870 protein-coding genes, 14 tRNA genes, 11 pseudogenes and 3 riboswitches (1 of these 898 cut by a window edge) are annotated in these 901,891 nt (G+C 69.2%); of the genes and pseudogenes, 414 read left to right on the top strand and 481 right to left on the bottom strand.

What is annotated here, in order from left to right; all coding sequences use genetic code 11:
• Positions 1–27: the final stretch of an NADP-dependent oxidoreductase gene (locus ACQP1V_RS04475; RefSeq protein WP_433419020.1), read on the top strand. It extends 1,017 nt beyond the left edge of the window; 27 of the gene's 1,044 nt are visible here — the last part of the coding sequence; its start codon lies beyond the left edge, outside the window; it ends in the stop codon at positions 25–27.
• Between the two features lie 567 nt (positions 28–594).
• Here ACQP1V_RS04475 and ACQP1V_RS04470 read toward each other — a convergent pair.
• On the bottom strand, positions 595–843 hold the full coding sequence (locus tag ACQP1V_RS04470; RefSeq protein WP_433419018.1) for a hypothetical protein: 249 nt from the start codon (positions 841–843) through the stop codon (positions 595–597).
• 303 nt (positions 844–1,146) lie between these two features.
• Here ACQP1V_RS04470 and ACQP1V_RS04465 point away from each other — a divergent pair, with 303 nt between their 5' ends.
• Positions 1,147–1,455, top strand: a complete 309-nt coding sequence (locus tag ACQP1V_RS04465; RefSeq protein ID WP_433419015.1) for a hypothetical protein — start codon at positions 1,147–1,149, stop codon at positions 1,453–1,455.
• A 1,155-nt stretch (positions 1,456–2,610) separates the two neighbouring features.
• Here ACQP1V_RS04465 and ACQP1V_RS04460 read toward each other — a convergent pair.
• Positions 2,611–2,709 (bottom strand): annotated as a pseudogene (locus tag ACQP1V_RS04460) (peptide-methionine (S)-S-oxide reductase MsrA); the annotation flags it as partial.
• Between the two features lie 149 nt (positions 2,710–2,858).
• Between ACQP1V_RS04460 and ACQP1V_RS04455 the strand changes: the two are divergent.
• A complete protein-coding gene (locus tag ACQP1V_RS04455) occupies positions 2,859–3,521 on the top strand; it encodes a DUF6461 domain-containing protein (protein WP_433419013.1) in 663 nt (220 codons plus the stop codon).
• 163 nt (positions 3,522–3,684) lie between these two features.
• Here the strand turns inward: ACQP1V_RS04455 and ACQP1V_RS04450 are convergent, their stop codons facing one another.
• The 3 genes from ACQP1V_RS04450 to msrA form a co-directional block, all read right to left on the bottom strand.
• Positions 3,685–3,960, bottom strand: a complete 276-nt coding sequence (locus ACQP1V_RS04450) for a hypothetical protein (protein ID WP_433419011.1) — start codon at positions 3,958–3,960, stop codon at positions 3,685–3,687.
• 77 nt (positions 3,961–4,037) lie between these two features.
• A complete protein-coding gene (locus ACQP1V_RS04445; RefSeq protein WP_433419008.1) occupies positions 4,038–4,508 on the bottom strand; it encodes a hypothetical protein in 471 nt (156 codons plus the stop codon).
• Between the two features lie 188 nt (positions 4,509–4,696).
• Positions 4,697–5,359 carry a peptide-methionine (S)-S-oxide reductase MsrA gene (gene msrA / locus ACQP1V_RS04440; RefSeq protein WP_433419006.1) on the bottom strand — a complete coding sequence of 221 codons (663 nt, stop codon included), beginning with the start codon at positions 5,357–5,359 and terminating at the stop codon, positions 4,697–4,699.
• 124 nt (positions 5,360–5,483) lie between these two features.
• On the opposite strand from msrA, the gene rarD reads away from it, so the two are divergent.
• Positions 5,484–6,395 carry an EamA family transporter RarD gene (gene rarD / locus ACQP1V_RS04435; RefSeq protein ID WP_433419004.1) on the top strand — a complete coding sequence of 304 codons (912 nt, stop codon included), beginning with the start codon at positions 5,484–5,486 and terminating at the stop codon, positions 6,393–6,395.
• A gap of 85 nt (positions 6,396–6,480) precedes the next feature.
• Here the strand turns inward: rarD and ACQP1V_RS04430 are convergent, their stop codons facing one another.
• The 17 genes from ACQP1V_RS04430 to ACQP1V_RS04350 all read right to left on the bottom strand — a co-directional run bounded on the left by ACQP1V_RS04430 (position 6,481) and on the right by ACQP1V_RS04350 (position 25,108).
• The gene (locus tag ACQP1V_RS04430; protein WP_067136734.1) at positions 6,481–7,476 is read right to left on the bottom strand and encodes a polyprenyl synthetase family protein; all 996 of its coding nucleotides are present in this window, start codon (positions 7,474–7,476) and stop codon (positions 6,481–6,483) included.
• Between the two features lie 12 nt (positions 7,477–7,488).
• Entirely contained in the window at positions 7,489–9,039 is a 1,551-nt protein-coding gene (gene nuoN / locus ACQP1V_RS04425) for an NADH-quinone oxidoreductase subunit NuoN (protein ID WP_433419001.1), read from the bottom strand.
• Entirely contained in the window at positions 9,036–10,544 is a 1,509-nt protein-coding gene (locus ACQP1V_RS04420) for an NADH-quinone oxidoreductase subunit M (RefSeq protein WP_433418998.1), read from the bottom strand. The genes nuoN and ACQP1V_RS04420 overlap by 4 nt, the downstream gene beginning before the upstream one ends.
• On the bottom strand, positions 10,544–12,445 hold the full coding sequence (nuoL, locus tag ACQP1V_RS04415) for an NADH-quinone oxidoreductase subunit L (protein WP_433418995.1): 1,902 nt from the start codon (positions 12,443–12,445) through the stop codon (positions 10,544–10,546). The genes ACQP1V_RS04420 and nuoL overlap by 1 nt, the downstream gene beginning before the upstream one ends.
• A gap of 9 nt (positions 12,446–12,454) precedes the next feature.
• Complete coding sequence (gene nuoK / locus ACQP1V_RS04410) at positions 12,455–12,751, bottom strand: NADH-quinone oxidoreductase subunit NuoK (RefSeq protein ID WP_067136728.1); 297 nt, start codon at positions 12,749–12,751, stop codon at positions 12,455–12,457.
• Positions 12,748–13,671, bottom strand: a complete 924-nt coding sequence (locus ACQP1V_RS04405) for an NADH-quinone oxidoreductase subunit J (protein WP_433418993.1) — start codon at positions 13,669–13,671, stop codon at positions 12,748–12,750. Before ACQP1V_RS04405 ends, nuoK begins: the two co-directional genes overlap by 4 nt.
• Entirely contained in the window at positions 13,664–14,179 is a 516-nt protein-coding gene (gene nuoI, locus ACQP1V_RS04400) for an NADH-quinone oxidoreductase subunit NuoI (protein WP_084259192.1), read from the bottom strand. The genes ACQP1V_RS04405 and nuoI overlap by 8 nt, the downstream gene beginning before the upstream one ends.
• Positions 14,166–15,527 (bottom strand): NADH-quinone oxidoreductase subunit NuoH, encoded by a 1,362-nt coding sequence (gene nuoH, locus ACQP1V_RS04395; RefSeq protein WP_387412274.1) that lies wholly within the window; start codon positions 15,525–15,527, stop codon positions 14,166–14,168. Before nuoH ends, nuoI begins: the two co-directional genes overlap by 14 nt.
• On the bottom strand, positions 15,524–17,971 hold the full coding sequence (locus ACQP1V_RS04390; protein WP_433418990.1) for an NADH-quinone oxidoreductase subunit G: 2,448 nt from the start codon (positions 17,969–17,971) through the stop codon (positions 15,524–15,526). The genes nuoH and ACQP1V_RS04390 overlap by 4 nt, the downstream gene beginning before the upstream one ends.
• A complete protein-coding gene (gene nuoF, locus ACQP1V_RS04385; protein WP_067136724.1) occupies positions 17,968–19,254 on the bottom strand; it encodes an NADH-quinone oxidoreductase subunit NuoF in 1,287 nt (428 codons plus the stop codon). The genes ACQP1V_RS04390 and nuoF overlap by 4 nt, the downstream gene beginning before the upstream one ends.
• Complete coding sequence (gene nuoE, locus ACQP1V_RS04380) at positions 19,251–19,922, bottom strand: NADH-quinone oxidoreductase subunit NuoE (protein ID WP_433418987.1); 672 nt, start codon at positions 19,920–19,922, stop codon at positions 19,251–19,253. The genes nuoF and nuoE overlap by 4 nt, the downstream gene beginning before the upstream one ends.
• Positions 19,919–21,235 carry an NADH-quinone oxidoreductase subunit D gene (locus ACQP1V_RS04375; RefSeq protein WP_433418984.1) on the bottom strand — a complete coding sequence of 439 codons (1,317 nt, stop codon included), beginning with the start codon at positions 21,233–21,235 and terminating at the stop codon, positions 19,919–19,921. Before ACQP1V_RS04375 ends, nuoE begins: the two co-directional genes overlap by 4 nt.
• Positions 21,232–21,921, bottom strand: coding sequence for an NADH-quinone oxidoreductase subunit C (locus ACQP1V_RS04370; RefSeq protein ID WP_067136719.1), 690 nt, complete (start codon positions 21,919–21,921; stop codon positions 21,232–21,234). Before ACQP1V_RS04370 ends, ACQP1V_RS04375 begins: the two co-directional genes overlap by 4 nt.
• 55 nt (positions 21,922–21,976) lie before the next feature.
• The gene (locus ACQP1V_RS04365; RefSeq protein ID WP_067136717.1) at positions 21,977–22,528 is read right to left on the bottom strand and encodes a NuoB/complex I 20 kDa subunit family protein; all 552 of its coding nucleotides are present in this window, start codon (positions 22,526–22,528) and stop codon (positions 21,977–21,979) included.
• Between the two features lie 2 nt (positions 22,529–22,530).
• Positions 22,531–22,890 carry an NADH-quinone oxidoreductase subunit A gene (locus ACQP1V_RS04360; protein WP_067136715.1) on the bottom strand — a complete coding sequence of 120 codons (360 nt, stop codon included), beginning with the start codon at positions 22,888–22,890 and terminating at the stop codon, positions 22,531–22,533.
• Positions 22,891–22,933: 43 nt separating this feature from the next.
• Positions 22,934–24,241, bottom strand: coding sequence for a geranylgeranyl reductase family protein (locus ACQP1V_RS04355; RefSeq protein WP_433418980.1), 1,308 nt, complete (start codon positions 24,239–24,241; stop codon positions 22,934–22,936).
• 129 nt (positions 24,242–24,370) lie between these two features.
• Positions 24,371–25,108: a demethylmenaquinone methyltransferase gene (locus ACQP1V_RS04350; RefSeq protein ID WP_387412283.1), complete on the bottom strand. Its 738-nt coding sequence runs from the start codon at positions 25,106–25,108 to the stop codon at positions 24,371–24,373.
• A gap of 101 nt (positions 25,109–25,209) precedes the next feature.
• On the opposite strand from ACQP1V_RS04350, the gene ACQP1V_RS04345 reads away from it, so the two are divergent.
• A complete protein-coding gene (locus ACQP1V_RS04345; protein ID WP_433418977.1) occupies positions 25,210–26,457 on the top strand; it encodes a delta-60 repeat domain-containing protein in 1,248 nt (415 codons plus the stop codon).
• Here the strand turns inward: ACQP1V_RS04345 and ACQP1V_RS04340 are convergent.
• Positions 26,454–26,663 (bottom strand): DUF4229 domain-containing protein, encoded by a 210-nt coding sequence (locus tag ACQP1V_RS04340; protein ID WP_067136709.1) that lies wholly within the window; start codon positions 26,661–26,663, stop codon positions 26,454–26,456. The two genes, ACQP1V_RS04345 and ACQP1V_RS04340, sit on opposite strands and share 4 nt — an antisense overlap.
• Positions 26,664–26,899: 236 nt before the next feature.
• Here ACQP1V_RS04340 and ACQP1V_RS04335 point away from each other — a divergent pair, with 236 nt between their 5' ends.
• The gene (locus ACQP1V_RS04335) at positions 26,900–27,139 is read left to right on the top strand and encodes a BldC family transcriptional regulator (protein ID WP_084259189.1); all 240 of its coding nucleotides are present in this window, start codon (positions 26,900–26,902) and stop codon (positions 27,137–27,139) included.
• A 174-nt stretch (positions 27,140–27,313) separates the two neighbouring features.
• Here the strand turns inward: ACQP1V_RS04335 and ACQP1V_RS04330 are convergent, their stop codons facing one another.
• Positions 27,314–27,655, bottom strand: coding sequence for a hypothetical protein (locus ACQP1V_RS04330; RefSeq protein ID WP_433418974.1), 342 nt, complete (start codon positions 27,653–27,655; stop codon positions 27,314–27,316).
• Between the two features lie 10 nt (positions 27,656–27,665).
• Positions 27,666–28,571: a hypothetical protein gene (locus ACQP1V_RS04325; protein WP_433418971.1), complete on the bottom strand. Its 906-nt coding sequence runs from the start codon at positions 28,569–28,571 to the stop codon at positions 27,666–27,668.
• Positions 28,572–28,864: 293 nt separating this feature from the next.
• Here ACQP1V_RS04325 and ACQP1V_RS04320 point away from each other — a divergent pair, with 293 nt between their 5' ends.
• Positions 28,865–29,191, top strand: coding sequence for a PLD nuclease N-terminal domain-containing protein (locus tag ACQP1V_RS04320; protein ID WP_067136870.1), 327 nt, complete (start codon positions 28,865–28,867; stop codon positions 29,189–29,191).
• 69 nt (positions 29,192–29,260) lie between these two features.
• Here the strand turns inward: ACQP1V_RS04320 and ccsB are convergent, their stop codons facing one another.
• From ccsB to ACQP1V_RS04255, 13 genes are all read right to left on the bottom strand, one after another.
• Positions 29,261–30,238: a c-type cytochrome biogenesis protein CcsB gene (ccsB, locus tag ACQP1V_RS04315; RefSeq protein WP_433418968.1), complete on the bottom strand. Its 978-nt coding sequence runs from the start codon at positions 30,236–30,238 to the stop codon at positions 29,261–29,263.
• Between the two features lie 3 nt (positions 30,239–30,241).
• Entirely contained in the window at positions 30,242–31,903 is a 1,662-nt protein-coding gene (gene resB, locus ACQP1V_RS04310) for a cytochrome c biogenesis protein ResB (protein ID WP_433418965.1), read from the bottom strand.
• Position 31,904: 1 nt separating this feature from the next.
• Complete coding sequence (locus ACQP1V_RS04305) at positions 31,905–32,642, bottom strand: cytochrome c biogenesis CcdA family protein (RefSeq protein ID WP_433418962.1); 738 nt, start codon at positions 32,640–32,642, stop codon at positions 31,905–31,907.
• A complete protein-coding gene (locus tag ACQP1V_RS04300) occupies positions 32,629–33,210 on the bottom strand; it encodes a TlpA family protein disulfide reductase (RefSeq protein WP_433418959.1) in 582 nt (193 codons plus the stop codon). The genes ACQP1V_RS04305 and ACQP1V_RS04300 overlap by 14 nt, the downstream gene beginning before the upstream one ends.
• Positions 33,211–33,286: 76 nt before the next feature.
• Positions 33,287–33,925, bottom strand: a complete 639-nt coding sequence (locus ACQP1V_RS04295) for a histidine phosphatase family protein (RefSeq protein ID WP_067136699.1) — start codon at positions 33,923–33,925, stop codon at positions 33,287–33,289.
• A 22-nt stretch (positions 33,926–33,947) separates the two neighbouring features.
• Positions 33,948–34,847, bottom strand: coding sequence for a LysR family transcriptional regulator (locus ACQP1V_RS04290; protein ID WP_067136697.1), 900 nt, complete (start codon positions 34,845–34,847; stop codon positions 33,948–33,950).
• A 56-nt stretch (positions 34,848–34,903) separates the two neighbouring features.
• Positions 34,904–36,193 carry a glutamate-1-semialdehyde 2,1-aminomutase gene (gene hemL / locus ACQP1V_RS04285; protein ID WP_433418955.1) on the bottom strand — a complete coding sequence of 430 codons (1,290 nt, stop codon included), beginning with the start codon at positions 36,191–36,193 and terminating at the stop codon, positions 34,904–34,906.
• Positions 36,194–36,227: 34 nt separating this feature from the next.
• Entirely contained in the window at positions 36,228–36,872 is a 645-nt protein-coding gene (locus ACQP1V_RS04280) for a bifunctional DNA primase/polymerase (protein WP_387412297.1), read from the bottom strand.
• Positions 36,873–36,963: 91 nt separating this feature from the next.
• Positions 36,964–37,953: a porphobilinogen synthase gene (gene hemB, locus ACQP1V_RS04275; protein WP_433418953.1), complete on the bottom strand. Its 990-nt coding sequence runs from the start codon at positions 37,951–37,953 to the stop codon at positions 36,964–36,966.
• Between the two features lie 67 nt (positions 37,954–38,020).
• On the bottom strand, positions 38,021–39,607 hold the full coding sequence (locus ACQP1V_RS04270) for a uroporphyrinogen-III synthase (protein ID WP_433418950.1): 1,587 nt from the start codon (positions 39,605–39,607) through the stop codon (positions 38,021–38,023).
• Positions 39,604–40,515 carry a hydroxymethylbilane synthase gene (gene hemC, locus ACQP1V_RS04265; RefSeq protein ID WP_433418947.1) on the bottom strand — a complete coding sequence of 304 codons (912 nt, stop codon included), beginning with the start codon at positions 40,513–40,515 and terminating at the stop codon, positions 39,604–39,606. The genes ACQP1V_RS04270 and hemC overlap by 4 nt, the downstream gene beginning before the upstream one ends.
• Positions 40,512–41,819, bottom strand: a complete 1,308-nt coding sequence (locus ACQP1V_RS04260) for a glutamyl-tRNA reductase (RefSeq protein WP_433418944.1) — start codon at positions 41,817–41,819, stop codon at positions 40,512–40,514. The genes hemC and ACQP1V_RS04260 overlap by 4 nt, the downstream gene beginning before the upstream one ends.
• Entirely contained in the window at positions 41,816–42,553 is a 738-nt protein-coding gene (locus ACQP1V_RS04255; RefSeq protein WP_433418941.1) for a redox-sensing transcriptional repressor Rex, read from the bottom strand. Before ACQP1V_RS04255 ends, ACQP1V_RS04260 begins: the two co-directional genes overlap by 4 nt.
• Before the next feature lie 292 nt (positions 42,554–42,845).
• Here ACQP1V_RS04255 and ACQP1V_RS04250 point away from each other — a divergent pair, with 292 nt between their 5' ends.
• Entirely contained in the window at positions 42,846–43,094 is a 249-nt protein-coding gene (locus tag ACQP1V_RS04250; protein ID WP_433418939.1) for a glutaredoxin family protein, read from the top strand.
• Positions 43,095–43,162: 68 nt separating this feature from the next.
• On the opposite strand, the gene ACQP1V_RS04245 is transcribed toward ACQP1V_RS04250, so the two are convergent.
• On the bottom strand, positions 43,163–44,671 hold the full coding sequence (locus ACQP1V_RS04245) for an antibiotic biosynthesis monooxygenase (RefSeq protein ID WP_433418936.1): 1,509 nt from the start codon (positions 44,669–44,671) through the stop codon (positions 43,163–43,165).
• Between the two features lie 157 nt (positions 44,672–44,828).
• On the opposite strand from ACQP1V_RS04245, the gene ACQP1V_RS04240 reads away from it, so the two are divergent.
• From ACQP1V_RS04240 to ACQP1V_RS04230, 3 genes are all read left to right on the top strand, one after another.
• Entirely contained in the window at positions 44,829–45,473 is a 645-nt protein-coding gene (locus tag ACQP1V_RS04240) for a sigma-70 family RNA polymerase sigma factor (protein WP_387412304.1), read from the top strand.
• Positions 45,474–45,556: 83 nt separating this feature from the next.
• The gene (locus tag ACQP1V_RS04235) at positions 45,557–46,249 is read left to right on the top strand and encodes a DUF5667 domain-containing protein (RefSeq protein ID WP_433418933.1); all 693 of its coding nucleotides are present in this window, start codon (positions 45,557–45,559) and stop codon (positions 46,247–46,249) included.
• 94 nt (positions 46,250–46,343) lie between these two features.
• Complete coding sequence (locus ACQP1V_RS04230) at positions 46,344–47,210, top strand: HAD family hydrolase (protein ID WP_387412307.1); 867 nt, start codon at positions 46,344–46,346, stop codon at positions 47,208–47,210.
• A 21-nt stretch (positions 47,211–47,231) separates the two neighbouring features.
• Here ACQP1V_RS04230 and ACQP1V_RS04225 read toward each other — a convergent pair whose 3' ends face one another.
• The 12 genes from ACQP1V_RS04225 to ACQP1V_RS04170 all read right to left on the bottom strand — a co-directional run bounded on the left by ACQP1V_RS04225 (position 47,232) and on the right by ACQP1V_RS04170 (position 58,582).
• On the bottom strand, positions 47,232–48,269 hold the full coding sequence (locus tag ACQP1V_RS04225) for an alpha/beta fold hydrolase (protein ID WP_433418930.1): 1,038 nt from the start codon (positions 48,267–48,269) through the stop codon (positions 47,232–47,234).
• A gap of 107 nt (positions 48,270–48,376) precedes the next feature.
• On the bottom strand, positions 48,377–49,807 hold the full coding sequence (locus ACQP1V_RS04220) for a serine/threonine-protein kinase (RefSeq protein WP_433418927.1): 1,431 nt from the start codon (positions 49,805–49,807) through the stop codon (positions 48,377–48,379).
• A 101-nt stretch (positions 49,808–49,908) separates the two neighbouring features.
• On the bottom strand, positions 49,909–50,805 hold the full coding sequence (locus ACQP1V_RS04215) for a lysophospholipid acyltransferase family protein (RefSeq protein WP_433418924.1): 897 nt from the start codon (positions 50,803–50,805) through the stop codon (positions 49,909–49,911).
• A gap of 12 nt (positions 50,806–50,817) precedes the next feature.
• Complete coding sequence (locus ACQP1V_RS04210; protein WP_433418921.1) at positions 50,818–51,864, bottom strand: NAD-dependent epimerase/dehydratase family protein; 1,047 nt, start codon at positions 51,862–51,864, stop codon at positions 50,818–50,820.
• Between the two features lie 84 nt (positions 51,865–51,948).
• A complete protein-coding gene (locus ACQP1V_RS04205; protein WP_018654693.1) occupies positions 51,949–52,047 on the bottom strand; it encodes a 30S ribosomal protein bS22 in 99 nt (32 codons plus the stop codon).
• Between the two features lie 161 nt (positions 52,048–52,208).
• Entirely contained in the window at positions 52,209–52,412 is a 204-nt protein-coding gene (locus tag ACQP1V_RS04200) for a helix-turn-helix domain-containing protein (RefSeq protein ID WP_067136656.1), read from the bottom strand.
• Positions 52,413–52,724: 312 nt separating this feature from the next.
• Positions 52,725–53,504, bottom strand: coding sequence for a phosphatase (locus ACQP1V_RS04195; RefSeq protein WP_433425755.1), 780 nt, complete (start codon positions 53,502–53,504; stop codon positions 52,725–52,727).
• A 37-nt stretch (positions 53,505–53,541) separates the two neighbouring features.
• Entirely contained in the window at positions 53,542–54,729 is a 1,188-nt protein-coding gene (locus ACQP1V_RS04190; protein ID WP_433418919.1) for an acetoin utilization protein AcuC, read from the bottom strand.
• 152 nt (positions 54,730–54,881) lie between these two features.
• Entirely contained in the window at positions 54,882–56,150 is a 1,269-nt protein-coding gene (locus tag ACQP1V_RS04185; RefSeq protein ID WP_433418916.1) for an MFS transporter, read from the bottom strand.
• Positions 56,151–56,250: 100 nt separating this feature from the next.
• Positions 56,251–57,045, bottom strand: a complete 795-nt coding sequence (gene proC / locus ACQP1V_RS04180; protein WP_084259187.1) for a pyrroline-5-carboxylate reductase — start codon at positions 57,043–57,045, stop codon at positions 56,251–56,253.
• A gap of 71 nt (positions 57,046–57,116) precedes the next feature.
• The gene (locus ACQP1V_RS04175; RefSeq protein WP_387412318.1) at positions 57,117–57,851 is read right to left on the bottom strand and encodes an ABC transporter permease; all 735 of its coding nucleotides are present in this window, start codon (positions 57,849–57,851) and stop codon (positions 57,117–57,119) included.
• Positions 57,848–58,582: an ABC transporter ATP-binding protein gene (locus ACQP1V_RS04170; protein WP_433418913.1), complete on the bottom strand. Its 735-nt coding sequence runs from the start codon at positions 58,580–58,582 to the stop codon at positions 57,848–57,850. The genes ACQP1V_RS04175 and ACQP1V_RS04170 overlap by 4 nt, the downstream gene beginning before the upstream one ends.
• A gap of 253 nt (positions 58,583–58,835) precedes the next feature.
• On the opposite strand from ACQP1V_RS04170, the gene ACQP1V_RS04165 reads away from it, so the two are divergent.
• The 8 genes from ACQP1V_RS04165 (at position 58,836) to ACQP1V_RS04130 (ending at position 67,444) form a co-directional block, all read left to right on the top strand.
• Positions 58,836–59,120: a hypothetical protein gene (locus tag ACQP1V_RS04165; RefSeq protein ID WP_387412321.1), complete on the top strand. Its 285-nt coding sequence runs from the start codon at positions 58,836–58,838 to the stop codon at positions 59,118–59,120.
• A gap of 35 nt (positions 59,121–59,155) precedes the next feature.
• The gene (locus ACQP1V_RS04160) at positions 59,156–59,581 is read left to right on the top strand and encodes a hypothetical protein (RefSeq protein WP_433418912.1); all 426 of its coding nucleotides are present in this window, start codon (positions 59,156–59,158) and stop codon (positions 59,579–59,581) included.
• Positions 59,582–59,738: 157 nt separating this feature from the next.
• A complete protein-coding gene (dnaK, locus tag ACQP1V_RS04155; protein WP_387412324.1) occupies positions 59,739–61,607 on the top strand; it encodes a molecular chaperone DnaK in 1,869 nt (622 codons plus the stop codon).
• Positions 61,604–62,275, top strand: a complete 672-nt coding sequence (gene grpE, locus ACQP1V_RS04150) for a nucleotide exchange factor GrpE (RefSeq protein ID WP_433418909.1) — start codon at positions 61,604–61,606, stop codon at positions 62,273–62,275. Before dnaK ends, grpE begins: the two co-directional genes overlap by 4 nt.
• 79 nt (positions 62,276–62,354) lie before the next feature.
• Positions 62,355–63,533: a molecular chaperone DnaJ gene (gene dnaJ, locus ACQP1V_RS04145; RefSeq protein ID WP_067136642.1), complete on the top strand. Its 1,179-nt coding sequence runs from the start codon at positions 62,355–62,357 to the stop codon at positions 63,531–63,533.
• Positions 63,534–63,537: 4 nt separating this feature from the next.
• Complete coding sequence (locus ACQP1V_RS04140; RefSeq protein ID WP_066942203.1) at positions 63,538–63,885, top strand: heat shock protein transcriptional repressor HspR; 348 nt, start codon at positions 63,538–63,540, stop codon at positions 63,883–63,885.
• Between the two features lie 148 nt (positions 63,886–64,033).
• Entirely contained in the window at positions 64,034–66,628 is a 2,595-nt protein-coding gene (clpB, locus tag ACQP1V_RS04135) for an ATP-dependent chaperone ClpB (RefSeq protein ID WP_433418908.1), read from the top strand.
• A 96-nt stretch (positions 66,629–66,724) separates the two neighbouring features.
• Positions 66,725–67,444, top strand: a complete 720-nt coding sequence (locus ACQP1V_RS04130; protein ID WP_433418906.1) for a hypothetical protein — start codon at positions 66,725–66,727, stop codon at positions 67,442–67,444.
• An 85-nt stretch (positions 67,445–67,529) separates the two neighbouring features.
• Here the strand turns inward: ACQP1V_RS04130 and ACQP1V_RS04125 are convergent, their stop codons facing one another.
• On the bottom strand, positions 67,530–68,057 hold the full coding sequence (locus tag ACQP1V_RS04125; protein ID WP_433418904.1) for a hypothetical protein: 528 nt from the start codon (positions 68,055–68,057) through the stop codon (positions 67,530–67,532).
• A gap of 181 nt (positions 68,058–68,238) precedes the next feature.
• On the opposite strand from ACQP1V_RS04125, the gene ACQP1V_RS04120 reads away from it, so the two are divergent.
• Entirely contained in the window at positions 68,239–68,526 is a 288-nt protein-coding gene (locus tag ACQP1V_RS04120; protein WP_433418903.1) for a hypothetical protein, read from the top strand.
• An 8-nt stretch (positions 68,527–68,534) separates the two neighbouring features.
• On the opposite strand, the gene ACQP1V_RS04115 is transcribed toward ACQP1V_RS04120, so the two are convergent.
• Positions 68,535–69,185, bottom strand: a complete 651-nt coding sequence (locus ACQP1V_RS04115; protein ID WP_433418901.1) for a TetR family transcriptional regulator — start codon at positions 69,183–69,185, stop codon at positions 68,535–68,537.
• 99 nt (positions 69,186–69,284) lie between these two features.
• On the bottom strand, positions 69,285–70,391 hold the full coding sequence (locus tag ACQP1V_RS04110) for a CapA family protein (RefSeq protein ID WP_433418899.1): 1,107 nt from the start codon (positions 70,389–70,391) through the stop codon (positions 69,285–69,287).
• Between the two features lie 448 nt (positions 70,392–70,839).
• On the opposite strand from ACQP1V_RS04110, the gene ACQP1V_RS04105 reads away from it, so the two are divergent.
• Positions 70,840–71,580, top strand: coding sequence for a DUF6082 family protein (locus tag ACQP1V_RS04105; RefSeq protein WP_433418897.1), 741 nt, complete (start codon positions 70,840–70,842; stop codon positions 71,578–71,580).
• A 41-nt stretch (positions 71,581–71,621) separates the two neighbouring features.
• Here ACQP1V_RS04105 and ACQP1V_RS04100 read toward each other — a convergent pair whose 3' ends face one another.
• Together ACQP1V_RS04100 and ACQP1V_RS04095 are read right to left on the bottom strand one after the other, a co-directional pair.
• Positions 71,622–71,828 (bottom strand): DUF397 domain-containing protein, encoded by a 207-nt coding sequence (locus tag ACQP1V_RS04100; protein WP_433418895.1) that lies wholly within the window; start codon positions 71,826–71,828, stop codon positions 71,622–71,624.
• Positions 71,829–71,892: 64 nt separating this feature from the next.
• Positions 71,893–72,750 carry a helix-turn-helix domain-containing protein gene (locus ACQP1V_RS04095; protein ID WP_433418893.1) on the bottom strand — a complete coding sequence of 286 codons (858 nt, stop codon included), beginning with the start codon at positions 72,748–72,750 and terminating at the stop codon, positions 71,893–71,895.
• A 187-nt stretch (positions 72,751–72,937) separates the two neighbouring features.
• Here ACQP1V_RS04095 and ACQP1V_RS04090 point away from each other — a divergent pair, with 187 nt between their 5' ends.
• The 3 genes from ACQP1V_RS04090 (at position 72,938) to ACQP1V_RS04080 (ending at position 75,081) form a co-directional block, all read left to right on the top strand.
• On the top strand, positions 72,938–73,249 hold the full coding sequence (locus ACQP1V_RS04090) for a hypothetical protein (protein WP_433418891.1): 312 nt from the start codon (positions 72,938–72,940) through the stop codon (positions 73,247–73,249).
• A 288-nt stretch (positions 73,250–73,537) separates the two neighbouring features.
• The gene (locus ACQP1V_RS04085; RefSeq protein ID WP_433425753.1) at positions 73,538–74,110 is read left to right on the top strand and encodes an HD domain-containing protein; all 573 of its coding nucleotides are present in this window, start codon (positions 73,538–73,540) and stop codon (positions 74,108–74,110) included.
• 59 nt (positions 74,111–74,169) lie between these two features.
• Positions 74,170–75,081: a Rieske 2Fe-2S domain-containing protein gene (locus tag ACQP1V_RS04080; RefSeq protein WP_387412343.1), complete on the top strand. Its 912-nt coding sequence runs from the start codon at positions 74,170–74,172 to the stop codon at positions 75,079–75,081.
• A gap of 13 nt (positions 75,082–75,094) precedes the next feature.
• Here the strand turns inward: ACQP1V_RS04080 and ACQP1V_RS04075 are convergent, their stop codons facing one another.
• On the bottom strand, positions 75,095–75,337 hold the full coding sequence (locus ACQP1V_RS04075) for a hypothetical protein (RefSeq protein WP_218001928.1): 243 nt from the start codon (positions 75,335–75,337) through the stop codon (positions 75,095–75,097).
• Between the two features lie 139 nt (positions 75,338–75,476).
• Here ACQP1V_RS04075 and ACQP1V_RS04070 point away from each other — a divergent pair, with 139 nt between their 5' ends.
• Entirely contained in the window at positions 75,477–76,256 is a 780-nt protein-coding gene (locus ACQP1V_RS04070; protein ID WP_433418889.1) for an IclR family transcriptional regulator, read from the top strand.
• Positions 76,257–76,304: 48 nt separating this feature from the next.
• On the opposite strand, the gene ACQP1V_RS04065 is transcribed toward ACQP1V_RS04070, so the two are convergent.
• Together ACQP1V_RS04065 and ACQP1V_RS04060 are read right to left on the bottom strand one after the other, a co-directional pair.
• Positions 76,305–77,051, bottom strand: a complete 747-nt coding sequence (locus ACQP1V_RS04065; protein ID WP_433418887.1) for a sulfite exporter TauE/SafE family protein — start codon at positions 77,049–77,051, stop codon at positions 76,305–76,307.
• A 220-nt stretch (positions 77,052–77,271) separates the two neighbouring features.
• On the bottom strand, positions 77,272–78,060 hold the full coding sequence (locus ACQP1V_RS04060) for an ABC transporter ATP-binding protein (RefSeq protein WP_067136602.1): 789 nt from the start codon (positions 78,058–78,060) through the stop codon (positions 77,272–77,274).
• A gap of 69 nt (positions 78,061–78,129) precedes the next feature.
• Between ACQP1V_RS04060 and ACQP1V_RS04055 the strand changes: the two genes are divergently transcribed.
• Positions 78,130–78,852 (top strand): hypothetical protein, encoded by a 723-nt coding sequence (locus tag ACQP1V_RS04055; protein WP_433418886.1) that lies wholly within the window; start codon positions 78,130–78,132, stop codon positions 78,850–78,852.
• Positions 78,853–78,856: 4 nt separating this feature from the next.
• Here the strand turns inward: ACQP1V_RS04055 and ACQP1V_RS04050 are convergent, their stop codons facing one another.
• Both ACQP1V_RS04050 and ACQP1V_RS04045 read right to left on the bottom strand, forming a co-directional pair.
• Entirely contained in the window at positions 78,857–79,486 is a 630-nt protein-coding gene (locus ACQP1V_RS04050) for a response regulator (RefSeq protein ID WP_067136598.1), read from the bottom strand.
• A complete protein-coding gene (locus tag ACQP1V_RS04045; protein WP_433418885.1) occupies positions 79,483–80,655 on the bottom strand; it encodes a GAF domain-containing sensor histidine kinase in 1,173 nt (390 codons plus the stop codon). Before ACQP1V_RS04045 ends, ACQP1V_RS04050 begins: the two co-directional genes overlap by 4 nt.
• 168 nt (positions 80,656–80,823) lie before the next feature.
• On the opposite strand from ACQP1V_RS04045, the gene ACQP1V_RS04040 reads away from it, so the two are divergent.
• The 3 genes from ACQP1V_RS04040 to ACQP1V_RS04030 all read left to right on the top strand — a co-directional run bounded on the left by ACQP1V_RS04040 (position 80,824) and on the right by ACQP1V_RS04030 (position 83,235).
• Entirely contained in the window at positions 80,824–81,498 is a 675-nt protein-coding gene (locus tag ACQP1V_RS04040; RefSeq protein WP_433221684.1) for an SDR family NAD(P)-dependent oxidoreductase, read from the top strand.
• The gene (locus ACQP1V_RS04035) at positions 81,495–82,499 is read left to right on the top strand and encodes an S-adenosylmethionine:tRNA ribosyltransferase-isomerase (RefSeq protein WP_433418883.1); all 1,005 of its coding nucleotides are present in this window, start codon (positions 81,495–81,497) and stop codon (positions 82,497–82,499) included. Before ACQP1V_RS04040 ends, ACQP1V_RS04035 begins: the two co-directional genes overlap by 4 nt.
• A gap of 169 nt (positions 82,500–82,668) precedes the next feature.
• A complete protein-coding gene (locus ACQP1V_RS04030) occupies positions 82,669–83,235 on the top strand; it encodes a hypothetical protein (RefSeq protein WP_387412352.1) in 567 nt (188 codons plus the stop codon).
• Positions 83,236–83,491: 256 nt separating this feature from the next.
• Here the strand turns inward: ACQP1V_RS04030 and ACQP1V_RS04025 are convergent, their stop codons facing one another.
• Both ACQP1V_RS04025 and ACQP1V_RS04020 read right to left on the bottom strand, forming a co-directional pair.
• Positions 83,492–84,571 (bottom strand): lysophospholipid acyltransferase family protein, encoded by a 1,080-nt coding sequence (locus tag ACQP1V_RS04025; RefSeq protein ID WP_433418881.1) that lies wholly within the window; start codon positions 84,569–84,571, stop codon positions 83,492–83,494.
• Positions 84,568–85,299, bottom strand: a complete 732-nt coding sequence (locus ACQP1V_RS04020; protein WP_433418880.1) for a GNAT family N-acetyltransferase — start codon at positions 85,297–85,299, stop codon at positions 84,568–84,570. Before ACQP1V_RS04020 ends, ACQP1V_RS04025 begins: the two co-directional genes overlap by 4 nt.
• A 144-nt stretch (positions 85,300–85,443) precedes the next feature.
• Between ACQP1V_RS04020 and serB the strand changes: the two genes are divergently transcribed.
• Positions 85,444–86,667, top strand: coding sequence for a phosphoserine phosphatase SerB (gene serB, locus ACQP1V_RS04015; protein WP_387412357.1), 1,224 nt, complete (start codon positions 85,444–85,446; stop codon positions 86,665–86,667).
• Here serB and ACQP1V_RS04010 read toward each other — a convergent pair.
• The 5 genes from ACQP1V_RS04010 to ACQP1V_RS03990 all read right to left on the bottom strand — a co-directional run bounded on the left by ACQP1V_RS04010 (position 86,651) and on the right by ACQP1V_RS03990 (position 93,054).
• On the bottom strand, positions 86,651–88,858 hold the full coding sequence (locus ACQP1V_RS04010) for an FUSC family protein (protein WP_433418878.1): 2,208 nt from the start codon (positions 88,856–88,858) through the stop codon (positions 86,651–86,653). The two genes, serB and ACQP1V_RS04010, sit on opposite strands and share 17 nt — an antisense overlap.
• Positions 88,836–89,306, bottom strand: coding sequence for a SixA phosphatase family protein (locus ACQP1V_RS04005; RefSeq protein WP_387412361.1), 471 nt, complete (start codon positions 89,304–89,306; stop codon positions 88,836–88,838). Before ACQP1V_RS04005 ends, ACQP1V_RS04010 begins: the two co-directional genes overlap by 23 nt.
• Positions 89,307–89,480: 174 nt before the next feature.
• The gene (locus ACQP1V_RS04000; RefSeq protein ID WP_433418876.1) at positions 89,481–91,832 is read right to left on the bottom strand and encodes a sodium-translocating pyrophosphatase; all 2,352 of its coding nucleotides are present in this window, start codon (positions 91,830–91,832) and stop codon (positions 89,481–89,483) included.
• Between the two features lie 426 nt (positions 91,833–92,258).
• Positions 92,259–92,687 (bottom strand): ATP-binding protein, encoded by a 429-nt coding sequence (locus ACQP1V_RS03995; protein ID WP_067136572.1) that lies wholly within the window; start codon positions 92,685–92,687, stop codon positions 92,259–92,261.
• A 16-nt stretch (positions 92,688–92,703) separates the two neighbouring features.
• The gene (locus ACQP1V_RS03990; RefSeq protein WP_061253913.1) at positions 92,704–93,054 is read right to left on the bottom strand and encodes an STAS domain-containing protein; all 351 of its coding nucleotides are present in this window, start codon (positions 93,052–93,054) and stop codon (positions 92,704–92,706) included.
• A 175-nt stretch (positions 93,055–93,229) separates the two neighbouring features.
• Here ACQP1V_RS03990 and ACQP1V_RS03985 point away from each other — a divergent pair, with 175 nt between their 5' ends.
• Positions 93,230–95,542 (top strand): DEAD/DEAH box helicase, encoded by a 2,313-nt coding sequence (locus ACQP1V_RS03985; RefSeq protein WP_433418874.1) that lies wholly within the window; start codon positions 93,230–93,232, stop codon positions 95,540–95,542.
• A gap of 156 nt (positions 95,543–95,698) precedes the next feature.
• On the opposite strand, the gene ACQP1V_RS03980 is transcribed toward ACQP1V_RS03985, so the two are convergent.
• The 8 genes from ACQP1V_RS03980 to ACQP1V_RS03945 all read right to left on the bottom strand — a co-directional run bounded on the left by ACQP1V_RS03980 (position 95,699) and on the right by ACQP1V_RS03945 (position 103,424).
• Positions 95,699–96,067 (bottom strand): Rv3654c family TadE-like protein, encoded by a 369-nt coding sequence (locus ACQP1V_RS03980; protein ID WP_433425751.1) that lies wholly within the window; start codon positions 96,065–96,067, stop codon positions 95,699–95,701.
• Between the two features lie 203 nt (positions 96,068–96,270).
• Complete coding sequence (locus ACQP1V_RS03975) at positions 96,271–96,651, bottom strand: TadE family type IV pilus minor pilin (RefSeq protein WP_067136570.1); 381 nt, start codon at positions 96,649–96,651, stop codon at positions 96,271–96,273.
• Between the two features lie 117 nt (positions 96,652–96,768).
• The gene (locus tag ACQP1V_RS03970) at positions 96,769–96,987 is read right to left on the bottom strand and encodes a DUF4244 domain-containing protein (RefSeq protein WP_433418873.1); all 219 of its coding nucleotides are present in this window, start codon (positions 96,985–96,987) and stop codon (positions 96,769–96,771) included.
• Positions 96,988–97,872: 885 nt separating this feature from the next.
• Positions 97,873–98,679 carry a type II secretion system F family protein gene (locus ACQP1V_RS03965; RefSeq protein WP_433418871.1) on the bottom strand — a complete coding sequence of 269 codons (807 nt, stop codon included), beginning with the start codon at positions 98,677–98,679 and terminating at the stop codon, positions 97,873–97,875.
• 106 nt (positions 98,680–98,785) lie between these two features.
• Positions 98,786–99,493 (bottom strand): type II secretion system F family protein, encoded by a 708-nt coding sequence (locus ACQP1V_RS03960; RefSeq protein ID WP_433418869.1) that lies wholly within the window; start codon positions 99,491–99,493, stop codon positions 98,786–98,788.
• A complete protein-coding gene (locus tag ACQP1V_RS03955; RefSeq protein ID WP_433425749.1) occupies positions 99,481–100,632 on the bottom strand; it encodes a TadA family conjugal transfer-associated ATPase in 1,152 nt (383 codons plus the stop codon). The genes ACQP1V_RS03960 and ACQP1V_RS03955 overlap by 13 nt, the downstream gene beginning before the upstream one ends.
• Positions 100,633–100,730: 98 nt before the next feature.
• On the bottom strand, positions 100,731–101,771 hold the full coding sequence (ssd, locus tag ACQP1V_RS03950) for a septum site-determining protein Ssd (RefSeq protein ID WP_433418867.1): 1,041 nt from the start codon (positions 101,769–101,771) through the stop codon (positions 100,731–100,733).
• Positions 101,772–102,647: 876 nt separating this feature from the next.
• A complete protein-coding gene (locus tag ACQP1V_RS03945) occupies positions 102,648–103,424 on the bottom strand; it encodes an oxidoreductase (protein ID WP_387412370.1) in 777 nt (258 codons plus the stop codon).
• Between the two features lie 244 nt (positions 103,425–103,668).
• Here ACQP1V_RS03945 and acs point away from each other — a divergent pair, with 244 nt between their 5' ends.
• The 6 genes from acs to ACQP1V_RS03915 all read left to right on the top strand — a co-directional run bounded on the left by acs (position 103,669) and on the right by ACQP1V_RS03915 (position 109,384).
• The gene (acs, locus tag ACQP1V_RS03940) at positions 103,669–105,645 is read left to right on the top strand and encodes an acetate--CoA ligase (protein WP_433418865.1); all 1,977 of its coding nucleotides are present in this window, start codon (positions 103,669–103,671) and stop codon (positions 105,643–105,645) included.
• 192 nt (positions 105,646–105,837) lie between these two features.
• Positions 105,838–106,998, top strand: coding sequence for a Na+/H+ antiporter NhaA (gene nhaA / locus ACQP1V_RS03935; RefSeq protein WP_433418864.1), 1,161 nt, complete (start codon positions 105,838–105,840; stop codon positions 106,996–106,998).
• Between the two features lie 25 nt (positions 106,999–107,023).
• Positions 107,024–107,539 carry a phage holin family protein gene (locus tag ACQP1V_RS03930; RefSeq protein ID WP_433418862.1) on the top strand — a complete coding sequence of 172 codons (516 nt, stop codon included), beginning with the start codon at positions 107,024–107,026 and terminating at the stop codon, positions 107,537–107,539.
• Positions 107,529–108,449, top strand: coding sequence for an alpha/beta fold hydrolase (locus tag ACQP1V_RS03925; RefSeq protein WP_433418860.1), 921 nt, complete (start codon positions 107,529–107,531; stop codon positions 108,447–108,449). The genes ACQP1V_RS03930 and ACQP1V_RS03925 overlap by 11 nt, the downstream gene beginning before the upstream one ends.
• 46 nt (positions 108,450–108,495) lie before the next feature.
• Entirely contained in the window at positions 108,496–109,041 is a 546-nt protein-coding gene (locus ACQP1V_RS03920; protein ID WP_433418858.1) for a DUF309 domain-containing protein, read from the top strand.
• A gap of 202 nt (positions 109,042–109,243) precedes the next feature.
• On the top strand, positions 109,244–109,384 hold the full coding sequence (locus ACQP1V_RS03915; RefSeq protein WP_433418856.1) for a hypothetical protein: 141 nt from the start codon (positions 109,244–109,246) through the stop codon (positions 109,382–109,384).
• A gap of 21 nt (positions 109,385–109,405) precedes the next feature.
• Here the strand turns inward: ACQP1V_RS03915 and ACQP1V_RS03910 are convergent, their stop codons facing one another.
• Positions 109,406–110,590: a MarP family serine protease gene (locus tag ACQP1V_RS03910; RefSeq protein ID WP_433418854.1), complete on the bottom strand. Its 1,185-nt coding sequence runs from the start codon at positions 110,588–110,590 to the stop codon at positions 109,406–109,408.
• Between the two features lie 72 nt (positions 110,591–110,662).
• Here ACQP1V_RS03910 and ACQP1V_RS03905 point away from each other — a divergent pair, with 72 nt between their 5' ends.
• Positions 110,663–111,214, top strand: a complete 552-nt coding sequence (locus ACQP1V_RS03905) for a HEAT repeat domain-containing protein (RefSeq protein WP_433418852.1) — start codon at positions 110,663–110,665, stop codon at positions 111,212–111,214.
• Positions 111,215–111,244: 30 nt separating this feature from the next.
• On the opposite strand, the gene ACQP1V_RS03900 is transcribed toward ACQP1V_RS03905, so the two are convergent.
• Positions 111,245–111,937: an NUDIX hydrolase gene (locus ACQP1V_RS03900; RefSeq protein ID WP_433418850.1), complete on the bottom strand. Its 693-nt coding sequence runs from the start codon at positions 111,935–111,937 to the stop codon at positions 111,245–111,247.
• A gap of 91 nt (positions 111,938–112,028) precedes the next feature.
• Positions 112,029–112,748, bottom strand: a complete 720-nt coding sequence (nth, locus tag ACQP1V_RS03895; protein ID WP_067136547.1) for an endonuclease III — start codon at positions 112,746–112,748, stop codon at positions 112,029–112,031.
• Positions 112,749–112,830: 82 nt separating this feature from the next.
• Between nth and ACQP1V_RS03890 the strand changes: the two genes are divergently transcribed.
• On the top strand, positions 112,831–113,511 hold the full coding sequence (locus ACQP1V_RS03890; RefSeq protein WP_066950431.1) for a Crp/Fnr family transcriptional regulator: 681 nt from the start codon (positions 112,831–112,833) through the stop codon (positions 113,509–113,511).
• Here ACQP1V_RS03890 and ACQP1V_RS03885 read toward each other — a convergent pair.
• The 5 genes from ACQP1V_RS03885 to ACQP1V_RS03865 form a co-directional block, all read right to left on the bottom strand.
• Positions 113,508–114,335: an MBL fold metallo-hydrolase gene (locus tag ACQP1V_RS03885; RefSeq protein WP_433418848.1), complete on the bottom strand. Its 828-nt coding sequence runs from the start codon at positions 114,333–114,335 to the stop codon at positions 113,508–113,510. The two genes, ACQP1V_RS03890 and ACQP1V_RS03885, sit on opposite strands and share 4 nt — an antisense overlap.
• Positions 114,332–115,180 (bottom strand): NUDIX hydrolase, encoded by an 849-nt coding sequence (locus tag ACQP1V_RS03880; RefSeq protein ID WP_433418847.1) that lies wholly within the window; start codon positions 115,178–115,180, stop codon positions 114,332–114,334. The genes ACQP1V_RS03885 and ACQP1V_RS03880 overlap by 4 nt, the downstream gene beginning before the upstream one ends.
• 187 nt (positions 115,181–115,367) lie before the next feature.
• Positions 115,368–115,829 carry a RidA family protein gene (locus ACQP1V_RS03875; protein ID WP_433418845.1) on the bottom strand — a complete coding sequence of 154 codons (462 nt, stop codon included), beginning with the start codon at positions 115,827–115,829 and terminating at the stop codon, positions 115,368–115,370.
• Entirely contained in the window at positions 115,829–115,981 is a 153-nt protein-coding gene (locus ACQP1V_RS03870; RefSeq protein ID WP_157529890.1) for a DUF4177 domain-containing protein, read from the bottom strand. Before ACQP1V_RS03870 ends, ACQP1V_RS03875 begins: the two co-directional genes overlap by 1 nt.
• A gap of 56 nt (positions 115,982–116,037) precedes the next feature.
• Positions 116,038–116,970, bottom strand: coding sequence for a slipin family protein (locus tag ACQP1V_RS03865; protein WP_433418843.1), 933 nt, complete (start codon positions 116,968–116,970; stop codon positions 116,038–116,040).
• Between the two features lie 233 nt (positions 116,971–117,203).
• Here ACQP1V_RS03865 and ACQP1V_RS03860 point away from each other — a divergent pair, with 233 nt between their 5' ends.
• Together ACQP1V_RS03860 and ACQP1V_RS03855 are read left to right on the top strand one after the other, a co-directional pair.
• Complete coding sequence (locus ACQP1V_RS03860) at positions 117,204–118,208, top strand: ArsA-related P-loop ATPase (RefSeq protein ID WP_067136535.1); 1,005 nt, start codon at positions 117,204–117,206, stop codon at positions 118,206–118,208.
• 73 nt (positions 118,209–118,281) lie between these two features.
• Positions 118,282–119,484 (top strand): ArsA family ATPase, encoded by a 1,203-nt coding sequence (locus ACQP1V_RS03855; protein WP_433418841.1) that lies wholly within the window; start codon positions 118,282–118,284, stop codon positions 119,482–119,484.
• A gap of 32 nt (positions 119,485–119,516) precedes the next feature.
• Here the strand turns inward: ACQP1V_RS03855 and ACQP1V_RS03850 are convergent, their stop codons facing one another.
• A complete protein-coding gene (locus ACQP1V_RS03850; RefSeq protein WP_061253934.1) occupies positions 119,517–119,813 on the bottom strand; it encodes a WhiB family transcriptional regulator in 297 nt (98 codons plus the stop codon).
• 258 nt (positions 119,814–120,071) lie between these two features.
• On the opposite strand from ACQP1V_RS03850, the gene ACQP1V_RS03845 reads away from it, so the two are divergent.
• On the top strand, positions 120,072–122,315 hold the full coding sequence (locus ACQP1V_RS03845) for a transglycosylase domain-containing protein (RefSeq protein ID WP_433418839.1): 2,244 nt from the start codon (positions 120,072–120,074) through the stop codon (positions 122,313–122,315).
• A gap of 181 nt (positions 122,316–122,496) precedes the next feature.
• Here ACQP1V_RS03845 and ACQP1V_RS03840 read toward each other — a convergent pair whose 3' ends face one another.
• On the bottom strand, positions 122,497–122,952 hold the full coding sequence (locus ACQP1V_RS03840) for a GatB/YqeY domain-containing protein (RefSeq protein WP_433418837.1): 456 nt from the start codon (positions 122,950–122,952) through the stop codon (positions 122,497–122,499).
• Positions 122,953–123,033: 81 nt separating this feature from the next.
• Here ACQP1V_RS03840 and ACQP1V_RS03835 point away from each other — a divergent pair, with 81 nt between their 5' ends.
• A complete protein-coding gene (locus ACQP1V_RS03835) occupies positions 123,034–123,936 on the top strand; it encodes a metallophosphoesterase (protein ID WP_433418836.1) in 903 nt (300 codons plus the stop codon).
• An 82-nt stretch (positions 123,937–124,018) separates the two neighbouring features.
• Positions 124,019–124,092: transfer RNA gene (locus ACQP1V_RS03830), tRNA-Pro, on the top strand.
• Positions 124,093–124,475: 383 nt separating this feature from the next.
• On the opposite strand, the gene ACQP1V_RS03825 is transcribed toward ACQP1V_RS03830, so the two are convergent.
• From ACQP1V_RS03825 to ACQP1V_RS03805, 5 genes and pseudogenes are all read right to left on the bottom strand, one after another.
• Complete coding sequence (locus ACQP1V_RS03825; RefSeq protein WP_433418835.1) at positions 124,476–125,837, bottom strand: hypothetical protein; 1,362 nt, start codon at positions 125,835–125,837, stop codon at positions 124,476–124,478.
• 102 nt (positions 125,838–125,939) lie between these two features.
• Positions 125,940–126,169: pseudogene (locus ACQP1V_RS03820) on the bottom strand (IS630 family transposase); the annotation flags it as partial.
• 62 nt (positions 126,170–126,231) lie between these two features.
• Complete coding sequence (locus ACQP1V_RS03815; RefSeq protein ID WP_433418834.1) at positions 126,232–126,468, bottom strand: helix-turn-helix domain-containing protein; 237 nt, start codon at positions 126,466–126,468, stop codon at positions 126,232–126,234.
• The gene (locus tag ACQP1V_RS03810; protein ID WP_433418832.1) at positions 126,465–127,100 is read right to left on the bottom strand and encodes a hypothetical protein; all 636 of its coding nucleotides are present in this window, start codon (positions 127,098–127,100) and stop codon (positions 126,465–126,467) included. The genes ACQP1V_RS03815 and ACQP1V_RS03810 overlap by 4 nt, the downstream gene beginning before the upstream one ends.
• 83 nt (positions 127,101–127,183) lie before the next feature.
• Positions 127,184–127,657: an XF1762 family protein gene (locus ACQP1V_RS03805; RefSeq protein ID WP_433418831.1), complete on the bottom strand. Its 474-nt coding sequence runs from the start codon at positions 127,655–127,657 to the stop codon at positions 127,184–127,186.
• A 340-nt stretch (positions 127,658–127,997) separates the two neighbouring features.
• Here ACQP1V_RS03805 and ACQP1V_RS03800 point away from each other — a divergent pair, with 340 nt between their 5' ends.
• From ACQP1V_RS03800 to ACQP1V_RS03765, 8 genes are all read left to right on the top strand, one after another.
• Entirely contained in the window at positions 127,998–129,452 is a 1,455-nt protein-coding gene (locus tag ACQP1V_RS03800) for a hypothetical protein (protein ID WP_433418829.1), read from the top strand.
• A 419-nt stretch (positions 129,453–129,871) separates the two neighbouring features.
• Positions 129,872–131,275, top strand: coding sequence for a conjugal transfer protein TrbL family protein (locus ACQP1V_RS03795; RefSeq protein WP_433418827.1), 1,404 nt, complete (start codon positions 129,872–129,874; stop codon positions 131,273–131,275).
• A complete protein-coding gene (locus ACQP1V_RS03790; RefSeq protein WP_433418825.1) occupies positions 131,272–132,204 on the top strand; it encodes a PrgI family protein in 933 nt (310 codons plus the stop codon). The genes ACQP1V_RS03795 and ACQP1V_RS03790 overlap by 4 nt, the downstream gene beginning before the upstream one ends.
• Positions 132,201–133,949 carry a VirB4 family type IV secretion system protein gene (locus ACQP1V_RS03785; protein WP_433418823.1) on the top strand — a complete coding sequence of 583 codons (1,749 nt, stop codon included), beginning with the start codon at positions 132,201–132,203 and terminating at the stop codon, positions 133,947–133,949. The genes ACQP1V_RS03790 and ACQP1V_RS03785 overlap by 4 nt, the downstream gene beginning before the upstream one ends.
• A gap of 40 nt (positions 133,950–133,989) precedes the next feature.
• Positions 133,990–136,374, top strand: coding sequence for a type IV secretory system conjugative DNA transfer family protein (locus tag ACQP1V_RS03780; protein ID WP_433418821.1), 2,385 nt, complete (start codon positions 133,990–133,992; stop codon positions 136,372–136,374).
• Entirely contained in the window at positions 136,371–137,258 is an 888-nt protein-coding gene (locus tag ACQP1V_RS03775) for a replication-relaxation family protein (RefSeq protein ID WP_433418819.1), read from the top strand. Before ACQP1V_RS03780 ends, ACQP1V_RS03775 begins: the two co-directional genes overlap by 4 nt.
• A complete protein-coding gene (locus ACQP1V_RS03770; protein ID WP_433418818.1) occupies positions 137,255–138,496 on the top strand; it encodes an NlpC/P60 family protein in 1,242 nt (413 codons plus the stop codon). The genes ACQP1V_RS03775 and ACQP1V_RS03770 overlap by 4 nt, the downstream gene beginning before the upstream one ends.
• Positions 138,497–138,684: 188 nt before the next feature.
• Positions 138,685–139,032 carry a hypothetical protein gene (locus ACQP1V_RS03765; protein WP_433418817.1) on the top strand — a complete coding sequence of 116 codons (348 nt, stop codon included), beginning with the start codon at positions 138,685–138,687 and terminating at the stop codon, positions 139,030–139,032.
• 109 nt (positions 139,033–139,141) lie between these two features.
• Here the strand turns inward: ACQP1V_RS03765 and ACQP1V_RS03760 are convergent, their stop codons facing one another.
• The gene (locus tag ACQP1V_RS03760) at positions 139,142–139,654 is read right to left on the bottom strand and encodes a hypothetical protein (protein ID WP_433418815.1); all 513 of its coding nucleotides are present in this window, start codon (positions 139,652–139,654) and stop codon (positions 139,142–139,144) included.
• Between the two features lie 412 nt (positions 139,655–140,066).
• Between ACQP1V_RS03760 and ACQP1V_RS03755 the strand changes: the two genes are divergently transcribed.
• Positions 140,067–140,810: a nuclease-related domain-containing protein gene (locus ACQP1V_RS03755; protein WP_433418814.1), complete on the top strand. Its 744-nt coding sequence runs from the start codon at positions 140,067–140,069 to the stop codon at positions 140,808–140,810.
• A gap of 125 nt (positions 140,811–140,935) precedes the next feature.
• Here the strand turns inward: ACQP1V_RS03755 and ACQP1V_RS03750 are convergent, their stop codons facing one another.
• Entirely contained in the window at positions 140,936–141,205 is a 270-nt protein-coding gene (locus tag ACQP1V_RS03750) for a GntR family transcriptional regulator (protein ID WP_433418812.1), read from the bottom strand.
• A gap of 99 nt (positions 141,206–141,304) precedes the next feature.
• Between ACQP1V_RS03750 and ACQP1V_RS03745 the strand changes: the two genes are divergently transcribed.
• Positions 141,305–141,547, top strand: a complete 243-nt coding sequence (locus tag ACQP1V_RS03745) for a hypothetical protein (protein ID WP_433418810.1) — start codon at positions 141,305–141,307, stop codon at positions 141,545–141,547.
• Between the two features lie 98 nt (positions 141,548–141,645).
• On the opposite strand, the gene ACQP1V_RS03740 is transcribed toward ACQP1V_RS03745, so the two are convergent.
• Both ACQP1V_RS03740 and ACQP1V_RS03735 read right to left on the bottom strand, forming a co-directional pair.
• Positions 141,646–142,785, bottom strand: coding sequence for a pentapeptide repeat-containing protein (locus tag ACQP1V_RS03740; RefSeq protein ID WP_433418808.1), 1,140 nt, complete (start codon positions 142,783–142,785; stop codon positions 141,646–141,648).
• Positions 142,786–143,104: 319 nt separating this feature from the next.
• Positions 143,105–143,677 (bottom strand): hypothetical protein, encoded by a 573-nt coding sequence (locus tag ACQP1V_RS03735; RefSeq protein ID WP_433418807.1) that lies wholly within the window; start codon positions 143,675–143,677, stop codon positions 143,105–143,107.
• A 485-nt stretch (positions 143,678–144,162) separates the two neighbouring features.
• On the opposite strand from ACQP1V_RS03735, the gene ACQP1V_RS03730 reads away from it, so the two are divergent.
• Positions 144,163–146,232 carry a DUF6571 family protein gene (locus ACQP1V_RS03730; RefSeq protein WP_433418805.1) on the top strand — a complete coding sequence of 690 codons (2,070 nt, stop codon included), beginning with the start codon at positions 144,163–144,165 and terminating at the stop codon, positions 146,230–146,232.
• Positions 146,233–146,243: 11 nt separating this feature from the next.
• Here ACQP1V_RS03730 and ACQP1V_RS03725 read toward each other — a convergent pair whose 3' ends face one another.
• From ACQP1V_RS03725 to ACQP1V_RS03685, 9 genes are all read right to left on the bottom strand, one after another.
• Entirely contained in the window at positions 146,244–146,726 is a 483-nt protein-coding gene (locus ACQP1V_RS03725) for a hypothetical protein (protein ID WP_433418803.1), read from the bottom strand.
• A gap of 231 nt (positions 146,727–146,957) precedes the next feature.
• Complete coding sequence (locus ACQP1V_RS03720) at positions 146,958–147,512, bottom strand: hypothetical protein (protein WP_433418802.1); 555 nt, start codon at positions 147,510–147,512, stop codon at positions 146,958–146,960.
• Between the two features lie 209 nt (positions 147,513–147,721).
• On the bottom strand, positions 147,722–148,285 hold the full coding sequence (locus tag ACQP1V_RS03715; protein WP_433418800.1) for a hypothetical protein: 564 nt from the start codon (positions 148,283–148,285) through the stop codon (positions 147,722–147,724).
• 479 nt (positions 148,286–148,764) lie between these two features.
• Positions 148,765–149,817, bottom strand: coding sequence for a DUF4192 domain-containing protein (locus ACQP1V_RS03710; RefSeq protein ID WP_433418798.1), 1,053 nt, complete (start codon positions 149,815–149,817; stop codon positions 148,765–148,767).
• 72 nt (positions 149,818–149,889) lie between these two features.
• Positions 149,890–150,189, bottom strand: coding sequence for a hypothetical protein (locus ACQP1V_RS03705; RefSeq protein ID WP_433418797.1), 300 nt, complete (start codon positions 150,187–150,189; stop codon positions 149,890–149,892).
• A 100-nt stretch (positions 150,190–150,289) separates the two neighbouring features.
• On the bottom strand, positions 150,290–150,718 hold the full coding sequence (locus ACQP1V_RS03700; protein ID WP_433418795.1) for a hypothetical protein: 429 nt from the start codon (positions 150,716–150,718) through the stop codon (positions 150,290–150,292).
• Positions 150,719–150,757: 39 nt separating this feature from the next.
• Entirely contained in the window at positions 150,758–151,153 is a 396-nt protein-coding gene (locus ACQP1V_RS03695; protein ID WP_433418793.1) for a hypothetical protein, read from the bottom strand.
• A gap of 106 nt (positions 151,154–151,259) precedes the next feature.
• Positions 151,260–151,430, bottom strand: a complete 171-nt coding sequence (locus ACQP1V_RS03690) for a hypothetical protein (RefSeq protein WP_433418791.1) — start codon at positions 151,428–151,430, stop codon at positions 151,260–151,262.
• 347 nt (positions 151,431–151,777) lie between these two features.
• A complete protein-coding gene (locus ACQP1V_RS03685; RefSeq protein ID WP_433418789.1) occupies positions 151,778–152,590 on the bottom strand; it encodes a hypothetical protein in 813 nt (270 codons plus the stop codon).
• A gap of 898 nt (positions 152,591–153,488) precedes the next feature.
• Here ACQP1V_RS03685 and ACQP1V_RS03680 point away from each other — a divergent pair.
• The gene (locus ACQP1V_RS03680) at positions 153,489–155,309 is read left to right on the top strand and encodes a hypothetical protein (protein WP_433418787.1); all 1,821 of its coding nucleotides are present in this window, start codon (positions 153,489–153,491) and stop codon (positions 155,307–155,309) included.
• Positions 155,310–155,366: 57 nt separating this feature from the next.
• Here ACQP1V_RS03680 and ACQP1V_RS03675 read toward each other — a convergent pair whose 3' ends face one another.
• Positions 155,367–156,683, bottom strand: a complete 1,317-nt coding sequence (locus ACQP1V_RS03675) for a hypothetical protein (protein WP_433418786.1) — start codon at positions 156,681–156,683, stop codon at positions 155,367–155,369.
• Entirely contained in the window at positions 156,664–157,551 is an 888-nt protein-coding gene (locus ACQP1V_RS03670) for a phosphotransferase enzyme family protein (RefSeq protein WP_433418785.1), read from the bottom strand. The genes ACQP1V_RS03675 and ACQP1V_RS03670 overlap by 20 nt, the downstream gene beginning before the upstream one ends.
• 345 nt (positions 157,552–157,896) lie before the next feature.
• On the opposite strand from ACQP1V_RS03670, the gene ACQP1V_RS03665 reads away from it, so the two are divergent.
• Positions 157,897–158,886 carry an STM4015 family protein gene (locus ACQP1V_RS03665; protein WP_433418783.1) on the top strand — a complete coding sequence of 330 codons (990 nt, stop codon included), beginning with the start codon at positions 157,897–157,899 and terminating at the stop codon, positions 158,884–158,886.
• 70 nt (positions 158,887–158,956) lie between these two features.
• Here ACQP1V_RS03665 and ACQP1V_RS03660 read toward each other — a convergent pair whose 3' ends face one another.
• Genes ACQP1V_RS03660 through ACQP1V_RS03650 form a run of 3 tightly spaced genes read right to left on the bottom strand, consistent with a single transcriptional unit; the run spans position 158,957 to position 162,314 of the window.
• The gene (locus ACQP1V_RS03660; RefSeq protein WP_433418782.1) at positions 158,957–161,431 is read right to left on the bottom strand and encodes a BTAD domain-containing putative transcriptional regulator; all 2,475 of its coding nucleotides are present in this window, start codon (positions 161,429–161,431) and stop codon (positions 158,957–158,959) included.
• A complete protein-coding gene (locus tag ACQP1V_RS03655; RefSeq protein WP_433418780.1) occupies positions 161,428–161,817 on the bottom strand; it encodes a pilus assembly protein TadG-related protein in 390 nt (129 codons plus the stop codon). Before ACQP1V_RS03655 ends, ACQP1V_RS03660 begins: the two co-directional genes overlap by 4 nt.
• A complete protein-coding gene (locus ACQP1V_RS03650; RefSeq protein WP_433418778.1) occupies positions 161,814–162,314 on the bottom strand; it encodes a TadE/TadG family type IV pilus assembly protein in 501 nt (166 codons plus the stop codon). Before ACQP1V_RS03650 ends, ACQP1V_RS03655 begins: the two co-directional genes overlap by 4 nt.
• Between ACQP1V_RS03650 and ACQP1V_RS03645 the strand changes: the two genes are divergently transcribed.
• Positions 162,234–162,836, top strand: a complete 603-nt coding sequence (locus ACQP1V_RS03645) for a nucleotidyltransferase family protein (protein WP_433418776.1) — start codon at positions 162,234–162,236, stop codon at positions 162,834–162,836. The two genes, ACQP1V_RS03650 and ACQP1V_RS03645, sit on opposite strands and share 81 nt — an antisense overlap.
• An 80-nt stretch (positions 162,837–162,916) precedes the next feature.
• Here ACQP1V_RS03645 and ACQP1V_RS03640 read toward each other — a convergent pair whose 3' ends face one another.
• The 10 genes from ACQP1V_RS03640 to ACQP1V_RS03595 all read right to left on the bottom strand — a co-directional run bounded on the left by ACQP1V_RS03640 (position 162,917) and on the right by ACQP1V_RS03595 (position 169,892).
• Entirely contained in the window at positions 162,917–163,300 is a 384-nt protein-coding gene (locus tag ACQP1V_RS03640; RefSeq protein ID WP_433418775.1) for a TadE family protein, read from the bottom strand.
• Positions 163,297–163,488, bottom strand: a complete 192-nt coding sequence (locus tag ACQP1V_RS03635; protein ID WP_433418773.1) for a hypothetical protein — start codon at positions 163,486–163,488, stop codon at positions 163,297–163,299. Before ACQP1V_RS03635 ends, ACQP1V_RS03640 begins: the two co-directional genes overlap by 4 nt.
• Positions 163,489–163,516: 28 nt before the next feature.
• Positions 163,517–164,401 (bottom strand): type II secretion system F family protein, encoded by an 885-nt coding sequence (locus ACQP1V_RS03630; protein ID WP_433418771.1) that lies wholly within the window; start codon positions 164,399–164,401, stop codon positions 163,517–163,519.
• On the bottom strand, positions 164,401–165,240 hold the full coding sequence (locus ACQP1V_RS03625; protein ID WP_433418770.1) for a type II secretion system F family protein: 840 nt from the start codon (positions 165,238–165,240) through the stop codon (positions 164,401–164,403). Before ACQP1V_RS03625 ends, ACQP1V_RS03630 begins: the two co-directional genes overlap by 1 nt.
• A complete protein-coding gene (locus ACQP1V_RS03620; protein WP_433418768.1) occupies positions 165,237–166,526 on the bottom strand; it encodes a CpaF family protein in 1,290 nt (429 codons plus the stop codon). The genes ACQP1V_RS03625 and ACQP1V_RS03620 overlap by 4 nt, the downstream gene beginning before the upstream one ends.
• Positions 166,523–167,218, bottom strand: coding sequence for a hypothetical protein (locus tag ACQP1V_RS03615; RefSeq protein ID WP_433418766.1), 696 nt, complete (start codon positions 167,216–167,218; stop codon positions 166,523–166,525). Before ACQP1V_RS03615 ends, ACQP1V_RS03620 begins: the two co-directional genes overlap by 4 nt.
• A complete protein-coding gene (locus ACQP1V_RS03610) occupies positions 167,215–167,784 on the bottom strand; it encodes a hypothetical protein (protein ID WP_433418764.1) in 570 nt (189 codons plus the stop codon). Before ACQP1V_RS03610 ends, ACQP1V_RS03615 begins: the two co-directional genes overlap by 4 nt.
• A 98-nt stretch (positions 167,785–167,882) precedes the next feature.
• Positions 167,883–168,419 carry a hypothetical protein gene (locus ACQP1V_RS03605; RefSeq protein ID WP_433418762.1) on the bottom strand — a complete coding sequence of 179 codons (537 nt, stop codon included), beginning with the start codon at positions 168,417–168,419 and terminating at the stop codon, positions 167,883–167,885.
• A 296-nt stretch (positions 168,420–168,715) separates the two neighbouring features.
• Complete coding sequence (locus tag ACQP1V_RS03600; protein WP_433418760.1) at positions 168,716–169,150, bottom strand: hypothetical protein; 435 nt, start codon at positions 169,148–169,150, stop codon at positions 168,716–168,718.
• 454 nt (positions 169,151–169,604) lie between these two features.
• Positions 169,605–169,892, bottom strand: coding sequence for a hypothetical protein (locus tag ACQP1V_RS03595; protein WP_387416127.1), 288 nt, complete (start codon positions 169,890–169,892; stop codon positions 169,605–169,607).
• 363 nt (positions 169,893–170,255) lie between these two features.
• Here ACQP1V_RS03595 and ACQP1V_RS03590 point away from each other — a divergent pair, with 363 nt between their 5' ends.
• Together ACQP1V_RS03590 and ACQP1V_RS03585 are read left to right on the top strand one after the other, a co-directional pair.
• Positions 170,256–171,497, top strand: a complete 1,242-nt coding sequence (locus ACQP1V_RS03590) for a hypothetical protein (RefSeq protein ID WP_433418758.1) — start codon at positions 170,256–170,258, stop codon at positions 171,495–171,497.
• Complete coding sequence (locus tag ACQP1V_RS03585) at positions 171,472–171,987, top strand: NUDIX domain-containing protein (protein ID WP_433418757.1); 516 nt, start codon at positions 171,472–171,474, stop codon at positions 171,985–171,987. The genes ACQP1V_RS03590 and ACQP1V_RS03585 overlap by 26 nt, the downstream gene beginning before the upstream one ends.
• Positions 171,988–172,020: 33 nt before the next feature.
• On the opposite strand, the gene ACQP1V_RS03580 is transcribed toward ACQP1V_RS03585, so the two are convergent.
• Both ACQP1V_RS03580 and ACQP1V_RS03575 read right to left on the bottom strand, forming a co-directional pair.
• Entirely contained in the window at positions 172,021–172,818 is a 798-nt protein-coding gene (locus ACQP1V_RS03580; RefSeq protein WP_433418755.1) for a hypothetical protein, read from the bottom strand.
• 71 nt (positions 172,819–172,889) lie between these two features.
• On the bottom strand, positions 172,890–173,312 hold the full coding sequence (locus ACQP1V_RS03575; protein ID WP_433425747.1) for a very short patch repair endonuclease: 423 nt from the start codon (positions 173,310–173,312) through the stop codon (positions 172,890–172,892).
• A 224-nt stretch (positions 173,313–173,536) separates the two neighbouring features.
• On the opposite strand from ACQP1V_RS03575, the gene ACQP1V_RS03570 reads away from it, so the two are divergent.
• Both ACQP1V_RS03570 and ACQP1V_RS03565 read left to right on the top strand, forming a co-directional pair.
• Positions 173,537–174,613 (top strand): DNA cytosine methyltransferase, encoded by a 1,077-nt coding sequence (locus ACQP1V_RS03570; RefSeq protein WP_433418753.1) that lies wholly within the window; start codon positions 173,537–173,539, stop codon positions 174,611–174,613.
• A 57-nt stretch (positions 174,614–174,670) separates the two neighbouring features.
• Positions 174,671–175,210 (top strand): NaeI family type II restriction endonuclease, encoded by a 540-nt coding sequence (locus ACQP1V_RS03565; RefSeq protein ID WP_433418751.1) that lies wholly within the window; start codon positions 174,671–174,673, stop codon positions 175,208–175,210.
• A gap of 187 nt (positions 175,211–175,397) precedes the next feature.
• Here ACQP1V_RS03565 and ACQP1V_RS03560 read toward each other — a convergent pair whose 3' ends face one another.
• Complete coding sequence (locus ACQP1V_RS03560) at positions 175,398–176,276, bottom strand: HARBI1 family protein (RefSeq protein WP_433425745.1); 879 nt, start codon at positions 176,274–176,276, stop codon at positions 175,398–175,400.
• A gap of 164 nt (positions 176,277–176,440) precedes the next feature.
• Between ACQP1V_RS03560 and ACQP1V_RS03555 the strand changes: the two genes are divergently transcribed.
• The 7 genes from ACQP1V_RS03555 (at position 176,441) to ACQP1V_RS03525 (ending at position 191,450) form a co-directional block, all read left to right on the top strand.
• Complete coding sequence (locus ACQP1V_RS03555) at positions 176,441–176,878, top strand: NaeI family type II restriction endonuclease (protein ID WP_433425743.1); 438 nt, start codon at positions 176,441–176,443, stop codon at positions 176,876–176,878.
• Positions 176,879–178,215: 1,337 nt separating this feature from the next.
• The gene (locus tag ACQP1V_RS03550; protein WP_433418749.1) at positions 178,216–178,875 is read left to right on the top strand and encodes a hypothetical protein; all 660 of its coding nucleotides are present in this window, start codon (positions 178,216–178,218) and stop codon (positions 178,873–178,875) included.
• 98 nt (positions 178,876–178,973) lie between these two features.
• Positions 178,974–183,695, top strand: a complete 4,722-nt coding sequence (locus ACQP1V_RS03545; RefSeq protein ID WP_433418747.1) for a DEAD/DEAH box helicase — start codon at positions 178,974–178,976, stop codon at positions 183,693–183,695.
• Positions 183,692–185,506, top strand: coding sequence for a UvrD-helicase domain-containing protein (locus ACQP1V_RS03540; RefSeq protein WP_433418745.1), 1,815 nt, complete (start codon positions 183,692–183,694; stop codon positions 185,504–185,506). The genes ACQP1V_RS03545 and ACQP1V_RS03540 overlap by 4 nt, the downstream gene beginning before the upstream one ends.
• A complete protein-coding gene (locus ACQP1V_RS03535) occupies positions 185,503–188,658 on the top strand; it encodes a helicase-related protein (RefSeq protein WP_433418743.1) in 3,156 nt (1,051 codons plus the stop codon). The genes ACQP1V_RS03540 and ACQP1V_RS03535 overlap by 4 nt, the downstream gene beginning before the upstream one ends.
• The gene (gene drmB / locus ACQP1V_RS03530; RefSeq protein ID WP_433418741.1) at positions 188,655–190,397 is read left to right on the top strand and encodes a DrmB family protein; all 1,743 of its coding nucleotides are present in this window, start codon (positions 188,655–188,657) and stop codon (positions 190,395–190,397) included. Before ACQP1V_RS03535 ends, drmB begins: the two co-directional genes overlap by 4 nt.
• Before the next feature lie 582 nt (positions 190,398–190,979).
• Positions 190,980–191,450, top strand: a complete 471-nt coding sequence (locus ACQP1V_RS03525) for a hypothetical protein (protein WP_433418739.1) — start codon at positions 190,980–190,982, stop codon at positions 191,448–191,450.
• Positions 191,451–192,103: 653 nt separating this feature from the next.
• On the opposite strand, the gene ACQP1V_RS03520 is transcribed toward ACQP1V_RS03525, so the two are convergent.
• The gene (locus ACQP1V_RS03520; protein WP_433418737.1) at positions 192,104–192,238 is read right to left on the bottom strand and encodes a hypothetical protein; all 135 of its coding nucleotides are present in this window, start codon (positions 192,236–192,238) and stop codon (positions 192,104–192,106) included.
• A 532-nt stretch (positions 192,239–192,770) separates the two neighbouring features.
• On the opposite strand from ACQP1V_RS03520, the gene ACQP1V_RS03515 reads away from it, so the two are divergent.
• Together ACQP1V_RS03515 and ACQP1V_RS03510 are read left to right on the top strand one after the other, a co-directional pair.
• Positions 192,771–198,386, top strand: a complete 5,616-nt coding sequence (locus tag ACQP1V_RS03515; protein ID WP_433418735.1) for a LamG-like jellyroll fold domain-containing protein — start codon at positions 192,771–192,773, stop codon at positions 198,384–198,386.
• Between the two features lie 106 nt (positions 198,387–198,492).
• Positions 198,493–199,152: a DUF6461 domain-containing protein gene (locus ACQP1V_RS03510; protein ID WP_433418733.1), complete on the top strand. Its 660-nt coding sequence runs from the start codon at positions 198,493–198,495 to the stop codon at positions 199,150–199,152.
• A gap of 535 nt (positions 199,153–199,687) precedes the next feature.
• Here the strand turns inward: ACQP1V_RS03510 and ACQP1V_RS03505 are convergent.
• From ACQP1V_RS03505 to ACQP1V_RS03470, 8 genes are all read right to left on the bottom strand, one after another.
• Positions 199,688–201,028 carry a tyrosine-type recombinase/integrase gene (locus ACQP1V_RS03505; RefSeq protein WP_433418732.1) on the bottom strand — a complete coding sequence of 447 codons (1,341 nt, stop codon included), beginning with the start codon at positions 201,026–201,028 and terminating at the stop codon, positions 199,688–199,690.
• A 441-nt stretch (positions 201,029–201,469) separates the two neighbouring features.
• A complete protein-coding gene (locus ACQP1V_RS03500; RefSeq protein WP_433418730.1) occupies positions 201,470–202,744 on the bottom strand; it encodes an MFS transporter in 1,275 nt (424 codons plus the stop codon).
• A gap of 84 nt (positions 202,745–202,828) precedes the next feature.
• Complete coding sequence (locus ACQP1V_RS03495) at positions 202,829–203,224, bottom strand: carboxymuconolactone decarboxylase family protein (protein WP_433418728.1); 396 nt, start codon at positions 203,222–203,224, stop codon at positions 202,829–202,831.
• Between the two features lie 48 nt (positions 203,225–203,272).
• Complete coding sequence (locus ACQP1V_RS03490) at positions 203,273–204,127, bottom strand: hypothetical protein (RefSeq protein WP_433418727.1); 855 nt, start codon at positions 204,125–204,127, stop codon at positions 203,273–203,275.
• Between the two features lie 514 nt (positions 204,128–204,641).
• Positions 204,642–204,887 carry a hypothetical protein gene (locus ACQP1V_RS03485; RefSeq protein ID WP_433418725.1) on the bottom strand — a complete coding sequence of 82 codons (246 nt, stop codon included), beginning with the start codon at positions 204,885–204,887 and terminating at the stop codon, positions 204,642–204,644.
• Positions 204,888–205,687: 800 nt separating this feature from the next.
• Positions 205,688–205,975: a hypothetical protein gene (locus tag ACQP1V_RS03480; protein WP_433418724.1), complete on the bottom strand. Its 288-nt coding sequence runs from the start codon at positions 205,973–205,975 to the stop codon at positions 205,688–205,690.
• 383 nt (positions 205,976–206,358) lie between these two features.
• A complete protein-coding gene (locus ACQP1V_RS03475; RefSeq protein WP_433418723.1) occupies positions 206,359–207,588 on the bottom strand; it encodes a serine hydrolase domain-containing protein in 1,230 nt (409 codons plus the stop codon).
• A gap of 329 nt (positions 207,589–207,917) precedes the next feature.
• Complete coding sequence (locus ACQP1V_RS03470) at positions 207,918–208,580, bottom strand: DUF4097 family beta strand repeat-containing protein (protein WP_433418721.1); 663 nt, start codon at positions 208,578–208,580, stop codon at positions 207,918–207,920.
• 251 nt (positions 208,581–208,831) lie between these two features.
• Between ACQP1V_RS03470 and ACQP1V_RS03465 the strand changes: the two genes are divergently transcribed.
• Entirely contained in the window at positions 208,832–209,614 is a 783-nt protein-coding gene (locus ACQP1V_RS03465) for a GbsR/MarR family transcriptional regulator (protein ID WP_387416108.1), read from the top strand.
• Positions 209,615–209,638: 24 nt separating this feature from the next.
• Positions 209,639–210,232, top strand: coding sequence for a triose-phosphate isomerase family protein (locus ACQP1V_RS03460; protein WP_433425741.1), 594 nt, complete (start codon positions 209,639–209,641; stop codon positions 210,230–210,232).
• 170 nt (positions 210,233–210,402) lie between these two features.
• Here ACQP1V_RS03460 and ACQP1V_RS03455 read toward each other — a convergent pair whose 3' ends face one another.
• On the bottom strand, positions 210,403–211,296 hold the full coding sequence (locus tag ACQP1V_RS03455) for an oxidoreductase (RefSeq protein ID WP_433418719.1): 894 nt from the start codon (positions 211,294–211,296) through the stop codon (positions 210,403–210,405).
• Between the two features lie 85 nt (positions 211,297–211,381).
• On the opposite strand from ACQP1V_RS03455, the gene ACQP1V_RS03450 reads away from it, so the two are divergent.
• Positions 211,382–212,047: a DNA-binding response regulator gene (locus ACQP1V_RS03450; protein ID WP_433418717.1), complete on the top strand. Its 666-nt coding sequence runs from the start codon at positions 211,382–211,384 to the stop codon at positions 212,045–212,047.
• A 10-nt stretch (positions 212,048–212,057) separates the two neighbouring features.
• Here the strand turns inward: ACQP1V_RS03450 and ACQP1V_RS03445 are convergent, their stop codons facing one another.
• Entirely contained in the window at positions 212,058–212,309 is a 252-nt protein-coding gene (locus tag ACQP1V_RS03445) for a hypothetical protein (protein ID WP_433418715.1), read from the bottom strand.
• Between the two features lie 637 nt (positions 212,310–212,946).
• Here ACQP1V_RS03445 and ACQP1V_RS03440 point away from each other — a divergent pair.
• Together ACQP1V_RS03440 and ACQP1V_RS03435 are read left to right on the top strand one after the other, a co-directional pair.
• Positions 212,947–214,371, top strand: a complete 1,425-nt coding sequence (locus tag ACQP1V_RS03440; protein ID WP_433418713.1) for a serine hydrolase domain-containing protein — start codon at positions 212,947–212,949, stop codon at positions 214,369–214,371.
• A 33-nt stretch (positions 214,372–214,404) separates the two neighbouring features.
• Positions 214,405–215,133, top strand: a complete 729-nt coding sequence (locus tag ACQP1V_RS03435; protein WP_433418711.1) for a MerR family transcriptional regulator — start codon at positions 214,405–214,407, stop codon at positions 215,131–215,133.
• Positions 215,134–215,206: 73 nt separating this feature from the next.
• Here the strand turns inward: ACQP1V_RS03435 and ACQP1V_RS03430 are convergent, their stop codons facing one another.
• Complete coding sequence (locus ACQP1V_RS03430) at positions 215,207–215,824, bottom strand: TetR/AcrR family transcriptional regulator (protein WP_433418709.1); 618 nt, start codon at positions 215,822–215,824, stop codon at positions 215,207–215,209.
• 35 nt (positions 215,825–215,859) lie between these two features.
• Between ACQP1V_RS03430 and ACQP1V_RS03425 the strand changes: the two genes are divergently transcribed.
• Positions 215,860–216,186: a rhodanese-like domain-containing protein gene (locus tag ACQP1V_RS03425; RefSeq protein ID WP_433418708.1), complete on the top strand. Its 327-nt coding sequence runs from the start codon at positions 215,860–215,862 to the stop codon at positions 216,184–216,186.
• Here ACQP1V_RS03425 and ACQP1V_RS03420 read toward each other — a convergent pair.
• Positions 216,183–216,767 carry a TetR/AcrR family transcriptional regulator gene (locus tag ACQP1V_RS03420; protein WP_433418706.1) on the bottom strand — a complete coding sequence of 195 codons (585 nt, stop codon included), beginning with the start codon at positions 216,765–216,767 and terminating at the stop codon, positions 216,183–216,185. The two genes, ACQP1V_RS03425 and ACQP1V_RS03420, sit on opposite strands and share 4 nt — an antisense overlap.
• Before the next feature lie 88 nt (positions 216,768–216,855).
• Between ACQP1V_RS03420 and ACQP1V_RS03415 the strand changes: the two genes are divergently transcribed.
• Both ACQP1V_RS03415 and ACQP1V_RS03410 read left to right on the top strand, forming a co-directional pair.
• Positions 216,856–217,218 carry a DUF4267 domain-containing protein gene (locus ACQP1V_RS03415; RefSeq protein WP_433418704.1) on the top strand — a complete coding sequence of 121 codons (363 nt, stop codon included), beginning with the start codon at positions 216,856–216,858 and terminating at the stop codon, positions 217,216–217,218.
• A 447-nt stretch (positions 217,219–217,665) separates the two neighbouring features.
• Positions 217,666–219,021, top strand: coding sequence for an LCP family protein (locus ACQP1V_RS03410; protein WP_433418702.1), 1,356 nt, complete (start codon positions 217,666–217,668; stop codon positions 219,019–219,021).
• A 35-nt stretch (positions 219,022–219,056) separates the two neighbouring features.
• Here ACQP1V_RS03410 and ACQP1V_RS03405 read toward each other — a convergent pair whose 3' ends face one another.
• The 3 genes from ACQP1V_RS03405 to ACQP1V_RS03395 form a co-directional block, all read right to left on the bottom strand.
• Positions 219,057–219,404, bottom strand: a complete 348-nt coding sequence (locus ACQP1V_RS03405; RefSeq protein WP_433418701.1) for an ArsR/SmtB family transcription factor — start codon at positions 219,402–219,404, stop codon at positions 219,057–219,059.
• Between the two features lie 123 nt (positions 219,405–219,527).
• Entirely contained in the window at positions 219,528–219,818 is a 291-nt protein-coding gene (tatA, locus tag ACQP1V_RS03400) for a Sec-independent protein translocase subunit TatA (protein ID WP_433418700.1), read from the bottom strand.
• 47 nt (positions 219,819–219,865) lie between these two features.
• Positions 219,866–220,183, bottom strand: a complete 318-nt coding sequence (locus tag ACQP1V_RS03395) for a sec-independent translocase (RefSeq protein WP_433418698.1) — start codon at positions 220,181–220,183, stop codon at positions 219,866–219,868.
• A 402-nt stretch (positions 220,184–220,585) separates the two neighbouring features.
• Between ACQP1V_RS03395 and ACQP1V_RS03390 the strand changes: the two genes are divergently transcribed.
• Positions 220,586–221,983 (top strand): LCP family protein, encoded by a 1,398-nt coding sequence (locus ACQP1V_RS03390; RefSeq protein WP_433418696.1) that lies wholly within the window; start codon positions 220,586–220,588, stop codon positions 221,981–221,983.
• Positions 221,984–222,098: 115 nt separating this feature from the next.
• Here the strand turns inward: ACQP1V_RS03390 and aspS are convergent, their stop codons facing one another.
• Positions 222,099–223,421 (bottom strand): aspartate--tRNA(Asn) ligase, encoded by a 1,323-nt coding sequence (aspS, locus tag ACQP1V_RS03385; RefSeq protein WP_433418695.1) that lies wholly within the window; start codon positions 223,419–223,421, stop codon positions 222,099–222,101.
• A gap of 349 nt (positions 223,422–223,770) precedes the next feature.
• On the opposite strand from aspS, the gene ACQP1V_RS03380 reads away from it, so the two are divergent.
• The 4 genes from ACQP1V_RS03380 to ACQP1V_RS03365 all read left to right on the top strand — a co-directional run bounded on the left by ACQP1V_RS03380 (position 223,771) and on the right by ACQP1V_RS03365 (position 227,868).
• Positions 223,771–225,084, top strand: a complete 1,314-nt coding sequence (locus ACQP1V_RS03380; protein ID WP_433418693.1) for a sensor histidine kinase — start codon at positions 223,771–223,773, stop codon at positions 225,082–225,084.
• A complete protein-coding gene (locus tag ACQP1V_RS03375) occupies positions 225,068–226,210 on the top strand; it encodes a hypothetical protein (protein ID WP_433418691.1) in 1,143 nt (380 codons plus the stop codon). The genes ACQP1V_RS03380 and ACQP1V_RS03375 overlap by 17 nt, the downstream gene beginning before the upstream one ends.
• Positions 226,183–226,839, top strand: coding sequence for a DNA-binding response regulator (locus tag ACQP1V_RS03370; protein WP_433418689.1), 657 nt, complete (start codon positions 226,183–226,185; stop codon positions 226,837–226,839). The genes ACQP1V_RS03375 and ACQP1V_RS03370 overlap by 28 nt, the downstream gene beginning before the upstream one ends.
• Before the next feature lie 240 nt (positions 226,840–227,079).
• Entirely contained in the window at positions 227,080–227,868 is a 789-nt protein-coding gene (locus tag ACQP1V_RS03365) for a hypothetical protein (protein ID WP_433418687.1), read from the top strand.
• A 77-nt stretch (positions 227,869–227,945) separates the two neighbouring features.
• Here the strand turns inward: ACQP1V_RS03365 and ACQP1V_RS03360 are convergent, their stop codons facing one another.
• On the bottom strand, positions 227,946–229,931 hold the full coding sequence (locus tag ACQP1V_RS03360) for an ABC1 kinase family protein (protein WP_433418685.1): 1,986 nt from the start codon (positions 229,929–229,931) through the stop codon (positions 227,946–227,948).
• A gap of 314 nt (positions 229,932–230,245) precedes the next feature.
• Here ACQP1V_RS03360 and ACQP1V_RS03355 point away from each other — a divergent pair, with 314 nt between their 5' ends.
• From ACQP1V_RS03355 to ACQP1V_RS03340, 4 genes are all read left to right on the top strand, one after another.
• Positions 230,246–231,103 carry a hypothetical protein gene (locus ACQP1V_RS03355; protein ID WP_433418683.1) on the top strand — a complete coding sequence of 286 codons (858 nt, stop codon included), beginning with the start codon at positions 230,246–230,248 and terminating at the stop codon, positions 231,101–231,103.
• A complete protein-coding gene (locus ACQP1V_RS03350; protein ID WP_433418681.1) occupies positions 231,100–231,897 on the top strand; it encodes a hypothetical protein in 798 nt (265 codons plus the stop codon). Before ACQP1V_RS03355 ends, ACQP1V_RS03350 begins: the two co-directional genes overlap by 4 nt.
• 276 nt (positions 231,898–232,173) lie before the next feature.
• Positions 232,174–232,752: an RNA polymerase sigma factor gene (locus ACQP1V_RS03345; protein WP_433418680.1), complete on the top strand. Its 579-nt coding sequence runs from the start codon at positions 232,174–232,176 to the stop codon at positions 232,750–232,752.
• Entirely contained in the window at positions 232,749–233,702 is a 954-nt protein-coding gene (locus tag ACQP1V_RS03340; protein WP_433418678.1) for a CU044_5270 family protein, read from the top strand. Before ACQP1V_RS03345 ends, ACQP1V_RS03340 begins: the two co-directional genes overlap by 4 nt.
• A 163-nt stretch (positions 233,703–233,865) precedes the next feature.
• Here ACQP1V_RS03340 and ACQP1V_RS03335 read toward each other — a convergent pair whose 3' ends face one another.
• On the bottom strand, positions 233,866–234,309 hold the full coding sequence (locus tag ACQP1V_RS03335) for a GNAT family N-acetyltransferase (RefSeq protein WP_433418676.1): 444 nt from the start codon (positions 234,307–234,309) through the stop codon (positions 233,866–233,868).
• A 138-nt stretch (positions 234,310–234,447) separates the two neighbouring features.
• Here ACQP1V_RS03335 and murJ point away from each other — a divergent pair, with 138 nt between their 5' ends.
• Positions 234,448–236,037, top strand: a complete 1,590-nt coding sequence (gene murJ / locus ACQP1V_RS03330; protein WP_433418675.1) for a murein biosynthesis integral membrane protein MurJ — start codon at positions 234,448–234,450, stop codon at positions 236,035–236,037.
• Between the two features lie 71 nt (positions 236,038–236,108).
• Entirely contained in the window at positions 236,109–236,438 is a 330-nt protein-coding gene (locus tag ACQP1V_RS03325; protein WP_433418673.1) for a DUF427 domain-containing protein, read from the top strand.
• A gap of 6 nt (positions 236,439–236,444) precedes the next feature.
• Here ACQP1V_RS03325 and ACQP1V_RS03320 read toward each other — a convergent pair whose 3' ends face one another.
• The 4 genes from ACQP1V_RS03320 to ACQP1V_RS03305 form a co-directional block, all read right to left on the bottom strand.
• Positions 236,445–237,197 carry an SRPBCC family protein gene (locus tag ACQP1V_RS03320; RefSeq protein ID WP_433418671.1) on the bottom strand — a complete coding sequence of 251 codons (753 nt, stop codon included), beginning with the start codon at positions 237,195–237,197 and terminating at the stop codon, positions 236,445–236,447.
• Position 237,198: 1 nt separating this feature from the next.
• The gene (locus ACQP1V_RS03315) at positions 237,199–237,813 is read right to left on the bottom strand and encodes an ArsR/SmtB family transcription factor (protein WP_387416063.1); all 615 of its coding nucleotides are present in this window, start codon (positions 237,811–237,813) and stop codon (positions 237,199–237,201) included.
• 73 nt (positions 237,814–237,886) lie between these two features.
• Positions 237,887–239,629 carry a pyruvate dehydrogenase gene (locus ACQP1V_RS03310; RefSeq protein WP_433418669.1) on the bottom strand — a complete coding sequence of 581 codons (1,743 nt, stop codon included), beginning with the start codon at positions 239,627–239,629 and terminating at the stop codon, positions 237,887–237,889.
• A 101-nt stretch (positions 239,630–239,730) separates the two neighbouring features.
• On the bottom strand, positions 239,731–240,363 hold the full coding sequence (locus tag ACQP1V_RS03305; RefSeq protein WP_067136467.1) for a hypothetical protein: 633 nt from the start codon (positions 240,361–240,363) through the stop codon (positions 239,731–239,733).
• A gap of 195 nt (positions 240,364–240,558) precedes the next feature.
• On the opposite strand from ACQP1V_RS03305, the gene ACQP1V_RS03300 reads away from it, so the two are divergent.
• On the top strand, positions 240,559–241,482 hold the full coding sequence (locus tag ACQP1V_RS03300) for a GNAT family N-acetyltransferase (RefSeq protein WP_433418667.1): 924 nt from the start codon (positions 240,559–240,561) through the stop codon (positions 241,480–241,482).
• A 6-nt stretch (positions 241,483–241,488) separates the two neighbouring features.
• On the opposite strand, the gene ACQP1V_RS03295 is transcribed toward ACQP1V_RS03300, so the two are convergent.
• Entirely contained in the window at positions 241,489–242,112 is a 624-nt protein-coding gene (locus ACQP1V_RS03295) for a TetR/AcrR family transcriptional regulator (RefSeq protein ID WP_433418665.1), read from the bottom strand.
• Positions 242,113–242,201: 89 nt separating this feature from the next.
• On the opposite strand from ACQP1V_RS03295, the gene ACQP1V_RS03290 reads away from it, so the two are divergent.
• Complete coding sequence (locus ACQP1V_RS03290) at positions 242,202–243,158, top strand: alpha/beta fold hydrolase (RefSeq protein ID WP_433418663.1); 957 nt, start codon at positions 242,202–242,204, stop codon at positions 243,156–243,158.
• A 25-nt stretch (positions 243,159–243,183) separates the two neighbouring features.
• On the opposite strand, the gene ACQP1V_RS03285 is transcribed toward ACQP1V_RS03290, so the two are convergent.
• Complete coding sequence (locus ACQP1V_RS03285; RefSeq protein ID WP_433418661.1) at positions 243,184–245,040, bottom strand: asparagine synthase-related protein; 1,857 nt, start codon at positions 245,038–245,040, stop codon at positions 243,184–243,186.
• A 285-nt stretch (positions 245,041–245,325) separates the two neighbouring features.
• On the opposite strand from ACQP1V_RS03285, the gene ACQP1V_RS03280 reads away from it, so the two are divergent.
• Together ACQP1V_RS03280 and ACQP1V_RS03275 are read left to right on the top strand one after the other, a co-directional pair.
• Positions 245,326–246,591, top strand: a complete 1,266-nt coding sequence (locus ACQP1V_RS03280) for an acyltransferase family protein (RefSeq protein WP_433418659.1) — start codon at positions 245,326–245,328, stop codon at positions 246,589–246,591.
• Positions 246,592–246,662: 71 nt separating this feature from the next.
• The gene (locus ACQP1V_RS03275; RefSeq protein ID WP_433418657.1) at positions 246,663–247,286 is read left to right on the top strand and encodes a hypothetical protein; all 624 of its coding nucleotides are present in this window, start codon (positions 246,663–246,665) and stop codon (positions 247,284–247,286) included.
• Between the two features lie 82 nt (positions 247,287–247,368).
• Here the strand turns inward: ACQP1V_RS03275 and ACQP1V_RS03270 are convergent, their stop codons facing one another.
• Positions 247,369–248,133 carry an NAD(P)H-binding protein gene (locus ACQP1V_RS03270; protein WP_433418655.1) on the bottom strand — a complete coding sequence of 255 codons (765 nt, stop codon included), beginning with the start codon at positions 248,131–248,133 and terminating at the stop codon, positions 247,369–247,371.
• Between the two features lie 169 nt (positions 248,134–248,302).
• Here ACQP1V_RS03270 and ACQP1V_RS03265 point away from each other — a divergent pair, with 169 nt between their 5' ends.
• The 3 genes from ACQP1V_RS03265 (at position 248,303) to ACQP1V_RS03255 (ending at position 252,192) form a co-directional block, all read left to right on the top strand.
• Positions 248,303–249,625, top strand: coding sequence for a serine hydrolase domain-containing protein (locus tag ACQP1V_RS03265; RefSeq protein WP_433418653.1), 1,323 nt, complete (start codon positions 248,303–248,305; stop codon positions 249,623–249,625).
• 107 nt (positions 249,626–249,732) lie between these two features.
• Positions 249,733–250,377: a TetR/AcrR family transcriptional regulator gene (locus ACQP1V_RS03260; RefSeq protein ID WP_433418651.1), complete on the top strand. Its 645-nt coding sequence runs from the start codon at positions 249,733–249,735 to the stop codon at positions 250,375–250,377.
• Positions 250,378–250,611: 234 nt separating this feature from the next.
• Positions 250,612–252,192, top strand: coding sequence for a serine/threonine protein kinase (locus ACQP1V_RS03255; RefSeq protein WP_433418649.1), 1,581 nt, complete (start codon positions 250,612–250,614; stop codon positions 252,190–252,192).
• 35 nt (positions 252,193–252,227) lie between these two features.
• On the opposite strand, the gene ACQP1V_RS03250 is transcribed toward ACQP1V_RS03255, so the two are convergent.
• Positions 252,228–252,899, bottom strand: a complete 672-nt coding sequence (locus tag ACQP1V_RS03250) for a hypothetical protein (protein ID WP_433418647.1) — start codon at positions 252,897–252,899, stop codon at positions 252,228–252,230.
• Positions 252,900–253,073: 174 nt separating this feature from the next.
• Between ACQP1V_RS03250 and ACQP1V_RS03245 the strand changes: the two genes are divergently transcribed.
• From ACQP1V_RS03245 to ACQP1V_RS03235, 3 genes are all read left to right on the top strand, one after another.
• The gene (locus ACQP1V_RS03245; protein WP_433418645.1) at positions 253,074–254,285 is read left to right on the top strand and encodes a HupE/UreJ family protein; all 1,212 of its coding nucleotides are present in this window, start codon (positions 253,074–253,076) and stop codon (positions 254,283–254,285) included.
• 116 nt (positions 254,286–254,401) lie between these two features.
• A complete protein-coding gene (locus ACQP1V_RS03240; RefSeq protein ID WP_433418643.1) occupies positions 254,402–255,931 on the top strand; it encodes a fibronectin type III domain-containing protein in 1,530 nt (509 codons plus the stop codon).
• A 163-nt stretch (positions 255,932–256,094) separates the two neighbouring features.
• A complete protein-coding gene (locus tag ACQP1V_RS03235; protein ID WP_433418641.1) occupies positions 256,095–257,156 on the top strand; it encodes a WxL protein peptidoglycan domain-containing protein in 1,062 nt (353 codons plus the stop codon).
• Between the two features lie 38 nt (positions 257,157–257,194).
• Here the strand turns inward: ACQP1V_RS03235 and ACQP1V_RS03230 are convergent, their stop codons facing one another.
• The 9 genes from ACQP1V_RS03230 to ACQP1V_RS03190 all read right to left on the bottom strand — a co-directional run bounded on the left by ACQP1V_RS03230 (position 257,195) and on the right by ACQP1V_RS03190 (position 266,269).
• A complete protein-coding gene (locus ACQP1V_RS03230; RefSeq protein WP_433418639.1) occupies positions 257,195–258,898 on the bottom strand; it encodes a tetratricopeptide repeat protein in 1,704 nt (567 codons plus the stop codon).
• A gap of 289 nt (positions 258,899–259,187) precedes the next feature.
• Positions 259,188–259,829, bottom strand: a complete 642-nt coding sequence (locus tag ACQP1V_RS03225; RefSeq protein WP_433418637.1) for a response regulator — start codon at positions 259,827–259,829, stop codon at positions 259,188–259,190.
• Positions 259,822–260,985, bottom strand: coding sequence for a sensor histidine kinase (locus tag ACQP1V_RS03220; protein ID WP_433418635.1), 1,164 nt, complete (start codon positions 260,983–260,985; stop codon positions 259,822–259,824). The genes ACQP1V_RS03225 and ACQP1V_RS03220 overlap by 8 nt, the downstream gene beginning before the upstream one ends.
• Before the next feature lie 7 nt (positions 260,986–260,992).
• Entirely contained in the window at positions 260,993–261,688 is a 696-nt protein-coding gene (locus ACQP1V_RS03215; RefSeq protein ID WP_433418633.1) for an ABC transporter permease, read from the bottom strand.
• Between the two features lie 12 nt (positions 261,689–261,700).
• A complete protein-coding gene (locus tag ACQP1V_RS03210) occupies positions 261,701–262,612 on the bottom strand; it encodes an ABC transporter ATP-binding protein (protein WP_433418631.1) in 912 nt (303 codons plus the stop codon).
• 300 nt (positions 262,613–262,912) lie between these two features.
• Complete coding sequence (locus ACQP1V_RS03205) at positions 262,913–263,770, bottom strand: hypothetical protein (protein ID WP_433418630.1); 858 nt, start codon at positions 263,768–263,770, stop codon at positions 262,913–262,915.
• On the bottom strand, positions 263,767–264,318 hold the full coding sequence (locus tag ACQP1V_RS03200) for an RNA polymerase sigma factor (protein WP_387416039.1): 552 nt from the start codon (positions 264,316–264,318) through the stop codon (positions 263,767–263,769). The genes ACQP1V_RS03205 and ACQP1V_RS03200 overlap by 4 nt, the downstream gene beginning before the upstream one ends.
• 179 nt (positions 264,319–264,497) lie before the next feature.
• Positions 264,498–265,151, bottom strand: coding sequence for a response regulator (locus tag ACQP1V_RS03195; RefSeq protein WP_433418628.1), 654 nt, complete (start codon positions 265,149–265,151; stop codon positions 264,498–264,500).
• On the bottom strand, positions 265,139–266,269 hold the full coding sequence (locus ACQP1V_RS03190; protein WP_433418626.1) for a sensor histidine kinase: 1,131 nt from the start codon (positions 266,267–266,269) through the stop codon (positions 265,139–265,141). Before ACQP1V_RS03190 ends, ACQP1V_RS03195 begins: the two co-directional genes overlap by 13 nt.
• A gap of 131 nt (positions 266,270–266,400) precedes the next feature.
• Between ACQP1V_RS03190 and ACQP1V_RS03185 the strand changes: the two genes are divergently transcribed.
• The 7 genes from ACQP1V_RS03185 to ACQP1V_RS03155 all read left to right on the top strand — a co-directional run bounded on the left by ACQP1V_RS03185 (position 266,401) and on the right by ACQP1V_RS03155 (position 272,468).
• Positions 266,401–266,778: a DUF6069 family protein gene (locus ACQP1V_RS03185; protein WP_433418625.1), complete on the top strand. Its 378-nt coding sequence runs from the start codon at positions 266,401–266,403 to the stop codon at positions 266,776–266,778.
• A 174-nt stretch (positions 266,779–266,952) separates the two neighbouring features.
• Positions 266,953–267,834, top strand: coding sequence for an ABC transporter ATP-binding protein (locus tag ACQP1V_RS03180; protein WP_433418623.1), 882 nt, complete (start codon positions 266,953–266,955; stop codon positions 267,832–267,834).
• A complete protein-coding gene (locus ACQP1V_RS03175; protein ID WP_433418621.1) occupies positions 267,827–268,567 on the top strand; it encodes an ABC transporter permease in 741 nt (246 codons plus the stop codon). Before ACQP1V_RS03180 ends, ACQP1V_RS03175 begins: the two co-directional genes overlap by 8 nt.
• Before the next feature lie 411 nt (positions 268,568–268,978).
• Positions 268,979–269,182, top strand: coding sequence for a cold-shock protein (locus ACQP1V_RS03170; RefSeq protein ID WP_066939726.1), 204 nt, complete (start codon positions 268,979–268,981; stop codon positions 269,180–269,182).
• 337 nt (positions 269,183–269,519) lie between these two features.
• Positions 269,520–270,464, top strand: a complete 945-nt coding sequence (locus tag ACQP1V_RS03165) for an acyl-ACP desaturase (RefSeq protein WP_433418619.1) — start codon at positions 269,520–269,522, stop codon at positions 270,462–270,464.
• 403 nt (positions 270,465–270,867) lie between these two features.
• Positions 270,868–271,374, top strand: coding sequence for a SigE family RNA polymerase sigma factor (locus ACQP1V_RS03160; protein ID WP_067136403.1), 507 nt, complete (start codon positions 270,868–270,870; stop codon positions 271,372–271,374).
• Positions 271,371–272,468, top strand: a complete 1,098-nt coding sequence (locus ACQP1V_RS03155; RefSeq protein ID WP_433418617.1) for a hypothetical protein — start codon at positions 271,371–271,373, stop codon at positions 272,466–272,468. Before ACQP1V_RS03160 ends, ACQP1V_RS03155 begins: the two co-directional genes overlap by 4 nt.
• Positions 272,469–272,493: 25 nt before the next feature.
• Here ACQP1V_RS03155 and ACQP1V_RS03150 read toward each other — a convergent pair whose 3' ends face one another.
• A complete protein-coding gene (locus ACQP1V_RS03150; RefSeq protein ID WP_433418615.1) occupies positions 272,494–273,330 on the bottom strand; it encodes a hypothetical protein in 837 nt (278 codons plus the stop codon).
• Positions 273,331–273,508: 178 nt separating this feature from the next.
• Positions 273,509–273,979 (bottom strand): GNAT family N-acetyltransferase, encoded by a 471-nt coding sequence (locus ACQP1V_RS03145; RefSeq protein WP_433418613.1) that lies wholly within the window; start codon positions 273,977–273,979, stop codon positions 273,509–273,511.
• 93 nt (positions 273,980–274,072) lie between these two features.
• Here ACQP1V_RS03145 and ACQP1V_RS03140 point away from each other — a divergent pair, with 93 nt between their 5' ends.
• From ACQP1V_RS03140 to ACQP1V_RS03130, 3 genes are read left to right on the top strand one after another with little or no spacing between them, the layout of a single operon-like run.
• Positions 274,073–274,444, top strand: coding sequence for a helix-turn-helix domain-containing protein (locus ACQP1V_RS03140; protein WP_433418612.1), 372 nt, complete (start codon positions 274,073–274,075; stop codon positions 274,442–274,444).
• On the top strand, positions 274,422–274,649 hold the full coding sequence (locus ACQP1V_RS03135; protein ID WP_433418610.1) for a hypothetical protein: 228 nt from the start codon (positions 274,422–274,424) through the stop codon (positions 274,647–274,649). Before ACQP1V_RS03140 ends, ACQP1V_RS03135 begins: the two co-directional genes overlap by 23 nt.
• 43 nt (positions 274,650–274,692) lie before the next feature.
• On the top strand, positions 274,693–275,043 hold the full coding sequence (locus tag ACQP1V_RS03130) for a VOC family protein (RefSeq protein ID WP_433418608.1): 351 nt from the start codon (positions 274,693–274,695) through the stop codon (positions 275,041–275,043).
• A 273-nt stretch (positions 275,044–275,316) separates the two neighbouring features.
• Here the strand turns inward: ACQP1V_RS03130 and ACQP1V_RS03125 are convergent, their stop codons facing one another.
• A complete protein-coding gene (locus ACQP1V_RS03125) occupies positions 275,317–275,631 on the bottom strand; it encodes a DUF1330 domain-containing protein (protein WP_387416027.1) in 315 nt (104 codons plus the stop codon).
• Positions 275,632–275,707: 76 nt separating this feature from the next.
• Between ACQP1V_RS03125 and ACQP1V_RS03120 the strand changes: the two genes are divergently transcribed.
• Complete coding sequence (locus tag ACQP1V_RS03120) at positions 275,708–276,430, top strand: TetR/AcrR family transcriptional regulator (protein WP_433418606.1); 723 nt, start codon at positions 275,708–275,710, stop codon at positions 276,428–276,430.
• 49 nt (positions 276,431–276,479) lie between these two features.
• On the opposite strand, the gene ACQP1V_RS03115 is transcribed toward ACQP1V_RS03120, so the two are convergent.
• The 5 genes from ACQP1V_RS03115 to ACQP1V_RS03095 all read right to left on the bottom strand — a co-directional run bounded on the left by ACQP1V_RS03115 (position 276,480) and on the right by ACQP1V_RS03095 (position 280,358).
• Positions 276,480–276,914, bottom strand: coding sequence for an SRPBCC family protein (locus ACQP1V_RS03115; protein ID WP_433418604.1), 435 nt, complete (start codon positions 276,912–276,914; stop codon positions 276,480–276,482).
• Positions 276,915–276,962: 48 nt separating this feature from the next.
• On the bottom strand, positions 276,963–277,505 hold the full coding sequence (locus ACQP1V_RS03110) for an SMI1/KNR4 family protein (protein WP_433418603.1): 543 nt from the start codon (positions 277,503–277,505) through the stop codon (positions 276,963–276,965).
• A gap of 269 nt (positions 277,506–277,774) precedes the next feature.
• Positions 277,775–278,476: a hypothetical protein gene (locus tag ACQP1V_RS03105; protein ID WP_433418601.1), complete on the bottom strand. Its 702-nt coding sequence runs from the start codon at positions 278,474–278,476 to the stop codon at positions 277,775–277,777.
• A gap of 71 nt (positions 278,477–278,547) precedes the next feature.
• The gene (locus ACQP1V_RS03100) at positions 278,548–279,198 is read right to left on the bottom strand and encodes a response regulator (RefSeq protein ID WP_157570496.1); all 651 of its coding nucleotides are present in this window, start codon (positions 279,196–279,198) and stop codon (positions 278,548–278,550) included.
• Entirely contained in the window at positions 279,189–280,358 is a 1,170-nt protein-coding gene (locus tag ACQP1V_RS03095; protein ID WP_433418599.1) for a sensor histidine kinase, read from the bottom strand. Before ACQP1V_RS03095 ends, ACQP1V_RS03100 begins: the two co-directional genes overlap by 10 nt.
• Positions 280,359–280,599: 241 nt before the next feature.
• Here ACQP1V_RS03095 and ACQP1V_RS03090 point away from each other — a divergent pair, with 241 nt between their 5' ends.
• Positions 280,600–280,824: a type II toxin-antitoxin system VapB family antitoxin gene (locus ACQP1V_RS03090; RefSeq protein ID WP_433418597.1), complete on the top strand. Its 225-nt coding sequence runs from the start codon at positions 280,600–280,602 to the stop codon at positions 280,822–280,824.
• On the top strand, positions 280,821–281,213 hold the full coding sequence (locus tag ACQP1V_RS03085) for a PIN domain nuclease (RefSeq protein WP_433418596.1): 393 nt from the start codon (positions 280,821–280,823) through the stop codon (positions 281,211–281,213). Before ACQP1V_RS03090 ends, ACQP1V_RS03085 begins: the two co-directional genes overlap by 4 nt.
• Before the next feature lie 605 nt (positions 281,214–281,818).
• On the opposite strand, the gene ACQP1V_RS03080 is transcribed toward ACQP1V_RS03085, so the two are convergent.
• From ACQP1V_RS03080 to ACQP1V_RS03040, 9 genes are all read right to left on the bottom strand, one after another.
• Positions 281,819–281,888: transfer RNA gene (locus tag ACQP1V_RS03080), tRNA-Phe, on the bottom strand.
• Positions 281,889–282,165: 277 nt separating this feature from the next.
• Positions 282,166–284,499 carry a hypothetical protein gene (locus ACQP1V_RS03075; RefSeq protein WP_433418594.1) on the bottom strand — a complete coding sequence of 778 codons (2,334 nt, stop codon included), beginning with the start codon at positions 284,497–284,499 and terminating at the stop codon, positions 282,166–282,168.
• A 553-nt stretch (positions 284,500–285,052) separates the two neighbouring features.
• Positions 285,053–286,081, bottom strand: a complete 1,029-nt coding sequence (locus ACQP1V_RS03070; RefSeq protein WP_433418593.1) for a CU044_5270 family protein — start codon at positions 286,079–286,081, stop codon at positions 285,053–285,055.
• Complete coding sequence (locus ACQP1V_RS03065) at positions 286,074–286,673, bottom strand: RNA polymerase sigma factor (protein WP_433418591.1); 600 nt, start codon at positions 286,671–286,673, stop codon at positions 286,074–286,076. The genes ACQP1V_RS03070 and ACQP1V_RS03065 overlap by 8 nt, the downstream gene beginning before the upstream one ends.
• 499 nt (positions 286,674–287,172) lie before the next feature.
• On the bottom strand, positions 287,173–288,039 hold the full coding sequence (locus tag ACQP1V_RS03060; RefSeq protein ID WP_433418589.1) for a TIGR04222 domain-containing membrane protein: 867 nt from the start codon (positions 288,037–288,039) through the stop codon (positions 287,173–287,175).
• A gap of 445 nt (positions 288,040–288,484) precedes the next feature.
• On the bottom strand, positions 288,485–288,820 hold the full coding sequence (locus ACQP1V_RS03055) for a hypothetical protein (protein WP_433425739.1): 336 nt from the start codon (positions 288,818–288,820) through the stop codon (positions 288,485–288,487).
• A gap of 324 nt (positions 288,821–289,144) precedes the next feature.
• Entirely contained in the window at positions 289,145–289,588 is a 444-nt protein-coding gene (locus tag ACQP1V_RS03050) for a hypothetical protein (RefSeq protein WP_433418588.1), read from the bottom strand.
• Positions 289,589–290,075: 487 nt separating this feature from the next.
• A complete protein-coding gene (locus ACQP1V_RS03045; protein WP_433418586.1) occupies positions 290,076–291,284 on the bottom strand; it encodes a sensor histidine kinase in 1,209 nt (402 codons plus the stop codon).
• The gene (locus ACQP1V_RS03040; protein WP_433418584.1) at positions 291,281–291,925 is read right to left on the bottom strand and encodes a response regulator transcription factor; all 645 of its coding nucleotides are present in this window, start codon (positions 291,923–291,925) and stop codon (positions 291,281–291,283) included. Before ACQP1V_RS03040 ends, ACQP1V_RS03045 begins: the two co-directional genes overlap by 4 nt.
• Before the next feature lie 87 nt (positions 291,926–292,012).
• On the opposite strand from ACQP1V_RS03040, the gene ACQP1V_RS03035 reads away from it, so the two are divergent.
• The 4 genes from ACQP1V_RS03035 to ACQP1V_RS03020 are packed head-to-tail and all read left to right on the top strand — an operon-like array spanning position 292,013 to position 295,429.
• Positions 292,013–292,540: a hypothetical protein gene (locus ACQP1V_RS03035; RefSeq protein WP_387416010.1), complete on the top strand. Its 528-nt coding sequence runs from the start codon at positions 292,013–292,015 to the stop codon at positions 292,538–292,540.
• Positions 292,537–293,589, top strand: coding sequence for a peptidoglycan-binding protein (locus ACQP1V_RS03030; RefSeq protein WP_387416009.1), 1,053 nt, complete (start codon positions 292,537–292,539; stop codon positions 293,587–293,589). The genes ACQP1V_RS03035 and ACQP1V_RS03030 overlap by 4 nt, the downstream gene beginning before the upstream one ends.
• Positions 293,586–294,239, top strand: coding sequence for an ABC transporter ATP-binding protein (locus ACQP1V_RS03025; protein ID WP_387416008.1), 654 nt, complete (start codon positions 293,586–293,588; stop codon positions 294,237–294,239). The genes ACQP1V_RS03030 and ACQP1V_RS03025 overlap by 4 nt, the downstream gene beginning before the upstream one ends.
• Positions 294,236–295,429 carry an ABC transporter permease gene (locus ACQP1V_RS03020; protein ID WP_387416007.1) on the top strand — a complete coding sequence of 398 codons (1,194 nt, stop codon included), beginning with the start codon at positions 294,236–294,238 and terminating at the stop codon, positions 295,427–295,429. Before ACQP1V_RS03025 ends, ACQP1V_RS03020 begins: the two co-directional genes overlap by 4 nt.
• A 359-nt stretch (positions 295,430–295,788) precedes the next feature.
• Here ACQP1V_RS03020 and ACQP1V_RS03015 read toward each other — a convergent pair whose 3' ends face one another.
• The 5 genes from ACQP1V_RS03015 to ACQP1V_RS02995 form a co-directional block, all read right to left on the bottom strand.
• Positions 295,789–302,220 (bottom strand): metallophosphoesterase, encoded by a 6,432-nt coding sequence (locus ACQP1V_RS03015; protein ID WP_433418581.1) that lies wholly within the window; start codon positions 302,218–302,220, stop codon positions 295,789–295,791.
• A gap of 532 nt (positions 302,221–302,752) precedes the next feature.
• Positions 302,753–302,826, bottom strand: a tRNA-Phe gene (locus tag ACQP1V_RS03010).
• Between the two features lie 19 nt (positions 302,827–302,845).
• Positions 302,846–302,920 (bottom strand) — tRNA-Asp (locus tag ACQP1V_RS03005).
• Between the two features lie 104 nt (positions 302,921–303,024).
• A tRNA-Glu gene (locus ACQP1V_RS03000) sits at positions 303,025–303,097 on the bottom strand.
• Entirely contained in the window at positions 303,083–304,714 is a 1,632-nt protein-coding gene (locus tag ACQP1V_RS02995) for a metallophosphoesterase family protein (RefSeq protein ID WP_433418579.1), read from the bottom strand. Before ACQP1V_RS02995 ends, ACQP1V_RS03000 begins: the two co-directional genes overlap by 15 nt.
• Before the next feature lie 218 nt (positions 304,715–304,932).
• On the opposite strand from ACQP1V_RS02995, the gene ACQP1V_RS02990 reads away from it, so the two are divergent.
• Positions 304,933–305,274, top strand: coding sequence for a metallopeptidase family protein (locus ACQP1V_RS02990; RefSeq protein ID WP_067136378.1), 342 nt, complete (start codon positions 304,933–304,935; stop codon positions 305,272–305,274).
• Positions 305,275–305,362: 88 nt separating this feature from the next.
• Complete coding sequence (locus ACQP1V_RS02985) at positions 305,363–306,646, top strand: MFS transporter (RefSeq protein ID WP_433418577.1); 1,284 nt, start codon at positions 305,363–305,365, stop codon at positions 306,644–306,646.
• 1 nt (position 306,647) lies between these two features.
• Here the strand turns inward: ACQP1V_RS02985 and ACQP1V_RS02980 are convergent, their stop codons facing one another.
• Positions 306,648–307,070 carry a PspC domain-containing protein gene (locus ACQP1V_RS02980; RefSeq protein WP_433418575.1) on the bottom strand — a complete coding sequence of 141 codons (423 nt, stop codon included), beginning with the start codon at positions 307,068–307,070 and terminating at the stop codon, positions 306,648–306,650.
• A gap of 86 nt (positions 307,071–307,156) precedes the next feature.
• Between ACQP1V_RS02980 and ACQP1V_RS02975 the strand changes: the two genes are divergently transcribed.
• From ACQP1V_RS02975 to ACQP1V_RS02920, 12 genes are all read left to right on the top strand, one after another.
• The gene (locus tag ACQP1V_RS02975; RefSeq protein WP_433418574.1) at positions 307,157–308,314 is read left to right on the top strand and encodes an acyl-CoA dehydrogenase family protein; all 1,158 of its coding nucleotides are present in this window, start codon (positions 307,157–307,159) and stop codon (positions 308,312–308,314) included.
• A gap of 69 nt (positions 308,315–308,383) precedes the next feature.
• Positions 308,384–308,458: transfer RNA gene (locus ACQP1V_RS02970), tRNA-Lys, on the top strand.
• 651 nt (positions 308,459–309,109) lie between these two features.
• Positions 309,110–309,631 (top strand): N-acetyltransferase family protein, encoded by a 522-nt coding sequence (locus tag ACQP1V_RS02965; RefSeq protein WP_433418572.1) that lies wholly within the window; start codon positions 309,110–309,112, stop codon positions 309,629–309,631.
• A gap of 116 nt (positions 309,632–309,747) precedes the next feature.
• Positions 309,748–311,037, top strand: coding sequence for an IS256 family transposase (locus ACQP1V_RS02960; protein ID WP_433412960.1), 1,290 nt, complete (start codon positions 309,748–309,750; stop codon positions 311,035–311,037).
• Positions 311,038–311,345: 308 nt separating this feature from the next.
• Positions 311,346–312,173, top strand: a complete 828-nt coding sequence (locus ACQP1V_RS02955; protein WP_433418570.1) for a sulfite exporter TauE/SafE family protein — start codon at positions 311,346–311,348, stop codon at positions 312,171–312,173.
• A gap of 378 nt (positions 312,174–312,551) precedes the next feature.
• Positions 312,552–313,202, top strand: a complete 651-nt coding sequence (locus ACQP1V_RS02950) for an arsenate reductase ArsC (RefSeq protein ID WP_433418569.1) — start codon at positions 312,552–312,554, stop codon at positions 313,200–313,202.
• 86 nt (positions 313,203–313,288) lie between these two features.
• Positions 313,289–313,630, top strand: a complete 342-nt coding sequence (locus ACQP1V_RS02945; protein ID WP_433418567.1) for an ArsR/SmtB family transcription factor — start codon at positions 313,289–313,291, stop codon at positions 313,628–313,630.
• Positions 313,631–313,677: 47 nt separating this feature from the next.
• Positions 313,678–314,775: an ACR3 family arsenite efflux transporter gene (gene arsB / locus ACQP1V_RS02940; RefSeq protein WP_433418566.1), complete on the top strand. Its 1,098-nt coding sequence runs from the start codon at positions 313,678–313,680 to the stop codon at positions 314,773–314,775.
• Positions 314,768–315,184, top strand: coding sequence for an arsenate reductase ArsC (locus ACQP1V_RS02935; protein ID WP_433418564.1), 417 nt, complete (start codon positions 314,768–314,770; stop codon positions 315,182–315,184). Before arsB ends, ACQP1V_RS02935 begins: the two co-directional genes overlap by 8 nt.
• A 210-nt stretch (positions 315,185–315,394) precedes the next feature.
• Positions 315,395–316,033 carry a class I SAM-dependent methyltransferase gene (locus ACQP1V_RS02930; protein ID WP_433418562.1) on the top strand — a complete coding sequence of 213 codons (639 nt, stop codon included), beginning with the start codon at positions 315,395–315,397 and terminating at the stop codon, positions 316,031–316,033.
• Positions 316,034–316,179: 146 nt separating this feature from the next.
• A complete protein-coding gene (locus tag ACQP1V_RS02925; RefSeq protein WP_433418560.1) occupies positions 316,180–316,551 on the top strand; it encodes an ArsR/SmtB family transcription factor in 372 nt (123 codons plus the stop codon).
• A 116-nt stretch (positions 316,552–316,667) separates the two neighbouring features.
• Positions 316,668–318,518 (top strand): heavy metal translocating P-type ATPase, encoded by a 1,851-nt coding sequence (locus tag ACQP1V_RS02920; RefSeq protein WP_433418558.1) that lies wholly within the window; start codon positions 316,668–316,670, stop codon positions 318,516–318,518.
• Positions 318,519–318,753: 235 nt separating this feature from the next.
• Here ACQP1V_RS02920 and ACQP1V_RS02915 read toward each other — a convergent pair whose 3' ends face one another.
• The 6 genes from ACQP1V_RS02915 to ACQP1V_RS02890 form a co-directional block, all read right to left on the bottom strand.
• Positions 318,754–319,806, bottom strand: coding sequence for an ArsO family NAD(P)H-dependent flavin-containing monooxygenase (locus ACQP1V_RS02915; RefSeq protein WP_433418556.1), 1,053 nt, complete (start codon positions 319,804–319,806; stop codon positions 318,754–318,756).
• A complete protein-coding gene (locus tag ACQP1V_RS02910) occupies positions 319,803–320,150 on the bottom strand; it encodes a metalloregulator ArsR/SmtB family transcription factor (protein ID WP_433418554.1) in 348 nt (115 codons plus the stop codon). The genes ACQP1V_RS02915 and ACQP1V_RS02910 overlap by 4 nt, the downstream gene beginning before the upstream one ends.
• Positions 320,147–321,403 carry an MFS transporter gene (locus ACQP1V_RS02905; protein WP_433418553.1) on the bottom strand — a complete coding sequence of 419 codons (1,257 nt, stop codon included), beginning with the start codon at positions 321,401–321,403 and terminating at the stop codon, positions 320,147–320,149. The genes ACQP1V_RS02910 and ACQP1V_RS02905 overlap by 4 nt, the downstream gene beginning before the upstream one ends.
• Positions 321,400–321,672 (bottom strand): hypothetical protein, encoded by a 273-nt coding sequence (locus tag ACQP1V_RS02900; protein WP_433418551.1) that lies wholly within the window; start codon positions 321,670–321,672, stop codon positions 321,400–321,402. Before ACQP1V_RS02900 ends, ACQP1V_RS02905 begins: the two co-directional genes overlap by 4 nt.
• A 12-nt stretch (positions 321,673–321,684) precedes the next feature.
• Positions 321,685–323,070: an FAD-dependent oxidoreductase gene (locus tag ACQP1V_RS02895; protein WP_433418550.1), complete on the bottom strand. Its 1,386-nt coding sequence runs from the start codon at positions 323,068–323,070 to the stop codon at positions 321,685–321,687.
• Positions 323,071–323,273: 203 nt separating this feature from the next.
• On the bottom strand, positions 323,274–323,594 hold the full coding sequence (locus ACQP1V_RS02890) for an ArsR/SmtB family transcription factor (protein ID WP_433418549.1): 321 nt from the start codon (positions 323,592–323,594) through the stop codon (positions 323,274–323,276).
• A 64-nt stretch (positions 323,595–323,658) separates the two neighbouring features.
• Between ACQP1V_RS02890 and ACQP1V_RS02885 the strand changes: the two genes are divergently transcribed.
• Positions 323,659–324,726, top strand: a complete 1,068-nt coding sequence (locus tag ACQP1V_RS02885; RefSeq protein ID WP_433418547.1) for a flavin-containing monooxygenase — start codon at positions 323,659–323,661, stop codon at positions 324,724–324,726.
• A gap of 12 nt (positions 324,727–324,738) precedes the next feature.
• Complete coding sequence (locus ACQP1V_RS02880; RefSeq protein ID WP_433418545.1) at positions 324,739–326,169, top strand: FAD-dependent oxidoreductase; 1,431 nt, start codon at positions 324,739–324,741, stop codon at positions 326,167–326,169.
• Between the two features lie 66 nt (positions 326,170–326,235).
• Here the strand turns inward: ACQP1V_RS02880 and ACQP1V_RS02875 are convergent, their stop codons facing one another.
• The 7 genes from ACQP1V_RS02875 to ACQP1V_RS02845 all read right to left on the bottom strand — a co-directional run bounded on the left by ACQP1V_RS02875 (position 326,236) and on the right by ACQP1V_RS02845 (position 332,279).
• Positions 326,236–327,840 (bottom strand): tyrosine-type recombinase/integrase, encoded by a 1,605-nt coding sequence (locus ACQP1V_RS02875; RefSeq protein ID WP_433418543.1) that lies wholly within the window; start codon positions 327,838–327,840, stop codon positions 326,236–326,238.
• A 6-nt stretch (positions 327,841–327,846) separates the two neighbouring features.
• On the bottom strand, positions 327,847–328,086 hold the full coding sequence (locus ACQP1V_RS02870) for a helix-turn-helix domain-containing protein (protein WP_433418542.1): 240 nt from the start codon (positions 328,084–328,086) through the stop codon (positions 327,847–327,849).
• A 226-nt stretch (positions 328,087–328,312) separates the two neighbouring features.
• Positions 328,313–329,200 carry a TRM11 family SAM-dependent methyltransferase gene (locus ACQP1V_RS02865; RefSeq protein WP_433418540.1) on the bottom strand — a complete coding sequence of 296 codons (888 nt, stop codon included), beginning with the start codon at positions 329,198–329,200 and terminating at the stop codon, positions 328,313–328,315.
• Positions 329,193–329,810 carry a hypothetical protein gene (locus ACQP1V_RS02860; protein WP_433418538.1) on the bottom strand — a complete coding sequence of 206 codons (618 nt, stop codon included), beginning with the start codon at positions 329,808–329,810 and terminating at the stop codon, positions 329,193–329,195. The genes ACQP1V_RS02865 and ACQP1V_RS02860 overlap by 8 nt, the downstream gene beginning before the upstream one ends.
• Positions 329,811–330,011: 201 nt before the next feature.
• Complete coding sequence (locus ACQP1V_RS02855) at positions 330,012–330,278, bottom strand: tyrosine-type recombinase/integrase (RefSeq protein ID WP_433418536.1); 267 nt, start codon at positions 330,276–330,278, stop codon at positions 330,012–330,014.
• Positions 330,279–330,576: 298 nt separating this feature from the next.
• Positions 330,577–331,734 (bottom strand): hypothetical protein, encoded by a 1,158-nt coding sequence (locus ACQP1V_RS02850; protein WP_433418534.1) that lies wholly within the window; start codon positions 331,732–331,734, stop codon positions 330,577–330,579.
• Positions 331,731–332,279: a SigE family RNA polymerase sigma factor gene (locus ACQP1V_RS02845; RefSeq protein WP_433418533.1), complete on the bottom strand. Its 549-nt coding sequence runs from the start codon at positions 332,277–332,279 to the stop codon at positions 331,731–331,733. The genes ACQP1V_RS02850 and ACQP1V_RS02845 overlap by 4 nt, the downstream gene beginning before the upstream one ends.
• A 420-nt stretch (positions 332,280–332,699) precedes the next feature.
• Between ACQP1V_RS02845 and ACQP1V_RS02840 the strand changes: the two genes are divergently transcribed.
• The gene (locus ACQP1V_RS02840; RefSeq protein ID WP_433418531.1) at positions 332,700–333,824 is read left to right on the top strand and encodes an alpha/beta hydrolase family protein; all 1,125 of its coding nucleotides are present in this window, start codon (positions 332,700–332,702) and stop codon (positions 333,822–333,824) included.
• On the opposite strand, the gene ACQP1V_RS02835 is transcribed toward ACQP1V_RS02840, so the two are convergent.
• The 3 genes from ACQP1V_RS02835 to ACQP1V_RS02825 all read right to left on the bottom strand — a co-directional run bounded on the left by ACQP1V_RS02835 (position 333,789) and on the right by ACQP1V_RS02825 (position 336,587).
• The gene (locus ACQP1V_RS02835) at positions 333,789–334,505 is read right to left on the bottom strand and encodes a response regulator (RefSeq protein WP_387415760.1); all 717 of its coding nucleotides are present in this window, start codon (positions 334,503–334,505) and stop codon (positions 333,789–333,791) included. The two genes, ACQP1V_RS02840 and ACQP1V_RS02835, sit on opposite strands and share 36 nt — an antisense overlap.
• Positions 334,502–335,650: a sensor histidine kinase gene (locus ACQP1V_RS02830; RefSeq protein ID WP_433418530.1), complete on the bottom strand. Its 1,149-nt coding sequence runs from the start codon at positions 335,648–335,650 to the stop codon at positions 334,502–334,504. Before ACQP1V_RS02830 ends, ACQP1V_RS02835 begins: the two co-directional genes overlap by 4 nt.
• 217 nt (positions 335,651–335,867) lie before the next feature.
• Complete coding sequence (locus ACQP1V_RS02825; protein WP_387415756.1) at positions 335,868–336,587, bottom strand: DUF2306 domain-containing protein; 720 nt, start codon at positions 336,585–336,587, stop codon at positions 335,868–335,870.
• A 269-nt stretch (positions 336,588–336,856) separates the two neighbouring features.
• On the opposite strand from ACQP1V_RS02825, the gene ACQP1V_RS02820 reads away from it, so the two are divergent.
• The 3 genes from ACQP1V_RS02820 (at position 336,857) to ACQP1V_RS02810 (ending at position 339,531) form a co-directional block, all read left to right on the top strand.
• Positions 336,857–338,044, top strand: coding sequence for a sensor histidine kinase (locus tag ACQP1V_RS02820; protein ID WP_433418527.1), 1,188 nt, complete (start codon positions 336,857–336,859; stop codon positions 338,042–338,044).
• Positions 338,041–338,730, top strand: a complete 690-nt coding sequence (locus tag ACQP1V_RS02815) for a response regulator (protein WP_387415752.1) — start codon at positions 338,041–338,043, stop codon at positions 338,728–338,730. Before ACQP1V_RS02820 ends, ACQP1V_RS02815 begins: the two co-directional genes overlap by 4 nt.
• A gap of 360 nt (positions 338,731–339,090) precedes the next feature.
• Positions 339,091–339,531, top strand: a complete 441-nt coding sequence (locus ACQP1V_RS02810) for a hypothetical protein (RefSeq protein ID WP_433418525.1) — start codon at positions 339,091–339,093, stop codon at positions 339,529–339,531.
• Positions 339,532–339,644: 113 nt separating this feature from the next.
• Here ACQP1V_RS02810 and ACQP1V_RS02805 read toward each other — a convergent pair whose 3' ends face one another.
• The 4 genes and pseudogenes from ACQP1V_RS02805 to ACQP1V_RS02790 form a co-directional block, all read right to left on the bottom strand.
• Positions 339,645–340,301 carry a hypothetical protein gene (locus ACQP1V_RS02805; RefSeq protein ID WP_433426155.1) on the bottom strand — a complete coding sequence of 219 codons (657 nt, stop codon included), beginning with the start codon at positions 340,299–340,301 and terminating at the stop codon, positions 339,645–339,647.
• A gap of 44 nt (positions 340,302–340,345) precedes the next feature.
• Positions 340,346–340,843 (bottom strand): annotated as a pseudogene (locus ACQP1V_RS02800) (RNA polymerase sigma factor); the annotation flags it as partial.
• A 120-nt stretch (positions 340,844–340,963) separates the two neighbouring features.
• Positions 340,964–341,320 carry a DUF6529 family protein gene (locus ACQP1V_RS02795; RefSeq protein ID WP_433418523.1) on the bottom strand — a complete coding sequence of 119 codons (357 nt, stop codon included), beginning with the start codon at positions 341,318–341,320 and terminating at the stop codon, positions 340,964–340,966.
• Positions 341,235–342,998 (bottom strand): phosphatase PAP2 family protein, encoded by a 1,764-nt coding sequence (locus tag ACQP1V_RS02790; protein ID WP_433418522.1) that lies wholly within the window; start codon positions 342,996–342,998, stop codon positions 341,235–341,237. Before ACQP1V_RS02790 ends, ACQP1V_RS02795 begins: the two co-directional genes overlap by 86 nt.
• Before the next feature lie 931 nt (positions 342,999–343,929).
• On the opposite strand from ACQP1V_RS02790, the gene ACQP1V_RS02785 reads away from it, so the two are divergent.
• Complete coding sequence (locus ACQP1V_RS02785; RefSeq protein ID WP_433418520.1) at positions 343,930–344,124, top strand: hypothetical protein; 195 nt, start codon at positions 343,930–343,932, stop codon at positions 344,122–344,124.
• On the opposite strand, the gene ACQP1V_RS02780 is transcribed toward ACQP1V_RS02785, so the two are convergent.
• A complete protein-coding gene (locus tag ACQP1V_RS02780; protein ID WP_433418518.1) occupies positions 344,113–344,778 on the bottom strand; it encodes a TetR/AcrR family transcriptional regulator in 666 nt (221 codons plus the stop codon). The genes ACQP1V_RS02785 and ACQP1V_RS02780 overlap by 12 nt on opposite strands.
• A gap of 115 nt (positions 344,779–344,893) precedes the next feature.
• On the opposite strand from ACQP1V_RS02780, the gene ACQP1V_RS02775 reads away from it, so the two are divergent.
• Together ACQP1V_RS02775 and ACQP1V_RS02770 are read left to right on the top strand one after the other, a co-directional pair.
• Positions 344,894–345,091: a hypothetical protein gene (locus ACQP1V_RS02775; RefSeq protein ID WP_387415730.1), complete on the top strand. Its 198-nt coding sequence runs from the start codon at positions 344,894–344,896 to the stop codon at positions 345,089–345,091.
• A gap of 43 nt (positions 345,092–345,134) precedes the next feature.
• Positions 345,135–345,524 carry a VOC family protein gene (locus ACQP1V_RS02770; RefSeq protein ID WP_067136241.1) on the top strand — a complete coding sequence of 130 codons (390 nt, stop codon included), beginning with the start codon at positions 345,135–345,137 and terminating at the stop codon, positions 345,522–345,524.
• A gap of 99 nt (positions 345,525–345,623) precedes the next feature.
• On the opposite strand, the gene ACQP1V_RS02765 is transcribed toward ACQP1V_RS02770, so the two are convergent.
• Positions 345,624–346,508 (bottom strand): SDR family NAD(P)-dependent oxidoreductase, encoded by an 885-nt coding sequence (locus tag ACQP1V_RS02765; RefSeq protein ID WP_433418517.1) that lies wholly within the window; start codon positions 346,506–346,508, stop codon positions 345,624–345,626.
• A gap of 60 nt (positions 346,509–346,568) precedes the next feature.
• On the opposite strand from ACQP1V_RS02765, the gene ACQP1V_RS02760 reads away from it, so the two are divergent.
• Entirely contained in the window at positions 346,569–347,291 is a 723-nt protein-coding gene (locus ACQP1V_RS02760) for a TetR/AcrR family transcriptional regulator (RefSeq protein ID WP_433418515.1), read from the top strand.
• Positions 347,292–347,300: 9 nt separating this feature from the next.
• On the opposite strand, the gene ACQP1V_RS02755 is transcribed toward ACQP1V_RS02760, so the two are convergent.
• Positions 347,301–347,921 carry an AAA family ATPase gene (locus tag ACQP1V_RS02755; RefSeq protein WP_433418513.1) on the bottom strand — a complete coding sequence of 207 codons (621 nt, stop codon included), beginning with the start codon at positions 347,919–347,921 and terminating at the stop codon, positions 347,301–347,303.
• A gap of 569 nt (positions 347,922–348,490) precedes the next feature.
• Positions 348,491–348,889, bottom strand: a complete 399-nt coding sequence (locus ACQP1V_RS02750; protein ID WP_433418511.1) for a hypothetical protein — start codon at positions 348,887–348,889, stop codon at positions 348,491–348,493.
• Positions 348,890–349,131: 242 nt separating this feature from the next.
• On the opposite strand from ACQP1V_RS02750, the gene ACQP1V_RS02745 reads away from it, so the two are divergent.
• Together ACQP1V_RS02745 and ACQP1V_RS02740 are read left to right on the top strand one after the other, a co-directional pair.
• On the top strand, positions 349,132–349,329 hold the full coding sequence (locus tag ACQP1V_RS02745; RefSeq protein WP_387415713.1) for a hypothetical protein: 198 nt from the start codon (positions 349,132–349,134) through the stop codon (positions 349,327–349,329).
• Between the two features lie 304 nt (positions 349,330–349,633).
• The gene (locus ACQP1V_RS02740; RefSeq protein WP_433418509.1) at positions 349,634–350,854 is read left to right on the top strand and encodes a hypothetical protein; all 1,221 of its coding nucleotides are present in this window, start codon (positions 349,634–349,636) and stop codon (positions 350,852–350,854) included.
• A gap of 122 nt (positions 350,855–350,976) precedes the next feature.
• Here ACQP1V_RS02740 and ACQP1V_RS02735 read toward each other — a convergent pair whose 3' ends face one another.
• The 3 genes from ACQP1V_RS02735 to ACQP1V_RS02725 form a co-directional block, all read right to left on the bottom strand.
• Positions 350,977–353,301, bottom strand: coding sequence for a replication-relaxation family protein (locus tag ACQP1V_RS02735; RefSeq protein ID WP_433418507.1), 2,325 nt, complete (start codon positions 353,299–353,301; stop codon positions 350,977–350,979).
• Positions 353,302–353,691: 390 nt separating this feature from the next.
• Positions 353,692–354,180, bottom strand: coding sequence for a pyridoxamine 5'-phosphate oxidase family protein (locus tag ACQP1V_RS02730; protein WP_067136227.1), 489 nt, complete (start codon positions 354,178–354,180; stop codon positions 353,692–353,694).
• Between the two features lie 28 nt (positions 354,181–354,208).
• A complete protein-coding gene (locus tag ACQP1V_RS02725; protein ID WP_433418504.1) occupies positions 354,209–355,609 on the bottom strand; it encodes an MFS transporter in 1,401 nt (466 codons plus the stop codon).
• Positions 355,610–355,763: 154 nt separating this feature from the next.
• Between ACQP1V_RS02725 and ACQP1V_RS02720 the strand changes: the two genes are divergently transcribed.
• A complete protein-coding gene (locus tag ACQP1V_RS02720; RefSeq protein ID WP_433418502.1) occupies positions 355,764–356,264 on the top strand; it encodes a winged helix-turn-helix transcriptional regulator in 501 nt (166 codons plus the stop codon).
• 87 nt (positions 356,265–356,351) lie between these two features.
• Here ACQP1V_RS02720 and ACQP1V_RS02715 read toward each other — a convergent pair whose 3' ends face one another.
• Both ACQP1V_RS02715 and ACQP1V_RS02710 read right to left on the bottom strand, forming a co-directional pair.
• A complete protein-coding gene (locus ACQP1V_RS02715) occupies positions 356,352–356,747 on the bottom strand; it encodes a hypothetical protein (protein WP_433418501.1) in 396 nt (131 codons plus the stop codon).
• A 116-nt stretch (positions 356,748–356,863) separates the two neighbouring features.
• Positions 356,864–357,061 carry a hypothetical protein gene (locus ACQP1V_RS02710; protein WP_433418499.1) on the bottom strand — a complete coding sequence of 66 codons (198 nt, stop codon included), beginning with the start codon at positions 357,059–357,061 and terminating at the stop codon, positions 356,864–356,866.
• Positions 357,062–357,329: 268 nt separating this feature from the next.
• Here ACQP1V_RS02710 and tnpA point away from each other — a divergent pair, with 268 nt between their 5' ends.
• A complete protein-coding gene (gene tnpA, locus ACQP1V_RS02705; RefSeq protein WP_433418497.1) occupies positions 357,330–357,758 on the top strand; it encodes an IS200/IS605 family transposase in 429 nt (142 codons plus the stop codon).
• A gap of 121 nt (positions 357,759–357,879) precedes the next feature.
• Here tnpA and ACQP1V_RS02700 read toward each other — a convergent pair whose 3' ends face one another.
• A complete protein-coding gene (locus ACQP1V_RS02700; protein WP_433418495.1) occupies positions 357,880–359,142 on the bottom strand; it encodes a sensor histidine kinase in 1,263 nt (420 codons plus the stop codon).
• Positions 359,139–359,795 carry a response regulator transcription factor gene (locus tag ACQP1V_RS02695; protein WP_433418493.1) on the bottom strand — a complete coding sequence of 219 codons (657 nt, stop codon included), beginning with the start codon at positions 359,793–359,795 and terminating at the stop codon, positions 359,139–359,141. The genes ACQP1V_RS02700 and ACQP1V_RS02695 overlap by 4 nt, the downstream gene beginning before the upstream one ends.
• Positions 359,796–360,001: 206 nt before the next feature.
• On the opposite strand from ACQP1V_RS02695, the gene ACQP1V_RS02690 reads away from it, so the two are divergent.
• From ACQP1V_RS02690 to ACQP1V_RS02670, 5 genes are all read left to right on the top strand, one after another.
• The gene (locus tag ACQP1V_RS02690) at positions 360,002–360,517 is read left to right on the top strand and encodes a hypothetical protein (RefSeq protein ID WP_433418491.1); all 516 of its coding nucleotides are present in this window, start codon (positions 360,002–360,004) and stop codon (positions 360,515–360,517) included.
• Positions 360,518–360,556: 39 nt separating this feature from the next.
• Positions 360,557–361,564 (top strand): efflux RND transporter periplasmic adaptor subunit, encoded by a 1,008-nt coding sequence (locus tag ACQP1V_RS02685; protein ID WP_433418489.1) that lies wholly within the window; start codon positions 360,557–360,559, stop codon positions 361,562–361,564.
• Positions 361,565–361,795: 231 nt separating this feature from the next.
• Positions 361,796–362,353 (top strand): ABC transporter ATP-binding protein, encoded by a 558-nt coding sequence (locus ACQP1V_RS02680; RefSeq protein ID WP_433418488.1) that lies wholly within the window; start codon positions 361,796–361,798, stop codon positions 362,351–362,353.
• On the top strand, positions 362,350–363,549 hold the full coding sequence (locus tag ACQP1V_RS02675) for an ABC transporter permease (protein WP_433418486.1): 1,200 nt from the start codon (positions 362,350–362,352) through the stop codon (positions 363,547–363,549). The genes ACQP1V_RS02680 and ACQP1V_RS02675 overlap by 4 nt, the downstream gene beginning before the upstream one ends.
• 55 nt (positions 363,550–363,604) lie before the next feature.
• Positions 363,605–364,168: an N-acetyltransferase family protein gene (locus tag ACQP1V_RS02670; protein WP_433418484.1), complete on the top strand. Its 564-nt coding sequence runs from the start codon at positions 363,605–363,607 to the stop codon at positions 364,166–364,168.
• A 169-nt stretch (positions 364,169–364,337) separates the two neighbouring features.
• Here the strand turns inward: ACQP1V_RS02670 and ACQP1V_RS02665 are convergent, their stop codons facing one another.
• The 4 genes from ACQP1V_RS02665 to ACQP1V_RS02650 form a co-directional block, all read right to left on the bottom strand.
• Entirely contained in the window at positions 364,338–365,273 is a 936-nt protein-coding gene (locus ACQP1V_RS02665; protein WP_433418482.1) for a DUF2332 domain-containing protein, read from the bottom strand.
• A 100-nt stretch (positions 365,274–365,373) separates the two neighbouring features.
• Positions 365,374–366,942, bottom strand: a complete 1,569-nt coding sequence (locus ACQP1V_RS02660; RefSeq protein ID WP_433418480.1) for a PH domain-containing protein — start codon at positions 366,940–366,942, stop codon at positions 365,374–365,376.
• On the bottom strand, positions 366,939–367,418 hold the full coding sequence (locus ACQP1V_RS02655; RefSeq protein ID WP_433418478.1) for a PH domain-containing protein: 480 nt from the start codon (positions 367,416–367,418) through the stop codon (positions 366,939–366,941). Before ACQP1V_RS02655 ends, ACQP1V_RS02660 begins: the two co-directional genes overlap by 4 nt.
• Before the next feature lie 48 nt (positions 367,419–367,466).
• Positions 367,467–368,015 (bottom strand): hypothetical protein, encoded by a 549-nt coding sequence (locus tag ACQP1V_RS02650; protein ID WP_433418476.1) that lies wholly within the window; start codon positions 368,013–368,015, stop codon positions 367,467–367,469.
• 174 nt (positions 368,016–368,189) lie between these two features.
• Between ACQP1V_RS02650 and ACQP1V_RS02645 the strand changes: the two genes are divergently transcribed.
• On the top strand, positions 368,190–369,434 hold the full coding sequence (locus ACQP1V_RS02645) for a sensor histidine kinase (protein WP_433418474.1): 1,245 nt from the start codon (positions 368,190–368,192) through the stop codon (positions 369,432–369,434).
• Positions 369,427–370,059: a response regulator gene (locus ACQP1V_RS02640; protein WP_387415689.1), complete on the top strand. Its 633-nt coding sequence runs from the start codon at positions 369,427–369,429 to the stop codon at positions 370,057–370,059. Before ACQP1V_RS02645 ends, ACQP1V_RS02640 begins: the two co-directional genes overlap by 8 nt.
• A gap of 84 nt (positions 370,060–370,143) precedes the next feature.
• On the opposite strand, the gene ACQP1V_RS02635 is transcribed toward ACQP1V_RS02640, so the two are convergent.
• The 4 genes from ACQP1V_RS02635 to ACQP1V_RS02620 all read right to left on the bottom strand — a co-directional run bounded on the left by ACQP1V_RS02635 (position 370,144) and on the right by ACQP1V_RS02620 (position 374,890).
• The gene (locus ACQP1V_RS02635; RefSeq protein ID WP_433418472.1) at positions 370,144–372,264 is read right to left on the bottom strand and encodes a transglycosylase domain-containing protein; all 2,121 of its coding nucleotides are present in this window, start codon (positions 372,262–372,264) and stop codon (positions 370,144–370,146) included.
• A 238-nt stretch (positions 372,265–372,502) separates the two neighbouring features.
• Positions 372,503–373,660 (bottom strand): FAD-dependent oxidoreductase, encoded by a 1,158-nt coding sequence (locus ACQP1V_RS02630; RefSeq protein WP_433418470.1) that lies wholly within the window; start codon positions 373,658–373,660, stop codon positions 372,503–372,505.
• On the bottom strand, positions 373,648–374,154 hold the full coding sequence (locus ACQP1V_RS02625; protein ID WP_387415676.1) for a TetR/AcrR family transcriptional regulator: 507 nt from the start codon (positions 374,152–374,154) through the stop codon (positions 373,648–373,650). Before ACQP1V_RS02625 ends, ACQP1V_RS02630 begins: the two co-directional genes overlap by 13 nt.
• A 166-nt stretch (positions 374,155–374,320) precedes the next feature.
• Complete coding sequence (locus ACQP1V_RS02620; protein WP_433418468.1) at positions 374,321–374,890, bottom strand: MarR family winged helix-turn-helix transcriptional regulator; 570 nt, start codon at positions 374,888–374,890, stop codon at positions 374,321–374,323.
• An 80-nt stretch (positions 374,891–374,970) separates the two neighbouring features.
• Here ACQP1V_RS02620 and ACQP1V_RS02615 point away from each other — a divergent pair, with 80 nt between their 5' ends.
• A complete protein-coding gene (locus ACQP1V_RS02615; RefSeq protein WP_433418466.1) occupies positions 374,971–375,690 on the top strand; it encodes an SDR family NAD(P)-dependent oxidoreductase in 720 nt (239 codons plus the stop codon).
• A gap of 132 nt (positions 375,691–375,822) precedes the next feature.
• Positions 375,823–376,443 carry a DJ-1/PfpI family protein gene (locus ACQP1V_RS02610; protein WP_433418464.1) on the top strand — a complete coding sequence of 207 codons (621 nt, stop codon included), beginning with the start codon at positions 375,823–375,825 and terminating at the stop codon, positions 376,441–376,443.
• A 44-nt stretch (positions 376,444–376,487) separates the two neighbouring features.
• On the opposite strand, the gene ACQP1V_RS02605 is transcribed toward ACQP1V_RS02610, so the two are convergent.
• Together ACQP1V_RS02605 and ACQP1V_RS02600 are read right to left on the bottom strand one after the other, a co-directional pair.
• Positions 376,488–378,236, bottom strand: a complete 1,749-nt coding sequence (locus ACQP1V_RS02605) for a hypothetical protein (RefSeq protein WP_433418462.1) — start codon at positions 378,234–378,236, stop codon at positions 376,488–376,490.
• The gene (locus tag ACQP1V_RS02600) at positions 378,218–378,991 is read right to left on the bottom strand and encodes an ABC transporter ATP-binding protein (protein ID WP_387415671.1); all 774 of its coding nucleotides are present in this window, start codon (positions 378,989–378,991) and stop codon (positions 378,218–378,220) included. The genes ACQP1V_RS02605 and ACQP1V_RS02600 overlap by 19 nt, the downstream gene beginning before the upstream one ends.
• A 485-nt stretch (positions 378,992–379,476) precedes the next feature.
• Between ACQP1V_RS02600 and ACQP1V_RS02595 the strand changes: the two genes are divergently transcribed.
• A complete protein-coding gene (locus ACQP1V_RS02595; protein WP_387415669.1) occupies positions 379,477–379,839 on the top strand; it encodes a YybH family protein in 363 nt (120 codons plus the stop codon).
• A 67-nt stretch (positions 379,840–379,906) separates the two neighbouring features.
• On the opposite strand, the gene ACQP1V_RS02590 is transcribed toward ACQP1V_RS02595, so the two are convergent.
• A complete protein-coding gene (locus tag ACQP1V_RS02590) occupies positions 379,907–380,950 on the bottom strand; it encodes an FAD-dependent oxidoreductase (protein ID WP_387415667.1) in 1,044 nt (347 codons plus the stop codon).
• 105 nt (positions 380,951–381,055) lie between these two features.
• Between ACQP1V_RS02590 and ACQP1V_RS02585 the strand changes: the two genes are divergently transcribed.
• Positions 381,056–381,622, top strand: coding sequence for a TetR/AcrR family transcriptional regulator (locus tag ACQP1V_RS02585; protein ID WP_433418460.1), 567 nt, complete (start codon positions 381,056–381,058; stop codon positions 381,620–381,622).
• Between the two features lie 21 nt (positions 381,623–381,643).
• Here ACQP1V_RS02585 and ACQP1V_RS02580 read toward each other — a convergent pair whose 3' ends face one another.
• Entirely contained in the window at positions 381,644–382,387 is a 744-nt protein-coding gene (locus tag ACQP1V_RS02580; RefSeq protein WP_433418458.1) for an SDR family NAD(P)-dependent oxidoreductase, read from the bottom strand.
• A 107-nt stretch (positions 382,388–382,494) separates the two neighbouring features.
• Here ACQP1V_RS02580 and ACQP1V_RS02575 point away from each other — a divergent pair, with 107 nt between their 5' ends.
• The gene (locus tag ACQP1V_RS02575) at positions 382,495–383,418 is read left to right on the top strand and encodes an RNA polymerase sigma-70 factor (protein WP_433418456.1); all 924 of its coding nucleotides are present in this window, start codon (positions 382,495–382,497) and stop codon (positions 383,416–383,418) included.
• A 54-nt stretch (positions 383,419–383,472) separates the two neighbouring features.
• On the opposite strand, the gene ACQP1V_RS02570 is transcribed toward ACQP1V_RS02575, so the two are convergent.
• Positions 383,473–383,940 carry an SgcJ/EcaC family oxidoreductase gene (locus ACQP1V_RS02570; RefSeq protein WP_433418454.1) on the bottom strand — a complete coding sequence of 156 codons (468 nt, stop codon included), beginning with the start codon at positions 383,938–383,940 and terminating at the stop codon, positions 383,473–383,475.
• A gap of 92 nt (positions 383,941–384,032) precedes the next feature.
• On the opposite strand from ACQP1V_RS02570, the gene ACQP1V_RS02565 reads away from it, so the two are divergent.
• Positions 384,033–384,485 carry a MarR family winged helix-turn-helix transcriptional regulator gene (locus tag ACQP1V_RS02565; RefSeq protein WP_067136184.1) on the top strand — a complete coding sequence of 151 codons (453 nt, stop codon included), beginning with the start codon at positions 384,033–384,035 and terminating at the stop codon, positions 384,483–384,485.
• 565 nt (positions 384,486–385,050) lie between these two features.
• Here the strand turns inward: ACQP1V_RS02565 and ACQP1V_RS02560 are convergent.
• Positions 385,051–385,371: a hypothetical protein gene (locus ACQP1V_RS02560; RefSeq protein WP_433418452.1), complete on the bottom strand. Its 321-nt coding sequence runs from the start codon at positions 385,369–385,371 to the stop codon at positions 385,051–385,053.
• A gap of 554 nt (positions 385,372–385,925) precedes the next feature.
• The gene (locus tag ACQP1V_RS02555) at positions 385,926–386,492 is read right to left on the bottom strand and encodes a TetR family transcriptional regulator (RefSeq protein WP_433221248.1); all 567 of its coding nucleotides are present in this window, start codon (positions 386,490–386,492) and stop codon (positions 385,926–385,928) included.
• Positions 386,493–386,585: 93 nt separating this feature from the next.
• On the opposite strand from ACQP1V_RS02555, the gene ACQP1V_RS02550 reads away from it, so the two are divergent.
• From ACQP1V_RS02550 to ACQP1V_RS02530, 5 genes are all read left to right on the top strand, one after another.
• Positions 386,586–388,517 (top strand): fumarylacetoacetate hydrolase family protein, encoded by a 1,932-nt coding sequence (locus ACQP1V_RS02550; RefSeq protein ID WP_433418450.1) that lies wholly within the window; start codon positions 386,586–386,588, stop codon positions 388,515–388,517.
• Positions 388,514–389,137, top strand: a complete 624-nt coding sequence (locus tag ACQP1V_RS02545) for a DUF2867 domain-containing protein (protein WP_433418448.1) — start codon at positions 388,514–388,516, stop codon at positions 389,135–389,137. Before ACQP1V_RS02550 ends, ACQP1V_RS02545 begins: the two co-directional genes overlap by 4 nt.
• Complete coding sequence (locus tag ACQP1V_RS02540; protein ID WP_433418446.1) at positions 389,134–389,586, top strand: DUF6463 family protein; 453 nt, start codon at positions 389,134–389,136, stop codon at positions 389,584–389,586. The genes ACQP1V_RS02545 and ACQP1V_RS02540 overlap by 4 nt, the downstream gene beginning before the upstream one ends.
• A gap of 292 nt (positions 389,587–389,878) precedes the next feature.
• The gene (locus ACQP1V_RS02535; protein WP_433418444.1) at positions 389,879–390,586 is read left to right on the top strand and encodes a ubiquinone/menaquinone biosynthesis methyltransferase; all 708 of its coding nucleotides are present in this window, start codon (positions 389,879–389,881) and stop codon (positions 390,584–390,586) included.
• A gap of 150 nt (positions 390,587–390,736) precedes the next feature.
• Entirely contained in the window at positions 390,737–391,267 is a 531-nt protein-coding gene (locus tag ACQP1V_RS02530) for a DUF6463 family protein (protein ID WP_433418442.1), read from the top strand.
• Here ACQP1V_RS02530 and ACQP1V_RS02525 read toward each other — a convergent pair.
• Positions 391,248–392,189 carry a quinone oxidoreductase family protein gene (locus tag ACQP1V_RS02525; protein WP_433418441.1) on the bottom strand — a complete coding sequence of 314 codons (942 nt, stop codon included), beginning with the start codon at positions 392,187–392,189 and terminating at the stop codon, positions 391,248–391,250. The genes ACQP1V_RS02530 and ACQP1V_RS02525 overlap by 20 nt on opposite strands.
• Before the next feature lie 96 nt (positions 392,190–392,285).
• Between ACQP1V_RS02525 and ACQP1V_RS02520 the strand changes: the two genes are divergently transcribed.
• The gene (locus tag ACQP1V_RS02520) at positions 392,286–393,158 is read left to right on the top strand and encodes a LysR family transcriptional regulator (protein WP_433418439.1); all 873 of its coding nucleotides are present in this window, start codon (positions 392,286–392,288) and stop codon (positions 393,156–393,158) included.
• Between the two features lie 56 nt (positions 393,159–393,214).
• On the opposite strand, the gene ACQP1V_RS02515 is transcribed toward ACQP1V_RS02520, so the two are convergent.
• Complete coding sequence (locus ACQP1V_RS02515) at positions 393,215–393,775, bottom strand: copper chaperone PCu(A)C (protein ID WP_433418437.1); 561 nt, start codon at positions 393,773–393,775, stop codon at positions 393,215–393,217.
• Between the two features lie 638 nt (positions 393,776–394,413).
• On the opposite strand from ACQP1V_RS02515, the gene ACQP1V_RS02510 reads away from it, so the two are divergent.
• From ACQP1V_RS02510 to ACQP1V_RS02485, 6 genes and pseudogenes are all read left to right on the top strand, one after another.
• Positions 394,414–395,826 carry a sigma-70 family RNA polymerase sigma factor gene (locus ACQP1V_RS02510; RefSeq protein ID WP_433418435.1) on the top strand — a complete coding sequence of 471 codons (1,413 nt, stop codon included), beginning with the start codon at positions 394,414–394,416 and terminating at the stop codon, positions 395,824–395,826.
• A 125-nt stretch (positions 395,827–395,951) separates the two neighbouring features.
• Entirely contained in the window at positions 395,952–396,542 is a 591-nt protein-coding gene (locus tag ACQP1V_RS02505; RefSeq protein WP_067136162.1) for a dihydrofolate reductase family protein, read from the top strand.
• A 101-nt stretch (positions 396,543–396,643) separates the two neighbouring features.
• The gene (locus tag ACQP1V_RS02500) at positions 396,644–397,429 is read left to right on the top strand and encodes an SDR family NAD(P)-dependent oxidoreductase (RefSeq protein ID WP_433418433.1); all 786 of its coding nucleotides are present in this window, start codon (positions 396,644–396,646) and stop codon (positions 397,427–397,429) included.
• Positions 397,430–397,606: 177 nt separating this feature from the next.
• Entirely contained in the window at positions 397,607–398,677 is a 1,071-nt protein-coding gene (locus ACQP1V_RS02495; protein WP_433418431.1) for a lysylphosphatidylglycerol synthase transmembrane domain-containing protein, read from the top strand.
• A gap of 109 nt (positions 398,678–398,786) precedes the next feature.
• The gene (locus ACQP1V_RS02490) at positions 398,787–399,293 is read left to right on the top strand and encodes a hypothetical protein (RefSeq protein ID WP_433418429.1); all 507 of its coding nucleotides are present in this window, start codon (positions 398,787–398,789) and stop codon (positions 399,291–399,293) included.
• Positions 399,281–400,048: pseudogene (locus tag ACQP1V_RS02485) on the top strand (HTTM domain-containing protein); the annotation flags it as partial. The gene ACQP1V_RS02490 and the pseudogene ACQP1V_RS02485, both read left to right, overlap by 13 nt.
• Before the next feature lie 69 nt (positions 400,049–400,117).
• Here the strand turns inward: ACQP1V_RS02485 and ACQP1V_RS02480 are convergent.
• Entirely contained in the window at positions 400,118–400,513 is a 396-nt protein-coding gene (locus ACQP1V_RS02480) for a thiol-disulfide oxidoreductase DCC family protein (protein ID WP_387415820.1), read from the bottom strand.
• A 23-nt stretch (positions 400,514–400,536) separates the two neighbouring features.
• Positions 400,537–401,538 (bottom strand): ArsR/SmtB family transcription factor, encoded by a 1,002-nt coding sequence (locus ACQP1V_RS02475; protein WP_387415636.1) that lies wholly within the window; start codon positions 401,536–401,538, stop codon positions 400,537–400,539.
• Positions 401,539–401,603: 65 nt separating this feature from the next.
• Between ACQP1V_RS02475 and ACQP1V_RS02470 the strand changes: the two genes are divergently transcribed.
• Complete coding sequence (locus tag ACQP1V_RS02470) at positions 401,604–402,887, top strand: MFS transporter (protein WP_433418427.1); 1,284 nt, start codon at positions 401,604–401,606, stop codon at positions 402,885–402,887.
• 45 nt (positions 402,888–402,932) lie between these two features.
• Here ACQP1V_RS02470 and ACQP1V_RS02465 read toward each other — a convergent pair whose 3' ends face one another.
• The 3 genes from ACQP1V_RS02465 to ACQP1V_RS02455 all read right to left on the bottom strand — a co-directional run bounded on the left by ACQP1V_RS02465 (position 402,933) and on the right by ACQP1V_RS02455 (position 405,789).
• Positions 402,933–403,766 carry an isocitrate lyase/PEP mutase family protein gene (locus ACQP1V_RS02465; protein ID WP_433418425.1) on the bottom strand — a complete coding sequence of 278 codons (834 nt, stop codon included), beginning with the start codon at positions 403,764–403,766 and terminating at the stop codon, positions 402,933–402,935.
• 137 nt (positions 403,767–403,903) lie between these two features.
• Positions 403,904–405,136, bottom strand: coding sequence for a sensor histidine kinase (locus ACQP1V_RS02460; protein WP_433418423.1), 1,233 nt, complete (start codon positions 405,134–405,136; stop codon positions 403,904–403,906).
• Positions 405,136–405,789: a response regulator transcription factor gene (locus ACQP1V_RS02455; RefSeq protein WP_433418421.1), complete on the bottom strand. Its 654-nt coding sequence runs from the start codon at positions 405,787–405,789 to the stop codon at positions 405,136–405,138. Before ACQP1V_RS02455 ends, ACQP1V_RS02460 begins: the two co-directional genes overlap by 1 nt.
• Before the next feature lie 251 nt (positions 405,790–406,040).
• On the opposite strand from ACQP1V_RS02455, the gene ACQP1V_RS02450 reads away from it, so the two are divergent.
• The 5 genes from ACQP1V_RS02450 (at position 406,041) to ACQP1V_RS02430 (ending at position 411,515) form a co-directional block, all read left to right on the top strand.
• The gene (locus tag ACQP1V_RS02450) at positions 406,041–406,607 is read left to right on the top strand and encodes a hypothetical protein (protein ID WP_433418419.1); all 567 of its coding nucleotides are present in this window, start codon (positions 406,041–406,043) and stop codon (positions 406,605–406,607) included.
• Positions 406,604–407,740 (top strand): peptidoglycan-binding protein, encoded by a 1,137-nt coding sequence (locus ACQP1V_RS02445; RefSeq protein WP_433418417.1) that lies wholly within the window; start codon positions 406,604–406,606, stop codon positions 407,738–407,740. Before ACQP1V_RS02450 ends, ACQP1V_RS02445 begins: the two co-directional genes overlap by 4 nt.
• On the top strand, positions 407,737–408,474 hold the full coding sequence (locus ACQP1V_RS02440; protein ID WP_433418415.1) for an ABC transporter ATP-binding protein: 738 nt from the start codon (positions 407,737–407,739) through the stop codon (positions 408,472–408,474). The genes ACQP1V_RS02445 and ACQP1V_RS02440 overlap by 4 nt, the downstream gene beginning before the upstream one ends.
• A complete protein-coding gene (locus tag ACQP1V_RS02435; protein WP_433418414.1) occupies positions 408,471–409,682 on the top strand; it encodes an ABC transporter permease in 1,212 nt (403 codons plus the stop codon). Before ACQP1V_RS02440 ends, ACQP1V_RS02435 begins: the two co-directional genes overlap by 4 nt.
• Positions 409,683–410,024: 342 nt before the next feature.
• On the top strand, positions 410,025–411,515 hold the full coding sequence (locus ACQP1V_RS02430) for an alpha/beta hydrolase (protein WP_433418412.1): 1,491 nt from the start codon (positions 410,025–410,027) through the stop codon (positions 411,513–411,515).
• A gap of 88 nt (positions 411,516–411,603) precedes the next feature.
• Here the strand turns inward: ACQP1V_RS02430 and ACQP1V_RS02425 are convergent, their stop codons facing one another.
• From ACQP1V_RS02425 to ACQP1V_RS02415, 3 genes are all read right to left on the bottom strand, one after another.
• Positions 411,604–412,677, bottom strand: a complete 1,074-nt coding sequence (locus tag ACQP1V_RS02425) for an AAA family ATPase (RefSeq protein WP_433418410.1) — start codon at positions 412,675–412,677, stop codon at positions 411,604–411,606.
• Between the two features lie 331 nt (positions 412,678–413,008).
• Positions 413,009–413,299, bottom strand: coding sequence for a hypothetical protein (locus ACQP1V_RS02420; RefSeq protein ID WP_433418408.1), 291 nt, complete (start codon positions 413,297–413,299; stop codon positions 413,009–413,011).
• A 34-nt stretch (positions 413,300–413,333) separates the two neighbouring features.
• On the bottom strand, positions 413,334–413,774 hold the full coding sequence (locus ACQP1V_RS02415; RefSeq protein WP_387415629.1) for a carboxymuconolactone decarboxylase family protein: 441 nt from the start codon (positions 413,772–413,774) through the stop codon (positions 413,334–413,336).
• A gap of 108 nt (positions 413,775–413,882) precedes the next feature.
• Between ACQP1V_RS02415 and ACQP1V_RS02410 the strand changes: the two genes are divergently transcribed.
• A complete protein-coding gene (locus tag ACQP1V_RS02410) occupies positions 413,883–416,648 on the top strand; it encodes a BTAD domain-containing putative transcriptional regulator (protein WP_433418407.1) in 2,766 nt (921 codons plus the stop codon).
• A gap of 88 nt (positions 416,649–416,736) precedes the next feature.
• Here the strand turns inward: ACQP1V_RS02410 and ACQP1V_RS02405 are convergent, their stop codons facing one another.
• Genes ACQP1V_RS02405 through ACQP1V_RS02395 form a run of 3 tightly spaced genes read right to left on the bottom strand, consistent with a single transcriptional unit; the run spans position 416,737 to position 419,076 of the window.
• Complete coding sequence (locus tag ACQP1V_RS02405) at positions 416,737–417,381, bottom strand: response regulator transcription factor (RefSeq protein ID WP_433418405.1); 645 nt, start codon at positions 417,379–417,381, stop codon at positions 416,737–416,739.
• Positions 417,372–418,475 (bottom strand): sensor histidine kinase, encoded by a 1,104-nt coding sequence (locus ACQP1V_RS02400; protein ID WP_433418404.1) that lies wholly within the window; start codon positions 418,473–418,475, stop codon positions 417,372–417,374. The genes ACQP1V_RS02405 and ACQP1V_RS02400 overlap by 10 nt, the downstream gene beginning before the upstream one ends.
• Positions 418,459–419,076, bottom strand: a complete 618-nt coding sequence (locus tag ACQP1V_RS02395; RefSeq protein ID WP_433418402.1) for a DedA family protein — start codon at positions 419,074–419,076, stop codon at positions 418,459–418,461. The genes ACQP1V_RS02400 and ACQP1V_RS02395 overlap by 17 nt, the downstream gene beginning before the upstream one ends.
• 134 nt (positions 419,077–419,210) lie before the next feature.
• Between ACQP1V_RS02395 and ACQP1V_RS02390 the strand changes: the two genes are divergently transcribed.
• Both ACQP1V_RS02390 and ACQP1V_RS02385 read left to right on the top strand, forming a co-directional pair.
• Positions 419,211–421,550: a M20/M25/M40 family metallo-hydrolase gene (locus ACQP1V_RS02390; RefSeq protein ID WP_433418400.1), complete on the top strand. Its 2,340-nt coding sequence runs from the start codon at positions 419,211–419,213 to the stop codon at positions 421,548–421,550.
• Positions 421,551–421,706: 156 nt separating this feature from the next.
• Positions 421,707–421,928: a hypothetical protein gene (locus ACQP1V_RS02385; protein ID WP_433418398.1), complete on the top strand. Its 222-nt coding sequence runs from the start codon at positions 421,707–421,709 to the stop codon at positions 421,926–421,928.
• Positions 421,929–422,030: 102 nt separating this feature from the next.
• Here ACQP1V_RS02385 and ACQP1V_RS02380 read toward each other — a convergent pair whose 3' ends face one another.
• Complete coding sequence (locus ACQP1V_RS02380) at positions 422,031–423,002, bottom strand: quinone oxidoreductase family protein (RefSeq protein ID WP_433418396.1); 972 nt, start codon at positions 423,000–423,002, stop codon at positions 422,031–422,033.
• A 113-nt stretch (positions 423,003–423,115) separates the two neighbouring features.
• On the opposite strand from ACQP1V_RS02380, the gene ACQP1V_RS02375 reads away from it, so the two are divergent.
• Both ACQP1V_RS02375 and ACQP1V_RS02370 read left to right on the top strand, forming a co-directional pair.
• Positions 423,116–423,742 carry a TetR/AcrR family transcriptional regulator gene (locus ACQP1V_RS02375; RefSeq protein WP_433418394.1) on the top strand — a complete coding sequence of 209 codons (627 nt, stop codon included), beginning with the start codon at positions 423,116–423,118 and terminating at the stop codon, positions 423,740–423,742.
• A 113-nt stretch (positions 423,743–423,855) separates the two neighbouring features.
• The gene (locus ACQP1V_RS02370) at positions 423,856–424,869 is read left to right on the top strand and encodes a P1 family peptidase (protein WP_433418392.1); all 1,014 of its coding nucleotides are present in this window, start codon (positions 423,856–423,858) and stop codon (positions 424,867–424,869) included.
• A gap of 238 nt (positions 424,870–425,107) precedes the next feature.
• Here the strand turns inward: ACQP1V_RS02370 and mltG are convergent, their stop codons facing one another.
• On the bottom strand, positions 425,108–426,058 hold the full coding sequence (mltG, locus tag ACQP1V_RS02365) for an endolytic transglycosylase MltG (protein WP_433418390.1): 951 nt from the start codon (positions 426,056–426,058) through the stop codon (positions 425,108–425,110).
• Positions 426,055–426,567, bottom strand: a complete 513-nt coding sequence (locus ACQP1V_RS02360; protein ID WP_433418388.1) for a SigE family RNA polymerase sigma factor — start codon at positions 426,565–426,567, stop codon at positions 426,055–426,057. The genes mltG and ACQP1V_RS02360 overlap by 4 nt, the downstream gene beginning before the upstream one ends.
• Before the next feature lie 200 nt (positions 426,568–426,767).
• Between ACQP1V_RS02360 and ACQP1V_RS02355 the strand changes: the two genes are divergently transcribed.
• The 3 genes from ACQP1V_RS02355 to ACQP1V_RS02345 are packed head-to-tail and all read left to right on the top strand — an operon-like array spanning position 426,768 to position 428,720.
• On the top strand, positions 426,768–427,190 hold the full coding sequence (locus ACQP1V_RS02355) for a hypothetical protein (RefSeq protein ID WP_433418387.1): 423 nt from the start codon (positions 426,768–426,770) through the stop codon (positions 427,188–427,190).
• Positions 427,187–427,483 carry a winged helix-turn-helix domain-containing protein gene (locus tag ACQP1V_RS02350; RefSeq protein ID WP_067136128.1) on the top strand — a complete coding sequence of 99 codons (297 nt, stop codon included), beginning with the start codon at positions 427,187–427,189 and terminating at the stop codon, positions 427,481–427,483. The genes ACQP1V_RS02355 and ACQP1V_RS02350 overlap by 4 nt, the downstream gene beginning before the upstream one ends.
• On the top strand, positions 427,476–428,720 hold the full coding sequence (locus ACQP1V_RS02345) for a serine hydrolase domain-containing protein (RefSeq protein ID WP_433418385.1): 1,245 nt from the start codon (positions 427,476–427,478) through the stop codon (positions 428,718–428,720). The genes ACQP1V_RS02350 and ACQP1V_RS02345 overlap by 8 nt, the downstream gene beginning before the upstream one ends.
• Positions 428,721–428,880: 160 nt before the next feature.
• Here the strand turns inward: ACQP1V_RS02345 and ACQP1V_RS02340 are convergent, their stop codons facing one another.
• A complete protein-coding gene (locus ACQP1V_RS02340) occupies positions 428,881–430,218 on the bottom strand; it encodes an erythromycin esterase family protein (RefSeq protein WP_433418383.1) in 1,338 nt (445 codons plus the stop codon).
• Between the two features lie 64 nt (positions 430,219–430,282).
• Between ACQP1V_RS02340 and ACQP1V_RS02335 the strand changes: the two genes are divergently transcribed.
• The 5 genes from ACQP1V_RS02335 to ACQP1V_RS02315 all read left to right on the top strand — a co-directional run bounded on the left by ACQP1V_RS02335 (position 430,283) and on the right by ACQP1V_RS02315 (position 434,230).
• Positions 430,283–430,846 carry a helix-turn-helix domain-containing protein gene (locus tag ACQP1V_RS02335; protein ID WP_433418381.1) on the top strand — a complete coding sequence of 188 codons (564 nt, stop codon included), beginning with the start codon at positions 430,283–430,285 and terminating at the stop codon, positions 430,844–430,846.
• A 99-nt stretch (positions 430,847–430,945) separates the two neighbouring features.
• Positions 430,946–431,479, top strand: coding sequence for an RNA polymerase sigma factor (locus ACQP1V_RS02330; protein WP_433418379.1), 534 nt, complete (start codon positions 430,946–430,948; stop codon positions 431,477–431,479).
• Positions 431,479–432,474, top strand: coding sequence for a CU044_5270 family protein (locus ACQP1V_RS02325; RefSeq protein WP_433418377.1), 996 nt, complete (start codon positions 431,479–431,481; stop codon positions 432,472–432,474). Before ACQP1V_RS02330 ends, ACQP1V_RS02325 begins: the two co-directional genes overlap by 1 nt.
• A gap of 131 nt (positions 432,475–432,605) precedes the next feature.
• Positions 432,606–433,145: an RNA polymerase sigma factor gene (locus ACQP1V_RS02320; protein ID WP_433418375.1), complete on the top strand. Its 540-nt coding sequence runs from the start codon at positions 432,606–432,608 to the stop codon at positions 433,143–433,145.
• Positions 433,142–434,230, top strand: coding sequence for a CU044_5270 family protein (locus ACQP1V_RS02315; protein ID WP_433418373.1), 1,089 nt, complete (start codon positions 433,142–433,144; stop codon positions 434,228–434,230). Before ACQP1V_RS02320 ends, ACQP1V_RS02315 begins: the two co-directional genes overlap by 4 nt.
• Positions 434,231–434,310: 80 nt before the next feature.
• Here the strand turns inward: ACQP1V_RS02315 and ACQP1V_RS02310 are convergent, their stop codons facing one another.
• From ACQP1V_RS02310 to ACQP1V_RS02295, 4 genes are all read right to left on the bottom strand, one after another.
• On the bottom strand, positions 434,311–435,204 hold the full coding sequence (locus ACQP1V_RS02310) for an SAM-dependent methyltransferase (protein WP_433418371.1): 894 nt from the start codon (positions 435,202–435,204) through the stop codon (positions 434,311–434,313).
• A gap of 67 nt (positions 435,205–435,271) precedes the next feature.
• The gene (locus ACQP1V_RS02305; RefSeq protein WP_433418370.1) at positions 435,272–436,342 is read right to left on the bottom strand and encodes an isocitrate/isopropylmalate family dehydrogenase; all 1,071 of its coding nucleotides are present in this window, start codon (positions 436,340–436,342) and stop codon (positions 435,272–435,274) included.
• Positions 436,343–436,389: 47 nt separating this feature from the next.
• A complete protein-coding gene (locus tag ACQP1V_RS02300) occupies positions 436,390–436,920 on the bottom strand; it encodes an EF-hand domain-containing protein (protein ID WP_433418368.1) in 531 nt (176 codons plus the stop codon).
• 368 nt (positions 436,921–437,288) lie between these two features.
• The gene (locus tag ACQP1V_RS02295) at positions 437,289–437,954 is read right to left on the bottom strand and encodes a hypothetical protein (protein ID WP_433418366.1); all 666 of its coding nucleotides are present in this window, start codon (positions 437,952–437,954) and stop codon (positions 437,289–437,291) included.
• 95 nt (positions 437,955–438,049) lie between these two features.
• On the opposite strand from ACQP1V_RS02295, the gene ACQP1V_RS02290 reads away from it, so the two are divergent.
• From ACQP1V_RS02290 to ACQP1V_RS02280, 3 genes are all read left to right on the top strand, one after another.
• The gene (locus tag ACQP1V_RS02290; RefSeq protein WP_433418365.1) at positions 438,050–440,404 is read left to right on the top strand and encodes a GH1 family beta-glucosidase; all 2,355 of its coding nucleotides are present in this window, start codon (positions 438,050–438,052) and stop codon (positions 440,402–440,404) included.
• Positions 440,405–440,566: 162 nt separating this feature from the next.
• A complete protein-coding gene (locus tag ACQP1V_RS02285) occupies positions 440,567–441,109 on the top strand; it encodes a TetR/AcrR family transcriptional regulator (protein WP_433418363.1) in 543 nt (180 codons plus the stop codon).
• The gene (locus tag ACQP1V_RS02280; protein ID WP_433418361.1) at positions 441,109–441,864 is read left to right on the top strand and encodes a maleylpyruvate isomerase family mycothiol-dependent enzyme; all 756 of its coding nucleotides are present in this window, start codon (positions 441,109–441,111) and stop codon (positions 441,862–441,864) included. Before ACQP1V_RS02285 ends, ACQP1V_RS02280 begins: the two co-directional genes overlap by 1 nt.
• Before the next feature lie 3 nt (positions 441,865–441,867).
• Here ACQP1V_RS02280 and ACQP1V_RS02275 read toward each other — a convergent pair whose 3' ends face one another.
• Together ACQP1V_RS02275 and ACQP1V_RS02270 are read right to left on the bottom strand one after the other, a co-directional pair.
• The gene (locus ACQP1V_RS02275) at positions 441,868–443,832 is read right to left on the bottom strand and encodes an FHA domain-containing protein (RefSeq protein WP_433418359.1); all 1,965 of its coding nucleotides are present in this window, start codon (positions 443,830–443,832) and stop codon (positions 441,868–441,870) included.
• A gap of 179 nt (positions 443,833–444,011) precedes the next feature.
• On the bottom strand, positions 444,012–444,584 hold the full coding sequence (locus tag ACQP1V_RS02270; protein ID WP_433418357.1) for a TetR/AcrR family transcriptional regulator: 573 nt from the start codon (positions 444,582–444,584) through the stop codon (positions 444,012–444,014).
• 78 nt (positions 444,585–444,662) lie between these two features.
• Here ACQP1V_RS02270 and ACQP1V_RS02265 point away from each other — a divergent pair, with 78 nt between their 5' ends.
• Together ACQP1V_RS02265 and ACQP1V_RS02260 are read left to right on the top strand one after the other, a co-directional pair.
• Positions 444,663–445,121, top strand: coding sequence for a nuclear transport factor 2 family protein (locus tag ACQP1V_RS02265; protein ID WP_433418355.1), 459 nt, complete (start codon positions 444,663–444,665; stop codon positions 445,119–445,121).
• A 186-nt stretch (positions 445,122–445,307) separates the two neighbouring features.
• Positions 445,308–445,622, top strand: a complete 315-nt coding sequence (locus ACQP1V_RS02260) for a hypothetical protein (protein ID WP_433418353.1) — start codon at positions 445,308–445,310, stop codon at positions 445,620–445,622.
• A gap of 153 nt (positions 445,623–445,775) precedes the next feature.
• Here the strand turns inward: ACQP1V_RS02260 and ACQP1V_RS02255 are convergent, their stop codons facing one another.
• The 3 genes from ACQP1V_RS02255 to ACQP1V_RS02245 form a co-directional block, all read right to left on the bottom strand.
• Positions 445,776–446,858, bottom strand: a complete 1,083-nt coding sequence (locus ACQP1V_RS02255; RefSeq protein WP_433418352.1) for a DUF222 domain-containing protein — start codon at positions 446,856–446,858, stop codon at positions 445,776–445,778.
• 212 nt (positions 446,859–447,070) lie between these two features.
• Positions 447,071–447,331 carry a hypothetical protein gene (locus ACQP1V_RS02250; protein WP_433418350.1) on the bottom strand — a complete coding sequence of 87 codons (261 nt, stop codon included), beginning with the start codon at positions 447,329–447,331 and terminating at the stop codon, positions 447,071–447,073.
• A gap of 1,318 nt (positions 447,332–448,649) precedes the next feature.
• Entirely contained in the window at positions 448,650–449,399 is a 750-nt protein-coding gene (locus tag ACQP1V_RS02245) for an alpha/beta fold hydrolase (protein ID WP_433418348.1), read from the bottom strand.
• A gap of 49 nt (positions 449,400–449,448) precedes the next feature.
• Between ACQP1V_RS02245 and ACQP1V_RS02240 the strand changes: the two genes are divergently transcribed.
• The 4 genes and pseudogenes from ACQP1V_RS02240 to ACQP1V_RS02225 all read left to right on the top strand — a co-directional run bounded on the left by ACQP1V_RS02240 (position 449,449) and on the right by ACQP1V_RS02225 (position 453,728).
• Entirely contained in the window at positions 449,449–450,156 is a 708-nt protein-coding gene (locus tag ACQP1V_RS02240) for a helix-turn-helix transcriptional regulator (protein ID WP_433418347.1), read from the top strand.
• Positions 450,157–450,327: 171 nt separating this feature from the next.
• Positions 450,328–451,154: pseudogene (locus tag ACQP1V_RS02235) on the top strand (transposase family protein).
• A 196-nt stretch (positions 451,155–451,350) separates the two neighbouring features.
• Positions 451,351–452,484, top strand: a complete 1,134-nt coding sequence (locus tag ACQP1V_RS02230) for an IS630 family transposase (protein WP_433418346.1) — start codon at positions 451,351–451,353, stop codon at positions 452,482–452,484.
• Positions 452,485–452,651: 167 nt separating this feature from the next.
• Positions 452,652–453,728 (top strand): DUF5685 family protein, encoded by a 1,077-nt coding sequence (locus ACQP1V_RS02225; protein ID WP_433418344.1) that lies wholly within the window; start codon positions 452,652–452,654, stop codon positions 453,726–453,728.
• A gap of 82 nt (positions 453,729–453,810) precedes the next feature.
• On the opposite strand, the gene ACQP1V_RS02220 is transcribed toward ACQP1V_RS02225, so the two are convergent.
• From ACQP1V_RS02220 to ACQP1V_RS02205, 4 genes are all read right to left on the bottom strand, one after another.
• Positions 453,811–454,095 carry a hypothetical protein gene (locus ACQP1V_RS02220; protein WP_433418342.1) on the bottom strand — a complete coding sequence of 95 codons (285 nt, stop codon included), beginning with the start codon at positions 454,093–454,095 and terminating at the stop codon, positions 453,811–453,813.
• 73 nt (positions 454,096–454,168) lie between these two features.
• Positions 454,169–454,708, bottom strand: coding sequence for a hypothetical protein (locus ACQP1V_RS02215; protein WP_387416790.1), 540 nt, complete (start codon positions 454,706–454,708; stop codon positions 454,169–454,171).
• Positions 454,705–456,192, bottom strand: a complete 1,488-nt coding sequence (locus tag ACQP1V_RS02210; RefSeq protein ID WP_433418340.1) for an ATP-binding protein — start codon at positions 456,190–456,192, stop codon at positions 454,705–454,707. Before ACQP1V_RS02210 ends, ACQP1V_RS02215 begins: the two co-directional genes overlap by 4 nt.
• Positions 456,189–456,881, bottom strand: a complete 693-nt coding sequence (locus ACQP1V_RS02205) for a response regulator (RefSeq protein ID WP_387416792.1) — start codon at positions 456,879–456,881, stop codon at positions 456,189–456,191. Before ACQP1V_RS02205 ends, ACQP1V_RS02210 begins: the two co-directional genes overlap by 4 nt.
• 180 nt (positions 456,882–457,061) lie before the next feature.
• Here ACQP1V_RS02205 and ACQP1V_RS02200 point away from each other — a divergent pair, with 180 nt between their 5' ends.
• The 5 genes from ACQP1V_RS02200 to ACQP1V_RS02180 all read left to right on the top strand — a co-directional run bounded on the left by ACQP1V_RS02200 (position 457,062) and on the right by ACQP1V_RS02180 (position 461,066).
• Positions 457,062–457,385: a hypothetical protein gene (locus ACQP1V_RS02200; protein ID WP_433418338.1), complete on the top strand. Its 324-nt coding sequence runs from the start codon at positions 457,062–457,064 to the stop codon at positions 457,383–457,385.
• On the top strand, positions 457,378–458,055 hold the full coding sequence (locus tag ACQP1V_RS02195; protein WP_433418337.1) for a class F sortase: 678 nt from the start codon (positions 457,378–457,380) through the stop codon (positions 458,053–458,055). Before ACQP1V_RS02200 ends, ACQP1V_RS02195 begins: the two co-directional genes overlap by 8 nt.
• A 152-nt stretch (positions 458,056–458,207) precedes the next feature.
• Positions 458,208–458,690 (top strand): MarR family winged helix-turn-helix transcriptional regulator, encoded by a 483-nt coding sequence (locus ACQP1V_RS02190; protein ID WP_433418335.1) that lies wholly within the window; start codon positions 458,208–458,210, stop codon positions 458,688–458,690.
• A 117-nt stretch (positions 458,691–458,807) separates the two neighbouring features.
• Positions 458,808–459,902: an NAD(P)/FAD-dependent oxidoreductase gene (locus ACQP1V_RS02185; RefSeq protein WP_433418333.1), complete on the top strand. Its 1,095-nt coding sequence runs from the start codon at positions 458,808–458,810 to the stop codon at positions 459,900–459,902.
• 249 nt (positions 459,903–460,151) lie between these two features.
• Positions 460,152–461,066 carry an LLM class flavin-dependent oxidoreductase gene (locus ACQP1V_RS02180; protein ID WP_433418330.1) on the top strand — a complete coding sequence of 305 codons (915 nt, stop codon included), beginning with the start codon at positions 460,152–460,154 and terminating at the stop codon, positions 461,064–461,066.
• Positions 461,067–461,224: 158 nt separating this feature from the next.
• Here ACQP1V_RS02180 and ACQP1V_RS02175 read toward each other — a convergent pair whose 3' ends face one another.
• The gene (locus tag ACQP1V_RS02175) at positions 461,225–461,929 is read right to left on the bottom strand and encodes a class I SAM-dependent methyltransferase (RefSeq protein WP_433418327.1); all 705 of its coding nucleotides are present in this window, start codon (positions 461,927–461,929) and stop codon (positions 461,225–461,227) included.
• 126 nt (positions 461,930–462,055) lie between these two features.
• Here ACQP1V_RS02175 and ACQP1V_RS02170 point away from each other — a divergent pair, with 126 nt between their 5' ends.
• Entirely contained in the window at positions 462,056–463,066 is a 1,011-nt protein-coding gene (locus ACQP1V_RS02170; RefSeq protein WP_433418325.1) for a DNA polymerase IV, read from the top strand.
• Between the two features lie 274 nt (positions 463,067–463,340).
• Positions 463,341–465,611, top strand: coding sequence for a polyprenyl synthetase family protein (locus tag ACQP1V_RS02165; protein WP_433418322.1), 2,271 nt, complete (start codon positions 463,341–463,343; stop codon positions 465,609–465,611).
• Between the two features lie 21 nt (positions 465,612–465,632).
• Here ACQP1V_RS02165 and ACQP1V_RS02160 read toward each other — a convergent pair whose 3' ends face one another.
• The gene (locus ACQP1V_RS02160; protein ID WP_433418320.1) at positions 465,633–467,918 is read right to left on the bottom strand and encodes an MMPL family transporter; all 2,286 of its coding nucleotides are present in this window, start codon (positions 467,916–467,918) and stop codon (positions 465,633–465,635) included.
• Positions 467,919–468,194: 276 nt separating this feature from the next.
• Between ACQP1V_RS02160 and ACQP1V_RS02155 the strand changes: the two genes are divergently transcribed.
• Positions 468,195–469,034 carry a nucleotidyltransferase domain-containing protein gene (locus ACQP1V_RS02155; RefSeq protein ID WP_433418318.1) on the top strand — a complete coding sequence of 280 codons (840 nt, stop codon included), beginning with the start codon at positions 468,195–468,197 and terminating at the stop codon, positions 469,032–469,034.
• On the opposite strand, the gene ACQP1V_RS02150 is transcribed toward ACQP1V_RS02155, so the two are convergent.
• The 4 genes from ACQP1V_RS02150 to ACQP1V_RS02135 all read right to left on the bottom strand — a co-directional run bounded on the left by ACQP1V_RS02150 (position 468,953) and on the right by ACQP1V_RS02135 (position 473,845).
• Entirely contained in the window at positions 468,953–470,212 is a 1,260-nt protein-coding gene (locus ACQP1V_RS02150; RefSeq protein WP_433418316.1) for an alpha/beta hydrolase, read from the bottom strand. The two genes, ACQP1V_RS02155 and ACQP1V_RS02150, sit on opposite strands and share 82 nt — an antisense overlap.
• A gap of 103 nt (positions 470,213–470,315) precedes the next feature.
• Positions 470,316–470,969: a response regulator gene (locus ACQP1V_RS02145; protein ID WP_433418313.1), complete on the bottom strand. Its 654-nt coding sequence runs from the start codon at positions 470,967–470,969 to the stop codon at positions 470,316–470,318.
• Complete coding sequence (locus ACQP1V_RS02140; RefSeq protein ID WP_433418310.1) at positions 470,966–472,957, bottom strand: histidine kinase; 1,992 nt, start codon at positions 472,955–472,957, stop codon at positions 470,966–470,968. Before ACQP1V_RS02140 ends, ACQP1V_RS02145 begins: the two co-directional genes overlap by 4 nt.
• Before the next feature lie 3 nt (positions 472,958–472,960).
• Positions 472,961–473,845, bottom strand: coding sequence for a helix-turn-helix domain-containing protein (locus tag ACQP1V_RS02135; protein ID WP_433418307.1), 885 nt, complete (start codon positions 473,843–473,845; stop codon positions 472,961–472,963).
• A 201-nt stretch (positions 473,846–474,046) separates the two neighbouring features.
• Between ACQP1V_RS02135 and ACQP1V_RS02130 the strand changes: the two genes are divergently transcribed.
• Both ACQP1V_RS02130 and ACQP1V_RS02125 read left to right on the top strand, forming a co-directional pair.
• A complete protein-coding gene (locus ACQP1V_RS02130; protein ID WP_433418304.1) occupies positions 474,047–475,219 on the top strand; it encodes an MFS transporter in 1,173 nt (390 codons plus the stop codon).
• A 439-nt stretch (positions 475,220–475,658) separates the two neighbouring features.
• Entirely contained in the window at positions 475,659–477,233 is a 1,575-nt protein-coding gene (locus ACQP1V_RS02125; protein ID WP_433418301.1) for a glycosyl hydrolase family 18 protein, read from the top strand.
• Between the two features lie 354 nt (positions 477,234–477,587).
• On the opposite strand, the gene ACQP1V_RS02120 is transcribed toward ACQP1V_RS02125, so the two are convergent.
• Positions 477,588–478,466 (bottom strand): polysaccharide deacetylase family protein, encoded by an 879-nt coding sequence (locus tag ACQP1V_RS02120; protein WP_433418299.1) that lies wholly within the window; start codon positions 478,464–478,466, stop codon positions 477,588–477,590.
• Positions 478,467–478,655: 189 nt separating this feature from the next.
• Positions 478,656–479,842: pseudogene (locus tag ACQP1V_RS02115) on the bottom strand (RNA-guided endonuclease InsQ/TnpB family protein).
• A gap of 137 nt (positions 479,843–479,979) precedes the next feature.
• Between ACQP1V_RS02115 and ACQP1V_RS02110 the strand changes: the two are divergent.
• The 4 genes from ACQP1V_RS02110 (at position 479,980) to ACQP1V_RS02095 (ending at position 484,631) form a co-directional block, all read left to right on the top strand.
• Positions 479,980–480,438, top strand: a complete 459-nt coding sequence (locus ACQP1V_RS02110; RefSeq protein ID WP_433418296.1) for a GNAT family N-acetyltransferase — start codon at positions 479,980–479,982, stop codon at positions 480,436–480,438.
• A gap of 146 nt (positions 480,439–480,584) precedes the next feature.
• The gene (locus ACQP1V_RS02105; RefSeq protein ID WP_433418293.1) at positions 480,585–481,715 is read left to right on the top strand and encodes a hypothetical protein; all 1,131 of its coding nucleotides are present in this window, start codon (positions 480,585–480,587) and stop codon (positions 481,713–481,715) included.
• 106 nt (positions 481,716–481,821) lie between these two features.
• Complete coding sequence (locus ACQP1V_RS02100; protein WP_433418291.1) at positions 481,822–483,267, top strand: hypothetical protein; 1,446 nt, start codon at positions 481,822–481,824, stop codon at positions 483,265–483,267.
• A complete protein-coding gene (locus tag ACQP1V_RS02095) occupies positions 483,264–484,631 on the top strand; it encodes an AAA family ATPase (RefSeq protein WP_433418288.1) in 1,368 nt (455 codons plus the stop codon). The genes ACQP1V_RS02100 and ACQP1V_RS02095 overlap by 4 nt, the downstream gene beginning before the upstream one ends.
• 15 nt (positions 484,632–484,646) lie before the next feature.
• On the opposite strand, the gene ACQP1V_RS02090 is transcribed toward ACQP1V_RS02095, so the two are convergent.
• From ACQP1V_RS02090 to ACQP1V_RS02075, 4 genes are all read right to left on the bottom strand, one after another.
• Positions 484,647–485,990: a hypothetical protein gene (locus tag ACQP1V_RS02090; RefSeq protein ID WP_433418285.1), complete on the bottom strand. Its 1,344-nt coding sequence runs from the start codon at positions 485,988–485,990 to the stop codon at positions 484,647–484,649.
• Complete coding sequence (locus ACQP1V_RS02085; protein WP_433418282.1) at positions 485,987–486,469, bottom strand: SigE family RNA polymerase sigma factor; 483 nt, start codon at positions 486,467–486,469, stop codon at positions 485,987–485,989. Before ACQP1V_RS02085 ends, ACQP1V_RS02090 begins: the two co-directional genes overlap by 4 nt.
• A 42-nt stretch (positions 486,470–486,511) precedes the next feature.
• A complete protein-coding gene (locus ACQP1V_RS02080) occupies positions 486,512–486,943 on the bottom strand; it encodes a hypothetical protein (protein ID WP_433418280.1) in 432 nt (143 codons plus the stop codon).
• A gap of 162 nt (positions 486,944–487,105) precedes the next feature.
• On the bottom strand, positions 487,106–488,662 hold the full coding sequence (locus ACQP1V_RS02075) for a trypsin-like serine peptidase (RefSeq protein WP_433418277.1): 1,557 nt from the start codon (positions 488,660–488,662) through the stop codon (positions 487,106–487,108).
• 528 nt (positions 488,663–489,190) lie between these two features.
• Here ACQP1V_RS02075 and ACQP1V_RS02070 point away from each other — a divergent pair.
• From ACQP1V_RS02070 to ACQP1V_RS02050, 5 genes are read left to right on the top strand one after another with little or no spacing between them, the layout of a single operon-like run.
• The gene (locus ACQP1V_RS02070; RefSeq protein ID WP_433418274.1) at positions 489,191–489,700 is read left to right on the top strand and encodes a hypothetical protein; all 510 of its coding nucleotides are present in this window, start codon (positions 489,191–489,193) and stop codon (positions 489,698–489,700) included.
• Positions 489,700–491,109: a hypothetical protein gene (locus ACQP1V_RS02065; RefSeq protein WP_433418271.1), complete on the top strand. Its 1,410-nt coding sequence runs from the start codon at positions 489,700–489,702 to the stop codon at positions 491,107–491,109. The genes ACQP1V_RS02070 and ACQP1V_RS02065 overlap by 1 nt, the downstream gene beginning before the upstream one ends.
• The gene (locus ACQP1V_RS02060; protein WP_433418268.1) at positions 491,106–492,473 is read left to right on the top strand and encodes a VWA domain-containing protein; all 1,368 of its coding nucleotides are present in this window, start codon (positions 491,106–491,108) and stop codon (positions 492,471–492,473) included. Before ACQP1V_RS02065 ends, ACQP1V_RS02060 begins: the two co-directional genes overlap by 4 nt.
• 9 nt (positions 492,474–492,482) lie before the next feature.
• Positions 492,483–493,598 carry an ATP-binding protein gene (locus tag ACQP1V_RS02055; RefSeq protein WP_387416823.1) on the top strand — a complete coding sequence of 372 codons (1,116 nt, stop codon included), beginning with the start codon at positions 492,483–492,485 and terminating at the stop codon, positions 493,596–493,598.
• Between the two features lie 49 nt (positions 493,599–493,647).
• Positions 493,648–496,506: a DUF5682 family protein gene (locus ACQP1V_RS02050; protein WP_433418265.1), complete on the top strand. Its 2,859-nt coding sequence runs from the start codon at positions 493,648–493,650 to the stop codon at positions 496,504–496,506.
• A gap of 36 nt (positions 496,507–496,542) precedes the next feature.
• Here ACQP1V_RS02050 and ACQP1V_RS02045 read toward each other — a convergent pair whose 3' ends face one another.
• Entirely contained in the window at positions 496,543–496,908 is a 366-nt protein-coding gene (locus ACQP1V_RS02045; RefSeq protein ID WP_433418262.1) for a YbaB/EbfC family nucleoid-associated protein, read from the bottom strand.
• 227 nt (positions 496,909–497,135) lie between these two features.
• Between ACQP1V_RS02045 and ACQP1V_RS02040 the strand changes: the two genes are divergently transcribed.
• Together ACQP1V_RS02040 and ACQP1V_RS02035 are read left to right on the top strand one after the other, a co-directional pair.
• Entirely contained in the window at positions 497,136–497,435 is a 300-nt protein-coding gene (locus ACQP1V_RS02040) for a hypothetical protein (protein ID WP_433418260.1), read from the top strand.
• Between the two features lie 22 nt (positions 497,436–497,457).
• Positions 497,458–498,210 (top strand): hypothetical protein, encoded by a 753-nt coding sequence (locus tag ACQP1V_RS02035; protein WP_433418258.1) that lies wholly within the window; start codon positions 497,458–497,460, stop codon positions 498,208–498,210.
• Positions 498,211–498,349: 139 nt separating this feature from the next.
• On the opposite strand, the gene ACQP1V_RS02030 is transcribed toward ACQP1V_RS02035, so the two are convergent.
• Genes ACQP1V_RS02030 through ACQP1V_RS02015 form a run of 4 tightly spaced genes read right to left on the bottom strand, consistent with a single transcriptional unit; the run spans position 498,350 to position 503,510 of the window.
• The gene (locus ACQP1V_RS02030; RefSeq protein ID WP_433418255.1) at positions 498,350–500,752 is read right to left on the bottom strand and encodes a glycoside hydrolase family 65 protein; all 2,403 of its coding nucleotides are present in this window, start codon (positions 500,750–500,752) and stop codon (positions 498,350–498,352) included.
• Complete coding sequence (locus ACQP1V_RS02025) at positions 500,749–501,510, bottom strand: HAD family hydrolase (protein WP_433418253.1); 762 nt, start codon at positions 501,508–501,510, stop codon at positions 500,749–500,751. The genes ACQP1V_RS02030 and ACQP1V_RS02025 overlap by 4 nt, the downstream gene beginning before the upstream one ends.
• Positions 501,511–501,555: 45 nt before the next feature.
• On the bottom strand, positions 501,556–502,860 hold the full coding sequence (locus ACQP1V_RS02020) for a sensor histidine kinase (RefSeq protein ID WP_433418250.1): 1,305 nt from the start codon (positions 502,858–502,860) through the stop codon (positions 501,556–501,558).
• Entirely contained in the window at positions 502,857–503,510 is a 654-nt protein-coding gene (locus tag ACQP1V_RS02015; RefSeq protein WP_433418247.1) for a response regulator transcription factor, read from the bottom strand. The genes ACQP1V_RS02020 and ACQP1V_RS02015 overlap by 4 nt, the downstream gene beginning before the upstream one ends.
• Positions 503,511–503,664: 154 nt before the next feature.
• Here ACQP1V_RS02015 and ACQP1V_RS02010 point away from each other — a divergent pair, with 154 nt between their 5' ends.
• The 4 genes from ACQP1V_RS02010 to ACQP1V_RS01995 all read left to right on the top strand — a co-directional run bounded on the left by ACQP1V_RS02010 (position 503,665) and on the right by ACQP1V_RS01995 (position 507,204).
• Positions 503,665–504,186 carry a hypothetical protein gene (locus ACQP1V_RS02010; protein WP_387416832.1) on the top strand — a complete coding sequence of 174 codons (522 nt, stop codon included), beginning with the start codon at positions 503,665–503,667 and terminating at the stop codon, positions 504,184–504,186.
• Positions 504,183–505,244, top strand: a complete 1,062-nt coding sequence (locus ACQP1V_RS02005; RefSeq protein ID WP_433418244.1) for an efflux RND transporter periplasmic adaptor subunit — start codon at positions 504,183–504,185, stop codon at positions 505,242–505,244. The genes ACQP1V_RS02010 and ACQP1V_RS02005 overlap by 4 nt, the downstream gene beginning before the upstream one ends.
• 92 nt (positions 505,245–505,336) lie before the next feature.
• On the top strand, positions 505,337–506,017 hold the full coding sequence (locus tag ACQP1V_RS02000; RefSeq protein ID WP_084259196.1) for an ABC transporter ATP-binding protein: 681 nt from the start codon (positions 505,337–505,339) through the stop codon (positions 506,015–506,017).
• Positions 506,014–507,204: an ABC transporter permease gene (locus ACQP1V_RS01995; protein WP_433418242.1), complete on the top strand. Its 1,191-nt coding sequence runs from the start codon at positions 506,014–506,016 to the stop codon at positions 507,202–507,204. The genes ACQP1V_RS02000 and ACQP1V_RS01995 overlap by 4 nt, the downstream gene beginning before the upstream one ends.
• Positions 507,205–507,259: 55 nt before the next feature.
• Here the strand turns inward: ACQP1V_RS01995 and ACQP1V_RS01990 are convergent, their stop codons facing one another.
• The 3 genes from ACQP1V_RS01990 to ACQP1V_RS01980 all read right to left on the bottom strand — a co-directional run bounded on the left by ACQP1V_RS01990 (position 507,260) and on the right by ACQP1V_RS01980 (position 509,047).
• Positions 507,260–507,874: a hypothetical protein gene (locus ACQP1V_RS01990; RefSeq protein ID WP_433418239.1), complete on the bottom strand. Its 615-nt coding sequence runs from the start codon at positions 507,872–507,874 to the stop codon at positions 507,260–507,262.
• A gap of 78 nt (positions 507,875–507,952) precedes the next feature.
• The gene (locus ACQP1V_RS01985; protein ID WP_387416836.1) at positions 507,953–508,324 is read right to left on the bottom strand and encodes a hypothetical protein; all 372 of its coding nucleotides are present in this window, start codon (positions 508,322–508,324) and stop codon (positions 507,953–507,955) included.
• Between the two features lie 303 nt (positions 508,325–508,627).
• On the bottom strand, positions 508,628–509,047 hold the full coding sequence (locus ACQP1V_RS01980; RefSeq protein WP_387416837.1) for a hypothetical protein: 420 nt from the start codon (positions 509,045–509,047) through the stop codon (positions 508,628–508,630).
• A gap of 292 nt (positions 509,048–509,339) precedes the next feature.
• Here ACQP1V_RS01980 and ACQP1V_RS01975 point away from each other — a divergent pair, with 292 nt between their 5' ends.
• A complete protein-coding gene (locus ACQP1V_RS01975) occupies positions 509,340–509,630 on the top strand; it encodes a metalloregulator ArsR/SmtB family transcription factor (RefSeq protein WP_387416838.1) in 291 nt (96 codons plus the stop codon).
• Positions 509,631–509,677: 47 nt separating this feature from the next.
• Complete coding sequence (locus ACQP1V_RS01970) at positions 509,678–510,364, top strand: SdpI family protein (RefSeq protein WP_433418236.1); 687 nt, start codon at positions 509,678–509,680, stop codon at positions 510,362–510,364.
• Positions 510,365–510,428: 64 nt separating this feature from the next.
• Here ACQP1V_RS01970 and ACQP1V_RS01965 read toward each other — a convergent pair whose 3' ends face one another.
• Positions 510,429–511,625 (bottom strand): hypothetical protein, encoded by a 1,197-nt coding sequence (locus ACQP1V_RS01965; RefSeq protein ID WP_433418233.1) that lies wholly within the window; start codon positions 511,623–511,625, stop codon positions 510,429–510,431.
• Positions 511,622–512,152 (bottom strand): SigE family RNA polymerase sigma factor, encoded by a 531-nt coding sequence (locus tag ACQP1V_RS01960; protein WP_387416841.1) that lies wholly within the window; start codon positions 512,150–512,152, stop codon positions 511,622–511,624. Before ACQP1V_RS01960 ends, ACQP1V_RS01965 begins: the two co-directional genes overlap by 4 nt.
• Before the next feature lie 174 nt (positions 512,153–512,326).
• On the opposite strand from ACQP1V_RS01960, the gene ACQP1V_RS01955 reads away from it, so the two are divergent.
• The 6 genes from ACQP1V_RS01955 to ACQP1V_RS01930 all read left to right on the top strand — a co-directional run bounded on the left by ACQP1V_RS01955 (position 512,327) and on the right by ACQP1V_RS01930 (position 519,966).
• Positions 512,327–512,521 carry a hypothetical protein gene (locus ACQP1V_RS01955; protein ID WP_433418230.1) on the top strand — a complete coding sequence of 65 codons (195 nt, stop codon included), beginning with the start codon at positions 512,327–512,329 and terminating at the stop codon, positions 512,519–512,521.
• A gap of 140 nt (positions 512,522–512,661) precedes the next feature.
• The gene (locus ACQP1V_RS01950) at positions 512,662–513,732 is read left to right on the top strand and encodes an endonuclease domain-containing protein (RefSeq protein ID WP_433418227.1); all 1,071 of its coding nucleotides are present in this window, start codon (positions 512,662–512,664) and stop codon (positions 513,730–513,732) included.
• A gap of 3 nt (positions 513,733–513,735) precedes the next feature.
• Positions 513,736–514,443: a hypothetical protein gene (locus ACQP1V_RS01945; RefSeq protein ID WP_433418224.1), complete on the top strand. Its 708-nt coding sequence runs from the start codon at positions 513,736–513,738 to the stop codon at positions 514,441–514,443.
• Positions 514,443–517,658, top strand: a complete 3,216-nt coding sequence (locus ACQP1V_RS01940) for an ATP-binding protein (RefSeq protein WP_433418221.1) — start codon at positions 514,443–514,445, stop codon at positions 517,656–517,658. Before ACQP1V_RS01945 ends, ACQP1V_RS01940 begins: the two co-directional genes overlap by 1 nt.
• A gap of 36 nt (positions 517,659–517,694) precedes the next feature.
• Positions 517,695–519,449: a protein kinase domain-containing protein gene (locus ACQP1V_RS01935; RefSeq protein WP_433418218.1), complete on the top strand. Its 1,755-nt coding sequence runs from the start codon at positions 517,695–517,697 to the stop codon at positions 519,447–519,449.
• A gap of 112 nt (positions 519,450–519,561) precedes the next feature.
• Entirely contained in the window at positions 519,562–519,966 is a 405-nt protein-coding gene (locus ACQP1V_RS01930; RefSeq protein ID WP_387416846.1) for a ClpX C4-type zinc finger protein, read from the top strand.
• Positions 519,967–520,042: 76 nt separating this feature from the next.
• Here ACQP1V_RS01930 and kynU read toward each other — a convergent pair whose 3' ends face one another.
• Positions 520,043–521,269, bottom strand: a complete 1,227-nt coding sequence (gene kynU / locus ACQP1V_RS01925; RefSeq protein ID WP_433425736.1) for a kynureninase — start codon at positions 521,267–521,269, stop codon at positions 520,043–520,045.
• A 124-nt stretch (positions 521,270–521,393) separates the two neighbouring features.
• On the opposite strand from kynU, the gene ACQP1V_RS01920 reads away from it, so the two are divergent.
• Both ACQP1V_RS01920 and ACQP1V_RS01915 read left to right on the top strand, forming a co-directional pair.
• Positions 521,394–521,942, top strand: coding sequence for a VanZ family protein (locus tag ACQP1V_RS01920; RefSeq protein WP_433418215.1), 549 nt, complete (start codon positions 521,394–521,396; stop codon positions 521,940–521,942).
• Between the two features lie 144 nt (positions 521,943–522,086).
• Positions 522,087–522,839 (top strand): GntR family transcriptional regulator, encoded by a 753-nt coding sequence (locus ACQP1V_RS01915; RefSeq protein WP_433418213.1) that lies wholly within the window; start codon positions 522,087–522,089, stop codon positions 522,837–522,839.
• Positions 522,840–523,122: 283 nt separating this feature from the next.
• Here the strand turns inward: ACQP1V_RS01915 and ACQP1V_RS01910 are convergent, their stop codons facing one another.
• Complete coding sequence (locus ACQP1V_RS01910; RefSeq protein ID WP_433418210.1) at positions 523,123–524,202, bottom strand: hypothetical protein; 1,080 nt, start codon at positions 524,200–524,202, stop codon at positions 523,123–523,125.
• Between the two features lie 173 nt (positions 524,203–524,375).
• On the opposite strand from ACQP1V_RS01910, the gene ACQP1V_RS01905 reads away from it, so the two are divergent.
• Positions 524,376–524,909: a gamma carbonic anhydrase family protein gene (locus tag ACQP1V_RS01905; protein WP_433418207.1), complete on the top strand. Its 534-nt coding sequence runs from the start codon at positions 524,376–524,378 to the stop codon at positions 524,907–524,909.
• Positions 524,910–524,946: 37 nt separating this feature from the next.
• Here ACQP1V_RS01905 and ACQP1V_RS01900 read toward each other — a convergent pair whose 3' ends face one another.
• Complete coding sequence (locus ACQP1V_RS01900; protein WP_433418204.1) at positions 524,947–525,942, bottom strand: endonuclease/exonuclease/phosphatase family protein; 996 nt, start codon at positions 525,940–525,942, stop codon at positions 524,947–524,949.
• 89 nt (positions 525,943–526,031) lie between these two features.
• Positions 526,032–527,210 (bottom strand): mannosyltransferase family protein, encoded by a 1,179-nt coding sequence (locus ACQP1V_RS01895; protein WP_433418201.1) that lies wholly within the window; start codon positions 527,208–527,210, stop codon positions 526,032–526,034.
• 158 nt (positions 527,211–527,368) lie between these two features.
• On the opposite strand from ACQP1V_RS01895, the gene ACQP1V_RS01890 reads away from it, so the two are divergent.
• Both ACQP1V_RS01890 and ACQP1V_RS01885 read left to right on the top strand, forming a co-directional pair.
• On the top strand, positions 527,369–528,757 hold the full coding sequence (locus ACQP1V_RS01890) for a hypothetical protein (RefSeq protein WP_433418199.1): 1,389 nt from the start codon (positions 527,369–527,371) through the stop codon (positions 528,755–528,757).
• Positions 528,758–528,980: 223 nt separating this feature from the next.
• A complete protein-coding gene (locus ACQP1V_RS01885) occupies positions 528,981–529,142 on the top strand; it encodes a hypothetical protein (protein WP_169806599.1) in 162 nt (53 codons plus the stop codon).
• 122 nt (positions 529,143–529,264) lie between these two features.
• Here ACQP1V_RS01885 and ACQP1V_RS01880 read toward each other — a convergent pair whose 3' ends face one another.
• From ACQP1V_RS01880 to ACQP1V_RS01855, 6 genes are all read right to left on the bottom strand, one after another.
• Positions 529,265–529,546, bottom strand: coding sequence for a metal-sensitive transcriptional regulator (locus tag ACQP1V_RS01880; protein WP_067136016.1), 282 nt, complete (start codon positions 529,544–529,546; stop codon positions 529,265–529,267).
• A 35-nt stretch (positions 529,547–529,581) separates the two neighbouring features.
• Entirely contained in the window at positions 529,582–530,658 is a 1,077-nt protein-coding gene (locus ACQP1V_RS01875; protein ID WP_387416854.1) for a glycosyltransferase, read from the bottom strand.
• Positions 530,655–531,476, bottom strand: coding sequence for a hypothetical protein (locus ACQP1V_RS01870; protein WP_433418196.1), 822 nt, complete (start codon positions 531,474–531,476; stop codon positions 530,655–530,657). The genes ACQP1V_RS01875 and ACQP1V_RS01870 overlap by 4 nt, the downstream gene beginning before the upstream one ends.
• A 222-nt stretch (positions 531,477–531,698) precedes the next feature.
• Complete coding sequence (locus tag ACQP1V_RS01865) at positions 531,699–533,813, bottom strand: (Fe-S)-binding protein (RefSeq protein ID WP_433418194.1); 2,115 nt, start codon at positions 533,811–533,813, stop codon at positions 531,699–531,701.
• A gap of 162 nt (positions 533,814–533,975) precedes the next feature.
• Positions 533,976–534,569, bottom strand: a complete 594-nt coding sequence (locus tag ACQP1V_RS01860) for a TetR family transcriptional regulator (RefSeq protein WP_433418191.1) — start codon at positions 534,567–534,569, stop codon at positions 533,976–533,978.
• Positions 534,566–535,378: a sugar phosphate isomerase/epimerase family protein gene (locus ACQP1V_RS01855; RefSeq protein ID WP_067138509.1), complete on the bottom strand. Its 813-nt coding sequence runs from the start codon at positions 535,376–535,378 to the stop codon at positions 534,566–534,568. Before ACQP1V_RS01855 ends, ACQP1V_RS01860 begins: the two co-directional genes overlap by 4 nt.
• An 80-nt stretch (positions 535,379–535,458) precedes the next feature.
• Between ACQP1V_RS01855 and ACQP1V_RS01850 the strand changes: the two genes are divergently transcribed.
• From ACQP1V_RS01850 to disA, 5 genes are all read left to right on the top strand, one after another.
• Positions 535,459–536,157: a class I SAM-dependent methyltransferase gene (locus ACQP1V_RS01850; protein WP_433418188.1), complete on the top strand. Its 699-nt coding sequence runs from the start codon at positions 535,459–535,461 to the stop codon at positions 536,155–536,157.
• Positions 536,158–536,221: 64 nt separating this feature from the next.
• Positions 536,222–536,602 (top strand): MerR family transcriptional regulator, encoded by a 381-nt coding sequence (locus tag ACQP1V_RS01845; protein WP_387417228.1) that lies wholly within the window; start codon positions 536,222–536,224, stop codon positions 536,600–536,602.
• Complete coding sequence (trxA, locus tag ACQP1V_RS01840) at positions 536,599–536,913, top strand: thioredoxin (protein ID WP_387417230.1); 315 nt, start codon at positions 536,599–536,601, stop codon at positions 536,911–536,913. Before ACQP1V_RS01845 ends, trxA begins: the two co-directional genes overlap by 4 nt.
• A 59-nt stretch (positions 536,914–536,972) precedes the next feature.
• Positions 536,973–538,400: a DNA repair protein RadA gene (radA, locus tag ACQP1V_RS01835; RefSeq protein WP_433418185.1), complete on the top strand. Its 1,428-nt coding sequence runs from the start codon at positions 536,973–536,975 to the stop codon at positions 538,398–538,400.
• 56 nt (positions 538,401–538,456) lie between these two features.
• Positions 538,457–539,545, top strand: a complete 1,089-nt coding sequence (gene disA / locus ACQP1V_RS01830; RefSeq protein ID WP_067138519.1) for a DNA integrity scanning diadenylate cyclase DisA — start codon at positions 538,457–538,459, stop codon at positions 539,543–539,545.
• Between the two features lie 43 nt (positions 539,546–539,588).
• On the opposite strand, the gene ACQP1V_RS01825 is transcribed toward disA, so the two are convergent.
• The gene (locus ACQP1V_RS01825) at positions 539,589–540,344 is read right to left on the bottom strand and encodes a hypothetical protein (protein WP_433418182.1); all 756 of its coding nucleotides are present in this window, start codon (positions 540,342–540,344) and stop codon (positions 539,589–539,591) included.
• An 82-nt stretch (positions 540,345–540,426) separates the two neighbouring features.
• Between ACQP1V_RS01825 and ACQP1V_RS01820 the strand changes: the two genes are divergently transcribed.
• Positions 540,427–541,293, top strand: a complete 867-nt coding sequence (locus ACQP1V_RS01820) for an A/G-specific adenine glycosylase (RefSeq protein WP_067138523.1) — start codon at positions 540,427–540,429, stop codon at positions 541,291–541,293.
• On the opposite strand, the gene ACQP1V_RS01815 is transcribed toward ACQP1V_RS01820, so the two are convergent.
• From ACQP1V_RS01815 to ACQP1V_RS01790, 6 genes are all read right to left on the bottom strand, one after another.
• Positions 541,294–542,229 carry a sugar phosphate isomerase/epimerase family protein gene (locus tag ACQP1V_RS01815; protein WP_433220979.1) on the bottom strand — a complete coding sequence of 312 codons (936 nt, stop codon included), beginning with the start codon at positions 542,227–542,229 and terminating at the stop codon, positions 541,294–541,296.
• 325 nt (positions 542,230–542,554) lie between these two features.
• The gene (locus tag ACQP1V_RS01810; RefSeq protein WP_433418180.1) at positions 542,555–545,059 is read right to left on the bottom strand and encodes an ATP-dependent Clp protease ATP-binding subunit; all 2,505 of its coding nucleotides are present in this window, start codon (positions 545,057–545,059) and stop codon (positions 542,555–542,557) included.
• 269 nt (positions 545,060–545,328) lie between these two features.
• Positions 545,329–545,673 (bottom strand): histone-like nucleoid-structuring protein Lsr2, encoded by a 345-nt coding sequence (locus ACQP1V_RS01805; RefSeq protein WP_067138528.1) that lies wholly within the window; start codon positions 545,671–545,673, stop codon positions 545,329–545,331.
• Positions 545,674–546,188: 515 nt separating this feature from the next.
• On the bottom strand, positions 546,189–546,785 hold the full coding sequence (locus tag ACQP1V_RS01800; protein WP_433418177.1) for an RDD family protein: 597 nt from the start codon (positions 546,783–546,785) through the stop codon (positions 546,189–546,191).
• Positions 546,786–546,962: 177 nt separating this feature from the next.
• A complete protein-coding gene (locus tag ACQP1V_RS01795; RefSeq protein ID WP_433418174.1) occupies positions 546,963–548,351 on the bottom strand; it encodes an RDD family protein in 1,389 nt (462 codons plus the stop codon).
• A 110-nt stretch (positions 548,352–548,461) separates the two neighbouring features.
• Positions 548,462–549,028 (bottom strand): amino-acid N-acetyltransferase, encoded by a 567-nt coding sequence (locus ACQP1V_RS01790; RefSeq protein ID WP_433418171.1) that lies wholly within the window; start codon positions 549,026–549,028, stop codon positions 548,462–548,464.
• A 397-nt stretch (positions 549,029–549,425) separates the two neighbouring features.
• Positions 549,426–549,573, top strand: a riboswitch (cyclic di-AMP (ydaO/yuaA leader).
• 195 nt (positions 549,574–549,768) lie between these two features.
• On the opposite strand from ACQP1V_RS01790, the gene ACQP1V_RS01785 reads away from it, so the two are divergent.
• Positions 549,769–550,698: an NlpC/P60 family protein gene (locus ACQP1V_RS01785; RefSeq protein ID WP_433418168.1), complete on the top strand. Its 930-nt coding sequence runs from the start codon at positions 549,769–549,771 to the stop codon at positions 550,696–550,698.
• A gap of 101 nt (positions 550,699–550,799) precedes the next feature.
• On the opposite strand, the gene ACQP1V_RS01780 is transcribed toward ACQP1V_RS01785, so the two are convergent.
• Positions 550,800–551,048 (bottom strand): LuxR C-terminal-related transcriptional regulator, encoded by a 249-nt coding sequence (locus tag ACQP1V_RS01780; protein WP_067138536.1) that lies wholly within the window; start codon positions 551,046–551,048, stop codon positions 550,800–550,802.
• A 203-nt stretch (positions 551,049–551,251) separates the two neighbouring features.
• Positions 551,252–551,650: a winged helix-turn-helix transcriptional regulator gene (locus tag ACQP1V_RS01775; RefSeq protein ID WP_433418166.1), complete on the bottom strand. Its 399-nt coding sequence runs from the start codon at positions 551,648–551,650 to the stop codon at positions 551,252–551,254.
• 103 nt (positions 551,651–551,753) lie between these two features.
• Between ACQP1V_RS01775 and ACQP1V_RS01770 the strand changes: the two genes are divergently transcribed.
• Positions 551,754–552,233, top strand: a complete 480-nt coding sequence (locus ACQP1V_RS01770) for an alcohol dehydrogenase catalytic domain-containing protein (RefSeq protein ID WP_433418163.1) — start codon at positions 551,754–551,756, stop codon at positions 552,231–552,233.
• A 14-nt stretch (positions 552,234–552,247) separates the two neighbouring features.
• Here the strand turns inward: ACQP1V_RS01770 and lysX are convergent, their stop codons facing one another.
• Positions 552,248–553,738 (bottom strand): bifunctional lysylphosphatidylglycerol synthetase/lysine--tRNA ligase LysX, encoded by a 1,491-nt coding sequence (lysX, locus tag ACQP1V_RS01765; protein ID WP_433418161.1) that lies wholly within the window; start codon positions 553,736–553,738, stop codon positions 552,248–552,250.
• Between the two features lie 108 nt (positions 553,739–553,846).
• On the opposite strand from lysX, the gene ACQP1V_RS01760 reads away from it, so the two are divergent.
• Positions 553,847–553,987: a type II toxin-antitoxin system VapB family antitoxin gene (locus ACQP1V_RS01760; RefSeq protein WP_387417245.1), complete on the top strand. Its 141-nt coding sequence runs from the start codon at positions 553,847–553,849 to the stop codon at positions 553,985–553,987.
• Here the strand turns inward: ACQP1V_RS01760 and ACQP1V_RS01755 are convergent.
• The 4 genes from ACQP1V_RS01755 to ACQP1V_RS01740 form a co-directional block, all read right to left on the bottom strand.
• On the bottom strand, positions 553,966–554,748 hold the full coding sequence (locus ACQP1V_RS01755; RefSeq protein ID WP_387417246.1) for a type III pantothenate kinase: 783 nt from the start codon (positions 554,746–554,748) through the stop codon (positions 553,966–553,968). The two genes, ACQP1V_RS01760 and ACQP1V_RS01755, sit on opposite strands and share 22 nt — an antisense overlap.
• A 46-nt stretch (positions 554,749–554,794) precedes the next feature.
• Positions 554,795–557,350, bottom strand: coding sequence for an L-aspartate oxidase (locus ACQP1V_RS01750; RefSeq protein ID WP_433418157.1), 2,556 nt, complete (start codon positions 557,348–557,350; stop codon positions 554,795–554,797).
• A gap of 96 nt (positions 557,351–557,446) precedes the next feature.
• On the bottom strand, positions 557,447–558,295 hold the full coding sequence (gene panC, locus ACQP1V_RS01745; RefSeq protein ID WP_387417248.1) for a pantoate--beta-alanine ligase: 849 nt from the start codon (positions 558,293–558,295) through the stop codon (positions 557,447–557,449).
• Positions 558,286–559,176, bottom strand: coding sequence for a Rossmann-like and DUF2520 domain-containing protein (locus ACQP1V_RS01740; protein ID WP_067138548.1), 891 nt, complete (start codon positions 559,174–559,176; stop codon positions 558,286–558,288). Before ACQP1V_RS01740 ends, panC begins: the two co-directional genes overlap by 10 nt.
• Before the next feature lie 289 nt (positions 559,177–559,465).
• Between ACQP1V_RS01740 and ACQP1V_RS01735 the strand changes: the two genes are divergently transcribed.
• Complete coding sequence (locus tag ACQP1V_RS01735; protein WP_433418154.1) at positions 559,466–560,428, top strand: SAM-dependent methyltransferase; 963 nt, start codon at positions 559,466–559,468, stop codon at positions 560,426–560,428.
• Here ACQP1V_RS01735 and ACQP1V_RS01730 read toward each other — a convergent pair.
• Positions 560,412–561,617 carry a cytochrome P450 gene (locus ACQP1V_RS01730; RefSeq protein WP_433418151.1) on the bottom strand — a complete coding sequence of 402 codons (1,206 nt, stop codon included), beginning with the start codon at positions 561,615–561,617 and terminating at the stop codon, positions 560,412–560,414. The genes ACQP1V_RS01735 and ACQP1V_RS01730 overlap by 17 nt on opposite strands.
• A gap of 120 nt (positions 561,618–561,737) precedes the next feature.
• A riboswitch (SAM riboswitch) is annotated at positions 561,738–561,853 on the top strand.
• Between the two features lie 47 nt (positions 561,854–561,900).
• Between ACQP1V_RS01730 and ACQP1V_RS01725 the strand changes: the two genes are divergently transcribed.
• The gene (locus tag ACQP1V_RS01725) at positions 561,901–563,172 is read left to right on the top strand and encodes an aminotransferase class V-fold PLP-dependent enzyme (protein ID WP_387417253.1); all 1,272 of its coding nucleotides are present in this window, start codon (positions 561,901–561,903) and stop codon (positions 563,170–563,172) included.
• Positions 563,173–563,234: 62 nt separating this feature from the next.
• Positions 563,235–564,425, top strand: coding sequence for an NADH-quinone oxidoreductase subunit D (locus ACQP1V_RS01720; protein ID WP_433418148.1), 1,191 nt, complete (start codon positions 563,235–563,237; stop codon positions 564,423–564,425).
• 3 nt (positions 564,426–564,428) lie between these two features.
• Here ACQP1V_RS01720 and ACQP1V_RS01715 read toward each other — a convergent pair whose 3' ends face one another.
• The 11 genes from ACQP1V_RS01715 to dacB form a co-directional block, all read right to left on the bottom strand.
• Positions 564,429–564,878, bottom strand: coding sequence for a DUF3180 domain-containing protein (locus ACQP1V_RS01715; protein ID WP_067138558.1), 450 nt, complete (start codon positions 564,876–564,878; stop codon positions 564,429–564,431).
• Positions 564,879–564,897: 19 nt separating this feature from the next.
• Positions 564,898–565,398: a 2-amino-4-hydroxy-6-hydroxymethyldihydropteridine diphosphokinase gene (gene folK / locus ACQP1V_RS01710; RefSeq protein ID WP_433418145.1), complete on the bottom strand. Its 501-nt coding sequence runs from the start codon at positions 565,396–565,398 to the stop codon at positions 564,898–564,900.
• Positions 565,395–565,766 carry a dihydroneopterin aldolase gene (folB, locus tag ACQP1V_RS01705; RefSeq protein ID WP_067138563.1) on the bottom strand — a complete coding sequence of 124 codons (372 nt, stop codon included), beginning with the start codon at positions 565,764–565,766 and terminating at the stop codon, positions 565,395–565,397. Before folB ends, folK begins: the two co-directional genes overlap by 4 nt.
• The gene (locus ACQP1V_RS01700) at positions 565,763–566,182 is read right to left on the bottom strand and encodes a nuclear transport factor 2 family protein (RefSeq protein WP_067138565.1); all 420 of its coding nucleotides are present in this window, start codon (positions 566,180–566,182) and stop codon (positions 565,763–565,765) included. The genes folB and ACQP1V_RS01700 overlap by 4 nt, the downstream gene beginning before the upstream one ends.
• On the bottom strand, positions 566,169–567,026 hold the full coding sequence (folP, locus tag ACQP1V_RS01695; protein ID WP_433418142.1) for a dihydropteroate synthase: 858 nt from the start codon (positions 567,024–567,026) through the stop codon (positions 566,169–566,171). Before folP ends, ACQP1V_RS01700 begins: the two co-directional genes overlap by 14 nt.
• 43 nt (positions 567,027–567,069) lie before the next feature.
• On the bottom strand, positions 567,070–567,657 hold the full coding sequence (folE, locus tag ACQP1V_RS01690) for a GTP cyclohydrolase I FolE (protein WP_067138568.1): 588 nt from the start codon (positions 567,655–567,657) through the stop codon (positions 567,070–567,072).
• 2 nt (positions 567,658–567,659) lie between these two features.
• Positions 567,660–569,660: an ATP-dependent zinc metalloprotease FtsH gene (ftsH, locus tag ACQP1V_RS01685; protein ID WP_067138570.1), complete on the bottom strand. Its 2,001-nt coding sequence runs from the start codon at positions 569,658–569,660 to the stop codon at positions 567,660–567,662.
• A 264-nt stretch (positions 569,661–569,924) separates the two neighbouring features.
• Positions 569,925–570,482 (bottom strand): hypoxanthine phosphoribosyltransferase, encoded by a 558-nt coding sequence (hpt, locus tag ACQP1V_RS01680; protein WP_218001999.1) that lies wholly within the window; start codon positions 570,480–570,482, stop codon positions 569,925–569,927.
• A gap of 11 nt (positions 570,483–570,493) precedes the next feature.
• Complete coding sequence (tilS, locus tag ACQP1V_RS01675; RefSeq protein WP_433418139.1) at positions 570,494–571,480, bottom strand: tRNA lysidine(34) synthetase TilS; 987 nt, start codon at positions 571,478–571,480, stop codon at positions 570,494–570,496.
• Between the two features lie 56 nt (positions 571,481–571,536).
• Complete coding sequence (locus ACQP1V_RS01670) at positions 571,537–572,661, bottom strand: zinc-dependent metalloprotease (protein ID WP_433418137.1); 1,125 nt, start codon at positions 572,659–572,661, stop codon at positions 571,537–571,539.
• Between the two features lie 116 nt (positions 572,662–572,777).
• Positions 572,778–574,157, bottom strand: coding sequence for a D-alanyl-D-alanine carboxypeptidase/D-alanyl-D-alanine endopeptidase (gene dacB / locus ACQP1V_RS01665; RefSeq protein WP_433418135.1), 1,380 nt, complete (start codon positions 574,155–574,157; stop codon positions 572,778–572,780).
• Positions 574,158–574,246: 89 nt separating this feature from the next.
• Here dacB and ACQP1V_RS01660 point away from each other — a divergent pair, with 89 nt between their 5' ends.
• On the top strand, positions 574,247–574,744 hold the full coding sequence (locus ACQP1V_RS01660; RefSeq protein WP_433418132.1) for an inorganic diphosphatase: 498 nt from the start codon (positions 574,247–574,249) through the stop codon (positions 574,742–574,744).
• Here the strand turns inward: ACQP1V_RS01660 and ACQP1V_RS01655 are convergent, their stop codons facing one another.
• From ACQP1V_RS01655 to ACQP1V_RS01635, 5 genes are all read right to left on the bottom strand, one after another.
• Positions 574,745–575,851, bottom strand: coding sequence for an NlpC/P60 family protein (locus ACQP1V_RS01655; RefSeq protein ID WP_433418129.1), 1,107 nt, complete (start codon positions 575,849–575,851; stop codon positions 574,745–574,747). It abuts the gene before it with no gap.
• Positions 575,852–576,100: 249 nt separating this feature from the next.
• Positions 576,101–577,741: a hypothetical protein gene (locus ACQP1V_RS01650; protein WP_433418126.1), complete on the bottom strand. Its 1,641-nt coding sequence runs from the start codon at positions 577,739–577,741 to the stop codon at positions 576,101–576,103.
• 180 nt (positions 577,742–577,921) lie between these two features.
• The gene (locus tag ACQP1V_RS01645) at positions 577,922–579,022 is read right to left on the bottom strand and encodes a saccharopine dehydrogenase NADP-binding domain-containing protein (RefSeq protein ID WP_433418123.1); all 1,101 of its coding nucleotides are present in this window, start codon (positions 579,020–579,022) and stop codon (positions 577,922–577,924) included.
• 83 nt (positions 579,023–579,105) lie between these two features.
• Complete coding sequence (locus ACQP1V_RS01640) at positions 579,106–579,903, bottom strand: hypothetical protein (protein ID WP_433418120.1); 798 nt, start codon at positions 579,901–579,903, stop codon at positions 579,106–579,108.
• A gap of 77 nt (positions 579,904–579,980) precedes the next feature.
• A complete protein-coding gene (locus ACQP1V_RS01635) occupies positions 579,981–581,591 on the bottom strand; it encodes an ABC-F family ATP-binding cassette domain-containing protein (RefSeq protein WP_433418117.1) in 1,611 nt (536 codons plus the stop codon).
• A gap of 183 nt (positions 581,592–581,774) precedes the next feature.
• Between ACQP1V_RS01635 and ACQP1V_RS01630 the strand changes: the two genes are divergently transcribed.
• Positions 581,775–582,155 carry a PPOX class F420-dependent oxidoreductase gene (locus ACQP1V_RS01630; protein ID WP_433418114.1) on the top strand — a complete coding sequence of 127 codons (381 nt, stop codon included), beginning with the start codon at positions 581,775–581,777 and terminating at the stop codon, positions 582,153–582,155.
• A gap of 17 nt (positions 582,156–582,172) precedes the next feature.
• Here the strand turns inward: ACQP1V_RS01630 and ACQP1V_RS01625 are convergent, their stop codons facing one another.
• On the bottom strand, positions 582,173–582,877 hold the full coding sequence (locus ACQP1V_RS01625; RefSeq protein WP_433418111.1) for a GNAT family N-acetyltransferase: 705 nt from the start codon (positions 582,875–582,877) through the stop codon (positions 582,173–582,175).
• A gap of 61 nt (positions 582,878–582,938) precedes the next feature.
• Positions 582,939–583,565: a DedA family protein gene (locus tag ACQP1V_RS01620; protein ID WP_387417267.1), complete on the bottom strand. Its 627-nt coding sequence runs from the start codon at positions 583,563–583,565 to the stop codon at positions 582,939–582,941.
• A gap of 84 nt (positions 583,566–583,649) precedes the next feature.
• On the opposite strand from ACQP1V_RS01620, the gene ACQP1V_RS01615 reads away from it, so the two are divergent.
• Entirely contained in the window at positions 583,650–583,982 is a 333-nt protein-coding gene (locus ACQP1V_RS01615) for a cupin domain-containing protein (RefSeq protein WP_433220915.1), read from the top strand.
• A gap of 422 nt (positions 583,983–584,404) precedes the next feature.
• Here the strand turns inward: ACQP1V_RS01615 and ACQP1V_RS01610 are convergent, their stop codons facing one another.
• The 3 genes from ACQP1V_RS01610 to ACQP1V_RS01600 form a co-directional block, all read right to left on the bottom strand.
• Positions 584,405–584,986 (bottom strand): CHAP domain-containing protein, encoded by a 582-nt coding sequence (locus ACQP1V_RS01610; RefSeq protein ID WP_433418108.1) that lies wholly within the window; start codon positions 584,984–584,986, stop codon positions 584,405–584,407.
• A 261-nt stretch (positions 584,987–585,247) separates the two neighbouring features.
• Positions 585,248–586,453 carry a hypothetical protein gene (locus tag ACQP1V_RS01605; RefSeq protein WP_433418106.1) on the bottom strand — a complete coding sequence of 402 codons (1,206 nt, stop codon included), beginning with the start codon at positions 586,451–586,453 and terminating at the stop codon, positions 585,248–585,250.
• Positions 586,450–586,950 (bottom strand): SigE family RNA polymerase sigma factor, encoded by a 501-nt coding sequence (locus ACQP1V_RS01600; RefSeq protein ID WP_387417271.1) that lies wholly within the window; start codon positions 586,948–586,950, stop codon positions 586,450–586,452. The genes ACQP1V_RS01605 and ACQP1V_RS01600 overlap by 4 nt, the downstream gene beginning before the upstream one ends.
• A 252-nt stretch (positions 586,951–587,202) precedes the next feature.
• Between ACQP1V_RS01600 and ACQP1V_RS01595 the strand changes: the two genes are divergently transcribed.
• The 4 genes from ACQP1V_RS01595 (at position 587,203) to ACQP1V_RS01580 (ending at position 589,514) form a co-directional block, all read left to right on the top strand.
• A complete protein-coding gene (locus ACQP1V_RS01595) occupies positions 587,203–587,589 on the top strand; it encodes a winged helix-turn-helix transcriptional regulator (RefSeq protein ID WP_433418103.1) in 387 nt (128 codons plus the stop codon).
• Positions 587,590–588,020: 431 nt separating this feature from the next.
• Positions 588,021–588,524: an RNA polymerase sigma factor gene (locus ACQP1V_RS01590; protein WP_433418100.1), complete on the top strand. Its 504-nt coding sequence runs from the start codon at positions 588,021–588,023 to the stop codon at positions 588,522–588,524.
• The gene (locus ACQP1V_RS01585; protein ID WP_433418098.1) at positions 588,499–588,597 is read left to right on the top strand and encodes a hypothetical protein; all 99 of its coding nucleotides are present in this window, start codon (positions 588,499–588,501) and stop codon (positions 588,595–588,597) included. The genes ACQP1V_RS01590 and ACQP1V_RS01585 overlap by 26 nt, the downstream gene beginning before the upstream one ends.
• Entirely contained in the window at positions 588,594–589,514 is a 921-nt protein-coding gene (locus tag ACQP1V_RS01580) for a CU044_5270 family protein (protein ID WP_433418095.1), read from the top strand. The genes ACQP1V_RS01585 and ACQP1V_RS01580 overlap by 4 nt, the downstream gene beginning before the upstream one ends.
• Before the next feature lie 129 nt (positions 589,515–589,643).
• Here ACQP1V_RS01580 and ACQP1V_RS01575 read toward each other — a convergent pair whose 3' ends face one another.
• The 6 genes from ACQP1V_RS01575 to ACQP1V_RS01550 form a co-directional block, all read right to left on the bottom strand.
• Positions 589,644–590,564 carry a hypothetical protein gene (locus tag ACQP1V_RS01575; RefSeq protein WP_433418093.1) on the bottom strand — a complete coding sequence of 307 codons (921 nt, stop codon included), beginning with the start codon at positions 590,562–590,564 and terminating at the stop codon, positions 589,644–589,646.
• Positions 590,565–590,836: 272 nt separating this feature from the next.
• On the bottom strand, positions 590,837–591,247 hold the full coding sequence (locus ACQP1V_RS01570) for a tail fiber domain-containing protein (protein WP_433418090.1): 411 nt from the start codon (positions 591,245–591,247) through the stop codon (positions 590,837–590,839).
• Positions 591,244–591,432 (bottom strand): hypothetical protein, encoded by a 189-nt coding sequence (locus ACQP1V_RS01565; RefSeq protein WP_387417277.1) that lies wholly within the window; start codon positions 591,430–591,432, stop codon positions 591,244–591,246. The genes ACQP1V_RS01570 and ACQP1V_RS01565 overlap by 4 nt, the downstream gene beginning before the upstream one ends.
• 312 nt (positions 591,433–591,744) lie before the next feature.
• A tRNA-Thr gene (locus ACQP1V_RS01560) sits at positions 591,745–591,821 on the bottom strand.
• A 65-nt stretch (positions 591,822–591,886) separates the two neighbouring features.
• Positions 591,887–593,431 carry an alpha/beta hydrolase gene (locus ACQP1V_RS01555; RefSeq protein ID WP_433418088.1) on the bottom strand — a complete coding sequence of 515 codons (1,545 nt, stop codon included), beginning with the start codon at positions 593,429–593,431 and terminating at the stop codon, positions 591,887–591,889.
• Complete coding sequence (locus ACQP1V_RS01550; protein WP_433425734.1) at positions 593,428–594,246, bottom strand: PSP1 domain-containing protein; 819 nt, start codon at positions 594,244–594,246, stop codon at positions 593,428–593,430. Before ACQP1V_RS01550 ends, ACQP1V_RS01555 begins: the two co-directional genes overlap by 4 nt.
• 115 nt (positions 594,247–594,361) lie before the next feature.
• Between ACQP1V_RS01550 and ACQP1V_RS01545 the strand changes: the two genes are divergently transcribed.
• On the top strand, positions 594,362–595,021 hold the full coding sequence (locus ACQP1V_RS01545; RefSeq protein WP_387417300.1) for a trimeric intracellular cation channel family protein: 660 nt from the start codon (positions 594,362–594,364) through the stop codon (positions 595,019–595,021).
• A 1-nt stretch (position 595,022) separates the two neighbouring features.
• Here the strand turns inward: ACQP1V_RS01545 and ACQP1V_RS01540 are convergent, their stop codons facing one another.
• The 9 genes from ACQP1V_RS01540 to topA all read right to left on the bottom strand — a co-directional run bounded on the left by ACQP1V_RS01540 (position 595,023) and on the right by topA (position 607,299).
• Positions 595,023–596,285: an amidohydrolase gene (locus ACQP1V_RS01540; protein WP_433418085.1), complete on the bottom strand. Its 1,263-nt coding sequence runs from the start codon at positions 596,283–596,285 to the stop codon at positions 595,023–595,025.
• Positions 596,286–596,375: 90 nt separating this feature from the next.
• Positions 596,376–596,984, bottom strand: coding sequence for a permease-like cell division protein FtsX (locus ACQP1V_RS01535; protein WP_433418083.1), 609 nt, complete (start codon positions 596,982–596,984; stop codon positions 596,376–596,378).
• On the bottom strand, positions 596,981–597,475 hold the full coding sequence (locus ACQP1V_RS01530) for a SigE family RNA polymerase sigma factor (RefSeq protein ID WP_433418080.1): 495 nt from the start codon (positions 597,473–597,475) through the stop codon (positions 596,981–596,983). Before ACQP1V_RS01530 ends, ACQP1V_RS01535 begins: the two co-directional genes overlap by 4 nt.
• A gap of 165 nt (positions 597,476–597,640) precedes the next feature.
• Positions 597,641–599,182: a hypothetical protein gene (locus tag ACQP1V_RS01525; protein ID WP_433418078.1), complete on the bottom strand. Its 1,542-nt coding sequence runs from the start codon at positions 599,180–599,182 to the stop codon at positions 597,641–597,643.
• A complete protein-coding gene (locus ACQP1V_RS01520) occupies positions 599,179–599,682 on the bottom strand; it encodes a SigE family RNA polymerase sigma factor (RefSeq protein WP_433418075.1) in 504 nt (167 codons plus the stop codon). The genes ACQP1V_RS01525 and ACQP1V_RS01520 overlap by 4 nt, the downstream gene beginning before the upstream one ends.
• Before the next feature lie 95 nt (positions 599,683–599,777).
• Positions 599,778–600,965: a DNA polymerase III subunit delta' gene (locus tag ACQP1V_RS01515; RefSeq protein ID WP_433418073.1), complete on the bottom strand. Its 1,188-nt coding sequence runs from the start codon at positions 600,963–600,965 to the stop codon at positions 599,778–599,780.
• Between the two features lie 41 nt (positions 600,966–601,006).
• A complete protein-coding gene (gene tmk, locus ACQP1V_RS01510) occupies positions 601,007–603,064 on the bottom strand; it encodes a dTMP kinase (protein ID WP_433418070.1) in 2,058 nt (685 codons plus the stop codon).
• A 156-nt stretch (positions 603,065–603,220) separates the two neighbouring features.
• Positions 603,221–604,519, bottom strand: a complete 1,299-nt coding sequence (locus ACQP1V_RS01505; RefSeq protein WP_433418067.1) for a metallophosphoesterase — start codon at positions 604,517–604,519, stop codon at positions 603,221–603,223.
• A gap of 89 nt (positions 604,520–604,608) precedes the next feature.
• Complete coding sequence (gene topA, locus ACQP1V_RS01500) at positions 604,609–607,299, bottom strand: type I DNA topoisomerase (RefSeq protein ID WP_433418065.1); 2,691 nt, start codon at positions 607,297–607,299, stop codon at positions 604,609–604,611.
• 252 nt (positions 607,300–607,551) lie between these two features.
• Between topA and ACQP1V_RS01495 the strand changes: the two genes are divergently transcribed.
• The gene (locus tag ACQP1V_RS01495; RefSeq protein WP_067138634.1) at positions 607,552–607,737 is read left to right on the top strand and encodes a DUF5703 family protein; all 186 of its coding nucleotides are present in this window, start codon (positions 607,552–607,554) and stop codon (positions 607,735–607,737) included.
• Between the two features lie 191 nt (positions 607,738–607,928).
• Here the strand turns inward: ACQP1V_RS01495 and ACQP1V_RS01490 are convergent, their stop codons facing one another.
• From ACQP1V_RS01490 to ACQP1V_RS01480, 3 genes are all read right to left on the bottom strand, one after another.
• Positions 607,929–609,641 (bottom strand): chaplin family protein, encoded by a 1,713-nt coding sequence (locus ACQP1V_RS01490; protein WP_433418062.1) that lies wholly within the window; start codon positions 609,639–609,641, stop codon positions 607,929–607,931.
• 224 nt (positions 609,642–609,865) lie between these two features.
• Entirely contained in the window at positions 609,866–610,438 is a 573-nt protein-coding gene (locus tag ACQP1V_RS01485; RefSeq protein WP_084259404.1) for a hypothetical protein, read from the bottom strand.
• A 95-nt stretch (positions 610,439–610,533) separates the two neighbouring features.
• Positions 610,534–611,832 (bottom strand): M20/M25/M40 family metallo-hydrolase, encoded by a 1,299-nt coding sequence (locus ACQP1V_RS01480; RefSeq protein WP_433418059.1) that lies wholly within the window; start codon positions 611,830–611,832, stop codon positions 610,534–610,536.
• A gap of 193 nt (positions 611,833–612,025) precedes the next feature.
• On the opposite strand from ACQP1V_RS01480, the gene ACQP1V_RS01475 reads away from it, so the two are divergent.
• Positions 612,026–612,114: transfer RNA gene (locus ACQP1V_RS01475), tRNA-Leu, on the top strand.
• A 274-nt stretch (positions 612,115–612,388) separates the two neighbouring features.
• On the opposite strand, the gene ACQP1V_RS01470 is transcribed toward ACQP1V_RS01475, so the two are convergent.
• From ACQP1V_RS01470 to ACQP1V_RS01460, 3 genes are all read right to left on the bottom strand, one after another.
• Positions 612,389–613,123: a hypothetical protein gene (locus tag ACQP1V_RS01470; protein WP_433418057.1), complete on the bottom strand. Its 735-nt coding sequence runs from the start codon at positions 613,121–613,123 to the stop codon at positions 612,389–612,391.
• Between the two features lie 329 nt (positions 613,124–613,452).
• Positions 613,453–614,424, bottom strand: coding sequence for a cation diffusion facilitator family transporter (locus ACQP1V_RS01465; RefSeq protein WP_433418054.1), 972 nt, complete (start codon positions 614,422–614,424; stop codon positions 613,453–613,455).
• 198 nt (positions 614,425–614,622) lie between these two features.
• Entirely contained in the window at positions 614,623–615,003 is a 381-nt protein-coding gene (locus tag ACQP1V_RS01460; RefSeq protein WP_067138650.1) for an ArsR/SmtB family transcription factor, read from the bottom strand.
• Between the two features lie 426 nt (positions 615,004–615,429).
• On the opposite strand from ACQP1V_RS01460, the gene ACQP1V_RS01455 reads away from it, so the two are divergent.
• Genes ACQP1V_RS01455 through ACQP1V_RS01440 form a run of 4 tightly spaced genes read left to right on the top strand, consistent with a single transcriptional unit; the run spans position 615,430 to position 618,738 of the window.
• A complete protein-coding gene (locus tag ACQP1V_RS01455) occupies positions 615,430–616,206 on the top strand; it encodes a transporter substrate-binding domain-containing protein (protein WP_433418050.1) in 777 nt (258 codons plus the stop codon).
• Positions 616,206–616,853 carry an amino acid ABC transporter permease gene (locus tag ACQP1V_RS01450; RefSeq protein WP_433418047.1) on the top strand — a complete coding sequence of 216 codons (648 nt, stop codon included), beginning with the start codon at positions 616,206–616,208 and terminating at the stop codon, positions 616,851–616,853. Before ACQP1V_RS01455 ends, ACQP1V_RS01450 begins: the two co-directional genes overlap by 1 nt.
• The gene (locus ACQP1V_RS01445; protein WP_433418044.1) at positions 616,850–617,572 is read left to right on the top strand and encodes an amino acid ABC transporter ATP-binding protein; all 723 of its coding nucleotides are present in this window, start codon (positions 616,850–616,852) and stop codon (positions 617,570–617,572) included. Before ACQP1V_RS01450 ends, ACQP1V_RS01445 begins: the two co-directional genes overlap by 4 nt.
• The gene (locus ACQP1V_RS01440; protein WP_433418042.1) at positions 617,569–618,738 is read left to right on the top strand and encodes an aminotransferase class V-fold PLP-dependent enzyme; all 1,170 of its coding nucleotides are present in this window, start codon (positions 617,569–617,571) and stop codon (positions 618,736–618,738) included. The genes ACQP1V_RS01445 and ACQP1V_RS01440 overlap by 4 nt, the downstream gene beginning before the upstream one ends.
• Positions 618,739–618,741: 3 nt before the next feature.
• On the opposite strand, the gene ACQP1V_RS01435 is transcribed toward ACQP1V_RS01440, so the two are convergent.
• From ACQP1V_RS01435 to ACQP1V_RS01415, 5 genes and pseudogenes are all read right to left on the bottom strand, one after another.
• Positions 618,742–619,329, bottom strand: coding sequence for a vitamin K epoxide reductase family protein (locus ACQP1V_RS01435; protein WP_433418039.1), 588 nt, complete (start codon positions 619,327–619,329; stop codon positions 618,742–618,744).
• The gene (locus tag ACQP1V_RS01430) at positions 619,310–620,032 is read right to left on the bottom strand and encodes a DsbA family protein (protein ID WP_433418037.1); all 723 of its coding nucleotides are present in this window, start codon (positions 620,030–620,032) and stop codon (positions 619,310–619,312) included. The genes ACQP1V_RS01435 and ACQP1V_RS01430 overlap by 20 nt, the downstream gene beginning before the upstream one ends.
• A gap of 93 nt (positions 620,033–620,125) precedes the next feature.
• The gene (locus ACQP1V_RS01425) at positions 620,126–621,055 is read right to left on the bottom strand and encodes a M56 family metallopeptidase (protein ID WP_433418035.1); all 930 of its coding nucleotides are present in this window, start codon (positions 621,053–621,055) and stop codon (positions 620,126–620,128) included.
• A complete protein-coding gene (locus ACQP1V_RS01420) occupies positions 621,055–621,450 on the bottom strand; it encodes a BlaI/MecI/CopY family transcriptional regulator (RefSeq protein ID WP_433418032.1) in 396 nt (131 codons plus the stop codon). Before ACQP1V_RS01420 ends, ACQP1V_RS01425 begins: the two co-directional genes overlap by 1 nt.
• Positions 621,451–621,517: 67 nt before the next feature.
• Positions 621,518–621,922, bottom strand: a pseudogene (locus ACQP1V_RS01415) (DUF4232 domain-containing protein); the annotation flags it as partial.
• Positions 621,923–621,969: 47 nt separating this feature from the next.
• Here ACQP1V_RS01415 and ACQP1V_RS01410 point away from each other — a divergent pair.
• The gene (locus ACQP1V_RS01410) at positions 621,970–622,491 is read left to right on the top strand and encodes a hypothetical protein (protein WP_433418030.1); all 522 of its coding nucleotides are present in this window, start codon (positions 621,970–621,972) and stop codon (positions 622,489–622,491) included.
• Between the two features lie 36 nt (positions 622,492–622,527).
• On the opposite strand, the gene ACQP1V_RS01405 is transcribed toward ACQP1V_RS01410, so the two are convergent.
• Positions 622,528–623,085, bottom strand: coding sequence for a TetR/AcrR family transcriptional regulator (locus ACQP1V_RS01405; RefSeq protein WP_433418028.1), 558 nt, complete (start codon positions 623,083–623,085; stop codon positions 622,528–622,530).
• Between the two features lie 183 nt (positions 623,086–623,268).
• Here ACQP1V_RS01405 and ACQP1V_RS01400 point away from each other — a divergent pair, with 183 nt between their 5' ends.
• From ACQP1V_RS01400 to ACQP1V_RS01380, 5 genes are all read left to right on the top strand, one after another.
• Positions 623,269–624,357 (top strand): FAD-dependent monooxygenase, encoded by a 1,089-nt coding sequence (locus ACQP1V_RS01400; RefSeq protein WP_433418025.1) that lies wholly within the window; start codon positions 623,269–623,271, stop codon positions 624,355–624,357.
• Between the two features lie 144 nt (positions 624,358–624,501).
• On the top strand, positions 624,502–625,374 hold the full coding sequence (gene sigJ, locus ACQP1V_RS01395; RefSeq protein WP_433418022.1) for an RNA polymerase sigma factor SigJ: 873 nt from the start codon (positions 624,502–624,504) through the stop codon (positions 625,372–625,374).
• Positions 625,375–625,439: 65 nt separating this feature from the next.
• A complete protein-coding gene (locus tag ACQP1V_RS01390; protein WP_433418019.1) occupies positions 625,440–626,594 on the top strand; it encodes an NAD(P)/FAD-dependent oxidoreductase in 1,155 nt (384 codons plus the stop codon).
• Between the two features lie 163 nt (positions 626,595–626,757).
• Positions 626,758–627,213: a hypothetical protein gene (locus tag ACQP1V_RS01385; protein WP_433418017.1), complete on the top strand. Its 456-nt coding sequence runs from the start codon at positions 626,758–626,760 to the stop codon at positions 627,211–627,213.
• Positions 627,206–628,825, top strand: coding sequence for a multicopper oxidase family protein (locus ACQP1V_RS01380; RefSeq protein WP_433418014.1), 1,620 nt, complete (start codon positions 627,206–627,208; stop codon positions 628,823–628,825). The genes ACQP1V_RS01385 and ACQP1V_RS01380 overlap by 8 nt, the downstream gene beginning before the upstream one ends.
• A gap of 264 nt (positions 628,826–629,089) precedes the next feature.
• Here ACQP1V_RS01380 and ACQP1V_RS01375 read toward each other — a convergent pair whose 3' ends face one another.
• The 4 genes from ACQP1V_RS01375 to ACQP1V_RS01360 all read right to left on the bottom strand — a co-directional run bounded on the left by ACQP1V_RS01375 (position 629,090) and on the right by ACQP1V_RS01360 (position 633,154).
• Positions 629,090–629,377 (bottom strand): helix-turn-helix domain-containing protein, encoded by a 288-nt coding sequence (locus tag ACQP1V_RS01375; protein ID WP_433418012.1) that lies wholly within the window; start codon positions 629,375–629,377, stop codon positions 629,090–629,092.
• 21 nt (positions 629,378–629,398) lie between these two features.
• On the bottom strand, positions 629,399–630,586 hold the full coding sequence (locus ACQP1V_RS01370) for an NAD(P)/FAD-dependent oxidoreductase (RefSeq protein ID WP_433418009.1): 1,188 nt from the start codon (positions 630,584–630,586) through the stop codon (positions 629,399–629,401).
• Between the two features lie 159 nt (positions 630,587–630,745).
• Positions 630,746–631,585 carry a hypothetical protein gene (locus ACQP1V_RS01365; protein ID WP_433418006.1) on the bottom strand — a complete coding sequence of 280 codons (840 nt, stop codon included), beginning with the start codon at positions 631,583–631,585 and terminating at the stop codon, positions 630,746–630,748.
• A gap of 51 nt (positions 631,586–631,636) precedes the next feature.
• The gene (locus ACQP1V_RS01360) at positions 631,637–633,154 is read right to left on the bottom strand and encodes a DUF7405 family protein (protein ID WP_433418003.1); all 1,518 of its coding nucleotides are present in this window, start codon (positions 633,152–633,154) and stop codon (positions 631,637–631,639) included.
• A 216-nt stretch (positions 633,155–633,370) separates the two neighbouring features.
• Between ACQP1V_RS01360 and ACQP1V_RS01355 the strand changes: the two genes are divergently transcribed.
• The gene (locus tag ACQP1V_RS01355) at positions 633,371–634,180 is read left to right on the top strand and encodes an AAA family ATPase (RefSeq protein WP_433418000.1); all 810 of its coding nucleotides are present in this window, start codon (positions 633,371–633,373) and stop codon (positions 634,178–634,180) included.
• On the opposite strand, the gene ACQP1V_RS01350 is transcribed toward ACQP1V_RS01355, so the two are convergent.
• Positions 634,177–634,521: a winged helix-turn-helix transcriptional regulator gene (locus ACQP1V_RS01350; RefSeq protein ID WP_387417325.1), complete on the bottom strand. Its 345-nt coding sequence runs from the start codon at positions 634,519–634,521 to the stop codon at positions 634,177–634,179. The genes ACQP1V_RS01355 and ACQP1V_RS01350 overlap by 4 nt on opposite strands.
• A 95-nt stretch (positions 634,522–634,616) precedes the next feature.
• Here ACQP1V_RS01350 and ACQP1V_RS01345 point away from each other — a divergent pair, with 95 nt between their 5' ends.
• Positions 634,617–635,498, top strand: a complete 882-nt coding sequence (locus ACQP1V_RS01345; protein WP_433417997.1) for an NAD(P)-dependent oxidoreductase — start codon at positions 634,617–634,619, stop codon at positions 635,496–635,498.
• A 33-nt stretch (positions 635,499–635,531) separates the two neighbouring features.
• Here ACQP1V_RS01345 and ACQP1V_RS01340 read toward each other — a convergent pair whose 3' ends face one another.
• Together ACQP1V_RS01340 and ACQP1V_RS01335 are read right to left on the bottom strand one after the other, a co-directional pair.
• The gene (locus ACQP1V_RS01340; protein WP_387417327.1) at positions 635,532–636,176 is read right to left on the bottom strand and encodes a hypothetical protein; all 645 of its coding nucleotides are present in this window, start codon (positions 636,174–636,176) and stop codon (positions 635,532–635,534) included.
• A gap of 72 nt (positions 636,177–636,248) precedes the next feature.
• A complete protein-coding gene (locus tag ACQP1V_RS01335) occupies positions 636,249–638,525 on the bottom strand; it encodes a polysaccharide lyase 8 family protein (protein WP_433417995.1) in 2,277 nt (758 codons plus the stop codon).
• Positions 638,526–638,667: 142 nt separating this feature from the next.
• Between ACQP1V_RS01335 and ACQP1V_RS01330 the strand changes: the two genes are divergently transcribed.
• Entirely contained in the window at positions 638,668–639,399 is a 732-nt protein-coding gene (locus ACQP1V_RS01330; RefSeq protein WP_433417992.1) for an ABC transporter ATP-binding protein, read from the top strand.
• Positions 639,393–641,777, top strand: a complete 2,385-nt coding sequence (locus ACQP1V_RS01325; protein ID WP_433417989.1) for an FtsX-like permease family protein — start codon at positions 639,393–639,395, stop codon at positions 641,775–641,777. Before ACQP1V_RS01330 ends, ACQP1V_RS01325 begins: the two co-directional genes overlap by 7 nt.
• Here the strand turns inward: ACQP1V_RS01325 and ACQP1V_RS01320 are convergent.
• Positions 641,763–644,432 (bottom strand): helix-turn-helix transcriptional regulator, encoded by a 2,670-nt coding sequence (locus ACQP1V_RS01320; RefSeq protein WP_433417987.1) that lies wholly within the window; start codon positions 644,430–644,432, stop codon positions 641,763–641,765. The two genes, ACQP1V_RS01325 and ACQP1V_RS01320, sit on opposite strands and share 15 nt — an antisense overlap.
• 98 nt (positions 644,433–644,530) lie before the next feature.
• Positions 644,531–645,100, bottom strand: a complete 570-nt coding sequence (locus ACQP1V_RS01315) for a TetR/AcrR family transcriptional regulator (protein ID WP_433417984.1) — start codon at positions 645,098–645,100, stop codon at positions 644,531–644,533.
• Positions 645,101–645,206: 106 nt separating this feature from the next.
• Between ACQP1V_RS01315 and ACQP1V_RS01310 the strand changes: the two genes are divergently transcribed.
• Together ACQP1V_RS01310 and ACQP1V_RS01305 are read left to right on the top strand one after the other, a co-directional pair.
• Positions 645,207–646,400 carry an FAD-dependent monooxygenase gene (locus tag ACQP1V_RS01310; protein ID WP_433417981.1) on the top strand — a complete coding sequence of 398 codons (1,194 nt, stop codon included), beginning with the start codon at positions 645,207–645,209 and terminating at the stop codon, positions 646,398–646,400.
• 68 nt (positions 646,401–646,468) lie between these two features.
• Positions 646,469–646,711: a hypothetical protein gene (locus ACQP1V_RS01305; protein ID WP_387417334.1), complete on the top strand. Its 243-nt coding sequence runs from the start codon at positions 646,469–646,471 to the stop codon at positions 646,709–646,711.
• 31 nt (positions 646,712–646,742) lie between these two features.
• On the opposite strand, the gene ACQP1V_RS01300 is transcribed toward ACQP1V_RS01305, so the two are convergent.
• Complete coding sequence (locus ACQP1V_RS01300) at positions 646,743–648,614, bottom strand: CASTOR/POLLUX-related putative ion channel (protein ID WP_433417979.1); 1,872 nt, start codon at positions 648,612–648,614, stop codon at positions 646,743–646,745.
• A gap of 88 nt (positions 648,615–648,702) precedes the next feature.
• A complete protein-coding gene (locus ACQP1V_RS01295) occupies positions 648,703–649,611 on the bottom strand; it encodes a siderophore-interacting protein (RefSeq protein ID WP_433417976.1) in 909 nt (302 codons plus the stop codon).
• A gap of 214 nt (positions 649,612–649,825) precedes the next feature.
• Here ACQP1V_RS01295 and ACQP1V_RS01290 point away from each other — a divergent pair, with 214 nt between their 5' ends.
• A complete protein-coding gene (locus tag ACQP1V_RS01290) occupies positions 649,826–650,689 on the top strand; it encodes a DMT family transporter (RefSeq protein ID WP_433417973.1) in 864 nt (287 codons plus the stop codon).
• On the opposite strand, the gene ACQP1V_RS01285 is transcribed toward ACQP1V_RS01290, so the two are convergent.
• The gene (locus ACQP1V_RS01285; RefSeq protein WP_433417970.1) at positions 650,631–651,749 is read right to left on the bottom strand and encodes an MGDG synthase family glycosyltransferase; all 1,119 of its coding nucleotides are present in this window, start codon (positions 651,747–651,749) and stop codon (positions 650,631–650,633) included. The two genes, ACQP1V_RS01290 and ACQP1V_RS01285, sit on opposite strands and share 59 nt — an antisense overlap.
• A 21-nt stretch (positions 651,750–651,770) precedes the next feature.
• On the opposite strand from ACQP1V_RS01285, the gene ACQP1V_RS01280 reads away from it, so the two are divergent.
• The 8 genes from ACQP1V_RS01280 (at position 651,771) to hpnH (ending at position 661,111) form a co-directional block, all read left to right on the top strand.
• A complete protein-coding gene (locus ACQP1V_RS01280) occupies positions 651,771–652,550 on the top strand; it encodes a polysaccharide deacetylase family protein (RefSeq protein ID WP_387417339.1) in 780 nt (259 codons plus the stop codon).
• A 118-nt stretch (positions 652,551–652,668) separates the two neighbouring features.
• Positions 652,669–653,529, top strand: coding sequence for a squalene synthase HpnC (gene hpnC, locus ACQP1V_RS01275; RefSeq protein WP_433417968.1), 861 nt, complete (start codon positions 652,669–652,671; stop codon positions 653,527–653,529).
• Positions 653,516–654,385, top strand: a complete 870-nt coding sequence (locus tag ACQP1V_RS01270) for a phytoene/squalene synthase family protein (protein WP_387417341.1) — start codon at positions 653,516–653,518, stop codon at positions 654,383–654,385. The genes hpnC and ACQP1V_RS01270 overlap by 14 nt, the downstream gene beginning before the upstream one ends.
• Complete coding sequence (gene hpnE / locus ACQP1V_RS01265; RefSeq protein WP_433417964.1) at positions 654,382–655,725, top strand: hydroxysqualene dehydroxylase HpnE; 1,344 nt, start codon at positions 654,382–654,384, stop codon at positions 655,723–655,725. The genes ACQP1V_RS01270 and hpnE overlap by 4 nt, the downstream gene beginning before the upstream one ends.
• On the top strand, positions 655,722–656,729 hold the full coding sequence (locus ACQP1V_RS01260; protein ID WP_433417961.1) for a polyprenyl synthetase family protein: 1,008 nt from the start codon (positions 655,722–655,724) through the stop codon (positions 656,727–656,729). Before hpnE ends, ACQP1V_RS01260 begins: the two co-directional genes overlap by 4 nt.
• Before the next feature lies 1 nt (position 656,730).
• Entirely contained in the window at positions 656,731–658,605 is a 1,875-nt protein-coding gene (gene shc / locus ACQP1V_RS01255; RefSeq protein WP_433417958.1) for a squalene--hopene cyclase, read from the top strand.
• Entirely contained in the window at positions 658,602–660,110 is a 1,509-nt protein-coding gene (gene ispH, locus ACQP1V_RS01250) for a 4-hydroxy-3-methylbut-2-enyl diphosphate reductase (protein ID WP_433417955.1), read from the top strand. Before shc ends, ispH begins: the two co-directional genes overlap by 4 nt.
• Entirely contained in the window at positions 660,107–661,111 is a 1,005-nt protein-coding gene (hpnH, locus tag ACQP1V_RS01245) for an adenosyl-hopene transferase HpnH (protein WP_433417952.1), read from the top strand. The genes ispH and hpnH overlap by 4 nt, the downstream gene beginning before the upstream one ends.
• Here hpnH and ACQP1V_RS01240 read toward each other — a convergent pair.
• The gene (locus tag ACQP1V_RS01240; protein ID WP_433417949.1) at positions 661,077–661,844 is read right to left on the bottom strand and encodes an SDR family NAD(P)-dependent oxidoreductase; all 768 of its coding nucleotides are present in this window, start codon (positions 661,842–661,844) and stop codon (positions 661,077–661,079) included. The two genes, hpnH and ACQP1V_RS01240, sit on opposite strands and share 35 nt — an antisense overlap.
• 144 nt (positions 661,845–661,988) lie before the next feature.
• Between ACQP1V_RS01240 and ACQP1V_RS01235 the strand changes: the two genes are divergently transcribed.
• The 3 genes from ACQP1V_RS01235 (at position 661,989) to mads6 (ending at position 664,989) form a co-directional block, all read left to right on the top strand.
• Positions 661,989–662,786, top strand: coding sequence for a polysaccharide deacetylase family protein (locus tag ACQP1V_RS01235; protein WP_084259409.1), 798 nt, complete (start codon positions 661,989–661,991; stop codon positions 662,784–662,786).
• Between the two features lie 42 nt (positions 662,787–662,828).
• On the top strand, positions 662,829–663,464 hold the full coding sequence (locus ACQP1V_RS01230) for a uridine kinase (RefSeq protein WP_433417945.1): 636 nt from the start codon (positions 662,829–662,831) through the stop codon (positions 663,462–663,464).
• A 97-nt stretch (positions 663,465–663,561) separates the two neighbouring features.
• On the top strand, positions 663,562–664,989 hold the full coding sequence (mads6, locus tag ACQP1V_RS01225; protein ID WP_067138716.1) for a methylation-associated defense system protein kinase MAD6: 1,428 nt from the start codon (positions 663,562–663,564) through the stop codon (positions 664,987–664,989).
• Between the two features lie 63 nt (positions 664,990–665,052).
• On the opposite strand, the gene ACQP1V_RS01220 is transcribed toward mads6, so the two are convergent.
• A complete protein-coding gene (locus ACQP1V_RS01220; RefSeq protein WP_433417942.1) occupies positions 665,053–667,437 on the bottom strand; it encodes a DUF222 domain-containing protein in 2,385 nt (794 codons plus the stop codon).
• An 849-nt stretch (positions 667,438–668,286) separates the two neighbouring features.
• Positions 668,287–669,126: a universal stress protein gene (locus tag ACQP1V_RS01215; RefSeq protein WP_067138505.1), complete on the bottom strand. Its 840-nt coding sequence runs from the start codon at positions 669,124–669,126 to the stop codon at positions 668,287–668,289.
• A 270-nt stretch (positions 669,127–669,396) separates the two neighbouring features.
• On the opposite strand from ACQP1V_RS01215, the gene ACQP1V_RS01210 reads away from it, so the two are divergent.
• Positions 669,397–670,599, top strand: a complete 1,203-nt coding sequence (locus tag ACQP1V_RS01210; RefSeq protein ID WP_433417939.1) for an acetate/propionate family kinase — start codon at positions 669,397–669,399, stop codon at positions 670,597–670,599.
• Between the two features lie 10 nt (positions 670,600–670,609).
• On the opposite strand, the gene ACQP1V_RS01205 is transcribed toward ACQP1V_RS01210, so the two are convergent.
• Positions 670,610–673,051 carry a phosphoketolase family protein gene (locus ACQP1V_RS01205; protein WP_433425732.1) on the bottom strand — a complete coding sequence of 814 codons (2,442 nt, stop codon included), beginning with the start codon at positions 673,049–673,051 and terminating at the stop codon, positions 670,610–670,612.
• On the opposite strand from ACQP1V_RS01205, the gene ACQP1V_RS01200 reads away from it, so the two are divergent.
• A complete protein-coding gene (locus ACQP1V_RS01200) occupies positions 673,050–673,454 on the top strand; it encodes a pyridoxamine 5'-phosphate oxidase family protein (protein WP_433417936.1) in 405 nt (134 codons plus the stop codon). The genes ACQP1V_RS01205 and ACQP1V_RS01200 overlap by 2 nt on opposite strands.
• Positions 673,455–673,463: 9 nt before the next feature.
• Here ACQP1V_RS01200 and ACQP1V_RS01195 read toward each other — a convergent pair whose 3' ends face one another.
• Together ACQP1V_RS01195 and ACQP1V_RS01190 are read right to left on the bottom strand one after the other, a co-directional pair.
• A complete protein-coding gene (locus ACQP1V_RS01195; RefSeq protein WP_433417933.1) occupies positions 673,464–675,113 on the bottom strand; it encodes a GAF domain-containing protein in 1,650 nt (549 codons plus the stop codon).
• A gap of 127 nt (positions 675,114–675,240) precedes the next feature.
• Complete coding sequence (locus ACQP1V_RS01190; protein WP_433417930.1) at positions 675,241–675,801, bottom strand: hypothetical protein; 561 nt, start codon at positions 675,799–675,801, stop codon at positions 675,241–675,243.
• A gap of 229 nt (positions 675,802–676,030) precedes the next feature.
• Between ACQP1V_RS01190 and ACQP1V_RS01185 the strand changes: the two genes are divergently transcribed.
• Positions 676,031–676,468, top strand: coding sequence for a pyridoxamine 5'-phosphate oxidase family protein (locus tag ACQP1V_RS01185; protein ID WP_387417711.1), 438 nt, complete (start codon positions 676,031–676,033; stop codon positions 676,466–676,468).
• Positions 676,469–676,552: 84 nt separating this feature from the next.
• Positions 676,553–677,734, top strand: coding sequence for a zinc-dependent alcohol dehydrogenase (locus tag ACQP1V_RS01180; RefSeq protein ID WP_433417927.1), 1,182 nt, complete (start codon positions 676,553–676,555; stop codon positions 677,732–677,734).
• On the opposite strand, the gene ACQP1V_RS01175 is transcribed toward ACQP1V_RS01180, so the two are convergent.
• Positions 677,712–678,524, bottom strand: a complete 813-nt coding sequence (locus ACQP1V_RS01175) for a glycerophosphodiester phosphodiesterase (RefSeq protein WP_433417924.1) — start codon at positions 678,522–678,524, stop codon at positions 677,712–677,714. The two genes, ACQP1V_RS01180 and ACQP1V_RS01175, sit on opposite strands and share 23 nt — an antisense overlap.
• 119 nt (positions 678,525–678,643) lie before the next feature.
• Between ACQP1V_RS01175 and ACQP1V_RS01170 the strand changes: the two genes are divergently transcribed.
• Both ACQP1V_RS01170 and ACQP1V_RS01165 read left to right on the top strand, forming a co-directional pair.
• The gene (locus ACQP1V_RS01170; protein ID WP_433417921.1) at positions 678,644–679,705 is read left to right on the top strand and encodes a cation diffusion facilitator family transporter; all 1,062 of its coding nucleotides are present in this window, start codon (positions 678,644–678,646) and stop codon (positions 679,703–679,705) included.
• Between the two features lie 303 nt (positions 679,706–680,008).
• On the top strand, positions 680,009–680,641 hold the full coding sequence (locus ACQP1V_RS01165) for a hypothetical protein (RefSeq protein WP_433417918.1): 633 nt from the start codon (positions 680,009–680,011) through the stop codon (positions 680,639–680,641).
• A gap of 9 nt (positions 680,642–680,650) precedes the next feature.
• On the opposite strand, the gene ACQP1V_RS01160 is transcribed toward ACQP1V_RS01165, so the two are convergent.
• Positions 680,651–681,658 carry a polysaccharide deacetylase family protein gene (locus tag ACQP1V_RS01160; RefSeq protein ID WP_433417915.1) on the bottom strand — a complete coding sequence of 336 codons (1,008 nt, stop codon included), beginning with the start codon at positions 681,656–681,658 and terminating at the stop codon, positions 680,651–680,653.
• Positions 681,659–681,962: 304 nt separating this feature from the next.
• On the opposite strand from ACQP1V_RS01160, the gene ACQP1V_RS01155 reads away from it, so the two are divergent.
• Together ACQP1V_RS01155 and ACQP1V_RS01150 are read left to right on the top strand one after the other, a co-directional pair.
• The gene (locus tag ACQP1V_RS01155; protein ID WP_433417913.1) at positions 681,963–682,775 is read left to right on the top strand and encodes an SAM-dependent methyltransferase; all 813 of its coding nucleotides are present in this window, start codon (positions 681,963–681,965) and stop codon (positions 682,773–682,775) included.
• A 122-nt stretch (positions 682,776–682,897) separates the two neighbouring features.
• Positions 682,898–683,581, top strand: coding sequence for a hypothetical protein (locus ACQP1V_RS01150; protein ID WP_433417911.1), 684 nt, complete (start codon positions 682,898–682,900; stop codon positions 683,579–683,581).
• Positions 683,582–683,617: 36 nt separating this feature from the next.
• Here ACQP1V_RS01150 and ACQP1V_RS01145 read toward each other — a convergent pair whose 3' ends face one another.
• Together ACQP1V_RS01145 and ACQP1V_RS01140 are read right to left on the bottom strand one after the other, a co-directional pair.
• Positions 683,618–684,154 carry an NUDIX hydrolase family protein gene (locus ACQP1V_RS01145; RefSeq protein WP_387417719.1) on the bottom strand — a complete coding sequence of 179 codons (537 nt, stop codon included), beginning with the start codon at positions 684,152–684,154 and terminating at the stop codon, positions 683,618–683,620.
• 137 nt (positions 684,155–684,291) lie between these two features.
• Positions 684,292–684,969, bottom strand: coding sequence for a macro domain-containing protein (locus tag ACQP1V_RS01140; RefSeq protein WP_433417907.1), 678 nt, complete (start codon positions 684,967–684,969; stop codon positions 684,292–684,294).
• Positions 684,970–685,150: 181 nt separating this feature from the next.
• Here ACQP1V_RS01140 and ACQP1V_RS01135 point away from each other — a divergent pair, with 181 nt between their 5' ends.
• On the top strand, positions 685,151–686,767 hold the full coding sequence (locus ACQP1V_RS01135) for an ADP-ribosyltransferase domain-containing protein (protein ID WP_433417904.1): 1,617 nt from the start codon (positions 685,151–685,153) through the stop codon (positions 686,765–686,767).
• Positions 686,768–686,878: 111 nt separating this feature from the next.
• Here ACQP1V_RS01135 and ACQP1V_RS01130 read toward each other — a convergent pair whose 3' ends face one another.
• Positions 686,879–687,235, bottom strand: a complete 357-nt coding sequence (locus tag ACQP1V_RS01130; RefSeq protein ID WP_433220747.1) for a VOC family protein — start codon at positions 687,233–687,235, stop codon at positions 686,879–686,881.
• A 116-nt stretch (positions 687,236–687,351) separates the two neighbouring features.
• On the opposite strand from ACQP1V_RS01130, the gene ACQP1V_RS01125 reads away from it, so the two are divergent.
• The gene (locus ACQP1V_RS01125; protein WP_433417902.1) at positions 687,352–688,149 is read left to right on the top strand and encodes a helix-turn-helix domain-containing protein; all 798 of its coding nucleotides are present in this window, start codon (positions 687,352–687,354) and stop codon (positions 688,147–688,149) included.
• Positions 688,150–688,404: 255 nt separating this feature from the next.
• On the opposite strand, the gene ACQP1V_RS01120 is transcribed toward ACQP1V_RS01125, so the two are convergent.
• Positions 688,405–689,382: a VOC family protein gene (locus tag ACQP1V_RS01120; RefSeq protein ID WP_433417899.1), complete on the bottom strand. Its 978-nt coding sequence runs from the start codon at positions 689,380–689,382 to the stop codon at positions 688,405–688,407.
• A 22-nt stretch (positions 689,383–689,404) separates the two neighbouring features.
• Between ACQP1V_RS01120 and ACQP1V_RS01115 the strand changes: the two genes are divergently transcribed.
• From ACQP1V_RS01115 to ACQP1V_RS01095, 5 genes are all read left to right on the top strand, one after another.
• Complete coding sequence (locus ACQP1V_RS01115; RefSeq protein ID WP_433417896.1) at positions 689,405–690,025, top strand: CGNR zinc finger domain-containing protein; 621 nt, start codon at positions 689,405–689,407, stop codon at positions 690,023–690,025.
• A gap of 7 nt (positions 690,026–690,032) precedes the next feature.
• Entirely contained in the window at positions 690,033–690,620 is a 588-nt protein-coding gene (locus tag ACQP1V_RS01110; RefSeq protein WP_433417893.1) for a DUF5753 domain-containing protein, read from the top strand.
• Positions 690,621–690,675: 55 nt separating this feature from the next.
• Positions 690,676–691,221 (top strand): DUF302 domain-containing protein, encoded by a 546-nt coding sequence (locus ACQP1V_RS01105; protein WP_433417890.1) that lies wholly within the window; start codon positions 690,676–690,678, stop codon positions 691,219–691,221.
• 415 nt (positions 691,222–691,636) lie between these two features.
• Positions 691,637–692,626, top strand: coding sequence for a hypothetical protein (locus tag ACQP1V_RS01100; protein ID WP_433417887.1), 990 nt, complete (start codon positions 691,637–691,639; stop codon positions 692,624–692,626).
• A 124-nt stretch (positions 692,627–692,750) separates the two neighbouring features.
• Entirely contained in the window at positions 692,751–693,308 is a 558-nt protein-coding gene (locus tag ACQP1V_RS01095) for a tyrosine-type recombinase/integrase (RefSeq protein ID WP_433417884.1), read from the top strand.
• A 58-nt stretch (positions 693,309–693,366) separates the two neighbouring features.
• On the opposite strand, the gene ACQP1V_RS01090 is transcribed toward ACQP1V_RS01095, so the two are convergent.
• Positions 693,367–693,456: transfer RNA gene (locus ACQP1V_RS01090), tRNA-Ser, on the bottom strand.
• Positions 693,457–693,746: 290 nt separating this feature from the next.
• Entirely contained in the window at positions 693,747–694,310 is a 564-nt protein-coding gene (locus ACQP1V_RS01085) for a YceI family protein (RefSeq protein WP_432869563.1), read from the bottom strand.
• Positions 694,311–694,410: 100 nt separating this feature from the next.
• Between ACQP1V_RS01085 and ACQP1V_RS01080 the strand changes: the two genes are divergently transcribed.
• Complete coding sequence (locus tag ACQP1V_RS01080; RefSeq protein ID WP_433220729.1) at positions 694,411–694,893, top strand: MarR family winged helix-turn-helix transcriptional regulator; 483 nt, start codon at positions 694,411–694,413, stop codon at positions 694,891–694,893.
• Between the two features lie 12 nt (positions 694,894–694,905).
• Here ACQP1V_RS01080 and ACQP1V_RS01075 read toward each other — a convergent pair whose 3' ends face one another.
• A complete protein-coding gene (locus ACQP1V_RS01075; RefSeq protein WP_067138417.1) occupies positions 694,906–695,394 on the bottom strand; it encodes a SigE family RNA polymerase sigma factor in 489 nt (162 codons plus the stop codon).
• A 281-nt stretch (positions 695,395–695,675) separates the two neighbouring features.
• On the opposite strand from ACQP1V_RS01075, the gene ACQP1V_RS01070 reads away from it, so the two are divergent.
• Together ACQP1V_RS01070 and ACQP1V_RS01065 are read left to right on the top strand one after the other, a co-directional pair.
• Positions 695,676–696,626, top strand: a complete 951-nt coding sequence (locus tag ACQP1V_RS01070; protein WP_433417881.1) for a hypothetical protein — start codon at positions 695,676–695,678, stop codon at positions 696,624–696,626.
• Positions 696,627–696,629: 3 nt separating this feature from the next.
• Positions 696,630–697,451, top strand: coding sequence for a MauE/DoxX family redox-associated membrane protein (locus ACQP1V_RS01065; protein ID WP_433417878.1), 822 nt, complete (start codon positions 696,630–696,632; stop codon positions 697,449–697,451).
• A 99-nt stretch (positions 697,452–697,550) separates the two neighbouring features.
• On the opposite strand, the gene ACQP1V_RS01060 is transcribed toward ACQP1V_RS01065, so the two are convergent.
• The 5 genes from ACQP1V_RS01060 to ACQP1V_RS01040 all read right to left on the bottom strand — a co-directional run bounded on the left by ACQP1V_RS01060 (position 697,551) and on the right by ACQP1V_RS01040 (position 702,324).
• Complete coding sequence (locus tag ACQP1V_RS01060; protein ID WP_067138413.1) at positions 697,551–698,732, bottom strand: ATP-binding protein; 1,182 nt, start codon at positions 698,730–698,732, stop codon at positions 697,551–697,553.
• A gap of 283 nt (positions 698,733–699,015) precedes the next feature.
• Entirely contained in the window at positions 699,016–699,444 is a 429-nt protein-coding gene (locus tag ACQP1V_RS01055) for a hypothetical protein (RefSeq protein ID WP_433417875.1), read from the bottom strand.
• A complete protein-coding gene (locus tag ACQP1V_RS01050; RefSeq protein ID WP_387417749.1) occupies positions 699,441–700,997 on the bottom strand; it encodes a radical SAM protein in 1,557 nt (518 codons plus the stop codon). Before ACQP1V_RS01050 ends, ACQP1V_RS01055 begins: the two co-directional genes overlap by 4 nt.
• Before the next feature lie 5 nt (positions 700,998–701,002).
• Positions 701,003–701,497: a hypothetical protein gene (locus ACQP1V_RS01045; protein WP_433417872.1), complete on the bottom strand. Its 495-nt coding sequence runs from the start codon at positions 701,495–701,497 to the stop codon at positions 701,003–701,005.
• A gap of 5 nt (positions 701,498–701,502) precedes the next feature.
• Complete coding sequence (locus ACQP1V_RS01040; RefSeq protein WP_433417870.1) at positions 701,503–702,324, bottom strand: prolipoprotein diacylglyceryl transferase; 822 nt, start codon at positions 702,322–702,324, stop codon at positions 701,503–701,505.
• Between the two features lie 296 nt (positions 702,325–702,620).
• On the opposite strand from ACQP1V_RS01040, the gene ACQP1V_RS01035 reads away from it, so the two are divergent.
• The 3 genes from ACQP1V_RS01035 to ACQP1V_RS01025 all read left to right on the top strand — a co-directional run bounded on the left by ACQP1V_RS01035 (position 702,621) and on the right by ACQP1V_RS01025 (position 704,893).
• Positions 702,621–703,160 (top strand): M15 family metallopeptidase, encoded by a 540-nt coding sequence (locus ACQP1V_RS01035; RefSeq protein ID WP_387417739.1) that lies wholly within the window; start codon positions 702,621–702,623, stop codon positions 703,158–703,160.
• A 649-nt stretch (positions 703,161–703,809) separates the two neighbouring features.
• Positions 703,810–703,992: a hypothetical protein gene (locus ACQP1V_RS01030; RefSeq protein ID WP_067138404.1), complete on the top strand. Its 183-nt coding sequence runs from the start codon at positions 703,810–703,812 to the stop codon at positions 703,990–703,992.
• Positions 703,993–704,020: 28 nt separating this feature from the next.
• Positions 704,021–704,893, top strand: a complete 873-nt coding sequence (locus ACQP1V_RS01025; protein ID WP_433417867.1) for an NUDIX domain-containing protein — start codon at positions 704,021–704,023, stop codon at positions 704,891–704,893.
• Between the two features lie 25 nt (positions 704,894–704,918).
• Here ACQP1V_RS01025 and ACQP1V_RS01020 read toward each other — a convergent pair whose 3' ends face one another.
• A complete protein-coding gene (locus ACQP1V_RS01020; RefSeq protein WP_433417864.1) occupies positions 704,919–705,098 on the bottom strand; it encodes a hypothetical protein in 180 nt (59 codons plus the stop codon).
• Between the two features lie 156 nt (positions 705,099–705,254).
• Here ACQP1V_RS01020 and ACQP1V_RS01015 point away from each other — a divergent pair, with 156 nt between their 5' ends.
• The 7 genes from ACQP1V_RS01015 to ACQP1V_RS00985 all read left to right on the top strand — a co-directional run bounded on the left by ACQP1V_RS01015 (position 705,255) and on the right by ACQP1V_RS00985 (position 712,514).
• A complete protein-coding gene (locus ACQP1V_RS01015) occupies positions 705,255–705,935 on the top strand; it encodes a PRC-barrel domain-containing protein (RefSeq protein ID WP_433417862.1) in 681 nt (226 codons plus the stop codon).
• Between the two features lie 291 nt (positions 705,936–706,226).
• Complete coding sequence (locus tag ACQP1V_RS01010) at positions 706,227–706,352, top strand: hypothetical protein (RefSeq protein ID WP_281196276.1); 126 nt, start codon at positions 706,227–706,229, stop codon at positions 706,350–706,352.
• A gap of 296 nt (positions 706,353–706,648) precedes the next feature.
• Positions 706,649–707,995: a PAS domain-containing protein gene (locus ACQP1V_RS01005; RefSeq protein WP_433417859.1), complete on the top strand. Its 1,347-nt coding sequence runs from the start codon at positions 706,649–706,651 to the stop codon at positions 707,993–707,995.
• A gap of 36 nt (positions 707,996–708,031) precedes the next feature.
• Entirely contained in the window at positions 708,032–708,424 is a 393-nt protein-coding gene (locus ACQP1V_RS01000; protein WP_433417856.1) for a VOC family protein, read from the top strand.
• Between the two features lie 40 nt (positions 708,425–708,464).
• The gene (locus ACQP1V_RS00995) at positions 708,465–709,700 is read left to right on the top strand and encodes a HEAT repeat domain-containing protein (protein WP_433417853.1); all 1,236 of its coding nucleotides are present in this window, start codon (positions 708,465–708,467) and stop codon (positions 709,698–709,700) included.
• Between the two features lie 300 nt (positions 709,701–710,000).
• Positions 710,001–711,224 carry an MFS transporter gene (locus ACQP1V_RS00990; RefSeq protein ID WP_433417851.1) on the top strand — a complete coding sequence of 408 codons (1,224 nt, stop codon included), beginning with the start codon at positions 710,001–710,003 and terminating at the stop codon, positions 711,222–711,224.
• Between the two features lie 177 nt (positions 711,225–711,401).
• Positions 711,402–712,514 (top strand): quinone oxidoreductase family protein, encoded by a 1,113-nt coding sequence (locus ACQP1V_RS00985; protein WP_433417848.1) that lies wholly within the window; start codon positions 711,402–711,404, stop codon positions 712,512–712,514.
• 36 nt (positions 712,515–712,550) lie between these two features.
• On the opposite strand, the gene ACQP1V_RS00980 is transcribed toward ACQP1V_RS00985, so the two are convergent.
• Positions 712,551–713,240 (bottom strand): alpha/beta fold hydrolase, encoded by a 690-nt coding sequence (locus ACQP1V_RS00980; RefSeq protein WP_433417845.1) that lies wholly within the window; start codon positions 713,238–713,240, stop codon positions 712,551–712,553.
• 668 nt (positions 713,241–713,908) lie between these two features.
• On the opposite strand from ACQP1V_RS00980, the gene ACQP1V_RS00975 reads away from it, so the two are divergent.
• Entirely contained in the window at positions 713,909–714,565 is a 657-nt protein-coding gene (locus ACQP1V_RS00975; RefSeq protein ID WP_433417843.1) for a DsbA family oxidoreductase, read from the top strand.
• Positions 714,566–714,649: 84 nt separating this feature from the next.
• On the opposite strand, the gene ACQP1V_RS00970 is transcribed toward ACQP1V_RS00975, so the two are convergent.
• Entirely contained in the window at positions 714,650–715,255 is a 606-nt protein-coding gene (locus ACQP1V_RS00970) for a cadmium resistance transporter (RefSeq protein WP_387417082.1), read from the bottom strand.
• A 223-nt stretch (positions 715,256–715,478) separates the two neighbouring features.
• Entirely contained in the window at positions 715,479–716,060 is a 582-nt protein-coding gene (locus ACQP1V_RS00965) for a TetR/AcrR family transcriptional regulator (RefSeq protein WP_433417839.1), read from the bottom strand.
• A gap of 118 nt (positions 716,061–716,178) precedes the next feature.
• On the opposite strand from ACQP1V_RS00965, the gene ACQP1V_RS00960 reads away from it, so the two are divergent.
• Together ACQP1V_RS00960 and ACQP1V_RS00955 are read left to right on the top strand one after the other, a co-directional pair.
• On the top strand, positions 716,179–716,958 hold the full coding sequence (locus ACQP1V_RS00960) for an alpha/beta fold hydrolase (protein ID WP_433417836.1): 780 nt from the start codon (positions 716,179–716,181) through the stop codon (positions 716,956–716,958).
• A gap of 228 nt (positions 716,959–717,186) precedes the next feature.
• On the top strand, positions 717,187–718,341 hold the full coding sequence (locus tag ACQP1V_RS00955) for an epoxide hydrolase family protein (protein WP_433417833.1): 1,155 nt from the start codon (positions 717,187–717,189) through the stop codon (positions 718,339–718,341).
• Positions 718,342–718,490: 149 nt separating this feature from the next.
• Here the strand turns inward: ACQP1V_RS00955 and ACQP1V_RS00950 are convergent, their stop codons facing one another.
• Positions 718,491–719,084, bottom strand: coding sequence for a TetR/AcrR family transcriptional regulator (locus ACQP1V_RS00950; protein ID WP_433417830.1), 594 nt, complete (start codon positions 719,082–719,084; stop codon positions 718,491–718,493).
• A 103-nt stretch (positions 719,085–719,187) separates the two neighbouring features.
• Here ACQP1V_RS00950 and ACQP1V_RS00945 point away from each other — a divergent pair, with 103 nt between their 5' ends.
• Positions 719,188–719,565 (top strand): DUF4267 domain-containing protein, encoded by a 378-nt coding sequence (locus ACQP1V_RS00945; RefSeq protein WP_433417828.1) that lies wholly within the window; start codon positions 719,188–719,190, stop codon positions 719,563–719,565.
• A gap of 456 nt (positions 719,566–720,021) precedes the next feature.
• Here the strand turns inward: ACQP1V_RS00945 and ACQP1V_RS00940 are convergent, their stop codons facing one another.
• Positions 720,022–722,088, bottom strand: a complete 2,067-nt coding sequence (locus ACQP1V_RS00940) for an NACHT domain-containing protein (RefSeq protein ID WP_433417825.1) — start codon at positions 722,086–722,088, stop codon at positions 720,022–720,024.
• 4 nt (positions 722,089–722,092) lie between these two features.
• Positions 722,093–722,413 carry a hypothetical protein gene (locus ACQP1V_RS00935; protein WP_433417822.1) on the bottom strand — a complete coding sequence of 107 codons (321 nt, stop codon included), beginning with the start codon at positions 722,411–722,413 and terminating at the stop codon, positions 722,093–722,095.
• A 17-nt stretch (positions 722,414–722,430) separates the two neighbouring features.
• Between ACQP1V_RS00935 and ACQP1V_RS00930 the strand changes: the two genes are divergently transcribed.
• The 4 genes from ACQP1V_RS00930 (at position 722,431) to ACQP1V_RS00915 (ending at position 725,868) form a co-directional block, all read left to right on the top strand.
• The gene (locus ACQP1V_RS00930) at positions 722,431–723,207 is read left to right on the top strand and encodes an SAM-dependent methyltransferase (protein WP_433425730.1); all 777 of its coding nucleotides are present in this window, start codon (positions 722,431–722,433) and stop codon (positions 723,205–723,207) included.
• Between the two features lie 440 nt (positions 723,208–723,647).
• On the top strand, positions 723,648–723,878 hold the full coding sequence (locus tag ACQP1V_RS00925; protein WP_433417819.1) for a hypothetical protein: 231 nt from the start codon (positions 723,648–723,650) through the stop codon (positions 723,876–723,878).
• A 2-nt stretch (positions 723,879–723,880) separates the two neighbouring features.
• Positions 723,881–724,360: a Clp protease N-terminal domain-containing protein gene (locus tag ACQP1V_RS00920; protein WP_433417818.1), complete on the top strand. Its 480-nt coding sequence runs from the start codon at positions 723,881–723,883 to the stop codon at positions 724,358–724,360.
• 335 nt (positions 724,361–724,695) lie between these two features.
• Positions 724,696–725,868: a serine hydrolase domain-containing protein gene (locus tag ACQP1V_RS00915; RefSeq protein ID WP_433417815.1), complete on the top strand. Its 1,173-nt coding sequence runs from the start codon at positions 724,696–724,698 to the stop codon at positions 725,866–725,868.
• Positions 725,869–725,882: 14 nt separating this feature from the next.
• On the opposite strand, the gene ACQP1V_RS00910 is transcribed toward ACQP1V_RS00915, so the two are convergent.
• Together ACQP1V_RS00910 and ACQP1V_RS00905 are read right to left on the bottom strand one after the other, a co-directional pair.
• Positions 725,883–726,233 carry a GNAT family N-acetyltransferase gene (locus ACQP1V_RS00910; protein WP_433417813.1) on the bottom strand — a complete coding sequence of 117 codons (351 nt, stop codon included), beginning with the start codon at positions 726,231–726,233 and terminating at the stop codon, positions 725,883–725,885.
• Entirely contained in the window at positions 726,188–727,360 is a 1,173-nt protein-coding gene (locus tag ACQP1V_RS00905) for a helix-turn-helix domain-containing protein (RefSeq protein WP_433417810.1), read from the bottom strand. Before ACQP1V_RS00905 ends, ACQP1V_RS00910 begins: the two co-directional genes overlap by 46 nt.
• A gap of 263 nt (positions 727,361–727,623) precedes the next feature.
• Between ACQP1V_RS00905 and ACQP1V_RS00900 the strand changes: the two genes are divergently transcribed.
• The gene (locus ACQP1V_RS00900; protein ID WP_433417807.1) at positions 727,624–728,250 is read left to right on the top strand and encodes a TetR/AcrR family transcriptional regulator; all 627 of its coding nucleotides are present in this window, start codon (positions 727,624–727,626) and stop codon (positions 728,248–728,250) included.
• Positions 728,251–728,278: 28 nt separating this feature from the next.
• Positions 728,279–729,649, top strand: coding sequence for a hypothetical protein (locus tag ACQP1V_RS00895; RefSeq protein WP_433417804.1), 1,371 nt, complete (start codon positions 728,279–728,281; stop codon positions 729,647–729,649).
• A 75-nt stretch (positions 729,650–729,724) separates the two neighbouring features.
• On the opposite strand, the gene ACQP1V_RS00890 is transcribed toward ACQP1V_RS00895, so the two are convergent.
• The 4 genes from ACQP1V_RS00890 to ACQP1V_RS00875 all read right to left on the bottom strand — a co-directional run bounded on the left by ACQP1V_RS00890 (position 729,725) and on the right by ACQP1V_RS00875 (position 732,419).
• Positions 729,725–730,468 (bottom strand): DUF998 domain-containing protein, encoded by a 744-nt coding sequence (locus ACQP1V_RS00890; RefSeq protein WP_433417801.1) that lies wholly within the window; start codon positions 730,466–730,468, stop codon positions 729,725–729,727.
• Positions 730,469–731,126: 658 nt separating this feature from the next.
• A tRNA-OTHER gene (locus ACQP1V_RS00885) sits at positions 731,127–731,208 on the bottom strand.
• A gap of 86 nt (positions 731,209–731,294) precedes the next feature.
• Positions 731,295–731,771 (bottom strand): NUDIX hydrolase, encoded by a 477-nt coding sequence (locus ACQP1V_RS00880; protein ID WP_433417798.1) that lies wholly within the window; start codon positions 731,769–731,771, stop codon positions 731,295–731,297.
• A 105-nt stretch (positions 731,772–731,876) separates the two neighbouring features.
• On the bottom strand, positions 731,877–732,419 hold the full coding sequence (locus tag ACQP1V_RS00875; protein ID WP_433417795.1) for an SMI1/KNR4 family protein: 543 nt from the start codon (positions 732,417–732,419) through the stop codon (positions 731,877–731,879).
• A 531-nt stretch (positions 732,420–732,950) separates the two neighbouring features.
• Between ACQP1V_RS00875 and ACQP1V_RS00870 the strand changes: the two genes are divergently transcribed.
• The 3 genes from ACQP1V_RS00870 to ACQP1V_RS00860 are packed head-to-tail and all read left to right on the top strand — an operon-like array spanning position 732,951 to position 736,319.
• The gene (locus tag ACQP1V_RS00870) at positions 732,951–733,988 is read left to right on the top strand and encodes an ABC-three component system protein (RefSeq protein ID WP_433417792.1); all 1,038 of its coding nucleotides are present in this window, start codon (positions 732,951–732,953) and stop codon (positions 733,986–733,988) included.
• Positions 733,985–734,479, top strand: coding sequence for an ABC-three component system middle component 2 (locus tag ACQP1V_RS00865; RefSeq protein WP_433417789.1), 495 nt, complete (start codon positions 733,985–733,987; stop codon positions 734,477–734,479). The genes ACQP1V_RS00870 and ACQP1V_RS00865 overlap by 4 nt, the downstream gene beginning before the upstream one ends.
• The gene (locus ACQP1V_RS00860; protein WP_433417786.1) at positions 734,472–736,319 is read left to right on the top strand and encodes an AAA family ATPase; all 1,848 of its coding nucleotides are present in this window, start codon (positions 734,472–734,474) and stop codon (positions 736,317–736,319) included. Before ACQP1V_RS00865 ends, ACQP1V_RS00860 begins: the two co-directional genes overlap by 8 nt.
• Before the next feature lie 278 nt (positions 736,320–736,597).
• Here ACQP1V_RS00860 and ACQP1V_RS00855 read toward each other — a convergent pair whose 3' ends face one another.
• Both ACQP1V_RS00855 and ACQP1V_RS00850 read right to left on the bottom strand, forming a co-directional pair.
• Positions 736,598–736,843 carry a CPCC family cysteine-rich protein gene (locus tag ACQP1V_RS00855; RefSeq protein WP_433417783.1) on the bottom strand — a complete coding sequence of 82 codons (246 nt, stop codon included), beginning with the start codon at positions 736,841–736,843 and terminating at the stop codon, positions 736,598–736,600.
• Between the two features lie 51 nt (positions 736,844–736,894).
• On the bottom strand, positions 736,895–737,545 hold the full coding sequence (locus tag ACQP1V_RS00850) for an HAD family hydrolase (RefSeq protein WP_433417780.1): 651 nt from the start codon (positions 737,543–737,545) through the stop codon (positions 736,895–736,897).
• A gap of 113 nt (positions 737,546–737,658) precedes the next feature.
• On the opposite strand from ACQP1V_RS00850, the gene ACQP1V_RS00845 reads away from it, so the two are divergent.
• Together ACQP1V_RS00845 and ACQP1V_RS00840 are read left to right on the top strand one after the other, a co-directional pair.
• Positions 737,659–742,269, top strand: coding sequence for a tetratricopeptide repeat protein (locus ACQP1V_RS00845; RefSeq protein ID WP_433417777.1), 4,611 nt, complete (start codon positions 737,659–737,661; stop codon positions 742,267–742,269).
• A gap of 339 nt (positions 742,270–742,608) precedes the next feature.
• Entirely contained in the window at positions 742,609–742,752 is a 144-nt protein-coding gene (locus tag ACQP1V_RS00840; protein WP_433417774.1) for a hypothetical protein, read from the top strand.
• A 1,110-nt stretch (positions 742,753–743,862) separates the two neighbouring features.
• Here ACQP1V_RS00840 and ACQP1V_RS00835 read toward each other — a convergent pair.
• Positions 743,863–744,150 (bottom strand): GntR family transcriptional regulator, encoded by a 288-nt coding sequence (locus ACQP1V_RS00835; protein WP_433417771.1) that lies wholly within the window; start codon positions 744,148–744,150, stop codon positions 743,863–743,865.
• Between the two features lie 110 nt (positions 744,151–744,260).
• On the opposite strand from ACQP1V_RS00835, the gene ACQP1V_RS00830 reads away from it, so the two are divergent.
• Entirely contained in the window at positions 744,261–745,076 is an 816-nt protein-coding gene (locus ACQP1V_RS00830) for an SAM-dependent methyltransferase (protein WP_433417768.1), read from the top strand.
• Positions 745,077–745,230: 154 nt separating this feature from the next.
• Positions 745,231–745,527: a hypothetical protein gene (locus ACQP1V_RS00825; RefSeq protein WP_433417766.1), complete on the top strand. Its 297-nt coding sequence runs from the start codon at positions 745,231–745,233 to the stop codon at positions 745,525–745,527.
• On the opposite strand, the gene ACQP1V_RS00820 is transcribed toward ACQP1V_RS00825, so the two are convergent.
• The 3 genes from ACQP1V_RS00820 to ACQP1V_RS00810 form a co-directional block, all read right to left on the bottom strand.
• Complete coding sequence (locus ACQP1V_RS00820) at positions 745,515–746,105, bottom strand: phosphotransferase-like protein (RefSeq protein ID WP_433417763.1); 591 nt, start codon at positions 746,103–746,105, stop codon at positions 745,515–745,517. The two genes, ACQP1V_RS00825 and ACQP1V_RS00820, sit on opposite strands and share 13 nt — an antisense overlap.
• On the bottom strand, positions 746,102–747,139 hold the full coding sequence (locus ACQP1V_RS00815; RefSeq protein WP_433417760.1) for an AAA family ATPase: 1,038 nt from the start codon (positions 747,137–747,139) through the stop codon (positions 746,102–746,104). The genes ACQP1V_RS00820 and ACQP1V_RS00815 overlap by 4 nt, the downstream gene beginning before the upstream one ends.
• Positions 747,140–747,424: 285 nt before the next feature.
• Positions 747,425–747,790 carry a winged helix-turn-helix domain-containing protein gene (locus ACQP1V_RS00810; protein WP_433417757.1) on the bottom strand — a complete coding sequence of 122 codons (366 nt, stop codon included), beginning with the start codon at positions 747,788–747,790 and terminating at the stop codon, positions 747,425–747,427.
• Positions 747,791–747,934: 144 nt separating this feature from the next.
• On the opposite strand from ACQP1V_RS00810, the gene ACQP1V_RS00805 reads away from it, so the two are divergent.
• From ACQP1V_RS00805 to ACQP1V_RS00755, 11 genes are all read left to right on the top strand, one after another.
• A complete protein-coding gene (locus ACQP1V_RS00805; RefSeq protein ID WP_433417754.1) occupies positions 747,935–748,267 on the top strand; it encodes a hypothetical protein in 333 nt (110 codons plus the stop codon).
• Positions 748,267–749,640 carry an FtsK/SpoIIIE domain-containing protein gene (locus ACQP1V_RS00800; RefSeq protein ID WP_433417751.1) on the top strand — a complete coding sequence of 458 codons (1,374 nt, stop codon included), beginning with the start codon at positions 748,267–748,269 and terminating at the stop codon, positions 749,638–749,640. Before ACQP1V_RS00805 ends, ACQP1V_RS00800 begins: the two co-directional genes overlap by 1 nt.
• A 33-nt stretch (positions 749,641–749,673) precedes the next feature.
• A complete protein-coding gene (locus ACQP1V_RS00795) occupies positions 749,674–750,417 on the top strand; it encodes a DUF2637 domain-containing protein (RefSeq protein WP_433417748.1) in 744 nt (247 codons plus the stop codon).
• Positions 750,418–750,431: 14 nt separating this feature from the next.
• On the top strand, positions 750,432–750,797 hold the full coding sequence (locus tag ACQP1V_RS00790) for a hypothetical protein (protein WP_433417745.1): 366 nt from the start codon (positions 750,432–750,434) through the stop codon (positions 750,795–750,797).
• 21 nt (positions 750,798–750,818) lie between these two features.
• Positions 750,819–750,983 (top strand): hypothetical protein, encoded by a 165-nt coding sequence (locus tag ACQP1V_RS00785; protein WP_433417742.1) that lies wholly within the window; start codon positions 750,819–750,821, stop codon positions 750,981–750,983.
• Between the two features lie 5 nt (positions 750,984–750,988).
• Complete coding sequence (locus ACQP1V_RS00780) at positions 750,989–751,123, top strand: hypothetical protein (protein ID WP_433417739.1); 135 nt, start codon at positions 750,989–750,991, stop codon at positions 751,121–751,123.
• Positions 751,124–751,225: 102 nt separating this feature from the next.
• Positions 751,226–752,608 (top strand): replication initiator, encoded by a 1,383-nt coding sequence (locus ACQP1V_RS00775; RefSeq protein WP_433417736.1) that lies wholly within the window; start codon positions 751,226–751,228, stop codon positions 752,606–752,608.
• Positions 752,605–752,796 (top strand): helix-turn-helix transcriptional regulator, encoded by a 192-nt coding sequence (locus tag ACQP1V_RS00770; protein ID WP_433417733.1) that lies wholly within the window; start codon positions 752,605–752,607, stop codon positions 752,794–752,796. The genes ACQP1V_RS00775 and ACQP1V_RS00770 overlap by 4 nt, the downstream gene beginning before the upstream one ends.
• On the top strand, positions 752,793–754,163 hold the full coding sequence (locus ACQP1V_RS00765) for a tyrosine-type recombinase/integrase (RefSeq protein WP_433417730.1): 1,371 nt from the start codon (positions 752,793–752,795) through the stop codon (positions 754,161–754,163). Before ACQP1V_RS00770 ends, ACQP1V_RS00765 begins: the two co-directional genes overlap by 4 nt.
• Before the next feature lie 275 nt (positions 754,164–754,438).
• Positions 754,439–754,798, top strand: coding sequence for a hypothetical protein (locus tag ACQP1V_RS00760; protein WP_433417727.1), 360 nt, complete (start codon positions 754,439–754,441; stop codon positions 754,796–754,798).
• 108 nt (positions 754,799–754,906) lie between these two features.
• The gene (locus ACQP1V_RS00755; RefSeq protein WP_433417724.1) at positions 754,907–756,154 is read left to right on the top strand and encodes a hypothetical protein; all 1,248 of its coding nucleotides are present in this window, start codon (positions 754,907–754,909) and stop codon (positions 756,152–756,154) included.
• Positions 756,155–756,494: 340 nt separating this feature from the next.
• Here the strand turns inward: ACQP1V_RS00755 and ACQP1V_RS00750 are convergent.
• Together ACQP1V_RS00750 and ACQP1V_RS00745 are read right to left on the bottom strand one after the other, a co-directional pair.
• Positions 756,495–756,582 (bottom strand) — tRNA-Ser (locus ACQP1V_RS00750).
• Between the two features lie 105 nt (positions 756,583–756,687).
• On the bottom strand, positions 756,688–758,997 hold the full coding sequence (locus ACQP1V_RS00745) for an AAA family ATPase (RefSeq protein WP_433417722.1): 2,310 nt from the start codon (positions 758,995–758,997) through the stop codon (positions 756,688–756,690).
• A gap of 113 nt (positions 758,998–759,110) precedes the next feature.
• Between ACQP1V_RS00745 and ACQP1V_RS00740 the strand changes: the two genes are divergently transcribed.
• Positions 759,111–760,064, top strand: a complete 954-nt coding sequence (locus ACQP1V_RS00740; RefSeq protein ID WP_433220643.1) for an NAD(P)H-quinone oxidoreductase — start codon at positions 759,111–759,113, stop codon at positions 760,062–760,064.
• Between the two features lie 62 nt (positions 760,065–760,126).
• Positions 760,127–760,648 (top strand): bacterial proteasome activator family protein, encoded by a 522-nt coding sequence (locus ACQP1V_RS00735; protein ID WP_066935333.1) that lies wholly within the window; start codon positions 760,127–760,129, stop codon positions 760,646–760,648.
• A 43-nt stretch (positions 760,649–760,691) separates the two neighbouring features.
• Here ACQP1V_RS00735 and ACQP1V_RS00730 read toward each other — a convergent pair whose 3' ends face one another.
• Positions 760,692–761,486, bottom strand: coding sequence for an HAD family hydrolase (locus ACQP1V_RS00730; RefSeq protein WP_433417719.1), 795 nt, complete (start codon positions 761,484–761,486; stop codon positions 760,692–760,694).
• A 239-nt stretch (positions 761,487–761,725) separates the two neighbouring features.
• On the opposite strand from ACQP1V_RS00730, the gene ACQP1V_RS00725 reads away from it, so the two are divergent.
• The 3 genes from ACQP1V_RS00725 to ACQP1V_RS00715 all read left to right on the top strand — a co-directional run bounded on the left by ACQP1V_RS00725 (position 761,726) and on the right by ACQP1V_RS00715 (position 764,183).
• Positions 761,726–761,929: a cold-shock protein gene (locus ACQP1V_RS00725; protein WP_067138340.1), complete on the top strand. Its 204-nt coding sequence runs from the start codon at positions 761,726–761,728 to the stop codon at positions 761,927–761,929.
• A gap of 175 nt (positions 761,930–762,104) precedes the next feature.
• Positions 762,105–762,647, top strand: a complete 543-nt coding sequence (locus ACQP1V_RS00720; protein ID WP_433417716.1) for a hypothetical protein — start codon at positions 762,105–762,107, stop codon at positions 762,645–762,647.
• 93 nt (positions 762,648–762,740) lie between these two features.
• On the top strand, positions 762,741–764,183 hold the full coding sequence (locus ACQP1V_RS00715) for a hypothetical protein (protein ID WP_433417714.1): 1,443 nt from the start codon (positions 762,741–762,743) through the stop codon (positions 764,181–764,183).
• 57 nt (positions 764,184–764,240) lie between these two features.
• Here ACQP1V_RS00715 and serS read toward each other — a convergent pair whose 3' ends face one another.
• The 3 genes from serS to ACQP1V_RS00700 form a co-directional block, all read right to left on the bottom strand.
• Complete coding sequence (gene serS / locus ACQP1V_RS00710) at positions 764,241–765,503, bottom strand: serine--tRNA ligase (RefSeq protein WP_387417093.1); 1,263 nt, start codon at positions 765,501–765,503, stop codon at positions 764,241–764,243.
• Positions 765,504–765,637: 134 nt separating this feature from the next.
• The gene (pheA, locus tag ACQP1V_RS00705) at positions 765,638–766,558 is read right to left on the bottom strand and encodes a prephenate dehydratase (RefSeq protein ID WP_433417711.1); all 921 of its coding nucleotides are present in this window, start codon (positions 766,556–766,558) and stop codon (positions 765,638–765,640) included.
• Positions 766,559–766,605: 47 nt separating this feature from the next.
• The gene (locus ACQP1V_RS00700; RefSeq protein ID WP_433417708.1) at positions 766,606–767,913 is read right to left on the bottom strand and encodes a glycosyltransferase 87 family protein; all 1,308 of its coding nucleotides are present in this window, start codon (positions 767,911–767,913) and stop codon (positions 766,606–766,608) included.
• A 188-nt stretch (positions 767,914–768,101) separates the two neighbouring features.
• Between ACQP1V_RS00700 and ACQP1V_RS00695 the strand changes: the two genes are divergently transcribed.
• Positions 768,102–770,504 (top strand): hypothetical protein, encoded by a 2,403-nt coding sequence (locus ACQP1V_RS00695; RefSeq protein WP_433417705.1) that lies wholly within the window; start codon positions 768,102–768,104, stop codon positions 770,502–770,504.
• Here ACQP1V_RS00695 and mptB read toward each other — a convergent pair.
• The 3 genes from mptB to ACQP1V_RS00680 form a co-directional block, all read right to left on the bottom strand.
• The gene (gene mptB, locus ACQP1V_RS00690) at positions 770,404–771,861 is read right to left on the bottom strand and encodes a polyprenol phosphomannose-dependent alpha 1,6 mannosyltransferase MptB (RefSeq protein WP_433417703.1); all 1,458 of its coding nucleotides are present in this window, start codon (positions 771,859–771,861) and stop codon (positions 770,404–770,406) included. The two genes, ACQP1V_RS00695 and mptB, sit on opposite strands and share 101 nt — an antisense overlap.
• A gap of 138 nt (positions 771,862–771,999) precedes the next feature.
• A complete protein-coding gene (locus ACQP1V_RS00685) occupies positions 772,000–772,749 on the bottom strand; it encodes a glycosyltransferase family 2 protein (RefSeq protein WP_433220622.1) in 750 nt (249 codons plus the stop codon).
• Positions 772,746–773,087, bottom strand: coding sequence for an STAS domain-containing protein (locus ACQP1V_RS00680; protein ID WP_387417099.1), 342 nt, complete (start codon positions 773,085–773,087; stop codon positions 772,746–772,748). Before ACQP1V_RS00680 ends, ACQP1V_RS00685 begins: the two co-directional genes overlap by 4 nt.
• A 173-nt stretch (positions 773,088–773,260) precedes the next feature.
• On the opposite strand from ACQP1V_RS00680, the gene ACQP1V_RS00675 reads away from it, so the two are divergent.
• Positions 773,261–773,623 (top strand): hypothetical protein, encoded by a 363-nt coding sequence (locus tag ACQP1V_RS00675; RefSeq protein ID WP_387417100.1) that lies wholly within the window; start codon positions 773,261–773,263, stop codon positions 773,621–773,623.
• A 46-nt stretch (positions 773,624–773,669) separates the two neighbouring features.
• Here ACQP1V_RS00675 and ACQP1V_RS00670 read toward each other — a convergent pair whose 3' ends face one another.
• Positions 773,670–774,383 (bottom strand): response regulator transcription factor, encoded by a 714-nt coding sequence (locus ACQP1V_RS00670; protein ID WP_387417101.1) that lies wholly within the window; start codon positions 774,381–774,383, stop codon positions 773,670–773,672.
• A gap of 97 nt (positions 774,384–774,480) precedes the next feature.
• On the opposite strand from ACQP1V_RS00670, the gene ACQP1V_RS00665 reads away from it, so the two are divergent.
• Positions 774,481–774,648 carry a hypothetical protein gene (locus tag ACQP1V_RS00665; RefSeq protein WP_169806647.1) on the top strand — a complete coding sequence of 56 codons (168 nt, stop codon included), beginning with the start codon at positions 774,481–774,483 and terminating at the stop codon, positions 774,646–774,648.
• A 1-nt stretch (position 774,649) separates the two neighbouring features.
• Here ACQP1V_RS00665 and ACQP1V_RS00660 read toward each other — a convergent pair whose 3' ends face one another.
• Together ACQP1V_RS00660 and ACQP1V_RS00655 are read right to left on the bottom strand one after the other, a co-directional pair.
• Positions 774,650–775,096: an ATP-binding protein gene (locus tag ACQP1V_RS00660; protein WP_245658515.1), complete on the bottom strand. Its 447-nt coding sequence runs from the start codon at positions 775,094–775,096 to the stop codon at positions 774,650–774,652.
• 97 nt (positions 775,097–775,193) lie between these two features.
• Positions 775,194–777,068: a PAS domain S-box protein gene (locus ACQP1V_RS00655; RefSeq protein ID WP_433417699.1), complete on the bottom strand. Its 1,875-nt coding sequence runs from the start codon at positions 777,066–777,068 to the stop codon at positions 775,194–775,196.
• An 86-nt stretch (positions 777,069–777,154) separates the two neighbouring features.
• Between ACQP1V_RS00655 and ACQP1V_RS00650 the strand changes: the two genes are divergently transcribed.
• Positions 777,155–777,718, top strand: a complete 564-nt coding sequence (locus ACQP1V_RS00650) for a methylated-DNA--[protein]-cysteine S-methyltransferase (RefSeq protein WP_387417103.1) — start codon at positions 777,155–777,157, stop codon at positions 777,716–777,718.
• 181 nt (positions 777,719–777,899) lie between these two features.
• Entirely contained in the window at positions 777,900–779,198 is a 1,299-nt protein-coding gene (locus ACQP1V_RS00645; RefSeq protein WP_433417696.1) for a lipase family protein, read from the top strand.
• A 52-nt stretch (positions 779,199–779,250) separates the two neighbouring features.
• Here the strand turns inward: ACQP1V_RS00645 and ACQP1V_RS00640 are convergent, their stop codons facing one another.
• From ACQP1V_RS00640 to ACQP1V_RS00625, 4 genes are all read right to left on the bottom strand, one after another.
• Positions 779,251–780,600, bottom strand: coding sequence for a purine-cytosine permease family protein (locus tag ACQP1V_RS00640; protein ID WP_433417693.1), 1,350 nt, complete (start codon positions 780,598–780,600; stop codon positions 779,251–779,253).
• Positions 780,591–780,712, bottom strand: a riboswitch (TPP riboswitch). (Overlaps the previous gene by 10 nt.)
• A gap of 345 nt (positions 780,713–781,057) precedes the next feature.
• Positions 781,058–781,387, bottom strand: coding sequence for a rhodanese-like domain-containing protein (locus ACQP1V_RS00635; protein ID WP_387417106.1), 330 nt, complete (start codon positions 781,385–781,387; stop codon positions 781,058–781,060).
• 107 nt (positions 781,388–781,494) lie between these two features.
• A complete protein-coding gene (locus tag ACQP1V_RS00630) occupies positions 781,495–782,253 on the bottom strand; it encodes a cytochrome d ubiquinol oxidase subunit II (RefSeq protein WP_433220606.1) in 759 nt (252 codons plus the stop codon).
• A gap of 36 nt (positions 782,254–782,289) precedes the next feature.
• The gene (locus ACQP1V_RS00625; RefSeq protein WP_433417690.1) at positions 782,290–783,480 is read right to left on the bottom strand and encodes a cytochrome ubiquinol oxidase subunit I; all 1,191 of its coding nucleotides are present in this window, start codon (positions 783,478–783,480) and stop codon (positions 782,290–782,292) included.
• A gap of 85 nt (positions 783,481–783,565) precedes the next feature.
• Between ACQP1V_RS00625 and ACQP1V_RS00620 the strand changes: the two genes are divergently transcribed.
• Positions 783,566–783,892: a helix-turn-helix transcriptional regulator gene (locus tag ACQP1V_RS00620; RefSeq protein WP_433417687.1), complete on the top strand. Its 327-nt coding sequence runs from the start codon at positions 783,566–783,568 to the stop codon at positions 783,890–783,892.
• Positions 783,893–783,907: 15 nt separating this feature from the next.
• On the opposite strand, the gene ACQP1V_RS00615 is transcribed toward ACQP1V_RS00620, so the two are convergent.
• From ACQP1V_RS00615 to ACQP1V_RS00605, 3 genes are all read right to left on the bottom strand, one after another.
• Positions 783,908–784,585, bottom strand: a complete 678-nt coding sequence (locus ACQP1V_RS00615; protein WP_433417684.1) for a permease prefix domain 1-containing protein — start codon at positions 784,583–784,585, stop codon at positions 783,908–783,910.
• Positions 784,586–784,747: 162 nt separating this feature from the next.
• A complete protein-coding gene (locus ACQP1V_RS00610) occupies positions 784,748–785,626 on the bottom strand; it encodes an Fpg/Nei family DNA glycosylase (protein ID WP_433417682.1) in 879 nt (292 codons plus the stop codon).
• A gap of 64 nt (positions 785,627–785,690) precedes the next feature.
• A complete protein-coding gene (locus tag ACQP1V_RS00605; protein ID WP_067138299.1) occupies positions 785,691–786,290 on the bottom strand; it encodes a TenA family protein in 600 nt (199 codons plus the stop codon).
• A gap of 117 nt (positions 786,291–786,407) precedes the next feature.
• On the opposite strand from ACQP1V_RS00605, the gene ACQP1V_RS00600 reads away from it, so the two are divergent.
• Positions 786,408–787,046 (top strand): GOLPH3/VPS74 family protein, encoded by a 639-nt coding sequence (locus ACQP1V_RS00600; protein WP_433426139.1) that lies wholly within the window; start codon positions 786,408–786,410, stop codon positions 787,044–787,046.
• Between the two features lie 58 nt (positions 787,047–787,104).
• Here ACQP1V_RS00600 and ACQP1V_RS00595 read toward each other — a convergent pair whose 3' ends face one another.
• The gene (locus ACQP1V_RS00595; RefSeq protein WP_433417679.1) at positions 787,105–788,337 is read right to left on the bottom strand and encodes an LCP family protein; all 1,233 of its coding nucleotides are present in this window, start codon (positions 788,335–788,337) and stop codon (positions 787,105–787,107) included.
• Positions 788,338–788,600: 263 nt separating this feature from the next.
• Between ACQP1V_RS00595 and ACQP1V_RS00590 the strand changes: the two genes are divergently transcribed.
• Positions 788,601–790,040, top strand: a complete 1,440-nt coding sequence (locus tag ACQP1V_RS00590) for a hemolysin family protein (RefSeq protein ID WP_433417677.1) — start codon at positions 788,601–788,603, stop codon at positions 790,038–790,040.
• Complete coding sequence (locus tag ACQP1V_RS00585; protein WP_433417674.1) at positions 790,037–791,041, top strand: hemolysin family protein; 1,005 nt, start codon at positions 790,037–790,039, stop codon at positions 791,039–791,041. Before ACQP1V_RS00590 ends, ACQP1V_RS00585 begins: the two co-directional genes overlap by 4 nt.
• A 14-nt stretch (positions 791,042–791,055) precedes the next feature.
• Here ACQP1V_RS00585 and ACQP1V_RS00580 read toward each other — a convergent pair whose 3' ends face one another.
• Entirely contained in the window at positions 791,056–792,198 is a 1,143-nt protein-coding gene (locus tag ACQP1V_RS00580; protein ID WP_433417671.1) for an MFS transporter, read from the bottom strand.
• Between the two features lie 491 nt (positions 792,199–792,689).
• Between ACQP1V_RS00580 and ACQP1V_RS00575 the strand changes: the two are divergent.
• Positions 792,690–793,484: pseudogene (locus tag ACQP1V_RS00575) on the top strand (IS5 family transposase); the annotation flags it as partial.
• Positions 793,485–793,858: 374 nt separating this feature from the next.
• Here ACQP1V_RS00575 and ACQP1V_RS00570 read toward each other — a convergent pair.
• Positions 793,859–793,944, bottom strand: a tRNA-Leu gene (locus ACQP1V_RS00570).
• Between the two features lie 105 nt (positions 793,945–794,049).
• On the opposite strand from ACQP1V_RS00570, the gene ACQP1V_RS00565 reads away from it, so the two are divergent.
• From ACQP1V_RS00565 to pknB, 7 genes are all read left to right on the top strand, one after another.
• Complete coding sequence (locus ACQP1V_RS00565) at positions 794,050–794,790, top strand: FhaA domain-containing protein (protein WP_433417668.1); 741 nt, start codon at positions 794,050–794,052, stop codon at positions 794,788–794,790.
• A gap of 17 nt (positions 794,791–794,807) precedes the next feature.
• On the top strand, positions 794,808–795,272 hold the full coding sequence (locus ACQP1V_RS00560) for an FHA domain-containing protein FhaB/FipA (RefSeq protein ID WP_067138291.1): 465 nt from the start codon (positions 794,808–794,810) through the stop codon (positions 795,270–795,272).
• Positions 795,269–796,552, top strand: a complete 1,284-nt coding sequence (locus ACQP1V_RS00555; protein ID WP_433417665.1) for a PP2C family protein-serine/threonine phosphatase — start codon at positions 795,269–795,271, stop codon at positions 796,550–796,552. Before ACQP1V_RS00560 ends, ACQP1V_RS00555 begins: the two co-directional genes overlap by 4 nt.
• Positions 796,553–796,578: 26 nt before the next feature.
• A complete protein-coding gene (locus ACQP1V_RS00550) occupies positions 796,579–797,928 on the top strand; it encodes an FtsW/RodA/SpoVE family cell cycle protein (protein ID WP_433426137.1) in 1,350 nt (449 codons plus the stop codon).
• Positions 797,925–799,385: a peptidoglycan D,D-transpeptidase FtsI family protein gene (locus tag ACQP1V_RS00545; RefSeq protein ID WP_433417664.1), complete on the top strand. Its 1,461-nt coding sequence runs from the start codon at positions 797,925–797,927 to the stop codon at positions 799,383–799,385. The genes ACQP1V_RS00550 and ACQP1V_RS00545 overlap by 4 nt, the downstream gene beginning before the upstream one ends.
• Entirely contained in the window at positions 799,382–800,824 is a 1,443-nt protein-coding gene (locus tag ACQP1V_RS00540; RefSeq protein WP_433417661.1) for a protein kinase domain-containing protein, read from the top strand. The genes ACQP1V_RS00545 and ACQP1V_RS00540 overlap by 4 nt, the downstream gene beginning before the upstream one ends.
• 67 nt (positions 800,825–800,891) lie before the next feature.
• Entirely contained in the window at positions 800,892–802,757 is a 1,866-nt protein-coding gene (gene pknB / locus ACQP1V_RS00535) for a Stk1 family PASTA domain-containing Ser/Thr kinase (protein ID WP_433417660.1), read from the top strand.
• A 188-nt stretch (positions 802,758–802,945) separates the two neighbouring features.
• Here pknB and ACQP1V_RS00530 read toward each other — a convergent pair whose 3' ends face one another.
• Entirely contained in the window at positions 802,946–803,533 is a 588-nt protein-coding gene (locus ACQP1V_RS00530; RefSeq protein ID WP_387417124.1) for an anthranilate synthase component II, read from the bottom strand.
• A 47-nt stretch (positions 803,534–803,580) separates the two neighbouring features.
• Here ACQP1V_RS00530 and ACQP1V_RS00525 point away from each other — a divergent pair, with 47 nt between their 5' ends.
• Positions 803,581–803,826 carry a cell division protein CrgA gene (locus ACQP1V_RS00525; protein WP_433220576.1) on the top strand — a complete coding sequence of 82 codons (246 nt, stop codon included), beginning with the start codon at positions 803,581–803,583 and terminating at the stop codon, positions 803,824–803,826.
• A 43-nt stretch (positions 803,827–803,869) separates the two neighbouring features.
• On the opposite strand, the gene ACQP1V_RS00520 is transcribed toward ACQP1V_RS00525, so the two are convergent.
• A complete protein-coding gene (locus ACQP1V_RS00520; protein WP_387417126.1) occupies positions 803,870–804,727 on the bottom strand; it encodes a rhomboid family intramembrane serine protease in 858 nt (285 codons plus the stop codon).
• A 51-nt stretch (positions 804,728–804,778) separates the two neighbouring features.
• The gene (locus ACQP1V_RS00515) at positions 804,779–805,309 is read right to left on the bottom strand and encodes a peptidylprolyl isomerase (RefSeq protein WP_433417656.1); all 531 of its coding nucleotides are present in this window, start codon (positions 805,307–805,309) and stop codon (positions 804,779–804,781) included.
• 226 nt (positions 805,310–805,535) lie between these two features.
• Here ACQP1V_RS00515 and ACQP1V_RS00510 point away from each other — a divergent pair, with 226 nt between their 5' ends.
• The gene (locus ACQP1V_RS00510) at positions 805,536–806,054 is read left to right on the top strand and encodes a YtxH domain-containing protein (RefSeq protein ID WP_433417653.1); all 519 of its coding nucleotides are present in this window, start codon (positions 805,536–805,538) and stop codon (positions 806,052–806,054) included.
• A 115-nt stretch (positions 806,055–806,169) separates the two neighbouring features.
• On the opposite strand, the gene ACQP1V_RS00505 is transcribed toward ACQP1V_RS00510, so the two are convergent.
• The 3 genes from ACQP1V_RS00505 to ACQP1V_RS00495 all read right to left on the bottom strand — a co-directional run bounded on the left by ACQP1V_RS00505 (position 806,170) and on the right by ACQP1V_RS00495 (position 810,283).
• Entirely contained in the window at positions 806,170–808,446 is a 2,277-nt protein-coding gene (locus tag ACQP1V_RS00505) for a HelD family protein (RefSeq protein ID WP_433417650.1), read from the bottom strand.
• Positions 808,447–808,575: 129 nt separating this feature from the next.
• The gene (locus ACQP1V_RS00500) at positions 808,576–809,232 is read right to left on the bottom strand and encodes a response regulator (RefSeq protein ID WP_387417130.1); all 657 of its coding nucleotides are present in this window, start codon (positions 809,230–809,232) and stop codon (positions 808,576–808,578) included.
• Positions 809,233–809,236: 4 nt separating this feature from the next.
• Entirely contained in the window at positions 809,237–810,283 is a 1,047-nt protein-coding gene (locus ACQP1V_RS00495; protein ID WP_387417131.1) for a sensor histidine kinase, read from the bottom strand.
• A 298-nt stretch (positions 810,284–810,581) separates the two neighbouring features.
• Here ACQP1V_RS00495 and ACQP1V_RS00490 point away from each other — a divergent pair, with 298 nt between their 5' ends.
• The 3 genes from ACQP1V_RS00490 (at position 810,582) to ACQP1V_RS00480 (ending at position 813,044) form a co-directional block, all read left to right on the top strand.
• Positions 810,582–810,854: a hypothetical protein gene (locus ACQP1V_RS00490; protein ID WP_387417132.1), complete on the top strand. Its 273-nt coding sequence runs from the start codon at positions 810,582–810,584 to the stop codon at positions 810,852–810,854.
• Positions 810,855–810,906: 52 nt separating this feature from the next.
• Entirely contained in the window at positions 810,907–811,365 is a 459-nt protein-coding gene (locus ACQP1V_RS00485; protein WP_433417646.1) for a CBS domain-containing protein, read from the top strand.
• A 392-nt stretch (positions 811,366–811,757) separates the two neighbouring features.
• Positions 811,758–813,044 (top strand): SLC13 family permease, encoded by a 1,287-nt coding sequence (locus tag ACQP1V_RS00480; RefSeq protein ID WP_067138264.1) that lies wholly within the window; start codon positions 811,758–811,760, stop codon positions 813,042–813,044.
• A gap of 81 nt (positions 813,045–813,125) precedes the next feature.
• Here the strand turns inward: ACQP1V_RS00480 and ACQP1V_RS00475 are convergent, their stop codons facing one another.
• A complete protein-coding gene (locus ACQP1V_RS00475; RefSeq protein ID WP_387417134.1) occupies positions 813,126–813,728 on the bottom strand; it encodes a TetR/AcrR family transcriptional regulator in 603 nt (200 codons plus the stop codon).
• Between the two features lie 150 nt (positions 813,729–813,878).
• Here ACQP1V_RS00475 and ACQP1V_RS00470 point away from each other — a divergent pair, with 150 nt between their 5' ends.
• On the top strand, positions 813,879–815,411 hold the full coding sequence (locus tag ACQP1V_RS00470) for an MDR family MFS transporter (protein ID WP_387417149.1): 1,533 nt from the start codon (positions 813,879–813,881) through the stop codon (positions 815,409–815,411).
• A gap of 163 nt (positions 815,412–815,574) precedes the next feature.
• On the opposite strand, the gene ACQP1V_RS00465 is transcribed toward ACQP1V_RS00470, so the two are convergent.
• From ACQP1V_RS00465 to ACQP1V_RS00455, 3 genes are all read right to left on the bottom strand, one after another.
• On the bottom strand, positions 815,575–815,790 hold the full coding sequence (locus ACQP1V_RS00465) for a hypothetical protein (protein WP_387417135.1): 216 nt from the start codon (positions 815,788–815,790) through the stop codon (positions 815,575–815,577).
• Between the two features lie 61 nt (positions 815,791–815,851).
• A complete protein-coding gene (locus ACQP1V_RS00460; RefSeq protein WP_433417643.1) occupies positions 815,852–816,460 on the bottom strand; it encodes a hypothetical protein in 609 nt (202 codons plus the stop codon).
• A 69-nt stretch (positions 816,461–816,529) separates the two neighbouring features.
• Positions 816,530–817,357, bottom strand: a complete 828-nt coding sequence (locus ACQP1V_RS00455) for a DUF72 domain-containing protein (RefSeq protein WP_433417640.1) — start codon at positions 817,355–817,357, stop codon at positions 816,530–816,532.
• Between the two features lie 179 nt (positions 817,358–817,536).
• Here ACQP1V_RS00455 and kstD point away from each other — a divergent pair, with 179 nt between their 5' ends.
• From kstD to ACQP1V_RS00435, 4 genes are all read left to right on the top strand, one after another.
• A complete protein-coding gene (gene kstD / locus ACQP1V_RS00450; RefSeq protein WP_433417638.1) occupies positions 817,537–819,309 on the top strand; it encodes a 3-oxosteroid 1-dehydrogenase in 1,773 nt (590 codons plus the stop codon).
• A gap of 216 nt (positions 819,310–819,525) precedes the next feature.
• Complete coding sequence (locus ACQP1V_RS00445; RefSeq protein WP_433417635.1) at positions 819,526–820,143, top strand: maleylpyruvate isomerase N-terminal domain-containing protein; 618 nt, start codon at positions 819,526–819,528, stop codon at positions 820,141–820,143.
• Between the two features lie 92 nt (positions 820,144–820,235).
• On the top strand, positions 820,236–820,970 hold the full coding sequence (locus ACQP1V_RS00440) for a class I SAM-dependent methyltransferase (RefSeq protein WP_433417632.1): 735 nt from the start codon (positions 820,236–820,238) through the stop codon (positions 820,968–820,970).
• 44 nt (positions 820,971–821,014) lie between these two features.
• Positions 821,015–821,404, top strand: coding sequence for a pyrophosphatase (locus ACQP1V_RS00435; protein ID WP_433417629.1), 390 nt, complete (start codon positions 821,015–821,017; stop codon positions 821,402–821,404).
• A gap of 10 nt (positions 821,405–821,414) precedes the next feature.
• Here ACQP1V_RS00435 and ACQP1V_RS00430 read toward each other — a convergent pair whose 3' ends face one another.
• The 4 genes from ACQP1V_RS00430 to ACQP1V_RS00415 form a co-directional block, all read right to left on the bottom strand.
• A complete protein-coding gene (locus ACQP1V_RS00430; protein ID WP_433417626.1) occupies positions 821,415–822,206 on the bottom strand; it encodes an NUDIX hydrolase in 792 nt (263 codons plus the stop codon).
• Between the two features lie 64 nt (positions 822,207–822,270).
• The gene (locus ACQP1V_RS00425) at positions 822,271–822,999 is read right to left on the bottom strand and encodes an NIPSNAP family protein (protein WP_433417624.1); all 729 of its coding nucleotides are present in this window, start codon (positions 822,997–822,999) and stop codon (positions 822,271–822,273) included.
• A 79-nt stretch (positions 823,000–823,078) separates the two neighbouring features.
• Positions 823,079–823,507 carry an Rrf2 family transcriptional regulator gene (locus tag ACQP1V_RS00420; protein ID WP_433417621.1) on the bottom strand — a complete coding sequence of 143 codons (429 nt, stop codon included), beginning with the start codon at positions 823,505–823,507 and terminating at the stop codon, positions 823,079–823,081.
• A gap of 202 nt (positions 823,508–823,709) precedes the next feature.
• Positions 823,710–824,576, bottom strand: coding sequence for an aminoglycoside phosphotransferase family protein (locus tag ACQP1V_RS00415; RefSeq protein WP_433417618.1), 867 nt, complete (start codon positions 824,574–824,576; stop codon positions 823,710–823,712).
• 322 nt (positions 824,577–824,898) lie between these two features.
• On the opposite strand from ACQP1V_RS00415, the gene ACQP1V_RS00410 reads away from it, so the two are divergent.
• Positions 824,899–825,447: a dihydrofolate reductase family protein gene (locus ACQP1V_RS00410; protein ID WP_067138246.1), complete on the top strand. Its 549-nt coding sequence runs from the start codon at positions 824,899–824,901 to the stop codon at positions 825,445–825,447.
• 160 nt (positions 825,448–825,607) lie between these two features.
• Here the strand turns inward: ACQP1V_RS00410 and ACQP1V_RS00405 are convergent, their stop codons facing one another.
• Complete coding sequence (locus tag ACQP1V_RS00405; protein ID WP_433417615.1) at positions 825,608–826,540, bottom strand: 5'-nucleotidase C-terminal domain-containing protein; 933 nt, start codon at positions 826,538–826,540, stop codon at positions 825,608–825,610.
• A gap of 438 nt (positions 826,541–826,978) precedes the next feature.
• Complete coding sequence (locus ACQP1V_RS00400) at positions 826,979–827,752, bottom strand: MerR family transcriptional regulator (RefSeq protein WP_433417613.1); 774 nt, start codon at positions 827,750–827,752, stop codon at positions 826,979–826,981.
• A 161-nt stretch (positions 827,753–827,913) separates the two neighbouring features.
• Here ACQP1V_RS00400 and ACQP1V_RS00395 point away from each other — a divergent pair, with 161 nt between their 5' ends.
• From ACQP1V_RS00395 to ACQP1V_RS00385, 3 genes are all read left to right on the top strand, one after another.
• On the top strand, positions 827,914–828,393 hold the full coding sequence (locus ACQP1V_RS00395) for a SigE family RNA polymerase sigma factor (RefSeq protein ID WP_433417610.1): 480 nt from the start codon (positions 827,914–827,916) through the stop codon (positions 828,391–828,393).
• Positions 828,390–829,595: a hypothetical protein gene (locus ACQP1V_RS00390; protein ID WP_433417607.1), complete on the top strand. Its 1,206-nt coding sequence runs from the start codon at positions 828,390–828,392 to the stop codon at positions 829,593–829,595. Before ACQP1V_RS00395 ends, ACQP1V_RS00390 begins: the two co-directional genes overlap by 4 nt.
• Positions 829,596–830,096: 501 nt before the next feature.
• Entirely contained in the window at positions 830,097–830,672 is a 576-nt protein-coding gene (locus ACQP1V_RS00385; protein ID WP_067138236.1) for an RNA polymerase sigma factor, read from the top strand.
• Between the two features lie 23 nt (positions 830,673–830,695).
• Here the strand turns inward: ACQP1V_RS00385 and ACQP1V_RS00380 are convergent, their stop codons facing one another.
• Positions 830,696–831,925: an IS110 family transposase gene (locus ACQP1V_RS00380; protein WP_433417604.1), complete on the bottom strand. Its 1,230-nt coding sequence runs from the start codon at positions 831,923–831,925 to the stop codon at positions 830,696–830,698.
• Positions 831,926–832,185: 260 nt separating this feature from the next.
• On the opposite strand from ACQP1V_RS00380, the gene ACQP1V_RS00375 reads away from it, so the two are divergent.
• The 4 genes from ACQP1V_RS00375 to ACQP1V_RS00360 all read left to right on the top strand — a co-directional run bounded on the left by ACQP1V_RS00375 (position 832,186) and on the right by ACQP1V_RS00360 (position 834,785).
• Positions 832,186–833,391, top strand: coding sequence for a CU044_5270 family protein (locus ACQP1V_RS00375; protein ID WP_433417601.1), 1,206 nt, complete (start codon positions 832,186–832,188; stop codon positions 833,389–833,391).
• A gap of 225 nt (positions 833,392–833,616) precedes the next feature.
• Complete coding sequence (locus ACQP1V_RS00370) at positions 833,617–833,937, top strand: prevent-host-death protein (RefSeq protein WP_433417599.1); 321 nt, start codon at positions 833,617–833,619, stop codon at positions 833,935–833,937.
• Positions 833,934–834,362: a type II toxin-antitoxin system VapC family toxin gene (locus ACQP1V_RS00365; protein WP_433417596.1), complete on the top strand. Its 429-nt coding sequence runs from the start codon at positions 833,934–833,936 to the stop codon at positions 834,360–834,362. The genes ACQP1V_RS00370 and ACQP1V_RS00365 overlap by 4 nt, the downstream gene beginning before the upstream one ends.
• A 234-nt stretch (positions 834,363–834,596) precedes the next feature.
• Positions 834,597–834,785, top strand: coding sequence for a hypothetical protein (locus ACQP1V_RS00360; RefSeq protein ID WP_433417595.1), 189 nt, complete (start codon positions 834,597–834,599; stop codon positions 834,783–834,785).
• Positions 834,786–834,842: 57 nt separating this feature from the next.
• On the opposite strand, the gene ACQP1V_RS00355 is transcribed toward ACQP1V_RS00360, so the two are convergent.
• Both ACQP1V_RS00355 and ACQP1V_RS00350 read right to left on the bottom strand, forming a co-directional pair.
• A complete protein-coding gene (locus tag ACQP1V_RS00355; protein WP_433417592.1) occupies positions 834,843–835,223 on the bottom strand; it encodes a hypothetical protein in 381 nt (126 codons plus the stop codon).
• A complete protein-coding gene (locus ACQP1V_RS00350) occupies positions 835,220–835,603 on the bottom strand; it encodes an Imm21 family immunity protein (RefSeq protein WP_433417589.1) in 384 nt (127 codons plus the stop codon). Before ACQP1V_RS00350 ends, ACQP1V_RS00355 begins: the two co-directional genes overlap by 4 nt.
• Before the next feature lie 152 nt (positions 835,604–835,755).
• Between ACQP1V_RS00350 and ACQP1V_RS00345 the strand changes: the two are divergent.
• A pseudogene (locus tag ACQP1V_RS00345) lies at positions 835,756–836,112 on the top strand (hypothetical protein); the annotation flags it as partial.
• A 53-nt stretch (positions 836,113–836,165) separates the two neighbouring features.
• Here the strand turns inward: ACQP1V_RS00345 and pip are convergent.
• The 8 genes and pseudogenes from pip to ACQP1V_RS00305 form a co-directional block, all read right to left on the bottom strand.
• Positions 836,166–837,122 (bottom strand): prolyl aminopeptidase, encoded by a 957-nt coding sequence (gene pip / locus ACQP1V_RS00340; protein WP_433417586.1) that lies wholly within the window; start codon positions 837,120–837,122, stop codon positions 836,166–836,168.
• Positions 837,123–837,164: 42 nt separating this feature from the next.
• Complete coding sequence (locus ACQP1V_RS00335) at positions 837,165–837,428, bottom strand: AfsR/SARP family transcriptional regulator (protein ID WP_433417584.1); 264 nt, start codon at positions 837,426–837,428, stop codon at positions 837,165–837,167.
• A gap of 33 nt (positions 837,429–837,461) precedes the next feature.
• Positions 837,462–837,857 carry a type II toxin-antitoxin system VapC family toxin gene (locus ACQP1V_RS00330; protein WP_433417581.1) on the bottom strand — a complete coding sequence of 132 codons (396 nt, stop codon included), beginning with the start codon at positions 837,855–837,857 and terminating at the stop codon, positions 837,462–837,464.
• Between the two features lie 559 nt (positions 837,858–838,416).
• A complete protein-coding gene (lgt, locus tag ACQP1V_RS00325; protein ID WP_433417578.1) occupies positions 838,417–839,313 on the bottom strand; it encodes a prolipoprotein diacylglyceryl transferase in 897 nt (298 codons plus the stop codon).
• 525 nt (positions 839,314–839,838) lie between these two features.
• Complete coding sequence (locus ACQP1V_RS00320; RefSeq protein ID WP_433417576.1) at positions 839,839–840,627, bottom strand: hypothetical protein; 789 nt, start codon at positions 840,625–840,627, stop codon at positions 839,839–839,841.
• A gap of 196 nt (positions 840,628–840,823) precedes the next feature.
• Positions 840,824–841,282 (bottom strand): annotated as a pseudogene (locus ACQP1V_RS00315) (transposase family protein); the annotation flags it as partial.
• A gap of 114 nt (positions 841,283–841,396) precedes the next feature.
• Positions 841,397–842,788, bottom strand: coding sequence for a group II intron reverse transcriptase/maturase (gene ltrA / locus ACQP1V_RS00310; protein ID WP_433417573.1), 1,392 nt, complete (start codon positions 842,786–842,788; stop codon positions 841,397–841,399).
• Between the two features lie 672 nt (positions 842,789–843,460).
• Positions 843,461–843,718: pseudogene (locus ACQP1V_RS00305) on the bottom strand (IS5/IS1182 family transposase); the annotation flags it as partial.
• A 245-nt stretch (positions 843,719–843,963) separates the two neighbouring features.
• On the opposite strand from ACQP1V_RS00305, the gene ACQP1V_RS00300 reads away from it, so the two are divergent.
• On the top strand, positions 843,964–844,338 hold the full coding sequence (locus ACQP1V_RS00300) for a hypothetical protein (RefSeq protein ID WP_433417571.1): 375 nt from the start codon (positions 843,964–843,966) through the stop codon (positions 844,336–844,338).
• A 606-nt stretch (positions 844,339–844,944) separates the two neighbouring features.
• Complete coding sequence (locus ACQP1V_RS00295; RefSeq protein ID WP_433417568.1) at positions 844,945–845,526, top strand: N-acetyltransferase family protein; 582 nt, start codon at positions 844,945–844,947, stop codon at positions 845,524–845,526.
• A gap of 368 nt (positions 845,527–845,894) precedes the next feature.
• On the opposite strand, the gene ACQP1V_RS00290 is transcribed toward ACQP1V_RS00295, so the two are convergent.
• Positions 845,895–846,764 (bottom strand): alpha/beta fold hydrolase, encoded by an 870-nt coding sequence (locus ACQP1V_RS00290; RefSeq protein ID WP_433417566.1) that lies wholly within the window; start codon positions 846,762–846,764, stop codon positions 845,895–845,897.
• A gap of 62 nt (positions 846,765–846,826) precedes the next feature.
• Here ACQP1V_RS00290 and ACQP1V_RS00285 point away from each other — a divergent pair, with 62 nt between their 5' ends.
• Together ACQP1V_RS00285 and ACQP1V_RS00280 are read left to right on the top strand one after the other, a co-directional pair.
• Complete coding sequence (locus tag ACQP1V_RS00285) at positions 846,827–847,117, top strand: hypothetical protein (RefSeq protein WP_433417563.1); 291 nt, start codon at positions 846,827–846,829, stop codon at positions 847,115–847,117.
• Positions 847,118–847,248: 131 nt separating this feature from the next.
• Entirely contained in the window at positions 847,249–847,788 is a 540-nt protein-coding gene (locus tag ACQP1V_RS00280; protein ID WP_433426135.1) for a tyrosine-type recombinase/integrase, read from the top strand.
• 1,013 nt (positions 847,789–848,801) lie between these two features.
• Here the strand turns inward: ACQP1V_RS00280 and ACQP1V_RS00275 are convergent.
• Positions 848,802–850,028 (bottom strand): sigma-70 family RNA polymerase sigma factor, encoded by a 1,227-nt coding sequence (locus tag ACQP1V_RS00275; RefSeq protein ID WP_433417560.1) that lies wholly within the window; start codon positions 850,026–850,028, stop codon positions 848,802–848,804.
• A 262-nt stretch (positions 850,029–850,290) separates the two neighbouring features.
• Between ACQP1V_RS00275 and ACQP1V_RS00270 the strand changes: the two genes are divergently transcribed.
• From ACQP1V_RS00270 to ACQP1V_RS00245, 6 genes are all read left to right on the top strand, one after another.
• Complete coding sequence (locus ACQP1V_RS00270; protein ID WP_433417557.1) at positions 850,291–851,133, top strand: helix-turn-helix domain-containing protein; 843 nt, start codon at positions 850,291–850,293, stop codon at positions 851,131–851,133.
• 93 nt (positions 851,134–851,226) lie between these two features.
• Entirely contained in the window at positions 851,227–851,634 is a 408-nt protein-coding gene (locus ACQP1V_RS00265) for an ATP-binding protein (RefSeq protein WP_433417554.1), read from the top strand.
• The gene (locus ACQP1V_RS00260) at positions 851,631–851,903 is read left to right on the top strand and encodes a hypothetical protein (protein WP_433417551.1); all 273 of its coding nucleotides are present in this window, start codon (positions 851,631–851,633) and stop codon (positions 851,901–851,903) included. The genes ACQP1V_RS00265 and ACQP1V_RS00260 overlap by 4 nt, the downstream gene beginning before the upstream one ends.
• A gap of 137 nt (positions 851,904–852,040) precedes the next feature.
• Positions 852,041–852,880 carry a sigma-70 family RNA polymerase sigma factor gene (locus ACQP1V_RS00255; protein ID WP_433417548.1) on the top strand — a complete coding sequence of 280 codons (840 nt, stop codon included), beginning with the start codon at positions 852,041–852,043 and terminating at the stop codon, positions 852,878–852,880.
• Positions 852,880–853,716 carry a protein phosphatase 2C domain-containing protein gene (locus ACQP1V_RS00250; RefSeq protein ID WP_433417545.1) on the top strand — a complete coding sequence of 279 codons (837 nt, stop codon included), beginning with the start codon at positions 852,880–852,882 and terminating at the stop codon, positions 853,714–853,716. The genes ACQP1V_RS00255 and ACQP1V_RS00250 overlap by 1 nt, the downstream gene beginning before the upstream one ends.
• Before the next feature lie 146 nt (positions 853,717–853,862).
• Positions 853,863–854,627 (top strand): DUF5131 family protein, encoded by a 765-nt coding sequence (locus ACQP1V_RS00245; RefSeq protein WP_433417542.1) that lies wholly within the window; start codon positions 853,863–853,865, stop codon positions 854,625–854,627.
• A 28-nt stretch (positions 854,628–854,655) separates the two neighbouring features.
• Here the strand turns inward: ACQP1V_RS00245 and ACQP1V_RS00240 are convergent, their stop codons facing one another.
• Complete coding sequence (locus ACQP1V_RS00240; RefSeq protein ID WP_433417539.1) at positions 854,656–855,762, bottom strand: three-Cys-motif partner protein TcmP; 1,107 nt, start codon at positions 855,760–855,762, stop codon at positions 854,656–854,658.
• 447 nt (positions 855,763–856,209) lie between these two features.
• Between ACQP1V_RS00240 and ACQP1V_RS00235 the strand changes: the two genes are divergently transcribed.
• From ACQP1V_RS00235 to ACQP1V_RS00205, 7 genes are all read left to right on the top strand, one after another.
• Positions 856,210–856,620: a plasmid replication, integration and excision activator gene (locus ACQP1V_RS00235; protein WP_433417536.1), complete on the top strand. Its 411-nt coding sequence runs from the start codon at positions 856,210–856,212 to the stop codon at positions 856,618–856,620.
• Positions 856,621–856,643: 23 nt separating this feature from the next.
• Positions 856,644–856,892 (top strand): hypothetical protein, encoded by a 249-nt coding sequence (locus tag ACQP1V_RS00230; protein WP_433417534.1) that lies wholly within the window; start codon positions 856,644–856,646, stop codon positions 856,890–856,892.
• Positions 856,892–857,206, top strand: a complete 315-nt coding sequence (locus tag ACQP1V_RS00225; protein WP_433417531.1) for a hypothetical protein — start codon at positions 856,892–856,894, stop codon at positions 857,204–857,206. The genes ACQP1V_RS00230 and ACQP1V_RS00225 overlap by 1 nt, the downstream gene beginning before the upstream one ends.
• Before the next feature lie 91 nt (positions 857,207–857,297).
• Entirely contained in the window at positions 857,298–858,872 is a 1,575-nt protein-coding gene (locus tag ACQP1V_RS00220) for an FtsK/SpoIIIE domain-containing protein (RefSeq protein ID WP_433417528.1), read from the top strand.
• A 213-nt stretch (positions 858,873–859,085) separates the two neighbouring features.
• Positions 859,086–860,663, top strand: coding sequence for a replication initiator (locus ACQP1V_RS00215; protein ID WP_433426133.1), 1,578 nt, complete (start codon positions 859,086–859,088; stop codon positions 860,661–860,663).
• Complete coding sequence (locus ACQP1V_RS00210; RefSeq protein ID WP_433417525.1) at positions 860,660–860,908, top strand: excisionase family DNA-binding protein; 249 nt, start codon at positions 860,660–860,662, stop codon at positions 860,906–860,908. The genes ACQP1V_RS00215 and ACQP1V_RS00210 overlap by 4 nt, the downstream gene beginning before the upstream one ends.
• Positions 860,908–862,056 (top strand): tyrosine-type recombinase/integrase, encoded by a 1,149-nt coding sequence (locus ACQP1V_RS00205; protein WP_433417522.1) that lies wholly within the window; start codon positions 860,908–860,910, stop codon positions 862,054–862,056. The genes ACQP1V_RS00210 and ACQP1V_RS00205 overlap by 1 nt, the downstream gene beginning before the upstream one ends.
• A 52-nt stretch (positions 862,057–862,108) precedes the next feature.
• Here ACQP1V_RS00205 and ACQP1V_RS00200 read toward each other — a convergent pair.
• The 7 genes from ACQP1V_RS00200 to ACQP1V_RS00170 form a co-directional block, all read right to left on the bottom strand.
• Positions 862,109–862,181 (bottom strand) — tRNA-Ala (locus ACQP1V_RS00200).
• Between the two features lie 16 nt (positions 862,182–862,197).
• Positions 862,198–862,920 carry an HAD family hydrolase gene (locus tag ACQP1V_RS00195; protein ID WP_433417519.1) on the bottom strand — a complete coding sequence of 241 codons (723 nt, stop codon included), beginning with the start codon at positions 862,918–862,920 and terminating at the stop codon, positions 862,198–862,200.
• A 39-nt stretch (positions 862,921–862,959) separates the two neighbouring features.
• Positions 862,960–863,079, bottom strand: coding sequence for a DLW-39 family protein (locus ACQP1V_RS00190; RefSeq protein ID WP_211264163.1), 120 nt, complete (start codon positions 863,077–863,079; stop codon positions 862,960–862,962).
• Between the two features lie 288 nt (positions 863,080–863,367).
• Positions 863,368–863,760, bottom strand: coding sequence for an ATP-binding protein (locus tag ACQP1V_RS00185; RefSeq protein WP_067137504.1), 393 nt, complete (start codon positions 863,758–863,760; stop codon positions 863,368–863,370).
• Positions 863,761–863,859: 99 nt separating this feature from the next.
• Positions 863,860–864,099, bottom strand: coding sequence for a DUF397 domain-containing protein (locus tag ACQP1V_RS00180; protein WP_067137506.1), 240 nt, complete (start codon positions 864,097–864,099; stop codon positions 863,860–863,862).
• 119 nt (positions 864,100–864,218) lie between these two features.
• Complete coding sequence (locus ACQP1V_RS00175; protein ID WP_433417515.1) at positions 864,219–864,938, bottom strand: hypothetical protein; 720 nt, start codon at positions 864,936–864,938, stop codon at positions 864,219–864,221.
• Positions 864,935–865,192, bottom strand: a complete 258-nt coding sequence (locus ACQP1V_RS00170; protein WP_433417512.1) for an isochorismatase family protein — start codon at positions 865,190–865,192, stop codon at positions 864,935–864,937. The genes ACQP1V_RS00175 and ACQP1V_RS00170 overlap by 4 nt, the downstream gene beginning before the upstream one ends.
• Positions 865,193–865,257: 65 nt before the next feature.
• On the opposite strand from ACQP1V_RS00170, the gene ACQP1V_RS00165 reads away from it, so the two are divergent.
• The 4 genes from ACQP1V_RS00165 to ACQP1V_RS00150 are packed head-to-tail and all read left to right on the top strand — an operon-like array spanning position 865,258 to position 869,950.
• The gene (locus ACQP1V_RS00165; protein ID WP_433417509.1) at positions 865,258–865,680 is read left to right on the top strand and encodes a helix-turn-helix domain-containing protein; all 423 of its coding nucleotides are present in this window, start codon (positions 865,258–865,260) and stop codon (positions 865,678–865,680) included.
• A gap of 41 nt (positions 865,681–865,721) precedes the next feature.
• Entirely contained in the window at positions 865,722–865,916 is a 195-nt protein-coding gene (locus ACQP1V_RS00160; RefSeq protein ID WP_433417506.1) for a hypothetical protein, read from the top strand.
• Positions 865,917–865,919: 3 nt separating this feature from the next.
• Positions 865,920–868,841 carry an FAD-binding and (Fe-S)-binding domain-containing protein gene (locus ACQP1V_RS00155; RefSeq protein ID WP_433417503.1) on the top strand — a complete coding sequence of 974 codons (2,922 nt, stop codon included), beginning with the start codon at positions 865,920–865,922 and terminating at the stop codon, positions 868,839–868,841.
• On the top strand, positions 868,838–869,950 hold the full coding sequence (locus ACQP1V_RS00150) for an enolase C-terminal domain-like protein (RefSeq protein WP_433417500.1): 1,113 nt from the start codon (positions 868,838–868,840) through the stop codon (positions 869,948–869,950). Before ACQP1V_RS00155 ends, ACQP1V_RS00150 begins: the two co-directional genes overlap by 4 nt.
• Before the next feature lie 127 nt (positions 869,951–870,077).
• Here the strand turns inward: ACQP1V_RS00150 and ACQP1V_RS00145 are convergent, their stop codons facing one another.
• Together ACQP1V_RS00145 and ACQP1V_RS00140 are read right to left on the bottom strand one after the other, a co-directional pair.
• Positions 870,078–871,631, bottom strand: a complete 1,554-nt coding sequence (locus ACQP1V_RS00145; RefSeq protein ID WP_433417497.1) for a trypsin-like serine peptidase — start codon at positions 871,629–871,631, stop codon at positions 870,078–870,080.
• A gap of 556 nt (positions 871,632–872,187) precedes the next feature.
• Positions 872,188–873,468: an MFS transporter gene (locus tag ACQP1V_RS00140; RefSeq protein ID WP_433417494.1), complete on the bottom strand. Its 1,281-nt coding sequence runs from the start codon at positions 873,466–873,468 to the stop codon at positions 872,188–872,190.
• A 369-nt stretch (positions 873,469–873,837) separates the two neighbouring features.
• Between ACQP1V_RS00140 and ACQP1V_RS00135 the strand changes: the two genes are divergently transcribed.
• The 5 genes from ACQP1V_RS00135 to ACQP1V_RS00115 all read left to right on the top strand — a co-directional run bounded on the left by ACQP1V_RS00135 (position 873,838) and on the right by ACQP1V_RS00115 (position 880,349).
• Positions 873,838–877,122, top strand: a complete 3,285-nt coding sequence (locus ACQP1V_RS00135) for a M28 family peptidase (RefSeq protein ID WP_433417491.1) — start codon at positions 873,838–873,840, stop codon at positions 877,120–877,122.
• Between the two features lie 143 nt (positions 877,123–877,265).
• Complete coding sequence (locus ACQP1V_RS00130) at positions 877,266–878,225, top strand: LysR family transcriptional regulator (RefSeq protein WP_433417488.1); 960 nt, start codon at positions 877,266–877,268, stop codon at positions 878,223–878,225.
• A gap of 87 nt (positions 878,226–878,312) precedes the next feature.
• On the top strand, positions 878,313–879,665 hold the full coding sequence (locus ACQP1V_RS00125; protein WP_433417485.1) for an alpha-lytic protease prodomain-containing protein: 1,353 nt from the start codon (positions 878,313–878,315) through the stop codon (positions 879,663–879,665).
• Positions 879,666–879,756: 91 nt separating this feature from the next.
• The gene (locus ACQP1V_RS00120) at positions 879,757–880,053 is read left to right on the top strand and encodes a hypothetical protein (protein ID WP_245658456.1); all 297 of its coding nucleotides are present in this window, start codon (positions 879,757–879,759) and stop codon (positions 880,051–880,053) included.
• Between the two features lie 86 nt (positions 880,054–880,139).
• A complete protein-coding gene (locus tag ACQP1V_RS00115) occupies positions 880,140–880,349 on the top strand; it encodes a DUF2795 domain-containing protein (RefSeq protein ID WP_433417482.1) in 210 nt (69 codons plus the stop codon).
• Between the two features lie 48 nt (positions 880,350–880,397).
• Here the strand turns inward: ACQP1V_RS00115 and ACQP1V_RS00110 are convergent, their stop codons facing one another.
• A complete protein-coding gene (locus tag ACQP1V_RS00110) occupies positions 880,398–880,721 on the bottom strand; it encodes a DUF6343 family protein (protein WP_433417479.1) in 324 nt (107 codons plus the stop codon).
• A 31-nt stretch (positions 880,722–880,752) separates the two neighbouring features.
• A complete protein-coding gene (locus ACQP1V_RS00105) occupies positions 880,753–881,109 on the bottom strand; it encodes a DUF3140 domain-containing protein (RefSeq protein ID WP_433417476.1) in 357 nt (118 codons plus the stop codon).
• Positions 881,110–881,445: 336 nt separating this feature from the next.
• On the opposite strand from ACQP1V_RS00105, the gene ACQP1V_RS00100 reads away from it, so the two are divergent.
• Positions 881,446–882,138, top strand: coding sequence for a rhodanese-like domain-containing protein (locus ACQP1V_RS00100; protein WP_433417473.1), 693 nt, complete (start codon positions 881,446–881,448; stop codon positions 882,136–882,138).
• 16 nt (positions 882,139–882,154) lie between these two features.
• Here the strand turns inward: ACQP1V_RS00100 and ACQP1V_RS00095 are convergent, their stop codons facing one another.
• The 4 genes from ACQP1V_RS00095 to ACQP1V_RS00080 all read right to left on the bottom strand — a co-directional run bounded on the left by ACQP1V_RS00095 (position 882,155) and on the right by ACQP1V_RS00080 (position 884,997).
• The gene (locus tag ACQP1V_RS00095) at positions 882,155–883,264 is read right to left on the bottom strand and encodes a serine hydrolase domain-containing protein (RefSeq protein WP_433417470.1); all 1,110 of its coding nucleotides are present in this window, start codon (positions 883,262–883,264) and stop codon (positions 882,155–882,157) included.
• 71 nt (positions 883,265–883,335) lie between these two features.
• Complete coding sequence (locus ACQP1V_RS00090) at positions 883,336–884,295, bottom strand: RNA polymerase subunit sigma-70 (RefSeq protein WP_433417467.1); 960 nt, start codon at positions 884,293–884,295, stop codon at positions 883,336–883,338.
• 79 nt (positions 884,296–884,374) lie between these two features.
• On the bottom strand, positions 884,375–884,521 hold the full coding sequence (locus ACQP1V_RS00085; protein WP_433417464.1) for a hypothetical protein: 147 nt from the start codon (positions 884,519–884,521) through the stop codon (positions 884,375–884,377).
• A 2-nt stretch (positions 884,522–884,523) separates the two neighbouring features.
• Positions 884,524–884,997, bottom strand: coding sequence for a hypothetical protein (locus tag ACQP1V_RS00080; protein WP_433417463.1), 474 nt, complete (start codon positions 884,995–884,997; stop codon positions 884,524–884,526).
• A 283-nt stretch (positions 884,998–885,280) separates the two neighbouring features.
• On the opposite strand from ACQP1V_RS00080, the gene ACQP1V_RS00075 reads away from it, so the two are divergent.
• Positions 885,281–885,922, top strand: a complete 642-nt coding sequence (locus ACQP1V_RS00075; protein WP_433417460.1) for a hypothetical protein — start codon at positions 885,281–885,283, stop codon at positions 885,920–885,922.
• Here the strand turns inward: ACQP1V_RS00075 and ACQP1V_RS00070 are convergent.
• Entirely contained in the window at positions 885,846–886,376 is a 531-nt protein-coding gene (locus ACQP1V_RS00070; protein WP_433417457.1) for an SRPBCC domain-containing protein, read from the bottom strand. The genes ACQP1V_RS00075 and ACQP1V_RS00070 overlap by 77 nt on opposite strands.
• 92 nt (positions 886,377–886,468) lie before the next feature.
• Positions 886,469–887,191, bottom strand: coding sequence for an aspartate/glutamate racemase family protein (locus ACQP1V_RS00065; RefSeq protein WP_433417454.1), 723 nt, complete (start codon positions 887,189–887,191; stop codon positions 886,469–886,471).
• Positions 887,192–887,300: 109 nt separating this feature from the next.
• On the opposite strand from ACQP1V_RS00065, the gene ACQP1V_RS00060 reads away from it, so the two are divergent.
• From ACQP1V_RS00060 to ACQP1V_RS00050, 3 genes are all read left to right on the top strand, one after another.
• Positions 887,301–888,188: a LysR family transcriptional regulator gene (locus ACQP1V_RS00060; protein ID WP_433417451.1), complete on the top strand. Its 888-nt coding sequence runs from the start codon at positions 887,301–887,303 to the stop codon at positions 888,186–888,188.
• Positions 888,188–888,787, top strand: coding sequence for a DUF3885 domain-containing protein (locus ACQP1V_RS00055; RefSeq protein WP_433417448.1), 600 nt, complete (start codon positions 888,188–888,190; stop codon positions 888,785–888,787). The genes ACQP1V_RS00060 and ACQP1V_RS00055 overlap by 1 nt, the downstream gene beginning before the upstream one ends.
• Before the next feature lie 103 nt (positions 888,788–888,890).
• Complete coding sequence (locus ACQP1V_RS00050; RefSeq protein ID WP_433417446.1) at positions 888,891–889,850, top strand: NAD(P)H-dependent flavin oxidoreductase; 960 nt, start codon at positions 888,891–888,893, stop codon at positions 889,848–889,850.
• Between the two features lie 131 nt (positions 889,851–889,981).
• Here the strand turns inward: ACQP1V_RS00050 and ACQP1V_RS00045 are convergent.
• From ACQP1V_RS00045 to dnaA, 9 genes are all read right to left on the bottom strand, one after another.
• Positions 889,982–890,055 (bottom strand) — tRNA-Ile (locus ACQP1V_RS00045).
• 149 nt (positions 890,056–890,204) lie between these two features.
• The gene (locus ACQP1V_RS00040; protein WP_433417443.1) at positions 890,205–890,981 is read right to left on the bottom strand and encodes a DUF3566 domain-containing protein; all 777 of its coding nucleotides are present in this window, start codon (positions 890,979–890,981) and stop codon (positions 890,205–890,207) included.
• 125 nt (positions 890,982–891,106) lie between these two features.
• A complete protein-coding gene (gene gyrA / locus ACQP1V_RS00035; protein ID WP_433417440.1) occupies positions 891,107–893,608 on the bottom strand; it encodes a DNA gyrase subunit A in 2,502 nt (833 codons plus the stop codon).
• 13 nt (positions 893,609–893,621) lie between these two features.
• Positions 893,622–895,565 (bottom strand): DNA topoisomerase (ATP-hydrolyzing) subunit B, encoded by a 1,944-nt coding sequence (gene gyrB, locus ACQP1V_RS00030; protein ID WP_387413883.1) that lies wholly within the window; start codon positions 895,563–895,565, stop codon positions 893,622–893,624.
• Positions 895,566–895,854: 289 nt separating this feature from the next.
• Positions 895,855–896,409 (bottom strand): DUF721 domain-containing protein, encoded by a 555-nt coding sequence (locus tag ACQP1V_RS00025; RefSeq protein WP_433417437.1) that lies wholly within the window; start codon positions 896,407–896,409, stop codon positions 895,855–895,857.
• The gene (gene recF / locus ACQP1V_RS00020) at positions 896,399–897,577 is read right to left on the bottom strand and encodes a DNA replication/repair protein RecF (protein WP_433417434.1); all 1,179 of its coding nucleotides are present in this window, start codon (positions 897,575–897,577) and stop codon (positions 896,399–896,401) included. Before recF ends, ACQP1V_RS00025 begins: the two co-directional genes overlap by 11 nt.
• Positions 897,578–897,671: 94 nt before the next feature.
• Positions 897,672–898,616 carry a phosphogluconate dehydrogenase (NAD(+)-dependent, decarboxylating) gene (gene gnd / locus ACQP1V_RS00015; RefSeq protein ID WP_387413888.1) on the bottom strand — a complete coding sequence of 315 codons (945 nt, stop codon included), beginning with the start codon at positions 898,614–898,616 and terminating at the stop codon, positions 897,672–897,674.
• Positions 898,617–898,703: 87 nt separating this feature from the next.
• A complete protein-coding gene (gene dnaN, locus ACQP1V_RS00010) occupies positions 898,704–899,843 on the bottom strand; it encodes a DNA polymerase III subunit beta (protein WP_433417430.1) in 1,140 nt (379 codons plus the stop codon).
• Between the two features lie 518 nt (positions 899,844–900,361).
• Positions 900,362–901,891, bottom strand: coding sequence for a chromosomal replication initiator protein DnaA (dnaA, locus tag ACQP1V_RS00005; RefSeq protein WP_433417428.1), 1,530 nt, complete (start codon positions 901,889–901,891; stop codon positions 900,362–900,364).

Raw genomic sequence — 901,891 nt, 5'->3', positions numbered from 1 at the left:
AAGCTACTTGTGCGGGTAGCAGATTGAGACGTCGCTTGGGAGGCCTCTTTAAAGGGCTATGAAGTGCTCCGCTTCGGTGGGTAGGAGATAGTCGAGGCGTGGTCCGCTATCGAGAATATCAACCTCGGTAGCGGGTCGTACAGCTGTCCGCACCTTGGTGGGTCAAGGGCGCCTACGACGTCGCTACGCGATCCAATGCCGCGTAGTGAGGTGGAGGCCGGTCAGTAGCGTGGTGTCTATATGAGACACACTCATAAGGACTGACCCGGCGGCCAACTACGGGACAGGTACGGGATGATCTTGCAAGCGATGCTGCCTGTGCTAAGCATTCGTGCAGGTCAACCGGAATAAGCCGACCACACAGTTACCGCTCTCCTAAAGCGGGTGCTTCAGGCCGCCGCGCGGCTTCCGGTCCTCGGGCCTGGCGGCCCGGGTCCACTTGGCACCGGATAACGAGGGCGGGCCATCGGACGGAGTGCTGTACAGCAACACCGACTCACGCGATCACACCCCACCGGTCCGCATCTACCGCCTCATGAGCAAGGGGTGCCGCTCACGAAGGCCATGCGCCTGGCGTCGTGTTCCTGGATTAGGTCAAGCGTCATCGCCAGACGAGTCCTGCGGTGTGTCAAGGCCCCTTTGGAGGCTTCGCTTAATCCTTCTGGCCAGCCACACTATTGGGATTCCCGTGACAAGCAGGACGGTCATCCCGATCAGGAAATAGACAATCTCGGGCAGGTCTGGCACGGACCAGCGAAACAACGTAGCCAATCCGAAGATTACAGCGAACCCAACGAGCCCCACGGCTATGTTGCCGACGAGTTCGACAACGAATTCCTTCATGCGCCCGGCCATATTCGGTACCTTCCGTGGGACAGGTACTGCCTCGACTCATCAACGGTGGTGGCGTGAGCATGGTTCCCGGTGTGCGTTCCGCTTGGCGCTGATCGACTACTCTGATCATTTGGATTCCGACCGTGCAGTCAGCGCGGGATATACACGGGATGATCTCCGTTCCCCAGCCTCTGATCCACAGTTGCGCTGAGTCGCCCCGGCTTCGGTGGAGACCAGGCCCTGGGTCAGTACTTCCGCATCTGAGGGCCGAGATGGAATGATCCTTCTCATCGATGATTAGAAGGATCACGTATGTCCAGCAGAGCGATCGCGTTCATCGCCTTCCTGTTTATTGGTGCCGGTGTGCTTGCCGGTGTGATGCCCCTCACCGAAGGTGGCTCGGAGTGCGGTTCAGCCTTCGTCTCGCCGTCACTTGCCGCCGGCCAGGCCCATGTGAACGAGTGCGAGGATGTTCGCAATCTGGTTCAGATCCCAACGACGATTTTGCTGGCCGTCGGCGGTGTGTTGCTACTCGCGGCCTTCTTCTTGGATGTTCGTCTGACTGTGGAGAGACATCGAAGAGAAGAGCAGCAGCAAAGCGCAGCACCCGGGGATTCGTGAACCGCTCCGGGTTCGCTGGGGGTGGTGGACCGCTTCCTTGTCAGGCAACGGCAACAGGTGTTCGAACTAGGCCGATGCGGCGTCTACCAGCTCCGGAGCGTCCATCGTCGTCCGCCAGTGTCCACCGTCGTCCAAAGTCGTTGTCACGCAGTGATGCGCCTCGTGCCTGCGGATTTCGCCGATCGTCGTGCGGTGCCGCACACTCGGCCCCTGCCCTGATCTTCCCGTCTGCCTTCGACCCGCCCCGGAGGGGCAGCGGGCCGGCGACGGAGGGGCAAGCCTGGCTTCGCGTGTACCTGCTCCCGGTGACCTTCCTCGTCCGCTGGTCGTCCTGCCTGCACAGCCGGGCTTGACCTGGGGGAGTCGGGCTGCTGGGCTTGCCCGGGTCGATGGCGGGCGGGACGATCAGGGTTCCACCTCAACTCCGTGCGGTCCCTGCGCGTGTCGCGATCATCCCGGAGCCTGAGCGCCCCGGGGTTTGGGGCAGCGCCCCCAAGGTCTTCCCCTGCATCTATGGGAGAGATCTTCATCAGTGCCGCCGTCTGCCACCCTCTCGCCGACGTTGCGCCGCTTACCGGCAGGGGTGCGCGCCCGCCGAGGCGGGTCGGCCGAAGAGCCGCACGCCCGCCGACGGCGGGGCGCGCGGCCCCGTGGCCGGCTGATGCTCGTGCTCGCGTGGTCTCCGGGTGTGGGCCGTCGTGGCTTGGGTCCTCGGTGCGCTCTCTGCTCTCTCCCCTTGCCTGCTCTTGGGTCGGGCTCCTCCCCTGCTCCCCGCGGCACCCCCGCCGAAGGCGGCTTGACCTTGTAGAGAAGATTCTCGCCGCTACTACTCTGCGTGGCGGGTCGCCCGGGGCGCATCGCTAAGGATCAGGTCGGCGATTCGGATCAGGCGCGCAACATAGCTACGCCCTTCGCGTCGGCGCAGACGTGGCAGAAGAGTCTGCAGATCGCGGGCGCACTCCCTCACGATGCGGAGTTGATCTGCCTTCAGGACTCCGCGCTGGCTTCCTACGTAGCTGGTCAGAGGGCCTGCCATGCAGGAGTCGAGGTACGCGACCGGCTGGTCGTAGACCTCAACCCCACGCAGATCATCAGGGAAGGGCAGCCCCATGTGCTCAGCCCACAGGACCGAGACCTCGTCGAAGACCGCCCTGTTCACTCGCCAGCGGGCGCGATGCCCACCGGGCAGGAGAGGCCCGTGCCTCCGATGCCGCAGTAGCCGCCCGGGTTCTTGTACAGGTACTGCTGGTGGTAGCGGTTCACTTCACGCAATAGATCAGCTCAGGGTTCCGGTCAGCGGCAATCGCCGATAGGACCGGCAACACCTGCAGGAGGTGTCGGCCTGCGTCGGAGTGGCAGTCGATCTCGGCTGATTGTCGGTACGGCTTGCCACCATGGACCGCATGACGACAACCGACCCTCTAGCCCCGTTCCAGTGGCTCAACGTGTCCGAGAACGAGGGCGGCGGCCCACTGGGCGCGATCTTCAGCGTGGCCTTCTTCCGCGGGCTCGACCCGGCGGAGGTGGTGCGCCGCTTCAGCCGCGGCGAGGACTCCGGTCAGGAGTCGGACTTCGGCGGACTCGACGAAAGGGCCCACGAGTTCATCGAGGAGACGGACGGCGGGGATCGCGGCGGCTACGTGGGCGTCTTCCAGGCCGGCGAGTGGTGCGTGGCCATCGAGCCCTACGGCTGGATGGTCACGCTCCACGAGGTGGTGACCAAGCTGTCGCGGGGCTGCGAAGTGCTGGCGGTCACCCGGCACGACTACGCCGCCGAGCACAGCTTCGAGTACGCGATCGACGGCACAATCGTCACCGGCTACCGGCTGCGGCACCCGTTCGAGCGTTACGGCTCCGACCCTGACCGGCTCAACGGCTTCATGCGGGAGCTGGGCATGGGGCTGGACAAGCCAGAGGACGAGGCCGCGTGGGACGCCGCCTGGGAGGACAATTACTACACCGCCGTACCAAGGGGCTTCGCCCTGGCGGCGAAGGTCACCGGGGTGCCGTTCACACCGGGCATGCTCGACCGCCCGATGCTTGTGGGGCCCATCGTGGAAAGGTGATCGTCTTATGACCGTCCAGAACTGAACGGCGTGATACGACGATGACCGATGGCAAGCAGACCTGGACCGCAGAGCCGCTAGAGAACTAGAACCAGCTGACACCTGTTCCTGGCCTCGGCCTCGGCAGCGGCTGTGCCACAGATTCTCGGCGGGCCAGCCGACCTCAGATGTCGGTATCTTTCGGATGACGAGGCGAGGCGTAAACGACCCACACCCTACGAGCGGCATCGTCGATGACGTAGCGCACGCGTCCGCCGCTGGTGACCTCGAACTCCCATTGCTCAAGGTCCTGTCCGTTGTGACGATGAGTCGCGAGGTCGCCACGTAGGCAATGTTGGCGATCATGGTCGGTGCGTGAGCGTGGATTGGCACGCAGTGTCTCCAAGCATCGGCGCGTGTTGGCCAGGGCATGACGGCAAAGCTCCTCCCAGCCCTTCACCGCATCGCTCGTACCGAAACGGACGTCCCATTCGTCGTCACGAGGCGGGACTGTAACCCGGTCTCCGCGCTTCGGACTCATACCGAAACCTCAACCGGTCCGAAGTCTCCGCTCGTCATCTCACGCGCATGGGCATAGTGCGCGGGGTCAGCCTTGATTCGGGCAGTGGCCCGCCAGCCAGCGATAACTTCCTGAGCAGTGGCGTCGACATCGAGCTCGGCCGCGTCAGAGAGCGCCTCGACCAATTCAAGGGTGAAGGATCGCACCTCATCGGAGGTGAGGTGACGAACCCAGGGAAAGACCTCGGGCATGGCAATGACGAGTGCGCGAGCAGTCGGATCATGCCTCATGAGAGCGAGGAACAGGCGGGAAGCTGTGGCCAGCGTCTGATCGCGTCGTTCCTCACGGTCAGCCGCTGTCAGGTAGAAGTCCTGGGCATCCCGGTGAGTCACACGTACGCGGCCGAGCCGCGCGGCGCGTTCGGCGACGGCCCGGGGATTTCTAGACAGGTCCGAGAAGGTTACGGCGTCGGCGTTGCTGATGCTCACGCCACCCAGTCTAATTCAGAACACATTCTGATTGTGGTGGAACGTCGTCAGCCTCGCATGTCGCGTTGCACAACATCTGCGCCGCCCAGGCCCACACCTCGAACCCAGCGAACGCAACGGTCTGCCCCCGGCCGGCATCGGGCTAAGCCTGGACGGCCAAGGGTCAGGATCAGTCAGTTACCGCAGGTCTACGCCTCGCCGGACGTGAGCCCGACCGGGCAGGATACGCCGGTTCCTCCGATGCCGCAGTAGCCGCCTGGGTTCTTGTACAGGTACTGCTGGTGGTAGTCCTCGGCGAAGTAGAACGGGCCGGCAGGGGCGATCTCGGTGGTGATGCGGCCGTAGCCGGCCTCGTTCAACACCCGCTGGTACGCGTCACGAGAGGTGAGGGCGGCCTTCTCCTGCTCGGCGCCGTGCGTGTAGATGGCCGAGCGATACTGCGTGCCGGCGTCGTTGCCCTGGCGCATGCCCTGGGTCGGGTCGTGGGCCTCCCAGAAGACCTTCAGCAGTTCCTCGTACGACACCCGCTTGGGGTCGAAGACCACCCGGACGAGCTCGGTGTGGCCGGTCAGCCCGGTGCACACTTCCTCGTATGTCGGGTTCGGCGTGTATCCGCCCGCGTAGCCGACGGCGGTGGAGACGACACCGGGCGTCTGCCAGAACTTGCGTTCGGCGCCCCAGAAGCACCCCAGCCCGAAGTCGGCGATTTCCAGCCCCTGTCCGTATGGCGGAGCCAGCGGCGCGTCGAGCACCAGGTGCCGGGATGCCACCGGCATCGACTCGGATCGGCCGGGCAGCGCCTCCGCGGGAGCCACCATCGATGTCTTGTTGTGTCCGAACAGCCAGCCCATGTCCCACCTCCATCGCCCCAAACCGGGGCGCCATGCCGTTTGTTCCCTCCCATAAGCATCGCTAAATATGAAGACAACCATTGCTTATTTGTATTAAATCCCGTAAGGAGTCACACTGGGTGTCATGCCTGAATCACGCCGAGGAGTCCTGTACGGCATAGCCGCGTACATGATGTGGGGCCTGTTCCCCCTGTACTGGCCGCTCCTGAAGCCCGCCGGAGCCGTCGAGATCCTCGCGCATCGCATGGTCTGGTCTCTCGTCGCGGTCCTGGCCATCCTGGGCGTCCGCCGCCACTGGTCGTGGATCCGCTCGATCACCCGCCGCCAGCTCCTCCTGCTCACCCTCGCCGCCGTCGTCATCTCCACCAACTGGGGCATGTACATCTACGCGGTCAACACCGGCCACGTCGTGGAGAGCGCACTCGGCTACTTCATCAACCCGCTGGTCAGCGTTCTGCTCGGCGTCGTCGTCTTCCGCGAGCGGCTACGTCCCTGGCAGTGGGCGGCGGTCGGCCTCGGTGCCCTCGCGGTGCTCGTTCTGGCGTTCGACTACGGCCGGTTGCCCTGGATCGCGCTGGTCCTGGCCGCGTCCTTCGGCACGTACGGGCTGGTCAAGAAGGCCGCGCAGGTGGACGCGACGGAGAGCCTCACCATCGAGACGTTGGTGCTCCTGGTGCCCGCGCTCGGCTACCTCGTCGTCCTGCAGACGAACGGCAGCGGCACGTTCGTCGACCACGGGACCGCCCACATCGCGCTGCTCGTGGGCGCCGGGCTGATCACCGCGATCCCCCTGCTGTGCTTCTCCGCCGCCGCGATCCGGGTGCCGCTGACCGTCATCGGCCTGCTCCAGTACATCGCCCCGGTGCTGCAGTTCATGTGCGGCGTCCTCATCGCGCACGAGACGATGCCGGGCAGCAGGTGGGTCGGTTTCGCCATCGTCTGGCTCGCGCTCTGCGTCTTCACCTGGGACGGCCTGCGCACCGCCCATGCGGCCCGGCGCGAGGCCCGCACAGCACCCACGCTCGAAACGGTCTGACCCTCTGGGCCCCTTGGGGGAAGAAAGCCACTCCAGGGGGCCTGAGCGGCTCGCTCGGCCCCGGCGACCGCCGGGGCCGTCTAACTCAGCCGGAACGCTCGACCACGTAGTCGCAGAGGCCGATCAGGGCCTCGCGGGCGGGGATCTCGGGCAGGCCGGCGAGCGCCTTCTTGGCCTTGTCCGCCCACCGCAGCAGCTCGTCGCGGGCCTCGGCCATCGCCCGGTTGGCCCGCAGCAGCTCCAGCGCCTCGTCGACGTCCTTCTCGGCTACCGGCCCGGAGAGCAGGGCCCGCAGCCGCGCGTCCTCCGGCCGGTCGGACGCCAGCGCGTACAGCACGGGCAGGGTCTGGACGCCCTCGCGGAGGTCGGTGCCCGGGGTCTTGCCCGAGTCGACCGTCGGGGCCGCCACGTCGATGAGGTCGTCGCCGAGCTGCCAGGCCACGCCGATCGCCTCGCACGCGTCGGTCAGCCGGGTGGTCACCTCGGCGGGCGCGCCCGCCAGCAGGGCGCCGAAGCGGCCCGAGGTGGCGATGAGGGAGCCGGTCTTGTCGGCGAGCACCTGGATGTAGTGCGTGATCGGGTCGACGCCCTCGGCCGGCCCGATCGTCTCGCGGATCTGCCCCCGGACCAGGCGGGAGAACGTCTGCGCCTGGATGCGGATGAGCTCGGGCCCGAGATCGGCGAGGATCTCGGACGCCTGGGCGAACAGGTAGTCGCCCGTCAGGATGGCCACCGTGTTGTCCCAGCGGGCGTTCGCCGAGGGCGAGCCGCGCCGCACGGGCGCCTCGTCCATGACGTCGTCGTGGTACAGCGTGGCCAGGTGGGTCAGCTCGATCACGACGGCCCCGGGCACCACGCCCGGGGCGTCGGGGTTGCCGAACTGGGCGGCGAGCAGGACGAGCATCGCCCGGAAACGCTTGCCGCCGGCCTCGATGAGGTGCCGGGACGCCTCCGTGACGAAGGAGTCCTCACTTTCCACCGAGGCGCGGAGCTGCTTCTCCACGGCCGCGAGCCCGTTCGCCAGATCCGCGGCCAGCCGCTCATCGACGAGAGGCAGGTCTACAACGGGCGGCGCGGCCATAGAGGGAAGCTCCTATCGGACGAACAACGACTGGGCAGCCGTGTGCGCCAGGTCGAGCACGGGCTGCGGGAAGACCCCGAGGACTACGGTAGCCAATACCGCCACGGCTCCGACCGCCCAGGTACCTCCAGGAATCACCACAGAGGGTCCGTCGGCCGCCGGATCGCTGAAGAACATCAGCACGATGACCCGGACGTAGAAGAACGCGGCGATCGCCGAGGACACCACGCCGACCACCACGAGCGGAGTCGCGCCGGCCGCCACGGCGGCCTGGAAGACCGCGTACTTACCGAAGAAACCGCTGGTCAGCGGGATTCCGGCGAAGGCGAGCAGGAAGAGGGAGAACACCACGGCGACCAGCGGGCGACGCTTGCCGAGCCCGGCCCACCGGGACAGGTGCCACGCCTCGCCGCCCGCGTCCCGGACCGTCGTGACGATCGCGAACGCGCCCACCGTGGTGAACCCGTAGGCCACCAGGTAGAACAGCAGCGCGGACAGCGCCGAGACGTTGTGCTGCTGGTCGTTGCCGAGCGCGACAACGCCGATGAGCAGGAAACCTCCGTGCGCGATCGACGAGTAGGCGAGCATGCGCTTGATGTCCGTCTGGGTGATCGCGAGGATCGCGCCGACGACCATCGTGAGAATCGCCACACCCCACATGATCGGGGTCCAGCTCCACTGCAGGCCGCCCAGCGCCACCCAGAACACCCGCAGCAGCGCGCCGAACGCGGCGACGAGCGTGCCCGAGGCCATCAGCGCGGTGATCGGGGTCGGCGAGCCCTGGTAGACGTCCGGCTTCCACGCCTGGAACGGCGCGGCGCCAATCTTGAAGAGCAGGCCGACGCCGAGCATCGCGACGCCGATGTAGAGCAGGGTGTCCTGCCCGCCGACCGAGCCCAGCGCGGTGCCGATCTTCGCCAGGTCGACCGAGCCCGCGTAGCCGTACAGCAGGGCCGTGCCGTACAGGAAGAACGCGGAGGAGAAGGCGCCGAGCAGGAAGTACTTGACCGCGGCCTCCTGCGAGAGCAGGCGGCGACGGCGGGCCAGCCCGCACAGCAGGTAGAGCGGCAGCGACATGACCTCAAGGGCCACGAACATGGCCAGCAGGTCGTTGGCCGCCGGGAAGAACAGCATGCCGCCGACCGCGAAGAGCACCAGCGGGTAGACCTCGGTGTGCGTGGCGCCCTCGGTGAGCGCCCGCTCCTCCTCGGCCGAGCCCGGCACGGCCGCGGCCGAGGCGACGAAGTGACCCTCGTCATTGATGAGCAGCACGCTCACGAACGCGAGCACGAGGATCGTGCCCCAGATGAACAGCGCCGGGCCGTCGACCGCCACCGCGCCCATCGCCGAAGGCGTGGTCGGGATGCCGGTACGCGCCTGCCAGATCGTGATCACGAAGGCGCCGGCCAGCGTCAGCAGCGTCAGCGGCTTGTGGATCGCCGAACGCAGATAGCGGGGTGCGAACGCCTCCACGAGCACGCCGATGATCGCCGCGCCGAACACGACCAGCATCGGCGCCAGCAGGGCGTATTCGATGGTCGGCGCTGGGATGGTGCCGTTCACTGGCCCTCCTGTGCAACGGACGCCTTACTGGCCTCCTGGACGTGCTGGACCTGGGAAATCGAGTCCTTGACGGCAGGATTGATGACGTCGAGCAGCGGCTTCGGGAAGAAGCCGAGCGCGATGATCACCGCGATCAGCGGGGCGAGAACCCACTTCTCGCGGCCGTTCAGATCCTTCATCTCGCGGACGGAGTCCGCGGTCGGACCGTTCATGGTGCGCTGGTACATCCACAGGATGTAGATGGCGGCCAGCACCACACCGCTGGTGGCGATGATCGCGTAGACGGGCTGCGTCTCGTAGCTGCCGATCAGCACCATGAACTCGCTGACGAACGAGTTGAGGCCCGGCAGCGCCAGCCCGGACAGGCCGGCGACCAGGAACGTCCCGGCCAGGATCGGGGCCACCTTCTGCACGCCGCCATAGTCCGAGATGTACTGCGAGCCGCGGCGGTGGATCAGGAAGCCGGCGATCAGGAACAGCGCGCCGGTCGAGAACCCGTGGTTGACCATGTACAGCGTGGCCCCGGACGCCCCGTTCACGGTGATCGCGAACACGCCCAGGGTGATGAAGCCGAAGTGCGAGATCGACGTGTACGCGATGAGGCGCTTCATGTCGGTCTGCCCGATGGCGACGATCGCGCCGTAGACAATGCCGACGACCGAGAGCACCAGCACCAGCGGGGTGAAGTAGTCCGCCGCCGCCGGGAACAGCTCCAGGCAGAAGCGCAGCATGCCGTACGTGCCGACCTTGTCCAGCACGCCGACGAGCAGCACCGCGGCACCGGCGGGGGCCTGCGCCGCCGCGTCGGGCAGCCAGGTGTGGAACGGCCACAGCGGCGCCTTGATCGCGAACGCGATGAAGAAGCCGAGGAACAGCCACTTCTGGGTGCCGGCGTCCTGGATGCTCCCGACGAGGTCGGAGAACATGAACGAGCCCTTGTCGGCGATCGTGTAGAGCGCGATCACCGCGACGAGCATCAGCAACCCGCCGAAGAGCGAGTAGAGCAGGAACTTGACGGCCGCGTAGGACCGCTGCGCCCCGCCGTACGACCCGATCATGAAGTACATCGGGATCAGCATGGCTTCGAAGAAGACGTAGAAGAGGAAGACGTCGGTCGCCGCGAAGACGCCGATCATCATCGCTTCCAGCACCAGGAGCAGCGCGAAGTAGGTCCGCGCCGACCGCTTGCCACCCTCCGCCTCATGCCAGGAGGCGAGCACCACGATCGGTACGAGCACGACCGACAGCAGAATGAGGACCAGCGCGATGCCGTCCACGCCGAGGCCGAAGTGGACGCCGAACGAGGGCACCCAGTCGTACGTCTCGGTGAACTGGAACTTGTCGCCGTTGGGGCTGAACTGGACCGCCATGGCGACGGCCAGCACGAGCACCAGCAGGGAGATCCCGAGGGTCGCCTGCTTGGCGCGCAGCTCGTTCTTCACGGCCGCGACGCCGATGGCGCCCACCACGGGCACACCTATCAGGGTTGAGAGCCAGTAGTGCATCACAGGTTCCCTACGACGAACCAGGCACCGACCAGGATGGCGGCGCCGACGAATATCGACAGCGCGTACGAGCGGACGAAGCCCGTCTGGACTCGCCGCAGCCGGCCCGACGTGCCACCGATGCCCGCGGCGATCCCGTTGACGAGGCCGTCGATCCCGCGGTTGTCGAAGAACACCGCGAGGCGGGTCAGCCACTGGCCGGGCCGCATGAACAGCGCCTCGTTCAGCGCGTCGCCGTAAAGGTCACGCCGGGCGAACGTGGTGAGGAACGAGCCGCGCGGAGCGGTGACCGGCACCTCGGCCGCGCCGTACTTGAACCAGGCGAGGGCCGCGCCGGCCGCCACGAGCGCCAGGGTGACCAGTCCGGGCACGCTGAACGGGTGGAACGAGGGCAGGTGCTCCGGCTGGCCAACGGCCGGACCCAGGAACGTCATGAACCGGTTGCCCACGATCAGGAAGCCGCCGAGGAAGATCGAGCCGACGGACAGGATGATCAGCGGCCACGTCATGACGGCGGGCGACTCGTGCGGGTGGGCGTCCGCCTCCCAGCGCTTCTTGCCGAAGAACGTCATGAACACCAGGCGGGACATGTAGAAGCCGGTGATGCCGGCGCCGAGCACCGCGAGCCAGCCCAGGGTGCTGCTGTACTCCATCGCGCTCTCGATGATGCCGTCCTTGGTGAAGTAACCGGACAGCAGCGGGAACCCGATGATCGCCAGGTAGCCGACGAGGAAGGTCGCGAAAGTGATCGGCATGACCTTGCGCAGGCCGCCGTACTTGCGCATGTCGACCTCGTCGTTCATGCCGTGCATGACCGAGCCGGCGCCGAGGAACATGTCGGCCTTGAAGAAGCCGTGCGTGATCAGGTGCGCGATCGCGAAGGCGTACCCGGCGGGGCCGATGCCCGCGGCCAGCATCATGTAGCCGATCTGGGACATCGTCGAGCCGGCGAGCGCCTTCTTGATGTCGTCCTTGGCGGTACCGATGATCGCACCGGCGAGCAGCGTGGCGACACCGACGATCGTGACCGCGATCGCCGCGGTCGAGCCCTCCGGGAAGAACATCGCGCCCGAGCGGGTGACCAGGTAGACGCCGGCGGTGACCATGGTCGCGGCGTGGATGAGGGCCGAGACCGGGGTCGGGCCCTCCATCGCGTCCAGGAGCCAGGACTGCAGCGGCAGCTGCGCCGACTTGCCGCACGCCCCGAGGAGGAGCAGCAGGCCGATCGCGGTGAGCGTCCCCTGGCTGGGGTCCGCTCCGGACTCCATGACTCCGGCGAACGAGACCGTGTTGAACGCCGTGAAGATGGTGAAGATGGCGATCGCCAGGCCGAAGTCGCCGACCCGGTTGACGATGAACGCCTTCTTCGCCGCGGTGGCCGCCGACGGCTTGTGCTGCCAGAACCCGATCAGCAGGTACGACGCGAGACCCACGCCCTCCCAGCCGACGTACAGGCCGATGTAGTTGTCGGCGAGCACCAGCAGCAGCATCGCCGCCACGAACAGGTTCAGGTAGGCGAAGAACCGCCGCCGGTTCGGGTCGTGCGCCATGTAGCCGATCGAGTAGATGTGGATCAGCGAGCCCACACCGGTGATCAGCAGGACGAACGAGATCGACAGCGGGTCGACCAGCAGCCCCATCTTCGTGAGACCGGGGATGAAGTCGTACAGCGGGACCGCCCGGCGGCGCTCCGCCGGGTCGAATCCGAGGAGCTGGAGGAAGACCAGCACGCCCACCACGAAGGAGGCGACGGCGGTGGCGACACCCAGCAGGTGACCGAACTTGTCGGTCTTACGCCCGCCCAGCAGGAGGAAGGCGGCGCCGAGCAGTGGCAGAGCGATCAGCAGCCAGGAGGCGCCGATCACTCCCCCGGAGTGCTCGATGATCTTTGCGGGTTCCACGGCCACCTCTTAGTACTTCAGCAGGTTCACGTCGTCGACGGACGCGGACCTGCGGGTTCGGAAGATCGTCACGATGATGGCCAGGCCGATGACGACCTCGGCGGCGGCCACGATCATCACGAAGAAGGCGATGACCTGGCCGTCGAGGTTGCCGTTCTGCCGGGCGAAGGTGACGAACGCCAGGTTGCAGGCGTTGAGCATGAGCTCGACGCACATGAAGACCACGATGGCGTTGCGCCGTACCAGCACCCCGACGCCGCCGATCACGAAGAGCAGCGCGGAGAGCACCAGGTAGTGCGTTGTCATTTCGCCTCCTCGCCCGTCTCCGGGCCCGTCACGGGCGACTCGTCAGCCGGGGCGGCCGAAGCGGTCGGCCCGGCTCCGTTGGACGCGGCGCCGTTCGGCCCCGATCCGTTGACGCCGCTCGCGTGGTGGACCAGCTCCTCGTGCCGGTCGGCCCTACGCTCGGCGGCCTCGCGCTCCTCGGCCTCCAGCGCCGCGGCGATCTCGGGGGCCAGGGTGCCCTCGGCGGCCTCGCGACGGGCGAGTACGCGGTTGACCGACAGCGGCGCGACCGAGCCGTCCGGCAGCAGCGCCGGCATGTCGATGGCGTTGTGCCGGGCGTAGGTGCCGGGGCCGGGCAGCGGCGCCGGGTTGCGGCCGTGCTCGCCGTACTCGACGAAGCGGGCCCGGGACAGGTCCTTCTGCGTCGGCTTCGGCGCGATGCGCTCGCGGTGCGCCAGCACCATCGCGCCGAGCGCCGCGGTGATCAGCAGCGCCGACGTGACCTCGAACGCGAAGACGTACCGCGTGAAGATCAGCTCGGCCAGCGAGGGCACGTTGCCCTTCGCGGTCACCGCCTCCAGCCCCTTCGGGGCCGACAGTACGGCGTTGCCGACGCCGAGCCCGAGCAGCGCGGCGAACGCGAGCCCGGCCACGACCGCCCAGAACCGCTGACCCTTGATCGTCTCCACCAGCGAGTCGGAGGAGTCCACGCCCACGAGCATGAGCACGAACAGGAACAGCATCATGACCGCGCCCGTGTAGACGATGATCTGCACGGCGGCCAGGAACGGAGCGTCCTGGACGGCGTACAGCACCGCCAGCGACAGCATGACGGTGCCCAGCATCAACGCCGAGTAGACCGCCTTGCGGCTGAATACGAGCCCGAGCGCGGCGGACACGGACACGACCGCCAGCACCCAGAACGTGATGGTCTCACCCATTGCTACGACCCAACCGGTAGTAGTCCTCTTCGGTCTCGCCGAGACGCATCGGGTGGGGCGGCTGCTCCATGCCCGGAGCCAGCGGCGCGAGGAGCATCTCCTTGGTGTAGATCAAGGATTCGCGGCTGGCGTCGGCGAGCTCGTACTCGTTGGTCATCGTCAGCGCCCGCGTCGGACACGCCTCGATACAGAGACCGCACAGGATGCACCGCAGATAGTTGATCTGGTAGGTGCGCCCGTACCGCTCTCCCGGGGAGAAGCGATCGGTCTCGGTGTTGTCGGCGCCCTCTACGAAGATCGCGTCCGCCGGGCAGGCCCAGGCGCACAGCTCGCAGCCGACGCACTTCTCCAGGCCGTCGGGCCACCGGTTGAGCTGGTGCCGTCCGTGGAAGCGCGGCGCCGTAGGCCGCTTCTCCTCCGGATAGTTGACCGTCACCGGCTTCTTGAACATGTGGTGGAAGGTGACGCCGAATCCCTTGATCGGATTCAGCCAATCAGTTGCTCCCACTGGTCACCTCCTTGACCGCGGTGCTTGCTTGGCCTGCCGGCAGAACGCCGTGGTAGTGCGGGAGGTCCAGCGGCGGCACCGGGAACCCGCCCGCCTCCGGCTCCTCGCGGAGCTGCTCGAACTCTTCCTCGATCTGGGCGGCCTTGGCCTCCCGGCGCCGCTGCAGCAGCGTGTCGAACCGGAACCAGATCGCCAGCCCGCCCACGACGATGATCGCGCCGAGGGTGAGAATGAACGCCTTGTTGCTCTCGGGCACGCGCAGCGCCTTGAGCGTGGCGTAAAGCAGGATCCAGGCCAGGTTGAGGGGGATGAGGACCTTCCACCCGAAGGCCATCAGCTGGTCGTACCGGACACGCGGCAACGAGGCGCGGACCCAGACGAAGAACGCGAACACCAGGACGAGCTTGATGAAGAACCAGAGCATCGGCCACCAGCCGGTGTTCGCCCCCTCCCATATCGAGATCGGCCAGGGGGCTCGCCAGCCGCCGAGGAACAGCGTGATCGCGACGCCGGAGACCGTGAACACGTTCACGTACTCGGCCAGCATGAACATCGCGAACTTCAGCGACGAGGAGTACTCGGTGTGGAAGCCTCCGACCAATTCGCCCTCGCCTTCAGGGAGGTCGAACGGCACGCGGTTCGTCTCGCCCAGCATCGTGATCGCGTAGATCAGGAACGAGGGCAGGAGCGAGATCGCGTACCAGGACGGCTGCGGGATCTCCAGTCCGAAGACGTCCCAGGTGCCGCCGCCGGCCTGCTTGGCCACGATCTCCGAGGTGGAGAGCGTGCCGGCGGCCAGGAAGACCGCCACGAAGGACAGGCCCATCGCGATCTCGTACGAGACCACCTGGGCGCTGGAACGCAGACCGCCCAGGATGGCGTACGGCGAGCGGGAGCCCCATCCGGCGAGCACGATGCCGTACACGCCGATCGAGGCCATCGCCAGGACCAGCAGCACCGCGACCGGCAGGTCGGTGAGCTGCAGCGGCGTCTCCACGCCGAAGATCGACACCATCGGGCCGAACGGCATGACCGAGAAGGCCAGGAACGCGGGCACGGCGATGATCACGGGCGCCAGCAGGTAGACGACCTTGTCCACCGTGCGGGGCATGATGTCTTCCTTGAGCCCCATCTTCAGACCGTCGGCCACCGACTGGAGCAGGCCGAACTTGCCCGCCCGGTTCGGGCCGTAGCGGTGCTGCATGCGGGAGATGAGCTTGCGCTCGAACCACACGCCGAACAGCACGCCCAGCATCAGGACCGCGAAGATGAACACGGCCTTGATGATGGACAGCCACAACGGATCGTGGCCGAAGTCGACCAGCGTGGGACCAGTGGTCGGGTTCATCGGTCGGTCTCCACTTCCTCGTTCACGGTCTCGAGGACGACCTGGTCGCCGGAGATCGTCACGACGTCGCCGGCCACGGCGCGCAGGTCGCGGGTGACCGAGACGCCGGCGGAGTTGGCCGGCAGCCAGACGACGCGGTCGGGCAGGTCGGCGATCCGCACCGGCAGAGTCACCGAGCCGCCGACGGTGACCTTGTCGCCGTCGGCCACACCGATCTCCGCGGCGGTGGCCTCGGACACCAGCGCGACCGCCTCGCGGGCGGTGCCCGCGAGGTACGGCTCGCCGTCCTGCAGGCTGCCGTCGTCGAGCAGCCGGTGCCAGGTGGCCAGCACGGCCTCGCCGGCTTCCGGCTCCCGGGCCAGCCGCCCGCCGCTCACGTTCGGCGCGGCCGCGCGCGGTCCGCGCCACGAGCCCAGGGCGCCGAGCTCGCGCCGCGCGGCGGCGGCGTCCGGCAGCGCCAGGTGGACGTCCATCCGGTCGGCGACGGCCGAGACGACGGCGAGATCGCTCATCACGCCGGGAACGCCGGTCGCGACCTCGAAGGAGCGGCCACGGCCCTCCCAGTCGACGAACGTGCCGGACTTCTCGGCCACCACGGCGACCGGGAGCACGACGTCGGCCCGGTCGGTCACCGCGCTGGCGCGGACCTCCAGGCTGACGATGAACGGCGTGTTCTCCAGCGCGGCCAGCGCCCGGCCCGGGTCGGCAAGGTCGTACGGATCGACACCGGCGACGACCAGCGCGTCGAGCTCGCCCTCAAGGGCGGCGGTGAGGATGCCGCCGGTGTCGCGGCCCTCGGCCTCGGGCAGAGCCGAGACGTTCCACGCCCTGGCCACCTCGGCCCGGGCCGCCTCGTCGGCGACCGGGCGGCCGATCGGCAGCAGGTTCGGCAGCGCGCCCGCCTCGATCGCGCCCCGCTCACCGGCTCGGCGCGGCACCCAGGCGAGCTTCGCGCCGGTGGTCTGCGCCAGCCGCAGGACGGCGGACAGCGCGCCCTGGGCGGTGGCGAGCCGCTCACCGGCCAAGATGACCGAGCCTGCGGGGAGCAGGTCGGCGCCGGAGTTGATCAGGTCGCCGATGGCCTCGGCCTCGCCGCCGGGCACGGTCCGCAGCAGCGTCCCGCGCATCTTGGTCAGGCCCGGAGTGGCGAACGGCGCCAGGGAGTAGACCTTGAGGCCCTTCTTCCGCGCGGCCTTGCGCAGCCGCAGGAAGACGATCGGCGACTCCTCATCGGGCTCGAACCCGGCGAGGAGCACGGCCGGGGCCTGCTCCAGGTCGGCGTAGGAGACCTCGATGCCCTTGCCCGCGACGGCGTGGGCGAGGAAGCGGGCCTCCTCGTCCGACAGCGGGCGGGAGCGGAAGTCGATGTCGTTGGTGCCGAGCGCGACCCGGGCGAACTTGCCGTACGCGTAGGCGTCCTCGACGGTGACGCGGCCACCGACGAGCACGCCCGCCTTGCCGCGCGCCGCCGCGAGACCCTTGGCCGCGACTTCGAGGGCCTCCGGCCACGACGCGGGCACGAGCTTGCCGTCCTCGTCACGGACCAGCGGCGTCTTGAGCCGGTCGGGCTGGGTCGCGTACTGGAACGCCCAGCGGCCCTTGTCGCAGTTCCACTCCTCGTTGACCTGCGGGTCGTCCCCGGCCAGGCGGCGGGTGACCCGGCCGCGGCGGTGGTCCGTACGCAGAGAGCAGCCGGAGGCGCAGTGCTCACAGGCGCTCGGCGTGGACACCAGGTCGAACGGGCGGGAGCGGAACCGGTACGCGGCGCCGGTCAGCGCGCCCACCGGGCAGATCTGGATGGTGTTGCCCGAGAAGTAGGACTCGAACGGCTCGCCGTCGGCGACGCCCACCTGCTCCTTGGCCCCGCGCTCGAAGAAGTCGATGAGCGGGTCACCGGCGATCTGGTCGGAGAAGCGGATGCACCGCGCGCACTGGATGCAGCGCTCGCGGTCGAGCAGCACCTCGGTGGACAGCGCGATCGGCTTCTCGAAGGTCCGCTTCTGCTCCACGAACCGGCTCTCGCCCTGGCCGTTCGACATGGCCTGGTTCTGCAGGGGGCACTCGCCGCCCTTGTCGCAGACCGGGCAGTCGAGCGGGTGGTTCAGGAGCAGCATCTCCATCACACCGCGCTGGGCCTTCTCGGCCACCGGCGAGGTTAGCTGCGTCTGAATCACCATGCCCTCGGCCACCTCGATGGCGCAGGACGGCTGCGGCTTGGGGAAGCCGCGGCCGTTGCCGGCGTCGGGGATGTCCACCAGGCACTGGCGGCAGTTCGCCGCGGGATCGAGCAGCGGGTGGTCGCAGAACCGGGGGATCTGGATCCCGAGCAGCTCAGCGGCCCGGATGATCAGGGTGCCCTTCGGCACGCTGATCTGGAAGCCGTCGATGGTCAAGGTCACCATGGTCACGACGGGCTGTTCCGGCTGCGTTGTCTGAACCGTCACTTGGACCCCCACACCGTGGAAGCAGCGGGATCGAACGGGCAGCCGCCGATCTCGAAGTGCTTGAGATATTCGTCGCGGAAGAGCTTCACCGACGAGTGGATGCAACTCGTGGCGCCGTCGCCCAGGGCGCAGAACGAGCGGCCCAGGATGTTGTCGGCGATGTCGGTGATCGTGGTGAGGTCCTCCTCGGACCCCTGGCCCTTCTCCAGCCGCTTGAGCACCTGCTTGAGCCAGAAGGTGCCCTCACGGCAGGGGGTGCACTTGCCGCAGGACTCGTGCGCGTAGAACTCCGTCCACCGGAGCACGGCGCGGACCACACAGGTGGTCTCGTCGAAGATCTGCAGCGCGCGGGTGCCGAGCATCGAACCCTTGGCGCCGACCGACTCGAAGTCGAGCGGCACGTCCAGGTGCTCGGCGGTGAAGATCGGCGTCGAGGAGCCTCCCGGCGTCCAGAACTTCAGCTCGTGGCCGGCCCGGATGCCGCCCGCCATGTCGAGCAGCTCACGCAGGGTGATCCCCAGCGGAGCCTCGTACTGGCCGGGCCGGGTGACGTGGCCGCTCAGCGAGAAGATGCCGAAGCCCTTGGACTTCTCAGTGCCCATGCCGGCGAACCAGTCGGCGCCGTTGGCCACGATGCTCGGCACGCTGGCCACCGACTCGACGTTGTTGATGACCGTCGGGCAGGCGTACAGGCCGGCGACCGCGGGGAACGGCGGCTTGAGCCGCGGCTGGCCCCGGTGGCCCTCCAGCGAGTCGAGCAGCGCGGTCTCCTCGCCGCAGATGTACGCCCCGGCGCCGCTGTGGACGACCAGTTCGAGGTCGTACCCGGAGCCGAAGATGTCCTTGCCGAGGTAGCCCTTCTCGTACGCCTCACGGACCGCGGCCTGGACCCGGCGGATGACGTGGAGCACCTCGCCGCGGACGTAGATGAAGGCCTGGTTGGCCCGGATCGCGTACGAGGTGATGATGACGCCCTCGACCAGCGAGTGCGGGTTCGCCATCATCAGCGGGATGTCCTTGCAGGTCCCCGGCTCGGACTCGTCGGCGTTCACCACGAGGTAGTGCGCCTTGCCGTCGCCCTGCGGGATGAATCCCCACTTCATGCCGGTGGGGAAGCCGGCGCCGCCGCGCCCGCGCAGACCGGAGTCCTTGACCATCTGGATGATGGAGTCCGGCTCCTGGCTCAGGGCCTTCCGCGCCGCGGCGTAGTCGCCGTACCCCTCCAGGGTGAAGGAGTCCGGCTGGTCCCAGTTCCGGGTGAGGACAGGGGTAAGGGTCGTCATCGGTCGCTCACCGCTCCTCCGGGCGCCTCCCAGCCGTTGGCCTTGGCGACCTTCAAACCTTCCAGGGACGGCCCGGCGGCCGAGGGGCCTTCACCGGCCAGCCCGTCCGGCAGTCCGGCGAGGACCCGCGCGGACTCCTTGAACGTGCACAGCTTCTTGGGGCCGCGGGTCGGCGTGATCTCCTTGCCGGCGCGCAGGTCGTCCACGAGCTGCTTGGCCGACTCCGGAGTCTGGTTGTCGAAGAACTCCCAGTTGACCATCATCACCGGGGCGAAGTCGCAAGCGGCGTTGCACTCCAGCCGCTCCAGCGTGACCTTGCCGTCCGACGTGGTCTCGTCGTGGCCGACGCCGACGTGCTCGGAGAGCTCCTCCCAGATCTGGTCGCCGCCCATGACCGCGCACAGCGTGTTGATGCAGACGCCCACGTTGTAGTCGCCCGCGGGCTTGCGCTTGTACATGGTGTAGAAGGTCGCGACGCCCACGACTTCGGCCTTGCTCAGGCCGAGCATCTCGGCGCAGAACTCGTAACCGTCGTCGGAGACGTGGCCGTCCTCCGACTGCACCAGGTGCAACAGCGGCAGCAGGGCCGACCTGGCCTTGGGGTAGCGGCCGATGATCTCCTTGGCGTCCGTCTCCAGACGCTCGCGGACCTCAGGTGAGTAAGTCACCGGTCCACACCTCCCATGACCGGGTCGATCGAGGCGACAGCCGAGATGACGTCGGCGATCATGCCACCTTCGCAGGTCGCCGGCACGGCCTGCAGGTTCGTGAAGGACGGGTCGCGGAAGTGGACGCGGAAGGGCCGCGTCCCGCCGTCGCTGACCACGTGCGCGCCCAGCTCGCCGCGCGGCGACTCCACCGCCGAGTACACCTGGCCGGCCGGCACCCGGAAGCCCTCGGTCACCAGCTTGAAGTGGTGGATCAAGGCTTCCATCGAGCTGCCCATAATGTGCGCGATGTGGTCGGGCGAGTTGCCGAGACCGTCAGGGCCGAGCGCGAGCTGCGACGGCCAGCCGATCTTCTTGTCGTCGATCATCACCGAGCCGCCCTTGAGCGGGCCGGTCAGGCGGTCGAGCGCCTGCTCGACGATCTTCAGCGACTCCTCCATCTCGGCCACGCGGACGAGGTAACGGCCGTACACGTCGCAGGTCTTCTCGGTCGGGACGTCGAACTCGTACGTCTCATAACCGCAGTAGGGCTGCGACTTGCGCAGGTCCCAGGGGAGGCCCGCCGCGCGGAGCATCGGCCCGGTGATGCCGAGGGCCATGCAGCCGGTCAGGTCGAGGTAGGCGACATCCTTGGTCCTGCGGGTGTAGACCGGGTTCTCGTCGAGCAGCTTGCGCATGTCCTTGATGCGCTTCGGCATGATCTTGAGGAACTCGCCGATCTTGTCGACGGCCCCCGCCGGCAGGTCGACGCTCACGCCTCCCGGCCGCACGTACGCCATGTTCATGCGCAGGCCGGTGATGTACTCGAACAGGTCGAGGATCATCTCGCGCTCGCGGAAGCCGAAGATCATCGGCGTGGTGGCGCCCAGCTCCAGGCCGTAGGTGGCGAGCGCCACCAGGTGCGAGGAGATCCGGTTGAGCTCCATCATCATCACGCGGATCGCCTGGGCCCGCTCGGGGACCCGATCGGTGATGCCGAGAAGCTTCTCGACGCCCATGCAGTACGCCGTCTCATTGAAGATCGGCGCGAGGTAGTCCATGCGGGTGACGAACGTGACCCCCTGGGTCCACGTCCGGAACTCCATGTTCTTCTCGATGCCGGTGTGGAGGTACCCGATCACCGTCCGGGCCTCGGTCACCGTCTCGCCGTCGAGCGTCAGGACCAGCCGGAGCACGCCGTGCGTGGACGGGTGCTGCGGGCCCATGTTGATGACCAGGCGCTCTTCGGCGGTCTCGGTGACCGTCTCGACCAGTTCGTCCCAGTCCTGACCGGCGACGTCGTAGACCTTGCCCTCGGTCGTCGTTGTACTCATGCGTACGACCTCCTCTGGTCCGGCGCGGGGGTCTCGGCGCCGCGGTACTCCACCGGGATGCCGCCGAGGGGGTAGTCCTTGCGCTGGGGGTGACCCTCCCAGTCGTCGGGCATCTCGATGCGAGTCAGTGCCGGGTGCCCGTCGAAGATGATCCCGAAAAAGTCGTACGTCTCCCGCTCGTGCCAGTCGTGCGTCGGGTAGACAGAAACGGTGGACGGGATGTGCCGATCGGAGTCGGGGCAGGAGACCTCGACGCGGACCCGCCGGTTGTGCGTGATCGAGCACAGGTGGTAGACGGCGCGCAGCTCGGCGCCCGTCTCGTCCGGGTAGTGGACGCCGGAGACGCCGAGCGAGAGCTCGAACCGCAGCGCCGGGTCGTCGCGCAGGTGGCGCATCGCCTCGACGAGACGCTCACGCGCGATGTGGAAGGTGATCTCGTCGCGATCCACGACCACGCGCTCGATCGCGTCGCCGGCGACGGGCTCCAGCGCGTCGGCCACCTCGTCGAAGTAGGACCCGTACGGCCGCTCGCTGGCCAGCTGGGGCGCGTGCCGGACGACCAGGCGGCCGTAACCGGAGGTGTCGCCGGTGCCCTTGGCGCCGAACATGCCCGTGCGGGCGACGCGCTCGGCGGCCTGTTCCGTCGCCTCGCCCTGCGGCACGCCGGGGAGGTTGTCGCTGCTCATCTGGTGGCTCCGCTCCACGAATTCCGCACGAAGCGCTCGTTCCTCGCGTTCGCGCTCATCTGTCCGCTCCCTGATCGATCAACGGCAGCGTCCGCAGTGCCTGAAGCTCGAGCTCGTCGATCTGCTTGGCGCGGTGGGCGCCGAACTTCATGTTCTGGATCTTGTCGTGCAGCTTCACGATGGCGTCGATCAGCATCTCGGGCCGGGGCGGGCAGCCCGGCAGGTAGATGTCGACCGGCACGACGTGGTCCACGCCCTGCACGATGGCGTAGTTGTTGAACATGCCGCCACTGGACGCGCAGACGCCCATCGCGATGACCCACTTGGGCTCGGCCATCTGGTCGTAGATCTGACGCAGCACGGGCGCCATCTTCTGCGACAGGCGGCCTGCCACGATCATCAGGTCGGCCTGACGCGGCGAGGCGGAGGCCCGCTCCATGCCGAACCGCGCGAGGTCGTGCTTGGCGGCGCCGGTCGCCATCAGCTCGATCGCGCAGCACGCGAGACCGAACGTCGCGGGCCAGACCGAACTCTTCCGCGCCCAGCCGGCCACCTGCTCGACCGTCGTCAGGATGAAGCCGCTCGGCAGTTTCTCTTCAAGACCCATGGCTAATCCCAATCAAGACCGCGGCGGCGCCACACATAGGCGTACGCCACGAGGACGGTGACGATGAACAGCACCATCTCGACCAGCCCGAACAGGCCGAGACTGTCGAACGCGACCGCCCACGGATAGAGGAAGATGATCTCGATGTCGAACACGATGAACAGCATCGCTGTGATCATGTACTTCAGCGGGAAGCGTCCACCGCCGACGGGCTGCGGGGTCGGCTCGATGCCGCACTCGTAGGCGTCCAGCTTGGCGCGGTTCCAGCGCTTCGGCCCGGTGAAGGGGGCGATGCTGACGGAGAACGCGGCGAATCCCGCCGCGAGGACCGCGAGCACCAGGATGGGCACATACAGCTCCATGGCTACATGTCCTCGTTTGCTCGGTGGAAAAGGGTGATCGATCTCATGCGGACGGAGCCACCTTGGAGAGTGCGTTGATGATCCGGTCGGACGCGTCACCCCGCGGGTCGGTGAGATTGCCCAGGAGCTTCAGGGCGAACCTCATCAACCGCGGGTGCGGCATGGCATGCCGTGTGGCGAAGTTCATCACGCCGGGCCTGCCGATGGCCTCGACAAAATACCTGCCAAGCGTGAAATAGCCACCATAGGCGTCCTTCAGGATCTGCGGGTAGGCCCGCAGCACCCGTTCCCGGCGGGCGGGCGTGGGCTGGGAAAGCGCGGTGACCACGGCGTCCGCCGCGGTCCGGCCGGTCTCCATGGCGTACGCGATGCCCTCGCCGTTGAACGGGTTGATCATGCCGCCGGCGTCGCCGACCAAGACCAGGCCCCGAGTGTAGTGCGGCTGCCGGTTGAAGCCCATCGGCAGGGCCGCCCCCCGGATGGGGCCGATCATGTTCTCCTCGCTGTACCCCCACTCCGCGGGCATGTTCTTCACCCAGCGCCTGAGCAGGTCGCGGTAATCGATGTTCTTGAACGCGTCGCTGGTGTTCAGCAGCCCGAGACCGACGTTCGAGGTGCCGTCGCCGACGCCGAAGATCCAGCCGTAGCCGGGGAGGAGCGTGTCACCGTCCCACAGCTCCAGCCATGTCTCCAGGTAGTCGTCGTCGTGCCGGGGGCTGGTGAAGTAGGTCCGTACGGCGACGCCCATCGGGCGGTCCTGCCGCTTGTGCAGCCCCATGGCCAGGGAGAGCCGGGTGGAGTTGCCGTCGGCCGCGACGACCAGGCGCGAGCGGAAGGCGACCTCCTCGCCGTCCTGCTTGGCGGTGACGCCCACGACGTGGCCGCTGCGCTCGTCGAGGATCGGGCCGGTGACGTTGACGCCCTGCAGCAGCGTGACGCCGGCGCGCACGGCGTTGTCGGCCACGATCTGGTCGAAGTCCTTGCGGGTGCGGACCAGGCCGAAGTCAGGGAAGCTGGACAGCTCGGGCCAGTCGAGCTCGAAGCGCAGGCCGCCGCCGACGACCCGCAGGCCCCGGTTCCTGATCCAGCCCGGGGCGTCGATGTCGACGCCCATGTCGATGAGCTGCTTGACCGCCCTCGGCGTGAGCCCGTCGCCGCACACCTTCTCGCGCGGGAAGCGGGTCTTCTCCAGGAGGAGGACGGTCAGACCGGCCTGGGCGAGGTAAAAGGCGGTCGTCGATCCCGCGGGGCCGGCGCCGACGACGATGACGTCGGCGTCTCGTCCGCTTTCAGAGGCCGACGTCCGGTGGAACGGCGCCGATCTCGGCCGCGCAGGGGCTGACTCGCTCACGGGGGACCTGATTCCTGTCCTCGGGCGAAGATCTCACTGGTACGGGACCTTCGTGCCTTTGTGAACAACTTCACAAACTGTCGGCCGAAGTCTAACCCCTCTTGTGCGTTCCATGTCAGAGGGGTCTGACTACCGGTCGGTAACTTGTGGCTTCACGGCGCGGTGAAGCGCCACGATACCGAGCGAGAGGTTACGCCAGGCCACCTTCCCCCAGCCCGACTCCTGGATGATGCGCGCGAGCGCCGCCTGGTCCGGCCACTCCTGGATCGACTCCGCGAGGTACTCGTACGAGTCAGGGTTGGAGCTGACCATACGCGCGACCGGCGGGAGCAGCTTCATGAGGTACTGCGAGTAGACCAGCTCGAAGGGCTTGACCTGCGGCCTGGAGAACTCGCAGATAACAAGGCGGCCGCCCGGCCTGGTCACCCGCAGCAGCTCACGGAGCGCCTCGTGGGTGTCGGCCATGTTGCGCAGCCCGAACGAGATCGTGACCGCGTCGAACGCCCCGTCGGCGAAGGGCAGCCGCAGCCCGTCGCCCGCGACGAATGTGACACCGCGCACTCCGCCGCCGGAGAGCCCGGAACCGCCGCGCCGCTCCACACCGGTGCGCAGCATGCCGAGAGAGAAGTCACAGGCGATCGCGCGCGCCCCCAGGAGGGTGAAGGCGTCCGTCGAGGTCCCGGTGCCGGCGGCCAGATCCAGCACCAGTTCGCCCGGACCCGCGTCGATCGCGGCGGATGTGGCCTTGCGCCACAACCGGTCCTGCCCAAGTGAGAGGACGTCGTTGACCAGGTCGTAGCGCCGGGCCGTGCGATCGAACATCGCCGCGACCTCGTGCGGCTGCTTGTCCAGGGAAGCGCGCGTCATGGAGGCAAGCCTAGGCGGCACCCGGGACACCATCTTCACACCCGCACCGAATGCACGGAACGTGGCTCATTGATTACGAAGAGTGTGCTAATACTTCGGGAATGCTTGCCAGACACTCCACCGCGCTGCTGATCGCGGCGCTCGCCGTAGTCCCCGCGCTCCCCGCCGGCACAGCACAGGCCGGTGTCCGGCAACCTGCCGTCGTCTCACAGAAGCCGGTCGCCAACACCCCCCACGTGCTGGACGGCATCGTGAACGCGATCGCCCTCGTCGGCGGCACGGTGGTCATCGGCGGCGACTTCACCGCCGTCAGCGACGCCGGCAGCAACACGCGACTCTCCCGGAAGAACCTCTTCGCCTACGACCTGCGGACCGGTCGGGTCCTGCGCGGCTTCGCCCCCGAGATGAGCGGCCCCGTCTACGCCCTGGCCGCCGGGGACGACGCCACCGTCTACGCCGGCGGCTCGTTCGACTTCCCCGCAAGCGCGCTGGCGCGGATCAGCCTGGCCGACGGCTCGGCCGTCGCCTCCTTCGACGCGCCCGCGTACGGCGGCGGCGTCTCCGCCCTCGTCCGCCAGGGCGGCCGGCTCTATGTCGGCGGCGACTTCGCCATGATCGGCGGCACACCCCGCACCGCGCTGGCCCGCCTCGACGCCGCCACGGGGGCCGTGGACCCGACGTTCACCATCGAACCCGGCAATCCGCGCGGGGCGACCGTCAAGGTCTACGCCATGGCCGCCACCGGTGACCGGCTCGCCATCGACGGCTCGTTCACCACGGTGAACGGGCTGCGCCGGCCACAGATCGCGCTGATCGACCTGACCCGCGGCCGGGTGGCCGACTGGCGCACCGAGGCGTACGCGCCGTCCTGCATGGCGGTGTTCCCCTGGTACGTGCGCGGCCTCGACTTCTCACCGGACGGCAAGTTCTTCGTCGTCGTCACGACGGGCGGCCCGGCCCCGGACACCGGGAAGCTGTGCGACTCCGCCGCCAGGTTCGAGACGTACACCAAGGGAAACGACGTGCGGCCGACCTGGGTCAATCTGACCGGCGGCGACTCGCTCTACTCGGTCGCGGTGACCGGCGCGGCGGTCTACGTGGGCGGCCACCAGCGCTGGCTCGACAACCCCAAGGGCGCTGACAGCGCCGGTTCTGGAGCGGTCCAAAGGCCGGGCATCGGCGCGATCCACCCGACCACCGGCAAGGCCCTCGCCTGGAACCCCACACGCACCCGGGGAATCGGAGTAAAGGCGTTCCTGACGACAAAGAGTGGTCTTTTGGTGGGAAGTGACACGACGAAGCTCGGGCATGAGTACCATGCCCGGGTCGGCATGTTCCCGATGCCCTAGTTTCCGGATGGCGGGTGACGTTTCTGCGCCATCTGGGCGCTGACAGCGTCGCGCTGCTTGGACAGGAGCACGTAGCTGGCCAGGCCACTCACGACGAAGGCCGCAATCAGCAGCCAGAACGTGCGCAGCCCGAGCAGATACAGGACCGCGAGGGCCACGGCGAACAGGCCGAGGCGGGAGAGCGTGTAAACGACAACCGGACGCACACCGTCGAGGTTACGCCACGGAGGCGAGTGACTCTCTTCGCATCCCGTGCGACCGCTGCTAGTGTGCCCAAGAGGGGCCTTTTGTAAAGAAACACCCATGAGCACCCCAAAGAGGCTCTATCATATAACAATCGGGCACTGAGCCGATAACAACCCGTGATCTTCTACGAAAACCACGGATAAATCAGGCTTCGCTCGGCACACTGGTTACCTGTCCGCCCGCTGCAGGACGCGGGATGCGAGGGGGAGAGATTGTGGAGAGTAGCAGCGAGCGACTGCTGACCCCTGGAGAGGTTGCCGCCCTCTTCCGGGTTGATCCGAAGACCGTGACACGTTGGGCCGCGGCGGGACGAATCAGCAGCATCCGTACCCCCGGGGGGCATCGGCGGTTCCGAGAGTCGGAAGTGCACGCCCTCCTCCGTGGAGAGGACGTTCTGACGGCCGAACGGCCGAACGGCGACTCACCTCGGGTCTGATACACCGACCAGGTGATCCTGCGTGCCACCCGGATGCCGCAGGGTCACCCGAGTCAGACGGCACCGTTCCCCTGGGCCGCTCTCCCGGGCCCGCAGGCTGGTGCCTGTCCTCCCGGCGCCGTTCTCATGGCGTCATGCCTCGCCTTCGTACGCCACGCGGCGCCATCGCGCCTCTCAGCGCACGTCCTGCCCATCCGCGTGGCCTCGGCGCGTGTTCTCCCGACGCGCGGGTCCGGTCCCCTCGGGGTCGGCGGTCTCCTGCTCATCGCCGCCGGTTGACGCCTCGGCATCGGCCTTGAAGGCGAGGAACTCCCGCTCCAGGTCGTCGTTCTCCTCGCGCCACCGGCGCCGCCGTTCGGCGTCCTCCTCCTCGGTGACCGACTCGGCGAGCCACCGTTCGTAGTCCGGCTCCCCCGGGACGACGTCGACGTACGCGTTGCCGATCAGGCGGCCGTCGTCGCTCGTCAGTGATTGCGGCACGCGCAGTGTCCCGTCAGTGAGCCGGATCACGTACATCCACGATCACCTAGATTCCATAGCGCCGGTTGAAGAACAGCATCACGTTCAGCGCCGCACGCGTGTCACCGCCCAGCATGTCGACCAGGGCCGGACGCTGCCGGGATGCGATCGCCGCGAACGCGTCGGCGAAGAACTCCTTGCGCCCCAGCCCACCGGGCTGCCGGTGGAACGCCGAGGCGAACAGCGGGAAGCATTCCTCGTACAGCGCGGCGAACTCGGGTGAGTCGGAGACCCACTCTCCCGGATGCGCGCCCACGTCGTCCAGAGCATGGCCGACTTCGTGCATCATCACGTCCGGTGTCGGGGACGGGCGATCGCCCACCACGATCTTGCGATCGCCGTACGCGCCGGCGCAGGCGTCCCAGGTAGCCCGGCCGGACGGCAGCGGGGCCCCACGCAGGTAGCCCATGTCGTCGAGGTCGGGGACGCCGCCGCGACCCACGTAGATGCCGTCCAGTGTCGTGGCGAGCATCAGCTTGAGGTTCTCCGGCAGCCTGGCGAGGCTCTCCACCGCCCGTACGGCGTCCGCCGAGGGCGGGCCGTCGGCGGCGTCCCACTCACGGTGGAGCACGCGTTCGAGCGGCCCGCAGTGCCGTCGGCCGTCTCGCAGGTCCGGGGCGTCCGGCCGGTGCGGTCGCGCCGTGGCCGCGTCGTCCAGCTCGAAGTCGCCCCACGTGTACTGAGGCCGGTCCACGACCGGAGCGGTGACCGCGTGGACGCGCTCCGCCAGCCGCTCGGGGGAGCGTTCCTGCACCCGCTCCCATCCGTCCTGGAAGCGCTCCTGGAGGCGTTCGCGCACGCGCTCGGGGGAACGCTCCGGCGCGTCCGCGCCCCGCCCTTGCTGCGTGTACCCGCCGCGCTGCCACCATCGCGGGCCGCGCCGGTGGCGGCCCCTATCTCCCGACTGCGCCATGGCCCCCGCCCGTCGCCTCGTCGGGAGCGGCCGTGTGCGGCGCCCTCTCCGTCTCGCGCCCCGGCGGGATCAGTCCGCCTACGGTGCTCATGTGCTCACCCGTCCCTCGCTCTGGGCGGTGCCCACCGCCGCGCCGGGCCCGGGTGTGATCCGGGGGGCGCGGTACCGGTCCACCGTACGTTGCGGGTCCGGGCCTCGTCATCCCCCCGGTAAGGCCGTCCGTCGCGCGTGGAAACCCCTACCGCTACGGCGACGCGGCCCGATCAAGCGGCGGCATGGCTTACCGTGTGGGCATGCCTAGCGTGATTCTCGGTTTGGCGCTGTTGGCCTTCTGGCTCTACTGCCTGTTCGACGTGATCACGACACCGGATGACGCGGCGCGCAACCTCCCCAAACTTCTGTGGGTGCTGATCGTGCTGTTCCTGGCCGCGCTCGGTGGCGTGTTCTGGCTGGCCCTCGGACGTCCCAGGAGCGGCGACGCCGTGCTGGGCGGGGCGGTGCCGTCCGGAGGGCGGGACGAGACATGGCAGCGGCCCCCGCGCGCCGAGGCGCCACGGGGGCCGGACGACGACCCGGAGTTCCTGCGCGCGCTGGAGCGCCGGCTGCGGAACGAGGACTGACCCGAGACCGGGTGAGCTGCGCGGGAGCCGGGCCGGGCGGCCCGGCCCCGCGTGCGGCGGGGCCGCCGCCTACTTGGGGACGTCCGCGTAGGAGTGCAGCCCGCTGAAGAAGATGTTGACGCCGACCAGGTTGAACAGCAGGCAGCCGAACGCCACCAGCGACACGATCATGGCCGCCTTGCCGCGCCATCCGGCGGTCGCCCGGGCGTGCAGGTACGCCGCGTAGGCGATCCAGGTGATGAAGGACCAGACCTCCTTGGGGTCCCAGCCCCAGTAACGGCCCCAGGCGCGGTCGGCCCACAGCGCCCCCGCGATGACGGCGAACGTCCAGATGGGGAACGCGATCACGATCGCACGGTGCGCGATGCGGTCGAGCTGCTCCTTCGACGGCAGCACCGACAGCCGCCCGTCGTTGCGCACCAGGTAGAGGACGGCGCTCACCCCGGAGACCAGGAACAGCCCGCCCGCGATGACGGCGGCGGTCACGTGGATCGCGATCCAGTACGAGTTCAGCGCGGGCATCACCGGGCCCGCCTGGACGTGCAGGAAGAGGACGGCGAAGCCGAGGCCGAGCGCCGCCGCCACCGTCACGAACGCGCCGAGGAACCGGATCGGCTGCCTGGCGAGCAGGACGAGGAACACGGTCACCGAGGCGAAGCACAGCGCCACGACGAACTCGTACATGTTGCCCCAGGGCCAGCGGTCCACCGCGATGCCGCGGGTGAGGATGCCGCCCAGGTTGGTCGCCCAGCCGAGCCAGGAGATGGCGACCGCGACCGCGCCGGACTTGATCGCCCAGCCCGCGGGCGGGACCGTCGTGGCGGGGCCGGCGTCCTCGTCCGCCGGCTCTGCGGGGGCGGAGGAGTCCGCTCCCGCGCCGACGGCGACGAGCCGGCGGCTCTTTGCCGGGGCGACGGCCGTGCGGGCCCTGCCGAAGGCCAGCTCCAGCGCGTAGGCGATCATGGCGGCGAGGTAGAGCAGGACGGTCACCAGGATGAGCTGGTCGCTCAGCGTGGCGAGGCCCTCGTTGACCTGGGCGGGCGGCATCTTCTACTCCTCGGACGAGCGAGTGCTCGGCGAAACGGGTTCGCGGTCGGGCGCGGAGACGTCCTCGGACCGGTCCTCCGGTTCAGGGTGCTCGGAGGGCTCGGAGGGGGTGGCACCGCGAAGCTTCGTGACGATCTCGGCGAACTCCTCCGCGAAGCTCGCTCCACCGCCCTCGGTGCGGGTCAATCCTCCCACCGTGACCTGTCGGCCCTTCATCCGCACCCACACGCGGCGGCGCTGCACGGTCAGCGACAGCACCAGGCCGATCACGGCCAGGGCGGCGGCGATCAGGGCGGGCAGCCGGCCCGGGTCGTAGGCCATCTGCAGGCTGATCCACTCCTTGACGCCGGTGAACTGGATCGTCCCGGCGCCGTCGGCGAGTTCCTTGGTGTCCCCGACCTTGAGCGGGGTGGGCTGGGCGGACATCTTGCCCAGCGGCTTCAGGCTCTTGGTGTCGAGCTGGTAGACCGACTGGGGCTGCCCGGACTTCAATCCGAGATCACCCGAGAACGGGAAGATCTGGACGGTCGGGTTGGCCGCGCCGGGGAAGACCGACACCCACGCCTTGCCGTTGGGCACGGTGGTCGGCAGGAAGCGAACCAGGAAGCCGAGCTGGTCGGACTGGGCGTCCGGGACCTTGATGACGCACTCGGAGGTGTAGGTCATCTGGTCGCCCGCCAGGCAGGGGACCGGCCCCTCGAATGCCGTGTTGCCCTTGCCGTCGACGACCTTGAACGTGGGCGCGTAGCCGTGGCCGATGAGGTAGGTCAGCGTGCCGTTCACGTCGAGCGGCTCGTTGACCTTCAGCTCGACGTCACGCGGGCCCGAGGTGGGCGTGTCCTGCACCGACAGCGTGGCCGAGTAGTCGAGCGGCTGGCCCCGCTTCTCCCCCGACGCGATGTACGTCGCCTGGAAGTCCTTCACCGTGAACGAGAACGGCTCGAGCGACTCGGCCGACACCTGCTGTCCCGGGATGAAGCGGTCGTAGGCGGCCACCGTGTTCGAGAAGCCCTCGCCCTCCACGACCAGGACGTTGCCCCGGTAGCCGAACAGCGCACCCGCGCCGACCGCGAACAGCAACGCGAGCAGCGAGACGTGGAAGAGCAGGTTGCCCGTCTCACGCAGGTAGCCCTTCTCGGCCGCGACCCAGTCGGGCCCGGTGACCACGCGGAACCGGTCGCGCCGCAGCCGCGCCGCCGCCTCCTCGACGGTCAGGTCGCCGTCGAAGGCCGCGTTCTGCGGGAGCCGGCGCAGGTTGCGCGGCGCGGCCGGCGGCTTCTTGCGCAGCTCCTTGAAGTGGACGACCACCCGCGGGAAGACGCATCCGGCGAGCGAGAGGAACAGCAGCAGGTAGATCGCGGCGAACCAGGGCGACGTGAAGACGTCGAACATCCAGAACCGGTCCAGCCACTCGGCCTCGGTCGGGCTGTTCTGGAAGTACCGCGCGACCCGGCCGGGATCGACGCTCCGCTGCGGGTAGATCGACCCGGGCACCGAACCGAGCGCGAACAGGAACAGCAGGATCAGGGCGGTGCGCATGGACGTGAGCGTCCGCCAGCCCCACCGCAGCCAGCCGACCACGCCGAGCCCGACGGGCCGCGTCTCCCGCTCCTCGGTGGCCCCGGGCGCCTCGCTCGGCTCGGTCGTCTCGTTCTTCTTGGTCATCTCAGATCACCGGCTTGAATCCGCCCACCCACACCTGCAGGCCGGCGATGAGGTCACCCCAGAGCCCGGTCACCAGGAGGATCCCGACGGCCACGAGCATCGCGCCGCCGATCCTGGTGATCAGCCGTGAGTGGCGGCGGACCGCCTTGAACGCGTGCAGCGCCCGGCGGTAGGCGAGCCCGGCGAGCACGAAGGGCAGCCCCAGCCCCAGCGCGTACGCGAAAGCGAGCGCGGCGCCGCGGGCCGCGCTGCCCTGGTCGACCGAGAGCGCGAGGACCACGGCGAGCGTGGGCCCGATGCACGGGGTCCAGCCGAGGCCGAAGACGACGCCGAGCAGCGGCGCTCCGGCGAGCCCGGCGGAGGGCACCTTGTGGATGCGGACGTCGCGCTGGAGCCCGGGCACCAGCCCGATGAAGGCCAGCCCGAGAACGATCGTGACCACGCCGAGCACCCGCGTGATCAGCTCCATGTTGCCGAACAGGACGCCGCCGAGGCTGCCGAAGAGCGCTCCCCCGAGCACGAACACCGCGGCGAACCCGAGGACGAACAGGGCGCTGCCCAGCACCATCCGCCCGCGCCTGGGGTCGCTGCTCATGCCCGTGACGTACGACAGGTAGCCCGGCACCAGCGGCAGCACGCACGGCGACAGGAAGGACACCACGCCGGCCGCGACCGCGATCGGCACCGCGACCAGCATCGAGCCGGACGCGACGGTGGAGGCCAGGTCAGCCGCGCTCATCGCTGACCTTGTCGATCGCGGCGAGCAGGTCGTTGTACTTCACCGCGCCGAGGGCCCGGGCGGCGATCCGCCCCTGCCCGTCGATGATCAGCGTGGACGGGATGGCGGCGGGCGGGACCGTGCCCTGGAAGGAGAGCAGCACCCGGCCCGCCTGATCGAAGATGCTGGGATATCCGGGCTGCAGCGAGCGGTCGTACGCCTGCGCGGCCGCCTTCTGGTCCTTGAAGTTGACGCCGAGGAACTGGACGCCCTTGTCCTTGGTCTTGGCCGCGATGTCCTTGAGCACCGGCCCCTCGGCGCGGCACGGCCCGCACCAGGACGCCCAGAAGTTCAGGACGTAGACCTTGCCGCTGCCGAGCTTCTCCGTCGCGCCGTCGAGGGTCGTGCCCTCGATGGCCGGCGCCGTGGTGCGGCTCGCGGCGTCGAAGACCTGGACCTTGCCGTCACCGGGGACGAAGCGGGTGTCACCGGACTGCGGCTGCGCCTCCTGGTTCCCGGCACAACCCGCGAGGGCTGTCACGGCCAGAGCGATGCTCGCCGCGATCAGAGACAAACTCTTGGCAGACACGCGGGAGTATCTCCTAAAACTACAACCGGTAGAGCTGTAACTCTACCCAGCGGATCCGGTGCTCCCGTCGCGGGGCTCACGCTCCGGGAACAGGATTGTCGTGCAGCAGGGCCCCGGCGGGCTCGCTGTAGCCGATGCTGGCCAGCCGGTCGCCCTCGAACGTGAAACTGGTGAGGCTGGCGAGGGAGCACTGGCGGCGGCGCGGGTCGTGCCACAGCCGCCGCCGCTCGGCCGCCAGACGGATGATCCAGATGGGCAGCTGGTGGCTGACCAGCAGCGCCTCGTGCCCTCGGGCCGCCGCCCTGGCGTCGTCGATGGCCACCTTCATCCGCCGGACCACCTCGTCGTACGGCTCGCCCCAGGACGGGCGGAACGGGTTCACGAAGTGGCGGTAGGCGCGCACATCGCGGAAGACGCCGTTGCCGCCGGCCACCCGCATCCCCTCGAAGACGTTGGCCGCCTCGATCAGCCGCTCGTCGAGGACGACCTCCAGGTCGAGGACGGCCGCCAGGGGCGCCGCGGTCTCCTGGGCCCGTTCCATCGGGGAGCTGCGCAGGACGACGATGTCGCGCCCGCCGATCGCCTTGGCGACGGTCTCGGCCATCAGGCGGCCGTTCTCAGACAGGTGGTAGCCGGGCAGCCTGCCGTACAGGATGCCTTCGGGGTTGTGAACCTCGCCGTGACGGAGCAGGTGGACGACGGTGGTCTCGGTCATGGCAGGTGAGCCTACCCGCCGGTCATGCGGCGCACGCGGCGCGCATCAGCGCGTCCACGGCGGCCCTGATGGCGGGGCGGCGGGCGGCGTCGGTGCGCCACAGGGCGTAGATGCGGCGCTGGAGCCGGGGCACGACGGGGATGGCGCGCACGCCCTCGGGCAGCCGGCCGCGTCCGAGACGGGGGATGAGGGCGCATCCGTGGCCCGCGGCGACGAGCGCGAGCTGCGTCGGGTACTCGTCGGCCATGCAGACGATCTTCGGCTCTTTCTCGGCGGACCTGAGCAGGAACATCAGGAAGTCGTGGCAGACGGTGCCGGACGAGCTGCTGATCCAGCCCTCGCCTGGGAGGTCGGCCAGCTCGATCTCCCGCTTGTCCGCCAGCGGGTGGCCGGCGGGCACCGCCACGTCCGCGATGTCGTCGAGCAACGGGGCGCGGGACAGCCCGTCCGGGATGGCCATCGGCCGGTTCATCCAGTCCTGGACCACGGCGAGGTCGATCTCGCCCCGGGTCACCTCGCGCATCTGCCGCTCGGGCTCGCGCTCGTACATGACCACGTCGAGGTCGGGATGCTGTTGCTTGATCGTCGCCAGCGCCTGGGGCATGATCCCCCGGGCCGCGGTCGGGAACGCGGCCAGGACGAGCCGCCCCACCACGGCGCCGCGTAGCGCCTCGAAGTCGGCCTCGGCCGTCTCGACCAGGGCGAGGATCTTCTCCGCGTGGTCGGCGAGCAGCCCGGCCGCGTCGGTGAGCTTGACGCCGCGCCCGTTGCGCTCGACCAGGACCGCCCCGGTCTCGCGTTCGAGCTTGGCGAGCTGCTGCGAGATCGCCGACGGGGTCACCATCAGCGCCTCGGCGGCGGCCGCCACGGAACCGTAGACGGCCACCGCGTGCAGCGCCTTCAACCGGTTCAAGTCCAACATGTAAGTCAGTCTAAACGGTTGAGGCGGTTTGAGCCCGGTGTCGCTGAACTGTCGCTTTACAGCGTGGCGGCGGCGGCCTTGGCGGCGAGCGGCAGCGCCTCGACGACCTGGGTCAGCGCCTCCTCGTCGTGGGCGGCGGACAGGAACCACGCCTCGAACGCCGACGGCGGGAGGTACACGCCCTGGTCGAGCATCCCGTGGAAGAACGCCCGGTACGCCTCCGCGCTCTGCACCTTCGCCGCGGCGAAGTCGTGCACCGGCCTGTCGGTGAAGAAGATCGAGAACAGGTTGCCGGCCCGCTGCAGGCTGTGCGGCACGCCCTCGGCCGCCAGCGCGTCGGACGCGGCCTGACCGACGGCCAACGCGGCGGCGTCCACCCGCTCGTACACGCTCGCGTCGCAGGCCCGCAGCGTCGCCAAGCCGGCGGCGGAGGCCAGCGGGTTCCCGGCGAGCGTCCCTGCCTGGTAGACCGGCCCCTCCGGCGCGAGCAGCGCCATCACCTCGGCCCGGCCGCCGAAGGCCGCGGCCGGCATCCCGCCGCCCATGACCTTGCCGAACGTCATGAGATCGGCCTCGACCGGGTCGAGGCCGTACCAACCGGCGGCGGAGACGCGGAAACCGGTCAGCACCTCATCGATGATCAGCAGCGCGCCGTGCTCGGTGCACAGCTCGCGCAGCCGCTGGTTGAAGCCGGGCAGCGGCGGGACCACGCCCATGTTGGCCGGGCACGCCTCGGTGATGACGCACGCGATCTCGAACGTGCGGAACGCCTCCTCGACCGCCTCGACCGAGTTGTACGGCAGGACGATCGTGTCGGCGGCCGACGCGCCGGTCACGCCGGGCGTGTCCGGGAGGCCGAACGTCACCAGCCCCGAGCCCGCCGACGCCAGCAGGGCGTCCACGTGCCCGTGGTAGCAGCCGGCGAACTTGACGATCTTCGCTCGGCCGGTGAAGCCACGGGCGAGCCGCACCGCCGACATGGTGGCCTCAGTGCCGGAGCTGACCAGCCGGACCTTCTCCACGGGGGCGACCCGGGAGGCGATCTCCTCGGCGAGCAGGACCTCGCCCTCGGTCGCCGTACCGAACGACAACCCCCGCGCCAGCGCGCCCTCGACGGCCTCCATCACGGCCGGATGGCGATGGCCGAGGATCATCGGCCCCCAGGAGCACACCAGATCGACGTAGCGGTTGCCGTCCACGTCGGTGATGTAGGGCCCCTGGCCCGAGGCCATGAACCTCGGCACTCCCCCGACCGCGCCGAATGCGCGCACCGGGGAGTTGACACCACCGGGCACGATCCGCCGCGCCCGCTCGAACAGTTCCGCTGACTTCTCCGTACGGCTCACGCCTCCCAGCCTACGGGCGGCGCATGACGACCTCTCACTCGCAGGCGTCGACGAGCAGGTCCAGGACGCGGAGCGGGTCGGGGAGGGGACGCCCGTCCGGCGGCCGCAGCCAGCTCGCCGTCGCGCCGCTCAGCAGCGTCGAGGGCGGGGCGAGCACATAGCTGTCACGGCAGTGCCAGCGCAGTCCCGGGGAGGCCTCGATCGTCGCCGGGTCGCAGTCGAGGTGGCAGGACCACCACTCGTCCTCGTCCTCGGGGGCGCCCCTGGTGGCCACATAGAAAAGGGCCCGGTCGCCGTTCTCGGCGACCGGGCCCGTGGCCTGTCCGGTGGCGTCCATGGCGGCCAGTGCCGCCATTCCGGCCGTGGACGGTACGTCGAACACGTCGAACACCCGGCCCGTGGGCAGGATCACGTTCGCGTCGGGGTTGTGCTCCCACCAGCGCGTAAGGCGGGCGGAGTCCACCGTCGCCTCCATCTGCCACGCCGGGGACAGCGGGTGCGCGCCCGGGTCGGGACAGCCGACCCGGTCGCAGGAACAGGCGCGCCCACCCTCACTGAGCGGGTGGGCGCCAAGACAGCTCGCCCAGCCGAGCTGGGCGTATTCAAGTACAGATGTGATCTTCCGTGGCTTTCGATGCGCACGTCGTTTCGTACGGCGGACCAGCGGTGCCCCCACCATCGTGCTCCTCCCCCACGGATGCTCTTTTGCTGTACCTGATAATGCCCTTGACGGATCAGTGCGCGCAGCGCCACCCCCCGTGGAACGCGCGCTATGCCCGGAGCCGCCGCGCGACCTCGGTGGCCCAGTAGGTCAGGATCATGTCGGCGCCGGCCCTGCGGATCGCGACGAGCGACTCCATGATGGTCCGCTCGCGGTCGATCCAGCCGTTCGCCGCCGCCGCCTCGATCATCGCGTACTCGCCGCTCACCTGGTAGGCCGCCACGGGCACCTCGACCATGTCGCGCACCTGGCGGAGGATGTCCAGGTACGGCAGCGCGGGCTTGACCATCACCGCGTCCGCGCCCTCAGCGAGGTCGAGCCGCACCTCCCGCAGCGCCTCGCCGACCGGCCCGGCCGGGTCCTGCTGGTACGCGCTGCGATCGCCGAACTGCGGCGCGCACTCGGCGGCGTCGCGGAACGGCCCGTAGAACGCGGAGGCGTACTTCGCCGAGTAGGCGAGGATCGGCACGTCGGCGAAGCCCTCGGCGTCGAGCGCCCGCCTGATCGCGCCGACCTGACCGTCCATCATGCCGCTCGGCGCGATCACCCGTGACCCCGCCCGCGCCTGGGCGACGGCCGCGGAGGCGTACCGCTCCAGCGTGGCGTCGTTGTCCACCTCGCCGGAGTCGGTCAGCAGGCCGCAGTGGCCGTGGTCGGTGTACTCATCGAGGCAGGTGTCGGTCATCAGGACCAGCGCGTCGCCGATCTCGGAGGCGAGATCGGCGAGCGCGAGCTGGACGACCCCCTGCGGGTCGTCGGCCGCCGAGCCGCGCGCGTCCTTGTGCAGGGGGATGCCGAACAGGATGACCCCGCCGACGCCCGCCTCCGCCGCCTCGTGAACGGCCTTGCGCAGCGAGTCGCGGGTGTGCTGGACGACCCCCGGCATGGACGCCACCGGCTGGGGGTCGGCGACGCCCTCCTTGACGAACACGGGCAGGATCAGGTCGGCCGGGTGCAGACGCGTCCCGGCGACCAGGCGGCGCATCGAGGCGGTACGGCGCAGCCGACGCGGCCGGGCCGCCGGAAATTCAGCGTTCACGATCGTCTTCTCCACTCGGACTGGACGGACCCGGACCGGCGCCGGCGCGGTCACCGGCGAGGTGACATCACTTGAAGCGCCGGCGCGCCCCTCTGCGGTTCTGTGAGGGCCTGCGCGGCATCTCACCGGCCGAGATGGCCGCGTGCCGCTGCTTGGCACCGTACTCCGCCAGGGCCGCCGCGAGCGCGGAGGCGGACGGCCTGTCGGCCATCACGTCGACCCGCAGCCCGAACTCCTCGGCGGTCTTGGCCGTCTGCGGCCCGATCACGGCGATCACGGTCACGTTGTGCGGCTTGCCGGCGATGCCGACCAGGTTCCGCACCGTGGACGACGAGGTGAACAGCACCGCGTCGAAGCCGCCGCCCTTGATCGCCTCCCGGATCGGGGCCGGCGGCGGCGCCGCGCGCACCGTGCGGTACGCGGTCACGTCGTCGCACTCCCAGCCCAGCTCGGTGAGGCCCGCGACCAGGGTCTCGGTCGCGATGTCCGCCCGGGGCAGCAGGACGCGGTTGATCGGGTCGAGCATCGAGTCGTACGGCGGCCACTCCAGGAGCAGGCCCTCGGACGACTGCTCGCCGGTCGGGACCAGGTCGGGCTTCACGCCGAACTCGACGAGGGCCCGGGACGTCGCGCCGCCGACGGCGGCGACCTTCAGCCCGGCGAACGCCCGCGCGTCCAAGCCGTACTCCTCGAACTTCTCCCGCACCGCCTTGACCGCGTTGGCGCTGGTGAAGGCGACCCACTCGTAGCGGCCGGTGACCAGGCCCTTGATGGCGCGGTCCATCTGCTGCGGCGTCCGGGGCGGCTCGACGGAGATCGTCGGCACCTCCTCCGGCACCGCGCCGTACGAACGGAGTTGCTCGGCCAGGCCCTCGGCCTGCTCCTTGGTGCGCGGCACCAGGACCCGCCAGCCGAACAGCGGCTTGGTCTCGAACCACGACAGGCGGTCGCGCATGCCGACCGCGTCGCCGACGACGATGAGCGCCGGCTCGGTCATGCCCGCGTGCTTGAGGTCGGGGCCGAGGCGGCCGAGCGACGACACGACGGTGAACTGCTCGGTGGTGGTGCCCTCGCTGGTCACCGCGACCGGCGTGGTGTCCGGCTTGCCCGCGGCGATCAGCGCCTTGGCGATCGGCACGGCCTCGGCGACGCCGTTGTAGATCACCAGAGTGCCCTCGCACCCGGCGTGCCGCGCCCAGTCGTCCACCTGGGCGGCGTCGACGATGCGGAACTCGGGGACGGCCACCGCCGGCGGGATGCCCGCGTAGGTAAGCACGGCCGTCGCCGGCGGGACCCCGGGAACGATCTCGAAGTCCACGTCGGCCTTGGCGCAGGCCGCGACCTCCTCCACCACGGAGGAGAAGAACGACGGGTCGCCCGGACACACCCGCACGACCGTCCGTCCGGACTTGGCGTCCTGCAGCGTCTTCAGCGATATCGAGTTCTCCGCGGCGTCCGCGGAGATGTCCACCACTTCGACGCCCTCGCGGCAGTGCCGCAGCAGCGGGGCGTGCGCCTGCTGGTCGAGCACGACAACGTCCGCCCTGCCCAGCAGGTCGGCGCCACGCAATGTGAGCAGGTTCTCGTCACCGGGGCCGGCGCCGACGAAGGCGACGAAACCCGATCGGGGCTCTGAAACGGTATTGGGGCTCAATGGGCCTGCTCCCCCATCAATGTGCCGGCCCCCTCGGCGATCATGGCGGCCGCGAGATCACGGCCGAGGTCCATGGCCGCCAGACGGGGTCCGGAGGTGGACTTGCACACTGACCGCACGCCGTCGATGGCGACGACGGTCGCGGTCAGGTTGAGAATGTGCCCGTCATCCGAGGCGAAAGCACCTACTGGTGCCGCGCAACCGGCTTCGAGGGCGGAAAGCACGGCGCGCTCCGCGGTAACCGCCGTGCGGGTTCGCGGGTCGTCGAGGACGCCCAGCAACTCGATCAGGTCGGCGCGATCGGACGAGCACTCGACCGCGAGCGCCCCCTGGCCGGGCGCCGGCAGCACCTCGTCGACCTCGAAGATCTGCGAGATCTCGCCGTCGCGCCCCAGACGGCGCAGGCCGGCGGTGGCCAGCACGACGGCGTCCAGCTCACCGGCGGCGATCTTGCCGATCCGTGTGGGCGCGTTTCCCCTGATCGGGACGTAGTGGAGATCCGGCCGCAGGGCACGGAGCTGCGCGACACGGCGCGGCGACCCGGTGCCCACCCTGGCGCCGGGCGCCAGGTCGGCCAGCTTGGCGGAACTCACCAGCGCGTCGCGCGGATCCTCGCGCAGCGCCGTGGCGACGAGCGTGATCCGGGGATCGTCGGCCGTCGGGAGGTCCTTGAGCGAGTGGACGGCGAAGTCGATCTCACCGTCGATCAGCTTGTTGCGCAGCTCGCTGACGAACACGCCGGTGCCGCCGAGCTGGGTGAGGTTCGCCCGGGAGACGTCACCGAACGTGGTGATGCCGACGAGTTCCACCGCGCGCCCGGTCAGCTCGGTGAGCCGCTTGGCCACCAGGCCCGACTGGGTCGTGGCCAACTCGCTCTTGCGGGTACCCATCCTCAAAGGAGCGGTCATGACTCGACCTCCATCCGTGACACGGCCTCGGGCTTCAACGGGTCCAGATTGAACAGCTCACGGAGCGCGTCCGCGTACTGGTCGCCGCCGGGCGAGGACGCCAGCCGCTTCACGCGTACGGTCGGCTCGTGGAGCAGCTTGTCCACGACCCGGTTGACGGTCTGCGTGACCTCGTCGCGCAGACGTCCCTCCAGTTCGGGAACGCGGGAGATCAGCCGGCCCATCTCGGCCTCGACCACCTCGGCGGCCTTGCTGCGCAGCGCCACCACCGTGGGCGTCACCCGGGCCGCGCGCGCGGCCTCCAGGTAGGCGGCCACCTCCTCGGTGACGATCGCCTGAACCGCCGCGATGGCCTCGGCCCGGCCGCCGTCGCCGATGTCGTCGGCGACCCCGGCCTGCTGCATGGACTCCAGGTCCACCAGCGTCACGCCGGGCAGCGCCCGTACGTCGGGGTCGACGTCGTGCGGCAGGGCCAGGTCGAGGAGGAACAGGTCGCGGCCGCGGCCCACCACGCCGGCGACCGTGTCCGGGGTGATCAGGCACGTCCCGGCGCCGGTGCAGGAGATGACGAGGTCAGCCTCCGCGATCTCGGCGGCGACGTCGTCCAGGCGCACCGCGCGCCCGGCGACGGACTCGGCCAGCCGTACGGCGCGCTCGTAGGTGCGGTTGGCGATGACGATGTCGGTCACGCCGGAGCGGACCAGGGTGGCCGCCGCCAGCGCGCTCATCGAGCCCGCGCCGACGACCAGTGCCCGCATCCCGGCGATCGGGCCGAGCTCGCGCTCGGCGAGGGTCAGGCCGACGCCGACGAGCGACGCGCCCGCCCGGTCGATGGCGGTGTCGGCGTGCGCGCGCTTGCCGACGCGCAGGGCCTGCTGGAAGAGCTCGTTGAGAATCGAGCCCACGGTGTCCTGGTCCTGGGCCAGCTTGAACGCCACGCGGATCTGGCCGAGGATCTGCCCCTCGCCGACGACCATCGAGTCGAGGCCGCAGGCCACCGAGAACAGGTGGTGCACGGCGCGATCCTCGTACTGCACGTAGAGGTGCGGGGTGAGCTGCTCCTGCGGGATGCCGCAGTGGTTGGCGAGCAGGTCGGTGACGGCCGTCACCGCTCCGTGGAAGCGGTCCACGTCGGCGTAGATCTCGACCCGGTTGCAGGTCGAGACGACCATCACCTCGGACACGGTGGCCTCGTCGCGCACGTCGAGGAGCAGCTTGACGAGGGCGTCCCCGCTCACGGAGACGCGTTCGAGGAGGGCCACCGGAGCCGTGCGGTGGCTGAGGCCGACGACGAGGATGCTCATTGGCTCACCTCGCCCAGCGCCGCCCCGCGCTCACTCACTACGACCACCTCATCGGGCCACTCATCGCCCATCATGGGCCCTCCACTCGCCTTACGCTGCTCGTGGAACGCAAGAATCTGCAGTTCAATGGACAAATCGACTTTACGGACATCAACGTCATCCGGCACCGTCAGCACCACGGGGGCGAAGTTCAAAATACTGGTGACCCCTGCGGCGATGACGCGGTCACAGACCTGCTGCGCCGCCGTCGCCGGCGTCGCGATCACCACGATGGACACCCCGCGCTTCCTGATCACTGACTCCAGGCCGTCGGCATGTTCCACCACGAGCCCGGCGATGCGCTCACCTACCACCGCGGGGTCGGCGTCGAAGAGGCCCGCGACCCGGAAGCCGCGGGACACGAACCCCCCATAGTTCGCGAGCGCTCGCCCGAGGTTACCCACCCCCACGATGGCGACGGCCCAATCCTGGGTGAGACCTAGCTCACGGGAGATCTGGTAGATCAGGTACTGGACGTCGTATCCGACCCCGCGCGTGCCGTACGAGCCGAGGTGGGAGAGGTCCTTGCGGAGCTTCGCCGAGTTCACCCCGGCCGCGACCGCCAGGTCCTCCGAGCTCACCGTGGCGGTGCCGCGCTCGGCGAGCCCGTTCAACGCACGCAGATAGAGCGGCAGTCTCGCGACCGTCGCATCGGGAATGCCACGCTCACGCGCTTGAGGGATACGGCGGGTCACTTGCCGGTGCTCCAGGGGGACGGACTGCCGGAGGACGCCCCCCGGCCGTACGAGCGGATGTAACCGATTTCGCGTTCCTACAGGTTAGTGCCTTTGTGAAGAGATGCACAAAGTCGGTGTCCCGTTCACTGTCCCAAAGCAGGTGTGCGGTCTCCAACTCGCCCTGAGGTCGCCTCTGCCCCGCGCACGCACCGCGCCGTCGCCGGGCGCGGCACGGCGGCGGCACGGCATGGGCTCGGCGTGGGCACAGCATCGCGAAAGGACCGCGGGGAGCGCCCAATAGGCTGGCCGCATGGCACCCCGCGAGCATCGGATCACTCTCCTCGGCAAACCCGGCTGTCACCTCTGCGACGACGCGCGCACCGTCATCGAGCGCGTGGCCGCGGAACTCGGCGTGCCGTGGGAGGAGCGGGACATCACCGCCTCCGAGGAGGATTACGCCAAGTACTGGGAGATGATCCCGGTCACCCTGGTCGACGGGGTCCAGCACGACTTCTGGCGGGTGGACGAGGCCCGCCTGCGCGCGGCGCTGACCGCCTGACGTCGCGCCTTCGGGACGAGGGGATCCGGGCGCGTCCCGAAGGTGAGTACCGACAGCCGCTCCCCCGCCTACCTGAACGCGGTCGGGAGAGGAACCACCTTGGCGGCGTTCACGCTCAGCTCGATGACGTTGGCGGCCAGGACCAGCGCGGTGCGCTCGGTGGCGAACCGCTCCATGTGCGGCTGGCGCTGGTGCTCGGTGTATCCCACCTCGTCACGGTAGAGCTCGTACACGATGCGCTGGAGCGGCGCCGACTTCACGTTGTGGCAGACGAAGACGAGCGTGTCCGGCTCGTTGCGCAGCACGGCCTCGACCGTCTCCTCGGCGAGCTTGTCGAACGCGTCACCCGCCCCGTCCATGAGCGTGAACACGGTGAGCAGGCCGTAGATGTTGGGCGACGGCCGGACCGAGCCGCCCTGTCCCCGGGAGGTGGCGGCCGCGCCGGCGAAGCCGGCCGCCATGCCGGCCGCCGGGTCCGCGCCGGGGAGCATCGTGCCGGTGGCGGGCATGGTGTACTCGGGGCGGCCACCCTGCGGCCGGCCGTGCTCCGAGGGGCCCGGCGGCATGGTGTACTCCGGCCCGCCCTGGGGCGCCGGGCGGTCGGCCTCCGCCGCCTGGGGAGGCATCGTGTACTCCCGTCCGCGCGCGCCGCCGTACGCGTCCTGCCCGGCCGGAGGGCCGGCGGGCCGGGCGGCGAACCCGTCCGACGGCTGCATGCGCGCCGCGTAGTCGACGTCGCCCTGCTCGCCCGCGCGATACTCGGCGACGAGATCCCCGAGCCCGGAGCGTCGCGGAGGAGCCGACGCCGACGGCTCGGCCCGGTTTTCGGCCCGGCTTTCGGCCCCGCGCGCGCCCCGCCGCGACCAGCCGTCCTCCGGCTGCTCGGCCCCGGCGTCTTCTTCCTCGTCCTCGTACGGCGCGAGCGGCCGGGCGAGAGCGAACCAGACGCCTCCGACGGTGGCGGCCATCGCGGCGACCACGACGATCCCGGGGAGCGTGAACTCCAGCGCGGCGGAGACGGCGATGCCGCCCGGCGCGAGCGCGACCGTCGCGTTCATGTTGTCGAGGTCGTAGTCGTCGCCGTTGCGCCCGCGCAGCACCGCGATCACGAGCCAGATCACCAGCATCCCGAGGACGCCGATGTGGACGGCGCGCAGAAGCCACTCAGGCCAGATGTCCCAGAAGACATCGGCCGCCGGGAACTCCTTCGTGAACGTCTGGGTGACCGGGTCGATCACCATGATGACCGCGCCCAGGCCCGTCAACGCGCCGCCGAAGAGCCATGCGGCGAAACGGGGGAACGGCTTCCTGGCGATGAGCTGGGCGATGCCGACGGCGAGCCAGAGCGGGGCGACGAGCGATCCGGTGATCTGGAACAACCGGAAGATCACGACCCCGTACCCGAGCAACTGGCCTACGGCGATCAATCCCAGCGAGAGGCACATCGCCCCCGTGGTGACACCCCACGCGACCAGCCATCCCGACGGCTTCTCGCGGATACGACCGACGACGACGCCGGTGGTGATGGCGGCGAGAACGGCGCCGGCGAACGCGATGACAGCGACAAGGACTTCCATGGTGGACCATATGCTGCCGGACTTCGCGCGCCGACTGGTAGCCGATGGATCGCCCCGTTACGCGAAGTGATTACGGTTAGCGGCGGATTGTGTTATCTCGCGATGATTTCTAGAGTGTTCGAGCACGCCGACTCCCCTCCCCCAATGGGATAACCGGATGCCGACATCGTGGCCGTTCGCCGGGCTCTCCCCTCCAGCCGCTGGAGTGGTGCGGCAGGCGCCCCCCGCCGCCCCCGCGGCGGCGCAGCTCGAACACGACGAGATGCGCACGCTGGTCCTGCGCGCCAAGACCGGCGACACCGAGGCGTTCGGTGTGCTCTACGACCGTTACGTCGACCTCGTCTACCGCTACGTCTTCTTCCGGGTGGGCTCGCACGCGCTCGCCGAGGACCTGACGAGCGACACCTTCCTGCGCGCCCTGCGCGGCATCGCCGACTTCACCTGGCAGGGGCGCGACTTCGGCGCCTGGCTGGTCACCATCGCCAGGAACCTGGTCACCGACCACTTCAAGTCCGGACGGAGCCGGCTCGAAGTCTGTACGGCCGAAATCCTGGACACCCCCCTCGACGGCCAGCACATCCCGGAGAACGCCGTCGTCGCCAGCATGGTGAACGAGCACGTGCTCCGGGCGATCAAACGACTCAATCCCGAGCAGCAGGAGTGCGTCGTGCTGCGCTTCCTGCACGGCATGTCACTTGCGGAGACCGCCATGATCATGGGCAAGCAGAGCGGCGCGATCAAGGCGCTCCAGTTCCGCGCGATCAAGGCGCTGGCCCGCGCGCTCCCCAAAGATCTCGGTTAGCTCACGTGCCGTAACCCTGGCCCGGTCACCTCGTTGGGCAGGGCACAGGCGTGGATCGGCAACGGGGGACCTCGGGAGCGTTCATGGGCTGGTGGCGGCCGGGGCGCCGGCGACGGGCCAGGCGGACGGGGCGTGCCGCCGACCGGGTCGCCGCGCGGATCGCCGACGCCGGCTCACGGGCCGGCGACGGCCCCCGCCCCGACTTCCGCGCCCGCCTCCGCGCGGACCTGATGAAGGCGCACGCCGCCGAGCGCGGGCCCGTCGCCGAGCCCCCCGCCGAGCGGCCCGAGCCGCGCCGCCGCCCCTCCCTCCTCGTACGGCTCCGCCCGCTCGCGGTGTTCGCCGTGCTCCTGGGCGTGATGTTCGCCACCGGCGCCCGCGCGTACGACTCGGTGCCCGGGGACCTGCTCTACCCGCTGAAGCGGGCGGCGGAGGCGACCGTGCTGCGGCTGGCGGTGAGCGACGCCGAGCTGGCCAGGCGGGAGATGACGGCCGCGCGGCAGCGGGCGGCGGAGGCGGCGACACTGGCCGGCGCGGAGGGACCCGACCGGGACCGGCTCATCACCCAGGCCCTCGACGACATGGCGCGTACGACCCGGTCCGCGCTCGGCCGGGTCAAGCCGCGCGGCGACAAGCCCGACAAGGAGGTGGGGCGGTTCGCCCGCGAGCAGCGGACGATGGTGGAGCCGCTGCTCCCGAAGCTCGATCAGCAGAACCGCGACAAGGCGACCAAATACCTCACCTATATCGACACCTTCAGCACTCCCGTCCAGTGATACCGGTCGTGTGGAATCACCATGGAATACGGTCACTCGGTGCTAACACCGCGTACACCGTCATCCGGCATCCGGCCGGTTAAGCTGAGGCCCTATGAGGCGGCTAATGCGACGACGGGAAGCGGCGGAGATCGCGGGCGAGGTGGCGGCCGCGGCGGTGGTCCCCCCTCCGAGCGTTGAGCCGGACCCGACGGCGGCGGCGTTCTTCGACGTGGACAACACGATGATGCGCGGCGCCTCGATCTACCACTTCGCGCGCGGCCTGGCCGCGCGCGGTCTGTTCACCACGAACGACCTGGTGCGGTTCGCCCTCGGCCAGGCCTGGTTCCGGGTGCGGGGCAACGAGAACCCCGACCACATCGCCAAGGCGAAGGAGACGGCGCTGGCCTTCGTCGCCGGTCTCAAGGTCGACGAGGTGGTACACCTCGGCGAGGAGATCTACGACGAGGTCATGTCCGACCGCATCTGGGCCGGGACCCGCGCGCTGGCGCAGGCCCACCTGGATCTGGGCCAGCGGGTGTGGCTGGTCACCGCGACCCCGGTCGAGCTGGCCCGGGTGATCGCCCAGCGGCTCGGCCTGACCGGCGCGCTCGGCACGGTGGCCGAGACGGCGGACGGCGTCTACACCGGCAGGCTCGTCGGCGACCTGCTGCACGGCCCGGCCAAGGCGGAGGCGATTCGGGCGCTGGCCCGCAGGGAGGGCCTCGACCTGTCCCACTGCTCGGCCTACAGCGACTCGGCCAACGACCTGCCCATGCTGTCGCTGGTCGGCAGCCCCTGCGCGGTCAACCCCGACAGCGAACTGCGCGAGCACGCGAAGGAGAACGGCTGGCGGATCCGCGACTTCCGCACCGGGCGGAAGGCGACGCTGATCGGCCTGCCGATCGCCGCGACGGCGGGCGCGGTGGCGGGGGGCATCGCGGCCGGCATCGCGCTGCGCAAGCACTACCGCTCGTCCTGACCGTCGTTCAGGGGCGAAGAGTCACCAGGACGCGAGCCGGGCGGTCCGGTCGAGGAAGTCGTCCAGCACCTCGTTGACGACGTCCGGCCGCTCGAACCCGATCATGTGACCGGCGCCGGGGACGATCGTCAGCCGCGCGCCGGGCAGCGACTCGGCGATCCTGCGGCTGTGCGAGGGAGGGGTGACGCGGTCGTCCTCCCCGACCATGACGAGCGTCTCGATCGGACGGAGCGCCGCGAGCGCGGCCAGCTTGTCGTGGACGCGGAGGCCGCGGAAGAAGCCGACCATCACCTCGGTCGGCGTCGCCACCGCGATGTCGGTGACGAACCGCACGTGGTCGGGGCGCGCGCCGCCGCCGAACGCCATGAACCGCGCGACCGGCGTGTGGGCGCGGGACTTCAGCGCCACGCTGCGGTCGATCCAGTCCGCGCGGGCGAGCATGCCGTCGAACACGATCGGGGTGATCAGCCCGGCGATCCGTCCCACCGGCCAGGGAAGGCCGAACGCGTGCCGGGACAGGCCCCCGGACGACGTGCTCAGCAGGGCGACACCCTTCACCCGGGAGGCGAGCAGCTCCGGATGCCGGGCGGCGAACGCCATGATGCTCATGCCGCCCATCGAGTGGCCGACCAGCACCACCGGCACCCCTTCGGGTACGGCCTGCTCGATGACCGCCGCCAGGTCGTCGCCCAGCCGGTCGATCGTGCAGTCGTCGATCGGCCCGGCGGAGGAGGCGCCGTGCCCGCGCTGGTCGTAGAAGACGAGCGTGGCCGGACGGCCGGCCACGGCCTCGCGCTGGAGGTGCCAGCAGTGGCGGTTCATCATCCAGCCGTGCGCGAACACCACGGCCACCTCGGGGTCTGGATGCTCGTCGACGTCGACGGCGAGGTGCACACCATCATCGGTGATCACGGTCATCGGCTTACCCACGAGGCAGCCGAGCCGGGAGTCGTCCACCACGTCCGGTACGATCTCCGCCCGCCGCCGGACGACTCCGGCGGCGTACCCCAGTGCCATACCGGCGAGCAGTACTTTCCGTTTTATCCCGCTTTGGTGCATGATGTGCTCCTCTTGGTGAGGAACACCATAGCGACCGGTAGCTGGCATTGTTAGCCCCATAGACCCATAAGCCCGGGTAAAAATCGCCAGATCAGAGGCCCGAGGCGTCAGCCGGAGCCATCTGCCGGGAGGCCGGAGGCGCGGAACAAAGTGACGTTCGCGGTGTAGGTGGTGTCGCGGTCCCCTTGCGGAATGTACGTCAGCGCGAGGGCCTGGCGGCTCGCCCTCATCGTGAAGTCGCCCTCCTGGCTGCACCTGGCGCCTTCGGTGATGGTCTCGTGCAGGGTGAACTGCCCGTCCGGGGCGCGGCCGGTCAGTGCGAGATCCCCGCTGCACCCCAGGTCCGGATATCTGACGGCCGCCGTGCGGAAACCGGTCCGGATGGTCACGATCATGGGCCTGGTCTTGCCGTTGCTCTGCGCCAGCGCCCCCTTCCACACGCCCTCGAAGGCACGGGAGAAGCGGTACGTCGCCGGGTCCGCGGCCACGGATGCCTTCGCTGCCGCGGGAGTGGGGGGGACAGGGCCGCCGGTGACGCTCGCGGCCTGCCCGGTCCCGGCGGGCCCCCTCGTGAACCAGAAGGCGGCTCCCGCCGCGAGCGCGAGAACGGCGGCGCCGCCGGCGAGGGCGTATCCCCGGTTGACCCGACCCGCCCGTTGCCTTCGCCTGGCAGGACGCTCGGCGGAGCGTGACGCGTCCCGCGGCGCGGAGGCGGAGGCAGCCGTAGACTCGGCCGACCCGAGCAGCCGCATCAGCACTTCCTGCATGGCCGGACGCTCCGCCGGCTCCTTGGCCAGGCACCGGCGCACCAGGGAGCGCAACGGCTCCGGCACCCCGTCGATCTCGGGCTCGGCGTTGATCACCCGGTAGAGGGCCGCGGGAGCCGAGTCGGCCGCGAAGGGCGAGCGCCCCGTGGCGGCGAACGCGACCACCGCTCCCCAGGCGAAGACATCGGCCGAGGGACCGATCGGTGCCCCGGAGATCTGCTCGGGCGCCATGTACGCCGGAGTTCCGATGACCTGGCTGCTGACCGTGGCCGTCGCGTCGAGGGCTCGGGCGATCCCGAAGTCGATCACTCGTGGGCCGTCCTGGCTGAGCAGCACGTTTCCGGGCTTGAAGTCCCGATGCACCAACCCCGTCTCGTGGATGGCCGTGAGAGCGGTGGCGGTCCCGACGGCGAGCCGGTGCAGGGCCGCCCCGCTTCGCGGGCCGTTCCGGTTCACGTCGTCCTGGAGGGACGGGCCGTCCACGAACTCGGTGACGATGTACGGCGGGTTCGACCAGAGGTCCGCGGTGAGGAACTGGGCGGTACAGAAGGAGGCCACCCGCTGCGCGACGGTCACCTCCCGGGCGAAGCGCTCGCGGGTCGTGTCATCGTGGGCGATCTCCGGCCGGAGGATCTTGACCGCCACGGCGGCCCCTCCGCCGTCCGTCCCGAGATAGACGATGCCCTGCCCTCCGGCCCCGAGGCGCCGGATCAGCCGGTAGGGACCGATGGACGGGGGATCGCCTGGCTGCAGACCACCTGATGCCGTCATCCGTACGCCCCCGTCGAATGGCGGTGCTGGAATGGGGAAAACCTCGCGAAGCGCCGACGCTTCCCGATCCACACTAGGGCAGCGCGTGATCCGCTGTCATGTCAGAAGAGCGACGGGAAGGCGGGGCCACGGCGCAGCCGCAGCGCGTCGACCCGGCTCTGGATCGCCTCGCGCACCTGGTCGGTGAGGTTGAAGACCAGCATGGGGTCATCGGCGTCGATGGGGTCGTAGTCGTCCGTCATGATCGGCTCGCCGAACTCGATCAGCCACTTGGACGGCAGCGGCACCAGCCCGAGCGGCCCGAGCCACGGGAAGAACGGCGTGATCGGCAGGTACGGCAGGCCGAGCAGCCGGGCCAGCGCGGGAACATCGCCGATCTTGGGATAGATCTCCTCGGCGCCGACGATCGCGCACGGGATGATCGGCACGCCGGCCCGGATCGCCGACGCGGCGAAGCCGCCCCTGCCGAACCGCTGCAGCTTGTACCGATCGGAGAACGGCTTGCCGACGCCCTTGAACCCCTCGGGGAAGACGCCGACCAGCTCGCCCTTGCGCAGCAGACGGTCGGCGTCCTCGGGGCAGGCGAGCGTGTGACCGTTCTTGCGGGCCAGATGGGCGAGGACGGGGAGCTGGTAGACGAGGTCGGCCCCGAGCAGCCGGACCGGCCGGTGCGCCTCATCGTGCAGCGCGACCTGCAGCATCAGCGCGTCGACCGGCAGCGTCCCCGAGTGGTTCGCGACGACCAGCGCCCCTGACTCGGCGGGAACGTTCTGGAGGCCGCTGGTCTCGACCCGGAACCAGTGCCGGTAGAACGGCCGGAGCAGTTCGAGCAGGACCTTGTCATTGAGCTCGGGGTCGAACCCGAACTCGTCCACCTCGTACTCGCCGGTGAGGCGGCGGCGCAGGAAGGCCAGCAGCTCGGCGAGCCGCTCCTCTCCGGGCCGTTCCCGTGCGTCCCCGGGAACGCCGGGTGAGCCCTCCTCGGAGGTACGCGTCACGTCACACACGCCTTACTGGTCGTCCTTGTACGGAGCCGGCCGCCCCGGCGCGAAATCGGACAGCCGGTCGGCCAGCGCGGCGGTGAGCCCGCCGGAGCCGCCGCGCGAACGGAGGAAGTCCTCGAAGGCCGCGGCCGTGCCGAACTTGGGCTGCCATCCGAGCTCTCGGACGAGCCGCCCGCAGTCCACGACCCGGCCGTGGCACATCAGCGCGAGCTGCTCGGGTGAGAAGTCCACCCGGCCCGCGGCTCGCGCCGCCTCTCCCAGGAGGCGGAAGAGCGGCGACGGAACGGGCAGCGAGAACCGCCCCGCCCGCCGCAGGCACTGCGACAGCAGGAGCACGCCGTCGCCGGCCACGTTGAATGTGCCGGGGTGGTCCTCAAGGGCCATCCGGCGCAGCACCTCGACCCCGTCGTCCTCATGGATGAACTGCAACCGGGGGTCGAAGCCGAGCACGGTCGGCGGGACCGGCTGCGTGAAGTACCGGGTGAGGGGCGTGTCCACCCCGGGTCCCATGAAGTCGGCGAAACGCAGCGTCGAGGTGACCACGTCGGGACGCCGCCTGGCGAGGCCCCGGACGTAGCCCTCGACGTCGCCGGCGTCCTTGGCGTACCCCGAGGGCGGCGCCTCGACGGGCTCGCCGTCCTCGGTGAAGACGGCGGGGTCGTTCGGCGCCGAGCCGTAGACGGCGGTCGTGGACCGCACCACCACCCTGCGCACAGTCGTCGAGCGCTGACACGCGCCGAGCAGCTGCATCGTGCCGATGACGTTGTGCTCTTTCGCGGCGGAACGGCCCCGCGAGGAGTCGCTCATCAGGCTCACGTGCACGACGACGTCGACGTCCGCCGCCGCGATGACCTGCGCGATATCGGGACTGCGCAGATCGACGCGGACGAACTCGGTGCGACCGGCATGGCAGCCGCCGTCTCGGGCCGCCGACGGAGGTGGAACCGTGTCCACCCCGATGACCCGACCGACGCCCGGTTCGGCGGCGAGCGCGCTCGCCACCCGTGCTCCGATGTGGCGCGAGACCCCGGTGACCAGCACGGTGTGGGTCATCGTCGCCTCACTGGGGGACTGGTGGGGGAATAACGGTTCACGGTCGCCCGGCCCCGCGGGACCGGTGCGCGCTCCGTACTTCTACTACTTCTTGTTACGCCGCTGGATGCGGGTCTTCTTGAGCAGCTTGCGGTGCTTCTTCTTGGCCATGCGCTTGCGGCGCTTCTTGATCACAGAGCCCACGGGACCCCCAGGTGAAGGTAGAGAATGCCAGACCGGTGCGCGAGCGCACACCGGCACAACAGACTACCGGCGATCCACGGTCGATCGCCCCCTGGGGGATACCGCGTGGCCGATGCCGGATCCCGCGCCTGGTCAGCGCGGGTCCGCACCGCCTCGGCGTGTCATCCAGCCTCGATGAACGCCTCTCTGAGATAGTCGTGTACCGCCTGTTCGGGCACCCTGAAGGATCGGCCGACACGGATGGCCGGCAGCTCACCTGAGTGGACGAGCCGGTACACCGTCATCTTGGACACTCGCATGACCGTGGCGACTTCCGCCACCGTCAGGAACTTCACCTCGCTGAGAGGTCTTTCGCCTGCACCCATCGGACGCCTCTTCCGCACGTGTTTCCGGGTTATCCCCACTGGTGCCATCGCTCACGCACGTGTACTTCCGTCAGCGTAAGTCGGGACTGCGAGAAGGCAAACCCCCCATTTCATCAGTCACCGCGACCCTATGCCGCCAATATGGAGAAAGTGGCTGGTAGCGGACGGCGAAATGCCCCTGGCCCCGACCGCGGAACGAGCCAACTTCTCTCCCACAAGAGTCGCCCCGGCACACGAAAGAGTCGGCAAAGGTGGGGCAGAGCGCGACAAAGGGGGGTGCGAAATACGCGAAACGGACGGTCCGCAGCGCGATCAGAGGTGAGACGCGATCCTGGCCACGAGGTAGTCCGTCAGCGGACCGTAATATCTCGGCAACACATTGTCGTCGAGCGGCACCGCGACGGCGATCTTCCCCTCCGCCTGGCCGATGAAGAGGGCGGGGTCGTTGCTGTCCGCGAAGCCCACCGTCTCGACGCCCGCCTCGCCCGCGGCGCCCGCCCAGCCGTGATCGGCGATCACGAAGTCGGGCCGCGCCTCGGCCAGGATGGCGCGCATCGGGTCGGGGTCGTGCGTGTGCACCAGGGCGGCGCCGTCGTCCAGCATCGCGACGTCGTCGAGATAGCGGATCCGCCGTACGCGTCCGAGCCCGTTCCCCATGTAGCTCCACCTCTCGGCCGGAGTGAGGAGGGTGGCGCCGTGGGAGCGGGCGAACCGGGCGAGGGCGAGATGGATCGTGAGCAGGCCCGTGGGGTGGCCGGTGGCGATGACGATACGGGGGTTCCCCCTGGCCAGCACCTGGCCGACGCGGTCGCCCATCGCCTCGATCGCGTCGATGGTGAGGTCGGGGTCGATGGTGTCCTGGCCCTCCCGGTGCTCCGGGTCGGCCGCGACGCCCACCGACTTGGCCATCTGCTCCAGCACGTCCCGGAAGGTCCACTCGCCGGAGAACGAGAGGCCGAACGTGTAGCGGGGGTCGCGGTTGGCCAGGGAGCGGTAGTTGTCGAGGTTGTTCTCGCGCGGCGTGGCGACGTCGCCCGCGATACGCGTCCTGATCAGGTGGTCACGGAGATCGGTGCGGGAGGGAGCGTTCACAGCTGCCACAGCGCTCCTGGCGCGGCCGAGATTCCCGTCATGGCAGAGGATCCAGTCCGTGGAGAGGGAAGACGGCCTTCCTTGTGGCCACAATGGCCCGGTCGATCGCATCGGCCGGATCGTAGCCGTCGCGGAAGTCGGAGTATGCCGGGTGGCGGCCGTCCGTCATCGACAGCGGGGGCACCTCGCCGGTCCGCTCGGTGACCAGGGTCCGCCAGCTCGCGGGTGTCGGCGTGGACGGCTCGACAGGGTGCCCGGACGCCTCCGCGATCAGGTGGGTCCACGCGCGCGGCACCACCTGGACCAGCTCGTATCCCCCGCCGCCGGTGACGACCCACCGGCCGCCCGCCGTCTCGTGCGCGAGCCGGTGCAGCGCGGCGTAGGCCGTGCGCTGGCCGTCCAGGCTGAGCATGAGGTTGGCCAGCGGGTCGAGGGCGTGGCTGTCGCATCCGTGCTGGGTGACGAGGATCTCGGGGCCGAACTCGCGCAGCAGCGGCGGCACGACCGCGTGGAAGGCGCGCAGCCAGCCGGCGTCCCCGCACCCCGCCGGCAGCGCCACGTTGACCGCGCTGCCGTCCGCCCCGGTCTCGCCCGGGAAGCCGGTGCCGGGGAAGAGTGTGCGCGGGCTCTCGTGCAGGCTGATCGTGAGCACCCGGGGGTCGTCGTAGAACGCGGCCTGCACGCCGTCGCCGTGGTGGACGTCCACGTCCACGTACGCCACCCGCTCCGCTCCCTGGGAGAGCAGCCAGGCGATCGCGACGGCGGGGTCGTTGTAGACGCAGAACCCGCTGGCCATGCCCGCCATCGCGTGGTGCAGGCCGCCGGCGACGTTGACGGCGTGTGCCGACTCTCCCGCCCACACCGACCTCGCGGCCTCGATCGACGCCCCCGTGATCAGTGCGGACGCCTCGTGAACCCCGGTGAACGCGGGATTGTCGGCCGTGCCGAGTCCGCAGCCGAGATCGGGTCGGCCGGTCTTCGACACCGCCTTGACCGCCTCGATGTAGTCGCGGCGGTGGACCAGCGCGATCTCGTCGTCGCTCGCCGGGGCGCATCCGGCCACCTCGACGCGGTCGAGCACACCGAGGTCGCGGGCGAGCGCCATGGTCAGCTCCACCCGTACGGGGGCGAGCGGATGGCCGGGGCCGAAGTCGTACGACGTCAGCGCGTCGTCCCAGAGCACGCGGACGGAGCCGCATCCTTGCCCGCCAGTACTCTCGATCATGCCGCCGCCTCCTCGCCGCACGATCGTGACGCTACCGTACGGGCCCGGCCGTGACTCCGCCCCCTCGTGACATACGCCACTCATACCGAGCTGTCCGGAAATATAGGCAAAAAGCGGCGGCGCCGCGGAAGGCCGGCCTCCTCCCCCAGCGCCTATGAGCGGACGGTCTCCCCGACCGGAGCGGCGCGACGGAGGCCCCGGATCGCGGGGATGCCGAGCAGGAAGGCGATGCCGACCAGCCCGACCACGAAGCCGGCCGCCAGCACGTTCTCCGTGCCGAGCCGTTCCGCCGCCGGACCCGCCAGCGCCTGACCCAGCGGAAGGCTCAGCACCGACCCCGCCACCTCGTACGCCGTCACCCGGTTCAGCACGTCCTGGCTGACCTGGGTCTGCACGCTGGTCGCCCACATCACCGACCAGAACCCCCACACCGATCCGGTGACCGCGAACGCCGCCGCGAGCACCGGCAGTGGCATGTGCAGGGCGAGGGAGAGCGGCTCGAAGAAGTACAGCGTCATCGCGATCGCCCCGGCCATCAGCGGACGCGACGGCCGGAACCAGACGGCGACGAGGCCGCCGACGACCGTTCCCGCCCCGGCCGCCGACATGATCCAGCCGTACGCGCCGCGACCGTGACCCTCCGTGATCAGCGCCGCGCCCAGGGGGATGAGCGGGCCGAAGACGAGCACGCCGTAGACCGACCAGATGATGATGACGCTCCACATCCAGGTGCGGGAGCGGAACTCGTCCCACCCCTCGCGCAGGTTGCGCAGCATCGACGAGCCCGGCTCCGTGCTGGGCAGCGGCCGTACGCGCATGAGCAGCAGGCAGGCGGCGCTCACCGCGAACGTCGCCGCGTCCACGACGAAGACCAGCCCGGCGCCGCCGAGGCCGACGAGGACGCCCGCCAGCGCGGGGCCGAGCAACTGGGCGATCGCGTCGGCCACACGCAGCGTGGCGTTGGCACGTTGCAGGTCCGACGCCACGTGCGGGACCATGCTGCTCACGCCCGGCTGGAACATCGCGGCGGCGGCGCCGCTGATCGCCGACAGGGCCACGATCTGCCACAGCCGCGGCGTCCCGGCCGCGAAGGCCGCGGCCATCACCGACTGGCTGACCAGCCGCACCAGGTCGGCGGCGATCATCATCCGCCGGGCGGTGAACCGGTCGGCGAAGACGCCGCCGAAGAGGATCAGCGCGGCGAACGGCGCCATCCACGACGCGAGCACGAACCCGACGCCGGACGGGCCGTACCCCGCGCCGAGCACGGCCAGCGAGATCGCGACGGGCAGCATGGTGTCGCCGAGCATCGACACCGCGCGCCCAGTGAAGTAGAACCCGAAATCAGGTGTCCAGAGCGGTCGCCGCCCCACCTCCGCCACCGCCGGTACGGCTCCCGCCACGTCGACCTCACCGCTCACGCCCCGATGCCAGCAGCGGAATCATGCCGCCCAGACCGGAAGGTTTCCTAATGGTTTTCGCGGCGTGTTGCCGATGGGGGCCGTCACGACCTGTGCGGGATCAGCCGGAGGCGAGCTGACGACTGCGGTCCCTGGCCGCCTCGATGGCGTCGAGGAAGGCGGCCCGGACCTTGTGGCGTTCGAGCTCGGCGATGGCGGCGATGGTCGTCCCGCCCGGCGACGTGACCGCCTCGCGCAGAATCACCGGGTGCTCCCCCGAGTCGCGCAGCATGATCGCGGCGCCGACGATCGACTGGGTGACCATGTCGAGGGCGGCGGCGCGCGGCATGCCGAGCAGGATCCCGGCGTCCACCATGGCCTCGACCAGATAGAAGAAGTAGGCCGGGCCGCTGCCCGACAGCGCGGTCGCGGCGTCCTGCTGCGACTCGGGGATGCGCAGGACCTTGCCGACCGGCTTGAGCAGTGCCTCCGTGCGCTCCAGGTGGCGCTCGCCGGCGTGCGCTCCGGGCGAGATGACGCTCATCGCCTCGTCGACCAGGACCGGCGTGTTGGACATGACGCGGACCACCGGCACCGCCTCGCCCAGCCTGGACTCCACGAAGGCCGTGGTGATCCCCGCCGCCACCGTGATCACCAGTCGGTCGGCGGGGACGTACGGGGCGATCTCGGCGAGCAGGGTCCCCATGTCCTGCGGCTTGACCGCGAGGATGATCGTCTCAGCGGCCTTGGCCGCCTCGGCGTTGGAGACGACGCGCACGCCGTAACTCTCGCGCAGCGCCGCCGCCCGGTCCTCGCGCCGCGCGGTCGCCATGATCTCGTTCGGCGGCAGCCCGGCCCGAACCAGCCCGGAGAGCAGCGCCTCGCCCATCTTGCCGGTGCCGAGAATCGCGATCATGACCATTCCTCGCTGGTAGGGACATCCGCCCGCAGCTTACCGACGACGACGGCGCGCCCGGCGCGCGCAGGTCACGGCGTACGGCGGCGCAGCGTGGCCGCGCCGAGGACGAGCGCCAGGACCGCGCACCCGGCCACGATCAGGATGTCGCGGACCAGCACGCCGGTGACATCGCCGGTCCGCGCGACCTCCTGCATCGCCTCCACCGCGTACGAGAGCGGCATGACGTCAGAGAGCCGCTCCAGCCAGGACGCCATGGCGTCGCGGGGGACGACGAGCCCGCACAGCAGCGCCTGCGGCAGCACGACCGCGGGCATGAACTGCACCGCCTGGAACTCGGTGCGGGCGAAGGCGCTGAAGAACAGGCCGAGCGCCATGCCCAGCAATGAGTCGAGCACGGCCACCAGGACCAGCAGCCACACGGAGCCGGCGACCTCCAGGCCGAGCCAGGTCAGGGAGATGGCGAGCACCACCGCGACCTGGGCCGCGGCCACCGCCCCGAACGCGAGGGCGTAGCCGAGCAGTAGGTCGAAGCGGCCGAGCGGCCCCGCCATCAGCCGTTCGAGCGTGCCGGTCGCCCTCTCACGCTGGGTCGTGATCGAGGTGACCATGAACATCACGATGAACGGGAAGATGCCGAGCAGCGTCGGCCCCAGCCGGTCGAACGACGCCGGGTCGTCGATGACGTACCTGAGCAGGATCATCAGCACGCTCGGCACGCCGACCAGCAGCGCGAGCGTGCGGCGGTCGTGGCGGAGCTGGGCGAGGATCCGGCCCGCCGTGGCGAGGGTGATCGTCAAGCTCATCGGACGCGCTCCGCCTTCTCCTTGACGAGACGCAGGAACGCCTCTTCCAAATCCGTGGTCCCGGCGCGCTCGCGCAGCCCGTCGGGGCTTCCGTCGGCGAGGATCTCGCCCTCCCGCATGATGATCAGCCGCTGGCATCGGGCCGCTTCGTCCATGACGTGACTGGAGACGACCAGGGTCACACCGCGCTCCGCGAGGCTCTGGAAGAGCCGCCAGAGGTCCTGGCGCAGCACGGGGTCGAGGCCGACGGTCGGCTCGTCGAGCACCAGCAGCTCGGGCGATCCGAGCAGCGCGACGGCCAGGCTGGCCCGGCCGAGCTGGCCGCCGGAGAGCGAGCCGGCGAGCTGCCTGCCCGCGCCGGCGAGGCCGACCTCCTCCAGCACGCGCTCGGCGTCGTCCTTGCCCGCCCCGAGGACCGCCGCGAAGTAGCGCAGGTTCTCCAGCACCGTCAGATCCCGATATATGGCGGCACTCTGCGTCGAGTAACCGATCTTTCGGCGGAGAGCGGGGCTGCCTGCCGGCTCGCCGAGCACCGTCACCTCGCCGCTCGTGACGATCTGCACGCCGACGATCGAGCGGATCAGCGTCGTCTTCCCGCATCCGCTGGGCCCGAGCAGGCCGGTCACCTGCCCGCGCGGCACCTCGAAGGTGAGGCCGTGCAGGACCTCGGCCCCGCCCCGTGCGACCCGTAGGTCCCGTACGGCGATCGCCGGTCCAGATAAATTCATCATGCGTTGAAATTAGACCTCTGTCGCGGGGACCGTCAACAGGGGTTCGAACCGACCGGACGGCCACCTCGTTTAATGAGATATGCGAAGGTTCTTGGCGATAACGCTCCTGCTCATGGCGGCGGCGTGCGGGCAACCGCCGTCCACATCGTCTTCACCGTCCGCACCGCCGCCCGGGGGGAACGACGCAGGTCAGCCGACCAGCGCGCCGGCGGGCACAGAACCCGGGCACGGGAGCCCCGCGCCGCAGACACCCGTGGGGCACACGCTCAACCCCCGGAAGATCGCGTGGACCAGCGTGACGCCGTCCGCGGATGGCCGGTCGCTCGCGGTCGTCTGGTGGTCGGGCGTCGCCCCGTGCACCGTGCTCGACCGGGTCGAGGTGGAGGAGAGCGCCACGCGGGTCACGGTCACCCTCTACGAGGGCCGCGACCCGCGCCACCCCGACACCGCCTGCATCGCCATCGCGCTGGAGAAGACGACCACGGTGCGGCTCGCCGCCCCGCTCGACGGCCGCGAGGTGGTCGACGGCGCCAAATGATGAACCGGCCGGAAGACCGCTCCGTCAATACGGTCATGCGTACGATTCGACGAACCGCGGCGATGGCCGCGACCCTCCTGATCGCGATCGGCGGAACGGCCTCGACCTCTGTGGCGTCCGCGTCCATCGGCCCCGCCTCCGGCACACCCTCGGCCGACGCCCCGGCCCCGGTGAAGCCCAAGGGCGGCACCGTCGACCCGCGCAAGGTCAGATGGACGTCCGCCAAGCCGATCCGGAACGGCAGATATCTGCGGGTCACCTGGTGGTCCGGCGTCGAGCCCTGCACGGTGCTCGACCGGGTGCGCGTCAAGGAGACCAGGAAGAAGGTCACGGTCACCCTCTACGAGGGCCGGGGCAAGGACGCGCAGATGTGCGTGATGATCGCCGTCCGGAAGAGCACGATCGTGAAGCTCAGGGCCCCGCTCGGCGACCGCAAGGTGGTCGACGGCGCGGTGCGCTGACCGCACGGCCCACGCCCTCGACGGATCGGAGCGGATTCGGGCGTTCCGCCCGCGCACCATGGGGTTGAGTCCACTAGGCTCAAGTCGTTTGACAAAGCTTGTTGGGCGACCCAATATTGAGTCGTACCGACTCAACTTTGACCACAAGGACGAACTCATGGCACGTGCGGTAGGTATCGACCTTGGGACGACCAACTCCGTCGTCTCGATCCTTGAGGGCGGTGAGCCCACCGTCATCGCGAACGCGCAGGGCTCTCGGACCACCCCGTCCGTGGTCGCCTTCGCGAAGAACGGCGAAGTGCTGGTCGGCGAGGTCGCCAAGCGTCAGGCCGTGACCAACGTCGACCGGACGATCCGCTCGGTCAAGCGAGAGATGGGCACCGACTGGTCCGTCGAGATCGACGGCAAGAAGTTCACTCCCCAGCAGATCAGCGCCTTCGTCCTGCAGAAGCTCAAGCAGGACGCCGAGGCCTACCTGGGTGAGAAGATCACCGACGCGGTGATCACCGTCCCCGCGTACTTCAACGACGCCCAGCGGCAGGCCACCAAGGAGGCCGGCACCATCGCGGGCCTCAATGTGCTGCGCATCATCAACGAGCCGACCTCGGCCGCCCTGGCCTACGGCCTCGACAAGGAGAAGGACCAGACCATCCTGGTCTTCGACCTCGGCGGCGGCACCTTCGACGTGTCCCTGCTCGACGTCGGCCAGGAGGACGGCCACGGCTTCGTCGAGGTCCGCGCCACCAGCGGTGACAACCACCTCGGCGGCGACGACTGGGACCAGCGCGTCGTCGACGAGCTGGTGACCCGCTTCAAGAACGCGCACGGCGTCGACCTGTCCAAGGACAAGATGGCCCTCCAGCGTCTGCGTGAGGCCGCGGAGAAGGCCAAGATCGAGCTGTCCAGCCAGACTGAGACGACGATCAACCTGCCCTACATCACCGCTTCGGCCGAGGGTCCGCTGCACCTCGAGGAGAAGCTGACCCGCGCCGAGTTCCAGCGGGTCACCGCCGACCTGCTCGAGCGCTGCAAGCACCCGTTCCACCAGGTCATCAAGGACGCCGGCATCAAGGTCTCCGACATCGCCCACGTGGTGCTCGTCGGCGGCTCGACCCGCATGCCCGCCGTGACCGACCTGGTCAAGGAGCTGACCGGCGGCCAGGAGCCGAACAAGGGCGTCAACCCGGACGAGGTCGTGGCGATCGGCGCCGCGCTCCAGGCCGGCGTGCTCAAGGGCGAGGTCAAGGACGTCCTACTGCTCGACGTGACCCCGCTGAGCCTGGGCATCGAGACCAAGGGCGGCATCTTCACCAAGATCATCGAGCGGAACACCACGATCCCGACCAAGCGGTCGGAGGTGTTCACCACCGCCGAGGACAACCAGCCGTCGGTGCAGATCCAGGTCTACCAGGGCGAGCGCGAAATCGCGGCGTACAACAAGAAGCTGGCCACGTTCGAGCTGACCGGCATCGCCCCGGCCCCGCGCGGCGTCCCGCAGATCGAGGTCACCTTCGACATCGACGCGAACGGCATCGTCAACGTCGGCGCCAAGGACCTCGGCACCGGCAAGGAGCAGTCGATGACGATCACCGGCGGCTCCGCGCTCGGCAAGGACGACATCGAGCGCATGATGCGCGAGGCGGACTCGTACGCCGAAGAGGACAAGAAGCGCCGTGAGGAGGCCGAGGTCCGCAACAACGCGGACGCCCTGGTCTACCAGACGGAGAAGTTCCTGCACGACAACGACGACAAGGTCCCGGCCGACGTCAAGACCGAGGTCAACGACGCGCTCGCCGAGCTGAAGAAGACCCTTGAGGGCACCGACTCGGCCGCGATCCGCGCCGCAGCCGAGAAGCTCGCGACCGTCAGCCAGAAGATGGGGTCGGCGATCTACGCCCAGTCCCAGGCCACGCCCGGCGCCGACGGCGCGGCGGCCTCCGGTGACGGCCAGGCGAAGGCCGACGAGGACGTCGTCGAGGCCGAGATCGTGGACGACGAGCCGAAGCGGGAGGGCGGCAACAAGTGACCGCGCGCGAGAACGGTTCCGAGCAGGAGCCGGTGATCCGCGACCACCGCAAGATCGACCCGGAGACGGGGACGGCGCGCGCCGGAGAGCCCTCCGGCGCGGCCGCCCCGGACGGGGCGGGGCAGGACGGAGCTCCCATGGCGGAGGAGGCGCCGGCCGCGGCGGGCGGCGACAACGGTGCGGACCTGCTCGCGGAGCGCACCGCCGACCTGCAGCGGCTGCACGCCGAGTACGCCAATTACCGCAGGCGGGTGGACCGGGACCGGTCCGCCGTCCGAGAGCAGGCCGTGGGCGGTGCCCTCACCGAGCTGCTGCCCGTGCTCGACGACATCGGCCGGGCCCGCGACCACGGCGAGCTCACCGGCGGGTTCGCCAAGGTGAGCGAGTTGCTGGAGGCGACCCTCGGCAAGCTCGGCCTGGTGCGGTACGGCGCGAAGGGCGACCCGTTCGACCCGAACGTGCACGAGGCGCTCCTGCACAGCTACTCCGCCGACGTCTCCGAGCCGACATGCGTGGAGATCCTGCAGCCCGGCTATCGCATGGGCGAGCAGATCCTGCGCCCGGCCCGGGTCGCCGTCGCGGAGCCGGACGAGACCGCCGCGGCCGAAGCGGCGGGCGCCGCCGACTCTGGCGACTCCGCGGATTCCGGTGAATCCAACCAAAACTGAAACCCATGGTTTCTCTCCCGATCCGGCAGGATCGGGAGAGAAACCGAGACACACCCCCTTGCGCGGAGGAAAGCGATAGATGAGCACCAAGGACTACCTGGAGAAGGACTATTACGCCGTCCTTGGTGTGCCCAAGTCCGCCACCGCCGCCGAGATCAAGACGGCGTACCGGAAGCTGGCCAGGCAGTACCACCCGGACGCCAACAAGGGCAACACCGAGACCGAGGAGAAGTTCAAGGAGGTCTCCGAGGCCTACGACGTGCTCTCCGACGTCAAGCGCCGTAAGGAGTACGACGAGGCGCGCACCCTCTTCGGGTCCGGGCTCGGCGGATACGCCGGCACGGGCGCGTCGCGGGGCGGCGGCTTCAACTTCGACTTCGGCGACCTGTTCTCCGGCACCGGGCAGAGCGGCAATGCGGGGGACCGCATCGGCGACCTGTTCGGCGGCCTGTTCAACCGGGGCGGTCGCTCCACGGCGACCGGCGCCACCCGGCCGCGCCGCGGACAGGACATCGAGTCCGAGGTCACGATGTCGTTCGGCGAGGCCGTCGAAGGCACCACGGTCTCGCTGCGGCTGACCAGCTCGTCCGCCTGCGGGGCGTGCAGCGGCACTGGCGCCAAGGCCGGCACCACGCCGCGCGTCTGCCCGACCTGCGAGGGCACCGGCGCGGCCAGCCGCAACCTGGGGAACTTCGCCTTCTCCGAGCCGTGCCGCGACTGCCGCGGCCGGGGTCTCATCGTGGACGACCCGTGCCCGGTCTGCGAGGGCAGCGGCCGGGGCAAGAGCACCCGCACGATCCAGGCCCGCATCCCGGCGGGGGTCGCCGACGGCCAGCGCATCCGGCTCAAGGCCAAGGGCGCGCCCGGCGAGAACGGCGGTCCCGCCGGCGACCTCTACGTCCAGGTCCACGTCAAGCCGCACCCGGTGTTCGGCCGTACGGGGGAGAACCTCACCGTGATCGTGCCGGTCACGTTCCCCGAGGCGGCGCTCGGCGCCGAGATCAAGGTGCCCACGCTGAAGGGCATGCCGGTCACCCTGCGCATCCCGGAGGGCACGCCCAACGGGCGCACGTTCCGCGTGCGCGGCCGGGGAGCACCCCGCAAGGACGGCACCAAGGGCGACCTGCTCGTCACTGTGCAGGTGACGGTGCCGCCGCACCTCGATGACAAGGCGCGGGCAGCTTTGGAGGAGTTCCGCGACGCCACCGAGGGCATCGACCTGAGAGAAGAGCTGATCAAGCAGGCCAGAAGCGAGTGAGCGTATGGATGCCAACTTCTTCGATCTGTCCGACGACACACCGGTCTACGTCATCTCGGTTGCCGCCCAGCTCTCCGGTCTCCATCCGCAGACACTCCGACAGTACGACCGGCTCGGCCTGGTCAGCCCGGGACGCACGGCCGGTCGCGGGCGGCTCTACTCGACGCGAGACATCGTGCTGCTGCGCGAGGTGCAACGGCTCTCCCAGGAGGACGGCATCAACCTCGCGGGGATCAAACGCATCCTCGAACTCGAAACCGAGACCCTGCGCCTGCGCGACGAGGTGGTACGGCTCCGCAGCGAGCTGACCATGATCCGCGCGCTGGTCAGATACGAACTTCCACCAGCCTGATCCGGGAATTCACGGGCCCGCGTGACGCGCGGCGGTGATCGCGCCGAGCGGTTCGGGGAGCGCAGCGCCCCTTGACCGCCCGGCGTCGAGGAACAGCCGCCGCGCCGGTCTCGCGTGCCCGCTGAGCGAAGCGAGGCCACGAACCACCATGGACTACAAGCTGACGCAGAAGAGCCAGGAGGCCCTGGCAGGGGCGGTCCGGCGGGCGGCCGCGGAGGGCAACCCCGAGGTGGCCCCCGTGCACCTCCTCACCACGCTGCTCGCCCAGACGGGCGGCACCGCCGTTCCCCTCCTGGAGGCGGTGGGCGCGGACTGGAAGCAGCTCCGGACCAAGTCCGAGGAGCTGCTCGCCGCGCTGCCCAAGGCGCAGGGCGCCACGGTGAGCGCCCCGTCGAGCTCGCGGCAACTCCTCACCGTGCTGAACACCGCCGCCCAGCGTGCCAAGCAGCTTGAGGACGAGTACGTCTCGACCGAGCACCTGCTGGTGAGCCTCGCGGCCGACGGCGGCCAGGTCGCCGACCTGCTCAAGGCGCAGGGCGCGACGCCGAGCGCGCTGCTCGACGCGTTCGAGAAGGTGCGCGGGCACGCCCGGGTCACCAGCGAGACCCCCGAGGACACCTACCGCGCCCTGGAGAAGTTCGGCGTCGATCTCACCGAGCGGGCCAGGGCGGGCAAGCTCGACCCGGTCATCGGCCGGGACACGGAGATCCGCCGGGTCATCCAGGTGCTCTCCCGCCGGACCAAGAACAACCCGGTGCTGATCGGCGAGCCCGGCGTCGGCAAGACCGCCGTGGTCGAGGGCCTGGCGCAGCGGATGATCGCCGGTGACGTGCCGGAGAGCCTCAGGAACAAGCGGCTCGTCGCGCTGGACCTCGGCTCGATGGTCGCCGGCGCGAAGTACCGCGGCGAGTTCGAGGAGCGCCTCAAGGCCGTGCTCAACGAGATCAAGGAGAGCAACGGCCAGATCGTCACCTTCATCGACGAGCTGCACACCATGGTGGGCGCGGGCGCGGCCGAGGGCGCGATGGACGCCGGCAACATGCTCAAGCCCATGCTGGCGCGCGGCGAACTCCGCATGATCGGCGCGACAACGCTCGACGAGTACCGCGAGCGCATCGAGAAGGACCCCGCGCTGGAGCGCCGATTCCAGCAGGTCTACGTGGGCGAGCCGACCGTCGAGGACACGATCGCGATTCTGCGCGGTCTGAAGGGCCGCTACGAGGCCCACCACCAGGTGCAGATCTCCGACAGCGCGCTGGTGGCCGCGGCGACGCTCTCCGACCGCTACATCACCGCGCGGTTCCTCCCGGACAAGGCCATCGACCTGGTCGACGAGTCCATGTCGCGGCTGCGCATGGAGATCGACTCCCGGCCGGTGGAGATCGACGAGCTCCAGCGCATCGTGGACCGGCTCAAGATGGAGGAGCTCGCCCTCGTCAAGGAGACCGACGAGGGAAGCCGCCAGCGACTGGAGAAGCTCCGCGAGGAGCTGGCGAACCGCCAGGAGGAGCTCAACGGCCTCGTCGGCCGCTGGGAGCGCGAGAAGGCCGGGCTGAACAAGGTCGGCGAGCTGAAGAAGCAGCTCGACGAGGCGCGCGGCGCGGCCGAGCGGGCCCAGCGCGACGGCAAGTTCGAAGAGGCGTCCCGCCTGATGTACGGCGAGGTCCCCCGGCTGGAGAAGGAGCTGGCCGAGGCGACCAGGGCCGCGGAGGAGGCCGAGGAGGCCGACGAGCCGCCGATGGTGAAGGAGGAGGTCGGCCCGGACGACATCGCCGACGTCATCTCGTCCTGGACCGGCATCCCGGCCGGCCGGCTTCTCGAAGGGGAGACCGCCAAGCTGCTGCGGATGGAGGACGAGCTCGGCGGGCGTCTGATCGGCCAGCGCGCGGCCGTGCAGGCCGTGTCCGACGCGGTACGGCGGGCCCGGGCGGGCATCGCCGACCCGGACCGCCCGACCGGCTCCTTCCTCTTCCTCGGCCCGACCGGCGTCGGCAAGACCGAGTTGGCCAAGGCGCTGGCCGAGTTCCTGTTCGACGACGAGCGGGCGATGACCCGCATCGACATGAGCGAGTACGGCGAGAAGCACAGCGTGGCGCGGCTCGTCGGCGCCCCTCCGGGATACGTGGGATACGAGGAGGGCGGCCAGCTCACCGAGGCCGTCCGCCGCCGGCCGTACACGGTGGTGCTGCTCGACGAGGTCGAGAAGGCGCACCCCGAGGTCTTCGACGTGCTGCTGCAGGTGCTGGACGACGGCCGGCTCACCGACGGCCAGGGCCGTACGGTGGACTTCCGGAACACCATCCTGATCCTCACGTCCAACATCGGGTCGCAGTTCCTCGTCGACCCCAAGATGGAGAACGGCGCCAAGCGCGAGGCCGTGATGACCGCGGTCAGGGGCGCCTTCAAGCCCGAGTTCCTCAACCGGCTCGACGACGTCATCGTGTTCGACGCGCTCGGCACCGAGGAGCTGTCGCAGATCGCCGACCTGCAGGTGTCGCGTCTGGCGGCGCGGCTCGCCGACCGCCGGCTCACGCTGAGCGTCACACCGGGTGCCCGCGAGTGGCTGGCGATGACCGGCTACGACCCCGTGTACGGCGCACGCCCGCTCCGGCGGCTGATCCAGTCGGCGATCGGCGACACGCTGGCCAAATCGTTGCTCTCCGGGGAGATCCGCGACGGCGACGACGTGGTCGTGGAGCTCGACGAGGCCGGCGACACGCTCGCCGTTCGGGCCGTTCGGTAAGGAATCCCTCACCATTGCGGCAAGCGCGCCCCTAGGAATGCCCCCGCCGGTACGTTCGGTGTTCGTAGCGACACGCAACGTAATCAGGGGGACTCGATGTCAGGAACATCGCGAAGCGTCCGAGCGCGCCATGCCGCGCTCGCCACCGTGACCGCCGGCGTGAGCTGGTTCGCCGGCGGTCAGGCGGTCGCGGCGGCGGAGCCGTGCACGGGCACGACAGCGGGTGCGACGCGCGCCGCCTGCGAGGCCGTCACCGCGAACGGCCCGGCCCGGGCCGCGCACCTCATCACGATCGACAGAGTCGCCCGCGCGGCCGGACTGCCCGGCCTCTCCTCCGCGGCCGGGGTGCTGAGCATCGCCGACGCGGGCGGCGCGGCCGCGGGCCAGGGCTTCCCCGGCCTGCCCGGCTTCCCGTCGGTCTCCGCCGTGACGTCCGGCCTGCCGAGCCCGCTCGCTATACCGGTGCGGATCCCGGAGCTGCCGGACGTTCCGGCGCTGCCCGCGATCCCCACGCGGCCCGACGCCGCCGCCGGTGAGTCCGCCCGGCCGGCCACACAGCCGGCCACACAGCCCGCCGCTCAGCCGGTCCCGGGCGCCACGCAGCCCGCCGCTCAGCCGGTCCCGGGCGCCACGCAGCCGGCCCACCAGAAGCCGGGCAAGGCGGCGAAGCGGGCCGCGCGGACGAAGGCCAAGCCGGCGGCCCTGCTGACGAAGGCGCAGAACGCGCCGAAGGCCCCGGAGACACGGCCCGCCAAGAAGGACGGAGCGGTCGCCAAGATCGCCAAGCGCCTGATCGACACCACGGTCCTGCCGTAGGCGGGCCGTACGCGTCCGCCCACCGGGGGGCGGGGACGACGAAACGAGAAGGGGCCGCGGTCGCGGCCCCTTCGTCATGTTCCGGTCAGCGGGCGATGTCGAGCGAGGCGTCCAGGTCGTCCTCGGGCAGCCCGAGATCGACCCTGATGCGGTACCTGGTGCGCAACAGGGCCTCCCGCATCGTGGTGCCGAGCGGGCAGGCCGCGGCCCCCTCGGTCGCCCACTCGTGCGCGCCCTCCAGGTCCCCGTACGCGACCAGCGTCTCGGCGACGGTGAGCGCGGTGGCGGGGTTCCAGACGCCGTGGCGGATCTCGGCGATGATCTCTCGCGCCTCGTCGAGGCGGTCGAGTTCGAAGAGCGTGTCGGCGATGCCGGAGCGCGGGTCCACGAGGACCTCTCCGCCGTCTCGCGCCGCCTCGCGGAAACGATCGAGGGCCACCTCGGGTTGGCCCGCTTGCCGCCACTCCTCCGCCGCCATGACGAGTATCGCCGCCCGTGACATCTCTCCGGACTCGTAGAGCCGGGCCAGCGTGTCGAGCCGGCGTGCCAGAGCACCGTGGTCGTCGAGCAGCAGTGCTTGGTCGAGCAGTCGATCCAGCTGTTCATGTGTCACATGCGCCACAAGGCGAGGCTATCGAGGCGGCCCACCTGTTCGCCGGACATCCGCCCGCATTCCTCATATCACGAATTGCGTTCGATTAACTACGAAGTGTGTTTGGAGGGGGGTAATCGGGCATATTGCCATGGCGCATGGCGAGCGGGGGACGGTGATCCGGATGTTCAGGCAGGTGAGTATGACCTTCGCTTCGGCGGTCGCGCTCTCCGCCGTGATCCCCGGCCTCGTCGGTTATGCCACGGCGAGGTCCGAAGCCCTGGAGCGGGCGAGCGCCGAGCTGACGCGGTTGCAGTCCGAGATGTACTCCACCGGAGCCTCGATGCGGTCGGTCGCCGCCTCCTGCCTGATCGCCCGGCCGCTGAAGCGCAAGCACGCCGTCCCCGTCCAGGTGCGCTATCGCCTGATGCCACTCTCCGACCCCCTGTCCGACGAGGGGGACCGGCTCCTCCCGCGCCAGGACGACTGACGCCCGGATCAGCCCGCGCGGAGCTGGCGGGAGAGGTAGCCGCGCACCAGTTGCTTCGCTTCGGCGACGATGTCGGGAGCGCCGTGGGGATCGCGCCGGAAGGCCAGCTTCAGCACCGCGTCACCCGCCTCGACCGCGACGAGCATGGCGCGGTCCAGCTCCTCGCTGTCGGCGAGGCCGAACTCCTTGAGCAGCAGCGCCCGGAGCCGTCCGGCGATCACCGTGTTGTTGTCCGCGACCGAGTCGATGAGGTTGAGATCCACGATGTCGCCGAAATGCAGCGACCGGAACCCCGGAACGGCCCGATGCATCTCGACGTACTCCTCGATGATGGCGTCCACGGCATCCCACCACCCGGTGTAGTCATCCGTGATGAACCGGCGGCCCACGCGGGCGACGAAGAGCTCGACATGGCGCCGGGTCAGCGCCTGGGTGATCGCCCGCTTGTCCGGGAAGAACTGGTAGACCGAGCCGATCGCGACACCGGCGCGCTCGGCGATGCGGGTCGTGGTGAGCGCCTCGTAGCCGATCTCGTCCAGCAGCTCGGCGCACGCGTCGAGCATCCGTTCGACGCGCCGGGCGCTGCGGCGCTGGGACGGGCGACGGCGGAGCGGGTCGGGATCGGCGGGGTTGACGTCCTCTTCAAGCTGAGTGGACATCCCTCCATATTGCCCGTTCAGCGCCTTCCGGTCAGTCCCCTCCCGGACAGTCACTCGATTTCCTCGGCCGCGCCTCGACCCGGAGCGCCGGCGGCCGTCTCACTGCTCGCCGGACGGGCGGGCGGTCAGCCCCGTGCACTGGCGCAGCGACGCGTACTCGGCCAGGGCCTGCTTGCCGGCCTCGCCGGTCACCGGGATGGGCACGCCGCCGTTGATGCGGGCCGGGGTCCACCGGTCCTTGAGCACCTTCCTGCCGTTGATCGTGAGGGTGAGCACGCCGGTCTTCCCGGTCTCGGGGCCCCAGTTGTAGAAGACGAAGTTGCCCAGGCCGTAGTGAACGTAGCTCCGGCCCGAGTAGCCGCCGCCGAGCAGGATGTGCGCGTGGCTGCCCACGATCACGTCGGCGCCCGCCTCCGACAGCTTGGTGGCGAGGTCGCGCTGGACATCGGTCGGGCACTTGACCAGCTCAGCGCCCCAGTGCAGGAACACGATCACCGTGTCGGAGTTCTTGCGGGCCTGGCGTACGGCCTGCAGGAGGCGCGGCTCGTTCTTGGCGGAGGCGAGGCCCGCCTTGTCGTCGGTGGCCGTCCAGGCCTGGATGAACTCGGAGTCGAGCACCTGTGTCGCGCCGATGACCGCCACCCGGTTGCCCTTCACGGTGGCCCGGAACGGCCGGTACGCCTCGGCGGCGTTCTTCCCGATGCCGATGGCGGGGAACTTGGTGCGCTTGATCGCGGCGAGCGAGTCCTGCAGCCCGCTCTCCATGTAGTCCATGCCGTGGTTGTTCGCCATGGTCACGGCGTCCACGCCGGCGGCCTTGAGCGCGCTGAAGGCGGTGGGGGGCGCGCGGAAGGTGAACTGCTTGCCCGGCGCGGGCGTGCCACCCGTGGTGATCGCGGTCTCCAGGTTGAGCACGGTCAGGTCGGACCGGCGCAGCACATTCGCGATCGGGCCGAGCGCGGTGCGCGGGTCGTTGTTCAGCCGGGTCCGCAGCACGCCCTCGAAGTGCACGTCGCCGGCGAACGAGATCGTGTACGGCTCAGGGGTCGGCTCCGGCTCCGCCTGCGTGGGCGAGGCTTTTGTGGCGCCGGTCTTCTTGGACGCCTCCGGGATGGGCTCACCTTCCGCCGCCGTACAGGCGGCGACCAGGAGGGTAAGGGCGACCAAAGCGGCGACGCGAATCTTCACGGAATCTGAGCATGCCATCTCTTGGCGATATCTGGGGAATAGGCCATCTTCTCGCCATCAAACTTGCAGACCTCAAAGACCTGATCTCTTCAACTCTGCGGGGATGCGGCGTCCGGAATGGGGACACGCCGGGGAGGAAGGCAGCGCACCCGAAAACCGAGGTCCCCGGCGGATCTGCGCCGGGGACCTCGGTTGCGTCTGGCGGGACCCGCCCCGCGCGCCGCGGGAGAGCGCGCCCTCGGAGGCCGACCGCGAGCACCTGGAGAGCAACGTCGTGACCACACCCCGGACCCCGAGGTCACCTCGGACATGAACTACTGGACCAACGTCAACAAGGACCTGGGCCGAGGCGTCGCCCAGAGCCTCGGCATATGCCCCATCAGATACGGCTCACATCTCAGCAGTGAGGCGCAATCCGTATTTTGGAGCAAACATTTCTTTTTACATGTACACGTGACATATTGGCGTGGTGCAGCCGAAGCACCGCGACCGGATAAGCCGTGCAGTACTTCCGACAGTTGCCGTCCTTACGGTCACGGGGAGCACTCTGATCACCCTGGGCAGCCCCTTCCTGCTCAAACGCCTAGGGTCTGCACCCGGCCTCGATTGGGTGACCCTCAGCAACATCGGGCAGACCTACGGAGCCGCCTCCGCCCTGCTCTCCGCTCTTGCCCTCATCGGAGTGTCTTGGTCTCTATATCTCCAATCACGAGAATCCCTGGCGCTGCGAAAAGATTCTGAGCGGAACCAACACTTCCATCTACTTCAACTCGCCATCGAAAACCCCGCACTGTTGAAAGGCGAGGGATTTCCAACAAAAAGGGAGCTGGGATACGATCCGCGCGTCCACCTCTACTTCAATCTCGTGATCTCTTTCTGGGAAATGATGTACGAAGTAGGAGAAATGCCGGAGCAAATTCTACGCGAATACGTCAAAGCGGACTTGCTTTGGGCGACACCCGGCCGACGCTTCTGGGAGAGAACGCGAAACCAGCGATTAAAGTCCGCAAAGAACAAGAGGCAAAGCGAATTCTGGGCCATCGTGGACAGCGAATGGAAGGAAGCTCACGAAAGATGGGGTTCCCCTGGTTCGACAGCAAAGCGGGGCGACAACCAAAAACTTCTTCCCGCCATTTTGATCAGCTGTTCGTTGGGTGTCGGAATGACGACAGGCTGGCTGGCAGCAAGGAAGAGAAAGCGTCAATGAGTACCGGCCCTACACCGAGACAGCGAGGGCCGGACTGCCGGCTAAAGGTCGAACTCTCCGTCCTTGACGCCACCTACAAAAGCGTTCCACTCCCCCGGAGTGAAGACGAGAACTGGGCCATTCTGGTTCTTACTGTCTCGGACACCAATGTGCCCGCCGGGCAGCGAAGCGACCTCCACGCACTGCCCGTTACCACCACTCCGATCGCTCTTTTTCCACACTACCCGAGACGGGTCTATCGGAAACATAGAATTTATCTCTCCCCCGAAAGGAGGACCGCACTCTCCCTCCGGGCACTTGAATGGAAGTAGCTCACTTCCATTGCCGGATTGCCTGTTCAATTATTCGACGAGAATCCTCGACATCGAGCGCTTCGGCCCTCAGATAGTCGAATGCAATCTCGTAGCCATACGCCGTATCCTCGTCCTCCACGAAGTTGGCACCATAAAGCGTTTCAAGATATACAACATCATGAAATTCCGGCATTTTCAGGTGTAGGAAAGATCCGGACTGGCCCGGATGCGCAGCCCTCAATGCCAGAATCTGAACGCCGACGTTCGGCTTATACGACATCTCAATCAGGCGTTCGAGTTGACGCTGCATTACCGCGGCGGATCCAAACTGCCGGAGGAGGACGGACTCGTCCATAACCACCCACAGGGTGAGTGGCTCCTCCTCGCGCAGGATGATCTGCTGCCGCGCTATTCGCGCCTCGACTCGGCTGCGCACACCCCCTTGTGCGAACCGCGTGAACGGCTGAACCGACTTCACGACCTCGAGAGCGTACTCTTCGGTCTGGAGGAGGCCGGGCACCACCTGGGGTTCCCAGTTGCGCGCTAAGGTGGCCTCCACCTCCAGCCCCAGCAGAGTGGTGTACTCATGGGGCAGAGAGCTCTGGTAGTCCTCCCACCAGCCCTTTCGCGCGGCGTCCCGATGCAGGTCGAGCAGCTCTTGGCGCCGACCCGAATCTACCTCGTACGCCTCCAGGAGCGCCTCGACGTCCGCCTTTCTTGGCGACGTCTTGGCGGTCTCGATGCGGCTGACCTTCGCCGCCGACCAACCGAGTTGCGCGGCGACCTGGTCTCCGGTGAGCTCGGCACGCTCCCTGAGGCGGCGAAGCTCTTGTCCGAGCCTGCGCCGACGGACGGCAGGACTCCCGCGTTCGGACAACTCGGTCGACCTCCTCACCCGCAGTGGAAGGCATACGGGGGCGGACGCCCCTACTCGGGCATCGTAATGCAATTTGCACCGTTACATGCGGCGCATCTTCGGAAGTTCGTTGCAAGTTTCCTTACGTTGAGTATTGCAAGGAAATCGCTCCGGCGTCACGATCGAACCAACAGGGGTACTCAGGGGAGTGATCGAGACACAGAAGTGCCGGGCCGGAAGGCTGCCACCGCCCGACCCGGCGGACAAACGAGAGCTCCTCATCGAAGCGGCGAAAGGGGAGTCTCCTATGCATTTCCACGGTACCAATCGGCTCTTACGAATCAAGGCCCAGCTTGGCGGCCTCGCCGGCCAGGCCGACCGGGATCTCTGCGTCGATCAGGATTGGTGGGCTCACCGCCTCGGCTGGACGGTCACCCGCACCGGCTTCGGCGCCCGCCGTTACCGCGACCCCCGATTCGACCTCGTGCTCGAACTTGAGAGGGCCGCGCCGCGCGCGTAACCGCGCGACAGGGCCGGACAAGCCAGCCCCGAAGCTTGGGGGGCCTCGCTTCGGGGCTTTCCCGTGTCCACACCCACACCGCGCCGCACGACGCCACGCCCGGGCGCCGCACGACAGTCGGATCGTCATCCCACGTCATCACACCAATGGATGCACAGGGTCACCATACGACCGCGATATGTAAACAAGCGCTTGAGGGCCGGGCGTACGTTGATCACGAAGGTTAGGCTTGCCAAGGTGACCATCGCAACCCAAGAGGATCGCCTGCACGCACAGATCAGCTTCGCCATGGAGATCGACAAGCTCAAGCGCGTCATCCGGCGCAACACGCTGATCGACGGGTCGCGACGGGAGAACGGCGCCGAGCACTCCTGGCACGTCGGCATGCTGGCGATGACCATGGGTGAACACGCCCCTCCCGGAACGGATCTGGAGCGGGTGGTCGCCCTGCTGCTCGTCCACGACCTGGTGGAGATAGACACAGGAGACTGTTTCCGTCACGACGTGCCCGGCGAGACGCGGCCCGGCCTCCAGCAGGACGGCCCCGGCCCGGACACGCTCGCCGCGGCGACCCGCATCTTCGGCCTGCTCCCCCACGACCAGCGCGTACGGCTCCGCGCGCTGTGGGACGAGTTCGAGGAGCGGCGGACGCAGGAGGCCCGGTTCGCCAAGGCGCTCGACCGGCTCGCCCCCATCCTGGCCAACCACCACAACGAGGGAGGGACCTGGGCCCTCTACAAGGTCACCGCCCGCCACCTGGCCGACAGCGTACGGATCATCCACGAGGGCTCGGCCACGCTGGGCGCCTACGTGGCCCGGATGATCGAGTCGTCCGTCGCCCGGGGGCACCTCGCCCCCTGAGCGTCCACCGGTGTTCGCCTCTCCAGGCCGGGGGTAAGTGCTGGTACAAGGGGGCGAAAATGGACAAAACGACCAGATCGCGGCGGGCGATCCGGCTGGCGCGCAAGATCCCGCCGGGGAACATCCTCGACGGACTTGAGCACGCCACGGCCCTCGACCGGCCGATCCGGGTCATCGCGAAGGCCGTACGCCGCAAGCTGGGCCCGGGGCCGGTGCGCGACCTGCTGCACGGCGTCCCCATCGGGCACCCCCTCCACCCCTCGCTGGCCACGATCACCATCGGCTGCTGGGTGGGGGCGGCGGTGGTCGACTGGGCCGACGCGGACGAGCGGGCGTCCCAGGTGCTGGTGGCCGCGGGGCTGGGCACCGCGCTGCCGGCGGTGGCCGCCGGCCTGACCGACTGGTCCACCCTCCACCGCGAGCAGCAGCGCGTCGGCTTCGTCCACGCGCTGACGAACGCGACCGCGACCGGCCTCTACACCGCGTCGCTGCTCCTGCGGATGGCCGGCAAGGATCGGGCGGGCCGACTCCTCTCGTTCGCCGGGCTCGGCGCCGCGTTCGGAGGCGCCTATCTGGGCGGGCATCTCGCGTATCGGCAGGCCGCCGGCGCCAACCACGCCGAGTCGCTCAGCCACCTCGTACCGCTCGGCTGGCACGACCTGTGCGCGCTCAAGGACCTGCCCAACGGCCGGCCGGTGACCCGGCGGCTCGGCTACATCGACCTGTTCGTGCTCCGGCTCGGCGACGGCGTGAGCGTGCTGGCCGACCGCTGCGCCCACCTCGCCGGGCCGCTGCATCAGGGGCGCCTCGTCATGGAGGAGGGCGAGGCGTGCGTGGTGTGCCCCTGGCACGGCAGCGTCTTCCGCGTCTCCGACGGCACCGTGGCGCACGGCCCGGCCACCGCGCGACAGCCCGCATTCCAGACTCGCCTCCGCCGGGACGGCATCGTGCAGGTCCGCCCCGCGCCGTGACGGCCGGGCCCTCTCAGTCGTCGGGACGGCGTTCGTCCACGGGATGCTCGACCAGCGCGAGGATGCGGCTGGACATGAAACGCGCGGTGCGGACGGGGGTGCCGGTCCGCGTGACCTCGCTGACCTCGACGATGCCGCGGCCCGTGGTGATCTCGACCCGCCTGCCCGCCCTGGTCGCGACCACTTCGTAGGTGCGGGGGGTGCCGCCCGCATCGATGACTATTTCTACCCGGTCGCCCTTCACAAAGAAGTACATACCCGGCGAACAACCATCGATCACCTGTGCGATCCGGCGGATCGGACCGACGACCGTCGACAGGAAATATTCTGGATGACAGGATGCTGTCTCGCAGAACGCAACGAACGACGAACCGCACCGACCGGGGTGAACTGACATGGGTGATGCCGCCAGGCCCGTTCATGAGGACTCCGCCGACGCGAAGGCGGCTCCGGCCATCCAGACCGTCCAGCGCGCCGCACTGATCCTCAGCGCGTTCACGGTCAGCCGCCCCCAGCTCAGCCTGAACGAGATCACCAGCAGCCTGGGCACCAGCAAGGCGACCGCGCATCGGTACACGAAGGCGCTGCGCGAGAGCAACCTGCTGCGCTACGACGACCGTGAGGCGCTGTACTCCCTCGGCCCGCAGATCCTGACGCTGTCAGCCGCCGCGCGGGCCGGGATGCCGGTGGTCGGCATCGCCGGGCCGTACATGCAGCGGCTGGTGCGCGAGATCGACGAGACCGTGGTGCTGAGCGTCTGGGACGGCGACACGGCGGTCGTGGTGCGGGTGGACGACAACACCGACCGGATCATCCGGGTCAGCGTGCGCACCGGCTCTCGGCTGTCGCGCACCGAGTCGGCCCAGGGCCGGGTCTTCTGCGCGTTCCTGCCGGAGGAGGAGGTGCCGGGGCTCGCGGAGGACGTGCAGGCGAACGCCGAGCTGCGCCGCGAGCTGGAGAAGATCCGGCGGAACAACATCTCGGCCAACACCCCGTCGGTCAACGGGGTACGCAGCATCGCGGCGCCGCTGTTCCGCGGCGACACGCTCGTCGCCGCCATGGCGATCGTCGGGACGACCGCCTCCGTTCCCGAGGGCACCCGCTCACCGCTCGCGGAGGCGCTCAAGCGGACCGCCGCCGAGGTCAGCGCCGAGCTGGGCCGCGAGGCGCGCTGACCCCTCGCCGGCGCGACCGCGCCCCGCGATACGACGAGCGCCCGCCGATCAGGCGAGCAGCTTGGCGATCGCCACGACACCGATGCAGACGATCACGGCGCGCAGCACCGGGGCGGGCAGTCTGCGGCCCAGCCGGGCGCCCACGAACCCGCCGACCCCGGTGCCCAGCGCGACCAGGAGCGCCGCGAGCCAGTCCACCTGCGTGACCAGGGAGAACAGGATCGCGGCCGTCAGGTTGACCAGCAGCGACAGGAAGTTCTTCGCCGCGTTGATCCGTTGCAGCTCCTCGTCGAGGAAGATCCCGAGCAGGCCGATCAGCACGACGCCCTGGGCGGCGCCGAAATATCCGCCGTAGATGCCGGCGCCGAGCACGGTCAGCCACAGCCAGGGGCCGCCGTGCGGGTGCGTACGCCGTCCGGCCAGCCAGCCGTTGAGCTTCGGCTGCACGACCACCAGCACGCAGGCCGCCCCGATCAGAACGGGGACGATGAACTTGAAGACCGTCTCGGGCAGCCGAAGCAGCAGCACCGCGCCGATGAGCGAGCCGATTACGGACGCCGCGCCGAGCCGCAGCAGCCGGGAACGCTGACCGGTGAGCTCGGGCCGGTAGCCCAGCACGCCGGTCACGCCGCCGGGGACCATCCCGATGTTGTTGGAGACGTTCGCCACGACGGGAGGCAGGCCGACCGCCAGCAACGTGGGAAACGTGATGAGCGAGCCCGATCCGACGACCACGTTGATGCCACCGGCCCCGACCCCGGCCGCGAAGACCGCGACCGCCTCCAACGGCGTCAAGTCCTGCTCCCTCGAACGGCTATCGCCCCGAGCCCGATGGTAGATGGAGGTCCGCCGCGATTGTCCAGCCGGGGTACGGCGAGGCCGACCGCCGGCCGGGAGGCGCGCCCTCCGTCCGTTGACCGGCCGCGCGGGAACGCGGCCGGGTCGGCGACGACGTCGGTCAGCCCGGCCCTGGCGACCGGCCGTGACGGTCAGAACGGACGGTCGGTCGTGCCGGTCAGAACGGGCGGGCGTACCAGCGGTCGCCGGACCCGCGCTCGAGCCGCAGCGGCACGCCGAACGTGCGGGACAGGTTGTCCCCGGTCATCACCGACTCCACCGGCCCCTGGGCGACCACGGAACCGTGGCGCAGCAGCATCACGTGGGTGAATCCGCTCGGGATCTCCTCGACGTGATGGGTGACCAGGACCATCGTCGGCGCCTTGGGGTCGCGGGCCAGCCCGCCGAGACGGCGGACGAGGTCCTCGCGCCCGGCCACGTCGAGCCCGGCGGCGGGCTCGTCGAGCAGCAGCAGCTCGGGGTCCGGCATCAGGGCGCGGGCGATCTGCACCCGCTTGCGTTCTCCCTCGGAGAGGGTGCCGAAGCGCCGCCTGATCAGGTGGGCGCAGCCGAGCTGGTCGATGAGCTCGACCGCGCGGGTGACGTCGTGGGAGTCGTACTCCTCGTTCCACCGGCCGAGGATGGCGTAGGACGCGGTCAGTACCAGGTCGATGACCTTCTCGTCCGGCGGCACCCGCTCGGCCAGCGCCGAGCTGGCGAGGCCGATCCGGGGGCGCAGGTCGAAGACGTCGGCCTGGCCGAGCCGCTCGCCGAGGATCTCGACCGCTCCCTCGGCGGGGAAGAGCAGCGCCGCGGCCACCTGCAGCAACGTGGTCTTGCCCGCTCCGTTGGGGCCGATGACGACCCAGCGCTCGTCCTCGCGGACGGACCAGTCGATGGCGCGCAACAGCGCGGCGCCGTCCCTGCGAACCGTGACATCCCGCAGCCGCAGCACCTGACCGCCCATGTGGCCCCCTCCTGTGGTTACTCAGATAAAACTATTGCAGCCGGTCGGCATATCGTGGATCGGGTGCGCATGGATTCACCGATCTCAGCCGTCCTCGTCTCGTGGGGGAACGCCTGGCTGGGCGGGCACGTCGGGCTGGACGAGGCCGTGGACCACGTCGAGCGGGCCGGCGGCCCCCAGGTCGTGGCCGACGGGCCGAGGGAGTCGACGCTCCGCGCCTTCCTCGCCGAGCTCCGCTCCGAAGGGCTCGGTTCGTTCCGATTGGCCCTGCCGGTGCCCGGCGACCCGCTCGGGCTGGCCGGGCCGCCCGCGTTCAACATGAGCGCCATCGACGCCGGCCAGGCCGTGATCGCCGTGCTGCGCGGCCGTCGCCTCGGCCTGGTGCCCGCACCGGACCGGCGCGGCTCCTCGTATGCCGGGGTGCGCTGGACGGCCGTCGAGTCGACGGACAGCGAGCCCTACGTGCCGTCGCTGGCGGAGGCCGAGCAGGCGCTCACCGGCGCGATGCGCGCCGCCACCGACGCCTTGCGTGGCGTGGCGGGGCCCGCCCCCGGCGCGCCAAGCCTGCGGGACGCCCACGAGACGCTCGCCCCGGGCTATCCGGGACGGGCCCACCGGGTGGGCGCGCTCGCCGCGCGGCTGTCCGAGGCGCTCCGCCTCGCCGGGGAGCGCGGCCTGACCTCCGGCCAGCTCGCCGCACGCGGCGAGGCCCTGCGCGAGCTGGACCGGGCCGTACGGCGGGCACGGGTCGCCGCCCACCATGCCATCGTGGAGGGGCAGCCGCAGGGCTGACCCCTCAGCCGAGGCCATGCCGTACCGCGTAGAGGGCGGCCTGGGTGCGGTCTTGCACGCCGAGCTTCATCAGGACGTTGGAGACGTGGGTCTTCACGGTCTTCTCCGCGACGAGCAGCTCTCTGGCGATCTCGCGATTGGACCGGCCTCCGGCGATCAGCCGCAGCACCTCGCGCTCCCGCTCCGTCAGGGCCGCGCCGGCGTCGGCCGCGGGGCGGTCGTCGCCGGAGATCATGGCCTCGGCCGCCTCGGGCGCGAGCAGCACCTGCCCCCCGTGGACCGCCCGGATGGCCTGGACGAGGGCGGTGGGATCGACGTCCTTGTACAGGAATCCGGCCGCGCCGGCCCGCATCGCGGGCGCGACGTCCGCGCGGTCGCTGACCGAGGTCAACACGATCACCCTGGTGCCGAGGGCGCCGGCGGAGCCGAGCCGGGTCAGCGCGCCCAGGCCGTCGAGCACGGGCATCTTGAGGTCGAGGAGCAGGATGTCCGGCCGCAGCGACTCGGTCAGCGCGACCGCCTCCGCGCCGTCGGCGGCCTCGCCCACCACGGCCAGGTCCTCCTGGATCTCCAGGAAGGTGCGCAGACCCTGGCGGACGACGGGATGGTCGTCGGCGATCAGGACATGGATCATGCGGGCACCACCAGCCGTACCGTGGTGCCCGCCCCGGGCGCGGACACCACCTCCAGCGATCCCCGGGCGTTCTCCGCGCGGTCGCGCATCGAGGCCAGACCGAGCCCCTTGACCGGGTCGGCGTCCGGTTCGAATCCCTTCCCGTCGTCGCCGACCTCCAGGACCAGCGCGCCGTCGCGGCGTGAGAGCCGTACGTCGACGTGGGCGGCCTCGGCGTGCCGTACCGCGTTGTGCAGGGCTTCCTGCGCCACCCGCAACACCGTCACCTCGGCCATGACGTCGGCTCTGGCGACGGACGGATCGCCCTCGAAGGTGAACCGGGCCGACACCGGATGCAGCCGGTCGAGCAGGTGGACGTGCTTGCGCAGGGTCTCGACCAGGCCGTGCCGGTCCAGCTCGGCCGGGCGCAGCTCGACGATCACCGCGCGCAGCTCGGCCAGGGCCTCGCCCGCCAGGCGCTGGACCTGGTCGATCTCCCGGACGGCCCGGCCGGGATCGGTCTCCAGCAGCGACGCGGCCGCCTGCGCGGTCAGCCGCAGCGAGAAGAGCTTCTGCGACACCGCGTCGTGGAGCTCGTGCGCCATGCGGGTGCGCTCCTCGATCACGGTCAGCTCGCGCCCCCGCTCGTACAGCCGGGCGTTGGTGATGGCGATGGCGGCGTGTGCCGCGAACATGGTGAGCAGGCCCTCGTCGGCGGCGGTGAACCCGCCCGGCGTCCGCTTGTTGGAGAGGAAGATGATGCCGAGGACCTGGTCGCCGTCCCGGATGGGCACGCCGAGGAAGTCCTTGAGCACGGGATGCGCCCGCGGCCACCACTCGAACCGGGGATCCCTGCGGATGTCGGCCAGCCGGACCGGATCGCCGTCGCGCAGCATCGCGCCGAGCATCCCGTGCTGGCGCGGGGTGGGGCCGATGGCCTCCCACTCCTCCTCGGAGATGCCCTCGGCGACGAACTCGGCGAACGCGCCCTGGTCATCGGGGACGCCGAGCGCGGCGTAGCGCGCGTCGAGCAGCTGGCTCGCCGACCGAACGATGACCTGCAGCACCTCGCGCACCGACAGGTGACGGGTGACCGCGAGCACGGCCGAGCTGACCGCGTGCAGGACGGCGTCGCGCGCGGGGGCGTCGCACTCGCCGACCGGGGGCGGTTGAGGTGTTCGCTCGGGCACGCCCCCACCATATGGGGGGCGTGCGACATCGCCGCGCCCGCCCGCTCACGTGACGGCCCGCCCGCGCGTCCTGGGCGGGTTGGACAACGGTCCTAGGGCCAACTGCCGAGGCGGAGCGGGGCCTCTCGCCCGATGCGCGACGACCGCCCGGTTTCTAGCGTCAGCGGCATGAAGCACGCACTCATCACCGGCGCCTCCCGCGGCCTCGGGCTGGCGCTCGCCCGGGCGCTCGCCGCGGAAGGCTGGGCCCTCACCCTCACCGCCCGGAGCGAGGAGGACCTCCACTCCGCCGCCTTCGACCTCGACGCCTCCGCCGGCGTGGCGGCCATCGCGGGCGACGTGGCCGACCCCGCCCACCGGGCCCGCCTCGCGGAAGCCGCACCCCGGCTCGATCTCCTGGTGAACAACGCGAGCGGGCTGGGGCCGACGCCGCTTCCCGCACTGGCCGGATATCCGCTCGACGGGCTGCGCGACCTGTTCGAGACCAACGTGATCGCGCCGCTCGCGCTGATCCAGGCCACGCTGCCCGCTCTCCGCGAATCGGGTGGAGCGGTGCTGAACATCTCCTCCGACGCGGCCGTCGAGCCGTACGAGGGCTGGGGCGGCTACGGCGCGACGAAGGCCGCGCTCGACCAGGTCTCGAACGTGCTGGCCGTCGAGGAGCCGGACGTCGCGGTCTGGTGGGTCGATCCCGGTGAGATGCGTACGCGGATGCTCGCCGACGCGGTCGGCGCCGAGGAGGCGGCCGCCGCCCCCGAGCCGGAGACCGTCGCCCCCGCGCTGCTGCGCCTCGTCGCCGCCCGCCCGGCCAGCGGCCGGTTCACGAGGGACGCGCTGGAATGAGCCCGGCCGTCGACTTCACGCTGCCCGCCGTACTGGAGGCGCACGAGCCGCCGGAGGCGCGCGGCCTCGGACGGGACGGCGTGCGGATGCTCGTCTCGCGCAAGGACACCGGGGAGATCGCGCATCGGGCCTTCCGGGATCTGCCGGGGATTCTCGCGCCGGGCGACCTCCTCGTGGTGAACAACTCGGCAACCATGGCGGCGGCGGTGCGGCTCGACCGCCTGGCGGTGCACTTCTCCGGCGAGCTGCCCGGCGGGGAGTGGCTGGTCGAGCTGCGCAGTCGCACGGAGCGCGGGACCGTGCCCTACACGGGCGGGTCGCCGGGAGAGTGGCTTCCCCTGCCCGGGCAGGCCACGCTGCGGCTGCTGCGCCGGGAGACGCCCCGTCTGTGGCGGGCGGAACTGGACCGCGACGTTCCGGGCTACCTGCGCAAACACGGCGTGCCGATCCGCTACTCGTACGTGGAGCGGGACTGGCCGCTGGACCACTATCAGACGGTGTTCGGCGTCACGCCGGGCAGCGCCGAGATGCCGAGCGCGGGCCGTCCCTTCACCGCCGAACTGGTAACCGCCCTGGTCGCGCGTGGCGTCGTGGTCGCGCCGATCACGCTGCACACCGGCGTGGCGTCGCCGGAGAAGGACGAGCCTCCCTATCCCGAGCGCTTCCGGGTGACCGAGTCCACCGCCCGGCTGGTGAACCTGACCCGCGAGGGCGGCGGGCGGGTCGTCGCCGTGGGCACCACGGTGGTGCGCGCCCTGGAGAGCGCGGCGCGGACCGGTGTGGTGGAGGCGGCGGAGGGGTGGACGTCGCACATCGTGACGCCCTCCGAAGGCGTACAAGCGGTGGACGGGCTGATCACCGGACTGCACGAGCCGCGCTCCAGCCATCTGATGATGCTGTCCGCCGTCGCCGGGCGCGAGCTACTGTCGCGCTCCTATCAGGCGGCGCTGGACGGCGGCTACCTCTGGCACGAGTTCGGCGACACGCACCTCATCCTTTAGCCGGTCAAAGAATCCGACAGATCACGACATTTCCCCGCTAAACCGGAGAAGCAGTAAAACTTTCATAAAAAAGATCTTTACCGGTGATCTCCCGGGTGATACAACCTGAGCGTTTACTGGGGGGCCTTTTCCTCCTTCCCCCCTTAGTCCTCTCTGGGAGACAAAACACATGCGTCAGCCGATCGCCAAGATCGCCATGCTCGCGCTGGTCGCCCCGCTCGCGGGCACCACGCTGCTCGCCACGGCGCCGGCCGGGGCCACGGCGGCGACGACCGCCGCCACCACCACGGCCAGCGACCCGTTCAGCGTCTTCAAGATCTCGAACGTCAAGTACACCAAGAAGGCCAAGCCCGGCGGCCTGGTCAAGTACACCTTCACCGCGACCAACACCGGTCCGTACGACGCGGACTACTACTGGATCGGCGGCACCCTGCCCAAGGGTGTGGACACCAAGAAGAAGCTCTACTGGAACGGTCCCAAGGGCACCGAGTGCGACTGGGAGGGCAGCGAGTTCTGGTGCTGGACCCCGCACGTCCTTGAGGTGGACGAGAGCGACTGGCTCTCCATCCAGTTCCGCCTCAAGAAGACCGCGCGCGGCGCCCAGGTGGGCGCGGTCGGCGCGATCAACTTCGACGTTCCGCACGGCGCCGAGGACCTCGACAAGAAGCGCCTGAAGGAGCTCGGCATCAAGGGCTGGATCTACACCAAGAAGGTCAAGACCGCGGTCGTCCGCTAGCGCGCTGTCCATAACCGTTCACCGGGATCGAAGGAACCGACCCGGCCAAGGTTCGTGGACACCCTCGCTAGGTTTTTCCGCAGGTCTTTCTCGCGGGCCGTCCCGGCCCGCGGGTGCTTTCCCGGACGACGCCTCGCGGCGTCGTCCTCCGCCCGGGTGGTTCCCGGAACGCCGGTCGGAGGCTCCGCCGCCCCAGCCGCCCTCCCCGACGCGACGCCTCCGTCCGGCCGGCCCCCGCCCTGATCTTCCGCCGCCGTCAGGCGCGTCCCGGATGCGCCGATCCGAACACCGCGGGGGCCTCCTCGCCGGCCGCCCTCGGACGCCGCTCCAGGACGGGCCGGGAGCCCGTTTCACGTCGCGCCACGGCATGGCGCTCCGGCGCGTCCGCCATCCCGGTCCGCACGTACGCCTCGGCGAGCCTGGCGAGGGCCAGACGCTGCGCGCGCCGTCTCCCGGCCCCCGCGAGCCGTACCTCGGGGAACCGCGTCACCTCGACCACCAGGCGGCGCGTGGCCACCACACGGAGCACGGACGCGAGGAGGGAGTCCTCCCCCACGTAGCAGGCCCGGGTGGACGTCGCGTCGCCCTCCCGGTAGCGCAGCGTCACCGGCCGCACCGCCGCGTCCGCGTCGAGCGCCGCCTGGAACACCGCCGGACGGAACTCGCCCATGCCGCGCCCGCACCAGGTCGTCCCCTCGGGGAACGCGACGACGGTGTCGCCCGCGCGCAGCGCCCCCGCGACGCTTCCCAGCGCCTCCGGCAGCGCCGAGAGCCGCTCCCTGTCGATGAACAGCGCGCCCGCCCCCGCCGCGAGCGTGCGGATCATCGGCCACGCGCCGATCTCGCGCTTGGCCAGGGGGCGTGCGCGCACCGTCGCCGCCACGACAAGCGGGTCCAGCCACGAGACGTGGTTGGCCACGACCAGCGTCCCGCGGCCGTCCCGGGCTCCGGATGCCCGCCCGGCCTCCTCGCCGCCTCCAGCGCTCTCCAGCGCCGGATACGGAGGCGACCCGGCCACGAACGCGAACCCGGTCCGCACATCCAGCCGTACGCCGAGGGCGCGGAGCAGGGTGCGCGTCCACATCGCCACGATGCGGCCCCTGCGCGCCGCACCCACCGCGCGGGCGACGACGGAGAGCGGGAGCCCGGCGAGCACCACCAGCGCCGCGGCGGCGAGGCGCAGGACGCGGCGGACCGGACCCGCGACGGCGACCGGGGGCTCCACACACGCGTCGGGGAGGCACGGGCTCGGCCGCAACCACGGGACGCCCCCGGTATCCGCCGCCGGAGCCTCCGCCGTACGCGGCGGCAGCGGGATCATCGCGGTCGCGGTCACCGCCCGCCCCCGAGGAAGTGACGGAGGTAGCGTCCGTCCATCCGGTCCATGGACAGGAGCACGAAGAAGTCCGCGGCGCCGAAGTCCGGGTCGTACGCCGGCGCGCCGCACACCCACGCGCCCAGGCGGAGATATCCGCGCAGCAGCGTGGGCGGCACGAAGCGCCCGGACGGCTCCGCCTGCGCCCCGGCGCGCCGGGCCGGACGCCACGCGTGGCGCGGCCGGACCCGGTACTCCTCCGGGCCGAGAGGCACACACGCGGCGACCCGCGCCGCCGTCACGCCCCCGTCATCGAGAGGGATCGAGCAGCAACCGCCGAGCCACCGGAAACCGCCCTCGACCATGTACCGCGCGATCCCCGCCCAGAGCAGTCCGACGACCGTGCCCTCGCGGTGATCCGGGTGGACGCAGGTGCGCCCGACCTCGACCAGCTCGCGCCTGATCCCGGCGAGCGCGCCGAGATCGAACTCCGAGTCCGAGTACAGCCGGTCCGCCCGGCCCGGCGGCAGCAGCCGGTACGTCCCGACCACCTCGCGCCCGTCACGGACGACCAGGTGGTCGCAGTAGGCGTCGAAGCCGTCCACGTCGAGGCCGGAGACCGGCGTGTCCAGCCTGGCCCCCATCTCCTCGGCGAACACGCGGTACCGCAGCCGCTGCGCGGCCTGCAGGTCTGCGGGGGTCATGGCCATGCCGACCGTGTAGCGACCGGTGTCGAGAGAGATCGTCATGGGCGCGCGTCCTTCCCTCAAAGCGTCTCACCACCATCACGACATGCCGAAATGACCGCCGCGCCTCCCAATGGAGGCAGTCAGGCGTCCGCATGGTGAACCCCATGCGCGACCACGCGCCGGGGCCAAGTAGCGTTGGCGGCGATGAACCAGCGCACGCTCCTGATCACACTCACCGGTCCGGATCGGCCGGGAGTCACCTCGCGTCTGTTCACCGTGCTGGCCGGGTTTCCCGTGACCGTCGCGGACGTCGAGCAGGTCGTCATCCGCGGCCGGCTCACCCTCGGAGTGCTCGTCGCCTATGCGGGCGGGCCGCCGACCGGCACCGGTGGCACGCTGGGCGGGCTGTGGACCGCCGTCGAGCAGGTCGCCTCCGACCTCGACATGGAGCTGGAGATCGCCACCGGCACCGTCTCCAAGGAGAAGCGGCGCCGCGGCCGCCTGCACGTCACCGTCCTCGGCGCCCCGCTCACCCCGGCCGCCATGGCCGGGATCAGCGGCAGGATCGCCGCATGCGGGGCCAACATCGACCGCATCGAGCGGCTGTCGAGCTACCCCGTCACGTGCATCGAACTCGCGGTGTCCGGGGCCGACCCGATGGCGATGCGGGCCGAGCTGGCCGCCGAGGCCGCGCTCCAGCAGGTGGACGTGGCCGTCCAGCGCTCCGGTCTGCATCGGCGGGCCAAGCGGCTCATCGTGATGGACGTCGACTCGACGCTCATCCAGGCCGAGGTGATCGAGCTGCTGGCCAGGCACGCGGGATGCCTCGACGAGGTCGCCCGGGTGACCGAGGAGGCCATGCGCGGCGAGCTCGACTTCGCCGAGTCGCTGACCCGGCGGGTGGCCCTGCTTGAGGGGCTGCCCGAGGAGATCTTCGAGCAGGTCGCGAAGGAGGTCGTCTACACGCCCGGCGCGCGCACGCTCGTCCGTACGCTGAAGCGCCTCGACTACCGCTTCGCGATCGTCAGCGGCGGGTTCACGCAGATCACCGACAGCCTGGTCAAGGAGCTCGGCATCGACTACTCCGCGGCCAACACGCTGGAGGTGGTCGACGGCAGGCTGACCGGCCGGGTGGTGGGCGAGATCGTGGACCGCCCCGGCAAGGCCCGCGCCCTGGAGCGGTTCGCCGCGCAGGCGGGCATCCCGATCAGCCAGACCGTCGCGATCGGCGACGGCGCCAACGACCTCGACATGATCGCCGCGGCGGGCATCGGCATCGCCTTCAACGCCAAGCCGGTCGTGCGACAGGCGGCCGACACCGCCGTCAACGTGCCCTACCTGGACTCGATCCTCTACCTGCTCGGCATCTCACGCGAGGAGGTAGAGGCCGCGGACGCTGAGGACGGGGTCGTCACTCCTTATCGGTGACCGGCGAGCGGCCGCGTCCGGCTGCCTCGGCGCCGTCCGCGGCGAACGCGACGGCGGCGCGTTCACACAGCCGCGCCGACTCCGCGTTGAGCGAGCGCATCGCGTGGCGGACCGCCGCCGCCTGCAGCAGCGTCCGCCGCACCTTGGTCGCCTTGTCGGCCGGCGCCGCGTCCAGCTCCTCCAGGCGGCGCTCGGCCAGCGTGCCCAGCCAGCCGCCGAAGTCGGCCAGCGCGCCCTCCACCTCACTGCCCGGTTCGTACGGCTCGCGGGCCTCCACGGCCGTGGCGGCGTCCTCCAGCCGGTCGGCGACGGCGTCCAGGATCTCGGGGGCGGGCCCGGCGTCGGCCCGCTCTCCCCGCAGCACCGAGGTGACCGCGATCAGGTCGTCGCGGACCCGCTGCGCGAGCGCCACCGCCTCCGCGACCTCCTCCGGCGCCGTGACGCCCGGCTCATGCGCGATGTAGTCGAGAGCCCGCGACACCGCGTCCGCGGCGCGTGACGCCTTCCTGATGGCCTCCTCGGCCTTCTCCTGCGGCAGCTCGCCCCGGCTCACCTGGGCCAGCGTCCGCGAGACGGCGCCGTGCGTCCGCAGCAACCGCGCCACGCGGTCGGCCAGCCGGGCCGTCTCGCCGCGCGGCCACAGCAGGCGGGTGCAGGCCAGCGCGATGACGCCGCCGAGGAAGGTCAGCCCCACGCGTGCTCCCGCGAGCTGCGGCCGCTGCGGCACCTGGAAGTCGATGAGCAGGAGCACGAACATGTTGAGGAACATGATCCAGTACGCGAACCGGGCGCCCGCCATGCTGAACGCCAGGAACGCCGCGACCGCGATCAGGATCGCCAGCGGCCAGCGGTGCGGCGCGACCAGCAGGATCATGGCCGCGACGCTGCCGCCGATCGCCGTCCCGAGCGTGCGCCCGCCCGCCTTCGCGATCGTCTCCCCGTACGTCGGCTGGATCGTCACCAGCACGGTGATCGCGAGCCAGTGCGGGTAGGCCGGTTTGACGAACACGATGATCAACATCGCGATCAGCGTGCCGAGCGCGACCCGCAGCGCGTGCCGGAACCCCGGGTCGTCAAGGGCCAGCCGGTAGCGCACCTCGGGCGTGACCCGCGCGCCGAGCTGCGGCAGGGCCAGCCGCGGCGACGACAGTTCGAGCGCGGGCCCGGCCGCCTTCTCCACCGCCGCCGTCAGCCGTTCGGCGCAGTTCTCCACCTGGCGGAGCATCACGAGGACCAGCAGCTCGCGCTCGCCCTTCGGCCGCTCGCCCCGCAGCGCGTCCACCCGCTCCTTGAACGAGTCGATCCCGACCGGGAGCTCCAGGCCGGTCTCGGGGCGGGCGAGCGCCTGCGACATCGAGCGCAGCGACCGGGCGAGGATCGCGGTGAGCGACGAGACGCCCACGTGCTCGTCCACGTCCGGGAGTTGGCGGTAGAGCGTGGTGCACAGGCCCCGCAGCGTCACCGCCTCGTACAGCACCCGCCGGAACGCGGCCACCACCGCCTCCGCCTGTGGGGAGCGCCGCTGCCAGCGCCGCCGTGCGCAGGCCTTTCTGGCCTTCTCCAGGGCCGCCGTAGCCGCGCGCCGCCGCTCGTCCCAGGCGTCCCGGTCGAGGCTCATGTCGGCGGCCGCGTCCACCAGTTCGGCCAGGCACGCGGCGGTCCCCGACAGGACGATCGGCAGGGGGCGGGTGGCCCGCCACGGCCACGGCAGGGGCAGCAGCACCGTGGCCAGCAGTCCCCCGAGGAGCATCAGCCCCAGGTGCGGGATCGGATCGACGGGCAGCGGGTTGGCCGTGGTCAGCAGCAGCGCGAGCGCCGCCGTCGGGCCCACCATCGGCACCACGATGCCCAGCGCGGCGAGGGCCGGGGTGACCAGGACGAGCAACCACTCGTTCCTGCCGACCAGCACGAGGCCGAGCAGGGTGCCGACCGCCAGCGCGAAGGTGGCGCCGAGGAGCCGGGCCATCCGGATGCCTCCGGGATCGCGCGCGCCCCTGACCGCGACCAGCCACGCGCCGGTGCTGATCACCGCGCCTCCGCCGGGATGGCCCACGAGGAGCCCGACGACCAGCGGGACGGCCACGCAGGCGCCGCCGACCATGCCGATCCCGAGCGCCAGGCGGGGGTCCTCGACCCTCAGCGCCCGGGCGGCCCGGCCTGCCCAGCGTCTAAGGGCGGTGCGCCCGGACAAGAACGCCGGTCCCCGGGTCGAGATCCTGCCAGCCGCCGTGCAGCCCGATCACGGCGTACGCCCCGGGAGGAAAACCCGCGTCCCCGTCCCCGGTGAGCATGAGCACGAGCTCGTGGACGCCCGGGTTGTGACCGACGAGCACCAGCGTCTCGACCTCGGGTCCGGTACGGCGCAGCAGGTCGAGCAACTCGTCGGCGTACGCCTCGTAGATGTCGTGCTCGATCTCGATCGGCGCGTCGACCCCGAGCAGGTCCGCGGTCTGCCTGGTGCGGACCGAGGGCGAGCAGAGGACGAGCTCGGGTCGCAGCGGCCGGATGAGATCGCCCGCCTGACGGGCGTCGTGCTTCCCCTGGTCGGTGAGCGGACGCTCGCGGTCGGCCAGGCCGGGCACCTGCGCGGCCGTCGCGTGCCGTACGACGATCAGCGTCTTCGCCGGCGCGCCGTTCATCTGGACGCCCAGACGGCGAGCGCGATGATCACCGCGAACATCGCGAGCATTCCGAGCAGGATCAGCAGGAGGGTACGCCCGCCGGATGGCTTGTCCATGACTCCTGAGTCTAGATGCGCCGGAAAAAGGCCGAGGGCCCCCCGCGCTCGCGGAAGGCCCTCGGGGACGGTTGTCTCAGCTCGCCACGACTTCCGGGGCGCGCTCCTCGTTGTTGTTGGAGGTGATGCTGCCCGAGCGGCGCTTGGACACCACAATCGCGGACACGACCACCGCGAGGGCGATGACCGTGACGCCGACCCGCAGCGCGACGTTGTCGGCGTAGGCCACGACCGCCGGAGCGATCAGCAGCGCCACCAGGTTCATCACCTTGATCAGCGGGTTGATCGCGGGGCCCGCGGTGTCCTTGAACGGGTCGCCGACGGTGTCGCCGATGACGGTCGCCGCGTGGGCCTCCGAGCCCTTGCCGCCGTGGTGGCCGTCCTCGACCAGCTTCTTGGCGTTGTCCCAGGCGCCACCGGAGTTCGCCAGGAACACCGCCATCAGGGTGCCGGCCGCGATCGCGCCCGCCAGGTAGGCCCCGAGTGGCGCGTACCCGAAGGCGAAGCCGACGGCGATGGGCGTCATGACGGCGAGCAGGCCGGGCGTGGCCAGCTCGCGCAGGGAGTCGCGGGTGCAGATGTCCACCACGCGGCCGTAGTCGGGCTGCTCGGTGCCGTCCATGATCCCGGGCTTGGTGCGGAACTGCTCGCGCACCTCGAAGACGACGCGTCCGGCCGCCCGGCCGACCGCCATGATCGCCAGGCCGGAGAACAGGAACACGACCGCGGCGCCGATGATCAGGCCGACCAGTGTGTTCGGCGAGTCGACCGAGAGGCTGAAGTTCGCGAACGACCCCAGCGCCTCCTTGACGCCCTGGCTGGCCTTGGCGAGCTGGTCCTCGACGGCCGTACGGAAAGACCCGAACAGCGCCGTCGCGGCCAGTACGGCGGTCGCGATGGCGATTCCCTTGGTGATCGCCTTGGTGGTGTTGCCGACCGCGTCGAGAGAGGTGAGCACGCGGGCGCCCTCGCCCTCCACGTCGCCGGACATCTCCGCGATGCCCTGGGCGTTGTCGGAGACCGGACCGAACGTGTCCATGGAGACGATCACGCCGACCGTGGTCAGCAGGCCGGTGCCGGCGAGCGCGACCGCGAACAGCGCCACGGTCACGTTCCCGAAGCCGAGCAGGAACGCGCCGTAGACGGCGCCGCCGATGAGGAGCGCGGAATAGACGGCGGACTCCAGGCCGACCGAGATGCCGGACAGGATGACGGTCGCCGCGCCGGTCAACGAGCTCTCCCCGATCTCCTTCACCGGACGCCGGTTGGTCTCGGTGAAGTAGCCGGTGAGAATCTGGATCGCGCTGGCGAGCACCAGACCGATCAGCACGGCGCCGATGGCGATCAGGCGCGGGTCGGAGCCGAGAGCCGCGATCTCCTTGCTCACGCCGTTCAGCTCGGAGAAGCTCGCGGGCAGATACACGAAGGCGGCAACCGCCACCAGCACCGCGGAGATGCCCGCGGAGATGAAGAAGCCGCGGTTGATCGCGGCCATCCCGTTGCGGTCGCCCGAGCGCGGCGCGGTGGTGAAGATGCCGACGATCGCCGTGATGACGCCGATCATCGGGACGATCAGCGGGAACACCAGGCCCTCGGTGCCGAAGGCGGCCTTGCCCAGGATCAGGCTGGCGACCAACATGACCGCGTACGACTCGAACAGGTCGGCCGCCATGCCGGCGCAGTCGCCGACGTTGTCGCCCACGTTGTCGGCGATGGTGGCCGCGTTGCGGGGGTCGTCCTCCGGGATGCCCTGCTCCACCTTGCCGACCAGGTCGGCGCCGACGTCGGCGGCCTTGGTGAAGATGCCCCCGCCGACACGCATGAACATGGCGAGCAGCGCGGCGCCGAAGCCGAAGCCCTCAAGGACGCTGGGCGCGTCGTTCTTGTAGATGAGCACGACGATCGCCGCGCCGAGAAGGCCGAGGCCCACCGTGAACATGCCCGCCACGCCGCCGGTGCGGAAGGCGATCCGCATCGCGGCCTTCTCGCCCGGCGTGATGCCCTCGCCGCCCGCCTGCGCGCCCCGGGCGGCTGCGGCGACGCGGACGTTGCCGCGTACGGCGAGCCACATGCCGGTGAAACCGGTCAGCGCGGAGAACACCGCGCCCACCACGAAGAACACGGACCGCCCCACGGCCACGCCGGTCGAGGAAGACGGCAACAGGAACAACAGGAAAGGAATGATGACGACGAAGAGGGCCAGCGTACGGAACTGCCGCGTGAGATACGCGGCGGCGCCTTGCTGCACGGCCCGAGAGATGTTTTGCATTCGCTCGGTGCCCTGCCCCGCTGAGAGCACCTCGCGGACGAGACCGCCCGCGACAGCGAGAGCGATCAGGGCCACCGCGGCGACCACGACGACAAGAGTGAGATGGGATCCGTTCAGGGATACCGCTGCGCCTTCGTCAGCGGCAAGATAGGCAGACATCCGTCCTCCTCGGCCAGACGGGTTCTGGAGTCCGCGCGAACAACAAAGAAATGCGCTGCTATCCACGCCGACTCGTATGTCCCGGGCGGCGCTGCTGTAAAGGTTTCGGCGGGCCGAGCGGCGCCTTCCGGGTGGTTGGCAGTGCCGCTTCCGGTTGCATCCGCAATACCTTGGCCGGTGCCGGGAGTCTACGCAGCGAGGCGTCGGATATGAAGGCCCTTTCGACCGTCAATCGCGATGACGTTTCGCACCAGCGTGATCTTTGCCTGCTTAAGCCGCTTGCTTGACCCTATGCGGTCAATGTAACGGCGGGCCCGAATCGAGCGTTTCGGATGACCGCATATCGGGGATGGTGAGCAATACAAAAGATCGAGCGCCGCCCCCTGCAGGGAGGCACTCGATCTCGAATCAGACTGTGGCTACGAATCAGACTGCGGCTACGCCGTTGGGCGACGCGGGCCAGCTCATGCGGATGCGCATGCCCTTGGCTCCGGATGACACCTCGACGTCGTCTGCCAGGCCCGCGATGACCGCGATCCCGAGGCCGGGCATCTCGGGCACGAGAGCGCCGTCCGCGGGGATCACGGGTTGCTGGAGGTCCTCGCTCGGGGCGACGTCGGTGACGGTCACCTCGAAGCGTCCCGAGTCGTCGCGCAACTCGATGACGATCGGCTCTCCCGGGCAATGGACGCGATGCGCCTCCACTGCCCGCGAGCACGCCTCTCCGACAGCGAGCCGCACCTCGTCCAGCAGCGCCTCCGACACGCCGGTGCGCCGGGCGATGGCCGTCGCGACCAGCCGCGCCGTACGCACATGGGCCGGGAGAGCGCTGAACGTCAGCTCGACGGTGGCCATGCTGGCTCCTCGGCCGTCACTTGTCTCGGCCGTGGGCTTCCTTGGCCTCGTCCACCGAGGCGTAGATCCCGAAGACCTTGGTGAGGCCGGTGATCCGGAAGATCTTCAGGATGCGCTCCTGCGTGCAGACGAGCTCCAGAGAGCCGTCGTGCGCCCGCACCCGCTTGAGGCCGCCGACCAGCACGCCGAGGCCGGTCGAGTCGAGGAAGTCCACCTTCTCCATGTTCACAAGCAGGTGGAAGTTGCCCTTGTTGACCAGGTCGATCAGCAGCTCACGCAGCCTGGGCGCGGTGTAGACGTCGATCTCACCTTCGACATCGACGATGGTGAGGTTGTCCTCGGAATGGTGGTCCAACTTCAGATCCACAGATCCTCCAGCGCCTTGCATGCGTAGGTCCTCGGATGAGGTCGTGCATCCTGGTAGCTCGGAAAGCCCCAGAAGAACGACCCCGACGCGCGGCATTCAACCACGCTATGACTCCGTGTCTATACGAAATCCCGACTCCGAGCGACTCTCCCCACAGATGCCATAGTGGAAACCAGTGACTTCGTCTACCTCACCTTCACGTCGGACCGGCCCTCTCCTGGCACGGCTGCTCTCGGCGCCGTCGCGCAGCGGGCGGGTCACCCATGTCGAGCACGTTCCAGCACGTCAGGCGGGCCGGGCCAGATGGCCTGAATGGGCCCCTGACGTGCTGGTGAGCCACTTGGAGAACCACGGCATAACGGGCCTTTGGCAGCACCAGCTCGACGCCGCCGAGCACGTCCGACGTGGCCAAAACGTGATCATTGCCACTGGCACCGCATCGGGCAAGTCCCTGGCGTACCTGCTTCCGGCCGTCGCCCACGTCCTGGAGGGCGGCACGGTGCTCTATCTCACCCCCACCAAGGCGCTCGCCGCCGACCAGCTCCGCGCGATCAGGGCGCTGCGGCTGGCCCAGGTGAGGGCGGCCACCTACGACGGCGACACGCCCGCCGACGAGCGTCTCTGGGTGCGGCGGCACGCCAACTACGTCCTGACGAACCCCGACATGCTGCACCGGTCGATGCTCCCCGGCCACGCCCGGTGGTCCTCGTTCTGGCGGCGGCTGCGCCTGGTGATCGTCGACGAATGCCACGGCTACCGCGGCGTCTTCGGCTCGCATGTCGCCCAGATCCTGCGTCGGCTGCGCCGGGTCTGCGCCAAGTACGGCTCCAGCCCGACCTTCCTGCTGGCCTCCGCCACGGCGAGCGACCCGGCCGTCGCCGGAAGCCGGCTGACGGGCCTGGAAATGGCCGAGGTGACCGTGGACGCCTCCCCCCGGGGTTCCGCGACCTTCGCCCTCTGGGAGCCGCCCCTGACCGACCTGCGGGGCGAGAACGGCGCCCCGATCCGCCGGACGGCCGCCGCGGAGACCGCCGATCTGCTCTCCGACCTCGTCGTCGAAGGGGTGCGGACGCTGGCCTTCGTCCGGTCCCGGCGCGGCGCCGAGACGATCGCGCTCGCCGCCCGCAGGAACCTGGAGGAGGTCTCCCCCGAGCTGCCGGCCCAGGTGGCGGCCTACCGCGCGGGCTTCCTCGCCGAGGACAGGCGAGAACTGGAGAAGGCGCTGCGCTCCGGAGAGCTGATGGGCCTGGCCACCACCAACGCCCTGGAGCTCGGCGTCGACGTGTCCGGACTGGACGCCGTCCTCATCGCGGGGTGGCCGGGCACCCGCGCCTCCTTGTGGCAGCAGGCGGGGCGGGCCGGGCGGGCGGGACAGGACGCCCTCGCCGTGCTCATCGCCCGGGACGACCCTCTGGACACCTACCTCGTCCACCACCCGGAGGCGCTGTTCGGCCGTCCGGTGGAGGCGATCGTCCTCGATCCGGACAATCCGTACGTGCTGGCGCCCCACCTGTGCGCGGCCGCCGCGGAGATCCCCTTGACCGAGCCGGATCTGGAGACCTTCGGCCCCGCCGCGGCGGACGTCCTGGACGACCTCGTGGAGCGCGGGATGCTGCGCAAGCGCGCCACCGGCTGGTTCTGGACCAGCCGGGACCGCGCCTGCGACCTGGCCGACATCCGCGGCGCGGGCGGGGCCCCGATCCAGGTGGTGGAGGCCGACACCGGGCGGCTCCTCGGCACCGTGGACGAGCCCTCCGCCCACATGTCCGTCCATCCCGGAGCGGTCTACCTCCATCAGGGGGAGACGTTCGTCGTGGACCTGCTCGATCTCGACGGCGATGTCGCCCTGGTCACGGCGGCCGACCCCGACTACTCCACCTATGCCCGGGACATCACCGACATCCGGGTGGCCGAGTCGCTCCGGACCCGCCCCTTCGGCCCGGGTGAGCTGCACTTCGGCTCGGTGGAGGTGACCCAGCAGGTCGTGTCGTACATCAAGCGGCGCACCCAGACGGGCGAGTCCCTCGGCGAGGAGCCGCTCGACCTGCCGCCCCGGACTCTGCACACCCGGGCGGTCTGGTGGACCCTGCCCGACTCCGCGCTCGCGCCCCTGATGACGGCCGCGGAAGGCAAGCCGGTGGATCTCGGCGGCGCCGCCCATGCCGCCGAACACGCCTCCATCGGTCTGCTCCCCCTTTTCGCCACATGTGATCGATGGGACATCGGCGGCGTATCCACCCCGATTCACCAGGACACCGGTCTCCTCACCGTCTTCGTCTACGACGGCCACGACGGCGGCGCGGGCTTCGCCGAGCGCGGCTTCGCCCGCGCCACCGACTGGCTTTCCGCGACCCGCGAGGCCATCGCCTCCTGTGAATGCGAGCAAGGCTGCCCGTCGTGCATCCAGTCCCCCAAGTGCGGCAACGGCAACGAGCCTCTCGACAAGGCCGGTGCGCTCCGCCTGCTCGACATCCTCCTCACCTCCTGATGGGAGCCGGCGGCTCTCTGATGGGAGCCACCGGCTCTGCTGTCGGGGCAGACTCGGTGCCCGGCCGCCGCTGGTGAGTGAGCACCATCGCCATCTGGGATCTGACCGCACCCCGCGACCTCCGGCATGTGCTCCCGGCGGGCCCTTCCCCGGCGCTCAGGGGGCGGTTACAGGTCCGGCGCGGGCCCGAGCCGTCGCGGTGGCGCTGCCGAGCAGGGGCAGGACTCGGGGCACTGGAACGGACGCGGAGACGCGCACAACGCCCTCGGAAAGGTCGCAGGCGTCCATGCGCGCGCCGTTCGCCACCGCCACCGCTCTGGCGCGTGCACAAGCGTTCTGAGGGCTGGAGAGGGCCTGTGCGGCCGCCGCCAGCGCGCTGAGATCCGCCGCGCTCTGCGCACGGTGGCGTGCCACCCTCGCCGCGCCCGTCTGCAGGACGACCAGCGCGACGATCCACACCACCGCCATGAGCGTGACCATCCAGATCGTGGCCGCCCCTCTCTCCCTCTGATCGCGCCCGGCCACCCCTGCCGCACCACCCACAGCCGGCTCCGGACCTCCCCGCCTGGCCGCTCGCCCACCCGCGTCTCCCGCCCCCGATCTCACGTCTTGCCCACCGTCTTTCCGACCTCCTCTCCCTCACCACCCGCTGCTCTTCCGGCTGTGCCGACCACGCGTGACCGTCCGCCGGTCACCGGCGCCCGACCTCCCGTCTCTCACCCGCTGCTCTACCGGTGCCCGGCCTCCCTCTCTCGCGCCTCCGCCCACCCACCGACTGCTTCACCGCCGGTGGAAAGGTCGACGACGCCGGGCTCGACGGCGGCGCTGGCCGACGCCTCGATGCGGACGGGCGGAAGCATCCGTCCCCAGGTCGGCCGGACCTGGGCCGAGATCGTCACTCGCGCCATCTCGCCGGTCATCGAGATGACGATCTCCGCGCCCGGTGGCGCCGAGAGCGCCGCCGCGGCGCGCACCTCGGCGACGGGTTCGCCCCGGGCCAGCGCCCTGGCCCCCGCCCGCGCCGCGTCCACACACGCCAGGTGAGCACCGACCAAAGCCACCGCCCACAGCGCGGCGCCGAGGACGGCGACCAGGGCTGGGAGTCCCACCGCGGCTTCGGCCGTGACGGAACCCCGATCTCCTCGCCGCATCGGCCGGAAGCGCGGATGACACAGCCCAACGCGCGCGCTTTCGCCCTTCACGGCCCCAACACCCGCGCCCATGCGTCACCCGGCCAGCTTGAGAGCCTTTTGGATCAGAGCGGTCAGCATGCTTCTGACTTCACCACTGGTGACAATCTTGAAGAGAAGACCGGCGAACGCACAGGCGGCGATGGTGCCCACCGCGTATTCAGCGGTCGACATGCCGGCCTCGGCTCTTGTGCGAGCGATCAAGGTCCATTGGATGGCGGTGGATCGGGCACGGGCCCGCACCGCGCCGATCAACGCGGATAGGGCGCGCGTGGCACTACGTGGGCGCCTTCTCTTTCCCAGCCGATGCTTCGCGACCGGAACAGCCGTTTCCACAGCCGGCCGACCGGTTCCGGGGCGTGCCGAAACCGCACAACGCTGCGCACCTCGCCGACACGTCGTCGCCGGTCCGGGAACCGACCCATGTTCGTCCGTCGTCGGCCGCTGAGACGGCCGCACCGCGCCTCGGAGAACTGTCCGGAACGCCTGGCGTAGCGGCCCCGCGGTTTCGCCGAATTTGCCGATCCACATGCCCATCGATCCCCCTGATCGGACCCACCACGGACCTTCCGTGGATGTCCCAAGGTTCTGCCAACAGGCGGGGTTTCCCCGCGGCCGAACGCGGTTCTGTGGATAAGGCGCGACGCCGTGGATAACTGTGGAAAACACCGCTCCTGTTAATAGGCGGCGCGTCTACCGCCACATCTTCGATCGCGCGACTATGACGACCTTTTCCGAGGGCCAATGGTTATCCACAGGTGTGGAGGGCTGTCCACAGAGTTCTGTGATCAAACCTGCTGGCCAACGCCTCACCGCCGCCATCGCCGACCGGCTCCGCGTTTGCCCGAGACACCCGCGGAGACGCCGCCGTCCGGCGACGTAAGTGACCTTGATACCAGTCCGCATTGTCGTCGCATGTAACGCCTGCGCGAAGGCCGTCCGAACGGGGCCCGATGTACGTAGGACGGACAAGCAACGGGTGCAGTGTCGAGCTTGCAGGGAAACAGGTGCGATATCCAGATTTCAGGAAACCGGCAACCCATGTGATGTCCGCACGTGCGGGGAAAGGACGGAGCGCGGCGCCCGATTGGCCTTTTGCCGGCAGAGCCCGAGGTCTGTCTGGTGGAGCCCCTGTACCGGCTATGGCACAAGGACCTGGACGGCGAGTCCGGCGACCACGGGGATGATCCCGAGAAGGACGAACGCGGGCAGGAAGCACAGCCCGAGCGGAGCGACCGCCTGGACCCCCGCCTTGCGCGCAGCCGCCGACGAGGACGCACGGGCCGCCTGGCGCGCGTCATCCGCCAGCCTGGTGAGCACCTCGGCGACCGGAGCCCCGCGCCGGACAGCCCTGATCATCGCCCGGGCGAGCGGCGCGAGCGACGGGTCCTGGGCGAGAGCGCCCCACGCCGCCCCCGGCTCCGCGCCGAGTCGCATCTGACCGGCCACCCAGGAGAGCCGCTCCCCCAACGGTCCGCCGAGGGCTTCCGCTACCGCGTCCACCGCTCCGATCACCGGCTGCCCGGCGCGCAGGCACGCCACCATGAGGTCCACCGCGAACGGGAGGTCTGCCGCCATACGTTCACGACGGCGGCGGACATCGGCCGACTCACGCCTGCGCGCGATCACCCATGCGCCCCCGGCGGCCAGGACACCGGCGACCACGCCGGGAGCTCCACCGAACATGAGGAACGCGACCACGCCCGCCGGAGCGGCGATCGCCAGCCCGCGAAGCCGGCTCGCGGAGACGGCCTTCGTATCGCCTTCCGCTCCCGCCTCAGCGCGGGTCGATCCCAGGGGTGATCCGAACTCTCCGGTCTCTCCGCCGTCGTTTCTTCGTCTCGTCTCCCCGGTCGCGATCGCCCGCAACCTGTCGGAGGGAGGGACGCGCGCAGGCCATGCGATCACGGCGAGCGCGGCGAAGGCGACGGCGATCAACGTCGCCATGCCCCTACTCCCGCCTCGTAGTCGCCTCGTCTCCGCCTTGGGAAACGTCCACCTCGATTTGGGGGAGAAGGCCGATGCGACGTGAGAGACGCCGTAACCCGCGCAGTCATGGGGACGCCTCTGCCGCGCGGGCGACGAGCCGGTTGGTCCACCACACGCCGACGCCGTCCAGGACGAGCCCGGTGACGAGGCATCCGATCCCGGCCGGTTCGCCGAGGAGAAATGTCAAGGGGCTCATGCCGAGCCCGGCAGCCATCAGCAGGCCGAGCGCGGGCAGGACGGCGAGGAGGCGAGCGGTGGCCCGGGGACCGGCCAGTTGGGCGTCAAGGTCCTGCCTGTGGGCCTCCGCCTCGCGCAACGACCCGCCGAGGCGCTCCACAAGCGCGGCCAGGCCACCGCCGGTGGCGACGCTGACCCGCCAGCAGGCGGCGAGCCGTACGAGGCCCTCGCCTCCTCTGGGCGGGACGACACGGAGCAGAGCGGCGGCGACGTCGCCCCCGTCTCTGGCAACTGCGGCCACCGGCCTGAGCGCGGCCGCGTCCGGAGGGGTGAGCGCGGCGACGGCGCGCGACAGCGCTTCGCCTGGCGTGCCGCCGGCGGCGAGTTCGGCCACGATGCCCTGGCAGAGCTCGATGGAGAGCGCGCGCCAGGCCGCGGCCTGGCGATCTGGACCGGGCCGGTCGAACAGGGCGGGCAGGCGTCTCGGGGCCGGGCGATCGGCACCGACAAGTCCGGCCAGACGAACAGCGCCCGTGCCCGAGCCGGTCCAGACCCATACCGCGAGCACCGCGGCCAGCACGGTTACGACGCCCATGAGAGCCCCGGGCATCGGGCCGCGAGCCCCGGAGCCGCGGCACCGGACGCCACACTGCCGTCGGAGCCGAAGGTCAGGGCGGGAACGGCGGTCACCAGGCCGGAGGTGTCGCGCTCCAGGACGCAGATCTCGGCGACCCTACGTTGTCCGGATCCGGGATCGCGGACGAGATGGACGACCACGTCGAGCGCGGCCGCGAGCTGGCTGTGCACCGCCTCCCTGGACAGCCCGGCCGCGCAGGCGAGAGCCTCCAACCGGGCCGGCACGTCCGTCGCCGCGTTCGCGTGGAGCGTCCCGCACCCGCCCTCATGCCCCGTGTTGAGCGCGGCCAGGAGGTCCACGACCTCGGCTCCCCGCACCTCTCCGACCACCAGACGATCCGGCCGCATGCGGAGCGCCTGCCGTACGAGATCACGGAGGACCACGCCGCCCGCGCCTTCGAGGTTGGACGGCCGGGTCTCCAGGCGTACGACATGAGGATGCCGAGGTCGTAGCTCGGCGGAGTCTTCGACGAGCAGGAGCCGCTCGCCCGGGTCGGCGAGAGACAGCATGGCCGAAAGCAGGGTGGTCTTGCCCGTGCCGGTGCCTCCCGAGACGAGGAAGGCGAGCCGCGCGGCCAGGATCTCGCGCAGCACCGCCGCCCCGATGCCGGGGATGAGTTCCTCAAGCGTGAACGTGCGGCGCGACGGGAGCCGAAGCGACATGCAGGGGCCGTCCGGCGCGATCGGAGGGAGCACGGCGTGCAGCCGGACACCGCCGGCCAGCCTGGCGTCCACGTACGGGCTGGCGTCGTCCAGTCGGCGACCGGCCGCCGCGGCGAGCCGCTGGGCGAGGCGACGGACCTCCTCGTCGCCGGAAAAGGTGACGGAGGTGCGCCGCAGCCCCCGACCGTCGTCGATCCACACCTCTCGCGCCCCGTTGACCAGCACGTCGGTGACATCCGGCTCGGCGAGGAGCCCTTCGAGCGGCCCCGCGCCGATGAGATCGGCGCGCAGGGTGCGTGCGATGGCCAGCACCTCGGCGTCTCCGAGCACCGCTCGCTCAGCTCTGAGTGCGGCCGCCACCCTGGCCGCGGTCGGCTCCAGTCCTGAACGGGCGAGCCGGACCCGCACCGCTTCGACAAGATCCGGGGCGACCATGGGATCGGACGGCGGCTCGCTCACCCCCCGCGGCTCGGCCGGCCGTGTCGCCGCCGCCTGCGTCGAGCCGTACGGAACCGTCTGCCCAGCACGCGCGCTCACGATGCCTCCATCAGGGTGTCGAGCAGGTCCGAGCAGAGCCGGCCCAGGGGTGTACGGCCCAGCGGGGGCGGCGCGCCCCGGTCGAGCGCGTGGGCGAGGCCCCGCTGATCCGGCAGCACGCCGACCTCCGGCACGCCGAGAGAGGCCGCGACGACCTCGGGGGCGAGGGCGCCGGGGCGCACCACCAGCCGGAGGTCCGCGGTGTGACGGCGGAGCTGCGCCATGACCTGCCCGGCGGCGAGCACGCCTCGTACGTCGGAACGGACGACGACCAGCGTGGCAGCGGCCCGGGACAGCGCCTCCGTCTCGGCGCCGCCCAGGTGGCGCGGCAGATCGGTGACGACCAGATCGCAGCCGCGCCGGGCGGCGTCGAGCACGGCCCGCATGGCCTGGGCCGGAACGGCGGCGGGCTCCCCGCGATGCCAGGACAGCACGGTCAGCTCGCCGAAGGTGGGCAGCGCGTCCTGAAGCGCCGCGAAGCTGACCCGCCCCTCTCTGCCCGCGATGTCCGGCCAGCGGGCTCCGGTCGCCTCTTCCTCGCCGAGGACCACGTCGATGCCGCCGCCCAGCGGATCGGCGTCCACCAGGAGGGTTCGAAGCCCGCGCCGTGAGGCCGTCAGGGCCAATGACGCCGCCAGGACGGTCGCGCCGGCGCCGCCTCCGCCACTCGAGACGCACATGACAGTGCCCGCTCTGCTCACGGGCTCGACCGCCTCGCCCAGCTCATCGACCAGGAGCCGTTCGGCCTGGGGCAGCTCGACCACCGCCCGCGCGCCGACGGCGACGCATCGCCGCCACATCGACGGATCGTCCGAACCGCGTGTCACCAGCAGCACGTCCGGCCGCCGGGGCGGGCCGGTGGCGGCGAGCGCGTCCGCCAGGTCGCCGCCGACGAGGACCAGCGGCGCGCCGCTCCAGTACGGCCGGGCATGCGCCGCGGCGTGCGCGACATCGAGCTCGACTCCGGCCGCCGCGGCGATGCGGAGGAGGTCGTCGAGGAGTTCCTGATCGTCCGTGATGGCCAGCGGCCGGTGCATGGCAGTCTCCCTCCTGGCAGGAAGACCACCTTGCGAGTACGGCACCACCCCCAGCCACACCGAACGGCGTTCTGGGGATAACTCGTCCCCTGTGGACTCGAAGGAGAGCGGGTGCGACGACGCCGGCCGTTCACGCGGCAGGTCTGGGCGAGATCGACACCAAAAGGGGCGACCCCCGCCGGGGGGGAGAGCGGGGGTCGCCTACCGGTCCGGCACTGGGGGGGTAGGCCGGACCCGTATTCGGAAGAAAGCTTTCAACAGTTGCCCATGGCCTGGCAAGGGAGTCGCCAAGCGCGCCCCACCGGCAGGTCAACTCTGTGTAATGAGAGTCACCACCGTATGCTGCCCGATCTCGGCAGCCGCGTCGAGCACCAATCGCCCGATTCGGCGGGTTTCTTTCCCTCGATGACCCCTGTCTCTCCACAGCCGTTGTCAATTCGCGACCTAAAACGATCACACAATGTGATCAAAAACGTATGTAACGATCCAATATCCCTAAGGACAAGAGCGCATCCGCGCATCCCCTCGTGTCCGTTCGCGATCGTCGGTAAAGGTCTTGGCCCGAGGGGTTCCCATGTACGGAAATCCGACGTAGAAAGGTGAAGACGGGCCTAGTGCCCGGGTACGGCCGCCGGGTACCCACGCGCGACCAGCCGCGGGAGGCGTGTCGGGATGGGCTTGTCCCGCCCCGACAAATACAGGTGCACGCTTGGTAACCCGGTGCGACGTACTGGCGACGGCGTCCCCTCCCAGGGACGCCGTCTGCTGTCGTTTTCGGACCTCTTTAACCCGGTTCGCCCGGTGGCTGGGGGACCTCCGCAGCCCGCAGAGGCCAGCGGCTTCCCGACGGAGGGCTGCCCCAGCAAGGGGAACGTGTCAGCGGGACAGGGCCTCGCAGATGGCGGTCGTCTCCCTCGCGCCGAGGACCACGGCCGAGGCGCAGTGCCGCACCCAGGCGCCGACCCCCGCGGCGGTACCGGTCTGGTAGGCCCGCAACGCCTCCACGTACGCGCCTCCGAGATCGACGTGCCCGACCTCCACGGCGGTGAGCGACTTGGGATCGAGCCCGTGCTCGACCAGGGTCAGCCGCTCGGCGGCGCGGGCCACGACCCCGTCCGCCACCCCGAACGGCCGCAGCACGACCAGTTCCGCGTGCACGATCGCGGCGAGGACGAGCGCGGGCGCGCCACTGCCGCCGGCGACGAGGTCCGCCAGGGCGGCCATCCGCACGCCGGTCTCCTCGGGGCCGGGGGCGGGGCCGAGGCCCATGGGGTCGACGGACGTCGGCTCGGTTCTCGGACGTCCCGGATCGGCGGTCAGACCGGCCGCGGCGAGGGCGTGCAGCCGGGCCAGCACCTGGCGCGGAGCGGTACGCCAGGTCTTGCCGAGCCGTCCCAGTTCGGCGGAGACGCGGAGCGCGCCCTGGACGGTGGCATCGGTCGCCTCTCCCGCGCGCAGCTTCTCCAGCGGCACGTCGGCGCCTTCGAGCGCGGCCGACGCACGCGCGCCACGCAGCGCCGATTCGGCCGAGACCTCGGGGCTGCGCCGCCGGAGCACGCGGTGACCGTAAAGCCGGTCGACCGCCTCGCGCGCCTCCTGTACGGCCTCCGGCACTCCCGGAAGTTCGGCGATGACTGCCAATGGGTCGCTCACGGGAACCGACCATACCGGCGAGTAGGCGTCATTCAACGAGGAGGTCCCGCCGTTGAACGCACAAACCGGCACCCCCTATCGCATTCCACTGTGTTTCATCAGGTATCCAGATAACAGGTGAATGGCCCTCTTCAGCCAACCAAGGCCCTGTCGGTACGGACCTGTCTAGACCTCTTGTCCTGGGCGCTTCCGGACTGGTGAAGTGGGACGCGACAATCATGAACGCCATGCGAAGGAGTACGTTGTGACCTCCGAAACCCCTGGTCACGAGACTCAGGAGACGCTGTCGAACCTGCTGACCGAGAATCGCCGGTTCGCACCACCGGCCGACCTGGCGGCGTCCTCGAACGTCACCGCGGCCGATTACGACGAGGCGGCGGAGGACCGGCTGGGCTTCTGGGAGCGCGCGGCCGAGCGGCTGACCTGGGCTGAGCGCTGGACCAACACGCTCGAATGGAACCCTCCCTTCGCCAAGTGGTTCGTGGGCGGCAAGCTCAACGTGGCCTATAACTGTGTCGACCGCCACGTGGAGGCTGGCCGCGGCGACAAGGTCGCCTACTACTGGGAGGGCGAGCCGGAGGGCGACAGCCGCACCATCACGTACGCCGACCTCCAGCGCGAGGTCTGCAAGGCGGCCAACGCGCTTGAGGAGCTCGGCGTGCGCAAGGGCGACCGCGTCGCCATCTACATGCCGATGATCCCCGAGCTGCCGATCTCGCTGCTCGCCTGCGCTCGCATCGGCGCGATCCACTCGGTGGTCTTCGGCGGCTTCTCCGCGAGCGCGCTGACGAGCCGCATCCACGACGCGGACGCCAAGGTGGTCATCACCGCGGACGGCGGCTTCCGCCGCGGCGCGCCGAGCGCGCTCAAGCCCACGGTGGACGAGGCGGTCCGCGAGTGCCCCGAAATCGAGCACGTCGTGGTCGTCCGCAGGACCGGCCAGGAGGTCGCGACGACGGACAAGGACGTGTGGTGGCACGACCTCGTCGAGCGGCAGTCCGACCAGCACACGGCCGTGCCGCACGACGCCGAGGACCCGCTGTACATCCTGTACACGAGCGGCACCACCGGTAAGCCCAAGGGCATCCTGCACACCAGCGGCGGCTATCTCACCCAGGCGTCCTGGACGCACCACGCCGTCTTCGACCTCAAGCCGGAGACCGACGTCTACTGGTGCACCGCCGACATCGGCTGGGTCACCGGCCACTCCTACATCGTGTACGGCCCGCTGGCCAACGGCGCGACGAGCGTCCTCTACGAGGGCACCCCGGACACCCCGCACCGCGGGCGCTACTGGGAGGTCGTCCAGAAGTACGGCGTGACGATCCTCTACACCGCGCCGACGGCGATCCGGACGTTCATGAAGTGGGGTGACGACATCCCGGCCAAGTTCGACATGTCGTCCCTGCGCGTCCTCGGCTCGGTCGGCGAGCCGATCAACCCCGAGGCGTACGTCTGGTACCGCACGCACATCGGCGGCGACCGCTGCCCCGTGGTGGACACCTGGTGGCAGACGGAGACCGGCGCCATCATGGTCAGCCCGCTCCCGGGCGTGACCTCGGCCAAGCCCGGCGCGGCCATGCGTCCCCTGCCGGGCATCGTCGCCGACGTCGTCGACGACCAGGGCAACTCGGTCCCGAACGGCGGCGGCGGCTTCCTCGTGGTCCGCGAGCCGTGGCCGTCGATGCTCCGCACCGTCTGGGGCGATGACCAGCGCTACATCGACACCTACTGGTCGCGCTTCGACGGGATGTACTTCGCCGGTGACGGCGCCAAGCGCGACGACGACGGCGACATCTGGCTGCTCGGCCGCGTGGACGACGTCATGCTCGTCTCCGGCCACAACATCTCGACCACCGAGGTCGAGAGCGCTCTGGTCAGCCACCCGAAGGTCGCGGAGGCGGCGGTCGTGGGCGCGACCGACCCGGTGACCGGCCAGGCGATCGTGTCGTTCGTCATCCTGCGCGGCAGCGCGGAGGAGAGCGACGACATCGCGGCCGAGCTGCGCACCCACGTGGCCAAGACGCTCGGCCCGATCGCCAAGCCGCGACAGATCCTCATCGTGCCCGAGCTGCCCAAGACCCGCTCCGGCAAGATCATGCGACGGCTGCTCCGCGACGTCGCGGAGAACCGCTCCCTCGGCGACGTCACGACGCTGACCGACAGCTCCGTGATGAATCTCATCTCCGAGCAGCTGCCGAGCGCGAAGAGCGAGGGCTGACCGGGATTTCCGGGCGGGCGCGGGTGTTCTCGGCGAACACCCGCGCCCGTTTACATGCCAGGACATAGGTAGCCTTGGCAGCAGGTGTGCCGGGAAGTCTGGTCGGCCGTCGCGGGAACCGCCCACGACGTACCGGTTCACCGAGGGGGATCATTGCGTCGCGCTGCCGAAATCCGGCCTGTCCGGCCGAGGGTGAAGTACGCCCGGCAACTCGCGGAGGCGCTCAGGACCGAGACGATCGGCGGCGTCATCATGCTGGCCGCGACCGTGGCCGCGCTCATCTGGGCCAACTCGGCGTGGTCGGACTCCTACCAGACCCTCCGGGAGACCGTGCCGGGTCCGCTTGGCCTCTCGCTCTACCAGTGGGCCTCCGACGGCCTGCTCGCCGTCTTCTTCTTCGTCGCCGGCCTGGAGGTGAAGGAGGAGTTCGTCCACGGGAAGCTGTCCAACGTCCGGGACGCGGTCCTGCCGATCGTCGCCGCGATCGCCGGGATGATCATCCCCGCGATCCTCTACCTCGTGGTGAGTTCGGGCGTGGACGGCGCCGCGAAAGGCTGGGCGATCCCGACCGCGACCGACATCGCGTTCGCCTTGGCGATCCTCGCCGTGGCCGCCCCCGCGATGCCGAACGCGCTGCGCGCCTTCCTGCTCACCCTCGCCGTGGTGGACGACCTCGGGGCGATCACCGTCATCGCCCTCTTCTACAGCGACCAGGTGCATTTCACGCCGCTGCTCGCCGCGACCGCCGTCCTCGCCCTGTTCGGGCTGCTCCAGTGGAAGCGGGTGCGCAACCCCCTGATCTTCATCGCGCTCGGCGTGACTGCCTGGGTGCTGGTGCACGAGAGCGGCGTGCACGCCACCGTCGCCGGCGTGATCTGCGGCCTGCTCACCCGCGTGCGCGCGGACGCGGACGAGGAGAGCTCGCCCGCCGAGCGCGCCGACCATTTCATCCGGCCGATCTCGGCCGGTTTCGCGGTTCCCGTGTTCGCCTTCTTCGCCGCCGGGGTCCGGCTCGACCCGCAGTCGCTCGGCGCGGTCTTCACCGAGAAGATCACGCTCGGCGTCATCATCGGGCTGGTCGTGGGCAAGTTCCTCGGTGTGTTCGGAGGGGCCTGGTTGTCGGTCCGGCTGGGCTTCGCGAGGATCAGCGAGGACCTGTACTGGCGCGATCTCGCGGCCGTGTCCGTACTCGCCGGGATCGGTTTCACGGTCGCGCTGCTGATCGGCGACCGCGCCTATCCCGGCATGGAGAAGATCACGACGGCGGTGCTGGTCGCGAGTTTCATCGCATCCGTGCTGGCCGCGATCCTCCTGCACGTCCGCGTGCGCAAGCGGGCACGGGATGATGTTTGATGGTTCGCAGAATAGGAGAACGCTGATGCCCGAGGACGAATCGCTCGGCGCGCTCGTCGCCCAGGCGAGCACGCACATCTCGACACTCGTCCGCTCGGAGATCGAGCTGGCGAAGGCCGAGCTGAAGTTCGACGCCAAGCGGGTGGGGATGGCCACCGGGCTGTTCGCCGCCGCGGCCTTCATCGCCCACCTGTGTCTGATCCTCGCCTCGTTCGCCATCGCGTACGCCCTGGTGGCGGCCGGGCTGTCCCAGTGGTTCGCGTTCGTCATCGTCACGGTGTTCTATCTGGTGGTGGCGGCCGGGCTGGTCTTCGTCGGCTACCGCCGGCTGAAGGGCCTGACCCGCATGCGCCGGACGACCCGCTCCATCAAGAGCCTCAAGGGCGGCGGCGAGGGCGTCGAGGCGGCCGAGGCCGAGGCGGAGACGCCCAGCCTGTTCCCCGAGACCGTCCCGCCGCGCAAGGCGTACACCGGCCCGACGGCCGGGCAGGTCGGCGCGCACCGCGAGACGGTGAGCGAGTCATCGGACCATGGCGACTGACGAGGCTTTCGTCCAGATCGAGGGGCCCTGGACGCATCGCACTGTGCACGCGGGAGGCACCCGGTTCCACGTGGTGGAGGCGGGTGACGGCCCGCTGGTGCTGCTGTTGCACGGGTTCCCCCAGTTCTGGTGGACCTGGCGGCACCAGCTCGTGTCGCTGCCCGCGGCCGGCTACCGCGCGGTCGCGGTCGATCTGCGCGGGTACGGCGCGAGCGACAAGCCGCCGCGCGGCTACGACCTGCCGAACCTGGCGATGGACGGCGCCGGGCTGGTCCGCGCGCTGGGCGAGACCGGCGCCATCGTCGTCGGCCACGACTGGGGCGGCCTGCTGGCCTGGACCATGGCGGCGTTCGATCCCAAGGTGGTCCGCCGGCTGGTCCCGGTCTCGGCGCCGCACCCGCTGCGGCTGCGGGCGTCGCTGCTCACCGACCCGCTGGGGCAGCTCAGGGCCAGCGGCCACACCCTCGGCTTCCAGTTGCCCGCGCTGCCCGAACGCCGGCTCACCGCCGACGGCGGCGCGCTCGTCGGGCGGCTGCTTGATGAGTGGTCGGGGCCGGAGTGGCCGTCGGAGGAGGACGCTCTGACCTACCGCGAGGCGTTCGGCATCCCCGGCGTCGCGCACTGCGCGCTCGAGTACCACCGCTGGTTCTTCCGGTCGCAGTTCCGGGCGGACGGCCTGCGCTACGCCCGCCAGATGCGCGCGGAGATCGAGGCGCCGACGCTCCAGCTCCACGGCGCGCTCGACTCCTGCGTCCTGCCGCGTACGGCCCAGGGGTCCAGCCGCTTCGTCGCCGCGCCCTACCGCTGGCGCATGCTCGAAGGAGCCGGGCACTTCCCGCACGAGGAGCGCCCCGAGGAGTTCGACGCCGAGTTGGTCGCCTGGCTCGCCGACCCGGAGCCGGACCGCTAACGCCCCACGACGGCCGCTCTCCGACATCGAGCGATCTGGAGGGATCATGCGCGACCGCGACGAGGCGGGCCGCCCCCGCAACGCCCGCCCCCGCGACGAGTACGGCCGGCCGCTGCCCCACGGCGCTCAGGGCGTGCCCCGGGTCCCCGACGACTACGCGCCGGACGCCGAGGAGGCGCTGGCCGACGCCGCGCGGCTGCTGGCCGACGGGCGGCCGTTCCACGCGCACGAGGTCCTCGAAGCCCGCTGGAAGACCGGCCCCGGCGACGAGCGGGAACTGTGGCAGGGGCTCGCCCAGATCTGCGTGGGCCTCACCCATCTCCAGCGCGGCAACCTCTCGGGGGCCGCCGCCCTGCTCTCCCGCGGCTCGGCCCGTGCCCTCGCCTACGGCCGCTCCCTCCCGCCGGGCGCGCCGCCGTACGGACTGGACCTGGACGGTGTGGCCGGCGCGGCGGGCCGGATCGTGCGCGGGATCGGCACGCAAGAGACCGACGCGGGGACGGCGATCGGCGAGATCCTCGGCCACCTGGCGCGGCGACAGGGCGCGTCTGGACCGCGTGCGGCAGGGCGGGGTCCGTCAGACGCTCCCTAGTCCAGGGCGTGTTTGCTGCGGTCTTGGCGCATTCGCGAATCCTCGGCGACCGCTGTGCCCCGATCTGGTGGCAGCCGGGCGACTCGATCGCGTAATGAGCCCACGGATCGAGCGGATTGAGTGATCTGCTTCACATGATGTCAGGGATTTCGCCGATGCGGTGTCTTGTACTCGAGCCCCTCGGAGCGAAGGAGACACCGCAGTGGCTCTGCACATGGACGGGGAGCTCGACGGCGTCATCGCGATGCGCGTCGAGGACACCCACATCGGCGGCCTCTACTACGTCCGCAACCCGCAGAAACTGACCTACATCGCATCCGAAACCCCACTCACCCTGCGATGAACACCGGTCCCAGAAAGAGCGCTAGTCGCACTCCTGGGTATTGGCGGGGGCAAGCGTGCCGCTGCCGCCGTTGGCGTCGGGACGGACCTCGTCGGCGGTGAGGGCGTACCCCGTCTCGGCCTGGTCGGTCGCGGCGGCGAAGATGACGCCGTAGACCCGGCCCTCGGGGCTGAGCAGCGGACCGCCGGAGTTGCCCGGCTGCACGACGCCGCGGATGGCGTAGACCTCGCGCTCGACCTTGTGCCGGTTGTAGATGTCGTACGACTCAGCGGGCTGCTTGATCCGGATCCGGGCGGCGAGCGGGGTGAACCCGTGGCCCTTCGGGTAGCCCGCGATGATCGCGTCGTCGCGGCTCCTCGCGGTGTAGTCGAAGCGCAGCGGCGTCACGTTCAGCCCGGGCACGTAGAGCACGGCGATGTCGCGGTCGGGGTTGTAGAGCACCACCCGGGCGTTGTGCTGGGACCCTCCGGAGTCGGTGACCCGCAGCTCCTGGCTGACCCCGGCGACGACGTGGGCGTTGGTCATCACGCGGTTGCGGGAGTAGACGAAGCCGGTGCCCTCGATGCGCTTGCGGCAGGTCGGCGCGGTGCCCTGGATCTTGACGATGGCCCGGCGCGCGCGGGTCAGCCCGGGGCTGCCCCTGAGCACGCCCTCGTCCGGCGGGGGCACGTTCTGCCCACCGATGGACGTGATCACCTCGGGCCACTCGGAGGAGTCGACGAAGTCGCGGAACGGCTTCTGCAGGGCGCGTACGCCGTTCGGGATGGCCTCGTCCACCGCCTGCCAGACGACCGAGCCGTTGATCTGTTCCTTGGGCAGGGGGAAGCCCATGGAGACGATCAGCGAGCCGAGCAGCCAGGCGATGAGCAGCACCGAGAGCCCGCTGGCCAGCGAGCCGCCGAAGGCGTCGACCAGGCGGGCGGGCTCCCACGTCACGTGGCTGCGCACCACGGCGCCCACGGTGGACGACGCGAACTGGCCGATGGTCGCGGCGAGGAAGACGATCACGATGGCGAGCAGGGCGCGCTCGGTGTCGCCGCTCACGATCGCCCCGGCGATCGGGGGCGCGATGAACATCCCGAGCACGGCGCCGCCGATGAACCCGACGAAGCTGAACGCCCCGATGATGAAGCCCTGCCGGTAGCCGGAAACGGCGAAGGCCACAACCAGGCCTATCAGAATGAGGTCGAGGAGATCGCCGCGCACAGATTCAACGGTATCCAGCCACGCCCGTCATCGTGCACACCTTCTTTCACCCCAGCTCGATATCGTGACGTCATGGGGGGACCGGTCGAGGAATTGATCCAGATCGCGCTGGCCGACGGAGACCCGGACGGCGCGGTCCGCTGGCAGGCGATAGCCGTACTTCAGGAGCGCGGCGACCTGGAGACCTTCACGCTGGCCCGGCGCCTGTGCGCCGGGAACACGACCGCGGAGCGCGTCCTCGGGGTGGACATCCTCGGTGAGCTCGGCCGCGACCGGCCGTTCGCCGACAAGACGCTCCCCATCCTGCGCTATCTCGCGGCCAGCGAGCTGGATCCGCGCGTGCTGTACTCGGTGCTGATCGCCTTCGGCCACCTGCGCGACGCGCGGGCGCTGCCCTCGGTGATCGAGCTGGCCTCCCACCCGGAGCACTCCGTCCGGTACGGCGCCGCGTACGCGCTGCCCAACGTGATGGGGAACCCACCGGACCCGGCCGGGCTCACGGCGCTGCGTCTGCTGGCGAGCGACCCGGACGACGACGTCGCGGACTGGGCCACGCTGGGCATGAGCCTCGTCGGCCACCTCGGCTCGTCCTCCTCCGAAGGCGCCGACCCCCGCCCGCTCTGAGGACCCGCTCTGAGGGCCCGGTCTGCGGGCCTAGCCGCGTGAGGCGAGCCTCAGCACGTCGGGCGGCAGATCCTCGACGCGTGAACGGTCCCAGGGCCGCTCGAAGCCCGACATGGCGAGCACCTGGTCGAGTATCCCCGCGGTGAAGCCCCAGACCAGCAGGCCGCGCGCCCGGAACGCGGGCGCGCCCTCCGGCTCCCCCGCGTACCTGCGGGACGCGTCCTCCTCCGGCGTGGCCCGGCCCCTCGGGTAGCGCAGCCGCAGCCGGTTCGAGGGATCCACCAGCTCGGCGATCGGGATGCGCTCCACGGACTCGACCTCGTCCGGCGAGGCCGCGTGGACGGCGGACGGCGTGTGCCACCACGCCAGGACCGGGGTCACCCGGTTGTGGCTGCGCCAGACGTACAGCTCGGGCATGGTGCCGATGGTCTCCACGCCGCTCGGGTCGAGCCCGGTCTCCTCCTGGGCCTCCCGCAGCGCGGCGCCCACGGGCCCGTTGTCGCCCGGGTCCACGCCGCCGCCGGGGAAGGCAGGCTGGCCGGCGTGCCTGCGGCCGTTGGAGCTGCGCTGGATGAGCAGGATGTCCGGTCCCGACGGTCCCTCCCCGAACAGCAGGAGCACCGCGGCCGGCCGCCCGGCACCATCGCCGGGGGGCCGCAGCACCTCGGGTACGGGGTTCCGCACGGCTTCCGCCGCCAGGTCCGTCAGCCAGCCGGGAACCAAAGTCTCCTCCGAATGCAGGTCGAGCCGCGCAAGCCGTACAACCGCGGAGCGGCGGCCGAACTTCCCGCCGATCGCCGTCCGCTCGGCGGCCTCAGGAAAAGGGGCCTTCCTTCACGAGCTTGGCCGCCTCCGCCGCGTCGGTCGGGCCGGTGCCGTACGCGGGGCACAGGGCGGCGACCGGGCAGGCACCGCAGGCGGGCCTGCGGGCGTGGCAGATGCGGCGGCCGTGCCAGATCAGGCGGTGCGAGAGCATCGTCCACTGGGACTTGGGGATCAGGTCGCCGACCTCGTGCTCGATCTTGACGGGGTCGGTCTCGGTGGTCCACGCGAAGCGCCGGGCCAGCCGTCCGAAGTGGGTGTCCACGGTGATGCCGGGGACGTCGAACGCGTTGCCGAGCACGACGTTGGCGGTCTTGCGGCCCACTCCGGGGAGGGCGACGAGTTCCTTGAGTGTGCCCGGCACCTCGCCGTGATGGCGGTCGCAGACCGCCTGTGCCATGCCGATGACGCTGTTGGCCTTGGCCCGGAAGAACCCGGTGGATCTGATCATCTCTTCGAGCTGTGTCCGGTCGGCCGCGGCGTAGTCGGCGGGTGTCCGATACTTCGCGAAAAGCACCGGAGTAACCATATTTACCCTTTTGTCCGTACACTGCGCCGAGAGGATCGTGGCGACCAGCAGTTCGAGGGGGTTGGCGAAGTCGAGTTCGCAATGGGCGTCAGGATAGGTTTCCGCCAGGATTCTGTTGATCCGCCGCGCGCGGCGAACGAGAGCGAGCCGGGACTCCCCAGCCGTCTGGACTTTGCGGGACACCCCGTAAGAGTACGCGGATGGTGTAGGTCACAATGGCTTGCACGGCGCCAACGACCGAGCGCGACCATTGCAAGGAGGCACCGTGAGCACCGAAGACGTACTGAGCAAGGCGCCGCTGTTCTCCGCGCTCGACCGTGAGGGCGCCGCGGCACTGCGGACCAGCGTCACCGAGGTCGAGTTGTCCAAGGGACAGACCCTGTTCAGTGAGAACCAGACTGGCGACCGGCTCTACGTGGTGCTGGAAGGAAAGATCAAACTGGCCCGCACCGCACCCGACGGCAGGGAGAACCTGCTCAGCGTGCTGGGCCCGGGCGAGATGTTCGGCGAGCTCTCGCTGTTCGACCCCCGCCCCCGTACGGCTTCCGCCATCGCCCTGACCGACGTGCGGCTGGCGGGGCTGGGCCACGACGACCTGCGGCCCTGGCTGACCGGCCGGCCCGAGGTGGCCCTGCACCTGCTGCGCGCCCTCGCGCAGCGGCTGCGCCGTACCAACGACGTGCTGGCCGACCTGGTCTTCACGGACGTGCCGGGACGGGTGGCCAAGCAGCTGCTCGACCTCGCCGACCGCTTCGGGCGTAAGACCGAGGACGGCCTGCGGGTCCACCACGATCTCACCCAGGAGGAGCTGGCCCAGCTCGTCGGCGCCTCCCGCGAGACGGTCAACAAGGCGCTGGCCGACTTCGCCCAGCGCGGATGGCTGCGCATCGAGGCCAAGGCCGTGGTGATCCTGGACATGGAGCGTCTCTACAACCGCTCCCGCTAGAGCGCCTTGAGGTACGCGAGCTGGGCCGCCACCGACATCTCGGCGGCGGGCCACAGCGCCGGGTCCACCTCCGCGTAGACGATCTCGACGATCTGCCGGGCGTCCTTGGCCCCGTCCCGGATGGCCTGGCGGATCTGGTCCAGCCGCTGCCGCCGATGGGCGATGTACTCGTCCAGGACTCCCACGGGGTCGGCCAGGACCGGGCCGTGGCCGGGCAGCAGCGCCTCCGCGTTGAGGATCTCGGCCCCCGCCCGCAGGCGGTCCAGGCTGCGCAGGTAGTCGGCCAGGTCTCCGTCCGGCGCGATCACCGTCGTCCCCCGGCCCAGGATCGTGTCGCCGGTCAGCATCGCCCGGTCCTCCGGCAGCCAGAAGCAGAGCGAGTCGGAGGAGTGCCCCGGGGTCCCGACCACCCGGACCTCCAGGCCGTCGAGATCGATGACGTCGCCGTCGCCCAGCCCCTCGTCGCCCAGCCGGTGGCGCGGATCGAGCGCCCGGACCGGCGCGTTCACCATTTCGGCGAACCGCAGCGCGCCGCCGCTGTGATCGTCGTGACCGTGGGTGAGCAGCACGGCCGCCACCCGGCGGCCGTCGAGGTGGCTGGCCACCCGCCGCAGGTGCCCGTCGTCGTCCGGCCCCGGGTCCACCACGAGCACGGTCTCCGCCCGCCCGACGACCCAGGTGTTCGTGCCGTCCAGCGTCATCGGCGAGGGGTTCGGGGCCAGCAGGGCGGTGGCGTGCGCCGTACCGGAGCCGTCGATGTCCGAGCCGTCCCGAGCGCCCGAAGCGCCCGGGGTGCCCTCTATCGGGATCCGGATGCCGCTCATCGGCCCCCGCCTCCGTCGCCCTGCCCGGCGAGCCGACCGGCATCGGGGACGATCAGGACCATCTCGCCGTCCACCTCGGCGGCCGACGGCTGGATGGTGGTGATCACGCGATCTGCGCGCAGTACATCGCCGACCGCCCCAAACTCGCGCATTTCGGTCAACGTGCTGAATGTCGGCGGCATGAGCATGATCTCCCCGGCCGCGGCCCGGTCCAGGGCGGCGGCGGGCGGCATCCAGGCGACCATGTCCGCCTCTCCCCCGACGTCGCGCGTACGCTGACCCGGCGGGAGCGCGGCCACGAAGAACCGGGTGTCGAACCGCTTGGTCTCGATCTCGGGCGTGATCCAGTGCGCCCATGGCCGCAGAAGGTCGGAGCGCAGCACGAGGCCCCGCCGGTCGAGGAACTCCGCGAACGAGAGCTCATGGGCGATCAGGGCGAGGCGGTCGGCCTCCCAGTCGTCGCCGGTGGTGTCCGCCACGATCGTGGTCGCGCTGGGCCCGGCCAGCAGCACGCCGGACTCCTCGAAGGTCTCCCGTACGGCGGCGCACACCAGCCCGCGCGCGGTCCGCTCGTCCGCGCCGAAGACCGCGCCCCACTCGCGGGGCGAGGGGCCCGCCCAGGCGACGGCGTGGTCGGCGTCCCGGGGGTCCACCGAGCCGCCCGGAAAGACGTACGCGCCCGCGGCGAACGCCATCGTCGCCTTCCTGCGCAGGAGATAGACCTCAAGGGGGCTGTCGCGGAGCACCACCACGGTGGCCGCGTCCCTCGCGGGCACCACGGGGACGCGTCCCGCGAGGACGTCCCGCGCCCGTTGCCCGATCTCTCCCGGAAGCGGGATCGCCATACATCCTCCACGCGGTAGCGCCTCTGGTGACCCATCATGACGCGTACGGAAATGCCGGGTATATCCGGCAGGGTGTCACGTCCCGCTCGCGAGATGCCGGACCGCACCGCGGCCCCGGCGGCGATCACGCGAGGAGCGCGCCCTCGGGCGGACGCCCCGCGCGTGATCACACCGCGTACGAGGAGGGTCAGCGGACCTCGGCGATCAGCTCGACCTCAACCGGGGCGTCCATCGGGAGGACCGCCACGCCGACGGCGCTGCGCGCGTGCTTGCCGGCGTCCCCGAGGATCTCCCCGAGCAGCTCGCTGGCGCCGTTGGCCACCTGCGGCTGGCCGGTGAAGCCGGGAGCGCTCGCCACGAAGGCGACAACCTTCACGATCCGGACGACCTTCGACAGGTCGCCGACCACGGACTTCACCGCGGCCAGGGCGTTCAGCGCGCAGATCCGCGCCTGCGCCGCGGCCTCCTCGGCGGAGACCTCGGCCCCGACCTTGCCGGTGACGGCCAGCTTGCCGCCGACCATCGGAAGCTGGCCGGAGGTGTAGACGTAGTCACCGGTGCGTACGACCGGCACGTAGGCGGCGAGCGGAGCCACCACCTCGGGCAGGGTCAGACCCAGATCGGCGATGCGCTTCTCAGGGTTGGTCATCACTTCTCCCGCTTCATGTAGGCGACAAGCTGCTCAGGGTTCGGACCCGGGATGACGGAGACCAGCTCCCAGCCATCCTCTCCCCAGTTGTCCAGAATCTGTTTCGTCGCGTGCGTCAGCAACGGCACGGTGACGTATTCCCACTTGGTCATGGGGCCAGGTTAGCGACGGTTCATCCGCCGCGCCCGGGGGGCCGATCGCCCACGAGTCAGTGGGTGTCGCGGTCCCAGACTGGACTCTGGACGGTCGGAGCGCGGTCCACCCCATCCGCCGTACCGGGAAGGCCGGACAGGCCGGGAACGACGGTCTGGGGCTCGATCGCGGGCACCTCCTCGACGACGCCCTCCGTCGGCTCGGGCTCCTCCGGCGCCGCGCCGGACTTGGGCGCGTCCGGAGCCATCCGGTCGAAGAAGCGCAGCATCTCGACGGGCAGCGGCATGACGAGGGTGCTGTTCTTCTCCGCGGCGACCTCCACCACGGTCTGCAGCAGGCGCAGCTGCAGGGCGGCCGGGTCGGACGACATCTCCCTGGCGGCGGCGGCCAGCCGCTTGGACGCCTGGAACTCGCCGTCGGCGGTGATGATGCGGGCGCGGCGCTCACGCTCGGCCTCGGCCTGGCGGGACATCGACCGCTTCATGCCCTCGGGGAGCGCCACGTCCTTGATCTCGACCCGCTCGATCCTGACGCCCCAGGGCCCCTCGGTCGGCTCGTCGATCACACTCTTGAGCCGGGAGTTCAGCTCGTCGCGGTCGGACAGGAGCTGGTCCAGCTCCGACTGGCCGATGACCGACCGCAGCGAGGTCTGGGCGACCTGCGACACCGCGAAGAGATAGTTCTGCACGTTGACGACGGCCTTGATCGGGTCGATGACCCGGAAGTAGACGACGGCGTCCACCCGGACCGAGACGTTGTCACGGGTGATCCCCTCCTGGGCGGGGATGCCCATCGTCACGATCTGCATGTTGACCTTCTGCAACCGATCGATCACCGGAGCGACCAGGTGAACCCCCGGCCCTCGGACGTTCGACTGGATGCGCCCGAGGCGGAAGACGATGCCGGTCTCGAATTGCTGCACGACCCGGATACTGCGTGCCAGCACGACCAGCACGAAGATCGCCAATAACAGAACAAGCGCGAACACGACCGACTCCACGCTCGCTACCCCTTTCCACACCATTGTGTAAAAGCCATGACGTCCGCCCCCAAGCCAATCGACGCACACGTCGTATCGCAAGGGTTCACAAGGGACGGCCTCCGCGAAATCGACATGTGACCTTTGGGTAGCCTTCAACCCGTGAGCGAGCGGAGCGAGCGAACAACCCGGCGCGGCGGCGTCTCCGACGCCATTTCCACGCCCCCTGGCGAGGAGGAGCCGTGAGCTCTCGGGACACCGATTGGGACGGCGTGCGCCTGCACGTCGTCACCGGAAAGGGCGGCACGGGCAAGACCACCGTCGCCGCCGCCCTGGCCCTGGCCCTCGCGGCGGGCGGCCGCAAGGTGCTGCTCGTCGAGATCGAGGGCAGGCAGGGCATCGCCCAGATCTTCGACCTGCCGCCGCTGCCGTACGAGGAGCGCAAGATCGCCGTCGCGCCCGGTGGCGGCGACGTGTACGCCCTGGCGATCGACCCCGAAGCGGCCATGCTCGACTACCTCGAGATGTTCTACGGCCTCAAGCGGATGGGCAAGGCGCTCACCCGGATGGGCGTCGTCGACTTCGCCACCACCATCGCCCCCGGCCTGCGCGACGTCCTCGTCACCGGCAAGACCAGCGAGGCCGTACGCCGTCGCGACGGGTCCGGCCGACGCGTCTACGACGCGGTGGTGATGGACGCGCCGCCGACCGGACGGATCACCCGGTTCCTCAACGTCACCCAGGAGGTCGCCGGGCTCGCCCGCGTCGGCCCCGTCAAGAACCACGCCGACCTGGTGCGCGGGGTCGTCGCCTCGCCCGAGACGGCGGTGCACTTCGTCTCGCTGCTGGAGGAGATGCCGGTCCAGGAGACGCTGGACGGCATTGCCGAGCTGCACGAGGCCGGGCTGCCGGTCGGCGGCATCTTCATCAACATGGTCCGCCCGGTCGACCTGCCGAAGGACGTGCTGGACGCGGCGGTGAAGAACCGGCTCGACCACGCCGAGCTCGCGCTGGGGCTCAAGGCGGCCGGTCTCGCCGGAGGTTCCGACGACGCGACGGCGATCGCCCAGGCCCTCGCCCAGGAGGTCGTCGACCACGCCCACCGGACCCGCCTGGAGAAGCGGGAACGGGCCACCCTGGCCAAGGCGGGCACGCCGCGCTACGAGCTGCCGCTGCTCGCCGACGGCGCCGACCTGGCCGGGCTGTACGAGCTCGCGGAGGCCATCCGCGCGCAGGGCGCGGCATGACCCGCCCCCGTACGGCACGAGCGGCCGCCGGTCGGCCCCGGCCCGGCGCGCCCCGACGTGGAAAGGCTGAGTTGTGACCAAGACGGCGCCCGCTCTGGACATCGACGCGATCCTCGACGACGAGAACACGCGCATCGTCGTGTGCTGCGGCTCCGGCGGCGTGGGCAAGACGACCACGGCCGCGGCCCTCGGGCTGCGCGCGGCCGAGCGGGGCCGGTCGGTGGTCGTGCTGACCGTCGACCCGGCGAAGCGGCTGGCCCAGGCCATGGGGCTGACCGAGCTGGACAACATCCCCCGCCTGGTCAAGGGCGTCCGCTCCCCGGACGGCGCCAAGGGCGGTCACGACGGCTCCCAGGCTGCCACGGGCTCCCGGGGTGGCTCGCCGGACGGCTCCCGGGGCGAGCTGCACGCCATGATGCTCGACATGAAGCGGACCTTCGACGAGATCATCGAAGCGCACGCCGACCCCGAGCGCGCCCGTCAGATCCTGACAAATCCCTTTTACCAGTCGTTGTCGTCGAGCTTCTCCGGCACGCAGGAGTACATGGCGATGGAGAAGCTGGGGCAGCTCCGCCGCTCCGGCGACTGGGACCTGATCATCGTCGACACGCCCCCGTCCCGGTCCGCGCTCGACTTCCTCGACGCGCCGGAACGGCTCGGCCGGTTCCTCGACGGGCGGCTGATCCGCATCCTCATGGCCCCGGCCAAGGCCGGCGGCAGGAGCGCCTTCAAGCTGCTCAACGCCGGTTTCGGCATCGTCGCCGGCGCACTGACCAAGGTGCTGGGCGCCCAGGTGCTCAAGGACCTCCAGATGTTCGTCTCGGCCCTCGACGCGGTGTTCGGCGGCTTCCGGCAGCGCGCGGATCAGACGTACAAGCTGCTCCAGGCGCCGGGGACGGCCTTCGTGATCGTCGCCACGCCGGAGCGTGACGCGATCCGCGAAGCGTCCTACTTCGTCGAGCGGCTGGCCGAGGAGCGGATGCCCCTGGCCGGGCTCGTGATCAACCGGATGCACCGCTCGCCCGCTGCCGCCCTCTCCGCCGCCCGGAGCACCGCGGCGGCGGAGGATCTGGAGTCCCGTGGCGAGCACGATCTGGCCGCCGCCGTCCTGCGCCTGCACGCGGGACGGATGCAGCTCGCCGCCCGCGAGCAGCGTGAGCAGGAACACTTCACGTCGGCGCACCCGACCGTGCCGATCGCCCACGTCCCGGCGATGGCCGAGGACGTCCACGACCTGGACGGGCTGCGCGAGATCGGAGAGCTCCTCGCCTCATGAGCGAGTGAGGAGGGAGGGGGCGGACCCTCGGCTTATCCCGCGATGAGCTCGTTGGTCCGCTCGTACTCTTCCTTGGCCGACTCCAGCAAGTCGCGCCAGGAGTTCACATCGGGCCGGCGCCTCAGCAGCGCGCGGCGTTCCCGCTCTGTCATGCCGCCCCACACCCCGAACTCGATGCGGTTGTCCAGCGCATCGGCGAGGCATTCGGTACGGACCGGGCATCCCCGGCAGATCAGCTTCGCCCGGTTCTGCGCGGCCCCCTGCACGAAGAGCGCGTCAGGATCCGCACCTCGACAGGCGGCACGGGAGGTCCAATCCGTGATCCACATGTTCGACCCCACTCCCCTTAAGGTGGTCAGTCGTCATTTCGGCCGACGGGCGCGGGCGTCGAGCCTCCTGGTTGCATTGCCGCAGAGGAGAACGTACGCAACATGACGATCTGTTCGACAGACCCGGGCGGACCAATTTCCCGGATGGTCATGTCAGGCCATGTGGCCGGGAATGACTAGTCCTGCCGGTCAGGGCCGACAGTAAAGTCGGCACCTCCGGTATCGAGCGAGTGCCGCAACACGCGTACCCTTGGTAACGTGCAAGCTAAAGGCAAAGCTCAGGCAACGGCGCTCGGTACCGTCCTGCGGCTGTTCGTCGCCGCGGGCGCGGCGGGGGTGCTGGCGGCGGCCATCGCGCTACCGGCTGTCGGCGGTGCGGGCATCACGGTGAAATCCGTCAAGGAAGAGCTGAACATCGGGCCGGAGGAACTCGACGAACCTCCGCTTCCCGAGAAGACCACTCTGCTCGACGCGGGCGGCAAGCAGATCGCGCAGTTCTATTTCCAGAACCGCGAATCCGTCCCGCTGGACAAGATCGCACCGATTATGCGGAAGGCCATCGTCGCCATCGAGGACTTCCGCTTCTACGAGCATGGGGCGCTCGATCTTGAGGGCACGAGCCGTGCCCTCGTCAAGAACCTCACCACGGGGGGCGTCACGCAGGGCGGCTCCTCGATCACTCAGCAGTACGTCAAGCAGGTCATCTTCAACAGGGCCGAGACCGACGCGGACAAGGCCGCGGCGCTCGCGCCGACGTTCTCGCGCAAGCTCAACGAGATCCGCTACGCGATGGCCATCGAGAAGAAGTACACGAAGGACGAGATCCTCAACAGGTATCTCAACATCGCGTACTTCGGTGCCGGATCTTACGGGATCGAGGCGGCCTCCAAGCGGTTCTTCGGAAAGCACGCCTCCGAACTCGACCTTGTGCAGGCCGCCACGCTGGCCGGAGCCGTGCAGAATCCGAACAACACCGACCCGAACCTGGGCAAGGCATACCGCGACCGCCTCGTCTTGCGGCGCAACACCGTGCTCGACCGCATGGCCGAGCTGAAGATCATCACCCAGGCTGAGGCCACCAAGGCCAAGTCCAAGAAGCTCGGCTTCAAGGACAAGCCCATCCCCGGCGGGTGCGAGGAGAGCGAGTTCCCGTACTTCTGCCTGTACGTGCAGAACGAGATCCTGCACGACAAGCAGTTCGGCAAGACCGAGAAGGCCCGGCGGGAGTTCCTGAACCGGGGCGGCCTGACGATCAAGACGACGCTCAACCGCGACATGCAGAAGGCTGCCGAGAAGGCGATCAAGAAGTACGTCCACGCGTCCGACAAGCCGGTGGCGTCCGAGGCGCTCATCGAGCCGGGCACCGGCGCGATCCGGGCGATGGCGGCGAGCCGGAAGTTCGGCACCAACCCCAAGAAGAACGAGATGTCGTTCAACGTGGTCGCCGACGCCCTGCACGGCGGCGGCACCGGCTTCCAGGCCGGTTCGACGTTCAAGATGTTCACCCTGGTCACCGCCCTCAAGGAGGGCATGAAGATCGATGACGGTTTCAGCGTCGGCGGCACGTTCCAGGCCAACGGGTACTCCGACTTCAAGAACTGCAAGGGTGAGAACGTCGGCGACCCGAGCGCCGTCCAGCACAACTCCGAGGGCGGCAACGGCGGGTTCGAGACGCTGAAGACCGGCACCTGGGGCTCCGTCAACACCTTCTTCATGACGCTGGAGCGGAAGGTCGGCCTCTGCGACGTCGTCAAGACGGCCAAGGACTTCGGCATCAAGCGGGCCGACGGCCAGAAGCTGCGCGAGTTCCAGACCTTCACCCTCGGCTTCAACGAGATGGACCCGGTGACCGTGGCGTCCGCGTACGCGACGCTCGGCGCGCGCGGCAAGTCCTGCGCACCGATGGCGATCACCGAGATCGTCGACCGGTTCGGCAAGGCCACCGCGTTCAAGCCGGACTGCAAGCAGGCCGTGGAGCCGGAGATCGCCGACGCGACCAGCTACATCCTGAAGGGTGTGTTCACCAACGGCACCATGCGCGGCGTCGGCGGCATCGGCCGCGACGCGGCCGGCAAGACCGGTACCGGCGACCAGTCGCGCACCGTCTGGTTCGCCGGATACACCCCGGACCTCGCCGGAGCGGTCAGCCTCGGCGACCCCCGCGGCCCGGTCCGCTACCCGCTGGGCGGCCAGGTCATGGGCGGGCGTGCCTACGGCTCGGTGTTCGGCGCCACCATTCCGGGGCCGATCTGGAAGGACACCATGCTGGGGGCGCTCAAGGGCGTCTCGGCCTCGTCGTTCACCTCGCCCGATATGTCGCGGTTCGGCGGGTGCACCAGCCAGTGCGCGCCGCGCCGCCCGGAGCGTGACGATCACGGCGGCGACCGTGGCGACCGTGGCAACGGCCGAGACCGCGGCAACGGTGGAGATCGTGGCAACGGCCGAGGCGGGTTCGGCCGCTGGGACAACGGCGGCGACGACCCGCTCATCCTCGGCAACTGACCCGGCCGCCTGAGGCGGTGGTTCGCGGGCCGGCGGTCGTCACCGCCGGCCCGCGACGCGTCTACGGCCCCTACATCCCGGTTTGGATGGCTTGAGTCAGCGGGCCGGGCCAGCGGGCGGCCTCAGCCCGCTCCTGGCTCGCTTCGCGCTCCGAGCACGGGTGCTTCGGCGGGCGGCCGGATCAGCCGGCGAGACGGGCGCGTACCGCCTGGGCGACGCGGCCACCCTCGGCACGACCCGCGATCTTCGGGTTGAGGACCTTCATGACCTGCCCCATCGCCTTGGGCCCCTCGGCGCCGCTCTCCGCGATCGCCTCGTCCACCAGGCGGTTCAGCTCGTCGTCGGAAAGCTGCGCGGGCAGGTACTCCTCAAGAACGGCCTGCTCGTCCAGCTCGGCCTGCGCCTGGGCGGCCCGTCCGGCGTTCGCGAAGGCCTCGGACGCCTCGCGACGCTTCTTCGCCTCGCGGGTGAGAACCTTGAGGATCTCCTCATCCGAGAGCTCGCGAGCCTCCTTGCCCGCCACCTCCTCGACGTTGACGGCGGCCAGGGCCATGCGGATGGTCCGGAGGCGTACCTCGTCGCGGGCCTTCATCGAAGCCGAGAGATCGGCCTTCAGCTTGTCCTTCAACGCACTCATGGGGTCCATCTTGCCGCCTCGGCGGATCGGTTCTCGCCTCGATATCCCTGAGCCGTGGCCCGGGTCGGGCATGATGGCACTGTGAGGAAAGCTGTCACGGTGCCCTTGTCCCTACTCGGCCTCGGCGTGGCGGGTCTCGGCTACGCGTCCGTCCTGGAACGCAACTGGTTCCGGCTACGGCGCTTCGACGTCCCCGTACTCGCTCCAGGGCAACGGCCGGTCCGGATCCTGCAGATCTCCGACCTGCACCTCACCCCGCGGCGGTCCCGGCTGATCGACTGGGTGCGCTCACTCGCGTCCCTCCAGCCCGACCTGGTGGTGAACACCGGCGACACCCTCGCCCACCCCGACGCGGTCCCGGCCTACATGCGCGCCGTCGAGCCCCTGCTCGACCGGCCCGGCATGTTCGTGTACGGGTCCAACGACCTTTACGCGCCGCGCCCCAAGAACCCCGCCAGGTACCTCTGGCGTACGTCCAAGAACGATGCCCGGCAGACCATCCCGAACCTCCCCTGGGACGAGCTGGGGGCCGCGATGACCGCGGCCGGATGGCTGGACGTGAACAACACGACCGCGCGCCTCAAGGTGGGCGATCTGGACGTGCACGTCGGCGGCATCCACGACTCGCACATCGACCGCGACCGGTACGACCTGATCTCCGGTCCCGCCCCCGACGACGCCGACCTTCGGCTGGGCGTCATGCACTCCCCCGAACCGCGCAACATGTCGCGGTTCGCCGCCGACGGCTACCAGCTCCTGCTCGCCGGCCACACCCACGGCGGCCAGCTCTGCATCCCCTTCTACGGCGCCCTGGTGACGAACTGCGGCATCGACCGGGCCCGGGTGAAGGGCCTGAGCCGGCACGAGGCCGCGTGGCTGCACGTGTCCGCCGGCCTCGGCACCTCGCCGTACGCACCGGTCCGGTTCGCCTGCCCGCCGGAGGCGACGCTCCTCACGCTCGTCCCCCGGCGGACCACTTCCTGATCACCGGATCAGCGGATGACACAAGCACGACCAAAGTCCGCTAGACTTTCCGAGGCAAGCAGGGCGCAAGCTCTGCAGGCACCGGGGTGTAGCGCAGCTTGGCAGCGCGCTTCGTTCGGGACGAAGAGGCCGTGGGTTCAAATCCCGCCACCCCGACCCGATAGATGCAGGTCAAGGGCCTGATCGCTGGAGACAGCGGTCAGGCCCTTGATCGTTTGACCGTCATTTGACCGTCAGTCTGAACGCCGCCAGAGGGCACCGACAGGTTCAAACGAGTTTTCCTGGGCACCTTGATCACGACAGCGTGGGCCCCGAACTTTGATGGTCGTTCAAACTGAGGGCGTAGTTACTGCGTCGACGAGATAGCCAGGGTGCCCTTCTAACACGCCTCATCGTCGAGAATGCCGACGAATCCCGCCCTCAGCCGAGCACTTCCAGGTCTTGCCCAATCAGCTGGACTGGCGGACATCCTGGTACGGTTCGCCCCGGTCGGGCCCGTCCCCCGCACCAAACAGGGTCTCAACAAGCCTTCAGCCTGCTTACTGGCTGTTTGCAGCCGCCTCGGCAAGCCACGAAACGACGTCTTCGGCGAGCTGCTCAACCCGGTCGGCGGTCCGCTGCAGCCTCGGCCGCCCCCAGGGGGTGGGGCCCCACTGCCGCTCCAGTCTCCACGGCGGGCCCCCGACTTGGGATTCGGCGATGAAGCAGACATCGTGGTCCAGGACGGCTTCCAGGACGATCCGGCGTCCCCCGGAGGTAGCGGTGGCCATCCAGATGGTCCCGTTCTCCGGAACGAAGCCGTCCTCCCCGTTGGGCTCCCAGCCGTAGTCCCCAAGCGTCACCTCGTCCGCGTCGCGGTCCCAACCCTCGGTCCACGCTTCATAGTGTCCGGCCAGGGCTTCGGCGATCTGCCCCATACAGGACACCATCATCGATCGTGTCTCCTCGTGGTCCCGGCGATGGCGCTCTGAGATCCCGTGGAGCCCCTCCCATCCGAACCGGAACCGAAACCGGTCCCCCCGTCGGCGGAACTCCATCCTGGAGTACCGGCTGAGCCAGGCATGGAGTTCGTCCCGAAAGTCGGCCATGGAGAGCCGCTGGCGCACGGCGAACTCCGTGGCGGCTTCGAGAATATGGCGCAGCGCAGGGAGAGACTTCCCACTCCCTCCGGTCTCCCACAGGGAGAACTCCTCGGCGTCCGCGCGGTGAGTGCCGTCGGGCGGGTAGGGGCCTCGCTGCGGAAGGGCGAGGACGAAGAGGGTCTTGGCCAAGGAGTAGACGTCAGCGCGTTCGCCTCGATCGGCGGGGGAGCCGTTGCGCATCTCAGGGGCAATGAAGTTCGCCGGGCCCAGCTTCTGCCCCGGTCGGGTTAGGCCCACCGGGTGAGCTAAGCGGGTTCGTGGAACGCCGGCGTTCCACGCCGCGATGCCGAAGTCGGCCAGGACCGGGCCATCATTCCACCAGAAGAGGTTGCCCGGCTTGATGTCGCGGTGATAGGTCCCCTGTTCCGCGAGGTCGGCGAGGACACCAGCGAGGAAGGCGACGTGGCTGACAACGTCTCGCAGTGTCGCGTCGTCGCCCAGGCCATCCTGCAAGAGCTGGGCGCGAGGCATGGCGTACCAGGTGGGTTTCCCCGGCTCGGCGTCGTCGATGTCCCATACCGGCAGGATGCCGGGCGTCCCGTTCATCTGGTTCATGTGTACGGCCTCGGCGTAGAAGCGCTGCCGATTCCCGGACACGTGCTTGAGAACACCTTGACGGCTAGTGGCCTTCTCCGCGGCCCTCCTGATGAACTCCTTGCTCGAGCCGAGGACCAGTGGCCCCTCGTCCTGCCACCGGGCAGTTTCGTAGCTCCGCTGAGCACGCGAGCGGCTGCCTCTCCTGCTGCTCATGTCGGGCATGGAAGAACCGTACGACGTGCGTATCAGCGCGTGGTAATCACACCACTGCGCATCCGATGTCCAAGCCGCCCACTGCGGTGACCACGAACGTCACCGGGTTGGTCAGGCAGCTTCGTTGGCGGGTCGTCCCCAGCGGCGTTGTTTCTCGCTGCGGATGCGGGCGCGTTTGCCTCGCTGGGCGGCGAGCACGTCGGGGCGTTGGCGTTGCGCCAGCGCAGGTAGGCCTGCAGTTTGCGGGCCAGCACGGTGTGGTTGGGATAGTTGGCGTTGCCCATTACGAAGCTGCGTAGCGGCCCGAGCTGCGCCTCCATGGGGTTGGCCCAGGAGGCGTAGATCTGCGATCACGGAGAGCCCCGTCCGCTTCGGGGCGTCGAGGCTCCCATGACCTCGGGCTTCAGGCGCTGGAACCGAAGGCGCTCCGTACGTTCACTCTGTCGGCTCCGATCAGGACGAGCAACCCGATGGTCGGCACTCGATAGGTGTCACCGACCTTGATGACGCGGCAGGGAAACTCGTCGCGCTGGACGAGGCGATAGGCAGTGTTACGGCTCAGTCCGAGAGCTCGGGCAGCCGTGAGGAGTGGGATGACGGCGGGCAGCGCCTGGACCTCGGCCAGAGTCAACGGTTTCATTGAGCGCCCTCCTCACGTACCTCTGAAAGGCCCTCCGGCAGTTCATGGCCGTGGTCGGCACGCTGGAGGGCAATGCGGTTGTCCACGGCGCGCATGCACCCTGTACGGACGAGCGCGGGCGTGGCCAAGCCCCGGTGGGCGAGATAGGCCTGGCAGTCGGCGCGGGTCCAGCCGATGGCGAGTAGCGGGAAGACGTTGCGGATGTAGGCGACCTCTGCGGCCCTGGCGCGGTGGGCCTCATCCGTACTGAGGCCGATCGCCTGTTCGGCGTAGACGCCTTCCGGGACGGGACGTGAGTACGGATAGCCCAGGAGCGACCGTATGACCGCTCCGATGGGCCTGATCAGATACACGCAAGCGCATGGCCGCTGGGCCTCACCGTGTTGTCCATCGGAGTGGAGGCCGGACGGCGGCGGGGAGGCGGGCGAGCGATCCAGATCAAGGGCGTCGGGGCGGATGCCCGGAACGGAGACTCGGACGATCGGGATGCCGGCCTCTGCAGCGATCGTTTCCACACGGCCGACATGTCGCATGACTTCTTTCGGCTCACGCCCGGTGTAGGCGAAGATCGCCGCGTCGAAGCGCGGGATCACCCGGTCTGCGGCGAGTAGCAAGAGCGCGGTGGACTTCACTCCCACGCCAAGGGACAGCACCCGCAGGGCGGGCGGACGGAACCGACGGCCGTCGAGAGACCGCGGGCCCCTTCCGGAAAGTGTCATCGGGCACCTCCCTCACCCAGGAAGGACGCGGTGATCTCCCAAAGGACTCGGGCGACGCCGTCGGCACCGTGGGCCACTCGGGGTCGGCTGGGGGTGTTCCAGCCGGAACGGGCGGGACGTTCGGCCACCCGGCGCAGGCCGGCGGCGCGCAGGCTCGTGCCGGGTTCGGTGGCGAGGGTGTAGGTGATCAGTAGGCGGTAGCCCATCGCCCGGGCGGCCCTCCAGGCGGCTGCGAGCAACGCCGAGCAGGCATTGGCCGTGCCGTCGGTGGCCAGCCGGGTGACCTCGATGGTGAACCCGTCGTCGAACGGCCGGGCGACAGGGCGGCCCGCGATGACGACGCCGACGAGGGTGCCATCCTCGGTGGCGACGCCGATCGCGAACGTCGCCCTCTGGGGTGGCGGAAGGTGCCCGTGGGTCCAGGCGACGAACGCCCTGGCGGTTTGCAGCGTGACGGGAATGGACTTCAAACGCTCGCCATTTTCCACACTTTCTTTGAAATTCATCTCCTCCCGCATGGAGGTCTTGCCGTACCGGAACCGGTTGGCTGGTGTGTTTGTCATTCGTTTTCGGGGCGGACTCCTCAGATGGCCACCAGTGCAGCAACGGGCTCTGGCAGGTCACCGGCAACTCCGCAGGTGGCGGCTGTGGCAACTTCCGGCGGCACTGGCAACTCGATTGGCAGGACGGGCATGGAAGCGCGGCACGAAATTGCCGAGAGCCTGCCTGAGATTCCGCCAGTGATTTGCCTGTTCGGTTTTCTAGACAGGGCTGCGACAAGCGAAATCCCTCGCGTAGCGGAGTGGCCCGATGGAATCCGAGATTCACGAAACGGTGCCCGGCCTGTCCCCGATGGACCGCGCTGAGCGTCTCTTCCAGCTCGTCGCGTGCGAGCCGTACGGGCTGGTGATCGACGGCCGGCTCGCGCCCGATCTCCCGCAGCGGCCAGTGCCTCTGACAGAGCTGCGCCGGCTGCTCAACGGTCGCGCGGTGAGCAGCACCACCCGGGATGCCGTGTGGCGAGAGCTGGCCGCCCGGGCCCGGTCCCTTGGCCAGATGTGGGTGATCGGCGCGGTCGGCGTCGCCCTGCCGGAGCTGCGTGACATTACCGGCCGGATCGCCTCCGGCTATCGCGCGGGTGACCCGGATGGCATCGCCCTTATCGGCGGCGAGGCGCTGGTCGCCTTCATCGACGCGGTCCGCACGGTCGACCTCCACGCGCCTGACGTGGCGACTCGTTTGTACGGCCTGGCGCGCCGCGCCGGAGAGCGGGCGCGCAGGGTCGCCGAATCGGAGCCGGACCGCCCGTTTCCCGTCACCGTCTCGGTGCCGCCTCGGCATCTGGATGTCGTCCTCTTCGACGCCACGGAGAAGACCGTCGAGCCGGACCCCGAACTGACCGGCGCCGCGCCACCCCTGTGCGACGCCACCACGACTTCCGCGCGGAGCCGGAACTCCTCAGATATCGAGTCCGAGTTCCATCACCCGAAGGGAGGCCGGGGCACCACCTCCGGCTCCGCGCGGATCTCCACCGCCGACCCGCTGCCGTCCCGCACCCCTGCGAGCAGGCTCACCCCCTCGGGCACGGCGAAGCCGTCCGGCGCCAGGTACCGGGGCCGTCAGCAGGCGATGCCTCCGAAGTCGGCAGGCCCGGAAACGACAGCTCCCGGCCCCCTGAGCACGGAAGCGGCAATACCCAACTTCCGCGGCAGGGCGGCGGCAGGCGCGGCGGCGCTGAGGAATGGCACCGAATGCCCTCCGGCAGGAGCCCTGGAATCCCCAAGCTCAACGTCAGCGCGACCGGAATCCACAGGAGCACCAGCGGCAACGGAGGCAGTAGGCACTCCGGCAGGAGCTGCGGCAACGGGGAGCCACTGGGCCGACCGACGGCAGCGGAGCCGCCGAACCGTCAACTCCTGGCGGCGGAACGGCTCGTTCCTGCTGGTAGCGGTGCTCGTGGGCGCTGTCCTTGTCATGGCGGAGACCGATGTGTTCGCCGTGACCGGGACGAGGGCCGGACCGCCGACCGCTCCCGACCAGCTCGGCAGGGTCTTCGACAACCTCCGGAACTGGCTGATCAGCCTGCTCGCCGCCCTGGCGACGCTCATGCTCACGATCGGCGGCCTGCGCTACCTGATCGCAGGCGGTGACCCGGGTGAAGTGCAGAAGGCCAAGGCCGCGTTCAAGGCGGCAGCGTTCGGTTACGCCCTCGCCGTACTGGCTCCGCTCTTCGTCAACGTGCTCAAGCGCGTGGTCGGCGGGTGACGGCCATGACCTTCCTGTCCACTGCTTCCCGTATCGCCCTCCGCAGGATGGCCGCCGGAGTTGCCGCCTCCTGCGACCGGAGGACGATCCAGTTCCGAGCTGCCGTTCAACCGCTCCGCGATAGCACGACACCTCGTCCCGGAGCGGTATCCGTCCGAGCTGTCGTCCGCTCTGCCGCCCTACGGCATCGCGCGGCTTCGCTGGCGGGTCTCGTTGTCGTTGCCCCCGTACTGACTGCCGCTCCTGCGACGGCGGCGGTTCCCACACCGTCGCCCTCGCCCACTCCCTCTCCGGTCGAACTGCCAGCGCCGCCGACCACGAGCGGAGGGATCGGGTTCGGCCTGGGCGGGTGGATCAGCAACCAGATCAACTCCTGGTTCGCGGACCTGGTCACCTCGGCGATCAGACCGCTGCTGAACGTGCTCGCCGGCACGCTCCTCCACACACCGAGCGTCGAGGGGCAGGACCGGATCCAGGACCTGTGGCAGGCGGTCGCCATCCTCGCGAACGGGGCGTTCGTCGTGCTGGTGGTCGTCGCCGGAGTGCTGGTGATGGGGCACGAGACGGTCCAGACCCGGTACGCGCTCAAGGAGATCGCCCCTCGGCTGGTCGTCGCGTTCCTGGCCGCCAACTTCAGCTTCTTCCTGGCGAGCCAGGCGATCGAGCTGGCCAACGACGTCTCCACCGCACTGCTCGGGCAGGGGTTCGACGCGAGGCGCGCGGCGAACGTGATCCGCGTCATGATCGTTCCGCCGGGCCACTCGCAGATCTTCTACATCCTGCTCGCGCTCGTGTCGGTGATCCTGCTCGTCCTGCTGCTGGTCACGTTCGTGTTCCGGGTGGCCATGACGACGCTGCTGGTCATCGCGGGCCCACTCGCGCTGGCCTGCCTGGCCCTGCCCCAGACCGACGGCCTGGCCAGGTTGTGGTGGCGCGGCTTCTCCGGGCTGCTGATCATCCAGGTCGCCCAGTCGCTGACCCTGGTCACGGCCGTGCGGATCTTCTTCAACCAGGACGGCCGCGAGGTCGTCGGCCTGTTCGGGACCGGGCCGCTCTACAACCTGCTGCTCGTCCTCTGCCTGCTGCTGATCCTGGTGCGCATCCCCGGCTGGGTGTCCCGCGCCGTCTTCGTCCACGGAGGACGCGGGTCGGCGATCGGCCGGATCGTCAAGTACGCCGTCGCGTACAAGCTCACCTCGCCCGTGCTGAACGCGCTTCACCTGGGCCGTGGCAGCAGGGCCGTGAAGGTGGCAGGGGCCAGGGCCGCGGTCGGCAAGGCGCTGCCCGCCCTGGCCGCGGGTCCCGCCGGTACGGCTGCCGCGGGCGCTGCCACGGCGGCAACGGTCGCCCGCCGCGGTGCCGTACCTGCCACCGCCGCTTCCGCCGCTCGTGGCGGCGCCGGACCGGCCAAACACGCCCCGGTCTCGGCCCGCCGTCCGGTACGTGCCAACGACTGGGAGGCCGCGCCCGTCAAGCACGCGCCCTCCGCGCCGGCCATCCGGGGCAAGTACCGGCCCACACCACAGCCATCACGGCCGATCCCGCCGAACACACCGGTCTACGGGTACCCGCGCGGGACCTACTACGCGAACGGCCCGGCCGGGCTCGCCCAGATGTACCGGCTGCGCGAACAGTCAACCAGCGCGTCCGCTTTCCACCGGGCGAGCGAACGTCCGAGCCGCCCAGTCAGGCCGATCGTCTCGCCGGACGCGCCCGTCCCCGGCACCCCGGCGTGGCCGGAGAACCCCGGCGTGGCCCGCCGTACCCCGCCGCCGTCGCGACGCCGTACCCGCCGAGACCGGAAGAAAGGTGATGAGCGATGAGCTGGACGCAGGCCGTTCGCATCCCCGCCGATGTGGAAGCCCCCGACCGGATCCTCGGGTCGTTCACGGCCCGGCAGGTGCTCATCCTCGGCGGAACGGGGGCCGCGCTCTACGCCGCGTACGCCGCGTTCGGGGAGCGTGTTCCGGTCGCCGCGTTCGCGGCGATCGCTCTGCCGGTGGCCGTGGCGGGCGTCCTGCTGGTGGTCGGGCGGCACGACGGCATCCCGCTGGACGTGTACCTGCTGGCCGCGCTCCGGCACGTGCGCGCGCCCAAGCACCTGGTCAGCACGATGGAGGAGGCTCCACAGCCGCCCGCCTGGATCGCCGCCGATCCCGGACCGCTGCCGGCACCGCTGCGCCTTCCCGCGCGCGGGGTGGCGGGAGACGGGCTGATCGATCTCGGGCCGGACGGGGTCGCGGCCGTCGCCGAGGTGTCCACGGTGAGCTTCGCGCTGCGGACTCCTGACGAACAGGACGCGCTGGTCTCGGTGTTCGGGCGCTGCCTCAACTCGCTGTCGGGGCCGGTGCAGATCCTGGTCCGCGCGGAGCGGGTGAATCTGTCCGAGACGATCGACGACCTGCGGCACAGCGCTACTCAGCTCCCGCACCCGGCGCTGGCGCGCGCGGCTCGGGAACACGCGGCGTTCCTCGCCGATCTGTCGACCCGGCACGACCTGCTACGTCGCCAGGTCCTGCTCGTCGTCCGCGAGTCCGCCGCCGGGGCGCAGGGTCGTACGGCTGCCGCCTCGCGGGCGCTGCGCCGGCTGGACGAGGCGTCGCGTGTGCTCGGTGGCTGCGGGCTTGCCGTACGCCTTCTGGACGCCCATGCGGTGGCCGCGCTGCTGGCCTCGTGCTTCGACCCAGCCGCTCCGCCTTTCGCGGACGGCGAGACGGCGATGCCCGGCGACGTGATCGGGGGCCGTCGGTGAAGCTGCGCTTCCGTCGCAAGGTCGCTACTGCTCAGGACGGGTTTGGGCCGGTGTCGGTCGAGGTGCAGCCGCGCCGCCTCCTGCTGGGGTCGGGAGCCTGCGCGACGCTCGCCGTCACCGGGTATCCGCGCGAGGTCACGCCGGGCTGGCTGGAACCGCTGCTCACCTACCCGGGTCGCCTGGACGTCTCGGTCCATGTCGAGCCGGTGCCGTCGCTGGTCGCCTCCGACCGGCTGCGCCGGCAGCTCGCGCGGCTGGAGTCCGGCCTGCGCAGCGACCACGAGCACGGCCGGTTGCTCGACCCGGGCGCGGAGGCGGCGGCCGAGGACGCCCAGGCCCTCGCCTCCCGGATCGCCCGCGGCCAGGCCAAGCTGTTCCGCGCCTCGATCTATCTGACTGTCCACGCGAATACGCCGGAGGAGTTGGACGACGCCTGCGCCCAGGTGCGGGCACTGGCCGCCTCGCTCCTGCTGGACGCCCGGCGGGTCACCTTCCGCCAGCTTCAGGGGTGGGTGTCCTCGCTCCCGCTGGCCTACGACAACCTCGCCACGCGGCGCACGTTCGACACTCCGGCGCTCGCCGCCGCCTTCCCCTTCACCTCTCCGGACCTGACGGCCGACCTCGGCCCGACCGCCGTGCTGTACGGCGCGAACCTGTCGAGCGCGTCCCTGGTCGCCTGGGACCGGTTCGAGCAGGCCAACCACAACTCGGTGATCCTCGCGAGCAGCGGAGCGGGGAAGTCGTATCTGGCCAAGCTGGAGGCGCTGCGCTCCCTGTACGCGGGCGTCGAGGTGGCGGTCATCGACCCCGAGGACGAGTACGCCCGGATGTGCGCGGCGGTCGGAGGCGCCTACCTCCATCTCGGCGCGCCGAAGGTCCGGCTCAACCCCTTCGACCTTCCTCCTGAAGGCCGCCGGGACGGCGATCCGCTCACCCGGCGCGCGCTGTTCCTGCACACGCTGATCTCGGTGATGCTCGGCGAGACGCTGGTCAACGCGAGCAAGGCCGCGCTCGACCGGGGCATCCTGGCGGCCTACCGGCAGGCCGGGATCACGACAGAGCGGCGCACCTGGAACCGCCGCCCGCCGCTCATGCGCGATCTGGTAACCGCGCTTACCGAGGACGCTGACCCCAGGGCGAAGGAGCTGGCCGCCGGGCTCGCGCCGTACGTCACGGGAAGCCACCGGCAGCTCTTCGACGGCCCGACGACGACCCGGCCTGACTCGCACCTGATCGTCTTCTCACTGCGGGATCTGCCCGAGGAGCTGAAGGCTGTGGGCACCCTGCTCACGCTCGACGCGGTCTGGCGGCGCGTCTCCGACCCGCGTGACCGGCGCCCGCGCCTGGTGGTGGTCGACGAGGCCTGGCTGCTCATGAAGGATCCCGAGGGCGCGAAGTTCCTGCTGCGGATGGCCAAGGCCGCGCGTAAGCACTGGGCGGGCCTTTCGGTCGTCACTCAGGACGCGGGCGACCTGCTCGGCAGCGACGTCGGCCAGGCCGTGATCGCCAATTCCACCACGCAGATCCTGCTGCGGCAGGCGCCCCAGGCCATCGACAAGGTCACCGACGCCTTCGGCCTGTCCGACGGTGAGCGGCAACTGCTGCTGTCGGCCGAGCGAGGCATGGGCCTCCTGGCGGCCGGGCAGCAGCGGGTGGCCTTCCAGGTGATCAGTAGCCCGTGGGAGCACTCGATGGTCACGAGTGACCCGCAGGAGCTGGCCGACTACGAGGAGGCGGACCTGTGATCGCATTTCGGCTCGCCGACGCGGAGGCGGGTGGTTTCCGGTGATCCGCGACCTTCTCAACGACCCGGACGCATTCGTCGATCAGCTCGTCTCCTGGTCCAGGGCACATGTGTGGCAGGTCGTCGTCTGGGTCACGGCCGCCGAGCTCGTGCTGATCACGCTCAGGCTGCTGCTTGTACGGCTCCGCCATCGCCGGCTGGCCGACGGCGCGAGGTGCGTCGAGATCTTCGCCCCGCCCGTGGCGGACATGGCGGGCGCCGAGGCTCTGTGGGGGAACCTGATCGGGCTGCTCCACCCCGCGTGGAAGCGCGTTCTGCTCGGCCGGCCGCATCTGGCCTTTGAGTACGCCTTCGGCGTCGACGGCGTGCGCATCCGAATGTGGGTGCCCGGTGTGGTCCCGCGGGACCTGGTGGAGCACGCCGTCGAGTCGGCCTGGCCGTCGGCGCGTACCGCCGTCGTCGACGCCGCCCCGCCCGTGCCGCTCGACGGGCAGGCTGTCGGTGGCCGGTTCGTCCTCGCCCGCAGCGAGAGACTGCCGATCAAGCACGACCATGACGGCGACCCGCTCCGCGCGCTCGTCGGCGCGGCCGTCGGTATGCCGGTCTGGCAGCACGCCTGCGTCCAGGTCCTCGCCCGTCCGGTCACCGGGCGCCGTCTCTCCCCCGCGTCGTCGGCGCCGGTACGGCTGCTGCGCGCCGTGCTGGATCTCGTCGCGCCTGGGCCGACGCATCCGCGGACCTACCCAAGGGATCACACGGCACGGCTGGAGGAGTCGGCCGAGGCACGGGCGATACGCGACAAGGCGCACCGGCCGCGCTACGAGGTGCAGGTCCGCTATGCCGTACAGGCCGACGAGGCAGTCTTCGCCGACCGGCAGATCCAGGAATCGGCGCTGACGGTCCGGCGAAAGGCGATCGATGGCCGGGCGCACGCGCTGGCGTCGGCGTTCGCCCTCTACAGCGGACACAACCGGCTGGAACGCCGCCGAATCCTCTCCCCCGCGCATGCACTCGCCGCGCGGAGGCTCGGCCGCGGCTTCCTGCTCTCGGTTCCCGAGCTGGCCGCCCTCGCGCACCTGCCCCTGGACGCCGCCGTACCGGGACTCGCGCGGGCCGGGGCCAACGCCGTCCCGCCCTCACCGGCCATCGCGCGCGGAGGGCCGGAGGCCAAGGTCCTCGGCTTCGCCGACGCCGGGCACCAGGGGCCGGTCGCCCTGCGGGTCGCCGACTCCTGCCACCACGTGCACGTGCTCGGCCCGAACGGCACCGGAAAGTCCACGCTGCTCGCGCAGATGATCCTGTCCGACATCCAGGCCGGGCGCGGGACCGTGGTCATCGAGGCCAAGGGAGACCTGGTCCGCGACCTTCTCGGCCTCATACCGCCGGAAGCGGCGGGCAAGGTCGTGCTGATCGACCCCGACGACCGCCACCCCGCCCCCTCGCTCAACGCGCTCGGCGGCCGGGACACCGACATGGCCGTGGACAACCTGGTCGGCATCTTCCACACGATCTACGCCGACTCATGGGGGCCCCGGACCGACGACATCCTGCGCGGCTGCGCGCTCACCCTCGCCAGGAGCGGCGGCACACTCGCCGACATCCCCGAACTGCTCACCGACTCCATCCACCGGCGGCGGATCACCTCGGCCGTGAAGGACCCGGTACTGCGCGGCTTCTGGAACTGGTACGAGAGCCTGTCCGAGCAGGCCCAGGCCGGCGTCACCGCGCCGATCATGAACAAGCTGCGGGCGTTCCTGCTCCGGCCGTTCGTCCGCGACGTGCTCGGCTCGGCGACCTCCACGTTCGACCTGGACGGCATCCTGGACGGCGGCATCCTGCTCGTCCGGTTGCCCAAGGGCGTGCTCGGGGACGACACCGCTCGGCTGCTCGGCTCGGTCATCCTCGCCCAGGTCTGGCAGGCCGCCGCGCGCCGGGCCAAGCTCGGTCGAGCCCGCGGGCACGCCGCCCTGTACGTGGACGAGTGCCACAACTTCCTCACCCTCCCGCACGCGCTGTCGGACATGCTCGCCGAGGCCCGCGCGTACCGGATGTCCCTGGTCCTCGCCCACCAGCACCTCGCGCAGCTCCCCCGCGAACTGCGCCAGGCCGTCTCCTCCGACGCCCGGAACAAGATCTATTTCTCGCTCTCACCACAGGACGCCCGCGAGGCCGAGCACCACTTCACCCCTCACCTCACCGCCCACGACCTGGCGAACCTCGACGCGTTCCAGGCCGCCGCGCGGCTCGTCGTCCGCTCCGCCGAAGCTCCGCCGTTCACGCTGCGCACCCGACCACTGCCCGAACCCTCCCGCGACGTCGCCCGGCGAATCCGGGCCGACGCCGCCCAGGCGCACGGACGTACGGCCGCCGCCTCCACACCCAAGCCGGAAGACCCCCGGCTCTCACCCCAAGGAGATGACCGATGACCAGATCCCGATTCAGCCCTGCCGTGCTCGCCGCCCTGGCCGTACGGATCACCCACCGCGATCGCAGGATCCTGCGCGCGGTGTGGGACCACCGCGTCCTGACCTCCCAGCAGATCACGAAGCTCTTCTTCGACACCGACACCGCGACCCGCAAGAGGTTGCTGACCCTGCACCACATGGGGCTGCTGGAGCGGTTCCGCCCCAACCGGCCGATCGGCATGGGCGCCGCGCCGTACCACTACGTTCTGGGCGCGGCCGGTGCGGCCGTACTGGCCGCGGAGGACGGCGTGGACTTCCCGGCGTTCGGCTACCGCCGGGACCGCGCGCTCGGCATCGCACTCAACCAGCGGCTCGCGCACACCGTCGGTGTGAACGACTTCTACGCCGATCTGTCCTGGCATGCCCGGCGGCAGGAGAACTCCTGCCTGGTGACATGGTGGCCCGAGAATCGCTGCGGCGCGATGTGGGGCGAGACCGCCAGGCCCGACGGGTACGGCCGGTGGGCCGAGAACGGTCACAGCCTGGACTTCTTCCTCGAATTCGACACCGGCACCGAACCGCTCGACCGGGTCGCCGCCAAGCTGAGCGGGTACGCGGCGCTGGCCCGCAGCAGCACGATCATCACGCCGGTGCTGTTCTCCGTCCACAGCGCCCGCCGCGAGGTGAATCTCCGCAAGCGGCTGCTCGGCCATCAGGCCGCAGCGCTCGTTCCCATCGCCACGGCGTCCCGGGCCTTGCTCTTCGACGACGACGGACCGGCCGGTGCGCTGTGGCTTCCCCTGGAAGCCGGAGGGCCGCGGCTGCGCCTAGCCGAGCTCTCGTCGCATTGGCCGCACCTCGGGCGGCGCGAAGCCGCTGAGCCCCCCGAGGGGAGCCGCCGGTGATCGCGGACGCGGGCCTCGCCAAGGTCATCGCCGCCGGAGGCGGGCTGATCTCGTGCGTCGCCCTGCTGGCCGGCGTCGCGGGAGGCGCACAGCGTGCGGCGCTGTCCGCCCGGCCCGACCAACTCGCCGCAGCCGTATGCGCTTACGCGGGCGGCCGAGCCGCCCTTGCCGACAGCGGGGGGCTCGGCCAGGCGCGACAGCTGGGGCTTACAGGTAGGCAAGCCGCGAACGCCAAGGCCATCATCGATGTGGCCGCCGAACTGGGGCTGCCCAAGCGCGCCGCCGTCATCGGCGTGGCGGCCGCGCTGCAGGAAAGCGGACTCGACGAGAGCACCGTGGGCGACCACGGCCGCGCCTTCGGCCTCATGCAGCAGCACCCCGAATACGGCTGGGGCAGCCGGGAGCAGGTAACCGACCCCCGCTACGCCGCCCGCGCGTTCTTCTCCCGCCTCACGGAGGTGGAGGGCTGGACGGGAAAGCCGCTCACCGTCGTAGCCCAGGCCGTCCAGCGCTCTGCCCACCCGGAGGCGTACGCCAGGCACGAGGGTCGCGCGGGGCGGATCGTCACCGCTCTCACGTCGACAGCCGGGACGCGTGACGACGTGCCGAAATCCGTAGACGACCGAGCGGATTTGGGCGACAGCATCGAGGTCGCCGCGTCTCTCGGGGTGCCACTGGAGGTCCTCGTGGACGAGGTCTCCGTGAATAGCTCTGATGCGGACAAGGAGCGGGCCACGGAGATCGTGATAGCGGTCGCACGGGACCTGTGTGACGCGCTCTCGGCGGCTGAGCCCGCAGGTCCCGACCTCACCTCCGCCTCGGCGCGGGGCCTGGAGGTCGTACGCGCCGCGCTGGCGATGCGTGGCATCCCGTACTCCTGGGGCGGCGGAGGCCCAAACGGCCCGAGTTACGGCATCGGCCGCGGCGCCAGGACCAAGGGGTTCGACTGCTCAGGGCTGACCGAATACGCATGGGCCAAGGCCGGAGTGCGGATCGGGACCACCACCTACGAGCAGTGGCGGGCAGGGGTACGCGTGCCGCGCTCCCAAGTCCAGCCGGGCGACCTGCTCTTCTACGAGACCGACTCATCCATCCCCGGCCCCGACCATGTCGGCATCGCGATCGACGCCACCCGCATGGTCCACGCGCCCTTCACCGGCAGCACCGTGCGTATCGACACCTGGGCGGGCGTACCAAGCCGGGAACGACAGTTCGCCGGCGCCGTCCGGCCCTCGTGACACCGAACCCCGAGCAACCGCACCGCGGTTGAGCTCCCGCCGCTGCCAGTTCTGGCAGCGGCCGGCCCCGCACGCCTGGATCCGGCGACTCTCCGCGCTCAACAGATCTCGCTTCGCATTCAACGGCTCTCCGGGACGACCGGAGGCCCGCCACATCAACCGAACACACCCAACGAATGGAGTAATCGATGCGGAAGTCCATCACCGTTCTCACCACGCTGTTCCTCCTGCTCGCGATGACCGCGACCGCCTCGGCGAGCGGCAACGGCTGGCGCTCGGACAGCCCGGAAGGCTCGGTCAAGGTCAGCTCAGATCGCAAGCACATCACCGTCTGCGACCTACAGGACGACACCACCGAGGTATGGGCGGAATACGCAACATCGTTCCTGCTCATGCACACGGTCAAGGCCGAGAAGGCCGGCGGCTTCGAGTGCGGCGAGGACACCGTCTTCTTCGGTTACATCACCGTCTTCAAGCTCTGCTTCCGGTACAACCACGCCGCCAAGCAGTGCAACCGGTCCGTATGGATCAAGTGATAGCGATCCGCCGAGGCGGGCGGGTTCTCCCACTCGGCCCGTACCGCTCGCGGTAGCTTGGGAGTGCCCTTCTCCGCCCTTTCTTTCGTCAGCAAGGTTGGAAACAGGGTCAGGAGCCGGCTCCTCCGGGGGTCGGCTCCTCTTCATTCAAGAATGCCTGGAGCAGCGTGTATCCAGCTGACGCTTCCGTCGGCCGGATGCCGACCCGGAACATCTCCGGCTCCTCGAAGACCGGCTCCCCACTCGGCCGACGCGCGTAGGCAACCCGCCCGTAATCCACGCCCTCATCCTGGTCGAAGCTCATCCAGGTGATGGCCTCCTGCTCGCCCTCACGCAGCGGATGGCTCGATACCGCGCGTACGGACACCGTGCGCGGCGGGGTAAACACCCACACCTGGGGGACGGCGATGACCCAGCGGACGGCACCGACCTGCCGTGCCTTGTCAGCGGCTCTCTTCTCGAAGGCCACGGCCGACGCGTCGTCGCGAAGGTAGTCGTAATCACTCAGCACCAGCTTCCGCCGCCCTTCGACGGCGACGATCGCGGGACAATCACGGGCGACGATGCTCTTCTCCAGCCGCTCGACCACCTCGAAGAGCAAGTCCGCCGTCTCAGCATTCATCTCGCCCTCCCAACGCTCGGTCTCCGCGGCTATCCAGCCGTCAACCAGTATCGGAGGGAGGCACTGCCGACCTTGACGACACACGGGTCCGACGGAGCCTGCGGCCAAATCTGCAACAGGTAATTCGGCTTTTCTGGAATCACTTGGGGAACCCCAGCGGACCGCTTCAAGATCACCCGCACTGTGGGTCGGGCAAGATCGGTCACGGCCTGTCTACGGTCTCGGCGGGTACGGACCGGAACATGATCACGGAGGGTGCGTGGTGTAAGCGCGTTCATGATCGCAACGCGTCGGAACCTCGACGGCGGTCCCGTTTTTGAAACCGCCAGCGGCGCGCGGGGCTCTCGGCGGTGTCGCTGCGCCGTCGTACCGTGGAGGCGCACGTCTGCCCGCGTCTCGTCTGGAGGTCTCCGTGGTCCGCTATGCACCGCTGGGGGCCGGCGCGTCGGCGCATGCTCGCTACCGCCAAGAGTGGGCAGTCGGCCGCGCCCGTCGTCTCCTCGTCCGCGTCGCCCTGGCGCTCGCCGCCGCCGTGCTCCTGGCCGTGCTCGTCGACTGGCGCGCGGGCCTGGTGGCCGCTGCGCTCGTCGCCCTGGTGGACACCGTCTATCGCTGGCGCGGCCACGCGGCCGTCCGGACCTGGCGTCGCGGCGCGCTCGGCGAACGTCGCACCGCGCGCCGCCTGCGGCTGCTGGCCTCGCTCGGGTACACCGTGCTCCACGATCGCCGCCTGCCCCACGGCCGCGCGAACGTCGACCACCTCGTCATCGGCGGAACTGGCGTGTTCGTGATCGACAGCAAGCAATGGCAGGGCGACCGCCCGGCCCGAACCGGTCAGGGGCGGCGCGTGCAGCGCGGCCGAGTCTTCACCCCCGACGACGCCAAAGCCGTGCAGTATGAGGCTGAGGTCGTCTCTCGCGCCCTGAGCGCCGTCTGTGGCTCACGGGTAGAGGCTGTGCCGGTGCTGGCCATACACGGCCCGTACGTGCCCCGGAGAGGGATCAGCGTCGCGGGCGCGCACATCCTCCGGCCCTCGCTCCTCGTCACCTGGGTCCTGCGGTACCGGCGCGTGGGCGCTGATGGCCTCGACCCTGCCACCGTCTCTCGCCTCCAGGCCGCGGCCGCCGCCGCGTTCCCCCCGTACGTCCAGAACTGACCAGGTGCCGGCTACTCGCTCGTCGCGCTGGCTGAGGCCGTGACGATCGCCAGTGGTGGTCGGTCGCCGCACGGGGTCGGGGCGATCGGCGCCCGCGGCCTCCTTCGTCGGCCTCGGCCAACGGTCTACACCTCGTCGGCCGCGTCGCCGGGCAGCTCCTCGACGGCCCGCGTGACGAACGTCCCTCTGCCCTGCACCGACTCCACAAGCCCCGCCTCGCGAAGGATCCGCACCGCCTTACGAACGCTGTCACGGCCCAAGCCGCACGTGTGCGCCAGGGCGGACTCAGTCGGCACCCGCCGCCCCGCTGCCAGCTCTCCGCGCTCGATCTGCCCGCGCAGGATCTCGGCAAGCTGCCGATAGACCGGCATCGCGCCGTCGTGATCGATGCTCATGAGCGAGCACCGTAGACATGCGCCATCGTGCGTCTTTGCCCGCCCATGTCCGCAAACAACTGCAGACAATCGCCAACAAGCGGCCTACGGTGAGCCGCCATGAGACGACTCCCCGGTGACCTCGACGACGCGCTGTCGGAGGCCGAGACCGCGTACCTCCTGGCCCTCACTCCCACGGTCGGACAGATGGTCGTGCAGCTCCAAGACGAGCTCGCCCTCCTCAACATCCCGACCTGGCTCGCGCCCACCTTTAGCCCGGATGAGGGCGTGGTGTCGATCTGGTACGGCCTGGTGGCCCGAGTCGGCCCTCCGCTTGGGTCGCCGCCACCAGACGCAAAGTAGCTGCGAGTAACCGGGCGTTCCCGGACAGCTTGTTAGCGGAGCAACCCGCCACATCTCCCCCGCAGGGAGCAGGACGAGCCCCAGGCCTCGTTGGTGAGCTACTCCAGCGGCCCGAACTTCATGTCCGAGACATCGATGGCCATCCCCCGCACCTGCTGCTCAGTTATCCCGCGCACACCCCTCAAGTCGGCGCCGCGCAGGGCCGCGCCGCGCAGGTCCGCGCGGGTCAGGTCCGCGCCGCGCAGGACCGCGCCGGTCAGGTCCGCGCCGTGCAGGAACGCGCCGGTCAGGTCCGCGCCGGTCAGCTTCGCGCCGCGCAGGTTCGCGTCGCGGATCAGGAACGCGCTGGTCAGCTTCGCGCGGGTCAGGTCCGCGCCGGTCAGCTTCGCGTCGAGCAGGACCGCGCCGCGCAGGTCCGCGTTGATCAGCTTCGCGCCGGTCAGGTCCGCGCCGGTCAGGTCCGCGTGGGCCAGGTCCGCGCTGGCCAGTGTCGCGCCGCGCAGGTCCGCGCCGCGCAGATTCGCGCCGGTCAGCTTCGCGCCGATCAGGTCCGCTTTGGGAAAGCGGCTGAAGGAGAAGTCTGCGCGGTCAGTAACGTCGCCGCTTTCATCGAATGCGGCCAGAGTGGGAGCAATGGTCAACGCCGCGACTACATCGGCAGGGAGACGCACGTAGGAGCCGTTATCTTCCCCGGCGTCACTGCATCGCTCGGGCGGGGTTTTCTCGCCGGGTTGAAGAGCGCACCCGTCGTGGTTGCGGACGAACCCCGACAACACATTGCGGATGGTGTCCTGGTCCCGGGGTGAGTCACTGGCCAGGCGCTGCAGGGCGTAGATGCCGCCCAGTCGCACGTCGGACTTGGTGGAACCGAGCTGTTCGACGGCTTTCGTGTACCGGTCGGTGATCTGCCCCTGCTGGGTGGTGTTCAGCGTTTGAGCGGTGTACCAGAGTCCCAGTGCCGTGAATACGACACCGCCGATTACGACTAGCCCGGTCACTGCCTGGACGAGCGTGTGACGCGCGGAGTTGACTGCCTCCACCCGTTCGGCCGCGGTCATCTCTGTGCGTTCGACGTCCGTGAGCGGGGCGCGTTCGCCGGCGAGGTATCGGGCGGCCGGCCCGATGAGGGCCGCGAGCGCGAGGCAGACCGCCAGCGTAAGCGCGACGCCCGCTAGGACCCAGCGCTCCCAGGTTGGTCCTGTCCACATGATCGCGGCCCAGGCGCAGGCGGCGATCAATGCCAGGAGCGGGACCAGCCAGCGCCCGCGCCGCCACCACCTGTGGCGTGGCGGTGCGGGCGGTGGGGGGTTGTCCGACGGCTGTGCTGGGGCTGGTTCTGCCTCCACTGGTGGCGGTGGGTGCGGTGTCCGCCCCCTGGTTGAGGAAGCTAGGGCGGCTCCGGCTGCGGCCGATGTGAGGAGCGCGGCCAGCGTGAGGGCTGCGCGGAAAAGCAGGGGTTTACCAGCCATGCTGATGATTGCACCAGGTCTGATGGCCCAGTGGAACAGGAGATGATCAACCCTCGCGACCATACGGCGTGACACTGATTACTCAGCGCTACTTTGCGGCTGGTGGCAGCGACCCGAGCGGAGGGCCGAGTCGATGGGACTCTGATCTGGTGGTACCGGCCCCAGCCGAGCAACCAGGGAAACCCGCTCTGCACGTACGCCTCGGCCGCGCGCACTGCCGCGCCGAGGCTGGCCATCCGTCCGAGGTGTCCATGTCATCGGCATCGTCCATCCCCCGAGCGTGATATCTCAGGCGATACCACCCCGGGCCAGCGGCCAGCGGTGGAATTTCGTGAATGTCTCCTCCACCCCACTCCCACAGCGAGACCTCTCCTGAAAGAGACTCGAAGCTGATCTCCACGATGTCCTCGTAGTCGTCCGAAGCCTGGCCCGGATCGTGGTCGGCGACCGCGACAGTGAGATCGACCGTCCCCGTGTGCAGACCGATGATCAGGAAAGCGGCTCCCTTCTCGACCCGGATGATCCCGACAGGATGCGTCGAGTGATCGTCCAGCATCTCGGGCATGTCGAGGTCGTCGTCCTGACCAACGAGGTATGCCTGCCCGTAGTGCACCCACAGTTCGATCTGGACGATATCGATGGACCCCGTTGCGTCGCTCATGATCGGCGAGCGTAGACCGCCCCACTGACACTCCCGATGATCATGTTGCTGAACGTCCTCCCTCCACCAAAAGAGCGTTCAGTTGCCCCCGGCGGATGAGTGCACTACGCCGGTCGCCGGGCACGCCCGCCTACATCGGCGGGCGTGCCCAGGAGCATGCTTCGCCGTCCGGCGAAGCCCACCTTGCAGCCTTTCAGGTGCGCTACCCGCTGCCTTCACTCGGGCGCAAGAGGATGCGCCAGACCACTCGAACGAGTTTCTGATCCGGGACACAGGCGTCGCGCTTGGGGTCACCCGTGTCCGTTACCACCCGCCCCGGCAGCTGCAGGCAACGTGGCCACGGCCACTGAAGGATTGATGCCTATTTCGGTCATGAACCGATCCATTTAAGGACATTACTTATGATTCGCCGATTTCGGATTTATTCGATTTGCCGGTAAAGATGACTAGGGTGAAGATAGGTGTCTACAGGGCGGGGAGCGGTCGTGGAGCAGAAACCCCCTGGAACGGGGCCCTTGTCGCCGGATTACAGCGGCATTGATCCCGAGCTGATGAGCGCGTTCATCACCTCTCTTACTCATGGGCGCGATGTCATCGAAGAAGAGACGGAAGCGATCCGCCGCTTGTTGCTCAGCGTCAACATGCCGACCCTGGATCTGCAGCAATTCGGTCCCATCTTGGGATGGATCGAAACGGAGTTGCCGAAGCTCCGTAGACGCAATCAGACGATCCAGTCCTCAAACAATATTCAGTGGATACCAGGCGTCCCGACTGGCCTAGTCCCTATCAACGAAAAGGCGCTGCTGTCCCAAGCTGATGCACAACGGCAGGGAAAGGCGCTGGCGGAACGCTTCGCCAACACCTTCGCCGGCGATTGGGGGTGGCCCGGCGGCAAATACAACGACGGCGAGCTCGCCGATCTGGTGGCGGAGTTGGCCGCGCATCGAAATGATGCGGATTTCACCGCTGCCTTCTTCGCCGCACTCGGTGCCGAGAAGACTCTTGCGATCCCCGCCAAGCTCAGGTCGGGCATGAAAGATCCCAAGGACGCGATCGACACGGTGAGCCATGCTTTCGGCACAGCGGTCCGGCACGGAGCCCACGTGCCAGGCTTCGCCGAAGTCCGATACGAGATAGTGACCGGGAAGAATCCCGGGCTTCTATTCCAAACACAGAGCTTCCACACCGGGCACGGCAGTGCTGCGGCGTCAGACTTCGCTGAACTCCGTGACAGTGGAGGAGTCGCTTCCGCGACGGGAAATCAAGCTCTAGGTGACTTACTCCGGGCTGGCGAATTTCCAGCCGCATGGCTCTCGGCAGTAGTGAGCCAGCATGCGCTGAGCAGCAAGAGCACAGTGAACGGCGAAGGCTTGGCCGGATACCTGTACGCCTTGGGCAACAATCCCAAAGCCGCGAGGATGGCCATCTCCACCGCGACCAAGGAGTACGGCTCTCTGTCCGAAGCACTCCGCAGGCTGAACGAGAGGGCGAAGGTCAACCAGTCTTACGACTGGCAGGCGGATCTGCAGGAGAAAGAGAATTCACGCGCCGATGCTTTCGGCCGGATGCTGGCCGCCGCGTCCGGCGCCTACGACGAGAAGGACGGGGCGCACTCCAAGGAGGCCGCCCAGCTCGCCTTCAATTTGATGACGACGCTCCCCTCTCTGAAGATCGCTGACCCTACCCGGGTGCATCTGGCCGAGATCGCCGGTTCGTATGCCACAGAGATCGTCGAAGGCGCGAATCTGGGCGACGCCAATCGAACCCAGGACAGCGCGTTCGGGAACGTCAAAACCATCATCGTTGGCCTGAAACCGACATTCCGCCTCAGCCCGAAAGACACCTATGAGTTCGTCAAAACGTTTGCGGACTCTCAGGAGAACATCAAACCATTCGAAGAAGGAATGGGAAACCTCGCCGGCAAGCTCATAAACATGGCCGCCGCCAAGGACCATGGGAAGGGTGCCGATAATCTCGAACGCACGATGAGAGCGATGGGGTACGTCGCAGGTCTGCAGTTCGCAGTCGAGAGCGAAGTTCAGGGAAAGCTCGACGCAATAGACCAGCAGCGGATAAAAGCGGACCTGTTCGCGGCGGGTCTATCTCTTGGTGTCGGAGGCCTTGCCGTACCGACTATGGGAGGGCAGGTGCTGTGGCTGGGCCTCTCCACCGTTGCCCCGCTGGCCTTGGAATCCGCACTGGCGATCGACAAGACACGCCTGGAAGCCCTGGATGACAAAGCACGTTCGGCTTCCCTGTCTCTTGAAGGCTGGATGGTGAACACGCTTATGGTCCACAGCTTCAAGGCTAAGATCCCACTTACCGATGCACGCTTCTCCCATCCTCCCATCACCGACAGCAAGGGAAATCTCCTACCGTTCGAAGATATAGCGAAAGATAGAGGCGCCCTGAAGAACTTCAACAACTGGCTGATAGCCAACGGGTCTGGTGGAACGGACAAGAAGGAGCTCGGCGAAGCCCACGAGTGGCTCAAGGTGGTCTTCGACGGAGGCCGGAGTAACGCACTGAAGAAGAAGCCATCACCGTACAGCTGAACTTATTAAGCTCAACTCAAAGGTAAGCACTCCGTCTCGCCTCGCGCTACCATCTTCCCCTTAGCAGGAGAGGAAAGATTGACCCGTGTGTGGTATTTGGCACTGACGGCCTCTTCCTCAGTAAGACGACCGGAGGAATCGACAAGGTCATAGTCGGCCACATGACTTAGCGCGCCGACGAGGGCGACTGTGATGATCTCTGGATCGCCAGATCCAACTTTTGCCCGCGCTTCGGCGGCGTAGGTACGCTTGTACTTTCCGCTACCGCAGGGGATGTCCTTCCCCCCGGGATCCGTGGTCTTTATGTCTACGGCCAACGCGTTCTTCAGAGTCTGGTCGATGTGACTCTTGAGCACGTCGCCAGCCTGAGCTGCGGTCGGCTGGGGCGGGGCATTATCTCCACATCCGGACAGCACAAATACAGCGACCACGCCAATCGAGATGCCCTGCCAGCCACGATGCGCCATTCCGCCCTCCGGAAATCCGGCCAACACGTCAGGACCATACTGTCCGAGTAACCGGCGTATCGTACGTCTGTTCCGCAGAAACAAAAAGAGAAGAAGCCGCCTGCATATCCGTGATGTCCGAGCTACCGAAGACGTTGAGCAGGCCATTCACATATTGAGCGTCCGGGAGAGGGCACGCGCTCGTCCTTCCTGTGCATGAACGTGCTCGGCCCCTGGCTGCCCCACCTGCCCATGAGCACCAGCTGGTGTCTCGATGGCTCATCGCTCCGCGTGAAGGAACCGCGCCAGGCGTGTGACGAGATCGTGGTCGGCTCCGTCGATCTCGATACGGCAGGTGGACGCCTCACCGGACGCGGTCAGCACGTATGCGGCTGTGCCGACGTACCAGCGAGCGGCCAGCCGCTGCCCTTCGTCCACGACGTGCGCGGCGGGGATGAGGCGGCGCAGGCGGCCGGCGAATCGGGCCCGCTGAGCATCCGCCACCGCAGCCTCGGTCATGCGCTCGCGCACGATGGCCAGGTCCCGTTCGTACGCGGGGAGCAGCCGACGCCTGATGTCCGCGGCGATCCGTTCCGGGTCTCGCGCGACAGCGACGGTGATCTCGTGGCGGGGCAGGCCGTATCCGGCGTCTCCGTCCGGGTATCCCGCGATGATCTTCACGCGTTCCGGGCGCTTCCACACCCGATGGACGACCAGGCATGCGCCATCCGGACGGACCAGATACACCGGCCGATCTTCAGCGATCTCGGCGGTGAAGCCGTCCAGCACGAGCGCGAGCTTGGTCGCGAACTCCTCGATCTCCTGCCTGTTCACCGTGCACGTCCTTTCTTCGAATCGGTGTCTGTCGGGAGAGCGGCGCCGCGCGGCGGGCGGCCAGGAAGGGAAGCGGCCTCGTTCCCGCGTTGGGCACCCGCGGCACGCAGGTCCCCGGCCTGCCGAATGCGCAGGCCGGGGAGGTCCTGAAAAGCGAAAACCCCTCGCCGTCAGAGGCGAAGGGCAGGGTCAGTTCCTGTTTCCGGCGATCAGGAGAAGCGCTCATGGATGGCGTAGGCGAGGCGTTCAGTCAACTCGCGATCGGCCATCCTGATCTCGATCGAGGTGCTGGCGCCATCGCCGTACACCGCGAAGGAGCCGGAGACCGTGCCGCGCCGCCATCGCACGAAGGTCTCCCGCTGTTTCTCGTTGGCCATCGCCCCAGGGAGCAGGGTTTGCAGGGTCTCGACGAGATCAGCCCGCACGATGTTCTCGGCCGTCCGACCGCGCAGCCGTTCCCGACAGGCGGCCAGATCCCGCAGGTAGCCGGGGAGCAGCCGACGGGCGACCTTTCGTGCGACGTGCTCGGCGCCTCGGCTCGCTGTCACGGTGATCTGATGCCGTCGCAGGTCCGGGAACAGGGCACCGCTTCCGTCCGGGTAGACGCCGAGCACGATGACGCGTCCCTCCTGTCTCCACAGCGGGTAGACGACGAGCCGGGCTTCGTCCGGGCCGATCAGGTAGGCGGGATGGCCAGGCCTGATCAGCGGGTGGAACCCCTCCATGTGCTCGGCGACCTTGGTAACCAGATCGTCGATGTAGGCAGTCTCCACGGCGAAGCCTCCTCTTTGGGATGTCACTTGTCTTACGCGGGTCGCGCCGGATCGGAGAGGAACCGGTAGATGTCGCGGCCGGGAGTGCCGCATTCGGCGCAGCGGCAGCCGTGCCGGTGGACCTCGGTGGCGTGGAAGGTTTGAAGCGGGCTCTCCTGCGGGACCGGGTGTTGTGGCGCATCAAGGTCCATCCGGACGCGCCCGTCGCGGGTGATCTCAGCGATGGTGCCCGAGGAGTAGAAGGGTGACGGGTAGGGGTCGGTCCACCACGGGCGTACCAGGATGCGGAGGAAGGGCCGGACTGTACACGGTCACCGATCCTCACCGTTCATCGCCCTTCCACAGGTCCAGAACGCCGGCAGTGTCCTCGGCGGTTGGTTGGTTGGTTGGTTGGTTGGCGCCGCGTAGGTCGGCTTCGATGTGTAGGAAGTGACGCCGATCAGTGCGGCTGACCGCGTGAGCGCGCGTCTCATCCGGGCTCACCATCCCTCGGGGAGGGTCGGGCGCGCGCCCTGCGGGTATCGCCGTGCCTGCGCCTCGATCTCCCCGGCCATGTCCGCGCAATTCACTTCCGAGGTGATCGACGGAGGAAGCCCATGGTCCAGGGCCATGCTGATCAGGTGCGCGAGCCGGTAGCCCGGATCGATCGACAACGCCCGCTCGATCGCGACGCGCGCCAGCGAACCATCCCCGGACCCGAATGAGGTGAACGCCAGCAGCGAGAGCGGGGCAGCGGCGAACTCCGGCGGCACCCTGCGCGCGATCTGGCCCCACAACCGGACGTGCGTCTCCTGGTCGTACCTTCCGATGAAGGTCATCGCGGCGTCGCGAACGAAGATGGCGGTCAGGCGGACGCCGAGCCAGGCGACGTCATCGGCGTCCAGTTCTTGCTCCGCCTGGGCGCATTCCAGGGCGGCGGCGATCAGGTCGGCGCCCTCGTGGTACCAGTCGTGATCGGCATCCAGCAGGCTTCGGACGCGGGCACAGGCGGCGCGGGTCGCAGCGTTCACCCGGTCCCGGTCCGGCCCCTCGACGGGAGCCAGTGTGTCGGCCAGCGCGGCGCGGTCCGGGCGTGCCACGAACCCGGCGAACACTGCGGTTGCAACTGCCGCGCTTGCGGTCGGCTCGTACGGGACGCCCTCAGACGGGCAGCACCCCGCCTCCGTGCACGTGTAGGACCAGTAGCGGCCCTCGTCTGCGCGCGACGCGTCCACGATCTCGATCCCGGCTGCCTTCAACGCGTCGGTGACGGCGTCGATGGTGGGCGTGACCTGGGCGCCGGTGCCGTATCCGATCAGCATCACCTGCCGTGCCATGTTGCGGGTGAGGATGCCGGTCAGGTGCCGTGCCAGGCGCGCCGCGTCGGCCTGGTCGGAGGGCAGGTCGAAGCGCACCGTTCCGCCGACAGTGCGGTTTTCGGTGTCGAGCACGGTCGCCACGAGGCTCGATTCCGGGTGGAAGCCGAGCAGGTAGGGCACCACGGCGATGAGATCGGCGGGTGAGGACAGCCGTATGGTCGGGATGGTGGTCATGAGGAACCTCCAGACATGACGAAGCCCTCGGCGGGACGCCGAGGGCCGGTAAGGGCAGGACAGGAGGGGATTTCAGCAGCGCTCGACCCGCACCCCGCCACGCGGGCCGAGGAAGATCCGCCGGTCGGGGTGGTCGAGAGCATCGCGAGAGCCGTACAGGCTGATCTCGCAGTCATCGCCCACGCAGGGCGTGAGCACCTCGGCAGGATCCCGGTCGATGAACGCGAAGCGGGAACGCCGCCAGTAGCCGTGCCGGTGCCGATCGGCCAGCTTGGCCCGGGCATCGGCCAGGGAGGAGAACTCCTCCAGGTCACCGGGTTCCGGCGGACTGTATCCATTGCCGCCGTGCCAGAGCCCGAACCAGACCGCCATGATCTCTCCTTCCGATGAGCCGGTCAGGGAGCGCGCCGCGCAGCCGGGAGCGGAGCCGCGCGGCGCGCCGCCTCACCGGCCTAGGAAAGGGGGTTCGGTTTCAGCGGGACGGGCAGCCGGGCGAGACGTGGTCATCGCTGCCGCAGTAGCCGCACCATCCGTCCATGGCGTACACCGACAGTTCCTCGGCGTACTCATCACGCCAGACCAGCTGTGCTGGCGTGTAGTCGGCGAAGTATTCGGCGTCGGTGTCGCCCTCTCCTACGGTGAGGAAGCACAGCACCGTACGTGCCGCGCCGACCAATTCACCGGTGGTCAGGTCCGTGCCAACGGACGAGCAGACGTCGGACGCGGCGAAGATCGTTCGACCGGATCGGGACAGCCGGTACCGCCAGCGGATCCGGCCCTCATCGGTCCGTCCGGCGGCTTCCAGCTCCAGCAGGTGATCGGTGTCGATCGGCCAGGCGGGCATCAGCCGGGAGCTGATGATCCATCCGGCAGGCAGAGCGAGGGCATGCGTCATCGCCATGGCGACTCCAAAGGTGTGAGTGAGATGGGACGGTCGGCGTTACCAGGCGCGGCGCTCCAGATGATGCGATCGCACGGTGGTACTGGTCGCGTGGATCTCGCAGTCGCGGAAGTCCAGCGCGTCGACGAAGCAGCGGGAACAGCGGACCAACCGCATGCTCGCGCCGGATGACCGGTTGGTGTGCGTGGCGTCGATCCACAGAAGCGTCTGACACAGGCAGCCGAGACAGGTGATCATCTCAGCGTCCTTGGGCATCGGCGTGAGCGTGGCCGTCACCCCGTACTCGGATTCCCCGGACGGGTCAGCAGCCGGAATCAACGACGTGGTGTCCGCCCGCACCGCACCGATCGCGATCACTCGCATCACCCGGCCACCGGTGAACACGGTCAGGTCTCCCACGGTCCATTTCGGACCGGCGGCAGGATTCACCTCCACAGAAACGCTCCTCTCACAGCGGGTTGTCCGTCCGGGACTGCCTGCTGGTACTGCCCGAACGGGATCGCGGACGCGCACGAGATCTCAGCGCGCGGGAACACTTCGCTCAGGGCAGCCAGACGGCCTGAACGCTGGCCTGGAATCCACCCACGGGCGGAGGCAGCGGCACCGAGCGATAATCGGTATCGATACGCGCTTCCGCGCGCAGAAAGCCGCGAAAGCGTTCGCGCACAGGCTGAAACGTTAGCGACGCTTCAGCGAAGCGAACCGATCTCATTTAAATACGGTGGCCGGAACGGCCGAACCGTCCGCACTCGGCGACATTTTCCTTCGTTTCGAGACACCGGCGAACAGTCGCCGTTCCGGCCACTTTAGCTGTTCACGGCGTAAGCGATCTAGGCCAGATAGCAGCAGGTGAAAGCGTTGCAGCACCGTTCGCATCGGTCGCGTACCGGCGAATTTCACTCTCGTATAAATACGGGCCGTGCGGCCGTCCAACCGTCCGGAGACTTTCGAGATTCCTCCCCGCCGGATTTCCGCAAGAGCAGGAAACGCCACCATAGGAAAGGAGCATAGAGAAAGGGCCCCAGAGCAGCCCCTGGAACCCTTTCTCGCGACCTTTCGTCAGTCGCCCACGATTTCGGCGCTGCTGTGAGCCATCGCGCTTCTGGCGTCGTCAAGGCACTCCGACAGTTCCCGCCACTCCGCCCGCGCCGCGTCGCGCACCCGGATCACGTTGCGGCGGGAGCCGTACGCTCCGCCGTGAACCTCCTGAGCGACGGACGCGAGGATGCCCGCACGACCGAGATCATCGGCCTGAGATGCCATCTGGTAGACCCGTGCCAGAGTCGGGAAGTCCCGACCGTCGCCGAATGCCTGGCGGAAGATGGCGGCGCCGTTCTGTGCCACGCAAAACGCCACGGCTGCGCCTGTGACGTGCTCAGCGCACGGAACGCCGCGCATGACCTGAGCGCCAGGCACGGCGTCGATCTCTTCCGGCGGGACATCGACCCGGTAGCCGTTCCGCGCCGCCGCGTCCCGCACCGCCCACCGCCGCAGGGTCGTGCGCGTAATGATCATCTCGCCGCCATCGCGCCGGACGTAGACCCACGCGGGTTCGGCGGCCGTGTTCTCGAATGCCGTCCGGCACGATGTGATGATGTCCCGCAGACGCTGGGCGAACAGAAGGACGGCGTCCTGTGTGACGTCGTCCGACACGTCGTCCGTTCCGTACGGCGCGTGCCCCTGTTTGACGACGGTCGCGCTCCCGTCCATTCGCTTACGGGACCGCGTCGCGTCGACCGTACGGCAATAGCCGCGCGCCAGCTTCTGAATCTCCGTCCAGTCGTCCCCAGTCACGCGCGCCATGTCTTCCGGCGTGAGGTTTACGCCAGGGACATTCGCCGGTACGGACTTGCCGATGGCTCCCTTTGACATATTGCTCCGATCTCCCGAGGTTGCACGACGCGCAACCCCCTTTCTTCCGTCAACTCAATTGAATCGCGAAAGGCGGATCGCCGCAATTAGATTCAAGCAAAGAATGATACATTTCCCCAGGTCGGAAGCTTGACGGAACGGCGAAACCGGGACCCGAGAATGCCGAACCGAATAATGCCGATTCCATTCGAAGGTGGCACGGGAGATTTCAAAACGAGAAAATGAATGAGATTTGCAGTCGACAATAAATCACAGGATCCGCGCCGCCCCTTTTAGAGTGCGGTACTCCCGCAGGCCAGTCGGGGTTCACCGCGGAGGGCCATGCCCCCGCTCACCTGGCTATACGCGCCCGCCGGGCCTTCCCACTTAAAGCACGTCGACGCACGCGCCGGCGCACAGGCAGGTGCCTGAGCACGCTGCGAGCGGCCCTCGCAGGGCTACCGCGCCTCACCGAGGAGGATGCGCTGCCAGAGCTGCTCCACTTCCACCGCTCGCAGCCACTCGGTCTCACGCACGACGACACCTTTCTCCCCCCGTACGGAACGCCTTATGAATCGCAATCCGCCAGCCTGGCACAGCTCATAGATGGTCGCCCTGCACTCGCACGTGTGGAGGCGGACCCTGACTCTGTTCGCCCGTTGGGCTGGAACCATCCATGCCAATTTCTCGTGCACCTTCTGAAGAGGCGCCACATGAATGCCATGAAACTGCGCGAGCAAGTCCATATTGTCCTCCACAAGCTCGCCGATATTCCGTCACAGCAAGTAGAGGCCTTCAGCCGGCAGGTGGTCAGGATGACATCAAGGGACAGGAGCGGACACGAACGCACTTGTGTGCCGGTCCTCCTCAATGGGATGGTGTCGCCCATGACCAAGAGAATCGAGACCTTTTTCCAGCGGTGAACGTGGCCGACGAGCGCTGGGCGCTCGACCACCGACCCTCCCTGTTCGATCACGCCTCCCGGCTCCACGTGCCGACGCCCGACCTGCCGCCTCCCGACAGTGGCTGCCTCTGTCCCGACGGGGACGACGAGCCTGATGAGTGGCGACCCGCCTCCACGTCCTTCTCGCTCAAGAACCTCCTCACCGCGCTGGAAGCGTTCTGCACCAACCCAGACCGCTCCCTCGCCGCGCTCCACGACGGCATCCGCAACCTGAGAGCACCCCTGTGGGTGCTCGATCATCTGAAACCGGACGACCTGTCCTGGCTTTCCCACGATCTCGCCCGCGAGACGGGAACCTGGCTGACGCGCCACGGCACCCACCACCTCCCCACCAGAGTGGGCCTGCACCTGCTGGCCGGCAGAGCCACTCCGCAGGACGCCGAGCTCATCCGGACCCTCGGCCTGCTGCCCTGCCTCGGCCCCACGGCGGTGAACGTCCTGGAGACGATCCCCCGAGTGACGGCCGACCTGATCTGGCTGGCCGATCGGGCATCACCCCTTACCCACACCCGGGCCATAGCGGCGATGTGCCGCATCGGTGACCCGATCGCCACCGACTGGCTGCTCCGCCACGCCACTGACCGCCATGATCCGACGGGAAGCGACGCCATACAGATCGCCGAGGCGGTGTCCTTGGCGGACGTCCTGAAGTTGGCCGCCGCGCTCGACAGCGAGACCATCCTCACCGCCGCCCGGCTTCTTCAGGGGCTGTGCTCCCCCGACGGCTACCCGGCCCGGCCAGACGAATACCCCGACGCGTGCCAGGCGATCTCGGCTTTCTCGGTACACGCCGCCGAGGCAAGGCCGGAGCTCGACCTGCTCGCCGCACTCGTCACCCTCGCCGAGGAACTGCGTTCCGGCCCCGCCGCCCTCCTCCCCTGGCCAGCCGGAGAGCCCGCAGCCACACTCGCCCAGCTGGACCATGAGATCGCCTCCCCGCGCTGGGCGCCGGTGCTGTCGGAAGTGCGGCGTTCCACCGATCGGATGACCCGCTGGCGGGCAGGCTGGGCGAGCCGCGCCATCGCCAGGCCGTTCCCTGACTCGGCCTGGCAGGGCGAGGGAGCGCACGACCGGCTGGCCATCCGTGTCGCCGTCCTCGATCCCGTCCGGTCCGCTCCGGTCGAGACCCGGCTGCTGGTGAACGACCGGCCGGTGATCGCGGACGCGTTCCGCAAAGGCCGGCCGTACCAGCCGGAGGACCTGATCAGCACTCTGGAGGCCACCGACCGGCCGCACGAGGTACGGCTGGCCGAGGCGTACTGCACTGAGGGCTGCTGCGGAGCCCTCTACGTCACCATCGTGCGTGACGGCGACACCGTCGTCTGGCGCGACTGGCGCGATCCCGACGGAACGGTCACGCTGCCCCCGTTCCACTTCCAGGCGGAGCAGTACGCCGCGGCGATCGCTCAGGCCGGACGCGACCACGGGTGGGAGTGGCCTGCCCGCAGCCTGGCCCGCGAGTTCGACCGGCGGCTACGTGACGACCCGGAACCGCTCGCGGCCTGGCAGTGTGATCTCGTTCGCGTGTCCGCGCACAACGAGGAGCAGGACAGGATCAGACTGTTCTTCTGGTATCCACGCCACCCTTCATCGCGGGATGGCGACGATCCGTGGCTCCAGTTCGAATGGGTCATCCCGATCGACGACACCGACCTCGACGCCCAGGTCGCTCACCTGACCGACCGACTCCGCCGCACCGATCCCAAAACCCATGCCAGGGTCGTCGGCGGCTCGCGAGAGTACGCCGAACGCCTCGGCTTCCCCTGGCCGTACTGACCAGTCGATCGCTGGGTCCGGTCCGGCTCTCATCAGACGAACCGGACCCCGCTGCCCCTACTCCGCAGGATCCTGCGATCGGCCGTTGCGGCGCATGGCGCGGCGTTGCTGGGCGTACAGCGCGGCCGATACCAGTGCCCCGATAAGAAGGATGACGACGGCGAGCGCGTACACAGGCAGGTAGCGGGTGTCGAACATCGACCAACTGCTGTCGACTTCACGCGCGTTGATGCCGAGAAACGCGAGGATCAGGCCGACAGGCACAGCGACCGTGGACACGAAACCAATGGCTACAGTCCAGCGCAGCCGCCGGTCTTCGTCCGCGCGGCGTTCCTGGCTTTCGATCGCGGTCAGCTCGGCGGCGGTGGCCCGCTCAAGCCGGCGCAGCATCCGGGCCACCGTCTCGGCCTTGGCCACCAACCCCATCGCCTCGTACAAGGCGTCGTGGTAGCCGACCACGCGCAGCGAGGGTACAAGCAGGCCGAGGTCCGCCGTCGCTTCGACGCTGTAGCTCAGGTCCAGCTCCATGTTTCCGAGCTTGCCGCTCAGGCTCTCCAGGGTCTTGCGCCGCATCTGTGTGCCCTGGTGCGTCCGATCGCCGGCGCGGAACGTGGACACCGCGGAGTAGGCCGCCGCCCGGATCTCGCGTAATCGTGCCGCGCTGGCCACGCCCTGGACCGCGGACAGGAAGACGGTGTTCTCCACGTAATCCTGCTGGCCGCCCAAGACGCTGACGTACGGTCCCACCGCGGCCACCGCTTCCGGTCTCCGGTTCAGCTCCACCGGATAGGTGATCGCGCTGAACTCCTTCCGGTACGGCAAGTCGCTGCGGTAGATGACCCGCTGGACGATGTCGTCATATTTGGCGGCGGACATTTTCGGTCCGAAGGCGATCTGGTGCCGCTCGGGCAGGAACGCGCCCTCCATGCCGAGTGCTTCGGCGGCCAGCGTCGTGACGCTCTGGTCTCCGACTTTCACATCGAGGTAGTAGCAGTCCTCCAGCAGGTCGATCGTGTGTGCCAGCTCGCAGCTCACATCGAGGCTGAGCACTGCGACGATCTGCCTGGACGGGACCACCAGCAGCCATAACCGGGCACCGGTCAGCACTCGGAGACGATCCCAGCGTCGGAAAGCGATCTGGTCGTGATCGAGATCGATCCGCTGGATCACCTTCGGCAACTGTGCGGCTGACCCGTTGAAGTACTCCTCCAGCCGACCGAGCCGCAGGTACTCCCCTGGCAGCGCGTGATCGGCGTCCTCGGGGAGGTGCCAGGGCGTGGCGTAGATGTTGGTCAGCCGTATGCACTCGCGCTGCGCGGGCGGGTCGAAGAGTCGTTTGCTGTTGGCTTGCCGCTTAGAACGGATGCCAGACAACGTCGCGGTCTCCCTCGCGGAGGGACCTGACCCGATGCGCGAACTCCTCGGCGATGCGGGGATCCTCGCCGACGTTCTGCATGAGCCAGGTCGTCATGGTCAGTTCACGAACGTCCCGTAGAACCGTGTAGCCCTGCCAGCGCCGCACGTCAAACCCATAGGCATTACAGAACGCCCGATACTGCTCCTCCGGCAGGCCGAAACGCTGCCTGGAGATCGATGTGGGCATGAGGTCCCACTCCCGCGGCCCACGCGCGACAACCTCGAAGTCCAGCATCACCACCTGCCCGTCGGCCCGCAGCAGGTTCCCCGTGTGCGCGTCACCGTGAATCGGCCCGTATGGCAGGGCGAATTCCAGTTCGGCATACCGCTTGACCAGCTCCCGGCACCGCGCTCGCAGAAAGTCCAAATCCTCATCCCGTACGGCTCGCGCCGCGTCCAGTCGCGGCTCCACCTGGTAGAGCGGGTCGAACTCCGGCAGCTCACAAGGCGGATCACCTGCATCGTGGAACCGGCGAAGCAACTCGGCGAGATCGGCAGGCCCAGGTGACGGCTCGTCCGGCGTGATGGCTTTCCAGAAGGAGACGGGATAGCCGTCGACGGCGATCGGCTGCGTGATCTCGGTGCACGCCTTGGCTGCGGGAACGCCGGACGCCTCCAGCCAGGAGGCGACGCATAGCTCTTTCTCCACAACCGGCAGCCGCTCCTGACCGCGCGCGATTCGCACGACGACGGGATCGGGCACGAGCTTGTAGATGGCGTTCTCGCCAAGCCGCAGCAGTTCAGCGCCTTCCGGATCCAGCCCCGCCGTACGGCACGCGGATCTCATGACATCGGTGAGCACGCCCAAGCTGAAGTCAGCCGCCATGAGATCACCCTCACCCGCAGCTGGATAACCGTCAAACTCAGCGTTGGGCTTCCCCTCGGGGCGCAGGGAAACCTCTTACCTGAACCCCGAAACCAGCTGCCATGATCGTCGTCCAACGACAGGCAGGAACACTTCCCCGCTGACATGGCCCGTCCGGTGACAGGATCGATATAGCCGCATCGCCTACTGACCTGCACACGGTCCTTCGCCATCTGCCCCACCCGCGCACCCTCGCCGTGAGCGGCCCGGCGGCCAGGCGAGCCACGGCCAAGATCGACTGCTCCCCGAATTTGTCGCCCCAACCTGATAGGACGGAGCTTTCCCCAGCCGAGGATGTCCACTGTGATGGCATATGACGAGGATCTTGAGGCGCTCAATGCCGAGACGCCGGCCGACCTGCGTGACCCGGGTGAGGTGTTCATCCCCGCCGACAGTGTTTACCGCTGGGACGCGGTGGGCGCCCACCGCGAGACCTACGCCGGGCTGCCCGTCGCCGAACCCGACGTGATCGACCACCATCACAACCCCGACCCCGCGCGCTTCGCCTGGTCGCTGTCCGACGGCGATCTTCTCCCTGAGCTGAGGGATCTGCTCCGCAGGGTCGACGGCTCTCAGATCCAGGCCCTCGTGGTGACCGGGAGCGATGCGCACAAGGCGCCCGAGGTACTCGCCGCCCACGCCCACCGGCTGCCCCGGCTGCGCTCGCTCTTCCTCGGTTTCATCGAACCGGAGTACTGCGAGATCTCCTGGATCCGGCAAGGCGACATCACCCCAGTTCTGGAGGCCTTTCCCAGGCTGGAGCGGCTCGACGTACGCGGGAGCGAGGGCCTGCTGCTACGCCCCGTACGCCACGAGCACCTCACCGTCCTCCGGTTCGAGACCGGCGGCCTGCCCGGCCACGTCGTCCGCGCCCTCTCGGCGTGCGAGCTGCCCGCGCTGGAGCACGTGGAGCTGTGGCTCGGCGTCGCCAATTACGGCGGTGACGCCACCGTGGGCGACCTGGAGGGAATCCTGTCGGGGGCGGGTCTGCCCGCGCTGCGGCGGCTCGGGCTGCGCGACAGCGAGATCCAGGACGACATGGCCGCCGCCGTGGCCACGGCACCGGTCGTCGCCCGTCTGGAGGCGCTCAGCCTCAGCATGGGCATGCTGTCCGACACCGGCGCCGAAGCGCTACTCGACGGTCAGCCCCTCACCCACCTGCGCCATCTCGACCTGCACCACCACTTCCTCAGCGAAGGCATGGCGGCGCGGATCCGGAGCGCCCTGCCCGGCGTAGACGTCGATCTCTCCGAACCTCAGCCGCGGGACGAGCGCTACGTCGCCGTCTCGGAGTGAGACCTCGCGCCCTGGAGCATGACACGGCAGGCAGGTTGGCACCTGTCCAGCACATCGTTGATCTTGCTTCCTATCCCTGACGAGCTGGGCTGCGAGCGAGGGAAGCGAGCAGTTCCTGGGTTTCCGGCATCGGTTCGACCTGGAGGCTCTGCATGTGCGCACGCAGGAGTCGCCCAGTCTGTCGCGCTTGGTCGGCACGGCCGAGCCGTACCTGGAGGCGGATGAGGCGGCACCAGGTGTCCTCGGTGTCCGGGTCGAGACGGCGGGCCTGGTCGAGGAGTTCCAGAGCCCGTTCAGCGTCGTCCCCTTCAACCACTTCGGCGAGCTGCGTGAGCGCGTCGACCTGCGCCACGATCAGTGGATAGCGCTCGTCGAGGACCCACTCCTCGCTGATCCCCGCACCGATCTCGCCACCGCACAAATCTGCTGCGCGTGTCAGGCAGGCGGTCCGGGCAGTCCGGTCCCCGGCCGTACGCGCCTGCTTGACGGCGGCGTGGAAGTCCCAGAGGTCGAAGCCGATCACCTTCAGATCAACTCGGTAGGTCTCGTCGTCACCGAGCTGGATGAACGGCTCACCGGACAGCCCGGTCGATTCCTCCAGGGCGTGCCGGAGGTGCCGCAGGAGGCTGTGGAACTCGTGCCCGAGCGGCTTGCCCGGCCACAGCGCCTCGCAGATGGCCTCCTTGGTCGCCCCCTGTGGATGCAACGCGAGGTAGACCAGCAACCACAGCTTGAGCCCCCGGATCCGCAGCGGGTGCTCCTGCTCCTTCACCCAAACGGCTGGTTTCCCGAGGACCCGCACCCACACGGGAGTGGGATGCTCCCAGCTCGAAGGCTCTGCTTCTTCCACCAAAGGCTGGCTGTCCTCACCCTGTACCCGGGCGAGCAGCCGGAGCGCAGCCGCGAGGTCCCCCCGCGTCACATGGAACAGCCCGGCCCGAACAAGTCGCGGCGCGAGCGGGCCTTCGGCGGAGCTGACGCGGTGGTCATCCCCGACATGGCAGGTCGTGCCAGGAGGCCACTCTCCAAGCATGAGCGCGCCAATCCCACACCCGCCCCCCGAGGCCAGCACCACACCGGCCCGCGAGCCGACATCCACCGTCGCCGACGCGACGAGAACCACCGCCGGCAGTACGTCCCCGGGGTCACGTTCGCGCAGCGCACCCACGTCGTCGGCCTCCCGCTCAGCCAGTAGCCGACGGCGAGTGAACCTGACTTCCTCCAGCCGGTCAACCGCCTCGTCTCTCGAAGCGGTGACCGTCAATCCCGGTACGGCCCCCAACTCCTCCACGCCGATGCCGGTCAGCAGGAGCACATCTTGCCTGCTCATGATTAGTTCAGTCCGGAGATTGCCGGCCTGCTGGAGCAGATCCAGAACGAACGCGCGGACGGCATCATCCGCGCCCGGCCCCGTCATCCCAAGGCTGAGCCCTGCCAGCGCGACGTCCACCGTCGCCCCGTGCTCTCCCGTCCCGAGCGTGACCGCTCCTGGGATCTCCAAAGCGGACGCGCTCTTCCTGATCAGCTCCGCATCCGACGGCGGCTCCGCGCCGCGCTCCCGAAAGCTCTGGCGGTACGCCCTCCGCATCGCCTCGACCGCTAGCGCGGGCGGTTCCTCCGGAACGTTCTCGGCAGCCTCCTCGATGGACGGCGAGACGCGACGGCGACGGCGCTGGAAGCGTGCCAGCGCGTAGGCGGCGGCCACGCCCGCGGCGACCGACATCGCGACCACGCTCCCGGAGGGGAGCTCAATCCCCACGCCTGTGCCCTCCTCAGAGAGCGCGCCTGACGACGGCATCGGTTTCGGCTGCGGAGTCTCGACTGGACGCGTCGTCGCGCGCTTTTCCCGAGGAAGGTCGCCGGAACCTCGGCGGAGCAGCGGAAGGCGAAGCCGCCAGCCGGGCCGGATGAGATCAGGGTTGGTGAAGACCTGTCCGTCTGCCTGGAGGTGGCCGGTGTTGAGTTTCCAGATCTTCATCCATTGCAGCGGATCGCCGAGCCTGCGTCTGGCGATCGTCCAGAGGCTGTCGCCTTGCTTGACCACATGGACAGGCCGATCGGCCAGCGCGGTCAGGGCCACCGGTGAGCTGATCCGGATCGTCTCCGGATCGCTTGCGGCCTCGTATTTCATGGCCACAGGAACGACCTGCGGTCGGGCCGGAATGCTGCTCGAACCGACGTCGATTGGCAGGACCGCTATGGCGAGCGAACCGATCAGTCCGGCCGCGACAGTCTGGAGCGGCCCGAGCAGCGGCACGTGGACCTGTACGCCGCGGACCGCCGCCCAGATCTCCACGACCAGCGCGATCGTGAAAGCCGCCCACAGCAGCCAGAGCGGACATGCCAGGACCTTGAGCAGCACCTCGTCCGGGATCGAGCTCATCAGAGCCTGGCGCACGGCCTCCCAGGTCGGAGCCTTGCGCGGGAACGGCCAACCGGCGAAGCGTACGAGCATGGCCGGCACCCCGGCCTCGACCAGCGCCAGCAGGACCGCGACCACGAGCCCGCGGACCAAACGGCCAAGCACGGCGAAAGCCTTCGTCATCTGATCACCCCGGTTGTCCCTCGCCGCGCCGCCGCGCTCGCCCTGCCCGAGACGCGAATCGAGCCCAAGCCAACGAGGCCGAGGATCTGCGTGGGCTGGACGGCGTGGACGACGATCGTGACTGTCTGGCCGGACACCTCAACCGTCGCCGTGTCCGGCGTAGCGGAGATGTAGGCCAATGCCGCCGTGCGAGCGCGACCGGCGTCCAGCCGCATCTCGGCGTTGCGTCGGTAGGCGGCCAGGTCGATCTGCTGCGCTCCCGCACGTGCGGCTTCCTGCGCCTCGTTGAGGGCACGGACCCGGGCTCCGAGCGCGAGCCCGCCGTCGACCACGATCCCGGCCAGAACGAACAGCGCCCCGAGGATCGCCACCACGAAGCCGCTCACTGCGATCTCCAATAGTCGACGGGGACAACGAAGGTCGAGGTCAACGACGTACTCCCCGGGATGTGCACCATCGCGACGTCCGACAACCTCGCGCGGCAAGTGACCGTCACGGTGACGTTCCCGCCCGGCTGGAAGGAACCGAGCCCCACACTGACGTTCCGGCTCGCGCAGGCCGCTCGGTTCGCCCCCAGCGCGCTCTCCACTGCGGATCGGGCTGCGGCGTCGGCCGCGCTCGGCGTCCGCGCGATGGAAGCGGCGCGGGCTGCCTGATGAGCCGCGTCGTTGACCTCCAGCCGGGCGGCCACGAGTCGCCCCGTTGCGACGGCGAACAGCGCCACCAGCATCAGCAACGGCGTCAGCAGCACCAGCTCGGCGGTAGCCGACCCCTTGTCGGTGCGGGTTGATAGAGATGGGCGATGCGCATCTCCCGGCTTCCCCTGGACGGCCAGCTCGCCGCCATGACATCGGTCCTGCAGACCAACCGCGCCCTGATGCACGTCCTGGAAGGCGCCCGATCGATGGATCTGCCCGGCTGGTACGTCGCAGCCGGCGCCATCGCGCAAACCGTGTGGAACAGCGTCACCGGGCGGCATCCCGAGTACGGGATCAAGGACTACGACCTGATCTACTTCGACCCCGTCGATCTGTCGTGGGAGGCAGAGGATGAGGTCATACGGAAGGGGCGGGAGATCTTCGGCGCGCTTCCCGTCGAGATCCGCAACCAGGCCCGCGTGCACCTGTGGTATGAGGACAGGTTCGGAACGCCCTGCCCTCCTTATGACTCCACCGAGGCTGGCATCGACTCCTTTCCTTGCGCCACCTGCCACCTCGGCGTACGGCTGACGCCTATCGACACCTGGCAGATCTACGCCCCGCGCGGCCTGTCCGACGTGTTCGACCTCGTGCTGCGCCCCAACCCAGTGCTCGCTCCACGGGAGGTCTACGACGCCAAGGTCACCCGCTGGGCCAAGGACTGGCCCGAGCTCACCGCTTTCCCCTGGCCCGGCATCGGTACGTGAACGCGGCGCTCTCCGCATGTGCGACCCGACTGTGCATGCCGGGCTCGCAGCAAGGGCCCATGGGGCCTGGCCAATCCTGGTCATCGGTCGCCTCCGGTGTCCGGGCGGAACCGCTCGACCGGCCCGTACGCGACCGAGCTGACCGGGAGCTTCACGAACGGCACGACCGACTGGGCGACCCCGCTGATCTCCACCCGTGCGGCGTCGGCCGTCACAGACACCGAGACACGTGGCGAGCGCAGCACCGACCCCCCGAGCAGCGACAGCAGCGACGACGCCTTGGCTCGCCCGGCCTCCGTACCCGCCTCCTCGGCACGCGCGGCGGCCAGAGCCTCCGCGGCGGTCACCTCGGCCACGTGCACGGCGTGCTGCCAGACGCCGAACTGCACGACGAGCAGGATCAGCACCATGACGAACGGAAAGATCACCGCGAGTTCCGTCGTCGCCGCTCCCCGATCTCTCATTTGAGATCGAGCGAGTCGACCTTGTTCATCACCTTCGACATCAGCACGGCACCGACGGCAACCGCGATGGCCACGAGGATGGCGACGATGACGGCGGTCTCGGTGGTGAAGCTGCCCGCATCCGGACGCCTCTCCGCCGCTTCGCGGCATCGCCTGAGGCGCTCCCGGTACGCCTCGAAGGTGATCAAGAGATAAAGCATCGGCTACCCCCTTTACTCAGAACCCCGCCAGCACGGCCGCGATGGCCGGATAGCCGAGGAAGATCAGAAAACCGGCGAACAACCCCACGGTGACGACGCTCATCCGTTCGGTCGCGGCCTGGGCGTCGGTCTCGATCTCGGCGAGCTGGTGCGCCCGCAGCGACGTGGCCTTCGCCACGAGAGAAGCGCGCACCCGAGCGCCCTCGGTCCCGGCGAGCGCGACGGAGGCGGCCAGCTCGGACAGCTCACGGATGCCGTATTCCTCGCCCATCTCCCCGAGCGCGGACCACGGCGTACGGCGTGCGGACGTGGCGGCGACCAGAGTCGCACGCAGCTGGACGAACGCCCATCCGCTGCCGCCCTGCGACGCGTCCGTGAGCGCGCCGTCCACGCCCCGCCCGCCGGCGAGCGAGATGACAACGAGGTCCAGGAACGCCGACAGCGTGTGGCGGAACTCGCGTCGCCGCTCCGCCGCCTGCGACTTGAGCGCCAGATCCGGTACGAAGAACCCCAGAGCGCCGAACAGCAGCATGTTCCACGCGGGCACCTGCCACGGCACCGCGATATCCGCCAGCACCATGACCGCGTACACGGCTGGCCCCAGCAGGGCGAAGACCAGCGCGCACCCCGCCTTTTCCCCGAGGTAGCGATCCAGGTTCTTGCCGCAGACCGCCAGGTCACGGCGTACGGCGGCGCCGGGCAGGCCTCGGGAGGTGAGCGAACGGGCCAGAGGACGACCGAGCCGGCCGGTCCATCCCTCCTCAGCGGTCTCCTCAACCGGAGAAGCGTGGTGAAGCCGGAGGAACTCCTGGGCGAGCGTGAGCCGGGCAGGCCACAGCCCGGAGGCGACGAGCACGAGGCCGAGCCCGATCCCGGCGCCAAGCAGCAGTGAGACCGCCATCAGCCCTCCAGGTTCGTGAGGATGCGCTGCGGCTCGCCGACCTGGCCGAGCCTGTGGATGAGCAGGAACGAGCCCGCGAACATCGCTCCGGCCAGGAGCAGCACCACCTGCCCGATCAGCGTGTTGTACGGCGAGAGGAAGTCGCGGTTGAACAGCATCAGCCCTCCCGCCATGACCACGGTGACGGCGATGACGGTCCGGACCGACGAGCGCGTTCGCGCCCGCGCTGCGGCCATGCGCAGCCGCATGACTGAGTGGGCGCGGGCGGCGTCGGCCAGACGGCCGAGCAGCTCGCCGAGCTGCCCCGCCTGCCGCCTGCTCGCCGTGATCAGCGCGGCGCAGACCAGATCCCCCGTCGGGTCCGCGAGGTCGTCGGCGAGCAACTTCAGCGCGTGCGGGAGCCGCTCTCCCCTGTCGACGCGCACGGCCAGCTCGGCGATCTCGGGACGGATCGGCTCCGGCACGATCGCCGCGGTGCCGATGACTGCCTGGTGCAACCCGGCGGAGGCGGCGAGGGTGTCCCTGAGCATCTCGGCCCAGGTGGCGATGGCCTCGATCTTGGCCACCTGCCTGGCGTGCTCGCGATCCGGGCCGAGCGCCCGTGGCAGGAACCACGCCGCGAGCCCGGCGAGCAGCGCGCCGACCGGCCAGCGGGTCAACGCCCCGACGACTACGGCGGCACCTGTGCAGGCGGCGAGCCGTACCAGGAGCCTCGGCTCCACCCCACGCCGGACCTCGGCCACGACCGGCCGCCGCTTGAGCCCCGATCCGATCAGCAGGATGCCGAAGCCGGCGCCCGCGCCGAGCAGCGCGGACAGCAGGACGATCGCACCGCTCACGAAGCGAGCCACCCTTCGACGTCCAGCCCGGCGGCTTCGAGATCGTCGAGCGTCTCGGTGCGCAGTGGGTGGTTGCGGGCGGCGCGGCGGTCCGGCCCCGGGCTGTAGATCTCGTTCGAGATCACGCTGATGCCGTCACAGCCGACGACCTCCCGGATGCTGGAGATCACCCGCGTGCCGTCCCGGGTGACGGCCAGGTAGACCACGAAGTGGACCGCCTCGGAGACCAGCAGCGCCGCCGCCTCGGCGGACAGGCGTTCGGGAGCCTGCGCGGCGAAGGAGGCCAGCCGGGAGAAAGCGCCCTGGCTGGAGCTCGCGTGCAACGTGCACAGGGAGCCGTCGTTTCCCTGGGTCATCGCGTTGAGCATCGGGATGCACTCGTCACCCTTGACCTCTCCGACGATGACGCGGCTCGGTGACATGCCCAGGGCGACCCGTACGAGATCGGCAAGGGTGATCTCGCCCTCCCCTTCGATGTTGGCCTTGCGCGCCTGCAACGCGAGGACGTTGCTGTGGGTGTCCTTGTCACGGTCCAAGCCGAGCTCGAAATGCTCCTCCGCCGTGATGATCCGTTCGTGGCGGGGCAGCACCGACGCCATGGCACGCAACAGCGTGGTCTTTCCTCCTCCGGTCGCCCCGACGACCACGATGTTCTTTCGCGCGCGGACGAGAGCGGTCAGGAAGTCCTGCATGGACGCTGAGAAGGTGCCGGTCCGGCGCAGCTCCGGCAAGGTCGCCGTGGGAAAGCGGTGACGGCGGATCGAGACTGCGGGATGCCGGGAGACCGCCATCGTCGCGACCAGCCGTGATCCGTCGGGCAGCTCCATGGCCAGGGTCGGGCAGCCCGGATCGAACCGGCGCTCCCCCACGCCGAGCAGCGCGGCGGCCGTACGGACCATCTCGGCCAGGTCCTCGTCGGAGTCGGCGACCGGCCCGACCTCCTCGCTGGTGCCGTCGGCGTACGTGACGTGTACGTCGTTGAAGGCGTTGGCGTTGATGTTCTCGATCCGAGTGTCGTCCAGCAGCGGCTGGAATCCCCCCAACCCGAACAGCGCGTTGTCGACGGCCCGGGCGATCCGGGCCTCCGTAGTCGGGTCGAGCGGCGGGCGCCCGGTGTCGATCGCCTTCCTGACGTGCGCGTCGAGAGCCGCCGTGATGAGCTCCTGGCCGTACTTCCGGCGCTCCTGCGGGGTCATCGGCGGTCGGCCGTACTCCTCGTCGGCGCGGGTGCGGAACGCGATCCGCTCCGCCACCTCGGCCCGGATCTGCTTGATCAGGTCGTTCATGCGCTCGGCTCCAGCTCGAAGGGCGAGGCCAGCACCGCGCCGACCTGGCGGGCTGCTCTGAGAAGGCGCGTGCGATGCCGCCGCCCCTCCAGGAACGCCTGCGCCGCCGGGTCGTGGCGGAGGTGGGCGAGAATCTTCAACCCCACCGCATCGGTGACCTCCCCAGGCGGGTACGGTCCCTGCCCGACGAGGACCAGTTCCGCGTGCGGGACGACCTGGGCCAGTCCCTCCAGGTGGACCAGGTCGGCCAGCCTGGGTTTGGCCAGGATGAGAAGCCTGTCCATGGAGTTCGCAAGCTCCATGGACGGCCCGTTCAGCCGACCCAGATCGGCGAGGAGCGACACGCTGCGTGGAAGCCGCCGCACGACCTCGGGCAGCGTGGCGGCGAGGGCCGTGAGAGCGGCCTGCGCCTGACCCGGCCCCACCGGCGCGGGGATCACCTTCACGCCCGTCGGCAAGGTCTGCGCGTGCCGGAACAGCAGCTCCGGGTCTCGGTCCCTGCGGATCTCGGTAGCGAGAGAGGCGATTCCTGGGTCGGGCTGCAACCGGAAACATCCGGCAATGTCGCCGCCCGACGCGTCGAGTTCCGCAAGGAGAACGGGAAGACCGGCCGGCCACGCGGTGGCCAGAGCGAGCGCGAACGTGGTCACGCCGGGCGAGCCCTTCACCGAGGCCAGGCCGATCGCCGTCACGGCTCCTCCGGAGAGATCTGCATCAGCGTGACTAGCCCCTGCGCGACGGGCGCGGCGATGGCCTGCGCGTCACTTCTCGACAGCAGCAACGTGACAACGGCTGGGTTCTGCGGCTGCTCCGCGTGCTCCACCTTGGTAACCACGGCGGACACCGCCCTCGACACGATGCCGTCGTCCGCTCCGGCACCGGCGCCGGGAATCGGCGATATAGCGACTCGGTTGCCGGGCGCGAGATCCGGCGGATATTGCCCGGGTTTCACCGCGACGCCGATTAGGGCCAGGCCTCGTCTCGGATACCTCGGATCGCCGACGTGGCGTCTAGCGAGCAGGGCGCCCGCGGCCAGAGGAATAGTGACCTGGCGCCCCACTATCGTCCGCGCCTCGCTCGCCGGGACGAGATCGGCGTCGATGCTCCCCTTGACCACGCGTAGATCCGCCGGGACCAGCGTGTGCCCCGCCTGGAGATCACGCTGGACCGCAAGCGCGCCGTCCACACCCTGGTTCCTGAGCGTGACCGCGGCCGACGCGAAAGCGCAGGCCAGCACCACGATGCCGCCGAGAAGCATCCTCCCGGCACTGCGCCGCCTCCTCGGCGCTCCCGTTTTCGGGCGCGTCTGAGCCGCAGCCATCCTGACCAAGCCGTCCCCCTCTTCAGTTCTCCGTGTCAACCGGTGACGATCGCCTGGCTCTCGGCCACGCGGAAGCTCGCGCTCGACGTGGTCGACAACGGCGGCAGCGTGCCGCTCTCTCCGGAGGCAGACCAGGTCACGCGCCAGGTGATCGTCGCGGTCACGCGGTATCCGTCGTCCCTGCCGCTGGATCTCAGGTAGGTGTGACCACAGGTCGGGGAGGATTTCCGCGGATCGTCCCTGCCGTCGCGATATGGGGTCCCCGGCCCCTTGCAAATCACGGTGGCCCCGTCGCCCATGGTCCAGCTGACGCTCACGGGCGTCGCCGTCGCCACAGCGGTGATCCCGCCGGCCGTCGCGGTCGCGGTGTACGGACGCCAGGTCTGGCGAGCGACCGCGAGCCAGATGGGCAGGCGGACCAGCTGGAGGTCCTCAGCCTTCGGCGATGAGCCGATCGCCGGGGCGGGAAGCCGGAAGCGGTCCCGAGCCATCAGGGCGACCATCACCGGCGTGACCGCCGGACTCTCGTCTCCGGGGTCACCCTTCGGTGCTCCCCCATCGCGGACGAGCATGCCCGGTTGTCCAGGACAGGTGACCAGCGCCCACCGGCCGCTGCCCGATGCACCGGGTGGGGCCTCCGCGGGCTCCGACGTACATCCGGGCCTCTTGCCGCCGACGACCGGAGCGACGGCGGGCTTGTCCGTGCGGGGCTGCGGTCTGCTGTTCCACCAGCGTCGGGCCTCCGCGACACACCCTGGACCACCACTGGGAGCGCAGGTGATGAGGCTCCCGCCTCCACCGCCGGGCCCGGGATCGCGCAGCGCGCCATGGGCCGCGCAGATAAGCGCGGACGCGAGGATGACATGCATCAACACGTTCCGACCTCCCTGACGACAAAGGAGGTCACGTACCAGGCTCCCTTGCGAAGGACCAGGCCCGCGGTGGTGCGGTGACGGCCGCCCGGATCGACGTCCTCCACGCGACGGCCGTCCTTGCCGTAGATCAGAAACTTGGTGTCGTCGACGCAGTCGCTGACGGTCGCCTTCGTCGGGCCGCTTGCCGGTTTGAGAGCCGTGATCCGGGGGCGCAGCTCCGGCTCCCCCTTGACGACCTGTTCCTTCTGGTAGGCGACGTAGAGGCCATGGCGCAGGACCTTCTCGGCGTCGCCGATCGCGTGGTCGGCAATCGCTGGATCATTCCAGTCAGAGGTGCTCGCGGCGTGGCGGAAGTTCTGCCACATGCCGTAGTACGCCGCGAGCACGGCCTCTTTGGTCGACACCCGCGGATCGATCGACGCGGTCACGCTCGGCGGGGCTATTGCCTTCTCGCCGGCTTCGCTGCCGGGTTCAGTGGACTGGCATGCGGGAACGGCGAAAATCGCTCCTGACAATAGGAGCCCCAAAAGAAGCTTTCGCCGCCACATGACATGTCCTCGCAGCACAAGTAGGGGGTAACCGCGCGGATGAAACACGGTAATGCGCTGCGATGACTAAATCCAGCAACCGAATGCAACCAGCACAGAAAAACGGGCTTTTATCGCCCGAAATTATTCGCGCATGTCACGACAGATGCGTGTAATCGGCTGGGTAAAAAGTGCGCGGCAGGAGTTTCCCCCCTCCTGCCGCGCGATCCGGCGAGCTCTGCCCGGCCTGCGCACCGGGCCTACGGATCGGCCGAAAGCGACCGCCGGAGCTCGCCGGAGTCCTCGGGGCCGACGACGCTTCTCGTCGTCGACGTCCAGTCCAACCGGACCCCTTTCAGATAGGCCAGGCCTGCACCTCCCGGTCGAGGTTCCGCATGCGTGCCTGGTACAGCGGAGCGATCAGGCGGGCGGCGCCGACGGGATCGGCGGCCGGGTGCAGCTGCCAGCTCCGGTCCTGTCCAGCCCACCGGTACACGCGCAAGAGCCCGGTCCAGACGACAAGCCCGGGAGCGAGACTGAGCATCGGATTGCCAGAGTTCAGCCGGAAGACGTCCCTGTCCTCCGTGAGGATCTCGACGGCCTTCAGCTCCCGCCGGAGGTCCTCGACGGCCTCGTCTTTCATCGGGACACCTCCGCCGTGCGAACGCTCCCCGAGCGGGAGACCGGCCTGGCCCTGAAGTGATGCTCGATCGCCCATGCCTGGCGCCCAAGTCGGCACAACGCGATGTGCAGTGCGGCGAGGTCCCGCGTCCTGGACATTGCCCAGAAGCCGCCGGTGTGCCGGCCGGACCAGACGGTCCATGAGGTCAGGCGAGCCGTGAGAAGCCGGGCGGCTTCTCTTGCGTTCGTCTCGTCCATATCGACGTCCTCGCATTGCCGGAAATCGGGTCAGTCCCAGTAGAGGGCCTGCGTACCGGCCTCGGGAGGATGACAATGAGGAGCACCGACGGACACGGAGCGTGTTCGAGCGAGTGCGGAGGTCAATATGGCCGATTCACCCCAGTGGGCGAAGCGAATTCGTACCGAGCGCAAGGCGCAGCTGTGGGACGTCCACACCATGGCGCGTCGCCTGCGTGCCGCCGCCGGCGACGACGGCAGTGATCTCCCAGACCACGAGGCGCTCGTACGGTCCATCCGCCGCTGGGAGTCCGGACGGATCAGCACGCTGAGCGAGCGGTACCGGCTGCTGTTCTGCCGCGTGCTGGGACTGGGTGAAGAAGCCCTTTTCGCCGACGCGACGGAGATCTCGGCGCAGGATCCCCCGACCGCGAACATGTCAGCCCCTGCCGACCCTCATGACCTGAGCGCGATGACCGCCTTCCGAGGAGCCGACCGACAGGTCGGGGGCGGTCACCTCTACGCCACGGTGGTCGGATATCTGGAGCGTGACGTCGCGCCGCGCCTGTTCGGAGGCTCCGAGGGACCATCGGCGTTCGTCTCAGCCGCCGCGCTCACCGAGATGGCGGGGTGGATGGCGCACGACGTCGGCCAGGACGCCACCGCGGACCTGCACTTCTCCCGAGCGCTCGACCTCGCGGGCATCGGAGGAGACCGCCAGCTCGAAGCCCACGTCCTCGGCAGCATGAGCCACCTCGCCGAGCACCGCGGGCACGCGGACAGCGCCATACGGCTGGCCCGCAGGGGAACGGAGATGCTGGCCGCCACGCGCACCTCGGCTCCCGCCATGGAATCGCGCCTGCTGACCATGGCCGCCCGGAGCTTCGCCGCTTTGGGCGACTCAGCAGAGTCTGCGCGCCTACTACTCCAGGCAGAAGGCATTCTGGACGGCGAGCCGACGAGCGCGCTGTCGCCCTGGGTCGGCCCCTTCGACGAAGGCTCGCTGGCGCTCGACGCGGCGCGCTCCATGCTCGCGCTCGGACAGCTGCGCGAGGCACGCCGGCAGGCCGATCGAGCGGTGGCCTTGCGATCAGGAAACCGGACACGCAGCCGAGCGCTGGGGCGGCTGCTCCTTGCGAAGGTGTTGCTGGCCGAAAGCCAGGTCGGGGAAGCGTGTCACGTGGTGATGAGCGTGGTCGAGGACACGCGCTCTCTGGGCTCGCTGGTCGTCACTCGCCAATTGGCCGATCTCCACGGGCTACTTGAGGCGTACCGTGAAGAGGAGATCGTCGCCGAGGCCCTCACTGTGCTGGCCGAAGCCCTGGAGGAACGGCGCTGGCTGTACCGATGGGGAGGTTCTGAACGTGGACCCCGAAGCCCCGCTCTATGAGCGCGACCCGGTGGCCTGGAACGCCTACCTCGCCGAAGGCAACGCCAAGCAAGCCCGCAAGCGCGTCGGTGCCGACGTCCTGATCCGCGACGAGCAGGGCCGGATCCTGCTCGTCGATCCGAAGTACAAGCCGGATTGGGACCTACCCGGAGGCATGGCCGAAGCCAACGAGTCCCCTGCGGCCGCCGCCCGCCGCGAGATCAAGGAAGAGCTCGGGCTCGACCTGGAGATCGGCCACCTGCTCGTCGTCGACTGGGTCTCCCCCCACGGCCCCTGGGACGACTCACTCATGTTTATTTTCGATGGCGGGATCGTCACAGGCCCGCTAGAGACCTACTTCAGGACTACGGACGAGGAACTGTCCGAGATCCGCTTCTGCACGGCCTCAGAGGCAGAAAGTCTTCTGCGACCATACGTATGGAATCGATTGCACTCAGCCCTCAGAACACTTCAAGGCGGCCGGGCCGCTTACCGCGAGAACGGCGAATGACCTGCCGCCGCACCCTACGCTTTCCGGAGGCGATCACCTCTTACTGAGCTCGCGTATGGCTGCTCGAAGCTGACTGTCGTCCGGTAGGTGCGATTTCGCGAACTCCGAGGCAGGAGGCAGGACGACCGGATGGAATTCGAAGGACGGATCGCCTCCTTCTAAAATCCGCTCCACCTGCGGCTTTCTCCCCTCATACCCGTCCCGAAAGCGGGGATTGCGGACGTAAATCGAGATGATCTTGTTGCCGCACCAGCCGTCCACACGGAACAGCGCATCGGCAAGCGGGTGAGCCCGTACGTCCAAGCCTGCAGCGCGAAGCCGAACTACGGCATAGGCCTCCCTGAGGAAGGAGTAGTAGAAGTTGCCAACACGCCACCGCATGGCCGCTCTAGCCTCCTGACGGCCCCAGCCGTCCCGGACGGTCGCCTCGACCTCACGCTTGGCCGGCTCCATGAGCATGACATTCGCCCGTTCATCCTCCTGGAAGAAGCGGTAGATATCACCCCATCGAGGAAAGGTTCCGATTGCCTCCAAGGCGTAGTGGAAGACGTGAGTGAATGCGAAATCCGGGTTCCACTTGTCGATCCGCTCGATCTCTTTGGCTTTGTCCCCCTTGATCTCGTCGAGGGCGTGATCGCTGATGTTCCTAGGAAGCGCCCGGGTGATGTCATCGACGGTCAGCTCGTAGAGGATCCGCGTCTTGTGCGCCATAACGTGCTCGACAACGTGCCGCCTCCTGCGACTCGTCTCCCATTGCCGGAACCGGCGACGGGCATCTGGAGCGCGACAGAAGAGTTGAACGACCTCATCGGCATCGGTGATCAGTGTCATGTGGCCCTCGGCACGGTTGGAGGCTTCCTAGATCACTGCCTCGAACCATACGCCACAAGGCCGACATTTCGTTAAATGGGCGTTTTGCCAGGTCGGATAACTTCTCTGATCATGGAAGCCGCCGTCAGAGGGTCTTCGTGCTCCCAAATACGGATCACTCGCCAACCAGCCTCCCGGAGCAGTCGGTCAGTCTCCAGGTCCCGCTCACGGTTACGCCGGACCTTCTCAGCCCAGAACTCGGGATTGGTGGCAGAGACGGTGTGATGGGTCGGACAGCCGTGCCAGAAGCAGCCATCCATGAAGACGGCAACCTTCGCCTTGGTGAATACAAGATCCGCGGTGCGGCGGACCGACCTGAGGGGACGATATGAAACCCTGTAACGCAAGCCCAGCGCATGGACGGCGCGGCGAAGAGCCAACTCAGGCTTGGTGTCCTTGCCCTTGTTTGACCGCATGCTCGCTCTGGTGGCCTCGCTCGAGGCCCATGACTCCACCGGTCTGGCCACAGAGGCAACCGTAAGCCCTAGGCCGGCATCCTCAGGTGCGGGGCCCCGCTCCCGCTACGAACAGCTGCTCGATTTTGTCGCCCCGCCGGTGTTAGCTATCCCTGGGCTAGCGCCCGTACCCCCTGCTGCTACTTCACCTTGGGCCTCAGGGGCAAACCAGGAGGACTGCTACCCCTATAGTTACGGGACTATAGGTCTGCGGGGAGGCGTTGATGACAAGGGTGATCCGCACGATCGACCTGTTCGCAGGAGCAGGCGGCCTTGCTCAAGGCTTCAAGCAGGCCAACCTTGGCTTCGAGCCGGTCTTCGCCGTGGAAGTCGATCCAGCAGCCGCACGAACCTTCAAGCGCAACTTCGACTGCCGCGTCCATGACGGACCGATCGAGCAGGTCGATGACTACCCCGAAGCTGACGTGATCGTCGGAGGGCCGCCGTGCCAAGGCTTCAGCCCGCTCGGTCGGGACCGTGATGACGAAAGCCGGGCGCAACTGAACGAGCTCTGGCAGCACTACCTGACGGCGGTCCGCCAAGTTAAGCCAAAAGCATTCGTAATCGAGAACGTTCCGGAATTCCAGAAGTCGGCACAGTTCGCACGGCTCTTGCACCTCCTCGATACAGATGAGGACCTCAAGGAGTACGGCTACGCATATGGGGTGCTGAACGCCGCCGACTATGGAGTGCCCCAGCGCCGACGCAGAGGGATACTCGTAGCCATCAAGGGTCTCGAGCGTATTCCTTGGCCCCCGCCCCCGACCCACGGTTCCGAGTTGCTCGGCCAGAAACCATACGCGACGCTGCGTGATGTCATCGATGACCTCGCCCCATATCCCGAAGTCGACGACATAGCGACCCTGCCGGATGGCACTCAAGATCTCCACTTCCGGCGCAACCCGCGCCCGATGTCATTGGAGCGCTACCGGGCGATCCCGGAGGGCGGTAATCGTTTCGACCTTGCTAGGAATCGTCCTGACCTCCTTCCGCGATGCTGGGCCAACAAGCCCACAGGCACGACGGACGTGATGGGAAGGCTTTGGTGGGACCGGCCAAGCTTCACCATTCGGACCGAATTCTTCAAGCCCGAGAAGGGTCGGTACCTACACCCCACTGCGGATCGACCGATCACACATCGTGAGGCCGCGCGTCTTCAGAGTTTCCCGGATGACTTCGTGTTCGAGGGTACCAAGATCGAGGTCGCGCGCCAGATCGGTAACGCCGTACCGCCCAAGCTCGCTGAAGCCCTCGCCAATTTCGTTTATTCTTTGGCGTTCAGGCCGACCGAGGGGTCATAGCGACATATTTCGGGCACCTTATTGATCACCGGAGTGTGGCGCTTCTAGGCTTCATTTGTGGCCGACACTCTCGATCTTCAATTCCCCGACTCCGCCGGACCGATCGTCGAACCCGCGGCCCTCAGTGGACATGACCGATCCCTTGATGCAGTGGAGTCTTGGTTCCGCGCTCAATCAAAGATGGACGAGCGATTCGGAGAGGTCCTCCGTCAGTCGATCGACGAGGTTCTCGACGGACAACGGACCGGCCGATTCGACATCTATGCATCGAATGTAGCGAAAACTGAGCGAACCTACCTTGGAACCAAAGTCGAGATCGTCTGCCAAGACGAATTTCAGCTCGAACGAGGCCAGGCCATGGACTACCGGATCGCCGGTCACCAGGTTGACGCGAAGTTCTCCATGTCCTCGCAGTTCGGACAAGCGATCCCTCGTGAGGCGATAGGGCACCTCTGCCTGCTCATGTACGCGCACGATCGTCGTGGACGCTTCTCCGTTGGACTAGTTCGAGCGAAAGAAGACATCCTCAATACCGGAGCCAACCAAGACGGCAAGAGGACTGAGCTATTCCGCGTAACGGATCATGACGGGTTGTAAGCATTCACGTGATGCGCGGAACGTAACGAGATTTCGACTATCGGTAGCAGTCGGGCTGGCGTCGGGGCACGGCTTACGATTTCGAAAGGGATGGCAGGGTGAAAACCGGGCAGGCTGTCCCGCACTTCAGATCTCACCCATCGCACACCGTGATCAAGCAAGATCTCTACGTGCACCACCTGAATGCTTACGACGGGTTGTGATCTTCGGTCAGGTGTCTGCTGTGTTCGAGGCGGAGGATGACATGCGCGGCCTTGGTGATCGCGCCGATCCGCCGGGGATCGAGGCTGACCCGCCGCAGCGCCTTGAAGGTCATTTTGAGCAGGGAGTTCGCGCGTTCGGCGACGGCGTGCACGCCGCGGATGACCTGGTTGTAGGCCTTCTGCTCTTCGGTGAGTTCGGCGTTCTTGGGCTTCTTGACCGGGGTGCGGATGGCCGGGCTGAGGTTCTCATAGCCCAGGTCGGTCAGCGTGAGCAGGCCGGTCTCGGTGGCGGCCTGCTCCAGAGCTACCAAGAGCCCGTCGGCGGTTTTCGCGCAGGTGGTGTCGTGCTCGCGGCCAGGCCGGACCTCGGAGGTCCACAGCGGGAAACCCTCGGGATCGGACAGGACCTGGATGTTGCCGCCGTGGTGTTTGTGCTTGCCACTCCACCACAGGTCGGCGCCGTTGGGGCCGGGTGTGCTGATCCGGTCGGTACGGATGACCGTGCCGTCCAGGTTGAGGTGACCGGCGCCCCGCGCCTTGGCCCCCGCCAGGGCCGTGGCCAGATCGGGGGCGTCAGCGGCGAGGGCGTCGATGCCTTCGTGCAGGTAGTCGTAGGCGGTGCTGCGGCTGATGGCGTTGTCGGTGGCCAGTTGTCGTACCCGGGTGCCGTCCAGGAACCATCGCAAGACCAGCACGGCCTGCTTGAACGGGCCGAGCGCGCGAGTGCCGGCCCGCGTGCCACGTTGAGTGCGGCGGGCGGCCAGGAGCGCCGACAGGTACTCGACCGTCTCCCGCTTGATCTCCAAGGTGGCGGTGTATGTGACACTAGAAGACACGTGAAGCCTCTGGTTCTCGAAGTTGATCTGTCGCAAGACCACTTCTTACCAGGGGCTTCACTACGTTCGAGCGCCAGATCCAGCCCACTGGACCATTCGCGCCCGCCACTCGAAGATCACGCTCCGCCACGGATGCTTACGCGGAATGGCTCACTATCAGCCAGGCGGGCAGATCAAAGGTCCGATGGTTGGTGCGGGAAGGACGACTTCCGGAGAATCAGCTGCTCAGCATGCCGGAAAGCGTGCTCGAATTGATCTTCAACCGGAAGCTATCGAAGCAGGAGCGTGTCACCACGCTCTTTCGGCAGGTCCAGGGAAGAATCATCCATCGCCGCACCTTGGTCACCGTGGCGCAACAGCACGACGGCCCAAAACGCGCCCGTGACGCACGTCTGACTGTATGCGCCGACGGCATCCTCATCCTGGGTTACCGAGATGGCCATCCGGAGATAGCAAGGGATCTCGGCCTGACGGTTCCACGACAGAGTGAATGGATCAGTGCTCGCGTAGTACCGCGCCCCCCTGGTGATGAACGGCCCACCGCGCTCATTCATGGAGTTCAGTACGTTGTGGCACGCCCCGTCGAGGATTGTCATGCCATAGCACCTCGCTACGGAACCGGCGAGTAGCCACTCACTGCTACTGCAGAACCGACAGGGTTCCACCTCATCAGGAGGATACTGGTTCTGATCAAGCGGGACGCCACTGCCCTGCGCCGGACCTCGCCCGTCGCTCACGGGCAAGGAGAGGTGTCCGCGGCCAAGCCCTAGTCCTCTCAAGCTTGCGAGGCGCACCTTCAAGGTGGGCCAACCGACATAACAGCCGGCTGAGGCATCCCACCCTGGATCGCGCGCGATCGACTACGAGCGGCATCCCGGCCCTGGCGAGCTGGTGAAGGAGAAGGAACACTGCCTTGCGATGGTTCTTGAACGGCGAGGCCTTGTAGCGAGAAGGGCCAACGCGCCAAGGCGCGGTGTCTGCACACTCCCAAGGTGCTCTACCGGAAAAGCGGACTACTCCCTCTGATTTAGCTCGCGAAACATCGTCACATAGTCGGCCGCATCGCTTCGCCGATAATCCTCCCTGTAGCCCCTGATTATCACGAGCTTCAGGAAAAAGTTGGCGAGCTTATCCACAACGGCAAGGAGTGCGCAGGCCACACATATAATGGGAAGCACCCACGCAGATAGCGGCTGCGCCCCCAAGAATTCAGCCAAAGAGTAACCAGCGATTCCCGCGGGAATAGGAGTTGCCCTCTTAGCGATCTGGGCGGCTTTACGCCTCACGCCAGGTTGCCGCTTTATTCCGGGCACGATGCTTTCACGACCTTACACCAACACCCTTCTCCGACAGAGAACCATAAGTTCTCGTCGCCTCGCACCACGAGAACGAGAAATGACGCTGCAGGAAGACACCTTCGGCTTACGCCCCACCAAGCATCACATGCACGCGCATTAAATGCGCATACACATACCTGCGCCATCAACCCCAGGCAAACCGGGGCATCTAGAGCGTTAACCATAAGCCCCTTTCGACGCAAGGGGTGATCACGAATACGACTTCAACGCACAACAAATCATGCCCTATACCAAATGACATCAATAGTCATATTTTATAGCCATTCGTGTCGGTTTTGCCCGATTCGTCTCTGTCTACAACGGGAAAACTGACCTCTTCTTGACATCCACACCAACTAGCACCTACCCTGCCAAAACATGCAGCTCGCCACGGGCTGTCTGGTAATACCCCTGCCTGGATGAGCTCTCCAGCCTGAAGGCCTGGGCCTACAACTGAATCTGCGCCTACTCGTCTACTCAGAGAAGCGGAAGCGCGCAAGACTAAGAGCCAAGTTGCCCTGCTACCGAAGTGGGTGAATGACTCTGCGTTAGCGTGCCATAAACCAATTCTCAACGCTCCAAAGGTCCAAAGGGTAGCTCGCATCCCCACGAAAGGCTTCGGTGGCTCAATGGCAACTTCTTCAGGAAACTATGGACGACACCTCCACAGCAAACAATTGGAGACGCTCGAACGGTCACTCAAAGACGCTCTGGCAATCGTGCAGGCCACGCCGCGCGAAAACCTGAGGCCCCAGGACTGGCTGGAGACGGCAGCCCAAGTCGGCACGCATCTCGCCGAATCACGCGATGCTCTGGCTGAAGTTCGTCAAGACATCATCGGTGGCGCCCGCACGGCGCTCCTTCTCTACTTCCGCAGCCACCCCGGGGAAGCTCTCTCGCCGCATCAGTTGGAGGGAGTCGCGGCCATCCGTGCATGGGCGCGACGCATCCGAGAACTGCGCGAGGTCGGCTGGGGCATCGACACCCTCGGCTCAGGAGCTGGTGCCCCGTACCGCCTCACCGCGCCCCACTTGGATGAGTCCGTCGCCTCTAGCGAGGAGACCATCGAGTCCATCGGCGGTACGAACCCCGGGGAGAGACTGATCGAGTACCTCATCCACATCAGTCCGTGGCCAGCGAGCCCGCAGCAACTCGAACGAGTCGCCAAGACGCCTACGTGGCGGCAGGAAATCCGAGAGCTAGTTGATCAGGGATGGCTGATTCAGTCGCACGACGACGACTCTGAGATCCCGCCGGGCCACTACCGGCTCGCGAACCTTGAGGCCTAGCCGGCAAAGTTCCATCCAGCCCGCACGATTGTCGTACCTCTCTGGCATAAACGTCCTGCAGTAGCGATCTCTCATGTTCGTGAGGAGAGCGAATCTCAGTGGTTAGTCCAAACAAGGCTGGACACGCCGGCCTTTCCGGTTGGGCAGGCGAGGACAGCCCGGTTTCGCAAGTTGTCCTGGCACAGTCTGAAGCCTGCCTCCAGTCCTACGAGGCCAACGCCGCTCTGATCGAGGAACACGCGAACATCGAGACCTCCGTAAGGGAGGGGGGTTACGGACACCGGCAGCTGTACGAGCTGATCCAAAACGGCGCCGACGAGCTGCGGTCGAGCTCGAACGGACTCATTCATGTAGTGCTTACGGCGGACACGCTGTATTGCGCGAATCTCGGAAAACCGATCGCTCCTACGGGAGCTGGGACCATCCTGGCTTCACACCTGTCTCGTAAGCGAGGCGCGGAGATCGGCAGGTTCGGTCTTGGGTTCAAGTCCGTCCTGAGTGTCTCCGATCAGCCGCAATTCTTCAGCCGCACCGGCTCCTTCGGCTGGTCGGCAAACCGCTCTCAGGCCCGGATCCGGGAACGCGTTCCCGGATCCGGGCCCACGCCGGTACTCCGTATCGCCCATCTGCTTGATGCAGAGCAGGAACGCGCGTCGGACGAGACGCTTGAAGAACTGATGTCCTGGGCCACCACCGTGGTCAAACTTCCCCTGTCCAAGACCGACTTCGCGGATCGCCTAGCTAAGGATCTGCGGGAGTTCCCCGCTGTATTCGCAGTGTTCTCTCCACACGCCGGCCACGTGATCCTTGAAGACCGTCGAGGCATCCCCTACCGCAGGGAGATCACGGTGAGCGGCCGGGACGATCACCGGTCGCTGCGTGTCATTGAGAACGGTCGCGAGCAGGACTCCGCGGAGTGGAGGGTCTTCGAGACCAGCTTCCATCCATCCGATGAGGCATGGGCGGACGCGGGCGAATACCGCAACCGTGTCGAAGTGCCGATCGCGTGGGCCGTACCGTCCTCCAGATTGGGGGATACAGGGAAATTCTGGGCGTTCTTTCCCACGACGTACGAGACCACTCTTCGTGGTGTCCTGAACGCTGCGTGGAAGACCAATGAGGACCGTCAGCACATTCTTGAGGGCAACGCCTTCAACAGGGTCCTGATGGAGGAGGCTGCTCGACTGGTCGTCGCCTCCCTGCCAGCCCTTGCCAGTCCCGAAGACCCTGCGCTGCCACTGATACTGATGACCGCGCGCGGACGGGAGACACGTAACTGGGCAGACAAGATGCTTACCGAGCTTGTCCATGAAGAGGCCGCACGCAACCTCTCTCTGCCTGACCAGACAGGGAACTTCCGGTACCCCAGCGATATCAAGATTCATCCCAAGGACCCCAGCAAGGAAACCCACGCAGTTGACAAGCGCTGGAAGACATGGGTGGAGAGGTGGGCCGATTATCCCGGTCGCCCTATCGAATGGTGCCATCCCTCCGTCGAGAGATCGACGACGCGTCGATCCCGCGCTGACGCGCTGATGGAAACGGCAGGCACCAAGCCCAGCACCGTACAGGAGTGGCTGGAGGCCCTGGTCTCCGACGGCACCGCCGCTGCTTCCGCAGTTGCGCTGTCGATCGTGGCAGAGATGGTCGCCGAAAACCACTCCTATGCGAAGGAGGCGCTCCAGTCCGCGGTTCTGCGAACAGCAGACGGGCGAATGGTTCCGCCGCAGGGGAAGAGCGTCTTCCGACGCACCCCGATGGATCCTCCGACTGAGGACACTGTCTATGTCGACCCGGAGCTGGAGGACGATCCCGCCACTTCTCGATTCCTCGACATCCTCGGGATCCGGGAGGCAGACTCCTTCGGCCGTTTCGCCGCGGCCGTCTCCGGAGGCTTCCTCTCCTACCGAAACTCTGACTGGGATCGGCTCTGGCTACTTGCTCGACAGACTGGAGCCGAACGTGCCGTCGAGCATCTGAGTAGCCGGGGCGTGAGTTCAGATCTCAAGGTCCGTACACCCTCGGGAACGTACAAGCCGCTGAGCAAGTGCCTGCTCCCCGGTGCCGTCATCCCTTCCGGAAGCCCTGATGACGGAGACTTCGTGGTGGATGAGGACTTTCACCACGATGACATGGAGATGCTCCGCTTGCTAGGCATGTCCGATATCCCGAGCGCAAGCGTGGCCCCTTCCTCTGCCTTGTGGTTCGACGACTACCGCTCACACATGATCGAGCGGTACTACAGGACTTTGCCGGCGGACGCTCGCAGACCGCAGCAAGGCAAGATCAGGGTTACGGGCCCCGACCCTGCTGGACATCTAGGACTCCTGTTCGACCTGACGCCGGCTGCTCGGTCTCGATTCATTCAGAACCTTCCTTCTGAGGGACTGGTAACGACCTGGACGGCCTACGCCCTTACGCGTGCAGATGATGCCCCTCTGTCCGTACCGTCGCCACTGGTGTGGGTCATCGAGCAGAGCGGCAGGCTGACCACGTCGATGGGGATTCGGCCTATCTCGGACTGTGTCGGTCCAGGCCTGAAGGAACACTCCCGCGTCCTACCGGTTGCGGACATCGATCCGGGCCTTGCGCGTGCCCTCGGACTTCCCAACACCTTGGAGGGCATCAAGGGGACTCTGTGGTTGTCCCTCCTCAACCAGGCTCTCGCGAGTGAGACCCGTGTGGAGTTGGGCATCCTCTATTCGATCGCAGCGACACAGCTGAGCGCGCCCGCAAGAATCCGCTGCCAGCAAAGCGATGAGTGGATCACCTGTCCGCCGGCGAATGCGGTCGCCACCGCGGACCCCACTCAGTATCGGCGCCTAATGGCCGGTGGCCTTGCCGCGATTCTCGTGCCGGAGTCAGACGATGTAGCACTTCTCGTAGACCAGTGGGGGATGAAGACCTTCGACGAGGTCTACATCACCGAACTCCGCGCGACGCATCAGGGTCAGCCAATCTCGCTGGAGGATGTGTTCCCGCAGCTTAAATTCGAGCCGGGACGCCCCCTACGGGGCTTGTTCCTCTTGCGCTGCGACGCGTTGGAGCAGCTCGTTCGCACTCCTGCGGGCCAGACCTCGGAACCGATTGACATCGGCCGACGTGACGAGACGATCTACTGGCTTGATCGCGGCGACGATCTAGACCTGCTCCGCGAGCTGAACCACCTGCTCAAGCTGGGACTCTCGGAGGAGCGCTGCCGCCAAGTGCTCCAGCACCGAAAGGACGTCCAGCGGGACCAACAGATTGTTAAGGTTCGAGAACTATCGGACCTCCGGGACAAGCTGGTGGCCATGCTCAGTGGTGACGTTCTCCGCGAACGACTGCCACTTGGCCTGGTCGATGCCGTCGAGGCAGAGGAAGGACGGATCGACGACCGAACCATCGCCGAACTGGCACTGGCCGTGTACGGCGCCGGTGTCCTGCGGGAGTTCCGGCAAGAGCTGGAAGAGCGAGGCTTTCCTGTGCCGACCCAAATGGCCGGCAGCCATCAGGCGAGGGCGTTCGTATCTGATCTCGGCTTCCCGACCGAGTACGCCGGTTTCCGGCAGCCCAGCCTTGAGCCTGTACTCACGGTCCAAGGTCCGGTGGATTTCCCGGCCTTGCACGACTACCAGGAGCTCATGGTCGGTCGCATCCTGGAGGTTCTTCAGAGCCGACCAGCTCAGCGAGGAATGGTCAGCCTGCCCACCGGAGCGGGCAAAACACGAGTCGCCGTCGAGGCGATCATTCGGCGGCTGCGATCGCTCCCTCCTGAGGCGGTCTCCATTCCGATTCTGTGGGTGGCGCAGACAGAGGAGTTGTGCGAGCAGGCCGTACAGACCTGGCAGCTGGTGTGGCGACACACCGGTCCAGCTCAGCAGCTGACCATCAGCAGACTGTGGAGTACGAACGAAGCCGATCCTGTTGAGGAGGGGTACCACCTCGTCATCGCCACCGACGCCAAGCTGGAAAGGGCCATCGACTCCGACAGTTACGCATGGCTACGCGAAGCTCAAGCGGTCACCGTCGATGAAGCGCACGCATCAATCAGTCCGCGCTACACGCAGGTCTTGGCTGCCTTGGGCCTGACCCCGCATCGGTCTCGATGTCCTCTGATCGGACTGACCGCAACAGCCTTCCGTGGAACCAACACGGTCGAGACGGACCGCCTGGTGGCTCGTTATGGGGGGAACCGACTCGATCATCATCGGGACGGCACGGAAATTCTGGGTGCCGAACCGTACGCCACGCTGCAGCAACTGGGCGTGCTGGCTCGGGTCAAGCACGAGGAACTCCCTGGGGCCAGGCTGGATCTCAGCTCTCGGGAGCGGGACTCACTCGAAACGATGCGTCGGCTGCCCGCGTCGGCCGAGGAACGCCTCGGCCACGACACCCTTCGCAACCGCATTCTGATCGACAAGGTCCTGTCGTTGCCGGACGACTGGCCGATCCTGCTTTTTGCCACTTCGGTCAATCACGCCCAGACCATGGCGGCGCTCCTCACCCGCAAGGGGATCTCCGCCGCCGCGGTATCGAGCGACACAGACCTCGGCCAGCGCCGGCATGCGATCGAACAGTTCCGGCGGGGCAGGATTCGGGTCCTGGCCAACTACAACGTCCTGTCGCAGGGGTTCGATGCACCTGCCACACGTGCTGTGATCGTCGCCCGCCCCACTTACAGCCCCAACGTGTATCAGCAGATGATCGGCCGAGGTCTTCGTGGTCCCCTGAACGGCGGCAAAGACGAATGCCTCATCGTCAACGTGGCAGACAACATCGCCCAGTACGGCGAGGAACTCGCATTCCGTCAGTTTGAATACCTGTGGAAGAGCCGATGACCGACCAAGTTCAGTTGACGGAGCAGCAACGGCAACTCGTCGAAGAGCCTGCAACGGCTCACCTCTTGGTGACGGCTCCTGCCGGCACCGGCAAGACCCTTTCGTTGATCCGCCGCCTCGCATACCTCATCGACGAGGAGGACCTCGAGCCCTCTGAGCTTCTGGTTCTCAGCTTCTCCCGCGCAGCGGTCCGTGAGGTTCGAAACCGACTTGGCAAGTTCGGAACCACCGCCGCCCAGGTCGAGGTTCGAACGTTCGACTCCTACGCGACATGGCTGCTGTCCGAGGTCACCCCAGACGGCCCCTGGCAACGTCAGGGTTTCGACCAGCGGATCCGTGAGGCAACCCGGCTGATCAAGGAAGACCCCGACGCCGCAGAACTGACCAGTGAGATTCGACATCTCATCGTGGACGAGGTCCAGGACCTTGTCGGCGATCGTGCAGAACTTGTGAAGGCGCTTCTCGGTAACGCACTTGAAGGCTTCACCCTGCTAGGCGATCCGGCCCAGGGCATCTACGGCTTCCAGCTTGATGACCCGAAAGAACGTTTGGCAGGTGCCGCACGACTCTACGAGGAGGTGCGTAGTCGCTTCCGCGACGATCTGGTGGAGATCTCACTCGCGGGCAACTTCCGTGCTCGCGAACCTGAGGCCAAAGTTGCGCTCGCCTTCGGCGATGCACTTGGCGCGGTGGACGCGCCCTTTGCCGACGTTCAGCGCGGCCTGCGTACCGCCCTTCTGGCCGGCGACTCCCTTGGCACGCTGGACCAGGCAGCGCCTGTTCTGTCACGCATGACGACGTCGACGGCGTTGCTGTGTCGAGCCAACGATGAAGTCCTCCTGGTCTCACGACGCCTACACGAGCTTGGCGTACATCACCGTCTACAACGTTCCGCCCAGGACAAGGTCATCCCCTCGTGGATGAGCGCGCTCTACCGCGAGCTCGATTCCAAGCAGCCTGCGAAGGAGGTCGTCCTGGAGGTTCTCGGGGAGGCTGGCGCAGAGCCAGAGGAAACCTGGGAACTTCTCCAACGTATGAGTCGAAACCGTCGAAGTGAGACCCTCGACCTGACGGCCGTCCGAAAGCAGTTGGTCCGCGGGGACTTCCCTGATGAGCCCACACTGCAGTCTGCGGAGCAGATCGTCGTCTCCACCATCCACCGAGTCAAAGGCCTTGAGTTCGATCAAGTCGTCGTCGTTGACCCAGGCGATGCACCGGACGACGACCCCATCGAGCAGGCCGAGCGTGCCCGACTGATGTATGTGGCGATGACTCGCCCTCGCGACCTGCTGATACATGTGAAGCCGATCGGCAAGCTCACCGCTGGCTACCTCAGGAAGCAGAGCGACGGACGGTGGGCCGAGCTTGGCTTCAAAGCGGGCCGCCATCTCGGCATGGAGATCCGCCCCGACGATGTGAACGCGGAGGAACCTGCTGGCACGACCGGCTTCCACGACGATCCGCGCACGATCCAGAAGTACCTGGCACTGACCGTGCGAAGCGGCGACGCTGTCACGCTCGTCCAGATCCCACGATCTCCCTCGGACGAAGCCCCCAGATACGTTGTGAAGCACGCTGATCATGGCATCGGGGTGACCAGCGAATCCTTCGCCAGGGCGCTGAAGGCACTTCTACCCGGTCACGACCGCAGACTGCCCTCCAGCATCAAGGATCTTCGGGTGGACAGTGTGGAAACCGTGATCGGTCGCGAGGCCGCAGGTCTTAATGCCAGCCTCGGCTGGTCAGGTGTATGGCTGCGGCCTCGGATTACAGGGCTGGGCCGTTTCGAGTGGGGTGGAGAGCAGCCGTGAGTTTCGATAAGCACTACGCGTTCCGAAGCGAACTGGTTGCTCGGTTGGAGCAAGACCTGATCGGTCCAACCGGGTCCATCGAGGAGATGATCACAGACCCGCCTATCACCAAGTACGCGGCGGGCATCCTGTTTCCTCAGTCGCAGGACAGCGTCGCCGACGCCAACGCATTGGACGACGAGCCGGAGAGCAGGCATCCAGGCGACGCTCCTGACCCGGCCGTGACCCTGGCCAACGTGCGCTACCCGTCCTCGATGGGATTGACTTTTTCTGTCGACGTGACAGTAGCGGATTCGATCCTCGTTGAGGTGGAGGCCGCACGCTATGTGGCCGAGAGGACTGTCGAAGGACGTCGGAGCCGCACCAGAACTGTGGCGGAGGAGTCATGGCGACGCAGGAACATCGCGATAGAACCCCAAAGCATCAGGGTCTCCGTGGCAGGTACACAACGGGCAGAGCTCGCGGACAATCTGGAGCTGTTCGTTCGAGTACGGCCGGCGAGCCGTGGTGGGGTCTCCGCCATCACGCTGGCGCTCCTCAACCGGTTCCAGTCATCGAGTAACTCCGCCGACCGAGATGCGATGGCTTTCTTCCAGCCACGTATCACGGTCAGGGGATTGAATGGATGTTCTCCCTTCGTAGAGCGTCCGTCACTTGGTTTCGCGGATACGGATGGAGAACTCAACTCGTACAGACTGCTCTACCGGCATGCACCAACCTTCGCCACCGGCCACGGCTGTGCTGTGGAGTGGGAGCCTGCCGAGATCGCCATCAATGACATGACAACGGCCCCCTCTACCAGCTGGATCCGCACAACATTCGTTCCCGCCTACGATCTTCGGTTGGCAGACTCCAACCCGACGATCGATGTGGCACGGCTTGGGATGCAGCGACTTGCCACGGCCTCCGATACCGAAGTCATCTCTGCTCTCAAAGCCCTCACCTCGGGCTACCGGGACTGGATCGAGCATAGGAGTGAGCAGGTTCAGAGCATCACCGTTGACAACCTTCGGAAGACCGCCAGGGAGCACCTGGAGAGGTGTAACACGGCCTGCGATCGGATGGACGCGGGAATCGAACTCCTCTCAGACCCGGCGGATCCAACCCCCATGGAGGCCTTCCGGCTCGCGAATCGAGCCATGGCCATGCAGCGTGCCCGAACAGAGTGGCTGAGATCCCCGACTCGGGAGTCGACATCACCCGACGAGACCACAGGCGTCTGGCGTCCCTTCCAGATCGCCTTCATACTCCTCTCAATCCACGGGATAGCTGATCGTGGGTTGGAGGATCGCGAGGTCGCGGACGTACTGTGGTTCCCCACAGGTGGTGGAAAGACAGAGGCATACCTTGGACTGATCGCCTTCTCGACGTTCCTGAGGCGGCTCCGGGATCCGCGAAACGGCGGTGGAGTTACCGTCCTCATGCGTTACACGCTCCGTCTGCTGACTGTTCAGCAGTTCGAACGTGCTGCTCTCCTCATGTGTTGCATGGAAGGGCTGCGGCGAGACGCAGTCGGCCGTCTCGGCCAAACCGATATCTCCATTGGCATGTGGGTGGGCCGTGGATCCACGCCCAACACGTTGGACGAGGCCAAGCGCTCGCTGCGCAAGCTCGCCAAGAACGAAGAGGTCCAGGAGGAGAACCCCGTCCAGATTCGGTCATGCTGCTGGTGCGGAACCGCGCTCGACCACTACAACTACAAGGTCGTCGATGATCGGCTGGTAATAGCCTGCGGGACAACGGGCTGCGACTTCTCCGGCGGGCTTCCGATCCATGTCGTGGACGACACCATTTACGCTGCCCGCCCCACTTTGATCATCGCCACCGCGGACAAGTTCGCCGGGCTTCCCTGGAAACCGGAGATCGGCAACCTCTTTAACCACTTCAGCACCGAGCCGCCACCAGAACTGATCATCCAGGACGAGCTGCACCTCATCTCCGGACCACTGGGAACCCTGGCCGGCCTCTACGAGACAGCTGTCGATCTGATCGGTAAGCGCCCCAAGGTGGTGGCGTCAACAGCCACCATCCGCCGTGCCGTACAGCAGGGCCTCGCCCTGTTCGATCGCCGTGTGGAACAGTTCCCCCCACCAGGACTGGACGCTCGCGACTCCTACTTCTCGGTTGAGACGCCGCCCTCTCGCAAGGCGAGCAGGCTCTATGTGGGCTTGATGGCGCCGGCTACTAGCCAGACCAGTCTCATGGTGCGCACCTACGCGGCGCTTCTCCACCACGCCCAGGCGATCGAGGGAGATGCCACAGTCCGCGATGCCTATTGGACCCTTCTGGGTTACTTCAACAGCCTGCGACTTCTCGGTGGTGCCAAACTTCAGGTCCAGGACGACGTCACCGATCGCCTCGATCTCTTGAGTGAGAGCCTCGGCCAGAAGAGACGCGACATCGGGCGCGACATCGAACTGACCAGTCGAGAGCCTTCGAGCGCCATACCCGGCCATCTGCAGGACATGGCCACGCCATACCCGGATGCCCTGGGGGTGATCCTTGCCACCAATATGATCTCTGTCGGCGTCGACGTGGATCGCCTCGGCCTCATGGTGGTGATGGGACAGCCGCAGTCCACGTCCGAGTACATCCAGGCGACCAGCCGAGTTGGCCGGAAATGGCCAGGGCTTGTGGTCACACTGTTCAACTCAGCCCGATCCAGAGACCGCTCTCACTACGAAAACTTCACCGCTTACCACTCCGCCCTGTATCGACAGGTGGAGGCCACCAGCGTGACTCCGTTCTCTGCGCGGGCCCGCGACCGCGGACTGCACGCCGCCATCGTCGGCCTGGCCCGACTGATGATCCCCATGGCACGCCCGAAGGAAGCCGCCGCATTCATCGCCGACTTCGAGAACGATCTTCGTGGGATCTGCGACCAGATCCTGGCCCGCGTGGAGCGGGTAGCTGGCCAGGACGAGCGAGACCTGACCGGCAAACAGATCAACGAGATCATCGCCCAATGGCGTGAGGCCGCAGAGGCGGATCCGGCGCTCATCTACGGCACCTACCGCCAGCCCGGACTCCTGGTCGACGCCGGCCGCTGGGATGAGTCGGACGATCAAATCGCCCATTCCTTCGCGACGCTATGGAGTCTGCGTGACGTGGACGTGGAGTCGACCCTCTATCTGGCCAGGGGAACACGGTGAAGGGGAAGCCCATTGGCGGAGTACGCCGCGCCCAGCTCATCACCACCTACGGGGTCGGCTCCCTGATAGCGGTCGGGAGCGAGTCGTTCATGGTCGCAGGACTCGACCGCTGGCCTGAGCTCGGCCCCTACGACCAGACCATTCGCGAGCGCAGGCTGGAGAAGGAGTTCGGAGTGCAATGCTTCCGGCTCCCTCCTGCGGCCGACAGCGACAAGTACGGCGACGTCCCTGTCATTCGATTCCCGGAGATCCAGTCCTGCCCTGGATGTAACCGGCTCGCGAAGGCGAAGTTCTTCGGCGCCACCCGCAGTCCGGCCAAGTGCAAAGAGTGCGATCGCGAGCTGGTGCCGTCGAGGTTCGTCGTGTGCTGCACCGCGGGTCACATCGACGACTTTCCCTACTTTCGCTGGCTTCACAAGGGCGGTGGCTTCATCGGGAGTGAGACCCAGAAGCACGATCTGAAGCTGAAGGCGACCGGTCGCTCGGCTTCACTCGGCGACATCGAGATCTCGTGTTCATGCGGTGTGCGTCCCGTCACGATGGAAGGCGCCCTCAGCAAGGGCGCTCTGAAGGGCATCAGCTCGTGCACGGGAAGACGCCCCTGGTTGGGCGATATGCCGCAGGAAGACTGTGAACAGCTTCCGCGAGCGATGCAGCGTGGTGCATCTGGCGTCTGGTACTCCGACGTACGTTCCGCGCTTTCGATTCCGCCGTGGTCTGAAGGTGTCCAGAAGCTGGTGGAGCGCAACTGGAAGTCCCTACGAAAGGCCCCTGACCTTCGCGAGCGCATCGAGGAGTTGGACCTAGCAAATCATCGCCTGTTCAGCGTTGACGAGATCATTCAGGCCGTCAAGAGACGGCGCCAGGACGAGGCCGGCCACACGGACATTTCCGAAGCGGCGTTGAAGTTCGAAGAGTATCAAGCGTTGACCAGGACAACCGAAGAAAAACCCGGGAAGCAGGACTTCGTCTGCGTGCCCTGGCACGACGACTCCGCTATGACGGAACTCGCCGTCGACCAGGTGATGCGGGTCAAACGACTGCGCGAGGTTCGCGTACTCCGAGGCTTCACCCGCCTGACCGGGCCAAGTGCGGCAAACCCAAGTCAACGTGCCCCCCTCTACACCGCCGAGAATCGACCCGACTGGCTTCCCGCGATCGAAGTCATCGGAGAAGGAGTCTTCCTTCGTCTGGATACCGATCGGCTGGTCGCCTGGGAGTCACGCCCTGAGGTTCTGGCACGCGTCGCTCCCGTCGATGCCGCCTACCGAGAGCGTTTTGCACGATTCGGCCTTACCCCAGACAGGGAAATCACTCCACGCCTAGTCATGATCCATACACTCGCTCACGCGATCATCAATGAGTGGAGTCTCGACTCCGGGTATCCGACCGCCTCCTTGCGTGAACGCCTCTACGTGTCGGACAAAATGTCAGGGTTCCTCATTTACACAGCGACTAGCGACTCCGCCGGAAGCCTCGGTGGCATCGTGGCGCAAGTCGAATCCGGAAATATCACCTCCTCGATCCGTACGGCCATCGATCGAATCTCTTGGTGCTCATCCGATCCTCTATGTATCGAGTCGGACACCAGCGGGACCGACAATCTGAACCGCGCCGCCTGCCACTCATGCGTCCTACTTCCGGAGACAAGCTGCGAGGAGTTCAACACCCTCCTAGATCGCGCTTTGTTGATTAGCACACCTGATCAACAAAATTTGGGATTCTTTCAACATGAATAATCTTCATATTGGTGCGCCCCTATGGACGCACTAAAGGGGACAAGCACGAGTGTCAACCTCCCCGAAACGTAGAGACGGTCCTATTCCATCGCGGCCCTCATCAGGACCGTTGACGTTTGCCTCTTCTCGATCATCTGACGCTCGAATGTGATAGGCGGCAGACCGTCGTTGACGCTGTGCCTCCTACTTGTGTTGCAGAGTCGGTGATCCAGGTTGCGATCTTCACGCGGGCCTCGGCCCGAGTGCGGAAGCGCTGCAGGTGCACGTACTCGACCTTGAGCGTGCTTTTGAACGCCTCGGCGGCGGCGTCGTCGGCGTGCAGGTCCTGCGTGATCCGGGGCGGGCCCTAGGTGCCGCCCGATGCCTCAAACAGGCGCTTGATCTTCTCATCCAGGCTCGCCCGCCGCTGCTCATGCGCCGTCGGGCGGTCTGACCGAGCCACAGGCTCTGGCGCTGCAGTTGCGTGCACTACCGAGCCGGCGTCGCCTGGTCCAGACACGTCGCGCCGATCTCCAAGAGTCGGCCAGGTGCAGGCTGACAGCGAACGCCTCGGATGAGAGGAATGTCGATAGTCTCTGCGGTATGAGGTCTCTCGATGAACTCTTCGCCATCGCTGAAGGGCTGCGAACCGACATCTCGAACGAAGCGGTGGGCCAAGCAGAGGTCCCCGAGCGCCTTGTCGTGGTGTCCGATGGGACGGCCGCTGTTCTCCATTCCGAGGGGCTTGAGACCTACGAAAGTGGCGTGATCGCCTTCGTCAACGATTCCGGCGTCCCGTTCGTCGAGCAGGCAGATCATCTCATCGACCGTGCTGCCAGCCTCAAACCTCAAGCCGTTCTACTCGCTGGATCAGCTCTCGTTGGGCGCCCTGAGAAGGGGTTTCGCCGCATCCTAGCCGTCCAGATGTTCTCAGGGCGGCCGGAGATCCGGACGGCGTGGGTCTCCGAAATCACCGATGACGACGGCTTGATCAATTCAGTCGGCCCATGGCGGGAGACCAAGGCAGGCCCTCCGATTTGGGCCGAGGAGATCCTGTCACGAGCTGGCTGGTAGGTGGATCGCGGCGGCTCGGTCTTACCGGAGCCGTGTTAGGCCCGGGAGCCCTGGCGCTCTGAGAATGTCGCCCCTCCCCTGTACTCGGCGACCTCCGGCGGTGATGTCACGCGGCGCGGTGGCCAGCAGCTCCCGCGGCCGACAGGAGATGACCCCGCACCCGGTACACGCCCCGGCGACCTCACCGTCCGTGCCCACGTACACGGTCAGCACCCCGTCGTCGTCCTGCTCGGCGTTGAGCACCCGAAGGCTGTCCAGCCCAAGAAGGCATGTCGCAATATGATGATCCATGTGCCTGCGGTGATGAGATGGCTCGTTTTGGTCGACAAGCATGATCTCAAAGCCACAGGCACCCTCGCACCTTGATCACCAGCACGTCGCGTTGCGTTACATCAACTCGTAACATTGAGTGATCGCCTAGATACGGCATCCATCGAAGTGCGGGGAGCCAGATTCTCGCCGCTCGCTGAATCGATGCGTAGATGTACAAGCCCATCATTGAATGTCCCTAGATTTCCGCCGCGCCACCCTGATCACCAGACCAGTCAGCAGCGCCGACCAGGTCTCCCAGCCCTGAACCACGCACCATTGGTGGGACTCGCTGATCTCAGGGGCGTTCTCGTTTGGCACAGTTCGTAGAAAGTGCCTGACGGTCACATGTCCAGGCGAGCACCGGACGCGACGCGCAGGTGACGGCTCCCACCGGCCCGGGCCAGCTCCTCTGGAACTCGGCGCAGCACCAGAACATGCACGCTGTGCAGCCGCTCGGGCTCGTCTGGATCGTTCATGAGCCCTCGCCCACGAGGTACGGCCGGCACGGGTGAACACCGCACAGTTGCCCGTACCGATGCACCACCCGGCGCGCCGCAGCGACCACGTCGGAGACCGAGACGAACGTAGACCGGCCGCCCGCTGGGCGAGGTACGGCCCGAGCGCGGACAGCACCCCGCAACCGCGCAAACCTACAGCTTCCACGCCGTATCACAATCTTCAAAAGGCTTGCCTCACGCTCCCCGCGCTAAACGCAATGGCATTGCCATCCGCTTAGTCTCGTGATCTTGGAGCGGTCGCGTCGGTCGGGGGTAGCCAGCGCGCGACGTCCTCGTTGTTCGCCTCGGCACCAGGAGTGGCCGATTCGGACTCCTTCACGGAGCAGGGCTTTCCCGTTACTAAAAATGATCTTTACTTTTATGTCAGCTTTATGTCATGATCACGGCGTTTTGCCCATATCTGTTCGAAAGGTTGTGAGTGAACAGACGCCGACCAGCGTCCGGCTTATCCGTCCGGACGCGCTGCCGTGCTGCCCTGATCGCGACCCTGATGCTGCCGCTCTCGCTCATGAGCGCGCCCGCGGGCGCCCAAGCCCCAGCCCCCACACCTCTGACCCTGACCTCCGCAACGACAACACAACCGAAGGCATTTTCGGATCCGGCCCTGAAGGCCGCCTGGGACAAGGCTTCCAAGTCCGGTAAACCCGTCGAAGTGCCCGACCGCTCCACCGAGAGGATGAAGGTCTGGGCGAACCCCGACGGCAAGCATCTGCGCGCCGAGCTGCACACCCGGCCCGTACAGCTCAAGAACCCGGCGAGCGGTGCCTGGGAACCCATCGACACCCATATCGTGGCCCGCGACGGCAATCTGCAGGCGGCGCGTGTCAAGTCGCCGCTGACCTTCGGCGGGCGCGGGTCCAAGCACCTGGTGTCAGCAGAGGGAGAGCAGGGCACCAGCGGCCTGGGGGTGACCCGGGCGCTGCCGGAGCCGAAAATCTCCGGAAACACGGTCACCTACCCCGATGCCGTAGCGCCGGGGGCGGACTTGGTGGTGATCGCCCAGGGCGACGGCTTTGTCTCCCAGGTGGCTTTCCGGCGCAAGCCAGCCAGCCCGGTGACAGTGCGGCTGCCCCTCACGCTCCCCGAGGGCACCGCATTCGGTAAGAGTCCCGAAGGGTTGCCGCAGCTGCAGGACGCCAAGGGTAAGGCGGCGGCGGCTCCGATCGTGCTGACGGCGATGGACGCCAAGGTGGAGGCCTCCCCCGAGCAGGGCAGGACCTCCCGAGTCGACGCGCACGTGGAGACCTCCGGCACGACGTCGGAGCTAGTTTTCACCCCGGATGAGAAGTTCCTGGCCGACCCGGCGGTGACCTACCCGGTGACGATCGCCGCCGCCTCCGAGTGGTTCGGCGGCGGAAAGCCCGACGACGCCTGGGTCAACAAGAACGACCCCTCCAGCAACCACTACGCGGACGGGTGGCTGCGCGCGGGCACCACCTCCACCAGCGCGGACATCGCCCGGGTGTACCTGTGGTACGACCTCAACGCCCCGGAACTGGAGGGGGCCACCGTCGTCGATGCCGATCTGATCATCTGGAACTACAAGTCTGGCGGCCCCAACGGAGCGCTGTGCGGTGATCCGCTGGGGGCGGGCATCGTCGCCCAGCGGGTCACCTCCGACTGGGTGAGCTGGTATTTGGACTGGAACAACCAGCCGACCAGAGCCAGCAGCACCGAAGGGCTCAACCGGGCCGGCTACAACTATGACGCCAGCGGCACCTGGTGCGCCAAGGATGCGGCACTGTGGCATTCGGTGACCACCATGGCCCGCGGCTGGATCGAACAGGGCGTGCCCAACTACGGGATGGTGTTGCGGGCCGCCAGCGAAACCGCGGCGGTCAACTGGCGCCAGTACTACTCCAGCGAGTACAGCGGCAGCCCGTACCCGGGCAACCGTCACCCTCCCACCCTCATGATCGAATACATCCCGGCGGAGGAGTTCGACATCGCCTATGAGCGTGACGGACTTCCTGATGACAACCTGCCGACCTACGAAGAAGTGCTCGCCAACCAGATTCCGCTCAGCGACTCGCCTCCCTCCTACCGGCCCCGCACCATGGCTGAGGTAGCGCAGCTGACCGAATCGAGTACGCAGTCGTTCGAGGTCGATCAGGACTATCTGCCCGACGAAGTGCTACCACCCGACGAGGGCGAGCCGGATTCCAGCCCGCCTACGGTCGCGGCAACGGTACCGGACAAGGACGCGGAGAATGTGCCGGCCGCGACCAAGGTGGTGGCGTTTTTCAACGAGCCCGTGACCGGTGTGCAGATGACTGTCCAGGCTGCCTCAGGCCTGGCCGTTCCCGGCGTCATGACTTCGAACCCGGCAGGTGACATGGTCACCTTCAGTCCCACCCAGCCACTGCCTCCGGCTTCCACCTTCACGGTGAACGTCAGCGACGGCAAGGACGCGGTCGGCAACACGATGGCGGCCTATTCGTGGTCGTTCTCAACGGATGGCGCTCCACCAACGGTCACGACCACGAGCCCGGCCAAGGACGCCACGGATGTGGCACTCAACTCTCAGATCAAAGTCACCTTCAGCGAAAGGGTGTCCGACGTCCAGCTCGCTCTGAAGGACGGTTCCGGAACCGCGCTGGCGGGCACGATGGGAGTCGACGCTACCGGCAAGGTCTGGACTTTCACTCCGACGTCTCATTTGGTGGGGAACGCCACCTACACCGCGGAAGTGAGCAGCGCCAAGGACGCCTCCGGGAACGTGATGGCGCCGCACACCTGGTCATTCGCCACGGTGACGGACCATACGGCGCCCACGGTCACCGAAACAGTTCCCGCCAGGGACGCCGTCGGCGTGGCCTTGACCACGGTGGTCAAGGCCACCTTCAGCGAGCCGGTCTCCGACGCACAGTTCACGCTGAAGGACCCGGCCGGTACGGCGGTCGCCGGGGCGGTGGCGATGGATGCCGCCAACCAGGTGCTCACCTTCACTCCTGCCCAGCCGCTGACCGCAACCACCGTCTATACCGCGGAGGTGGCCGGGGCCAAGGACACCGTCGGCAATGCCATGGCTGAGCCGTATAACTGGTCGTTCACCACCGGCGCGAACGGACCGGCTCCGGTGCCGGGGCTTGTGGCGGCCTATGGCATGGACGAAGGCACCGGCACGACCGTGGGCGACTCCTCCGGGAAGAACAACACCGGGGCGGCCACCCAGACCACTTGGGCGACAGGCAAGTACGGCAAGGCCTTGTCGTTCAACGGCTCCTCCAGCTGGGTCACCGTCCAGGACGCCGCGTCGCTGCGCCTGACGACCGGGATGACGCTTTCAGCCTGGGTCAACCCGACCACAGTGACCGACTGGAGAAGCGTGCTCGCCAAGGAGCTGAGCGCCGAGGGCGTCTCCTACACCCTGGACGCCTCCAACGGCACAGGTCCGGCCGGCTGGGTGCAAACCGACCCTGAAGACTTTTCGACGGTCAGCGGAGCCTCCCCGTTGCCGGTGAACGCCTGGAGCCATTTGGCGCTGACCTACGACGGAGCTGCCCTGCGGTTGTTCGTCAACGGCCAGCAAGTCGCCCGGACCGCTCTGAGCGGCAGCCTCTACGATGACGGCGGCCCGCTGCGGATCGGCGGCAACGATATCTGGGGTGAGTTCTTCAGAGGCCTGATCGACGAGGTGCGCATCTACAACCGCGCCCAGACCGCGGCCGAGATCCAGACCGACATGAACACCCCCGTCGGCTCCACCACACCGGGCCCCAATCCCAGCCCGACGCCGACTCCGACGCCGACTCCGACTCCGACGCCGACGCCGCCGGCGCCGGTTCCTGGGCTGGTGGCGGCCTACGGCATGGAGGAAGGCGCCGGCACGGTGGTCGCCGACTCGTCCGGGAAAAACAACACCGGCACGGCCACGGACACCACATGGGCCGCCCAGGGGAAGTACGGCAAGGCCTTGTCATTCAACGGCGCCTCCAGCTGGGTCACGGTCAACGACGCCCCCTCGCTCCACTTGTCCACCGGCATGACGCTGTCGGCCTGGGTCAAGCCATCTACCGTCACCGACTGGCGCACTGTGGTGATGAAGGAGCTCGTCGGCGCGGACTATATGTCCTACTCTCTGTACGCGTCATCCAACGGCGGTGCTCCATCGGGATGGCTTGCGATGGAGGACCCGGCGCAGGACGCGGATGTTGGGGGTAACACAGCGCTGCCGATCAACACATGGAGTCATCTGGCACTCACCTACGATGGCAGCACAGCTCGGCTGTACGTCAACGGTAGCCAAGTTGGCCAAGTCTCCACCAGAAGCCGCTTCGACCTTGATGGTGGTGCGCTGCGCATCGGCGGCAACAGCGTATGGGGCGAATACTTCCAAGGCGTCATCGACGAGGTCCGCGTCTACAATCTCGCCCAAACCGCGGCTGAGATCCAAACCGACATGAACACCCCCATCGGCGTAGCAGCCCGCAGCACGCAGGCGAGCGCGACCGCCGAGCAGCCCACTCCTGCGATCGGGAAGCTGGCGGTGACAGACACCCGGTCGGCGAACGGAATCACCTCCACCACCGACGCCGCGCCGTCCCTGAGCATCTGGGTCTCGAATCCGCCGGGCAACGAGGCGAAAGTCGAGGTCGAAGTCGCGCACAGACCTGACAAGAACTCGCGCGGAAGACGGCCGATCTGGTCCGGCCAGGCCGCTGCCAGGCCCGGCGGCTCCTCCCGGATCACACTCTCGATACCCAAGGGCCTGCTCAAGCCGGGATCGCAGGCGCGGTGGCGGGCGCGCTCTGTCGTCGGTGACGTCGTAGGCGCATGGACCGACTGGCACAACCAGACCGTCGGCAGTGCGGTCGCAGGGGCTGCTGCTCACGACCGCACGGACACAAGCGCCCAGACAAGCCTGCTCGCCGCTCCGGGGGCCGGCGCGGGCTGGCCATGGCCGACAAAGCCGGACAAGCGGATTACGTTCTCGGACTGCTGGCCGAACAAGATGGCCAACAGCAAGGGGACTCATCCGCACGGCTGGGTGCGGGACTCGTACAACTGGTGCGCCGTTCGCACGGTCGGCAAGACGCGGGTCAGGAAGATGAAGGATCCGTGCGGTTGTAAGTACACGGTCCGCGGCAAGGTGGAATTCCTTTTCAGCGTCGCGGGGCACACCTTCACCGGAGACACGAAGCTCCTCAACAGCAACCCCAACCCCATGGCTGAGAAAGCCTTAGACAGCAGGAACAATGTGGTAAACAGCCGCACGACCCAGGTCTGGGCGCGTGTGGACAACATCAAGGTAAGGGGTAAGGACGGGCCCCTCCTATGGCCGGAGACCTCCAGGCTCGATGTGGACATGGGGTTCTTCGGCAACGGCTGCCAGCAGACCCAGGGCGGTACTCGCCGTGCCACCTTGGCCGAGTGGAGAACCAATCCTCAAGCCTACTTCGAGTACTTCTCGGACAAGAATGCCAGCCGCGGCCCGCACCGGCTGGCCACGTGCGATCTCAGCCCGATGATCGTCGCAGGTAACGGCCCAATGCCGTATGTGCTCCACAAGATGGCCAACATGACGGTGCGCTGCGATACATCGGAGACCCTGACGAAGAGCTATGGCGGATGCGTCTTCGCGGACCACGTCCCCACCTTCAAGGTGAAGCCGGTCTGGGGATTCGACAGCCACGGGAACCCCATCCCGAACGAATCCGCCGCGCTCATCCAGCAGGCGCTCGACAATCCGAACTCGACTTACCCGCACATGCCGAACGGAGGATCGAAGTCCATCCCGGGATCGCGTGCGAAGGGGCCTCTTCACCGCAGCTCCAACGATACGCGAGAAAAAAACAACCGCACACAGTCGAAGAAGTGGTGCGCACAACTGCTCAACGAACCCGACTATCCATGGGAAAGGTCTCCCGACGAGGATTGCGACGAGTTCCCCTTCGCCGCCACTCACGATGGATCGGCCGGCAAATCAGGAGAGGCGATAAATTACAACGTGGCGGTCAAGCTCATCCCGTACAGCCCTAACAGGAGCGTGGGAAGCCTTCTGGGCTGGTTCTACAACCACTATCGAGTGCTCGGCTCGGATCCGGAGACGGGAGCCGACGCCAAGCATGCCTTCGGTAGTTTCTACGTGACCGTAGGGAACTAGGCAGCAGTTCGGCAGAACCACCGGTCGCCGCGAAGCACCATCCGTCGCTTCGCGGCGACCGTCCGTATTCAGACACACGAGATCAACCAACGGAAAGGGCTGGGCCTTGCACACCGACATCGAGGCTCACTATGCGGACTTGATCGAGCACGCCGATCTCATGGGCGAGCTGTGCATGACATGGTGCCGGGCAGCCTCGGCCGACCAGGTGATTCACGCTCTCGACGTCGACGTGCTCGATGTCACCATGAGCGATCTGCAAGGCCTGATCAATGAGTCGTACGAGGACCTTGAGGAGGGCAGGCTGCCAAGGTTCCTGCTGTTGGCCGAGGAACCACCCTGGTTCCTCGCGGTGGAGTACAGCGTCGATCGGGCTCTCGGGGCGCTTGAGCGACTCTCCTCCGACGGCGAGGCCATATGCCTGACAGGCAGTCAGATGCTCTATCGGGGCAGGTTGTACTACGCCCGCGGGGGCCGCAGGCTGTGCATGTTCAACTACGGCGACGACACCTGGGGCGACACGGCCTCCATTGAGAAGCACCTCGACGGCCTGTTCAATTTGCATGAGAGATATGCCGACGTCGAGAGAGGCCTAGTGCCAGGGGAGCAGACTCTGAACGACTGGCGCATCCATGCCTTCGTCCTGATGGAGCGGATCACCGGAATCCGCCTGTCGTTCGAATTGCTGGAACAGGGGAACGCGCTCTACCGCTTCTGGGGGTGGGGTGACCCACCCCACGGATCAAACAATGGCCCACAACCGTAGACCTCTCGGTCGACCAGGGTCGTGGTCGTTCACCAGCGTGTAGCGCATCCTCCGGACGAGCCGGGGCGACGGCGAGGAGGTGCGGCCGCGCGCTACCGGCCTCCATACCTGCTGAGCCGTCCGCCGCGGGAGCCGCGAACGACGAGACCGCGGAACCACCAGGCCCGACCATAGGGCCGTGCGGAACACCGGGCCCCGCACCACAGGGCCCCACCCGAGCCGCCGCGCCACCCCCGGCGCGATGGCTCGCCCCGTGATTGAGGTCGCCAACATGAAATTCCTCGCAGCCCTGAGAACTCAGCGGGAGTTCCTCGCTGTCCTGAGGCTCGACGACGCGTCCGCTCACCCGCACCTGGCCGGTCAGCATCGCCGCCCACAGGAGCCATGCCTGCTGTACGGGCGTCCGCAGAACCCCTGCCGCCATCTCGCGCGCGGATCGGTCGGATCGGTCACGTCCCGTTGAGGGTGAGTCGGCGTTCTTGCCCAGACGGCTCGATACGCACGGGTGCGCCGTCCTCGGTCGGGCTGGCTTCGCTCACCTTGACGACCTGTTCCGGATCTTCGAGAAGGCGTCCAGCGCTGTTTCGTCGGCGTCGTCCAGGGTGTGCAGGTACTTCTCGGTGGTGGCGATCGAAGCGTGGCCGAGCCGTTCCTTGACCACCTGGAGGTCCGCGCCGCCGGCCAGCAGCCATGAAGCATGTGCGTGCCGCATGTCATGGATTCGGACGTTGATCCCCAGGTCGGCTTCCTTCAGTGCGGGCTTCCAGATCTGTCGCCGGAACCAGTCAGCCGGGATGTGGCCGTCGGTCTCCCGCAGCCGCGGTTCACGCGGGCTGTCCTTACCTGAGGACCGCCGGCCCGCACGGTAGAGCGCGAACGCCGCGCGGCAGTGCTCACAACGGCACTTGCCGGCGGTGTAGGCACTGAGCGTGCCATGCCGGTAGCTCCGCCCCTTCTCGTTCGGCTCGGTGAGGCCCAGTTCTACAGGATCGGATGCGAGCCTGAGCTTCGGCTTGTCCCTCGGCTCGTGCCGCCAGACGAAGAGGAGGTCGTCCGACCCGAGCTTCTCCGCCTCGATGTGTGCCTCAATCTTCGCTGCGATCTGAGCGGTGAGCTTGAAGCGCCGGAACTCCTTGTCCTTCGGGTAGTCCTTCGCGATGAACCGTTCACCGTTGGGATGGAACTTCGGGTTCACCTCGACGACAGCGCGCGACACGGTGAGGATCCTCGACCGGAGCACCAGATCCTTGGCCCGCAGTTCGGTCAGCTCACCCCATCGCAAGCCGGTCTCGATCGCGGTCTCCACCAGGAGTTGAGCGTCGGCGTCGGGGAGCGCTCGGTACAGCAGGTCGAACTGCTCGGGCGTGATGATCGTGCGCGGCTTCCGGGGAACGGTGGGCGTCTTCACACCTCGGCACGGGTGGAGATAGGTCACCTGGTCGTTAAGCGCGGTCGTGAAGATCGCGCTGAGCAGGACCTTGGCGTACTTGATGGTCGCCGGGCTGACGCCGTTCTTCTTCATGGTGGCGACCCACGCGCGCACGTGCTCGGGAAGGATGTCGATCATCCGCATGGCCCCGAACTCGGGGATCAGATGCCGGTGGATCGTATACGTGTAGCTCTGCCGGGTGGTCGCCTCGATCTCGTGATTGGGCAGCCAGGTGTCAAGGACATACCGCTCGAAGGTCTGTCGCCCGCGCCGCGGATCTCCTACCCGCCCCTGCGCGACCAGCGCCTCGGCGTCGCGCCACGCCTTGTCCGCCTCCTTCTTGCTGGAGAACGTGCCGGCGGACTTCTCCACGCCCTTGAGGTCCCAGTAGTAGGCGGTGTACCGGGGCTTGCCGTCCCTGCCGGTCCGCTTCCGCGAGTACCCCACTCGCCGATCACCTCCTTGATCGTTTGACCGTCGTTTGACCGTGAGACCCGCTGTCATCGATGGGTACCCTTGGTCACTAGTGGGCACCAAGAACGGTCATCTACCTGGGATTATACGGATCGTCGATCACTCGACCAGGGGCTGCTATGAACGCCTCATACCCGTTCGGGACGAAGAGGCCGTGGGTTCAAATCCCGCCACCCCGACCCAGAAGTACCAGCTGAGAGGCCGGTTCCGATCATCGGAACCGGCCTTCTGCATTACCTGAGTGACTACGGCTTCAGAGGGTACGGATCTTCCAACCGAGGCCACTCCCAGTGGAACCACTCTCGCAGCAGAGTCTCGCGCAGGGCGTTGATGGCCTCAGGCGTCCGGCCACGTAGACCGACGGTACCCCCGCCGGGTTCCCCGGCAAGCCGTTCCCCTCTCTGAACCGACGCTTCACGCGGCCTTGGCCAGGGTGGATCGGTCCTCACTGGGTGCGCGTCCGGCGGGCATCGCGGGTGCAGTGATGGCTCCTTGGCCGTCGTGGCGTGGCCACAGAAGAAGGGCTCCGGCCGCTCCCGCCCCGGCGAGGACCGCGAGGACGGACCAGGCGAGGGTGAAGCCGACGGTCGTGCCGAGCCATCCCGCGATGGGGTAGGTGATCAGCCAGGCCAAGTGTGACAGGGAGAACTGGGCCGCGAACACCTCGGGAATCGCGTTCCGTCCGGCGGAGGCGCGCAGGACCTTGCCGGTCGGGGTGATGATCAACGCCATGCCCACGCCGATCACGGTCCAGGTGATCGCCGTACCCGTCCAGGTGGTGAGGCCGGCCGCGACGAGCGTGACCGCGGCCGTCGTGCCACCGACCAGTACGCCGGCGCCGGTCATCATGACGGTGCGGGCGGCGATCCGGTCGAGTAGGCGGGGCAGCACGAGGGCGGCCAGGAGGGTTCCGGTGCCGGAGGCGGCGAGCATCCAGGCGACGTCCGACTGCGAGCCTCCGAGTTCGTCACGGACGTAGTTCACGGTGTTGACGACGACGATCGAGCCTGCGGCCGCGACCACGAGGTTGAGCGCCATGATGCCGCGCAGCCGCGGCGTGGTGAGGAAGGTCCTGATGCCTGCTGCCGCCTTGTCCCAGGCCTTGGTGTGGGTGCTGGGGCGGGCGTCGGGGATGCGGGTCGACAGGACGAGCAGGGCGGAGACGAGGAATCCGGCGGAGGTGCCCAGGAACAGGCGGTCAAAGGTCATGAACGTCAGGGCGACGGCGGCCAGCACGGGGCTGAGCAGGCTCTCCATGGTGGAGGCGACCTGGGAGGCGGACAGCGCACGCGTGTAGGCGGACTCGTCGGTGACGATGTCGGGGATGACCGCCTGGAACGTCGGGGTGAACGCTGCCGAGCCGGCCTGGAGCAGGCCGATCAGGACGTAGACGTGCCAGACCTCGCTGACCAGCGGCAGTGCGAGGACCACCGCGCCGCGGATCACGTCGAGGAGGACGAGGAGGGCTCTTCTGGGGAGCCGGTCGATGTACGCGGCGGCCAGAGGGGCGATGGCCACGTACATGACCATCTTGATGGTCAGGGCGGTGCCGAGGACCGTCCCGGCGCGGGGGCCGGCGAGGTCGTAGGCGAGCAGCCCGAGGGCCACTGTGGTCAGCCCGGTGCCGAAGAGGGCGATGACCTGGGCGCCGAACAGGTGGCGGTAGTCGCGGATGGCGAACAGTCGCATGACAGGTTCCTTCCGTGTCCATGCGGCGGGGCGCGGCCCCGGGGCGGAGACCGTGCCCCGCGAGTACAGGCAGGGGTGTTTTCGCTACGCACCGGTGTCGCTCCCCGCTGTGAGTCCGGCGAGGAGGTTGAAGACGCCGGTGAGGATGTTCAGTGCGCCGACGCCGACGACATCGGCGATCGCGCGGTCGCTGCAGCCGTGCGCGCGCAGGGCGCGGGCGGCGCTGGCGTGGGTGTCGAGGCAGAGCCCGCAGCCCTGCTGTACCTGGACGGCGATCGAGATCCGTTCGCTGATTCCGCGGTCGAGTTCGGCGCGGCCCATGGCCCGGCTGAGCTGGAGGTAGCCGCCCATTACGGCCGGCGAGTGGGCCATCGCGGAGACCATGTCGCCGATCTGGCCATGGCGGGAGACCAGGTCGGCGAGGAGGTCGCGCGAGGCGCCGACCGCCGTATCGGGCGTGAGGGTGGAGAGGCGGGGCATTCCTTGTGCTCCTTCCGTTGGAGGGGGCGGGGGTGTTCGCTCGCGCGGTCAGTGGTGTGCGTGGGCGCTGTGGTGCTGGTGGCCGTGGTGGTGGCTGCCGTGTTCGGGTGCGGCGTTCGGCCGGGGCGCGGTCGCGGTCGTGTGCACCGTGAACTCGGCGGTCCGCACGATGCCGTCGTGCTGGAAGTCCAGGTACAGGCGGTAGGTGCCGGCCGAGGGTGCGACGGCCATGAAGGAGATCTCGGGTCCCGGTGCGGTGGTGCCGTCGCCGGGGGCGCCCTCCGGGTGGACGTGGAGGTAGCCCAGGTCGCCGACGCGCAGGGCCACCAGGTGTCCGTAGGCGGCCAGGTAGGGCTGGAGGTCGGTGACGGGGTGGCCGTTCCGGCTGACGGTGAGGGTCAGTTCGCTCGCCTCGCCCGGCCGGAGCCCGCCGTCGAGCGTGACGGTGTAGTCGCCGATCTGTGCGATCCCGGTGGCCTCCGGGAACGGGCGCGGGTCGTAGGCGCCGGCGACCGCGACGTCGGCCCCCAGCGTCAGGGTTCCGGTGTGGCTCGCCGGGTGGATGTCGGTGAAGAACCTCCAGTCGCCCGGCTCCAGCGTTAGCTCGGTGGTCCAGACGCCCTTCTCGTCCCTCACCGGGTGCACGTGCTGGAACCCGGCCGTGTCCCGTCGTACGGCGATGAAGTGCAGTTCCTTCTCGTGCTCGGGCACGAACTCGGTCACGGGCTGGCCGTCGGGGCCGGTCACGCGGAAAGTGATCGTCTGCGGGCCGGCGCCGAGGATCGTCGCATCGAGCTCAAGGGTGTATCCGCTCTCGGAGACCGACAGCCCACCGGGCCGGGCTCCGCCGTGGGCGGCGTGGTCAGCGTGGGTCGTGTGGTCGTGGCCGGCGTGGTTCGTCATGACAACTCCCTGGGCTCTGATGTGTCTGCTGGCGCCGCCCGTTCGGGCGACGATCAGAACCATATACCCCTTGGGGGTATATGGGAGCCCTCATGGACGAAATCTCGCGAGGGGCTTGAGAGGGGCGGGTCACGCGCAGTCGCCACGATGCCCCCGTGACGCCGGGGTACGGCCGTCACGCTGGACCGGTCGGCGGAGGCACCGACACGAGCGAGCGGAACGACGCTCTGACTACTCCTGGGAGCCATCTGGGAGCCGACCCGCTCCCCGAACCCTCGCCACACCGCGCAAACCCCATCGAGACCACGCCTCCGACCAGGGCAAACATCATCCGCGCAGGCGAGGCTGGTACCCGAACCTCATCCGTTGACAGAGGCCGTGGGTTCAAAGCCCGCCACCCCGACCCGATAGATGCAGGCCAAGGGCCTGATCGCTGGAGACAGCGGCCAGGCCCTTGATCGTTTAACCGTCATTTGACCGTCGGTCTGAACTGAGCCTCGCCTTCCCCTGGCGTCTATTCCGGCGTGAGCACCAGAACAGCATGAGAGAAGTCCGCTTTCACCAGACGCAGCCGGATTTTGTTGATGCGGCCTGGCGTGCCTGTGGTCAGTGACATTTCTCCCTCATCACGACAGCGCCCGTCGGTGCAGGACCCTTGGACGCTGGTGTTCTCTCCTTCGACGCTCAGCCCGCCCGATGTGCCTTCGATTCGAAGCCTGACCTCATCAGCGCTCACGGATTTGATGGTGATCGTATTCACGCCGAACCGACTGTCGATCTCCAGCCGATCACCCGGCCGGACCTCTACTTCACAGTCCGCCTTCGCACACGCCGCAAGGTCGGTCCTATGGGATGCCACAGGCCGACTTGGGGAGACCCGAGGCGGACTAAGGGAGACCAGGGATGGGCTGGGGGAGACCGGGGATGGGCTGGGGGTCGACGTCAGGCCGCTCGACACGGCGCCGCCACGCTGAGTCGGCGCTCCACCATGATCGCAGCCGGTGAGGAGCACGGCCATCCCGACAGCGGCAAAACCGACGCGGCCGAAAAGGTTGCACGGGACAGATCTGATCCGCATGGCGTCCTCTCATAATTCGCAAATCGGAATCCGCTCACGCGAGGATCAATGATAATTCGGCAGTCAGCACCTCGACGGCGCTGTCCTGAATCGTCGCCTGAGCGAATGTCACGGATGCATTATTTCCCACCTCAGCGCCGGATCCATTCTTCCCCACATCCGACGGCCACATCGGATACGCATTCAAGCGGTCCGAGGTCACATTTTTCCGATAACGTGAATAATGCGCCAATTCGGCGGCAATTCTGAAATCGGCCTGCGGCGGCCGGCCGGGACAACAGGCTCGTCGACCGGTTCGACGAGCACGCCTCAGAGCTGTGGACCGATGGCCGAAGCATGTGGACCTCGGCGTCCAACGGGGCGAGTCCTGGGATCTCGCGCGCCGCGCCGCACCGACAGCCACGAGAGCTACGGGGACCAGGGAGGCGATGAGGACCGCGTGCGCCCCATGCAGGCACCCTTCATCCGGTGCGGGCTACGGATCATCGCGTGCCTACCGGGAGTTGGCGCGAGACGCCGGCGGCCCGCAACTCCTTCAGATCGGGTATTTGGGTGTAGAGCGTGCCGAGGGAGGCACCGAGCAGTTTGCCGATGGACGTGATCGAGTACTCGGGGTTGGGCAGCATGTCGCGGGCAGCACGCAGGATGTCGGGTGACGATGGTGGTGTCCTATTGGCCCGTCTGGCTCCGGCCCCGGCCGTTGCCCGACATGTCCCGACCACCACTTCGCGACCGCGAATGCGGTCACGACCCTCGCGGGTCGCGTCCATACCCGTCGCCATGGACGCGAACCGACTTCAAATCACCGCCCGCGCCCACCCCGAGAACCTTCATGAGGTCGGCGGTGCTGACACCGTAGAGGTCGCCGATGCGGATTGGTGCGAACGGAAAACTCGCCGTCACGGGCGAGTCGGTACGCCTTGGACCGGCCGATGCCGAGGGCACGGGCAGCGGTCATCAGACCAATAGTGGGCGGCAGGTCCCGCAGGTCGCGGGACGGTCATCGGCTTCATGCAATGCCTCCCGACGCCGCTCCCGCCTCGCGGATTCTCGCGACAGCAAGCCGGATAAACGGCTCGTTCAGCTCGATACCGGGGAACTCGAGGCGGAGCCGCCCGAGCGGATCGCACCCTCACCGGGCGCGGGCTCGGTGTCAGTCGTCGATCGCCTGGTAGAGGGTGGTCCAGAAGTCGTGGATGAGCCGCGCCGAATCCGGGGTGGACATACCGACCTGGGTGAGCAGGATTCCGGTGAGCTGCTTGTCCGGGTCGGCGTAGGTCGAGGTACCGGTTCCGCCGTCCCAGCCGAACTGGCCGATGGAGGCGTAGTCGCCGCGGTAGGTGCGCACCGCCATCCCGAAGCCCCAGCCGCCGTGCTGCCCTTGGCCGAAGGACGCATGGACGTTGTCGCGGGCCATGGCGGTTCGGGCGGCCGTCTGCTCGGGCGTCAGCCGGTGGGTGGTCATCAGCTCGACGGCGGGCCGGGACAGGATCCGTTCGCCGCCGTGCTTGCCGTGGTTGAGCAGCATCTGGAAGTAGGCGTGGTAGTCGTCGACGGTGGAGACCAGCCCGCCACCGCCGCCCTGGAAGGCCGGAGGCCGGCTGTGGCGTCCCCCCTCGGCCTCGTCCCACATGATGAGCTCTCCGGCCTGCGGGTCGGGGACGTAGCTCGGCGGCAGCCGGTCGATCTTGTCGGCGGGTACGTGGAAACCGGTGTCCTTCATGCCCAGGGGGTCGAAGACGCGTTCGCGCAGGAACGTCTCGAACGGCTGGCCCGTGACCCTGGCGACGAGCACACCGAGTAGATCGTTGCTGATGTGGTACTGCCAGCGCTCTCCGGGCTGGTGCATCAGCGGAAGCGTGCCCAGGCGGCGCATCCACTCGTCCGGCTCGGGCATCGGCTCGGGCAGATTGGGCGTGAGCCCTTGCTCGAAGACCGCGTTCATGATCGGGGTGCCCAGCGAGGTCATGTCCATGCCGAGCCCGAACGTGGAGGTCAACAGGTCCCGCACGGTGATCGGCCGCCGCGCCGGCACGGTGTCCTCCAGCGGGCCGTCGATCCGCTTCAGCACCCGCCGGTCGGCCAGTTCCGGCAGCCACGGCTCTACCACGTCGTCCAGCCGCAGCCGGCACTCATCCAGCAGGACCATCGCCGCCGCGACCGTGACCGGCTTGGATGTGGAGGCCATCCGGAAGATCGTGTCCCGGCGCATCGGCGCGCCACCGTCATGGCGCATCGTCCCGATCACCTCGACATGCGTCTCCTCGCCCCGGCCGACCAGGGCGACAAGCCCGGGGATCTTCCCGGAATCGACATGCCGTGCCAGCACCTCACGCAACCTGCGCAGCCCTGCTGCGGAGAAGCCGCTGTCGCCGGTCCTCATCATCAATCTCCTTAAATACAGTGTTCGATCTTGCGAGACCCACCCCGGCGCGTCGCCCATGGGCTTCCATGAGCGGCGCACGAGGGTCGGGGGTGAGCTCGGCGCGGCCCGGTTCGCGGCCGGCCCGGTTCGCGGCCCCGAGGCCGCAAGCGCTGGACCGTTCATGGCGTTCACCATCGCCGATCGCTCTGATATCGGGCTGTTGCCGTTCTGACGCCGCCACTGACCTGCGGCGGGACGTAGCCGGCCGGGCATGACCCCGTGGCCGCGTAGTGCGGACCGTCGATGCAAGTGGTGCTCGGCCCCGGACACTGCGGGTCGACGGGGAGCTAGAGGCTGCTGGCGGAGATGTCGCCGTTGGAGGTGGTGGCGTGGATCTCGAGTTCGGCGGTGCCATCGTTCTTGAGGGCGTTGGTGATGCGGCCGTGGGTGGTGCCGGCGTCCAGGGAGGCCGAGACGCCCGCGGCGGCGCCGACCGAAATGTCGCCGGACTGCGTGCGGAGCACGAGCTTGCCGCCCGTGGCCTCGGCGATCCGGATGTCGCCCCTTGCGGTGCTGATCTCCGCGGGGCCGCCCAGGCGGCCGACCTCGACGTCGCCGTCGGTCGCGGTGAGGCGGAGGCTCGCGGCCTCGTCGATCTTGATCTGGCGGTATGCGCCTTCGAAGGCGACGTCGCCGAGGCGGCCGACGGTCCGGAGTTCGGCGCTGGCCGTCTTGGCCTCGACCCGGGAGCCGGCGGGCAGCTTGACCGTCACCTCGATGGCCCCAGTCGGACCGAGGTACTGGTGCTTCATCGAGGTCTCGATCCGCAGGACGCCGTCGGCGTATTCGACCGTGGTCTGCTCGGCCGCCTTCACGTCGCGGCCCTTGGAGGGGCTGGCGGGCAGGACCTCGACGGTGGTGTCGGCCCGGTCGGCGGCGATGAACTGAACGCGTCCGGCGGGGATGTCCAGGACGGCGGAGATCAGGGCGGGGGTGTCGAACTTCTGCATCGTGTGCTCCTTGTGCTGCGGTGCTTCCGACATCGCAAACGCTACGTTGCTTTCCAAAGTCATGCAACATCAACGTTGCGTCGAATCAACATTTATGCAGGTAGATGCCAGGAAACTGTTGCAACGGTCTTCGAGATTAACGCAATGACCACCGCTCGATCATTGCAATGCATTGAAGATGAACGCTATGATGGAGGCGTCAGGGAACATCGAGCACCATGGAGCACCCGTGGGGCATGAAGGGGGTCGTGATGCCGGGAGGCAGGCTCACCCAGCAGGAGCGCCAGCAGATCGCGGTGGGGCTGGCCGACGGCCTGGCCTACGCCGAGATCGCCCGCCGCCTCGACCGTCCGACCTCCACGATCACGCGTGAGGTGACGCGGAACGGCGGCCCCACCGGCTACCGCGCCGATCTGGCCCACCGTGCCACCCAGCAGCGCACCCACCGGCGCAGGCAGGCCGCGCCCCAGGGGTCGCAGGCGTCCCCGCAGCCCCACGGACGCGACGCCGAGGCCGTGCACGACTACCAGGAGACGCTCACCACCGTCTTCATGACCTCGGGCCTGCCCAAGATGATGGCCCGGGTTCTGGCCTGCCTCTACACCATCGACACCGGCAGCCTCACCGCCTCCGAACTCGCCCGGCGCCTCCAGGTCAGTCCGGCGTCCATCTCCAAAGCGATCACGTTCCTCGAGAGCATGGACCTCATCCGCCGGGAGCGCGACGAACGCCGCCGCGAGCGCTACGTCGTCGACGACGACCTCTGGTACCAGTCGATGATCCGCAGCGCGCGGTCCAACGACCAGGTCGTCGAGGCCGCACGGCAGGGCGTCGGCGTCCTCGGTCCCGGCACCCCGGCCGCCACCCGCCTGGAGAACGTCGCCCGCTTCCTCGACTTCGTCAGCGAGAGCCTCATCCGCGCCGCGGAGCAGGCCCGCGAGGTCCTCTACACCAGAACCGGAACGACCTCGGACGGCACCGCCAAGCCGAGTTCGGATCACGGACCGACAGCCGTCCCGACGGCCACAGCATGAGGTGCTCGGCGCGCAGAACGCGCACTGGGCGGCGGAGGGGCCGGCACCGGCGAAATCTCCATGCGCATGGCCGCCGACGCGGGCGCCCAGCTCGTTGAGATGGGCCATTCCGAACGGCGGGAGCAGTTCGGGGAGACCGATGAAACGGTGGCGCGCAAAGCCCGGGCGGCGGTCGATCACGGCCTGACGCCACTGATCTGTGTCGGAGAGCCGGGGGCGGTACGCGCGGCCGGTGACGCGGAGCGGTTCGTCACCACGCAGGTGCGGGCGGCGCTGTCCCGTCTCCACCCGGACGAGATAAGTCAGACGTTGATCGCGTACGAGCCGGTGTGGGCGATCGGGCTCGCCGGCACCCCGGCGACCCCGGAACAGGTCGCACCGGTGATGGGCCGAATCACCGAGGAGGCCCATCTGCTCGGCGCCGGGGCCGGCTGCCGGGCCGTGCTGTACGGGGGCGGCGTCGACGCCGCCAATGCCGCCACGCTGTTGCGCGAGACGCCGGCCGACGGCCTCTTCGTCGGGCGGGCCGCGTGGAGTGTGGACGGGTTGCTGCGGTTGCTGGCGATCGGCCGCCGATACGTCGAGGCCGTACCGGCTGTCAGCTCTCACACTGTCTGATCCACCCGAGGGCGCCTTCAACCTCTTGGTGGGCTTGGAGCCCGCGGAGCAGCCCGCATAGAACGTCGAACGCCGCGCCGGATGAGAGCTCAGGGCCGAAGCTCAGCCCTGAGCTCCGCCGTACGGTCGAACCTCGGAACCAGAAGCTCCGGCGAACGCCGGTTGGGCGCTCAACCTCCGAGTGCGGTGAAGTCGTCCGCTGTCAGGCGGATGCGTCCGGCGTCCATGTTCTCCTCCAGGTGGCCGAGAGAACCCGTGCCGGGGATGGCCAGCATCACGGGCGAGCTCGCCAGCAGCCACGCGAGCGCGACCTGGGCGGTCGACGCCCCATGCCGGGCCGTGACCGCCGCCATCGCGGTCGCGTCGATCGGACGGTGTCCGCCACCGAGCGGGAAGAAGGGCACGAAGGCGATCCCGTCCTTCTCACACTGCGCCAGCAGCTCGGCGTCACCCCGGTCCTGTACGTGGAAGCTGTTCTGCACGGCCGCCACCGGGGCGATCGCCCGCGCCTCGGCCAGCTGCGCGGCGTCGACGTTGCTGACGCCCAGGTGCCGGATCAGCCCCTCCTCGCGCAGTTCGGCGAGTGCCGCGAACCGGTCGGAGATCGACTCGCCGCCCGGGCCGCTCATGCCGCCGACCCGCAGGTACACGAGGTCGAGCCGGTCGACGCCGAGGCTGCGCAGGTTGTCCTCCACCAGGCCGCGCAACTGGGCCGGGCCCGCCTCGCCGCTCGGAACGCCGCTGGAGTCGAGCAACGGCCCGACCTTCGTCGCGATCACGAGGTCGTCTCCATGGGGGGCGAGCGCCATGCGGATCAGCTCGTTCGCCACCACCCCCGGCCTTCGGTAGAACCACGCCGTGTCGATGTGGTTCACCCCGAGCTCGACCGCGCGGCGCAGTACGGCGATGCCCGTCTCGGGGTCGCGAGCGGGTCCCTGGAAGGTACCGGTCGGGAGCCGCATGGCGCCGAACCCGAGCCGGTGGACCGGAAGGTCTCCGCCAAGAACGAATTCGCCGGTGAGCGCGGCCGGGGTTACCGAGTCTGGGTGCGTGTTCGTCGTCATGCCGGTCAGCCTCGCGCAGATGAGAGGGCGGGCCAACGCGATGGCAACAAGCTGCCATCGCCCCATAGGCGGCCATAATGGGCGGGTGACAGCCGATCAGGTCATCACCGTCCACGGTGACACGGAACTCATCGCCCGGGCCGGTCACCTCTTCGCCGGTACCCAGCGCGAGTTCGTGTGCGCGGCCCGCGATCTCGACACGTGGTCCCAGCCTGAGGCACGGCAGGCGATCAGCCGGCGGATGCGCGGGGCGGACACGTCCGGCATCACGGTCGACAAGCTCGTCAGCCCGGTCGCCCTGGCCGACGAGGCCGCACGGTCGCACCTCCGCGAGGTCGCGGCCAGGGGCGCGCGGGTGCGGATCAGCTCCGCACCGCTGCCACACGAGACGATCATCATCGACCGCCGGGTGATGATCCTCGCCGGACGCGGGGCGCCGGGCATGCGCGAGTTCACCGTGACCACCTCGCCCGTCCTGGTCGACGGGGTGTACTCCCTGTTCCGTGCGGCCTGGGAGACCGCCACCGATCTGGCCGCCTATCTCCGCGGTGACGTGCCGCACCTCGACGCCGACAGCCGGGCCGTCCTCCGCGCTCTCGGCGCGGGATACACCGACGAGAGCGCGGCGAGACAGCTCGGCCTCTCGTTGCGCACCTACCGGAGACGCGTCGCCGAGCTCATGACCACGCTGGAGGCCGATTCCCGGTTCCAGGCCGGGGTGCGCGCGGGCGAGCTCGGCCTCACCGGGTAACCGGCCCGGGTCAGGTCTTCCTGGCGCGTGGCCGGCGCAGCAGCAGAAAGGCCCCGACCAGGAGGAGCAGCCCGATCCCGGCACCGGTGCCACCGATGATCAGATATTCGGAATCGATGGGTGGATGCGTGATCGGCGAGTCGGCCGGCCCGTGCCCGAAGTACTTCTCCCCCTTGTACGGCACGGCCCGGACGGCGGACTTCCCCGCCGCCCCGGCGGCCACGACCGCCGCCGCCGCCGCGTTCACCTGCCCGTAGCCCACCAAGACGTTCCAGCCGCCGCCGGATGCGTGGCGGTCCGCGTCAGAATGTCCCGCACCTGGCCGGGGCTGAGCGCGAGCACACCGCCGCCGCCCAGCAGCACGAGGAGTCCGACTCCGGCCGCCAGGGTCCCGCCCACTATCCGCCCCGCGCCGCGCCGCGGCCTCTCGTCACCGCCCGGCGGTGGCCCCGGAGGGTACGGCTGGTGCATCCCCGGCTGCGGTGGCCCAGGAGATTGGTACGTTCCTGGCGGTTGGTACATCCCGGGCGCCTGGCTGGGGCCGGGTGGCGGATAGGGGGCGTACGGAGGCTGCCCGGGGTTCGGCGGGTACGCGGGCGGGCGGTTCGGGGACGGTGGGTATGCCATACCTCTCTGGCTGTGCGTGCCGTATGGCGAGGCCGCTCACGTCTACGACGGCCGGCCCCCGACCGGGACGTGGAGCGGCACCGGCGCACGCCGAATACACCCCCTGCCCCGATCATCACATTCGGCACTATAGTCACCTTCCTCCCACCACCGAGGCCGCATTTTCGACCGTCATTTTCGTGATCGACGGCCGGCACCCACTAAGGAGCGCACCGATTTCCTTCGTTCCGGGTTTGACCTTGCCCCAGGGGCAAGGTCCGACGATGGCCTACATGAACAACAACGCGCTGCGCACCGTCGAAGCCCAGATCCGCGAGCAGGCCGCCACCTACTGCGAGTCCAACAACGTCCCCGGGTTCGTCGCCGGCGTCTACCACGCCGGCGAGCAGATCGTCGTCGCCCACGGCACCGCGAACGTCGCCACCGGCGCACCGATGCTCGACGACACCGGATTCCTCTTCGGCTCTGTCACCAAGGTCCTGACCACCACGCTGGTCCTGCAGCAGGTCGACCGCGGGCTGCTGGACCTCGACACGCCGGTGGTGAAGCACCTTCCCGAATTCGCCCTGATCGCGCCGGGCGCGGCGGACAAGATCCTGGTCCGCCACCTGATCTCCCACACCAACGGCATCGACGCGGACCTGTTCTTCCCCGACGCCAAGGGCCGCGACGCCCTGAAGACCTACGTCGACGGCCTCGCGAGCAACTGTGGCGCCCTGTTCGAACCCGGCGAGCAGCTCAGCTACTCCAACGGCGGCATGATCGTCGCGGGCCGCCTGCTGGAAGTGGTGACCGGCATCCCCTTCCCCGACCTGCTCGAACGCGATGTCTACGCCCCCGTCGGCATGAGGGAGTCCAGCACCTCAGCCGAGCAGGCCATCCTGCGCAGCACGGCCATCGGCCACTTCCTCGACCCCGAGACCATGGCGGCCAAGCCCACAGGCATGTTCACGCTGCCCGACACCTGGGGGCCGGCCGGCGGCACGCCGATCGGCACCATCGCCGACCTGCTCGCCTTCGGACGCACCCACCTCGCGGGCGGTGTGTCCCCATCCGGCGCGCGCGTCCTGTCGGCCGAGTCGACCGCCCTGATGCAGCAGGTCTCACACGACATGGCGACCCCGAACGTGCCGCCGATGGGCCTCGGCTGGGTGCGGTACCCGTTCGGCGACACGACTGTCCTCGCCATGTCGGGCGCGTCTCCCGGCGGCGTGTCCATCCTGTGTGTCGTGCCCGAACACGACCTGGTCTTCGCCGCCTTCGGCAATACCCCTGGGGCGATCATGCTGCAGGACCAGATCCTGCAGCGGCTCCTGAGCGAGCATCTCGGCGTCCAGATCCCCGCTCTGGTCACCGAATTGGAGCAGGACGTCGACCTCACCCCATACGTGGGCACGTACCGCTCCAATCAGCTCCGCATCGACGTCAGCATCGTCGACGGTCAGCTTGAGGAGCGGATGACCTACGAACCGGCGGACGAATCGCAGAAGCGGATCTTCACCGAGTTCGCCGGCGGCATGACCTCCGCCCCGCCCCAGCGCTACGTGCCGATCCGGCCCGGCCTTTTCGCGCCCGCCGGATACCCACGGGAAACGTTCGACGGATACCTGCGACTGCTGCTCGTCTCCTACCACGACGTCCGCGACGGCCAAGCGCGCTTCCGCAACGGCGGCGGCCGCCTGACCCGACGGGCCTGACCGTTCCGAACGACCTGACCACCGAGTGGAAGGATGCCCAGCATGATCACGATTGGCCAGCTCGCGGACTACGCCGGCGTGACCACCAAAGCCGTCCGCCACTATCACGAGCGCGGTCTGCTGGCCGAGCCCGGCCGCGACTCGTCCGGTTACCGGCGCTACACCGCCAAAGACGCCGTCGACCTCGTCAAGATCAGGACCCTGGCCAACGCGGGCGTGCCACTGACCCGCATCAAAGACCTTCTTGACGCCGACCAGGACACGCTCACGGCAGCCATCACCGAGATCGACCACAATCTCCGCGACCGCATCGCGCAGCTGCGGCGAACCCGCGATCAGCTCGCCCAGCTGCGCGGCGGCGACCGGCTTTTCGTTTCCCCGGAAGTCGCCGACTATCTCGACGATCTGCGCGAACTCGGCGTGAGCGAGCGCCAGACGCACCTGGAACGCGACGGCTGGATCCTCATGCAAACAGCCTCACCCGAGGACGCCTCCGTGTGGGTCGCCGAAAAGCGCGAGCTCATCGCCGATCCCGAGTTCCGCGCCCTCTACCTTGAACATGACGCCGCCTACGACTGGTCGCCGGACGATCCCCGCCTCCCCGCCCTCGCGGACCGTACCCGGAACTGGTTCACCAGTCATCACAGCCGATCCGAGACCCGCCCCGTCCACAACCCGACTATCGCCCGGTTGGCGGCGCAATCGCAGCCCGGAGCCTCATCCCCGGCTTGGGACCGCCTCGCCCAACTTATGAAGGGCTAGCTACCTTCGAATTCGCGTGCTGCTCGGTAGGGAGGGCGTACGGGGCCGAGCAGAGATCGACCGGCCGGCTCATTCAGTCCTGACACCTCTCGGCGAGGCGGCGCAGGCCGGCCCGGATGCGCTTTTCGCCGAGTTCGGGCAGCAGCGCGCTCACGTGCTCGGCCGCCAGTGCGGCGAGCAGGGCGTGCGCGGCGTGGTCCGGGTCGGGTACGCCGTCCAGCAGGATCGCCACATGCCGGTGCCAGAAGCGGTAGGCCCCGATCCGGTACCGGGCGCCGGGCGCCGCGGTCTCCGACACCCGCACCAGGTCCAGGTGTTTCAGCAGGTAGTCGAGGTAGGCGTCGACGAACGCGGTGAGCCGCTCGGCGGGCGGCGCACCGGGGCCCAGCGGCGGCGGGCCGTGCAGGATCGCCTCCTGCAGCACCCGCTCCCGTGCGTCGAGCAGCGCGACGGCCAGGCCCGACTTGTCGCCGAAGCGGCGGAACAGGGTGCCCTTGCCGACCCCGGCGGCCGCGGCGATCTGATCCATGGAGACGGCGGCCACCCCGTGCTCGGCGAACAGCCGCTCGGCCGCCTCCAGGACGGCGGCCCGGTTGCGCGCGGCGTCGGCGCGCTCCTTGGGCGGCGGGGTGCGGAGCAGCTCCAGCGGGATTGCGGAACCGGACCGTGGTCCGCTATCGTCATGAGACATAACCGGACTATAGTCCATTTCCCGAAAGGAGTGTCATGACCGCGCTCATCACCCGCGATGAACTCCGGGCCGCGATCGACGCCGGCACGGTGACCGTCATCGACGCACTGGGCGGCGAGTACTACGCCAAGCAGCACCTGCCCAACGCCCTCCCCCTGGCCCCCACCGAGGTGGACGCCCGGGCGGCGGCACTGCTGCCGGACCGCGACGCCGCGATCGTCACGTACTGCTCCAACCCGGCCTGCCCGAACAGCGGCCAGGTCGCCGATCGACTCACCGCGCTCGGCTACACCGACGTCCGCAAGTACCGGGAGGGCATCCAGGACTGGGTCGAGGCCGGCCTGCCCACCGAGTCGGCCTAGGGTCGCGTCCAACCCGCGAACCGGCGGAGCAGCAGGGCCAGCCGGTGTTCGTGGTACTCGCGCGGGAGCCTTCCGCCGCGCGTCAGCGTCATGATCCCGTGCAGCCCGCTCCACAACACCTCGGCGAGTAGATCCACCTCGTCGCCTCCGGCGATGGGCCGGACGACCTGGCGCAGCTCGTCGAAGGCGGCATGCAGGGCTTCCGGCGCCTCGGGCGTGGCGAACGGCAGGTCCACCGCCTGGTTGAAGATCACGTCATAGATCGCCGGCCGCCGCTCGGCGAACGCGGCATAGGCCGCGGCGACGTCGGCGAGCGCCTGCTCCGGGCCGCTCGCCGACGTGCGGGCGGCCCGCATCTCGACGGCCAGATCGGCGCACCCCTCGACCGCGACCGCCGCCATGATCGCGCCCTTGCCCGCGAAGTGGCTATAGAGCACCGGCTGGCTGTATTCGACACGCTCGGCCAGCCGCCGGATCGTCACCGCCTCCCAGCCTTCGGCCTCAGCCAACTCTCGGGCCGCTCTGACGATCAGCCGCTCCCGCTCCGCTCGCTCCCGCTCTCGTCGGGCCTGTATCGACATATTCCGATCCTAGCACTGCTAGCGCTACTTGCCGTCGCTATGCTGGCGTCGATCTTGCACCTAGCAACGCTAGTTCTCGGAGGAACTCATGCTCACCCCCATCGCGTACGGCCTGGCCATCCTGCTCAACCTGCTGGTCATGTTCATCGGTGCCCGGTTTCTGCTGCAGCCCGAGGCCGCGGCCACCGGGTACGGCGTGCCGGCCAAGCCGAACGCCTACCTGACCATCAAGGGCGTGCGCGACTTCAGCTACGGCATCCTCGGCCTGGCCCTGCTCGCCTTCGCGGGGACATACGCGGCAGCCTGGTTCATGCTCGTCGTCGCGCTGAACCCGCTCGGCGACACCCTGATCGTGCTGCGCAGCGGAGGCCCCAAGGCCGTCGCCTTCGGCATCCATTTCGCCACCGCCGTCATCGTCCTGATCAGCGCCGCCCTGCTGTTCGCCGTCTGAAAAAGAGCCACGAGGCGCACGACGGAACCGGTCGACGCCCTCGACGATGGAGACGCTCTCGCCCGCCGGCCGCCACGGCACAGAAGAGGCCGTGGGCCACCTCCCGCCGTTCCGATTCACGAAGAGTCAAGGGATGAATCGCTCCCCGGCGGGCAGGCGTACGCCGATTCAAACACGCCCGATCCACTCGTACACGTTGAGTGACCAAACCAGCGCCCACAGCAAAAGGGCGACAAGCCTGTACTGACTCCCTGTTCGCATGAACCAGCCCCGACGCCTCGACGTCTCAATGATTGCTATATTGCGCAACCATACAACGATGGTGCGGGAGCGGGCATGCCTACAGCAAGCACACCGCTGAGGGATCGTCCTCGCGGCACGACCAGGCGTCGACGCCGGTCGAAGCGAGCGCCGGTCGTCGTACCTGTGGCGGTGACTCTCGCTGTGGTGATCGCAGCCGCGGGAGGATCGCTGTATGCGCGGCTGAACGCCGACATCAACACCTTCGCCGCCGACGGCATCAACAGCGAGCGGCCCGCGGCGAACGTCGGCGGACAGAACATCCTCATTCTCGGCTCGGACTCACGCTCGGGCGGCAACAGCAAGCTGGGTGGAGGCACCGGGGACGTCGGCCGCTCCGACACCGCCCTGCTCGTGCACGTCTACCGTGACGGCAAGCACGCTGTGGCTGTGTCGATACCGCGTGACACGCTGGTCGACATCCCGCGCTGCCGGCTGCCCAACGGCACATGGACGGCACCGCAGAGCGGTGTGATGTTCAACGCCGCGTTCACCGTCGGTCTCACGGCGAAGGGGAACCCCGCCTGCAGTCAGAACACCATGGAGAAGCTGACCGGCCTGCGCGTCGACCACACGATCGTGGTCGACTTCGCCGGGTTCTCCAAGATCACCGCAGCGGTCGGCGGCGTCCGAGTCTGCCTGCCCAAAGACGTCTACCAGGGCGACCTCAACCCCAACCGCGGATCGAAGGGCGCGCTGCTGTTCCCCAAGGGCCAGCAGACCGTCTCCGGGAAGAAGGCCCTGGACTACGTCCGCATCCGGCACGGCATCGGCGACGGATCAGACATCGGGCGCATCAAGCGCCAGCAGGCCTTCATCTCCAGCTTGGTGAAGAAGGTCAAGGCTCAAGGCCTCAACCCCACAACGCTGCTGCCGTTGGCCGAGGCCGCCGCCTCCGCCATCACGGTCGACCCCGGACTGGGCTCGGCCGACAAACTGCTGTCCTTCGCTCTCGGGCTGAAGGACATCGACCTGCACAACACCAAGTTCATCACCGTGCCGTGGCGCTATCAGGGCGCTCGCGTCGCCATCGTCCAGCCCGACGCCGACCAGTTGTGGGCCGCGCTCAGGGCCGACCGCACCCTGGACGGCGCCGACGCCAGCGGCAAGGCGAGTAGTACGGCCACTTCCTCGCCCAAGCCGACCCGCCCGGTGTCAGGTGCGGGCATTCGCCTGGCCCTCTACAACGGCACCACCGTCAACGGCCTGGGCGCCCGTGCCGCCGCCAAGCTGAAGTCGGCCGGCTTCACCGTCACATCGGTCGGCACCGCAGCCTCCCAGAACTACACATCCTCTGTCGTCACGTATGGCCCGGACGCTCAGGATCAGGCCAAGATCGTCGCCCGGGCCGTCCCGGGCGCCAAACTCGAGTCGGGTTCCACGCCGGGCATCACGGTGATCCTGGGTTCCGATTACGCGCAGCCCACGCCGACCCCGACCGCGTTCAGTTCCAAGGCCCGCTCAGCGGACGACGATCCGTGTGCGGACCTGTCGTACGGATGACCGTGCCCGCACCGAATCCGCCGCCGTCCGGCGCCTCAGGCTCCCATGCCTCGGAGGCGCTCTCCCGGCTCGGTCACCCGCGGGGTCAGGCAACCGATCAGCTCCCGCACCATCGTGACGACGTCCAGGTCGTCGATCAGGTAGACGACGCGGCGGCCCTCCCTGCGTGAGCGCACCAGGCCCGCGAGTTTGAGCTTCGCCAGGTGCTGACTCACGGCAGGCAGCGCGCTGCCGACGCGTTCCGCCAGCGAGGTGACATCACACTCCCCCTGGGCCAGCACCCAGACGATGTGCAGGCGCGGAGGCGAGGACAGCAACCCGAACGCGGCCGCGGCCTCGGCCAGCACCGCGGCCGGCGGATCGCCGATCCCAGCCGCTGTCATCGAGCTCTTCCTCCCCGAGTAATGGCGTGACCCGACCTCGTCTCCCCGCTTCGCCCGGCACGGTCAGCGCCCGGCGCGCCGGCACGAGACCCGGCCACGCCGATCGAGGCACACACTCGAGGGTCAGGAAGCGGCCGGCTTGTCTTTCGCGTCGACCGGCTTGTCTTTCGCGTCGGCTGCCGCCTGAGCACGCAGTGCGGCGGCCTGCTGTTCGAGCTGGCGGGCCTGCTCCTCGACGGACGGCAACGTGGGCGGAGCCTGCGGCTCCTCCTGGTCGGACCGGGTCACTTCGGTCTTGAAGATGCGCAGTGACTTCCCGACAGAGCGAGCGGTGTCGGGCAGCTTCTTCGCGCCGAACAACAGCACCGCGGCGATGGCCACGATCATCCAGTGCATGGGGCTCAGTCCGCCCATCACCTTCTCCTTCTCTTCATGCCATCGCCGGGATGGCGATCAGCACCTCAGGTGCACTCGGGGTCATAGGGAGGGATCTCCCCCCACGCCAGCTCACGGTTCGCCACCGCGGTCGGCGCCGGCATCGGGCTCTCGCCCGCTTCCTCCAACAGGTATTTACGCGCCAGGGTCTTCGGGTGCAGTTCCGTGACGTCGAGGTGGGCGAACTCGGGGCCGAGTCCCGCACGGGCGTTCTCCACCAACTGCCGGAGCTGACGAAGCGCCCGCCCCGCCTCCGCCGCGACCTTGGGCAGCCGCTCCGGGCCGAAGACGAGCAGAGCCACGACCGCGAGAGCCACGACCTTCGTTATGTCCAGCCCGAACATCAGAGCTCCTGACCGAGAGCCGCCATCGACAGGATAGTTACGCAAGGATGCAAATGTCACCCTCCGTCGATCATTTGCGCAATCGAGCAAGTGAGACTCAGGCTACCGCGGCATGCGTATACCCACCACGCCGGTGTCCACCCCGCCGCCGATCGCCGGCCCGATCCAGGGAGCCGGAGGGCCGGTCGGCCGAAGAAGATGCCGCGCCGGCCTGACGAGCCGAGGGGTCACCAACGCCCCATCACTTGCAGAATTGCGCAAGTGACGCCAAGATTGCCCATGGCCTGAGCAGTGCGGCAATCCCGGACATAGAGCGCGGACCCGCACAGCAGGCCTTTCCCCTAACAAATGGCAAGTTCCGGTCACGGTCGATGTCGTGACCCCCGTCCCTCGGAGCGACGTGTGAACAGCGCGGATACCGAACCGCCGCCGCGCAGCCGATGGCGGCGTCGGCTCCGCTGGCTGATCGTGCTCGGTCTGGCCCTGCCGCTCGTGGCGGTGGGCGTCGTCGCGACCGCCTACGCCAAGCTCTCCCGAAACGTCCGGCACATCGAGGTGGCCCCGCAGGACCTCGGCGAGACTCGCCCGCCCAAGGCCCCCACCAAGGCGATGAACGTGCTGATCGTCGGCTCCGATCAGCGTGACGGCAAGAACGCCAAGTACGGCCGCCGCATCGCAGGCGAGCGTACGGACACCATCATGCTCGCCCACGTGTCACCCAACCGGGACAACGCCCTGATCATCAGCTTCCCCCGCGACTCGCTGGTCCGGCTTCCCGCCTGCCGCGCGGACCCGTCGAAGAACCTCACCGGCCAGGCCCCGCACACCGGCATGATCAACGAGTCGTTCAACTTCGGCGGGATAGCCTGCACCTGGAAGACCATCGAGACGCTGACCGGCATTCATATCGACCACTTCGTGAAAGTCGACTTCATCGGGTTCAAGGGCATGGTCAACGCCATCGGCGGGGTCGAGATCTGCGTGCCCCAGCCGATCGACGACAAGAAGGCCCTCCTTCACCTGTCGGCCGGCCGCCAGACGCTGAAGGGCGAGCAGGCGCTCGGTTACGTACGCGCCCGGTACAGCCTCGGCGACGGCTCGGACATCGGCCGGATCCAGCGGCAGCAGATGTTCGTCGCCTCCATGATCAAAAAGGTGATGAGCGGCGAGACGCTGACCAGTCCGACCAAGCTCTACGACTTCCTGGACGCCGCCACCAAGTCCGTCACCACCGACCCCGACCTGACTCCGGGCGTGATGAAGGACCTGGCCGACAGCGCACAGGGACTGAGCGCGGGCGAGATCCGCTTCATCACCGTCCCATGGCGGTATTCGGTCAAGCAGCCGGGGCGGGTGGAATGGGTTCAGCCGCAGGCGCGCACGCTCTTCCAGCTGGTCGCGCAGGACAAGAGCACGAAGAACTCGAAACTGCGCAGCGGCCAGATCAAGACGGCGCGTTCTCGGGTGCAGATCGAAATCCGCCACAGCGCCGGTAAGGCCTCGCTCGCCACTCAGGTGGCCGCCGCACTGGAACAGCGGGGCTACCACATATCCAAGATCCGCCCGGGGAGCGATCCGTACCCGAAAACGACGATCCTGTACTCGCCCAACGGCGAGTCCCGCGTCCCGACCCTGGCCAGGGATCTGAAGAAGGGCAAACCCCAGCTGGTTTCACGCGGGACGACGTCCCGGCTGATCCTGACCATCGGTGACGACTGGCAGGGGTTGAAGCCCATGCAGGTCAGCGACTCGGAGGAGCTGACCGGCTTCGACGCCACTCAGGACTCCTGCGCGGCGTGAACGGTGAAGCGCCCGCCCGTGGCCTGAACGTCCGCCTCGGTCGCGCCGCCTCGGCTCATGCGTCGTCACCCGCGACAGGTGCGGCCCGTCCCGAGGGACGGGCCGCACGCCGTCGTCACGGAGTCAGCCGGTGAAGGTCGCGCGGGAACAGGGTGGCGCGGCGGATGTTGTCGGCCTCGGTCAGCCGGGTGGTCCACCGTTCCAGGCCGATGGCGAAGCCGCCGTGCGGCGGCATGCCGTGCCGGAAGGCGGCCAGGTATCCGGCGTACGGCTCGGGCGACTCTCCGCGCGCCGCCAGGGCCGCGAGGTAGTCCTGGTAGCGGTGCAGGCGCTGGCCGCCGGTCACCAGCTCCAGGCCGCGGAAGAGCAGGTCGAAGCTGTTGGAATGCTCCAGCCTGCCGGGCTCGGGGTGGGTGTAGAAGGGCCGCTTGACCATCGGATAGCCGGTGACGAACAGGAACTCGCTGCCGTGCTCGCGCAGCGCCCACTCTGACAGCCGGCGTTCGTGGGCCGGGGCCAGGTCCGGCTCGCCCCGGGGGTCCTCACCGGTGTGCTCGGCGAGAAGTTCCTGGGCCTCGGCGAAGTGGATCTCCGGGATCTGGCGCGGGACCTCGGGCATCTTGACGTCCAACACGGCGCACGCCTCGCCCGCCCGGTCCGCGACGGCGGCCGTCATCCCGGCGAGAACCTCGCGCAGCACGGCCATCACCTCGCGGTGGTCGGTGATGAAGCCGAGCTCGGCGTCCAGCGAGGTGTACTGGGCCAGGTGCCGCGCGGTGTCGTGCGGCTCGGCCCGGAAGACGGGGCCGATCTCGTAGACACGCTCGAAGACGCCGACCATGGCCTGCTTGAAGAACTGCGGCGACTGGGCCAGATAGGCGCGGGTGCCGAACCAGTCGATGGCGAAGACGTTGGCCCCCGACTCGGTCGCCGAGGCCACCACCTTCGGCGTGTGGATCTCGGTGAAGCCGAGCGCGTCCAGCGCCGTACGGAACCCCGTCACCGACGCCGCGGAGATGGCGTGGGGCGCCCGCAGCCGTGGATGCCGCAGGGCGACCGGCGCGTGGTCGAGGACGGTCGGCAGCGTCGCCGGCACCGTGGGGCGATAGAGGTCGAACGGCGGGGCCACGGCGGGGCCCGACAGGGCGATCACCTCAGGCGAGGTCACCTCGGCTCCGCCGGGCGCCTGGGCGTTGGCGGTCACCGTCCCGGTGACCTGTAGGACGGTCTCTTCGGGGTGGTCGCCGACGGCGCTCAGGGCGTCGGGCTCGGCCACCACGACCTGGGCCAGGCCGGAGCGGTCGCGCAGGATGAGGAAGGCCACGGATTTCAGGACCCGCCTGCGGTGGAGCCATCCCTGGACGGTCACCCGCCGGCCGAGGTGATGAGGAAGCTCCGCCGCCAGGACACGGCAGGCGGCGGGAACTGTTGCGGACATGGAGATCAACACAAACCTCTGATCAGTGAGTGGTGATCCCTTGGGAGTGCGGGCGAGAAGGGAACTCGCGGTGCCACCGCACTTTCACCGCCGTGACACGGCGGCCTCGACGGCCCGATGACGGGGGCCGGCCGGCGGGGCATTGGGCGTGGGCGCCGTTCCTCCCCGCGCTCAGGAGGGTCTTCGTCTCCGGGGACAGGTCCGCCTTCGCAGCTTCCGGCGGCTCTCTCCTACCTGTCCGGTTCGGTGACTACTCGTCTCCGTCAACGCGTTGCCGGAAGATTACGTGCGCGTCCTCCCACGTGCAAGCGTGATCCGTCTGTCTTCTGCCGTAGATAGTCTTCACCGGATGGGCGGGAGAGAGCAGGAGGCCCCATCGGCGGGCGATCGCCAGGGGACGGACCCGGCGGCGAGGTCCCCGGACGAGGCCGAGCCCGGAAACGCCCCCGGAGACGCTCCTGCCCCTGAAACCGAGGCCGGCCGTGGAGAGCCGGCCGAGCCTGGAGAGCAGGAGGACTCCGGCAGCGAGGCGGGGCCGGGTGTGGCGGAGCGGGAGCTCAACCGCGCGGGCGAGCGCTACGCGGTCTGGTTCCGTTCGGCGGTGGTCGTGCCGTGCGCCGTTTTCGGGATCCTCGCGACGCCGGACGAGCGCAAGACCGCGACGATCTCGATGGCGGCCCTCGTGATCGGGTGGTGTGCGCTCCGCCTGGCCTGGACGCGGAACCGTACGCTCTCACGGTCGTGGCGCCCGGTCGCGGTCGACGCGGCGGTCCTCGTGGCGGTGTGCCTGGGCCAGGCGGCGACCGGCACCGGTGACCCCGGCGGCTGGGTGGTGGCGCTGGTCTCGATCACGGCCGTGACCTATCCGTACGAGTGGCCCACCCGGCCGGTGGTGGGGTGCGGCCTGGGCGTCCTGGGGCTCGGCGCCTTCGTCGCGGGCTCCTACATCCACCTGGGTGAGTGGTCGATCGCGCTGGCCGGCGCGCGCGTGCTGCTGGAGTTGACGCTGTCTCGGCTGTCCTATGTGCTCGTCCGCGCCCATGCGCGCTCGGCGGACCGGCTCACCGCGCGGGTGGCGGCCCGGCGTCGGCAGGCCGCAGTCGCTGCGGCCAGGCGTTCGGGCGAGCGGGAGTACCTGGCGACCCTGCACGACACGGCGAGCACCACCCTGCTGATGATCGCGATCGGAGCCCGCGACGGAACGCGGTGGGTGCCCGAACGCGCCCGCCAGGATCTGGAGCAGCTCGCCAAGGTGCCCGGCTCGGACGACGGCCGCGTCGACCTGGGGCCGTTGCTGGGCACCGCCACCCGTCACCCCGCCGTCCGTGTCGAGGTGGAGATCGACGCCCTGCCCCCGCTGCCCGCGACGCCGGCGCTCGCGATCTTCCATGGCGTACGCGAGGCGCTGACGAACGTGGAGCGGCATGCGGGGGTGCCGGAGGCGTCGCTACGCGCGGCGCTCGACGAGAGCGGACGGATCGTGGTCGAGCTGCGGGACCGGGGCCGCGGCTTCGACCCGGAGCAGGTCGCCGCGCATCGTCGTGGCCTCTCCGGTTCGATCGTGGAGCGGATGACCAGGGCGGGCGGCCGGGTGCTGGTCGGCTCCCGGCCGGGCGGGGGCACCACGCTGAGATGGATGTGGCCAGATGACGGAGACTACTGAGGGCCGCCGCGACGGGCCGGCCGTCCGGGTCGAGGACCGGCTCCTGCGCGGCGCCCACGCGGCGGTTCTGGCGGTCACGATGGCCGTGCAGTTCGGGCTCTGCCTGCCCACACTCATCGAGCACAGCCGACGCTATGACCCGCTATGGCTGGAGATCACCGGATTCGTCCTGCTGGTCGGTGTCGCGGTCGGCGCCGCCGTGTACCTGGCGCGCAACGGCCGCATCCCGCCGTCGGCCCGGCGCGTCGGCGCCTTGCTGGTGCTGCTCGCGGCGGGAGCGGCGGCGGTCGCCGCACCTCCGGGCAACTATCTGGACCGGGCCCACTGGTACTTCGGCCTGGTCGGCTGGTACGGCGTGCTGCTGCTGTTCGACCGGCCGCCCGCGCGCCTCGCCCTCTTCCTCGGCGCGAACCTCGTCGTCGCCCTCGCCAAGGCCGTCCTGTCGGGCCCGCCCGATCCGCTGGCGTGGGCGGCGATGGCGGTGTCCGTGGTGTCCGTCTACGGGTTCCAGCTCGCGCTGAGCCTGGTGATCCAGGAAGTGCGGCGCGTCGCCGCGCGGGCGAGGGAGACGGCGGAGGAAGAAGAGCGGCTCCGCACGGCGGAGGCGGTGGCCGAGTACCTCCATCGCGACCACCGGCAACGCTACGTCGCGCTGCTCGGCACCGCCGTCCCGCTGCTCGCCGGGCTCGGGTACGGCTCGCTCGACCCGTCCGATCCGGACGTACGGCGCCGCTGCGCGCGCGAGGCCGCCCGGATGCGGCGCCTGTTCGCGGAGAGCGACGACGTGTCCGACCGGTTGGTGCACGAACTGCGGGCGGTCATCGAGGTCGCCGAGCGGAGCGGGATCACCGTCCAGTTCGCGGCACGCGGCGAGCCCCGGGACCTGTCCAAGGACGTACGGCGCGAGCTGATCGATCCGGTGGCGGCCGTACTCGCCGCGGCCGGGTCCAACGCCCGGGTCACGGTGGTCCGCACGTCCGACCGGGTCCGGGTCAGCGCTCTCGGCGACGAACCGACGCCGCCACACCCGGATTTCGCGTCGCGGCACGTCGAGATCAATCGTGTGGTCGCGGAGAATCGACTGTGGGTGGAGGCGGTATGGCGACAGGCGACGCCGTCACGGTGACGCTGATCGACGATCACCCGGTGGTCCTGGCCGGAGTGAAGCACTGGTACTCGGCGGCGGACCCGCCGATCGAGGTCGTGGCCTCCGGCGCCACGGTGGAGACCGCGTGGACGCCGCCGGGCGACGCGGCCGCGGTCGTCGTGCTCGACCTGCAACTGAACGGCCGCCCGCCCGCGTACGGCGATCTGCGCCAGCTGGTCGACGCGGGCCGACAGGTCGTCGTCTACACAATGCGCGACGACGAGAAGACCGCGCTGACCTGCATGGACACCGGGGCCTTCACCTTCCTCACCAAGGCCGAGGGCGAGGAGCACCTGGTCGCGGCCACGGTCGCGGCCGCGCACGACCTGCCATACACACCGCCGGCGCTGGCCGGGGCGTTCGGCGCGGACACCGCGGCCGATCGGCCGAAGCTCTCGCTACGGGAGGAGGAGGTGCTGATCGAGTGGTTCCAGTGCGAGTCGAAGGAACTCGTCGCACAGAAGCTTGGCATCACGCCGCGGACGGTCAACTCCTATCTGGACCGGGTCCGGATCAAGTACGCGAACGTGGGCCGGGAGGCCCGGACCAAGGCGAATCTGGTCGCGCGGGCGATCCAGGACGGGCTGATCGACGTGGACGATCTGTGATCATTCGATCGCGATCCGCGTTGTGGGTCGAACGACCGTCACGCCCGTCGGCTTCGGCTTCCTAGGGTGGTGGCCGCGTCACCGAGGCGGTCCTGATGCGCTTTTTTCGCGGCGCCCGGTCGGGGGATCGTTCACCGGCGCGTGCAGGGCCCGGTCCATGCCGCCGGGTGCCAGCCGCCGGCGCATCGGGTGGTGACGGAGTTCGGATAGGCAACCACAAGAAGATTCGGAGTTTGTGTCGTGAGGCGAGTTCGGAAGCGTTCACTCAGGCGGGCGGCCGTACGCGGGGCAGGGGCGAGCGCGATCCTCGCGGCGGCGCTGGCGCTGCCGTTGTCGGCGACGGCCCACGCGGGCGCGATCGACAGGACGGACGACAAGCTGACCGCCGGAGAGGCTCTCAAGCCGAACGAGTCGGTGAAGTCCGAGAACGGCCAGTACAAGCTGATCCAGCAGGCGCAGGGCAACCTCGTCCTCTACGGTCCGGATAACAAGGCCCTGTGGGGGACGCCCACGTCGGGCACCACGGCGTACGCGACCATGCAGCGCGAGGGCAACCTCGTCGTCTACAACGCGTCCAACCAGCCACTCTGGGGCACCAACACCGCGGGCCACTCCGGCGCGTACCTCAAGGTGCAGAACGACGGCAACCTTGTCATCTACTCGGTGAGCAACGAGTTCCTCTGGTCGCGGCACGCGTACGTCGGGTCGCTGCCGTCCGGGCACACGCTCAAGACCGGGCAGTGGGTCCAGTCGAAGAACGGCGAGTACAAGCTGCTCATGCAGAAGGAAGGCAACCTCGTCCTCTACAGCCGGGCCAACAAGGCCCTGTGGACGACGCCGACCGCGGATCGGCCGGGCGCCTACGCCGCGATGCAGAAGGAGGGCAACCTGGTGATCTACAGCGCGCAGAACGCGGGCGTGTGGACCACCAAGACCGCGGGCAACCCCGGCGCCTACCTCGCGGTGCAGAACCAGGGCAACGTCGTCATCTACTCCAAGGACAACAAGCCCCTCTGGTCGGCGAACTAGGCGAACTGACCGTGTGACGCCGCGCGCAGCGTCACACGGCGTCAGAAGGACGGCGGCGCGGAGCCGAGCCGGGACGGTCAGAGCCCGTCCCGGCGGAACACGCCGACGAGGACCCGCAGCGCCAGGATCGCGCTGATGACGAGCAGGTTGAACCCGATGAGCTCGTACAGGCTGACCACCTTCGGCATCACCTGGGGACCGCCGTCCGTCCCGAGCAGGACGACGCCCATGATGCCCGCCGTGGCCCCCAGCACCGTGAGCACGACCTGGTGCAGCACCCCGGTGAGGAACCGGCGGTCCCGCTCGTCGGCGAGCAGCCGCACGTTCATGCTGAAACGCCCGTGCTCCGCGGCGCTCGCGATCCGCTCCACCCTCCGGGGCAGCCGCCGCAGCATCGGCAGCAGGGTGGCCAGCTCGTGGGTCACCTCGTCCTTCAGTGACGTCGCGTTGAGCTGCTCCGCCAGGTGCCGCCCGGCGAAGGCGCGGGCCTCCTCGATGAGGTCGAACCCGGGCGCGAGGGCGACGAGGGTGCCTTCGAGCGTGGCCAGCGCCCGGAAGACGGCCGCGACCTCGGGCGGCACGGCCAGGCCGTACTCCGTGACGATCTTGAACAGGTTGGTGAACATCACCACGCTCGCCCCGCCCGGCGCGAGATGCCTGGCCATGAACTGGCCCATCGCCCGCTCCAGCGCCGCCTCGTCGATCTCCTCCGGCCTGGGGACGACCTCCAGCAGCGCGTCGGTGACGCCGAGCGGGTCCTGGCGGTTCATCGCGACCAGGAACCGCTGCAGCGCGGCCCGCACGGACGCGTCCAGGCGGCCGACGGAGCCGAAGTCGAGCAGGCCGAGCGTGCCGTCGCGGAGCAGCATGATGTTGCCGGGATGCGGGTCGGCGTGGAAGACGCCCTCGACCAGGACCTGCCGCAGCAGGCAGCCGAGCAGCGTGCGGGCCAGCTCGTGGCCCCGCTCATGGCCGCGCTCGATGGCGCCGGACAGCGGCTCGCCCACGAGGCGCTCCATGACGAGGACGCGCTCCGTGCACAGCTCCGTGTACGGGGACGGGTAAGTGACGGCGCCGCCGCCGGAGGCCGCGACGGCGGCCATGTTCCCTGCCTCGACCCTGAAGTCGAGCTCCTCCCGGATGGCGGCCGCGAAGCCGTCGCCCAGGACGCGCAGTCCGAGCGCGCGGCCCCAGCGCGTTCTTGCCTCCAGGGTGCGGGCCAGCCGGGCCACGATGTCGAGGTCGCGGGCAACGACCGCGCGGATGGCCGGGCGCTGAACCTTGACCACCACGCTCTCGCCCGTGCGCAGCCGGGCGGCGTAGGCCTGCGCGATGGACGCGGACGCCAGCGGACTGCGGTCGAACTCGGCGAAAACCTCGTCGACGGGCCCGCCGAGCTCGGCCACGAGGACCTGCTCGACCTGCTCCCACGGCGCGGGGGCGGCGCGGTCCTGCAGCGTGCCCAGCTCCTCGACGAACTCGGCGGGGAGCAGGTCGCGGCGGGTGGAGAGCACCTGGCCGAGCTTCACGAAGGTGACGCCGCCGTCGTCGAGGGCGCCGCGCAGCGCCCGGGCGAGCCGTACCCTGCCGCCCCGGTCGTCGAGCCGGTCGCCCCGCCCGCGGAGGTACGGCCCCAGGCCGTGCCGGAACGCGATGCGGGTGATCTGCGAGTAGCGGCGCGCCCTGGAGATCCGGCCGCGCAGCGAGCGGGCGACCTCGATCGGCCCGGGGACGGAGCCCGACGGCACGAGTGCCTCGGCGACCACCAGGATGACCATGGGGATCAGCACGATGCACATGGCCACGAGTACGAGCACCCACACCGTGCCGAGGCCCGGGTCGCTCGCCGTCTCGGTGCTCTGGAACTGCGCCATGACCGGAGACAGCATCGGGCCGGTCAGGGCGAACGCCAGAACCGCGGCGATGGCCGTGCGGAAGACACCGAACGTGACGCCCAGGAGCCGTCTGGCCGCCACGGCCAGCAGGACCAGCATCACGACGATGGCGAACGAGAGGCTCAGAGCGAGGGGAGGGCTAAGCGCTGCGTCAGTGTGAGGGGGCACGACTCGCGATCCTCCCACGCTCGCGCCGTCGTCCTTGCCGTCCTTGTCGTCCTTGTCGTCCGCCTGAGGGGCCGGAACGGCGACGCGGAGGCCCCATGATGGCGGCTCCGATATCCGCCGCGCGGGTGAGGCCCTGTCCCTCCCTACGGCGATCCATTGAGCGGGGAGCGGGCCCCGATATTTCCTGGAATCCCTTCTCGCCGCCTTGCGTCCAGCAGCGCCCGGAACCTCACTCATTGTGATAGTCATGACACGGCCCGCGATCGACAAAGCGGCGGGACCTCTCTGTCATCCCTCGGCAATGGGAGATCGTCATGATGGTCTGCGTACTCGCCGTGGCGGCGGCGGTCGGCGTCGTGGCGCTGGCCGCCTTCCTCTTCCGGAAGCTCGACCGGGGCGCCGACGACCGGGATCCCGGCGGCCCCTCCGCCGGCCACGCGGGCGCGATGCTGTCCGCCCTGTTCCTCCTGGTCTTCGCCATCGCGATCATCGTCCCGTGGACGACGGCCGACGCCGCCCGCCAGAACACCTACGCCGAGGGCGAGGCGGCGGTGCAGACGTACTGGGCCTCGACGGCCCTGCCCGATCCGGCCGCGGCCGAGATCCAGTCACGGCTGCGCGACTACGTCGGGTTCGTGGTGGACGAGGAGTGGCCGATCATGGCCCAGGGGGAGCTCAGCCCGGAGGGCGGGGCGCTGCTCAACGGGCTGCGCGCCCACGTCACGGGCCTCAACGTCACCGGGGACGACGCCCATGACGCCAAGAACGCGGTACTCGACGGACTCGCCGACCTGTCGGCCACCCGCCAGCAGCGAGCGGCGGACGCCAAGGCCACGCCGCCCGCGGGGGTTCTGGCCCTGTCGATCGTGACCGGGATCGTCGTCATCCTCTTCCCCTTCATGGCAGGGGCGCGGCCGCGCGGCATGGCGCTCGTCCCGCTGGTGACGATGGCGGCCCTGCTCGGGCTCGGCACGTACCAGGCCTGGGACATCTCGCACGTCTTCAGCGGCGGTCTCGCGGTCAAGCCGGAAGCGCTGCGCGCGGCGGCCCAGGAGATCCAGCGGATCCCCCAGATCCCGGAGACTCCGCAGAAGTCGGAAAAGTCGGGGAAGCGTCCGACGACCGAGATCCCGCAGACGCCCCGGGCCGCGTTGACCCCTCAGGGCCGATGAGAGGGCGGCACGGCCGGGCGGGCGTCCGCAACGCGACCGGAGCGGCGGCGCACGCCCTGGCGGCGTCGGCGGTGGCTGTCTCCGTGCTCGCGGGCTCCGCGTTCGTCGGATCGGCCGTCCTCGCCGACCCCGCGTCCGCGGACGACATCCATACGGGTGGGGCCGATGTGGGGCTCTCCACCGATGTCGGCACGGGAGTCGAGGCCTCCGCCCAGGCCAGAGCCGACGTGGGCGCGGCCGATGTCGGGCTCTCCGCCCGCGCCGGAGCACACGTGGGAGCGGCCGACCCCGGCGCGGACGGGCCGGCGCTCGGGGTGGAGCTGGGGATCTGCGTCGAGTTGCACACCGTGGTCGAGCTGGGGCTGGGGGTCGGGATAGGGGCCTATCCCTGCGGCTGCGGCTCCCAGTGCTCCGCGCCCCAGCCGCCGCCCCCGACACCGGCACCAGAGCCGACGCCGCCTGAGCCACCGCAGGAAACGCCGCCCGAGACGCCGCCACCGCCTCCATCGACGCCGCCGGTCGTACCGCCCTCGCCGACGGAGACACCGGCTCCGCCTCCCCCGCCTCCCGTACGGGCCACTCCGCGTCCGGAGCAGTCGTGGCCGCCCGCGCGCCCCGTGGTGAGACACCGCCCGTCGCCCTCGCCGGTGGTGACCGTCCAGCGGAAGCGGGCCCGCCAAGCCGCCGGGCATCCCAGCCGGCGCCGGAACCCGCTCGGCACGATCCTCGTCATGGTCGTGCTCGCCACGGTGATCGCCTCCGCCGCGGGGCTGGCGTTCGCCGGAGCCCGGTAAGCGGCACCCTGACCGGCCAGCACGCCTGCATGGCCACCGGAGCGGCGTCGATGGGGAGCAGGTAGGCGAAGGCCAGTCGGGCGAGCGCGTTGAGCAGGCTCGCGACGCCCCGGACGGGCCCGGTGCAGGTCTTTCGTGGCTGGCCCACTGACGACCTTGCCGGGGCCAGGACGCCTTCACCCGAGCCTGCCGGGCGGTCGGGCAGCGTCCCGTGAACTCGTTTCCTGACTCGTGTGAAAGACGGGCGACACTACTTCCTTTGGAAGGCCCGACCACATGCCCCTCAGTACGACCCTGTCTGACGCCGCCCTGATCGAACGGTCGTGGCGAGATCCCGAGGATTTCGCCTTGCTGTTCGACAGGCACGCAGGACACATCCACCGTTATGTGGCCCGCCGGCTCGGCGACGACACGGTCGACGACGTCGTCTCCGAGACGTTCCTCGCCGCGTTCAGGCAGCGCCGCGACTACGACACCACCCGTCCGGAGGCTCTCCCGTGGTTGTACGGCATCACAACCAACTTCATCCGCCGGCATCAGCGCGCCGAGCTACACCGCTATAAGGCGTACTCGAAAATGGGCGTGCTTCCCGACGCCGACGACGCCGCGGAACAAGCTCTTGAACGGGCGAGCGCGCATGCCGTACGCCGCCCTCTCGCCCGGGCGCTCGCCTCACTGAAGGCCCGCGACCGCGACGTCCTCTTACTCGTGGCCTGGGCCGACCTCACCTACGAGGAGGTCGCCGACGCCCTGTCCATCCCGATCGGAACAGTCCGTTCCCGCCTCAACCGCGCACGGGCCATCGTCCGCAACGCCCTCGGCAGCACCGACCCCACGATGGAGCAGGCCTCATGAACGAACTGACCGACCTGACCGAACTCCGCGACCTGTTCGCCGACAAGCCGCACCCCACGGCGGACCGCCTCGCCCCCGCCCGTACCGCCCTCTTGGCCGAAGCCCGCACGAAGCGGCGCCGGGCCCGGGAGGCCGGCCTGCGGCGTCTGATGCTCGCAGGCGGCCTGGTCGCGGCGATGACCGCAGGAGTGATCGCCGTCCAGACGTTCAAGCCCGCCGCGCCCGCAAGCGCCGCCGAGGTCCTGAGACTGGCGGCCGAGGCCGCGACCGCCACCCCGTGGCCGGAACCCCGCGACGACCAGTACCTCCACTACGAGCAGATCGCGGAGTCGCGCCCCGAGAAGGGGGTTCCCGACCCCGGTCCGCGCCGCATCAACGGCGAGTTCTGGGATTCCGTCGACGGCTCCCGCCCACGACTCAGCTGGGGCAAGCCGTCGAAGTCCCGCCCCCATCGCGGTCGCGGCGAGTACAAGGAACTCGCAACCCGGTGCCCCGGCCACGACCGCCTCACCTACGCCGACCTGCGGGGGTGGCCGACCGACCAGGAGCAGCTCCGGCACAAACTGGCCGAACACGGTAAGGAGATGGTCCTCAAAAAGGACACCGCGACCCAGATCTGGCGCGCCCTCGGCGTCCTCGCCCACCCGATGCCGCCCGAGCTGCAGGCGGCCATCTTCAAGATCGCCGCGACCCTGCCGGGCATCGAGACGGAAGAGCTCAAGGACGCCACCGGCAAAACGGGCATCGCCGTGACCCGGGTGGACAACCTGGGTCCCGGGGGCTCCGTCTCCCGCGAATCCTTCATCTTCGACAAGACCTCCTACGTCTTCCTGGGCGGCCAGGAACTCGCGCTGGGACTAGGGCGTGAAGTCTGGTCCGTCACCCGTCCGCAGATCACCGACGAACTTCCGGCCTGGTCCAAATCCCTGAAGCCGGGCGGCTGCGTCTGAGCCTGCATCCGCCGGACGACAGGCGGGCCGCGTCGGCGGCCCGCCTGCCTGCCTGCCATGATCCAGCAGCCGGGGACTCGCGTCATGCGAGACCGCCTGTCGGATCCAACCTCGCCATCCGGGCAAATCCAGCAGATTGCTCACAATCCGCTACGCGCCCTAGCTAGTCCGCGAGTTCCTTGCGCATCCGCACGACGAAGCGGCCGTCCAGCTCGTCACGGCCGGTCTCCGCGTAGCCGAGCGACGCGTACAGGGCGATGTTCGGCGTCATCTTGACGTTCGTGATGAGGCGCAGCGCGGGAAGCCCGAGCCGCCGCGCCTCCTCCTCGGCGAAGGCCAGCAGGCTCCGGCCGACTCCCCTGCCCTGCCGGTCGGGCCGAACGGCGACGTTGTCGACGAGCAGCACGCCGTCCTCCGGGATCAGCACGATGAGCCCCTCGATCCCGTCGGGCGCGTCCCGCACGTGCACCCGCCCCTCGGCGACGAGGGCCTCGTAGTCCGCCTCCATCGGCATCGGCGGCCTGCCGATGACCTCCGCCCACGGCTGGTAGGCGTCGAGGACCAGCTGTCTGACGGCCGCCACGTCCGCGGCCTGAGCCTTACGCATCCGTCGATCATGCCACCCCACCCGGAGGCGGACACGTTGCACCAATCACCGCGAAACGCTCAGCGCGCTCCGGTACCGCGTGCTCTACTGCTCTTGGCCGACCCCGGCCGCACCGGCCGGGGTCAGGAGGGACAGCCGATGGACGAACCACAGGACGGGCACCCGCAGCCGCGGCTCGCCAAGGCGGGACGGGCGATGGCCCTGGCCACGCTGGTCTCCCGGATGACCGGGTTCGGCCGCACACTCGCCCTGGTCACGGCGCTCGGGCTCGGATCGCGGCTGCTCGACGCGTACACCACGGCCAACACCCTGCCCAACTCCATCTACGACCTGGTGCTGGGCGGCGCCCTCGCCGGCGTTCTGGTTCCCCTCCTCGTACGGCACGGCGACGAGGCGTTCGCCCAGCGGCTGCTCTCGCTGATCGTCTACGCCCTGGGTGTCACCGTCGCGGTCACGATGGTGTTCGCCCCGCAGATCGTCGACCTGTGCGCGCCCGGCTACACCCCGGAGCAGCGGCAGCTCACGATCACCTTCACCCGCTTCTTCCTGCCGCAGGTGCTCTTCTACGGCGCGGGCGCGGCCCTGGCCGCCGTCCTCAACACCCGGGGACGCATGGCCGCCCCCATGTGGGCCCCGGTGGCCAACAACGTCATGGTCATCGCCACCGCCGTCGCGTACCTGGCCCTCGGGGGCGGCCACCGCATCGAGGAGCTGACCCCGGCGCAGACGTTGCTGCTGTCCGTCGGCACGACCGCGGGCGTCGCCGCGCAGATGCTGCTGCTCGCCCACGCCGGACGGCGGGCGGGCTTCCGGCCCCGGCTGCGGCTGGACGTCCGCGGTGTCGGGCTCCGGCGCATCATGGGCATGGCCGGGTGGACGGTCGTCGCCGTCGTCGCGAGCCAGGCGGCGCTGCTGTTCGTCGGCCGACTCGCCACGACCGTCGGCGCCGGGGCTACCGGCGTCTACGCCAACGCGTACACGCTGTTCCAACTGCCGTACGCGATCATCACGGTGTCGCTCATCACCGGAGTGTTGCCCAGGATGAGTCAGGCCGCCGCGCGGCGCGACCTCGAGCAGGTCACCGCCGAGCTCTCCCAGAGCCTGCGCCTGTCCGGCGTCGCGCTGCTGCCGGTGGCCGCGCTCCTGATCGCCCTCGGCCCGCACATCGCCACCGTGCTGTTCGGGCACGGGAGCGCGACGCCGTCGGCGGTGGCGCTGACCGGCTCCGTCCTGTCCGCGTACGGGCTCGCGCTCGTGCCCTTCTGCGGTTACCAGATCCTGATCCGCGGCTTCTACGCCCTGGAGGACACCCGCACGCCGGCGCTGATCGGCGTCCTCGTGTCCGCCGTCACGGCCGCCTCCGCCTGGGCCGCCTCGGCCCTCGTCCCCGGACCCGCCATGCTCGTCGGTCTCGCCGCCGGGTACGCGCTGGCCAGCACCGTCGGCCTCCTCACCGCGGCGGTCATCCTGCGGGCGCGGCTCGGACGCGTCGACGGGCACCGGCTGCTCTCCACCCACACGCGCACGTCGATCGCCGCGGTGAGCGCCGGCTTCGCCGCGATCGCGGTCACCCGCGCCCTCGCCCCCACCATTGGGACGGGATGGAGCGGATCCCTCATCGCCCTGCTCACCGCCGGTGCCGCCGCCACCGTGCTCTATCCCCTCGCGGCGCGGTTGCTCCGAGTCGGCGAGCTCCGCATCCTCCTCTCCGCGCTCCGCCCCGCCTGATCGGGGACTATTTCGGCGCATCGCGGTGCTGTCAGCGAAGAGAGCAGCCGTGGAACGAGCGAGGAGGCACCGTGTCGGAGGGACACCGCATCACGATCGAGCAGGGCACCCAGCACGTACGCGTCGAGCGGGACGGCGTGCTTCTCGCCGAGAGCCGCCGCCCGCTCCTGCTCCGCGAGACGGGGCTGCCCGTCCGCTACTACCTGCCGCCGGAGGACGTACGCACCGACCTCCTGACGCCGTCGGAGAACCACACCTACTGCCCGTTCAAGGGCACGGCGTCCTATTGGTCGCGCCCGGACGCGGAGGACCTGGTCTGGGCGTATCCGGACCCGAAGCCGGACGTCGCCCAGATCAAGGACCACTTCTGCTTCTACGACGTCGAGGTGGTGTCCGGCTGACCCCGGTCAGGCGAAGGACCGGTTGAGCCAGGACTGCCAGACCTCGTCGAGGCGCGCCCCGTCCGCGCTTCCGGAGAAGTCGTGGTGCTCGACGACGACCGCGTCCTGGTAGCCGTGGATCAGCATGTAGAGGCCCTCGTCCGTACGGAAGCCCAGATAGCCGGGCCGCCGGGCGAACTCGACGACCCCGTCGACCGGGGCGAGTCCCTCGACGGTGAGCCGTCCCGGAGCGCCCTCGGCGACCTCCGTGCCGGTCAGGCCGAGCACGCCCGCGAACGCCGACCAGACCCGGTCCTTGTCCGCCACCTGGGGTCCGACGGCGAAGACGTTGTACGCGGAGGTCCGGCCGGGGAAGTGCCTGAGGTAGGCGGCGAGCTTGCGGAGGTACATGCCGTCGCCCACCTTGAGGGCGTCGTACTCCGCTTCCCAGTCGTCGCCGAGGAAGCCGCTGTGCACGAACCGCAGCACCGTGCTGCCTCCGTCGCGGCCCTCGATCAGGTACTCCATGGCCATGAACGTGCCGTCGGGGTTGTCGTCGGTCCGGATGGCGTACTTCTTCCCGGGCTCCCAGGCGGTGATGGTGGCCTCGGACGGGAAGCCCATGATCTCCTGGCGCGTCCGGCCGCCTTCTCGGGGCTCGATCGTGTTCCGTCCCATGAACCAGGAGTCCACTCCCGGCCCGGTGGCGATCGCCTCCCACACCTGCTCGGGAGTGGCGTCCAGGGCGATCTCCTCGCGCACCTCGAACTCGTGCGGCATATCAGGACTCCTTCGTCTGCGTCATGGGCTCGGTCACGGCCTTCACGCTCGGATGCACGGCGACGACCACCCGGTGGTCGCGACCGCCCTCGGCCGTCTCGTCGTGATATTTCGACACCAGCGCGGTGACGGCGTTCGTCAGCTCCTCCGCGAACGCCGCGCGGTCCGCCGCTGAGGCGAACCGTACCTCGCCGTCCAGCGCGAACGTCGCGACTCGCCTGCGGGCCCGGGTCGCGCCGGTGATTAGGGAGCCGACATCGCTCACCAGCCGGGAGGCCAGGGCGAGCAGCCAGCGCGCCGACAGCCGGTCGGGCGAGCGGGCGGGGTCCGGCTGCACACTGGCGAGCGCGATCGGCGAGATCACGTACGACGCCGCCGTGGCGCGCAGCACCCGCTCTGTGACGTTGCCCTTCCTGCGCTCCTCCACGAGCTCGACCAGCCCGTGCTTCTCCAGCGTCTTGAGGTGGTAGTTCACCTTCTGCCGGGGCAGGCCCACCCGGGCGGCCAGCATCGTGGCCGACCCCGGCTCGGCCAGCTCGGCCAGCAGCCGGGCACGCACCGGATCCAGTGAGACCTCGGCCGCCGACGGATCTTCGATCACCGCGACTTCCAACATGTGCCCCACGATGTCACCGACAATTTTTCTTGTCAAGGCGATGGGAGTTGTCGGAGGCGGCAGGGACAGGGCGTCAGGGACGAGGGATGTTGCGGAGGTTGGCGCGGGCCATCTGGACCATCCGCCCGACGCCGCCGTTCAGCACCATCTTCCCGGCCGAGAGCGCGAAGCCCGCGAGCTGCTCCCCCGTGACGCGCGGCGGCAGGGAGAGGGCGTTCGGATCGGTGACAACGTCCACGAGGGCCGGCCCGTCGTGGCGGAACGCCTCGCGCAGCGCGTCCCTGACCTGCTTCGGGTCCTCGACCCGCACGCCGTATGCCCCGGCCGCCCGCGCGATGGCGGCGTAGTCGGTGTGCGGATACGTCGTGCCGTACGGCCGCAGGCCCGCGACCATCATCTCCAGATCCACCATGCTGAGCGCGGAGTTGTCGAAGAGCACCACCCTGACCGGCAGGCCGTACTGGACCAGCGACAGGAAGTCGCCCATCAGCATGGAGAACCCGCCGTCGCCGGAGAGCGAGACGACCTGGCGGTCCCGGTCGATGAACTGGGCGCCGAACGCCTGCGGCAAGGCGTTGGCCATCGAGCCGTGGCTGAAGGAGCCGATCACCCGGCGGCGGCCGTTCGGCGTGAGGTAGCGGGCCGCCCAGACGTTGCACATGCCGGTGTCCACGGTGAAGACGGCGTCGTCGTCGGCCTCCTCGTCGAGGACGGACGCCACGTACTCCGGGTGGATCGGCACGTGCCCCTCAACGTTGCGGGTGTAGGCGTCCACGACGCCGGTGAGCGCGTCCGCGTGCTTCTTCAGCATGCGGTCCAGGAACCTGCGGTCGGCCTTCTCGGCCACGCGCGGGAGCAGCGCCCGCAGCGTCTCGCGGGCGTCGCCCCACACCGCCAGGTCCAGCTTGGACCGGCGGCCCAGATGCTCCGGCCGCACGTCTACCTGGACGATGCGCACGTCATCCGGCAAAAAGGCGTTGTACGGAAAATCCGTGCCGAGCAGGATCAGCAGGTCGGCCTCGTGCATGGCGTCGTACGCCGCTCCGTAGCCGAGCAGCCCCGACATGCCCACGTCGTAGGGATTGTCGTACTGGATCCACTCCTTGCCGCGGAGTGCGTGGCCGACCGGCGCCTTCACCCGTTCCGCGAAGGCCATCACCTCGTCGTGGGCGCCCGCCGTGCCGCTGCCGCAGAAGAGCGTCACGCGCGGGGCGTCGTCGACCATCCGGGCCAGCGCGTCGATCTCCTCGTCCGCCGGGCGGATGGTGGGACGGCGGGTGACCAGCGCCAGCTCGGCCGCCCGCTGCGGCGCCTCAAGGGCCGCGATGTCACCGGGCAGGCTGACCACGGAGACACCGGAACGGCCCACCGCGTGCTGGATCGCCGTCTGCAGCACCCGGGGCATCTGCGAGGGGTGCGAGATCAGCTCCGAGTAGTGGCTGCACTCGGCGAAGAGCCGGTCGGGATGCGTCTCCTGGAAGTAGGCCGTGCCGATCTCGCTGCTCGGGATCTGCGCCGCGAGCGCCACCACCGGCGCCATGCTCCGGTGCGCGTCGTACAGACCGTTGATCAGGTGCAGGTTTCCCGGGCCGCAACTTCCCGCGCACGCCGCCAGGTTTCCGGTGAGCTGCGCCTCGGCGCCCGCCGCGAAGGCGGCCGTCTCCTCGTGCCGCACCTGCACCCAGTCCATGCCGGGAGCCCGGCGGATGGCGTCGATGACCGGGTTGAGGCTGTCTCCGACGACACCGTAGATTCGCCGTACGCCCGCCTGGCCGAGGATGTCGACGAACTGCTCGGCGATGGTCTGCCTGGCCATGGACGGTCTCCCCTCACCGGTCCGCTGTCCCTGACCGCCTACCTGCCCCACGTCGCACCGTGCAGTCACTCCGCGACGCCTCCGGATGGGGCGGGCGCCACTCAGGCGCGGCGGGACCGCCACAGCTCCACGGCCACCCACAGGGCGCCGACGGTGATCAGCGCGCCGTGCGCCATCCGGAGCGCGGGCGGGCCGAAGAACTGCGGGAGGAAAAGGGCGAACCCGACGGCCAACGGAACGGCGCTCCACCGCGAGAGCACACCCGAACGCCACACGGCGACGGCCGCGAGGACCACGCCGACGCCGAGCAGCAGGAGCCCGGCCCCGAACATCGTGACCGCCGCGGGGCCGAACCGGAAGTCGTCGGCGAGCGAGAGCAGGGACGCATCCTGCTCCTTGAGGGCGCGGGCGGCGATGACGTTCAGGCCGAACACCTCGGCTCCGTAGTACGGGAGCGTCAGCCCCGCGCCGATCCATGTGACCACCACGGCGGTGAGCGACGGGCGCCGGTCGAGCACGAGGTGCAGCGCCAGCAGGCCCAGCGTGAGCAGGACGAACCCGACCGCCGCGAACAGGTGCGCCGCGACCCAGGCCGACGAGGCCATCGCCCGCGCCCCGGCCAGGGTGGTCTCGTCCGAGTACGGCCGGACCACCGGATAGAGGAGGAACAGCACCCCGGCCACAGCGAGAGAACCGGCACCCAGCCGAGCACGGGATGAGTTGAGGGTGGACATGGACGGCTCCCATCGAGAATCGCTAGCGCGTCGCTCTGTTTCGAGAGCAATGCTCTCTTTGGAGAACGATGATGTCAAGTGAGTCTCCCGCTCTATTTGATCTGAGGGGTGCCTCCGCATGGCCCCGATCCGCTCCGGGCCAGGTCGCCGGAAAACGGGATGTAGCGGGATGCTCCGCCCCGGAATGATGGCCGGGTGACCATCGCCAGCGACCTCACCGTGCGCCCCTACGCCGACGCGGACCTGCCACTTCTCCAGCGGACCTTCGCCGGCTGGATCGCCGAGGCGGGCCGCGGATACGACCACATCGGCGAACTGCCGCACCGCATCTACGAGAACCTCCGCGGCCGACGCCCGGTCGGCGAGCTGGTCCACGTCTGGGAGGACGCCGGGGGTGTCGCCGGGCTCGCGATCAACCTGCGCTTCGGGGCGGCCTTCGACGTGTTCACCGCGCCGTCGCTGCGCGGGACCGCGGCGGAGTCACACATGCTCCGCACCGCGTACGAGACGACGGGCCGCCTCATGGACGAGGACGAGCCCTTCGTGCTGACCGACCTCTTCGACTGCGACACCGTGCGAGCCGACCTGCTCACCCGGCTCGGGTTCACCCGCTTCCGCGTCTGGGACCACGTCAACGAGCGCGATCTGAACGGCCCGATCGCCGAGCCCCGGCTCCCTGCGGGATTCGTCGTGCGCGGCGCCCGCCCGGACGACGCCGCCGGACTCGCCGAGGCCCGCAACAACTCGTTCGAGGAGAGCTGGACGGGAGACCTGTACCGCTCGGCGGTCATGGAGAAGCCCGGCTACGACCCCGCCCGCGAGATCGTCGTCGAGTCGCCCGAGGGGCGGATCGCCGCCTTCACGGTCTACTGGACGGACGAGCGGAACGGGATCGGGCACTTCGAGCCGGTCGGCACCCATCGCGACTTCCAGCGCCGCGGCCTCGCCCGCGCCGCCATGCTGTCCGCGATGCAACACATGGCGGCGGACGGCATGACCACGGTCACCGTCAACCACAACGCCGAGAACACCGCCGCGGCCGGACTGTACGCGTCGCTCGGGTTCGTCCGGCGGCACGAGACGTACGGCTTCCGCCGCCCCCGTCCGCACGACGCCTGACGATCGTCACCTGAAAGGCCGCGGCCAGGAGGACGAATCGGAGCCGATCGCGGCCTCCGGCAGGATCCGGCGGAGGTGGTGGTCGACGATCGCGGCCGCGTCACCCACGCCGAGGTCTCCGAGCAGCACCCCGTCGGAGAGGCCACGCGCGAGACCGAGCAGCGCGTGCGCCTCCGCGCCGGGGTCGACGTCCGGGGCCGGGCCGGAGGCCGCCAGCAGCGCGGCGATCTCGCGATGGACGGCGTCGCCGCCGGCGCGATAGAGGTCGCGGATCTCCGGATCGGCGACGGCCCTGGCCAGGAACGCGTGCCCGGCGAGCAGCGGGATCGGAGCGGTCACACCCAGCTCGACGATCGCGAGCAGCACGCGCCGCAGCGTGTCCGCCGGGCCGCGGGCGTCCCGGACGGCGTCGCGAACGCAGCGCTCGATCTCTCCTCGCAGGACGTGGGCGCTGGCGCGTAGCAGATCGGCCTTCCCGGCGAAGTAGTGCTGCACGAGCCCCTTGGAGACGCCGGCCTCCTGCGCGACCTGCCCGATGGTCACTCCGGCCAGGCCGTCCCGCGCGCACAGCCGCAGCGCCGCCTGGGCGATCTCCTCCCGTCGAGCCGCGTGGTCGACCTGTTTGGGCACGGCTTACCCTCCCTCTTTTTACAATACGAACGTATCGTGATATCGATACAATACGATCGTACTGCCAATGGCGAACGGAGGACCCGTACGTGAATGACCCCGTGCGACCCAACATCGGAGCCGAGTTCCGCCGACGGCGCCTCGGCCATTTCCCGGACGCGTCGGCCTACGCGCGCTACCGGCGGGACTACGACCGGGCCATGGCCGACCTTCCGGCGCCCGACGAGGTCCAGGACGTGCCGACCGGCTTCGGAACCGTGCGCGTCTACCGCTTCGGCGCCGACGGCGCCGACGCCGGAAGGCCGCTCCTCCTGCTGCCGGGACGCACCGCGTCCACCCCGATGTGGGCGTCGAACCTCGCCGGCCTCACCGCTTCGCGCCGCGCCGTCTACACGGCCGACCTGCTCGGCGAGCCCGGTCTCTCGGTGCAGAGCAAGCCGTTCGCGAGTTCGGCCGACCAGGGCGTGTGGCTCGCGGAACTCCTGACCGGGCTCGGCCTCGGCCGGACGCACCTGCTCGGGGTGTCGATCGGCGGGTGGACCGCCTTTCAACTCGCCAGGCACGCTCCGGAGAAGGTCGCCTCCCTGAGCCTGCTCGACCCCGCCAACCTGTTCGGCCGGATCACCTGGAAGGCGGTCGCCGTCTCGCTCGGATCGATCGGACCGTTCCCCGAGTCATGGCGGCTGCGGCTGCTGAGCTGGATCTCCGGCGGAGCCGACCTCTCCGGCGACGAGCCGGTCGCCGACCTGATCTCCGCGGGGATGCGCGAGTTCACCTCCTTCCTGCCCCCGCCGACGTATTTCTCGGACGAACAGATCGCCGCGGTCGACGTGCCGACCCTCGCCGTGATCGCCGGACGCAGCATCATCCACACCCCGGACCGGGCCGCGGACCGCGCCCGCCGGCTGCTCGCCCAAGGGGTCGTCGAGCTGTGGCCCGACGCCTCCCACGCCCTCAACGGCGAGTTCCCGGAGCGGGTCGGCGCCAGGGTCCTCGCCTTCATCGACCAGCTCGACGCGGACGGCGTCCCCCGCGGCCGCTCCTGACCGGCGCGGCCGGCGAGGGCCGTACTCAGCCCGGACGGGGGATCCGCAGCGGCGCGAGCCGGGGAGGCGAGGGGTCCGAGAACGCGTCGGCCATCATGGTCGCGACCGTGTACAGGTTCCAGGCCACGTCCATCCGCCGCCGCGGGAGGATCGCGAGAATCCGGCCGAGCTCGTCGTCCTCGACGAGACTCGCCAGCCTCTCGCGCACCCGCGCCTCATCCGCGGCGGCGACGCCCTCGCGCAGCAGACCGGCCAGCTCCTCGGAGGGCGTCAACCGCCAGTTCCACGGCTTCCCGCCGCCCGCTCCCCCGGCCGTGCCGGCGACGGGAGGCCGGGGCCGTGCGCGCCGGCGCAGGATCCGGTTCACGAAGCCGTGGTCGGAACGCTCCACCTCGAAACGCCACGGCCTGCCCTCGATCGGGATGCCGCGCAGCTCCGGCGCGAAGTGGTCGATCACCCGGTGGACGACATCCTCGGAACGCCGCCACAGCGGGTCCATGCTGAGCGCGGTGCGGACGACACGGTTGTCCAGGAACGGCGGGATCGGCCGGCTCGTGCGCAGCAGCGAGGCGCGCGAGGCGGCGTGCCACCGCCCGACGCGATACGTGACGTAGAAGTGGTCGAGCGCCTCGGCCGGGTTCTCCTGGCACCGGGCCAGCCACGGGGCGGCCAGCGCACGGGTGTGCTCCCTGGCCCGCTCGGTCAGCAGGTCCGCGTTCTTCGCGTAGAAGCCCTCCATCCGGCGCCTGACCGCCTTGTGGCCGGGGTCCTCCTGGTTGTGCAGGAACCCGGCGCGCAGGATCTCCCCGCCGTGCCCCGACATGCGCGGCGCCGGATCGAAGCGCGCCGGTCCCGGCACGTTCTCATACGCCGACAGCATGCCCTCGCAGGCGTACCGGACGTTGTGCGCGCGAACCAGCGGATGCGGGACGACGACACTCCCGCCGTCCGGGGACCGTTTCGGCTGGTGGACGCGATGCTCGACGCCCAGCGCCGCGGCGACGCGCCGCGCGAGCTCCACGTCCGGGTCGCCGTCGTTCCCGCTCGTCGTGGCGACGAAGGGGATGCCGGCGCCGTGCAGCAAGGCGGCGAGCAGCCGGCTGTCCCGTCCTCCGGTGAGCGAGAGCCGTACCGGCTCGGCCGTGCCGAGCAGTGGCTCGACCGACGAGAGCAGCGCGTCGGCCAGCTCGCCGACCTGGGCGCGGATGTCGCGCCGGGACGTCGGCATGGGACGCGCCACCGGCAGCGGGACGACGGTGACGATGCGGCGCCCCCCGGCGATCCTGATCTCGCCGCCGGGCGGCAGCGCCGTCACACCCTCGAACGGGGTCTCGTCGGAGAGGAAGTACCCCGTCCGCACCATCGACTCAAGCGCCGGCAGGTTCCAGCCGACCTCGGGCCGTACCGAGCCGGTCCGGGCGGCCTGTGCGACCAGGTGGACCAGCAGGGCACGGGTGCCGACGACGTGAACCTCCGGAGTTTCCGCGTAGAAGATCGGGCAGGCTCCCGTGCTGCCCGTCGCCGCGGCCAGATCGTCGTCGCCGGCCCGCAGGACCGAGAAGCAGCCGCCGGTGCGGCCGGCCGTCTCACCCAGCCGTACGGCCGCGAGCAGCGTGCCGGCGTCCGGTGGCCTGGCGAGATGTCCCGTGATGCCCGCCACCCGGCCGTCACGCCGCAGCATCACCGGCAGCCCGTGGTCTTCCGGTTCGTTGGACCAGGAGAGCAGCGAGATGTCACCGCGCGCGGACTGCCATTCGCCCGCGACGACGGTCTCGGCGGGCACCGGGAAGGCCCGCGTTATGGCCTCGCGGGCCGCGGTGAGGGCCGCGGGCGGTAGCGGGACACCGGCGCGCCTGGCCGCGACGCCTAGATGAACGCGCAACGCGCCGCCCCCGCCGCCCGGTAGCCCGTACCGCCGTCGAGATGAAGGAGAACCGGCACCCGGGAACGACCGGGCCCGGCCATGGCTGTGTTCCGATAGATCGCGAATCGCATACCCATAAGAGACGCCGGCGGTCAGGAAAAGGTTGGTGAGAACGCGTCAAAACTGATCCGCACCCGCGTCTCGGCATGCTCGCCAAGTTCTGGCGGCGTGCCGCAAATGGCAGCAAACTGACCCTGTCACGCACGGCGGCTACCCGGCTGTCACGGACCCGGCGGAGGCAGAATGACGACGGCGCACCGCGATCCGCCGCAGACGCGGCGGCCGGAGCTGGACGCCATCCGCGCGCTCGTGGTGGTCGGGCTGGTGTTCTTCCACGCGGCGCTGGTGTTCGACACGCGCAACGCCTACTACGTCAAGAACGCCGAGACCACCGAGGCGACCACGGTCGTGGCGGGCCTGGCCGTGGTGTGGGCGATGCCGATGCTCTTCCTCATCGCCGGTCTCGGCTCGTGGCACTCCTTCCGCCGTCGCGGGCCCGCCGGGTTCGCGATGGAACGGCTGCTGCGGCTCGGCGTGCCCCTGGTCTTCGCGACCGTCGCCCTCCTCCCGGTGCCGCAGTGGCTGCGGCTACGGGCGGATCCCGCCTACCGGGAGTCGTACCCGCGCTTCCTGCCACGCTTCTTCGACGTACGGCTGGACCTGTCGGAGTTCCCCTTCATCGTGCAGGGCGAGCACTTCGAGTCCGGCCATCTGTGGTTCGTGGTGATGCTGCTCGCGTACGCGCTCCTGCTCGCCCCGCTGGTCCGCTGGCTGCCGCGCGAGCCCGGCCGCCGGATCCGCGAAAGGCTGACCGCCGCCATGCGGACGCGCGGGGCGATCCTCGCGCTTCCGGCGCTCCCGATCGCCCTGATCACCGCCCTGGCGGGCATGGAGGAGCCCTTCGCCGGGTGGAGCCGCTGGGCGTACCTGCTGTTCTTCCTGTACGGGTTCGTGCTCGCCTCCGACGACCGGTTCCGCGTCGCGATGCGCCGGGACGCCCGCCCCGCGCTCGGCTCCGCGCTCGTTCTGCTGGTGATCGGAATGCCGGGCTTCCTGATCGCGGGCGACGCTCCCGGCGCGAACCCCTTCACCGACATGACCGCGCTCGCGATCGCGGTCCGCGCGCTGTACGGCGCGGCCGGCTGGTGCTGCCTGGTCGCGATCCTGGGCCTGCTCGACCGCCGCCGCACCACGCGGAACCCCGAGTCCCCGCTTCCTTCGGCAGCACCGGGGGGCGGCTCCGGAGGGCCGCAACCGGCGCCGCCGCGGGCCGGCCTCGGCAGGCGGCTGTACGGCTACCTGGCCGCCGCCGTGCTGCCGCTGTACATCCTCCATCAGCCGATCCTCGTCGCCGTCGCGTACGGCGTGGTCCGGTGGGACGCCGCGATGCCGGTCAAGTACGTCGCGATCGTGGCGGCCTCGCTCTCCCTGACGGTCGCCGCGTACGAACTGGTGGTGCGCCGCACCCGCCCGACCCGCTTCCTTTTCGGAATGCGGAGCCGGTCATAGTCCTAGCAAGCGAACTTGTCGGGAAGATCGCGCATCTCACGGTTGTGATCAAACACGTTATAGCGACGGCATTGGTGTTCGGATCGGTACTGGGCGGAACCGGCGTGGCCCACGCGAGCGCCACCAAGATCCCCAAGGGGTTCCTGCTGACCGAGGCGAAGGCAAGGAAGGTCATCCCGCCACCGTTGGATGACGAGGAATGGTGGAAGATCAGCGACAAGCCGTCCCTCCAGTTCGATCTCAACCCCTGCTCCACGAAGGGGAAGCCCCGCGACGGCCGGGTCGCGATACGTACCATCACACACCTGACCAGCGCTCCCTCCGTCAGTGGCGAACAGCTTGTCCTCTACCGGAACGCCACGTCCGCCAAGGCGGTCCTCGCCAAGCTACGCGCCGAGCTGAAGCGCTGCTCGCGTGGCTCGTACTGGTACTCCGCCAAGGCGTTGTCGGTCGGGGACGAGGCTGTGTCCGTCACCGGCCACGCCTACACGAAGGGGAAGATCGATAAAACCATGCCCCCCACGATGTGGGCGGTGGCGCGGCGGGGAAGCGCCGTCTTCTTCTACTCCGACTTCGCGGACCGCGGCGATCGCCATGGCCGCCTCCTCGGCGATCGCGCGCTGAGGAAGGCGCTCGCCGGCGACGCGAAGAAGATGGCGAAGAAGGTGTGCGACCTCCCCGGGGTGTGCGGATAGACCGCCCGTCTTCAGATCCGGCCCTGGTTACGTGTGAGAACGCGGGCGTGAGACGGCGCCGAAGACCTCATTCGTCATGCGATCAGGCCCGCGGCACGCTCCGCAGCCGGGCGATCATTGACTCGGCGGGCCGGCCGAGCACCCGTTCGAGGTCGTCGCTCTGGTATTCGAGCGCGCCCGCCCGCACCTGGGCGTTGAGCCAGGCCATGGGGCCCGGCCCGGAGTCGGGCACCTCCCGGTACGTCATGCCCAGCGCGTCCGCCAGCTCGGGGTAGCTCCACAGGGGACCGGTGAAGTCATAGGCCCGGCCGAGGTGGCCGTCGGTGGTCAGCACGTTCGCCGCCGCCTCGGCCAGGTCGGATCGAAACGCGGTGTTCAGCCCCCGCCCGCCCGTGCTGCCGGTCAGCTCTCCGCCCGACGGCTCCGGGACGAACGCGTCACCGTAATAGGGGTGACGTAGCAGCGTGTACGGCAGGCCGCTGTCGCGTACGGCCTTCTCTGTGGCGTGATGCGCCTCGGTGACGCCCGTGGCGACTGTGCCGGCGCCCAGGAAGCTGGTGTAGGCGACGGCCCCGACCCCCACCTCGACGGCGGCGTCCACAGCGGCCAAGTGGTGCGCGATCCTCTGGGCCGGGTCGAGTCCCGGCGAGGAGATGAGCAGGAGCCGGGCGGCTCCGTCGAACGCCACCCGCAAGCTCGCCGGGTCGTCGTAGTCGCCCCGCCGTACCGGGACGCCCTCCGGAGCCCGCGCGGGGTCGCGGACGACGGCCACCACGTCGGCCCTGCCGGAGAGTCGGTCGATGACCAGCCGTCCGAGCTGTCCGGACGCGGCTGAGATCACAATCATGGCGCTCCTCGAAGAAAGATCGCCCCAGTCAACGCCCGGCAGGCCGTCGCCCGCAACTCTGTTTGTCTGTGACGGCGACGCTCCGTTTCCGGACCCCTGGACGAACAGCGCGGCGGAAATGGTGCGGACCGACGAAGTCCAGCGCTCTCAACATCAGCAGGATGAACGGATGGCTGACCTCACCCACCTGCAGAGCCTGCTGGACCGCGAGGCGAAATCCCTTCAGGTCCCCGGCGCCGCCGTCGGCGTGCTCTTCGACGGCGCGGAGCACGTCCTCACCACCGGCGTCACCAGCGTCGACGCGCCGGCCCCCGTGACGGGCGACACGCTGTTCCAGATCGGGTCGACCACCAAGACGGTCACGGCTACAGCGATCATGCATCTCGTCGAGCGCGGCCGGCTCGACCTGGACGGGCGGGTACGGCAGTACCTGCCCGATTTCCGGCTCTCCGACGAGCGGGCCGCGGACGAGCTGACCATCCGGCACCTGCTCACCCACACCGGCGGATTCCTCGGCGACATCGACGACGGCGAGAGCTGGGACACCGGCGCGCTGGCCGCTGCGATCGACGCCTACGACCAGCTCCCCCAGCTCTTCCCGCCCGGCGCGCTCGCCTCGTACAACAACGCCGCGTTCCGGCTGCTCGGCAGGGTCATCGAGGTCGTGTGCGGCGAGCCATACGAGCACGCGGTCCGCCGGATCGTGCTCGAACCTCTGGGCATGAGCTCCAGCTTCTTCTTCCCCTGGGAGGTGGCGACGCGACCGCACGCCGTCGGGCACACCGTACGGGAGGACGGCCCGCAGGTCGCGCACATGTGGGGACTGTTCCGCGAAAGCATGCCCGAGGGCGGGCTGGTGTCGTCGGTGCGCGACCAGCTCCGCTACGCCGCCTTCCACCTGGGCGCGAGCGGTGAGGAGCCGGTCGGGGCCGCCACCAGGGAGCTGATGCAGCGGGAGCACGTCCCGGTCGGCGTGCCGTGGACCGGCATCGGGCTGCCGTGGCTGCTGGACGAGCAGGCCGGCGTGCGGCTGGTCACGCACGGCGGCAACATCGGCAACCTCCAGTTGTCCTCGTTCGTCCTGGCGCCCGAGCGCGGCTTCGCCGTCACCACGCTCACCAACTCCGCCCCCGGCAAGGCGCTGGGCAACCTGGTGACCGACTGGTGCCTGGAGCACCTCCTCGGCGCCACACCGCGGGCCGTACGGCTGACGCTGCGCGAACCCGAGCCGGAGTACGCGGGCAGCTACGACGCGGGGCAGTGGACCTTCGAGGTCGACGAGCAGCTGACCGCGCGGTTCGTGCTCCGCCCCGAACTGGTGGCCGCGGGTGTGGAGGGCATGCCCGACATACCGCTCGCGCTGGTCGAGGGCGGTGACGACGTGACACTCGCCCCCGACCCGCGGCGTACCGTCGGCCGCTTCCTTCGAGACGACGCGGGCGAGGTCGCGTTCCTGCACCTGAGCGGTAGGGCGGCCAGACGGATCCGCTGAACCGCCGATGCGCTCCACAGAGACATCGTCCCTTTCTGCGCACTCGGTCTGTTCCCCAGATGCGGCCAACCCCAGGGGGAGGTTTCCGGCTGCTTTAAAGTGAGCGGATGTCGAGCTCGCACCGGTTGCCCCGAGGGCGGAACGCGTTGCCGCCGGAAGAGGTGGATCGGCTGCAGCGCGAGCGCCTCTGCCGGGCGATGGCCGAGGTCATGGCGCAGAAAGGGTATGCCGCCACATCCGTTGAGGATGTTCTCAAGCATGCCCGGGTGTCCCGCCTGAGCTTCTATCGGCTGTTCGGTTCCAAACTCGACTGCTTCATGGCCGCGTTCGACCATGCGTGTGAACTGCTCTTCGCACAGGTCATGGGTGCGATCGGGACCTTCGACAAGGGCGGCGACCCGATGGAAGGCTACGAGCGCGCCATCACCGCCTACCTCGAAGCGCTCGAAGCGGAGTGGCCTTACACCCGCATCTACCTGGTCGAGGTCTACGCCGCAGGCCCTGAAGCCGTCGCCCACCGGCGCGAGCTCAATGAGTTCATGACCTCCTTCTACGCCGATGCTCTGGGGGTCATCGACGATCAGGGCCTGCTGACCTGCCGCATGCTCGTCGCCGCCACCAGCGCTCTGGTCACCGTCCCGGTCGCGGAGAACGACCGTGAAGGTCTGCGCGCCGTGGCCCCTCAACTGATCACCCATGTCCGCACCCTCTGGGACTGCGGCGCCTTCGGCGTCGGCACGGGCCGCGCCTGACCCGAGGGACAAAGACCGCCTTACCGGGCGAATCCGGCGAGTCCGCGATTTCGGATCCAACCAAGCGATGAAATCAATGCATTTCGCCTGCCACGAATCATAAAAAGACGATATTGTCTATTTGCTCGCGCGGCGTCCTGTTCAACCGGCGCCCTCTCTGGATCCGAACCATGCATAGCCGCTGTTCAGAGGGCGGCCGTGGACACGATCCCCCCATTCGACGCTGGAGGACATGTGCCCGAGTGGATGGCTCTGTTGCCCTCGGATTTGGAAGCGGTGGGGCCGTACCGCCTTGAAGGCCGACTCGGGGTCGGCGGTCAGGGCACGGTTTATGTGGGTAGCGCGGTTCCGGGGCAGCGAGTGGCGGTAAAGCTGCTCCACCCGCACCTGGCCATCGACAAGATGGCCAGGGCCCGTTTTCTGAGCGAGGTCGAAATCGCCAAGCGGGTGGCCCTGTTCTGCACAGCGAAGGTGCTCGACAGCGGTTTCGTGAACGAGCGGCCCTACATCGTCAGCGAATTCGTGGACGGGCCGTCACTGCAGGAGTCGGTGCTCAATACGGGCCCCCGTAGCGAGGCGGCGCTGGAACGGCTGGCGCTCAACACAGCGACGGCGCTGGCCGCGATCCACCAGGCGGATGTGGTCCATCGGGATTTCAAGCCGGGTAACGTCCTGCTCGGCCCGGACGGCCCAGTGGTGATCGACTTTGGGATCGCCCGGGCACTGGACATCAGCCGGTCGGTCACCACCAGCCAGGTCGTGGGCAGCCCTGGCTACATGGCGCCCGAGCAACTCGCGGGCGGCAAGATCGCACCTGCGGTCGACCTGTTCGCCTGGGGAGCGACGATAGTCTTCGCCGCCACTGGAAAGAGGGCCTTCAGCGGTGACTCGATCCCCGCGATCATACGGTCGATCCTCCACGACCAGCCGAATCTGGACGGACTGGACGGACGGCTCGGCGCCATCGTCCGCGCGTGCCTGGCCAAGGACCCGGCCCGGCGGCCGACCGCGGCGGAGGTCGTGGATGGCTTACGCGGCCTGCCCAGTTCGGCCTGGCGCACCGGAAACTCTGTGGTCAGCGAGCCCGCCAACGGCGCCGGCCGACGAGATGGGAAAGACAGAGCACCGGCCGAGAACGGCAAGCGCCGGCACTTTGTCCTGATCGGTGCCGCGGTCCTGCCCCTGCTCGCGGCCCTGGGCATCACCTACTCCGTCGTCACCCTCGGTCAAGGAGCAGAGGACTTCACCGCATCAAAGGCGCTGCCTTCCACATCGCCCTCCGGTGGTGGTAGCCCGGCATCGCCCAGCCCGGCCGACGCCACGGCGGGCCGGACCACGTCGCCGTCTGCCCGGCCGAGGAAATCTCCCAAGGCCGACAAGACGGAGCGGCAGAACCCGCGACGCTCAGACGATGCGCGGAACTCGGGAGGCACGAAGCCCTCGGCATCCCAGACCCCAACCCAGAAGCCAACCCAGAAGCCGTCCTCACCGGCAAAGGAACAGCCACAACCATCAGCGGACCGGCCACAACCAGACGCGGGAAGGCGATCGCCGTCAAGCGGACAGGAGCAGCCATCGTCAAACGGACGAGAGCCGACGCCTTCAGGTCCGAGGGTGCTCGGGACCGTGTCTCAAAGCGACGTGAACGCCTACTGCCAGAGTCAGGGATACTTCGGCGGCGTGGGCGGCGCAGGCAACTACTCGTGCTATGGCACTAGTGGAAGGAGAGAGGTCACCATGACGAACATATGCCAGTGGGCCTACCCCGGCTACCCGAACGTCCGTACGGAAGGGGACACCTGCATGTCGTCCTGACCACCAGGCGAGGGGGCACATCGCCCTTCCGGGGCCTAGTCGATCCAGATCACGAGTCCGGTCAACCCCTTGAGTACGGCCGCGGTGCCGGCCCGGATGGCGCGCCCGGCACGCTCGGGGGTGAAGGTGGCGGGATCGTACGTCGACGACATGCCGAGCCCCTCGCCGCGGAACGACGCACCGGTCCAGTCGGCGGCGGTGACGTTCCCCGTGGGCTCGGCCAGCTCGGCGCCGACCACGAGGAACTGCTGGTCGAGATGGTTGGGACTGACCATGGCCAGGGGGTCGATGAGGTCGTTGCCGGCGCTGATGATGAGGTCGGGTTTCATCTTGATCGCGCTGCTGATGCACGGGATGAACTGGTCCGGCTCCGTGGCCGTGAGGGTCTTGAGGCTGACGTTCTCCTCCTCGGCCCACTCCGTCACGGCGTTCACCAGTGTTCTGGTCTGGGGGTCGTCCCCCGTGGTGAGCAGCACCACCCGGTAGCCCTCCGACGGGCGGACCCCGTCCCACGAGCCGGGTCGAGGCGTGATCGTCGCTTCCGGGGCGGGCGACGCGTCCGGGAAGAACCCCGGGCCGGGGGTGCCGACGGCGCTGGGCTTCGCGTGCGGCCGGGACCAGTCGTCGCCGGAGCCGCATCCACTGATCAGTAGGGCGGTCGCGACTGCCGCGGCCAATGTGCCGGCAGGCAGAAGTCGAGGGCGCATAGGGGTCGTCCTCCGGTATGGCGGGAAGTGCGCCTACTTCCTACCTCATTGTTTGCGGCCTTCGGAGCTGAGGCTGCCTCCGCCGGGTTTGGTTCGTCGCGAGTTCGCGTGCGAGAGGCCACTCGTTCATCTGAGTCGAGGAGATTTCGTACACCAAACCAGAAAAGGAGTCATATGTCCCCCGCCGCACGGCGTCGTGCCGGTGCCATCATCGCCGCCGTAGCCGTGGCCGTCCTGCTCAGCGCCGCGCCCGCTCTCGCCCACGGGTTCACCTCGACCGTGTACGCCGACCTCACCTCGACCGAGGCCGGGCACGTCCGCACTGAGCTCCAACTGGAGTACGACCTGCTCGTCGTCTCCGCCGCCGACAACGAGAAGAATGATCAGCTCTTCCGCGCGGGCACCGCGGCGTTCGAGTCCGGTGACGCCGCGGAGCAGGCCGCCGCGCTCAACACCCACGCCGACTCGGTCGTCGCGTACGTGACCAAGCGCTTCGGCGTCACGGCCGGAGGTAGCGCGTGCGCCCCGGCCCGGGACGGCGACTTCACGATCGGGCGACGCGAGGGCGTCCCGTACGCGCTGCTGGCCCTCGACTACCGGTGCCCGGAGTCCGCCGAAGCGCACGAAGTACGCAGCGGACTGTTCCCGGGTTCCGAGGGCTATGTACGTGACAGCAAGACGATCGTCACCTACGACCTCGACCTGCAGTCCGGAAGCACCGCCCTCGACGCTCAGCATCGGTCGTTCTCCACGCAGCAGTCCTGGATCGAGCGGTTCTGGCAGTTCTTCCGGCTCGGAGCCGAGCACCTGCTCGACGGAATCGACCACATCCTGTTCCTGCTGGCGCTCATCGCGGGATCACGCCGCCTGCGCGAGATCGTGCTGGCGGCGACGACCTTCACGCTGGCCCACTCGGTGACCTTCGTCCTCGCCGCTCTCGGCCTCGTGGAGGTGCCCGCGTCGGTCGTCGAGCCGGTGATCGCCCTCTCGATCTCGGTCGTGGCGGGCTGGCATCTGTGGCGGATCTGGCGACGCCGGTCGCACGCCACAGATCTCGAGACGGTCGGGCACGGTCACCTCGCCCTGGACCGCGCGGGCTGGTCCCGGCTCGCGGTCGTCTTCTGCTTCGGCCTCGTGCACGGTCTCGGCTTCGCCGCGGCCCTGGGGATCGACCAGGCCTGGTCGTGGACGCTCCTGTGGTCGCTGCTCGTCTTCAACGTGGGCATCGAGGTCGTCCAGCTGGCGATCATCATCGTCGTCTTCCCGCTGCTCGCCCTGCTGCGCCACCGCCGACCGGCCGCGGGGCTGTGGGCGACGGGCGCCATCGCGACGGGTGTGTCCGTGATGGGCCTGGTGTGGTTCGTGCAACGCGTTCTCGAAATCTGAGATCACGTCACGACTTCCGGCAAGCGCAACAGCCTGCCCACCCCACGTTCACCTCCACGACACGGCTTTTCGAAAGCGTGCAAATCTCCCTAACTCCCCCAAATGGATGGAAACACATGAAGCTCGACAAGGGGCCGCAAGGCTCGGGCTCTGTTCTGCGCCGGGTGGCCGTGGGCGCCACCGCGGCGGCCATCGGTGTCACCGCGGTGTTCGGCGGCGGCCTGGCGTCCGCGGCCCAGGCCGACAGCACGACGCTCACCGGCATCATCCTCGGCGTGGGCACCAACGAAACGCAGCGCGTCGTGTCCTGGTACTCCTCGACCGGCACCGCGCAGGTGGTCCAGGTCGTGCCGACGTCCAAGCTCGTCAAGGGCGAGTTCCCCTCCAGCGCCGTCAGCTTCCCGGCCACGGTCGCCGCCAACAGCGTCAACGGCGGCTACAACGCCCACGCCACGATCGACAGCCTGAAGCAGAACACCTCGTACTCCTACCGTGTCGGCGCCGAGGGCCAGTGGTCCCCGACGCACTCCTTCACGACCCAGGACTTCAACGGCAACAACCTCGACTTCCTGTTCTTCGGCGACCCGCAGATCGGCTCGTCCGGCAATACGGCGAAGGACGGCGCCGGGTGGCTCGACACCCTGGACGTCGCCCTCGCCGCCAACCCGAAGGCCGAGCTGCTGGTCTCGGGCGGCGACCAGGTCGAGACCGCCAACACCGAGTCGCAGTGGGACGCGTTCCTCGCCCCCGCCAAGCTGCGCCAGTACCCGTGGGCCGCCACCATCGGTAACCACGACGTCGGCGGCAAGGCGTACGAGCAGCACTTCTGGACGCCGAACACCGACCGTTCCGCGCCGTACTACAACGGCAGCGCGGCGACCCGGTCGGGCGGCAACTACTGGTTCAAGTACAAGAACGTGCTGTTCATCGACATCAACAGCAACGCCTACGCGAACGACGCCGACGCCGCGCACATCGGCTACATCTCCAAGGTCATCGAGGAGCAGGGCGCCGACGCCAAGCACACGGTGCTCATCTACCACCACGCGATCTACTCGCCGGCCAGCCACGCGAACGACTCCGACAACAAGCAGCGCCGTAAGGACTTCCCGACCGCGTTCTCGAACCTCGGCGTCGACCTGGTCCTGCAGGGTCACGACCACAGCTACTCCCGCAGCTACGTGATCAAGAACGGCCAGAAGGCGAACAAGGACGAGCAGCCCGGCGCCGCCGAGGTGACCAAGGGCCCGGGCGGCGTCATCTACGTGACGGCGAACTCCGCGTCGGGTTCGAAGTACTACGACATCACCGCTCCGGACCCGAACAAGGACCCGAACTACGGTCCCGACCCGTTGAACCCCAAGAGCCACTGGGCCAACTCGGTCGAGAACCAGGAGCACGTCCGCACCTACGTGCGGGTCCAGGTGCGCGGCAACAAGCTCGTCGTCGAGAACATCCGCAGCAGCACCTGCGCCGCCCCCAACGCCGCGGTGGAGCTCGGCCAGGTGAAGTGGTGCGGCCCGAACAACGGCGCCGACGCCGCTCCGGGAGTCGGCTCCAGCGTCGACAAGGTCGTGATCCACACGAACGAGGGCAAGGCCGACGGAAACAAGTCGGCCGCGGCCGACTCCGGCTGGCTTCAGTAGCCGACCGAGAGTGGCGCCGGGTCCGCACGCTCACCGCGCTGAGCTGACCCGGCCCGCTCGACCTCATGGGGTGGGCACCCTCGGGCGCCCACCCCACCACCGGTCCTCCACCCATCGCATGCCGTCCGTCCCGCCGCTCCCAGAACTGCCTGAGGACCATCAGATGCACCTGCCCAGACCGCGTACGACCACAGCAGCCGGATCACTCGCCCAGGCCACCGTCGTGGTGCTGCTCGCCGTGCTCGGCGTCCTCGGTGCGGGAACGGCACCTGCCGCGGCGGCGGACGGCGAGGTCTCCTGGGCGGTCGGGACGGCCTCCAACGACTTCGGGTCCGGCCGGCAGAACTACCGCTACACCCTCGACCCCGGCGGGCGGTTGGACGACGGCCTCGTGGTCGTCAACCACGGCACGACGCCGCTCCACCTGGCCGTGTACGCCGCTGACGGGTTCACCACCGAGCAGGGCCGGCTCGACCTGGCCGCCAAGGACGCGAAGCCGACCGGGGTGGGTGCGTGGGTCCACACGGACCGGTCCGACGTGACGGTCCCGCCCGGCAAGTCTGTCGAGGTGCCGTTCACCGTCGCCCTTCCGGACAGCGCCGCGCCCGGCGAATACATGGGCGGCATCGTCACCTCGCTGACGCGGGACGGCGATGCGGGCGGGAGCGACGGGAACCGGCGTCTCGGCATCCGGATCCGCCTGCGCGTGGGGGGAGAGCTCAAGCCGAGCCTCTCGGTGGAGGACCTGCGCGTGCGCTACTCGGGTACGCCCAACCCCCTGGGAAAGGGTGACGCCACCGTCACGTACACGATCCACAACACGGGCAACGCCATCCTCACCGCTCGGCAGACGGTGTCCTTGTCCGGCCTCTTCGGGCGCCTGAGCGGGGACGCGGGGCACATCGACGATTCGCCCGAGTTGCTCCCGGGCGACACCTGGAAGGTCTCCGTGCCGATACACGGAGTGGTTCCCGCGCTGAGACTGACAGGGACGGTCACCCTCATGCCGCTGCTCACCGACGCGGCGGGCTCGGTCGCCCCGCTCGCCAACGTGGAGAGCACCGCGCACGCCTGGACCATCCCCTGGGCGGTGCTACTTGTCCTCATCGTCCTTTGCGGGCTCGTCGTCGCGGCTCTGGCCCCCCGCCGCCGCCGTCGGACCAAGCTCCGCGCCCAGGAGGCCGTCGAGCAGCCGCTTCGCGAGCGGGAGACCTCAGACCGTTGACGCGCTCCCCGGCCCCGGCACGGCGTACCGGCGGGGAGTCAGCCGGCCATGGCACGACGACAGCGGGCCAGTGCCGCGCGCAGGTCACGGCGCAGCGCCCGGTCCAGGCCGGGCTGGGCGAGCGCGTCGTCGAAATCACGGGCGGCCTCGTCCCATCGCTCCAACCGCATCAGGGCCGTGCCCCGGTTGTAACGGGGCACCGGCGCGGCCGACAGCGCCACCGCACGGTCCAGGTCGGCCACGGCGGCGGCCACGTCGCCGTGTTCGAACCGGACGGCGGCCCGGTTCGTCCATGCCTCGACCAACTCCGGATCCCCGGCCAGGGCCCGGGTGAGCAGCTCGTCGGCTTCGGCGAGGCCGCCGCGCTCCGAGCGGATCAACCCGAGGGTGCACAGCAGCGCGGGCTCCTGCGGAGCCAGCGCCAGCCCGGCTCGCGCGCCTTCCTCGGCCGCGTCGAACGCGCCGCGCTCCACGTGCAGGTTGACCAGGGCGATCCGGGCGTCGAGGTGCCCGGGGTCGATGGCGAGTACGCGTTCCAGGTCGTCACGCGCCGACTCCGGCCGGCCCCGCTCCTGCTGGAGCACGGCCCGGTTGTAGTACGCCTCGGGCAGGTGCGGTCCGAGGCGGATCGCGGTGCCATAGTCCTTGATCGCGGCCTGGGGCCGGCCCGCCGCCCGGTGCAGGGCGGCCCGGTCCACGTAGTACTCACAGTTGCCGGGGTCGTGTGCGATCACCGTGTCGAGCTCGGCCAGGGCCTGTTCCGGATCGCCCAGGGCCAGATGCACCTGCGCCCGGTTGTGGCGTAACCGAGCCAGGTCCTGCGGACGCTCGCCGGGGGCGAGCACCTTCGTCAGCCGGGCCAGCCCGTCGTCGATCAGCCGCAGCGCGCGGGCGGGCTCACCCGCTCTGCTGTCCAGCAGCGCGATGCCCTGCTCGTAGAAGACGGTGGACAGCACCCGCTGCCGGGAGTCGTCCAGTCCGGCGGCGAGATGAAGCGCCTGCTCCAGCCAGTGCCGCGCCTGCGCCGGGTCCTGCTCGGCCGCCGGCAGGTGCCTGGCGTACAGCATGGCGGTGGCGTACGCGGCCGACATGGTGATCTTCGGGTCGTCGGTGGCGGCGCGCGCCTCGTGGTAGACGTCGAGAGCTTCGGCGGCGCGGTCCAACGCCGCCAAGGCGGTGGCCAGGCCGGTGGTGAACGCCCACCAGTGCCGCAGGTCGCCCTCCGGCGTCACCGCGGCGCGCCCGCGCGAGGCGACGCGGGCCGCGTGGTGGTAGAAGCCGCGGGCCAGACTGTCGCCCAGGGCCGCGCGTGTCGCCTCCGGCGTCGGGTCGGCCGCCACCGGCTCGCGGGCGCCGCCGTCGCGCAGGTCCAGGCGCAACGGGGACGATCCGATCCGGCGGGTCAGCGCGTCCAGCAGTTCCCGGGTAGTCTCGTCGGCGTCGGCCACGTGGTCGAACCGCACCGTGACCGGATGCCGGAGCGTGCCCGCCCAGGCCGCTGCGAACTCGGCGGCGCCGTACGCCAGACAGGCGGTACGCCGGGCGGGATGGAACCGGATCGGCTCCTCCTCGGCCGCCGGTCGTGCCACGGGGTCAAGCCAGGGGACGATGGCGTACAGCTCGACCTTGTGACCGGACGCCAGACGGGGACGGTCGGCGGCGATCCGGCCGAGAAAGGCCGCGACCCCGGCGTACGGCCCGTGGTCGCGATGGCAGTCGTAGCCGTCGGGCACATCGATCACGGCTGGGCCGATCGCCGCAGGGGCGGGCGCCCGGGAGCGCCCGCCGTGCCGGCAACTACCAGCACCACTCGATCCAGAGGCGGCGGGCACCGGACAGCAGGCGCAGCGCGCCCTTACGACGGACGGTCATCTTCCTCATAAGCACCTCCGTGTGATCCACTTCAGGACTGGCCCGAGCATAATTCGACACAACGGAAATATGTAGACATCTAGGGATCAAATTAGGCCGTACTCGGCGCGGGCAGAACGCAAGACGCTCCGCGGCCTTTGTCGCCTGCGATTGTCCTGGTCAGCCGTTGTCGAGGGTGAGCAGGCCGCGCCGGAAGGCGACGGCGACAGCGGCCGCCCGGTCGTTGACACCGAGCTTGGTGTAGATGTGCAGCACGTGGCTCTTCACCGTGGCCTCACTGATGAACAGGCGCGCGGCGGCTTCGCGGTTGGTGGCGCCCTCGGCGATGAGGCGGAGGACCTCCAGCTCCCGGGCGCTCAGCGGGTCGGCGGGCGCGCGGACCTGGCCGAGCAGGCGGGTGGCGACCGACGGGGACAGCACGGCTTCACCCCGCGCCGCCGTACGGACGGCACGGATGAGCTCGTCCCGGCCGGTGTCCTTGAGGAGGTAGCCGGTGGCCCCGGCCTCGATGGCGGGCAGGACGTCCCTGTCGGTGTCATAAGTGGTGAGGATGAGGACGCGGGCCGCGATGCCCAGCCTGACGAGTTCTTTGATGGCCGAGACACCGTCCATCCTGGGCATGCGGAGATCCATGAGGATCACGTCGGGGTTCAGCGCCCGCGCGAGTTCGACGGCCTGGGCGCCGTCTCCGGCCTCGCCGAGCACCTCGAAGTCCGGGTCGCCGACGAACATGCCGCGGATGCCGTCCCGGACGATGGGATGGTCGTCGACGATCAGCAGCCGGATCGGGGTCTCAGCCACGTGCCACCGCCGGAACGCTCGCGGAGATCGCGGTGCCGGCACCGGGTTCCGACTCGATCTCCAGCGTGCCCGCCAGGCGGCTCACCCGCTTGCGCATCGAGGTCAGGCCGAAGCCGCCGCCGTCGCGGACGCGCTCGGGGTCGAACCCGGCGCCGTCGTCGCGCACGTCCAGGGTGACCACGTCCTCCATGTACGACAAGGTCAGCCCGACACGGGACGCACCGGCGTGCTTGGCCGCGTTGGCCAGGGCCTCCTGCGCGGTGCGGAGCAGCGTCTCCTCGACCTCCGGATGCATGGGACGGACCGTACCAGTGGCGGTGAAATCCGCACGTACCCCGTTGAGCTCACCCCACTGGGTGACGACGTCCCTCAGTGCCTCGTGCAGTGGCGCCGCCTCCAGCTGGCCGGGTCCCACCGCGTGTACGGAACGCCGGGCCTCGGCCAGGCTTTCCCGCGCCAGCCGTACCGCGTTGTCCACATGACGCCGCCAGTCCTCGGTCCGCTGCGCCGCCTGGAGCTGGGTGATGATGCCGGTCAGCCCCTGGGCGAGGGTGTCGTGGATCTCCGCCGCCATGCGCTGCCGTTCGTCGAGAACGCCCGCCTCGCGGGCCTGGACCAGCAGCTGGGCGTGCAGTCCCGCGTTTTCGCTCATGGTCGCCTCGAGCTGCGTCACCATCTGCTTGCGCTCGGCGCTCCGCTCGGCCGTGATCTCGCCGACGAAGCTGAACAGGCCGACCAGAGCCACGATGGCGCCGGTGAAGAACAGGTAGACGAGGATTCCGGACGGCGTGGGATCAGGCAGACCGCCGTTGTAGGTCGCGACGCTGATCGCCGCCGTGGCGGTCACCCCGGCGAACCTCCACTTCCCCTTCAGGTACTGCCAGGAGTGGATGTATCCGGCGAACCCGAAGAAGCTCGCGAACCACATCCCCTGCGCGCAGAGCGCTCCGATCAGCACCACCAGCCCGGCCACGTAGACCGCGCCTCGCGGCACCAGCCAGATCCAGGCGGCGGCGAGCGCGGCCAGGCCGAGCGTGACCCACGACCTGCCGTCGGTGAGCAGGGAGAGCACCGTGGGGGTCGCCAGCAAGACGTACGGCGCGGCCGCCATCTGGCGCTCCAGCAGCTGCTCCCATCGGTCGAGCCGCCCGGTCATACTTCACTCACTCCCAGCGGAAGAACCTGGCCGCGGCGATGCTGATCACCACGGCGTATGCGGCCATCACACCGAGCAGCAGAGGGCTGGGAGCGCCGCCCGCCCAGACGTCCTGCATGCTCTGCCGGAAAGCGCCCAGAGGGGTGTACTCCCCAATGCGGGCCAAGATATCGGGCATCTGATCCGTCGGCTGCATAAGTCCGGCGAGGTAGGCCATCGGGAAGTACAGCAGGACGCCGATGCCGTTGGCGGCCCGGCCGTTCGGAGCGAGGGCCGCGATGAGCAGGCCGACCGCGAACATCGCCGCCGTGCCGAGCAGGAAGGTCAGCACCCCGGGCAGCACCCCGGTGGGCAGGTGAGCGCCGAGGACGGTGCCCCCGACGGCCAGCAGCAGGCCGCACGCGGCCAGCGCGAAGACGAGCTGCAGGATCAGCTGCACCACCAGCAGGTTCCCCGGGCGTACCGGCGTGGTCGAGAGCCTGCGCAGAATGCCTCTCTCGCGATAGGTGGCCATGGTGGTGGGCAGCATGTACAGGCCCACGAGCCCCACGGCGATCGCCAGCGCCATCGGCAGGAGCACGGTGTCGCCCGGCTCGATCGAGCTGCCGAAGACCACCAGGATGAACAACGGAATGAGCAGCGAGAAAATCGCCCCGGGTTCCCGGGTCAACAGCTTCAGTTCGACGACGGTGAGCTTGGTCATGGTTCTTCTCCGTTAGTGGGTCGAGTCGAACGAACGGCCGGTCAGGGCGACGAACGCGTCGTCGAGGGTGCGCTTGTCGATGCGCAGATCGCTGACCAGGACGTGGTGGCGGGCGAGCTCGGCGGTGACCGCCGTGGCGAAATCACCCTTGCCCGTGACGACCACCCGGTTTCCCGTCCTGGTCACGCCGGTCACCCCGGGCAGTCCACCCAGCTCGACCATGTCCCCCGCCATCAGCGTGAACCGCATCTGGTGCTCGGCGTCGATCCCGTCGACCAGCCCGGCCGGGGTGTCGATCGCGACGATCGTGCCGCGGTCGAAGACGGCGACGCGGTCGCAGAGCTCCTCCACCTCGTCCATGAAGTGGCTCACCAGCACCACCGTCACGCCGCTCGCCCGGACCTGCTTGATCAGCTCCCAGGTGGTACGGCGAGCCTGCGGGTCGAGCCCCGTGGTCAACTCGTCGAGAAACGCCACCCGCGGATTGCCCACCAGCGCCAGCGCGATGAACAGCCGTTGCTTCTGGCCACCGGACAACTTCCCGAAACGGGCATTGCGCTTGTCCGCCAGCCCCCACTCCTCCAGCAGCTCACGCCAGTTCCGCGGATTGGCATAGAAGGAGGCATACAGGTCGAGCGCCTCCCACACCTTGATGTTCTCCGGCAACTGCGTGTGCTGGAGCTGCACCCCGATCTGCTCGCGCAACTTGCGCCCGTCCTTGACCGGGTCGAGCCCGAGCACCTTGATCGACCCGCCGTCGGGCCGCCGCAGCCCCTCCACGCACTCCACGGCGGTGGTCTTGCCGGTGCCGTTCGGCCCGAGGATGCCGAAGATCTCGCCCTCCTCCACGGAGAACGACACCCCGTCCAGAACGGTCAGGTCCGCGTACCTCTTGCGGAGGTCTGTGACTTCGATGACTGCCATGACTCAAGCATCTTTCGCCTGCGCCCGGGGCGAATCGATCTGCCGGCCATACTCGTCCGCGAATGCTGCTGACCCGAAAGTCAACCGATCGGTGGATGCCGCCGAGGGGCTGTCAGTGCGGTGGCTGTACCCGGGAACGGCAGATCGGTGCGGATACGCTGTCCCGCCACGCCAAGGGTGTCGCCCCGGATGAAGCCGTCACGCAGGGCCTCGATGCACGCTGTGCGGCCAGACCGGATTGCCGGGCGGCACGGCAGGGGCGGTCCCGCGACGGGACCGCCCCTGCCTTGCCAAGCCCGCTCAGCCGCCCTGGCAGCCGTGCTTCTCGTTCAGCGTCCGCACCGTCTTGGCGGGCAGCTCCGCGTCGCTGACCGTGAGCGCCACCTTGCCGACCATCCGCAGGTATCCACCGGTGACGTGCATCGAGTCGGGTACCGAAGCCTTGATCTCCGATTCCCTGCCCCCGGTCGCGGGGCCGGTGACCGCGATCTCCTGGATGTCCAGGCCGCGTTCCTTCAGCAAGGCGCGCACCTCGCTGACGGGCTTGTTGTAGAACGGCACGCAGTGCATGGGCTCGCCTGGCGAGTCGAAGCCGGTGAACGCCGCGTACTCCTCGCCGGGACGGGCCTCGCGGCCGAGGACGACCTCGGCCGACCCGGTGAAGTCCCCGCGGACCTTTATGCCGAGGGGGCAGCCGAACGGTTTGCCGCACTCCCCGGGGCGGTCGATGACCTCGATCCCGTCCACCTTGGCCGGATTCCCGGTCCTGGTGGCCAGGATCGGTGAGGAAGCGACCAGGCTTGGCGTGGCAGGCTGAAGCCGCAGTTTGATGTCGAGACCGGCGTCGCGCAGCTGCTTCTCGTACACCTCCGGCTTGGCGAACATGTCCGTGATTTCGATGAGGTAGTAGCCGCCTTCGGCCTTGATACTCAACGCCGAGGCGGGGGCGGGGCTGAAGACGGCGGGGGCGGCCAGGGCCGCCGCGAGGACACCTGCGGCGATCGGCAACGCGAGCAGCGGGCGCCGGCTCCTGCGGAAGGCGGCCGGGGCCGGCTCCTCATCCATGATCTTGTACATCGTCTCCCGGGCGCCCACGGTCAGGCCGGGGGCGGGGCCGGGGGCGAGACGCCTGACCACGTCGTCGACATGCGTGTTCACAAGGTCTCCTTGGCAAGATGGACGGCGCGGGCGCCGTACCGGTTGAGTTCGCTGTCGCCGACGGCCAGTTCGACGGCCAGACGTTTGCGAGCGCGGTGCAGGCGCTGGCGTACGGCGATGCGCGAGCACCCCAGGACCTTCGCTATCTCGGCATTGCTGAGACCCTCCCAGCCGACGAGCGACAGAAGTTCCCTGTCGTCGGCGGACAGCCGCAGGAAAGCCGCACGCGTCGTCTCGGGCACGTGGCTCGTCAGCGGGTCGGTCCAGTCAGCGAGTTCCTCACGGAGGCGTTCGGTCAGGGCCGCCCTGCGGGACTCGCCGCGACGGTGGTTGGCCAGCGTGCGCCTCGCCACGCCGTACAGCCAGAGCCTGGCCCGGTCGCCGGAGGGTATGTCGGCGAGCCGCCGCCACGCGGTCGTGAACGTCTCGGCGATGACGTCGGCCATGTCGTCAGGATGGTCGGCACGCCGGCGGACGTAACTGGAAACAGCCGCGTATTGCTCGGTATAGAGCTCCTCGAAGCGTCGCCTGGGGTCTGGCGGGCCCACGTGGTCGTCCCTTCTATGCGGAATGTCACATGAAGGAAGGTGTCCGGACGTTTCCAGGCGTGACAGGGCCGATCAGCTGTGGCACAGAGTGACGTCGTATCCAGCCCTTGGCCGGAGACGGGACGCCCGCGGAAACGACGGGAGTCCCGTCGTTCAATTCCAGCGCAGGCAGATGCCGGTCAGGTAAGGCCTGCGTCGTGAGCGAGGAGCGCGATCTGGGTGCGGTTGTCCAGGCCGAGCTTGATCAGGATGTTGGAGACGTGAGCCTTCACCGTCGTGATGCCTATGGCAAGGTCGGCGGCGATGTCGGCGTTCGTCCTGCCCCGGGCGATCGCCAGGGCGACCTCGTGCTCGCGCGGGGTGAGGCCGGCCAGCGCGGCGCGGGCCCGCTCGTAGGCCCCGGCCTGGGCGACGGTGCGGTCCATCAACCGCCGGGTGATGCGTGGGGACAGGATCGGATCTCCCACAGCCACCCGGGTGATCGCCTCCACGATCTGCGGCGGCGAGGTGTCCTTGAGCAGGAACCCGGCGGCACCGGCGCGGAGCGCGTGCAGGACGTTCTCGTCGGTGTCGAACGTGGTCAGCACGATCACCTCCGGCGGCCGGGCGCGGGCACGTAGCCGGCGGGTGGCGGTGATGCCGTCCACGCGGGGCATGCGCAGGTCCATCAGGACGACGTCGGGGGCGTGGGCGTCGGTGGCGGTGATGGCCTCCTGGCCGTCGGCCGCCTCGGCGACGACGGTGATGCCGGCGGCGCCGTCAAGCATCATGGACAGCCCGGCACGCACCAAGGCGTCGTCGTCGACCAGCAGCACGCGGATCACGCCGGCCATGGTATCCGGGCCTGAAGTCGGAACTCTCCTTCGGTCCTGTGATGATCCAGTTGCCCGCCGGCCAGTCGTACCCGCTCGGTGAGCCCGACCAGGCCCAGCCCGCTGCCCGGCACGAGAGGGGCCGTGCCGGACGGGGGCAGCGGGTTGCGGACGTCGATCAGCAAGGGCGTGTCGGGAGCGCCGCGCAGCAGCACCTCGACCTGCTGGCCCGGGGCGTGCTTGCGGGCGTTTGTCAGCCCCTCCTGTACGACGCGGTACGCGGTCCAGGACACGGCCGCCGGGAGGGCGTCGACTTCGGTCACCTCCTCGCGCAGCCGTACCGACTGGCCCGCCTGCCGCGCGTCGGCGATCAGGCCGGGCAGGTCGGCCAGGCCCGGCCGGGGTTCGAGCCCGTCTGGTTGGTCGTCCTGCTCGTGCAGCAGGTTGATCACCTCGCGCAGTTCCTCCAGCGCCTGGTGCACACCGGCGCGGACCACTCCGGCGGCGCGGGCGATCTTGTCGGGAGAGGAGTCGGGGCGGTATTCCAGCGCCCCGGCGTGCGTGGCCACCAGAGACAGGCGGTGGGCCAACACGTCGTGCATCTCACTGGCGAGCCGGCGGCGTTCGGCCATACGGGCCTCGGCGACCTGCCTGCCCTGCTCGGCCTCGGCGCGGCGGGCGCGTTCGTGCAGGGAGATGAGCAGAGCGCGGCGGGATCGGGCCAGCGCGCCCCAGCCGAGGAGCGCGCCGTAGGCGGCGCAGATCAGCAGCAGCCACCAGCCGAGGGAGATGCCGGAGTTCGGTCGCCACAGCCCCTGGACCACGTGTGCCGCCATGCCTGCGGCGGCCACCGCCGCCGCGACCGGGAAGCGCCTGCGCTGGGCCACCTGCAGCGCCCCCATCGATGCCGCCGGCGTGGCCACCGGGGAGAGCGTGGCCAGGAGGGTGGCGACCAGTGCCCCGGAGGTCGGCCACCACAGCTGGGCGACCGCGGCGGCCAGGCTCGCCACCGCGACCGCGACGTCCAGCCCCCAGGTGGGGTGGCCGGCCTGGGCCCACAGCGACACCGCGGTCAGCGCGCCCATCCCGAGGAGCACGCCGACGACCGCGACCAGGTACGGGGGTTGGATCTTCCTCATCGGCCCAGGCTAGGTGGAGGTAGGGCGGAGCCATCACCTACCAAAGTCGGACCCGTACCCCACAGGGGGAGGACAGGGCGCGACCGCGCGCCCGATGTGGCAGACCGGGCCGGCGGGCGAAGCTGACCGGCATGAACACTTCCGTCAAAAGACTCCTGATCACCGTGATCGGCGCACCCGCGGCCGCCCTGGCCGTCTGGGCCCTGGCGGTTCCGGTGGCCGGAACGACGCTGACCGCGCGGATGGGCGACAGCACGCAACTGGTGGGGCCGGTACTGGTCGTGGTGACGAGCCTGCTGGCCGGGCTGGCGGGCTGGGGGCTGTTGGCCGTTCTGGAGCGGTTCGCGTCCCAGCCCGGCCGGACCTGGACGATCGTCGCCCTGATCGTGTTCGCCCTGTCCCTCTTCGGCCCGATCGGCAACGCCGTCGGTATCGCCGCGACGCTGGTGCTGCTCCTGTTGCACCTGGTCGTCGGCGCCGTGCTCGTTCTGGGGCTGGCCCGGCGATGAACGTGCCCGGCGAATGCCTGATCACCTGGGTGGTGTCGCGATCTCCACCCTGTGCGCACCGGCCGCACCGGCCCGGACCCGGCTGCGGACAGTCGCCCGATTTGCGGGCCTTTGCGAAGACCACAACGATTCGCACCTTGTTGGACATCAGCGGGACGACACAGGAGACATGACATGACGGTCCTCGCCAGAGCGATCGAGGCCACCCGCCAATACGGAGACGTGCTCGCGCTCGACCGCGTCTCGCTCGACATCAGGGCAGGCGAGCTGGTCGGGCTGCTCGGCCCGAACGGCGCGGGCAAGTCCACCCTCATCAACCTCTTCGCGGGACTGCGCCGGCCGACGTCGGGCGTGGTGGAGCTGTTCGGCGGCTCGCCGCTGGACCCGGCCATACGGCGCGGCATCGGTGTGACGCCGCAGGAGACCGGGCTGCCTGAGTCGTTCCGCGTGGGCGAGATCGTCGACTTCGTCTCCGCGCACTTCCCCGAGCCCGTCGGCAGGGCGGAGCTGCTGGCCAGGTTCGGCCTCAGCGACCTGGTCAAGCGGCAGATCGGGGGGCTGTCCGGCGGGCAGCGGCGGCGGCTGGCGGTGGCACTCGCGTTCGCGGGCCGGCCGCGGCTGGTGTTCCTCGACGAGCCCACGACCGGGCTGGACGTCGAGGCCAGGCGGGCGCTGTGGGACGGCATCAAGGCTTTCCACGAGGACGGCGGCACCGTGCTGCTCACCAGCCACTACCTGGAGGAGATCGAGGCCCTGGCCCAGCGGGTCGTGGTGGTCGGCAACGGCCGCGTGCTGGTCGACGACACCGTGCCGGCCGTACGCGGCATGGTGAGCGCGCGGCGCGTCTCCCTTGTCGCCGAGGACCTGCCCGAGCTGCCCGGCGTGCTCGGCTCCGAACGTGCGGACGGCCGGATCGACCTGGTCACCACCGACCCCGACCGGCTGGTCGTGGAGCTGGTGCGCAGCCGCATGCCGTTCTCCGGCCTGGAGATCAGGCCGGCCACTCTGGAAGAGGCCTTCCTCGCCATCACTTCGAAGGAGTCCGCGAATGTCTAACCTGGTCCTCGCCCATACCCGCTTTCTCATGATCGAGCAGATCAGGGTGCCGATCGGGCTTCTGGCCAGTTCGTTGTTCCCGGCCATCTCGATGCTGGCGTTCGTGGTGCCGTTCGCGGGCCAGGACGTGCAGGGAGCGACGACGGCGACAGCCTCGCTGATGTTCTTCGGCGCCATGTCGGCCGCGCTGATCGGGCTCAGCAACGCGGTCTCGCAGGACCGCGAGCGGTCGTGGAGCCCGTACCTGCGCACACTGCCCGCGGGCCCGTTCCCGCGCTTCGCCGGGCGGATCCTGTCGACGCTCGCGGTCATGCTGATCTCGGTGATCCCCGTACTGGTGGTGGGCGCGCTGTTCACGGTGGCGGCGATCACGCCGGCCAGGCTGCTGCTGGGGCTCGGCGCGCTGGTCACGGGTGTCGTGCCATTCATGCTGATGGGGCTGTTCGTCGGTTTCGTGATGGCGTCGAAGGCCGCGATGGCGGTGTCGCAGCTCCTGTTCTTCCCGATGGCCATCCTTGGGGGGCTGCTGCTGCCGCCACAGATCCTGCCCGAGTTCGTGCAGGTCGTCTCGCCGTACGTGCCCACCAGGGGCGCGGCCGAGCTGATCTGGTGGGCGACCGCCGGCGTCAGCCCGAACGCGGTGTCGTTGATCATGCTGGCCGTCTGGACGGTTCTCTTGGCGGCTGGGGCCGTGTGGGCCTACCGCCGCGACGAGGGCAGGCGCTTCTCCTGACCCGCCGAATCCGTACGCTGAGGCAGTGCGCGGCTCAGCCCTGCCGCCCCTCGACACAGCAGGCCCCTTGCGCTGAGGCGTATCTAACGAACTACCTGCGGAGACCACGCCCGGGGGGAAGCGGTGGAGGAGAAGGTGCGCTGCCGGCACCGCACCGACAAGCCGGACGATCGCCTCCCGGTTCACGAAGATGTCGACAAGGTTTCGCGAGAGTTGGCGCCGGAACCGCATTATGGCGTGTAGTGTCGCAAGCACAGGTTGTGTCGAAGTCCCAGCATGCGTAGAGTGCCTGCGGAGTTATGACAGCGGGCGTTACCGTACGAAGCCGAGGCTTTCCCAAGGCGGTCGGTCGCAGCAGCCCGAGGATCACATTCGTGGCTCTCAAGATCGTCTCATCAAGGAGAAGGAATCATGGCTCAGGGAACCGTCAAGTGGTTCAACGCCGAGAAGGGCTTTGGCTTCATCGCCCCCGACGACGGCACTCCGGACGTCTTCGTCCACTACTCGGCCATCGACGCCGGCGGCTACCGTTCGCTGGAGGAGAACCAGCGGGTTGAGTACACCGCGGGCCAGGGCGCCAAGGGCCCGCAGGCCGAGCACGTCCGCCCGCTCTAAGCAGCGCTTCATACCGCTGATGTCGGGCCACTGAGAGTGGCCCGTCATCCGACGGCATTCAGCCCCGGGCTTCTCACGAAGTCCGGGGCTTCGTCATGTGGACGCACGATCTTCAGCGGCCGAGGTCGCCGCTCCGATCTTCTGCGGCGCCGAGATCCCGCTATACGTGGGCGTCGCGGGGATGCCCACCTGGACCGCGTCGAGGATCGGCACGATGGAACTCCTGCGGGACATCCGCTCGTCTTCCGGACGATCGCGGTGGCCCGTCGACAGGCGATCGGCCCGCTGACCTACGCTAGCGTAGGTCACGTTTAGGTTGCAGACCCGGAGGCCCTACATGCCGATCGCATCTCGCCCGCTCACCCAGACGGAGCTTCTCGTGGAGCTCGAACCCGTGGTCGGGCGAGAGCTGGACCGCCACCTCGCGGTGGCCAAAGAGTGGTTCCCTCACGAGTACATCCCGTGGAGCGAGGGCCGGACGTTCGACGGGGTCCTGCAGGGCGAGGCCTGGTCGCCGGAGGACACCTCGATTCCTGAGCCCGCCCGGGTTTCGCTCATCGTCAACCTCTTGACCGAGGACAACCTGCCGAGCTACCACCACGAGATCGCCACGACATTCGGCAGGGACGGCGCTTGGGGCACCTGGGTGCACCGGTGGACAGCGGAGGAGGGCCGGCACGGGATCGCCATCCGCGATTACCTCCTCGTCTCCCGGGCCGTCGACCCGGTCGCTCTGGAGCGGGCCAGGATGACCCACATGCAAAGCGGCTTCGCCACGGAGTACGACGGCATGCTCCGGCAGTTGGCATACGTCTCGTTCCAGGAGCTGGCCACCCGCGTCGCCCACCGGAACACCGGGAAGGTGTCGGGAGACCCTCTCTGCGAGAGGTTGCTCTCGAAGGTCGCCGCTGACGAGAACCTCCATATGCTCTTCTACCGGAACCTCCTTGCCGCCGCGTTCGAGCTGGCCCCGTCGCAGACCATGCGAGCCGTCACCGATGTCGTGACCTCGTTCCAGATGCCGGGCCAGGGCATGGAGGGCTTCGCCCGCAAGTCGGTCATGATCGCCATGGCGGGCATCTACGACCTGCGCCAGCATTGTGACGAGGTTCTGACGCCGGTGCTGCGACAGTGGAAGCCCTTCGACATCGAAGGTCTCGACGCGGAGGGGGAGCAGGCCCGCGAGGAGTTGGCGGCTTTCCTCGCCAATCTCGAAGTGGCCGCGACCCGCTTCGAGGAGCGCCGGGACGCCCGGCGGGCGAGGGCCGAATCAGCGTCTTGACGCGCTCCCCGGCCTGAACGTCGCAGATTCAGCCCGTGCCGCGCACTCACGCGGCACCTCTGCGGCTTCCTGCTTCATCGGGCTGTGCCACCTGGTGGGGCGGTCTGACCGGCCCTCCACATCCCCGCCACGGCCAGGTCCTCCACGTAGATCGCTTGGTTGTCGCGGATCAGTCATGTGGAGGGCCGGCGGTGGAACTCACGGTGCGCATCAGCGGCCTTCCCATGCTGGCGTGCGGCGGCCGGCGCGCGGGCGCGTCCGCTAGCCGCGCTCTGTAGGGCCTCGGCGGCTACGGCCTGGCGCGCCTCCCGGGTGTCCACCATGGCGGGATCCTCTCGATTGTGAAAACAGTGCAACCTTTCGCCCCATTGGCCGCGTTGGCAACGGGCGAAGGGAGAGCACATTGGATCGTCACGACGACTTCCGCGAGTTCGTACGCGCCCGCCAGCAAGCACTGATGCGGACCGCGTACCTGCTCGTGGGAGACGCTCACCTCGCCGAGGACCTGCTGCAGAACGTGCTGACCAAGGTCGTCGGGCATTGGTCCAAGCTGTCCAGGGACGGCAATCCCGAGGCGTACACGCGCAAAGCGCTGGTCAACGAGTACATCTCCTGGAGGCGCCGGTCCAGCCGCGAGTTACCGAGCGCTGATCCGCCCGAGCACGGCACCTCCCACGACAACGCCACGCTCGACCGGATCGTCCTGCGTCAGGCGCTGGCCAAGCTGACCCGTAAGCAGCGGGCCGTGATCGTGCTGCGCTTCTGGGAGGACCTCACCGAGGCGCAGACGGCCGACACGCTCGGCTGCTCGATCGGCAATGTCAAGAGCCAGACCCACCACGCGCTGGCCCGTCTGCGCGCGCTCGCGCCAGAGCTGGCAGAACTGCGCATCCCGGAGGTAATCCGATGACAAGGTTGCACGAGGCGCTCAAGGACCTCGCGGAAGAGGCCCCGCCGGTGAGCCTGGCCGACGCGGCCATCGCGGGACACCGGCGCAGGTGGCGGACCAGGATGGCGTTGACCGCGATCGTGACGGTCGCGGCGCTGGTGGCGACGGCGGAGGGGGCCGTCGCGATCTGGCCCCACGGCACCCAGACGGCCACGCCGCAGCGCGCTGACACGGTGGCCGACCTGCCGGACGGCAAGGTAGGGCCGATAAGCCACGCCTACCAGACGCCCTGCCTCTTCGACCACATGGGGCGCATCATCGACTGCAGCGTCCAGGAGTGGCGGGTGGTCACCCGTACCGGCACGACTTACCGGGTGCCGCAGGCGCTCGTCGCGAGCGACAGGAGCCAAACCGTATGCCTCGCCGTCAGCCGGGACGGGCGCATGCTGGCCTACTACAGCCGCGAGGCCCGGGCGCACATCGTCCGTGACCTGGTGACCGGCGCCGAGGTGCGCTCCCCCGTCAAGGTGACGGAGGACCAGCTCGACGTGGGCAACCAGCTCGTGGTCTCCGACGACGGCCGCTATCTGGTCTTCGACCCGAAGGTGGGGAGCAAGAAGCCCGGCGTACTGATCGACATGCGCACCGGCAAGTCGGTGACCCTGCCCGGCAAGTACGAGGCCATCACCGTCAAGGGCGGCGTCGTCGAGCTGGTCCGGTACGTCAAGACCGACCTGTGGCTGATGCCCGTGACAGGCGGAGGCAAGCCGGTGCGCTTCGATGGCGTGTTCATCAACTTCAGCGAGCTTGCCCCGGACGGCCGCACGGTGGCCGCCTCCGACATGAAGGACCAGTCGAAGCCGGTGCTCACGCTCCTCGACACCAAGACCGGGCGGATCCTGCGGAAAGTGACCGTCCGCGGCCTGGCGAAGCCCAGGGGCATCTTGACGATCTCCGTCTGGGAGAGCCCATCCGAGGTCATGGTCCTCACCCTGGACGGCGAGTACAGCCTCTACGCGGTCAACGTCAACACCGGGAAAGCAAGGCACGTGGCCGACTACTCCACCGAGACCGTGCAAGCACTGGCCCTGCCCGGAACCGCTTCCGGGAAGTAGTACGGGAGGTGCGGTCGCCGGGCCGTCAGCGCCTGCTCAGTCCCCGCAGCACCGGTAGCCCGGTGCCGGAGTCGAGCACGAGGCGGTCGCCGAGTGGCCGCGCCAGCGTGGCGGTGATCGTCGCTGTCTTGAGGATGGCCGGGCACACCCCGGCGGAGTCGGATCTTCTCTCGTCCACGTCGACCACCACCAGTCGGTCGGTCTCGTAAGCACGTGCCCCGTGAATGGTGTCGCAGGCGCCGTAGCCGTAAAGGAGAAGCAGTTGGTTCGGCTTGCCGGCGACGCGGTCGAACGCCATCACCTCTTCGACGTCCCCCTGCACCTGCTCGACTCCCTCGACGGTGAACACCCAGGTCGGCACCTGGATCGTGCCGCGGCTGGTCTCCAGCGGGACCTTGCCCATTCTGGCGCCGGTCACCCGGAGCGGGCGGCATCCCTTGGCCGGGCACTCCTCTTCGATGAGGCCGGCCGGTTTGCTGAACTCCGCGTACGCGCTCGCCGCCGTGATGAGCGGCACCTGCGAGACCTCACCGTCCGGCCATCGCACGTCGGCGCGGTCCGGGGAGTCCTTGGGCAGCTTGGCGGCCAGCCGCCAGGCGCCGTTGTGCGAGCTTCGGTTCACCCAGGCCGGGATCCGGCCCACGTGAGCCCATCCTTGTGGGTTCAGCACTTCCAGTGCGACGAACCCTTTGCGCCAGGCGCGGTCGTCGGCCGAGCCCTGCCAGCGCTCCGCCACCTTCTGGGCACGAGCCTCGAACTCGTCAGACGAGCCGCCGTGGGACCCGCCGGGCGAGGCCTGAGGGACCCCGCCGCAGGAGGACAGGAGCAGCACCAGGAACAGGTACGCGATCATTCTTCGCACGAGACCTCCTCCACCCATGATCAGCCAACGCCCGGCGCCTCCGCTTGGCTTTCCGGGGTCTGGCCACGTCCTGGCGCTCTGCCTGTCCTACGGCGCGGAGAACTGCTCGGGCTCCGCTGGGAAGACGTCGACTTCAAGCCGAAGACGGAGGGCTCGGAGCGTTCCGTCCCGCCGCCGGTCAGGCGGTGGTGAAGGAGATCCACACATCCGGGGGAACGTCGGGCCGGTTCGGCACGGGAAGGCGATCCTCCGTCCACGCGTCACCGGCGATCTCGGTGGCGACGCGCCGCCAGAACGTGACGGCCGCCGTGTTCGAGTCCTGGAAGGCGATCTTCCAGGGGCCGGGGTGCCGGGAGATCACCTCCCGCACGACTTTCATCCCGATCCCGGACCGGCGCGCGCCGCGCACCACGAAGAAGCTGTTCAGCACGCGCGCTGGGCCGGACAACGCACGCACGAACGAGAATCCGACAGGCCGGTCGCCGCTGGTGAACAGGTAAGCCGCCCAGTCGTCGTCCTCGAACGCCGAGCGGAGCCTGTCACTGCGAAAGGTGGCGTCGGGGCTGGGCAGCCCGCCCTGGAACTCCGCCATGTCGTGGCGGAACATGAGCCAGAGTCGTTCGACGGTGGAGCGGTCCACGGCGCTCACGGGCCGCACGGTTACCGGAAAGGTAGTCATACAAACACTTTCCGGCCGGAAGCAACATCCGGCCGGAAAGGTAAAAAATAGCAGATCTCGATCATGACATGGCGACCGTGGCGCCCTCGACCGAGGCCGACCGGCAGAGCGCCCCGGTCCCTTGCCAGGGAACTGGGCTGGAGTCGCCGACACCTCAACAGCCGTTTCCAGCGTGAGATCGGCCTGCCGCCGAAGGTGGCGGCCCGGGTGATCCGGTTCGAACGCGCCCGGCGCCTGCTGCGCTCCCCGCACCGGCCGTCGATGGCCGAAACGGCAGTCACCTGCGGCGAGGTCGATCAGGCCCACCTGGCACGGGACTTCCGCGCCCCGGGTGGTCTCACCGCGACGCAATGGCGTGCGGAGTTCCCATCCGTACAAGACGTGGACGCTGCCCTGGGCGACGATGGGCCGCATGACGCAGGACAACGGCATTGACCGTCCTTCGGTGTGGCCCTGTCTGTCCTTCCGCGATGCGGGGGCTGCGATCGACTTCCTCGTCGACGCCTTCGGATTCGTGGAGCGGGCCCGCCGTACCGATGACGACACCCTGAATGTGGAGATCGGCTGGCCATCGGGGGCCGGCGGGATCATGATCGGCGCGATCGACACGGCCCTATCCCGGCAGCTAGGGAGCGCATAGCAGGGAGTCTCAGGGACATGTCCGTTCTCGTTTGGAGTCGTCGATGACCGTTCACCGTGTCGTGCCCAACGTCCAGTCGTCAGGGGCTGTGCAGGAGAACCGGGAGTTCTATGGACTGTTGGGCTTCGAGGAGGTCATGAACCTCGGCTGGATCATGACGCTCGCCTCCCCGTCCAGTCCGACAGCGCAGATCAGCTTCATCTCCGGCGACAAGACCGCACCAGTCGTCCCCGACATGAGCGTCGAGGTGGACGACGTGGATGCGGCCTACGCGGCCATGCGGGAGAGCGGCGCGGAGATCGTGCATCCCTTGCAGGACGAGGAGTGGGGAGTGCGCAGGTTCTTCGTCCGCGACCCAAACGGCCGCGTGGTCAACGTACTGGGCCACCGCTGACACCCCTCCCGAAGGCGCCGGCTCGCGCCACAAGGAGAGGGCCTCCGTAAGCAGCGCCGCGAGGTCGTGCTGGAGCGCGCCGTCGCTGCCGAACTCAACGCCAGACCACGAAAGACACTTGGCTGGGATACCCCAGCCAAGCGCCTCGCCGTGCTTCTCGCCACCAGCGACCAGCCCCGTCCGGGCGGTATTGCCGGATCAACCTGCGTCTGGTGCGCTGCTACGGACACCACGAATCTCTTCCCGGCAATCCTTTTCCGATCACCGCACCAGCTAGACCGGGAGGGAGAAGCCCTCGGGCGGCGAGCCCTCGGCGAACAACATCCGCACCCGAGCCGTGCTCTTCCGCATTTCCCGGGCCCGCCGGTATTCGGGAGAGTCGTACCACTCCCTTATCCGGTCCATGTCGGGGAACTCGATGACCAGGAGTCGGGAGAAGTCCCAGACGCCTTCGACTGGCTCGGGCGTGGGGCCGGCCACGAGGTAACGCCCGCCGTGGCTGAGGATGGACGGCTGGGCCACAGCGGCGTAGGCCAGGCCGGCCTCTTGGTCGAGCACGTCGACTCCGACGATGACATAAGCGGGCACGGTTGCCTACCTTCTAGGACACGGCGTGTACTTTTGACACGCCGGAACCTAATGTACTGATGTAACCTGAGTCAACGTGAGCAAGGAAGAGGGCGAACGCGTCGTGGCCGCGACGAGCCGCCGAGAGCGCCTGCGGGCGGAGACGAGCCATGAGATCAAGACCATCGCGCTGCGGCAGATGGCCGATGGAGGTCCGGGGGCCATCTCGCTGCGCGGCATCGCCCGCGAAATGGGAATGACCGCACGGGCGATCTACAGCTATTTCCCCACCCGAGACGACCTGATCACGACGCTGATCAGCGAGATCGCCACCTCGATCGCCGAGGCGGTGGAGACCGCCAGCAACGCCGTGCCCGACACCGATCCCGGCGGCAGGCTGATGGCCTGGGGCCAAGCCCTAAGGGAATGGGCGCTGGCCCACCCGGAAAGCTTCCGACTTTTCTACGGCCAGCCCATCCCCGGCTACCAGCCCCCCGAGAACGGCCCGGTGGACCAGACAGCACGCCGGGTGTGCCGCGATCTCACCCGCTTGGTGGCTGCCGCATGGCCCCACGCCCGACACCACCAGCCCGAGGACACCTCCTGGTCCGATCTTCACCCGGACTACGTCGCGAAGATCCAGGCAGAGTTCCCGGACATGCCACCCGCCGCGGCAGCGCTCGCGCTGCGCGTCTGGGGTCGAATGCACGGCCTGGTGGCCCTGGAGATCGATGGCCACATCCATCCCGTCGCAGGCAACCCAGCCGCGCTGCACCGCTCCGAGATGCTTGATCTGGTCAGGTCACTGGGCCTGACCTAGTGCCTTCAGCTGCCGGCACCCGGCCAGCCCTACAGCGATGGCCACACGCTCAGGAACCGCAGAGACCGGCCAAGCGGCAGATGTCGGCGCGGATCGACCGCCGCAGCAACCACCTCAGCGCCGGCTCCAGCAACCTCTCGGAGGTCACTCGTGGGGTTACGCGCACGTGGAAGGTGAAGCGGCACCGGTCCGCGCCGAGCGGTTCGACGAGCCTGTCGCCCTCGGCATCGATCCCCGAAGTGGTGCGCCAGGCGAACGAGCGCCCCGGGTCCACCTGGATGACCTCGCCGCCGTTGCGATAGGTCCGGCCCGCGAACCGCATCACCTCGGCTGTGGTCGTGCCCACCCGCACGATGCCTTCGGGGCGCGGCGTCATCGTCTCGACGCCCTTGCGCCAGCGTGGGTCCTGGCCGTAGTCGGCGACGACCGCCCACACACGTGCGGCCGCGCAGGCGATCTCCCCGACCTCCTGAAGCTCGATCACGCGGCGATGATACGGGGCATCTGCGTGCGCCCGCCGCGCGGACGTCGCTCACCGGCACATCGCGTCGATGAACTCCGAGAAGCCCGGGAACTCCTCTCGCGCCCACGCCACGATCTCCGCCGCGGAACGGCGCCTCCCCGGCGCGTGCCGCTCCGCGATCGCCTGGAATGCCTCGTTCGGCTGCGTCTCACGACCTGGGTCGGCGAATGCCTCTGCCGGGCCCAAACCCTCCGCGAACAACCAGAGCAGATCACCGAGATCGCGAGCTACCACGCCGCATTCACCCTCGGAACCGAGGTAGACGACGGGCTGTTCGATGATTGACATACCAGGCCGAACCAGCCAGAAACCGACATAGTCGCCCGCCCCGGTAGCGCCGAAAAAGCGGAATTCGCTGCCATCGACCTCTTCATTACCGGTCCACAGGCGAAACCACCACGCGGTCTTCTCCGGCGCCTCGAACCGCTCGTACAGCTCGAAATCACAACCGTCGGCCTCGTCGGTTTCTTCGTCCCACTCCCACTCAAAGCCAACCTCGGCCACCTCGGCCAGGGCGACGGGTAGGGCCAGATGTTCAGTTGTCTCCGCCATCCCGAGAGACTAGGCCACTTCACATCCGGTAGCCGATCTGAGTGCGTTGCCGCAGTGGAGGATCATCATGGTCATGGGAGGGCGTGGCATTCGCCTCACCACCGCTGGAACGTAGGGACGTCAGCAGACGTTGCCGTCAGCGGACACAAAACGCCCCGAAGCGATGATCACTTCGGGGCGTCTTGACTGTTCGAAGATGGTGGTCAACGAGCGGGAGCGTGGCCGTACCCGGGCGCCCTCGAAGGAGTGGTCGCCGTCGATCTCGGCCGTCAACCGGCCATGCCGAGGAGCACGGCTGCGGTGCCCACGCCCAGCGCGAGCGGATAGGCCCACCACCTGGGCGCGGGCCCGTCCTTCAGGATGCGAGTCCCCAGCGGCACCAGCGCGACGCACAAGCCGAGAGCGGCGACGATCGACATCGGACCCGTCCCCTTGAGCACGCCGATCGGCAGCGCGCTCATCGATGCCAGGGCGACGGATCTGACGATCCCCAGCACGCCTGCCCGCCATACGCCGACGGCCAGCACGACCCAGCCGAAGAAGATCGCGATCGACAACGGTTGAAGTACGTGGAACGCACCGTAGTAGCCGTCGACCGCCTTCCGCCCCGCCTCCACCCCCTGGGCGTCGGCAATCTGGAAGATCAGGTGATTGATCCCGGTGTGAAAGGCCCGGGCGAACAGCCCGAGCATGACCATCACACCACCCCACAGCGCCCACCGCGGCTGGGTCGCCCACGCGCGCCGGACCAGCGCGATGACGGCAGGCCACAGCAGGACGTTCCCCGCGGCGAAGGCGCTGTAGGAGGCGGTCATCCTGACGGGGTTTGCGGCGAACGCCGCGAGTTGCCCGGGGAAAAAGTCGTCGAAATCGACGCGGAGCAGCACTCCGGCGAGCATCAGAACCGGACCGAGGACAAGTCCGGCACCCTCAACCCAGCGGCCAGGGAATTCAACAGAGGTCGTTGCCATGCCGTCGATCCAACCGGTGCGGCGCCCGCCGCACATTGGCGCGGGAACCAGGCCCCGGGGTAGACCTGGCACTACCTCGGCTCGGCCTGCAAGTAGGCCAGGACGGCCAGGACGCGGCGGTGGCCGTCGGCGGCGGGCGGGAGGTCGAGCTTGGCGAAGATGCTCGCGATGTGCTTGGCGACCGCCGCGTCAGTGACGAAGAGAGCCCGGGCTATCGAGGCGTTGGCCCGCCCCTCGGCGATCAGGGCGAGCACTTCCAGCTCCCGTGGAGTAAGGCGCCGCAGCGGGTCGCGCCGCCCGCTGAGCAACTGCCGCACCACCTCGGGGTCGATGACCGTGCCGCCCTCCGCGACCCGGACGAGCGCGTCGACGAACTCGCCGACGTCCCCGATCCGCTCCTTGAGCAGGTAGCCGACGCCCGTGCCACGACCGGAGCCGAGCAACTCGGCGGCGTAGGTCTGCTCGACGTACTGGCTGAGCACCAGCACGGCCAGTTCCGGGTGCGCCGTGCGCAGTACGAGGGCGGCGCGCAGCCCTTCGTCAGTGAAGCCGGGCGGCATCCGCACATCGACCACCACGATGTCGGGCCGGTGCTCCTCCACTGCTGCGACGAGGGAGACGGCGTCGCCAACAGAGGCGGCGACCGTGTGCCCGAAGCGCTCCAGCAGGCCGACCAGGCCCTCACGGAGAAGAACGGCGTCCTCGGCGATCACTACGCGCACGGAATCTCCACTCGCATCGTTGTCGGCCCGCCTGCCGGACTGGACAGGGACAACGTGCCGTCGACCACGGCCACCCTGTCGGCCAGTCCGATCAGACCGGTGCCGCCGGCCGGATCGGCACCGCCGACCCCATCGTCGCGGACCTCCATGATCAGCGTATCGTCGACCAGCAGGCCGAGCACCTGGGCCCTGCCTGCCCGGCTGTGCTTGGCGATGTTCGCCAGAGCCTCGGAGACGACGTAGTAGGCGGTCACCTCCACCGCCTCGGGCAGCCGCCGCGGCAGAGAGACGTTCACATCCACCGGCACCGGAGAGCGCCCGGCCACGTCACGGGCGGCGGCGGCCAGACCGCGGTCGGTGAGCACCTGCGGATGCACGCCGCGGATCAGCTCTCGCAGTTCGGCCAGGGCCAGCCTGGCCTCCTCATGAGCCTGCGCGACCGGCTCGGCGACCGGCGAGTCCGGCGGCAGGTCGAGCCGGGCCAAACCCAGCTTCATGCTCAGCGCGACAAGCCGCTGCTGGGCACCATCATGCAGATCGCGCTCGATCCGGCGGCGTTCCATCTCGAACGCGTCCACCAGCCGGGCGCGTGAGCGCACCACCTCGGCCAACTCGGTCTCGCGTGGAGCGAGCAGCGCCCTGGTCATCGCTCCGCGCGCCCCCGCCCAGGCGGTGAAGGCGTAGGCGGCCACCGGAAGCAGAAGAAGTCCAGCGGCCGAGGCCGTCAGCGCGGCGGCGAGCGCCCACGTCTCCTCCACCGGCTGGAGGACGGGCGACAGGATCAGCACGACGGGACCCCCGATGGTGAAACAGACCACCACCAGGTCGATCCACCAGAGCGCGAGGAGCGAGACCAGCGTCAGGCCGACCTTGCGCCACAGCTCGTCAGACCCGCGGGCGGGCGGGGCGAGGTCGACCAGCCGCAGCCGCCACCGCTCGAACCCCGTCACCGGCAGAACAAGCAGACCGGCGGCGGCCAACCCGGCGGTGACCATGAGCGGGACGAATCCCAGGAGGGAGATCGACACCACGACGATGACGACGGTGACGCCGAGCACGGCACTCGACAACAGGTACGCCAGTGATCGCCACGGCCACCGGGATCGCAGGAAGGACAGCGGATGCCGGGTGAGGGCCTGCAGAGCGGTCCGGGTGCGCACCGTTAGAAGCTAGCCGCTGGAAGCCATCCGTCGCGGAGTCACCGAAGGCCGTGTGCGAACACCGGCCGAGGCTCCTCTATGAGGAGATGATCAGGCTAGCCCGTACGCCCAGGCAACCGGCAACACAGCCAAGACAGGCTGGAACCCGTCAGGTCGCAGAGATCCTGCCGCTGGAACTCTCACCGGCCAGCTTCTGCTGATATACCAATCTGGATTTATATATACGAGCCAGGTGATGTCCATGACCAAGACCCTGATCCACCTCGATGACGAGGCCCTGGCCGAGGCCGCGAAACTGCTCGGCACTTCCTCCAAGAAAGACACGGTCAACGCCGCCCTACGAGAGATCGTCGACCGACGCAGACGTGCAGCCGCCATAGCTCGTATGCGCGAGATGGTGACTGAGGGAGAGATCGATTTCTCGGCCATCGAGAAGGGCGATGGCACACAACAGGCGGTGGCGTGACAGAGCTCTATCTCATCGATACCAGTGCCTTGGTCCGCTTCTACCGCGGTCAGGTGGGTGCGGAATGGGATCACACGGTTTCGGCCGGGTTTGTCGGCATCTGCGAGCCGATCAGGCCTCAGAGCAGTCAGCGCCGACCGGCCTTCTACGAAGCCGACAGCCTGCTCCGGGAGACCTTTCCGTACTACTTCATCCCCGAATCGGCTTGGGACGAGACAAGCCGGCTGCAGCGCGAGCTCGCTGACAGGGGATGGCACCAATGTGCCTCTCCGGTCGATCTGCTCATGGCGGTGACGGCTCGGCATCACAAGCTCACCGTGTTGCATGCAGACGCCGATTTTGACGCCATCTCCCGCCTAACCGGACAGCCGGTGCGCTGGATTAGCTGACTGAACCGGACGCGCCGGCTGTCGCCGATCTGCGGTGAGTAAGGAGCGCGAGCGTTCGGCTGACCACGTGGGCGGAGTCAGCCGATCAGGCGCGCAGGGGCGGCGAAGCCGCCCTCGGTCAGGGCCAGTGGCGGCGTACGGCTTGCAGGCCAACACGGCGGACCACCGAGCGCAGCACTGCGGCGGCCGAAGGGGAGCACGCCGCATTTCAGTCGGAGCCCGGCTGCGTACGGCCAGCAGAGACCGTCGTCGACGCCGTGGACCGCCACCTGGACCACGTCTTCTGCGGCGGATAACGCCGCATGCCCCGGTGGCGCCGAGAGCGAGATCTCTTCAGGTCGTTCCGCGAAATCCAGCCGGCCTCAAGCATCCCGATGAATGGCAGGTCGCGAACGACGGGCTGCTCATCAATTCACCTCGGACGGGCCGCAGCACGGGGCCACTTTCTCCTCACGCAGACGATCCATCAGATGCTCCTCACGCATGCGCTCATACACCGAGCCTGACCGGGAGAAGCTGAGCGTCCGCTGCCGTTGCCGTCAGAGAACGCGAGAAAACGCCCCGGAGCGATCGTGCTTCGGGGCGTTCTTGCTGTTCAGATGATGTGGTCAGGGGCAGGGTCGAACTGCCCCTGACCTTCCGCTTTTCAGGCGGACCGACTGCCCTGGCGCCCGTGGTATCGGCCGAGGTCGGCGGTGGTGTGACGCTGCCACCGTGCGCTCGTGGTGGCCGACGTTGTCGTCACCGTTGTCGTCAACTCCCGCACCGCCTCAGCCACGGTCATCCGATGGCAAGGCCCGACTAAGGAGGGCTGTGGCAGCGATCGCCCCAACCACGATCGGCGAGTAGCGAAGTGAGCGATCGTTACGGCCTGGACCAGGCGTAGCTCGACACGCACCCGGAGATGCCGATCGGCAAGCAAATGGTCAAGCCAGGACAGGCCTGAGGCGTGTCACCGCTGAGGCGGCTTGCGGTACGCGACCGGCTTGTCGCCCTTCCCGGGGAACGCCATGATCAGCAGACGTTGGCCCCCCTCTTGCAGTCCCTTCCACTTGAACCAGTCGTAGTGCACGCGGATCCGGTAGTGCCCCGCCCGGCCGTTGAGTGACAGGTCGGGAAATTCGGTTCCGCTCAGATCATCCCTGAGCACGATCTCGCCAGTGGGGCTTTCGTAGCCGACCTCGGCGACGTGGTCCCAGCCCTTGGTCTCCACTGGCGGCCGGCGGGTGTAGGTCTCCAGGGTGACGCAGAGGTCGTAGTCGGAGTGCGTCAGGATCATCAGGTGGCCGGGGAGGGCGGCTACCAGGCCGTTGTCCTGAGCTTTGTCGAGCAGGCCGTCCTCGTACGGGTCCCCGTCGTCCTCGGTCGGCTCGTACGTCTCCACGACCCCGTAGTCGGTCCCCTGGGGTTCCTTCATGCGGATCACCTTGGCCGGTTTGATGAGCGGGCGGTGGGGCGGGCTCGAATCGCACATGCGCTGCGCGTCGGCCTCCCACTCCTGCATCTCCCGGTCCCGTTCAGCGGCCGCGACCTTGACCACGGCGTCGGCGCTGGGGCAGATCTCTGCGAGCGGGTAGGTCAGAGCATCGCGCGTCAGTCCTTGCGTCTTTTGAAGGCGGGCGACCTCCTGGGGATCGTTGCGGGTGTAGATGCTGCACAGCCAGCGGGCGTGGGCGAGGACCATGGCGTCAGGCGTGGTAGCAGCGAGTTTGATCACGTTTCCCTGCCGGAGGGAGCACACGAGTCGCTGGTCCCGGGTGAGCTTAGGCTCCTCGGGCTCACCCCTCCATGCCTCGCGTGAGGTGCAGTCTTCGGCCGCGGTGACCGGGCCGCGGGCCAAGTCCGCAACGGGCACGAACGCGAGCGCGACCAGCGTGGCGACTTGGGCCAGGAGGAGCATACGGCGGTGTGCGCGCAGGGCCAGCGGGGTCGGGTACAGGAACGACAGGAGCAGGGCGGAGGCGAGCAGGGCCGCGCTGTACCACGCTGGTGAGATGCCGAGGAAGATCTCACCGGCGTGCTTCTGGGTGAACAGGCTCTCCGGGTAGATCTGTGCGCCTTCGTAGAAGCCGCCGAAGTCCTCCGGCAGGGGCGTTGCCGTGAGCGCGCTGGCAAAGCCCACGGCTGCGGCGATGATCAGCGTCAGCGTCGTGAACCGCAGAGTGCGGCGGGTCCGGCGCAGGACAGCGGCCAGGATCAGCAGCGTGGGGCCGCCGACGCCGACGAAGACGTCCAGGACGAGCCAGGTCAGAGCGTTCCCGCTGCCTCCGTCCACGCGGACGAACTGCTCGATCACGCCTCTCGGGCCGATCCAGAGGTACTTGCCGTGTGCGAAGTTGACGGCGGCGGGGATCAGCGGCAGCGCAATGGCCACGGCGGCCAACGGCCACCACCTGGCCGCCGGCCGTACCGGCACGTGTCCCGCGCCCGGTTGGGGAAGGGGGGCCGTCAGCTCGTGGGCGGTCCTGGCATCCCACACTAGTCCGAAGACACTGACAGCACCGAGGAGCGTGTAGACCGTGAGGATGCTGGGGAACCCGGTGTCGCCGAACGAGACTATCCCGGAGGGCTGGAGGACCGATACCGCCTGCGCGATGACGCCTATCCGGACGGTCGCCGCGCTCCAGCGGGGATCCTTGGCCTGGGCGATGAGGATCGACACCGACCACGCCAGCCAGACGTAGCCGTACCCTCCGGCCAGGGTCAAGATCCGCTCGGCGGAGTGCAGGTCGAAGAGGTCGGTGATTTCCTGGCCGAGGTCGCTCACGACGGCGATGGTTCCGACGACGAGGGAAAACAGCCGTAGCCTGTGGGAGACGGCGCCCCGGAGCACCAGGAAGAACAGCCAGACGATGGCCAGTTGCACGCAGCCGGAGGCGATTCCCGTCACCGACCAGGCCCAGTAGATCTTCCATGCGTGGACCAGCGGGGTGCTGGCGATGCTGATCAGGCTGTAGCCGATGCCGAGATACAGGGCGAGCCGCAGTAGGCCAACCTCCCTGCCCCGGTGTGTCAACTCGCCCTTGGCGCGCCCGCGCAGCACCTGCCACAGGGCCCACGCCTGAAGCGCTCCGATGAGGATCAGGACGACCGTCAGCCCCCACGGGACGGTGCGGGTTTCTTCGCCGGGGCCGAGAAACCAGTCCATGCCGGAGTCGTGGGTGACGATCTTCCAGAGGAGGTCACCTTGGGCGGTGGTCAGCGCGATGGCACCCAGCACGGCGACTACGGTGAGGTAGCCGAGCGCAATCAGGGTAGCGATCCTGCCGAAACGGTAGCGACGCATGGCCATCTCATTGGGGGTAAAGCGGTCAAAGCGTCTAACCGTAACGAGTCACCGGGAACTTGATCAAACCGTGGCAAGTGCGTGCCTTCGCAAGCACCCCGCCGAACGCGCCAAGCTTCCATGCGTCCAGGTCACCGAGCCGGGGACCATGTGGACTCCGGCACAGCTCCGCGGCTTCCTCACCGCCGCGAGGAGTCATCGGCTGTTCGCGTTCTTCCACCTCGCCGCCTACACGGGTGCCCGTCGTGGCGAGCTGTGCAACCTGTGGTGGCGCCCGGCATGTGTATCTGGTGGCCGACGTTGCCGTCACCGTTGCCGTCAGTTCCCACGGCTTTGAGCACCTGCTTGCAAACGGGAGCCAGTCACAACCTAGAGGCCACCTCCCTCCGTTCAAACGATTGGTGCGAGCCGGTGGCGGCGCTGTAGCACCCCGGCCAGGGCTCGCCCGGTAGCTCAAAGGCCGTTCGCGCCTCGCCTATGCCGTCGACCCACCGCGAAGCGGCAGCGGGCCGACGACGAAGGGGCAAGCCTGTCTTCGCGTATACCTCAGCCGTCAGTGCCCGTTCACGGCGGGCGCCTCGTCGGCGACCGAGACCTTCAGCTGCGCCGAGGAGGTCAGCACGCTCCCCACCGGCGCCCCAGCCAGCGCGGAGTCGATGACCACCCTCCGCTCACCGAGATACTGGTAGGTCGCGCGGTCGAAGATGTACTCGCTTCGCATACCCAACGACGGGTCGACCCTCGCCGCAGCGATTCCGGTACGGCCCGCTGCGTCCACAGCGCCGTCGACGGAGACGGCGCCGGGAATCGCGGCGGCCGCGCGAAACAGGGCGGCACGCTGCGCGGCGGGCAGGTACGCCTCCGAAAGCAGTTCGCGCACCCGCCCCCAGGCCTCGTTATCTGCCTGGACGTCACGCCCGAGGTGGCTGTAGAGATGCTCATACATCTTTTCCGGCTCGGTGGGCAGGTGGCTCACGTAGGCGTAGTCGTTCCGCAGGTACTCGACGCGTTCGTCGAAGTCGGCGAGCTTGCTCGGTCCGTGGCGGCCGACGTTCTCGCGGGCCTCCGGCGGGATCGGCCAGCCGGGGAACGGCCTGGGCGACAGGATCTCCTCCTCGATCACCCCTCCCGTCGCGTCCCCTTCGACTGGCAGCCAGACCTTGCGCTTCGCCCGGGACAGATAGCGGCCCGTGCCGCCGACGGGGTCCATCGTCTGCGACTCGAAGACGAGGTATTGGCCGGGCGCCGGGTGGAGTTCCGGGGCCAGGTCCACCTTCTGCGCGGCTCGGGTGAGGACCTGCTCCGCCGCCACAGGCATCATGTGGATGACCGGGGAAGCGCCCGGCCCGGAGTCCCGGATCACCGCCACTCCCCCGGCTACGACCGCGGCGACGGTCAGCCCCACCGCGAGACCGAGGCCCAGGCGGCGGGGAAGACCCCTCCGCGCCGGGGCGCGTTCCGGCCGGACCGACGCGGGGTCGGCGATGGCGGCCAGCAGCCGGGCCTCCTGGGCCTGAAGCTCGGTCAGGTCGCGCGGCGGGACCTCCGAGCGGAACCGCTCAAGCCGCGTCATCTCATTCATAGACGGACTCCTTACTGACAGTGGTCATGGGATCGATTCCGCCGAGTTCCTTGCGGAGCTTGTCGCGCGCCCGGCTGATACGCGACCGCACCGTTCCCAGGCGGACGCCCAGCGCCTCGGCGGCCTCCGGGTAGCTGAGGCCGCCCCACGCCACCAGGAGCAACGCGTCGCGATGCCCTCTGGGCAGCGCCCGCAGCGCGCCCGCCAGGCGACGGCTGGAGGCTTCGGCGGTGAGCCGCTCGTCGCTGCGCTCGGTGAACGGCTCCATCACCGGGTCGACGCCGGTGCGCTCCAGGACGCGGAGCTGCCGTACCTCGGCGCGTACGTACCGTCCCATCAGGTTGGTTGCGATGCCGTACAGCCAGGGGCGCGCGTTCGGGCGTGACCGGTCGTAGCCGTCACGCTGGCGGAACGCCGTCAGGAACGTCTCCGCGCCCACGTCGTCGGCGGCGTCGCTCCCCAGCCTGCGGGTGACATAGCGTGTGATGTCCACGGCGTACCGACGGAACAGCTCGGCGAATGCCTCAGGCTCGCGCCGGGACCGTTCGATGATCGAGGCGTCATCGACGTCCGCCCGGCTCGTCTCACTCATTCTGCGGCCTCTCGGCTCTGGATCAGGACACCTGTTGTTGCCAGGTCGGCCGCGAACGGTTCCCAGTCACAGATCTTGCTCTGCGGCCTGTCCGCCTTCTACGCCAGTCGAGCCGCGCATGCGTTCGGAGACCTTCAGGACCAAGGGGCCGGCTTGGACTCGCCACCCGGACGCGCGTAGCTGGGCCAGGCCGTCGAGCACTTCGGGCCGTAGGAAGCAGCCCGTCGCGGGATGCCCTCGGGTGAGGACGCCCCTTCGCGCTTCTTCCAACTGAGTTGGATATATGACGAAGCGCTTCGTGGCGCATTCTCCTCGTCGGGCAGACGTAGCCATGCCGGGCGGGCCAAGCCGAGCAATCGCGAACACCTGATCGCGAACGGAGCCGGTTACGAAGTGAAAGTTCCTCGCCCTGATCCGGCTGTGACAGCGGGGGATGAGAAGTTGTGCCGTCCCGTTTCCGTGTTTCGCTACGGTACGACATCGACGGTCTCAATCGAGTTCAGATCAGTCCCGCCCCTGGCGGGAGCCCGCCAAATTGATCACCACTTCCACCCGCGTAATCCTTCGGCGGTGTTTGAGTAGGCTTCCAGGTCCATGAATCCTCTGCGTTACCCACAGGAAATGCTTCCGCTATTTGAAGTCCTCGTCGAACTTCAGGATTGATCAAGCCCAAGCTTCCTATCATGGCCACAGCTACATCGGCCATTCCCGGAATCTCCCCTTGTCGATTGCGTGTCAGCGTGTTGGCCAGGACGTAATTCCCGGCATCGGTCAGGGGGGTCTTATTTAGCCTGAAACCCCGACGCCATGCGACCACGCCAATACCCACTGCGACGACTGCGAGTACTGCACCCAACAGATGTCCGGTGAGGATGGAGATCACCGCAGCAGCACCGGCGATCGATATGGCGAGTCCCAAGAGGCGCCGACTCCATACCGGCGGCCTATAGGCAGCAGGCAACAGCAGCTTTTGACGAGTGAGTCGCTCGGCCAGGGCGGTGATCGCGGCACTCTCCGGCATCTCGGCGCATAGCTCGGTCACCGGACGCCGATCGTCTCGTGACGACAGCCTGTGAATGATGTCGGCCTCGATCGCGTCTTCTCTGCCGCCGACTGCGACCGCCTGGACATGCCCGTCAGTATCGAAGCGCACGACTCCCGCCCTCGCCAGGGCCGCGAGTGCTGTGACTACGACTCGTCGGACGCCTCCGGCGAGATATGCCAGCTCATAGAGGCTCGGACTGCGTTCAGCGGCACCGCGCGGCACACGTCGTGAACGTCGCCGGGCGACGTGATCGCTCAACGAAGACGCGACGACCACGAGGAGAGAGCCGATGGACAGGAGCGTTACCGAGTTCTGCGGCATCTGGCTCGCCTCTCGTCCCGCAGCCGGTCATACTTCACCGACAGCCTCGAGCGGATGTCGTTGCGACCGTACGGCCCGCCCGTTCGGGGGTCAACGCCGTCTTCGTCGCGGGCCGGTCATCATGGCGGCACTCCGCCGCTGCCATGCACGGTGGTTGTCCCAACTCGGCCCGGTATCTTGCGATCGGCGCTCTACTGTCGCGCGGCGGCGGCCGGAGACGGGGCGAGGTTGGGAGCGCAACTCGAAGGCCCTCACCTGCGGCGTAGCCAGGTGAAAGAGGTTGGCCAGCGACGATCATCCCGCACATATCCCGCGATGGACAGCTCGAGTAGCTACCGTCTGCACGATCTCCATCGTCTGCACCACATCCGAGACAAGTGATCCGCGCGGGGACCGGGGCCACCTGCCTGGACGAACTCGATCGCCTGGCCGAGATCCACTCCCGCTACGCCGTGACCACCTGGCCGGCCGCTCGATCACGGCCTCGACGCCGTGCATCCTGGCCGCCGTCCGCCGTATCAAGGCGGTACCAGCCGATGTACGGCAAGCCGCTCCCGGTGAGGTAGTGGCCGATCCGTAACCGCATTGACCGGTCCATCCGCAGGCCCGTGACCTGATCCCGGGGGACCCATGGGACCTCGCTGGATTCGCTGCTCGAGGTCGGTGCGCCGCCGACGGCGTGAGCAGTGAGCATGATGGAGAACTCATGCCGGGCCACACCGTCGGAGGTGTAGAGGATCACATGCCTCGGGTCAGTGTAGGTGCCGACAAGGCCGGATATCTCGCACAGGACGCCGGTCTCTTCGAGGGTTTCCCGTACGCGGCGAACTGCTCGGGCTTCGTTGGGAAGAGGTCGACCTGGAGACGGGCACGCTGGAAGTCGTCCAGACCCTTCAGCGGGTCGGAGGTCGGCTTCAGTTCGTCAAGCCCAAGACGGAAGACTCGGAGCGTTCCGTCCCGCTTCCGCCCGTATGCGTCGAGGCGCTCAAGGAGCACCGCAAGCGCCAGTTCGCCGAACGGTCCGGCAGGTGGCCGGACTGGGAGGATCACGGCCTCGTCTTCCCTTCTCGGACACCGTGCCCGAGGCGTTCTGCTTTCCCATCGGTCAGTCCCCGGTAACTCCCCAGAACACGATCTCGCTGGGATGCCGCTGCTCGTCATACAACACGGTGTAACAGGCGTATCCACGCTCTTCGATCAGGCCGTCCTCAGATATCCGCTCGAAGTCCGCACGCGTCGGCCACGACGAGCCGAGCACTCTCGTTATCTCCTCGGCGGTGAGCGGCCTGGCTGAGCAGACCTCAGGCTCTTCGCCCGGGCCGAGGACCCTGAAGATGTCCAACACCGAGTGAGTGAACGAATGCCGCACACCCTCGTCCTCCCACAGCTCCTCAATCGTGGAAGGCCGAGGCCGCTCAGGAGATCCCCAGCGTCCGTCGTAGAGCCAGAAGTAGTCGCCCTCGCTGAACGCACGTTCATGGGCCGCGGCGAGGGCAGCCGAAACATCCTGCTGATACGGCGTGAAGTAATCCCACCCTGAAGCGCCCACGATCCGCCCTCTCCGTCGATGACTCACCTGCACTGAAGTACGCAGGACGCTACCGACCGAGGCCGACAAAAAAGATCAGCTGCAAAGAGCCATGGGCACGTTGTCGTCAGAGTTGTCGTCAGGCCCAACGAAAAGCGCCCCGAAGCGATCATGCGTCGAGGCGTTCTGCTGTTCAGATGATGTGGTCAGGGGCAGGGTCGAACTGCCGACCTTCCGCTTTTCAGGTGTAGCGGTCGCCCAGCTCGCCATCGCTGACCTGTGCGTGGAAGGTGGTCGGCGGTGCCTGGAGTGTGCCGCTGGTGGCCGACGTTGCCGTCACCGCCCCAGCCTTGACTAGTCGCAATCCCCCGAGGAACGCCAACTCGGCGCCCTAAAGGTCCGTACTCATTCCCATCCCTCGCTTTGATCAGACGCTGCGACCGGCTTCGGTCCTCAGGCTTGGGCGGCTATCCGCCCGCGTGGATGTGGCGAGATCTGGGTCGCCCAATCAATGGGCGCGATCTGACGACCGCTCGCGCGGTGCAGGCCCGGCCGCTGGAACCGTCAGAGTGACACGCAGGCCGCCATCCGGGCGGGGAGCGGCGGTGATCGCACCGTCGTGCACGGCGGCGATCGACGAGACGATCGCCAGTCCCAGCCCGAACCCGTCCGACGTGGTGCGATCGTGCAGGCGCTGGAACGGCTCGAACAGGGCGTCGACGCGATCCACGGGAACGTCCGGTCCTGTGTTGGTCACCGAAAGCGTGACCCGCTCGTCCATCGCGGAGGTGGTGAGCCAGATGTCGCCGCCGGGCACGTTGTAGCGGATGGCGTTGTCGACCAGGTTGGCGACGAGCCGTTCCAGCAGCACGGGGTCGCCCCACGTCACCACCGGCTCCAGTGTCGTGTGCAGCTTGCGGTCGCCGAGCCTGGCCTCGTCGAGGACATCCTCGGCCACGGTGGCCAGGTCGACTTTCTCCCGGACGCTCAGGCCGCGCTCGTTGCGGGCCAGGGTGAGCAGGGCTTCGACGACCGCCTCGGCCTGGTCAACGGCGACCCGGACGTCCCGGCCCATGCTCAGTAGCTCCGCCTCCGTGGGCGCCCGCTTGCCGAGGACGACGTCGACGGTGGCCCGCATGACGGTCAGCGGCGTGCGCAGCTCGTGGCTGGCGTTGGCGATGAACCGCTGCTGGCTCTCGAACGCGGCCTGCAGGCGGCCGAGCATGTTGTCGAAGGTGTCGGCCAGCTCGTGCAGCTCGTCGCGCGGGCCGGTCAGCGATACCCGCGCCGACAGGTTGTGCTCGGAGGCGGCGCGCGCCGCCGCGGTGATGCGGTGGACCGGGCGCAGCACCCGCCCGGCGACGACCCACCCGGCGAGCGCGGAGAGGAGGGTGACCGCCACGAGGGTGATCAGCGAGTACCGCAGCAGGTGTGACAGGGTCACCTCGCGCTGGCCCGCCGCGCCGGCCACGACGCCTTCCAGGAAGGTCAGGTCGCACTTGAGCCGAAACTCGGGGTCGGCGTCCACGCGAAGGGTCTGCCTGCAGTACGTGAGGAACTGCTCGGCGTTCTCCGTCTGGCGCGTCGCGCCTTGGATCTCGGAAAGCCCGGCCACGAGGAGGTAGGTGATGGCGACGAGGATCGCCCCGCACACCGCGAACAGGCTGGTGTAGAGCAGCGTCAGGCGGACCCGGATGGTGAGGCGCGGCCGGGTCACAGCCGGTAACCCCGTCCGATGACGGTCTCGATCACCGGCGGCGGGCCGAGTTTGCGGCGTAACCGGGTCATCGTTACCGAGACGATGTTGCTGAACGGGTCAGCGTTGGCGTCCCAGACGTGCTCCAGCAGCTCCTCGGTGCTGACCACGCCGCCGTCGGCGGCCATGAGCATCTCCAGGATCCCGAACTCCTTACGGGTGAGCGACAACGCGCGGGTGCCGCGGCTGGCACGGTGGCGGGCCCGGTCCACGACCAGGTCGCCGCGGCGGACGATCGGCGGCGCGGACAGTGCGCGGCGGCCGAGCGCGCGCACCCGGGCGACCAGCTCGTGGAACGCGAACGGCTTGCCCAGGTAGTCGTCGGCGCCCAACTCCAGCCCGTCGACCCGGTCGTCGACCCCGGCCGCCGCGGTGAGCATCAGGATGCGGGCGACGCCGCCGGCCAGCGACCGGCATACCTGGTCACCGTGGACCTCGGGCAGGTCCCGGTCGAGCACGATCACGTCGTACGCCGTGGAGGCCGCCTCGACCATGGCGGCCGCCCCGTCAGTGACCACGTCGACCGCCATCCCGGCGTCGCGGAGCCCTTCGGCGACCCGATGGGCCAGAGTGACGTGATCCTCGACCACCAGGACTCGCATGAGGTCATTGTGCGTCGCCGGGTATGACATCGGTCCGACATCGGACGTAGCGGTGCTGTCACCGGCCGGGGCGTAGACCTCGACGGCATGAGACCAATTCTCGTGATCCCCCTCCTGCTGTGCGGGCTGGCGGTCGCCGCCTGCACCAAGGCCCCCGAGGGCACCGGTATCGCCTCGGCGAACCAGGGCACCGCAAGCGCGCACCCGTCCGCATCCCCGGCCGGCGATCCGGCCGCCTTCGTGAGGTGCATGCGGGAGCACGGCCAGACCATGCAGGATCTCGGCCCGAACGAACCTCTCCGGCTCATCCCGCCGCGTGGCGAGCTGGAACGCGCGTGGCGAACCGCCCTGCAGGCGTGCCAGCGCTTCCTCCCGGAGGGGATGCGGGAGAACGGCCCCCCGCCAGAGGAACTGGAGCAGCTCCGGGCCTTCGCCGTGTGCATGCGCGCCCACGACATCGAGATGACCGATCCCGACCCAGCCGACGGAAACATGACGATCAAGGGCCGATTCGCGAACGTCACCCGGGCCCAGCTCGACAGCGACCCGGTCTACAAGGCGGCCATCGAGGCCTGCAAGGACAAGCTGCCCCAGGAACAGAAGGAGGGGAAGTGAACCGGCCGACCCGGACGGCGTTGGTGGGCGGGTCGGCTCTGCTGGCGGTTGCGGTGGTGACGGCCGCCGCGATCGGCTTCGGCGGGAAGAGCCCGTCCGCCTCGTCGAGCACCACCCGGGCACTACCCGCCACCGCTCCGGTCACCCGGACCACCTTGACCCGGAGCCAGCAGGTGAACGGGGTGCTGGGCTACGGGGCGTCGGTGACCGTCGCCGGAGGCGGCTCCGGCACCCTCACCTGGCTACCGCGCCTCGGCGCCACGATCAAACGTGGCCGGTCGGTCTACCGGGCGGACGACGACCCGGTGCCGCTGTTCTACGGCAGGCTTCCGCTCTACCGGCAGCTGCGCATCGGGGACGCTGGCAGGGACGTCGAGGAAGTGGAGCGTAACCTGGCCGCTCTCGGCTACCCGGGTCTGACCGTGGACCGGCGGTACACCTGGGCCACGGCGGTCGCCGTACGCCGGTGGCAGAAGGATCTCGGGCTTACCCAGACAGGTGTCTTCGACCCGGCGTCCGTGGTGATCGCGCCCGGCGCGATACGGGTGGCGTCACTCACCGGGCGGCTCGGCACCCCCGGGAACGGGCCGATCCTCGCCTACACCCGCACCACGAAGGTGGTCAGCATCGCCCTGGACGTGGCGCTGCAAACCCTGGTCAGGCGGGGGCTGCCCGCGACGGTCGAACTCCCGGACGGCAAGACCGCCAAGGGCAGGATCGCCAAGGTGGGCACCGTGGCCACCCCCGGGCAGGACGAGCAGCGCCCCGCGACGATCGACGTGACCGTGACCCTCCGGGACAAGTCGAAGATCGGTCGGCTGGACCGGGCCCCGGTCGTCGTCAGCCTGGTGTCGGACAGCGTGCGCGACGTGCTCACGGTCCCCGTCGCGGCGCTGGCCGTGCTCGCCGAGGGCGGGTACGGCCTGCAGGTGGTGACCGGCTCCACCAGCCGGTACGTGTCCGTACGTCTGGGCATGTTCGGCGACGGCCGGGTGGAGGTCAGCGGTGACGGCATCACCGAGGGCACCCGCGTGGGGGTGCCCGAATGATCGTCCTCAGCGGAGTGGGCAAGACCTACCCGGGCGGCTTCCAGGCGCTGCGCGACGTCTCGCTGACGATCGACGCCGGCGAGCTGGTCGGCGTCGTCGGCCCGTCCGGATCGGGCAAGTCGACGATGCTCCATCTCATCGGGGCGCTGGATCTGCCGACCAACGGGACGGTGACGATCGCCGGAACCGACGTGTCCCGGCTGCCGGACCGGAGGCTCTCGGCGCTGCGGGGGCGCACCGTCGGCTTCGTGTTCCAGCAGTTCCACCTCGCGGCGGGTGTACCGGCGGTGGACAACGTGGCCGACGGCCTGCTCTACGCCGGCGTCCGGCTGCGCGAGCGACGCCGCCGGGCGACCGCCACCCTGGAGCGGCTCGGACTGGGCGACCGGCTGGACCACCGCCCGCACGAGCTCTCCGGCGGGGAGAAGCAACGGGTGGCCATCGCTCGCGCGGTGGTGGGCGATCCGCCCGTGCTGCTCGCCGACGAGCCGACCGGCAACCTCGACTCCGCCTCGGGCGCGGAGGTGATGCGGCTGCTGCGGGACCTTCACTCCACCGGCACCACCGTCGTGGTGATCACCCATGACCGGGACCTCGCCGCAGGGCTGCACCGCCTGGTGCACGTACGCGACGGGCGGGTGGTCGCATGACCGCGCCGTCGCGTCTTTCGCTCGCGGACGCCTTCCGGGTCGGCGCCGCCGGTCTGCACGCCCGGCCACTGCGGGTGTTCCTGTCCGCGCTCGGCATCGCGATCGGCATCGCCGCGATGGTGTGCGTGGTCGGCATCGCGAGCTCCAGCCGGGAGGGCCTCAACCGGCAGCTCGCCGCACTCGGCACGAATCTGCTGCGGGTGTCCCCCGGGCACACCCTCCACGGCGACCAGTCGCACCTGCCGGAGGAGTCGGTGGCGATGATAGGCCGGATCGGCCCGGTGCTCTCGGTGACGGCCACGGGGACGCTGACCAGCGCCAACGTGTACCGGAATGACCGTGTCCCGCCGGGCGAGACGGGCAACCTGACGGTGATGGCCGCGCGTACCGACCTGCTCGGCACAGTGGGTGCGAGCGTGGCCAACGGGACATGGCTCAATGCGGCCACCGCGCGATACCCGGCCGTGGTGCTCGGGGCATCGGCGGCCAAGCGGCTCGGCATCGTCAGGGCCACCCCGGACGTGAAGGTGTGGCTGGGCGGCCAGTGGTTCACCGTCGTCGGCGTCCTGCGCCCGGTCGTCCTCGCGCCGGAACTGGACTTCGCCGCCCTGGTCGGCTGGCATGCGGCGAAGTCCACCCTGCGCTTCGACGGGTATCCGACCACCGTCTACACCCGTACGCGGGACGACGCCGTCCTGGCGGTGAAGGCTGTCCTGGGCGCCACCGCCAACCCGGAGAACCCGAACGAGGTGGACGTGTCGCGGCCGTCGGACGCGCTCGCGGCCAAGCAGGCCATGGACACGGCCTTGACCGGGCTGCTGCTCGGCCTCGGCGCGGTGGCCTTGCTGGTCGGCGGCGTGGGCGTAGCGAACACGATGGTCATCTCGGTGCTCGAACGGCGCGCGGAGATCGGCCTGCGCCGGTCGCTGGGCGCCACCCGGGGACATATCAGGATCCAGTTCCTCGCCGAATCCCTGCTGCTGTCGGCGCTCGGCGGCGTCGGCGGCGCACTGCTGGGGATCGCCGTGACGGGGGCGTACGCGACGTACCAGAACTGGCCCGCGGTGGTGCCCGCGTGGGTCGGCGTCGGCGGCGTGGTCGCCACGCTGGTGATCGGCGGTTTCGCCGGCATCTACCCGGCCTGGCGCGCCGCCCGCCTCTCCCCCACCGAGGCCCTTGCCGCCCCGTGACCCTCCGTCAGGCCCAACGAAAAAGCACCCCGAAGCGATCATGCTTCGGGGCGTTTGGGCTGTTCAGATGATGTGGTCAGGGGCAGGGTCGAACTGCCGACCTTCCGCTTTTCAGCTGTGGCAGTCGCCCACCTCGCCCTTGCTGACCTGGGGCTGGAGAGTGCTCGGCGGTTCCTGACGTACGGCGTGGGTGGCCGACGTTGCCGTCAGCTTTGCCGTCGGACGCCGGCAGCGGGGGCGGCACGAACCGCATCTCCATCAGTCAACGCGGGAGGTGACCTGTGGCGCCCGCAGCCGAGGCTGCGGGCGCCACAGGTTCTGGAGTCACCGCAGAGGCCGGGGCCTCTCCGGTGGATACGTCACGGGGTGACGGTCACCTGGACCGCCGAGGCCGTGCCGATCTGGACGTCCAGGGTGATAGACCTGCCGGCGAGGAGGGCGGCGCGGGCCTCGTCGCGGAGGTTGAGCTGCAGGTCCCGGGTCTTGCCGGGCTGGAGCGTGACCTTCTTGGTGTCAAGAGGGTGGCCGTCGTGGCGGATGGTGACCTGCTCCTGGCACTTCTCCGCGCCGGCGCAGACCAGGGTGATCGTCGCCTGAGCAGGGGCGTTCTCCTTCGCCTTGACCGTGGCGGTGACGGTGTCGTGCAGCACACTCATCGGCGGGGTCCCAGGCTCCTGCGGGAGGAGCGAAGCGACGTAGCGCCCCATGTCACCGGAGGTGTTGAGCGCGAGGGTCGTCCCGTCCGACCGGTTCAGGAGCACGGTGACCGTGGCGTTGCCCTGCTCGTCGAGGCGGACCTCTCCGAGGTAGGCGACGTCGTCCTCAGCCGGAGCCGACGTCGATGCGCCGGCCTTCAGCAGGAGGAACGACAACTGCTTGGCCGCCGCGGCGGTCCCGGCGGACACCGTCACGGTGACCGTGCCGTTGTCGTTTACGACCACCTCGTGGTGGATGCCGCCGGTCTCGGTGGCCTCGGCCGTCGGCGGGACCGCGGTGGTGAATGCGACGGTCCGCACCGTTCCGGCCTCGGCGACGGTCTCCCTCGCAGCCGCGGGTTCGGCCGCTGTCGCCTTGGCTGCGGGTGTTGCCGAGCCGCGCAGAACCGGTCGGCCGAGGCCGGTGTCCCACTGCCAGACCTTCTCCAGGTCCCACCTGAGCGACGTGTACGTGGCCGGGTCGGCGGCCTGCTCGGTGGTGATGGTGGTGCCGTTGAAGCTCTCCGGCGCGGTGTCGCCGATGTTCTGCACCGAGGCGACCACGGTCTCGGAGGCGAGGTTGTTCTCAACGGTCGGGGCGCCGCCACTGAGGGTGCGGGCGACGATTCGGTGCGCCCATCCGGTCGCGGTCACCGTCGGGTTGAGGGCGACGTTGTCACGGATGGTGGTGCCGGTGTAGGCGTAGCCGCTGACACCGCCGGCGCTCTGGTTGCCGGCGGCGTAGACCGGGCCGGCCGCGTACGTGCGCTCGGTGAGGCTGCCGCCGGTGGTCGCGGCGCACTGGGCGGCACCGCCGGCGATGCCGATGAGGCCGCCGGCGTACCGGCCGCCGCTCGTCGAGACGCCGGCCGCGGACCATGCGTCGCGCAGGATGCCACAGCTGTACCCGACGATGCCGCCGACGGTGGTGTTGCCGACGATCGCGCCGGTGGTGGCGACGCGCTCGAGGGTGCCGTCGAGGCGGTCGGCGAGCAGGCCCACGTTCCCCGCGGTCGTCTGCACGGAGGCGTCGGCGAGGGTCAGGTCGCGGACGTGACCGGTGACGGAGGCGAACAGACCGCCATCGGCGGAGGCGTACCCGGTCAAGTTGTGGCCGGCGCCGTCGAGCTCACCCGTGAAGGCCGGGGTGATGCGGGCGATGCCGGTCAGGTCGAGGTCCACGGTGAGGCGGAACCGCTCGGACGGGTACGCGGCCAGTTCCTTGAGGTCGCCGGGCTTCTGCACGAGGTAGAAGCCGTCGGTGTCGCGTTTCAGGGCCGGGCCCGCGGGGGCCGGCTCCTCGACGGCCGGAACGTCCTCCGGCACCGCGCGCAGAACGGGCCGCCGGCCGTCGGCGTCCCACTGCCAGGCCGACTCGAAGTCGAAGCCGAGCTTGCCGGCCCAGAAGGCCTGGTCGGCGGCTTGGTCTCGGGTCGCGGTGGCGCCGTTGAGCGTGGCCGGGCCGATCGCGGTCTCGGCCTGCGAGTTCGCCTCGACGGTCTCGGCCGCCCAGTTGTTACTGAGCGTGGCGACGTTGTTCGCCAGCACACGGCCCAGGAAGCGGTGCGCCCAGGACGGTGCGGTGACGGTCGGGTTGAGCGCGATCGAGTCGCGGATGGTGGTGCCGGTGTAGCCGTAGCCGACCACACCACCGTCGTTACGGGCGTCGGCTGTGACGGCGCCCGTGGAGAAGACCCGCTCCGTGGTGGAGCCGGCCAGGGCCACGCCGATCACGCCGCCCGCCTCGGTGGCGAGCGCGTGCACGTTCGCCGTGGAGTAGGCGTCACGCACGATGCCCTGCGAGTCACCGACGAGACCGCCCGCACGCGAGCCCGCGGTCACGGACCCGGAGACCCACACGCGCTCGATGGCGCCGGTGCTGCTGTTGGCCAGAATGCCAGCGCGAGCCGTGGTGGTGTTCACCTTGGCGTCGAGGACCGCGAGGTCGTGGACGTGCCCGGAGATCTGGGCGAACAGACCACCGGTGGTGGAGGTCAGGCCCGTGATGGTGTGGCCGGCGCCGTCCAGTTCGCCGATGAACGGCTGCGGCAGGCTGGTGAACGGCGTGCCGGTCAGGTCGAGGTCGGCGGCGAGCACGTAGTCGTAGGACGGGTGCTTACCCATCAGGATCAGGTCCTCGACGCTGTCGATGACGTAGAAGCCGCGCTCGTCCTTCGGCAGTTCGGGTGCCGGGACCGGCTCGAGCGTCTCCGTCGCCATCCGCAGGGTCGGGCGCTTGGCGACGTCGTCCCACTGCCAGACGGTCTCGAAGTCCCAGCCGCGCTCCGCGTAGAAGGCCTGCCGCTGGATCTCCGAGGGGGCGACGACGTTGCCCTTCTGGTTGTCGGCCGCGGGCGGGTCGGTCAGCGACTGCCCGCTGATCGGCACGGAACGGCTGACGTGATTGTCCTCGAGCGTGGCGGTCTGCCCGGTGTAGACGCGACCGACGATGGCGTGCGCGTAGCTCGACGCGGAGATGTTCGCGTTCAACGCGACCGCGTGGCTCACCTGGGTGTCGGTGTAGCCGTAGGCGGCCACACCGCCCGCGGATGAGCCGCTCGCGAGGACCGCACCGGTGGCCAGGACGTTCTCGGTGACCGACCCACCGACGGAGACGCCGACGACACCGCCGGCGTACTGGGTCGTCGCGCGTACGTTCGCCGTGGAGATGCTGTCGCGGACGGTGCCGAAATGGTGGCCGGTGATGCCGCCAACGTAGCTGTTCGCGGTCAGCGACCCGTCGACGCGGACCCGCTGGATCGTGCCGTGGTTCTGGTCGGCGACCAGGCCGGCGGTGGAACGGTCGGTGGTGACGTCGCCCTGGACCACCAGGTCCTCGATCGTGCCGTGGTTGTCAGCGAACAGGCCCGGCCCCTGATCGGCCAGGGCGGCCAGCCCGGAGATGGTGTGCCCGTCACCGTCGAAGACGCCCGTGAAGGTGGTCGTACGACCGATCTGAGCACGGTCGAGCCCGGTCAGGTTCAGGTCGGCGATGAGGCGGTAGTGACTGGCCGGGTCGTTGTCGACCTTGGCCAGGTCGTCGGGCGAGTCGATCAGGTACGGGGACTTCTCGGTGCCCTCACCGCTCAGGCCCTCGCGCAGGGTCACGGCCGGCCGCAGTGGCTTTCCGGACGCCAGCGAGTCCCACGTGAACAGCTTGACCGTCGAGCTCGGCGCCACCGGCAGCGGCGTGTCGAAGCGGACGTACTGCTCGCGACCGCGGTGGTCAAGGGTGACGTCGAGGGTACGCACGTCGATCATCCGCTGCTGCGAGTTGTCGTACGTCGCGGCCATGACGGTGACCTTGTCCAGGCTGCCCGAGGAGGACAGGAGACCCACACCTTTCAGCTCACGGTTCTCGATCTCGGCCGAGGAGACCTTCCAGGAACCGCGCGGTTTGGCGACGGTCACCTCGTCGACCAGGCGCCCGTCCATCGTGTACGTCGACAGCTGCAGGCCGGCGTCGGTCGCCTTCAGAACACCGCCCATCTGGACGTTCTCGTCGAAGACCTTGTCGTCCCACCAGAACCGCTGGTTGTCGTAGAACTTCGGGCCGGACGACCCCATGGTCACGAACGTGGTGCCTGCGGCCTCCTCCTCGGGGGTCTTCGCCAAGCGCCCGTCGTAGATCGTGGACCGCTTGTAGACGTGGTCGTGCCCGCCGACGTACAGGTCGACGCCGAGCCGGTCGAGCACGCGCGTGACCTTCTCCCGGTCGATGTCCATGCCGCCGTCGCCGGCGTGCTGGCCGCCGTAGTAGGAGAAGTGCCCGACGACGACGTTCCACGTCGCGTGCGAGGCGCGCACGTCGTCGACCAGCCACTTGAGCTGCTCGTCGAGGCGCACGTTGGAGTTCAGCACCGAGAAGTGGATGTCACCGCGGTCGAAGGAGTAGTTGCTCTCGCCGATCACGCCGTTGCGCGGCAGCGCGAACATGTTGGTGAAGATCGCACTCGGCTGCTTGCCCACCGCGTCGTAGTCGAGGTCCTCGTAGGTCTCGTGGTTGCCGACCACGCCCGCGTATTGCAGGTCGAGTTCGGACAGGAAGGAGCCGTGGATCTCGGCCCACTTCTCACCCCGTCCTCCGCGGTCGACGAGGTCGCCGACCTGAATCACGGTACCGCCGCCCGGCGTCTGGCCCTTCAGCCGGTCGAGCACCCGCACCGGCAGGGTGAGGGCGTCGGCGTTGCCGTCGGGCACCTGAATGTCGCCCAGGATGTAGACCGGCTCCCCCTTGGCGCCGCCGACGAGAAACTTGCCCCGTACGCCGGTCCAGGCCGACTCGACGGCAGGGGCGGGGGCACGGCCGTCGCGGGCCACGCCGAACCGGAACCGGTACGTCGTGCCGACCTTCAGCCCGGTCAGCCGGAACTCGTGGGAGCGCAGCGTCTGGCCAGTGATGGAGTGCTGGTAGACGGGCTCGTCGTTGCCGACCGTGTTGACCTCGTACGGGCGGTCGTTCGTCGAGGTCAGCACATCGGCCTTGGACCAGTCGTCCGAGCCCTCGGGCAGGACCTGTGCGTAGACCTGCTTGACGTCGCGGTCGGTGGTGACCGCGATGCCGGCGGCGCCGGGCACCTCGCCCACGGACGCGTTGCTGCCGAAGCGGAAGACGCCCGCCGGGTCCGGCGCCTCCTGGGAGACCTGGATCCGGAGCAGCTCGGCGTTGGTGTTGCCGAGGTTGTCGGTCGCCTTCACGACCACGAACGCGTCGTCGTACGAGCGGATCCGGAAGGCACCGCCGGAGACCGGGGCCTTGCCCGCAGAGTCGAACACCTCGAACGTGATCGTGGGCTGGGTGCCGGAGTCGTCGGTGGCCGTCACCTTCGGCAGGGTGACCGTGTCACCGTACTGCGCGGTGGCGGGGAAATCGCCTGACACGGTGATCCGCGGGGCGTAGTTCGCGCCGCGGGTGGTCTTCCCGATCCAGATCGGGGCGGAGACCAGGAAGTTGCCGTCGGCCTGGTCGGCGCGGACGTAGTAGAAGTCGCCGTCCCGGACGTCCAGCTTCGTCTTCAGCGTCAGGTCGTTGCCGCTGATCTTGCCGAAGTCGTGGGCGACGGCGCCGCCGTTGGTGATGAGGCGCGCGGAGGTGAAGGAGTCCTTGGCGTCCGGGTCGGCGAGGCGGAGCTCGACGTCCAGGCTGGTGGTGTCGCCCGGCAGGACCGTGCCCATGATCTTGCCGTTGCCGCCGAACGCGAGGACCGCGTTGACGTCGGCCGTCGAGTAGAGGCTGCGGTCCCGCATCGCCGCGTATAAGGCGTCCAGGGAGTGGTCCTTGGCCCACACGCCGGTGATCGACGGGTTCCCGGACACCCAGTTCGCGGAGTGCTCGTCGCCGTTCCACACCGGGGCCAGGTGCCAGCCGGCGTCCAGCGCCTTCTGGAACTCGTTCACCGCATCGGTGGACTTGACCTCGATGAGCGCCATCCGGTCGTCGGCGGCCGGGTCAAGGCCCTTGAAGCCGAAGAAGTCGCCCTTGCTCGTGGTGGACGGGTGGTTGAACTGGCCGATCGCGTCCGGGTCCTGCTTCAGGCGGGCCAGGAACGTGAAGTAGTCGTACTTCATGTCGCCGGTGCCGAACACGTTGCCGTACCCGTCGACGCTGCCCTTCTCGGTCGCCCGCGCCGTCACGTGCCAGTCGCTGTTGAACACGTTGATGTGGCCGGTGCCGTCGTACCAGGTGTTCTCGACCGCGGGGACCGCGACCAGGTCGTCCTGCTCGGCATTGAACTTCGCGGCGCTCTCGTGGAGGTAGCGCCACTCGGCGGAGTCGGCCTCCCGCCAGTTCTCGATGAAGTCGTCGCCGTTGCGGATGTCCCACATGACGTCGTGCTCGGACACCGCGAAGAAGTCGGCGTCGGTCTCGTCATGGACGTGCTTGTAGGCGTCCGGCGGCAGTTTGGCGCCGTCACTCACGGAGGTGTGCGCGTGGAACTCGCCGGTGTACAGGGACCTGTTGAGGTACGTCGGCCGATCTTCGCCGGCCGCCGAGGCCGGCGAAGCCGGTGCACAGACCAGTGCGCCGGCTGCGAGTGCGATCGCCGTGATCGCACCGGGCCAGGTGTGTGTTCGTGGTGCGCTGGTGCGCGTCATGTTTCTGCCGTTTCAGGTGGTTCTGGAGTGGCGACTGCCGCATCACAAAAACCACAGCAGGTGAAACGATCTGCTTCGCTCGCGTGTAGCGAAGGTGAACCAAGAAAGAAACCTGACAAGTCTCATATTTGGGATGCATTGGACAAAGCGCTGAGCGAATCTGAAACCACTCAACGGGGAGGAGATCGCCGCGACGAAGGTCACGGTCGGAGAGGGCCGGGGAATCCGCAGCCCGTCCCCGGCCGGCCCCCGATGTACGGCAGGCTTGGTACTTCCTCGCCACAGCAAGCAGGACCGTTGGCGACTACCCGGCCGGTAGAGCGCCACCCCACGATCGTGCAAGAGGTGCGATCGTTCCTGAGGGGAAAGGGCAAAAGGGCCGGACTCGACCCGGACCCCACTACGGGCCAGGCGGGCTATTCCGCCAGCGCGCCGAAGACGTAGGTCCCGGGAGCGGCCGCCCTCCGAGCTTTGAAGATCAAAAAGCCCCGGGCCATAATCGGCTCGGGGCGTTCTTGCTGTTCAGATGATGTGGTCAGGGGCAGGGTCGAACTGCCGACCTTCCGCTTTTCAGGCGGACGCTCGTACCAACTGAGCTACCTGACCCTACGGCTTTCGCCGTGAGCGGTCCTGACGGGACTTGAACCCGCGACCTCCACCTTGACAGGGTGGCGAGCACTCCAAACTGCTCTACAGGACCTTGTGTAGGAAGCTTTTCGCTTCCGTTTTTTTCGGCTTGCTTAGCTTACCAGTTCTTCGGAGGTCTTCGACCTTCCGTTTCCCCGGTGAGCTTTCGCTCGCCAGTGCCCCCAACGGGATTCGAACCCGTGCCGCCGCCTTGAAAGGGCGGTGTCCTAGGCCGCTAGACGATGGGGGCTCGGAGCTTTCGCCCCGTTCCGTTCCGTCTTCCGTCGGAGACCTCTGAAGCATAGGGGACGTTTGCCCCTGATGCCAAAGCGACCGGCGACGGTGTGCCGCTGATCGTTCCCGTTGGCGACGGGGCGTTCTTCGGCTCCGGAAGAATTGTACGGCCCGGCTCGGGCTCGATATGCCGCTGGCACTGGATCCACTGCTCTCCCAGGCCGCCCACGGTGATGTCGTCCCAGGCCTGGAGCCGGTGAGTGTCCTTGCTGAAATACAGGACGGACGCCTCAAGAGGGGTCGGCTCCTCGTGCTCCAAGCCGCGCAGCCCGGCTCCTCCGGTGGATCCCTGGATCATCAGCCGCGTACGGGTGGGCAGCAGCTCGGTCGAGCGCTTGTGGACGTGCCCGGCCAGCACCAGCGCCGTGGCGCCGGAGAGCGCCCGGCCCACGGTCGGGTCGTGCACGGCGACGAGATCGACCGGGATCCTCTCGGGCGACGGATCGGCCACGGGACTGGGCCGTTCGGGCGGCGCGAGCCGCACCGCGTGGGTCCGGCCGAGGTTGACCAGGTCGGCGTCGTCGTCGGCGGGCTCCAGCGACTTGTCCGGGGTGAACCGGGGGTCGCCGATCCCGTAGATGCGCAGCCCCTTCACCGTCTTGGCGGTGCCGTCCAGCACGATCGCGTTCTTCTGCTTGGCCACCGCGCGCTGCGTGACCGCCGAGTCGTGGTTGCCCCGGACGTACACGTACGGGACCCCGAGCTTGCCGATCTCCTCGACGAACGGGTTCTCCGCCCGGGTCCCGTGGTCGCTGATGTCGCCCGTGTCGATGATCAGATCGACCTTGAACTGCTCCTTGAGCGAGCGGATGACGTTCCAGCCGACGGGGTTGATGTGCAGGTCCGAGACGTGCAGGACCCTGATCGTCCCCGGGTCGGGGGTGTAGATCGGCAGCGTGGAGCCCGCCTCGTAGAGCTGGGAGACGTTGGTCACCAGCTTGGCGAGCTGACCCCGGTACTCGTCGAACCGGGTCACGATCGACTCCGCGCTGCCGATGAGCGACGGAACGCCGGTGAGCAGCCCGGTGTAGCGGGGTTCGGAGACGGAACGCGGGTTGAACGTGAGCACCGACACCCCGCCCAGCGCGGCCACGACGACCAGCGCCCCGACGCCCGTCCACGCGGCGCGCGAGAGGCGGCGGAACACGATCAGCCCGGCCAGGAAGCCTCCCGCCACGGCGAACAGCACCGCACGGATCGCCAACTGACGCAGCCCCTCGATCAGATCTCTCTCGATGGTCTCCGGCAGCCGGTCGGCCCACTCGGGGTTGTTCAGGATCTCCTGCGCCACGTCCGGGTGGACCGCCTCGATGCCGAGCGTGAGCCGTAGCGGACCTCGATGAGAGGCGAACCGGAGCGTTCCCAGCGGGCGGACGTCGATGACCGACTCGCCGCGCCAGGTCGGCTGGAAGGACATCTGGACGTCCGCCGGCCCCATGGGGGTCTGGACGGACGCACCGAGCACGAGCCCGAGCCACGCCCCGGCCACCGCGACGGCGGTGATCGCGAGCACGCGTGCCACGCGACCCCTGATCAGCCGCCGGGGGCTGCCCTTCCACGCCGATGTCTCCATGCCTTTCCTGCTTACCCCAATCCTGAGTCGATCGCGACCGGATACCCGTCGGGATCGACGGCGAACGGGCGGCCGCCGCCCCGATCGAGCGCATCGCGCAGGCTCCGGAGGCGTGGCGACGGGCTGGTGACCGGCCGCGGCGTCCCTTCGCGGAGCCGCCGGGCCGTACGGTGTCACCACACGGCGACACCCGCGTTCCCCGGTGACACGATGGAGACATGATCGACGTCCCCCTGGACAGGTTCGAAGAGCTCGTTTCCGAGGCGCTGGACACGATCCCGCCCGGGCTGGCCAAGGTCATGGACAACGTGGTGGTGGTCGTCGTCGACGATCCGCCGGAGCCGGGCCTCCTCGGGCTCTACACCGGCATCCCGCTGACCGAGCGCGGCGACTGGTACTCCGGGGTCCTCCCGGACCGGATCGAGATCTACCGCAACCCCACCCTGGAGATCTGCGAGACGCCTGAGGAGGTCGTCGAGGAGGTCCGCATCACCGTCGTCCACGAGATCGCCCACCATTTCGGGATCGACGACGAGCGGCTGCACGAGCTCGGCTGGTGATCCGGTACGAGTTGCGAAACCCCGAGACCATGGGAACTGTTGGTGACATACTGAACACGGTTCGTGTGGATGATCTCAGCGGGGTGATATGGCGGCGACCAGGGTCGGTCGGTCCCCCGGACGGCATCGTCGTCCCGTCGAAGGGCAGGCGACCTACGGCGAGGTCATCGCCATCGGCGAGTTCCGCGCCCTGTGGCTCGGCCAGGGCATGTCCCTGCTCGGCGACCAGCTCGCCCAGGTCGCCCTGGCGATCCTCGTCTACAACCGGACGCAGTCCGCTCTCGCCACCGCCGGCGTCTACGCGCTGACCTACCTGCCGCCGATCGTCGGAGGGCCGCTGCTCGCGGGGCTCGCCGACCGCTATCCGCGCCGCCGCATCATGCTCGTCTGCGATCTCCTCCGGGCCGGGCTGATCGCCGTCACCGCCGTGCCCGGCATGCCGTTCGCCGCGCTCTGCGCGCTCGTCTTCGGCGTGGTCCTGCTCAGCGCGCCGTTCTCCGCCGCCCGCGCGGCGCTGCTGCCCGAGGTGCTCGAAGGCGACCGGTACGTCGTCGGCTCCGCCCTGCAGAACGTCACCAACCAGGCGGTTCAGATGCTGGGGTTCGCGGTCGGCGGCGCCGTCATCGCGACCCTCGGGCCGTACCGCGCCCTCGCGCTCGACGCGGCCACCTTCCTGGGGTCGGCTCTGGTCATCGTGGCAGGTGTGGGCAGGCGCGACGCCCCCGCCGGCTCTGGGGGCCGCCTCTCGATGTGGACCACGACCAGGGCCGGCGGCCGCCTCGTCTTCGGTGACCGGCGGCTACGCACCCTGGTGTTGTTCGCCTGGCTCTGCGGGTTCTACGTGCTGCCTGAGGGCATCGCCGTGCCGTACGCCATGGAGCTCGACGACGGGACGCTGCCGGTGGCCGTCGTGACCGGGCTGCTCATGGCGGCGATGCCGACCGGAACCGTGATCGGGGCGTTCATGTTCAGCCGGTTCGTCGCGCCGTCGGCGCGGCTGCGGGCGATGGGGTGGATGGCGATGCTGACGTGCGCGCCGCTCATCGTGTGCGCGATGCGGCCGCCGCTTGTCGCCGTGCTGCTGCTGTGGGTCCTGTCAGGGATAGGCGGCGCCTACCAGCTCGCGGCGAACGCCGCCTTCGTGCAGTGCGTCCCGGCCGACCGGCGCGGCCAGGCGTTCGGGATCGTCCAGTCGGGCCTGCTGGCGGCCCAGGGCATCGGCATCCTGATCGGGGGCGCCGTCGCCCAGGAACTCGGCCCGGAGCCGGTGGTCGCCCTCGCCGGCGCGGCCGGACTCTCACTCGCGGCATGGCTGGCCATGGCCTGGACCGAGTCCCGTACGGAGGTCTTCGCCGAGGCCCGCACGGCGTGACTCACGCCTGAGGCCCCTGCGGCCCCTGCTCCTGCTGCGACTGGCGGGGCTGGGCGTAGGGGTGCTGCGCGTAGCCGTCCTGCCGGTGCGGCTCCGCCGTCGCGTCCGTCGGCTGCGACCAGGCCTCCTGGGCGCGGTCCCATCTCGTCTTGGCGTCCTGCCAGACGTGCCCGTCCTTGTTCTTGTTGACCAGGTCCTGGACGATGGAGGTGTCCTTGCCCTCCTCGGGGATGAGCAGCCACGCGACCGCGTAGATGCCGACGCCGAGGCCGCCGAAGAACGTCGCGACGGCAAGAGCCACCCGGAGGATGTTGGCGTCGACGCCGATGTACCGGCCGACACCGGAGCACACTCCGGCCACGACCCTGCCGTTCCTGGTCCGCCGTAGCTGCCTGACCGAACTGTTCGTGTGTGTCTCGTTCATGCCTCCAGCGTGCCTCCTGAGTCCGCATCCGTGCATCGGGATTCCCCCTGGCCCAACCCCGGTGCGGCCCCGATACGCTGGCAGCCATGGACGACCTGCTGCGCCTCGACGACCAGCTCACCCCCGAACAGCGCATGATCAGGGATGCCGTGCGGTCCTTCGTCGCGGACCGGGTCCTCCCAGACGTCGCCGACTGGTTCGAGGAGGCCGTCTTCCCCGCGCGCGAGCTCGCGCCCCAGCTCGGCGCGCTCGGCGTGCTCGGCATGCACCTCGACGGGTACGGCTGCGCCGGCCTCGACGCCGTCTCGTACGGCGTGGCCTGCCGGGAGCTGGAGGCGGGCGACTCGGGGCTGCGCTCCTTCGTCTCGGTTCAGGGTTCCCTGGCCATGTTCCCGATCTGGAAGTACGGGTCCGAGGAGCAGAAGCAGGAATGGCTGCCCCGCATGGCCGCCGGAGAGGCCATCGGCTGCTTCGGGCTGACCGAGCCCGACCAGGGCTCCGACCCCGCGGGGATGCGCACCATCGCCAAGCAGGACCCGTCCGGCGACTGGATCCTCAACGGCGCCAAGATGTGGATCACCAACGGCTCCGTCGCCGACGTGGCGATCGTGTGGGCGCAGACGGACGACGGCATCCGCGGCTTCGTCGTCCCGACCGGCACCCCCGGGTTCTCGGCCCCGGAGATCCACAAGAAGATGTCGTTGCGCGCCTCGGTGACGTCCTCGCTCTATTTCGACGACGTCCGGCTGCCGGCGTCCGCCGTACTGCCCGGCGTGACTGGGCTGAAGGGCCCGCTGTCGTGCCTCAGCGAGGCCCGCTTCGGCATCCTGTGGGGCGTTCTCGGCGCCGGCCACGCGTGTCTGGAGTCCGCGGTCGACTACGCCAAGACGCGCCTGCAGTTCGGCAAGCCCATCGGGGCGTTCCAGCTCACCCAGGAGAAGCTGGCGTGGATGGCCGTTGCGCTTGAGCAGGCGGGGCTCACCGCCCTGCACCTCGGCAAGCTCAAGGACGCGGGCACGCTCAAACCGCATCAGATCAGCTTCGGCAAGCTGGCGAACGTCCGCGCCGCCCTGGACATCGCCCGCCAGGCCCGTTCTGTGCTCGGGGCCAACGGGATCACCCTGGAGTACCCGGTGATCCGGCACATGAACAACCTGGAGAGCGTCCTGACCTACGAAGGCACCCAGGAAGTGCACCTGCTGACGCTGGGCAAGGTCCTCACTGGGCTCGATGCCTTCCGCTGACCCGTTATCGTGATCGCGGTAAAGCACGTCGCCGGAGGCGCGGTACCCTCTGTACCCTGCTTCTAGCAAGGGGTGCTAGCTCAATGGCAGAGCAGCGGACTTTTAATCCGTAGGTTCAGGGTTCGAATCCCTGGCGCCCCACCACTCCATACCCCATCTGACCTGGGATTTCTCGGCCTGGCACGACTTCAGATCGAGAAGTTGATCTCGTTTGGTTGCTCGTTGTTTGCTCGCGGGCACGGATCGGGCACACGGTAGATCGTTTAGACCCTCTGCGTCAGGGCAGACCTCAGAGACGATCAAGAGAAGACCGAAACCAAAGACCGCTCAGGGCCCCAACATCAAGTGAGGGCATGCCAACGGTCAAAGATCGCCTCTCCGTGTTGTGCTGGATTGACGGCCTCCAGAACCAGCGGACGAATAATCCGCTGGTGCAACTGCTTAACCTGCGAACTTCGCTGGCACGGAGCCCCTGACGGCCCACTCCAGACGCCCGCCTTGCTACGGGCAAGCTTCGCCCGCGGTCTTCATACTGCGGGCTTCAAGTGAAGGCGCGGACCGAGACTTGTCGGCCGCTCAAGCTCACCAGAGCGGTAGTCCGAATGCGGAATCGGAGCGAGCGGCCTAATGTCGCATTCCGTGCCTGGCCTGAGCGTGCTCGGCAACGTCGATCCGGCTTCCGCCGACGACGTGCCTCTCGCACCCCGATGAGCGATTGAGGAGCCCTCTCTGACATACGACGAGACTGCGAACCGCGACTCCAGTGGTGACGGCGTTCGTCCGGCTGCCGTCCAGGTGGCCCAGGCCGCGATCTCGGCCGGGCTGGAGATCCGCCCGATGCGGTCGAGGGACGCTGAGCAGGTGCTGGCCGTCTATCAGGCCGGGCTCGACACCGGCCAGGCCAGCTTCGAGACAACCGCCCCGAGCTGGGAGGCGTTCGATGCGAGCAAGCTGGCCCACCCTCGCTACGTGGCCGTCGAGGTCGAGACAGGCCGGATCGCTGGCTGGGTGGCCGCCTCCCCGGTCTCCGCCCGGCCGGTCTACGCCGGTGTGGTCGAGCACAGCATCTACATCCACCCGGCATGGAGAGGCCATGGCATCGGCCACGCTCTGCTGTCGGCCTTCATCGCCGCTTCCGAGGAGGCGGGCATCTGGACCATCCAATCCGGCATCTTCCCGGAGAACATCCCCAGCCTCGCTCTGCACCAGTCGTTCGGTTTCCGGATCGTCGGAACCCGCGAGCGTGTCGGACGCCACCACAGTGTCTGGCGTGACGTGCTGATGATCGAACGGCGCAGTTCCGTGACCGGCCTCTGAACCGAGCAATGCTTGAGATCTGTGGATCGGCCGGGAAGGGGTGTACCTTCCCGGTGATCGTTTGAGGTCTCTCACGCATGGCCGACGCGCCAACGTCGGCTGGGAAGGCACACCCGATGCTCACCGTAGTCCCTGACCCCGCCGGCGGCGACCGCCGTCCGGCTGATGGCCCCGTCTCCTCCTCGCTGATCGACGAGATCGTCCGCGAAGGCGCCCGCCGGATGCTCGCCGAAGCACTCAAAGCCGAGGTCGACGCCTACATCGCCGCCTTCGCCGACCAGCGCGACGAGGCCGGGCACCGTCTGGTCGTGCGCAACGGCTACCACCAGCCGCGGGAAGTGCTCACCGCAGCCGGCGCGATCGAGGTCCAAGCGCCACGCGTCAACGACAAACGCACCGATGAGGTCACCGGCGAACGCAAGCGATTCTCCTCCGCGATCCTGCCGCCCTGGGCACGCAAGACACCGAAGGTCACCGAGGTGCTGCCGCTGCTCTACCTGCACGGCCTGTCCAGCGGGGACTTCGTCCCGGCGCTGGGGCAGTTCCTCGGCTCGTCCGCCGGGCTATCGGCACCGGTGATCACCCGGTTGACCGAGCAGTGGAAGGCCGAGCAGCGCGCCTTCGCCGCCCGCGACCTATCCGAAGTGGACTACGTCTACCTGTGGGCCGACGGCATCCACGTCAACGTCCGTCTGGAAGAGCAGCGGCTGTGCCTGCTCGTGATGATCGGCGTGCGCGCCGACGGCCGAAAAGAGCTGATCGCGCTATCGGACGGCTACCGCGAGTCGACCGAATCCTGGGCCGATCTACTGCGTGACTGCAAGCGTCGGGGAATGCGCGCCCCGGTCCTAGCAGTCGGGGACGGCGCGCTCGGGTTCTGGGCTGCGCTGGGTGAGGTGTTCCCGCAGGCCAGGGCTCAGCGCTGCTGGTTCCACAAGATCGCCAACGTGCTCGCGGCTCTACCGAAATCCGCTCAGCCAGGGGCGAAGAAGGCCTTGGCGGAGATCTGGAACGCCGAGGACAAGGACCACGCCCACGCGGCGGTGAAGGAGTTCCAGGCCGCCTACGGCGCCAAGTACGGCAAGGCCGTGGCCAAGGTCGTCGACGACCTGGACGAGTTGCTGGCGTTCTACGACTTCCCCGCAGAGCACTGGGTGCATCTGCGCACGACCAACCCGATTGAGTCGACGTTCGCCACGGTCCGGCACCGCACCAAGGTCACCAAAGGCCCTGGGTCCCGGGCGGCTGGGCTGGCCATGGCGTTCAAGCTGATCGAGTCGGCCCAGGCCCGCTGGCGCGCGGTCAACGCTCCCCACCTCGTCGCCCTGGTACGTGCCGGGGCGACCTTCATCAACGGCAGGCTCGTCGAACGTCCCGACGATCAGCCCTCACCGGCAGCTGCTTAGAAACTCGTGATCCACAGGTCTTGACGATTGCTCCTCTGAACCGGGCAGATAACCGCCAGAGCAGGGCCAGCTGGCTCTGTCGGTGAGCGTTTGTAGGGCAGCCGTGACAGCGGCCTCGGCTGGCGTTGGGCTGTGTTGCTGAGGGTTGATAGCACCCGGATGGTTTGCGTGGGATTAGCAGGCTGCTATGCAGCGTGAGGGAGTCCCTTGCGCCTCCGATGTCGAAGGTCGATCTGTACGCGGCACGGGATCGTAGAGGCCCGACCGTGCTCGGGGTGCAGGCCCCGGGCAGTGAGGAGTGGGTTAGCGTGACCACGGACGAAAGCACCGTGCCCGCACGTGCGGTGCACTCGGTACCGCTGATGTTCACCGCCGGGGCAGCGGTGGGCCTGTTAGGAGGGATGATCGGCCTGGGCGGCGCGGAGTTCCGGCTGCCGCTGCTGATAGGTCTGTTCGGGTTCGCCGCGCTGTCGGCGGTCATCTTGAACAAGGCGATGAGCCTGATCGTGGTGCTCACCGCCCTGCCCGCTCGCTTGGCTGCCGTCCCGCTCACTGCGCTGGGCGCGCACTGGGGGATCGTGATCAACCTGCTGGCCGGAAGCCTGTTAGGTGCCTGGGCAGGGGCATCCTGGGCGGTGCGGATGCGCACCGCCACTTTGTACAAGGTGCTGGCGGCCCTGATGGTACTCATGGCCGGTGCCTTGGTGCTCAGCCACGCCACCGCTCTGGGGACTGTGGCACTGCCTGCTGTGGTGCAGGCGCTGGCGGGGATCGCGGCTGGGTTTGGCATCGGCGTGGTGGCCGCGATCATGGGTGTGGCCGGCGGTGAGCTGCTGATCCCCACGATCGTGCTGCTGTATGCCGTGGACATCAAGATCGCGGGCAGTCTGTCACTGCTGGTGTCCTTGCCCACGATGCTGGTGGCCTTCGCCCGCTATAGCCGCGACAACAGCTTTGCCGTCCTGGGCGCCAACCTGCGCTTCACCGCGGTCATGGTCGCGGGCTCGATCACTGGTGCCCTGTTGGGCGGTCTGCTGCTCGGCGTGATCTCCAACCTGCTCCTCATCCCCACCCTCGCCGGCATCCTGCTGATCTCAGCGGTCAAGATGGCCCGCCACGCCCCGCCGAGCGCGTGAACCCATGCATGCCGCCTCATCTACCTTGTCACTGGGGCTGGTGACACGGTCGTTGATCGCAGCCCATCTCCTGACCGACAGGTTCGGCGTACAAAACGCTGTCATTTCACACCAACATTTCTGGGCGCGAAGTCAGCCAGCTCCGGTCACGCCCGCAGTACTCGCGTCTCTCCGTCTTCACTGGGGCCTGAAAGGAACGAAGGTGCGCGTCGACAAGACGCTCACAGTTGCCGTGGCTCACCACAACGGAGCCTGGGCTCCGACATGAGATGTTCACCTGCCGTTCGCCTCGTCCCGGTATCGATGCTTGTCGATATTGGCGTTAATCGAAGTAGACGCCCATCGATTCAGCGTTGGGCACGCCTACGGGAGCGACCGATGACCAGCACCTACAGGCGCGGCGATCTGACCATCGATCAACAAGTGGCCCTGGACACCGCCGCGCGCCGCCTGAGCGAGGAGTTCGCTGGCACCTTCGGAGCCGAGACGATCGCGCGGTTCCTTCACTCCAGCTATGACGAGTTCGCCGAGCATGGCCGGATCACCAACTTCCTCCCTCTGCTGGCTGAGCGTTTCGCTCGCCAGCGGTTGCATGCCCTGGCCAGGGTGGAAGGCGGGAGCGACGGGCGACCTGCTGTGCTGTTCCTGTGCGTGCACAATGCGGGTCGCAGCCAGATGGCGCTCGGGTTCTTTCGGGCACTGGCTGGTCAGAACGCACTGGCCTGGTCGGGCGGTTCTGAGTTCGCCGGCGAGATCAATCCGGCAGCGGTAGCGGCCATGGCCGAGCGAGGTATCGACATCTCCGCGGAGTTTCCCAAGCCCTGGACGGATGAGGTTCTCCGAGCGGCCGACGTCGTGGTCACGATGGGCTGCGGGGATGCCTGTCCGGTCTATCCCGGCAAGCGCTACCTGGACTGGGAGCTCGACGACCCCGACGGGAAGGGGCTCGTGGAGGTCCGTCCGATCCGGGACGAGATCGAGCGCCGCGTGCGCGATCTCCTCGTCCAGCTCGACCTGCCCTCCTCCTGACAGCACGCGGGCGGAGGTCGGAGATTAGATAAGTGTCGATATTGACGTATATTGATATCGACAGCCATCGACAGAGGGAGGGGCGTATGGAGCCGCTGGAGCTTCTGGAGTGCAGCTCGCCGTTGGCGCGTGAGCCTCTGGATGTCGAGCAGGCCGCAGGAGTGGCGCGCGTGTTCAAGGCGCTCGGCGACCCGGTACGGCTGCGCATCCTGTCGATCGTCGCCAGTCACGAGGGGGGCGAGGCCTGCGTGTGCGACCTGTCCGCCGCTTTTGACCTGTCCCAGCCGACGATCAGCCACCACCTCAAGGTGCTGAAGGAGGTCGGCCTGCTCACCTCCGAGCGCCGCGCCTCCTGGGTTTACTACCGCGTCGTCCCCGAGACGCTCGCGGAGTTGTCGGCCCTGCTCAGCGTCCCCGCCACGGTCTGATCGGCATCCGCTCCGCCGTCTCCGGCACGTAAGGAAGATCACTCCTCATGTCATCGAGCCCGACTCGCGCCCCAGCGTCCGCCCCGCCTGAAACCGGCGTGATCGGCGGCCTGTCGACGCTGGACCGGTTCCTGCCGGTCTGGATCGGCGTCGCGATGGCCGCCGGCCTGCTCCTCGGACGGCTCGTCCCCGGCCTGAACACTGCCCTGGATGCCGTCAAGGTCGGCGACATCTCACTGCCGATCGCGCTCGGCTTGCTGGTGATGATGTATCCGGTGCTGGCGAAGGTCCGCTACGACCGCCTCGGCACGGTGACCGGCGACAAGCGGCTGCTGATCTCCTCGCTGGTGCTCAACTGGCTCATCGGTCCGGCCGTCATGTTCGCGCTCGCCTGGATCTTCCTGCCCGACCTGCCCGAGTACCGCACCGGCCTGATCATTGTCGGGCTGGCCCGCTGCATCGCCATGGTTCTCATCTGGAACGACCTGGCCTGCGGCAACCGGGAGGCCGCCGCCGTACTGGTCGCCATCAACTCGATCTTCCAGGTCGTCGCCTTCGGCGCCCTCGGCTGGTTCTACCTGCAGGTACTGCCCGGATGGCTCGGCCTGTCCCAGTCCACGCTCCAGGTCTCCGCCTGGGACATCGCCGGGTACGTGCTGATCTTCCTCGGCATCCCGCTCGCCGCCGGATATCTCTCCCGCAAGCTCGGCGAGCGCGCCAGGGGCCGCGACTGGTACGAGTCCCGCTTCCTGCCGAGAGTCGGCCCGCTGGCCCTGTACGGCCTGCTGTTCACCATCGTCATCCTCTTCGCCCTCCAGGGCGACACCATCATCTCCCAGCCCGGCGACGTCGCACGGATCGCGCTGCCGCTGCTCGCCTACTTCGCCGTCATGTGGGGCGGCTCGTTCCTGGCCGGCCGTGCCATCGGGCTGCCCTACGACCGCACCACCACGCTGGCCTTCACCGCCGCGGGCAACAACTTCGAGCTCGCCATCGCGGTCGCCGTCGGGGTGTTCGGCGTCGCCTCGGGCCAGGCCCTCGCCGGGGTCGTCGGCCCGCTCATCGAAGTGCCCGTCCTGGTCGCCCTGGTCTACGTCAGCCTCTGGGGCCGCCGCCTGTTCACGAAGGAGCCCGTCCATGTCTGACCGCAAGCCCAGCGTCCTGTTCGTCTGCGTCCACAACGCCGGACGCTCCCAGATGGCCGCGGGCTGGCTCACCCATCTGGCCGGGGACCGGATCGAGGTCCGCTCCGCCGGGTCCGCTCCGGTCGAGCAGATCAACCCTGTAGCGGTCGAGGCCATGCGCGAGGTCGGCATCGACATCACCGGCGGCCAGCCCAAGATCCTCACCCCGGAAGCCGTTGAGGCCTCCGACGTGGTCATCACCATGGGCTGCGGCGACACCTGCCCCTTCTTTCCCGGCAAGCGGTACGAGGACTGGAAGCTCGACGACCCCGCCGGCCAGGGCATCGACGCCGTACGCCCGATCCGCGATGAGATCCGCCGGCGTATTGAGAAGCTGATCGCAGAGATCGAACCGGCGGAGGCCGGGTAGCGGTCCCAGGTCGGGGTCAAATCCAGGAGCTTCGGTCGGGCACACTGTCGCCATGGCCGACGCCCTCCCCGATGGGGAGGCTCCTGCCGAAAGAACACAGCGGTAGATGACTCTCGGTGTTGTTGGTCTCGGCGGGTCTTCCCGAGAACCGCGCATCTGAACCTCCGGCAGCGGGCGCATGGCGCCGGCGCGGCGGGAGAGGAGGTTGCCATGGCCAACCATGGGGGCGCCCACGGACACCGGTGTTTCGCGCTGCTCTATGACCGCATCACACGAGGGGCCGAGCAGCGCTGGCTGGGGGCACTGCGCGACCACCTCGTCGGGAATCTGAGCGGCCAGGTTCTGGAGATCGGCGCGGGTACCGGGGCCAACCTCGCTCACTACCGCGAGGCCGAACAAGTGGTCGCGGCGGAACCGGACCCCGCTATGCGTCAGCGTCTGCGCAAACACAAGGCAAGCGTTCCGGTCGAGATCAGCTCCGCGTGCGGTGAGGAACTGCCCTACCCCGACGCCAGCTTCGACGCGGTGGTGAGCACGCTCGTGTTGTGCTCGGTCGATGATCTGAATCGCACATTGGCCGAGGTCCGCCGGGTGCTCAGGCCGACGGGAACGTTCGTGTTCTGCGAACACGTACGCGACACCGGCATGCGTGGACGGATCCAGGACCTCCTCACACCGCTGTGGCGGCGCGTCGGAGCAGGATGCCGTCCCAACCGCCGGACACAGGCCGCGATCGAGGAGGCTGACCTGGTCGTGCACCACATCGAAACGATCGCGCCCCACCCCAACCTCCCGTTCACCGCGCCGATAATCCATGGCGTGGCGACGCCCGTAGATCATCCACATTGACCGTCCCCATCGCTGTCGCTCCAAGTGCCGCCAGATCATGACATTCGGCAATCCGGGGCTGCGCCGCCGTCGCAGCCCCTGTCTCGTCACAGCTCGCGTCGGGTGAAGGCGCTTGAAAGATTCCCCTCGACCGCTATCATCGGAATATGGGAATTGATTCCGAATGTGGAATGACGCCGCGCGACGGGCTCCTCCCAGCAGCGGCGCTGTTCCACTCACTGGCCGATCCGGTGCGTCTGGCGATCGTTCAACGGCTCGCGACCGGTGAGGCTCGAGTGGTGGACCTGACCCGCGAACTTGAGCTGGCCCAGTCAACGGTGTCCAAGCATCTGGCCTGCCTGCGCGACTGCCGGCTGGTCGACTACCGGGCCGAGGGGCGCCAGTCGTTCTACTTCATCGCCGTGCCCGAGCTACTCGACGTGCTGCGTTCAGCCGAGCAACTCCTGGCCGTGACCGATCAAGCGGTCGCGCTGTGCCCAGCGTATGCCGTCCGACCCCGCCAGGTGGAGCAGCCATGAACGAGAGCACAGGCACAGGAGCATCCCGCGCGGTACAAGCGCTCGATTCCGGGTGCGGTTGCGACGACTCGTGCGGGGCGTCCCCTACGCCCGGACAGGCCGCAAGAGGCGACCGGTTGGCGTTCGCCCGACCGGTACTGACCCTGTTCGGGCTGGTCGTGGGCCTGGTGCTACTGGTCGTCGTGGTCGGCGAATGGCTCGGAGTCTTCGAGCAACTGACCGATCGAGTGCCATTCGCCGTCGGCCTGCTGCTGGTGCTCGCCGGTGGTTTCCCGATCTTCTACAACGTGGGCCGTGCCGCACTGCGCCGGAAGGTCACCTCACACACGCTGATGACCGTCGGAGTGGCCGCCGCGCTGGTCGTCGGCGAGTGGCCGGTGGCCGCTGTGGTCGTGCTTTTCATGCACACGGCCAACTACGCCGAACGCTTCACCACCGAACGCGCCCGTCGCGCTGTGCGCGAGCTGACCGCCCTGGCGCCGAAGACCGCCCGGGTGATGCGCGACCAGGCCGAGGTACAGGTGCCCGTGGGACAGGTACGGGTCGGCGAGACGGTCGTGGTGCGTCCCGGGGAGCAGATCCCGGTGGACGGGACCGTGACGGCCGGGCAGGCCACCGTCGACCAGGCCGCTATCACCGGGGAGTCCATGCCGGTGGAGGCGGGCCCCGGCGCGCGAGTGTTCGCCGCCTCTTTCGCCCGCCTGGGAAGTCTGCGCGTGCAGGTGACCGCCGTCGGGGCGGACAGCACATTCGGCAGGGTCATCACCCTGGTCGAGCAGGCCGAGACGCACCGAGCCCCGGTGCAGCGCATCGCCGACCGCTTCTCCGCCTACTATCTGCCGGTCGTGGTCACCGTCGCCGTACTGACGTTCCTGCTCAGCGGTAACGCCCTTGCCACCGCGGCGGTGCTGGTGGTGGCCTGTTCCTGCTCCTTCGCCATGGCGACGCCGGTCGCGGTGCTGGCCTCAGTGGGAGCGGCGGCCAAACACGGTCTGCTGATCAAGGGGGGCCGCTACATCGAGGCCCTGGCCAAGGCCGACGTACTGCTGATTGACAAGACCGGCACGCTCACCCTCGGCCGCCCGGAGATCACCGACATCATCCCCCTGGACGGCCACACCAAGGCGGAACTGCTTCACCTGGCGGCGAGCGCCGAGCGCTACTCCGAGCACCCGCTCGCCGAGGCCGTCCGCACGGCTGCCAGGGAGCGCGGCCTGCCTCTGGGCGAGCCGGGAGACTTCCAGGCTCTGCCCGGCCGGGGAGTGAAGGCCATCGTCGACGGCACCACGGTGACGGTAGGCGGCGTGGACCTGGTGCCGGAAGCCGGTGACGACCCGCAGGTGCGCAGGCTCGCCGACGACGGCAAGACCCTGCTGACCGTTGCCGTCGACGGCCGGTTCGTGGGTGTGCTCGCGGCTGCCGACACCTTGCGGCCGGAGATCTCCGCCGCCCTGGCGGACCTCGACGTTCTCGGCCTGAGCCGCGTCGAGCTGCTGACCGGTGACCACCAGGCCACCGCCGCCGGCATCGCCGACCGGCTCGGTATTCCCTTCCGGGCCGGCCTGCTGCCTGAGGACAAGATCGCTATCGTTCGGGAGTACCAGGCTGCCGGGCACCGGGTGGTGATGGTGGGTGACGGCGTCAATGACGCTCCCGCCCTGGCTCAGGCCGACGTCGGCATCGCCATGGGCGCCGCCGGCAGCGACATCGCGGTCGAGGCCGCGCACATCGCCTTGATGCGCGATGACTGGACTCTGGTCCCACAAGCGGTGCGGATCGCGCGCCGTACAGCCCGTGCCATCAAAATCAACATCGGTTTCACTGCCGGTTACAACGCCGTTGGCCTGTCGCTTGCCGCTACCGGAATCCTGCCGATGATGGTCGCCGCCGCAGCCCAGTCGTTGCCCGATCTCGGCATCCTGGCCAACTCTGCCCGCCTGCTACGCCGACCGGCGTCTCGGACCTGAATCCCGAGCCTTCGTAAACGCGATCGTTGCTGGCGGAGGCCGGGACAGGAGATACCAGGAAACCACTGCCCAGAACTCTCTCGACAGCATGCCCATCACGGCAGTGATTGCCATCAGCCGCCGTCCCCTTCACCTGCTCAGATACCGGTTGCCTCGGCCGGAGGTGTGAATACTGCGCCAAGCCGAACGATGGCCGGTGGAACACTCGTGGTTTCGTGAGTAACCGTCCGGGCTTTCAGTGCTGGGCGGTGATCTCAGCGACCATGTCGCGGGCGGTACGGCTTGCGCCGATCAAGGTGGCGGAGGCCGGGCCGGTCCAGTCGCCGTAGCCGAGCAGGTGCAGTCGCGGTTCGCCCAGTGCACGGGTGCCCTCGGTCGGGATGAGCCCGTTGGAGCCGCGCAACCCCAACGGGGTCAGGTGGCCGAGCGACGGGCGGAAGCCGGTACACCACAGGATGACGTCACAAGCCAGCTCGGTGCCGTCGCGCCATGCGACACCGTGTGGGGTGATCCGGGAGAACATGGGCTCAGCCTTGAGCACGCCCCGATCACGTGCGTCACGGACCGGCGGCACCACGACGATGTCACCGAGATCAGCGACGCTTGGGGCGTTCTGACCTGTCTGGGCCGCCTGGTAGCGGCGGGTCGCCAGCTCGAACAGGGCTCGTCCGTCCACCTCATCGGGCAGCAGCCGAGGCGGGCGCAAGGTGACCCAGGTGGTCTGGGCGACGGTGGAGACCTCGGCGAGGATCTGCGCGGCAGAGTTGGCACCGCCGACGATCACCACGCGCCGGCCGTGGAAGGGCTGGGGACCCCGATAGTCCGCGGTGTGAAGCTGCCGGCCGTGGAAGCCCCGGATGCCGGGATAGCACGGGATGTAGGGGCGCCACCACGTGCCGGTCGCACTGATGACGGTACGAGCCTGCCACGTGCCCACGTCGGTTTCGACCGTCAGCCGGTCGATGCCTCGCCGTACGGCGCGCACGCAAGCGGGCCGGATGATCGGCAGCTGGTAGCGCTGTTCGTATTCGCGGAGATAGGCCACCGTGTGGGCCGCACTGGGATAGCCGCCACCTGGCGGCGGCGGCATCATCCATCCTGGGAGAGTGCTGTATTGGGCGGGCGAGAACAGGCGCAGCGACGGCCAGGCATGCTGCCATGCGCCGCCGGGAGTGTCCTGGGCGTCGAGGATGACGAAGTCGGCCTTGGCTCGGCGCAGGTAATACCCGGCCGCCAGACCTGCCTGGCCCCCTCCGATGACGAGGACGTCGACCGAGGATGAGGTCATGCGGTGGCGGGTTCGGCCAACGGTGTGAAGAGGGCGCCGAGCCGGGCCACCGCGGCGGGGATGATCCAGTAGTAGACCCAGGTGCCGCGCCGTTCGCAGTCGATCAGCCCGGCGGTACGCAGCACCTTGAGATGGTGGGAGATGGTCGGGGCGGTCAGGTCGAAGGCGTCGGTCAGGTCGCACACGCACGCCTCGCCGCCCGAGTGGGAGCCGATCATCGACAGCAGGCGCAGCCGAACCGGGTCGGCGACCGCCTTGAGCAGCACTGCGAGTTCGGCCGCGTCGGTCTCCGACAACGGCTCACGGGCGATCGGCGCGCAGCACTGGCCGGTGGCGACGGTCACGACAACACCTCCTGATTTGATATCGGTCTAAATGATAGGCGATGGTAGGCAACCAGCGCGAACGAGGCAATTCCGCATGCCGCAGCCACGGCGGTCATGACCCAGCCGTAACCGGCGGCTTGAGCCAGGGCCACCGCTCCGAGGGGAGCGGCGGCTTTGTCGGCGACCGAGAACATCGCGATCCGGCCCGACAGGGTGGCGTAGGCGGCGGTGCCGTACCGCTCGGCGAGTAGATGCGGCAGGGTGATGGTGCCGACACCGAAGCCGAGCCCGAACAGCAGCACGCACCCGACTGCGCCGGGCACGGTGTGGCCGGTCAGCGGCAGAAGCAGGGCCCCGACGCCTTGCAGGGCGAAGGCACCGGCTGCGATGGAGGCGGCGGACCAGCGGCGGCGAAGCCCCGTGGTGACCATGCGACCGGTCACCGACAAGACACCCAGCAGCCCGGCGATGGTGGCGGCGAAGATCGGGGTGTGGCCAAGGTGCATCAGGTAGGTGACCAGCAGCACGGCGATGGTCGCCACGGCGCCGCCATGCGCGGTGAACGCGGTGACCAGCAGCCAGAACGGCCGCGCTCGCACGACGGCCTTGACCAGGTCGGCGCGCTGGTGCGGCTTGACCTCCGCCACCGCCCGACGGCGGCGCAGCACGAACGCGTGCAGCGGGATCGCCGTCGCTCCGTAGAGGACAGCGAGGACCACCAGAGCCTGCCGCCACCCGTAGTGCTCCACGAGCAATCCGGTGAGAGGCAGAAAGATCGAAGAGGCGAACCCCGCGACGATGGTGAGCGCGAGCAGCGCGTTCGCGCGCCCGTTGCCATCGAACCAGGAGACGATGATGGCGAAGGCCGGCTCATACAGCACCATCGCCGAGGCGACGCCGATGGCGACGAAGACCGCGTAGAGCTGGGGCAGGCTGTCGACTCGCGACCAGGCCAGCACCGCCAGCGTGCCGAGCACGGAGCCGGCGGTCATCAGGGCGCGACCGCCGTGGGCGTCCAGCCAGCGCCCGACCAACGGTGAGCACAGCGCCATGGTCAGCACCGCGAGCGTGAGCGCGGCGGCGACCTGTGTCCCGCCGACTCCAAGCGCGCCGCTCATCGGAGTGAGGAAGACCGAGAAGGCGTAGTAGAGCACGCCGTAGCCGATGGTCTGGGTGACGGCCAGGGCGGCGACGATGCACCGACCGCGGGTGAAACGGGACCGGCCGCCGCTCCTGACTCCGGGAACGGCGGCCTCAGCAGACGGACTCACGAGCCCCCGCCCGGGCAGGCGATCAACTCACGACCGCTCATTGTCGTTCTCCAAGCTCCCTCGCCGGTTTCGGCGATGAAGCCTTGGGCGTGCAGCCGCCACGCCAGGGTCGCGGCCGTGCGCGCGATCGCCGGAGCGTAGCCGGGGTTGCCGCTCGGCGCGCGGGTAGCGACGAGCTCTTCTGCCAGCCGGTCCGCAGGCATCGGCTCGTGGTCACAGATCAGGCGCAGGGCCTGCTTCTGCGCCGCGGTGGGATATCCGTCGGACATTTCAGCTCTCGTTCAGCCGCAGCAGCTACCGCCGCCGGAGGAGACGGTGGTCACGGGCAGTGGGGTGGCGAGCAGGCCGCCGCTGATGCCGGTGGCCAGGCCCACCCGCTGCTCCTGGGCTTCTGCCAGGTTGGACGAGCAGACACCGGTCTCGGGCAGGTCGAGCTGGACGTCGCGGGCGGCCTCCCAGTCCCCGGCGAGTGCGGCCACGACGGAACGCACCTGCTCAGACCCGGTGGCCATGAGGAACGTCGGCGCGCGGCCGTAGCTCTTGACGCCGACCGCGTAGTAGCCGGACTCGGGGTGAGCGAGTTCGTCGACGCCGTGGGCGGGGACGGTGCCGCAGGAGTGGGCGTTGGGGTCGATCAGCGGGGCGAGCTGCCGGGTGGAGCCGAGGATCGGGTCCAGGTCCAGTCGCAGCTCGGAGGCGATGGAGTGGTCGGGCCGGTAGCCGGTGGCCGAGACGATCCGGTCGACGGTGACCGACTGCTCGACGCCGGACGGGTCCCGGCTGATCACTGCCACCTGGTCGCCGGCCTTCTCGACGGAGTGGGTGAAGAAACCGGTCAGCAGTTGTACCCGGCCGGAGGTGACCAGGTGGTGGAGGCGGGTGCCGAGTGCGCCGCGCGCGGGCAGCGCGTCGGCGTCGCCTCCGCCGTAGGTACGGGTGGCGGATCCGGCTCTGATGGCCCAGGTGATCTGGGCGTCCTCAAGCTGGGCCAGGGCGATCAGTGTGGTGGCGGCCGAGTGCCCCGCGCCGACCACGAGCGTGTGCTTGCCCGCATAGGTCGCGCGGTCGGCACCCAGCACGTCAGGCAGAGCGTGGTCGATGACGTCGGCGGCATCGGTTTCGCCGAAGGCGGGCAGGCCGCTCGCGCCGAGCACGTTCGGCGTGGTCCAGGTGCCGGAGGCGTCGATGACGGCCTTGGCCTGGACCTCCTCGCCGGTGTCGAGCCGCACCAGGAAGGGGGCCTCCTCGCGCCCATTGGTGCGGACCCGGTCGTAGCCGAGGCGGCTGATCGCGATCACCTTGACTCCGGTGCGCAGCCGGTCCCCGATGGCGTCGGCCAGCGGAGCGAGGTAGTCGGAGACGATCTCAGCACCGGTCGGCAGCCACTCGGGATCGGGCGCGGTCCAGCCGTGGGCCTCCAGCAGGCGGCGGGCGGCGGGGTCGATGTTGTAGCGCCACGGGCTGAACACCCGTACGTGGCCCCACTGCGCGATGGATGCGCCCGCCCGCTCGCCCGCCTCGATGACCTGGAAGTCCAGGCCGCGCTCAGTCAGCTGAGCGGCGGCGGCCAAGCCCACGGGGCCGGCGCCGATCACCACGATCGGAAGGCCGGCGCGTGGCGTGATCTGCTCGATCTCGGCGGTCTCTGTGCTGCAGCATCCACCCATGGCGGCTGTCTCCTCGATTGTCGGCCAAGCATCAGTTCTGTCGTGCGGGCGCGGTCGAGCAATGCCCGCGCACATCTCTGATTAGAAGTACGTCGAAGTAATACTGAGCATGCCCAACTGATTAGAGGTATGTCAAATTAGGTGCCGCACCCAAGGAATCCGTGGACGCGGAAGGGAAGGGTATGTGGGGCGCCACCTCGCGGTCAGCCACACTCGGCGGATGGAGGACAGCAGGCGCGCAGGGTGGCCTGAAGATCCTTCAGCGCCTGGGCGACCCCGTCCGGGTTGACCTGGTAGTAGACGGTTTTCCATTCGCGGCGGGATGTCAGGACCCCGGCGTCGCGCAGCATCGCCAGATGGGTCGACGCGGCGGACTGGGCCAGCGACAGCTTCTCTGCCACCTCGTTGACGGTCAGCTCCACTCCGCCGGTGAACAGGAAGAGGATTTGCTGGCGGGTGTCGCTGGCCAGGGCTTTGAGGAAGCCGCGCGCCGCCTGGGTCAGCTCGATCCCGTTCGTCGTCATGTCCCTAGCATCGCCCCCAACGCATCATATTGTCATTTCATTATTTGACGATACTATGCGCTGTATGGAGATCATCGTCATCGGAGCAGGCCAGTCCGGCCTCGCCGCCGCCCGTGCCCTGCGAAACCTCGGCGTCAGCCCCGTCATCCTGGAGGCAGGGGACCAGTCCACCGGCTCCTGGCCGCACTACTACGACAGCCTCACGGCCTTCTCTCCCGCCCGCTACAGCGCCATGCCCGGTATGCCGTTCCCCGGTGACCCCGACCACTACCCCACCAGGGACGAGGTCGTCGCCTATCTCCAGCGGTACGCCGAAACCCTCGACGTGGAGATCCGCACCGGCACCCGCGTCACCGCCGTTGAGACGGACGGCAGCGGAGGCTTCGTCGTCAGCACCGCCGACGGCGCCCGGCTCCCCACCGCGGGCGTGGTCGCCGCCAGCGGCAGCTTCGGCAACCCGTACGTGCCGGACGTCCCCGGAAAGGAAACCTTCACCGGACAGTTGCTGCACGCGGCCGACTACCGCTCACCCAAGGAGTACGCCGGCCAGCGCGTCATCGTCGTCGGCGCCGGCAACTCCGCCGTCCAAATCGGCTACGAACTCGCCGAGGTCGCCACGGTCACCCTGGCCGCCAACCACCCCGTCGCGTTCATGCCGCAACTCCTCGGCGGTAAGGACGTGCACTACTGGCACACCACGACCGGATTCGACGAGCTGCCTCTGGAGTGGCTCGCCCAGATGATCCACACGACCCTGGTCATGGACACCGGAGACTACGCGGGCGCCTTCGAATCCGGACGCGTCAGCCAGCGGAGCACGTTCACCGCCTTCGACGGCGACGGCGTCATCTGGCCCGACGGCACCCGGGAGAAGGCCGACACCGTCATCTTCGCCACCGGCTACCGCCCCAACCTGCCCTACCTGCAGCCTCTCGGCGCACTGGACGAGGTAGGCATGCCCAAGCACGTCGGCGGCATCTCCACCACGCACGCCGGACTCGTCTACGTCGGACTGGAGTTCCAGCGTTCTTTCGCCTCCAACACCCTGCGCGGAGTATCACGCGACGCCGAGCACGTCGCCGCCCCGCTGGCCGCATACGCCGTCAAGGCCCGCGCCGCCTACGGCCTGTAAGGAGCGTGTTTCATGGACCACCCTGTAGTCGTGATCGGTGCCGGACCCATCGGCCTGGCTGCCGCCGCCCATCTCGTCAAACGCGACCTGCCCTTCCTCGTCCTCGAATCCGGTGACGGCCCCGCCGCCTCCGTACGTCAGTGGGGACACGTCCGGCTGTTCAGCCCGTGGCGCTACGACACCGACGCCGCGGCGCGCCGTCTACTGGACGCCGCAGGCTGGTCCCCACCCGACCCGGAGGAGCTGCCCACCGGAGCCGAACTCGCCGACCGTTACCTCCAGCCCCTGGCCAAGCTCCCCGCCATCGCCCCGCACGTCCGGTACGGAGCGCGAGTGGTGGCGATCAGCCGGGTGGACGTCGACCGGTTGCGGACCGCGGGCCGCGATGGGACGCCGTACGTTGTCCGGCTTCAGGACGGCACGGAGATCACCGCACAGGCGATCATCGACGCCTCAGGCACCTGGAGAACGCCGAACGTCCTGGGCGCCAACGGGCTCTCCGCCCACGGAGAGCAGGAGGCGACGGCCTGGATAGACCATGCCCTGCCCGACGTCCTCGGCGCGGACCGCCCTCACTTCGCCGGCAGGCACACGGTCGTGATCGGAGCCGGGCACTCGGCCGCGACCACGCTGCTCGCGCTGGCCCAACTCACCGAACAAGTGCCGGGCACCCGCATCACCTGGGCGATCCGATCCCAGGAGCCGGACCGCGCCTACGGCGGAGGCGGCGACGACGCCCTACCGGCGCGCGGCTCGCTGGGATCCGGCCTGCGACTGCTCGTGGACAAAGGTCTGGTGGAGCTTGCCGCTGGCTTCAAAGTCCGTGCCGTACGCCCGGGAGCAAGCGGCGGTGTCGAGCTCGTGTCCCAGCGCTCTGACGGTTCAGATTGGGCCATTACGGCCGATCGCGTCATCGCTGCCACCGGGTATCGACCCGACCACTCGATCGCCGCCGAGTTGCGCCTGGACCTGGACCCGATCCTCGGCACCACGCGTCTCCTCGCCCCGCTGATCGACCCCAACGACCACTCGTGCGGCACCGTCCGTCCCCATGGCGTGGACGAGCTGACCCACCCCGAATCCGGCTACTTCGCCATCGGCATGAAGAGCTATGGCCGCGCCCCGACCTTTCTCCTGGCCACCGGCTACGAGCAGGCCCGCTCCGTCGTCGCCGCGCTCGCCGGCGACTGGGAAGCGGCCCGGGACGTACGGCTCGAACTCCCCGAGACCGGCGTATGTTCCGTGACTCTGGGCGCCCGCGCCGTAGCCGAGAGCCTCGGCTTGGCCCCGGACATCCCAGCCAAGCTCCTGGCGGCGACCACACAGCATCTACCACTACACGCGAATGCGGCGGACGCCGTGATGGCCGCTGCAACTGAGCTGGGACTCGAACCAGCCGCCGCGATGCAACTGGCTGCTTTCGCCGCCGAACGGTTCGACTGACGCTGACCGCGATCAGGGAGATGGGGCGTGCCCGCTGATCTCATCGGGCCCTCCCCATCCCGGTGATCACTTCGTTTCGGGGGTCCTGCTGGACAGATTGACCAACCGCCCCTTCCCCCCGATGCCGGGGCTCGTGGTAATCGGCGGGGTGGTGATGAGCGCTGCGGTGGACTCCGCTGCAGCCTTAGCAACCTCTGGGTAGATGCTGGTGTAGGTGTCCCGGGTGAACGTGGAGGAGACGTGGCCGAGGGTTTCCTGGACCACCTTCAACTCGACCCCGGCGGCGAGCATGAGCGAGGCGGCGCCGTGGCGGAGGTCGTGCAGCCGGACCGGCGGTAGTCCCGCCTCGTAGCACATCCAGTAGAACTGGTCGGTGACATGCTGAGGATGCAACGGCCTGCCGTACTCGCCGGTGAAGACGAACCCGCTGTCCGTCCACGCCTCGCCCGCCTTGAGGCGTTCCTTCGCCTGACGCTTGCGATGCTCTTTCAGGATCGCGAGTGTTTCGGTATCGAGGGCGATGACGCGGTCACTGGCGTCGGTCTTCGGCTTTCCCTGCACTGGTGTCCAGCCGAGCTGGGTGATCTGCCAGTTCACCCCGATCGTTCCTGCAGTGAAGCTCACCTCCGGCCAGCGCAGCCCGACCGCCTCACCCCGGCGCAGCCCACGCAAAGCGATCAACCGATACAGCGCATACAGGCGGTGGCGGCGCGCATAGGCCAAGAACGCCGAGGTTTGCTCCGGGGTCCACACCATGACCGGTGAGGGCCGAACGGTGGTCAGGTAGACGTTGACCACGTCCACGCTGCGCCCGGCCCGCCGCTGGTTTTCGGCAGCGCGGTTGGCGGCGTGATCGGCCCGCCAGCGGGTGACGCGCTCGTCGGTCCACACGAGCCCCTTGGGCCGGGTGACCGTGGGGAGTTCGACCACGGCGGCGGGGTTGAAGTCGATCAGCCGGTCCTGCTTGATCGCCACGTTGAGCGCGTGGCGGAGGGTGGCGCGGATGCGGTGCATCGTGGCCGGGCCGACCGGCTTGCGGTATTTCACCTTCGCCCGCTCCTCGGGGTTTCCGCTGGCGCGGGCAGTGGCGATGACGTCGTTGAACTCCTCGATCGCGTCGAACATGCCGCTGATGTCGCAGACCCTCAGCCGATCGAGGCGAATGTCGCCGAGGTAAGGGACGAAGTAGAGCCGAATGTGCGCCTCATACGACCGGCGCGTGGTGGCGTCGATCTTCTTCTTACGTTTGAGGAACTCGCCCATCCATTCGCCGACGGTTACGGTCCGGTCGAGGTCCTGGTGGGTGCGGACCTTGCGCCTCACGTCCTCGATCGACGGCAGCGCTTTGGTGTCCTTGAGCACCGACAGCATCAACTCGCAGATCTTCCGCCGGGTATGCGGGTCCTCGTCCAGCGCGAGGAGACCACGGGCGTGGTCGAGCTCGACCTCAGCGTCCTCCAGCGTCGCGAACCCCTGACGCCGCAGCGGGGTCCGGCGTCGCCCGTCCGCGTGCGGGGGGAGTTCGAGCTGGTAGGCCCACTTGCCGTGTGTGCTGCTCCACCGCTCTCCCCCGCCGCCGGATCGGCGGAGCTTCGGGCATTTCTTCCCGAGCTGCTTGCCCGTGGCCGCGTCGCGGCAGCCGCAGGTCTTGTAGGTGGTGCCGTTTGCCACCGTGGCTCACCTCTCCTCAGGCTGTGGACGGCGTATGCCGTCGTCGTGGTAGCCGAGCAACGCCCACACCTCCCGCGTCGGCACCAGGTAACTGCGTCCGATCCGAAGCACCCGGCAGGGGAACTCGCCGTTCTTGGCCAGCCGGTACGCCTTCGTCCGGCCGAACCCCAAGAGCCGCCCCGCGGTGACCACGTCGATCACCGCCGGAAGGTCCCCCAGGTCGGCCGCCCGCACTGCCGGTGTCATCGCACGCCCCCGCACGGGCGCAGGTACGCCGCCTGGACTCGCTGGCGTGGTGTCGCTGCCGTGGCCCTGCCGGACCGGCGCGCCCCACACCGCCGTACACGGGTGCGGCGGGGAATGGAGCGGCCGGTCGACCATGGCCGCCGGTATCGACGCCCACCTCTGCAATGCGTGTCAAGCAATATCCGCTGGTCAGGGACCCCGTTTCGCCGTAGAACCGGCACCGCCCTCACCGTGCCTCCCGATCGTCGACACGCCCGACCTCGGCTGCGTCGGTGAACGGTTTGTGGAAGATCAGCAGGTCCTCGTGGGCGAGCGCGTGGATCGGCACCCCGCGCTCCCACGCCTTGCGTGCCTCATGGAGCTGGAAGAACGACGCCCGATTGATCACGCGGCCGTCGTCAATCCCGCACAGTAGGCACACAATCCGGTCGGTGAAGAGCAGCCCCGCCTCCTGGGCGACATCGAGAACCTGGCCGGGCAAGTCGACAAGCTCGCCGCGGACCCGGTATGGCCGGACGGTGATCGCCACGATCCCGCCGGGCCGCAGCAGGAGCGCGGTCTCGACCAGGATCTGGGCGAAGCCGTCCAGCAGAGCGGGCAGGCTCTGATGGGCCAAGTTTGCTCGGTCGCGGGAGTAGTGGTGGTTCCACTTGCGGATGCCCGGCTCGCCGGTATCGCGGGTGGAGCGGATATGCCCGTGCGTGTACGACCCGTAGGGCGGGGAGGTGAGCATCAGCGCTGCCGTCCCGGCCAGGCCTGGCAGGAGGCGAGAGGCGTTCCGAGAGTCCCCGATCAGGACCTGCGCCGTTCCAGGGGCGCCGTTCCAGCGGGCGTGGGCCACGTTCTCAGCAGCGAGCTTGGCCCACTGCGCCTCGTACTCGATGCCGGCCGCGTTCCGGCCGTGATGGATCGCCTCGACCAGGGTGGTGCCGATCCCGCACATCGGGTCGATCACCAACTCACCCGGCTGGGTGTAGGTGGCGATCACCTTCGCGGCGATGGCAGGCAGCATCTTGCCCGGGTGCTTCATCGACTCGGGCAGGTAGCGGCCCCGCCGCTGCGTCCGTGAGGGCTGCTGTCCGGTAGCCCACACCGATCCGATCAGCTCACGCATCATGAGTTCCCCGTTCTTCGTTCGAGTACGGCTCGGCGGACGCTGGTGGCCAGGCGGGTTTGGTGAAGATCAGCACGTCCGCGTGGGCACGCAGCGCGGTTGGAACGTGCGGCAGGACAGTCCTCGCCCGCCTGGCGGTGATGGTGGCCGGAAGGAGGGACAGGACGATCCGCTTGCGCCGGACCGGCCCGTGTACCGCGACGATGTGCTGCAGATAGACCAGCCCCGCATGGCGTGCCTCAAGGATGAGGCCCGGCACCGGATCGTGCGGACGGCCGTCCACCAGGTGCAAACCGGTGACGACGGCCAGGTGACCGCCGTTGGTGAGCAGCGCGGCAGGATCAGCCAGTGAGCTCGCCTCGATGGGCAAGCCGATCGAGGTCGCATTCGGCACCGGTTCGCAGATCCGCCGAAGGACGACGAGAGCAGCTTCACCGCGCCGGTGGGCAAGCGCGGTATAGGTGGCCTCGGCTCGGGCGACGCGAACCTCCGCCCTGCGCACCGGGCCTTCGTCGCGGCCGGTGGTTGCCCGTGTCCACGTGACACCCGCCTCGCGGGGGTCGCTGACGACAGCCGACGCGCGGCGGCCGAGGATCATCGCGTTGGCCACCAACGTGTGATCGACGGGGTGGATGTCGACGACCAGATCGCCGGGGCGGGTGCAGATCCGTAGGTTCAGGGTTCGAATCCCTGGCGCCCCACCAGGCAAAACACCGCTTACAGATCTTGTTCTGAGGGGTGTTACAGCCACCTTTTACAGCCAAGAGGGCCGGAACCCCCGTCGTGGGAGTCCGGCCCTGATGCTGTTGAGTCACCCGAAGAGTTTCTTGGCGACGGCGTCGACGGCCGCCCGCTCGATGTCCGGGAGCACGTGCGCGTAGGTGTTCATGGCCAACGCGATCTGGCTGTGCCCGAGGGTCTTCATCACCGTGCGCGGCGACGCTCCGCAGGCCAGCAGGTAGGGCGCGCAGGCATGGCGGAGGTCGTGCAGTCTCAGCCAGTCCAGGCCCGCCTGTGTCCGCGCCTTGCGCCACCGTGCCGAGAGATTCCCCGGTTCGATCGGCGTACCGATGGTCAAGGCGACGGCGCTCCGCGCCGCCGCACCCCCGGCCCTCCGCCCGCCCGCCGTCCGGGCGTGCGGCCTGGGGGCCGGTCCCGGACGGCGGCGGGACACCGGGCCGGGCGCCGCACGCCCGCCTCGCCGTACTGACCGAAAGCTCCAGATGGGGTTGCCCCGCCGCCGCACAGCTGCACGGCTCACCGAGCCAGATAGTTGCTGTCTGCCTCCGAACTGAGGGCTTCAGTCAGTCGGATCTACTCACCTACGCGGGCTCCCTGGCAGGTCTCCCCAGTCCGACCAGCCGGAGAGGATTGCCTCACCAGGCCGCGAGCATCTCCTCTGGTGACGCATTAGATGAATCCGCGCGGATGAGGACGGTGGTACGGTCCCCGTCCAATCTGCTCAGCGGATGAACGTTGCCCTTGATCAGCAGGTGTTTTCCAGTGGCGTCATAACGGATGAGAGTCCATAGGGCTCCGGTACTTCCGGAGTGGTCCGCGCTGAACACCGTGCGAATTTTCCTACCGTCCGTGACGGAGTACTCCCCGATTGAGGAGCGTCCTGATCGCTCGCCATTGGGCGTGCCGATCAGGATCATGTGGCCGTCCGGGCTAATCGCCACCCCCGTTGGGGCGTCCACATCGCGCACCACGGTGTGACTGTTCTTGAGTGTTTCGCCAGCGGAGGCCGTGTCGAGAACGCGTACCTCCGATGCGACCGCAAACCCGAGCGTGCGGCGGTCGGCCGCCCATGACAGGCTCCAAATGTTTCCGAAGGCGTTCGTCGTCCAGGACCGGGTCGTTCTGCCGGGGAGATCGACAACCACGAGCCGCGCGCCCGGACAGAAGCGCAGTGTCTTGCCCGCACCGCACACCTTGCCGTCAAGGCCGTAGGCCAACCGGGTGCCGTCGTCCGTTATCGCGATGGAGCTGACGGCATCTCCGATCACAGGAGCGATCACATCCCGCGTCACTTCGGCGACCTTCCCCCGGTCGTCCACCCGCAGGCGGTAGAACCACGTGGTGCTCACCATCGTCGTGTGCGATTTCACGCTCTGGGCGACATAGAACGTCGTGCCTCGCCCGGTTCCCGTGAGCAGATATCCACCGGGAACACCTCGGGTGATTCCTTTGGGAGTTGAAGGCATTGTGACCCGGTCGGTGATCTTTCCGTTGTGCGCGTCATGGATCGCCAGGCCGTCTTTCCCTGCGGTCAGCAGATAGCGCGGACCGGATGCCAGGCCGCCTTCTTGCGTACTCACCGGAGGCGGAGCACCGAACACGGCCATAGCGGCGAAGCTAGCCACGACTACGGCCATGGCCGCCATTACCGGGGCCAGTACGAGACTCTTACGGCGGCGCAGGCGAGTTTCTGGCCGCAGGGCACTGTCAGCCGGACGCAGCGTCTCAACGCGCACAAGTTCTGCGCCAGCGGCGAAGGCGTCCCGGAGTTGCTGTTCGATCCGCTCGGTCATCTGCCCTCCTCAAGTTTCACAGCGAGCGCACTGAGTGCACGGGACACGGTGGACTTCACCGTTCCGCGACTGACCCCCATCACCGCCGCCGTCTCCGCTTCGGATAGATCGAGGTAGTAGCGCAACACCACCGCCTCCCGCTGGCGACGCGAGAGATCACGAACTGCCGAGAACACTTCGCGCCGGGTCTCCCCCAGCAAGGCTTGGACTTCAGCGGACCAGAACGGCACTTCCCGTTCGACGCCGAACCGTCGGGCGATCGCTCGCCGGCGGTGAACCGCGCGGCAGCCGTTGAGCACCACGGTACGGAGATAGGGCAGCAGCTGATCGTGATCGGCCAAACGCCTCCATCGGTGATGCACGGCAGCAAAGGCGTCCTGCACGATGTCCTCGGCCGTCTCCTGGTCTCCCACCAGAAGGAAGGCGAATCGGACGAGGCCGAGACGGTGTGCCTTGAACAACTCGGTGACGGTGGTATCCGCAGAAGGCTCCACTGCGGCAAGCTCCGGTGGAGGGTCCTCCATCACGTTTCTCTCGCTCTGCATGCCCACTCCATGCGCGGGTGCGCCAGGAGGTTGCTTCAGGACGCCAACTTCTTTCCGCCAAAGTGGGCCACGTTCGTAGGAACTGCTGCTCGGCGCGAAGCTGCGGCGGCGACAGGTGACGTCCCCTCGGGTGGTGTAACTCCAGTGCTCGCGGGCGAGGGCCAATGCGGTCAGCACCCTGCTGTCCCGCTCGCCGGTCGAACCGGTCAGCAGGCACTGGGCGAACTCCTGATCGCCGGCCGTCTGGGTAAGGCGGGTGGTGATGAACCAGGTCGCCGGCAGATCCTGGGCTCAGGCGCGGTTCGTTCGTGAGCATCGTCCCTGAAAACGATCTTCGTCGAGCTCTACCCTCCTGGGTTGAGCCGCAGATCCTACCCACGCCAGAGGCGGCAGCCGTACACGACCGGCACCGTGAATAGGGTGAAACGTGCACTCATCATCACCGCCCTGGCCCTCACACTGGCCGGATGCGGCTCCACCCCACCGCAGCGCCTGACGGTCCCAAAGCCGACCGGCCCTCATCCGGTGGGGACCGTCTCGGTCCATCTGGTCGACCAGTCCCGCCCGGATCCCTGGAACGGCTCCGGCAGGAAGCGGGAGCTGATGGTCAGCCTGTGGTACCCGGCCCGGGACGTGCAGGCCCACCCGGTCGCCCCCTGGATGCCGAAGGCGGCGGCGGAGCGGTACTTGACGATGAACGACCTGGATCCAAGCTCGCTGCTACTGGACAGGACCGACGGCCACGAGGGCGCGCCCGTCGACGCGAGCCTGGGCAGGCTGCCGGTCGTCCTGTACTCGCCGGGCGCCAACTCCTCGCGCGCGTACGGGACTGGCGTCGTCGAGGAGCTGGCCAGCCGGGGGTACGCGGTGGTCACCGTCGATCACCCCTATGACGCGGCGGTGGTGGAGTTCCCCGGCGGCCGGGTGGAGACGGGCGCCGAGCTGACCGACTTCGCCAAGGCGGTCGACGTCCGGGTGGCCGACGTGCGCTTCGTCCTGGACAGCCTGCCCTCCCTGGAGGAGAAGCTGCCCGGCCGTAACGGGAAGCCGCTCTTCGACCTCGCGCGGATCGGAATGTTCGGGCATTCGCTCGGCGGCGCGGCCACCTCCTCCGCCATGTACGCCGACCAGCGGATCAAGGCCGGGCTCGGCCTGGATGGCGCCGTCTTCGGCAAGGTCGCGCAGTCCGGCCTCGACCGGCCGTACATGGTGGTCGACACCGACGGGAAGGGCGGCATGGCGGTCAATCCGACGCTGCGCACCTTCTGGGACGGCCTGCGCGGCTGGCGACTCAACGTGACGCTCAATGGGGCGGCGCACAACTCCTTCGGCGACGACGTCCTGCTCATCCCCATGTCGGCCGAGCCGCTTGGGCTGGGAAAGGAGCAGCTCGAGGAGGTCGTCGGCACGATCCCGGCCGAGCGGGCGCTGGCCTTCCAGCGCGCCTACCCGCTGGCCTTCTTCGAGCAGAACCTGCGCGGCCGTCCGCAGGAGTTGCTGCAGGGCCCGTCATCCGCCTTCCCCGAGGTCTCCTACCGCCGCTGACGGCCCCTGCCCACCGGCCGTGACCACGCCGCCCTCGTAGGCGGCGATGACGAGCTGCGCCCGGTCGTGCGCGGCGAGCTTGGCCAGCAGGCTGCGGATATGGGTCTTGACCGTTGCCGCCCCGATGCCGAGCCGCTCGGCGATCTGCGGGTTGGTCAACCCTCGAGCCACCAGCAAGAGCACCTCCCGCTCCCGGCCGGACAGCTTGGTCAGCCCCGCCGCCAGCCGGGCCGGGATTCCGGTGGGCTCGCGCCGGGCGAACTCCCCGATCAGCCGCGTGGTGACCGACGGGGCCAGCAGCGCCTGTCCTTCCCCCACAATGCGCAGCGCCTCCAGCAGGTCGCCCGGCCGGGTGTCCTTCAGCAGGAATCCGCTGGCTCCGGCCCGCAACGCCCCGTAGACGTACTCGTCGAGATCGAACGTGGTCAGCATCACCACCCGCGTCTCGGCGGTCACCGGGTCGGCCCGGATCAGCTCGGTGGCCTTGATCCCGTCGAGGCCGGGCATGCGGACGTCCATGAGCACCAGGTCGGGCCGGAGGCAGCGGGCCAGCTCCACCGCCTGCTCCCCCGTCCCGGCCTCGCCGACGGCCTCCAGGTCGGGGGCGGTGTCGATCAGCCTGCGCAGCCCCGCGCGCAGCAACGCCTGGTCCTCGGCGACCAGCACCGTGAACGTGTTCACCTCTCGTCCTCCCCGGAACCGCCTGGCAACAGCAGCCTTGCCCGAACGGCGAAGCCGCCTCCGGGCTCCGGCCCCGCCGAGAACGCTCCGCCGTACAGGGTCACCCGCTCTTCCAGCCCGGCCAGCCCGTGGCCCCCCTCACGCGGCGCACCCCCGCGACCGTCATCGACGACCTCGACCACCAGCTCGTGCTCCGCACGGGCGCCGACCGCCACCCAACATCGGGCCGGGCCGGCGTGTTTGAGCACGTTGGTCAGCGACTCCTGCACGAGGCGATAGACGACGAGGGCCGCCTCGTCGCAGAGCGCGAGGCCAGGCTCGACGTCGAGCTCCACCCGAACGTCGCCGGCCGGAATCGCCGCGACCAGCTCGCGCAGCGAGTCCAGCGTGTACGGCGGGCCGTCCTGGTCCCCGGAGGTGTCGCGGAGCAGACCGAGGAGGCGGCGCAGGTCCGCCTGCGCCTTCCGGCTGGTCTCCTCGATGATCGACAGGGCCTCGCCCGCTTCCTCGGGGTGCGTGGTGGCGACGTGGTTGGCGATGCCGGCCCGCATGGAAATCAGGCTCATGCTGTGGGCGACGATGTCGTGCACGTCACGAGCCATGCGCAGCCGTTCCGCCGTGGCCGCGGCCTGCGCCGACCGTGCGACGGCCTGCGCGGCGTACGCGCGCTGCTCCCGTACGGCAAGCCCGATCGTCCATGCCAGACCGAGCACCAGCCAGGCGAATCCGCACGCCGACGCCGCCTCGGTCCACGAGGGCGAGTCGATCGCGGCACCGGCGGCGGTCACGGCCAGCGCGGCCACCAGCGCCGCTACCGCCGTCCGGCGTGCTTCCAGCAGCGCCACCGCGTGCAGCGCGACCGCCAAGGGCACGAACGCCTCCTCCCAGCCGGCGAACGGCGCGAACACCGCCGCCACCAGGACCAGCGCGCAGACCAGGACCGGCCACCGGCGCCGCCCTGCCAGCGGCAGGCAGGCCAGCGCGATCATCGGCACGGCCGCATACGGCGACACTCCGGCGGACTCCGGCACCAGCACCGCCGGCACCGAGAACCCGGCGGCCAGGGCAACGGCCGCGAACGCGTCGGCGGCGACCCAGTGTCCCGGTCGCAGCCTGCGCGCGATCAAGGGACGCCGTTCGGCCATGCGCCCACCCTAGACGGGGCCGGCCGACAGCTCGCCGCTGCCGAGGCAGGCGCCAAGCCCGCTGGCGATTCCAGCGGGCCCGGGGACAATTCTGGACGGAAGGCCGATCAGGCGGGGCGATGGTTGGTCATGCAGCGGGCGGCGTGGCTCGTCGTCGTCGCCGTCTGTGGCGCGCGGCCGGGCTTCCTGATCGGGCGCACGGCAAGGGCGCCGGAGGTCACGACCCGGATTCTGGCACAGATCGGTAAGCCCGGCGACGGGACCGGATCCGAATGATCAGCCACTGGGCGACCAACAGATTGATCGGCCAGGAGAGCCACGCTCCGCTCATATACGCCCGGTCGAAGGGAAGGGCGGTGCTGGAGAAGACCGCCAGCCAGAGGCGGAAAGTGACCGCGGCGAAGATGAGGGAGTACGACCTGATCATCCAGATCTGATGCTCGATGATCGCCCGACGGCGGATCGTGGCGAACGCCATACCGGACGCATGCAGCAGCACTATGGCGAGCCCGGCGAACCCGAGGGGTGCAACCGGCCAGTAGAGCCCCTTCGGCACCAGCAGCAGGCCGCCGATCCCGGCTGCCAGGGCGCTGAGCAGGTAGATCCGCCCAATCACCCGGTGCACCGCCGGATGCCGCGCCCTGATCCGGGGCACGAACTGCCACGGGCCCAGGGCAAGCGCCAGGAGGCCGCCGCCCACATGGAAGAGCAGTGGGACGAGATTCGCGACGTAGACAGCGCGCTGCTGTGCGAGGAAGAGCTTGGGGTCGAGCGTGAAATAGCGCGCGGCGATCGCGGCCGTCATCGTGGCCAGGAAGGTCACGCAGAGCCAGCCGATCCGGCTCCGGCGCGGGGTCTTCTTCCCCGCGCTTCTGCCGGCCCGGTTGGCCTCGGCGGGAGCGGATGGGCTGCTGCTGGTGGGGACGGGAGTAGTCACGCCGGGAAAGCTACGGTCCGGTCCACGTGCGCTGCGTCCACCTGCGGGGGTCGATCTCGGTACCTCAGCAGGGGGTATCGGCTATACCAGCTATACCGGCGAAACCAAGAGCATCCAGGCAGCCAACGATTCAGGGGACCGGCGCGCATGTACCCCACCAGGAGTACGGACCGCCTACCCTTCCTGGGCAATGTGCGGCGCGCCGACTGTCGCTAGGCTCGGTTCGATCAAGTCGCCGCGCAGCGGTGACGCCAACCCCCGGAGCTGCGATGAGTCGGCCGAACTGGACCAGTGCGCGCGCCGCCGCCCGGCGCCTCCGGTCGCTGCCGGCCGGACCCGCCGTCTGGCGCCGGCTGCGCCCGAGTACCGCGGCACTCGACCTGGCGCTCGCCGCCGCATTCCTGGCCGCGATGCTGGTCGAGCGGCTCAGCGTGGCGGCGCGGATCGGCGATCGGATGCCCGCGGCGCTCGCGCTGAGCGTGTTGATCGCCGGCGCGCTCGCCGCCCACCGGAGGCTTCCGCTCGCCGCGTACCTGGTCGGCTCCGCCGCGTTGTCCGCCGAGGCCCTGTTCATCGTGCCCAGCCCGGTATCGCCATACGCGAACCTGCTCGGCCTGTACTCGCTCGGCCTGCGCGGCACGCGCGCCCAGGCCAGGCTGGGACCGGTCATCGTGCTGCTCGGCATGGTCGCGTATTTCTCCGGACCCACGCACACCTACCAGATGGTGCCCGCCGCGGTCCTGTTCGTCTGGTTGCTGGCCTGGGCGCTCGGCTACGGCTGGGCCCGGCGGCAGGAGGAGCAGGAAGCGGCGCGCCGAGTACTGCGCAACCAGGTGGTCGCCGACGAGCGGGTGCGGATCGCCCGGGAACTGCACGACCTGGTCGGGCACACCCTCAACGTGCTGCTCGTTCAGGCCGGCGCCGCCCGTCGGCTGCTCGACCGGGACCCGGAGCAGATCCGCGGCCTGCTGGGCACGATGGAGCACACTGGCCGGCAGGCGCTGGAGGAACTGGACCGGGTGCTCGGCCTGCTGCACCAGGAAGAGCCGGGCCTGCTGCCGGGGTTGGCGCAACTGGCATCGCTGACCGAGCGGATGGAGCAGGCGGGGATCCGGGTGACCGCCCGGGTCGACCCTGCCGTGCACCAGGTGCCGCGCCCGCTCAACCTGTCGGCCTACCGGATCGTTCAGGAGGCGCTGACCAACACGGTCAAGCATGGGCGCGCCGCCCGGGCCGAGGTCTCGGTCCATTGCGACGGAGACGTGCTCGACGTCGAGATCCGGGACGACGGTGTGGGCGTGGCCGGCGGCTACGTGCCAGGCCGCGGCCTGCGAGGCATAGCGGAGCGGGTCCGCGAGTTCGGCGGCAGCGTGGAGCATGGCCCCGGCGAGCGCGGCGGTTTCCGGCTGCATGCCGTACTCCCGATTCCGGGCACCCCGGCGGCGGTGGTCCCGTGACCATCAGAGTCGTGATCGCCGACGACGACGCCCTGCTGCGCGCCGGGATCGCCCTGATACTCGGCAGCGCGGACGGAATCGAGGTGGTCGGCGAGGCCGCCGACGGGCTGCAGGCAGTGGAGCTGTGCCGGGCGGCGGTGCCGGACGTGGTCCTGATGGACGTGCGGATGCCCGGCATCGACGGGGTCGAGGCGACCCGCCGGATCGTGGCGGCGCGGCCGCCCACCCAGGTGCTGGTACTGACCACTTTCCACCACGACGACTACGTGTGGGGCGCGCTACGGGCCGGCGCCGCCGGATTCCTGCTCAAGCGGGCCTCCCCGGAGCGCCTGATCGACGCCGTACAGACCCTCGCCGCCGGGGAGTCGGTGTTGGACCCGGCGGTGACCCGCAACCTGGTGAGCCAACTCGTCGCCGCCGGCCCGGGGCGGGCGCGGCCCGGGCCGCCAGATCGGCGGCTGGCCCGGCTGACCGCCCGGGAGCGGGAGGTGCTCCGGCAGGCGGCCGAGGGCTACTCGAACGCGCAGATCGCCGAGCTGCTCCTGCTCGCCGAATCCACGGTGAAGACCCACCTGAAGCGGATCCTGGCGAAGATCGACGCGCGCGACCGCGCCCAAGCGGTCGCGATCGCCTATCAGAGCGGACTGATGGCGTCCGAGGGCGACGCCTCCCGGGAACGGGACTGACCGGAACTCAGGCCCCGTCGGTAGAGGATCGCGTTCAAGATCTCGCACATTGCGTATCGGCCCTGATGTGAGCAGTGCCAGCCAGCCGAACATCCTGACCGGCAGCCGAAACAACACGAGAGACGAGCTTAGAAGACCAGGTCAGGCGCCCCATTGCCAGTTTCTGGCACCGGACAGGCGTGGTCGCTGGTTGGGCGTCCGGTAGGCCAGTCGAACACTCGAGTCGCCGAAGCCGGCCAACCGCCGGCGCCGCCGACCCAGGAGTGGGTCTGGCCCCACCCACCCGTACGGCCAAGCCCATATCGGGTGGGTCGGGCGCTTCCTAAGATCACTACCGCAACGACGCGAAGGAGCAGGATCATGGCGAACGCCGGCGACATCACGACCGCGACGGCACACCTCGGCGACGCCCCCACCCAGGAAGCCTTCACCACGGTGAAGAAGTACATCACGCTCTTCGGCGCCGTCAGCGCCATCGTCCTCGGGACGGTTGCCGTGATGGCGTTCACCGGCCACGAGGCGACCTCGTTCATGTGGATCCGGGGAGCCATCCTGCTCGCGGTCACCCCGCTGATCTACCGGATGGCTGTCCGCGCTTCAGAGGGGTCGCACAAGGCTTTCGACCGCGTTCGCACCCTGTCCACCATCTTGCCGGTCGCGATCATCGGCGTCGACCTGATCCCCGGCCTCTGCCCAGCGTGGTACGCCGTGCTCCAGGGGCTGTCCGCGCTGGCCCTCATCGCCGTCGCCTTCATTACCCGCGGTTCCGCGCTGCGCGCCGCCTTCCCCGAGAAGAAGTGAAGCCCTGAGGACCTGCCCTGCCCCCCTCGCGACCGCGTCACCGGCCAGATTCTCCATCACGTGGGTGTACCGCTTCGTCGTGGCGAGCTGGGAGTGGTGGTCAACGCCCGCGGTTAGTCGGATCCGCCCGAGGCAGGCCGAGTCAGCTCCTGAGTTGTACGGCCCGTGAGTTCCTCAACGCCGACCTGCCGGGTCGACCCGTCGCGCAGCGTCAGGGTGGCGCCGCGGATCTCCGGTGTGGTCGCCGCGTTCTCCTTCTGTTCGGTCGTTGGGGCGTCGGGCCACCACAGAGCTACGTGGCCCTCTCGGACGGTCGCGGTCACCGGCCCCTTGGCCACGGTGTCGAAGACGACACCGACGACATCGGCGCCGACACGCCCGCGGACGCCTCGGATGCTGCCCGAGGACGTGCTCATCACCTCTCCCAGGGCGACGAGCGCCGACTTCGGCGCCACGGCTGGCGCCGGCGGTGACTGCGGAGTCGCGCTGCTGCCCGTCATGCCCACGACCGAACCGTCGCGCACGTAGCACGTCGACTCGCTCGGGCTCGGCGCGCGATCGGTCAGGTAGACCAGGACCAAGGAGCCGCGTGCTTCGGTGATCACCGGACGCATCCTCGACTCGTCCACATCCTTGACGGGCCTGGGGTCGTCGAGGATTGCCTTGACGCACGCCGTCTCGGCCTGGCGTGCTGCGCTTGTGGACAGGGCTTGCGGTGTCGCCGACCAGGCCAACGCCTGACCGCCGCCGAACAAGGACGGTCCGGCCACGAATCCGACGGTGACGGTGGCTGCGACGGCGCCAGGGCCTTGCGGGCACGGCTCAGGCGCAGGCGGTAGGCGACCGGAGAGATGCCCAGAACCTGGGCCGCCCGGGGCGCGTCCAGCCCGTCCCACACGGTCAGGGCCAGCGCCTCCTGATGTACCGCGGACAGCCGAGACCATGCCCGGGCCAGATCGACTCGCCAGGCAACCAGATCGGCGTCGAGCGCTCCGACATGGCCGTGAGCTGTCGGGTCCTCGGAGATGCGCACGCCCAACGCCTGTCGTCTCTGCTCGCCTCGCATGCCGGCCATCAGGGTCAGGCGGGCGACGCCGAACAGCCAGGCGCGTGCGTCGTCCACATGGGTCGGGACGTCTTCGAAACGGCGCCAGGCCACAACGAACACTTCGGCTGCGATGTCCTCGGCGTGGCTCGGATGGACCCGACGCTCGGCAAAACGCAGAACCGCTGGATAGGTCGCCGTGAAAAGATCAGAGACTGTCGCTCCCGCACCGGCGGGCCCGTGTCGTGGATACTCACGCCCCTTCATGTCGAGTTCCCGCCCGGCTGTGTCATCACCAACCAAAAAGCAACTATATGTAATGCTTCGGGTTCGCTATGTGTCGGTCGCGGTGTCGACGGTAGCCCGCCGTGAGGATGCGGAAGCCCATTACCGGCTGGCGCACAGCTGCCAGAGCGCCGCTGAAGACCACAGGATCGCGATGAGGATGACCAGGGTGCCGCCGGCGAGTGGCAACGCCCAGCCGGGTAGGCGCCGGCGGCGGACGATGAGCACCTTCGCGGCGAATGCGCCGTAGAAGAAGCAGCCAGCGAGGGAGTGCAGGGCGACCCGGGCGCGGTCCGTATGATCCCGGCCGCCAGGGGCCTCGCACCGGCCCGCTCGACGTCGTGCGTATGGCGGCTGCCGTGACCGACAGCACTCAGCCCGTTTCGATCTTGTTGCCCTTCGGGTCGAGCACGTACCACTTGGCGCCAAAGGAGTCGAGAGCCTGCCCGGTGATGTCACCGGGCTTGACGTCGGTGACGAAGTAGTACAGCGGGTGGCCGTTGTAGGTGACCTGGGTGGTGTGGTCGGTCCTAGTGGTGGTGCCGAGCAAGGCGGGTGATACGCCGCTGCCGGCCTGCGGCTTGCCCGTGGTGGTCAAGGGCGGCCAGGCGCTCGCGCACGCGCTGTAGCAGGTCGAGCTGGTGCCCTTGTCCGCCACGAACAGGTACAGCGTGCGTCCTCGACCGTCGACGAGGATCTTGCCGAGCTTGGAGTCTCGGACCGTGACGGTGGCGTTCGCGACGGTGGCGCTAGCGGGCGTGGCTCTGCCGGCCGGGGTCTTTCCGGTCGGCGAACTCGGGACGGCCGGCGCGAGCTTCGACTGGCCGAGCGCGTAGCGAGCGATGGCGGCGCCGAGTTCGTTGCCGGACTTATGGTCGAGCCGGGTGTGCACGCCCCCCCAGATGCGGCTGAGCCCGGCTTCCGTCGCGGTGGCGCTCAAGCTGGTATAGGGCTTGGTGTAGGGCCGAGGGCTGCCGGCGGTCGCCGGTGAGGTGAGGGTGAAGGTGTTGTGGTCGCCGTAGAAGCCGGCGAGTACCGTGGCGGCGGCCGTGCTGATGTCGCTGTGCATGCCTGGGTAGGACGGGTCGGGAGGGGTGACGACAAGCGGGGTCCATGCCGGGTCTCGTTTGACGCGCGGGTTGCCGGCGGCGAGGCGGATGGCGGTGATCGGCCGCCAGAACCGGTATGTGTACTTGGCGTCGTAGATGGCGATGGTGGCATCGGCGACGGTGAGGTTGAGCAGGGCGAACATGTCCGCCGACTGGTCGAGGTCGCTGTGGCGCGCGAGGGCGACCTGCTGGGCGACGTCGTACCAGTAGTTCTGGGCGGGGCCGCTCCAGAGCTTGGCGAGCGTGGTCTGTTCCGCCGTGCGCGTGGTGCTGCGGGCGGCGCCGATGGCCTTGACCTCGTTGATGGCGCCCGCGTAAGCCGAGCTGGCCAGCGCCGGAGGGGCGGTGGGACGGAACTGGTGGCCGGTACGGATGAGGAATGGGGTGACTTTGCCCCAGTGGGTGAACTCCGGTGCCTTGAAGGCGGGCGGGGTCGATCGGTAGTCGCCGGGTTTGCCGGTGGTGGCGTAGGGCGGTGGGGTGGCGTCGGCGCCGTCGTGCGCGCGCAGGGCGATGATGGCGCGGGCCGCTTGAACGCCGACCTTGATGCCCTCCTGCTTGGCGCGGCCGTCGGGAATTCCGGCGAGATCGGAGGACAGCTGGCGATCCAGTTCGGCCTTGTGTGCCGGGTACAGGGCGGTGAGGGTGTCGTGCGCGGCCGCCGCGGCCGCGGCGGGGCGTGAGGCGTCCCGCGGTGCGGTGAGGCTGGGGCCGTAGAGGGGATGAGCGCGGCTGATCGCGTTGACCGCGTCGTAGACGGCTGCGCTCATGATGGCGAAGTTACGGGTGGGGTGGATGGTGGTCGGCTCTGCGTGCGGACTGCGCACGATGTCGAGCAGCGTCCGGTTCCATTCGATCACCACGTTGCCCTGGGCCGGCCGTGCGACGACGTGCGCGGTCCCGAGCGGGGCGGCATGGGCGGCGGGTGCTGCGGCGTGCTGGGCGCCGAGTGTCAAGAAGACCACCGCGAGCGCGAGCACAGGCCGCCGCTGGGTCCTGCCAGGTTCTGGAAGCGTGAAGATCCTCATGATCCTCCTCCTGTCAGGTAGCGGAGGTTGAGGAAAGATGACAGGCCGCTTCAACGTCTCTACGCCAGCCGGCGCCCACCGTTTCGGGGACCGCAACCCAGTCGGGCTTTCCGCCCGGCTCGTAGGGTTTCGTCGTCAGGACTTGCCCGGCGCATCGCTGGTCCGGTGGCGGAAGCCGCTCCAGTCATGGCGGAAAGCACCGCGGCGAGAGGACGCGATTGAAAACTACAATCTCGCTGTTCTCTTCATCATGGAGAACGATTCCCCTTCGTCAATATTGCTCGCCGATTCGAATATTTGAACGCAAGAATCCCTCTTGAGCGAAGGCACTTCCCGGCAGGTCGGCCGGCGACGAGAATTTTCTGTTCATCGGCCGCTGTAGGGCAATCGCACTGACAACGCCCTGCGGTTCTGGATGTAATCAAATACCGTCGCATTTACCACGATAGCCGACAGTAAGTGCGCGTAAATATTGCCGAGGCAAAGCCCTATACAAGCTGGACCATCCACTCCGCAGCGCCGACAAGCCTAAACCCGATGCGAAGTGTCAAGAAAATAACTCAGAGGGCGTTTGATCCCAAAGGTTGCGTTTGCTTCGGATTATGTGCCCGGCCAGGTGGGGGGTGGATTCGCCGGATGAGGTTGGCAAGACAGCAGCCGACCAAGATCGGATGCCCAACCGAGAGCCGCACTCGCCCTTGCGCCTGGCAAGATGCCGGGTCGATCAGTGGGGGCATGCCGAGCAGAGCGATCGGCGGACATGTCCACTCCCCGGATTCAGGTCAAGCGAGCTCAGTCGCTCGTCGGCCGCTCGATAGTCGTTCGTTGATCACCCGCCGGGTGCCCCAATCATCGCTCGCGTGATTGCAGGGTCCGGCCGGGCAGCCCGTACCCCGCACTCGGCTCCGGCACCGCCGCGGGCGGCAACCTGATGTGGGCCTCCCGCGTGCGGGGCCGCCTGGTGCTCGGGGTGATCCTCGGCCAGGCGGCAGGCACCAACCCGGTCGCCGCCAAGGCGGCGGCGCTGGAGGCGGGCGGGAAGATGAGCGCGGCGGTCGAGCAGTGGCTGCTCAGACAAGCAGCTCTCGTATCAGAGCCCGGCTCCACCTGGACCTCAACTCGCTGAGGCGGCCTGCCTTGTGGCGTAGTCGGACAGGGCGGGTTCCAGCAGGTCGAAGGCTTGGGTGGCGTCGGTGGCGATGATGCGCGCGATCTGTTCGTTGGGGCGGCCGTCGAGGGTCAGCGCCTGGATGCGCTGGAACAGCACGCGGTGCAGGGTGGCCAGCAGTCCGGCGGCGGTCTGGACGGTGATGTCGTCGAGTTCGGTGCCGGTGGCGTCGGCGAGTGCTTGGGCGAGGTGGTGTTCGCGTTGGTCGTGCAGGCCGCGCAGACAAGTAGTCAGGGTGGGGCTGTCGGCGACCATGCGGGCGAACTGCCGGCCGGAGAACCCGGCGACCGGGTCATGGGCGGCGACGGCGTCGGCGAACGTGCGGCGCAGCGCGGCCAGCGCTGATTCCCCTGGGCGTCGTGCGGTGACGGCACTGGCCAGGGAGGCGGCGAACTCCTCCTGATGGTCCAGGGCCAGGTCTTCCTTGCGCGGGAAGTAGTTGGTGACGGTCTTTTTGGCGACGCGGGCGGCGACGGCGATCTCGGCGATGGTCGTCTGCTCGAAGCCCTGGGCGATGAACAACCCGGTCGCGTGGTCGGAGATGAGCTGCCGGGTCTCCTGCTTCTTCGCCTCACGCAGCCCGGTGGCCGGGGCGGGTGTCTGGGTAGCCATGACGCAATCTTACCCTCGTAGCATCTTTATGTTGACACCCCCAGACGCCTTGGGTTAAGTTTACGTCCGTCGCAAGTTTGCGACGATGGAACGCCAAGCATCAAGGGGGACGCCCATGTCCAAGCTCACCCACGACCTCGCCACCCCCACGACCGACCTCGCCCACCTGCTCACGCGACAGCAGCAGCCCAAGCAGCCCGAGCAGCCCCAGCTCCGTGGCATCGAGCTGCGTCGCGCACCCGCCGAACACCGCATCCGCGCACGGCAGCAGCCCAGGGTCGTCCGCACCGTCCCCCGCCGCCGTAGCTACTGACCCCCGCCCCAGCCCTCGCCCCAACCCCCGCAAGGAGACCGCCGTGCAGTTCACCGCCTCCACCCTCTCGCTGACCGTTGACGACGTCGCCGCCTCCCAGGCGTTCTTCACCACCCACCTGGGCTACACCGTCCAGCAGGCCGCCGACGGTTTCGCGTCCCTGACGCGGCCCGACGCGGTCGATGTCGTCCTGCTCGTCCGCGGCATCGAGGTGCTGCCTCCCGAGCAGCGCGACCGGCACGCCGACGGCCTGATCCTGGCTTTCACCCTCGACAGCGGCCTGGACGAGCAGGAAAAGCGGCTGCGTGACGCCGGAGTCCAGATCACCCTGCCGCTGCGCCAGGAGCCCTGGGGCGAACGCCTGTTCCAGGTCACCGACCCCAATGGCGTGATCATCCAGTTCGTCGAATGGGTCGCTCCCGAACACCACTGACCCGCCACGGCAAAGGGCCCTGAAGCCCGTCGCCCGGTCCGACCACCGTTCACCCGCTGCCCGCATCGGTCACGAGCGCCACCTTGTCCGTGGACTGCCTCATTGCCGTGCGCCTGCTTCCCGCGTGTGGTCGACGAGGTCGACGGGGTAGTCCTGACCGAGGTCGGCCGACCGGCTCGCCGGCTCCCACGCGGCCGCCTCCTTCAGCTGGCTGCGCGAGTAGTCCTGCGCCATCCGCACGGCGGCGGCCCCGAGGATCAGGTGGGAGGGCGGGTTCGGGTGCTTGACGACCCGGACCAGGATCTCGCCGGCGCGCTTCGGGTCGCCCGCGGCGGACACGGGACCCCTGAGATGCCGCGCCATCTCGCCGACCGTCGGGTCGTACTCCGGCGCGACCTGTGGGATCCGCATCGAGGCGCCGGCCCAGTCCGTGGCGAACCCGCCCGGTTCCACGACCAGGTACGTGATGCCGAACGGCGCGGTCTCGGCCGCCAGCACCCGGGTGAAACCGTCGACCGCGAACTTGGCGGCCTGGTAGGACCCGAGACCGGGCGTGCCGCCGACGCGGCCGCCGATGGAGGAGAACTGCACGATCGTGCCGCCTCCCTGCGCCCTGAGGACCGGGAGCGCCGCGATTGAGACGTTGTAGACGCCCCAGAAATTAGTGTCGAACTGCTGGCGGAAGTCGTCCTCGGGCGTGCTCTCAACCGCGGCGAGGTTGGCGTATCCGGCGTTGTTGACCACTACGTCGACCCTGCCGAACCGGTCGACTGCCGCCGCCAGGCCGGCCACGGCGGCCGACCGGTCGGTCACGTCGAGCCCGACCGCAAGGACGCGGTCGTTGTACTTCTGCGCAAGATCGTCCAGCTGCTCCGGCTTGCGTGCCGTGGCGACGACGTTGCCACCGGCTTCCAGAGCCGCGATGGCGAGGTTGCGGCCGAAGCCGCGGGACGAACCAGTGATGAACCACGTTTGCACACTCATGGGAGTTAGCAAAACACGGTTTCGTTATTACTACAACCCTGTTGTGTTAAGTTGGTCGCCATGACGCAGGCCGCCCCCCGGCGCGCGCGCAGCGCGGGAGCGAAACAGCAGCGGCAGCGGGCGATTCTCGACGCTGCCCGATCCCTCGGTACCAAGCGCAGCGTGCGGGAGGTCACGCTCACGGACATCGCCACTGAAGTCGGCATGCACAAGTCCGCGATGCTGCGTTACTTCGAGACGCGGGAGCAGATCTTCCTGGCGCTCACGGCCGAGGGCTGGCAGGACTGGTCGGCGGCGCTCAGATCGCGGCTGAGCGATCTCTCCGACCCCGGCCCGGAGTCAGTCGCCGCCGTGATCACGGAGTCGCTCGTGGCGCGGCCGTTCTTCTGTGACCTGCTTGCACAGGCGCCGCTGAACCTGGAGCGCAACGTCTCGCTCGACGCCGCCTACGCGTTCAAGAAGATCGCGCTCGGCGAGGTCGCCTCGGTGACCGGCATGTTGCAGGAACTGCTCGGGATCAACGAGCGCCAGGCCACGGACGCGATCTCCACGGCGACGAGCATGGCCGGGGCGCTGTGGCAGATGGCCGCGCCCGGCACCCGTCTCCGTTCGCTCTACGAGGCCCACCCCGAGCTGACGCATGCACTGGTCGACGTCGAACCTCAACTGACGCGTATCGTGACCGCACTTCTGAGAGGAATGTGCGCGCCCACTCCGGCAACGCGCCCTTCCGTGCCGCCACGAGGTGGCCCTGTTCTCCCAGAAAGCATCCGCGGCCTATAGTCTCCGGAGTCAATCGACGCCTGCGGTCCTCGTACCAATCCTGTCTGCGATGAAGTGAGCGACCTGCACCGGCGATACCTCTGTCGTGTCGATGACCTCCGCCTCACCGCTCAGCCAGGCCACGGCATCGCAGTACTCCGAGATGTGATCCAGGCGCCATTGCCGAGCACCACTCTCTACCGTGTCTGCGTCAATCCGATGGGCCAAGGTGTCCGGGTCGGTGTGCAGCACGAAGTGGTGAACGGGGATGCCCGCCCGCTCCAGTCCCGTGCTGATCTCGGCCCAGTAGCGCTCGACAAGGACCGTTTGCGGGGCGATGAGCACCCCTCCGACATAGTTGAGCAGCTGTGAGGCGGTCTCCACGACCAGGTGGCGCCACGGTGGCCAGTGCTGGAAGTCCCCGAGCCGCGGGAGGTTCGGAACTCGCCCCAGCATGTAACCGACATGCTCGGGATCGAAAATCCGCGCTTCCGGGATGAGCGTGGTCAATTCCTTCGCGGTGGTTGTCTTGCCGACACCGAAGGTCCCGTTCAGCCAAACAATCATGACGTTGAGCGTATCTGCCGGCCCCGCGAGCACAGCGGGCGTTTCCGTCGGCAAAAGCATCGGATGGCGTTTGTTCTGCGTCAATAGCAAATGCGGCCCTGACGATTGCCTTGTTACGGCCGATCGTCGTAGGGGCTGGGGGCGAGACGGTCGCCCTTGATCGCGTCAAGGGCGGTGCTCCGCGCCGCGCATGCGGCCTGAGGGCCGGTCCCGGCCGCCGGCGGCTCGGACGGCTGTCATATCGCGGGCCGCACCTTGCCCGGCGGGACCACTGGGCTACAGCCCGTCGGGCGCTTCCGCATTCCGCCGAGCCTCGCGCTCCGCCCATTCACGACGCTGAGCCGCGCGCTCCGCTGTCACACGCTCATGCAGACTCGGCTCCCGTCGCCTCTCATGCCTGATCGCCAGCCGGACCGACCAGTAAATGAAGAAGAAGAACGCCGCTGCAAGAACGACCCAGATCACCAACAGAAGCAGGACCTCAGCCGGGCCAACCCCAAACATCTGATCCTCCATATGGGGGGAAGACAAGTGTGCCCCGATCTGTCATTCACCGTCTACCGGCCGCTCTGGCCCGGCATGCTTCCCCGGCACAACATGTCACCCGCGGGTCCGCGCGCGGGTGACCGTACGGAATCGCCGGGCCCGCGGGCTCAGTAGCCGCCCTGCCTCCAGACCGAAGCCCACGGCGAGCACTTGCCGGTGATCCTGGTGGAGGAGCCCCGCCACACCTTCGCCTGCGCCTTGAGGGCGTATCCGAAGTTCACGCTGAACGCGCGCGGCCTCGACGACGAGCAGTTGCGGTACGTGACGGTCCGGTACTTCAGCCGGTCCGACAGCCCCCTCAGCTTCAGCCATGAACATTCACGGGTGCCCCTGGCGTCGTATGCCAGTCGCTGCTGGCCGGCGGTGCGCTCGGCCGTCAGCGCGCCGCTGCCGGAGACCTGGACGCCGGGCCGGTTCCTGGTCAGCGCGGTCAGATCCGCCGTGACCTGGGCGGAGTCGGCGCGGCGCACCAGGATCTGGTGCTCGCCTACCTCAGCTCCTGACACCCGGCTTCGCCGCGGACCGAAGGGAGAACCCGGCATATCGGCCTGTCTGAAGCGGCCCTGATGACGCTCGGATCCGCTGTCCTTTACCCGTCCTGCCGGGCGCGCATACTATGACACAAGTCACATGATCTTGTGACGCCGACGATCTGGCGATGGCGCTGACCGACATGTAATGATCACTGTTAGTCAAGTGCGAGGAGTGATCACGCGTGAAGATCGGCCTGAAGCGTACTTCCCGAGCAGTGTCAGTCGTCGTCGCCGCGGCCGCCGCCGCCGGCATCGTCCTAGGTTCGGGTGTGGCGTCAGCGCAGACCGTCATCAAGACCTATCCGTACACCACCGCTGGTGCGCGGGCCTGCCAGATCGACCTCAAGCTGGCCCCCTCCGGGTACTACTGCACCACGATCAGCAACCCCACGCGGTACGCTCTCGCGCACTGATCTGACGATCGCGAATGCCGCCTTCGGATATCCGAAGGCGGCATTCGCCGTTTCCCGGCGCGGTCGTTCCCGCCGGTGAGGTCAAGGAGCAGGGGGCGGGTGTCGCGCAGGAGCTCAGCCAGGCGCCGTGTGTCCGTCGTCGGTGGTCAGTCAAGCGCTACGCGCGCTTTCCACCTGGCGCAGTTGTCCGGTTCCAGACATGCCGGTTCCAGACCGTAAACGCCCGTTCACCAATTGGCAATCGCGCTTACAGACTGGGCACCGCCCGCGGATCCCCTACCGGGCACCCTCGAAAGGAACCCCCGTGAAGAAGACCCTCTCCATGGCGGCGAGCCTGGCCATCGCCGCGACCTGTGCCCTCGGCATGGCGCTTCCTGCGCACGCCGCCGACACGACCGTCACCAACCGGTCGCTGCAGTCGCCCATCGACACCTCTGGAATGGCCCCGCAGACCAAAGCCATCGTCGACAAGATCCAGGCCATGCTGCCCGCTGACTGGGAGTCCCGCGTCAAGGCAGCCCGTGCGAAGTACGGCCTGAACGAGTCGCAGTGGAGCGAGATCAGAGACAGCGTGATCAACCCCGGCGACCACCAGTGCCAGCGGACCGAACTCACGACGTACGCCAACTCTCTCCTCGATGGCGTGCACCCGGGTGTTCTCGGAAACCTCCGGTTCTACGGTGGCTTCGACTGGGCAGCCTTCGACGCGCTGATCGTCGGCACGGAGTCGAAGTCGAACACCTTCGGCGTCAACGGCGAGTACACCCAGAAGCTCACCGCCGAGATGAAGAACCTCAAGCGCTTCTGGGACATCGACTCCGCGGGCATCCAGCTGGTACCCATGCACGGAGCGGACGTCCTCTCCAGTCCCGAGCGGCTCGCCCACGTCCTCTCCGTGATGTACGGCAATCCCATCGAGGAGGCCCCACGGGAATGGGCGTTCGGCCTGGCCGAACTGTTCATCGAGCTGATCGACTCGGAACCGGTTCTCCAGGGCGGCGCGAACCCGATGTTCACCTTCAACGCCTTCGCCTACAGCGAGAAGGGCGATCCGGAGCCCCTCGGCGTCTCCGACCGGATCGTCGTGGGTGACGGCATCCTGCAGGGCATGACCGCGGTGGGTCTGGGCGATGTCGCGCCGCGGGCCATCGTGGGCCACGAGTTCGGTCACCATGTGCAGTTCCAGAAGGACCTCTTCGAGAGCGACCTGACCGGTTCGGAGGCCACCCGCCGTACCGAGCTCATGGCCGACGCGTTCGGGACGTACTACCTGACCCACGCCCGCGGCGAGTCGCTGAACGCGGCCCGGCTCCTCAAGTCCGAGAAGTCGTTCTACCAGGTCGGTGACTGCAGCTTCACCAGCCGGGGCCATCACGGCACGCCGAACCAGCGGCTCGCCTCGTCCACTTGGGCGGCGAGCGTGGCCAACGACGCGGCGAACCAGGGGCACATCCTGCCGTCGCTCAAGTTCGACGAGCTGTTCGAGGCGAAGCTCCCTGACCTGGTCAAGCCGGACGCCGTCTGACGGCTGCGCTCCCACCGCAGGGCGATGATCGCCTGAGCGGCCGAAGACCCGCGCGGGGCGGGCCGGATCACGCACCGGCCCGTCCCGCGCGCCCATTGCACGGGCCCGACCAGGGCCGTGGTTCAGAGCCAGCCGCAGCGGCTGGCCTGGACACCGAGCTGGAACCGGGTTCGGGCACCGAGCACCTCCTGCAGGCGGGCGATGCGTCGGGCGACCGTCCGCTCACTCACCCCGAGCTCACGGGCGATCGACTCGTCAGTCAGCCCGGCACTGAGGTAGCTCAGGAGCTGCCGCGCCTCGCTCGTCGGGCTCGCCCCGCTCTCGACGGCCTCGCCGGCCGGGGGGAGCGGGACGGCCATCCGCCAGTGCGACTCGAAGATGCCGATCAGCGCATCCAGCAGGCCTGACGGCTGGACGACGACGCTGTGATGTCCCGCGCGGTCCGGCGCGGTGACGGACACCACGGCGAAGCGGTTGTCACAGAGTGCGAGATTCATCGCCAGGTCGGGGAAGACCCGCGCCTGCTCCCCGCGGTCGACGCACTCGTGCGCCAGCTCCAGTGCTTTGGGGTCCTGCAGGATGGTGGCGCTGTACACCACCCGATAGGCGATCCCCCGGGCCATGGCCTTCAACGCGTCGGTGTCGATCTCCGGCTCACGATCGCCCCCGCCCACCGGCCCTATCCACAGCGCACGCACCTCCGCCACGGCCTCGTCATGGACCCGTCGCTGGATCGCGTCACTGTTGTGGGATGTGTCGACGACCTCGACATAACTCGATCCCGAAGTGTGATCGAGCCAGAACCGTGACAGGAGCGCCGCGCTGTCGTGAGCGATCCGGGCTTCACGCGCGCGTCGCTCGGCGACGGCCTCCAGCGCCGCGCGAGGCGGCTGGGCGGTCAGCCTGTCGTCCGTGCGTGACACCAGACCGATGTCGCCGAGCTCGGTGACCGCGTACTGGAGCCCGTCGGCAGGCGCCCCGGCCAGCGTCGGCCGGTCGCCGAGCTCGCTCAAGGTCTGCGGCCCCTGTTCCACGAGCGCGAGGTAGGCAGCCTCCGCCGTCGCAGAGAGACCGAGAGCCTGCAGTGGGCGCATTTCGGCCTGCACCTCCTCCTGCTGGTGGCGCTCGCGCTCGGCCTGATCGGCCTGGCGCCCGGCCTCGATGGCCCGGTCCTCGCACTCCCCACACAGCGTCGGGTACCAGCGGCGCCCCGGCTTGGGAGAGGCCGCGGTCGTCTCCCACCGTTCGTCGGTGAACTTCGCTCCGCAGGTGGCGCAGACGGGACGGCGGGCATCACGGTCGGCTGCCTTCTGCTCGGCCAGAAACTTCAGTTCGGCCCGGTACGCCTCCTGAGGGTCCCGCTCAGCTTCCTGGACGCGTACGTCGGCGTCTTCCCTGCGCCGATTGCCGATCGCCTCCAGGAGAGGCTCCATGCGGTCGCGGCCGAGGCGCAGAAACACCGGCCCGGCAGGGCCGTGCTCGCGCAGCATCCGCAGCCCGGTCGCCACGATCGGGATCTTCCGGTCGTCGAGGTGGTAGCCGCCGCGCTTCGGTTGTCCCTCCCAGTGCCGACGGGCGAGTTCGGCCAGCTGCCGAACGGTGTTGTCCGGGTTGCGGGCGCCGACCTTGTTGAATACCAGCAGCACAGGCGGGTGCGGCACATCGCCGTACCGACCTTCGGATGCGGGCCAGCGGGTGCGCCACATCGGCCGCTCGGTGCCGTCGGTGTCCTTGACCTTCCGCTGGAAGAACCGCATGTACTTGTCGATCTTCGCGGCGATCTCCTGCGCGGTCTCGTGGCAGTTGTCGACCTCGATGAACAGCAGCGGCACCCCGGCCTCGGGTGCAGTGAGCACGATGTCGGCCTGGGCACTGCCCCGGCCCGGCGTGGTCCAGGTCCCGGCGGTCGGCAGTGGGACCCCGGTGGCGTACGAGGCGATGGTGCCGATCCCGTCCGGCGCGTCGACGGCAGCCTGGGCGGCCGCGCGGGCGTCGGCCGGCTCATCGGCAAGGAGAGCCAGGTCCGGCTTCGGGCGCAGCATCGCGATGACGGTCTCGTTCACAGCCATGGGGTGGGAGGCCCCGCTGCTGCCCGCGCCGCAAGCGGTGCCGCCCATCTCCCCTACCGGCCGCACCAGTTCGTAGGAGGCGGCCTCCAGACCCTTGGCGGTCAGATTCCGCAGGACGTCTCCGTCTTTGGTGCGGCCGCCGTTCTCAGTCAGACCGTGCTTGCGCAGGTCGGCGAGCGCCCCCAGATGCGAGGCGGTGCGAGCTGTCTTCCGCTCGGACGGCGTCTTCTTGTCGGTGTGCCGGTAGGTCAGGTGGGGCAGCGCGATCCGCTGGATCTGGTCGACCGTGGCCACCTTGAGCACTCCGAGCACGCGCAGCACGTCGCCGCGCAGCGGGTTCGACGATCCCGCCGGATTCGTCTTGCGCTTGCCCGCCATCAGTCCCTCAGTCCCTCCCCTTCCCCTGTCGCGGCCGGTTCCGGCCGAACGGCCGCCCGGGCAGGGCGGGACACCCCGCTTGGCCGTCGAACCTGATGATTTTCTTACGCCACGAACACCCAACCCTTCAAGGGCTATGACGACGGCGCACAGCGGTGAATCTCCTTGGTGACCAAGGGTTTTCTCTCCGCTGGCCGGCCGGACATCCAAGTGGGTCCCGAAGGAGACCCCTAAGTGGCCGACACAGGAGGTGCGCGGGCATGGACGCGTAGCCGGAGTCGCCCAGAGCCTGTACACATCCAACCCGGCATTGGCCATGCGGCTCGGCCTGGCCGCCAGGGGCTGATCCCGGCCGGCTCCGCAGGATCAAACGCCCGGTCCGGGAGTTCGTCAGCGTTTTCCTGCGGCGTACCAGATTCTGCTGCGCAGGTCCGCTCCCCTGATCACCTGGACGCGCCAAGGCTCCAGCCGTAGGAGGTGCAACTCTGGGTCGCCGGGCCCACCGCGCCAGAAGTTGCCCAGGTCGTACCCGGCCCCCTTCGGGCTCGTACGCCGGTAAAGCTCCCACACGTGGCGCTTGGTCTCCGGGTCGTCGACCCAGGTGGCGACGGCGTCGATGCTCACCGCGTTCTGCCGCGGCGTCCAGTAGGAGAACGTGGTGTGCGGGTTGCCCGCCAGGTGGGCGGCCTTGACCGGTGTCCTGTACGTGGCGAGCCAGCCCAGCGGGCCGCCCTCAAGGGTCTCCCAGACCGGGATCAGTACTCGTGCGCGGGGCCGTCCCTTCTTGTCGACGGTGGTCATGGTCGCGTACACGATGTCGCCGATGTAGGTGTCGAACTGGTTCTTGATCTCGGTGAACGAGGTCACGTGCGTGGCCAACGCTCTCTCCCTCTTGTACGGGCTCTGCTCAGACGGTGGTCGCGGCCGACTCGGCCAGGGCGCCCTGAGCCGGTCCCGAGGCCGCACGGGGAGTGCGGAGGCCGAACGCGATGACGACCGCGCCGAGCACCGCCGCCGCCACCGGGACGACCAGCGCGGTCCGCAGCGCGTCCAGCCCCGACCCGGCGGCGACGCTGACGGCGGTGACGGCCGACAGTCCAAGCGCCGTACCGAACTGCATGGCCGTGTAGAGCAGGCCGCCTGCCAGGCCGTGCTCGTCCTCGTCGACGCCCTCGGTCGCGGCCATGGTCAGCGGGCCGTACGCCAGCGAGAAGGCCAGGCCGAGCAGGAGCAGCGCCGGAAGCATGGCGGCGTAGGTCCAGTCCATCCCGACGGGCAGGAACAGCGCGTACCCGACCGCCGCGACCACGACGCCGCCGAACAGCACCCGGGTGTTGCCGAAGCGGTTCACCAGACGCGGCATAAGCGTGGGCGCGAGCACCGTGTCGATCCCGATCACCAGCATGGCCAGGCCGGTCTGCATCGTGTTCCAGCCGCGCAGCTCCTGGAGGTACAGGGTGGCCAGGAACTGGAAGCCCGCGAACGCGAACAGGAACAGCAGCGCCCCCACGTTCACCCGCACCAGCGGCGCGCTGCGCAGAATGCCCAGCCGTACCAGGGGCGATGACGACCGCCGCTCGACCGCGACGAACAACCCCAGCAGTGCCAGCCCCGCGGCGAACACACCGCCGGTCAGGCCGGGGCCGTCGCCGGGGTGCTCCAACCGGACCACCCCGTACACCAGCAGCAGCATGGCCCCTGTGATGGCGAACGCCCCCGCCAGGTCGAAGCCGCCCGAGGGCCGCTCGCCACCGATGTCGCGGACGAGGATCAGTGCCGCCGCCAGGATCAGCGCCGACAGGATGACCGGCGCGAAGAACACCCACCGCCAGCCGAACGACGTGAGTACGCCGCCGGCGACCAGGCCGAGCGAGAATCCGCCCGCCGCCGTCCCCGCGTACACGCCGAGCGCCTTGGTACGCACCGGCCCCTCGGGGAAGTTGGACGTGACCAGCGCCAAGCCGGCGGGTGCCATGAACGCGGCCGCGACCCCCGTGACGAACCGTGCGGCCAACAGCATCCAGCCTTCGGTGGCGAACCCGCCGAGCCCGGAGAAAGCCAGGAAGACGACCAGCCACAGCACGAACATCCGCCGGTGCCCCAGCAGGTCGGCGGCGCGCCCGCCCAGCAGCATGAACCCGCCGTAGCCGAGCACGTAGGCGCTGACCACGCCGCTGAGCATCCCGGTGGACAGGCCCAGGTCGGCGCGGATCGACGGCAGTGCCACGTTCAGCATCGCCACGTCGATCCCCTCCAGGAAGATCGCGCCGCAAAGCACCAGCAGTACGCCCCACGCGCGCCCTGTCATGCGGGCAGGGTGGCCGGCGGCGCCGGATCCGCTGACGGAATTGGACATCGGAGTCTGACCCCATCTCCTCCGGGAACCGGTCCCGGAGTGGTTCCCCGAGCGCCTGCCAGTTCCCTCTTGTAACTGGCAGCATCGTCAGGCACCATCGGTGACCATGGAAGACGGCACTTTCGAGTCCCTCGGTTACTGCGGGGATACCGGCATCGACGACGACGTTCTCCAGTGGGACCAGCGCGCGGACTGCGAGGTGCGGCAGATCCTCGACCGCGTCGCCGACAAGTGGTCGCTCCTGGTGATCGCGCTGCTCGACAAGCGGAGCCTGCGCTTCACCGAGCTACGCCGCGCGATCGACGGGGTCAGCCAGCGGATGCTGACCCGCACGCTGCGGCACCTGGAGCGCGACGGGCTGGTGAGCCGGACGGTGCATCCGACCGTCCCGCCGCGGGTGGACTACGAGCTGACGCCGATGGGCGTGACCCTGCACAGCACCATCCGCGCCCTTGTCGTCTGGACCGAAGAGCACCAGAACGCCATCGCCGCGGCGCGCGCCGCCTACGACAGGCGCGCGGCCGCCGAGCAGGAGGCCGCCGAACGCGAAGAGGCCGAACGCCAGGCCGTCGCCCGCGCGGCGTGGAGGACCGACACAAGCAATTGACACCCCGCGCCTCCGGCGGGACCCCCTTTGGGCGGGTCCACGGCACACGGGGTGATCAGATCGGTGAAGGCTTGCGCACCGCGCACGCTAAGGCACACAGGCCTCATCGGTAAGGGCACCGACTCCTTGGTGCTCGGCAAGAAACGCAGTGACCTCGGCTATCGCTCCATAGCGATCTGTCGGGTTGTCATCGCCCTGAGGTTGGAACGCCGCCAGGATCTCAATGATCAGCTCCTCGTCGAGGACGGGAACGACGTATTCAGGCAGGGTGCCCCTGAGAAAGAGGAGGGCGTAGACCCGTCTGGCCGGGCTGGGGAGAGCTTCTTCGCCGGAGTCGCTCATCTTCCCAAGCCAGACGCGGGGTGCCCGCATCACGAGATCGTCAAGCAGCGGGGTCTCCTTGGCGTTCCACCATCTCCTGATCTCGTCGGCCGGAATCTCGTCACGGATGGCCACCAACCAGCAGTTGCTTGTCCAGCTCACGTGGCCATCATGCTGGCCGGGTGACGTGATCACCGTGCAATTAACGTGCAATTAGACAGGGTGACGAGGGGAGCTCACTGGTCCGATCCCGATAGACGAAACTCATGGAGTTGGTGTCATCGGGGACAGGCGGTATTGGGAGGCGCGCCCGGCGACTCGGTGTTGAAGACCAGGCCCCAGGCCATGTACAGGCGAGTGGGCACTGGAGGCACGCACACACGCGCGTCGTAGACGCCTTCGTACCGCCACTTCGCGCCACCCCGGCGAGCCCAGTGGTGGATCCCGTCGTCCAGGAGCGCGATGACGTGAGACACGTCGGCGGCCTTGGTGCCGCCTGGGCGGGCAGTTGTCCCATCCAGTCGATCTCATGACGAGCCACCCGGATCGCGGTGTCGCACTCCTTCAACGTCGCGAACCGGCCCTGCCGGAAGGTGACGTACTCGTGCAGCAGGTTCCACAGCGTGCGGGCGGTGTGTGCCTGGCCGTCCAGCACCGCCACCTGGGCCGTACTCAGCTCCAGGCGGGCTATATGCGCCCGGGTCTGCTTCGCCTTCTCCACACTCTGATCGTATCGTTTGGTTTATGTCTCCGAGATGGGAACCGAACCCTGATGTGCGCACAGGACGGCACGTCGCCTACCACCTTCACGCACACTTGGTGTTCGTCACTAAGTATCGGCGGGGGGCCTTCACCGACCCGATGCTGGTCCGATGCGAACAGATCATGCGTGAGGTCTGTGCCGACTTCGAGGTCGAACTTCGCGAGTTCAACGGCGAGGATGACCACGTCCACCTGCTGGTCTATTACCCGCCCAAGGTCGCCTTGTCCAAGCTGGTCAACTCGCTGAAGGGGGTCTCGGCACGGATGCTCCGCAAGGAGTTCAGCACCCACGTCCGCAAGCACCTGTGGGATGGACACTTCTGGTCCGGCTCCTACTTCGCCGGGTCGGTTGGCGGGGCCCCGCTGACCGTGCTCAAGCAGTACATCGAGCAGCAGAAACGGCCGGTCTGATCGGGGTGGACGCCGGTTCGCCTGACGACGAATCGGCTGTTCTTGCCCGCTACGCGGGAGAGTCCGCTTCACCCCCGGACTTGAAGCGCCTCCCGGGGCGAGTCCGATCCGGCACGGCCGTTCATGCCGCGACCGTTTCCGTCCTTTCGTCTTCGGGACAGCAGGGAAGGGTCACGGTCACCGTCATGCCACCACCCTCGCGGGGGCGGGCGGTGACGTCGCCGCCGTGAGCGCGGGCGATGGAGCGGACGATGGACAGACCGAGCCCGACGCCCTTGGCGGTGACAAGGCGGTCGCCGCCGGCGCGGCGGAACGGTTCGAACAGGGATGCGATCTCGTACGGCGGCACGGCCGGCCCGGTGTTGCTCACCTCCACCGTCACGCACCCGTTGGCCATGGTGCGGCTGATGACCCGCACCCAAGCGCCGTCGCCGCCGACGTTGTGCCGGATGCCGTTCTCGACCAGGTTGTGCACCAGCCGTTCCAGCAGCAGACCGTCGCCGCTGGTGGGCGCCGGGTACGTCTCCTCCCGCAGAGCTACCCCGGCCTCTCGCGCATGTGCGGCGTTCTGGGCGGTCACGTGATTCACGACGTCCTCCAGGTCGACCATGGTCTTCTCGGTGATCTCATGCTCACTGCGGGCCAGCAGCAGCAACCCTGAGATGAGCCGCTCGTGGCGCGAGTTGATCTCCAGCAGGTCCTTGCCCAGTTGCTTCACGTCCTCGGAGGCTGTTCTGCGGTGCATGGCCAGCTCGATCAGGGCACGGCTCAGGGTCAGGGGAGTACGTAATTCGTGCGAGGCGTTGGCGACGAAGAGGCGCTGTCCGTCGAAGGACCTGTCGAGCCGCCCAACCATGGTGTCGAAGGTGTCGGCGAGATCTTTCACCTCGTCGTCCGGGCCGCGTAGTGCTATGCGCTCGTGCAGGCCGCGATCCGCGGCAGGCGCCCCGGCGATGCGGCGGGCGGTTTCGGTGACCTGGCGCAGCGGGGCCAGCACGCGTCCGGCGACCAGCCAGCCCGAGCCGGTGGCCGCGCCGACGACCAGGAGAAGCGCGAGCCCGCCCTGAGTGATGAGCGAGGTGGCGGCGGCCTCGTGCAGGGTGTCCTGCTGGTTCAGCAACCATTGCTCGGCGGCGGCGCCGGTGAGTCGGTCGCCGCCCGAGGTGACCACGCTGAGCTGTTTCTCGGGGATGGGGCCGGTCGGCGCGGCGGACGAGGCGATGCCGGTGTCCACTGCCGGTCCGTTCCGGCTGAGTTGCTGGTTGAACAGCACGTACGTGATGCCGATCAGCAACAACCCCGCGGTGAGGAACAGGCCGCTGTAGATCAGGGTGAGGCGGGCTCGCAGGGTGATCCTGCCTGGCAGTGCTCTGGGACGGGTCACGGGATGCGGTACCCCACTCCCCGCACGGTCTCGACCACGGGTGGGTCACCGAGCTTGCGGCGCAGCTTGAGGACGGTGAGCCGGACGGCCGCGGTGAACGGATCGGCGTGCTCGTCCCACACCTTCTCCAGCAGATGTTCGGCGGAGAGCGTTCCGCCGTCCGCGCCCAGCAACTCGGCCAGGACGGCGAACTCCTTTCTCGCCAGCGGGATGTAGCGGCCGTCGCGGAACACCTCGCGCCGTGCCGGGTCCAGGGTGATGCCCACGCGGCGCAGCACCGGCGGCGCGGCCGGACGGGAGCGGCGCCCCAACGCGAGGACGCGGGCGGCGAGTTCGGGGAAGGCGAAGGGCTTGGTGAGGTAGTCGTCGGCGCCGAGGCAGAGGCCGTCAACGCGGTCGGCGATGTCGGCGGCGGCGGTGAGCATCAGCACCCGTGCCGCCGACCCGGCCTGCACCAGCTCGCGGCAGACCTCGTCGCCGTGTACGACGGGCAGATCCCGATCCAGGAGAATCACGTCGTAGCGGTTGACCGCGGCCCGTTCCAGCGCGGCTTCGCCGTCGTAGGCGAGGTCGACCGCGTGGGCGTCCTCACGCAGCCACTCCGCGATCGCGTTGGCGAGCGTCGCCTCGTCCTCGACCACCAGCACCCGCATCCGTGTCCTCTCCCGGTTCAGGGGCGTTCCGCACGGGGCGTGGGGCGGCCCTACTCGGCCATGGTCACCGATGCCGCGTTTCCTTTCCGTTAGTGACCATTTGTACGGATCGCCGACATCGTCGTGGAAACGCAGGGGAAACGACCCGTCGCGTTGCATGGCCCGCGGCCGGAAACCGTCCGGCCGCGACATGAGGAGACCACACAATGCGAATGCGATGCGCGCTCGTAGCCCTGCCGCTCGCGCTGACGCTGGCCGGGTGCGGCGCCGCCGACAAGAGCGACGGCGTGGCCGGCGCGAACAGCACAGCGGCCACGCCTGCGGCCTCACCTTCGGCTCCCGTCGACCGGAGGGAGGCGGAGCTGAAGTTCGCCGAGTGCATGCGCGAGCGCGGCGTCGACGTGCCCGACCCCGGACCCGGCGGCGGGATCTCGATCAAGTCGGGCAAGGGAGCGGAGCAGAAGGTCGCGAAGGCCCAGCAGGCGTGCAAGCACTTCATGGATGCGGCGGTGGGCGACGGCGGCAAGCAAGGGATCGACCAGAAGGAACTGGACGCACTGGTGAAGTTCGCCCAGTGCATGCGCGACCACGGCATCGACATGAAGGACCCCGCTCCCGACGGGAGAGTCGACATCGACATCCCGCAGGGAACGCCGCAGCAGAAGGTCGAGGCGGCCCAGCAGGCGTGCAAGCAGTTCGCGCCCGGCGGGTTCCCGGCATGAGAAAGGGTCTCGCTCTCGCCGGTGGGGCCCTGCTCGTGGGTGCCGCCATATGCGCGGCGGTGGTCGTGTCCGGCGGCGACGCCCACCGCGACCCCCAGCCTCGGCACGGCGGCGATCACCCGGCAGGACCTGGTGGACACCAAGACCGTCGAGGGCGCGCTGACCTACTCCGGCCGACACCACCTGACCGCCGACGCCCCCGGTACGGTGACCTGGGTGGCCACCGAGGGCGCCGTGATCCGGCGCGGCCGCCCGCTGCTCAAGGTCGACCGCGAACCGCTCGTGCTGATGTACGGCAGGCTGCCGCTCTACCGGGAGATGCGACTGGGCGTCTCCGACGGCCCGGATGTGGCGCAGTTGGAGCGCAACCTCAAAGCGCTGGGATACGGCGCCTACCTGACCGTGGACGACCATTTCAGCTACGCCACGTACCTCGCGGTCCGGAAGTGGCAGCACGACCTGGGGCTGCCTGCCACCGGCCGGGTGGACGCCTCGCAGGTGGTGTTCCTGCCTACGGTGGTTCGCGTCGTCGATGCCGAGGTCAGCGTCGGCGACAAGGTCAGCCCCGGGCGGCAAGCCCTCACGGTCAGCGGCATCCGGCGGCTGGTGCATGTGGATCTCGACACCGACGACCAGGCGCTGGCGCGTAAGGGCGCGGGCGTGACGGTGAAGCTGCCCGGCGGCGAGCACGTCCCCGGAAGGATCACCTCGGTGGGCGCGGTGGCCAAGAGCCGCGGTTCGGGTCAGGGGCAGGACTCCGGCACCACCACCATCGACGTCGACATCACGCTGGCCAAGACACCCACCACCAAATTGGACCGAGCCCCGGTCGAGGTGGAGATGGAGAGCGAGCGGCACAAGAACGTGCTGGCCGTACCGGTGGAGGCGCTGCTGGCGCTGCGGGAGGGCGGGTTCGGCGTCGAAGTGGTCGAGAGCGGCGCCACCCGCGTCGTGCCGGCGGAGATCGGCGCGTTCGGCGGCGGCCTGGTGGAGATCACCGGTGCCGGGCTGTCGGAGGGCGTGAAGGTCGGGGTGCCCGCGTCATGAGCGAACGGATCGGTAAGGGCAGCACGATCCGCGGACGCTGCCCCGAGCCGTCAGCTGGGGGGAAGTCATGAGCGTGCCGTACGTCGTGGAGTTGCGCGGCGTGACCAAGGTCTACGGGGGGCACGTGCCGGCGCTGCGCGGGGTGGACCTGGCGGTGGCCGGCGGCGAGCTGCTGGCGATCGTCGGCCGTCCGGGTCCGGCAAGTCCACGCTGCTCCACATCATCGGGACATTGGACCGGCCCACCACCGGAACCGTGCGCGTCGGCGGGCACGACATCGCCGAACTGCCCGACGACGAGCTGTCGGCGCTGCGTGGTCGCACCCTCGGGTTCGTCTTTCAGCAGTTCCACCTGACCCCGGGCATGGCCGCGCTGGACAATGTCGCCGAAGGCCTCCTGTACACCGGCACTCCCCGGCGGGAAAGACGCGAGCGAGCCGCGGCAGCGCTCGAACGCGTCGGCCTCGGTCACCGGCTGACCCACAAGCCGAACCAGATGTCGGGCGGCGAGCAGCAGCGCGTCGCCGTGGCCCGCGCGGTCGTCGGTGACCCGCCACTGCTGCTCGCCGACGAGCCCACCGGAAACCTGGACTCCAGCGCAGGCGCCGAGGTGCTGGAGGTTCTGCGTGACCTGCACGCCGCGGGCACCACAATCGCGATCATCACCCATGACATCGAGATCGCCGAATGGTGCCCGCGCCAGGTCCAGGTCCGCGACGGCCGGATCGTTCATGACCACGGCGACGGCGACGGCCGACCGGCGGAGATCACGAAGCGGGTCCGGACATGACGCGAGACCGACGACCGCGCCCCGCCCGGCTCAGCCCCTCCGACGTCCTGTACGTGGGCGCGGCCGGGCTGCGAGCCCGCACGATCCGGGTGATCCTCTCGGCGCTCGGGATCGCCATCGGGATCGCCACCATGATCGCCGTGATCGGCATTTCGTCTTCCTCCCGCGAGCAGCTGCTGCGCCAGATCGACCGGCTGGGCACGAACCTGCTCACCGTCTCGCCCGGCCGGACGGTGTTCGGCGAGAAGGCCGAACTGCCCACCACCGCGTTGCCCATGGTCAAGCGGATCGGCCCGGTGCGTACGGCCTCGGCCACCGGTGCCGTCGACACCACGGTTCGGCGCACCCCGCTCATCCCCAAGGCCGTGACCGGCGGTATCGCCGTGCAGGCCGCGTCCGCCGAGCTGTTGACCACGCTCGAAGGCGACGTCTGGAAGGGAACCTGGCTGAACGCCGCCACCGAACGGCAACCCGCCGTCGTCCTCGGCTCCGTGGCCGCTGAACGACTCGGTATCGCCAGGACGGGAGTACGAGTGTGGATGGGCGGCCGGTGGTTCACCGTCATCGGCATCCTGGAGCCGATGACGCTGGCTCCGGAGATCGAACGCTCGGCCCTCGTCGGGTTCCCGATCGCGGTGGAGTTCCTGGGCTTCAGCGGACGCCCCACGACGCTCTACGAACGTTCCGGCGAGGAAGCGGTGGCGGCCGTGCGGGCGGTGCTGCCGCGTACGGTCAATCCGCAGAACCCGAGCGAGGTCGAGGTCAGCAGGCCGTCCGACGCGCTGGCCGCCAGGGCCGCCGCCGCGGGCGCGTTCACGAACCTGCTGCTCGGCTTGGGGGCGGTCGCGCTGCTGGTCGGCGGCGTCGGCGTGGCGAACACGATGGTGATCTCGGTGCTGGAACGGCGCAGGGAGATCGGGCTGCGTCGCTCACTCGGCGCCACCCGGGGACAGGTACGCCTCCAGTTCCTGGTCGAATCGCTGCTGCTGTCGGCGCTGGGCGGGGTCGCCGGCGCGGCGCTGGGGGCGCTGGCCACCCTCGCGTACGCGTGGTCGCGGGACTGGCCGCCCGTCCTGCCGCTCTGGACGATCGGCGGCGCCGTCGCCGCCACCCTCGTCATCGGCACCGTCGCGGGGATCTATCCGGCCGTGCGCGCCGCCCGCCTGTCGCCGACGGTCGCCCTGACGACTGCGTAGGGCGGCGCTCCCGGCGATTAACGGCTCCATCAGCCACTATGTCAACCTTTATGCCATGCAGATCAGATCCGGTACCGAAGACGACGCCGAGCGCATCGCAGAGCTCCACACTCGTAGCTGGCTGACCGCCTATGCCGGGATCATGCCCGCCAGCTACTTGAACGGCTCCCTGCTCGACGAGCGCAGGGAAATGTGGAGCGCCCGGCTCGCCACCGTCGCCTCGGAACCGGATCACGCCCGCTGCTTGCTCGTCGCCGTCGACGGCGACGCCCTCCTGGGGTTCGCCTATCTCGCCGTCGGCGCCGACGGGCGCATCCTGCTCGACAACCTGCACGTCCAGCCGGAGCGCAAGCAGTCCGGCATCGGCCGCCAACTCGTGTACCGAACTTTTGGCTGGGCCTCCGAGCAACACCCTGGCAAGACGGTCTATCTGGAGGTGCTGCGCGACAACGTCGCCGCGATCACCTTCTACCGGCGTCTCGGCGGCCATCCCACCAAAGAGTTCATGGAACGCTTCCCCGCAGGATTCGAACTACCCGTCGTCGAGTACACGTGGGGTCCTGACGCCGTCCGAGCCCTTGCCGACAACCGTTCCACTACCGATCGGCTTGTGTCCTAGAGGCTCCGGCCGAGGCGTGGACGCATAACCGTGGACACTGACGGCGTGAAGTGACCGCCGGGCCGTCAGCGGGCCATTGAGCAGGGTGACGAGGGAGCGACCACGATCACTCGTAACGGGGTCTACGCCCACGTGCCAGATCAGGTTCGCCGACCCACCACGGCAGGCGTTACGCGAACCAGATGATCTCCTGCCCGTGCGTCCGGGTCCAGGCGAGCGGCGTCCCGTCCAGCGCGAGCACGTTGTACAGCGCCGCGCCAGGCGGGTTCGGCAGTGCGTCGTACGGCAGCACGTCCGGGGCTTCGTTCGCGATCCAGTGCCCGGACAGCCCGCGTACCACCTCGGCGAACGCCTCCCGTCGTGGCGCCGGGACCTGGTACAGCACGGAGGTGTGGAACACCACCAGCGTCGCGCCGGTCGGCGCCTGCGCGGCCAGCGCCGGTAAGTCGTCCACCAGGTCGCCGCGCATGAGCAGCGGCGGCTCAGCCGCGGCGATGGCCGCCGCGGCCTGAAGCCGGGCGCGGCGGTGCGCGTGCTCCGGCCAGATGAGGGCGTCGAGCCACGCGACGTCCGCGGAGTCCGTCACGTCGAGCGGGTTCAAATCCAGGCCGGCCCGCCACACCACATCGGGTACGGAGGCCGGCGGCGCCACTCCGGTCGCCGCGCACTCAAGGAGCGGTTCGCCGGAGCCGATCATGTGGTCGCCGTAGAGGTAGGCGTATCTGTCGGGGTAGAGACACAGCCCGGCGGACGCCCCGACCTCCAGCAGCGCGAGCGGCTGCGGCAACGTGGCCAGCACCGGCAGCAGTACGGCACACCGCCCGGCCTCGTTCGTCTGCGTGGCCCTGGTGCGCATCTCCGCCTCGATCGCCGGCCAGTTCTCCACCGTGTAGTCGTGGAACGCGGCCGGGTCCTCGACCGGGCCGCCGAGGAACCGTACGACGCCGAACAGCAGGTTCGGCTGCCGCTTGATCGGCGGGAGCGTGCCGAGCAGGGCGAGCACCTGCTCGTCGCGGGAGACCGCGCGTGCCAGGCGCTCGTACGTCGGCGACACTCCGTGCGCCTCGCGCGCGGCGAACTCGGCGTACTTCGCGGCGGTCGTCATGCCCCAATGATCGCGCCGCGTCGTCGCCCGCGCCATGGCGCGGCGTCTCGCGGCAAGGGCACCACCCAACCTGAGGGAACACGGCGACCCGGCCGGACGGTCACCGGCCCGCCGCGGGATCCCTTTCGACGAACGGGGCGAGCATCCCGGGTACGGCGGCCTCGGCGAGAGCCAGTCCCCGCGCCACGGACACGTCGCGCACCTTGTAGACGCCGTCCCCCGCGGACACGGTGGCTCCGAGGGTGAGCAGGCCGGCCCGGCGCTGGAAGGGCGATCGCGTGATGTTCCAGCCGATGATTCCTTCCCGCCGTAGAACGACGGTGCGATGGGCGAACGCCCCGCAGGCGATGGCGAGATAGCGGCCTCGCACCGCGTGACCGAGAGTGCGGTAGGCGTCGTACGCGAGCGCCGTCAGGGCGGCCGCCAGCGCCAGGCCGGTGATCCAGCCGATCGTGACCAGCGCGGGGTCGAGCCAGAGCCCGAGTCCGATGGGCACCGCGGCGATCGCGATCGCGGCCGTCAGCGCTCGGTTGATCCTCCTGCGCAGGGCGGCGCGGGGGTGCGGTGCCAGGCCGTCCCTGGTGAGCAGGTTCCTTTCCTCCGGCGACGCGGCGGCCGGCAGCACCTCGGCGGCGACGCGCAGGACCTCGTCGCGAGGGATCGAAGGGGTCAGGGCGCGGCGCCTGCGGTTCTCCTCCCGGTCGCCGAGGCCCCCTGCGACGGCGTTGAGCTTGGCGCCCTTGGCCCAGCGCAGCGGGATCGGCTCAATCAGCTCGACGCCGCGCAGCCGGTCCTCCTCGATGGTGACGGAGCGGGTGGCCAGCAGGCCGCGGCGGATCCGCAGGACTCCGCCTTCCGTGCGGCGCAGCTCGTACCCGCTCCAGCCCTCGATGAAGGTGGCGGTCGAGCAGGCCACGCCGAGCGCGGCGACGGCGAGCGCCGCCAGCAGCACGCCGTACCACAGCGGGACGGAGCCGAAGCGGCTCACCAGGTCCTTCACGACGCCGAGTTCAAGCGGGTCGATCTTCATCTCGTGCAGCGTGCGGTAGACGCTGCCCGCCCCGGCCAGCACGCTGCCGACGCCCCACACGGTGAGCGGGGCGTACCGGATCCAGGATCGGTCCAGCTCGCTGACGAGGCCGTCGCCGTCGGCCACGTTCCGGGCGTGGTCCCTATCGCGCCGTTCGATGATCAGGCTGCGCAGTTCGGCGGCGTCCGCCTTGGTGAGGCCGTCCAGCCTGAGTCCGCGCCCGGCGGGGGCGCCCTGCCCGTCGGCGTCGATCCTGAGCGTGGTGAGGCCGAAGATCCGGTGCACCGGGTTCGCGGTCAGGTCCACGGCCCGTATGCGGTTGATCGGGATCGTCCGGCGGCTGCGGAGGAACAGGCCCGAGCGGAGCTCGAACCGCTCGGCGGTCAGCCGATAGCGGGTGGTCAGCCACCGTGCCAGGCTGACGCCGCAGACGACCAGGCAGGCGAGGAGAAGCGAGCCGAGGGTGATGAGGACCTGGAGGTTCGTCTCCCCGCCGGTGACGAGCAGACCGGCCAGAAACAGGGCCACGGGGGCGGCCGGGACGCTCAGGTTGACCAGGACGAGCCGGCCACTCAGTCGTCCCCGGCCGTGGGACACGGCGGCGCGGGCCGTACGCGGGAGAGCGTCGTGGGAGGTCATGCCGCGTCTCCCGGCACCGCCTGCGTGGCGCGGGTCAGGTACGCCACGAGTTCGTCACCGGCCTTCTGGTCGAGCCCCTTGATGTGGACGGCGGAGGAGGAGGCGGTGGTCACGCTGATCCCGGAGAGCCCGAACAGCTGCTGCAGCGGGCCACGCAGCGTGTCGACGGTCTGTACGCGGGACAGCGGGACGACTCGCCACTGCTGCCAGAGCCAGCCGGAGGCCGCGTAGACCGCCTCGTCGGTGACCTCCCAGCGGTGCACCCGGTAGCGCCAGAACGGCATGACGCCCATGTAGAGCAGGCCGGGGACGAGGGATATCAGGGTGAACCACATGAACAGTTCGCGTGTCGGCGGGATGGAGGCCCACAGGATGGCGAAGGTGAGGGGCAGGGGGAGCGCGAACAGCGCGGACTGCACGCTCCACCAGCCGATCGCACGGCCGGGTACGCGGTTGCGGGGCGCCCGAAGCCTCATGGCGTTCCAACCTCTCGCATCTGGTCTAACGGGTGGTCTTACCGGGTCTTATCTGGCGTTCGTCTCGGACAGCTGCTCCTCGCCGACCGTCGCGCCGCCGCTCTTCAGCCTGCGCATCTTGGTCATGAGGGAGGCCGTCCGGGCCAGGACCATGGCCAGCGACATGAAGACGAAGGTGTTGGCGTAGGTGTCCGCTCCGCTGATCTTGTAGTCGATGGAGAAGCGGACCAGGTCCTCGGTGAACCAGTGCTCGGCTCCGTACGCGAACAGGACGCGCCCGAGGGACAGCACGATCCACACCAGCGCGTAGCCGGCGCCGCCGACGGTGTACAACTCCCCCGACCGGTGCCGATACGCGGGCAGCAGCGCGCCGGCGATCAGCCCGAAGATCAGCCCGGTGCCGATCCCGACGAGCTGCAACGGCAGGTCATTGCCCTGCGTCGGGAAGGAATGGACGAAGATCGCGATGACGACGGCCACGGCGATCACCGACCGCAGCATCCGCATCGTGGTGATGCGGCGTTGTCCGAGGTCGGTGGCCAAGACGATGGCCAGAATGGTTCCGCTCGCGATGAGGGCAGCAAGAAATTGACTCATGAAGGGGGTCTCCACCTCGTACGGATGGGGTGACGTGCGGCAGGTCGCGCTTCGCACGTTTCTCTTTCCGATCTCCACCGTAGGGACGCGGCCCCCGCCGCGAGACGTCCGAACGGCGACTCCGGCTGTCCACCGATCGGCGGACAGGCCGGGTGCTCGTGGTACGACTGTTCGGTGCAAGAGGGGCATCAGACAGCGGAGCAGCGATCCGGCGAGCAGCACGAACCCGGGACCCGTACCGGCTGGTTCGGTCTGTGGGACGGCTTCTTCGCCGCCTCCTACCTCATTACCTGTGTGCTGCTGCTCACCTCCGACGCCCCCCAGGCCCAGCGCTCCATCGCGATCGGCGCGTTGACGCTGATCGTGCCGTGGTACGCCGGATTCGGCCGCCACTTGATGATCAACCGGGTGCACGGGCCGAGGAACCTGGTCTTCGCGTTCGGCCTGGTACTGCTGTTCTGCGTCATCACGGTGTTCGGCTTCATCGGCTTCTTCGCGTTGTTCGCCGTGGCCCCCATGCTGATCATGAGTCTGCCGATGCGGCCGGCGGTCGCCCTGCTCACGGTGGCCAACCTGTTCCCCGTGGCGATGGTGTGGGCCGGCGGCGACGAAGCGCGGGCGAGCCTCTGGGTCGTGGTGCCCATCTCGCTGCTGAGCCTGACTCTGTCGGTTCTGCTCGGACTGTGGATCAAACGGGTGACGCGGCAGAGCAGGGAACGCGCCCAGCTCATCGAAGAGCTGCGGCGCAGCCGGGAACGCGTGGCCCGGCTCTCCCGCGAGGCCGGCGTCTCCGCCGAGCGGGAGCGGCTGGCCAGGGAGATCCACGACACCCTCGCCCAGAGCCTGACCAGCATCATCAGCCTGGTGCAGGCGGCGGAGTCGAAGATGCGCGACGCCCCGGACCAGGCGAGCGGGCATCTGTCGCGGGCCGGGCAGGTGGCCAGGGAGTCCCTCGCCGAGGCCCGTGAATTCGTCGCGGCCCTGACCCCGCCCACGCTGCGCGGGGGCTCTCTGGTGCAGGCCGTACGCAGGCAGGTGGACGGCCTGGTCACCGAGACCGGCCTGGAGGCGCGCACCTCGATCCGGGGTGAGGAGAAACCCCTCCCCATGCCCGTCAACGTCGTCCTGCTACGTTCGGCCCAGGAGGCGATCGCCAACGTACGCAAGCACGCCAAGCGGGCGCGCACCGTGGACGTGCTGGTGACGTTCGAGGAGGACACCGTGCGCCTGCTGATCCGTGACGACGGTGCGGGATTCGCCCAGGACGTCGTCCGGGAAGGGTACGGGCTGCGCGGCATGCGGGCCCGCGTGGCGGAGATCAACGGCACGGTGACCGTCAGCAGCGGCCCGGGCGAAGGCACGGCGGTCGAAGTCAGCGTTCCCACGGCGGTGGAGATGGCGGAGGCGGCGGGTGCCTGACGGGAAGCCGATCACGGTCCTGCTCGCCGACGACCACCCGGTGGTCCGGGAGGGCCTCATCGCCATGCTGGAGTCCGCCGACGGCATCACAGTCGTCGGCGAGGCCGGCTCCGGTGAGGAGGCGATCGTCCAGGCCGAGGCCCTGCGGCCGGACATCATCCTGCTGGACCTGCGCATGGGCGGCATGGACGGGGTCTCGGCCACCGAGCACATCCGACGACGGCTGCCGGCCAGCAAAGTCGTCATCGTGACCACGTACGAAGACGACGCCGACATCCTGCGCGCGGTGGAGGCGGGCGCGGCCGGCTATCTGCTGAAGGGCAGCTCGCGGCAGGAACTGATCGGCGCGGTGCAGAGCGCCGCCCGCGGCGAGACCGTGCTCACCCCCTCCCTCGCCGGCAAGCTCTTCCGCGCCCGGGGGACCAGGCCGTCGCCTCTCTCCGAGCGTGAGTGCGAGGTGCTCCGCCTGGTCGGCCGGGGCCTGACCAACGCCGAGATCGGCGAACGGCTGTTCCTCAGCGAGGCGACCGTGAAGACGTACCTGCTGCGGTCCTTCAAGAAGCTCGGCGTCTCCGACCGTACGGCGGCGGTGATGACGGCGCTGGAACGCGGCCTGCTGTCCTGACCCCGGGACGGCCGTCCGGCACGGAGGTGACCGAGCGACATGCTCGGCGCCCCGTCCAGCGGGCCGCTGATCGCGCGTGATCCGTTACTGGCCGGGCAGGTCCTCGTCCGGCTGCTGAACGTCCTCGTCCTCGGGCTGGTTCGTCGTCGGGTCTTCCCGGTCCTGGCGAGCCGGGGCGCAGTCCTGGCTGCATCCGCCGAAACGGGTCGCGTCCACCGGAGTGAACCGGGCCGGCGCCACTCCCCGCAGCGCGGACGCCATCGTGTCATTCCAGATCGGCCCGGGCAGCGAGGCACCCTGGACTGCGCCGTAGTAGCGGCCGCCGATGGTGACGCCGGTGAGCTTGTAGCGCTGCGAGCCGCGCGGGTCGCCGATGCTGACCGCCCCGGCCAGGTCGGGGGTGAACCCGGCGAACCAGGCGCTGGCGTATCCGTCGGTGGTACCGGTCTTGCCGGCCGCCGGGCGGCCGATGCCGCCGACGCCGCGCATGGTGCCGCGGGTGAACACCCCGGACAGGATGTGGGCGGTCGCGTCGGCGACCTGTGGGTCCAGTGCCTGCTTGCACCGCGGCCGGTAGTCGGTGGTCTTGCCGTCACGGCCGGTGATCCTGGTGATGGCCATGGGCGGGCAGTAGGTGCCGCGCGCGGCGATGGCGGCGTAGGCGGTGGCCACGGTCACCGGGTCGCTCTCGTTGATGCCGAGCGTGAACGTCTCGAACTCGCGCAGCTTGGCGCCGTCGGCCCGCTTGATCCCCAGCGACTTGGCGGTCTCGACGGTCGGGCACAGGCCCACCCGCTCCTGCAGAGCCATGAAGAAGGTGTTGACCGAGCCCCAGGTTCCGGTGGCCAGTGTCTTGAAGCCGGGCGCGCCCTCGTCGTTGGTGACCGTCCAGGACGGATCGCCCACGTTCTCGCCCGCGCAGTTCTTGAACGTGGCGTAGCCGGGCGCGGTGTAGCCGGCGCCGGCGGTGATGCCGTCGTCGATCTTCATGCCCTGCTTCAGTGCGGTGATCAGCGTGAACGTCTTGTACGTCGAGCCCGGCTGGAAGCCGATCAGCCCACCATGCTCCTTGTCGGCCACCGCGTTGTAGGAGATCTCGTTCCTGCGGGCGGAGTCGCCGAAGGGGCGACTGGCCGCCATCGCCTTGATCTCACCCGTGCCCGGCTTCACCAGCGCCTCGGCGGCCAGCGCGCGGTCCGAGGCGAAGACGTGCTTCTTGATGGCCGCCTCGGCCGCCTTCTGCGCCTTCGGGTCCAGCGTCGTGTGGACCTTGAGGCCGCCCTGGCCGAAGGCCAGCTCGCGCTGCCGCCGCGTCCTGCCGAAGGCGGGGTTGGACAGCAGCTCATGCCGGACGTACTCGCAGAAGTACGGGTAGCGGCTCTCCTGGCAGCCGTTGGGCTGCTTGACGCCCTTGTACCCGAGCTTGCGGGCCTTGGCCGCGTCGGCCTGCGCTCGGGTGATCCGGCCCAGCTCCGCCATCCGGTCGAGGACCACGTTGCGCCGCTGCAGCAGCAGCTTGCGCGCCTTGGCTCCGAGGTTCGGGTCGGTCGCGTTGGGGGCCTGGACGGCCCCGGCGAGGGTGGCGGCCTGGGCCAGATCCAGGCGGGCCGCCGACACGCCGAAGAAGCGTCTGGCCGCCGCCTCCACGCCGTTGGCCCCGGCGCCGAAGTAGGCGATATTGAGGTATTTCTCCAGGATCGCGCCTTTGGTGTACTTCTGCTCGACGGCCATGGCGTGGCGCAGCTCCTTGAGCTTGCGCGTGTAACTGGCCTCCAGGGCCGCGCTCTTCTCCTTCTCGGTGCCTGCCGAGTTGAGCAGGACCTGCTTGACGTACTGCTGCGTGATCGACGAGCCGCCCTGGCTGATGCCACCCGAGGCGAGGTTCTTGACCAGGGCGCGGGCCGTGCCCTCGATGTCGATCGGACCGTGCTCGTAGAAGCGGTCGTCCTCGATCGCGACGATGGCCGTCTTCATCACGTCCGCGATGCGGTCCAGCGGCACGACTTTGCGGTCCTGCGCGTAGAACTGGGCGATCCTGGTGCCCTCGGCGTCATACACCGTCGTCTTCTCCGCGAGTGCCGGCTCCTCCAGTTCCTCCGGCCGGAAGTTCAGCGCCTCGCTCGCCGCGACGACCGCCGCCCCCGAGCTGCCCATAGCGGGCAGCACGAGCGCCGCGGATACCACCCCGGTGGCGGTGGCTGCCACAGCCAGCCAGGCGATACTGGATACGCGTGTACGGTGCGAGCTGGACATGGCGGTCATGACAGCACAGCCATCCGCACACTGTCCAAGACCGGTATTAATTACAAATTGATATCCAAATCAATATCACCCCAGTTCATCCCTGTTTAGACACTCTCGCCCGTCGCGGTTCCCGACCTCGCCGTGATCGCGGTTCGCCGCTCCCCGGCATGCCTTTTCCGTGTTCTGCCAGCCGGGTCTGCTAGCCGTCGAAGATGGCCCGGCGAAGCGGGGGTACGGCACCGCAGAGACGGAAGAAGCCGCGCGCGGCGCCACGCACGAGACGGCTACGGACGGTGGCCAGCCGCAGGTACATCAGGGCCTCCCCCGCGGCCGCGAAACCGTAGGAGAGCATCTCGGCCTCGTAGTCGCGCACCGCCTCGATCAGCGGCATCCCGCTGGTCAGCGCGTCACGCAAGGTGCCGGCGTCACGCAATGCGGTGTTGCCGCCGAGCCCGCCGACCGGCGGCATGTTGTGAACGGCGTCGCCGAGCAGGGTGACGTTCGTCGTCGCCCAGGGCTTGACCTTGGCCGCCGCGCGGAAGTCGAAGAGCTCCACGCCGCCCGACTCCGCGACCAGCCGACGCAGATCCGGATGCCAGCGGCGGCTCCGCTCCAGAACGAATCCGTGCGGATCCTGGCCCGCGTACGTCGACCGGTGGGCGACGAACGCCCACATGAGATACCCCTCCTCGCCGGCCCGAGGCCGGAACGCGGCCGTGAACAGGAAGTCGCGCCGCGGGAGGATCATGTTCTTGTTCGTGGTCAGGACTTCGGGCAGCCACGTACCGGCCTCCGGGGTCAGCGGCAGTTTGCCGCCGACTCCGAAGGCGGCCGGGTCACGCTGGCCGGCACCGGGGAGCAGTTGGCGCTTCACCCGCGATCGCGAGCCGTCGGCGCCGACGAGCAGCGTGCCGCTTGCCGTACTCCCATCGGCGAAATGCGCGACGACCTCGCCCTGGAGTTGCTCGTAACGCACGAACTCCTTGCCGAACCTGACATCGACCCCGTCGAGCAGGACCGCACGCAGCGCCACCCGGCTGACGGCGTGCGCCGCCTCCACCGGGGAGGTACGGCCGGCGTTGCTGCGCTCCTGCATCAGCTCGCGAAGCCGCTCGTCGAAAACGCCCATGCCCGGTCCGGGATCGCCCGAGGCGGCGATCAGGCGGTCCCACAGCTCAGGCGGCAGGCAGGAGTGCAGCGACCGGCTGCCGACGGGCTCGATGTTGAGGCGGTACCCCTGCAGCCGCGCGTCAGGGGCGGCGTCCCGCTCGTACACGGTCGCGCTGACCCCTGCCCGCTTGAGGCCCTGCGCCAGGCACAGTCCGCCGATCCCCCCGCCGATGATCAGAACGTGCACGGCCGGCCTCCGCGAAGCAGCTCGCACAGATTCTTGAGTACGGCGGGAGCCTGCTCGGGACACAGGCTGGCCCCCTTCACCGTCGCGATGATCAGTTCGACCTCGGCTCCGGCGAACCCGGCGAGGCTGGACCGCCAGCCCTCCTCGTGAGCGGCGACCGTGGCACGAGTTCGCGGATCGCGCAGGGAGCGCAGGTCCAGCTCCCTGAGCACGATGTGCAGCTCCGGTCGTTGAGCGATCATCGTGCCGACCATGCCCAGGTGATGGCACAGCCGTTCCTCCCGGCTGCCGTCCGCGGATGTGCCCGTCCGCACCTGGCCTGTCGCGTGGTCGACGACCGCGTCCACCAGATCCTGTTTGGTGCCGAAGTAGTGATGCAGCGTGGAGTGATCGATGCCCGCTCGCGCGGCCACCGCCCTCAAGCGCAACCCCTCGAACCCTTTCTCCGCGATCGCCTCATAGGCCGCGACGATCAGGGCCTCGCGCTTGCTCATCCTCAACCCCCATTCTCAACCAACCACTTGGTGGAGTATGGCGATCATGGAGCGGTGAGGTCAACTTCCGCAGGCGGCACAGGACTCTCCGGCCGGGCGCGGGGCTCCGGCCGATCGCGATTCAGCGTGATCCAGCGAGGAACCCCAGGCGTTCGGCGGTCCCGCGTCACTCCTCGCCAACGTGCGTGATCCGGTCGTCGCCGAGCCGGCACTGGACATCCTGCAGGAGGACACGGAGCAACTCCGCGAGCTGCCCCTGCTGCTCGGAGGTGAGACCGTCGATCAACTCGGCCTCGCGGCGCAGTACTTGATCCACGGTCGCCTCGACCAGGTCATGGCCGCTTCCGGTCAGGGCGACCTGGACGGAGCGAGGACGTCCCTCCCCGGGGCGGCGGGTGACGAGCCCTTCACGTTCGGCACGGGCGACACGCTGCGAGATGGCGCCCGCGGTGATCAGCGAGCGGCGGCTGAGTTCGAGGGTCGTGAGCGTGTAGGGGGGACCGCTCCGGCGCAGCATGCTGAGGAGATCGAGCGTGGCGGCGTCCACCCCGGCGCGGGTGAGGACCCGGCGCCGGTCGTCGCCCAGGAGCTTGGCCAGCCGCCAGATCGGCGTGACGATCCCGATCGAGGAGACCGGGGTGCCGGGCCGTTCCCGTTCCCAGGCGGCGGCGATCTCCTGGACCGGGTAGGCCGTGGCGGTGTCCAGCGGATACCGGTCGGCGGGTTGTTCCGGCATGGGTTCCCTTGCCACGGCGTCCCTTTCGGCTATATTTAGGTCTAAATTTAGGCCTGAACGAGCGATTCGGAGCTCAGCATATGTCACGCACCATCCTGGTCACCGGAGGCGGCACAGGGATCGGCCGCGCCATCGCACGGCACTTCGCCGAGCAGGGCGAGAACGTCTTCGTCACCGGTCGCCGCCCCGGCCCGTTGAAGGAGCTGGCCGACGAGTGCGGTGCCCACGCCCTGGTGTGCGACCACACCGACCCCGAGGCGCTCACCCGGCTGCTGGCCGACCTGCCCGAGTGGATCGACGTGCTCGTCAACAACGCGGGCGGCAACACCGACTTCGACGCCGACGGCGGGACCGACCTGGCCTCGTACGCCCGGGACTTCCGGGCCAACCTCGACGCGAACCTGGTCAGCGCCGCGCTGACGACCAGGGCGCTGAACGGCCGGCTGGCCGCAGGCGGCACGGTGGTGCACATCGGGTCGATCGCCGCCGACCAGGGAGCCGGTTCGTACGGCGCGGCCAAGGCGGGGCTGGCCGCCTGGAACCTCGACTTGGCGGACGAGCTCGGCGCCCGCGACGTCACCTCCAATGTCGTCTCGCCTGGCTACATCGCCGACACCGAGTTCTTCCGGGACTGGCTCTCGGAAGAGCGGCGCGACACGCTGGTCGCCGCCACCGCGATGAGGCGCCCCGGTTCACCGGCGGACATCACGGGGGCGGTCGCCTTTCTCGCGTCGCCGGCGGCCCGCCACATCACCGGTCAGGTGCTGAACGTCAACGGCGGAGCCCGGAAAACCCGCTGAGCTGAGGACTACGCCTCGGCCCCCGGGATCGGGCCGAAGGACCCGGTCCCGGGCGGCCCCGGCCCGTTCGGCGGACGCGCCGTAGCATGGGCGGCACTTCACGATGCACATTCGCAGCCAAGAGGAACCGCCATGCGTATCGTCATACCTCTGTTCGACCGGTTCACCGCTCTGGACGCTGTCGGCGCCTATGAAGTGCTGAAATTCCTGCCGGAAGCCGAAATCGTGTTCGCCGCCACCAAGCCGGGGCCGATCCGGGACGTCCCGACGTCGCTGGCCCTCACCGCCGACGCGGCGTTCGACGACATCGACGCATGCGATGTGCTGCTCGTTCCCGGAGGTCCGGGCGCGCGACGCCTGTTGGACGACGACGCGCTTCTTGGCTGGATCCGTCGAATGCACGGAGGAACGACGTGGACGACCTCGGTGTGCACCGGATCGCTGCTGTTGGGAGCCGCCGGGCTGCTCGCCGGCCTCTCGGCGACGACCCATTGGGGCGCGGTGGACGTGCTGGAGTCCTTCGGAGCCACCTACACCGCCGAGCGCGTGGTGTTCCAAGGGAAGATCGTCACAGCCGCCGGGGTTTCGTCCGGGATCGACATGGCGCTCGCGCTCGCATCGCGCATCGCCGATCAGACCACGGCTGAGGCGATCCAGCTCGCCATCGAATACGACCCGCAACCACCGTTCGACGCGGGATCTCCTGCCAAGGCGCCGCAGGCCGCCAAGGACCTTCTTGCCAGAGGGATCTGACCCGGCGGCCTCCGTCCTCCTCGCCGTTCAAGGGTCCAGTTCCGTCAGTCACGAGACGGCCCTGATCCGGGCGAGCGGGGCTTGACGATCCATACGCCGGCGCCGTACATCGCCAGGCCGAGCAGGATGAAGGCCGCGGCGACCGGAAAGCGCAGGCCGGGCGGCATGTACGTGGCCAGGAACCAGCTGTGGCGCAGCATGTCGTTGGCCACGAAGACGGCGGCCAGGATGCCCTGCGGGATCAGCGGGATGGCGCCGAAGCCGAGGCACCACGAGGCGATCGTCTTCTGGGTCTTGGACAGCTGGTCGAAGCGGAACTTCATCGTCGTGTGCGGTTTGCGGCCGGTCCGCATGACATGGAGCAGTTCGGGGCCGTGTGCGCGCAGCCGCCGTTCGGCCAGCAGGCCGAAGCCCCAACAGCACAACGCCCCGGTCAGGGCGCCGGTGGCCACGCCGGCCCAGCCGTACCAGACGGCGGCCAGGGCGGCCGGCGCGCCGGTGAGGATCACCAGGGCGAGCATCAGGTAGGCGAGCCCGGTCAGGCCGCCGTCGTCCTCGCTGGTACGCAGCGGGTTGCCCGCGCGGCGGTGCGGGTCGGTGCCGGGCACCAGCGCGTACGCCGAGATCAGCGGCACCAGCCCGGCCGCGCCGCCGAGCAGGGCGGGGAGCAGTGCCAGAATCAGCGGCCAAGGGCCGCCGGTGAGCGCGGTGAGCGCCACGGTGAGCACGATCGCCACCGGCGCGTGCACCGACAGCCAGGCCAGTTGCCTGCCACGTACGTCGCTCGCGCCAGGGGTCATGAGCGTCAGCCACAACGCCGTACCGTCTGTGCCGTACAGGTTGGCCGCCATGGCGGCCGCCATCACGATGAAGATGGGGCCGGCGTAGGGAAGCATGCCGTCCCAGCCGAGGATGAGCGGGCTGGCGGCGAAGCACAGGCCGTACGACAGGGCGAAGGTGAACTGGTGGTTGCGTACCAGGTCGCGCGACCAGGTACGCAGCTCCTTGGCGACGACCGCGCCGGTCGCGGTGCCCGCCGTGATCGGGCGTCTGCCGCGCGCCGAGGCCCGGGCCGCGCCCACGCGCCGGGTGAGCAGCGCCGCCCACACGGCCAGGAGCAGCAGCACCAGGACGGCCAGCGCGGCCAGCGCCCACCAGCGGCCCCGGACGGCGAGCAGGCCCCACCCCGAGGGCAGGTACCACACCGCGGCGGGCACGCCCGTCTGGCCGAAGGCCCAGAAGAAGATCCAGATCTGCCCGAGCGCCGCCAGGACGGCGCCGTTGAGCAGGCCGGAGACGATCGCGCCCAGCCGGGTACGCAGCGCCAGCCCGACCACCGCCACGGAGACCTTCGACAGCAGGACGAACACGGCCAGCTGCAGCACCATCGCGGGCACGGCCACCAGGGCGTTCGCGACGCCGAGCCGGACACCGGCAACCAGGAGGCCGAGCAGGGCGCCCAGGCTGACCAGCGGCGCGACGCCGACGAACGCCGCCGCCAGCAGCCCGGCCGCCAGGCGGCGCGGTGGCAGGCCGAGCAGCGAGAAGTACTCCGGACGCAGCGTCTCGTCGCCGCCGCCCATGAAGAGGGGGCCGAGCAACCAGCCGAGCAGCCAGACCGCGTATCCGGCGGCCAGCAGGTCGGGGTCGACGAAGGCCAGGTAGACGGTTCCGAGCGCGGACAGCACACCGAGCGCGGCACCCGTGCCCGCCGTGTGCGCCCGCCGGCCGTGGAAGGCGTGGCGCAGCACGGCGAGCTTCATCCGGGCCATGGTCAGGGCGACGACAGCCACGACAGCTCCTTGACTCCGCTGACCTGATCGCTGACGAGACCGACGAAGGCGTCCTCCAAGGAGCGTCCGCCCCGTACCTCATCCAGCGTGCCGGTCGCGGCCACCCGGCCCTTGTCCACCACCGCGACGTGATCGCACAGTTGCTCCACCAGCGCCATCACGTGACTGGACAGCACGATCGAGCCGCCACCGGCCACGAAGCCGCGCAGGATCGTCTTGATCGTCGCGGCCGACACCGGATCGACCGCCTCGAACGGCTCGTCCAGCACCAGCAGCCGTGGCGCGTGCAGCAGCGCGGTGGCCAGCCCGATCTTCTTGCGCATGCCGGTCGAATACTCGATGACCAGCGTCTTGTCCGCGCCGTCCAGCTCCAGCACGGCCAGCAGTTCCTCGGCTCGCCGGGCCACCACGTCTTTGGCCAGGCCGCGCAGCAGGCCCAGGTAGGTGAGCACCTCGCGCCCGGTCAGCCGCTCGGGCATGGCCAGCCCGTCGGGGAGCACACCGACCAGGGCCTTGGCCCGCTCCGGCGCCGACCACACGTCATGGCCGAAGATCTCGGCGTGGCCCGCGTCCGGCCGCAACAGTCCCACGGCCATCGACAACGAGGTGGTTTTGCCCGCCCCGTTGGGGCCGACCAGGCCGAAGAACGATCCGCGCGGCACTTCCAGATCGACGTGGTCGACCGCGAGTTTGTGATCGAACGTTTTGGTCAGGCCGGCGAGGCGCAGTGCGGGAGCGTGGGTTGATGCGCTCAAGGGCTTCCCTGTCGAATCTCAGTGAGCGGATGATCCGTCACGAGCATCAGAACAGCACGGATCGTGCCAACGGCGGACGTGATCAATCTGATCCCGTATCGTCACACTTGTCAATACGGCACGTGCCGTGTCGGTAGGGTGACGCCATGACCACCGGCCACTCCGAGCGCGCGCGTACTCGAAGCCCTCTTCACCGGGATGAGCCCGAGACACTGAGGCGGACATCCACCCCGGCACCGTGGCCCGGCACCATGGCCCGGCACCGCGGCCTGAACCACGGAATCTCGGGCGGACGCTGAGTCGCCGCGGCCGTCAAGAAGATCCTTCCCGGGCCCGGCGCGACGGCGAGCAGGCACTTCCGGGTCGGCCGCATCTCCAAGGCATTCACCGTCGTGGTCCCGGGAACACTGGTTTTGTCGTACCCGCCTGCCATGATCACCCACTGTCGAAGACAGCTCGACCGGGCCAGATGGGAGCGACAAGCAATGACCAGTGACGATGTCCGGGAGCGTGCCGTCCAGCCGGAGGATCTCAGCCGGTTCATCGTGGAACGGCTCAACGCGGGCGACGTTGAAGGGCTGGTGGCGCTGTACGAACCGGACGCGGTGCTGGCGTTGCCGAACGGTCAGGTCGCCACGGGCCGCGAGGAGATCCGCCAGGCGTACAGGCATCTGGTCGCCGACAAGCCCACCTTCACCCCTGGACAGCAGCTGCCCACGCTGCGTAACGGCGACCTGGCGCTCACCTCGGTGCGGCTGCCTGACGGCGGTGCCACCGTCGAGGTGGCCCGTCGCCAGGATGACGGCACGTGGCTGTGGGTGATCGACCAGCCCAGCCTTCTGGGATAGGCCGGAGCCGCCCGCTCCTCCAAGGCCGCGACCGGCGCGGCGACCGTGTCCCGGCCCGCATGCCACGTCAGGCGGGCAGCAACCGGAGCAGCGAGTCACGCAGCCAGGTGCGCCTGGTGGCCATGAACCGGTGCAGGTTGCGGGAGCCGAAGGCGACCCGTTGGGCGCTGCGGCGACGTTCGGCGTCGTAGGCCCGCAGGGCCGACCCCAGGCGGGTCACACCGTACGCGGCGATCGCCCGAGTGAGGGCTTCCGCGTCGAGGATCGCGGTGCACGCTCCCTGGCCGAGGTTGGGCGTCATGGCGTGGGCGGCGTCGCCGACGAGCGCGACCTTCTCCTGGTCGACGAACGTGGGCAGCGCGGGGTAGAGGTGCCGCATCTCGTACCGGATCCAGGTGGACGGGTCGGTCTCGGCGAGGATCCTCGGGATGGGTTCGTGCCAGCCGGTGAAATACCCGCGCAACTCGTCGGCGGTAGCCGCCTCGGGCACAGCGGCGTACCAGTTGGTGCGTCCCGGCTCGACCGGGGTCATCCCGAAGAACCGCCCCTCCCCCCACGTCTCTCCGTGGACGTGGGTCTCGATGTCGGCGATGCCGATCCAGGCGACGGTCCCGATACCTCGCGGCGCGCTGCCCGCGCCGAACCGGGCGGCGCGCACGACGCTGCGGATCCCGTCGGCACCGACCACCAGGTCGTGCTCGGCGGCCAGCGCCTCGACATCGGTGACCTGCCGCCCGAACGTCACCGTCACGTCGCCGAGGGCGTCCAGCTCGGCGAGCAGGATGTCCAGCAGGTACGGCCGGGAGATCAGCATTTCGGGGCGACCGGCCTTCCGCTCGATCCGTTCCAGCGGCAGCGCGGCCAGCGCCTTCCCCTCCGGCGTGCGGATCCGCGCCGTACGGTACGGCACCGCCCGAGCGAGGAACTTCTCCCCCACTCCCAGCCGGTCCAGCGCCGCCTGCGCGGTGGGATGGATGCCGAATGCGGTGCCGTACCGCTCCACCTCGGTGCGCCGTTCAAGGATCGACACCTGCCAGCCGGCACGGCGCAGCCCGATCGCCGTCGCCAGCCCGCCGACTCCCGCCCCGACGACCAACGCTGATCCAGCCATGGTCTCCCCTCCAGCTCCCGCGACCACCACACATGTGGTACCCCACTTGTGGTACCACAGGCGGGGTATCATTGGCAAAGCCATGAGTAGACCGGAGGGCTGGCGATGAAGCGGGACCGACGCGACCTGTTGCGCGACGCGGCCATCACGGTGCTGGCCGAGGCCGGCGGCCGCGGTCTCACGCACCGCGCTGTCGACGCCGCCGCCGGCGCGCCGCTCGGCACCACCAAGAACTACTTCCCGACCAGGGACGCCCTGCTCCAGGCCGTGGCCGAGCGCTGTGTGGAGCATTACAACGATGTCGCGGGACCGCTGCCCACCAACCGGGAGGAACTGGTGGCCATGCTGCGCGGGTTGGTGGAGAACGTCGCGGGTCCGGGCCGTCCCCGCCTCCTGGCCTACCTCGAACTGCAGGCCGAGGCGGCTCGCAAGCCGTGGCTGGCGGACATCCTCGACCTAATCGCGGCCTCCGACTTCGCCAGATTCGCGGCCGCGCAGGCGGCCGCCGGGCTCCCCGTCTCAGCACAACGAGCCGCCACCATCACCCTCGCCATGCAAGCCGCCATCCCGCACCTGCTGGCCGACGGGCCCGGCACCCTGGCCGCCTCCGGACTCGACGACCCCGACACCTTTGTTCGCGGCCTTCTGGAGGCGGTGTATCCGGAGAATTAGCCCTCGGCGGCGAATCCGCGGTCACCACCCAACAGGGCCGAGGCGATCGATGAAGATCCCGGTCGGTCCGTCGGCGTCGATCATCGCGAGTTTGACGATCGGGTCGGTGCCCTCGGTGACCGTCAGCTGGCCGGTGTGATTGTTCATGTCGGTGGCGGTGAACTTGCGGTTGGCGACCTCTCCGGGAGTGACCATGTTGAATTTGATCTCCGGCAGCGCCTGGGCGTACCGAACGGTGATCATGTTCAGCGCCGCTTTCGACGAGCTGTAGGCGAGCTCGTGCATTTTCGCGACAGGCTGCTCCGGATCGGTCACGACCGCGAAGGAACCGCCACCGCTGGACACCATCACCACCCGCGGATTGTCCGCCGCCCGCAGCAGGGGAAAGAACGCGTGCGTGACCCTGATCGGTCCGTACACGTTGGTGTCGTAGACGGAGTGAATTTCGTCGGCCGTCGCGTCCGCGGGCGTGATGACCCTTCCTGGCGCACCGGCGTTGTTGATCAGCACATCCAGCCGGTCGGTGTGCTCCCGGACGAGCCGTACGGCGTCGGCCACCGACTCGTCCGAGGTCACGTCCAGCGGGACCATGACCACGTTCGCGCCGCCGTCGGTCAGCTTGTCGGCGGCCGCCCGTCCTCGGCCTTCATCACGCGAGCCGAGAAAGATCGTCCAACCCAGTTCCCCGAGCCGCCGGGCCGCCTCAAAACCGAGTCCCTTGTTGCCTCCGGTGATCAGCACCGAGGTCTGTTCCGAGTTTGTCATGCCCTCTAAGACGATCTGCCTCGTTCGGCTGTGACACCGGCGCGAGCGGAGCCTGGCGGGGAGCTGCGCTAGCCTGCCTGGCGTCAGGGCTTCAAGGATGGGCTGGGATGACGCGAGAGACGGAATTCGAGGAACTACGGCCGCTGCTGTTCTCGATCTCCTACCGCATCCTGGGCAGCGTGACCGAGGCCGAGGACGCCGTCCAGGAGACCTGGCTCCGCTTCCAGGCCTCCCCCACCCAGCCCCGGTCGCTCAAGGCCTTCCTCTCGACGACAGTCACCAGGATCTCGATCGACGTGCTGGGTTCCGCCCGGGTTCGCCGGGAAGCGTACGTCGGGCCATGGTTCCCCGAACCGCTTCTCGCCGACCCCTACCAGGACCCGGAACGCTCCGTGGAGTTGGCCGATTCGGTGTCGATGGCGGCACTACTGCTGCTGGAGCGGCTCAGCCCGCTCGAACGCGCCGTCTTCGTGCTCCGGGAGGTGTTCGACTTCGGCTTTCCCGAGGTCGCGTCGGCGGTGGGGCGCTCGGAGGCAGCGTGCCGGCAGCTCGCGTCACGGGCCCGCCGCCACATGCAGGATGGCCGGCCCCGCTTCGAGGCGGACCGCAAGCAGCGGGATGATCTGGCGGCACGCTTCTTCGCCGCCCTCCGCGAAGGCGACGTCGCCGGCCTGCGGGAGCTGCTCGCCGCCGACGTGTCGCTGGCCGGTGACGGCGGTGGCAAGGCCCCGCAGCTGGCCAGGGTCATCGTCGGCGCCGCTGCCGTGGCTCGGCTGCTTGCCTCCGCTTTCCGCCGGGTTGCCCAGATCGGCGCGACGTTCGAGCCGCGGGAGGTCAACGGCCAGGCGGGCGCGATCTTCCGCGACCGGGACGGCAAGGTGCTCCACACCCTGGCACTCGATGTGCTCGACGGGCAGGTCCAGACGATCCGCTCGGTGATCAACCCCGACAAGCTCGGGCACCTGGGCCCGGTGGCGGACGCCTGGGCCATCGATCGCGAAGTGAGACAGGCACGCCGGCCCACGAAATAACCGCGACAGCCGGGGCCACAGGAGGTCCTTCGGTCCGGTGGGCCTGGGAGGTGCTCAGGCGGCGGCGGGCCTGGTGGCGGGCTGAGCCTTGAAGGAGAAGGCCTCCATGAGGGCCTTGTGCTTGGTGTTCTGGAAGGCGGCGACCTTCCATTCGCCGTTCGCCTGGCGAACCAGGGTGTAGGTCTGGATCTTGTGGAGCTTGCCGGCCTTGCCCTTGTGGACGTCGCCGCGGGTGATGACCAGGGCGGTGCCGGGGCCGGTGAAGCGGATGCTGATGATCTCGCTGGCGAGCTGGGTGCCCTTGAGGAAGCTGTCGAACAGGGCCTGATGGGCGGTGCCGATCTCGGTGCCGCCGATGTAGAGGGTGCCGACGTAGGTGATGTAGGTGGCGTCGTCGGTGAACTCGGCGCCGTAGGCGGCTCCGTCCCCGGCCTTCCAGGCGGCGGTGAGGCGGTCCAGCACGGCGGTGACGGCGGCGGTGTCGGCGGTGTCGGCGGTGTGAGCGGTGGTGGAGATGTTCATGGCGCGCACCCTCTCATGGTAGCTTCGTTTGAGCATTTACTGCGTTGAAGATTTCTCTTCGCTAAGGAAGAGATTAGAGAAGAGGGGAAGACATGTCAACGCCCGAGAACGCGGGAGTGGCGTACCGGCGCTACCTCAGCGCCCTGATGCTGCACGGGCACGCCGGAGCCAAGGCCGTCGGCCTGGGCGCGACCGACCTGTACGCGTTGAACATCCTGGGACTGGGCGGCTCGATGACCCCCGGCGAGCTCGGCCGCCGCACCGGCCTGACCACCGGGCCCACCACCCGGCTGATCGACCGCCTGGAGCAGGCGGGTTACGTGCGCCGCGTCCCCGATCCGGACGACCGTCGCAAGATCATCGTCGAGCTTGTCGCCCGGCCCACCGGCCTCGACGAGGTCCTGGCCCCGGCCCGCCAGAAGATCGGCGCCATCGTCCAGGGCTACTCGCCCGAGCAACAGGCCGTCCTCTTCGACTACTTCGCCCGCGCCGCCGACGCCTATCTGGAAGCCACCACCGAACTCCACGACAAGCGGGCCCTCTGACAGGAGCAGTACCGAAGAGGAGGCGCCCACCCGGCGGTCCCGCCCTGTTGATCACGCGGGTACTCGCGGACGTGGACCGGACGTCTCCACGGTTCCGGGCTGTGGAATCCCGGCGGCCCGGCCGGGAACGGCTTCCGAGATCTCCATCTCGGAAGCCGACGTGGAATCGGGGACGCCGGGGCGGCGATTCCGGCGCCCGCTCCTACGGGACGGGGCACACCGGGGCAGCCGAACGGCAAGCGATAAGCGCTCTTTTCATCCGTAGATTAAACGTCCGCCCTATGTGTCCCGGGCGAGGACGATTTCCGGAGAAAGAACGGTCCGGCCGAATGTTTTTCCCGCACCCGCCGGGAGTCCTCATATTTCCGCCACGGAGATGACCGCCGCAATCGGGGCGGGATTTCACGCGCTCAGCGGTGGTTCGACCGGCCCGGCCCCATGATTCCCGTAACTTCTCATCACGCTCTGCGAGCGAGAAACCAAACCGACAAAGGCAGCGCCGCCTACGCCCCTCTTTTGCCGGGTAGGGCGGCGCACTCCGCCGTCATCCGACCGGCGGGCCAGGCTATTCGACGCACTTCGCGCCGGCCGCCTCGGCCTCCTTGTTCTCCTCGCCAAGGCCCTTGATGTCGTCCACCGACGCGACGGAGCCGTCGAGGTAGCCCTGGACACTGCCCTGGTCACCGTACTTGATCACCGCATCCGCGAGGCAGGCCAGCGTCTTCTCAGGGACGTCCTTGAGATCCGGGTCACTCGCCTTGATCTTCGCGACGAGTGCGGCCTTGTCGATGCCGCCCCCACCGCCGTCTCCGCCACAGGCGGAGAGGCCGAGGGCGAGCGTCATCGCCGCAAGGCCCAGCACGGACGAGCGGAGAACGTCTGTCATGCGCATAGCAAAACCTTTCATAGGAGGTAGGACCATTCGGTGGACCGATACGAATAATTCGAGAGCGGAATGACGTATGCCACATCCGCAAACATCGCTTCGGAACCGCGAGTACGGTCGACAAATCGCGGGGCTCCCGGACATATGCGCGGTCCAGCACGCGATGTTTCCGCTGGGGCGGTACGAACGGTGGATAGCGTAGCGGACCCGGATGCGGCGAAATGCCAGACTAGATGTACCCAAGTGTCAATGAGTGTCCGGTATATCTCCTATGCGGCGATTTACCGAGAGTAATTAATAATGGTCACCGGCACGGAGGGGGTGGTGATACGTCAGGCAAATCGTCCGAAATATCCTGGCGATAACCCAGGCTCCAACAAAGTGGAAGTTTGTCCGATTTGGCGCGCGCGTTGTCGCGCCGACGTCGCCCGGGTACCTGCGGCGACGTTCCAGCGCGGCGTTCCCTGGGGCCGGTACGGGATGGAGAGTGACCGACCCGGCCAAGATTCCGGCCCGGGGTGCCGCGAGCCGGAGAGCCGGCAACGGCGTCCGGCCTACTTGAGGCCCTCCGGCAGCAGGACACGGAGCGTGGCGTGGACGGCGTCCAGGTCCACCGCCTCGGGGGCGACCCGCCATTGGGCGTGGACACCGATGAGTGCACCCACCAGCACTACCGCGAAGGCCTCCGGGACGGTGCCCGCAGGCAACGCCTCCTCCGATATCCGGGCCTGCACCGCCTCCCGGAGCGCCGCATGGAGCCGCGCGTAGTGCTCGCGGATCGGCGAGTCACCCTCCACCGCCTCGGCGAGCAGGGTGATGAACAAGCGCGTGACCGGTAGGCGGATGAAGCCCATGACCTGGTCCAGCGGATCGCTGGAGCGTTCCTCCGCAGGCGAGGCGGACATGGTCAGCACGACCTGGATCTGGTCGTCGATCACCGCTTCCAGCAGGCCCAGTTTGTTGCCGAAGTGCCACGGGATGGAGCCACGGCTGATGCCGGCCTTGTCGGCGATGTCGATGAAGCTCGTCTGCCGGTATCCCTTCTCGGCGAAGAGCTCGGCGGCGGCTGTCACCAGCAGTCGGCGGCTCTCCTCGGTCCTCTGGATACGTCGCGTGGCCATGCGACCCATCAAACCAGGTGTGCCCAATAACAGAGCAAATGCTGATTGATATAGCCTATGTCGCCCAACATAGAACAGTTGAGGAGGTTCTCCATGCGTTGGGTGACCTACGCGACGAACACCGGCGACCGCGTCGGAGTGATCGGAGAGGACCGGATCCATCCCGTCGCGCCGGGCGTCAGCTTGCTCGATCTCATCGGCCGTGGCGCGGAAGAGCTGCGTACGACGGGAGAGGCGGCGTTGGCGTCGTCGGCGCGGACGGTCCCGCTGGCCGAGGCCAGGCTGCGCCCGCCGATCCCGCGTCCGCCCTCGATCCGCGACTGCCTGTGCTTCCTGGATCACATGCGCAACTGCCAGCAGGCCGCCGGTCAGCCGCGCACGCTCAAGGACGCCTGGTACCGGATCCCGGCCTTCTACTTCGCCTGCCCCTCGACGATCGCCGGCCCGTACGACGATGTGACGATCTCGCCGGGCAGCGCCTGGTTCGACTTCGAACTGGAGATCGCCGCGGTCATCGGCCCGGGCGGCCGGGACCTCACGCCGGAACAGGCCGAGGAACGCATCATCGGCTACACCATCTACAACGACTGGTCGGCGCGGGACCTGCAGCTGCGCGAGACGCCGCTGGCGATCGGCCAGGCCAAGGGCAAGGACGGCGCGACCACGTTCGGCCCGTTCCTGGTCACCCCGGACGAGCTGGAGCCCCACCGCCGCGACGGCAGGCTCGCCCTGCGGGTCGAGGCCGCCGTCAACGGCGAAATCATCGGCTCAGGCTCTACCAAAACCATGGACTGGAGCTTCGGCGAGGTCATCTCCTACGCCTCGCGGGGCGTGGACCTGATGCCCGGCGACGTGTTCGGCTCGGGCACGGTGCCCGGCTGCTGCCTCATCGAGCACCTGTCCCTCGCCGATCCGTCCGCGTTCCCCGGCTGGTTGCGGGACGGCGACGTCGTCGAACTGACGGTCGAGGGGCTGGGCCGCACCCGCCAGACCGTCCGCGCGTCCGCCGCGCCGTACCCGCTGACGCCCCGGCACAACCCCGACCGGCGGCCGCCACGCCCGCGCGTCAACAGCGCCCCGTCGAAGCTGCCCTACACGCGCGGCCTGCACGAGATCGGCTCGGGCGTGTGGGCCTGGCTGCTGCCCGACGGCGGGTACGGCTTGAGCAACGCCGGACTCGTCACGGGCGAGGGCGCCTCCCTCCTGGTGGACACCCTGTTCGACCTGCCACTGACCGCCGAGATGCTCGACGCCATGCGCGAGATCACCGATCGGCACCCGCTCACCCACGCCGCGATCACCCACTCCAACGGCGACCACACGCACGGCAACCAGCTGCTGGGCGAGCACGTCACGATCATCTCTGCGGAGGCCACCTGCGCGGAGATGCGGCATGAGATGCCTCCTGAGATGCTGACCGCCACCCAGGTCATGGACATCGGCCTGGCGACCTCCTACTTCCGCGAACGCTTCGACGCCTTCGATTTCAGCGGCATCCGCCTGCGGCTGCCCAGCCTGACCTACGACAGGGAGCTCACCCTGGACGTCGGCGGACGCGAGGTGCGCCTGATGAACCTCGGCCCCGCCCACACCAGCGCCGACACGGTCGTGCATGTGCCGGACGCGGGTGTGCTCTTCGCGGGCGATCTGCTGTTCATCGGCTGCACCCCGATCGTGTGGAGCGGCCCGATCGCCAACTGGATCGCCGCCTGCGACGCGATGATCGCCACCGGCGCCCACACGATCGTCCCCGGCCACGGCCCGATCACCGACCCCGACGGGATCCGCGCGGTGCGCGGCTACCTCACCCACGTGGTCGAGCAGGCGGACGCCGCCCACGCCCGCGGCCTGTCCTTCCCCGAGGCGATCAGGACGGTGGATCTGGATGAGTACGGCACCTGGCTGGACGCCGAACGGATCGTGGTCAACCTGCACCGGCGCTACCGCGAACTCGACCCCGCCACCACACCTCATCTGGACCAGATGACGCTGATGGCCATGATGGCCGAGAAGGCGCTCGCGTGAGACTGCCGAAGACCGCGCACACCTCCCGCCCGTGGCGCGTCCACGAATTCACGAGTGACTTCGCGATCGAGGATGTGTGGTCGTTCCGCACACCCGGAGCCGGGCCTGACGACTTCCCCGCGATGCTCGCGGCGATGCGAGCCGCCGACGGGCTCGCGCAGCAACCCTGGCCGGCGCGGTTCCTGTTCGCCCTCCGGTGGAAGATCGGCGCCCTCCTCGGGTGGGACAGGCCGTCAGCGGGCATCGGCGCGCGGGTCACCTCGCTCCGCGACCGCCTACCCGGCGACGTCCGGGACGCTCCCCGCGGACCGGACAGCAAGGCCATGCCCCTCAAAGCGGTCTACGAGCTCGACACGGAGTCCGTTCGCGAGCTGGCGAACACGACCGTGCACACCCTGATGCATCTCGGCTGGGTTCAAGGCGCGAACGGCGACTACGAGCTGCGGATGGCCGTCCTCGTCAAGCCCAACGGGCTGTTCGGCCGGCTCTACCTGGCCGCCATCGCGCCTTTCCGGTACCTCATCGTCTACCCGGCCCTGACCCGGCGATGGGAGCGAGCCTGGCTCGTCCGCGACCACGACCACGTGGAGGCCGAGCACGACGAAGGGACGTCACTGTGAACGCCAGAAAGCGGATGCTCCGCTGGGCGAGCGGGATCATGCTCGTGCTGGGAGCGGGGCACCTGTCCTTGGTGGCGCTAATCGCCTGGAAGGACATCACCGGCTGGGTTGACCGGGGGATGTGGGCGGCCGTCCCGCTCCTGCCCACGGAGGGCGCCGTGCAGACGGTGGAGTCCCTTCAAAACAAGTTCGCCTTCTGGGCCGCGCCGGGAAGCTTCGCCGTGCCGTTGATTCTCCTGGGTTGCCTGACATGGCACCTCGCCGGCCGCGGGGTGGCGGTGCCCGCCGGAATCGGCTGGGGCCTCGCGGCATGGTGTGTGCTGGGCGGCGTCCTTCTTGTGCCGTCCCCGTTCTTCGCCGGGGCGATCTCCGGGGCACTCATCATCTTGGCAGCGCGGCACGAAGACCGGACGGAAGCGGCCCGAGAGCAGGAGATGGACCTGGCGTAATTCGCACCCGCCGGTGGCGGCGGAAAGTACGGCGGTAAAATGACCTCCGCAAGCCGGGCCGGAACGCCGGTCTAGTGCAGTCGGGTCGGCAAACGGGACATGTATATGCCCGTTGTATTTCCCGGCCTTCTGCTCTTCGGATTGCGACCGCCGGTGGGCTCAGCGCTGATCGGGCTCTTTATTGTTGCAGTCATGGCCGGTCCGGACGTGGCCGGAATCGACTCCAGAGCGAGTCGCCACCTCGCCCGGACCGAGTCGACGGTGAGCATTCCTGATAGAGGAGGTCTTAGAGGTGACAAATAACCGCACGCCTCGCGGCAAAGGCTCCGAAGTACACGGGATCTTCGAAAAGATCGCCGGGTACTACGATCGGATGAATTTCGTCATGACGCTCGGCCGCCATGAACGATGGTGCCGCGAGGTGGCCGCACGTGTCGCACCGGCGGCGGGCGGACAGCTCATGGACTTGGCCACCGGGACAGGTGTGATCGCCTTGGAGGCGGCACGGAGGTACCCTGCCGCCACCGTGACGGGCGTCGACTTCTCGGAAGAGATGCTGAATCGCGCAAAGGCCAAGCCCGGGGCCGACGCGGTTCGATGGCGGCACGCGGACGCGGCCAGCCTGCCGTTCGAGAACGAGTCTTTCGACGGGATCACCGAGGGCTATCTTCTCAGGAACGTCGAAGACCTGGACGGAGTGCTCCGCGAGCAATACCGAGTTCTTAAGCCCGGCGGCCGGATTGTGATCCTCGAAACGTGCCCCCCGAGCGGCCCGGTGAAGCCGGTCGTGGATTGGGGAGTTCGCGTATTTGTTCCGCTGCTGGGACAGGTTGTGGCCCGCGACCGGTCGTCCTACAGCTATCTTGAATCCAGCACGCTCGCCTTCAAATCACCGCAACATATCGCCAGAATTCTGAGTGGACTCGGTTTCAAGAACATCGGGTGGCGCAAGAAGTTCTTCGGTACGAACGTCATACTGTGGGCCACCAAGCCGAGATGACGGTGCTGGCCCGCCTGACCAAAACGGGGCCGCTTTCCTTCCCCACGCGACCGTAGGGCACCGCACCTGTACGGCATTCCCCGGAGGGAGGGAGCGGCATCCCCCTTACGGGGGAGCACGCCGAACCGCCGCCGAGAAAGGCTGGCGACCATGGACATCACATCCACGGTCTCCCCATCTGCAGTGGCCACGCCCCCGAGCCGGCTCACCATCTGGGCCGGCCGGAGCCTGATCTTCATCGCCCTGGCGCACACCGCCGTGTTCGCCCCCTTCGTACCCTGGTCCAGCTGGCTCGCCGGGGACCTCCGCAACGGTGCCGCGGACGATGAGTCGTTGGCACTGTTCTGGGCGCTTCCCGGTGGATTCGTCGTGGTGCTGGCGCTGCTAGGGATACTCCTGGCGCGGGTGGGACGGCAGGGACAACACGTTCCCGGGTATTTCGGCTGGGCGATCCTCGCCTGGGGCGCGCTGGGCGTAGGACTGATCGGAATGAGCGGTTTCATTTCCGCGATCATCCCTGCCGGGCTGCTCATCGCGGCGAACATCACCGCCAAGCGCAAGAGCCGATATCCGGTGAACCGCCTGCTGGCGCGGCACACCGCAGGCGACCGGAGGCCAACGCATCCCATGGACCGAGGTGCCTGGTGGCCGCGCCCCACGCTCAACGATTGCGCAGGATGACCTTCCCGACCGTACGTCGGGCCGCCAGGTCCGCCAGGGCAAGACCGGCCTGCGCGAGCTCGTACTCTCCGCCGGTCAGCGGACGCAGCCGACCGGCGGCGGCGAGCTCGATCAGTTCCGCCAGCGGTGCGTCGGCGGCGCTCCCGGGCAGGTTCAGGTGGGCGCCGAGCCAGTAGCCGCCGATCGCGATGTTGCGCTCGCTGAACAGGCCGGGATCGACCGGCTTCGGATCGACGCCGCCCGAGGTCCCGTAAGCGATCAGGCGGCCGAACGGAGCGAGCGCGTAGGGCGCGGCGTCGAACACCGCCCCGCCCACGGCGTCCAGGACGATATCCACCTGAGAGCCCCCGTTGGCCTCGATCACCCGCTCGGCGTAACCGTCCGCGGCGCCGTCGACCGCCGCATCCGCACCGAGGCCCAGCACCACCTCACGCTTCTCTTCGGTGGACGCCGTACCGATCACCCGCCCGGCTCCGAACTCCTTCGCCAGCTGCACCGCCAGGTGGCCCACCCCACCGGCCGCGGCGTTGACCACGACGGTCTCACCGGATGCGATCCGCGCCGCCGTACGCAGGAGATGCCACGCGGTCATGCCTTGGACCAGCAGCGCCAGCGCGGCGCCGGCGGGCAGCTCCTCCGGGATCTCCACCATCTCCTTCGCCAGCGCTTTCGTCGCGAAGGCGCGGCCCGCGAAGGCGAGCACCCGGCGACCGTCCGCGGTGCGGCCCACCACCTCGCTGCCCGGCACGAACGGGAGCTTGGGCGGCAGGTACGAACCGTCGAGCCGCTTGAGGTCGGCGAAATTGAGCCCGGCGGCCTCGACATCCACCAGGGTCTCGCCGGGGCCCGGCACCGGGTCGGGCACTTCGGCCAGGGTCAGCACCTCGGGACCGCCAAGCCGTTCGGCATGCATCACTCTCATGCACGCCACGCTAGGACCGGCGCCGAAGGCCGGCGAGCGGGTGGCGTTTCTGCATTGCGCGGAATGTATGAAGGTCCTTCATACGTTGTCGCCGCCGTGAACGATCTGACCGCGGCCGAACTGCGCGTGCTCGTCGCCGTGGACGGTGCGGGCAGCGTGTCGGCGGCAGGGGCTCGGCTGGGGCTCACCCAGTCGGCGGTCTCGCACGCCCTGCGCGCCGCCGAACGGAAGATGGGGGCCGTGCTGTTCCACCGAGGACGCGGCGGCGCCCACGCCACCGCGGCGGGGGAGGTCGCGGTCGGCCATGCCCGGCGCGTCCTGCGGCTCATGGAGGTCATGAAGACCGACACGCGCACCGCCGCCTCCGGCGGGGCCACCGGGACCATCCGGCTGGCCGCCTTCCGCAGCGCCGCCTTCCACCTGCTGCCGAGAGTGCTGGTGCGGTTCGGGCGGCGCCACCCTCAGGTCACCGTCGATGTGCGCATCGTGCCTGACTTGGGCAGAGGCATCGCCGGCGAGGTGGCCGACGGACGGGCCGACGTGGGCGTCGTCTCGCTGCCGGTGTATGTTGACGGGCTGGTCAGCAGGGAGCTGTACGCCGAGCCGTACGTCCTGGCCTATCCGGCGGGGCATCCGGATCCGCGCTCGCTGCCCATGATCGACTGGCATGAGAACTGCTCAGGCGAGACCCGGCGCTGGCTGGCCGGGCAAGAGTGGATTCCGCCTGGCGACATCACGGTCGAGGACGACGGCGTCGTCATGTCGATGGTCGGCCACGGGCTCGGCGCGGCGATCGTGCCACGGCTGTCGACGGTGGGCGCGCCGCCCAAGGTCGCCACAACTGAGCTCGGTGACGGCGCCCCGCTGCGCCGGGTGGGCTACGTGACCACCCGGGAACTGGCAGGGTCGGCGCTGATCGGCGACCTGCTCGGCGAACTGCGTACCCTGCGAGCGCCCACGAGCGGCTGAGGGAGCGCCTCGCGCCGGGTCGAGGAGCAGTGCCTCAGCATCCGCGGGGCGACGGCTCAGCTGGGCGTGGGTGATCCGGCTCCATGTGACAACGGCAGTACCGGAATGCGCAGGGTGAGAGTGCCCGCGGTGGGAAAGCGGAAGGTGACGTCGATCGGGGTCGCGCCAAGCGGCCGGTGGATGCGGATCAGCTCCAGGTGCGGGCGATCATGGCCCTCCTGGAGCGAGAGGGTCCCATGCGGAGGGATCGTCACATGGATGGGCTTTGGGGCGGCGGCCGGGCCTGAGCGGTAGACGACCTCGTCGGCGTGTACGGTGCTGACGCCGTCAAGGGTCTGGGGCCGGTCGCTGTTGTTGACCAGGGTCAGGTACAGGCCCAGGTTGTCGCCGGCTTTCTGCTGGTCCATCGGTGGGGCGAGGATGTGGACGTGGATCAGTCGCATGGGCCCGACCTGCCCGTCGACCAGGGCGTTACGGCTCCGGGCACGATGTTCCCGCTCGGCGGGTTCACGGGCGGTGCAGGCCAGGAGCGTCAGCAGCAGGCAGGCCGCCAGCAGGACGTTCCATGTCGCTGCTCGCGCGATACCGGCTCCTGCTTCCTTTCGTGACATTCTCATAGCGCTCCCGTGGTCGGATGGGTGAAGTCCCGGGGGCTGCACTTACCAGGCTGTTCGGTGAGTGGGTCACCAGAATGCGCCTCGCCCGCCCATCGGGTGGACGAAGTTTGGGAGCGCATTTCCAGCGGGGTTGATTATCAAGGGCCTGGAGCCGATGGCCGCCGCACGTCCCCGGGCGACGCGGAAAATCGGGAGCGACGCCACAGGGAAAGGCTATCAGCGCTGGCCAGGGCCACCCGGGCTGCTCGACGACCGACGCATATTGGAAACCGACGTTTAATCATGGCTTTCCATCAGTCCAATGGTCGCCGCTTTGCGCTCTATGACCAGAGCCGGATTTCCGCCCATCTCCGCGATGCGCTTTCTTGCCATAAGGAGTACGTCACCGCGCGATGCCGGCATGGCCGTCAGCGGCCGGCGAGCTCGGAGAAGATCCCCACCGGTTCAGGCCGGCCGAACGGGCCGACATGGGGTGCCGCGACGCTTCGCACGTCCGTCAAACCCGAACGCGGTCATGAGGCGCGGCGGGCCTGAAACGTCTCGGCGAAAGCCCGTAACGTATTACCGGCGATCCAGTGCTTGCCGGAGGCGAGGGTTGATCGTAACGCCGACCAGCGTGACGTAATGGGGTGCGGAGAATGTCTGAGGACGTGTGCCGTAGCTGCGGCAAGTCGTTGCCGGGCCGGACCGGCAAACCGGGTCGATCGTTGGTGTACTGCTCGGCCGCGTGCCGGCAGAAGGCGCACCGGTCGCGGCAGGCCGCACCGGGAGAGCAGGCGGTGCGGGAGCTGATCGCCGAGGTCCAGCGGCGGGTCCAGCTGCTGGTTCCGCAACCGCCGGAGGTGTTCTACTCCGAGCTGACGACACTGTCGTCCTCGATCGGCAGGTTGCGCCGCATCGCCCGGAGCGCACGTGACGCCGCCCGGATCGCCGTGGTCGAGCGAAGGCCGCGGACGGCCGTTGAAATCGTCACGCCGGAATCGGTGACGAAATCGGCGACCGAATCCGGACCGCGCATCCGGCCGGACGAGGAGCAGGCCGCCGCGGCTCTCTCCGCCGTTCGTTCGGGAAACGATTCGATGTTCGCCCACGTGGTCGAGCCGTACCGGCCGGAGCTGCAGGTGCACTGCTACCGGATGGTCGGCTCCTACGACGACGCCGAGGACCTCGTGCAGGAGACGTTCCTGCGGGCCTGGCGCAAACGCGGCGGCTTCGAGGGGCGTTCCACCGTGCGCGCGTGGCTGTATCGGATCGCCACCAACGCCTGCCTCGACTTTCTGCGGCGGCACACGCGCCGGCCGCGGCACTACGAGGCGCTGCCGGGGATGGAGCATGGCAGCGGGGAGCCTCCCGCGCGTGTCACCTGGCTGCAGCCGTACCCCGACCGGCTCCTGGACGGGGTGGTCTCGGATGAGATCGGGCCGGACGCGGCGGTGGTGTCCAAGGAGACGATCGAGCTGGTGTTCCTGACCGCGATCCAGCATCTGCCGCCCCGCCAGCGTGCGGTACTGATCCTGCGGGACGTGCTCGGCTGGCCGGCCACCGAGACGGCGGAACTGCTGGAGCTCTCCGTCCCGGCGGTGAACAGCGCGCTGCAACGGGCCCGGCCGACGATGCGCAAGCGTCTCCCCGAACGCCGTACGGATTGGGCGGCCTCGGAGACGCTCAGCCGGGAGGAACGCGCGATCGTGCACCGCTACATGGCGGCCGCCGAACAGGCCGACATCAGCGTGATGGCGGAGCTGCTCAGCGAGGACGCGCGGCTGACGATGCCGCCGAACCCGCTGTGGTTCGTGGGCCGTGACGCGATCCTGTCCTTCGTCGCGCCGGCGTTCGATTCCGGCTCGCCTCAGTACCTCGGACGCTGGCGGCACCTGCCGACCCGAGCCAACGGGCAGCCGGCCATGGCCGGCTACGTGCAGCGGCCGGGCACCACGGTCTACCGCGCGCAGAACCTCGACGTGATCCGGATCGCCGACGGGAAGATCGTGGAAATCACCACGTTCGAACCTCACCTGCTCCCCGCGTTCGGCCTGCCGCTGAAGCTTTGAGGTACGCCACAGCGGCCGGCGCGACATCGGACCGATGAGTTCTCCGGACCGGATGCGTCTCAACGTTCGACAATCGCCCGCGGCGAGCACCCGTGACCCGCGGCAGGTAAGAACGGAGAGACACCATGGCCACGGTAATCGCGAACATGTCGATGTCGCTGGACGGCTTCGTCGCCCACCCCTCCAGTGGGGCGGACCGGCTGTTCGGCTGGTACTTCAACGGCGACGTCGCCGTCCCGACGGCCGTCCCGGAGTACACCTTCCAGATGTCCGAGGCGAGCGCGGCTCTGTTGCGCGACGCGACCACCAAGGTCGGCGCGCTGGTCTCCGGCCGCCGAACCTTCGACGACGCGAAGGGCTGGGGCGGCAAGCACCCGATGGGCGCCCCGGTCTTCGTCGTCACTCACACGGTGCCGGACGGCTGGCCGCAGGACGACACGTCCATCATCTTCGTCACGGACGGCGTCGAGAGCGCCGTCGAGAAGGCGAAGGCCGTCGCCGGCGAAAAGATCGTCGCGGTCGCCAGCGCCGACATCACCCAGCAGTGTCTCAACGCGGGCCTGCTGGACGAGGTTCACGTGGACCTGGTGCCCGTGTTCCTCGGTGCAGGCATCCGCTTCTTCGACAACCTCGACGACGTCATCGAACTGGAGGACCCGGTGACCGTCGAAGGGCGCGGCGTGACGCACCTGCGTTACCGGCTCAAGTCCCGCTGAGCGGCCCCGGATGGGAGGTCCTGCCCGCTCACGACTTCGGGCGGGCGGGACCGCCATCGCCTCTTTCCACCCACAGGGACTCGACAGCAGGAGAAACAAGGATGTTGCTGGAGAACAAGAACATCGTCATCTACGGCGCCGGTGGCAAGGTCGGGGGCGCCGTCGCCCTGGCCTTCGCGCTGGAGGGGGCCAAGGTCTTCCTGACCGGGCGCACCCGCGAGCCTCTCGACAGGCTGGCCGCGGAGATCACCGCCTCCGGCGGGTGGGCCCAGGCGGCCGTGGTCGACGCCCTTGACGAGCAGTCGGTCGACGAGCACGCCCGTGCGATGGTGTCCGAGGCAGGAAGCATCGACGTATCGTTCAACCTCATCTCGCGCGGAGACGTCCAAGGGGTTCCGCTGGTCGACATGAAGACGAGTGACTTCACCCGCGCCATCACGACCGGGATAACCGCGAACTTCATCACGGCGCGAACGGCCGCCCGCCACATGATCGAGCGGGGATCCGGAGTGATCCTCGCGCTGGACAGCGGATCCGCCTACGGAAGCCCCATGATGGGCGGCACCGGCCCCGCCGACGCGGCGACCGACACCTTCATCCGCAACCTTGCGGTAGAGGTCGGCCCTCATGGTGTGCGGGCTCTGGGTCTTTGGGCGGCCGGGATCCCGGAAACGCTGTCACCGGAACGGCTCGCCGCGGTCAACAGCACGATGCGCGCGGATGCCGCGTCCTTTCAGGCCGTCCTCGACCGCCTGGACGAGATGAGAATGCTGCGCCGTTCGCCGCGGCTGGTGGAAGTAGCGGCCATGGCCGCGTTCCTGGCGTCGGACCGGTCGGCCGGGATCACGGGCACGTTCGTCAACCTCACCGGGATGTTTCCCAGCTGAACGGTGGCGTCGCCGCCAATCGCCCGCCGCGGTCCCGCCCGGTTCCCCTTCGGCGTGGACGCTGGGCAGCCCCCCAGCGCGTCGGAATTTATTGCTCGAATGCGCAAGTTTGCGACTATTCTTCGGTGAGTGCGACGTTCGCCGACCCGGCGGAACCGAAGGACGGGGGCGGAAGAAGTGGCCTGGGAGACCGCGTCGGCGGAGGTGACGGCGAGCCGCCCGTCTCTCCGCAGGGTTGCGATGTCGCTGATCTCTTTGGCTTTGGCGGCGACGCTCATCGTCTTCCTGCCGCGCATCGCCGGAGTCACGTGGGAGGAGCTCTACGACCGCTTCTCGCAGATCGGCTGGGGCGCGATGGCCGTGCTCACGGGGCTGTGGGTGGCCGGGCTGTGCGCCTACTCGGTTGTGCTCAGCGGCTCCCTGCCCGGGTTGAGCAGGCGCCGGGCGATTCTGATCAACTGTGTCGGCAGCGGTGTCAGCAACGTACTGCCCTTCGGCGGAGCCGTGGGCGTGGCCATGACGTTCACGATGACGGCCAGATGGGGCTTCGGGCGGCGGCCGGTCGTGGTCTCGACCGTGGTGACGGGCGTGTGGAACATGCTCACACGGTTCCTTCTCCCCGCCGTGGGGCTCCTGTGCCTGGTCGGCACGGGGCGGGTGCCGGACAGCCGGCTGGCCGTGGCCGCCGGCACCGGCGGCGCGCTGCTCCTCGGTGTCGTGGCCGCCATGTCGGCCGCCCTCTACCGGGAAGGCGCGGCCGACCTGCTGGGCAGAGGGCTGGATCGGGTCGTCAGACGGCTGCCGATCAAATCCAAGTCCAGCCTGCGGGACGTCCTCCTCGACCTGCGCAGCTCCACCATCGAGATCACCCGTACCAAGTGGCCACAGCTCACGCTCGGCATGATCGGCTACATGGCGCTGCAATGCGTCCTGTTCATCGGCTGCCTGCAGGTGACCGGCGGCAGGATCCCCATCCCCGAAGCGGTCGCCGCCTTCGCGATCAACCGAGTGTTGACCACCGCCGTCATCACGCCCGGAGGCTCGGGGATCAGCGAGTCGGCGACCGCGCTGGCACTGCTCGGCTTCGGCGTGGCACCCGCGGTGGCCGCGGCCGCCGTGCTGCTGTTCTGGTTCTTCGCCCACCTGATCGAGATCCCGGTCGGCTGGCTGGCCTGGACCCTCTGGTCGCTGAACGCGCGGAATGACAAGCGAGCACCGACTTCGCAGCGATCGGAAATACGTCTCTAAAGATTTTCCACCCGGGCTTCTTCGGCGAGCACTTACGGGATTTCGCACGTTTGGCCGGAACGGGAAAGGCTCGGCGCGGTCAAGAACCGGCTGGGTAAACTCACCACTCATGATCACGCGAGGCGAACGGCCCGCCATGCCCCCCTCCGCCGAGCCCGCCGACCCGCCCGTCGCCGGGCGGGCCTCCCTTTCCGCCCGAGCCAGGGGGTTGCGGCTGGTAGTCGCCGGGGTCTGTGTCGCGCTGCTCTGCGTCGGGACCTTCTGGGGGGACGACGACGCCTTCCCCTTCGGGCCGTTCCGGATGTACTCCACCAGCACCCCGCCCAACGGGAACATCCATGTGATGACGCTGCAGGCCCGGATGCCGGACGGCTCATGGCGGGAGGCGCCGCTCGACGCGCCCGTCGTGGGGGTGAACCGGGCCGAAGTGGAAGGCCAGATCCCGCGCTTCCAGGCCGATCCCGCGCTCGTGGGCAAGCTTGTCGAGGCTCACGACCGGCTGCGCCCCGCGGAGCCGCGCTGGACGGGAGCCCGCCTCGTGATGCGCTATCTGAAGCTGCGTGACCGTAGGTTCGTCGGCACCGAAGAGAAGGTGGTGGCCCAATGGCTGCGCTGAACCGCTGGTTCTTCGGGCCGGTTCCCCTCGCGCGGGTGGCGGTCTTCCGGATCGCCGCGTACCTGTTCATCCCGCTCGATCTGCTGGTGCTCCGCCCGCTCGGGTCCCAGCACGCCTCGGCGACCGCCCTGTACAAGCCGCTGATCGTCGCCGAGCTTCTCCATCTGCCCCGGCCGACTCCCTGGTTGATCGTCGCCGTCACCTGGACGCTGATCCCGCTGGCCCTGGCCGCCGCGGCGCTCGCGCCGTCCGGCCGGTGGCAGCGCGTCCTCGGAACCGCGATCTTCCTGCTCTACTTCGAGCAGCTGCTCATCAGTTTCTCGTTCGGGAAGGTCGACCACGACCGCATCGCGTACGTGGTGGCGCTGGCGGTCCTGCCGACGGTGGCGGGGGCCCGGTGGCGGAGCTCCGGCGCGGCCGAATCGGCCGCGTGGGCACTCCGATGCGTGCAGCTCGCGGTTGTGGCGACGTACTTCCTGTCGGCGTTCGCGAAGCTCCGTTTCGGGGGCGTCGAGTGGGTCAACAGCGCGACGCTGGTCCGCGCCGTGATGCGCCGGGGCACCGGGGTCGGCCGGTTGCTGCTCGACTATCCCTGGATGCTCCACTGGGCCCAGTGGGGGATCATGCTCATGGAGCTGGTCTCGCCCGTGGTCCTCTTCCTGCGCGGCCGGTGGCGGTACGCCGCCGTCGGCGTGCTGACCGCGTTCCACCTGATGGTCTTCGCCATGATCTCGATCATGTTCTGGCCGCACGTGCTCTGCCTGCTGTTCGCCTTCCTGCCGACAGAGCGTCTCGTCCGAAACGGCGCCGCGGACGCGGCGGGGTCAGCCGCTCCGGCGCTGGTCGGCGGGCAGGACGCACATCGGGGTGCCGCCGGGGAGCCGATGCCGGTTGTCGGCGATGAGCCGGTACACCCCGTGGGCCAGCCACCGGAAGGGCGGGACGCGCAGGAGCAGCCCCAGGGGTGACCACGGCAGTCCCGCCGCGATGAGGATCTTGGCCACCGCCTGGGCCCCGCCGTATATGCGGCCCCGGGTGTCCACCCAAAGCAGCTCATACTCCGCCCGTTCCCGGGTGGTGCCGAGCGCCGCGAGGTCGGTGAACTGCCAAGGCTGAGCATCGGCGGGAACGTTCATGCGCCGCTCGATGAAGTTCGCCGCGGTGGTGCAGAAACCGCAGTCCCCGTCATAGACGATCAAGGATCTACCCACGATCCCCATCATGCCGTACGCCCCGGAAAGTCCTACGGCGACCGGTGAATAGGTGTTCCGCACACGGACGCTCCGAGAGCAGTCGTCATATACAGGACGTTGCGTCCGCATCGCTCGCGCGCGACAAGCCCGCTGTCGCGGAGCACACCGAGGTGCTGCGACACCGCACTCGGCGTGACACCGAGCGCACGAGCCAGGTCCGTCGTCGTCGCGGGCGAGCGCAGTGCCTCGAGTAATTCGGCCCGCACCCGACCGAGCAACCGGACCGTACTGCCCGCGGGCGGCTGCGTCCCGGCCGTCCACAACGCGCCGATGCCGCGCGCCGGATACCGCACCGTGGTCTGCGTGGACGTGCTCTTTTTGATCATTACGTGGGGTGGGCCGAGGACGACCGGCATGAGTACCAGCCCGCCTGGGCCGCGATTCACGACGCGCTCAGTCCGCCAGCGCTTCTCCTCCAGCACCAACCGACCATCACACCAGCGAAGATCCGGATGAAGGTCGGCGAACAGCTTCACCGCGCCACCGGCGGCCAACTGTTTGGCACGGTAGATGACGTCCGTGTCGAGGACGGCGCGGATCCGTGACCAGTACGGCGCGATGAGCCGGTCGTATGCGTGCCGCAGTTCGGCGGCGATCACATGCAGGCCTTCCCTCGGCTGCGCGGCGAGCGTGGCGGCGGCGTCGGGAAGTTCCGCATCGAATACGCGTTGGAGGCTGGCGCGTACCTGATGGGCGGTCGTCTTCCGCAGCGCGGTCAGGTCGTCGTCGATCGATGACCCTGCATCGAGCGGAGCCGGGACGAGGAACTCCGGCCAGCTCGGCCGGTCGTTCACGATCAGTGGCAAGGTACGCGAGAGGTCGATCGGCCGCCTGGCGAGCTCGTCCGTCGCCCACCGCAGCCACCGCAGGTTGAGTGGGTTCCGATCGAGGCCGCTCAACTGCTGCAGGCCGGACACCGTCTCGGACAGCGGTGAGATCGCGAACCGCGTCGCCGCCAGCTCGCTCACGCCGAGATCGACCCTCAGAACCATTGGTCGATTATGTAGGGGTGACCTAAATGATGTCGTGACGGTGCCGGGGCTCAGATGATCCCGGCATGAAGCCGGACGTGAAACAGGTCGCAGCTGAACCACGGTTGTCCACGGCCTACTGGCGCCTGTGGTGGGCGACAGGCGTCAACGCCGTCGGTGACGGGGCGTTCGCTGCGGCGATTCCGCTGCTGGCCGCCACGATCACGAGTGACCCTCGGCTCCTTTCGGTTGTGTCCGCGGCGACGTACCTGCCTTGGCTGCTGCTCTCCCTCCCCGCCGGCGCGCTCGTTGACCGGTCGGACCGAGTCAGCCTCATGCGTCGCTCGCAGGTGCTCCAGGCGATCATCGTCGGTGCCATCGCCGTCCTTGCCGCGTTGGGCTACATCGGCATACCGCTGCTCGCGGTGACGGCCTTCGGGCTGGGGGCGTGTACGGTCGTCTCCGCCAACGCGGCACAGGCGATCTTGCCGGACATTGTCGCGAATCCCCTGCTCCACAAAGCCAACGGCCATCAGCAGACGATCACCACCGTCGGGCTGGAGTTCGTCGGGCCAACGATCGGCAGCCTGCTCTTCGCGGTCGCCGTGGCGTTGCCGTTCGGGCTGGACGCCGGCTCGTTCGCTCTGTCTGCCGCCCTGCTGGCGACGCTCCCCAGGCGTAGACCTCGGCGAATCGCGCCTCCGCCGATGCGCACGTCGATCGCGGCCGGCCTGCGATGGCTGACCCGGCACCGACTGCTGCGCACCCTCGCGATCCTCCTCGGTGTCAACACCTTCTGCGGCAACCTCGGTAACGCGACGCTCGTCCTGCTGGCCACCCAGGTACTGCACCTCGGCACGCGAAGCTATGGCCTGCTGCTGGCCGGAGCTGCGATGGGCAGCTTGCTCGGCGGCCTGATCAGTGCGCGCGTCATCACTGGCATCGGCGCGTTCCCCTCACTGCTCATCGCCCTCGCCACGAACGTCGTCGTCTTCGTCGGGATCGGGCTGAGCCCGAACGCGATCGTGCTGGGCGCCCTACTGGCCACCAATGGCTTCCTCATCACACTCTGGAACATCGTGACCACCGGCCTCCGGCAGCAGATGGTGCCGGGCGAGATACTCGGCCGGGTGAACAGCGCCTACAGGATGCTCGGCTGGGGGCTGATCCCGCTGGGAGCACTGATCGGCGGACTGGTGGCGCACGCGTTCGGATTGCGCGCGCCCTACCTCATCGCCGGCGTACTGAGAGGAGTCGCTTTGCTGGTCGCGCTGCCCCTCATGATCCGCGCCGTCCGTGCCGATGCCAGTGACCACCGACTTCCGGAACGCACGACGCGGGGTCGCACTTCTGCGCGGAGACCGTCCTAACGAGAGCCGCTTCTACCCATCCCCCCGCGCATGCGATACGGACGGTCAGCTGTTCGCCAGCAGTCCGTTGATCTCGCCGTAGTCGAGGGCGTCGGTCAGCGTGGTGTAGGTGCCGCTGCCGAGCAGTTCAAGGGCCGCCCTCCTGGCGACGGCGTAGGCCGCCTGGGCGACGGAGCTGCCCAGGCTGATCCGCGCGACGCCCCGCTCCGCCAGCGCCGCCACGTCGGGTGCGCCCGGCCCGGCGAGCACGTTCACCGGTACGGCCGCCTTCTCGACGAAGGCCGCGATCGTCGGGAGGTCGGTGAGGCCGGGGATGAAGACGCCGTCGGCGCCGGCCTCGACGTAGGCCGCGGCACGGGCCAGCGTCTCGTCAAATCGGGTGTCGGGGTCGCCCACCGAAAGGAGGTACGTGTCGACGCGCGCGTTGATGAACAACGGAACCCCGCTCTCGTCCGCGGCCCGGCGAGCGGCGCCGATCCGGGCCGCCTGCTCCTCGACCGGCCGCAGCGGCGTCGGCCCGCCGTGGTGGGCGTCCTCCAGGTTGACCCCCACGGCCCCGGCCTCAAGCACGGCTCGTACGGTATCCGCGACGCCGTCGGCGTCGTCGGCGTACCCGGCCTCGATGTCGGCGGTCACGGGGACGTCCACGGCCGCCGCGACGCGTGCGACGAGGTCGAGGGCGCGGCGGCGGTCCAACCGGTCGCCATCTGAGGCGCCGAGGCTCCAGGCCACCCCCGCGCTGGTGGTGGCGATCGCGGTAGCCCCGGCGGCTTCGACAATGCGTGCGCTGGCGGCGTCCCAGGCGTTGGCGAGCAGCAGCGGACTGCCCGCGACGTGCAGGGAACGGAACAGCTGGGCCTTCTCAACGTGAGTCGTCATGGTGAGAGTCCACCAGTTCGCGCCGCACGAGGTCTAGCGGATTTCGGACATGATCGCGGCCTCATCGCGTGGGCGACGGCGTGTGCCTCGACGTCGACCGATGCGTACGCGCCGTACCGTCCGGGAACGCGCGCTTTTCACGCAAGAGGTGATGTCCGCGGGAAGGTGACGGTGACGGTGAGGCCGCCCTCGGGCCTGGGGATCGCGGTGACGGCGGCATCGTGGGCGGTGGCGATGGCGTGGACGATGGACAGACCGAGACCCAGCCCGTCCGTGTGCTCCGTGCGGGCGGTACCGAGACGTTGGAAGGGCTGGAAGAGGCGTTCGACGGCGCCAGGGGGCACCCGAGGGCCCGAGTTACTGATCGTGAGTACGGCATGGCCGTCCGCGGTCCGGGTCTCCACCTCTACCCAGCCGGGCGAGGTGTTGTGGCGCAGCGCGTTGTCCACCAGGTTCGTGACCAGGCGTTCGGCGAGAGGGCGGTGACCGGCCGCCGGGGCGGCACCGAACGACGAGCGGATCGCCACGCCCCGCCGGCGGGCTTCCGCGCGGCGGGCGTCCACGACATCTTCGCCGAGCCGGGCCAGGTCGAAGGCATGGCGGGCCTCGATGCCCGCCTGTCCGCGGCTCAGCGTGAGCAACGCCTCGATCAGGCGTTCCTGTTGGGCTCCGGCGGCGAGGATCTCTTCGTGCGCCTCCCGTAGCGACTCCACGGTGGGCATGGGGTCGGAGAGGGCGACCTGGCCGAGCGCCCGCTGCCGGGTCAGCGGGGTGCGGAGCTCGTGGGAGGCGTTGGCGACGAATCGGCGCTGGGCCTGGAAGGACGCCTCCAGCCGGGCCAGCAGGCCGTCGAAGGTGTCGCCCAGCGCCTTGATCTCGTCGGCGGGGCCGTCGAAGGCCAGGCGCCGGTGCAGGTCCGTCGCCGAGATCTCTCGGGCGGTCACGACGATCGTACGGAGCCTGCGCAGGATGCGTCCGGCGACGACCCAGCCGAGCACGACCGAGATCACCGACATGAGGGCGAGCGCGATCACGGAATTGTTCAGGAACTGGTCCAGCACCTCGGCCCTCTGGAGTTCCAGGGCCTGCTGCAACTGAGCAGGGAGCAGCTCAACGGAGCGCAACTTGCCGGGCGGCGGCATGCCCGGAGAGGGGACGGGGGCGTTGTCCGGCGCGGGAATGAAGCTCTTGACCGCCTGCCCCATGACCGCATGGCGCACCAGCACGTATGTGATCGCCAGCAGGACGGCGCCGGAGACCAGGAACAGGCCTCCGTACAGAAGGGTCAGCCGCAATCGCACGGTACGGCGGGGCAGGTGTGGACGGGCCAGGCGGGCGGCGAGCCGCGTGCGGGCCGACAGGGACGCCATCAGATCCGGTAGCCGCGCCTGGCGACAGTCTCGATGATCGGTGGATCGCCGAGCTTGGTCCTGAGCCTGCTGACGGTGATCTTCACGGCATTCGTGAACGGGTCGGCGTTCTCGTCCCAGACCCGTTCGAGCAGCTCCTCGGCGGAGACCACCCGGCCCTTGGCGGCCAGCAGCAGTTCCAGCACACCGAACTCCTTGGGGGTCAGCTCCAGCGGCCGATCGCCCCGGCTGGCCCGGCACCGTGCGGTGTCAAGCGCGAGATCGCCGTGGCGCAGCACAGGGGGCACCGCCGGATGGGCGCGACGAGCCAGCGCGCCGATCCGCGCCACCAGCGCGGGGAAGTCGAAGGGCTTGGTGAGGTAGTCGTCGGCGCCGAGGCCGAGACCGTCGACCAGGTCCTCGGTCGTCGCCGCCGCGGTCAGCATCAGCACCCGGCTGCGGCAGCCGGCCGCGAGCAGTCGCGCGCACACGTCGTCGCCGTGCATCCCCGGCAGGTCGCGGTCGAGCACGATCACGTCGTAGTCGTTGAACAGCGCGCGCTCCAGCCCGGCGGGCCCGTCGAGCGCCACGTCGACGGCCATCTGGGCTCTGCGCAGCCCCACCGCCACCGTTCGCGCCGTCACCTCGTCGTCCTCCACCACGAGCACCCGCACCCACGGCTCCCTCCGCCGAGACAGATCATCTCCGCCAGCATCCTTCACCCCCGGTTTCGGCGGCGTTTCGTCCGCGGGTCAGGGGCGGTGAAACCGCGCCGAAACCACGGCTCCCCTACAAACGGTCGCGTTCCGCCAAACGCACCCTCTCGGCCTTGGGCGTGCGGGCTGTCGGGACAAGAACCTCGTCGGACGTGATGGAGAGCGACATGCGAAGCGTTACAGGTACGAACACACGTGGGAAAGTCCGCGTGCGGCGGGACGGCGTGCCGGCCGCCGTGTTGGCGTCCGTCGCGCTGGCCACCGCGCTGACCACCGCCGCCTGCGCCGGCGACGAGGGGCCGGCCAGGACCGTCGCGTCCGCGGCGCCCCAGGCAGGCGGCGCGACGTCCCCGGACGCGACCGCCGTCAAGGGGGACGCGCTGGCCTTCGCCCGGTGCATGCGGGAGAACGGCATGCCGGACTTCCCCGACCCCAAGCCCGAGAAGGGCCTCGCCTTCTCACCGGAGCTGGCCGACTCCCCGCAGTTCAAGGCGGCGGAGAAGAGCTGCGCGCGGTTCCAGCCGCCGGCCCCGGACCGGCCGCACCTGCCCGACGACTCCTGGCCGGTGTCGGACAAGCTCAAGTACGCCGCGTGCATGCGGGAGAACGGCGTGCCGAGCTTCCCCGACCCCGACGACAACGGCGGGTTCATCTTCCCGCAGAACGGCACCGTGGACCCCACCTCGGAGCAGTTCACGAAGGCGGATGGGGCCTGTGAGCAGTACCAGCCGCGGAACAGGCCGCAGCCGACGCAGATGAAGGGCGGCACCTCGTGAGTGCCGCCCAGACGGTGGACGCCGGTCCGGCGAGCGCGAAGGGCCGGCGTCCGCGCCGCCGTCGGCTCGGCCGGCTCGTGGCGGTCCTCGTGGGCGGGGCGGTGATCACGGCCGGTGCGCGGTTCGCGCTGTCCGGACCGTTCGCCGCCGGGGCGAAGGAAACACCGGCCCGGACCGCGGTCGCGACGGCGCTGGCACAGGTGACCAGGGGGACCCTGTCGGCCAGGACGATGGAGAACGGCACGCTCGGCTACGCGGGCGACTATCAGGTGGTCAACAAGGCCGGCGGCACCGTGACCGGGCTGCCCGCGGTGGGCCGGGTCGTCTCCCAGGGCCGGGTGCTCTACCAGGTGGACGGCAAGCCTGTGGTGTTGCTGCGCGGTGAGGTCCCGATCTACCGCGACCTGTCCTGGGGCACGCAGGGCACCGACGTACGGCAACTGAACACCGCGCTGGTGGATCTCGGGTACGCCACCAGGGGCGAGCTCGACCCCGGTTCCGATTACTTCGGACGGCGGACCTACTACGCGCTCAAAGAACTGCAGGAGGCGGTGGGGCTGGAGCAGACAGGGACCCTGACCCTGGGCCAGGCGGTGTTCGTGCCCGCCGGGCGGATCCGCGTCACCAAGGTCTTGGCGGTGCCCGGTGGCATGGCGGCGGCCGGGTCCGTGGTACTGCGGGCCTCGTCGACGGCTCGCCAGATCACCGTCGAACTGAACGCGAGCCGGCAGTCCCAGGTCGCGACCGGCGACAAGGTGACCATCACGCTGCCCGACGGCACGACCGCCCCCGGCCTGGTCTCCTCGGTAGGCAAGATGGCCGTGAAAGCGGACAGCGGCACCACCGTCGAGGTTCGCATCAAACCGCTCAAGCCGCGGGCGACGGGACGGCTCGACCAGGCGCCCGTGCACGTGTCCATCGTGACCGACACAGTCGAGGACGTGTTGTCGGTTCCGGTGAACGCGCTGCTGGCGCTGGCCGGGGGCGGCTACGCGGTCGAGGCCGTGGAGACGGACGGCAAACACCGGCTGATCCGGGTGGAAACCGGGCTGTTCGACGACAGCGCCGGCACGGTCGAAGTCGCCGGCGACGGCCTGGCGGCCGATCAGAACATCGTGGTGCCGGGCACATGACCGGCGTTCAGGCGGAACCACGGCCGCTCGGCGACCGGCAGGGAGACGAGCCGGTGCTCCAACTTGAGCGGGTGACCAAGATCTACCCGGGCGCCACCCCGGTGGTGGCGCTCGCCGAGGCCACCTTCACCGTACGGCGGGGCGAACTAGTGGCCGTCGTGGGCCCATCAGGCTCGGGCAAGTCGACCCTGTTGCAGGTGATGGGCACCCTGGACCGGCCCACCTCCGGGACGGTCCACATCGTGGGCGACGATGTCGCGCGCATGTCCGACCGGGCGCTGGCCGGGCTTCGCGCGTCCAGGATCGGCTTCGTCTTCCAGCAGTTCTTCCTGGCCCAGCACGCCACCGCGCTGGAGAACGTGGCCGACGGGATGCTGTATTCGGGTGCCCGGCACGGAACGCGGACGCGGGCCGCCACGGCCGCCCTGGAGCGAGTCGGGCTCGGCCATCGCCTCCACCACCGGCCGCCGGAGCTGTCGGGCGGTGAACGGCAGCGCGTGGCGATCGCGCGTGCGCTGGCCGGCGACCCGGACATCGTGCTGGCGGACGAGCCGACCGGGAACCTCGACAGCGCTTCCGGGAACGCGATCTTCGCGCTGTTGCGGGAACTCAACGCCGAAGGCGCCACCATCATCATGATCACTCACGACCGGGAGCTGGCCGCGCGGCTGCCCCGCCGCATCGAGGTCCTCGACGGCCGCGTCGTCGCCGACACGCGAAGGGAGCGGCCATGACGCCCCCTCATCGCGACGGATCGGCCCCCCGCCGGCTGCACCCGGCCGACCTGGCCCGCACCGCCGTCGTCGGCCTGCGTACCCGTCGCATGCGCGCCGCCCTGTCCGCCCTCGGCATCGCGATCGGCGTCGCCGCGATGGTGGCGGTGCTCGGCCTGTCGGCCTCCTCGCAGGCCGGGCTGCTGGCCGAGATCGACAAGCTCGGCACCAACCTGCTGACCGTTACCCCCGGCCAGACCATGGGCGGCACCGACGCCAGGCTGCCCGTGGACGCCCCGGCGATGATCGCCAGGATCGGCCCGGTGGACATGGTCGAACACACCGGGAAGGTGGAGGCGAGTGCCTACCGCAGCCCGCACATCCCGAGCTTCAACACCAACTCGATCAGCGTCCACGCCGCCAGCCTGAACCTGCCCGCGGCGGTACGCGCCACCGTCGCCCAAGGCCGCTACCTCAACGCCGCCACGGCCGAGCAACCGGTCGCGGTGCTCGGTTCGGACGCCGCCGCCCGCCTGGGCATCGCCAGGATCCACCCGGGCGCGCGCATCTGGGTCGGCGGCCAGTGGTTCTACCTGGCCGGGATACTCAACCGGGCCGCGCTGACCCCCGAGATCGACTCCTCGGTGCTGGTCGGATATCCGGCCGCGCGGAAGTACCTGAATTTCGACGGCCATCCGTCCAAGGTGTACGTGCGCGCCCAGACCGAGCAGGTGAGCGACGTGCAGAAGGTGCTCGCCGCCACGGCCAATCCGCGAAACCCCGGCGAGGTCGGCGTCAGCCGCCCCTCGGCGGCACTGGTGGCCCGCGCCGCGGCGCAGTCGGCGCTGGGTGGCCTCTTTCTCGGCCTCGGCGCGGTCGCCCTGCTCGTGGGCGGCATCGGCGTGGCCAACACCATGGTCATCTCCGTGCTGGAGCGCCGGTCGGAAATCGGGCTCAGGCGCGCGCTCGGCGCGACCAAGGGACATATACGGCTGCAGTTCCTGTCCGAGGCGATCCTGCTCGCCGCGCTCGGCGGGGCCGCCGGAGTGGTCATCGGGGTGGCGGCCACGGCGGTCTATGCCCATGTCAAGGCGTGGGCGACCGTGGTGCCATCGCTCGCCTGGGGCGGCGGGCTCGGCGCGGCCGTCGCCATCGGAGTCGTCGCGGGGCTTCTCCCCGCGCTGCGCGCCGCCCGTATGCAACCCACCGAAGCCCTGCGAACCACCTGAGCCCACCGCCCCGACCGCCACCCGGCGCCGCGGACGAACAGCGCGGCGCCGGGCACCCTCGGCATGCCCTGTGACCAGGCAGAACACCCTGACAGAGCTCGGCCGCCGCCGGACGCGCATGAAACCCTCCCGAAACCGCCGCTCCCGTATACCTCTCACCTGTCGAGTTCGGCATCCGTCAAGCCGCAACGGCCACGACCGCGATTCGCGCGTGATGCCGCCCTTCGTTGCCGAACTCCTGATCCCCCGACGAAAGGACGCCCGGTGAGGCTACGAGTCCACGAACATCATTCCTCCACCAGATCTCGCACCGATCGCCTGACCGCCCTTCTCAGTGCCGCGTTGATCCTGGCAGCGGGCACGGCCGTCCCGGCCCACGCCACGTCCACGAAGAGCAAGATCAACTGGCATGCCTGTGAAGACGCCAAGGCGGCGGTCGAGTGCGCGACCATCAAGGTGCCGCTCGACTGGTCCCACCCGAATGGTCAGACCATCGAGATCGGCCTGGCCCGCCGCAAGGCCACCAAGCCGAGCGCCCGCATCGGCTCCATCCTCATGGACCCGGGCGGCCCCGGAGTCTCCGGTGTCGACGAGGTCAAACGGAAGCCGAACCTGTTCACCTCGGCTGTCAGCGAGCGCTTCGACGTGATCAGCTTCGACCCACGCGGTGTCAACACCAGCACCCCGGTCACGTGCGCCACGGAATTGATCATCCAGGCGGACGAGGCCAAAAGGCGGGCCGGCCGGAGCGCGGCCGACTTCGCCGCCCTCAAACGCGCCAACCAGAAGCTCAGCCGGAACTGCCGAAAGCTCACCGGCCCGCTGTACGACCACCTCGACAACCTGCACGTCATCCGGGACATCGACGCCATCAGGACCGCCCTGGGCGAAGACAAGATCACCCAGGTGGGGTACTCCTACGGCACCCTCATGATCCAGCAGTACGCCGAGAAGTTCCCCCAGCACGTGCGAGCCCTGGTCGCCGACGGCAACGTGGACCGCAGCCTGCGATCCGCGTGGGACTTCCTGGACGGCCAGACTGCGGCGATGGAGAAGAACTTCGTCCAGTGGGCGGACTGGTGCGACAAGACCTCCGACTGCGCCCTGTACGGAATGGACGCCAAGAAGGTCTACGGTGTCCTCCGCAAGCGTGCCAAGAGCGGGAAGCTTGTGGACCCGGCCGCCGGCATGAAGGTCGACTTCGGCATGCTGACCGGGAGAGCCCAGGCCGTCAGCTCGCCGGAGTACTGGAAGGATCTGGCCGCGCTCTTCAAGTCGCTGTACGACGGCACGGATCCATCCTCGCCTTCGCCGGCGTCGCAGCAGCCCGACCTGCCCGAAACCATGACCTACCCGCGGCAGGGGATGTGGTGCCAGGACTGGACCTTCGAGATCAAGAACTACGCCGAGCTCAAGAGCACCATCGCGCGGCTGTCCAAGCGCTACCCCAACGTCGAGTGGAACCCCAACGCCACCGACGGTGCGCTGGACTGCGTGGGATGGCAAGGCAAGGCCGCCAACCCCCAAAAGCCCCTGAGGGTGAAGGACGGCCTGCCGCTGGTCATGATCGGCAACCTCAATGACCCCGCGAGCGTGTACGCCTGGTCCAAGAACTCCGCCAAGCAGAGCGGAGCCTCCCTCGTGACCTACGAGGGCTTCGGGCACACCATCTACCCCTCCACCGTCGCCTTCGGATCGAGCACCTGCGTCAACGACGTGATCGACGCCTTCCTCATCGACCTCAAGACGCCCAAGGAGGGCACCAGCTGCCCGGCGGTCGAAGTACCGGGCGAAGGCACCAAGCCGACACCCCGCCCCGCCTCGACAAGCTGACCCCCTGCCCTCCCCCGCCGGTGCAGGCCGTCGGTGAACGGGACCTGGCCCGGTTCCGAACGCGGAACCGGGCTTCGTCGTCCCTCTGTCAGTCGGCGACCACGGTCTTGCCCGGATGAACGACTTCGTTGTCGAACTCGGATGGGTGGAAAAGCTCTGCCGGCGATGGAGTGGCGCGCTCCTCATGCTCGCCCAACGGACGGCGCTGCTGCGGGAAGGCCGCGCCCACCGTGGCGGCGAGGGTCAGGTAGGCCTCGTACGTCGCGGGACTCAGCTGGTCCAGCTCGACTTCGGAGTCCTCCTCCAGGTGCGGGTCGAACGGAATGCTGATCACGGTCCGGCAGCGCTCACCGAAGTGGACGCGCAGTGCGTCCGTGTCCACGGTGGACCTGCTCTCCTGGCGTACCCCCGACAGGACCACGGTCGCCGCTCGCGCCAGTTCGGCATGACCGTGGGCTTCCAGCCAGTCCAGGGTCGCACCGGCCGACCGGGCGGCGGCCACGGAGGGGATGGTCACCAGAACGATCTGGTGGGCCAACTCCAGGGTCGCGGACATGGCCGAATGCAGGAGACCGGTGCCGCAGTCAGTGATGCATATCGAGTAGAAGTACTCCAAGAGCGTGGCGACGGTCCGGTAGTCGTCGGCACTGAACGCCTCGGAGACGGCCGGGTCACGGGAAGATGCCAGGATCTCCAGCCTGCTCGACGCCGACTGCGACGTGAACGCGCGAACGTCGGCGTACCGCGGCTTGTCCATCGTGCGGAGCTCGGTGAGGAGGTCGCGGACAGTCGTGGGCGTCTCGAGTCGCACCCGGTCCGAGAGGGTTCCGCGGTCCGGATTGGCGTCCACCGCGATGACGCGGTCGCCTCTGACGCTGCTGAGCATGGCCCCCAGCCCCACGGCCGTGGTGGTCTTGCCGACACCGCCTTTGAGGCTGAGCACCGCCACGCGGTGATGGCCGCCTGCCACCGGCGTCCGGGCGAGGCCGATCAGGTGGCGACGGTGTATCTCTTCCGGCGGCTCGCCGAGATGCACGATCCCTCCGGTGGCCTGGTAGACCATACGACGCCAGCCACCCGCGGGCGCGAGTCGCTTGGGCCGGAGAAGAAGCTCGGGGGTGAGAAGGTTCGTCAGAGTGGCGATGGCTTCGTCGTCCCGCACCGCCGATCCCGCTACCGAGCCTGATACCTGATCGTGGACCACAGCGACCTCCCCGATGATTACCGTGTGTGAATACCGGGCTCACTCGCGCACAGAGGAGAAGGGATCGACCGGCTCCGCACCCTGTCGCGGCCGGTCGACAGCAGCAGGGCGCGGGACGTGGGCCTCCCGCTGAAATCAGCCCCGGACACCCTTGATCTCACGTCGCGTTCTACACGACACCCATACACTACGAAATACGCCTATATGACTACTAGGTGTAACATGCAAGCTTCGTGGAGATCACCGATGACGATCCGCCGCGGCCGGGCAAATCTTGCCGGTCACGGCACTAGCGCTCGTCGACGACCTGGCCGTTCAGGGCGGTGCCGTCCTTGGTGAGGGCCATGGTCAGCGGCGCCTCCGGGAAGGTGGGGAGGGCGGCGAGCGCGGCGCCCATCTGCCCGGCGGTCTCCCAGTGCCAGGTGTCGGTGTAGGTGCCGTCCTCGAGCCGGATCAGCACGACGTGGGTGAGCCCGGGGCGCCCCTCCCGGACGGTCGCGATCAGCGAGCTCCGGCGGGCCAGGAACTCCTCCAGGTCGGCGTCGGCGACGGAGTAGCGGTGCGAGCGGACGACGGACATTTCGGTGTCTCCTACGTGTGTGGGGGTTCGTGGCTTACCAGCTGCCGGCGATCTGCCGGACCGGGGCGTTCAGGCGGTTGAAGAGGTTGGTGACGGCGGTCATCAGCAGGATCGAGGCCAGCTGCTGCTCGTCGAAGTGGTCGGCGGCGTTGTTCCAGACGTCGTCGGGGACGGCGTCGGCGCGGTCGGCCAACCGGGTCGAGGCCTCGGCCAGCTCCAGCGCGGCCCGCTCGGCGTCGGTGTAGTACGGAGCCTCGCGCCAGGCGGCGACCAGGCCAATACGGTCGTCGCTCTCACCGAGCTTGCGCAGGTTCTTCAGGCCGGCGTCGACGCAGAAGCTGCAGCCGTTGATCTGGCTGACCCGCAGGTGGACCATCTCCATGAGCTCCTGGGGGAGACCCTGCGACTGCGCGGCCTTCATCAACTCCATGATCGGCTTCATCGCGGCGGGGATGATCGTCACGGGGTTCTTCATCCGGGCTTCCATCGTGCTTTCCTCCGTCTCAGTTCGTGTGAGATCAGACTGGCTGCCCGGATTGATACATTCGCTATGCGCGCACGATGCGATGGTGATGGGGAGACGATGCTGCGCTTCACCCTTCTCGGCCCCGTCCAGATGGTCGCCGACGGCGCGCCGCTGACGGGCATCGCCCCACGTCACCGGGCCGTGCTGGCCTACCTTCTGCTCAATGCCGGCCGGGTGATCAGCATCGAGCGGCTGATCGACGCGATGTGGGGCTACGACCAGCCGGACACCGCCCGATCGCAGATCCATGCCTCCATCACCGCGATCCGCAAGGTCCTGCGCGGTGCGGGAGCCGGACACCTCCTTGAGACTCGGGCCGGCGGCTACGTCGCGCAGCCGGAGCCCGGACAGGTCGACGCGCAGGAGTTCACCGAGCTGGTGGCCGCGGGTGAGCTGCGCGAGGCCCTGGATCTGTGGAGCGGCGAGGCGCTGGAGGACGTGCACGCGCATTACGTCAGCGGCGTCCGGGAGCTCTGGACCGACCGGCGCCTGTCGGCGTACGAGCGCCTGGTGGAGGGCCGGCTCGCCGCCGGGCGGCACGGCGATCTACTCGACGAGCTCGCCGCCCAGGTGACCGCCAACCCGCTCCGCGAGAAGCTCAACGGCCACCTCGTCCTGGCCCTGCACCGGGCGGGTCGGCAGGCCGACGCCCTGGCCGCGGCGCGTTCGTACCGTACGGCTCTCGCGGACGAACAGGGCCTCGACCCCGGACACGCCTTCACCGAGCTGGAGCGGGCGGTCCTGGCGGACGACCCGGCGTTGCGCCTGGCTGACGCGGCGCCGGCGGTTCCCGGCCCGCCGCGTCGCTCCACCTTCCTGCCCTACGACATTCCGGATTTCTCCGGACGCGCCGTCGAGCTGGAGCAGCTGGGCGAGCACCACGGGCCGGCGGTCGTCACGATCGACGGCATGGCCGGGGTCGGCAAGACCACGCTCGCCGTCCACGTGGCCCACCGGCTGGCCGCCCGTTATCCGGACGGCCGGCTCTTCATCGACCTGCACGCCCACACCGCGGGCCGGGAGCCGATCGACGCCACCGCCGCGCTGGAGGCCCTGCTCCGACAGCTCGGGGTGCCCGCGGACCGCATCCCGATCACGCTCGTCGAGCGGAGCGCCCTCTGGCGCGCCGAGCTGGCCGATCGCCGCGTGCTCGCCGTACTCGACAACGCCCTCGACGCCGAGCACGTGCGCCCCCTGCTGCCGGGCCACTCCGACACCCTCCTCCTGGTCACCAGCAGGCGGCGGCTCATCGACCTGGACGGCGCCCACGCGCTGTCGGTCGACGTGCTGGGCGAGGAGGACGCGGCCCGGCTGTTCGAGCGGATCGTGGGCGAACGCGCTCACCACGAGCCGGAGGCCGTACAAGAGGTGCTGCGCCTGTGCGGGTACCTGCCGCTCGCCATCCGAATCTCCGCCGCCCGTCTCCAGCACCGCCCGCGCTGGACCGTGTCCTATCTGGCGGGCCGGCTGCGGGACCATCGCCGGCTCCTGGACGGGGTGTCGGCGGCCTTCGCCCTCTCCTACGAGCAACTCCACGAGGCCGAGCAGCACATGTTCCGCCTGCTCGGACTGGCGCCCGGGCGCGACATCGACGCCTACGGCGCGGCCGCACTGGCCGGGATCTCGGAGGACGAGGCGGAGGAACTCCTCGAAGGCCTCCTCGACGCCCACATGCTCCTGCAGCTAGAACCGGGCAGATACACCTTCCACGACCTGCTCCGCGAGCACGCGCGCTCGATCGCCGCGGACGACGGCGCCGTCATGCGACTGCTCGTCTACTACCTGCACCGCTCCCGCGCGGCGATGGACCGGCTCTTCCCGCACAGTGTCAGCCAGCGGGAGGGCGTCCCCCAGCCGGCCGCCCCGATCGCGCCCATCCGCGACGCCGCGGAGGCGATCGCCTGGCTCGACGCCGAGCGCTCCAACATCATCGCGACCGCCGTCCACGGACCCGAGATCTGCCTCGGCCTCCTCGCTCTGACGATGCGCCCCTACCTCGACCAGCAGGCGCACCACGACGACGCGCTCACGCTGCACACCCTGGCGCTCCAGCGCAGCCGCAAGCTCGGCGACCGCGAGGTCCAGGCGCGCGCGCTCACCGACCTGGCCTGGACCTACTGGCGGCGCGGCGAATACGAGCGCGCGGAGGAGCACGCCCTCCAGGCCCTCGACGGGTGCGAAGAGGACCACGAACGGGCTCGGGCGCTCCTCACCCTGGGAAACGTGGCCTTGCGTCGCCGCCAGGACACTCAGGCGGAGCAGTACCTCAAGCAGGCGCTCGACCTCACCCGGATCGGCGCCGACTCCTGGGCCGAGGCCCACGTGCTCGGCCTCCTCGCCCTCGTCCTCGACCGGGCCGGCCGTCCGGAGGAGGCTCGGCGCCATCTCGACCTGGCGCTGGCGCTCCACCGCAAGGTGGGCAACCCGGCCGGAGAGGCGGTGACCCTCAACCACCTCGGCGTCGTCCTGCGGCACCAAGGCGAGCTCGCCCAGGCCCGCGCCCGCCACGAGCAGGCCGCGGCTCTCTACCGCGAGCTCGGCGACACCGCCGACGAGGCGGCCGCGCTCAACGGGCTGGCCGAGGCGGCGGACGCCCCGGCTCGGGCGGTCGAGGAGCACACGGCCGCGCTCGCGCTCGCCGACCTGACGCGCAACCGGCCGGAGCAGGCGCGTGCGCACGACGGGCTGGCGCGCGCCCACCTCGCACTCGGGCACTCAGAGCAGGCCGGTGCGCACGGGCGGCTGGCCCTCGGCCTTTACGGGGAGCTCGGTGTTCCGGAGGCGGAGGAGGTCCGCACGTTCCTTGAGCAGGCCGGCCCATGAGTAGGCCGGGGAGCCCGCACGGCAGGACGCCCCGCACCCCGTGAGGGCATGAACGTTCTGTCGGTGGTTCTACCGGTATGCCCCCGGCTCAGGAGCCGAGATAGCGCAGTACGGCCAGGACCCGGCGGCTGTAACCGGTGGTGTGGGACAGCGCCAGCTTGTCGAACAGCGCGTTGACATGCTTCTCCACCGCGCTCTGCGACACGTGCAAGGCCTGCGCGATCGAGGCGTTGGCCATGCCCTGCGCCATCCGCTCCAGCACCTCCCGCTCGCGCCCGGTCAACTGGGCGAGGGGGTCGGCGTGGCTGGTCCGGGCGAGCAACTGCCGTACCACCTCCGGGTCGAACGCCGTGCCCCCGGCCCCGACCCGCTCCAGCGCGTCCAGGAAATCGCCCACCTGGGCCACCCGATCCTTGAGCAGGTAGCCGACGCCTTCGATGTTCTCGCTCATCAGCTCGGTGGCGTACTTCTTCTCCACATACTGCGACAACACCAGCACCTTGACGTCCGGCCGGCGTCGTCTGATCTCCAGGGCCGCGCGCAGCCCCTCGTCCGTGTGCGTGGGCGGCATGCGCACGTCGGCCACCACCACGTCGGGCTGCTGCGCGGCCACCGCCGCGAGCAGCGCTTCGGCGTCGCCCACCGCGGCGAGCACCTCGTGGCCCTCCTCGGCCAGCAACCGGACCAGCCCCTCGCGCAGCAGGGTGGAGTCCTCGGCCAGGATCACCCGCACGGCAGCTCCGCCTCGATCAGGGTCGGCCCGCCGTACGGGCTGGTCACCGTGAAGCGGCCGTCCAGCGCGGCCACCCTCCTCGCCAGCCCCGAGAGCCCGCTGCTCCCCGCGGCCGCCCCGCCCACGCCATTGTCCTGAACACGCACGATGACCATTTTGTCGTGCTTGCTGATTTCCACGGTGATCCCGGTGGCCTGAGAGTGTTTGGCGGCGTTCGTCACCGCCTCGCTGACCACGAAGTACGCCGCCGTCTCCACCGCCGCCGGCGGCCGTGCCGACAGGTCGCAGACGACCGTGACCGGAACGCCGGAACGCTCGGCGACCCCGGCCAGAGCATCGGCGAGCCCCAGGGAGTCGAGCGCTGACGGGTAGACGCGCCAGGCCACCTCGCGCAGTTCGACCAGCGCCTGCTGCGCCTGCTCATGGACCTGCTCCAGCAGCTCCGGCCGCCCCCGTCGGGCGCGCCCGACCAGCATGGACAGCGCCACCAGCCGCTGCTGCAGCCCGTCGTGCAGGTCCCGCTCGATCCTGCGCCGCTCGGAGTCGACCGCCGCCAGCACCCCGGCACGACTCTCGGTCAGCTCGGCGATCCGGCGCCGCAGCGCCTCCGAGGGGTCCGGGCCGAGCATCCGTACGGCCAGCCGCTGCTCCAGGGCGTGCACCCCCACGAGGCCCGACAGGTCGAGGAACAGCAGGACGAGACCTGCCAGGCAGAAGTAGGCGAGCAGCGGGAGGCTGGGCAGCATGCCGTCGACCGGCCGGCCCCTTCCCCAGGACCACGCCAGGACGACGGCCGTGCCGACGCCGCAGCCGAGCAGGAAGACCACCAGGCCGCCGAGCACGCCCACCGGCGCCCTGGCCGCCAGGTAGCGCAGCTCGCGCCCGTCGGTGTGAGCCGCCGTGAGCCCCAGATCCGTGGGATCCAGGCGCAGGCGGCGGGCGTCGAGCACGGCCAGCCGCCGGGCCGCCTCCCGCACGCCCGGCCGACCGGTGAACGGCAGCGTCACCAGGACGAAGACGAGGTCGAGCAGGGCGGTGACCGTCCCGAGGACCACCGCCCCCAGCAGCCTCAGACCCCTAGCCGCGAGCCGCATGCCGTCCCCTGCGCCGCTCGCCCAGCCTGACCCCCACGAAGACGAGCACGGCCAGCAGCACCAGGGCGATCACCCCGTTGGTGCCCACGTTGACGTACGTTTCGACCAGCGACCAGTTCTCCCCCAGGACGTAGCCGGCCAGCACGAAGATCGTGTTCCAGATGAGGCTGCCGACCGTGGTCAGCAGTGTGAAGGAGCCGAGCGGCATCCGTTCCACCCCGGCGGGAATCGAGATCAGGCTGCGGAAGATGGGGATCATCCTGCCGAAGAACACCGTCTTGCGGCCGTGCCGGAGAAACCATGCCTCGGTCTTGCCGATGTCGGAGACCTTCAGCAACGGGATCCGGGCGGCCAGGGCCAGCGTGCGCTCGCGGCCGAGCAGCGCGCCCACCCAGTACAGCGCCAGCGCGCCCCCCACAGAACCCGCCGTGGTCCACAGCAGCACACTCACCAGGTCCATCTCACCTCGAGACGCGGTGAATCCGGCCAACGGCAGGATCACCTCGCTCGGGAGAGGCGGGAAAAGGTTCTCCAGCGCGATCGCCAGCCCCGCACCCGGTGCCCCGAGGCTTTCCATCAGTTCGATCAGCCAATCCGTCATGCCACGAAATTACGAAGAGTCACGATATGGCCGGAATGAGGCATGCGGCCGTTCCGGGGTGCGGAAAACCACAGATACACGCGGAGATCGGCCTCATACCGCGGCCCCGGCGGCCGGACCTACCGTCGCCATCCGTGATCCGAAAGCTATTCGACGTCCCGAGACGGATACTCGCCGGACTGGCGGCCCTCGCCACCCTCGCCGCAGTGATCATGCTGTCCGCCATGACCGACAGCACGATGCAGCCCCTGCCGGCCTCGGCGCCCACCGCGGAGTTCAGCGCCGAACGGGCACTGGCCCACCTGAAGCGGTTCGCCGCCGAACCGCGGCCCATCGGCAGCGCGGCGCGCGACCGGGCCAGGGACTACCTGGCCGCTCGACTACGCGCCTCGGGTCTCCAGGTAGAGGTCCAGCGGTCCGTCGGGGCCCGCTCGGCGGCGGGGCTGGCGACCTTCGGCCAGGTCGACAACATCGTGGGCCGGCTCCCCGGAACCGATTCGACCGGCACGGTGCTCATCGCCGCCCACTACGACTCCGCGGCGATGGGTGCGGGCGCCTCCGACGACGGCGCGGCGGTGGCCGCGATGATCGAGGCCGTACGGGCGCTGCGCTCGGGCGCCAACCCGCGTAACGACATCGTGTTGCTGATGTCGGACGGCGAGGAGGACGGCGTGCTCGGCGCCGAGGCGTTCGTCCGGGAACATCCGCTGGGACATACCGGCGGTGTGTTGCTGAACTGGGAGGCCCGGGGCACGAGCGGCCCCTCGCTGATGTTCGAGACCTCCCGGGACAACGCCCGGCTGGTCGAGACGTTCGTCGACGCCGTCCCCGCTCCGCGCGGCGACTCCTCCATGGTCGAGATGTACCGGCTGCTGCCCAACAACACCGACTTCGCCCCGCTGACCAAGGCCGGATTCACCGGCATGAACTTCGCCTACATCGAGCGCTCCTCGCTCTACCACACCGCCGAGGACACCATCGCGAACCTCGACCGCGGCAGCCTGCAGCACCACGGCGCGAACATGCTGGCGCTGGCCCGTTCCCTGGGGAACGCAGACCTGCGGACGCTGACCTCCGATCATGACGTCACGTACTTCCGCGCCCTCGGGACCGTGATCACCTATCCGGACGTGGTCGTCTGGCCGCTGGCCGCGCTGTCCGTCCTCGCGGTCGCGGGGCCGGCGCTGTTCGCCCGCGCCAGGCGGCTGCTCAGCCTGCCCCGGCTGACGGTGGCGGCGGCCTCGGCCGTCGTGCCGTTGCTCGCGTCCGCCGCTTTGGCGCAAGGACTGTGGGAGCTGCTGGTGGCCGTACGGCCGGCCTACGACACGATGGGCGGGCTCCTGCACCGCCCGCGGCCCTACCAGGCGGCGGTCGTGGTCCTGTCCGCGCTGGCGGTGCTCGGCTGGTACCTGCCGCTGCGCCGCAGGCTCGGGCCGGCGGCGCTGGCGGTCGGCGCGCTGACCTGGCCGGCCGCGCTCGGCGTGCTGTGTGCCCGGTTCGCTCCCGGAGCGGCCTTCCTGTTCACCCTGCCGGCGTTGATGTGCGCGCTCGGCGCGCTGGCGGCGCTCCTGCTTCCCACGTCCGCCTGGGCACGGGTGGCGGCGGCGACGCTCGGGCCGATCACGGCCGCCATGGTCCTGCCCTCGCTGGCCGGCAACGCCTTCGACGGGATGGGGCTGGCGCTCGGCGGGGTGAGCGCGCTGGTCCTGGCACTGTTCGGGCTGACCGTGCTGCCGATCGTGGAACTCTTCCTGCCCGACCCGGGCAGCAGGCCGAACCGCGGCATCGTCGTCGCCGTGCCCCTGACCGCCGCCGTCCTCGCGCTGAGCCTGGTCGGCACCGGGCTGGTCACGGACACGTTCGGCGCGGACCGGCCGCAGCGCACGCACCTGGCGTACGTCATGGACGCCGACACCCGCGTCGCCCACTGGGTCAGCGCCGACACCGACCCCGCCGAGTGGACCAGGCGGTACGTCTCCGGCCACGACACCGCGGCGCTTCCTCCGGGGTACGCGCGCGGCACACTGTGGACCGGCCCCGCCCCCGCGATCACCGCCGACGGCCCGCGAGCCACCGTGATCGCGTACGACGGGCGCACGCTCAAGCTGCACGTGACCGCCGGAAGGGGCGCCCGTTCCGTGACGCTGCGCCTCGACCGCCCGATAACTCGGGCCACCGCGGCGGCCGGTCGCTTCGGTCCGGTGAGCATCCCCGTCAGCGGCACGCGAGCCGGGACCTGGCCCGCCGAGATCCGCTTCCGCGGCATCCCCGCCTCGGGAGTCCAGATCACCGTGCGGCTCCCGGACTCGGACCGGATCCGCGTCACCGCGATCGCCGAAACGGACGGCTTCTCAGCGGTGCCGGGATTCCTGCCCCGGCCTGCCGGTCTGGTCGCGGCCACCAGGGAGGACGGCGACCTCGTCGCGATCACCCGCGGCTACACCCTGACCAGCACCCTCGCGCGCCGTACCTGAACGACCACTTCCGTGATCGGCGGGTCCGTAATAGATCAGTCAGAGTCCGTTGTCAGAACTCTCGCCCTTTTCCTACGGCACTCTGACGCTCAAGGGGGCTCCCGAGCGCTGCCAGGCCGACGAGAAACCGCCCCTCTGACGTGATGAGGAGCCGCCTTGTCGCTGTACGACTTATCCATCATCTTCTACTTTGTCTGGAAGGTCGTCGCTTCCCTGCTCCTCGTCGTCGGCGTGGTCGTCGCCGCTGTCGGCGCTACCTGTGCGCTCATCATCTTCCTGTACGCCGTCGTGGACGCTCTGGTGCGTCGTGGCCGGCGGAGGCGGCAGCTCCGGGATGCTCACGAGGAGCAGGGCTTCGTCACTGAGTGGCTGAGGTAGGGCCCGACCGTCGCCTGTGACTCGAGTTCGTGGCCGTCCCTGCCGAAGGCGAACCGCGGCCGACAGCGGATGCGCGGTGGCGGCCTCGACGGCGGGGAGACGTCAGGGCACGAGGAGGACGCGGCCGAGCTGGGAGCGGCCCTCCAGGATCCGATGCGCCTCGGCCGCCTCGGCCAGCGGCAGGCGGGCATGGAGCGCGGCGCGCAGCCTGCCCTCCACCGCGTACCGCACGGCCTCCTCCACGTCCTCGCGCGCCTGTTTCGGGGCGGCAGCGCGCAGGGCGAGCAGCGAGAATCCCGTGACGGACCTGAGCGCGAACAGGCTGGTAACGGGGACGTCGGTGGGCTCGCCGCTCGCCGCGCCGTACACGACGGCCCGGCCGAACGGGGCCAGCAGGTCGAGGCTGCGGCGCAGCACGCCTCCCCCGACGGAGTCCAGGACGACGCCGACGCCGCCCGGCGCGGCCTCGCGTACCCGCTCGGGCCAGTCCGCGGCGGAGTAGTCGACGGCGGCGTCCGCGCCCATCGCGCGGACGAATTCGAGCTTGGCGGGCGAGCCGGCGGTGGCGATCACCGTCGCGCCGGAGATCTTGGCGAGTTGCACGGCCAGGTGGCCGATGCCTCCGGACGCGGCGTGGACCAGCACGGTTTCGCCGGGCGCCGTTCGCGCGGCGCGCAGGGCGCCCAGCGCCACCGGCGCGGCCATCGGCAGGATGCTGGCGGTGGCGTCGTCGATCCCCTCCGGTACGTGCGCGAGCCACTCGGCGTCGGCCACGACCTGGTCGGCGAAGGCGTCCTCCGCGAGCGCGGCGACCCGACGGCCCACGAGGCCGGGCTCGACACCGGGGCCGATGTCCTCGACCGTGCCCACCACGTCGCCGGTCAGCACGGCCGGCAGGTCCCGCCGGTAGATGCCGCCGGCGTCCGGGCCGCGGCGGAACTTCACGTCGACGAAGTTCGCGCCGATCGCCTCGACGCGGAGCCGTACCTGGCCGGGGCCGGGGATCGGGGGATCGGTCTCCTCCATGACGAGCACCTCGGGGCCGCCGTACGCGTGATAGCGGATTCGGCGCATGATGTCCTCCTGGGTTCCGAATAAACTGGACCGGTGGTCAAGTTATGCGCGAGCGTACTTGACCGACGGTCCACTTGTCTATGTGGAAGAGGTCCTCATGGGTGGGGAGCGTCATGGCTGAGGGGCGGCGCGAACGCGCCGACGCGGCGCGGAACCGGGAGGCGATCCTGCGGGCGACCGAGGAACTGCTGGCCCGGTACCGGCCCGAGCAGGTCTCCATGGAGCGGGTGGCCGCCGCGGCCGGGGTCGGCAAGGGCACCGTGTTCCACCGCTTCGGCAGCCGGATGGGGCTGATGGTCGCGCTGATGCGGGAACGGGCGTACGCAATGGGCGAGGCCATCACGAACGGGCCACCTCCGCTGGGCCCGGGAGCCCCTCCGGAGGAACGGCTGATGGCCTTCCTGGACGCGGTCGCCGAACTCGTCGGGCGAAACAAGGGACTGCTCGCCGCGCTGGGCCACGCGGCCACGACCTCCTCCAAAAGCTCCTCCGGCAAGGAGCGGGAAGACGACCACGCTGAGGGGCCGCCGGACGGCAGACCCGTCTACCAGTTCTGGCACGGCCACGCCAGCGGACTGATCGCCGAGCGGCGGCCGGACCTGGACGCGGAGCTGCTGGCCCACATCCTGCTCGGCAGCCTGCAGAGCGAACCGGTCCTGCGGCTGCTGGAGCGCGGAGAGTCGGCGCGACTGGCCGCCTCGCTGCGCGTCATGGCCGCCGGAATGCTCGCCGGCCCCTGAGCGGAGGTCCCCCCGCAACGGGTTCGTCGATCGTTTTCTGCCCCCGCAAACACGTACGAACGTGGAGGAGGACTCACAATTCAAGGGTCCGCACTACGAGAGGGTTGACTTGAATGCAGCGACGACGCCTGCGGGACTTCGGACATGTGGTCGGTCGTCTGGAACCGGGGCCGCTCAACGCCATCACCGATGTGGCGGGGATCCTCGTGGGACAGACAACCGTCTTTGATGACAATACGGGCGTCTACTCCGGTGTCACCGCCATCGTGCCGACCGCTTTGACCGCTGACCGGGCTTGTGCCGTCCCCGCCGGACTGCACGTCGGCAACGGTTACGGGAAGTTCGTGGGCGCCACGCAGGTCATGGAGCTCGGCGAGCTGGAGACGCCCATCCTGCTGACCTCCACCCTGTCCACGTTCGGGGTCGCCGACAGCCTGCTGAGCTGGCTCATCGACCGCAGCCGCGAGCCGATCGTCTCGGTCAACCCGGTGGTCGGCGAGGTCAACAACGGCTGGCTCTCGACGGGAGACCCGCGCCCGGTGACCGCCGAGCACGTCTATGCCGCCCTCGACGGGGCATCCGACGGGCCGGTGGCGATGGGCAACGTCGGCGGCGGCACGGGCGCCTGCGCGCTCGGCTTCAAGGCGGGCATCGGCACGGCGTCACGCCGGGTGTCCCTGCGCGACCGCGAGGCGACGGTAGGCGTGCTGGTCCAGGCGAACATGGGCGGTGACCTGCGGCTCCTTGGCCGTACGATCACTCCGGAGAGCCTGGGCCTGAGGCGAGCGGGACATTCCGATGAGCGTGGCTCCTGCGTCGTCGTGGTCGGCCTCGACGTTCCGTGCGGCGCCCTGCAACTGTCCCGGATCGCGGCCAGGGGCGTCTTCGCGCTGGGCAGGGCCGGCGCCTCGTACAGCCACGGCAGCGGCGACTACGGGCTGGCCTTCTCCGCCGAGCCCTCCGACGCCCCCAGAACGCTGAGCCCGGCCGAGCTCGACGCCGTCTTCGCCGCCGTCCTGGACTCGGTGGAGGAAGCGGTCGTCGACGCGCTACTGGCCGCGCGAACCGTTCGCGCGCCGAACGGCCGCGAAGCCGTCGCCCTCCCGCACGGGGTCCTCCGCGTCTGAGTCACCTGGGCGTCCTCGGCGACACTCGGCGACATGGGTGCTCGACCGCGGCCCCGCCGGATCGGACGGCTGCTCCCCCAGCCAGGAGCAGCCGCCGGTCCCGGCGCGCGCGGAGGACGGCCAGTGGCTCCGCCACGCGAGCGGTAGCCCAGCGGAGAGCGTCGTCGCGACCCGATGGAGGTACGAGGAGAGGGAGCGTGCCCGATCGGTGAACTGAGGACTACGGCGCGCCGCTCCATCACCCGGCCCTGCGGTTCTTGTTGTATTCCTCGACCAGCTTGAGGTACTCGGATTCGGAGTCGGCGAACTTCGTGACGCCCTTCTTCGGGTCGGTCGTCACGAACCACAGCCAGTTGCCGGCGGCCGGGTTCAGGGCAGCCTCGATGGCGTCGGCGCCCGGGTTGCCGATGGGACCGGGCGGCAGGCCGCGGCGCAGGTAGGTGTTGTACGGCGACCGGCTCTGGAGATCTTCGTGCGAAGCCGCGAGGCCGAACTTGTTCAGGCCGTACAGGACCGTGCTGTCCATCCTCAGCCCCATCTCGGGCGTGTGGTTCAGCCGGTTGTAGATAACCCGCGCGACCTTGGGCATGTCGCGCTTGTCGCCCGACTCGGCCTGCACGATGCTGGCGATGATCACGATCTCCAGTGGCGTACGGCCGACACGCTTGGCGCCTTCCACCAGGTCGGCGTCCTCGGCGACGCTCCTGAAGCGTGTCACCATCGCGGCGAGGATCTCCTCCGGGCTCGACATGGGCGAGACCTCATAGGTCGCGGGGTAGGCGAATCCTTCCAGCCTGCCCTTGGCGTAGGCGGGAAGGCCGAGCGCCGCACCGTCCTTGGCCGCCCGTTCGAAGTCCTTCAGCGGCTTGCCGGTGGCGGCCGACAGATTCTTCAAAACATTTGAGAGCCGCAGTCCTTCGTTCACCGTCACGGTGTTCCGGGTCTCCGCACGCGTCTCACCGGAGCCCTGCCCGGTGAGGACCGCGGGGGCCACCGTGCGCGAGGACAGGCCCTGGACCGCAAGCGTGGATCCGACCGCCAGCACAGTGACGGCTGCCGCCGCCGCCAGCGCGAGGCCGCGGCGACGGGATCGGCTCCCGTTGACGTGGAGGAACCGGCCAGGCGGTGGTGGCTGCTCCTCGTGGGCCATGTCGGAAAGAGTCTCGCGCAGCAGATCCTCGATGTTCATCCGAACTCCCTCACGGTGCTCAGTTCAGGTGCCGCCTTCTTCAGACGCTCCAGCGACCGGTAAATCTGGCTGCGGACCGACCCCACCCTGAGGCCGAGCAGCCGGGCGATCTCGGTCTCGGACAGGTCCTCGAAGTAGCGGAGCACGAGCATGGTCCGCTGCCGGGGGGTCAACCGGGCGAGAGCCGTACGCATCACCACGCGAAGGTCCACCATCTCGGCGTGCTCTCCGCCGATCTGGTCGGGCAGCCATCCGGTGGGCACTTCCGCGACGCGGGAACGACGCCGCCACCAGCTCACCTGCTCGTGGTACATGACACGGCGGACGTAACCCTCGATGGACGCGGGGTCGCGCAGGCCGCGCCACTTCGCGGCCGTCTTCGCCAACGCCGACTGCACCAGGTCCTCGGCGGCGTGCCGGTCACCGGTCAGCAAGTACGCGGTACGGAACAGCGCCCCTGATCGATCGATGACAAACGCCCGGAAGTCCGCCGCAAATCCTGGATCCACCTGTCCTCCTTGGAGTGTCACCAAGCAAGGACGTGGACCGCGCGCCGATCTATGCCGACATCGCCGAACTGATCCGAATCAGAGCTGCACCCCTGTCCAGGGGCTTGATCGACAAACGGTGCCAATCAACCGCAAAGCATGTACTTGAATGACGGTTGAGTACATGTTAGCTTGACGAGTACTTGAAGCAAGGAGGATCTATGAACACCCCTTCACCAGCTCAAGCCCTGCAGGAGATCCAGCGCGTCGAGGGCCACGTCCGCGCCGCCGAGCGCCGTTACGGCGCGATCTGCCTCGCCAGCGGCATCGGTCAACCGCTCTTCTGGGCGGGGATGCTCTTCGCCCCGACGCTTCGCCCTCCGGTCACGCTCGCTTGGATGCTCTTCACCCTGGTGCTGTGCGCCCTCATGATGCGCATCGGCGCCAAGGGGCGGCGCCTCACCCAGATCATGTACTGGGTGGCGGGCGGCGACCTCGTCCTGTTCCTCGCCCCTGCGGCGCTGTTCTTCGTGTACGGGCCCGCACCCCTTTCCTCATCGTGGACGGTGCCCGGCGCCGCGCTCTGTGTGGCCAGCGGGCTGCCGATGCTCTACGCCGCCTGGCGGCTGATGAAGACACGATGAGCACGCACCCACGGCACGATCTCGACGAGATCATCCATGCCCCCGTCCGCCTGTCGATCATGGCGGCGCTCGCCGCCGCCGACCGGGTCGACTTTCGCTTCCTCAAGGAGACGCTCGAGGTCAGCGACTCACTGTTGTCCAAGCACGTGCTCATCCTCGAGAAGGCCGGCTACGTGAAGGTGTCCAAGGGCTTCGTCGGAAAGCGGCCCCGCACCTCGCTGTCCCTCACCGACGAGGGCAAGGCCGCGTTCGCCACCTACACAGCCGTCCTGAGGAGGATCACCGGTGCTTGATCCCACTGCCGGCCGCCCCGTCCCCACCCTCCTGAAGCAAGCCGTCAGGAAGATCGCCGCCTTGGGCCTCGGGACGCTGCTCGCCACGGCGGCTCTCGCCCCGACGGCGCACGCCGCCGCACCGGGACTCGACCGGCGGGAACTGCAGCGCACGCTCGACGAGGTACCCAAGGGCGGCCTCCCCGGGGCCTACTCCGCCGTCCAGGACGGACGGCAGCGCTGGCGCGGTGCCACGGGACTGGCCGACCTGGAGGCCAGGCGCCCCATGCAGCCGGGCATGTACCACCGGGTCGGCAGCATCACCAAAACCTTCGTCGCCACCGCCGTCCTGCAGCTGGTGGAGTGGGGCAGGCTCGAGCTGGACGCCCCCGTCGAGCAGTACCTGCCCGGGCTGCTGCCCGATCGACGCGTCACGGTCAGGATGCTGCTCAACCACACCAGCCACATCGGTGACTACGTCAGCGCGCTCATCACCAGCCCCGACAGCCTCGAAGAGATGCGCGTACGGCAGTACACCAAGGACGAACTCGTCAAGCTCGGTCTCAGCGTCGGCGCCTCGAGCGAGCCCGGCGAGTCCCCGGGAAGCTACTCCAACACCAACTACATCGTGCTCGGCCTGCTGCTCGACAAGGTCAGCGGAATGCCCGCCGAACGCTACGTCACCCGCCACGTCATCCAGCGGGCGGGCCTTGAACACACGTTCTTCCCGAGCGCATCCGATCTCCCGCGTCCGCACGCCAAGGCATACACGTCCCTGTTCGGCTCCTTCCCGCTCAGAGACTTCAGCACCTTCAACATGTCGTACGTCGGCACGGCCGGCGCGATGGTCTCAACGATGGAGGACCTCAACCGTTTCTACCGGGCGCTGCTCACCGGCCGGCTGGTCGGTCGGGACCAGTTGGCGGAGATGCGCAAGACCGTCCCGATCACGCTGGGACCGGGCAGCCCCGACACCATGAACTACGGGCTCGGCCTCATCTCCTACGACACGCCCTGCGGGAAGCTGTGGGGGCACGACGGCGGCATCGTCGGCATGGCCACGCTGTCGCTCAGCACCGAAGACGGGGGCAAACAGACCTCCTCCGGCATCAACATGACCTGGCATCCGGAGACCGAAGCAGGCCAGCAGGCCTGGATCGTACACACCGTCGGCGCCATGTGCGGGACCAACCGGATCGCGGTCTCCGACGCCCCGATGCCGCTGATCGACGCCGGCGCGCCCCCGGCGAAGCTCTGACCTTCACCCTAGGCCGCCTGCTCCGGCCATAGGTGGGCGGTGGGCTCCCCGTATCAAGGAGGGGAGCCCACCGTTGTGACGTGATCGGGCGTCGACCTCTGTGGAGGCCATGCCCGGCCCTTCCAGGGCATCGACCCCCATGGGGTGATCAGGTCCAGTGTCAGTTCGGCTTCCACTGGGAGAACGCCTGCCGTACGTCGTGCGGGGCGTGGACGAGCGCGGCGTGGTCGGGCTCGGCCGCCGTGACGTACGGAAGGTGGACGACGAGGTCGAAGGCGTCCAGCGGACTCTGGTCGGAGTAGAAGGCTCCGACGCCGGCGCGCTGCTGGGAGGCGGCACGGACGGTGTCGGTGTCGGCCGGCGACAGCCGTCGCAGGTCGGTCGCGAACGGGCCGTCGTGGCTCGCGGCCATGAGCGCGTCGAGGCTGCCGGGCTGGGGCGCCTCCATGTCGGCGAAGAGCGTGCCGGTGTAGAAGTCGGCCCCTGTGCTGAGGATCTGGCCGCTGCCCGAGGTCGTGCCGATGACGAGATAGTCGGCGCCCAGCCGGTCGGCGAGGTGCATGCCCATCGGGGTCATCGGCGGCATGCCGGGGAGCGTCAGCGGTCGGCGTTGGACGTGGCCGTTGTGGGCGGCGAGGACGACGCGGTCCTCTCTGCGCAGGATCCACTCGACGGTGTCCGCGATCGCGGCGTCGCGGTCGCACATCGCCGCCTGCTGGTCGCCGCGGACCATGGCGCGAGCGATGCTGTCGAGCGTGACAGTGATACGCAGCGAACGGAGCGAACGTTCGTAGGCGTCGACGGTGGTCCGCTGAATGTAGTCCAGGCGCCGGCTCGTCATACGCGCGGCGAGGTCGGCGAGGCCGGCCGTGAGCGCGTCCTTGGTCTCGGTTGCGAGCGAGCCGTACGCGGTCATGGCCGCGGGCGCGGAGAACGCGGACGGGGCCGCGAAGGCGGAGGCCGTCTCCCGCATGCCCGGGTCGGGCTGGAATTCCGGATCTGCCTGCTCAAGGTAGGCGAGCACGGCGTCCAGGCCAGGTAGCAGGGACACCATCGAGCCCGGCAGGTCGATCCCGTAGAAGCCGACGGGGCGCGCGGCCGTGCGATTGTGCTGCCGCATCCACTCCAGATGGGCGCCCATCGGCGTCCACAGTCCCATCAGCGACGTCATACCGTTCGCCATGACCTCGCCGAGCTGGTTGTCACCGCCTCGGACCCAGTCGTCGACCAGCCGTCCTTCGACAAATCCGGTCTCCATCGCGTAGGCGCTGAACCCGTGCCGTTCGGCCAGGTAGCGCAGCAGGCGGTTCCGGAGCTCGTAAAACTCGCGGTTGTAGTGCGCGCTCTCGCCGATCGCCACCACTCGCGCGTCACCGATCGCCTCGTCCAGCCATTCGAGGTCGTCCAGTGACCCGGCCGGATCGAGTGTGTGCAGCGGAATCACCGCCTCGCCACTGAGCCGAGCCGCCACCGTCGTCGTGGAAGTTTTCGCGGTCATCCCTGAGCCCTTTCGCCTGCATTCTCAATTTTGGGAACAGTACCAGATATGGGAACGTACGACGATGGACACTCTCGACCTGCTTCTCCACCCGGTCCGGCTGCGTATCGTGCACGCCATGTCCGGCGGGCGCGTCCGCACCACCGCCGACCTGTGCGCCCGCATGTCCGACATCCCGAAAACCTCCGTGTACCGGCACGTCGGCCTCCTGGCCGACGCGGGAGTTCTGGAGGTCGTCGACGAGCGGCGCGTGCACGGCGCCGTCGAACGCCACTACCGGCTCCACCAGAAACGGACGACGATCGACGCCGAAGCAGCCGCGTCGATGTCCCTGGACGACCACCGCCAGGGGTTCACCTCCGCCATGGCCGCGTTGCACGCCGAGTTCAACGCCTACCTGGACCGGGACGGAGCCGACCCGACCGCCGACCTGGTCGGCTACCGGCAAAGCGTGCTCTGGCTCACCCGGGACGAACTCGCGGAGATGATCGACGACATGCGCGAGGTCCTCGTGGCCAGGTGGGGCAACCAGCCCGCGCCGGGCCGCACCCCTCACCTGGTGAGCGCGATCGTGTTTCCCACAGAGGACTGGCAGGAAGGCCGCGACCCGGTGTCCCCCCGCTCCTGAGGAACGGGCATCTCAGACTCCTGTGATGCCCGGATGGAAGGGTCGGCCGGGAGCGGGCAATCACTGGTGTCCAGACGTTCCCGGCGAGAGTGACCCTGCATGACCACGTTCCTCGACGGAGCGGTCGCCGATCCCGAGCGATTCTCCGCCCTCTTCGACGCCCATTATGAGGAGATACGCCGCTATATCGGCCGGCGCCTCGACCTCGACATCGCCGAGGACCTCGCCGCCGAGACCTTCCTGATCGCGTTCCGCCGACGTGACAGCTTCGACGCCGCCAAAGGCGGCATCAGGCCCTGGTTGTACGGCATCGCCACCAACCTCATCGGCAGCCACCGGCGTGCCGAACTGCGACGCTACCGGGCGCTGGCCAGATCGGAGCCATCCGATGCCGACGACAGCCATGACCAGCGTGTGGTGGATCGGGTCACGGCGCGGGTGACTGTACAGAAGCTCTCGGCCGCGCTGGCCGGACTGTCGCGCGGTGAGCGCGACGTGGTGCTGCTCGTCGCGTACGGCGAGCTGACCTACGACGAGGTGGCCGCGGCGCTCGGAGTCGCCTACGGCACCGTCGCCTCCCGGCTGAGCCGGGCCAGGACCAAACTGCGTGATGCGTTGGGAGTTGAGGTGTGATGAAGGAGTTCCAGCTCATCGACGAGGTGATGCCGCAGGTGCCGCCCGCCGACTACGCCACGATGACGGCTGCCCGCGCCCGGATGCTGGGCGGCGCGCGACGGCAGCGCCGGCGGGTCTGGCCGAAGGTGGTGCTCGCGGCAGCGGCGGTCAGCATGGTGATCACCGGCGGCTTCGTGGCGGCGCCCCTGGTGGGCGGGTCCGACGGGTCCGGTATCCAGACGGCCGCGGTGCCGCCGGGCGCGGTGCTCGCCGCGGCGGCGGACCGGCTGGCCGCACAACCCCCGGGTACCGGTGCTTGGTGGCGGCGGGACATGACGCAGGTGGAGTGGACCAGAACCCCGGCCTATACCGTCGAGCGGCGGCGCAGGGAGGTGCTCTGGTCGAGCCGAGAGCATGGGTGGCGGACGCAGCAAGCGAAAATCTCCGCCAAACCACGCACGCCCGCCGATGAACAGGCGTGGAGGGACGCGGGCTCGCCTGATCTGTGCGACCGCTGCGAGATGGTCGGCGGGTACTTCACCCCGCTCAAGCTGACGGTGAGCCCCGCGGAGGAGCTGCCTGCCGAACCGCAGGCGCTCAAGGCCAAGCTGCTGAGCGTCTACGTCCCCCAAAACGACAAGGACACCCCGGAGGCGGTCTGGGGCGCCAGCCTAAAGGACACCCCGGAAACGTGGATCTGGGGCGCCAGCCCATGGCTCCTCCTCAACGCCGAGACCACCCCGGCCACCAGGGCGGCGCTCTACCGGGTCCTCGCCGGCCTGCCAGGCGTACGCGTAGAGGACAACGTCGTCGATATCGACGGCCGCACCGGGATCGCACTGACATACGGCAAGGCGCCCACCCGCGAGCAGATCATCATCGACCGGGACAGCGGCGAACTCCTCGCCATCCAGAAGGAGCTGTCTGGCACGGGCGCGACATTCACGGCATACGTGGTCAAGCGGCTGGGCTGGACCGACGACCCCGCACCCGCGCAGAGTTCATTCTCATAGCCGCCCCGCCAGCTCGGCACGTGTGCACGCCGGCCCAGGAGACGTGTCCGGTGGGCGAAATCGGGATGTAAGAAAGCCCGACTTCGAACCACATGCTCTACGGACGACGTACCCCCACCGAAGGAACCGGCTTGCCCAACCCACATGAGCGCTTCACCGCGCTCTACAACACCTACCAAGCGAGGGTGTGCGGCTATGCGGCAAGCCGCGCCGGACACCAACTCGCGGAGGAAGTGGTCAGCGAGACCTTCCTGGTGGCCTGGCGGCGCCTCGACAGCATCCCCGACCACGCACAGTTGCCATGGCTCTTCCGCGTCGCTCGAAACATTCTGCGCGACAACTTCCGGCAGGCCGCTCGGCGCGAGTCCCTGGAAGCCGAACTGAGAGCGTGGATGGACGAAGCCGCCACGGACGCGGGCGAGCACGCCACCGAGCGAGTCGCCGCCCTCCGGGCGCTGGCCACCTTGTCCGATGCCGACAAAGAGATCCTGACCCTGACCACCTGGCACGGTCTGTCCGCCGTGGAGGCAGCCGAAGTGCTCGGCTGCACCAAGGCCGCCTTTTTCGTCCGAATGCACCGGGCTCGCCGCCGGCTGCAAGCGGCGATCCAAGCCGGCGACACCTCCACGTCTGCCAAGCCCGTGACCGTTACAGGAAGGAAATTCCAATGAGCCGCAAGCCCGACCCCGCGCACCTGCTTGCCATGGCCCGCCCGGCTTCGCTGGATCGCGGCTCACGCGTCTCCGCTGACGACATGCTTGCCATGGCTACCACCGAGGCACCAGAAGAACTCACACGCAGACCGTCGCGCCGGAGAAGGCCCCTGGTCACCGCCCTTCGCTTCACGGCCATCGCGACCGTCGTCGCGGTCACGACCACCGTGCTCGTGCGGAGCACAGACAGCGAGGTCGCCCCATCCACCCCCACGCTCGCCCGGACTGTACTTCTCGCGGCTGCCGATCGAATCGAGACCGCAAACCCGGCAATCGGCCGATACTGGCACACCACTGGCCAGAGCTTTGCCGTAGGGGCATTTGGGCAAGCCCCGGTCGGCAAGGTACCGGAAGACGTCCGTTACCGGGTGGCGTGCACTCACGAGACCTGGATCGCGAGGTCGGAGCGCGATCCCAGCTGGCTGGTGGTCACAGCCCAGTCAGGCGAGCCGCTCACCAGGGCAGACGAGGCCGCCTGGCGCCGGCAGGGCGCATACAGGCTCGGCGCCTGTGAGGGGGCCGCTGGTCCGTCGGTGGGCGGGGTGCTGCCGGCGCCGCCGTTTGCCAGCCGCCTCGACGACAAGCGCCACCCAGAAGTTTCCTACCCGATGGTCGGAGCCACGCATGTCACTACGGAAGAGGTCATGAGCCTGCCGACCGATCCGGCGAAACTTAAGGAAGTCCTTCAGGCTTGGACCCGGCGAGCTGGTTACGTCCCACCCACAGAGCAGTCGTTGTTCTTCCAGGCGGCCAGTATCCTGTCCGGGCTTCCGACGACCCCGAAGCTACGGGCCGCGCTGTATCGCGTGCTGGCGAACTTGCAGAGTGCGAAGAACATCGGGACGATCAAGGACCCGCTGGGACGCGTCGGGGCAGGGATAGAGGCGTCGGGCGAAGCCATACAGATCATCATCGATCAAACGTCCGGCGAGCTTCTGGCCGTACAAGTTCCTGATCGCACGGGCGAGTTGACCTCGTGGACCGCTCTGACAACGTCCGGCTGGACCGACGCCAGACCGTCACTACCCAAAACGATCACCTGAACGAACAGCCGGGAGCGCCTGAAACCACAGACAGATAGCGCTCATGTACGTCAAGAACCCCCCGCACCGCGCAGGGCGATTCAGCGGTCGCCGGGTTTGTACGCGAACACCCAGCGGTTGCTTGCCAGGGCGTCGTCCGGCTCGGGGAGTGGACCGCGACCGAGGTGGCGGGTGAAGTCGAAGGGGGTGGCGACGGCGGTGGACCAGCCCCGCGCCTTCAGCGAGGCGACGGAGTCGGGACGCGGCTCCTCGTCGAACAGGGCGAGGAGGTCGACGCCGATCTGCCGCCGGGTCGCCGCGTAGACGGGGCTGGCGCGGACCTCCGGGGACTCCACCCCGAGCTTGACCTCGAAGGCCAGCGAGCTGCCGGCGGCGCTCAGGTGGTCCACGGTGTCGATGAGCCGCCGCTCGGCGGCCGACGGGAGATAGAGCAGCAGGCCCTCGGCCAGCCAGGCGGTCGGCGCGCTCGGGCCGAAGCCCGCGCTCACCAGCGAGGCGGCCCAGTCCCCGCACAGATCGGCCGCGATCGGACGGCGCATGGCCGTCGGGACGGCGGCGAGGCCGTCGAGCACGTCGTGTTTGAACGCCAGGACGCCGTCGCGGTCGATCTCGTAGACGGTGTGGCCCGGCGACCAGTCGAGCCGGAACGCCCGCGTGTCGAGGCCCGCGCCGAGCAGAACGACCTGCCGGACGCCCGCGTTAGCCGAGCGGACGAGGAAGTCGTCGAGGACCCGGGTACGCAGCCCGAAGTACCGTCCCAGCCTGCCCCACAAGGGGTTCGCGTCGCCGTCCGGCACCTCCGCCGGGCGCACCGGCCAGGCCGCGGACGCCTCGGCCGCGCGGACGAAGTGCTCGGCGTAGGTGTCGCGGGCCAGAGCGTCGGGCCGGTGAGTCTCGATCGCCCGCGCGGCGGCGACCATGAGGGCGGTCAGGCCGACGCCGTCTTCGACACCGGTGTGCTGTGCGGCCGGCACGCGTCCTCCTCGACGCAGAAGTCGTTCTGCAGGTCCACGACGGCCAGCGCCATGCTCTCCACGGATGTCACGGCTCCGTCACCAGGATCCGCTGCCCCTCCGGCTCCAGCACGTCGAGCAGCGCGTCCACCACGTCGGTGGTCGAGTGCCGTCCGCCGAGGTCCGGGGTGCCGATGCCGCGACGGCGGAGTGTTTCGAGACCGCCCTCCACCAACCGCACCGCCCCGGCGCAGCCCGCGTGCCGCTCGGCGATCATCGCCGCCGCCCGTACGGTCGCCACCGGGTTGACCGTGTCCTTCCCCTCCAGGTCGTCGGCCGAGCCGTGCACGGTCTGGTACTCGACCAGACCGGCCACCTCGAAGTGCAGGTAGACGTTCTCGGTGCAGCGGTTCTCCTGGCGCTCGGCACCGAAGCGGTCCAGCAGGACCACGTGCATGATGTCGGCCCATTCGTTGCCCGCGATGATCACCGTGCGGGGGCGCGGACCGCGCTCGATCAGGTTGCGGTTCACCGTGTCCGGCTGGGACAGGCGGATCTCGACGCCGTGCCGCGCGGCGCTCTCGGCCACCCACTCGTCCAGAGCGCCGTCGAGCAGGTGGAACTTGTAGGCCATGACGATCTCGTCGATTTCGCCGTCCGGCCACTGCTGCCGGGCGCGCCGTACCGCGAAGGCGATGACCTTCTCGGTGATCTCCCGGCTGAACGACATGGTGCGGATGAGCGCGCCGGGAATGTGGGTGTTGTCCCCGGTGTAGAAGCCCTGGGCCTCGTCGCGGACCAGCAGCAGCGACGCGTTCGGGGCGGTGATGGCGTCGACTTTCACCGCCTGCAAGCGCCGGCGCACCAGGTAGAGCGACTGGGCGTTGATCGCCGTACGGAATATGGCCGGGACGCCGAGAGCGGCCTGCTCGCGACAGAACTCCGCGTAGTGGTCGCCGTCCTCGCGGGTGAGCTCGCGGATCTGCTCGATCCCCGCGTCGGCCTTCAACGACGAATACGAGTGGTAAACCCTTTCCGACCGCATGATGCCGATCTCCACCGAATACACGTCGGCGATCCGGCCCAGAGCGCGCTCGAAGACGGTCGCGAGTTCGGGGCCCGTTCCCCCGCCGACGGCGAGTCCGATGACTGGTTCCACCTGTGCTCCTTTGTTGAAAGCCGATGCGTCGGGGCGGCGACCGGCGATCAGCCCCGGACCTCGACCAGGTGGTCGCCCGGGATGCCCGCTTTGTCCGGGCTGTAGTAGTCCTTGATGCCCGCGGCCCAGACCGAGACCTCGATCTGGTCGTCGTCGGACGGCTGGAACGCGTCGAAGAGCGCGTCGATGTTCGCCCGCTCGAAGCCGATGGCCACCATGAGCGCCACGAAGAGGCCTCGCCTGATGAGGCCGTCGCCGTTCGGGTCGCCCAGCGCGGCCAGCGCCTCGGCGAAGTCGGTGAGCGCCGAGTCGAAACGCTCCGGGGAGAGCACACACGCGGTGTACTCCTCGAGCGTGATCCGACCGTCGCGGTTGGCGTCGAGTTCGGCGGCCAGGGTTGTCCAGTAGCGCCGGAATGCGGCGAGCATGGCCGCCTTGGCTGTTTCGCCGGAGTTGGGGGACGCGGCCACCACGCGGGTGGCCATGAGCTCGAAGTCCTCGGCTTCGAGGCTGCCGGTGCCGTCGGCGTCGAGCAGGGTGAAGATGAGCTTTACTCGATCGAGAGCCGCCTGCCGCATCTCTTGTCGCCTTTCTTTGGTCGCCAGCAGAAATGGAACCCGCGATCAGGATTCCGACTGGAAAATACCATGCCAAAAAATTACCCGCGCGTTCGTAGCACGATTCCCCTTTACATCCCAAAATGCCACCAATACCGGCGAACAGAATAGATGCCATAAAGTCTGAAATATCTCGGCGATTCGCGTCCCAGCTCCAGCCGAGCGCCACCCCGAGGGTGATGAGAAATGCGGCAAATTTCGCGATTTCTATGGATTCATATCCCGGTCTCGTGAGCACCGGCCGACCCCGTGAGACCGGACGCGAGCAGCCGGACGTCCACGTCCCGCGACGTACGCAGTCAGCGGGAGGGCCACCTTCCCGTGGCGGGTCAGGCGCCCGCGGTCCAGGCGGCCCGGAGGGCGTGGATCTCGTCGGGAGTGCTCTCCCTGGCGATGTAGGGGATGTCCAGCGCGTACCGGCTGTGCGGAAGCTGGTCCCGGACGACGGTGGCGTCCTTGAGGATCTGGCCGTACAGCGCGGCGCCGTCCATGCAGAAGACGTCGATGAGAACGACGCGGCCGTCCAGGGCACGCCGGACGTTGCCGGTGTTCAGGTCGACGCCGTCCCACCAGGGGACGGTCTCCCGCCGTTCGGCGTCGATCTCGGTCGCGGTGCGCCGCACCTCGGCCAGGGCCGCGTCGCCGCCACCGTCCCGCCACTGCCGTACGACCTCGGCCGCCGTATCCAGCGGGGCGAGGAACTCCAGCACGACCAGCGTTCCTCCTCCGTCGAGCGCGGCCTCGACGGCGACCCGGGGCAGGTACGGGTTACCCGGGCAGCGACGGCACAGCTCCAGGAAGGCCGCGTACGCGGGGTCGAACGGGCAGACCCGCGCGGCGAGGTGCCCGCCGGGAGAGCGCAGTCCCACGGCCCAGTCCCCGACGCCGCACGGGGTCCAGCCCAGCAGCACCAGCTCGGCCAGCGCCTGCCGGTGGGAGAGCTCCGCCCAGGGGCGGTCGCGCAGCGGCGTCAGGTCATTGTGGTCGGCCGTCATGCCCGCACCCTAAACGATCAGTTCGTACGGCCCGGCCTCACTTCGCGGTGTGGTGGCAGACTAGGCGCACCGAGTCGCCTGGGGGTTTCGCGTAGATGCGCACCGCTTCGTTCCCGGAGGGTTTCGTCTGGGGAGTGTCCACGTCCGCGTTCCAGATCGAGGGCGCCACCGACCAGGACGGCCGGGGCCCCTCCATCTGGGACACCTTCGCGGGCGGGGCGTACGGCGACCCGGCCTGCGATCACTACCGGCGCTACGCCGACGACGTCCGGCTCATGCAGGACCTGGGCGTCGCCGCCTACCGGTTCTCGGTGAGCTGGTCACGGGTGCTTCCGGAGGGGCACGGCCGGGTCAACGGCCCGGGGCTCGACTTCTACGACAGGCTCGTGGACGAGTTGCTGCGGGCGGGCATCGCCCCGTACGCCACCCTGTACCACTGGGACCTGCCGCAGGCGCTCCAAGACGGCGGGGGGTGGACCTCGCGTGACACGGCCCGCCACTTCGCCGACTTCGCCGGCGTCGTGTACGACAGGATCGGCGACCGCGTGGACACGTGGTTCACGTTCAACGAGCCGCAGGTGGCCGCCTTCCTCGGCCACGCCTCGGGCGTGCATGCCCCGGGCCGGCGGTCGGCGGCGGACGCCTTCGTCAGCGCCCACCACATGCTGCTCGCGCACGGGCTGGGCCTGGAGGCGCTGCGCGCGCGGGGCGCCGCCAGGGCCGGTGTCGTGCTGAACCTCTCGCCCGTCCTCACTCCCGCGCAGCTCGGCGACGTGTCCCTCGATCTTCCGGAGGAGGACGCCGAGGCGGTGGCGCGGATCGACGCCCTGCACAATCGGCAGTTCCTGGAGCCGGTGCTGCGTGGCCGTTACCCTGCCGACCTGCTGCCTCTGGTCGAGAAGGTCGCGGGGCTCGGCCACATCCACGACGGGGACCTCGACGTCATCGGCGGGCCCATCGACCTGCTCGGCGTCAACTACTACACGCCCATCGCGGTGCGGGCCCAGCCCGGCGCTCCGGCCGACCCGGCCTTCCCGGGCAGCGAGGGCGTCCTCTTCTGCAGCGTGCCCACGGCCGTCACCGCGATGGGCTGGCCCATCATGCCGAGCGGCCTTTCCCTGGTCCTGCGGCGCCTGTCGGAGGAGTACCCGGAGACCGACGTGATGATCACCGAGAACGGCGCCGACTTCGTCGACGTCGTGGCCGGCGACGGCGTCCACGACATCGAGCGGATGAGCTTCCTGGAGGAGCATCTGCGCGCGCTTCGCGCCTCGCTCGACGAGGGCGCCCGGGTCCGCGGCTACCTGTTGTGGTCACTGCTCGACTGCGTCGAATGGGCGGACGGCTACCGGCGCAAGTTCGGCATCGTCCACGTCGACTTCACCACCCAGCGGCGGCTGCTCAAGGACAGCGCCCTGTGGTACCGCGACGTCATCAAGCGCAACGGCCTCGGCGCGGAGCGGCCGAAACGGCCCACGCTGGAGACCGTCGCCGCCCGCGCGGGCGTCTCCCGGGCCACGGTCTCGCGGGTCGTCAACGGCGAGGCGTCGGTCAGCTCCGAGGCACGCGCCGTCGTGTTGCGCGCGGTCCAGGAGCTGGGCTACGTGCCGAACGCCGCCGCCAGGAGCCTCGTCACCCAGCGGACCGACTCGGTCGCGCTCGTCCTGTCCGTCCCCAGGAACGGCGGTGACGCGCTGATCTCCGCCGTCGTCCAGTACGTCACCGGCGTCCTGGAGGGGGCGGGCAAGCAGATCACGCTGATGCTCGCCGACACGGCCGAGAGCCATCGGCGCATCATCAGGCACGTGGAGGCGGGGCAGGTGGACGGAGTCGTCCTCGTCCCCCCGGACGGTCCCGACCCGCTGGCCGAGCGGCTCGCGCGTACCGGTGTGCCGGTCGTGCTGCTCGGCCGACCCGCCATCGCCTCCCTCGTGCCGTACGTGGACGTGGACAACACCGGCGGCGCGAAGGCCGCGACCCGGCACCTCCTCGACCGGGGACGCCGCCGCATCGGCGTGATCTGCGGGCCGATGGACCTCGTCGCCGTGCAGGACCGCCTCGCCGGACACCTGGCCGCGCTCCACGAGGACGGGCTGCGGCCGGCGATCGCGCTCGCCGGTCTGGACAGACAGTCGGGCGGCGCGGCGGCCCGCGAGCTCCTGTCCGGCCATCCCGACCTGAACGCGGTGTTCGCCACCTCCGACGAGCTGGCGATCGGCGCGCTGGAGGCGGCGCGCGAGGCGGGGCTCCAGGTGCCCCGGGACCTGGCGATCGTGGGCTTCGACGACGTCCACGCCGCCTCCTGCACGACCCCGCCGCTCACCACCGTCCGGGTGCCCACCGCGGATCAGGCGCTGGCTCTGGCCCGCCTGCTCCTGTCCCGCCTCGACGGCCGCCACACCACTTCCGTCGTGCTCCCCACTCGTCTGGTGGTCCGCGCCACGACGTGACCCTCGCCCGCGCGAGGCATCTCAGCGGCAGGTGAAAGCGCCGTCGTTCCGTACCGCGTCGCCTTGACCATCTCCTAACGCCGTGTGATAGTCCTAATCGTGTTAGGAGAACCGACTCGCGATAGAAGAGCCGAACGGCATGAGCGGACCAAGGCCGAGATCTTGGACGCCGCCTGGGAGGTCGCCCGCGCCGACGGCCTGGCCGGGCTGACGCTGCGGGACGTGGCGCGCAAAGTGGGGATGCGCCCGCCGTCGGTGTACTCCTACTTCGCGTCCAAGCACGCCGTCTACGACGCCATGTACGCCCAGGGCTGCCGGGAGTTCCTCGGGCGGGTGTCGCGGCTCGACCTCACCGGCGACGCCTTGACCGATCTACGGGCCGGTGCCCGGATGTTCATCGACTTCTGCGTCGAGGACCCGGCTCGCTACCAGCTGATGTTCCAGCGGACGGTCCCCGGGTTCGAGCCGTCCGCCGAGTCGTACGCCCTGGCCGTCGAGACGCTCGAGTCATTGCGGGCAGCGCTGGTGAAGATCGGCATCACCGCCCCCGGAGCGCTGGACATGCTCACCGCGCTCACCACCGGCCTGGCCGACCAGCAGATCTCCAACGACCCCGGCGGCGATCGCTGGCTCAAGCTCGTCGACGAGGCCATGGAGATGTTCCTCGCCCACATGAACACCCGTACGAGGAGAAAGGTCCGCTGATGCCCGACAGCGCGACGACGATCGAGTCGGTGCCGTTACTCGATCGCCCACAGGCCGCCTCGCTGGCGGCGGCCGAGAACGAGCGTTTCGTCGACCTGGTCCGGTCGCTGGACGCCGATGACTGGACCAGGCCGACCGACTGCCCGGCCTGGGACGTGCGGGCGATGGTCGCGCACGTCCTGGGCGCGATGGAGTCGATCGTCTCCCCGCGCGAGCTGGTCCACCAGCTCCGGGCGGGCGGCCGGGCGGCGGGCGGCCGTCCGCTCATCGACGGCATGACCGAGGTGCAGGTCGCCGAGCGGGCCCACCTGAGCACGTCCCTGCTGGTCGAACGGCTCGTCGCCACCGCGCCGCGTGCGGCCCGGGCCCGGCGCAGGCTGCCGGCGCCGCTGCGCCGGTTGCCGTTCAAGTCGGACGTCGCGGGAGTCACGGAGACCTGGCAGCTGGGCTTCCTGTACGACGTCATCTACACCCGCGACACGTGGATGCACCGCGTCGACATCGCCCGGGCGACGAACCGTCCGCTGGTGCTCACGCCGGACCATGACGGCCGGATCGTGGCGGACGTGGTCGCCGAGTGGGCGCGGCGTCACGGCCGGCAGTTCCGGCTCCACCTGCACGGTCCGGCGGGGGGCGTTTTCGTCGGCGGCGACGGGGACGGCGAGGAGATCACCCTGGACGCTGTCGAGTTCTGCCGGATCCTCTCCGGCCGAGGCCAAGGAACCGGGCTGCTCACCCGGCCCGTGCCCTTCTGAGGGTCATCCGGGCGGCACCGCGTCGCCGGATCCTCCCGAGACCGCCTTGGTCCGCCTGTGCGGCCCCTCGCCGCGCGACGAGACCAGGCGCTTGTCGGGCGGGGGCGGGTCCGGCGAGACCGGCCGGTCGAAGATGTCGATGTCGACCTCTTCGCCTCCGACGACCAACGTGTCCCAGGCGCCGCTGACCAGCAGGGTCCGCATGGTCTCGCTCTTCAGCTTGCGCAGGTGCTCGACGAGGGTCGCGTCGTCCGGCATGCCGGGGATCCGCGGTGACAGGCGAGCGCGGATCTGGCGCAGTCGCTCCGTCAGGGCGTCGATGTCCGCGTCCTTGTCCGAACCGGCGTCGCCCTCTTCGATGCCCTGGACGATCGTGTCTTTGATCGCCCGGGTGACCCCGTTCTCGTCGGTCGTCACCATCGCGTTCCACGCGCGGCTCTTGTGCCGGTACTGCAGCATCGACATCGCCGCTTCGTGCCGGATGAAGTCCGCGTCGCGGAGCGGCCGGCCGCGCCAGTTGCGGTTGAGCGACCGCGCCAGCGAGATGGCCGACGCCAACCCGCTGTTGAGTCCGCGCCCCGGCCAGAAGTGGATCGCGTTGGCCGCGTCTCCTAGGAGGAACCCGTACGTTCCGGGCGTGGTCGACGTTGGGGAGTACAACTGCGCCGTGAATCGCGGCCGCTGCACCATGTCCAGCCGGAACGCGGTGACCGCGCTCACGTCGTCTTCCGTGATGCCGAAGAGCACCAGCCCTTCCTTCGCCCGCTTCCACAACGCCGATCCCCTGATCAGGGCGGGCAGGAAAAGCGTCCGGTGCGTCGAGCAGTGGAAGTCGCCGTCTTCGTTGCGCGCCATCAGGCACGGGCTGGAGGCGATGCATTCTTCGAACACGTGCCGGACGGGGTCGATGCCGACGACTTCCTTGGCCTCCTCGTCGGTGAGGCGCATGTTCAGGAATCCCTCGCCGCGCAGCGCGTTCAGGAGGAAACGATTCTGGGCCACGGTCAGCAGGACGGTCATGGGGTCCGACAGGCCGGACTTCACCCGTAGCCCCAGCACGACGTCCTGTACGTGCGTACCGTCCAGCGAGTAGATCGATTTGTCGGCCTTGCCGAACTTGTCGGTGAAATGCTCGCGGGTGCGCGAGCGCCCTCCCTCGCAGATGGCCAGCACGTGGTCCCCCACCACGGCCTCGTGGTGTTTCTCCGGATCGAAGTTGGCGGGGATCAGGCGGATGCGGCCGGCTTTCTCGTTCGCCATCTCGAGCAGCGTGTCCTCGATGTACGCGATCCGGATGTTCCGCGGGCTGTAGCCGCGAATCGAATCGGGACCGGCCGGCCACATCTCCGTGTAGGAGCCGGCGGTGAACAGCCGCGCCTGGACCTCCTCCGGAAGGTTCAGGTACTGGCGGCTCTGGACCGTCACGACCTGCTGCCGCCGGTTGTTGCCCTGTGCCGCGTTCTTCCAGACGACGCGTGATCCGTCCTGGATCCAGCGGCCGTCGTACATCGTGATGGCCACCCGCTGCCCCATGAGGTGGTCGAGCAGCAGGGCGAGGCTCAAGCCGACGGGGCCGCCACCCGAAACGGTGACGCGCAGGACCTGGCCCGGTTCGACGCTCGGCACGGACCCGACGACCGTCTGGAGCAGCGAGGCGTCCATGACCGTCTCCGATTCGTCGAACGCCTCGAACCGGAACGTCTCCCCGCCGATGGTGATCGTGTCGCCGGGGCGGAGCACGTGGGAGGTGACACGTTGTCCGTTGACCAGCGTGCCGTTGCGGCTTCCGCGGTCGTGCACGACATAGCCGTCGGCCTCGCGCCGCACTTCGGCATGAAAGCGCGACGCCCTTTCGCTCGTGATCACCACACTGTTGTCGCCCCTGCGACCGAAGGTGATCGGTTTGTCGCTGATCGGGAACCGCTGTCCGGCGAGAGGACCTTCATGCCCGACGATCGCAGGCGGCATGGGCTGCACCCTTCTCCATCGGCTAACCGATGTTGACCACTCATCGTGACACGCTTCGTGGCTCCGGGAAATAGTCCATAATTTGCGGCTTTCACCGCCGAAAGTGGCACCCGCCCGCTCTTCGCCCCTGGTGTGACCTGGCGCGCGACTCCACAGGCCGGACGCCGCCGCGGCGCGGACTACTGCGGATCGACCCCGGCCACCGCGCGCAGCCCCGGACGGAGCAGCTCGGCGATCTTCTGCGGGGACGCTCCGCGCAGCGCGGTCAGGTCGAGCAACTGATGGGCGATCGTCACACCGAGCATCGTGCTGACCATCAAGGCGGCACGGAGATCCGCGTCCTCGGCCTCAATCGCCGAACCGAGCTCCACCACCTGGCCGTCGAGCGTGGCCCGAGCCTGATCGGCGGCCTCGGGGTGGGTGAGCATCGACCGCATCATCGCCAGCGTTGCCTGCGGGAGTGATCCGATCTTCATGCCGATCCTGGCGAGCACAGCCTCGACGAGCTCGTCCACGTCTCCCGACAGCGGCGGGACCGACCCCAACTGCACGGATCGCTGGAAGAGCTCCTGTTTCGACCCGAAGTACTGGATGACCAGGGCCGGGTCGACCTCGGCCTCGGCCGCGATCGCCCTGATCGTGGCGCGCTCGAACCCTCGTTGCGCGAACGCGCGCCGAGCGCTGGACAGGATGCGCTCCTCCGTCTGACGCCTGCGCTGGGCACGTGCCGTCGGCGAGTCCTTCACGGTCACCGACTTTACGTTGACCCGCTGCGCTATTTCGCTCTACGCTCGTTGAGTCAACAAGCGTTGAGCGAATGGAGCACGTCCATGCCGTCGACCTGCCTTACCCCGCGCGAGGTTCTGGCCCGCTACCACCAGGCGATGATCGACAGATCGGCCGACGACCTGGCCGACCTGTACGCCGACGACGCCACCCACGCGTTCCCGTTCCGCGTCCCCGGAGCGCCGGAACGCCTTGACGGGCGCGAAGAGGTACGCGCCTTCTACCGGGCCGCCTGGGGCGACAGCCCGGTGCGGTTGACGAAGATCGAGGACGTGGTCGTCCACCACGCAGCCGACCCCGAGGTGATCGTCGGGGAATGGGTCGGCGTGGGCTCCCTGAACCCGGACGGCCGGCCGTTCCACGCCACAGGACTGCTGCTGGGCCGGGTCAGGGAGGGAAAGATCATCGACATGCGGGACTACATGGACGTCTTCGGCACGTACGGCGCGCTTGGCCGGCTGCGCGCCATGGTCGCCATGTTCGAGAAGCAGCAAACGTCCTGACCGGGCGCCCTCCCCGACCGCCTCACGATGGCCGCGCGCGGACATCCGCGCCGTTCAGACGGCCGTCCAGGAGCACAGTCCGCCGCGGCGGAACTCGTCGATCAACTTGCTAGCGTGATCGAATTGACGGCGTGAACCCGGGTACCCACGGCCAGAGAGATGAGTCCGCCTGCGAGGAGGAGCGCCGTGGCGGACCTCGTCACCGAGCTCATCGATCAGATTCATGTCCACCATGGCGAGATTCTGCTGGTGGATCGGGACGGTGCGAACGGGCAACCAGAAGGCGGCCTTTCACCGTTCGACCTTGCGGACCAGGCAGGAAGCTCCGGGAACTGGTTCCTGACCAGCGGGAATGTCGCCTACATCGCCAGCGGATATTCCTTCCACCATTGTCTGGGGCGGCCCGAGGGGGCGTCACCCGGGGCGCGCCGACGCGGACGGAGTTCCGGCACGCGGGTGCCCCGGTGCGTGGGCCCTTGGCGCGTGGAGTTCGGGGCCTGATCATCGGGTGGCCGCCGCGATCAACCTCACCGATCACGTCTGGTGGGTCACGGCTCGCCGATCGTCGATCACGGATCGGGGGTCACGGAATCGCCGTTCGCGGGTCGCGGATCACTGACCACGGATCGCGGATGGCTGTTCAGTGATTGTTGGTCACTGTCTGTCGGTCCAGCGTCGGGGGCGGAGCTTGGAATGCCGGTGGAACCGCATTGAGACGGTCCCGTCGCCCTGATCGATCACTTCTACCCGGTCGGGGTGGCGGGACTTCCATTTGTTGTCCGCCGCGCACAACGGTGCGAGGTTGTCCAGGTTGGTGCGGCCGGTCGGGTACCAGGGTTCGATGTGGTCGATCTCGGCCAGGTAGGCGGGGACGTCGCACCCTTCGCGGCAGCAGGTCCGGTACGTGGCCAGGATCGCTTCCCGCTGGTCGGCCGAGGCCAGCCGGCGTGCCCGCCCGAAGTCCCGCATGATCCCGTCGGCGTCGCGGAGCACCCGCCGTAGTTCGGCGGTGTAGGCCATCCGGCGCGCATCCTCGCCGGGGATCGGGGTGCCGTCCTCCAAATACGCTGGTTCCTCTGATTTGCCGGTCAGGGTCTGCTCGGTCACCGACACGTGCATCACGGTCCGCCGCCCGCCCTGGGACAAGCGGATCGCGAGGGCGTCGGCCGTGCGGCGGCCGTGGTTGCGCAGGTCGGTGCTGTCCGTTTTGGCCGCCAACGGCTCCAGCCAGGTCTTCAGCTGCATCTTCAACTCTGGGTCGAGCAGCCCGCGCAGGCGGCCCATCCCATCGGCGGTGTCGGAGATCGTCAGGTGCTGGCGTTCGGTCTTGGCCGCCGCCCGCGCCAGCCTCCCGTCCGGGTCGATCGTCTCGATGATGGTCTGACCGGCGCGGGCCACGTCCTCCACCGTCGACGCCGACGCCCGCGCCAACTCCACCAGAATCGGCTCCGCCAGTTCGGTCTCGGCGTCATCCAGATGCCGGGTGGCGGACGCGATCGTCGCCGCATACCCGTATGACAGGCGGGCGGTGTGGGGCAGGCGGGGGAGTTGCCGGGAGAGTGTGACGCGTTCTCCTGCGCGGGCGGTGCGTGAGCCGGTGGCGGCTGCCAGCCATGCTCCGATCGACCGCCGTCCGAACAGGTGGTGGCCTTTACCGGTCTCGGCTATCGGGAGGCGGGCGGCGATCGCGACTTCGGCCAGATCGATCGCCCGGGCCAGGGCGACGATCTCTGCCATCGCCACCTCAACCTCAACCCCGGTCTCGGCACCGGAGCCAGGGCCGGCACCGGCAGCAGCGCCGGTGTCGGCCCTGGCCTCGGTCTCAGCCTCTGCTTCAGCCCCGGTCTCGGTTCGGCCCGGCACCTTCCCTGCGGCCGCGGCCAGCCGCTCGGCACGGGCGAGCAGGTCGATGACGTCGCGTCCGGCCAGGTTCAGGTCGGGCCAGTCCGCTACCCGGCTATCACCACCAGCACCATCCGGGCCCGCACCGTCCTGGCCATCACCGCCGGCACTGCCTGCACCAGCGCCCCGGCCAGCTGCGTCCTGACCATCCCGACCAGCGCCCCGGCGGTCACCACCAGCGGCCGAGCCATCACCGCCGATGCCCTGGCCATCGGCGGCAGCATCGCCACCGGCCCGCCGGTCACCGCCACGCCGACCCGATCCCTGTGCGTCTGTGTCCTGCGGAGCGCGGCCCGGACGCTGCTCATCCTCGCGAACGCGTCCCACGCCCAGCTGATCCCGGCCCCGCCGGTCCTTGCCCTGCCAGCCCGAGTCGTTCTGCTGCCGATCATCCCGACCGGCCCGCAAGGGACGGGTCGCGGGCGACTCATCGAGGGTGGGGCGGCGGCCTTGCCAGATCCCATCCCAGGCCGACAGGTCGTCACGGTCGCATCCGGGCCGCAGTAGCTCATCCCGACCGGAAAGAGCCCCGCCACCGCTGCCGAGGCGCTGCGACCCCTCCCCGCCGTCAGGCTTCTGGTCTTCTGTCGTGTCCGGGAGGCCGAGCAGCCGCCGAGCCCAGGAGTGCGTCGTCTCCGACTCGCGTCGCGCACCTCGCCCGTCAGGGCGGGTTGTGTCGTGAGGGGCGGGATCAGGGGCTCCTTCGCGGCTGCCGGAGCCGCTGGCGTGATCGAGGAGCCCGGCGCTGCGAGCGCGGTCGAGAAGCACCGCCCCGTAGGAGTCACCGGAGAAGCGATCGGATCCGATGAACAGCGTGTGCCGCCTGGGCCCACACCGCCGCCGCGGGGACGTGGAGGGCGCGTCGGACGGTCGGGACGGAGGTGTGTCCTCCGGTCGGCGCGACAACAGCACGCCACCCGAAAGCATCATCTCTGCGCACCTCCCCTCCCGGTCTGACGGTCAACCCTCTGCGAAGATATCGCTCACGCGTTCGAACTGCAACTCTAAGTAATCACGCTTGCACTGTTTGTGGCCATCGCGTGCAGCATTCCGTTCAGTGGGCATTCATGACCGGAGAGGGCACGCCAAGCCGGCGTCTCTGGTGTCGGCGCCTCCGGTGTCGGTGTCTAGTCTCTGGTGTCGGTGTCTCTGGTGTCGGTGTCATCGCTGCTGACTCCACGAGTTGGCGGTGGGCAAGAATCGGCGCCTGCGCAGCAGCGGCCAGCGAATGCCTCGGTCGCGCGTGGCGCCGGCAGCGTTGCCGGCTCGGCTCAGGGACGCTGAGGCCGCCGGGGACGCCGAAGCTGCCAGTGCGGCTCAGGACGCCGGGGTCGCCGGTGTTTCGCCAGGCCCGCCGCCCCGCGCGGGCCAAGTGCACGACGAGCAGGACCCAGGCCGCCGCCACTGCACCCTTTCAGCGCCGCTGCCCACCATTCAGGCTCGCGCCACCGGCGGCAGGCACCAGCACGGTCGCCGACGAATCGGCCAGGCCGATCAGCCCATTGGCGTCAGGCGTTCTTCTCCGGCGAACTCGGCGACGATCTTGGAGTAGGCCAGCCGGCGCGCCGCCTCCACCACGCCCTCCACGGCACCCACGACGCGCAGGTGTTCCGATGCCTCATGAATTCAGGCCGGTCCAGACCCAGGTGTCGTGATCGGCCTAGCGTCGTCCGGACTGTCGGTCAACTGGGGGTTGTTGGCGAGGAAGTTCTCGATTCGCCGGGCGAGAGCGTCGGGCGCTTCGAGCATGGGTAGGTGTCCGCTGTCGAGAGATTCATTCCAGCTCGTGTCGAGGTTGCGCGCGAATCGCTGTTGCAGTCCGATCGGGAGCTCAGCGTCTTGGCTGGTGGAGAGGTAGCCTCGACGTTCGGGAAAACCGCCGCCTTGCGGCGTGTCCCGGTAGAGACGCACAGACTCGGGGTTGAACTCCGCCACGATGCGATCGGCCGTCTCCGTGTCGACCCGGCTGGCCACGCCTCGCCGGATAGCGGCATCGGGCGGTCGGGTGCCGGCCAGCCGCATCGCCAGGCTCAGCACGAGCCGGTTCGGCAACGGCATCGACGCGACGAAGCTGCGTCCCGGCTTCGGCACGACGGCCGTGACCGCCAGGAACGCGCTCACCCGGTCAGGTGCGAGGGTGACGATTTCCGCTGCGACAGTCCCGCCACTGGAGTGCGCGACGACCGCGAATCGCTCCCACGGTGCCGAATCCAGTGCCGCGGCGGCGTATTCCGTGAGCGAAGCGCGATCATGACGCGGTCGCTCAGCGACCACCGTCTGGTGCGATGCGGCCAGTTCTTCGCGCACCTGATCCCAGATCCAGACGGGAAGACCGGCACCGCTCAACAACAGGATGGGTTCTTGCGACTGTGTCATGCTCCGATTCTGGAGGCGCTGGATGTCACCGTTATGGCACCATTCATGCATGAACCGCACTGACCGGCTCTACGCGATCCGCGAAGATCTCCGCCGTGCCGGTCCCCGCGGCCGCACTGCCGAACAGCTCGCCACCGCATTCGAGATCAGTGTCCGCACCGTCAAGCGCGACATCTCCGCTCTGCAACAGGGCGGGTTCCCAGTATGGGCACGCACGGGCCGGATTGGCGGATATGTCGTCGATCGTGCCGCTACCCTACCGCCGGTGAACTTCACCGCCGCCGAAGCCTCCGCGCTCGCTGCGGCGATCGCTGCACACCGTGGACAACCATTCGACAGGCCGGCCCGAGCTGCCCTGGTGAAAGTGCTGGCGGTGATGGACCCGCAGGCGCGGCGGCACGCGGACGACTTGACCGAGCGCATCTGGATCGACCACAGCACTACCGAGGCAGCTGATTCGCGCCGACGCAACGCGATCGAACATGCCCTTCAGGAGCGCAAGGTCCTCTCACTGCACTACCGCGATCGTCGCGGTGCGCCAACAACGCGCCGGGTTGACCCCCAGTTGCTCGCGTTCACGGCCGGGCACTGGTTCCTGGTGGCGCGCTGCCACCGCCGCGAGGCTATCCGGTGGTTCCGCCTCGATCGGATCGAACGCGCAAGTCTCACCACTCAGCCTGCCATCGACATACCTGTCGAAGATCTAGGAACACCTCCCTCGACGGCGGCCTCCGTCCGGGTACAACTTGCGATGTGATCCCGACGAGGGCGCTGCCACTGAGACCTTCCGCGCCACCGAAGATCACGGGTAGTGATCGTCACGGTCGGTTCGCGTGCCATGCAGCGTGGCCGGGCCGTAGAACCAAAGCAGTGAAGCCCCTGCTAGAAGTGGTCTTGCGACAGATCAACTTCCGAGCAGAGGCTTCACGTGTCCAACAGTGTCACATATACCGCCGTCCTTGACGTCCAGCGGGAGACGGTCGAGTTCCTGGCTGTCCTTCTCGCCGCACCGGGCCGAGCTCGGCACTCGGGCCGGGACTCGCGCGCTCGGACCGTTCAAGCAGGCGATCTTGGTGCTGCGCTGGTTCCTGGACGGCGCCCGAGTCCGGCAACTGGCCGCCGACAACGCCATCGGCAAGAGCACCGCCTACGTCTACCTGCACGAGGGCATCGACGTGCTGGCCGCCCAGGCGCCAGACCTGGCCACCGCGCTGGCCGAAGCCCAGTGCGACGGAGCCGGTCATCTCAATCTCGACGGCACCGTACTGCGTACCGACCGGGTCGCCACCCCCGGCCCGAACGGCGCTGACCTGTGGTGGAGCGGAAAGTACAAGCCACGGAGGCAACGTTCAGGTGCTGTCCGATCCTGAGGGATGGCCGCTGTGGACCTCACAGATCCGACCCGGCCGCGAGCATGACAGCACCTGCGTCAAAGCGGCCGACGGCCTACTGGCCATGCTGGAGCAGACCGCGACCGAGCAGGGCCTGCTCACCCTGACCGACCTGGGATATGAGAACCTCAGCCCGGCCCTGCGCCACCCGGTGAAGAAGCCCAAGGGCGGCGAACTCACCATCGAGAAAAAGGCGTACAACCAGGTTATCCGGGGCGTCCACGGTGTCGGGGAGTGAGCGAACTCCCTACTCAAGACCACCTTCAAGGCGCTGCGCCGGGTCAGCCTCGACCCTTGGCGGATCGGCGCCATCGTCAAGGCTGCCCACGTCCTCCTCCGCCTCGAACACGGTCGGCACATCTGACTGGAGATCACGCAACGTTGTGATCTATTACGCGGAAGGGCTCACTGAGATGCCCAGTTCGAGTGGAGCACGAAGAGGGTGGCCGCGATCGCTGCAATCCGAGCTAGTGCCGCATCAGCTTGGGTTTGCCCTGTTTCGTGGTGACACGCCGATCAAGGTCCCACCACGGTCGGCGTGATCGCTTCACACTCTGCGTGTGGCTGAACGGGTTCGCGTACGTGAGATCGATGACGATGAAGGCAACCGGCTGCTGCGGATCGTACGGCGCGGCAGTGGGTCGGTGGTGACCTGGCGGCGGGCGCAGATGGTGCTCCTGTCGGCCCAGGGCATGCCTGTCGCAAAGATCGCGCAGGTCGCGTTCACCAGCGAAGACCGGGTCCGGGACGTGATCCATAACTTCAATACCGATGGATTCGACTCCCTGTACCCCAAGTACAAGGGCGGCCGGGCACCGACGTTCACGCTGCCGCAACGCCGTGAAATCAAGAAGATCGCCAAGTCCAAGCCTGCCGAGCACGGGTTGCCGTTCTCCCGGTGGAGCCTTGCCAAGCTGGCCGACTTCCTGGTCGCCGAGGGGGTGGTCGAGGACATCAGCCATGAGGGCCTGCGCGAGCTTCTACGTGCGGAAAGTGTCTCCTTTCAAGCCATAAAGACCTGGAAGGCCTCCCGCGACCCGGACTATGCGACCAAGAAGGCCCGCATCGAGCACCTGTATGCCATCGCCGACGGCGAGGTCGTCCCCGACCCCGGCGAACCCGCTGTGATCTTCTGCATGGACGAGTTCGGGCCGCTCAACCTGCAACCCCGCCCCGGCAGGCAGTGGACCGACGTCGGCGGCAAGGGCAAGGACCCCGACCGAGATCCGCGACCGCGGATGCGCGCCACCTACACCCGCACCCAAGGCGTACGGCACCTGTTCGCCGCGTTAGACGTGGGCAAGAACAAGATGTACGGGCACATCAAGAAACGCAAGCGACGCGGCGAGTTCCTTGAGTTCTGCCGCTACCTGCGCAGCCTTCACCCGGCCGAGGTTCGCATCGCGATCGTGTGTGACAACTTCAGCCCGCACCTGACGACCAAGAAGGACAAGCGAGTCGGCCAGTGGGCGGAGGCGAACAACGTCGAGATCGCCTACACGCCCACCAACTCCTCCTACCTGAACCGGATCGAGGCGCAGTTCACCGCGTTGCGCGAGTTCACCCTCAACGGCACCGACCATGCCAGCCACCGCGAGCAGGGCAGCATGATCCGCCGCTACATCGCCTGGCGTAACCGCAACGTCGATAACCCCCGCCTACGCCGGATCGTGAAGAGGGCAAACGTGGCCTGACACGGCACTAGATGCCTCTCATGCCCCTGAGACGGGCCAAAACACTCATGGGTTCACAATGTCCGAAGGCGGCAATCGTTCGCGTCAGAATCTGCCGTCGAAGATCGATGCGGGTGTATATTCCTGCGGTCACACAGATATACCGGTCCAAAACCCGGCGAGGCCCCTTGTTCGGAATCATTCGCCCGTGCAGCACGCACTCCTGTCCTTCGCTGCACGAGGCGTGGCGGGCACACCTCTGCGGGCTGTGCCTGACCTTGCGGGATGGCCAGAGTCACGCGGCCCGGCTGGCCACCAACTACGACACGCTGATCATCTCGGTGCTCGCCGAGGCGCAGCTTCCTTCGGCCTCGCCGCATCGGACCGCCGGTCCGTGCGCGCTGCGTGGATTCCGTACGGCTGACGTGGTGGACGCGCGAGCGCGGGGCGCCCGGCTCGCCGCCGGGGTTTCGCTGGTGCTGGCCGCGAGCCGGATGCGCGACCAGGTGGCCGACGGAGACGTCGCCGCCGCCACGGTCGCGGCGCGTACGAGACTGGCGGCCCGGTGGCAGAAGGGCGGCGCCCGGCTGGCCGCCGGGGTCGGGTTCGACGTCGGCGTGCTGACCTCGACCGTGGACCGCCAGTTGGAGCTGGAGCGCCAGGCGGGGTCGGCTTTCCCGCTCGACGGGCGGCCGATCGGGCTGCTGGAGCTGACCGCCCCCACCGAGCAGGCCGTCGCGGCGGCGTTCGCCCACACGGCGGTGCTGGCCGAACGGCCGGGCAACGCCGCGGCGCTGGCCGAGGCGGGCGGTTTCTTCGGCCGCGTCGCCCACCTGCTGGACGCGGTCGCCGACCAGGACGAGGACGACGCCCGGGGCGCGTTCAACCCGCTGACCGCGACCGGCACCGGTCGCACCGAGGCGCGGCGGCTGTGCGACGACGCCGCGCACGGCCTGGCCTTGGCGCTGCGCGAGGTGGGCCTGGCCGACCGGCACCTGGTGGACGTGCTGCTCGACACCGAGGTACGGCGGGCGATCGAGCGGACCTTCGGCGACCACGCCGCGACGGCCTCCTACGAGCAGCCGGGCTGGGTGCGCAAGTCATCGGCCGGCGTGGGCACCTTCTTCACCTGCGGTCTGTGGCGGCCGCGGTGGAGCAAGCGCAAGGGCCGCCCCTGCGAGGAGCGCTGCTACCTGCGCGACGGCAGCTGCTGCGACTGCTGCGAGTGTTGCACCTGCTGTACCTGCTGCACCTGCTGCGAGTGACCGCCGTAGGCACGCCGCCTCACCGAAGCGGCGTGACCCCTCCACGGCCGTCCGCGCGATTTCCAGCCGACGGGCAGGGCGGTCACATGCAGCGGAGATCCCAGAGTGAGCCGTGGTCGCGGTCCTGGATCTCGACGATGACCGGAATTCTCCCGGACGCGTCGGAAGAGGACGGCGATTGGGGAGTCGTCCACACCCTGATCTCAAGGTTTCCGCTCCCTCCGTCGTTCGGCGCGATGTTCGCCGTCTCGTAGTACCGGGCGATCTCCTCTACCGACAACTCGGTGTTCAGGTCGAAACGGAGCCGTCCGGTGGAGCGATAGACACGGGGCCGTCCTCCCGAGTGCTCTTTTGGCGCGATCCTCATCCTCTCGTTCCTGAACATCCTCGGGAAGGCTCTCGCGCCGGCCCGTTCCGGGTGAATGAGAAAAGGGCGGGGTCTAGCCTCGGGGGAATTCCGAGCAGTGGAACGACTCGGGCCGGCCGATCTTCCCGCGACGGAAGACGACGGTGACCGCGTCAAGGTCGATGTTCTCGCGCGCGGCGACGGCGCCCGCGGCGGTGCAGGTGAGCTGCCCCATCGACAGGTCGGTGGGGAGGAGTACCCGCTGTGGCGTCGGATACGGCGGCTTGGGCGACGGGAGCGTGATCACTACCCTCGCGCGGCCCGCGCTGGCCTTCAGTGGCCCCTGTACATCGGCGATCAGGTCGGTGCGCAGCCCTCGTTTGCGCTCGTCGGCGCTCGGCCCGTCGAGCAGCAGGTCGAGGGTCTCCTTCAGTGTGAGCGACGGGATGGGGCGGGTCACGGCCCGGAGCCGCGCGCCCGACACGAAGTACAGCCGGACGCTCGGGCGGAACCCCACCGCGGGCTCGCCTCCGTCCCTGACGCCGGTCGGGGCGATGCCGCAGCCGGCCGCCGCCATCGACGACACGACGACCACCGCGAGGGCCGCCGCCGCGCGGCGGGTACGGAAGATCACTGCTCGCCCCTCCCGATCGGCGAGGCGTCGTCGGGGTCGTTCTGGGGCGGCCGCGGGTGGCGGGGCAGCGTGAGAGTGAACACGGCTCCTCCTTCCGGCGGGTTGGCCACCTCGATCGCGCCGCCGTGCAGGCGGGCGTTCTCGCGGGCGATGGCGAGCCCGAGGCCGCTTCCGTCCGACCTGGTCCGCGCCTCGTCGGCCTTGGAGAAACGGTCGAAGACGTGCGGAAGGATGCGCGGGTCCACCCCGTCGCCCGCGTCCCGCACCTCGATGACGACGGTCTCGGCCGCGGCCTGGAGCCGTACGGTGACCGGGGGCGCGCCGTGGCGGAGGGCGTTGCCCACGAGGTTCGCCATGATCACATCGAACCGGCGCGGATCCAGCCGAATCCGTACGTCCGCGGGCAGATCGAGGCCCACCTGTCCGGTCCAGCCGCGGGTTCGCAGGCAGGCGCGGATCGCGTCCGCCGTGTCGACCTCGTCCAGGACCAGATTCGCCGCGCCGGCGTCGAACCGGGAGATCTCCATGAGGTCCTCGACGAGCCGGACCAGCCTGCCGACTTCGAGGTTCATCAGGCGGGCCGCCTGCTCCAGGTCGCCCTCCAGGTGGCCGGCCTCCTCCTCGAACACGTCGGCCATCGCGAGGATGGACGCCAGCGGGGTGCGCAGCTCGTGCGACACGTCGGCGACGAACCGGCGGGCCTGGACCTCCATGGTCCGCAGTTCCGAGACGTTCGTCTCCAGGGCGGCGGCCGTGGCGTTGAACGTCTTGACCAGCCGCGCCAGCTCGTCGCCGCCGGTCGCCTTCAGGCGCGTGTCCAGTTCGCCCGCGCCGAGCCTGCGCGCCGCCCGGTCGAGGTCGCGGACCGGGCGCAGGACCCCGCGCGCCGCCACCAGGGCGAGCGCCACGGCGAGCAGTGCGACCGGGATCGCCCCGTTCCTCGCGGCCGTGACCAGGAGCTCCTCCTCTCGCTGCTCCTTGGCGAGGGAGACCACGAGGTACACCTCGACGCCCGACGAGGTGGCCTGCTTGCCGAGCATCACCGGCGTGCCGACCACCAGGTACGGCGTGCCGGACCTGACGACGCGCTGGTAGAAGAGGCGGTCGCGGTCGAGGACGGTACGGCGCAGCTCGGACGTGATCGCGCCCGTGTCGTCGCCCGAGGCGACCAGTCCCCCACCCCGGTAGGCGGCGGCCCCGGTCGCCTCCAGGAACGAGGGCGCGACGCCGTTGGCCAGCCGTTGTAGCGCCGGCCGGTCCGGCGGATGCTGCATGTTCTCGGTGAGCGTCGCGACGCGCAGCCGGAACTCGTTGACGAGCGACCATTCCGTACGGGCCAGCATGAGGTCGCGCGCCTGGCGATACACCAGCCCGGCGGCGGTCACGGCGCTGAGCACCGCGAGGAGCACGCAGACGATCATCAGCCGGGGGCGCAGCCCGCGCACCCAGACGGGGAGCCGGCCGTTCCCGCGATCTCGCCTCACAGGGGGCCGAACCGGTATCCGAACCCGCGCACCGTCTGGATGTACCGGGGCTTGGAGGGGACGTCCTCGATCTTCGCGCGCAGCCGCTGCACGCACGCGTCCACCAGCCGGGAGTCGCCGAGGAAGTCGAGTTCCCAGACCGACTCCAGAAGTTGCTGGCGGCTGAACACCTGGTTGTAGGCCGCCGACAGCTCCAGCAGCAGCCGCAGCTCCGTCGGAGGCAGGGCGATCGGGACCCCGGCCCTGGACACGGTGAGGGCGCCCCGGTCGATGGTCAGGTCACCGTGGGTCTCCGGCCCGGCCGAGGCGGCGGCCTCCGCCGCGGCGGGCCCTCCGCGCCGCAGCACCGCGCGGATCCGCGCCTCCAGCACGCGCGGCCGGACCGGCTTCACCACGTAGTCGTCGGCGCCCGCCTCCAGGCCGCTGACCACGTCGAGGTCGTCGCCGCGGGCGGTGAGCATGACGATCGGCGTGGAACCCCCGGCGCGGATGCGGCGGCACACCTCGAATCCGTCGAGCCCGGGAAGCATGAGATCGAGCACCACGATGTCGGCGGGGGCGGCGGACAGGCGGCGAAGTCCTTCCTCGCCGGTCCGCGCGGCCTCGACGTCGTGCCCGTTCCGGCCCAGCGACAGACGCAGGCTCTCCCGTACGGAGTGGTCGTCCTCGATCAGCATTACCCGGGCCACTCGTCAAGTATCCGGTACGCCGGTTCTTCTCCCTGCGAATGCCGACATCCATTACATGCTCATGACATTCCGGTCATGGTCGGCGGACATTCCCCTGCCAGCATCGACGTCGTTCCTGATCAACGACCAGCGTGCGCGCTGCGGGGATCCTCCCGCCACGCCGCCGCGCAAGGAGAACACATGCGATTCATCCGTACCGCGCTGGCCGCCTCGGCGCTCGGCATCGCCGTACTGGCCGCGCCCATGACTTCCACCGCCATGGCGGACGCCCAGCCGGCGGTCACCAAGCCCTCGCCCGTACCGTCGGCCGCGCCGGAGTCCTCGGGCGAGAAGAGGGCCACCCCGATTCCGCGCCCTCGGGTCGTGCCGCGCGGCGCCCCGGAGACCGGCGGCGGCCCCTCGGACACCGCGAGCGTGCTGGTTCCGACGGGCGCCGCACTTCTCGCCGCGGGGGCCGGGGTGGGCGTGCTGGCGCTGCGCCGCAGGTCGCGCGCCGGTGCCTGATTCAGCGCCTGACATGCCGGGCGCGAGGACGGACGGCGGTCGTCGCCCCCTGGGCGTGGCGGCCGCCGCCGTCGTTGTGACCGGCGCCGTGTTCGTGGGCTGCGGGGTCCTCCCGGCGGACACCCCTCCGGCCCCACCGCCCGTGACCGCGGCGACCGCCGAGGGAACGGGCGCCGCGGCGGAGCGGATCTCCTCCACCGCGGCGCCCGTGCTCCGGCCGTCCGAGCCGCGCCGCCTGGACATCGCGAAGATCGGCGTCCACGTGGCGCTCGGCCGGCTCGGGCTCAACCCCGACGGCACCGTGCAGATCCCGCCGGTGGACCACCCCGAGGAGGCCGGCTGGTACGCGCACGGGGCGACCCCGGGCGAGCGCGGGGCGGCGGTCATCCTCGGCCACGTCGACGGCGCGGGCCGCAAGGGCGTCTTCTACGACCTCGGCCGCATGCGGACCGGGGACACCGTCGAGGTCGGCCGCGCCGACGGCTCGGTGGCCACCTTCGTGGTCGAGTCGGTGGAGTTGGTGCCGAAGAGCCGGTTCCCCACCCGCCGCGTGTACGGCCCGCTGGACCACGCGGGCCTGCGCCTGGTGACCTGCGGCGGCGCGTTCGACCGCCGGCGCGGCCACTACACCGACAACGTCATCCTCTACGCCCGTCTCTCAACTCGGTGACGGGGACAGGACGGCGATCGGGGTGCCGCCCAAGCACGCCCAAGATCGACGCCGATCTCGACCGATGCGCCGCGCTCGACCACCTCCCCACGCCCGTTACGCGCATAGTTCGTCGCGCGAATTAAGAGGGTGTCCGCTGTTATCCTGGCCGAATGGATAAACCTGATGATGGCCAGATCGGGGTTGTGGCCGCGCTGGTGCGCTCCTCGTTCTTGGTGAATGCCGTGTACGCCGAATCGGGGCGGGAGTACGGACTGACTCCGCAGCAGGGGCAGTTGCTGTGCGTGCTGATGGCGCGGCCGCATGGCATGAGCGAACTGGGGGCGATGCTGAAGCTGGCCAAGTCGAGCCTCACCGGCCTGGTGGACCGCACCGAGCGCAACGGCCTGGTTCGGCGCGAACCGGATCCACAGGACGCGCGCGCGGTGCAGGTCGCGCTTACCGCGCATGGCAGCAAGGTGGCGAGGGAGTTCTACACCGAGACGTGCAGGCGGATCGAGGAGTTGCCGGGGAGTCTCAGTCCGGCCGACCGCGGCACGCTCGCCGACCTGCTGGGCCGCGTCGTGCTGGACAACGAGGTTCCCGTGGTCTTCCTGGAGCCGGACGAAGGGGGTCCCGCCGCTCGCGACCACTGACGCGCGACATCGCGTTCCCGAGAAGGTTGCGGTTCGTACCACGAACTAATATGGTTCGTGGTGCGAATCGAAACGGTTCGTGGCACGAACTCTACTTTCTCTGAGGGGCGCGAAATCATGAGTCGCACAGTGGCGGTCATTGGCGGAGGCTACGGGGGCGCAGCGGTCGCCAAGGCGCTGGAGTCCGAGGCTGACGTCGTCCTCATTGATCCCCGGGACGCGTTCGTCAACGCGGCCGGATCGCTGCGGGCGGTGACCCGGCCCGACTGGGCGGGCAACATGTTCTTCCCCTTCGAGACGCTGCTCACCAAGGGCACGGTGGTACGCGACCGCGCGGCCTCGGTGGACCCCGACGGTGTCACCCTGGCCTCGGGCGAGCGTGTCGCGGCGGACTACGTGGTCCTGGCCACCGGCTCCAGCTACACCTACCCGGCCAAGCCCGTCTCCGACTCGATCAGCGCCGCGATGGACGACCTGCGCCGGACTCACAAGGAACTGCGCCGGGCCGACAAGGTGCTGATCCTGGGCGCCGGTCCGGTCGGCCTGGAACTGGCCGGGGAGATCAAGGAGGTCTGGCCGGACAAGCACGTGACCATCGTCGACCCGGCCGAGAAGCTGCTCTCCGGCTTCCAGCCGGAGAGCGTCGAGGATCTGCACGGCCAGCTCGGCGCCCGGGGCATCGAGGTGCGCCTGGGCACCAGCCTGGCGGCGCTGCCGCGCACCGAACCCGGCCAGGCCGACGCGTTCACCGTCACCACCACCGACGGCGAGGAGATCACCGCCGACATCTGGTTCCGCGCCTACGGGGTGAGCACCAACAGCGGCTACCTCGCCAACGGCAGGCTCACGACTCTCAACTCGCGGGGCCAGGTGCCCGTTACCGAGTTCCTCAACGTCGAGGGGTACGACAACGTCTACGCGGTCGGCGACATCACCGACGTCGCGGAGGCCAAGATGGCCGGCTACGCGATGCAGCACGCCGAGGTGGTCGCCAAGAACATCACCGCCCAGCTGAACGGTGGGCCGCCCACGGCCACCTACCAGCCCCTGCCCTACCCCATGATCTTGCTCCCGCTCGGTCCGAACGGCGGTGTCGGACAGCTGCCCTCTCCCGAGGGCCCGTTCGTCGCCCCGGCGTCGATGGTCTCCGAGTTCAAGGGCGCGGACCTGTTCACCGGCCGTTTCATCGGACAGTTCGGCCCCACCGCCTGACGAGCCCGCCTGACGAGCTCGCCCGAAGAGACCACCTGACGAGACCACCTGTCCCGTCGCCGGCACCGAACGGGGCCAAGCCCGCGCCCGAGGCGTACGCCTGGTGATCACACCTCGGCGCTGAACGCCGGCACGCCGGCGACCACGTCCGGGCCATTGCCGACGTCTCCGCGCAACGACGCTTTCGCCGACATACCGGCCACAACGGGACTAACTGGCACCATGGCCCATCTAACGAAAGGCAGAGCATTGCCTGCACAGAAAGTCGTCTTCGGGTTCGGGGCGCACAGCAGGATCGACGACGGGCCGGAGTTGCTGCGCATGGTCGAACAGGCCGACCGTGACGGGCTCGACCTCTTCTCGCAGTCGGACCATCCCTACATTGGCGGGCGGCTGGACGCCTACGCCTCCATCGGATTCATCCTCGGACGCACGCGGCAGATCTCGGGCTTCGCCAACGTGACCAACCTGCCGACCCGGCCCGCTCCGATGTTGGCGCGGATGGTGACGTCGCTGTCGGCGCTGTCCGGCGGTCGCGTCGTGCTGGGCATGGGCGCGGGCGGGTTGTGGGATCGGATCTCCGACATGGGAGTGCCACGGCTGTCGCCGGCCGATGCCGTGGACGCCTTCGAAGAGGCGATCACCCTGGTCAAGAAGCTGTCGGGTGGCGGACCACCGGTCACCTACCAGGGCCGCCACTACCAGGTTGACCAGATCGAGCCCGCTCCCGTGGCCGCGCCCCCCGTGTGGACCGGATCGGTCGGCCCGAAATCCCTGGCCGCCGCCGGCCGGGTGGCCGACGGCTGGATCCCCGGCCACGCGGCGGATTGGCTCAGCGACCGATACCGGACCTCGCGACCGATCATCGACCGGGCGGCGGAGGCCGTGGGCCGCGATCCGCACGAGATCCGCACGGTCTTCAATTTCCCCGGGCGCATCACCGACCGGCCGCTGTCCGCCACCCGCAACCGCGAGGGCCGCTGGATCGGCGGTTCGGTGGACCAGTGGGTCGAGGAACTCACCGGGGCCGTACTGGAGCATCGCGCATCCGGGTTCACGCTCTTCTCACCCGAAGGCGGGACGCCGGACCTCGTCTCCCTCAGCCGCTGGGCCACAGAGATCGTCCCGGCCGTACGCGAAGCGATCGCGAAGGAAAACGGCTAGGGAGCGTCTGACAAATGCTGCCCGTAGCGAGCGCGGATCCAGACGGATGCATCGCAAGGCGGAGGAGGAGGCCGTAGCGGAGCCTACGGCCGACGACGACAACGCAGCGAGGCGCCGTCTGGGCCGCGCGCAGCAGGGCTTGATTTGTCAGACACGACCTAGGACAGCCGCCAGGCGAGCAGCCCCTCGGGCGCCTCGGTCTGCACGAACCCGGCACCGACCAACTCGCCTTCGAGCGTCTCCCACACCGGACGGTAGGAGTGGCCGACGATCTCCTCTTCGCTGATCAGCTTGCCGTCCTGGGTGATCTGGTAGAGGTAGCGGGCCTTACACGCCTCCCCGTCCGACTCGAGGATCTCGGAGAAGACCGTGTAGGTGTGCCGGCCGACCTGACGCGACACCAGCTCCTTGAGGGGGCGCTCCGACGGGGCGCCGCCGTCGCGCCAGGTGAAGACCAGCAGCCCGCCGGGTTCCAGCCGGTCCGCCAGCACCGGCCAGAGCCGCTTGCGGTAGTCCGGCTCCAGGGCGTACATCACGTTGATCATCACCATGGCCTCGACCGGCTCGTCCAGGGCCACGCTCAGCGCGTCGCAGGGGAGCACGGTCACCCGCTCGAACAGCTCCGGGCGTGCGCACAGCCGGGACAGCAGCACCGCGCGCATGCCGGTCGAGGGCTCCAGCGCGAAGATCTCGGCGGGCGTCCAGTCGGCCAGCGACGTGGTGATCAGGCCGGTCCCCGCGCCGATCTCCAGGATGCTGCGCCGTACGTCCGTGAGGAGCGGGGGGAGCTTCTTCTGGATCTCCGGCACATGCCCTTTTTCATGGAAAAGGTCATAGAAGGGGAGGGAGATGAAGTCGGTCACGGCGGGCCACGCTACTCCAACCGGGGGCGGCCGACCGGCTTTCCGTGCTCGGCCTTCGGCGTCGCCGCGGCCCCTGACTCATGCTCGGCGGGGCGCCTGGGCCCACAATGAAATGTGGCCCGATGGGTGCTGCACGTCGACCTCGACCAGTTCGTCGCCGCCGTCGAGTTGCTGCGCCGTCCCGAGCTGCGCGGCCGTCCGGTGGTCGTCGGCGGGGACGGGGACCCGACCAAGCGCGGCGTGGTGAGCACGGCCTCGTACGAGGCGCGTCCGTACGGCGTGCACTCCGGCCTCCCGCTGCGCACGGCGGCGCGGCGATGCCCGGACGCGGTGTTCCTGCCCGTGGACCGGGAGGCGTACGAGGCGGCGTCGGCCCAGGTGATGGCGACGCTGCGGAAGTTCGAGGCCGTGGTCGAGGTGGTCGGCTGGGACGAGGCGTTCCTCGGCGTCGTCGACGACGATCCCGAGGGGACGGCCCGGCTGATCCAGCGGCGGGTACGGGAGTCCACGGACCTCGACTGCACGGTCGGCATCGGGCGGAACAAGCTGCAGGCCAAGCTGGCGACCGGCTTCGGCAAGCCCGCGGGCGTCTTCCGGCTGACCGGCGAGACATGGTTCGACGTGCTCGGCGACCGGCCGACGGACGCCCTGTGGGGAGTGGGGCCGAAGACCGCCCGGCGACTCGCCGCCCTGGGGATCGGCACGGTGTCCGAGCTGGCGGGCACCGATCCGCGCGTCCTCGCCGAACGGTTCGGCCCCACGATCGGGCCGTGGCTGGTCCGGCTCGCCCGCGGCCAGGACACGTCGCCGGTGGTCGGCACGCCGTACGTGCCGCGTTCGCGCAGCCGTGAGACCACCTTCCAGCACGATCTCGACGACTGGGACGAGGTGCGGCACGAGGTGGTACGGCTGGCCCGGCGGGTGGCCGGCGATGTGGCCGCCGAGCGACGACCCGCCGTCCGCGTCGTGGTCAAAGTGCGCTACGCGCCGTTCGTCACCCACACCCACGGCCACGCTCTGGAGACGCCGACCGCCGAGCCGGCGGCGATCGAGGAGGCGGCGCTCGCCGCGCTCGACCGCTTCGCCGAACGGCGGCCGGTGCGGCTGCTGGGCGTCAGAGCCGAGTTCCCCGAATAGTGGGGCGTCCACGTACCTTGGCCGGGCCGGTCACTTCGCCGGCAGGAACCTGCGGCGGCCCGCTTCGCCGGGCCACCGCTGCGGTCCTCGCTCCCTTCCGCTCCGCTCCCTCGATCCCTGTGTTTGCGGGCGGCCGTTCGGCGCGCGGCCGTCGCCCGCGGGAAGCCGGCCCGCCCCGAGTCCTCCCGATCAGGTAGCCGACGGGTCTCGCATCCCCCATCATTACAATTCGCGATCAATCAATCGCTAACGGTGACGACAAAGGGGGCATGCTGTGGTGGCCGAGCGGGAGGTCCCGGCGGAGTGGATGGCGAGCTGGCCCGGACCGGGCGAGCCGGTCGATGCGCCGGTGCAGGACCGGCCGCACCTCGACTGCGGGACGGAGTCGTGGCGGTTCGCCGCCGACCTGCGCGACGACGACGGGGAGGAGCTCCAGCTCCTGGTCACCTTCCTGAGCCACCGGACCACCAGGCCGGACGGCAGCCCGTTGACCTCTTACGGGTGTTCCTGGAGCACCGCGGACGGCGCCACCTACCGCGCCGAGACCTGGCGTGACGTCGGCGCGGTCGAGCTGACCTGTCTGGACGCGTCCAGAAGTTGCGACCCCAGCGTGGCCGAGGCGGTGTGGGAGGCCTGCTCCGGCGGGCAGCCGATCGCCCCCGACCAGGTGTTCCCCGGCCCGGTCCGGCTCGCCGCCGGTGCGCTGCGTCTCGATTTCGGCGGGATCGCCGAGCTGTCCGGAGACGCCGACGGCACCTACCGGATCGTCCTGCGCGGCGACCGGGAGAGCTGGCTCCTGCGGCTGCGCCCCCTCAAGCCCGCCGTGACGGAATCGGTGCGGCTGGGGGCGCCGCTCGGCGTGGACGAGGCGTGCTACACGTACGTCGTGCCCCGTCTGGCGGTCGAGGCGACGCGGAGCCGTCCGGGACGGCGGGACGCGGCGATGTTCGGCGAGGCGATGTACCGGCACGCCTTCGGCGCCGCCGAGCTTCCCCAGGCCGACGCCCACCCGCCGATCGACCACTGCCGGACGTGGGCCGGACTGCACCTGGACAACGGCTGGGAGGTGGTGGCCGTCCACTCCCGGACGGCGGACCTCGCCGGCGGCGTGGCCGACCGGCCCGCGTCGGTGGTGCTCGTGGCGCCGGACGGCATCCGCCACGAGGCTCCGGCGCGGCTCACAGGTTCCGCGTCCTGGGGCTCGATGACGACGCTGAACTCCTATCCCACCGAGTGGGGGATCGAATCGCCCCAGGCGGGCCTTTCGCTGCGGGTCCGCGCTCGCTTCCCCGAGCAGGAACGGCATGTCGTCTTCGGCCTGGGCGCTCAGCTGGACGGCGGCGCCACGGCGGAGGGCACGCTGCACGGCCGGCCGGTCCGCGGCAGAGGGTGGCTGGAGGTGCTGCCGGTCACCCGCATCCGCGACTTCGAACGCCACATGGAGCGGCTGCGCGAGATCACCCACGCCGAGCTTGTCCGCGTATATCCGGATGTTCCGGAACCTGCGGCGATCGCGGCGTTGGCCGGGATGGACCCGGACGAGGGGTGGCCCGTCGACCTCGTCACCGACCCGTTGCACCGCTCACTGGTCGCGCCGATCCGGCACATGGTCGACGCCATGGGCAAGGGCTGGCGCAGCTACGGCGCACTCGCCGCGATGGAGATGCTGGGCGTGGACAGCCGGCCGCACCAGGAGCTGACGGCGCTGGCCGAGCTGCTGCACACGGCCAGTCTCATCGTGGACGATGTGGAGGACAGCGCCCCGACCCGCCGGGGACGCCCCGCGGTTCACACCGTGTTCGGCCCGGCAATCGCGATCAACGCGGGGACGCACGCCTACTTCGTCTTCGACCAGGTCGTCCGGAGGCTGCTGCCCGACGACCCGCGACGGCGGCTGCGCCTGTACGAGGCCTACCTGGGCGGACTGCGCCGCAGCCACGCCGGGCAGGCGCTGGACATCATCGGACACCACGATGCCATGGACGCCGCCGTCGCCACGGGGGACGCCGGCACGGTGCTGCAAAGGGTGCGGACCACGCACCGGCTGAAGACCGGCGGAGTGGTCCGCGGAGTGGGAGAGTTCGGGGCGGTCCTGGCCGGCGCGGACGACGAACGGTTCGCCGCGATCAGCGCGTATTACGAGGCCGTGGGGCTCGCCTACCAGATCAACGACGACATCGCGGACCTGCTCGGCCTGCTCGCCTCCCCCGGCGACGCCACCGCCCGGGTCGCCCGGGTCGCCGGCGAGGACATCCGCGAGGCCAAGGTCACCCTGCCCCTGGCCCACGCCGTCGCCCGCCTGCCCCAGCCCCGGCTGCGCGAGGTCTGGGAGGTCGTCCGCGCGGGCGGCGCCGACCCGGTCGCCGCGGTCCGCGTCGCCGAGGCCCTGCGGGACTGCGGCGCCGTCGCGGCGGCGCTCGCCGACGCCCGCCAGGTGATCGACCAGGCGTGGAAGCCGCTGCAGGACCTGCTGCCCCTCAACCGGCACACGGTCATGATCCGCGCCCTCGGCATCTACGCCGCCCAGCGCTACCTCGACGAATGACATCCGTCCGCCGCCTCCCTGTCACGTGACGTCCGAGGGGTCGGGGACGGCGGCGGTCTCGCGGGGCGCGGCGCCGGGGCCGCCGCGTGGCGCGGGCAGCAGCCGCGCCAGCCCGCCGGGCAGCCACCAGTTGCGCGCGCCGAGGATGCGCATCAGGGCCGGGACCAGGGCCAACCTGATCACGGTGGCGTCCAGGGTGATCGCGGTGGCGATGGCCAGGCCGAGCTGGGCCAGCTCGTGGCGGTGCGCGGTGAGCAGCGCGCCGAACGTGGTGACCATGACGGCCGCGGCGACGGTGATGGGGCGGGCGGTGTGGCGCAGGCCGTGGACCACGGCATCGGTGTTGTCCCCGCTGACCTGGTAGTGCTCGGCGATGCGGTGGATGAGGAACATCTCGTAGTCGATCGAGAGGCCGAACACCAGCGTGAAGGCCAGCAGCGGGATCAGCGTGTTGACCTGGTGGCCGACGATCTGCGGGAAATGGCGGGTGGCCAGGGTCAGCAGGCCGAACGCCGCGGTGACGGCGAGCAGATTCATCACGACGGCCTTGATCGGCAGCAGGACGCTGCGGAAGGTCACCAGCAGGAAGACCAGCGAGCAGCCGAGCACGAGCGCGATCACCGTGCCGAGCTGGGCGGTGCTCTCCTCGACCAGCTCGGAGAAGATCGCGTTGGGCCCGGTCACCAGGACGCGCTGGCCGGGCGGCAGCAGGGCCGGAGCGTCGTGATCCGTGAGCCGCCGCGCCAGGGCCGTGATCGCCGGATCGTCGATCGGCGTGCGCCCCACGACGAGGATGACCGTCAGGTCGTGGCCGTTGTCCAAGGGGGCCGCCAGAGCGACCCGCGAGTCCGCGCCGAGCGCGGCGACCAGCGCGCCGGTGTCGACCGGCGGCGCTCCCACCGCGTGGGGCAGCACCACGGCCAGCGCGGACGAGACCCCGTCGGCCTCCATGTACGCCAGCCCGCGCCCGAGATCTGTCTGGGCGATCGAGGCGCGGTCCAGGTCGAAGCCCAGGCGCAGGCCGGCCGCCGGCGCCGCCGCGACCGCGAGCACGCCGACGCAGGCCAGCGTGTACGCGATGGGATGGCGCATCAGGTGGCGCGCCCACCGGCTCCACCCGCCGGCGCCGTCTCCGTCGCGTTCCGGCCGGCCGGGGTGAACGCGCCGCCGACGCCCGGCGGCGCGCCGTGGGCGTGGCCGTCTCAGCCGCCCCCGGGCCAGCCACCGGTCGGCGGCCACCAGCGCGGCGGGCAGCAACGTCAGGGCCGCCGTCGCGGCGACCACGGCCGCGATGCCCACCGCCGCCGCCATCGTGCGGATCATCGACATGCGCACCACGAGCAGCGCCGCCGCCGTCAACGCGACCGCCAGGGCACACCAGCCCGCTGTCCGCCCCGCGGTGCTCGTGGCGACCCCGGCGGCGTGCACTCGCTCGTGCCCCATGCCACGGGCGCGGCGGTAGCGCAGGAGGATCAGCAGCGCGTAGTCCAGCCCGAGGCCCATCCCGACGGTCGCCGCCACCGCCAGCATGAAGGTGTCCGTCTCGGTGCCGAGCAGGCTCGCCGCCGCGAGCACTCCCAGGGCCGTCACCATGACCGTCAGGGCCGTCGCCAGCACCACCAGGGCGGCACCGGCCGCCCCCAGACCGATCAGCAGCGCCAGCAGCGCGACCGGGACCGCCACCAGCTCGGCTCGCCGCAGGTCGGCCAGGTCGGCGTGCTTGGCCTCCGCGAGCATGGCGGTCTCACTCACGATGTGCGCGTCCACGAGAGAGCCGGACGCCTGCCGTACGGCGCGCTGGGCGGCGTCGCGCAGCGGCGGCAGAGCCGCCTGGCGGGCCGCCTGGTCCCCGTTCAGGCCGACGATCGCGTACGCCCGCCGCCGATCCTGGCCGCGCACCGGAGGCAGCAGCTGCACCCCGCCGACCTGCGGCTGGGCCGACACCGCGCGCACCCCGGCCTGGAGCGCGCGCTGGTATGTCTCGTCGCCGCTCGACAGCGTCGCCGAGGCGAAGATGAGCAGCATCTGCTCGGTGCCCAGCCCGGCGAAGCCGTGCTCCAGAAGGCTCGCCCCCGTCACCGAGGGCGAGCCGTTCACCCGCACGGTGGGCGCGACGGCCCGCTGCAGCAGACCGGGCGCCATCAGGGCCGATGCGGCCAGCAGCACCAGCCACACGGCCAGCACCGCCCGGTGCCGGCGGGCCACCGCCTCCCCCAGCCACCGCCAGACCGTGCGGCGCCCCGATCGGGCGTCCGCGTGCGACGCGGGCGGCGCCCCGTCGGCCGACGCCCGGGATGACAGCACCATCAGCCCCTCCAGGAAGATCAGCGAAAATCACAAAGAGAGATCAAGTAAGCACAGATCGTAGCCATGACGACCGACGTTTCCGCCCCGACTGCGAGCCCCCCGCGCCGTCCAGGTGAGTGCGCCCCGATTGTCGTGATCGTGAGGCTGGATTAGGCTCTGGTCCCGTGAAGTGACGACACGCGACACCCGCACCCCGACGCCCTACGAGCCGTGCTCCGGCGTCGGCCTGATCGTGTCCGCAGTCAAATCGTCCACTTCCGAAAGAACGGCACCCTCATGACCGACCAGACGTTCCTCGACCATGTCGCCGACCGCCTCGCCGCCCTGCCCGCCGTACGCGCCGTCACGCTGGGCGGCTCCCGCGCCCAAGGCACCCACACCCCGTCCAGCGACTGGGATTTCGCCCTCTACTACCGCGGCGGCTTCGACCCGGCCGACCTGCGCGCCGTCGGCTGGGAGGGCGAGGTCTCCGAGATCGGCGGCTGGGGCGGGGGCGTCTTCAACGGCGGCGCGTGGCTCGACATCGACGGCCGCCGTGTGGACGTCCACTACCGCGACCTCGACGTCGTCGAGCACGAGCTCGCCGAGGCGGAGCAGGGACGCTTCCACTGGGAGCCGCTCATGTTCCACCTGGCCGGCATCCCCAGCTATCTGGTGGTGGCCGAGCTGGCCGTCAACCGGGTGCTCCGCGGCTCGCTGCCCCGCCCCGCCTACCCTGAGCCGCTGCGCGCGGCGGCCCCGCCGATGTGGCGGGGCCGGGCGGACCTGACGCTCCAGTACGCCAGGTCCGCCTACGCCGAGCGCGGCCAGGTCACCGAGGTCGCGGGGGCCATCGCCGTCGCGGCGACGCAGACCGCCCACGCGATCCTCGCCGCACGCGGCGAGTGGGTGACCAACGAGAAGCGGCTGTTGCACCGAGCCGGGCTGCGTGACGTCGACGCGATCGTCGCGGCACTGCGCCCGGAGCCGGAAACCCTGACCCGGGCGATCGACGAGGCCGCGGCTCTATTTGCGCTCGCTTCGCTCGCGCGGGCTCAGGTGGGCTCCTCCGCCGACGTGACCGGCGGGAGGGGCAGCGGCCGGTCGAGAAGGAAGGCCAGGAGCAGGTCGCGGTAGAGGTCGGGGCGGCCGTTCGCGATCGAGTGCCCGGCGCCGCGCACGTAGACGAGGGTCGACTCGGGCAGCGTACGGCGGTAGTCGTAGGTGACCGCCCACTTCAGGTAGTCGCACTCGCCCCGTACGACGAGCGTGGGCACGTGGACGGCGCGCAGCCGCGGCCGCGGGTCGGGGACGGCGGCCGCGTCGGCGGACGTCATCTGGTTGGAGTAGAAGCCGGGCCGGTTGTCGTGGACGGGCGCGGGCGCGCCGCCCGGGCAGCCGGTGGCGTCCTTGGCGGTGAGCAGCAGCTCACGGAAGTACGCGTCGGCCTCGGCGTCGGGCACGAGGGCGTGCGCGGCGGCCGGGTTGACCTGGAGCAGCAGCGCCTGGGCGAGGAACCGGAGGTCGGAGGTCAGCTCGTCGGCGCGTTCGGCCTGGGCCGGGGCGAGCCGGTCCCAGGGGCCGCCCGGCCCACCGGGGAAGGCCGGTTCCCAGATCGCGCCGGGCGAGGTGAGCACGGCCTTGGCGACGTTGCCGGGATGGGCGGCCAGGTAGGCCGCCGACAGCGTGCCGCCCCAGGACCTGCCGACGAGGATGATCTTCTCGGCGTGGATCGCGCGGCGGATCGCATCCAGGTCGGCGACGTGCCGGGCGACCGTGTAGCCGGTCACGTCGGCCAGCCGGGTGGAGCGGCCGGCGCCGACCTGGTCGTACGCGTAGACGTCGAAACCGGCGGCGGCCAGCTCCCGTCCCGCCTCGGGGACGCCCTCTCCCGGCGTCCCCGGCCCGCCGTGCAGGAAGATCACCGGCGTCGGCCGGGCCCGCCCCGACGCGGGGATCTTCACGTACGCGATGCGGGAGCCCATGGGCAGGTCCCAGTGGGAGACCCCGGGCGGGGCCGCGGCCACCGGCGGCACGGGGAAGGGGTGGAAGACCGTGACGGCCCCGAGGCAGGCGGTCAGGAGGACCACCACGGCGACGTACGGCCACAGCGCCCGCGGCGCGCCGAACCGCCGGACGGCGGGGCGTCCGAACAGCCAGGCGGCTCCGGCCGCCGCCATCAGTCCGGCCGCGCCGAACACCGCCACCACCGGGACGAGGGCGGCCGTCCCGAGGAGGGCCGCCGTCCCGGCCACGACCGCGGCGATCATCCCGGCGAGCGCCCACGCGCCGCCGTACAACAGGTTGGATCTCATACGAACGACGCTAGGAATCCGATCTCGCGGCCACCTCATGCCGCGGAACCGTCGTCACCCCCGCCGCGCGGCGGGGCCGCCCTCCCCCTCGGCGACGTCCGGCTCAGCGGACGCCCGGACGGATCAGGCCGGTCTCGTACGCGGCGATGGTCGCCTGGAGACGGTCGCGGACCCCGAGCTTGGCGAGGATCACCGCGACGTGGTCCTTGACGGTCGCGGGACTGATGCCGAGCACCTCGCCGATCTCGGCGTTGGTGAGGCCGCGGGCCACCTGCGTCAGCACCTCGGTCTCACGCCGGGTCAGCGTGCGGAGTACGGCCGCGTCGCGGGGTTCGGGCTCGGACGCGAACCGGTCGACGAGCCGCCGGGTGACCCCCGGGTCGAGGAGCGCGTCTCCCGAGGCCACCACCCGGACCGCGTCGGCGAGCCGCTCCGGCTCGGTGTCCTTGAGGAGGAACCCGCTGGCGCCCGCGCGCAGTGCCGCGAACAGGTACTCGTCGAAGCCGAACGTCGTCAGCACGACGACCCGCGTGCCGGGCGCCTCCGCGCCGATCCTGGCGGTCGCGCGCAGCCCGTCCAAGCCCGGCATCCGGATGTCCATGAGGGCCACGTCGGGCCGCAGCGACACGGCCAGCGCCACGGCGGCCTCGCCGTCCGCCGCCTGACCCACCACACTCAGGTCGGGTTCGGCGCCCAGGACCGCTGCGATGCCCACCCGCACCACCGCCTGATCGTCGGCGACCGTCACCCTGATCACGCCAGCACCTCCGGGATCCACACCCTCGCCGTCCCATTCTCGGCCTGCGAGAAGCCGCCTCCGGCCGCGTCGGCCAGCGCGCGTAGCCGCCGCTCCGCGCCGGGGGAGGACGGCCCCGACACCGCCGCGCCGTCCGCGTGGCAGGCCACGGTGACCTCCGGCCCACCGTGGCGGAGGATCAGCTCGGCCGCCCGGAACGCGACGACCTCCACGCTCGGAGACGCCGCACGCCGCGTCCCGGCGTAACGGACGGCGCCCTGGTGCCGCGCGGCGAGCAGGGCGATCCCCGCGATGGTCGGCGGCGGGTCGTCCCCTTGGAGCCGCAGCTCGTCGAGCGACTCCCTGAGCGCGGCCAGCCCGGCCCTGGCCTCGGCCAGCACGTCGTCCAGCCGACACGCGTCCGCGGCCGCCACGATGGCCCTGGCGTGCCGCTGCGCCGTACGGCGCAGCTCCGCCGCCAGGCGGCTCCGCTCCGCCAGCACGACCGCCGCCGCCTCGCGGCCGAGCAGGTCCCGTTCCTTGACCATGGCCGTACGGCGCCGCCCGCGCCGGGCCGCGACCGCGAGGCCGAGCGCCCACGTCGCCGTCGCGGGGACCGCGACACCCGTGGCCAGCATCGCCCACGCCGCCGGCCGGTTTCCGGTGATCCCGGGCCCGCACGCCAGGGCGAGCCCGCCCACCGCCGCCACGGCCGCCGGGGCCATGGCGCCCCACCGCCGGAGCGCGGGCCGGCCGTACGCGCCCACCGCGTACAGCAGCGCCAGCTCCACCCACAGACACCACAGGAAGACGTCTCCCGCGGGCTGCGTCGTCCAGCCGGCGAGCCCGGCGGCGAGCAGAAGCGGACAGACCGACAGCGCGGCCGCGAGGCCGGCGAGCGGCGCCCGCCTGCGCAGGGCGAGCGGCAGGGCGTGCGCGGCGAAGAGTGGCACCAGCAGGGCAGCCTCTCCGGGCAGCTCCTCGGGCACGTCGGCCGTCACCAGGCTCGTCCCGATGGACAGCGCCAGCGCGAGGATCGCCAGCGCCACGTCGGCCGCCTGCCGGCCGCGCCACTCGTACGGCGAGTACGGCGAGTACGGCGCCGACGGCGGGCGGTCTTCGGGGGCGAGCGGGAGTTCGGCGCGTACGGCCCACCCCTGGTCTTCCGGCCCCGCGGACAGGGAGCCGCCGCAGGCGGCCGTCGCCGCCCTGAGTCCCGCGAGCCCGTGCCCGCCGCCCAGCCCGCGCGCCACGTCCCCGCCGTTCACGGGCGGGTCGCCTGGAGTGTTGACGACCGAAACGAGCAGGCGGCCGTGCTCGCGCTCCACGCCGACCCGCACGTCGCCTCCCGGCCCGTACCGCAGGGCGTTCGTCAGCGCCTCGCGGACCACCCGGTATGCGACCGCGGCGATCTCCGGCGGGGCGCTCCCGGCCGTTCTGCGGTAGCTGAGCCGGGGGTCGGGCCAGGTGGCGATCAGGGCGTCCAGATCGGCGAAGTCCGCACGGCCGGCCGGGGTGTCGGCGGCGGTCAGCCGCTCCAGCTCCTCGACGGCGAGCCGTCCGGTCTCGGCGGCGTGCCGGGCCGCCTCCTCAACCAGGGCCGGATCGGCGAGGCGCAGCGCGGACGCGGAGCCGACCACGATGCCGGTGAGCCTGTGGGCGGCGGTGTCATGGAGCTCGGCGGCGAGGCGGTGCCGCTCGACCTCGGCCGCGACCCCGGGAACGTCCGGCGCGGCCGCGCGGTACGCGGCCAGCGCGAGGCGTCGCGCCCGGCCGCGCCTGCGCGCCCTGCCGAGGGCCCACGTGACCGCGCCGAGGCCGGCGGCCAGCAGCGCCACGCCGGTGACGGACCTGGCCGGCTCTCCGAGCGCGATCGCCGTGCCCGCGCTCAACGCCACGGCGACCGCGACGCTCCCGGCGGCCACGCCCGCGGTCCGCCGCAGGGCCAGGCCGTACAGCGCCGCCGTCACGATGAGCGGCAGGATCCACCACAGCCAGCCGGGCAACATGGCTCAGTCCGTGTCCGCGGAAGCGCGCGACGGGGCCGCATGGACCAGGCCGCGCTCAAGCGCGGCGAACGCGGCCGCGGCGGCGGGATCGGGGCCGGGGGTGTAGATCTCCAGCCGGTGGTCGGGCTGGTCGGGTTGCAGCCAGACCTGGTAGGTGACCTCGACCGGCCCGACGTCGGGGTGGTTCAGCGTGCGGCTTCCGAAGGTGCACTCGCGCACGTCGCCGCCCGCCCACATGGCGGCGAACTCCGGGCTCTTCATGGCCAGTTCGCCGATGAGCTCCGCCAGGGCGGGGTCGTCGCCGTGGCGTCCGCTGATCAGCCGCAGATATCCCACGTGTGTCCTGGCGTAGTGCTCCCAGTCGCGTTCGAGCTCGCGGGTGCGCGCGTCCAGGAACAGCATCCGGCTCATCGACGGGCGGGTCGTGGGGTCGTCCGGGGCGTCGAACGGCACATGCCCGGCGAGCAGGGCGTGGCCCATGCGGTTCCAGGCGAGGACGTCGTTGCGCCGGCCGAGCAGCACGGCCGGAAGGTGGTCCAGCGCGGAGAGGAGTTCGAGGGTGCGCGGGTGCGCCCGCTCGACGCGGGGCCGCCGCCGGGCGGGACGGCGGGGCCGTCGGGCCAGGTCGAACAGGTGGGCTCGCTGGGTGTCGTCGAGCAGCAACGCCCGGGCGAGCGCGCCGAGCACCTGGTCGGAGGCGTTGGCGACGTGTCCCTGCTCCAGCCGGGTGTAGTAGGCGACGCTGATCCCGGCGAGCCCGGCCAGCTCCTCGCGGCGCAGGCCGGTCACCCTGCGCCGCCCCGCCGGGGCGCGCAGGTCGAGGTCGGCCGGGGTGACGGCGGCACGACGGCGGCGCAGGAACTCCCCCAGCTCGCCGCTTCCTCCCATGGCGTCAGGCTACCGGCGGCTTCTTCGCCGGGCCGCCGCGAAGGGTGACCCTGGTTGTGGTAGGCACGCCGGTCGTACGACGAGCGGGTGTCTGGTCGCCGTTCTCGCGGTGGCGAAGCATGGGCGTCGTCAATCCGGCTCGAAGCCGCCTCGAAGCCGTCGCAGAAGCCGACCCCAACGAGAATCGGACCCTGTCTCACCATGCCCGCCGCCTTGCTCGCACTCGCGCTCAGCGCTTTCGCGATCGGTACGACCGAATTCGTCACCAACGGCCTGCTGTCCGCCCTGGCGGACGATTTCGGGGTCACCATCGCGCACGCCGGAATGGTCACCACCGCCTACGCGATCGGACAGGTCTGCGGCCCCGTCCTGGCACTGCTCACCGTCAGGATGCCGAGCAAGCGGGTGCTGGTGCTGCTGATGGCGGTGTTCACCGCCGGAAACCTCGTCTCGGCGGTCGCGCCGACCTTCGGCCTCCTGCTGGCCAGCAGATTTCTGACCGCCTGGGCGCACACCGCGTTCTTCGGGGTCGCCTCCGTGGTGGCGTCCCGGCTGGTGCCGCCCGGGCGGCAGGCGGGCGCGATCGCGCTGGTGTTCACCGGACTCAGCCTGGCCAACGTGCTCGGCATGCCGATGGGCACCCTCGCCGGGCAGTCCTGGGGCTGGCGCGGGGCGTTCGCCCTCGTCGCCGCGTTCGGCGTCGCCGGCCTCGCCGGCATGATCCGGCTCATCCCCCGCGACGACGCGCCTCCCGCCGTCGACCTGCGCGCGGAGCTGGCGGTCTTCGGCAATCCCCGGCTGTGGCTTGCGCTGGCGGCCACGGCGACGGGGTTCGGCGGACTGTTCGCCTCCTTCACGTTCATCGAGCCGGTGCTGACCCGCGTCACCGGATTCACGACGGGTGACATGGTGTGGCTGCTGGCGATCTACGGGGCCGGACTGGTGGCCGGGAACTGGCTGGCCGGACGCGCGGCCGACCGCGCGCTGATCGCCACCACGACCACCCTGCTCGTGCTCCTGACGGCCGGCCTGTGCCTCTTCACCGTCACCGCTCATGACAAGCCGCTGACGGTGGTCACCCTGTTCCTCCTCGGGGCCTGCGGGTTCGGGTTGCTCACCCCCACCCAGACGTACGTGCTGCGGGTCGCCGGGCGGGATTCCGCGCTGGTCGGCACCGCGAACACCGCGGCGTTCGGCGCCGGGATCACCGCCGGCTCGCTCCTCGGCGCGGCCGTGATCGACCACGGCGCGCCGTACACCGGGGTCAACCTCGCGGGGGCCGCGATGACCGCGTCCGGCCTGTTGATCTTCGGCCTCTCCCTCGCTGTGTCTATTCGCGCTCGCTGCGCTCGCGCGGGCTCGGGGCGCCCTTGAGGCGATGTCTTCCCTCGTCGCTGCGTCTATTTGCGCTCGCTCCGCTCACGCGGCTCGGGGCGCCCTCAGTCGATGTCTTCCCTCGTCGCTCGGAGTCGCTCGTCCCTCGCTCCCCACTCGCTCCTCAGTCCAGACACCGCCGCGCCCCGAGCGTGATGGTTGGGCGCCGTAATGATCACAGGCACTCGCGCGGGCTCGGAGCACCCTCAGTCCAGACACCGCCGCGCCCCTCGCAGACCTTCGGCGGGTTTCCTGGCTGGCAGGAGAGTTATTAGTTAAGAAACTTGACAGATGATGGACGCGCTCCCGACGATGTAGGCGCGGATCCGTTCACCCATCCAGCAGCGCGCCGACGACGTCGCCGCGCGCCACTCACCCGTGCCCTCACCCCCCTCGATCGGCGCGACGACTCCGATCGCTCCTGGTTCGGGAGACCCCCATGCGAAACCGAACACCGCGCCTGCTGACGCTGGCGGTGGCACTCCTGCTCGCCGCCCTGGGCGCCCTCGTCACCCAAACCTCGGCCAGCGCGGCCAACCTGCTCGTGAATCCGGGCTTCGAGACCGGAACCCTCTCCCCCTGGTCCTGCACCGGCGGGCTCGGGTCGGTGGTCGACACCCCGGTCCACTCCGGCGCCAAGGCGCTGGCCGGCGCGGCGAGCGCGTCCGACACCGCCGAGTGCAGCCAGTCCGTGTCCGTCCGGCCGAGCACCGCGTACACCCTGTCCGCCTGGGTCCGCGGCGGCTACGTCTACCTGGGCGTGAACGGCGGCGGCTCCACCTGGACCTCGTCGCCCTCGGCGTACACGCAGCTCACCGTCTCCTTCACCACCGCGGCCGGGCAGACCTCCGCCGTCATCTACCTGCACGGCTGGTACGGCCAGGGCACCTACTACGCCGACGACGTGAGCTTCGACGGCCCCGGCGGCCCGTCCCCCTCGGCGTCTCCTTCGGTGTCCCCCTCCGCCTCACCCTCGGCGTCGCCGTCTCCGTCGGCCTCACCGTCCTCCTCCCCGTCTCCGTCTCCGTCGCCCTCACCCTCGACGTCGCCCACGGGCACGACGTGCCCGGTGAAGTCCCGGCCGGCCGGCAAGGTCGTGCAGGGGTACTGGGAGAACTGGGACGGCGCGTCGAACGGCGTGCACCCGCCGCTCGGCTGGATCCCGATCACCGACTCACGCATCCAGGCCCACGGCTACAACGTCATCAACGCGGCGTTCCCGGTCATCCGCGCCGACGGCACCGTCCTGTGGGAGGACGGCATGGACTCCACCGTCAAGGTCGCCACCCCCGCCGAGATGTGCCAGGCCAAGGCCGCCGGCGCGACGATCCTGATGTCCATCGGCGGGGCCGCCGCGGGCATCGACCTCAGCTCCAGCACGGTCGCCGACCGCTTCGTCGCGACCGTCGTACCGATCCTCAAGCAGTACAACTTCGACGGCATCGACATCGACATCGAGACCGGTCTGAGCGGCAGTGGCAACATCAACCAGCTCTCGCCGTCGCAGGCCAACCTCATCCGGATCATCGACGGCGTGCTCGCCCAGATGCCCTCGAACTTCGGCCTCACCATGGCCCCCGAGACGGCGTACGTGACCGGCGGCAGCGTCACCTACGGCTCCATCTGGGGCGCGTACCTGCCGATCATCAAGAAGTACGCCGACAACGGCCGCCTCTGGTGGCTGAACATGCAGTACTACAACGGCAGCATGTACGGCTGCTCCGGCGACTCCTACTCCGCGGGCACCGTGCAGGGCTTCACCGCCCAGACCACCTGCCTGGACAAGGGTCTCGTCATCCAGGGCACCACCATCCGGGTCCCGTACGACAAGCAGGTCCCCGGCCTGCCCGCCCAGCCCGGAGCCGGTGGCGGCTACATGGCGCCCTCGCTGGTGAGCCAGAGCTGGAACGCCTTCAGCGGCAATCTCAAGGGCCTGATGACCTGGTCCATCAACTGGGACGGGTCGAAGGGCTGGACCTTCGGCGACAACGTCAAGGCGCTGCAGGGTCGCTGACCTGTATGCGGGGGCCGCTCCCGTCCGCCCGGGAGCGGCCCCCGTCGCGTGTGCGCGCGTTCACCCCTGGAGGATCTCGGCCCCGCCCGCTACGCCGGTGTCCGAGCCCTTCGCGGGGGGAATCCGGGCCGCGCTCTGACCGCGGGCGTGCTCGCACTCGGCGAAGGGCCGCGGGCATGAACCTGTTCGTGCACGGGACGGTCACGGAGGTTGAGCCGATCGCCGAGCGCATGCGCCGCGTCCGCGTCTCCGGCCCAGAACTGCGCGAGTTGAGCTGGACCCCCGGCGCGCACATCCGGCTGCGGATCGGCGACGCCGCGGCCTCCCGAGCCGGGGCCGCGCGCTCATACGCGTCTACGCCCGGGGGCGGCGCGCCCGGAAGTCGTCCGCGATCGCGTCGAACGTGGCCCACCGGACGCCCTCGTGCCCGCTGATGTGCTCGATGAGGCGCTCCAGCATGAGCAGGACATGCGGGCGGCCCGAGACGTCCGGGTGGATCGTCAGCGGGAAGACGGCGTACTCCGACTCGCGATGGACCCAGTCGAACTGGTCCCGCCACATCTGCTCGATGTCGCGAGGGTTGACGAACCCGTGGCTGTTCGGGCTGGCCTTGATGAACATCATCGGCGGCAGGTCGTCGAGGTGCCAGCTCGCCGGGATCTCGACGAGGTCGGTCTCCTGCCCGCGCACGAGCGGCTTCATCCACGCGCGGGCGTCCTTGGCGTAGTCGATCTTCGTCCAGGTGTCCCCGACCCGGACGTAGTAGGGCTCGAAGTCGCGGTGCATGAGCGAGTGGTCGTACGTGATGCCGCGTTCGAGCAGCAGCTCGTTGGTGATCGGCGAGAACTCCCACCACGGGGCGACGTACCCGGTGGGGCGCCGGCCGGCGCGCCTCTCGATGAGCTCGACGCAGTGGTCGAGGACCGCGGACTCCTGCTCGCGGTTCATCGCGATCGGGTTCTCATGGCTGTATCCGTGCAGGCCGATCTCGTGCCCGGCGGCCACGACCTGGTCGAACTGCTCGGGAAAGGTCTCGATGGAGTGGCCGGGCCAGAACCAGGTCGCCGGCAGGCCGTACTTCTCCAGCAGGGCGTTGAGCCGGGGAACGCCCACCTCCCCGGCGAAGACGCCGCGCGAGATGTCGTCCGGCGAGTCCTCGCCCCCGTAGGAGCCGAGCCAGCCGCCGACGGCGTCGACGTCGATCCCGAACGCCACGAAGATCTCCTTGGCCACGGCGTGTCCTCTCTCCCGGCTTCGTTCACGGAGCCCCCGTCGTCGGTGCGTGGTCGGCCCCTACCCAGGGACGGGGCGAGCACGACCGGCTCCGCCTCCCGACGCGGCGCGGAATTGTCGGTGCCCGCTGCCAGACTCCCCCATTGGCATCCTCCCCCTCGTAACGAGGGGGATTCCAACCGTCACCGGTCAGGCTTCCTGCTTCACCGCCGGGCGCCCCGTCCGAGAGGACACTCTCGTTGAGGTCTTACACCAGCTCCACAGGCGTTTTACTTGTCCGCCGGCCCGGCGGCCAAGATGTTCTTCGCGGCGTTCACGTCCCGGTCATGGACCGCGCCGCAGGCGCACTCCCAGGTACGGACGTTCAGCGGCATCTTCTCCTGCAACGCCCCGCAGGCCGAGCACAGCTTGGAGGAGGGGAACCATCGGTCCACGACCACCAGTTCCCGCCCGTACCACTGGGCTTTGTACTCCAGCATCGAGCGGAGTTCCCGCCAGCTCGCGTCGGAGATGGCTCGGGCCAGGCTGTGGTTCTTGACCATGGTGCGGACGGTCAGGTCCTCGATCACGACCGTTTGGTTCTCACGGACGAGCCGAGTCGACAGCTTGTGCAAGTGGTCCCGGCGGCGGTCAGTGATCCGGGCATAGACGCGGGCGACCGTGATCCGGGCCTTGGCCCGGTTCGCGCTGCCCTTGGCCTTACGTGCGAGCGCCCGCTGCGCCCTGGCCAGCCTGCGCCGCTCAGCCCGCTCATGCCGGGGGTTGGCCACCTTCTCCCCATTCGAGAGGGTGACCAGGGCGGTGATCCCCGCGTCCATCCCCACCGCGCTGCCGGTTGGGTCGAGCGGGCGAATCTTCTCCTGGACCAGGATGGACACGAACCACCGCCCGGACGCGTCCTTCGACACAGTCACGGTGGACGGCTCCGCCCCCTCCGGCAGGGGGCGCGACCACACAATGTCCAGCGGTGCATCCATCTTCGCCAGCCACAGCCGACCCTCACGCCAGCGGAACGCCGAGCGGGTGTACTCCGCCGACGCGCGGGACTTCTTGCGGGACTTGAACGCCGGATACTTGGCGCGCTTGGCGAAGAAGTTCGCGAACCCGGACTGGAGGTGGCGCAGGGCCTGCTGCAACGGCACCGACGACACCTCGTTGAGGAAGCCGAGTTCCTCCGTCCGCTTCCACGCCGTCAACGCAGACGAGGACTCCACGTAGGAGAAGCGGCGGCCCTCCAGCGTGTAGGCGCGGGTCCGCTCCTGCAGCGCCTTGTTGTAGACCAGGCGCACACACCCGAATGTCCGGGCAAGCTCGGCGGCCTGTCCGGGTGTCGGGTAGAAGCGGTACCTGTAGGCCCGCTGCACGATCTGCGCCATGCCGCACACCCTGCCACAAGATCAGCCAGCAATCGCACGCATGTTCGACTTACGACGAATCATCTACCTTTGCCCTGCTCCGTATGGAGCTCGATTCCTCCTCCGCCTGAAGGCGGAGGTCTCCTCGGAGGTTTCTGATGAACGACGACGTGCGGCTGAGAGCCGTCGAAGAAGCGGACCTGGAGCTGTTCTTCGAGCACGAGCACGACCCCGAGACGGTGCGGCGGTCGAAGTTCCCGCCCCGCGAGCGGGAGAGGTTCATGACCCACTGGCGCACCAGGGTCCTGGGCGACCCCACCAATCTGATCCGCACGGTCACCGTGAACGACGAGACGGCGGGCAACGTCGTGGCCTGGTGGGAGGGGGACCGGCGCTTCATCGGGTACGTCTTCGGCCGCCCGTTCTGGGGCCGCGGCATCGGCACCGCGGCCCTGACGCTCTTCCTGGAGCTGGAGCAGGTCCGCCCGCTGTACGCGGACCCCTACAAGGGGAACACGGGCTCGGTGCGCCTGCTGGAGAAGTGCGGCTTCTGGTCGTCCGGCACGATCATGCACGACGAGAACGAGCACATCATGTTCGTGCTGGACCGGATGTGATCTCGCGCCGGGCGAGCACGCGGTTTTGACGGACGTCGCTGTTAGGCTGCCGCCCCAACGACCACCCCGGACGGCCTCCATATGGGCTTCCCCACGAGCCCCGACCCGGCCGTACGACCGACTCGAGAAACGACCGCGAGGACCGAGTGAGCACGTCCACCGAGCGGCTCGACGCCCTGCGAGGCGGCGCCGCGCCCGTCGACCACAACGCCCGCACCGTCGCCGCCCTGGCCGGCAACCCCGGGTGCGACCGGCGAGCGGTGCTCGACGCGGCCGGGATCAGCAAGCGGGACACCGCCGTCCACCTCGGCCACCCCGCTCCCTTCGGGCAGTCGCCGTTCGCCCTGGCCCGGGCGAGGTCCTTCGAGGAGCTGGTGAAGGCCGACCGCTGCGCGCATCTGCTGCGGCTGCTGCGCGAGGCGCTCGGCCTGCCGATCCCCGCGATCGCGTACCTCGACATCCCGCAGGCGGGCGGCCAGGCCACCCGCGAGCTGCGGCACGCCCGCACCCGCAAGGAGCTGCGTCAGGCCGCCGAGAGCGCGGTCCGGGGCGGCTCCGGCGACGGCACGCTGGTCGACCACCCGCTGTTCACGCTGCCGGTCGCGGGCCACGAGGTCTACCTGGATCCGGCCGTCCTCGCCGTCCAGGCCGGGGGCCGGTTCCACATCGTCGAGATCAAGTCGTTCGCGGTCATCGACGGCGCCGCCGACTCGGCGCAGGTCGCCGCCGCCTCCCGGCTCTCCGCGGTCTACGTGTACGCGTTGAAGGCGATGTTCGCGGCCGAGGGCATCGACCCCGGGCTGGTGTCGCACGAGGTCGTGCTGGTCTGCCCCAAGGACTTCGCCAACCACCCCACCGCGACCCTGCTCGACGTGCGCCTGCAGCTCGCCGCGCTCAGGCGGCAGCTGTCGCGGCTCACCCGCATCGACCGGATCCTCGACCGGCTGCCGCCCGACCTCACGTTCAGCCTGGAGCAGTCGCCCGCCGAGCTGGCCCGGGCGGTCCGCGCGGCCGAGGCCAGGTACGCGCCCGAGTGCCTGTCCACCTGCGAGATGGCGTACTTCTGCCGCTCCGACGCCCGCGAGTGCGGCTCGCTGGAGGTGCTCGGCCGGGTCACCCGCGACGATCTCGGCGGCCTCGACTCGGTGGACGCGGTGCTCGATCTCGCCGCGGACGACCGCCGCGCCGCGTCGGAGCACGACGAGATAGCCGAGCAGCTCCGCCACGTCCACGCGATCTATCGCGCGCACACCGCGGCCGAGGCGGTGGTCGCATGAACGAGCGAAGCGAGCGAACCCAAAAGCACAGCAGCGAGCGAAGCGAGCGAGCCGATAAGCACAGCAGCCCGCTCACGCGTCCGGCGATCCTCAGCGAGGTGGGCACGTGAGTGTCGTGACGTCGTACGCCCGGGCGCTGGCCGTCCGCGAAGGCCGGGCGCAGCCGGTCGCGACCGTGCGGCACCTGCACCTGGCGGCCGACCCCCTGGTCTTCATCCCGCTCAGGCTCGCGGGTGAGGCCGCCGCGCCGCTCGGCGCGATGGTGGGCAGCGACCCGGCCCGCCCCCACCTGCTGGTCGTCCCGCAGCCGCGCAACCGCGACCTGCGGTTCGCCTTCATGGCCGAGCTGGCCCGGATCATGCTTCCGTACATCGAGGGCCGGGCCGCGGCGACCGAGACGGTCCCGGGGAAGAACGAGCGCGAGCGCTATCTGGACGCGCCGCAGGTCATCGTGCCCGGACGGGGCGCGGTCGAGTTCGTCCGGCTGCTGGGCCGCTCCACCCGGTTCCGCAGCGCCGACGGCCCCTACCCCGTCGATCCGGCCGTGCCCGTCCTCGGCCAGTGGCTGACCTTCCTGTACGAGCGGACCGAGTTCGCCGGGTCGTCGGCGCTGGTCCCGATGACCGAGGCGCTCTCCCTGCACTGGGCGACCGGGCAGAGCCCGATGGAGGACGCGAACCTGGCCACGCTGCTGGCGTGGATCTGCCCGCCGCCCGGCCGCACCGGGCAGGATGCGGCGGCCGCCGCGGAGGACCCCGTCCGGTGGCCTCCGGCCGGTCCGGACACCGATCCGGGCTTCGACGCGCGGGTGCTGCGGCCGGCGATCGACGCGTACGACGCGTCCGGTTCGCCGGAGCCGGTCCGCGAGGCCCTGCGCGGCCAGTTGGAGCCGACCTGGCGGCTCATGTGGCAGGCCGTCGAGCTGCTGCGCGGCCTGCCCGAAGCGGCGAGCGTCGGCGATCGGTGGGCCGCCGACCGGGACCGGTACACCCGCGAGGTCGCCCGCGTGGCCGAGGGCGGCCCTCCCCGGGGCCGCCGCGACCAGGCCGGATCCGCCGCGGCCCGGCTCTGGGACATGGAGTCGGCGCGGCAGTCGTACGACGCGCAGCGCGCCTACGACGACCCGTTGGTGATGGCCGAGCATCGCGCGACCGGCAAGGCGTTCGCCGGCGAGGTGGTCCACGTGGACCGGGAGCGGACGATCCTGCTGCCCGGGGGGAAGAAGCCGGTGTCGCGACCGCTGGTCACCGTCCACACCGCCGACCCGGTACGGCTCGCGCCGGGCAAGAAGGTGTTCTCCGCGCACCGCCGAAGGCAGTCGGGCGAGGTCGTCGAGCTGGACGGCGACCTCGTCGTGGTGCAGCTGAACGACCAGCTGGCCAAGGGCGCGGGCGTGCCGGGCGTCGGCGACGCGGTCTGCTTCACCGAGCTGGACCTCGGCGGTCGGATCCGGCCCGGCTTCCCCGCCGCGGAGGAGACACCTTGGACCCACGGCGGGCCGCCCGCCGCGTACGTGCCGACCGACGAGGACGCCAAGGAGGACTGGTCGTGACCGTCGCCCCCTTCCCCGATCCGCTCGGCCCCGCGCCCGCCGGCCCCTGGCCGGAGGACGGCCCGGCGGAGGCGGCGGCCCGCGCCACCGCCGCGATCCTCGCCGACTTCACCGGCGGCGCACACCGGGGCGTCATCGTCGACTCGCCGCCGGGGGCGGGCAAGTCCACCCTGGTCGTGGCCACCACGCTGGAGCTGGCCGGGGCCGGCGAGCGGCTGATGATCGTGGCGCAGACCAACGAGCAGGTGGACGACCTGGCCGACAAGATCGCCACGCGCGACCCGTCGCTCACGATCGGCCGCCTGCACAAGGACGGCTTCCAGGTGCCCGAGCGGGTGATCCGGCACCCCGGTGTCCGGGCGTCCAAGAAGATCGACGACGTGGCCTCCTGCTCGGTGGTCCTCGCCACCGCGGACAAGTGGGCCTACGTGTCCGGCCACACCTGGCAGTGGGCGATCATCGATGAGGCGTACCAGATGCGCTCGGACAAGCTGCTGGCCATCGCCGCGCTGTTCGAGCGGGCGCTCTTCGTCGGCGACCCCGGCCAGCTCGACCCGTTCTCCGTGGTGGACACCGAGCGCTGGGCGGGCCTCGCGTGGGATCCCCTGCAGAGCGCGGTGGCCGTCACCGCGCGGCTCAACGACCTGCCGGTCCACCGGCTACCGGTCTCCTGGCGGCTTCCGGCCTCGGCCGCCCCGCTCGTCTCGGAGGCGTTCTATCCGTTTACACCGTTCCGGTCGGGCACCGGGCCGGGTGAGCGAGTCCTCGAACTCGCCGGCCCGGGATCTCCCGTCACCGGGACCCCCGCCGCCTGGGACCGCGCTCTTGAGGAGGCCGCGGCGACCGGCTGGGCGTTGCACGAGCTGCCCAGCCGCCACACGATACGGACCGACGCCGACGCGGTGCGGGCGTGCGCCGGGCTGGCGACCCGGCTGGTGGAGCGCGGCGCGATCGCCCACGACGAGCACGGCTCCCATCGCGTGGACGCCGCGCGCATCGCCATCGGCGCCGCGCACAACGACCAGGTGGCCGCCATCCGGGCCGCCGGGGTCCCGGACGGCGTCACCGTGGACACCGCGAACCGGCTGCAGGGCCGCGAGTACGACGTGACGATCGTCCTGCACCCGCTGTCCGGGCGGCGCGACGCCACCGCCTTCCACCTGGAGTCGGGCCGCCTGTGCGTGCTGACCTCGCGCCACCGGCACGCCTGCGTCGTCGTGGCCCGCGCCGGGATCCCCGAGCTTCTGGACGCCCACCCGAGCACCGGGCGGGTGCGGCTGAACGAGCCGGTCAAGTTCCCGGACGGCTGGGAGGCCAACCAGGCGGTCCTCGCCCATCTCGCCGCCCACCGCGTGCCCGGCTGAGCGGAGCCCGCCGCGTCAGCCGGCGGGCGGGACGGCGGCCAGGTTGAGGACCTCGTTCTCGTCCCCGGGCTCGACCGTCTCCGTGGTGCACATCGTGGCGCCCGGCGAGGGGGCCCCCGCCTCGGCCAGTGCCTTACGCTGCCATTCCGGCATCGGGCCGCAGGTCTCCTTGGTCTCGACCCCGTGGGCGTTCCAGTAGAAGACCCGGGTGGGCGAGGACGAGACTCCGTGCCCCCATCCTCCGCCGCGGCCGTCCCGGGTGGTGGCGCCGATCCCGCCCGCTTTCCCGGTGGCGAGGTCGTAGATGGCGGGGAGCCAGCCCCCCAGCTCGGCGAAGCGGCCCCCGTAGAGGTCCGTCGTCCGGGATCTTCCGGGCAGCTCGCGCACGTCCGTGCCGTCGATCCGCATGGAGAGCGCCTTCTTGCCCGACGTGCCGAGGCACCATTCGGTCGAGCAGCGCAGGCCGGTCACGCCGGGAGGCGGGGTGATCGTCCGCCGCGTGCCGTTCTCCAGGTCGACCAGCAGGGCCTGGTTGGCGTTCCGCCACTTTTCGTCGGGGAAGGAGTCGCCCGGCACGTCACGCGCCCACGGCCAGGAGTCCAGCCACAGCCCGTCGGTCCCCTCGATCTTCTCGGGCTCCCCTCCGGCGATCGGCATCCGGTACACCCCGCCGGACTTGGGCGACCAGACGATGTGATCGCCGGTGACCCCGATCCGGTCCACCAGGGCCAGATCCCCGGTCACCTCGCCGACCCGGATCGGCTCTCCGCCCTGCCGGGGGGCGACCCAGAAGTCCGCCCACTTCCGGCCGTTGTTCGGGGTGGTGCCGTACCAGGCGATGTAGTCGCTGCCCACCTCGAAGTCCTGCGGATAGTAGCCCTTCCCGCGGGGGGCCATCGTGGCGAGCACCCGGGACGCCCGCGTCCGCGTGTCGTAGACCTCCAGTCGGCCGGCCTTCTCGAACGACGCCTCGGCGGTGAGCAGGATCTCCGTGGGGCCGAGCGCGGTGACCGGCCGGTATTTGAACCCGTCCGCGGCCTTCTTGGGGAACGTGGTGACCGCCTCCGGCCACACATCGCGGGCCCGTGACGCCTGGTCCGCGTCGGCATCGGCGTCGTCGGGCGCGCCGGCGGCGGCCGAGGCCACCGGGTCGGCGCTCGGCGGGACGTGGCCGCCGCGTACGACGGCCGTGCCGCCGAGGACCACGGCGACCACCCCGGCGGCGGCCAGGAGCGACCCGTGGCGGCGGCGCGTCCTGCGCCTGCGGCGATCCGCGACGCCCCGTTCGAGGTCGGCCGGGACGGGCGCGCCGTTCGCGGCGTTCTTCAGCGCCTCGGCGAGTTCATGTTCCGTTCTCACACTTCCTCCATCCGGATCGCGCGGCGCTGGATCCGCAACTTGTCGAGGGCGCGCGAGGCCTGGCTGCGTACGGTGCCGGGGGAGATGCCGAGGATCCGCGCGATCTCGGCGTCCGGGAGGTCCTCGTAGTAGCGCAGCACGAGCACCGCCCGCTGTTTCGGCGGCAGCCCGGCGACCTCCTTCCACAGCCCGGCGTCGCCGTCGAGCAGCGGGTCGGTGTAGCCGTGATCGGGCGTGTCCGCCACGAGGTGCTCGCGCCGCCTGCGCCGCCACCAGCTGATGTGCTGGCGGGCCATCACCGTCCGGACGTAGCCTTCGGGGTCGTCCTTACGGACGACGCGCCGCCAGGCGTCGCCGAGGCGCAGCAGCGCCTCCTGCACGAGGTCGGCCGCGTCGTGCGCGTTGCCCGTCAGCGCGACGCCGTAGCGGAACAGGGCGCCGCTCCGTGCCCGGACGAATTCGTCGAAGGTGTGGTCCACGATTCCAGGGACGTCCGACCGTCCGGATCTGTTGCATCGCCGTCAGGAATGCGTCCAGTAGTTCTGGAGGATCTTCTCCAGCCGCCGCACCACCGGGGTCCAGGAGGAGGGGAGCGTGTAGCGGACGGTGCGGTGGCCGCGGTAGGTGAGCGTGTACTTGATGAAGTCGGCGCCCGGCGGCTGGGCCTGGGAGCCGCCGAGCCGCAGGCCGGCGAGGTCGCGGCGCAGCCCGCGCATTTCCGCGTCGGTGAGGCACTTCCGCACGACCGTTCCGGTGCGGCGGCTCAGCCGCACGCATCCGTCGGTGTACACGGTGACGCGGTCGTCGATGCCCGCGAAGCCGCCCTGCTCGCTGAGCTGGACCAGCACCTTCTTCCGCACGGTCGCCGCCTGCGCTGCCGGCTCAGGGCCGATGGTCGTGACACCCACGATCAGGACGAGTGCCGCCAGAAGCGTGATTCGCCAGATTCTCATACTTCCTTGGACGTACCGGAAGACCGATCGGCTCAAACCTCGCCATAAGGGTTAGGGAAAACGGTTGGGGAAAAGGAGAGGGGCCCGGCGTCACCGCCGGGCCCCGACCAAGGGTGTTCCCCAGAGAGACCGAAGCCCCTCATTCCCCGGTCGCTGGTCCCGCTAAAGGATCGAGCCGGACCAGACGTTCGCGGCCTGCGCGTACACGCCGTAGGTCTCACCGTCGAAGTACGGCGAGAGGCTGGTGTCGATGCGCTGGTTGTTGTCGCGGTCGGCGAGGGCGATGGTCACGCCGTTCAGATAGCCGAGGCGACGGGCGTTGCTGTAGTTGAGCAGCCAGGCCGAGCCCATGGAGCCCTCACCGGTGAAGGAGGACTTCAGGCCCTGCAGCTCCTCGGCCTTCATCGAGGGTGCGGTGGCGCCGAAGGTCTTGCCGTAGCTCCACTTCGCCACCTGGCCGGTGAACGGCTTGGTGCCGTCGGGGTGCGAACCGCTCGGGTAGCCGAACACGAACACGTTCTTGCCGAGCTTCTGGTTGTAGGCCATGCCCTGGCCGCCGACCCGGTCGCCCAGGCGGCCCGCGTCGGTGATCTCGCGGATGATGTAGGTGTCCTTGTAGTACTTCTCCGCGGCGTCCTTGACCCACTTCTTCACGAAGTACTGCTTCTTGAACGCCTCGACGACGCGCTTGCCGCGCTTGACCTGCAGGTCGCCCTTGAACGTGCCGGCCTTCTTGGCCTTGGACAGCTCGTGGTACTCACGCAGGGAGATGCGGACCCAGTGGTCGCCGCGGAAGCCCCACTTCTCGCCGTTCTTCATGGCGGTGGAGGCGTTCGGGGCGGCCTTGTACTGGGCGCCGGTGACCTCGTCGGCGGTCAGCTTGACGCCGTCGATGCCCTTCTTGATGTACTCCCAGCGCTTGGCGGCGGCGTCGGCCGGCGGGTCCACCTGGGTGCCGCCGGGGACGGTCTCCTTCCAGTACGGCCCGTCCTCGGTGTACTTCTCGGCGAACTCCGCGGCGGTCACCTCCTGGGAGATGGTCTGCTTGTCGCCGGTGTAGGCGTCGTAGGCCTTCTTGTCGACCGCCTTGTCGCCACCGATGTTGATGCCGTTGTACACGGTGACGAACGCGTAGTCGCGGTCGCCGTCCTCGTACACGTCGAAGTCGTAGTGCGTGAACGCCTGCTTGCCGACGTAGATGCCCCAGGGCGACTTGCCCTTGTAGTAGCCGGGGACGAAGATCCACTTGTCGAGCGTGGCCTTGCTGCTCTTCGTGTCGTACGCGCAGTGGCCGGCGGTGGCGACCAGGTTGCGGTACTTGGACTGCAGGGAGGTGCCGGTGCACCAGTGCGGCTTGCCGTCGGCGCCGAGGAAGAACACCTTGCCGATGTTCATCGGGAGGTTGACGTTCTTCGACTTCGAGACGGTCTTCTTCTCATCGCCGATGGCGGGGACGACGCCCGGCTTCGAGCTGCCGGCGAAGCCGCCGGTGGAGACGTGCTTGGCCGAGACGACGGGCTCGACGTTGTACGGCGTCGCCTCCTCCAGCGTCTTGGACGACCAGAAGAACGCGACCTGCTGGGCCACGTTGGAGGTCCCGGCGAGGGTCTCCTTGACCTTGTAGTTGTTCGCCGCCTGGGCCGGGGTGGACACCATGGCGGTAGCGAGGAGGCCGGCGGCGGCGGCGAGGGTTCCGCCGATGGCGAGGGTGCGCTTCAAGGGGGATGCTCCTTGCGCTGTCGTGGGACGTCACTGCGTCCCATCCGTCAGTAAAGGACGGATCACGAAACTACAGAGGGCACGGGGGGTTCGTAAGGGTCGTGATCCACAGCGTTTTCCCAGGTAAATGGCCGTTACCTTTTCGTTACCAAGCGTGGACGCGACCCCGGGGCACCGAGCGCCTCCAGGTCATCGCAGGTTTCCGGCTGTCCGGACCCGCCGTTCGGCGACCTGTCAGGGAGTATTCAGCATGTGATGCAAATCACACCGAACTCGCGGCACCGGATCGGCCGTGAGAGCCGTCTAAGAGCCTTTTCGCCATCATGCCCCGCCCATCCGGACCCTGCGTCGGAGACCGCCGCACGGGGCACGTCCAGCCGCATATGCGGATATATCGTGAATGCCGGAGGCCGGGCGAAACGATGGGGTAGGTTGGCCGATCATGAATCGGCCGTTCGCGCACGTGCCACCGCACGCGCCGCCGTACCGGCCGGCGTCCGCGAGCCGTCGAGCTGGAGGTCGAAGGGCGTGAACGCGGAGACTTCCGCATGGGAGCGGCGGAGCACGGTGCGGGTCGTCCCGCCCGTCCGGCCGCGCAAGCTGGCGAAGGTCCCCTTCGTCGAGCTGGCCGACGGGCGGCTGCAGGGCGTCGTGTCGAGCGGCTCGGACATCGAGCGGGTGTACGTCTCGTCGTTCACCACCGGCACCCACGCGTACAGCTGCAGCACCAACAACAACCGGCCGTGCGGTGCCCTGCCGTCAGGGAGCTCTCCGTGCAAGCACCTGCACCTGCTCGCCACCGAGGCGGTGCTGCAGTACGGCATCGACCGCGTCGCCCGCTATCTCCGCGTCGACATCGATGACGACGCCGCCACGGGCGCCGAACTCGTGCACAGCATGAACGGCCAGGTCGAGCGCGCGCCGGCGGCCACGGTGTTCAGCCGGTTCCTCCGCCACCTGAACTACCTCGAGATCCCGGACACGACCACGCCCATCCCCGAGATGCACTGGTTCCCGGCCTTGGGGGCGGCCCGCTGATGCTCGCTGTGAACCTTTCCGAGCTGCTCGACGGCCCCCTCCCCGGGATCGAGGAGGCCCTCGACCTGGTCGCCGGCTTCGACGACGCCCTCGTCCACGGACTCTCCCGGCTGGGCGAGGACCGCGCCGCCGCCCTGGCCGCCCTGGCCGGCGCGCTGGCGGCCGGCCCCCTTGGCGTACGGGCGGGCGAGGCGGCCGAGAAGATCGCCGCCGGTTCGGTCGCCGACGAGCACCTGAGCGTGCTGGCGGGAGGCCGGGCGGCGCTGCTCGGCGCGGTGCACGACGCCCTGCTCGGCCGCCTCGACGGCGCGCTGGGACGGACCAGGGCTCCCTGGGAGGCGTCGCCGTCCGCGGCCTCCCCCGGCGCGGACAACCTGCTCGCCGGGTGCCGGTCCTGGCTGCACGAGCTGGCCATCGCGGGCTGGCGCGGCGTCGACCACGACCTCGTCTCCGCGGCCGACCAGACGATCGAGGCGCTGCTCGCCGTACCCGAGCTGCGCAGGACGGCGGTTCTGCTCGACGGCCTGGCGGCCGAGCTGCGGGCATCGAGCCCGATCGCGACGATGGAACGGCTACCCGCGCGGCGGTGGGCGGACCTGTGGACCCGCGCCCTGCTGCTGTCGCAGCCCGGCGCCCCGGCCGGCGCCCCGGAACCGGCGGCGACGGTGTCGGGACGGCTGCTGATCCTCGGCGTGGACGTCCACGAGCACGCCACGGCGGTGCAGATCCAGGTCCACGCCGTGCTGGAGCCCACGGGCGGCGGCCCGTCCCGGCTGGTGCGGGCGAGCGTCGCCGCGCCGAAGGTGGACACCATCGTCGGCCCCGCCCTGTGGCGGCTGCTTCAGTGGCACCCGGTGCTGCTGGGCGCGCTGGCCGAGCACCGCAGCCTGGACATCACGGACCAGCCGCTCCTCGACAGCGGCGACCTGGTGTGGCACGACGACCGGGCCGAGGCGGGCGAGCCCGCCGACCCGTTCACCACCGCACGCGTCCTGCTCGGCGGCGCGCTCGCCCCGGCGGTGCCGCCCCTCGACCGCCATCCGGTACGGATATCCGAACCCGTGCTGGTGGAGGGGTACACGGCGACGACCGACGGCGGCGAGGTCACGTTCGACCTCGGCGGGCCGGCGCTGGCGGTCGACGTCGAGCGGCTGCCGTCCTGCGGACCGCTCACGCCCGAGCTGGTGGCCGCCTCCACGGCGTGCGTCGGCCTGGTCCGCTGGGACGGCGGCAGGTGGGCGCTGCAGCCCCTCGCCGTACAGGCGACGGTCAAGCGCAAGCCGGTCACCGCCCACAACGGAGACTGGGCGCTCGGCCCGACGGATCCGAAGGTCATGAAGGCGGAGGCCAAGGCCGGCGACTCGGTCGCCGTGCTGCGCGAGCGGGCCGGACGGCTGCTGCGGCGATGAGCGACCCCGTGACGCCCCCGGCCCAGACGCCCGCCTCGCCGGAGGTCAACGCCGACGAGAACCGGCGGCAGGTGCTCTACTGGCGGCTGCTGGCCCGGCTGTTCGACCCGGAGGAGCAGCCGGCGCTTGAGGCGGCGAGCGTCGCCGTCGCCGGGGATCTCGGGCTGCCGCCCGCGCTGCTCGACCCCTCCGTGTCGGTGGACAACCTCGTGCAGCGCTTCCCCGAGCTGGGCGATGAGCTGCGGAACCTGATGGCGGAGCCGGACGACGCCGCCGCTCCCGCCCCCGAGCGGGTCGGCGCGGACGAGGTCCGCCGGGCCGCCCTGGTGTCGAAGCTGCTGCTCAACGTGTTCTCGACCGGGACGGGCAGCGTGACCGCCACCCAGCTCGCCGACTGGCAGCAGGACGCCGCCTGGTTCCAGCGCGGGCTCGGCTGCGAGCCGGGACAACTACGCTCTCGGCCGGGCGGCGAGGAGCTGGCCGGCGTGCTGGCCGGCCTGGAGGGCGACCTGGTCCGCCGGATGCGGCTGCGCGAGGTGCTGGCCGACCCGGCTCTCGCGCGGCGGCTCACGCCGAGCATGTCGCTCATCGAGCAGCTCCTCCGGGACAAGGCCAACCTGTCCGGCGTCGCGCTGGCCAACGCCAAGGCGTTGATCCGCAGGTACGTGGACGAGGTCGCCGAGGTGCTGCGCACCCAGGTCGAGAAGACGACCGTCGGCTCCATCGACAGGTCCGTGCCGCCGAAGCGGGTGTTCCGCAACCTCGACATCGGACGCACGATCTGGAAGAACCTCACCAACTGGAACGCGGACGACCAGCGGCTCTACGTGGACCGGCTGTACTACCGGCAGACCGCCAGGCGGACCACGCCGGCCCGGCTGATCGTGGTCGTCGACCAGTCGGGCTCGATGGTCGACTCGATGGTGAACTGCACCATCCTGGCGTCCATCTTCGCCGGGCTTCCCAAGGTGGACGTGCACCTGATCGCGTTCGACACCCGGGCGCTCGACCTGACCCCGTGGGTGCACGACCCGTTCGAGGTGCTGCTGCGGACGAACCTCGGTGGCGGCAACGACGGCCCCGTCGCGATGGCCCTGGCCCGGCAGAAGATCGCCGATCCGCGCAACACGGCGATGGTGTGGATCTCGGATTTCTACGAGTTCGACCGGTCCCAGCCACTGTTCGACGGCATCCGGGCCGTGCACCAGTCGGGCGTGCGGTTCATCCCGGTCGGTTCGGTGAACAGCTCCGGCCACCAGAGCGTGGACCCGTGGTTCCGCCAGCGGTTCAAGGACCTGGGCACGCCCGTGATCTCGGGCCACATCCGCAAGCTCGTGTTCGAGCTCAAGAACTTCCTCACCTAGGAGACCGCGATGACCGACGACATGTTGCGTGCCCCCGCCGAGGTCAAGTACGCAGAAGAGCTCGACTGGCTGGAGTCGATCGACGACGGCCCCAAGCCGTTCTCCTGGCGGCTGAGCCCGCGCATGGTGCGGCTGTTCGTGCTCGGGTCCGAGCGCTCGGACGGGCTCGACCGTGAGATCTCCCAGAAGTGGTTCGGCGACCGCAGCTTCGTCGAGCGGAGCATCGTGACCCTGGCGTCCGACCGGGGGCTGCTGCTGATCGGCGACCCGGGCACCGGGAAGAGCTGGCTCGCCGAGCTGCTCTCCGCGGCGATCTGCCGGAACTCGACCCTCGTCGTGCAGGGCACCGCGGGCACCACCGAGGACCACATCAAGTACTCGTGGAACGTCTCGATGGTGATCGCCAAGGGCCAGTCCCGCGAGTCGATGATCCCGTCGCCGATCATGACGGCGATGGAGCAGGGCGTGATCGGGCGCTTCGAGGAGCTGACCCGGTCGACCAGCGACGTGCAGGACGCGCTGATCTCGATCCTCTCCGAGAAGTACGTGTCGATCCCCGAGCTGGATGACGACAACATCGTGTTCGCCAAGCCCGGCTTCTCGATCATCGCCACGGCCAACAGCCGGGACCGCGGCGTGAACGACCTCTCCTCGGCCCTGAAGCGGCGGTTCAACTTCGTCCGCATCCCGGTGGTGACCAGCCGGCGCAGCGAGGCGGAGATCGTGCGGTTCCGCACCACCGAGCTGCTCCGCCGGCACCACATCGACCTGGACCTGCCGCCCACGCTGCTGGACATCCTGCTGCAGAGCTTCGCCGACCTGCGCGCCGCCGCCGCCTCGGCGACCAGCGACGACGAGAGGCTGGAGTCGGCGCTGTCCACCGCCGAGCAGATCGGCGTGCTGGAGGACGCCATCCTGCACAGCCACTTCTTCGGTGACCGCACGCTGCGGGCGCAGACGCTCGCCGGCTCGCTCGTGGGGTCGCTCGCCCGCCGCAACCCCGAGGACCTGGCCATCCTGAACAAGTACTGGCACGGCGTCGTCGAGCCGCGCGGCAAGCAGGACGGCGGGGAGTGGCAGGAGTTCCTCGAAGGCGGCCGCGAGGCCATCGCGACGCTCTCGTGACCCCCTTCCCACGGCCGAGGCCGGGGGGCTCCACGCTCAAGGAGATTCCATGACTCCGGACACCTTCGACGCGCTCCGCGGGCAGCTCCTCGACGCCGCCAGGACCTTCGCCCCCGCAACCGGGACCGCCGCGGACGCGTCCGACGCGCTGGCGGGGATCCTGTCGGGCATCGTGGACGACGTCGACCGGGCGCTGGCCGAGGAGCTGGAGATCTTCCCGGTGTGCCACCACTCGCCGGCTTCGGCCCTGGCCATGGTGCGCCGCCTGCGCGAGAAGCAGCCCAAGGTCGTCTACCTGGAGCTGTGCGAGGACCTGCGGCCGCTGCTCGACGAGCTGCGCAACTGCCGCCTGCCCGTGGCGTTGCAGGCCTTCGCGTCCGACCTCGACGGCTTCCCGCCCGGCGTGGGGCCGCTGAGCGTCGTCGCCCCCATCACGGAGGCGTCCGCCGAGTACCAGGCCATCGCGTACGCGCTGGACACGCCGGGCGTCGAGCTGGTGCTGGTGGACCGCTCGACCGACCACGTCTTCCAGTGGCTGCCGGACGAGCCCGCCGAGTCCGCTCGGCCCGCGCCGTCCGACGGCGACACCGACGCCAACGCCGACGTCGCGGAACGCGCCGAGGAGGCGGCCCTGCACGGCGACGCCGTCGGCATCGAGATCGGTGACCTGCGCCCGCGGTTCGCCGAGCTGGAGGCGCACCTGCTGCACCACGGCAAGGTGCGGCACTGGTCCGAGTGGTGGGACCAGTACGTCGAGCAGCCGCTCACCGGCGCGGACTACGACGCCTATCGACAGGTCATGGTGCTGATCGGCAGCCTGTTCCGGCGGCTGCGGCCGTCGGAGGACGAGCGGGTGTCGCGCGACGAGGAGCGCGAGCGCTACATGTGGACCCGGATGCGCGAGCATCTCGCCGCGTCCGGCGCCGACCCGGCCGACTGCCTGTACGTGTGCGGCGCCTACCACGCCGCGAGCCGGGTCGAGCAGTTCGGGCTGGCGTCGGACGCGCCGTACGAGATCAGCCCCCGGACCGGGACGCGCTGGCTGTACGGGCTGATCCCGTCCAGCCACTCCGCGATCGAGGCGCAGTTCGGCCTCGCCTCCGGCTCGGTGTCGATCGCCGCCGCCACCTGGAGCAAGGCGGTGACCCGCTTCCGTGACACGCCGTTCCGGCTGGACGGCCAGAAGGGGACCGCGAAGCGGGCCAAGCGCGCCGCGCTGCCGCCGCCCTCGACGCCGGCGGCGCCGGTCGCCGATCGGCTGTCCGGCTTCCTGTCGAGCCCTCCGGCACTGGACGGCCTCGACGAGGCCGAGCTGCTCGGCTGGTGCGTGGACATCGTCCGGCTGGCCCGCCGCAACGGCTACCTCGCCAGCACCGCGGACGCCATCGCCGTCTTTGAAACGTCCGTCCTGCTCGCCGGGATGCGCAACCGGGCCAGGCCCACGCCGTACGACTTCCAGGACGCGGCCGTCACCTGCATCGAGAAGGACGCGGTGCCCGGCCGCCGCGACGTCCGCCACCTGTGCGAGATCCTCCTCGGCGGCGACCGGATCGGCCAGGTGGGGTACGAGGCCCTGCCGCCGCTGGCCCGCGACGTGTACGACCGGCTTGCGCCCCTCGGTGTGGACCTGGAGAAGCGCACCCTCCAGCGGGCGCTGCTCGACCTCAACGCGAACCCGGAGCTCACCGGTTGCTCGGACCTGCTGTGGATCCTGCGCCGCCTGCTGCCGGAGGACGCGGTGCGTCCCATCATGGGCGAGCGACGGCTGGGCGAGCGGTCCATCCAGGAAAGTTGGGACCTCGCGATCGGCCGCCACCAGCGGTCGATCATCGAGCTGGGCTACGAGGCCATCACCGTCGAGCAGGTGCTCGAACAGCGGCTCCGCCGTATGGTGTGGGATCCCAAGGCGACCGCGGCCGTCGCGCTCGGGGCCGTCGAGGACGCCGTCCTGTACCTGGGCGGCGGCCGGTTCGCCGCCGAGCTGGGGGCGCGTGCGGTCGAGCTGCTGTCCGCCGAGCGCACGGTGGACGACGCCCCCGAGGTGCTCCGCCGGATCCGCCGCCTGCTCGCCTACTATCGCGCCACGGAGCCGGCGCTGCCGGAGTGGTGCGAGGCGTTCGTCACCGCCGGGTACGCGCATTACTGCACCCTGTTGCCGACCGCCTTCGTGGACGAGGAGACCGGCGTACGCCAGGTGGCCGCGATGCTCGGCTTCCTGTTCAGCATGGAGAGCCTCGCGCTGGCCCTGGGCTGCGACCGCGCCCAGCTCGAACTCGCGGTGCTGCAGTCGCATCCTGAGGCGCCCGCCAAGGTGGCGCTGCTGTGGGCGGCCCGGTCCCAGCTCGGCCTGCTGCCGATGGCCGAGCTGCGGGAGCGGTGCGACGGGCTGCTCGCCAACCCTCTCGTGGTCCCGTCGTTCCCGATGTACCTGAGCGGGTTCGTGCAGGCGCTCGAACCCGCTCCCGCGCTGGCGCCGTTCGTGGTCGAGCTGCTGTCCAAGGCGTTCGCGCGGCTGCCGGACGCGGTCCTGCTCCCGTGGCTGCCCAAGCTGATCACCACGCTGCGGGACCAGGCGGGCGAGCTGGTGCCCGTACTCGTACGCGAGGCGGGCCGCACGTTCCCGGCGGCCCTGCCGTCCCTGGACACGTTCGTGCCGCCGTGGCTGGGCCGTCCGTCAGGCGCGGCGAAGGCGAGGCCGGGCCGACATACAGGGGTCGCGCCGGGCGGCGGGCCGGCGGCCGAGCTGCTGGCGGGTCACCGGGCGGCGTGCGACGCCGTCGCCGCCCTGCTCGGATGCGACGGCGGCTGGCAGGAGATCGCCGGCGGCGGCGACCCCGGGGAGGCGGGCGCGTTGGTGGCCCGGCATCCCGAGACCGCCACTGCCGTCGCGGTCCTGCTCGACCGTTAGCGCACGCTCGCGGCGGGCGGTGGCGAGATGCGAGCGTCAGTAACCGGTGCCCAGATCCGCGATCCGCCTCTCCATGGCGCGCGCGAAGGACTCGTACGACTCCGTCATCCGCTTCTCCGCCCGCGCGGGGTCGAACCCGCTGGTGGGGATCTCCATGCCTCCGAGCGAGTCGCTCAGAAGCTCGCGCGTTCGGCGTGCCCCATCGTCCTGCGCCTCAGAGATGGTCTTCACCAGCTCCTCCGCCAGGACGTGGCTCTCCAGCCGCATCACGCGGGGATTGAGTTCGATCTTCTCCACGCGGCCTGAGCCGTCGACGACGACGGTGATCAGGCTGTTCGCGTCCGTCGCCCTGCCGCGTACCTCCCCCAGCTCGCCCTCGACATCGGAGAGGCGTCGCATCATCTGTTCGGCTTCCCGGCTCACGCGATCCAGGTCTTCCGCCTGGATGTTGTCGGGGTCAATCCAAAAACCAGACATACTTCTCTTTTCGCGCCGAGTGCTCAAAGGTGCCTCAAATCACCCCTGACATAACACAAAATTACAAGATACTGTCCCCTTTGTGTGTACACCATGCCAAGAGACGGCAGCACGCAGGTGAACAGCGGGGGCACAGTCAGGAGAGACGACTCATGAGCCAGGACATACACGTCACCTCGTCATGTATCGGAAAAGTGCAGAGCAACCTCAACGAGAAACTCATTCCAGCGCTGAAGGATCTAAAGAAGGACGTCGGGAGCACCGGTGTCACCTTCCCCGGCTTCGGCACCCAAGGCCTGATCTTTGGCGGCAAATACAGCGACGTACAGCACAGCGTCCAAGGCGCGGTCCAGGACGCCATCGAAACCGTGGAGGCCTGGATCGAGGCATTGGAGACCGTCAAAAGGAACTGGATCCAGGCAGAGAACAACAGCACCGTGGTCTACAGGTAAGACCTGAGAAGAGAGGCCGGGCATGTCCCTACCTGTAGCGCTGTCTTCCAAGGCCGCGCTCGACGCACTCAAGGAAGCCGCGAGGTCGGCTCCCGCCCTGTGGACGGGCGTCGCCATCGCGGCCACGGCGGTCGCGAACGTTCCGGCGATGGGCGAGGCCAAAGCGAACTGGAACGCCCTGGCCAAGGCGCTCGAAGTGGAGTACCCGGGCATGGTGGGCAACGCCGCCTTCATATCCCGCGGAGACTGGATCGCCGACGACCAGAGAGCGTTCCTGCACACGACCGCGGTCTTCGGTGGTGACCTGCAGAAGCTCAGCGGTGTCTGTTACAGCATGGAGGGCCAGGTCGATCAGGTGCGCGACTCGTACCAGACCTACTGGCAGGAGATCGGCGCCCTCGCCGCCACCGTGATCGGCTACGTCGCGGCCGCCAAGCTCATGCTGGCAGTGCCACAGACGAGGGCCGTCGGGGCGATTTGGCTCCAACGACTCGTCACGTTCACGAACCTGATCATCGCCAACAAGACGAAGATCCTTCTGGGCTTTCTGACCGCGGCGGGCGTCACCCTGAGCAACACCACGCAGTCCTTGACGCAGATGTTCACCATCATGCCGAACGGAGGCGTCGAGATCGACTTCAAGCGGGCCACGATCTCGACGGAGCCCCCTTCCCAGTGGATCGCTCCCAAGAAGGATCTCCCGGAGCCCGCGGCGAAACCCGAGCCTCCGAAAACGACGTCCCCCGGAACACCGCAGAAGCCGCAGACGTCCTAGAGGCCCACTCGCTCCCTGGCTCTTCCGGTCCGGCTCACCTTCACTACCGAGGGACGGCGGCCGCGGATCGGCCGCCCGGTCTCCAGCGACCGGGCGGTCGCCCTCACCACCCTCGCGGGCACCTGAGGAGGCCGCGTGATCACGTCGCTGGATGAGCCGGTGACCCTGCCGGTCGCATGATCCCGGCGGCCTCCCTCGTCTGCCGGTGCACCGGACCGCGGCCGCGGGGCTGGGTAGGGGCCGGGCCGGGGAACACCGGAGGGATCGCGCACGTGATCGGCGCGTCCCTGGAGACGACGTCCCGCTTCCCATGGTGGACGATCTTGAGCGGTTCGCCGTCGAGCAGCGTGTACGTGGCGGACTCCTGATCCACCCTGACCGTGAGCCGCCGCTCCAGCAGGGACACGGTGAAGGAGAGCCCGGTGAGCGCCGAGGGCAGCCGCGGCGCGAAGCAGAGCACGCCGCCGTGGAGGCGCATCCCGGCGAGCCCCTCGACCAGGGCGATCCACGCTCCGACCAGGGCCGCGATGTGCAGGCCGTCGCGGGTGTTGTGCTCGACGTCCTCGAGATCCATCAGCGCGGCCTCGGCGAGGTAGTCGTAGGCCAGGTCCAGGTGGCCCACCTCGGCCGCGATCACCGCCTGCGTGCACGCCGACAACGAGGAGTCCCGTACGGTGATCCGCTCGTAGTAGGCGAAGTCGCGCGCCTTCTGCTCCGGGGTGAAGGCGTCACCCCGGCGGTGCAGCGCCAGCACGAGATCGGCCTGCTTGACCACCTGCTTGCGGTACAGGTCGAAGTACGGGAAGTGCAGCATCAGCGGGTACTGGTCGGGGCTCGTCACGGCGAAGTCCCACACCTGGTGCTCGGTGAAACCGTCGGCCTGCGGGTGGACCCCGAGCTTCTTGTCGTAGGGGACGTACATCGCCCGCGCCGCGTCCCGCCAGGCCGCCATCTCCTCCTCGTCCACGTGCAGCTTCCTGGCCTCCGCGGGGTGCCGTTTGGCCGCGTCGGCGGCGGCGTACAGGTTCCGCTGCGCCATCAGGTTCGTGTACACGTTGTTGTCGGCGACGGCGCTGTACTCGTCCGGGCCGGTGACCCCGGCGATGCGGAAGTCGCCCTCGGCGTCGTGGTGCCCCAGCGACCGCCACAGCCGCGCGGTCTGCACGAGCAGCTCCAAACCGACGCCCCGGTCGAACGCCTCGTCCTGAGTGATGTCGTAGTAACGGCCGACGGCGTCGGCGATGGCCGCGTTGATGTGGAAGGCCGCCGTCCCGGCGGGCCAGTAGCTCGAGCATTCCTCGCCATGGATGGTCCGCCAGGGGAAGGCCGCCCCGCTCAGCCCGAGCTGCCGCGCCCGGTCCATCGCCATCGGCAGCGTGCTCTGCCGCCAGCTCAGCGCGTGGGCGACCGCCTCGGGCAGCAGGTAGGTCAGCACCGGCATCACGAACGCCTCGCTGTCCCAGAAGCAGTGCCCGTCGTAGCCGCTGCCGGTGAGGCCCTTGGCCGGGATGCCCCTGCCCTCGCCGCGCGCCGCGGCCTGCAGCAGGTGGAAGAGCCCGAATCGCACGGCCTGCTGGATCTCCGCGTCTCCGTCCACCTTGACGTCGGCGCGGGCCCAGAAATCGTCCAGGTAGCTCCGCTGCTCGGCGAGCAGGCCGTCCCAGCCGGTCTGGCGGGCGGCGGCGAGCGCGGCGTCGGCCTGGTCCCGCACCGCCGGGCGCGACCGCGCGCCCGACCAGCCGTACGAGACGAACTTGATCAACCGGAGCGGCCGGCCGGGCTCGATCGAGGCGATCACCGTCACCCGGCCGAGGTCGGGGGAGCTCTCCGCGACGACGCCGGTGCCGTCCGGACCGTCGACGACGTGGTCCATCGCGGCGGCGACGCACAGGCCGCTCGCGCGGGTGCTGTGCACGAGCACGGCGCGGGCGTCCCACGCGGCGTTCTCGCAGGAGATCAGCGGCGCCTCCAGCGCGGCGGCGACCCGGGGGTCGCCCGCCGCCGAGGGCAACTGCTCGTTGGCGACGAGCTCGGACTGCACGACCACGCGCAGCGGCTCGTCGACGGGCTCCACCTCGTAGCAGATCGCGGCGACCGCCCGCTGGACCAGCGACACCAGCCGGACCGACGACACCCGGACCGGGCACCCGTCCGGCGACTCCCATTCGGCGGTCCGCCGCAGCACACCGTCGCGGAAGTCCAGCGTCTGCTCGTGCGCGCGCAGCCGTCCGTAGCGGATGTCAAACGGCTCGTCGTTCACGAGCAGGCGGATCACCTTGCCGTTCGTGACGTTGATGACGGTCTGCCCCGACTCGGGGAAGCCGTAGCCGGCCTCGGCGTACGGGAGGGGCCGCACCTCGTAGACACCGGACAGGTAGCTGCCGGGCAGGCCGTGCGGCTCCCCCTCGTCGAGGTTGCCACGCCAGCCGATGTGCCCGTTGGACAGCGCGAACAGCGACTCGGACTGGGCGAGGACGTCGACGTCCAGCCCGGTCAGCCGCAGGCTCCAGGGCTCGCACGCGAACGCGGGATGAGTGATCATGATCGCTCCAGCAGCTCGGCGAGATCGGAGACCACCACGTTCGCGCCGTGCTCGCGCAGCGCGTCGGCCTGTCCGACCCTGTCCACACCGACCACGCAGGCGAAGCCGCCGGCCCGTCCGGCCTCGACCCCCGCGAGCGCGTCCTCGAACACCGCCGCCTCGTCCGGCGGCACCCCGAGCGCCCGCGCGGCGGCGAGGTAGGCGTCCGGCGCCGGCTTGCCCGCCAGGTGCTCCCGGGCGACGGTGGCGCCGTCCACCCCCACCTCGAACAGGTCCTCGATCCCGGCGCCGGCGAGCATGTCCCGGCAGTTGGCGCTCGACGACACCACCGCCCGGCGCAGCCCGGCGTCCCGCACCGCGCGCACGTAGCGGACGGAGCCCTCGAACACCTCCACGCCGTCCTTCTTGAGCCGGCTCATCATCAGTTCGTTCTTGCGGTTGCCCAGGCCGTTGACGGTCTCGGCGTCCGGCGGGTCGCCGGGTTCCCCCTCGGGGAGGTGGATGCCGCGCGAGGCGAGGAACGAGCGGGTGCCGTCCGCCCTCGTCTTGCCGTCCACGTACGCGGCGTAGTCGGCCACGTCGTCGAAGGGGACCAGCGGAGTGCCGGTACGCGTGGCGCGCTCGCTCAGGAAGCCGTCGAACATCTCCTTCCACGCGGCGGCGTGCAGCCGCGCCGTACGCGTCAGGACGCCGTCCAGGTCGAACAGGCAGGCCCGTACCCGGTCCGGCAGGCCCAGTTTCCTCGCGGACAGATCCATTCTCAGGCGACCTCCTCCACCCTTCCGGTGCGGTCGCCCTTCCCCCTACCCGCGAAGGGCCGGGTCACCGGAAATCACGGCGGGTAGCCGCGCCCGGCCCACGGCCTTCTCGCCGGGCTCGCTCCCCGTGCCCGGCACGGTGGGCAGCCGTACGGTGACCGCGAGGCCGCCCTCGGATCGGGCCCGGGCGGTGACCGCGCCCTCGTGCGCGTCCACGATGGCGCGGACGATCGACAGGCCGAGCCCGGCGCCGCCCGCTGACCGCACCCGCTCGCCGTGCAGCCGCCGGAACGGCTCGAACAGGTCGTCCACCTCGTACGGCGGGACCTGGGGCCCGGTGTTCTCCACCGTGACCATCGCCTCGCCGGTGGCGTCGTCCACGCGGAGCGTCACCCACACGTCGCCGTCGCGGACGTTGTACTTGACCGCGTTCTCCACCATGTTGGACACGCAGCGTTCCAGCAGCAGCGGGTCGCCCCGGACGACCGCCGGGCGCAGGTCCCGGTGAACGGCGACCCCCCGCTTCCGCGGCGCGAGCGCCTGCTCGTCCAGCACGACGCGGACGACGTGCCGCAGATCGACCGGCTTGCTCACGGTGAGCTCCTGCTCCGACTGGGCAAGCAGCAGCAGGCCGTCGATCAGCCGCTCGTACCGCGCGTTCGTGCCGAGCAGCGCGCGGGCCAGCGCCTTGAGGTCCTCGGAGGCGGCCGGCTCCTCCAGCGACACCTCCAGGACCGTGCGGTTGATGGCGAGCGGGGTGCGCAGCTCGTGCGAGGCGTTGGCGATGAACCGGCGCTGCGCGTCGAACACGCGGTGCAGCCGGTCGAGCATCGCGTCGAAGGTGTCGGCCAGCCGCTTGACCTCGTCCTGCGGCCCGCGCAGCGCGATCCTCTCGTTCAGCGCGATGCGCTCGTGCGGCCTGCTCTCCGAGAGCCGCCGCGCGGTCTCGGTCACCCGGCCGAGGGGCCGCAGCGCGCGTTCGGCGATCAGGTGGCCGAGCAGCAGGGCGATGATCCCGATCAGGACCATGACGAGGAGCGACGACCGGATCGTCTCCTGCAGCACGTCGGCGGCCCGCTGCTCGACCTGCGTCTGCACCACCTTCGGGAACGTGCCGATGACGGTCGTGCCCGACCCGAGCTTCGGGAGCGGGTCCGCCGCGAACTTCATGACGAGCCGCTGGTCCAGGGCCCGCGCCGTCGTCAGGTACCCCACCCACAGCACCGCCGAGCTTCCGGCGAAGAACAGCCCGCCGTACAGCAGGGTCAGCCGGGCCCGCAGCCCCAGCCGGTTCCAGGGCAGCGCCGCGGCGAGGACGCGCCGCGCCCGCGACGTGCCGCGGGCGGTCAAAACCGGTACCCCCTGCCGGGCACGTTCTCGATCAGCCGCGGCTCGCCGAGCTTCCTGCGCAGCGAGGTGAGGGTCACCCGCAGCACGCCCGTCCCCGTGTCGGCGTACTCGTCCCAGACGGCCCGGCGCAGCTCGGCCGAGGAGACCAGGTCCCCCTCCGCGCGCAGCAGTTCGAGCAGGACGTCGAACTCCTTGCGGTTCAACGCGATCGGCCGCCCGTCCCGGGTGACCGTACGGCGGGCCGGGTCGAGCCGTACGCCGGCCCGTTCCAGCACCGGGGGCGCGGCCCTGGACGAGCGGCGGCCCAGCGTCCGCACCCGGGCCACCAGCTCGGCGAACGCGAACGGCTTGACCAGGTAGTCGTCGGCGCCGAGGGACAGCCCGTCCACCCGGTCGCGCAGCCGCCCGGCGGCGGTGAGCATCAGGACGCGGCTCGCCGGGCTCGCAGCCGTCAGCGCCCGGCAGACGTCGTCGCCGTGCACCTCCGGGAGGTCGCGGTCGAGCACGACGACGTCGTAGTCGACGTAGGCCGCCAGTTCGAGCGCTTCCTGGCCGTCGTAGGCGACGTCCACGGCGAGTGCGTGCAGCCGCATCCCCCGTGCGAGGGCGTCGGCCAGCTGTTCCTCGTCCTCGACGACGAGCACGCGCATCCCTGCCTCCCCGGTCCACGTCCGAGGGTGACCGACCGGGTGTTAACGGCGGATAAGGCGAACCACGCCCTGCTGATTTATCCGCGTTTAGCACCGAGATCGCTGAAGTTGGTCCGCGCCCCGGGCGAGCGACCCGGAGGCGAAGGAGCGACCCATGAAGATCCGGCTATTGGCGGCCGCGGCGCCGCTGGCACTGGCGCTCGCCGCCTGCGGCGGCGCCTCCTCCGGGGACGGAGGCATCGCCTCGGCGGGCGGGGGCGCGTCCGGCCCCGAGTCCTCCCCGTCCGCGTCGGCCACCCTCGACCGGCACGAGGCGCAGCTCAAGTTCGCCCAGTGCATGCGCGAGCACGGCGTCGACATGGCCGACCCGGACTCGAGCGGCGCGATACGCATCGAAATGCCCAAGGGCATGGACAAGGGCAAGGCCGACGCGGCGATGAAGGAATGCCAGCCGCTCATGGAGCAGGCCGTCGGCGACCGGGCGACGGCGCCCGATCCGGAGATGCGTGACCGGATGGTGAAGTTCGCCCAGTGCATGCGTGAGCACGGCGTCGACATGCCCGACCCGAGCGGCGGCGGCATCAAGATGACGGTCCCCGAGGGCGGCGAGCAGAAGCTCAAGGAAGCCCAGGAGGCGTGCAAGGAGTTCTCCCCCAAAATGAAGACGAACCCGTGAGGAAGGCGCTCACCGCCGTCGTCGGCCTCCTCGCGCTCGCCGCCGGAACGACGGCGGCACTCCTCGTCAGCGGTGACACGGAGGCGGCCGCGCCCCCGGCGCCGTCCACCACCGCGACCGCCGCGATCACCCGCCAGGACCTGGTGGACACCAAGACCGTGGACGGCGCGCTCACCTACGCCGGGGAGCGGCAGATCAGCACGGACGCCGTCGGCACGGTGACGTCGGTCGCCAAGGAGGGCTCCGTGGTCCGCCGCGGCCGTCCGCTGCTCAAGATCGACCGTAAGCCCGTCGTCCTGCTGTACGGCAACCTGCCACTCTACCGCCCGCTGCGGCAGGGCGTGGACGACGGCCCGGACGTCGAGCAGTTGGAGCGCAATCTCAAGGCCCTCGGCTACGGGGACGACCTGACGGTGGACGAGCACTTCAGCTACGCGACGTACCTCGCGGTCAAGGCGTGGCAGGAGGACAACGGCCTGCCGGAGACCGGCCAGGTGGACGTGACGCAGGCGGTGTTCCTGCCCGCGGCGGTCCGGGTGACCGACGCGAAGGTGTCGGTGGGCGACCGCACCTCGCCCGGGCGGCCCGCGCTCACGGTCAGCGGGCTGCGGCGGCTGGTCCACGTGGACCTGAACACCGACGACCAGGCGCTGGTGAAGAAGGGCGCCAGGGTCACCGTGGAGCTCCCCGGCGGCGAGCGGATCAAGGGCCGCGTCTACGCGGTCGGCACCGTCGCCAAGAGCAGCGCCTCGGCGAACGGGCAGGGCGATGGCAACACCACCGTGGACGTCGACATCACCCTGGACAAGACGCCGAAGACCCGGCTGGACCAGGCTCCGGTCGAGGTCGAGCTGGTGAGCGAGCGGCACAAGAACGTGCTGGCCGTCCCCGTGGAGGCGCTGCTCGCGCTGCGCGAGGGCGGGTTCGGCGTCGAGATCGTCGAGAACGGCGCCGCGCGCCTCGTGGCCGTCAAGACCGGCGCCTTCGGCGGCGGCATGGTCGAGATCACCGGCGCGGGCCTGACCGAGGGCATGCGGGTGGGGGTGCCCGAGTCGTGAGCGGACGGATCGACGAGCGACCCGCGCTCCGCGACGGCGGCCCCGACACGCCGGACGGGCCGTACGTGGTGGAGCTGCGCGACGTGACCAAGATGTACGGCGGCCGGGTGCAGGCGCTGCGCGGGGTGAACCTGGCGATCGGCGCCGGCGAGCTGGTGGCCATCGTCGGCCCCTCCGGGTCGGGCAAGTCGACCATGCTCCATATGATCGGCACCCTGGACCGGCCCTCCGGCGGCACCGTGCGGATCGCCGGACACGACGTCGCCGGCCTGTCGGACCGGGAGCTGTCCGCGCTGCGCGCCCGCCATCTGGGGTTCGTCTTCCAGAAGTTCCACCTGTCCCCCGGGACGAGCGCGCTGGACAACGTGGCCGACGGCCTGCTGTACGCGGGCGTGCCGCTGCGGGTCCGCCGGGAGCGCGCCGCCGCCGCACTGGAGCGGGTCGGCCTCGGCCACCGGCTCGGGCACCGGCCGGAGCAGATGTCGGGCGGCGAGCAGCAGCGGGTGGCGGTGGCCCGCGCGGTCGCGGGAGATCCGCCGCTGCTGCTCGCCGACGAACCGACCGGCAACCTGGACTCGGCCGCGGGCGCCGAGGTCCTGCGGGTCCTGCGCGACCTGCACGCCGCCGGGACCACGATCGCGGTCATCACGCACGACATGGAGATCGCGGAGTGGTGCCCGCGCCGGGTCCGGGTCCGCGACGGACGGATCGTCAACGACGAGGGCTCGGGCCACCGCCCGCCCGCGGAGATCACGATCGGAGCCCGCGAATGACCCGGAGGCTCGTGCCCGCCCGGCTCGGCCCCGCCGACGTCCTGCGCGTCGGCGCGGCCGGACTGCGCACCCGCCCGACCCGCGTGTTCCTGTCTGCGCTGGGGATCGCCATCGGCATCGCCACCATGATCGCGGTGATCGGCATCTCGTCGTCCTCGCGCGAGCAACTCCTGCGCCAGCTCGACCGGCTCGGCACCAACATGCTCACCGTCTCGGCCGGCCATACCCTCTTCGGCGAGACGTCCCAGCTCCCCACCGGCGCGGTCGCCATGGTCAAGCGGATCGGCCCGGTCAGCACGGCCGCCGCCACCGGCACCGTCGACGCGACCGTCCGGCGGACGAACCTGATCCCCAAGGCGGTGACCGGCGGCATCGCCGTACAGGCGGCGACGGCCGACCTGCTCACCACGCTGGAGGGAAGCGTCACGAAGGGGGCCTGGCTGAACGCCGCGACCGAGCGGCAGCCCGCCGTCGTGCTCGGCTCCGTCGCCGCGAAACGGCTCGGCGTGGACCGGATCGGCGTACGGGTGTGGATCGGGAACCGGTGGTTCACCGTCATCGGCGTCCTCGGCCCGATGCCGCTCGCCCCCGAGATCGAACGGTCGGCGCTGGTCGGGTTCCCGGTCGCCGCCGAGCGCCTGGGCTTCGACGGACACCCGACGACGATCTACGAACGGTCGGCGGAGGAGTCGGTCGAGGCCGTGCGGTCCGTGCTGCCTCGTACGGTGAACCCGGAGAACCCGGAGGAGGTCGAGGTCAGCCGGCCCTCGGACGCGCTCGCCGCGCGGGCCGCCGCCGCCGGCGCGTTCACCAATCTGCTGCTCGGGCTCGGCGGCGTCGCGCTGCTGGTCGGCGGGGTCGGCGTGGCCAACACGATGGTGATCTCGGTGCTGGAACGCCGCAAGGAGATCGGCCTGCGCCGCTCCCTCGGGGCCACCCGGGGCCAGGTGCGGATCCAGTTCCTGACGGAGTCACTGCTGCTGTCCGCGCTGGGCGGCGTCGCGGGGTCGGTGCTGGGCGCGCTGGCCACGGTCGGCTACGCGCTGTCCCAGGGCTGGCCGCCGGTCGTGCCGCCCTGGGCGATCGCGGGCGCGGTCGGCGCCACGCTCATCGTCGGCACGGTCGCGGGCCTCTATCCGGCCATGCGCGCCGCCCGCCTGTCCCCGACCGTGGCGCTGGCCACCTGACGCCTCCATGAGGCACGTGCTCCGGCCGGGCGGACCCGGCCTCCGGCGGATCACCTCACCACAGATCGCGGAGGTCGGGTTCCAGCCAGAGCGGTGTCGCGTCGAACATGGCCGGGTCGGCTGCGGCCGCGCCCTGGTCGGGCGTCTCCGAAATGGTGGCGGTCCCCGGCAGCCCCGGATCGCCCTTCATCGCCTGCTCGGGGATGACAGCCGTGATCTTCTGGGTCACGGAACAGACCTTGACGTTGCGGCACAGGACGTTCTGGACGCTGGTCGCGCCGCCGATGTCACTCGTCGACGTGTGCTGGTAGCCGTGGTTGTTCGTCGGGCTCTTCACCGCCGAGATATTGGCGTTGCGGGCGCCGTTTCCGACCTTGTTCTCGTCCCCTCCGCCACCGCGGGCGGATCTGACCGCGACCGCTTCCCGCGCCGCCGAGGACCGTTCCGTCTCCGCCCGGGCGGGAAGCGACGCGACGTTCACGACGAACGCGGCGAAAGCGCAGGCTCCGGCGAGGAAAAGGGGAGTGCGGCTCTTTCCGCCGCGCATCCCGTTTCCGCCCCGCACCCCGCTGTCATGCTGACAAAACATCTGTGTCGCCCTCTGCTCAATTCGGACGAATTCCGGCAACATTCGGACCGGAACCGTTTCGCCAGCGTACTGTCCGCCCACCCGCGAATCCGGGCGCGCATGACGCGAAGAATCGTTATTACGGCTTCATTACCGTTTATCCGGTGACGGCGGGGTGCTTCATCGCCTGCGGACGAACTTGAGCCGCTGCTTGATCCGGCACACCCGCCACCCCTTCTTGCAGGAGGCCGACTGGGTGTTGGTGCTCTCGGAGTTGCTCGATACGTTTTGCACACCGCGTTGGAAGGTGGGGCTGTTGACCGAGGGCGCGAAGTTCTTGTTGCGCCTGCCGTTTCCGGTGCGTACGACGATGGGGCCGTGGTCGTACGCCAGCGTGGTCACCCAGGCGGCGGGACGGATCGCGGCCGCGTCCGCGCTTCCCTGCGGCCACGCGACCGCCCCGGCGATCGCGACCGCCGTCGCGAGCGGCGCGAGACGCAGGGCGGCACAGATGGACGGGGCCTGCGACTTCTCCATGAGATGACGAGCCATGTCGTGGCACCTGCCTCTTCGCGTCACTCGGCGGCGGGCACGTCGCGACGGACGTGAAACGGGCGATGCCAGCCTGTGTACCCCACGGATATCCGCCCGCCACGCGCCTCACGATCCCCGGCCGGGATGATGACCGGCTCTTGCCCCGGCACGGGAATTCGCGACCTTCGGGAGCCGAAATTCAGCGAAATATCCGAACAATTGCCACCGACAACGCGCCCCGAACACCACAAAACGCCTGCCGTACCGCAAGGTGCGGCATCGTCGGCTCTCGTGCCACGCCCGGGACGTGCCGCGAACAGGTCACGCGCGGCGCAGACCCACGTACTGGACGGCGGCCACGGCACCCACGACCAGGCCCTGCAGCACGATCCAGGCCGTGCCCGCACCTGTGGCGCCCAGTGCGCCGACGGCGGCCGTCACCACGCTCAGCACGGCCCACAGGGTGTTCAGACCGATCACGAAACCGGCGGCCGCGCGGCTGATGCGCTCCTGCCGGGCGACGAAGTAGACCCACACCGCGTACACCGCGAGGAACACGCCGACGGGGTACTGCATCGAGCGCTCGACCCCCAGGATCGAGTCCAGGACGGTGGCCAGTGCGAGGTAGCCGACGCCGTTGGCGCCGGTGAGAACCGCGTCGACCAGAAGGGCCCGGCGCAGCAGTCCGTCCCGGCGCTCTGTGCGCACCGGCGTGGTACCCATGGTCCGGGATGACGTCATGGTCATTTCCTTTCGGTATGCGTACGCCGTTTTCCCGGGACGCACGCTGAGCGGGAACGGTCCGTTCTGTGACGGTAACGACGCTCCTGGAAGGCCCTCAATTACCTCCCAGGTGATGAGGACCGACTCACGGGAGCTCACGGGTCGTGGGCGGCGAGGGTGGTGGCCCCGGTAGCGATCGAAGTCTCCGTTGCCGACCAGGGCGCGGACCTTGATGAGGACACGGCCGGAGCCGCGCTTCCGCACGTCATGGGCTATTATTCGGTTGTTGCCTAATAAAGGAACAACGCCGATGAATCTCATCTACGAGGCGCTGGCGCACCCCACGCGCCGGCAGATCATCGCGCTGTTGCGGCGGGGAGACCTCCCCGCCGGAGAGATCGCCACCCACTTCGACATTGCCAAGCCCACGCTCTCGGGGCACCTGCGGGTGCTGCGGGAAGCCGGCCTGGTGATCGGCGAGCGGCATGGCACCTCGATCGTCTACAGCCTCCAGCTCTCCCTGCTGGAGGAGTCACTGGCCGCGCTCCTCGACCTGTTCAAGATCGATTCGGCCCGATCCCCCGAGCCCGACCCGAACTGAGGAGCGCTCACCGGACACGTCCCCCACCACGACGAGGAAGGACCCCCATGTCCAAGAACGCTGCAACCGAGGACCGGATCGACCCCCGCCCGGGCCTCATCGCCACCGCCGCCACCCTGCTCCTGACCGGCGGGATCTCCCTCTGGGGATGGCAGAACCTCCCCGACGACGTACGGGTCCCCATGCACTGGGGAGCCTCCGGCGAGGTCGACCGCTTCGCGGGGAAGACCGAAGGCCTGATCACGCTTCCCCTGATCGTGCTCGGCCTCGGCCTGTTCCTCGCCATCGTGCCCCGCCTGGTGCCTCGGCGGCAGAACGCCGCCCGCTCGCGGCACGTCTACCTCGCGGCCTGGGTCGGAGTGCTGGTCGTGATGACGGTCGCCCACGCCGCGACCATCATCAACGCGGCGGGCGGAAATCTTCCCGTGGTCAGGATCATCATGGCCCTCCTCGGGGCGCTCTTCCTGGTCCTCGGGAACTACCTGCCCAAGTCGCGCAGCAACTGGATCGCGGGCGTACGCACCCCGTGGACCCTCGACAGCGACCTGGCCTGGAGGCGCGCCAACCGCCTGGGGGGCATCCTCTTCGCCGTGCTGGGCTTGGTGCTCCTGCTCGCCGCCTTCGTCCTGCCGGTCCCCGCGCTGGCCGTCATCGTCCTCGCCGGGACGGCGATCTCGGCGATCGTCCCGGTCGTCTACTCCTGGTGGGTCTGGCGTTCCGACCCCAGCCGCTGATCACCGCCACTGGCCTGTCACTCATTTCCGGTAGCCATGGTGTGCACGCGCTCCTTCCGGGCGGTCAGAAACCGGGGAGTTCCAGGCTGCCGCCCCAGGCCGCGTAGGTGTAGGCCGCCAGCGGCGTGACCTGCCCGGTACGGACGTTCACGCGGTAGGTCCGCTCACCGAGGACGGGAGTGCCCTTCCCGCCGCTTTTCCCCCAAGAGTCGTCGAGAGCCGGCCCGGAGACGATCACCTCTGTGCGGCTCAGCCAGCCGCCCGCCCGCCAGGCCTGGAAATCGCGCGGCACGCCGCGCAGCCGCGCCTTGTGCAGGATCTCGCCCGTGGTGCTGTCGAGAACAACGATCGTGTCGTTGGGCTTGGACTCCTCCAACGCGCCGCTCGCCGAGAGGCCTCCCTTCATCCCGGCGAGAAAAGCCACCGCGCCTCCGTCCGGGGAGGGCTGGCTGAGATCGACAGATTCGACGTCGTCGGTCGGCGGGAACGCGCGTACGGTGCCGTCCGCCGTCAGGGCGCCCAACCCGCCGCCCTTACCCTCCCTGGTGACGACCACGGGATCGCCGCCGTCGCCGACGGTTCGTACGTGCCAGCCTTCGGGGACCCGGGAGACGTTCCCGGTCTCGACCTCGACCACCAGGTCTTGTCCCGATCCGCCCCATATGCCCATGCGGGTGCCGCCGGGGGACAGTGCGAGCATTACTCCCTTGGCCACCATCTCGGCCCTGGACAGGGTCGTCGGCATGAGCCACACCCGCCCACTGTCCAGATCCCGTACGGCGATCTTCCGGTCCTTCTCGCTGTAGTAGGCGACGCGTCCCCCATCCGCGGAGATGACCAGGGGCGCGCCGGTGTTCATGTAGTTGTCCGCGGTCTGCTCGGTGTAGACGCTGAGCGCTTCCGGCATCCGGTACGTCTCGCCAGTGCGCGTCACCACGTTCCACTGTGCGCATTCCTTGGCGAACAGGTGCGTGTTCACCCCCGGCGTCCACTTCTCCCCGCAGAAGTCGTAGTACGCGTACTTCAGTGGGCCGACGCCGGAGGCGGGGAGCGTGTCGGTCACCTTGCTCGCGATGATGTCGCCCTCCTGCCGACCGCCGATGACGGTGACCGCGGCAACGACGACAGCGAGGACGGCGGCGGCACCGGAGGCGTACACGCCCGCGCGCCGGCGGGTGGCCTTGCGGATCACGCGTTCGGTGAGGTCCACCGTGGGCGCGCCGACGGCGATCGAGTGCAAATGGTCGCGAAGCGTGGTCATCGGCGGATCTCCTCTGCGCCGGCGGTGTCGGTGTCGTGAAGAAGGTGGGCGAGTTCCGGAGCGAGCGAGCGCAGGCGGCCCAACGCGTGATGGGTCTGGCTCTTGACCGTCCCTGTGGAGCAGCCGAGCAGGCCGGCGGTCTCCTCCACGCTGCGATCCTCATAGAAACGGAGTACGACAACGGCCCGCTGGCGCGGAGTCAGGCGGGCGAGCGCACGTTGCAGGGCGACCCGGTGCAAGGTGTCGTCGCCCGGATCGTGGCCCTGTTCCGGCGGGTCCTCCTGCGGGTATTCGGCGGATTTCCGGCGTCTCCGCCACGAGATGTGCTCGTTGATCAGCGCCTTGCGGGTGTACGCCTCAGGGTTACCGCTCCTGGCCAGCTTGGGCCAGTGCCGGGCGACTTTCACCAGCACGTTCTGCAGCAGATCCTCGGCGAGATGGCTGTCCCCGGTGAGCAGGTAGGCGCTGTACATCAGCGAATGCTGGCGCGCGCCCACGAACTCGCGGAAGCCCTCATAGCGGTCCATACGTTCTCCTCACGCCATGTAGAACGCCACCGCCGCCCGTCCCGGTTGGAACCGAGGAGATCGGTTCCACGCTGACCTTCCGTGCCCTCCGGTGCCGTCGCCGGGGCAGTTCATGGCGACGCGCACACTGACGTTCGTCGGCGCCCAGGTCACAGCGGTGGTGGCCAGGCGTCCGTGGGCACGCTGATCGCCGTGCCCTTGATCGACCGCCGGGGCCGGCGCACGACCCGGCTCGCCATCCTTCTCAACCGCGAGCACAACTGGACCATGCCAGCGTCACACAACGTGATCGCCAGTTACCGACAATGGCTCAACGCCCTCTTCCGATTAATTCCGGACAGACTTCCACACCACCTCGCCGCCAGATAAGGCAGCGGAAATCCCGGCTGTCGATTCCCGGCACGGAACTGCCGGCGAAGTCCCCGAGATCTCCCGCAAAAGTCATACGAAACGCTTGATGGCCGGATAGCCTCCCTCAAACTGATAAATCCGGACTTCAGGGGTTACCCGTGGCGTGGTCGTGGGGAGAGCTGCCTGTCGGTCGCGTCGTGCGCCTCCAGGGCGCCGGCGTCGAGGCCCTGACCCTGGCGATCGACCCGCTGCCCGACGACGCACCGGCGATCGTCACGTATGTCGCGCGCAAGGCACCGTCCACAGCCAACCTGGTGACCTCGATCCTGGACGAGCTGGAGGCGGCGGCCGTCGGCCTGTTCCCCTCATGGCTGCCGGAGGCGGAGAGCATCGGCGGCCCCGGCGGCGCGGGCGTGCCCGCCGTACGGTCCCTCGCCCTGCGGACGGCATCGGCGACCGGGCACTTCGGCCCCTTCCTCGCCGATCTAGCCGAACTCTCCCTCCACCGCGCCGGCGCCTCTCCCACCAGGACAGGCGTCCTCGCGGGAGGCCGGACGAAATTCGCTCCCGAGACGCGGGCCGCCGGGCTCGCCCGAGTGCTCGCCGCGAGTTTCCAACGGGCGCACGCGTCGATCCTCGTGGCCGTTCCGGCGGGCCTCTCCCCCATCGCGGAGGAGATCCTCACCGGGGCCTGCGAATGGCTCGCCCACCGCGGCGGGCTGGGCGTCTGGCTGGCCGGCGCACCGCTGACCACCGTCGACCGCCTGGAGACCAGGTTCGTACGGCTGCCCGCCGAGCTGGCCGCCACCACCCGCGAGCTGCCCGAGGCGCTCCCCGCCCCAGCGTCCCGGACGATCGGCTTCCCTGCCGTCGCCGGGAGACCGCACCCGGGCAGCGCCGCCGAGCAGGCCCTCGAAAGGGCACTGTCCGCCTGCGAATGGGCGATCGGGCGCGCCTGGAACCAGGCGTACCGGCCGCATCCGCTCGTCAACCCCATCCGGCTCGACCTGCTCTGGCGGGACGAGCGATGCGTCGTCGAGATCGACGGCCCGGACCACCTCGATCCGGTCAAGTACGCGCTGGACCGGCAGCGGGACGTGCGGCTCCAGACGGACGGCTACGCCGTGCTGCGGTTCACCAACGACCAGATCATGACCGATCCGAAAACCGTGATTCAGCAGATTCAGCGGTTCCTCCTTGAACGTCGCCGAGGAACCCCGAAGGGATAAGACATGTCCGAAAATACGTTGGCATTCCCCGATATCGCGATGCTGCTTGTGCTCATGGCCGAAGCCAGGGAGATTTCCAACCCGGAACTCGAAGAACGCTACGGCGTCACCTTGACCGGAAAGCCGCGCACCAGGCTTAACGACCTCAAACTGGTCGAGAGCTGGAAGCAGGGTCGTTCCTTCGTCCATGTGCTGACCGACAAGGGCTGGGCTCGGGTGGCGGAGGAGGTGCGGGCCGGCATCCCGATGCCCGCGCAGACGGGAGGGAAGCCGGCAGCGGCGGCCGTGCTCGCCTTGTCGGCCGGTCTGCAGCGATACCTCGACCGGACCGGCCGACGGCACGCCGACCTCTTCTCGCCGCAGGACGACGCGCCTCCCGCGTCCCTTCCGGGCAGCGTCCAGGACGGCGGCGACTCCGCCCCGCCGGAGGCGTCCGCGCCCGTCTCTCCGGCCACCCTCGTCACCCGCATCCGCGCCGCGTACGCCCAGTTGGCCCAGGAACCCGGCGCCTGGGTGAGCCTCACCAAGCTCCGCCCCCTGCTCTCCGATGTGCCGAGAGAAGAGGTCGACAAGGCGCTCCGGCGGATGGACCTGATGGACGACGTGGAGATCGTGCCCGAATCCAACCGGAAGACGCTCACCGAGCAGGACCGGGACGCCGCAGTGGTCATCGGCAATCAGGACAAGTACTTCCTCGCGATCGGAGCGTGATGACGGACGCGGAGATGAGCGCCCTCGGCGCGCTCAAGTTCAATTACGCGCAGGTGCCGGATGACGTGTGGCGTCCCGCGCCCTTCCACGTGGAGAGCCTGCACCAGCACGCCGCCCCGGTCCTTCTCGACGGCGTGGCCGAGGCCACGAAGAGCCCCGACGCGAGTCCGATCGGCGTGGTCATCCGAGGCCAGCGCGGCACGGGCAAGACGCACCTGCTCGGCTGGCTGCGGGAGAGGGCACAGCGCGACGGCGGCTACTTCTTCCTGGTGAGCTTGCTCGACGCCAAGGGGTTCTGGGAGAGCACCGTGGTGTCGATGCTCGACAGCCTGGCCCGCGAGAGCGACGACGGCGAGAGCCAGCTCGCCGTCTTCCTGGAGCGCCTCACCGCGCTGATCGACCTGCCCTCTCGCATGGCTCGGCGAGCGGTGGCCGGTAAGACGGCGCTGTCGAAGGAGAACCTCGACGCGTTCATCGAGGCGCTGCGCCGCTTCGACCGGCACATCGGCCGGGAGGCGCAGGACACCGCGCGGGCCCTCGCGCTGCTCGCCTCCGACGACCTCAACGCCCAGGACATCGCGGACTCCTTCCTGTCTTCCGCCCCGGAGGAGGAACCGGGCGAACGGGCGCAGTGGGGCATCCGCCAGGTCCACAAGTCTCCCCAGGAGATCGTCAAGGACCTGTCCCGGCTGCTGGCCCTCACCGGACCGTCCGTCATCGCCGTCGATCAGATCGATCTGCTCATCGCGCCGTCCTTGCTAACCACGACAGGCGACGCCACGGCGCCGAGCCGGCACGAGATGGTGACGATCGATCACATCGCGTCCGGGCTGATGTCCCTGCGCGAGATCACCCGGCGCTGCCTGACGGTCGTCTCATGCCTGCCCACGACGTGGACGATGATCGAGAAGTACGCGACGGACACGGTGCGCGATCGCTTCCGTCCGGCGGTGCCGTTGAAGACCATCAAGGACGCCGAGACGGCTCGCGCCCTCGTCTCCAAGAGGTTCCAGGCGCAGTTCGCGGCGATCGGCTTCGAGCCGCCCTATCCGACCTGGCCGGTGGCCCCGGCCGCGTTCGACAGCGCGCCCGGCTTCACTCCCCGTCAGTTGCTGATCGAGGTCGACGACCACGTCCGCTCCTGCCTCCTGGGCGACGAGGTCAGGGAGCTGGAGCACTTCGGCCGCACGCCCACGGCGCGTCCCGGCCCCGGCCCCACGCCGTCCGACGATGTCCTCACCGTCCTGGACGCGCGGTTCGCGGAGTTGAGGAAGGCGGCGGACATCCGTACCGCGCTCGCTCCGGCGACGGAAGACGTGGCGATGCCCGCACTGCTGTCGGCGGGGCTCACCGCGTGGATCGCCGGGCTCGGCGAGGCCGGGCAGGAGTTCACCCAGGACCCGCCGCCGAGTGCGAAGCCTCCGCTGCACGCGCGCCTGCGCCGGATCCTGAACGAGGACACCGAGGACGAGGCGCACTGGGCCTTCCGCGCGATCGCCTCGGAGAACGCCATCGCTGCGCTCAACCGGCTGCGCAACGCGTCCGTGGCGACGGGGCTGGACACCGAGGTTCCCAAACGGCGCCTGTTCGTCCTGCGCAACGCCGGATGGGCCAAGGGGCCGCGCACCCGCCAGGCCCTCGCCGCGTTCGAGCGGGCGGGCGGCAGGATTCTCGGCCTCGACACGGAGGATCTGGTGGCGATGGCCGCACTCCGGACCCTGATTGACGAGGATCCTCCGGGCCTGCGCGCGTGGCTCGCCTCCCGGAGCCCGGCGGCGGACATCAAGCTCTTCACCGAGGCGCTGGGGGACACCTGGACCGTTCCTGGCGGCGGGATCGCCCCGCCCGCCCCCTCCCCCGTGGCGCCGTCGGCCGCCCTCGCGAGCACAGACGATCGCGAGAACGACCAGAACACGTCCACGCCGCCCACCGCGTCCCGCGTGCCGTACGTCGCGGCCGGCAGGGCGATGGACGGCGGTGCGCCGATCCGGTTGGCGCTGGAGACGCTCAGGAAACACACCGCGATCTTCGCCGGGTCCGGATCGGGGAAGACGGTGCTCATCCGCCGGCTGGTCGAGGAGTGCGCGCTGCAGGGCGTGTCCGCGATCGTGCTCGACCCGAACAACGACCTGGCCCGGCTGGGCGACCGTTGGCCGGAGGCCCCGCCGAGCTGGGACGAGGGGGACGCGGCGCGGGCCGACGACTATCTCGCGCACACCGACGTGGTCGTTTGGACGCCGCGCCGGAAGCTGGGCCGTCCGCTGAGCTTCCAGCCGCTGCCGGACTTCGCGGGCGTCGCCGGCGACCCCGACGAGTTCGACGCGGCGCTGGACGTAGCGGTGGCCTCGATCGTGCCTCACGCGAAGCTGGAGGCGAAGACGCACAAGGCCCAGCGCGGCCAGGCCGTGCTCCGGGAGGCGCTCAGGTGCTACGGCAGGCGGGGGCGCACCGACCTGCCCGGCCTCATCGAGCTGCTGGCCGACCTTCCCGACGGGGTGAGCGGGCTGGACGGCGCGGCGAAGATCGCCGCCGACCTGGCCCAGACGCTCACCGCGGCCAGGGTCAACGACCCGATGTTCGGTGGCGAGGGGACCCCGGTGGACCCGGGGCTGCTGCTCACGCCTCCGGAGGGCAGGCGGGCCCGGATCTCGGTGATCAGCTTCGTCGGGATGCAGGGAGACGAGCAGCGGCAGAGCTTCGTCAACCAGCTCCAGATGGCGCTGTTCGCCTGGATCAAGCGCAACCCGGCGGGCGACCGGCCGCTGGGCGGACTGTTCGTGATGGACGAGGCGCAGACGTTCGCGCCGTCCACCTCGCTCACTCCCTGTACACGCAGCACTCTGGCGCTCGCCTCCCAGGCCCGGAAGTACGGCCTCGGCCTCGTCTTCGCGACCCAGGCTCCGAAGGGGCTGCACAACCAGATCCCCGGGAACGCCGCCACCCAGTTCTTCGGCCTGCTGAACAGCCCGGCCCAGATCGCGGCCGCGAGAGAGATCGCCCAGGCCAAGGGCAGCGGCGTGGAGGAGATCTCGCGGCTCGGCGCGGGGCAGTTCTACGCGGCCTCGGAAGGGACGCCTTTCGTGAAGCTGCGGGTACCGATGTGCCTGAGCCACCATCCAAGGGCCGCGCTCACCGCCGAGGAGGTGATCGAAAGGGCGAACGGCTCACACCCCCACAAGAACGACGAAGAACAACAACCTTCCTTGGCCCGCTGACTATTGTGATCTCCAGCTTTTCGAGGAAGGCGGACAATGACGACGGGTGGGTCCGAGGCGTCCCTGGGCAGCCGATACGTGCTTCTCAACGAGATCGGCGGCGGCGGGATGGGCACCGTCTGGCGGGCCCGGCACCGGGACAGCGGTGAGATCGTGGCGGTCAAGCTGCTGCGCGACGGCCTCGCCGGAGACGAGAACCTGGTCCTGCGGTTCGTGCAGGAGCGCAACGTCATGCGGACGCTGCGCCACCCCAACATCGTCACGGTGCGGGACTTCGTCATCGAGGGCGAGCGGCTCGCCCTCGTGATGGATCTCGTCCAGGGCGGAGACCTCCGCGCCCTGCTGCGCGAGCGCGGCACGCTGCCCCCGGCCGACGCGGCCCGCCTGATGGCCGAGGTCGCCGACGCGCTGGCCGTCGCGCACGCCCAGGGCGTCGTCCACCGCGACATCAAGCCGGGAAACGTCCTGATCGACGCGGCCACCGGGCAGTCGCGGCTGACCGACTTCGGCGTGGCCCGCATCGTCCACGGTCCGGGCCTCACCCAGACCACCTCGGTCATCGGCACGCCCGCGTACCTGGCCCCCGAGGTGGCCGACGGCAGCGCCCCGACACCCGCCGTGGACGTCTACGCCATCGGCCTGATCCTGTACGAGTTGCTCGCCGGGCGCTCGCCGTTCGTCGGTGACCACCCCATGGCCCTGCTCCGCCAGCACGCGACGGCCATGCCGCGGCGGCTGGCCGGGATGCCCGACCCTCTCTGGCCGATCATCACCGCGTGCGCCGCCAAGGAGCCGTCCCAGCGGCCGGGCGCGGGCGACGTGGCGGCGGCGCTGCGCCGGGCCGCGCCGTCGCTGGCGGGACTGCCCGCCCTGCCCCCTGTTCCGAGGGAAGAGGCGCCGTCGGCGACCTCCGAACCCATCCCTCTGCCGACACCCCCCTCAGCAGGCACGGGAGGCACAGGAGGCGCGGCCGTCCCGGGCCCGGTCGCGCCGGTCGCCGTCGGGCCGGCGACCCCTGGCGAGGAGACCGCGCTCTCGGCCCCGCGCGGACGCTCCCGTAAGCGGCTGGTGGCCGCCGTGGCGGCCGGCGCGGCGCTGGCGCTCTCCACGGCCGCCGTGGCCGTCGTCGCTCCCTGGCGGGCGTCCGACGCGGGAGTCGAGAAGACCCAGCCGCTGGCGGACGCGTCGACCGGCGGGCTCCAGAAAGACGTGCGCGCCACGGCGGCCGGCTCCCCGACGCCGAGGCACCGGACCCGGCCGACTCGCAGCCCCTCGCCGGATCCGGTCGTCTCCCGGCCGCCCGAGCCGCCCAAGCCCAGCCCGACGAAATCGGCGATCCGGAAAACTCATACGCCCACCCCCGAGCGATCGGTGGCGGCGGAACCGGACCCGGACGGGAAGACGACGGTCGACGCGGGCGGCCCGGCATCCGAACCCCAGTGGAAATGCCGTGCGTGGCTCTCGACCGGCGCGGGCACCGGCACGGAGATGTCGCCCTGTGTGGCCATGGTGGACGGCGTCTTCCACCTGCTCGGCCGGATCAGGGGGTCCAGCGGCGTCCGCTCCGACATCCACGTCCAGCTCTACAACACCGACGCCGAGGCCAATCTCTCGCAACCCTTCATCTGCTCGGGCGTCTCGCCGTCCCAGGACGGCGCGATCGTGACCTGCGGGCCCTTCACCGTCACCACCCCGCGCATCAGGGCCACGACCGACGTACGGCAGCGCTGGCGCAAGACGGGGGCACCCGCCTTCGGCGGCGGCGCGGAGAGCCCCTGGTTCTACTGGTAAGCCGCCCGTCCCCCTCAAACAGCGAGACGATCGGAACGGAGGCCGACCGGTCCCCGGTACGGTGGATCGCCTCGTTTGATGATCTTCGCATGACAACCTAAGGTTGCCAGGCATGGAGCCATCCGAATTACTCACCCAGGCTCGGACACGGTCGATCGACCCCGCGGACCCGCTGGAGACCCTCTCCGCCGCGATCACCCTGAGCGATGAGCTCAGCCGTGACACCGACGCCCTGCTCGACCTCGCCGTACGCGACGCGCGCTCGGCGGGCGCCTCCTGGACCGCCATCGGAGAGCGGTTCGGGTTCTCGAAGCAGGCCGCCAGGAAACGCTTCTCCCCGCCTTTCGCCGGTCGCCAGCTGGCGAACCGCCGGAAGAAGCGCGACGCCGCCTGCTCTTTCTGCCGCCAGACACCCGGTCCCCGCAGCCACATGGTTCACGGCGAGGCGGGCCGGATCTGCGGCACCTGCGTATCACTGGCCAGCGACATCGTGGCCGACCTCGCCAAGCGCCGATAACCCGTAGCGCGGCAGCGAGAACGGGGAACCCGGGTCCGGAATGAAACCGGCCCGGGATCCTCGTCCCGCGAACCGATCAGGTCACGGTCAGCGGCTCCCGGTAGCGCTCCTCCCGCCACAGCTCCTTGCCGAGCACCTCGGCCAGCATCGTGGCCGCGTCGTACACGTCCACATATCGCAGGTACAGCGGGGCGAAGCCGAACCGCATGATGTCCGGCTTCCGGTAGTCGCCGACGACGCCCCGCTCGGCGAGCGCGCGCATCACGGGATAGCCGTCGCGGTTCCGATAGCTCACCTGGCTGCCGCGCTCGGCGGGGTCGCGCGGCGTGACGAGGGTCAGGTCGGGGCACAGCTCGTCGACCAGGTCGATGAACAGCGTGGTCAGGGCCACGCTCTTGGCCCTGATCTGCGCCATGTCGACCATCTGCCAGATGTCGAGCGAGGCGTTCAGCGCACTGTAGGCGAGCACGGGCGGGCTGCCCGCGGCGAACCGGCGCACCCCGTCGGCGGGCCGGTAGTTCGGCTCGAACGCGAACGGATCCGCGTGCCCGTGCCATCCGGAGACGACGTTGTACGCGGCGTCCTGATGCCGCTCGGCCACGTAGAGGTAGGCGGGCGCGCCCGGGCCGCCGTTGAGGTACTTGTATGTGCAGCCGACCGCGAAGTCCGCGTCGGCGGCGCGCAGGTCCACCGGCACGGCTCCGGCGCTGTGGCAGAGGTCCCAGATCATCAGGGCCCCCGCGGCGTGCACCCGGGCGGTGACGGCGTCCATGTCGCGCAGCGCGCCCGTCCGGTAGTCCACGTGGCTGAGCAGGACCGCGGCCACGTCGTCGCCGAGCGCCTCGTCGAGCGACCCGATGTCCCTGATCTCGTACGAGCCGAGTGCCCGGGCGACGCCCTCGACGACGTACCGGTCGGTGGGGAAGTTCTCCAGGTCGGAGACGATCACGCGGCGGCCGGGGCGGAGCGGCAGCGCGGCGGCCATCACCTTGAAGATGTTCGTCGACGTGGAGTCGCCGGCGAGGACCTCGCCCGGCCCCGCGCCGATCAGCTGCGCCAACCGGTCCCCGGTGGTCTGCGGCAGATCCCACCAGCCCGCGGTGTTCCAGCTCGCGCCGAGGTCGCGGCCCCACTCGGTCTCCACGGTGTGCGCCACCTTCGCCGCCGTACGCTTCGGCAGCGCGCCCAGCGAGTTGCCCAGCAGGTACGTGACCCCGCTGGGCAGGGAGAACTCCTCACGCAGATCCCGCAGCGGATCCTCGATGTCGAGGGCGTAACAGTCGGCACGGCTCGCAGTCACGATCACAACTCCCTTAGTTGGTTGCCTTTTCGTGGAATACCGCCAAATGTGCCATCACACACAACAGCGGGCGGCGCCGGCCTCGCCGGGTGGCCATGATCCCCTCATTGGCCGCAGAATGTCCGCCATGTGGCTGGTGTGGCGAATGTGGGGGCATGTCATCCTGGCCGCCGTACTGGCGGTCCCGGTCGCGCTCCTCGCCGCCCGTCTGCTCACCCGCCGGAGGGCGGCGCGCGGCCACCCCCACCCGGCCCGCACGGCGTACGCCGACGTCGGCATGGTCGTCGGCACACTCCCCTGGCTGTGGATGATCCTCACCCCGGGAAGCGGCGCGGAGGGCGTCAATCTCGTCCCGCTGCGCGATCTGGCCGCCGTGCTCCAGGCGCCGGCGGCGACCGTGATCGTACAGGTCGGGGGCAATCTCCTGGTGTTCGCGGCGCTGGGCGCGCTGCTGCCGGTCAGGTCCGTACGGTTCGCCCGGCTCCGGACCGTGGCGCTCGTGGCCGCCGCCGCGTCGATCACCGTCGAGGCCCTGCAGTACGGCCTGCACCTCCACCGGGTGTCGTCGATCGACGACGTGCTGCTCAACACGGCGGGGGCCGTCCTGGCCGCGATCATGACGTGCCACTGGCACGCGACCTCCCAGGCGAGCCGGACCGTTCCACGTAACGGGTAGCGATTCTCCCTGGAGATCGTCACACAGGCACGATCCACTCAAAATAAGCCCAGGACCAACGTCATTTCCTGTGCGATCGTGGACAAGACGGGGCAAGTTCTCTACAGACGCTAACTCCCCGTTGGCGACAGAGGGTGATCAAACGTGACGGAATCCCCGGTGCATCACGAGCTCCCGATCTATCGGCGTATCGCCGACAGGTTACGCGGCAGGATCCTGTCCGGCGATCTGCACGACGGAGATCGGCTACCGGGCGAGAACGCACTGATGGCCGAGTACGGCGTCGCCCGCGCGACGGCCCGGCAGGCACTCGCCGTGCTCATCAACGAGGGCCTGGCCGTGCCCAGGCGCGGCTCCGGCGTGTACGTCCGGTTGTTCCGCCCGATCCGCAGGCACGGCTCGCGGCGGCTCGCGCGTGACCAGTGGGCGGCGGGCCGCGCCATCTGGGACACCGACGCCCACGGCCGCGCCTACACGGTCGACCAGGTCCAGATCGAGCGGGAAGAGGCGAGCGAGGAGGTCGCCCGCGTACTGGACACCGGTGAGGTGTGGGTACGGCGGCGGCGCTACCTGGTGGACGACCGGCCGGTCCAGCTCGCCGCCTCGCACTTCCCGGCCGACCTGGTCGAGGGGACGGCGATCGTACTGCCCGACACCGGCCCCGGCGGCGCCTACGCCCGGCTCGGCGACCTCGGCCACTCCCCGGCGCACTTCACCGAGGAGCTGCGCGCCCGGATGCCCCATCCGCGCGAGACGGAGCTGCTCGGCCTGCCCGCCGGCACCCCCATCATCGCGATCATCCGCACCGCCTACACCGCGGAGGGCCGCCCCGTCGAATACAACGAGATGATCCTCGACGCCGCCTCGTACGTGCTCCAGTACGACTTCGACGCATAGGTCAAGGAGACCGCCGGCGTTAGAAGGACATGACCAAACCGATCATTGATTTCTCTAGAGATGTCGCGCACCTTGAATAGAGAGGTCATGTCGCGTCCGGCGCCCACAGCACCCCAGGACGACGGAGACGGCAGGGCCCGGCCACGAGCGCGGAAGCCTCCGACCCTATCGGGGGCGGAGGCTTCCGCTTCCTTGATCCCCCGTGGGGGCGTCGCCACTGGTGCCATCCCAACGGCGCCTCCACGGGCACCAGACGCGCCACCTCCAGGCAGCCGCCCGGCGGCTACCGGCGGCTACCGTGCTGGCCGCGCTGACCGTTCTGCTCGTGCTCCTCGTGCTGACCGTTCTGGCCATTCTGGCCGTGCTGCTCGTGCTGGCCGTGCTGCTCGTTCTGCATCCGGACCACGGCGACGTCCGTCGTCACGTCGCCGTCCTGGGCGGGCTGCTGCGGGACGCCCTCCACCGGCACGCCCTCCACGATGACCCGGATGTCCTCGTCGTCCTCGGCGGCGCTGTCGGAGGGCCCGAGTTCGAGCGGCTGCGGGACGGCGTGCCCCTGCGGCGGCAGCACGGCGGCCTCGTCGATCAGGGAGCCGGCCGCGCTCTCCCGGTGGAGCAGGTCGCCCAGGACCGACCCGATCTCACCCAGACGGCGCATGACCTCGGCGTGCGTGTCGGTCAGATAGGCCACGCGGCGGCCGGTGTTCTCGTCGAGCGAGGCGGCCCGCTGCTGAGCGCTGGTGAGGGTGGAGTGCGCCTCGGCGCGGGCGTCGCCGACCAGCTTCTCCACCTCCAGGCGCGCGACCGTGAGCTGCCGGTCGGCCTCGCCGCGCGCCGCGCGCAGCGCGTCCTCGGCCTCGGCCCGCGCCGTGTTGAGGGTCTCCTCCGCGTCGGAGCCCGCCTGGGCGAGCAGGCGCTCGGCGACGCCGGTGGCCTCGGTGACCCGGCGCTCGGCCTCCTCCTGGGCGGCGGCCCTGATCGCGTCAGCCTGCTCCCGCGCGGCCGTGACCATCCGCTCAGCCTCGGTCGCGGCGTGCTCGCGCAGTTGCATGGCCTCCGACTGGGACGCCTCCTTGTTGGCCGCCGCCTCCTCCTGCGCCAGCTTCAGTATCTGGCTCAGCCGCTCGCCCAGCTCCTCAGGGTTCTGCGGGGCGCCCGCCAGCCTGCGGCGCGCCTCGACCAGCTCGGACCGGCCCTGCTCGGCCTGGTCGATGGTCCGCGCGAGCCGCTCCTCCAGGTCCCTGATCTGGTTCCGGGTCCTGATCATGTAGTCATGGACCTGCCTGCGGCTGTATCCACGCATGACGACCTCGAAGGAGTCGTCACTCAGGAGGTCGGGGAAGTTCTCGTTCTGATTCGTCATGACAAGCCCTGGGGTTGGGAATTGAGGCGGTAACGCACGTCAGGACATGACTTTCCTGCTATCCGCCCTGCCTCGCAACCCGAACGCCCGACCTCGCGCCCCTGGACACCCCGCCGCGCCCGCGCCGTACGCCCGGGAACCCTCCGAGAACGCGCCCGTGGGATCATGACTCCATGCCGTACATCGCCGCTCTGGACGACGACGCCACCCCCGACCTGCACCCGGAATCATGGGTCGCGCCCGGCGCCGTGATCGTCGGCCGGGTCCGGCTCGGCCGCGCGTCGAGCGTCTGGTACGGCTCGGTCCTGCGCGGCGACGACGAGCTGATCGAGGTCGGCGCCGAGTGCAACATCCAGGATCTTTGCTGCCTGCACGCCGATCCCGGGCAGCCCGCGATCCTGGAGAACCGGGTGAGCCTCGGGCACAAGGCGATGGTGCACGGCGCCCATGTCGAGACGGGCGCGCTGATCGGCATCGGCGCGATCGTCCTCGGCGGCGCGCGCGTCGGCGCGGGCACGCTGGTCGCCGCGGGCGCGGTGGTCACGCCGGGGGCACGGATCCCGGCGGGAGTGCTGGTCGCGGGTGTGCCCGCCAAGGTCGTCCGCGAGCTGACCGACGGCGACCGCGCCTCGTTCGCCCGCACGCCGGACAACTACATGGCCAAGGCCCGCCGCCACGCCGCGGCGACCCGGCTCACGACGGAGTGACAGCGGGCGTCCGGCACGGATGCCCGCCGATCCGCGGTCACTTCGGGAGGGCGGCGAAGGCCGCCGCGACGACCTGAGTGAACGTGTGCACGACCGTCGCGGTTTGCCCGCCCTCCACCGTTCCGGTGAACGAGCCGACCAGCGGCCGGTGGTCCGAGAGCTCGGGGTTCGTCTGGATCACCTCGGCCCCGGCGTTCCGGTAGTTCGACTGGCTGGCGAAGATGTAGTCGATCTTCCGGCCGCCGCGGGTGGTCGGGCTGCCGCCGCGGCTCGGCTTTCCGGCCGGTCCCGCGTCCACCTCTGTGAAGGTCCCCGTGCCGAGGCCCGTCCCGTACACCGTGCCCATCTCGGGGTGCTCGGGCTTGCGGTTGAAGTCGCCCCCGAGGATGACCGGCACGTCCCCCGCCCACCGGCCGATCTCCCCGGTGACCTGCTGCGGGGACTCCAGAGGCGAGATGTGGGTCACGCAGCCGACGCCGTACTCCATGCCGATGACGGAACCCGCGCACAGCACGCCGCGCCTGTGAATGGGGGAAGACGGGTCGGCGTCCGGGTTGTCGACGACCAGCCGCCGGCGGAACGGGGCGCCCACGACGTCGTTCTTGAACGCCAGGGCGATGCCGGCGGATCTGCCGTTCGGCGCCGTCGTCTGGTCGGTCAGGTCGCTCCAGATCTCGCGGCAGTTGGCCGACCTGCCGAGGCCGTACCAGACGAAGTCGTAGTCGGGGAGCGCCCGCTGCAGCAGATCGACCTGGGCGTAACACATCTCGGTGAAGGACGCGACGTCCACGTCCTTGCTCCTGATCAGCGCGGAGACCTGGGGCGCCCAGAGCCGCCGCCGTTCGGGGGTCAGATCCTCGCCGCAGGTGTTCCGCTTGTTGTTGCCCCCGCACACGTTGTAGGTGAGCACGTTCACCCGGTACGCCGGCGATCCGTCGGCCGCTCCCGCTCCGGCGGCCCCGACGAGCGGCGAGGTGACCAGCACACCGGAGATCAGAAGCCTTGCCATGTCGCGCCGACGCGTACCGATCATAGCTCACTCTCCATAATCAATAGACTACTGAGCGTAGCAAACGTGATCATACTAGCGAGACGGGGATAGATCGCGGCAAAAGGGACGTCTTACCCCACCCACGCACCGGTGGTGAAATTCCCCACATTGATGGCCATGACGGGCACGGCCACTGCCAGGTACGCCATGAACACCCAGGGACGGCGCGAGCCCACGATGCCGACGGAGAGATAGAGCGGCCACCACAGCAGCGAGGCCCGCCCCACGGACATGTAGAACGACGACATCGCCAGCAGCGCCACCGCCTGCGGCGCGAGATAGGCGACGTCCGCCCACCGGAAGCGCACCAGCCGCCAGACGATGAGCGCCACGAGCACCGCCGCCGCCAGCATCTCCTCCTGGTACGACGTGCGCAGCACCACCTCGTCGATCGACCGGTTCCAGGTGTTGAGGAACACCAGCCAAGGCTTCTCGGGGAACCGCCCCCAGTACTGCGCCTCGGCCGCCTTCCACGCCATCAGATCGCCCGTGCGGTTCCAGAGATAGAGCATGTACGCGAGGACCGGCACGCCGGGCAGCGCCAGCCAGGGCAGCTTGCGCCACTGCCTGCCGTTCTCGGCGACCAGGAACATCACCGCCAGGCCGAAGGCGAGGAACAACCCGGACACCCGGATCGAGGACGCCAGCGCGGCGCAGACAGAAGCGGCCGCCCAGCGCCCCCGGCGGGCGAGCAGCCACGCGGGGATCGCCAGCGCGAGGAACGGCGCCTCGGAGTACCCCGCGAGCAGGAACACCGCGAACGGGCTGAGGAAGAACGCCAGCACCGTCCAGGTGCCCGTGCCCTGCCGGTAGGAGTCGCTCAGCCGGGACAGCGCCACCGCGACCACCGCGCTCGCCACGAGGGACACCAGGACGATGGCCAGGCTCCAGTTGGGGATCAGCCAGTGCAGGTCCCGCAGCAGCAGCGGCAGCCCGGGGAAGAACGCCACCAGTTTCGGCGCGTCCGACATGTCCGGCGGGCCGTCGTAGCCGTACTGCGCGATCGCGATGAAGTTGTCCGCGTCCCACGGCGTGAGCCGGTCGAGCAGGGGCGCCTCGGTGCGGCCGGGCGCCGCCAGCACCATGTAGATGTACGTCGCGACGTGCCAGAAGAACCAGATCAGCAGGGCGGTCCGGTCGGCCGGCCGGCCGAGGAGCCGCCGCAGCCGGCCGAGCCGTTCGCCACTTCGCGCCACACCGGGCTCCGATGCGGGTTCCACTCCGGCCTCCGCCCGCTGAGTCTCCGTCACGCTGACCAATGGAAGTACGTGACACCCCCCTGTGCAAAGAGAAAGTCGAGGAGAAAACCCGGCACCCCGCCCGGGCCTCGCCATCCTCCCAGGTCATCGGCGTACCCCGGGTGAATGTTTCAGGCCGTCCTGTCGGCGGCGCGATCTACCATTGCCGGGTGCACTGGGACGGCTTCACGGCGATCGAGCGGGACGTCCGCGCCATGGTCGCCGATCCGCGCTGGGCGACGCTGCCCGATCCCGCACGCGCGCAGGCGATCGCCGCGCGGGTCCTGATGGCCCCCGACGGCTCGTGCTGGCTGTTCGGCACGCACGCGCGCTGGTACCGGCTGGACCGGGTGGACGGCCGCTGGCACCTCTCGGCGCCCCCGGCGCTGCCCCACGTCCGCTCCGCCGCCCGACCGGCGCCGGCCGCGGCGATCCCGCCGCTCCTCGTGCCCGCCGGGCCCGACTTCGCGATCGAGAGCGGCTCCACGCAGGGGTTCGTCGGGCCGGACGTGCCCCAGGACGTCACCGAGCGGATCAGGGAACTGATGGTCGCGCACCGCCGGCTGGGCCGCGGCGACTTCCCACTGCCCGCGGGGCCGTTCCACGACGTCTTCGCCGCGGACGTCGCCGGCACCGTCGCGGCCGTGTGGGCGACGATCATGTGGTGCGCCTACGCCCCGGCCTTCGACGGCAACGAGGTGCTGCTGTCGATGTTCGGCGAGTTCCTGGCCCGGCCGCTGCCCGGGGACGAGTGGGTGCGCTGGCTCCCGCCGGTCCCCCTCGACGCGCTCGTGTCGCTGTACGCCGAGCGGATGCTCGCCCGGCCGGGAGAGGCGGGGGCGCGGCTCGCCGGGCAGATGGCCGGGCTGGTCGTCGAGACCGCCTCGGCGCTCCGGGCCGACGCGCGGTTCCGCCCCAGGGCCGACGCCCTCCTCGCGATGGCCGGCCCGGCCGCCGCCCACCCCTGGCTGGACGGCCCCGCGGCCCAGGCCGGCGCCGTACGGCAGGCCTGGCTGGCCCGCCGCCCGCCGCACCTCGCCGTCGCGACCCTGTCCGAGACGTCCCCCGGCGAGCATTTCCGGCACCGGCTGTACGACCTGGTCGATGCGCTGGGGCACGCGACCGCCTCGGGAGCCGACCCGCGCGCGGTCGCCGCCTCACTGCTCGCCGCCGACGTCATGGCGGTGACGCGGGGTGTCACGGCCGGCGTGGTGCCGCTGCTCTATCCCTGGATGGACGACGAGATGCGCCGGTCGTTCTATGTGGCGCTCACCGACCGGGCGCATCCGCTGCGCGGCTGCTGGCCCTCCTCGGGCACGCTTCCCGCCACCCTGGTGCCGTCCGGCCGCGACGCGGCCGCCGCCCTGCTCGGAGCCGCGTACGCCACCGGCCTGGCCTGGTGCGCGCTCACCGGCACGGCGCCGCCGCCGCGCGGGTTCCCGGTCGCGTCGGCGCTCGTCGCGCATCTCATGCACCAGCGGGACGACACCGTTCCCGGCCTCACGGTGACCAGGGAATTCCACGACCGGTCAGAGTCCGGGTGGCTTTTTCACAGCTGACGCATTGTTCACGAGAAACCCATCAAGCGCGATAACCTCTGCTTTTACCAAAGCACCGAGACCCCCTCCCGAAATTAACCGAATTGTGATCTCAGAATCCGGGAAATGGTTACCGGGAGGGGGCGGACCAGCCCTCAGGAATGGTCCCGATGGGCCATGTCGGGGAAAGACCGCCGGACGTAACCTCGTGATGGGTGTGGGCTGCAGAAGGAAGGACGACGCGGTGGGGCACGACGACCTGGACTCTCGGGTTCACGACCGTGTCGCGTTGGACGAGATCGCGCTCTACGCAGAGGTGCTGGAGGCCGTTAACTTCAGCGATGAGCGACTGACCGTGGAAGAACTCGACAACGCACTCGGTTTGGGGACTTCGGCGAGCCGCTGAAGGCGAATAGGCGAGAAACCCGACAACCGATCATCCCGGACTCCGGCGACGGAGTCCGGGATCGTTTTCCCGGACTAGTCAACCAGTCCCCGCCGAAAACCCCGCCACCACTCAGGCGATGCTCAGGAGCGTACGAGCCGGGCGATGGCCGCGGACGCTTCCTTGATCTTCTCGTCCGCCCCGGGGCCGCCCTCGTTCACCGCGTGGGCGACGCAGTGCGCGATGTGGTCCTCCAGCAGTCCGAGAGCCACCGCCTGCAGCGCACGGGTGGCCGCGGACACCTGGGTGAGGATGTCGATGCAGTACGCGTCCTCGTCGACCATCCGATGGAGGCCCCGGATCTGTCCCTCGATCCGGCGCAGCCTTGTGAGATACGCCTGCTTGTCCCCGCTGTACCCGTGCATGACCTCACGCTACCCGTTTTGAGGATGAACGCCAGTCACTCACGGGACCGCAAACCGTACATCAGCTCCTGCCAGCGGGCCGCGACGGCGCCCGCGGCGTGCGCCTCGGCGGTCCGCAGGGCCCCGGCGGCGAGCGCCAGCCGGCGACGGTCGTCGTCCACCAGGCCGAGCAGCGCGGCGGCGTACGCCTCGACCTCGTCGTCGCCCTCGGGCACCAGCACGCTGTCGTGACCGGGCCGGACGAACTCCGCCGGTCCGCGCGATCCCTCGAACCCCACCACGGGCACACCGCAGCTCAGCGCCTCGACCACGCTCATGCCGGGCGCCTCCTGCCGGGACGGCACCGCCACGATGGACGCTTTGGCGAACTCGCCGGGCAGGTCGGACGTCGCGCCCATGAAGTAGACGTGGTTGTGGAGGTCCAGCTCGCTGACGAGGCCGCGCAGCCGCTTCTCCTCCGGGCCGGTGCCGTACAGGCGCAGCCGCCAGTCGGGCCGCTTGTCCGCGACGATCGCGAACGCGCGGATCAGCCGGTTGTACGACTTGACGGGCACCAGCCGGCCGCCGGCGCTGACGATGCGGTTGTCCATGCGGGAGCGCGGCCACGGCCCGGCGGGCAGCGCGTCCGGGATGGTGTGCACCGAGAGGTCGTCGTCAAGGAGGCGGGCCCACTCGTCCCGCGCGCTCACCGTGCTGGTCACCACCGCGTCCAGCCGGGGATAGAGCCGGCGGACCGGCTCGGGCACCGCGGGGCGCGACCACTCGCGGGCGATGCGCACCACCTCGCGCGGCGCGTGCCGGGCGGCCTGGATGCCGAGGCCCGGCCGGGTCGTGACGAGCACGTCCGCGCGCAGCCCGCGCAGGGCGCGCCAGAGCGCGACCTCGGTGCGCACCTGGCCGGGGGGCAGCAGGTGGCGCACGCCGGGGCGCGCGTCGACCAGCCAGCGCAGGGAGACCCGCGGATCGACCGGGAAGAACGGTGTCTCCTTGGTCCGCTTGACGCTCACGATCTCCACCTCGTGCCGCGCCGCCAGCCCCGCCGCGAGGTTCAGGGTGGCGCGCACGTCTCCGCGCATCGCGTACGCGGAGGGGACGAGAAAGGAGATCTTCACTCTCCCACCTCCAGCCGTAGCTCGTCGTCGGAGGTGAAGGTGGGGGTGACCGGGACGCCGTCCACGAGCACGCGGGGGAAGTGGACCCGGCGGCGCTTGCCCTCGACGTCGTCGATCCTGGCCCCCAGCGGGAGCGGTCCATCGACGCCGTCCACCTCCAGGGACGGCCGCCAGACGCCCTCCTGCTGGGGCGCGGCGGCGAGCACGTCGCACAGCGAGAGCGCCGCGTGGAACCGCACGCCCTGCACGGTGGCGGCGACGGTCACGCTCGCGTCCCGCTCGCCCTGGCCGCCCTGGTCGCCGCGGCGCATCGCCAGCCGCGCGTCGCGGTGCCGGTCGTCGTCGTCCAGCCCGGTGTACGCGAGCAGGCCGGTGACCTCGAAGCGCCCCTCGCGGAACCACACCGCCCGGACGTCCGCCACCGGCGCGGCCCGGTCGATCTTGACGGCCAGAAAGCCGTTGCGGGTGCGATACGCCCGGTATGCCAGCGTGCGCCGTCCCAGCGCGTACGCGTCGAGGCTGTCGAGGGAGAATCCGGGATCGACGCTGCGCATCCGCGTCCGGACGCCGTCGCGCTGCAGGTAGGCGTCCCAACGGCCGGGCGTGAGCGAAAGCGGCGCCAGCGAGATCGCGAGCCCGGCCGTCTCCGCCGGGGCCTCGGCCTCCTCGCGTCCGCCAAGGGAGATCAGGCGCTCGGTTCCGGTGCCACGGTGCCGCAGGACCAGCCGGTCTCCGCCAGTCAGCGGCTCCTCAAGCGTCATCCGCACGGAAAGCACGTCGGCAAGGGTGACTTCGGCATTCGTAACGATCACGCTCACCGCGCAGCCCCCTCCCCGTTGATTGAGCCACCGTTGAGGTTACCGTGATTTTCCCGTTATGTGGATATACCGAGAAAGGGATTTGGGAACAACCCTACGTTTCTCGCCACTCCTTGTCACTTGACGGACAAATTCCACAAATTGTAGATAAGATTGACAAGCGACGGGCCGCCCTCCCCGTTCCTCCCCGGGAAGGGCGGCCCGTACAGCTCACGCCCTCCGTCAGCCGGCGACCGGCTCGCCCTTGACGGACTTGATCAGAAGCTGGGCCACGTCGACGACTTCCAGCGTCTCCTTGGCCTCGCCGCTGTTCTTCTTCTCGTTGATCGCGTCACCCAGCATCACCAGGCAGAACGGGCACGCGGTGGAGACGGTGTCGGGATCGGTGGTCAGCGCCTCGTCCACCCGCTCGGTGTTGATCCGCTTGCCGAGCCGCTCCTCCATCCACATGCGGGCGCCGCCGGCGCCGCAGCAGAAACCACGGTCCTTACACCGGTGCATCTCCTGCGCCTGGACACCCGGCACCTTCGCCATGATGTCGCGGGGCTGCGCGTACACCTTGTTGTGGCGGCCCAGGAAGCACGGGTCGTGGTAGGTGATCTTCTCCTCGATCGGCGTGATCGGGGTGAGCCTGCCCTCCTCGACCAGGTGCGCCAGAAGCTGCGTGTGGTGCACGACCTCGTAGGTGCCGCCGAGCTGCGGGTACTCGTTGGCGAGCGTGTTGAAGCAGTGCGGGCAGGTCGCCACGATCTTCTTGACGCCGGCCTCGTTCAGCGTCTCGATGTTCTGCTGGGCCAGCATGTTGAAGAGGAACTCCATGCCCAGGCGGCGGGCCGGGTCACCCGTGCACGCCTCCATCGGGCCGAGCACGCCGAACTTCACGCCCGCGATGTGCAGCAGCTCGGCGACCGCCTTGGTGGTCTTCTTCGCCCGGTCCTCAAGCGCGCCCGCGCAGCCGACCCAGAACAGGTACTCGACGTCCTCGGGCATCTTCTCGTCGATGATCGGGACCTCGAAGTCAAGCTCCTCGATCCACTCGGCCCGCTTCATCTCCGACATGCCCCACGGATTGCCCTTGTTCTCGAGGTTCTTGAGCATGACGCCCGCCTCGGACGGGAACGAGGACTCGATCATGACCTGGTAGCGGCGCATGTCGAGGATGTGATCGATGTGCTCGATGTCCACCGGGCACTGCTCGACGCAGGCGCCGCAGTTGGTGCACGACCACAGCACGTCCGGGTGGATGACGCCGTCCTCGCCGACCAGCGGCTTGTCCAGCAGCGCGAGCACGTCCTCGGGGAAGGAGTCCCTCTTGTCCTCACCCGCCAGCAGGTACGGGGCCACCTTGAAGGCGTGGTCGCGCTGGTCGATGATCAGCATCTTGGGCGACAGCGGCTTGTCGGTGTTCCACGCGGGGCACTGCGACTGGCAACGGCCACACTCGGTGCAGGTGTAGAAGTCCAGGAAGCCCTTCCAGGTGGTGTCCTGGATCTTGCCCCGGCCGAACACGTCGACCTCGGGGTCGGCCTCCTCGAAGTCGAGCACCTTGCCGCCGCTGCGCATCTCCTGCGCGGCGCCCAGGCCGTCCGGGCGGCGGGAGAAGAGCACGTTCAGCGGCGCGGTGAAGATGTGCAGGTGCTTGGAGTTCACCACGATGATCAGGAACACCAGCATGACGCCGATGTGCAGCAGGAGGCCGATCTCCTCCAGCAGCTCGCTGGTGGGCAGGATCTTGGCGGTCAGCTCCGAGGCGAACGCGCCGGACTGGTACGGGAAGTTCCCGGCGTTCACGGCCGCGCCGCGGAACAGGAACATCGTCCAGATCACGTTGAAGATCATGAAGAGGACGAGCCACGCGCCGCCCAGGTGTGAGCCGGAGAACCGGGAACCCCGCCCGAGTTTCTTGGGCGAGTTCTTGAGCCGGATCACGGCGAAGGCGATCAGTCCGATGAGCGCGGCGACCGCGATGAAGTCCTGGAGGAAGCCGAGCACCGGCCACGTCCCGATCAGCGGGATGTGGAAATCGGGCGTGCCGGTGATCATCCCCTGGATGAGCGCGCCGTAGGCCTCAAGATAGACCGTCGCGAGGATGAAGAACGCCCACATCACGAAGAAGTGCGCGGTGCCCGACGGCGTCCACTTCAGGAGCTTCTTCTGCCCGAAGACCTCGACCAGCTGGGTCTTGATCTCCGTGCCGGCGTTCTCCTTGGCGTACGTGATCCGTTCCGGCGCGGGCTGGCCGCTGGTGGCGAGCCTGTAGAGGAACGCCACGCGGCGGCCCGCCAGGGCGAGCGCGACGCCCGTAGCGACGAGCCCGATGATCGCAACCCAGAGCACGGGTCCTCCCTTTACCGAAGTTGGCTGCCAGCGTACAAACGCAGGTCATCCCACGATTACGCCGAGGCCCTACCAAATCCTACCCGCGGGTAACTTCTCGGGCAAAAGACGGTACGCCCGGCCCCGATGGTAGAAGAAAGCTCTGGAGCGGGGCGACCCGGGTCACGCGGTCAGGTATCGCTGCACCGTAGGGGCGAGGATCTCGACGAGCTCCTCCGTGTCCGCCGAGGCGAGCGGTTCCAGTTCGACGATGTACCGCATCATCAGTACCCCGAACATCTGGGCGAAGGCCACCTCCATCCTGATGGGTGGGATGGACAGCGCCTGCGCGACCCGGCTCAGAATCGCGTCGGTGATGAACTCGCGCAGCATGCCGACCGCCTGCTCGTTCACCATCGCGGTTCGCATCAGCGCCACGATGGGCTCGCGGGCCTCGGGCGCGGACGTCATCGTCAGCAGAAAACGGACAATCCGCTCGCCGATCTGCTCGCCCGGGCCGGCGATGATCTTCGGGAGCACGTCCGCCGGCACCATGGGGAACTGCATGGCCGCGACGAAGACGCCCTCCTTGGAGGAGAAGTAATGGTGGACGAGCGCCGGGTCCACCCCCGCCTCGGCCGCGATGCCCCGGACCGTCGCCTTGTCGTACCCCTTCTCGGCGAAGATCTTCCGCGCGGCGGCGAGCACCTGGCCGCGCGTGTCGGCGGTCCCCGGCCTACGGCCCGGCCGCCGCCGCGGCGCCGCCTGCTCCGTCACCGCCGGCCCGGGGCCGCCAGGTGCCGCCGCGCGAAGGCCAGCGCCTCGGCCAGATCGTCGATCCGCTCGCTCCGGCCGGCCGCCCTGCGGGTGTTGATCTCCAGCACCACCAGGCCGTCGTACCCGTTGCTCGCGAGGCGGTGCAACATCTGGGCGCACGGCTGGTTGCCCCGTCCGGGCACCAGGTGCTCGTCCTTGTTGGTGGTGCCGACGCCGTCGGCCAGGTGCAGGTGCGCCAGCCGGTCGCCGAGCTTGGCCGCCATCTCCATCGCGTCCGACCCCGACACCGCGGTGTGCGACAGGTCCAACGTGACGTCCGGGAAGTCGTAGTCGACCGGGCTCCACCCCGGCGCGTACGGGACGACCTCGTTGCCGCGGGCCCGGAGCGGGAACATGTTCTCCACCGCGAAGACCACGTCGGTCTCCTCGCGCATCCGGGCCAGCCCGACCTCGAAGTCCTTGGCGTAGTCCCGCTGCCAGCGGAACGGCGGGTGGACCACCACGGTCCGTGCGCCCAGACGCTCGGCCGCCCGCCGGGCGCGCTGCAGCTTGAGCCACGGGTCGCGCCCCCACACCCGCTGGGTCACGAGCAGGCACGGTGCGTGCACGGCCAGGATCGGCATCTGGTAGTGATCCACCAGCCGCTGGAGAACATCGACGTCCTGGCTGACCGGGTCCTGCCCGACCATGATCTCTACGCCGTCGTATCCCAGGCGCTGCGCCAGCTCGAAGGCGTCCGGCGTCCGCTCGGGGTACACCGACGCCGTTGACAACGCGATCTTCGCGCTGGGGACACGGATGGCACTCACGGATCCAGCCTAAGCTGCGAGTAGAGCGAGTGCCGCGACGCCACAATGATGCAGCCAAGATCACAACCTATCGTTGACGCATGGCGCGCATCCTGACCGGGGCGATTCCCAGTCCGAACATCTGGAACTCCCCGCAAATTTACGAGGTGGAAAACCAGGCGGTGGACCCTGACGGGGCCGCCGACGCGGCCATGCGCGAGATCCGCCCCTGGGACGGCGCCAACGTGCTCGACATCGGCTGCGGCACCGGTTTCCACCTGCCCGTGCTCGCCGCGACCGCCGCCCGCGTGGTCGGGGTGGAACCACACGCCGGCCTCGCCTCGCACGCCGCCTCCCGCTGCGCCTCCCTGCCCAACGTCCGGGTCCGTACGGGCACGGCGCAGGAACTTCCCGTGCCCGACTCCTCGGTGGACGTGGCCGTCGCCCGCTGGGCGTATTTCTTCGGGCCCGGATGCGAGCCGGGGCTGCGCGAGCTGTCCCGGGTCATGCGCCGCGGCGGCACGGCCTTCGTGGTGGACCTGGACGCCACGAGGGGCGCCTTCGGGCGCTGGTTCCGCCGCTCACTGCCCTCGTACTCACCCGAGGACGTGGAGGCGTTCTGGTCCCGGCAGGGCTGGCAGCGCCGCGAGCTCGACCTGCGGATGGCCTTCGCGTCCAGAGCCGACCTGGAGAGCGTGCTGCGGATCGAGTTCACGCCCGAGGTCGCCGACGCCGCGGTGAAGGAGACCGAGGGCCTGGAAATCGCCTACCCCAACATCCTGCGCTGGCGGCATTTCTGATCCCCTGTACGCCTTGACATTGACGTTGGCGTCAAGGCTTACGGTCGGGGCTCTGGGAGGGCCGATGCGCATAGGGGAGCTGGCTCGGCGCGCGGGGGTGAGCACCCGGGCGTTGCGCTACTACGAGCAGCAGGGGCTGATCGAGGCGCGCCGCTCCGCGAACGGATATCGGGAGTACGACGAGGCCGACGTGCGGCTGGTCGCGGAGATCCGCTCGCTCATGGCGGTGGGGTTCACCCTGGAGGACGCCCGGCCGTTCGTGGAGTGCCTGCGCGCGGGCAAACCCTCGGGGAACGCCTGCCCCGACTCGGTGGCGGTCTACCGGCGCAAGCTGGCCGAGATCGACGCCGAGGTCCGCGCGCTGCTCGCCCGCAGGGCCGAGGTGGCGTCCCAGCTCGCACTGGCCTGTCCCGGCTGCGTGTTTTCCAAAGGAGGAGAGCCATGATCACCCTGACCGCCGAGACGTTCGACGAGCAGGTGCTGCGGAGCGACAAACCCGTCCTGGTGGACTTCTGGACCGAGTGGTGCCCGCCCTGCCGCATGATCGCCCCGATTCTGGAGGAGATCGCCGCCGAGTACGGCGACCGCCTCACGGTGGCCAAGATCAACGCCGACGACCATCCGGAGATCGCCCGCCGGTACGACGTCCTCGGCTTCCCGACGCTCAACCTCTACCGGAACGGCGAGGTGATCCGGCAGATCCGCGGGGCCAAGCCCAAGCGCCTCCTGCTCTCCGACCTCGACGGGTGCTTCTGAGCCGGGCACGCCCTGGACGTACGTCCCTGATTGTCGGCGCGGACCGGTAGCGTGCCCCCGTGGCGACGAAGCAGAGGGTGTCCTACCGGTGCGGCGAGTGCGGGTGGACCACCGCGAAGTGGGTGGGGCGCTGTGGCGAGTGCCAGGCGTGGGGCACGGTCGAGGAGGCCGGCGCCCGCCAGGGCGTCAACGTGGTCAAGCCGGGCGCGGTCAGCGCGCCCGCGGTCCCGATCGGCGAGGTCAAGGCCGAGGTCGCGCACGCCCGCACCACCGGGGTGGGCGAGCTCGACCGGGTGCTCGGCGGCGGCCTGGTGTCCGGCGCGGTCGTCCTGCTCGCCGGCGAGCCCGGCATCGGCAAGTCCACGCTGCTGCTGGAGGCCGCCGCGCGCACCGCGGCCCACGAGACCGTCCTTTACGTCACCGGCGAGGAGTCCGCCGCCCAGGTCCGGATGCGCGCCGACCGCATCGGCGCGATCGAGCCCAAGCTCTACCTCGCCGCCGAGACGGACCTGTCGGCCCTGGTCGCGCATGTGGAGAAGGTCCAGCCGCGGCTGCTCATCGTCGACTCGGTGCAGACCATCGGCTCCGCCGAGGCCACCGGCGTGCCGGGCGGCGTCACCCAGGTGCGCGAGGTCGCGGGCAACCTCGTCCGCCTGGCCAAGGAGCGCGGCATGTCCACGGTCCTCGTCGGCCACGTGACCAAGGACGGCACGATCGCCGGTCCCCGCGTGCTCGAGCACCTCGTCGACGTGGTGCTCCACTTCGAGGGCGACCGCAACTCCCGGCTCCGCATGGTCCGCGCGATAAAGAACCGGTTCGGCCCGATCGACGAGGTCGGCTGCTTCGACCTGAACGAGCGCGGCATCACCGGCATCACCGACCCCAGCGGGCTGTTCCTGTCCCGCCACGCCGAGCCGGTGCCGGGCACCTGCGTCACGGTCACCATCGAGGGCACCCGCCCGATCCCCGCCGAGGTGCAGGCGCTCGTCGGCCCGACCGAGGCGCCGCAGCCGAGGCGGACCTCGTCCGGCCTGGACTCCTACCGGGTGGCGATGGTGCTCGCGGTGATGGAGCGCCGCCTGCAGGCCAAGATCGGCAAGTGCGACGTGTTCACCGCCACGGTGGGCGGCATCCGGCTCACCGACCCCGCCGTCGACCTGGCCCTCATGCTGTCCGTGGTGAGCGCGGCCGCCGATCAGGCGCTGCCCGCCGGGCTGGTCGTGCTGGGCGAGGTGGGGCTCGCCGGGGAGCTGCGCCCGGTCCGCGACGTACGGCGCCGCCTGTCGGAGGCGGCCCGGCTCGGCTTCACCCGTGCGCTGGTCCCCAAGGGGTCGCTTGAGGACGAGGCGCCCAAGCTGGAACGGGCCCCGTCGCGCGGCCATCTCGTCGCGGTCCGCGAGCCCGTGCTGCGCACCACGACCTTCGCCCCGGGCTTCGAGGTCACCGAGGCGGAGTACGTCTGGGAGGCTCTCTCACACGTCCGGTGAGGGCTGACTTGCGCCGGTAAACTGGGCAAGGTAATGCGTCCGACCGCGGGGGTCACGTGCCATACAACGACAAGGGATCTGACGAGCGGCGCAGGGCGATTCTCGCCGCCGTCGCCCCTGGCACCGCGCTGCGCGAGGGCCTGGAGCGGGTGCTCCGCGGCCACACCGGGGGGCTCATCGTCCTCGGTTACGACCGCACCGTCGAGGAGATCTGCACCGGCGGTTTCGAACTCGACGTCGAGTTCGCCGCGACCCGGCTGCGCGAGCTCGCCAAGATGGACGGCGCGATCGTGCTGAACAGCGGCGATCTGCGGATCGTCCGCGCGGGCGTGCATCTCGTGCCCGACCCCGCCATCCCGACCGACGAGTCCGGCACCCGCCACCGCACGGCGCAGCGGGTGGCCAGGCAGACGCCCTTCCCCGTGATCGCGATCAGTAAGTCGATGCGGATGATCGCGCTCTACCTGGACGGCACGCGCTACGTCCTGGAGGAGTCCGCGGCGATCCTCTCCAAGGCCAACCAGGCGCTCGCGACTCTGGAGCGCTACAAGATGCGGCTGGACGAGGTCTCCGGCACGCTGTCCGCCCTGGAGATCGAGGATCTGGTCACCGTCCGCGAGGTGGTGACGGTGGTTCAGCGGCTGGAGATGGTCCGCCGCATCGCGGGCGAGATCGAGGGCTACGTCGTCGAGCTCGGCACCGACGGCCGGCTGCTCTCGCTCCAGCTGGACGAACTGGTCGCCGGCGTGGACGCCGACCGCGAGCTGATCGTGCGCGACTACCTGCCCGACTCCACGCTTGAGCGCTCGGGCGACTTCACCGAGCACCTGCACGCGCTCGACGCGCTGTCCTCCGGCGATCTGCTCGACCCGTCGAAGGTCGCCCACGTGCTCGGCTACCCCGACACGAGCGCCCTGGACGGGCCGGTCAGCCCCCGCGGCTTCCGGCTGCTGGCCAAGGTGCCGCGGTTGCCCGGCACGATCGTGGACCGGCTCGTCGACCACTTCGGCGGGCTGCAGAAGCTCCTGGCCGCCAGCGTCGACGATCTCCAGTCGGTGGGCGGCGTGGGCGAGACCCGGGCCCGCAGCGTCCGCGAGGGGCTGTCCCGCCTCGCGGAGTCCTCGCTGCTCGAACGCTACATCTAAGTCGTCCCGGACATCCGCGCCCGGGTCACGCCGCCGGTCGCGGTCACCGCAAGGAGAAGACCGTCTTCGGGCTGTGCAGGCCGTCCAGGCCGTCCGCGTGCGTCCAGGCGACGTACGTGCCCGGCATGGCCGCCGCGCGCTTGACCGTGCAGTCCGCCCCCGAGCGGTGCCGGTCCCAGCGGATGGTCCGCACGTACGGAATGCCGCGCTTGAGCATCTGGATGTCGTCGCCGGCGCCGCTGACGCAGTCGGCCGTGGACCACACCCGGTCGTTGCCCGAGATGATGCGCGTCTCCAGCACCCGGGGGCCCACGTCCACGGTGCAGTCCACCTTCGCGGTGCTCACGATGGTCAGCAGGAACGTCGGCTCGGCGCTCCCCGCGTACGTCTGCTGGCCGCCCCGCAGGCTGAGCACGAGTTCCTTGGGGTCGCAGGGATCGCCGGGGCGGCGCGGCGCGGCGGCCTTCGCCTCCTTCGCGTCCTTGGCGCCCTTATCCTCTTTGCCGCCCTTGCCGTCCTTGCTGTCCTTGGCTTCCTTCTCGCCGGACGGCGAGGGGGTGGGCGAGGGGCTTGCCGAGGGCGAGGCGAGCGGCGATGGCAGCGAGACGACCAGCGCGTCGGGCGCGGGCGTGGCGCCCTTGGTCGCTCCGGTGGGCGTCCGCCGCCCCGAGGCGCTCGTGCATGCCCAGGCCACGACCGCCACCACGACGAGAACGCCGGTGAGCACCGCCATGCGACGACGCCAGTAGACGTCCGTCCCCTCGACGCTGATGTCACTACGGAACGTGTCCGGATCCATACGGTAAGTATGGTGAGTCGTTGGGCGTGAAGGGGAACGGCTCGCCGACGTTGCGGCACGGCGGCCCCGGTAAGGTCGGCAGGTGGCCATCTCCCTGCGCGAGCCCATCCTCGACTGGTACGCCGAGCACAACCGGGATCTGCCGTGGCGCCGGCCGGAGGCGACCCCGTGGGGCATCCTCGTCAGCGAGATCATGCTGCAGCAGACCCCCGTCAACAGGGTGCTGCCGATCTGGACCGAGTGGATGGAGCGCTGGCCCACCCCCGAGGCGCTGGCCGCGCAGCCGCCGGGCGAGGCCGTACGGCACTGGGGCCGCCTGGGATACCCGCGCCGGGCGTTGAACCTGCACGCCTGCGCCCGAGCGATCACGGCCGAGCACGAAGGCCGCGTGCCCGACACCTACGAGGCGCTGCGGGCGCTTCCCGGCATCGGCGACTACACCGCCGCCGCGGTCGCGAGCTTCGCCTACGGGCGCAGCCACGCCGTCCTGGACACGAACGTCCGCCGGGTGCTGGCGCGGACCGTACGCGGCGAGGAATACCCGCCGAAGGCGACCACGTCGGCCGAGCGCAGGCTCGCCGAGTCGCTCATCCCCGCCGTCGGCGCGCCGCGCTGGGCGGTCGCGGTGATGGAACTCGGCGCGCTCGTCTGCACGGCGCGGGCCCCGCGCTGCGAAGGCTGCCCGGTCGCCGCCCAGTGCGCCTGGCGCCTCGCCGGACGGCCCGCCCACGACGGCCCGGTACGGCGCGGCCAGACGTACGCGGGCACCGACCGACAGTGCCGGGGGCGGCTGCTGGCCGTCCTGCGCGAGACGCACGGCCCGGTGCCCAAAGAGGCGCTGGACATGGTCTGGGCGGACCATGTCCAGCGGGAGCGGGCTCTGGACGGCCTCCTGGACGACGGGCTGGCCGAGGTCCTCGCGGACGGGACGTACCGGCTGCCCGCCTGATCAGGCGGCGAGCTTGAGCCCGAGGGCGGTCAGGTTGCTGCGGGTCCAGTCGAGCTCGTCGGCCAGCCGCGCGACGAGCGCCGCCGGGCCCTTCGTCTTCGGCGCGATCCAGTCGTGGACCTCGACCTCGACGTGGGCGCTGCCGCTCACCGCGCCCGACAGGATCGCGTTGAGCGTGCCCTCGATCACCGGCTGGGTGCTCGGGCTCTCCTTGCCGTGGTTGTGCACGTGGCCGAGCTTCACCACCGGCGCGCCGGACTGGGCCAGCCCACGCAGCGCCTCGCCGGCCTTCTCGTCCCCCAGGGACAGGTGGCAGGCGTCCAGGCACACGCCGAGGTGCTCGGAGTCGATGCCGCCGACCCGCCGCAGGGCCTGCTCGGTGGTCTCCAGCACGCACCCGGGCCACGGCTCGAACCCGACCCGGATGGTCTTGCCGGTCACGCTGTAGAGGCCGCGCAGCTCCCGGGAGAGCCGCTCAAGCCGGCGGGAGGCGATCGAGTGCAGGTCGGCCGGCCAGTCGCGGCGCCAGCCGATCGGGATCGTCGAGATGCTGCCGAACCGGACGTCGTCCGGCAGCAGGAACGCGAGGATCTTGGCCAGGGCCATCGTGTACCGGTAGCGTTCGGGCTTCGCCCAGTCGGGACCGGGAATCTCCTGGTGGCGGCCTCCGGTGCCGTTGAGGCTCACGACCTCCAGGCCGCGCTCCTCAAGCGACCGGCGCAGCCGCACCAGCTCTATGCGGTCGGCCGAGAGGTGGTCGGCGACCGCCGGGGCGAGCCACAGGCACACACCGAGCCGATCCACGCCCAGCTTCCTGCGCACCGGCACCGCGTAGCGGGTGAGGTGCGCGATCAGGTTCTCCAGGTCCTCGGCGGGATGCACTCCCGTGTTGTAGGCCAGATGAACGAGCGTCCCGTCGTCGTGCAACAGGCGCATCAGGTCCCTCCAAGGCTTGTCCGCTTCCCTGCCCCATTGGCCCACATGGCCTGTCCTGGCCACACGGGACGGGAGTCCTCTCCCGGCCGGGAATCCGGCCCGGGCCACCGAGCTTGCCCCGGCGCTCCCGGTTACCGCGTCCGCCCCGCAGCTGATTTCTGGGTACGCCGCGGGAGTGATACCGGGCCCGTCGTGTCTCCGGCGGGCGCTCTACGCAGTGTAGTACTACATCGGGTGGTGGCATAGCCCGGTGCCGGATAAAACAGAAACCCCGCGTGAGCGATGTCTCACGCGGGGTTCCGTCGGCGAGGATGCTCGCCGGTGCTCAGTGCTGGATCGGCTCCGCGATCGAGGCGGCCGAGTCAGGCACCTCGGGGCTCTTGGCCTCACCCGTGAAGGTGAACTTCGCGGTGTCGCCCTCGCCCTCGATGTCGACCTTGACGACCTGGCCCGGACGCAGGTCGCCGTACAGGATCTTCTCGGAGAGAATGTCCTCCAGCTCGCGCTGGATCGTACGGCGCAGCGGGCGGGCGCCCATCACGGGGTCGTAGCCGCGGTCGGCGAGCAGCTGCTTGGCGGCGGAGCTGAGCTCCAGGCCCATGTCCCGGTCCTTGAGCCGCTCGTCCACCTGGGCCAGCATCAGATCGACGATCTGGATGATCTCCTTCGGCGTGAGCTGGTGGAAGACCACGATGTCGTCGACGCGGTTCAGGAACTCGGGCCGGAAGTGCTGCTTGAGCTCCTCCTGGACCTTGGACTTCATCCGGTCGTAGTTGCTCTCCACGTCGTTGGACTTCGCGAAGCCCACCCCGATGCCCTTGGAGATGTCCCGGGTGCCGAGGTTGGTCGTCATGATGATGACGGTGTTCTTGAAGTCCACCACGCGGCCCTGGGCGTCGGTCAAGCGACCGTCCTCCAGGATCTGCAGCAGCGAGTTGAAGATGTCCGGGTGGGCCTTCTCGATCTCGTCGAACAGGACCACCGAGAACGGCTTGCGCCGCACCTTCTCGGTGAGCTGGCCGCCCTCCTCGTACCCGACGTAGCCGGGCGGGGAGCCGAACAGCCGCGAGACGGTGTGCTTCTCCATGAACTCGGACATGTCGAGCATGATCAGCGCGTCCTCGTCCCCGAACAGGAACTCGGCCAGCGCCTTGGACAGCTCCGTCTTACCGACACCGGACGGGCCGGCGAAGATGAACGAGCCACCCGGACGGCGCGGGTCCTTCAGACCGGCGCGGGTCCGGCGAATCGACCGGGACAGACCCTTGATCGCGTCGTCCTGACCGATGATCCGCTTGTGGAGCTCGTCCTCCATGCGGAGCAGTCGCTGCGACTCCTCCTCGGTCAGCTTGAAGACCGGGATGCCGGTGGCGGTCGCGAGAACCTCGGCGATGAGCTCCTCGGTGACCTCGGCCACGACGTCCATGTCGCCGGCCTTCCACTCCTTCTCCCGGCGCTCGCGCTTGAGCTGGAGCTGCTTCTCCTGGTCGCGCAGCGCGGCGGCCTTCTCGAAGTCCTGCGCGTCGATCGCGGACTCCTTCTCGCGCCGCACGTTGGCGATCTTCTCGTCGTACTCGCGCAGGTCCGGCGGAGCGGTCATCCGGCGGATGCGCATCCGCGAGCCGGCCTCGTCGATCAGGTCGATCGCCTTGTCGGGCAGGAACCGGTCGCTGATGTACCGGTCGGCCAGCGTGGCCGCGGCCACGAGCGCGCCGTCGGTGATGGACACCCTGTGGTGCGCCTCGTAACGGTCCCGCAGACCCTTCAGGATCTCGATGGTGTGGCTGAGGCTGGGCTCGGCCACCTGGATCGGCTGGAAGCGCCGCTCCAGAGCCGCGTCCTTTTCCAGGTGCTTGCGGTACTCGTCGAGCGTGGTGGCGCCGATGGTCTGCAGCTCGCCGCGGGCCAGCATCGGCTTGAGGATGCTGGCGGCATCGATCGCGCCCTCGGCGGCGCCCGCGCCGACCAGAGTGTGCAGCTCGTCGATGAACAGGATGATGTCGCCGCGGGTGCGGATCTCCTTCAGCACCTTCTTCAGGCGCTCCTCGAAGTCACCGCGGTAACGCGAACCCGCGACCAGCGCGCCCAGGTCCAGCGTGTAGAGCTGCTTGTCCTTGAGCGTCTCGGGAACCTCGCCCTTGACGATCTTCTGGGACAGCCCCTCGACGACGGCGGTCTTGCCGACGCCGGGCTCGCCCACAAGAACGGGGTTGTTCTTGGTCCTCCGGGAGAGGACCTGCATGACCCGCTCGATCTCCTTCTCCCGGCCGATGACCGGGTCGAGCTTGCCCTCACGGGCGGCCTGGGTCAGGTTGCGGCCAAACTGGTCCAGCACAAGGGAGGTCGACGGTGCCGCCTCCTGCGGGCCCCCGGCCGCCGCGGGCTCCTTGCCCTGGTAGCCGTGGAGCAACTGGATGACCTGCTGCCGCACTCGGTTGAGGTCGGCCCCCAGCTTCACCAGCACCTGGGCCGCCACGCCCTCACCCTCACGGATGAGGCCGAGCAGGATGTGCTCGGTGCCGATGTAGTTGTGGCCGAGTTGCAGGGCCTCGCGGAGCGACAGCTCAAGGACCTTCTTGGCGCGCGGGGTGAAGGGAATGTGCCCCGAAGGCGCCGACTGCCCCTGGCCGATGATCTCCTCGACCTGCTGGCGCACACCCTCAAGACTGATGCCCAGGCTCTCCAGAGCCTTGGCGGCAACGCCTTCACCCTCATGGATCAAGCCAAGAAGAATGTGCTCAGTACCGATGTAGTTGTGGTTGAGCATCCGGGCCTCTTCCTGGGCCAGGACGACAACCCGCCGCGCACGGTCGGTGAACCTCTCGAACATCTCGTCGCTCCTCACAGAGCGGTCAGGCGGACCCGGCATATCCGGCCCCGTCCTTCCGCATGGTAGCCCCGACCCGGCAACCGCTCCTATCAGAGGGGACGTTCCCCGAGAGCAGGGCGTTCACCCTTCATCCAACTACCTGTCGGGGGCGAGGTGTTCCCGATACGCCGCAAGCGAACGAGGTTTAGGGAAGTACAAACAGAATCGTGCGGTCAAACCGAACGTCGTAACATCCGACGATCGGTTTGACCGCACGATCAATAGCCCCCTCAGTGGGCGGAGTCGTACGCCTCGACGATCGAGGCGGCAATGCGACCACGCTCGCTGACCGGGTGGCCGTGGGCCTTCGCCCAAGCGCGGATCTCCGCGCTCTTCTCTCGGCTCATCGCACGCTGGGCACCACCCGCGACGCCACGACGGCGGCCACGGACAGGAGTCGGCTCGGCGTGCCGCGCTCCCTTGACGAAAGGCGACAGCGCCTCGCGCAGCTTCTTTGCGTTCCCATCGCTGAGATCAATCTCATAAGCCTTGCCATCAAGCGCGAAGGTGACCGTCTCATTGGCCTCGCCGCCATCGAGATCGTCGATGAGAATCACCTGCGTATGCTTGGCCATACGGCAATCCTTTCGCAGAGCATTGTTTGATTCGTCAGCCAAACATATACCCGCTTCGGGCGGCTGACAATTCAACTTTCAGCCTGCCCTCAGGAACTCGTGTTGTCCTTGTCACGTCGTTCCGATCCGGTACGGAGTCCGGCCGCCTCGGAACGCACCAACTTAACCACGCCGTAGACGACCGCTCCGCCGACAACTACGACGGGTATCAAGGCGGACAATACCTCTGTCATTCGTCCTCGCTCGGGCCGGGGGTGTCTTTCTCAGCACCCGGGATTTTCGGGACCTTGAGGCCGGACACCGCTCGCGGCCCTCGCGAGGTCCCTGACCTGACGATAGCCCCACGTGGCGCCAGGTGCGCCCCAGGGGGGCGGCAGTCCTGACGGAGCGAATCCATGTCTCTCCAGCCGCCTTACCGGATGCATAGAAATCGTACCCATGAATGACAAGTGGGGCGGTCCACCACTGGCCCGCCCCACCGTTTTGACCGGACGCCGGTCAAGTTGTTCCGGAGATCAACCGGCCGCCTTCACCACCACGGTTCCGGCGACCTTGTCGTGAAGCCCCTGGCTCAGGGGCTTGTCGACGAGGATGAACACGCCGGTCGCCAAGGCGAAAAGGCTGGCCAGGAGTCCGACGAGCGGAATGCCGTAGAGCACGAGGACGCCCGGATAGGCCACCGAGCGCCTCATCACGACCGAGGAATCCAGCGGCGCGCCCCCGAGGGCGACCACCCGGATCTTCATGATCTTCTTTCCGACGGTCTGGCCGTCCTTCGAGTGCAGCACGTAATCGTAGGCCGTGTACGCACCATAGGCGATCAGGCCGGGGATGAAGGTGCTGAGAAAGGAGCCGCCGCCCCCGATCACCAGGACGCCGGTGAGAATCAGGTACACGACGCCGAAGACGATCGTGTCGATGATTCGCGCGACCAGCCGTTCCCACCATTCGGCGAGCGGGGCCGGAACGCCCGGCGGAAGGGGCGCGCCCTGTCCCGCTCCATATGCGCCCTGCGGGCCTCCATAAGAACCCGGCGGCGGATAGGAGCCGGGCGGCGGAGGTGGCGGAGCCGAACCGTAGGGGTTCTGGCCGGGGGGCGGTTCCGCAGTCATTGGGTCACCTCTCAGTGTGCGGGCTTGCGTGCCCCAAGCATCGCACCGACGATCCCGACTGTTACCGCTTTTCTGCCGCCTTTTCGGCACACTTCCGATCCCCGCCCCGATCCTAAGAAAACGGGACCGATGGCCCGTTCCATCGGTCCCGTTTTCCCGGAGTTTCCCGGGATCGGGCTACTTGATCTTCACGACTACCGTGCCGGCCGCCTTGTCGTGCAGCGCCTGCTGCAACGGCCGGTCCCAGAGCTGCCAGAGGACGTTGATCACCGAGAAGATGCTCAGGATCCAGCCGACGATCGGGATCCACCTGAGGAACTGCGGTCCATAAAGGACTCCGGCGCGCTTGGCGGCCGCGTCCACCGGGAGGCCGCCGGGCGGGAGGGCGCCGCCGACGGGGACGACCTTGATGCCCATGGCGATCTTGCCGACGGTCTGGCCGCGCTGCTTGAGCATCAGGAACTCATATCCGCTCATCACCAGGGCGGAGACGATCGCGATGAGCAGACTCGCCAGGAAGACGCCGCCTCCGGCGCTGAAGGCGCCCGTCCGCTCGTCGAAGCTGGGCGCGGTGACAATGATCGCCGTGAGCACCGCCGAGATGATGCCGAACGGGATACCGATGATCACGCCGTCGATGAGGCGGGCCACGAGGCGCTGCCACCACTCGGCGAGCGGGGCGGGGGCGCCGGGCGGGACCGCGCCGGCCGGCGCGCCGTACGGCTGGCCGTAACCGGGCTGGCCGTACCCCTGCTGGGGATAGGCCTGGCCGTAGCCCTGCTGGGGCTGCTGGCCGTAGCCCTGCTGACCGTAGTCGGGCTGCTGGGCATATCCCTGCTGCTGGCCGTACCCCTGCTGGCCGTAGTCGGACTGACCGTAGCCCTGCTGGGGCTGCTGGCCATAGCCCTGCTGCGGCTGCTGACCGTACGCCTGCTGCTCCTGGCCGTAACCCTGCTGGGGCTGCTGGCCATAGCCCTGCTGCTGCTCCTGCCCGTAGCCGGGCTGGGGCTGCTGCTGCGGGTAGCCGGGCTGCTGCCCGTACCCCTGGGGCTGGCCGAAGGCGCCGGTACCGGCCTGCTGGCCCTGCCCCTGCTGGCCGTACCCCTGCTGGCCGTAGTCGGACTGACCATAGCCCTGCTGGGGCTGCTGGCCGCCATAACCCTGCTGCGGCTGCTGACCGTAGCCCTGCTGCGGCTGCTGACCGTACGCCTGCTGCTCCTGGCCGTAACCCTGCTGGGGCTGCTGACCGTAGGGCGCGGGCTGGCCGAAGGCGCCCGTGCCGTAGGGCTGCTGCTGGCCGTAGCCCTGCTGGGGCTGCTGGGGCTGCTGGCCGTAACCCTGCTGGGGCTGGCCGTATACCTGCTGGTCGTGCTGCTGGCCGTACCCGTATGCCTGCTGCGGGCCGGTCGGCTGGGCGGGGTTCTGGGACGTGTTGCGATAGGTGACGACCGTCATGTCAGGGTCGTGCTGCTGGCTGGGGTTGCCCGTACCCTGCTCACGGTCCGAAGGCGGCGGTGGGGTGCCGTCCGGCGCGTCGTGGGGGTACGGCGGCTGTCCGGAGCTCACCGTTTCACCTCGTTTCGGGTTCGCATGCACAATCGTCATGCGCATGCCGATATGGCCAAAGTAGCGACAGGAATGTCAACAGTCACCTTTCCCATCGGTCACCACAATGGTCAGGATCGTGGGTGGAGATGCAGCAACATGCGCGTATTACCCAACGTGTTGGGTTTGACGTGTTCGAGATCGAGGAACTCGGCCACCCCCTCGTCGTAGGAAGCGAGAAGCTCGGCGTACACCTCCGAGGACACCGGAGTCCCGTGAATGGGCGCGAACCCATGCCTTCCGAAGAAGGCCACCTCGAAGGTCAGGCAGAAAACCCGGCGCACGCCCAGCTCGCGGGCCGCGTCGATGAGCGCGGCGACGATCCGGTGGCCCACGCCCATGCCGCGTACGCCAGGATCGACCGCCACCGTGCGAATCTCGGCCAGGTCCTCCCAGAGCACGTGCAGCGCCCCGCAGCCGACCACCACGCCGTCGAGCTCGGCCACCCAGAACTCCTGGACGTCCTCGTAGAGGGTGACCGTGGTCTTCTTCAGCAGCCGCGGCCCGACGCCGGAGTACTCGTCGACGAGACAGCGGATGGCACGGACGTCGAGGGTCCTGGCCCGGCGCACCCGCACATCCCGGGGCGCGCGTTGGCCGCTCTCGGCGTCCGAGGACCGGCCCGCAACCTGCTCCATGAACGGCCAGCCTAGTCGGCGAGCGGGCGACGTGAGCGCGCGAAGAGGGCCCGCATGCGGGGAGGTGGAGTATCGGTCATGCCCAAACCTCGGAGGCTTCCGGATCACCTCACGCCCTGTATCCGTTCGCGCACGTTCCGCTCTCCATCGATCCGCGTTCCGGAAATTTCCCCTTTAGGAAAGGCGGAGAGCGCGGTGACCTGCCGCGAAGACGGCGCCGACCTGGTCAACGCCGAGTAACGGCCGTTTGGCCCCTCTACCACATGTAACCCGACCGTGATCGTTCGGTTGTGGAACCTAGACGGAATCCGGAGTTCTGGTTGAGCAGGAACCCCGGGTGCACTAGTGTCCACCGACGATGCCGGTAATCGTGAAAGGCGCGACGACCGGACCGCCGAATCCCCAGGCGCCCATGCCGAGGGGAGCCGGGGAACCAACTGCGAAGATCCGGGGTCGCCCCCGGGTCGTCACGGGGTGAATCCGAAAGGTAGGGCTACTCCGGCCCGAACCCGACAGCTAACCCGGTAGGCGGCCAGAGTGCCAGGCAGACGCAGCCGTCTCCTCCGGGAGCCACGCGGCACGGAATCCCCCTGCCGGGCACGCGTAGGAGAGGAGCTTTGGTGCGCATCTCTGGAGGACGATCGGCGGGCAGACACGCCCGCGGGCGACGGCGCCGCCCCCGGTCTTCCGCCGGCGGCCCGATCCGCAGGGCCGCGTTCCTCGGCGTCACCCTCATCGCGATGACCTTCGCCGTCCCCGCGGTGTCCGCGACGGCCGACCCCAAGCCCAGCCTCAAGGAGCTGACCGCCGAGGTCGAGCGGCTCTACGACGAGATCGAGACCCTCACCGAGCAGTACAACGGCGCCCGGGTCAAGCTCAAGGAGGCCGAGCGGTCCGCCGAGCTCTCGAAGAAGACCCTGGCCAAGAGCGAGGCCGAGCTGGAGACCCGGCGCAGGACGGCCAGCCTGCTCGCCCAGAACACCTACATGACCGGCGGCCTCGGCTCCGCGTTGGCACTGTTCGGCTCGGACAACCCGGAGTCCTACCTCGACCGGGCGTCCACGACGTACGCGCTCCAGATGCAGCAGGGCGAGGAGGTCGCCCAGGTCGCCAAGGCGATGGAGGCGGCCGAGCGGGCCAGGACCAGCGCCAAGGCGCGGCAGAAGGAAGTGAAGGACCTGCTCTCCGGCATCGCCGGGCAGACCGACAAGATCCGCAAGCTGGTCAAGAAGTCCGAGAGCAACCTCTACAGCAAGGTCGCGGGGAGCGTCGGCAGGGGCAGCTCCGCCAGGCGGCTGGACTTCCCCATCATCGGCAACGGCAAGGCCGCCGAGGCGGCGCGCTGGGCCCTCACGCAGCAGCTCAAGCCGTACGTGTGGGGCGCCGACGGCCCGAGCTCCTTCGACTGCTCCGGGCTGGTCCTGGCGGCCTACCAGAGGGTCGGCATCAGCCTCCCCCACTACACCGGCTCGCAGTGGTCGTCCGGCACGCACGTCCCCGTCAAGGACATGCGCCCCGGTGACCTGGTCTTCTTCTACCAGGACCTGCACCACGTGGGCATCTACATCGGCGGCGGCTACATGGTCCACGCGCCGCGCACGGGCGACGTGGTCCGGATCGCCCCCCTGGCCAACCGGCCCATCGTCGGCGTCGTACGGATCGCGGACTAGAGCGGGCCGGAGCGGGCCGGAACCGGCCGCAGCGCGCACTCACGTGGCAGCCCCTGATCGAGCAGAGGATCAGGGGCTGACGCGTTTCCGGGGTCCGGTGGTCAGATCAGGCGGCGCCTGGCCGCCCACGCGACCGCCTCGATGGCGGTCGCGACGCCGAGCCGATCGCAGATGCCCCGCAGCCGCCGCCGCACGGTGCGCCCGCTCACGTCGAGGCGGCGGCCCACCTTGTCCACAGTGCCGCCCTTGGCCAGTTCGGCCAGCAGCCTGAGGTCGTCGTCGCTGAGACCGGCGCGTTCGCTTTCCGGCCCGGGGCTCTCGCCACGGGAAACCACATCGGAAAGCGGCATCGTCACCCCTCCCCCACAAGGATCGAATATCGGCTCGCCTTCGGAAGGTAAACACTTTGTTCAAAAATCGTCAAGTTCGGACCCTCATTGGCCATTGACAGTCCGTACGGCATAGCAGACGGTCGCCGCGGTTTACCCACCGCCTTTATCCCAGCATTTCCCGGCACTCGGGTAAACGCCGTGCGCGGCGGGACCGAAAGGACTCAGAGATCGGCGTCATAGGCGGCGCGGGCCGCCTCGACCTCCTCCATGTGGATCTCAGCCCACTCTTTGACGGCGTACATCAACGGCATGAGGGTCCAGCCGAGAGGGGTCAGCTCGTAGTCCACCCGGACGGGCACGGTCGGGGTGACCCTCCGGGAGACCAGGCCGTCACGCTCCATCGTGCGCAGGGTCTGCGTGAGCATCTTCTGACTCACCCCCGCGATGGTCCTCGCGAGATCGCTGTATCGCTGGGGCCCGTCGGCGAGGGCGCTGAGCACGAGGCTGACCCACTTGTCGCTGAGGCGGTCGAGAAGCTTGCGCGAGGGGCAGGACGCGACGTACGCGTCGTACTCGCGCTTGGCCTCCTGGCGCCGCTGAGCCGCCGAGAGTGTCGCCATTTGCGCTCCTTGAGGTGGATTACACACTTCCAGGTGCCTTCTTACCGAAAGAGAGTAACTCTTCATAGGTTGTGCAACACACTCTCTGGATCAAGGAGGAGACATGCGCGCTCTCACCGCACACTCAGGCACCCTCGAGATCGTCGAGGCGCCCACCCCGGAGCCCGGCCGGGGCCAGGTCCGGATCAGGATGGAGGCCGCGACCGTCAATCCGGTCGACCTGGCGACCCGCGACGGCCATCTCGCGGCCTTCTACAGCCCGCGCGAGCGGGTCGGTCTCGGTTGGGACGTGGCCGGCACGATCGACGAGATCGGGCCCGGCGTCACGGACTTCGAGCTCGGCGAGATGGTGATCGGCGTCTCGGACATCCTCGGCCTCCCATCGAAGACCCACGCCGACCTCGTGGTCCTCGACGCGGCCGCGGTCACTCGGGCACCCCGCGGAGTGACGCCGGTCGAGGCGGCCACGATCCCGCTCAACGGGCTCACCGCGTCGCAGGCGATCGACATGCTCGGCCTGCACGAGGGCCGGTCCGTGCTCGTGACGGGCGCGGCGGGCGGCCGCGTCGTGCTGGTCCCCTGACCTGCCCTCTCCGCTCAACCGAGCGGTCTGACCAGGGGGAACAGGATCGTCTCGCGGATGTTCCGCCCGGTGAAGGCCATGATCATGCGGTCGATCCCCACACCCACCCCGCCCGTGGGCGGCATGCCGTACTCCAGGGCCCGCAGGAAGTCCTCGTCGAGCCGCATGGCCTCCGGGTCGCCGCCCGCGGCGAGGAGGGACTGCTCGGTGAGACGGCGGCGTTGCTCGACCGGATCGACCAGCTCGGAGTACGCGGTGCCCAGCTCGGTGCCGAACCCGATGAGGTCCCATTTCTCGGCGAGGAGCAGGTCGTCCCGATGCGGGCGGGTAAGCGGCGAGGTCTCCCGGGGGTAGTCCATGACGAACGTCGGCTGGATCAGGGTGTGCTCCACGAGCTTCTCGAAGATCTCCTGAACGAGCTTGCCCTGCCCCCAGCCGGAATCCCAGTCGACCCGCCGCCGATCCGCATATTTCCGTACTTGTTCCAGCGGGGTGCGCGGGGTCACCGCGTCGCCCAGGGCGTCCGACACCGCGCCGTAGAGCGTCGTGCGCGGCCACTCGGGCGGCCCCAGGTCGATCTCCTCGCCGTCGTGCACGACGACCGTCGTGCCCAGCGCGGCCACGGCCGCCTGCTGGTACATCCTCCGGGTCAGGTCCGCCATGTCGTTGTAGTCGAGGTACGTCCCGTACGCCTCCAACATGGTGAACTCGGGGTTGTGCGTGGCGTCCACGCCCTCGTTCCGGAAGTTCCGGTTGACCTCGAAGACCTTCTCCAGGCCGCCGACCACCAGCCGCTTGAGGTAGAGCTCGATCGCGATGCGCAGGTAGAGGTCCATGTCGTACGCGTTGATGCGCGTGCGGAACGGCCGGGCCGCCGCGCCGCCGTGGATCGGCTGCAGCATCGGCGTCTCGACTTCGAGATAGCCCTCGCCGTGCCAGAAGTCGCGGACGGCCCGCACGGCGGCGCCGCGGAGCCGTGCCATCCGCCGGGCCTCGTCGTTCACGATCAGGTCCACGTAGCGGAGGCGGACCCGCGACTCGGGGTCGGTGAGCCCGGCGTGCTTCTCCGGCAGCGGGCGCAGGCACTTGGCGGTGATCTGCCAGCGCTCGGCCAGGACCGACAGCTCGCCCCGGCGCGAGGTGACCACCTCGCCCTCGACGCCGATGTGATCCCCGAGATCGACGTCGCGCTTCCACGCGGCCAGCGACTCCTCGCCGATCCGGTCGAGCGACAACATGATCTGCAGGTCGCCCGAGCCGTCCCGGATCGTGGCGAAGCACAGCTTGCCGGCGTTCCGCGACAACATCACCCGGCCCGCGACGCCCACCCGATCACCCGCCGCGGCGCCCGGCCCGAGATCGCCGTACTTCTCCCGGACCTCGGCGACGGTGGCGGTGCGCGGGAAGTTCACCGGGTAGGGATCGATACCCTCGGCCCGCAGCCGGTCCAGCTTCGCTCTCCGGACCCGCATCTGCTCGGGCGCCCCGTTGAGGTGGTCGCTCACAGTCAAAAGGCTAACGACCGCGCCCCCGCCCGATCCGGTACGGCTACGCTTCGCGAAAATCTATGCGCGTTAAGTGACAAATGTTATAAAGTCGCCAGCGTGATACGAATGTCGATCGACGTGGACGACGAACTACTCGCCGACGTCATGCGCCAGCTGCCCGAGATGTCTACCGAAGAGGTCATCGAGCACGCCCTGCGGCGGCTGATCTATCCCCGTCTCGCCTCTCAGCCGGTGTTGCGGGCGTAGATCAGCCGCAGGCCGATCAGCGTCAGCCACGGCTCGTGGACGTCGATCGTGCGCGCCTCGCTGACCACGAGGGGCGCCCCGGTGCCCGTGGCGACCACCGTGACGTCCTCGCGCTCGTCGGCCAGCTCCGCCGCCATCCGCTCGACGATGCCGTCCACCAGCCCGGCGAAGCCGTACACGATGCCGGACTGGAGCGCCTCCACCGCGTTCTTGGCGATGACCGAGCGAGGCCGGATCAGCTCGACCTTGTGCAGCTGGGCTCCGGCCGACGCGAGAGCGTCCACGGAGATCTCCACGCCGGGAGCGGTCACCGCGCCGATGTACTCGCCGCGTGCGGAGACCGCGTCGAACGACGTCGCCGTACCGAAGTCGACGATCACGCACGGCCCGCCGTACAGCGTGGTGGCGGCCAGCGCGTTGACGATGCGGTCGCTGCCGACCTCCTTGGGGTTGTCCATCCGGACCGGAACGCCGGTCCGGACGCCGGGCTCGACGACGACGGCGGTGACGTCGCCGAAGTAGCGCCGGCACATGTCGCGCATCTCGTTCAGCACCGACGGCACGGTGGAGCAGATCGCGATGCCGCTGATGTCGGCGTCCTTGAGCAGCGGCGACTGGTTGAGCAGCCCCTGCAGGATCACGGCGATCTCGTCCGCCGTGCGCCTGGGGTCGGTGGCGATCCGCCAGTGCTCGATGACCTCTTCACCCTCGAACAGGCCAAGCACCGTATGGGTGTTGCTGACATCGATGGTGAGAAGCATGCCCCGATTATGCACTCTGTCGATCAGTCCCTCACCACAGCCGCGTTCAGAGGGCACCGGGCCGGTCCGCCTCGCGCAGGTCCAGGGCGATGTCCAGCGCGGGCGCCGAATGCGTCAGCCCGCCCACGGCGAGATAGTCCACCCCGGTCGCCGCGACGGCGGCCGCAGTGTCCAGGGTCAGGCCGCCGCTCGACTCCAGCCGCGCCCGGCCGTCCACCAGGCGTACGGCCTCGGCCAGCTGCTCCACGGTGAAGTTGTCGAGCAGGATCTCCTCGGCGCCCTCGGCCAGCACCGGCTCGATCTGGTCGATGCGGTCCACCTCCACCTCGATCGGCAGATCGGGGTAGGCCCGCCGTACGGCGCGGAAGGCCTCGGCGACCCCGCCCGCCGCGACGACGTGGTTGTCCTTGATCAGCGCGGCGTCGTGCAGCCCCATGCGGTGGTTGGCACCGCCGCCGCAGCGCACCGCGTACTTCTCCAGCACGCGCAGGCCCGGCAGCGTCTTGCGGCTGTCGCGGATCCGCGCCGTCGTGCCCGCGACGGCGTCCACCCACCGCCGCGTCAGCGTGGCGATGCCGGAGAGGTGGGTGAGGAAGTTCAGCGCGGTGCGTTCGAGCGTCAGCAGGTCCGCGGTCAGGCCGCGCACGGTCATCAGGACGTCGCCGCGGGCCACCCGGTCGCCGTCCTTGGCGCGCCGCTCGACGGTCACCCCGCCGGGGGCGTGCCGGAACACCGCCTCCATGACGGCCAAACCCGCCACCACGCCGTCCGCGCGGGCGACCACGTCCGCGACGGCGGTCTGGTCGGCGGGGATCGTGGCGGCCGAGGTGACGTCCCGCAGGCCGGCCAGGTCCTCGGTGAGGGCCTCGTTCACCAGCGCGAGCAGGCGCGCCGGATCGACGCCGAGCCCGGCGAGCTCGGCGGACAGCTCTTCCGGGAGCTCCGCCGGCCGGTGACCGGGCCGCTCCTCGTGGGCCGCGTGCCGCATGAACAGTCCTTCCTCTTCCAGGGTGACGTCGATGTGCAACCGCCAGTGGCGGTCGTCGCGCGCGGGGTGGTCCTCACGCCAGTGCGATCCGCGCGTCTCGTGCCGCTCGGCGGCGGCGCCGGTCAGGGCGCACGCCACGGTGAGCAGGTTCGTGGCCTCCCACGACTCGGTGCACGGCTCGACCGCGACCGGGGTCCACAGCGCTCCCGACAGCGCCCGGGACACGTCGATCAGGCTCCGCTCGCTGCGCAGCACGCCCGCGCCGCGGCTCATGTGGTTCTGGATCCTGGGCCGGGTGCGCGGATCGACCAGCCCCTCGGGGCGTCCGTCGTCGACCGGCTCGCCGGGCTCCGCGGGCGCCGCCACCAGGTCGCGGGCGATCCGCTCCGCGAAGACCAGCCCTTCGAGGAGCGAGTTGGACGCGAGGCGGTTGGCCCCGTGAACGCCGGTGCAGGCGACCTCTCCGCAGGCGTACAGGCCGGGGACGGTGGTGCGGCCGCGCAGATCGGTGCGTACGCCGCCGCTCGCGTAGTGGGCCGCGGGGGCGACCGGGATCGGCTCGGTCACCGGGTCGATGCCGTGCTCGCGGCAGACGGCGAGGATCGTGGGGAAGCGCGCCCGCCACTTCTCCTCGCCGAAGTGCCGCGCGTCGAGGTGGACGTGGTCCGCGCCGGTCTCCCGCATCTTCCGCGTGATGGCCTTGGCCACGACGTCCCGCGGCGCGAGGTCCGCCAGCTCGTGGACGCCGTGCATGAAGCGCTCGCCGTCCGCGTCGATCAGCACCGCCCCCTCGCCGCGTACGGCCTCGGACACGAGGGGCTGCTGGCCGGTGGAGTCCTCGCCGAGCCACAGGACCGTGGGGTGGAACTGGACGAACTCGATGTCCCTGACGACGGCCCCGGCGCGCAGCGCGAGGGCGACGCCGTCGCCGGTGGACACGACCGGGTTGGTGGTGGAGGCGTAGACCTGGCCCATGCCGCCGCTCGCCAGCACCACGGCGCCCGCCCGCGCCGCGCCGACGCCGTCCCGGGCGCCCTCGCCCATGACGTGCAGGGTCACGCCGCAGGCCCGGCCGTCGCCGTCCTTGAGCAGGTCGAGCGCGAGGGCGTGCTCGATGACCTCGATGCGGGGCTCGGCCGCGGCCGCCGCGACGAGGGCCCGCTGCACCTCCGCGCCGGTGGCGTCGCCGCCCGCGTGGACGATCCGGTTGCGCCGGTGGCCGCCCTCGCGGGTGAGCTGCAGCTCGCCGCGCGCGTCGCGGTCGAAGCGGGCCCCGCGGTCCATCAGCCGGCGCAGCGCGTCCGGCCCCTCGGTGACGAGGACGCGTACGGCCTCCTCGTCGCAGAGCCCGACGCCGGCGACGAGCGTGTCCCTGAGGTGCTCGCCGGGGGTGTCCTCGGGGTCGAGCACGGCGGCGATGCCGCCCTGGGCCCAGCGGGTCGAGCCGGCCGACAGCGTGTCCTTGGTGACGACCAGCACCTTCCCCTCGGGGGAGAGCTCGGTGTAGCGGAGCGCCAGGGTCAGCCCGGCGATGCCGGAGCCGATCACGACGACGTCGGCGTGGACGGTCCAGCCGGGGGCGGGTGCGGTGAGCCTTCTCGGAATCGCCACCATCGGGGGTTCCCCTTTCGTCAAGATGACGATAACGCCCCAAGGATACGCGGAACCACGGGCCCCCCTCCAAACCGCAAAGGCAGGGGATCTCCCAGATCAGGCGAGATGAACGGTGATGTTGTCGATCAGCCGGGTGGTCCCCACCTTGGCCGCCACGGCCAGGATCGCCTCGCCGCGGTGCTCCTCGCCGACGGGCGCGAACGTCTCCGGGTCCACGAGCACCAGGTAGTCCAGAAGCAGCGGAGGCGACAGCCGTGCCGCCTCGTCCACCACGGCCCGCGCCGCGTCGAGCACCCGGTACGGGGTCGTCTGGGCGGCTCCGGCGCGCAGCGCGCGGGACAGGTGCAGGGCGGTGCCCCGGTCGGCGTGCGACAGGAAGCGGTTGCGGCTGGAAAGGGCCAGCCCGTCCCCCTCGCGTACGGTGGGCGCGCCCACGACCGAGACCGGCACGTTGAGGTCGCGGACCATCCGCCGGATGAGGGCGAGCTGCTGCGCGTCCTTCTGTCCGAAGATCGCGACATCGGGCTGGACCAGGTTGAACAGCTTCAGCACGACGGTCAGCATCCCGTCGAAGTGGCCGGGCCGGAACGCGCCCTCGACCGTGCCGCCCATCGCCCCGGCGGACACCCCCACCTGGTGACCCTCGGGGTACATCTCCTCGGCCGGCGGCGCGAAGACCATCCGTACGCCCTCCTCCGCACAGACCTCCAGGTCGGTCTGCAGCGTGCGCGGATAGCGGGTGAAGTCCTCGGACGGGCCGAACTGCAGCGGGTTGACGAAGATGCTCACCACCACGTGCTCGGCGTGCTCGTGGGCCAGCCTCATCAGCGAGCGGTGGCCGAGGTGCAGCGCTCCCATCGTCGGGACCAGCGCGAGCCGGCCGGGGCCGATGGCCTCCCTCGCCTTGGCGAGCTCAGCACGGTCGCCCGCGACGATCACGTCCATATGTTCCCTCCCAGCGCGTCCAGGAGACGCTCGGCCGTCTCGGGCTTGAGCAGCCCGGCGGCGAGCGCCCGGTCGGCGGTGAGCCTAGCGAGGGCGACATAGGCGTCCGCCGCCTCGGGTGCCGCAAGGATCAACGCGTCCACGTGCTTGCGCACCGTGCCGGCGTCTCCGCGCACGACAGGGCCGGTCAACCCGGCGATGCCGAGACGCAGCACATTGTCCAGCGCGGCCCCGAGCAACGGGCCCAGCATCCGGCCAGGATGCTCGACGCCGATCCGCGACAGCAGCTCCTGCGACTCGGCGATCAGCGTGACCATGTGGTTGGCCGCGCCCGCGATCGCGGCGTGGTAGAGCGCGCGATCCTGGTCGGCGATCCACACCGGCTCCGCGCCCATCTCGATGACGAGCGCCTCGGCCACCGGCCGCAGCATCACCGGCGCGGTCACGCCGAATGACGCGCCGGTGAGCCGGGTCAGGTCGTCCTCCCGGCCGGTGAACGTCATGACCGGGTGCAGCGCCAGCGGCAGCGCCCCCGCCTCGGCCGCCGGATCGAGCACGGCCAGGCCGTACGCGCCGCTGGCGTGGACGAGGAGCTTGCCGCGCAGGTCGGCGCCGGTCGCGGCCAGCCCGGACACCAGGTCGGGCAGCACGTCGTCAGGAACGGTGAGGAGCACCAGGTCGGCGCACCTGAGCACGTCCTCGGGCCGGCTCAGCTCGACACCGAGCCGCTCCGCGGCCCGCCTCCTGGACGAGTCGGAGACCCCGCTGGCCGCGACGATCCTGTGGCCCGCCTGGGCGAGCGCGGCCCCGAGGACCGAGCCCACGCGTCCTGCGCCGAGCACCCCAACGGCAAGCCGCCCGGGGCGGTCACCTGTATCCATGACGCCTCCCTCCGGCCCAGCGTAACGGCGGCGGGTACCGCTCCGCCGCCGTGCCCATAGCGTTTGACGGCCTCGCTGCGCTCGTATCTATTTGCGCTCGCTGTGTCTATTGGCCTCGCTCCGCTCGGCAGGCTCGGAGCGCCTTGAGGCGATGCCTTCCCTTGTCGCTCGGAGTCGCTCCTCAGTCCAGACACCGCCGCGCCCCTCGCGTGCCTCGTACCCCCCGCAGATCTTGCCCTGATCGGCCGCCGCCTAATACCCCGCCCGTAGGGCGGTAACGTCGGTCGGCGTGTGGGTCACCTGGCGGGAGGCGACGCGGCGGGCGCTGTACGGCGACGGCGGTTTCTACCTGCGCGAACGGCCCGGCCAGCACTTCCGCACGTCGGTCCACGCGTCGCCGGCCTTCGCCGAGGCGGTGCTGCGCCTGCTCGGGGAGGTGGACGAGGCCCTCGGGCGCCCTCCGGCGCTCGATCTGGTCGACGTCGGCGCGGGGGACGGCGCGCTCGCCGGGTCCGTGCTCGCGCTGGCCCCGCCCGAACTGGCCGGTCGGCTGCGGGTCACCGCGGTGGACCTGTCGCCGCGCCCCGACGGCCTGGACGGCCGGGTGGCCTGGGCGCCGGCCGTACCGGACGAGGTGACCGGGCTGATCTTCGCCAACGAGTGGCTCGACAACGTGCCGGTGGACGTGGCGGAGCTGACGCCGGACGGGCCGCGCCTGGTTCTGGTGGATCCGCGGACCGGCGAGGAGCGGCTCGGGCCCGCGCCGGACGAGCGCGACCTCGCCTGGCTCGCGCGCTGGTGGCCGCTGCGAGCCGCGGGCGACCGCGCCGAGATCGGCCGCCCCCGCGACGAGGCGTGGGCATCCCTGTTCGTACGGCTCGCACGCGGGACCGCGGTCGCGGCGGATTACGCACACCCTGTGGACGACCGCCCGCCGGCCGGGACTCTGGCCGGCTATCGCGACGGCGGCGCGGTGCGTCCCGTGCCGGACGGGTCGTGCGACATCACGGCGCACGTCGCCCTGGACGCGTGCGCCGCGGCGGGAGAGCGGGCGGGCGCGCGGGCGACGACGCTGACCACGCAGCGCGCGGCCCTACGGCGGCTGGGCGTCACCGGAGCCCGGCCGCCGCTCGCGCTCGCGCACACCGACCCGCTGGACTACCTGCGGGCGCTGCGACGTGCCTCCGAGGAAGCCGAGCTGATCGACCCGGCCGGGCTCGGAAGGTTCGGCTGGCTCAGCCAGTCACGCTGACCTTGAGCGACTCGAGGCCGCGGATGATGTAACCCGGCTTCCAGACGGGCTCCTCGACCAGCTCGATCGTCTTCGCCGTGTCAAGCAGCGCCGAGAAGGATTCCACCAGCTCGACCCGGGCCAGCGGCGCGCCCAGGCAGAAGTGGATGCCCGCGCCGAACGAGATGTGCGGGTTGTCCACCCGGCCGATGTCCAGCCGGTCGGGGTCGGCGAAGACCTCGGGGTCCCGGTTGGCCGAGCCGAAGAGCAGCCCGACCTCCACCCCGCGCGGGATGGTGACGCCGCCGATCTCGATGTCCTCGAGCACCCACCGCTCGAACATCTGCAGCGGGGTGTCCCAGCGCAGCAGCTCCTCGATCGCCGTGGGCATCAGGCTCCGGTCGTTCCGCAGCCGCTCCAGCTCCCCGGGGTTGCGGAACAGGGACCACCAGCCGTTGCCGGTGACGTTCACCGTGGCCTCGTGGCCGGCGTTGAGCAGCAGCACGCAGGTGCCGATCAGCTCGTCCTCGGTCAGCCGGTCGCCGTCGTCCACGACCTGGGCGAGCGCGGAGATCAGGTCGTCGCCCGGGCGCTCCTTGCGCGCCGTGGCCAGCTCGCGCAGGTAGTCGGCGAACTCCTTCGCCGCGCGTACGGCGGTGTGCTGGGCCTCCAGCGAGGGGTTGAGCTCGTACATGCCGCAGATGTCGGCGGACCAGGGCCGGAGCAGGTGCCGGTCGGCCTCGGGCACGCCCAGCATCTCGGCGATCACGGTCACCGGGAGCGGCTCGGCCACCTCGGCGAGCAGGTCGCCGCCGCCGCGCTCGACCAGCCCGTCCACCAGTTCCCTGGCGATCTTGCGGACCCGGGGGCGCAGCGCCTCGACCATCCGGGGCGTGAACGCCTTGGACACCAGCCGCCGCAGGCGGGTGTGGACGGGCGGCTCGACGTCGAGCATGCCGGCCCGGACCACCCGCCAGAAGGGGTCCTGGAACTCCGGTTCGGGTTCCCGGCCGAACGCCTCGTGCGAGGCCACGTGGAGATAGGAGCGGCCCAGCCGCCGGTCGCGCAGCAGCGCGTTGACGTCGGCGTGGCGGGCGATCAGCCACTGGCCGGTCGGCTCGAAGAAGCTGACCGGGTTGTTCTCCCGCAGGTCGGCGTAGACGCCGTGCGGGTGGGCCACGAACTCGGGATTCCAAGGATCAAACTTCACAAAGCAACCATACGGAGCATTTCCCCTGGTCGCATCACCTGGACCCCCGCCACAGACATCACATTTCGGGCAAGTGTCGCCTTGCGACGCCGGGGTGCGGGTGGGCTATAGTGCCGCACAGGTCATGAGTGCCAGCGCAAAGCCCCGGCTTGCTGGCCGGCAACCCTCGCGTCCGCGGCGGGGTGCCCCGGGTGAGGACCAGGTCCGGCGCGAGGCGCGCCGGGCAAGCGCGGGCTCCGCCATCGACGCCACGGCCGGGGTCCCTGACCCGAGGAGGCCGTCCTTGTCCGTCCTGTTGCTCCCCGCCGCCACCCCCGCCGCCCCGGCCCGGCCGATCCCCGCCGTCCTCGGCGCCGACCTCCAGGTGCCGGTCAAGGGCGGGCGGCTGGTGCCGTACGCGAATCTCGACTACGCGGCGAGCGCGCCGTGTCTTGAGCCGGTGAGCGCCGCCGTCGCCGCCGCGCTCCCGGCCTACTCCAGCGTGCACCGGGGCGCCGGATACGCCTCCCAGCTCACCACCGAGAGGTACGAGCGGGCGCGGCACACGGTGCGGGCCTTCGTCGGCGCCCGCACCGACGACGCGGCGATCTTCACACGCAACACGACCGACGCGATGAACCTGCTCGCCCGCTGCCTCCCCGAGGGGACCACGGTCGTCGTCTTCGACACCGAGCACCACGCCTCGCTGCTGCCCTGGCCCAACGTGGTACGGCTCGCGCCCCCGGCCTTCCCCGGCGAGGCGATCCGGGCCGTGGACGAGACGCTGGCCGAGATCGAAGGTCCGGCGCTGCTGGTCGTCACCGCCGCCTCCAACGTGACCGGCGAGCTGTGGCCGATCGCCGGGCTGGCGCACATCGCGCACCGGCACGGCGCCCGCATCGCCGTGGACGCCGCCCAGCTCGTCCCGCACCGGCGGCTCAACCTGGCCGCGCTCGACCTCGACTATGTGGCGTTCTCCGGGCACAAGCTCTACGCGCCCTTCGGCGCCGGGGCCCTGATCGGCCGGCCCGACTGGCTCGCTGCGGCGGAGCCGTACCTGCTGGGCGGGGGCGCGGTCACCTCCGTCGGCGCGGACGGCGAGGAGACGCTGTGGAGCGACGACCCCGAGGTGCGGCACGAGGCCGGCACCCCCAACGTGCTCGGCGCCGTCGCCCTCGCCGCCGCCTGCGACGCGCTGACCGCGACCGGCTGGACCAGCCTCGTACGCGAGGAGGAGCGGCTGGTCACCCGGCTGCGCGCCGGCATCGCGGGCATCGAGGGCGTGCGTGAGCTGTCCCTCTGGGGTCCGGACCACCCCAGGGTCGGCATCGTGTCGTTCACGGTGGACGGCCTGACCGCCCGCGAGGCGGCCGAGGCCCTGTCCGCCGACTACGGCATCGGCGTACGGGACGGCAAGTTCTGCGCCCACCCGTTCGTCCGCCACCTGCTCGGGACGTCCGACGGCGGCTGCGAGGACGGCACGGCCAGCGCCGTACGCGCGTCGATCGGGATCGGCACGACGGACGAGCATGTGGACCGGCTGATCGAGGCGCTGCGCGCCCTCGCCACACAGTGAACGGGCGTTTCCTCCTGAAACACACATTCTGAACCGCGTCCAGGCGTGGGAGCATGGGCCGTATGACAGGAGAGCCTCGGGCCGCGGGCGCGTTCCAGGAACGCGTGGTGGGCGTCGGGTCGGGCGCGGGAGCGGTCGCGCCCCGTGAGCTGGCCACCGAGGACATGGTCCTCAACATCGGACCGCAGCACCCCTCGACGCACGGCGTGCTGCGGCTGCGGCTCACCCTGGACGGCGAGCGCATCGTCGCCGCCGAGCCCATCATCGGCTACATGCACCGGGGCGCCGAGAAGCTGTTCGAGGTGCGTGATTACCGCCAGATCATCGTCCTGGCGAACCGGCACGACTGGCTGTCGGCGTTCGCCAACGAGCTGGGCGTCGTGATCGCGGTCGAGCGGATGCTCGGCATGGAGGTCCCGCGCCGCGCGATCTGGGCACGCACTCTGCTGGCCGAGCTCAACCGGGTGCTCAACCACCTGATGTTCCTCGGGTCCTATCCGCTGGAGCTCGGCGCGATCACCCCGGTCTTCTACGCGTTCAACGAGCGCGAGACGCTGCAGCACGTCATGGAGGAGATCTCCGGCGGCCGCATGCACTACATGTTCAACCGCGTCGGCGGCCTCAAGGAGGACCTGCCGCTCGGCTGGCTCGACCGCACCGCCCGCGCCGTCGCCGACGTGCGGCGCCGCCTTCCCGACATCGAGAACCTCATCTCCGGCAACGAGATCTTCCTCGCCCGGACCAAGGGCGTCGGCGTCCTCTCCCCCGAGACGATCATGCAGTACGGCGTCAGCGGGCCGATCGCCCGCGCCTCCGGCGTCGACTTCGACCTGCGTAGAGACGAGCCCTACCTCGCGTACGGCGAGCTGCCCGTCCAGGTGGTTACCAGGACGGCGGGCGACTGCCACGCCAGGTTCGAGGTGCTGCTCGACCAGGTCAAGGTCTCCCTCGATCTGGCGGACGCCTGCCTGGAGCGGCTGCGGGAGCTTCCGCCCGGCCCGATCAACCAGCGGCTGCCGAAGATCCTCAAGGCCCCCGAGGGCCACACGTACGCGTGGACCGAGAGCCCGCTCGGCATCAACGGCTACTACCTGGTGTCCCGGGGCGAGAAGACCCCGTGGCGGTTGAAGCTGCGCAGCGCGTCGTTCAACAACATCCAGGTGCTGCGCGAGATCCTTCCGGGCAACCTGGTGGCCGACATGATCGCGATCCTCGGCTCGATGTTCTTCGTCGTCGGAGACATCGACAAGTAACGGTCAGGTGTGGTCCTTCGGCTCGCCCGGCACCCGGCAGCAGTGTTCGAGGAAGAGCGCCGCGCAGATCAGCACGACGCACGAGGCGAACGAGCCGCCCGCGACGAACGCGTCCTGCCGCGGCTGGGGCAGGTCGAGCAGGTTCAGCACGTGGAACACGAAGCCCGCGAACACCCCGGCGAACGCCGCGCCCGTGTGCGCGGTCGCCTTCGCCAGGGCGGCCAGCCGGGCGACGGCGAGCGGCTCCGGCGGCTTGGTGCCCGGCCTGCGACGGATCCTGGCCCGGGTCAGCCAGCCGGTGTAGCCCTCCCCGAGCGCGAGCAGCAGCAACGTCGGGATCGCGCTCCAGGGCACCGTCGGGAGGACCGAATAGGTCTTCTGCAACAGGCCCCAGGTGATCAGCGCGAACACCGCCACCAGGCCGACCAGCACGCCGGGGTTGCTGGGCTTCACGCGGGCTCCTCGAACGACATCAGGCGGGGGGCTCCAGGGAGAGGTCCTCGCGCGGCCGTACCCCGGTCTGGTCGAGCTCGGCGAGCAGGTCCGCCACCGCGCCGCGCCCGGGGATCGTCGCGTCCGGGTCGGCCCGCGACCAGGGGACCAGCACGAACGCCCGCTCGTGCGCCCGGGGGTGCGGGAGCGTGAGCTCGGGGTCGTCCGACACGATGCCGTCCACCATGATCAGATCCACGTCCAGCGTGCGCGGCCCGTTGCGCACGAGGCGCACCCGGCCGAAGGCCTTCTCGACGCCCTGGGCGCGTTCGAGGAGCGTCCGCGCGTCCAGCATGGACTCGGCCACGACGACCGCGTTGAGGTAGGGCCCCTGGTCGGGCCCACCGACCGGGTCGGTCTCGTAGACGGGGGACACGGCGACGAAGGTCAGCCCCGGAGCGTCGAAGAGAGCGTCGAGCGCCCCCTGGAGGTTGTCCATCCGGCGGCCGAGATTGCTGCCGAGCGCGAGCACCACCCTCATGACCGCCCCCTCCTGATGGTCACCACCACGTCGTCGAACGGCAGCGGGATGGGCGCGGCCGGCTTGTGCACGCTCACCTCCGCCTCCTCGACCAGGTCGTAGGAGAGGCAGACGGCGGCCAGACGCTCGGCGAGGGTCTCGATGAGATCGACCGGCTCACCCTCGACCGTCTCGACCAGGCGTACGGCCAGCGCACCGTAGTCGACGGTCTTGGTCAGGTCGTCCCCGGCGGCGGCCGGCGCGGTGTCGAGGAACAATGTCGCGTCGACCACGAACTCCTGGCCCAGCTCGCGCTCGGCGGGCAGGACGCCGTGCCGGCCCCGCGCCCGCAACCCCACCAGACGGACGCTGTCCCTTGGGCGGCTCACTCTTCCTCCTCCTCGTCCTCGCTCTGCAGGACGGGGGAACCGTGGTAGAGCCACAGACGCCAGCCCTCGGGCGTGCGGACATAAGTGCTGGTCGCGACCACCCGGCCGGCGGCGAACCCGGCCTCGTCGGTGTCCGCTGCGGTCAGGATGTTCTCCGCGCAGGTGAGCACGGCCACGTCACCGAGCACAGAAGTGCACACGTCGGTCAGCACGAACTGGATGTACGGCGTGTTCGCCATGATCAGAGCCCACGAACGCAGCACCTCGGCCCGGCCGCTGAGCATGGGCCAGCCGGGGTGGACGCACATCGCGACCCGATCGCCCGCGTCCTCGACCCAGATCTCTGACATCCGGTCCAGGTCGCCGCTCTCGATCGCGTCATAGAACTGCTGGTTGAGCTCCTCAACGGCCTTCATCGGCTGCCTTCCAGGCGGCGGCCACGCGTACGGCGTCCGCGTTGGGCCCGACCTGGTGGACGCGGACGCACCAGGCGCCCTCGCGCGCGGCGAGCGCGGTGACCGCCAGTGTGGCGTCGTCGTTGCGGTCAAAGGGACGCGGTCTGCCCTCGGCGTCCGCGAGCAGCCGTCCGAGGAAGCGTTTGCGCGACGCGCCGATGAGCACCGGGTGCCCCAGCTCGTCCAGCCGGCGGATGCCGGCCAGCAGCGCCCAGTTGTGCTCGGAGTTCTTGGAGAAGCCGAGCCCGGGATCGACGACGATCTGCTCCTCGCGCACGCCCTCACCGAGCACCGAGTCGACCCGCTTGCGCAGCTCCTCGACCACCTCGGTGACAACGTCGCCGTACATGGCGCGGCTTTCCATGTCGTGGCTGTGGCCCCGCCAGTGCATCACGACGTACGGCACACCCGTCGCGGCGACGACCCGGGGCATCGCCGGATCGGCCAGGCCCCCGCTCACGTCGTTGACGAGGGCCGCGCCCGCCTCGACGGCCGCCTCGGCGACCTCGGCCCGCATGGTGTCGACGCTGACCGTCACGCCCTCCTGCCGGAGGGCGCGGATCACCGGCTCGACCCGGCGCAGCTCCTCCTCCAGAGAGACGCGGGCGGCGCCGGGGCGGGTGGACTCGCCGCCGACATCCACGATGTCCGCGCCCTGGGCGACCAGCTCCAGCCCGTGGGCGACGGCGGCGTCCAGGTCGAACCACTGCCCGCCGTCCGAGAAGGAGTCGGGGGTCACGTTGACCACGCCCATGACCAGGCAACGCCCGGGGGCGGGCATACCGGACACGTGGTGTGTGGTCATGCTTCCCTCCTCTTCCGTGACGGAGGTGAGAACGGAATCCGGATCAGTTGCGCCCGAGGATCAGCGACATCGCCTCGGCCCGCGTGCTCTCGCTGGTGCGGAAGTCGCCCCTGACCGCGGAGGTGATGGTCTTGGCCCCCGGCTTGCGGACTCCGCGCATGCTCATGCACATGTGCTCGGCCTCGATCACGACGATCACGCCGCGCGGTTCGAGCACCCGCATCAGCCCGTCGGCGATCTGCGACGTCATCCGCTCCTGGACCTGGGGGCGGCGGGCGTAGACGTCCACCAGCCGGGCCAGCTTGGACAGCCCGGTGATCTGCCCCTTGGCGTTCGGCGTGTATCCGACGTGAGCCACACCGTGGAAGGGCAGCAGATGGTGCTCGCAGGTCGACATGACCTCGATGTCCTTGACCAGCACCATCTCGTCATGGTCCGCGTCGAACATCGTGGTGAGCGCGTCCTCGGGCCGCTGCCCGAGGCCGGCGAACTGCTCGGTGTAGGCGCGGGCGACCCGGGCCGGGGTGTTGCGAAGACCGTCCCTGTCGGGATCCTCGCCAATGGCGAGGAGGATCTCCCGGACGGCCTTCTCGATCCGGCCCTGGTCCACCTGGTGGGGCTCCACCGTCACAGTCAGGCCTCGTCCTTCTGCGGCGCCTGCTCGTTCATCCAGGGTGCGGGGCTGCCGGCGGGCAGAGCCTGCCCGTTGCCGTTCGCCCGCTCCTTCGGCGTGATCACCGGCGGCCGGTCGGACGGGAGGCGCTTGCCGTATCCGGCGTAGGAGGGACGCTTCTCCTTGACCTGGATCGGCGCGAAGACCTGGAGCACCTGCTCGCGGGAGAGGGTCTCCTTCTCCATGAGTTCGAGCACGAGGTTGTCGAGCACGTCACGGTACTGGACGAGGATCTCCCACGCCTGGTCGTGCGCGGACTCGATGAGCCGGCGGACCTCTTCGTCGATCGTGGAGGCGATCTGCTCGGAGTAGTCGCGCTCGTGGCCCATCTCGCGGCCGAGGAAGACCTCGCCGTTGCCGCTGCCGAACTTACGGGCGCCGAGCTTCTCGCTCATGCCGTACTCGGTGACCATGCGGCGGGCGATGGAGGTGGCCTTCTCGATGTCGTTGGAGGCGCCCGTGGTGGGCTCGTGGAAGACGAGCTCCTCCGCGGTGCGGCCGCCCAGCAGCATGGCGAGCTGGTCCATCATCTCGGACCTGGTCGCCAGGAACTTGTCCTCCATCGGCAGCGTCATCGTGTAACCGAGGGCACGGCCGCGGGACAGGATCGTGATCTTGTGAACCGGGTCGGAGTTGGGCAGCGCGTGCGCGACCAGGGCGTGACCGCCCTCGTGGTACGCGATGATCTTCTTTTCCTCGTCGGACATCACGCGGGACTTGCGCTCGGGGCCCGCCATCACGCGGTCGATGGACTCCTCAAGGGTGTTCATCGAGATGAGCTTCTGGTCCTGACGGGCGGTCAGCAGCGCCGCCTCATTGATCACGTTGGCGAGGTCGGCTCCGGTGAAGCCCGGCGTCCGCCGCGCGATGACGTCGAGGTCGACGTCCTGGGCGAACGGCTTGCCGCGCCCGTGGACGCGGAGGATGCCCTTGCGGCCCTCCAGGTCGGGGCGGTCGATGACGACCTGACGGTCGAAGCGGCCGGGACGCAGCAGCGCCGGGTCGAGGATGTCGGGCCGGTTGGTCGCGGCGATGAGGATCACGCCGCCCTTCACGTCGAAGCCGTCCATCTCGACGAGGAGCTGGTTCAGCGTCTGCTCGCGCTCGTCGTGCCCGCCGCCGAGACCGGCGCCGCGGTGGCGGCCCACCGCGTCGATCTCGTCGATGAAGATGATCGCCGGGGCGTTCGCCTTCGCCTGCTCGAACAGGTCGCGCACACGGGAGGCGCCGACACCGACGAACATCTCGACGAAGTCGGAACCCGAGATCGAGTAGAACGGCACTCCCGCCTCGCCGGCCACGGCCCGGGCGAGCAGGGTCTTACCGGTGCCGGGCGGGCCGTACAGCAGGACGCCCTTGGGGATCTTGGCGCCGATCGCCTGGAACTTGGCCGGGGCCTGCAGGAACTCCTTGATCTCCTGGAGCTCCTCGATGGCCTCGTCGGCGCCCGCGACGTCGGCGAACGTCGTCTTGGGGGTGTCCTTGGTGATCAGCTTCGCCCGCGACTTACCGAAGTTCATCACCCGGGAGCCGCCGCCCTGCATCTGGTTCATGATGAACAGGAAGATCAGGACGATGATGATGATCGGCAGGAAGCTGACCAGCAGGCTGACCAGGAAGTTCTCCCTGGGGACCTCGACGGTCCAGCCCTTGGAGGGGTTGGCCTTCGCCAATGCCTCGGTCAGCTGGACGCCCTGGCCCTGCACCCAGGGGGCCTGGATGCGGTCGACGGACTTGCCGGCGACATCGATCGGCTTCAGCAGCGTCAGCTCGACGCGCTGGTCTTTGTCCACGACCGTGGCGTTCTTCACGTTGCCCTGCTGGATCTGCTGGACAACAGTAGAAGTATCAGCTGTGGCGTAATTGCCGTCACCGTTGAACATCGTGGTGACGAGCAGGAGAAGCACGACGATGCCCAGGATCCACAGTAGTGGCCCACGTGTAAATCGCTTGAGATCCATCCGTTGCGGAACCCCGGCGGGCCCGTCCCTTCCTGACCAAGGCCTGGCCCCGGGCGGAACCCGGGTCGCGGCATCCCTCGCCGCTCCTACTGACTACCCGCAGGTAACCGAATGGCACCCCGCAGATATCCGAAGGTACACCGGGCCGCCGCATGCGGTAACTGCAAGAGCGGCTCCGGCTTTACCTTTCCAACGTACGTCACGCAATCCGTGTTCCCTACCTGGGAGCGGATCGCCTCAGCACAAGAGGACTTCGCTCAGGGCTTACTCGCCGCCGTATACATGCGGGGCGAGGGTGCCGATGAACGGAAGATTGCGGTACCGCTCCGCGTAGTCGAGCCCGTAACCGATCACGAACTCGTTGGGAATGTCGAACCCGAGATACGTCACGTCGATCGGGACCTTGACCGCGTCCGGCTTGCGAAGCAGCGCGAAGATCTCCAGCGACGCGGGGTTGCGCGACTTCAAATTGTTCATCAGCCAGGAGAGCGTGAGCCCCGAGTCGATGATGTCCTCGACGACGAGCACGTGGCGGCCCTCGATGTCGGTGTCGAGGTCCTTCAGCACCCGCACCACGCCGGACGACTTCGTGCCCGCGCCGTACGAGGACACGGCCATCCAGTCCATCTGCACCGGAACGTGCAACGCCCTGGCGAGGTCGGCCATGACCATGACCGCACCCTTGAGGACGCCGACGATCAGCAGGTCCTTACCGTCGTAGTCGGCGTCGATCTGGCCGGAAAGCTCCTTGATCTTCGCTTGGAGCTCGTGTTCCGGAATGAGGACGCTCAAAAGGTCCTTGCCCATGTCGGCAGCATCCACCTGCGGATTCCTTACGCGAGGTTGTTCCCAGTAGCAAATATCAGGGTGCCATAGCGCCGGACCGCTCCCACCCCCCCGGGTAGATCGACCCGCTTCTGCCCCCGCCAGGCCGTGAGCAGCCGCTCCACCTCGTCGATGTGCACCGCGGCCAGCGCGGACGCGGGCGCGCCCGCCTCGACGGCGGCCCGCTGGATCACCCTCCGCCGGACCGCCCCCGGCGCCTTCTCCAGAACGGCCACCGCCAGCGGCGCCCCCGGCCCGGTCCGCGATTCCGCCAGCACGGCGTCGGCCCACTCGTCCAGGGCGTCGGCGTCGTCGCGGCACAGGCGGGCGGTGCGGGCGAGCGCCTCCGCGACGCCCGGCCCGAGCGCCGCCTCCAGGACGGGCATGACGTCGTGCCTGACCCTGACCCGGGTGAAGGCGGGATCGCTGTTGTGCGGGTCGTACCACGGTTCCAGGCCGAGCGCCGCGCACGCCTCCTCGGTCCTCGCCCGGCTCAGCCCGAGAAGCGGCCTGCGGTACAGCCCGGACACCGCGGCCATCCCGGAGAGCGACCGGGTGCCGCTGCCGCGCGCCAGCCGCAGCAGCACCGTCTCCGCCTGGTCGTTCAGCGTGTGCCCCAGCAGCACGGCCGTCGCCTCCAGCCGCCGGGCGGCTTCCGAGAGCGCCGCGTAGCGGGCCTCGCGGGCCGCCGCCTCCGGCCCGCCCTCGGTACCCACGGTGATCGGCAGGGCCAGCGCCGGGTCGAGGCCGAGCTCCGGCGCGAGCCGTACGAGATCGCGGGCGCGGGCCGCGGAGCCGTCCTGCAGGCCGTGGTCGACGGTCAGCAGCCCCGCGCGCAGGCCCATGCGGGGCGCGGAGAAGCCGAGGGCCGCCGCGAGGGCGAGCGAGTCCGCGCCGCCGCTGCACGCGGCCAGCACGAGCGCCCCGGCGGGCAGGTCCGCGAGCGCCAGCCGTACGGCACGGCGGACGTCGGCGACGGCGGGATGGGGGCCCATGAGGCCATTGTGTCCGCCGCGTGGCCGTACGGAGAAAACGCCGGGTGTTGTGGGGGTCAGGCGCCGGGACCGGCGGCCTCCGCGCCGGCCGAGGGGTCCCGGGGCGGCGCGTTCTCGGGCGAGGCGAGCGAGTGGGTGCCGAGGACCCGGCTCATCCACGCCTGGGGAGCGGTGATCTCCTCCTTGGTCGGCAGTGTCTCGGGTGACGTCCAGACCCGGTTGAAGCCGTCCATCCCCGCCGTCTCGACGACGGTGCGGACGAAGTGGGAGCCCTCGGCGTACTGCTTCATCTTGAGCTCGATGCCGAGCAGGCGCCGGATGAGCTGGTCGATGCGCGACCCGCCCTCTCGGCGGCGCTGGAACCTGGCCCTGATCTCGGCCACCGACGGGACGACAGACGGGCCCACGGCGTCCATGACGTAGTCGCCGTGCCCCTCGACCAGCGTCATCACCGCGGTGACCCGGTCGAGCACGGCCTTCTGCTCGGGGGTCTGGATCGCCTCGATGAGGTTGCCGTCGCCTCCCTTGATCGCGTCGGCGACCGCGTCCGAGGCGGCGCGCAGCCGTTCGAGGAGGGTCGTCAGGTCCATGTCGGAGGCGAGCAGGAAGTCGGTCATCTGGGTCCGGACGTACTCGCGGAGCCAGGGGACACCGGTGAACTGCACCCGGTGGGTCTCCTCATGGAGGCAGACCCAGAGACGGAAGTCACGGGCGTTGACCCCCATCTCGCGCTCGGTGTGCACGATGTTGGGCGCGACCAGGGTGAGCCGCCCCGTCGGCGCGCGGCCGTCCGGGTCCGGCGGGAGGAACAGCTCGTACTGCCCGAGCACCCGGGAAGCGAGGAACGCCAGGACGGCGCCCACCTCGACCCCGGTGATCCGGGAGCCGACCGCTCCGACGATCGCCGGCATGTTGGGCGACACCTTCTGGGTCAGGGGCTCGAAGACCACCTTGAACCCGTCCACGTTCGCCCGAATCCACCCCGGCCGGTCGACGATGGTCGCCGCCTCCGGCGGCGCCGAGTCGATGCGGGTGAAGTCCCGAACGTGCCCCTCGGCCTCGCGGGACAGCCGCCTCAGCTCGGCGACCGCCTGTCTGGCTTCTTCCCGGCTCACCTGTGGCCCCGGGCGCACGAGGCGCACGCCGGTCGCTACGGCCAGATCCCAGTCGATCACCTGCATACAACCACCGTACGTTCTCCCCCCACGCCATGCGCGCGAGGGGCGCGCCTCCTCGGCTCCGGCTCGCGGGGTGTCCACGTGCCTTGGCCGGGTCGGTCAACGTCCGCGACAGCGCTCTAGCTCTGGGCGACGATCGTGGCCAGGCGGTCGAGAGCGCCCACGGCCGCCCAGGGATCGGGCACGTCGTCGGCCATGAAGGCGAAGGCGAGAAGCCGCCCGTTCGCGGTGGAGGCGACCCCGGCGAGGGTGTTCACTCCGTTGAGCGTCCCGGTCTTGGCCCGGATCAGCCCGGCGCCGGCCTCGGATCCCGGCCGGTCGTAGCGGTTGTGCAGGGTGCCGGTGAAACGGGCGATGGGCAGCCCGCTGACCAGTGAGTGCAGGTTCGGGTTGCCCGGCTGCGCGGCGAAGGCGAGCACACGGGCGAGCGCGGTCGGCGTGATGCGGTTCCTGATCGACAGGCCGCTGTTGTCGGTGATCGTGATGTCCTTGTCGAGGCCGAACCTGGCGAGGACCCGGTGGACCGCCGCCGTCTGCCCGGCGAAGGTGTGCGGGAACCCCTCCTTGATCGCGACCTGGCGGCCGAGCGCCTCGGCGAGGTCGTTGTCGCTCATGGTGAGCATCCGCTCCACCAGGGCGTAGAGGGGCGCCGATTCGACCCGGGCGAGTTCCCCGGCCTGCGCCGGGGCCGTGACGGACTTGACGTCCTTGTCGACCTTGATGCCGTACTTGCCGAGAAGCGCCGCGAAGGCGTCCGCGGCGGCGCGCGACGGGTCGGGGACCCGGGCGTTCTCACCGGGCGCGACCCGGCCCTCGTCGATGGTGAGCGCGGTGACCGTCGAGGCGCTGCCCTCCGGCACGTACGTCGGCTTCCAGCCGGGCGGGGTCACCGGCCCGTCGAAGAGGGAGTCGTCGTACCCGAGGGTGACCGATGTGATCTTGGCGGCCTTGAGCGCCTTCGCCGTACGGGCGGCCAGGGTGGTGAGCGAGGCCGGCTCGGGATAGACGTCGCGGCCCTTCTTCGGCCCCGCGAGGGTGGGGTCGCCGCCGCCGACGAGGACGATGGAGTTCTGCTTGGCGCCTGTGACGACCTTGGTCGCGAAGGTCGTGTCGGGGTCGAGGGAGGAGAGCGCGGCCGCGGCCGTAACGATCTTGGTGGTGGACGCGGGCGTGAGGGCGACGTTGGAGCGACCGTCGAAGAGCGTGGCACCGCTCTCCACGTCGATGACGACGCCGCCCAGGCTGCGGCCGAGCGCGGGGTCACCCAGGGCATTGGTGAGCCGTGCGGTCAAAGTACCCTTAGCGGGAAGAGGCGCGTCCCCAACCGCGGCCAGCACCGCGCCCGCGGTGATGATGGGGGTGGGGGTCGGTTTCGGTGACGCGACCGGAACCGACGGTCCGCGGGTGGCCTTGGCGTACATATGGACGCCTACGGCGACGACGAACACCTGCAATAGGGCGAGGGTGGCCAACAACACCCATCGCTCTCGTCGCACCATGTCACCTCTTGTCGCGCCAAATGGGATATACGCCTACGAGACATTAACGCCCCCCGGGATGCCGGGAGAGCTTGAGTGGAGGAACCGTAGTGGAGTTCGACGTTGTCGTTGAGATTCCCAAGGGGCAACGGAACAAGTACGAGGTGGACCACGAGACCGGACGCATCCGGCTGGACCGCCTGCTTTTCACATCCACTCAGTACCCCGCCGACTACGGCTTCATCGAGAACACGCTCGGCGAGGACGGTGACCCGCTCGACGCGCTCGTCCTGCTCCAGGAGCCGACCTTCCCCGGCTGCCTGATCAAGTGTCGCGCGGTCGGCATGTTCCGCATGACCGACGAGAAGGGCGGCGACGACAAGGTCCTGTGCGTGCCCGCCACGGACCCGCGCATGGAGCACATCCGGGACATCCATCACGTCGCCGAGTTCGACCGGCTGGAGATCCAGCACTTCTTCGAGGTCTACAAGGACCTGGAGCCGGGCAAGTCAGTCGAGGGCGCCAACTGGGTGGGCCGGGTCGAGGCCGAGGCCGAGATCATCAACTCCGTGAAGCGCTTCCAGGAGCAGGGCCACGAGCACGCCTGATCAGCTCGGCCTGGTGGCTCCGACGAGGTCGGGACGCCAGATGGGCGCGATGCGCACCACGTCCCCCGTCTGGGGGGCGTGGACCATCAAGCCCCGCCCGATGTAGAGGCCGACGTGGTGGATCGACCCCGGATCCTGCGACAGGCGACCGAAGAAGACCAGGTCTCCCGGCTGGAGTTGGGCGATCGGCACGTGCTGCCCCGACTGCCACTGGGTGCCGGTCCAGTGGTCGAGATCGACCCCCGCGCGGGCCCACGCCCGCATGGTCAGCCCTGAGCAGTCGAAGCTCGACGGCCCCGCCGCCGCCCACACGTACGGCTTGCCGAGTTGCTGGAGCGCCCAGCTCGCCGCCACGCCGCCCGGACTGCTCCCCTCGGCGGCCGCCCACGACGGGGCCTTGAGCGCGGCCCGCGTGCTGACGGTCCGCAACCGGGCCTGTCTGCGCGCATCGCGGGCCTGCCGTAACCGGTCCACCCGGGAGCGGGCGGCGTCGAGGCGCTGGGAGATCTCTTCGGTCGTCTGTTTGATCTCCGCCATCTGGCGCTCCTGCTCGGCCACGGCCTTGGCCGCCGCTTCCTTGGCGAGCCTGGCCTCATCGGCATGCCGCTCCTGGTCGTCGTACGCCCGGGACGCCTGGGTGTGGACGATGCCGAGCACGGTCTGGGTGTCGGTCAGGTTCCGGACGCTCGCGGCCTGCTCGCTGCCGAGCTGGCTCAGCACCCCGGCCCGCCGCATGAATCCCTCGAACCCGTCGCCCCCCGTCATCATGGCGAGGCCCATATCGCCGACGCCCATGTTGTTCGCGTAGCGCTGCGCGGCCACCGCCGCGACCGGCTTCCTGGCCTCCTCGACCTCGGTGCGCGCCTGGTTCAGCCGCTGCGACACCTGGTTGTACGCCCCTTCGGCCGAGCGCAACATGACGAGCCGGCCGTTGTACGCCTCGACGAGTCGCTCGACCTCGGCGTTGAGCTCGGCCAGACGGGCCTTGGCTGCGGCGTAATCGGCCTGGGCTCGGCCGAGTTCCTTGGCGCGGGCGCTGACCTGCTCGCGCGCGTCGGAGATCTTTCCTGCCGGTTGTCCCGGATCGGCGCCCGCCGGAGTGGCCAAAGTGAGAATTAGCCCGCAAGTGAGCCCGGCGACGTGCCCGGATGCGATGCGGAGTGGCATGTTGACCCCTTCCGTTTCACCACTCCCAGACTCCCCGAGAATAACTCTGCGTACACACTAGGCTCACCGAATGTAATCAATGTGAACGGAAAATTCTCGACGGCATTCTCGGACAATTCCGGTTACGACCGGACGGCACGGAAAAAGGGCCGCTTTATCCTTTTGGTGGGATAACGACGGCGGACGGGATTATCCGATCAACGCCGATTCCGCAGGGGTCGGAACGGCGGACGAAGCGTTCCGGGAGCCATCGCCGGCGCGACCTCCCGGACGTTCCGAAGACCTTGCGGCCCCTTCCGCGACGACCGGCCGCACGGGCTCCTCCGGCAGGGCGGAGCGAGCGGAGCGAGCCGGCCGCGCCGCCGGGGTCGGCGTGCTCGACGCGCTCGGCGTCGCGGACGGGGTGGGGCTCGCGGTCGGGGTACGGCTGGGCGACGGCGACGGCGAGCGCTCGGGCGGGCAACTGCGCTGCGGACGGGGATGGCGCTGGTGTTCGCGACTGGGCACCGGGGGTTCCCCGGGATCGTCCGAAGTGGGCGACCCGCTCGGCGAGTCCGACGGATCCGGCAGCGGAGAGACGTCGTCGGACGGGCTCGCCGACGGCCGCGCCGACGGCGTTCCCGCATGTGACGGCCGGGGCGTCGGCGTGGCCGAGGCTCCCGAGGCGGAGGGCGACGGCGTGCTGCCCGCCCCGGCCCCCGCGTCCGGACTGGTCCGTACGGCGGACCCCTCGTCCTCGTCCTCGTCGCCACGCGCCCCTGCCGTATGGGCCTGGTCGCGGTCGAGGATCGGGGTCAGGATCATCGGCCGATCCCGGGGGGTGGCCTTCCACGGCACCTTCAGCCCGGGCGGGTCACCGGCGCCGGGGAACGTGTCGGACGCGATGCCGACGATCCGGTCCTCCGGACGGCCGGCGAACTGGTTGAACGACATCAGCACGAGCCCGACCGCCGCTACGGTCGCCAGGGCGCCCCCGAGCGCCCGCGGCCAGACCCGGCCTCCGCCGCCCGACGGGAATCCGGCGGAGGTGAGCCGCCCCACCCGGTTGGTGACATAGCGACGATAGGCGACCAGATCGGGATCGGCGAAGCAGCTCATCACCCGTACCCGCACGGTGTCCGGCAGGGTCGCCTCGGGCAGCAGGCCGAAGACCTTGGCCAGCGAGACGTGCCGCACGCGATGAGTGGCGCAGGTGTCGCATCGGGCGATGTGGCGGGAGATCCGCTCGCGGATCTCGGCGGTCAGCTCGCCGGCGAAGCCGGTCAGGATCTTCGCCCTGCGGGGGCAGTCGTAGGGCCCCTTCCGCACCAGGATCTCGACCGTGACCGCGTCGCTGAGACGCTCGGTCGCGGCCTCCTGGAGGCCGTCGGCGTAGCGCTGCCCGGTTCCGAGGACGGTCGCGAGGTCGGCGCCGGTCAGGCCGTGCCTGCTGGCGAGTTCGAGGACCTCCCGGTCCTCCGGGGCCAGGCAGCGGGTGGCGTGCCAGGCGACGACCCGCAACTCCGCGTCGGCGGGATCGGACAGCTGGGGCACGAGCACGGTCGAGAGGTCGGTGCCCGGCGGCTCGGCGCCCTGCGGGGTGCGGCGGCGCAGGCACTCGCCTCGCGCCAGAGTGTAGAGCCAGACGCGGAACCGCTCCGGGTCCGCCAGCGAGCCGACCAGTGCCTCCGCGGCGATCAGCGTGTCGCGCAGGGCGACCTGCGCGCTGTCCGGGCCGCCGAGCATGACGAGGCAGTATCGGTAAATCGCTTCTGCATATGTGTCGTACAGCGCGGCCAGGGCGCCCGGGTCCCGAGCCCGCAACGCCTCGACCAGCACGCGGTCATCCATGTGGCCGAGAGTAAATGATTAATAACTAGCAGTTCTACCGATTCCCCAGAACGAGCGCAAATGATATTGGCGCTCCCGCCTCATACAATGGGAATCGCGTTTTGTCCGCCCTGCGGCATCTCGTCACTGATTTCCCCGGTGGGAATTCCCGGATTCAGTGGCATGCGGCGACAATTATCGCTAGGCGGGCGAAAGGTGCAATCCGGCGCCGGAGCAGCCGTCGAGTAGAGCGTCCAGCCCGAACGCCTCGACCGGCCCGAGCGCCCCCGTCCCCTTCACGCCGTCGGCCAGCGCGGTGGTCGCCGCCCAGGCCAGGATGCGGGCGGTGAAGTCGTACGGGTCGCCCCCGTCGAGCTGCACCGAGGCCAGCAGCCGGCCGTCCTGGTTGTACGCCTCCGCCACCGTCTGGGATGAGATGCCGACATCGACGGCCCTGCCGCGGTTGCCGAGCCGGATCACCCGGTCGGCCATCGCCTCCGTCACCCGCTTGGCGCCGGGCAGCGCGGCCAGCACCGGCGTCGCCCTGGCCAGCACCCCCGCCGCGCGCGTCAGGCCGCCGAGCCAGCCGAGGTAGACGTTCACCTCGCGCAGCCCCGGGAACGCCCTCGGCAGCGCGAAGTGCTCCGACGCGCCCATCGAGATGCCGTGGCGGCGCCGCCCGCCCACCGCGAACTGGCGGGTGCGGCCGTGCTCGCGGACGATGCGGCCCTCGCGGAAGCCGTACATGGGCTCCAGGACGACGCCGAGAGCGGAGGCCCTGGTCCCGGCGCTGGCGCGCTTGGCCATGTTGCCCCGGACGAAATAGCCGACGTCGACCCGGACCGCCTCGGCTCCCGCCTTCCGCAGCGCGAGCGCGGCGGCGACGTTGCCGGGCACGTAGTCGTACCCGAACGCGGTGATCAGCGCGGCCTGCCGGGTCGCGGCGGCCGGGCCGTACCGCTGGAAGATGCGCTTGATGAACGTCGGCTCGCCGGCCGAGTCGAGGTAGACGGCCCCCGCCTCGGTGGCGGCGGCGACCGCGCCCTCGCCCCACCGGGTGAAGGGGCCGACCGTGGAGATCAGGACGTCACCGGCGTTGAGCAGCCGAGCCAGCGACTCGGACCGGCCGGCGTCGGCGACCGCCGTGGGGAGCGCCACCGGCAGCGACGCGGCGAACGCGTCCAGCCGGGTCTGGTCGCGCCCGACGAGGAGCGGTCGGGCGCCCAGCATCAACAGCGCCTGCGCCGTGAGCCTGCCGGTGAACCCGGTGGCCCCGAACAGCACGATCCGGGAGGTGGTCATGCCGTTACGGTAACTCGCCTCGGAATTCAAGATCCACAGTGGGTCGGCGCCGATCCTGGGCTCCGGGACGGTCACGACGCCCTTCATGGCCGCCGGTCGCCTATCGGCGGATACCCGCGGTCCTTGGCGAACGGCCTGGTTGTGGGCTTGGTCACATTGACGGGGACCGTCCCGCCCGCGACCAGTTCCTCGTACGGCTTCGCCGTCGCGCCCCAGGTCCTGACCGTGATGTCGGTGTCGGCGACCTTCCCCTTGACGCCGCTCGCGGTGATGACGAAACGCCGCTTGAGCTCGGCCCGGACGTCGTCGACGAAGGTCGTGCCGCCCCCGAGCAGCCGGCCGGCCTCGTCATGGAGCAGCGCGGTGACGACCAGGCTGTTCGCGACCTTGCGGAACGGGTCGCTGATGTAGCCGGTGACGAGGTAGGAGCCGGGCTCCAGCTGCTCCGTCGCCACATCGGACACTGGGAACCGGCGGAACGACGATGGAATCCGGGCCGCCGGATGCCACGACGCGGGACGGTAGTCGATCTTCACGCTCGCGGGCTTGACCTTCGCCACCGCCTGGCCCGTGAACGCCAGGGAACGGCCCGGCGGGACGGCGTCCAGCGGCTGCTCCATGCGGAGGACCTCTTTGCCGGAGCCGTCGCGGGCGCTGATCAGGGCGACCGCGTTCTCCCCGAAGTGCCATCGGTTGGCGTTGCCGAGCACACCCGCCCAGGTCACCAGGTATCCGGTGCTCGACTTGTCGATCGAGGACGCCTGCTCCTTCAGCGTGAGCGGGGCGAGCTGCTTCTTGTTCTCGCTCGTTTCACTGCACCCCGCCACCACGACCACGACGACGAGGGCCATTGCTGCTGCCATGCGGCTGCGCTGAGTCACTTAGCCGTCATAACCCGGTGAATGGGACGCCACCCAACGGACACGCGCGAGCCGTACGAACTCTTTAGGATCTTCGCCTATCTCGGGCGGACCACCCGGGTTTCATCCCAAACGGGCTCAGGGGCCTCATATACCCGCCCGTCCGATCCGAAGACCAGGAAGCGGTCGAAGTCCGCGGCGAACCACCGGTCGTGGGTCACGGCGAGCACGGTGCCGTCGAAGGCGTTCAGCCCGGCCTGCAACGCCTCGGCGCTGGCCAGGTCGAGGTTGTCCGTCGGCTCGTCGAGGAGCAGCAGCGTGGCGCCCGACAATTCGAGCAGGAGGATCTGCAGCCGCGCCTGCTGCCCGCCCGACAGCGTCTCGAACCGCTGCTCGGCGACGCCGCCCGCCAGCTCGTATCGGTCGAGCGCCTTCATCGCCTCGTTCTTGAGCTTGGCGTGCTCGCTCATGACGATCTCGCACGGCGTCCGCTTCAGCAGCTCGGGCCTGGAATGCGTCTGGGCGAAGTGCCCGGGGATGACGCGGGCGCCGAGCCTCCCCACACCCGTGTGCCGTACCGCATCCCCGGCGATCAGCCGGAGGAAGTGCGACTTGCCCGAGCCGTTCGAGCCGAGCACGGCGACGCGCTCGCCGTACCAAACCTCCAGGTCGAACGGCTTCATCAGGCCGGTGAGTTCGAGGTTCTCGCAGATGACCGCGCGTTTGCCGGTGCGGCCGCCGCGCAGGCGCATGCTGATGAGCTGGTCCCTGGGCGCGAGCTCGGGCGGCCCCGCCTCCTCGAACCTGCGCAGCCGCGTCTGCGCCGCATGGTAGGCGCTGGCCATGCCGTCGTTGTAGGTCGCCTTGTTCTTCAGCATGACCACCAGGCGCTTGAGCTTGGCGTGCTCCTCGTCCCAGCGGCGGCGCAGCTCGTCCAGGCGCTCGTTGCGCTCCTTGCGCGCCTCGGCGTACGTCGCGAACCCGCCGCCGTGCACCCAGATGTTGCCGGACTCGACGGTGACGATCCGGTCCGCCGCGTTGGCCAGCAACTGCCGGTCGTGAGAAACTAGCAGGACCGTCTTCGGGGTCTCCCGCAGCGCCTGCTCCAGCCAGAGCTTGCCCGGCACGTCGAGGTAGTTGTCGGGCTCGTCGAGCAGCAGGGTCTGGTCGGGGCCGCGGAGCAGCGCCTCCAGCACGAGCCGCTTCTGCTCGCCGCCGGACAGCGTGTTGACCTCGCGATATTTGCACCTGTCGTACGGCACGCCGAGGGCGGCCATGGTGCAGGTGTCCCACAGGACCTCGATGTCGTAGCCGCCGGCGTCCGTGTAGTCGGTGATCGCCTGGGCGTAGCGCATCTGCGCCTTCTCGTTATCCCGCTCCATCATCACGAGCTCGGCCGCGTCCAGGCGGGCCGCCGCCTCCCTGACCCGGACGGGCGCGACGCTGAGCAGCAGGTCGTGGACGGTGCGGCCATCGCGGATGCTGCCGATGAACTGCCGCATCACGCCCAGCCCGCCGGAGTGGGCCACAGTGCCCTCCACCGGTTGGAGATCGCCGGCGACGAGCCGCATCAGCGTCGTCTTACCCGCGCCGTTGGGCCCGACGAGCGCTGCCTTGACGCCCTCTCCGATGCGGAAGGACACATCGTCGAGCAACGGCCGCCCATCGGGCAGCACATAGGTCAGATGCCCGATCTCGACGTGTCCCACGGCGCTTCCCCTCCTCGCGTTCCGCGCAGGTTATCGCCCGATCTCGTCACCTGGCATCCCAATTTCTGGCCCCGCGCGAGCCCGGCCGAGGTCTTCGGGAGCCTCAACCCCCGGCCCCAACACCGCCGAGGAGATCGATGAGGAGCGCAACTCCCCTCCTCGGGCGGCGCGTACGGTGCTGACATGACAACCGTTGAACGGCTCGGCGCGGAACAGTACGTGTCGCTGGTGACGCTGCGGCGCGACGGGACGCCGGTCGCGACGCCGGTCTGGGTGATGCGCGACCGCGACGCCCTGGTCGTCTGGACCGTCGCCGACTCCGGCAAGGTGAAGCGCATCCGCCGCAATCCGCAGGTCACGGTGGCGCCGTGCGATGTACGGGGCCGGCTGCGCGGTGACGCGGTGCCGGCCAGGGCCGAGCTGCTGCCGCCCGAGCAGGCTGATCACGTCCGTGAGCTGCTGATGAAGAAGTACGGACTCCTCGGCAGGCTGACCATCTGGGGAAGCCGGCTGCGGCGGGGCCGCGCCGGCACCGTCGGGGTGCGCATCACCCTGTCACCCTGATCCCCGTCGTCGGGCGATCAGATGACGACGGTGATAAAAGTCTCGGTCACTACGAAACCGAGCCTCTCGTAGATCCGTTTCGCCGGGTTGGCGTGGGTAACGGCCAGCCCGAGCGTGGCCAGCCCGGACCGGGCGGCTCGGACCTGGACGGCTCGCAGGGCGAGTGTGCCGGTTCCGGGCGGCGCCTCGACCGGGTGGCGGAACAGGTGGGAGATCCAGGGCTCCCCTCGGAAGTCGTTGACCACGACTCCCGCCACGACCGTGTCACCGGCGTCCACGACAAGCAGGCTGCACGGCATGACCGGCCCGATCAGCCGCCCCTCCAGCAAGGGGGCAAGCTCTTCGCTGATCTTGTCATCCTCATCGGTGCGGCGGTCGGGGTGGCCGGGCGGGTAGGCCGCGAGGACCGCTGGAAGCACCTGCTCCGGGGCGCGGTCACAGGGCACGAACCGGAAACCCTCCGGCGCTTCGACCTCAGCCGGTTCCACCTTCTCCAGGTCACAGGACATGACGTGGGCGTGCCGCACCACACGCGCGCCCCGCGCGAGCAGTTCCTCCGCCAGCTCCGGCGCGGCCGAGACCGCCCAGCCGCGCATTTCGGACATGATGACGTCGGCGGCGCCCGGGCCGATCACCTCGACCTCGTCCGCCCAGGGGCGTCCGTCCCTGACGCCTTCGCGGTAGCTGATCGCGCCTGCCATGGTTTTGCGTTCTTCGTCCATTCCGCGATCGTCCAGCCTTCGGGGTACGGCGGGCAACAGAATTCCGGGCCACGCGCCGCTGTCATGCTTTGCGGCGGCGCAGGTGGCGGACCAGATGCCAGGCGACGACGGCGGCGACCGCGAGGCCGAGGGCGATCCAGGCGTAGTTCTGGTAGCGGCCGATCATGTTGTAGATGGCGCCGATCCTCTTGCCGGCGAAGTACGCGGCGCCCGCCCAGACGCCCACCCACAGAACGGCGCCGATGGCGTTGCACACGAGGAAGCGACGCCACGGCATGCCGGTGGTGCCCGCGACGAGGCCGTTGACCTGACGCAGCCCCTCGATGAACCGGGCGATCACCACGATCTTGGCTCCGTGGCGCAGGAAGAACTTTTCGGTCGCGTGGAAGCGCTCCGGGGTGATCAGGACGTAGCGACCCCAGCGGTGGATGAGCCTGCGGCCCCCGACCCGGCCGATGACGTAACCGATGTTGTCGCCGACGATGGCCGCCGCCAGGGCGACGAGAACAACGAAGAAGATGTTGAGATGCCCGGCGCCCGCGTAGACAGCGGCGGCCACGAGGATGGTCTCGCCCGGAGCGGGGACGCCGAAGTCCTCCAGGAGGATCAGCCCCGCGACCGCGGCGTAGCCGTACTGGTGCAGGAGCGGAGCCAGGTCGGCCAGCGGCCCCGGCAGCGGTGGGCGCATGGGAGAACTCTACGTCCGCGCAGATCAGAGGCGCCGCAGCGCGGAGACCGCCGTCGCCGCGTGGGCTGCTGGCACACTGTCGCCATGCGGAAGATCTCACTCGACGCGCTGGCCCGCGACCACCTGGAGAGAGCGGCCACCCGGTCGGCGGGACGCAGCGCGGAGACGGTCTACGGCGGGCCCGAACACGTCCTGCGCCAGACCCTGCTCACCCTCGCCGCCGGCGCCTCCCTCGCGGAGCACGAGAACCCCGGCGAAGCGACGCTGCTCGTCCTGCGCGGGCGGCTGGTGTTGCGCAGCGGCGACGAATCCTGGGAGGGGTGCGCCGACGACCTCCTGGTCATCCCGCAGGCACGGCACAGCGTCGAGGCGCTGGAGGACACCGCGTTCCTCCTCACCGTCGTGCAGCGCTCCTGACCGCGTTCGCCGTAGGGCCGAGCGGACCGAGCGGGCCGAGCACTTCGCGGCGCCGACGGCGCATCGCAGGTTGGTCAGGGCTCGGCGTGGTGGGTCTCGGCCCAGGCACGTGAGCGTTCTTGCAGGTCGACCGGTTTGCGTCTTCATGCGCCCTTGGGTGACGATGCCGGCCACGGCCCTGAAGCCGCCGAGGTTCGAACGTGGCGGCCCCGGCGGGATCGCCTCGCAGGGGCATGGGCGCATCGGGCCGGCCGATTTCACAGAGCGCGCCCCGCCCCTTGTGACCACGGCCGGCCGATGCGGCGATCAGGTCGAGCTGTCAGGCTGGGAGCCGGGGCTCCAGCACTCCGGTTCCTAACCGGCCCAGCATGTTGCGGCTTGCGCACGGGGACCGCTCGCGCCTAAGTCGTGTCAGACACTCCCTAGCGGCGGTAGTAGTCCGCCGCCGTGTAGCCCATATTTGCCCTGATGCTGACGTTTCGGCAGTTCTTCTGCGTGAAGAGTGACCCACCCTGGTTGGCGCCGCGGAATTTGACGATCCAACCAGGCGAGTCCCAGGTCACCGACTCGACGATGGCGATGTGCCCAAAGCGCGGATAGTAGGTGTCCTTCCACACGGCTACATCACCCTTCCTGGGCGCTATGCCGTGCCCGACATACTTGAACCCGTTCTGCTTCAGGACACCCCCCATGTCGGTGGCGTTCCTCATCTGTCCGGTCAGCCCGTAGTACCGCTGCACGAACGCGACGCACTGGCAATCTACGACAGCCGCCGCACTGACATCCGACTCGTCGATGATGTCGGTGCCGACCCCGGCAGCCGGTCCGCTGTCGTCGCCCTCAACCGAGGCGATGGCTTGGGCGCTGTGAGCGCCGGTCCCAGCAGACGCCGGTTGGCCAAACTGCGCGAACACCAGTCCGAACGCGATCGTCAGCGCCGCGGTACGTGGCAGAAGACCGGGAAGGGTTCTCGATGATGAACCGCCGCTACCCGTCAGTGCCATAAGAGCATCTCTCCCCATGAGACTTGAATGATCATGACGGCGAAACGGTATCAGCGATACAGGAAATTTCGCCCAGAAAGCACCCTTTTGGGTTCCTGACGGTCTCTGGACAGTCAGCGACATAATCCGACAGAGGGTCCGGAGAAGGTAAATAAGTGATGAAATGCCGCAGCCAGGTGGACCGCTTGGAGTTTGGCCATCGGCGCGGCGAATTCGTCGGAGAAGGCACCGCTCGCCCGGCCGTCCGTCGAGGTGACGCGTTCACCGGATCTTCGCGAGATCGATGATCACGTACTCGTTCCGCAGTGGGTAGGCCACCAGGCGTCCGCCTCCAAGACCGGGTTCGACCGCGACCGATCCGCCCTTCGCCTGCGGGCGCAGGCCCAGGTCTCCCGACTTTCCGGTGACCACGTCGTACAGGACCTGACCGCCCGGCGGATTCGGCAGACGGACGGTCAGGAAGCGATCCAGAGCGAGTCCGAACAGCGAGGACTTGGGCAGCAGGGGGCGTTCCTGTGAACCGTCGCGCAGCCGGTAGAAGGCCGGGGGATCGGCTTTGGTGCCGGTGCACGTCGTCACGCCACACCGTACGTACTGCTCCCCCGGATGGACGACCGCCCTGCTCGTCTCCCCGGTCTCGACGTTGAGCAGTTCCTGGAAGCTCGTCTCGCCCTCCGGCGTGTACTCTCCCGGGGCGCCGACCCAGGGCCAGCGCAGGATGTGGTGACCTGCCGCACCCGCGACCGGCTTGACGGCCCCACCGTCGAGAGGAACAGTGAAGACGCCGCCTTCGAGAAGGCTGAAGGCCAGCCTGTCGCCGACCACGGCGAGTTGGTCACCGCGCCCCTTGACCGCCCGCTCCGTGGCGATGGCTGTCGCCTTTCCTCCGGCGACGGGGGCCGACCAGAACGAGGTGACCGGCTCGCCGCGGACCACGTCGATCGTCTGCCAGACGATCCGCCCGCCGCCCACCGCGTAGCCGGACGCGTACACCTCCTTCGGCGTACGGATGTTCGCGATCTTGCGGACGCGACCGCTGTCCAGGTCGTAGGCGTAGATGGCGTTGGCCTTCTCGAAGCTCTCCCAGGTCTCCAGCAGCAGTGTGTGGTCGTCGATGAAGCCCCGGGGTTGGAACTTGCGCCCGCCGGGCAGCTTGGCCGGGATCTTCCAGACCGCCTGCGGCCAGACCTCCTCGACGAAGGCGGGGATCCTCATCTCCGTCGCTGTGGGTGACGGCGTCACGCTCGGATTCACCGCCGTGGGGTCGTGTCCGGCACCACGTACCGCCACCGCCGCCCCGCCCGCGATCACCACCACCGCGGCGGCCGCGACCAGAGCCTGCACGCGCATCCGCCGTACCCGGGATCTGTGCGCGATGTGCGTGGACAGGTTGCCCGGCGCATGCGGTGCCAGTTCGGAGGCGTGGCCGAGGGTACTGCGGAGCATCTCCTCCAGATGATCGTTCATGAGGCGCTCCCTTTGGTAGCGGCGGGGTGTGGCACGGAGGAGCGGAGTTTGCTCAGGCCGAGCGACGCGTGGCTGCGCACCGTCCCTCGGGAGACGCCGAGTACGGTCGCGATCTCCGCGTCGGTCAGTTGCTCGTAGTACCGCAGGACGAGTACGGCCCGCTGCTTGCGGGGCAGGCCTTTCATCGCCTGCCAGAGGTCCTGTTCCGTTTCCGAGGGCAGCGTGTCCAGACTCACCTGGTCGGGCAGTTCCCAAAAGAGCCGCTCACGACGGCGCCGCCGCCACACGCTGACGTGCAACCGGACCATGATCATTCTGGTGTAGCTCTCGGGGTTGTCCTTGCGGTACACCCGCGACCACGCACGATGCAGCCGTAAGAGTGCCTCCTGGGTGAGATCGGCCGCATCGTGGGGATCGCCGCTGAGCACGTAGCCGTAACGCAACAGTGCATCGGCCCGTGCGGCGACGAAGTCCGCGAAGCGGGAGTCGTCGTCCAATTGCCTTCGCCTTTCCTCGGTTTCCACCACTCAGACGAAGTCGGCGCCCCAAGTGTTGAATCGCCGGTGCACAAGCGTGACGCCATTGGCCGGGAGTCTTCCCGTCCTCGCCGGCCTCGGGCCACGGCCGGCAGCGAGGGCAAAGCTCGACCGAAACTGCCACCGAGTCGTTGGACGCGTTCCAGGAGAACGCGATTCCAGGGCGCTGTCCGGGGCCGCGGTCGCCACCGGGATACCGGCTATCGTGAGGCCATGAGGGAACCCCTGCCCGCCGACATGTTCGACGAGCTGTGTCCGTCCTCGCTCAATCCGATCCGCTTCGGTGACAAGTGGGCGCCGCTCATCATCCGCTGCCTCGAGCACGGGCCGCGCCGGTTCTCCGAGCTACGCGTGCCGCTGAGGCGCGTCACTCCCAAGGTCCTCACCCAGTCGCTGCGGTCCCTCGAACGGGACGGCCTGGTCAAGCGCACCGTCTACGCCGAGGCCACCCCGCATGTCGAGTACGAACTGACCCCGCTCGGCCGCAGCATGCTCAAGCCGATGGCGGTCGCCTGCGCCTGGGCGGCGGAACACTGGGACGAACTGCTCGACGCCCGCGAGTCGTACGACAACGACACCCAGCTCGACCGCGTCGGCTGACGCGGTGGGGAACGGCCCCACACGTATCCGCTGCCCTGATCACCTCGTTCGCCATTCGCTTTCGATCACGACTGCTGGTCTGCCGGGCTCGCCGCATGGCGATTACGCAGCAGCTCGTCCGGGTTCCTGAGCCCCGCCTCGTACTCGCCTTCCAGCGCGCAAGCGATTAACGGCAGCCGCGCGCCGTGGGTCCAGGAAGGGCCAGGTTCCTGGCCTCTTCCGCGATCTCGACCCCATCAGGCCTCTTGCCCGGCCTCGCACCCATGCCCGCATACGAGCCCGGCCCCCGGATTCCGGCCGATCGTGATTCGTACGGAAATCATGGGAACCGCGGGTCCTCTCAACGGTAATTACCGCTGTCACAGCAAACACCCGAGAGGCAAGAGATGCGAGACGTGAGCCGGACGGCCGCACCACCTCGGCTCGGGGCCGTGGAAACGGCCGACGACGCCATGGTGATCGAACGATCCCGGCACGAGCCTGAGCGATTCGCCACGCTGTTCACCCGCCACGCGCCGGCGCTGAAGCGCTTCGTCATCCGGCGGCTGGGCCAGGACTTAGCCGAAGACATCGTCGCCGAGACCTTCGCACGCGCCTTCCAGCATCGGGAAACGTACGACCTGAGCCGCGACGACGCACGGCCATGGCTGTACGGCATCGCCACCAATCTCATCGGACGGCACCGCCGTCAGGAGATCGGTTTGTATCGGGCATTGAGCCGCACGGGAGTGGACCCGGTGATCGAGCCGTTCACGGATCAGATCGATCGGAGGGTGGCTGCGAACGGAGCGCGGCGCCGTCTCGCCACGGCGCTGGCGGGGCTCCCCAGGGGGCACCGGGACACGCTGCTGCTGGTGACGTGGGCGGAGCTCACGTCACCAGCAGGCCGCACAGGCCCTCGGCGTTCCGGTGGGGACGGTGCGTTCGCGGGTTAACCGGGCTCGAAGCAAACTGCGCCGGGCTCTGGGTGACATCGATCCAACCGCCTTGAACGAAGGAATGCGATGAACGAGATCCAGCTCCTCAACATGCTGCGGGACGAGGTGCCGGACCAGCCCGACCTGCGGGCCGAAGAGCACCGGCTGCTCGCCGAGATCCGGGCCGACTCTTCCACGCCCCGCCGGCCGGTACGGCTCATGCCGCGCCTGCGCTGGGGGCTCGCCCTGGCCGGAGCCGGTGCTCTCGCCGCCGCCGCCGTGACCGTGACCCAACTCGGAGGAGCCGATGGGCCGGGCAACGGGCCACCCGCGGTTCGGCCGCCCAGCGCCGCGGCGGTGCTGGAGAAGGCCGCGCTCGTCGCCGCGAAGAGCGCAGCCATCGAGATCCGCCCGGACCAGTGGTACTACGTGAAGGAGTCCCAGGATCTGGAGATCCTGCCGACGTTCGAGCTCTGGATCCGGATGGACGGAAGCCGGGAGGCCATCCGTGAAGCAGACGGCAAGCTGAAGATCAGCGATGGCGAGAAGGGCTCGACGAACCCCGCCAAGACCCAACGGGAGGTGGAGAGCTTCCCCGACGATCCGGACGCGCTGCTGGAGCACTTCCGCAACCTCCCGTACGAGCGGGCGGCGCTGTCGATCTGCGCGCCCGACTGCCCCGCCGAGAGCGAGAAGGACACCAAGGCCTTTGAGGCGATCGGGTGGTACCTGAAGTACGGGCCGATGATCTCTCCGGAAAAGGCCGCGGCGATGTACCGGGCCCTGGCGAAGATCCCGCAGGTCACGATCGAGGAGAACGCCACAGACGGGGACGGACGCGCGGGCGTCGGCGTCGTCCTCGATCTGGGAACGGCCGGCAAGGGCTACTACATCCTCGATCCCGGCGACTACCACTACATCGGCGTAAAAGTGGTGAACGACGCCGGGACCTTCGCCATGTCCGTACTGGCTTCCGGCATCGTCGACAAGCCCGGCCAGGTGCCCTGAACACGAATGATCGACGTGGAAGCGGCGCGGGACGTGGATATCAGGAAGGTCGACCAGCGGCCGCCCTATCATCCGCGCCGCCTCTACGGCCCCCTGCCCGCCAGCACTTAAGCCTTTGTCAGCAGGCTCTTAAGAGAACCAGCTTGCGCCGAGTTCCTGGATGGCCTTACTGCCCTTGGGCACCAGCAGTGCCTCGCTCAGCACATTGTTGACGCTCTTGGAGTCGTTGAGCAGGGCGAACAGGAAGAACGAGCCGCCACTCGCCGTACGGAAGCCGAAGACGGAACCGTAGCCGGCGAACCCGACATACAACCCCTTGTTGACCTCGGGGAACGCCTTGCGACTGTAATTGTTCTTGGCCAGGCGGTAGCCGGAGTCGCCCTCCTTCTTCCTCTCTCCGTTCCAGAAGTTCTGGTACTCCTCGGCCACGGCGCGCGCCACGGCGTTGTCCATGTCAGTGACGTAGCCGTCGGCGTCGAGCAGCGGCTTGGGCATCTGCTGGCCCCAGTGAATCGGGGTCGCGACGGCCAGCCTGAAGGACTGCCCAGGGGAGCGGAAGAACGCGAGCACGTGCGGGCGGTCATGGCCCTTGGTGTCCTTGTAGGTCGCCTGCGCGATGAACCAGTCACCGGCCGATGGCTGCTGCTCCGGCCTGGGCAGGTAGACCGTCGGGGCGCCGGTCAGGTTGATCGGCTTGTGCTCCGGCTTCCATCCGTAGTCCTCACGGCTACGTTCGAGCACGCCCTCGTGCATTGCCCCCTCGATGAACAGCGCGTCAATCCGGGCGTTCGATCGCCACCACTTGCGCTTCTTGAGCACCGCGTTGTACTTGCCCACCCACCGCCGCATGGCCTGCCTGGCTTGGGGGATGGTCAGGGCCGTCTTGGTCGCCGAGGGAGTGGGGGCGGCGCTCCCGGAGGGCGTGGCGCCCGACGACGGAGGCAGCGAGGTGGCATGTGAGGTGACCGGGGTCGGCGTGGGCGCGTCGACGGGCCAAACGAACACGCCAGTGGCCGCACCGCAGCCGGACAGGCTCAGAACAAGAGCCACGATCAGCAGTATCGCGCGCACCGACAACGCCCCCAAAGACAGCACAAAGGCATGACAAAGAGAACGTATCGGATTGAATCTGCCGAAAACTCCGTCCATGCAGTTCAAGCGCCATGCGAGTACCCGTCGACCCCCGGCACGACGGGGAGGAGCGGAAGGAGATCCTCAAGAACGCGGGAGTGCGTGACGCCCGCGTTCACGACGGCCGCCACACGGCGGGAACACTCCTGATCGACAATGGTCGGGAACCCGCGCGAGGCAGTCTGGCCAGGTCAGCCGGTCCCCAACGGGTTCTGCTGGCCAGGCCCGGATGTCGAGGCGATACCGCGGAGCTCATCGACTTGGTTCTGCAGGTCAACGACAAGCCGGTACAGGGTCTGGATGGCGACGAGAGCTACCCCGTTGGCGTCGACGGCTGGGATGCGGGTATCCGGCTGTCCGAAGTCGAAGGCGGCCTTCCAGTCCTGGGCCATCGGCCCCAGATGGCGTACCCCGTCCGGCTCCCACTCGTACCGCCACGTACTGACGGGCAGCTCGGCAACCTTGGCGAGGATCTCGTAGCCGTTAACAGCGCCGGGATATGGCTCCGGTGGAGCATCGTCTCGATGGTCTTGGAGCGGCTGCGTAGCCGTCTGGTTGTGTCGGTTACGCAGCCGCATGAACGCCGACAGCTTCAAGATCAACGATCCCACTGCACGGGGACGATGTCGCGCTTGATGTTCCGGTCGCTGAAAAGAAGGGAGCCGAGGGGCACGAAGTGGACCTCCGCGCCGACACCGACGTCGGCGCTGGCAGCGGCGGCGGTGGCCACGACAGTACCGGCGGTGACGGCGGCGGACGTGGCGAGGAAACGAATGATCCTGCGCATGGAACCCTCCCGAGGGACAGAGATCAACAGACTTGGCTACGCAGAGTACGTGACCGACTTCAGATCGCGCATGGCTTTCCGTCTGTCGAGCGAAACAGAGCCGTTCAGGATCACTCGCCGACCAAGCCGGGTAGCGGCGGCAGCCGACCCGGGTGTCGCGGCCACGAGCAAACCGCTCCTCGCGCTCGCGGCCGGCCGGTTCCATGACCGCACATCAGGTCGCGCCGTGCTGGTTGCGTGAAACCGCAACTCGAACTGCACCAGGAAACGATCACAGGGCGTCTCCCGAATGGGAAACGCCCTGATCATTAATGGAGCCGCCTTGGGGAATCGAACCCCAGACCTACGCATTACGAGTGCGTCGCTCTGGCCGACTGAGCTAAGGCGGCGTGCCGTACGGCAGCGTAGAGAAGTCTACAGGCTCATGAGCCCTTCTCGCGCCCCCTCGGCGACGTCACGTGACCTTCGGGCACATCGTGCCCTGCTTGGGTGGCTTGAGGGAGATTAGGTAATCGTCGACCGCTTTGTCGACGCACGTCGAGCCCATCCCGTACGCGGTATGCCCGTCGCCGTCGTAGCCGAGCAGGACACCCGAGCTGAGCTGGGACGCGAGCCCCTCCGCCCACTCGTACGGCGTGGCCGGGTCACGCGAGGTGCCGACGACGACGATCGGCGGGGCGCCGGCGGCGGTGAGCTTCTTGTCGGCGCCCTTGGGCGCCACCGGCCAGTACGCGCACGGCAACGACCCCCACATCACGAAATTTCCGAAATGGGGGGCGATCTTCACCGCTTCGGCGGCTCCCTCGGCGTACGCGGACGGCTCCTTGGGATAGGGGTGATCCACGCAGTTGATCGCCATGTTCGCCTCGGTCTGGTTGGAGTACGAGCCATCCGGCTTGCGGTCCAACATCAGGTCGGCCATGCGCAGCAGGTCGGTGCCGTCACCGTTGAAGGCGTGCCCCAGCGCCTGGCGCAGCACTGGCCATGCCTGCCGCTCGTACAGCGGCGTGACGATGCCCAGGACAACCCACGACTCGTTGATCTCCCGGCCGTCGCCGAGGGTGTTCTTCAGGGGATGCGCGTCGGCCTTCTTCAACAGGTCGGTGAGCTCGTCCATGGCCCCCTCGACCGTACGGCTGGAGAAGGGGCAGGCGCCGTCCTCGAAGCAGTCCTGCAGGAACGCCTTCAGCGCCACCTCGAAGCCGACGGCCTGGGTCTCGTTGGACTTCAGCGCCGGGACGGACGGATCGACCGCACCGTCGAGAACCAGGGCGCGGACCTTCTTCGGGAACAGGTCGGCGTAGACAGCGCCCAGATAGGTGCCGTACGACTTCCCGAGATAGGTCAGCCCGGAGTCGCCGAGGGCGGCGCGCAGCACGTCCATGTCCCTGGCCGCGTCGGCCGTGCCGACGTGGGGCAGCAGCTGGGCCGCCTTCGCGCCGCAGGCGTCGGCGAACGCCTTCGACCCCTTTTCCATCGCGGCGACCTCGGCCGGCGTGTCCGGGCTGGCGTCCAGGCCTGCGTAGGCGTCGAGCTCGCTTCCGGACATGCAGCGGATGGGGCTGGACTCGCCCACGCCCCTCGGGTCGAAGCCGACGACGTCGAACTGCGACCGGACCTTCGCGCTCAGCACCGAACGCGCCGCCCGGCCGTACTGGATGCCGGAGCCGCCGGGTCCGCCGGGGTTGATGAGCAGCGAGCCGACGCGCTTCCCGGTGGCGGGCAGCCGGATCAGGCTGATGCCGATCTTCTCGCCGGACGGCGCGGAGTAGTCGAGCGGCACCTCGGCGCGCGAGCACTGGAAGCCGTCACCGCAGTCTTTCCAGTCGAGGTGCTGGCTGTAGAACGGCTGAAGCGCGGGTGTCGGGGCCTCCGCGCGGGGCTTCGCCTCCTCCTGCGTGTGCGTGCAGCCCGTGACGGCCAGCGCGAGCGCGAGGAACGCCGCCGCGGCTCCGCGGGCAGGGGTCGGGGGGACACGCCGTGATCGGAAGATCTTCACGCTTGCGGCTCATACCTCTCGTCGTGGGCCTTGCGCGGGCCGCAGACCGAGGCGCGCGAGCACTGGCAGCGCCGCCCCCCGTCGTCGAGCCGCACGGTGACGTAGTCTCCCGGCACGTTCCTGCCGACGACCTGGCCCGGCCCTTCGTCCGTCTCCACCCGGGCTCCCGCCCTCGGGAAGGTCCGCTGCGCCTCGACGTACAGCGGGTGCTCGAACTTGAGGCAGCACATCAGCCGACCGCACGCTCCGGCGATGCGCAGCGGGTTGACCGGCAGGTCCTGGTCCTTGGCCATCCGGACCGAGACGGGCTCGAAGTCCTTCAGGAAGGTCGCGCAGCACAGGTCCCGCCCACACGGGCCGATTCCGCCCTGGAGGCGGGCCTCGTCGCGCGGCCCTATCTGCCGCAGCTCCACCCGCGCCCGCAGGTTGCGGGCGAGGTCCCGCACCAGTGCCCGGAAGTCGACCCGGTGCGGGGCCGAGAAGTAGACAGTGAAGACGTTGTCGGCGTCCACATAGTCGACCCCGACGACCTTCATGGGCAGCTCGTGCCGCTTGATCAGGCGCTTGCACACGCTGCGGGCCTCGGCCCTGCGGCGCCGGTTGGTCTCGTCCCTGGCCAGGTGTTCCTCGGTCGCGATGCCCGCGCAGACCGGCAGGCCGTCGACGTCCTCGCTCACGTACTGCGGCGCCCAGATGCACTCGGCCACCTCGGGCCCGGAATCAGTCGGTACGAGCACCTTGTCGCCGACTTTGGGGGAATGCCCTCCGGGATCGAGGTAATAAAGCCGCCCGTACCGGGTGAAGCTCACCGCCATCATCATGCCCAAGCGCCCGGCCTCCTCGATCTTGTACGGCTGCCGCCCGCCCTTACCCTACGCGGCATCGGCACCATGCCGTCAGGGCCGGCCATATATCGGGTATCGACGCCAGGTGAACGCCGAACCGCCGCTGCTGCTGCTCGCCCTCGACTTGGCGGGCACCTTCGCGTTCGGACTCAACGGCGCGTTGACCGCGGTGCGCGCCGCCCGGCTCGACATCGTCGGCGTGGTCACCCTCGGTATGGTGACCGCGCTGGGCGGCGGGATCATCCGCGACATCCTGATCGACTCCCTGCCGCCCGCCACGTTCGGCGACTGGCGCTATCTGGCGGTCGCGGCCGCGAGCGGTCTGGTCGCGTACGCGCTCGGCCGGCGGCTGGACCGGCTGGCCGGCCCGATCATCGTGTTCGACGCCCTCGGGTTGAGCCTGTTCGCGGTGACCGGGGCGAGCAAGGCGCTGGACTACCGCCTCGGCATCGGGCAGGCGGTCATCCTGGGCGCGATCACAGCCGTGGGCGGCGGCACGCTCCGCGACGTGCTGATCCGGCGGATCCCCACAGTGCTGTACAGCGAGCTGTACGCCATCCCCGCCCTGATCGCGGCCGCGATCACCGCGGTCACCGTCCGCACCGGCGTCTACGGGCTCCCCGCCGCCATCGGGGCCGCCGCCGTCTGCTTCGTCGTCCGGCTGGTGGGCGTCCGCTTCGGGCTCAACGCTCCGGGCCCGCCGGGCGCCCGGGGCGACGTCCCCGGTTCCGGGGACCGGCGGTGAGTCAGCGGCCGAGCCACGCGAGAGCGGCGACGACCAGGGCCTGGGAACCGGTGTCCAAGGTGGGCTGCGGGACCGGGGCGAACGCGGCGGAATGGTTCACCGGGATGTCCTGCGCCACCCGGCCGGCGGCCGCGGCCCTGCGGTAGATCTCGGGATCGATGCCGCCGATGCCCCAGTAGGTGTACGGGACTCCCAGGGCGTTCGGGATGTCGCTGAAATCCTCGCTGGCGGTCTGCCGGCCCATCGGCCCGGCCCGGTCACCGAAGAACTCACCGAACGCGGCGGCCACCCGGCTGGTGGTCTCAGGATCGTTGTCGGTTAGCGGGAAGCGGTCGAACAGCTCGATTTCCGGAGCCGTCGGACACCGCGACGCCTGGCACTCGGCGAAGACGATACGGCGCACCGCATCCAGGATCGCGCTTCTGGTCCGCTCGTCGTAGGTGCGGATGTTGAACTCCAGCACGGCGTGATCGGGGATGACGTTGCTCTTCGTGCCGGCCTGGACGCTGCCGACCGTGACCACCGCGGTCTCCCCCGGCGAGGTCTCACGGGACACGATGGTCTGCAGCCGGATCACGATCATCGCCGCGAGGACCACGGGGTCGACGGCCGCCTGCGGCATCGAGCCGTGGGCTCCGCGTCCGTACACGGTGACGCGCCCGCTGTCGGCGGCGGAGAGCACCGGACCGGCATGAGTGCCGACGTGCCCGGCCGGCGCCGGCAGCACGTGTTGCGCGAGCGCCACGTCCGGGACCGGAATCAGCTCGGCGAGGCCGTCGTCGAGCATGGCCCGCGCGCCGTCGCCGGTCTCCTCGGCCGGCTGGAACAGCGCCACCAGCGTGCCCCGCCAGCGGTCGGTCCCCTCGGCGAGCAACTGGGCCGCGCCGAGCAGACAGGTGACGTGTACATCGTGTCCACAGGCGTGCGCGATCGGTATCTCGCGCCCGCCGGAATCCGTGGCCGTGTCGGTGCTGGCGTACGGCAGGCCGGTCGCCTCTCGCACCGGCAGCGCGTCCATGTCCGCCCGGAGCAGCACCGTCGGACCGTCGCCGTTACGCAGCACCCCGACCACACCGGTGCCGCCGACCCCCTGGTGTACCTGGCAGCCGATCCGGCCGAGGCGCTCGGCGATCTTCGCGGCGGTACGCCGCTCATGGTGCGACAGCTCAGGATGCCGATGCAGGTCCCGGTAGAGATCCTCCTGCCATCCCCGCACGGAGCCCAGACGGGCCGCCACAGATGACGCGGGTGACATGGCAGCCATGACGCCCTCCTCGGGGCGGCGACACACGTGCCCCCTTCGAGGCTAGGCCCTCCGGTTCGACCGGGCGGGAGCGCGTACGCCGTCAGGGCCTCAGCACTTCGCCTTGTCCCGAATGCACTCCGTGTCGACGACGTTCGAGACCCCGGGCAGGTGCTGCGCGACGCCCACCACCATCTTCCGATCGGCTCCCTGCTTCACCTTCACGCGGAAGGACTCCGGCAAATCCGTCGGCTTGATCGCATCGAGAAGCCGGGAATCGGTGCCGTTCGCCCGGAACTTCTCGTACGCCTGCATCTGCGACTCGAACCTGAGGGACTCGACCCCGGGCAGCAACTCCAGAACCTGCCGGATCCGCCGCCGATCGTCCTCGGTCGCCGCACGCTTCTTGCACGCCGGGAAGGCATCATTCTTGCCGCACAGGAACACCATGATCTCGTCCGGCCAGGAACCCGCCCCGGCCACGCTGAGCTGGACCATGCTGTACGCCGCAGGACTGGCCGCCGTCGTGGCCGGAGGTGCGGGCCGTACCAGCAGGAACACTCCGACGGACATCGCGGCGACGAGCGCGGCGGGGATCACGACGAGCCGGGAGATCCGGGCCCGAGAGCGCCCTCGCGGCGCGGTCAGCGGGCGGACGGAGCGGAGGTCGGCGGTCGCCGCCGCCTCGGACAGGGCTTCGCGCAGACGTTGTTCGATCATGATTCCTCCCCAAGGGTCCGGCCGAGGGCGGCGAGCCCCCGTGTGATGGTGGAGCGCGCCGTGCTCCCGGCGACACCCATGGTGTCGGCGATCTCCTCGTACGACAGATCGAGGTAGAACCGCAGCACGAGCGCCTCGCGCTGCCGTCGCGGCAGGCCGCTCAGAGCGACCAGGACCTCCCGGCGTTCCTCGCCGATCATCGCGACGCTCTCCGCCGACCAGACGGGCGGCACGTACGGCACCGCCCGCCGGAAGGCGAGGCTCCTGCGCCGCAGCACGGATCGGCAGCCGTTCAGCACGGCCGACCGCACGTACGCCAGGGCGCTGCCCGGCTCACGCAACCGCTGCCGCCCGGCGTGGGTGCGCGCGAACGCCTCCTGGACGACGTCCTCGGCCGTGGCGAGGTCACCCACCATGAGCAGCGCCAGCCGTACCAGGCCGAGATGATGGTCGGCGAACAGCGCCGCGACGTCGACGCGTTCCCGGATCAAGGGCTCCCTCTCCGAGAGCAGTTCGGCTTTCACACCAAAGAGACGCACTGGTGTGGCTTCTGCTGCTTCTGTTCCGGAAGAAACACTCCCACGGGGCGGAAACGGGAACGGCCGGCCTGCCGGGGGCGAGCCCCAGAGCAGGTCGGCCGCAACCGGCGGCGACGGCTACCAGGCGAACCTGGAGCCGAAGACGCGGGAAGGTTCCTCGGTCTTGGTCAGAGCCCGGTAGCCCGCCGCGTCGACCGCGCCGATCTCGTCGCCTCGGGCGACGATCACATGCTCGCCGGTGCCGTCGAGGTCGAGCAGCCGGATCGCCGCCTCGCCCGCGTCGTGGTAGACGACACCCGCCGCCTTCCCGTCGGCGGTGTTGTACGCGATGAGGTCCGCGGATCCGCCCACCTGCCGGCCCGTCTTACCGTCGATCTCCATGTTCTGGAACGCGGCCACGATACGGCTGCCGTCCGGGCTGATGGCGGCTCCCAGCATGCCGCCTGACGTTTCACCGGCCTGTGCGGAGAGGGAGATGCTGCTCGCCTGCTCCAGGCTGTCGCCGGGCGCTCCGGTGTCCAGGAGGCGCAGGTCCGACAGGTCGGGACACACCTTGAAGACCGCGTGCACCTCGATCGGATCCTCATCCGGAGCGACGGCGGGCGACGACGCCTCGCTCGGCTCGTCCAGGATGGTCGCCGCGGGGAAGCGGCACCACTCGACCTGCGGCGTGGCTTCCTTGCCCGTCACGCCCGGCTCAATCGGCGACGCCTCGGTCACCACGAATGACGCCTCGGCGGTCGGCGCCACAGAGGGCTCGGCCGTCGCGGGACTCGGGACGGCGGTCGCCGTCGCCTCGGACGCCACCGGACTCGCCGTGATCGCATCAATCACTGGCGCCGGGGGTTCTCCCACTCGGCTGACCATCGGATACGGGGATGGCGCCTCGGTCGCCGTGAACGTCGCCTCATCGGTCACCGGAGCCGATGACCCGAGCTCCATCCGAACGTAACCGGCGAAAAGCACGAAGCGGCCGTCGGCCGTCATCGACAATTCGGAGACGTCGACGCCGTCCTTCGCGGTCCACGTGCGGCTGTCGCCGGTCGCCGTGTCCGCGACCACCAGGCGGCCTTTCTCGCCACCGCGGCACGGCACCACGCCATACGCGAGCTTGCCGCCGTCACCGCTGACCGCCAGGGAGGTCGGCCTGGTGCCCTCGGGCGGCGCGAAGGGCAGTGGGCCGAACGTCCCGATCTTCCCCTCCTCGTCCAGCGTGAAGCGGTACAGCCGTGGCCGGCAGTCGTCCTCGGCCGACACCGCATAGAAGAGCCGGTTGTCTTGCGCCGCCTGGATGCCGACGAACCGCTCCTTCCCGGAGGGGTTCGGGACCCGGGAGGTCTCCGCACCGCCGTTCACGCTCCTGACGATGATCCCGCCCTCCCCGGCCTCGGCGAAGAACGTGGGCGCGGCGGCGAGGCCCGCGCTCGTGGCGGCGTCCTGGCTAGGGCCCCCGTCCCCGCCCCGGGCGACCGCCACGCCGCCGGCCACCGCGACCGTCACAGACGCCGCCGCGGCGAGCGGGACCAGCCAGGCTCTCCGCACCCGGCTCGCGCCCCCCGAGCGCGTACGGCCCGCGCTCAGCGAGAAGGCCGGCACCTGGTCGATAGTCTCGCCCACCGCCCTGGTGGCGTCGCGCAGGCGATCGGTGATGTCGTTCATCGTGCGTTCCCCAGCAGTCGGCCGAGCGCGTCCAGGGCTCGGGAGGTGGTCGACTTGACGGTGCCCCGGCTGACGCCCATGACCTGGGCGGTCTCCTCTTCGGAGAGGTCGGCGTAGTAACGCAGCACGAGCGCCTCACGCTGCCGCCGGGGCAGGCGGTGCAGCGCCTCCATGACCTCGCGCCGTTCGGCCCCCAGGAGGGCGGCGGATTCGGCCGACCACACGGGCGGCTCGTACGTCCCGGCGAACCAGGACGGCAGGCGCCTCCTGCGCAACACGGTCCTGGCGTTGTTGAGCACGGCCGACCGCAGGTAGACGAGCGCCTTGCTCCGGTCCCGCAGGCCGCCGAACCGGCGATGGAGGCCGAGGAACGCCTCCTGGACCACGTCCTCGGCCGCCTCGCGGTCGCCGAGCATGATCAGTGCCAGCCTGGCGAGGCCGATCGCGTGCTCGGCGTACAGTGCCGCGATCGTCTCGCCCGCGGTTTCCGGGGCGGTCACCGACGCTCCGGGAGGTTTATGGATATTCAGCGTTTCGGCCTGCATGCACCAGAGACGCCGAATCGCCTCTCAGGTTGCTCCCGCCACCCGGCTCGCTATCGCGGGACGCGCGGATCCCGGAGGGCGAGGGTCATGGCCTCCACCGCGATCTGCGGGTTCACGTTCGCCGCGAGCCGCTCCCGGCAGATCATGATCGCCTCGGTACGGCGCAGCGTGTCCTCGGGGGTCGATTTGGCCGCGAGCGTCTCCACCTCGCGCCTGCGGTCCTCGTTGGCCAGCCCCACCCCGGCTCCGAGCTGCACGGCGAGGACGTCCCGGTAGTACGCCACCAGATCGAGCAGCGCCACGTCGATCGAGTCGCGCTTGATCCGGGTGGCGCGGGACTTCTGCAGCGTCTCCAGCTCCTTCAACGCGCCGGCGCCGCCGCGGACCAGGCCCTTGCCCAGCCCCTTGCCCGACGATCCCTCGCCGTAGACCCTGCGCAGCTCGGCGGTCTCGACCTCGTTCAGCGTGGCCGTCGCCGCGTCGGCGTCCTCGGCCGAGGTCTTCACCAGCCGTTCGGCCGCCGCGATGCACTCGCCCACGCCGGTGAGCGACGCGGGGATGGACAGCACCTCCTCACGGCGCCGGCGGACCTCCTCGTCCAGGGCCAGCCGCCGGGCCCGCCCGACGTCGCCGTGCGCGGCCCGCGCCGCGAACCAGGCCATGTCGTCCGGCACGTTGTCCCGGGTCGCCAGCACATGCGCGACCGCCTCGGTGGACGGCGTACGGAGCGTCACGACGCGGCAACGGGACCGGATCGTGATGATCATGTCGTCGGGCGACGGGGCGCAGAGCAGCCAGACCGTCCGCGGTGGCGGCTCCTCGATCGCCTTGAGCAGCGCGTTGGCGGCGGCCTCGGTGGCGCGGTCGGCGTCCTCGAACAGCACGATCCGCCAGCGGCCGAGCGTCGGGGCGCCCGCGCCCTTGAGCACGAGGTCGCGGGTCTGCTTGGCGCTGTAGGAGAGCCCCTCGGGCCGCACCCAGGTCAGGTCCGGGTGGGAGCCGATCTCGACCTGGTGGCAGGAGTCGCAGTGCCCACAGCCCTGGTCAGGGCAGAGCAGCGCCGCCGCGAAGGCGCGGGCCGCGTCGGAACGCCCGGAGCCGGGAGGGCCGGTGAAAAGCCACGCGTGGGTCATCCCGGCGCCGCGACCGCCCGCGAGGACGTCGGCGGCGGCGGAGGCGGCCTGTCCCAGCACGGCGGCGGCCCGATCCTGGCCCACCAGATCCTCGAACACACCCACGCGCCCAACCTACCGTCAGATCGCGAGCGCGCCCGGCCGTCTCAGTCGCGGATGGCCGGGATGGTGCCGGTGGCGGCCTCGGTCTCCCCCGGCACCGGGTCGGGCAGCACCTCGCGCACCCGGTCCTGGATGATGCGGGAGATCTCGTCCTGGGGCAGCGTGCCGTCCACGACCAGGTAACGGTCGGGCGCGGCCGCCGCGAGCGCCCGGAACTCGTGCCGGACCCGCTCGTGGAACTCCATCGGCTCGGACTCGATCCGGTCGGCGGGCGAGGCCATCCGGCGCAGCCCCACGGACGGGGGCACGTCGATCAGCACCGTCAGGTCGGGGAGCAGTCCGCCGGTCGCCCAGGCGTTGACCCGCGCCACATCGTCCGGGTCGAGCGTCCGGCCGGCGCCCTGGTAGGCCAGGGACGAGTCCACGTACCGGTCGCAGACCACCGTGGAACCCCGTTGCAGCGCCGGGCGGATCACCTTCTCCACGTGCTCGGCCCGGTCCGCCGCGTACAGCAGGGCCTCCGACCGGGCGGACAGCCCCTGGTGGGCGGCGTCGAGCAGGATGGCGCGCAGCCGCATGCCGATCTTGGTCGAGCCCGGCTCACGGGTCTGCACCACGTCGAAGCCCTGGTCGCGCAGCCAGATGGCGAGCAGCCGCGACTGGGTGGTCTTGCCTGAGCCCTCGCCGCCCTCGAAGGTCACGAACAGGCCGGCCCGGGGCTCCTCGTCCTCGACGGTGAAGCGCTCGCCCCGCAGCGCGGCGAACAGGTCGGCCCCAATGGGGACACCCGGCCGGTCGTCCATGTGGCGCAGCGCGAGCGCCCCGACCACGACCGCGAGCAGCGCGCCCAGGAGCAGCACCAGGTTCGTGCCGTCGAAGCGGTACGTCATGTCGCCGATCACGAGAAGGTGCTCGCCGAAGAGCCCGGCGAACGCGGAGACCACCGCGAGGACCAGGAGCAGCGTCACCCTGGCCAACGACTGCAGGAAGGAGAACGTACGGCCGCGCAGGCCGTCCTCGACCTCCAGGCCGATCAGCGTGTATCCGATGATCCAGGCGGTCCCGGCGCAGGCGCCGAGCACCACGGTCAGCACGACCACCAGGGCCAGGTTGTGGATGAGCGCGATGGCCGCGAGCGTCACCCCGGCCAGGACGATGGCCACGCCGAACATGCGCCGCCGGGACAGCGCCCCGAGCAGCCGGGGGCCGAAGAACATGCCGGCCCCCATGCCCAGGAAGACCGCGCAGAACACCGCGCCGTAGCCCGCGTCGCCGCCGCCCAGCGCGCTCACGTACGCCTTGGCCACGCCGACGACCGCGCCTCCGGCGGCGAAGGCCCCGAGCATGCCGATGACCAGCCCGCGCACCACGCGCTCGCCGCCGACGAACCGCCAGCCTTCGATCACCTGCCGCAGCACCGGCGGCGTGGACACCCTGAGCGTGTGGCCCTTCGGGATCTCCCGCAGCGTGAAGATCAGAGCCGCCGAGACCAGGTACGCCAGGGCGTTGACCGCCAGGGCCAGGTCCGTCGGCTGCGCGCCGAACCCGGGGGAGGCGGCGCTGATCATGCCCACGACGGCCGACAGCACCGCGAAGAGCGCCGCCGCGACCGGGGCCGTGCCGTACGTGACGAGCAGGTTGAGCCGGTTGGCCTCCTCCAGCCGCTCCCTGGGCACGAGGTTGGGCACCGTCGCGTCCTTGGCCGGCACCCAGAACAGGTTCGCGCACTCGACCAGGAACGACGCGATGATCACCCACTGGTAGCTGCCGACCAGCGGGATCGACGCCACGACGGCGAATCTCGCGACGTCGGCGCCCACCATGGTCAACCGGCGGTCGAACCGGTCGGCGACCGCCCCGGCGAGCGGCCCGAGCAGGATCGCCGGCAGCATCTTGGCGACGAACACGCCGCCGACGGCGAGGGTCTGCGTCTGAAATCCCGATGCCGCGGTGAGGTTCCCGGCGAGGGCGGTCAGCGCGATGATGTTCAGCCAGTCGCCGAGGCTGCAGACCGACATGGCCGTCCACAGCCTGCGGAAAGGCGCGTTGACCAGCACGTTCGGCGGCCTGCGTCGCGTGGCTGCCCGGCCATGGGTGCTCATGATGTCAGCGTATCCAGGTGCTCGCTGGGCGGGAGAACGGTGTGAGAGGGCCGGATTTCCGCCCGCTCGTCGCCTGAGGGTAGTACGTCCCGCCCTGTCCCGCAGGACGGATGCCAGGAACCGCCCCATATTTCCGGCCCGCGCGGGCGCCGGCGGTCAGGCGCGAAGCTCGATGAGGGTGATCTCCGGCGGCGCGCCGACCCGGACCGGCGGCCCCCAGTAACCCGCGCCCCGGGTCACGTAGATCTGCGTGCCGTCCACCGTGTCCAGCCCCGCGACCACCGGCTGCTGCAAAGGAACCGCCAGGTTGAACGGCGCCATCTGCCCGCCGTGGGTGTGCCCGGACAGCTGGAGATCGACGCCGTACCCGGCGGCCTGCCTGACCTGGACCGGCTGATGCGCGAGCAGCACGACCGGCCGCGCGGCGTCCCGCCCGCCCAGGGCCTTCTCCAGGTCGGGACCGTCCCCGGACGGCGTTCCGTACAGGTCGTTGACCCCCGCGAGGTCGAGTACGGCTCCCGCGTGGGCGATCTCGACCCGCTCGTTGCGCAGCGACCGGACGCCGAGGGAGTTCAGCTCCTCGATCCACTCCTGGGGGCCCTGGGACGTGTAGTACTCGTGGTTACCAGTCACGAAATATGCCCCGTAGCGGGATTCGAGGTGGCGCAGCGGGGCGGCCAGCTGCCCGAGTTCGGCGACCGTCCCGTCGACCAGGTCGCCGACGATCGTCACCATGTCGGCCTGGAGGCCATTGACCATCCGGACGATGCGCTCCGTGTGGCCCTTCCCCGTCAGCGGTCCGATGTGGATGTCACTCACCACGGCGATCCGCAGGCCGCTCATCCGCGGATCCAGCTTGGGCAGGCGGACCGGGATCCGCTCGATCACCGGGTCGCCCATCGCCGTGCGCATGCCGTACCCCACGGTGGCCAGCGCCCCGACGCCCGCGACCGTGGCGGCCGTACGCGCGATGAACACCCGCCGGTCGACCCGGGACGTTTCCGGGCCGGCGGATATCGGCGGGGCTGTGGATATCGCCGAGGCGCCGGACGTTCCCGACCCGGTGGACGGTCCCGGCGCCAGAGGCGATCCGAGCACAGGATCGCCTGAATCCACAGGCTCACGGGATTCCACCGGCCCGGGTGACTTCTCGGAACGCCTGGCCAGCCACAGGGCGATCGCCCGGGGAATCTCCAGGGCCACCGTGAACACGACGAGATAGAACATGATCGCCAGCCACATGTAGCCGGGCCACGCGATGACACGCTCGAACGACATCCCGAAGACCTGGCCACCGATGGCCCTCAGCGGCAGCAGGAACACGAGCAGGACGAGCCCCCACGTGAGCACGCGACGCGGCACGCTTCCCGGACGGGTGGCCGGCCTGACCAGCCGCCACCACAGGTAGCAGTGCACGACGACCACGACGGCCAGAATCGTGACCAGGAACCCCACGGCGTACTCCCCTCGCTCCGCTGCCGGACGATCTTACGGAGCGATCCCAGAGGAACGCGTCGAGCCCCCGACAGCGGGGGCTCGACGGGCTAGGACTTCGTGGTGGACTTGGCCGCGGGCTTCTTCGCGGGCGCCTTCTTGGCCCGGGTGGTCGTCGCCCGCTTGGGCGCCGGCGCCCGCTCGCGGCGCTCCGCCAGCAGCTCGGCGGCTCGCTCGGTCGTGATGTCCTCGACCGTGTCGCCCTTGCGCAGCGAGGCGTTGGTCTCGCCGTCGGTCACATACGGACCGAACCGGCCCTCCTTCACCACGATCGGCTTCTTGGAGTTCGGGTCCTCACCCAGCTCGCGCAGCGGCGGAGCGGCCGCGGCCCGGCCCCTGCCCCGGGCCTTGGGCTGCGCGAACAGCTCCTTGGCCTGGTCGATCGTGACCGTCAGCAGGTCCTCTTCGGAGGCCAGCGAGCGCGAGTCGGTGCCCTTCTTGATGTAGGGCCCGAACTTGCCGTTCTGCGCGGTCACCTCCTCGCCCTCGATCTCCCCGACGACCCGGGGGAGCGTCAGCAGCATCAGCGCCTGTTCGAGCGTGATGGTGTCCAGCGACATGGACTTGAAGAGCGAGCCGGCCCGCGGCTTGGGCACGTCGGCCTTCTTGACCCGCTTCTTCCCCTCGGCGGGCGCCGGCTCCTCCGGCAGGACCTCCGTGACGTACGGGCCGAAGCGGCCGCTCCTGGCCACGATGACGTTGCCGGTGACCGGGTCCTTGCCCAGCTCGCGGTCGCCGCTCGGCCGGGAGAACAGCTCCTCGGCCTTCTCGGCGGTCAGCTCGTCGGGCGTCATGTCCTCGGGCACGTTGACCCGGGCGCCTTCGCGGTCGAGGTAGGGGCCGTAGCGGCCCACCCGGATCACGATGTCGCTGCCCCTGATCGGGAAGGAGCTGATCTCCTTGGCGTCGATCTCGCCCAGGTCGGTGACCATCTCCTTGAGGCCCTCGTCGCCGTCGCCGCCGAAGTAGAACCGGCGCAGCTCCGGCAGCCGCTCCGCACGGTCGTTGGCGATGTCGTCGAGGACCTTCTCCATGTCCGCGGTGAAGTCGTAGTCGACCAGGTTGCCGAAGTGCTGCTCCAGCAGGTTGACCACGGCGAACGCGAGGAAGGACGGCACCAGCGCGGTGCCCTTCTTGAACACGTATCCCCGGTCCAGGATCGTGCCGATGATCGACGCGTACGTCGACGGGCGGCCGATCTCGCGGTCTTCCAGCTCCTTGACCAGCGACGCCTCGGTGTAGCGGGACGGCGGCTTGGTGGAGTGGGCCAGGGCGTTCAGCTCGGCCGCGGTCAGCCGCTCGCCCTCCGACAGGTTGGGCAGCCGCTTCTCGGCGTCGTCCCGGTCGGTCGAGGGGTCGTCCGCGCCCTCGACGTACGCCTTCAGGAAGCCGTGGAAGGTGATCGTGCGGCCGGTCGCGCCGAACTCGACCCTCTCGCCGGCGCTGGAGGCGCCGCCGACCCTGACGGACACCGACTCGCCGACCGCGTCCTTCATCTGGGAGGCGACCGTACGCTGCCAGATCAGCTCGTACAGGCGGAACAGGTCCCCCGACAGGCCGGTCTCGCCGGGCGTGCGGAACTCCTCGCCCGACGGGCGGATCGCCTCGTGCGCCTCCTGCGCGTTCTTGACCTTGCTCGTGTAGACGCGCGGCTTGTCCGGCACGTACGCGGAGCCGTACAGCTTGACGGCCTGGCCACGCGCGGCGGCGACGGCGGTCTCCGACAGCGTGATGCTGTCGGTACGCATGTACGTGATGAAGCCGTTCTCGTACAGTCGCTGCGCGATCTGCATGGTGTATTTCGCCGAGAAGCCGAGCTTGCGGCTCGCCTCCTGCTGCAGCGTCGTCGTCCGGAACGGCGCGTACGGCTTTCGCGTGTACGGCTTGCGCTCGACGGACGTGACGGAGAAGGACGCGTTCTCCAGGCGGGCGGCCAGCGCGCCGGCGGCGGCCTCGTCCAGGTGGAGGACGTCCGCGCTCTTGAGCGCTCCGGTGGACGCGAAGTCACGGCCCTGCGCGACCCGCCTGCCGTCCACGGAGGCCAGCGTGGCGCCGAACCGGCGCGGGTCCTCGTCCCTGCCCGTGTCGAAGAGGGCCTGCAGGTCCCAGTAGGCGGCGGCGGTGAAGGCCATCCGCTCGCGCTCGCGCTCGACCACCAGCCGGGTCGCCACGGACTGGACGCGGCCGGCGGACAGCCGGGGCTTGACCTTCTTCCACAGGACCGGGCTGACCTCGTAGCCGTACAGCCGGTCGAGGATGCGCCTGGTCTCCTGCGCGTCGACGAGCCGCAGGTTCAGGTCGCGGGGGCTGGCCACGGCCTCCTGGATCGCCTGCGGCGTGATCTCGTGGAAGACCATCCGGTGCACCGGCACCTTCGGCTTCAGCACCTCGCGCAGATGCCAGGCGATCGCCTCGCCCTCGCGGTCCTCGTCGGTGGCGAGGTAAAGCTCGTCGGCGTCCTTGAGCAGCTGCTTCAGTTTGGAAACCTGGGACTTCTTGTCCGGGTTGACGACGTAGAGCGGCTCGAACTCATGGTCGACGTTCACCCCCAGACGGGCCCACGCCTCACCTTTGTACTTTTCAGGGATGTCGTCGGCTTTCTCCGGAAGATCTCGGATGTGGCCGATGCTGGATTCCACGATGTAGCCGCGCCCGAGGTACCCGGCGATGGTCTTCGCCTTGGCAGGCGACTCGACGATCACCAGGCGGGTTGCGCCGGCGTTGCCGTCCTTGGCTGGCACGCTGCTTCCTACCTCGCTGTTCCCTGTCGTTCCCCGTGTCCCCGGTCGGGACAGCCGCCTTCACAGGCTCGGCCGGCCCTTGCCCCGGCTCGGCCACGGGACCGTCTCGACGGTAACCCGTCGCCGGTTGTCCTTACCCCTCGGGCTACCCGGTCCGGCCCCTGTGTGTAACTCACCTGGACCTTCTATCCGCAAGGACGCAGAATAGAGCCAGGAGCGTTCCCCTAACACACCTCTCGGAGACTAATCGCTTTGCTGGACTACTCCTACAAGGACCTGTATCTGCCCTGCGGGACCTCACGCGAGGCCGCCAGGCAGGTTCTCACGGAGCATGCCGAGTACGGAAGCTGGGAGCTGGACCGGCTGCGACTCTATCCCGACGGAAGCAGGCGCATCCGACTGCGCCGCAAGATCATACGTGTCGTCCGCACCATGTGACCACGCCCCGTGCTGATCCGTGGACGGTTCGCATCGGGCGGGGATCACACACGGCGATCGGGCACGACTGTCAGGCATGGCATTGCCCGCCCCGGGCCGCGCCCCCGGAGCGGGCAAGCTCTTCATCCTCCGGAGAGGAGAAGCGCTTCTACTCGTTCACGTGTGCACCCGTGACGAGCACGTACGTGTCCCTACCGCTGGCCGCGCGGGCGCAGCCGCCGCACGACCGCGAACATGGTGGCCGAGGCGGCGAACAGGGCGCCCAGGGCCAGGGCGATCAGGGAGCCGGGGTTCATCCCGGTCACACCGACCGGCTGCTCGGCGCTCATCAGGCCGAGGTTGCCGAGCGGGAGGACGTCGGTGGCCCCGCCGAGGGAGTTCGCGGCGGGCAGCGAGCCGACCAGGCCGGTCACCGGGGCGAGCGCCCCGGCGGCGCCGCCCTTACCCGCGGCCGGCCGGGCCGGCGACGCGGCGGCGGTGGGCAGCAGGCCGCTGTCCGGAACGCCGGGGACCATCGGCAGCGCGGAGAGCATCCCGCTCGTGCGCACCTTGTGCGCGCCCTTGCGGGACTTCTTGTTCCAGATGCCGTGCCAGTTCGTGCGGCCGTGGTACTGGCCGCCCACGCTCGCGCCACCGAGGCATCCGGCGGCGGCGTCGCCCAGAACGGCGACCGCGTTGCCGCACAGGTTGATCGGCGCGGTGATCGGCGCCACGATCTGGTTGCCGCCCAGGATGCTCTGCGCGCCGCTCGTCACGTTGCGACCGCCCCCGGTGCCACCGGTGACGGAAGCTCCGCCCTTGCAGCCGGCCTTGGCGTCGCCGAGCACGGCCACGGCGTTGCCGCAGGCATTGATCGGCGCGGTGATCGGCGCCACGATCTGGTTCCCGCCCAGGATGCTCTGCGCGCCGCTCGTCACGTTGTGGCCGGCGCCGTTGCCCCTGCCGCCGCCGCTCACCGAAGCGCCGCCCGTGCACCCGGAGAAGGAGTCGCCCAGGACGCCGACCGAGTTGCCGCACAGGTTGATCGGCGCCGTGATCGGAGCCACCACCTGGTTGCCACCCAGGATCGAGGAACGTCCCGAGGTGATGTTGCCGCCGGCACCCGAGCCGCCGGAGTTCTTGACGGACGTGCCACCCGCGCACCCGGCTCTGCCGTTGCCGACGGCGTTGCCGCAGACATTGATCGGCGCGGTGATCGGCGCCACGATCTGGTTCCCGCCGAGGATGCCGTGCTCACCGCTCGTGATGTTGCCGCCGGCGCCGCCGCCGCTCCAATGGCCCCGGCCGCGGCCGCGGTAGCCCTTGCCGCCGCCCTTGCCGCCCTTGCCGCCGCCGCTCACCGAAGCGCCGCCCGTGCACCCGGAGAACGCCTCACCGAGGACGCCGACCGAGTTACCGCACAGGTTGATCGGCGCCGTGATCGGAGCCACCACCTGGTTGCCACCCAGGATCGAGGAACGGCCGGAGGTCCGGTTGCCGCCGGCACCCGAGCCGCCGGAGTTCTTGACGGACGCCCCGCCCTTGCACCCCGCGGTGGCATCGCCGAAGATCGCGATCGCGTTCCCGCAGGCGTTGATCGGCGCGGTGATCGGAGCCACCACCTGGTTGCCGCCGAGGATGCTGTTCTCCCCGTTCGTGGTGTTGCCGCCGGCGCCTCCGCCGGAGCCGCCCTGGCCGCTGTCGACCACCGCCGCCCCGCCCCGCGAGGAGGCGGTCGAGTCACCGAGGACGCCGACCGCGTTGCCGCTGATGTCGATCGGAAGCGAGATGGGGAGGTTGAGCTGGTTGCCGCCGCCGATCGAGCCGCGGCCGTCGGTGTCGGCGAAAGCCGTACCGCCGCCGAGGGACAGGACACCGACGGCGAGAAGCGCCACGGGGGTCGAACTCTTCGCCCACGTTCGCATGATGGATGCTCCTAGGTTTTCTGGGGGATTACCTGACGGGCTCATGACGGAGTGCGGCCGGGCACAGCGAGGCCGTGGGCCGTCATGACTGATTGGGAAAAGAAACTCGCGTCCACCCGCACGGAGCCGCGCAGACGATACGGCTCAGAGGAGTCGAGGCCGTCGCAGGGCGCGCTCCGCCACCGGTCCGACGTTCGATGAGCAGGACCGGCGCGATGGCGGGATCAGTCCGGCGAGATGGATGGGTCGTCCGCCGCTGTGCGCACGACCGGGGGAAGGACTGCCGCGCAAGGTGCGGGCAGCGCCACGAGCCGCACGTCGGAGATAGAACGTGCGACGTCCCCGAACAGAATGGATCCACCGCTCCCCTGGGGGACCATGCCCTGGCTCCCTGGGGTGTGATCGGCGGTGGACGGTGATGGGAAACCGGGCTTCGACTGACTCGTCAGCCCGTCGACATTGCGCCCGGCCATCGCTTCGGCGTTGACCGACGCGTCGTCAGTCGTGGGGAAACCGTCGGCCCTCGTGGAGGCACCACCCTCGACGACCGACCCGATGACGCCCGCTGAGGGAACCGCGTCGGCACTGGCCGGGGCCGCGCCGAAGACGCCGAAGATCACACCGAGCACCCAGGCGGCGGCGACGAATCCGCAGACGATCAGAAAGCGGACCACACGCGAGCCGGCCGCGAACCGCGCAACCCGGCTGCGCTCGCCGACCTCGGAAGCAATCGCGGGCACGCACGGGTCGGCGGCGGGCATCTCTGCCCGCGACCGCTCGTCCGGCGTGCGTGCCACGCGACCTCCCCGAGATCAACCGAGTCCGCCTGATGCGGATCGCCCCTCAACGGAGAGTTACTTTAGCGGCACACCAAGTGATCGCAACCGATTTCTCAGCAGTAATCGAGGAAACGGTCAAGAACTCGAACCCCGAATTTAAGCGAATCCACCGGAACCCGCTCATCTACCCCATGGAACATTCCGGAGAAATCCAGATCCGCCGGAAGACGCAGGGGGGCGAAACCGAATCCGCGGATGCCCAGACGGCTGAACGCCTTGAGGTCCGTGCCCCCGCTCAGCGTGTACGGCACCGCCTTGGAACCCGGGTCCTCCGCCTGGAGCGCATCGGACATGGCCTTGACCAGCGACCCCTCGAAGGCCGTCTCCAGGGCCACGTCGTGGTAGACGAACTCCCTGGTGACGTTGGGGCCGAGGAGCTCGTCCACCGTGCCGAAGAACTCGTCCTCGTACCCGGGCAGGAAGCGGCCGTCCACGTGCGCGGTGGCGGTCTGCGGGATGACATTGGCCTTGTAGCCGGCGTCCAGCATCGTGGGATTGGCCGTGTTCCGCAGGGTCGCGCCCACCATCCGCGCCAGCGGGCCGAGCTTGGCCACGGCCTCCTCCGCGTCCTCGGCCTTCAGCTCGATGTCGAACGCCTCGCGGAAGAAGGACTGGACGGTCGGCGTCAGCCGTACCGGCCACTGGTAGCGGCCCAGGCGGCCGATCGCCTCGGCCAGCTCGGTGACCGCGTTCTCGTCGTTCAGCATGGAGCCGTGGCCGGCCCGGCCGGTCGCGGTCAGCTTCATCCAGGCGATGCCCTTTTCCGCCGCCTCGATGAGGTAGAGACGGCGGCTGTCCGAGATGCTCACACTGAAGCCGCCGACCTCTCCGATCGCCTCGGTGCAGCCTTCGAGGACCTCCGGGTGCCGATCGACCAGCCACTGCGCGCCGTACGCGCCTCCGGCCTCCTCGTCGGCGGTGAAGGCGAGCACGACGTCGCGCGGGGGCTTCCTGTTCTGGCTGAGGCGCTGCCGTACGACCGCGAGGATCATGGCGTCCATGTCCTTCATGTCCACGGCTCCGCGGCCCCAGACGCACCCGTCGGCGATCTCACCGCTCATCGGGTGGTGCGTCCAGTCGGCCGCGTTGAACGGGACCACGTCCAGGTGCCCGTGAAGCACGAGGGCACCGCGCCCGGAGTCCGCGCCCTCGATCCGGGCGATGACGTTGGCCCGCCCGGTGTCGGACTCGAGGATGCGCGGTTCGAGGCCCACCTCGGCCAGTTTCTCCGCGACGTACTCGGCGGCCCGGCGCTCGCCCGGACCGGCGTTGTCGCCTGCGTTCGTGGAGTCGATGCGGATCAGGTCACGGCACAGGCCGACGACCTCTTCCTCACCGTTGAGCGGAGTCATGCGCCTCTCTCCGGAATCTTCCGTGCTTCGGTCGGTCACGGCGTGCTCCTCCTGTTCGGTACGGCCTGCGCCTCCCATCCTGCCGCCCGCCCGGCCAAAGGAGGAGCGCCGATTCCCGGTGTGAACCACGCGCCGGAGAGTGCTAATCTGTGTGAGCCGACGCGGGATGCAGGTCCCGCGGGTCAGGCACCAAGTCCGGGTGGCGGAATAGGCAGACGCGCTAGCTTGAGGTGCTAGTGCCCAGTGATGGGCATGGGGGTTCAAGTCCCCCCTCGGACACCAAGGAGTCCCCGAGTTTGTGCAAGTCACAGACTCGGGGCCTTTGCTTTTTCGCCACCAGAACGAGCCGTGATACCTGATACTTCCCGGCCTTGATCAGCCGTTGCCGCCCATGATCGCGGCGAACCTCTCGACGGCTTCACGCCGGCAATCAGCATGATCGTGGCGTGCGTGTGGCGGAGGTCGTGGAGCCGGATGTCGGGTGGCGGCTCGATCCCCTGCTTGGCGAGTTCCGGTAGCACCGCATTTGCGCGGGAGCCTTTCGCGATATCCCCTATTACGGTCGCATCAGGTCGAGGTCCTCGCCCCACGCGTCCAGTACCGCGCCGTGCCCTGCGCGCCGGGCCGCCGCCTCGACATGGGCGAAGATGCGCCGTTGCAGGGGCACGTCGCCCGTTGTTGAGATGCGGTGCGCGGCGTCCAGCAACATGCCGGTGTCCCAACCGGGCAGCGGGTACCGGGCGAGTTCCCATTCCAGGTACTTGTTGTAGGGCCGGGAGCGATTGTCCATTGCGAAAAGCAGCTCCAACAGAAACCGGATGCTGTCGGCCGCATCGAGGCGGGCCGCGAGTGAATGTCCGTCACGGTCGTTCTTGACGGAGCGGTAGAGAGAGTTGGCATAGGCGTCGAGCCATTCGCCTGAGTCCCGGAATGCTTCATCGGCGTCGAGCCGTGCCTTAGTGGCCAGGATGTTGGCGATGCCTCCGTCGAGCCGGTCGAGCACGACCCTGGCGCGAGCGAGGGCGTAGCGCTCGAAGCCGGGCATTCCGGCCCTGCGGAAGTCGGCGAGGGAGATGATGACGAGGTCGAGTTCCGGGGTGTGGTAGCCCACAAACCGCGTGAGATCCGTTGTCGCGCCGTCTGCGAGGACAACGTACAGGTCATAGTCCGAATACTCGGTGATCATGCCGTCGTGGGCGCGGGAGCCCTTGAGGACGAGGCCGACGACGGCGGGGTCGGCTGCGGCGAGTTCAACGAACGCGTGGTACGTGAAGGGCTGCTGAGCGGTCATCATGTGATCTCACGGCGTGTTTCTAGGTATCCGGATGTCCCCGATGGTCCCCCAGGTGCCGAGAGTTCAAGTCCCCCCTCGGACACCAAGGCCAATTACAGGGTCACATGCAAGGCAGGGCCGACGCTCGGGCGATATCATCCAGGCGTTTCGCTTATTTCGGCATCTGCACCACGGTCGGCACGCGGATGGCCCGGCTGATAGGTGGCGGGCCGTCGCGAACCTCCTCGGGAAGGCCGTTCAGCTCGTAAAGGGCGCGTCCGTGGAAACGAACTTGTAGCTCACACCCGGCCTTCCCACTCCGGCGACGGGTGCCAGAGGCCGAGCAGTCATACCGAGAGCCCGTCTCCACTCTTGTGCACCGGTCCGTGCGGGTCGGCGCAGTGATCGCTTTCCCCGCCGATGGTCAGCAGCTTGGGTGCGGCGTGGTCGACCTGCAGGGTGGTGTGCTCGATGCCGTAGCTGTCGTGCAGCATGCGTTCCACGGCCTGCCGTACGGCGTGGCAGTCGGCGCCGGGCTCGACCAGGATGTGCGCGGACAGGGCGGCATACCCGGAGGTCACCTCCCACACGTGCAGGTCGTGCACCTCCGACACGTTCTCCAGGGCCGCAGCCTTCTGCCCGATGTCCCACGGGTTCATACCGGCGGGCGCGGCCTCCATGAAGACCCGCCCCGAGTCTCGCACCAGTCCCCAGCCCGCCTTGAGCATCAGACCCGCCACCACCAGCGCCGCTATGGCGTCGGCGCGCGCCCAGCCGGTCCACCACACGATCGCTCCGGCGACCGTAGTGGCGATGAAGGCGAACAGGTCGTTGAGGATGTGCTGGTAGGCGCCCTCGACGTTGAGACTGGACCGGTTGGCCTTCGACAGCAGCCAGGTCGCGCCCAGGTTCACCACGATCCCCGCGAGTCCGGTGGCGACCACGAAGGCTCCCTCGACCTCCGGCGGCGTGATCAGGCGCGCGATGCCCTGGTAGATGAAGTAGACGGCGAGCAGCAGCAGCGTGATGCCGTTGATCTGGGCCGAGATGATCTCGGCGCGCTTGAGCCCGTAGGTGAAGCCACCCTGCGGCGGCTTGGCCGCGATCCGCATCGCGATCAGCGCGAACACGATGGCCATCGCATCGGTGAGCATGTGGCCGGCGTCGGAGATCAGCGCCAGCGACTGCGCGATGAAGCCGATGACCACCTCGATGGCCATGAAGCCGACGATCAGGGCCAGCGCGCCGCTCAGGTAGCGGCGGTCCGCCCCGGCGTCGACCCCGTGACCATGCCCGTGGCCATGCCCATGCCCAGCCATCACATCTCCAATACTTGAACACATATTCAGATATAGAGTCTGCGGGCACGGTCGCGCTTCTGTCAATCGTCGAGTTACGTGCCGATCTCCGGACGGACGCCGCCATCATGGCGCAGGTCTTCGCTCGCACCGATCCGCCGGCCAAGCGGGATCAAGGCCCGGTTCCGGCCCGGCAGCCTGACCCCGCGCGGAGAGCGTTTAGGCCTCCCGCTCGGGGTGGATGGCCTCGGTGTGCTCGGTGTGGGCGACCGCCAGGTCGAGGAGCATCCTGACATGGGCGTCGTCGAGCCGATAGTAGGCCATGCGGCCCGCACGCCGGACCGACACGACCCGGTGGGCGCGCAGCAGGCGGAGGGCGTGCGAGGTCGCGGACTCGCTCAGCCCGCTCACCGCCGCGAGATCGCAGACGCAGAGTTCGCCTTCGAGCAGGGCCAGCAGCAGGCGAAGCCGTCCCGGATCGGCGAGCAGCCCGAAGACGTCGGCCGTGTCGGTCAGGTCGCGGTCCGTGGGCATGCGGACGTTGACCGCCGCGACCCGATCGGCGTCCACCACACGGGTGCCGCAGCTCTCGATCGCCATGACTTCACCATCTGAAGAACCCTTCACATGAAAACCATAACCCATACCAAAGTTGGTGAAGCTCATACGAAACGCGGCGGGCACCCAGCGCGAAGCTCCTGACCAAGACCTCCGCGCGTTCATGAGAAAGAACGGCGCCGCCACCTGCTCATCGCCCGCGCACCATGCCGGTCGCCGACGACGAGAGTGCCTGCACTCCTGGGTCAGGCGTTCATGGCGTGGGAGTTGTTACCTCCGTCCGCCCTCTTGACGGGCACCACGGTTCGGCGCACTCTTCGCATAGTCAGTCATATGAACAGATATGACGATATTGGCCGTGAGGTGCTTTGACGAGCGCCGGGGGGCAGGGCCGACCGGCGAGTCGTGCGTGAGCGCGAGAAGGAGGCACCGGCGGTGGCGAGCTGTTGCAGGTCGATGGTTCGGTTGATGGTGATGGTGGCCGCGGCGACTGCCTTGACCGCCTGTGGCGGTCAGGCCAAGGGAGATCTCCTCCAGCAGATCAAGGACGCGGGTGTCATCCGCGTCGCGCAGACCCAGGCGAACCCTCCATGGAACTTCCTGGAGAACGGCAAGCCCGCCGGCTACGACGTCGACGTCGCCAACGAGCTGGCCAAGCGGCTCGGCATCAAGAAGGTGGAGTTCGTCGCGTCGAACTTCCAGAGCTTCATCGCCGGAGTCCAGGCGGGCAGGTTCGACGCAGTGATCGCGGGTCAGACCATCACCGACGAACGCAAGAAGCAGGTCGACTTCTCCAGGCCGTACCAGGTCAACGGCATCTCGATCTTCGTCGGCAGCACCTCGTCGATCGGCGGGGTGGCCGACCTGGAAGGCAGGAAGGTGGCGGTGACGGCGGGCACCACGCAGGCCGCCTTCGCCGAGAAGTCGATCCCGGGCGCTGAGATCAAGACCTACGAGAACGCCACGCTCGGGCTGACCGAGGTCGGCAGGGGACGCGCCGACGCGGCCCTGGTGTCCCGCTTCCAGGGCGCCTTCCTGGCGCAGAAGAACGGCTTGGCGGTCAAGCCGGCCGGGCCCCTGCTGGAGTCGGAGGTCAACGGCATCTCCTTCGCCAAGGGGTCGACCGCGTTCAAGGCGGCGGTGGACAAGGCGCTCGGTGACATGATCGCCGACGGAACGCTGACCGCGATCTCCAAGAAGTGGCTCGGTGGCCTGGACATGGCCGAGCAGCTCAAGGGGGTCTGATGGACCTCCTGGTCGACTTCCTGCCCGACCTGCTCACCGGCCTCGGCGTGACGATCACGCTGGGCGTGGTGTCGTTCGTCCTCGGCAGCGTCGTCGGAGCGCTCGTCACCCTGGCGCGGATCTCGGGCAGCCGGGTGCTGCGGGCATTGGCCGCCGCCTATGTGTCGGTTTTCCGCGGAACGCCGCTGCTGATCCAGATCATGATTGTCTATTTCGGGCTGCCGCAGCTGGGAGTGGAGATCCCGCCCATCCCGTCGGCGATCGTGGCGTTCACGTTGTTCTCCGCGGCCTACCTGAGCGAGAACTTCCGCGCGGGGATCCTCGGGGTGGACAAGGGGCAGTGGGAGGCGGCGGCCTCGATGGCGATGCCGTACTGGCGAACCCTGCGCCGGATCGTCTTCCCGCAGGCGATCAGGATCGCTACCCCCGCCGTGGGCAGCAGGTTCGTCGCGTTGATGAAGGACACCTCCCTGGCCTCGGCGGTCACGGTCGTCGAACTGACGCGGGTGGCCGAGAGGATCGGCACCTCGACCTTCCGCTACATGGAGGCGCTGCTGCTGGTAGGCCTCCTGTACTGGGGGATCAACACGTTGCTACAGCTCGGCCAGCAGGTGCTGGAGCGCAGGACGAGGAGGGCCTACGCGTGATCGTCAGCGTGCGTGACCTGCACAAACGCTTCGGCGACCTGGAGGTGCTCAAGGGCGTCGACCTGGACGTGGAGCGGGGCGAGGTGGTCGTGGTCATGGGCCCTTCCGGTTCGGGCAAGACCACCCTGATCCGCTGCCTCAACCTGCTGGAGGTTCCCGATGCGGGGGCCGTGCGCATCTGCGGCCACGAGCTGACCAAACGGTCCGCTCGGGAGGTGCGCCGCCGTACCGCCATGGTCTTCCAGCAGTTCAACCTCTTCCCGCACATGACGGCCCTGCAGAACGTCATGGAGGGCCCGCTGTCGGTACGGCGCGTGCCGCGAGCGCAGGCCGAGCCCCAGGCGCGCGAACTGCTGGCCCGGGTCGGGCTGGCCGACAAGTGCGACTGCTATCCGGCCAAGCTGTCGGGCGGGCAGAAGCAGCGGGTCGCGATCGCCCGGGCGCTGGCCATGAAGCCCGAGGTGATCCTCTTCGACGAACCGACTTCCGCACTCGATCCCGAGTTACACGCGGAGGTGCTCCAGGTGATGCGCGAGCTCGCGCGGGAGGGCATGACGATGGTGGTGGTCACGCACGAGACGGCGTTCGCGCGGGAGGTGGCGGACCGGGTCGTGTTCATGGACGGCGGCACGGTGATCTCCCAGGGGCCGCCGTCGAGCTTCTTCACCGATCCCGACCATCCCCGCGTCCGGGCGTTCCTGCGGCTGGTGGCCTCGTGATCGACGTCGCCCGCGCACGGGAGCTCACCCCTGGTGTCGGTAAGGTCGCCCACTTCAACAACGCCGGGGCCGCGCTGCCCTCGCGCGGGGTGCTCGACACCGTGATCGATCATCTCCGCCGCGAAGCGGACACAGGCGGATATGAGGCGGCCAACCGTGAAGCCGCACGACTGGAGGCGGTCTACCACTCGGCCGCTCGCCTGCTGAACTGCGCACCCGACGAGATCGCGCTCGTCGACAGCGCCACCCGCGCCTGGGATCTGGCCTTCTACGCCATTCCCTGGAAGCCCGGCGACCGCATCCTCACCAGCAAAGCCGAGTACGCCAGCAACTTCATCGCCTACCTCCAGATCGCCGACCGCCACGGCGTCCAGGTGGACGTGGTGCCCAACGACGGCCTCGGCCAGATCTCCGTCGAGGCACTGCGTGAGATGGCCGACGAGCGGGTCAAACTCGTCTCGCTCACCCACATCCCCACCAACGGCGGCCTGGTCAATCCGGCGGCCGAGGTCGGCAAGGTGGCCGCGGAGGTCGGCGCGCTGTACCTGCTGGACGCCTGCCAGTCCGTCGGGCAACTCCCCGTGGACGTCTCCGTCATCGGCTGCGACCTGCTGTCGACGACCGGGCGCAAGTACCTGCGCGCCCCGCGCGGTACGGGCCTGCTCTACGTCCGGCGCACCGCCCTCCACCGGCTCGACCCGCCCTTCCTCGATCTGCACGGCGCCCGCTGGGTCTCGCCCGACAGCTACGAGCAGCAGCCGGGCGCGCGCCGTTTCGAGACGTGGGAGTACGGCGTGGCCGCCCGCCTGGGGTTGGGCACGGCCATCGACGAGGCGTTGGCGTGGGGCCTGGACGACATCCGGGACCGCGTCTACTCGCTCGCCGAGCTGCTACGTGAACGGCTCGGCGAGCTCCCTGACTGCCGGGTTCATGACCGAGGCGCCGAACGCTGCGGCCTCGTCACCTTCACCCTCGACGGCGTTCCCGCCGACGAGATCAAGACTCACCTGAGTGCTCGATCCATGAACGTCAGCGTCTCCCGCGCCCCTTCGACCCTGCTCGACATGACCGACCGCGGGCTGGGCGAGCTCGTTCGCGCCTCCGTCCACTACTACAACACGGCTGAGGAGATAGATCGTCTCGTACGGGAGCTCGCCACCGTTTAGACGCTAGATCAGGCTGCTCCAGTACGACCAGAACCGGATGAGGATCAACGTGATCACGGCGAGGAACCAGAGAGCCACGATCACGCTGTGGTACTGGGTCAGCCGCCTGGCCGGGAAGTTCCGCAGTGTGACGTAGACGAAGGCCGGGATGGTGACTGCCCAGACGATCATGCAGTAGGGGCACAGCGCGCCGATGACAAAGAGGCTCTGGTAGATCAGCCAGTGCACGAAGACGACCCCGAGCGTGGCGCCGAGCTGCAGGCCGTACCAGAACCAGCGGTGGAAGCGCGCGCCGGCCAGCAGCGCCGCGCCGACGGTGACCAGGACGGCGAAGGAGGCGATGCCCAGCAACGGGTTGGGGAAGCCGAACAGCTCGGCCTGCGGGGTCTTCATGATGGAGCCGCACGACAGCACCGGGTTGATGCTGCAGCTGGGCACGTAGTCCGGGTCCTTCAGCAGGGCGATCTTCTCGACGGTGAGGGCGAACGCCGCCGCGAGCCCGATCAGGCCGCCGACCAGCAGGAGAACGGGCAGCAGGCGCGGGAAACCCGCCCGGTCCTGCTGTGCGGTGTCAGCCGGCGAGAGCAGCATCGATGGCCGCCTTGATGTCGTCGGTGGACTCGGGCTGAAGCTTCTGGCCGTTGAGGAAGAACGTCGGGGTGCCTTCGACGCCGAGCGCCTTGCCGTCGGCGACGTCCTGCTCGATGCGGGTCAGCGTGGCGGGATCGTTGTAGGCCTTCTCCCAGGCCGTCATGTCCAGGCCGAGCCCGCGGGCGAAGGAGCGGAACAGCTCGTCGGCGGGCACCTTCTTCTCCGCCCACTGCTTCTGCACCTGGTACATCTGCTGGTACATGGCCTCGAACTTGCCCTGCTTGGCGGCGGCCTCGACCGCGCGGGCGGCGCGTTCGGCGTTGAAGTGGCTGGCTATGGGGAAGTAGCGGGCCACGAAGGTCACCTTGCCTGAGTACTGCTTGCGCAGCTGCTCGATGACGGGAAACGCCGCGCCGCAGGCCTCGCACTCGAAGTCGAGGAACTCCACCAACGTCACCTTGTCACCGGGCGCGCTCTGCAGCCTGTGGCTGTCGGACCGCACCAACTGGACACTCTGCGCCTCGCCGCCTCCCGAGGTGGCCTTGGTGACGACGAACGCACCGGCCACGATCACGAGGAACGCACCGACCGCGGCGAACGTGACGGTGGTGTTGCGCCTGCGGGCCGTGGATCTCTCCTGCTCGGCTTGGACGGCCTGGAGCTTGGCGCGCCGCGCCTCGGCCCGGTCCTGCTGCTGGGACATCCGGATCTCCCTTCCAGTAACTTCTACATAGCGTAGAAGATGACGGCGGGGTCGATGTGCCAGATGACAGCGGTGGCTTGCCCAGAGGGTCGGTCACCCTGGCCAGATGACGACGCAGGCGATGGGGGCTGCCAGAACGACCACGGGGCCCATCATGAGAGCTATCGCCGTGCCGTAGGCGGCCGCTCCGGCCCATCTGGTCGTCGTGGTTCGAGCGTGCAGCAGGCGCTCCACCCGCTGGACGACAGCGGCGTCGGCCAGCCCCGGTGCGACGGCCACCGGGGACGATCCGGGCGTGATCATGTGCACGATGGCGCGGGCGAGGTCCAGGCGATCACGCCCACGGCAGGCCTGATCGTCGGCGATCATCTCCAGCAGCACGGGTACGGCCGAGCGTGCTGTCCGTACGGCAGGCAGCCACGGAAACGCGCCGGCCAGCGCGATGAACGGGAGCAGGACGCGGTCGTGGCGCCCGCGGGCGTGGGCGCGTTCGTGGGCGAGTACGGCGGCCAGTTCCCGCTCGCTCAGCAGCTGGAGCGCCCCGCGACTCAGGACGACCCGCGCGGTGGACCCCGGCACGCAGTAAGCGACCGGGCTGCTGCCGGGCAGCACGTAGATATCGTGCTCGGCCCGGTGCTCGGCCGCCACGTCCACCAGGAGGCGCTGGCGCCGCTGCTCGGCCACCGTTCGCACTGTCGCCCTGACGGTGTGGAGCAGCAGCCAGGCCGGTACCGCCACGGCCCAGGCCAGCGCGGCGACGCGCACCGGCCCCAGGCCGGCCAGCCCGCGACCATCGACGACCTGGTGCCCAAGCTGGTGCAGGCCGTGCGGGAAGACCGTCACCGCTGCCACCAGGCCGGCCCCGATCGCACCGAGGCCGCCGGCCAGCCCGATCGCCTGCCACAGCACGAGCGCGGCGCGCGGGTGCCTGCTCGCCCATGCGGCGGTCGCCAGGCGTTCCGCCATCCGCCCACCCAGCAGGATCGGCATCATGGCGATGGCGGTGGCGATCAGCCAGCCCATCACGAGGATTCCCGATCCGCCAGCGCCGCCCGCAGCGCTTCGGCCACCTCGGGCGGGACCGCGCCCACGAACCGGTTGACCGCGGCCTCCAGATCTCCCGCGTCGGCCAGCGCGGCCCGCATGGCCTCGGCCGCGAGGGCGTCCTTGCTCATGCTGGCCGTGTACAGATGCGCCCTGCCCTGGCGCTCGCGCGAGACCAGGCCCTTGTCGACCAGCCGTACCAGCACCGTCAGGACGGTGGTGACCGCGGGACGAGGCGTGAGCGCGGCAGCCACGTCCTGCGCCAGCACCCCCTCGGGGTGCTCCCACAGCGCTTCCATGATCGAGCGTTCCAGACTGCCGAGCCGCACCCGCGCACCCCTCTCCACCAATTTGTACACAGCGTAGAAGGTCATGGCAGCCCATTGCGGGCCCGCCGCCGCGAGCGGCGAGCACCGCCTGTTACCCGCGTTTGCCGGGCACTCACCAGGTGAGCGCGTCCTGCAGCGTCGACTGCCAGTAGGTGACCTTGAGCGAGCCGTCGACGTAGACGCCACGCGCGGGCAGGGCGGGAGTCGCGGGGCGGCCGACGCCGCCGGTCAGGTTGCTGTTGAGGAAATAGACCTTGAGGCGCTTGACGGTACGGCCGCGCGAACCGCTGCCGTCTGCCGCGGACAGGATGACGGACGCGTAGCCGGACTTGCCCGGCCGCAGCGTGACAACCGACTGGGGCTGGGAGTCCTCGATGGCGGGGGCGAGCGCCTGCGCCCCGCTGAACCGCAGGCCGGGGTAGCCGTACAGATCACAGGCGGCGCCACCGACGTTCTTGACCGTGATCACCAGGTGGTTGAGGGGCCGGCTGACGGCCTGCGCTGTGATCTTGGTGTGGGCGGCGGTGCACGCCGCGCTATCTCGTCAACCGGCCTCCATCCCAGGTGCAGGCCCCGCCCGCAAGGCAGGAGGCGCCCACCTGGGTTGCCGCGCACGGCGCCGTCACCTCCGGCGACCAGCTCATCGAAATCGCCGCCCAGGGAGCCGGCGCCGAGGCGGTCGTGCTCCACTCGATCCGCGTCCGCGTGGCGGCAAGCGACCCCGCGCTGCCGTGGAACGACTACCTCATGGGATTCCGAGACGTGGGCTGCGGCGGCCCGCTGACTCCGAGAGGATTCGAAGTGGATCTGGACGCGGCCCGGCCGATCGCCGCCCCTGGCGGCAAGCAGCGCGGCTTTCCTCTGAAGGTGGACGTGTCCGATCCCGAGGTGCTCATGGTGACCGCGCGCTCGACCATGCGGGATGTGCGCTGGTTCCTGGAACTTGAGTGGTCCAGCGGAGCCCGTCGCGGCCTGCTGCGCATCGACGACGCCGGCGCGCCCTTCCACGTCAGCGGGGCACGTGGGCGTCCGTCTTACGACTACTCACTCGACGCCCATAAGTGGATGAACCACGCGGATAGGTAAATACCTCCCCCAGATCGCGTTGCCCTGGGAGATTCATCATGCCCCGTGCCGAGGCGGCCGGGAGGAAGGCTGGGGGCGAAGACCGTCCATGAGAACGGTGATGAAGGCGTCGGCGAGCTCCTGCGATACGGGCTGGGAACGCGCGATCGCATAGGCGGTCTGGCCGATCAGGGCGGTGGTGAGGGCCGGGTCGAGGTCGGCGCGGATCGCGCCGTCCCGCCGCGCGCCGACGATCATCTGCTCCACGGCCTGGACCAGATCGGCGCGCAGGGCCGTGGTAGCGGGCAGGTTCCGGCCGTCCAACTGGTCGCTGAGGGCGTGGTGCGCGGCCTGGAAGGCGATCAGTTCGGACAGGAAGGTTCGCAGGGCCTGCTCCGGCGCGTGCTGGGCCAGCAGGTCGCGGGCACGCTGGACCACCGGTTCGAGCAGGCCGGCGACCGCGGCGTCCAAGAGGGCGTCCTTGCCGCCGAAGGCGCGCACCACGGTCGCCGCCCCGAGGCCGGCCCTCGCGGCGATGGCCTCGACGGTGAGGGTGGCGCCCGGCTCGGCCAGCAGCGCGGTGGCCGCTTGCAGGGCGAGCTCGCGGTTGCGCACGGCATCGGCTCTACGCCGGGTTCCACCACCCGGCCCAGCACTCGTTGACAACTGAAACGCTCCTTCCACATAATCTACTGGAACGTGCATTTCACTTATCGTACCGCGAGGTCCGGTTTCTTCTCCCTGCGCGGGACGGGACCCACGACTGCGCGCATCGAAAACGACACCCTTGGAGTTGGAATGAGCAAGAAAGTTCTGATCTCGGGAGCGAGCATCGCCGGGCAGACCCTGGCCTACTGGCTGACCAAGCACGGTTTCCAGGTCACGGTGGTCGAGCGGAGCTCCGAGCTGCGAGTCGGCGGCCAGGGTGTGGACGTACGTGACCAGGCACTGGACGTGGTCGAGCGCATGGGCATCCTGCCGCGGATCCGGGCGGCGGTGGCCGATGTGCGCGAGATGGAGTTCGTGGACGCCACGGGGCGGCGGGCGGCCTCCGTGGAGCTCGCGAACGACCTTGAGATCATGCGCGGCGACCTGGTGAAGATCCTCTACGGCGTGACCGAGGACGACGTCGACTACGTCTTCGGCGACTCGATCAAGAGCCTGGCGCAGGACTCCGCCGGCGTGACGGTCGCGTTCCAAAGCGGCGACGCCGGCCGGTTCGACCTGGTCATCGGCGCGGACGGTCTGCATTCCAACGTGCGGCGCCTGGCCTTCGGACCGGAGTCGGAATTCCTCGACTACAAGGGCTACTACTTCGCGTTCGGCAACGCCGACGCGGCACTGGGCGTGGACCGTACGATCACGATGTTCAACAGGCCGGGGAAGATGGCCGGGATCTACCGCTCGGGCAACCACGCCCAGGCCAAGGCGTACTTCATGTTCCGGCGTCCCGAGCCGATGGACTACGACCACCGCGACCTGGACGAGCAGCGCCGGTTGCTGAAGGAGAACTTCGCCGGCGAGACGTCGTGGCAGGTGCCGGAGCTCCTGGACGGCGCGCTGGCCGACCCTGACCTCTACTTCGACGCCCTGACCCAGGTACGCATGCCGTCATGGTCGGTCGGCCGGGTGGCCCTTGTGGGAGACGCCGCCTACTGCGCCTCACCCGCCTCGGGGGCCGGGGCGGAGCTTGCCCTGACCGGCGCCTACCGGCTCGCCGCGGAACTGGCGGGCGGAGACCACCAGGAAGCATTCCGCCGATACGAGGAGCAGCAGCGCGAGCTGGTCGACATCAAGCTGCGGATCAGCGACAACCTGGGACTGATGGCGCCCGAGACACAGGACGACATCGACGCCAGGAACGCCGCGCTCACCGCGATTCAGTAAGCCCTGCGAGGCCTTCAAGGAAAGATCGACAGGGTCGCGAGGGGAGAGCCGACGTGGCGCTCCACAGCCGACGAGGGCGCCCTTCGGAGGGGCGGGGCGTTCTGCCTAGGATCGGAGGTCGATCACTGATCCAGGAGGCCGAGGGTGGAGCTGACCGGCCCGTTGGCGGAGGCCGACTGGGAGTCGCATCGCCCCGCGGTCTTCGGTGCCGCCTACCGGATCCTCGGCACCGTGGCCGAGGCCGAGGACGTGACGCAGGAGGTCTGGTTGCGCGCCGCCGCCGCCGACCTGTCCGAGGTACGGGATCTGCGGGCCTGGCTGGTGACCCTGGCCGCCCGGGCGTCGTACAACGTGTTGAAGTCGGCGCGGGTCCGGCGCGAGTCCTATGTCGGCTCCTGGCTGCCCGAGCCGCTGCTGACCGGGCCCGACGCCGCCGCCCGGGTGCTCATGGACGAGTCGGTGAGCACCGCGATGCTGGTGGTCATGGAGACACTCACCCCCGCCGAGCGCGTCGCGCTGGTGCTGCACGACGTCTTCGACTTCCCGTTCGGCCGAATCGCCGAGGTGCTCGGCGGCACTCCCGCCGCCGGCCGCAAGCTCGCCTCCCGGGCGCGGGCGCGGGTCGCCGCGGTCAAGGAGCGGCCCCGGGCGTCCAGGGCCGAGGCCGAACGCGTGCTCAAGGCGTTCAAGGCGGCCGCCGACGCGGGGGACATCGCCGGGCTCGTCGAGCTGCTGGACCCAGGGGCCGTCTATGTCGCCGACGGCGGCGGCAAGGTGACCGCCGCGCGCAGGCCGGTCCGGGGCGCCGAGCGGATCGCCCTGCTGGCGGCCAGGCAGATCGAGCTCAGGCGCCCCGACGCATTCCAGATCATCGAGGTGAACGGGCACCCGGCCCTGGCGACCTACCGCGGCGGCGAGCTGGTCTGGCTCGACACCGTGGAGATCGCCGACGGGCGGATCACGGTGTTCAGGAGACTGGCCAATCCCGCGAAATTCCGGCACATCGGTCACATCTGAACCCGCCGTCTTGTCTCCCTGCCGAACCCCGATCTTCCGGGGCGAGGCTGAGAGAGGACAGGACGATGGCGCACGTTGTGATCATCGGAGGCGGTTTCGCGGGCGTGTGGAGCGCGGCGGGAGCGGCGCTGGCGCGCGGAGAAGGGGACCTGCGCATCACACTCGTCACGCCGAACGAGCACCTGGTGCTGCGGCCGCGCCTGTACGAGCCGGAGCCGGATCTGGCCAAGGTGGAGCTCAGCAGGATCCTCGAACCGATCGGCGTCGAGCACCTGCGGGCCTCGGTGAGCACGATCGACACCGACCGCCGCGTGGTGGTGGCCGACGGCGAGGAGATCGGCTATGACCGCCTGGTGCTGGCGGCGGGCAGCGAGCTCGTTCCGCCTCAGGGCCTGCCCGGCGCCGAACGGCTCTTCGACATCGACACCCTGGACGGGGCTCGGCGGCTCACCGACCATCTGCGCGGCCGGGAGGACTACTCGGCCGTGGTCGTCGGCGCCGGGTTCGTCGGCCTGGAGGCCGCGACCGCGCTGGCCGCCGGGGGCCGGGTACTGCTGGTGGACCGGTCGGAGGTGGTCGGAGACCAGCTCGGCCCGGGCCCGCGCGAGGAGATCGAGGCGGCGCTGGACGGGCTGGGCGTCGAACGCCGCCTCGGGACGACGGTGACGGAGGTCGGCGACGGATACGCCGTCCTCTCCGACGGCACCAAGGTCGAGGCGGACGCGGTGGTCTGGTCCGTGGGGATCAGGGCCAGCGAGCTCACCCGGCAGATCTCCGACGAGCTCGACCACCTCGGCCGGGTTCCGGTGGACCGGCGGCTGCGCGCCCTTCCCGAGGTGTTCGTCGCGGGAGACACGGCCGCGGCGGCGTTCGACGCCGAGCACACGGTCATGCAGGCCTGCCAGCACGCCACCCCTCTCGGCAAGGTCGCCGGGTACAACGCGGCGGCCGACCTGCTCGGCGTGCCGCTGCGCGATTTCACCCCCGGCCCGTACGTCACCTGCCTGGACCTGGGCGGCGCCGGTGCGGTCTTCACCAGGGGCTGGGACCGCAGGGTGATGGCCTCGGGCGCCGACGGCGCGGCGGTCAAGAAGCGGATCAACCAGCTCATCCATCCGCCGGTCGACGACGCCGCGAAGATTCTCGCCGCCGCCGACCGCGTCTACATCGAGCTCCCCTTCTTCCCCCGTGACGAGGAGAAGACCGCCCCCGCCGGATGAGCCCGGCCCCCCTCAGAACGCGGCGGCCCGCCGGGCCGCCGCGGCACCGTCATGCCTCCCAGGACATAACGACATAGCAATATTTATCTTGGACAAGACAACTTGATGATCATAACGTCGTGGGGCGCTCGGGATCCGAGAGCAGAAGTGAGGAGGACGCCCCATGGCTACCGCGGCCGAAAGCGTGGCCACGCCGGCCCGAACCGAAGCCGCGCATCGGACGAGCCTCACCGGGTGGATACTGCGAGCCCTCGTCAGCGTGCACGTGGTCGCGATCTTGGGCCAGCCGGTGTTCGCCGGCGTATATCTGAGCGGTGACTATGACGCCCTGGGCTGGCATGCGGCCGGCGCCAACGCCGTCACCTCCATCGGCTACCTGCAGGTGATCGCAGCCATCATGGTTTGGATTCGGCTGCGTCAGGTCGGGCCGTTCCTGGCCACGATGGCGGTGGTGGCGGCCGAGACGGTGCAGTACTTCGCCGGCATGTCCGGCGCACTGTGGCTGCACATCCCGCTGGGGGTGATGACCGTCGTCGCGGTCGTCGTGCAGTTCATCGCCGTATGGCGCCGGCCACTCCAGCGGCGACCGGCGGAGCAGAAGGACACCGAAGATGCGTGAGCAGTACGACGACCGATCCGGCCGTACCGGTGGAATGACCAGGCGCCGAGTGCTGGGCATCGGCGGGGCGCTCGGGGTGATGGCGGCCACCGGACTGTCGGCCTCGGCCGCGCTGGCCCGCCGGCCGTCGATCACCGGTGCCGAACTGCGCAGCGCCGTACCGCTGCCGCCGCCGTTCCAGGTGCCGTTGCCGCTCCCCTCCGTGCTGAAGCCGGTCAACACCTCGGGCGGTGTCGACCGTTACGAGATCACCCAGCGCGAAGCGAGCGCGGAGATCCTGCCCGGTGTCAGAACGCCGCTGTGGACGTACGAGGGCACCTTCCCCGGCCCGACGATCGAGTCGCGCCGCGGTCGGCCGGTCACCGTGTCCCACCGCAACGAACTGCCCGTGCCGACCGCCGTGCACCTGCACGGTGGCCGGACCCCGGCGGATTCCGACGGGTACCCGACCGACCTCGTCCTGCCCGAAGGCTGGCAGGAGCATTCCATGCACATGGGGCACGGTTCCGGGCATGGGATGCATGATCCGCGGGCCGTGGTGACCGAGCTGACGAGGGATTACACCTTCCCGCTGGACCAGCGGCCGACGCTGCTGTGGTACCACGACCACCGGATGGACTTCACCGCCCCCGCGATCTGGCGGGGCCTGGCCGGGCTGCACATCATCCGCGACGACGCCGAGGACTCGCTCGGCCTGCCCGCGGGACGGCGCGAACTGCCCCTCGCGATCGCGGACCGTGCGTTCGCCGCCGACGGCAGCCTCGACTACCCCGCTCTCGACCCCACCCTGCGCGAGCGGCCGGGCGTTCGCGGGTCCTATCTCGCCGGAGTCCTCGGTGACGTGATCTTGGTCAATGGCGCCCCGTGGCCCGTGCACGAGGTCGACGCCGCCCGCTACCGGCTGCGCATTCTGAACGCCTCGAACGCCCGGCATTACGAGCTCGAAGCGGTCACCGACGACGGACGCCGGCTCGATCTCGTCCAGATCGGCGCCGACCAGGGACTGCTCGCGGCGCCGGTCACCCACCGGCTCCTGCCGATGGCACCGGCCGAACGCTACGACGTGGTCATCGACTTCTCGCGCGTCCCGGTCGGCAGCCGCGTCAGACTCCTCAACCGGCTGGGTTCCGGCCGTACCGGCGAGGTGATGGCCTTCCGGGTCGCGCGCACCGCCGCCGACGACAGCCGCATCCCACGCACCCTCTCGAACGATCTGCCGACCTGGCGTCGGGCGGATGCCGTCAGGGTGCGTGACTTCTCCTTCCGCGCCGGACAAATGGGCGGCGGTCATGGCTGGCTGATCGGCGGGCTGCCGTTCGACCCCGCCCGCTCCGATGTCACCGTCCGTCTCGGCGATGTCGAAGTGTGGCGGCTGGTCGCCGACGTCCACCATCCCGTCCACCTGCATCTGGTCGGCTTCCGGGTGCTCTCGCGCGGCGGCCGGCCACCGCTGCCCCACGACGCGGGCCTCAAGGACACCATCTCGCTACGACCGGGCGAATCGGCGGAGATCATCACCCGTTTCGACGGCTATCGCGGCCGCTATCTCTTCCACTGCCACAACGCCGAACACGAAGACATGGGAATGATGGCCAACCTCGAAATCGTCTGACATCTCCCCAAAGCTATTTCTCCTGGCAGAGCACCGCTTTGGCCGCCTGTTTTCGACGGCTGGCCGGAAGATCCCGCCCGAGGAGGCGCAGACGCTGCTGGAACCGTTCGTGCACGGGCAGGGGACGCGCGTCCGTACAGACGGGTCTGGGGCTGGGATCGTCGATCGTGCGCGCGGTCACGCTCGCCCACCAGGGACGGATCGCGGTCGCCGCCCGGACCGGTGGAAAGCCCTGCCGCGGTGCAGGACAGCGGCAGGGCTGACTCAAGCGGCATTCATCGACTTCTCGCTGACAGGCAAGCGCACCGTCCGATCGCCGAAGTCGACGACCAGATCCAAGCGGGCCCCGAGCGCCTCTACATAGCGGGCGATGACCTCAAGGGAGGTGACCTCCCCATGTTCGATCTGTGAGACACGGGCAACGCTCACACCCATGGCGGCCGCGACGTCCTTTTGCCCGAGCCCAAGTTGCTTGCGCGCCTCGGCAAGCTGATGGCCGCGCGTCTCGGTACTGCCATCCGAATGGGACGTCGTGAAATTGAACAACTCCATGCACAGGTTCACGGCGTCCGGTCACGGGGATGTGACCGCCCGTGCAGCGGAGGCCGGCTGCTCGGGACGCGGGCCGCCCTTGACCCAGAAGACGGAACCCGGCTTGCGAGCCTCGCGGCGGATCCTCGACACCGCGAACTTGCAGGTCACCTCCTTGATCACCGCGCCCATGCGGCCGCCGACGTAGGCGTTCACCGCGGTGTCGTCCCTGCGGGCGAGCTGTCGTATGCCGGCGTGCCGGCCGAGGCTGACACACGCCCCCGAGAAGGCCAGGGTGATCACCGCCGGATCGGTGCCCGCGATGCGGCTCAGCACGGTGTCGGCGGCCTGCGCCCCGAGCGGCCCGGCGGCGTAGCAGCTCATCCGCAGCGGCTGGTCCGACGGTGCGGCGGCGTCCCCGGCCGCGACGACGCGGTCGTCGTCGACGCTGGTCAACGTCTCGTCGGTGAGCAGCCGGCCGAGCGCGTCGGTGCTCAGCCCGCTCGCGGCCGCCAACTCCGGCACACCGAAACCGCCCGCCCAGATGGTCAGCGCGCTCGGACGCACCGTGCCGTCGGCGAAGACGACCTCGTCCGGCCGGACCTCGCTCACCACGGCGGCCTCGAGCACCGCGACTCCGTGCCGGGACAGCCACTTGGCGATGGATCGGCGACCCGACGCGCTGAATGACGGCGCCAGGGCCCGGCCACACACCAGCGTGACCCTGCGTCCCCGTTCAGCGAGCTCGGCGGCCGTCTCGATGCCGGTCAACCCACCGCCGACCACGGTGACCGGAGCATCGCGGGGCACCTCCTCCAGCCTGGTACGCAGCCGCTGCGCGGGCTCGAATTCAGCCATGTCGAACGCGAATTCGGCCGCGCCGGGCACCGACGCCGGTACCGCTCCGGTGCTGCCGACCGCGTAAATGACGTAGTCGTAATCCAGCGCGCGGCCTGAGGCCAGCCGCACGGCGCGGGCGGCGGTGTCGATGCGCGTAGCGCTGTCGACAACCAACTGGATGCCCTCACCGAGCAGCGTGCCGTAGTCGACCGTGGCCTCGCCGGTTCCGGCCACGAACTGGTGCAGGCGGACTCGTTCGACGAACTCCGGGCGGGGATTGACCAGAGTGATGTCGACGTCGGCGCGCATCCGCAGGTGGTTGGCCGCGAGCGTGCCGGCGTAACCGCCACCGATGACGACGACCTTGGAGGATGTGTGGTGTCGGGACATGGTGAGGACTCCCTCGACGGCGATCCGCATACCCCGGGGGGCAGCTACCTTGCGTGGTGGATGGTGTCTCACTGATACGACGACACAACGCCCCGGAATGTGAGGCGACAGGTGAGGCGGCGCGAAGCTCCGGGAAGGCCGTCGCGATGGCCCCGTGGACTAGTCCATGACCTCGTCGGCGGGCGGAGCGGCGATGACGAGATGGAATCCCCAGCCGGTGTAGCGCGTGTCGACCCGCATGATCGCCGGATCCTTCCCCGCCCCCAGAGCATCGGTGGTGTACAGGCGCTTGAGCAGACCGCCGCGGTCGGCCCAGAGCCGCCAGGAGATCGTCCCCTTGCTTTTCTTGTTGACGGGCGTGCCCGTGAAGCGGTTGATGTAGCCGCCCGTGGAGATCTTGCTCAGTTCCTTGTAACTGATGGTGCCCCGGTACAGGAAGCCGCCGGAGACGGGCGTGGTCGTCGAGCGCGTCAGCACCGCCTTCAGCATGGACGGGTCGTACACGTTGAACGGCTGCAGGCTGGCGGTCGGCGCGATGTATCGGGTCAGGCCGGCCGACAGGTTTCTCCGGGTCCATGTCTTCCCGTCGGGAATCGCCCCGGAATCCTGACCGCTGTCGTAGTACACGTCCTTGCCGACGCGGATCACACGATGGGAGGCCGCCTTCTCGGCTCCCGGCTTGGGAATGTCACGCCAGGTGAAATCGGTGGCCACCGCTCCCGATGAACCGAGCTGCACGCTTCCCTTGATCCGGAACCCGCCTTCGGACTTCTTGCTGAAGATCACGCGCGCGGTCTCGGACGTCCGAACGCCGTGCTCGTTCTTGAGCTGCCGCTTGAGCGCACGTGCCGGATCGGGTCGGTCCGCCTGCGCGGCGGCGGGACCCGCGGCGACCGGTACGGCCGTGACCAGCACAGCGGCCGTCAGAACAACCCATCGGTTTAAAGGGACATTTATCGTCATTTGCGGATTATTCCAGCAATCACCACACGACGGCACCGCACCGTCCGGACCGCCGCTCGCCGGGGTCTCCCCGGCGGGCCCGCCAGGTCAGGCGAGAAACTCGGCGAGCGGGAAGGAACGGTGGGAGCGCGGGGGAATCAGGAAATTCTGCCGGTGCGTCGTGTGCACAACAGAATTCAAGCCGGCGCCCGAGGAGCGTGGGGAGAAAGAGGCGCGCTTGCCGCCGGGGAACTCGCCGTCCATCGCGAGCCGCACGCGATTGAAGATCTCGGTGGTCGGAGCGAAGAGCAGGAAATGCAGCCCGGCCGCCTTCTGACTGCTGTAATGGTCGCCGGCGGGATCCGAAGTGTAGTGAAATGGATTGTCCAGTGTGGCGAAGTCCCCGCGATTCGTGATCGCCGTGTTGACGGGATAGACGTGACCGTAGTTGCTGGTCGTTTGCGCCTGCAGGCGGTTCACCGGCTGCATGCTTCCGTTATGCCCGTACGCGTGATATTTCTGTGCGTCACTCAGGACGTCGGCCTCCTTTTGCTCGGGCGGGTCCGCCGTCACGGTTCCCGGCGCGAAGGAGACTCCCGGACGAAACATCGCGTGAATACGAGCATCAAAGGTCGGAAATGCTTTCGAGTACCACGCGACGAGGTCCTGGAACAGATGCGAGAGGGGCATGATCGTCCCGTGTTTGAAATATCCGTTGGGCCATTGGTCGGTCCAGCCGGGCAGCGCCTCAAAGTTGGAGACCGGGACGGAGCTCTCCGCGTCCCGGAGTGTGGTGGTGAATCCGAGGAAGACCGGCGAATGCTTGGGGATCAAATCCGCGCCGGGAATGCCGGCCGCGAGCGCCAGCTTGCTCGCCAGCCCCTGACCCCCGGTGTGGGCGCCACCGGTGAAGCCGCGGCGGATGCTCGTCACCTTGAACAGGCCGCCCGCCTGGTTGTTTCCCGTTCCGAAAATGGCGTTCGTGGCGGCCATGATGTTGTCGAGCGAGTCGCCGCGCAGCAGCACGGCCACATCATTCTGTTCCAGGCGGACCGCCCCGAAGCCGGGAGGCGGCTCATCGCTCGGAAATGTTCTGGCCTCCTGCAGCGCATAGACGGTGTGGCCACGCTCCTTGGAAGTGATCAAGTCAACCGGCAAATAAGCCGGGTACGGCGTTCCGGCGTGGAAATAGCTCGAACTCTTTTCGAGCCTGGGGATGTAATGCTGGAAATAAGGGAGTCCCCAGGCGACCACGACACCCACCCCGCTCGGCGGAGGCGGGAACTGCTTTTCCAGGTGTTGGAGCGCGCTTTCCAGCTGCCGCTGCGCCTCCTGCAGAGCCTTTGCGTTCGCCGGCACGTTCAGCTTCGCCGTGACGATATGGTTGTGGAACGGCGGGATCAGGACGGGGATCTTACCTTTACCGCTGGCGACTCCGAATCCGTTGTCCATAATGTGCCGCGGATGCGGAATGGCATATTGCTCCGGAAGCAGGGGCTGTCCAGCCGTCGCGATCAGCGGGCGCTCGAGTGGCCCGACCAGCGCGTCGACCAACTCGTAGATTCCCGCGGAAGCCAAGGCCGCAGCGAACGTCCCTCCTCTGAGCACGCTCCGCCTGCTCAGCATTCTGTGATTCTCTATCCCATATGGGGGCGTTCCATCGCTGTCTGCCATATCGGCGTTGTACCACGTCATCGACCCATCAAACGCTTAGTTCTGTCATCATTTGCCATAAACGTCCGCCATATTCGAATCAGCGAAAATGACGGCTGATGAGAGCCAATGGATTCCGTGCGCACTTTTCGCGACCGGCGTCCGGGACGGTGCGGGCATCATGGAGTGATGGGAGACCTCTCCTCCGTGTTGTGGATCGGCGGCCCACCCGGGGCGGGCAAGACGACCGTCGCGCGGCTGATCGCGCGACGGCGCGGCCTGCGCTGGTACAACGCTGACGTCCACACCTGGGAGCACCGCGACCGGGCCATCGCGGCCGGACATCCGGCCGCGATCCGCTGGGAGGCCATGACGCCCGCGGAGCGCTGGTCGGCATCACCCGAGGACATGATCGCGATGTCCCTGCACGAGGAGCGCGGGCCGATGATCGTCGACGACCTGCGCGCGCTCCCGGCGGCTCCGCTGACCATCGCCGAGGGCACACCGATCACGCCGTCGGCGGCCGGGGCGGAGGCGCGGGCGGTGTGGCTGCTGCCGTCGCCCGAGGTGCGGGAAGCCCGGCTCGCCACGCGGGAGCTGGCCCCAGGGGTGGTGGACCTGTACCGATCACTGGCCCAGGTGATCGAGAAAGAGGTGGAGGAGTACGGCGCCACGACGCTGGTCGTCGACGGCCGACGCGGCATCGAGGAGACCGTGGCCGACGTCGAACGGATCTTCGCGGACGCTCTCGACACCGGTCCGGTGGCCACGACACCGCAGGAGCGGCGGCGCCTGCTGCGGTACGCCAACAGGGCCGTCGTCACGCAGCATCTGACCTTCTTCGCCCGCCCCTGGGCGTCCGGGGACACGCGGAGCGCCGTTCGCGCCTTCGACTGCGAGTGCGGGCAGGACGGCTGCGACGAACAGGTCCGACTCGCCATCGCCGACTTCCCCGCGCTCCCCGTGGACGCCGACCCGGTGCTAGCCCCCGGGCACTAACCGGCGGCGTGGGCGACGCCGGGGACGTTTTCGCGCCCCCACGCGCCCAGAGGCCGCAACGCCTCGTTGAGCGAGACGCCGAGCGGGGTCAGCGAGTATTCGACGTGGGGTGGCACCTCGTCGTACACCTCCCGGTGCACGATGCCGTCCGCCTCCAGCTCCCGCAGGTGCGAGGCGAGCACCTTCTCGGTCACGCCCGGCAGCAGCCGGCGCAGCTCGCCGAAACGGCAGGGCCGCTCGTTGAGCGCCCACAGGATGAGCACCTTCCACTTGCCGCCGATCACGTCCATCGCCGCGTCGATCCCGCAGACATACGCCCCCGGCCTCCGGCCGATCGCCATGTCCCGCCCCCTGCCTGCTCGCTCACCCCCGGGTAACCACGCACTTCAAAGTGCGTACTTGAGCGCCCGGGGGGCCGGCGGCAAGCCTAATCGGCATGACTGACATCGGTATCGACAAGCCTCACCTCACCCTTCTCGGGCTCGGCGCCATGGGGACGGCGCTCGCCCGCGCCTGGCTCGCCGCCGGGCACCCGCTGACCGTGTGGAACCGTACGCCGGGCCGGGCGGAGCCGCTCGCCGCCGAGGGCGCGAAAGTCGCCGGTACGGCCGCCGAGGCGGTGGCCGCGAGCGACCTCGTGGTGGTCTGCCTGCTCGACGACGCCTCGGTCGGCGAGACGCTCGACGGCGCCGACCTCACCGGCAAGAACGTGGTCAACCTGACCACCGGCACGCCCGCCGAGGCCCGCGCCCGCGCCGAGTGGGCGGAGCAGCGCGGCGCCCGCTACCTGGACGGCGGCATCATGGCGGTCCCTCAGATGATCGGCTCCCCGGAGTCGGGCGGCTTCGTCTTCTACAGCGGCTCGCAGGCCGTCTTCGGCGACCATCAGCGGACGCTGGCCGTACCGGCCGGCACCAGGTACGTCGGCGAGGACCCCGGCTTCGCGGCTCTCCACGATGTGGCGCTGCTGAGCGCGATGACCGGGATGTTCGCCGGTGTCACGCACGCCTTCGCCCTGGTCCGCAAGGAGGACGTCGCGCCGGGGGACCTCGCGCCCCTGCTGGCCGAATGGCTCACGGCCATGACCGGGTACGCGTACGGCCTGGCCGGACACCTGGAGAGCGGCGACTACGCCAAGGGGGTGACCTCGAACCTGGCCATGATGGTCCAGGGCAACTCCACCCTGCTGGGAACGGCCACCGCGCAGGGAGTCAGCGCCGAGCTGCTGGCCCCGTTCACCACGTTGATGGAACGCCGCCTCGCCGACGGCCACGGCGACGAGGGGCTGGCCGGCCTGGTCGACATGCTCACCCGCTGACGCCGGACCGATCCGGCGCCAGCGGGGCGCGGATCAGAGCGCGCCGCTCTCGATCGCCTGCTTGAGAGCCGTCTGCAACTGCTGGTGGGCGGCGACGCCGTTCGTGGCGGCGAAGTCGATCATGTCATCGTCCGCCTCGAAGGTGAGATTCTCGGTGACCTTGGTCTTGCCGCCCTTCAGCTGGTTGAAAACGATCTTCTGGTGCGTGACGACGCCGGGGAAGGACCAGCTGTCCGTCTCGTAGTAGAGCTCCTTCTCGTGGAGGCGCTGCTGTGCGTGGGTCTTGCTGACGACCACCGTGCCCTCGTACGGGATCTCCTCGATGGCGGTGAGGTTGATGTTGCGGGTGCCCGCGCTACACCAGTCCTTGTGGGTGATGACCCGGCGCAGGAACGGGTTCATGCCGATGTGGTGGTTGAAGTCGGAGTACGCCGGGAAGACACGCGCGGCGGGCGCGTTGATCTCGATGGAGATGCTGCTCGTGACCCGGCGACGCCCGGAGCCCTCGGCGGGGGGCGTGGTGTCGGAGAAGTGGTAGGTGTCCCACGCGGTCTGCCACTCCTGGGCGATCGCGGCGTCGGCGTCCTGCGCGTTGGCGTGGGCAGAGCCGGTGAAGGCGGTGAGAAGGAAGGCGGCGGCGAGCGTCTGCGCCGCGGCACGTCGTGCGAGCTTCTTCACGAATACCCCAAGAAGAGACATCAGATGTGCGTGCTCTTCTATCACGAAATGATCTATAGCGGACCCCCCCGCCTACGGGTCCACAAGGCGGACGGTCACGGTGATGGAGCCGCCGTCGAGGTCGGCCAGCCGCCCGAAGCGGAGGATGAGCCGGGCCCCGGTCGCGGCGCCGTCCAGAAGCGGATGGCGGTCGAGCACCCCGGCCACCGGCCGGTCCCAGGTCAGGGTCAGCTCGTCCAGATCGCAGCGGGGGTCGGAGACGGTCAGCGCGGCGGTGCCGTCACCACGCTCCCTGACGAGGACCGCGCACGGAGCGGAGGCGGTCAGGCCGCCGGCGGTCCCGCCGGTCCAGAAGTTGACCGCCGTGATTCCGAGGGACGGCACCCGTACGGCCTGCGTCCGGGCGGTGTTGGCGAGCACCGCGACCCACGCCGGGTCGGCGGCGCGGGCCCGGGTGCGTTCCCGGCTCGCCCCCGGCAGGAGCAGGTACGCGTATCCGGCCGCGACCGGGTCCACGCCGTGGTCGAGCCACAGGGTCACATACGTCCGGGGTACCCCGCCGCGGCGCTCCTCGCGGAGCCGGCGCAGGCGCGCGCCGCCGTACAGGACGTAACCCGCGTGCCCCTCCAGGTGCGCCCAGCCCGCCCGGGCGTCCACGACGAGCGGGGCGTCGGTCCTGCGGTTGTCCACCACGGTCTCGACCGGGACGCCGTCCTCGGCGGTGATCCCGGCGCCCAGGCAGACCACCCCGTCGTCGAGGAAGAACCACGACTTGAACGCCTCAAGGCTGCTCTCCACGCCGTTCAGGTGCTGACCGACCGACGCGTACACGCCGTCGGTGGCGCCGCCGACCCAGCGGCCCGGCGGGCGGGTGGCGCCCCACGCCTCCCCGGCGCCGTCCGGGAGCCGCCGGGTGGACACGGTCGTCCCGGGCAGCCGGTACGGGTCCACGGTCGGCCAGAAGTGGTCGGAGTACTGGTCGCCGTGGCCCTCGGCCCACCAGTAGAGCATCCCGGAGCCGGTGTGCCAGCCGCGCGGGTTCTCGCCGTTGCCGTGTTCGTAGTGGCCGACGCGGTGGGAGGTCATGCTCAGCGCCGCGCACCAGCCGGGACGGCGGTGGACGGCGCGGGCGCTCGCCGGGAACAGCCGGTGTCCGGAGGGCTCGTCGGCCGCCGGGATCGCGTCGTCGGCCATGATCGTGGCCAGCCGGGCGTGGAACCCCAGGTCGGCGCGCTCGGCCGTCCTGAGCATGGAGACCGAGGTGTCCCGCAGCGCCCACCCCTTGACCATGGCCTGCCACCGCGCGCGTTCGGCGGCGGAGGCCGTCTCCCCCAGCAGCAGGATCGCCGCGGCGATCTCGCGCCCCTTCACGTGGTCGCCGTACGGCTGCCGGCCGACGCCCCGGCCGCGGACGAGGTCCATGCAGAACCCGTCATGGACGAACGGCACGAACGACCTCTCGACCGCGTCGAGCACGACCTGCCGGTGCGGGGCGGCGATCTCCCAGGGCGAGCCGCGCAGCACCGCGAACAGCGTCGCGAGGCCGGAGAGCAGCACCACGCCGTATCCGCCCTGGTAGGGGACGTACGTGTGCTGGATGAACGAGCCGTCCCGGTGGAAGCCGTCGCCTTCCCGCACGTACGGGAAGACCGGCGCGAGGGCGGCGACGGCGAGCGCGGCCCGGTCCGGGTCGGATCCGAGCACGGCGCGCAGCAGCGTCACCATGCACAGGTCCACCCGGTTGGCCCCGGTGCTGGTGCCGTCGTAGTCGTCCAGCAGGCGCTCGGGGACGAAGTGGTCCACCGCGTCCCCCAGAGCGGCGCTCTGCCGTGCGGTGAGGTGCGGGCCGATCAGGAGGGCGGCGTCCGGCAGCGCCTTCGGGACGCCGATCTGCCAGGTCCACCAGTTCCCGGCCGGGTCGGCGCCGTCGGCGTACACGTGCCGCCGGTAGTGGTCGATCCCGGTGGCGACGGCCGCGCCGAGCCCCGGGTCGCCGGTCAGCCCGGTCCCCGGCAGCGCGTACGCGCGGGCCATGGCGCGCAGCCGCGCCGGGGTGGTGGCGAAGGAGGGGAAGGCGAGGTCGGGCCAGAGTGACGAGGCGGTCGGCGTCATGGTGTCGCGGTGGCCGGCCGCCACCGTCCCGAGCGTCGCCAGCCGGTTCTGGTACGGCGCCGCCGCCGCGTCGAACCCCGACCCGGCGGTGACCTCCCGCCACCTGCGGCGCAGGAGGGCGAAGGCGTCCGCGTACCCGCGCTCGGTTCCGGTGTGGCCGGTGCACCCCGAGACCAACGCTCCCGCCGCGGCGATACCGCTGAGCTGCAGAAATAATCGCCGCGGATATCCGTTCACGCGTAGATTGTCACGCGAAAATCACTCCCATGCCGTCACAGGCGCTGGTCACATGTCCGATACCGGGCCGACAGCCGCCTCCGTAGCGTTCCGATCACGGGGAACATCTTGACCTGAACGGAAGCGAATCACCGTGAAACTCATGGAACGCCTGCACACCACTGTGGAACTGGCGTCAGTCACCAAGCACTACAGCCACGGGGTCACGGCGCTCGACAACGTGACGATCGGATTCCATCACGGCACCTTCACCGCCGTGATGGGACCTTCCGGATCGGGCAAGTCGACCTTGCTGCAGTGCGCCGCGGGCCTGGACAAACCCACGTCGGGGCACGTCGTGGTGGACGGCAGGGATCTGACCCGGCTGAGCGAGCGGAAGCTGACGCTGTTACGGCGTGACCGGATCGGGTTCGTGTTCCAGTCCTTCAATTTGCTGCCGTCGCTGACCGCGGCGCAGAACGTCGCCCTGCCGTTACGCCTGGCGGGTCGCCGCCCGGATCCCGAACTCGTCGAGCAGAGCCTGGCCTCCGTCGGACTCGCCGACCGGGCGGCGCACCGTCCGGCCGAGCTGTCCGGAGGGCAGCAGCAACGGGTGGCCATCGCGCGGGCGCTGGTCACCCGGCCCGCCGTACTCTTCGGTGACGAGCCGACCGGCGCCTTGGACACCAACACCAGCCGGGATGTGCTGCGCCTGCTGCGCTCCCTGGTCGACAAACAGGCGCAGACCATCGTGATGGTCACCCACGACCCCGCCGCGGCCGCCTACGCCGACCGGGTGCTGTTCCTGGCCGACGGCCGGGTCTGCGGCGAGCTGGCCGACCCCACACCCGAGGCCGTCGCCTCCCGGATGTTGACGCTGGAGGAGTCGTGCTGAGCATCGCCCTGAGCACTCTGCGTACCCGCCTGACCTCCTTCATCGGCACATTCGTCGCGCTCGCCCTCGGCGCGGCGCTGATCGCCGCGATGGGCCAGGTACTGGACACGACGGTCGGCTCACCCGACCGGGCCCCGCAGCGGTACGCCTCCGCCCCGGTCGTGGTGGTGCCGGACAACCGGCTGACCGTCGGCACCTGGCAGGGCGAACAGAGCGCTCCGCTCGCCGAGCCGCGCGGACTGCCCGACGAGCTCGTCGCCCGCTTTCCCGACGCGGTCGTGGACCGCGCCTTCCCCGCCCGGCTCGTCGACGGCCCGGACTCCACAGGACGGCCCTGGTCCGCTTCCCGTACGGCACCGCAGAAGCTCATCCAGGGGAGGGCCCCGAAGACCGGCAATGAGATCGTGGTGAGTGCGGGCGCCCAGGTCGGCCTGAAAGTCCGGGTCGTCACGGCCGGCGGCGTCCGGCCGTACACCGTGGTGGGTGTGACGACCGCGCCGTCCACGGTGTTCTTCACCGACGCGGAGGCGGCGACGCTGTCTCCGCGGATCGACGCGCTCGCCCTGTGGCATCCGGTGCCCAGCGTGGGGGGCGGGGCCAGGGTGCTCACCGGACAGGACCGCGCGCTGGTCGATCCCACGCGTGTGAGCGACGGGCGTGCCCGCGACAACGCCAACACGATCGTCGGCATCGCGGCCGGCTTCGCCGTCTTCATCGCCGTCTTCGTGGTCTCGTCGACGTTCGCCTTCGCGGTGGCGCAGCGGCGGCGGGAATTCGCGCTGCTGCGCACGGTGGGCGCGACCCGCCGCCAGGTGCGGTGGATGCTGTACGGCGAGGCCGGGATCGTCGCGGTCATCGCCTCCGCGGTCGGCGCGGTGGCCGGGCCGTTCGCTGCGGGGCCGATCCTGGACTGGCTGGTCGGCCTGGGAATGGCGCCTGCGTGGCTGGTACCGAGCACCGCTGCCTGGCCCTCCGTCGTCGCTTTCTGCACCGGTGTGGCGGTTGCCGTGTCCGGTGTGGCGGCCGCCGCCAGGAGAGCAGGTCGGGTGCATCCGGCCGAGGCGATGCGCGAAGCCGCGATCGAAGACCGGGGGATGGGCTGGGGCCGCTGGGCGGCGGGTGCTGTCCTGTTCTGTGCCGCGCTGATCAGCATGGGCGTGACCGCCGTCACCGACCCCACCGGGGCCACGAACAACAAGTCCTTCATGCCGATCGTGATGCTGCTGATCGTCGCCGCCGGACTGCTCACCCCCGCGGTCGTACGGCCGGTCACGCGGCTGCTCGCGGTACCTCTGGGGCGGTTGCGTGGAGCGGGTGGCACCGTGGTGCCTGCGGCCGCCGCCGCCTCCACCAGGCAGACCGCCGCCACCGTGGCCCCTGTCCTGATCGCCGTGGGCCTGGCCGCCGCGCTGCTCGGGGCGGCCGCGATGACCGACACCGCCAAGGCCGCGATGCAGGCCCGTCCAGTGCTCGCCGATTATCTGGTCTTGCCCACCGGTACGGCGGGCCTGGACCGGCAGCTCGTCGAACGGCTGCGCGCCGTCCCCGGCGTGGATGTCGCCACCACCACTCCGACCAGCGTCTACACCCTGGAGGGAGCCACCGCGCTCATCCAGAGGCCGGCGGAGGCCGTCGATCCGGCCAAGCTCCCCGCCATGCTGGACCTGCCGTTGATCGCGGGTTCGCTCTCCGATCTCGATGACCACGGCATCGTGGTCTCGGAAACCTGGGAGCTGAGCCTTGGCGACACCGCCGAACTGTGGCGCGCGGACGGCAGTGAAGTCTCACTGAAGGTGGTCGGACTGCTCGGGGCCGACGCCCCGGCCGACTCCTACATCTCCCCGGCCCACGCCTTCTCCGCTCCGGTGACGACGGCCTACGTCAAGCTGCGTCCGGGCACCTCTCGGGAGACGGCCGAAACCCTGCTGGAGAAGGCCACGGCGGGGCACAACGCGCGGGCTGTCACCACAGGCGAGTGGGCGGCCGACGCCGCCGACCGCCGCGGCTCCGCCAGCCGTCTCGGGCTGCTCGTGGTCCTTGGCATCATCCTCGCCTACACCGCGATCGCGCTGGTCAACACCCTGCTGATGGCCGCCTCCGACCGCACCGCCGAACGTGGGGCGCTGCGGCTCCTCGGCGCGACCCGGGGCCAGCTCCTGCGATATGTGGCCGGAGAGGCGCTGCTGGTCGTCGCGATCGGAGTGATCGTCGCGAGTGGCGTGGCCGTTGTCGCCCTGGCCGGGCTGTGGGCCTCGCTGGTCCAGATCGCCGGGCCGATCGCGATCACCTTGCCGTGGCCCGCCGTCGGCGCGGTGGTGGGAGGCTGCGTCGCCCTGGCGACGTTCGCCTCGCTGGCGGGAACGCTACGACGCGCCTAGTTCCAGCCTGGCCAGCTCGACCCTGGAGGAGACGCCAAGCTTGGGGAAGACGCGGTAGAGGTGGTAGCTCACGGTCTTGGCGCTGATGAAGAGTCTGGCGCCGATCTCCCTGTTCGTCAGACCCGTGGCCGCCAGCCGTACGATCTGCAACTCCTGCGGCGACAGGTCGGCCTGCTTGTCGGCGTCCGCGGAGGCGACCACCGCCTCTCCGGCTGCGCGCAACTCGGCGCTCGCCCTGTCACCCCAGGGTCGGGCGCCGAGACGGTGGAAGGTCTCCGTCGCGGCCCGCAGGTAGGTACGCGCCTCGCGCTTGCGGCGCTCGCGGCGCAGCCACTCGCCGTAGAGCAGCTCGGTCCTGGCTCGCTCGAAGGGGCGCGCGTGCGACCTCAGGGCGGCCAGATAGTGCTCCTCTCTCGACTCCAGCAGGGCCAGGCAGCGGTGCAGCACGGCGTCCGACCAGTCAAGGCGGGCCGCGGCCGCCCACTCCTCGAACCGTGCCATCGGCTTCTTCGCCCGTTCGGGCTCCCCGGCCCGCACCGCGGCTTCGACCTGGTCGGCGGCGAAATGAACCGCCTGGATCTGGTGGCGTACCGGACCGGCCATCGCCCCCTCCAGGCGGTCGAGCGCCCGCGTGTGACGGCCACGACTCAAGTCGAGCAGCGCCAGCGCCCACTCGCCCCAGGCCGTTCCGTTGGCGATCCCGGTGATGCTGAAGTGGTCGGCGCAGGACGCGGCCAGCTCGGCGCAGCGAGCATCGTCACCCTGGACGGCGGCGAGCCAGGCGAGGATGCCCGTCAGGTAGCCGGCCCGGTGGGGCTGGCCGACGTCCGAGGCGATCCGCAGCCCTTCGGTGGCGTCGGCGAGCGCGCCGCGGAACCGGTTCAGGTAGAGCTCGGCGGAGGCGAGCGTCACGTAGCTGATCGGGAGCCATCCGGTCATGCCCAGGGTCCGGCACTCCTCCACGAGCGCGGAGGAGATCTCCCGCTGCGCCTCGAAATCGCCGACCAGGCCGGCCACGAACGCGCCGTTGATCCGCAGCTGGTAGCCCTCCCGGTCGATCCGCCTGGCATCGTCCACCAGGGGGCGCATGGCGGGCAGGCCCTCGGTGGGTCCGCGGTTGAGGGATTCTGCCGCGGCGGCGACGGCGTCGACCGCGGTTTCCAGGCCGTCTTCCGGACGCAGTCGCAGCGCGCGCAATCCTGCGGCCACGTCCTGGAGGCGTTCCGGATCACTGAGCTGCCAGGCGTTGCGACCCGCGTCGACGAGCATCAGCCCGGCCGCCACCGGATCGAGTTCGGCGACGCGTTCTGCGCCCGAGACCAGGAGGTCGTGAGCAATGTGGACGGAGCCGCGTTCGAAGGCCACCCTGGCACGCAGATCGGCCAGCCGGGCCATGGCGCGCGGGTCGTCGACGAGGCGGGACGCCCGCTCGGCCAGCCCCTGTGCCCGCTCGGGCCGACCGGCGTCGGCCGCCGCCACGGCGGCCTCGGTCAGGCGCGTGGCCAGCTTTTCCCGATCGGTGGTGAGCTCGGCGGCCCGCTCGAGCGCCGCCGCGGCGGCCGCGTGGCCGTGCCGTTCTCTGGCTCGTGCCGCGGTGCGCTCCAGCGCGGACGCGGCGCGCTCATCGGGGCCGACCGCTGCCGCGGCCAGGTGCCAGGCCTGCCGGTCCTCATGGTCGTGGAGGACGTCCACGAGAACCCGATGTACGGCGAGACGCTGGTCGAACGGCGCGGCGTGGAGGGCGGCCGCGCGCATCAGCGGATGCGCGAATGTGACCGTTCCACCATCCGGCGAGAGGATGCCTTCCGCGGCGCCGAGTGCCTCCGCTCCGATGCCCAGCCGCTCCGCCGCGCGCAGCACGACGCCCAGATCTCCGGTGCCCTCGACCGCGGCGAGCAAGAGCATCGTCCGGGCATTCGGTGGCAGCGCCGCGATGCGGGCCTCATACGCCTCCTGGATCCGGCGTGGCAGGGGCAGCGGCTTGAGCGGATCTCCCGTACGGGGTAGTTCGATCAGCGCAAGTGGGTTGCCCCGGCTCTCCCCGAGCACCCGGGCCCTGGTCGCGTCCGCCAGTCCCGGATCCCGGTCGTCCAGCAGCGCTGCCGCGGCCTCGGCGTCCAGCGGATCGAGCCTGCGCTCCGGCAGGCCGGGTGCGCTGAACCCCTCGCGCGTGGCGAAGACGAGCACGATCCCCTCGGCGTCAAGGCGTCTCGCGGCGAACAGCAGCGCGTCGGCGGACGCCTGATCCAGCCAGTGGGCGTCGTCCACCAGGCAGAGGACCGGCCCCTCTTCCGCGGCCTCCGCCAGCAGGGAGAGCGTGGCGAGGCTGATGAGGAAACGATCATGGCCCGCTCCCCCGCCAAGCCCCAGCGCACCCTTGAGCGCGTCGGACTGCGGTTCGGGCAGTGTCGCCACGCGGGCCAGCTCCGGCCGCAGCAGCTGGTGCAGGGCCGCGAACGGCAGCTCGGCCTCGGTCTCCACGCCGGTGCTGCGCAGGATCCGGAACCCCTCGGCCCTCTCCACGGCATGGCCGAGGAGGGCCGTCTTGCCGATGCCCGGGTCGCCCCAGATGACCACGGCCCCGCTGCGCCCGGCCCGCGCGCCGTCCAGGAGATCCTCGATGGCGCGCTGGTCGTGTTCTCTGCCCCTAAGCATGATCCGCAATGTAGCGAGGCAGGACACGGCAGGAGGACCGGGGGCCGGGGGCGTCCAACGCGGTTCCGGGGCAGCGGTTCCGGGCGAGCGCTTCCGGATCAGCGGGCGAAGCCCGCGGCGACGGCTCTGATGGCCGCGGCGAGGTCGCGGCCGGTGGGCGCGTGCTCGGGGTCGATCAGCCACTGCGACAGCAGGCCGCTGAGCAGCGTCTGGTAGAGCCGGCCGGTCACGCGGAGCGTCTCGGGGTCGGCGTCCGGGTCGAACATCTCGGCGAGGCCGTACCGCGCCTCCTCCAGGCCGGTGCCGAAGGCCTCGCGCATCTCCGGCAGGTGGTCGAGCTGGGTGATCACCTCGAACTGGGTGGCCCACAGCGGCCTCCGCTCGACGAACGAGCCGACCACCCGCTCCCAGATCGCCTCGAACCGCTCCTGTGAGCCGGGGCGCATGCCGGTGTCCGTGCCGAGCGCACGCTCCAACTCGTCGCCCCACTCGCGCATGGTGTCGACGAGCGCCTCGTTGAGCAGGGCCTTCGTGGACCGGAAGTGGTAGCCGATGGAGGCCAGGCTGGTGCCGGACGCCGCCGCGATGTCGCGCGCGGTGGTGCGCGTGTACCCCTTCTCGTAGAGGCAGCGCTTGGCTCCGGCGAGCAGGTCTTCGCGATTTCCCATGGCGATCAGACTACCCCATCGTCTGAGACATTTGTACTAGACATCCTTCTGAGACATCTGTACAGTCGATCACATCGGCCCCCACCGAATCCCCCGAGGAGTTCCCATGAAGACGGTCCTGATCTCCGGCGCCAGCATCGCCGGCCCGACGCTCGCGTACTGGCTCAGCGAGTACGGCTTCGCGCCGACGGTGGTCGAGCGCGCCCCCGCCCTGCGGGACGGCGGCTACAAGGTCGACATCCGGGGCGCCGCCCTCGACGTGGTGGAGCGGATGGGCCTGCTGCCGCGGATCGAGGCGCTCAGCACGGACATGAAGGTCGCCCACTTCGTGGACGCCGATGGCAAGCGGGTCGCCAGCATGGACGCCGCGCTGTTCGGCGGCCGTGAGAACACCGACGTCGAGATCATGCGCGGCGACCTCGGCAGCCTCCTCCACGAGGCGACCGCCGACCGCGTGGAGTACGTCTTCGACGACTCGATCACCTCGCTGACCGAGACCGAGGACGGCGTGCTCGTCACCTTCGAGCGCGGCCCGTCACGCGTGTTCGACCTGGTCGTCGGCGCCGACGGGCTGCACTCGAACGTGCGCCGGCTGGCCTTCGGCGAGGAGGGCCGGTTCACCCGCGACCTCGGCCACCACATCTCGATCTTCACGGTGCCCAACCACCTGAACCTGGACCGCGTCGAGATGGGCCGCGCCGAGCCCGGGGCGTCCGCCCTCATGTACGCCACGGCCCGCGCCGCCGACGCCCGCGCGATGTTCCTCTTCGCCTCGGACGGCCTCACCGCCGACCGGCACGACATCGAGGGCCAGAAGAAGGTGGTCGCCGAGCGGTTCGCCGACCACGGCTGGGAGGTGCCGCGACTCCTCGGCGCCATGGCGGACGCGCCCGACTTCTACTTCGACTCGCTCAGCCAGGTCCACATGGACACCTGGTCCAAGGGGCGGGTCGTCCTGGTGGGCGACGCCGCATACTGCGCGTCCCCGGCCTCGGGGCAGGGCACCAGCCTCTCCCTCGTCGGCGCGTACGTGCTGGCCGGGGAGCTGGCCGCCGCGTCCGGCGACCATGTCGCCGGCTTCGCCGCGTACGAGCGCGAGCTGCGGCCCTTCGTCGCGGCCAACCAGGCCCTGGCCGAGAGCAACCTCAAGGGGATGGTCATGAAGTCGGCGTTCCAGATGCGGTTCCAGATGTTCATGCTGCGCCTGCTGCCCCACCTGCCCGGATCCGCCGGCATGGCCGAGCGCGTGACGGCCAAGATCCACGAGGCGGCGACCTCGATCTCCCTGAAGTCCTACTGAGCCCGGCACGCGCGTGGCCCGGATCTGTGCGGGTAGTGGCGCTGCATGAGGTCCGAGGAGGGGTGGCCATGGCTGAGCGTGCCGCGCTTGAGGAGATGCGGAAGGTCCTGGACGAGGTCTTCCATGACCGCGAGCGGGCCACCCGCCGCGAGGTCTACGCCTCGGCGTCCGCCCGGGTGAGCCTGCCGGCCGACATGCTCACGCATCTGAACGAGATGCCCGACCGCAGCTACAGCCGCCAGGAGATGGTGGACGCCATCAACAAGGTCATCGAGAGCCGCGGCGAACAGGACGTGCTCGGACTGCTCTGACCGGCCTCATCCGCGGCACACCGTTCACGGTTCAGTCCTCGGCGACGACGATGACGTGGTCGCCCTCGCCCAGGACCAGCGGCACACCCTTGGGCGGGTTGAGCGTCACGCCGTAGGCGGGCGGCTCGTCACTGAGCCGGCCCCGGCGGTACCCGATCGCGACCTCTCCCCTGCGCCGCGCCGACTCGATGACGGTCGCGAAGTTCGCCTCCACGCCCGGCCGCACGTAGTCCACGGCGGGTTTGAGATAGACCTCCGACCCCGCCGGATCGAACAGGTCGGCGAAGACGGCGTACAGGTCGCGGTTCTCGGCGAGCTGGGTCAGCAGCAGGCAGATCAGCTTGCTGCTGACGATGAAGTCGTCCGCCTTGGTGACCTGGGCGATCTCGCGGTTGTTGTCGTCGTTCATCTCCGTGACGATCGAGTACGGATCGCCCAGCCGCACCTCGATGTCGCGCAGGTGGAGCAGCGTGACCAGCGTACGGTCGTCGGCCCGGTCCGGATCGACGCCGTCGTTCGAGAGCACCACGATGTGCTGGTACGACCCCAGGTCGAGCGCCTCCAGCGACCGCCTGCTGGTCGGCTCGCACATCTTGTAGCCGACCACCAGGTTCTGCCGCTCGCTCTCCACCGCGGGCACGGGACGGTGGGGCGCGGCGACGTCCACCACCGAGCCGGGCGGGGCGAGCCGGTCCAGCAAATCGATGATCTTGGTGGCGCGGGCGTTCCAGCCGATCAGCAGCGTACGGTCCGGCACCGGCTCCCGCTCCGGCGCGGTGGTGATCACGTCCTCGATGATGGGGAACGGTCGGCCGGCCAGGCGGATGAGCAGGTCGTCCTCGGCGACCACGATCATGCTGTCGCCGGCCTCGATCGGGGTTTCGGGCGGCGGGTTGACCATCACCGGCCCGCCGGCCTTGTGCACCCCGATCGGCACCCCCAGCTCGTACGCGTTGAGCACCTCGCCGTACTTGCTGCCCACCAGCGCGGGCTCGGGCCGGAAGTAGATCTCGTTTCCGGCGAAATTCAGCAGGTCGGTGCAGACCGTGGACAGGCCGGCCTGGCGGTGCGACTGGACGACCATGCGGACCGTGATGTCGTCGGCGTCGATCACGAGCGCCGACTCCCCGGCGGCGAGCCGGGCCGCCGCGAGGTTCTCGGAGTCCTGGACGGCGGCCACGATGTGCGGGTGGGCGCCGCGCCACGGCCGGTTGTTCAGCAGCAGAAGGACCTTGATGACGTCGATGTCGGCGTCCTCGACCTGCGGCGGCATCACCATGATCGATTTCGCCGTGTCCGGGCTGACGAGTTCGAGGTCCGCCTTCTTGAGCGGGTTGCCGGAGCGGCAGATGACCCGGGTGTGGCCGGTGTCGGGCACCCGCATCCGGATCTGGTCCTCCATGGCGACCTTGTCACGGTCGGCGAGGACCACCACGCACGAGCGGCGGGCGCTCTGGTTGGCCGTCACCAGCTCGCCGATCACCGTGAAGACCTGCTCCGACCAGCCCAGGATGATCGTGTGCCCGTGCTCGACGAGCTGGGAGCGGCCCTTGCGCAGCTCGGCGATCCGCGCGTCCAGGCCGGTGGTGAGCACACCGATGAGGGCGCTGACGATGAAGATGCCGCCGACCGTGACAGCGAGCATCAGGCCCAGGAAGACCGGGCTACCGGTGTCGCCGCCCATCGTGCCCGGGTCGAGCGTGCGCAGCAGGCTCATCCACGCCACGCCGATCCAGCCGTTGTTGTCCTCGGCGTCCTCGTCGGTGAAGACCACGATCAGGACCGTGACCACCGCGATCAGCGCGACCGAGGCGAGCCCCAGCCAGCCGATCAGCGCGGGGGTGCCCCGGTCCATCGTGCCGTCGAACCAGTACCGCACGCGGGTCCGCAAACTCTCCAGCACCCGTCACGCTCCCCGCCGTCCGCCCATCCCCTCCACCCGAACCACACTAAACGCCGCGGATCAGATCAGAAGGAACATAGCAATGGGCTCAATCGTGCTCGGGCGCCCCCTGCCGCCAGTAGCCCATGAAGGCGACGCACGAGCGATCCACGCCCAGCTCCCGCACCAGGTGGCGGCGCAGCTCGCGGACCACGCCCATCTCACCGGCCAGCCAGGCGTAGAAGCCGCCGGACGCCCGCTCGGGCACGTCCCAGAGGCGCTCAGGAGACTCGTCGCCGGGGCCGTCGCCGGACTCCTCGCCCCGCTCCGGCCCGCCCGCCGCGACCCCGAGTTCCCGTACGGCGTCGCGCACGGCGGGGATCAGCAGCTCGCCGTGCGGCGCCGTACCGCGGGGCAGCCAGGCGACCTCGACGTTCGGCGTGACACGCAGGTCGAGGACGTCGCCGGGGCCGGGCACCTCCAGGAGCACCCGGACGGCGGCGGAGTCGCCGAGGGTCTCGGCGATCGCGGAGACGGCGGGGACGGCGGTCTCGTCCCCCACCAGCAGCAGCCGGGTCGCGCCGGCCGGCGGCGCCCACTCGACCCCGACCGGCGGGCCGGAATACCGCGCGTCGGGGCCGACGATGACCACGGAGCTGCCCGGACGCGCCTGCGCCGCCCACCGGGAGGCGACCCCCACGGGTCCGTGCAACGCGAAGTCGACGTCCAGCTCGCGGTGCCGGCCAGGAGCCTCGCGCAGGGCACGCACGGTGTAGGTGCGGATCGGGTTCTTCCTGTCTTCCGGGAGATCGCGCCAGATCGGAAACCAGTCCGGCCCGGTGGGGAAGGCGTCCAGCCCGGCGTCCGGCAGCGGCACCACGACCTTGACCCGCTGGTCGTACCCGTCGTGCCCGAACCCGGACAGCTCCTCACCCGCGAACGTGACCCGTACGAAGGTCGGGCTGAGCCGCTCGGTACGGGCGACGTGCAGGCGGAACGGCCGATAGGCGACGGTCATGGGGCCTCCATCAACTTAGGCATGCCTAACTTTGCTTAGGCTAACCTAGCCTGCCACGATCAGGCCAGGAGAAGATCGGCCAAGCGGCAGGCAAGGCCGAGTCGCGGCCGCGCCCCGACCGGCGTGGAACCCTTGCGCGGGGTCCGGGTTCCCCGATGCTCGGCCCTATGACCACCATCGACGGACAGCACGCCCCCCTGAAGGCCGGGCGCCGGTGATCGCGGTGCTCCTGGCCGTGCTCGCGGCGGCCTGCAACGCCCTCTCGTCGGTGTTGCAGCGCCGGGCGGCGCGCACCGCGCCCCAGAGCGACGCCTTCAAGCTGGTGCTGCTGTGGGACATGATGCGCAAACCGGTCTGGCTGAGCGGCATCGTCGCTTTGATCGGCGGCTTCCTCCTCCAGGCCAGCGCCCTCAATTTCGGGACGCTCGCGCTGGTGCAACCGCTGCTCATCACGGAGCTGCCGTTCACCATGCTGATCATCTGGTTGATGTACCGGATCAAGCTGAACTGGAGCCTGTGGCGGGCCATCATCGCCCTCACCATCGGGCTGGCGGTCCTGCTCGCCTCCGCGAGCCCCGGACACGGGACCCGGGCTCCGGACGCCGCCGACTGGGTCATCGTCACGGTGGTGTGCGGCGCCATCCTGGCGTACCTCATCGCGACGGCGAAGATCACCCAGGGCTCGCGGCGGGCGGCCCTGCTCGGGACCGCCTCCGGCCTCGGCTTCGCCTTCACCGCGGCGCTGATGAAGGAGAGCACCCGCCTCTTCAACTCCGAGGAAGCCCATCTGCTGACCACGTGGCCGGTGTACGCCATGGTCGCGGCCGGCGTTTTCAGCGTCTACCTGCTGCAGAACGCCCTGCAGAGCGGCAACCTCGTCGTCGTCCAGCCGACGCTCAACATCTCCGACCCCGTGGCGAGCATCGGCCTCGGCGTCGCGCTCTTCGGCGAGACCATCCGGCTGGGCGGCTGGATCGCGGCCGAGCTGATCGGCGTCGGCCTGATCTTCTACGGCAGCGTCAAGCTGGCCCAGTCGCCGCAGATCCGCCAGGGAGACCTGATGGCACTACCGGAGTGAAGAACGACTCGGCGGGCGCGGCGGCGAACAGCGCCGCGGCGGCGGCCGCGTGCCGCTCCCTCCCGCCCGGCGTCCCGATCCGGTCGAGCGCGGCGAGCAGCTCCCCGGCGTCCCGGGCGTACACGCTCAGCCCGGCCCGCGCCATCGCCAGCGCGCCGTCCCGCCCATGCCCCGGGATCGGCAGGAAGGAGACCACCGGCACTCCCGACGCCATCGCCTCCCGGCAGGTCAGCCCGGCCGCGTTGTCCACCAGCGCGTACGCCCCGGCCAGCAGGCCGGGCATGTCGGCGCACCAGCCGAGCGCGGTCGCCGACCGCCCCAGACGGCGGGCGAGGCGGCGGCGCAGTTCGTCGTTGCGCCCGCACAGGACGACGGGCGCGTAACGGCCGGAGCGGGCCAGGATCCGGGCCGTCCGCTCGACACCGCCCACCCCCCAGGCCCCCGCGGACACCAGCACCGTGCGCGTGACGCCGTCCCCCGGAGCCGCCGCCGGGTGCTCCAGGAACTCCGGCCGGACGAGCGGGGCGTGCGCGTGGGCGGGCCGCCCGGTCGCCGCCCGCACCGCACGCGCGCTCGCCGGGTCGGGGCAGAGATATCGGTCGTTCCCCGGGTGCAGCCAGAGCCGGTGCGCCGCGAAGTCGGTGAGCAGCACGGTGCTCGGCACCGGCAGCAGGCCGCGGGCCCGCAGGTGCCCGGCCGCCTGCGCGGCGAGATGGAACGCCGACACGACCTCGTCCGGCCTCCGGCGCCGCAGCAGCCGCAGCAGCCGGACCGCGACCAGCGCGGTCATGGGAGACACGCCCCCCGGCCCGCCGCGCGGCACGAAGAAGGCCCGATAGATCAGCTCGTACGCCCACGGGGCCGAGCGCATCATCCAGCCGTACCCGCCGCGTAGCGCCGCCCCCAGTCGCAGCGGCAGCAGGTCGAGCACGTCGGCCACCTCGGCGTCCACGCCCCGCGCGCAGAGCCGCCGGGCCAGCTCGGCCGCGGCGGCGTCGTGCCCCGCGCCCATGCTCGCGCTGAGGATCAGGACCGCACGCCGGGCGGCGTGACCTGTCAAAACGCGGGAACCAGGAGAAAGGTGAGGATTGACACCCGCGGAGTGGCCACCCTGGCCGGGCTGGCCCTGCTGCACGTCGGCCCCGCCGCCACCTGGCTGCCCGCCGTACGACGGCTGACGCCCCGCCTGGCCGGCGTCGGCGCGGACGGTCACGTGGCGCTGACCTTCGACGACGGCCCCGACCCGCGCTCCACGCCGCGCTTCCTGGACGAGCTGGAGCGGCTCGGCTGCCGGGCGACGTTCTTCGTGCTCGGCGAGATGCTCGACCGCCATCCCGGGCTCGGCCGCCGCATCGCCGAGCACGGCCACGAGGTCGCCGTCCACGGGTGGCGCCACGACAACGCGCTGCTCGCCCGGCCGGGCCGCATGACAATCGAGCTGGCCCGGGCCGCCGAACTGGTCGCGGCCGTGACGGGGAGGCCTCCCGCCTGGTACCGGCCGCCCTACGGCGCGCTCAGCGCCGAGACGCTGGTCGCGGCCCGGCTCCTGGGGCTGCGGCCGGTGCTGTGGACCGCGTGGGGCCGGGACTGGACGCCCACGGCGAGCCCGGACTCCGTGGTGGCCGCCCTGGCCCCCGGGCTGCGCGGCGGTGCCACCCTCCTGCTGCACGACACCGACCACACCGCGGCGCCGGGCTGCTGGCGGTCGGCGCTGGGCGCGCTGCCCCGGCTGGTCGCGGCCTGCCGGGCAGCCGGCCTGCGGGTCGGGCCCCTGCGGGACCACGGCATCTCGCACGGCGAATTCCCCTCCCAGCATTCCGGCAATTTGAAACAACGGGCCAGGCAAACAAATAGCCGGTGAATTGTCAGAAAAACCGCCGCGTGTCCGGACAACAAATATTCGCCCAGCTTATGCACGGCAAACCCCAATGACCCGAGAGTCCGCGTTTATGGCTGCCCACGACGGACAGCCTCAATTTATGTCATCGGGGGGAGACGACGCACGAGACGTCGCACTCAAAGCGCGCCGGGAAAACTTCCCGGTCGCTTCCCGGCTGCTGCCGCGCGGCTATCGCCGTCACCTCCTCGCGGTGTACGGCTTCGCGCGCTTCGTCGACGACATCGGTGACGAGCCCGGGAACGGCGATCCGCTGCGCCTGCTCGACACCGTGGAGTCCGACCTGCACCGCCTCTACACCGGGCACACCCCCTACCTGCCCGCCGTACGGGAACTGGAGGGGACGGTCGCGGCCTGCTCCGTCCCCGCGGCGCCGTTCCACCGGCTCGTCGAGGCGAACCGGCGCGACCAGACCGTCACCCGGTACGCCACATTCGAGGAGCTACTCGACTACTGCGAGCTGTCCGCGAACCCGGTCGGCCACATCGTGCTGCACGTGTTCGGCCTGGCCGCCCCCGACCGGCTCGACCTCTCCGACCGGGTCTGCACGGCGCTGCAGATCATCGAGCACTGCCAGGACCTCGGCGAGGACTACGCGCGAGGCCGGATCTACCTGCCCAAGGAGGACCTCCAGCGGTTCGGCTGCACGGAGGCCGACCTCGCCCGGGCGAGCACGCCCGGGCGGCTGCGCAACGTGGTGGCGTTGCAGGCCGACCGGGCCGAGCGGCTGCTCCACGAGGGCGACCCCCTGGTCGCCTCGGTGGGCGGGATGGCCCGCCTCGCCATCTCGGGCTACATCGCCGGGGGCCACGCCACGATCGCCGCGCTGCGCCAGGCCGGCTACGACGTCCTCGGCCGCGCCGTACGGCCCCGTGGTATCCGCCTCGCCGCGGGGTGGCTGCGCATCCTGGCGAGAAGGGGGTCGGGCCGTGGGCGTCCCTGAGGCGTACCAGCACTGCGAACAGATCATGCGAAGGAACGCGCGCAACTTCTCCTACGGCCTCCGGCTGCTGCCCGCGCCCAAGCGCCGCGCGCTGAGCGCGGTCTACGCGTTCGCCCGCCGGATCGACGACATCGCCGACGGCCACGGACCGGCGGGCGCGCGACTGGCCCGGCTGAACGCGGCCAGGGAGGCGCTGGACGGCCCGCCGGGCCCGCGCGCGGACGGGAACGAGGATCTCGTACTGGTCGCGCTGCACGACGCCGCACGGCGCTACCCGCTGCCGCTCGCCGCGTTCGGCGAGCTGATCGACGGGTGCGCCGCCGACGTGCGCGGCACGACGTACGCGCGCTTCGACGAGCTGCTCGCCTACTGCCGGTGCGTCGCCGGGTCGATCGGGCGGCTCTCGCTCGGCGTCTTCGGCGCCGACGACCCGGAGGCGGCGACGCCGCTCGCCGACGCGCTCGGCGTCGCGCTCCAGATCACCAACATCCTCAGGGACGTGCGCGAGGACCGGCTGGCCGGGCGCGTCTACCTGCCGATCGAGGACCTGGAACGGTTCGGCTGCACGCTGGAGCTCGACGGCGCCGGCCGGTTCACCGACCCGCCGCACCGGCTGGTCACGCTCATCCGGTACGAGGCCGTACGCGCCCGCGAGTGGTTCGCGGATGGAATGCGCCTGCTGCCCGTGCTGGACGCCCGCAGCGCGGCCTGCACGGCGGCCATGGCCGGGATCTACCGGTGCCTGCTCGACCGCATCGCGGCCGACCCGACCATGGCGCTGACCGCGCGGTTATCGCTGCCGCCCTGGGCGAAGGCCATGGTGGCGGCGCGCGCGCTCGCGGGGGCGGGCCGATGACGCGGGACCCGGTCGTGATCGTCGGGGGTGGCCTGGCCGGCATCGCCGCCGCCGTCGCGCTCGGCGAAGCCGGCCTCCCCGTGACGCTGTACGAGGCCCGGCCGAGGCTCGGCGGCGCGACACACTCGTTCACCCGCAACGGCCTCGCGGTGGACAACGGGCAGCACGTGTTCCTGCGTTGCTGCACCGCCTACCGGGGACTGCTCGACCGGCTCGGCGGCACGTCCCAGGTGGACGTGCAGGCCCGGTTCGACGTGCGGGTGCTCACCCCGGACGGGCGGTCGGCGCGGCTGCGGCGCTCCGCCCTGCCGGGGCCGTTCCACCTCATGCCGGCGCTGGCGCGGTACCCGCTGCTCGACCCGGCCGACCGGCTGCGCGCCATGCGGGGCTCGCTCGCCCTGCGGCGGCTCGACCCGGCCGACCCCGCGCTCGACGAGGTGGACCTCGCGACGTGGCTGGCCGCGCACGGGCAGAGCGACGCGGCGCGCCGCGCGCTGTGGGAGCTGTTCGCGGTGGCCGCGCTGAACGTGGGCGCCGGGGACGCCGCGCTCGGGCCGGCGGCGATGGTGTTCCGCACCGCGCTGTTCGGCCGGTCGGACGCCGCCGACATCGGCGTGCCGGCCGTGCCGCTCGGCGAGCTGCACGGCACGGCCGCACGGGCCGCCATCACCCGGCTCGGCGGCGCCGTACTGACCTCGTCGAAGGTCACCGCGATCGAGCCGGGGCCGGTCGTCGTGGTGAACGATGCCCGGGTGCGGGCGTCGGCGGTCGTCGTCGCCACGCCGCACGAGCAGGCCGCCGGGCTCGTCCCGCCGGACGCGGCGCCGGACCGGGCCCGCTGGAGCGGACTGTCGGCCAGTCCGATCGTCAACGTCCACGTCGTGTACGACCGCCGGGTGACCGGCCTGCCGTTCGCGGCGGTGGTGGACTCGCCGGTGCAGTGGGTGTTCGACAAGACGCGGGTCGCCGGGCTGCGCGACGGCCAGTACCTCGCGGTCTCCGTCTCGGCCGCGGACCGCTGGATCGACACGCCGACCGCGCGGGCGCGCGCGGTGTTCGTCCCCGCGCTGGAACGGCTCTTCCCCGGCGCGCGGCGAGCCCGGATCACGGACTTCTTCGTCACCAGAGAGCGTCGCGCCACCTTCCGCCAGGGGCCCGGCAGCGGCGCGCTCCGCCCCGAGGCCGCCACCCGGTGGCCCGGGCTGTTCCTCGCCGGCGCGTGGACCGACACGGGCTGGCCCGACACGATGGAGGCGGCCGTGCGCAGCGGACTCAACGCGGCCAGATTGGCCAGACGTCATCTGGACGCGGGGACTCTCACCACGGGGGCGGCCCGGTGAGCGCGGTCATCCCGCCGACGGTCGCGGCCGCCCGCGGGCTGGTGGAGCCCGTGCTGCGCGCGGCCGCGAACCGGCTCGACCCGATCACCCGGCGCGTCGCCGCCTACCACCTCGGCTGGGCCGACGCGGAGGGCCGGCCCGTCACCCCCGGGGGCAAGGCGCTGCGGCCGGCGCTCGCCGTGCTGTCTGCGCGGGCGGCGGGCCCGCAGGAGGCGCTGGCGGCGGCCGCGGCGGTCGAGTTCGTCCACGCGTTCTCGCTGCTCCACGACGACATCATGGACGGGGACCGGACGCGGCGGCACCGCCCGGCCGCGTGGACCGTCTTCGGTCAGTCGGCCGCGATCCTCGCCGGTGACGCGCTGCTGTCGCTCGCCGGGGAGCTGCTGCTGGAGGACGGCTGCCCGGGGCGGGTCCCCGCGGCCCGCGGCCTGGCCGCGGCCACCCGGCGGCTGATCGCCGGGCAGGCGCTGGACCTGGCGTTCGAACGGCGCTCCGACGTGAGCCTCGACGAGTGTCGCCTGATGTCCACGCAGAAGACCGGCGCGCTGCTGGCCTGCGCCTGCTCGATCGGCGCCATGGCGGTGGACGGCCCGGAGCCGCTGGTGGCCGCCCTGGCCGCGTTCGGCGCCGAAGCGGGACTCGCCTTCCAGCTCGCCGACGACCTGCTCGGCATCTGGGGCAGCCCGTCCGCGACCGGGAAGCCGGTCCTGTCCGACTTGCGGGCCCGCAAGAAGTCGCTGCCGATCGTCGCCGCGCTCACCAGCGGCACCCGCGCGGGCGATCGGCTCGCCGCCCTGATGGCGGGCCCCGAGCCCCTCTCGGAGACCGAGCTACGTGACGCCGCCGCGCTGGTGGAGGAGGCGGGCGGACGGTCCTGGGCCGAGACCGAGGCCAAGCACCGCCTCGACGCCGCCGAACGCCACCTCGCCGACGCCGACATGCCCTCGGCCGTACGCGCCGAGTTCCTCGACATCGCCCATTTCCTGACGTCCCGAGGACATTGACATGACCACAGTCGCCGCACCCAGCTCCGCCTCGCTCGCCCTCGACGCCGCCTGCGACCACCTGCTCGGCCTCCAGGCCCCCGAGGGGTGGTGGAAGGCCGAGCTGCAGACCAACGTGACCATGGACGCCGAGGACCTGCTGCTGCGCCAGTTCCTCGGCGTGCGCACAGAGGAGGACACGGCGGAGGCGGCGCGCTGGATCCGCTCGCAGCAGCGCGACGACGGCACCTGGGCCAACTTCCACGACGGCCCCGGCGACCTGTCCACCACGATCGAGGCGTACACGGCGCTGCGGCTGGCCGGCGACCCGGTCGACGCGGCGCACATGCGGGCGGCGGCCGGGTTCGTACGTGACTCGGGCGGCATCGAGGCGTCCCGGGTCTTCACCCGCATCTGGCTGGCGCTGTTCGGCCAGTGGTCGTGGCACGACCTTCCGGTCCTCCCACCCGAAATGATCTTCCTGCCGCCCTGGTTCCCGTTGAACGTCTACGACTTCGCGTGCTGGGCGCGGCAGACGATCGTGCCGCTCACCGTCGTCAGCGCCCGCCGCCCGTCGCGGCCGCTGCCGTTCGGGCTGGCCGAGCTGCGCACCGGACGGCCCGCCCCGCGCGAGCCGCGCACCGGCTGGGACGGCGTCTTCCACGCGCTCGACCGCGTGCTGCACCAGTACGAGCGGTTCCCGATCCCGGGGGTGCGCCGCGCGGCCGAGCGGCGGGCGGTCGAGTGGATCGTGACGCGGCAGGAACTGGACGGCTCCTGGGGCGGCATCCAGCCCCCATGGGTGTACTCGCTGATCGCCCTCGACCTGTACGGCTACCGCCTGGACCACCCGGTGATGCGCAAGGGCCTCGAAGGCCTGGACCGGTTCACGATCAGGGACGAGCAGGGGCGCAGGCTGGAGGCATGCCAGTCCCCGGTGTGGGACACCGTCCTCGCCGTCAACGCGCTGCTCGACGCGGGCATGCCGGGCGACCACCCCGCCCTCGTCAACGCGGCCGACTGGGTGCTCCGCGAGGAGATCACGGGGCCGGGCGACTGGAGCGTACGGCGGCCGTCGCTCGCGCCGGGCGGCTGGGCGTTCGAGTTCGACAACGACATCTATCCCGACATCGACGACACCGCCGAGGTGATCCTGGCCCTGCGGCGGGTGAAGCACCCGGACGTCCGCCCCGCCATCGACCGCGCCCTGCGCTGGGTGAACGGCATGGCCTCGCGGGACGGCGGCTTCGGCGCCTTCGACGCGGACAACACGCGCGAGCTGTGCACCCGGCTGCCGTTCTGCGACTTCGGCGCGGTCATCGACCCGCCGTCCGCCGACGTCACCGCGCACGTCGTCGAGGCCCTCGCCGTGGAGGAGCCCGCCTCCGACGTCGTACGGCGGGCCGTGGTCTGGTTGCTGCGCCACCAGGAGGCCGACGGGTCGTGGTTCGGCCGCTGGGGCGCCAACCACGTGTACGGCACCGGCGCGGTGGTGCCCGCGCTCGTCGCGGCCGGGGTGCGGCCCGGCGCCGCGTGCGTGCGGCGCGCGGTCTCCTGGCTGGAGGCGCACCAGAACGACGACGGCGGCTGGGGCGAGGACATGCGCTCCTACCGCGACCCGGCGTGGATCGGCCGGGGCAAGTCCACGCCCTCGCAGACCGCGTGGGCGCTCCTCGCCCTGCTCGCCGCCGGGGAGATCCGCTCGCCGGCGGTGGAGCGCGGTGTGGCCTGGCTGGTGGGCAGCCAGCGCCCGGACGGCGGCTGGGACGAGCCGTACTTCACCGGCACCGGCTTCCCCGGCGACTTCTTCATCAACTACCACCTTTACCGGCTCGTCTTCCCCGTCAGCGCGCTGGGGCGGTATGTCCGGGCCGGCGACGAGGGGGCCTCGCCATGACCGGGCCCGCGGCGGACGCCGTCGTCTGCACGGCCCTCGGCGTCGAGGCACGAGCCGTACGCGAGGGCCTGCCCGACGACGGCGGGAGCGTGCAGGTGATCAGGACCGGGATGGGCCCGGGACCGGCCGGGCGCGCCGAGAACCGGCTGCGCGGCGCGGGCGTGCTCGTCGTGACCGGCTTCGGCGGCGCGCTCGACGACGGCCTGCGGCCCGGCGACGTGGTGGTGGCCAGCGAGATCCGGTTCGACGGCCGGACGCTGCCCTGCCCGTCCGCGCCGCTCCTCGCGGGGGAGCTGGCCCGCGCCGGGCTCAACGTACGCACCGGGCCGCTGGCCACCTCCGACCACATCGTGACCGGAGCGGAGCGCCACCGGCTCTCGGAGGAGGGCGCGCTCGCCGTCGACATGGAGTCGGGGCCGATCGCGGCCGCCGCCGGGGGCCGGCCCTTCGCGGCGGTGCGCGTCATCGTGGACACCCCCGCCGTGCCGCTGCTGCGCCCGGCCACCATCCGCGGCGGCGTGCTGGCCTTCCGCACGCTGCGGCGGGTCGCCCCGGTGCTGGCGCGCTGGGCGGCCGCGTGCGGACCGCGCCGCGCGCTGCTCGCCGCGCCGCGCTCCTTCTGCGCCGGGGTCGAGCGGGCCATCGAGATCGTCGAGCGCGCCCTCGACCAGTACGGCCCCCCGGTCTACGTGCGCAAGCAGATCGTGCACAACCTGCACGTCGTACGCGATCTGGAGGCGCGCGGGGCCGTCTTCGTGGACGAGCTGGACGAGGTGCCCGAGGGGGCCGTCACGGTCTTCTCCGCCCACGGCGTGGCCCCCGGCGTACGCGACGAGGCGGCGGCGCGCGGGCTGCGGGTGATCGACGCGACCTGCCCGCTGGTGACGAAGGTGCACGCCGAGGCGCGCAGGTTCGCCGCGCGCGGCGACCTGGTGGCGCTGATCGGGCACGCCGGGCACGAGGAGGTCGAGGGGACGATGGGCGAGATCCCCGGCTCCGTCGTGCTGGTCGAGGACGTCGCCGACGTGGCGCGGCTGCCCGAGGGCCGCCGGGTCTCCTACCTGACGCAGACCACCCTCGCCGTGGACGAGGCCGCGGACATCGCCGCCGCGATCCGGCGGCGGTTCCCGGACGCCGAGGGCCCGCAGAAGGACGACATCTGCTACGCCACGACGAACCGGCAGCACGCCGTACGCGACGTGGCCGAGGGGTCCGACCTGGTGCTCGTCGTCGGCTCGGCCAACTCGTCCAACTCCCGGCGGCTGGCCGAGGTGGCCGGCCGGGCCGCCCCCGCGTACCTGGTCGACGGCCCCGGCGACATCGCCCTGGACTGGCTCGCGGGGGCCCGCACGGTCGGGCTGACCGCCGGCGCGTCCGCCCCGCCCGCCCTCGTGGACGCGGTCGTGGCCGCGCTGGGCGGGCTCGGCCCGGTGACCGTCGAGGAGCGCCGGGTGGCCGAGGAGACCATCCGGTTCACGCTGCCCAAGGAGGTGCGTACGAGATGACGATGCCGGTCCGCCAGGCCCTCCGCATCGGCGGCTACATCCTCGGTCAGAGGCTGCGCGGGCGGACGAAGTTCCCGCTCCTCGTGGAGCTGGAGCCGCTGTTCGCCTGCAACCTGAAATGCGCGGGATGCGGCAAGATCCAGCACCCCGCCGACGTGCTCAAACGCCGGATGCCGGTCGAGCAGGCCGTCGCCGCCGTCGAGGAGTGCGGCGCGCCGATGGTGTCGATCGCGGGCGGGGAGCCTCTCATGCACCCCCAGATCGCCGACATGGTGCAGCGCCTCGTCGCCCGGAAGATCTACGTCTTCCTCTGCACCAACGCGCTGCTGATCCCGAAGAAGATCGACCAGTTCGAGCCGTCGCCGTACTTCGCCTGGACAGTCCACATCGACGGGCTGCGCGAGCGGCACGACGCGTCGGTGTGCAAGGAGGGCGTGTTCGACGAGGCGGTGGCCGCCGTGCGCGAGTGCCGGCGGCGCGGGTTCCGGGTCACCACGAACACCACGTTCTTCAACACCGACAGCCCGCAGACGGTCATCGACGTGCTCAACTACCTCAACGACGACCTCCAGGTCGACCAGATGATGCTCTCGCCCGGGTACGCGTACGAGAAGGCCCCGGACCAGGAGCACTTCCTCGGCGTCCAGGAGACCAGGGAGCTGTTCCGCAAGGCGTTCTCCGGTGGGAACCGGCGGCGGTGGCGGTTCAACCACACGCCCCTGTTCCTCGATTTCCTCGAAGGAACGGTGGACTTCCCGTGCACGGCGTGGGCCATCCCGTCGTACTCGCTGTTCGGCTGGCAGCGCCCCTGCTACCTGATGTCCGACGGGTACGCGGCGACCTACCAGGAACTGGTCGAGGAGACCGACTGGGAGGCCTACGGCCGGGGCCGCGACCCGCGCTGCGCGAACTGCATGGCGCACTGCGGGTACGAGCCGACCGCCGTCTTCGCCACGCTCTCCTCGCTCAAGGAGTCGCTCCGCGCCGTACGCGGCGGCTGACCGGCCGCCCGAACGCCCTGGCGAGCGCGCGGAACGGCCCGGGGGCCGCGCCGCGCAGCCGGACGGGCAGCCGCAGCCAGCCCGGCGCGTACGACTCGGGACGGCCGCGCTCGACCGCGGCCACGATGGCTCGGGCGACCCGCTCCGGCGGGATCGGCGCGGGCCGGCGGCGGGCGTAGGCGGCGCCCCTCCGCGCGAAGAAGGGCGTGTCCACCACGCCCGGCAGGACGACCGAGACGCCGATCCCGGGCACCTCGTACCGCAGGCTCTCGGCGAAGGCGATCAGCGCGGCCTTGGTGGCCGCGTAGACGGCCTCGTCGCGGACGCCGACCGCCCCGGCGATCGACGACACGAAGACCAGGTGACCCCGGCCGCGCTCGACCATGCCGGGGAGCAGCGATCGGGTCAGCGCGATCTGGGCGGTCAGGTTGGTCGCGACCAGTTCCTCGGCGACGCCGTCCGGCATGGTCACCAGCGGCCCCGCCCATCCCCGGCCCGCGTTGCCGACCATGACGTCCACCGGACCCGCGCGCCCGGCGAGGTCCGCGACGCCGGCGGTGAGGTCGCCCGCGACGGCCAGCCCGCCGGTCTCCGCGGCGACCGCGTCGAGCCGCTCCCGGTCGCGGCCGGCCAGCACGAGACGGGCGCCCGCCGCGGCCATCACCCGCGCGGTGGCTGCCCCGATGCCCGACGACGCCCCGGTGATCAGCACGCGAGCACCCGCCAGTCTCATCGTCCGCCCCCTTTCGTCTCCGAAGTCGTTCCCCACCTCTTTCGCGGTTATCTCCCGGGAACGATCCACGGCACGCTCCCGAGAAGTGAGACGGTCTTGGTTCTGAGCTGACCTCACATCGGAAAAGACGACAATATGGATGAAATGGGGAGACGTCGGGCCATCTACCTGGCGGTTCTGGTCGCCGTCGAGGGGGCGCTGGCGGCCTGTGCTGACACATCGGCGCAGGGCACCCGGCCCGCCGCGGACGCGACCGGCCGGAAGCCCAGGGCCCGCAAACCGAATTCGCCCAGTCCGTCGCCGAGCCCTTCGCCGGTTTTCTCACCGGTCGCCGTTCCGTCCCGGAAGCCCATCCATCAGATCAAGGAAATCAACCCGGCGGCCCCGCCGAACTCGATCGCCCTGACGATCGACGACGGACCCGACCCCGAGTGGACACCGAAGGTCCTCGACCTCCTCGCGCGGCACCACGTGGTCGCCACCTTCTGCCTGGTCGGCGACGCCATCCGCGAGCACCCCGAACTCGCCAAACGGATCGCCGCCGCGGGCCACGCCATCTGCAACCACACGATGAGCCACCCGCAGCCCTTCGCCGGGCTGTCGTCCGAGCGGATGATCGCCGAGGTCACCGGCGCCCACCGCGAAATCTGGAAGACCACCGGCGTCACCTCACGACTGTTCCGCTCGCCCGGAGGGGACTGGTCGCCCGCCGTGCTCGCAACCGTCGCCGAGAACGGCATGCAGCCGCTCGACTGGGACATCGACCCGCGCGACTGGGCCCGTCCCGGCACCGGCGCGATCGAGGCCGAACTGCTGCACGCCAAACCGGGCAGCATCCTGCTGTCCCACGACGGGGGCGGAGACCGTTCCCAGACGCTGAGCGCCCTCACCACCGTTATCCCCGTGCTCCAAAGCCGGGGACTCACCTTCGTCACCCTGTGACCACGTGATGCGTCGACGCGGGCGGGACTTACGGTGGACGGTGTGCGCGCACGCCCCGTCTCCCTTCCGCTGCTCGTCGAGGAGATCGCCGACCGGATCGCCGCGGCCCCGAACGAGTCCTGGGTACGCGTCGCCGTCGACGGGGCGCCCGCGGCCGACCCCGGACGGCTGGCCGACGACCTCGTGGCGCCCCTCCGCCTGCGGGGACGCGAGGTACTGCGGGTCTCGGCGGCAGACTTCCTCCGGCCCGCCTCGCTCCGCCTGGAGTTCGGCCGCACCGACCCCGACGCGTTCTACACCGACTGGCTGGACGCCGGAGCACTGGTCCGCGAGGTCCTCGGGCCGCTCGCGCCCGGCGGGACCGGCCGGGTGCTGCCCACCCTGTGGGACAGCGCGCGCGACCGGGCGACCCGCGCCGCCTACGTCACCCTGCCGCCCGGCGCCGTGCTGCTGCTCGACGGGACCCTGCTGCTCGGCCGCGGCCTGCCGTTCGACCTGGCCGTCCACCTCGCGCTTTCCGAGGCGGCGCTCGCTCGACGCACCCTCGCTGAACACATTTGGCGACTGTCCGCTTACACTCGGTATGAGCACGAGATCAGACCGTCGTACGTCGCCGACATCGTCGTCCGCGTGGACGACCCGCGGCACCCGGCAGTGGTCACCGATACCGGATCATGAAGGCTGGATCATGAAGTCTGGATACGGCCTGGCGCGTGAGCACCGGTATCCAGAAGGATGATCTCCGGGAATGCGGTGAGAAAGGCGGCACAGGGAGATGGCTCAGATCGTCGGTGGCGGAAGCCCCGTCAATGACGCGGAGCGACGGGTCATCGCCCACCTCAGGGACAACGCCCCGGACGATTGGCTCCTGCTCCACAACATCGAGGTGCCACGCGGCGCCGACCTGTTCGAGGTCGACGTGATCGTGATCACCGGCCACTCGCTGTGCGTGATCGACGTGAAGGGCGCGCGGGGCCGCTTCGAGGTCTCCGGCACACGCTGGTTCCCGCAACGGGGCGGCGAGGCGTTCGGCTCCCCCGTCGCCAAGCTCCGCGGCACGGCCCGCGCGCTCAAGGGCGTCCTCCTCGACATCCACCGCGGGCTCGACCGCGTCTACGTCGACAGCGTCGTGGTGCTGACCGCCCCCGACGCCGTGCTCGTCGACTCCAGCGGCCGCGATGCCCGATACGTCACCAACCTGCCCGGCCTCGTCGGGATGCTGGGCGACGTCTCCCGCGTGCGCCAAGGGTGCAGCCCGGACGTCACGCCGTACCGCACCGCGCTCATCGAAGCGCTGAACGGCACCGTGCGCCGCTCGACCGCGCCGCCCAGGTTCGGCAACTGGAAGGTCGAGGAGCAGCTCGGCGGCGACAACCGGGTCACCGAATACCGCGCCGTCAACGCCACCGCCCCGGCCAGCGAAACCGTCCTGCTGCGGGTCTACCAGGCGGACCCGCTGGCCGACCGCGACCAGCGGGTCGCCGAACAGCGCCGGATCGCCAACGCCTACCAGGCCCTCGCCAAGATCCCCGCACATCCGTGCGTCGCCCGCTCGCGCGACTTCTTCGCCATCGACGACGAGAGCCGGTTCGTGCTCGTCCTCGACGACGTCCACGGCCAGGCCCTGCACCTGCGCCTCGCCGGGCGGATGCCGCCCACCGCCGCCCGCCTCGACATGGTGGACGACATCCTGAGCGGCCTGACGCACGTCCACGCCAACCAGGTCATCCACCGCGCGCTCAGCCCCGCCTGCGTGCTCGTCACCGAGAGCGGGCAGGCGGTGCTCACCGGCTTCGACTACGCCAAGCCGGGGCCGCGCAAACACACCGTCGCCAACGAGCTGCCCAACGTCCTCGACACGCACTACGTCGCGCCCGAGTGCCGGCTCAGGCCCGATCGGATGACCCCCGCCTCCGACGTGTACGCGGCCGGGGTCATCGCCTTCCAGATCCTCACCGGGCAGCTCCCCACCCCCGGCACCGACATCGAGGCCGCCGCCGCAGGCGTCGCCCCCGAGATCATGGACCTGCTGCGCCGGATGCGCGACGAAACGCCCGGCAAGCGCCCCGAGGCGGCCGAGGCCCTCGCCACACTGCGGCAGGCACGCGACACCCGCGTCGCGCCCGGGCACCCCGCGCCGCGCACCCAGCCCCTGCTCCTCGACCGCCTACGCGGCGCCCTCCGCCGCTTCACTCGGGACTGAGCCTCGCGCACCTCGCCCAACCCGGCATACCGGCCCCCGCCGGACGTGGCGGCACGCCATATTTCAGACGGGCGGGATGTCCTCGGCCGGGTCAGCCGGCGGACCGGCACGAACAGTGACCTCCTGTGCCGTGTCCGGTTTGGCGAGGGGTTCCTCCCACCGGGCGGGTTCATATCGGTAGGCCGGTGCGTAGGGCAGTTCGTCGACGGCGGGGTCGGTGATGCTGCCCGCGCCGTACCCGGAATCGGCGGGCCTGAGGTGGGCCCAGCCTGCCGGGGCGAACGGCTCGGGCAGCGGTTCGATGACGGGCGGCGGCTGGGCCGGGTAGCGGTGACCCGTCCGGCTGATCCACGTCACATGACCAGGCCCCGTCCGCACGACCTGCCAGCCGTTGTCACGCAGGTCATGGTCATGCGCGCACGCGGCGGCCAGGTTCCCCTCGCTCGTGGAACCACCCGCAGCGTAGGGGCGGGTGTGGTCCAGCTCCGACCGGGTCGCCGGGGCACGGCAGCCCGGATGCGTACATACCCTGTCCCTGACCTGGATGTGCCGCCGCAGGCCCGCTCTGGGGAACCGCCGCCGCCCATCCCCGCTGTCGCTCGCACCGTCATGCGGGGCCGCCTCCTGCGGGACAGCCCCGGCAGGTGCGGAATATGCACCGCCGCTGCTCCGGACACCATCAGCCCCACCAGCACCAGCGCCTCGACCGGCATCAGCGCCATCGCCCGCACCCTCGCCGGGGGCGTGGTCCGGGCCGGCGGCCTCGTACTGGCCGACGGCATCGGCGACCACACCGGCCCAGCCGCCCAACGCGTGTAGATCGGCATGCAACGCGCGCAGCAGAGACAGCGGGAACTGCAGCTCAACGATCCCGCGACCGCGTACCGACGCCGCTCGCACATCTCGCTCCGCTTCCCCGGCAACCCCCAGCTTCTGGGCAACCCCTGTCTGGCGGGGCCAGCCTCCGGGACGACGCCGGGTAACCCCGGCGAACAACAGGTGCCCGTCCTCATCGCACACGGCGAACCGCCACTCGCCGCCGATCTGGCGCTTGGCGACGATACGAGCGAGATGAGCGTGAATGGGCCCCCATCCGGCCAATTCGGCGGGCAGGTCGTCCAGATGCATCAGCGTGGACGCCCGCACCCGCAGTTCACCGGCCGCATACCCGAGGGGCGCGCTCTGACTGCCATCAGACGCTGCCGGCACCTTCCCACCCCCTCGGGCTTCGGCCCTCCCACCAGCGTCGGCCCTCCCGTCGGTTCCGGCTCTCGCCTTAGCCTGGGTGTCCGCGCCGGTCCGTGTTCGTGTCCGGCCCCCGGCCCGCACCTTGCCGAACGCGCCGTTGCCAGCCCCCACCGACGCGGCAGCAGCCGGGGAAGCCGCGTCGGATGAGAAGGGGTCGCAGCCGCCCTGGCCCTCCCGCGCCTGCGGTTGGGACGTGACCTGCGGTTGGGACGTGGCCTGCGGTTGGGACGTGTCGGCGGGTGCGCTGGTGTCATCAGGAGTGCTGGCGTGGCCGGTCTCGCCGCCATCGAGAGGACCGGAATCCTCAGGGTCCCCGGTGGAGGGGTCTTCGGTCGAGGGGTCGTCAGAAAGCTGGTCGTCGTAGTCCTCTTCCTCACCCGCCTTCCTGCGGGCGGCGGCGGCGAACAAGACGGCGATCACGCCGTCGTCGTCCAGGCCGGACATGCTGCCGTCCAGCAGGCCGAGGAACACATCCGCGCGGATGTGGTCGATCGGGGCGTGCAGGCCCGTCCTCTTGGCCCGTATCGCGATGGCGTCCACGCGGGCGATCGCGGCGGCGGCCTGGTCCACCGGCAGTTGCTGGCCGGTGATGGTGGCCGAGCCGTCGGCGTGGCGCACTCCGACGACCCGCCGCTGGTGGACCGCCCGCTCATAACGGCGGCGGGCCCGGCCGGGATCGGCGGCGATGAGCAGCTTCTTGATCTTCTCGCGTAGTTCGCTGGTGGTCCACCGGCCTGCGTTGGGGAGCAGGTGCCCTGCGACGGCGCGGGCGAGTTCGATGGGGATGTCTTCGAGCCAGTCGCAGAACACCACCGCCCGTGTTTTGTCGATCGTCCCGGCTTCCAGGGCGTCTCGGACCATGGGGAGGCGGACTTTGAGGTCGTAGGCGAGCCCGTATTCACGCTCGGCCGCGCGGCGGGTGAGCCGCAACGCGGCCCGGATTTCGTCGGGTGAATTCTTGTCCGGCTCGGGCATTTTCTCCATGCCGCTGGCGGAAATCTCATAGAGGCCGACTTCGGCCATCACGGTGACTTTCCGGGCCTGCACGTGCGCTTCGAGGCGGGCATAGGCCTGCAGGACGATGACGGCGTCGAAGCCGTCCAGGAGGGTGATGTCGATCCCGGCCAGGACGGCGGCCAGCTCCGCGCCGGGGGCAAGGTGCTCCAGGCCGGGCGGGATCGGCTGCCGTTGTTTGGTCACAGGGTGACGGTAACCATCGGCACCGACAAAAACGCCTTCCCCGTAAGCCCGCATGAATGGGCTGGGAAGCATCTTCCTGGAGTCACAGTTCCCGCTCCGGAAAACGCCGCAGAGTTCCGCCTACGCACCTAACTCGGCGATCGGTAGATGGGTCAATAAAGGCCCATTTGGGGAATCTGTGGATTTGGTTCGATAAGTCAGCTTTCCCGAACCAGCGACCCCGGGATGTCGACGTAGGTCGGTGCGGCGGGAGAGCGGGACAGGGTGCATGGCGGCGGAAGCAGGTGCGCCGGGAAGCGGGACAGGGTGCATGGCGGTGAGAAGTGGGTGCGGCGGGAAAGCGGAGCGGAGTGCGGGTGAGACCTCCGGCGCGCGTAAGACTGTGCCCTGTACCACCGCGCCCGCGACGGCCGCGCCAGCGGCATCACCAGAGGCCCGCTATCACGGCGCGCCGGAGGGCCCGCCCGCCGCAGCGCAGCGGCGTTCCCGGCAGCGCCGGACCATGAGCGGGTTTCCCAGGTTGCGGTGAGAAGAAGGCCGAGGACGAGGCGATGCGCCTACGGCGAGGAGCCGGGGCGGCGGTGAGCGGAGCGGAGTGCGGGTGGCTGCTCCGGCGCGCGTAGGACCGTGCCATGTACCACCGCGCCCGAAGCCGCGAAGCGGCATCACCAGAGACCAGCTATCACGGCGCGCCGGAGCAGCCGCCCGCCGCAGCGCAGCGGTACTCATCGACGGCGAGGACCCGGACGCTCCCCCACGACCGCCGTGACCCACACCGGAACAACCAGCCACCGCAGCGCAGCGGTACTCATCGACGGCGAGGATCCGGAACGCTTTCCACTCGTGCCGTCACCGGACGACGGCGACCGGGCAGCGGGCGTGGTGCAGGACGCCGCGGCTCACCGAGCCGAGCACGGCGGCGCCGATCGTGCCGCGGCCGCGGGAGCCGACGACGACGAGGTCGGCCTTCTCCGAGGCGTCCACCAGGGCGGCGACGGGGTGCCCGCGCACGATGTCCAGCGTGACCTCGACGTCGGGGAACCGTTCCCGCAGGTCTCCGAGCTTTTCGTTGGCGGCCTGGCGGAAGGCGTGCTGGATCTCGTCCACGTCGTAGACGACCTCGGGTCCGAGGATGTGCACCGGGAGCTCCCACGCGCTGATCGCGCGCAGCCGGGTGCCACGCAGGTTGGCTTCCTCGAAGGCGTAGGCGAGAGCCGGGTCGCACTCCTCCGACTCGCTCACGCCGACCACGACCTCGCCGTGCGCCGTCGCGGGGGCGGGCCGTACGACGACGACCGGGGTGTGGACGTGCCCGGCGACGTGGGTGCTGACCGAGCCGAGCAGCATTCCGGCGAAGCCGCCCCGGCCGCGGCTGCCCACCACGAGTTCGGACGAGTGCTCGGCCTCCTGCCGCAGTACGGGGGCCGGGACGCCGTAGACCAGTTCGGTGGTCACCTCGACGGCGGGCTGCCGAGCCCGTACGGCCTGGCGGGCGTCGCGGAGGATCCGCTCGCCGGACTCAACGATGGACTCCTGCACGCCGGGGATCGGATAGCGCGGGATCTCGTACGGCAGGCGGTCGACGACGTGGAGCACGCGCAGCGGGAGCTTCTTGCGTGCCGCGTCGTCGGCGGCCCACTCCACGGCGGCGGTGGCGGCGGGGGAGCCGTCGGTGGCAGCGATGATCATGGTGTCCTCCTCGTTCGTCCCCGGCATATCCATGAGACGACCGCGGCGGAGCGGATTCCAGAGCCGCTGGTCCTCATGGGACGGGACCTTCCGCCTTCCCCCTAACGGCAACGCAAAGTCCGGAAATTTTCCCCAAAAGCATGCGCGCTCCCCCCGCGGGAAGGAGGGTGATCACGGCAGGTTCCGCCGATCTGGAGGCATCCCGTGGCTGTGGACGGAAGCGGGGACACAGGTGTGGAAAACCCTGTGGACACCTCTGTGGAAGACGCTGTGGAAACTGTGGACAACTGCGTCCTGGTCCTCAACACCGGCTCGTCGTCGATCAAATACGAGCTGATCGACACGGAGTCCGGGGGCCGGCTCGCCGTCGGCCTGATCGAGCGGATCGGCGACGGGCGGGGCACGCTCACCCACACTGTGGCCGGGGCGGAGCCGTACGAGCTGCGCCGCGCCTTCCCCGACCACGAGTCAGGGCTGCGGGCGGCGCTGGACGCGTTCGCCCAGGCCGGCCCGGATCTGGGCCGGATCCCGCTGCGGGCGGTCGGGCACCGGGTGGTCCACGGCGCCGACCGGTTCACGGAGCCGGTCCTGGTGGACGACGACGTGATCGCCACCATCGAGGAGCTGGCAAAATTCGCGCCGCTGCACAACCCGGCCAACCTGGACGGGATCCGGGTGGCGCGGGCGGCGTTCCCCGGCGTCCCGCAGGTCGCCGTGTTCGACACCGCGTTCCACCGGACACTGCCCCCGCACGCCTACACGTACGCGGTCCCGCGCGCCTGGACCGAGGAGCTGGGCGTGCGGCGGTACGGCTTCCACGGCACGTCATGCGCGTACGTCTCCCGGCTGGCGGCCGAGCTGCTGGACCGCCCCCTTGAGGAGACGAACATGATCGTGCTCCACCTCGGCAACGGCGCGAGCGCGACCGCGATCAGCGGCGGACGCAGCGTGGACACCTCGATGGGCCTGACGCCGCTGGAGGGGCTGGTCATGGGCACTCGTTCCGGTGACGTGGACCCTTCGCTGCCCTCCTTCCTGTACGGCACGGCCGGCCTGGGCGTGGCCGAGAGCCACGAGGCGCTGATGCGGGCCGGGGGGATGCTGGCGCTGGCCGGGGCGAGCGACATGCGCGAGGTCTGGGCGAAGGCCGACGCCGGCGACGAGGACGCCCGGCTGGCGCTCGACGTGTACTGCCATCGGATACGCAAGTACGTGGGGGCGTACTACGCGGTGCTCGGGCGCCTCGACGCGGTCGTGTTCACCGCCGGGGTGGGCGAGCACGACGCGCGGACCAGGGCCCGTTCCATGAGCGGGCTGGAACGGCTCGGCATCGCCGTCGATCCGGCCCGCAACCAGGGCGGCGAGGGCGCGCGGATCATCTCGCCGCCCGGCTCCGGCGTCGCGGTGACGGTGGTCCCGACCGACGAGGAGTGGGAGATCGCGTCCCTGGCCCTGCGCCTGCTCGGCGGCTGACCCGGACCGCTCAGTACGGCCAGACCCAGTTGCGGATCATCGGCGCGTCCTCGCCGTACTCCCGGGTGTAGACGCGGCAGCGCAGCCGCTCGTCGAGCATCCGCTGGCGCAGGTGGGCGGTGCGGGCGCCGAGTCCGGGGACCCGGTCGATCACGTCGAGGACGAGGTGGAACCGGTCGATGTCGTTGAGCATCGCCATGTCGAAGGGCGTGGTCGTGGTGCCCTCCTCCTTGTATCCGCGTACGTGCAGGTGGTCGTGGCCCGCCCTCTTGTAGGTGAGCCGGTGGATCAGCCACGGGTAGCCGTGGAAGTTGAAGATCACCGGCCGGTCGGTGGTGAACAGCGTGTCGTACTCGGCGTCCGACATGCCGTGCGGGTGCTCGCCCGGCGGCTGCAGGCGCATCAGGTCCACGACGTTGACCACCCGGACCCGCAGCTCGGGCAGGTGTTCGCGGAGCATCGCGGCGGCGGCCAGGGTCTCCATGGTGGGCACGTCGCCGGCGCAGGCGAGGACCACGTCGGGCTCCACGCCCGCGTCGTTGGAGGCCCACTCGATGATGCCGAGGCCCCGGGTGCAGTGCGCCACCGCCTCCGGCATCGTGAACAGGTCGAGCGTCGGTTGCTTGCCGGCGATCACGACGTTCACGTAGTTACGTGACCGCAGGCAGTGGTCCCCGACCGAGAGCAGCGTGTTGGCGTCCGGCGGCAGGTAGACGCGCACGACCGAGGCCTTCTTGTTCATGACCACGTCCAGGAACCCGGGGTCCTGGTGGCTGAAGCCGTTGTGGTCCTGCCGCCATACGTGCGAGGACAGCAGGTAGTTGAGCGACGCCACCGGACGCCGCCATGAGATCCTGCGCGCTGACTCCAGCCACTTGGCGTGCTGGTTGAACATCGCGTCCACGATGTGGATGAACGCCTCGTAGCAGTTGAACAGGCCGTGCCGCCCGGTCAGCAGGTACCCCTCCAGCCAGCCCTGGCACAGGTGCTCCGACAGCACCTCCATCACCCGGCCGTCGGGCGCGAGGTGCTCGTCGGTGGGCAGCCGCTCGGCGTCCCACGCCCGGTCGGTGACCTCGAACACCGCCTGCAGCCGGTTGGACGCGGTCTCGTCCGGGCCCATCAGCCGGAAGTCGCGCGGGTTGGCGGCGATCACGTCCCGGAGGAACGTGCCGAAGATCCGCGTGGGCTCGCTGGTGGCGGTGGCCGGCGATTTCACCTCGACCCCGTAGTCGCGGAAGTCCGGCAGCACCAGCGGGCGCAGCAGCTCGCCGCCGTTGGCGTGCGGGTTCGCGCTCATCCGGCGCGGCCCGTACGGCACGCCCGAGGTGACCTCGGGCACCGGACGCCCGTCGGCGTCGAACAGTTCCTCCGGCCGATAGGAGTGCATCCACTTCGCCAAGGTGGCCAGCCGCTCAGGGTGGTCCCGCACGTCGGTCAGCGGCACCTGGTGGGCCCGCCAGGTGCCCTCCACGGGCAGGCCGTCCACCTCGCGCGGGCCGGTCCAGCCCTTCGGCGTACGCAGGATGATCATCGGCAGCCGGTCGCCCGACCCCGCCTTGATCTCGGCGATCCGGTCGAAGATCTCGTCCAGGGTGTCGGCCATCAGGCGGTGCATGATCGCGGGGTCGTCCCCGGAGACGATGTACGGGCGGTAGCCGTACCCCTCCATGAGCTTGATCAGCTCACTCTCCGGGATCCGGGCGAGGACCGTCGGGTTGGCGATCTTGTAGCCGTTCAGGTGGAGGATCGGCAGCACGATCCCGTCCTGGGCCGGGTCGAGGAACTTGTTCGAGTGCCAGCTCGCGGCCAGCGGCCCGGTCTCCGCCTCGCCGTCGCCGATGACGCACGCCACGACCAGGTCGGGGTTGTCGAACGCCGCGCCGTACGCGTGCGCGAGGGCGTAGCCCAGCTCGCCGCCCTCGTGGATCGACCCGGGCGTCTCGGGCGCGACGTGGCTCGGGATGCCGCCGGGGAAGGAGAACTGCCGGAACAGCCGGCGCATGCCCTCGGCGTCCTGCGACACCGAGGGGTACACCTCGCTGTACGTGCCTTCCAGCCAGGCGTGCGCGACGGCGGCGGGCCCGCCGTGGCCGGGGCCGACGATGTAGATCATGTCCTGGTCGCGCCGCCGGATGATCCGGTTGAGGTGCGCGAAGCAGAAGTTCAGCCCGGGGGTGGTCCCCCAGTGGCCGAGCAGCCGGGGTTTGACGTCGGCGGGGGACAGCGGCTCCTTGAGCAGCGGGTTGTCGAGCAGGTAGATCTGCCCGACGGACAGGTAGTTCGCGGCACGCCAGAATGCGTCGATCTGCGCGATTTCATCCATGACCACGCCTGTACCCGGGAGCGGGGGCTTGATGGGCCCGAACGCCCCCGAACGAGCCGAACGCCGGGACACCCGGGACCTTCGTCCCTGCGGGCGGGCAGGGGGCGTGGGCGACTCTGGAGGCATGAACATCGACATGGCCGGGCTCCAGGACCTTTCGCGGGCGGAATGCCTCTCCCTGCTGTCCTCGACGCCGATCGGCCGCGTCGTGTTCACCGAGCGCGCGCTGCCGGCCGTACAGGTCGTCAATTACGTGCTGGACGGGGAGGACGTGGTGTTCCGCACCGCCGCGGGCTCGCGCCTGTCGGAGGCCGCGCGCGGCGCGATCGTCGCCTTCGAGGCGGACCACTTCGACGAGACGAGCCGCACCGGCTGGTCGGTGACCGCCGTCGGCCCGGCGCGCATCGTCGAGGAGCCCGGCGAGGTCGTACGACTGGCCCGGCTGCCGCTGGTCCCGTGGGCGCCCGGCCACCACGACCAGCTCGTCGCCGTCCGCGCGGAGCTGGTCACCGGACGTCGGCTGCACTGAGGGGCCGGTTCAGGCGAGCGGGACCCGCCAGGACAGGCAGGTGCCCCGCGGCTCGCGCCGCTGCACCTCGAACGTGCCGCCGAGGAGCTCGGCCCGGTCGGCGAGGTTGCGCAGGCCGCTGCGCCGCCCCTCCTCCGGCACGCCGACGCCGTTGTCCGCGACTTCGAGCACGAGGATCTCCTCGCGGGCGTCCACCGTCACGGTCACCTCGGTCGCGTGCGCGTGCCGTACGACGTTGGACAGTGCCTCGCGCAGGACGGCGAGCGCGTGGTCGGCGATCTTGGGGGTGACGAGGGTGTCCACCGCCCCTTCGAGGAGGACGCCCGGCATGAAGCCGAGGTGGCCGCGCGCCGACTCCACCAGGTCCATGAACTGGCCGCGCACGGTGGCGGCCTTGTCCTCCCGCGGCGTGTGCAGCGCGAAGATGGTGGAGCGGATCTGCCTGATCGTGGCGTCGAGCTCGTCCACGACGTGCTGGACGCGCCCGGTGACCTCCGGCTTCTCCACCAGCCTGACGACGCTCATCAGCGTCATCGCCGCCGCGAACAGCCGCTGGATCACCACGTCGTGCAGGTCCTTGGCGATGCGGTCGCGGTCTTCAAGCAGGCCGAGGCGCTCGGCATCCTTCCTGGCCTCGGCCAGTTCCAGCGCGACGGCGGCCTGGCCGGCGAGCGCCTGGACCATCCGCAGGTCTGCGGAGCTGAACGGCAGGCGCCCGGTGCGCTTGCCGAGGCCGAGAACGCCGCGGACGAGCCGCCCCTTGCCGAGGGGGACGGACAGCGCGGGGCCGGCCTTGGGCGCGCCCGCCGGGACGTCCGGGCAGGCCCTGATGTCGGCGATCTGCGGCTCGGCCGTGCGCAGCACCCGGCCGGCCACCGTGTCGCCCGCGGGCAGCTCGACGCCGAGCAGCTCCTCCGCGTCGAGCCCCTCGGCGATCTCGACGCGCAGCGTGTCCGGGGCGACGCCGAAGGAGATCGTCACCACGTCCGCGCCGGTCATCTCCCGGGTGCGCCGGGCCAGGGTCACCAGCACGTCGTGCGGGTCGGCCCCGGACAGCAGGCTCGTGGTCACCTCGGAGGAGACCTCCAGCCACGCCTCCCTGCGCCGGGTCTCCTCGTACAGCCGGGCGTTCTCGATGGCGACGCCGGCGGCGGTGGCGAGCGCGGTGACGATCGCCTCGTCCTCCTCGTCGAACTCACCGTTGCGCTTCTCGGTCAGGTAGAGGTTGCCGAAGATCTCGTCGCGTACGCGGATGGGGACGCCCAGGAAGGAGCGCATCGGCGGGTGCCCGGCCGGGAAGCCGTACGAGTCGGGGTGGTCGGCGATGTCGCGCAGCCGGAGCGACTGCGGCTCCTTGATCAGCAGGCCGAGGAGGCCGAGCCCGTGCGGCCAGTGCTCGATCCTGGCGATCTCCTCCTCGGTCAGACCGACCGGGACGAACTGGACCAGCGTCCTCTCCTCGCCGATCACGCCGAGCGCGCCGTACGAGGCGTTGACCAGGGCGGTGGCGGACTCGACGATGCGGTGGAGCACGGTCTCCAGGTCGAGCTCGCTACCGACCGAGACCACGGCCTCCAGCAGCGAGTGGACCCGGTCGCGGGTGGCGAGCACGGCCTCCAGCCGGCTCTGCAGCTCGGCCAGCAGATCGTCCAGCCGCATTCGCGGAAGGAATGATCCTGATTCGGTGTCCGCCATCTCGCACCCTCTCAAAGTGATACCACTCCGGGCATAGCACACCGCCCGCCCTCTTCGCGAGGACGGGCGGCCGAGGGGGACGTAACTTCGGTCACTTCAGGATGGGGAACCGCTGAACGAGCGCGGTGCCGCCCCACCAGCGGCCGATGCCCAGGGTGTCACCGGCGTTCGCCAGGGCGAGCCCGGCGATGACGACCATGTAGATCACGTGCTCGTCGAGGAAGGGGTTGGTCGTGAGGGGCAGCTCGGCCGCCCACATGAGCATGAGGAGCAGACCGCCGCTGATCGCGGCGACGCGGACGCCCGCACCGAGGATCAGCGCGGTGCCGATCCCGGCCAGGCCGATCATGAAGAGCCAGTCGGCCCAGCCCTGCCCGGCGAGCGAGGAGAAGAAGCCGCCGAGCGCGTTCTCGGCCGTCCCCTTGAGGAATCCGGTGGTCGGGCTGCCGCCGTTGATCCACGCCTTGTTCCCGGGGGTGGCGAACCCCAGGCCGAATAGTTTGTCCAGGAAGGCCCAGAGGAATATCCAGCCGATCGCCATGCGGGCGATCCCCCAGACGTACTCCACCGGCCTGCGCGCCGTCATCGCGTGCGCGCCCGGTCCCGGGACCACATCCGCGCCCTGCCGACCGCGCCGCTCCGTGATCGCCATCGTGAGCCCCTTTCCCTTTCGTCTGTGCTGCCTCAAGTGCATCGTGATCTCGGGATCGGCGGCAGTGCCGTACGGCTCGGGCTCGGCGGCCCCGAGGTCCCGGCCCGCAGGGACCTTTGGCCCGGTCGCGACGGCCAGGGAGGAACGGCCCTTCCTCCAGGACTTTGGGCCCTAGCGGAACATGCTGTTACCAATGGCATGGTGGATCACGTGAATCGGGCGATCCGGCATGAATGAACGAGAACTCCGGGAAATCCCCCGGGACGAGTCGCTGCGGCTGCTCGCCTCGGTGGCGATGGGCCGCGTGGTGTTCACGCTGCACGCGCTCCCGGCGATCCGGCCGGTCAACCACATCCTCGACGACGGCGACATCATCATCCGGACCCACCTGGGCGCGGCCATCACGGCCGCCGCCGCCGACAGCGACGGCACCGTGGTCGCGTACGAGGCGGACGCGATCGACCCGCACGACCACCTCGGCTGGAGCGTGATCGTCGTCGGCACCGCCCGCCTGGTCAGGGATCGGGGCGAGATCGAGCGGTACAGCGAGATGCTGCGGCCGTGGGTCTTCGGCAACATGGACCACGTGATCCGGATCCATCCCGAGGTCGTCACGGGATTCCGGCTGACGCCCCTCAACGAGCCGGTGCCGTCCGCGGACCGCTGACGCCAGGGCGACCCTGCGGCGTTTTCTCGCAAAGAACGCCCTTTGTCCAGTTTGGCGGCGAAGGGTGCGGTTAGCGGGGGCCGCATGAAGGCACTCACCTGGCACGGGAAACGCGACGTACGGGTCCAGGAAGTCTCCGACCCGGCGATCAAGGAATCCACCGACGCCGTCATCAGAGTCACCACGACCGGGATCTGCGGCTCCGACCTGCACTTCTACGAGCTGTTCGGGCCCTTCATGATGGAGGGCGACGTCCTCGGCCACGAGCCGATGGGCATCGTCGAAGAGGTCGGCGCCGACATCAGGAACATCAAGCCCGGCGACCGGGTGGTCATCCCGTTCACCATCTCCTGCGGGCACTGCTTCATGTGCGACCGTCAGCTCTACGCGCAGTGCGAGACGACCCAGTGCCGCGACCACGGGATGGGCGCCGCCCTGTTCGGCTACACCAAGCTGTACGGCGAGGTGCCCGGCGGGCAGGCGGAGTACCTACGCGTCCCCCAGGCCCACTTCGGCCCGATCAAGGTGCCCGAGGGTCCTCCCGACGAGCGGTACGTCTACCTCTCCGACGTCCTGCCCACCGCCTGGCAGGCCGTCGAGTGGGCCGACATCCCCGAGGGCGGGACCGTCGCCGTCTTCGGCCTCGGCCCGATCGGCCAGATGTGCTGCCGCATCGCCCGGCACCTCGGCCGCCGGGTCATCGCGGTGGACGGCGTCTCCGAGCGGCTCGCCATGGCGCGCAGGCACGGCGTCGAGACCGTGGACCTGGGCAGCCGCACCGACGTCGCCGAGGCCATCCGCGACATGACCGCGGGCCGCGGCCCCGACTCCGTGATCGACGCCGTCGGCATGGAGGCGCACGGCTCCCCATTCGCCAAGCTCGCCCAGAGCATCACCAGCATGCTGCCCGGCCGGATGGCCGCGCCGCTGATGGAGACGGCGGGCGTCGACCGGCTCTCCGCGCTCCACCACGCGATCGAGACCGTACGGCGCGGCGGCACCGTGTCGATCATCGGCGTCTACGGCGGCATGACCGACCCGATGCCCATGCTGCGCATGTTCGACAAGGGCGTCACGCTGCGGATGGGCCAGACGCACGTCAAGCGCTGGATCGACACGCTGCTGCCGCTGGTCAACGACGACAAGGACCCGTTGGGCGTGATGGACCTCGCCACGCACCGCCTGCCGCTCGACCAGGCGCCGTACGGCTACGAGATCTTCCAGAAGAAGCGCGACGGCGCGATCAAGGTCCTGCTCCATCCGTGATCGTGACCGAGCAGGCGGAGCTCGCCCAGGCCAGGTAGGCGGGCGTCCGGTCGGTCACGACACCGTTCACGCCGTAACCGGCCAGGCGCTGCCAGGTGTCCCGGTCGTCGGCGGTATACGCGTACACGGACAGACCGGCCGCCTGGTAGTCCCGGACCCGCGTCCGCGTCAGGCGCTCGTACCGTACGCCGACGAAGGAGAGCCCCTCGGTGGCCGAGAGGCTGGGCGCGGTGGACGAGAGCAGCCCGCGGGCGGCCGGGATGGTGCTCACCGCCCGCAGCGCGGCGGCGGAGAAGGACATCAGGCTCGCCCACCGGCGCGCGTCCAGAGCGGTGTAGATCTCACGCAGCTCGCGCAGGTCGCGCGCGTCCGGGACCTGTTTGAGCTCCACCAGGACCCGCCCGCCGCGATCCCGGACCAGCCGCAGCGCGTCCGCGAGGGTCGGGAGCCGCTCGCCGTCCGGGGTGCGCAGCGCGCGGAACCGCGCCAGCGTCATGTCCGCGACCCGCCCCGACCCGGTGGTCGTACGGTCCACCGTGGCGTCGTGCATGACCACGGGGTAGTGGTCGCGAGTGAAGTGCACGTCCAGTTCGACCCGGCCGGAGCCCGCGTCCAACGCGTACGCGAAGGCGGAGAGCGTGTTCTCGTCGGCCCCGTACCCCCGATGGGACACCACCTTCGGAGCGGGACAGGACGACGTGGTGGCCAGTTGGGTGTGCCCCGTCCGGGGGTCGAAGATCGTGATCAACAGGAGCGCGCTGCCGAGCGCGTTGGGAAGGCCGACTGCCATACGACCTATGATGCTCACGTTCCGTAGTCGTTAGCTTACAAATCGTTGACATCGGCTCGATTATTTCCACGCTCGCGCGCTACGCTCGCATAGCGGACCAAACGAGAGGGATCCGTACGATGGCGGAGCACGGCCACGGTCATGGACACGGGCACGGGCACGGCGTCAGCGCGACGGCCGACCGGCGCCTTCTCACGGCGGCACTGCTGCTGATCATCGGATTCATGGGCGCCGAGGTGGCCGTCGGCCTCATCGCCCACTCGCTCGCGCTCGTCTCCGACGCCGGGCACATGCTCACCGACGCCATCGCCATCATGCTCGCGCTGATCGCCATGCGGATCGCCGCACGCCCGCCGCAGGGCGGCTTCACCTACGGCCTCAAGCGGGCGGAGATCATCTCCGCGCAGATCAACGGCATCACCCTGCTGCTGCTCAGCGCGTACTTCGTCTACGAGGCGGCCCGGCGGCTGATCGCACCGCCGACGGTCGCGGGCGTCTACGTCGTCGTCACCGGCCTGGCGGGCATCGGCGTCAACATCGTCGCGACCTGGCTGCTCGCCCGCGCCAACCGGGCCAGTCTCAACGTCGAAGGCGCCTTCCAGCACATACTCAACGACCTCTACGCGTTCATCGCGACCACGATCGCCGGCCTGGTCGTCTGGCTGACCGGGTGGAGCCGGGCCGACGCCGTCGCCGCGCTGCTCATCGCCGCCCTGATGCTGAAGTCCGGCTGGGGTCTGGTCCGCGCGTCGGCGCGGGTGTTCATGGAGGCGGCGCCCGCCGGGATCAACCCGGCCGAGATCGGACGCAGGACGGCCGCGCTCGACACGGTGGTCGAGGTGCACGACCTGCACGTCTGGGAGGTGACCTCCGGCTATCCCGCGCTGTCCGCGCACATCCTCGTCGCTCCCGGCGCCGACTGCCACGCCGTACGGCTGGCCGCCGAGCGCCTGGTACGCGAGGCGTACGGCATCGAGCACACGACGCTCCAGGTCGACCACGCGTCGCCGGGCGTCCTGTCCATCGGGCGCACGGAGGACCCGCACCCGGACCACTGCGCCGACCCGCACGGACCGGCGCATCACGGAAAGGGGATGGGGCGTGAGCGCTCAGAAGCTCAGGCCGCGTCCCCCGCGATAGGGGAGCAGCCAGGCGAACCCGATGTTTCCGAAATTCACTAGCATGCTGTGCGCGACCTGGGTACCCATCTCGGAGACCTCCAGCCGGACGACCGCCCCCGACTGCATCCAGCGGGCCACCTCGTCCTCGGTCAGCATCGGTCGGTGCACGCGCAAAACGAGATCGTGCAACTGCCCGATCATCCGGAGATGAAGCTCGCACACGGGCTCACTGGTCGCCATCGGCCCGCCCCCCATCTCGCGTAGCGAGCGGACTGCCGGATTCACCCGGCAGATAATCACTGCCCTGTTATGGTCGTTAGGAACCCTACTCCCCGTGGAAGACGCTCCCTGGAGGAGGCCAGGATGCATGTCCAGGATCTGCCGCGCACGCGGCGCGCGTTGCACGGGGTGGCCGAGCTGGTGCTGGCCGGCCCGCAGTACCGGTTGAGCGGCACCATCCGGCTCCGGCCGGTCTCCGGCGGCTTCGCCACGGTGGCCGCGCCCGACCTGCGGATCGACTGCGACACCCTGGTGACCGGCGACGGCGGACGCCTCCCTCTCCGGGACATCACGTACGCCGGGCTGGCCGAGGCGGCCGGGGTCCGGGCGGGCGCCCCCGAGGGGCTCTACCGGGGCGGCTCCGGCGTCCAGCCCGACGAGCCCGTGGAGGTCGATCCGGCCGCCGCCGAATACATCGCGGACTGCCTCGCCATCGGCGAGACGGCGCTGCGTCACCTCGAACCCGAGCTGACCCCCGTGCTGTGGCCCGAGCACTTCGACCTGAGCATCATCAGCGATGAGATCAACTACGGGGTCTCCCTCGGCGACGCCGCCATCGAGGAGCCGTACGCCTACGTGGGTCCCTGGCGGCCCAGGCAGGGCACGTTCTGGAACATGCCCTTCGGCGCGGCCCGCCCGATATCCGAGCTGGGCGGCGCCGACGCGGTCACGGCGTTCCTGGAGGAGGGCCGCCGCCAGGCCCACGACCCCGACTGACGCCGCCTCCTAGTACGGCAGGGCGTTGGTGGTGACGTTCTTGGCCACGAACGGCGCCTTGAACTTCGGGAACGCCACGGTCGTGGGGTTGCCGTCCGAGGTGTAGCGCTCGTCCGGGTGGGCCTTGAGCTCGTCCAGCCAGGCCGTCGAGCAGAACTTGACGCAGTCGCCCTTCTTGTCCATCGCCCTGATCCGCGGGATGCCGACCGGGTCGAACTCCTTCGTGAAGGGTGAGGGCGCGGGCGTGTACCCGGCCAGGAACACCCCCTGGTAGTCGTACCGCACGCCGTTCGCGGAGCCGTGCAGCGCCCACTGCTTGTTCCGCGGCTGGTTGCCGTACGGCAGGGCCAGCGTGTGGACCTGGACCTTCTTGTCCAGGTCGCTGATGAGCTTCTGGCCGGCGGCGATCTGCTCGGTCACCTCCTTCTCGGACTTCCCGAGCAGGTTCAGGTGGTCGCGGGTGTGGTTGCCGATGTCGAACCCGTTTTCGCGCAGCCAGCCGAGGACCTGGGCGCGCTCCTCCGGCGTGAACTTCCCGAACATGTCGCGGATCACGTAGAAGGTGCCGACCGGCCGGAAGCCCGGGTGCTTCTTGGAGACGTCGAGCAGGATGCCCACCGCGGTGTTCGGCTGCGGCGTGCCCATCGCGTCCAGGGTGAGCTGCGACGGCGAGGAGTCGTCAAAGGTCAGCACGACCGGGTGCGTGCCCGCCGGGATGTCGATCTTCCCGCTGACGTACTCGGCCGCGGTGATCGGCACGTAGTTCTCCGAGGCGAGACGCTCCAGCTCGGCCCGGAACTGGGCCGGGGTGCGGTCGTCGGTGCCTCCGGGCTTGTCGGTGATCCGGTGATACATGATCACCGGGATGCTACCCAGCTCGTTCGCTCTCACCTTGGCGGCGGCGACCATGTTCGCCTTCCGCGTCAGCTCGGCGGAAATGGCCGCAGCCTTGGCGTGCGCCGCCTTCGCCGCCGTGTTGGTCTGACTCTCATTGGACTGGCAGGCGGCGAGTGCCACCAAACCCGCACATGCCACCCCGATACGGACAACCCCGAAGCGACCCATGGTCCCTCCAACCGAGTTGTGGAAGATAGGTCACCTGTACCCCGGCGATTTCCCCGCTTCACCCTTTGTATCGCCATGCTCACCCTTCGGATTCCTTTACTCGCGTTAGGGCGCCTTCGACAGCCCCAGTTGCCCAACTTGACGGCAATGCGGTGAAATACCCTGATCTGTTGCGATTTGCCCGCCTGGTCGGCCGTGATCGTCTAAGTTGATCTCTTAGGCGTGTGTGTGGTGTGACGCCGATGAGGAGGCAGTGATGGGTGGGGAATCCCGGGAGATCGACAACGAGGTGCTGGCGCGCATCAACACCTCGGTCCCGCATTCGGCTCGGGTCTGGGACTACTGGCTGGGCGGCAAGGACAACTACGCCCCCGACCGCCAGGTCGGCGACGAGATCGTGAAGGTCATGCCGGACCTACCGGTCAACGCCCGGGCGGAACGCCAGTTCATCGGGCGCGTCGTCCGCCACCTCGCCGGCGAGGCCGGCATCGACCAGTTCCTCGACGTCGGCACCGGCATCCCCACCGCCGACAACACCCACGAGGTGGCCCAGCGGGTCAACCCCAAGGCCCGCATCGTGTACGTGGACAACGACCCGATCGTGCTGGTCCACGCCCGGGCGCTGCTGCAGAGCACCCACGAGGGGGCCACCGCGTACATCGACGCGGACCTGCGCAAGCCGGAGCCCATCCTGGAGGAGGCCGCGCGCACCATCGACTTCTCCCGCCCGATCGCGCTGATGCTGATGGGCGTGCTGGAGTTCGTCCCCGACGCCGAACTGGCGCACGCCGCGGTGGGCGCCCTGCGGGACGCGCTGCCCTCCGGCAGCTACATGGCGATCGCGCACAGCGTCCACAGCCCCTCGATGGACGATGCGGCGGCCAAGTGGAACGCCAGCAACGCCTCCCCGCTCACGCTGCGTACGCCCGAGCAGCTTGAGGAGTTCTTCACCGGGATGGAGCTGCTCTCGCCCGGCGTGGTGTCGCTGCCCAAGTGGCGTCCCGAGCCGGAGACCACCTTCCAGGACCGCCCCGTGTTCCAGTTCGGCGGCCTCGGCCGCAAGCCGTAAGGGGGCGGCTCACCGCCGTACGATGCCCGGGGCCGGGTTTCCCGCCCCGGGCATCGCCGTACGCGGGGGCGACCAGCGTGGCGACCGCCGAACCGGCAGGTGAGCGTGTACGTGATAGGGGCATGACACACCGACTGCTCGCCGTCCTCCTGTTGATCATCGGGACGGTCGCGTTCACCCCCTCCACCGCGTGCGCCTGCTCGTGCGCGCTACGTCCGCCGTCCGAGCTGATGAAAGGCTCGGCCACCGTGTTCACCGGGACGGTGACCGCGGCACGCCGGGCCGAGGGCGGCGACCCTCTCGGCCCACCGCCGCCGCTCGTCTTCACCTTCCGCGCGGACCAGATCTACAAGGGCACGCCGAACGCGACGTACGAGGTCGCCACCAACGCCGACAGCGCCGCGTGCGGAGTCGACTTCACCATCGGCTCGCGCTACCTGGTGTTCGCCTCCGCGGGCAAGAGCGGCCTGTTCGACACCGATCCGGGCGTGCCGCTGTACACCTCCCTGTGCTCCGGGAACGTCATGGTGCGTCCCGGCACGGGACCGCTCCGCCCGCGGGACGGCATTGTGCGCGACGAGAACGGCCAGGGTGGGGCCCGCCTGGACAAGGCGCTGCTCACCGCCCTCGGCACGCCGACGCGGGCGCCGGCCGCCACCGCCGACCCGTCGCCGGTCACCGTGACCCCGGGCACGCTGAAGGACGGCCGGAGTCCCGTCGGGATCTACACGGGGGTGGCCGGCGCCGGGACCGCCGCACTCGCCTTCGTCGGGTGGCGCCTCCTTCGACGGCGTCCCCGTACCTGACCTCGCGTGGCGGCGCGGCCGGTCGTCAGTCGCCGGTCAGGGAAGGCAGCCGACGTACGCGAGGGCCTGCCTGAGCAGGACGCCCTGACCGCCGGTCATCTCCTGCTGCACCAGCGGCGACGCGGCCTCTTCCGGGGTGAACCAGACGAGGTCGAGGGCGTCCTGCCGAGGCCGGCAGTCCCCCGCGACCGGGACGACGTAGGCGAGGGACACCGCGTGCTGCCGCGGATCGTGGTACGGCGTGATGCCGTGCGTCGGGAAGTACTCGGCGATGGTGAACGGCTGCGGAGACGCGGGAACCCGCGGCAGCGCGGTGGGGCCGAGGTCCTTCTCCAGATGGCGCAGGAGTGCGTCACGCACCCGCTCGTAGTGGAGCACCCTGCCGGACACGAGGGCGCGGCTGACCGTCCCGTCCGACCCGATCCGCAGCAGCAGACCGACGCGCGTGACCACTCCGGCGTCGTCGACGCGTACCGGCACGGCGTCGACATAGAGGATCGGCATCCGCGCGCGGGCGGACTCCAGCTCCTCAGGAGAGAGCCAGCCGGGCGTGGTTTCGGTCATTTCGGTCATTCACCGATCGTACTTCGCGGCCTGCGCCGGCAGATGGTCAATCAGCCAGTACTAACGACGCACCACGGTCGTCTTCGCCCCACAGCGGGCGAACTTGACCTTGTACGGCTTGCTCACACACGCCCCTGTTCACTTCGTCAGCCGCGCGAGCCCCGCGACTCGGGCGGCACGATCCGCACCCGCTGCTCCTCAGGGTGGCTGTCAATGTCGTCGAGTTGCGCACAGATCGTCTTCCGCAGGTCGTCGTAATCGCGGAAGTAGTAGTCGTTGAACAGCGTGTAGCCGGTCCACATCAAGTTCGCGCACACCCGCGCCGGCACCCCGCCCGTCGCCGCGCCCATGCCGACCAGCGCCACCGACTCGATGCTGCCCGGCTCCTTCTCGTTCTGCATGTGGATGGCCTGGAACGCGGCGGCGCACGCCAGAGCCACGTTCAGCGTCTCGCTCACGTCCTGCACCGACTGCACCATCGTCGGCGTCGAGATCAGGAACTTCGGGTTGGTCGCCCCGGACGGCACGCACACGGCGCTTCCCACCGGCAGCGACCCCTCGAACTGATCACGAATCGCCCGCTGGACGCGCAACTGGATCCCCGCCCCGAGGTGGCGCTTGATGGCCGCGTCGGCCCCGCCGTCCATCCGGCCGCGGGAGTTGGTCGGGCTGACCCAGGCATCGACGCGCCGGCTGAGGATCGACCCCTTGTGGATCTCGATCTCGGGGGTGTCGGCGAATGCGGCCTGCCACGCCTGCACCACCTTGGCGTTGATGTCCGCCAGCACTACCTTGAGCGGCGACTTCACACGCTCGACGGTCATAGATCACTCCGGTCGGGGAGATGGGTGTTTCCGACGGCCACGAAGCTACCGCCCCACCCCGACAAACGATCTTGATGGCCAGTTCTCCGAGATCGCGTACGGAGCCTTCGCACGGCACAATTCCCCCCACCCCAATCACCCGTGCCGCCCCCGGCACGGCTCGCCGATCCGGAGCCCGCCGATGACCGACACCAGCGCCCCCACCGCACCCGACCCCGATGACCCGCTGGCCCTCGCCGAACTCTTCAACGGCGGCGGCGAGCCGTGGCTGCCGCTCCTGAAGCCGGTCATCGAGGCACAACCGGCCGCGAGCACGTTCATCGGCCCGAGCCGCAGCCCGAGTGTCGTGCCCGTCCGGGAGCTGACCTTCCAGGCGCTCAAGCCCAACCCTCCGCACAAGTGGAAGGTCGTCGTCTTCGGCCAGAACCCGTACCCGCGGGCCGAGAGCGCCACGGGCATCGCCATGTTCGACAACACCTTCAACGACTGGAGCGACAGCCAGTTCGGCAAGGTCATCTCCATCCGCTGCATCATCAAGGCGGCGGCGATGTGGAAGCACGGCATCCCCAAGAAGACGCCGATCGCCGACATCCGCGCGCTCCTGAAGAAGCACGACACCGTGCAGCCGCCGGAGTGGTTCCAGGCGATGCTCACGCAGGGCGTGTTGCTCCTGAACGCGGCGCTCACCGCCAGCGGCGACGGAGCGATGCCCACCGACCAGCACACCGCGTTCTGGCGCCCGGTCGTCGAGAAACTCGTCGAGGAGATCCTGAAGGCCAAGCAGGACGCCGACGAGGAAGACCGGGGCGTGGTGTTCGCCTGGTGGGGGGCGCACGCCCGCAGCCTGAAGCAGGTCGTCCTCCGGCTCCAGAAGAAGTATCCGGAGGTGGAGGTCCGGCACATCGACCACCCCAACCCCGCGGCGCAGGGCGACATCTTCTGCGACGGGGACCACTTCGCCGCGGTGAACGAGGCCCTCCGGACGCTTGGGGCCGACGAGATCGACTGGCTGCCCGGCAAGGGATGGAACACCCTCACGGCGCAAGCCGGCGGAACGGACTCGGACACAGCCGACCGTATGGGGGCGTTCATCGCCTCCACCATGGAACTGCACAAGCTCTACCTTGAACGTCTCGCCGGCGTCAAGGACGAGGGGCTGGTGCTTCCGGCGATCACCGGCGTCTTCGACACCCCGGTCATGGACTTCCGTGCGGCGATCGCCCCGGTGGCCAAGCTCCTGTCGGGCCTTGACTGGCACGTGGAGGAGTCGCACCGGTTCGGCGCGAAGCAGGCCATCGGCGCGACCACCGATCTGTCCGCCGACGAGGTCGCGGCCCTCTACCTCTACACCTGCGAGTCGGCGTTCTACCGGCAGATCAACGCCACCCTGCGCGACCCCGACCGCGGCCGGATCGTTCCGTACCTCGCGTATCTGCGGCTCTTGTTCTCGGCCGTGTCGCGTCTACCGGCCCGCCAGGAGCCGCTGTGGCGCGGTGTATCGCTGGACCTGCGGGCGCAGTACCCGCTCGGCCGAACCGTGACCTGGTGGGGCGTGTCGTCGTGTACGTCGAAGCTCGGCGTGGCCCAGGCGTTTCTCGGCAGCCGTGGCAAGCGGACGCTCTTCGAGGTGCTCCCTGTACGGGCGGTGGGCATCCGCAGTTTCTCCGCGTTCACCGGCGAGGAGGAGTTCATCCTCGCCCCCGGCACCCAGCTCAAGGTGACCGATGTGAAGGCCGAGCGCGGCGGCCTGTTCCGGGTGACGCTGACCGAGCTGGCCGAGCAGGGCCTGGTTTCTTGAGCATCCACAGCTGTGCCGCCCTCGGCGGCCGCGAGGGCGGGCCGGCCATGGCTCTGTGAGACAGCGCCATGGCCGGCCCGCCCTCGCGGATGAAGGCCGTGGGTCCTCCGATCAACCCGCGGCGACGCAGAAAAGGTGCCCTTCAGGGTCGGCGAGGACCGTCCACTGGCCTTCGCCGGGCTGGAAGTCCGGCTTGGTCGCACCGAGTGCGACCAGCTCCTTGATCGTGGCTTCCAGGTCGGCGACCTTGAAGTCGAGGTGGGCGTGCTTGGCCGCGTCCGGCCACCCCGGCCCCTGATAGCCGTCGACCCGCTGGAAGGCGAGCTGGATCGGGCCATCGCCCAAGTAGGCGAAATCGTCGTCGCAGTGGGTGATCTTCCAGCCGGTGAGGTTCTCGTAGAACTCGGCGAGCGCCTTCGGGACGGCGCAGTCGATGATGATCGCGGTGAGCTCCGCGTGGACGGCCATAGGGATGACTCCTTGGTGTCGATTGCCTGCCCGCCCAGCATCCGCTCTCGTGTGCCGAAGGGTCTTGAAGATCCTTGCGGGTCGTTCTGTCGTACCCCCGGCGTAGTGTCCGCAGCGTGCTCTCAGCTCTGACCCTCGCCGACCGGCCGGAGTTCGCCGTGACCACGGTGGCCTGCCGCGCCGACCACACCAGATGGTCAGAGCCGGAGGCGCGCGACGACTACCGGATGGTGCTCGTCCGGCGTGGCAGGTTCCGGCGGTGGGCCGACGGGGCCGATACCGATCTGGATTCGACGGTGGCCTACCTGGGCGCCCCCGGTGAGGAGGAACGGTTCGCGCATCCCAGCGGCGGCGACACCTGCACCTCGGTGCGCTTCGAGCCCTGGCTCTGGGAAGGGCTCGCGGGCGGGATGACGGTGTACGTGGACGCGCGCGTCGATCTGGCTCACCGTCGTCTGCTCGCCGCCGCCGACGGCGGCGACATCGACTATGCGCTCACGGAGGAGTTGCTCCGTCTCGTCGCGGTGGCCGCGAGCCAGCCGGCGGAGCGGCCGAGGCCCGCCGACCGGGCGCTGGTCGCGGCGGCCCGCGAGGCGATCATCGAGCGGGCGCCGGAGGCGGCGAGGCTGTGCTCACTGGCCAGGCTCTTGACGGTCTCGCCGTACCGGCTGAGCCGGGTCTTCTCTCAAGAGATGCGCGTATCGCTGACCCGCTACCGCAATCGCGTTCGCGTCGGCCAGGTCTTGGATCGACTTGAGGAGGGCGAATCCAGCCTCGCCGACCTGGCCGCCGACCTCGGCTTCGCCGACCAGGCGCACCTCACGCGCACAGTCCGCGAGCACCTGGAACACACGCCGTCCGCGCTGCGTCGCCAGCTCGCCGGAGGCGCTCCTTTCAGGCGGTCAGTCGTTTGAACATGTGCACGTCCTCGTGCCCGTCGGGAATGCCGAGCATCCGGCCGGTTTCGACGTAGCCGTGTCGCTGGTAGAAGCCGGGAGCCTGGAAGGTGAAGGACGAGACGGCGACCCGGTCACACCCTCGACGTACGGCTTCCGCTTCGGCGGCGTGCCGACGGTGAGGGTCGGCGCGGAGTCTGCTGTCACACCGGCGGTGTATTCCAGCGGAGTCCAGTTTGGACCGAATTGTTCCATCGAGTGAGCCGCGATGGCCTAGCTGTGAAGTTCGCCGGTGCCAGGGTCATAGGTGCTGACCTCGATCAGGTTCCCGTCGGGGTCCCGCACGTAGGTGCTGGTGATCGGGCCTTGGGCGCCGGTGCGCGGCACAGGCCCCTCCGCTACCTGGACACCACAGGCGGTCAGGTGCTGGAGGAGCTGACTCTGTGGCAGGTCGGTCAGCAGGCACAGGTCCGCGCTTCCAGGTGTGGGGTGGGTGGCGCGCGGCAGGAATTCGCTGCCGACCTCATGCAGGTTGATCTTGCTGGTTCCGAAGGCGAGGGCGCGGCGCCCCGCCCCGAAGGTGACCGGCCGCATACCGAGGACCCGCTGGTAGAAGTCGATGATCCGTTCGATGTTCGCGACGGTCAGCACCAGGTGGTCGATTCCCGTGATTCGCACCGGCGGAGCAGACCACCGTCCCAGCTGTTCCGTGCAGGCGGTGCGGGCGGCCGTGGAGAGCAGGTCGCCCGAGCGGGCGAACAGCCGATGGAGCTCCGCACCGTAGCGTGCGGCCAATTCGTCGTTGTGGGCCATCACATCGAGCTCATTGGCGGCTGTGATCTCGATGAACGCGCGCAAGTCGGTTTCGCCCAGCACGTGTTCGGTGCCGGTGAAGCGATCCCGGAAGACAACCGGCTGGGCGCCCCCAAGTTGCGGGTAAACGACGCTGCGGTCGCAGCTGGCGTACAGGTAGACCAGGGCTTCGGCTCGGTCGCCGATCAGCTCGGCCAGCAGGGACCGTTCGGTGACCGGCTGTAGCCACTGGTCGAAGCCATCGGTCCCGTATGTCGCGTGGCACAGTCCGGCCATCTGGACCACGGGATCTGCTCCCCAGTCCGCAAGCAACCGCCTTACCCGGCCAAGGTGTGCCAAGAGCGTGCCGCCCGGATGGGGCATATCGGCCGCTCCCCGGTCGCGCAGGAAGGTTTCGACACGAGACCACGAGGATGCGGATTCAGAGTCATCAGCCATAGTCACGAGTTATAGTCGTGACGTGACTGTGCAGGCAACCCCACCGGGCGACGTTCCCGCCGAGGAGCTGGCGTTCAACTTCCGCTCCGGTCGTCTCTGCCTCGCATTCGTGGCCACGGTGGGCGAACGCTGGCGCGGCAATCACGAACGTCTCCGCCGGCCTTCCGATCTCGCACGGTGGTGCCGGGAAGCGGGCCTACTTGACGCGCCCATGACGATCACGTCTCGCGAACTCGAGGAAGCGCGGGATCTGCGTGAGGCGATCTACCGTCAGGCCCGGGCAGTGATCAGCGGCCGACAGGCAGCCCGCGAGGACGAAGCGTTGATCAACTCGGCTGCCGGCGCCCCACCACTCGTCCCCGTCCTGCGATCCGGACGTGTCCACCTGACTCTCCCGTCCGGCGAAGCCGGGCAAGCCGTACTCAGTACGCTCGCTCGCGACGCGATCGACCTGTTCGGCAGCAGTGCCTGTGGACGCATCCGGGAGTGCGCCGGCCCCGAGTGCGCACTGCTCTTCGTCGATACCAGTCGACCGGGCAAGCGCCGCTGGTGCTCCAGTACGGCCTGCGGCGGGAAAGAACGGGCCGCCGCCTATCGTCTCCGGAAACGCACCGAGCCGGACGGCGGAGGCCCTGAGGCATGATGATGAGGTGTCCCGGTTGAAGAGTGGCCTTGCCGGCCGAGAGGCGGCGAACGCCGCACGGGTCCGCTCGGCTCAATGGATGGCCGTGTTCTCCTCGGCGACGATTCCGCCGCTGTTGCAGACGGCCGAGTACGCCCGGCTCGCTCTCTCCATTGGCCAGGATGTGGACCAGGACGACGCGGCCAAGGCGACCGGCGTACGGGTCGAATCTCAGGCCCTCGTGTTCGAGCCGGGCCGGAAGTTCGCGTTCGTTCTGACGGAGGGTGCGGTGCGAACGTGGCCGGGCTCGCCGTCCTTGATGCCGGCGCAGCTCGACCGGCTCGCCCAGGCGTCCACGCTTCCCCATGTGCGCCTGGGGATCGTTCCCTGGAACGTGGAAGCGCCGGCCTTCCCCCTCCACGGGTTCACGATCTACGACGGCGCGGTGAGCGTGGTCGAGAGCCTCACAGGTGATCTCACCCTGACCGAGGCCGGCGAGATCGACACGCACATGGACGTCTTCGAGGCGTTCGCGGCTGCCGCTGTGTATGACGATGCTCTGCGGGATCTTCTGCGGCAGATCGGAGCGGACTACCGCGCTCTCGCGAGCACGTAGTCGCGACGTGGGGGTACATGTTCCTCGGTTCGACAGCGAGCACCGCGGAGGAACCATGACCCGGTCGACACCCGCCAAGATCGAGAGCGTCCCGCATGAGGTGAACCGCCTGGCCATCGCCGTCGGCGAGCCGTACGACTCCTTCCGCGTCCGCTACGAGGACGCCGTCCCCGAGTTCGAAGCGGAACGCTTCGGGCAGCTGGTCGAGGAGAACGCCGGCTGGGACGCCGTCGTGCGGGCGACGGCCGAGAACGCGCCCCACGATTTCATCACGTACTGGAGCCAGGACTTCAGCCCGCTCCTGCGGCTGGCCGGGGAGCGGCGGCGCTGCGTGGAATACCTGATGGGGAACCACACGATCGCCCAGCGGATGTTCCACCACAACCCGGCCATCCTTCTGTACGCCCCGCTCCGCACCGCGATCTACGAAGACGCGCAGGGCGAAACCTGGTTCGCCGTCGACCAGCCGAGCACCCGCTTCTCCAGCTTCGGAGATCCCGCGATCACCGAGGTCGGCATCGAGCTCGACAGGAAGCTCGCGGCTCTGCTCGATCACCTCGGCGTGCCGGTGCCGGACGTGCTGACGTCAAGCGGCTCCTGAAACTCGATGATGGCGGTGATTCCCGCCGCATGAAGCAGTGAGCACCCCTGCCGGAGATCAGAAGAGCCCCGATCCGTTCCACCGGTTGCGTCCACGCGGTTCGCCGCCGCGTCCCCGTGTTGACCGTTGTATCGGGCACGGCCGGGCTCAAAACGCGCGCGATCTTCGGAGCGGCGTGGTCGCTGGCAGATTCCGGACCGGGGGTTAACCCCCGGTCGCGTCCGGGGGCATATCGGATGGTTACGGGATGCGCGTTCGCCGAGGCTGGTGGACACATCAGCATCGCCCAAGGCGGGCTCGTTCAAATAGCTACGACCCCCCTGATCCTCGTCTGGAGCGCCCGTTGACCACCCCTGCAACATGTCTCAGCGCGATACGCGGCTGGCACCGCCCACTGGTAGCGAACGCCGCGCTCATGTTCACCCTGACGTTGGTCTCCGCCGTCGGTCTGTTCGTCGACGATCGCCTGCTCATGGGCGAATCGGTCTGGGTGAAGCCTCTGAAGTTCGGCTTCGCCATGGGGGTGTACGGCCTGACGCTGGCGTGGCTGCTCAGCAAGCTGAGCAAGGGCAGACGTTTCGGCTGGTGGCTCGGTACCTTTTTCGCAGTCGCCGGCCTGTTGGACGTCGGTGCCGTCGCCTATGCTGCCGCGCACGGCACCGTCAGCCATTTCAACAGCAACGCCGAGCCGGTCGCTCAAACCGTGCGGACGGTGTTCTCCATCGGCGTCGGGCCGCTCCTGCTGATCACTTTGCTCATCGCGGTCCTGGTCCTGATCCAACGCACCGGCGACCGCGCCATGGCCCGCGCCCTGCGCGCCGGACTCGGGCTTGCCAGCGCCAGCATGGTCGTGGCCCTATGGCTCAGCAACTCCTCAGGCGCGACGCCCCGCACGGTGACCGACGCCAACGGCAACACGGTGTCCATGAACGGCGGCCACGGCATCGGCGACCCCGACGGCAACGGAATGTTCCTCACCAACTGGAGTACGACCGGCGGCGACCTCCGCGTACCGCACTTCGTCGGCTTGCACGCCATCCAGGTGCTGCTGCTCATCACCGCGATCCTGGGTGTACTCGCGGCCAGTCATAGTTGGCTCCGCGACGAACGGGTCCGGGCCCGGCTGGTCGGCGTCGCCGGCCTCGGCTACACCGGTGTGTTCGCAGTGCTCACATGGCAGGCGAAGCGCGGCATACCGGTGACCCGTCTCGATCAGCAGACACTGATCGCCTTCGCGGGGGTAGCGGCGTTCACACTCGTGACGGCCGCCGCAGTAGTCGTCACTGCGCGTCGGCGGTCTGCATCGCCCACCGACGCGATGCCCGCTGGCTCCCAGACAGGTTCAGTTGACCCGGCCCGAGGGTCGGGCAGCTGCCCCGGCGGCCCGCTTGCTGGCCGCCCTTGAAACCCGGGTGATCAAAGCTTGGTATCAGGCGCAGCGGTCCCCCTGGCGGCACGGCTGCGACGATCCCCAGGAGTGCGGCAAGGAGCGGCACCGCTGGCCATGCAAGCCGCGGTGCAAAACCCACATGCACGACCCCGACTGTCCACAGGACTGCAAGAAGCGCGGCCACGTCTGCCCGACGAGGACATGCCCCAAGGGATGCACCGGCCACGCGGACCGCTGCCCGAAGCGCACTGGCGTTGGCATCGTCTTTCGGCAACGCAAGGGCCGCAGTCGGCTCACGCTCCGGTGCCCGCCCGAGCTGCTGCCCATCCTCCGCGCGCACAAGAGGCTCCAGGACGCCGAACGCGCTGAAGCCGGGGACCTCTGGGAAGATCACGACCTGCTGTTCCCGACGAGGCGGGGCCGGCCGATGGAGCGCAGCGAGGACGACAAGATGTGGAAGGCGCTCCTCCGGCAGGCCGGGGTCAGGGAAGCCCGTCTCCACGATGCCCGCCACACCGCCGGGACTCTCCTCGTCGAGCAGGGCGTCCACATCCGCGTCGTGCAAGAGATCCTCGGCCACGCGCGCGTGACCACGACCGAGCGGTACACCCACGTGGCCGGGGGCACTCATCCAGTGACGCGAGCGAGAGCATGGGGGCCGCTCTCTGGGGCGATGACGACTAACTGCAACCCCTGACGGTCCCAGAGATCGAAAGAGCCCCCCTCGCTGGTGTCGCGAGAGGGGCCCTGACCTGCGGAGGCTCGGGGATTTGAACCCCGGATGGGCTTAAGACCCAAACCGCATTAGCAGTGCGGCGCCATAGACCTGACTAGGCGAAGCCTCCTGGTTGCCGATTGGCTCAAGACAGAGTACCGGCGATTGCGCCAGCCAGCAAAGCGAAACCGGCTCTGATTGATCACGGTCCGCTCTCGACTGCCTGCCCGCCTGCCTGGCCCCACGCCCGAATCGGGCAAGACTGTCGTACTCTTTGCCGATCGAGCCGCCCACAGCGCGCCTGCCGGGTGGCGGCGCGGGCGGCCGACAGCATCGGACGACGGTTCGACCAGGCGAGAAACACACAGCCTTTGTCCACAGGCTGTGGACAAAGGCTGTGTGTAAGGCTGGGGAAAACGCTCAGGCCTGCCGTACGGCCTCGCCCTCGATCTCGATCTTGACCTTCTTGCCGACCAGGACGCCGCCGGCCTCCAGGGCCTGGTTGTAGGTCAGGCCGAAGTCCTCACGGTCGATCTCGGTCTCGGCGCTGAAGCCGAAGATCTCCTGGCCCCACGGGTTCTGCGCGGCGCCGCCGAACTCGACCTTGAGCTCGACTTCCTTGGTGACGTCGCGGATCGTGAGGTCGCCGACGAGGACGAACTCGTCGCCGGAGTGCTCGGCCACCCGGCTGTTCCGGAAGGTGATCTCGGGGAACTTCTCGGCGGAGAGGAAGTCGTCGCTGCGGAGGTGGTTGTCACGGTCACCGACGCCGGTGTGGATGCTGCCGGTCTTGAGCACGGCCTCCACGCTCGACTCCAGCGGGTTCTCGGTGATGGCGATCTTGCCCTCGAACTCGGCGAAATTGCCCCGGACCTTGCTGACCATCATGTGCTTGACGACGAACCCGACGCGCGTGTGCGCGACGTCCAGGGCGAAGGTCCCGGCCGTCGGAATCTTGATGCCTTCCCATTCACGGATGCTCATGCTGGCCTCCCGATGTACTTGCCGTGTGGATGTCTGAGCTAGCAATTTTCTACCTGAGTAATATTCCGCGTGTCAACTAAGACGCGGTAGACTCGCGCTTATGAGCCCATTTGATGATCCCCGGCTCACCGCGATGGGACTGCTCGCCGAGGTCATGGCGGGGATCTCCGAAAAGATGAGTCCCGCGCTCGCGGGCGCCGGGCTGTCCGACGTCGAGTTCGAGACGTTGATCAGGCTCGCCCGCTCCCCCGCACACGGCCTCAGGATGAGCGACCTGGCCGCACAGACCTCCCTCTCGACGAGCGGGATCACCCGCGTGGTGGACCGGCTGGAGCGCGAGAACCTTGTGGCCCGCCGCGCCTGCCCCAGCGACCGCCGCGCGTCGTACGCGGTGCTCACGGACGAGGGCAGACAGCGGCTGCTCGGCGTGCTGCCCCAGCACCTCGACGACATCGAGGCGTGGTTCACCAGCCTGCTCACCCCCGAGCAGCTCGCCGACTTCCTGTCCACGCTCCGCCTCATCCGCGACGTCGTGCGGCCGTGCGCCACGGCGGGGGTCGCCGAGCCGGCCAAGGTCGAGTAACCGGAGGAGGGGTCAGTTCAGCGAGTGCTGGACCGCCATGTCCCCGCGCAGCTTGGCCATCCCCCGCGACACCGTGCTCTTGACGGTCCCGATGCTGATCCCCAGCGCCTTGGCGATCTCGAGCTCCGTCATGTCCTCGTAGTAACGGAGCACGATCGCGGTACGCTGCCGCACCGGGAGCCGTTCGAGCGCCCGCTCAAGCTCCTCGTGGTGATACCGCGCGTCCGGCTGGACGGGGACCTCGGGCAGCTCCTCGGACGGGAACTCCTGGAGCTTGCGCCGCCGCCACCAGGAGATGTTGATGTTCACCATGGCCCGGCGCACGTACCCGTCGAGCGCGGAGCGGTCCTGGATCCGGTCCCAGGCGACATAGGTCTTGGCCAGCGCGGCCTGCAGCAGGTCCTCGGCGTCAGAGGGGTTCCCCGTGAGCTGGTGAGCGGCGCGCAGCAATGCCGGCCCGCGCGTCACAACATACTCGCGGAACTCCTCATGATTCCCCATAAAACGATCACCGGTCCGGCCGTGGAGAGGCTGCTTCCGTCGCCAGAATCGCAGTTGGGACCCGCGATCCGGCTGAACCGCCATCCAGGTTTCGTACCGTCAAGTGCAAAGAGACGGCAGATCGGTGGCGGACCGATGTGGCCCTCGTCGCCGCCGGACGGCCCGATTGGCGGAGATCGGGAGACAACAGCTTCCACCGAGTGGGGGAATATTGCTCCCGAAAACACCATCAGCCTCGAATGCGTCCCTATCGGTCATCAGTCTCATGTGACGCTGGACGGGTGAGAGTTCCCCTGCCGCACGCGCGGGTCGAGCGCCGGCACCTGCTGTCCGCGGCCGCTCTCGGCCGGACCGCACAGCCGCCCCAGCCGGCTGAGGACGACGATGGCCCCGCGCTGGACGCGATCAGCGGCCGGATCCTGGACGCCACGCCCCACTTCCTGGTGATAGAGGACGACGGGGGCCAGGAGGTGCGCCTCGTCATCGCGCCGTGGGCCACCGCCTGGCGCGGCGGTCCAGTCCCTCCGGACCGGCTGCCCGCGGGCTCTCGCGTGATCATCAGGACGCGGACCGGGCGGGTCGCCGACTGCGTATGGGCGGACATGACGCGGATGACCGGAATCATCCTCGACGTCAGCGGCCGACGCGACCTCACCCTCGAGATCGACAGCGGCCCCCACCTGGGCCGCCGCACGATCGTCATCCCCTACCGGCTCACCGGCCGGCTCCGAGTACGACACCCGAAGTTGGAGCCCGGCTATCTCTTCGACGCCATCGGAACGGTCCAGGGCGGCGCCGCGCTGGCCCAGGTCCCGGCCACGTCGCAGCCGCCGCACCGGGCGAACGCGGTGCCCGCGCCGCCTCCCGCGTTCGGCGGGACGCCGTCGAGGATCTCCGGGACCGCCGTGTGGTCCGACCACGCCGACGACGGCGCGGCCTATCCCATGCTGGAGAGCTCCGACACCGGCTGCGACCAGGGCGTCGTCCCGGGCGTCCGGCTGCCGTACCTCTCGCTGGGGTCGATGCTCGTCGTCCGGAACGTCTGCGGCCGGCGGTCGACGGCGGTGCCGATCGTGGCCTGCGGCTGCATGGCCGCCCGCTTCTACGACCGATGCCTCGACTGCGGCACCTCTCCGCGCGGGCGGATCGTCGAACTGTCCGCGCTCTCGTACGTACGACTCGGTGGCGACCTGACCAAGGGCTGCTTCAACGCCCAGGTCGGATTGAGGTGACCTGTGTTGGTGACCGCGGCGGTGGGCGCCCTGCCCGTCCTCACCCTGCTCCTGATCATGGGGGGCGTGGCCAAGCTGTTCACCGCCGGAGACGACGGCGGCGGGCAGGGCGCGCTCAGCCGGCTCGGCCCCGCCGTCCTCGTGCCGGAGCGGTTCAGGAAGGCGGCCATGCTGGCCTGCGCCGTAGGCGAGTTCGCGCTGGTCGCGGGTCAGCTCGCCGCCGCGGTCGCCCGCCTGCTCACCGTCGCGTTCTTCGCGATCTCGACGTACGTGCTGTGGGATCTGCGCCGTCGCCGGCCGGATGTGGGGTGCGGCTGCTTCGGCGAGGTCAGCTCCGCGCCGGTCGGCCTGCGCTCGCTCGCGCGTACGGCGGTGCTGACCGGGATGGCAGCGGCCGTCGCGGTGGCGGACGTCGGCGTGGCCGACCTGGTCGCCGGGGTGTCCTGGACGGCGACGGCCTGGGCGGCGGGCTACCTCGCGCTGTTGCTGGCGCTCTCGCCTGAGTTGGAGGAGATCGTGTCGCGGCTGCGGCACCGGGCTCCCTGTGAGGAGCGGCCGGCGCCGCCCGGCCGCGCGCTGTCCCGGCTCAGGTCGAGCGCGGCCTGGCGGACCCACGTCGCTGCCCTCGAGTCCGTCGAGCCGTACGACTCGTGGCGCGAGCTGTGCTGGCGGTTTTTCGTCTTCCCCGGTCAGGGCGAGGCCGAGGTGGTCTTCGCCGTCTATCTGAGCGGCCGACGTCCGACGGTCCGGGTCGCCGTGGTGGGGCAGGACGGCAACCCGGTCGAGCCGCTAGCGGAATCTATCGCTGTATCGGCTACACGCTAGACAGCCCTAGATTTCGCGATGCGGGCGCGCGAATTCAGCTCTCTACGGCTCTCTAGCTTCCCCTCTAGAAAGCCGTAGAGAGGTCAATGGCGGGGGTCCCTACAGCGGTTGCGCACGCAGGAACCTCCCGAAATGGGGGACGGTGAAGGCGATCACACCGCGCTCCGCGCTGTAGATCAGGCCCTTCTTGATGAGGCTGTCCCGAGCCGGCGACAGGCTCGACGGCTTGCGCCCGAGCGACTCCGCGACGTCGGCCGTGGGCACCGGGTCATCGCCGAGCTGGGCCATCGCGTGCATGTAGTCGCGCTCGGCCGGCGTGGCGCGCTCGTACCGGCTGCCGAAGAAACCGACCGCGAGCTCCTCCTCGGCCTCGGGGGCGGACACCTTGATGTCGTCGGCCGTGATCGGGCTGTGCGGGGCGAGGTCCCAGGCCACCTTGCCGTACGCCTGGACGAAGTAGGGGTAGCCGTCGGCCGCCTCGTAGAGGGCGTCGAGGGCCTCCGGGGTGAACTCGACGTCCTCACGCTCTGCAGGAGCGATGAGCGCGAGGTCGGCGGCATCCCGATCCAGCCGGTCGATCCGGGCGTAGCGGAACAGGCGCTCGGAGTAGCTCTTGCTCGCGGACAGGACGCCGGGCAGATGCGGCAGCCCGGCCCCGACCACGATCAGCGGCCCGCCGTTCTGCGACAGCTCATGACAGGCGGCGCAGAGCGCGGAGACGTCCGCGGCCGGCACGTCCTGCATCTCGTCGATGAACAGCGCGATGCCGACGCCGAGATCGGTCGCGACCCCGGCGGCGTCGACGAACAGCTCGGTCAGGTCGATCTCCAGGTCGCCGGAGTCGGCACGGCCGCGCGACGCTGGGACATCGATGCCGGGCGACCAGTGCGAGGTGCCCTTGGCCGCCGCCGGGTCGCGCATCGCGAAGGCCTTGAGCACGCCGAGGAACGCCTCGATGCGGTCGGGGGCACGATGCCGGGGCGCCAGCTCCCGGATCGCCATGTGCAGCGCCGCGGCGACCGGGCGGCGGATCGACTGGTCGGGCCGGGCCTCGATCTTTCCGGTGCCCCACAGCCGCTGCATGGCCATTGACTTGAACGTGTTGAGCAGGACGGTCTTGCCGACGCCGCGAAGCCCGGTGAGCACCATGCTCCGCTCCGGCCGGCCGCGGGCCACCCGCTCCAACACGACTTCGAACTGCTGCAGCTCACGATCGCGCCCGGCGAGCTCAGGTGGGCGCTGCCCCGCACCGGGGGCATAGGGATTGCGCACGGGGTCCACGCTCTCGGACTTTATGACCGGATATAGCGGCCGTCGTAGATTTCCGTAGAAAGCGCTACGGCGTGTCGCTCCCGACCGGAGCGGGACACATCGCCCGGAGGTGGCCGGCGCGTGCTGCGGGGACGCCAGCGGTGCCGCGAGCAGCGCCATGGCACACCTCACCTGCAGACTCGGCGACCGAACCCGTGTTCGATCCGATGCCCAAGACTGTAGCGCTCCCTCGAACACGTGCGCGACGTCTTCCGGGAAAAGCCACGCCGGAGAACGCCGCTTCCCCGTACCGCTAGGTGAAGAACCGCAGCACGATCGCGGCGATCGCGGCGACGACGACGAGGCCGAGATAGGCCAGGACCAACCGCGTGTCGCGCAGGAGGCACTTGCTCCGCACCAGCCCCGCGCGGCGAGCCCGGACATACCCGGCGAACCCCACCCCGGCGAAGACGATCACCGCGAACGGGCCCAGTACCCATCCCAGCAGTGCCACGGTCGCGTAGACGCACAGCCGCAGCGGATCGAACGGCGTCACTATGACGGGCCCGCTCCTGCCTCCGTACGAACTCGGTCGCGGCACACCCGGCCACGGGCGGCCCGGCCCGTCGGTCGTGAATCCGTCGGCGGCGGCCTGGGCCGCGCGCGCCTCCTCGTAGGCCACCCCGGTCAGCGGCGGCCTCCGTTCTCCTGGCATCTCTCCCCTCGTCTCTCCAGATTTCATGGGATCTCCACCAGCGGGAGCCGTACGCCGGCGTCCACTGAGGCGGTGGCGGACAGGCGCTGGCGGGCGAGCGCCGGCCACGCCTGCACGGCGCAGAACGGCGCGCACTGGTGCTGCTCCGAGCGGGTGCCGACATGCACGCAGCACTGGGTCAGCCGCTCTTCGATCATGGTCGACATGTCCATGAACGGCTTCACGGTGATGCGGACCACGCGCTCTCCGAGCAGCTGCCGCAGCCGCTTCCTGCGTCCGGGCAGCACCGACGAGGCGAGCGTCAGCAGCGTGGACAGGCCGAGGTCGCAGTTCTCGCAGATGTCACGCCAGATCTTGCCGATCTCGGGATGGGACAGCGACGACTGCTCGGACAACAGCCCGAGGAGCGACTCCTGCACGGCGAGACGCAGCTCGCGCGGGATCTCGGAGTCGGCGATCCGGTTGGAGACCAGGCCGAGGTTCTCCTTCAGGCGGTCGTGCCCGATGAGCGCGGTGAGGGAGCGCCACCGGTCGGAGTCGTCCTTGATCATGTAGCCGACGGAGCAGCAGTGCGGATGCGAGCACGGCAGCGCGGTCAGGTCCCGCCAGGTGACCAGGCCGTCCGTCTGCGGGCCGAGCCGTTTCAGCACGCCGGTGTGGGTCAGCCGGTCCATCGGGTCGATCACGCCGGAACGGCCGGAGCCGAACTGCGGCTGGAGCGACACGCCCCCGACGTAGGGCGTGTCGAGCGCGAGCCGTACGACGTCGCCGATCTCGCCGTCGTTCACGCCGAGGGCGGCGGTCATCACGAGTGTGGTGAAGATCTCACGCTCGGACAGGCGGGCGAGCGCCTCCTGTTTGAAGCGCCGCAGGTCGCCGCCCCGGTGGTGGCGGGACGCCTCCGCGCTGACGCCGTCGTACTGGAGGTAGATCTCAACCCGCTCGCGGTGCTCGGTCAGCAGGTCGAGCAGGGCGTCGTCCCTGGCCACGAGGACGCCGTTGGTGTTGATCAGGATGCGGGTGATGGGCCGGGTCGCCAGCGCCGCGAGCAGCTCGGGCAGCGCGGGGTGCAGGGTCGGCTCGCCCCCGCTCAGCATGAGAACGTCGATGCGGCCGTTCTCGCGGGCGAGCCGCTGGTCCACGCTGGCCAGAACCTCGTCGATCGGCACCACCCCGCGCAGGTCGGGCGAGGAATCCGTGAAGCAGGTCGGACAGCGGAGGTTGCAGGTCTCCGCGATGTCCTCGAGCAGGATGCAGGTGTGCTGGGTCTGCATCTCCGGGAGGCCCTGCAGGTACGCCTCGGGGACCGGGGCGAAGTTTCCCGGCACGTCGGGGATGTGGGCCTTCGTCGGAGCGGTCCATTCCTCCAGATAGGCGAGGATCTCGGGGTCCTCGTCGTACATGGTGCGGACCATGCCGTGGGTGCGGCAGCCGCGCTCCAGGTAGACCCGGTCGTTCCGGGCGGCCAGCCAGCCGGAGAGGCGGGGCACCAGGTCGAGCGGACGGTCCGGGTCCTCCTCATGGCAGAGGGGACAGAACGCGTTGACGTAGCGCAGGATGCGATCACCGCGCAGGGGCATACCAGTCACAGTGTTCCACCGCTGTAGAGGCTCGGGTTGAGGCCGGTGCAGAAGCCGGCGGTCAGGATGGAGACGAGCGCCCAGCCGATCATGAGACCGAGGCCGAGGCCCTTGGTCCACGGTCTGCGCAGGAGGATGAGCGCGAGGCCGCCGCCGAGCGCGATCAGGGCGAGGATCACCGCGCCGACGCCGACCACGACTTCCCCGTCGCCGCTCCCGGTGCTGGCCAGCGTGAGCAGCACAGTGACGAAATCGATCGCGATGAAGGCCGCGAACCCGCCGAAGGCCGTGGCGAGGATGATCCCTCCTGAACTCTTCGGGGCCGGCGGAGGCGGTGGCGGCCAGCCCTGTCCGGGCGGCGGTCCGTACGGCCCTGGCGGCCCCGGCGGCCCGTACGGCCCCGGGGGCCCGGCGAACGGGCCCTGGGGAGGAGGCGGCGGGGGCGGCTGGGGGCTCCGCTCATCCCGGGGTTCGCCGGATGGCTCGGGGGGAGTGGTCATCGCGTCTACGGGGCCTGGGAGGCGCCCTCCTCCTGTCCTCTGTGCGTCCGACTGTCCCTCTTGTGTACCAGCATGTCGTAATAACCACGGCGATAGCCGTACAGCAGCCGAATGAACACGAGCACCAGGCCGGGGAGGAGGAACCACTGCGGCCGGGTCAGGTCGAGCCAGACCGTCTCGTTGGCCCGGGTGAACTCCACGAGGAAGCGGAACACCGCGTACGCGCCGACGTACAGCGTGAACAGCTCGCCGGGGCGGCGCACCCGGTCGCGGGCCCAGACGAGGGCGAAGAAGGCGGCCAGCTGGAAGGCGACCTCGTACAGGAAGGACGGGTGCATGGTCTGCCCGGCCAGGCAACCGGGACATTCGGGGACGGACGCCGGCGCGTGAACGCCCCAGGGAAGGCCGGTGGGACGTCCCGGCGCCTCGGTAAGAAAGCAGCCGATGCGGCCGACTGCCATGCCGAGCGCGACGGCGGGGGCGAACAGGTCACCCGTCTTACCGCGATAGCCGACGAGGCGTTTGGCGATCAGCACCCCGACGTAGGCCCCGGTGAGGCCGCCGAGAATGCTGCGCGAGCCGAACATCCAGGCTTCGAGGAGGCCGGGGTTCAGACGGGGGTCCAGGTGCTCGGCCCAACCCGACAGGCGCATGCCGATGGCGCCGCCCACCAGGGCGCCCGCGACCGCGACCAGCGAGTCTTCGTGCAACGCGCCCCTGCGGCGCGCCTCCAGGACGAACACCACGGCCGCCGCGAGAACGCCGAGGCCGACGAAGAAGCCGTGGGTGGGGACGGCCAGCCCGCCGAAGCGTAGCTCGGGAAGCACGGGGGCCACCCTAGCGGTGGCCGCCGACGTTACCGTCGCCCACGTCCGCCCGCGGAGCGGCCGGGGCCGGGTTACGCTGACGTATGGCTACCACACGTTTCCGCAGATCAGCGACAGTGCTGTTGGCCATCGCTGGAGTGTCGGCGTGCGGCGCCGCGGGCAGAGCGGCGACGCCCCCTCCGGCCACGGTCAGCCCAGCGGAGTCACCCGGCGCGGTCTCGCCGGAAGCCACGCCGTCCCCGGCCCCGAGCCCGAGTGGGACGGAGAAGCCGCCCTTCTCGGCGAAGGTGACGGGGGTGACGCGGGACCAGGTGCGCTACTCCTGGCGGCCGGGCTGCCCGGTCCAGGTGAGCGACCTGCGCATGATCACCATGACGCACTGGGGATTCGACGACAAGGTCCACACGGGCCGACTCGTCGTCAACAAGGATGTCGCCGACGACCTCGTGTCGGTCTTCAAGCGGCTGTACGGCTACCGCTTCCCGATCAGGAAGATGGAGCCGATAGACGCGTACAAGGGCAGCGACTTCGACTCGATCGAAGCGAACAACACCTCGGCGTTCAACTGCAGGGCCGCCACGGGATCGACCAGCTGGTCCGAACACGCGTACGGCCGGGCCATCGACATCAACCCTCGCGAGAACCCGTACGTATACGCGGACGGGTCGAACGCGCACCGCAACGCGGACGCGTACGTCAAGCGCCCGCTGGACAAGCCGGGCGTGATCAACCCGGGCGACCGGGTCGTCCGCGCGTTCGAGTCGATCGGCTGGGGCTGGGGCGGTTACTGGTCGGGGGCGAAGGACCTCCAGCACTTCTCGAAGAGCGGCCGTTAGCCGGCCCGCGACGGCTCCGACGACTGTGGCAGAAGGGCGATCACGGGCGTCGAACCGCGCCGTCAGGGGTACGGATCGGACGCGCCGGATTCGGCGTTTCCCGTCGGGGCCGGGCAGGTAGGCGGCCCGGCCCCGGCGGGAAGGCGGCCGGCTCCAAGCAGGTGGGCGGCCCGCGCGGTAACCCGCGCTGCGGCCCGCACCGTGAATCGCACTGGTGCGAGCAGGACCAGGCGTGTCAGGCTGACATCTGGCCCGGCCGCCGCCGGAGTCCGGCCGGATGCGGAGGGGACTGACACTGCGATGGCGTCGAGCGGAGCACCCTCGGGTGAGACACGCGTACGCCCGCTCCTCCGGCCGAAAGGGGCGAGCTCCTGTCTCGTGCTATGAGAACTCGCGACCCCGGAACCACCGGGAATCGCGAGCGAGGGCTCAAACGCTAACGGATCTGGCGGGGGAATCGGGAAGGATCGCTTACCACTTCATAACGATCGGCAATCGGGCCAGTCACGTTCCAACGGGCCGGCCCTGTACGGGGATCACGACAGGTCGTCTCACGACGGCGCGACAGGAGAAGCACCAGATGTCTGGCTGGAACAATTCAGGCCCCATTTTCCGCTTGTGGCCAGCGGACCGCTTCGAAGTCCGCTGCGTGCGGGCGAGTCCGGAGTTCTCCTCGGCGGACCGCTACCACTACGCGAAGAACGCGCACGAAGCCGTGCTCCGGCTCAGGGACGTCGGGCTTGTGACGCAGATGCAGGCGATCCGCATCGAGGACGGGGCGGTCCTCTTCGACCTCGCCTCCGGCGCGGGCCTTCCCGCCGACCAGTGGTGAGCCGCCAAGCCGACGAGAAAGACGGGTGATGGCGGCCAACGACGGGGACGGCTGGGCGCAGTGCGACCGTGGACACCGGCACTGGGGCGTCCACGGCGCCGCCGGCCTGCTCGCCGTCCACCACACCCAGGACGGCATGCCGTACGTCCTGATGCAGAAACGCTCCTGGTGGAGCCATCACGGGGGCACGTGGGGGCTGCCCGGCGGCGCCCGCGACAGCCACGAGGACGCGATCAGCGGGGCGCTGCGCGAAGCCCACGAGGAGGCGGCGCTGACCGGTGACCAGCTCCGGATCCAGGGCGTCTACCTCGACGATCACGGCGGCTGGTCGTTCCAGACCGTCATCGCCCAGGCCGCGGGGCTGCTCGACGCCTCCCCGGCGAACGGCGAGAGCACGGACATGCGCTGGATCGCGGCCGACGAGGTCGGCGCCAGGAAGCTGCATCCCGGGTTCGCCGAGACCTGGCCGCGGATACGACCCGCCTTGGCCCCCTTCGTCGTCATCCTGGACGCGGCCAACATCGTCGGCGCGCGGGCCGAGCACGGCTGGTGGCGGGACCGGGCCGGGGCCGCCGCCCGGCTGATCGGGGAGCTGCGCGGTCTCGCGGCGCGCGGCCTGCGCCGTCCCCCGGAGGGCCAGGACGACCTGGCCCAGTGGTTTCCCCGGATGACCGTCGTGGTCGAGGGCGCGGCCCGCGGCGGCATCCCTGACCATGTCACGGGCGGCGTCTCGATCGTCGAGGCGTCCGGCAGCGGGGACGATGCGATCGTGGCGCTCGTACGCGACGCGAAACGCTGGGAGAAGGTGCTCGTCGTGACGGCGGACCGCGAGCTGCGCCGCCGGGTCGAGGCCCTCGGCGCCTCCTTCACCGGGCCGCGCTGGCTGCTGAACCAGCTCTGAACGAAGGGTCAGCCGACCGCGAGCATCACCGGGCTGAACAGGCGGCGGCGAACCCGGCGAGGCCGCCGTCCGGCCCGTCCACCACTCGGAATCGCGCGGACACCGTCTGCAGCCGGGTCAGCAAGGTGCCGCGTGGCGCGCCGAAGACCTCGGCGTCCAAGGCGAGGATCGCGGGCAGGTCCGTCGGCTCAGCCGGCCGTGACACGTCCTGTGAGAGGCCGGTCGGCTCGCCCGCGTATGCCGCGCACGGCGGCGCTCATGAGCAGCCGACGGAAGTTTTAGGTGGTTCGTCCGGTATATCGGGTTTCCCGTCAACAGCCAGCGGTAGGGCCGATGGGGACAGCGAAGGACGGAGGAGAAGATGATCACCCAGGAGCAGATCCCACGGGTGCTGGACATCCCGGTCCAGGGCACCGGCGGGCAGCGGCTCGGCGAGGTCAAACACGTCTTCCTCGATGACGACACCGGGCAGCCGGAATGGCTCTGTGTGAAGACTGGGCTGTTCGGCAGCCATGAGACGTTCGTCCCGATCCGTGACGCCGACCTGGTCGAAGACCATGTGGAGGTCCCGTACGACAAGGAGCGCGTCAAGGGCGCGCCCCACGTCGACGTGGACGCCGGCGGCCACCTGTCCGTGGAGCAGGAGCGCGAGCTCTACCGCTACTACGACATGAGCTGGGAGCAGGCCAACGAGCCCGGCACCGGCTGGGCCCACACCGCGGGCCAGCAGGAGCGGGAACGCATGGCCGGTGGCTTCAGAGACGAAACGACCACCCGTCCCGAAGGGACCATACGCCCCGAAGGGACCATACGACCCGGAGAGACGACGGGCGGGCCGGTGACGGGTCCCCAGGAGACCCGACGGCCGGGAGAGTCGTTCCAGCCCGGAGAGAGGGCGTCGATCCAGCCCGAGCAGAGGACGCGGGAACCGTTCCGCGTACGCCTGCGCCGGTACCTGAGGCCCGGGGAGTCACGCGGGGAGCGTCCCGACGCCAAGCGGGACGACTTCGGCGACAAGGGACAGTCCGGACGCCCCTTCTGATGGGCGGCGGGCCGATCAGGACCGCGAAATCGCCCGGCACTGGCCCGGAGGTCACCCCTCCGGGCCTGTGTCGTACCACCTCGGCCCGGCCGGAACAGGCGTCATCCCTCTATCGCATTCGCCGCGGCCGGAATCCCCGCACCCCGCGCTCTCACGCGAATTCGCCGGCCGACGGCGATGCGGCGTCATAGGTCGCCGTTTCCGCGGAATTCCACTCCTGATTCACATGGAACGTGCCATCATCGCGAGCGGATCGGGGAGGCCCCACAGTGACGCGAGGAGAGTCCACCCGTGAGCGATCTCGACCCCGTGGAATTCACCCTCATCGGGACGATCCTGCTGGTCATCGTCACTTTGACGGTCGCCCTGGTCGTTCTCACCGTCAGGGTCGCGATTTGGGGCAGACGGGAAAGGTGACCCCCACCGCTGAAGTCACAGAACGACCACGCGAGAGGCGGTCAACAGAAACGAGTGTCCCAGCGGAAGTCAGGCCGGAAGAATAGCCGACGCCCTTCGACGCTCCCGCGAATAGACCTTCGACGCTCCCGCGAATAGCGGCCGCGTCCCCGCCGGTCCCGCCGCGTACGGACGGTCGCACGACCCGGATCGACCGGCGGACGTCGGCCGCGTGGCCGGATTCGGGACCCCGATCACCTGCGGATAGTCTCTCCGCCGGAGATCGGGGAGGCATCATGAGTCTTGGCGAGTTTCGCATGCCCACAGGGGCAGAGCAGTTCATCGGTTCGGAGGAGCTCTTCTTCTCCACCACGGACCGGCGCGGGCTGATCCGCAGCGGCAACTCTGTCTTTGTGCGGACCTCCCGGTTCTCCCTCGACGAGCTGACCGGCGCCCCGCACAACATCGTGCGCCACCCCGACATGCCGGCCGGGGTCTTCCGGCTGATGTGGGACCGCCTGCTCTCCGGCCGTCCGGCCGGCGCGTACGTGCAGAACCTGGCCAAGGACGGCAGCAACTACTGGGTCTTCGCCACGATGACGCCCTCGGCGGAGGGCTTCCTCTCGGTCCGGATGGCCCCCAGGTCCGAGCTGTTCGACGAGGTCAAGCGGATCTACAAGTACGTCGCCGACGCCGAGGTCGAAGCGGCCGAACGCCACGGGATGAACCGGCGCGAGGTCGCACAGGTCGGCATCAGGCAGCTCGAGCAGCAGCTGGGCGAGCTCGGGTTCCGTTCGCACGACGACTTCCTCACCGAGGCGCTGACCGGTGAGATCGCGACGCGCGGGCGGCTCGCCTCGTCGACGTACGCCCGTCCCGAGGCGCGCGGGCCGATAGGAGAGGTGCTCGCCGGGACCGGCGCGCTTGAAGCGATGCTCACCGACCTGGTGGAGCGACTGGAGAGCTACCGCGTGCTCAGCGACCGCCTCCTGCGGTCGTCCACCCAGGTGCTCGACATCTCCCGCAGGCTCGACCACACCGTCGCCGCCGCCCAGGCCGCGTCCGAGCGGGTCGCCGACACCGCCCCCGTGTTGTACAACGTCGCCCGGGTGATGGCCACGCCGACCCACACCGCCGTGGACACGCTGGAGCGGCTGGTGCCCCGGCTCACCGCGCTGCGCTCGTACGTCACGGACCTGCGGTTCCGGATCGCGCTGGCCAACGTGCACAACGACATGGTCGCCGCGTTCGCGGCCGAGGTCGTGGACGGCCTCGCGCCGTCGACCTCGCTCAACGAGGTGCCCCTGCTCTGCGACGCCGTACACGAGAGCGTCCTGGAGATGTCGGCACGGGCGCAGCAGGTGAACCAGGAACTGCACGAGATCGTCTCCGAGATCGCCGTCGCCGGCCAGCGGCTGGTGGAGTTCCGCCGCTTCGTCGGGCAGTGGCGGATCCTCGTGATGCGCAACCGCGCCGAGAGCGCGCTCGGCGACCTGATGCAGCCGATCGACGAGGAGTTCGCCGCGAGCTGGGACGGCATGGACATGCTGCACGCGCTGGGCCGGGCGTTCGAGTCGGCGGCCATGCCGTTCGACGTGGACGCCCTCGCGACGCAGGTGGCGCGTGTGCGCGCCGGAGCCATCGGCTCCCGCGAGGCGGCCTGACCTTCCGTTCCGGACGCGTGCCCGTACGATCAGCTCATGAAGATCGACTTGTTCGCGATCGTCGTGGACGACTACGACGAAGCCATTGAGTTCTTCGTCGGCGTCCTCGGCTTCGACCTGGTGGAGGACTCGCCCTCCTTGACGAACGACGGCCGCCCGAAGCGGTGGGTCGTCGTCCGCCCGCCGGGCGCGGAAACCGGCATCCTGCTCGCCCGCGCCGACGGAGAACGGCAGGCCATGGCCGTCGGGAACCAGGTGGCCGGCAGGGTGGGGTTCTTCCTCCGGGTGGACGACTTCGACGCCGCCTACCAGCGGATGGTCGCCGCGGACGTCGAGTTCGTGACCTCGCCGCGCAGCGAGCCGTACGGACAGGTCGCCGTGTTCGTCGACATCGCCGGAAACCGCTGGGACCTGCTCGGCCCCGCCTGATTCCCGCGGGATGTCGGTGGCGGCCGGCACACTGCACGCCATGGATGATCGCGATGTCCTGGCGGGGCTGGACGAGCTCGACTGGGCGGCGCTGAGTCACGCCTACGGTCCCGCGGACGACGTTCCGGGACTGCTGAAGGCGCTGCGCTCCGAGTCTCACGACGAGCGCAAACGCGCCGTGCACGAGCTGTACGGCAACATCTTCCACCAGGGCAGCCGATACCAGGCAACCGCGTATGCGGTGCCGTTCCTGACTCGGCTCGCCGTCGATCCGGCGACAGACGATCGGCAGGAGATCGTGCACCTGCTCGCCTCGGTGGCGATCGGATACGACGAGGCGCACCTGCCGCGCGGCGTCGACATCGCGGGCTGGCGGGCCGAGGTCAGGCGGATGCGCGCCGCCGACCCGGCGGAGGAGCTGCGCAAGATCGACGAGTGGGTCGAGGCGGCCCAGGACGAGGGCGAGCGGCGGGTCCGGAGCTGGCGGCGGGACATGTTCGACCACGCCGAATCGCTCCGATACGCGCAAGACGAGCTGGGCGTCTACGACGCGGTCCGGGCCGAGATACCCGGGCTTCGCCGGCTGCTGGGCGACGACGATGCGGAGACCCGGTCCGCCACGGCGTACCTGCTGGGCTGGTTCCCGGAGGAAGCGGCCGATTCCGTCCTGGCGCTCCGGACTCTGCTGGCATCCGAGATCGTCACCGGCGTCACGGCCAACGCGATCATCTCCGCGGGACTGCTGTCGGACGCGGAGCTGATTCCGCGGCTGCGCGAGCACCTCAGCGGTCCCGAGCCGCTGCTGCGCTGGGCCGCCGCCGTGGCCCTCGCCCGACTCGACGTCCTCGACCCCGAGATCATCGGCGCACTGGCGTCGGCCAGCGTCGACCCGCCGGAAGCAGACGTGGCGCCCGGAGTGCATTTCCTGGAGGGCGATCCGCGCGCCTACGCGTCGCAGACGCTGGCCGCGCTGGACGCCAAGTTGCCGGCGGAGTCCGTCGACGCCGTCCTGGAGGGCCTGTCGCGCAGCGCGGAGGTCGCGACCTTTTCGATGGCCACGGCGGCGCTGCGGTTGACGTTCGGGGAAGGCGCGCCTCGTCCGCTGCCGCCGTTCAAGGAGCTGACCGAGCCGCAGCAGCGGGTCGTACGCGTCCTGGCCGAGCTGGGGCCGGAGACCTGGCGCTGGGGCAATTTCGTCGAGATCGTGCGGGCCTGGAATCTGCCGAGCACGCACGCGGAGTGCCGGGCCTACGCGGGCGTCGACGCGCTGACATGATGCGGCGAACGCGACTTGAGTCAGCATGCCGACGCCCATGGGCGGGCGTCATTGCGTCACCAGCAATACTTGACGCGGAATTGAGGGTCCATTTCGCCCAAAACGGTCAGTCGCGTTGTTCTTTAACAACGCGACGCGAGATTTGTTGTCCCGGCAGGAGAGCGAACGCCGCGCCTGGAAGGACTCCCTGTCCCGCTCGTTCGGCCTGGCCTGATCTGCGGCAAGGAGCGGGAGGTCAGACAACGCGACAGGCGACCACGGCGCCTTGACATCCTCTGTCACCACTTGTGATCATCGCGAGTGGCCTCCCCCGCCCTCCTCCAGAACCGGAACTTCCGGCGGCTGCTCTCCGCAGACGCGATCAGTCATGCGGGCACCCAGATCACGCTGGTGGCACTGCCGCTGACCGCTGTCGTCGCACTCCGGGCCGGTGCCCTGGACACCGGCCTGCTCAACGCCGCGCAGCAGGCCGCTTTCCTGCTGATCGGCCTGCCCGCAGGGGTATGGGTGGACCGGCTGCGCCGCCGTCCCATCCTGGTCGCCGCCGATCTTGCCAGGGCGGCGCTCCTGCTGACGCTCCCCGTCGCCTGGTGGCTGGGCGTGCTCACGCTGCCGCACCTGTACGTGGTGGCGTTCGGGCTGAGCGCGGCCACGGTGTTCTTCGACGTGGCCTACCGCAGTTTCCTGCCGACCCTGCTCGACAAGGACCAGCTCATAGGAGGTAACGGCGCGATCGAGTCGGTAGCGGGGCTGTCGCGGGTTGCGGGACCCGGCGTCGGCGGCTGGACCGTCCAACTGGTGGGCGGGCCCGTCGCGCTGCTGGCCGACGTGTTCAGCTATCTCGCCTCCGCGCTCTGTCTGCGCAAGATCGACGCGCGCGAGGCGCTGGAAGCTCGTACGGCCGAACGCCGAGGGCTCTGGAGTGAGATCCGGGAGGGCCTGGCCTTCGTGCTGCGAGATCCCGCCCTGCGGGCCACCGCCACCAGCGCGGCCATCTCCAACTTCTGTACCTCGGCGATTGCCGTGCTGCAGGTGCTGTTCCTGATCCGCACGGTCGGCGCCAGCCCTGGCCTGTACGGCATGCTGCTCATGGCGGGTGCCGTGGGCGGTCTGCTGGGGGCTGTGACCTCGGGCCGTCTGGCCGGACGGATCGGTCAGGCCAGACTTGTCTGGCTGGCCCCGGCCGTCTGCACCCCCTTCGCGCTGCTGATCCCGCTCACCAGCGCGGGCTGGGGGCTGTCCTGGTTCGTCGTCGCCACCCTGATGACGGCGACGGGCGGGGTGCTCTACAACGTGGCCCAGGCGAGCTATCGGCAGGCGATCACCCCAGACCATCTGCTCGGCAGGGTGACGGCCTCGACCAGGTTCATCGCCTGGGGCGTGATGCCCTTCGGCGCCACCGCGGGCGGCCTGCTCGGCGAGCTGTACGGCACCCGCGGCGGCCTCTGGGGGCTGGTGCTGGCGCAGCTACTCAGCCTGGCGCCCCTGCTGCTCTCGCCGCTGCGCCGGATGCGGAACTTCTAAGGCTGCCAAATCTGTGTCTCACCAGCGAGGCTGCCCAGCTGAGTCCATGCGCCAGGTGGCCCCCGAACTTTTGCCTTCGGCATCCGGCACCGCAGGCGACGAGGGGGTATGAAGCGGAATCGCACCCGTCCTGCCGGCCGTCGCGGGCCGGCGTGTCATCAGGTGGGGGAGCGAAACATGAAGCAGAGTCAGACGATCCCGGAGACGTTCCTCGGCGTCGGGTACACAAGAGACCGAGCTGGGCTGCCACTTGAGGCGGTGCGTGTTCCGGTGCCGCAGCCGGCGGCCGACCAGGTTCTGATCCGCGTCGCCGCCTCGTCGCTCAACCCGCTGGAGTACAAGCTGGCCGACCTCAATTTCATGGGACGGACGCCCCCCGTCGTTCTCGGTCTTGACATGGCCGGCGTCGTGGTCGCGGTGGGCAATGGTGTGAGAGGCGTAGCCGTCGGCGACGCGGTGGCGGCCATGGCCGATTTGAACAGTGATGGCGGCTGGGTCGCAACAGGTGGCAGCGGAGGGGAAGGCGGCTATGCCGTCGCACGCCACTTCCTCACCGTCCCCAAGCCGCCCTCCCTGAGCTTCCGCGACGCGGCGGCGCTTCCGATGTGCTTCCTGTCCGCTTTCATGGGCCTTTACCGGGCCGTCCAGGCCGGCGACACGGTCTACATCCCGGGCGGTGGGGGCGGCGTCGGGCATCTCGCCGTACAGATGGCGGCGCGTGCCCTGGGGGCCGGACCAGTCATCAGCAGCGGCAGCACGCCCCAATCGATGGCGCTGTCCCGGCAGTCCGGCGCCCAACACGTTTTCAATTACAAGCGCGACGACATCGCCACCGAAATCGCGAACCTGACCAGCGGACGGGGCGTTGACCTCGTCTTTGACGCCACCTACAGCGAGCAGAGCTTCGTCGAGACCGCGAAGACCGTCCGGCGGGGCGGCAGCTGGATCGTGCTGGGCGTCGGCCCCGGCAAGACGACACGCTTGGTCGAAACGCACAGCCCGGTGGATGCCATCCTGGCCGAGCGGGGTGCCAAGCAGGTCAACGTCAACCTGCTGCGCTACTTCTCCGAGCCCGCCACGCTCGACAGCGAGGCGCATGCCTTTCTCCACCGAGGGATGGCTCTGGCGATGGAGTGGGCGACGCAGGGACTTGTGGTCCCACACGTCAGCCAGACCATCGACAGCACCGTCGATGCGATCAACGCGGGACTGCAGTCGCTGAAGGCGGGCCATGGCGTACCGGGCAAGGTGGCGGTGATCGTGGATCGCGACCTGGCCGCGCGGACGTGACGGGCGGTCGCGAACACCTACGGGAGAGCGGGCTGGTCAGAGCTCGGTGCGGTACGCCTCAAGGCGGTCGGCCAGTTCCTTCGGGTGGCCGAGCATCGGGCAGTGATCACCAGGCATTTCGTCCGGTTCGAAAGCGAGACGCTCGGCGACGACCCCGCGCATGAACTCGGCTGGGAAGAAGCGGTCGTCGGCGGCCAGCAGGAACCTGGTCGGCACGTCCGGCCAGGAGGCCAGCGGCCACGGCTTGCCGAATGGGGTGGGCGCCTGGCGCCGCTGGTGCCCGGCTACGAACTCGGCGGCCAGGTCAGTCGGGGTGTCGTGCAGCACGAGGGACAATGCGTCCTCCTCCGTGCCACCCGCGACGCCTCGGCGCCGATCGGCTTCCTCCCGTGCCGCCCCGTAGCCGGTGTTGCCCCACCATTCGCCCGGCGATTCGCCGGGGGCCGGGATCTGAGCCTGGAGCATCACGAGCAGGTCGACCGGCACCCGGTCACACACCAGCGAGCCGGTGAACCCACCGAACGAGTGGGCGACGACGACCAGACCGGTGCGCCCGCCGATCGCCTCGACCACCGTGTCCGCGTACTCCGCGAGCCCGGCCGACTCGTCATCACACGGCAGGTCCGGTGCCACCACGTCGTGGCCCCTGTCTCGCAGTTCGGCGGAGAGCGGTCCCCAGTACCAGGAATCGACTGCCGCAGCGTGGACCAATACGTAGGTCGCCATCGGACAGGATCCTCCCGTGTTGTCGATCTATTCGTCCAGCGGGGCAGGGAGCCGGGCTGCCGGACAACGGCTACGGCCACCGCCGATCATCGGGTGTGTGACGACAGGAGATCATGCGGTGATCACAGGCCACAGCCTAAACCTTGCCGCCCGCCGCACCTGGCTGGAAACGATCAACGGCGCTTGCCTCGGCTGGGGATATCCATGGGGAGGGCCCGGGGTCGTAGGCGATCAGTGATCGGGTGATGGGCCGGCAGGCCTAGGGAGCGTCTGACAAATGCTGCCCGTAGCGAGCGCGGATCCAGATGGATGCATCGCAAGGCGGAGGAGGAGGCCGTAGCGGAGCCTACGCCGACGACGACAACGCAGCGAGGCGCCGTCTGGGCCGCGCGCAGCAGGGCTTGATTTGTCAGACACGACCTAGGTCCAAGGACGGATGAACGCTCGATCCGTGGGGCGAGGCGTGGGGTGATGTCCCGGATCTAGCGTGTGTCCATAACGTTCCTGGCGACTGGAGCGACCGGCCGTCGTCGGCGTACACCTGGTCACGGTGGGCGACGACTACGCGGCACTACGGACCGGTCCCCCAGCGCCTGGACGCCTGATCGCCCGAACCCCGGTGGTCGCCGGCACCAAGGCGAACTTGCTCCATCACTGTAAGGACGCTCATGAAGCTCGAAATATACGCCGATGTGCTGTGCCCCTGGTGCTACATCGGCAAAAGACGCCTGACGGCCGCACTGGCCGAGCACACCGGCCGTGACCGCGTCGAGGTCGTCTGGCGCGGCTACGAACTCGCGCCGGAGGAAGGCCGGATCCCCGGCCCGACCGCCGCAGAGGCCATGGCCGGCTGGTGGGGCGAGCAGGCGCCCGCCCGAATCGCCCGGATCCGGTCGCTGGGCGCGGCGGAAGGCCTGGAGCTGAACCTGCATCTGGCGCGCCCGGTGAACACCTTCGACGCGCACCGGCTGGTCAAGCTGGCCGCCGACCGCGGCCGAGCCGACCAGATGATGGAGTTGCTGTTGTACGGCTACCACACCGAGGGGCTCAATGTCGCCGATGCGCAGGTCCTGCGGCGCCTGGGCGGCGAGGCCGGGCTGGACGGTGATGAGGTACGCGCCGTCCTGGCCGGTGACGACTACGCCGGACAGGTACGCGCCGACCGGCGCCGCGCGGCCGAGCACGGCGTCACCGGCGTACCCAGCCTGGTGATCGACGGCCGCCCGCCGGTCTCCGGTGTCCAGCCCGTCGCCGACCTGCAAGAACTGCTGAGGCACGGTCCGACCGGCTCACACAGCGACTTGACCACGGGATCCCACCCGTAATTCCAGGTGTGAGCGTCCCAGTGAGCTCGGGCATCGCATGGCATGGGAGCGCGCCCACCGACGGTCAAGCCCGTATCGTACGGGTCAGAAGATCTTGCCGATGACTCCGGACCTTCTGAGGACGAGCGTTCCGATCACCACATATACGACTGGAACGATCCAGTGCCCGTAGCGTTCGATGACCTCGACGACCTTCTTGTGGGAGCTGAGCCAGGACCCGGCCAGGCACCACACGGCCAGCGCGACGAAGAACGCGATGATCGTCACCACGCTGGCGCCCGTACCGATGGTGTGGAACACCGGCGTGTAGACGGAGATGTTGTCGCCGCCGTTGGCGATCGTCACGCTCGCCACCGAGAGCGCGCCGCCCGAAACGGCCATCGATGCGTGCTCACCGCTGTTGCGGGCGCGGATCGTCGCGATGAGGCCGCGGAGTCCCAGGGCGAAGGGGACCAGGCCGAGCAGACCGACCCAGCCGTCAGCGATGACCGCCAGGCCGAGCGCCGCGATCATAGACAGGGCCACCAGTGTCGCGATCCCGCAGTATTGCCCGACCCAGATCTGCCACGCCTTGGGGGCGCCGGCGGCTCGAAGGGACAGGAACAGCACCGTGAGGACGATGAGATCGTCCACGTTGGTGCCGGCCCACATCCCGGCCGCCGTCGCGAGGGTGCCTACGATTCCGCCCATGCTCGGCATATCTATCCGTCCGGGCCGCGACCGGGTTCAATCTGGATCTAAGGGTGGTTACATATTCCGGCAAGTTCGGCCCAAACCGGGAGGAAGACGCCGTTTTCGGAGGTGATCACGGGCACGGTGTTGTCGTGGTAACCGGCGCGGAAGGTGAGGCGGGTGTCCGTGCGCCGTGCCCCACCAGGTAGCCACCGCCGAGAATGGTGAGCGCGGATCGGTGTCAATGCTTGTCGGCGATAGTTGCGATGGCCCGTAGCCCCGCCACCACCTCGGACGCGGAGGGAGCCTGCTCGGGGTCGGTGAGCCACTGCACCATCACTCCCGAGAACAGAGCCATCTGCACCGCTCCCAGCGATCGTACGGAACCCTCCGCCAGAGCGCTCTCCTCGACTCCCAGCAGGATTGCCGCCAGCCCGCGACGACCTTCGACCTGGGCCCCGGCCAGATATCGACGCAGCTCGGGCGAGTGCTCAGACTGCAGTAGCGCCTCAATTGTGGCGACCCACAGATTCCGGTGGGTGCTGAACGACTCGGTGATCCCCGCCCACATGGCCTCGTACTGTTCCCCGGAGCTGTCCCCGGCGTAGTTGGCCAGCGTGCGCCCCATCTCCGAGCCCCATTCGTCGATCGCCTCGATGAGCGCCGTGTTCAGCAGCGCCTCCCGCGATCCGAAGTGGTAGCCGATGGCCGCCATGCTGACCCCGCCGGAGGCCGCGGCGATGTCGCGGACCGTGGTCCGTGCCCACCCCTTCTCCTCCAGACAACGACGGGCACCGGCGATGAGATCCTCGCGATTTCCCATGCCACGGATGGTAGTGGACGCATCAGGCAAAAGCCTTAGACGGGCGCCTTAGGCATATGCATTGCGCAAATGCCCAAATTCCGAATATGGTCATCCCACCCCAAGAACGGAGAAGAACATGACCGCCACCCGGGCCGAACTCGTCATCGACGGCCGCCGGCTTTCCTACCTCGACTTCGGCGGCACCGGCCGCCCCCTGCTGGCCCTCCACGGCCACATGTCGGAGGCGGCGAGCTTCGCCGACCTGGCCGCCGAACTGCCCCCCGAGTGGCGTCTCATCGCCCTCGACCAGCGAGGACACGGCCACTCCGACCGCGCCGCCGACTACTCCCGGGCCGGGTACATCACCGACGCCGTAGCCCTCCTGGACCACCTGGGCCTCGACCAGGTCGTCGTTCTCGGCCATTCGCTCGGCGCCATCAACGCCTACCAGCTCGCCGCCCACCACCCCGAGCGGGTCAGCGCATTCATCAACGCCGACGGCGCAGCCTCCCTGGGCCTCGACGGCCACAACCCGCTGGCCTTCGTCCTGGGCCTGCCCTACGAGGCCCCCAGCCGCCAGGCGCTGATCGACGGCATGGGCCCGATGGCCTCCTTCTTCGACAAGCTCCCTCGCGAACGCCCCGACGGCACCTGGAGCCTGCCCTTCCACCCGCAAGACATCGTCGACTCGGAGGACCTCGTCCACGGCGACCACTGGGCCGACTGGCTGGCCAGCACCTGCCCCGCCCTCCTGATCCACCCCACCCAGGGCGTCATCCCCGCCGACCAGGCCCAGGCCATGGTCGACCGCCGCCCCAACACCCGCAAAGTCGAACTGAACACCGACCACTTCGTATACGCCAACGACCCCAACGGCTTCGCCAAGGCCGTCAACGAGTTCCTCGCCGAGCTCTAGGCCGACTTTTTGGCCCAGGTGATGAGCTTGCCCGCGTAGGCGCTGTCGGCCCAGACCAGCGAGATCTTCTCGTACCAGTCGATAGGGATATAGTCTTCCAAGTCACGTAACGCGAGGAGGTGAGCCCGATGACCACGAACCACCCTGTCCGGGCACTCCTGGCCGCTGCGTCTGTCTGACCGGCACTCAGGAGCGCCCGCCCGTCGAGCACTCCTGAACGAAGGAACAATGACAGCAAAGCCCTTTCAGATCTCCGTATCCGATGATGTTCTGAACGACCTGCGTGCGCGCCTCGCCCGCACCCTCTTCACGGCGGCGTCAGACACCACCTACTGGGCCGCCGGGACCGATCCCGGCTACCTGCGCGAGCTCGTCACCTACTGGGCAGACGGATTCGACTGGCGCGCGGCCGAGACGGCGCTCAACGCCTACCCGCATCACATCGCCGAGATCGCCGGACAGCAGGTGCACTTCGTGCACCTGCGCGGCAGAGGCGCCGAAGGCGCGCCCGCGCCGTTGCCGCTGATCCTGACCCACGGCTGGCCAAGCAGCTTCGTGGAGATGCTGCGAGTCGCCGAGCTGCTGGCCGACCCGGCCGGCCACGGCGGTGATCCCGCTGACGCATTCGACGTGGTCATTCCCTCGCTGCCCGGTTTCCTGTACTCCGAGCTGCCGCAGGGGCCGTTCACCCGCAGGGGTGTCGCCGAGACCTGGCACACGCTCATGACCGAGACTCTCGGCTACCCGCGCTTCGGGGCCTTCGGCGGTGACATCGGGGGCGGGGTGACGCAGTGGCTCGGCGCCCTCTACCCGGGCGAGGTCGCCGGCGTCCACATCACCTCCGCAGTGATCACGACCGACTTCCGGGAGCAGCCGCCGACCGCCGAGGAGGAGGCATACCTCGAAGCCCTCAGCGCGTACGACGCCACGGACCAGGGCTACAGCGAGATCATGTGCACCCGGCCGGACACGATCGCCGCCGCCCTGGCGGACTCCCCGGCGGGACTCGTCGCATGGATCATCGACAAGTACCGCGACTGGAGCGACTGCAGCGGCGACCTGGAGACCCGCTGGGACAAGGACACCCTGCTGACGGTCGCGACCCTCTACTGGGCCACCGGCACCATCGGCTCATCCTTCCGGCAGTACTACGACTACCCCCAGAACAGGCCGGTCCCAACCATCACGGTGCCCAGCGCGGTGACGCTGAGCAACGAACCGGCCTACGCGAACATCCCCCGGAGCCTCACCGAACGTCTCTGCACCGACCTGCGCCACTGGAGTACCCCGGAACGGGGAGGACACTTCATGGCTCATGAGGAACCCGAACAGGTCGCCAACGAGCTGCGCGCCTTCTTCCGGCCCCTCAGGTCCGGAAGCTGACGTCCGTCCCCCCGCGGCCACCGGCCGCGGGGGGACTCGCGGGACGTGGCCGGCGTGACGGGGGTCACCGGAAGCGCTCTTCTCTGAGCCGGATGTCCGCCTTGACCGATGCTCTCGCCACCGTGCCACCTTGGCCTTTCAATTGCCCCTCACAGCGGGGCCGGTCCACTTGGTGTGCCGGCCATCTGGGTGACGAGGAAGTCGAGCCGCTCCGCTTGGCCGTCCGGGGGGATGCGGCCGCTGTCCGACAGGGCGGCTATGCCGTGCAACGCGCTCCAGGTGACTTCGGCGAACAGTTCGCGTCGCAGGTTGTCCGAGCGGAAGCAGCTCACGAACTCGTCGAAAGCGGCGCGCAGTGGGGGCGGCGTCTCAGCGTGCGCGAACTTCACCTCGGTCGGCAGGACGAACATCGCCTGGTAGAGGGCGGGCTGTTCGGCCGCGAACTCCAGGTAGGCGCGGCAGACGGCGTGCAGTGCCTCAGGCGGCTCGGGGGTGGACAGCCGGGCACGGCGCAGGCGGGCCGCGAGTTCACCGAAGCCTTCGGTGGCAACGGCGCGCAGGATGGCGGCCTTCCCGTTGAAGTGGCTGTAGAGCACGGGCTGGCTGTACTCGACCCGCTCAGCCAGCCTTCGCGTGGCCACTGCCTCCCACCCTTCGGCCTCGGCCAGTTCGCGGGCGGCCGTGATGATCAGCTGATGGCGTCGAGCGCGTTCACGTTCACGGCGTTTGGCGATGGCGGACATGGCATCACCCTAGCAACGCTAGACATTATGCCTGCGATAGGAATATCGTCGCTCCCATAACTAGCGCCGCTAGAGATGGGCGCTGCTATCGAGGGGACAACTCATGCTCAGCAACATCGCCACTGTGCTCGCCGGACTGATCGGCGCGGGCAGCATCTTCATGGGCGCCAGCGCCTTCTGGGCACCGCAGAACGCGGTCGGCTTCGGCATCCCCGACACTCCGACCGAGGACCGGAGCTTCCACGCCTGGCTGTCCGTCAAGGGCGTGCGCGACATCGCCTCAGGGCTCTTCATCTTCATCGTGCTGATCGGCGGGACAACCCACCTGCTGGGCTGGTTCTTGCTGGCCGCCGGCCTCATACCCGTCTGCGACGCGGTGGTCGTGCTGCGCAGCAACGGGCCCAAGGCGGCCGCCTACGGCATCCACGGCGCTACTGCGGTGGTGATGCTGGTGATCGGCGCGCTCCTGCTCATCGCGTAACCACTCGTCAGGCCGCCCTGGCCGGGTATTCAGTCCGGTCCGCTGACGGATCGGTGAGTCCGGGGCGAAGTTGGTCTTCGGCTCGGCGCGGGCGTTGCGCCAGCGGACGTAGGCGCGGATGGCGGCGTTCTACTCGCCGTGGCTGCGGTGGTCGGTGCCGTTGAACTCGCAGAGCCGCGAACTCCGATTCCTAGCCGACCTGCGGAACCGCGCCATAATCCATCCCGGATATATCCCGGAAACAGCGGCCGTGGGCTGCTCAGGGTGGCGTAGGGCTGCACATGGGCAGAAACGATCAACGGCGCCCGACCGTAGCGAAACCGCTGGTCAGACGCCGTTTTCGGAGGTGAGAGCGGAGAGCGTGGGATTCGAACCCACGAGGAGCGTCAAGCCCCTAGCGGTTTCAAGAGCACTACGGTTTCGGCTGCAGTACCCCCTCTGACCCGCACGTGAGCGTCAAGCGCGAGACCTCGCCTCGGCGCGCGCAATCAAACGTTCTCTAACAAGTGAGTGAATAACGACATACCCGCCCCCGGATGGCGTAAGCAGAGATGAATTACGAAGCGCAAAGATACTATGCCAATACGGGCTGGGGAGTATGTTATGTTGGGCTGTCACCCTTTGCGAAGCAATCCTAATTAGCCATTCTGCGCCGCCGTGCCGGAAAGCCGCAATGAGCGAGAATGGCAGAGCAAAATAGGGAAGCATTACAGGGAATGCGGCCGGAAATAGGTCAACTCCGGCTGCCAGCATAGGGCCCATTGCCAACGATAGTGACGCGAACAGAGTTGTAGTTGTAATGCCCGCACACATAAGACTGGTAATCAAGAGCATACGAGTCTCTTGGCCGGGCTGGCGGGGAATCTCATCAAAGTCCCCTTGGTCGGATATATTGAATAGCGCGAAAGCCGGATACACCGCCAATACACCGACAATCACGACATACATAATCTGGATAATGATATTTTTGCGAAATCCTACGCTAGAGATAGAAACGACTGATGTACCGAGCATGGCATACATCACTGTCCAGCGAATGGCCACTCTCTTTAGATGGCGGCCTATTGCTGGACGGCGCCCTGAAGGTGCGTGATCTAGCGTAGCAACAGTGAGGCCACGCATATGGTATGCAGTAGCCGCCCCCAAGATAAGTGACGTCAGCAAATAGGGATAACCGCCACTTGCACTGCCTTCCACAAATACAAACAAGGGAAGTCGTATGACCGAAAAGGCGACTAGCACAATTACAACAGCCCGCCAGCCCGCCAGCCGCTTTGCGGCTGCTGTCATATCTTCATCAAGAAGACTCTGTGGGATTCGATCGGGGAGAAAGACTACATTATGCTTCTTATCAACTCTAAGGAGGAGCCGGGGCAGCCAAGTATCGATTCCGGGATCCGCCCGGGGAAAGCGTGCGACCGCCTTCTCTTGAGCGCCATCAATATACGCATCAATGATTGCATTCTTCCATGCGCTTGTACTGCGCCTTGCAGGGGTATTAGATGTGGCCGTTTGATAGAACACGCTGATCGCTAGCGACATGAAGAGCGGGATTCCAAGGAGATCCACGAGCGCCTTATCTCTGCGAACCGCAGACTTCAATTCCTTGTAGTCATTACCGAGATCTTCCACTAATGCGCGTACAGCCTTGGTATCCATCGAGTCTAACCTGATAGCTCCTTTCAATTGGAGCTCCTTGGGTTCACTACTGTATTCCTCGGTTCGACATGCGACCACGATAGGAAGTAGTCCATGCGTTCCTCGAAACACATTTATTGCCGAGATGCAGCTTTGTCTAAGCTTTCTCGGCATCTCGTCCAGTCCATCAAGAATCAATACTATATCTTCGCCGTCAACCCATTCCGCAACGAAATCGCGACGGACTCCGAACTGAGCGTGGACAGCCTCAATACACCAGTCGCGAAGCCCCTTACCCTCGCGCCAATCTGACAGATCCAAATAAAATGGGATCGACTCACTCGCATTGGAAGAACAGCGACTAACCAACTCTTCAAACAGGATCAGCAACGTGTGGGTTTTTCCGGAACCAGCACCGCCAAGAACGATTAGCTGTCCATCCGACTTATCGAACCCACTAAGGATATCGTCTCCCACCTTTCCATGCTTTGCCAGGTTGGCTACAGTTCTCAAGCCCGACCTAACGTCGACATAGCGCATATTCGCGCTCCATTTAACGACATCCTGAACCGAAATTCTTGATGACCAAAGCCTCCTGACATGGTTAGGCAGAATCTTCGAACAGAGCTTTGATCTGGCTTTTTTTATCCTCCTAGCACGAAATTCAGGAAACTCATTCGGCAACTGTCCCGATATGCCAATGTACCCCGCAATCAAAAAGCAAATTGCCGCAGCCACAAAGAAGACTGATTGCGTCCACCAAGCTCCTTCAACTCTGTTGACCAACACACCGCCAGCGGCGGAGAGTAGCGCTGCAAAGACGGGGAAAAGCAGCTTGCGGACTCGGCGCCCTTGTTGGTGAGACAAGTTCGACGAAGGGGGCATGTATCTAATCATGCACAGCTTTCGAGCCGTTCCAATAGCGCGTCGGGTGACTTCGCGAGGACAGTTCTATCGAACCGGTTTCGGGCTGTTTATTACGGCGGTTGGCGCGTGGGCGGTGCTGGTCGCGACCGGCCGGAGAGCCGCAGCGCGGCCAGCGACCGCCCGACGCGCGGCAGGCCGCCGCAGGCGGGCTGCCCTTGAAGGCGTAGACAAAGTTCTCATCCGCCACTCCTGAACCGCCGACCGCGGGCGCCGTCGGCCTGGCCATCTGGATGATCTCGAAAACCTGCCTCCATCTGGGCTGATTCGGCTTGAGTTCGACCATGCCGCTGAACGTAGGAGATCATCACATGCCATGGCGATGGAGGCACGCTCCTCGGCGGCAAGGAGAACTTCGCCGCGGACCGCGCTATAGCGGAGAAGATCGTGCGGCTCGTCCCGCAGGCGCGGACCTATGCGCGACTGAACCGCGAGTTCCTCGTGCGGGCGGTGCGGTTCCTCGCCGGTGAGGCCGGGATCACTCAGTTCGTCGACATCGGTTCCGGCCTGCCGACCCAACGGAACGTGCATGAGGTCACCCAACAGATCGACCCGGACGCTCGGATCGTCTACGTCGACAACGACCCGATGGTGCTCGTGCACGCGCGGGCGCTGCTGGCGACCGACGCCAACACGAGGGTGGCGAACGCTGATCTACGTAAGTCGTCCAGCGTCGTCGGGCATCGCGACGTGCTCAACCTGATCGACTGGTCCAAGCCCGTCGCGGTCCTGCTGGTGGCCGTCCTGCACTTCATCACCGACACTGACGACCCGCGCCGGACCATCAGCGAACTACGCGCGGCGATGGCACCTGGCTCCTACCTGGTGATCTCCCACGTTGAGCGGCGTGCCGACGTGGTCGAGGCGGCCGCGGTCTATCAGGATGCCAACGCACCGGTCGTGCCGATTACGGCCAAGGAGATCGCCGCGTTGCTCAGTGGCTTGGACCTGATGGAGCCGGGCTTGGTCCGGCTGCCGCTGTGGCGCCCCCAAGAGCTTGAGATGTGGCCCGAGGAGCTGGACGCTCCGCTGCTCGGGGCCGTTGGACAGGTGGCCTCCACGCGCACTGGGGGTGGGTGAGAAGGCCACCGCTCAACCGCGCCCGCCGACGCCGGCCTTCCCCCGACCCGTCGGCGGGCGCCGCCCCGCAGAGCCACACGCCCCGAGTGCCCCTCTGCGGGGGCCACCACCCTTCAGACGCCCCCATGAGGAGGTGACCAGCGGCATGGCATCAGGCGACCCGATCGTCGAGTACCACGGCATCCACCCGGCACCACCGAAAGCCGGATGGCAGAAGCTCCCATGGCAGGAATGCCGCCCCCGGGCGCGCTGGATCCGGGTGCTTGAGCACACCTGCGACTGCCAGGACATCGTCTATGAGCTGTGCCAGGCCGGGGGCCTCCTCTTCACCCGCCGTACTGCTCGGCGTTGCCGCGGCTCTCGCCGTGCCCGGGTCGCCGAACCCCGCGATAAGCAACTCGCGTTGACTAATCGAGAATTAGTCAACTAAGGTTGCTTGCATGCCCGTTGTTGAGAATCCCGTTCCCCAGGAGCCCGCGGACGCGCTGGCGGCTGTGGCGGCGTTGAGGCGTCTGGCCGATCAGATCGAGGACGCCGCCGTGGAGCAGGCGATGCGAGCGGGCTGGAGCTGGCCGCAGGTCGCCGAGGCACTCGGCGTGACGCGCCAGGCGGTCCACAAAAAGCACGCCAAGCGGCTCATCGACGCCGGCGTCGAACTGAGGAGGCGCTGACCATGGCCGCAATCGACGAATACATCAACACGATCGTCGACCAGGGAGCACACGAAGCCCACGCGGACGGATCGGCGACGATCGAGGCACAGCATCTCCTGCTGGCGATCGCCGCCGAGCGGGAATCCGCCACCTCTGAGATCCTGACCTCGGCCGGGCTCGATCGCCAGGCGATCCGCGACGCGCTGGATCGCGAGTTCGAACACAGCCTGAGCGTGGCCGGAGTGTCCCTCTCCTTCGATCTTCCGCAGCCGAGCAGAGCCGCCAAGCGTCCGACGCAACTGGGGGCGTCGGCCAAGCTCGCGCTCGAACGTGGCTTCGCGTCCGTTTCCCGCAAGAAAGACCTGCGGCCGGTGCACCTGCTGCTCGGGATCCTGCAGGCGGAGATCGGCACCGTGCCGCGCGCGCTCACCCTGGCGGGCATCGACCAGGCCGGCCTGACAGCGCGCCTCCTGCGGACGCTCACCGTCGAGAACGCGTAACGAACCCACACGGCTGAGGCCGTTCCGCTCTTCCCACCGCCAGGACCGTGACGCTCGCCGTACGGCGATGCGAGGCGAGTTCGCCGAACACGGGCCGCGATGCGACGCGTGCTCCGCCGGGTCCGGCTATGGCCGGACCCGGCGTCGAAGGCGCACCGCGGTGCCGCAACACCGCACCATGCCCCGCAGGCCAGGACGTGCCGTCGCACATCGACCCGGATATCCCCGGCGTGCGCCCGGCCCTCGATCACCCGGCGGCATGGCTGACGAAACCCAACAAGTTGTGAGCCCGTGCGACCCCGTACGGCTCGCACGATCCGGAAGGAAACAATCTCATGCGTAGACGTATGGCTCGGGCAGGCGTCGGCCTGCTCGTCGCCGGGGCGATGACGGCGGGGGGCGCCATGACGGCTCCGGCGGCGTCCTCGGCCGTGGTCGCCCCAGGTCAGGTCGAGGTCCGGCAGGTGCTCGACCGGGCCGTGACCGAGGGCGGCATTCCCGGCATTCTCACCGAGATCCGCGACGGCCACGGGCGGTGGTTCGGCTCGGCGGGGGTGGCCGACACCGCGACCGGCCGCAAGCGCATGCCGCAGCACCGCTTCCGCATCGGCAGCACCACCAAGACGTTCGTGGCTACCGTGGCGCTGCAACTCGTGGCCGAAGGCAGGCTGAGCCTCGACGACACGGTGGACGAGTGGCTGCCCGGCCTGGTCCACGGCAACGGTCACGACGGCGGAAAGATCACCATCAGGCAGTTGCTCAACAACACCAGCGGGATCTTCAACTACCTCCAGGACCAGGAGGCGGTGAACCGCTACCCCACCCCCACTCCACGACAGCTCGTGCGGATCGCCATGTCCCGTCCGCCCTCCTTCGAGCCGGGCACGAGCTGGGAGTACTCCCAGACCAACTACGTCCTCGCCGGGATGGTCATCGAACGGGTGACCGGCAGCACGCTCGCCGGCGAGGTCTCACGGCGGATCGCCCGCCCGCTCGGCCTGGCCGGGACATACCTGCCACGCGGCGGCGACCCGAAGATCCGCGGACCACACTCGCGGCACTACTCGAAGCTGAACCTGCCCGATCCCAACGCCACGATCTACGACGTGACCGAGCTGAACCCATCCCCGTTCTGGGCGGCCGGCGGCATGATCTCCACCGCCGGGGACCTCGGCCGGTTCTTCGGAGCGCTGCTGGGCGGCCGGCTTCTCCCACCCGCCCAGCAGAAGGAGATGTTCACCATGGTCCCGACCAAGGACTGGATCCCCGACACCACCTACGGTCTCGGCGTCTCCTCGGTGACGTTGTCGTGCGGCGCGACGGTCTGGGGCATGGGCGGCGCCATCTTCGGTTCGTGGACGTACACGTACGGCACCCGCGACGGAAAGCACATGATCGCGGCCAACGTCAACGGCGACTGGGCCAAGGGCGACTGGAAGGACCCGATCGGCGTCTTCACCGATGTGCTTCGGGCGGAGTTCTGCCCGGACGACTCCCGGCCGTCGTAGCGTCGTCGCCCGTCTCAGCGCCTGTCTCCCGCTGAACCAGTTATCGGCTCGTCTTCCGCCGGACCGCCGGTCGGCTCGTCGGCGGCTCGCCAGCGGTAGTGGGCGTCGGGGAGGTTCTCCTCGTTGTCGCTACCGTCCCCCAGCGCCGTCAGGACGAAGCCGTGCCGTTGGTAGAAGCGGCGGGCGCCGGTGTTCTGCTGGAACACGTGCAGTTCGAGCAGGCCGGGCCGTACCTTCTTGGCGTGGTTGAGCAGGGCGGATCCGAGGCCGTGGCCCTGGGCGTCCGGTGTGACGTACAGGTGGTCCAGCCACTGGTCGTTCAGCGCGGCCGGCCTTCTCCAGTTGGCGGACGTCGATGCGCGCATCTGGGCAAGCTGATCCAGGATCTCGGCGTTGACGCCGGACGGCTCGGGGTCGGCGGCCAACGCTGGGGATTCGCGGACGAACACGCCCTTGCCCTGCTGGCCGACCACGAGTCCTTCGGTGCGCAGGACACTGATCGCGGACTTGACCACGCGACGAGGGGATGCAGGCCGGATCCCTTGCGTGAAGCCAGTTCGGGCGTGACCTTGTTCTCCGGGGCCAGACCCAGCTCGTGGTAGTGGCTGATCTTCGCGGCGCGCTGCTGGCATTCGGTGTGGTAGAGCCACTTGATCAAAGCTGCGGCACGGGCAATGGTCTCGTCATCCTGCCCGTTGCCGTACTCGGCGCAGACGGGTTCGACGGCCTTGAAGTCTCCGACGCCCTTGGACTCATATCCCCTTATCTCGGCGCGGGGATCGAGGCTGGCGGCGAGCACCAGCAGGCGCAGCAGGAATGTCTTGCCGGAACCCGGTTGTCCGCCGATCAGCCAGTTCCGGAAGCTCAGCATGGCGTTCACGGTCTCCATGCGGGGTGTGATGAAGAGCGGGAACGGCTGGAACACATCTACGCTGCCGCTCTTCAGCAGTGGCCACGGTGGTGCTTCCATAGTGGTGGCCCGTTCGTAGCCGACCCACAGGGCCAGCCGTCCGGGGTGCCCTGTGGCGACGTCCGGCCATACCTGGTCGAGTGGGAGCCGCAGGCCGGAGGCCAGCTTGCCGGGCCTTGCCACCACGTCGGCGGCCTCCACCCCGAAGGGGAGGTCCACGATGGCCAGGTGCCCGGGTCCGTTGCGGTGGATCTCCTCCGGGAAACTGATCGCGTGCTGGTCCTTGGCCACAGCCTGATTGATCGCCTGAATGCCGGCGCTGAGCAAGGCTCGACCGTGGTGGGCGAGCCCACAACGGGCGATGGCAGCGACCGAATCGCCTCGGCCCGCGTCAGCGGTGCGCAGGTCCTCGTGGGCGTGGTGCAGGCGGATCCGGCGCAGGTAGCCCACGGGAGTGGTGTCCAGATGGCGGCGGAAGGCCAGCCGGATGGTGCGTACGGTTACATGAGCGGCCGCGGCGATATCGGCCACGGTGACGTCCTGGTCGGGGTGGGCCTCCAGGAAGGCGAGGGCGCGGCGCAAGGTGGCCGGGTGCGCGTCACGGCCGACCAGGTGGGCCGGTTCGGCCGCTCACCCAGCATCGCCTTGCACAGCTGGGCGTGAGTGATCGCCTGGCCGGTGTGGATCCCATGAGCGTCATGGACGGGATGAAGACATCACCCACCCCTTCATGAACGCGCCGTAGAGCACGCCGAACCTCGTTATGGCGGAGCAGCTCTGGGTCGGGCGTGCCTATGTAAAGCTTCCAGTTGCTGGAAATTTCTAGTATGAGTATGTTGGCTCGCATGCAAGAGTCGCGGCGGGAGCGGAAGAAGCGGGAGACCCGGCAGCGCATCGTGTCGGCGGCCATAGCCCTGTTCGAAGAACAGGGCTATGAGCAGACCACCGTGACGCAGATCGCTGCGGCGGCGGACGTCGATCCCAAGACGTTCTTCAACTACTTCCATGCCAAGGACGAAGTGCTCTTCGTCGACATGGAGCGGGACTTCGACGTGCTGGTCGGAGCCATCGCGGACCGCCGCCTCGAGGAGGGCCCTGGCGAGGTGCTGGCCAGGGCGGTCGAGCGATACGCCGCCCACCGTCGGCCCAAGATTCCCGACAAGGAGGCCGCGGAGCTGTCCGGCGTGACTCGATTGGCCCTGACCACGCCGGCGCTCCAGGCCAAGGGGCTCTACCTGCTGCTCGATCTCCAGCAGCGCGTCGTCGGAGAGCTGCTGAAGGCCTTCCCTGGCCTCGACCCGATCACCGCGGCCGCGATGATCGGGGCCCTGATGGGCGCCATCCAGCAGGCGGGCCTGGCCAGCGTCCAGCTCGGCCGGTCCCAGGAGGAGCTGTGGGAGGCCGGCCGGCACGGCGTCGAGATCGCCATGCGTGGCCTGCGCTCGGTGCCGCCGTCCACCCCGAACCCTTGACGCATCACCGCAGACAGGAGCGACAATCATGGGAGAAAGCATCCGGCGGCTCGCCCGCGACATGCGGCGCGCCGTACGGGAAGGCCCGGAGGCGATCGCGCGGCGGCGGCGGGCTCGCCTGGCCGAGCTGGTGGCCCATGCCCGCGCTCACTCGCCCTTCTACCGCGAGCTCTACCACGACCTGCCGGAAGGGGCCGACGACCCGCAGCTGCTCCCGGTCACCGACAAGAAGACGCTGATGGCCCGCTTCGACGACTGGGTCACCGACCGTGAGGTGACCCGAGAACGAGTCGAGGAGTTCGTGGCCGATCCCGATTTGGTGGGCCACCGGTTCCTGGGCCGTTACCTGGTCACCACGACCACCGGCACCAGCGGGCAGCGCGGCCTGTTCGTGCAGGACGATCGGTGCCTGGCCGTGCACACCGCCACCGGGTTGCGCACCGGCGCCGGACTGTCGGCCCGCGACGTCCTGCGCACGCTCGCCCGCGCCGGCCGCACCGCCATCGTCACGGCGCCCAGGGGCCACTTCGCCACCCTCGCCGGGCCGGCACGGGCAGCCCTGGAACGGCCGTGGCTGGGCCGGTTGATGCGAGTCATCCCGACCGACCAGTCGATGGAGGAGATGGTCGACGAGCTCAACCGGTTCGATCCGGCCAGCGTCGCCGGTTTCGTCGGGCTGCTCACGCTGCTGGCAGGGGAACAGGAGGCCGGCCGGTTGCGCATCCGCCCGGCGCTCGTCATCCCGGGCGGCGAGACGCTGAGCCCGCAGGCCCGGGAACGCCTGGCCGCCGCGTTCGGGGCGAAGGTCCGCGCCGCCTACGCCTGTGGCGAGTGCGGCTTCCTCACCGCCGGCTGCCGGGAGGGCTGGTACCACGTCAACAGTGACTGGGTCGTCCTGGAGCCGGTCGACGCCGACCACCGGCCGGTGCCGCCCGGGCGGCTCTCGCACACCGTCCTGATCAGCAACCTGGCCAACCGGGTCCAGCCGATCCTGCGCTACGACCTCGGTGACAGCGTCCTGATGCGTCCTGACCCCTGCCCGTGCGGCAATCCGCTCCCGGCCGTCCAGGTGCAGGGGCGTGCGGCCGATCTGCTCACCTTTCCCACCGGGTCCGGCGAGCGCGTCGGCATCTCGCCCATGTCCTTCAGCACCGCGCTGGCCGTTCCCGGCATGGAACAGTTCCAGCTCGTCCAGACCGCGCCCACCGTCCTGCGGGTACGCCTGCGGGCCGCCGGCGGCGCCGACGCGGACCGCGTCTGGCAGGCCGCCCACGACCGGGCCGTCCATCTGCTCACCGAGCACAAGGCTGGTCACGTGACGATCGAGCGCGCCGAGGAGCCACCGGAGCAGTCGGCCGGAGGGAAGTACCGCAAGATCATCCCGCTGCCGCAGCCCTGACGAGCGCCAGACTCTCCGCCGCAACGGCCGGAGAGCCGCCGGCGACCGGCCGCAGGATCGACGGGGACGGGCGGGTCAGATCCAGCCCTTGCGGGCCGCGAACAGGGCGATTGGCCGGCGCGGGCGAGGGGCGGGACCGACGAGGAGTCGCACGGCGAGGACAGCGACCCAGCCCAGCTCGGTAAAGAACCCCAGCCGCTGAAAGAAGCCGTACGGCGAGCCCGGGTCGGTCGACGCGTAGGCCACGGCTCCCAGGACCTGGAACACGACCACCAGGATGATCGTGACGATCGAATAAAGCACCCAAGGGCGGCCTCCAGGAGCCTGCACGAAGCGGCGGGTCAGCACAATGCATGCTGCGACCATCGGCGGGGTTTCGAAGACGCCGCTCAAGAGAGAATGCAGGAACCCGGTCAGCGTCGACGTCGCCGCGGCACCCGGCGGATAGCCGAGACTAGGATCGGTAGGAAAGAAGGCCTCGCTGATCAAGGCGACACCCACGACGGCGATCAAGATAGGCCCCCAAGTCGCACCCCTGCCCGAGTTGAGGACCCGCCGCAGCCCGACCGCGAAGCACAACAGCCCCGCTCCAAGGACCATCCAGGCGATGGTCATCACCCACCCTTGCGGGCCAAGGGCCAGATTGCTCATCGGGTGGTGCCAGGCGTGGTATCCAGGTCGAGTCGCCCCCTCGACAAGGACGACGACGAAGAAGATGAGCGGACCGACGAGGCCCGCCGCAAGCAGGAAACGGACCGCCAGCGGCTGCCTCTCGACCACCGGCGCGTGAATCACGCCGTGGCCCGATATGGTGCTCACGGATTACCTCCTTCGCCTCGTGAGCCGGGCTCCCGACTCTTTGCCAGGGCAGCATCGCCAGCGCACCGCCGTGCTGTCTTGGAGAAATGTTCCATCGAGTCCACCGCCGATCATCGGTGTCGGACTGCTTCAGTAGCTCCCTACGGGCCGAGAGTGCCCGCGGCTGGTGCCAATGCTCGCCTCGCTGATCACGAGCGCGGACGCGCTGCATCGCCTTGGCATAGTGGGGGCGCTCCGGGCACGGCGATCGCCTCGCCGTCCGCTTCGCCCACGTCGGCTGTCCTCGCGCCGTCCTCGACCGTCACGGGCTCGTCCCCGGTGTCGGCCTCTCCGTCCTTGATTGATGCCGTGCCGTCCTCATCGGGCGATGACTCGACCCCCGTCCCGACTCTCGTCCCCACAGGTGTGGACGAACAGGACGACGGGTCGGGACCGTCCCCGGCGCTCGTCGCAAATCATCAGCACTCCATCAGCACTCGGTGGAATGTCACGCATCAAGTGGAACCAACCTTTAACGGATCAAGCGGAGTACGACACGCGCAGGTCACGTGCCGTGTGATGAATTGCCGCTCAGGGTGGCGTACAGCTGCACATGGCGGGGAACGATCAACGGCGTCCGACCGTAGCGAAACCGCTGGTCAGACGCCGTTTTCGGAGGTGGAAGCGGAGAGCGTGGGATTCGAACCCACGAGGAGCGTCAAGCCCCTAGCGGTTTTCAAGAGCACTACGGTTTCTCCGCCCGTACTGGTCCTGACCTGCGGCGTAGCTATGCGAAGGACATTCGCCAGCGAAGATCATCCCGCACATATCCCGCGATGGACCGGCGCTAGCCGATGTACGGCAAACCGCTCCCGGTGAGGTAGTGGCCGATCCGCAACCGCATTGACCGGTCCATCCGCAGGCCCGTGACCTGGTCCCTGGGGACCCATCTGACCTCGCTGGATTCGCTGCTCGGGGTCGGCTCACCGCTGACGGCGCGGGCGGTGAGCATGATGGAGAACTCCTGCCGAGCCTCAGCGTCGGAGGTGTAGAGAATCACGTGCCTCGGGTCGGTGTAGGTGCCGACAAGGCCGGTGATCTCGCACAGGACGCCGGTCTCTTCGAGGGTTTCCCGTACGCCGGCCTGCGGGAGGGATTCGCCGAGATCGATCGCTCCGCCGGGGACGGCCCAGTTGCCGTTGTCGGACCGGCGGATCATCAGCAACTCTCCGGCATCATCGGTGACAACGACGTTGACGGACGGGACGAGGCTGTTGGGTTCGGGCGCAGCGGGGTCGTCATAGAAGTCGATCCGGTGGGCCATGGTTATGAGCCTATCGGCCGGCCTGCTCCTACAGCTGCTCGAAGCTGTCCACGCAGGTGATGACCATGTACCCACCGTGAAATTCCGCGGCAGTGTCGATGTGGACTAACGCAATTGGTCCTTCATCAGGTCCCAGAAGGACCTGTGGCGTCTCGCGCCGGGCAACCAAGGCGCGAGATACCAGGCCTCCCATTCGCCGTCAGTGGTCTTGACGTGGGGGTTGAGGAGAAATTCTCCATCGTCCCAGTGCCCGACCAGAAGGGTGCCAGGCAGATACTCCTCTCTCAGATGGACGCAGTCCTGCTCCTTTCCATAGACGAAGTAGAGATCATCGGGCACGCTCCAAGACTTCTCACCCTCGGGCGATGACCACGCTTCGACAATCCTGGGCTCAAGGTCACGGAACCAGCCGACGTCCGCGGCCGGCCGCAGGGAGTACTCATCGACGCCCCAGCCGTTGGCGAACAGGAGGAACTGCCGATAGCTCGGCGGCAGGCTCACGCCCAACCGCTCTTCGAGCCGGCTGACTTCTAGCTCACTGGCCGGGGGGTGGAGCCCGTGGTCCGGTCCTAACGGCGGGCGGTCGGGACCTTCGGGCATCGGCTCCTCTGCCGGGAAGAGGTCAGACCATGCGTACTGGACACTCATGGCGGGTTACGGTATCCGTCACGGCTGACATTTCATCTGATCTAGGCCCCCAACACCGGCTGGGTAATGCTCACCACGTGGCCGCATGGAGCGACTCGGCCGCAACGCGCCGACCTCACATGATCGGCTGGAGCTTCGCCATTTAGCGGGACGTGACCAGGCGAGACCCCTCGTGCCTCGATGACAGCCGCACAGCAGACCATTGCAGGAAGCGAGATCACGGTCCCGGGCAATCGTCGCTCCTTAGCTTCGGTGCAACGCAGCACCAAACCCCTACGGGCCGCAGGCATCAACTGGGCAATCCACCCGAAAGCCCACATCTTCCATTGCTATACGTTTCTGACAGACAGAAAGCCGGATTCGGTCACGCGCAAAATTAGGCCCTCGCCGAAACTTGCTGCGAGTGGCATACTTAGTACTTTCTACCGTAGCCGTCACCACCACCTTAGAAAAGGGCCAGGCGTGCCACACCAAGCTCCAGGAGACCCGCCAGTCGCTCTATCGGACATTCCCGCCCCACCTCAGGAACAAGTGACCACGGTGGCGAATCTTGCTGGCGGCACTCCACCGACCCCAAGGCAGAGAATCTACTTCTACACACCTGACGTCTGGGAAGACTTCATCCTTGAATGGGCAACGGGTCTACGAGAAGACTACTTTCAAATCAAGCGTATCGGCGGATCAAACGATCGAGGTGCAGACGTCGCCGCCTTTTTGAGTCCGAATGGATTTGAGGGGGAATGGGACTGCTTCCAATGTAAGCACTATGAGGAAGCACTGATGCCCAGCGACGCCTATCCGGAGATCTTTAAGATCCTAAGGTCGGTCGTTGAAGGCCACTACACGATGCCCCGCAGGTACTATTTCCTTGCCCCACAAGGATGTGGGCCAGGCCTCAAGCGGATGCTGAGCAAGCCTAGCGAGCTTCGCACCAAGTTCCTAGAGAAGTTCGAGGGAGACAAGCCTCTAGGGGCCGGACTTGATGGGAATTTAGTCGACAAGATTCGAGGTTTGGCCGAAACGATTGAGTACAGTGTTTTTCAGTCATCGGAAATACATGAAATTCTGGAAATTCATAGTCGCACACCGTACTATGCCCATCGCTTCGGCGGCCCCCTACCAGCACGTCCAGCTGTCCAGACTCCTCCAGAGACGCCCGAGGAGGAAGAGACACGCTACATTGAGCACCTACTCAATGTCTATATCGAACACTTCAAAATGGAGATACAGGGCATCGAGACCCTGCAGTCACATCCGAAGGCCGCGAAACATTTTAGTCGACAGCGCGAGGCTTTTTACAGCGCTGAAGCACTGAGAGTTTTCGCGCGCGATAGCGTAATGCCCGGAACATTCGAGGAGTTGCAGAACGAGGTATATGAGGGCATCATTGAGACACAAGAGCGATCCTATCCAGACGGGATGGAACGACTAACGCGAGTCTTGGAGATGGCAACATTGTTGAGCCTAACCTCGAATGCGCTTATTTCGGTATCCAACCCAAGGGACAAGCGGGGCATTTGCCATCAGCTGGCAAACACAGATCGCCTCATCTGGTGTGACGTGCAATGATGAATCAACCTCTAAACGGCCCACTAGAGACAGGCCTACGAGTACTGACTATTCTAACTAGCGCATTTCCAGAAGCCTACGACATAAATGCTCTCGCTTTTCTTGATTACAGTCTGCTCCACTCCGAGGAGTTTGGGGGTCCGGAGAGTTTACATCCGGATGTTCCTAACCACACAAGCGAGATAGCCATAAAACGCGAACTTCTGGAACTTGGGCTACAAGTCATGATACGCGCGAGGCTGGTTACATTGCAGGCCGGTAGTGGCGGAATTGGTTATGCAGCGACCGATAATGCGCCTGGCTTCGTGGAACTCCTCGAGTCCTCGTATATGCATCAATTGCGAAACCGTGCTGACTGGGTCATTGAGGCCTTTGGGAGCGCAAACTCTGCTGATATTCGGGAGAAAATGTCGGCCCTCGGCCGCTGGCCGGAGTTCGTAGACCCGCCAGGCCCGTCACCACGCCGCCGCATGGAGGCCACCGATGAGTAGATTGCGAATTACACGCCTCAGCTTTATCGGCAAGGATGTCCCGAATGCAACGGTGGAGTTTGGGCCAGGCCTCACCGTGATATATGGCGCTTCTGACACCGGCAAGTCGTACATCGTTGAAGCAATCGACTTCATGCTCGGCAGAAAAGCACTAAAATCCATCCCCGAAGCAGAGCAATACTCTGCCATCCTGCTAAATATGATCTTACCTGATGATGCTGCATTGACCCTAGAACGATCAATATCGGGCGGTTCATTCCGCGCTTATCATGGCGAGTTCACGAGTGCTCCGAATAGGACACCAGACTTCACGCTGGCGGCGGCTCACGGGCAGGCAAGCTCTAAGAACGAAAGCCTGTCAGGATTCCTGCTACGGCAAATTGGCCTAGGTGGTCGCCAGATCAGGAAGAATGCGCGCAATGAAACAGTTCCCCTAAGCTTCCGAAATCTCTGCTTTTTGTGCATCATCGATGAGACAAAGATGCAGGCCACTACGCCGCCAGCGCTCTCGGGACAATACACAACGGCAACAGCAGAGATCTCAACGCTTAAACTGCTTTTGCAGGGCGACGATGATAGTGCGATCGCTCAGGACGCTGGTGCATCCGAACGACGAAAGATTAGCAGAGGTAAAGCGGAGATCCTCGAAGTGGTGATCAGGGATCTTAAGGAAACGCTACGCTCCGCCGACGGGCCTCTTGAGCTTAATGGGCAATTGTCCCGCCTCAACGATTCCATCCAGGAGCGCACTTCAGCAATAGACTCGATACTCGACTCACGAGCCGGCGTCGCCTCCGAGCACGCCTCGGCAATGCGTATTTACAGCGACCACCAGGTGCGACTTGAAGAGATCAGCGAGCTTCTTTCCCGATTCTCGCTCCTACTCGCCAAGTACGATTCAGATTTAGAGCGGCTAGAAATGGTCCGGGAAGCAGGAAGTCTGCTCGGCTATTTCCGGCCAGGTGTATGCGTATTTTGTGGCGCAGAAGTCGAGCATCAAGCAGCGGATTTTCACAGAGCAGAGGAGGTTACTGCATTCGGGGAGTCGGTTCTTGTGGAGATCCAAAAGACCACCATGCTCCGCGAGGATCTGCTCAGCACGCTCTCCGATCTCCGAGCGCAAGAACAGCGCTTGCGGTCGAGCATTCTCGACTTCACAAGTACGATCCAGCATCTGCGACAGCAGATTAATGCCTTCGACGGAGATCTTCAGCCTCAAAGGGTTGCAATACAGGAACTCGTGAACGTAAGGTCGGACATCGAGAGCAAGCTGGCAATTTATGCTCAGATAGAGAAACTAGAGGCACTTCAGGCAACTGTCCAACCTACAGATCCAGACAATCTGCCAACCCCTACTGGCGTTAACGACAAAGTACTTATAGAGCTTGCTGCGTCAATTAAGGAAGTACTCCATCAGTGGTCGGTGCCAATTGCGAACTCCGTTATTTACAGCAGGAGCGCTAATGACCTTTTCGTCGGCGACCAAGCCCGGGGTTCACGAGGAAAAGGCGTGCGATCCATCCTTCACGCCGCCTTTACGCTCGGGTTGGCTCAATACTGCTTCGATCGCGACCTAGAACACCCGGGATTCACTGTCCTCGATTCTCCACTTATTACATATCGCGAACCGGAACCTGGAGCAGGCGAAGGACCGTCGGATGAGGAGTTTGCGAGCGTTGCTGATGCTTTCTATCGATATCTAGATTTCCAGTTCGATGGCCAGTGTATTGTTGTTGAGAATACCGACCCTCCACTGAACTTGTCAGACGAAGCGAGGCTCATTCACTTCACAAAGCGGCGTGATTATGGCCGTTATGGGCTCTTTCCGATTCACGCTTAAGCCTGCAGCCATAGATCACCGTTGTGCGCCTGGACAAACAGCACTCGTGAGTATTACTGACTCCATCCTGCTATCGGTGATCAGCCAGCACACCAGCAGGGCCCTTGGGCAGAACAGTTGTGCCGAGAGAACTCGAACCCTAACCTTCTGATCCGTAGCAAGGTCACGGATGTCTACAGCCGTCCTCCACCGACATGAACCCCTGCTCAGAGGGTATATCCGGCTGCCGGGATTCCAACGATGTCCGTGATCGTCCAGGGCTGTTGTTCGCACCGGCGTTAGCAAGATCGACGGCTCGGATGCTCATGAGGGTAGGGAGATCGGACACTGCCGAGATACCGCGTGTCGCTTGCGCCGAACTCTCCGAAGTTTCGGCGCCCTTGCGTCAAGCTCAACTCGTAGTTTGGGCCACCACGAACCTCGTCAGCATCGTGGTCGTTCTGGCCGTCGTCCTCCCAGAAGCACACCGGGCAGATCTCAGACCCACCCCTCTCGTCAAGGGTGAGGTAGCCGCAACAGGGCACGGATAAAGATCGTCTGCTTTTGACTGGTAGATGCTCACGAAGGCCACTCGATCACCGCTCTCTGTGCAGGATCTCCATCGCCTGAAGCACATCTCTGACGACATGATCGGTGCAGTGTTCGTGCTCGGGCCAGGTGCCCCGGTCGACCCAGATCGTTCGGAGACCGGCTGCGCGTCCGCCGGCTATGTCGGCGGTGAGGTTGTCGCCGATCACCCATCCACCCTCGGCGAGAGTCGTGCCGCAGCGCTTGGCCGCGATCTCGAACAGGCCAACGTCCGGCTTCCGGATGCCCTCGATGCCGGAAAGCGCGTAGGCGTCCACGACCTTGGCCAATCCCGTTTGCTGGAGCTTGCCGAGCTGGTTGTCGGCAGTCCCGTTGGTGACGATTGCCACTCTCCACCCTGAGGCACGTAACTTGGACAGCCCGTCAAGTACCTCGGGACGGCTGTGCACGAGGTACGGCATCCGCCTTCGGTAGCGGCTCCATAGCTCCTCGACCGGCTCGGGCAACCCGAAGTGCTCGCGGACTTTGCTGAAGAACGTCTCACGATGCGGATAACCGGCCTGGTCGAGCGCAATGAGCCAGCCGACCGCTTCGCACCCCAAGTCGTGCTCGTCGGTGAATTCCACGCCCCACGCTCGGAATGCCTGATCCAGGTCGATGAGAGTGTTATCCAGGTCGAAAAGCGCTAGCCGTTGCACGGGCGCTCACAATATCCGTCGTGCCATCTTCTCGCATGAACGTTTTGGCTTTCTGGCTTGCGATTACGTAACAGGGCGCCTCGGCGTGGAGACGATGACTTACATATTGAGTCATGACCTTGTGGTGGCGTCTGGTGTCGGCTATGGGGGTGGCCTCCGCCGCCGCAGGGGCGGCCGCGTTGGCGGATGGCAAGCTGCTGGGAACTGCGACATGGGCCGCCATCGGCGGTACTGGCGGCGCCTTCGCGCCGACCCTGTGGGAATGGGCAAAGCAGCGCGCCGAAGGCAGAAGGAGCCCTGAGGGCAGAGCGGAGCTTCTGCCGGAAGCACCCAAGGAGAGCGTGGCGTACTTGCTGCACCCGTCGCGGCAGGTGGTCAAGTTCCAGGGGCGGGAACGTGAGATTGCCGAACTGCTGGCCTGGTGTCAGGGACCGGATGCCGGGCGGCTGCGGCTGCTGGTCGGACCGGGGGGCGTGGGTAAATCCCGACTGGCGGTGGAGCTGAGCAACCGTCTCGATCCCTCCTGGGGATTCATTGAAGTCCGTGACGATGCAGAGAAAGACGCCCTGTCGAAGTGGCGAGCAGCTGACAGCGGCAAGGTGCTGATGGTGGTGGACTACGCCGAGACACGTACCGACCTGCTTGGCCTGTTGCAGGAGGTCGCCGCCGACGAGGGACGCCAGGTGCGGGTACTGCTGCTGGCCCGCAGCGCTGGGGAATGGTGGCAACGCCTTGGCGGTGAGTCGGTGCGGATACGGCAGATGGTCGCCGCCGCAGGGCAGGGCATCCAACTCACCGAAGACAACACCATCGGCTCCGAGCGCGACGAGGTGATGCGGGCGATCCCGTACTTCGCCGCCAAGGTCGGGGTCGAGCCCCCCAGAGGGGTGAGTGTCGAGTTCGGTGACGGCCGGCCCCGGATCCTGGACCTGCACGCAGCTGCCCTGGTCGCGGTACTGCGCTCGACTCGTACGGGAGATTCGGAGGTGCAGTTAAAGGTCTCCGACGTACTGGATGAGCTGCTTGGTCACGAGCGCCGGTTCTGGCAGCAGAGCGCCAACGTCTGGGGGATCTTCGGTGGCGGGCATGGGTTGAGTCCCGTCGCGATCGAACAGGTGGTTGCGGTCGGCACCCTGCTAGGCGCAAGTGACCACGCTCAAGCGGTAGAGGTGGTGGAGCGGGTTTCCAACCGTCCAGCGGTTGTGGACGCGGGCCGGGTCGCACAGTGGCTGCGTGAGCTGTACCCGGCATCGGACGGTCATGAATGGCTGGGGCGCTTGCGTCCAGACCGGCTTGCGGAACTGCACGTCACACGGGAGTTAAGTAAAGCCCCACGACTGCTGGACGCTTGTATGGAACGAGTCGATGAGCGTCAGCGATGCCAGGCACTCGTGACCTTGGCTCGGGCCGCCCAGGAGCTTGATGCGGCCGGTGAGATGCTGCAACGCCTGCTCCCTGCAGTAGCTGGTGAGGTCGGCTCGCTCCCAGCGTCGCGGGAGACGCTGGCGACACTGTACGGCGCTTTGCCGTACCCCTCGGTCACCCTGGCTGAGGCACATGCCGTACTCGCCCGTCGACTGCTGGACAGCACCCCGGCCGATGCCGACACCGGGGAACGAGCAGGCTGGCTGTCTGTGTTTGGTCTTCATCTCTCGCAACTGGGCCGCCCGGCCGAGGCCCTGCCCGCAGCCGAAGAGGCTGTTGCCATCCGGCGGGAACTGGCTGCCGCCTACCCCGACCGCTACCGGCCCGACCTCGCTGCCTCGCTGTCCAACCTCGGCGTCTGCTTCTCGGAACTGGGCCGCCCCGCCGAAGCCCTGCCCGCAGCCGAAGAGGCCGCTGCCATATTCCGCGAGTTGGCTGCCGCCTACCCCGACCGCTACCGGCCTGACCTCGCCCGCTCGCTGTCCAACCTCGGCGTCTGCTTCTCGGAACTGGGCCGCCCCGCCGAGGCTCTACCAGTGGGAGAAGAAGCTGTAGCCATCCAGCGCGAGTTGGCCACCGCCTACCCCGACCGCTACCGGCCTGACCTCGCCCACTGGCTGTCCAACCTCGGCTTCTGCTTCTCGGAACTGGGCCGCCCCGCCGAAGCCCTGCCCGCAGCCGAAGAGGCCGCTGCCATATTGCGGGAACTGGCTGCCGCCTACCCCGACCGCTACCGGCCTGACCTCGCCCGCTCGCTGTCCAACCTGGGCGCGGCCTTCTCGCAACTGGGCCACCTGACCGAGGCCCTGCACGTAGCCGAAGAGGCCGCAGCCATCCGGCGGGAACTGGTCGCCACCTACCCCGACCAGTACCGGCCCGACCTCGCCCACTCGCTGTCCAACCTTGGTAATAGGTTCTCGGAACTCGGCCGCCCCGCCGAAGCCCTGCCCGCAGCCGAAGAGGCCGCAGCCATCCGGCGGGAACTGGTCGCCACCTACCCCGACCAGTACCGGCCCGACCTCGCCCACTCGCTGCACAGCCTCGGCGTCTGCTTCTCGGAACTGGGCCGCCCCGCCGAGGCTCTACCAGTGGAACAAGAAGCCGTCACCATCCGGCGCGGGTTGGCCGCCACTTACCCTGATCGGTACCGGCCTGACCTCGCCCGCTCGCTGTCCAACCTTGGTAATAGGTTCTCGGAACTCGGCCGCCACGTCGAAGCCCTGCCCGCAGCCGAAGAGGCCACTGCCATATTCCGCGAGTTGGCCGCCACTTACCCTGATCGGTACCGGCCTGACCTCGCCCACTCGCTGCACAGCCTCGGCGTCCGCCTCTCGGAACTGGGCCGCCACACTGAGGCTCTACCTGTGGAAGAGGAGGCTGTTGCCATCCGGCGGGAGCTGGTGGCGGCCGACCCCAACCGGTACCGGCCCGACCTCGCCCGCTCGCTGTATAACTTCGGCGCCACACTCTCGGAACTGGGCCGCCACACTGAGGCTCTACCTGTGGAAGAGGAGGCTGTTGCCATCCGGCGGGAGCTGGTGGCGGCCGACCCCGACCAGTACCGGCCCGACCTCGCCGCCTCGCTATCCAACCTCGGCGCCACACTCTCGGAACTGGGCCACCACACTGAGGCTCTACCTGTGGAAGAGGAGGCTGTTGCCATCCGGCGGGAGCTGGTGGCGGCCGACCCCGACCAGTACCGGCCCGACCTCGCCGCCTCGCTATCCAACCTCGGCGCCACACTCTCGGAACTCGGCCGCCCCGCCGAAGCCCTGCAGGTGGAAGAAGAGGCCGCTGCCATATTCCGGAACTTGGCCGCCACCTACCCCGACCAGTACCGGCCCGACCTCGCCCGCTCGCTATCCAACCTCGGCGCCACACTCTCGGAACTGGGCCACCACACTGAGGCTCTACCTGTGGAAGAGGAGGCTGTTGCCATCCGGCGGGAGCTGGTGGCGGCCGACCCCGACCAGTACCGGCCCGACCTCGCCGCCTCGCTATCCAACCTCGGCGCCACACTCTCGGAACTGGGCCGCCCCGCCGAAGCCCTGCCCGCAACTGAAGAGGCCGCTGCCATATTCCGGAACTTGGCCGCCACCTACCCTGACCGCTATCGGCCTGACCTCGCCGCCTCGCTGCACAACTTCGGCGCCATACTCTCGGAACTGGGCCGCCCCGCCGAAGCCCTGCAGGTGGAAGAAGAGGCCGTCGCCATCCGGCAAGACTTGGCCGCCGCCTACCCCGACCAGTACCGGCCCGACCTCGCCGCCTCGCTGCACAACTTCGGCGCCATACTCTCGGGGCTCGGCCGCCCCGCCGAAGCCCTGCGAGTGGAAGAAGAGGCCGTCGCCATGCGGCGCGAATTGGCCGCCGCCTACCCTGACCGCTACCGGCCTGAACTCGCCCGCTCGCTATCCAACCTCGGAAATAGGTTCTCGGAATTGGGCCGCCGCACTGAGGCCCTGCCAGCGGCAGAGGAGGCCGTCCTCGTTCTACTAGATTTGGCCGCCACCTACCCTGACCGGCACCGGCCCGACCTCGCCCGCTCGCTATCCAACCTCAGCGTCCGCCTCTCGGAACTGGGCCGCCACACTGAGGCTCTACCTGTGGAAGAGGAGGCTGTTGCCATGCGGCGCGAGTTGGCCGCCGCCTACCCTGACCGGTACCGGCCTGACCTCGCCCGCTCGCTATCCAACCTCAGCGTCCGCCTCTCGGAACTGGGCCGCCACACTGAGGCTCTACCTGTGGAAGAGGAGGCTGTTGCCATGCGGCGCGAGTTGGCCGCCGCCTACCCTGACCGGTACCGGCCTGACCTCGCCGTCTCGTTGTCCAACCTCGGCGTCTGCCTCTCGGAGCTCGGCCGCCCGGCCGAGGCCCTGCCCGCAACCCAAGAAGCCCATGACATCCGGCGGGAGCTGGTGGCGGCCTACCCCGACCGCTACCGATCCGACCTCGCCGCCTCGCTGCACAACTTCGGCGCCACACTCTCGGAACTGGGCCGCCACACTGAGGCTCTACCTGTGGAAGAGGAGGCTGTTGCCATGCGGCGCGAGTTGGCCGCCGCCTACCCTGACCGGTACCGGCCTGACCTCGCCCGCTCGCTATCCAACCTCGGCGCCACACTCTCGCGATTGGGCAGCCATACCGAGGCTCTGGCTGTGACCACGGAGGCCGTCACCATCTACCAGGACCTCGCTACGCGCGATCCTGGGCAGTTCCGCGAGGACTACGAAAGATCCATGAGAACACAGTGTTTTATGTTCGGCATGGACGATGAACAAGACTCCGCAGGGGCCTGATCGTCTCCACACATGTTCGCGATGTGGTCATCTCCTCGTCGGGCAGGCGCAGCCATGCCGGGCCGGACGCCTGGGGGCAAGCCGTCGTTCGTGTGTACATGTGGCCCGGTGACCTTCCTCGCCCGCTGGTTGCCCTGCCCGCTCTCGACGGCTTGACCTTGGGCGGCTGGTCTGGCATCCCTTCGTGGTGACCGACGAGGAGATGACCGCCCGTCCAGCTGCACCCTTTCCGGATCATCTCCGAGGAAGGCCGGGGGTGCAGGGGGCGGAGCCCCTTGCGGTTCTTCCCGGTGTCCGCGCCGAACCGGGCCGCGTCGCCCTGGTCGTCGTTCTCGATCGGTGGCTTTCGCTCGTCTGTGGTGTCTCGTCTCGGCGTTCCTGGAGCGCGCGGGCGGCGACGGCCGGGACCGGCCGAAGAGCCGCATGCCCGGCCGGCTGGCCGACCGGCGCGCGACGCGGGCCGCCGTAGGCGGGCCGCTTTAAAGACGTAGAGAAAGTTCTCATCCGTCACTCGGGTACACAGGACCGGCGCGCCTTGAGGACGCCATAAGCTCGTGCCGTGACTGGTCCAAACAGCCAGGAGCGGGAGCCGGGCGCTTCAGTATCGTTCTCCCCTCGCCCGGCGGCGCCAGGTCTTGGGCGCGATAACGTCAGGGAGATTGATGATCGAGAGCTGGCCGCGTTTCTCGCAGCCAGGGCGTTCGTCGAAATCCGGTACCTCGCCCGATGCGCCCGGCAACTGCCGGACCATGCCTCACCCGCCGACGACCTCGACCGCATCAGGTTTCTGGCGAACCTGTGCCATAACATGCCGCTGATCGCCAGACCGCACGACTGGCAGCCCTCTCGTAGGGGAGCGCCTATGAGTCGCCGGGATCGGGCCATGGTGGAACGGCCGATGAGTTGGACCTGGAACACTGCCGGTCCAGGAGGTCGTGCATGGATTCTTGAGCGCATCAGCGAGGACGGATGCCGCTGGACGCCTCCGCCGCCGCTTCCGACCCCCCGTAAGGGACATGCCTCGCTCAGCGCGCGGCAACGCATCAGCCTGCTGTGGGGCTGGCCGGTGAAGACGCCCTCCGGCCGTCAGCCACTTCCCCGCCAGGCACGCACCCTCAAAGCCGCGGACCGTGAAGCGATCTATGCCCTCTACCAGGAAGCTGGTCGCCTACGACTTGGCCTCGGCGAAGCCAGCCCGTGGCTGCGAGCCCACATGGACCCTAACGCCACCCACTTTCTCTTCCCTGATCCCGCGGCCTACCACTGGCCGGACCCGGACGCGGGACGGGGCTGGTGGCAGTGCCGTGTACTCCTGCGAATGGTCGACGGCGAGCAGGTGACCAGTTCACTAGCCGTGCTACCTGAGACGTTCATCGCCCTCCCTTCAACCGTCTCACGCTTCCGGCAACGCCGCCTCGCCCATATTGCCCGGGCGATAGAGCGGGACACCTCCCGCTGGAGACGCGACCACCAAACCGACTGCTCCCCCGAGCAATGCGGATACGCACCGGCCGAGGACCCGTCCGCGTAGGTAGGGGGCCTGGTTCTTGTTATCGGTGTCTGGATGTAGTTGGTGGCAAGTCCCCGCGAGGGTCAGCGGGGTGCGGGAGATGCGGCCTGCTGGTCGTCGGCTGGTGGCTCTTCCCAGTGAGAAGGGTCGGAGACGTAGGAACCAAGCCCGGGCTCGGTGTGAATCAGTCCGGCTTGCCGGAGGGCGCGCATGACCTTCTGGCCGGTGGCGTTGGCGATCCCAAACTCTTCGACCAGGTTGATCAACGAGGGGATGCGTTCCCCAACCTTGTAGTGACCGGATCGGATCCGGTCACTGATGATCTTGTATACCTGGCGCCATCTGGGCTGACTCGTCTGCAACTCCACCACGCTGTGCACGCTAGGTGGATCATGACGTGACAGGCGATGGAGGCGCACCTAGCGCACCTAGCGCGCTACTGTTATTGTCGATCCGTTGGTACTCAGGCATTGGAGGCCGCATGCCGAACCGGATGCCCCTACCCCCGACCTTCACGACAGCCCCCAACATCGCCCGGATGTACGACTACTTCCTCGGCGGCAAGGAGAACTTCGCCGCGGACCGCGCTATTGCGGAGAAGATCGTGCGGCTCGTCCCGCAGGCGCGGACCTATGCGCGACTGAACCGCGAGTTCCTCGTGCGGGCGGTGCGGTTCCTCGCCGGTGAGGCCGGGATCACTCAGTTCGTCGACATCGGTTCCGGCCTGCCGACCCAACGGAACGTGCATGAGGTCACCCAACAGATCGACCCGGACGCTCGGATCGTCTACGTCGACAACGACCCGATGGTGCTCGTGCACGCGCGGGCGCTGCTGGCGACCGACGCCAACACGAGGGTGGCGAACGCTGATCTACGTAAGTCGTCCAGCGTCGTCGGGCATCGCGACGTGCTCAACCTGATCGACTGGTCCAAGCCGGTCGCGGTCCTGCTGGTGGCCGTACTGCACTTCGTCACCGACACTGACGACCCTCGCCGGATCATCGGCGAACTACGCGCGGCGATGGCGCCCGGCTCTTACCTGGTGATCTCCCACGTTGAGCGGCGTCCCGAGGTGGACAGGGCGGCTGACCTCTATCGGGATGCCAACGCGCCGGTCGTGCCGCGCACTGCGGAGGAGATCGCCGCACTGCTCAGCGGCTTGGACCTGGTGGAGCCGGGATTAGTCCGGCTGCCGCTATGGCGTCCGCAAGAGCTTGAGATGTGGCCCGAGGAGCTGGACGCTCCGCTGCTCGGGGCCGTTGGACGGGTGGCCTCCTTGTGCACTGGGGGTGGGTGAGGAGGCCACCGCTCAACCGCGCCCGCCGACGCCGGCCTTCCCCCAACCCGTCGGCGGGCGCCGCCCCCGCAGAGCCACACGCCCCCGAGTGCCCCTCTGCGGGGGCCACCATCGCCTACCCAGACACCCCCACCGGGAGAGGAGGACTGTCGGCATGGCAGCAGGCGGCCTGACCGTCGAGTACCACGGCATCCACCCGGCACCACCGAAAGCCGGATGGGAGAAACTCCCCTGGCAGGAATGCCACCCGCGCGCGAGCCGGATCCGGGTACTTGAGCACACCTGCGAATGCCAGGACATCGTCTACGAGCTGTGCCAGGCCGGGGGCCTGTATTTCACCCGCCGCCACTACCGCGCCGCCGATGGCGTTGTTGTGAGCGAGAGTGAATGGCTCCGTTCTGTCCTCGCCCGGCGGCTGTGGACGAACGTCCTGCTCGGTCACCTCCGATGACCGACCGACCCCGCCCCCTCCCCCTCAGCGGCAAGGGGGGTGAAGGCGCCGGCGATCTCCCGCGCCACCGCTACGGCCTCGGCATCCTGCGTGGCGATCGACAGGTCGAACGTCGCCGTCTCGGCGTGGGCGTGGAAGTCGGCTTGGGCCTCGCCCCACGCCTGGAGGCGCTTGCCGGTGTCGGGGTCGCCGCGGCTTCGGGAACGCTGCTCGCACACCTCGCGGGGAACCCAGAGTTGTATCTTCAACCAGTCGCCGCCGCTGGCTAGCTGGTGCAGGTCGGCGATGCTGCCGACATGCACGATCGGGACTTGACCGGCCTTGGCCATCGCCTCGACCGTGCGGGCGTCGATGGCGTAGACGTTGCCGTACCGGCGGGTCTCGACCAGCAACCGCCCGGCCTCGCGGAGTTCCTCCAGGTGCTCGGCGGTGACGAAGTCGTACTCATCGGCGCGGCCGGTGCCGACCTTGAGCTTGCGGAGCAGGGTGAACCGTTGATCGATGTCGGCAAGTGCGGCTGTGATGGTGCTTTTACCGCTAGCTGGCGGGCCGTACAGCACGATGCCGCGCACCCTCACGCGAGAATCCGCTTGAGCGCTTCGCGGGTCTGGTCAGCGAGGCTGATCGCCGCGCCGAGCCGGTTGTCTACGGTGACGTGTGCCGTGGGCGGGCTTGCCTCGACCTTGAGCCCTGCCGCGTACTGGTCCCAGTTGCTCAGCTTCCACGCGTCGCGGGCCGCGGCGCGGAACTCGATGTACTCCCGCATGGACTCCGGATCGCAGCGAACCCAGATCGCGGCAACGTCGATGCCCTTGGCGGCGCACCGATTCTCCAGCCGGGCGAACCACGCCTCATCGTTCAACTCCGCGATGAACGGCGCGGACAAGATGCTTGAGGTGCCGACGTTGAGGTTGTCCCACGCGGTCTCCATCAGGCACCGGTACTCCAGCGGGCGGACCTCTTTGAGGTACAGGTCGGTGTGCCGGTCGTGAGGATCGCCGCCCAGGGAAATGAGCAGCCGTTCGACGATCGCGCGAGTCAGAGAATCCTTGTCCAAGAACGCCCAGCCGGTGATGTCGGACAGGAAGCGGGAGAACTCCGTCTTGCCCGATCCGGCATACCCGCCGACGAGGACGAGGATCGGTTTGGGGCTGCCTCCGCCGTGGCGTCTGCGCCAGGCGTCGACCACGCGGGCGCGCAGGAGAGCTTGTGGGGTGTCTCCTGGCTCGATGCCGCCGATGGAGACCTTGGTGAACGCTTCTTCGATGACCTGGGCGGCGGCGTTGTCGGTGGCGGGGTCCGTGGGCGCGGGTAATTCGGAAATCACAATTTCCGCTTTCTGTGATTCACCGGGCAAGGGAGGGCGAAAGCCTAGTTCAGGCTCCGTTGCCTGATAAAGCAGACAGTACGCGCGTCGATAATGCGGGCCGGGGAAGATGGTTCCCTGCTCGTGTCCCCACAGGGTTTGGAAGTTCGCCGCCGGTACGGCAAGGCCGTGGCGGCTGGCCGCGAGCCGGAGACGTTCACCCGCCGCTTCGAGGGTGAGGCCATGTGCTTCACGGTGTTCTCGCAGGCGGGAAGGGGTCCAGCCGGGTCGCTGGGTCGTCTTCATTGCATACCTTCGCCTTCACGCTCGGGGTGGTGGTGCGCGGTGTGCGGTCGTGCATGTGAAAACGCTCGTGTAAACGCCCGTTGAGACGGACTGAAAAATCTTAACTAGATCGGTGTGATACCGGAAACCCGCAGCTCACGGTGAACTTGAGCCATCCCGAAAGGGCGAAAGACGCCAGGGATGAGCGAGGAGAGACGAGCGTGAATGCGGACGAGCGGCGCATCATTCAAGAGCTGGCCGAAATGCGGGCGGAGCTGGAGGAGTTGGCCTGCCGAGTCGCGGAGATCACTTCAGCTTTGGAAACACCGCCGATTCCAGAGCGGCAAGCCGATCCCCCAACTCCTTGACCGATGCGCGCATCTGGGCAAGCTGGTCCAGGATCTCGGCGTTGATACCGGACGGCTCGGGCTCGGCGGCCGGTGCCGGGGCTTCGCGGACGAACACGCCCTTGCCCTGCTGGCCGATCACGAGCCCCTCAGTACGGAGCACGCTGATTGCGGACTTGACCACGCTGGCGGAGACCTCGAACCGCTCGCAGAGCTGCGCGATGGACGGCAGGGCCGTACCGGGCGGCAGTGAGCCAGCGCGAATCTGGGCGCGCAGCTCGTCAACGATCTGCAAGTAGGCCGGCCGGCCGGTCTTCTCCACCATCGGTGCTCTCCTCGTCTCCGCCCTCCAGTTGAGCACACCCAGGTAAAGAAACCAACCAAGTCCTCGAAGCACTCCTTGACAGCTTAGAATTCCAAGCGTTCCATGTACTCCAAGTAGTCTCACTCCGATCAAAGGAAACCGATCATGCGCAACATCCCGATCCCCGTCGACGTCACCCGACTGTCGGTCTCCGTCGCCAAGGCCGCCCGGCCGCGCCTGGTGAGCAAGGAGACCGGAGAGGTCAAGCGGGACCGCGACGGCAACGTCATGTACGAGGTCACCCTCATGGTTGAAGACGAGTTCGGCCGGATGGAGCTCGTCAAGGTCAGCGTCACCCCGGAACCACAGGTCTCGGCAGGGGACGAGGTGATCCCGGTCGGCCTGGTCGGCTACGTCTGGGAGCAGGCAGGCCGGTGGGGCATCTCCTACCGCGCCCAGTCCTTCACCCCGATCACGGCTGGTGCGGGGGTGAACTGATGCCCGACATCCCCCAGCCGATCCTGCTCGCCGTCGCCGCCCTGGTCATCCTCCTGGCCTGGCGGCGGTGGGCGCCGGTCTCGTACTGGTACCTGCTGGTCTTCCCACGCAAAGCGATCTGGCTGCGCTGGTCCTGGCGGCACGTCGCCTCCGGCTGCGGGCTCACGAAGAAGCGGCACCGCTGGTGGTTCACCACCGTTCCCGGTCTGGTCGCCTCGACCGGTGTTGTCCGGGTCAAGCGGCGGTTCCAGCGGGTCGCCGTCGATACCAAGCCGTGGATGGGCCTGCCTCGTCCGGTGCGGCACGGCTTCCGCATCACCTTCCACCTGCTGGATGGGCAGATCCCCGAGGACTACGCCAAGATCTGCGACCGGCTGGCGCACGCCTGGCGGATCGAAGCTGTCCGCGTGGTCGGCTCCCGGCCCGGCCGGGTCACCGTGCAGGGGATCAACCGCGACCCTTTAGCGCACGTCGCCCCCGCCCTGGCTCCCGCTGAACCGGCGGACGGCTGGCGAGCCGAAGACCTCCTGCGGCCGGTGGTCGGGGTGCTGGAGACCGGCGCGGCCTGGCGGATGGATCTACGGCTGATCCCGCACTGGATGAACGCGGGCGCGACCCAGTCCGGCAAGTCCAACCTGATCAACGCGCTCATCGTCGGCCTCGCACCGCAACCGGTCGCCCTGGTCGGGTTCGACCTCAAAGGCGGGGTTGAGCTGTCCCCGTACGCGCAGCGGTTGACCGCCCTGGCGACGACGCGTGGGGAGTGTCTGGAGCTGCTGGCTGACCTGATCGCGGTCATGGGCGCTCGGATGCTCGCCTGCCGTCGGTACGGGGTGCGTGACATCTGGCAGCTCCCCGACGGCGCGCGGCCGATCCCGGTCGTGCTCCTGGTAGATGAGGTGGCTGAGCTGTTCCTGACCGCTGACAGGGCGGAGAAGGACCAGGTCACCCAGACGGCTACCGCACTGTTGCGGATCGCTCAGCTCGGGCGGGCGTTCGGCATCCATCTCGTGCTGTCGGGTCAGCGGATCGGCTCCGACCTCGGCCCTGGTGTGACCGCGCTGCGGGCGCAGATCGGCGGCCGGGTCTGCCACCGCGTGAACGATCCGGAAACCGCGGTGATGACGCTCGGGGACCTCGACCCCGACGCGCTGGTTGCCGCCCGGTCGATCCCGCCGGAGCTGCCCGGCGTCGCCGTGGTCACCGGGAGCGATGGCCGCTGGTACCGCGCTCGATCCGGCTACGTCTCCACCTCGGCGGCGGAGCAGGCCGCCGAGACCTACACCGCCGTGACGCCCTCATGGTCGCAGGTCGCCGCCTCCGGCCTGGGCCATGAGCTTCCCGCCAACGGCAGTCCCGAACTCGCCGCCTGACAACCGGCCTGTGGCATGAAAGGAGAACGCCAGATGGGTGTGACGCTGTCCCACATCGGGGCGCGGGCGGTCGACTCCGGGCCGGTCGTCGTCCTGGCCGCGATCGCCGGGGCCGGCAGCTTCACCCACATCCGCGACACCGCCGCCGCCAGCGGACAGAGCGGCTGGATGGCCTGGGCCGTGGCGGTCTGCGTCGACCTCACCTGTGTCATGGCCGCCCGGGAACGCCAGCGAGACAAGAAAGCCGGCCGCGCCCGGCGGGGCTGGGTGTCGTGGCCGACGCTCGTCCTCGTCTCCGGGATCGTCCTGTCCCTGGCCGCCAACCTCCACCAGGCCGACCCGACCGTGTGGGGGTGGCTGACCGCCGCGACTCCTGCAGGGGCGTTCCTGGTCGCGGTGTCGATGCTCGAACGGCGGGCCTCCGGCCCTCGGCTGGAGCCGCTCCCGGCCCCGCCCTCAGCCGCCGTCCCGGCGTCCTCGCCGGCCAGCACCTCGCCATCCGCCTCCACTGCCCTCGCCGTCCTCGACGGCCCGGCGTCGTCCTCATTGGTCGATGGCGGGCCGTCCTCCGTCCCGGCTCTCGTCCCTACCGACGAGGACGAGTCTCCGGGACCGTCCCCGGCGCTCGTCGACTACGCCCGGCGCGTGGCCGACGAACACCACTCCAAGCACGGCAAGCCGATCACCCGTGACCTGCTGCGCGCCCGCCTGGGCGTGTCCAACCAACTCGCCTCAGACCTGCTCCGCACCCTGCGCACCGCAACCGACGCCCTCTGAAAGGACCAACCACCATGCCCACCATCGACCGAACCGCCGTTATCACCGGCCTGCGCGCCCTGACTGCCTTCCTGGAGGCCAACCCAGCCGTCCCCGTCCCCGACTTCCCCATCCTGATCCGCTGCTTCCCCAAGCGAGGGAGCGACACCGAGATGCGTGCGGAGGTCGACCGCATCGCCGAACTCCTCGGAACCGAGATCGACCCGGACGACCTGCCGTTCGGCCACTACACGACCGGCCTCGACTTCAGCCCGATCCGCTACGAGGTGACCGCCATCCTCGCCGATGCTCGCGCCCGCCACGCGGCCGAAAGCAGCTACTACGGCTGCGTCCAGCCGGACCCCATCGACTCGACCACCGGCTCGGCTTCCGCCGCCTGACCACGAAAGGAAATCCCGATCATGCGAATCCGTATCGACGGCACCCGCGCCGAACTCGCCTACACCATCAACAAGATCGCCGCGGCCCTCCCCGTCGGCTCCATCTCGCCGATCTACCGCCGCCGACGCCCGTACTCCTGGCGCGTGTTCATCGACACCGCCCCCAACCGCACCGGAACGAGGTAGGCCGCATGACCCCCGATCAGGAGGACGCCCGGCCCGTCGACCTCACGCCGAAGCGCTGGCAGTGCTGCTGGTGCGGGGGAACCGGCGTCGACAGCCACGGCGAGACCTGCCCGCACTGCGAGGGCCTCGGCTTCTGCTGAGCCTCGGCGCCCCCGGCGTGACCACACATCCGCCAAGACGCTCGTCACGTCGGGGGCCATCCCACATCCGAACCGCGAAGCCCGGAAGGGACGCACCCCATCATGCCAACCACCCATGCCAAAGCTGGACTGATAGCCCGGCTCCACGACCCGCAATACGCCCGCTGGGCCTCACAGATCCGCCGTACCGGCGGCTGCCGACAGCCCGTCCACCTGCGCGGCAAAGTCGAACACATCGACTGCGCCACCGGCCAGCTCCTCCACCGCTACAGCACCCACCTCGAACCGAACGGCGTCCTGCGGGTCGCGTGCAAGACCCGCCGCGCCTCGCGCTGCCCGTCCTGCGCCGAGACCTACCGGGCCGACACCTACCAACTCGTCCGCGCGGGCCTCGTCGGCGGGAAAGGCGTCCCGGAGACGGTGACCGCTCACCCGTGCTTGTTCGTCACCCTCACCGCCCCATCGTTCGGCGTCGTTCACACCAAGGCGGAGAAGAACGGCAAGATCCAGCCCTGCCACGCCCGCCGCAACGCCGAGACCTGCCCGCACGGCGTGGTCATGTCCTGCACCGCCCGACACGGGGCCGACGAGTCATGCCTTGGTGAGCCGCTGTGCCCGGACTGCTACGACTACGCCGGATCGGTGCTCTTCAACGCCACCGCCCCCGAACTGTGGCGGCGCTTCACCGAAGCACTTCGCCGGCGCTTCGCCCGCGCCTCTGGCCTGACCTTGAAGGAGCTGCGGGAACAGCTCGTCATCTCCTTCGCCAAGGTCGCCGAATACCAGCGCCGTGGCGTCGTCCACTTCCACGCCGTGATCCGCCTCGACGGCCCCGACGGACCCACCTCCCCGCCTCCCGACTGGGCAACCGCCGACGCCCTGGCCGACGCCGTGCGGCACGCCGCCTCCGCCGTCACCGTCACCATCCCGGCCGTGGCCGGGGAACCGTCGCGGGTCCTGCAATGGGGCGATCAGCTCGACGCCCAGCAAATCACCATGAACGGCGAACTCACCGAACAGGCCGTCGCCGCCTACATCGCCAAGTACGCCACCAAAGCCGCCGAATGCGTCGGCACCCTGGACCGGCGCATCCAGCTCCTCGACGACCTGGCCGCGCTGCCTGTCCGCGAGCACGCCCGGCGACTGATCGCCGAATGCCTCCGGCTCGGCTCACTGGACGAGCTGGCCGACCTACGGCTGATCCAGTGGGCACACATGCTCGGCTTCCGCGGCCACTTCTCCACCAAATCCCGCCGCTACTCCACCACGCTGGGTGCCCTGCGCGCCGCTCGCGCTGACCACATGCGCGACGAGCAGATCACCACGGGACGGCTCCCTCTCTTCGAGGAAGACACCGTTCTCGTCATCGCGCACTGGGAGTACGCCGGACAGGGCCTCTCGGCCGGAGACGCCCTCCTCGCCGCCGCCCTGATGGGCACCGCCTCACCTCTCTCTCCCACACCAGTCGGGGGTGACGCCCGATGACGCGCAATGACCGGCTTCTCACCCTGCCCGAAGTGCTCGACGAGCTTGGCGGCGTTTCCCGCCGGACCTTCTACCGCTGGCGCGAACTCGGCCACGCACCCAAGTGCATCAAGCTCCCGAACGGCGAACTCCGCGTCTGGCGAAGCGACTTCGCGACCTGGCTGGAAACCCTCCGGGAGGTCGCGTGAACACCTCCTATGACGTGAAGTTCTGGGACATCCGCCGGAATGCCTCCAGCAAGACTCCGTCCTACGTCGTCCGTTGGAAGGTGAGCGGGCGGGAGAAATCCAAGACACTCAGAACGAAAGCCTTGGCCGAGAGTTTCCTGTCCGACCTGCGACAGGCGGCGAAACGAGGAGAGGGATTCGACCTCGCCACCGGCCTCCCAACGTCCATGGTCAAGATCAAGGCCGCGGTCACGTGGTTCGCCTTCGCCCTTGCATACATCGATATGAAGTGGCCCCATGCTGCGGCGAAGACCCGCGACAGCTTGACGGATGCCCTCGCCACCGTGACCCCGGCACTCGTCAACGACGATGCCAACGACGCCCCGGACCCTCTTGTCCTACGGGAAGCGCTCCGGCAATACGCCCTGCCGCCGGCCTGCCGGGAAATCAGCCAGCCCGAAGACATCCGTAAGGCTCTCTCCTGGCTTGATCGGCATTCCTTCCACATCTCGGACCTGGCCAAGGTTCGTAACGTACGGATCGGCCTCGACGCGCTGACACTCCGGCTCGATGGCAGGGCCGCAGCGGCAACCACCATCGCCCGTAAGCGGTCCGTCTTCTACAACGCACTTCAGTACGCGGTGGACCTGGAAGAGCTGGCCGCCAATCCGATCGACAAGGTCAAGGCGTGGAAGCCTCCCAAGGTTCGCGAGGTGGTTGATCGGCGCGTGGTGGTCAATCCCAAGCAGGCGCGCGAGCTGCTGACGGCTGTGACATACGTGGGCCGCCTCTCTCGCGGGCGCCACCTCCGCGCGTTCTTCGCCTGCCTCTACTTCGCCGGCCTTCGCCCCGCGGAAGCTCTCGGCCTCCGTAAGCAGGACTGCCACCTTCCGGAAACCGGCTGGGGCCGCCTCATCTTGGTGAAATCGAAGCCACAGGCCAACAAGAAATGGACGAACAGCGGACAGGCTCACGACGATCGTGGGCTAAAGCACCGCGCCCAGAACGAGGGCCGTCCCGTCCCGATCCCACCTGAGCTGGTAACCATCCTTCGCGAGCACATTAAGCAGTTCGGCGTTCATGACGACGGGCGCCTGTTCCGTACGTCACGCGGTGGCGTGATCTCCATCGGGACATACTGTGACACCTGGAAGGCGGCGCGAGCCCTGGCGCTGACTCCCGACCAGGTGGTTTCTCCACTGGCTGCCCGGCCGTACGACCTGCGTCACGCTGCGGTAAGCCTCTGGCTCAATGCCGGAGTCTCAGCCCCCGATGTGGCCGAACGGGCGGGTCACGGGGTAGACGTCCTGCTCAAGGTCTATGCCAAGTGCATAGACGGCGGCGCAGAAATCGCCAACCAGAGAATTGACTTCGCTCTGAACTTATGATCAGGGCCAGGGGGCGGGCCTCGGAGAGAGTGCCGGGGTCTGTTCCTATGGTTCATAACTTGACGTCCGGTCCTTGCTAGGTCCCTTCAACCGCCTGTCGGTGTTGACGGCATTTCGGGCAGTACCCGCAGCGGAGAGCTGGCGTTCGAAATTGGCGGTTCCCCCGCCCCGAGGCAGTACCCGGAGTACTTGGTCCGTTTCCGGGACGTCGATGCCGTTGAGCGCGTAGGATTAACACCTAATAGATCCCACTAGTGATTAATAGGAGATCAACGATGGCAGCTGCCGGGATCGCCGAGTTGAGAGCAAAACTGCAGCGGCTACACGAGGACTACATCAGGAAATCCAAGCAAGCGTTAGCGGCCTTGGAACGCGAAGAACGTGCGATCAAGCGAGAGATCGCCGCAAAGATTAAGACGGCCGGCCAGCTCAAGGTTCTGATGCGCCTAACTGCAGGTCCGACTGTGACTAGTTACAACTCTGCACGCTACCCGTGTGGACGTGTCACATTCAGAGATAACTACAAGGAGCTAGCAGAAGCGGATGCGCAGGGCCGCGGCCTGCTGCGGTGTACGGCCTGCAACTGGTCACGCCACGAAATGGACGAAGCCGAGCATCCGAGCGACGGTTCGTAGCATCGTCAGGCCACATTGCCTCATGCCTGATAGTCTGACCGGCTGCCCTTCCCCCAACCGCCGTCCAAGCCACAGGCGGACGCCACCGCATACAAAGGAGTCTGCGCAATGCCCGAGGCGGTTATCAGTTATGTGGGCGAGATGCCCTACCGGCCGGGGGGTATCGAAGACCTACATCCGTTCGTGCCATGCCTTCAAGCCAAGATGGGCGACGAGCTGCTATTCAAGGTGTGGGTGCAACTGTCCTTCGAGGGCAGCATCAACGCCACTCGGCGGCTTGAAGGACAGGGACTACCGACGGACGCGGCGAATCAGGTTGTTAGCCAGGCGCTCGTCCGGTATGGAGTAGGCCGCTTAGAGCAGTTCGTCACCGAGCACCTGAGCGCTGGTAGTAGGCCCGCCGGATTTTCTGAAGTATGGCGCTTGACCACCGAGGACGTACCGCAGCTACTTGCGCTGGTTGAGCAAAAGACATGCGACTATCAAATGCGCATGCAGCGCGATCTCTTTTGCACGGCGGCGATCGCCATGGACGTATCACGGGTAGGAAGGGTCAACGGGCGCAATACCGCTCCTACCAGTAGGACTCTATGCCAAAGCTGCGCGTTGCCCGGCACCCAGATCATCTGCTCTCACCTCATGCACCCAAATGTGACGGCCCTCTTAAGTGGTGCGAGGATTTCCGAGCGCCACGTCATTAACGCTATGTGCGACAGAGGTATGAACGAGGTGCGCAACGTCGACGGGTGTCAGGCTGGGGGCCATGGATGCTGGCAACGCATAGCTGCAGTCGAGTCACTAGATGCACCGCCCGTCTCACCGCTGGAGTTGGCAGAAGCGTTCGACGTGTTGGATGCCGTCTGGCGTCTTGCATTCGATAAGAAGAAGCCGCTGCTTTCGTTGAGCACAGTAGCAACGCCGGCCGCGTTGTCCCTGTCGTGCACAACGCGAGTCGAGTTCGAGACACGCATTAGCGACTTGGCCGACCTGATCGATCGCATCAGGGTAGACGATCTCCACTTGAAGCCGCGTTCGGAAGAAGATTTAGAGAAGGACAAAGACAAGCTGAAGGCAAGCCTGAACCGCATTGAGGACTGCCTGCACTACCACCTGGAGCGCGCGCAGCATGCGGCGGTAGACAGGGCTATCAAGACTCTGCGCACGATCCGTCAGGCGCGTAACGCCGAGCAACACGGCATCACCGAAGGCGGCGGTTTGACGGCGAAACTTCGTGATCTAGGCATCTACGACGCCCCGCCAAATTGGGGCGGCGCATGGGATGCGGTGCGGGCACGGGCAGTGGAGGCGCTGACCACCCTGCGGCATGAACTGATGACATACGTCAACGCGCCATGAGGCCGAGCAATCGTTGCGGTGCAGCAACCACCCCACCCTCGGCACCGTGCAGCCGGCACGAAAAACCCTGGCCTTCTCCTCCGAGGCGCGCTCGCCCCTCGCCCCCTGACAGGTAGCTGGGGTGCTAGTGATCGCGCTTAACACAAGCCTTGGAAGTGGCCGAGGCCCCTCCCTCAATCGGGTTGGCCTGCAGAGACAAGACCAAGATCATTCCGCGTATATTCCGCGAACAGCGGCCAAGGGGTGCTCACGGTGGCGTACGGCTGCACACGACGGAAACGATCAACGGCGTCCGACCGTAGCGAAACCGCTGGTCAGACGCCGTTTTCGGAGGTGGGAGCGGAGAGCGTGGGATTCGAACCCACGAGGAGCGTCAAGCCCCTAGCGGTTTTCAAGACCGCCGCCATCGTCCACTAGGCGAGCTCTCCTGGCCGATGCCGGAGGCGTGGAACGCGCACAGGCATCAGGACATCACCATAGCCTCTCACCGCGCGCTGCGTACCCGCGACAAAAGATGATCTCTGATCATAACGTCAGATCTGATCGGGGATCTCCGAGAACTTACGCTCTGCCGGGGCCTGCGGGCCGGCGAAGCCGTCGCCCACCGCGGCCGCGAGCCGCAGGTACGCCTCGCGGGTCGGCTCCAGCAGCCGGTCCAGCTCGATCTCCGCGCCCTCCTCCAGGTGCGGGTCGTACGGCACGCGGATGACGGAACGGCAGCGGGCCGCGAAGTGCGACTCCAGCCGGTTGAGGTCCACGGCGGACTTCGACCGCGGCCGTACGCTGCACAGCACCACGGTGGCGGCCCGGACGAGCTCCTCGTAGTTGTGCGCCTCCAGCCAGTCGAGCGTGGCCGAGGCGGCCCTGGCGCCGTCCACGGAGGGGGAGCTGACCAGCACGAGCTGGTCGGCCAGGCCGAGGACGCCCGACATCGCCGAGTGAAGCAGGCCGGTCCCGCAGTCGGTGATGCAGATCGAGTAGAAGTTCTCCAGCACCTGCGCCACCGTCTGGTAGTCGCCCGCGCTGAACGCCTCGGACACGGAGGGATCCCGGTCGGAGGCCAGGATCTCCAGCCTCGACGGCGCCTGGGACGTGAATGCCCGGATGTCGACGTACCGCTTGATCTGCACCCGCTCGTTGAGGAGGTCGCGTACGGTCGCGGAGGTCTCCAGCTCGACCTTGTCCGAAAGCGTTCCGCGGTCGGGGTTGGCGTCCACGGCGATCACCCGGTCACCGCGGATCTGGGCGAGCGTCGCTCCGAGGCCGACCGTCGTGGTGGTCTTGCCGACGCCGCCCTTCAGGCTGAGCACGGCCACCCGGTGGTGGCCGGTGGCGACGGGAGTGCGGGCGCGCGCCAGCAGTTCGCGCCGCCGCCGCTCGTCAGGGGCCTCGCCGGGCTTGATCCAGCCGCCGGACGCCTTGTAGACGAACCTGCGCCATCCCCGGGTGGGAGCGGTCCTGCGCCCCTTGAGCAGGGTGCCGGGGTCCAGGCTGTCCGCGCTCGGCCTGCCCGCCGCCCGCGTCCCGCTCGTACGCCCAGCAGCGCCGAACGTGGTGACCTGCCTGCGCCGGCCCTGGCGCGGCTCCTCCGGCGCCTGGCCATCGGGGGAGGTGTCCGCCTGACGGGGTTCCTCACACGGCGGGGCGACGTCGGCCGAAGCGCTCCCCAAGGACGACACGGCCCCCGAGGACGACACAGTGCCCGAGGACGGCGCGGAGCCCGTGGAGGGCCCGGGCGCGGCGTCCTCGTACGACGAGTTGCCGGGGGCCAGATCGTCGCGCAAGGAGCCCGCGAACGGCGCGCCCCCACTCGGTACGCCCCCACTCGGTACGCCCGCGAACGGCGTGTCCCCACCCGGTACGCCCCCGAGCGGCGTGTCTCCGGCCGGTCCACCCCCGAACGGCTGGGCAGCGGACCGCTGCTCCTCACGGGTGAAGGCGTCAAACGTCTGGGTGGAGGCGAGGTCCTCGCGCAGCGAGCCGCTGAACGGCTGGTCCGGCTGCTCCTTGGCCGGGGCCTCCTCGGGGACAGGTCCGGCGAAACGCTCGGTCACCGCGCCGACGATGTCGCCGGAGAAGGGCGGCCGGCCCTCGTCTCCGGACGGCGCGGGAGCGGAGAACGTCGGCCCCGGGAACCCCGAGCTGGGGAACCCCGAGGAGTCGGCGGCCGTGTTCGTCCCCGAGGTCCCGGTGGGCACGTCGGTCTCGACCGGCACCGCAGGCTCCAGCCACCCGCGAACGGGCTCTTCCGCCTTGGGCGTCTCCGGCCGCGTCTGGGCCGGGCCGCCGAGGTCGCGCTCCTCGGCGGTGTGCTCGCCGGCCCGGAGGTCGTCCAGCCGGTGTTCCCCCGTCGGGAGCCGGAACGGCTGCGTGTGGTGTTCCTTGTACGAGGTTCCGAAGGAGCCGACGTTGAAGGAGTCGGTGTCGACGGGGGAGTCCGGGAACAGCGGCCCGCGCCCCAGGCCGGTCGGCGGCGTACCGGGGAAGCCCGGCGAGAGTGTGGCCGGCTCGGCCTCCGTCTCCGTCGGCCCGTCCGAGGTGGCGGCCGCCGGGGCGCCGTACGCGTGGTCGGTGGCGGTGCGGAGCAGCCCCTGCGGAGCGGGCTCGGACGGCACCGAGCGCCATGGGTCCTGAGGGTACGGCGACGGCACCTCCGGCTCGCCGACCGGCCCCGCGAAAGGACCGGCAGGAGGACCGGCGGGGCTCGCGGGTGCCGAGGACAGCGACGTCGAGGTCACCGCGCTGACCGCGATGTCCACCTCGTCGGGCATGTCCTTGATCGCGTCGAGCCAGGCGAGCTGATCTTCGAGAGAGTGGGGATCCTCACGATCGTGTCTTGCCACCGTGTTCCCCCTCGGGATGGGCTAAAGGGGCAGCAAACACCTTGCAGATTAGCGCCCTCTTATGCAGCGAATGTGGGCAACCGTCGAGTTCGCGGCCCCGCTACTTTGGTCGCATGCGCGCGATCGTAATTAGGGAACCCGGTGGACCCGAGGTTTTGGACTGGCAAGAAGTCCCTGATCCGGAGCCGTCGCGGGGCGAGGTGCTCATCGACGTGGCCGCATCCGCCGTCAACCGGGCGGACGTCCTCCAGCGCCAGGGGTTCTACCCCCCGCCGAAAGGCGCGTCGGAGATCCCCGGCCTGGAGTGCTCCGGCACCGTGGTCGCGGTCGGCGCCGACGTCGAGGGCATCAAACCGGGCGACGAGGTCTGCGCGCTGCTCGCCGGCGGCGGTTACGCCGAGCGCGTAGCGGTTCCCTGGCAACAGGTCATGCCTCTCCCCGAGGGCCTGTCCTTGGTGGACGCGGCGGGGCTGCCCGAAGTCGTCTGCACCGTCTGGTCGAACGTCTTCATGACCGCCCGCCTGCGCCGGAGCGAGACGCTGCTGGTCCACGGCGGCACGAGCGGCATCGGCACGATGGCGATCCAGCTCGCCAAGGCGTTCGGCTCCCGCGTGATCGCGACGGCCGGATCCCCGGAGAAGGTACGGCGGTGCCTGGAGCTCGGCGCGGACGAGGCCCTGAACTACCGTGAAGAGGATTTCTCGGCCAAGAAGGCCGATGTGATCCTCGACATCATCGGCGCCGCGTACCTGAAGAAGAACCTGGACGCGCTGGCGGTCGGCGGCCGCCTCGTCGTGATCGGCATGCAGGGCGGCCGGGTCGGCGAACTGGACCTCGGGAAGCTGCTCGCCAAGCGCGCATCCGTCTCGGCGGCGGGGCTGCGGGCCCGGCCGGTCGACGAGAAGGGCGCCATCTGCGCGGGAGTCGTGCGTGACGTCTGGCCGCTGATCGGCGCGGGCGCGATCCGGCCGGTGATCGAAGCGCGGATGCCGATGCGGGACGCCGCGGACGCGCACCGGCTGCTGGAGTCGGGTGAGCACATCGGCAAAATCCTCCTGTTCCGGTGAGTTAGGTTTGAACGCATGAGTACCGACCGAGCCCGACGCGTACGAGGAGTGATGAGCGGCCGATGAACGCAGATGAGAGCACGCCGCAGATCGTGGTCGTGGGGCCCGACGGCTTGTCCGTCGCGGGGGAGAACGGCGAGCACGAGGAGCGCTCCGTCGCCGACCTCGTGGAGCAGCCGGCGAAGGTCATGCGCATCGGAAGCATGATCCGCCAACTCCTCGAAGAGGTACGTGCCGCTCCCCTGGACGAAGCCAGCCGCAAGCGCCTCAAGGACATCCATGAAAGCTCCATCAAGGAGCTGGAGGATGGTCTCGCGCCCGAGCTCGTCGACGAGCTGGAACGGCTGTCGCTCCCGTTCACCGACGACAACGGCGCCCCGCCCTCGGACGCGGAGCTCCGGGTGGCCCACGCGCAGCTCGTCGGATGGCTTGAGGGACTCTTCCACGGCATCCAGACCACGTTGTTCGCCCAGCAGATGGCGGCGCGCGCGCAGCTTGAGCAGATGCGCCGCGCTCTGCCCGGCGGCATGTCGCAGGGTCAGGAGGACCAGCAGCACCACCGCGCCTCGGGGCCCTACCTGTAGGTCCCCGGCTCGGTCAGGTGGCAGACCCGGGGACCGTGAGCGGTCACCGGCGGTAAAGACCTTCCAAAATCCGGGCGACCCCGTCGTCGTCGTTGGCCGCCGTCACGTGATCGACGGCGGCCAGCACCTCCGGGTGGGCGTTGGCCACCGCGTACGACGTCCCTGCCCAGGCCAGCATGGGCAGGTCGTTCGGCATGTCTCCGAAGGCGACGACCTCACCCGCCGCGATCCCCAGCTCGGCGGCGAGCGCGGCGAGGGCCGACGCCTTTGTGACGCCGTGCGCGCTCATCTCGATCAACGCGCGGCCGCTGGAGTGCGTCGGGGTCACCAGATCGCCCACGAGTGAGACGGACAGCTGGTAGAGCTCGTCCGGATCCATCGTCGGGTGGTGGGCGAGCAGCTTGGCGCACGGCTGCGCGGTGAGCGCGTGTATCGCCTCCCGCCGCCCGTACACGGGGTCGTCGCCGTTCACCGCGAAGTCGGACTCGTGCGCGTAGCCACCCTCGTACTCGACGGCGAAGGCCAGCTCCGGCAGGTGCTCGCGCAGGCGCCGGACGGACTCGTCGATGACGTCGGGGTGGATCATGCGCGCCTCGACGATCCGCTCGGTGTGCAGGTCGTAGACGAGCGCGCCGTTGGCGCAGATCGACAGCCCCCGATGGCGTACGGCTCCCGCCACGCTGTGCATCCAGCGGGGCGGCCGGCCCGTGACGAAGACGAGCGTCCCGCCGGAGTCCTCCACGAGGGCGAAGGCGGCGGCGGTGCGGACGGAGACGGTCCCGTCGGCCCGCAGTGCGGTGCCGTCCAGGTCCGTCGCGACGAGGCGGGGGCTGCTCATAACAGCCTCCAGTTTGCCCGCTGTTGCACCCGAGTCCGTCCTCGGGGATGAAGACGGAGGAAATCTTCCCCCAGACGTGGAACACCCACCGGCGACATAGTGTTAGATGTGATGGCGTTGTATTAGCTGTTCCCGTAGCGAAAACCAGCTTGACTGTATGAGCCACCCGGGGAGCTGTGCGACACACCGGGGTTCACGAGGTGTGAGCCCCAAGATTCACTTCCTTAGGGAGAGCATTAATGGCTCAGGGAACCGTCAAGTGGTTCAACGCTGAGAAGGGCTTCGGCTTCATCGCACCGGACGGTGGGGAGCCGGACGTCTTCGTCCACTTCTCCGCGATCACCGGCAGCGGCTACCGCAACCTCGAGGACGGCCAGCGGGTCGAGTTCGAGGTGACCTCTGGTCCGAAGGGTCCGCAGGCGTCCAACGTCCGTGCGCTCTGATTTCTGAACACCGCTGAAGGTGGGGTCCGCGTCCTGCGGGCCCCACCTTCGCGCTTTCCCGGGCGGTCTCGGAGCCGCGCAGGCGGTTGGACAAAAGGGGCTTGCCGCAAGCAATCGCTCTTGTGATGGTGAGAGGGCACTGGCTCATCGGCACTCCCCCAGCAGAGAGCGATCCATGCGCAGAGTCCTCACAGCCGCCACCTGCCTCGTGGCGGCGTTCCTTGCGTCCCCCGCACCCGCACACGCGACGGAGGCCTCCTCCGGGGCCCACACGGCCTCCTACGCGGCCGAACGGCGGCTGCCCAAGGTGAAGGTCACCTACCCCTCGGCGATCCGCAGGGGACGGCCTGCCCGCATCACCTACAAGGTCACCCACCCCGACCAGTTCACCGACGAGGCGCTCGTCCTGCAGGCCGACTTCCCCCGCAGCATCGTGTCCAAGGTGCGGTTCGTGACCAGGCCGAAGGGCGCCAAGTGTGGCACCCAGAAGCGCAACTCGGTCGGGAACTACGCCGTCTACTGCGTGATCCGCTCGCTCAACCACTCCCGGCTGACCATGTCGTTCAATGTGTGGATCAAGACCAGTTACCGCGGGAAGTTCCGCTCGGGGCACTACTGGCGGCCGGTGACACTCGACTACGGCGGCAGCACCCGCGACTACCTGGACGAGATCACCAGGAAGGACCTCATCGGCAACGCCTGGATCAGGGTGCGCTGACGCACCACCGGGGCCGCACCGCATGACCGATTCGTCCCCCAGCCGGGACCGGTTCGTGACAACCCGGGGCGCCGGCCCCGCATCGAACCGGGCGTGACAACGCGAAGCTCCGGCCACGCGCTCGCGTGGCTCGGCCACCCGGTCACCGTACTGGCCCTGGCCGTGCTCCTTCTCAACGATCACGTTCTCAAGGGACTGTGGCCCGGCCCGGTCACCGGCAAGCTCAGCGACGTCGCCGGGCTGGTCATGGCGCCGCCGCTGGCCGCGCTGCTCCTCCGATGCCCGGCCCCGGCGGCGATCGCGCTCACCGGCACGCTCTTCACCCTGATGAAGGCCACCGCCGTGGGGGCGGAGGCGGCGTCGTGGCTGTGGTCCCTCCTCATCCCGTCACGGGTCGTGGCCGACCCGACCGACCTGATCGCGCTCCCCGCCCTCGGCCTCGCCTGGCTCGCCTGGCGGCGGGCCGCCCGGCGCCCTCCCGCACGGCTTCCGCACGCCGTCCTCGTCGTCCCGGTGGCTGTCTTCGCGGTGACCGCGACCTCGGGCGTTCCCCCGGCGCCGTCGGCCGTCTCCGTGGCTGTCAACGGCTCGGCGGTCGTCGTCGACGTCACGCCTCCGTTGGTGGACTCCCAGGCGAGGGCGTCCACCGACGGCGGCGCGACCTGGCACCCGTCGACGGGGAACCCGACCTACGCGCCGCAGAGCAGCGCCTGCGTGCCGGGGGAGCAGGCGCACTGCTACCGGGTCCGCCCCGGGCTGCTGGAGGTCGAGGAGACCACCGACGGCGGGAACACGTGGTCCACGTCCTGGGCCGTCTCCTCCGGCCGGAGGCACTGGCTGGACCGGATCTACGAGAACTCCGACCCGCAGGGGCTGCCGAGCGATCTCGCCGCCTCCCGGGCGCTCGCCGTACAGGCCGTACCCGGCGGCGCGGGCGCACACATCGTGGTCGTCGCCAACGGCCCCGACGGCGTGGCCGTACGGGACGCGTCGGGCCTGTGGCGGCGGCTGGGCTTCGCGGACGACGGCGGGTTCTCGGCGCGGGCCGCCGCGCCCCTCACCAACCCGGGGGAGCAGATCGACGACGAGCTGTGGATCGCGGTGCTGATCGCCATCGCCGTCCTGCTCCTCGGCCTCGTCGCGGACGGCTTCCTGGGACGGGCCCCGGTGGCCTTCGGGGTCGCGGGCCTGCTCCTGTGGATCGGGCTGCTCCCCTTCGCCGGGCCCCCCGTCCTGGACTGGCCCTACAGCTTGGTGGCCCGGCTCGCGGGCATCCCGCTGGCCCTGGCGGGGGGCGTGGGCGTGCTGGTGGTCTGGGCGGTCCACCAGAATCACACCGAACGGGCGGGAGGGCGGAGCGCCCTCGTCGCCGTGGCCACCTTCGCCGGGGTCTATTTCCCGTTCCTGGGGTGGAGCGCCGGCCTGCCCGACGCGTACGGCACGGCCGTCCTGCTGGCCGTGATCCTGGGCGCCACGGCGCCCGGGTGGCTGATCGCGAGACGGACCCTCCAGAAAAGGAAAGGCCCCGCCGGGTAGGCGGGGCCTTCCTCGGGCCTTTCTCAGGCCTTCCTCAGGCCTTCCTTGGGCGTTCGGCTACTTCACCGGCTCCAGGACGTCGAGCCCGACGAACGGGCGCAGCGCCTTGGGAACCACGACCGAGCCGTCCGCCTGCTGGTGGTTCTCCAGGATGGCGACGATCCAGCGGGTGGTGGCCAGGGTGCCGTTCAGGGTCGCGACGGCCTGCGGCTTGCCGTCCTCGTCGCGGTACCGCACGCGCATGCGGCGGGCCTGGAACTGGGTGCAGTTCGACGTCGAGGTGACCTCGCGGTAGCGGCCCTGGCTCGGGATCCACGCCTCGCAGTCGAACTTGCGCGCCGCCGAGGTGCCGAGGTCGCCCGCGGCCGTGTCGATCACGCGGTACGGCAGCTCGACCTTGGCCAGCATCTCCTTCTCCCAGGCGAGCAGGCGCTGGTGCTCCTCGTCCGCTTCCTCCGGGCGGCAGTAGGAGAACATCTCGACCTTGTCGAACTGGTGGACGCGGATGATGCCCCGGGTGTCCTTGCCGTACGAGCCGGCCTCGCGGCGGAAGCACGACGACCAGCCGGCGTAGCGCAGCGGCAGCGAGCCGCGCTCGAGGATCTCGTCGCCGTGGTAGGCCGCCAGCGGCACCTCGGAGGTGCCGACCAGGTAGAGGTCGTCATCGGGCAGGCGATAGATCTCCTTGTCGTGGGCGACGTGGAAACCGGTGCCCTGCATCGACTCGGGCCTGACCAGCACCGGAGTGATCATCGGGGTGAAGCCGGTCTCGATCGCCTGCTGCATCCCCATGTTGAGCAGGCCGAGCTGGAGCCGCGCGCCGACGCCGGTCAGGAAGAAGAACCGCGCGCCCGAGACCTTGGCGCCGCGCTCCATGTCGATGGCGCCGAGCATCTCGCCCAGCTCCAGGTGGTCGCGCGGGGTGAAGTCGAACGAGGGCTTCTCGCCGATCTCCTCCAGCACGACGTAGTCGTCCTCGCCGCCGGCCGGGGCCGCCGCGTCCACGATGTTGGGGACGCCCTCGATCACAACGTCGAACTCGGCGGCCGCCTTCTCGGCGTCGGCCTCGGCGGCCTTCACCTGCGCGGCGAGGTCCTTGGCGCGGTCGAGCAGCGCCTGGCGCTCGTCTCCGGAGGCTTTGGACACCGACTTGCCGATGGACTTCTGCTCGGCGCGCAGCGACTCGAAGGCCGACAGCGCACTTCGACGGCGCTCGTCGAGGGAGAGCAGCGTGTCGACGACCGAGTCGTCCTCACCGCGGGCGCGCTGCGACGCCCGGAGCCGGTCCGGGTCCTCACGAAGGGTACGCAGGTCAATCACGAAACAAAGGCTACCGAGGTACGGCTACCATATGCGCCCCGATTGTCCGATGCGGCGCGGCGTGACGCCGTGATGTCGGACGGCCCGCGCCGATCCGTCCAGGTGATCGGCGCGGGCCGTCCGGCAGGCGGGGCTCAGACCTGTCCGGAACGCATCCGGGTGAGCCAGCCGGCCGCCTCGCCGAAGTCGCCGTCGGAGGTGCCCGGCCTGATCTGCGTAACGACCCGGTCGGCCCGCGGATAGCTGCCGAGGAAGCGCAGATCGCTGCAGATCCGGTGCAGGCCGGAGAGCGCCTCGCCCACCCGGGCGTCGGCGACGTGCCCTTCGGCGTCGAAGTGGAAGAAATAGCTGCCGATGCCCTGGCCGGTCGGGCGGGACTCGATCCGGGTCAGGTTCACGCCGCGCACGGCGAACTCGTTCAGCATCTCCAGCAGCGCTCCGGCGTGGTCCTCCTTGAGGAAAGCCACCAGGGAGGTGCGGTCGGCGCCCGTCGGCTCCGGGACGTGGCCGGGCGGGGCCACCCGGACGAACCTGGTCACCGTGTCGTTGCGGTCGCCGATGTTCGACGCCGCCTCCTCAAGGCCGTACACCTCGCCCGCGATCGCGGGGCTGATCGCCGCGTCGTACGGAGAATCGGGGTTGGCCACCTCCTGCGCGGCGGCGGCGGTCGAGGCGGCCGGGATGACGACGGCGCCGGGGAGCTCGCGCTCGATGAAGTTCCGGCACTGGGTGTGGGCGGCGGGATGCGTCGTGACCCGCTTGATCTGGCGCAGCTCGGTGCCCGGGCGGACGAGCAGCGAGAACTCGACCGGCAGCAGGTACTCCGCAACGATCAGCAGCGGCTGGCCCCACGCGAACTCGTCCAGCGTCTGGATGATGCCGCCTTCGAGCGAGTTCTCCAAGGGGACCACGGCGCCGTCGGCCTGCCCGGAGCGGACCGCATCCAGCGCGGCTCCGACGTTCGCGCAGGGCAGGCGCTCAGCGTCGGGTGCGAGGGCGCGCACGGCGGCCTCGGTGAAGGTGCCCTCCGGCCCCAGGTACGCGAGCTTTGGCATAGCACAAGGTTAGCTACCTGTCACAACTGCCCACACCGAGATTTCCGCTACGGGGCAATCCGGGCGCGGCGGCGGGGGAGCCAGGAGCCGAGCAGCCACACCAGAGCGAGCGCCCCGAGACCGAACCCGTTCTGCACGATCTTGCCGAGCACCGGGCTCAGGACGGGGATCTCCAGCGCCTTGAGGGACACCCCCCACCAGGGCACGGGGACCACGTAAAAGAGCCAGACGCCCCCGGCGACCAGCAGCCGGACCCGGTCGGTCCCGGCCCCCACGAGCGCCGCCAGCACGACGACCACCCAGGCGAGGTGGTGGATCCAGGCGACGGGGGAGAGCAGCACCGCCATCAGCCCGGTCAGCGCCACGGCCGTCATCGGGTCCCCGTCCAGGTACGCGCGGCGGGCCTGGCGGAAGCCGTACCAGCCGACGGCGGCGACGGCGACCAGCCACAGTGCGGAGGTGACCGAGTCGGGCAGGTAGAGACGGATCAGCATGCCCCGGATCGACTGGTTCGTGGTGGCCGCGTTCGCGCCCAGGCGGCCGGGGTCGAGCAGCGCGGAGAACCAGAAGTCCTTGGCGTCCGAGGGGATGACCAGGAACGGCATCACGGTGAGCAGCGCCGCGGTGAACACCGCCATGAAGAAGGCCCGCCCCTGCCCTTCATCCCGCATGTACGGCTTTCGCCACGAAAATCCCGTTATAGCGAGATAGATGAGAAAAACGCCGGGAGTGAGTTTTACCGCGGTGGCCAGCCCGATGAGCATCCCGCGCGGCCACCAGGGACGGCGGGCCACGCAGTCGAGCAGGCACAACGCCACAAGGAAGAGATCGACCTGGCCGAACCGCACCTGATCCCTGATCGGCATGAGGTAGAGGCAGGCCACCACCCCGACCGCGAACGCGAGCGGCACCGCCCAGCGCGCCGCCCGGCCGAGCCACGGCACGGTGGCCGCCGCGCCGTCGTCCTCGGCTTCCGGCGGGGCCGCCCGTGGCGAGAGCGCGGGGCGGAAGCCGTACCGGACCGTCACCGCGAGAGTGGCGACGATGGCGATCGTCCACACCCATTGGGCGGTCGGCCACGAGACGGCGGCGAGCGGCGCCGCCAGCATGGCCGCGATCGGCGGATAGGTGAACGGCAGCAACTGAGGAGCCGGCGTGATCACGTCATAGAGCGGGACGCCGAGCAGCAGGCTCTGCCCGCCCGTGCGGTAGACGTCAAGATCGACGAGGCGCTGGTCGGCGGGGTTCGTCAGCCAGTACGCGACGAGCGGGATCGCGCCGCCGACGACGATCAGCGCCGCCGCCGCCCAGGCCCACAGGGCCCGTTTCGCGATGATCGTCTCGCCTGTCCTCATGTCCAGGCAGGCTACCGTGGACTTTCGCCACGGTTTGCGAAGCAGCGTGACGGGGCCCGCCGGGTGCCCGTACGCCGAGGGCCGCGTACGGCGGGGGCCGGGCGACAGCGGGGCAGGCATGGTCGGGCCGCGCGCCGGCCGGGCCTTGAGCCAGGCGACGGTGGGATCAGACGAAGTGAGGAGAGCACGTGAGGCGATTCGGGATCGGCCTTTCCCGGTCACGACCGCACGGCCGCCCGTGGCTCGCGTTTTCCGCCGCGCCGGACGGCTCCGGCTCGGCGGCGCCCCCGCAGACGTCTGAGGTCCCGTACGGCTTCCCCCGTCGCTTCGTCGCCGTGGCGGTCACGCTTCTGCTGGGCCTGCTGCTCCTGGCGCTTCCCACCCCGGCCCACGCGGAAGAGGCACGCGCCTCGGGAGAGACGCGTACGCGGACGGCCCCACTCCACACCGCGACGGGCGAAGCCTCCGGAACCGGGCGGGCGGCACCCTCCGGGCGGGTGGTGGTCATCGGGGTGCCCGGGCTGCTGTGGAGCGACCTCGACCGGCGGCGTACGCCCAACCTGTGGCGGCTGACCGGCGAGGGCAGCTCGGCGTCACTGTCCTCCCGCGTCATCCCGCCCGGCGGCCGCAACGTGACCTGCCCCGTCAGCGGCTGGCTGACAGTCTCGGCGGGCCAGCGGGCCGGGACCGCGGGGAATGACTGCGCGGCCACGCCGGTCCCCCAGGCGGGCCCCGACGGCTCGGCGACGATCCCCGGCTGGGACGAGTTCGCCGCCTACCAGCGGACCCAGTCGTACGGCGGGCGGATCGGGCTGCTGGGGCAGACGATCGTCGCCGCGGGCGGGAAGGTCGCCGCCATCGGTCCGGGCGCGGCCCTCGGCGCCGCCGACACATCCGGAAAAGTCCAGAAATATGCCGCCACACTCAACGAGCTGCCCGACCTGACCCCGTACACCGCCGTGTTCGCGGAAGCAGGCGAGATCGCCGAGGCAGCCGTCGCGCGACGCGCCGCGGGCCCCCCGGGCACAACGCCCTCCGATCTCACCGGCACCGCACGCGACTCGGCCGTCGTGGCGGCCGACCAGACCGTCGGCGACATCCTCGGGCGCGTCCCTTCCGGCTCCGTCGTCCTCGTCGCCGGGCTCGCCGACTCGGGCATCGGCTCGCTCGACCCGCACCTGCACGTCGCCATCGCGGGCGGCGCCCCCCACGCCACCGCCGGCGCCTCTGCGACGACCGGCGCCTCGCCGTACGGACGCGGATACCTGACCGCGACCTCCACCCGGCAGGACGCCCTGGTCACGATCACCGACCTGACCGCGACCATCCTGGCGACGGCCGGACTCGATGTGCCGCAGGGAGTGGTGGGCCGGGCCTGGCAGCGTGGCGGCGACGCCCCCGAGGACACGGCCGAGATCGTCGCGGAGCTGGCCGACGCCGACCTGGCCTCCCAGGTGCTCAGGGACGTCAGGCAGCCGTTCTTCGTCGCGCTCGTCGCCATCCAGGTGCTGTTCTACGGCCTCGCCGCCTTCGTGATCAGGCGGCGCCGGCGGATGCTGACCACCACCCAGGTGGTGGCCGTGGTCAGCGGCGCGATCCCGATCTCGACGTTCCTGGCGCAGCTCGTGCCGTGGTGGCACATGGCGTACCCCATGCCCGCCCTGATCGCGACGATCCTCGGGTTCGCCGGGGTCATCGCGGCACTCGCGTTCGCCGGGCCGTGGCGCGAGCACGTGGCCGGCCCGCTGACGGTGGTCGCCGCGGTCAGCTCGCTCGCGCTCCTCGCCGACGTCATGACGGGCTCGACACTCCAGGTGAACGCGGTCACCGGATACGAGCCGGTGACCGGCGGCCGCTTCTACGGCTTCGGCAACATGCCCTTCGCGATCTTCGCGACGGGCACGATCCTGGCCCTCGCCGGGCTCGCCCACGTCGTCAAGCCACGGTTCCTCCTGCTCGCGTACGGGGTGCTCGCGATCGTGGCGGACGGCTGGCCGAGCTGGGGGGCCGACTTCGGCGGCGTACCCGCGTTCGTCGTCGGGTTCGCCGTCTTCGCGCTCATGCTGTACGGCCTGCGGGTGTCGTTCGTCCGGCTGGTCGCCATCGGCGCGGCGGGAGCCGTGCTGATCGCGGCCATCGCGCTGTTCGACTGGCTCCGCCCGGCGGACCGGCGGACGCATCTGGGCGCGTTCGTCCAGCAGGTCGCCGACGGCGAGGGCCTCGAGGTCGTGGGCCGCAAGTTCGGAGCGATGCTCAACACGCTCGGCAACACCGAGCTGACCGTGCTCTCGGTCGTCGCGATCGCGTTCCTGTTCCTGGTGCTGGCCCGCCCGTCGCGCTGGGGCGCCCCGGCGCTCACCCTCGCCTACAGCAGGGCCCCGGCGCTGCGGGCAGGGCTGTTCGGCGCGCTGGCCGCCACCATGACCGGCTTCCTGATCAACGACTCGGGGATCGCGATCCCGGCCATGGCGCTCACCGTCGCGGTGCCGCTCACGCTCGCCGCGTCCGTGCGCGCGCTCCAGCTCGCGCCGCCCACCACACCAGGGCGACCGTCAGCGCCAGCAGCAGCCACGGCACCACCTGCGTCCTGACGACCGTCACCAGCCAGCTCAGGTCGGGCGGCTGGTCGAGCTGCCTGGCCGGCAGATAGGCCGCCGACAGCAGGGCCATCCGTCCCACCACGAACCAGTCCAGCGTCGAGGCCGGGACCATCGCCAGCAGCGCGAGCGCGAGCCCGTCGTACCACGGCAGCGCGTACGGCGTGGCGAACAGCCAGGCCACCACGACGGCCAGCGCCACCAGGCGAGCCTCGCCCGCGCCGCTCTCCGGCACACCCGGGGGAGACCCGACCCGGCCCGCCGCACCGGCGCGCAGCAGCAACCAGGAGAGCACGACCATGAGGAGCAGCGACCCGGTCTGGATCCAGGCGCGGTAGGCGCCGTCGTCGAACACGGCCTGGAGCGCCCGCTGCACCAGCTTCCAGGGAGTGGCGAACGACACCGACTTGCTCGCGTTCAGCACCTGGTCGAGCGCGTGCGGCCCGGCCAGCCAGTACGCCACCGCCACGGTCAGGGTGGCCGAGCCCGCGATCAGCAGCAGCCGGCGCGGATCGCGCCGATGTCGCCAGGCGGGCCCGAGCGCGACCAGGCCGACGGTCACCTTGACCGCGATGCCGAGCCCGAGGAGCACCCCCGACTCCACGATCAGGGCGGCGACCACGAACGCCACGGCCAGTGTGTCCACATGCATCCCCGCGGCCAGCTGGTAGACGACGAGCGGGTTCACCGCCCACAGCAGCGCGGCGCGGCGCTGCCGCCCGGGGTCGCCGCGGGTGACCCGGTGCAGCAGCAGCGCGGTGGCGACGAACGCGGCGGCATTGACCAGGGTCAGCACGAAGACCGTCAGCCGCACCGAATCGCCGCCGACCCAGCTGGCGAGGGCCTGCACCCCCGTCGCCACCGGGCCGTAGACGCTCGGTGTGTTGCGCCACTCCTCCACCGCCCCGGCCACCGGGTCGTGCGGCACCGCCGACGGCACGGTGACGTACGGATCGAGGCCGAGGACGGCGATCCGCCCGTAGGCGGCGTAGTTCAGGTGGTCGGCCGACCCGACCGGCGGTAGGAACGCCAGCACGCCCGCCGCCAGGCACCCGGCCGCGACCAGCAGGCGGGTGCGGCGGACATCGGGAGCGGCGTGACGGCGAAGGCCGTAGAGCCCGGCGACGAGCCCGATCGCGCCGCCCACGACGGCGACCGCCGCGAGCGCCACGACGAGATGCCCGTCGGGCCGCAGGTCAAGGGAGTACGGCGGCTGCCGGCCGGGGCCCGGAAGCGGTGGGACCATCGCCGAGGGGCCGAGAGCGGCGATGACGATCGTCAGCAGGATCGCCCCGGCGACGAAGGCCGGCGCGATCAGCGTGGCGGACCACCGCGCGCTCTCCCGATTCACCCCCGAATTTCATCACAGCCGAGGCAGATTCCCGTAGAGGCTGTGGACAACCGGGCCGACTCCGATCGGAGCCAATCACGGCTGGTCAGCCCGGAGACGCGTCCGCGGGCTCCGGGCTCCGATCCGATCCGGGGCCGGTCAGCTCCGGATGGTCCGGAGGATGGCGTCGGTTCCCTTCATGACGGCCGGTTCCCTGGCGGCCAGGGCCCAGCCGACGTCTCTGAGCTGCTTGGCCCGGTGAAGCTGGGACCTCCAGTCGTCGCCGGTGGCCCGGTGCGCCATCTCGACCTCGACCTCCTGCACCCGGAACCCCTTGCGGATCAGGTCGATCGTCAGTCCGGTCTCCACGCCGAACCCGCGGGCGAGCGGAAGCGCCGCGTCGAACGCGGCCCGGGTCAGGCAGCGCTGGCCGTTGAGCGGCTGGGTCGCGTCGAAACCGGTGGCCCGCTTGATGCCGTCGCGGGCCAGCCGTACCACGATGCCGTGACCGCCGAGCTTCACCCTGGTGGCGAAGACGGCGATGGTCATGTCGGCCGTCCCGGCACGGACGGGCGCGATGAGGGGAGCGGCCTGCTGGGCGGTCTCGCCCAGGTCGGCGTCCAGGAACAGCAGGTGCCGAGGCGTCTCCTCGTCCAGGAGGCGCACGGCCTCGGCCCCGCTCTCCATGGCCGCGGCCTTGCCGGCGTTCCGGCTGTGCCGTACGACACGGGCCCCGGCGGCCTTGGCCACCCGGCCGGTCTCGTCGGTCGAGCCGTCGTCGACGACGACGACGAGGTCGACCCCCGGAAGCCGCATCGCCGCGGCGACCGTGGCTCCGATCCGATCGGCCTCATCCTTGGCCGGGATGATGACCGCGGTGTCCGCAGGCCGCTCCACCAGGTCACTCATAGAAATTCGGCCACCTCCGCAGGGACGCTCTCATGGACGGTGAAGACCGAGTCCAGGCCGGTGACCTGGAGGATCTTCCGTACGGCGGGGCGAGGTGAGGCCACCTCGAGGATGCCGCCGCGCTCGCGCAGCCGCTTGAGAGCGGAGAGCAACACGTTCATGCCGGTGGAGTCGCAGAACTCCACTCCCGACATGTCGATCACCACTCGCTCCGGCCCGGTCTCCAGCAGGCGGGTGAATTCCGCCTGTAGGCGAGGCGCGGTATATAGGTCGATTTCGCCGACAATGGCCATTACGGCCTGGCCAGCATGGGTTTGCGTCGCGACTTTGAGCTCCACAGCGCGCACACTAGCGCCGTACCGGCCTGGGGTCACGTTCCCCCAGGCTAACCGAAGAGTCGCCCGCGCTTTGTCCCCGATTCCGCCCTCACAGAAACGCGCGGTGCGGGAAGCTTGACGGAAAGCGACACCCGGCTTGGGGCGAAGGGACGAGTGTGTCAGGCGCAGCAGGCATGGAACCCCCCGAGGATCCGCAGCGACGGCTGCTGCGCGAGCGGCTGGAGGCCATCCAGATCCGCACCGAGAAGGCGACCTCGTGGCGCGACGGCACCGGACACCTCCAGGCGCTCATCAACCGCGAGGGGTACGTCCCGGTCACGGCGCGGCTGGCCGGGGAGGACCTCGAATTCCTCGCCGCCGCGCGCGAGGAGCTGCTGAGCCTGTCCGAGCTTGGCATCCGGCTGCTCGACCTCCACCAGCCGAGGGACGCGGGCGGCATCACCAGCGACACCGCCAACCCCATCCTGCGCTGCCGCAGTTGCATGTGGCGGTGGCCCTGCCCGACATTTCGCGCGATGTACGACGCGTTCTCCTGACCGGCTCCCGACCGGCTCCTGACCGGCTCCTGACCGGCTCCCGGGCTCAGCCGACGGGCTCGTACCGGTAGCCCACGCCCCACACGGTGATGATGCGCCGCGGCTCGGCGGGGTCGGTCTCGACCTTCTCCCTCAGCCTGCGCACATGCACGGTGACGGTCGAGGAGTCGCCGAAGGACCAGCCCCACACCTGGTTGAGCAGCGCGCTCCTGCTGAACACCTGACGGGGGTTGCGCAGCAGGTGGGCGAGCAGGTCGAACTCCCGCGCGGTCAGGTCGACCTCCCTGCCCGCGAGCCGTACCTCATGGGTGCCGACGTCGAGGACGAGGTCGCCGTCGGCGAGCACGCCGGCGCCCAGAGGCGCCACCGCCCCGGTACGGCGCAGCACGGCCTGCACCCGCAGTGCGAGCTCCCGGGGGCTGAACGGCTTCGTCACGTAGTCGTCGGCGCCGGTCTCCAGGCCGACCACGCGGTCGATCTCGGCGCCGAGAGTGGTGAGCATGATCACCGGAGTCGGGCCGCGTCCGTGCTCGCGGTCGTGCTCGCGGAGCCGTCCGCAGAGCCGCAGGCCATCCGCCCCGGACAGCGCGAGGTCGAGGACGAGCAGGTCGGGCGGGTCGGCGAGCGCCCGCTCCAGCGCCTCGGCGCCGTCGCCCGCGCACTCCACGACGTGTCCGTCGCGTTCCAGGAAGCGGGCGACGACCTCGGCCACCATCGGGTCGTCGTCGACCACCAGGATGCGGGCGGTTCTTCCGGTCACGCGCCCATTCTCACGGTCGCCGGGCCGGCGTCAGTCGTGATTCACGTGAAACGTCCAGATCTTCGCGGTGGCGGGCGGCAACGCGTACCTTGTGGCTATGGCCCGTACCGTACTGACCGTCCTGGCTGTCGTTCTCGCCATCTGGCTGGTCTTCGCGTTCATCATCCCGGCGCTGTTCGCCACGCTGAAGTTCCTGCTCATGTTCGCGATCATCGCCTTCCTCGTGGTGGCGGCGATCACGCTCATGGGCAAGATGTCCCGCTGAGTCATCCTCGCAGGGCGTGAATTTCGGGCTCTCGCTCCTGGCCGTTTCGGACAGGCTGCGGCAGCGCGAGGATCGCCCACACGGTGGTCGTCTCGCCCTCGTGGCGCACGCCCCACTGCTCGGCGAGGTATTCGACGATCCCGAGGCCGCGGCCGCCCAGCGATGAGAGCGTGGGGCGGCCCGCGCGCGGTTCGGTGGTCGCTCCCCCGTCGCTCACCGCGAGCTCCAGCCGGCCTTCCGAGCACGTCCAGGCGAGCCTGAGCTGCCCTGATGGCAATGGGTGAGCGTGCCGCAACGCATTGCTCAGCAGCTCGCTCACGACCAGGACGGCATCATCCACGGTCGTACTGAAGAGCCCCGAAGCGAGCAGATCCGAGCTGAGACGCCGACGCGCGGTGGCGACGCTCGCCAGCGCGTAGGGCAACATCACGACGCTCGACGGACTCACTTTCCCCCTCCCCCAAGGAGACAACACACCCCAGTAGGACCGAAATGCCCCATTCGGGGGCCCAAGAAACCGCACCTTTCATCACAGGTTGCACACATCAGATCATGTGATGCTCACCTCGCGACACGGCGGCCGCCTCGTTGAGGACGAAACGCATCCGGGTGCCACCACCCGGCCGCGAGTGGGCGGTCACGTCGCCGCCCTGCGCGCGGGCCAGGTTGCGCGCGATGTAGAGCCCGAGCCCCACACCGCCGAATCGGCGCCGGTTGCCACTGTCGGCCTGCACGAACCGTTCGAAGATCCGCTCCCGGTCCGCGGGGGCGATGCCCACCCCCTCGTCGTCGATCACGAGGACGACCCGGCCCTCCTCCGCCCGCGCCTCGACCCGGATCAGGCCGCCGTCCGGGGAGTACTTGAACGCGTTCTCCAGGAGCTGCCCGAGGAGGATGTCGGTGGCCAGCGAGTCACCGTGGACTTTGGGCAGATCGTCCGGGATGCCCACCTCGACGCGGTGCCGGTCGGACAGCACCGGCAGGCCGAGGGTGGCCGCGCGGACCCGCTCGCCCAGGTCGAACGTCTCAATCCTGATCCGCATCTCGTCCGCCCCGGTGCGGGCGCCGAGCAGCAGGTGGTCCACGAGCCGGCCCAGCATCCTGGCCCGCTCGGCGATGGTGTGGACGGCCGAACGGCGCTCCGCGTCGGACAGGTTGTCCCAGCGGGCGTCGAGCGTGCTGGCGAAGCCGTGCACGATCGTGATCGGCGTGCGCAGCTCGTGGCTGGTGGTGGCGAGGAACAGATCCTTGGCCTCCTCCAGCTCCTTGGCCCTGGTCACGTCGCGGAAGTCGGCCACGACCTCGCCCGTCTCCGGGATCGCGGCGCACAACACGTCCAGCCAGCGTCCGGAATCGAGCTGGATGGTGAGTTTCTCGCCCGGCTCGGGCAGCGGGAACGGCGGCGGCCCGCCGATCACCCGCTCGGCCGGGAAGCCGGTCAGCTCGGCCGCCGCCGGGTTCCACTGGGTCACCCGGCCGGCCTCGTCGAGCACGCCGATGCCGTCCGCGCTCGCATCGAAGACGGCCCGCTCGTGCGCGCGCTGCCGTACCGCCTCCTGGTAGGCCTGGGCGTTGCCGACCGCGATGCCCGCGTGGCCGGCGAGCAGCTCAAGCAGCTCCAGCTCGACGTGCCCGGCCTTGCCCTTCGCGAACAGCGCGTACAGCGCGCCGTACGGCCGTCCGCCGACGGCGGCGATGCCGACCGCGACGGTGTGCAGCCCGGGGAGCCGGGCCCAGACGAGGTCCTCCAGGCCCGCGGGGCTGGTCTCAAGCAGGACCGTCTTCCCGGTGCGCAGCAGCTTGCCGACCAGGCTGGTGTGCAGGTCGGCGGTGACGCCGCGCAGCTCGGACGGGATGTGGTGGCCGCTGACGAGCCGCAGCCGCCCACCCTCGATCAGCACGAAGCCGCCGGCGTCCGCGCCGGTGAGCTCGGTGAGGCTGCCCGCGATCCGGTCGAGCACGACCGGCAGGTCGAGCGCGGCGTTGATGTCGGCGACGACGTCGGTCAGCCGCCGGACCAGCCGGGCCCGGCGCGCCGCCCGCGCCGCCTCGTCGTCCTCGGCGAGGTGGTAGACGCTGACGTATCCGAGCAGCGTCCCGCTGTCGCTCCGCAGCGCGTTGGTGTCGGCGCGGACCTCCAGGAGGCGGCCGTCGCGATGGAAACGCCTGGTCCGCAGCGACACCTGGCCGCCGGTGCGCACGCGTTCCATGACGGCGTTGTGCTCGGCCATCAGCTCGGCCGGGACGATCGGGGCCCGCCGGCCCATGAGCTCCTCCGCCGTCCAGCCGAACAGCCGCTCCGCCGCGGGGTTCCATCCGAGGACGGAGAGATCACGGTCCAGGGCCACGATGGCGTCGGGGGAGCTGGCGACGGCAGCCCGCGCTATGCCGTCCTCGTAGTCGCTCCTGTCCTCACCCACTCCCCCATGGTGCCCCCTTTCCCTCTCTGATCTTGAGGTTTTGCATCCGATACGCTTCGCATACGCACTGAGAGGAAGTGGGGCGCATGTCCACAGCCGACCTCGAAGCCCTGCTGCGAGTGACCGCGCGGGGATACGTGGGGGAGTCCCCGCCCGAGGTCGCCTTCGGCACCGTGGACGCCCCGGTGGGCCGCCTCACGCTCGCCGCCACCGGGCGCGGCGTCCTGGCGTGCAGCTACGAGGACGAGCACGCCGTCTACGGCCGCATCCACCGGGACGTCAGCTCGTTCATCGGCCCTGATCCGCGCCGTCTTGATCCGGTGCGCCGGGAGCTCGACGCGTACTTCGAGGGACGGCTGCGGACCTTCTCCTCGTCCGTGGACCTCCAGCTCGTCTCCGCGTTCGGGCGGACCGTCGTCCAGATGATGGCCGCCGTGCCGTACGGACAGGTCACGACTTATCAGAACATCGCGGAACGGATCGGGCGGCCGCAGGCGCTCCGCGCGATCGCCAACGCGCTCGGCGCGAACCCGGTGTGCCTGCTCTTCCCCTGCCACCGCGCGATCGAGGCGCCCGGCGTGCTCGGCGGGTACGCCGGAGGCCCCGCGGCGAAGGAGGAACTGCTCCGCCTGGAGGGCGCCCTCGCCTGACCTGGGAATGTGTTTGCGAGTTGCAGGGATTTGTCCCGCTTTGTCGCGGAAATTGTCACGGACAGGCGGGACCCCACGGGCACGCTCGACGCCGGACGGCACAAGCCGTTCCGGTTTTTCATGACACCCGGGAAATGGTCGAAACCACCGCCTGAAATCACGTGACCGGAAGGTGTACGGCATGGCGAATGTGGACACCGCGCGGAATACCCGCCAAGCGGACAAGTCGGTTCCCTCCACGGCCGAGCAGGCGAGCACCGGGAAAATGCCCGCATCATCCAGGGCGACGGGCGAATTCCGCCCTCTGGAAATGGAGGCGCGGCTGCGGGACACCCTGGAGATCGGCGGCCTGTGGACCCGCGACGCGAAGGCACCCACCTACGAGGAACTACGGCCCTACGGACCGCGGGAAACCTCTGGATTCCCCGTATACAAGGACCTGGAACAGCGGCTGCTGAACGCCGCCGAGCACCCCGACCCGGAAATCGCGCACGTCATGGCCACGTGCGCGGCCTACGCCTATTCCGGACCCGAGACGGTCTCGATGATCATGGCGAGAATGGGCCTCGAAGACAACCAGTGCCGGATGATCCAGGCGTCCGTGGACGCGATGGGGATTCATTCGACCGCTTTTCTCATCCAGAGCAAGAGCGGCCGGGTCGCCATTCTCTGTTACCGGGGCGCCGAGCCGTCCGACTTCGCCCACCGGCTGACCTCGACGGACCGCGAGCCCGAGCGGATCGCGTACCGGGCCTGCCATCCGTCGGCCACCGTCCACGCGGGCATCTACCGCAACGTACGAGCGACCAGGTACGAGGTCATGAACGCCCTGCGGAACGCCTCCGACCGCCACTCGGTGCGTGCCTCGCTGCCGAACGGCTCCCCGGGGATCGACCTCGGGCGTGTGGACGGGCGGCTTGAGGCCCTCTACATCACCGGGCACGGCCACGGCGGGGCGATGGCCGCGCTCATGGGCGTGATGATCCGGCGGGAGCGGAAGTACCGGGAGGCGCTCGGCGACCACCTGCGCGCCGTCTACACGTTCGGTCAGCCCATGATCGGCGACAGGCGGTTCGCCGAGGCGTGCGACCGCGACGACTTCCTCCGCGAGAACGTCGTCCGCTACATCTACGACCGGGACGTCGTTCCGCACCTTCCGCCCGCGGCCTCGGGGCCTTTCCGGCACTTCGGCCGGGAGTACCGCTACGAGATCCCGCACCTCCGCAACGTCATGGCGGGCGCGCTCGGCCGTCCCGAGTCGCACCTGCCGGGCCGGGCCGGCGTGTGGCGCATCGCCGGGCACCATGCCGGGCAGTTGCCGCACCTGCTGGGGGTAGCGATCACCGCGCCGGCGTTCGTGGCCCGCGCGGTCCCGATGGCCCGGTCGCTCCCCGCCGTCCACTCGATCGACGACCACCTGCCGCATCACTACGTCTCGGCCCTCACCCCGCCCGGGGTGCAGAACGAGTTCGGCGACTGATCGAACGTGCCGGGGCTCCGGGCGGGGTGGCGCCCGGAGCCCCGGCGGGCGTTCACCGGCCGTGCCGTACGGACCGGGCGGCGGCCAGGCGGGCGAGCAGGCCGGTCGCGAGCATCGTCAGGGCCGACACCAGGAACGCGGCCAGCGCGGCATTCATCCACGGCTGGTGGCCGAACCCGATCGCGTCCCGGACCCGCGCCCACACGCCGTCCCACCACGCGACGGTCGGGGTGACCGTGACGATCCAGTACGCGGCGAAGCCGAGAACCCATGGGGGCAGGGTCAGCCAGCGCAGCGGCGCGTCCTTGGCCATGTTCCACCGGGCCGCCCCGCCGAGCAGGAAGTAGTCCACGGCGAGTACGGCGAACATCGGGACGAACACCGCGCCGATCACGCTGAGGAACGCGCCGTACGAGTTCACGTCGGCGAAGAGGGCGATGGCGATGGTCAGGACGCCGATCGACACCGAGATGATCCGCCGGTCCACCCGGGGCGCGAAGTTCTGGATCGAGACGGACGTGGAGTAGACGTTGGCGAACGACTGATCCACCTCGCGCAGCACCAGCATGCCGAAGAAGAGCGCGCCGAGCGGCGCCGCGACGAACGGCTCCCAGACCTTGTCGGCGTCGTTCCCGACCAGGGCCAGGGCCGCGATGCCGAGCGCCAGGCAGGCCACCTGGGCCACGGTGTAGCCGCCGACGATGCCCGTGAAGGCGCCCGAGCTCGACCGCGAGTGCCGGGCGTAGTCGGCCGCGACCGGCACCCACGAGACCGACAGCGCGATCACGTAGTCGACGGCGGGCGCGAACGCGTCCCACGACCCCGCGTCCAGCGACGGCGCGCGGCTGAACAGCGCGACCGACAGCCACACCATCGAGACGATCACGCCGACCGTGACGTACCGCCTGAGCAGCCGGAGCGCGCCGAGGGGACGGATCGTCAGCGCGATGGTCAGCGCCCCGGCCGCGACCACCCAGACCTCGTACGGCACCGCGTCGCCGAAGATCGCCTCGGCGCCGGTGGCGACCACCCAGAGCTCGAACGCCCCCCATCCGAGGAGCTGGACGATGTTGAGCACGGTCGGCGCGTATGACAGCCGCGCGCCGAACAGCCCCCTGAGCAGCACCATCGCGGGCTGCCCGGTGCGCGCCCCGGGGATGGCGGCGAGCCCGACCATGGCGGTGCCGATCAGACTGCCGACGACCGCCGCCAGGATGGCCCCGGTGAAGGTCAGCGGCTTGCCGCCCAGCGGGTCGAGGAGGAACAGCGCCCCCGAGAAGCCGAGAAGGCTGACGCCGAGATTGGCCCAGAAGGCGCCCTGGTCGAGCGCTCCGAGGGTTTTCGGAGCCTCCTCCTCAAGGGTGAGGGGGGCTTCCACATCGTCGAAGACGGCAGGCGCCATCACACGCTCCCTACGCCGGCATTATCCGGACAGGTTCATGCGGTCGGCGGCGCGCCTCGTCAAGGAGCCGCCCTCTCAGCCCGGTTACGCCCGAGCTCCCGCGCTATCGAGTTGTCGTCCCGGATTATGACATTGATGGGCGAAATGTCCAATGCCCGCGCGAGCCCCATCCATCATCACGGCGCCCAACCATCACGCGAGGGGCGCGGCGGTGTCCGGACTGAGGAACGAATGGACTGAGGAACGAGCGACGCCGCGAGGGGCGCGGCGGTGTCTGGACTGAGGAACGAGCGGGGAGCGAGGGACGAGCGACTCCGAGTGACGAGGGAAGACATCGCCTGAGGGCGCACCGAGCCGCGCGAGCGGAGCGAGCGCAAATAGACACAGAGACGAGGGAAGACATCGCCTGAAGGCGCCCCGAGCCCGCCGAGCCGGAGGCGCGGCAATTAAACGCAGCTCAGGCCACGAACGGCGTTCCCCCGTCGTCGTTCACCATGGGGAGGCCGGCGGTGGCCCATGACTGCATGCCGCCGTCCACGTTGATCGCCTCGCGTCCGATGTGGTTGAGCCAGGCTGCCGCGTGGGCGGAGCGACCACCAAGCCGGCAGATCACATAGATCGGACCGTCCGGCAGCTCGCCGACCCGGCCCTGCAACTCACCAAGGGGGATGTGGCACGCGTTCGGCGCGTGCCCGGCCCGCCATTCGTCCGGCTCGCGAACGTCGAGCAGGTACGCCCCGTCCGGCAGGGATTTCACGTCGATCTCAGGGAACGTCATACCGTCCATTTTTCCAGCTGTGCCGCGTTGAAGGGCACGCTCCGCCATCCGGGAGCTCCCGGCAGAATCCGGGCGCGACGTGCGGGCTCGCCAGGACGGCACGAGCCCGCACGCGGTCAGAAGAACGACGGGACCCGGGCGCCGACGCCTGTCCGGGCGCGGCGGCCAAAGGCGCGCCACACCCATACCTGGGCCGCGACCATGACCGGCACGCAGGGCAGGAGCACCAGTGTGAGCACGCCCAGCGTGCCCGACGGGGCCACATGGTCGAGCAGCCACGGGGCGGCGACGACCAGCGGCACCGCCACCGGCACCGCCGCCAGGGCCGCGGAGCCGAGCAGCGCCCGGCCGGTACGGCCCGGCCCGCCCGCCCGCCACGCGGCGAACCTGCGCCCATGGATCGCGAACACCCCGACGACCACCGCCGCGTAGCCCACCCCGAGTGGGGTGAGCACCGGACCGCCCTGGACGAGGGCGGCCAGGGCCAGCCCCCAGGTGAGGGCCAGCCCGTACGAGCCGACGCAGAGGGCGCCGTCCCAGAACGCCCGCCAGGCCCGGCCGTCGAGCCTGCGCCGGAACCACAGCCCGGCGTCGCGGATCACCCAGGACACGAGCAGCCCGACGACCAGGGGATACAGGGCGAACAGCGTCTCGCCCTCCAGGTGGGGGAACGCGCCGAACAGCACGCCCGCCACCGCGACCAGCCACACCTCACCGGCCAGGACGAACGGCGCCATGCCCGCCACCAGCCGGTCCCGTTCCTCCCTGGTACGGCCCAGCACGGGCAGCAGCATCCCGATCCCGATGTCGAAGCCCTCCAGGGCGAAATAGCCGATCAGCAGCAGCGCGAACACGCCGAGCCAGAGGATGTCCATCGTGCTCTCCTAGAAAGGCGGCCTGGGGGGCGGGGGCTAGAGGGTCAGCGCGGGGGCGGACGCGGCGGGGTCGGGCCGCCCGGGGTCACCGAGGGTCGCCGCGGCCGGGCCGCGCCGTACCGTGCGGGCGATGAGCGCGTAGTCGATCACGGCGAGCAGGCCGAGCACGGCGGTGAAGGCGACGAAGGACGCGGTGATCATGCCGGGGGTGAGCCCGGGGGACATGGCGTCCTTCACGGTCAGCCGGCCGTACACGATCCACGGCTGGCGGCCGATCTCGCGGACCAGCCAGCCGAGGATCGCCGCGATGAACGGCATCGGGGTCATGAGCATGAGCAGCGGGTGGATCCACCGCCAGCGGGCCAACCAGTCGCGGAAGAGCAGCGGGGTCAGGACGAACAGCACACCGAACACGGCCAGCTCGCCGATGAGGATCATGAAGCCCAGCGACGTTCCGACGACCACGTTCCCGTCGAACTTGCCCGGCTGGACCCGCCCGACCGGGCCGAACTGGGCGAAACCGAAGCCCACCGCGACCAGGGTGCCGACGAGCGCCCCCACCACGCCGACGCGCAGCGAGCGGACGAAGAACTCCCTCTCGCGGGTGCGGCGGAAGAGCTGGTACGCGCTGGCCCCGATGATGACGGAGCTGCCGGTGAACAGCCCCGCGCCGAGCACGTGGGGCAGCGCGAACACGAGCGTGGGGTTGGTGAGCAGCGCGCCGAAGTCGGTCAGCACGAGGTGGTCGCCGCGCACCTCGGCCCCCGCCGGGTTCTGCAGGAACGAGTTCGCGACCAAGACCCAGAACGCGGACGCGTACGCCGTCAGGGTGACCAGCCAGATGCAGGCCAGGTGGAGCCATCGGGGCAGCCGGCCCCAGCCGAAGATCCACAGGCCGAGGAAGGTGGACTCCAGGAAGAAGGCTCCCATCGTCTCGACCGCGAGCGGCGCGCCGAAGACGTCTCCCGCGTACCGGGAGAGCCCGCTCCAGCTCAGCCCGAACTGGAACTCCATCACCAGGCCGGTGAAGACGCCCAGCGCGTAGTTGATCACATAGATCTGGCCCCAGAAGCGGGCCATCCGCTCAAAGACCGGCTTTCCGGTGATGACATGCCGCGTCTGGATGATCGCAACAAGGGGGGCCAGGCCCAGAGTGAGCACGACGAACAGGAAGTGCAGGACCCCAGTCACCGCGAACTGCGCCCGTGCCAGATCGAGCACATTCATGTTCCCACTCCCTTGTTATGCCTTCCTACATATAGAGAGCCTACATGTAGGATGACAAGAACGACACAGGGATTAGGGTGAGGCCGTGAACACCAACGCGCTCCATGGGCACATGGACGCTCTGCTGCTCTCCGTGCTCGAACACGAGCCCCTGCACGGGTACGCGATCATCGAGGCACTTCAGGAACGCAGCGGTGGAGCGCTCGCCGTCCCGACCGGCACCGTCTATCCCGCGCTGCGAAGGCTGGAGCGCGCCGGCTACCTCGCCGGCGAGTGGGCGACCGTCGGCGGACGCAAACGCCGCACATACCGGCTCACCGGCACGGGCCGTTCGGCTCTCGCGAGCGAACGGTCGGCCTGGCGCGAGTTCACCGCCGCGATCGGCAGCGTCCTGGAGCCGCGCACCCGCTGACCGGCCGGGCCCCGATCAGGCGGCCGAGCGCGGTGTGAAGATCAGACAGCGGGTCGCGCTGGAGAGCTGCCACAGCATGAACGCCCAACTGAACAGCGTCGCCACGACGCCGGGCGGGTACGACGAGAAGCCGTCGAACGACGCCGACATGGACAGCAGGAGGGACAGCGCGCCCACCAGGGGCACCTCCACCCAGACGAGGACGCCCAGCGCGCGGGTCACCAGCCAGGGCCGGGCGAGCCTGCGCCGGGCCGGCCCGAAGGCGAGGAGCGCCACCGCGGCCAGCACGCCGACGGCGAGCTGGGTGTAGTCGACGATCCGGGACACCGGACGGAACCAGCCCGGCCACTGGGCGATCTCCGTTACCGGATCCACCGGGAAGATTCGCCAGATCATGCTCCACATGAGCGCGGTGAAGGGAACGCTGAGGAACAGCAGCAGCGCCGTCCGGCGTCCCTGCCCGACCGCGAGTTCCTCCTGGTACGTGGGGGCGATCTGGGCGATCGGGCCGAACTCCTCGACCGCCAGCCGCTCGGCGTCCGGCCGGAGCAGGCCGTCCGCCTCCAGCGCCTCGGTGGCGTCGACCAGGCCGTCTCGCGCCTCGGCGAGCAGGTCGCGCTTGGCCCGCAGGGGGCCGCGCAGGGAACGGCCCAGCCGGGTCACGTAGTCGTCGATGACACTCGTGCTCGCCATTCCGTCCCCAGTCGGTGTGCCCCGCGTGGTGTGCCCATGGTGTGTCCCGCACCCGCGCGCCAGTCGCGGGGCGCCTCCATCTTTACCCGGGACGGCGCCGCGGCAATCAGTGAGAACCCTGACCCGCTCCCCGACTTCTCCGCGCCCGACGCCCCCGCGTCGCTATTTCAGCAGCTTGGACAGGCGGCGGTCGGCGAGTGGCTTCCCGCCGGTCTGGCAGGTCGGGCAGTACTGTAGGGAGGAGTCGGCGAACGACACCTCTCTGATCGTGTCGCCGCACACCTCGCACTTCTCGCCGGTGCGCCCGTGCACGCGCAGACCCGACTTCTTCTCCGCCTTGAGGTCCTTCGCGGCCAGCCCCCTGGCCCTCTCGACGGCGTCGCGCAGCGTGGTCACGATCGCTTCGTGCAACTCGGCGACCTGCGCCTCCGTCAGCGTTCCCGCGATCTTGAACGGCGACATCCGGGCCACGTGCAGCACCTCGTCGGAGTACGCGTTGCCGATGCCCGCGATCACCTTCTGGTCGCGGAGCAGACCCTTGATCTGTGTGCGGCTGCCGGCCAGGATCGCCCCGAGCGCCTCGGGCGGGAAGTCGGCGGCCAGCGGGTCGGGCCCCAGGCTCGCGATCCCGGGGACGTCGCCGGGATCGCGCACCACGTAGACCGCGAGCCGCTTCTGCGTGCCCGCCTCGGTGAGCTCGAACCCGGGGGCCCTGCCGTCGCCGTCGGGGGCGAGCCGTACCCGGACCGCGAGCGGGCCCTTGCCCGGGCGGACCGGCTTCGCGCCCGCGAGGTCGTCCCTCCAGCGCAGCCATCCGCCGCGGGCGAGGTGCGTGACGAGATGCGTGCCGTCGCAGTCGAGGTCGAGGAACTTGCCGTGCCGGGCGACCCCGGTCACGGTCAGCCCGCCCAGCGCGGAGACCGGCGGGTCGACGGTCTTCAACGCCTGGAAGGCGACCACGTTCACAGCGGCGATCACACGGCCCACGGCGCGCTCGCGGAGGAACTCGGCGAGCGCCTCCACCTCGGGAAGCTCCGGCATGCCCTCACATTAGCTGCCGCCCCCGGGCGTCACCCACCATCCGTCCACAGGCTGTGGACAGGCGTCACGGCACGTCCCAGAAGGCCAGCTCGTGCCGCATCCCCTCAAGGAAGAACTCCTCGGCGCGCTCCGGCCGCACGTCGTCGATCATCTGCGCGATGCGCTCGGAGAGCGCGGCGAAGGCGGGGTCGGCGTAGGTGTCCACCCACGCCTTGTACCGCGGCTCGGCCGGCGGGTTCTCGGCCAGGATCCGCCCCAAGGACGAATACCCCCACATGCACGGATAGAGCGCGGCCAGGCCGTTGCCGTAGTCGGCGGCCGACTCCAGCAGGAACGACGTGTACGCGGCGCAGGCGGGCCCCTTCTTGGCGCCGCCAAGGTCCGCACCGAACCCGGCGGAGAGCGACCGGTGCAGGTCCAACTCCTCGTGCCAGGTCGAGTACGCGAGGTCGACCAGCGTGCTGAGGTGGGCGTCGGGGGCCTGCCACGCCAGCCGGGAGAAGACCCGGACGTAGTCGAGGAGGTACAGGTAGTCCTGCTCCAGCCACGAGCGGAAGACCTCGTCGGGCAGGTCGCCGCCGGCGATGCCGCGCACGGTGGGATGCGCGAGCTGGGCCTCCAGCAGCGGACGACCGATGACGTGCAGTTCCTGAGAAATCCCCATAAGTGGTCATTCTTACCGATATCCGCAGCGGGACCGACCGCCACCGGGCCCGGCTCGCTGTCCGGAATGTCCGGCCGCGCGTCCGGTCAGGCCGGCTCGTAGGGTCGAGACGTGATAATGACGATCGCCGAGGAAATCCTCCTCCTCGCCTACCGCGAGGACACCGGCAAGCCGCAGATCGGCTCGATCGAGCTGGACGCGGCGGTCGCCGGCGCCGTACTGGCCGAACTGGCGGTGAACAACCGCATCGATCTCGACGGCAAGGCCGTCGTGGCGAAGGACGCCGCCCCGCTGGACGACGCCGAGCTGGACGCGGCCCTCGCCCGCATCGCCGGGGAGACCAGGCGGCGCAAGCCCGAGTGGTGGGTGGGCAAGCTCGACTCCCGTAAGCTCCGGGGCCGCCTGCTGTCCCGCCTCGCCGAGCGCGGCGTCCTGTCCGAGGAGCAGACGAAGGTCCTCGGGATCTTCCCCTCGACCCGCTATCCCGAGCTCGACCCCGCGCCCGAGCGTGAGCTCCGGCAGCGGGTCCAAAGCGTCTTCGACGGCGCGACGCCGGACGAGCGCACCGGCGTCCTCATCGCCGTGCTGCACGCGGCCAAGCTCGACCGCAAGGCGTTCCCCGACGCCCCGCGGCAGCGGATCAAGGAGATCGCCGAGGGCGAGTGGGCGGGCGCCGCGGTGCGGACGACGATCGCGTCCATCCACGCCGCCGTCGCCGCGGGAGCCATCGCCGCGGCCGTGGCCGCCACCAGCTGACCGCCCCGCTCCGCCTCGCGGTACGACGCCGGTCCGGGCCCCTCGCGGGGCCCGGCGGCTACTTGGTGATGGTGTCCTTCGGCGCGGGCTTGTCCTGGGCCAGCGCCTCGAAGAGGCGGTTGGCCTTCGCGGTGTCCCACTTGACGACCGAGGCGCCGTTGATCGTGGGGAAGCCGCTGGTCGGGACGCCGGTGGCGATCGGGCCATCCTTCATCGCGAGGCCGACCGAAAGCAGGTCGAACAGTCCGCTCCCCGGGTCGACGGCCACCGACTCGGCGGCGCTCAGGCCCAGCGGCACGGACGTGAACGGGTTGAGGAGGGTGCCCGGGCTCGCCGCCTTCTGCACCACAGCCGAGAAGAACTGGCGCTGCCGCTGGGTCCGCTCGAAGTCCGGGATCGCGCCGGTCGCCCGGGTGCGGACGTAGCCGAGGGCGGTGCCCCCGTCCATGTCCTGGCAGCCCTTCTTCAGGTTGATGCCGGCCTTGGGGTCCTTGATGTTCTGCTTCACGCAGATGTTGACCCCGCCTATCGCGTCGACGATGCCGACGAACCCGCCGAACCCGATCTCCATGTAGTGGTCGATCCTGATGCCGGTGACCCGCTCGACCGTCTTGGCGAGCAGCTCCGGCCCTCCGAAGGCGTACGCGGCGTTGAGCTTGTCGCTGCCGTGCCCCTCGATCGGGACGTACGAGTCGCGGGGGAGGCTGACCAGGGTGGGCCGCCCGTCCCCCTCGGGGATGTGCAGCAGCATCATCGTGTCGGTGCGCTTGCCGACCGCCTTGCCGGTGGCCAGCTTCTTGCGCTGGGCCCGGGTCAGGCCCTCACGGCTGTCCGAGCCGACGAGGAGCCAGTCCTGGCCGGGCGTGGCCGCGGGCCGGCCCGAGTACTCGGACAGCGACTCCACCGGCCGCAGCTTGGAACTGATCATGAAATACATGGCTACGGCGGCGATGATGAGCACCACCAGCAGGCCCGCGACGACCTTGACGACGGTCCGGCCGATCCGCCTGGGCTTCCTGGGGCGGCCCTCGACGACCGTGCGGTCGCCTCCGCCGCCACCCTCGCCCCCACTGCCGTGCAGCGGGCGGACCGCGCTCGTTCCCGCTCGCGGCTTGCCGTACACGCGGCCGCGCGAGGCGGACGACGACGCCTGCAGCGGTTCCTGGCCGAACGGCGTCCCCGCTCCTCCCACAGGCTGCGCCGGACGGCCGCCGGGCGGGATGCCGGGGACGGGCGGCCGGGCGGTGCCGGGCGTGCGCATGGCCCTCGTCGGGTCGTCGTCCTGGCCCACGTCTTCTCCCCTGCCGCTCAGCGTTACTGCCGGAATCCACGCCGTAAACCCAAGAGAGCGCGGGCGCGACACCAAGGTTTCCCCTGGAACGTACCCAGAAGAGCCCTAAGAGCTCAATAAAGGCATTGGGGGAAACACTTCGGCACATTCAGCCGTTACGGTGGTAGACCCCTACACGAAAGGACGGTCGTGTCCGCTTCGGACTCGTGGAGTACCTGCCCGTGCTCAGGCACGGGATCTTACCGCCCCCGGGCAGGCGCCCGATGAGCATTGCCCTCGGCCTCCTGGCCGTACTGGTCCTCACTCTCCTGACCGGATTCTTCGTCGCACAGGAGTTCGCGTTCGTCGCGGCGGACCGGACGGTCCTCCGCGAGCAGAAAGACGACGCGGCCGCCCAGCGCGCTTTCGAGGTGACCGGTCGCCTCTCGTTCATGCTCTCCGGCGCCCAGCTCGGGATCACCGTCACCACCCTTCTGGTCGGCTTCCTCGCCCAACCGGCCATCTCCGACGTCGTCCGCGACCCCCTGGGGAACGCGGGCGTCCCGGCCGCCGTGGTGCCCGGCCTGTCCGTGGCGCTGGGCATCGTCATCGCCACGATCGTCCAGATGGTCATCGGCGAGCTCGCGCCGAAGAACCTGGGCATCGCCCGGCCGGAACCCGTCGCGAAGTTCCTGGCCCGCCCGACGCTGGTCTATCTGAAGGTCGCCGGCCCCCTGATCCACCTGTTCGACTCGGCCGCGACCCGGCTCGTACGGCTCGCCGGCATCGAGCCCGTCGAGGAACTGGAACACGGCGCCACCCCCGAGGAGCTGTCCCGCATCGTGGCCGAGTCCGCCGCCTCGGGCGAGCTGCCGCCCCGCCTGGCCGAACTGCTCGAACGGGCGCTCTCCTTCGGCGACCGCACGGCCGAGGACGTGATGGTCCCCCGGCCGCGCGTCATCTCGCTCCGCTCCGGCCGCCGCGTTCGCGACCTGCTCGACGCCGTACGCGACCACGGACACTCGCGCTACCCCGTGCTCGGCACCGACGGCGACGACGTCGTGGGCGTCACCGGCCTCTCCGAGCTGCTCAAGGCCGGCCTGTCCGACGATGCCCCGGTGACCGCGATCACGCGCGCGCCGGTGCTCGTGCCCGCGACGCTGCCGCTGCCCGCGCTGCTTCAGCGGCTGCGCACCGCGGACGAGAGGTTCGCCTGCGTCATCGACGAGTACGGCGGCCTGGCCGGGATCGTCTCCGTCGAGGACCTCGCCGAGGAACTCGTCGGCGAGCTGGTGGACGAGAACGACCCTGAGCCTCTCGGCGTGATCCCCAACGCGGACGGCTCCTGGAATGTGCCCGCCGCTCTCCGGCTCGACGAGGTCGGGCGGGCCACGGGCGTCCAGCTCCCCGAGAGCGAGGACTACGAGACCGTGGCCGGCCTGGTCCTCGCGTCCCTCGGCCGGATGACCGAGCCGGGCGACGAGATCACCGTCCCGGTCGAGCAGGAGGCCGACCCCTTCGCGGAGGCCGACGAGAAGCTCGCCGTGATCACCGTCCTGTCGCTGCAGCGCCGGGTCCCCGGCTGGGTGCGGCTCTCGCTCCAGGAGGAGACTCCCCCCGAGGCGGAGGAGGATCCCGAGCCGGAGCACGCCCCCCGGCGCCACCACAGGGACTACGCCCCCGGCCTGTTCTCGGCCCTGCTTCAGGGGGATCGGTCCGCGTGAACGAGATAGCGGCAATCCTCCTCGGCGTCGTCCTCCTCGTGGCCAACGGCTTCTTCGTCGCCGCCGAGTTCGCGGTCGTGTCGGCCAAGCGGCACCGGCTTGAGGAGCTCGCCTCCTCCGGCGGCCGGCTCACCAAGATCACCGCACGCATGGCCGTACGCGGCGCCCGCGAGCTCTCGATCATGCTGGCCGGCGCGCAGCTCGGCATCACGCTGTGCTCGCTCGGGCTCGGCATGGTGGCCGAGCCGGCCATCGAGCACCTGCTCGAACCGGTCCTCGTCCTGCTGCCCGCGACCGCGCGCACGCCCGTCGCGTACGTGATAGCCCTCGCGCTGGTGACCTTCCTCCACATGGTCGTGGGGGAGATGGCGCCCAAGTCCTTGGCACTCACCCACCCCGAGAAGACGGCGATGGGCCTGGCGCTGCCGTTCCGCGGCTTCGCGTGGCTGGTCCGCCCGATCCTCGCGGCGCTGAACGCCATGACCAACGGACTGCTCCGCCTGTTCAAGGTCCACCCGAAGGACGAGCTCGCCACCACCCGCACGCCGCACCAGCTCGCCCTGCTCGTCGCCGAGTCGGGCCGGATGGGCATGCTCGACCGGGACGAGCACAACCTGCTCACCCGCGCGCTGCGTGTCCACCTGCAGCCGGTGGAGCGGCTCATGGTGCCGATCGAGCACGCCGCCACCGTCCCCGCCGGCGCCGACGACCAGGTCGTACGGGACACCGTGGCGGCCACCGGCGACCTGCGGATGCTGGTCGTCTCGCCGGAGTCCGTCGTGGGCGTGCTGCACGTGCGCGACACGCTCATGCAGCCGGGACGGCGTCCCGAGGAGCTGGCCACGCCCGTTCCGCGGCTCGCCCCGAGCACCAGCATCTCCGACGCGGTCGCCGTTCTTCAGGAGGCCCATGCCCAGATCGGCCTGGTGACCGACGAGAGCGGCATAGTCGTAGGAATGGTCAGCCTGCCCGCCCTCATCGGCCAGCTCCTGACCTCCTAGGAGTCAGACACGACCTAGCCTCCTGACGGCGTCGCCGCGGCGGCGGCGACGGCGAGCGCCCCCGCCACCGCGAAAGCGGCCGCGAACCCGGAACCGGAGATGAACAGTCCCATCACCCCCGGGGTCGCGGCCGCGACGAGGTTCTGCGCGGTGTTCTGCGCGCCCAGCGCGCGGCCGGCCCAGAACGTCCCCGCGAGCTCTGAGACGGCCGTGAAGGCCAGTCCGTTGCCGCTCATCGAGATCACCAGGGCCGCCAGCAGAAGAGCGGCGCTGAGGCCGTTTCCGGCCTGTACAGCCCCCGCCAGGAGGGCCATCACCGCCCCGTTGACCAGAGCCAGCCGCCGCATCGGGCCCACCCGGCTGCCGACCAGATCCGACCAGCGGCCGCACAGCAGGCGCCCGGCCGCGCCGGCGAACTGGGCCACCGCCACCACCCTCGCCGCGGTGCCGAGATCCCAGTGCCGCTCGGACACCAAGTAGGTGACGGCGAACCCCGCCGTAACGAACTGCGGGACGACGAGCAGCATGCTCGCGCCGTGCACCCGCCACAGGGCCGCCACCGTGTACGGCGACGAGGTCCGCGTCCCCGGCGCCACGGGCGGCCGGGGCGGGTCCACCACCATCAGGCCGACGGCGACCGCCGTGACCAGGCAGATCGCGGCCATGACGAGGAGCGCGGCGGTGACGTGCGCCACGGCGGGGGTGACCAGCCCGGCCACCGCGACGCCGAGCGGCTGCGCCGCCTGCCGCCAGCCCATGGCGAAACCGCGCCGTTCCTTGGGGAACCAGCCGAGGACCACCCGCCCGCTGGACGCGTTCGCCGACGCCCCCGACGCGCCGGCGAGCGCCAGCAGCGCCGCCAGCACGCCGGGATGGGCGGCGAACGCGGCGGCGACGAGGAATCCGCCCGCCAGGCCGAGACCGGCGGTCATCGCGAGCCGCTCGCCGTACCGGTCGGCGACCCAGCCCCAGGCGATCAGCGTGAACAGCATGCCCGCGCTCGGAGCGCCCACGAGCAGCCCCGCCTCGGCCAGCGTCAGCCCCTTCTCCTCCTGGAAGGCCGGCAGGAGGAACGGCAGGCCGTACATGAACACGCAGCCCGCCGCCTGGGCGGCCACGCCGAGGCCCAGCATGGTCCAGCGGTTCGGAGTCCTCATGCCGGCAGCATAAGGACTATCTCATTAAACAAGACATCTTCGATCACATAGTGAGACACATGGCAAAGAACACTGATCATCCAATTACCAGTGGATCGAAAGCCGCGCTCCAGAGAGTTCGATCAGCCCGCATCGGGCCGGGGTCGCGCGTCTCCCGGAACGTGGAGGAGACCGGCCCGCATGCTCGCGTAGACGGCGGTGCCGGGCTCAAGACGGCGATGACGCCCCCGGCGGCGGTCCGCCCCGGCCTCGTGCCTGAACCGAAATCCGTGAGAGCCTGCTGACAAAGGATTTGGCCGCTGAGGCCGGGGCCAGGTATGCCCCGGTCGGGGCCGTCTTCACTGATACGCCTGCGGACAGGAACGGGCTCCTGGTAGCTGAGGTGTTGTCTACGCAACTCGGCGGCCAGGAGCCCGTGGTTGTCTGTTTACACGCCCGTGTCCGTGAGCGCCAGTGGTTGCGCCTCACCGGGGTGCCGATGTCATGACCGGATGCCGGCCTATCCGTCGGATCTGACCGATGCCGAGTGGGGAGTGCTGGCAGGCGAGGCGCGGGCGGTGATGGCCGAGTTGGTCGCGACCACGGGCAGGCCGATGGTCCATGATCTGCGGGCGGTGCTGGACGCGATCGGGTATGTGGCCCGGTACGGGATCGAGTGGCGGGCCCTGCCGGTCGACTTCCCCCCGCATGAGGCGGTGTATGCGTTCTTCCTGCGGTGGTCCCGGCGCGGTCTGCCCGAACGGCTCGCCGGGCGATTACGCGGCCGCCTGCGGGTCATGGCCGGGCGCGGAGAGCTGCCGACAGCCGGCTGTATCGACTCCCAGACGGTCAGGGCAGCCGAGACCGTCCCGGCCGCGGACTGCGGTTACGACGGGGGCAAGAAGCTGAAGGGGCAGAAGCGGCATATCGCGGTCGACACGCTCGGATTGCTCCTGTGCGTGATCGTCACCGCCGCGTCGGTCCAAGACCGTGATGGCGCACACCCGTTGCTGGCTCGGCTGCGGGAGAAGTTCTCCACCATCACGCTGGTGTGGGCGGACGGCGGTTACGCCGGACGCCTGCTGAGCTGGGCCAGGCAGGTCCTCGGCCTGGCTGTCACCATCGTCAAGCGCTCGGACGATATCCGCGGCTTCGTCGTCCTGCCCCGCAGGTGGGTGGTGGAAAGAACGTTCGCCTGGCTGGCCCGTTACCGTCGGCTCGTCCGGATCTACGAACGCAAGCCCGGACACCACGAAGCCATGATCTGGTGGGCCACCGTGCATCAGATGACCCGCCGCCTGACCCGTGAACTCGCAGGCCAACCGCCCCATGGCCGCTGGGGAGGCCCGCCTGCGCTTCCTGACCTGTCCAGTCCGGACCGGCGCGGCAAGGTCTGCGAACTCCTGGCCGCCCAGCCTTGGCGGGCCTGGAAAGGGGCCGAGTTGGCCGCCATCCTCGGGGTCGAGAACGTCAACAGCTTCCGTGTCCAACTGTCCCAATGGTCACACCAGGGCTACATCAACAAGATCGGACCAGCTCTCTATGGCCCCATGCCCACGCGCACTTAAGCCTTTGTCAGCAGGCTCTGAGACTCGTTTCCGTTAAACCAACGAGACCCCGGAAAAAACGAAAAGACCCTGGGGTGGGAAGCTTGGCTTCCGACCGACCAAGGTCTGTCGTTTGGTGGGCAAGGGGGGAGTTGAACCCCCACGTCCTTTCGGACACACGGACCTGAACCGTGCGCGTCTGCCATTCCGCCACTTGCCCTAGCGGGTGCCCCATCGCTGGGTGCCTGGAAAGGTTAGCACGTATCCGCCGTTACTACCGAACCCGGATACGATCCCTCTAGACGATGGAGGAAGGAGGTACCCGGTGGGAGTCCTTCAGCGCTTCGAGCGCAGGCTCGAAGGCTTGGTTGAGGGGGCCTTTGCACGGGCGTTCAAGTCTGACCTTCAGCCGGTCGAGGTCGCCAGCGCCGTCCAGCGAGAGATGGACGAGCGGGCCGCGATCGTCGCCCAGGGTCGCACGCTCGTACCGAACGACTTCGTGGTGGAGCTGTCCACGACCGACAGCGAGCGGCTGGAGGTGTACGCCGACAGCATCGGCCACGAGCTCGCAAACCTCGCCAGGGAGTACGCCAAGGAGCAGGGGTACTCATTCGTAGGACCTGTCCGGGTGCGTTTCGAGACCGCCGACGACCTCGCGGTCGGGCTGTTCAGGATCCGGTCGGGCGTCATCCGTGGCGCGACGGTGGAGCAGGACGAGATCCGTCAGCCGGTCAGCGACACGCCTCCGCCGCGATCGGGGATGTTCGGCGGCCGCCCCCGGCTGCTCGTTTCCACCCAGGACGACCCGCAGGGCCAGCGTTCGTACGAGCTGACCACACCGGTGACGCTGCTCGGCCGCGGCACCGATTGTGATCTTCGACTGGTCGATCCGGGCGTATCACGGCATCATGCCGAACTACGTGTTGAAGGGCAGCAGGTCGTGCTCGTCGATCTGGGGTCCACGAACGGCACCTTCGTCAACGGCCAGCCGATCCGCAGGATCGAGATGCAGGACGGGACGAGGGTGACACTGGGGCGCACGACCCTGGTGTTCCGGCGAGATTAGAGGTAGACAGACGGTCCATGTCCGAGCTCACGCTGCTGCTGATCCGGCTCGCCTTCCTGGCGTTGCTGTGGTTCTTTGTGATTGCCGCGGTCGGCGTGATCCGGACAGACTTGTTCGGTGCACGCACGGCCCCCGCGCCGGCACGGAAACCAACCAAGGCACCGAAACCAGTGTCCAAACCCAAGAGGGGGGAACCACGTCAGATGGTCGTCACGGGTGGCCCCCTTCAAGGGACCGTCATCGACCTTACGGAGACGCCAATCAGCATCGGCCGGGCGACAGACGCCACGCTGGTGCTGAGCGACGACTACGCTTCGAGCCGGCATGCCCGGCTCTTCCCACAGGACGGCCAGTGGATCGTGGAAGATCTCGGTTCGACCAACGGCACGTACCTTGACCGCTCCAAAGTGACCCGCCCGACGCCGGTGCCTCTCGGAGTTCCGATTCGCATCGGCAAGACCGTCATCGAATTGCGCAAATGACAATCGCACTCCGTTACGCTGCCCGCTCGGACGTCGGCCTCCTCCGCGAAGGGAACGAGGACTCGGCGTACGCGAGCGGACGCCTGCTGGCCGTCGCCGACGGCATGGGCGGGCACGCACACGGCGAGGTGGCCAGCTCGGTCGCCATCGCCGCCATGTCGTCCCTCGATCACTCCAGGGACGCCTTCGGGGGTGACCTGCTCAGCGACATCGACGCGGCAGTCCGGGAGGCGAACCGTCAACTGCACGCGATGGTCGCCCGGGACCCGAGCCTCAAAGGCATGGGCACCACGCTGACCGCGATGCTTTGGAGCGGCGCGAGGTTCGCCCTGATCCACGTCGGTGACTCACGCGCGTACATGCTGCGCAACGAGGAGCTGTACCAGATCACCCACGACCACACGCTCGTGCAGTCGCTGGTGGACGACGGCCGCATCACGCTGGAAGAGGCCGCCAACCATCCGCAACGCTCGATCCTGCTGCGTGCGCTCGACGGCAGCGGCGAGGTCGATCCCGACCTGCAGGACCGGGAGGCCCAGGTGGGCGACCGGTACCTGCTGTGTTCGGACGGCCTGTCCGCCGTGGTCGGCGCCGAAACCCTGCACCACACCCTCAGCACGGTGGCCGACCCCGAGGACGTCGTCCGGCAGCTCATCGACCTGGCCAACAGGGGCGGCGGGCCGGACAACATCACCTGCGTGGTCGCCGACGTGATCGAGGTGGACGACGCTCAGCCGCCGATGTACGCGGCGGCCGTGGTCGGGGCGGCCGGCTCGGGACGGCTGCGATCGGGCCCGCCGGACGCCCCGCCCGGCCGGGCCTCCATGGCCACCGTGCCCCAACCGGTCATCGTGGACGAGGATCTCGACGACAACCCAGCGCCGGAGGCCCAGGCCTCCGGCCGCCGGGCCAAGAAACGTCGAGTCTGGCCCTTTCGGGTCACCTCGTTCGTGATTGTCGCCGCCGTGCTCGGGCTCGGCGGCTATTTCGGCTATGAGTGGACTCAGGACCAGTACTACGTCGGCGCCGACGGAGACCAGCTCGTGGTCTTCCGCGGCGTCGACGCGGAACTGGGCCCCGTCTCCTTCAAGAAGGTCGCCTACACCGACGACGCGCCGGTCTCCTCGCTCAGCGCGGCCCAGCAGGACCAGATACGCAGCGGCATCCCGGTCGACGATCTCGCGGCCGGGATAAAGACCATAAAGAACTTCAGCGGCGAGGGTCCACCGCACACAACCCCGTCACCGTCACCGTCACCGTCACCGGGATCCGGTAAGTGAGTTCAGCGGAAGCCACCCCCGTCCCCATGACCGCGAAGCGGCGTGGAGCGCAGCTCGCCATGCTCGCCTTCGCCGTGGTCGTCGTCATGTGCGCGTACGCCGGTGTGGGTCTGGGCATCGACGGCACGATCCCCGCCGGCATGCTGACCTACGGCCTCGGCCTGGGCGCGCTCATGCTCGCGGCCTATCTCGTGCTCGCCAAGTGGGCACCATGGGCCGACCCTCTGATTCTCCCGCTGGTGACCCTGGTCAACGGCATCGGCCTGGTGATGATCTACCGGATCGAGCAGACCGGCCAGGCCGGAGCCTCGGCCACCACCCAGCTCATGTGGACGGCGCTCGGCGTCGTGATGTTCTCCGCGACATTGATCGTGTTGAAGGACCATCGCGCCTTGCAGCGCCTCACATACACCGCGGGCTTCGCCGGGCTCGCGTTGCTGCTGCTCCCGCTGCTGCCGTTCATCGGCAAGGAGATCAACGGCGCCCGCATCTGGGTGGGCGTCGGCCCCTTCTCCATCCAGCCGTCCGAGTTCGCCAAGATCGCGCTGGTCATCTTCTTCGCCGGCTACCTCGTCGCCAAGCGGGACGTGCTCGCCCTCGCCGGGCGCCGCCTGCTCTTCATCGACCTGCCGCGCGCCCGCGACCTCGGCCCCGTCCTCATCACGTGGGCCGTCAGCCTGGGCGTCCTCGTCATGCAGAAGGACCTCGGCAGCTCGCTGCTGCTGTTCGGCGCCTTCATCGCGATGCTGTACATCGCGACCCAGCGCACCTCGTGGGTGCTCATCGGCGCCCTGCTGTTCATCGGCGGCGCCGTGCTGGCCGGGCAGGTCTTCAGCCACGTCGAGGCCCGCTTCGACGGCTGGCTGAACGCCAGCTCGCAGGAGATGTACTACCGCGAGTTCGGCAGCACCTTCCAGCTCATGCAGGGCCTGTTCGCGATCGGCTCCGGCGGTATCCTCGGCACCGGGCTCGGCCAGGGATACCCGAGAGAGATCCCGCTGTCGTTCTCCGACTTCATTTTCACCGCCACGGGCGAGGAGCTCGGCCTCACCGGCCTGATGGCCCTCCTCATGGTCTACGCGCTGATCGTCCAGCGAGGGCTACGTACTGCGTTCGCGGCCCGCGACCCGTTCTCCAAGCTCCTCGCGGGCGGCCTGTCCTTCATCCTGGCCTGGCAGGTGTTCATCATCGTCGGCGGCGTGACCCGGCTGATCCCGCTGACCGGCCTGGTCACCCCATTCATGTCGGCGGGCGGCTCGGCGCTGCTCGCTAACTGGATGCTTATCGCGCTGCTGGTACGCATGTCAGACGCGGCGCGCAAGCCGCCGCCGCAGGCGATCCAGGACGAAGGGCTCACCCAGGTGATGCAGCGATGAACAGCCCACTCAAGCGCGTCGCGGTCGCCTGCTTCGTGATGTTCGGCCTGCTCATGGCCAACGTGACCTATCTCGGTGCCGTCCAGGCGGACGGCCTGCGCACGGATCCCCGGAACCAGCGGTCCTTCTACGCGCGGTACGCCGTCGACCGTGGGTGGATCACCGCGGACAACGGCAAGGTCACCCTGGCCAAGAGCGTGGACACTGGCAATCGCAAATTCCGGTTCGAGCGGGAGTACCCCGAGGGCAAGCCCTTCGCACACGTCGTCGGCTTCTTCGCGCCGGAGAGCTCCTCGGGCATCGAGGGGGCCGAGGGGCGCTACCTCGACGGCAGCCACCCCGACCTGGTGGTGCGCCGCGCCATCGACCTGGTCAGCGGCAAGCCGCACAAGGGCGCCAACGTCGACCTCACGCTGAACGCCAAGGCGCAGAAGGTCGCGTACAAGGACCTGGCGAACACCGGGAAGCGGGGCGCGGTCGTGGCGCTCAACCCGAAGACGGGCGCGGTGCTCACGATGGTGTCCGTGCCGTCGTACGACCCGAACCCGCTCGCGGTGGCCGACAAGAAGAAGGTCAACGACGCGTACAACAAGCTCGACGCGGACAAGACGAACAAGCCGCTGCTCAACCGGGCGATCGGCCTCACCTACGCGCCGGGCTCGACGTTCAAGACGGTCACGTCGGCGGCGTTCCTGATGGACGACCAGTCGCGCGACGTGAACACGATAGTGAACGCGCCGGACGCGCTGCCGCTGCCCGGCACCAACATCTCGCTGCCGAACTACCACGGCGAGTCCTGCGGCGGCCGCGCGACGCTGCTGTCCGCCTACACGATCTCCTGCAACACGCCGTTCGCCGACGTCGCAATGGAGATGGGGTACGACAAGCTGAAGGAGCAGGCCGAGAAGTTCGGCATCGGCACCCCGCTGAGCATCCCGCTGGGCGTCACGAAGAGCGACATCGGCCCGGACGAGGGCAAGGCCGCCCTCGCCATGACCGCCATCGGCCAGCGCAGCAACCAGATGACCCCGCTGCAGATGGCGATGGTCGCGGCCGGCATCGCGAACCGGGGCACGGTCATGAAGCCGTACCTGGTCAACAAGATCACCGGCCCGGACGGCGGCGAGATCGACACCACCAACCCCGAAGAGATGAGCGAGGCGGTGACCCCCGAGGTCGCGGCCGAGCTCACCACGATGATGATCAACGTGGTGCGGAACGGCACCGGCCGGGCCGCCGGTCTGCCGAACACCACGGTCGCCGGCAAGACCGGCACCGCGGAGACCGCCCCCGGCAAGCCGTCGCACGCGTGGTTCATCTCGTTCGCCCCCGCCGAGGACCCGAAGGTCGCGGTCGCGGTCTTCGTCGAGTCCGGCAGCGCGGGCAACGACGCGACCGGCGGCGCCATCGCGGCCCCGATCGCGCACGACGTCATGCAGGCGGTGCTCGGTCAGTGACATCGGGCAACCCCGTTCTAGGCGGCCGCTATCGCCTGCGGTCCCGCATCGCCGCGGGCGGCATGGGCGAGGTGTGGCAGGCCACGGACCAGCTTCTCGGCCGCGAGGTGGCGGTGAAGCTGCTGCGGCAGCACATGGCCGCCGACCCGGCCTTCCGTGAGCGGTTCCGGAACGAGGCGCGCATCACCGCGGGGCTGACCGACCCGGGGGTCGCCCAGGTCTTCGACTACGGCGAGAGCGACGGGGTCGCCTACCTCATCATGGAGCTGGTGTCGGGCGAGCCGCTGTCGGGCATCCTGGGCCGCCACGGCACGCTCAGCCCGGAGATCACGCTCGACGTGGTCGGGCAGGTGGCCAAGGCGCTGCACTCCGCGCACCAGGCGGGGATCATCCACCGCGACATCAAGCCGGGCAACCTGCTCATCACCGAGGCCGGGACCGTCAAGGTGACCGACTTCGGCATCGCCCGGGCGCTGGAGGCCGCCCCGGTGACCCAGAGCGGTGTCGTGCTCGGCACCGCGCAGTACGTCAGTCCCGAGCAGGCGTCCGGCGAACGGCTGACCCCGGCCACCGACATCTATTCCCTCGGCGTCGTCGCGTACGAGTGCCTGGCCGGGCGTCCGCCCTTCGACGGCGAGACCCAGGTCGCGATCGCCCTGCACCACCTGTACGACGCGCCGCCGCCGCTGCCCGCCTCGGTGCCCGCGCCCGTGCGCGAGCTGGTTCTCGCCATGCTGGCGAAGGACCCGCAGGCGCGCCCGGCCGGTACGCGCGAGCTGGCCGAACGGGCCATCGCGATCCGCGAGTCGCTGACCGACGCGCACACCGTCATGCTGGGGACGCTGACCGACCCTTCGTGGTTCGCGGTGGGCGGGGCTTCCGGCGCCTCCTCCGCGCGCGGCCCCGCAACCCCACAGTTGGGCGCGTCTCCGGCTTCTCGGCCGGCCGCGCCCGCCACCTCGGCCGGTCCGAGACGCCCGGCCACCGAGCCGCAGGCGCCCCGGCGTGCCACCGCACCGGTGAGGCGCCGTCGCAGGCGGGTCACGACCGTGGTCTTCGCCACGGCGGGGTGCGCGGCGGCCGTCGGCCTCGGCGCCCTCGTGGTACGCGGCATGCAGGCGCCGCGTCCGCCGGAGGAGCGTGCGACCTTGGTCACCGACCCGACTCCGACGGTCCAACCCCCCGCGCCGCGTCCGTCCAGGTCAGTGGCACCGGTGGCGCCGCCGCCCCGTCCGCGGCCGACGTCACCCCGGCCGACCCCTTCGGCGTCGGCTACCGTAAGTACGTCGGCTTCGCCCACCCGGAAGCCGACGCCATCCCCGACGCACACCCCGCAGAGAACCCCGACACCTACCCCCACACCCACCCCGACGCCAAGTGAGATTCAACCTTCCGCACCCTCCCCAACTCCCGCTAACTCGTCTAATACGGAGACGTGATGCGAAAAGGGGTCGATGATGGACACCGGCGGCACCCCAAGATGAACGGCAAGGGACAGTGCAGGAAATGACTCAGCCTCGGCTTCTCGGTGGTCGCTATGAACTCGACGGTGTTGTCGGGCGCGGCGGCATGGCCGAGGTGTATCGCGCCCGGGACATCCGGCTGGACCGTATTGTCGCGATCAAGACACTCCGCTCGGACCTGGCCAGGGACCCCACCTTCCAGGCCAGGTTCCGCCGGGAGGCTCAGTCGGCGGCCTCGCTGAACCATCCGTCCATCATCGCCGTGTACGACACGGGCGAGGACACGATGGACAACACGCACGTGCCGTACATCGTGATGGAGTTCGTGGACGGGCGGACGCTGCGCGACCTGCTGCGCGCGGACCGGCGGCTGCTGCCCGAGCGGGCGATGGAGCTGGTCGACGGCATCCTGCGGGCGCTGGACTACAGCCACCGCGGCGGCATCGTCCACCGGGACATCAAGCCGGCGAACATCATGCTGACGCTCAGCGGCGAGGTCAAGGTCATGGACTTCGGCATCGCCCGGGCGATGGCCTCGTCCGAGGCCACCATGACGCAGACCGCCCAGGTGATCGGCACCGCACAGTACCTTTCGCCGGAGCAGGCCCGTGGCGAGCGCGTGGACGCCCGCAGCGACATCTACTCCACCGGCTGCGTGCTGTACGAGCTGCTGACCGGGCAGCCGCCCTTCACCGGCGACTCCCCGGTCGCGATCGCGTACCAGCACGTGCGTGAGGATCCGATCCCGCCGTCCGGCATCGACCACGAGATCCCCCAGTGGGCCGACGCGATCGTCCTCAAGGCCATGGCCAAGGACCCGGCCAACCGCTATCAGAGCGCGTCCGAGATGCGCGCGGACATCCAGCGCGTGATGTCCGGCATGCCGGTCGATCCGCAGACGATGGCGATGGCCACCCACCACGGCTCGTTCGGCCCGGCCGACCGCACCCGCACCATGACCAGTGCGGGCGGCCAGATGGGCGCGCCGCAGGGCACCCGGGCGATCCCGCAGTACGACTACGGGCCCGAGGAGCGCGACGGCGGACGGTACGACGGGCGCAGGCGCAGCAAGAGCGGGAACACCGGGCTGAAGACCGCCGCGTGGATCCTGGTCCCGCTGCTGGTGATCGGCGCGTTCGTCGGCATCGGGTACAAGTTCCTGAGCTCGGGTGACTCGGGCGCCGGCGGCACCATCAAGGTTCCGACCGTGGTGGGCCAGACCAAGCAGGCGGCCGAGAAGGCCCTGCAGGACCAGGGTCTCAAGGCCACCATCAAGGAGGAGTTCAGCGACGACGCCGAGAAGGGCTCGGTGATCAGCACTGACCCGATCGGCGGCACGGAGGTCGCCCCGAACTCGGCGGTCACCGTCACCGTCTCCAAGGGGCCCGAGCAGGTCGAGGTCCCCAACCTCATCGGCAAGACGTTCGAGGAGGCCAAGGTCGAGCTGGACGCGTTGGGTCTCAAGGCCAGCAGGGTCGACAAGCCGTCCAGCCAGCCACAGGGGAAGATCTTCGAGACCAGCCCGAAGGCGGGCAAGCAGGTCGCCAAGAACAGCTCGGTGCGGCTCTACCTGCCGAAGGAGGCCATCGAGGTCCCCAGCGTGCTCGGCCTCACTCTCAAGGACGCCAGGGCGACGCTGGAGGGCGCGGGCTTCCCGGTCAGGGTCTCGAAGCAGTCGAGCGACGTGGTTCCCTCTGGGAACGTCATCGCGCAGACTCCGGACGCAGGGGCCAGGCTCCAGTCCGGCACGACGATCACGCTGACGGTCTCCACCGGCCCCAGCCAGCAGCAGCCGCAGCCGAACGACACACCGAGCGACCAGGTCACCGAGCCGCCGACGGACGACGGCGGCATGGACGACGGCGGCGGCATCGACCTGCCCGACGGCGACAACCCGTTCGGTAACTGACGCCGTCCGGCATCGCGTAGCACGAGAGGAGGCCCGCTCATCAGAGCGGGCCTCTTTTTCTGCCTGCCTGCGGGAGATCGCGGTCGGGTGTGGAACCGGCTGTCGTCCAGAAACATGGAGAGGGCTTCCGCCACTCGGGGGCAATGGCGGAAGCCCTCGTCTGTTAGTCGTGTCCGGGGGTGGAAGCGTTACACGATCTGGCTGAGCCAGTTGCCGAGGAGCCGGTGGCCGTGCTCGGACAGGATGGACTCGGGGTGGAACTGGATGCCCTCGATGGGGGCGTCGCGGTGGCGCAGGCCCATGACGACGCCCTCGGGCGTGGTGGCGCTGACCTCGAGCGCGAGCGGCACGTCGATCACGGCGAGGGAGTGGTAGCGCGTCATGGTGACCGGTGAGGGGATGCCGGCGAAGACGCCTTTCCCGTCGTGGTCGATCTGGCTGGTGCGGCCGTGCATGAGTTCGGGGGCGCGGCCGACGGTGCCGCCGTACGCGACGGCGATGGCCTGGTGGCCGAGGCAGACGCCGAGCAGGGGGAGGCCGCGTTCCGCGCAGTGGCGGACCATGGGGACGCTGACTCCGGCGGCTTCCGGGGTGCCGGGGCCGGGGGAGACGAGCACGCCGTCGTACCGGTCGGCGTCGTCCACAGTGACGTCGTCGCGGGGCCGGACATCGCAGTCGGCTCCGAGTTCGCGCAGGTACTGCACGATGGTGTGGACAAAGCTGTCGTGGTTGTCCACCACGAGGACACGTACGGGGAATCGCGGTCGGTCGACCATGCAGACTATCCTTACTCGGAACTGCGCCCACTAACGAGGGAACTGCCGTGCCGAAGTCCAAGACCCGTAAGAAGGCCGTCTACACGCCGCCGCAGAAGGCGCAGACGGTGAACGTCAGCCCCCGGTGGCTCGCTCCGCTGATGGTCGTGTGCTGGATCCTCGGGATCGCCTGGATCGCGGTGTACTACATCGCGCCGGACATGCCGGGTCTGGGGGCCCTCGGCAACTGGAACCTGCTGATCGGTTTCGGTGCGATCATCTTCGGTGTGATCCTTTCCACACGCTGGCGCTGACGACGATCGTTGTCCACAGGCTTATCCACACCTGTGGACGAGATCACGCGATTACGCCGTACGGCGGGAATGTCAGCAGGATCACCGCCATGATCGCGAGCAAAGCGACGACGGCGGAGAGCTGGACGGCGTTCCGGGATCGGCGCGGCGCGTAGACGAAGGCGGCCGCGACGATGGTGCCGGTCACCAGGCCGCCGAGGTGGCCCTGCCAGCTGATCCCGGAGACGACGAAGGTCAGGACGACGTTGATCCCGATCAGCCAGAGGACGCCGCGGGCGTCGAAGCCGAGCTTCCTGGACACCACGAAGAGCGCGCCGAACATGCCGTAGATCGCGCCGGAAGCGCCGACGGCCAGTTCGCCGAAGAGGTAGACGGCGACCGAGCCTCCGAGCGCGGAGAGCAGGTACAGCGCGGCGAAGCGGAGGGAGCCGAGCCGCCGTTCCAGCTCGGGGCCGATGGCGTACAGCGCCCACATGTTGAAGAGGATGTGGGACAGGGACCAGCTGGACGTCAGCGGGGCGTGCAGGAACGCTCCGGTGATGAGGCGCCACCACTCGCCTTGGTAGATCCCGTAGGACCACGTCGCGAAGCGCCCGATGACCCCTTCGGGGTCGGCGATCTCGGCGAGGTAGGCGAGCACGTTGATGATCAGCAGGGCCCAGGTCACACGTGGTTTGGTGACCACGGCCCCGCCGAACATCGCGCGGGCGGGCCGGACGCTGCGGTTGCCCTGCTCAACGCATTCGACGCACTGGTGGCCGACGGCGGCGTCGCGCATGCAGTCAGGGCAGATGGAGCGCTCGCAGCGCTGGCATCGCACGTAGGTCTCGCGCTCCGGGTGGCGGTAGCAGGTCGGTGCGGCTTCCGCCCCCGGGTGCATCGGCGGTGGCTGGGAGGTCATGGGGTCCTTCCGAAGGGCGTGTCCACGACCCCCCAGCTTATAAGCCGATTTTCACGAACGCTCGATGGTGACTTCCTCGATCACCACGTCGTTGACGGGCCGGTCCTGCCGGCCGGTCGGGGTCTTGGCGATGGAGTCGACGACCTCGGTGCCCTCGATGACCTCGCCGAAGATGGTGTGGCCCTGGTTGAGGTGCGGCGTGGGGCCGACCGTGATGAAGAACTGCGAGCCGTTGGTGCCCTTGCCGAAGCGCTTGCCGGCGTTGGCCATGGCGAGCAGGTAGGGCCGGTTGAAGTTGTTCTCCGGGTGGATCTCGTCGTCGAAGTCGTAGCCGGGGCCGCCGATGCCCTGGCCGAGCGGGTCGCCGCCCTGGATCATGAACCCGTTGATGACGCGGTGGAAGATCGTGCCGTCGTACAGCTTGGCGGTGGTCTTCTCGCCGGTCGCGGGGTGGGTCCACTCCCGGGTGCCTTCGGCCAGCTCGACGAAGTTGCGCACGGTCTTCGGCGCCAGGAACGGGAAGAGCTTGATCCGGATGGTGCCGTGATTGGTGCGAAGGTTCGCGATGAGGTTCTCAGCCACGAGGGCCGCCCCCTTTTCGTGCAGGTTTCGGTTGTCCGTTGAACTTCGGTGAACAGCGTATCGACCCCGCCTGGGGAGGCGGCGTCATGATTGAGCCGCTTTGACACGGGAAGAGGGTCGTCACGGGGCCCCAACAACGGGGAGGTTTGTCGTGTCCCTGACACTCAGAAGGAACCGCGTCAGCGTACAGATGCCGCGGGGGGGACTGGGCCGCATAAAGGGCCGCATGCAGGTCCAGATGCGTCCGATGGTCAGCAAGATGAGCCCGATCACGGAAAAGGTCAGCCCGATGGTGGGCAAGGTGACGCCCATGATGGGCAAGGTGCCCCCGATGATGGGGAACGCGCGCGACGTCACCGCGACCCGCATCACCGACGCCCGCGTGTGGGTGGCGCCGAAGCTGGAGCAGGCCGCGTGCACCGTCGAGGACCAGATCGCCCCTCGCGTGAGCTCGTTCCTCCACGAAGCGGCCCGGCGGGTCGAACCCGAATCCTTCGCCCGGCCCCGGCGCCGCTGGCCGATGCTGATGCTGTTCGCCGGTCTGGCGATCGGCGTGGCCGGCGCGCTGATGTACCGGAACAAGTCCGGCCGGTGGGCCGAGAGCACGAGGGAGACCACGGCCGAGACCACCAGGTGGGCCGGCGAGAAGGTCGAGCAGGCCGGTGCCAGGGCCGGTGGCAAGGCACAGCAGGCCGCCACGAAGGCCGGCGGCAAGGCCGACGAGATCGCGGGCAAGATCCAATAGTGCGTACGGCCGGCGCTCCGGCGCCGGCCGCTGCCACCCGCGGGCCGGCGCCTCAGGGCGCGCGGCCCGTTCTCGTTTCCCGGACCGTGCCGGGCGTTCCGCACAGCGCCCCGGTTCAGCCCGTCGTCCGCCGGTCGTCGCGGGCCAGCCGGGCGAGTATGCCGGGCAGGTCGCCGTCGTGCAGCACGGTGAGCCGCCGGGTGGCCCTGGTGATCGCGACGTACAGGTCCTGGCCGCCTTTGGGCGACTGCGTGAGGATCTCGGCGGGCCGGACGACCACCACCGCGTCGAACTCCAGGCCCTTGCACCGGTTCACGGTGAGCACGGCGACCGGTGCCTCCAGCGGGTCGTCGCCCTCCGGGGGGAAGAGCGCGGCGATCTCCGAGTGCCGGGCGTCGGGGGTGAGCACCGCGAGCCGGCCGTCCCCGATCGCCTCCAGCTCCTCCTCGACCAGGGCGCGCAGGTCCGTCCTCTCGTACGGCACGGCACGCGGGCGCGCCTCGCCGTCCCGTACTGAGACGGGAGGCTCCTGCTCCGGGGCGACCGCCTTCAGCACGTCGGCGGCGACGTCCATGATCTCCACGGGCGTCCGGTAGTTCACCAGCAGCCGCTCCTCGCGCCAGCGGCCCGCGACGTACGGGTCGAGCATCTCGGCCCAGGAGCGGGCTCCGGCGGCGGATCCGGTCTGGGCGATGTCGCCGACCACGGTGAGGGACCGGGCCGGGATCCGGCGCATGACGGCGCGCCAGGCCATCGCGGACAGCTCCTGCGCCTCGTCCACGATCACGTGTCCGTACGCCCAGGAGCGGTCGGCCAGCGCCCGCTGGGCGGTGGTCACGACCGGACCGCCGTCGTGGTGCCGGGCGGCGAGGGCGGTGGCGTCCATCAGCTCGGTGAGGTCGGCGATCTCCAGCACGCCCCTGGCGTAGGCCTCCTCGTCGTCGCGTTCCTCGGCCGCCGCCCGCTCGCGCGCCTTGGCCTCAGCGTCGTCCTCGCCGAGGAGCTCGGCGGCCTCGTCGAGCAGGGGCACGTCCCCGATCGTCCAGGGGGAGCCCGCCGGGCGGAGCAGCGCGTCACGCTCCTCGTCGCGGAGCAGGCCGGCCGTCGCGGCGCGCAGCCGGTCCGGATCCGAGAGGAGCTCACCGACCAGCCGTTCCGGCGTCAGGTACGGCCACAGCTCCTCCAGCGCCGCCCGCACCGACGCCTGCCCCCAGAGCGCCTCGCGCGCGTAGCGCAGGTCCTCCTCGTCGTACGGCCGGTCGAGTTGCCTGGCCTCGTCCACGGCGAGGCCCATGAGCACCTTGTTGACGAAGGTCCGGCGGGCCATGTTGTGCGGCCGGCCGAGGGCGCGGGCCCGGTCGCGGGCGCGCACGCAGGCGTCGTGGTCGAGGCTCAGAGCCATCCGCTCGACGACGACCTCGACTCCGCCGCGGATGGACGTGCGGACGTCGATCAGGACCTCCAGGTCGCCGTCCGGGACGCACTGGCGGTCGCGTACGGCGGCCTCGATCACCTCGGCCGTCCGCAGGTCGCCCTTGACCGAGGCGACGGCCGGAGCGTCGTCCACGGTGGCGTGGATGCCGCGGTGGAGCTCGCCGACGCTGGACAGGACGACCTCGGTCTCGCCGAGCGAGGGCAGCACCTGGCTGATGTAGCGGCTGAACATGGCGTTCGGGCCGATCACGAGCACGCCTCGGCGTTCCAGCGTGGTGCGGTGCGCGTAGAGGAGGTAGGCCGCCCGGTGGAGGGCGGCGACGGTCTTGCCGGTACCCGGCCCTCCCTGGACCACGAGCGCCCCGCCCAGGCCGGACCGGATCACCCGGTCCTGCTCGGTCTGGATCGTGGCGACGACGTCGCCCATCCGCCCGGTGCGACCGCGGCGCAGCGCCGCCATCAGGGCCGCCTCGCCGACAAGGTTGTTGCGGTCGCGGTCGTCCATCCGGTCGAGGTCGAAGACCTCGTCGTCCAGCCCGGTGACGGCACGGCCGCGGGTGTGGATGTGCCGGCGGCGGACGAGGGCGCCCGGGTCGCTGGGGCTGGCAACGTAGAACGGCCGGGCCGCGGGGGCCCGCCAGTCGATGAGGACGGAGTCGTGTTCGTCGTCGCGCAGCCCGATCCGGCCGATGTAGTAGGTCTCGCCGCCGGAGTCGTCGATCCGGCCGAAGCACAGGCCGCGTTCGACGCTGGAGAGCTGCGTGACGCGCCGGAACTGCTCGTCCGCGGAGACCTCGCGCTCGATGCGGGCCTGGCGGGTGCCGCCGGACCCGCCACGGGCCAGGACCGTGGTCAGCGCCGCTTCGGCGCGTCCCCGTACGGTGTCGAGCCGGTCGTAGAGCATGGAGACGTAGGACTGTTCTTCCTGGAGCGCTTGCGCGACTTGACCACTCGCCATGGTTTTGGTACGATCCTATCGTTGGGTGTTTTGTTTGCCGCCCAAAGGCATAGAGGGTTGAGGATATCAGCGCTCCCCTCGGTTTGTCGTCGTCTTGTTCTCGGTTTTCCTTCTCGGTTTTTCGTCCCCTCAGGGCTCGACCAGCCCGGCCCGGATGGCGTACTTGGTCAGTTCGAGCCGGTCGCGCATGCCGAGCTTCTGCAGGATGTTGGCGCGGTGCCGGTCGACGGTCTTCACGCTGATGACGAGGGTCTCCGCGATCTCCCTGGAGGAGTGTCCCTCGGCGATCAGCTTGACGATCTCCTCCTCGCGCGGCGTCAGGATGCTGTCCGGCATGGCCTCACCCTGCCGGTCGCGCTGCAGGTAGTCGCGGATCAGCGCGGCGACCGCGCCCGGATAGAGGAACGGCTCTCCGCGCATGGCCGCCCGGCACGCCTCCAGCAGGTCGCGGTCGGCGACCGACTTCAGCACGTAGCCGGACGCGCCCGCCTTGAGCGACTCGAAGAAGTACTGCTCGTTGTCGTACATCGACAGCATCAGGATGCGGATGCCGGGGGCGCGCCGGGAGATCTCGCGCGCCGCCTGGATCCCGGTCATACGCGGCATCGCGATGTCCAGGATCGCCAGGTCGACCTCCTCCTCGGAGGCGCGTTCGACCGCCTCGGCGCCGTCGGCAGCCTCCGCGACGACCGTGAGGTCGGGCTCCGCGTCGATGATCAGCCGAAGGCCCTGGCGGACCAGCGCGTGGTCGTCCGCCAGCAGGATCCGGGTCGTGGGCGTGTCCACCGGGTCAACTCCGTTTCGCCGTGATTTCTGTCGTTTTTTCCATCGAGACGGGGACGACGAGCCGTATCTCCGTGCCTTCCCCGGGAGGCGAGGTGACGGTCAGCGACGCGCCGACGAGCAGCGCCCGCTCGCGCATGCCCCGGATGCCCGCGCCCTCCTGGAGCACCCCGCCCCGGCCATTGTCGGCGACGCGCAGAACCACGGCGCCGGGCTCGGCCGTCAGCGACAACTCCACCCGGGTGGCCCCGGCGTGCCGGGTCACGTTCGTCAGGCTCTCCTGGGTGATCCGGTAGATGACGAGCTCGACGTCCCCGGACAGGGCGGGCAGGTCGGGATCCGTTCTGCGCGCCACCGACAGCTTGCTGACCTGGGCGACGTCCGTCGCCAGCGAGCTGAGAGCGCTGAGCAGGCCCAGATCCTCCAGGACACCGGGCCGCAGCCGGCGGGCGATCTGCCGTACCTCGTCCAGGCTGGACCGGACCGTCTCCTGGACGGCGTGCAGGTCGTCGCGCAGGTCCTCCGGCGCGCGGTCGATGGCGCGCTTGAGCCCGAGCAACACGACCGTGAGGGTCTGGCCGATCTCGTCGTGCAGTTCCCTGGCGATGCGGCCGCGCTCGGCCTCCTGCGCCGCCAGCGCGTGCGCGCTGCTGGTGCTGTGCTCGGCCTCCAGACGGTCCAGCATGGCGTTGAAGGTCTCGACCAGGTGGGTCAGGTCGCCGGTGCCGCGCAGCGCGAGCCGGTCGCCGCTGGAGCGCAGCAGATCGACCCGCTGCATCAGCGTCGCCAGCGCGCCGAGCGGCGCCAGGCTCGCCCGCAGCAGCACCGCGTTCGCGCCGAGGATCAGCGCCAGCCCGACCGTCAGGACCGGCACCTCTTTCAGCAGGACCGGGGACGAGACGGTGGCCGGGGAGACCGCGAGGATCAGCGTGCCCGCGGTGAAGACCAAGCCGTTGATCATGAAGAGCCGCCAGAACAGCGTGCGCGGGGCCCTCCACCGCGAGCGGGACGCCTGGGGCGGCCCGCCCGTCTGCCGGTCGGCGAGATTGCTCATACCCCCACCGTGGTGGCGGCGAGGAGTGTTTGTCCATCCGGCCCGTCGCGTATCCGCGCGCGGGCCCGCGCCCTCCCATCTGCGATTTCTACATGCCGTCCCCCACTCAGGATGGGTGCTGGACCCGATGGCGGCCGGGGCTGCCCGCGGCAAGACTTGAGGCGGCGGGTGCCCGGGCTCCCGTCGCCACGCCCCGGATCCCCGACGCGGGGCCGATGGCAGAGAGGAGAGCGATGACTTCAGCGGGCTGACGTCACCCCGGCCACCAGCAGGGACGAGGAACGGAGACACAACGGAAATGGACATCACCCGCACCACCGTCCCCGGCGTCGGCGTGCTGCACCATTGCGGGACGCGCGCCGGCCAGCGATTCGGCGTCATGGTCGACGACGCCGAGCGGCGCTCACTGCTGATCTACGAACCCTCGGGCGACCCGGATGTGCCGAGGCAGACCATCATCATGGACCGGGACGAGGCCGACCAGATCGCCGCGATCCTGAGCGACCGGTCCGTCTCCGACCGGCTCGCCGAACTTGAGCGGCGGCTCGCCGAGCTCACGGAGAAGTCATGACCGGCCCGTACGGCGACGGCGGCCGGAGAAGGAAAGACGACGGGACGGTGACATGCGGGCACACGACATAGCGGTACAACTGCCGACGGTCACCGTCGGCGACCCGGTGACCAGGGCGGTCCGGGTGATGACCCTCGGCCGGCTGCCGGGGCTCATCGTCGTGGACGGCATGGGCCGCCCACGCGTGGTGCTGCCCGGGACGCAGGTGCTCCGTCTGGCGGTCCCGCGGACGTACCAGGAGGATCCGGCCCTCGCCCGGACGGTGGACGAGGCGCACGCCGACATCTTCTGGCAGGAGCTCGGCGCCCGCACGGTGGGCGACTGCCTGCCGTCGCAGTCGCTCCGGCCGGTGATCGTGCCCCTGAACGCGACGCTCCTTGAGGTGGCGGCCGTGATGGCGTCCATGCGCAGCCCCCTGGTGGCGGTGGTGGACCGCTCGGGCGTGCTCGCCGGGGCGATCACGCTGGACGGGTTGCTCACCGGCATGGCCGTCTCGGACTCGGACGGCTGACCCGCGCCGCCTCAACCCGCGATCCCCAAGCTGTTCACCCCTGCTCTCACTTTGAATCCCTGAAAACACCGCCACCCAGGCGTCGACGGCGTCGCCCTGGGGCGTTCGCGCGCGTCCGGGCCTTGCCCACGACCGGTCCCCGTGGTCCGGCATGGTCCGGCTCGGCCCGGCGCGCCGCCCGCTGACGGCCGTTCTCCGCTCGCGTACGGACTCACGCCGCGCCGTGAATCGGCGGCGCGGTGGGTGGCGCATGTCCGCATATCGTTCGGAGGCCTTCTCGTGCACCGCTCTACCGCGTCTTCAGCGTCGTCACTCCGCCCAGCCATACCGACCGCGCGTCCCGCAGCCCGCGCCGCGACCATCGCGCCGGCCGGCCCGCCGGGATGGACCGGATGAGCTCTGTCGCCGCGCTCTCCATCTTCGTCGTCGCGTTCTTCCTCATCGCCACGGAGAAGGTGGACAAGGTCAAAGTCGTGCTCGTCGCGGCGGGGGCGATGGCCGTCCTCGGGCTGATCCCCGGGGCCAAAGTCTTCTTCTCCGAGCACGAGGGCATCGACTGGAACGTCGTCTTCCTGCTCCTCGGCATGATGATCATCGTCGGGATCATCAAGCAGACGGGGTTGTTTGACTTCCTGGCCATCTGGGCGGCCAAGAAGTCACGCGGCCGGCCGTACCGGCTCATGGTGATGCTGATGGTCATCACCGCGGTGGCCTCGCCGTTCCTGGACAACGTCACCACGATCATGCTGGTCGCGCCGGTCACCGTCCTGGTCTGCGACCGGCTGCGCATCCCCGCCCAGCCGTTCCTCATCGCGGAGGTCCTCGCCTCGAACATCGGCGGCGCGGCCACGCTGATCGGCGATCCGCCCAACATCATCATCGGCAGCCGGGCCGGGCTGACGTTCAACGACTTCCTCGTCCACATGACGCCGATCGTCGTTGTGATCTTCGTGGTGTTCGTGCTGCTCACCGGCCTGCTGTTCCGGAAGTCGTTGCGGTACAACCCGGACAACGTGGCGTCGGTGATGGCGCTGCAGGAGCGGCGGGCCATCACCGACCCGCGCCTGCTGGCGCGCTGCCTGGTCGTGCTCGGGCTCGTCATCGCCGGTTTCGGACTGCACGCGGTCGTCCACATCGAGCCCTCGATCGTGGCCCTGGTCGGCGCCGGACTGATGATCATGGTGGCCCGTCCGGATGTCCCGGAGGTGCTCCGCGAGGTCGAGTGGCCCACCCTGGTGTTCTTCATGGGCCTGTTCGTCATGGTCGCCGGGCTCGTCCACACCGGGGTCATCTCGGCCGTGGGCACGTGGGCGATCAGTGCCGTGGGCGACAACTTCTTCGGCGCGGCGACCTCACTGCTGTTCGGCTCGGCCGTGCTCGGCGCGTTCTTCGACAACATCCCGTACGTGGCCACCATGACACCGGTCGTCGAGGGGCTGGTCGCCCAGGCGCCGGACGCGGGCATCGGGCAGGCGCTGTGGTGGGCCTTCGCCCTCGGGGCCGACTTCGGCGGCAACGGCACGGCGGTGGCCGCGAGCGCCAACGTCGTGGCGCTGGGCATCGCGGCCAGGACCGGTCACCGGATCTCGTTCTGGCAGTTCACGAAGTACGGCATCGTCGTCACGATCCTCAGCACCGTGCTGGCCTGGATCTACGTCTGGCTCCGTTACTTCATGTGAGTACGGCGTCCCCGCGCGGCCGGGGCCTCGTTCCCCCAGGGGATCGGGGCCCGTCGGCGTCTCCGGGCGTACGCGTTCCTGTTACCGGAACGGCTGGGCGACCTCGGCGAGGACCTCTTCGGCCAGTTCGAGGAGGCTGCGCGGCTGGGACTCGTCCGACTGACCGTCGATCCAGAGGTTGGCGGCGATGCGGAGGCTCATCAGATACGCGGCCGCCAGGACGCACGGCCGCGAGGCGCCCGGCTCAAGTCCCTCGCGCTCGGCGATGGCCCGCGCCAGCTCCCGCTCGACGCGGATGTGGTTGGCCATCTGCCTGGCCAGCAGAGACGGGTGCTGCTTGACGAGCCTCGTCTGAATCGCCCGCTCGCGGTTGGGCTCGCCCACCTCCGCGTAGAGGCTGCGTGCCGCGCTGAGCAGCGCCTGCCACGTGGGCTCCTCCGCCGGCCGCTCGCGGAACGCCTCCACCAGGGACCAGACGCGGCGCTGCTCGCCGTACAGGAGTGCGTCCTCCTTGCCGGCGAAGTAATTCGAGAACGTGCGCCGAGAGATGTTGGCCGCGTCGGCGATCGCCTCGACGGTGACGTTGTCCAGGCCGTGCTCCATCGTGAGCCGCATGGCGGCCTCGTGGACGGCCTGCCGGGTCTCGGCCTTCTTGCGCTCGCGCAGCCCCACCGTCGTATCCATGTTCCGGCAATCCTAGCGTCCGGGAATATATGCCCACTGAGCAAAGTTGCTCAGTGGGCATATATTATGCGATCGCTCGTATCCCCTCTCCACCTGCTACGGAGGCAGCTCTTGAGCGCGCAGACCGCTTCGCCGCCAGGCCAGACACAGATGACCCATCGGCAGATCTTGGAAGCCCTCAGCGGCCTCCTCCTGGTGCTGTTCGTCGCCATGATCAGCAGCACCATCGTGTCGGTGGCGCTCCCCCAGATCATCGGGGCCCTCAACGGCACGCAGTCGCAGTACACCTGGGTCGTCACCGCCTCCCTGCTCGCGGCGACCGCGTCCACGCCCATCTGGGGCAAGCTCGCCGACCTGTTCAGCAAGAAGACGCTGCTGCAGGTCTCGATCGTGATCTTCCTGCTCGGCTCGCTGGCCTCGGGCTTCGCCCAGAACACCGGGCAGCTCATCGCCTTCCGCGCCTTCCAGGGGCTCGGCATGGGCGCGCTGCAGATCCTCGTCCAGGTCATCATCGCCGCGATGATCCCCCCGAAGGAGCGCGGCAAGTACAACGGCTACCTGGGCGGCGTCATGGCGGTCGCGACCGTCGGCGGCCCGCTGCTCGGCGGCCTGATCGCGGACACCTCCTGGCTCGGCTGGCGGTGGTGCTTCTTCATCGCCGTGCCGTTCACGCTGATCGCGTTCGTCCTGCTGCACAAGACGCTGAAGGTCACGACGGTGCGGCGGCCCGACGCCAAGGTGGACTACGCCGGCGCCACCCTGATCGCCGCGGGCGTCAGCCTCCTGCTCATCTGGGTCACCTTCGTCGGAGGCTCCTTCGACTGGCTGTCGTGGCAGACGGCCGTCATGGTCGGCGGCGCGGTGATCATCCTCGCCCTCGCGGTGTTGGTCGAGTCCCGTGTGAAGGAGCCGGTCGTTCCGCTGCACATCGTGCGGATGCGCACCCCCGCCCTCGCCATCCTGGCCAGCCTCGCCGTGGGCATGGCGATGTTCGGCGGCTCGGTGTTCCTCGGGCAGTACTTCCAGATCGGCCGCGGCTACAGCCCGACCGAGGCGGGCCTGCTCACCATCCCGATGATGTTCGGCGTGCTCGTGTCGTCCACGATCTCAGGGCGGCTCATCTCCCAGAGTGGGCGGATCAAGCCGTACATCGTGACCGGCTCCATCGTGCTCACCGTCGGCTTCCTGTGCCTGTCCACGATCGACCACGAGACGTCGCTCGTGCTCATCGGCGGCTTCATGATGCTGGTCGGCATCGGGGTGGGCATGTCGATGCAGAACCTCGTCCTGGCCATCCAGAACACCGTCCCGCTGCGTGAGCTGGGCGCGGCCAGCGGCGCCATCACGTTCTTCCGCTCACTTGGCGGCACCATCGGCGTCTCGGTCCTGGGCGCGGTCCTCGCCAACCAGGTGGCGACCAACATCGCCGAAGGCCTGGCCAAGATCGGCGTCAAGCCGACCGGCTCCGGGACCGGCAGTCTGAACATCGCGGCCCTGCCCGAGCCGATCAAGGGGATCGTGCGCGCGGCGTACGGCGACGCGACCGGGCACATCTTCCTGATCTCCGCGGGCATCGCGGTGGTCGGCGTCATCGCCGTCCTCTTCCTCAAGCCGGTCAAACTGCGGGAGACCGTGGACCTGTCCGAGGCGACGAAGCAGGAGGAGCCGGCCCCCGCCCGGTGACACATCGGCGGGTGACATCGCCGGCCCCTCGCGTACGGCATGCCGGCTCCGGAGCGGCGGAGGTGCTCCGGCACGGCGCAGGGTGAACGAGCGGCGCAGGGCGTCCCGCACGCGGGGCGCCCTGCGGTCGTCACCCCCCAAGGCCTGCCCGGCGCGGCCTTCCTCATGGCGCCGTGACGGACTCGTCCGCCGGGATCCAGGCGACCGTGACGCCTGCGCGCCGATCTCCGTCGCGGTAGATCTCTCCGGCGTCGCGCCCCTGCGCCCAGCGTCGCGCGTACGGCGGGGCCTCGACCACGACACCGTCGCGTACGACCAGTCCCACGGTGGCGCGGCCGGTGGACCACCAGATGAGGCCGTTCCCGAGGTCGTCCTGCATGGGGCGACCGTACCGCCAGGGTGTGACAAACCGCCCTTATCCCCGTCCCGGCCAGGTTCGGTCAGCTCCAGGTGGCCTGCTTGAGCACGCCGGACAGTTCCGGGGTATTCCAGACGTCCACGATGAGGATCTTCGACGCGGGCAGGAACCACTCCCGCTGCGTGAAGCGCATCGTCTGCCGGGCTCCGTTGTTCGTCACACACCGGTTGGGCCAGGCGGTGTACAGCGCCTTGTGGCCGCGGCCGACCTGGCGCAGACCCGTCGAGCTGGGCTTCTCCCCGGGGTACCAGCTCGTTTTGGCGTTGAAGGGGCAGGGCACCACGCCGCTGAAGGGGTGGAACTGCCACTTGCCGGTATAGGTGAGGGAACCGCCCCCCACAGGGAGGTTGGTGAACGCCTTCGGACCGAACACCCAGAACGACTGGCAGTTCGGCGCGAAAGGCTCCGGATTCGCGCACGTTCCGGTCACGACCACGATGCGGTCACCGTCACGGTGCGCCTTCCAGCCGGACGGGAGCTTCAGGTTCATCCCACGGAACGAGAAGTTACGGCTTCCTGAGGCCGCCGAAGCGGCCGAGGCCGACGAGGCTCCGGTCGCGGCGGAGACGGCGGTGGGAGCGGCCAGTACGGCGACGGCCACCAGGGCGAGGGCGAAAGATCGTTGGACCATGCCCGGAAGCTACCGATCTGCACTTGTCGCTCTCTGAACAACCGGTTGAACGCGAAGTCCGCGCCCTGCTCAGAAGAGGGTCAGCGGCTCGGACGGCATGGGCTCGGGCAGCGGCTCGACCTCGGGCAGCCGCTCCCGCACCTCGTCATGGAAGCGGCGGGCGAGCACCGGCGCGTCGGCGTTGTCGGGGGTGTGGACGAACACCGTCGGCGAACGGCCCTCGCGCAGCCATTCCACGACCGTGTCGATCCAGTGGCCCCAGCCCTCGACCGTGCCGGCCGTGTCGTCCCGGCCGATGTAGCGGACGATCGGACGCTCCGTGAGGGCGGACGAACGGCGCGGCACCCGGGGTTTCTTCGTCCACGCGTCGCGTTCGGCGTCGCTGGTCGGCGGCCGCTGGAAGAGGGCGGTGGTGTCGAACGGGATCCACTCGGCGTCGACGGCGGCGAGGGCCCGTTCGAGAAACCGCGCCGATCGCGCGTCGTCGAAGAACGCGCGGTGGCGAACCTCGACGGCGTACCTGTGCGAGCGGGGGAGTCCGCGGAGAAAGCCCGCCAGGGCGCCGAGGTCGGTCGGGCCGAACGAACCCGGCAGTTGGATCCAGAAGGCATGGTTCCGCGGCCCCAGCGGCTCCATCGTGTCGAGAAACGCGCGGAGCTCCTCGTCGGCGCCGGTGAGGCGGCGCTCGTGGGTGATCGTCTTGGGCAGTTTGATCACGAAGCGGAAGCCGGGGTCGGTCTGCCCGGCCCACGACTCCACCGCGCTCCTCGCCGGCGTCGCGTAGAAGGTCGTGTTGCCCTCCACCGCGTTGCACCACGTCGCGTACGCCCGCAGGCGCTCCCCGGCGGGCAGCGGATGTGGCAGGAGGCGCCCCTGCCAGGACGCATGAGTCCACATCGCACATCCCACGTGAAGCCGCATGGAACCGACGCTATCCGAGATCGGCACCGTTCGTCGTTGACAGCTATACCAACCAAGCGCATGATTGGTCGTCGGCGCCAGATCATGCTCTTGACCAGCAGGTACCCGGACGTGGGGTGCCGCCACGGTCGCTTTCTTACGCGAAGGGTCTCTTCATGCCTGCACACCGTTCTCAACCGACCCGCCGGCAGGTTCTCCGCGGCGCAGCCGCCGCCGGGGCCGGGATCGCGTTCGGCTCACGGCTTCTCGGCAGTGTCGCCGCGCGCGCGGACACCGCCGACGCGCCGGAATACGACGTGGTCGTGGTCGGGGCCGGCGCGGCCGGGATGACCGCGGCGCTGGTCGCGGCCAAACGGGGGCTGAACACGCTGGTCGTCGAGAAAGCGGCCAAATTCGGCGGCTCGGCGGCCCGTTCGGGAGCGGGCATCTGGATTCCGAACAACGAAGTGCTCCTCGCCGCGGGCGTGCCGGACACCCCGGCCAAGGCCGCGGCTTATCTGTCGGCGGTCGTCGGCAGCGAGGTCCCCGCGGATCGGCAGGCCGCGTTTCTCGGCAACGGCCCCGAGATGATCTCGTTCGTCATGCGGAACAGCCCGCTGCGTTTCCGTTTCATGGAGGGCTATTCCGACTACTACCCGGAATTACCCGGCGGCCTGGCGAACGGCCGATCCGTCGAGCCGGACATGTTCGACGGAAACCTCCTCGGCGCGGAACTGGCCAACCTGAATCCCGCGTACATCCCGGTTCCGAACGGACAGGTGGTGTTCAGCGGCGACTACAAATGGCTCAATCTCGCCCTGGTGAACGTCAAGGGCGCGGCCATCGCGCTCGAAACGTACGACCGCTGGCTCAAGGCCGCCGCGCGGGGCATCAAGCCGCTCACCATGGGGCAGTCGCTGGCCGGAGCGCTGCGGGCCGGACTGCTGCAGGCCGGGGTGCCCGTCTGGCTGAACACCCCGCTCGTCGATCTCCGCGTGGACGCGGGCCGTGTCACCGGCGTACTGGTCACCCGCGACGGCACCCAGACCCTCATCCGGGCCAAGTACGGGGTCGTGGTCGCGTCGGGCGGCTTCGAACACAACGGGGAGATGCGCGACCACTACCAGCGGCAGCCCATCGGCACCGACTGGACCGTCGGCGCCTCGTCGAACACCGGGGACGGCATCGCGGCCGGTCTGGCGGCCGGCGCCGAGGTCGCGCTGATGGACGACTCCTGGTGGGGGCCGGTGATCCCGCTGCCCGACGAGCCGTACTTCTGCCTGTCCGAGCGCACCCTCCCGGGCAGCATCATCGTCAACCAGCAAGGGGCGCGGTTCGTGAACGAGGCCGCGCCGTACAGCGACGTGGTCCACGTCATGTACGAGAAGAACGCCACCGCGCCGCACATCCCCGCCTGGATGGTCATCGACCAGAACTACCGGAACCGCTACCTGTTCAAGGATCTCGCGCCGACCCTGCCGTTCCCGGACAAGTGGTACAGCAACGGCGCCCTGGTCCGGTCGAGCACGATCGCGGGCCTGGCAGCCAAGATGGGCGTCCCCGCCGCGGCCCTGCAGAACACGATCACTCGCTTCAACGGCTTCGCACTGAAGGGGAAGGACCCCGACTTCAAACGCGGCGACAGCGCCTACGATCACTACTACACCGACCCGGCGATCCTGCCCAACTCCTGTCTGGCTCCGCTGTGGCTGCCGCCGTTCTACGCTTTCAAGATCGTCCCCGGTGACCTCGGCACGAAGGGCGGCATGGTCACCGACGCCACGGCCCGGGTGCTCTCCCCGTCCGGCGCGGTCATCCCCGGTCTGTACGCGGCCGGGAACGCCAGTGCCGCCGTCATGGGCCACAGCTACGCCGGCGCCGGCTCCACCATCGGCCCCGCCATGACCTTCGGCTACATCGCCGCGAACCACATCGCCAACAACCGCTGATCACCCATCGCGGATGGGACACCCTGTTGACGACACGAACGCCGCTTTCCTCGCCCCGGAAAGCGGCGTTCCTGAATGCCGTGGAGAAATGGGCCGTCGCGACTTTCCGGAGCGTACGCCGCTCTGCCGGAACGGCTCGGCGAATGCTTCGAACCGCTCCGCAGTGCACAATTCTCCCAGCTGAGAGCGTCCGATGCCGTATGCGAGGATGCCGGGATGGACGGAAGAGTTGTGCTCCGGGTGGCCGACGAATGCGCGGGTTTCCTCGACTCGGCGGTGGACCAGGACTGGACGGCCTCGATCCCCGGCATGGAGTGGACGGTCGCCCAGGTGGTGGCGCACATGAGCGAATGCGTCCTGTGGTACTCCATCGACCTGGCCGCGGGCGAGCGGGCGCTCGACACGATGGAGATGCGGGTCCGTCCGGAGTCTGAGGCGATCGACCTCGTCGCCACGCTGAGATCCGCCGCCGGAGTGCTGGCCCGCGTCGTGGACGGCATGCCGCCGGAGTCCCGCGGATGGCACCCCCACGGCCGCGCCGACGCGTCCGGCTTCGCGGCCATGGCCTGTGACGAGATGCTCGTTCACACGGCCGACGCGGGTCACGGCCTCGGTCGCGGGTTCGTCCCCTCAGCGGAACTCAGTGACGCCACCGTGCGCCGCCTGTTCCCGTGGGCCCCCACCGGCACTGATCCGTGGGCGACATTGCTTTGGGCCAACGGCCGCGCCGACCTCCCCGGCCACGAGCGTCAGGTCGGCTGGAAATGGCACTGTGCTCCGCTCGATGAATGGGACGGGGTAAACCCGTCAAAGGCCTCCGATCCGAAGGCATGAATTCGGATAGACGCAATTCTCGTAGGTGAACTGCGCTCGCCTTCGCGTTCAAGGGCCGAGCTGTCGACAACGCGAATTCGGAGGGTCACCGAATGGACTTCGCGTCAGGTGAGGCGCAATGGCGGGCGCGTCTGGGCAAACTCAGAGACGCCGTACGACAGGAACTGGTCACCCGGCAGCTGGAGCCGTACCTTCCGGATCAGCCGGCGCGCGTTCTCGACGTCGGATGCGGGCAGGGAACGCAGACCTTGCGGATGGCGGCGCGGGGGCATCACGTCACCGCGCTGGACTCCTCGCGGGAGATGCTGGCCCTGCTGACCGCCGAGGTCACGCCTGGCATGCGGGTCGACGCGGTGCACGGCTCGGCCACCGAACTGCCCGACGGCCCCTTCGACGTCGTGCTGTGCCATGGCGTGCTGATGTACTTCGACGACCCCGCACCGGTCGTGCGATCGATGGCGAACGTGGTCAGGCCCGGCGGCCTGGTCTCCCTCCTGGTCAGGAACGGCGACACCCTGGCGATGCGGCCGGGTTTGGCGGGCGACTGGGCTCGCGCCTACCAGGCGTTCGACGACATGACCTACGCCAACCGCATCGGCGTCACGGCCCGGGCCGATCGACTGCCGGACCTGCGGTCGCTGCTCGCCGACCACGGGTTGCGGACCGAGGATTGGTACGGCGTACGCGTCTTCACCGATCAGGTGGACGACGTGCCCGTCCCCGAGGATTTCGCAGCTCTACTGGCCTGCGAGGAACGCGCGGGCCGTACCGATCCCTACCGTCAGGTGGCCGCTCTCACGCATCTGATCGCCCGCCGCGACGAGTAGCGATCCCGCACGGCCGGCAACGCCGCGACCGTACACTCCCCGGCATGCACCTGCGGCAGCTCACTGAAGAAGTCGAAGCGGTGTCGAAGCTCTATGCCGCCAAACACGGGATAGAACGCGACGACACGTGGTTTCTCCTGAAACTTCAGGAGGAGATCGGCGAGCTGACCCAGGCGTTCCTCATGCGGTCGGGGCAGGCCAGGAGCAAAGGGCACTCCGCGGACGAACTGGAAACGCAGTTCCGGGCGGAGCTCGCCGACGTCCTGTGTCAGCTCCTGGTGATGGCGCGACATCACGGCGTCGACCTGGAGGCAGAGGTCGAGCGCAAATGGCTCGTCTGGAACCCGGGCCGGTCCTCCGTCCCGTCACGGCCTGAGGCGTCGGCGGGCGGGACGGGGCTCCGGGCCGCGCCGTCGGATGTCGAGGGGACGTGAAACAACCGGGTCATCCGCCGTCATCGAGGGATCGGTCCGGGTCGGGCATCGCGCCGGAACGCTCTTCCGCGTACCGGCGAACGACCCGCTCCAGGTAGTCCACCCGCGCCCCGCCGAGGTCGGCCAACTCGGCGGGGGAGCGCACGAGGGCGATGCGGTCCAGTTCCGGCTCACGCCCCAGTGCCGTTTCCGCGGACACCAGAGCCGCGAACCGCTCGCGCAGCAGCGCCTCCGGCTGACACGGAGCGAGAAACAGGACACCGACGCTCCTCCTCTTCCCGCGCGTGACGCCCCAGAGGGTCAGGTCGTCGGGCGGCGTGTCGACGCCGGTCTCCTCTACCAGTTCCCGGGCGGCATGCCGGCGGAGCGCCGCCACGTCGAGGCGCTCGTGATCGTCCGGCGGTTCGACTGATCCGCCCGGTAGCTGCCAGCGGCCGGGACTGGCCGTCGTCGGCGACATCCGTCCGGCCAGCAGGCGGCCGTCCTCGGTCGGCTGCACAACCGCGGCGAACAGCGACGGAAGCCACGAGGTCGCACCCGGAACCCGACGCAGCGCGTAGTGCCGGTAGGTCGTCCTCACCCAGGAGAGGACCACGCTGTGCGGCCCCTCCCACGTCAGCCCCGCGGACGCCACCACCGGCCCGTCGAAGAAGCTCGGGTTCGCCCGTACCGCCTCCTCCCAGGCGCGGTCCATAGCGAGTCGCTCTTCGCGCGACAGCTGAGGAGCGGCAACTTCGACCAGGCGGAGCCGGTGAACCTCCAGGAGTCCGGCGGCAGAAGAGTGCGGCGATGGCTCGGTCACCGCCTCATGCTGACGCACCGCGGCCTGCCCGACAACGATCACGTCAAGATCGGCCTACCCCGTTTCAACGCAGCAGGGACCTGGCGGAGGGGGCCAGCCGTAACCGCTGCAGCACCATCGGCTCCACGACGGGAGCCACGTGGTCCCGCCAGCGGGCCGAGCTGTTCAGCCGGGTCAGATGCTCGTCGAGGTGAGCCTGGCTGGGAAAACGCGCGAACCATACGAAGACGTTTTCGCCCGTACGTACCGGAAGCGCGGGGAAGGCGTTCTCGGCGTACTCCGTTCGCAGGCACGCCAGCGGCGGCGCCCCGGTCGCGGTCAGCAGCGTGCGGACCTCGCGATCGAAGAAGTCGGTGAATGCCTCGTCGAACGGGCGGTCGCGGCGGTAGATCGTCGCCAGGACGAGCGACGGTGGTGGCGTGGCGCCGCCGATCGGGGGCCGTACGGCGGCCGTGGCGGGGAAGCCGGAGCGCGTCGTCGCCGGACGCAGCAGCAGCACGTTGTCGGAGTCGATCATCGTGGCGTTGGCCGCGGGACCGTGCGCCTTCCACACCGGCCCCCCATAGAAGCCGGCCAGCGCCTCGGCGCGAGACGGCATGTCGCCGAACCCTCGCAGCCAGACGAACCGGTCCGGGTCATCGAGGTCACGAAACTGCCCCAAGACCGCCATACCACCGGCTTCCTGGCTTTCGACGAACTCCCGGTCGAACAGCTCGATCAGGACGTCTCGCCGGCCAGGGTGCAATGTGTACTGCCGTAGCTCGATGATCGGATAGTCGCCGATCGGGGCCATGCCGCCTGCCTCTCTCAGAACAATTCTTGTTACAACTGAGTGCGTGCTGTGGATGCGGCCGGTTCTGACTGTGGATTGCCTACTCCCGGAGAGTCCGCTTCAGCACATCGGCGATCGAGGTACGCCGCAATTCCTGACATAGCGCCTGCTCGACGCCGTCGTAGACATGATCCAATGCTGGACGGATGCCCTTTCCGACCGGGCACTCGAGGTTGGGCTCGGTGTGATGCATCGCGAACAGCGGCTGCCGCTCGACCGCGTTGTAGACGTCGAGCAAGGTGATCTCCTCGGGCGCGCGGGCCAGGGTCCAGCCCGCCCCCGCGCCCCGGCGTACCTCCACGAGGGCCGCCCGGCGGAGGTCGCCCAGGCTGCGCCGGATGATCACGGGGTTGGTGTTCACGCTGGCGGCCACCTGCTCGGAGGTCAACAGGTCCTGCCCACGTCGGCGAGCGAGCGCCATCCACGTCAGCACGTGCGTTGCGATCGTCAGCCGGCTGTTCCCCGCCATTCCACCTCCCATTTGCAACAGATCCTGTTACAACAGGGTGGGGTCGTCAAGGCCTGGACGTTGGCCCGTACGCACCGTGGTCGAGGAAGGCCGCTTCCTGCCAGGGCCGGCGAAGGCGATCGCGCGTGGCCCTATTCGGCGCATTCGCACAGGTGACGACCTACTCCGGAGCAAGGGACATCGGGCGATATTGCACTCCTCATTACTCGATGACAGGGTCCGCAAGGACGTGCGTGAGAATCCGGCTCTGGATGCCTTCGGGGTCGGAGTTGGGCATGGTGATGAGCGCTTTCCACAGCGCCCACCCGCGTGCTCGTCGCCAGGTGTCGTCGGGAAGGCCGACGGCCTCCCGGAAGACCTTCCGCTCGTCGCCGACGAAATAGGTCCATGCCATGACGAGGTCGCAGGCCGGGTCGCCGACGCCGCAGGTCCCAAAATCGATCACCGCGGACAGTTTTCCGTCCGCGGTGATCAGATTTCCGACGGCGAGGTCACCGTGGAACCACGTCGGCGGAAACGGCCAGGCCGAGGTCAGCGCACTTGCCCAGACGGCCCGGCAGGCGGCGACATCGACGAGGTGCCCCAGCTTGTCGAGGGCGTACTCGACGTCGTCGCTGTAGACGCTCGGGTGACAGCCTCGGAAGCAGGAGTGACGACCGCAGGCCGGTCCCTGCTTCGTGGGGATCCCCCGGAGAGCGGTGAGAAATCCGCCGAGGTCGCGCGCCACGCCGATTCGATCGACGTTCGCGACACTCTCGAGAGTGTCACCCGGGATCCAGCGGCGTACCGACCACGGGAACGGGTACCCAGCGGCCGGACGTCCCGTCGCCACCGGTGTCGGCACCGGTAGCGGCAGATGCTCGGCCAGGATGGGCAGGCAACGGTCTTCCTTCCCTATGCCCGCCACGTAGCCTTCCGCGCTGGGCAGGCGTACGGACAGCCGATCCCCGAGCCGGAAGGTCCGGTTGTCCCAGCCTTGGCGGACTACGGGCGCGATCGGGAGGCCGTCCCATTCGGGGAACTGTTCAGAGATCAAGGTGTGTACGAGGTCGGCGGTGATGTCGATCACGACCCAAGTCTCCGCGCTCCCGTGCGAGTTATCCATCATCAATGGCCCGTGAGAGGGCGGACGGCGCGGGGCTCTGAGCGGCCGGGGCACTGGGCGACCTGCGTGCTGGGTACGGCACGACGGGGCGTTCCCGAGCCGCCCCTGGCCGGGGCACACCCGGAGACGGGCGGGAGAGATGCCGTTCCGTTGACCCTTGACGAGTCCGAGCGAGGCCGCCCCCGGGCGGGGGGACACGCCGCACCGACAAAAATTTTTGTCTTGACAGTAGAAGTCGTCGGCTGCCAAGGTAGGTCGCACAACGAGAGACAGAGGAGACCAAGAGATGCGCAAGATCGTCGCGGCTTTCTTCATTTCGCTGGACGGCGTCGTCGAGTCGCCGGACAAGTGGCACTTCCCCTACTTCGACGACGCGATGGGCGCGGCCATCGGCGCACAGATGTCCGAGAGTGACGCGATGATGATGGGGCGGGTCATGTATCAGGACTGGGCCGCCTACTGGCCGGGCAAGACCGAGGCGGACGACGAGTTCGCCCCCTTCATCAACAACATCCAGAAGTACGTCGTCTCCTCGACCCTCGACAAGGTCGAGTGGCAGAACTGCACTCTGATCAGCGGCGACTTCGTCGAGGAGATCACCAAGCTCAAGCAGGAGCCGGGCAAGACCATCAGCATCAGCGGCAGCACCACCCTCGTACACTCGCTGATGCGGCACGGCCTGCTCGACGAGCTCCGACTGCTCGTCCACCCGATCGTGGTCGGCACCGGCCAGCGGCTGTTCGAGGAGGGCGTTCAGATCCCGATGAAGCTCACCTCCTCGACGACCTTCGAGACGGGCGTACTGTCCCTCGTCTACCAGCCCGCAGAGAAGTGACCGGCATGGCCGTCAGCCCCGAGGAACGGAGCCTGGCGGCCCGGCCGGCTTTTCACGCGAGTGGTCATCCGACCGATGACGAATCGCCGGACGGCATGCGTTCCGCCCGGCGATCTGCCCGGAGTCAGGCGCTATGCCCACCCGACCGGCTGGGTGTCACTCATCGAATGGTGACGCGATCCCCCTCCGGCGCCTCAACCGGCGAGTTCTTCACGATGTAGGACGCCAACGCTCCGGTGTCGTCCGGCCCGCCGCGGTAGACGGTGGTGCTTCCCTCCCATTGCGGGAAGCCCTCCCAGCCGCCCATCAGCGTGTAATTGGCCGCGACCTTGATCACCTGAGTGTCGGTCACCGGAGCACCGTTCAACGTGATCTCAGTCACTGCCCCGCCCTCCAGCGTGTAGCGAAGCGAGGCCGACGGGGTCAGCACCCAGCCCGAGGGATTCGGATACGCCAGCAGCTTCTTGAGCTGCGCGCCGGTCATCGCGTTCACGTCCACGGCGAGCCCGGCCGGCCGGGTGTTCCACAGTTCCTCGTAGGTGACCGGCCCCGCGTTCAGGTCCGTCCGGAACCCGTATCTGCTGACGAGGGCGACCTCCGCACCGGAGAGGGCCTGGACCGAGTCCAGGTAGGCGTCGGCGACCAGTTCGACCAGCGGGCCACCGCTGGCGGTCAGCCCGATGTTCTCGGCGGTCGCACCGAACGTTTCCTCCGCCCCCGGCGAACCGCACTTGAAGTAGTAGAGAGTGTTGGATGTCAGACCGTTCGGCTGTCTGATCTCGATCTGCACCGAGGTCTTGGCCGTAGTCTCCCAGTCCCATTCCCAGTCGAGCGTCTCCAGCACGGTGGTGAACACGGCTCTGTGGTGGGCCGGCACGTTGACGGTCTTCCACTCCTCGGTGCCGACGAGGCGATATTGGATGACCTGCGGGCCGGCGGGAAGGCCCTCGAAGGAGCCGTGGATTTTGAAGGTCAACGGGCACTTCGACGCGGTAATCCGCTCGAAGTGGATGGTGAGCTCCTGGACGAGGTTCTGAGTCGGATCATCACCCTGCTCAGGCGGCGTGTCGGCGTTCGCGGTGGACGCGGACACGGTGTTCCACGATTTCGGGGCGGCATACGCCGCCGGCACAAAGGTGCCGGACGCCAGGGCGATAACGACCACCGGCCCCCCGATTCGGCGTCCAGTTCTCCCTAATAGGCCCACAGCATTCCTCTCCTGCGGTCTGCGACAAGGAATAACGGATTAGCCCGTTCCCTTGGAGAAACAGAGGCTAGCCGGACCGACCGACAATTCGGCGTCCACAACACAGGCATCCGACGCCACGCTGCCCGTCCCGGACATCGTGACCACAGCGCCTCAAGCCCGGCTCGCCGACTACCGGGCGGCCCGCGACGCCGCGGGGAGAGCCGACATGGCCGAAGAGCGCGGGAGCCACAGGTTTGGCATCGGAGAGCTAATGGCACGAACGCGTGCCGGATTGATTGGCGGCGCAATAGGGAGCCAGATTGAGCACTGGATCTGTAGCGTTTACACGTCCATCATGCGCTCAGTATTGGCGATGATCGCATCATGGACGTAACGCGACAGGCCCGGAGCCACGTCGTCGAAATTGAGCCCGATCCGCTCATTAGCGAGGTAGGACTCGGCGGCCGATCGATGAGTGCTGTAGTCGCAGTCGTGAAAACGCCGGTGGAGGTGGAGCCGATGCTCTTCGGCCAAATCCATGACACTCGAGTCGGTGGCTGGGATTCCCGCGTTCATGGAGTCGAGAAAGCGTAAATGAATGCGGGACTGTTCTGCGCGGATCTCCAGCCAGTCTTCGGCCGAGTAGGCCGAGGCGCGGAGCTTCCGCTGCTGCCACAGCTCGGACCCGCCCCACCTCTCCTCGGCACGCGCGGCGTTCTCCTCCAAGACGGAGCTTCCGAAGACTTCCAGCCGCTCATGAGGGGTGAGTGTGATGCCGAGCGTGCGCGCGTTCAGCTCTTTGTCGATCAGGGCGACCATGGCCTGGTGTCGTGCTATCCGTTCGGTGAGAAGGCGCCGTTGCTGGTGGAGCCGGTCGACGTCAGTGGATGCCTGGTCGGCCAGGAGCGCCCGGATCGCTTCCAGGTCGAAATCCAGCTCCCGGTAGAACAGGATGCGTTGTAGCTTGCGCACGTCGTCGCCGGTGTAGAGCCGGTAGCCGGTGGAACTGCGCCCTTCCGGCTCCAGCAGGCCGATCTCGTCGTAGTGGTGCAGCGTTCGTACCGACACTCCGGCCATCTTGGCGACGACGCCGACTGTGTACTCCTCTGCGCTCATGCCACCACGGTGCCGCCTGACGCCACGTAGGGGTCAAGCCGTCCGGCGGTGCGTCGAAATCCCCGTCGCCACTTTCTCCAGCACCGCCGGCGTCCTTTTCTCGCGACGTGTCAACGACCAGCTCATTCGAGGGTCCTGAAGGTGTGATAGATACATCGGCGATGACGAGCGAGGTCTCGGCATTCGCGGAGCTGTTCGCCGGCCAGTACCAGTCGTTGGTACGACTTGCCGGACTGCTCGGCGCGGATGATCCGGAGGACATCGCCCAGGAGGCGTTCGCCCGCCTGCACTCGCGGCGACTACGCGACGACGGGGCCGCGCTCGGCTACTTGCGAGTCACCGTCTGCAACCTGACCCGTAAACGGCTGCGTCACCTACGTATAGCGCGGCTGTATCGCACAGGACCACCCAGTCCGATGCCCAGCAGCGAGCACGTCGCGCTCGTTGCGGAGAAGCATCGCGAGCTGCTTGCCGCCCTCGACCGCCTGCCGCGCCGTCAGCGTGAGGTGCTCGTCCTGCGCTATTGGCTGGATCTGTCCGAACGTGAGATCGCCGAGGCGATGGGTGTATCGCCGGGCTCGGTGAAAACGCATGCCAGCCGCGGCATCGCCGCCCTCAGCAAGGCACTGGAGACGTCATGAACGAGCTTGAAGACCGTCTGCGTTCGGCACTTGAGGCCCGCGCCCACACCTACGAAGCCAGCCCACAGGCGTGGATCAAAGTACGCAAGCGCACCCTGCGCTCGCAGCGCCGCCGGTTCTGGCTGCTCGCGCTCGTCCCAACGGCCGCGGCCGCCGCTGCCCTGCCGTTCTTCCTGGCCGCAGGAGGCGGACAGAACGGCATCGGCACCGGTGTCGTCACCGCCCACCCCACCACAGAAAGTGACGGCGACTTCTCCACGGATGTCATGCGGGACAAGACACCGCTCGGTGACCGGCTGATCCTCGACAATCCTTCGGAACACAGACCGATGCTCCTGTGGTTCGCCAGGACGACGGACGCGCGAGGTGTCGCCGGTGCGGTGTTCTGCGAGGCCACACAGTCGAGAAGCGGAGCAGAAAGCGCGTCGTGCGGCGACGTTCTCATCGAGAGCCGACCCCGGGAGGAACGGGCCTGGGCGGAGGGGTCGACAGAGTCATGGCCGCCGCCGAAGACGGTGCTGCATTACGGGGCCGCCCGTGACGGCGTGGCCGGGGTCTCGGCCGTCGCCGAGGACGGCTCCACAGTCGCGGGCACTCTCCAACGCCCCGAGGGCGCGCCCCTGTCAATCTGGACAGTAGCGATGCCCTCGAAGACGCGCATAACGGCATTCGAGTTCACCGACACCAGAGGGCGGGTCATCGAGCGGGTGGAAGAGGAGGCCGACCACGTCGGGCCTGAAGCCAACGGCAGACCCCTCGGCTCGGCCATGCACATGCCAGGAGGCCTCATCGCGAACGTCTACGAGACTCCCGACAAGACGCTGATCTGGACGCTGGACGGCCAGGAAGTCGGCATGGACCTGGTCCGGCCGAAGGACCTGATGACCGACATGGGCGGCCACGAATATCCGGTTGATTTCCGAGACCATGACGGCCGCTGGTTCGGCCTCACCACTCCCCAGACAGTCCGGGTCGCACTGGTTTTCAAAGACGGCCGGCGGGTGACCGTCAACGCACAAGCCGACCGCTGGAAAATCGGCGTCCGGCTGTTCTCCGGCACCTACCAGCGGTCCGGTGACATCTACCTCGAAGGATTCCAGCTCATCGGCTACGACAAGGCAGGAACCGCGATCTGGCACGAAAACCATCCGGCTCAAAAGCCGCTGTGGCCGACGCCTCTGCCCATGTCCAGTCCGAGGTAGCGGGCCGGGGCAGGCCGCTGAGCCGGTGGCCCCCTCCTGGCGAATGTCCCGCCACTTGAACGGCGCCAGGTTGATCCTCGCGCGATAGAGCGCTCCGAAATCGGCAGGCGAGAGATCCCGGCAAGTGCTGTGCAGCCGCCGGTTGCCGTACCGGTCCGCCCATTCCATGGTGGCGATCTCCGCATCATTCACGCCCTTCCCATCCGTCTTGTACTGGCCGATGGCGCTCTCGGCCAGAGCCTTGTCGTACCTGTCTCCGCGTGCGCCGACGGAGCAGACCCCGGCCAATCTCAGCGATCCGCTGAGCGTCCGTACTGGAGGTGCCGGGCTGCCGCCGTCGTCGATCTGCCTGGCGGACCCAGCCGCGCAACGCCTTTCGATGCACCCCGAGCCGGCCGGCGACGGCCGCGAACCTGACGTGAACCATTCCCGGAGTCAGCGGTAAGTACAGGCGACCGTGATCACGCGTCGAAAGGCATCGAATGAAGGAGCAAGCGATCCATGCTCGGACTACCCGCGACAGATGAGCAGCTCGCCGACACGGCGCTGATACAGCTGTCCTGGGAGGAACCGGAGTTCTTCGCCGGCGTCTTCGATCGGCACGCGCCGCTGCTGCATCGGTACGCCGCCCGGCGGCTCGGTCCCGATGCCGCCGAGGATGTGGTGTCGGAGACCTTCCTGGCCGCCTTCCAGCACCGCCACCGCTACGACGTCGAGCAGGGCGATGTCCGGCCGTGGCTCTACGGCATCGCCTCCAACGTGATCGGCAAACGGCGGCGGGCCGAGACCACCCGCTATCGGGCGTACGTACGGAGCGGGGTGCATCCGGCGGAGGTGGCCGGCGGCCTCGTCGAGGACGGCGTGACGACGCTCGCGGTGAACCTCCCGCTCGTCTCCGCGCTCGCGGCGCTCAAGGCGAGAGATCGTGACGTGCTGCTGCTCGTGGCCTGGGTCGAACTGACCTACGAGGAGGTCGCGCAGGCCCTGAACATCCCCCTCGGCACCGTACGTTCGCGGCTCAACCGCGCCCGCAAGAAGGTCCGTCAGGCACTGGACCGGAACCATGCGACTCACTGAAAGACATCCCAGGAGCTTGAATGTCAAGCCGTAGCACTCTGGACGTGATGCGACCAAGCGGTTGCTTCGTCGTAGAGCGTGCCGGTTTTCAGGCAGCCGTGCAAGATGCCGACGAGCCGGTTGGCGAGCTGGCGCAGGGCGGTGTTGTAACCGACTCCACGGGCGCGTTGCTTGTCGTAGTAAGCGCGGGCACCGGGCGAGGCACGCAGCGCCACCGAGGCCTGGGCCATCAGGGCATCGATGAGCCGGTCGTTGTGTACGAACCGGGCCAGGACACTCTTCTCCTTGCCCGAGGCCCGGGTGATAGGACTGGTGCCCGCGTAGTTCTTTCGGGCTTTGGCGCTGGCATAGCGGTCACGGTCGTCGCCGAACTCTGCGAGCACCCGGGCGCCGAGGATCGGTCCCAGCCCGGGCTGGGAGACGATGATCTCAGCGGCCGGGTGCCGGCCAAACCACTCCTCCACCTGCCCCTGCAGGGTCTTGACCTGCTGGCCGATGACGACCAGGACCGCGACCAATGCTCGTACCGACATCGCATAGGCCGTGGCGACCACCTCGGGCTGGCCCAGATGCTCGGTACGCAGCGCCGCCTGGATCTCGCCGGCTCGTGCGGCAAGGTCGCCGCGGCGGCGGGCGCGCTTGAGGGCCGCACTGATCTGGCCGACTGTCAGTTTCGCGGCCGAGGCAGGGTCAGGGGCCTTGGCCAGCAGATCGAGGGCCTCTGCGGCGTCCAGATCCTCAAATGCGGTCAGGGCAGCGGGGAAGTACTCGCGCAGCGCATGCCGCAGCCGCTGCCCGGCTCGGGTCCGTTCCCAGATCAGCGTCTTGTGGGTGCGGGCGACGACCTTGATCGCCTCCGCTTGCGCGCTGTCGCCGGCGATCGGGCGCAGCTGGTGGGAGTCGGTGCGGACCATGTCGGCCAGCATGTGCGCGTCGGCCGCGTCGCTCTTGGCGCCCGAGGTGCCCAGCCGCTCGCGGTAGCGGGCGGCCTGCAACGGGTTGACCGCGAACACCGTGTAACCGGCCGCGACCAGCGCCAGCACCCACGGACCCCGATCGGTCTCGATCCCGACCAGTACCTCCACATCCTCATCCGCGGCCTCACCGATCTGCTCGGCGATCATCGCGTGCAGCCGGGCCATCCCCGCCACGCCCTCGGGCAGGCGGGCCTTGGCCAACCGGCGGCCCGAGGCATCCATCACCTCCACATCGTGATGCGCCTCGGCCCAGTCATCCCCAACGAACAGTCGCAACAGCTCTCCCCACCCAGAACACGATCACAAGCAGCAGCCGGCGGGAGAACCATCAGCGACCTAATCAAGCAGTGCTCACACCGACACCGTCAGTGGGCAACGACATCCCAGCAGCGATCAACTCTCCCGGCCAACCAGCGGGGGCACTGTCTTTCAGCAGGACTCCAAGTCCAGGGACCAGAAGTGCTCACCCGCCGGATGGCTACCAACCACCGAGTCTGCCGCAAGGCGACTCGCTAACACTGATTAGGGACAAGACGATGAATGACCTGACCGAGATCAAGCGGCTCTGGAAGGACGTGCCCCCCGGCTCACAGGAGCATCTCGCGGGCGCGCGCACCGCGCTGCTGGAAGCGGCCCGCACACCGGCTCAGGGGAAGCCGACGGTGCGGGTGCCCCGGCTTCGGAGGTACGGCCTGCGCATCGGGATAGCCGGCGGCCTGGCCGCGGCAATGGCCGCCGGAGTGACCGTCGTCCAGGTCGGCCTTGGCAACTCGCAGGGATCGGACGGCATCGCGGGCCTCCTCGCCGCCCCGCCCGCGAACGCCCAGCAGCTGCTGAAGGTCGCCGCGCACGCGGCCGCGGCCGAGCCGGACCTGCGTCCTGTGCCTGGTCAGTACATCCACACCGAGATGCGGGTCATGAACTATTGGTCCTTCGGCTCCGCCGGCGCGCACATCAGCCGCACCGAGGAGCGGTGGGTTCCCGCCGACGGGGCGAAGCAGTGGCTCATGCGGGAGCAGACGGCCAAGGCCGAGCCGGTGCCCGGCGTGCCGATGCCGTCGCAGCGGCCCATTCCGGGAGTGACCATGGGGACAGAGGACTCCCTGTACGAGTCGTCCTGTGCCGCCGGCTCCAAGACCGCCGTCACCGAGGCCCAGATGAGCGGCTGGCCGACCGATGTGGCATTCCTGCGCAAGCAGGTTCAGGCGGAGGCCGCCAAGTACACGGCCGTGCCGGAGAAGCTCCGCGAGTGGGAGGCGGTCGGCACCCTGCTCCGCTCGACCGTGTTCCGCCCCGGTCTCACCGCAGCGCTTTACCAGATCACCGCTGAGATCCCCGGGATCACCCTTGTACCGGACGCGGTCGACGCCGCCGGCCGCCCGGGTATCGCCGTCGCGTTGGAGAACGACGGCGTCCGGTCGGAGCTCATCTTCGACAAGCAGACCTACCACTATCTAGGCGAGCGAGAAGTGGCGACCCAGGACAAGACCACCACAGTGCCCGCCCCGCCGCCGATCTCCGATAAGGACCTTGACGATTTGAAGCGGCAAATGGCGGCAAAGGGCACGGATCCCGCGGAGGTGACCAAGGCCCTGGAGTCCCTGCGGAAGAAGAAGCAGACGGCGACGATCTTCAGGCCGCAGGGTGCGGTGATCAGCTCCTCCGCCGTGGTCAAGGTCGACCTGACGGATGCCCTGCCGCCGCTCTCGACGAAGGTCTCGCGCATGAAGATCCCCTGCTGAGAGACCCGCTGCCACATCGAGGGTGATCTGGCTGGCGGGGGCATGTCAAAGGCTTCGTATCCTCCGGGTACGGGGCCTTTGGCGTACGTCCGGCCAAAGCTGGCCTCCGGTGACGTTGGCGGACCGAGCATCACCGCACATGGCGGTTTCTCTCGCGCCCCAACGACGGGCATCGAATTGTGCTACACCGTGGCACCAAATGGCACTTCCTCTCACACTTGTCGTGTGAGCATCTCTGACCCTGAACGCTCCAATCAGATCTCGCAGCGCGATCTCCGCAACCGGTCCGCAGAGATCATGGACGGACTGGAACGCGGGGAGCGGTACGCCGTGACCCGAAACGGTTACCACATCGGCGACCTTGTCCCCATTCGCCGTCGGCGCCGCGCCGTCTCACGGGCGGAGTTCGCCGCCATGTCTCGTGGCATGCCGCGTCTCGACGACCGAAAGTACCGCGAGGACATGGACCGTCACGTCAATGACGATCTTTATGACCCGTACGATCGCGCGTACGACAGAGGCGAGTTCACAGGGGACGGGCGATGACCCTTACTCAAGGCCTACTCGACACCGACATCCTCATTCTGCGTGCCGAAATCGACCCAGATGAGCTGCCTGATGAGATGATGATCAGCGCCATCACCACGGCAGAGTTGTCGGTCGGCGTACTCACGGCGTCCGGACCGCAGGAACTCGCTCAGCGAATGAAGATCCTGCAGGCTGCCGAGGCAGAGTTCGATCCCCTTCCCTTCGACGAAACCGCCGCCCGCGAGTACGGCCAACTCTGGACCGCCGTCATCGCCTCAGGCCGCAACCCGCGCCCGCGCCCGCGCACAGCCGATTTGATGATCGCTTGCGTGGCCATCGCCAACCGACTGCCGCTCTACACCTGCAATCCAAAGGACTTCAAAGGGCTGGATCATCTGCTTACAGTGGCTCCGGTCACTCGACCACGGTGGGACGACGTGTGAGGACGCCGACGCCGAGACCACTTCCCGCTTCCAGGGACCAAGTCATAGCCCAAGCTGGGGGAACCATCCCTCACCTGGGCTAACGCATGCATGGAGCCCAGAAGATTCGAGCTCTTGGCATCCTGATTGCAAAGACAGATACCGATCTTGGTCGACCTGCGTCGTTGCTATCCGTGCCGGCCGAGAGCGGTTCATAGTGGTTCCCGTTTCAACAGCAGAAGAGCTCTAGCCTGCATGGGCATCCATGCTCTCCTCGTCACCACCTCGGCCGCCGACCACATCACGGCGGAAGGTGTCGAGTTCGCGCGAAGCCTGGCACAGGAGGCGGCCTCGTTCGCCCAGTCGGTGGAGCGCATGTTCCACGGCCTGCCGGACGGTCGAGAGGTGGCGGCCCGTAATGTGTGGTGGCGCCTGTCGATTTAAGGGGTCCCTTTGCGCGGCCCGGTTGATGTACTTCGTTGCTGTGCAGCGGTCACGTCCTCAAGCCTCGGCGTTCTGGACAGCCATCAGAGCTTCAAAGAGATGCCATCCGTCGACTTCCATGGTGCCGGGCCCCCTGGGCAACTGTCCGCGCGCTGTTGCAATCTGCAGGAGGCTGCGAACCGTCTTAGGCTCGTAGAGGTTCAACCAGTCCCGTTCGGGGAGCGCTACCACGGTGCCGGCCTCGAAATAGGTATTGGAAATGACCCTGTCCGGGCCGGGCCGAAAGACGATCGACAGACAGGAACGTGAGCCCTCCCGCCAGAGCGACAGAGTTAGACGGCAGTTGTCATACCGATTCCTGTCGAGCTTCTGGCGCACCGACCAAAGCCATGTAGTGTCGCCGTCGACGAGGCGGCGTAGCCTGCGATCGTCCTTCACACCTTCGTCCTAGAGTGTCGCTTGCCGGCGTTTTCCGAAGCCATGTGCCCCAAAAATGCCCCCGATCGACCACACAACCCAACACCATTCCACCGGAGGGTCTCCAGTCGGAGCGGAGTGCGCCAGGGTCTGTCGGCTGGAGTTACACCACTCAACGGGACGTGACCGGTCGTCATGGCCGGTTCATCACCGAGAACCAAGGCCTGCTGCGCCCCCACGGTGACGAGGCCGATGTAGCCCTCAGCGGCACACGCGCGACCGTAGTCACCCCAGGTCTCTACGGGCCCGTCGTTGTGGTCTACGCCCGCCCAATGGTCCAGCTCAGACTTGGGGACGACGATTAGCGGTCCTCCTGCGGTCTCGACCCAGGTGTGAAGCACTGACGGCCTCCTTTCACCGGTGTATGCCCGGAGAAGGCAGTGGTCCTGGCATTGCTATTCGGCGATGGTGACGCGCTGCCTCTCCGCCCAGAGGATCGCCGGAGGCGACCATACGTCGTAGTTCTGATCCGTCCTCACGGCTGACCTGCGGTCAGCGGATCACGGCCGCGCTCGCCACGCTCACCACCCAGGGGCGGGCGGTCGGCGTCGGAGTCATGACCGCGTTGCAGGACCCGCGCAATCGGCGACGGTGCACGCGATCGCGGCGCACTGGCTGACGACATCTCACCGGTTCCCGAACTCGGGGCCGGGTCGGATACGTCCGGCTCGAAACCTCACCCGACCCGGTGCGGGTGCGGGCCGCGTACGTCTCCGACGAGGACATCCGCACCATGGTCGCCGAGTACACGCAGCCTGTGGACACCGCGCCGGTCGCGGACCACGGGGCGGCCCTGGACTCCACGTCCATCACGACCCGCGTGCCGGTCATAGGGGAGGTGGCCCCATGATCCTGGCTCACCTGCTCGACTCCGCGGGCGTCCCACGGACGTCCCACGGGCGTTCAGGGCCGGAACCGGTCGGTGGCGTCGATCAAGCGGTGCCGGATCCCCGGTTCGGAGCCGCCGTGGCCCGCGTCCTCGACGATCTGGAACTCGGCCTCAGGCCAGGCCTGGTGCAGGTCCCACGCTTGATCGGGCGGGGTCTTCATGTCGTAGCGGCCGTTGACGATCACAGCGGGTATGCGTCGGATGCGGTCGATGCCCGCCAGGAGACCCTCCTCTGGGAGGAAACCACCGTTGCTGATGTAGTGGTGGGTGATGCGGGCGAAGGTGAGGATGTCGGCATCGCCGACCGCCGGCGGATCGACGGGGAGCAGGGTGTTGGCCGAGAACTCCCAGCCCATCCAGGCGCGGGCCGCAGGGATGTGGACCGCGGGGTCCGGGTCACCGATGCGGCGGCCGTAGGCGGTCATCAGGTCGTGTCTCTCGGCGGCGGGAACCGCGTCGCGGAACGCGGCCCACTCCGCCGGGAAGAGGCGGGCGGCGCCGGTGGGGGTGAAGCTCCAGGTCTCATCGGACGGGCGGACGAGGTAGATGCCGCGCAACACCAGTTCGGTGACGCGGCCGGGGTGGGCCTGGGCGTACGAGAGGGCGAGCGTGCTGCCCCAGCTTCCGCCGAAGACCAGCCAGCGATCGATGGAGAGGTGCTCGCGGAGCCGTTCGATGTCGGCGACGAGGTGCGGGGTGGTGTTGCGCTCCAGCGAGACCCGCGGGTCTCCGGCGCTCGGCCGACTGGCGCCGCAGTTCCGCTGGTCGAAGAGCACGATCCGGTACGCCTCCGGATCGAAGAATCGGCGGAAGCCGGGCAGGAGGCCCCCACCGGGGCCGCCGTGCAGGAACACCGCGGGTTTGCCGGCGGGGTTCCCGCAGACCTCCCAGTAGATCTCGTTGCCGTCGCCGGTATCGAGCAGACCGGACTCATGCGGCTCAATCGGCGGATAGAACTCCTTTAGCCTCATACGATCAAGTAGACCACCTTGTCATCACCGGGGTTCACCACATCAGGACGTTCGGCGAGCCTGCCGTTGACGAAGGCCGGTTTCCGAGGCGGAGGGCCGGGATGCCCCGGCGCCACGGTCACGGCCAAGAGCCCGGCGCAGCTGGGAGACCTTGGCCTGAAGGGCGTTGGCGGGGTTTCCCGGCAGTTCCTCACCCCACAGGTCGTCGACGAGCCGGTCGGTGGAGACCTGCCGCCCCTCGTGAACCAGCAGATCGGCAAGCAACGCCCTGACCTTCAGCGCCGGATTTCGCCATGAGTCGGCCACCTGGCGCTACACCCCGACCGTGCCGGTGCCCGATTAAGACAGGGCCTCGATGGGTGCTGTGGTCACCAGTTCCTGAACGGCCTGAGCGAGCTCCGCGTCGAGCGTGATGAACGCGTCGGCTTGGAGCAGGGTCAGGGCAACGTACTCGGCGGCGAACGTGTCCGGCCACCCGAGTTGGTCGGCGATCTTCCACGCGGTGCTCTGAAGGACGCGGTCGCCGAGCAGTCGAATCCGTAGCCCTCGCACGTAGTTGAGCCGGCGATCAGCGTCCTTCTTGGTTATCTCACCGCAGCCAACTGCTTGGTAGAGAAGCGACAGCATCTGTGAGCGAAGAAGCGTGGGAGCCAGGATCTGGTGTTCGTCGGGGATCACGGTCTCGTTATGGGCCAATCGAAGGGCCACGTCCGGCCCGATCACATACTTGGTCAACGTGACCATCTCCTCTGTGACACGGAGACGGCAAGGAACCTAGTACGGCAGGCGCCGCCCGGCTCGCCCAGGGTGCCGCCCCGAACAGTGATGGACATCGTAGAGCCCAGCACACGCGCAGGTCACGACAAGATCGCCACGGGCCACTCCACCACAAGAGCCGCGATCATCTACAAGCACGCTACCGACAAGCGGGGGCACCAGGTGGCGAAGCAGATCGACCGCCTCGCGCGAGGACAACTCAAGGGCGGATCGGGCACGCAGCGGGAACGGAAGCCGAAGAAGGCCGAACAAAGATCAAAGCCCAGGCCGGGAAACCGTCCCCTACTGGGCTAACGCATAAGTGGAGCCTGGGAGATTCGAACTCCTGACATCCCGCTTGCAAAGACGTATGCCGATCTTGCCTGGCCTGCATAGAGATCGCCAGCCTCGCCAGACGCGCAGGAGCAAGCTTTGAGCAGACCCGTAATTCCACTCCGGCTGCCGAACCTTCTGACGCCATAGGCCCAAAAACGATCTTCGTGATGGTTCACACCCGTTCGCCGCGCTGTTGGTCGCGTCAGGTGCTCTCGATCGGATCGGAGGCCGGCCCGCCGTTCTCCTTGTGTGAGGCCTCGTGTTGTGAGGCTGGCACCACGATCTGTTCGGTGTCCTTGTTACGAGTCACCCAGAGGTAGACCAGCGCGCCGATGAACAGCACGATCGAGGTCCACTGGTTGATCCGCAACCCAAGGAACGTCACCGCGTGGTCCACCCCGCCCACCAGGTCGATCCGCAGCCCCTCGATCCAGAACCGCCCGAACGTGTAGCCGGCAACGTAGAGGGCGAACAGGCGTCCGTAGCACAGCGTGAACCGCCTGCCGGCCAGGATCAGTCCGAAACCGAGCACCACATCCCACAGCGACTCGTACAGGAACGTCGGGTGGTAGAGCACGCCTGGCTCGCCACCGTGCGCCTGATCGATCTCCAGGCCCCACGGCAACGTGGTTGGACTACCGTAGAGCTCCTGGTTGAACCAGTTGCCCCAACGGGCGATCGCCTGCCCGAACGCGATACCGGGCGCGACCGTGTCGGCCACGGCGCCCAGGGAGAGCCCCCGGCGACGGCAGGCCAGCCACACGCCCACGCCTCCCAGGGCGACCGCGCCCCAGATACCGAGCCCCCCTTCCCAAACGAACAGCGCCTGGTAGGGCTCCTTGATCGCGCGCGGGCCGAAGTAGGTCTGCCAGTCGGTGATGACGTGGTAGAGGCGAGCCCCGATCAGGCCGAAGATCACTGCAGGTACCGCGATGTCGCTGATCGTGCCCTTCTCGCCACCGCGGGTGCGCCAGCGGCGCTCGCTCAGCCAGATGCCGAAGCCAATCGCGATGATCATGCACAATGCGTAGGCCCGGATCGGGATGAATCCGAGATACCAGACCCCTTCGGAAGGGCTGGGAATCGAGGCGAGAGGCATGTCGGTGAGGCTAGCCAACGCGAGGCTACTTGGCCGCTTTCGTGACCTGATCGCGAGACTTCTGCGACGTGACGCGGCGAAGACGAACCGGTGCGGCATTCGACGGACGCGAATGGAGACGGCATCCGTGGTCTACAGACGACTTCAGCGGCACCGCCTTTTGATGTGCGGCCGCCTACCATCGAGCACCAGCGACGACACGGTGGGCAGCCCACTCCGGTGCGCTAATGGCCCGTTAATGGCACGAACGCCGCTCCTCTTGATCGAGGAAGCGGCGTTTTGGCTGGTGGAGCCTAGGAGATTCGAACTCCTGGCATCCTGTTTGCAAATCGGCCTGATCTTCAGGGAGAACAGCCGCTACCTGGGCGAGGGGCACTCCGTGAGGGACCGTGACTGCCCCCTGTTGGCCGCCCCTAATGGCACGTCGACCATCCACGACATGCTGCGATGCGCACGGCGTGCACCCCGCCCCAAACTCCACCTCGCTGATCAACGGCATTTCGCTGCGAGGTCTCGACTAAGGCGTCAGAACGGGAACTTGAGGTCCCAAACTTCCTCGGCCGGCGGCGCGGTAATGATCACTTCAGATCCCCAGCCGCTGTAGTAAATGTCTTCGCCCAGAAGATCCTTGGCGGCCCTACTGCCGATTTTGATCTTCTTGGTCGTAGTGGTCATCTGTCGCCTGATCAGACCATCGGAGCCGATCCACAAGCGCCAGCCGATCCGCTGCGCGCCCTCCTTCGCAGACATCTTGGCGCCGGGAGACGCCTGCTTGACCGTGATCACGCCGGTATAAAGCGTGGTCTTCACGCCATCAAGCTCCATGCCGGGCGCCTTGGTCTTCGCCGTGGCCAACACGGCCTTCAACGTGGCGGGGTCGAGGACGTTGAGGAGGGAGTAGTTTCGAGCGGCGACAGTGCCTTTGGGCCAGGTGGTCCGTGCCCAGACCTTGCCGTCAGGCAGGCGGTCGTCGTAGGCGCCGGAGATGTAGGTCTTGTTGCCAATGGCGATTGAGCGGGTGGGGCCCTCGCTCGTTCCGACGAAGATGTCTTTCGCTTTGTTCTCGACTTTGGCCTGACCGGCGAGATCGAAGGTGATCACTCCAGACGCGTCGAAGCCCAGGTCACCGGTATGCCGGAATTTGATCGATGCTCCACCCTGGTCCGTCTTCCAGACACTGGAGATCTGTACACCCTGATTGAGGACGAGGTGCTTTTTGAGTATGGCGACTGGATCCGTGACCGCATGGGCGGGGGTCACAACCCCCAGTACAGACAACACAACAATCGCCAAGCTGGCGACAAGACGCTTCACAGGCCCTCCCTGTCAGATGAGCCCAGTCTGCGCACGAAAGATCACAGTGAAGTTGCGAGTACTGAAGGGATCCCCAAACGATCGAGGCTGACGAACGACGCCCCGGACCGTCGATCGCCCCGAGACTTGTACGCGAGAAGCGATCGGATTAGAAGTGGATCGCCGTTTCTGAACCCGATAACGCACTGAGCCATTGTCAGTAACTGAAGATGACGTTGTGTGATGCCGACATGGTCCAGTTGTGCTCGTGGTTGAGCAGGACGAGCGCCGCCTGAGTGATCTTCCCGATGCGCCAGGGGTCGAGGCTCACCCGACGCAGGGCCTTGAACGTGACCGTGAGCAGGGCGTTCGCCCGCTCACCGACGCCTCGCAGCCCGCGGAGCAGCTTGTTGTAGGCGTGCTGGTCGTGGCCGAGCTTGGGCTGACCGGCCTTCTTCTTGACAGGGACAGGGACGCGTACGACGCCGGCGGCGCCTTCATAACCCAGGTCGGCCAGGGTCGGCAAGTCAGCCCGGACAGCGGTAAGGGCTGTGACTACGCCGTGTCGGCGGGCACAGGTCATGTCGTGCTCGCGGCCCGGCCGCACATCCGACACCCATAACGGCCAGCCGTCCGGGGCAGAGATGACCTGGACATTCCCGCCATGATGCTTATGCGTCGAGTCGGCCTGGGACGCGGTGTCGGCGTTGCCGCCGGTCCGTTTCCCCAGGCCGCTCGCCGAACCCGGCGTGCGACTCTCACCGCACCGGGCTCTCCACGGTCTCTGCCGTCAGGCGTGGTCAGGCAGGAGCCACGGGTTGGGGATCGTGTTGCCTCGGTAGCGATAGCGCGTGATCGGCACCGCTCGGAGGTCAAACAGTTCAATCCCGTCCGCCGAGGGTCTGCGCCACCGCCCCGTGGGGTCGGTGAAGCGTCGGCGCACGTCCTTCCACTTCCATCGGTGCAGCACCATCCACCAGGCCATCACCCTGCGCCAGACGAAATTCTCCAGGGCTTTGAACGTGTGGGTGCACACCGCGTGCTTGAAGTAGTTGGCCCAGCCGCGCATGATCTGGTTGAGCCTGATCAGTACGCGCCTGCGGTCCTGCTGCGACGTCCTGTTCGTCAGGGCACGGATCTTGTCCTTCAATGACCGGGTGGGCCGGTCGGCGATGAAGGTGTAGACGTACCACTTGTTCGTGCCTCGCTTGCGGCGCCACTGGATGTGGAACCCCAGGAAGTCGAACCCGTCGGTCATGGGCACCACGCGGGTCTTGTCCGGCGACAGCCGAAGACCCAGCGGAGCCAGCACCTCGGTGATGTCCTCGCGCAGGGCCTGGGCATCGGAGCGCTTTCCGTCGGTGAGGACGACGAAGTCGTCAGCGAACCGGACGATGCGCCAGTTGGCCAGGCCCTTCTTGCGTCGGTGGGCGCGTCTGCCTTGGGTGGCCATCGCCCCGCCCGGTTTCCATGGCCCGTGCAGGTACTCATCGAGCACCGTCAGGGCGATGTTGGCCAGCAGCGGGGACAAGATGCCCCCTTGCGGTGTGCCGGTGTAGGTGTCTCGGTGGCCGTCCTGGGTCATGACCCCGGCCTTGAGGAACGCCTTGACCAGCGTGAGCACCCGCTTGTCCTTGACCCGTGCGCGCACCCGGTCCATCAGACCGGAATGCGAGATGGAGTCAAAGCACGCCTCGATGTCCGCATCCAGCACCCAGCGGTAGCCCTTGGTGCCGTAGAAGTGGATCTCAGCGATTGCGTCGTGTGCTCGCCGCATGGGCCGAAACCCGTAGGAGACCGGGACGAAGTCGGCCTCGAAAATGGGTTCCAGCACCAGCTTCAACGCAGCCTGGACGACCCGGTCTGCCACGGTGGGAATACCGAGGCTTCTGACCTTCCCCGAGCCGCCCGGCTTGGGGATCTTCCGTTCCCGCACCGGCAAAGGACGGAAACTGCCGTCCTTGAGCTGAGCCCGCAGGTCGTCCAGGAACCCCGGGACACCGATCTGCTCTTCGACATGGGCGACCGTCAGGCCGTCCACGCCCGCAGTTCGGGCCCCGGTGTTACCCGCCACCCGGTCGAACGCCACGATCAGCGTCGCCGGGTCGTGCACGAGGTTGAACAGGTCGTCGAACCTGCGGCCGGGATCAGCCGCCGCCCAACGGTGAAGCTTGGCCTGCATCTCCGATACCCGCCGGCGTGGCCCCATCGGCACCGCCTCCGGCCAGGCGCCGGTATTCACCGGCGCGTCTTTCGGCATTACAGCATCCGCCTTTCTCGATACCGCTGCCGTCCTTCGCCATGTGACCGGCTCTCCCGACCTCGGACTACTACGACGGCTCCGCCCCGTCCCGATCCGATCGGCCGACGATGAGCCCAGCCCTTGACGCCACGCAGGAGGCGCGGCCCAAGGCCAGGATCGGAACGGTTCCCGTGTTCACTTGTTGATCGCTTGACGAGTGAGGAGCCCGGCTATACCCCCGCGGCCTCTCCACGGCTACCCCGCAGCACTTCACCGTGGCCTCCCTGAACGGACCGAAAAGACTGGTCAGAGAGTTCCCCGCGCGCGGAAAAACGGCGGGGACCTACCGCTCCCGGCCCATATCCGTCAGGTTGGAGCCGGTCTGGTGTTAGGAGGCGTAAATGCCGGTTCCTCGCGTACTCCTTCTCATCTCGCTAGCCGGACCCGCCCCATCTGACGGTGCTGACACGTCCCGGCGTTGTCAGGGCCGCTTGCCACCCTCCCCGGCACCTCCCGGATCAGGCTGCCCTCAGCTTCGATCACCCTGCTGCGACAGGGCATCGGTGCAGGTCTTCCACCTCCACTCGATCAACAAGCGCTTCACGGCGCACTTCCCGACCACCAGAGATCGGCGCCATGGGGACCGGGAGTGCTGACCCGGTCAGTGGCGATCACGATGCCGTCGAGTTTGACGTGCGTGAGGCCTGCATTCTTGGCGGCTTCCAGGGCTTGGCGTAGGTCAGGTGCCATGGAAGCGAGAACGTCGATGCCCTTGTGCAGGTAGCGGTAGGCGGTCGTGCCGCTGATGCCGTGATCGATCGCGAGCTGCTTGATCCGGGTGTTGTCCAGAAACCAGCGCAGGATGAGCATCTGGCCGGGAGGCGAATGCTGACTTCCTGCTCGCAAAACGGCCTGATCATTCGCGGAAACAGCCCTGACCTCGACGGCGAGCCCTCTGTGATTGACCTCTGGTCACCCCCCTTAATGGCGCGCTAGGGGCACGGCGATCAAACGCCCGGCCTGCTCTTCCCATGCGGATCGCGCATCTCCCCCTGCCTGATCGTTCCGGAGCCGGAGTGTCCCCGCCGAAGGATCATCTTTTGTACGATCGATAAGTGCGTGATCAAGAAACGGGCGGGATCTCAGTTCGCCGGCGGATCGTGCCCGCTGTCGCGCTCGTGGTCATAGACGGCTTCCTTCTGCTGCTGGCAGGGTGGGTCATACAGCGGACCAAGAACCGAGGGGTTCTGTGCGATGGGGCCAGCGTCTGGTGCTGGGGTGGTGATCCGACTCCTGCGGAGTGGCTGGGGGAAATGAACTTTGTTTCCACCGTTGCCTATACCTCCTACGGAGTTGTGGCCTCGGTTCTGGTGGTGAGTATCGCTGTGACATGGTGGCGTCGCCGCCGAGACCTCGCCTTGGTGCAGTTCTTGGCTCTCATAGTGGTTGCCTTTTTCGCCGACACTTTTGAGCCATACACGCCAGTGTGACGTAGGAGCGGAGCGGCCGGCGCAGTCCGAGGGACCCATAGGGGCCGCGTAGCGGTTGGGCCGGTGGTCGAAGCGGCCATGAGCGACGGCGTGGCCCACGGACGGCGAGTGCTGTGGCGTGCGGCGCGGCGTTGGTGCGGCGGGCGGCCCTGAGTCCCGCCGCCGTTCGGGACCGGCGCCCACGCCGCACGCCCGGACGGCGGGGCGGGCGGCGGGCCATGCGGCGGCGCGCCGCCGCATTGACTCCCTCGCACGAGGACAACTCAAGAGCGGATCGGGCACGCAGCGGGCACGGAAGCCGAAGAAGGCCGAAATAAAGATCAAAGCCCAGGCGGGGGAAACCACCCCTCACCTGGGCTTTTATATGAGTGGAGCCTAGGAGATTCGAACTCCTGACATCCTGCTTGCAAATCGGCCTGATCACCAGGAGAAACGGCCGTGAGCCGGAGGAGCGGGGTCCGCGAGTGACCATGAATACCCTCTGTTGACCGCCCTTAATGGCACGCTAATGGCACAGCCTGCCCATGGCGCACGCCATACATCCGGGCCCCAGCTGGTGATACGGCGACTGCATCCACCGATCATAGGTTCTTGTAAAGTCCGCTCATGATCAGAGCTGCCGCAATGAGCGACTCACCCGCCATCGGGCGTCTCAAGGTCCGCGCCTGGCGTTCGGCATACGCAGGCTTCATGCCGGAAACGTTCCTCGACGCCCTGGACGCGGCCGCGGACGCCGCGGACTGGGCAGAGTATCTGGCGGCCATGCCTCAGGAACACCGGCTGTGGGTGGTCGAGCACGACGGAACCATCATCGGTTTCTGCCGCACCGGACCGGCGGACGACGATACTGACCTAGGGGCCAGCGGCGCGGAGGTTTACGGCCTGTACATCGAACCGGATCTCATCGGCACGGGCCTCGGTCGCGAACTGTTCACCTACGCCCTCACCGATCTCGAAACCCGAGGCCACGACCCGATATGTGTCTACGCCTATACCCCCAACACCACCGCGCTGAGGTTCTACGAGAAGGCCGGATTCACCAAGGACGGCGTCACCCGCCTCGACGAAGAGGACGGCACAGGCGTACCGGAGGCACGCCTTGTCAAACGTGCGGGTGCAATCCAGCGCGTGACCGGTACAGAAAGCGTGCCGCCCTCCGCATCCTCGGGGACCGGTGGGCTGGGCTGAGGAACGAAGCCCGGACCTTCGATCGCCCTCAACCCCGAACGGCGACCAGCCACAGCGCGATCGGACCCTACATGCATGTGATGGCCGACCCATAGCTCAGCCACAGCGGCGGGGTAAATCCGACGTCGTCGGCTCTTCGGCCGTAGCCTGCATGTGCCGTTGCAGGCAAAGGCGAATGGGAAAGTTCGTATCAGCTTGCTAACTCCCTTCACGGGGATGAGCCGGTTCGAGTTCGGCAGCCTGCGGCGGCGCGCCTTTGGGCGGCGGGGGCAAATTGGTACGGCGGGCGCTGTCCTCGGCGCGACCACCGGGAAACGAGTCGGCTTCACCGCTGAATCAACAGGATGAAGGCGAGGCTCGGAACAGTTTCACGAAGTGGTCGGCTCGCTGGTGAGCGCCGGGCGGACCTTGGTGAGCATCAGGTCGAGGAACCGGTCAGGGTGGCGGAAGGAGGCGAAGTGGCTTGCGTCCTCGATGAGCGCGAAGTCCTTGACCGGGGCGGTGACGTCGTCGAAGAACCGCCTGGCCGACTCGGGCGGGGTGATCACGTCCTGCTCGCCCTGGAAGATGAAGAACGGGATCTCGAACACGGTGCCCTCGGCCCATTCGTCGATCGTCACGGACTCGGGCGCGACGCGTTCGGAGAAGGTCATGGCCTTCATGTAGGCGCGCAGCTCGCGCAGGGAGTGCAGCGGCGAGGTCAGCAGTGAGCCGATCACCACGGTCTTGATGGTGTCGAAGGTGAGCGGGTCGGAGCCGACGAGGTGCTTGTTGTACTGCGACCAGGTCTCGATGTCCCAGGCGGATTTGTCCGGGCCCATCGCGGTGACGGCGGCCAGTTCCTTGTGCTTGCCCGCCCTGCCGAGCCGGTCCACCAGCGCGCGGTAGGCGGTGTGGTCGCGGCCGCCAGCGTTGATGTTCTGGTCGGTGCCGACGTAGGCGGAGTACCGCCCGGGGTGGTTGCGGGCCAGGCGCAGCCCGAGGAAGGAACCGAAGGAGTTGGCGACCAGCAGGACCTTTTCAACGCCGAGCCGGGCGCGGACGTGGTCGGTCACCTCCAGGGCGTCGCGCTGTAGCCGCTCCAGGCTCATCTCGCCCTGCCCGTCCGGGCCGCCGTGGCCGAAGGTCTTGCCGGCGCCGCGCATGTCCCACCGCACGATGGTGAAGTGCCGCTCCCAGGCGCGGGTGCGGTGGGTGTAGATGAGGTTGGTGGCGCCGGGGCCGCCGTGGCCGAACACCCTGACCTGTCAGCCGCAGGCCCCGGCTGGCGGCCCCGGATCGCAGCGTGGGCCCACCGGCAGTGGGCGGTCTACCAGGCCCACCTCTGGCTGCTCGCGGCCACCTGGTCGCCGGACACGTACGCAACCAAGCCCAGCAACTGGCCGACTTCGACGAAGACCACAACCAGGAGTGGGGCCACCTGACCGGCGAACTGCTCAACCGCGACGCCGCCCGCTTCCCCGCCCTGACCACCGCGATCGCCGAAGGCGCGTTCGCGCCCACGGGGCTTGATCCCCTCGACTTCGGCCTTGACCGCATCCTCGACGGAGTCCAGGTACTCATCGATCGGGCCGAGGACACCTCATCGTGAAACGAAACGATCCATCATCTGCAACGCGGAGGGGCTATCGCGGCCGCTGAGCGTCACCGCGCTTGAAAGATCGCTAAAAGCGATCATGGGCACCTTCTCACGCTGCGGGCCGCAGTGCGGCCTCTGTGATCATGGGGCCGCCTCTCGGTGTCCCTAGCCTGGGTGAGCCGGGCCACCAGCGCCTGGCAGGCGCTGCGGTCGCGACTCACCCTGGCGGGGAGCTGGGAGTCCCCCTAGACAGTTGGGGTAGGACCGAGCTATGGGTCAGCATCCCCTCGGCGATCATTCTGGCGCTGTCCGAACATCTCGCCGAGTTCGTCGACGAGGCGGAGGACGCGTTCGTCTTTCTCGGCAAGCGGAGCGCGTTCCTGCGCGGTGACAACTTCCGGCGCGAGGCCAAGTGGGCGAACGCGCTCAAGGAGATGGGCGTCTCCGGCCTGCACTTCCACGACCTTCGGCATACCGGCAACACGCTCGCCGCCCAGTCAGGCGCCAGCCTCGCCGACCTCAAGGCTCGGATGGGGCATGACAGCGACCGGGCGGCGCTGATCTACCAGCACGCGACCCGCGACGCTGACCAGAAGATCGCCGATGCGCTGAGCGCCCGAGTCGAGGCCGAGCGGAAGAACGACGAAGAGGAAGCGGCCGATGTGCCGGTCTCCAAGGGTTAATGGCCCGCTAATGGCACGAACGCCGCTTCCCTTGATCGGGAAAGCGGCGTTTTGGCTGGTGGAGCCTAGGAGATTCGAACTCCTGACATCCTGCTTGCAAAGACGTATGCCGATCTTGCTTGACCTGCGTCCTTGCTGGTGGGGCTACTGATCGCGCTTCCCGTGAGTCCCCGCCATTCCCCCTTGATCGCCGCCCCATCGGGCACGCAACGGGCACGGCGACCTCCGCTCCACGTCACCCTAGTGTTCGGTGAGCCGGGGCTGAGGGACGAAGCCCCGGACCGTCGATCGCCCCCAGCCATATGCGGCGACCAGCCACCGCATGGCGATCGTGAGGGCTGTGCCACACGCCCCTTCCAAAGGACGCGAGGTGACAGCCCCACAGCGATGATCTACGAAGCAGAGGTTAGGACTGTGACCGAGCCAAGAAGTTAGCAATGGTCAGTGCGAGGGTCATGAAGCCCCCGAAGCCACCCGCGCCGACAAGCACCGCGAGTGCGGTGGGAGTCCCCCCGACCCAGGCCAGAGTCCCCCCGACAATGCCGACAACGAAACTCGCGGTGGCGATGATCGCCACCCAAAGACCCTGGCTACTACCCATTCGTTCTCCTCGTGTCGTGGCAGGACGAAGTCGTAATCCTGCCGAACGGCACACCGGACACCGATTGCTCTTGGGCGTGGGCGCTGGTTAGTCTGCACGTGTAGGCACAGGTACTTAGCGCCTGGATCCAAGCTTTGGCTCCGGTGTTTCTTACCTCTGGGATGGCTCGGAAGCGCTGGTACCGGTTCCGAGCCATCCGGGTCTTTCTCCCTGCCGCCCCCAGCAGAGAGGCAGCCACCACAACATCTAGTAGAGATGAGCGTATCGACCGCTAGATGTTGGGGTAAACACTAGGAATGTCGCGCCCCGAACGCAACCGGGCGCGCTCCGCTTCCTTGACCCCTTGGCGCCTCTGGCATGTCAACGCCTTTGGCTTGCCGTGGAACTGCTGACCGGGTCAATCGACGCCAGGTCATGGCACTCCGAAGTACTCCGCCGCCTTCTTGCGGATTCGTGCCAGGCGCTTGGAGACCGGGCTGTGGTTCTTGTAGCCCAGGATGCTGGCGATTTCACCAATCCTCGTGACACCGCTATGCAGCACAACGACGACCTGCCGCTCGCGCTCATCCAGCAGAGCGAGGAAGTCGGAGAACACGAGGCTGTCCTCCACCTCGACCTCAGGCCCCTGCACGGGGATGGTGTCGGTCAGTTCGACGAACCGGACCTTGACCTTAGAACGCTTGTGGTACAGCTTGCGCTCGAAATCCTCGCGGGCGTATGACCAGTGCTCGGAGAAGTCATCTTCGACGCGGTTCGAACGCACAGCATCGAGAATGCCTCGCAACCGGCCGTCAGCATCAGCCTGATCCACTGTCAGCCTTACGACTTCAGCCGCGTCTGCTTCCCCTCGCCATAGGTCTGAGCCCACACGAGGGCTAGCGGCCGCCGCACCCTCAAGCACCGTTCCGTCCTCCAGATGTACGGCGTCTTCGGCGACAGTGGCATCCACCACCCCAAGACCGCGAAGGATTTCTTGAATGACGGCAGTCACAGGCGGAAGCCAAAAGTCTAGGTTGTGCGCCAGAAGCCGGATCGGGTCAGACTTAGAGAAGGCTCGCTGCGGTGAGCCTGGCATGAGGTGCCGCCACACGGCCCACGCCCACGCGCGAGATAGGCGGTCTTCGAAGTCTGCTGGGAGATAGCGGTCAACGGGGACCGTGTCCATGAGAAACGGCCATTGACCAGCTCGTATCAACGGCAGGCCATGCCGCTCCACGGCTGAGCGTGACAGTAGGTGGAACAGAGGGGAGTACTCGTAGTACCGAGTGACCGTTCTGGGCACGAATACGACATTCACATCGCCACGATCGGCGATCTCGCGCATCACATCTGGGAGATCATCATCCGAGAAGAAGCGGCGCCTGAACTGGGCGGCTTCCCACAGGAGGTTCCACTTAGCCATGGCCAGTGGCACGTCCCATCGCCCTTCACCGACGCTAGCGCTGGCATCAGACAGAGGAAGAGTGACGTACTCAGGCGGGGCGGGCACATGCGGACGAACGATCCTCTTGTATATGAAGCCCGCAGAGCGGTTCCATGCTCTCGGGTACTCGTCCGCGGTAACTGATTCGGGAGCAAGTAAATCCTCGCGGTGGAATGCCTCGATCTCTTCAGCAGTGGGTTCGTGATCGTCCTTCATCGGCGGCCCCGATCGGTGAGTCGTGTCAGTCACATCTACCTCACGACGGTTAGTGCCGTTTTCGTTCCGCTACTGACTGGAAAATTTGAAAGATGCGGCCCGAGTGCGGCCCCGGCCGTGACCGGCCCCCAGGCCGCATGCGCGGCCGGGGTCCGCGACGCGGGGCCGTGCGGCGGCGCGGAGCGCCGCCGCCTTGATCCCTAAAAGCTCAATTCGGCAATGATCGGCCGGGCTGTCTACGTCCGGTGGTAGACCGTTGGTCATGGAGGATCGGCGGGATCGGTTGCGGGAGCTGGGTGAGCTGCTGCGGCGGCTGCGTAAGGATGCGGGGCTGACCGGTAAGGACCTGGCGCAGCGGGCCGGGGTGGTGCAGCCGACGATCTCTCGGATGGAGACCGGACGACTTCTTCCGAGCCCCGAGGTGGTTGAGCGGGTTTCCACTGCCCTCGATCTTGACGAGGAATCGCGTCACGAGTTGGACGCACTGCTCATGCGCCTTCGTGATGAGGTGTCGCACATCAAGAGTGGGCTTGCTGGCCGGGAAGCAGCCAACGCCGCACGAGTCCGGTCGGCTCGCTGGATGGCCCTATTCTCCTCGGCAATGATTCCACCACTGTTGCAGACAGCGGAGTATGCCCGGCTTGCCCTGGCGATCGGCCGAGACGTGGAAGCGGAGGACGCAGCCAAGGCCGCGGCTGTTCGGGTCGATTCTCAGGCTGTACTGTTCGAGCCTGGTCGGAAGTTCGCGTTCGTGCTGACGGAGGGTGCGGTGCGGACGTGGCCAGGATCGCCGTCGTTAATGCTGGCTCAGGTCGACCGGCTCACCCAGGTGTCCACGCTTCCGCATGTAAGGCTGGGCGTTGTGCCGTGGAGCGTGGAAGCGCCGGCCTTTCCTCTCCACGGGTTCACGATCTTCGATGGTTCGGTGAGCGTGGTCGAGAGCCTGACCGGTGATCTCACCCTGACCGACGCCGGGGAGATCGACACTCACACCGACGTCTTCGAGGCGTTCGCGGCTGCTGCCGTGTACGGGGATGCCCTGAGGGACCTTCTGGGGCAGATCGGGGCGGATTACCGGGCGCTGGCCAACGAGTCCCCGAGTTAAGGAATTTATTCCGCTGATTCCTTGAGCGACTTCTAGCGTTGGTCATACGCTGCCGATGTGGATGTATAGCCCCCTATACAACGGAGATGGCCCATGTCAGGCTGGCGAATGTCCCGTCATTTCCTCGGCTCCCCCGCCTCGATCACCGAAGCCCGCCGCTTCGTCACCACGTTCTTGAGGGGCTGGCCGTCCCTGGAGTCGGCCGAACTCATCGTGAGCGAACTGGCCACCAACGCCGTACGGCACTCGGCCAGCGGCCGATTCGGTGGGCTGTTCATCGTCACGATCCGCGTCAACCACCGGCGATTGTGGCTCGGCGTCGCCGACGAGGGCGGCCCCCGATCCCCGGAACTGCTCCCCGCCTACGAAGAGGCCGAAGGAGGGCGCGGCCTGATGCTCGTCTCCACCCTCGCCACCGGCTGGGGCGTCCTGGGCGACCACAACGGCCGCACCGTGTGGGCCGTCCTCGACCCCGCCCCGGCCATGGCGGCCGACAGATGAGCGACTGCATCGCCCCTCACCTTTCCTTGCCGCAACCCAACTGCCGCGAGCTGAAATGGTTCGAGTTCGTATCCGGCGACCGGTGCCGGGTGGTGGCGTGGACGTGTGACTGCACGGCCAGGTTCTACGAGCTGTACGAGATGGCCGGCGTCGGATTCATCCGCCGCACCATCCAGAGAACTCCGATCTCGATCGTCGAGACGAACCGCTGGCCGCTCCGGCAGGCCCATGAGGTCTGGGCGGACATCATGGCCGGACGGGCGAGATGAGCCCGCGAGGTGTCCCCAACCGGCGCTCCGCCATACGGGCAACGAATCCCAAAACGGGTGAAGTTATATCGTCTAGGGGGATCGACGGCATTCTGTCCAGGGGTCTAGACTCGGCGGAGTTCAACCCTGGGGGAGCAATGCCACCGAGCGACCTTGAGCGCATAGCCGCCATCGACGATCCGTACCTGCTGCTGCGGACCGCCACCGAACGCCTCAACGCCGCTCAGCAAGAGGTCACCGAGCTCGCCCGGCTACGCCGCCGCGTGATCCAAGAGCTGCACGCGCAAGGCATGTCTTATGCGCAAATCGCCCAGGCGGCCGGGCTCACCCGTGGCCGTATCCACCAGATCCGCCACACCGGCCCGGCACCTGAGGGCGCGTTCCTCGGCACCGGCACCATCACCCTGGCCACGCCGCTCAAGCGCGAGGCCACCAACGCCCGGCCTGTGGTCGCGATGGAAGACGTCGCGGCGGCCAAACGGCTGGAAGACTTGGCCCGCGGCTTCGGCCTGTCGATGGAACTCGAACACGTCCCCCTCGGCGGCGAGATCGACCTCAACCGGCCCAACCTCATCGTGATCTGCGGCCCCAAGCTCTCCCCCATCATGGGGGCGCTGTACGAGACCGATCCCGTGTTGGAGTGGGTCAAGGACGGCGCCTGGACGCTCCGCGACACCCGTACCGGCACGACCTATCGGTCCGGCTCCGACAGCGACCCGGCCCGGCCGGTCGACTACGCGTACCTGGGGCGGCTGCCCCGGCCGGACGGCAAGGGCAACGTCCTGGTCTTCACCGGCATCCACCCGCAAGGCACCCTCGGCGTGGTGCAGCTCATCACCACCGAGATCGCCACCCTGTGGGGCCAAGCCGGGGACGGGCGCTTCTCCACCGTGGTCGGTGTCGAATACGACCCGCAGACGGGGGAACCGGTCACAGCGGAACTCGCCAGTCCGCTCTACCGCCACGAGGACACCTGATGCGCGTCACCTTCGCCACCCAACCCGCATCCCCCGACCGGCCCAACGAAGACTTCATCGCCGCCACACCGGACGCCGTTGTTCTCCTGGATGGCGCGGGTACGCCTGCGGGTTCGGAATCCGGCTGCTCCCACGGGGTGGCCTGGTACGCGCGAACCCTCGGCTCAAAACTGATCGCGTCCCTGACGCAAAGCGCCGGCTCCTTGACGGAGATCTTGGCTGAAGGCATCAAGGCCACCACGTCTCTGCATGACTTCACCTGCGACGTGAACCACCCCGGCTCCCCCTCGGCCACCGTCGTCATGCTCCGCCGTACCGGTGACGATCTGGAGTATCTCGTCTTGGCCGACTCTGTCCTTGTGCTCGACGTGATCGGCGTGGATGAGCCGATGGTCATCACCGATGATCGGGAAGGACAAGTTGGTAAGCGCTACCGGACGGCCATGGATGCGCTGGGCTCCGGCACTCCCGATCACACCGCCGCTCTGCGTGAGTACGTGGAGGCCATGCGGGCGCACCGCAACCGGGACGGCGGATTCTGGGTCGCCTCATCCGACCCCCTCGCCGCAGAACAGGCTCTCACCGGCGCGGTTCCCGCTGACCAGATTCGCGCGGCGGCGCTCCTCAGCGATGGCGCATCCCGCCCCGTCGACCGCTTCCACCTCGCCACCTGGCGGCAAGTCCTCGACATCCTCGCCCAGCACGGCCCCTCCGAACTCATTCGCCAAGTTCGCGATGCCGAACACTCCGATCCTGCCGGGAAGCGCTGGCCACGAGGCAAGGCCTTTGATGACGCTTCGGCGGCGCTGGCATCACCGTTGCAGCCGCTGCAGTAACGATTCACCTGATCTCGGAGCTAGGTAGCGATACCGTTACACACACTTATCGCAAAACTATCGAATGTGCGTTCGATCCGAGTTACGATTGCTATCACCTGGGGTGTTTGCTTCCGGCGGAGGCCCTTGACGAGGAAGGAACAGTGATGGGTGACCGTAGCTCTATCGAATGGACCGAGGCTACGTGGAACCCAACAACGGGATGTGACCGCTTCTCGCGAGGTTGTGACAACTGTTACGCCCTGGCACTGGCTAAGCGGTTGAAGGCTATGGGACAACCTCGATATCAGCGCGACGGAGATGCGCGTACCTCAGGCCCGGGCTTTGGTGTAACCCTTCACGAGGACCTGTTAGACCTTCCGAAGCGATGGCGGCGGCCACGTCTCGTGTTCGTTAACTCCATGAGCGACTTATTTCATGCTCAGGTTCCGTTGGAGTTCGTCGCCCGTGTGTTTCGAACCATGGAGGAAACTCCACAACACACCTATCAAATACTCACGAAGCGGGCAAGGCGCCTGCGTCGCGTGGCACACCATCTGGATTGGCCGGACAATGCGTGGATGGGCGTCAGTGTGGAAGACATCGACTCTATCGATCGCATTGACGATCTGAGGCAGGTCCCAGCCGCGATCCGATTCCTGTCATGCGAGCCCTTGCTTGGACCTCTGGGCAATTTGGATCTTTCAGGAATATCGTGGGTCATCGTCGGCGGAGAGAGTGGACCAAATTTCCGCCCCATGGATCCTCAGTGGGTCAAAGATATACGCGACCAGTGTCTCGACGCAGGAGTCCCGTTCTTTTTCAAGCAGTGGGGGGGCAGGACGCCAAAGGCGCAAGGCCGCATTCTAGACGGTCGCACCTGGGATGAAATGCCAGAAATTTCGGAGTCGCTACTTTCATTGAGCACGTAAGTAACGACTCCCACCCCCCGGTGCGCCACTATGCGTTCGGGAAATAAACAGTAGTTCCGGCAGGAAATCCGTGCTTCCCCGGCCGACGAACTTGAATGGTTCCCTCTTTTTCCAACGGAGACAGCACAGGCTTGCGTAGATGCGACTTCTTGTAAGGAGTCTGGATGATCGTAAACCTTTCCAGCTCCTCTATGGCAACCGTCCTGCCTGAGAAGGTGGTGAGGATCGCATCACGGAGTGGCCGGACATCAAGCATGTCCTCGATGAAGAGGACGGTCTGCCCAGCGAGTCGATCTGAAAAGCGGTAGTCACCTCCCGGATCTAGCTTCCACATCGCGTCCTTCATTAGTTCTAGGCCCTTGACGTCACGGGTGCCATAGAACAGGTAGTAGCCGATATGCCCTGTCTTGTTGATCATCCCGAATGATTGGACGAAAGAGAATCCGCAGACGGATTTGAGCTGATTCTCGTAAAGATCGTGGAGGAACTGTTGCCGCGACTGTCCATTAGCGGGATTTGCAGCTTCCTTGTATCGATCGGTTCCGAACAGCTCCGTAAGATGATGATCGACGTTTCCCGCTCCCGCGAAGCGATTCACAGAGTCGACCATGTAATTTACGAAGAGCTCGCAACGAGGCGAGGCTAGCAGATCTCTAAGAAGCTCGATGGGTAGCCCGGAAATTCCAAAGGGATCCACGAATGCGAAAGTAGGGGCAAGCGCCTTCCGATGCCTCTTTAGATCTTCCACGATATTGGATGCAGCCTCCTGGAAAGGCTTATCCAGGAGTATCACCTTGACATGCCGCGGCCATGGCGCGCGTTCATTCATCAGAGCCTTCACTTCAGACTGAAGGCTCTCGAACCTATCAGGCTTCGGCTCACAAAAGACGAACAGAAATTCCGATTTCATCTTGGGAAAAAATGAATGATCAAGGAGGGTGGTCAGCGCGATGATAGGTGATCCCGGCTCCCCATTCTCGTAGCGGCCGGGGCCGGCGAATCCGTCGAGGAAGACAACGCGTCCGTTGTACGTAGAGAGGACAGGAAACCATCCACCGAGGTAGCTGCGCAGGATCTCGTGCTTGGCCTTGGTGTGAGGGTCGAGCTCCCAGTGCGTAGTCTTCGGGCTGGCCATATCTCCCCTTTATGTATGCGTCGAATAATCCAGGCAATCCGCCTGCTTTCGGACCATGGTAGCTAGCCTTTCCGCGTTTTCCATCCAGCCAAGTTCGGATATGCGACACCAGAAGGGATACTCGACAATAAATCTGACAATTGGGCCTCCAATTTGCACTTGCGGAACACGGTAATGTCCCTATCATCCTATCTATTTGGCATTTCTTGATCGTTTTCCTGCCACACCTCACCGTTGTTGACCCCGAGCGGACCATTGGCCGATTAATTTCGAAACGGCCCAGCCGAAGGCAGGCCGAAACTACGCCACTCCAACCTGTCGACCCCCCTAGACAGTCGGGGTAGGACGGAGCTATCGTCATCCGCATAGCCCCCTAGACAGTTCTCGCACAGAGCGAGACACAAGCCGAAGTGTCTAGGGGGGTCGACAGAAGAGGAGGTGTGCGACATGGCTCTACAGGGACCGATCCCGGTCACGTTCGACATGGTGTTTCCGCACGGCTGCTACGTCGTGGGGGAGGTCGAGGCGGTCAAGGACTTCGACGCCTCGACCAACGGCCGCTTCGTCCAGGCGCGCGACAAGCAGACGAGGGAACTGGTCTGGCAGGTCGCGGTGATGGACGCGGACCCGACGCTCAAGCCGTCACAGAAGACGGTGGCGGTCAAGATCCTCGCCGCGGTGCAGCCCATTCCGCCCGCCGCCGTGCCGGGAGTGCCGTTCACGCCGGTCGAATTCGACGGGGTGAGCGTCACACCGTACGTCAACAGCAACACCAACCGGCTGGCGTACTCGATCCGAGTCCGCGAGATGCGCGGCGTTCGGGCGGGCAAGGCCGCGGGCGCGAAGGACGCGGCGTGATGGGGCGGCGGACGGCTCACCCGGTGAGCACGATCAGCCTCAAGACGGGCCCGGGCGCTTCGGCGGTCAACCACCCGTACCCGCAGCGCTCCCCGGTGCTGGGGCTGGTCTTCGGCGGAGTTCAGGTGCTCGTCACCACCTCGGCCGCCGACCACGTCACGGCGGAGGACGTGGAGTTCGCGCGATGCCTGGCGCGTGAGGCGGCCTCGTTCGCCCGGTCGGTGGAGCGCATGTTCCACGGCCTGCCGGACGGTCGGGGGGTGGCGGCCTGATGAAGCGCACCCCTTACACCTACGTGACGATGTCGATCGATCCGGACAAACCGCCCCGGTTCGCGGTCTCGTTCTACACGCCGGATCTGCGGGTGGGGGCCTCGGTGCTGGACTCCGGGCGGCCGTACCTGTCGATCGAGTCCAACGAGGCGGACATCGCGGTCTCGACCAGCGGGGCCGGGCCGGTAACCACGGCCGATGTCGACATCGCCCGGCAGATCTTCAACGCCGCCGCGCGCTACCTGGCCGACTGCGAGCGCCTGCACGACGAGCAGCCGTCGACCACATCTCGGGCCTCCGGTGAGGCGGCCTGAGAGATGAAGCGGGGCCGCTGGAAGCGGCAACTTCCGGCGGCCCCTCAGATCTCCCACACGCGCGAATGCTTGAGAGAGGAAACCAAGCCTAATGTTCCGAAAGCTGCCCGGAGACGAGGCGCGCAACCTCGTCTCCACCACACCCGACACCGCCGTCGTCTTCCGCCCGGCCGTCGTCCGTACCCCCGCGTTCGTCACGATCGTGATTTGGCTGTCCCGCCTGGTCGCGAGCCTCGTCCGGCTGCTCTGGCGGCACCCGATCGCCGTCGCCGTCCCGACCGTGCCCGGCGTGATCTGGACGCTGTACGGCTGGCGTCTCGCCCTGGTCGTCGTCGGCCTTGTCGCCCTGGCGGGTCTGTCGTGGGCGTCGCTTCACCGGTTCTCGTTTCTGCGGCTAGTCGGCTGGCGGCTGCTGGCCTTCTGGCGGCGTGTCTGGATCTACCGGCGTCACTGGCAACCCGTGATGATCGTCTCCGGGCTCGGTCGGCACTTACGCGGCCGGGACTACCTGCCCCGGCTGGTGCGGGTCGAGTGCGACGGCTGGGCCGACCTCGTCACCGTGCGCATGCTGAACGGGCAGGCGGTCAAGGACTGGGCCGACCGTACCGACCAGCTCGCTCACGGCTTCGGTTCCCGAAGCTGCCTCGTCTCCATCGCTCGGGCTGGGCGGCTCGTGCTGACCTTCCCGCGTCGTGACCCGCTGGCCGTGCCTCTGCCTGCGGTACCGATCCCTGAGGTGGTCTCGGTGGGGCCGGTCGAGATCGGCGCTCGGGAGGACGGCGCCCCGTACCGGCTCAAGGTCCACGGCACCCATGTGCTGATCGCGGGCGCGACCGGGGCCGGCAAGGGTTCCTTCCTGTGGTCGACGATCCGCGGGCTGCTGCCTGCGCTGCGGGCGGGCCTGGTCGAGCTGTGGGCGCTGGACCCGAAGCTGATGGAGCTCTCGTTCGGCCGTGACCTCTTCACGCGGTACGCGGCCGACCCGGAACAGTGCGCCGACCTGCTCGACCAGGCGGTCATGGTCATGCAGGAACGCGCCGGACGCTTCGCCGGAGTCCAGCGCAACCACACGCCGACGGCTGCGGACCCGTTCGTCCTGGTGCTCGTCGACGAAGTCGCGTTCCTGACCGCCTACCAGTCGGACCGGGCGCTCAAGCAGCGGATCACGGCCGCGCTCGCGACGCTCACCACTCAGGGGCGGGCGGTCGGTGTCGGGGTCATGGCCGCGTTGCAGGACCCGCGCAAGGAGGTCATGAACATCCGCAACCTGTTCCCCGACAAGATCGCGCTCCGGCTCGATGAGTCCGAACAGGTCGACATGCTCCTCGGCGACGGTGCTCGTGATCGCGGTGCGCTGGCCGATCACATTTCACCGGTTCCCGAACTCGGGGCGGGCGTCGGATACGTCCGACTCGAAACTTCGCCCGACCCGGTGAGAGTGCGAGCCGCGTACGTCTCTGATGAGGACATCCGCGCCATGGTCGTGGAGTACGCACAGGCTGTGGACACTGCGCCGGTCACGGACCAGGCGGCGGTTCCGGACTCCACGCGCCGATCGTCACCCGCCCGGCTGCCCCTTCCTGCGGCCCGGTTGTGGGGGAGGTGGCCTCGTGATCCTGGCTCACCTGCTCGACGGCCTGCGTTGCTCCGGCTGCGGCGTGCTTGACGTGCTGTGGCTCGATCCGGTGCGCGGCCTGATCGAGTGCCGCGAATGCGGACAGACCGCGCTCACCTTCCCAGAGATCGGAAAGGAGGACAGTTGACCGACACCACCGACGCCAACCAGGCCGGGGGAGACCAGGTGATTTCCTCCGGCCCCACCTCCGATTCCTCAACCTCGGCCCAGCTCACCAATCGGGCCACGCCCCGTGCACTGCGTATGGCCCAGCCACTCGCTCGCGAGGTCGTCGAAGAGATCGCCAAGCAGTACGGCGTGTGCATCCGCCCCATCGCCCTCCGGCGGCTCGACACCTACACGGGCAAGGTCGAAACGATCGACGTGCCGTGCGGGGCGACCTTGGAGAGCAAGTGCCCTCCGTGCGCGAAGCGGAACCGGCAGCTTCGGATGGCCCAGTGCCGGGAGGGTTGGCACCTCGACCACGAGCCGGTCAACACCCCCGATGAGGCCGACGACTATCAGCGCTACCTCGTCGAACTCCGGGCCGATGCCCAGGCTTGGCGGGATGAGGCGGAAAAGGCCGGCGACGACACCACCGACCTGGACGCGACGATAGGCGACCTGGACGACGAGATTAACCGGGCCGGGATGCGCGGCACGGTCCTCGGCCGTACGACGGGGAAGCGGTCTCGTTCGACCCGTCGGCGGCAGGACGCCCCGGACCTGCCCAAGCGGACCATGAACGCCACGACGCTCGGGCGGACCTTCACCGGTGCGGACGGTAAGACGTTCCGGCCGTCGATGTTCATCACGCTCACCCTGCCCTCCTACGGGCGGGTCAGGAAGAACGGCGCACCCGTCGATCCGAGCACGTATGACTATTCGCGGGCGGCTCGGGACGCGCTGCACTTCTCCAAGCTTGTGGACCGCTTCGTACAGAACCTCCGCCGCGTGGCCGGGTTCGATGTCCAGTACTTCGCCTCGGTCGAGCCGCAGAAGCGGCTCGCGCCGCATCTGCACATGGCCGTCCGGGGCCATCTCCCCCGTGCGGAGATCAAGCAGATCGCGGCGGCCACGTACCACCAGGTGTGGTGGCCGTCCGTCGACACCGTGAGATTCGAGGGGGACCACCTGCCCGTCTGGGCGGACGGGGCCGGCTACCTCGACCCGACAACCGGTGAAGTCCTGTCCACCTGGGATGAAGCACTCGACGAACTCGACCAGGACGACGAGGCCGAACCCCTGCACGTGCTCCGCTTTGGTCCACAGCTCGACGTCCAAGGCGTCCTGGCCGGGACCACCGACGCGGACACGTGCATCCGCTACCTGTCGAAGTACCTGACCAAGTCCATCGGCGACGCGATCGACCCGGACGACTCCGCGCAACGGGAGCACGCGGAACGTCTCGGCAACACCCTCCGATATGAGCCGTGCTCACCCACCTGCCCGAACTGGCTCCGCTACGGAGTCCAGCCCAAGAACGCCAAGCCGGGCATGATCCCTGGCCGATGCCGGAGCAAGGCGCACAAGCCCGAACACCTCGGCTACGCCGGACGCCGCGTCCTGGTCTCCCGGAAGTGGTCGAACAAGACCCTCACGGAGCACAAGCACGACCGCCGTACCTGGGTGCTGGAAGCCCTCGGCCTGTCTGACGAGCCGGTCGATCCGCACCGGTACGTCTGGCGGCCGGTCAAGCCCGGTGATCCCGGCCTCGACCCCATCGGCGTGCGGCTCCTGCGCTCGGTCCACGAACGTCAGCGATGGCGCAACCACTTGCGAGAGCTCGAAGCCCAAGCAGACGGACAAGATCTTTCGGCAGTCAGAGAGGAGGCGGCATGAACAGGAGGACACAGCGGGAGGGGGCGACACTCCCGGACATCACGACGGACCGGTTGCTCACCGTCGACGAGGTGGCCGAGCGGCTCAGCACCTCCGTGCGCTTCCCTCGGCGGCTGATCGAGGAACGCCGGATCACCTTCGTCCGCATCGGACGGAACGTGCGCATTCCAGAGTCAGCGCTCAACGCCTTCATCAGGGCCGGGGTCGTCGAACCGATCGTCAAGCGGCGGGGGAGGGCTGCCTGATGGCGAAACGCCGATTCGGCCGCGTTCGGCAACTGTCCTCCGGGCGTTGGCAGGCTCGATATGCCGGGCCGGACAACGTCGACCGCCCCGCACCACAGACCTTCGATCGCAAGAAGGACGCGGAAACCTGGCTGGTCCAGAAGGAAGCGGAGATCCTCGCAGGGGACTGGCTCGACCCGGACGCCGGAAAGATCGTGTTCTTGGAGTACGCCCGGTCATGGATCGAGGAACGGCCCAACCTCCGCCCTCGAACCGTCGAGCTGTACGACTACCTGTTCCGCCTGCACCTCAAGCCAACCTTCGGAGCTCGGGCACTGGCCGACATCAAAGACGCCCACGTACGGCGCTGGCGCAAAGATCTGCTTGACAACGGCGTCAGCGCGGTCACCACCGCCAAGGCGTACCGGCTGCTCAAGGCCATCTTCAACACGGCGGTGGATGACCTGCTCGTCCGGCGAAACCCGTGCCGGATCAAGGGCGCGGGACAGGAGAAGTCACCGGAACGTCCCGTGCTGACCGTGGCCCAGGTCTACGCCCTGGCCGACGCGATCGAACCGCGGTTCCGCGCCCTGGTACTTCTCGGAACTTTCGGCAGTCTGCGATGGGGTGAGCTGACCGGCCTGCGACGGCGAGACGTCGACCTGGACGCCGGAACCGTAAGGGTCGAACGGCAACTGATCAGGATCACCGGCCAGGGCCTGGTCTTCACCGAACCCAAGTCGGCCGCCGGCAAGAGGACGGTCGTCTTCCCCGAGTTGATCGCGCAAGACCTTCGCGCGCACATCAAGGACTTCGCCCAGGACGGCGACGACGGCCTGATCTTCGTCGGACCAGATGACGGCCCCCTGTGGAACAGCAACTTCAACCGCCGTTTCTGGGGCAAGGCGCTCACCGATGCGGGCCTGGCCAAGATTCACTTTCACGATCTCCGGCACACGGGCAACACCCTCGCCGCGAACGCGGGCGCGTCGATCCGGGAGCTGATGGACCGCATGGGCCACTCCAGCACGCGCGCCGCGATGATCTATCAGCACGGTTCACACGAACGGCAACGCGAGGTGGCCGACCGGCTCGACTCCCTCGCACGAGGACAACTCAAAAGCGGATCGGGCACGCAGCGGGCACGGAAGCCGAAGAAGGCCGAATAAAGATCAAAGCCCAGGTCGGGGAAACCGTCCCCTACCTGGGCTAACGCATAAGTGGAGCCTAGGAGATTCGAACTCCTGACATCCTGCTTGCAAAGCAGGCGCTCTGCCAACTGAGCTAAGGCCCCTGGTGCTAGGGAAAGCTTACCGGGCGGAAGTGGCAGCGTGGTGCGCGCCGACCCCTTCGGTGGCGGTGAGCAGAGCGGGGAACTCCGCAACCGACTCGACGATGTGGGTGGCGCCGCCGTCGATGAGGCGCTCACGGCTGTGGCCGCCGGACAGCATCCCCGCGACGATCGAGGCGCCCGCGCGTCTGCCGGCGAGCATGTGGTTCTCCGAGTCGCCGAGAACGGCCACCTCGCGTACGTCCTCGAGGCCGGCGCGTAACAGGGCGGTGAGGATCAGATCCGGGAAGGGGCGGCCCCGTCCGGAGCAGTCCTCGGGGCAGAGGGCGAAGTCGAGCTCTCCGGCCCAGCCGAGCGTGCCCAGGACACGTCCGAGAGTGGATCGGGTGAAGCCGGTGACCAAGGCGATCTTGATCTCGGCCTCGCGGAGCTGTCGCAGCGCCTCGACGGCCTCGGGAAGCGGGAACAGCCCCGTCCGCTCGATGGCCCCCTCGTAGGCGCGCTCGAACGTGAGGTTCGCTGCCTGTGCCTGGGCCTCGTTGCCCGGGAAGATGCCGCGGAAGACGTCGATCGTCGGGCAGCCCCGGGACCTGTGCACGTGCACCATGGCGCGCGCGTACGCACCGGTCCCGGGGACGATGCCCTGGGTGGCGATCGCCTCAGCGAACGCCCTTTCCACCATCGCGATGTCGCCGATCGTGGTGCCGGCCAGGTCAAGGCAGACCAGCCGTACGGGCGTCATACCCGTTCCTTCCCCACGATCAAGGTCCACCCCCGGTGGTCAGTTCTCGCTGCCGGTGGCCTCAGTCCACAGGTCCAGCTCGGCGCGGTCCGCCTGCACCTTGCGCCAGACGAGCAGTCCCCCAAGAGCGACCAGCGCCAGAACGAGCAGCTTCTTCACGGTGTGACCCCACTTCTATGACGGTCTCACCTGCCGGGTGAGACAACGCCCGGTTCTACGGTTCCCTGCAGCCTAGCAAGGGATGGACGTTCAGCCCTGCTCACGATGGAACCGGTTGGACCTTATCCCAAGGGCCAATCGGTCCGTATGGCAGGCCGTACGATTCGCGACGAACGGTGTACTACGTGAGATTGCCCAGGTCACGGACACGCTAATCCCGGCGACACGAGCGAGGTCGGCGGCTTTTCGGACAACCATCGCCGGATCCGCCCTGAGTAAAAAACGTTCTCAGGAGACGGGGGTGGACAGGAGCACCCTCGTACCTTCGGGCCCGGTCCGGATGTTGACATCGGAGAGCCGGTGCATCAGCCAGATCCCGCGGCCGCCGAAATCGAACCGAGACAGGCGCTTGCGATGCAGCGAGCGGTCGGGGATGCCCGGCCCGCTGTCGGTGACCTCGCAGCGCAGCACGCCCGGCTCTCTCCACATGGCGATGCCCCGGGGGGCGTTGCCGTACCGGACGGCGTTGGTGACCGCCTCGTGCACGGCGAGAACGTAGTCCTCCAGCGCCATGCCGGTCAGGCCGGCGTTGCGGGCCGAGTCGGTGACCATGTGCCGGACCATTGTGATCGTGCTGCGGTCGAACTCCAGGCTCAGGAGGGTGCCCGACACCTCGTCCACCGCCTCTCGCCGTCTGCGGCTTTCGTCTCTTTTGCCGTTACCTCTACTAACCGGCGAGGGCCGCCTGACACATCCTGCGGACAATCGGCTGAGGAAAGCTCAGTCGCCGAGCAGATCGTCGAACTCGCCGGCCTTGACCGCGTGGGCGAAGAGACGCAGGTCCGCGGCTCGGTAAACGAGCGCGGGCCCCTCGGGGTGTCGCGAGTTCCGCATCGCCACGCCGCCGCCGGGCAGCGGCGCGAGTTCGACGCAGTTGCCGTTCGGGTTGCTGTACCGGCTCTTGCGCCAGGGAAGGTCGCCCAGTTCGGCGCACGACGCTCCGTTGGGGAAATCGGTCATCCATGCCTCACTCTCTCTTGATCATGGGCAAGACTACGACCCTCCACATTTGCACGTGCATCCGTACATGCACTGACAGATGCCCTGATATACCGAATCGGCAGACCTCCGGCGTACGGCTATCGCGGGCCGCGAGCGCGTACGGCGATGAAGGCGGCCGCGAGGAGCACCCCGGTGGCGACCCCGACGAGGAAGCCCGATCCGCCGTCGCTCGCGCCCGTCTTGATCAGGACGACACCGACCACCGCCAGGAAAGCGAGATATGCCGCCGAGAAGGCGTAGAAGCGGCGGCTGAAGAAGGTGCGTCGCCTGGGGGCGTCCGGAGGCGAGGCGACCTCGGCGGCCGGGCCCGCGCTGGCGGAGGCGGGGCGCTTGAAGTATTCGAAGTACATCCAGGAGCCACACGGCTCCCAGCCTTCGGGGGCGAGGCGGGCGCTCAGCGCGCGGCGTCCCCCGACCGGGACCCGCTCACGGCGGTACTCCCACTGAAGCGGGCGCTCGGCGTCGCGGCGGCAGACGAAACGGCCGAGGCCGTCCACCCGCTCGACCTCCCAGCCCTGCTGCCCGAAGTGGTCGAGCATCTGCCGGTCCTGGAAGATGTCGGCGGTCCACCGCCACTCCCTCGCCTGCGGCGGCGCCTCGCCCTCGTCGGCCGTACGCGCGGTGAGTTCGGCGGCGAAGTCGGCCGCGGGGCCGAACTCGGCCTCGGCCTCGGCCCCGGTCTCGTCAAGGTGGGCGGCCAGGTCGTCGATCGTGGCGGCCACCCGGTCCGCCGGGACGCCCGCGGCGCGCAGCCGCTCCGCCAGCTCCTCGAAGTAGTCGTCAGAGTCGCCCGTCATTCGATCTTTCCCTTGGACAGCACGGCGCGTACCGAGTCGTCGAACGCCAGCCACAACTGGCCCTGCTCGTCGAGAGTCCGCTGCGTGGCATGCTGGACGAGCACGACCGGCCGCTCCGCGGCGCGCCAGGCGCGGATCAGCGCGGCGATGTTCTTCTCGGCGTCCGGATTGTCCCTGCGTCCCCAGAAGGCGTCCTCGAAGCCCTTCTGCACGTCGATGACGATCAGGGCGGCGTTGGTGTCGATCTCTCTCATGCCCCCAAGCCTGGCCCTGGCCCGACCTCTGCCTCGAACTCGTCCGGCGGTCGCACGGCGCGACCGTGGCCAACGCCATCGCCCGCCGCATGGTGGCCGCGGCGCACCGGACCGGGGGGCAGGCGCAGTTCATCGAGCGCCCGGTCCCGCCGGTCACCACGACGAGGTCCGCGCTGGCCGAGACCATGGACTGGGCGAGGGCGCACCTCGACCGGCCGCTGACCGTGGCCGACCTGGCCAGACGGGCCCGCTCGGCGCCGCGCACGTTCGCCCGCCACTTCACCGAGGCGACGGGGACGACCCCGGCCCGCTGGCTCGTCGCGCAGCGGGTCGCGGAGGCGCAGCGGCTGCTGGAAGCCGGAGAGCTGTCCGTGGAGCAGATCGCCGGCCGGTGCGGCTTCGGGACCACCACGATGCTCCGCCGTCACTTCCTCCGCATTGTCGGGACAACTCCTACGGCGTACCGGCGGACGTTCGCCCGGGCATGACCTGGGCCGACAGGGGTAATTGCGGGCCCATGGCCCGAATAGTGGCGGAATCTCTGATCGAACGGCCGGCCACCTGGGGCGTCGGCACGGTCTTCGGCCTGCCCGGCGACGTGCCGGGCAAGGTGACCTGCCGGCAGGCCAAGAAGTTCACCGAGGCGTTCCTGCGCGGTCGGCCGCACAAGGCGGCGATCGCGACCACGCTGTTCAAGGACCGGATCCGGCAGAAGGGCGACTAGATCATGGCTTCCCGCAACCTTCTGCTCGAAAGCGAGCTGCGCCGCCGCGTGGACGGCGAGGTCAGGTTCGACGACGGCAGCCGCGCGCTGTACTCCACCGACGCGAGCAACTACCGGCAGGTGCCGGTCGGCGTGGTCGTCCCGCGCACCGTGGAGGCCGCCATGGAGGCGGTGGCGATGTGCCGCGAGCAGGACGTCCCGGTGCTGTCACGCGGCGGCGGCACCAGCCTCGGCGGGCAGTGCTGCAACGCGGCCGTCGTCATCGACTGGTCCAAGTACTGCGACCGGATCGTCGAGATCGACCCCGACGCCAAGAGCGTGACGGTCGAACCGGGCATCGTGCTCGACACGCTCAACGCGCGCGTCGCCGAGTACGACCTCATGATCGGGCCCCGGCCGGCGACACACGACCATTGCACCATCGGCGGGATGCTGGGCAACAACTCCTGCGGCTCCACCGCCCAGGCGTTCGGCAAGATGTCCGACAACGTGCTCGGCCTCGACGTGCTGACGTACGACGGCGACCGCTTCTGGGCGGGGCCGGGCGGCGGCGACGTGCCCGCGCAGATGACCGCGCGGCTGCGCTCGATCGCCGAGCGGTACGGCGAGGAGATCCGGCGCCGCTTCCCCGCCATCCCGCGCCGGGTCTCGGGATACAACCTCGACGCCCTCCTGCCGGAGAACGGCTTCGACCTCGCGAACGCGCTGGTCGGGTCGGAGTCCACCCTGGTCACGATCCTGCGGGCGCGGATGCGGCTGGTGAACCGGCCGAAGGCGCGGGCGATGGTCGTCTTCGGCTACCCCTCGATCTTCGAGGCGGCGGACGCGGTGCCCGCGATCCTGCCGCACAAGCCGCTCGCCCTGGAGGGGCTGGACGACAAGCTGATCGGCTTCGAGAAGCGCAAGCATCTCAACGCCGAGGCGCTACGGCTGCTGCCCGAGGGCGCGGGCTGGCTGATCGTGCAGTTCGGGGCGGACACCCAGGACGAGGCGGACGCCAGGGCGCGGGACCTGGCCGAGGAGCTCAGTCACGCCGCCGTGCGCTTCTTCGGCGACCCCCGGCACGAGGACGAGCTGTGGCAGATCCGCGAGGCCGGTCTCGGCGCGACCGCCTGGGTGCCGCTCGAACCCGACACCTGGCCCGGCTGGGAGGACTCGGCGGTCGCCCCGGAGGATCTCGGTGCCTATCTGCGCGATCTGCACCGGCTCCAGGAGGAGTACGGCTACGCCGAGGCGTCCACGCTGTACGGGCACTTCGGGCAGGCGTGCGTGCACACCCGGATGCCGTTCGACCTGGTCACGGCCGAGGGGATCAGGAAATATCGGGAGTTCGTGGAGCGGGCGGCCGACCTCGCCGTCTCCTACAACGGCTCCCTGTCCGGCGAGCACGGGGACGGGCAGGCCCGGGGCGAGCTGTGGCCCACCATGTTCGGCCCCGAGCTCATGCCGGCGTTCGCCGAGTTCAAGGCGGTCTTCGACCCGCGCGAGCGGATGAGCCCCGGGAAGCTGGTCCGCCTCTCGGGCGACGAGCCGTACCGGATGGACGAGAACCTGCGCCTGGGCACGGACTACGCGCCGCCCCACCTCGACACACACTTCGCCTACCCGCACGACCGGGGCTCGTTCGCGCGGGCGGCGCTGCGCTGCGTCGGCGTCGGCAAGTGCCGCCGCGAGGAGGGCGGCGTCATGTGCCCGAGCTACCGCGCGACCCGCGAGGAGAAGCACTCCACCCGAGGCCGGGCCCGGCTGCTGTTCGAGATGGTGAACGGCGGCGTGATCGAGGACGGCTGGCGCTCGGAGGCCGTGATGGACGCCCTCGACCTGTGCCTGGCCTGCAAGGGCTGCAAGAGCGACTGCCCGGTCAACGTGGACATGGCGACGTACAAGGCCGAGTTCATGGCCCACCACTACGCCGGGCGGCTGCGCCCGCGCGCCCACTACTCGATGGGGTGGCTGCCGGTGTGGGCGCGCCTCGCGGCGCTCGCGCCCGCCCTGGTCAACTTCATCATGGGAACGCCTCCGCTGGACGAGCTGGTCAAGCGCGCCGGCGGCATCGCGCTGGAGCGGGCGCTCCCGCCCTTCGCCGCCGCCAGGTTCAGCCGGTCCTACCGCCGCCGGGGGCCGCGCGGCGACGGCCACCGGGGCGAGGTGCTGCTCTGGCCGGACACCTTCATGGACAACTTCCACCCCGAGGTCGGTGTGGCCGCGGTCCGGGTCCTGGAGCGGGCCGGGTTCACCGTACGGCTGCCGCGCGCGGCGGCGTGCTGCGGCCTGACCTGGATCTCCACCGGGCAGCTCGGCGTCGCGCGCAAGGTGATCGAGCGGACTCTCGCGGTGCTCCGCGAGGAGATCAGGGCGGGCCTGCCGATCGTCGGCCTCGAACCGTCCTGCACGGCCGTGTTCCGCTCCGACGCCGCCGAGCTGATGCCGCACGACCTCGACGTCAGGCGGCTGCGCGACCAGACGCGTACGCTCGCCGAGCTGCTGGACGAGCACGGCGTGGAGCCGCCGCCGATGGACCGCGAGGTCGTCGCGCAGCCGCACTGCCACCAGCACGCGGTCATGCGGTTCGACGCGGACCGGCGGCTGCTTGAGGCGGCCGGGGCGGGGCTGACCGTGCTCGACGCCGGATGCTGCGGGCTCGCCGGGAACTTCGGGTTCGAGGACGGCCACCACGCCGTGTCGATGGCGTGCGCCGAGGACGCCCTGCTCCCCGCGCTGCGCGCCGCCCCGCCGCACGCGCTCGTCCTCGCCGACGGGTTCAGTTGCCGTACGCAGATCGAGCAGGCGCAGATCGGGCGGCGGCCGATCCATCTCGCCGAGGCGCTGGACCAGGCATGGCGGGAGGCCGTCTCCGGCGCGCTGCCCCAGCAGGCGCGGCGGCTGATGCCGGTGCCGGCGGATCGGACCTCCGGCTCGCGATGACGCCGATCCGGAGCCTGCGCGCGACCGCCTACACCGTGCCGACCGACCGGCCGGAGGCCGACGGCACGCTGGCCTGGGACCGAACGACCGTCGTCGTGGTCCAGGTCACCGGTGGTGGGCAGAGCGGCCTCGGCTGGACGTACGGCGCCGCGGCGTGCGCCGCGGTCGCCCGCGCCGAGCTGGCCCCGGTGGTGATCGGCCGGAACGCGTTCGACGTACCCGGCACCTTCCAGGAGATGGTCCGCAAGGTCCGCGACGACGGCCGGGCGGGCGTGTGCGGGTACGCGATCTCGGCCGTCGAGACCGCGTTGTGGGACCTGAAGGCGCGGCTGCTCGGTGTGCCGCTCTGCGCGCTGTTCGGCCAGGCGGCCGAAGGGGTGCGCGTCTACGGCAGCGGCGGCTTCACCACCTATCCCCACGCGGTCCTGGCCGCGCAGCTCGGCGGCTGGGTCCACGACCAGGGGATCTCGCGGGTGAAGCTCAAGATCGGCGAAGGCCGGGGCACCCGGGAGGAACGCGACCTCCGGCGCGTATGGCAGGCCCGCGAGACCGTCGGCGACCACGCGGAGCTGTACGTCGACGCCAACGGAGCGTACACGTCGAAACAGGCGATCCGGATGGGCCGGGCGATGGAGGAGTGGGACGTCCGGTGGTTCGAGGAGCCGGTCACCTCCGACGACATCGCGGGCCTGCGCCGGGTCCGCGACGCGGTGCGCGCCGACGTCGCGGCGGGGGAGTACGGCTGCGACCTGTACACCTTCCGGCGGCTGGCCGGCGCGGTCGACTGCCTGCAGATCGACGTCACCCGGTGCGGCGGGATGCTGGAGTGGCGGCGGGCCGCCGCGCTCGCCGCCGCGCGCGGCCTCGACGTGTCCGGGCACTGCGCGCCGCAGCTGCACCTGCACGTCGCGCTGGCGACGCCGAACGTCCGGCACCTGGAGTGGTTCCACGACCACGTCAGGATCGAGTCGATGTTCTTCGACGGCTTCCATGAACCGGTCGAGGGCGTGCTGCGGCCCGACCTGTCCCGCCCCGGCCTCGGTCTCGAACTGCGGGAGGCCGACGTGGCGCGGTTCCGCACGGGAGGCGTGGACGCCGCGGGCGACTGAGGACCATGTCAGGAACGCCGAACCGGGGCCCGGCGCCGAGCGCCGGACCCCGTTGGCATCCCTTTTTCCCTAGGAGTCATCCCTAGGTCGTGCTTCCCTGACGGGCGGAATCACCCGATAGGGGGAACTAGACGATCGAACCCGACCAGACGTTGGCGGCCTGCTTGTAGACGCCGTAGGTCTCCCCGTCGAAGTACGGGGACATGCTGGTGTCGATCCGCTTGTTGCCGTCACGGTCGGCCACGGCGATGGTCACGCCGTTCAGGTAGCCGAGGCGGCGGTTGTTCTTGTAATTGAGCAGCCACGCCGAGCCGAGGGAGCCCTCACCGGTGAAGGAGGACTTCACGGCGACCAGTTCCTCGGCCTTGATCGCGGGCGCCTTGGCGGCGAACGTCTTGCCGTAGCTCCACTTGAGGGTCTGGCCGGTGTAGGCGTGGTTGCCGTCCGGGTGCGACCCGCTCGGGTAGCCGAAGACGTAGACGTTCTTGCCGAGCTTCTGGTTGTAGGCCAGGCCCTGGCCGCCGACCTTGTCGCCCAGGCGGCCGACGTTGGAGACCGCGCGGATGTAGTAGTGGTCCTTGTAGTACTTCTCCGGGGTGCTGGTCTTGATCCACCGCTTGAGGAAGTACTGCTTCTTGTACGCCTCGACGTAGCGCTTGCCGCGCGCCACCTTGAGGTCGCCCAGGAAGTTCTTGTCCCGCTTGAGCTTGTGGTACTCGATCATGGAGATCCGGGTCCACGCGTCGCTCTGGTGGCCGCACCAGTTCGGGCACTTCTCGCCGTTCTTCATGGCGGTGGTGCCGTCCGGGGCCGCCTTGTAGGCCTTGGCGTCGACCTCGACGGCGGTCAGCTTGATGCCGTCGATGCCCTTGGTGTAGTACTCGTCGTGCTTGGCGTGGCCGTCAGCCGGCGGGTCCACCTCCACGCTCTCGGGGTCGAGCGCCTTCTTCCAGTACGGCCCGCCCTCGGTGTACTTCGCGGCGAACTCGGCGGCGCTGACCTCCTCGGAGAGGATCTGCTTGTCGCCGGTGTAGGCGTCGTAGGTCTTCTTGTCGACTTCCTTGTCACCGGCGAGCTGGATGCCGTTGTAGACGGTCACGAACGCGTAGTCGCGGTCGCCGTCCTCGTAGACGTCGTAGTCGTAGTGCGTGAAGGCCTGCTTGCCGACGTAGATGCCCCAGGGGGTCTTGCCCTGGTAGTAGCCGGGCACGAAGACCCACTTGTCGAGGGTGGCCTTGTTGCTCTCCGTGTCGTACACGCAGTGGCCCGCCGTGGCGACCAGGTTGCGGTACTTGGACTGCAGGGAGGTGGCGGTGCACCAGTGCGGCTGGTTGTCCGCCCCGAGGAAGAAAACCTTGCCGGTGGTCTTCGGGAGGTTGACGTTCTTGGACTTCGAGGACGACTTCTTCTCATCCCCGATGGCCGGAACGGTGCCGGGCTTGCTGCTCTTGGACGGCCCGCCGCTGGAGATGTGCTTCGCCGCGACCGTGGTCTCGACGTTGTACGGCGTGGCCTGCTTCAGCATCTGCGCCGACCAGAAGAAGGCGACCTGCTGTGCGGCCTGCGAGGTGCCGGCCAGCGTCTCCTTGACGCTGTAGCCGCCTGCCTGAGCCGGAGAGGCCACCAGTCCGGCGGCCAGGAGGCCGGTGAGGGTTCCGCCGATGGCGAGGGTGCGCTTCAAGGGAAAAGCTCCTTGGGCTGTCGTGGGACGTCATCTGCGCCCCATCCGTCAGTTAAGGACAGGTCAAGAACCTACAAGCCACACCAACTGCCCGTAAGACGGTTCAAGGTCATCATTTGCGCAGGTCGGACGAGTGACCATTTCGTTATCGAAAAGATGATCAAAAGGAGACAACGCCGTTTGACCTGGTCAGACAGCAAATCTGGCCACAAATCCTGACCATTGGGACCCTCTCAAGTCAGGGCGTGGAGTGTGACACAGATCACACGAGAAAGATGGCACGGATTTGGCTCTGAAACCGTCTAAGTCGGCCTTGATCTTGACGACCGCCCCGAACCGGCTCCGCACGAAGCGACAGGCGGCTACCCAAAGTCATCGGACGCGCCGAAATAGTCACCACTTCGGGCCGGATGGAGGGAGCGGAGCGGAAGGGAGCGAGGACCGCGACGTCGGCCCGGCGAAGCGGGCTTCGCGAGGACCGCGCTTCCGGCGAAGTGACCGACCCGGCCGAGCGGGAACTCCAGCCGAACCGCGCGTGCGGGCGTGCGGGGGAGAGTTAGGCTCCGGCCTCCGCCGGGGCCGCGTCCGGCACTGCCGTCCCCGGCTCGTCACGCGGCGCGCGCAGGTTCCGTACGCCGGGAGACAGCAGCGCGAGCAGGGAGACCACGGCGACGATCGCCGCGCAGCCGAGCAGCGCCGGGCGCGGACCGACCGAGATCGCCACTGGCCCGGCCAGCATCAGACCAATCGGGCCGAACATCAGCGAGCCCAGCGCGTCGTAGGAGCTGACCCGCGACAGCGCCTCCGGCGGCACCTCCCGCTGCATCGTGGTGTTCCACAGCACGCCGAAGATGTCGAAGCAGATGCCCATCACGACCGCGGAAGCCACCACCGTCCACAGCGGAGCCGCCGCCCCGAGCAGCAGGTACGGCAGCGCCGTCGGCAGGGTGAGCATGGTCGCGACCAGGATGGGGCGGCGCGGCCGCAGCCGCAGGGTCACCAGGATGCCGGCGATCATGCCGACGGCCTCGCCCGCGAGGACGGCGGACCAGGCGGGGGCGCCGCCCAGGCTCTCCTTGGCGACCAGCGGGCCGAGGACGCCGTGGGCCGCCTGCATCGCGATGATCATGATGGAGAACTGCGCGACCACCACCCACAGCCACTGCCGGGAACTGAACTCGCGCCAGCCGTCGCGCAGGTCGGCGAGCACCGAGTGGCGTTCGGCGGTGGCGGCGCGTTCCGTCGAGGCGAGGCGCAGCGCGGCGACCAGCACGGCGGCCACGGCGAACATCGCGCCGCTGACCGCGAGCGACCAGCCGGCCCCGATCAGGACCACCGCCGCACCGCTCAGGACGAGCCCGGCCACCCGCGAGATGTTGCTGCCGAGCCCGAGCAGGGCGTTCGCCGTCTGCAGCCGCTCGGCGGGGACGACGTCGGGCACGATCCCGGTCAGCGCGGGGAAGAAGATCGCGGTCGCGATGCCGCTGATGGCCGCCGCCGTCACCAGGCCGGGGATCGGCGTCCAGCCGGTGAGCATCATCACGGCGAGACAGGAGTACGCCGCGGCGTTGAGCCCCTCGCCCGCCATCATCACGCGGTTCCTGGGCAGCCGGTCCGCGATGACGCCGCCGACGAGCATGAACGCGATCATCGGCAGCGCCTCGGCGGTGAGGACCACCGACAGCGTGGTCGGCGTCGCCCCCGGCAGCCCGAGCACGCCGAAGGCGAGGGCGACGGGCGCGAAGCCGCTGCCCAGCACCGAGATGGTGCGCGCGGCGAGCAGCAGGGCGAAACGCCGATCCCGAAGCAGGCCGAGATCACGACGGACACTGTGCACTGCTGCTCCTCGCTGACGCCCCCGAAACGGATCCATGTTGCCGTTCACGGCATGGAACTGTCGCTTCATTTAAGCGGCGCGAGGTGGGGGTGATCCTCCGTCCGCAGGCCCAGAAGGACCGGGACGATGGTCTGAAGCCCTCCTGTGGAGGACCCCGGCGAAGGCCGCGCACGACGACCGGCCGCCGCGGACCTCCCCTGGTGGCGCCGGGACGCGCAGCGCGCCGACGGGCTCCGGACGGCCACGCCGCCGGTTCCATATCTCGGCGCTATGGATTTTTGGAAGGTACCGGCCTTCGCGCTCTCGGTGTCAGCTTTACGCAGCCCCCATCGTGGGCTCCCCCCACCCCCCTGCAGAGGAGTCACGAGAGTGAATCCCAAGATCAGGCCCGGTGTCGCAGCCGTGCTGGCGACGGCCGTGACCGCCGCCTCGCTGGCCGCGGCACCGGGCGCCTCAGCCGCGGCACGGACGTGGTCCGTGCCGGCCGGATCGAGCCCGGTCGGTTCCGCGCTGGTCGGTTCCGCGCTGGCCGCGTCCGCGCCCGACCCCACGCCGGCCTTCAACCCGCCGAGCTCCGACGAGCGCAAGCGGGCGATCAGCAGCGCGGGCGGCGCGCTCCTCACCGACGCGGCGGCGCTGCACACCTCCTCCGACGACACGTTCCAGCTCGAGCGCTCGGTCGCCGGCAGCCAGGGCCTCCAGTACCTGACCTACCGGAGGACACACCGGGGCCTGCCGGTGTACGGCGGCGACGTCGTGATGGCGACCGACAAGTCGGGCCAGATCGTCCAGGCGGTCACGACCGGCCAGCGCTCCACCCTCAAGATCGACCCCACGACCTCGGTCACCGCGAGCGAGGCCGCGACCAAGGCCAGGGCCAAGCTGTCCGTCGTCGAAAGCGTCGGCGAACCCACCCTCCTCGTGCACGCGGTCGGCGAGCGGCCCCGCCTCGCCTGGGAGGTCGTGGTCACCGGCGCCACCGGCAAGGGCCCGAGCGTGCAGCACGTCTACGTGGACGCAGGGGACGGCTCGGTCTTCGACGCCTGGGACGAGGTGAAGGGCGGCACCGGCAACAGCAACTACAACGGCCCGGTGACGTTCAACACGTCCGGGTCCGGCTCGTCGTACTCGATGACCGACCCGACGCGGCCCGGGCTCCGGTGCGGCGGCCAGAGCGGCACCGCGTACACCAAGGCTTCCGACACCTGGGGCAACGGGTCGGGCACCGACCTGGAGACCGCCTGCGCCGACGCGATGTTCGCGGCGCAGAAGGAATGGGACATGTTGCGCGACTGGCTCGGGCGCAACGGTTTCAACGGCTCCGGCGGCGCCTTCCCGGCCCGGGTCGGGCTCAGCGACGTCAACGCGTACTGGAACGGCAGCTACACGAACTTCGGCCACAACTCGTCGAACGCCAAGCAGGCGACCGCGATCGACGTGGTCGCCCATGAGTACGGCCACTCCGTCTTCCAGTACTCCGGCAGCCCCCAGCAGAGCAGCAGCAACGAGGAAGGCGGGCTGAACGAGTCGACCGGCGACATCTTCGGCGCGCTGACCGAGCACTACGCGAACGAGCCCGCGCCGTACGACACGCCGGACTACCTGGTCGGCGAGGGGGTCAACCTCACCGGCACCGGGCCCATCCGCAACATGTACAACCCGGGCGCCCTCGGCGACCCGAACTGCTACTCGTCCTCGATCCCGAACACCGAGGTGCACGCGGCGGCGGGCCCGCAGAACCACTGGTTCTACCTGCTGGCCGAGGGCAGCAACCCGGGCGGCGGCAAGCCGGCCAGCCCGACCTGCAACAGCACCACGGTGACGGGCATCGGCATCCAGAAGGCCGGCAAGATCTTCCAGGCCGGCCTGAACATGAAGACGGCCCCGTGGACGCACGCCAAGGCGCGGGTGGCCACACTGAACGCCGCCAAGTCGCTCTTCCCGGGAAGCTGCGCCGAGTTCGACGCGACCAAGGCCGCCTGGGCCGCGGTGAGCGTGCCCGCGCAAGCCGGTGAACCGACCTGCACGTCCACGCCGGGCAACGACTTCTCGGTCTCGCTCAACCCCTCGTCCAAGACGGTGCAGGCGGGACAGTCGGTGACCGCGACCGTGACCACCGCGGTGACGGCCGGCCGCGCGCAGTCGCTGACGCTCAGCACCCGCACCCCGCTGCCGAGCGGCGTGAGCACGTCCTTCTCGCCCTCGACGGTCAACTCCGGGCAGTCCTCGACGCTGACGATCAGCACGTCGCCGGGCGTCGCGAACGGCACCTACCCGCTGACGGTCGTCGCGACCGGCGCGAGCGGCACCAAGGAGTCGGCGTTCTCGCTGGTGGTCGGCGTCCCCTCGACCGGGGCCCCGGACATCGCGGTCGCCAACGTCACCGCGCACCTGAACCAGCTCCAGTCGATCGCGACCGCCAACGGCGGCACCCGCGCCTCCGGCTCGGCGGGCTACACGGCCTCGCTGAACTACGTCAAGGGCAAGCTGGACGCCGCGGGATACACCACGCGAATTCAGAACTTCACCTACAACGGAGCCACCCACGCGAACCTGATCGCCGACTGGCCGGCCGGTCCGACCGGCCCGACGGTGATGCTGGGCGGCCATCTCGACAGCGTGACCGCCGGCCCCGGCGTCAACGACAACGGCTCCGGCTCCGCCGCGCTGCTCGAGGTCGCGCTCGCCCTGGCCTCCCGTAACCCCACGCTCACCAAGCACGTACGGTTCGCCTGGTGGGGCGCGGAGGAGCAGGGGATGCGCGGCTCCACGTACTACGTGCAGAACGGCGGCGCAGGCGGCGTCGAGTCGTACCTGAACTTCGACATGCTGGGCTCGCCCAACCCGGGCTACTTCGTCTACAAGGACGACGCCGCCATCCAGAAGGTCTTCACCGACTACTTCACCTCGATCAACGTGGCGACCGAGCCGGAGACCGGCGCGGACGGCCGCAGCGACCACGCGCCGTTCAAGAACGCGGGCGTCCGGGTCGGCGGCCTGTTCAGCGGGGCCGAGGGCGTGAAGACCGCCACGCAGGCGCAGAAGTGGGGCGGTACGGCCGGCCAGGCGTACGACTCCTGCTACCACGCGTCCTGCGACCGCTACCCGGCGAACGTGAACACCACCGCGCTCGACCGGAACAGCGACGCCGTCGCCGCGGCGCTGTGGAAGCTCGCGGTCGGTGACACGCCGACCCCGGCCGACGACTTCGCGCTCTCGCTGAGCCCGTCGTCGGCCTCCGTCCAGGCCGGCCAGTCGGCCACGGCGACCGTCGGCACCCAGGTCACCAGCGGAAACGCGCAGAGCGTCACGCTGTCGGCCAACGCGCCCTCGGGGATCACCGTCTCGTTCAGCCCGTCCACGGTCACCGCGGGTCAGTCCTCCACGGTGACGATCGCCACCTCGGCGACGACCACGGCGGGCACGTACACGATCGCCGTCAACGGCAACGGCACGGCGGCCAACCACTCGGCGACGTTCACGCTGACCGTCGGCGGTGGCGGCGGGCAGGGCGACACCTGGGCGCCCTACACCACCTACACCGCGGGCGACGTGGTGACCTACGGCGGCGATCGGTACCGCTGCCTGCAGGGACACACGGCGCTGCCCGGCTGGGAGCCGCCGCTCGTCCCGGCGCTCTGGCAGAAGATCTGACCGGGTGATCGGTGGGCGGCCACGGGGAGCCGCCCACCGATTCACTCTCCGAATTCGAAATGTCACGCTCCAAAATGAAATCAATCGCGATTTCGTGACGTAGCTTGATTGCACAGACAACTCAACCGCCGTACTTTCCGGCTATGGATCTCGAGCTGCGTCACCTGAAAATCGTGACCGCGGTCGCGGAGGCGGGAAGCATCACCAAGGCGGCCACGCTGCTCGGCCTCGCCCAGCCCGCGCTGACCGCGCAGCTCAAGCGCATCGAGCGCACACTCGGCGGCGCCCTGTTCGAGCGCGACCGCTACGGCGCCCGCCCCACGCCCCTCGGCGAGCTGGTCCTGAGCAGGGCCCGCGTGGTCCTGCCCGCGGTACGGGAGCTTCAAGAGGAGGCGGTGCGGTTCGCCAACACGTACGACGGCATCACCTGCTTCCGGATGGGCGCCACCAACGGGCCCATCCTCGGCGGGCTCGTCGCCCGGCTGACCACCACCTGCCCGGAGACCCCGGTGAACACCTACACCTCGTGGTCCGCGCGGGAGCTCACCGGGATGCTCGTCACCGGCCGGCTGGACTTCGCCATGGTGGGCACCTGCGGGGAGAGCCCGCCGCCCGCCGGCGATCCCGTGGTGTGGAGCACCGTCGGTACCGTCCCGGTCTTCGTCCTGCTGAGCGAGGACCATCCACTCGCCGACGCGGACGAGATCGAGCTGGGCCGGCTCGCCGACGAGAGCTGGGCGGTCACGCCGGGGGACGGCTGCTTCGGCGACTGCTTCGCCGCCGCGTGCGCCCGGGCCGGCTTCACCCCGGCCACCATGTACGAGACCGATCTCGCCACCTGCGTCTACCTCGCGCAGCTGAACCGCGCCGTCGTGCTCTGCCAGGCCACCTTCCAGCTCGTCCCCGGCACCGTCATGGTGCCCCTCGCCGGAGCGCCGCTCCACTGGCGGCAGCGGATCGGCTGGCACACCGACGCCCCCGCCGCCAGGGCCGCGGCCATGGTGATCGACCTCGCCATGGCGGCGCACGCCGAGGCCGTAGAGCGCAGCCCGCGATGCGCGGAGTGGCTCAAGGCGAACCCGCAATTCCATGCCATTCCATAACACCGACATAGGGGTAAATCGGTAGATACGCCACGGATGTAATGGCCGTTACCTTGAGGGCGTCCCCACCCCCCAAGGAGAAACGTCATGCTCCGCATTCGACACTCCGTTCTCGCGGGATGCGCGCTCACCGTCGCTGCCCTGGCGTTCCCCGCCACCATGGCGGCCGCGCAGCCCGCGATCTCCCCCCAGGAACCGGCCGCCGCCCAGCCGGCCCCGCAACCGCCGCCCGGCGTGGCCGAGGCGATGCAGCGCGACCTCGGCCTCAGCGCGGAACAGGCGCGGACCCGCCTCGCCAACGAGCAGCGGGCCGGCCAGACCGAGGCGGCACTGCGCTCGCGGCTCTCCGGCAGCTTCGGCGGCTCCTGGCTGAACGGCCCCACCGCCACCCTCGTGGTCGCCACCACCGACGCGAACGCGGTGCCCGCCATCGTCGCCACCGGAGCCGAGGCCACGGTCGTCCAGCACTCCCTCACCGCGCTCGACGCCGCAAAGGAGGCCCTCGACCGAGCCGCGGCCAAGGCGCCCCGTACCGCTCCCGTCTGGTACGTGGACGTACGGACCAACAGCGTCGTCGTGCTGGCCTCCCAGCCCGCGAAGGCCGAGGCGTTCGCCGCCAGCGGCGCCGACCGCTCGCTCGTCCACGTGGAGAAGTCGGCGGAGCAGCCGCGGCCGTTCTACGACCTGCGCGGCGGCGACGCGTACTACATCGGTAGCGGCACCCGCTGCTCGATCGGCTTCCCGGTGACCCGCGGCGCCACGCAGGGATTCGTCACGGCGGGCCACTGCGCCGTGGCGAGCTCCACCAGCGGCTCCAACGGCGTCGCCCTGGGCACCTTCCAGGGCTCGTCCTTCCCGGGCAACGACTACGCCTGGGTCGCGGCCAACGGCAACTGGACCGCGCAGCCGTGGGTGTACAGCAACGGGGCCAACCTCTCCGTACGCGGCGCGAACGTGGCGATCGAGGGCGCATCCGTCTGCCGCTCCGGCTCGACCACCGGCTGGCACTGCGGCACCGTCCAGCAGCGCAACAGCAGCGTCACCTACCAGGAAGGCACCGTCTACGAGGTGACCCGCACCAACGTGTGCGCCGAGCCCGGCGACTCCGGCGGCTCCTTCATCTCCGGTGACCAGGCCCAGGGCGTCACCTCCGGCGGCACTGGCAACTGCAGCAGCGGCGGCACGACGTACTTCCAGCCGGTCGGCGAGATCCTCTCGACCTACGGCCTCACCCTGAGGGTCGAGGGCGGCGGCGGGAACCCGAGCCCGAGTCCCAGCCCCAGCAACCCGCCCGGCGGCACCACCTGGCAGGCCAACACGTCGTACGCGGCGGGCGCCACGGTGACCTACGGCGGCGTCACCTACCGGTGCCTCCAGGCGCACACGTCGATGACCGGCTGGGAGCCGCCGAACGTGCCCGCCCTCTGGCAGCGGCTCTGATCACGAACCGGCCCGCGCCGGCCGCCGCGTAACCCACGGCGGCCGGCCCCGCCATCTGGTACCGACAACGGTTCGAACAGCGAGGACCATCATGATGATCGACGCCATCGGCCACCTGGAACGACTCGGCACCGAGCTGGAGCAGCGGCGGTTCGCCGTCCGCGTGCGCGCCCGCGGGGGCCACGCCATGCTGAACATCACCAACGTCGCCGCCCCCGCCCTGGCGGAGAGCGTGTTCACCGCCCCGGACGAGGAGGGCGCCCTCTGGTTCTGGTTCCCCTGGCAGACGCGGATCGGGCCGGTGGCCGACATCATCGCGGCGGCCGACCGCATCGAACGGGTCCTCGCCGAGGTCGGGCGTCCCGGCCACGCCCCCGCGGCTCCCTGACCCGCCGCGGCGGCGGCACGCATGACATGCCGAGGCCGGGGTAGGCGTGGGCGGCCGAACCGGTTGCGACGAGTCGAGGAGATGCCGTGGCCACCGCTGATCCCGTCCATGTGAGCGAGGCCCTCTCGGCCTTCCCGTATCCGGGGACCCGGGAGCAGCTCGTCCGCTTCGCGGACCGCACGGGAGCGGACGAGAGCGTCGTGACGGCGCTGACCCTGCTGCCCGCCGGCCGGTACGCCAGCTCCGCCGAGGTGATGCGGGCGGTCGCCGGGGACGACACCGGCCCCGGGCACTGATCGCGCCTGCCCGGGCTCAGGGGCGCCGGGCGGGGGTGATCAGATCGGTCATGGCTCCTCCGATTCCCGCGTCCCCGCTCTCCTGCGGCGCCTGATCCGGACCCAGATGACGACCAGGTCGATCGCCGCGACCAGGGCGATGAAAGCGGCGATGCCCGACTCCACGGGCCAGACGGCCTCTCCCGTCGCGCTCGCGAGCCACGCGAAGAAGGCGGCGGCCGCGATCGCGATGGGCAGCGCGATGCCTGAGAGGAGCGCCCGGGCGCGGAGCGCGGAGCGCGCCTCAAGCGGCTCGGTGCCTCGTCGCTTGCCCCACATGACGTCGTCCCCTTCCCCCGGAGGCGGCGGGAACACCCGGCACAGGCGCCCCACGGCGTCAGTCTTCGGGCGGGTGTCCGCGGCATCAGGCTTCGGGCATGGCCGGCCCGAGCGGGTCGTGGCCCACCGACATCAGCGCGCGCCGCCAGCGGTCGTCCCGCACCGCACCGGCCGGGGCCGTCGTCACCCTCTCGCGTACGAAGTCGACGACCCGGCGCGTCACCTCGACGTCCTCGTCCGTCAGATCGACCTTGCGTTTGCGGAGCACGTGCAGGACACCGCGCCCCAGCTCCTGGATGCCCAGGTCCGGATCGGCGGGGAAAGCGTCCTCGTCCGACGCGGAGGTCAGCAGCCAGGAACGCAGCTCCGCCGACGTCATGTTGACCACCTCGTGGAACTCCTCCCAGAGTAGATCCACCTCGGGGTCCGAGCGATCGGTCATGAGTTCCCCCCTTGACCAGGCACGCCTACCCGCGAGCGTCGCGCCGATGCGGGGTCCCCCGGAGACAGACGAGACCCCGCCAGGAGCGTTCCTGACGGGGTCTCGACGTATGTGTAACCGGTGCCGGGTCGCCTCTCGGCGAAAAGCACAACGCGGCTCCAGCCGAACGGTAGTCCGCGAAGGCGAAATTAGGTGAGGCCCGGGGACACCTGCACACCGGCCACGTGGAATTTAACCACCGGTCCCCGGGCTTTGTTCCCGGCCCCGGAACTCGTTTTCCGGGGCCGGGAGGCGCGGGCACGTGCCATGTCCCGGACGGCGGGTAAGGGCTGACCCATGGTGCACACGATCGACCGCGACGCCGTACAGGACCTGCTGACCGGCCACCGGGCCCAGCTCGTCGAGGTGCTCCCACTGGAGGAGTACGAGTGGGCGCACCTCCCCGGCGCCACGCATCTGCCGCTGGCGGATCTCAACGAGGAGACGGCCGCCAGACTGGACCCGACCCGGCCCGTGATCGTCTACTGCCACGACCGGATGTGCGACCTGAGCCCCCGCGCGGCCCGCCGGCTCGAACGGCTCGGCTTCGCCCAGGTCCACGACTACGCCGAGGGCAAGATGGACTGGATCGCCGCCGGGCTGCCCTTCGACGGGCACGCCGTCCTGGTCGCCCAGGCCGTACGACGCGACCCGGTGATCGCCTATCTCGACGACACCGTGGACGACGTCGCCGAGCGGATCGTCGCCGACCCGGCCGGGCTCGCCGTGGTGGTCGACCGGGACCGCCTCGTCCAGGGCGTGATCGGCCCGGCCGAGCTGAGGGACGTGCCGCCCGACGCCACCGCCGAGCGCGTCATGCGCGTCGGCGTGACGACCGTACGGCTCAGCGAGGACATGGAGCCCCTGGTACGCCGGATGGACCGGAAGAAGGTCCACCAGGTGGTCGTGACCCTGCCCGACGGCATCCTGGTCGGCCTGTTCGTCCTGGACGCCGTCCGCGCCCCGGAAACCGGCCCCGACGAGGGCTGACGCCGCGGAGATCCGGTCAATCGGCCTGGAGCACGACCCGGGCGATCCGTTCGACGGTGCTGAAGTCGCCCATTGACGCGCGGTTCTTCATCACGCCGACGGAGAAGCCCGTCGCCGTGTCCGCGAAGGCCGCGGTGCCGCCGCTGCCGGCCATGCCGAACAGGGTGGGATCCGACAGGGCCAGCCCGATCGTGTAGCCGAGCCCGAAGACGGCAGGGGCGCCGGTGACCTCGTCCGTCCCGGAGACCGCCGGCGAGGACAACTCCGCCAGCCGGGCGGGGGAGACCAGCGTCCCGGCCAGGAGCGCGTCGTACAGGCGGGCCACCGCGCGGGCCGTCATCGTCGCCCCGGCCGGAATGTCTGAGGTCAGCACGTCGGCGCGGTTGCTGAACGCGGCGTCGGGCAGCGCCGCCATCGGAGCGGCGGTGTACCCGTTCACCACGCGGAAGAACGGCGTGTCCACCGGCGCCTCCGCGGCCTCGGCGGGTGGCTCCGCCGGGAACGGGGCGTCCTCGATCCTGGCCAGCCGTCCGAGCTCCCGGCGCGGCACGCCGAAGAACAGCTCGCCGGCCACGCCGAGCGGACCCGCCACCTCGTCACGGAGGACCTGGGAGATCGCCCTGCCCGTCACCCGGCGCACGACCTCGCCCAGGATGTAGCCGTACGTCTGGGCGTGGTAGCCGAAGCAGGTGCCCGGCTCCCACCACGGCACGGCGTCCGCGATCGCCGCACACATCCGGTCCCAGTCGCACAGGTCCGCCGCCGTCGTCGCGACCGGCAGCCCCGGCACACCGGTCGCGTGCGTCAGCGCGTGCCGTACGGTCGCCTTGTCCTTGCCGTGGGCGGCGAACTCGGGCCACACGTCCGCGATGGGAGTGTCGTAGTCGAGCGCCCCGCGCTCGGCCAGCACGTGGACGACGGCCGCGGTCACCCCCTTGCCCGTCGACGTGGCGTACACGGGGGTGTCGGAGGTGAAGGCGCGACCCGTCTCCGGATCGGCGACGCCCGCGACCGCGTCGACCACCAGCTCGCCGCGCCGGTAGACCGCGACCTGCACCCCGCGCTCGGCCCCCGACCCGACGAGCTCGTCAACGACGGCCTGCACATTCCGCTGAAGATCGGCCATTGTGGTTCCTCTCTTGTTGGCTCCCTCGTGAGACGAGCGGGGCGTGAGAAAGGAATCGCTCCCCAGGAAGATCAGAGCGCGGCCGGCAGCCCGAACCGCGGGAACAACTCGTCCCCGTACGTCGTGATCTGCGACACCAGGCCGTCCTCGACCCGCAGAATTCCCATCCAGGACGGCGAGAACCGGGACTCCCCGGGCCTGCGGAGGTACGCGGCCGCGGCAAGTTGCCGGTTCGCCCGGACGGGCAGGAGCCGCCAGTCGCCCCACGCCTCGGGGCCCACCATGGCGGGCGTCCAGCCCGCCACGAACGCCTCGCGTCCCAGGATCCAGATCGGCTGGGGCGGCATCGACTGCCACACGTCGGCCCGCAGGATCCCCGGCAGAAGGGACGGGTCGCCCCGCTCGACCGCGTCCATGTAGCGCCGCAGGACCGCGCGTTCCTCGGCGGTGGGCTCCGTCACCGCGCCCCACTCCAGCCGCCGCTCCGGCAGGTGCTCCCGGAGCGTCGGCCTGGCCCGCTGCAGAGCGCTCTTGACCGCCGCCACGGTGAGATCCAGCGACTCGGCGGTCTCCTGCGCCGACCAGCCAAGCACGTCGCGCAGGATCAGCACGGCGCGCTGCCGAGGCGGCAGGTGCTGGATCGTGACGAGGAAGGCCAGCTCGATCGTCTCGCGCTCGATCGCCGCGTCCGCCGCGTCCAGCAACGCGTCCGGGTACGGCTGCAGCCAGGGGACCGCGTCGGAGACGGGCGGCTCGATTCCGGGATCGGCCGCGGCCGGAGCCGAGCGCGGCTGCGGCTGCCGGGGGTGCGCCCGGAGATGGTCCAGGCACGCGTTGGTGGCGATCCGGTACAGCCAGGCCCGCAGCCCGGATTCCTCGCGCAACGTGTCCCGGCGCCGCCAGGCCCGCAGGAGCGTCTCCTGCACCAGATCCTCGGCCTCGTCGAAGGAGCCCAGCATCCGGTAGCAGTGAATGTGCAGCTCGCGCCGGTGCTCCTCCACGCGCGCCCCGAAGTCCTCCGTCGCTGTCATCCGCTCCCCTCCCGTACGACCGGGCCATCCAGGGTCGCATGCGTACGGTCCGGGTGGGGTTGATTCCGGCGCCCGGGACTCAGTCCGGCGGGCGCCGCACGCTCTCGCGAAGGTCGAGCCGGACCGGCGCGCCGCCCTGGGTGTTCTCGAAGGTGCGGTCGGCTTCGATGGCCCGCGCCTGACCGGCCGGGACGCGCGAACGGATCCGCGCCCCGGTCCGGATCATGTTCACGGCGTCGGCAGCGAACCAGCGAGCGTGTCGGCAGGATCGGGCTTGGGGAAGTCGCCGTCGACCGCGAACTGGGTGAAATACCGCGTGCCCCTCACCGTCGTGACGCCGCTGAGCGTGACCGTCGCCTCGTACGGCTTCTCCGTGCAGCCGGGCAGGCACCAGCTCCCGCTCAGGGCACCGGTGCCGACCGCCTGGTCCGGCCCCCAGCTCGTCCAGGTGATCCCGTTCATGGAGCTGAACTCCGACAGCACCAGGTTCTCCGGACTGCTGTCATCCCGTCCCTGCTCGGCCCCGTACAGGTTCCTCACGTAGACGGGCGAGGCGGTCGGAGACGTCGCCACCACGGCCTCGGGCGTCGTCCCGGCCGTGGGCGTCGTCCCCGTGGACGCCGACTCGCCCGCGCTCTGCCCGCACGCCGCCACTGTCGCACTGAGCGCGGCGACCACAGCCGCGATCAGGATCCTTCGCACGTTTCCCCCTTGTCGTCTGCACCGCGATCTCGGCGTCGCGGCCTCGGCGTCGCGATCCGCTTCACCGGAGCGGGCCCGTTCGGCTACTTCCCCTTCGTTCCCGCACGTCACTGATGCTAGGGGTGTTTCTGTTTCTCCGGTTTTCTGTGGCTATGTGACGTTTATCCACTCGCCGAGGCCTCCGTTCAGCTGACGGCCGATGCCGGGCGGCTCCCCCGCAGGAGGGAGATGGCCGGCACCTACGGGGGAGGCCTGGGCCCTCCGCCGCCGGGACGCTGAAAGCATGAGCAGCCGAGCCGACGCCAGCCCCCACGTCCCCGCGACAAGCGCGCTCCCCATCGTCCCGCCGCCGCCTCGCTGGGCGGTCTGGGCGGCCCACACCGTGCCGCTGCTGGTCCTGCCCTCGGGGCTGTGGCGGGTGGCGCTGGTGACCGGCCTCCCGATCGGCTACGCCGACCACCTCCCGGCCGGAGGACCCCACATCGGCCCGGGAGAGATCGCGTACATCCTCTCGCTGAGCCTGATCAGCGAACTGGCCGCGTTCATGACCCTCGGCCTGGTCCGCCCCTGGGGCGAGGTGGCGCCCCGCTGGATCCCCTTCGTCGGCGGCAGAAGAGTACGGCCGGCCGCCGCCGTCACGGCCGCCTGCGTCGGCGCCGCGCTCATCGCCATGATCTGCGCCTGGGCGCTGCGCGGTGACACAACCATCTCCACCGTCCTGTCCTCGACGGGCGTCGCGGTGCTGATCGTCTGCTACGCGCCGCTGCTCGGCTGGAGCCCCCTGCTGCTCGCCGTCACCTTCTCGTACTGGCGACGCCACCGGAGAGCCACGCTCGACACTCCGGCCGCTACGGGATCAGCGTCGCGTAATGCCGTTGGAGGGCCTGCTGCTCCTGCGGCGACCAGGGCAGGCTCTGGCCCCTGAGATACGCCCCGAGCATGTCGAGCACGTGGTGCCACCCCGCGCCGTTGCGGGCCAGGATGGTGCGCGGATCGTCTCCCGCCGCGATCCCCTCCGCCGCCGCGCGTACGTCGTCCATGGGCAGGCGGTGGGTGAAGGTGAGCAGCGCGCCGGTGTCGGCCTTCTGGAGCCGCCAGGTCACGACGGCGCCGGGGTTGACGTCCTTGAAATAGGTGTGCTCGAACAGGTGCGGCGGCTCCGCCCGCAGCACGCGGTCCTCGACGCGATGGCCGCCCTGGTGATGCGAGACGAACTGCCCGCCGGGGCGGAGGTCGAGTTCGGTGCGCGCCCCGCCCCAGCGCTCGATCTCCGCCGGGTCGGTGACGGCGTGCCAGGCGGCGTCCAGGGGCCGCGCCAGGCGGCGTTCGTACCGGAAGATGACCTGTTCACCGTCACGCTCGATGATGCCGTCCGTCATCACTGCTCCTCATCGTCGAGATGGGCTCGCCGCCGCCCGCGAGTGCCGTACGTACCCGACCAGCGGCTCCCGTACTCGAAGGGGGGCCGGGCTCACATCGGGCCGCCGCGCCAGGACGGCAGGGCGAGGTGACCGGCCGCCACCTCGTACGCGGCGCGGGCCAGCAGGCGGGTCGAGTCCAGCGTAGGCAAGGGAGACGCCTCGGGAGTGACCAACAGCGGAATCTCCGTGCACACCAGGGCGACGGCGTCACAGCCCCGGGCCGCCAGCCGACCGATGACGCGGCCGTACTCCTGTCGCGAGGTCTCGGTGATCACGCCGTTCACCAACTCATCGAAGATGATCTCGTTGACGATCCGGCGGTCGTCGGCGTCCGGCACCTCGGCGGCGATGCCCCGGGCGGCCAGCGCCCGCGGGTACAGCGGGCCGTCCATCGTGTACGTCGTCCCCAGCACGCCGACGCGCCCGCGCCCCTCATGAGCGGCCTGGTCGGCGACCACGTCCGCGATGTGCAGCCCCGGCAGGGCAAGATCGGGTCCGGGCGCCTCAAGAGCCATATGGGCGGTGTTGTCCGGACAGACGAAGAAATCCGCGCCCGCGCGGGCGAGCCGCTCCACGCTCCTGGCCAGGGTGGTCCGGATCGTCGTGTGATCTCCGGCGTCCCAGGCCGGCATGCTGTACCCGAAGGCGATGTAGTCGAGCGTCACATCAGGGTGCTCGTGACGGCCCAGCCGCCGGAACCCCTCCTGGCAGAACTCGAGGAAGCACAGCGCGGCCCCTCCGGTGCTGTGGGCGAGGATGCCGAGGTGACGCATGGCTTCTCCGGAGGTCAGGCAGGCGGGTTCCTCCATCCTGGCACCGGCGCGCCTCCGTCTCTTACCGTGAGGCATCGATCGGCATAGCGGTCATGCCCGGGAGGTATGGATGGATCTGCGCATGCTCGGCTACGTGATCGCGATCGCCGAGGAGGGGTCGATCAGCGGCGCCGCTCGTCGGCTGCACCTCACCCAGCCGACCCTGAGCAGGCAACTGCGCGAGCTGGAACGGCGGCTGGGCGTCGACCTGTTCGCCCGTTCGGGCCGCGGGCTCGTACCCACCTCCGCCGGCGAAGCCCTGCTGCGCCGCGCGGTCACCGTCCTGGCCGAGGCCGAGACGGCCCTCGACGATGTACGACTGGCCGCCCAGGGCAGGACCGGACGCGTGACGGTCGCGTTCGCCGGATCGGGCATCAACGGGGCACTGGGGGAGGCTCTTGGGCGCCTCCGGCTCCGCCTCCCCGACGTCGATCTGCGGCTGGTGGAGATGTTCGACGACGCCGAGATGTCGGCGGGCGTCCTGGACGGCAGCATCGACGTGGCGGTGCAGCGGCTGCCGGTCCGCGACGCCCGGCTCGCCACCCGGGTCTGGACGCGGGAGCCGCTCACCGTCTTCCTGCCGTCCGCCCACCCACTCGCCGCAAGCCGCGGACCGGCACCGGTCTCCGTTCTCGGAGACATCCCGCTGGTCCTGTGGCCGCGCGAGTCCGCACCCCACTCCCACGACGAGATCCTCGCGCTGTGCCATCACGCCGGGATCGTGCCGCGCATCGGCGCCCGGGGCCAGAGCGTGCAGACGATCCTCGCCCTGGTCGCCGCGGGCTTCGGCGCGACCGTCATGACGGACTCCTACCGCGTCCTGCGCCGCGAGGGGGTGACGCCCCGGCGGCTCGCGGGCACCACGACCACGCTGTATCTCGTCCGGCGGGCCACCGAGCCAAGCGCGCTCCTCACCCGCTTCCTGGCCGTCCTCGCCCCCTCCGATAGGGAGGCATAGTGCTCACCAACGGCGACCTTGATCCGCGCGCGCTGAGCCGGCTCTGGGAACGACAGTGGCCCGAGTGCCCGCCGTTCGCCGACTGGCTGCGCGGCCACTATCCGGACCGTTGGGTCAGATTTCACAGCCTGTCGGAGTCCAAGCGCTATCCGGACAATGAGGCGGAATACGCGGTCGTGCTCGACCGCCACTACACCCTGCTGTCCGAACTCGATCCGGGCGCGGACCTCCTGATCATCACGGCCGACTGGACGAACACTGCGGCGATCACGCCCCAGCAGTGGCCGAGGCGATCCCAGGTCGCGCCGTCAGCGCGGCATTGGCAGACCCTCATCGAAGAGCCCGACGACCCCGATTTCCACTCCTATACGCAGCTCTATGCCGAGCTACGACCATGGCGGCCCGGCATCGTCGACACCGTACTGCGAGCGGTCGCGGACGACGAGATCGGCGGCGTGATCCTCGGCCCTTCGGACCTCCGATGGCTGTACCACCCTTACGACGGCGGCACCGACGTGATACTGCCCACGTGCTCAGAACGTGACGCCCTCAGGGCACGGCACCGTACCTGGTTGTCGAACCACCCGTCGGGCTACTAGAGGTCCTCGGCACACAGGCTGTGGACAAGTGGCGGCGATCCCGAGAGCACGAAGAGCTTCCGCGTGTGACTCCGCCTGCCGGACGAGACGGCATGCTGTGATCATGACATTGTCGACGGTGTTCACAGAGATGCTCGGCGTGCGATACCCGATCGCGCTGGCGCCGATGGGTGGGTCGGCCGGTGGCGCGCTGGCCGCAGCCGTCTCCCGCGGTGGCGGGTTCGGGATTCTGGGCGGCGCGTACGGGGACCCTGAGTGGCTGGCACGTGAGGTGCCGATCGTCGCGAGCACTGAAGGGCCGTGGGGGGTCGGATTCCTGACCTGGGGGATCGATCTCGCCGCGGTGGAGCTGGCGCTGAGCTACGGCCCCAGCGCCGTGATGCTGTCCTTCGGCGATCCGAGCCCGTACGTGGAGCATGTCCGCCGGGCGGGGGCTCTGTTGCTCCTCCAGGTCACCGATCTGGAGGAGGCCAGGCGGGCCGTGGACCTGGGCGCCGATGTGATCGTGGCCCAGGGAACCGAGAGCGGTGGGCACGGAGCCGTGCGCGGGCGGTCCACCCTGCCGTTCGTGCCCACGGTGGTGGATCTCGTAGCGCCGGTGCCGGTGTTGGCGGCGGGCGGGATCGCCGACGGACGCGGGGTGGCGGCGGCTCTCGTGCTGGGCGCTGCCGGAGCGCTCATCGGCACCCGATTCCAGGCCACCACCGAGGCCCTGGTCGATCCCTCGATCACCAAGGCGATCCTCGAGGGGCGGGGGGAGGACACCGAGCGCAGCACCGTGCTGGACATCGCACGAGGCTCCAGCTGGCCGTCGAAGTACCCCGCCCGCACCCTCGGCCACCCCTATCTCGACCGGTGGCGTGGCAGGGAGGCCGAGCTCGCCGCCGATCCCCAAGCCCTTCAGGACTACCAGGACGACGTGGCACGCGGCGCGATCCCCTCACAGCCGGTTTGGGCGGGCGAGGCCGTCGACCTCATCACCGACCTGCCCTCTGCGGAGGACCTGGTCACCGCGATGGCCACCCAGGCCGAGGACGCACTGACTCGAGCGGGACGCCGCTGACCCACCGACCATCGGCACCGTTCCGGCTCGTTCGTCACGTGCCGCGGTGAAACTCATCGAATGAGGCTGTTGCAGTACAGGTGGCAATAAAAAAGCCCCGGAGCTTGATCGCTTCGGGGCGTTTATCGAGGTGGGGCTACCAGGACTTGAACCTGGGACCTCTTCCTTATCAGGGAAGCGCTCTAACCGTCTGAGCTATAGCCCCTCGTACGCGCAACGAACGTTACCGCATCCGTAAGACGGAGGCGAATTCCGTTGCTCGAACGAGAGAAAGCTTACCGTGTCCGGCGGGCTGGTCGGGCCGCCGGGCTGGTACGGCCACCACCCGGCGAGCGGCGACCGTACCGGAGCGGGCTACTCGGCCTCGCTGAAGGTGACCTCGATGCCACCGACGAGGCTGGACGACAGGTTGTAGATGACGGCGCCCAGCGTGGACAGCGCGGTGATGAGAACGACGTTGATCGCACCGAGCAGGGCCGTGTAGCCGAGGATGCGGACCGGGTCGAACCACGACTCGATGCTCTTGGCGAGGTCGCTCGTCGCCTTGCCGCCGTCGCCGGAGGTGAGCTGGGTGACCATGTCGGTGATGGTGTCGAAGACGCCAAGGGCCGAGAGCACGCCGTACAGCACGGCCACGGCGACGAACAGCACCACGAAGCAGACCAGCGACAGGACGAAGCTGAACTTCATCGCCGACCACGGCTCCACCCGGCGGAGCACCAGGTGGGCCTTACGTGGGGCGCGGATCGCCGGCTTGCCGTCGGGGGCCGGATCGGTCCGCAGGGGCAACTCGGACGCGCTGGACGCGCCCGCGCCCGGCTTGGGCGTGGAGCCCGTGGCGGGCCGAGGGTAGGCGGCCGTCGGACCCGGGCCGGCGACCTGCCTGCCGGGAGCCGCGCCGGAACCAGCGGGACCGTTCCCGCTCGGGCCACCCGCACCGGGACCGCTCGCCCCCGGGCCGCCGGGATTGCCGCCCGGCCGCTGCGGCCCCCCGCCCGGCGCACCGGGCCGCGGAGCGCCGCCGTCGGCGGACGGCTTCCAGGACTGGTCCGGCCCTCCGGGCCGGGGCCGTGCCGAATCTCCGGCTTTGCCGTCCTTGCCCGGAGGTGTCACATCTGCATCGCGCGCCACCCCAGCGACGCTACCGCTTTCGCCGACCCGCTCGGTCACCTGATCCCGCATCGGTGAAGAAGCGGGACGGGCGCCTCCCGCTTTCTTCTTTGGCGCGCCGGCCGCATTCTCGCCGCTGGAGTTGCTCATGCCTCGTCTCCTGCCCCGTCTTCCTCGGTCTCCAACGACTCGGCATTCCGGGCGAGGGCCACGACGCTGTCGCCTTCGGCGAGGTTCATCAGGCGCACACCCATGGTCTGCCGGCCGGACTGCTTGATTTCGCCGGCGCTGGTCCGGATCACTCCACCAGCTGAGGTGATCGCGAAAACTTCGTCCTCCGGACGAACCATAACGGCACCGACCAGCTTGCCACGAGAGCTGACGATTTTCGCCGTCAGCACGCCCTTGCCTCCGCGGCCCTGAACTGGATATTGACTCGCTGGCGTGCGCTTTGCATATCCGCCCTCGGTCGCGATCAGCACGTCGTCGCCGTCGCCGATGACGTTCATCGCGAGAAGCTCGTCACCTTCGAGGAACCGCATACCGATCACGCCGCTGGTGGCGCGCCCCATCGGGCGGAGCGCCTCGTCGGAAGCGGTGAACCGGATCGACTGCGCATCCTTGGAGACGAGGAGCAGGTCGTCGTCCTCGGAGACGAGCCGGGCCGCGATCACCTCGTCGTCCTCACGCAGATTGATCGCGATGAGACCGCCGGACCGCGGTGAGTCGTACTCAGACAGCCGCGTCTTCTTCACCAGGCCGCTGCGCGTGGCCAGCACCAGGTAGGGCGCCACGTCGTAGTCGCGGAGGTCGAGGATCTCCATGACGTGCTCGTCCGGCTGCATGGCGAGCAGGTTCGCCAGGTGCTGCCCACGCGCGTCCCGGCCCGAGTCCGGCAGTTCGTACGCCTTGACCCGGTAGACCCGCCCCTTGTTGGTGAAGGCGAGCAGCCAGTGGTGTGTCGTGGTCACGAAGAAGTGCTCGACAATGTCGTCCTGGCGGAGCTGCGCGCCCCGGACGCCCTTGCCGCCGCGCTTCTGCGCGCGGTAGAGGTCCATGTTGGTGCGCTTCGCGTACCCGCCGCGGGTGATCGTGACGACCATGTCCTCTTCGGCGATCAGGTCCTCGATCGACATGTCGCCCTCGTAGGCGATGATCTCGGTCTTCCGCTCGTCGCCGAACTTGGCCACGATCTCGCCGAGCTCCTCGGAGACGATGGTCCGCTGCCGCTCCGGCGAGGCGAGGATGCTCTGGAAGTCGGCGATCTGCGCCATCAGACCGTCGTACTCGTCCTGGATCTGCTGCCGTTCGAGGGCGGCCAGCTTGCGCAGCTGCATGTCGAGGATGGCCTGCGCCTGGACCTGGTCGATGTCCAGCAGCGTCATCAGGCCGCCCTGGGCCTCGGCCGCCGACGGCGACCGCCGGATGAGGGCGATGACCTCGTCCATCCGGTCGAGCGCCCTGAGCAGACCGCGCAGGATGTGCGCCCGCTCCTCGGCCTTGCGCAGCAGGAACCTGGTCCGCCGGACGACGACCTCGATCTGGTGCTCGATGTAGTACTTGACGAACTGGTCGATCCGCAGCGTGCGCGGCACACCGTCCACCAGGGCGATCATGTTCGCGCCGAAGGTGGTCTGCAGCTGGGTGTGCTTGTACAGGTTGTTCAGCACGACCTTGGCGACGGCGTCGCGCTTGAGCACGATCACCAGCCGCTGGCCGGTGCGCGAGGACGTCTCGTCACGGACGTCCGCGATGCCGGTGACCCGGCCGTCCTTGACCAGCTCGGCGATGGTGAGGGCGAGGTTGTCCGGGTTCACCTGGTACGGCAGGGCCGTCACGACCAGGCACTGCCGGCCCTTGGCGTCCTCCTCGACCTCCACGATGGCTCGCATGGTGATCGAGCCGCGGCCGGTGCGGTACGCGTCGTCGATGCCCCTGCGGCCGACGATCAGCGCGCCGGTCGGGAAGTCGGGGCCCTTCACCCGCGCGATGAGCGCCTCGAGCAGCTCCTCATCGCTCGCGTCGGGGTTCTCCAGGTTCCACTTGACGCCCTCGGCCACCTCGCGGAGGTTGTGCGGCGGGATATTCGTCGCCATGCCGACCGCGATGCCGGCGGAGCCGTTCACCAGGAGGTTGGGGAACCTCGACGGCAGGACGACCGGCTCCTGCGACCGCCCGTCGTAGTTGGGCTGGAAGTCGACGGTGTCCTTGTCGATGTCCCGGAGCAGCTCCATGGCGATCGGCGCGAGGCGGCACTCGGTGTACCGCATCGCGGCGGCCGGGTCGTTGCCCGGCGAGCCGAAGTTGCCCTGGCCGTCGACCAGCGGGTAGCGCATCGACCAGGGCTGCGCGAGCCGTACGACGGCGTCGTAGATCGACGTGTCGCCATGCGGGTGGTAGGAGCCCATGACGTCGCCGACGACGCGGGAGCACTTGAAATATCCGCGGTCGGGCCGGTAGCCGCCGTCGAACATCGCGTACAGCACCCGGCGGTGCACGGGCTTGAGCCCGTCGCGCACGTCGGGCAGGGCACGCGACACGATGACCGACATCGCGTAGTCCATGTAGCTGCGCTGCATCTCGGACTGGATGTCCACCGGTTCGATGCGGTCAGCGGGCGGTCCAGGCGGAGTGTTCACTTCCGTCACGAAAAGTCAGTCCTTACACGTCGAGGAAGCGGACGTCACGGGCGTTGCGGATGATGAAGTTTCGGCGGGCTTCCACGTCCTCGCCCATCAGGACGGTGAACAGCTCGTCCGCCTGGGCGGCGTCGTCGAGCGTCACCTGGAGGAGGACCCGGGTCTCCGGGTTCATCGTGGTCTCCCACAGCTGCTGAGCGTTCATCTCGCCGAGACCCTTGAAGCGCTGGACGCCGTCGTGCAGGCGCGGGTCGCGCTTGCCGCGCGCGATGCCGTCCTCGATGATCGCGTCCCGCTCCCGGTCGGAGAACGCGTACGACGCGTCCTCGCCCTTGCGGTCCCACTTGATCTTGTACAGCGGAGGCTGGGAAAGGTAGACGTGCCCTGCCTCGATCAGCGGCCGCATGAAGCGGAACAGCAGCGTCAGCAGCAGGGTGGTGATGTGCTGGCCGTCGACGTCGGCGTCGGCCATCAGGATCAGCTTGTGGTAGCGGAGCTTGGAGATGTCGAACTCGTCGTGCACGCCGGTGCCGAGCGCGGTGATCATCGCCTGGACCTCGTTGTTCTTGAGGACCTTGTCGATGCGCGCCTTCTCGACGTTCAGGATCTTGCCGCGCAGGGGGAGGATCGCCTGGAACTTGGGATCCCGGCCGCCCTTCGCCGAGCCGCCGGCCGAGTCACCCTCGACGATGTACAGCTCGCACTTCTCCGGCTCGGACCACTGGCAGTCGGCCAGCTTGCCCGGCAGGCCGCTCCCGCTCTCCAGCAGCGACTTGCGCCGCGTGAGGTCGCGGGCCTGGCGCGCGGCGATGCGGGCGCGTGAGGCCTGGAGCGACTTGCTGATGATGTCCTTCGCTTCGCCGGGGTTGCGCTCGAACCAGTCGCGCAGGTGGTCGTTGCACGCCTTCTGCACGAACGACTTGGCCTCGGTGTTGCCGAGCTTGGCCTTGGTCTGGCCCTCGAACTGCGGGTCGGCGAGCTTCACCGAGATGATCGCGGTGAGTCCCTCGCGGATGTCGTCACCGGTGAGGTTGTCGTCCTTGCCCTCCTTGAGGAACTTCTGCTCGCGCGCGTACCGGTTGACGATGCTCGTCAGCGCCGCACGGAAGCCTTCCTCATGGGTGCCGCCCTCGGCGGTGTTGATCATGTTGGCGAAGGTGTAGACCGACTCGGAGTACGAGGCGTTCCACTGCATGGCGATCTCGACCGAGATGCCGTCGCCGTGCTCCTCGAAGTCGATGACGGAGCCGTGGATGGGCTCCTTCTTCTTGTTGAGGTAGCCGACGAAGTCGGTCAGACCGCCCTCGTAGTGGTAGGTCGCGACGACCGGCTCGCCGTTGATGTGATCCGGCCGCTCGTCCTTGATGACGATCGTCAGGCCCTTGTTGAGGAAGGCCGTCTCCTGGAACCGGCGCGAGAGCGTCTCGAAGTTCCAGGTGGTCGTCTCGAAGATCTCGTCGTCGGCCCAGAACGTGATCGAGGTTCCGGTGGTGTCGGTCGCCTCGCCCTTGTGCAGCGGGCCGGTCGGCTTGGAATGCTCGTAACGCTGGGTCCAGTAGTAGCCGTCGGTGCGGATCTCCACATCGAGCCGCGTGGACAGCGCGTTCACCACGGAGACGCCGACGCCGTGCAGACCGCCGGAGACGGCGTACGACTTGCTGTCGAACTTGCCGCCGGCGTGCAGCGTGGTCAGAACGAGCTCGACCGCGGGCCGCTTTTCCACAGGGTGTTCACCGACCGGGATGCCACGGCCGTTGTCGACGACCCTGACCCCGTTGTCCGCAAGGAGCGTCACCTCGATGGTGTCGCAGTAACCTGCCAGAGCCTCGTCGACCGAGTTGTCCACAACTTCGTAGACCAGGTGGTGGAGACCGCGCTCGCCCGTCGAGCCGATGTACATGCCGGGGCGCTTGCGGACCGCTTCCAGACCTTCGAGAACGGTGATAGAGCTAGCGTCGTAGGACAAGTGCGAAATCCTCCTGCCGCGGACACGTGGCGAGCGAGACCCCTGCTGGCTGCCCCTGCCGTGCCCGTCACCGTCGTGAGTAAGCCCCGTGCGATCACCCAGAGGAAACCGGCCTCGAACCGGGGTGACGCGCAAGCGGACCGTGTCCTTGAGTCCGCGTTCATTCTACTGCGCTCACAGCACTTATGTAGCAATGACGGCCGCTGTGATGCCCTGTAGCGCGACGATCATGTTTTCAGGCACTCCCCCTCATGGAAGGGGGTCAGCCGCTCAGGGGCAATCAGGGGGCCTAGCCGTAGGTGTCGCCGGGACCCTGCCCACCGCGGACGCGCAACCCGCCCTGCCGCGGCCCCGCCCCCGGACCGCGCACCTTGACCCGCTTGACCGTGGCGTCGCCGAGCTCCTCGTTCAACCGCCGCACGAGAGTGGCCGCGAGCAGCCGCACCTGCGTGGCCCAGGCGGTGGAGTCGGCCGCCACGAGCACCTCGCCGTCCTCGAAAGACTCCGGCCTCGTGTGTGCCGCCAGATCGGGCCCCACGATCTCGCGCCAGCGGCCGAACACCCCGCCCACCGCGACTGGACGCTCCCAGCCCCGGGCGGCCAGCAGATCTCTGATCGCCTGGCCGAAGGGCTGTGGATCGCCGGCGTCCCGCCGCTGCCCCGGAGACCTGCGGCGCGGCTCCGTACGGGGGAGCTGCCCCCGCCTGGCCGCGTCGGACTTCGCCTGGGCCAGCTTCTCCCGCGCGAGCGCCGCCCCCTTCGCCGCTGTGTTCATGGCGCCCGCTGTGCTTACGGCGCTGACTTCGCTCGCGCCGTTCGGCGCCTGGGACGGCTCATCGGACACGGGTGGCGCTCCCTTCGGTGACGTCGAACCGCGCGCCGGCCAGCTCAGCGGGGACGTCGTCCGGCACCGCCGCGGTGATCAGCACCTGCTCGGCGGGCGCGACGATCTCCGCGAGCCGGGTCCGGCGCTGGCCGTCCAGCTCGGCGAACACGTCGTCAAGGATCAGCACCGGATCGCCACCGTCCGCACGGAGCAGGTCGTAGGCCGCCAGCCGCAGCGCCAGCGCGAACGACCACGACTCGCCGTGGCTCGCGTATCCGCGGGCGGGCAGCTCGCCCAGTGCCAGGTGCAGGTCGTCGCGATGCGGCCCCACCAGGGTCACGCCGCGCTCCAGCTCCGCCTGCCGTGCTTCGGCGAGGCTCGCCCGCAACGCCTCTTCGAGGATATCCCGCGATCGTCCACAGTCTGTGGACAACTTCACGCCGGTCCGATACTCGAGATCCGCCGCGGCCGAGGCGGGCGCGAGCGTCGCGTACGCCTTGGCGGTCAGCGGGCGCAACGCCTCGACCAGGTCCAGCCGGGCCGCGAGCAGCTCCGCGCCGTGCCGTACGAGGTGGGAGTCCCAGACGTCGAGCGTGCTCAGCACGTCGCCCGCGCCCGCCGACGCGAACGCCGCCTCGTCGTCCTGCCGGCGCGGGCCGCGCCGCCGCCCCTTGGTCGCGGCGGCCGTGCGCAGCAACGTGTTGCGCTGCTTGAGCACGCGGTCGTAGTCCGCGCGGACCCCGGCGAAACGGGGCGCGCGGGCCACCAGCAGGTCGTCGAGGAAGCGGCGCCGCTCCGAGGGGTCGCCCTTGACCAGGGCGAGGTCCTCAGGGGCGAACAGGACCGTGCGCAGCAGGCCGAGCGCCTCGCGCGGCCGCGCGACCGGCGAGCGGTTCACCCGCGCCCGGTTGGCCCGGCCCGGGTTGATCTCCAACTCGACGAGCGCCCGGCGCTCGTCCCTGGCGACGAGCGCGCGGACGATCGCCCGCTCGGCTCCGTGCCGCACCAACGGGGCGTCGGTGGCGACGCGATGGCTCGACTGCGTCGCGACGTACCCGATCGCCTCGACCAGGTTGGTCTTGCCGTGCCCGTTGGGGCCGACGAACGCCGTCACCCCGGGTTCCAGGGCGACCTCGGCCGAGGGGTAGGACCGGAAGTCGGTCAGGGACAGGTGGCACACACGCACCCCGAAAGGCTAGTCCCTGCCGGCGACCGCCCGCGGGACGATGAGCCTCGCCCCTGTCACGCCCCGGCCGCACCGATTGTCCACAGCCTGTGGATCAGCCCTGGACCTCCACCGGCGGAGTGACATCGGCGCCGGGAGCGTCCGCGCCCATGCCGGTCTGCCCCTCCTGCGCGGTGACCGCGTGCCCGCCGAACTGGTTGCGCAGCGCGGCGACCATCTTCATCGCGGGGGAGTCCTCCTGCCGGGACGCGAACCGCGCGTACAGCGCGGCCGTGATGACCGGCAGCGGCACCGCGTGGTCCACCGCCGCCTGGACCGTCCAGCGACCCTCGCCGGAGTCCTGGGCGTACCCCTTGATGTCGGCGAGACCCGGGTCCTGGTCCAGCGCGCGGACCAGCAGGTCGAGCAGCCAGGAACGGATGACCGTGCCCTCCCGCCAGCTCTTGAACGACCCGTGGACGTCCGTGACGATGTCGGCGGCCTCAAGCAGCTCCCAGCCCTCGGCGAAGGCCTGCATCATGCCGTACTCGATGCCGTTGTGGACCATCTTGGCGAAGTGCCCGGCGCCGATCCGGCCGGCGTGGACGAAGCCGTCCTCGCCCTCGGGCTTGAGCGTCTCGAAGACCGGCCGCAGCCGCGCGACGTCCTCGGCCGAACCGCCGACCATCAGGGCGTAGCCGTTCTCCAACCCCCACACGCCGCCGCTGACACCGACGTCGACGAAGCCGACCTGCTTGGTGGCGAGGTCGGCGCCGTGCTTCTGGTCGTCCACATAGTGGGAGTTGCCGCCGTCGATCACGATGTCGCCGGGAGAGAGCATCTCGTGCAGCAGCCGGATCGTGCCGTGGGTCGGCTCCCCGGCCGGCACCATGACCCAGACGGCACGGGGAGCCTCCAGACGGTCGACCAGCTCCTTGAGGCTGCCGACGTCGCTGAGCTCCGGATCCCGGTCATATCCGACGACGTCGTGGCCACCGCGGCGAAGCCGCTCGGCCATGTTGCCGCCCATCTTGCCGAGCCCGATCATGCCGATCTGCATAGAGCAACCCCCCTCAGGGTCGAACATCCACAAGGACGCCGTACCCGGACATACGACCTCCACGCCCGGGAGATCGTACGCCCCGGATCAACTCGACAGACGGATCGGCATGATCAGGTAGCGGTAATCCGGGGTCGCGCCCTCATCCACAGGCTTGCCGCCGGTGAGGATGGCGGGCTTCGTCGCGGTGGTGAACTGCAGGCGGGCCACATCGGAGTCGATCGCGCCGAGGCCCTCCAGCAGGAACTGGTGGTTGAACGCGATGTTGATCTCGTCGCCGTCGAACTCGACCGGCAGGACCTCGACCGCCTGGGCCTCGTCGCCGCTGCCCGCCTCCAGGACGACCTCGTTGCCGCGGAAGGCCAGCCGTACCGGGGTGTTGCGCTCGGCGACCAGCGCGACGCGCTTGACCGCCTCGACGAACGACGCGGTGGCGATGTCGGCCCGCGCGGAGAACTCCGTCGGCAGCAGCGAGCGGTACTTCGGGAACTCGGGGTCGAGCAGCCGCGTGGTGGTCCGCCTGCCCGCGCTGGAGAAGCCGATCATGCCCTCGCCGGTGCCCCCGACCGAGCTCAGCGCGATCTCCACCTCGGCCCCGGTGCCGCCCAGCGCCTTCGCCGTGTCCGCGAGCGTACGGCCCGGCACCATCGCGATCGCCTGGAAGTCGGGCTGCTCCGGGTGCCACTTCAGCTCGCGTACGGCGAGGCGGTAGCGGTCGGTGGCGGCGAGCGTCACCGTGTCGCCCTCGATCTCCATCCGGACGCCGGTGAGCATCGGGAGGGTGTCGTCCTTGCCCGCGGCCACCGCGACCTGGCCGACCGCCCCCGCGAAGACGTCACTGCCGATCCGCCCCGCGGCCGGCGGCATGGCCGGCAGGGACGGGTAGTCCTCGACCGGCATCGTCAGCAGGGTGAACCGCGCGCTGCCGCACGTGACCACCGCCTTGGCTCCGTCGACCACGAAATCCACAGGCTGTGCGGGAAGCGCCCGGGTGATTTCGGCGAGGAGCTTGCCGGAGACGAGGACGACGCCGGGCTCGCCGGACTGCGGTTCGAGTGTCACCTCCGCCGAGACCTCGTAGTCGAAGCCGGAGAGCTTCAACTGTTGGTCGTCGGTGACCTCTAGGCGCATGCCCGCCAGCACCGGCACGGACGGCCGCGCCGGAAGGCTGCGTGCCGTCCACGCGACGGCCTCGGCGAGTACGTCGCGGTCGATCCGGAACATCACGTGGATCAGCCTCCTGGGTATCGCAGATTGAGCATTGTTGCAGGTGTTCACTCTCCCGCACCTTGGAGCCTCGAGAACCCTCTATGGCTCTTGAGTTCTTCAGTAGAGAGAACTGAACGTCATCGTCATAGGGGCGGTGGATACTGTGGAAATCACGTTCCTCCGCAGGTCAGAGCCCATTATTCATCCACCGGCGGGTGTGGAGGACCAGTGGATTACCTGTGGTCGGCTGGGGATGGCCACACGTTGCCCACAAGCCGTCCCCAGAAGTCGGGGTCTCTGTCCACCGGTTATCCACGAGGTTTCCACCGGTTATCCACTGGGTAAAAGCACTCCTCAGGTGGACATCTTTTCACTACGCACAGGACGTCCCCAAGCTATCCACGAGAAATCCCCAGGTTGTCCACAGACTCGTCCCCAGGGTGTGGGCGGGATTCTCCCCCGGATGACGGGGCTATCGGCCGAGCAGGGCAGACGTCAGCGGACGTCGATCCACAGAGTTATCCACAGCCTGTGCATCACGCGTTGCGTGCGCGCTGCTTGATCCGGGTCGTCAGCTCGTTGACCTGGTTGTACATCGACCGACGCTCGGCCATCAGCGACCTGATTTTGCGTTCGGCGTGCATGACCGTCGTGTGGTCGCGGCCGCCGAACTGCTGGCCGATCTTCGGCAAGGACAGGTCGGTGAGCTCGCGGGCGAGGTACATGGCGATCTGGCGGGCCGTCACCAGGGCGCGCGAGCGCGAGCTGCCGCAGACGTCGTCGAGGGAGACGCCGAAATACTCGGCGGTTGTGGACATGATGAGCGAGATGGTGATCTCCGGCGTGGAGTCCTCGCTGATCAGGTCTTTCAACACGATCTCGGTCAGCTTGATGTCGACAGACTGCCGGTTCAGGCTGGCGAACGCGGTGACCCGGATCAGGGCGCCCTCAAGCTCGCGGATGTTGGTCGCGATCCGGCTGGCGATGTACTCCAGCACGTCGGGCGGCGCGGCCAGGCCCTCCTGGATCGCTTTCTTGCGCAGGATCGCGATCCGCGTCTCCAGCTCGGGCGGCTGGACGTCGGTGATCAGTCCCCACTCGAAGCGGTTGCGCAGCCGGTCCTCCAGGGTGACGAGCTGCTTGGGCGCCCGGTCGCTGGAGATCACGATCTGCTTGCTCGCGTTGTGGAGCGTGTTGAAGGTGTGGAAAAACTCCTCCTGCGTCTGCTCCTTGCCCTCGAGGAACTGGATGTCGTCCACGAGCAGGATGTCCACAGCGCGGTAGCGGGCACGGAACCCGTCCGCTTTGTGGTCGCGGATGGAGTTGATGAAGTCGTTGGTGAACTCCTCCGAGCTCACGTACCTGACCCGCGCGCCGTCGTACAGGCTCTGGGCGTAGTGGCCGATCGCGTGCAGCAGGTGCGTCTTGCCCAGGCCGGAGTCGCCATAGATGAACAGCGGGTTGTACGCCTTGGCCGGCGCCTCGGCGACCGCGACCGCGGCGGCATGCGCGAACCGGTTGCTCGCGCCGATGACGAACGTCTCGAAGGTGTATTTGGCGTTCAGCCTGGCCGGCTCACCGGCGGTGCGGCCGCCGCGGCTGTCCCACCTGTTCTGCGGCGGCTCCGCGCCCCCCTGGTCGAGCGACTCCGGAGGAGGAGCGACCCCGTGCTGAGGCTCCGGCGCGCGCTCCTGTGGATAGTCGGACGGCGGCGCCGCGGCGGGGCGGGACTGCGCCCCCGGCCCCCGCTGCGAAAAGGACGGCGACGGGGAGAAGGCGTCGTGCTTGCGGCTGTCGCCCCCGCCGGCCTCGTGGGGATCGACCATCACCGCGATGCGCATCGGCCGGCCGAACTCCTGCGAGAGGGCGTGCGCGATCAGCGGGCGGAGCCGTACCTCGATGACTTCCTTGGCGAAGTCGTTCGGTGCGGCGAGGAGGATGGTGTCGTTGATGAGCCCGGACGGCTGGGTCATCTGGAGGAATGCCCGCTGCTGTCCTGAAACGCCCTCATCGAGAAGGGTCCCCAACGCGCGAGCCCATACCTCGTTGAGGTCGTCGGCCTCCAT

The sequence above is a fragment of the Microtetraspora malaysiensis genome, assembly GCF_050947145.1.
In the GTDB taxonomy this organism is placed as follows: domain Bacteria; phylum Actinomycetota; class Actinomycetes; order Streptosporangiales; family Streptosporangiaceae; genus Microtetraspora_A; species Microtetraspora_A malaysiensis.
This window is presented reverse-complemented; position numbering and strand designations above follow the sequence as displayed.

What these genes read in the sequence shown, in the direction of transcription:
- ACQP1V_RS04470 (WP_433419018.1), bottom strand. Translation starts at nt 843, where the DNA reads ATGAAGGAATTCGTTGTCGAACTCGTCGGCAACATAGCCGTGGGGCTC.
- ACQP1V_RS04465 (WP_433419015.1), top strand. Translation starts at nt 1,147, where the DNA reads ATGTCCAGCAGAGCGATCGCGTTCATCGCCTTCCTGTTTATTGGTGCC.
- ACQP1V_RS04455 (WP_433419013.1), top strand. Translation starts at nt 2,859, where the DNA reads ATGACGACAACCGACCCTCTAGCCCCGTTCCAGTGGCTCAACGTGTCC.
- msrA (WP_433419006.1), bottom strand. Translation starts at nt 5,359, where the DNA reads ATGGGCTGGCTGTTCGGACACAACAAGACATCGATGGTGGCTCCCGCG.
- rarD (WP_433419004.1), top strand. Translation starts at nt 5,484, where the DNA reads ATGCCTGAATCACGCCGAGGAGTCCTGTACGGCATAGCCGCGTACATG.
- ACQP1V_RS04430 (WP_067136734.1), bottom strand. Translation starts at nt 7,476, where the DNA reads ATGGCCGCGCCGCCCGTTGTAGACCTGCCTCTCGTCGATGAGCGGCTG.
- ACQP1V_RS04420 (WP_433418998.1), bottom strand. Translation starts at nt 10,544, where the DNA reads ATGCACTACTGGCTCTCAACCCTGATAGGTGTGCCCGTGGTGGGCGCC.
- nuoK (WP_067136728.1), bottom strand. Translation starts at nt 12,751, where the DNA reads ATGACAACGCACTACCTGGTGCTCTCCGCGCTGCTCTTCGTGATCGGC.
- ACQP1V_RS04405 (WP_433418993.1), bottom strand. Translation starts at nt 13,671, where the DNA reads ATGGGTGAGACCATCACGTTCTGGGTGCTGGCGGTCGTGTCCGTGTCC.
- nuoH (WP_387412274.1), bottom strand. Translation starts at nt 15,527, where the DNA reads ATGAACCCGACCACTGGTCCCACGCTGGTCGACTTCGGCCACGATCCG.
- nuoF (WP_067136724.1), bottom strand. Translation starts at nt 19,254, where the DNA reads ATGACGACCCTTACCCCTGTCCTCACCCGGAACTGGGACCAGCCGGAC.
- ACQP1V_RS04375 (WP_433418984.1), bottom strand. Translation starts at nt 21,235, where the DNA reads ATGAGTACAACGACGACCGAGGGCAAGGTCTACGACGTCGCCGGTCAG.
- ACQP1V_RS04370 (WP_067136719.1), bottom strand. Translation starts at nt 21,921, where the DNA reads ATGAGCAGCGACAACCTCCCCGGCGTGCCGCAGGGCGAGGCGACGGAA.
- ACQP1V_RS04365 (WP_067136717.1), bottom strand. Translation starts at nt 22,528, where the DNA reads ATGGGTCTTGAAGAGAAACTGCCGAGCGGCTTCATCCTGACGACGGTC.
- ACQP1V_RS04360 (WP_067136715.1), bottom strand. Translation starts at nt 22,890, where the DNA reads ATGGAGCTGTATGTGCCCATCCTGGTGCTCGCGGTCCTCGCGGCGGGA.
- ACQP1V_RS04350 (WP_387412283.1), bottom strand. Translation starts at nt 25,108, where the DNA reads ATGACGCGCGCTTCCCTGGACAAGCAGCCGCACGAGGTCGCGGCGATG.
- ACQP1V_RS04345 (WP_433418977.1), top strand. Translation starts at nt 25,210, where the DNA reads ATGCTTGCCAGACACTCCACCGCGCTGCTGATCGCGGCGCTCGCCGTA.
- ACQP1V_RS04335 (WP_084259189.1), top strand. Translation starts at nt 26,900, where the DNA reads ATGCGAGGGGGAGAGATTGTGGAGAGTAGCAGCGAGCGACTGCTGACC.
- ACQP1V_RS04330 (WP_433418974.1), bottom strand. Translation starts at nt 27,655, where the DNA reads ATGTACGTGATCCGGCTCACTGACGGGACACTGCGCGTGCCGCAATCA.
- ACQP1V_RS04325 (WP_433418971.1), bottom strand. Translation starts at nt 28,571, where the DNA reads ATGGCGCAGTCGGGAGATAGGGGCCGCCACCGGCGCGGCCCGCGATGG.
- ACQP1V_RS04320 (WP_067136870.1), top strand. Translation starts at nt 28,865, where the DNA reads ATGCCTAGCGTGATTCTCGGTTTGGCGCTGTTGGCCTTCTGGCTCTAC.
- ccsB (WP_433418968.1), bottom strand. Translation starts at nt 30,238, where the DNA reads ATGCCGCCCGCCCAGGTCAACGAGGGCCTCGCCACGCTGAGCGACCAG.
- resB (WP_433418965.1), bottom strand. Translation starts at nt 31,903, where the DNA reads ATGACCAAGAAGAACGAGACGACCGAGCCGAGCGAGGCGCCCGGGGCC.
- ACQP1V_RS04305 (WP_433418962.1), bottom strand. Translation starts at nt 32,642, where the DNA reads ATGAGCGCGGCTGACCTGGCCTCCACCGTCGCGTCCGGCTCGATGCTG.
- ACQP1V_RS04295 (WP_067136699.1), bottom strand. Translation starts at nt 33,925, where the DNA reads ATGACCGAGACCACCGTCGTCCACCTGCTCCGTCACGGCGAGGTTCAC.
- ACQP1V_RS04290 (WP_067136697.1), bottom strand. Translation starts at nt 34,847, where the DNA reads ATGTTGGACTTGAACCGGTTGAAGGCGCTGCACGCGGTGGCCGTCTAC.
- ACQP1V_RS04280 (WP_387412297.1), bottom strand. Translation starts at nt 36,872, where the DNA reads ATGGTGGGGGCACCGCTGGTCCGCCGTACGAAACGACGTGCGCATCGA.
- hemC (WP_433418947.1), bottom strand. Translation starts at nt 40,515, where the DNA reads ATGACCGCTCCTTTGAGGATGGGTACCCGCAAGAGCGAGTTGGCCACG.
- ACQP1V_RS04260 (WP_433418944.1), bottom strand. Translation starts at nt 41,819, where the DNA reads ATGAGCATCCTCGTCGTCGGCCTCAGCCACCGCACGGCTCCGGTGGCC.
- ACQP1V_RS04250 (WP_433418939.1), top strand. Translation starts at nt 42,846, where the DNA reads ATGGCACCCCGCGAGCATCGGATCACTCTCCTCGGCAAACCCGGCTGT.
- ACQP1V_RS04245 (WP_433418936.1), bottom strand. Translation starts at nt 44,671, where the DNA reads ATGGAAGTCCTTGTCGCTGTCATCGCGTTCGCCGGCGCCGTTCTCGCC.
- ACQP1V_RS04240 (WP_387412304.1), top strand. Translation starts at nt 44,829, where the DNA reads ATGCCGACATCGTGGCCGTTCGCCGGGCTCTCCCCTCCAGCCGCTGGA.
- ACQP1V_RS04235 (WP_433418933.1), top strand. Translation starts at nt 45,557, where the DNA reads ATGGGCTGGTGGCGGCCGGGGCGCCGGCGACGGGCCAGGCGGACGGGG.
- ACQP1V_RS04230 (WP_387412307.1), top strand. Translation starts at nt 46,344, where the DNA reads ATGAGGCGGCTAATGCGACGACGGGAAGCGGCGGAGATCGCGGGCGAG.
- ACQP1V_RS04225 (WP_433418930.1), bottom strand. Translation starts at nt 48,269, where the DNA reads ATGCACCAAAGCGGGATAAAACGGAAAGTACTGCTCGCCGGTATGGCA.
- ACQP1V_RS04220 (WP_433418927.1), bottom strand. Translation starts at nt 49,807, where the DNA reads ATGACGGCATCAGGTGGTCTGCAGCCAGGCGATCCCCCGTCCATCGGT.
- ACQP1V_RS04210 (WP_433418921.1), bottom strand. Translation starts at nt 51,864, where the DNA reads ATGACCCACACCGTGCTGGTCACCGGGGTCTCGCGCCACATCGGAGCA.
- ACQP1V_RS04200 (WP_067136656.1), bottom strand. Translation starts at nt 52,412, where the DNA reads ATGGGTGCAGGCGAAAGACCTCTCAGCGAGGTGAAGTTCCTGACGGTG.
- ACQP1V_RS04190 (WP_433418919.1), bottom strand. Translation starts at nt 54,729, where the DNA reads ATGATCGAGAGTACTGGCGGGCAAGGATGCGGCTCCGTCCGCGTGCTC.
- proC (WP_084259187.1), bottom strand. Translation starts at nt 57,045, where the DNA reads ATGATCGCGATTCTCGGCACCGGCAAGATGGGCGAGGCGCTGCTCTCC.
- ACQP1V_RS04175 (WP_387412318.1), bottom strand. Translation starts at nt 57,851, where the DNA reads ATGAGCTTGACGATCACCCTCGCCACGGCGGGCCGGATCCTCGCCCAG.
- ACQP1V_RS04170 (WP_433418913.1), bottom strand. Translation starts at nt 58,582, where the DNA reads ATGATGAATTTATCTGGACCGGCGATCGCCGTACGGGACCTACGGGTC.
- ACQP1V_RS04160 (WP_433418912.1), top strand. Translation starts at nt 59,156, where the DNA reads ATGCGTACGATTCGACGAACCGCGGCGATGGCCGCGACCCTCCTGATC.
- dnaK (WP_387412324.1), top strand. Translation starts at nt 59,739, where the DNA reads ATGGCACGTGCGGTAGGTATCGACCTTGGGACGACCAACTCCGTCGTC.
- dnaJ (WP_067136642.1), top strand. Translation starts at nt 62,355, where the DNA reads ATGAGCACCAAGGACTACCTGGAGAAGGACTATTACGCCGTCCTTGGT.
- ACQP1V_RS04140 (WP_066942203.1), top strand. Translation starts at nt 63,538, where the DNA reads ATGGATGCCAACTTCTTCGATCTGTCCGACGACACACCGGTCTACGTC.
- clpB (WP_433418908.1), top strand. Translation starts at nt 64,034, where the DNA reads ATGGACTACAAGCTGACGCAGAAGAGCCAGGAGGCCCTGGCAGGGGCG.
- ACQP1V_RS04130 (WP_433418906.1), top strand. Translation starts at nt 66,725, where the DNA reads ATGTCAGGAACATCGCGAAGCGTCCGAGCGCGCCATGCCGCGCTCGCC.
- ACQP1V_RS04120 (WP_433418903.1), top strand. Translation starts at nt 68,239, where the DNA reads ATGACCTTCGCTTCGGCGGTCGCGCTCTCCGCCGTGATCCCCGGCCTC.
- ACQP1V_RS04115 (WP_433418901.1), bottom strand. Translation starts at nt 69,185, where the DNA reads ATGTCCACTCAGCTTGAAGAGGACGTCAACCCCGCCGATCCCGACCCG.
- ACQP1V_RS04110 (WP_433418899.1), bottom strand. Translation starts at nt 70,391, where the DNA reads ATGGCATGCTCAGATTCCGTGAAGATTCGCGTCGCCGCTTTGGTCGCC.
- ACQP1V_RS04100 (WP_433418895.1), bottom strand. Translation starts at nt 71,828, where the DNA reads ATGTTTCCGATAGACCCGTCTCGGGTAGTGTGGAAAAAGAGCGATCGG.
- ACQP1V_RS04085 (WP_433425753.1), top strand. Translation starts at nt 73,538, where the DNA reads ATGGAGATCGACAAGCTCAAGCGCGTCATCCGGCGCAACACGCTGATC.
- ACQP1V_RS04080 (WP_387412343.1), top strand. Translation starts at nt 74,170, where the DNA reads ATGGACAAAACGACCAGATCGCGGCGGGCGATCCGGCTGGCGCGCAAG.
- ACQP1V_RS04075 (WP_218001928.1), bottom strand. Translation starts at nt 75,337, where the DNA reads ATGTACTTCTTTGTGAAGGGCGACCGGGTAGAAATAGTCATCGATGCG.
- ACQP1V_RS04070 (WP_433418889.1), top strand. Translation starts at nt 75,477, where the DNA reads ATGGGTGATGCCGCCAGGCCCGTTCATGAGGACTCCGCCGACGCGAAG.
- ACQP1V_RS04060 (WP_067136602.1), bottom strand. Translation starts at nt 78,060, where the DNA reads ATGGGCGGTCAGGTGCTGCGGCTGCGGGATGTCACGGTTCGCAGGGAC.
- ACQP1V_RS04055 (WP_433418886.1), top strand. Translation starts at nt 78,130, where the DNA reads ATGGATTCACCGATCTCAGCCGTCCTCGTCTCGTGGGGGAACGCCTGG.
- ACQP1V_RS04050 (WP_067136598.1), bottom strand. Translation starts at nt 79,486, where the DNA reads ATGATCCATGTCCTGATCGCCGACGACCATCCCGTCGTCCGCCAGGGT.
- ACQP1V_RS04040 (WP_433221684.1), top strand. Translation starts at nt 80,824, where the DNA reads ATGAAGCACGCACTCATCACCGGCGCCTCCCGCGGCCTCGGGCTGGCG.
- ACQP1V_RS04035 (WP_433418883.1), top strand. Translation starts at nt 81,495, where the DNA reads ATGAGCCCGGCCGTCGACTTCACGCTGCCCGCCGTACTGGAGGCGCAC.
- ACQP1V_RS04030 (WP_387412352.1), top strand. Translation starts at nt 82,669, where the DNA reads ATGCGTCAGCCGATCGCCAAGATCGCCATGCTCGCGCTGGTCGCCCCG.
- ACQP1V_RS04020 (WP_433418880.1), bottom strand. Translation starts at nt 85,299, where the DNA reads ATGACGATCTCTCTCGACACCGGTCGCTACACGGTCGGCATGGCCATG.
- serB (WP_387412357.1), top strand. Translation starts at nt 85,444, where the DNA reads ATGAACCAGCGCACGCTCCTGATCACACTCACCGGTCCGGATCGGCCG.
- ACQP1V_RS04005 (WP_387412361.1), bottom strand. Translation starts at nt 89,306, where the DNA reads ATGAACGGCGCGCCGGCGAAGACGCTGATCGTCGTACGGCACGCGACG.
- ACQP1V_RS04000 (WP_433418876.1), bottom strand. Translation starts at nt 91,832, where the DNA reads ATGTCTGCCTATCTTGCCGCTGACGAAGGCGCAGCGGTATCCCTGAAC.
- ACQP1V_RS03995 (WP_067136572.1), bottom strand. Translation starts at nt 92,687, where the DNA reads ATGGCCACCGTCGAGCTGACGTTCAGCGCTCTCCCGGCCCATGTGCGT.
- ACQP1V_RS03965 (WP_433418871.1), bottom strand. Translation starts at nt 98,679, where the DNA reads ATGGCGACGTTGATCGCCGTCGCCTTCGCCGCGCTCGCCGTGATCGCA.
- ACQP1V_RS03960 (WP_433418869.1), bottom strand. Translation starts at nt 99,493, where the DNA reads ATGGGCGTCGTAACCGTGCTGGCCGCGGTGCTCGCGGTATGGGTCTGG.
- ACQP1V_RS03955 (WP_433425749.1), bottom strand. Translation starts at nt 100,632, where the DNA reads ATGGTCGCCCCGGATCTTGTCGAAGCGGTGCGGGTCCGGCTCGCCCGT.
- ssd (WP_433418867.1), bottom strand. Translation starts at nt 101,771, where the DNA reads ATGCACCGGCCGCTGGCCATCACGGACGATCAGGAACTCCTCGACGAC.
- ACQP1V_RS03930 (WP_433418862.1), top strand. Translation starts at nt 107,024, where the DNA reads ATGCCCGAGGACGAATCGCTCGGCGCGCTCGTCGCCCAGGCGAGCACG.
- ACQP1V_RS03925 (WP_433418860.1), top strand. Translation starts at nt 107,529, where the DNA reads ATGGCGACTGACGAGGCTTTCGTCCAGATCGAGGGGCCCTGGACGCAT.
- ACQP1V_RS03920 (WP_433418858.1), top strand. Translation starts at nt 108,496, where the DNA reads ATGCGCGACCGCGACGAGGCGGGCCGCCCCCGCAACGCCCGCCCCCGC.
- ACQP1V_RS03905 (WP_433418852.1), top strand. Translation starts at nt 110,663, where the DNA reads ATGGGGGGACCGGTCGAGGAATTGATCCAGATCGCGCTGGCCGACGGA.
- ACQP1V_RS03885 (WP_433418848.1), bottom strand. Translation starts at nt 114,335, where the DNA reads ATGAGCGGCATCCGGATCCCGATAGAGGGCACCCCGGGCGCTTCGGGC.
- ACQP1V_RS03880 (WP_433418847.1), bottom strand. Translation starts at nt 115,180, where the DNA reads ATGGCGATCCCGCTTCCGGGAGAGATCGGGCAACGGGCGCGGGACGTC.
- ACQP1V_RS03875 (WP_433418845.1), bottom strand. Translation starts at nt 115,829, where the DNA reads ATGACCAACCCTGAGAAGCGCATCGCCGATCTGGGTCTGACCCTGCCC.
- ACQP1V_RS03870 (WP_157529890.1), bottom strand. Translation starts at nt 115,981, where the DNA reads ATGACCAAGTGGGAATACGTCACCGTGCCGTTGCTGACGCACGCGACG.
- ACQP1V_RS03850 (WP_061253934.1), bottom strand. Translation starts at nt 119,813, where the DNA reads ATGTGGATCACGGATTGGACCTCCCGTGCCGCCTGTCGAGGTGCGGAT.
- ACQP1V_RS03840 (WP_433418837.1), bottom strand. Translation starts at nt 122,952, where the DNA reads ATGAGTGCGTTGAAGGACAAGCTGAAGGCCGATCTCTCGGCTTCGATG.
- ACQP1V_RS03825 (WP_433418835.1), bottom strand. Translation starts at nt 125,837, where the DNA reads ATGCCCGACATGAGCAGCAGGAGAGGCAGCCGCTCGCGTGCTCAGCGG.
- ACQP1V_RS03815 (WP_433418834.1), bottom strand. Translation starts at nt 126,468, where the DNA reads ATGAAACCGTTGACTCTGGCCGAGGTCCAGGCGCTGCCCGCCGTCATC.
- ACQP1V_RS03800 (WP_433418829.1), top strand. Translation starts at nt 127,998, where the DNA reads ATGGAATCCGAGATTCACGAAACGGTGCCCGGCCTGTCCCCGATGGAC.
- ACQP1V_RS03790 (WP_433418825.1), top strand. Translation starts at nt 131,272, where the DNA reads ATGAGCTGGACGCAGGCCGTTCGCATCCCCGCCGATGTGGAAGCCCCC.
- ACQP1V_RS03775 (WP_433418819.1), top strand. Translation starts at nt 136,371, where the DNA reads ATGACCAGATCCCGATTCAGCCCTGCCGTGCTCGCCGCCCTGGCCGTA.
- ACQP1V_RS03765 (WP_433418817.1), top strand. Translation starts at nt 138,685, where the DNA reads ATGCGGAAGTCCATCACCGTTCTCACCACGCTGTTCCTCCTGCTCGCG.
- ACQP1V_RS03760 (WP_433418815.1), bottom strand. Translation starts at nt 139,654, where the DNA reads ATGAATGCTGAGACGGCGGACTTGCTCTTCGAGGTGGTCGAGCGGCTG.
- ACQP1V_RS03750 (WP_433418812.1), bottom strand. Translation starts at nt 141,205, where the DNA reads ATGAGCATCGATCACGACGGCGCGATGCCGGTCTATCGGCAGCTTGCC.
- ACQP1V_RS03745 (WP_433418810.1), top strand. Translation starts at nt 141,305, where the DNA reads ATGAGACGACTCCCCGGTGACCTCGACGACGCGCTGTCGGAGGCCGAG.
- ACQP1V_RS03735 (WP_433418807.1), bottom strand. Translation starts at nt 143,677, where the DNA reads ATGAGCGACGCAACGGGGTCCATCGATATCGTCCAGATCGAACTGTGG.
- ACQP1V_RS03710 (WP_433418798.1), bottom strand. Translation starts at nt 149,817, where the DNA reads ATGACCACCATCCCGACCATACGGCTGTCCTCACCCGCCGATCTCATC.
- ACQP1V_RS03705 (WP_433418797.1), bottom strand. Translation starts at nt 150,189, where the DNA reads ATGGCGGTCTGGTTCGGGCTCTGGCACGGCGGCAATGGATACAGTCCG.
- ACQP1V_RS03700 (WP_433418795.1), bottom strand. Translation starts at nt 150,718, where the DNA reads ATGGCGATGACGCATGCCCTCGCTCTGCCTGCCGGATGGATCATCAGC.
- ACQP1V_RS03690 (WP_433418791.1), bottom strand. Translation starts at nt 151,430, where the DNA reads ATGAGATCGGTTCGCTTCGCTGAAGCGTCGCTAACGTTTCAGCCTGTG.
- ACQP1V_RS03685 (WP_433418789.1), bottom strand. Translation starts at nt 152,590, where the DNA reads ATGTCAAAGGGAGCCATCGGCAAGTCCGTACCGGCGAATGTCCCTGGC.
- ACQP1V_RS03670 (WP_433418785.1), bottom strand. Translation starts at nt 157,551, where the DNA reads ATGGCGGCTGACTTCAGCTTGGGCGTGCTCACCGATGTCATGAGATCC.
- ACQP1V_RS03665 (WP_433418783.1), top strand. Translation starts at nt 157,897, where the DNA reads ATGGCATATGACGAGGATCTTGAGGCGCTCAATGCCGAGACGCCGGCC.
- ACQP1V_RS03660 (WP_433418782.1), bottom strand. Translation starts at nt 161,431, where the DNA reads ATGACGAAGGCTTTCGCCGTGCTTGGCCGTTTGGTCCGCGGGCTCGTG.
- ACQP1V_RS03645 (WP_433418776.1), top strand. Translation starts at nt 162,234, where the DNA reads ATGCGCATCTCCCGGCTTCCCCTGGACGGCCAGCTCGCCGCCATGACA.
- ACQP1V_RS03640 (WP_433418775.1), bottom strand. Translation starts at nt 163,300, where the DNA reads ATGAGAGATCGGGGAGCGGCGACGACGGAACTCGCGGTGATCTTTCCG.
- ACQP1V_RS03630 (WP_433418771.1), bottom strand. Translation starts at nt 164,401, where the DNA reads ATGGCGGTCTCACTGCTGCTTGGCGCCGGGATCGGGCTCGGCCTCGTG.
- ACQP1V_RS03620 (WP_433418768.1), bottom strand. Translation starts at nt 166,526, where the DNA reads ATGAACGACCTGATCAAGCAGATCCGGGCCGAGGTGGCGGAGCGGATC.
- ACQP1V_RS03610 (WP_433418764.1), bottom strand. Translation starts at nt 167,784, where the DNA reads ATGCTTCTCGGCGGCATCGTGGTGCTGGCCTGCGCTTTCGCGTCGGCC.
- ACQP1V_RS03605 (WP_433418762.1), bottom strand. Translation starts at nt 168,419, where the DNA reads ATGCTCGTCCGCGATGGGGGAGCACCGAAGGGTGACCCCGGAGACGAG.
- ACQP1V_RS03595 (WP_387416127.1), bottom strand. Translation starts at nt 169,892, where the DNA reads ATGAAAGACGAGGCCGTCGAGGACCTCCGGCGGGAGCTGAAGGCCGTC.
- ACQP1V_RS03590 (WP_433418758.1), top strand. Translation starts at nt 170,256, where the DNA reads ATGGCCGATTCACCCCAGTGGGCGAAGCGAATTCGTACCGAGCGCAAG.
- ACQP1V_RS03580 (WP_433418755.1), bottom strand. Translation starts at nt 172,818, where the DNA reads ATGACACTGATCACCGATGCCGATGAGGTCGTTCAACTCTTCTGTCGC.
- ACQP1V_RS03570 (WP_433418753.1), top strand. Translation starts at nt 173,537, where the DNA reads ATGACAAGGGTGATCCGCACGATCGACCTGTTCGCAGGAGCAGGCGGC.
- ACQP1V_RS03550 (WP_433418749.1), top strand. Translation starts at nt 178,216, where the DNA reads ATGGCAACTTCTTCAGGAAACTATGGACGACACCTCCACAGCAAACAA.
- ACQP1V_RS03540 (WP_433418745.1), top strand. Translation starts at nt 183,692, where the DNA reads ATGACCGACCAAGTTCAGTTGACGGAGCAGCAACGGCAACTCGTCGAA.
- ACQP1V_RS03525 (WP_433418739.1), top strand. Translation starts at nt 190,980, where the DNA reads ATGAGGTCTCTCGATGAACTCTTCGCCATCGCTGAAGGGCTGCGAACC.
- ACQP1V_RS03520 (WP_433418737.1), bottom strand. Translation starts at nt 192,238, where the DNA reads ATGAACGATCCAGACGAGCCCGAGCGGCTGCACAGCGTGCATGTTCTG.
- ACQP1V_RS03515 (WP_433418735.1), top strand. Translation starts at nt 192,771, where the DNA reads ATGCTGCCGCTCTCGCTCATGAGCGCGCCCGCGGGCGCCCAAGCCCCA.
- ACQP1V_RS03500 (WP_433418730.1), bottom strand. Translation starts at nt 202,744, where the DNA reads ATGCGACTGTTCGCCATCCGCGACTACCGCCACCTGTTCGGCGCCCAG.
- ACQP1V_RS03495 (WP_433418728.1), bottom strand. Translation starts at nt 203,224, where the DNA reads ATGCCCCGCCTCTCCACCCTCACGCCCGATACGGCGGTCGGCGCCTCG.
- ACQP1V_RS03490 (WP_433418727.1), bottom strand. Translation starts at nt 204,127, where the DNA reads ATGACGAACCACGCCGGCCACGACCACACGACCCACGCTGACCACGCC.
- ACQP1V_RS03480 (WP_433418724.1), bottom strand. Translation starts at nt 205,975, where the DNA reads ATGGACGCGACCCGCGAGGGTCGTGACCGCATTCGCGGTCGCGAAGTG.
- ACQP1V_RS03475 (WP_433418723.1), bottom strand. Translation starts at nt 207,588, where the DNA reads ATGAGGACCGGCGACAGCGGCTTCTCCGCAGCAGGGCTGCGCAGGTTG.
- ACQP1V_RS03470 (WP_433418721.1), bottom strand. Translation starts at nt 208,580, where the DNA reads ATGCAGAAGTTCGACACCCCCGCCCTGATCTCCGCCGTCCTGGACATC.
- ACQP1V_RS03465 (WP_387416108.1), top strand. Translation starts at nt 208,832, where the DNA reads ATGCCGGGAGGCAGGCTCACCCAGCAGGAGCGCCAGCAGATCGCGGTG.
- ACQP1V_RS03455 (WP_433418719.1), bottom strand. Translation starts at nt 211,296, where the DNA reads ATGACGACGAACACGCACCCAGACTCGGTAACCCCGGCCGCGCTCACC.
- ACQP1V_RS03440 (WP_433418713.1), top strand. Translation starts at nt 212,947, where the DNA reads ATGAACAACAACGCGCTGCGCACCGTCGAAGCCCAGATCCGCGAGCAG.
- ACQP1V_RS03435 (WP_433418711.1), top strand. Translation starts at nt 214,405, where the DNA reads ATGCCCAGCATGATCACGATTGGCCAGCTCGCGGACTACGCCGGCGTG.
- ACQP1V_RS03430 (WP_433418709.1), bottom strand. Translation starts at nt 215,824, where the DNA reads ATGTCTCATGACGATAGCGGACCACGGTCCGGTTCCGCAATCCCGCTG.
- ACQP1V_RS03425 (WP_433418708.1), top strand. Translation starts at nt 215,860, where the DNA reads ATGACCGCGCTCATCACCCGCGATGAACTCCGGGCCGCGATCGACGCC.
- ACQP1V_RS03420 (WP_433418706.1), bottom strand. Translation starts at nt 216,767, where the DNA reads ATGTCGATACAGGCCCGACGAGAGCGGGAGCGAGCGGAGCGGGAGCGG.
- ACQP1V_RS03415 (WP_433418704.1), top strand. Translation starts at nt 216,856, where the DNA reads ATGCTCACCCCCATCGCGTACGGCCTGGCCATCCTGCTCAACCTGCTG.
- ACQP1V_RS03405 (WP_433418701.1), bottom strand. Translation starts at nt 219,404, where the DNA reads ATGACAGCGGCTGGGATCGGCGATCCGCCGGCCGCGGTGCTGGCCGAG.
- tatA (WP_433418700.1), bottom strand. Translation starts at nt 219,818, where the DNA reads ATGGGCGGACTGAGCCCCATGCACTGGATGATCGTGGCCATCGCCGCG.
- ACQP1V_RS03395 (WP_433418698.1), bottom strand. Translation starts at nt 220,183, where the DNA reads ATGTTCGGGCTGGACATAACGAAGGTCGTGGCTCTCGCGGTCGTGGCT.
- aspS (WP_433418695.1), bottom strand. Translation starts at nt 223,421, where the DNA reads ATGTCCGCAACAGTTCCCGCCGCCTGCCGTGTCCTGGCGGCGGAGCTT.
- ACQP1V_RS03380 (WP_433418693.1), top strand. Translation starts at nt 223,771, where the DNA reads ATGGGCGGGAGAGAGCAGGAGGCCCCATCGGCGGGCGATCGCCAGGGG.
- ACQP1V_RS03375 (WP_433418691.1), top strand. Translation starts at nt 225,068, where the DNA reads ATGACGGAGACTACTGAGGGCCGCCGCGACGGGCCGGCCGTCCGGGTC.
- ACQP1V_RS03370 (WP_433418689.1), top strand. Translation starts at nt 226,183, where the DNA reads ATGGCGACAGGCGACGCCGTCACGGTGACGCTGATCGACGATCACCCG.
- ACQP1V_RS03355 (WP_433418683.1), top strand. Translation starts at nt 230,246, where the DNA reads ATGATGGTCTGCGTACTCGCCGTGGCGGCGGCGGTCGGCGTCGTGGCG.
- ACQP1V_RS03350 (WP_433418681.1), top strand. Translation starts at nt 231,100, where the DNA reads ATGAGAGGGCGGCACGGCCGGGCGGGCGTCCGCAACGCGACCGGAGCG.
- ACQP1V_RS03345 (WP_433418680.1), top strand. Translation starts at nt 232,174, where the DNA reads ATGCCCCTCAGTACGACCCTGTCTGACGCCGCCCTGATCGAACGGTCG.
- ACQP1V_RS03340 (WP_433418678.1), top strand. Translation starts at nt 232,749, where the DNA reads ATGAACGAACTGACCGACCTGACCGAACTCCGCGACCTGTTCGCCGAC.
- ACQP1V_RS03335 (WP_433418676.1), bottom strand. Translation starts at nt 234,309, where the DNA reads ATGCGTAAGGCTCAGGCCGCGGACGTGGCGGCCGTCAGACAGCTGGTC.
- murJ (WP_433418675.1), top strand. Translation starts at nt 234,448, where the DNA reads ATGGACGAACCACAGGACGGGCACCCGCAGCCGCGGCTCGCCAAGGCG.
- ACQP1V_RS03320 (WP_433418671.1), bottom strand. Translation starts at nt 237,197, where the DNA reads ATGCCGCACGAGTTCGAGGTGCGCGAGGAGATCGCCCTGGACGCCACT.
- ACQP1V_RS03315 (WP_387416063.1), bottom strand. Translation starts at nt 237,813, where the DNA reads ATGTTGGAAGTCGCGGTGATCGAAGATCCGTCGGCGGCCGAGGTCTCA.
- ACQP1V_RS03310 (WP_433418669.1), bottom strand. Translation starts at nt 239,629, where the DNA reads ATGGCCAGGCAGACCATCGCCGAGCAGTTCGTCGACATCCTCGGCCAG.
- ACQP1V_RS03305 (WP_067136467.1), bottom strand. Translation starts at nt 240,363, where the DNA reads ATGTCCACCCTCAACTCATCCCGTGCTCGGCTGGGTGCCGGTTCTCTC.
- ACQP1V_RS03280 (WP_433418659.1), top strand. Translation starts at nt 245,326, where the DNA reads ATGACGACGGCGCACCGCGATCCGCCGCAGACGCGGCGGCCGGAGCTG.
- ACQP1V_RS03270 (WP_433418655.1), bottom strand. Translation starts at nt 248,133, where the DNA reads ATGATTGTGATCTCAGCCGCGTCCGGACAGCTCGGACGGCTGGTCATC.
- ACQP1V_RS03265 (WP_433418653.1), top strand. Translation starts at nt 248,303, where the DNA reads ATGGCTGACCTCACCCACCTGCAGAGCCTGCTGGACCGCGAGGCGAAA.
- ACQP1V_RS03260 (WP_433418651.1), top strand. Translation starts at nt 249,733, where the DNA reads ATGTCGAGCTCGCACCGGTTGCCCCGAGGGCGGAACGCGTTGCCGCCG.
- ACQP1V_RS03250 (WP_433418647.1), bottom strand. Translation starts at nt 252,899, where the DNA reads ATGCGCCCTCGACTTCTGCCTGCCGGCACATTGGCCGCGGCAGTCGCG.
- ACQP1V_RS03245 (WP_433418645.1), top strand. Translation starts at nt 253,074, where the DNA reads ATGTCCCCCGCCGCACGGCGTCGTGCCGGTGCCATCATCGCCGCCGTA.
- ACQP1V_RS03240 (WP_433418643.1), top strand. Translation starts at nt 254,402, where the DNA reads ATGAAGCTCGACAAGGGGCCGCAAGGCTCGGGCTCTGTTCTGCGCCGG.
- ACQP1V_RS03235 (WP_433418641.1), top strand. Translation starts at nt 256,095, where the DNA reads ATGCACCTGCCCAGACCGCGTACGACCACAGCAGCCGGATCACTCGCC.
- ACQP1V_RS03220 (WP_433418635.1), bottom strand. Translation starts at nt 260,985, where the DNA reads ATGACCGGGCGGCTCGACCGATGGGAGCAGCTGCTGGAGCGCCAGATG.
- ACQP1V_RS03215 (WP_433418633.1), bottom strand. Translation starts at nt 261,688, where the DNA reads ATGACCAAGCTCACCGTCGTCGAACTGAAGCTGTTGACCCGGGAACCC.
- ACQP1V_RS03210 (WP_433418631.1), bottom strand. Translation starts at nt 262,612, where the DNA reads ATGGCAGTCATCGAAGTCACAGACCTCCGCAAGAGGTACGCGGACCTG.
- ACQP1V_RS03195 (WP_433418628.1), bottom strand. Translation starts at nt 265,151, where the DNA reads ATGGCCGGCGTGATCCGCGTGCTGCTGGTCGACGACGACGCCTTGGTG.
- ACQP1V_RS03190 (WP_433418626.1), bottom strand. Translation starts at nt 266,269, where the DNA reads ATGAGGAAGATCCAACCCCCGTACCTGGTCGCGGTCGTCGGCGTGCTC.
- ACQP1V_RS03185 (WP_433418625.1), top strand. Translation starts at nt 266,401, where the DNA reads ATGAACACTTCCGTCAAAAGACTCCTGATCACCGTGATCGGCGCACCC.
- ACQP1V_RS03180 (WP_433418623.1), top strand. Translation starts at nt 266,953, where the DNA reads ATGACGGTCCTCGCCAGAGCGATCGAGGCCACCCGCCAATACGGAGAC.
- ACQP1V_RS03175 (WP_433418621.1), top strand. Translation starts at nt 267,827, where the DNA reads ATGTCTAACCTGGTCCTCGCCCATACCCGCTTTCTCATGATCGAGCAG.
- ACQP1V_RS03170 (WP_066939726.1), top strand. Translation starts at nt 268,979, where the DNA reads ATGGCTCAGGGAACCGTCAAGTGGTTCAACGCCGAGAAGGGCTTTGGC.
- ACQP1V_RS03165 (WP_433418619.1), top strand. Translation starts at nt 269,520, where the DNA reads ATGCCGATCGCATCTCGCCCGCTCACCCAGACGGAGCTTCTCGTGGAG.
- ACQP1V_RS03155 (WP_433418617.1), top strand. Translation starts at nt 271,371, where the DNA reads ATGACAAGGTTGCACGAGGCGCTCAAGGACCTCGCGGAAGAGGCCCCG.
- ACQP1V_RS03140 (WP_433418612.1), top strand. Translation starts at nt 274,073, where the DNA reads ATGACATGGCGACCGTGGCGCCCTCGACCGAGGCCGACCGGCAGAGCG.
- ACQP1V_RS03135 (WP_433418610.1), top strand. Translation starts at nt 274,422, where the DNA reads ATGACGCAGGACAACGGCATTGACCGTCCTTCGGTGTGGCCCTGTCTG.
- ACQP1V_RS03130 (WP_433418608.1), top strand. Translation starts at nt 274,693, where the DNA reads ATGACCGTTCACCGTGTCGTGCCCAACGTCCAGTCGTCAGGGGCTGTG.
- ACQP1V_RS03110 (WP_433418603.1), bottom strand. Translation starts at nt 277,505, where the DNA reads ATGGCGGAGACAACTGAACATCTGGCCCTACCCGTCGCCCTGGCCGAG.
- ACQP1V_RS03105 (WP_433418601.1), bottom strand. Translation starts at nt 278,476, where the DNA reads ATGGCAACGACCTCTGTTGAATTCCCTGGCCGCTGGGTTGAGGGTGCC.
- ACQP1V_RS03090 (WP_433418597.1), top strand. Translation starts at nt 280,600, where the DNA reads ATGACCAAGACCCTGATCCACCTCGATGACGAGGCCCTGGCCGAGGCC.
- ACQP1V_RS03075 (WP_433418594.1), bottom strand. Translation starts at nt 284,499, where the DNA reads ATGCGTCGCTACCGTTTCGGCAGGATCGCTACCCTGATTGCGCTCGGC.
- ACQP1V_RS03070 (WP_433418593.1), bottom strand. Translation starts at nt 286,081, where the DNA reads ATGAATGAGATGACGCGGCTTGAGCGGTTCCGCTCGGAGGTCCCGCCG.
- ACQP1V_RS03065 (WP_433418591.1), bottom strand. Translation starts at nt 286,673, where the DNA reads ATGAGTGAGACGAGCCGGGCGGACGTCGATGACGCCTCGATCATCGAA.
- ACQP1V_RS03060 (WP_433418589.1), bottom strand. Translation starts at nt 288,039, where the DNA reads ATGCCGCAGAACTCGGTAACGCTCCTGTCCATCGGCTCTCTCCTCGTG.
- ACQP1V_RS03040 (WP_433418584.1), bottom strand. Translation starts at nt 291,925, where the DNA reads ATGCGAGTCCTGGTGGTCGAGGATCACGTCACTCTGGCCCATCGGGTC.
- ACQP1V_RS03035 (WP_387416010.1), top strand. Translation starts at nt 292,013, where the DNA reads ATGAGACCAATTCTCGTGATCCCCCTCCTGCTGTGCGGGCTGGCGGTC.
- ACQP1V_RS03025 (WP_387416008.1), top strand. Translation starts at nt 293,586, where the DNA reads ATGATCGTCCTCAGCGGAGTGGGCAAGACCTACCCGGGCGGCTTCCAG.
- ACQP1V_RS03020 (WP_387416007.1), top strand. Translation starts at nt 294,236, where the DNA reads ATGACCGCGCCGTCGCGTCTTTCGCTCGCGGACGCCTTCCGGGTCGGC.
- ACQP1V_RS03015 (WP_433418581.1), bottom strand. Translation starts at nt 302,220, where the DNA reads ATGACGCGCACCAGCGCACCACGAACACACACCTGGCCCGGTGCGATC.
- ACQP1V_RS02995 (WP_433418579.1), bottom strand. Translation starts at nt 304,714, where the DNA reads ATGGAGACATCGGCGTGGAAGGGCAGCCCCCGGCGGCTGATCAGGGGT.
- ACQP1V_RS02990 (WP_067136378.1), top strand. Translation starts at nt 304,933, where the DNA reads ATGATCGACGTCCCCCTGGACAGGTTCGAAGAGCTCGTTTCCGAGGCG.
- ACQP1V_RS02985 (WP_433418577.1), top strand. Translation starts at nt 305,363, where the DNA reads ATGGCGGCGACCAGGGTCGGTCGGTCCCCCGGACGGCATCGTCGTCCC.
- ACQP1V_RS02980 (WP_433418575.1), bottom strand. Translation starts at nt 307,070, where the DNA reads ATGAACGAGACACACACGAACAGTTCGGTCAGGCAGCTACGGCGGACC.
- ACQP1V_RS02975 (WP_433418574.1), top strand. Translation starts at nt 307,157, where the DNA reads ATGGACGACCTGCTGCGCCTCGACGACCAGCTCACCCCCGAACAGCGC.
- ACQP1V_RS02960 (WP_433412960.1), top strand. Translation starts at nt 309,748, where the DNA reads ATGCTCACCGTAGTCCCTGACCCCGCCGGCGGCGACCGCCGTCCGGCT.
- ACQP1V_RS02950 (WP_433418569.1), top strand. Translation starts at nt 312,552, where the DNA reads ATGACCAGCACCTACAGGCGCGGCGATCTGACCATCGATCAACAAGTG.
- ACQP1V_RS02945 (WP_433418567.1), top strand. Translation starts at nt 313,289, where the DNA reads ATGGAGCCGCTGGAGCTTCTGGAGTGCAGCTCGCCGTTGGCGCGTGAG.
- arsB (WP_433418566.1), top strand. Translation starts at nt 313,678, where the DNA reads ATGTCATCGAGCCCGACTCGCGCCCCAGCGTCCGCCCCGCCTGAAACC.
- ACQP1V_RS02935 (WP_433418564.1), top strand. Translation starts at nt 314,768, where the DNA reads ATGTCTGACCGCAAGCCCAGCGTCCTGTTCGTCTGCGTCCACAACGCC.
- ACQP1V_RS02930 (WP_433418562.1), top strand. Translation starts at nt 315,395, where the DNA reads ATGGCCAACCATGGGGGCGCCCACGGACACCGGTGTTTCGCGCTGCTC.
- ACQP1V_RS02925 (WP_433418560.1), top strand. Translation starts at nt 316,180, where the DNA reads ATGGGAATTGATTCCGAATGTGGAATGACGCCGCGCGACGGGCTCCTC.
- ACQP1V_RS02915 (WP_433418556.1), bottom strand. Translation starts at nt 319,806, where the DNA reads ATGACCTCATCCTCGGTCGACGTCCTCGTCATCGGAGGGGGCCAGGCA.
- ACQP1V_RS02900 (WP_433418551.1), bottom strand. Translation starts at nt 321,672, where the DNA reads ATGTCCGACGGATATCCCACCGCGGCGCAGAAGCAGGCCCTGCGCCTG.
- ACQP1V_RS02895 (WP_433418550.1), bottom strand. Translation starts at nt 323,070, where the DNA reads ATGGGTGGATGCTGCAGCACAGAGACCGCCGAGATCGAGCAGATCACG.
- ACQP1V_RS02890 (WP_433418549.1), bottom strand. Translation starts at nt 323,594, where the DNA reads ATGACGACGAACGGGATCGAGCTGACCCAGGCGGCGCGCGGCTTCCTC.
- ACQP1V_RS02885 (WP_433418547.1), top strand. Translation starts at nt 323,659, where the DNA reads ATGGAGATCATCGTCATCGGAGCAGGCCAGTCCGGCCTCGCCGCCGCC.
- ACQP1V_RS02880 (WP_433418545.1), top strand. Translation starts at nt 324,739, where the DNA reads ATGGACCACCCTGTAGTCGTGATCGGTGCCGGACCCATCGGCCTGGCT.
- ACQP1V_RS02870 (WP_433418542.1), bottom strand. Translation starts at nt 328,086, where the DNA reads ATGACACCGGCAGTGCGGGCGGCCGACCTGGGGGACCTTCCGGCGGTG.
- ACQP1V_RS02865 (WP_433418540.1), bottom strand. Translation starts at nt 329,200, where the DNA reads ATGCGTGAGCTGATCGGATCGGTGTGGGCTACCGGACAGCAGCCCTCA.
- ACQP1V_RS02850 (WP_433418534.1), bottom strand. Translation starts at nt 331,734, where the DNA reads ATGACCGAGCGGATCGAACAGCAACTCCGGGACGCCTTCGCCGCTGGC.
- ACQP1V_RS02845 (WP_433418533.1), bottom strand. Translation starts at nt 332,279, where the DNA reads ATGCAGAGCGAGAGAAACGTGATGGAGGACCCTCCACCGGAGCTTGCC.
- ACQP1V_RS02830 (WP_433418530.1), bottom strand. Translation starts at nt 335,650, where the DNA reads ATGGCCGAACGGCGTCCCTTGATCGCGCGCAGGCTGCGACCGGGACAC.
- ACQP1V_RS02820 (WP_433418527.1), top strand. Translation starts at nt 336,857, where the DNA reads ATGAGTCGGCCGAACTGGACCAGTGCGCGCGCCGCCGCCCGGCGCCTC.
- ACQP1V_RS02810 (WP_433418525.1), top strand. Translation starts at nt 339,091, where the DNA reads ATGGCGAACGCCGGCGACATCACGACCGCGACGGCACACCTCGGCGAC.
- ACQP1V_RS02790 (WP_433418522.1), bottom strand. Translation starts at nt 342,998, where the DNA reads ATGAGGATCTTCACGCTTCCAGAACCTGGCAGGACCCAGCGGCGGCCT.
- ACQP1V_RS02785 (WP_433418520.1), top strand. Translation starts at nt 343,930, where the DNA reads ATGTGGGCCTCCCGCGTGCGGGGCCGCCTGGTGCTCGGGGTGATCCTC.
- ACQP1V_RS02780 (WP_433418518.1), bottom strand. Translation starts at nt 344,778, where the DNA reads ATGGCTACCCAGACACCCGCCCCGGCCACCGGGCTGCGTGAGGCGAAG.
- ACQP1V_RS02775 (WP_387415730.1), top strand. Translation starts at nt 344,894, where the DNA reads ATGTCCAAGCTCACCCACGACCTCGCCACCCCCACGACCGACCTCGCC.
- ACQP1V_RS02765 (WP_433418517.1), bottom strand. Translation starts at nt 346,508, where the DNA reads ATGAGTGTGCAAACGTGGTTCATCACTGGTTCGTCCCGCGGCTTCGGC.
- ACQP1V_RS02760 (WP_433418515.1), top strand. Translation starts at nt 346,569, where the DNA reads ATGACGCAGGCCGCCCCCCGGCGCGCGCGCAGCGCGGGAGCGAAACAG.
- ACQP1V_RS02735 (WP_433418507.1), bottom strand. Translation starts at nt 353,301, where the DNA reads ATGGCGGGCAAGCGCAAGACGAATCCGGCGGGATCGTCGAACCCGCTG.
- ACQP1V_RS02725 (WP_433418504.1), bottom strand. Translation starts at nt 355,609, where the DNA reads ATGACAGGGCGCGCGTGGGGCGTACTGCTGGTGCTTTGCGGCGCGATC.
- ACQP1V_RS02720 (WP_433418502.1), top strand. Translation starts at nt 355,764, where the DNA reads ATGGAAGACGGCACTTTCGAGTCCCTCGGTTACTGCGGGGATACCGGC.
- tnpA (WP_433418497.1), top strand. Translation starts at nt 357,330, where the DNA reads ATGTCTCCGAGATGGGAACCGAACCCTGATGTGCGCACAGGACGGCAC.
- ACQP1V_RS02695 (WP_433418493.1), bottom strand. Translation starts at nt 359,795, where the DNA reads ATGCGGGTGCTGGTGGTCGAGGACGAGGCGACGCTCGCCAACGCGATC.
- ACQP1V_RS02690 (WP_433418491.1), top strand. Translation starts at nt 360,002, where the DNA reads ATGCGAATGCGATGCGCGCTCGTAGCCCTGCCGCTCGCGCTGACGCTG.
- ACQP1V_RS02675 (WP_433418486.1), top strand. Translation starts at nt 362,350, where the DNA reads ATGACGCGAGACCGACGACCGCGCCCCGCCCGGCTCAGCCCCTCCGAC.
- ACQP1V_RS02670 (WP_433418484.1), top strand. Translation starts at nt 363,605, where the DNA reads ATGCAGATCAGATCCGGTACCGAAGACGACGCCGAGCGCATCGCAGAG.
- ACQP1V_RS02665 (WP_433418482.1), bottom strand. Translation starts at nt 365,273, where the DNA reads ATGACGACCGCCGCGAAGTACGCCGAGTTCGCCGCGCGCGAGGCGCAC.
- ACQP1V_RS02660 (WP_433418480.1), bottom strand. Translation starts at nt 366,942, where the DNA reads ATGACCTCCCACGACGCTCTCCCGCGTACGGCCCGCGCCGCCGTGTCC.
- ACQP1V_RS02655 (WP_433418478.1), bottom strand. Translation starts at nt 367,418, where the DNA reads ATGAGGCTTCGGGCGCCCCGCAACCGCGTACCCGGCCGTGCGATCGGC.
- ACQP1V_RS02650 (WP_433418476.1), bottom strand. Translation starts at nt 368,015, where the DNA reads ATGAGTCAATTTCTTGCTGCCCTCATCGCGAGCGGAACCATTCTGGCC.
- ACQP1V_RS02625 (WP_387415676.1), bottom strand. Translation starts at nt 374,154, where the DNA reads ATGAGCAAGCGCGAGGCCCTGATCGTCGCGGCCTATGAGGCGATCGCG.
- ACQP1V_RS02620 (WP_433418468.1), bottom strand. Translation starts at nt 374,890, where the DNA reads ATGCCGGAACAACCCGCCGACCGGTATCCGCTGGACACCGCCACGGCC.
- ACQP1V_RS02615 (WP_433418466.1), top strand. Translation starts at nt 374,971, where the DNA reads ATGTCACGCACCATCCTGGTCACCGGAGGCGGCACAGGGATCGGCCGC.
- ACQP1V_RS02610 (WP_433418464.1), top strand. Translation starts at nt 375,823, where the DNA reads ATGCGTATCGTCATACCTCTGTTCGACCGGTTCACCGCTCTGGACGCT.
- ACQP1V_RS02595 (WP_387415669.1), top strand. Translation starts at nt 379,477, where the DNA reads ATGACCAGTGACGATGTCCGGGAGCGTGCCGTCCAGCCGGAGGATCTC.
- ACQP1V_RS02590 (WP_387415667.1), bottom strand. Translation starts at nt 380,950, where the DNA reads ATGGCTGGATCAGCGTTGGTCGTCGGGGCGGGAGTCGGCGGGCTGGCG.
- ACQP1V_RS02585 (WP_433418460.1), top strand. Translation starts at nt 381,056, where the DNA reads ATGAAGCGGGACCGACGCGACCTGTTGCGCGACGCGGCCATCACGGTG.
- ACQP1V_RS02580 (WP_433418458.1), bottom strand. Translation starts at nt 382,387, where the DNA reads ATGACAAACTCGGAACAGACCTCGGTGCTGATCACCGGAGGCAACAAG.
- ACQP1V_RS02575 (WP_433418456.1), top strand. Translation starts at nt 382,495, where the DNA reads ATGACGCGAGAGACGGAATTCGAGGAACTACGGCCGCTGCTGTTCTCG.
- ACQP1V_RS02570 (WP_433418454.1), bottom strand. Translation starts at nt 383,940, where the DNA reads ATGAACATCTCCACCACCGCTCACACCGCCGACACCGCCGACACCGCC.
- ACQP1V_RS02565 (WP_067136184.1), top strand. Translation starts at nt 384,033, where the DNA reads ATGTCAACGCCCGAGAACGCGGGAGTGGCGTACCGGCGCTACCTCAGC.
- ACQP1V_RS02560 (WP_433418452.1), bottom strand. Translation starts at nt 385,371, where the DNA reads ATGACAGACGTTCTCCGCTCGTCCGTGCTGGGCCTTGCGGCGATGACG.
- ACQP1V_RS02555 (WP_433221248.1), bottom strand. Translation starts at nt 386,492, where the DNA reads ATGGCCACGCGACGTATCCAGAGGACCGAGGAGAGCCGCCGACTGCTG.
- ACQP1V_RS02550 (WP_433418450.1), top strand. Translation starts at nt 386,586, where the DNA reads ATGCGTTGGGTGACCTACGCGACGAACACCGGCGACCGCGTCGGAGTG.
- ACQP1V_RS02530 (WP_433418442.1), top strand. Translation starts at nt 390,737, where the DNA reads ATGGACATCACATCCACGGTCTCCCCATCTGCAGTGGCCACGCCCCCG.
- ACQP1V_RS02525 (WP_433418441.1), bottom strand. Translation starts at nt 392,189, where the DNA reads ATGAGAGTGATGCATGCCGAACGGCTTGGCGGTCCCGAGGTGCTGACC.
- ACQP1V_RS02515 (WP_433418437.1), bottom strand. Translation starts at nt 393,775, where the DNA reads ATGAGAATGTCACGAAAGGAAGCAGGAGCCGGTATCGCGCGAGCAGCG.
- ACQP1V_RS02510 (WP_433418435.1), top strand. Translation starts at nt 394,414, where the DNA reads ATGTCTGAGGACGTGTGCCGTAGCTGCGGCAAGTCGTTGCCGGGCCGG.
- ACQP1V_RS02505 (WP_067136162.1), top strand. Translation starts at nt 395,952, where the DNA reads ATGGCCACGGTAATCGCGAACATGTCGATGTCGCTGGACGGCTTCGTC.
- ACQP1V_RS02500 (WP_433418433.1), top strand. Translation starts at nt 396,644, where the DNA reads ATGTTGCTGGAGAACAAGAACATCGTCATCTACGGCGCCGGTGGCAAG.
- ACQP1V_RS02490 (WP_433418429.1), top strand. Translation starts at nt 398,787, where the DNA reads ATGATCACGCGAGGCGAACGGCCCGCCATGCCCCCCTCCGCCGAGCCC.
- ACQP1V_RS02480 (WP_387415820.1), bottom strand. Translation starts at nt 400,513, where the DNA reads ATGGGGATCGTGGGTAGATCCTTGATCGTCTATGACGGGGACTGCGGT.
- ACQP1V_RS02475 (WP_387415636.1), bottom strand. Translation starts at nt 401,538, where the DNA reads ATGGTTCTGAGGGTCGATCTCGGCGTGAGCGAGCTGGCGGCGACGCGG.
- ACQP1V_RS02470 (WP_433418427.1), top strand. Translation starts at nt 401,604, where the DNA reads ATGAAGCCGGACGTGAAACAGGTCGCAGCTGAACCACGGTTGTCCACG.
- ACQP1V_RS02465 (WP_433418425.1), bottom strand. Translation starts at nt 403,766, where the DNA reads ATGACGACTCACGTTGAGAAGGCCCAGCTGTTCCGTTCCCTGCACGTC.
- ACQP1V_RS02460 (WP_433418423.1), bottom strand. Translation starts at nt 405,136, where the DNA reads ATGGCGTCCCTGTCGGCCCGCACGCGGCTCGCCGCCCGCCTGGCCCGT.
- ACQP1V_RS02440 (WP_433418415.1), top strand. Translation starts at nt 407,737, where the DNA reads ATGACCGGCGTTCAGGCGGAACCACGGCCGCTCGGCGACCGGCAGGGA.
- ACQP1V_RS02435 (WP_433418414.1), top strand. Translation starts at nt 408,471, where the DNA reads ATGACGCCCCCTCATCGCGACGGATCGGCCCCCCGCCGGCTGCACCCG.
- ACQP1V_RS02420 (WP_433418408.1), bottom strand. Translation starts at nt 413,299, where the DNA reads ATGTCCGTCGTCCGCTCGCACCGCTACTCCGTCGCCGACGCCGACCTG.
- ACQP1V_RS02415 (WP_387415629.1), bottom strand. Translation starts at nt 413,774, where the DNA reads ATGAAGAACCCCGTGACGATCATCCCCGCCGCGATGAAGCCGATCATG.
- ACQP1V_RS02410 (WP_433418407.1), top strand. Translation starts at nt 413,883, where the DNA reads ATGCTGCGCTTCACCCTTCTCGGCCCCGTCCAGATGGTCGCCGACGGC.
- ACQP1V_RS02400 (WP_433418404.1), bottom strand. Translation starts at nt 418,475, where the DNA reads ATGCGGCTCGCGGCTAGGGGTCTGAGGCTGCTGGGGGCGGTGGTCCTC.
- ACQP1V_RS02395 (WP_433418402.1), bottom strand. Translation starts at nt 419,076, where the DNA reads ATGACGGATTGGCTGATCGAACTGATGGAAAGCCTCGGGGCACCGGGT.
- ACQP1V_RS02380 (WP_433418396.1), bottom strand. Translation starts at nt 423,002, where the DNA reads ATGCGCCGAATCCGCTATCACGCGTACGGCGGCCCCGAGGTGCTCGTC.
- ACQP1V_RS02375 (WP_433418394.1), top strand. Translation starts at nt 423,116, where the DNA reads ATGGCTGAGGGGCGGCGCGAACGCGCCGACGCGGCGCGGAACCGGGAG.
- ACQP1V_RS02370 (WP_433418392.1), top strand. Translation starts at nt 423,856, where the DNA reads ATGCAGCGACGACGCCTGCGGGACTTCGGACATGTGGTCGGTCGTCTG.
- mltG (WP_433418390.1), bottom strand. Translation starts at nt 426,058, where the DNA reads ATGAACATCGAGGATCTGCTGCGCGAGACTCTTTCCGACATGGCCCAC.
- ACQP1V_RS02355 (WP_433418387.1), top strand. Translation starts at nt 426,768, where the DNA reads ATGAACACCCCTTCACCAGCTCAAGCCCTGCAGGAGATCCAGCGCGTC.
- ACQP1V_RS02350 (WP_067136128.1), top strand. Translation starts at nt 427,187, where the DNA reads ATGAGCACGCACCCACGGCACGATCTCGACGAGATCATCCATGCCCCC.
- ACQP1V_RS02340 (WP_433418383.1), bottom strand. Translation starts at nt 430,218, where the DNA reads ATGACCGCGAAAACTTCCACGACGACGGTGGCGGCTCGGCTCAGTGGC.
- ACQP1V_RS02335 (WP_433418381.1), top strand. Translation starts at nt 430,283, where the DNA reads ATGGACACTCTCGACCTGCTTCTCCACCCGGTCCGGCTGCGTATCGTG.
- ACQP1V_RS02330 (WP_433418379.1), top strand. Translation starts at nt 430,946, where the DNA reads ATGACCACGTTCCTCGACGGAGCGGTCGCCGATCCCGAGCGATTCTCC.
- ACQP1V_RS02325 (WP_433418377.1), top strand. Translation starts at nt 431,479, where the DNA reads ATGAAGGAGTTCCAGCTCATCGACGAGGTGATGCCGCAGGTGCCGCCC.
- ACQP1V_RS02315 (WP_433418373.1), top strand. Translation starts at nt 433,142, where the DNA reads ATGAGCCGCAAGCCCGACCCCGCGCACCTGCTTGCCATGGCCCGCCCG.
- ACQP1V_RS02300 (WP_433418368.1), bottom strand. Translation starts at nt 436,920, where the DNA reads ATGCGGCAGGCGGCTCTCGATCGAGTAAAGCTCATCTTCACCCTGCTC.
- ACQP1V_RS02295 (WP_433418366.1), bottom strand. Translation starts at nt 437,954, where the DNA reads ATGACGGCCGACCACAATGACCTGACGCCGCTGCGCGACCGCCCCTGG.
- ACQP1V_RS02290 (WP_433418365.1), top strand. Translation starts at nt 438,050, where the DNA reads ATGCGCACCGCTTCGTTCCCGGAGGGTTTCGTCTGGGGAGTGTCCACG.
- ACQP1V_RS02280 (WP_433418361.1), top strand. Translation starts at nt 441,109, where the DNA reads ATGCCCGACAGCGCGACGACGATCGAGTCGGTGCCGTTACTCGATCGC.
- ACQP1V_RS02275 (WP_433418359.1), bottom strand. Translation starts at nt 443,832, where the DNA reads ATGCCGCCTGCGATCGTCGGGCATGAAGGTCCTCTCGCCGGACAGCGG.
- ACQP1V_RS02265 (WP_433418355.1), top strand. Translation starts at nt 444,663, where the DNA reads ATGCCGTCGACCTGCCTTACCCCGCGCGAGGTTCTGGCCCGCTACCAC.
- ACQP1V_RS02255 (WP_433418352.1), bottom strand. Translation starts at nt 446,858, where the DNA reads ATGGCAGAGATCGTCGCCCTGGCCCGGGCGATCGATCTGGCCGAAGTC.
- ACQP1V_RS02250 (WP_433418350.1), bottom strand. Translation starts at nt 447,331, where the DNA reads ATGAGCAGCGTCCGGGCCGCGCTCCGCAGGACACAGACGCACAGGGAT.
- ACQP1V_RS02245 (WP_433418348.1), bottom strand. Translation starts at nt 449,399, where the DNA reads ATGACACAGTCGCAAGAACCCATCCTGTTGTTGAGCGGTGCCGGTCTT.
- ACQP1V_RS02240 (WP_433418347.1), top strand. Translation starts at nt 449,449, where the DNA reads ATGAACCGCACTGACCGGCTCTACGCGATCCGCGAAGATCTCCGCCGT.
- ACQP1V_RS02220 (WP_433418342.1), bottom strand. Translation starts at nt 454,095, where the DNA reads ATGAGGATCGCGCCAAAAGAGCACTCGGGAGGACGGCCCCGTGTCTAT.
- ACQP1V_RS02200 (WP_433418338.1), top strand. Translation starts at nt 457,062, where the DNA reads ATGCGATTCATCCGTACCGCGCTGGCCGCCTCGGCGCTCGGCATCGCC.
- ACQP1V_RS02190 (WP_433418335.1), top strand. Translation starts at nt 458,208, where the DNA reads ATGGATAAACCTGATGATGGCCAGATCGGGGTTGTGGCCGCGCTGGTG.
- ACQP1V_RS02185 (WP_433418333.1), top strand. Translation starts at nt 458,808, where the DNA reads ATGAGTCGCACAGTGGCGGTCATTGGCGGAGGCTACGGGGGCGCAGCG.
- ACQP1V_RS02160 (WP_433418320.1), bottom strand. Translation starts at nt 467,918, where the DNA reads ATGGTGCTGTCATCCCGGGCGTCGGCCGACGGGGCGCCGCCCGCGTCG.
- ACQP1V_RS02155 (WP_433418318.1), top strand. Translation starts at nt 468,195, where the DNA reads ATGACCGACCAGACGTTCCTCGACCATGTCGCCGACCGCCTCGCCGCC.
- ACQP1V_RS02150 (WP_433418316.1), bottom strand. Translation starts at nt 470,212, where the DNA reads ATGAGATCCAACCTGTTGTACGGCGGCGCGTGGGCGCTCGCCGGGATG.
- ACQP1V_RS02140 (WP_433418310.1), bottom strand. Translation starts at nt 472,957, where the DNA reads ATGTTGCCCGGCTGGCTGTGGTGGATCCTGCCGCTCATCGTGACGGCG.
- ACQP1V_RS02135 (WP_433418307.1), bottom strand. Translation starts at nt 473,845, where the DNA reads ATGGGAGGAAGCGGCGAGCTGGGGGAGTTCCTGCGCCGCCGTCGTGCC.
- ACQP1V_RS02130 (WP_433418304.1), top strand. Translation starts at nt 474,047, where the DNA reads ATGCCCGCCGCCTTGCTCGCACTCGCGCTCAGCGCTTTCGCGATCGGT.
- ACQP1V_RS02125 (WP_433418301.1), top strand. Translation starts at nt 475,659, where the DNA reads ATGCGAAACCGAACACCGCGCCTGCTGACGCTGGCGGTGGCACTCCTG.
- ACQP1V_RS02110 (WP_433418296.1), top strand. Translation starts at nt 479,980, where the DNA reads ATGAACGACGACGTGCGGCTGAGAGCCGTCGAAGAAGCGGACCTGGAG.
- ACQP1V_RS02080 (WP_433418280.1), bottom strand. Translation starts at nt 486,943, where the DNA reads ATGAGAATCTGGCGAATCACGCTTCTGGCGGCACTCGTCCTGATCGTG.
- ACQP1V_RS02065 (WP_433418271.1), top strand. Translation starts at nt 489,700, where the DNA reads ATGCTCGCTGTGAACCTTTCCGAGCTGCTCGACGGCCCCCTCCCCGGG.
- ACQP1V_RS02060 (WP_433418268.1), top strand. Translation starts at nt 491,106, where the DNA reads ATGAGCGACCCCGTGACGCCCCCGGCCCAGACGCCCGCCTCGCCGGAG.
- ACQP1V_RS02055 (WP_387416823.1), top strand. Translation starts at nt 492,483, where the DNA reads ATGACCGACGACATGTTGCGTGCCCCCGCCGAGGTCAAGTACGCAGAA.
- ACQP1V_RS02050 (WP_433418265.1), top strand. Translation starts at nt 493,648, where the DNA reads ATGACTCCGGACACCTTCGACGCGCTCCGCGGGCAGCTCCTCGACGCC.
- ACQP1V_RS02045 (WP_433418262.1), bottom strand. Translation starts at nt 496,908, where the DNA reads ATGATGCGACGCCTCTCCGATGTCGAGGGCGAGCTGGGGGAGGTACGC.
- ACQP1V_RS02040 (WP_433418260.1), top strand. Translation starts at nt 497,136, where the DNA reads ATGAGCCAGGACATACACGTCACCTCGTCATGTATCGGAAAAGTGCAG.
- ACQP1V_RS02035 (WP_433418258.1), top strand. Translation starts at nt 497,458, where the DNA reads ATGTCCCTACCTGTAGCGCTGTCTTCCAAGGCCGCGCTCGACGCACTC.
- ACQP1V_RS02030 (WP_433418255.1), bottom strand. Translation starts at nt 500,752, where the DNA reads ATGATCACTCATCCCGCGTTCGCGTGCGAGCCCTGGAGCCTGCGGCTG.
- ACQP1V_RS02025 (WP_433418253.1), bottom strand. Translation starts at nt 501,510, where the DNA reads ATGGATCTGTCCGCGAGGAAACTGGGCCTGCCGGACCGGGTACGGGCC.
- ACQP1V_RS02015 (WP_433418247.1), bottom strand. Translation starts at nt 503,510, where the DNA reads ATGCGCGTGCTCGTCGTCGAGGACGAGGAACAGCTGGCCGACGCCCTC.
- ACQP1V_RS02010 (WP_387416832.1), top strand. Translation starts at nt 503,665, where the DNA reads ATGAAGATCCGGCTATTGGCGGCCGCGGCGCCGCTGGCACTGGCGCTC.
- ACQP1V_RS02000 (WP_084259196.1), top strand. Translation starts at nt 505,337, where the DNA reads ATGTACGGCGGCCGGGTGCAGGCGCTGCGCGGGGTGAACCTGGCGATC.
- ACQP1V_RS01995 (WP_433418242.1), top strand. Translation starts at nt 506,014, where the DNA reads ATGACCCGGAGGCTCGTGCCCGCCCGGCTCGGCCCCGCCGACGTCCTG.
- ACQP1V_RS01985 (WP_387416836.1), bottom strand. Translation starts at nt 508,324, where the DNA reads ATGGCTCGTCATCTCATGGAGAAGTCGCAGGCCCCGTCCATCTGTGCC.
- ACQP1V_RS01980 (WP_387416837.1), bottom strand. Translation starts at nt 509,047, where the DNA reads ATGACGTCATCCCGGACCATGGGTACCACGCCGGTGCGCACAGAGCGC.
- ACQP1V_RS01975 (WP_387416838.1), top strand. Translation starts at nt 509,340, where the DNA reads ATGAATCTCATCTACGAGGCGCTGGCGCACCCCACGCGCCGGCAGATC.
- ACQP1V_RS01970 (WP_433418236.1), top strand. Translation starts at nt 509,678, where the DNA reads ATGTCCAAGAACGCTGCAACCGAGGACCGGATCGACCCCCGCCCGGGC.
- ACQP1V_RS01965 (WP_433418233.1), bottom strand. Translation starts at nt 511,625, where the DNA reads ATGACCACGCTTCGCGACCATTTGCACTCGATCGCCGTCGGCGCGCCC.
- ACQP1V_RS01960 (WP_387416841.1), bottom strand. Translation starts at nt 512,152, where the DNA reads ATGGACCGCTATGAGGGCTTCCGCGAGTTCGTGGGCGCGCGCCAGCAT.
- ACQP1V_RS01945 (WP_433418224.1), top strand. Translation starts at nt 513,736, where the DNA reads ATGTCCGAAAATACGTTGGCATTCCCCGATATCGCGATGCTGCTTGTG.
- ACQP1V_RS01940 (WP_433418221.1), top strand. Translation starts at nt 514,443, where the DNA reads ATGACGGACGCGGAGATGAGCGCCCTCGGCGCGCTCAAGTTCAATTAC.
- ACQP1V_RS01935 (WP_433418218.1), top strand. Translation starts at nt 517,695, where the DNA reads ATGACGACGGGTGGGTCCGAGGCGTCCCTGGGCAGCCGATACGTGCTT.
- ACQP1V_RS01930 (WP_387416846.1), top strand. Translation starts at nt 519,562, where the DNA reads ATGGAGCCATCCGAATTACTCACCCAGGCTCGGACACGGTCGATCGAC.
- ACQP1V_RS01920 (WP_433418215.1), top strand. Translation starts at nt 521,394, where the DNA reads ATGTGGCTGGTGTGGCGAATGTGGGGGCATGTCATCCTGGCCGCCGTA.
- ACQP1V_RS01910 (WP_433418210.1), bottom strand. Translation starts at nt 524,202, where the DNA reads ATGACGAATCAGAACGAGAACTTCCCCGACCTCCTGAGTGACGACTCC.
- ACQP1V_RS01905 (WP_433418207.1), top strand. Translation starts at nt 524,376, where the DNA reads ATGCCGTACATCGCCGCTCTGGACGACGACGCCACCCCCGACCTGCAC.
- ACQP1V_RS01900 (WP_433418204.1), bottom strand. Translation starts at nt 525,942, where the DNA reads ATGATCGGTACGCGTCGGCGCGACATGGCAAGGCTTCTGATCTCCGGT.
- ACQP1V_RS01880 (WP_067136016.1), bottom strand. Translation starts at nt 529,546, where the DNA reads ATGCACGGGTACAGCGGGGACAAGCAGGCGTATCTCACAAGGCTGCGC.
- ACQP1V_RS01850 (WP_433418188.1), top strand. Translation starts at nt 535,459, where the DNA reads ATGGCGCGCATCCTGACCGGGGCGATTCCCAGTCCGAACATCTGGAAC.
- ACQP1V_RS01845 (WP_387417228.1), top strand. Translation starts at nt 536,222, where the DNA reads ATGCGCATAGGGGAGCTGGCTCGGCGCGCGGGGGTGAGCACCCGGGCG.
- trxA (WP_387417230.1), top strand. Translation starts at nt 536,599, where the DNA reads ATGATCACCCTGACCGCCGAGACGTTCGACGAGCAGGTGCTGCGGAGC.
- ACQP1V_RS01825 (WP_433418182.1), bottom strand. Translation starts at nt 540,344, where the DNA reads ATGGATCCGGACACGTTCCGTAGTGACATCAGCGTCGAGGGGACGGAC.
- ACQP1V_RS01815 (WP_433220979.1), bottom strand. Translation starts at nt 542,229, where the DNA reads ATGCGCCTGTTGCACGACGACGGGACGCTCGTTCATCTGGCCTACAAC.
- ACQP1V_RS01810 (WP_433418180.1), bottom strand. Translation starts at nt 545,059, where the DNA reads ATGTTCGAGAGGTTCACCGACCGTGCGCGGCGGGTTGTCGTCCTGGCC.
- ACQP1V_RS01805 (WP_067138528.1), bottom strand. Translation starts at nt 545,673, where the DNA reads ATGGCCAAGCATACGCAGGTGATTCTCATCGACGATCTCGATGGCGGC.
- ACQP1V_RS01800 (WP_433418177.1), bottom strand. Translation starts at nt 546,785, where the DNA reads ATGACTGCGGAACCGCCCCCCGGCCAGAACCCCTACGGTTCGGCTCCG.
- ACQP1V_RS01790 (WP_433418171.1), bottom strand. Translation starts at nt 549,028, where the DNA reads ATGGAGCAGGTTGCGGGCCGGTCCTCGGACGCCGAGAGCGGCCAACGC.
- ACQP1V_RS01785 (WP_433418168.1), top strand. Translation starts at nt 549,769, where the DNA reads ATGACCTTCGCCGTCCCCGCGGTGTCCGCGACGGCCGACCCCAAGCCC.
- ACQP1V_RS01780 (WP_067138536.1), bottom strand. Translation starts at nt 551,048, where the DNA reads ATGCCGCTTTCCGATGTGGTTTCCCGTGGCGAGAGCCCCGGGCCGGAA.
- ACQP1V_RS01775 (WP_433418166.1), bottom strand. Translation starts at nt 551,650, where the DNA reads ATGGCGACACTCTCGGCGGCTCAGCGGCGCCAGGAGGCCAAGCGCGAG.
- ACQP1V_RS01770 (WP_433418163.1), top strand. Translation starts at nt 551,754, where the DNA reads ATGCGCGCTCTCACCGCACACTCAGGCACCCTCGAGATCGTCGAGGCG.
- ACQP1V_RS01760 (WP_387417245.1), top strand. Translation starts at nt 553,847, where the DNA reads ATGTCGATCGACGTGGACGACGAACTACTCGCCGACGTCATGCGCCAG.
- ACQP1V_RS01755 (WP_387417246.1), bottom strand. Translation starts at nt 554,748, where the DNA reads ATGCTTCTCACCATCGATGTCAGCAACACCCATACGGTGCTTGGCCTG.
- ACQP1V_RS01750 (WP_433418157.1), bottom strand. Translation starts at nt 557,350, where the DNA reads ATGGTGGCGATTCCGAGAAGGCTCACCGCACCCGCCCCCGGCTGGACC.
- panC (WP_387417248.1), bottom strand. Translation starts at nt 558,295, where the DNA reads ATGGACGTGATCGTCGCGGGCGACCGTGCTGAGCTCGCCAAGGCGAGG.
- ACQP1V_RS01740 (WP_067138548.1), bottom strand. Translation starts at nt 559,176, where the DNA reads ATGGATACAGGTGACCGCCCCGGGCGGCTTGCCGTTGGGGTGCTCGGC.
- ACQP1V_RS01720 (WP_433418148.1), top strand. Translation starts at nt 563,235, where the DNA reads ATGACAGGAGAGCCTCGGGCCGCGGGCGCGTTCCAGGAACGCGTGGTG.
- folK (WP_433418145.1), bottom strand. Translation starts at nt 565,398, where the DNA reads ATGAGGGTGGTGCTCGCGCTCGGCAGCAATCTCGGCCGCCGGATGGAC.
- ACQP1V_RS01700 (WP_067138565.1), bottom strand. Translation starts at nt 566,182, where the DNA reads ATGAAGGCCGTTGAGGAGCTCAACCAGCAGTTCTATGACGCGATCGAG.
- folP (WP_433418142.1), bottom strand. Translation starts at nt 567,026, where the DNA reads ATGACCACACACCACGTGTCCGGTATGCCCGCCCCCGGGCGTTGCCTG.
- ftsH (WP_067138570.1), bottom strand. Translation starts at nt 569,660, where the DNA reads ATGGATCTCAAGCGATTTACACGTGGGCCACTACTGTGGATCCTGGGC.
- tilS (WP_433418139.1), bottom strand. Translation starts at nt 571,480, where the DNA reads ATGGGCCCCCATCCCGCCGTCGCCGACGTCCGCCGTGCCGTACGGCTG.
- ACQP1V_RS01670 (WP_433418137.1), bottom strand. Translation starts at nt 572,661, where the DNA reads ATGCAGGTGATCGACTGGGATCTGGCCGTAGCGACCGGCGTGCGCCTC.
- dacB (WP_433418135.1), bottom strand. Translation starts at nt 574,157, where the DNA reads ATGGTGCGACGAGAGCGATGGGTGTTGTTGGCCACCCTCGCCCTATTG.
- ACQP1V_RS01650 (WP_433418126.1), bottom strand. Translation starts at nt 577,741, where the DNA reads ATGGATGACCGCGTGCTGGTCGAGGCGTTGCGGGCTCGGGACCCGGGC.
- ACQP1V_RS01645 (WP_433418123.1), bottom strand. Translation starts at nt 579,022, where the DNA reads ATGACCACCTCCCGGATCGTGCTGTTCGGGGCCACCGGGTTCACCGGC.
- ACQP1V_RS01630 (WP_433418114.1), top strand. Translation starts at nt 581,775, where the DNA reads ATGACAACCGTTGAACGGCTCGGCGCGGAACAGTACGTGTCGCTGGTG.
- ACQP1V_RS01625 (WP_433418111.1), bottom strand. Translation starts at nt 582,877, where the DNA reads ATGGACGAAGAACGCAAAACCATGGCAGGCGCGATCAGCTACCGCGAA.
- ACQP1V_RS01620 (WP_387417267.1), bottom strand. Translation starts at nt 583,565, where the DNA reads ATGCGCCCACCGCTGCCGGGGCCGCTGGCCGACCTGGCTCCGCTCCTG.
- ACQP1V_RS01615 (WP_433220915.1), top strand. Translation starts at nt 583,650, where the DNA reads ATGCGGAAGATCTCACTCGACGCGCTGGCCCGCGACCACCTGGAGAGA.
- ACQP1V_RS01610 (WP_433418108.1), bottom strand. Translation starts at nt 584,986, where the DNA reads ATGGCACTGACGGGTAGCGGCGGTTCATCATCGAGAACCCTTCCCGGT.
- ACQP1V_RS01605 (WP_433418106.1), bottom strand. Translation starts at nt 586,453, where the DNA reads ATGAACGATCATCTGGAGGAGATGCTCCGCAGTACCCTCGGCCACGCC.
- ACQP1V_RS01595 (WP_433418103.1), top strand. Translation starts at nt 587,203, where the DNA reads ATGAGGGAACCCCTGCCCGCCGACATGTTCGACGAGCTGTGTCCGTCC.
- ACQP1V_RS01580 (WP_433418095.1), top strand. Translation starts at nt 588,594, where the DNA reads ATGAACGAGATCCAGCTCCTCAACATGCTGCGGGACGAGGTGCCGGAC.
- ACQP1V_RS01565 (WP_387417277.1), bottom strand. Translation starts at nt 591,432, where the DNA reads ATGCGCAGGATCATTCGTTTCCTCGCCACGTCCGCCGCCGTCACCGCC.
- ACQP1V_RS01550 (WP_433425734.1), bottom strand. Translation starts at nt 594,246, where the DNA reads ATGGCGGTGAGCTTCACCCGGTACGGGCGGCTTTATTACCTCGATCCC.
- ACQP1V_RS01540 (WP_433418085.1), bottom strand. Translation starts at nt 596,285, where the DNA reads ATGGCTGCCATGTCACCCGCGTCATCTGTGGCGGCCCGTCTGGGCTCC.
- ACQP1V_RS01535 (WP_433418083.1), bottom strand. Translation starts at nt 596,984, where the DNA reads ATGATCGAACAACGTCTGCGCGAAGCCCTGTCCGAGGCGGCGGCGACC.
- ACQP1V_RS01525 (WP_433418078.1), bottom strand. Translation starts at nt 599,182, where the DNA reads ATGAACGACATCACCGATCGCCTGCGCGACGCCACCAGGGCGGTGGGC.
- tmk (WP_433418070.1), bottom strand. Translation starts at nt 603,064, where the DNA reads ATGAGCACCCATGGCCGGGCAGCCACGCGACGCAGGCCGCCGAACGTG.
- ACQP1V_RS01490 (WP_433418062.1), bottom strand. Translation starts at nt 609,641, where the DNA reads ATGCGAACGTGGGCGAAGAGTTCGACCCCCGTGGCGCTTCTCGCCGTC.
- ACQP1V_RS01480 (WP_433418059.1), bottom strand. Translation starts at nt 611,832, where the DNA reads ATGACTCCGCTCAACGGTGAGGAAGAGGTCGTCGGCCTGTGCCGTGAC.
- ACQP1V_RS01470 (WP_433418057.1), bottom strand. Translation starts at nt 613,123, where the DNA reads ATGACCGCTCAGCAGCCCTTCACGTACCACGCGTTCGTTGAACTCGCC.
- ACQP1V_RS01465 (WP_433418054.1), bottom strand. Translation starts at nt 614,424, where the DNA reads ATGGCTGGGCATGGGCATGGCCACGGGCATGGTCACGGGGTCGACGCC.
- ACQP1V_RS01460 (WP_067138650.1), bottom strand. Translation starts at nt 615,003, where the DNA reads ATGGCGATCGAGAGCTGCGGCACCCGTGTGGTGGACGCCGATCGGGTC.
- ACQP1V_RS01455 (WP_433418050.1), top strand. Translation starts at nt 615,430, where the DNA reads ATGGTGATGGTGGCCGCGGCGACTGCCTTGACCGCCTGTGGCGGTCAG.
- ACQP1V_RS01450 (WP_433418047.1), top strand. Translation starts at nt 616,206, where the DNA reads ATGGACCTCCTGGTCGACTTCCTGCCCGACCTGCTCACCGGCCTCGGC.
- ACQP1V_RS01435 (WP_433418039.1), bottom strand. Translation starts at nt 619,329, where the DNA reads ATGCTGCTCTCGCCGGCTGACACCGCACAGCAGGACCGGGCGGGTTTC.
- ACQP1V_RS01430 (WP_433418037.1), bottom strand. Translation starts at nt 620,032, where the DNA reads ATGTCCCAGCAGCAGGACCGGGCCGAGGCGCGGCGCGCCAAGCTCCAG.
- ACQP1V_RS01425 (WP_433418035.1), bottom strand. Translation starts at nt 621,055, where the DNA reads ATGGGCTGGCTGATCGCCACCGCCATCGCCATGATGCCGATCCTGCTG.
- ACQP1V_RS01420 (WP_433418032.1), bottom strand. Translation starts at nt 621,450, where the DNA reads ATGACCTTCTACGCTGTGTACAAATTGGTGGAGAGGGGTGCGCGGGTG.
- ACQP1V_RS01400 (WP_433418025.1), top strand. Translation starts at nt 623,269, where the DNA reads ATGAGCAAGAAAGTTCTGATCTCGGGAGCGAGCATCGCCGGGCAGACC.
- ACQP1V_RS01390 (WP_433418019.1), top strand. Translation starts at nt 625,440, where the DNA reads ATGGCGCACGTTGTGATCATCGGAGGCGGTTTCGCGGGCGTGTGGAGC.
- ACQP1V_RS01385 (WP_433418017.1), top strand. Translation starts at nt 626,758, where the DNA reads ATGGCTACCGCGGCCGAAAGCGTGGCCACGCCGGCCCGAACCGAAGCC.
- ACQP1V_RS01380 (WP_433418014.1), top strand. Translation starts at nt 627,206, where the DNA reads ATGCGTGAGCAGTACGACGACCGATCCGGCCGTACCGGTGGAATGACC.
- ACQP1V_RS01375 (WP_433418012.1), bottom strand. Translation starts at nt 629,377, where the DNA reads ATGGAGTTGTTCAATTTCACGACGTCCCATTCGGATGGCAGTACCGAG.
- ACQP1V_RS01370 (WP_433418009.1), bottom strand. Translation starts at nt 630,586, where the DNA reads ATGTCCCGACACCACACATCCTCCAAGGTCGTCGTCATCGGTGGCGGT.
- ACQP1V_RS01360 (WP_433418003.1), bottom strand. Translation starts at nt 633,154, where the DNA reads ATGCTGAGCAGGCGGAGCGTGCTCAGAGGAGGGACGTTCGCTGCGGCC.
- ACQP1V_RS01355 (WP_433418000.1), top strand. Translation starts at nt 633,371, where the DNA reads ATGGGAGACCTCTCCTCCGTGTTGTGGATCGGCGGCCCACCCGGGGCG.
- ACQP1V_RS01350 (WP_387417325.1), bottom strand. Translation starts at nt 634,521, where the DNA reads ATGGCGATCGGCCGGAGGCCGGGGGCGTATGTCTGCGGGATCGACGCG.
- ACQP1V_RS01345 (WP_433417997.1), top strand. Translation starts at nt 634,617, where the DNA reads ATGACTGACATCGGTATCGACAAGCCTCACCTCACCCTTCTCGGGCTC.
- ACQP1V_RS01330 (WP_433417992.1), top strand. Translation starts at nt 638,668, where the DNA reads ATGGAACGCCTGCACACCACTGTGGAACTGGCGTCAGTCACCAAGCAC.
- ACQP1V_RS01320 (WP_433417987.1), bottom strand. Translation starts at nt 644,432, where the DNA reads ATGCTTAGGGGCAGAGAACACGACCAGCGCGCCATCGAGGATCTCCTG.
- ACQP1V_RS01315 (WP_433417984.1), bottom strand. Translation starts at nt 645,100, where the DNA reads ATGGGAAATCGCGAAGACCTGCTCGCCGGAGCCAAGCGCTGCCTCTAC.
- ACQP1V_RS01310 (WP_433417981.1), top strand. Translation starts at nt 645,207, where the DNA reads ATGAAGACGGTCCTGATCTCCGGCGCCAGCATCGCCGGCCCGACGCTC.
- ACQP1V_RS01305 (WP_387417334.1), top strand. Translation starts at nt 646,469, where the DNA reads ATGGCTGAGCGTGCCGCGCTTGAGGAGATGCGGAAGGTCCTGGACGAG.
- ACQP1V_RS01295 (WP_433417976.1), bottom strand. Translation starts at nt 649,611, where the DNA reads ATGACCGTCGCCTATCGGCCGTTCCGCCTGCACGTCGCCCGTACCGAG.
- hpnC (WP_433417968.1), top strand. Translation starts at nt 652,669, where the DNA reads ATGTCATCGGGGGGAGACGACGCACGAGACGTCGCACTCAAAGCGCGC.
- hpnE (WP_433417964.1), top strand. Translation starts at nt 654,382, where the DNA reads ATGACGCGGGACCCGGTCGTGATCGTCGGGGGTGGCCTGGCCGGCATC.
- shc (WP_433417958.1), top strand. Translation starts at nt 656,731, where the DNA reads ATGACCACAGTCGCCGCACCCAGCTCCGCCTCGCTCGCCCTCGACGCC.
- ispH (WP_433417955.1), top strand. Translation starts at nt 658,602, where the DNA reads ATGACCGGGCCCGCGGCGGACGCCGTCGTCTGCACGGCCCTCGGCGTC.
- hpnH (WP_433417952.1), top strand. Translation starts at nt 660,107, where the DNA reads ATGACGATGCCGGTCCGCCAGGCCCTCCGCATCGGCGGCTACATCCTC.
- ACQP1V_RS01240 (WP_433417949.1), bottom strand. Translation starts at nt 661,844, where the DNA reads ATGAGACTGGCGGGTGCTCGCGTGCTGATCACCGGGGCGTCGTCGGGC.
- ACQP1V_RS01235 (WP_084259409.1), top strand. Translation starts at nt 661,989, where the DNA reads ATGGGGAGACGTCGGGCCATCTACCTGGCGGTTCTGGTCGCCGTCGAG.
- mads6 (WP_067138716.1), top strand. Translation starts at nt 663,562, where the DNA reads ATGGCTCAGATCGTCGGTGGCGGAAGCCCCGTCAATGACGCGGAGCGA.
- ACQP1V_RS01215 (WP_067138505.1), bottom strand. Translation starts at nt 669,126, where the DNA reads ATGATCATCGCTGCCACCGACGGCTCCCCCGCCGCCACCGCCGCCGTG.
- ACQP1V_RS01200 (WP_433417936.1), top strand. Translation starts at nt 673,050, where the DNA reads ATGAACATCGACATGGCCGGGCTCCAGGACCTTTCGCGGGCGGAATGC.
- ACQP1V_RS01205 (WP_433425732.1), bottom strand. Translation starts at nt 673,051, where the DNA reads ATGCCTCCAGAGTCGCCCACGCCCCCTGCCCGCCCGCAGGGACGAAGG.
- ACQP1V_RS01195 (WP_433417933.1), bottom strand. Translation starts at nt 675,113, where the DNA reads ATGCGGCTGGACGATCTGCTGGCCGAGCTGCAGAGCCGGCTGGAGGCC.
- ACQP1V_RS01190 (WP_433417930.1), bottom strand. Translation starts at nt 675,801, where the DNA reads ATGGCGATCACGGAGCGGCGCGGTCGGCAGGGCGCGGATGTGGTCCCG.
- ACQP1V_RS01185 (WP_387417711.1), top strand. Translation starts at nt 676,031, where the DNA reads ATGAATGAACGAGAACTCCGGGAAATCCCCCGGGACGAGTCGCTGCGG.
- ACQP1V_RS01180 (WP_433417927.1), top strand. Translation starts at nt 676,553, where the DNA reads ATGAAGGCACTCACCTGGCACGGGAAACGCGACGTACGGGTCCAGGAA.
- ACQP1V_RS01175 (WP_433417924.1), bottom strand. Translation starts at nt 678,524, where the DNA reads ATGGCAGTCGGCCTTCCCAACGCGCTCGGCAGCGCGCTCCTGTTGATC.
- ACQP1V_RS01170 (WP_433417921.1), top strand. Translation starts at nt 678,644, where the DNA reads ATGGCGGAGCACGGCCACGGTCATGGACACGGGCACGGGCACGGCGTC.
- ACQP1V_RS01165 (WP_433417918.1), top strand. Translation starts at nt 680,009, where the DNA reads ATGCATGTCCAGGATCTGCCGCGCACGCGGCGCGCGTTGCACGGGGTG.
- ACQP1V_RS01155 (WP_433417913.1), top strand. Translation starts at nt 681,963, where the DNA reads ATGGGTGGGGAATCCCGGGAGATCGACAACGAGGTGCTGGCGCGCATC.
- ACQP1V_RS01150 (WP_433417911.1), top strand. Translation starts at nt 682,898, where the DNA reads ATGACACACCGACTGCTCGCCGTCCTCCTGTTGATCATCGGGACGGTC.
- ACQP1V_RS01145 (WP_387417719.1), bottom strand. Translation starts at nt 684,154, where the DNA reads ATGACCGAAATGACCGAAACCACGCCCGGCTGGCTCTCTCCTGAGGAG.
- ACQP1V_RS01140 (WP_433417907.1), bottom strand. Translation starts at nt 684,969, where the DNA reads ATGACCGTCGAGCGTGTGAAGTCGCCGCTCAAGGTAGTGCTGGCGGAC.
- ACQP1V_RS01135 (WP_433417904.1), top strand. Translation starts at nt 685,151, where the DNA reads ATGACCGACACCAGCGCCCCCACCGCACCCGACCCCGATGACCCGCTG.
- ACQP1V_RS01130 (WP_433220747.1), bottom strand. Translation starts at nt 687,235, where the DNA reads ATGGCCGTCCACGCGGAGCTCACCGCGATCATCATCGACTGCGCCGTC.
- ACQP1V_RS01120 (WP_433417899.1), bottom strand. Translation starts at nt 689,382, where the DNA reads ATGGCTGATGACTCTGAATCCGCATCCTCGTGGTCTCGTGTCGAAACC.
- ACQP1V_RS01105 (WP_433417890.1), top strand. Translation starts at nt 690,676, where the DNA reads ATGACCCGGTCGACACCCGCCAAGATCGAGAGCGTCCCGCATGAGGTG.
- ACQP1V_RS01100 (WP_433417887.1), top strand. Translation starts at nt 691,637, where the DNA reads ATGTTCACCCTGACGTTGGTCTCCGCCGTCGGTCTGTTCGTCGACGAT.
- ACQP1V_RS01095 (WP_433417884.1), top strand. Translation starts at nt 692,751, where the DNA reads ATGCACGACCCCGACTGTCCACAGGACTGCAAGAAGCGCGGCCACGTC.
- ACQP1V_RS01085 (WP_432869563.1), bottom strand. Translation starts at nt 694,310, where the DNA reads ATGAGCATCCGTGAATGGGAAGGCATCAAGATTCCGACGGCCGGGACC.
- ACQP1V_RS01080 (WP_433220729.1), top strand. Translation starts at nt 694,411, where the DNA reads ATGAGCCCATTTGATGATCCCCGGCTCACCGCGATGGGACTGCTCGCC.
- ACQP1V_RS01075 (WP_067138417.1), bottom strand. Translation starts at nt 695,394, where the DNA reads ATGGGGAATCATGAGGAGTTCCGCGAGTATGTTGTGACGCGCGGGCCG.
- ACQP1V_RS01055 (WP_433417875.1), bottom strand. Translation starts at nt 699,444, where the DNA reads ATGAAATCTGGAGAGACGAGGGGAGAGATGCCAGGAGAACGGAGGCCG.
- ACQP1V_RS01050 (WP_387417749.1), bottom strand. Translation starts at nt 700,997, where the DNA reads ATGCCCCTGCGCGGTGATCGCATCCTGCGCTACGTCAACGCGTTCTGT.
- ACQP1V_RS01045 (WP_433417872.1), bottom strand. Translation starts at nt 701,497, where the DNA reads ATGACCACTCCCCCCGAGCCATCCGGCGAACCCCGGGATGAGCGGAGC.
- ACQP1V_RS01025 (WP_433417867.1), top strand. Translation starts at nt 704,021, where the DNA reads ATGGCGGCCAACGACGGGGACGGCTGGGCGCAGTGCGACCGTGGACAC.
- ACQP1V_RS01015 (WP_433417862.1), top strand. Translation starts at nt 705,255, where the DNA reads ATGATCACCCAGGAGCAGATCCCACGGGTGCTGGACATCCCGGTCCAG.
- ACQP1V_RS01005 (WP_433417859.1), top strand. Translation starts at nt 706,649, where the DNA reads ATGCCCACAGGGGCAGAGCAGTTCATCGGTTCGGAGGAGCTCTTCTTC.
- ACQP1V_RS01000 (WP_433417856.1), top strand. Translation starts at nt 708,032, where the DNA reads ATGAAGATCGACTTGTTCGCGATCGTCGTGGACGACTACGACGAAGCC.
- ACQP1V_RS00995 (WP_433417853.1), top strand. Translation starts at nt 708,465, where the DNA reads ATGGATGATCGCGATGTCCTGGCGGGGCTGGACGAGCTCGACTGGGCG.
- ACQP1V_RS00985 (WP_433417848.1), top strand. Translation starts at nt 711,402, where the DNA reads ATGAAGCAGAGTCAGACGATCCCGGAGACGTTCCTCGGCGTCGGGTAC.
- ACQP1V_RS00980 (WP_433417845.1), bottom strand. Translation starts at nt 713,240, where the DNA reads ATGGCGACCTACGTATTGGTCCACGCTGCGGCAGTCGATTCCTGGTAC.
- ACQP1V_RS00975 (WP_433417843.1), top strand. Translation starts at nt 713,909, where the DNA reads ATGAAGCTCGAAATATACGCCGATGTGCTGTGCCCCTGGTGCTACATC.
- ACQP1V_RS00970 (WP_387417082.1), bottom strand. Translation starts at nt 715,255, where the DNA reads ATGGGCGGAATCGTAGGCACCCTCGCGACGGCGGCCGGGATGTGGGCC.
- ACQP1V_RS00965 (WP_433417839.1), bottom strand. Translation starts at nt 716,060, where the DNA reads ATGGGAAATCGCGAGGATCTCATCGCCGGTGCCCGTCGTTGTCTGGAG.
- ACQP1V_RS00960 (WP_433417836.1), top strand. Translation starts at nt 716,179, where the DNA reads ATGACCGCCACCCGGGCCGAACTCGTCATCGACGGCCGCCGGCTTTCC.
- ACQP1V_RS00955 (WP_433417833.1), top strand. Translation starts at nt 717,187, where the DNA reads ATGACAGCAAAGCCCTTTCAGATCTCCGTATCCGATGATGTTCTGAAC.
- ACQP1V_RS00950 (WP_433417830.1), bottom strand. Translation starts at nt 719,084, where the DNA reads ATGTCCGCCATCGCCAAACGCCGTGAACGTGAACGCGCTCGACGCCAT.
- ACQP1V_RS00945 (WP_433417828.1), top strand. Translation starts at nt 719,188, where the DNA reads ATGCTCAGCAACATCGCCACTGTGCTCGCCGGACTGATCGGCGCGGGC.
- ACQP1V_RS00940 (WP_433417825.1), bottom strand. Translation starts at nt 722,088, where the DNA reads ATGCCCCCTTCGTCGAACTTGTCTCACCAACAAGGGCGCCGAGTCCGC.
- ACQP1V_RS00935 (WP_433417822.1), bottom strand. Translation starts at nt 722,413, where the DNA reads ATGGTCGAACTCAAGCCGAATCAGCCCAGATGGAGGCAGGTTTTCGAG.
- ACQP1V_RS00925 (WP_433417819.1), top strand. Translation starts at nt 723,648, where the DNA reads ATGCCCGTTGTTGAGAATCCCGTTCCCCAGGAGCCCGCGGACGCGCTG.
- ACQP1V_RS00920 (WP_433417818.1), top strand. Translation starts at nt 723,881, where the DNA reads ATGGCCGCAATCGACGAATACATCAACACGATCGTCGACCAGGGAGCA.
- ACQP1V_RS00915 (WP_433417815.1), top strand. Translation starts at nt 724,696, where the DNA reads ATGCGTAGACGTATGGCTCGGGCAGGCGTCGGCCTGCTCGTCGCCGGG.
- ACQP1V_RS00910 (WP_433417813.1), bottom strand. Translation starts at nt 726,233, where the DNA reads ATGCGCGCATCGACGTCCGCCAACTGGAGAAGGCCGGCCGCGCTGAAC.
- ACQP1V_RS00900 (WP_433417807.1), top strand. Translation starts at nt 727,624, where the DNA reads ATGCAAGAGTCGCGGCGGGAGCGGAAGAAGCGGGAGACCCGGCAGCGC.
- ACQP1V_RS00895 (WP_433417804.1), top strand. Translation starts at nt 728,279, where the DNA reads ATGGGAGAAAGCATCCGGCGGCTCGCCCGCGACATGCGGCGCGCCGTA.
- ACQP1V_RS00880 (WP_433417798.1), bottom strand. Translation starts at nt 731,771, where the DNA reads ATGGCCCACCGGATCGACTTCTATGACGACCCCGCTGCGCCCGAACCC.
- ACQP1V_RS00875 (WP_433417795.1), bottom strand. Translation starts at nt 732,419, where the DNA reads ATGAGTGTCCAGTACGCATGGTCTGACCTCTTCCCGGCAGAGGAGCCG.
- ACQP1V_RS00865 (WP_433417789.1), top strand. Translation starts at nt 733,985, where the DNA reads ATGATGAATCAACCTCTAAACGGCCCACTAGAGACAGGCCTACGAGTA.
- ACQP1V_RS00860 (WP_433417786.1), top strand. Translation starts at nt 734,472, where the DNA reads ATGAGTAGATTGCGAATTACACGCCTCAGCTTTATCGGCAAGGATGTC.
- ACQP1V_RS00845 (WP_433417777.1), top strand. Translation starts at nt 737,659, where the DNA reads ATGACCTTGTGGTGGCGTCTGGTGTCGGCTATGGGGGTGGCCTCCGCC.
- ACQP1V_RS00830 (WP_433417768.1), top strand. Translation starts at nt 744,261, where the DNA reads ATGCCGAACCGGATGCCCCTACCCCCGACCTTCACGACAGCCCCCAAC.
- ACQP1V_RS00825 (WP_433417766.1), top strand. Translation starts at nt 745,231, where the DNA reads ATGGCAGCAGGCGGCCTGACCGTCGAGTACCACGGCATCCACCCGGCA.
- ACQP1V_RS00815 (WP_433417760.1), bottom strand. Translation starts at nt 747,139, where the DNA reads ATGAAGACGACCCAGCGACCCGGCTGGACCCCTTCCCGCCTGCGAGAA.
- ACQP1V_RS00810 (WP_433417757.1), bottom strand. Translation starts at nt 747,790, where the DNA reads ATGGTGGAGAAGACCGGCCGGCCGGCCTACTTGCAGATCGTTGACGAG.
- ACQP1V_RS00805 (WP_433417754.1), top strand. Translation starts at nt 747,935, where the DNA reads ATGCGCAACATCCCGATCCCCGTCGACGTCACCCGACTGTCGGTCTCC.
- ACQP1V_RS00800 (WP_433417751.1), top strand. Translation starts at nt 748,267, where the DNA reads ATGCCCGACATCCCCCAGCCGATCCTGCTCGCCGTCGCCGCCCTGGTC.
- ACQP1V_RS00795 (WP_433417748.1), top strand. Translation starts at nt 749,674, where the DNA reads ATGGGTGTGACGCTGTCCCACATCGGGGCGCGGGCGGTCGACTCCGGG.
- ACQP1V_RS00790 (WP_433417745.1), top strand. Translation starts at nt 750,432, where the DNA reads ATGCCCACCATCGACCGAACCGCCGTTATCACCGGCCTGCGCGCCCTG.
- ACQP1V_RS00785 (WP_433417742.1), top strand. Translation starts at nt 750,819, where the DNA reads ATGCGAATCCGTATCGACGGCACCCGCGCCGAACTCGCCTACACCATC.
- ACQP1V_RS00780 (WP_433417739.1), top strand. Translation starts at nt 750,989, where the DNA reads ATGACCCCCGATCAGGAGGACGCCCGGCCCGTCGACCTCACGCCGAAG.
- ACQP1V_RS00775 (WP_433417736.1), top strand. Translation starts at nt 751,226, where the DNA reads ATGCCAACCACCCATGCCAAAGCTGGACTGATAGCCCGGCTCCACGAC.
- ACQP1V_RS00770 (WP_433417733.1), top strand. Translation starts at nt 752,605, where the DNA reads ATGACGCGCAATGACCGGCTTCTCACCCTGCCCGAAGTGCTCGACGAG.
- ACQP1V_RS00760 (WP_433417727.1), top strand. Translation starts at nt 754,439, where the DNA reads ATGGCAGCTGCCGGGATCGCCGAGTTGAGAGCAAAACTGCAGCGGCTA.
- ACQP1V_RS00755 (WP_433417724.1), top strand. Translation starts at nt 754,907, where the DNA reads ATGCCCGAGGCGGTTATCAGTTATGTGGGCGAGATGCCCTACCGGCCG.
- ACQP1V_RS00740 (WP_433220643.1), top strand. Translation starts at nt 759,111, where the DNA reads ATGCGCGCGATCGTAATTAGGGAACCCGGTGGACCCGAGGTTTTGGAC.
- ACQP1V_RS00735 (WP_066935333.1), top strand. Translation starts at nt 760,127, where the DNA reads ATGAACGCAGATGAGAGCACGCCGCAGATCGTGGTCGTGGGGCCCGAC.
- ACQP1V_RS00730 (WP_433417719.1), bottom strand. Translation starts at nt 761,486, where the DNA reads ATGAGCAGCCCCCGCCTCGTCGCGACGGACCTGGACGGCACCGCACTG.
- ACQP1V_RS00725 (WP_067138340.1), top strand. Translation starts at nt 761,726, where the DNA reads ATGGCTCAGGGAACCGTCAAGTGGTTCAACGCTGAGAAGGGCTTCGGC.
- ACQP1V_RS00720 (WP_433417716.1), top strand. Translation starts at nt 762,105, where the DNA reads ATGCGCAGAGTCCTCACAGCCGCCACCTGCCTCGTGGCGGCGTTCCTT.
- pheA (WP_433417711.1), bottom strand. Translation starts at nt 766,558, where the DNA reads ATGCCAAAGCTCGCGTACCTGGGGCCGGAGGGCACCTTCACCGAGGCC.
- ACQP1V_RS00700 (WP_433417708.1), bottom strand. Translation starts at nt 767,913, where the DNA reads ATGAGGACAGGCGAGACGATCATCGCGAAACGGGCCCTGTGGGCCTGG.
- ACQP1V_RS00685 (WP_433220622.1), bottom strand. Translation starts at nt 772,749, where the DNA reads ATGAGTGACCTGGTGGAGCGGCCTGCGGACACCGCGGTCATCATCCCG.
- ACQP1V_RS00675 (WP_387417100.1), top strand. Translation starts at nt 773,261, where the DNA reads ATGGAACCCCCCGAGGATCCGCAGCGACGGCTGCTGCGCGAGCGGCTG.
- ACQP1V_RS00665 (WP_169806647.1), top strand. Translation starts at nt 774,481, where the DNA reads ATGGCCCGTACCGTACTGACCGTCCTGGCTGTCGTTCTCGCCATCTGG.
- ACQP1V_RS00650 (WP_387417103.1), top strand. Translation starts at nt 777,155, where the DNA reads ATGTCCACAGCCGACCTCGAAGCCCTGCTGCGAGTGACCGCGCGGGGA.
- ACQP1V_RS00645 (WP_433417696.1), top strand. Translation starts at nt 777,900, where the DNA reads ATGGCGAATGTGGACACCGCGCGGAATACCCGCCAAGCGGACAAGTCG.
- ACQP1V_RS00640 (WP_433417693.1), bottom strand. Translation starts at nt 780,600, where the DNA reads ATGGCGCCTGCCGTCTTCGACGATGTGGAAGCCCCCCTCACCCTTGAG.
- ACQP1V_RS00635 (WP_387417106.1), bottom strand. Translation starts at nt 781,387, where the DNA reads ATGGACGGTATGACGTTCCCTGAGATCGACGTGAAATCCCTGCCGGAC.
- ACQP1V_RS00630 (WP_433220606.1), bottom strand. Translation starts at nt 782,253, where the DNA reads ATGGACATCCTCTGGCTCGGCGTGTTCGCGCTGCTGCTGATCGGCTAT.
- ACQP1V_RS00625 (WP_433417690.1), bottom strand. Translation starts at nt 783,480, where the DNA reads ATGAATGTGCTCGATCTGGCACGGGCGCAGTTCGCGGTGACTGGGGTC.
- ACQP1V_RS00615 (WP_433417684.1), bottom strand. Translation starts at nt 784,585, where the DNA reads ATGGCGAGCACGAGTGTCATCGACGACTACGTGACCCGGCTGGGCCGT.
- ACQP1V_RS00610 (WP_433417682.1), bottom strand. Translation starts at nt 785,626, where the DNA reads ATGCCGGAGCTTCCCGAGGTGGAGGCGCTCGCCGAGTTCCTCCGCGAG.
- ACQP1V_RS00605 (WP_067138299.1), bottom strand. Translation starts at nt 786,290, where the DNA reads ATGGGGATTTCTCAGGAACTGCACGTCATCGGTCGTCCGCTGCTGGAG.
- ACQP1V_RS00600 (WP_433426139.1), top strand. Translation starts at nt 786,408, where the DNA reads ATGACGATCGCCGAGGAAATCCTCCTCCTCGCCTACCGCGAGGACACC.
- ACQP1V_RS00590 (WP_433417677.1), top strand. Translation starts at nt 788,601, where the DNA reads ATGAGCATTGCCCTCGGCCTCCTGGCCGTACTGGTCCTCACTCTCCTG.
- ACQP1V_RS00580 (WP_433417671.1), bottom strand. Translation starts at nt 792,198, where the DNA reads ATGAGGACTCCGAACCGCTGGACCATGCTGGGCCTCGGCGTGGCCGCC.
- ACQP1V_RS00560 (WP_067138291.1), top strand. Translation starts at nt 794,808, where the DNA reads ATGTCCGAGCTCACGCTGCTGCTGATCCGGCTCGCCTTCCTGGCGTTG.
- ACQP1V_RS00555 (WP_433417665.1), top strand. Translation starts at nt 795,269, where the DNA reads ATGACAATCGCACTCCGTTACGCTGCCCGCTCGGACGTCGGCCTCCTC.
- ACQP1V_RS00550 (WP_433426137.1), top strand. Translation starts at nt 796,579, where the DNA reads ATGACCGCGAAGCGGCGTGGAGCGCAGCTCGCCATGCTCGCCTTCGCC.
- ACQP1V_RS00545 (WP_433417664.1), top strand. Translation starts at nt 797,925, where the DNA reads ATGAACAGCCCACTCAAGCGCGTCGCGGTCGCCTGCTTCGTGATGTTC.
- pknB (WP_433417660.1), top strand. Translation starts at nt 800,892, where the DNA reads ATGACTCAGCCTCGGCTTCTCGGTGGTCGCTATGAACTCGACGGTGTT.
- ACQP1V_RS00530 (WP_387417124.1), bottom strand. Translation starts at nt 803,533, where the DNA reads ATGGTCGACCGACCGCGATTCCCCGTACGTGTCCTCGTGGTGGACAAC.
- ACQP1V_RS00520 (WP_387417126.1), bottom strand. Translation starts at nt 804,727, where the DNA reads ATGACCTCCCAGCCACCGCCGATGCACCCGGGGGCGGAAGCCGCACCG.
- ACQP1V_RS00510 (WP_433417653.1), top strand. Translation starts at nt 805,536, where the DNA reads ATGCAGGTCCAGATGCGTCCGATGGTCAGCAAGATGAGCCCGATCACG.
- ACQP1V_RS00505 (WP_433417650.1), bottom strand. Translation starts at nt 808,446, where the DNA reads ATGGCGAGTGGTCAAGTCGCGCAAGCGCTCCAGGAAGAACAGTCCTAC.
- ACQP1V_RS00495 (WP_387417131.1), bottom strand. Translation starts at nt 810,283, where the DNA reads ATGAGCAATCTCGCCGACCGGCAGACGGGCGGGCCGCCCCAGGCGTCC.
- ACQP1V_RS00490 (WP_387417132.1), top strand. Translation starts at nt 810,582, where the DNA reads ATGGACATCACCCGCACCACCGTCCCCGGCGTCGGCGTGCTGCACCAT.
- ACQP1V_RS00485 (WP_433417646.1), top strand. Translation starts at nt 810,907, where the DNA reads ATGCGGGCACACGACATAGCGGTACAACTGCCGACGGTCACCGTCGGC.
- ACQP1V_RS00480 (WP_067138264.1), top strand. Translation starts at nt 811,758, where the DNA reads ATGAGCTCTGTCGCCGCGCTCTCCATCTTCGTCGTCGCGTTCTTCCTC.
- ACQP1V_RS00475 (WP_387417134.1), bottom strand. Translation starts at nt 813,728, where the DNA reads ATGGATACGACGGTGGGGCTGCGCGAGCGCAAGAAGGCCGAGACCCGG.
- ACQP1V_RS00470 (WP_387417149.1), top strand. Translation starts at nt 813,879, where the DNA reads ATGACCCATCGGCAGATCTTGGAAGCCCTCAGCGGCCTCCTCCTGGTG.
- ACQP1V_RS00465 (WP_387417135.1), bottom strand. Translation starts at nt 815,790, where the DNA reads ATGCAGGACGACCTCGGGAACGGCCTCATCTGGTGGTCCACCGGCCGC.
- ACQP1V_RS00460 (WP_433417643.1), bottom strand. Translation starts at nt 816,460, where the DNA reads ATGGTCCAACGATCTTTCGCCCTCGCCCTGGTGGCCGTCGCCGTACTG.
- ACQP1V_RS00455 (WP_433417640.1), bottom strand. Translation starts at nt 817,357, where the DNA reads ATGTGGACTCATGCGTCCTGGCAGGGGCGCCTCCTGCCACATCCGCTG.
- kstD (WP_433417638.1), top strand. Translation starts at nt 817,537, where the DNA reads ATGCCTGCACACCGTTCTCAACCGACCCGCCGGCAGGTTCTCCGCGGC.
- ACQP1V_RS00445 (WP_433417635.1), top strand. Translation starts at nt 819,526, where the DNA reads ATGGACGGAAGAGTTGTGCTCCGGGTGGCCGACGAATGCGCGGGTTTC.
- ACQP1V_RS00440 (WP_433417632.1), top strand. Translation starts at nt 820,236, where the DNA reads ATGGACTTCGCGTCAGGTGAGGCGCAATGGCGGGCGCGTCTGGGCAAA.
- ACQP1V_RS00435 (WP_433417629.1), top strand. Translation starts at nt 821,015, where the DNA reads ATGCACCTGCGGCAGCTCACTGAAGAAGTCGAAGCGGTGTCGAAGCTC.
- ACQP1V_RS00425 (WP_433417624.1), bottom strand. Translation starts at nt 822,999, where the DNA reads ATGGCCCCGATCGGCGACTATCCGATCATCGAGCTACGGCAGTACACA.
- ACQP1V_RS00420 (WP_433417621.1), bottom strand. Translation starts at nt 823,507, where the DNA reads ATGGCGGGGAACAGCCGGCTGACGATCGCAACGCACGTGCTGACGTGG.
- ACQP1V_RS00410 (WP_067138246.1), top strand. Translation starts at nt 824,899, where the DNA reads ATGCGCAAGATCGTCGCGGCTTTCTTCATTTCGCTGGACGGCGTCGTC.
- ACQP1V_RS00400 (WP_433417613.1), bottom strand. Translation starts at nt 827,752, where the DNA reads ATGAGCGCAGAGGAGTACACAGTCGGCGTCGTCGCCAAGATGGCCGGA.
- ACQP1V_RS00395 (WP_433417610.1), top strand. Translation starts at nt 827,914, where the DNA reads ATGACGAGCGAGGTCTCGGCATTCGCGGAGCTGTTCGCCGGCCAGTAC.
- ACQP1V_RS00390 (WP_433417607.1), top strand. Translation starts at nt 828,390, where the DNA reads ATGAACGAGCTTGAAGACCGTCTGCGTTCGGCACTTGAGGCCCGCGCC.
- ACQP1V_RS00385 (WP_067138236.1), top strand. Translation starts at nt 830,097, where the DNA reads ATGCTCGGACTACCCGCGACAGATGAGCAGCTCGCCGACACGGCGCTG.
- ACQP1V_RS00375 (WP_433417601.1), top strand. Translation starts at nt 832,186, where the DNA reads ATGAATGACCTGACCGAGATCAAGCGGCTCTGGAAGGACGTGCCCCCC.
- ACQP1V_RS00365 (WP_433417596.1), top strand. Translation starts at nt 833,934, where the DNA reads ATGACCCTTACTCAAGGCCTACTCGACACCGACATCCTCATTCTGCGT.
- ACQP1V_RS00360 (WP_433417595.1), top strand. Translation starts at nt 834,597, where the DNA reads ATGGGCATCCATGCTCTCCTCGTCACCACCTCGGCCGCCGACCACATC.
- pip (WP_433417586.1), bottom strand. Translation starts at nt 837,122, where the DNA reads ATGAGGCTAAAGGAGTTCTATCCGCCGATTGAGCCGCATGAGTCCGGT.
- lgt (WP_433417578.1), bottom strand. Translation starts at nt 839,313, where the DNA reads ATGCCTCTCGCCTCGATTCCCAGCCCTTCCGAAGGGGTCTGGTATCTC.
- ltrA (WP_433417573.1), bottom strand. Translation starts at nt 842,788, where the DNA reads ATGCAGGCCAAGCTTCACCGTTGGGCGGCGGCTGATCCCGGCCGCAGG.
- ACQP1V_RS00295 (WP_433417568.1), top strand. Translation starts at nt 844,945, where the DNA reads ATGATCAGAGCTGCCGCAATGAGCGACTCACCCGCCATCGGGCGTCTC.
- ACQP1V_RS00280 (WP_433426135.1), top strand. Translation starts at nt 847,249, where the DNA reads ATGGGGCCGCCTCTCGGTGTCCCTAGCCTGGGTGAGCCGGGCCACCAG.
- ACQP1V_RS00275 (WP_433417560.1), bottom strand. Translation starts at nt 850,028, where the DNA reads ATGAAGGACGATCACGAACCCACTGCTGAAGAGATCGAGGCATTCCAC.
- ACQP1V_RS00270 (WP_433417557.1), top strand. Translation starts at nt 850,291, where the DNA reads ATGGAGGATCGGCGGGATCGGTTGCGGGAGCTGGGTGAGCTGCTGCGG.
- ACQP1V_RS00265 (WP_433417554.1), top strand. Translation starts at nt 851,227, where the DNA reads ATGTCAGGCTGGCGAATGTCCCGTCATTTCCTCGGCTCCCCCGCCTCG.
- ACQP1V_RS00260 (WP_433417551.1), top strand. Translation starts at nt 851,631, where the DNA reads ATGAGCGACTGCATCGCCCCTCACCTTTCCTTGCCGCAACCCAACTGC.
- ACQP1V_RS00255 (WP_433417548.1), top strand. Translation starts at nt 852,041, where the DNA reads ATGCCACCGAGCGACCTTGAGCGCATAGCCGCCATCGACGATCCGTAC.
- ACQP1V_RS00250 (WP_433417545.1), top strand. Translation starts at nt 852,880, where the DNA reads ATGCGCGTCACCTTCGCCACCCAACCCGCATCCCCCGACCGGCCCAAC.
- ACQP1V_RS00245 (WP_433417542.1), top strand. Translation starts at nt 853,863, where the DNA reads ATGGGTGACCGTAGCTCTATCGAATGGACCGAGGCTACGTGGAACCCA.
- ACQP1V_RS00240 (WP_433417539.1), bottom strand. Translation starts at nt 855,762, where the DNA reads ATGGCCAGCCCGAAGACTACGCACTGGGAGCTCGACCCTCACACCAAG.
- ACQP1V_RS00235 (WP_433417536.1), top strand. Translation starts at nt 856,210, where the DNA reads ATGGCTCTACAGGGACCGATCCCGGTCACGTTCGACATGGTGTTTCCG.
- ACQP1V_RS00225 (WP_433417531.1), top strand. Translation starts at nt 856,892, where the DNA reads ATGAAGCGCACCCCTTACACCTACGTGACGATGTCGATCGATCCGGAC.
- ACQP1V_RS00220 (WP_433417528.1), top strand. Translation starts at nt 857,298, where the DNA reads ATGTTCCGAAAGCTGCCCGGAGACGAGGCGCGCAACCTCGTCTCCACC.
- ACQP1V_RS00215 (WP_433426133.1), top strand. Translation starts at nt 859,086, where the DNA reads ATGGCCCAGCCACTCGCTCGCGAGGTCGTCGAAGAGATCGCCAAGCAG.
- ACQP1V_RS00210 (WP_433417525.1), top strand. Translation starts at nt 860,660, where the DNA reads ATGAACAGGAGGACACAGCGGGAGGGGGCGACACTCCCGGACATCACG.
- ACQP1V_RS00205 (WP_433417522.1), top strand. Translation starts at nt 860,908, where the DNA reads ATGGCGAAACGCCGATTCGGCCGCGTTCGGCAACTGTCCTCCGGGCGT.
- ACQP1V_RS00195 (WP_433417519.1), bottom strand. Translation starts at nt 862,920, where the DNA reads ATGACGCCCGTACGGCTGGTCTGCCTTGACCTGGCCGGCACCACGATC.
- ACQP1V_RS00180 (WP_067137506.1), bottom strand. Translation starts at nt 864,099, where the DNA reads ATGACCGATTTCCCCAACGGAGCGTCGTGCGCCGAACTGGGCGACCTT.
- ACQP1V_RS00175 (WP_433417515.1), bottom strand. Translation starts at nt 864,938, where the DNA reads ATGACGGGCGACTCTGACGACTACTTCGAGGAGCTGGCGGAGCGGCTG.
- ACQP1V_RS00170 (WP_433417512.1), bottom strand. Translation starts at nt 865,192, where the DNA reads ATGAGAGAGATCGACACCAACGCCGCCCTGATCGTCATCGACGTGCAG.
- ACQP1V_RS00155 (WP_433417503.1), top strand. Translation starts at nt 865,920, where the DNA reads ATGGCTTCCCGCAACCTTCTGCTCGAAAGCGAGCTGCGCCGCCGCGTG.
- ACQP1V_RS00150 (WP_433417500.1), top strand. Translation starts at nt 868,838, where the DNA reads ATGACGCCGATCCGGAGCCTGCGCGCGACCGCCTACACCGTGCCGACC.
- ACQP1V_RS00130 (WP_433417488.1), top strand. Translation starts at nt 877,266, where the DNA reads ATGGATCTCGAGCTGCGTCACCTGAAAATCGTGACCGCGGTCGCGGAG.
- ACQP1V_RS00125 (WP_433417485.1), top strand. Translation starts at nt 878,313, where the DNA reads ATGCTCCGCATTCGACACTCCGTTCTCGCGGGATGCGCGCTCACCGTC.
- ACQP1V_RS00120 (WP_245658456.1), top strand. Translation starts at nt 879,757, where the DNA reads ATGATGATCGACGCCATCGGCCACCTGGAACGACTCGGCACCGAGCTG.
- ACQP1V_RS00105 (WP_433417476.1), bottom strand. Translation starts at nt 881,109, where the DNA reads ATGACCGATCGCTCGGACCCCGAGGTGGATCTACTCTGGGAGGAGTTC.
- ACQP1V_RS00100 (WP_433417473.1), top strand. Translation starts at nt 881,446, where the DNA reads ATGGTGCACACGATCGACCGCGACGCCGTACAGGACCTGCTGACCGGC.
- ACQP1V_RS00095 (WP_433417470.1), bottom strand. Translation starts at nt 883,264, where the DNA reads ATGGCCGATCTTCAGCGGAATGTGCAGGCCGTCGTTGACGAGCTCGTC.
- ACQP1V_RS00090 (WP_433417467.1), bottom strand. Translation starts at nt 884,295, where the DNA reads ATGACAGCGACGGAGGACTTCGGGGCGCGCGTGGAGGAGCACCGGCGC.
- ACQP1V_RS00085 (WP_433417464.1), bottom strand. Translation starts at nt 884,521, where the DNA reads ATGATCCGGACCGGGGCGCGGATCCGTTCGCGCGTCCCGGCCGGTCAG.
- ACQP1V_RS00075 (WP_433417460.1), top strand. Translation starts at nt 885,281, where the DNA reads ATGAGCAGCCGAGCCGACGCCAGCCCCCACGTCCCCGCGACAAGCGCG.
- ACQP1V_RS00070 (WP_433417457.1), bottom strand. Translation starts at nt 886,376, where the DNA reads ATGACGGACGGCATCATCGAGCGTGACGGTGAACAGGTCATCTTCCGG.
- ACQP1V_RS00065 (WP_433417454.1), bottom strand. Translation starts at nt 887,191, where the DNA reads ATGCGTCACCTCGGCATCCTCGCCCACAGCACCGGAGGGGCCGCGCTG.
- ACQP1V_RS00060 (WP_433417451.1), top strand. Translation starts at nt 887,301, where the DNA reads ATGGATCTGCGCATGCTCGGCTACGTGATCGCGATCGCCGAGGAGGGG.
- ACQP1V_RS00050 (WP_433417446.1), top strand. Translation starts at nt 888,891, where the DNA reads ATGACATTGTCGACGGTGTTCACAGAGATGCTCGGCGTGCGATACCCG.
- gnd (WP_387413888.1), bottom strand. Translation starts at nt 898,616, where the DNA reads ATGCAGATCGGCATGATCGGGCTCGGCAAGATGGGCGGCAACATGGCC.
- dnaA (WP_433417428.1), bottom strand. Translation starts at nt 901,891, where the DNA reads ATGGAGGCCGACGACCTCAACGAGGTATGGGCTCGCGCGTTGGGGACC.